Below are 922746 nucleotides of genomic sequence, written 5' to 3' on the forward strand. Positions count from 1 at the left end.
AATAGTTGGACCCGAGCAGCCCCAATTCTTCCCCAGAAAAAAACATGACCAAGATGTTCGACTGGGTCAGACTATCCTTGAGTTTTTGTGCAAGCTGCAGTACAGCCGCCACCCCACTGGCATTGTCATCGGCCCCATTGTGTATTGCAGGTTCGCCACGGTGCAGCGAGCCCTCGCCGCCCATGCCCAAATGATCGTAGTGCGCGCCGATGATAACCGTCTTATCGGCAGCCTTATCAAGAAAACCGATCACGTTGGTGCCCGTGGTTGTAATGTCGCCCGCATCGATATACTCGATTTCTTTGTGCGGATCGCGGGTATTTTTGAACGTGAATGTCTGAAAAAAGCTTGACCCATCGCCCTTGGGTCGGTACCCCAAATTTGCCAACTGCTCTGCAAGATACTCGGCACTCTTGATTTCATCGGTCGATCCCGTGGCCCGCCCTTTAAGTGAATCAGAGGCCAAAAAGGAGACTACTTCTTCTACATTGACCCCCTTGGGGACTTCTTGTTTACAGGAAATCACGAATGACAACAGTAGGGGCAATAGGTATTTGTACATCTTGGTTATTTTTGTGCAAAATTAGGAATCTTTATGTACCGACTGACCATCATTCCCCTCGTATTTGTTTTTATGGCCTGCAAGCAACAGAAGAAAGCGGAAGTGGCCAACAATCCCCAAGAAACACAACAAGACAGTATCCCCTTGGTCTATGCTGAAGAAAAACATTTTAAGAGCCTAAGGCAAGTGACATTTGGGGGTGATAATGCAGAGGCCTACTGGAGCTTTGACGATGAAATGCTGGTGTTTCAATCAAACTTTACCGATTGGGGCGTGGGATGCGACCAAATTTTTACCATGAACCGAAACGATACCTTTGATGGTGTTCGTCCGCCGATGGTAAGCACGGGCATGGGGCGAACCACCTGCTCTTATTTCATGCCCGACAATAAACACATTCTTTACGGATCTACCCACTTGGCAGACAAAGAATGTCCTGAGGTGCCCTTGCGCAAGAACGGCAAATATGTCTGGCCCGTTTACGACTCTTTTGACATTTTTGTGGCAGATCTTGATGGCAACATTGTCAAGCAACTGACAGATGAGCCCGGCTACGATGCCGAAGCTACCGTGTCGCCAAAAGGCGACAAGATTGTCTTTACCTCTGACCGAAGTGGCGACCTTGAGCTCTACACAATGGACATTGACGGTTCTAATGTGAAACAGATAACCGACGAACTGGGTTACGATGGCGGTGCCTTTTTCTCACCCGATGGCACCAAGTTGATTTTTAGAGCTTCACGACCAAAGACCGAGGAAGAAATCAAAGAATACAAAGAATTATTGGCCCAAGGGTTGGTACAGCCCACCGAAATGGAGCTTTTTATATGCAATGCCGATGGCTCTGACCTGAGGCAATTGACCTTTTTGGGAAATGCCAACTGGTGCCCTTTCTTTCACCCATCTGGGGAGAAAATTATCTTTTCGAGCAATTTTGAGGCAGAACGCGGCTTTCCGTTCAACCTATATATGATCGATATCGATGGCAAGAATTTAGAGCGGATTACCCACGGTGAGACCTTTGATGCCTTTCCTGTCTTCTCGAACAACGGAAAATATCTGGCCTTTTCAAGTAACCGAAACAATGGCGGAACGCGAGACACCAATTTGTTCATCGCAGAGTGGCAAGACTAATCGGAATTTAATCGCCATTTAGACGGTCGCGTTCTTTCTTATCGATGCCCCGTTGGTTGTCTTCCAGTCTGAAGTTCCCAAAATTATAGGTAAACCCAAGGCGGATGAATTGGGTTTCTGGCCTACGACGGTAAAAGTTGTCTTGGTTCAAATACCTTGAGGTATAGGTGGGCACATAAGTGCGCAACACGTCCTCGGCGGCAAGTGAAACTACCGCACGGTTGTTCCAAAGGGTCTTGCGCAGGCCCAAAGTGAGATTCAGTTGCTCATCGGATATGTATGAGCCATATAGAAAATTGGAAATGTAGGTTAGGGTGGCTTCGCCCGTCAGAGAACCATCTTTCGACAGGGTAAGGTAATTGGCCCAATAGGCATAAATGCCATTCAACTCGTTTCTAAACTCTTGATTGTTGCTCTCAACGGCCAGAAAGGTTTCATTTTCATGAAAGATAGAGACGTAGGCATATACGTACCATGGGTTCAAAATACTCTTGCTAAACGTAAAGTCAAGCCCGTATGAGGTGCTCTCAAGCACATTTTGCCTTAATTCCCGCAATGTCTGGTTTTCGTTGTCTTGAAAAACGAGATAATTTATAAACTGGCCATTGTCTCGATAATAAAGGTCCACAAAGAATTTGCCCCCATAGGTGTAGTTGAGGTTAAAGTTGTTCGAAAAGTAGGGTCTTAGTCCTAAATTGCCTTCCTCGAAGTCATTTTCGTTGTTAAAGTTTCTGAACGGGTTGAGGTCATTATACCGTGGGCGATCGACCCGCCGCCCATAATCAAAGGCGAAGCTGTGTTTTTCCGAAGGTGAGTACAGTAGGTAAATCGATGGAAATAGTTCAAAAAAATCCTGTTCACTGATGGTGTTCAGCGTAAGCGATACGCCCTGTGCATCTGTAAGCTCGCCCCTAACCCCAAGTTTCAGAGACCACTTTTCCCAGCTCTTCACCCAACTCAAATAAGCTGCATAGACCTTTTCATCATACTCAAAATCATCTGAAAACGAGGCATCGACGGTTTGGCTATTCCCTGTGAAATTGAAATAATCTATAGCGCTTTCGGACGAGATGGATGAGAGCTTTAGCCCCGATTCGAAAGACGAAGCGCCCAAGGGTGTGGCATAGTCCATCTGCCCAGTAAAAATCTTTATCTGTTGGTCAGATGCCGTGGTGAAGCCAAAGTTTCTTATGAAATCACCGTTGTCGTCAAAATAATCTGAATCTATTCTTTGTGAAAAAGACTGATTGAAATTCGTAAAATGTCCGTTGAAAGACAGTTGCGCACCCTGTTTTTTCAGTTTATGGACATAGGTCAAGTCAAAGGCCAAGTTACTGTTGTCCACATCTATGGTGTTCTCGGTGTTAAATGTTGAATCAATTGCGCCCAATCTGTTTGCAATCTCGGTGTCGAGTACGCTTGTCCATTCCTGGTTTGGATTGAACAATACATTCGTGGTAAAATTTAGGCTGTTTTTGTCATCAAATTCATAGTCGAGCACCCCTGTGGCATTATGGGCCTTGGTTCTCTTGATTTCATCGATGTTGGTTTCCCAAATGGAATAGGGCAGGCCGGTATCGTCAATAAAATTGATGCCCTTGCTTGTTCTTCGAAGCTCCTTTTTGGGATTGTAGGTGTAATTGGCAAACACATTGAGCTTTTCGGTCTTGTAATAGTGGCTCATTCCAGCGCTGTATTTCGGAAAAACAGCCTGGGTATAATTGCCCGTTACGCTACCTTTATAGCCGGGCACAATATTTTTGTTGGTCACAATATTGAGAATTGGACCTCCCTCGGCATCAAAACTGGCGGGAGGGTTGGCAATCACCTCAACCGACTTGATATTGGTGCCCGAAAGGCCTTCCAACAAATCTTTTGCCTCTTGCCCTGAAATCTGAACCTTTCTGCCATTGAGATAAATGGTGGCCGATTGTCCGCGAATCTGCAGCTCTTCTTGGTTGACAATGACCCCTGGGGTGCTTTTTAGAATATCCCATGAATTGCCCTGGGAGACCACGGTGTTTTCCACATTGAAAACCAATCGATCGGCCAACCGTTCCAATGTTGGCCTCCTAGCGGTTACAACCACTTCGTCAAGACTTTCGATATCACTTGGCAAAATAAGCGCCCCCAACGAAATGTCTGATTTTATATCAAGGGGCAAGGGCTTGGACCCCCTACCAACATAACTCGCCTGAAGTAGGTATAGGTCGGGTTCGATTCCATCCAACAAAAACCTGCCACCCTCATCGGCCGAAGTGCCTTTTACAAAGGTTGAGTCGATGGCGCTCAACAACAGCACATTGGCAAAACCAATCGGTTCGTTGCTTTCGTTGACCACCTTTCCGATAATTTGATGGGTCTGAGCCGTCAAATTGCAAAAAACAAAGACCGCCAAAAGTGGCAATAAGCGTAAGCGTTTCATTCAGAGTTTGGGTTGTCACTCAAATCTAATGAAATTATTTTGAGTAGTTCCCATATTCACCAAAAACCAAGTAGATAGGTTTGAAAAGCGCTATATTTGCACTCATTTAAGACGTTGGCTTTTCTTCGAGGAATATTTATGAAACACATTCGAAATTTTTGCATAATTGCCCATATCGACCATGGTAAGAGTACCTTGGCCGACCGCCTGTTGGACTTTACCGGTTCGGTGACCGAGCGTGAAAAAAAAGAGCAACTGCTCGACAACATGGACCTTGAGCGCGAGCGGGGCATTACCATTAAAAGCCACGCCATTCAAATGGAGTATGTTCATGAGGGCCAAACATATGTGTTGAACCTTATCGATACTCCGGGCCACGTTGATTTTTCTTATGAGGTCTCTCGGTCAATTGCGGCCTGTGAAGGGGCACTTTTGGTGGTCGATGCGGCACAGAGCATTCAAGCCCAGACCATATCAAATCTATATCTGGCCTTGGAGAACGACCTTGAAATCATTCCTGTTTTGAACAAGGTAGACCTGCCAAGTGCGAACCCCGAAGAGGTGACAGATGACATTGTTGATTTGCTGGGGTGCAAACCAGAGGAGGTGATTCCGGCCAGTGCAAAGACCAGCATCGGAATTGAAGCTATTCTCACGGCCATCATTGAGCGGGTTCCCGCACCTACTGGGGATCCTAAAGCACCCTTGCAGGCCTTGGTCTTTGATTCTGTCTATAATCCCTTTAGGGGGGTTGAAACCTATTTCCGTATTGTCAACGGTGAAATCAAAAAAGGGCAAAAAATCAAGTTTATGGCCACAGGCAAAAGCTATTTTGCCGATGAGATCGGTACTTTGAAGCTCACCCAAAACCCAAAGGACAAAATTTCAACCGGTGATGTGGGCTATCTGATCACCGGCATCAAAGATGCCCGTGAGGTAAAGGTGGGCGATACGATCACGTACTCAGAAAATCCCGCAAAAGAGGCAATTGCTGGATTCGAAGATGTAAAGCCCATGGTATTTGCCGGAATCTATCCCGTAGATACCGAAGATTTTGAAGAACTGCGTTCTTCTATGGAAAAATTACAGCTCAATGATGCCTCTTTGGTATTTACGCCTGAGAGCAGTGCGGCCCTTGGTTTTGGTTTCCGGTGCGGTTTTCTTGGTATGTTGCACATGGAAATCATACAGGAACGGCTGGAGCGCGAATTTGATATGACGGTCATAACCACCGTTCCCAACGTTAGCTATCATGCCTTTACCACCAAAGAGCCAGAAAAACCGGTTATTGTCAACAACCCTTCGGACCTGCCCGACCCCTCTACCCTTGACCGGGTAGAAGAACCCTATATTAAGGCGACCATCATTACCAAGTCAGATTTTGTGGGTAACGTTATGTCGCTCTGTATTGAAAAAAGGGGGCAGATTACCAACCAGACGTACCTAACCACCGAACGTGTGGAGTTGACCTTTGATATGCCCTTGGCCGAAATTGTTTTTGATTTCTATGATCGGTTGAAAACGGTTTCAAAGGGTTATGCCTCTTTCGATTATACCCCTATCGGGATGCGGGTCTCAAAACTGGTAAGGGTAGATATTCTATTGAACGCCCAGCCAGTGGATGCCCTTTCGGCACTGGTGCATTTTGACAATGCCTACCACATTGGCAAAAAAATGTGCGAAAAGTTGAAAGAGCTCATTCCGCGGCAGCAGTTCGACATTCCGATCCAAGCGGCGATCGGCTCAAAGATCATCGCCAGGGAAACCATCAAGGCACTGAGAAAAGATGTGACCGCAAAATGTTACGGGGGCGACATTTCACGAAAGCGAAAACTGCTCGAAAAGCAGAAGAAAGGAAAGAAACGTATGCGGCAAGTGGGCAATGTCGAAATTCCACAGCAAGCCTTTATGGCCGTTCTGAAACTAAATGATTAATTTGTTGAACCCGAATCATTTTTATCCTTTAATTCAAATCTTTTCCCCAAGTAAACCAGTATATATCCGGGTTTAATGTCTTCTAATTCGGTGACATAGGCCGAAATTATTTTAATGTCACCATTGGTGTTTTTTAAGAACAGGGGAATAATATTTTCGTCGGCCTTACTCATTTCTATTAGGCCCTCAAAGTGCTCATTGTCCTTAAGTTGAATCTCATGTATGGTCGGGTATTTTCTCGCAACCTCCATTAAGTTGATAAAATCAGCTGTGTGAGAGAATAGGCCTTCTTCTGGGTTGTTCTCGGGGTCAGACATCTCTTCTGGATTCATGAGCCTAAACGCCCCATTTTCACCAAACTGTTTCCCTAAGTTTTCAATAGCATAACGATTAATGTCAGAGTTTGCGGTCAATGCCATAAGATAGCCCACATCGTTCAATTCTATGTTGTCTGTAAGCGTGTCAGAATATATGTTCGCAACAAAAGCCTCGATTCCCAATTTTTTGGCCTTTTCAATATTGGTGGGATTGTTGTCGATCAGTACCACGTGGCGGCCGTTGTTTTTCAAGTAATTGGCGATCAATCTCGATACTTTTGAGGCGCCAATAATCAAGATTCCCTCAGATTTTGTCAAAAAGACGCCCACCAATCGCGCAAAAAGACGAGCGGTAGTGGCATTTAAAAGTACCGTTCCCAATACAATCATAAATACCAATGGCGTTATGTATTCAGCTCCGGGCTCGCCCCTCTGGAGCAGCTTCGACCCAAAAAGCGAGGCAATTCCTGCCGCTACGATACCCCTTGGGCCCACCCAACCTATGAAAAGCTTCTCATTGAATTTGAGGTCCGAATTCATTGAGCTCAAGAAAACGCCCAAAGGCCGAATGACAAAAACAATGACCGCAAACAACAAAACGGTTTTCCAATTGAAGATTAACTGCATATCATTGATGTTGATGTTGGCCGCCAAGAGAATGAACAGTATCGATATCAGCAACACACTCAAAGATTCTTTGAAATACAACAGCTCTTTTAAGTTGGGAAGGTTCATATTGCCCATTACCATGCCCATTACCACTACGGCCAAAAGCCCAGACTCATGGGCAAAAAGATCTGACTCGACAAAAACAAGCAAGACCACAGATAATGAGACAACGTTCAACAGGTAGTGTGGAATAAAGTTCTTTTTGATGGCGAATGCCAGGGCATGGGCAAATGTGAAGCCGAAGGTGAAGCCAAAAAGCAAAATTTTGCCAAATTCTATCAATGCGGTCTTGGTAAATGCCTGGCCCTCGCCTACACTGATGAACTCAAAAACCAAAACGGCCACCAAGGCACCAATGGGGTCAATGAGAATGCCCTCCCATTTCAAAACTGTTGACACATTTTTTTTGAGGGGAATGTTTCTCAATATGGGCGTAATGACGGTCGGGCCAGTTACAATGATCAGTGCCGAGAACAAGAAGGACATTTGCCAAGACAGGTCAAAAATATAATAGGCGGCCAAGCCTGCCCCAAAAAAGGTAACCAACGTACCAACTGTAATAAGTTTCGTGATAACGGGCCCTAAGTTGCGAATCTCCGACCGCTTTAGGGTCAACCCTCCCTCGAATAAAATGATGCTTATGGCCAGTGACACAAAATGATACAGTCCGTCGCCTGGAAAAAGCCCTTTTTCACCATTCCAGATGGGTTCGATCAACTTACTGCCGTCATCTGTATAAAGTGTTGAAATGGGGCCTACCAACAGCCCTATCAATATCAATGGTAAAATAGCAGGGAGCTTCAGTCGCCAAGCCACCCATTGGGCAATGATTCCGAGAATGACGATGCCGGCCAGTTCGATCATGGTGGTTATTTTTTTGAAATTTACTGTTTTTCTTTTGAACCCCAATTTTTTGCCTTTAGTACTGCATGTTCAGTGTTTTGACTACCGGCACCAATGCCGAGGGTGTCAAAAGCAGGGGATCGATGAAAATTGTTAAAATACCAATAATAAAAGGGTGTTCTTAAGCCAATTACACTCCTCTTTTCTTATTTTGCGCACCCTTTTCCCGTTAAATGAGACTATACCCCATAGAGACAGGAAATTTTAAATTGGATGGTGGCGCCATGTTCGGTGTGGTGCCCAAGTCGATATGGAACCGTACCAACCCTGCCGATTCGAACAACATGATCGACCTGGCGGCCCGCTGCCTATTGGTTGAAGATGGGGAACGTTTGATCCTTATAGACACCGGTCTCGGCAACAAGCAATCTGAAAAATTTTTCAGCTACTATTACCTATGGGGCAACCACTCGCTGGATGCCTCTTTGAAAAAATATGGCTTTCACCGCAATGATGTTACCGATGTGTTCATGACCCACTTGCATTTTGACCATTGTGGGGGAGGCATTCAATGGAACAAAGACCGCACGGGCTATGAACCTGCTTTTAAAAACGCCCACTTCTGGTCCAATGAAGACCATTGGCAATGGGCCACCAACCCAAACGCCCGTGAGAAAGCCTCTTTTTTAAAAGAGAACCTGCTGCCCATGCAAGAGAGCGGGCAACTCAACTTTATCTCACCGACCACTGAATGCTTTTTGGAAGGGTCTGAGCTGGGTTTTGGCATTTTATTTGTCGATGGACACACCGAAAAGCAAATGTTACCCCATATTTCATACAAAGGAAAAACAGTGGTATTTGTCGCAGACCTTATACCGACCTTGGGACATATTCCCCTGCCCTATGTAATGGGCTACGATGTTCGGCCCTTGGAAACGTTGACCGAAAAGAGTGCCTTTTTGAACAGGGCGGCTGACGAGGGATACCTTCTCTTCTTCGAACACGACGCCCACAACCAGATTTGCACCCTCAAGCACACCGAAAAAGGGGTCAGGTTCGACGAAGTATTTACCTTTGATGAAATTTTTAACGATTGACAAAGCAAATTGCACTTATATGATAACTAGATTTCTGAAACTTCCTTTTGCCATTTTAGGGATTTCTTTTTTGATGGGGGGCTGTGGGGCCACTACATTGGTCACCACCCCGGTGGAAAATATTGACACTGTTCCTAAAAAAGTGGCCGAACTAACCGAGGCCGAAAAGCGACGATGGGGCCATGCAGACCTGGTGACCGACACCATACCGGGCATGAGCATTGACCGGGCCTATACCGATATTATCAAGAACAAGAAGGGGCAAACGGTAATCGTGGCCGTACTCGATTCGGGCATCGACCTTGACCATGAAGACCTTGACGATGTTCTTTGGGTCAATAAAGATGAGCGGCCCGGTAATGGAAAAGACGATGACGGCAATGGCTATATAGACGATGTGCATGGTTATAACTTTTTGGGCGAATCGTACCATGAGCAGTTGGAGTATGCCCGGATTCTGCGCCTAAACCTAGGCGATGCCGCCCTAAGGGCAAAGGCAAAGGCAAAACTTGATAGCGAATATCCGGAAGCATTGCGGAACAAACAGCAATACGAACAAATTTTGCAAGTGGTAAAAAATGCCGATGAGGCCGTCAAGAAAGAACTGGGCAAAGACTCCTATGCCAAAAAGGACGTGCTGGCCATTGAGCCCAAGACCGATGCGATGCAGCAACACGTGGCCGTCTTGACCCAAATGTACAATTACGGCGACACCATCGAAGAAGTGCTTGAAGAATTGGAGAAGGGCATCAACTATTTTGCCGAAAGGGTCAACTACAACCTGAACAAAGACTTCAACGGCCGCAAAGTGGTGGGTGACAACCCCTACGACATTGCCGATACGGCCTACGGCGACGGAAACCCTGACAATAGGGTCAAAGATGAAAGCCATGGAACCCATGTGGCTGGTATCATTGCCGCTGAAAGAAACAATGGGAAAGGCGTCGACGGTGTCGCCAACAACGTCAAGATCATGGCCATACGGGCAGTGCCAAACGGCGACGAATACGACAAAGACATCGCCTTGGGTATCCGATATGCCGTCGACAATGGTGCCAAGATCATTAATTGTAGCTTCGGAAAGTCATTTTCGCCCAACCCTGAATGGGTATATGATGCCATTCGATACGCCGCGCAGAACGATGTGTTGATCGTACATGCGGCCGGCAACGATGGTGAGAACCTCGATGATCCCAATAACCCCAACTACCCGAACGACCATAGGTTTTCTGGAGAGGAATTCACCGACAATGTGCTCACTGTTGGCGCGTTGACAAGCGATTATGGTTCGGGTATGGTGGCCGTGTTTTCGAACTATGGAAAACAGAATGTGGATATTTTTGCCCCTGGTGACGATATCTATTCAACGCTTCCCAACAACGACTATGATTTTCAGGGGGGCACCTCAATGGCCGCTCCGGCAGTGGCTGGCATCGCGGCGTTGATTCGCTCATATTATCCAAAATTGACGGCCAAACAAGTGAAAGAAATCATCATGCAGTCGGGGCTGTCGTCAAAGGCCTCCGTTATCGTTTCGGGCGACCCCGAAAAGGCCACTACCTTTGATAACATCTCTAAATCCGGAAAAATGGTCAACGCCTACAATGCATTGATTTTGGCCGAAAGCATTTCCAAAGGAAAAAAAACGCTTGATTTTAACGCAGAATAACCTATGAAGTACCGCGCATTATTTTTACTGTTTCTTACCGTGTCATTGAACATCATGGCACAGGGCAACCATTGCTATTGGCAACAAAGGGCCGATTATTTGATGGATGTTGAGATGGATGTCAAAACCTTTCAGTACAAGGGTGCTCAAAAATTGACTTATACCAACAATTCGCCCGACACCTTGAACAGGGTCTACTACCATCTCTATTTCAACGCTTTTCAGCCCGGAAGCGAGATGGATGTTCGGTTGCAAACCATAAAAGACCCCGACGGAAGAATGATGGAGGATGGCAAGAGCAGAATAGCCTCCTTGACTGAAGATGAAATGGGCCATTTGCATGTAAAGACTTTGAAACACGACGGGCAACCGGTCAAATTTGTCGAAGAGGGCACTATTTTGGTGGTGTACCTCGACAAGCCCATTCTACCTGGCCAAAAAACCGTGTTCGATATGGAGTTCGAAGGGCAAGTGCCATTGCAAATTCGCCGTTCGGGCCGCAACAGCAAAGAGGGCGTGGCCTTGTCAATGAGCCAATGGTACCCAAAAATATCGGAATACGATTTCGAGGGTTGGCACCCCAACCCCTATATCGCTAGAGAATTTCATGGGGTTTGGGGCGATTATGATGTGAAGATCACCATCGACAAAGAATATACCATCGGAGGCACCGGATATTTGCAAAATCCACAAGAAATCGGTCACGGCTATGAGGCACCGGGCACCAAGGTCAAGCACAAGGGCAAAACACTCACTTGGCATTTCAAGGCACCAATGGTTCACGATTTTATGTGGGGGGCAGATCCTGAATACATTCACGAAACACTGCATATGGAAAACGGCACCACCCTGCATTTTTTCTATAAAGACAAACCTGAAATAGCGGAGAACTGGAAAAACCTTCAGCCCAAAACTGCCGAGGCCATGGAGTTCTTCAACAAAAATATCGGGCCTTACCCCTACCAACAGTACTCAGTTGTACAAGGGGGTGATGGTGGCATGGAATATGCGATGAGCACCTTTATCACCGGGGAAAGAAGTTTTGGCAGCCTTGTCGGTGTGATGGTGCACGAGCTTGCCCATTCGTGGTTTCAGCACGTTTTGGCCACCAACGAATCAAAACATGCCTGGATGGACGAGGGCTTCACCTCTTTTATCAGCAGTCTTTGCATGAACGAGATCATGGAACAGGGGAAGCAAAATCCTTTTGAAGGATCGTACAAGGGCTACTTTGCCTTGGTCAATTCTGGCAAAGAACAACCGCAGACCACCCATGCCGATCGGTACGACCTAAACTTTGCCTATGGCGTATCTGCCTACAGCAAGGGCTCTATCTTTTTGGCACAATTGGGGTATGTAATCGGGCAGGATAAGCTCATGCAGACGCTCAGAAAGTATTATGACGATTTCAAGTTCAAACATCCCACGCCCAACGATTTCATTCGAACGGCCGAAAAAGTCACGGACATGGAGCTCGACTGGTATTTAACGGATTGGACCCAAACCACCAACACCATCGACTACGGCATCAAAGAGGTGGTGGCCGAGGGCGACAAGACCAAGGTGGTTATGGAGCGTATCGGGCTGATGCCAATGCCGCTGGATATTTTATTGGTCGATTCACAGGGCAACCAAGAAACCTATTACGTGCCCCTCAGGATGATGCGCGGCGAAAAGGAAAATCCGTACAGCCAGTTGAACCGCACTGTTCTTGACGATTGGGCCTGGGCCTTCCCCAGTTATGAATTTACCATCGATAGGCCGATAAATGAAATCGAAGCCGTTGTCATAGACCCTTCGATGCTCATGGCCGATATTGACCGTGCCAACAACACCTGGCAGAAAGAATAATACTGTTTACCCTTTACAGAATCCGTTCGGGGTCATCGGTTCTCGAACGGATTCTTTACATTTATAAATGGACTTTTCCTTTCCCAAGAAAGAACGCCTAACTGGCAAAAAACACTTTGAACGGGTTTTTGTAGAAGGAAAACAGCTAAAGGCCTTTCCCTTAAAACTCGTTTACGCCGACGTACAATTTCGTGATAACGTGCCGGTAAAAGCCGCATTTGTGGCCCCAAAAAGGGCCTTTAAAAAGGCTGTTCACCGCAATCGTATCAAAAGGCTTCTCCGAGAGGCATATCGCTTGAACAAACATCTTATTTTTAACAACATTGAGGGAAATTTTGCGTTCGTCTTTTTATATCTTGGAAAGGATTTACCAGATTTCAAACAGGTCGATGGGCAGATGAAAAGCCTTTTGAAATCCTTCCTAAAAAAAGAATTCCATGAAAAGAATCCATAAAAAAATCGTCGTTCCGGTATTGGCCTTGGTCATTTTCGTGGCCGGAAGCAGCTTTAAAAGTGACTTTTTCGAGATTGCCAAGCAGATTGAGATCTTCACCACGCTCTTCAAAGAACTGAACATGAACTACGTCGACGAAACCAATCCGGCAGAACTGATGGACTCGGCCATTAAAAACATGCTGGAAGAGTTGGACCCCTATACCCGTTTCTTGAACGAACAAGATGTTGAAGCCTACAAAATAAACAATGCCGGCGAGTACTCGGGCATTGGGGCGCTGGTGCGGTCTTATGAAGACAGGTTGTTGGTAATAGAGCCCTACAAGGACTACCCCGCAGACAAGGCCGGCCTAAAGGCTGGTGACGAAATTATAAAGATTGGGGATATCGAAGTGGCCGATTTCGATGACAATGCCACTGAATTATTGAAAGGCGCCAACAATACAAGCGTTACCATCACATACAAGCGCCAAGGGCAGATAAAGACGGCCACCCTTACACGCGAGGCCGTGGAGGTAGATGCGGTGCCCTACTACGGAATGATAGACGAAAAAACCGGTTATATCGTTCTTTCAAAATTCAATAGAAAAGCTTCGAGCCAAACAAAATCGGCACTGCAAGACCTAAAGGGCAAGGGTGCCGAACGGCTGGTTCTTGATCTAAGGGGCAACCCTGGCGGACTGCTTTCCGAGGCCATCAATGTCACCAATATTTTTGTGGAAAAAGGAGAACTTATTGTCACCACCAAATCAAAGGTCAAAAAGTTCAACCAAGAGTACAAGACCAAGAACAAGCCTGAAGACCTTGATATTCCTTTGGTGATATTGATCGATGGTGGTAGTGCCTCAGCCAGTGAAATTGTCTCGGGTGGTCTTCAAGACTTAGATCGGGCCGTGGTCATTGGTGCGCGCAGTTTTGGTAAGGGCCTCGTGCAGCGCCCTCTGAAATTGACCTATGGTACCCAATTGAAGGTTACCATCTCTCGATATTACACGCCATCGGGCCGCTGCATCCAGTCACTTGACTACTGGAATCGTGATGAAGAGGGCAATGCTGTTCGCAACACCCAGTTCAACACTTTTAAGACCAGAAATGGCCGTACCGTCCAAGACGGGGGTGGCGTCATGCCCGACATAGAAATAGCATCCCTGCAATCAAATGCCCTTATTGACGCACTGGTGAAAGAAAATATCATTTTTGATTTTGCCACTGATTTCCACTATAGCAACAATTACGGCAGTGTACGTGATTTCAAGTTCACAGATGCCCAGTATGAAGACTTTAAGGATTTTGCCCTTTCAAAAAACTTCACCTACCGTACAGAGAGCGAGAAACTGCTCGAAGAGGCCCTTAACAACGATAGTGATCTGTTGGGCCAAGAGGTACAGTCGAAGTACAAAGAGCTTCTACTCGCCATCAATCGTGGAAAAAGGGCCGCGCTCGACACCTACCGGAAAGAAATCGAGAAAAAGTTGACGGATGAGATCATCAAACGCTACTTCTATAGGCAAGGACTTTACGATTACCATCTGATTAACGACGAGGCCATCTTGGGGGCGGTGGAAGTTTTAAAGGATAGCAATCGATACCGTTCAATCTTGCAATAGACCTTTGGCTAGGCCAGATGGATTCAGTAAGCGGGAAAATGATCGTTTTTGGTTGCCCTTCCTGAATAGCCAAATAGTAATTGGGTTGACAAACAGTGGAGAGAATAAACACATCACAACAAGATTGATCAATTAAAAAACGACCAAGGGCACCGTTCCATGCGTATCAAGCATTTGTTGGTGGACGATTGCGGATAAACTTTAAATTTCTCGCACTTTCACTACTTTTATCCCATGCCAAAACTAAAAGTCTGTGAACTGTTCGCCGGGGTCGGCGGATTTCGCCTAGGTCTGGAGGCCACGGGGCATTTTGAAGTGGTCTGGAGCAACCAGTGGGAGCCCTCGACCAAGACCCAACATGCCTCTATGGTGTACGAAGCGCGCTTCGGATCGGAAAACCACAGCAATAAGGACATAGAGCAGGTTCCGACCGACGAAATTCCCGATCATGATCTATTGGTGGGCGGGTTTCCGTGCCAAGATTATTCAGTGGCGACCACTTTAAAGAATTCAAAGGGCCTCATCGGAAAAAAAGGGGTGCTCTGGTGGTCTATCCATCGCATCCTGAAAGAAAAGAAGAACAGGCCCAAGTATCTTTTTCTGGAAAATGTAGATCGGTTGCTGAAATCGCCCTCAACACAAAGGGGGCGCGATTTTGCCATAATGCTCAAAAGTCTTTCAGATCTCGGCTATGCGGTTGAATGGCGGGTCCTCAATGCCGCCGATTACGGCATGCCACAACGCCGGCGAAGGGTGTTCTTTTTGGCCTATCATGAGTCTTCTTCCTTATTTAAAAAACTGGCGCGAACCCAAGAGGAAGATTGGTTGCTCGAAGCAGGTGTTTTTGCTAAGGCATTTCCTGTGGGCTTTGAGAAAGGGGGTACGACCCAATTTGTGGTTGTTGAAGATCTGCCGACACTATCGGAGACCTTTAACAGGAACGGAAAAAAATCCCCGTTCAAAAACGCAGGTGTGTGTGTTTCGGGCAACATAGTCACAAAAGACTTGGTGCCAGACTATAGCGGCCCAAAAATGGCGTTAAAAGATATACTTCAAAATGGCGAGGCGCCCGATGAGTTTTTCATTCCGGATTCCGAAATACCGAATTGGGCCTATCTAAAAGGGGCAAAGAAAGAACTCCGCACCAGTAAAAGTGGGCATCAATACCATTATACAGAAGGGAGCATGGTTTTTCCTGACGCATTGGACAAGGCTTCGCGAACAATCATCACGGGAGAGGGGGGCAAGGCTCCCTCGCGGTTCAAACATGTGGTACAGACCAAAAGAGGGTTGAGAAGGTTGACGCCCATAGAACTGGAGCGCTTGAACATGTTTCCGGATGACCACACCAAGTTGCAGGGTATCTCAGATTCTAAACGTGCCTTTTTTATGGGCAATGCCCTTGTGGTAGGGGTTGTTGAAAAAGTGGGCGTGGCACTTGCAGAAAAAATTGGGCCGGGCACATGACGTTGAAGAGCCATTTTCTTTCCGATCTCGAAAAAGAGAAAAAACTTGCGGCACTACTTGATGGTTGCTACCAAAAACACCTAAGGCACTATGATTTTATTCGTGTCCATGACGTGAAAAGACAGCGACAGGGTGTGGATGTCATATTTCGTAACAAAAAGACCGGAAAGGAATATTTTATCGATGAGAAAGCACAATTGGATTATATCAATGAAGACCTGCCGACCTTCGCCTTTGAGCTGTTATATGTAAAAGATGGTGGGCAGAAACAGGGGTGGTTTTTTGACAAAAGTAAGAAGACAGATTTTTACGCCCTGGCAACGGCCATTTTCTCAGATGAAGCGGGTTTATATACCTCGTGCAAAATCACTTTGGTCAATAGACAAAAGTTGATTTCCCTTCTGGTTGAAAAAGGACTTTCTCAACATTCGTTGCGGAGCAATTTTGCTGATTTTACCGAAAATCACGGAAAATCAACTGTAGCCCAACTCAATGAAAAAACCGAAGGGTACCTCTACTTTTCAAAGTTGAACAAGGCAGAAAGACCGCTAAACTTAATCCTTAAACTTGATTTTTTGAAAGACAATGGGCTGGCAAAGCGGTTGGTATAGTCAAAATTTGGTGTTAACTGTCTGTTAACCAGCTCATATAATTTGGTTTTTTGTGCAATTTTTTTATATTATAAGTTATGGTAAAATTAGATAAAAAGGAAAACAAGGAGTTTTTAGAAAAGTCGATCAATCACCTTGAGGCCATAGGGTTCAAGAACATAAAGGCGGATCTTGACGGGTACGATCGCCCAAAATCTTATGTCAGAAAAGCAAGCGATACCAAAATAACGCCCGATATCGTGGCGGTTAAAAATGGTCGAAAATATTTTTTTGATATCAGCCTTAAATCGGAAAAACCGCGTTTATTAAAGACAAAGTGGCTCTTTTTGGATACCTTGAGCCGAATGAACTCAAATCGGTTTCGTATCATCACCACCAAAGGGCACTACAAGTTTACCGATGCCATGCTGGCAGACATCAATCTGACCAATAAAAATCCCATCAAGATTTAGATTGATACACCATTTTTACGTGGGGTATGCCGTCTTCCAAATAATCTTCCCCCACAGCTTCAAACCCAAGCGATTTGTAAAAACGTTTTAAATATGTTTGGGCTGATAGTTCTATGTCTTTTTCTTTCAATTCCTGTTCAATGAACTCGATCGATCTTAGCATGATTACCTTTCCCAACCCATGTTTCCGGGCCGTTTCACGAACTACTACCCTGCCAATGGAAGCATGTTGAAAATAATCACCAGGCCTGAATATTCTCGTATAGCCAACAAGTTGGTCTCCATGAAAGCATAAAAGATGAAAGGCTTTTTGGTCTTTGCCATCAATATCTTGGTACACGCAATCTTGCTCTACCACAAAAACCGCAGACCTTAACTGTAAAAGTCCGTACAACTCATTTTTGGTGAGGGCATCAAAGGTTTTTATGTGACAAACCGTTTCCATTAATCTTGTACAATAATTTTCTTGCTATCACACTTACCGTACTCAGGCTGAATATTCACATGGTTGATGCCATAATCTTGCAGTACTTTTTGTTCAATGGCCTCGAGAATAACATCAAATTCAGATAGTTTTATATCGTGCTCGAAATCAATATGGGCCTCTAGGTGTATTTCTTCTTCGTTCAATTGCCAGATATGAACGTGGTGTACGTTTTTGATCCCTTGCATTTGGTTGATAGCGTCGACAATTTCTTGCACCACTATGGATTTTGGGGTGAAGAGCATCAACACCTTTGTCGATTCTTTCAAGAGGTCGTAGCCCACATAGATGAGATATAATGCAATGGCCAGTGTCAGAAGTGCATCTACCCAATACACCTCAAAGAATTTCATCAAAATACCGCCCACCAAAACGGCAACCGAAGCCATCATGTCGGTCAAAAGATGGAAATAGGCCGATTTCATGTTCATGTTATTCTCTGTATCTCCCCTTAAAAGCCAAACACTGAAACCGTTTGCCAAAATACCCAAAACTGAGAGCCAAATGACCAAATCTGAACCGATTTCCTGTGGGTGCTGTAACCGCTCAATGGCTTCTATTATCAAGATAATAGCCACTACCACCAAGGTAGCGGCGTTGATAAAGGCCGCTATGATCTCAGCTCTCTTATACCCAAAAGTTTTTTTGGTAGATGCCTTTTTTTTGGTCAGTTTGTTGGCCACAAAACTGATGACCAGCGACAGTACGTCGCTAAAATTATGCAGTGCATCGGACAAAAGGGCCAAACTACCCGAAACGATACCCCCAATCACTTGGGCAACGGTTATCAATAGGTTCAATAAAATTGAAATACCAAGGGACCTTCCTTTACTGTCGCCTTTAACGTGGTGGTGGCCGTGATGGTGCGCCATAATCAGTGTTTATTTTGTCACGGGTATTTTTTCAACCCTACGCTCATGACGACCTCCCTCAAAAGAAGTATTTAAAAAAGTTTCGACCATATCAAGGGCTTGTGGAAGGGAAATAAAACGGGCCGGAAGACTTAATACATTGGCGTCATTGTGTTCACGGGCGAGTTGGGTAATTTCTTTGTTCCAGCATAGGGCACCCCTAACATTTTGGTGCTTGTTAACAGTCATACTTGCGCCGTTGCCACTGCCACAGATAACAATCCCAAAATCGACTTTTCCTTCAGATACATCACTGCCAACGGGATGAACAAAATCTGGATAGTCAACACTATCTGTGTCATCGGTTCCATAATTGATGACTTCGATTCCCTTTGATTTCAATAGGCCCACAATGGCCAATTTATAGTCCGTTCCCGCATGATCGTTGCCTATTGCTATTCTCATTTTTATAGTGTTTTTTGTATATATACAAAGGTAAGATTCTTTTTAAAGGTCTTTGTTGAAAGTTTTTTTAATAATACAATAAAGCATTAAAAAACAAGAAGTTGTAGTTGCCTGAAATTGTTGATGAACCCTTAAAAAAATGGAAAAGTATATTTTGATTATTTTCTAAAGTACGCCATTTATCATTTTTATTTGGATAACAATCAAAAGTGATCAAAAGATAAAGACATTTTATCAAATGGATTTTAACCGGCATCAACAATCAAAAAACAATTTCTTATCAATAAAAACATGTTGAAAACAGTTCTCCACAATCGTTGATTACATCCACAACAGTTTGTAAAATAAGCAGGTATTCAATTGAAAAAATGTTCATAAACATCCAAAGCTGTTCAACGCAACTTTTATATGGAAAAATTATTGTCACTACTAACAGACCATCATAAACATCATTTTTAGTTTTAATTTAAAAATATCTTTTTAGTGTTATTATATATTGTTGATAAGCTTTTGCTACTTGAATGCTTTCATTATTCGTATTTTTCGCCAAATTAAAGAATGTTAATGTCGAAAAAGAAGAAAAGGGCGACCAGCCAACGCAAAAATGAGATAACAAAAGGAATCTTTCAGGTTCTAGAGGATGAGCCCTCTAAAGGGTTCAACTACAAACAAATTGCTGCTCGCTTGGGTATAGATGATGCTACAGGAAGAAATATTCTCATCAGTAGGCTCGCACAACTAAAAAGCAAAGAACGTATTGTTGAGGTTGATAGGGGCAAGTACAAAAAGAAGTCTTCGGGGAAAAAAGTGTACGAGGGCATCCTTGATGTTACCATGAACGGAAACGCCTATGTGGTGGTAGAAGAGCTGCAAGACGATATTTTTGTGCCCAACCATAAACTGAACAAGGGACTCCACGGCGATATCGTAGAAGTAGCGGTACAACAGAAAGGCAAAGGCAAAAAATTGGAAGGCAAGGTGGTCGGCATCGTCAAGAGAACGAAAGACACCTATGTGGGCCTACTTGAAAAACACAAGACCTTTGCCTTTGTAAGACCCACTGAATCAAAGATGTACACCGATGTGTTCGTGCCCATCGATAAATTGAACAAGGCACAGGATGGTGACAAGGTATTGGTAAAATTGGGCGCTTGGCCAAAAGACGCCGATTCACCGTACGGCGAGGTCATAAAAGTGCTGGGAAAGCCAGGGGAGCACCATACAGAGATACACTCTATTTTGGCTGAGTACGGGCTGCCCTATGAATTTCCGTACGAAGTGGAAGAATTCGCCAACAAACTGGATACTTCCATCAAAAAAGGGGAAATAGCCAAAAGAAGGGATATGCGCGATGTGTTGACCTTTACCATAGATCCCAAAGACGCCAAAGATTTTGATGATGCATTGTCCGTGCAAAAATTGGAAAATGGCCATTATGAAATAGGCATCCATATAGCCGATGTGTCGCATTACGTACAGCCCGGAACAATATTGGACGATGAAGCCTACGAAAGGGCAACTTCTGTTTATTTGGTAGACCGTGTGGTACCGATGTTGCCAGAGGTATTGTCGAACAATGCCTGTTCTCTGCGGCCCAACGAAGAGAAGTACACCTTTTCAGCCATTTTTGAAATCGATGGGCAGGCCCGGGTACAAAAGCAGTGGTTCGGTAGAACGGTCATCAACTCAAACGAACGCTTTGCCTATGAAGAAGCGCAGCATATTATTGAGACCAAACAACCGTGCATCCCAAAGGAAATATCCATACGAAACAGATCCTACAAGGTTTCAAATGAAGTTGTGGAAGCCATTCTCACCTTGAACAGCCTAGCTGAGACCATGCGTGAGCGCCGAATGGAAAAGGGCGCCATTTCTTTCGATAAGATAGAGGTAAGGTTCAATTTGGACAAGGACAATGAACCTGAAAGTGTTTATTTCAAGGAAGCAAAAGAGGCCAACAAACTCATTGAAGAATTTATGCTGTTGGCCAACAGAAAAGTAGCCGAGTTCATCGGGAAACAAAAACCCAAGAAAACGTTTGTATATAGGGTGCACGATGAACCAAACGAAGAAAAATTAATGGCCCTGAACGGGGTTATTTCAAAATTCGGACACCAAATCAACCTCAAGGATAAAAAGTCCATCAGCGCCTCTCTAAACAAGCTCTTAGAGGATGTAAAGGGCAAAAAAGAACAGAATTTGGTAGACACCTTGGCAATACGCAGTATGAGCAAGGCCATCTACACAACCGACAATATTGGGCACTATGGCCTGGCATTTGATTACTATACCCATTTCACCTCGCCGATCAGACGCTATCCCGATGTAATGGTGCACCGCTTACTGCAACATTATTTGGATGGGGGAAAATCACCACAAGAAGGGCCCTATGAAGAAAAGTGCAGGCACTCTTCAGAAATGGAACTATTGGCGAGCAGTGCCGAACGCGATTCCATAAAGTACATGCAGATCAAGTTTATGGAAAAGCACCGTGGGCAAGAGTTCTTGGGTGTTATATCGGGGGTAACCGAGTGGGGCATCTATGTAGAGATTATCGAAAATAAATGTGAGGGCATGGTGCGCATTCGCGACATCAAAGATGATTATTATACCTTTGATGAGAGAGAGTACGCCATTATCGGCGAAAGAACAGGTAAAACTTACCAATTAGGTGACGAGGTCTACGTAATGGTAAAAGATACCGATTTGATCAAAAGACATTTGGATTTTTCCCTTATCGGGAAAAAAGAATGATGTCTGAAACCCCAGTATGATGAAAGCGGTTCTATTGAACAGCATGTTTTTCTTCTTTTCCATCACCCTATTCGCCCAAGATGGAAAGATAACCAAAGAATTGGGGGCTTTTCACGAGGTGAAGGCCTTCGATGGCCTATCCATCAATCTAATCAAGTCAACTACCAACAAAGCGGTCATTTCTGGCGCCAATACCCATAAAGTGGCCATTGTCAACAATTCGGGGGTGTTGAAGCTACGTATGGAAATCGATAAGATATTCAGTGGCTACCGCACTTTTATTGATTTGTATTACACCGGTGAATTGAAGACAATCGATGTGAACGAAGATGCCAAGATTGTTTCAAAAGATGTTATCGTACAAGATTTATTGGACCTTCGGGCGCAAGAAAACGGAAAGCTCGAGATCAAATGCCAGACCGAACAGTTATTGGTAAAGGCAGTTACCGGAGGAGACATCGTTGCAACTGGCTTCGCAAAGACGCAAGATGTGGTTATCAACACCGGCGGAACCTACGATGGCAAACAATTCAAGACATCGTTCACCACCATACAAGTAAATGCAGGTGGCAAGGCCCATGTGTATGCCACCGATTATGTAGGGGCAAATGTAAAGGCAGGTGGCTTGGTGAAGGTGTATGGTGACCCGGCCAAAATGGACGAAAAGACGGTTTTTGGCGGAAAAATCGAACGTGTAGATTAAATAGGCAACAAAAATGGTAGAAGACGTACAAGCAGCCATACCACTCGGTTTACTATTGAGTTTTATGATCGGCCCCGTCTTCTTTGTTTTACTCGAAACCAGTGCCACCAAAGGTTTTCGAGCGGGTATCTGTTTCAATATCGGGGTCATTGTAGCCGATATTCTTTTTCTTTTCATAGCGTATTTCACTAGTTTTCAATTGCTTGAAAATCTGGGCAACCAACCAGGTCTCTATGTTTTTGGAGGAACCATTTTATTGGTCTATGGCCTTGTGGTGTTTATTAAGAAGGAAGTCAAAAAACCAGAGGTCAAGATAAGCAAGGGCACTTTCATCAGCCTTATCGTAAAAGGTTTTCTGCTCAATTTCATAAATATTGGCGTTTTGATATTCTGGTTGGGCGTATTGATCATAGTGGGCCCCACACTTAACAATGAACCTGACAGGATATTGGTGTTCTTTGGTACTATGTTGGCTACCTATTTTTTGGTCGATATGCTTAAGATATTATTGGCCAAACAATTGAAGCGAAAACTTACCCTGAACAAGGTGCGACTGGTAAAAAAAATACTGGGCGTTGTATTGATGGCCTGTGGCCTGGTTTTGATAATAAAGGGTTTTCTGCCAAAAGACAAGTTTGATATTCAAGAGGGCATTGAACGCATTGAAAATATTGGGGAATAAAAAAACCTCCCAGTTCGGGAGGTTTTTTTAGAGGCATCGAGCGGATTCGAACCGCTGTACAAGCTTTTGCAGAGCTGTGCCTAGCCACTCGGCCACGATGCCATTTTAATACCGCAAAGTTATCATTCTTTTTCCGCTTGTCAAAAATATCGACTAGCTTCTCTCAAGTTTTAAAACCACAGAAACACTCTCGACATCCCCGCCCAATGGAGGGTTGATTTTTGATACGACCACTTCAGCACACGATACCGTGGGCAACTCATCAAATATACGGTCAAGAATACGTCGCGCTACATGTTCCAGCAAATATGACTTTTTAGCCATTTCTTCTTTGACAATGTTGTTCAGGTGCACATAATCTACCGTCTCTGAAAGCTTATCAGAGACCGAGGGACCGGATAAATCGGCGTGTACCACTAAATCTACACGATAATCACTGCCAATAATGGCCTCTTCTTGCAAACAGCCATGATTGGCATGTATACGAATGTTATTGAGCTTTATTTTTCCCATGGTCTATATAGCGAATGGGCAAAAGTAAGCGAAAGAAAATAAAATCAGTACGTACAGCGGCAGTTACTTATACCTTGAAAAAGATCCATACCAACGGTCACCACGTGGGTACCTATATTGTATCCGGCAATTTCATTGGTCAAAATCTGGTACGAGTAACCAAAATAGAAATTACTTTTTTTGAGGCCCGCCATAGGCGATAGATAAAGCGGTGTCAACGGCTGGTCTGGGTCGTTCAAAAAACGATAGGTGGCGCCCACATAGTAATAGTCTTCAAAATCGTGAAAACGAAACTTTGCATTAAGGTCGGTGACCGAACGGCTATCGCTCTCGAACCATTGGAAAAAGACCGAGGGCTCGATCTCTAACTTACTGTTTTTGTTCTTCATAAAACTGTACCCCGTGTAGAGGTAGTAGTTTCGAAGGGTATTGGGCTCAAAGGTAGGGTTGAATTTTTCCAAGTTCTTGGGCAATATGTTGGCGGCGTTCACACTAAGGTAAAACCTATCTTTTCTGTATAGTACCCCGATATCGAAATTGTGGTTGGTGGTTGCCCTGTCATCGGTTGGCAACTGGCCATTTTCCATCCTGAAGTTTTCAGTATCAATACGAAATTGGTTGAAATTATATGAGATACCCAAAGAAATGAATTCATCTTCGTAACGATCCAAGGTCAAATGATGGGCAAATGAGACCCTTGCGCCACGCTGCTTGGTGTAACCGTTGCTATCGTTGTACAGAAACATGCCCAACCCAGAGCGGTCGCCGAGCCTGGCATCGGCCGCTATTGTTTGGGTGTCGGGGGCATCTTCGATACCTACCCACTGGGTCAAGCCGTTCAAACGAACTTTTATGTGGTCACCAATACCGGCATATACGGGCGATATCAAGAACGGATTGTCGGCATTGTATTGCGAATGCTGCGGCAATGTCAGCTCTTGTGCATTGGCCCCAGCATAGGTGAACAGGGCCAATAGAAAGATTTGGGTTCTCTTAAACATGTCTTTTAGGTTACGTTCTTTTTAAATCATCGATAAAGGGTAAAATGTCCTATAAACTCCCGGTCATCATTCTCTCCTTGAAGTTTGATGACATACCAGTAATCACCGGTCGGAAGGTGGTTGTTTTGATACATTCCATCCCATCCTTGGTCCCCGTAACGCATCCTATAGAGCTCTCTACCATAACGATCAAAAATGATCATTAGTACATCGGGGAAGCCCTCAAGATTATTCGGAAGCCAATAATCATTCGTTCCGTCACCGTCTGGGGTGAAAAAGTTAGGAATCTCAATATCAATGAATTCCATAAATATATCGGCCGATATTTCACAACCGTTCTGATCGACCACCGTAACCGTGTAGGTGTCAGTGCGGTTGATATAGAACGTATTGTCGGTTCCATTGTTCACATCTCCAAAATAGAAAGTGTAATCTTCCAGTCCGCCGGCAGCAACAGCCGTTATTTCGTTGATGTTGTTCTGCTCCAATGTCAATGTCAACGGCTCGAAGCCTATGATCTCAAAATCAACGATGTTGACACAACCATTTGAATGGGCAATGGTCAGGTAATGGTTTCCGGGTGCCATATTGGTGAAATCGGGTGCCAGTTGCAAATCGGCAGGGTCGGTTGAATCAAGGGCATACATGACATCGCCCGAAACAGAAGCATCTTCCAAAGTAACCTCGATACGGTTATCAGGAATATTGCCAGAACACTCATAGATCGGCTCAACCGTTGCGTTTAGATTAACGCCAGGTGCAATGTCCACAATGATGTTGGCATCACAATCGTTGGCATCCCTCACAAAAATAACATGGGTGCCAGCCGGTAGGTTGTTGAAAAGGGTTTGCCCATCAACAAAATCAGTATCGTTGTTCGAGTTCAGGCTGGCGCGATACGGGGCCGTGCCACCAGAAATGCTTATTTCTATAGAACCGTCTGCACTTCCGGCGCAGACCTCATCAAGTACGTTTACAGTGGTGACAGTAATCGGACTTGGCTCTGCTATCGTGAACTGGAATGGAATAAAGCATCCATTTCGATCTTGCGCAATAACATCGTACACTCCGGGCGCCAGGTCGGTAAAGGTGTTTACGGTATCGAACTGGTTCAGGTTCGGTGTAATGGCGTAGAATATTTCGCCCGTACCTCCAGAAACTTCTACTGAAATAGTACCGTCGTTTTCACCTGCACAGGTCACATCGGTAAATTCTTGTCGGTCTACTTGCAACGGTATGGGATCCACAATCGGTATTACAGGCGATACCTCCATACAGTCTTGGCTTGTGACCCGCACATAGTAATTGCCCGCTACCAGACCGCTAAAGGTGTCGCTTGCTTGTGGCCCTGACACAAGGTTCGTCAGGGCGGCATCGCTGAACAGTTCGTAGCTGTAGTTGCCCAGTCCGCCCGTAACATTGGTGATAATGGTTGCAGAAGCTTCACCGGTACAATTGATGACTGCGGCCGAATCATCGATATCAATCGTCAAAGGCGGTACCATATCAATGCTCACTTGGTTTGAGATCATGGCCTCACAACCAAAGGCGTCACGAATATAGTATTGGTACACACCTGCATTTACATTGAAGGTATGTGTGTTGCCGCCACTCATAGGGGCATAGGTGCTGCCATCGGCACTGAACTCATAAGGCCCTGTACCGCCTGTTGCGGTCAATTCTATCTGTGCTTGGTTGTTACAGGTCAAGGGGCTCAACTGTATAAGGGAAGCCATTACCTCAACAGGTTCTGAAATGGTCACTTGGGCCGTTTCAACACCACAGTTCCAATCATCGGAAACCGTGATACTATAGATGCCCGCACCCAAGTTGTTAAAGATGGGGCTGCTTTGCGCACCGCTGGTAAAGGCAATAACCGTACCCGTTGCATCATAAGTGTTCAATTGGTATTGATAAACACCCTCTCCATTAAGTACGTTGATTGCGGTCACAGTGGCGTTGGTGTCTCCGTAACAAGCCAAGGTGGTCGGTGTGGCGTCGATACCGGCGGTTATAGGCAATGGTTGGGTCAAGGTCAGCGACCTGTTGATAACACAACCCCCATTATCCGTAATTTGAACATCAAAGCTTCCTTCGGAAAGCCCAGTAAACACGTGGCTTGTTACATCGTTCACAGTATAGACCTGTGAGGTGGCATTGTTCGTCAACACTATGTCGTACGGCGCATAACCACCTGTCGGAGTCACCTCGATTTCGCCTTGGTCGTTGGTACAGGTCACATTGGCAACCTCAACCGGTGTAGCATCCAATGGCATATCGGGCGAAACGATGGTGACCATATTGGTATCGTCGCTGCAAAGTGAGCTTCCGGCACCCGTTTCTGTGATGCGTACATAGAAGTTGCCGCCCGAAAGGTTGCTTACCGCAAACGTAAACGGATTTGAAGTTGATGTTCCCGTACCATTTTGTATAGGGTTGTTCTCTTGGTCGAACACTTCAAAGTCAAAATCACCAATATAATCGTTGATGGTCACCTCCAATGCGCCGTTGTTGTCACCAAAACAAATGGCAGGTGCCGTGGCTATGGCCGTCACGTCGATCAAGTCATAGGGGTTGATAACATACGTGGTTTCTTCATAACATCCCGTGGTGTCATTGGTGGCCCTAAAGGTATAACTGCCGGCGGCACTCAACTCAAAAGTGGCCGTGGTGGCGGTGCTACTTGTAAAGCTTCCGTTCGGATTTCCGTTCGGAAGCAACTCAAACGTATAAGTATGACCTGAAGGATGGCCTTCCGTAACGGTCAATATTACCTCTTCAGGATTGACGCACGTAATGGCAATGTTCTGCGAGGCATTCAACGCAAAGGTGTTCAATGGCTGAATGATAATGCTATCTGTAAACGGACAGCCATTAGCGTCGGTTACATAGAAATCGATGGTCTGCGCAGCACCGTTATCGATAATTTCAAAGGAATTTCCAGTTTGATAATTGACGCCATCTATGCTGTACAAATAAGGAGCCGTACCGTCAGTGGCTGTTATGGTTACCGTTGAGGTGTTCACGGTATTGTCAGGAGCACACGCAAAAGGTGTGGCCACCGCCGAGGCAGTTAGTGCGTTGGGCTCTGTTATGGTCTCTGTTCTGATGTCTTCACAGCCCCTGGCCGAAACCACTCGAACGTCATAGCTGCCTGCTGGCAGGCCTGTGAACAATGGATTGTTCTGCAGGGGTCTGCTCGGCGCCCCGGCCAAACCGATCAATTCATATTGATATGGCGGATTGTCGTCAGTAGTGGAATCTAAATTTGCCAAAATGCTTCCATCAGAACCACCATTGCAGCTTACATGGGTGATGGTGGCGTTGAGCAGTACAGGGTCAACCTTATCGTCCAAAGGAACGTCAATGGTTTTCACGCATGTATGGCCTGTCGCCGTATCGGTAATCGTAAATGTGTAGGTACCGGGCATGGTCAGATTGGTAAAAGTGGCCGACGCACTTGCCAAAATATCCGGTAGCGGTGTTGAACTGTCGGGGAATTCTACTGCATAATCAAAGGTACCCGAGCCACCTGTCTGTGAAATGGTTACATGCCCCCCAGGGTCGGGTGTACAGTCAATGGGTTTGTCCACTGTTGCCGTTGGAACGATTTCATCATACAACAACACCGCATTGGTGGTCAGCGAACAGCCCCATTGGTCGCTTACGATTACTTCGTAAGTACCAGCACCTAGATTGTTGAATGCTCTGGAGGTCTGTGGAGACCCTACATTTGTGCCATTTCGTACCAATTGATAGCTGTAGTTGCTGCCTTGGCCACCAGTTGGCGCACTTACTTCAATGGCGCCCTCGATATTGGTACAGTTCGGATTGGTAATGGCCAATGTGGCTGCAATCGGTGATGGCACATTCAATGTTTCGTCCGGAAGTTGCTCTGGACAACCATTTTGGTCGATCACCCAAATTTCATAAGTGCCCGCACTCAAGTTCTCAAATCGAGGATTTGGGAAATAGTTGGCCGGATTGTTCGGATCAGGATTCGGCACTTGATCGACATAATAACGATAACCGCCCCATCCGCCTTGAACGTTCGTTATCTCAATAACGCCATCGTTACCGGGAACACAGGTAATTTCTTCCACATTTACGTTGGCGGTTATGGCCGCTGATGGCCCGGCAATTGTAAACGCCTCAATATTTGTACAATCTGGGAAATTGGTTTGGGTCACCTCTACATAGTAGTCACCGGCAAACAACGCAATCGGCAAGGTCGGACCATTGCCGGCTTCGGTACCCGTAGCTACTGAAGTGTCATCAGCGGTGTTTGCTGGGGTGCCGTTGGTGTCCCAAATTTCCCAATCGAAACCTCCAGGATAGGTGGCATCTACCAGTTCAAAGGTCACTTGTCCGCTCTGCGTTCCAAAGCAGATGACATCGTTGACAACGTTCACATCGATGGTAAAGGTGTTCGGATCTGTTATCGTTTCAGAGGCAGTGATGATACAACCCGTGTCTATATGCCGGATCAAGAAATTATGGGTGCCGGCAGACAGTCCCGTAAAGACTTCAGGGTTGGCATGCGTGCCTGTGTTCTGCCAAGTGGCCCCATTGTCGATGCTGTATTCGAAACGGGTCGGGTCGCTGTTGGTCGAGGTCGCCGTGATGGTGATCTCGCCATCGCTTCCGGGTGTACAGCTCAACGGATTGGTAATCGCTGCCGTTGCGGAAAGCAACTCGTCGTACGGCTGTATGGTCGCGGTGGTAGCGCCCACACAACCGTTATTGTCGTACACATTGATGGTATAGACACCACCCGCGGGGTCTGTTTCAATATAGACAGGATTTCCTCCCGATTGAACCACTACGGGAGCCTCAACAGGAACGGTGTTGGGGTCGTCCTCCTCAATGAATTCATAAATGACGTAGGTGCCACTACCGCCCGTTATCGCCAGATCATCAATGGTAATCGTGGCATTGTTGGGGTTGTTGCCGGCGGTACAGCCGAATTCGACCACTGTCGGTGCCGGTACCGTAACGACATCCGGTTGGGTGATAACCTGGGTCGTTTCGACGAAACAACTGTTGGCAGCCGTTGCCCGTATGGTATAGGTGATGCCGCCAAGCGTGCCCTCAAGGCCTGTAAACGTTGCAGAAGTAGTACTGCTACTGGTTGGCGCAATGGGGAATACCGCACTACTGCCGGGGCCGGAAACGATTTCATAAGTATAGGGCCCTATGCCCACATCGGTACTCGACACGGTAATGGCGCCATCATCGACCCCATTACAGGTAACATCTGTAAATGCATCAACATTGATATTTGGTGTTACCAATGGAGGGACATCGACAACCATACTGCCCAAACAGTTCGGAACTGATGTGCTGGTGTCGTAAACTGTTACTGTATATGAACCTGCAGCGCTGGCTCCAGTCCATGTGATAGTGTTTCCAGCCATAGCTGTTCTGGCCTGATCTGCAGCACCGGGGCCATCGATTTCATAGTCATAGTTTCCTGAACCTGCCGTCACATCAATGGTAATTTCGGCATTGTTGGCCGGTGCTGCCTCGCAGTCAAGCAATGTAGTCACCGCAGCGTTGAACTGTAATGGAGGTTGAATATTGAAAGGATCGGTATCAGAGCAACCGTTCAGATCAGTAACCGAGATGGTTTGGCCCAGACCAGAGCTGAGTCCTGTCACCGTATATTGGTTGCTTCCGTTGAAGGTGATATTTTGGCTCGGCCCACCATTAATGCTCAACTGGAAAGGAGCAGAGGCAACTGCCGGGTTAGTCAAAGTCACAAGCACCTCGAAGGTTCCTTCTGCAACACATTCATCTACCACGGCCACCGTTATTTCCGGTCTTGGATCAAGACCTACAGTAATATCAAAGGGCTGGATACAATCATAGGCATCTCGAACATAAACTGTATAGTTGCCATTTGCCAAACCAGTGAAGAGGCCATTGGTGCTAACTCCTGTCCATGTTGCCGGGGTCGGAACAGGATTGCCGAACGGTTCCAACTGAAAGAGATATGGGGCTTGTCCAAATTGGGCAACAGCTGAAATGGTACCATTGGCGCTACAGTCACTGGCGTTGGTTGAGGTCGCCGTCACTGCTAGGGCATTAGTGGATTCATCGATTGTAAAATCAGGCGAACTGATAGAACAGCCATCAAAAGGACCACCAACCTCACGCAACAGCACGTAATATACACCAGGAACCAGGGGCCCAAGATTTGGAACTGTCAAAGGGCCTGCTGGTGGATTCACGGAAGTTGTTCCCGTGATGCCCGTGGTAAGGTTTGATTGGGCATTGAATATTTCATAAGTCACATCGGTGGCCAAAGGGTCAAAGTTATCGAAGGTAAAGGTCACATTGCCATCGTTGGCGCCCGTACAGGTCACATTGGATTCCACCAATGACGTAACCGTCATGTTTGACGGAGAGTTGATGGGCGCAGAAGCCGTTTCAAAATAGTAACAATTTGTTACCGTATCATAAACTACAAATGTATAGGTGATGCCTGGAACCAGCCCGGTAAAGGTGGCAGTATCTGTATTGCCCACCGGAAGCGGGTCGGGACCGACATAAGTCGAGGAATAGGGAGCTGAAAAAGTTTCCAATATTGCAAACTGGTAGCTACCGCTTCCGACAACCGAAGATACAGTTACTATTGCCGTACCACCCGCAGCACAACTTGCCGTTGCCGTAGAAACATCGATATCCAGGTCATTAGGCGGTGATGCGATTATATTGGTCGTTCTGACAGAGCAACCATTGGCATCGATGACGTCTACCTCGTAGATACCAAACTCCAAGATTGCAAAAGTATGGTCTTCGCCACCCGCAGTTGTGGTGTAGGTGCCTGAAAAGCCATTGTTCCCTGTAAGATGATAGGTGAACTCGGCAGTTCCTCCCGTCACATTTTGTACCGTGATGGAACCTGGATTGGTGCCTCCTCCCATTGAATCACAAGTAATCGGCTGAAGGTTAATGGTATAGGTAATGGCATTGGGCTCGTTTATCGTAACCGCGAATGGGGCAGAAACACAACCCTTGTTATCTATTATCGTTACTTCGTAATCACCTGCGGGAAGACCTGACGTCTGAGTTCCGTAGTTGGTTGGCCCGTTGATTTCAACCACATTGATGACGTAGGGGGGTGAGCCCACTGAAGTATCGATGACCACATCCAACGCACCGGTGCTATCGCCGTTGCAAAGAACATGGGTAGGCGTCACAGAAGTAATCACGGGCGTTTGTGCCTCGGTGATGACTATTGGATTTGTGATCACTGTACAGGGCGATGGTGCTGTAGTGTCGGTAACCCTAAACACAAAGGTTCCGAAGGTATTGGTGCTAAAAACGTTGCCTGCGAAATTGGTGCTGAAATAGGTTGCGCCGCCATCATTGGACCATTCGTAAGAGTAGGCTCCTGAACCGCCAGCGGCATTGATGGTCACCGAGGCATCGGCCACACAGGTTAGGTCTGCCGTCAAAACTGCGCTGGCTGTCAGTTGCGGATTGATGGTCACCGATTGTTGTACGCCCATACAGCCAAAACCATCCCTGACATCAATTGTATAGGTGCCGGCGGTCAGGTTGATGAACGTATGGGTTGTTGCTGTCGATGGGGTTGGGGTCATCCAAGGGCCACCGTCCAAACTAAACTGGTAATTGCCGTTGCCGGCAGTAACATCGACCTGTATGGTTGCATCATTGTTGCCACTATAACAAGCGGTCGCCGTGGTGGTAAAGGTAATTCCGTTGGCAGGGGAAACTGTTATGGCCGCATCAATGGGGTCTTCACAATTGTTGGCATCCCTTGCCCTAACGATATAGTCACCAGGGGCCAAACCTGTAAATATGGTATTGTTTCCGTTGGTGGCAAAATCAAATCCCGCTATAATGCCCCCGATACCATTTTCAAGTTGAAAAATATAGGAAGGGGTTCCCCCAGAAGCCGTGGCTGTAATGACGGCACCATCGGTACATGTAGCAGGCGATGTCAAATTCGCGGAAGCGATTACCGGAGTAGGTTCGTTCAAGATTTGGTTCAAGGTTATAATACAACTGTTATCAAGTACATCGCGCACTTCAATAGTGTAGTTTCCGGCGGTAAGACCTGAAAGTGTAATGGGGCTTGCGGGCTGTGGCGCCGAATATCCACCACCATTCACTTGGTACTCAAAACCGTTTATGGCATCGAAGTTTTCCACTTCAAAAGTGATTCTTCCGTCAGCACCGGCGTTACACGTGATGTCAGAGAAAGCAGTAATGTTGGCATCAAAGACATTGCCGCTTTCAACCAACACATTTGCCTGTGTGGTACAATTGCTGCCGTAATCGACAGTTATAGTGTGGTTGCCCGGCGTTACATTGTTGAAGACGTTGGACGATTGAAAAGCCCCTGCATTCAAACTGTAGGTATATGTGGGGTCGTTGGGCAAAACGGTAATATTTCCACTGCCATCACAATTATAGGCCACCGTAAAGCTTAAGGTAGGCTCAGCAGGAAGGGGGGCAATTATAATGTCGGGTAACGTAATAAAACATGAAATGGCATTGGCGTCACGCACTCTGATTGAATAGGTGCCATCTACGAGCCCTGTAAAAGTTATTCCACCTGTTGTAGGGGCAGACCACGTGGCACCATTGAGACTATATTGATAGTCTCCTGAGCCGCCAGATGTTGGAGTTACACTCCCTACTGTGATTTCCCCATTTTGGGTACAGGTATAATTCTGGGTGATTTGGGCTTCAGCAACCAATTGTGCAGGCTCATTGACGGCAACAACCACACTTGCATCACAATTGTTCACATCTCTTACCCTGACCGTATAACTACCTGCGGTCAGATTGAAGAAATCGGTTGTTGTTTGGTAATTGGCACCGTTGTCAATACTGTATTCATAAGGGCCTTCACCTCCCGAAGCGGCCAAGGTTATGGAACCATCGGCACCTCCGAAGCAAGTGACATTGGTTACTGTGGGTGTTATTGAAATTGGGGCATCTTGAACAACGGCAATGTCAAAAGAGGCCTCACAGAAACCCGCATTACCGTTATTGTCTCGCACATACACATCATAATCACCTGTGCCAGTTACCGTTACCGGGTTGCTGGTCGCGAAATCGCCTGGCGTTGGGGTTACCCCATCGTTCACCACGGCATATACATAATTGCCATCGCCACCGGCAGCTGTAATGTCGATATCGGTATCGGTACCACATGCCGTAATGTTGGGTGCGGTTGCCGTTACCGTCAACTCTGGGTTGATGGTGATTGTTTCAGAATCGGTACAATTATTTCCGTCGCGCACATCAATGGTGTACGTTCCAGACGTTAAACCACTGAACACATTGTTGGTGGTAAAGGCACCACCATTCAAGCTATACTCAAAGTTGCCATCCCCACCTGAGGTTACGCTTGCCGTCAAGGCAAGCCCCACGGCATCATCATAACAAACATCGTTTGGGGTAATCTGCAGTACCGGTGCAACGGCCGCATTCAGATTAAAAGTGGTCGAAACGGTACAGCCATTGGCGTCTGTCACCGAAGCTGTATATGTGCCCGTCTGTGTCAAGTTGTTGAACACCCCGGTCGAATTGGTTCCGAAGAGGGTTGTATCTGGGTTGGTAAGGGTAAAGGTATTGCTTCCCCAACCGCCAGTGGAAGTCAAGACCACACTACCATCTGTAGTACAAGTGGGCTGTGTTTCTGCAGCACTGATGGTCAATGCGGCTGTGGGCGCATTTATGGTCACATCGGCTGTGGCCGTACAGTTGGTTTCGTTGTCGGTGACCACAATGGTGTAGGTGCCATCATCCAACCCCGTAAGGTTGATGGTAGCACTGGTTTCGTTGGTCCCATTAAAGGCGGAAGGACCTGTAACCGTGTAATCATACGAAGTATTGAAGCCTGAAACGGTGAATAGCGCCTCACCGTCAGTATCGTTAAAACAGGTCACATTTTGAACCAATTGGCCCACAACACCAATCGGGGTCACTGGGTCTATGGTAAAATCCTCTGAATACACACACCCCTTGTCATCAGTTACCCTGAAGGTATAGGTGCCCGGCGCCAAACCATCGAAATCAGCGGTGTTTCCTGAAATGGAAGTGGCCGCTATGGGTGATGGCGCGGTAATCTCAAAAAGATAGGGGGCATTGCCATCCACTACCGTAACGGTTACATCAGAAGTCTGTGTCGGGCAGTTTGGCGGTGTGGCCGAAAAGGTCAGATCCGTAGGAGGATTCAACGGGTCAATGGTCACAGGGTTGGTTACAAACGTACAACCGCTTGCATCACGAATAGTGATATTATACGTGCCGTCGGTCAGGTTCGAAAAAGTTTCGGCCCCTACCCCACTAACAAAGTTCACCCCATCGATACTATATTCGTAAGGGCCTGTACCGCCCGAAACGCCTTGTGCCTCGATAATGCCGTTTTGCAGACAGGTATAGTCTTGAACAAGTACCGCATTACCAGAAATGCCACTTGTTGGAGTTGATACGGTTTGATATTCGAAATAGTCGCAAGCCGCGCTTCCTTTTCTTTGGTTTATCACAATGGCGTAATCGCCTGCCGCCAGACCAGTGAACACACCAGATGAATTGGAGGCAAGGGCATTGTTGACATCATAGTTGTTTTCATCAAAAGTTGTGGCATCAAACAGATAATAGGTAAGCTGATATCCATTGCTACTAACCAAATTGAATTGGATAGATCCTGTAGAATCTCCAAAACATTGTACATCAACCACGGTTGTGGGGGCGTAATCTGCTGCAGGCTGAAACTGTATGGTCACTGTATTTGATATAGCCGAGCAGTTATTTCTGTCCACCACTATAAAGGTGTAATCACCTGGATCAAGAATATCAAAAATGACACTTGTTTGGAATTCACTTGCGGGAATGTCATTTACCGTGGGATAAGATATTTGGGTAATTCCACCCTCATCAACATAAGACCAAATGGCGTAAGTGTGAGGGGTTTGACCACCTGAAGAACTCATTTGGATGTTTCCTTCACGACATGTGATATGCTGAGAAATACTAGCTGTTAAATCAAGATCGGTCAAATCTTGTATGACAACCTGTTCGGTGTGGTTACAGCCATCGTCGGTGGTCACCAGAACATCGTAGGTGCCTGGGTTTAGATTCTGAAAAGTGTAATTGTTGTCGTCGGAAGGGCCGTATGTATCAACCGTGGTTCCTCCTTGAGAGATTTCATAGTAGTACTGGGGCTCTACATCCAATACATTTATGGAGATTTCGCCCAGACCGTTGCAATCAGTATCTCTGGTCGTTACATCGACCTGAAAATTCCTTTCAAGGATTCCGATGTTGTCCAGCACAAACACACAGCCGTCAACTACACCTTGCTGCCTCATCTCTACCCTATAGGCGCCGTTTGTAGCAATATCAAAACTCGGGTTTGACTGGTAGGCAACCAAGATGTTACTTGTTACGGCATCGACCAGTTGAAATTCATAGTCGATGGGCATATTGGTGACTGTTATGTTGCCGGGGGTGTTGCATATAATATCGCTGCTATTGTACTGGGGGTCAAGCGGGTTTTTATAGATGTTGAAATAGAACCTGCTGAAACACCCGTTCTGGTAGTTGATCTGTAGGCGGTATTGCCCGGCATCCGAAGCAAGAAAATCACTTCCGGTGTCAACGGTGTTCCATGTACAGCCGTTGTCTTTGTTGGCACAATCTGGGGTTGAAGCGGTACAGCTGGCCTCATCCAATTGCTCCCAAACAATGCTCTGAGCATCGGGAATGTTTATTTGGATGAGCTCAGTGTCGTTCAATCCACATAAAAACACCTGTGGCAGCTCTTCGCCATCATTGGGGCAGACAACGATTTCTCCTTCTACCGTGTTCGAGGTATCGTTGATCAGATCGGTGATGGGGTTGGTCTGTGTAGCCCCAAAGAGCGTCACAATGATTATTTCCTGAAAACCCTTACAAGGGTCGGCCACATCTTTGTCAACGATATAGATACCGGTGTCACTTACCAACAAGGTGCTGGGGTCGTTGTCTGGGTCACCATCCGTGATCACGGTGTCTCCCGGATCTATAAGGTGGTCACCGTTGTTGTCCAAATACCAGGTATACGTATCAAAATTGTCTCCCGCGTCCAACAAAACATTATCGCCGCACAGTTGCACGGTTCTGGTAAAATCGCAGCTTTCAAGGTCATCCAACAAAAAATTGGTCGCGCCAGGGGTTACAAATCCGCAGCTGTCAAAATCGGAAACACTGGGATCATCGGTAATCTGGTTGTTGTTTATGACACCTTGATAGGTAGAATAGGCCAAATTGGTTATCTGGTCGGTACAGGCATCGATAAAGTCAAAACAATTTTCGGCCACCCTTACCCGCATTCTGATTTCGGTCAAGGGATCGCCCACCTCGATTAGATTATCAGGAACAGTAAAAACTATTTCCCTTGTGGGGGCATTATAAACATATGTTACCCCGGGAGGGAGTACCATGTTCAGTTCATCAAGGGTAACGTTAATGGGCAAGATGTCCCGTATGGTATAATTGGTGGCATCATCGTTGCCAATATTCACAAAAGAAAGCACATAATCCAAGTACTGTCCAAGGTTGACGCCCGCGCCTGTTATATCGTTTCCCGCAATGTCTTCAACACGTTTTTCAAGAACGATTTCCGGTTCGATGATCTCAACGTTGAACGAATTAAAGAATGGGTAGTACTGGTCGCCGTTTGAAGTAAACCGAAACGTTGCTGCCGTTTCATTGTTGGGAATCACCGAATTGACAGGGTTGTTTAACAGGAACATGTCCGTGTCGTATCCCAAGGTGTTCACACTATTGGGGTTACGATTGGTGGTTATGGTGCCGTTCAGTGAAATATTGCTATTGAAAAAATTGCTGGCAGGATTTGCAGCATTGCTAATGGTGGTGAACGAGCCATTGCTGGCGGCACGAATGCGCATACGGTCACCGGTAATTCTGTTATCGCCCTCGAGTGCAGCGGCGCCTAAATAGGCGTTTACGGGCCCAGCCGGAATGGTATTGAAACCGCTGTAATTTATGTTCACGTTGGAATTTGCACTGTTCACCCTTGCAAAACCATCGAATGTGGTGATCAATTTTCCTGTAAGGGTTGGGTTTTCATATACAATGACCAGTGTCCAACCGCCGGCAGCCCCTCCTCCTGGGGAAAGGGAACCTACCACCGACCTGATGTTGGCAACCGTATAGTCACCTTCCGGGTTTGGCAGGGCCGACACCAGTGCCGTTACATCTGCATAGCACGCGTACGGACTGTTTTGGCGCATACTGTTGTCGGTGCTGGTAAAGCCATCATAAATAATTTCATCGGCGGTGACGTCTACGTACGAACCGCCCGGCACCATGAATTTAACCTGGTTAAAGTCGTTTTGTCGGTTGGTGCCCACCGGCTGCCCGGCCTGTTGGCTGGGATAAGTGGCGGACCAATAAAGTCCGGCGTAACGAATTTGGTTACAGTTGGCCTGGGGAAAAGTAAAGGTTGCCCGACTTGAACTGAAGGTGCTCGGATCATTGTCAACATCGATGTACTGCATGTTCAACCAGTCATTGTAGGTCGAAGAGTTGCCCGTGGCATTGTATGGGTCTTCGGGCTCGGTGGAACCCGTTCCCCCATCACGGTTTACGATATTGTTGGCGATAAAGGTCAGGTCGCCCTTGATATTGTTCTGATATCGAATATCAAAGGTGTTGTATTCTTGTGAAAATCCAATAAAAGAGAATAGGCCTATGCCGAGACATAGTGCTATTCGTAACAGCCGGTTTTTCATTTAGCTTATATGGTTTGGTTTAACACGCATGATCCATATCTGATCATGGTATTGATTGTTCAGTTTGGAGTAGTATGAAATCAAGGCGCTCGTCCATTCACTGTGCCTTTTCAGGTAAACATACCGGTAGTTGTTTTCCGGATTGATGAAGTAACTGGCACTGAGCCCCTTGGCATTCAGTTCTTTGACAAAGCGCTTGGCATTCGAAGGTTTTTCAAAGACATTGGCAATGATATAGAAACCAGAACCTAGCCCGTCTATGTCGTATGTTTTATAGGCGATGCCCCCTTGTGTGTTGCCAGAGGGCTCTTGATCGGCAGATACCACATTTTGGCGTAGGGCGGTATCGTCGTATTTTGAATCAGACACCTCATTGCTGGCGTATTGTGTGTTGTCGTAGTCGCCTGTTACCTTCATCACCCAAGTATCGCCCTGATAGGTGCCGTTGAGCTTGGAACGATAGGCATTGATGGCATCTTGTTTATTGGCATACCCCTTTAGGTATACATAGTTGAGGCCGTTCTTCGGATTTTGGAAGTAATCGGCCTCTATGCCCTGGGCCTTTAACTCATCGATGAACTTGTTCATGTACTTGGTGCCACGATATACATTGGCAATCAAATAATGGCCGCTCTGTATATTTGGAATGGTAAATGACTTGAAGCTTCTAGAAGTATTTTTATACCGAATGTTATCTTTTTTACTGTCCTCACGCACTGCCACAGGCTTTGATTCAATGGGCCTGTCGGTATCTTTGAGTTTGATGATTTTTTTGGCCGAGGTATTGTTGGTCAACCCATGGTTGGCCAGGGGCTGTTGTTTGTTTGTATCGGTGGGCGCCACATCAGTTCCCGCGAAATAGGTTTCCCGGGCCTGCTGCTCCAGTTCAGGCCTTTTGCCCTGTGTTTCCCTGCGTACAAGGCGCATCACGTTTTCAAACCGTCGTTCTAGGTCGCGTTGACGGTTTTGTTCGAGTGAGTCTTGCCGAAACAGCAGTTCATCGAGAATGGCATCGTTTTCGGCCAGTTTGCGTTCAAGCTCAGCAATCCTCATGTCTTTTTCTGATAGCGTGAGCTCTTCAATCGGAGTTTCCTCCTCCTCGTTGCTTACCAATTCATCTTCCTTTTCAAGCATTACACGGTCTTCGGTCAGGGTTGGGGTAAACGAATAGGCCAGTGAGATTTCGTGGGTGAGTCCGAGATTGTCCAAATCATTGCTCAATCCCTTTTCCATGGTATACCCGAGTGAAATTCTGCGGTTCAGGTTAAAGCCCACCCCGGCAGAGGCACCAAAAAGATCGTCATAACCGGCTTGTAGCCACCCTAGTTTTGGTAGGTCCATGATGAGTCCACCCCCTAGGGATATATCCTCTTCCCCCACTTTTCGTACCCTGGCCAACGGCATCAGCCGGCCTTGTTCAAAAATGCCCGAGGCATTTTCAAACTGATGGGTATATTGTAGGTGGGCCGAATACATTTTTTCGCTGAATTCGGTATTTGATTCGTTGGTTTTTAGATTGTAGTCGAACAGGTTTTCGGCAAAAGCCCCGAAATCAAAACGGCCGAACGAAAGGTTGAAACCCGGTTGAAACAAAAGCAATGTGCTATTGTTCCGGCCCAAAAGCGGATCATTGGGGTCCAATGAACTGGCCCTGTTCTGGTCAAGGCCACTGTTATAGTAACTAAAGTTTGCACCAAAGGTAAAATTGCTCTGTTCGCTCAGCTTTACCCCGTAGGCGTAATTGGCCAACACCCCAAAGTTGTTGAATATACCCTCGCGTTGTGTGTATAGGCTCACGCCCAAACCGCTTCTATCCCCTATTCTACCGCTATAGCTCAAGAAATAGGTCTGAAAATTGTCATCAAAAGATACCGCTTGGTTTCTATGAAACAGGTTGATGTACGACTTGTCTTCCCTGACCGTTGAAAAGGTTGGGTTGATCAAGAACCGGTTAAACTTCAACAGGTTTTGCGAAGGGGCACTATACGTAACGGCCGGGCTTTCTTCTTGGGCGGTTACAGGGCCCATAAAGAAAAGCGAGACTAGCAATAGAGGCAATACTTTTTTGTACATGGTCCTAGCGGATAACCGTAATGGTTCCTTGTTTTAGTGTTTGGTTTTCTTTTCTGATCTTGTAATAGAACACCATGTTCTGCTCAGAGAACGATGTGCTCGATTGTGGCCAGTTGTTTTGATAGTCGGTGACGTTCAAGACCTCTTGGCCTTTTTCGTTATATATGGTGACGGTCACGTCAGAACGTCTAGAATAAGTGTTCGGCAGCACCCAAAGGTCGTTGATGCCATCGCCATTGGCGGTCACCACATTGGGTACCCTGAAATTGTCGCGGTACTCTACAGATAGCTGTCGGGTCGCTTCACAATCACCAATGCTGGCCACCAACACATATTGTCCTTCTTCCGAGAGCGTTACCCGGTCTGAGTTGCTCAAGAGGTCGTTGTTGGTATTGTACCAATTGTATGTATCTGCTCCGCTGGCGGTCACCGTAATCGATTCTCCCTCGGGGATTACAATGTTCTCATCTGTATCGATGACCAATTGCGAATCATCAAAATCGGAAACGGCAATTTCGTTCGAGGGTACCATACAGCCGTCGATGTTGACCATCAAACGGTACGTGCCCGATTGGGTCACGGTCAGTTCGGTGGCGGTTGAACCGGTATCACTGCCGTTTCTGTGCCATTCAAAGGTCTCACCGCTCAAGTCACGGGTCGTTGTCAAGGTAACCGGGTCTCCTCCGGGGCAGACCACGGTGGCACTGCTGTTGATGGCAATGCTCTCAGAGGTTCTCAACTGCACCGACAAAGTGTTTGACGAGGCATTGAAGGCTCCAGCTGTACCGGTCAGTATAAAATCGCCATTATCGGTGTTGTCGGTTACCATGAGCGTATTGTTCGTTTCACCGGCCAGATCAGTCCCGTTTCTTCTCCATTGGTACGAGAAGGTTGCTTCCATATCAGTGGTGACATCGGTTTTGCTTCCATCAGAGGCAACGGCATTGATCTGCAAAAGTCCGATGGTTACATCGGTCGATTCACAGGCGGTATATGAGGTGCTGTAGTCGATCACGAACTCAAACGAATCTGGTGCCACCACTTGGGTGGTTTCAGAATCTACGGGTGAGGCCGCACAGGCGCCCCCGCTTTCAGTTACGCGGGCAAAGTAGGTGCCGACATCGGTTACATCGAGTGAGCTATTGGTGGCGCCCGATATAGGGCTTCCATCCTTATACCATTGGTAGTTGGGGCTGCTGGCAGTGGTTGAAACCGATAGGGTCTTGGTTTGCGATGGAAGGATAACGATCGTCGCGGGGTTGTCGCGCGTAACCGTAAAATTGCTGGCATTGGTAATGGTTACCACTGCCGAACGTTCTTGGCAAATACCGTTGCCAGAGATCTCTACCTGATAATCGCCCTCGAAGCCAGATATACTGGCATCGACCACATACGAGTCATCGTCTACGGTGGGTGTTGTTATGGCCGTACCATCCTTGTACCAAGTGTAGGTCAGGCCGGTACCCGTAATGTTTGCCTGTAAGGTTTCGGTTTCACCGGGGCACAATGCTGTTTTTGAAGGAGGATTGATGGCAATGCCCTGACTGCTGCCCGTAGTGATCTCGATGGTGTTCGAAAGGGTATTGGCCGACCCTGAACAGGTGGCCCCATAATCGATTTCCACATAATACATACCGGCCGAAGAAACCGTCAGGTTTTCACTGGTTTCGCTCAATGGCGTACCGCTGCGATACCATTTATACTGATAGGTATCTGCATTGGGCACGTTGTGCGGGCTCAAGGTGATGGAGTTGCCATCGCAGAGATTGATGGTTCCGCCCGGGGGAATGGTTCCGTTGCCATCTTGACTGATCAAGATGGGTGAATTATAATCGATGTAGTACATGGCGTACGGATCGGAGGACGGACTGGTAACAGCGGGACTGGTGCTGCGTACCCTCATGCGGTAGTTTTCGCCACGGGTGTCCGTGGGCAATGCAAATTGAAAATCGAAATCAAAATTTGTGTTTTGGTTGCTTACCCGGGCCAGTTCGGTGGCAGAGGCAAAATCGCCATTGCCGTCAGAAAGCTCGAGGATAAACTCGTTGTCGCTGTTCACCAACGGCGGGGCCCAAGTGAAATTGACGAAATATTCGTTGAAATCTGAAGAAGCGCAAGCGGCGGTCCAAGCAGAGTTGCCTGGTAGGTTCGGGTTGTCGGCAGGTACCGGTTTGTTCAACACCTGTGCGTTCACCTGCGCTCCGAAGAACAAACAGGCAACGACCAATGGTAGAATACGATTTGGAAAAATAGGTCTCATGGCTATGGTAGCTTTACGGGTTCGACACGACTTTGGGGGATCGGATCGAACATTTTTTTCGTGTTGTTAGTTTTAGTGCCCGCCTTGGCGGGATTTTTCCATACAATATTCTAAAACAAATATGATCTTATTTCGTCGCCTTGTAAACTTAATGTTGTGGCTCCCATAAAAACTGTTGTGAAATGGGCGTATTTGTATGAAGAACAATGCAAAAGACATTTAGAAAGCCCCAATTTTGCTACATTTGTGCTTCAATTTTAAGCATGGGAAAAGAAGAAAGATCGCTGAATTTCATAGAGCATATCATTGAAGAAGATCTCAAGTCGGGCTATACCCCTGAGCAACTGCGGTTTCGGTTTCCGCCGGAGCCTAACGGTTACCTTCACGTGGGCCACGCCAGCTCCATTTGCCTGAACTTTGGTCTTGGGTTGCGGTACAATGCTCCCGTAAACCTTCGGTTTGACGACACCAATCCCACCAAGGAAGAGCAAGAATATGTCGATGCCATTAAAAGGGATGTCCAATGGCTTGGTTTTGAGTGGGATAAGGAGTGTTATGCCTCCGATTATTTTCAGCAGTTGTACGATTGGGCGGTGGAATTGATAAAGAACGGCAAAGCCTATGTAGATAGCCAGTCTTCTGAAGAAATGGCCAAACAAAAGGGGACCCCGACTGAACCTGGCACCGAAAGCCCTTACCGCAACCGTTCAGTTGAAGAAAACCTACGGTTGTTCGAGGGTATGAAGAATGGGGAGTTTGCCGAGGGCGAACATGTACTGCGGGCCAAGATCGATATGGCCTCGCCCAATATGCTGATGCGCGATCCCATCTTGTACCGGGTGCTGCACAAGGCACATCACCGAACAAATACCGATTGGTGTATTTATCCTATGTACGATTGGGCGCACGGGCAGGGCGATTATATAGAACAAGTGTCGCACTCGTTGTGTACCTTAGAGTTTTTACCGCACCGCGAGCTGTACGACTGGTGTTTAGACCAAGTGGTATCAAAAGACAGGCTGCGGCCCAAACAGCGCGAATTTGCGCGCCGCAACCTCAGCCATACCGTGGTAAGCAAGCGAAAACTCTTGAAATTGGTAGAAGAGGGCGTGGTCAGTGGTTGGGACGACCCCCGTATGCCCACCATTTCTGGTATGCGCCGTCGTGGGTACACACCAGAGGCCATTCGCAATTTTGCCGATACCATAGGCATTGCCAAGCGCGAGAATGTGGTCGATGTGTCGTTGTTGGAGTTTCATGTGCGCGACCATCTCAACCAGATCGCGCCAAGGGTGATGGCCGTGTTGGATCCCCTAAAAGTGGTCATCACCAACTATCCCGAGCGGGAAGAAGAATGGCTCGAAGCTGAGAACAATCCCGAAGATGAATCCGCCGGTTACAGACAGGTGCCGTTCTCAAGGGAAATCTATATCGAAAAAGACGATTTTCGCGAAGAGGCCAATAGAAAGTTTTTCCGGTTGAAGCTGGGTGGCGAGGTGCGCTTGAAGAACGGCTACATCATCAAGGCCGAAAGCTGCACAAAAGATACCGATGGGAATATTGTTGAGGTGCAGTGTACCTACGACCCCAAAAGTAAAAGCGGCAGTGGCACTGAAGAAAGCATGCGAAAAGTCAAGGGAACCCTGCACTGGGTATCGGTAAAGCATGCCATTACGGCCGAGGTTCGTATGTACGACCGTCTCTTTAACGACCCGACCCCAGATGCACATAAAGACCGGGATTTTATGGAATTTGTGAACCCCGACTCGCTCAAGAAGGTAACGGGTTATCTGGAACCCAGTCTAAAGGAAGCCAAGCCGGGCGACCGTTTTCAGTTTCAACGATTGGGGTATTTTAATGTCGATAAAGATTCCACTGCCGAAAAGTTGGTCTTTAACCGCACCGTGCCCTTGCGAGATACCTGGGCGAAGTTGGAGCAGAAGGATTGATATCATTCCTGCGGAAGCAGGAATCCCTTTGCCGTTTTGAACCTGTTCGCAGATAGGCGGTCAGAAAACAAGAAAATTTTTGCACATACTTCTCGATACGATGCGACTACGGGTCGAATCAGTTGAAGTGACGCCTGACACTTTTTTGTCATTCTGAACGTCAGCGAAAAATTCATGAGAGTTCTCGTGCCTCTGCCGATAACTATCGGGACCGCCCTGTTGAAATGACCAAAAAACCATTGCATAGCCAAACCTTATCCAAATAAATATATCAATCGGTATTTTCTATGAAACCCCGCTGCGTCAAAAGCATTCTGAGGGGTTTTCTTTTTTTGGCAAGGTGTTTCTGTGCATCCGGTCTTAAAACGCCGTTGAATGCGTTTAAAATGAAAAAGCCCCGCTCAAGGCACGGCTTTGCTTCTTATGTCTGTGTTCTCGATTGCGCTCAAACGGACAATGTTCCATTCGAATCAAGAATCAGAACCCTTTTTCTTGTTCTGCGTTTTCATCTGTTCGCCGATCATGTTACTGGCCGTAAACGAGGCCACCATGTTGTTGAGCATATCGCTACCCGCTTGTGGCGAGTTCGGCAACAGAATAAGGTTGGTGTTCGTTTCCTCTCCGATTGCCTGCAGCGTATCGTAATGTTGGGTCACCACGATCAGGGCCGATGCCTCCTGCGAGTTGATGCCCACCTTGTTCAATACCTCAACGGACTCTTCAAGGCCCCGGGCAATCTCACGGCGCTGGTCGGCAATGCCCTGCCCCTGCAAGCGTTTACTTTCGGCCTCTGCCTTGGCCTTTTCAACAATCAATATTCGGGCCGCATCGCCCTCGAACTGGGCGGCGATCTTTTCACGTTCCGAGGCGTTGATGCGGTTCATGGCCGCCTTTACCTGGGCATCGGGGTCGATGTCGGTAACCAGTGTCTTGATGATATCGTACCCATAGTCGAGCATGGCATCTTGTAGTTCAGACTTTACGGCGATGGCGATATCATCTTTTTTGACAAAAACATCATCGAGCTTCATCTTGGGCACTTCAGCACGTACCACATCAAAAACATACGAGGTAATCTGGTCGTGCGGATATTCCAGTTTATAAAAGGCCTCGTACACCTTGCTTCTAATGACCACGTATTGTACCGAAACCTTTAGTTTAACGAACACGTCATCAAGGGTCTTGGTCTCGACAATAACGTCGAGCTGTTGGATCTTAAGGCTCAACCGGCCCGCAATACGATCCACAAGGGGTATCTTCATCTGCAGCCCCGAATTACGGATGCTCTGAAAACGGCCAAAACGTTCCACAATGGCAGCGGTCTGCTGTTTTACCACAAAAAAGGAGGCGAACAGAATGATCAGCCCAAAAAAGATAAACGGAATCAAGAGAAAATTACCCATAGCAAGTGTTTTTAACGGTTGGAAATGAAAAGTACAAAAGTCTTATGGAATATAGGTAGCAACCCAGACACTTTTGTTACACCTAATATTAGTTTTGTTGGAGTTTGTATATTTAGTATCAAAGTAGGTTCTGACTGCCTTATCTGCAAAACCGTATTATTATTTTTTATCTCATGCCCTCACATTCATATTTAGATTTATTAGCACTATACGAAGATGTTGACAAGCTAAGTGAAACCCATTTAAAATTTACAAAAGGAAAAAGAGGAAGAAAAAAACTTGGTTATTTGACCCGTAGCGCAGTGGTTATGCTGTGTGCAGCATGGGAAAGATACAATGAGAATCTTCTTTTAGAGGCAATAGATTTAATTTTGAATAAAGGAATTTCCGCAAACGAATTACCAAAAAAAGTCAAACAAAACATTAGCCGAAAGGTTAAAGAAAACAAAAATGAAGTATATCCAATCGAACTTGCAGACGATGGTTGGAAAAATCTCTGGAAAGGATATGCGGTCAATGATACAGAAGCATTGCACACACCTAATTCAGAAAAACTTGAAGTATTATTTAGAAGAAATCTGGGCATAGAAAATTATACTACTCTTTGGAAATCTGAACACATAGTTCGTATTGATGAACTTGTTAAAGTGCGTGGTGCAATAGCTCACAACGGAAGTAAGGCCAAATATGTGAGAATTAACCAATTAAGAAAATATAGCACATTAGTTAAAGATAATTCGATTGAAATCGATTATAACATTAATCAGTTATTATATAAGGAGTATGGTGTAAAATCTTGGAAAACAACATACTACCTTGATTTCAATGATCAGAAAAAGAATATGTGAAGATTAACATTTAATTGGGTAAGCGTTGAACTTAGTCATATTAACAGAGTTTTGTCCCACGCATTTTCAATTCGCTCTAAACATTCATCCCTCCCCAACAACACCATAATATCAAACAGATGCGGCCCTTTCATATCGCCCACGATGGCCTCTAGCCCAAATTGTTCTTGTCATTTCGACGACGCGAAGCAAGGAGAAATCTATATTGAGATTTCTCACTCCTCACTACGTTCGGGTTTCGAAATGACAGGTTTGGCGTACTGCCAAGTTTCCTTTCCTTGGGGAGAAGGAGCCAAACTTACCCAAGCGTGTTCAGTGCATGTTCAATCCGCCGCAGGCATTCCTCTTTACCCAACAAGGCCATGATATCAAACAGGTGCGGGCCTTTCATATCGCCTACGATGACCAAACGTAGGGGCGGCATCACCTTACCGAACGCGAGCTCTTGGCCGGCGATCCAGTCTTTCACCTGTTTTTCGATGTTGTCAGAAGAGAAATCACCGATGCCGTTCAGTACTTCGCCCACTTGTTTGATGATGTCGGGCGTACCCTCTTTCCACTGTTTTTTCACTGCCTTTTCGTTATAGCTTTCCGGTGCCACAAAGAAGTAATCGCCCAGTTTCCAGAAATCCTGTACAAAGTCGGCCCGTTCTTTGATTAGGGAGACCACTTTTTCCACATAGTTGTGATCCCGAACGGAGTGAGGAATCTCTTGGCGTTCAAGCACCGTCGCAAACAAACTAGCCAACTCCCCATCTCTCTTGCGTTGCAGCCATTGGTGATTGTACCATTTGGTCTTTTCTGGATCAAAACGGGCCCCCGATTTGTTGACACGGTCTAGCGAAAAGGCCTCTACAAGCTCCTGTAACAAGAACACTTCTTGTTCGGTACCGGGGTTCCAGCCCAAAAAGGCAAGAAAATTGACCACGGCCTCAGGAAAATAGCCCGCTTCGCGGTACCCCACGGCATCTTCCCACGACAGTGGAAACACCGGAAAGCCCCCTTTTTCACCATCACGTTTGCTCAACTTGCCCTTGCCCGTGGGCTTCATGATCAGGGGCAAATGGGCGAACTGTGGGGCCTGCCATTCAAAGGCATCGTACAGTTGTTGGTGCAGGGGCAGCGAGGGCAGCCACTCTTCGCCACGAATTACATGGGTGATCTGCATCAAATGGTCGTCCACAATGTTCGCCAAATGGTAGGTGGGCATGCCATCGCTCTTGAACAGCACCTTGTCGTCAAGGGTGTTGGTGTCGATCTTGATCTCGCCCCGAACAAGGTCGTTCAACACCACCGTTTCATCAGGGGGTGTCATAAACCGTATTACATAGTCCTCGCCAGAATTCAGTCGTTTTTCGACCGCTTCGGGCATCATTGACAGCGAGTTGTCGAGCTTTAGGCGGTTGTGCCAGTTGTAGATAAAGGTCTTGCCCTTGGCCTCATGGTCTTTTCGGTGTGCATCGAGGGCTTCGGGGGTGTCAAAAGCGTAATAGGCCCTGCCCTTTTCGACCAGTTCTTCGGCATATTGTCGGTACAGGTGCTTGCGCTCGCTCTGGCGGTAGGGGCCAAATCCACCGTCTTTTCCAATGCCCTCATCGTAGGGAATACCGCACCATTTTAGGGCTTCGACAATGTACTGTTCGGCACCCTCAACATAGCGGTTTTGGTCGGTATCCTCTATCCGGAGTACAAAATCGCCCCCATGTTTTTTCGCGAAGAGATAGTTGAAAAGGGCGGTGCGTACGCCGCCAATATGTAATGGCCCGGTCGGGCTCGGGGCAAAACGTACCCTTACTTTGGTCATACATCAAGAATTTGCCCGCAAAGATAGTGATTGCATCAGGCGAGCGAAAACGAATCTGTTTCGGGCTTCATTTCATTAGGGACCCTAGGGTTCATAATGGCAAACCACAGTGGGGGCACCAGCGAAAGCACCATACTGGTGGGGTAGCCGTACGGCATCTGTGGTGAAACGTCGTGGCAATCCAGCACTTGGTACTTCTTGGCCGATTTATAGTGATGGTCACTGTGGCGGGTGAGTTCATAGAGCACGATACGGCCAATGACATGGTTGCTGTTCCACGAATGGCATTCGCGCACCCGTTCGTATCGGCCCGAGGGCATCTTTTTTCTGATCAGCCCGTAATGTTCGATATAGTTGACCGTTTCCAACAACAAAAAGCCCACTACCCCTGCCCCAAGGGCAAACCAAAGGGCCGTGGCGCCAAAAATGACAAGAACCAGCCCCAAATAGGCCAGTTGCAGCAACACATACCAAAGCATATCGTTTTTTATGGAAAAGAACCCTCTTTCCTTTTTGGCGAGCAGCTTTTGCTGTATTTTCCAAGCCTTTCGGTACTGTCGCGTCACCGAGGTGAACCAAAAAGAATATACCGATTGGTTATAGCGTGCTGTGGCTGGGTCTTCGGGGGTTGCCGCATGGGCGTGGTGCCCAAAATTGTGCTCTATGTAAAAGTGCATATAGAACGAGGGCAGCAGTAGGGCCTTGCCCAAAAACCGTTCGCTTGTCTGTTGGCGATGGCCCAATTCGTGGCCAACGTTGATGCCGTTGACGCCCAGTACAATGCCAAGCGAGAGGCAGAGCCCGACCAGCTCATAGGGGGCATGGTCGCTGGTGCCCACATGCCACAAGAGATAGCCCAAAAGGCCGTAGACAATGGGCAGGTTCAGATAGAGCATCCAATCGAAAAAACGGCTGTTTTCCTTTCGTTGCTTTTCTGCGCCGACTAGGTTGCTGGTATCTTGCGGCAGTAGCACCTCTAAAATGGGAATGATCACAAAGGCATAGACGGGCGTAAAATAACTCCACAAACCTTCAAAATAGATACTGATGGCCGCAGAAAGGGGTATGGTAAGGGCCGCTAGGTAGCGTAAATCTCTCCAGTTGTCCATTTTAACACAACTTTTTCAGCCCGATCTTTTAATATCGGGTATCTTGGTATATCGTTAACAATAAGCGGTCAGTTCACGTTTTTCTAAGAAAAATCTTCGAATTGACAGGGTTTGATTTGATTGTAACCATTTAAAGATACTGGATTTTGGGCAGTTACGACAAGATACTCGATAAGCTGAACGGCTTTATCTCAAAGTATTACCGAAAGCTTTTGGTAAAGGGGCTGTTGTTGTTCTTGTCTTTCGGTCTGCTCTTTTTTCTTGTGGCACTGTCGCTTGAATATTTCTTTTGGATGGGCTCGACCGCCCGTTTGGTGCTGTTGTTGTCAGTAATCGCTTTTGAGGGATACCTGCTCTACCATTTTGTGCTCACCCCTATCTTTTATCTGTTTCGAATTAAAAAGGGCATTTCGAACAAACAGGCCTCGTTGCTAATCGGGAAGCATTTTCCCCATGTCGATGACAAGCTTTACAACCTGCTCGAACTTGCCGAGGATGATGAAAAGTCGGAACTGTTGTTGGCCAGTATCGGGCAACGCTCACACGAACTTGACACGGTTCCGTTCGTACAGGCCATCGATTTTAAAGAGAGCCTAAAATATGCAAAGTACTTGGCCATTCCGATTGTGGTGGTGGTCTTGATCGCCCTGACCGGTAATCTGGGGTCGTTTTTCGGATCATATGAACGGGTGGTCAATTACGATATGGCCTACGAGCCACCGGCACCCTTTCAGTTCCGATTGCTGAACAGCGAGCTGAAGGTCTTTGACGACCGGCCCCTGACCATACAAATGGTGACCGAGGGTGAGGTGTTGCCTGAAGATGCGTATATCGTGGTCAATGGTCAACAATGGTTGTTGCAGAAGAAGGGAGGGGTTTTTGAATATCGTTTTTCAGCACCTGTAAAGCAATCAAGCTTTTATTTTACGGCCAATGGCTACAATTCGAGGGTCTATGATATTGTGAGCCTGCCGACCCCATCGCTCCAAGATTTTGAACTGCACCTGCAGTATCCAGGTTATACCGGGCGAAGCCCTGAGGTGCTCAAAGGCACAGGCAATGCGACCTTTCCAGAGGGCACCATCGCTACATGGAAGATCAAGGGAAAGAACACCGAACAGATTGAGCTCCATTTGGCCGATACCCTTTTGGCCTTTGATAGGGCCGATAATGCCTTCTCCCTAAGCAAGCGGGTGTACAACAATTTAGACTATGGCCTGTCTACCAGCAACGGCAATGTAAAGAACCATGAATTTTTGGAGTATAGTTTTAAGGTTGTTCGCGATGCGAGTCCACAGATAAGGGTCGAGCAGGCGTTTGACTCACTGAACTTGAACGAATCATATTATTCAGGACAGGTGTCCGACGATTATCTAGTGAGCGAGATACGCTTGGTTTGTTACCCAAAAGAGCGGCCCGAAGAGGTTCAACGATTGGTGTTGCAGCGGCCCAAGAGCAATGTGCAGCAGTTTTTCTACACATTTCCTTCGGGCTTGCAAGTGGAACCCGGCGAAGCATACCAATTGGTATTTGAAGTGGTCGACAACGATGCCCAAGGGGGGGGCAAGGTATCAAAGAGCCAGGTTTTTAGTACAGTGTTCTATACCGATAACGAACTGAAGAGCAAGGACCTGGAATTTCAAGAGTCCGTTTTGGATAATTTCGATAAATCCCTTGAAAAACTTAGGGAGCAAAAGACCGAACTCGAGAAAATCAACGAAAAGCAAAAAGAGCAATCAGGACTTGATTTTAACGACAAGAACGAAATCAAGAACTTTCTTAGAAAACAACAACAGCAAGAAGACCTGATGCAAAAATTCAGCAAGCAGCTCAAAGAAAGCCTGGACAAACAGGAAAATGATGACGAACTCAACCAATTGCTAAAGGAACGGCTCGAGCGGCAAGAACTGGAAGCCAAGAAAAATGCCAAGTTGCTCGAAGAGCTGAATAAAATTGCCGATAAAATTGAGGAAGATGATTTAAAGAAACGACTTGAAGAGCTTGGCAAACAGCAGGGTAAGAACCAACGAAACCTAGAGCAATTGCTTGAATTGACCAAACGGTATTATGTTACGGAAAAGGCCTCACAATTGGCACAAGAATTGGCCAAGCAGGCAGAAAGACAAGAGATTTTGTCAGAGCAAAAACTAGGTCAGGACTTTTCCAATAAAGAACAGGAAAAGCTGAATGAAAAGTATGAGAAGTTGAGCGATGAATTGGACGAGCTAAAAAAAGACAACCAGAACCTTAAAAAACCCATTGACCTGGATATTGACAAGAAAAAGCAAGAAGGGGTAAAGCAAGACCAACATGAAGCACTGGAAGAAATCAACAAGCACCAGGGCATGGAAGAATCTTCGCAGAGCGAGGAAAAACAAAAGACCCAGAACAATGCTTCCCAAAAGCAAAAATCAGCCGCCCAAAAGATGAAAGAGATGAGCGAGAGCCTTCAACAAGGTGCCTCGGCCATGGGTGGGGGTTCGAGCATCACAGAAGATGCCGAGATGCTCAGGCAGATTTTGGACAACCTGGTTATTTTTTCTTTCAAGCAAGAGAACCTTTTTGATCAGGTCGGCGAGGCCAACATCGATGTCTCCAACTTTTCGGCCACTGTGCGCGAACAGAAAGAACTGCGCGACCTGTTCGAGCATGTTGACGACAGCTTGTTCGCGCTCTCACTGAGACGCGCTGAGTTGTCTGAGTTTGTAAACGAACAGGTGACCGAGGTGTACTACAACATCGATAAGGCTTTAGAGAGCATTGCAGAGAACCGGGTCTATCAAGGGGCCGCGTACCAACAGTATGTAATCAGCGCGAGCAATGCGCTGGCCGATTTTCTTGCCAACACGCTTGACAATATGCAGATGAGTATGCAACAGGGCAATGGCTCAGGGCAGAGCGGTAGTGACTTTCAATTGCCCGATATTATCGAAGGTCAAGAGAAGTTGAATGAACAGATGGGGCAGATGGGGAAATCGGGCAAAGGTGAGCAGCAGTCTGAAAGCGGTAAAGAGGGCGAGGGCAAAGAAGAGGGCCAAGGAGAAAAGCAGGGGGGAAGTGAAGGAGACCAAAAAGGGCAAGACGGTAAGAAGGGAAAAGAGGCACAAGGCGGAAAGAATGGTGGGGAGGGCCAAGATGGGCAGTCTGGCGAAGGCTTGAGCGAGCAAGAGCTTAAAGAGATTTATGAAATCTACAAACAACAGCAGCAGATACGCCAGCGATTGGAAAAGCAGTTGCAAGATATGATCAACAAGTCTGACCGTGACCTTGCCAAGAAACTGGTGCAGCAGATGGAGAATTTTGAAAACGACCTTATACAGAACGGCATCACTGAACGCACCATGAACAAAGCCAATTATATACAGCACCAGTTGCTGAAATTAGAGAATGCCACTTTAAAACAGGGCCAAAAGAAAGAGCGAAAGAGCACCACGAATACCGAACGTTATCGCGCACCCATCATCACCAAGCCCGAGCTGTTCAAGAAGAGTGAACAGGAAATAGAAATTTTAGATCGACAAGCCTTACCTTTGCGGCAAGAATACCGTAGAAAAGTACGGGAGTACTTTAAAAATGATTGATTTCCATTTTGAGAATGATTTTCAGCTAGAGCAAAAAGACAAGTTTTCCGATTGGCTGAGTAGGATAATAACTGCTGAGGGCTATGAATTGGGAAATCTTGACTACGTTTTTTGTGATGATGAATATCTGTGGGATATCAATATGCAGTATCTGAATCACGACACCTACACCGACATCATCACGTTTGACTACTCTACCGGAAGGGTCATTTCAGGCGATATATTTATTTCGGTCGAGCGCGTTGATGACAATGCTGCAGACCACGGGGTGGGCTTCGAAAACGAATTGCTTCGTGTGATGTGCCACGGAGTGCTGCACCTTATGGGATACAACGACAAGAAAGAGGATGAGGTTGCGTTGATGCGCAACAAGGAAGACGAAATGATACAAATGTTCCACGTGGAACAATAGGATTATGTTTGAAAAGGAATACGATGTAATTGTAGTGGGCGGCGGCCATGCAGGCGCCGAGGCCACAGCTGCGGCGGCCAACATGGGCTCAAAGACCCTGTTGGTTACGATGAACCTGCAGACCATTGGGCAGATGTCTTGCAATCCGGCCATGGGCGGTATTGCCAAAGGTCAGATAGTACGCGAAATCGATGCTTTGGGCGGGTATAGCGGCATTGTCACGGATCGCTCGGCCATACAGTTTAAGATGTTGAACAAATCCAAAGGTCCGGCAATGTGGAGTCCCCGCGCTCAGAACGACCGGATGCGCTTTGCCGAAGAATGGCGCCTGATGTTGGAGCAAACACCCAATGCGGACTTTTACCAAGAAATGGTTTCTGGGCTGTGGGTCGAAGGCAATAGGGTGGTGGGCGTGCGCACCTCTTTGGGGATTGATATAAGAAGTAAGGCGGTAGTGCTGACCAACGGTACTTTTTTGAACGGACTTATCCATATTGGCGAGAAGCAATTTGGCGGTGGCCGGGCAGGGGAAAGAGCTGCCACTGGCATCACAGAACAATTGGTAGATTTTGGCTTTGACAGTGGACGAATGAAGACCGGCACCCCTCCGAGGGTCGATGGCCGTTCACTCGATTACTCCAAAATGACCCCGCAACCTGGGGACGAGAATCCCGAAAAGTTCTCCTATTTAGATACCCCTAAGCTGACAAAACAACCCGATTGCCACATGACGCGTACCAGTCAATTGGTGCACGATCTGTTGCGCGAAGGCTTTGATCGCTCGCCCATGTTCAACGGTAGGATCAAAAGTATTGGTCCCCGCTATTGCCCATCCATAGAAGATAAGATACATCGTTTTGCCGACAAAGATTCCCACCAGATCTTCGTGGAACCAGAGGGGTGGAATACCGTTGAGGTATATGTAAATGGGTTTTCGACCTCACTTCCAGAAGATGTTCAGTACAGGGCACTACGTTCGGTGGCAGGCTTCGAGAATGTAAAGTTTTTTAGACCGGGTTACGCCATAGAATACGACTACTTTCCACCGACCCAGTTAAAGCATACCCTTGAGACCAAATTGATAGAGAACCTCTACTTTGCCGGGCAGATCAATGGTACGACCGGATATGAGGAGGCCGCTTCACAGGGACTGATGGCGGGCATCAATGCACACCTGAAAATCAACGAAAAAGAACCTTTTATCCTAAAGAGGGACGAGGCCTATATAGGCGTGTTGATTGATGATCTGATCACAAAGGGCACAGAAGAGCCGTATCGTATGTTTACCTCAAGGGCTGAATACCGAACGTTGTTGCGGCAAGACAATGCCGATTTGCGTCTGACCCCAAGGAGCTACGAATTGGGGCTTGCTTCCGAAGAAAGAATGCGAAAAATGGAGGAAAAAGAGAAAAAATCGCAGGAATTTGTGGATTTTTTCAGAAAAACTAGCTTTGATCCAGAAGAAATAAACCCCATTTTGGAAAAATTGGATTCTGCGACGGTCAAACAGGCCGATAAACTGTTCAAGGTATTCTCGCGACCCAAAGTAACGATGGACCATATGTTGCAGCTTGAAACCGTTTCGTCATTTGTTGCCGAAAAGGAGTTGGACAATGAGGTGCTTGAGCAGGCAGAGATACAGGTTAAGTATTCGGGGTATATCGAAAAGGAAAAACAGAATGCAGACAAATTGCACCGTCTGGAAGATGTTCGGATTCCCGAAAACTTTGATTACTCAAAACTGAAATCCCTTAGCTTTGAGGCGCGCGAAAAACTACAGGCCATTCAACCCGTAACCATCGCGCAGGCCTCTCGAATCAGTGGTGTTTCGCCTGCAGATATTAGCGTTTTGTTGGTGTTTTTGGGGAGATAGGGCGGCTATGTTCCACGTGGAACATCAGGGGCTTTTTCAAACATTAGGTGTATACTGGCTTGGTTTTTGTGTAACCTTCTTCAACCAGAGCCAAGACCAAGATGAAACATGTACTGCCGCTGCTGTTGGCGCTTTTGTTGCTCCAAGGCTGCATCCCTGTCCGTATTGCGCCAACGATTTCAGACTACAAAATCACCAAGGGCAAACGCTTTAAAAGGGGGCTTCCGAAGAAAACCGTTTTTGTTTTTGAAGACCCAAAACCTGCCGGACATTTTTATGATTGCATCAACACCAGGTTTCAATTGGATGATTATTATGTGGATGTGCAGGTTCCTTTTTCGGTTGCCAATAACAACTATTTTTTCTCCTTTATGAAGTCGAAATAAAAGACAAGAGTTTGAATTTGTTTCCAGCTTTGTTCAATGCGGTCATGAATGAAGCTTTGGGTAGTGAGGAGGAGGAATACATCAGCGGACGCGATGTTTTCGAGAATGAGAATTGGTACATTGCCATCGAGGTGTTCAGCTTCTTAGAGAAAGATTGCCTGCATGAAGATTCCCCATCGAGAAAAGAGGTTTTGGTGTATCTTCGAGACATAAAAAAAGAATATCTGACCACGCATAATTATAATGAGGTCCTATTTAAAGACTAAAGATTTTTCGGTTACCGGCGAGTCGTTCGAATTGCTTCACGATGAATCGCTCGATATGTTGGTAACGCATCCACAGCCCCAGAACAGCTCGGCCTACTACAAAAGCGAATCCTATATTTCCCATTCGGATAGTAGGAATAATCTAATTGAAAAACTGTACCATTGGGTCAAGGGCTACATGCTTCGTAGAAAAATGAAACTACTTGGTCAGTGGTGTGGTCACGAAAGGTCATTGCTGGATATCGGCGCCGGTTCAGGCGATTTTGTCCTAAGGGCCCAAAAGGAAGGCTGGTCTGCGACCGGGGTAGAACCGAGCGTCTACGCCCGAGAACGTGCCCACGAAAAAGGGGTGTCACTCAAGGCCGACCTAAATGCCGTAGCGGATAGAAAATTTCAGACCGTTACGTTATGGCATGTGTTGGAACATCTTCCTGACCTAGAAAAACAGGCCGCCGTGATTTCAGGGTTGCTGGCGGATGAAGGAACCCTTTTTATAGCAGTGCCCAATTTTAGGTCGTACGACGCAAGGCATTATGCAGAATTTTGGGCCGCTTACGATGTGCCACGGCACCTTTGGCATTTTTCGCAGACATCCATGGCAAAACTTTTTGAAGGGCGTGGGCTAAAAGTGGTCAAGACCCGGCCTATGTTTTTTGATGCATTCTACGTATCAATGCTATCGGAAAAATACAAGAAGAATCCGCTTTGGTGGTTCACCTTTCCGTGGGTGGGCCTTTGGTCAAATGTTAAAGCGGCCTTTTCCGGCGAGTATTCCTCCCTGATCTACATTCTGAAGCGTAAATAGGCTATTTAAGGGCCTGTGGGCGACCTTCTTCACGGGCCTTGGGCAAACCTTTGCCGATAGGAAAACAGCCAGATAGAAACCATTTATAACACCAAAAAACCATAAGTCCTATTGATAACAACGATTGTTTTCAATAACCACTCTCTATGGGCGGAATTTTGCCATGTCACGTTATATTTTCTTCCGGATGGATCACATTCAAAAAGCTTTTCTATTTTTGCGCCACTAAAACAATGAACAATGAAAAAATTATTCGTTAGCCTTTTGATTATTTTGGCAGCGGCCTGTCAGCAACAGAAGATAGGATATGTTGATACCGTCGAGCTACTTGACGGCTATCAAGAGAAAATGGATGCCGAAGCGCGTTTCAACACAAAGCGTGACGCGTTCACCAAAAAACGGGATAGTATTTCGCAGGCTTTTCAATTGGAGTTGCAAGACTTTCAGGCAAAGGCCCAAAAAATGTCGCAGAAAAATGCCCAAGAACAATACGGACTTCTTCAACAGAAGGGGCAGTTTGTGGGGCAGCAGCTTCAGCAAGAAGAACAGCAATTACAACAAATCGGACAAACCGAAATCGACAGTATTGTCAGCAAGGTGAAAAAAGAGATCAAAGCCTACGGCAAGACCAATGGGTATGCTTTTATTTTGAGCGGGGGCGAAGGCGGTGCCGTATTATATGGCAATGAGGCCGATGACCTCACAGAAGAAGTTCTCAAAATTCTTAACGAGAAATACAAAAAATAGAGCTTGCCACAAGTTAGCTCAACAAAGCCCTTTCCATTTGAAAAGGGCTTTTTTTATTGCAATAAGAACAACAAGAAAACGGCAGGCACCAAGTAAATGACAATGGTCTTGGCCCCTTCATAATCTTTGGCCACGCGCTGCCCCAACAAGAGCATCAAAAGTGAAACACAGGCCACGAGTGCCCCGTAGAAAGCAAGCCCCCCGTTGTCGTGCAACAACAGATGGACCAACCCTGCGACTGATAAGAGTCCGGCCCCCAATTCCATTACCGTGATAACGCCCAGCAACAAGGGCACCTGGTTTTTGAACGGCGATTTTGAAAAATGCTCTTTGAGCCATGAGAGGTTTCCGCCCCAATGCCTGGCCTTGTCGATACCGCTCTGCAAGAAGACGATGATGACATACAAGAGCAAGATGGTCTCAGCAGCATTCTCAGAAAAGTGTAGGTGCATGATTTTGATTTTTGTTTGCAAATTTAAAAGCCCTCCAGATTTTGCCCAGCAAGTTAGCTTCCGGGTTATGGCCCCGCCTAAATATATTCCATCATGCTAGGCCGCCTTGGCATGCAGCAGACGGGTCAGTTTTATCGATAGATCGGTAAAGATGAGCTTTGAATTTCCGTTTCTCTCGACATGGTAGAGCGCATCTTCCAGTTCAGCCACTATTTCAACAATATTGTTCTCGTGCACGAAAGGGGCAAACTTCTTCAATTGAAAGCCATCCATATGAATCTTCAAGAAAACCAGTTCCTCGGCACCGTAGTTGAGCATTAGGGCCTGTTCCATGGCGACCAGACAGTACTTTAAAAATTTCTTTTGAACCTCGCGCCCCGTTTTGGCGACTTCTTCGCTCCACATGATAAGTTCATGAATGGCGGCCTTGTTGCCCTTGGCCTTGAACGCGCTGCGAACCCATTGTACGAACCATTTTTCGAACACTAGATCTTCAGAATCTTTGTTCATCAGGTCCAGGGCCTTGTTAAAGTTGCCCTGTGCCTCATGGGCAATGGTATGGGCCTCTTTGGCGCCAATTCCCCTATCGATAAGGGCCTGTGCGATTACCTCTGCCGATAAGGGCGGAAAATGCAACAATTGGCACCGCGAGCGAATGGTGTTGATGATCTGCTCTTCGTTTTCGGCAATAAGCAAGAGCACTGTTTTGTCTGGGGGCTCCTCGATGAGTTTTAAGAGCTTGTTGGCGGCAGAGGCATTCATTTTCTCGGCCATCCACATGATAAGCACTTTGTATCCGCCCTCATATGATTTCAATGAGAGCTTTTTGACAATGTCATTGGCCTCATCGACCCCGATCTGTCCCTGTTTTTTTTCAATGCCCACATGACGGTACCAGTCAAATAGGTTGCCGTAGGGCTGTTCTTTCAGAAAAGTGCGCCATTCACGCAAGAACAAATCACTGACGGCATGTGATTTCACTTTATCAGAGTTGGCCACGGGAAAGGCAAAATGCAGGTCAGGATGTGTGAACGACTCGCATTTCGCATTGCAGGTCGCATCACCGGTACAATTTTCACCACCTCTATTGCGGCATAAGAGATATTGGGCATAGCAGAGCGCCATGGGCAGGGTGCCACAGCCCTCGGGCCCCACGAACAATTGCGCATGGGCAATTCGGCCCGCTTCAACGGTGGTGACCAAGTGTTTCTTGATATGGTCCAAGCCTAAAACCTCAGAAAACCGCATGTGCCAAAGATACGTTTTTTGTGTACTCGGCAAATTAACACAGCTTTTGGCAAACAATCCGTAAAACTGCCGGCACGACCTTGTCTTGACCCTTTGAAATCTTTACATTTGGCGTGCATTAAACCGATAGCCATGAAGACCTTGGACGATTTTAATTTCGAAGATAAAAAGGCATTGATCCGTGTCGATTTCAATGTACCGTTGGATGCCGACTTCAACGTTACCGATACCAGTCGCATCGAAGCGGCAAAACCAACCATTTTAAAGGTTTTGGAAGACGGCGGCAGTGCTGTTCTGATGAGCCACTTGGGCAGGCCCAAGGGAAAGGTGAACCCCGACATGTCGCTGGGCCATATCTGCGAAAAGGTTTCCGAGATCATCGGGGTAGAAGTGAAGTTTGTAGAAGACTGTGTGGGTAAAAAGGTCGAAGAGGCCGTTGGCAATCTTGAAGTGGGCGAGGTGCTGTTGCTCGAAAACCTTCGGTTTCATGCCGAAGAGGAGAGCGGCGACAAGGCTTTTGCCGAGCAATTGGCCAAAAATGGGGATATTTATGTAAACGATGCCTTTGGCACGGCCCACCGGGCGCATGCCTCCACTACCATTGTGGCCCAGTTTTTTCCCGATAGAAAGTGCTTTGGCTATCTGTTGGCCAAAGAGATCAAGGCCATTGAAAAGGTAATGCGAACCGGGGAGAAACCGATTACGGCCATTTTGGGCGGGGCCAAGGTCTCATCGAAGATTACCATTATTGAGAATATTCTTGATAAGGTGGACAACCTCATTATCGGCGGTGGAATGACCTATACCTTTGTCAAGGCAAAAGGAGGCCAAGTGGGCGACTCGATCTGTGAGGACGACAAGACGGATCTGGCCCTTGACATTTTACGCAAAGCCGAAGAAAAAGGGGTTGCCGTGCACCTACCGGTCGATGTGGTGGCTGCCGATGCGTTTGACAACGATGCCAACACCAAAATAGTGGATGTGGATAAGATTCCCGATGGATGGCAAGGCCTTGACGCTGGTCCCCAGACCTTGGAGAACTTCCGAAAGGTGATTGTGCAATCAAAGACTATCTTGTGGAACGGCCCGGTAGGGGTCTTTGAAATGGAACGTTTCGCCCAAGGCACCATAGCTGTGGGCAACTTTGTTGGCCAGGCCACCCAAAACGGTGCTTTTTCACTGGTTGGCGGCGGCGATTCTGTGGCCGCCGTAAAGCAATTTGGCTTCGAAGATAAGGTGAGCTATGTTTCCACCGGAGGCGGGGCCATGCTCGAGAGCCTTGAGGGGCGAACATTGCCCGGTATCGCTGCAATAATGGGTTAAATTGATCGTTATAAAAGCACGGGGGTCATTTGCCATGAAAGAAAGGGTTTTTGACCCCTAAATTTTTGTTTTTCAGAAAAAAAGACCAATTTAGTCTGTCCCATTTCAAACAAAGGCCCAATGAACCAATTGACCAACATCTTCTTGTTTGTTTTCTGTTTGGCAGTGGCCAATTTCTACGGGCAAGAACAGGAACGATCACCTGTTGAAGCATCAGAAGAAAAAATGTCCGTGACCGATACAGGACCCAGCACTGAAAAGGTGCCTGCACTTGATGTCAGAAAGTTGGATGGGCAACTGGTCGAGATCAAAGAAACCAAAGCGGGCACCATCGAATTGGCCGATCTTGAGGAAGCATATCGGTACGATAGTCTTTGGCTTCATGAACTTCATAAGAACGCCGCTCTGTTTACCGAAATGTACGATGAAGTGGTGAACCTGCCCACTGAAGACACCGAAAAATCTGCCCTGGACTTACCCACAGATACCCTAAAGGCCCGATTGCAGCGCCTAAATGAGAAAACACCATTTAACATTGCGTACAACCCTTCATTGGAAAGTGTCATAAAATCGTTCTTGACCAGAAAACGCGGCCTGATGGAGCGCATGTTGACGGCCAGCCAGTTCTACTTTCCACTGTTCGAGCAAGAATTGGACAACCATGGGGTTCCTTTGGAAATAAAATACCTCTCCATCGTTGAATCGGCGCTGAACCCAAGGGCCAAGTCGCGGGTAGGGGCCACCGGTCTTTGGCAGTTTATGTACGGCACCGGAAAAATGTACGGATTGGATGTGAGCAGTTATGTCGATGAGCGAAGCGACCCGATCGCGTCCACGACCGCTGCCTGTAAATATCTGGCCAAACTATATGATATTTTCGAAGATTGGGACCTTGCCCTGGCGGCCTACAATTCTGGTCCGGGCAACGTGAACAAGGCCATAAGACGCTCTGGCGGATACCGAAACTACTGGAATATAAGACCCTTTTTGCCGCGCGAAACGGCTGGATATGTACCCGCATTTTTGGCCACCATGTACATTTTTGAATATGCCGAAGAGCATGGTCTGAAGCGTGTGAATGTCGAGCGGCCTTATTTTGAGACCGATACCGTGCATGTCAAGAACCTGATTACTTTCGAGCAAATTTCAAAGGTGGTTGACATCGATATGGAAGAGTTGGAAATGCTCAATCCGGCGTATAAGCTGAAAATCATTCCCAAGATCGAAGGGAAGACCTATGCCTTACGATTGCCAAAGTCGAAGATTGGCAAGTTTGTGAACAACGAAGCGGCCATCTATGCCTATGCAAAAAAGCAGCTCGACTCCCTAGAAAAGCCCCTCCCCCAATTGGTGCAGGCAAACAGCAAAATTCGTTACAGGGTGAGAAGCGGTGATTATCTTGGCAAGATTGCACAGCGCTATGGAGTGGGCATCAGCCAAATCAAGCGGTGGAACGGGTTGCGAAGCAACAATCTCCGCGTTGGTCAGCGGTTGACGATTTACCCACGAAAACCTGTAGTTGCACAGTCGCCAAAGGTTCAAAAGAGGACGAGCAAAACAGGGGCCTCGGCCGCGGTTGCCAGCAACGCCAAGGTACATACCGTGCAAGAGGGCGATTCGCTTTGGACCATTTCAAGAAAATATCCTGGAGTTTCCATCGAAAATTTACGAGAATGGAACGGTATTAGTGGTAACAACCTAAAACCGGGCACAAAGTTGAAATTGTGCGATTGTTCTTCGTAAATTGGACACTATGAAATATTTGGGGACACTACTCTTGACCGGCCTATTGCTGGCCTTCGTTTCTTGTAACGACTTTTCAAAACAGAAAAAATTCTTACCTCCTTCCACAGGGAGCGTCAATTCACTTATGGTGGTGATGAACACCGATCTTTGGCAAGGCCCGGTGGGCGATACCATTCGCGAACGTTTTGCCGCCAATGTGGTGGGCCTGCCTTGGGAAGAGCCACTGTTTTCCATAACCCAGCTTCCACCAAGGGTGTTTCGCGGTACGGCCCTTGAGTCGAGGTCGATACTCTACGTATTGCGAGACACTACCTCGGCAGCCTATGTAAGCAAAGACGTCTATGCCAAGCCACAACGGGTAACAGTGGTCAAGGGGCGCAACGAGCAAGAGCTTATATCAAATATCCAGCGTATTTCAGACGAAGCGATTGCGGCCTACAAAAACGTGGAGATCAGTGAGGCCCAGAAGCGCTTTGCCCGTTCACTGAACAAAGAAAAGGCTCTGGAAGAGCGCTTTGGCATCAAATTGACCATACCCTCGGTGTACCGCGTAGGAAAAGAGGAGGATAATTTCGTTTGGATCGATAGGCCCGTTCAAAAGGGAACCATGAACATTATCGTTTACGAAATGCCCATGAACAGCCTTACCAATGATTCGACATTTGTAAAGGACATTGTGAAAATGCGCGATTCCATAGGCAAAAAATACATTCCCGGGCCCAACGAGGGAACTTATATGATTACCGAGAAGTACTTTGCCCCCTATGTATTTCCGGCAGAGATAGCAGGCAAAAAGGCGGTAGAGGTACGCGGTATATGGGAGATACACGGCTACCCCATGGCGGGTCCGTTCCTTACCTATATCATCAATGACAAAGAAAATGACCGAAGGTTGGTGATAGAAGGCTTCACTTTTGCCCCTGCTACCGAAAAAAGGGACTATATGTTCGAGTTGGAGGCCATTATAAGGACCTTGGAGATCTTGTAATAAAAAATGGGGGCATAGCCCCCATTTGTACTTTTTTGTCCGATGGTTTCTTAATCAAAGGCAAACCCTGTGGAAACTCTAAAAATAAACGCATAGAGTACCACAAAGAACATGATGAAGCAAAACCACGAGAAGATTTTAAAATACTTTTCAATCAATATATGACCCAGATTTTTAAAAGCTTCTAAATAAATTTCCTTAACAAGTAATAATTTCTTCATAGAAACATCTTTCACATTGAACATATTGGCAAGGTAAAATGCATGCTAGGATTTGTAAAAAAAAGGCGATAAAATGCCATGTAAAACGTATAAGTGGAAAGTGAGATGTTGTTGGATGGACGAAGGGCAAAAAATGATCGCTGAACAACCGGGAAACCTTTTCAATGGTCTTGGGAAGAACTGCCAGCTACCATCGATGAAATGCATTCGAAATCTACGGCAAAAGAAAACCCTCTTCAACGAGAGGGCTTTCAATAGGGGTCAGTTGGTTTGGCATTACATTTCAACTATGATAAATTCAGAGCGCCGGTTTTCTTGGTGCTTTTCTTTTGAACAGGGCACACCATCAGCGCATTCATTGAGTAGGCGTTCCTCGCCGTAACCGATGGCACTGGCAATTCTGGAGGTATCTATACCTTTAGAAATGAGGTAATCCCTTGTAGATTTTGCCCTTTTGTCAGACAGGTACTTATTGTACGCACTCGGACCGAATTTATCGGTATGCGATTCAATTTTAATGACCATGCTCGGGTATTCGGTCATGACCTCGACCAATTTGTCGAGCTCTTCGGCCGCATCGGATCGTATGTACGACTTGTCAAAGTCGAAGTGGATCATATCGGTCTTGAGCTTTTTAACGCCGTCTTCAAGCACGATCATTTCTTTCAAACGCTTCATGGCCACATCAGCTGTTACGACTTCGTTGTCTAAAGTGGCGATGGGCTGTTGTTCTTCGAAGAACTCTTTCTGCTTGACACGAACCATATATTGGGTGTGGCCCTCAAGGTCTTCAAACAAGAAGGTACCATCTTCACCGGTAATCGTTTCCTTTAGCTTAATGTTGTTCTCATCCAACAACTCGACAAGGGCATTGGGCATAAGGTCTCCTGTGATCAACTCGGTAACGGTACCGGTAATCGCGTTCAGATTAACAGCTTCTTCTGGTTGTAGGCGCTTGAATGAGTAAATATCGTCATCTCCCTTGCCTCCTTTTCTGTTCGAGGCAAAATAACCCTCTTGGGTATCTTCACGCACGATGAACGAAAAGTCATCGAGGCGACTATTGATGGGCTTTCCTAAGTTCTTTGGTGCTTCGAACCCTTGCCCTGACCGTTTGGACTCGAAAATATCGAGTCCCCCCAAGCCCACATGTCCATCCGAAGAAAAATATAGTTTTTCGTCATTTATAAAAGGAAACATCTCCCTGCCGGGGGTATTGATTTCTGGGCCAAGGTTCCGCGGCTCTGAATAAGTGCCGTCATCGTTTACATCGACCACAAAAATATCGGTCTTGCCCATCGTGCCGGGGCGATCTGATACAAAGTACAATTGCTTGCCATCAGGGCTCAAAGCTGGGTGGCCCGTTGAGAAGTCATCGCCGTTGAACGGCAGTTCTTTGCCTGTGGTCCATTCACCGTTGACCAGGTCAGAGCGGTATATCTTTAGATAATTTACCTTTTTATTGCCCCATATTATTTTTTTGCCCTTGGTATTGTTACGGGTAAAATACATGGTAGCGCCATCGGCGGTAAAGGTAACGGAGGCCTCATGGTATTTGGTGTTTATCTTTTTTGAAAACTTTTTTGACTGGTCGAGTGTTTTTGAGCGTTCGTTTATTTTGGCAACGTAAAGGTCAAGATAGGGCTGGTTGTTCCAATTGTACCGACTGGTATTTAAAAAGCCCGAATCTTTGGCAGATGCGTACACCATTTGGTCTTTGCCATAGTATATGGGGGAGAAATCAGAGTACTTTGAGTTGATGCCCAGATTTTTGATTTCCGTTTCATCGGCATCGGCCAAAAGCTCGTCTACAATTTCTTCGTTGGCAAGTGCTGCTCTTGCAGAGCGTTGGCCGGCCTCATCTTTTAGCTTTCTTTTGTAAAGCCGCATCATGCGCTTGGCCCTGCCATATTTGCTGTTGCCTTTAAGGGCATGGGCGTATTTGAACAGGTTGTCGGCCGATATCTCATCTTTGTAATTTTCATACAGCAAATGATACCATTTATAGGCCTTTTCCATGTTTGAATTGAAATAATGCGAGTCTCCTGCCCGTTGCAACACTTCCCTGGAATAGGCCCCGGCATTTTTTTCAAGGGCCAGGTCATAGTATTTGGCGGCCTCTTTGTACCACATCATCTCGTAATATTCATTGGCCTTTTTGATTAGCTTGGCCTTTGTTTTATCATTTGATACCGCCTTGTCTGCAACAAGGTCATCGAAGTCTTCTTCTATAATCAGTATCCAAAGATCGTCATTGTACTTTCCGTCAATGCCCGAATCATAATCGGCCACAGCGTCGCCCCAGTTCATATGGTGGTTCACACACACATAGCTCAACCCCTCTTTGGGATTTGTAATGTAGTGCGCATGCAACCCCTTTTTGGTCAACTGGGCAATAAACTTGTCTCGATATTTCTTTTTGGAATACGCGTTGGCGATCAAGTAATAGCCAGCGGTCATTCCCTTGACTTTTTTGAGCGATTTGGTCTTAATATCTGTTCTATCGGTGCTTGGATCGGCACCATCCATCTCATCACTGACCGTAACGGAGGCCACAGACTGGTACGCTGCGTCGGTCTCTTGCGAGCGTACAACGGATGATACCAGCACAAAGGCCGCGAGAACCGAAAGCAGTGGTTTTCTCATGCTATTTTTGGTATTGTAGGTTTTGGGCATGCATCTTAATTCCCCGGGGCTTTCAGACACATAGGTTAGCCCTATAACGTCAAAAGTACCTTGAATGGGGTTTTCGTCTAATTTTTTGTTGTGAAAAGAGGCATTTACGGCGTGAAATGGCAAAAAGCCAATTTTTTCAGCCATGGAAGCGGTAAGACACTGGTGAAAACCAGCAATTTAGGAAGATAAATGATTGTAAGAAAAGACCTAGCTTTTAGAGTCAGCCTCACTTTTGCCCTCTATCTTGTCATCCTCTCTAGAGGCGTCTTTGAACTCTTTTATGCCGCTGCCGAGCCCACGCATCAATTCAGGAATTTTCTTCCCTCCGAAAAGCAAGAGCACAACGACCACAATCAGTACAATTTGCCATGGTCCTAACATACCAAGTAAAATATTTTGAGCAATCATAGTATTCGTTTGATTAGTAAAAGTACTAAAAAGTAGCTATAATGCCTACAGCACACTAACGAAAGTTACGGGGTATAATTGTTTTCAAGACATTAAAAACCCGCTTGTGCGCATACTTTAACAAGGATTTTGCAATAACTGCCCAAATAAAAATCTAAGCCTATCTTTGTGAAATGGCAAAGCGTGTCAAAAAAAGAAAGGAAATCAAGAGAAAGCTGCTGCACAAGTATCGGTTGGTGATACTGAACGAGAGCACCTTTGAAGAGAAGATCTCTTTTAAACTGAACCGATTGAATGTTTTTGTGACCGGCAGTATTTTTATCATTGTTCTGATAGCCCTGACCATTTTGCTCATTGCCTTTACACCGCTTCGCGAATACATTCCAGGGTATTCGTCCACACGGCTTAAACGACAGGCCACAGAGCTTACCTACAAGACCGATTCGCTGATGACCGTATTAAATTATACCAACAGGTATTTAGATAATATCCGCATGGTGTTGCGTGGCGACATCGAGAATACGCAGACCAATCGCGATTCGTTGTTCGAACGGTACAAGCTAGACCCCAACACGGTTGACCTGACCCCGATAAAGGAAGATCTGGAATTGCGCGAGCAGGTCGAGCTCGAAGACAAGTACAACCTATTTGAACGGAATATCGACGGGTCTTGGGCGGTATTGTTCCCTCCCTTGACAGGTGAGGTGTCACAGGGGTATGATATGGATGAAAAACACTATGCCGTAGACATTACGGCATTGAAAGACTCACCGGTCAAAGCGGTCGCCGATGGTACCGTAATCTTTGCCGAATGGACCTCTGATACGGGCAATGTGATCATAATCGAACATAGCGATAACCTGATCTCTGCATACAAGCATTGTGGTTCGCTCACCAAATCGCAGGGCGATTTTGTCAATGCCGGCGAGGTTATCGCATCGGTGGGGAACACTGGCGAACTGACCACCGGACCCCATCTACATTTTGAGTTATGGAAAGATGGAAAACCGATAAACCCACAAGATTACATAGATTTTAACTAGCACCATGTCCATAAAAGCTTTTGCCGCGAAAGTTTTTGCCCTTTACGTACACTACAAAAATTCACAGTGGATAAAGAATCCCGTTGAGGCACAAGAAAGGCTCTTTAAGCAACTGATAAAACGGGGAAGATCAACAGCCTTTGGCAAAGACCACGGTTTTGATGAAATCAACACCCATGAAGATTTTGTCAAAAAGGTGCCAATAAGAGACTACGAAGCGTTTCGCTCTTATATAGATAAGATGAGAGAAGGAGCCGAAGATGTGCTTTGGCCGGGCAAACCCCTCTATTTTGCCAAGACATCGGGCACCACATCGGGGGCAAAATACATCCCCATTACCAAAGAGAGTATCAAGCACCAAATAGAGGCTTCTCGAAATGCCATATTGAGCTATATACGCGAAACGGGCAATGCCGGTTTTGTGGATGGAAAAATGATCTTTCTGCAGGGGAGTCCCGAATTGGAAGAAAAAAACGGCATCAAATTTGGCCGGCTCTCCGGTATTTCGGCCCACTATGTGCCCAATTACCTTCAAAGAAACCGTTTGCCCAGCTGGAAGACCAATTGCATTGAGGATTGGGAAACAAAGGTCGAGGCCATTGTGGAAGAGACCATAAACGAAAATATGACTGTTATCGCTGGCATACCCTCATGGGTACAGATGTATTTTGAACGCTTGAAGGCCAAAACGGGCAAAAACATTGGCGATTTGTTCAAAAATTTTGAACTCTTTATTTATGGTGGGGTCAACTACGAACCTTACCGTTCAAAATTTGAAGCCTTGATTGGTAGAAAGGTGGCCAGTATAGAGCTGTTTCCGGCAAGTGAAGGGTTTTTTGCCTATCAAGATTCCCAAGAAGATAGAGGAATGTTGCTGCTTCTAAATTCAGGTGTTTTCTATGAATTTATCAAGGCAGATGAGTTTTTTGATGAAAACCCCAAAAGATTGACCTTAAAAGATGTTGAGTTGGGGATTGATTATGCTATGATCATCACGACCAACGCGGGATTGTGGGCCTACAACTTGGGAGATACCGTTCGGTTTGTTTCTTTGGCCCCTTATAAAATAATCGTCTCGGGCAGAATAAAACACTTCATTTCCGCCTTTGGCGAGCATGTGATTGCCAAAGAGGTTGAAGAAGCCATGCGGTTGGCCATCGACAAGACCGGGGCCCAAGTCAATGAGTTTACGGTGGCACCACAGACCAACCCGCCAGAAGGCGAACTGCCTTATCATGAATGGTTGATAGAATTTGAGGATGCCCCAAAAGACCTGGATCACTTTTCACAGCTATTGGACGATGCCATGCAGAAGCAGAACAGTTATTATTTTGATCTCTTGGATGGCAAGATTTTACAGCGCTTGAAAATAACCAAGATTAAGAAGGGAGGCTTTCAAGACTATATGAAATCAGTTGGCAAATTGGGAGGGCAGAACAAGGTTAAGCGGCTTGCAAACGACCGCGAGTTGGCAGCGGCACTCTACGCTTTCAAGTTGCGGGAATGATTCATGATTCTAAGTATTTGATGTACTTTTGCCGGTAATATGATTGAGACGAAAGTAGTTAAGACCACAAGGGCGCAAGAATCGACCAACGCCATAGAGCGTCTATACATTACCATGCGCCACCTTTTGAACCGGGGTTTCTACAAGCCCTCGGGTGTTTCGGGCAATGCATTGCGCAATGCTTTGCTGGTTTTAAGACCTGAAATTTATGGTACCATTGCAGAAGAAAAGGCCGAACTGAACGGACTTTTATATGTACTTGAGAGGCTGCCAGAGGGCATCGAACAATGTAGCTATATTAACCTTACCTCAGATGAGGGGTTTTCAAAATCGCACCTAACGCCCATTATACCTCCAAAAAGACGGCGAAATTGCTACCGCATCGATGCCGAACAGATGAACATTGAGATAACAAGGGGGCGATCGGATATCTATGATATTCTTACCCACCTGACCTTTCTGTTCATCGAAGCAGATAAGATATGCGAGCGGGTGTTCATAGAAGAGCACAAGACCACCATTCGGGACTGGCAAAAGCTCGAGGAGTTCATCATTAAAGAGGAAAAAGAGGAAAACGAGCGTGAAGTCGCATTGATACATACCGCCAATATTTTGGGCAGAACCTTTGAGGAAATGACCGAAATGCACCAAAAACTGGCAAAAAGCAATGATCCCGACCGTTTTTTGAACATTGTGTATTGGTTGGGCAAGCTTTCTTTGGAAGAACGCACCACCGGCAATAGGCGCACCATTACATTCAGTCCGCTTTTACGGGAAAGGTTAGGGCACCACATACATGGCGAACGTTGGGCGAACACCATAAAAAGTGCCTTGTTTGAAAATGGTCTTTTTGAACGTCCATTGCATATTATCAGCGCCAACATGCACAGTGTAATGAACTCTTTGTTTGCCAGGGTAGCCTTGGGAAAGGAGTTTGAAGGCAAGCCGAATTTGGAGATTTATGAGGCCTTGAGTTCACCCAAGAACAATGGCCTCAGGAAAAAAGTGGAGGCCCACGCGGTAAAGAATGGCATGCTTTTTATAGACGACCGGTCAGGGGCGAACATCGATGTGCAGATATTCGATGTGGCGAAATTTGGCAAAGGGGCGTGTTGCTATAACTTTGACAATGAAAAAAATAACGAACAAAAACCCGTTATATTTGTGATGGATTATGCGTTTGGAGAGCAGGCGTACGAGACCATCGACGAATTGTTAAAGCCCTTTGAGAATGATGGAAAGAAGCACTTTTTGAACGTGGCATCCATCTCAATAATGGGCAAGGCCGGAATTTTAGATGGCGGCAAGGGAGATTTAATGATACCAACGGCCCATATATTTGAGGGAACGGCAGATAACTATCCGTTCAAGAACGAGCTTTCTGCCAATGACTTTGAAGGCAACGGTCTAAAAGTATTGCAAGGTACCATGGTAACGGTTTTGGGCACCTCTTTGCAGAACAGGGACATTTTAAAGTTTTTCCATGAATCCACCTGGAATGTGATTGGACTTGAAATGGAAGGGGTCCACTATCAGAAAGCGATACAGTCCGCATCAAAAATACGGAACAGTATAAAAAATGATATAAAGGTGCGCTATGCCTATTATGCTTCTGACAACCCTTTGGAAACGGGTAGTACATTGGCATCGGGCGGCTTGGGCACCACAGGTGTAAAGCCGACCTATTTGATAACCGATAAGATTTTAAAACAAATATTTGATTCATAATGGCAGAGAACCAAAACAACAACACAAACGAATCAGATGAGATAGACTTGGGGCAGTTGTTCAAGATGATAAATAATGCCTTTAATGCCGTATTTAGGGGCTTTTTAAGGTTTTTTCTTTACCTAAAAAGGAATGCCCTTATTTTGATTGGGCTGGCGGTATTAGGTGTGGGCATCGGGTTTGGCCTAAAACAGATTCTGTCCAAGAAAATGAAGATTGAAGTTATCGTAAGGCCAAACCTCGAGAGCAAAGAATACATGTACGATGTTGTGAATGAGATTCAGGCCAACATCAAGGCCGAAAATGAAGATTTTTTTCAGGAAATGGGTATTGAAGTCGAGAACCTTAAGGGGTTTGAGATAACAGTCGAACCATTGGGTGACAAAAAAAGCAAGCTTGAAGATGAGCTAAAATATTTAGAATTGCTTAAAGGACTAGATATTTCAGGTTCTGTTAGCGACATTGTTAGAAATGAAATTCTTGAACGCAATTCATTGAACCACAGAATAATTTTTACGTATCAGAGCCAGAATTCTGGACATGAATATGCTCAAAAAATAGTAAATTATATTAACAGCAACCCTTATTTCATAGAGTTAATTGAAATTTATAGAGACAATGCCCAAAATAGGATTGAGAGAAACAGTGCTCTTATAGCCCAGATAGATGAATTGATAGAAAACTATACGCAAAATCTGGCCAATCAAGCAGCACCTCAGGGCGAAAGTAGAATAGTATTGGATAATGAGGAGCGAATGGATATTAGAGCATTGTTTGACCTCAAGAATGACCTAATCAAGGACATGGAGGTCAAAAAGGTTGAACTCAAAAAGCAAACAGAAGCAGTCAAAATAATCAACTTCGGCAAGCCCCATGAAGTGATAAAACCCTTCTTCGGAAAGAAACTGGTGCTGCTACCGACACTTTTCATAGGAGCATTTTTCCTTTGGTCGATTATCAAATATTTGAACAAGAAAGCCAGCGAGCTGGAATAACTTTTGTGCATGCTGAACAACCGGCAACCCATATTGATCACCGGCGGTGCCGGATTTATTGGAAGCAATTTCATAAGATATTATCTAGGTAGAAGGGAGGATGTACATGTCGTAAATCTAGACAAACTTACCTATGCCGCAAACCTTGAAGGTCTTTCAGAATTAGAAGATAAGGAGAACTATAGCTTTATAAAAGGCGATATCTGTGATGCTGATTTGGTATCGAGCATTTTCGAGGAATATGGTATTGCCTCGGTCATTCACTTCGCGGCCGAGTCGCACGTGGACAACTCCATAGAGCGCCCGGCCGACTTTATCAAAACGAACATTGAGGGTACGTTTACCCTTTTGCAGGTTGCCAAACACCATTGGCTAGAAAGGCAGTCAGGAGTTTCAAGCGACCGCAGGAATCGATTTCACCATATTTCGACCGATGAGGTCTATGGCAGTTTGGGTGCAGAGGGCAGTTTTGACGAAACCTACCCCTATGCCCCCAACAGTCCGTACAGCGCCTCTAAGGCCGCTGCTGATTTTTTGGTGAGAAGTTACCATCACACCTATGGCCTCAATACGGTGATCAGCAACTGTTCCAATAATTATGGTCCCCATCAACATGGTGAAAAATTGATTCCCACCATTATCCGAAAGGCATTGGCAGAAGAGCCGATTCCTATCTATGGAGACGGAAAAAACGTTCGCGATTGGTTGTATGTAGAAGACCATTGTCGTGCATTGGAACTCGTATTTGAGAAGGGGAAATCAGGCGAAACCTATGCGGTTGGCGGCAACTGTGAAAAGACCAATCTGGAGTTGGCCAAGAATATTTGCTCGATTTTGGATAAAAAGGTTCCTAGAAATGAAGGACGCTATGCCGATTTGATCACATTTGTAAAAGATCGCCCCGGACACGATTTTCGATATGCAATCAATTCCTCAAAAATAAAGGGTGCCCTAGGCTGGAGGCCTAAAGAGGATTTGCGATCAGGACTTGAAAGAACCATTGACCATTATTTGGAAAAATATATCACCAAAGCATGAAGGGAATCATTTTGGCAGGAGGATCTGGAACACGCTTATACCCTTTGACAAAGGTTTTGAGCAAACAGTTGATGCCCGTTTATGACAAACCCATGATTTATTATCCGTTGTCAACGTTGATTTCAACAAGAATACGGGAAATATTGATCATAACCACCCCGCATGATACTGAGCTATTTAAAGAATTGCTCGGTGACGGCAAGCAACTGGGATGTTCATTTTCATATGAGGTCCAAAACGAACCAAACGGTCTTGCTGAAGCCTTTATAATTGGAAAAGACTTTATTGGTGACGATAAAGTGGCCCTGATTCTTGGTGACAACATTTTTTATGGCTCAGGCCTGTCAAATCTTTTACAGGAAAAAAGTAATCCTGACGGGGGAGTGATTTTTGGCTATCACGTCGAGAATCCGCAACGTTATGGGGTGGTCGAATTCGATGACAATGGCAAGGTGTTGTCCATTGAAGAAAAACCGCAAACCCCAAAGTCCTCCTATGCGGTGCCAGGCATTTATTTTTATGATAACAATGTGGTTGAAATTGCCAAAAATATTAAGCCAAGCAATAGGGGCGAACTTGAGATAACAGATATTAATCAGGCGTATCTTGAAATGGGAAAATTACAGGTAAGTATTTTGGATCGCGGAACAGCATGGCTTGATACGGGTACTGTTTCATCATTGATGAGAGCCTCACAATTTGTAGAAGTCATAGAAAAACGGCAGGGCCTCAAGATTGGATCAATAGAGGAGGCCGCTTACAATATGGGATATATCACCAAAGAGCAACTTCATAAATTGGCAAGGCCACTATTGAAGAGTGGTTATGGTGAATATTTAATGAAATTGCGATAGTGCCGGAAATATGAAGATTTTAAAAACAATATTTGAAGAGTGCTACCTAATACAGCACGAAGTGTTCAAAGATGGACGCGGCACTTTTCAGGAGGCCTACAACAAAAAAGCATTTGAACACTTGACCGGCACCAAGGTAGATTTTGTGCAAGACAACCTGTCAACCTCTAAAAAAGGGGTTTTGCGGGGTCTTCATTTTCAGAAAGAACCCCATGCCCAGGCCAAGTTGATACGGGTGGTGAAGGGCGAGGTGCTGGATGTTGTGGTCGATCTTAGAAAGAGCAGCAAAACCTTTGGCCAGCACTATAAGATGCGATTGAGTGCAGAAATGGGTACTTCATTTTTTTTACCGAAAGGTATGGCACATGGTTTTCTAAGTCTTTCCGATGAGGTGATTTTCCACTACAAGTGCGATTCTTTCTATAACCCCAATGCAGAAAATGGTATTGCTTTCAACGACCCGGATTTGGCCATTGATTGGGGGTGTCCAATAAACAAGCTCATGCTATCAGAAAAAGATAGGCGCTTGCCAACATTCAATTCATTGAACTTATGAAAAGAATATTGGTAACCGGTGCTGGAGGCCAACTTGGGCTTACCCTTCAAGAACTGGCCCCTAACTATCCAGAACTGAGTTTTGATTTTAAGACAAGTGAAGAACTTGATATAACCAAGAAGGCAATGTTGGGCAAAACCATTAGTGATGACCAATACCACTACTGCATCAATTGTGCCGCATTCACCAATGTGGAAGACGCGGAGAAGAATCCCCCCCAAGCCTTTGAGGTAAATGCAGAGGGGGTAAAGAACTTAGCGGAAACTTGCAAAAAAAACAAGGTGGTATTGATACATATCTCTACCGATTATGTTTTTGACGGAGAAAAAGACAGTCCCTATTTGCCCGGCGATAAACCCAACCCCATCAATGAATACGGCAGGTCAAAGCTACAAGGGGAAAGATATGTTCAAAAAATACTGGACCACTTCTATATTGTACGAACCTCATGGCTTTATAGTAAAAAACATGGCAAGAATTTTTATCGGACCATTCTGGAAAAAGCTAAAAAAGGAGAAACCCTGAAAGTTACTGATACGCAAATTGGGTGTCCAACAAATACAATATCATTGACCAAATTCTTGTTTGAAGAATTGATAAAGAAAGAACCACCTTTTGGAATCTATCACTTTACTGATGGTGAAGCCATCTCTTGGTATGAGTTTGCGAAGCGAATTTTAAAGGAGCAGAGACTTGTAAACAGTTGTATAAAGGCGGGTCGAATAAGGGCAAATGTTTTAAGGCCAAAAAACTCAATTCTTGGTCAACGATAAAAGAAATAGCATTTTGCAGGTAAAAATCTTTATTGCGTCTGTTGAGTGCTTTGATTCTTATAGGGCAGATTAAGATTTCAGAGATTCTAAACAAAACTGCACATGACTTTATAGGTGAATTTTATGGGAAATAAATTTGGCAGACTTCTTTCTAATTTTTCATCCTTGAGCGGGGTTCAATTTGCCAATCTCATTCTGCCCTTTGTTTATTTACCCTATGTGGCAAGAGTTTTGGGCATCGAGAACTTTGGTATTGCCGATTACGCGCTTAGCTTTTCAGTATATTTCAATTCATTGGTAAGCTATGGGTTCGATTATTCAGCTTCAAAAGCCATAAGCCAGGCCTCCAATAATGAAGATCGCAACAATATTTTCAATAAGGTTATAAACACCAAATTATTTCTTTTTATAGTCTTTGGGGCAATCTATTTCTTTCTTGTGCAAGTAGTGCCTTCTTTTAAGGCTGAGTCAAAAGTATTTCACTTAGCCTTCATAGGGTGTACTGCAAGCCTTTTAAGCCCTTGGTTTTTTCTTCAGGGTGTAGAAAGGATAAAGCTGATAGCCAAAATCAACTTTGTGGTGAAATTGCTGGCCACAGGCATAGTTTTTCTGCTGATTAAGAAACCAGAGGATTATCCTATGCTCGTTATAGTAAACACACTTCCGCAGTTGGTCTTGAGTATTTTTATAATGTACTGGATTGTAGCTACATACAAATTCAAACTTAAGCGCGCATCCTTAAAATCAATTATAAGGGCATTAAAAAAGAATTTTTACATTTTTGGAAATGAGTTCTCAACATTGGTCTTGGTAAATTCTATACTGTTGGTCATGGGTTTTGTGGTCTCAAAAAAAGAATTAGGGGCATATACTTCGGCATACAGAATTATCTCAAGTATGCAACTACTACTGGTTGCACCATTTGTGAAGAGTGGACTGCCATTTTTTTCGAAGCTGTATAGTAATAGCCGGCAAATGTTTTATCGTGACTTGAAGAAAGTGGGAAGTATTTATTGTATTACCGTTTTTTTATGCTGCACGCTGGTATTTGTCTTTTCTAAAGAAATTGTTTTTATACTCTTTGGCAAAAGTTATTTTCAAGCGTACTACATTTTACGTATTATGTGCTATACACCCTTTTTTCTTTCTATATCAGCGGTGTATGGATGGATAGGGATACATATACTTGGTGCTGAAAACAGGCTTTTTCTTACAACAACTTCTATCGGCACTTTAGGGATATTGGGGGCTATTCTATTTAGAAATCATTTGAATGTCAGCCATTTTGCCTTTATTAGAATTTCTACTGAGTTGTGCATCAGTTTGATGGTTTCACTTATATTTTTCAATCTGGCTAAGCGAAGGAAGAAACAATGAAGACACTTTTCAGAATACTTATAGCATTTTATGTTTTGTCAATCTTCTTTCTTGAAATTAGTCTTGTTCCAAACAGGATATTTTTAGTATTGGTCGTTCTTGCTTCTTTTTTGGCAAAAAGAAGGGCAAATTCATGGAACATAAAATATCAGGGAACAATTCCTCTAATCTTCTTTATAGTACCGAGTATATTTTTATTGTTTCAACAATGCGCTTCAAATTTCGTGCTGTTGAATTCCATAATACCACTTTTCTTCATTATATACTATCTCAACATTGGGGAATCGATAGAATTACGTAGATGGATTTACGACAATCTGGTGTACTCTGTTATTGTTGTTTTTTTTGTTTCATTGCTTGGTTCAGCATACGCGGTAGTTGAAACTGCCAAATCTGGGGTTACACCAGAGGGATATTACTGGTGGAACGAGTTCACTCACAAAGGATTGATGTCAACCCTTAAGGTGCACCCTACTTATATGGCAATGTTTATTTTAAGCGCTATTTGTGCAACAATCGAAAAAATAAGATTGAAAGAGAGAGGAAGAGCGATTCTGCTCGACTCGTCTGTTCTTTTCGTTCTTGTCCTGTTTTTGTTCTTGGTAAGCGCAAAAATCAGCTATTTGGCTTTGTTGTTCATACTGCTATTTGCGATTTCACAATATTTCCTTTCAGGTAGAAAAACAAAGGCTCTTCTGTTACTGCTCCTAATCATTTCTATAGGAATGATGGCTTGGAACTTTTTCCCCTCGATTGGCGATAGGGTGAAATCTGATTTAAGAGATTTCAAAGAGGCGGAATATCAGATAAAAAACAAAAGTAAAGCCTCGGAAAGAATATTCATCTGGAAAGCTTGTCTAGAATACCTCAGCAATAATCCTATGGGGAGCTTCTGCAGTGATGAAAAAGAGCTGGTTTCGAAATATTTCGAAGGGAATTTCCAAGGAGAGCCAAAAAACGCGCACAACAATTTTTTGGAATACTCTTTAATGTATGGGGTAATAGGAGGATTGATATTGATTGCTTTCGTCATATATGCCTTCTATCTAAGCTTTCGGTTCAAGCAAAATATGCTGTTTTATGAAGCCATGGTGTTTTTTGTAATTTCGCTAACCGAGAGCACACTGGTTAGAGAGCTGGGGGTTATTCATTTTGCTGTTTTTCTGCAGATGCACCTAGTTCAAAACTCTCTTAAATTAAACAGGTAGTAATTTGTTCGAACTTTTTGAAACGGATTTTGTCGGAATTGTACTGTTTGGCATGTATTTGCCAATATTGGTGATAATTCACATCTTTTTGCTGGGCAAGAACCTAAGATCTCAAACTACGATCTTGCTTACCATCTTGTCGTATTTGGTTCCAGTATCGTTCTTTGTTTTGAATCTTATGCTGAAGCTCAAACCTTTTGCCCCTGATAATTATATCTATGCTGAGATTATTAGAGATTGGTCGTACTACGATAAATACTCCCTCGGTGTGATGGGATATTCCATCATCAATTGGATACCTATTTCTCTTTCCTTTGGGAAACCAATTATTTTTGTATTGTTCAACATTCATTTCTACAATCTTTCTTTTTTGTTCATTTTCAGGTCTTTTCGATATCTGGCGCAATCAAAAGGGCTAGAAATAGAAAAACGGGAGTATCAGGTTCTGCTGTGCCTAATCTTGTTTTATCCGGTGGGTCTTATCCATGCGGCGAGCTTGCTTAGAGAACCATCTCTTCTGTTGTTCTTTTCGATTAGCTTGATATATGTGGTCAAATTGAACATTTCAAAAATCAATACTGTAGACACATTATTATTAGCTTTGTTTGCCTTTTGCACACTTATTATTCGACCAATTAGCGGCTTCACATTGTTGTGTCTGGCCTTTTTGGCATACGGAATGAGAAAGGGGCTCTTCACCGTTTTCAACTTTTTAAAGTTTGCGGTTGCTGGGGCCATATTTGTATTATTGTTTCAAGAATTGGTTTTAATAATCTACAATTTGGAATTCAATATTGATTGGCTATCCAAATTCAGGGAGGATCATGTTTTGGAGTATGGTGTTGAAGGATACGATGTGAAAAGCTGGGATGGTTTGCTTTTTAGTATAAAAAACATTCTACTGCTATTTTTCCAGTATTTGCTCTCGCCCTTACCCATTCTTGTCGAAAATCACATTACTTTCTCGAAGTTCATACCTTTCTTAGACTCGATCTATGTTTTCTTGTTAACACTTCCAATGATTCTGACAAAGCACAAGAAAACACTTTTGTTCTGGTTATTGGCGGTAATAATAGTAGTGCTTATGGCAAGCTTATTCGAGACAAATATTTCAGGGGCATTCAGGCATAGGATGAATGGGGTGCTAATGCTTATTCCTATGGCAGCTTTCTTTATCTCAAAAAGTAAAATTTTGAGAAATGCATAGAATAACAATTTTGGTTTCTACAGCTGACAGAAGAGTAATTAAGAATGCCGATCTTCTCAATACCCGACTGCATGATAATTTCAGAATGGTCATTTTGAACCAAATGATTGAAGATTCTGAACCATTGACTATTTCAAAGAAATTTTGCACTGTAATCAATTCAAAAACAAAGGGGCTTTCAAAAAGTAGAAATCTGGCGTTTGCGCAAGTTGAAAAAGGTATTGGTGTAATCGCTGATGATGATGTAAGATATTTGGAATCTACTGAAGATACAATTAGGAAGGCGTTTAAAGATTTTCCGTCTTGTCAAATCTTCACATTTAAGATAGTGACCCCTGAAGGTAAAGATTTCAAAAGGTATGCAGACCAAACTTTTGTTCACAACCGAAAATCTATTCTTAAGGTAAGCTCGATTTCGATGGCGGTGAATGTCAAAATTATTAAAGATGTTGACCTGTCTTTTGACGAAAGGTTTGGTCTGGGATCTATTTATCCCACGGGCGAAGAGAACATATATTTGAATGATGCCCTGAAACGCGGTATATCAGCTCGCTTTATTCCAAAGCCAATTGTTGTTCACGAGCCTATGAGCTCGGGTAAAACACTGAGTCCTAAAATTTTATGGGCAAAAGGGGCGATGTTCAGAAGGCTATACGGGGTAAAAGGCTTAGCTGTTGTGGTATTTTTTCTTTTTCTTAAAAGAAAAGAACTACAAAAAAAGGGCACGAACTTTACCGAGGCCTATCGATTATCGATAGAAGGGTTTAGGTCATTAAAGCAATATGAACGATGAAAGCAGATGTGGCGACAGACAATATGGTTTCGATAATCACCCCAATTTTCAATTCTGAAAAATACATTGAACAGTGCATTGCCTCGGTGATCAAACAAACACACACCAATTGGGAACACCTTGTTATCGATGATTGTTCATCCGATAGTGGGCCGCTCAAGGTTAAAGAGACAGCAAAAAACGAAAAAAGACTGAAGTATATAAGGCTCACAAAAAATTCAGGGGCTGGAATTGCGCGAAATAAAGGAATTTCATTGGCTAGAGGGAAATACGTAGCTTTTTTGGATAGTGATGATATTTGGCACCCTGAAAAATTGGAAAAACAGTTGAAATTTATGATTGATAACGATTATTGTTTTACGTTTACCTCTTATGGTTTCATTGATGTGCAAGGCAAAAAAATAGAAGGTGAAATGAGGGCAAAGCATACGGTAACATATCAAAAAGCGCTATATAAAAACCCAATAGGATGCCTTACTGCTGTGTATAATGTCGAAAAACTTGGTAAGGTTTTTATGCCAGAGATTAGAAAAAGACAAGATTTTGCGCTTTGGCTAAAACTTTTGAAAAAAACCAATGCCTATGGATTGCAGGAGTGTTTGGCTTTTTACAGAAAAGGCAATGAATCAATTTCGTCAAATAAACTAAAATTAATCCCTTATGAATGGAAAATATACCGGAAAGAAGAGGGATTATCTTTTTTCGAGAGTTTGTTCTATCTTATAACTGCCTCTATACTGAAGCTAAAGAGTTATTTTTAATTTTTGTCAACTGTTGCTAAGATGCCAAGACCCTCAATACTTAATTCAATAGAGAGAAAGTTTATTCTCTTGGTGGGAGACCTCTTGATCATTTCGGCTTCACTCAATCTTTTAATCAACCATGCCATAGATAAAGAGTTTGTTTCAACAACGCTTAAAGTTTTCGTTTTTGCTTTTGGTATACTTGTGTTCTTGGGGCTTTCGTACATACTAGATTTCTATAACTTGGAAAAAGTTGCCAAAAGAAGATATATAGTGTCGCTGTCCATATTTATTGCGGCTTTCTACGTTTTTCTTGTTTTTATTTTTGCTGTTTTTTTCTTTGACGTGAGCTTTTGGCGCATACCCCTTCTTTCTTTTCTTCTTTTAACGCCAATTGAAGTTGGATTGTGGCGATTGTTCTTTGGGAATATGTTCAGAATCATTCCAACCACAAAAAATGTCCTATACATTTATGACAAGTTTTCCGCCGATTCAGTGAAGAATGAAACTAATGCTATCAATGGGTATGATATCAACACCTTCTACAAGGTTAGGCTTACCTACTCAATTGATCATAACACTCTGGTAAACAAAAGTTTTTTCTTGTCTGCAGCCGAAAAGATAGATACCATAATCGTTAATATTAAGGACTACGAAAGACTGACTAAAGATTTAGAGAATATGATTGTAAGCTCCATTCTTAATGGAAAGGAGGTTATTTCTTATATGTCATTCTATGAAAGTACTTATGAGGCCTTGCCTTTAACCTCTCACAATGAAAGCTACTATGAAATATTGCAGTTGAGAAATAGAAAAATAAGATACTTGCAGACGATATTTACCTTTTGCATAAACTTTGTACTTTCTGTATTTGTGGGAACCATATTCTTATTGGTTACTCCATTCGTTTGGTTTTGCAATCTGTTTTTCAACAGGGGGCCACTTTTTTATACCCAAAAACGGGTCGGCAAGTATGGTAAAGAATTCAAAATATACAAATTTAGGTCTATGGTGGTCGATGCCGAGAAAAGTGGAGCAAAAATGGCCTCAAAGAACGACATGAGGGTTACGCCATTTGGGAAAGTACTTAGAATGTTTAGAATAGACGAAATACCTCAAATAATATCCGTGATAAAGGGCAATATGCAGTTTATAGGGCCCCGTCCTGAGCGTAAAATTTTTGTAGATGAATTAAATCAGATAACCCCGTTCTATAATGTAAGGCACATTATTAAACCAGGAATTACTGGTTGGGCTCAAGTGAAGTTTAAATATGGAGAAAATTTGGATGATTCGATAAAAAAGCTTGAATATGACCTATACTATATCAAGAATAGGTCAATAACTTTGGATTTAAGGATTATTTTTAAAACAATTACAACTGTCTTATTTTCGCGTGGAGTATGAAACAAACCCTCATCACCGGTGCAGCAGGCTTTTTGGGATCCCATCTTTGCGATAGATTCATCGCTGAAGGGCACCATGTCATCGCAATGGACAACCTAATAACAGGTGACCTCAAAAATATTGAACACCTTTTTCAATTAAAACAGTTTGAGTTTTATCACCACGATGTTACGAAGTTCGTACATGTTCCCGGTAAACTTGACTACATTCTCCATTTTGCTTCTCCGGCAAGCCCAATCGACTATTTAAAAATACCCATCCAGACCTTAAAGGTTGGTGCATTGGGCACTCACAACTTGTTAGGATTGGCCAAAGAAAAAGGGGCACGTTTTATGATAGCTTCTACCTCCGAGGTATATGGAGACCCTCTAGTGCATCCACAAACGGAAGAATATTATGGCAATGTGAATACCATTGGCCCCAGAGGGGTCTACGATGAGGCAAAACGGTTTCAAGAGTCCATTACAATGGCCTACCATCGCTTTCATGGCTTAGATACTAGAATTGTAAGAATCTTTAATACGTATGGCCCAAGAATGCGTCTGAACGATGGTAGGGTCATTCCCGCATTTATGGGACAGGCTTTGCGGGGCGAAGATTTGACCGTATTTGGCGATGGCTCCCAAACCCGTTCATTTTGCTATGTTGATGATGAGATTGAAGGCATTTATCGGCTCTTGATGAGCGACTATACCCTGCCAATGAACATTGGCAATCCACATGAAATAACCATCAAGGAGTTTGCTGAAGAAATCATTAAGCTGACAGGGACAGATCAAAAAATTGTCTATAAGCCACTGCCAAAAGATGATCCCATGCAGCGCCAGCCTGATATCACAAAGGCTAAAGAGATTTTGGGATGGGAGCCGAAAGTAGGTCGCGAAGAGGGAATGAAAAAAACATTTGAATATTTCAAGACCCTTTCAAAGGAAGAGTTGGAGCGGACCGAACATCGCGATTTTTCAGATCACAACAGAAAATAGCAAACTTTCTGCTTAGTAAGCATTTGAAATTTTACTTTTGCCCAAACATCAGCTTATGAATATTTTGATATTGGGTTCGGGGGGTCGTGAGCATACCTTTGCTTGGAAAATTGCCCAAAGTGACAAGGTCAATAAACTTTTTGTGGCGCCGGGCAATGCTGGTACTTCTAAGATTGCCAAAAATCTTGATATTAAGGTTAATGACTTCGAGCATTTAAAGCAAGCAGTGCTTGCCGAAAGCATCGATATGGTGGTCGTGGGGCCAGAAGACCCGTTGGTAAATGGGTTGCATGACTTTTTTCTGGAAGATGAACAACTAAAAGACATTCCACTAATAGGGCCGCAAAAGCTGGGAGCGACCTTGGAGGGCAGTAAAGAATTTGCCAAGGCCTTTATGAAACGCCATAGCATCCCCACCGCGGCCTATGAGAGCTTTACAAAAGAGACGTTGGCCAGGGGCTATGCTTTTTTGGAATCTCTTGATCCGCCCTATGTGCTTAAGGCCGATGGTCTTGCCGCAGGTAAGGGAGTGTTGATTTTAAACGATATCGAAGAGGCCAAAAAAGAGCTGAAGGCCATGCTTGTGGACGCGAAATTTGGTACAGCCAGCAACACAGTCGTGGTCGAGGAGTTTTTAGATGGGATTGAACTGAGCTGTTTTGTTTTAACAGATGGCGAAAATTACAAAATACTGCCCACCGCCAAAGATTACAAACGAATAGGAGAGGGAGACCTAGGGTTGAACACGGGTGGAATGGGCGCTATTTCACCGGTTCCCTTTGCCGATGCCGAATTCATGCAGAAAATAGAACAACGCATTGTAAAACCTACCATAGACGGACTTAAAAAAGACAACATCCCTTATGTTGGTTTTATTTTTATTGGACTGATAAAGGTTAATGGAGAGCCCAAGGTAATTGAATACAATGTGCGTATGGGCGATCCGGAGACCGAGGTGGTCATTCCGAGAATCAAGAACGACATGGTCGAAGTGTTACAGGCGGTGGCCGATGGGAGACTGAATGAGGTCACGTTGGAGATAGACGAACGCTCAGCTGCAACGGTGATGACAGTTTCAGGAGGTTACCCAGAGGCTTATGAAAAAGGGAAGGAGATTATTGGGCTGGAAAAGATTTCCGATTCCATAGTTTTTCATGCGGGCACCAAAGAAGAAAACGGAAAAATCTTGACCAACGGCGGCCGTGTGATCGCGGTCACTTCTTTCGGAAATGATTTTAGGGAAGCCCTGTCAACTTCCTATCAGAATATCCAAAAAATGGATTTTGAAGGAATGTACTACCGAAAAGATCTAGGGTTTGACCTTTGACCTCGTAGAGTCATTGTCCTCGATCCACTCGTTTCTTTGCCGGATTGTCGATTGAAATCCAAAGTAAACGGTGGCCGAACAAAGGCCACTGTTTCTATTTTCTTAAGGAAATTACAGGTATGAGTGCGAGGTTATGCTCTTGTCTTCTTCGCCACGATCATTGAAAAGTTTTAGCTGCTTCAGCCAATAGAACATGGCGATAACACCAATAATCAGAAATATCCAGTTTACGGTGTTAGACGTCCACCAATTGTCCATAAAACGGAAAAAGTCGTAGGGCCAAAAGAGATAGTTCACAAATAAGTCTTCGATACCGTAAAAAAATGAGCTCATCTTCTCTATATTTATAGATGCAAAAATAGTAAATCCGAGGATGATATCAAGATTTTTTGGCAAAACCCAGCCCATTCAGTATGTCGTTCTCTTGGTCTTTCTGTTTGCCTTTCATTGGCTGTATGCCGTTCGCATTGTGGGCGAGCAATTAACCCCCAACGCCATCTTGGGCCAACTATTGCTGTTCGCACTAGTGGCAATCAGTATTCTGTTTGCTGATATGATGGTCAAAAAGCATAAGATTACCGGCCAGCATTCGTTCTTTATGCTTTTTTGGGTGTTGCTGATCATACTTTTTCCGAATACAGTGGCCGAAGCCAAGGCCATGGTAAGCAATTTCTTTGTTTTGTTGGCAGTACACCGCTTGCTCGAGGTCAAGTCACTAAAAAATCTAAAGCATAAGATTTTCGATGCCATGCTTTGGGTTTGCTTCGCCTCGCTTTTCTGCCCTTGGACCCTTCTTTTTTTTGGCCTTGTATTTTTTTCGATCAATACCTATGCCCCGAAATCGACCAAGACCTGGTTATCGGCTTTGGCGGGGATTGCCACTTTCTTGATGTTGACCCTTGCTGTTCTTTTCTGGTACGGTAAAAGCCAATTTTTTGTGGAACACTATGATTTTGTCGCCCAGTTCAAGCAAGGGATGCCGAGCTCGGTAACGGACCTAAACAGCAAAATAATCGTATTTGCGGCGCTGGTCGTTATCATGGCCATCATAGATTTTGTGAAGTTTCGAAAAAAGGGCGGCGGGCGAATCATCGTATTTCGCTTCATGCTGTTGTATTTCTTTTTGGCACTTTTGGTGAATGCCCTGGCGCAGACCTCGCCATTCTATATTTTGTTCAGTTTTATGCCAGCCTCGGTTTTTATCGCCAACTATATAGAGACCATCAAACGGGCGCAGTTAAAAGAGGCGGTATTGGCACTTTTTATCTTAGCCCCATTGGCACTGCTACTGGAGCAACAAATGGGCTAAGGCAGAAATCCTATCTTTGCAAAAAAACAGAGTATGTTCAGCGAACAGGCCTTTAAGATTTTTGAAGAGAGCATTGAAGATTACCATGTCAAAGACCATGTGGACCAAGAATTCGTGAATCGATATGATAGTGGAATCGAAAGACTGCTCTACCGCAAAAACTGGATAGATACCGTGCAGTGGCATTATGAGGACATTATCAGAGATCCCCAAATTGAACCCGAAGAAGCTCTACAGCTTAAGCGGAAAATAGATGCCAGCAATCAAGACCGTACCGATCTGGTAGAATATATCGACAGCTATTTTCTTCAAAAATACCAATCGGTAGATGTAAAGCCTGATGCCACCATCAATACGGAAAGCCCTGCTTGGGCCATCGACCGATTATCGATTTTGGCCTTAAAGATCTACCATATGCGCGAAGAGGTCGAGCGCAAGGATGCCTCGGCAGCACATGTTCAGAAATGCCAAGAAAAGCTGAACGTGCTGCTTGAGCAAAAGAAAGACCTTTCGACCGCTATCAACCAGCTCTTGGCCGATATTGAAAACGGAGACAAGTACATGAAAGTCTATAAGCAGATGAAAATGTACAATGATGATGAATTAAACCCTGTTTTGCGTGGCCAAAAAGGCTAAGAACGACCATATTCTGGTCATTCGCTTTTCTGCCCTGGGCGATGTGGCCATGACCGTGCCGGTTCTATTGGCACTCACCAAGAAATATCCTGGGCTAAAGATTACCGTGGTTTCACGGGGCTTTCACAAGCCTCTGTTCCACCATATCAACGGGGTCGATTTCCACGAAGCGGAACTTTTGGGCAAACACAAGGGGATTATTGGCTTATGGAAACTGTATTGCGAACTGAAAAAACAGCCCATCCATGCGGTGGCCGACCTTCATAATGTACTTCGTAGCAATATCTTAAAAGCATTTTTTGCACTTGGGGGCATAAAAGTGGTGCAAATTGATAAGGGCCGGCCCGAGAAAAGGGCTTTGACCCGTAAAAAGAACAAAATCTTCAAACAGCTGAAGAACACCCATGAACGCTATGCCGATGTGTTCGCAGAATTGGGATATCCTGTTGAGTTAAGAACTGACAATGTGTTGCCGCCCCTTACAATGTCACAGGAAGTAAAAAAGATGGTGGGAGAAAAGGCTGAACCTAGTATAGGCATTGCCCCCTTTGCGGCCCATGCGGGCAAGATGTACCCGTTTGATAGAACGGTAAGCATTATCGAATTCCTTAAAAATACCAAAAAGTATAAAATATTTCTTTTAGGTGGCGGAAAGAAGGAAAAAGAAATGCTCGAAACCCTTGCTTCCCCGTTTGATAAGGTTTTCAACGTGGCTGGCAAGCTGTCATTCGAAGAAGAACTGCAACTGATTTCCCATCTTGACCTTATGGTGTCAATGGACAGTGCCAATGCACATCTGGCGGCAAATTTTGGTGTAAAGGTCATAACCTTATGGGGCGTTACCCACCCCTATGCGGGCTTTTACCCTTTCGGGCAGCATCTTTCAAATGCCTTGTTGGCCGATAGGGCGGCATATCCGCTTATTCCCACCTCTGTGTATGGCAACAAGGTGCCCGAGGGCTACGAGAACGTGATGGAGTCCATCCCAACGGAAACCGTCTTGGGCAAAGTGGAGGAAGTCCTTGTCTAAAACAGTCTAGTAAATGGTTTCCTTCTCTTGCTCTAAAGTGTACATATAAGCCTTTAATTGCTGTATGTATTGATATTTTAGCATTTTCGCATTACCGCTCGCCATCATGGTTCGAATGCCCATGTAAGAAGAAATGATGTAGGTAGCCACCTCTTCACAATTGACATGACGGGCGATATGGCCATCGCTCTTACCGTTTTTAAGGGCAGATATAAGATTGATCTCCCATACTTTGAGAATATCTTTCAAATATTGTAGAACCTCGTTCTCACCACGGTTGAACTCCGTCAAGAAGTTGCCGAGCATAAAACCACAGTCCATCGAATTGTGCTCAGCCGTTTCCAAGGCATTGTTCAAGGTGTCGATGATTACGGGAATCGGGCTCTTATCTTGGGCAAGTGGCTCGACCAACAGCGCATACACCTTTTGCATAATGATGTTTTGCGTAATGCTGATAAAAAAATCTTCCTTTGATTTGAAATGGTGGTAAAAGGCACCTTTTGAAAGGGACAGCTCTTTTAAGATATCGTCGATACTGGTCGCATGATATCCTTTTTGATAGAAAAGCTCAAGGCCTTTCGCCCTCATTCGGTGCATGGTTTCCATGCGTTTTCGGTTCTTGTCCATAAGATTTGGTTTTTTGGGTTTTAGACCGTTAAGTCTGTTTCAAAGAACCGATGAACCGATAAAAAGTTGAAGATTATGGGATATATGGCAGAAAAATTTCGTTAAAAAGTCATTTGGTCGACCAAATGACTGGTTTTCAAAAAACTAAACCGACCAAGTGGTCGGTTTAAGTGCGAAAACTTTCGCCTAAATGCATCCCAAAAAGAGGTTTTTTGGCGTACGATTTCCCTTCAAAAGAAAATCTTCTATCTGGTTTCAACAACATCCCCCGCCATCGTAATGATAGGTAGATTCGCTGATAAAGATATCATTCCTGCCAAGGGCTGCCAAGGCACCAGCGGTTTTGTCGCATACTGCCAAGGGCTGGTTCTTTAACAATACATGTCCTTTTTTATCGTCAAAATAGTCTTCACTTCCATAATAGATGGCCGCTTTGCCGGTAAAGACACATGGCCCATCGTCTGGCATTGGGTCTTTTATGGCCGCCACTTCGATGGACTCGATATATATCAATTCGTCTGTCGGGTAGTTCTTTGGGTCGAGTATGCGATACGGCTTTCTGGCCCTGATTTCGATGGTGCCAAAGCCAACATCGGTCAAAGCCTTTATGTAGTCTTTGATGGGGAGGCTTCCGCTGAGGCACAGGGCCCTAAGCCTATCATCGTTTCGTAGGATCTCGTTCATCCCTTGCTCACAAACGGGATCGCTCATCACAAGCCTTCCGTGTGGTTTCAGCACACGGTACATTTCTTCAATGGCCCTTTTAAGGTCATCTTCCTTAAAGATATTGAACAGACAGTTCTGGGCGGCCACATCGATGCTGTTGTCTTCGACCGGAAGGTTAAGGGCATCGCCCTTTCGCAATTCCACAAACTCAGATTTGAACCAATCGTTTTCTGCTTCGGCCACTTTAAAGTTGTTTCGGCTGGCCTCTAACATTTCGTCCACTACATCAACACCGATCACCCCGCCTTTTTGGCGGCTGAAATAGGCAAATTGCAACAGTTCCATTCCGCCGCCCACACCCACATACAATACGCTGGGATTATTGGTCAAATCACGCGCATGGACCGTGCTGCCGCAACCATAGTTCATTTCTTGCATGATCTTGGGAATCTTCAACCCGGGCAGCTCCCATACGGGATTGGTGGTACAGCAAAGCCCTACATCTGGGGTTAAAGCTGCTTCTCTATATAAATCGTTTGTAGCTTCTAAATAACTCATAATATTGGCCCCTGGCCCCCATAGGGGAACTTTTGCGGGGATGTTTTAAAGGTTACACTTATTTGAATTCAGTAATTTCTAATCAATTTTTTTTTCATACAACGAACAAACTCCCCTCTTTAGAGGGATTGGGAGAGACTTACGCCACAGTCCCTTGACAACTGCTTCCCGCACCAGCGGTACAGCCATAGCAGTGTTGTGAAATGATAATATTTCTGTTGTTGAGCACATCTTCATTGTAATCTTTGATGTGCTGCACCTTGCTGGCCACTTTTAGGCCCAGCATCTGGTTGAAATCGCAGTCGTACAACCAGCCATCCCAACTGACCGAAATCGTGTTGGTGCACATTACGTTTTCAACTGCCGCTGGATTGTAGGCATCAACAAGGGCGTACATATAGTCCTCATAGTTTTCGGAAGCGATCAGATAGTCCAAAAAACGGGAGATCGGAAGGTTGGTAATGGCAAACAGATTATGGAAATGGATTCCGAAATCTTCGAACAAGGCCTTCTTAAAGTCCTTTTCCAAAGCCGTTTGGTCACCGGGCAGATAGGCACCTGAAGGGTTGTAGACAAGGTCTAACTTTAGATTGCTTTCAGGCATGCCATAGCCGACCGCATTTAACTCTTGCAGCGCTTTTATGCTTTTGTCAAACACGCCATCGCCTCGCTGTTTGTCTGTTTTTCCGCGGGTATAGTGCGGCATTGACGAGACCACGTGAACATTGTGTTTTTTGAAGAATTCAGGCAGGTTGTGGTATTTTTTGTTGGCACGGATGATGGTCAGGTTCGAGCGAACGATGAAGTCTTTGATACCTGCTTTGGCAGCCTCTTCGACAAACCACCGAAAATTAGGGTTCATCTCTGGGGCCCCGCCAGTAAGGTCCAATGTGTGGGCACCGGTGTTGCGGATCACCTCCAAGCATTGCTTCATTGTCTCACGGGTCATGATTTCCTTTCGATCGGGCCCTGCATCCACATGGCAGTGCTCGCAGACCTGGTTGCACATATAGCCCACGTTGATCTGCAGGATCTCCAATTTCTTGGGCCGCAATGGAAACTGGCCAATTTCAGCGATTTTATCCTTGAAATAGGGCAGTTCGCCCTCGGCAAAGAGACCATTGCTCAAGATCTCAAGCTGCTTGTTGGTCGCTGCCAATTCCTTATTTCTTGCTTTTAGTGATTTTGTAGCCATATCTGTTTTATCTGAAATTCAGCAGTGCAATTACGTAAAATAGTTATTGGATACTTAATATTTACTGCCTTTCGATTAAGTAAGAAATATGAAGTACGAATGCTTTTCTCAAAACTTCGTACCTCACACTTTTTACATGCTCAACTTATTGTATTTGTTCATCATTTGCACCCCGTGTACCAGGGTGGCACCACTTTCTATGGCGGCTCCGGCATGAACGGCCTCCATCATTTCTTCTTTGGTGATACCCCTTTGCAGCCCGTCTTTGGTATAGGCATCAATGCAGTACGGGCACTTGACCACATGTGCCACGGCCAATGCGATGAGCGATTTTTCACGGGCACTCAAGGCACCTTCCTCGAACACCTTGCCATAGTAATCAAAGAACTTTTCGCCCAGTTCTTCACTCCATTCGGTGATGTTTCCAAATTTTCTTAGATCTGCGGGATCGTAATATGAATTAGCCATATTGGTAGTTTAAATAATAAATTTTGACGCCATGACCGAGGTCACGGGCACGTTGTTGGTTAATTTTCTAGAAAAAAGAGAAGATCCTTATAATGGATTTCAGACACCGACTAAGGGAGAGCCTTTGTTGTGATAAACACCAGTACCAATCGGTATTATTTTTTTAAGGAAGTATAAAAAAACATTTTCGATTTGGATGAAGGATGCCAGAAGATGTCTCATTGCCCGGGAAATCGATTTGATCGAATACGCCAAAACGGTGACATCCACAAGCGAATCGATATCGGTGAGCGCACAAAGCGATACATGGTCAACACCTTTCCTATCAAAATAAAAAAGGGTTTCGCGATAGGCGTTTCTCGTTTGCCAGGGCAGTTTACTGAACGTTTTGCTGTCAAAAGCGCAGTGCTGAATGCCCATCAAGTAAAAACCGCCATCGTTTGATGGCCCCAACACGTTCTTGCCCCCATCCAAACAGTCTTTGGCTGCGAGCAAATGCCTTGCCTTGAGTTGCGGGCTATCGTTTCCGACGGTGATTACCTTATCGTGGCCCAAATCGAAAAGTGATTGGATCGCGTGCGCAAACCGTTCGCCAAACGAATTGCCCCGTTGTTCCTTTTCAGTAAAAAGATAATGGGGCAGTCCTGTCTTTTTGACTTCGGCCAACGTATGGGCCGTCAGGGCCTCGAAAAGCCTGGCGCCATCAAATATGGATTTGTGCTTTGTTTCCTCCTCGGCCGAAAGGGCAAAGACCAAAATGGCGGTAGAGGCGGTTTTTATGTGGCGCTGAGGTTTCATAGCTATGTAAACTTACGACAAAATCGTACAAACAGTTTGGTCGAATCTATTTTTTTGGCATTACAAAACATTCAGGTTTTAACATTATGTCCCAAATACCCCTTACCGACCAAGTGGTCGGTTTTCGAAGAGCCCCAATGGCGAACAGCCCAACGAAATGTTGGATGTACAACGGGCAATTATCGACAAAAGGTCTTGATGGGCCTGTATTTATTATCAAAAGGCAAACCAGCCGACCGAGCGGTTTGTGAAAATACGCTTCGGGGCTTTGATTTTTATAAAAATTTAGTGTGACAAGCACCCAAAATGGCACATCATTTGTCGTATTGCAAACAGATTAAAAGTGTTTTATGGACAATGGACAAGTTGGCATACGGACTATCAATCTTGACGGTGCTGTATCTTGCTTTTTTGTTGGTGACCATCAAGGTCTTTCTTCAAGATGCGCTAACCGACCCAGGATTTAAGAATCCGCTTCGTTCCCTTTTGAAGCGGAAAAAGTCCGACTAGCAAACCAGAATATGACAAGTTGGCAGTCTTTGGCTGTCACAAAAGAATTGAATGTAAAACAGTGACCAATTGTTTAACCTTTAAACTCAAGAAGTTATGAGTACGTTGCTAACTACTTCAAAGACTGGAAGCAATCTAAGAAGGAGCTTTCCCTCGTGGGTCGAAGACTGGTTGGGCAATGACTTGGCCGGTACCTTCGGGTCAAACTTCAACACAGGAATGACCTTGCCCGCGGTGAACATTCGCGAAACAGGCGATGAGTATTTGGTTGAAATGGCCGTACCGGGCCTTCAGAAGTCTGATTTCGATATCAGTCTAGAAGACCACGTGCTTTCCATTTCGGCCGAAGTTGATGAAAAGGAAGAAAGCAAGCAGGGCAACTATACCCGACGGGAATTTGGGTATGCTTCTTTCAAGCGAAGCTTTTCGCTTCCTGAGACCGTTGAAGATGAACAGATCAAGGCCGAGTACAAAGAAGGCGTCTTGAGCATACATCTTCCCAAAAAAGAAGAGGCAAGAAAAAAACCTGTTCGAAGCATCAAAATCTCATAAAAATGTGAAGAGGCCACCTATCGGCCTCTTTGCTTCTAGTTTTTAAAAGGGAATACAATGTTGCTGTTCATGTTGTTGATGGCCACCAAAAAAAGCCTGAAAAAGAAATTTTTGAAACCAAGAATAGTTAACCAAAAAATGGAGAACCTATGAAAAAGATAAACATCAAAACAACCGAAAGCCGAAAGATATACCTGTTTTCGGCACTGATTGCATTAGTGGTGAGTTTAGCTGTTTTTGGCGGCTTCCACTTTTTAAAAGATGAACCCGTACTCATCAACCAAGTAAACGGCACACCTGCCAAAAATGTACTGTACACCAAAGACAGTGATGGCAATCTGCGGCCACTTGACTTCACCGAGACCACGAACAAAGTGTTGGATGCGGTGGTGCACATTCGTTCGGCACGTACCCTCAAGGGCGATGGGCCACGTGAGTACCGTTACCGACAATTGCCCGATCCCTTTGAGGACTTTTTCAAAGACAGCCCATTCGGCGATTTTTTCAAACGTCGTGAAATGGTGCCCGAAGAGCCCTTGGTGCCACAACCCTTCTATGGCTCGGGTTCAGGGGTCATCATCAATGAAAAGGGCTATATCGTTACCAACAATCATGTGATAGACGATGCCGACGAATTGGAGGTCACCCTGCACGACAATACTACCTACAAGGCTACGGTGATCGGCACCGACCCCACCACTGACTTGGCTTTGATACAGATCAAGGCTGACAACCTTAAACCATTGACCCTGGTCAATTCAGATGATGTTGAGGTCGGCGAATGGGTTCTCGCTGTGGGCAATCCCTTTAGCCTGAACTCAACGGTAACGGCCGGTATCGTAAGTGCCAAGGCGCGAAACATCAATATCAACAAAGAGAAATTTGCCGTTGAGAGTTTTATACAGACCGATGCCGCCATAAATCCCGGCAATAGCGGGGGTGCTTTGGTGAACCTTGACGGGAACCTGATCGGTATCAATACTGCCATTGCCAGTAGAACGGGCACCTACAATGGTTACGGTTTTGCAGTGCCCAGCAATATCGTGAGCAAGGTGGTCGAAGACCTTCTCAAATACGGAAGCGTTCAGCGCGGTATGATGGGCGTTACCATTATGACCATGAACGGCAACCTTGCCAAAGAAAAAGATGTCGACTTTATGGCCGGCGTGTGGATAGAGAACGTGGGCGAAGACAGTGCCGCTGAAAAGGCGGGGCTAAAGAAAGGCGACATTATTCTTGAGGTAAACGGTGAAAAGGTCACCACCTCGCCAAGGTTGCAAGAAATCATCGCACGCCACCGGCCCGGGGACAAGGTGAAGGTTTTGGTAAACCGAGATGGCAAAGAGAAAACCTTTACCGTGGTATTGGAAAATTCAAACGGCAGCACCAAGATTTCTAAAAAAGAGCACAACGAGGTCTTGAATTTCTTGGGGGCCGATTTTGAAACCCTTGACAAAGAAAAGGCCGATGAGCTCGATATCGATGGCGGCGTTAAAGTGGTGAACCTATACGCCGGTAAATTGAGAAAAGAAACACAAATACGCGAAGGCTTCATCATAACCCACATTGACGGTAAAAAGGTGAAAGACATCAAAGATGTGGTGGAAGCGCTAGAGAATAAGAGAGGCGGCGTAATGCTCGAGGGAATATACGAAGATATTCCAGGCAAATATTATTACGCCTTCGGTATGGATTCGTAGCCCTGCATGATCAATTTAAAAAGGTGCCCATATACCTGAGAAGAGGTTCTTTGCTATGGTGCATTTGGCCTCCAAGGTTTTTAAGGGCACCCTTTTTTTTGCGATAGGATACTTAGTTTATGAAGCGAAAATGACAAATCTAAGAGACAGAGAACGTATATTTAGTGACCAACAAAAAAAGAATATAGTTGAACATGGCATTTAGAGATTATTATAACATATTGGGAGTCAGTAAAAATGCCTCAGAGAAAGAGATAAAAAAAGCCTACAGAAAATTGGCCACAGAGTACCACCCTGACAAAACCAAGGGAAACAAAGACTTGGAAGAAAAGTTCAAGGAAATCTCTGAGGCCTATCAAGTTTTGGGCAATGCAGAAAGGCGCAAACAATATGATGAACTGGGCGCCGATTGGGAACAGTTTCAACAATCGGGGGCCAGCTACGAAGATTTTGTGGCCCAAAAGAAACAATATGAGCAATACCAGCGCCAACGGCAACGTCAGAGCAGGCGCCAATATGCCGGTGCCGACCCGTTTCAGGGGGGCGGCCAAGGGTTCTCAGATTTTTTTGAAGCCTTTTTTGGCGGCGGTGGAAACCCTTTTGAAGAGTCCCAGCACTTTACCGGTGCCGATGTTTCGGGTGAGGTGGCCATCGACTTTATGGAAGCCTATCACGGTACAGAGCGGATCTTGGATGTTGACGGCAACCAAATTAAGCTGAAAATAAAACCCGGGGCCTATAACGGGCTTCAGCTACGTGCGCGCGGCAAGGGGCAAAAGGGTAGTCATGGCAAGGCGGGCGACCTATATGTGCGCATTCGGGTAAACGAGCACCCTACTTTTAAGCGTGAGGGCCATAACCTGCATATGGATGTTGAGGTGGATGTGTTCGACGCACTTCTTGGAGGCGATTTGCCCATCATGACCCCCTCTGGCAAGGTGAACATAAAACTGAAAGAGGGTACCCAGAACCAAAAAACGCTACGATTGCGCGGCAAGGGCATGCCCATATATGGCAAGCCGGGCCAGTTTGGTGACTTATTGGTCACCCTGAACGTTAAATTGCCCAAAAAGCTTAGCCAAAAACAGAGAGAATTATTGAAACAAGCGAAGAACGCTGGCTAAAATTATACGAAATGAAAGGAGATTTTAACAAACTCATCAATTCAGAAAAACCCGTGTTGGTAGATTTTTATGCAGAATGGTGTGGCCCATGCAAGATGCAGGCGCCCATTCTAAAAGAGGTGGCCGGCCAGGTAAACGGTAAGGCACGAATCATCAAAGTGGATGTCGACAAGAACCAAAACTTGGCGAACAAATACCAGATCAAGGGCGTGCCCACCTTGATACTGTTCAAGAACGGAGCGGTAAAATGGCGACAGTCTGGATTGGTAGATAAGGCACAGTTGACGAAAATAATAGAAGAAAACACAGACTGATGAACACACTCGCTATTTTCGAACCCCGGCTGAAAGCCGTTCTTGAGGCCTTTGAGGAGGCCCTGATTGCCAGCGACCTGTCTTATTCGCTGGATAAGCTAAGGCGTTATGGGTTCTCGGGAGACCAAGAAATATCGCTGGCCGTTAAAAGGGCCCTGCAGATATGCGCCACGTTGGGGCTTGACACGCGCAAGCATTTTCGGTATATCTACAAAGTCGATTTGGCCGAGCGTTGCGTGTACCGAGAATGGAGGGCCTCAAAATTTGGTTTCTATTTGGTGCTTTGCAACGGCAACCCCAAGAATCCGTTTGTTGGGGCACTGCAAATGGAAATGCTCAAAGAATTTATCTCAAATTTGGAGTAGTTTTGCCCAGAAAGGGAAGAAAGTGCCAAATACGCTTTTGAATAACAAATCGGTGGGCCTGGTGTTATCGGGCGGTGGTGTGCGCGGTATGGCGCATATAGGTCTTATCAAGGCACTTCGAGAGCACGGAATAGAGGCACAGGTGGTGGCCGGAAGCAGTGTAGGGGCACTGGTTGGAGCTTTATATGCCAATGGTAACACGGTGAACGAGATGTTGCAGTTCTTTAGAGACACACCATTGTTTCAATACAGTTTTTTTGCGATAGGCAAACCCGGCCTTATTGATACTGAACGGTATTTTTCAATTTTTAAAAAGTACTTTCCCACGGATGATTTTGCATCGCTCAACACACCCCTGTATGTAGTGGCCACCGATTTGATGAGCGGGGAAGAAAAAGTGTTCCACAGGGGCAAATTGATACATGCCCTTTTGGCATCGGCTGCCTTGACACCTTTTTTTAGTCCGGTTGAAATTGATGGCATACTCTATGCCGATGGGGGCATCATGAACAACTTTCCGAAAGAGTACGTTGAAAACGATTGTGATTATATCATTGGCAGCAACGTTTCCATTGTGGGCACCCTTCAAAAAAAGGAATTAAAGAATTCCCTACAGCTTACCGGCCGTGTCACGGGCTTGATGATTTATGCCTCGAGCCGTGAAAAAATAAACCAGTGTGACCTGCTCGTAGAGCCACAAGAACTTGCGGGCATTGGGGTGCTTGATAAAAAGGGCATCGAAAAGGCCTTTACCCTCGGTTACGACCATGCCATGAAAAAGCTCGAATCGCTACGCTTATAGCCTTATTTGTTCACCGATTTTAATTCCAGAGTGTTTTTGGCGAAGTCCAACGTACGTATCTAGAACGGAATGTTGATACCTTTTTGTCAAAGGCCTGCTTGATCACCAGATTTTCGACTTCCTGAAGATTGCTTACATAACCCACGCCGTAGCAGACCACTATATGGGTGCGCACGGTCAGTGAATAATTGGCAAAGGTGTTTTTTGAATTCGGAATGACCACACCGGTACCTGCCAGAATTGAGGTAAGTACTTTGTCAAGTTTCATGATACCGTGGACAATAAAAAACCAATCGGTATGCTAAAACCGAAGACGAAGCGTGTGCTAAGGTCTTTGATGGATTCTTGCTCGATTTTGTTGAACAGGTATTTACAGCAAAAACGTGAAAAATACTTGCCTAAGAAATAGAAGATGACCGTAACAATGATGGCCAGAACAAGGTTGGGCAGTTTAAGGATGAGGGAGTCCATCCACCCGCCAAGTTTTTCCCATAATTTGCCCACTGCTCCTTGAAAACTGAACTGTTGTATTGCAAAAGCGTTCATAATCATTTTTTATAACATTAGACTTAAGAGATAGGTGGCCAAAAGCCACAAGAGTATCGATATGGCACCCCCGATGATCAAAAAATGCCTAAACCTGTAGAGGCCCATACTGTAGATAAGGGCATTGGTCTGGTAGCCAACAGGTGTGAAAAAACTGTAATTTGCCGCAAACAGCACCGAAAGCACAAAGGGTTTGGCGGGCAGTTGCATGCCCGAGGCCAACGAAATAGCGATGGGCGTCATGATGATGGCCGTGGCGTTGTTCGAAACCACCCCGCTCAACAACATGGTAGACAAGAACAAGATGCCAATGCTGAAAACAGGTCGTTGGCCCGTTATCAAACCCAATAATTGGTCGGTCAGCCAATCATCAGCGCCCGTATTGTGCATGGCCACACCGAGCGGTATCATACCGGCCAACAAAAACAAAATTTGCCAGTTGATCCGTTTATAGACATTTTCAAGTTCAATACAGTTACTGAGCAACAAAAGCACACAGCCAACAATGGCACTGGTCAAAATGGTAAAGGTTCCCGTGGCGGCCAAAATCACCACTAAAATCAAAATTCCCAGAGTTAGATTCCTATTTTTTGATTGCGCTATTTCAGGGGCCTCGTACTCTTGCAAAATGGCAATGTTTTCGTACAGGTCAAAATCACCGATTTTTTCCTTGTCTATTTCCACCAATACCCGGTCACCTACCTTTAATCTCGTGAGTTGGGGGTTGTACCTGTAGATTCGTTCACGAATGTGGCGTAGGTTTTTGCGCTTTTTGATGGCCAATGGCACGGCCCCATTACCAATGGCTGCCTGTAATTCTTTCAACGTCATTTCTAAAAAACGAGCACCCGGAAGCATCATCAACTCGGCCAAAACCAAATTCTGTGTACTTTGAGGTTCAGGTACGTCCTTGAATTCCTTTCGGGTAACCACCCCCTCTCCAGCATCGTTGGGGTTGAGGATAAACTCGTGATTGCTCTTTAATCGCAGAAGGCTTTCAAAGTCACATGACAACATAATTCTGTCATGGGCTTTCAAAGTCAGCTCGTGGTTGGGTGAAACATTATCACTGCCTTCGCGGGTCAGTTTAAGAACAGTGATATTTTGATCCACTCCCAAGAAGGTTTCACTCAAGGGTTTGCCGATGAGTTTTGATTTTGGTGCCAGTTCTATGGTTACGATGTAATCATCTACATCATATTGCTCTACCAATTTTTCTTTGCTATCAAAGGGTAAGAGCTTGACCAAAATGGCAACTACAATTATAGCTATTAGCATAAAGAGAACGCCCATCCACGAAAATTCGAAAAAAGAAAAACGCTCGCCCGTTCTATCCGTATATATACTGTTCACAATTAAATTCGTAGAAGTTCCCATAAGGGTGCAGCTGCCACCGAGAATACTGGCATACGAAATGGGCAGCAGCAGTTTGCTTTTCGGGATGTCGTGCTTATCGGATAGCTCGGTAATGATCTTTATAAATACGATGACCACGGCGGTAGAACTAATAAAGGCTGAAATAGAACCGGTTATCAACATAAAAAGGGGCACCAAAAACAGAATGGGCAGGCCCTTGAACCGCTTTAGCCCATTGGCCATCCAACTGATAACACCGTTCTGCTCAAGGGCTGCGGCCAATATCATAAGGCAGAGAATGGTTATGACCGCCGTATTTGAAAAACCGCTGATACCCTCTTCGGGCGAGACCAAACCGGTGAGCACCAACACCCCGATAAGGCAAAAGGCAATCTTATCCATCGGAAACACCTCTAAGGCGAAGAGCACAATGACGGTAATGATAATGGCAAAAACCAGCGCAATTTCCCAGGTCATGGCAAACGGTACTTTGACTCCAATTTAAAATTACGATGAAAACAGCGTAATGCAAAAAAGGAGAAATTGTTGCGCAAATAGCGTTATGGCGTATGGTCTGCGGGGGCTAAACGTCGTCGTAATCGATTTTCAGCACTGGGGTCACCGGATGCGATTGGCAGGTGAGGGTCAAACCTTCGGCCACTTCACCATCTGTTAGAATCTGGTTTTTCACCATTTCAACCTTGCCTTCCAAAACCCTCGCCACACAACTGCTGCATACCCCCCCTTGACACGAATAGGGCGCATCAATATTGGCTTTTAGCACTGCATCGAGCACCAGCTGTTTTTTGTCCATTGTCAGGGTATGGGTTTCATCGTCAAGAACGACCTGAACCTTTGTCTTTCCCTCTAGTTGTTCTGCCAAGGTATCCTCTACCTCAGAGGATGTAAAGAGTTCAAAAAGAATCTTTTCTTCTTGAATACCGTTCTTTTTCAATGTGTTGCAAACCGTTTCAATCATGCCTTCGGGGCCGCAAAGGTAGAAGGCATCGAACGTGATATTCTTAAACTTGTTCTTTAAGACGAAATTGACTGTAGAGGTCTCTATTCGGCCAAAAAGGGCATCGTCGCCAGGGGTACGGCTAAAAATATATTGAATAAAAAATTGTTCGTTATATTTTTGTTTTAAATCAGTGATTTTCTGGGCATACATGACCTCTTCAGGGCTTTGGTTGCCAAAGACGAGAACAAAGGTACTGTTCGGGTTGTCGCCCAAAACCGTCTCGGCAATGCCGACAATCGGGGTAATGCCACTGCCCGCGGCAAAGGCCGCAATATTTTTGGGGTTGCTATGCGGTTCAAACACAAACCGCCCTTCTGGTGGCATAACCTCAAGAGTGTAGCCCTCTTTGATTTTTTCGTTTGCATAAACAGAAAAAAGGCCCCCAGGCACCTTTTTGATTCCCACGGTGATATGATCCGTATTTGGGGCACATGAAATGGAATAGGCCCTTCGTACCTCTTTGCCATCCAGAACATGCTTGATGGTGATATACTGTCCCGCTTTATAGGCAAAAGTGGATTTTAATGCTTCCGGAATGGCAAAGGTCAGTGACACGGCGTTCGGGGTAAGCCGTTCTACCTTGGTCACTTTAAGGGGGTAAAAATCACTCATAAAATAAAATTTGCTGCAAAACTAAGGATTGGATCTATGATTACCATTCGCCCCCCAAAATATTTATACCTAAAAATCTTATGCATAAGAAATTTATGTATATTTGGATGAAGTATTTTCAATGTAGTAAAGGCAACACCATAGTAAGTTATGGCCAATTCGAAGTTATATAAGGGAAGTCTGAGCACCATCATCTTAAAGTTGTTGGATGAAGGAGGTAAAATGTATGGGTATGAGATTACCCAAAAGGTAAAGCAGCTCACCAAAGGCGACCTCAAGATTACTGAGGGGGCCCTGTACCCAGCGTTGCACAAGCTTGAGGCCGAGGGACTGCTTGATGTTGAGGTGGCCAAGGTCGATAACCGCATGCGCAAATACTATAAGCTAACCGAACAGGGCGAGAAAGAAACGGCGAACCGACTGGCCGAACTCGAAGAGTTTATACGCAATATGCAGCAATTGGTAAACCCGAAATGGAGTATTTCATGAGTAAAAAACTCAGCAATGAACAAATACTACAGCTGTACAAATTTACCCGCCAGCATTATGTCGAGCATTACGATTTGCAGACCGAACTCGTGGACCATCTGGCAAACGGCATCGAACTGCAGTGGCAAGCAAACCCCGACCTGACTTTTCAAGAGGCCCTGAACCGTGAGTTCAAAAAGTTTGGAGTATTTGGCTTTCATGATGTAATCGCCGAAAAGCAAAAAGCCATGTCAAAAAAATATTGGAAGTTGCTTTGGCGCTTTTTTAAGCAGTGGTTCAAATGGCCCAAAATGCTTATGACCGCGAGCATTGCTCTAGGGCTTTTTTCCATACTTCGATTTTCAGGGCAATCCAACCATAAGAGAGAATTAATATTGGGTTCTCTAATGCTACTTTTTGTCACAGCCTTGGTGTATTTTCTGATGACCAAGAAAACCAGGGAGGCCAAAATGCTCAAGAATGGCAAGAAATTCATGTTGGCCGATATGATATACAATTTTGGTGGCGGGATTGTTTTGGCCTATTTGCCCCTGAATATTGCCATTGGTTTAAATGCTTCGGGCGGCGATTGGTATTTGTCACCGTATTTTGATTGGCTTTTTTCATTGGCCCTAACAGGCATGCTGCTTTGCGGATATATCATTTTCAAGGTGCTGCCCGAAAGAGCGGAGCAGTTGTTGGCCGACACTTATCCTGAATACAAATTGGCATGATCCTGTAACAAAAAATCGGATTTTCATACTAACCAACAAATCACCAATCAATGTTCAAGCATTTTCTAAGGCTCCAATGGAAATCGTTTTTTAGGTCTTCATCATTTGGCAAAAGTATGGCCATCAAAATTTTGATGGGGTTCTTTTCCCTATATCTTATGGCCGTGCTGATCATATCTGGGGGAGGACTTTATTTTATTCTGCGAAAATTGGTTCCGGATCAAAACCCCTTGTGGGTGGTGAGCCAATACATGGTCTATTGGGTACTGATAGAGCTATTTGTCCGCTATTTTATGCAAAAGCTTCCGGTAATGGATATCAAACCATTGCTTTTGGCCCCCATTAAGAAAAGTGCCATTGCCCACTATATATTGGGCCGCTCAGCCGCTTCATGGTATAACTTAATGGCATTGTTCTTTTTTATACCGTTCGGCATTGTTTTGATTGTTAAGGGCTACGGAGCTCTAAATGTATGGACTTGGATATTGGGCATTTTTGCATTGGTGCTGTGCGTCAACTATGTGAACTTTCTGATCAATAAGAGCGATAAGGCATTGATCGGCATTGTGGTATTGGTGTTTGGATTATATGCCATGGACCATTTCGGGCTGATTCCGGTAAAGGAAGTTTTTGGGCCACTATTCCATGCACTATACGCATACCCTTTAGCTGTTTTGGTGCCCCTAGCATTATCTGTGATGGTGTATTGGGCAAACTTCAGATTTTTAAAGACCCATATTTCTTTGGAAGGGGCACTAAAGGTCAAAACCAAAGAGGCCAAGACGTCAGAACTGGCCTGGACACGCCGATTTGGCGACCTCGCACCTTTTCTTCAGCTCGATCTGAGAATGATCTGGAGAAACAAACGCACCAAATCACAGGTTTGGATATCGTTGTTGTTCGTGTTCTACGGTCTTATTTTTTATACACAAGACATTTATGCCGATATGAAAGTGATGCACTGTTTCTTGGGTATTTTTATGACCGGCATCTTTCTGAGCAATTTCGGACAGTTTATTCCTGCTTGGGATAGTTCGTACTATCAAATGATGATGTCCCAGAACATCCCGTTGCGAAAATATTTGGAGTCAAAGGCCTTGCTAATTACGGTGAGTGTGGTGGTTATGTTCTTTTTGACCATTCCCTATGTGTATTTCGGCACCGATGTGCTGGCCATCAACTTTGCATCGGCCTTATATAACCTAGGGGTCAACATTCCTGTAATCTTATATTTTGGGTCGTTCAACAAAAAAAGGATAGAGTTGGACCAGAGCCCGTTCGGCAATATGCAGGGCACCAGCGCCACACAGTTTTTGATAATCTTGCCCGTTCTGGGGCTGCCCATTGCCTTGTTTGCTTTGTTCCATTTCATTTTTTCATTTCAGGTGGCACTCATTGTGCTTTCAGCAATGGGAATTATCGGTTTCGCATTGAGAAACTATTTTATGGAACGCATTACCGAGCAGTACAGAAAAAAGAAATATGGCATGATAGCTGGATTTAAAGAAAAAAATGGATGATTTTGATGGATGTTGGATGCCAGAATCTATAGCCAAGATGCTATTCGTTTGAAATTGATACTTGAATTTGAAATATGATAACAGCAGAAAATTTAACAAAAAAATACGGCCAACAGACCGTTTTAAACATTGACCATCTTGAAATTCCGAAGGGTCAGGGCTTTGGCCTGGTCGGAAACAACGGGGCGGGCAAGACGACCCTTTTTAGTCTATTGCTCGACCTTATACAGCCGACTACCGGCCATATTGTCAACAATGGGGTACAAGTAAACAAGAGTGAAGACTGGAAACCCTTTACCTCGGCCTTTATCGATGAAACCTTTTTGATCGGGTACCTCACGCCCGAAGAGTACTTCTATTTTATAGGGGAGCTTCGTGGCCGTAACAAAGCCGATGTAGATGCGCTGTTGGCACAGTTCGAGGATTTCTTCCACGGCGAGATCTTGGGGCAGAAAAAGTACCTGCGAGACCTGTCAAAGGGCAACCAAAAGAAGGCGGGCATTGTGGCTTCCTTTATCGGAAACCCCGAGGTAATCGTACTCGATGAGCCCTTTGCCAATCTTGACCCCACCACCCAGATACGGCTAAAGGCCATAATCAAAGATCTGGCGGCAAAAGAAGGGGTGACCGTTCTGGTATCGAGCCATGATTTGATGCACGTGACCGAAGTGTGTGAGCGCATTGTCGTCTTGCACAAGGGCGAGGTTGTAAGAGATATCAAGACCTCGGCCCAGACATTGAAGGAACTCGAGACGTTTTTTGCCAGCGGCCATTTGGCCCCTACAGAGATTGGTATGGATAAAACTAGAGGTAGGGCCAACTGATTAATTGGGGACCATTGCTCTAAAATAATTGATAAAATGCCATGTGGTTCTCTTTTTGGTATTTGTTATCTCGATATGGCAGGTCTGGCACCCCTGCAAAAAAACCTGCATTTTATCGATAAGCCCTATAATATTCCGAACTTTTTTCAGTTATGATTGGGTAGGAAAGATTAGTACTTTGAAGCTTCGTTTTCGTTTTTCGTTTTTTATAGTCTTCGGACTGCTTTTTCTGTTGGGGTGTTCCACTAAAAAGGATGCTTTTGTCAACCGAAATTGGCATGCCCTGAATACCAAGTACAATACTTTGTACAACGGAAATATTGCCTTTGAACAAGGCCGGGATGAACTTCGCAATTCGTACCGTGATGATTTCTGGGAAGTACTGCCGGTCGAAAGACTGGAGGTTACCGATGAGGTCAAGCTCGACTCTGAAGACAACAACCCCAATTTTATCATCGCCGAAGAGAAGGCGACCAAGGCCATACAGAAGCACAGTATGGACATCAAAGACGAAGAACGCAATCCGCAGATTGACGAGGCCTTTCTATTGCTGGGCAAGGCCCGATATTTCGACCAACGCTATATTCCCGCTTTAGAGGCCTTTAACTATATCCTTAGAAAATATGTCGATAGCGATAAACTGAATGAGGCCACGATTTGGCGCGAGAAGACCAATATGCGATTGGACAATCCTGAACTGGCCATCAAAAATCTTCAACGGCTCTTCAAGTACGAAGACCTCAAAGACCAAGAATACGCCGATGCCAATGCGGTCTTGGCCCAATGCTATATCAATTTGAAGGCACCCGACACGGCCATCCAAAAACTGAAAATAGCCCAGGCCTACACCAAAAAGAACGAAGAACGGGGCCGTTACCTGTTCATCATAGGGCAATTGTACAATCAGTTGGGCCATAAAGACAGCGCCAACTATGCCTTTGACAAAGTGATTGCCCTGAACCGAAAATCGCCCAGGGTGTACATGGTCAATGCGCACTTGAAGAAAATACAGAACACCGAGGTCACCGAGAACAACAAAGAGGCGCTGCTAGAATACCTCACCGAATTGGAAGAGAACCGCGAGAACCGCCCATTTTTAGGAAAAATATACCGTGAGGTGGCCCAGTTCCATATGGCCACGGGGGCCGATAGCCTGGCGTTGGCCTATTACAACAAGTCGTTGGGAGCCAATCAAGGTGAACGAAAATTGAGTGCCCTCAACTATCAAGACCTTGCCGATTACCATTTTGACCAGAATGTCTATAAGACCGCAGGGGCCTATTACGATAGCACACTGACCAATTTGGATGAAAACACCAAGAAGTTCCGCACCATCAAAAAGAAATTGGACAACCTGGAAGATGTAATCAAGTACGAAGACATCGTACAGCATGCCGACAGTGTGATCACTCTATACGAAATGCCCTTGGCAGAGCGCACAGCCTATTTTGAAGCATACATAGACGAGCTGAAACAAAAGGCCGAAGAAGCCGAAAAGGAGAAAGAAAGAAAGGCGAATGCCGGTTTTGCGGCTTTTGCCGAGACCCAAGGGGGCAAAGAGAACAAGGGCAAGTTCTATTTCTACAACATTACCAGTTTGGGGTACGGCAAGAACGACTTCAAGACCCGTTGGGGCGACCGCGTACTCGAAGATGATTGGCGCTGGAGCAACAAGGCACGAACCGCCACCGTAGAAGAAACCACTGAAGTACAGGTTGCAGATGTTTCCATTGGCGGTGCGATCGCAGATGACGAGAAATACGAGCTCGATTTTTATCTGGATAGGGTTCCGACAGACGTCAAGGTAATCGACAGCCTCCGCGACGAACGAAATTTTGCCAACTACCAACTGGGGCTAATCTATAAAGAAAAATTCAAGGAAAACCTATTGGCGGCGGGCAAGCTTGGAGCGGTATTGAAATCCGATCCAGAAGAGCGGTTGATCCTTCCATCAAAATACAACCTCTATAAAATTTACGAGGAAAGTGGCAGCACGCTTTTGGCCGACCAGATGAAGCAAGACATCATCCGCAACCACCCGGGTACGCGTTATGCCGAGATTTTGTTGAACCCCCAAGCGGTTCTGGCAGGGGATACCGACAGTCCTGATGCGCGTTACGCCGCATTGTACAAAATGTACGAAGACCAGCAGTTCTTAGAGGTGATCACCCAGGCCCAAGAATACATCAATCGGTTTACGGGCGACCCAATAGTGCCGAAGTTTGAAATGCTGAAGGCCAACGCCATTGGCAGGCTGCGAGGTTTTGAACCGTTTAAGGAAGCGCTGAACTATGTGGCACTGACCTACCCGAACAATCCCGAGGGCAAAAAAGCCGAGCAGATGATAGCCGAGCAACTTCCCAAATTGGCGGCGGCGGCATTTTCGCCTGAAACGGGATCGTCTGGCACCGGTAATTGGAAGGTGGTGTTTCCGTTCAAAATACGTGACAACGATAAGGCCCTGAAACTTAAAAAGCGGTTAGAAGATGCCATAAAAGACCTACGCTACAGGAATATCGTTTCAAAGGATGTCTATACCCTTGAAGATCAGTTTGTGGTGGTGCATGGCTTTAGGTCGAAAGACTTTGCCCTGGGCTTCGCCGAGCTTATAAAAAACAACAAGGATTACCGGATCAAAGACGAGAATTTTGTAATTTTATCTTCCAATTACAAGATCATTCAAGTGCACAAAAACTTAGATGATTACTTAAAACAGCAGTTAACCCCAAAACCATAGAACATGTTTTCAGACAACAAAAGACCCGGTGACTTTGGCACTGGCCAACCCAATCGAATCGAAAAGAACACCAAGATAAAAGGTGACATTACATCAGAGGCCGATTTCAGGATCGATGGCAAGCTTGAGGGCAATGTGACCACTTCTGGCAAGGTTGTCATCGGCAAAGATGGCTACATCAAAGGAAAAGTCGAATGTGTGAATGCCGACGTTGAAGGTAAGTTCAACGGCGAACTTCATGTAAAAGACCTGCTGTCGTTGAAGTCTTCGGCCGTTATCGAAGGTACCGTTGCCGTATCAAAATTGGCTGTAGAGCCCGGCGCCACCTTCAACGCCTCATGTAAAATGGGCAAAGCGGCCAGCTCTGGCACTGCTACCACCTCTGGCAGCTTCAAGTCTCCATCCGTGGGCAGCGCCTCTTCTGGTAGTTTGAACAAGACCAATGAGCCAGCAAAAACCACCTAAAAAGCCGAACAACCTTAAAAACGTGGCCATGCTTTCGGGCATTGCTTTTGAAATGGGGGCCATTATTTACCTTGCTGTCAAAGGAGGCAACTGGCTTGACGAACACTATCAGACCGAAAAAAGAATTTTTACCGTGATTGCCACTTTATTGGGAGTGGCAATTTCTATTTGGGTAGTTTTGCAGCAGTTAAAACGAATCAAATACTGACCGATGGCCCGACTGCCCCTGAAATTTACCCTGTCGCTCTTGACATGTTTGAGCACTGCCTTTGCATTTCATCTTTTGATTTTAGTGGGATTCGAAAAGCCCTTTTGGGGCAATCTGATCGCACTGTCGTACCTGCTGAATTTCGCGCTGGCACTGGGCATATTTCTGGCACTCTATTTTCTTAGGAACAAACTCGGCAATGCCATGGGTTTTCTGTTCATGGGCGGAAGCCTTTTGAAGTTTGTGGTCTTCTTTTTGGTGTTCTACCCCGGTTACAAGAGTGATGGCACGATACAGGGAGTTGAGTTTGCGGCCTTTTTTGTGCCTTATGCCGTGGCCCTTGTGCTAGAAACATACTTTGCTGCGAAAATGCTCAAAAATCTCGGTGCGAAATAGCTCGGGAACACCCACTAAAATCCTCTGAAAATAAAGTGCTTCAATGCTTTTTTCTTTTTGCAAGAAAGGCTTACATTTGCACCGATTTTTGAAGACCGAATTTTTGAGCGCAATGCGAAAGACCTTTTTGAAGAGCACACTTGTAGTCTTGGCGATATTTTTAGGGCAGTTTTCCTTTGCTAAGGATAAGGAACACGGCGATGAAAAAGAAGGCGGACTGAAGACCGAGATAAAAGAGTACATTCAGCACCACCTGCAAGACTCACATTATTTCAATTTATTCTCTTATACCAAAGACAGCGGCGAAGAGGTGCATGTTGGGTTTCCCTTGCCTGTTATTCTTTGGGACGATGGCTTGAAAGTGTTTTCGTCTTCAAAGTTTCACCATGGTGAAACGCTAGCCGAAGTCGATGGTAACCACTACAAACTGTACCACGGCAAAATCTACAAGACCGATGCCAATGGCACCATCAACTACGATGAAGAGCACCATCCCACGAACGTTAGGCCATTGGATTTTTCGATTACCAAGAATGTGGTCATGATAATCGTGACCGGTCTGCTGATGCTCTGGCTCTTTTCAGGCCTGGCGCGTTCATATGCCAAGAACAATGGCATACCCACTGGCATTGGCCGCTTTTTCGAGCCCATCGTGCTTTACATTAGGGATGACATCGCCAGACCGAACATTGGCGAAAAGCGCTATAAAAAATACATGCCGTTCTTGTTGACCATCTTTTTCTTTATTTGGTTCTTGAACATGTTCGGCCTTACCCCATTGGGAATCAATGTAACCGGTAACATTGCCATCACATTCGCCTTGGCCTTGATGACCTTTTTGATCACCAATTTTACGGGTACCAAAGATTATTGGATGCACCAATTCAATCCGTTGGGCGATTCAATGCCCTGGTATGCCAAGATACCTTTATATATAATCTTGGTGCCGATTGAATTGCTGGGGCTGTTCATCAAGCCGTTTTCGCTGTTGATTCGTCTCTATGCGAACATGCAGGCGGGCCATATTGTATTGATGAGTTTGATCGGGCTGATGTTCATTTTCAAGAGTTGGATCGGCAGCCCGTTGTCGTTCGCCCTGGCGTTTGCCATTTCGTTGATAGAGATATTGGTGGCACTGTTACAGGCCTATATTTTCACCATGTTGAGCGCGCTATACTTCGGATTTGCCTCTGAAGAGCACGGCCATGGCCATGACGAAGAGCCTGAATTGGCGCATTTATAACAGAGTATGTCATTCTGAGCTGTCACGCTGAGCTTGTCGAAGCGTAAGGCGAAGAATCCAAACATTGAAAACTTAATTTTTAAACTAGATAGATATGGAAATTCCAGTAATGGTAGGTGCAGGTTTGGTAGTAATTGGTGTTGGTCTTGGTATTGGTAGAATCGGTGGTTCTGCTATGGAGGCCATCGCACGTCAGCCTGAAGCTTACGGTAAGATCCAGACAGCGATGTTGATTGCTGCTGCATTGATCGAAGGAATTGGTTTCGCGGCCCTGTTTGCAGTGTAACCAGTCATCTAAAGGCAAAAGGCCGTAACGGTTGGTTGCGGCCCTTGCTTTTGTTTAAAGATTACCATTTAAAAGTATAGACATGGAAAAGTTATTGGAAGAATTTTCACTCGGACTCTTTTTTTGGCAAACAATCTTGTTTACACTGCTGTTGCTGTTGTTGTGGAAGTTCGCATGGAAACCTATTCTAAAAGCGGTTAACGACCGCGAAGAGGGTATTAAAAATGCCTTGCAGGCCGCTGAAGAGGCCAAAAAAGAAATGCAGAATGTAACTGCCGATAGCGAGAAGTTGCTCAAAGAGGCAAGGGCAGAGCGCGAGGCCATGTTGAAAGAAGCACGTGAGATCAAAGAGAAGATGATCTCAGACGCCAAAGAGCAAGCCCAGATTGAGGGCGATAAAATGATCAAACAGGCGCAGGTCGTTATCGAAAGCGAGAAGAAAGCCGCCGTGGCCGATATCAAAAATCAAGTGGCCGAACTTTCTGTTGAGATAGCCGAGAAAGTACTGAAAGAGCAATTATCGAACAAAGACAAACAACTGAAGCTCGTCGAGAATATGCTTGACGATGTCAAACTAAACTAATCATCCCAAAGAAATGAGCGATTCAAGAGCAGCTCTACGATATGCAAAGGCGGTGTTAGACCTTGCCGTTGAAAAGAAAGCGGCCGACAAGGTTGAGCAAGATATGCGTGATATTGTGGCGACCATTTCGGGCAGCGATGAATTACGGGCGATGTTGGCAAACCCTGTGGTCAACGGCGAAACGAAAAAAGAGGCGCTAAATGCTATTTTTGGGAAAAGTCATGAAATCACCAAGGGTCTTATAAATACCATAACGGAGAATAAAAGAATTTCCCTTTTGAACGAAATTGCCCTTAAGTTCACCATTTTAAATAAGGACATGAAAGGTGAGGGCGTGGCTTTCGTTACCACCGCGGTACCGTTGACCGCCGACATAGAGAAGAAAGTATTACGGCAATTGAACAAAATCACCGACGATAAGGTCACCATTGAGAACAAGGTCGATGAAAGCATTATCGGGGGGTTCATATTGCGCATCGGCGATTTACAGTACGATGCCAGCGTGGCCAATAAATTGAACAAGTTAAAAAGAGAATTTACAAATAGTCTATAAATAATTGAGACATGTAACGTCTCAAGTCTAACGTCTTAAGTCTAGAAAAAAAATGGCGGGAGTAAAAGCAGCTGAGGTCTCAGCAATATTGAAAAAACAGTTATCAGGTTTTGAAGCGACTGCTTCTTTGGATGAAGTGGGTACCGTACTACAGGTGGGTGATGGTATCGCCCGGGTATACGGACTTTCAAATGCCCAATACGGCGAGTTGGTGGAATTTGAAGGCGGTATGCAGGGTATTGTTCTAAACCTTGAAGAAGATAATGTTGGTGTCGTATTGTTGGGCCCATCAAAAGAAATAGTCGAGGGCGCTACGGTAAAACGTACCCAGACCATTGCTTCCATTAAGGTGGGAGAAGGCATTGTGGGCCGGGTGGTCGACACCTTGGGTAATCCCATCGACGGCAAAGGGCCTATTTCTGGCAAGACCTACGAGATGCCTTTGGAGCGTAAAGCCCCCGGGGTAATCTACCGTCAGCCGGTAAACGAACCCTTGCAGACAGGGGTCAAGGCAGTAGACGCCATGATCCCGATCGGTCGTGGACAGCGTGAGTTGGTGATCGGTGACCGTCAAACTGGTAAGACAACGGTATGTATCGATACCATTATCAACCAAAAAGAATTCTATGATGCCGGTGAGCCCGTTTACTGTATCTATGTTGCGGTAGGGCAAAAGGCTTCAACCGTTGCCGGCATTGCCAAAACATTGGAAGATAAGGGCGCCTTGGCCTATACCACCATTGTAGCGGCCAACGCATCTGACCCTGCCCCAATGCAGGTATATGCCCCATTTGCCGGTGCTGCCATTGGAGAGTATTTCAGGGATACCGGTAGACCCGCTTTGATCATTTACGATGACCTATCAAAGCAGGCAGTGGCCTACCGTGAGGTGTCGCTTCTTTTGAGAAGACCACCAGGGCGCGAAGCATATCCGGGTGACGTTTTCTATCTGCACTCAAGATTGTTGGAGCGTGCCGCAAAAATCATCAACGATGACAGCGTGGCCAAGAACATGAACGATTTGCCCGAAGTGTTGAAACCGATGGTGAAGGGTGGCGGTTCGTTGACGGCACTGCCCATAATTGAAACCCAGGCAGGTGACGTATCGGCCTATATACCCACCAACGTGATTTCGATTACAGACGGACAGATTTTCTTGGAGCAAGACCTCTTCAACCAAGGGGTGCGACCCGCCATCAACGTGGGTATCTCGGTATCTCGTGTGGGGGGTTCTGCACAGATCAAATCAATGAAAAAAGTGGCCGGTACCCTAAAACTTGACCAAGCACAGTTCCGTGAGCTGGAAGCCTTTGCCAAGTTCGGCTCTGATCTCGATGCCGCTACCTTGAACGTAATCGAAAAAGGACGTCGAAATGTGGAGATCTTGAAACAGGCACAAGGAGACCCCTTTACCGTTGAAGAACAGGTTGCCATCATCTTTGCAGGTTCAAAGAACTTGTTGAGAGATGTTCCGGTTGAAAAGGTAAAAGAATTTGAAAGGGATTATCTCGAGTTCTTAAAGGCCAAGCATAGAGACGTGTTGGATACGTTGAAGGCAGGTAAGTTGACCGATGAGGTTACCGACACCCTGACCGCTGTGGCAAAAGATCTTTCAGGGAAGTATAGAAGTTAATTCAGTATTGTCATTCCTGCGAAGGCAGGAATCCATAAGAAAACCGATTCCGCATCAAGTGCGGAATGACAAATAAAAGAATGGCAAACTTAAAGGAAATACGAAATAGGATTACATCGGTAAAATCGACGATGCAGATTACCAGTGCCATGAAAATGGTTTCGGCTGCAAAGTTGAAGAAAGCGCAAGATGCCATTACCGCGATGCGACCCTATGCCGATAAGTTGACTGAGCTGTTGCAGAACCTGAGCGGAAGCCTTGATAGCGATATCGGGGGCAAGTATGCAGACAATCGTCCGGTCAACAAAGTGTTGGTGGTGGCCATAACCTCGAACAGGGGGCTTTGTGGCGCCTTTAACTCGAATATTATCAAGCAAAGTGTTTCGCTTTACCATGGTAAATATGGAGGAAAGCAGGTCGATTTTATGACCATCGGCAAAAAGGGGAACGATATTTTGGGCAAGAAGTTCACCATCGTTTCGAACCACAGTGAAATCTATGATGATTTGACGTTTGAAAATGTGGCCGAAATTGCCGAAAACCTGATGCAGCGGTTTACTGAAGGCGAGTACGACAGAATTGAATTGGTGTACAACAAATTCAAGAATGCGGCCACCCAAATCGTGATGACCGAACAGATCTTGCCCATTGTACCTGTAGAGGGCGATACTTCAGGCTCGGCCGATTATATTTTTGAACCCTCAAAGGCAGAGATTGTCGAGCAGTTGATACCGAAGTCATTAAAAACACAGCTCTACAAGGCTATCCGTGACTCATTTGCCAGCGAGCACGGCGCACGTATGACCGCCATGCACAAGGCCACCGACAATGCTGCCGAGCTGAGAGATCAGTTGACCTTAACATACAACAAGGCAAGGCAAGCGTCCATTACCAACGAGATTTTAGAGATCGTGGGTGGTGCCGAGGCGTTGAACAACTAGATTTATCATAAAAAAAGCATATGCAAGCCCTTGAATTTCAAGGGCTTTTTTTTGTTCAGAACTTTTTCTTCCAAAAAATTGCTTCACCGATGTAACATTTTCGATGTCTTGAATCAAAAGGGCAAAATGATTTAAAACGTAAACAAATGAAAAGAGTAAATCACCTTTTGGCATCAACTATTATTTTTCTTTTGACCATGAACGGCAATGCCCAAAACAATGCATTCAGTGTTCGTGTTGTGGGCGAGGGCGAACCATTGTTATTTTTCCCCGGATTCATCTGTAGCGACGAAGTTTGGGAAGAGCAAGTCGCTGAACTTTCCAAAGAATACGAATGTCATTTGTTCACCTTTGCCGGATTTGGAGGAGTGGCCCCCATTGAATTTCCCTGGTATCCCAAAGTTGAAGATGCAGTTTTGGATTATATCAAAGAAAATAACTTGGAGAACGCTACGGCAATCGGCCACAGCCTTGGAGGCACTTTGGCCCTATCATTGGCATCAAGACAGCCTCTCTTTAAAAAATTGGTCATCGTCGATGCCCTAACGGCCACCGGAGCCCTGATGTTTCCCAATTATAACCCTGATAACATGGTCTATGATAGTCCGTACAACAATCAACTCTTGGAGATGGGACAAGATGATTTTTCGAAAATGGCCACCGGAATGGCTTCGGGCATGACCACCAACAAAGAGAAACAAGGCCAAATTATCGAATGGATGGAAAAGGCCGACCGAAAAACGTATGTCTATGGGTATACCGATTATTTGAAGGTGGATTTGAGGGAGCAAGTCGGTAAAATTAAAATACCGGTAATCATTTTAGCGGCAACCCAACCCTTCGGTGAAGCCATGGCAAGACAGACCTATCAAGAACAATACAAAAACCTTTCGAATTATGAGCTTAAGTTTGCTGAAGGAGCTGCCCATTTTATCATGTACGATCGACCCGAATGGTTTTTGAACGAACTTAAATCCAGCCTACAATAACAATGACCGCGTTGGAACGTGACTTTAAGACTATCTATGAGGACAATTATGCCAAGGTAATGCGATTGTGTATGGGATACGCTTCCGGCGACGCCGATATGGCCAACGATCTTGTTCAAGAAGTATTTATAAAGGTTTGGGGCAATTTATCATCCTTCAGAAAGGAGAGCAATATCACCACCTGGATATACAGAATAGCGGTCAATACCTGCTTAATGAACTTAAGAAAGAAGAAAGCCAAATCCCTTTCAGGGTCATTTTCGTCCGAGGAAGTTGTAGGGCAAGATGAAACGACCCAAGTAAAAGAAAGACAGTATCAAGAAATGTACCGATGTATCAACACCCTGAGCGCTACGAACAAAGCCATTATTTTGATGGAACTCGAAGGATTGGCGCAAAAGGAAATTGCTGGGGTCACGGGACTAAAACATGAAGCGGTCCGAACACGGATACATCGAATAAAATTGCAACTATCAAAATGTGTGAATCATGAATGATTTTGAACAACTAAAAAATAATTGGAAGGAACAACCCATCCAAAAACCTTTGGAAGCCAATTTCGACCGGTTAAAAAACGGTATTGTAAAAGTGGCCAAAAAGCAAAGGATGACCAATATAATTTTATTGGGTGCCGTAGCGATTTTACTACTCTTCTTTTTCTATATCGGAGCCATGCAATATAATGATGTTGCTTTGGCTTTGGGCACCATGATAGGTGCTTTGGTAGTGCGGGTGTTGGTGGAGTTTTTCAGCCAGGCCTACCTAAAGAATCTTTCGACAACGGCAAGCATGCAAAATTTTAAAAGGAAGCTCGCAGGCTATTACAAAAACAGAATATGGGTTCATGCGGTTCTTACCCCGATTCTTTTGGCCATTTACAGTTATGCTTTTTGGACGCTGCTACCTGATTTCAAAATGTCTTTATCAAAGGGTTTTTACAATTATATAGTGTGGTCTTCGATAGTGCTGCTGATTTTCTTTTCCTTTTTTATATACTCTCATATCCGTAAAGAGGTGAAGGTGCTAAAGGAATTAAAGGACGAATAGAAAAGACCCCGATCAGGGGCTTTTTTTCTTTAAAGGGGAATCCATATTGTTTTTCAAGTGTATGTCGATATACTTTTGATTGAGTTCGTCAGTATCCCCGTATTGTTCTCTCAGGGCTTCCAGTTTTAATTTCAGTTCGGCCACTATTTCGGCATACGCGGAATCATTATAGACGTTGTTCAATTCTTGCGGATCTTTTTTGCGGTCGTAGAGTTCCCATTCATCTACATCGTAATAAAAATGGGCCAATTTATAATCTTTGGTAACAATGCCATAATGCCGCTTTACCATATGCACTGCGGGGTATTCATAATAATGGTAATACACGGCATCACGGGTCCAATCGCCTTGGTTTGACGTCAAAAGGGGCATCAGGCTTTCACCCTGCATGTCATCGGGAGCATTTATTTGTGCAGCCTCCAACAGGGTTTGGGCAAAATCAAGGTTCTGTACCATTTCTGCATTGGTGATGCCAGGTTTGATAACGTTTGGCCAACGTATCAAAAGAGGGGTTTTGAACGATTCGTCATAAATGAAGCGTTTGTCGAACCAACCGTGTTCCCCCAAATAAAAACCTTGGTCTGAGGTATAGACAACAAGAGTGTTCTCGGTGAGCTGGTTGTCATCCAAATAGTCCAACACACGCCCCACATTATCATCCACAGAAGAAATACAGGCTAGGTAATCTTGCATATAGCGCTGGTATTTCCAACGCATTTTTTGCTCGTTGTCCATTTGGGGCCAATTGGTTTCAAAATCGGCATTGATGATATCCAATATGGAATCGTACTGGGTTTTTTGTACGTCATTTACCCTACCATAGGGGCCGTAAAAACTGTTTTCGTGCTCGGGCACCACTGGTTTTACCGTGCCCATTCTTTGTAGGGTTTCGGGCCTTATTTTACTATCGTGGCTATACATCATGTGGTACAACAAGTTCATTTCTGCGGTCTTGGCGGCCGTACCCCGATTTTTGTAATCATCGAACAGCGTGATCGGCTCTGGAAATGATTTTTTGACAAATTCTTTGAACTTATCGGGCCTGGGCCACCATGGTCGATGGGGCGCCTTGTGTAGGTACATCAACATGAAAGGCTTTGCCGTGTCACGTTTATGCTCCAACCAGTCCAACGTCAAATCAGTAATGACATCGGTCACATAGCCTTCGATTCGTACTGTGTCTCCTGTTTTGTTGATGAAATCAGGATTGATGTAATGTCCCTGCCCAGGCAGGATCATAAACTCGTCAACACCTTTCGGACTATTGCCAAAATGTAGTTTTCCGAACATGGCGGTTTGGTACCCCGCTTTCTGGAACAATTGTGGAAAGGTCACCTGTGTCGTGTCAAAGGGCCGTCTATTGTCCACCTTGCCGTTTATGTGGGTGTGCTTTCCCGTAAGAATGGTGGCCCGAGAGGGCGCGCAGATTGAATTGGTGACACAGGCATTGGTGAAGGTTATGCCCTCTTTGGCGATCCGATCAATATTAGGGGTCTTGATCAAATGATCTTGATACGCACTGATGGCCTGATAGGCATGATCATCAGACATGATAAAGATGATGTTGGGCCTTTCAAGGGTAGTCAGGTCACGGGAATTTTCTTTTTTGCAGGAAACACCAAAAACAACTAAAAACATAAAAAGGGCAAAATGGGCCAGAATTTTCATGGTTTGGGCTCTTTGTTGAATTCAAGATAGGAATAATTGGTGTCGATGTCCATAATAAGAGGTGTTTTTGATTTGGCACTGAATTTGTTTTATATCTTTAGACCCATCAAAACCTACGTCAATGAAACTCATTAGCTATATGATGTTTGCACTGTTATTTTCCCTATCGGGATGTTCTTCCCAGAAAAAATTGGTCAAGAATCCTCCTTTTGAAATGGGCGATGCCACCTGCCAACGATGGGTCGGAGGCCGTGCCGAAAGTGGATCTGGCCTTTTATTGAACATTCCTGTTGACAATGCCGTTGCAACAAACACCCCGTTGCAACAAGCCTTTTTTAGGGGAAGGGTGGCCGATATAAAAGTTGAAGAAAAAGATGGAGAGTGGATGGCAATCGCCAACTTTATCAACCAAAGGGAGGAAAAACCCGACATGGTCATGCATGCCGACCCCAAGAAAGAAGTAGGCAACAGGCCTCCAAAGCTGGAAGAAAAATTTCCCTTTGAATTGGGGCCGGATGAATGTGTTGTTTCTTACATGGAAGATGGAAAGACAAAATATTTCAAAATAACAGGGATCAAAGAGAAAAAGCCACTTACGTACCAATAACCGATGGCTGGGTTTTTGAACAACCGCTGTTATTGGCTACATTTATGGCAACATAATGCCCCGGGGTAGTGCTTCGGGGCTTCCTTTAAAAAGCAACAACCCCTTTGAACCCACTTAAAAAGCTGTTCAAGCAAACCTTTGTATATGGTTTGGCCACCGTCTTGCCGCGGGTGCTGTCCGTTTTGCTTTTGCCGCTATACACCACTGTTTTCGAAAATGCTGCCGGGTACGGTGAGTACATCAATATTTATTCTTGGATTGCCATTTTCAACGTCTTCTTGGCCTATGGGATGGAGACTGCCTTTTTTCGGTTCTACCACAAACATAATCAGAAGAAAGATGTGGTTTCCACTTCACTGATTTCGTTGGCCTGCTCTTCGTTGGCCTTTTTACTGTTGGCGCTACTTTTTCAAACAAGTTTGTCAGAACTCACCAATATCAAGGTTGAATACATTCAGTTTACGGCCTTTATTTTGGTGCTCGACGCACTGGCGATTATTCCATTTGCACTGCTTAGGGCAAATGAAAAGCCCCTGAAATATGCTGTGTTCAAAGTGGTCAACGTTGCAATCAATTTGGGGTTCAATGTGTTTTTCCTTTTGATTCTACCGCGCTTGGCCTTGCAAGAGGGCAGTTTTTGGTCAGGCCTTTATCGCCCAGATTTTGAAATCGCCTATATTTTTATTTCCAATGTCATCGCCAGTGGCAGTACATTGTTGATGTTGGCCCCTACCTATTTCAAGGTGCGGTATCGGTTCGACACCCATTTGTGGCGCGAGATGCTGAAATATGCAGCCCCGGTAATGGTAGCGGGCATTGCCTTCACCATTAATGAAGTGGTCGATAAAATCTTGCTGACCGAAATGGTCTCAGATACGGAAGCCGGCAAATATGGGGCGTGCTATAAACTTGCCTTGTTCATGACGCTGTATGGAACGGCGTTTCGATTGGGGGTGGAGCCTTTTTTCTTTAGCCATGCCAATTCAAACAATCCGCAAAAAACCTATGCCCAGATTACCAACTACTTTGTTATTTTGGGAAGTTTCATCTTACTGGCGGTCATTGTATTTATTGAACCCCTGGGTAAGATATTGATTCGCAATAACACCTATTGGGAAGCCCTTGAGATTGTTCCCATTGTTCTCTTGGCCAGTTTTTGTTTGGGTATTTACCACAATCTGTCGGTCTGGTACAAGGTTACCGACCGCACCAAGTTCGGGGCCTATATTTCATCGATCGGGGCCATTTTAACATTGGTCATCAATATTGGGCTGATTCCTAAAATTGGGTATATGGCCTCGGCCTTGGCCACCTTGGCGGCCTATGGCTCCATGATGTGCCTTTCGTTCTATTTTGGCAGAAAATACTATCCCATCCCCTATAATTTCAGGAAAATACTGTTCTATGGGGGCATTTCTGTTCTTTTTTCGGTATTGTCATTTTATGTTTTTAATCGAAATTTAATAGTAGGTGGCCTATTGCTTTTAGTATTTTTGGGGTTGCTCTTCAAAATGGAGGGCGAAAGGTTAAAAATCATATTGTTCAAGCGTGAAAATTAAGGTCATAAACACTTCTGGTCATCCGCTGCCCCACTATGAAACAGGGGCTTCGGCGGGCATGGACCTCCGTGCCAATATAACGGAGCCCATTACATTGAAACCTTTAGAGCGAACCATTGTTAAAACGGGACTTTACATTGAATTGCCAGTGGGCTACGAGGCGCAGGTACGGCCACGAAGCGGACTGGCGGCAAAAAAGGGCATAACCGTATTGAATGCCCCCGGAACCATAGATGCCGACTATCGCGGCGAGGTCGGGGTCATTCTGGTAAACCTTTCCAACGAGGTATTTACCATTGAAAATGGAGAGCGGGTAGCGCAATTGGTCATTGCCAAGCATGAAAGGGCCGAATGGTTCGAGGTAGAAGAATTGAGCACCACCGAAAGGGGCACTGGGGGTTTTGGCAGTACGGGTACAAAATAGTTCCTGCGCACGCAGGAATCCCTTGGCGGCAAGAAGTGAAAACGGCGTATGTATACATAATGAGCAATAGACCAAATGGAGTTTTGTACATCGGTGTTACCGACAATATAGATGAAAGGGTCAAAGAGCATAAACTAAAGGTCAATCCTAAAGCGTTCACTTCTAGATACAACTGTGATAAACTAGTCTATTTTGAAATTTATGAAAATGGAGCGGAGGCGGCTGTGCGGGAGAAACGTTTGAAGAAATGGAAAAGAGAATGGAAAATTGAGCTGATTGAAGACATGAACCCTAGCTGGTCAGATCTGAGCATGAATTGGAAATTAAATTATAACAGATTACGAAAATAAAGTCGAACCAAAAGATACCTGCTTTCGCAGGCAATTGATATGAAAATAATAGTCCCAATGGCAGGCAGGGGTTCCCGTTTAAGGCCCCATACATTGACTGTTCCGAAACCCTTGATTCCCGTAGCGGGCAAGCCCATAGTGCACCGATTGGTGAGCGATATTGCCAAGGTGCTTGGCGAACCAATTGAAGAAATCGCCTTTATTCTGGGAGACCCCGCCTTTTTTGGCGACGAAGTGGTCGAAAGTTTGCAAGAATTGGCCCAAGACTTGGGAGCAAAGGCATCCATTTATCGGCAAGACGAACCTTTGGGCACCGGCCATGCCATTATGAGCGCCAAGCCTTCATTGGAGGGTCCTGCGGTAATCGCCTATGCCGATACGCTGATTCGTGCCGATTTTGATCTTGACAAAGATGCCGACAGCGTGATTTGGGTAAAACAGGTCGATAGGCCTGAAGCATATGGCGTGGTCCAGCTTAATGAAAAAAAGGAAATCGTAGAACTGGTCGAAAAGCCAAAAAAGTTTGTGTCTGACCTGGCCGTTATCGGTATTTATTATTTCAAGGATGTCAGTGTGCTACGCGATGAGTTGCAGTTTGTACTTGAAAATGATATCATGAATGGGGGCGAATACCAAATAAACGACGGAATCAAGCGCATGATGGACAAGGGCATGAAATTTGTAACTGGTAAGGTAGATGAATGGATGGACTGTGGCAACAAAGAGGTGACGGTCGAGACCAACCAACGTATGCTGGCCTTTTTGGAAAAAGATGGCGAACGCCTTATTTCCGATTCGGCCAAAACTGAAAATGCCAACATCATTGAACCCTGCTTTATAGGGGAAAATGTCGTTTTGAAGAATACAACGGTGGGGCCGTATGTTTCGGTGGGTGCCGACACGGTGATCGAGAACTCAACCGTTAAAAATAGCTTAATCCAAAGCAATAGCATCATCAAAAATGCTAATTTGGATAATGCCATGATCGGCAACCATGTCAGGTACAATGGCAATTTTGAGACCATCAGTATCGGTGATTATTCGGTGCTCGAATAAGAGTTTCCGCTCCTTGCTTGTGCTGAGCGAAGTCGAAGTAGGGAGAGGGCTAGGGTGAGGGAGAAAATGAAAAAAAAAATTCACTTTTTGGGAGTTTTAGCTGCGTTTTTCATAATGCAGGGGGTTATTTATGCCCAAAAAGACGAACAAATCGAGGTAGAACAGAGTGCCGAGGTTTTTTTGGATGAATATACCGATGAGTTTCAAGAGAATTTCTTCGAGGCCCTGAAACAGAAAGGCATTCAAAATTATGACCGGGCCGCCAATCTGCTCCTAAAGTGCAAACAGCTCAAGCCGGGGGATCCGGCCATTGACCACGAATTGGCCAAGGTGTACCTCCTAGACAAAAAATATCCATCTGCCCAACAATATGCCATTGAAGCCCTGCACTCTGGGCCTGAAAATTATTGGTTCTTGAATACCCTGCTCAGTATAATTGACCGGCAGGGCAGTGCCATTGAAACAGTTCAAGATCGGATTCCTTATGGTAATAAAGAACTTAAACAGAACTTGGTGCGTATCTATTTCAAGACTAAAAGGTTTCAACAGGCGTTGAACGTCTTGAATGAAATGGGCACATCAGATTTTAAAGAACGGTATTTACAACGAATCAATGACTCCATCCATAAGCCAAAAACAGCAGGCCCTGCCCCTGTGGTCGAAGAAGAAACGGAAGAGGACGTGCTGTCAAGGCGTAAGAGCACTATTGAGGAAGCCATCGCCAACAATGATTTTAATGCAGTGGAATCGTTGTCCGCCGAAGCTTTGGAAGCCTACCCATTACAACCATATTTCTACTATGCACAGGGTTGGGCACTCAACAAACAGGGGAGGCCAAAAGAGGCCATCAGTATTTTGGAAACGGGTTTGGATTACCTTTTCGATGACCAAACCCTGCTCAAGATGATATACGCTGAACTGGCAGAAGCGCACAAAACGCTGGGCAATGGTTCAAAAGCAAATGAATACCTTAGTAAAATAAAATCAGGGTTATAGTGAAGGCAAGCATATCGGAAAACAGATTTCTTCTTGGGGCCGCCCTATTGGTCTTTGTCATGGCCTTTGTGTCGTGCAAGTCTGCCAAATCTGTGGTTTCGGGCAACGTTGACCCCAACCTATCCACAAAGAAGATCATTGCGAACCACTATAAAAACCAAACTGATTTCAGAACACTGAACGGTCGGGTACGGATCGATTATTCTGACGGTTCATCAGAACAATCGTTCAATGTGGGGTTGCGAATGAAAAAAGACAGTGTCATCTGGATCAGCGCCACCTTGGGCATTGTAAAGGCCTATATTACACCAGAGAAAGTGTCGTTCTACAACAAGCTGGAAGGAGAGTACTTTGAAGGCGACTATGGCTATTTAAGCGATTTGCTGGGTGTAGAGCTCGATTTTGACAAGGTGCAGAACCTTTTGTTGGGTAACGCCATTTACGACCTGAGAAAACAAAAATATGGAGCCACGGTCAACGGCAACCAATACGAACTAAGGCCAAAGAAGGCAGATGAACTGACAAAACTATTACTGTTGTTAGAGCCTAAGAACTTCAAGGCGGCGGCCCAATTTTTGGCACAGCCCCTTGAAGACCGTTCCTTACATGTCAAGTACTCGTATCAAAAGAATGCAGGAAGGGTATTTCCCGAAAATATCCATATCCAGGCACTCAATGGGGGGTCGGCAAACCTGATTTCCCTTGAATTCAAGAACCTGAAGGTAAACGAAAGCCTGAACTTTCCTTATAAAATACCAAAAGGTTTTAAAGAAATAGTATTGAAGTAATATGAAAGGTAAAACGGCACATTATCTTGTATTACAGCTATTTTTTCTTCTCTCCCTCAATGTGGCTTTTTCCCAGACCAGTGAACAAAAGGTATTGGAGGCCAAGCGTGCCAAACTCCAGAATGAAATCAAGGAAATAAACAGGTTGCTTTTTGCCGAAAAGAAACAAAAGGGCAATGTTTTGGAGCATATGGAGGCCCTTGACAAAAAGATAAACGTTCGGCAACAGTTGATCCGTGTGACCAACCAGCAATCCAATCTGCTCAACCGACAGATCAACGTAAATATTAGAAGTATAAGCAAGTTACGGGAAGACCTGAGATTGTTGAAGGAAGAATATGCCCAATTGATCCAAAAATCGTATCAGAACAGAACACAGAACAACCGTTTGATGTTCTTGCTCTCTTCAGAAGATTTCTTTCAGGCCTTCAAAAGGTGGCAATACATGAAGCAGTATGCAGAGCACCGCAAACAACAGGGTGAGAAAATTATGCAGAAGACCGAAGAGCTGGCGGCACTCAATATAGAACTAACTGAACAACGAAAGGCCAAAGAGAAGCTGTTGGCCGAGAATGTGAGGATCAAAAACCAGCTGTACAAAGAAATAAAGACGCAAAAAGAGCTGCTACAGAGCATTCGAAAAAATGAGAGGGCCTATGCGGCGGCCATCGAGCAAAAAAAGAAGGAGGCCAGCCGAATAGACCGTGAAATAGAGCGGTTGATACGTTCAGCCATAGCCAGCTCCAATAAAAAGGCCGGCAAGACCAGTAGTCGTTTTGTGCTGACACCCGAGGCTGAGATGGTGGCAAACAATTTTTCCTCGAACAAGGGCAAGTTGATCTGGCCGGTTGAAAAGGGCATCAAAAGCCAAGGCTTCGGTGTGTATGCCGATAAGGTGTATCCCGGTATAAAGCACCAGAACAATGGCGTCACCATAGCCACTGATAAAGGCGCCAAGGCCCGGGCCATATTCGAGGGAGAGGTCATTACCATTTTTACCAACAAAATGGGCATTAAAGGGGTATACCTAAGGCATGGTAATTATATCAGCATGTACTATAACCTTTCGAAGGTGTATGTGCAAAAAGGCGATAAGGTAGCGGCCAAAGAACCTTTGGGCGAGATATATACCAATCGGTTTGATGGTTCCACGGCCCTGAAGTTTTATCTTTACAGGGATACCGATAGATTGAACCCCGAAGAGTGGATTTACCAACTATAGCAATATGAAAAAGATTACAGACTTACAAGGCACCTTTACCCTGCACAACGGGGTTGAAATGCCCTATTTTGGGCTTGGGGTGTACCTGTCGGAAGATGGCCAAGAGGTCATCAACGCGGTAAAATGGGCGTTAGAGGCGGGTTACCGCCATATTGACACCGCTTCTGTCTACAACAATGAAGAAGGGGTCGGAAAAGGTATCCGAGAAAGCGGGGCTCAACGCAAAGAGGTCTTTCTGGTCAGCAAGGTATGGAATTCAGACCAAGGCTACGATAGTACCTTAAAAGCCTTCGACGACAGCCTTGACCTTCTTCAAGTGGATTATTTGGATCTATACCTCGTACATTGGCCGGTCAACGGAAAGTATAAGGACACCTGGAGGGCCTTCGAAAAACTGTACCGAGACGGCCGGGTAAGGGCTATCGGGGTCAGCAACTTTCTACAGCACCATTTAGAAGATCTGTTGCAGTCGGCAGAAATTGTGCCCATGGTGAACCAAATGGAGTTCCATCCCTATCTGGTGCAACAAGATCTAATCGATTTCTGCAACAAAAATACCATTCAGTATGAAGCTTGGTCGCCACTTATGCAGGGCCATATATTTGAAATGGAGGAGTTTAAGCAACTAGCTGAAAAATATGGGAAGACCATCGCCCAAATAGTACTTCGGTGGGATTTACAGAAAGGGGTGGTAACCATTCCCAAATCGAGCAAGAAAGAACGGATCATTGCCAATGCCGACATTTTTGACTTTGAGCTCAGCGATGAAGACGTAAAACTGCTCGATGGGCTTGACAGGGGCAAGCGATTCGGCCCTGACCCCGACAACTTTGATTTTTAAGGCTCTTTGGTAAACAGGGCCTTTAGTTCGGTAGCATCAGAAGGTTTCATCTTGCCCGCCAATACCAGGCTGAGCTGTTTTCGGCGCAACGCGGCTTCATAGCGTTCTTTTTCCAAGTCGGTTTCGGGCACTATGGGCGGTACTTCGGTAGGCTTGCCCGTTTCATCCACCGCAACAAAGGTGTAGATGGCCTCGTTGGCCTTGGTACGCTCTCCGCTAAACCGGTCCTCGATCCATACATCGATAAAAACCTCCATAGAGGTCTTGAAGGCTCTTGAAATTGCCGCTTCCACCGTCACAACGCTTCCCAGCGGCACCGAATGGTTAAAGGCCACATGGTTAACAGAAGCCGTAACGGTGATCCTACGACTGTGCCTTCGGGCGGCAATGCTTGCGGCCCTGTCCATCCGGGCCAATAATTCCCCTCCAAACAAATTGTTCAACGGATTGGTCTCGCTTGGCAATACCAAATCGGTCATGACCGTACGTGATTCACTGGGCGTTTTGGGCTGCATACCTTTTAAATTTTGCGCAAAGATACACCAGTTGAAAGGGCTACAAAAGAGAAGCGTTATTTTTCAGAGAGCAGCCAAGCATCGGGCGATTCTGTTCTTCTGATTTGCTTGAGGTAGGCCAAGGCCTCTTTGGGATCTTCAAAACTGGCATAGGCCACTTGGTGGAGCCCATATCGGTTCTGGCCCAGATAAAGGGCATTGTGCCCCTTTTCTCGAAGTTGTCGTACCTTTTTGTCGGCATTTTCTTCAAACCTGAAGGCCCCGGCAATGACATGGTGAGACCCTTTTTTGGCTTTTTTGACAGTAATGGTCAGGGGTGGCAGTTCAACGGGGTCGCTATCGAAGAAGGTTGCTTCCTGAATCAGGCGCGACACCTCGCTTTGGGCCTCTTCTTGGGCAATTTGTTGGTCTATGGTCGCTTGGTGGTAGAAACGATATCCTGTAAAGCCTGCCGATACGGCCAATAGAATGACCGCAGCATATTTCAGCCAAGGCGCCACCTTGCGTTCTTCCCGTTTTTCAGGGGTTATCATAAAGGGCACCCGTTCTTCCAGTTTCTCAACTTCTTCTTTCAGTACTTCGCGCTGAACGGGAACGGCAGTGAAGGAAGCCAACCCGAACGAAGCGGTAAGAAAGTTGGTCTTGTTCTCGGGCTGAAATTGGATTCGCCCCTCCTTGGCCCATAATTTTCCAATACCGATCAAATCGAGTTCCTCGCCTTGCTGTAGACGCCCAAGCCACTCTTTTGAGATGGCCTCGACCTCTGTGAGGGCCTCTTCAAAAGGCAAATTTAGGTCTTTGGCTATATGTGACACCAAAAGACCATCGTTTTTGGTAAGCTGCCCATTGAAAGAGATTACCTTGGTCGGTGGTGTGATGGTGTTGGTGGCCGAATGGATTTCGGCGGGCTTGGTATGCGCCAAGAAGGCACCGAAATTGGGCATTACCACACAATGGTATCTATACAGTAGTTCTTCTATATAGTGCTCTGCACGCATGTCGACAAATATTGCAAAAATTACAGGGGCGTAAAATATGATGCATAACTTTTTATTAACATTCTATTTTCGGTATTTTGTGAATAAATACTGTCGATTTCTCAAATGTCTGAAAGCGAATTGATTGCTGCCCTCCGTTTGCAGCGCGTTCCCAATATTGGTGATATCACGGCCAAAAAACTGATTTCACACTGTGGCAGCCCATCGGCAGTTTTTGGGGACAAACGGCAGCACTTGCTCAAAATCGAGGGAATTGGCCCGCTTACCCTGAAGGGACTCTACGATACGGTGCATATCGAAGAGGCCGAAGCTGAGATAGCCTTTATAAAGAAGCACGGTATCGAGGTTCATTATTTTATGGACGACGCTTATCCACAGTATTTGAAACACTGCATTGATGCACCAATTCTGCTGTTTGCCAAGGGTACTATCGATTTACGGGGCAAGAAGATCATCAGCGTGGTGGGCACAAGGAATATCACCAGTTACGGGCAAGCGTTTTGTGAAGCGCTCATAGAGCAACTGGCCCCGCTGGACCCCATAATCGTCAGTGGCTTCGCGTATGGTGTCGATATTGCGGTTCAGCGTGCCGCCATGGAAAAGGGCTTGCAGACCATTGGATGCCTTGCCCACGGACTCAACCAAATCTATCCGAAGGCCCATGCAAAATATGTCTCTGCGGTTGAAAGAAATGGGGGTTTTGTCACCGAATTCTGGAGCGATAGTAACCCTGATCGCGAGAATTTCTTGAAGCGTAACCGTATCATTGCCGGTATGGCCGAGGCCACCGTGGTGATAGAATCAGCCGAAAAAGGGGGCAGTCTGGTAACTGCCGATATTGCCAATAGCTACAACCGCGATGTATTTGCCGTGCCCGGCCGAAGCTCTGATAAATTCAGTGTTGGGTGCAACAACCTGATCAAGCAACAAAAGGCGCATATGCTCACTTCTGCTGCCGATCTAGTGTATATGTTGGGGTGGAAACTGGAAGAAAAACCAACAAAACAGGCACAAAAACAACTTTTTGTAGAGTTGGACGATACGGAACAGGCCATTTATTCCTTTTTGCAGAGCAACGGCAAACAACTGCTCGATACGGTGGCGTTGGAATGCCAGCTCCCTATTTTCAAGGCATCATCGACCCTTTTGAACATGGAAATGAAGGGCGTGGTGCGCCCCTTGCCCGGAAAACTGTTCGAGGCCATTTAAAAAGGCCCTTTTTTGTGATTCTTAACGGATTGAAGTATCACTTTTCACCGACCGAGTGGTTTGCTGTGCTATAAAATTCTTGGGACCGTCGGTTGTTTTGGGCACTTTATCGATAAAATGCTTCTTAAAATCAGACCCTGATAGTATGGGAGGTAATTACCTTTAAAGGCTAAAACCGACTGGGCGGTTTGTTATAAAATACTTGCCAAAGCAGTAAGATTTGTTTTTTATCCATTTTAAAAAGGACTTCAGGGAGGCTTTTAATACCCCACTTTCTCCCGAACCCTTGCCAACACCCCATCGGCCACTTTTCGGGCCTTCTCGGCACCAATGGCCAAGGCCTCGTCTACCTCGTTCAAATGGTTCATATAATACTCAAACTGCTCACGTGGTTCCTCAAACTTTTGTAGAATAAGCTCGAAAAGCGCCTGCTTGGCATGGCCATAGCCATAATTGCCCGCAAGATAGTTGGCGCTCATTTCTTCGATCTGTTCTTGAGGGGCCAACAACTTGTAGAGTGCAAAAACATTGTCTTTTGATGGATCCTTAGGGGCTTCCATTGGGGTGCTGTCAGTGACAATGCCCATGATTTGCTTGCGCAGCTTTTTATCGGGCTGAAAAATATTGATGATATTGCCCTTGCTCTTGCTCATTTTCTCACCATCTGTGCCCGGCACGTACATAGTGCTTTCTTGCAATTTGGTTTCGGGCAGCACAAAGGTTTCGCCCATTTGGTTGTGGAAGCGCTGGGCCACATCGCGGGTCATCTCAAGGTGCTGTGATTGGTCTTTGCCAACGGGCACAATATCGGCATCGTACAATAAAATGTCGGCGGCCATTAGTATGGGGTAGGTAAAAAGTCCGGCATTCACATCCTCTAGCCGATTGGCCTTGTCTTTGAACGAATGGGCAAGGGTCAACCGCTGATACGGAAAAAAACAACTTAAGTACCATGCCAGTTCGGTGACCTGGGGCACATCACTCTGCCTATAAAATACCGTATGGTTTATATCGAGGCCGAAAGCGAGCCAAGTGGCCGCTGTCGCATAGGTGTTTTTTCGAAGTAGCTCACCGTCTTTGATCTGGGTGAGCGAATGCATATCGGCGATAAAGAGAAACGATTCGTTCTCAGGATTTCTTGCCATCTCGATGGCGGGCATTATGGCCCCTAAGATGTTTCCCAAATGGGGTGTCCCCGTACTTTGTATGCCTGTCAATATTCTCGCCATGCCTTCTTGGAATTATAGAGCGACAAAGGTAAAAGAATTCACTAAAAACTGGCGCAAATCAGTATTTTTGGCACCATGTTCGAAGGAATTAAGAACGTAGGGCATCTGTTGTACCGGGTATGGTTTTACCTATTGGTGGCCTTGCCCATTTTTATTTTTATGCCCTTCTTGATTTTGACCACACTCTCTGAAAGTACCTACAAACAGTTCTTTTGGTTGGCCCGTAACCTATGGGCCAAGCCCATTTTGTATGGGATGGGATGTTTTCCAAAGATTACTTGGCAACAGCGAATGGAAAAAGGTAAAAGCTATATGCTGGTCGCCAACCACACCAGCATGCTCGACATTATGCTGATGCTTTATGTGAGCAAGAACCCCTTTGTTTTTGTGGGCAAAAAAGAACTGGTAAAGATACCCGTGTTCGGATTCTTCTATAAACGGGTCAGTATTATGGTTGACCGAGGGGATGTTCGTAGCCGAACAGGGGTGTACCGCCGTGCCCAACGACGATTGAACCAAGGGCTCAGTATTTGTATTTTTCCTGAGGGTGGGGTGCCTGACGAGAATGTGGTATTGGATGAATTCAAGGATGGGGCCTTTAAAATGGCCATCGCCCATAAGATTTCCATAGTGCCCATGACGTTCTATGATTGTAAAAAGCGTTTTCCATTTTCGGTTTTCAAGGGAGGCCCGGGACCACTAAGGGTTAAGGTACACCGGTTTTTTGAAACGGGTATTTTGGATGAAGATGACAAGGGCACGCTTCGCGAAGAGATTAGAGAGGTTATTTTAAATGAATTACTAAAAGATTCGAGCTAAAATAATACCAAATAGTATAAAAATGCCCCGACAAAATCGCCGGGGCACCTTATGGCTACCTAAAGGGGCAGCCTACCTAACCAACATCTTAATGAGACCCAAGTTTAGCAATTCGCATTGGCGAAGCAGATAAACGTGATGGTCGAATTAACCCCGACCTTTGGCGTCGGGACCTCTTCTTTATCTTGTACCCATGTGTCAGAACCTAAAATTCACACCACTATAAACACCAATCGTGTAGGGCCTAAAATCGCCGGCTGTATCCGAAAAGGTGTTCAATTGGTATTTAAAAACAGGTTCTAGGCTGAAACGTATTTTGGGGGTAAATTGATAGTCGAGACCAATTCCTGCATTGGCACTGAAATTTACATCGTTTACGTTGTTGGCCTCACCCATTTCGGTAACGAAGCCTTGTGACTCTAACGACACGGCATTATCTACCAAGAACAACGAGCTGAAGCCCCCAATGACGTTAACCCCAAACTTTTTGTTCACCAAGGCATAGCTGAGCTCTACGGGCACTTCAACGTATCCCATTTGTTGTACCATGCGCCCATCAAACTCGGGACTTTGCGCCAAAATATCAAAGACGGCATTTTCTGCCGCAGAGCGAGTGGTTGTCTTGCTCTCAACGATCAACCCCCTTGAGGTCTGGGCGTAATCAATGTTCTTGAGCTCTTCACTGCCCGAACTGGGCAAGGTCGATGAAAATACAATTTCGTTGGTGTCGTAGCCATAATCGACCTTATGTACGCCAGACCGAACGGTTAACCGTTCATTTATCTGATAGGTGACCGAAAGACCATAGCTGAGGTTTAGGTTGCCCGATTTTGTATTGGTGGCAAAGTTGGAGTGTATGGGTGAGCCTTGCCCGATGGCATCAAAATATACGGGAGCCACAGAGGGCCCTACAGACCATTTACCCCCTTGGTTCTGCGCCAATTTATTTTCATCTTCTTCCTGCGCGGCAATGGCATCGAGAATCGATTTTTTTTCATCCTCTTCTTGTGTTTTGGGGTTCACGGCAACGGCCTCTTCTTTTGAGGAAACTCCAAAACCGACTTGGCCATCTTCTGTAGGCATTTCATTTGCCCCACGTTGTGCGATGGCTTCTTTTCGGGCTTCTGATACTGTTTTTGCTTCGTTTTCTAGAGTTGTTTCAGATGATTGGCCCGTATTGGAGGTCAAGGTCGATTTTGGCTTGTTCTCAGTATTCTCAGGTTGCTTGTTCGCTTCCGTATTTGACGCCAGTTTTGAGATGCTTTTTTCTTTGGATGTGGATTGAAGCACCGATGAACGCCCTGTTTCCGTGCCCTCGGGGGCTTCGGCCACTTGTTGGTCATCATCCTTTGATGGGTTTGAAACGGTATTTTGGACTGCTCCTTCTTCTGTGTACTCCCCATCACCACCTGCTGACTGGGTGTCGGATACCTGTGGCTGTGCCTCGTCTAGGGATGATTGATTATCGTCCCCCAGCGGATTTACGATATAGAATAAAAGTACCAACAGCGCAGCAATGCCGCCAAGTCTCCACCAAATGGGCGGCACTCTCTTTTTGCGTTTCCTTGCATCAAGCGAGTTTTGGATGGACTTCCACACCCGTTCATCGGGTTTGGAGCGGAAATCTTTGAATTTTTCCTTGAACAGTTGTTCTATGTCTTTATTTTCCATTGATTCAATGGTTTAGGCGATGTTTATGTTTTTTTTTTCGAGCTTTTCCCTCAAGATCATTTTGGCACGGGCCAGATTTGATTTTGAGGTGCCGGTCGATGTTCCCAACATTTCACTGATCTCACGATGTGAATAGCCATCGAGTACGTACAGGTTAAAGGTCAAGCGATATTTGTTGGGCAGTTCTTGAATGTACTTCAGCAAGGTTGCCAGACTTACATCTGGGGTTTCATGGCCAGACTCGTCGTCTGCTTCTATAAAGTTCTCGTCGATTACTTTTAAATACTGTTCTTTTCTATACTTCTGCAAGACCGTATTGACGGTGATTCGCTTTATCCATCCTTCAAACGACCCCTTGAAATTGAACTGTCCGATTTTATCAAAAATGGTCATGAAGCTATCATGCAGATTGTCTTCTGCCTCGGTTCTGTTGCGTGAGTATTTGAGACAAATACCAAAAAGAACTTCTGAATACCTTCGGTAGAGTTCTTCTTGCGCCTGTCTTTTACCCTTTTTACAGTTATTTATGAGCTCTTCAAGACTCAAAATTGTTGGTCAGGTTATGTTATACGTTATCAATTGCCGGTGGGGCTTTCAGTTATCGGCACTGTAAATTCCAAATATTCGGGCATCCCATTTGCATCATCTCCGGCATAGAATCTAAAATGGTATTCCTGGTCGTACAGCACCATGAACTGAAAGGAAGCCTCAACTTCTTCAATGGCCTGGGTACAGGCGGTATCATTGTCAAGAACACCACCTATGGCCACCACATCGCGGTCTGTTTGTCCTCTCTTTGTCACATCAAAACCCTGAAAAAAGGTACAACCATCGGGTCTAACGTAAGTGACCTTTATTTCATATGTTTGATTGGGCTCGAAAAAATCGGGTAATTCCGCATCTACAATTTGGAGGGTAACGAATTGAAAATTCTCTCCATCGTCAATGCTACATGAATTTGCAAATGGCAACAGCAAGGCCAACACAACCAAAAAAATTATCCTTCTCATCTATCCTCTCATTTTATTTGGTAGATGAAGGGCAAGATTAAGGGTTGCGTGAAAATGTAAGCCAGTTGAGGGGCTTATTATGCGTTACAGCGAAGCAATGGCCTCCTTGATTTTGCCCTCGAGTTCTTCAGAGAGCTCTGGGTTGTCTTGTAAAAGCGCTTTTACGGCATCACGCCCTTGCCCCAACTTGGTGTCGCCATAACTGAACCATGAACCACTCTTCTTAACGATCTCATAGGCAACCCCAAGATCCAATATCTCACCTACCTTTGAAATGCCTTCACCGTACATAATGTCAAATTCGGCCGTTTTAAAAGGCGGGGCCACTTTGTTCTTGACCACTTTTACACGGGTTTTATTCCCCTGCACATTGCCATCTGTATCCTTTATTTGTGTTGAACGGCGAATATCAAGCCGTACCGAGGCATAGAACTTAAGCGCGTTACCCCCGGTTGTGGTTTCTGGATTGCCGAACATTACCCCGATCTTCTCTCGCAACTGGTTGATAAAGATCACGGTACAGTTGGTCTTGCTAATGGTTGAGGTCAATTTACGAAGGGCCTGTGACATTAATCGTGCATGCAGCCCCATCTTTGAGTCGCCCATTTCACCCTCGATTTCACTTTTGGGGGTCAAGGCGGCAACCGAATCCACAATAACAATGTCTATGGCCCCTGAGCGAATAAGGTTATCGGCAATTTCTAAGGCTTGCTCACCATGGTCGGGCTGTGATATGATAAGGTTATCGATATCTACCCCTAATTTTTGGGCATAGAAGCGATCAAAGGCATGCTCTGCATCGATGAAGGCCGCAATGCCTCCATTTTTTTGTGCCTCGGCAATGGCATGTAGGGTCAGGGTGGTTTTACCGGAAGATTCCGGACCGTATATTTCAATGACCCTGCCACGTGGATAGCCTCCCACACCCAGGGCAATATCAAGACCCAACGAACCTGACGGAATTACCTCTACATCCTCTACCACAGAGTCGCCCATTTTCATGACGGCTCCTTTTCCGTAGGTTTTGTCCAACTTGTCCAATGTTAGCTTTAGCGCCTTTAACTTTGCTTCTTTTTCACTGCTCATGTCTAAAATTTAAGAGGCTAAAAATACCATTTCTTTTTGCATATCGCAACGGCCACGCAACCTTTTTGAAAGGATACCATCTTATGGGCGACTAATTCAAATAGTTCTACATAGTGCTTGTTTTTTCAAGCATTGCAAGCCACATTGAAATACTGGAAATTCAGTCTATGAAAGAGAAGATATGTGGTTGTAAGGCCCCCGAAATTTATTTTGGGGGCCTTTGTTTTTTTCAAAACTCTCTTTGATGACGATAACCTAAGCAGCCCTTTGAACGCCCAAGGCGGGATGCAGATCCATTTCAAGTATAAACCCTATCTTTGCAGTCCCAAAAAATCAGGTAAGAGCATGAAAGCCAGCAAGAAAATAGAGTTGATGGCCCCTGCGGGTAATTTTGAATCGCTTCAGGCCGCCATTGACAGTGGTGCAGATTCTGTTTATTTCGGGGTCGAGCAGTTGAACATGCGTGCCAGAGCCAGTATCAACTTTACCTTGGAAGACCTTGATGAGATTGCGAAGCGGTGCAATGCCAAGAATGTACGCACTTATCTCACCCTGAACACCATTATCTACGATCACGACCTTTCAGTGATCAAAACGGTGCTTGACAGGGCCAAGAAAGCAGGCATTACAGCCGTTATAGCAATGGACCAAGCGGTAATTGCCTATGCGCGCCAGATAGACATGGAAGTGCATATTTCGACCCAAATCAATATCACCAACATTGAAACGGTAAAGTTTTATGCCATGTTTGCCGACACCATGGTGCTGAGCCGAGAGTTGAGTTTGAGGCAAATCAAGAAAATATGCGATCAAATCGAAAGAGAGCAGGTGAAGGGTCCCTCTGGCAATTTGGTCGAGATTGAGGTTTTTGGACACGGAGCGCTCTGCATGGCCGTCTCGGGCAAATGCTATTTGAGCCTGCATTCGCACAACTCGTCTGCCAACCGCGGCGCCTGCAAGCAAAACTGCCGAAAAAAATATACCGTGATCGACCAAGAGAGCGGCTTCGAAATTGAAATTGACAACGAGTACATGATGTCGCCCAAAGACCTTTGTACGATCGACTTTTTGGATCAAGTGATCGACGCCGGGGTGAAGGTCTTGAAAATCGAGGGCAGGGGTAGGGCTCCCGAATACGTGGCAACCGTGATAAGAACTTATAGGGAGGCCATAGATGCCTATTACGATGGAACCTATTCAAAAGAAAAGGTGGCGACATGGATGCAAGAGCTTGAAAAAGTCTACAATAGGGGCTTTTGGGGGGGCTACTATTTGGGCCAAAAGCTTGGCGAATGGAGCGAAGGCCCAGGATCCCAGGCCACGCAAAAGAAGGTCTATGTGGGCAAGGGGGTACATTATTATCCAAAGTCCAATATTGCCGAGTTCAAGATAGAGGCCTTTGACATAAAAGTCGGGGACAGGCTATTGGTCACAGGCCCTACCACCGGGGTAAAGGAGTTGGATTTGAAAGAGATGATGGTCGACGAAAGAATGACCGAGATTGCCAAAAAAGGCGATCATTGTACACTGCGAACCAACTTTAGGGTACGCCCTTCAGACAAACTTTACAAGATTGCCAAGGCCTAATGGTTGTGGTTACCTTACAGCGCGAAAAGTGCATTGGTTGCAATTACTGTGTGGAGCTGGCGCCCGGCCAGTTTCAAATGTCGAAGAAAGACGGCAAGAGCATATTGCTGCGGTCAGAGCACAAGAAAGGCTTTTACACAATGAAGACGTTTGACGAGACTGTTTTTGACCCTTGCAAGAAGGCGCAGCAAGCATGTCCGGTTAAGATCATCACTACCAAGAAAGTTTGATTACTTCTTGGATGCAATTTCGCTTCTCACACATTTTACGCTATCTTTACCTTTGAGTTAAACATGAACCCTATTCAGGGAAAAACACAGGGTTTTACCTGAATCAAGATATTAAATATGGCGTGCAGCAGTTGTTCAACCGGTAAGGATGGGCAGCCGCGAGGTTGCAGGAACAATGGAACCTGTGGCTCTGATGGTTGTAACAAGCTTACGGTTTTCGATTGGCTTTCGAATATGTCGCTTCCCAATGGTCAAAAACCATTTGACTGCGTTGAGGTCCGGTTTAAAAACAGCAGAAAGGAATTTTTTAGAAATGCTGACGACCTCCCATTGGCAATCGGCGATATCGTGGCTACCCAAGCAAAGTCGGGCCACGATGTGGGTATTGTGAGCCTTACGGGCGAGCTCGTGAAAGTCCAGATGAAGCGTAAAAAGGTTTCTTGGGATGATAAGGCCCTTCCTAAGATTTACAGAAAAGCCACGCAACGCGATATCGACGTATGGCAGAAGTGCCGTAACAAGGAGGAAGAAATCAAAAAACGTTCCCGAGAGATTGCCATTTCGCTCAATCTGCAGATGAAGCTCAGTGATGTTGAGTTCCAGGGCGATGGGTCGAAGGCCACGTTCTATTACACGGCCGAAGAGCGCGTTGATTTTAGACAGCTCATCAAAGACATGGCCAGGGCATTTGGCATTCGTATCGAAATGCGCCAAATAGGGTACCGGCAAGAGGCCCAGCGTCTGGGGGGTATAGGTTCTTGCGGCAGAGAGCTCTGTTGCTCCACTTGGCTGACCGACTTCAGGTCGGTGAACACCGCTTCTGCCCGTTACCAACAATTGGCGCTGAACCCCCAAAAATTGGCGGGGCAATGTGGTAAATTAAAATGCTGTCTCAACTATGAACTCGACATGTACCTTGAGGCACTCAAAGACTTTCCTGCGCCCGACACAAAACTTCAGACAGAGAAAGGGGTGGCCTTTTGCCAAAAGGTAGATATCTTCAAGGAAACCCTATGGTTCTCATACCGCAATGATCCTTCCAACTGGCATGCGCTCAACAAGAAACAGGTACAAGAAATCGTAAAATTGAACAGTGGGGGCAAGAAGATCGCAAGCCTTGAAGAGTACGCTGCCGACAATGTGAAAGAAGATAGGTTGGCCTTTGAAAATGTAGTGGGCCAAGACAGCCTTACCCGTTTCGATAAGCCAAAACGCCGAAGAAAGGGCAACAAAAAGCACAATAGGCGCAACAAAAAAAGAAAGACATCTCCCAATGCCTAAGTACAGCATATCCATACTCTTGGTTTTACTCTTGGTTTCTTGTAACAAAGAACTGGCGTATTCAGAATTTCAACCAATAGCGAACGGAAAATGGCCGGCCACCGACACCTTGGAGTTCCAGGTTTCAAATCTAGACTCGTTGCAACGGCACAACATGTTCATCAATGTGCGCAACAACGATGCCTTTCCGTTCAGCAACCTGTTTTTGATAACCGAATTCGAACATCCCAGGGGGGAAACGGTACGTGACACCTTGGAGTACGAAATGGCCAAACCCAATGGCGAATGGTTGGGCACGGGCCATGGCAGCATTAAAGAGAGCAAACTTTGGTATAGGGAAAACGTCGTTTTTCGTGATACCGGCGTATATAAGGTTAGGGTAATGCATGCCATGCGCAAGAATGGCAGTGTTGAGGGTCTTGAAATTTTAGAGGGCATTACCGATGTCGGACTTGAGATAGTGAAAAGCAAAAAGTAACATGGCAAAGGCAGCTAAGAAAGAAAAAAGGAGTTTTTTAAAATATATTAAGTGGTTCTGGATTCTTTTTGCATCTGGAATTCTTTTCGCAGCAATGCTATTTTTATTGGCAGGATGGGGCGCCTTTGGTGAAATGCCCACCTTTGAGCGTTTAGAGAACCCGCAGACCAACCTGGCCACCGAAATACTGTCTTCTGACGGGAAGACCCTTGGGAAGTTTTATTTGGATGATAACCGTACCCCGGTTCCTTACGATAGCCTGCCCGAAAACCTGGTCAACGCCTTGGTGGCCACAGAGGATGCACGGTATTTTGACCATGCTGGTATTGATGCAAGGGGTACATTAAGGGCCATGATCTTTTTGGGTAAAAAGGGTGGCGCCAGTACAATAACACAACAACTTTCGAAGCTACTTTTCACGAAAAAGCCATCGGGTGGTGTGGAACGTATTTTGCAAAAGGTAAAGGAATGGGTCATTGCTACCCGGCTTGAGCGACAGTATACCAAAGAAGAAATCATTCAGATGTATCTGAACCAGTATGATTTTGGGTATGCGGCCGATGGTATCCGCTCTGCCGCGCGCATCTATTTTGGCAAAGAACCCTCACAGCTAAGAACCGAAGAATCAGCGGTATTGGTGGGGATGCTAAAAAATTCTTCATTGTACAATCCGATCAGAAGAGAAGAGCTGGTCACGGCCAGAAGAAACACGGTGTTGGGCCAAATGGCCAAGTATGGGTACATCACAGAGCAAGAAAAAGACTCGTTGCAGGCCCTTGAGATGGATCTGAACTTCAACCCTGAATCGCACCGTGAGGGGCTCGCCACGTATTTTCGTATGTACCTGCAAAAGTTTTTGAACAGGTGGATAGAGGAGAACCCAAAGCCCGACGGTACCAAGTACAACATTTATCTAGATGGCCTAAAAGTCTACACCACCATCGATTCTCGCATGCAGCGAAATGCCGAAGAGGCCGTTGAGGCACACATGAAAAACCTACAGGCAGAGTTCTTTCATCAGAATACACCCGAAAGAAACCCGACCACACCCTTTGTTGACCTTGAGCAATCTGAAATAGACAACATTATGGAGCGCGCCATGAAAAATTCTGCCCGCTGGCGCGCCATGAAAAGGCAGGGCAAACCTGAAAGTGAGATTAGAGCATCGTTCAACGAAAAGACCGAGATGACCGTTTTCGATTGGAACAGCGATTCGTACGAGAAAGATACTATTTTGACGCCCTTGGATTCCATTCGGTACTACAAGACGTTTCTACGTACGGCCATGATGTCGATGGAGCCACAGACCGGCCACGTAAAGGCATGGGTCGGCGGGGTCGACTACAAGCATTTTCAGTACGACAATGTCATTCAAGGGGCCAGACAGGCCGGTTCCACTTTTAAGCCCTTTGTGTATGCGGCGGCCATAGACCAATTACGCTTATCGCCCTGTGATTCGCTGCCCGATACACAGTATTGCATAGAGGCTGGCAAGCACGGCAATCCTGACCCTTGGTGCCCAAAAAACTCCAATGGCAAGTATTCTGGGGAACGTATGACGTTAAAAAAGGCCTTGGCCAACTCGGTTAACACCATTACTGCCCAGCTGATCGATAGGGTGGGCCCGGGCTCGGTGGTGAACATTGCCCGTGGCATGGGCCTTACCCGAGAGATACCCGAAGTGCCATCAATCGCCTTGGGCACACCCGATTTCAGCGTTTTTGAAATGGTGGGGGCCTATGGCACGTTCGCAAACCAGGGCGTATTTGTGAAACCGGTAACCGTTACCCGTATCGAAGACAAAAACGGTACCGTGCTTTACGAGTACGTGCCCGAGACCAAAGATGTGTTGAGCAAAGATGTGGCCTATGCCATGGTAAACCTGATGGAGGGTGTTACCGAATATGGCTCTGGGGCAAGGCTCCGGCATTCGTGGGCAAAAAACCAAACGGTATATAAAGAGATTATCACAGGCTATCCCTATGAATTGACGAACCCCATTGCGGGTAAGACGGGCACTACCCAGAACCAGAGCGATGGTTGGTTTATGGGCATGGTGCCGAATTTGGTGACCGGTGTCTGGGTCGGGGGCGAAGATCGTTCCATCCACTTCAAAAGCCTGACCTATGGGCAAGGTGCCTCAATGGCTCTGCCTATTTGGGCATTGTACATGAAAAAGAACTATGCTGATGAAGAGCTGGGTGTTTCAAAAGAGGCATTTGAAGAGCCCGAGGCATTGTCCATCAATGTGGATTGCACCAAAATTTTGGAAGAAATCAAAGAAGACGTCGATACCGAGGATGATCTTGACGACTTGGATTTTTAGCGCCATCTTCCCTCGAAAATCATTCCAAAAACCTAAGGCTTTTTCCGATTAAAATTGTACTTTTCTGTGGGTAAATTCCATAGAAAAGATGATTGACAAGACCGTAAAAAATGTCGAAGAGGCACTACAGGGAGTAACAGATGGCATGACTTTTATGTTGGGCGGATTTGGCCTTTGTGGCATACCTGAAAACGCCATTGCCGAATTGGTCAGAAAAGGGATCAAAGGCATTACCTGTATTTCAAACAATGCCGGGGTCGATGATTTTGGCTTGGGCCTATTGCTTCAAAAACGGCAGATAAAAAAAATGATTTCCTCGTACGTGGGCGAGAACGATGAGTTCGAGCGGCAAATGCTCAGCGGAGAACTCGAAGTGGAGCTCACCCCACAGGGCACCTTGGCAGAAAAGTGCAGGGCCGCCCAAGCGGGCATCCCCGCATTTTATACACCTGCAGGCTATGGCACCGAGGTGGCAGAGGGTAAGGAGACCCGAGAGTTCAATGGTAAAATGTACGTGTTGGAAGAGGCTTACAAGGCCGATTTTGCCTTTGTAAAGGCATGGAAGGGCGATGAGGCCGGCAACCTGATATTCAAGGGTACGGCGCGAAATTTTAATCCGTGTATGTGCGGGGCGGCGACCATAACGGTGGCAGAAGTGGAGGAACTATTGCCCGTTGGCAGTCTTGACCCTAATCAGATACATATTCCCGGCATATTCGTGCAACGTATTTTTCAGGGGCAGAAATATGAAAAAAGAATAGAACAACGAACTGTTAGGCCAAGGGATTGATAATTGAAGATAAATTAAACAGATTCACACGAAAGCAGGAATGACAAGAATATGTTAGATAAAAACGGAATAGCAAGGCGGATAGCCAAAGAGGTCAAAGATGGGTATTATGTAAACCTAGGTATCGGCATCCCCACCTTGGTTGCAAACTTTGTACGCGACGATATCAGTGTGGAGTTTCAAAGCGAGAATGGCGTATTGGGCATGGGCCCTTTTCCTTTCGAGGGAGAGGAAGACCCCGACATCATCAATGCTGGCAAGCAGACCATCACCACGTTGCCAGGGGCCTCTTTTTTTGATTCGGCCATGAGTTTCTCCATGATCCGAGGGCAACATGTCGACCTCACCATTCTAGGGGCCATGGAGGTTGCCGAGAATGGCGATATCGCCAACTGGAAGATTCCAGGTAAAATGGTAAAGGGCATGGGCGGTGCCATGGACCTTGTGGCTTCGGCCGAGAACATAATCGTGGCCATGATGCACACCAACAAGGCCGGCAAATCAAAATTATTGAAACGATGTACCCTGCCCTTGACCGGGGTGGGCTGTGTCAAAAAAATCGTCACCAACCTGGCGGTGCTCGAGGTAACCCCTGAGGGTTTTCTGCTGCTAGAAAGGGTTCCTGGTGTTTCGGTAGATGATATCAAGGCGGCCACCGAAGGAAAACTGGTTGTCGAAGGTGATGTGCCCGAGATGGTGCTGTGAGCATTTCATCGAACAAATGATGCGCTTTGATTTTTTTGCAACAGATACCCCTAAATACACAACAATAATTTTTGTATTTAATCATTGTTGAATATTTTTAAGGTGTTCAAATTATCCAAATCAACAAAATTAAATGTAATCCCCATGGCACCCGAACTTAACCACGCAACGATGCAAGAGGAGATTCAAGTTTACAGAAATGATTTTTATAGCGGTTTTGCCCTTTTGGTGAAAAAGCTGTTTATGCTGTAAAATAGCTCCCATTAAAAATTAAAAAGCCAGATTTTTGATTCGGCTTTTTTGTTTTTGACCCGTATTTTAGTGGGGTCATGATTCGTCTTCATAGATGTACTGCCATCGATTTGCCAACCTTGACCAAAATTTCAAGGGAAACCTTCGTGACCGCTTTTGAGAAAGACAACAACCCAGATGATTTTGCGGTGTACGTTGCCAAGGCATTTTCTTCCAAAACGCTAAAAGAGCAACTTGAAGACCCCGACACGCTTTTTTATTTTGTCTATGATGAGCACGATGTTTTGGTGGGATATGTCAAGATAAACCAAAACAATGCCCAAACAGAACTCAAAGAGCCAACATCCGTCGAGTTGGAGCGTATTTATGTACTACAGCAGTACCAAGGAAAGAACATCGGAAGCGAATTGCTTCGAAAAGTGATTGAACTGGCATCGGCCTTGAAAAAGAAGACACTTTGGCTGGGCGTGTGGGAACACAACCCCAGGGCCATTCGTTTTTACGAGCGGCACGGGTTCGTAAAATTTGGTGAGCACCCTTATTTTATCGGAAACGACGAACAGACCGATTGGTTGATGGGGCTTCAACTAAACTGATTTCAAGGACTGCAACTATATTTTCAATATGATTTCGGCCCCTTTGTCAAGTGTTTCCTGTGTTTTTGCAAAGCAGAAACGAAGATGCCTATGATCAGACCCATTACGGTAAAACACAGAGACGGGTATACTGGCAATCTTAAATTCTTTGATCAGCCGCTCGGCAAATACCGTGTCGGGCTCATCGGTGATGGCCGAATAATCAAGCAATTGAAAGTAGGTGCCAGCGCTGGGGGTAAAAGTAAACCGTGACGAGGCGATGGCCCTCAGGAAGTAATCGCGTTTTTGTTGATAGAATGCCCCCAGTTCCTCGTACCGTTGTGGATTTTTCAGATAGGTGTTCAAGGCCCTTTGAACAGGATGGTTGACAGAGAAAACATTGTACTGATGTACTTTTTGAAATTCTGCCATCAGTTCTTTGGGCGCTGCACAGTATCCTATTTTCCAACCTGTGACATGAAAGGTCTTGCCAAAAGACGAACAGATAATACTGCGGTTGGCCAACCCATCATAGTTGGCCGCGCTCTCGTGCACGTTCCCATCAAAAACGATGTGCTCGTAAACCTCATCACTCAACAAGATTACATTGGTGTCTTGTAGCAGTTGTTCGAGTTTTTGCATGTCTTCCCTGGTTAAAATGCTTCCTGACGGATTATGGGGCGTATTGATGACAAGCATACGTGTTTTGGGTGACAGTACCTTTTTAAGGCCTTCAAAATCAAACCGAAAATCTTCCCCCATCAAAGCTAAGGGCACCACCTTACCGCCATATAGCTCAATGGCCGGTTCATAACAATCATAGGCTGGTTGTACCACAATGACCTCATCGCCCCTTTCAACAAAGGCACTTATAGCGGTAAAAATTGCTTGGGTGGCCCCGGCCGTTAGGGTTATTTCACTTTGTGGGTCATAGTACCTACCATACGAATGTTCAATTTTTTCTGAAATGGTCTCTCGCAGCGAAAAAACACCTTGCATTGGGGCGTATTGGTTGAACCCCTCTGCCATTACATTGCTTACCAATTCGATAAGTGCGGGGTCTACCCCAAAATCTGGATACCCCTGCGATAGGTTTATGGCATTGTGTTTATGGGCCAGTTGCCCTATGGTGGTGAATATGGTAGTTGCCAGGTTGGGCATTTTTGATTCAATCTTCAACATAGGTCTCAATTTTTTTTGAGATGGTGCAGTACTTTTTGTAGGCAGGCTTCCAAATCTTTCTTCACTTGGCTCTCCCAAAAGCGAAATACGGTATAGCCCAAGGCTTTCAGTTCACGGGTTACTTCTTGATCGCGCTGTATGTTGCGCTCGATTTTTGGTATCCAGAATTCTCTGTTTGTTTTGATTTTATGCTTTCTTTCTTCCCAATTATAACCATGCCAAAACTCTCCATCGATAAAAATGGCCGTTTTGTATTTTTTTAGTAGGATGTCAGGCTTGCCAACCAATTTTTTGTAGTCGATGCGGTAGCGATAACCGGCCTTCCATAGGGCTTTTCTAAAGGCCAGTTCGGGTTTGGTGTTCTTACCGCGGACCTTGCCCATGATCTTTGAGCGTTCTGGGGTAGTGTAGAAACCGTCTTTTTCACGAAATCGGGGTACCTTGATGCGTTCTTCGGGATATTTTTTAGGCATCTCCCAACTTACGAAAAATTCATGACCCAATATGGGGTTTTACAGGCGAAATGGTTTATAAACGCTAATCAATCATATGCTTGAAATAGCACAACAACACTATCGGAAAAATTGTCGACGTTTATAGTGAAGCCACCTAAATTAAAGGCAATAAGGCTTGCCGTGGTAAGCCCCAAGTTATCACCGTTTTGATTTCCGTACCTTAAACCAATACAGTGGGAACTTGACGCATATCTAGAGATATCATTGATGGAATTACCATGCCCACCTACATAAATGGTCTGCTGAGTAATGGTAACACCATCAGTTCTGGCGAAACCATTGGAGGTGCCGAACGAATTGGCCAATCCTCTTTCGTTGTTCCGGATACCATTATCTGCATTAAGAGTGCTGCTCTCTACATTGGCATGGGCAACAAAACTTATTTGTGAAGGTTGAAAGGGAAGACCTGTTATTGTCTGGGGACCCATAGAAGAGATTGTAAAAAATCCAAAGTAAACACTTGGAGTATTGCCATTGGCTACTTCATTCCAACTTGAACCATCAAATTTGTAAATCTTATTGGTATCTGTTGCAAAGGCAATTGATCCCTGTTGAGCCTCAGTGATTGCTGAAATTTCTGCCAAAGTTCCGGTGGGCAAACCCATAACGGAGTTTGCATCTATTTGGGCATAAATGTTTGAACCAATGAGCAGAGTTAAAACTTTAATATAATAAAGAAATTTCATACAAATTAAATACTTATATAACAAAAAACCCATCAATTTATTGTTGACAGGTTTTTATATAGATATAGAACTTAAACTATCCTTTGATAATTGCTGAGAGATATTCCCTATTCATCCTTGCAATATTCTCCAAAGAAATACCCTTCGGACATTCTACCTCACATGCTCCCGTATTGGTGCAGTTTCCAAATCCTTCAATATCCATTTGTCGTACCATGTTCTGTACACGCTCGGCTGCTTCGACCCTACCTTGTGGCAACAGGGCAAACTGTGATACCTTGGCCGAGGTGAACAGCATGGCACTGGCATTCTTACAGGCGGCCACACACGCCCCGCATCCAATACAAGTGGCTGCATTAAACGAAGCATCCGCCGCATCTTTTTCTATGGGAATGGCATTGGCATCTACTGGGTTGCCCGAGGTGTTCACAGAGATATACCCCCCGGCCTGTTGAATTCGATCAAAAGAGCTGCGATCAACAATCAAATCTTTGATGACCGGAAAGGCCTTTGCCCGCCAAGGTTCTATGACAATGGTATCGCCATCGTTAAAACTTCGCATGTGCAACTGGCAAACGGTAATGAGCGACTCTGGCCCATGGGGACGCCCGTTGATCATCAACGAACAGGTGCCACAGATACCCTCTCGGCAATCGTGGTCGAATTCGATGGGGTCTTCTCCTTTTTCAATCAATTCCTCATTGAGAACGTCCAACATTTCTAGAAAAGACATGTCGCTTTCAACACCATCAAGCGTATAGTCGACCATGGCCCCTTTTGAATTGGCATCCTTTTGTCTCCAAATTTTTAAATATAGCTTCATAGCAATTCTTATTTGTAAGAACGTGTTTTCACTTCAATGTTTTCGTACACCAGCTCCTCTTTGTGCAATTGGGCCTTGCTCGGGTCTCCCTGGTATTCCCAAGCGGCAACGTACTTAAAGTTTTCGTCATCGCGCAGTGCCTCGCCTTCCTCGGTCTGGTATTCTTCCCTGAAGTGCCCACCACATGATTCGTTGCGGTGAAGGGCATCCATGGCAAAGAGTTCGCCCAGTTCCAAAAAGTCGGCAACGCGCCCTGCTTTTTCGAGTTCTTGGTTTTTTGAGTCTGGTGAACCTGGCACCTTGACATTTGCCCAAAAATCTTCACGCAATTCGGCAATCTCTTTTATGGCTTCTTTTAAGCCCTTTTCATTGCGGGCCATGCCGCAGTTGTTCCACATGATCTTGCCCAATTTTTTGTGGTAATAATCGACCGAGTGCTTTCCATTGCCAGACATCAATTTGTTGATACGGTCACGAACGTTTTTCTCGGCCGCATCAAATTCGGGGATATCGGTCGGGATCGGACCGGTTCTGATATCATCGCTCAGGTAGTCGCCGATGGTATAGGGCAGTACAAAGTAACCGTCGGCCAAGCCCTGCATAAGTGCTGAAGCTCCCAAACGGTTGGCCCCATGGTCACTGAAATTGGCCTCACCCGCGGCATAGCAACCGGGAATGGTGGTCATCAAATTATAATCGACCCAAAGGCCTCCCATGGTATAGTGCACCGCAGGATAGATCATCATGGGCGTCTTATACGGATTTTGGTCCGTGATTTTTTCATACATCTGAAAGAGGTTTCCGTACTTGGCCTCGACCACTTCTTCGCCCAATTTGCGAACAGTGGCATCATCTGGATTCTTCATTCCAGAGGTCAAGGCTTTTTCACGGCCGTAGCGCATAATGGCCGAGTCAAAGTCAAGATAGACGGCCTCACCTGTTTTGTTGACACCGAAACCGGCATCACAACGTTCTTTGGCGGCACGTGAGGCCACATCCCTAGGCACCAAGTTACCAAACGCTGGATACCTTCTTTCAAGATAATAGTCGCGGTCTTCTTCGGCCAGTTCGGTCGGTTTCAGGCGACCCTCGCGAATGGCTTGGGCATCTTCCAATTTTTTGGGCACCCAAATACGGCCGTCGTTACGAAGCGACTCAGACATCAGGGTCAATTTCGATTGGTGGTCACCAGACACAGGTATACAGGTCGGGTGGATCTGTGTAAAACACGGATTGGCAAAAAAAGCTCCCCTTTTATGTGCTTTCCAAGCAGCCATAACATTGGCGCCCATACAATAGGTGGAAAGGAAAAAGAGATTGCCATAACCGCCGGTGGCCAAAACCACCGCATGGGCACTGTGTCGTTCTAATTCACCAGAAACCAAGTCTCTTGCAATAATGCCACGGGCCTTTCCGTCAACAAGTACCAAATCGAGCATTTCGTGACGGGTATACGATTTGATTTTGCCGCGCTGGATCTGTCGGTTCATGGCGGCGTAGGCTCCCAACAATAGCTGCTGTCCGGTTTGGCCTTTGGCATAAAAGGTTCTTGAAACCAGTACACCCCCGAACGAACGGTTGTCTAACAGACCACCGTATTCACGGGCGAAAGGAACACCTTGGGCCACACATTGGTCAATAATATTGGTCGATACCTCTGCCAAACGGTATACGTTGGCCTCACGCGAACGGTAATCGCCTCCTTTTATGGTGTCGTAGAACAAGCGATATACGCTGTCTCCATCTCCTTGATAGTTTTTGGCTGCATTGATTCCTCCTTGAGCAGCAATGGAGTGCGCCCTGCGAGGGGAATCTTGATAGCAAAATGTCTTTACGTTATAACCAAGTTCGGCCAAGGTTGCCGCAGCAGAGGCGCCAGCCAAGCCCGTACCCACAACAATGACGTCGATATTACGCTTGTTGGCAGGGTTTACAAGGTTGATCTCGTTTTTATGGTTTGTCCATTTTTCGGCCAACGGCCCTGGCGGAACTTTAGAATCCAATACGCCCATAATTAATGTGTTATCGGGTTAAGGTGGTGGTAAATGGCGATAAAGGCAAAGGCCAAAGGCACAACCACCGCAAATAGTTTTGTGAATTTCCGTATACCTGGAGTGTATTTGTTGTTGACACCCATTGATTGGAAAGAAGAGGCGAAGCCGTGCCACAGGTGCAGGCCCAACAGTACAAAAGCAACGACGTAGAGCACGGTGCGCCATATGGGCGCAAATTTTTCAACGGTCTCTGCATAGTAGCGGGTTGGGTCTTCTGGCTTGGCCTCAATATATTTATAGGCCATTTCGTGCACCCAAAAATCGTAAAAGTGAAGCCCTAGAAAGGCCAGTACCACAAGCCCTGAAAAAATCATGTTTCGAGAGGCCCAAGGGGCATTGGCACTACCATCGTATTTTACATAGTTGATGCCTCTGGCTTTTCGGTTCTGAATCTCAAGCACAAAGCCCATTACAAAATGCACCACAACGCCAGCAATCAAAATGGGCTGCATTACAAACTGTACTATGGGGTTGTAGCCCATAAAGTGGGAAGCCTCGTTAAAAAACTCCGGAGATAGTACCGAGGCCAAGTTGATGGTGACATGAAGTACTAAGAAAAGGACCAAAAAAAGACCCGAAAGAGCCATAACATATTTTCGGGCCAAGGAAGATTTTACTAATCCGCTCATCGGTTGATGGTTTTAAACACAAATTTACGGTACGATCGAGTTTTTAACAAACTTTGAAAGTACCAAAAACACTAATTTAGAAGCGTTATGATCAATACTGTAAGGTACCGAAAAATTTGATGAAAATAGGGTCACAATTTGGTGATTGCATTTTTTGACCGATATTGAACAGCAGACATTCAACTGACCGCCCGATCAAATGGATATTGCCATCTTATCTGTCAGCCTAAACGTACATTCCACTAGAAGAATCTTGGAAGAAGCCCAAAAGGCCGGTCATTATGTAGAACTGATCGACCACACCAAATGCTCGGTCAAATTGGGTGGCCCCCAGCCTAAAATTTATTTGGGAGAAGAGGATGTCACAGATGAGTTTGATGCCGTTATTCCCAGAATTGGAGCCAAAGTAACACGACATGGGGCCGCTGTTGTAAAGCAGTTTGAGATGAACGGAGTTTTCAGCACGGCCCGTTCCCTAGGAATTACCAGGGCTCGAAATAAGGTCAGAACACTCCAGATAATGGCGCGCAAGGGCATACCCATCCCTGAAACGGTCTTTTCAATCAATCCTGATAATATTGAAGAACAGATACAGCTGTTGGGCGGCCCACCCGTAATCATTAAACTACAGGAAGGCACCCATGGGCTGGGCGTCATCTTGGCCGAAAGCAAAAAATCGGCCAAGTCAATCATAGATACCTTCTATAAAATGGACACCAGTATTCTATTGCAGAAATACATTGCCGAATCAAATGGAGAGGATATTAGGATCATTGTGGTGGGCAACAAGGTCGTGGCCAGCATGAAGCGTAAGAGTGAACTCGATGATTTTCGCTCGAACGTGCACCGCGGGGCAGAGACCGAGGCCATTGAACCGACCAGCAAAGAACGGCACATTGCCTTGAACGCTACCAAGTATCTCGGTCTGGGTGTGGCGGGGGTCGATTTGATCCGCTCAAAAAAGGGGCCTTTGCTCATAGAGGTCAATGCCTCACCGGGCTTGAAGGGCATAGAAGCTGCCACGGGTATCAATGTTGCCAAACATATCATACAATTTGTCGAACGAAATGCATACCGAAAAAGGAGAAAATAAGACCATCGCCATAAACGGGCATTCTGTTTTACCGGGCGAGAATAAACTCGTCCGTATCGAGATAGCCCGCTTACCGACCGGAACCCTTATTGACATCCCCATTCATGTTTTCAATTCGAAACGGGCAGGCCCCACGGTTTTGGTACAGGCCGGGCTACATGGCGATGAGGTGAACGGGGTAGAGGCGGTTCGGCGGCTCTTGCAAGACACATCGCTTCAAGTGGAAACCGGGGCGCTCGTAATGGTGCCCATTTTGAATATCTTCGGCTTTATCCATTTTTCGAGGGATGTGCCCGATGGAAAAGATGTCAATCGTAGCTTTCCGGGAAGAAAAAAGGGATCCTTGGCCAGTAGAATAGCCTATCACTACACTGCTGAGGTGTTGCCACAGGTCGATATGGCCATAGACCTGCACACGGGTGGCGCCCAACGCCACAACCACCCCCAAGTGAGATACACCGAGGGCGATGCCAAAAGCAAGGAGCTGGCCAAGGCATTTGGTGCTCCGTACCATTTTTCAGCAAAGCTGATCAAGGGCTCTTTTAGAAAAACGATGTACGGTATGGGCAAGCCTACCATAGTTTACGAAGCCGGTGAAAGCATGCGTATTGACGAGGCAGCAATACAGAAGGCATCTAAGGGCATTAAAAACGTACTGGTCCATTTAAAGATGCTGAAGGGCAGAAAAAGGCAATCGGCATCGGTTCATCTTGAGACCACCCGATGGCTTCGGGCCGCCAAGGCAGGCATGTTCATACCTGGGGTAGAAAATGGGAGCAGCATTCAGAAAGGACAATTATTGGGGGTCATAACCGACACGTATTCAAAAAAGAGCAGGGGTATCAAAGCGCCTTTTGATGGCCATGTGTTCTGTATCAACCACCAAGCGGTGGTAAACCAAGGCGATGCTTTATTCCATGTTGGATGCTAAGCTGGCTTTACCCTGTACCTTTTTTCTTCTTTCCCCAATTTGTTGGACACTCCACTCGATGGCCTCCTCGATATCCGTGAATTGGATGATGGAGTTTTGAAAGAACATTTTTTCGAGCACAATGCTGGTAAAGCTGCCCTTGGGGGTGCCCACTACCGCATAAAAGTCCAATTGGTGCCGGTGGGTGTAGAACTTGATCCAATCTGAAGGAACCACGGTGTAGTTGTGGATCCGATTTGAAATATAAGCAATCGGCAAATCTTGGCCATAGATTTCCTTGGCTGCCTTTACAGCCTTTTTGGCCATGCCCCATGTCATGTGCACGCCTTCTTTCATCTCGCCAATGACCAATCCGTCGAAATAATAGAACACACCGAATTCAAATTCGCGTATCTCACGAATGTTCTTGAAAAAGGGGAGGTCACGTACACTTTTCATAATTGGTCAGTTGGCTCTAAAAGTTGAACATTAAAGATACTGATTATGTTGGATTTTTATCGAAAGTAAAAACGCGGTTATTGGGTTGAAAAATCCTATAAACATCCCCGGAAAGGATTTATAATACAAGCTTATTTCTCCATATTTCGAAGCTGAATACCCAACGCCTTGGTCGATAACCGCACCTCGACCAGCGATAAGATCAAAGAAATCACCAAAAAGACTAGACTGACCCCGAAGATTACATTGGCCCAGACCCCCAATTCAACATAGATCAAGAACATAGTCACGACTGCCAACAGGAAACTGACAATGGCGGTGGCCTGCATGTTCTTGATGATGTTGAGCCGCTTTCTGAGTTGCCGTATCTGCCGTTCCAGTGGGGAGGCCGCTGTTTCTTCAAACTCTTTGTAGAGTTGGCGAATAAGGGCCGCAATGGCCAAGTAACGGGCATTGTAGGCCAACATGGTCAGTGAAATGGCCGGAAACAGTAGGGCGGGAATGGTAAGGTCTAGTTGCATTTACTCAATTTCAAACTGAATTTTTTCAGCCGTCCCGTTGCCCGAAATTTCAACGCTAAAGGTTCCTTTGGGGAGGTAGGTCTTGCCATTTTTGGCCTCCTCAAGGGCCATCTTGTTCTTTTTTAGAAAATTCTTTTTGCCTTCTTTAGAGAAGGCCACATCATACGAAAGAATGTTCAGCCCCTTGTCTGCCGCTATTTCGGCAGTGCTGACCTCGATACCGTCTGCAGTAAGCACCTTGGCATTATACGTGCCGGGTTTGGAGGCAAAGAAAGTAATATCAAGCCCTGGGGTATTGGGTTTGCCCCAAGAGCTCCAACTGTTGCCCCAACGCTTTGAGTGTTTAATGTTATCGACCCCAAAAACATATAGGTCTTTGGCCATGACGTCTGATGACAGTTTTTGCATATTGGCAATATCGGCCTTGTAGATGCTACGGCCATGGGTGCCCACCAACAAATGTTTGGCCTCGGGCTGTATGACCAGGTCATGGACCGCTACATTGGGCATGCCGTTTTGGAAGAGTTCCCAAGAGGCCCCTCGATTAAAGGAAACATACAAACCGTTATCGGTGCCCACGAACAGTAAATTCTCATTTTTGGAATCCTCGACCAGCGCATTGACCGGTGAGGCGGGGATGCCTTCTGAAATGTTTTTCCATGTCTTTCCATAATCATCGCTCACGTACACATAGGGGGCAAAATCATCCCAACGGTAGCCGTTCAAGGTCACGTATACACGCTCTTTTTTATGCTTGCTGGCGGCCACTTCGCTGACCCATAGGTCTTTTGGGAATGCGTCTGAGATACGTTCCCAGCTGCCGCCCGCATTTTTGCTGACATGCACCAATCCGTCATCGCTTCCTACATAGATGAGTCCGAATTTGAAAGGCGATTCAGAGATGGTGGTCAAGGTGCCATAGGCCACGTTGCCTTTTTTGCCCCCTTTGGTGAGGTCATCGGAAATGGCTTCCCAATCATCGCCCTGATTCATGGAGCGGTGCAGTTTTTTGCTTCCCAAGTAGAGAATATCTTGGTTGTGCGGCGACAATAAAATGGGGGTCTGCCAATTGAAGCGATAAGGGGCCTCGCCCAGTTCATGTTTGGGCTGTATGTGGGTGTTCTTTCCTTTCCCTAATTCCAAACGAAAATAATTTCCGAATTGAAATCCGGTATACACAATATTACTGTTTCGACCGTCTATCTGCACCTGCATGCCATCGCCGCCCATAATGCTTTGCCACGGGTTTTTGCCGGTGGAGTGCCATCGCCGGTCTTCTTTGTTGTTGTGCGCGCCTTTCCACACACCATTGTCTTGCAGGCCCCCATACACGTTGTACGGTTTTTCGTTGTCAACGTTAATGGCGTAGAATTGCCCAACGGTGGGGGTGTTGTTCTTCATCCAATGTTCCCCATCGTTATAGGTGATGTTGACCCCACCATCGTTTCCGTTGATGAGGTGGCCCGGGCGTTTCGGGTTTATCCATAGGGCGTGGTGGTCGGCATGTACGTTCTCTTTGTCGATGGCCTTATAGGTTTTGCCACCGTCTTCTGACATAATGAGCGGCACGCCCGCCAAATAGATTTTGTCAACGTTGCTCGGATCTATACGGATCTGGGCAAAGTAGTAGCCATAGCTATAGAACAGGTCGTCGATATAGTCTTCGTTCATTTTTTTCCAGGTCTTGCCCGTATCATCGCTTCGGTATACCTCTGCACCGATTACCGGGGTATCAAAGAGCATCGAATTGGCATCTTCAAGGTATTTGGCCAAATCTACGGGCTGTACGGCACCATCGCGCACCATGTTCTTAACGTTTTCGGCCCGGTACTTTTCTTGAAAACCGTTGGTTTTGAGAAAGTCGTTGAGCTTCTTGTTGTCAAGGGCCAAAAAAGTGGCCTTGTCCATCGCCTTAAAATCTTCTTTGGTGAGCCCCTCTTTTTTTTCTTCTTCGGATGATTTTTCTCGCCTGAATTGGCTGTCGTGTACAGCATACAGGGTGTTGTTGTCAAAAACGGCCAGACCGATACGGCCCACCCCTTCACCGGTCGGAAAACCACTTTCAGCAGTACTTACCAACGACCAAGAGTTGCCGCCATCGGTACTTTTATAGATGCCCGAAGCGTTGCCGTTTCCGGTAAAATTCCAGGCTTTTCTGTCTTTCTGCCATGCAGCGGCATATTGCATGTTGAAATTGTCGGGTGCGTGTGCAAGGTCGATAATGCCTGTTTCGTCATTGATAAATAGGGTCTTTTTCCAGGTGTTGCCCCCATCGGTGGTTTTGTAAACGCCCCTTTCAGTATTGGGGGAGTATAAATGCCCCGTAACGCCCACCACCACTTCGTTGGGGTCGTTCGGATTGATAATGATGCGGCCAATGTGGTGCGAGTCATGAAGGCCCATGTTCTGCCACGTTTCCCCTCCATCCGTAGATTTTAAAATACCAATACCGGCGTATGACGAACGCGAAGAATTATTTTCACCCGTGCCCACCCAGAGGGTCCCGTTTTTCCAATCCACAGCAATGTCACCGATATTCTGGGTGTTTGAATTGTCCATCACCGGAGTAAATGAGATGCCGTTGTCTTTGGTATGCCACAGGCCGCCAGAGGCGTAGGCCACATAGAATTCGGTGGGATCTTCTGGGTTGACATCCAGGTCTACCACCCGACCACTCATTACTGAGGGGCCAATATTTGTTAGAGGTATGTTCTTGACCATTGAATTTTCGGCCATTTCGGCTTTTTGCTCTAACCCGGCCATAACCTTGGTAGCTGGGGTGGCCTGCTGCTGTGGCAAGGCCATTTGAAAAATAAAGAAGGCAAAAAAGAAGTAAAGAGTTCGCATGATGGAATGTTTAAAAAGCACTGAAAGGTAGCAAAAGGAAATTGTTGTAACAAGTTTGGAAAGTGGTCTCTTGTCCACTTTTTTTGTTTTGTGCCCCTTGGCCAAATCGCTACTTTTGGTAAAATTTTGACAGTCGATGAAGTACGAGAGCATACCCAACAGTCTTTTTATCAAAAACCGCGAGAAGTTCATGGCCCAGATGCGACCCAAGAGCATTGCGGTTTTCAACTCCAACGATATATATCCCATAAGTGCCGACAGCACCATGCCTTTTCAGCAACACCGTGATATTTTTTACCTGAGCGGTGCCGACCAAGAAGAGACCATTTTGGTACTTTTCCCAGATGCGGTGGATAAAAAGCACCGCGAGGTACTGTTCGTTAGGGAAACCAACGAGCATATTGCCGTTTGGGAAGGGGCCAAGCTCACCAAAGAGCAAGCCACTGCCGTTACGGGCATCAAAACCGTGTATTGGCTATCAGATTTCGACAAGGTCTTTTTTGACCTGATGACCGAGGCCGATACTGTTTACTTCAACACCAACGAGCATTACCGACAAGCGGTCGAGACGCAGACGCGCGAGGATAGGTTCATCGAATGGTGCAAAGAAAAATATCCGGCGCACCAAACGGCCAAGAGCAATCCAATTCTACAAGAGATAAGGGGCGTTAAAGAACCCGAAGAAATCGAATTGATGCAATACGCCTGCAACATCACCGAAAAGGGTTTCCGCAGGGTCTTGGGGTTTGTAAGGCCCGGTGCATGGGAGTACGAAATAGAGGCAGAGTACCTGCACGAGTTTATCAGAAACCGTTCACGTGGATTTGCCTATACCCCCATCATTGCCTCGGGCAACAATGCCAATGTGCTGCACTACATCGAGAACAACCAGCAATGCCAAGAAGGTGATTTGATTTTGATGGACGTGGGTGCCGAATACGCCAACTATTCGAGCGACATGACCCGTACCATACCGGTGAACGGGCGGTTCACCAAACGGCAGAAAGAAGTGTACAATGCCGTTCTTCTGGTAAAAAATGAAGCCACCAAACTATTGGTGCCGGGCACCCTTTGGGCCGAATACCACAAAGAAGTGGGCAAGATCATGACCTCAGAACTGTTGGGGCTCGGATTGCTGGACAAGGCCGACGTACAGAACGAAAACCCCGAGTGGCCAGCGTATAAAAAATACTTTATGCATGGTACCAGCCACCATATCGGGCTCGACACTCATGACTATGGTGCCCTGAAGACCCCGATGAAAGCCAATATGGTCTTTACTGTTGAACCTGGCATATACATTCCTGAAGAAAAGATGGGCGTTCGATTGGAGGACGATGTCGTGATCAGGGACAAAGGCGAACCCTTTAACCTGATGCGCCATATACCCATTGAAGCGGAAGAGATAGAGGAGTTAATGCAGGCATAGCCTGTTCTATCATGTTGTTATGCTGACATTGAACAAGGTGTGGTCGAGATAGAACTTTTGAGGAATGTTAAATTAAAGATTGATTTTGTCATTCTGAATGTAGCGCAGCGAAATGAAGAATCTCACGAAAGATACTTCTCTTTCGCTCTACTCAAATCGGTATGGCAAAGGATAAATTTTTAGAAATAATATGTACTTGATTACAGTACTACAACAGACCGACATCGAAAAAAAGATGCAAGAGGCCCCCAACAGTGCCTACGAGATCGGGGTGGTCATCGGGTCGTACCTGCCTTTTGTGGTGTTGGTGGGCATAGCCTATGCCATTTATTACTATCAAAAAAAGAGAAAGGATTCAGAATAATTTGCTTTTGTCATTTCGAAGCGTAATCCTGAGCTTGTCGAAGCGATAGCAAGAAATCTAAAGCAAGATTTCTCAGTCGCCCTGCTTCTTCAAAAAGACATTGCAAATTATAAAAACGACCAGAGCCGGTACCACCCAACCCATATGAAATGCTGAAAGGGGAATCCAGTTTTTGATGGACCCCATGCCTTCTTCAAAACCAAGGCTTACAAAAAAATCGGGGATACTGAATAGGATTGTAGTGATCACCGTCCACCGAAATATCTTTTTGGACGTATATTTTTCGGGCAGCACATTCAATACGATCAACACAATGGTAATCGGGTAAATGAGCATGAGCACAGGCAATGCGACGGCAATGATATAGCCGACATTGAATTGGCCCATCAATACACCCAGAATACATCCGAAAAGGGCAGTAAGCATGTAAACCCTTTGGGAGTCGTTGAACCGGCCCTTTACAAAATCGGCCGTGCCCGTAACAATGCCCATAGCGGTGGTAAAACAGGCGAGGCTTACCAAAAGGCTCAAGAACAGGTTGGCGGTATTGCCAAGGGTCTTGAGGCTGATACCGCTCAGAAGGGCCGTTCGGTTAATGTCTTTGGCGAACTCGCCCTGCATCAGGGCACCTGTCAGTATAAGTCCGGTGTAGATGAGACACAGCCCCAAGCCGGCCAACCATCCGGCACGGCCGATCAACTTTCTTTTTTCGTGATAGGCAGACGCTTTGTTCTTTAGGTTGATGGAGATAATGATGACACCACCCACGACCACGGCCCCAATGGCGTCAAAAGTTTGATAGCCTTCTAAAATTCCCGCTGAAAAGGGGTGGGTGAAACCGGAGCCTCCAAAATCACCATCCATAGAAAAAACCGCTACCCCAATGATGCTAAATAGGATCAAGATGATGGCTGGGGTCATCAATTTTCCTATAATGTCCAAGATTTTTGAACGGTTCATCACGAAGAGAAAGACCAAGGCGAAATAGACGAAACTGGTCAACAGCGATGGGGTATCAAATAAAGGTGCTACTCCCATTTCGTGCGTAACCGACGCTGTTCTTGGAGAGGGCAGACCAATGGATATGGCGTAGACCAAATAACAATAGACCAAACTGAAGGTGGGCGATACCTTTTTGCCAAAATCGTACATGGTGCCCTGCAAACGTGCGTGTGCCAAGATACCCAATAGGGGAATCAATACGGCCGATAGACAAAACCCAAGGGCCACCAACCACCAAAACGGGCCTGATTTAAAGCCCAGCTGGGGGGGCAGGATCAGGTTGCCGGCACCAAAAAAAAGAGAGAAAAGCGCGAAGGCGACGACAAACTGTTGTTTTCTGGCATTCAAGCGTTAAAATTTGTTGGGAAAGATAGATCAAAATTGTATATTGACGCACTAAGCGTTTTGTCGATACGTGCCCTTTGTAACTGGATTTGTTGCATTTTATCGAAAAACACCCAAGCCAAAAAATAAAAGCGCTCGCGTTGCGTTCGAATCATAAACAAGAAAATCCAAATAAATACTTTTAAACGTATAAGAAATAGCAAATTGGCATGACCGGTCCCCAAATCGTGAAATGCAAAAAAACCGACTTATGAAAACTACAGCATCCCAAAAGGGCAATTTCTTCAGCGCCCTCTTCTGCAATCTCTTTGGTCACCATTATGTGGTTTCAAAAAAGGTTACCCAACACATCAAGGAGTACAAATGTCTTCATTGCCAAAAACAGGTCACAACCGATGTGAGCGGAAAGTTGTCGATCTTAACACCACAAATGCGCGAGATCAACAGTACATTGCAAGAAATGTACCGCAAGCGCCGCCGCCGCGTGGTGCAGCATGTGGCCTAATCATTGAACGAATTCCACCCCTGGGCCTTTAGGGGTATCTTGGTATTGGCCCTGGTCACCAAATGGGCACCTTCTTCTTTTTCTATCATGTGCCCGATTACGGTTAGGTTGGGGTTTCCTTTTATTTTGTCAAAGTCTTTTTGGTCGATGGTGAACAGTAGTTCATAGTCTTCGCCCCCGCCCAGGGCAATCATGGTGCTGTCCATCTTAAATTCCTCAGAAGTAGCTATTACGGTGGGGTCTAATGGTATTTTGTCCTCAAACAGATTGCACCCCACCCCACTTTGTTCGCACAAATGTAAAATCTCAGATGATAGGCCGTCGCTGATATCGATCATTGACGTCGGTTTCACTTCCAGTTTCTCCAAAAGCTCCACAATATCTTTACGGGCCTCGGGCTTCAGCTGCCTTTCAATAATATAGGTGTAGGGTTCAAGGTCTGGCTGGTTCTGCGGATTTACCTTAAAGACTTCTTTTTCGCGCTCCAGCACCTGAAGACCAAGATAGGCACCTCCTACATCTCCGGTAACCACCAAAAGATCATGGGGCTTGGCCCCTGACCGGTAGGTTATTTTTTTGCTGTCACCCTCGCCAATGGCCGTCACGCTGATCAACATGCCCTTGGTCGATGAGGTGGTGTCGCCCCCCACAAGATCGACTCCATAGATGCGACAGGCAGTGGCCACGCCTGAGTAGAATTCTTCCAACGCCTCCAGCGGAAAACGGTTCGAGACGGCCAAAGACACGGTTATTTGTGTGGGTAGCGCATTCATGGCGCAGATGTCTGAAAGGTTGACGATTACCGATTTGTAGCCCAAATGCTTCAGGGGCATATAGGTAAGGTCAAAGTGTACGCCCTCAATAAGCAAATCGGTTGAAATAAGGGTTTTGTTGCCCTTGAAATCGAGCACGGTGGCATCATCGCCAATACCTTTGACGGTTGAAGGGCGCGTTGGCTTGAAATCTTTGGTTAAGTGTTTGATCAAGGCAAATTCACCCAGTTCTTCAAGTGGGGTCCGTTTTTCGTTCTTGTCTTGCAGCATGGCGCAAAAATACAGCGGATAATTTTAAACCCAAATGATGGATTTTTAAATATTGTTTGGGTTAAATCGTATCTTTAAAACAAAATTGCTGACACCCCATGAGACTTTCAATTCTGGTCTTTGTTCTTTTCTTTTATTTATTGGGATGTTCCCGTGATGACGGCAATGCTGAACAGGTCATCACCGATGATGACATTGCCATGACCGATGATGATGCGGGAGGTGGCACTCATGATGCCCCCGATATAGGGTCTGGGGGCTCACAGAACGGCAATGTGCCCTGTGAGGGGGGGTTGGCAGCTGGATATCCCTGTCAGGGGTACGATTTGGTATTTCACATGCCCCTGAGCGCTTTTAATGCCGCTAGTGCAAACGATATTTGGGGGTGGACAGACCCTGACAACAACCGCGAATATGCCATTGTGGGCCTTGACAATGGAACGGCATTTGTTGATATTACCGATAATCAAAACCCTCAGTATCTTGGCAAATTGCCCACGGCCACCACTTCAAGCACATGGCGCGACATCAAAGTCTACGGTAATCATGCCTTTATCGTGGCCGAAGCTGCGGGCCATGGCATGCAGGTATTTGATCTTACACGATTGCGCAACGTGGCCAACCCGCCCGAAACATTTAGCGCTGATGCCCGCTATACCGATATCGGCAATGCGCACAATCTTGTGATCAATGAAGCCACGGGCTTTGCATACCCTGTGGGCACCGATCGAAACGATGCCTTTACCGGGGGGGTACATTTTGTGGACGTTGGCGACCCGACCAGCCCTGTGGGAGTTGGAGGCTATGGTGCCCAAGGCTACACCCATGATGCCCAGGTGGTCAGCTATAACGGCCCCGATGCCGATTATACGGGCCGTGAAATTTTTATCGGGGCCAATGAAAATCAGGTTGTAATTGCCGATATAACCGATAAGGATAACCCTACCGACGTCGCGGCCTTGGGGTATCCGCAACTGGGCTATACACACCAGGGTTGGTTTACCGAAGATCAGCGTTATTTTATTCTGTGCGATGAACTCGATGAGGTCAATTTTGGATTGGATTCCCGCACTTTGGTTTTTGACCTTACAGACCTCGACGCCCCAGTGTTGCATACTACCTATACCGGCCCCACGGGGGCCATTGATCATAACGGTTATGTGCTGGGCAATCTTTATTTTTTGGCGAATTATACCGCGGGTTTACGGGTGCTCGATATTTCACAGATTGCAGATAAGACAATCGTTGAAGAGGGCTTCTTCGATACGTATCCAAGTAACAATACGGTAAGTTTTAATGGGGTCTGGAGTGTCTATCCCTATTTTGCAAGTGGCAAGATTTTGGTCAACGATATCAATTCAGGATTATTTGTAATCAAAAGGTCAAATTTCTGAGGATGAGAAAGTGGCTTGCACTATCGTTTTTGATTACCATATTGGGTTGCTCAGATGATGAGGGCATATCACCTATCGAAGAAAGCACATTTCTTGGAGAGTTGGCTTGGATGAAAAACTTCGGGGGCTCGGGCGAGGATACGGCCCAGGCCGTCGTCAAGACCAGTGATGGTGGTTATGCCATATTGGGCTATACCAACAGTACAGATGGTGATATTATGAATAAGTCATTGGCTGTCAACGATTACTGGCTGTTAAAGCTTGATGCTGATGGCAATCTGCTCTGGAGCAAGACCTACGGCGGCAGCAAGGATGATCGCGGCCAATCGGTCATCGAAACAGGTGATGGAGGCTTTGCCATAGTGGGTTATGCCATGAGCGATGACGGCGATGGGAGTAACAACGAGGGCTTTCACGACAATTGGATTTTGAGATTGGATGCCACTGGAAACATCCTTTGGGAAAAAAGCTTTGGGTTTTCGGGCCACGATCACAGCTATGATGTGGTACAGACAGCCGATGGGGGCTTTTTCTTTGCCGGTTTTTTAGATGTGACCCAATCAGGGGGTGAGGGCAATTTTGGCAAGGGCGGATATTTGACAAGGCACGGTGTGGGCGAATTTTGGGGCACCAAGCTCGATGCCCAGGGCAACCTACAATGGCGGCGATACTTTGGGGGCACCAACAATGATCGCGCCTATGGCGTAGTGGTGGCCCATGATGGGGGCTTTGTAATGGCCGGAGCCTCTGAAAGTGATGATTTTGATATCACCGACCCCAAGGGAAGCTATGATTTTTGGGTGGTGAAGGTCGATAAGAACGGTACACTTGTTTGGCAGAGATCTTTGGGCGGTTCGGGCATTGATATCGCCCGAGACATTACCAAAACGGCAGACGGGGGTTACATGGTGGTCGGGCATACGTTTAGTGTTGATGCCGATGTCTCTAAAAATAATGGGGAGTCTGATGTCTGGTTGGTCAAACTGGATGACAACGGCAACATGCTTTGGCAAAAGACCTTTGGTGGCTCTGAATTTGACGCTGCCGAAAGTATCAGCCCAACCATTGATGGGGGATTCTTGATAGCCGGAAACGCAAAGAGCAACGACGGCCATCTTAGTGAGAACAATGGTGAGAACGACCTTTGGCTCATGAAGACAGATGGTAATGGCAATTTGGTCTGGCAACAGACCTATGGGGGATCGGGCCTGGACTATGGCTTTGCTGCCCTTGAAAATGAGGACGGAAGTATAGTGCTGGTCGGAGAGACCCAGAGTGCAGACATACCCGAAATACGGCACAAAGGTGCAACAGACCTCCTGGTTCTTAAGGTAAAATAAAAGGGATTCCCTTTCCATAGAAAAACCCTATCCATACATTCGTTATTATAATGTTAGAAAACGTGGTAAAACATTGTTAATGCCGTATATTTGCCTACTATTTAGAATAAATCTTAGTAAGGATGATCAAAGTTTCTGATACCGCAAAGCAGAAAGTGGTGGCGTTGATGACCGAAGAAGGTTTCGATGCCAACAAAGACTTTGTGCGCGTTGGCGTAAAGAGCGGTGGGTGCAGTGGATTGTCTTACGAACTGAAATTCGACGACAAAGTAGATGAAGACGACAAGGTCTTCGAAGACAATTCGGTTCGCATCATCGTTAATAAAAAGAGCTTTTTGTACCTGGTCGGCACAACCTTGGAATATTCCGGTGGATTGAACGGCAAGGGGTTCGTGTTCAACAACCCCAATGCACAGCGTACCTGTGGATGCGGTGAAAGCTTTTCACTCTAACTTTGAAAATTTGAAGATACCTTGATTTGAAGATTGTGAAAACGGACCCTTTTCAAATTAAGACCTTCAAACCGATTAATTGAAAGAACATGGCCTATACAGAGGAAGAATTAAAGAAAGAACTCGAAACCAAAGAATATGAGTACGGCTTTTATACGGATATTGAGTCGGATACCTTTCCGAAAGGACTGAACGAACATATTGTCAGAGCCATTTCAAAAAAGAAGAACGAGCCCGAATGGATGACTGACTGGCGTTTGGAAGCGTTTCGTATCTGGAAGGAAATGGAAGAACCCGAATGGGCCAACGTCACCTACAAGAAACCCGATTTTCAAAATATCTCATATTATTCGGCCCCCAACAAAAAGCCCAAGTACAACAGTTTGGATGAGGTAGACCCCGAATTGTTGGATACGTTTAAAAAACTGGGCATTTCTTTGGATGAGCAAAAGAAACTTGCCGGAGTGGCCGTCGATGTAGTGATGGATTCTGTTTCAGTGGCCACCACCTTCAAAAAGACCTTGGCCGAAAAGGGCATCATTTTTTGTTCCATTTCAGAAGCGATACAAGAGCATCCTGAACTGGTGAAAAAATATATTGGCACCGTGGTGCCCAGAAAAGACAATTTCTACGCTGCATTGAACTCGGCCGTTTTCTCTGATGGCAGTTTTTGCTATATACCAAAGGGGGTGCGTTGCCCGATGGAGCTTTCAACCTATTTTAGGATCAACCAAGCGGGCACCGGCCAGTTCGAAAGAACCCTGGTGATTGCCGATGAGGGCAGTTATGTGAGCTATTTGGAAGGTTGTACGGCACCTTCACGGGATGAAAACCAGCTGCATGCGGCCGTGGTCGAACTGATTGCACTCGACGATGCAGAGATCAAGTACTCAACGGTCCAGAACTGGTTTCCAGGAGATAAGGAAGGAAAGGGCGGGGTCTACAATTTTGTGACCAAACGCGGAATTTGTGAGAAGAATGCCAAGATTTCATGGACACAGGTAGAAACGGGCTCTGCCATCACTTGGAAGTATCCTTCCTGTATCTTAAAGGGAGACAATTCCATCGGGGAGTTTTACTCCATTGCCGTAACGAACAACTTTCAACAGGCCGATACGGGCACCAAAATGATCCATTTGGGCAAGAACACCAAGAGCACCATCATCTCAAAAGGAATTTCTGCCGGCCGGTCGCAGAACAGTTACAGGGGGTTGGTACAGGTGAACAGCCGCGCTGAGAATGCGCGAAACTTTTCGCAGTGCGACTCCCTTTTGATGGGCAATGAGTGTGGGGCACATACCTTCCCCTATATTGAGGCCAAGAACAAGACAGCGCAGATAGAACACGAGGCCACTACCAGTAAAATTGGTGAAGACCAGATTTTTTACTGCAACCAGCGGGGTATAGACACCGAAAAAGCAATTGCTCTTATTGTGAACGGGTTCAGCAAAGAGGTGTTGAACAAATTGCCCATGGAATTTGCCGTAGAGGCACAAAAACTATTGGAAATCAGTCTTGAGGGATCTGTAGGATAAAGCAATGACCATGAAAAGAACATTACTTCTATTGGCAATATTGGGCTTGGTTTCGTGCAAGCAGACCAAAAAAGAAGTGGCTGAGAACCAAGCGGCTGCCACCGATTCGGGCAAGGTAATGGTGAAGCTGTATGCCCTTGACGGTGGCACCGTTCAGGTGAACCAGTTGGAACTGTTTTCGCAAGACACCACCTATACGGGCCAATCGAGAGTATTTGCTGATGCCTACTACGTGATCGAGCACCCAAAGGGCACATTGATGTGGGATGCCGGGCTTCCTGAAAGCCTTGTCGGCTTGCCAGAACCGTATACCGACCCAAGTGGTGCCTTTACGGTTTCAAGAAGCGATTCGCTTGCCACGCAATTGGCATCAATAGGGCTCACCGTAGACGATATTGAGTATTTGGCACTGTCGCATACCCATTTTGACCATAGCGGGCACGCCGAGCAGCTAAAGAACGCCACTTGGTTGGTACAAGAGACAGAATATGATTTTGTGACCAGCGAAGAGGTGCAAAAGTCGAACCCAGAGGTGTACAATGCCATTGACGATTTGGAGAACATTAGAAAAATAAAGGGCGATTACGATGTGTTTGGCGACGGTACCGTGGTCATGAAATACATGCCCGGCCACACCCCGGGCCATCAGGTGCTTTTTGTTGACCTGGCAGAACATGGCCCGTTGCTATTGTCTGGAGACCTCTATCATTTTTCAGAGAACCGTGAGTTCAGGCGCATTCCGATATTTAACCATGATGTCGCCCAGACCATAGAGAGCATGGATACTTTTGAGGCTTTTGCCAAAGAAAAGAACGCAAAGGTATATTTACAGCACTCACAAGAAGACTTTGATAAATTTCCAAAGACACCAAATTATTTGAAATAAAGAAAACAAGAACGATGTTAAGAATAAAAGATTTGCACGCCAGTGTAGAGGATAAAAAGATACTCAAAGGAATCAATCTCGAGGTCAATGCTGGTGAGGTGCATGCCATCATGGGCCCCAATGGCTCGGGCAAGAGCACCTTGGCAGAAGTGATAGCCGGTCGAGAGGAATTCGAAATCAAAAAAGGAAGCATTGAGTTGGATGGTGAAGACCTAGAAGAGCTGTCGCCTGAAGAACGGGCCCACAAAGGTATTTTTCTTTCGTTTCAGTACCCTGTTGAGATACCTGGTGTTTCGGTGACCAATTTTATGAAGACTGCCATCAACGAGTCGCGCAAGGCAAGGGGCCTTGAAGAAATGCCCGCCAACCAGATGTTGAAGCTAATTCGTGAAAAATCTGAACTATTGGAAATTGACCGAAAGTTTCTATCAAGGTCGTTGAACGAAGGGTTTTCCGGCGGTGAGAAGAAACGTAACGAAATCTTTCAAATGGCCATGATGGAACCCAAGCTGGCCATTTTAGACGAGACCGACTCGGGCTTGGATATCGATGCACTGCGCATCGTGGCCAACGGTGTCAATAAATTGCGAAACAAAGACAACGCAATCATCGTAATCACACATTACCAGCGGTTGCTCGAATATATTGTTCCTGATTTTGTGCATGTACTGCATGATGGTAAAATCGTGAAGTCAGGCGATAAAGAACTGGCCCTGGAGTTGGAAGAAAAGGGTTACGATTGGATCAAACAGGAAGCAACGGTTCAATAGTTGATGGTTTAAGGGTTTCTGGTTTCAGGTTATGGCTACAATAAGATATTTTGAAGACTTGGATATTTGGCAGGAAGCAAGGCGATTGTCTAAGGAAATAATTGAAATATCCACATCGACCGACTTGAAATCAGATTTTAGACTTAGAGATCAAATAAAGGCTTCTTCAGGTTCTGTCATGGACAATATTGCTGAAGGATTCGAAAGGGATGGAAATAGGGAATTCATACAATTTTTGTCCATCGCAAAATCATCAGCAGGTGAGACAAGGTCGCAACTGCATCGTATTTACGATAATGGATACTTAAACGAAGAAAGTTTTATTAAGCTGGTAGAGGATTACAAAGTTTTGAGTAAGCGAATAGCAAATTTCATAGCCTATCTCAGCAAAGAGGATTTCAAAGGTTTGAAGTTCAAAAATAGAGGGGCAAACAATAGTAACTTGAAACATCAAACTATGTTTGATGACAAACAAGAAACCAAAGAGTAATGGATTTAAAAGACAAGCTTATATCATCGTTTATGGCGTTTGAGAACAATGTTGATGTCGACCACCCGGTGCACGACATCCGTTCAGAGGCCATCAAGAATTTTGAAGAGAAAGGGTTTCCGACCAAAAAACAGGAAGCCTGGAAGTATACCTCGTTGAACAGTCTTCAAAAGGTTGACTTCACTGTGTTTCCCAAAGAGGAGAATACCTTAGAGTACAAAGACATCAAAAAGTACTTCCTGCATGAGATCGACACGTATAAAATAGTGTTCATCGATGGAATCTACAGCAGTTACCTCTCTGAAACAACCCATGACGGCGTTGATGTATGTTTAATGAGCTCGGCATTGACCAAGCCCATGTACAAACCGATAATCGATGTGTATTTCAACCAGGTTGCCTCTAAAGAAGAATCGCTGACCACCTTGAACACGGCGTTCAGTAAAGAGGGGGCCTACATTTATATTCCAAAGAACAAGGCTCCAAGAAAGCCTATTCAAATCTTGCACCTGGCCACGGGCAATGAGGCGGCTTTGATGTTGCAGCCCCGTAATCTGATCATCGCCGAAGAAAATGCCGAACTTCAGATAATAGAACGCCATCAAAGTTTGACCGGCAATGAGGTATTTACCAATTCGGTGACCGAGATTTTTGCTGCCAAAGATGCCATTGTCGATTACTACAAGGTACAGAACGATGCCAAGACCGCCTCTTTGATAGACAATACCTATATCTCGCAGAAAGATAATAGTGTAGTGCGGGTACACACCTTTTCTTTTGGTGGAAAGTTGACACGTAACAACCTCAATTTTTACCAAAACGGTGAGCGTATCGACTCCACTTTGAAAGGGGTTACCATTTTGGGCGAAAAACAACACGTGGATCACCACACCTTGGTACACCATTCACAACCCAATTGCGAGAGCCACCAAGACTACAAAGGTATTTTCGGGGAACGCTCCACAGGCGTTTTCAACGGCAAGATCATTGTCGACAAGATTGCCCAAAAGACCAATGCTTTTCAACAGAACAACAATGTGTTGATAAGTGATAAGGCTACGGTTAACAGCAAACCCCAATTGGAGATTTTTGCCGATGATGTAAAATGCTCGCACGGGTGTACCATAGGCCAGTTGGACAAAGAAGCTCTGTTCTATCTGCAATCCAGGGGTATCCCCAAAAAAGAAGCGACCGCCCTTTTGATGTACGCCTTTGCCAACAACGTGTTGGAGAGTGTGCGCATACCCGAACTGAAGGCCCGGATCAATAAATTGATCGCCAACAAGCTGGGGGTTCGGCTGGGGTTTGAGCTATAAACGAATTTTATGGTATTTGAACGGGAACTTTCTTCATGATAGACGCTGCATATAACATAGAAACCATACGTAAAGACTTCCCAATACTCAGTCGAGAGGTCAATGGAAAGCCCTTGGTCTATTTTGACAACGCAGCCACCTCGCAGACCCCGCAACAGGTCATCGATGTCATCGTTGACTATTACCAGCGATACAACGCCAATATACACCGAGGGGTACATACCCTCTCACAAGAGGCCACAGATGCCTATGAAGAGGCACGTATCAAGATCCAAAGGCATTTCAATATTGCAAAGCCCCACGAAGTGATCTTTACTTCTGGGACCACGCATGCCATCAATTTGGTGGCCAACGGCTTTTCTTCCTTTTTGAAAAAGGGCGATGAGGTCTTGGTCTCGGCCATGGAACACCATAGCAATATTGTGCCCTGGCAAATGCTCTGCGATCGAACAGGGGCCGTTTTAAAGGTGATTCCCATGAATCTCGAGGGGGAATTGATCATGGAAGAATACCACAAACTGCTTTCCGAAAAAGTCAAATTGGTGTTCTGTAACCATGTTTCGAATGCGCTGGGAACGGTAAATCCCATAAAAGAAATTATCGATGCGGCCCATAGGGCAGGTGCCGCCGTGCTGGTAGATGGTGCCCAGGCGGCCCCGCACATCAAGGCCGATATGCAGGCCTTGGATGCGGATTTCTATACCGTTTCGGCCCATAAGATGTGTGGCCCCACCGGGGTGGGAATGCTGTACGGTAAAAAGGAATGGCTGCAAAAATTGCCCCCCTATCAAGGCGGGGGTGAAATGATTGCCGAAGTCACCTTTGAAAAGACCACCTATGCCGATCTGCCCCATAAATTTGAAGCAGGCACGCCCAATGTCTGCGGTGGCATCGCTTTCGGAGCAGCACTCGATTATATGAACAGTATTGGTTTTGGGGCAATAGCCGCGTATGAGCATGAATTGCTGCAATACGCTACCGAAAAGCTGCTAGAAATCGAAGGACTCAAAATCTACGGTACGGCAAAAGAAAAAACATCCGTCATATCGTTCAACATAGAAGGTGTTCATCCATATGATATTGGCACCATTCTCGATAAACTGGGCATTGCCGTACGCACCGGCCATCACTGTGCACAGCCCATTATGGATTTCTACCAGATACCCGGTACGGTCCGTGCCAGCTTTAGCTTCTACAATACCAAGCAAGAAATCGATGGGTTGGTAGAAGGGGTGAAAAGGGCCAAAACGATGCTTTTGTAGCGTGCCAATACTTTGCCAATCTTTTGATTAACCTTCTTTCAAATTGTATTTTTGCAAGAAACGAACCGCTCCCTTTTTAGGGAGATCAATAGTAGCTTATGACCATTGCCGAGATACAAGACGAAATAGTTGAAGAGTTTTCAATGTTCGATGATTGGATGCAGCGCTATGAGTATATGATCGAGTTGGGCAAATCATTGCCCTTGATCGATGAAAAATATAAGACCGATGACAATCTGATCAAAGGCTGCCAAAGCAAGGTATGGGTGCATGCCGAACTTCAAGGTGACAAATTGATCTTTACGGCCGATAGCGATGCCATCATCACCAAGGGCATCATTGCTATTTTGATACGGGTTTTCAGCAATCAAAAACCACAAGATATCATCGAGGCCGATACTGATTTTATCGATAAGATCGGCCTGAAAGAGCACTTATCGCCCACAAGGGCCAATGGCTTGGTCAGCATGATCAAGCAATTGAAGTTGTATGCGGTGGCCTATCAAACACAATTAAATTAGTTTATGGGTTTCTGGCCTACGGCCAAGTTTATAAGTTTACCAAAAACACCTATAAACCCATAAACAATAAACTTTAGTTTAGAAATGAGCGAGGAAACAACAACAATAGACACCGCCGAATTGGGCGAAAAAATAGTAAGGGTCTTAAAGACGATTTACGATCCGGAGATTCCAGTGGATATTTATGAACTGGGATTGATTTATGATGTCTTTGTCAACGAAGACAACGACGTTAAGATACTGATGACCCTTACCTCACCGAACTGCCCGGTGGCAGAAACGCTTCCGGTAGAAGTAGAGGAAAAGGTAAAGTCGCTGGATGCCGTTAAGGATGCGGAGGTCGAAATCACTTTTGATCCTCCGTGGACACAGGATCTTATGAGTGAGGAGGCCAAATTGGAATTGGGACTTCTATAGTCTTATCTGTACCAATGTCATCCTCAGCGCAGTCGAAGGGGAATGCAATTGCTCATAAGTTAGAAGTACGAAGTTAGAAATACGAAAATGGCCAATAGAAGATTGACAAAATCTAATGATCAAATGCTTTTAGGCGTCTGTGGCGGTATTGCCGAGTTTATTGACTGGCCAAAACAGACTGTAAGGATTCTATGGTTGGCATTAACAATATTTGGGGGCTTAGGAATCTTTGCCTATCTAATCTTGGGTTTTGTTATGCCCCCACCATCTTCGGATAAGGGCAATTTTGATATTGATGATTATAGGGTTGAGTAGTTTAAAAGATAAATTAAGGGATGTCTGATATAGTTAACAGAGTTGCCCAGAGCAAACTGGTCACTTTTGATTTGGAAGCATACTACCCAGAGGGCAAAAGGGTGCTTTTCGATATCAAAGATTGGCTGCACGAAGGGTTGATTCTTCGTGAAAAAGAGTTTCGTGCAAAAGTTACCGAACATGATTGGTCGCAGTATGCCGATGCCTTTGTGGCCCTCACCTGTTCCACCGACGCCATTGTGCCTGGCTGGGCCTTTATGTTGCTGGCCTCCCGATTGCAGCCCCATGCCAAAAAAGTGGTGCAAGGTGATTTGGAAATCCTTGAGACGTTGCTCTACAACGATATCCTTCAGAATTTGGATGTTTCCGACCTTGCCGACAAGCCCGTAATCATCAAGGGCTGTTCAAACAAGCCAGTGCCCAAGAACGCCTATCTGATGGCCGTGGCAAAGATTCAACCGGTCGCCAAGAGCATTATGTACGGCGAGGCATGTTCCTCAGTGCCCATCCACAAGAAAAAATAGTCCCTAAAGGCCTAAGCGAGTGACAATTCGTACTTTTGTGTTTCTAATTGCTAAAACACTAACAGTATGAAGAACTTGATCACTTTTTGGTGTGCCCTTTTGGCCACCACTATGGTCCTGGCCCAAACCAAAGAAGAACTGAAGGCCCAGATTGCCCCAAAGAAAGATTCCATTGCGGCGATTCAGGGTAGGGTCGATGCCCTGCAGGCCCAAATAGATGCGCTTCCCGGTTGGCGGGTGGGTGCCTTTGGCACCATAGGCGGCAGTATTTCAAACTTCAACAACTGGTATGCACAAGGGTTTCCGAACAACTCATCGGGCAACATCGGTTTTACCGTCAATGCCTATGCCAATCTGAAGCAAGAAAAATTCTTTTGGCGAAATTCATTGAACACGAACCTTTCGTGGGTAAAGTTGGATGACGAAGACGACCCCAACGATGAAGATGGTTTTCGCGAGGCCACCGATGTGTTCAATCTGACGTCCCTGTATGGCAGAAACATCAGTGAAAAATGGGCGGTATCCGGTTTGATGGAATACCGAACCACCATCTTGAGCAATTTCAACGATCCGGGATACCTTGACCTTGGTGTTGGTATGACATGGACACCCATTGACGATTTGGTCGTGGTGATACATCCGCTGAACTACAACTTTGTTTTTGCGGAAGATGATACCATTTTCAATTCTTCTGCAGGAGCCAAGATTGTGGCCGATTACACGAGAAAGATAGGGGCCATTAACTTCAAGTCGAATCTTTCAATGTTCCAGAGTTATGAGGATGGTGATTTGAGCAACTGGACGTGGATCAATTCATTCTCGTACACGCTTTGGAAGGCCATCGGGGTCGGTTTCGATTTCGGATTGCGGAACAACAAGCAGGAAGCCCTCAATTACGAAATCAACACCCTCGGAAATACGGGCGCCACTTTTGATAACATAGATAACGATCTACAAACCTACTGGACGTTGGGGTTGAGCTATTTGTTCTAACCGCGCTATGGTTTTCTTGAATAAAAAAGCCCCGACGGTACCGTCGGGGCTTTTTTAATGAAAGTAGGTTTAAAAAATTGGGGTATTTCTATAACCTTAAGCAGTAAGTACAAGTGAGTTTTGGGGATAAACACTATTACTTAATCAGAGATAAAGATACCATCACCACAGCGAAATTGCTAAGATTTTGTTGCCAAACAATCGTTTTTTGTTGTGGGGCAAACCAACGGTCCGGTTTTATCGATGAATGGTTACCATAAAGCAACATCATAATTATCACCGTGGTAACATTTGGCACAAGACTGTTAGTGGTTGGTACTATTAAAAACTAATATGGTCAATTGAAAATTGAATATCTTGTAGAGTCAATTCTTTTCGTGATCAAGTCGGTAAAAATATTGCTTCTTCTAATCTCGATTTGTACGTATTCCCAATCGAGAATCGACAGCCATTTACAAGAACTAACCACTTTGCCCCAAGACAGCACCAAAATACAAGCATATCTCGATTTGTCTTGGGCTTTTCTGAGGAAGGATTTGGAAGCATCGCTTCGATATGCCGATAGTGCTGAGCAGCTATCGGAAAAGCTAGAATTGCTTTCATTTTTGGCCGAATCGAATAGAGTCAAAAGTTTTGCATTATCTGGTATGGGCAAATACGATGAAGCGGAAACAGGTCTTGACAAAGCTCTTTCATTGTTTTCAAGATTGGACAATCAGAAAATGATAGTCGATACCAAGGTTGAGTTTGGATGGCTCAAGCAAATACAATCACAATATGAAGCGGCTATGGAATATTATATGGAAGCGCTGCCATTGGCCGAAGAACTCCATTATAAAAATAACGAGGCGAGAATCCATAGTTATATGGGGGGCATTTATAAAATTCAAAAACAATATGTAAAAGCAATCGACCATTATCGCACGGCCCTTGGCATTGTTGAAAATCTCAATATAAAACCGGGCATTTCGGCTTGCTTGACCAATATCGCCTCAACTTATAATGAGATGGGTACGTATGACAGTGCACTTGTTTACAACAAAAGGGCTTTGTTTCTAAAAAAAGAACTAGGTGATGACTTAGGTACAGGAAGGGTGCTGAACAATCTTGGGGTGGTCTACAACAATTTAGAATCATTTGATGAGGCTGAAAGAAGTTTTTCCGAGGCTTTTTCATATGCTAAAAAGGTAAACAATCCTAAACTCATCGCCACCGTTCAATATGGAATGGTATCGTCTGTTTTTGGTAAGGGGGAATATCAAAAAAGTATTGAATTGGCAAAAGAATTACTTGGTTCAATTGATTCTTTGGCAGATTTGGATTTGAAGGTAAAAATACATCAGAAAATGGCCAAAGCATATGAGAAGATGGGTGACTATCAAAATGCTTATTTGAATGCCTCAAAGGGCCAAATTTTATCAGATAGTCTGTATAATGAAAGGATACTGAAGGTTACAAATGATTTGGAGGCTAAGTACCAAAATGAACAAAAAACCAAGGAAATCGCTCTTTTGGCATCGGAGAAAGAATTGCAGACCCTGCAACTGAACAAAAGGGAAAACGAACGAAACGCCATCATCGCCCTAGCGGTTTTGGCCTTGCTGATTTCCGGCCTGTTATATAACCAATACCGCATCAAGCAAAAGACCAACAATGAATTGCAGGCACTTGACAAGGCTAAGTCTAACTTTTTCGCCAACATCTCCCACGAGTTTAGAACGCCCTTGACCTTGATCAAGGGCCCCATTGAGCAATTGGAACAAAATCCCGATGAGAAATTGGACAGGGAGGACATTAAGATGATTCGCCGCAATACCAACCGGGTCTTGGGGCTGGTCAACCAACTTTTAGATTTGTCACGGATAGACCAGGGAAGCTTGAAGCTCAAGGCCACAGAGGGCGATATATATAAATGCCTTAGGGCGGCAGCCTCTTCCTTCAACTCGCACGCCGCGCAACGGAACATGGATTTTAGGGTCTCGATTCCCGATGGTATCCTATGGGCGGCCTTTGACCGTGACAAATTGGAAAAGATTGTGTACAATTTATTGAGCAACGCATTTAAGTTCAGCGATGATGGGGAATTGGTAACTTTTGGGGCTAATTATGGAAATGGAGAATTGAACATTCAGGTCTCGGATTCGGGTAGGGGCATCTCCGAAGAAAAACTTCCCTTTATTTTTGATCGGTTTTACCAAGTTGATAGTGGTTCCACAAAAGAACGTGAAGGTTCGGGTATCGGTCTCTCACTTTCAAAAGATCTGGTCGAACTGATGGATGGTACCATCACTGTGTCAAGCGAAGAGGGTAAAGGCACCTATTTTACGGTGCAGATTCCTATCGAAAAAATAGAGACGCGGCAATCAAAGTCGAAAAAAATGACAAAACCCATCGCCAAGGATTTCCCCAAAGCTCAAACGTCGGATCTTGCAAAAGCGGACAAACGAAACCTGCCCAAAGTGCTGTTGGTCGAAGACAATGAAGACATGCGGCAGTTTATTAAAGGGCATCTGCAGAAAGACTACCTGATCCAAGAGGCGGTCAATGGACAGGATGGACTGAAAAAAGCCGTTTCGAATCCACCCGATTTGGTGGTCACCGACCTGATGATGCCCAAAATGGATGGCATAGACCTCTGCAAACAACTGAAAACAAAGGTAGAGACCAGCCATATTCCCATCATCATGCTCACCGCTCGGGCAGGGGTCGAGAACAAGATAGAGGGCCTTGAAACCGGGGCCGATGATTACCTGACCAAACCTTTTGCGGCCAACGAACTACTGGCACGTGCCAAAAACCTTATCCAGCAACGACAAAAACTTCGGGAACTGTTTTCCAAGAGCAAGGCAACCGTGGACCCAAAGGAAATCGCGGTGAATTCCATTGACCAAAAATTTTTGGAACAGGTATTGGAGTTGTTGGAAAAGGAACATTCAGATCCGGCTTTCGGGGTTTCGCAAATGCAGAAAGAACTCGCCATGAGCAAAACCCAGTTGCACAGAAAGCTAAAGGCCCTTACCAACGAGACCCCGGGCGAACTGCTCAGAAACTTCAGGTTGAAGCGTGCCGCGCAGTTACTTTCGCAAAAGGCCGATACGGTGACCCAAATTGCCTACCAAGTGGGCTTCAACAACCTTTCCTATTTCGCCAAGTGCTTTAAGGAGCGCTTTGGGGTTTCCCCCTCTTCGTATTGATTCTGGGTTTTGGCACCCTACTGTTACCATTTGGCACTCCGCTATTAGTGCTGCACGCTTGCTGTTGATAGTTTTGAATTGATTCCAAAGCGTCCCCACATTATTTAACGTAAAGACCATAGTTATGAAAAAATTGATTGTTTTCGCAGTACTGGTTGCCTTTGGTCACACCATGGGCAACGCTCAAGACCTTGCTTTCGGTGCCAAGGCAGGCCTGAACCTTTCCACGCTTCAACCCGAATTGACCGATAGCAGAACAGTCTTCCATTTGGGGGGAGTGGCCGAAATTTCCCTGACGGATGTTTTTTCCGTCCAACCCGAATTGCTCTATTCAGCACACGGTGCCAAAGATCAAAACGACAGTAATAATGACGAGATCTTTAAAATAGATTATCTCACTTTGCCCATTATGGCCAAATATTATGTTTACGATGGTCTAAGTGTCGAAGCAGGCCCGCAAGTAGGTTTTTTGCTTTCTTCAAAACAAGAGGACAATGGCGAAACGGACGACTTGAAAGATGTTACAAAGTCAACGGATATTGGTTTCGCTCTGGGCGTTGGTTACAAACTGGAAAACGGACTGAATTTTGGCCTACGGTATTATTTAGGGTCGGATGTCAATGATATTGATGAGGACACCGAAGAATTCAAGAACAGGGTGTTCCAGATTTCCGTAGGGTACTTTTTTTAGTAAAAATAAGGCTATGAAAAATAAGGCAAAGTCTAGGTGCAATGCACTTGTGGGCATGATATTTTTAACATTGCTGTTATCGTGCAGCAACGACGATGGGGGCAATGAGCCGCCCCAAGCGGAGAACAGCCCGCCCGAGGCCTTTGACCTGATCGGGGTCACCGACAATGCTGTGGGCGTTGACGTTACACCTACCTTCAGCTGGCAAGCGGCCAACGACCCCGATGGCGATTCGGTAAGTTACGATCTGTACCTGGGTACCGAAACTGAGCCAAACACCTTGTTTGCCGAAAATATAAGTAGTACTTCTTTTACGGTACAGAACCGTTTGTCACTGATTACAGAATATCACTGGAAAGTCGTGGCAAAGGACGGTAAAGGCGGTGAATCGGAAAGTGTGGCCAATAGCTTCACCACACGCAATCTAAATATTCCAGATACCCCAGTAACGGCCAATGCTGCTTTTCCAGTAAGGGATGATCATTCCTCTGCAGTTTTCGATAACAAGCTGTGGGTAATTGGCGGAGGTACTTCCATCGACCTAAAAAACGATGTTTGGTACAGTGAGGACGGCATTAATTGGGTTGAGGCCACTTCGGCAGCCGCTTTTGCGAAAAGATGGGTGCATGGTACGGCAGTCTTTGACAACAAGCTCTGGGTCATTGGTGGTCAAGCGGTCAATGGCCTTAAGAACGATGTGTGGTATAGTGAAGATGGAATCAATTGGACCGAAGCCACCCCTGCAGCAGATTTTTCGCCAAGATGGTTCCATACAGTTGAAGTTTTTGATAACAAGCTCTGGGTCATTGGCGGCCATGATGGTGACAAAAAGAACGATGTATGGTTCAGCGAAAATGGAGTTGATTGGACTGAAGCCACCTCAACCGCTGGTTTTTCAAAAAGATGGGTGCACACTAGTGCAGTCTTCGACAACAAATTATGGGTCATTGGAGGAGAAGATGACAATGGAAAAATGAATGATGTCTGGTTCAGCACCGATGGTACAAGTTGGGCCCAAGCCACACTCGAAGCCGGTTTTTCAAAAAGATGGAGGCACGCTACTACGGTTTATGACAACAAGCTCTGGGTCATTGGCGGTGAGGACGATATCAACGGTTTTAAAAATGATATTTGGTCCAGTTATGATGGCAAGAATTGGACAATCGCACCACCTCAACCAGCTTTTCCGGTACGAATTGACCATATTGCTGAGAATTTTGACAACAAGCTGTGGATTATTGCGGGAATTGCAGGAATTGGAACCTCAAAGAATGATGTCTGGGCGATGGACTGATCAGAGAAACAGGATTTTAGTAAGGAATAAACAAAACCTGTTGTGCATTTTGATAGATAAATGTCAAATTATGTCGAAATCTCATTCTTTTCCTCTTGTCAGCCAAAAGGAGGATGGAATAAAGATTTTTTTCATTGTCCCTCCAGGGTCCCGATGGCCATCGAAAGGGGAAAAATGGGAGAAATTCTTTAAAAGAAATATAAAATTCGCAACGTATTAATCAAATAAAAATTTTGAATCATGAAAACAAAAATAATTTACGGCATGTTGGCGATATGCCTACTATGGGCATGCAGTAAAGACAGTAACAGTGAAGATATGACTTCGGGTAGCCCCAGTTTTAAATTTGATATCGTTGGAGAGGGGGGTAACAAAACTCTAAGCGGCGATAACATTGTTTTCAACTCTACCATAACCGATGCAAAAGACATTGATGGCACGACCCCCATTGAAATAAATTCGTTGGCCATTGTGGCACAGGCGCCACAAGGTGATAAGGTGGCTTCGGTCCTTATATCCATCACGGATAGGGATTGGGTGGCTGCAGGAACCCATAACCTGGGTACAGACATCTTGGAAAATTACAATGCTGTAGTGACCTATTGGGATGATACCTCGGGCCCTATTACAGTGATAGCCCATGACGGTTTCATTAAACTGGACACGCGCACCGACTCAAAGGTTTCGGGCTCAATAAACGCTAGTGGAGGAAACACAACTATCACCGGAACTTTTGTGGCTCCTAACAAGAACTAATGTATGCCAACAAACCTTTTTTTTATTCTTCCAAATGTTCAGGGTACAAAAAATTATTGTACGGAAACCGGCTGACATGGATTTCACGAACGGCATCATAGACTTTTTTTCTAAACTCGTCAAGGTTTTCTTTGTTCAGGGCCGAAATAAAAAGCACATCGTCGCCCACCCTGTTGTACCACGTTTTTTGCCATTCTTCCAGGGTAAGGTGCGCTGATGTTTTTTCGGTGGTCAGGTCATCTTCATCGATGGTCTCGGGCCGGTACAGGTCTATCTTGTTGAAGACCATAATGGTCTTTTTGTCGGCACTTCCGATCTCATCGAGAATTTGGTTGACCGATTCGATATGTTCCTCAAAGTTGGGGTGGGAAATATCGACCACATGCAAGAGCATATCCGCTTCACGTACCTCGTCCAACGTACTTTTAAAGCTCTCTACGAGTTGCGTGGGCAGCTTTCTGATAAAACCAACCGTATCGCTGAGCAAAAAGGGCAGGTTGCCGATGACCACTTTTCGAACGGTGGTATCCAGGGTGGCAAAGAGTTTATTCTCGGCAAAGACATCACTTTTGCTGATGACGTTCATCAAGGTCGATTTACCCACGTTGGTGTAACCCACAAGTGCCACGCGGACCAAAGATCCACGGTTGCCCCGTTGGGTCTCCATCTGCTTGTCTATTTTGGCCAGTTTCTTTTTCAGAAGGGCGATACGGTCGCGAACAATACGGCGGTCAGTCTCGATTTCGGTCTCACCGGGGCCGCGCATCCCAATACCACCACGCTGGCGCTCAAGGTGTGTCCACAGTCCCGTAAGGCGCGGCAACAGGTATTCGTACTGGGCCAGTTCAACCTGGGTGCGGGCGTAACTGGTCTGTGCCCTTTGCGCAAAAATATCAAGGATAAGCCCTGTACGGTCCAAGATTTTGCAGCGCAGTATTTTTTCGATGTTGTTCTGTTGGGCCGGGGTAAGCTCGTCGTCAAATATGACGGCACCAACCTCATTTTCTTTCACGAAACGCTGTACCTCTTCCATTTTGCCACTGCCTATAAAGGTTTTCGGATTGGGCACCTCCATGCGCTGAACAAAGCGTTTTACCACTTCGCCACCGGCGGTATAGGTTAAAAACTCGAGCTCATCAAGGTATTCCGCCACCTTTTCTGCGTTTTGTGATTGGTTGATGATACCGATCAGAACGGTCTTCTCAAGGGCTATGTTTCTTTCTTCCAGCATATTCTTTGTTCCGACTGCAAATCTACGAATGACTTCAATGATGGCAAGTTGATTTTTGTATTTTACGACCAGTATTCGTCGATATGTCAAAAAAACCTCCCCATAGCAACCATTGTACGGTAGCCTTTTACAATCTTGAAAACTTCTTTGACGCTGTCAACGACCCAGATACCCTTGATGACGATTTTACCCCAAAAGGCTTTAAGAAATGGACACAACGACGCTTTGAGAAAAAATCCAGAAAACTGGCCAAGGCCATTTCTAGGATTGGGTGGGACGAAACACATCGCCCTCCGGTCATTGTAGGGGTGGCCGAGGTTGAAAACCATCAGGTCATCGAGTGGCTGCTGGGGCAGAAACCCCTTTCTGAATGGGCGTATGGTTTTGTCCACGTTGACTCCCCCGACGAGCGGGGCATTGACACGGCCCTGCTGTACGATAAAGGGCATTTCGAGGTGCTGGAGGCCGAGGCCATACCCTTGTTGATTGATAATGTGAACGGGGAACGCGATCTAACACGCGATATTCTCTACGTTAAAGGACGGTTGCACGGTGAAAAAGTGCATGTTTTTGTAAACCACTGGCCCTCTAGGCGCGACGGGGCAGATGAGACCCAATACAAACGAATTGAGGCCGCCCAGGTTATCATAAACAAAATCATCGATATCGATGACGAAGAGGCCAATTTTATAGTGATGGGCGATTTCAACGATGACCCCAATGCCCCGAGCATCGATCTGATGATGCAGACGGGAAAGTTCATCAACCCGTGGCGCAAGGTGCTATCGCCAATCAGTGGCAGTGCCAATTACAAGGGCAAGTGGAGCCTTTTTGACCAAATCTTGCTCTCGCACAGTTTTTTGAACCATCAGCCGGGCACCCATAGTTTTGTAAAAGCAGCGGTTTTTTCGCCCCGATTGCTGAAAGAATGGAAGGGCCCATACCAGGGCAAACCTTTTAGAACCTTTGTCGGAAGAAAGTATCTGGGAGGGTATAGCGACCACTTTCCCGTATATGTCATTTTTAAGCAGCATTAAGAGACACAGTTGACCACCTTTCACCACAAAAAACTGAAAGTTCACAACAAGAACCCTAAAATAGAAGTGCATTTCATCGAATAAATTAGTGCTTAATCGACGATTTTCAGGATAAAAAATATATTTGTAGTCCAAATCTTACTTAACCTACATCTATGGACTACAAATATACTGTCTCGCGGACCGTACAAATCGTCCTCTTTGCAAGTGTACTTTTCTGCACGGCACAGTTGAGCGCTCAGTCCAAAGATCACAAGAAATTTATTCAATCGGCCAATAAAGCCAAAGAAATTCAGACCCTCGCTTCAAAGATGCGGGCAGATTATGACGCCAAACACATCAGGCTTCAACAATTTGCCAAAGAAAACGGGCTGCCCATGACAGAAAAATTGAGTGATGGTACCGTGGTTTCGTTGCAAGACATTGGTGTCGATGGCACCCCTCTTTTTTATACCACCTTTATGGATCCCACCAGCAAGGTGTCTAGGGCCAATGAGCTGTATGCAGGTGGAAACTTGAACCTGGACCTCGACGGACGCGGTTTGCAAGTAGGTGTTTGGGATGCCGGTATTGCCCTGACCAGCCACCAAGAGTTCGGGGCCAGAGCGATAAAAGGCGATGCCGTCGATGAAGTAAGTGCACATGCCACCATGGTCACAGGCACCCTAATTTCATCAGGGGTCAACAAAAAGGCAAAGGGTGTGGCCTTTGCAGCAGAGGCACTTACACATGACTGGACCCGTGACAAGGTTGAGGTCATTGAGACAGCTGCGCAAGGGATGTTGTTGTCGAACCATTCGTACGGTATAAAATCTGACCGGGTGCCCGATTGGTATTTTGGTTCCTATATCAAGGTTTCACAAGAGTGGGACGAGATTATGTACAACGCCCCCTATTATTTAATGGTAACGGCAGCGGGAAATGCCCAGAACTCTTATGACAACGAGGTGCCTGTTTACGGCAAGGCAAAAGATGGATTTGACCTTTTATTGGGCTTTGCCGTTTCAAAAAATGGCATCACTGTTGCCGGCGCCAATACTAGAATTGATGATAAAGGCGAACTAAAAAGTGCGACGGTTGCCTCCTATAGCAGTTTTGGCCCCGTGGATGATGGGCGCATCAAACCTGATTTGGCCGGGGACGGTACCGCTGTTTTTGCCGCCAGTTCATACGGCAACCAAAGCTATGACAGTTCAACAGGCACCTCAATGGCCACTCCGGGAGTAACCGGTTCACTGTTGTTGTTGCAACAATACCACGAGCAGCTGTACGGCACTTATATGAAGGCCGCCACCTTAAAAGGATTGGCGCTGCACACGGCCGATGATGTGGCCGCTGCCGGTCCTGATTATAAAATGGGTTGGGGGGTATTGAATGTTAAAAAGGCTGCGGAAGTATTGAAGAACAAAGAATATAGCAGTATTGTCAATGAAGCAACATTGACCAATGGCGAGGTCTATACCATAACCGTTAAAGCTGATGGCAACCAACCATTGTTGGCCTCAATATCGTGGACCGACCCTAAGGGTGAATTTGTTAACCGTGGTAATCTGAATGATGCCACCGCTGCCCTTACCAACGATCTTGATATTCGTATCACCAAGGACGGAAAAACCTACTTTCCATGGAAATTGAATCCTGCGAAGGCGGCCGACAAAGCCATAAAAGGTGATAACCTGGTCGACCCTTACGAGCGTATCGACATTGGTGATGCTGCAGGTGAATACACGATAACCGTAACGCACAAAGGCAACCTAGTTAACGGTGCGCAAGATTTTTCATTGATCGTGTCTGGGGCCGAGTTGACCCAATGTAGGGTCGTAGCCCCCAACGGCTTGCAGTTGACCTCGGCGACCGAAGCCGTTGCCAAATTTGGATGGGATGCCGCCGAAGACACCCTCTTCGAAATCCAGTACAAAGAAAAGGGGCAAACGGAATGGGTTACAGGTCACACTTGGGAGAATACTTGGAACATTCCCGATCTTGAAAAGGGCAAGACCTATGAAATGCGACTGCGTGCCGTCTGTACCGAGAACTTGGTTTCAGAATTCAGCGATGTGCTTGAATTTATGTTCAATGGAGAGGCTACCGAGCAGACCTTGGCCTATGAGCCCTTGTCGTACCCTACTGAGCTGAGTATATCGTTATATCCCAACCCTGCGGTGAATGAGTTGACAGTGAACGCAGAATTGTCTTCAGATGCCGAGTTTTCGGTGGTGACCGTATCGGGCAATATCATCAAAAAAGGAAAGATAAACGGGGCCATCAACGTTTCTGACCTTTCCTCAGGGCTATATGTTTTGATGGTGCAAGACCATTCAGGACTCAAAAGCTCGAAATTCTATAAAAACTGATCAAACGTCCTGCACCACAAAAATGGCGTTTTGGTTCAGGTCGTAAAAACCGAATTCATGTGTGCCCCATGCGGTATCCATTCTAAGCTTTTCTTTTTTGATGGTACCCCGTTGAACAAACTCTTGAAACACAGGCCTGATGTCTTCCACAAATATCTTGGCGACCGAGCCACCCAACAAAGGGTCGTCTTCGGTATCAGCATGCCATTGTAAATGCATGTAGAGGTTGTCTCGCCTGAGCCCGGCATACATATGATCACCAAAAATTTTTTCAAAACCGGTGTATTTTTGGTGCCAGGCCACATCACGTTCAATGTCTTGCGAGGGAAGTACCGGAACCATTTCAAGAAACTTGGTGTTGTTGTTCATACCTTTTTGATTTCGCTGTTCGCTAGAAGTGTCTCGCCGCGTAATCGCAAAAACACCTGTGCGGTGGTCACCACATCGAGTTCACAGTAGGTCACAATCCTATCCAAATCTTTTTCGTCATAATAGACCTGCCGCACCATGCTACCGTCCATGTCTTCTTTCGGGGAGGGGATGCCCAGTACGTTGGCGAGTAGTTTCAAAGAGGTGAAATGCTTGTAATCACCAAATTTCCAAAGCTCCATCGTATCCAAATGTGGTACTTCCCATGGTTTTTTCCCGAAAAGATCAAGCTTGTAGGGCAGTTTCATGCCGTTTATCAACATTCTTCTGGCGATGTACGGAAAATCAAATTCCTTTCCGTTATGAGCGCATAAAAGGTGTTTGGCCTGGCCAAAGTGTTCGATGAGCAAATTTTTAAACGACTTTAAGATATCTGTTTCGGCTCCGTGGTACGAGGTCACCCGAAAACTTCTGTCATCGCCATCGAAGGCGAAAAACCCAACGGAAATACAGACAATCTTACCAAACTCTGCCCAGATGCCCGCCCGCTCGTAAAACTCCTCTGCTGTAATTTCATCTTTGCGCTGGTACTGGGTCTTGTGTTCCCAGAGCATTTGTTTTTCGGGCTCGAGCTGGGCGTAATTTTCTTCTTGCGGCACGGTCTCGATATCCAAGAACAGAATGTTTTCCAAGTTCAATTTGTACAGCATGTGTGAAAAATACTAATTTGGATTGAAACCCACTGCATACAAAAATTAAATTGTATCTTGTTTACTTTCAAAAGGCTATGAATTTGAAAAGACTGTTTTGGGCTGTTTTGGCTTTGGGTGCCATAAGCTGTTCCACTGACGATGCCGACGATCCAAAAGAGGAGGTCAAGGTAACGGCAAAAGCTGATTTTGTCGTTATCGGTGAAGATTTGGACAGGGTTTTTCAGTACAGCTACGAAGGTGCCGTTGACAATGGCCAGTTGGTCGATTTAACAAACCAACTTGGAGTGCTGCCCAATTATTTGACCCTACGGCAGGTAAACGAACTGCTTTCTTTTTATTCTTTTGGTGGCGGTGCTTTTTCGCTTGCACAAATAGACCTGGCCACGGGGGCAAGGGCCAATTTTGATGACTTTTATGCCAATGGTCCCGGGCGCTCGGTGGTATGGGGCGCCAACAATCTGAGCAATGTTTTCTTCGCCTACTTGGGCCCCTCGGGAACCCGAAACTTGGCCATTCAAAGTGTAAACCTGCAAGACTTCACTACAGAGGACCTTACAGTTGATTTTGATATTGATACCGCCTTTCAGCCCCTTTTTTTTGGGGAGAGAATTTTCATCACCTATCGGGATGGCCGAGGCGATTATAAATTGACTGCTTACGATACCGAATCAAAGACCTTGGGCACTTATTTAAACTTTGGCGATGTGCCCATCAGCATTCTCATTGATGATATGGGTGATTTGGTGGTGGTCAAAAATGGGGTGGATGCCTCTATTGAGGTATATGATGTCAATACAATGTCGTTGGTTCGCTCTGCCCAGCTCGATTTTAATTCAGGTTTTTCGCCAGGCCCTGTTGAGGGGGCTGTTCTTTCTGGTGATAGGCTGTATTATGCACTACCGTTTGTGCAACCTGCGCGGTATCCTGCTGGCCCTGCCATATTTGATTTTGTGACCCAAGAAAATTTTGTGGCCGACCTCACCGGCATCGCTACCGAGATTGAGCAAGAATTGGGAACTACGGTTCTTATCACCGCCCAGAGCTATGACCCACAGCAAGAGGTTTTTCTGGTGGGCTACGGCACCACCTCCGATGAAGTGTTGGGGGGGGTCATGCAAATCGCTACCGATGGCCAGTTGGTGGCCAATATCACCTTTCCTTTTTTTCCTACCTATTTCGTAAAGAACTAAAACAACGACTGCTGCTTTACGGGGCTTTCATGTTGCAATAGCCATTTTTTGCGGTGCAGCCCCCCGGCATAGCCGGTGAGGTCGCCATTGCTTCCGATGACCCGGTGGCAGGGCACCACGATCCACAATGGGTTTTGCCCATTGGCAGCGGCCACGGCCCTAATGGCCTTTACATCGCCCAATCGTTTGGAGAGGTCCAAATAAGAAATGGTTTTTCCGTAGGGTATTTGCAATAGTGCGTTCCATACTTTTTTTTGAAAATTGGTGCCCTCTGGATTGAGCTTTAGGTCGAATTGCTTCCGGGTACCCTCAAAATACTCTTTCAGCTGGTATACGGCATCTTCCAACACTTCGGGTAGTATATGGTGATCGGTTTTTTCTTCATCGAACACGGTAATCGAGGCCACCCCGTTTTTGTCCCCTTTTATTTCAGCAGTGCCGATGGGAGTTTTGACATAGGCGGTTTCCATTAGTCCTCATCCGGTATTTGTTCTTGAATAATGCCCAAACGCTTGGCACGCTCTTCCCAATTTTTTCGTGCCAGTAGTTGCAGGTCGGCTACATTGTCGCTTTCGTCCATGATTTCTAGGCCCAACAAGGTTTCTATGACGTCTTCCATGGTAACCAGCCCGCTTACCGAACCGTACTCATCGACCACAAGGGCAATGTGCTCCCTTTTGGCGACAAAGGTTTCGAACAACTGTGGAATCGGGGTGTCTCGGCTTGTGGCCAAAATATCGCGCTTTATTGTCGATAGGGGTGCCGTACCTTTTTCATTGATGATGGTCTCGAGCACTTGGTCTTTCAGCACAAAGCCGGTAATGTTGTCAACACGGTCTTTGTAGACGGGTATCCTAGAGAACCGCAGCTGTGGGTTGGCCTGAAAAAAATCTTTGATGGTCATGTCCTCCGAAGCGATTTTCAAAACCGTTCTAGGGGTCATGATGTCTTTGGCCTTGATTTCATCAAAGCGCAACAGGTTTTTGATGACTTTGGATTCTGATTCGAGCACGGCCCCTTCTTCGTGGGCAATGTCGGCCATGGCAGTGAAGTCTTCACGGCTCAACACGCTACCGTGAACGTTTTTCTTTCCTATCAGTTTTGTGAACAACTGCAAGATCCATAGGAGTCCGGTCCATTTTAGGATAAACACCATTACCTTGAGCGCCTTTGCCGTGAAATTGGCCAATTGCTTCCAAAAGGTGGCGCCTATGGTTTTGGGAATGATTTCTGAGGCGACCAAGATCAAAATGGTCATGACCGTTGAAACGGCCCCTACCATGATATCTTCGGTGAACTCAATGCCCCACACCACGCGTTGCTCGCTGTCAAAGGCATCTGCATAGGCCGTTTTGGCCTGGACCCCGACCAGAATGGCCCCCACCGTGTGGGCAACGGTATTCAGGGTAAGAATGGCTATCAATGGTTTGTCAACGTCTTTCTTGAGGTTTTCAAGCTCAAAGGCATAGGCCTTTCCCTCAGCTTTTTTAACATTGATAAAAGTAGGGGTGATACTGAGCAGCACTGCCTCTAAAATAGAGCAGAGAAACGAGAAAAATATAGAAATAAGCGCGTAAAAAAGTAGCAGTCCCATACGTATAGCTTAGGGCGAAGATATTAATAAATCAGCAACCAACGCGTGTTCATTTACCCTCAATTTTAGCCTTATAGAACACCTGGTGCAGGGCGGTTCTGATGTTGAGGTCGTACAATTGGCGGCGCTCCCTTGTTGGGTAGACCCTGTTCGACAGAAAAACAAATACCAGTTGTTCTTCGGGATCTGCCCAAACGAATGTGCCCGTAAAGCCTGAATGTCCGAAACTTTCAGGGCTTGCTGCCGGGGCGGGATAAGCGTCTTTCAAGGCAAGGGTATCGTTGCCCAGTAGCGGTTTGTCAAAACCAAGGCCCCGTCGGTTTTCGTTTTCGGCGTATTGCACCCTCGTAAATTCTTTGACCGTCTTTTCTGACAGGTATCGCTGCCCGTTCAACGCCCCATAATTTTGATACATGAGCATCAGTTTTGCAAGGTCGTGGGCAGAACCGAACAGCCCTGCATTGCCCGAAACCCCACCCAACAGGGCGGCGTTTTCGTCATGCACCCACCCTTGGGTCAGGGTATGGCGAAAAAGGGTGTCGATTTCGGTAGGAACAATGGCATTCGGTAGTTTTTTTTGCTTCGGATTGAAACAGAGCGTCTTGGTACCCATAGGACCGTAAAAATGCTTTTCAAGATAGGTTTCGTAGCCTTCACCTGTGAGTTGTTCGATCAATTTGGGAAAAATGAGAAACGGAAGGCCTGAATAACGGTATTTCTTCTCTTCGGATACTTTTGAGCGATCGATCATACGCTGTACCTTTCGCCCTAAGCGATTTTTGACAAACAGCCCCTCATACGCCTGTTTCTGAAACCTTTTGTTCGGTTGTTGGCGCACAAAACGTTTTTTCAATTGGCCGTTTTTCTTTCTGACCTTGTTGAGAAATACAATATAAGGTTGTAAGCCCGCTTGATGGGCTAGAATTTCGCGCAGGGTCAGATCTCGTTTGTCTTTTCGCTTTTGCCAAGGCTTCCAATAGGTAGAAAAAGGAACATCCAAATTCAGTTTTCCTTCATCGACCAATTTCATCAGGGCAGGGAGCGGGGCCGTGATCTTGGTGACCGAGGCAAGGTCGTAGACATCATTTGGCGAAACCGCTTGAGCACTATCGTAGGTATGAAATCCGTAGGCTTTGTGAAAGATGATTCGGCCGTTTTTGGCGGCCAATACCTGTGCCCCGGGGAACGCACCCTCTTTTATACCATTCGTTATAATTGAATCGGCCTGCGAATGGATGTAGACCGAATCGAGCCCCACTTCAGATGGATGCGCATAGGGCAGGGAATCGTTTTGTTGGGGGTGCAAGGCCCATACAAAGTGCAGTGTAATTGTTAAAAGGATTTTATTGCGGAATGTTTTCATTTTGTAGGGATGAATATGACACCTCCCGTTTCGCCAAAGGCGAAAGACCCTCCTCAAGGAGGGAATCAGCCCAATAACCGAACAGCGTCTTTCGCAAAATAAGTTGCGATGATGTCGGCACCGGCCCGTTTGATGGCCAAAAGCTGTTCCATCATCACCGCATCATGGTCTAGCCAGCCTTTTTCGGCCGCTGCCTTCAGCATGGCATATTCGCCCGAAACCTGATAGACGGCCACGGGCACCTCGACCTCGTTGCGTACCTCCCTGACAATGTCGAGATAGCAAAGCCCGGGTTTGACCATGACAATATCGGCACCCTCGTCGATATCCATCTGGGTTTCCTTGATGGCCTCGAAGCGGTTGGCTGGGTCCATTTGATAGGTTTTCTTGTCTTTGGGCACATTCTTGATATCCACGGGGGCTGAATCCAAGGCATCGCGAAAGGGGCCATAAAACGCACTGGCATACTTGGCCGAGTAGCTCATGATGCCCGTATGGGTATGGCCTTCATCTTCAAGGGCCTCACGAATGGTCTGTATGCGGCCGTCCATCATATCACTGGGCGCCACAAAATCGGCCCCTGCCGCTGCGTGCGAAATGCTCATTTCGGCCAAGATTTCACTGGTCTCGTCGTTCAAGATTTCTCCGTCTGCCACAATCCCGTCGTGTCCATAAGATGAATAGGGGTCCAACGCCACATCGGTCATGACCAGCATATCCGGACACGCATTTTTCACGGTTTTGATGGCGCGTTGCATGAGTCCGCCCACGTTGATGGCCTCCGAACCTTTGTTGTCCTTTAAATCATCGGGTACTTTTACAAAAAGCAGCACCGCGCAAAGACCCATGCCCCAAAGTTCTTTCACTTCTTTCTCAAGGGAATCAAGACTGAGGCGGTAGTAGTTGGGCATGGAGGGAATCTCTTCTTTCACCCCTTTTCCTTCTACCACAAAAAGCGGTACCAAGAAATCGTCGGGTGTCAAAACCGTTTCACGAACCAATCTTCTGATGGCTTCGTTTGTTCTAAGTCTTCTGTTTCGAATTAATGGGTACATATTTGAAATAATAGATGAATGATTTTGGCTACAAGGTAATTCGACCGGTCATATAAGATACTGCCCTACCTGATATTTTTACCCTTTCGCCCAAATATTCGCAGATTAGATTGCCGCCTCTCTTCGAAAGCTGTTTGGCCGTCATCTGGGTCTTGCCCAGCACATTTGCCCAATAGGGGGCCAATGAGGTGTGCGCAGAACCTGTGACCGGATCTTCGGGAATACCGCATTGTGGTGCAAAAAAGCGGGAAACAAAATCAGCATGTCTTCCTTGGGCCGAAACAATGACGCCACGACAGTCTAGCTGGTCGAGCAAATGGAAATTGGGCCGTATGGCCTCTATTTCTTCCTGTGAGTTATATATGAGCAAATAATCGGTCTTGCCCTTTAAGGTTTTGAACGGGGTCAGCCCGATGGCCTTGAACAGTTCTGGTTTTCCTTGGATCTTGGCAAGGTCATCCGAAGGGAAATCCATGGTCATCCAACCTTCCAATCCCTTCTCAACCAACAGCTTACCGCTTCTATGAGAATAAAACCGAATGGTTTTTTCTGTATAGCCATGATAGTTGAAAAGCACAAAGGCAGCGGCCAAAGTGGCGTGGCCGCAAAGGTCTACTTCCGTTTCGGGGGTGAACCACCGCAATTCAAAGATGTCGTTTTTCTGAACGATAAAGGCCGTTTCGGCCAAGTTGTTCTCTTGGGCGATTTGTTGCATCAAATCGGCCTTGAGCCACTCATCGAGTATACAGACCGCAGCGGGGTTGCCCCCAAAAACATGGTCGGTGAAGGCATCGATTTGGTAGAGGGTCAACTTCATGTCGTAAAACTACGTATTAATTAAACCCGATTTTGCACTTGTTGTATTTTGCTGATTTCTTTCCACGAGACCAAACGAACGTTATTTTCAACGAGCGTTGCCCTTAGTTCTTCACTTGTAAGGGTTTCATAGTCCATCTGGCGCCATTTTGAGCCAAAATTGGGGTGGTTCACGGTAATTGCCTTCATCTCGGCATTGTCGGGGGCAGGGTGCACCAAAAGAACATTCAGACCTATTGGTAAATTTTCAATGGCATCTAAATAAAAGGTCTTGAGATGGCCTTTCTTAAAGTGTTCAAAGGTGGCCAAATGTGCATGTTCCACAACAAAATCGTTCTGTTTTAGCACCTTGTCGGGTTGAAGCCCCACATCTTTGAGCAACTTTTTGTTGATAAAGACCGGAAGGCCATACTGCTTGCCCAATTCTCTATAAATTTCGAAGAATTCAGGGTTGGCACCAACACTGTACATATGTGAGTCGATATGGCTGGGCCGTAAGCCGAACTCCAAGGCCATTTCTAGCTGGGCATTAAGCTCTTTGCGCACCTCATCAGGTTTTGCGTGTTCTTTCAACTCTTGCCTGGTCTTGTAGAAATGGCCGTTTTCATCGACAAGGCTTGCAACCTCTTCAGATGGCGATACGGGGCCAAATCGATGCCCATGCCATTCGCAGGTCAGTGTCAGATGGATACCATGATCGTAAGTGGGATTTTCTTTGGCAAACAGCGCTATTTCTTGGAAACCCCGGCAGGGCACCATGATGCTATACGAGCTTACCAAGCCCTTTTTCAGGCATTCAATGGTAGCCCGGTTTTCAGATTCTGAAAGCCCCGCATCGTCTGCGTGTATCATCAACAGCTTTTCCATATTGGTTTCTTTCAGCGGTTCAGACCCATTCTCTGGGGTGTTGCAAAACCTTGACAAGTTTTTCCTCTTCACTTCCCTTTTCGGGTTGGTGGTCGTACCGCCATTGCACATGGGGTGGCAGGCTCATCAAAATGCTTTCAATGCGACCGTTGGTGCGCAGCCCGAACAGCGTACCCTTGTCGTGCACCAAGTTGAACTCAACATACCGGCCACGACGTATCTCTTGCCAATCACGGTGCTTTTGGCCATATGGGGCGCCCTTTCTTTTTAGAACAATCGGTATATATGCATCCAAAAAACTGTCGCCCACTTCTGTCACAAAGTTGTACCAGGCTTCCATATCCATATTATCGTTTGCCTTGCAGTAGTCGAAGAACAGTCCGCCCACGCCCCTTGCCTCGTTGCGATGGGCATTCCAAAAATACTCGTCGCAGCGCTTTTTGTATTGTGGGTAAAAGGCGGTATGGTGCTTGTCGCATGCTATCTTGCAGATGGAGTGGAAGTGTTGGGCATCTTCTTCAAAAAGGTAGTAGGGAGTTAGGTCTTGCCCCCCACCAAACCATTGGTCTACAATGTTGCCTTGCTTGTCGTACATTTCAAAATAGCGCCAATTGGCGTGTACGGTGGGCACGAACGGATTTTTGGGATGGATGACCAAACTCAATCCGCAGGCATAGAAATCGGCATTTTCAACCCCAAAATATTGCTGCATGCTTTGTGGAAGGTCTCCGTGGACGACCGATATGTTTACCCCGCCTTTTTCAAAGACGTTCCCGTTTTCAATAACTCGGGTACGGCCACCGCCGCCTTCGGGCCTATGCCATAGGTCTTGTTTGAATGTTGCCTTGCCATCAACTTCTTCAAGTTTTGAGGTGATGGTATCCTGCAGGTTTTGGATATACTCGTAGAAACGGTCTTTGATTGTCATTTTGATATATGTACCATTTGGTTTTTGAATTGTTCCAAATCGTCACCCTCTTTGATAAAGTTGGATTCATTTGTCATTTTTTGTAATAGTACTACCATTTCCGGCACCTCTTGATCGATATGGTCAATAAAAAGCTGTCTGCCGACCGCGTTGTTGTGATAATCCATTTTTCTCGCCAATTCACGGTTCGTAAAGGCGCGTTCGTGCCAGTCGGTAATGTCCTTGGTCCATTTCAACACTTTTCGATTATTTTTAGACCATTTAGTACATTTTTTGGCAATCAGATAGTTCCACAGCGCATGGCGAAAGGCATTGGCCGGACCGTTCTGGTGGTGCAGATTTCCGAAATAATGATCCGATACTGACATGGTTTCTTTTGTTGCCGCGATAGTCGGCCAAATAAACCATGGGTTTTTCAAAGACAATATGGCCAACTTCCACAGGTCATGAAAACGTACCTTTTTCAGTATGCTCAGCACCTTCATGGGGCATACTGCTTCGCGGCATCTATAAAGGCCTTTGCGTTTTCTACCGGTACATTGGGCAAAATACCGTGCCCTAAGTTGACGATATATCGGTCTTTGCCAAATTCATCGATCATTTGGCGCACCATTTTTTTGATGTCTTCGGGTGGGGACAACAGCCTGGCCGGGTCAAAGTTGCCTTGCAAGGTTATTTTGCCGCCCGTTAAATACCGGGCGTTTTGTGCCGTGCAGGTCCAATCCACGCCAATGGCCGAGGCCCCCGATTTGGCCATTTCATGAAGGGCGAACCAACACCCTTTGCCGAATACGATGACAGGCGCCCGATCTTTAAGGGCATCGACAATCTGTTGGATGTACCGCCAAGAAAATGTCTGGTAATCTGTCGGCGATAGCATGCCCCCCCACGAATCAAAAATCTGCACTGCATCGCAGCCTGCACTTACTTTTTCTTTCAGGTAGGCAATGGTGATGTCGGTGATCTTCTGCAACAGTTCATGTGCCGCTTTGGGCTGGGTAAAACAGAACCCCTTGGCCATGTCAAAACTTTTGCTGCCCTGCCCTTGCACGCAATAGCAAAGTATTGTCCAGGGTGAGCCGGCAAAACCGATAAGCGGAATTTCATCATTGAGCTTTTCTTTGGTCATTTTAATGGCATCCATCACATAACCGAGGGAGTCGCCAATGTTGGGAACAACAACACGATCTACATCTTCCGCCTTGCGAATCGGATTGGGCAAATAAGGCCCAAAATTGGGCTTCATCTGCACCTCGATGTCCATTGCTTGCGGGATTACCAGAATATCGCTGAAGAGAATGGCGGCGTCCATGCCAAATCTGCGAATGGGTTGAACGGTTATTTCAGAGGCCAGTTCGGGTGTACGGCAACGGGTGAAGAAATCATATTTCTCACGTATTTCCATGAATTCAGGAAGATAGCGACCCGCTTGGCGCATCATCCAAACAGGAGGCCTGTCCACTGTTTCGCCTTTTAAAGCTCTCAGAAAAAGGTCGTTTTTGATCATATTTTCATTTTTAATTGTCCTGTTCAATGCGTATCGGCCGAAAAATGTTTGACGACCTGCACCAGTACGTTCTCTATGGTTGGCTTATTGGCCACAACAACGTTATCGGTATGTTTTTTTGCCTCGTTCGCGGTGGTGTCACCTATGCAAAAGGCAGTTGCCTTTTCCAAACTATTCAAGGCCGTGAAACTTTGCACCCCACTGGGGCTAAAAAAAAGGATTCCCTCGAAATGGCGTTCAAATCGTTTGGGCGCCAAATGTGTTTCGTAGACCACAATATCTTTATACTGAACGTTATTTTTTTCAAGGATAGTTGGCAATTCCTGCCTCCTATTATTCCCTGTAAGGAAGAGAAACGCCCGATCTCCATATTTTTCGACGATTATTTGGGCTAAATCAGTTGCATGGTCGGCTGTCTCAATCACTGAAAAACCATGATGTTTTAGCAGTGAGGCTGTTTTTTTTCCTACACAGAAAGCTTTGATTTTACTACGGTTTTCAGAATTTTCTTTTTTCGTATACGATTTTACGGCGTTCTGACTGGTGAAAATATAGTTGTCGTAGCCGGTTTCAAGTTCAAAATCCAAATGGTCTATTTCGATGGCGTTGTATTCGACAAGCCCCAAACCGGCAGCCAGAAGTCGTTCTTTTTGTGGTTTCGAAAGGATTTTAGTTGAGAGTATGGTACTACTCCCTCTCCTTGGGGAAAGGGCCGGGGTGAGGTGGCCTTTTCGGGCTTTCTTTCCATCTTCAAGCTGTTTTTTTCTTTCTTCAGCGTAAGAATCTTGCTTTGTTTTGGCTTGTTGAATAGCTTTAAAAACTACATCGATATTTTTAAATACCATTTGGTTTTCAAAGCGAAGAACATAATATCCTAAGCCTCTTAGATGTTTATCGCGAAGCTCATCTTTTTCTTTTTGGTTGATTTGATTGTGAGAATCCCCATCGAGTTCAATTATCATCCCATATTCTGCACAAAAAAAATCAACGATATACTCCTTAAGGGGATGCTGTCTTTTAAATTTTAGGTTTTCGAATTGTCGATTTCTCACATATCCCCAAAGCTTTTTTTCAGCTTCTGTCTGTTCTTGATGTAACAACCTAGCTATTTTGGTTTTTATGTTCATTGCCCCTCACCCTAGCCCTCTCTCTCGGGAGAGGGAATTGTTTACGTTTTTGTTTTGGCTTTGATCTCTTTCATGATTTCCTTGCCACCTCTGCTCAAGATCTCTTTAGCGCATATCTCGCCAAACCCTTTGATATTGGACAGTGGCACTTGTTTTTCAACAGTCAATTTTTTCTTTCCATCCAACGAAAGTAAGACCCCTTTAAAATAAACCGTTTGGGTTTTTATGGTTGCCAAAGCTCCTATCGGGGCGGTGCATCCTCCTTCGAGGGTGCGCAAAAAAGCACGTTCCACTGCTGTGCAAAGGTCGGTCTCATTATGGTTTAGTGGGGTTGTCTTTTTGATGGTATCGGCATTGTTCTCTCTGGCGACCACCATCATGGCCCCTTGGGCCGGGGCTGGAACCATCCAATCCAACCGAATGGTATTTTTGGGCAAGAGATCAATGCGTTTGAGTCCTGCCGCTGCAAAAATGGCTCCCTGCCAATCGTTATCGCTGAGTTTCTGTAGGCGCGTGTTGACATTTCCGCGCAAATCGACCATGGTATGGTTCGGATAGCGGTTCAGCCACTGTGCTTTTCTGCGTAAGCTGCCCGTGGCTATGGTTGCCGGTTTGGCGGAATCTTCCAGAAAATCCGTGCCTTTATGAACCAACATGTCACAAGTATCACCACGTTCAAGAACAGCGGTTTGTACGATGCCCGAGGGCAACAGGGTGGGCACATCTTTCATGGAGTGCACGGCGATGTCGATCTCGCCCTTCAGCATGGCCACATCGAGGGTTTTGGTAAAAATACCCGTGATGCCCAGTTGGTAAAGGGGTTTGTCAAGTACCAGGTCTCCTGTTGATTTGACGGGCACCAACTCGGTGCTGTGGCCCAGGACCTCCAATCTGTTTTTCACCGTATGGGCCTGCCAAAGGGCCAATTCGCTGTCGCGTGTGCCAATGCGTATGGGTCTACTCATTGGTGTTTATTTCAAGCTGAAAGACCTCTTGGATCAGTTGTAGGCTATCTTGGGTATCGACTTCGGTCTTCCTTAAATGATTGGCAAATTGTCGGGTGATTTTCTGAATGATGCGATCTGTGATGATTTCAGCCTGCTCAGGATTGTAATCATCCAATTTTTTGGCATGAAAACGCAGCTCTTCTTCTTTCATGGTGTTGAGCTTGGCCTTTAGGGCATTGATCACGGGCGCAAACTTTCGCGTTTCGAGCCATTTTATGAAATCGTGCTTTATATCCTCTATAATGGCCTCGGCCTTAGGTACAAATTTTTTCCTTCGTTGAAGGGTCTCATCAGTGATTTGCGAAAGTTGATCGAGGTGCACCACGGTAACGTTGGGAAGCTCTTTGACATCATCAGACACGTTCTTGGGCACAGACAGGTCCAATATCAACAAGGGCCTGTCGGTGTGTATCAATGCCTTTGAAACAGTGGGCAGTTGGGCACCGGTGGCAACCACCAACAAATCGGTTTTTCTGATCTCTGTCTGAAGGTCGCCATATTCCTTGACGACCAAATGGAACTTGCCGGCCACCTCTTCGGCCTTGGCACGGGTACGGTTGATAAGGGTAATGTGCTTGTTCTCGGTATGCTTGATGAGGTTCTCACAGGTATTTCTGCCGATTTTTCCGGTTCCAAAGAGCAGAATTTCCTTGTTGGATACGTCGGGCACATTTTTTAAGATGTATTGTACCGAGGCAAAGGCGACCGAGGTGGCGCCCGACGAAAGTGCTGTTTCGTTTTTGATGCGCTTACTGGCCTGGATCACCGAATTGCACAGCCGCTCGATGAACGGATTGGCCATATCGTGCTTTTTCGAGCGATAAAAACTTTGTTTTATCTGGCTTATGATCTCGAAGTCGCCCAAAATTTGGCTATCGAGGCCCGTGCCCACCCTAAAAATGTGCGAGATGGCCTCGTGGTTCTTGTAAACATAGGCCACATCTTGAAAAGCTTCAATGGTGCCTTGGGTATGGTCACAGAGTAGTTTTATCAGTTGAAAGGGGTGTTGTGCAAATCCATACAGCTCGGTACGGTTGCAGGTCGATATCACCATCAGGCCATCGATGCCCTGTCGCTTGGCAGTGATAAGCAGACTGTCTATGGCAGGCACGTCTAAACTGAAACGCCCCCTGATCTCGGCATCGGCCTTTTTGTAGCTCAGCCCCACCGCATAGAAAGAATTGTGCCTTGAAATATTGTAATGCTTCATACCCTGTCTTACGACGCCCACAAAAATACATGCTTGGTAGCACCAAAAATAACGCTGGAAGAACTTTTAATAACGATGTAGGATGTTTTTGGGCGCCCAAATGCCAATATGCCCGAAAAACCCTAAATTTACTGCGTTGTTCTAGATTTTGTTTTTTATTTGGATTGAGTCTAAATAACGGTAAACATTCGTTTTATGGAAACCAAGTCCAACAAAAATGTCGCTAGCGGTTCTTTTCGGGAAGTCTTTATTGAAGATGGGTTCTATGTACTTAAGATTCAGAACGATACCGAAGAAATTCAAAAGGTGGAGCGCGAGATCGACAGCACTTATATTCAATTTCATTTCTGTCTAAAGGGCAACGCGCGGTTCAACTTTAACCAAGGGGCGTACGGTCTCGAGGTTTCAGAAGAGAATTCATTGTTGTTGTACAATACCCAAAAAGACCTGCCCCTGAACCTGGAGCTGGCCCCAAAATCATGGTTGCTGTCCGTAGTGATGACCATTCGCAAGTTTCACTCCCTTTTTTCTTCGGAGGCGGAATATATTCCGTTTCTGAGTGCCGAAAACCAAGAGAAGAAGTACTATGCGCAAGAACCGGTCAATCCGGCCATAGCGGTAATCTTGAGCCAAGTTATGAACTACAGTTTGCATCCTTCCATCAAACAACTGTACATTAAGGGCAAGGTGTACGAATTGATCTCGCTCTACTTCAACCGTGTCGAGGATGCCGATCTGGAACAATGTCCGTTTTTGGCCGATGAGGAGAATGTGCGGCGCATCCGTAAGGCCAAAGAAATCATGATTTCAAGAATGGCCGAACCGCCGACCTTGAACGAATTATCCAAAGAAATAGGATTGAGCCTTAAAAAATTGAAAGAGGGTTTTAAGCAGATCTACGGCGATTCTGTGTACGGTTTTCTTTTCGACTATAAGATGGAGTATGCCCGCAAAATGTTAGAAACCGGTCGGTATAATGTCAATGAGGTGGGCCTTAAGGTGGGGTACAGCACAGCCAGCCATTTCATTGCCTCGTTCAAAAAGAAGTATGGCACCACGCCCAAAAAATACGTATCTTCAACTACCTAAAATTTTATTGCGATGGACACTGTTAAAATGCTATTGGCCATATTGCTATGTTGGCCCATTGTCTCTTGTGGGCAAGAAGAACCTACCGAGGCACCCAAGAAACCCGATCTTGTACTGGTCTTCACAAAAACTGCCGGCTACCGCCACCAAAGTATTGAAAAGGGGGTCAAGACACTTCGGGAATTGGGGCGAAACAACAATTTTATCGCGCTACAGACCGAATCGGGCGATGACTTCAATGCCGATAACCTGAAAAACTATCAATTGGTGGTGTTTTTGAACACGACCATGGATGTGCTGGATGATGACCAACAGCGCGCTTTTGAAAATTATATCAAATCGGGGGGCAGTTTTTTGGGCATTCATGCCGCAGCCGATACCGAATATGAATGGCCTTGGTACGGCAAATTGGTCGGGGGGTATTTCAACGGGCACCCGAACAACCCGAATGTTCGCAAGGCCACCATTGAGGTACTCGATAAGTCGCACCCCTCAACCGCGCATCTGCCCGATCAGTGGGTACGCAGCGATGAATGGTACAATTACAAAGACCTGAACCCCAATATGAACGTGCTCATGAATTTGGATGAGGATAGCTATGAGGGCGGCACCAATGGCGACAACCACCCCATTGCTTGGTACCATGAATTTGAAGGGGGCAGGGCCTATTACACCGGTGGCGGCCATACCGATGAATCGTTTGACGAACCCGAATTCAGGAAGCATTTGTTGGGCGCCATCGAGTGGTGTTTGGGGCGTTGATCACCAAGACTTCACTTGCCCATAAATCAACAGCACCCCGCTGATGACCATCAGTGTGATGACCCACTTTCTAAAGGTACTGCTCTTCATGCCCTTCAAGAATTTCTTGCCGGTGACATTGCCCAAGATGGCACCCATGCCCAGTGCGATGCCGTAGAGCCAATACTGGTCTTGCAGCAGCCCAAAAAAAGTATAGCTTCCGATCTGTGAGAGGCCCATCAAAAATGAGTTGGCCGTTTTGGTGGCGATCATGTCCTCCTTATCCAAGCCATAGTTCAGATAGAATGGGTTCAAGACCGGCCCCAGCGCCCCAATGATGGTGCCCAAAACCGAGACCAACAGGCCCAACGGAATAAAGTAACCCAACCGCATGGTGAACGAACGTTTCTTTTTTCCGAAGCGGTACTGAAATACAGTACTTATCAAAAAAAGTCCGACCGCGATTTGCAACCACTCCAACCGAAACTGCGAAAACAGCCATGACCCCAAGAAAGCCCCCAAAATGGCAGCCGGCGCATAGTACAGGCAGACTTTCCAATCGATGTGTTTCCAGAACAGTGCCAAGCGTGCCGGCCGTCCGATAAAGGTGCCCAAATTCAGTACGGGGGCGGTTTGCCCCACCCCTATCAAGGCATTTAAAACGGGCACCATGATCAGGGCGCCCCCACCCCCTGAAAGGGTCGAAATCACAAAAGCCACCACCCCCAGGCCAAGTAGCAACAACAACAAAGCTGGGTCGGTCTGTTGAAAAATTCCGGTCAATCCTTCCATTTCATGGAGACTTTGATGCTAAAGTGGTCGCGCCACGATGATTCCGATAGTGCTTTTGATCTTATTGAGGTAGTCTGCCAACGGTTCTTTGGTGATGGTCACCTCGCCTGAGCTAGAGGCGTGCAACAAATGTATCCGTCCACTGGGTTGTCGAATGGCCAGCCCCGTATGGGTAACATCCAACCCTTTGATGGAGGTGGCCAAAGCGATGATATCCCCATTTTGGATGTTGCCTTCCACAGATTCGATTTCGCTTTGGGGCAAAACACATAGCGTTTCCTTGGCCAAAGCGGCTTCCGTTTCCATAATTCTTTGGTAATTGCCCTCATCTTTCAAAAAAGGGTACAGTTCACGGTGCGTGCCCATGAAATTGATGGTTTTTTCCATTTCTACACCTCCCAACCCATGGGTGATGTCTTTTACCAACCCTTTCTGTTCGTTGTTGCGGATCCAGTCGGTAAAGTAGTGCAAGCGTGAGGCATAGCCATTCAACTCCCCATTTCTATACCGAATGGTTTTTAAAGTTTCCGCAAACGTATCAAAATCAGTATTGCCGTTGCGTAAAAGTGTTGAAAAGGCGAGCACATTTTCTACAAAAGTGGTACAATCGAGTCCGCAAAGGTTGATGACCAAGGTCTCGGCCTCGCCCACTTCAAGTGTTTTTTCCACGTAGGGGGTTCCCAAAAAGGTTTTTCCGACGTGTATGATCGTATCGCCGAAAGATGCTCCTTTAAGCAGTTTCAACTGCCCCATTTTTTTCACAAAAAGCTTTTTGTCGCCAGAAGAGCAGGTTATTTGGGCATTTGTTGATAATGAACCGAGAACAAGAAGAAAAAAGAGGAGTCGCTTCATATCGCTAAGGTACGACCAAAAACAAAATTGAAAATATCTATCTGGCATAAACAACTAATTGTGTCAAGAAAAGAAGTATATGCCCACAAACCGTATTTTTGCACCTTAAATTCAGATGCTGTGAAAAAAGGAGTTTTATTGGTCAATCTGGGTTCGCCCGATAGTCCGACCCCCAAAGATGTAAAGCCTTACCTCGATGAGTTTTTGATGGATGAACGGGTAATAGACGTAAACCCTGTGTTGCGCAACATCATCGTGCGGGGCATCATTTTACAGACCCGACCAAAGCGTTCAGCTGAGGCCTATTCAAAGATTTGGTGGCCCGAGGGTTCGCCCCTGATCATCATTTCAGAGCGCTTTGCCAAAAAAGTGCGGGAACAGACAAAGATGCCTGTGGCATTGGGCATGCGCTATGGTTCGATGAGCATCAAAAAAGGACTGCAACAACTGGCCGAAAAGGGGGTCGATGAGGTGCTGTTGGTGCCGTTATACCCCCACTATGCCATGTCGAGTTACGAGACGGTGGTGGTCAAGGCCATGGAAGACCAAAAAAAGTATTTCCCCAAAATGAAGCTTACAACGCTTCCCGCCTTTTACGCAAACCCAGACTACATCAAAGTATTGTCAAAAAGTATTGTTGACGGACTCAAAGATTTTGAATACGACCATTTGTTGTTTTCCTATCATGGCATTCCTGAAAGGCATATCCGTAAGAACGACCCCACAAATTATCACTGTAAGATAGACGACAGATGTTGTTTCGTGAATTCAGTGGCTCACCACACGTGCTATCGGCACCAGTGTTATACCACTACAGAGTTGTTGAAAAAAGAATTGGCTCTTGACCCCGAAAAGGTCAGCTCGTCTTTTCAATCGCGACTGGCCGGAGACCCTTGGTTAAAGCCCTATACCGATTATGAATTTGAACGGTTGGCCAAGGAAGGAAAAAAACGCTTGGCAGTCATAACCCCGGCCTTTGTGAGCGATTGCCTTGAAACCCTTGAGGAAATCGCCATGGAAGGCAAACACCAGTTTATGGAAGCCGGGGGCACCGATTACATCCATATTCCCTGTTTGAACGACCGGGATGATTGGGCGGCTTTGATGGCCAAGTGGGTCAATGAGTGGGAGGCTGATGGCATCTTGCCTGTTTAATCTGTCATTTCGAAATGAGTCCGTGCACCACGGATGATTGAGAAATCTAACAAGTTTAAATTGGATTTCTCTCTTTGGTCGAAATGACTTTAGTGTTTTTGTGTTATGGCCAAAGTAACTGCAGACCAACTGGGTTCTGAACCCATCGGAAGATTGCTGATCAAGCAGGCGGTGCCCGCTTCGATAGGTATTCTGGTCATGTCGATCAACGTGTTGGTCGATTCCATTTTTGTGGGCAACTGGATCGGCTCCATTGCCATTGCGGCCATCAATGTGGTGCTGCCCGTGTCGTTTTTCATCGCGGCACTGGGTATGGCGATCGGTATCGGGGGGTCAAGCATTATCTCCCGGGCCTTGGGGGCCAACAACAAAGAAAAGGCACTCAAGACCTTTGGCAACCAGATTACGCTGACCCTTTTGGTGACCATTTCGATGGTGGTCCCGGGGCTTTACTATGTCGATGGCCTGATTCCCGCCTTTGGCGGAAAGGGCGCCATTTTTGACCCTGCCAAAATCTATTATGTGATCGTGTTGTACGGGGTGCCCTTTTTGGCACTGTGCATGATGGGCAATACGGTGATCAGGGCCGAAGGGAAACCCAAGTTTGCCATGATTGCCATGATCATTCCGTCGGTGGGCAACCTGTTGCTCGATTATATCTTTATCTACGTTTTTGATTGGGGCATGCACGGGGCCGCATGGGCCACCACGGCTGGGTATCTGCTATGTTTTGCCTATATTTTTTATTTCTTCCTATCCAAAAATTCGGAACTCAAGATCAACGTAGGCCATTTCGGATTGAACCTGCCCATTCTCAAAGAAATCGGTTCGCTTGGTTTTGTGACCCTTGCGCGCCAAGCGGTGACCAGTATCATTTACCTGATGCTGAACAACATACTGTTCAACTTGGGAGGCGAGGCCTTGGTGGCGGTCTATGCCATCATCGGGCGTATGCTCATGTTCGCACTGTTTCCCGTGTTCGGGGTCACCCAGGGTTTTTTGCCCATCGCAGGGTTTAACTACGGGGCTGCCAAATATGACCGTGTCAAAGAATCGATCTATACCGCCATCAAGTATGCCGCCCTAGTGGCGACCTTGGTATTTGTGGTCTTGATGGCATTCCCTGCCGAGATTGCCGACCTGTTCTTGAGCGACCGGGCCGACCTGCCATTAAAAGAGGTGGAAATGAATGCCTTTGTGTTGGAGCACTCCCCCTTGGCAATGCGATTGGTGTTCGCGGCTACACCCATTATTGCCCTACAATTGATTGGGGCAGCCTATTTTCAGGCCATTGGCAAGGCAGTTCCCGCATTGTTGTTGACCTTGACACGACAGGGTTTCTTTTTTATTCCGCTGCTGTTGTTGTTGCCCAATTTTTGGGGCGAATTGGGGGTATGGTTGTCGTTTCCGATTGCCGATGTGCTGGCTACAGTGGTAACCGGAATGTATTTGGCAAGGGAAATCCGCACCAATCTGACGCCCAAACAGACATAGCTCTGTTCAATTTGTTTATTTTCGGAGGATTAAAACCAAACTTTACATGACAAATCGACTTTTGGGCATTATGGGCGCTCTGCTGATGCTCGGGGCCTGCCAAGAAAAACAACAACCTATGCCGAAAAAGACACTCTTCGTGGGCACCTATACCGATGGTGCCAGTAAGGGCATCTATAAAATGGCCTTTGACCCGGCTACCGGAACCCTTGATAGTGTACAGCTGGTGGCCGAATTGCCGAACCCATCGTTTTTGGCGATTTCAAAGGACAGGAATTATCTCTATGCCGTTCAAGAAACAGCCGACTTTGACAGTTTGGGCGGGGGAATCACCGCCTTTCGTTTGCAGGATGGATCGCTATCTAAATTAAATGAAAAAGGCACGGGAGGTGCCCACCCCTGTCATCTGGCCCTTTCTGCGGGTGGTCAGTTGGCCGTATCAAACTATACCGGTGGCAATCTTGCCATCTTTGACCTGGAAGCCGACGGCACCCTTGGAAACCGACAGCTCATTGACCATAAGGTGCTCGACACCACACGACAGGCACATGTGCACAAGGCGCATTTTAGCAGAGACGGGCTCTTTGCCGCAGACCTTGGTCTCGATGCCATCAAACGATATCAAAAGGAAGGCGACCAATGGGTGCCTGCCGAACAAGCGTCGCTTAATCTGCCTGAAGGGGCGGGCCCGCGACACTTTGTCTTCAACGATGATGAAAGCAAACTGTATGTGATCAACGAACTCAATGCGACCATCACGGTGTTTGAACGTGATAGTGGCGAAAATTACAAGTCCATCCAAACAGTAAGCACGCTCGATGCCGCCTATGGCGGCGATAATTCGTGTGCCGACATCCATCTTTCGCCAGATGGCAGATTTCTCTATGGCTCGAACCGTGGTGAGAACACCATCGTCATTTTTTCGGTGGATGGAGCCTCTGGGAAGCTGCGTTTAGTGGGAAGAGAATCCGTTCAGGGCGATTGGCCCCGTAACTTTGCTATCAGTCCCGATGGAAGCCATTTATTGGTGGCCAACCAAAAGAGCAACAATATCTCCATTTTTAAGCGAGATGTTCAAACAGGCCATCTGCAATTCGTGAACACCAAAGAGTTGGGCAGCCCAGTCTGTCTGGTGTTTGAATAGTTGTTTTTGTCATTCTGAACAGCGTGAAAAATCCTGAAGAGGGCTTTCCCTTGTGTAACTGGCAACTGGACAGAAAAAAAACCATGTTTTACATGGAAGACTTTATCGAGATGCTTCGTTGCAGGCTCCTCAGCATGACAAAGAACCGCATTTGTCATTCTGAAAGGAGCGAAGCGCAGTGAAGAATCTTTTGTATTTTACTGATATGTTCAACGAGGGCTGGCATACGTACTATGTTTATATTCTGACCAATCAGCACAAAACCGTCTTATACACGGGCATGACCAATAATTTGGCCAAAAGACTTTATCAACATCGCGAAAATATTAGAGAGAAAAGCAAAACTTTTGTCGCGAGGTATAAGTGCAGTCATCTGCTCTACTATGAGGAGTTTACATGGGTTCAAGAGGCCATTGCAAGAGAAAAAGAGATTAAGGGGTGGGTACGAAGAAAGAAATTAGACCTTATAAAAGGTTCCAATCCTGACTTGAAGTTTATCGAAAAACTGTTTCGCTATCAGGATGTTTAATGATGCTTGTCTTGGTCATTCTGAACAGCGTGAAAAATCCTGAAGGGGTCTTTCCCTTTTTGGACAGAAAAAAAACCATGTTTTACATGGAAGACTTTGTCGAGATGCTTCCTCTCTAACTCCTTAGCATGGCAAAAAAAATCACTTTGAAAGAATAACGATTATTCCCACCACAATCAGCCCAAATAATATGGCAAAGAAAATCTTCCAAAAACTATAGGGCCGGGTGCCCGAAATGGCGCCGTTTTCCCCATTGATAAAGAAATTGTATTCCTTGCCCCTATAGCGATAGGCACTCACATAAACGGGCAACAGAATATGCTTAAAGGTCTCATCGCTGAGGCGAACCTTCATATGGTGAATTCGCTGGGCATCACCCCCAATGTCTTGACGGCACCAGCGGGCGGCGATGCTCTCAGCCTTGTTTTTGGCGGATAGATGTCCCTGTTTAAGGGGAATGGTATATTTCTCTGTAACGAATCCCGCCAAAAAACCACTTTCAAAAGGTTGTAATTTTTGAAGGTTCCACCGTGCGATTTTTGGTGGCACCCGACCCGATCTTTGTTTGGATGCCTGTACCAAGGTATCATCCACAAACCCGGATACACTTCCTGAAACGGGTGTCCAGCGGGTTTTACGAACTTGTCTTGTTTGCTTACGGCCCTTACTGTCGCGGTATGTTTCCGTTACGTAATAATAATCGCCCCGCTCGCCAGAGTAAGTGGCCTTTAGCTGCGCATCGAACGTCCAGTAGGGCAGGTAGAGGCCCTTGGTAAACTGCGGGTCCAAGGCCGCCTTTTTCAATTTGTTGGGGGCAAACCATAAGCGCTTTACCCAAGCCTGAAAGATTTTATGTGAAGCTTTTTGGTCGATTTGGAAAGGCAGCACCGCACCGGGCAAGATCCACTCTTCTTTTTTGGCATCCTCCAAGATCAGGGGCATGCTGCAATACACACAATGCAATGATTTGTAGTTTTCCTCAACATGCTGGGTGGCCCCACAGTTTTTGCAATGCAGCATGGCGATTTCCTCACTATGCTTTTGGGCACCCATTTCCTGTAGATAGGGGTACAGCTCCAATTCCTCAAAACCCAGTCCGTCAACGGCAATGGCTTCTTCGTGCCCGCAGTACTCACAGTTGATCACCGTGGTGCCGGGCTTGTATTTCAGCTCTGCCCCACAGTTGATACAGGCTTTTTTGAGTTCGGTATGTTGAAGTTTTTGATCTTTCATTTTGTCATTCCCGCGAAAGCGGGAATCTTGTTATTATGGATTCCTGTTTTCACAGGAATGACAAAGAGTGATTTTGATTTACGTACGCAGTGGGCAGATTGCATCGCTTTTCTCACGACTGCCCCTTCAACTGTTTGCCCGTCCGGCAGGCGGGCGCCCAGTATTGCAGCTCGAAGTTACCACCCGGTATTACATGTTGAAAAGTCAACCGTTGGGCAATGGCGGTGGCGTATTGCCCCCCAAGAATGATTTGAGCTCCTCAACCTCCTGCAAGGGAGCCCAATTTGCCATGCCCTGCTTCCAGACCAGACTTTCTTTGTTGATGGTACGGTTGGCAAACAATGCCTTTAATTGGTCAAAGCTAACAGGCCCTTGCTGTGTGCCGTTCACGGCATAGTAGTACTGAACGGCCACCGGCATGGGTGGTGGCACCGCTGCACCTGCTTGCGGCACAGGCTGCTGTCCGCCCAATTGTGTTCCGCCCATCATACTGCCCATTTGTTGTGCCAGCACAAAGCCCATTCCCATGCCCATACCGGCCCCGGCGGTACCACCCTCATTTTTGGCGGCGGCCTCCATGGCCTTGGCGGCCTTGAACTGGGCCAGCTTCTGCATATCAAGCTTGTCCAATCGGCTGTACTCGAAGATTTCCTTTTTGAGGTCTTCGGGCATCGAGACATTCTCGATATAGAATTTCTCCAAACCGATACCGACACTTTCAAATTCGGGGGCCATGACCTCGCGGCAGGTCTCTGATAACTCAGAAGTATTGGCCGCATACAGTTCTATCGGCAGGTTCGCCTCGCCCACGGTATCGGTAAATCGGGTGGCGATCAAACTCTTGAGGTGTTCGTTGATCTCAAAATTGGTGAAGTTATTGTCCGTCCCCACAATATCGACAATAAACTTTCCTGGATCTACGATTTTGAAGGCATAGGTACCAAAGGCCCGTATTTCAACCAATCCGAAGCGGTCATCGCTCAATGTTATCGGGTTTTTGGTGCCCCACTTCTCGTCGGTGAACAGGTGGGTGTTCACAAAATAGACCTCGGCCTTGAACGGACTGTTAAAGCCGTATTTCCACCCTTTCAGTGTGGCCAAAATGGGCAGGTTTTTGGTGGTCAGTTCATACGTGCCGGGGCCAAAGACATCGGCCAATTGGCCCTCGTTCACGAATACAGCGGTCTGCCCCTCGCGCACGATCAATTTTGCCCCGTTCTTGATTTCGTTCTGGTAGCGTTCAAAACGATGGGCTATGGTATCGTCGGTGTAGTCGAGCCACTCGACAATGTCGATGAACTCGTTGCTCAATTTCTCTTTTATTTTACTGAAAATATCCATGTAGGTGTTCTTTTTTAATTAGAATTCTAAAGCTAAGAAAAGCGTTATGTATTTTTCTATTTATTGGTATGATTTTTTAGGATTTGTTACAATGGATGTCACCTGCCATTGCTTTTTTGCGATTTCTATCGAAAGGCGGGTAGGGTAAACGAAGCATGGAGCAGCTAAGAATCTCTGTGGCAGGGTTTCAGGCTGCGATGCAGGTTATCAAATCGAAAGAGCCCATGGTTCAACGGAAAGATTTTGTAAAGATGCTTTGTCGTGTAGCCCCCTCAACATGACAAGAGGCCCCATTCTTTATCATTTAATTTTTCCAGCCTCTTTGAGCATTTGCAGTACTTTTTCCTTCGGAAGTGCCTCAACGGTACGCCCCTTGTGGCCCGTCATATTCTCGGCCGCAAAAAGGGAATTCAGAATGGCCTCTTCGGTGGCTTCCACCACGGCCAAGAACAATGGCGTCATGGCTTGGTTACGCAGCGTGGGCACTGTTTGTACCAAGTCGTCGCTTTGATATGGAATGCGGCATTCTTCTGCAGTCGATACCGCGATCACATAATCGCCACTGCCATTACTGGCAATGCCGCCTGTTCGCGCCAAGCCCAACATGGCCCTTTTGGCCAACCGTTCGAGGTTTCTCGCATTCAAAGGGGCATCGGTCATTACCACGATCATGCATGAGCCATCGGGTGCATATTTGAAACTATCGGAGTAGTGCCCCAGTTTCTTTCCCACTTCCACGCCGGCCACTTGCAAGACACCGCCAAAATTGCTCTGCACCAAAACCCCCACGGTATAGCCTCCCGCTTTTTCGGGAAGTATTCGCGAAGATGTTCCTATTCCTCCCTTGAAACCAAAACAGACGGTACCCGTACCGGCGCCCACATTGCCCTCTCGCACACGGCCCGTGTCGGCGGCTTTTATCGCATATAGTACCTGCTCTTCTGAAAGGTCACGTAGGCGTATATCGTTCAAATAGCCATCGTTGGTCTCTCCGACCACCGCATTGACCGAACGCACCGTTTCGTTGCCGGGTTGCGCGAGGGTATAACCTATAACCGCATTTACCGCCGTCGGCACGCTCAGTGTATTGGTCAAGATGATGGGTGTTTCCAGATTGCCCAACTCCTTTACCTGGGTATAGCCGCCCAGTTTGCCAAAGCCATTTCCCACGTAAATGGCAGCGGGCACCTTTTCTTGAATGAGATTGCCATCGTGCGGAAAAATAGCAGTGGCCCCTGTGCGGATGTTGCCTCCCTTGATATGGCTGAAATGCCCCACTTTAACGCCTGGCACATCGGTAATGGCATTCAAGGGACCCGGTTTCAGCACCCCGATTTCAACGCCATAATCACGGATACGGTGTTGGGAATATGAGATTAGGGGAATCAACAGCAGTAGAAATAGCAATCTACCCTCGGAAGCGTGCAAATTGGCTTTTATTTTTAAAGGGAACCCCATTCTTTAAGTGCTAATCGGGCCACCGCGACAGTTCGGCCTCAGCGGCAATATAGCCAAAGGCGGGCCAATGCCCCGTTTCGATAAGATCGGTATAAAGCGACTTGGCCTTTTCAAGATTGCCATTGTAGTGGTACCAATGCGCGATTCCGTACTGGACCGCCTCACTCGCACCGACCGATCCGTTCTTGCGCAAGGCCCCCTCTTTTAGCAAGCCTTTGTAGAACAACAGCAAACGGTGGTAGCCATCGTTTTCAATGATGTCCATCTCTTCGGTGATAGGTTCGAGTAGCTTTTCAGCCTCTTTTGGACTTTCCATACGGTGCAGGATCATGTACAGCCAGTGGGTGGCGGCCACGCGCATATCGTCGTTGGTCGTGGCATTGAGGCAGTTTTGAAAATGTTCCAATGCTTTGGGCCAGTTTCCTTTCAGGTAATAGGCCAGCCCCAAATGGTAATAAATGTTGGTGTGCAAGCTCGATACCGGCCGGTTCAACCGATTCGGAATACCGTCGGGTTCTACTTCATCTTCGGTGCCTTTGATGAGTGTGGCCGCCTTTTCAAGGTCATCGATGGCACGGTCGAGTTGGCGTATACTGATAAAGCGGTGCCCACGGTGCCGGTAGAAACGGGGATCATCGTGAAAAGTCTCAATGCCCTTGGTGTAGATGTCGATGGCCTTTTGGTAATCGCCCAGATAGGCCATGCGCCTTCCGAGCCAAATTACCTTATCGGCATTGAGCGAATCGTTTTGGTACTCGGCGAGCGCCTTTTTGTATTGGGCCACCTTTTTTTCGTGTAGGGGCTTGAGCTGTTCGCTCACCAAGGGCGTACCCAACAGCGACCGGCCCTGCAAGGTGTCGATCTGTACTTTTTTTGTGACTTTTTTGTGGGCTTTTTGGTTGCAGCCGAAGACAAAAACAAGCAATAACAACATTAGATACCTTCCCATATCCGGAAAGGTAAAAAAATCTATTTTTTTGACGGAATGCTTCGGACCGTTTTTTCTTGGTAAAGCAGCTTTAAAGTACAGTAATGCAATTTTTGGGCCCTCTGCCCTTTTTGAATCTTTACGCCTTTTGCGTTTCTACCTTGCTGGGCAACACCCCAAACTTTTCTTTAAAACTCTTGGTAAAATAGGAAAGGTTGGTATACCCGACCGAGTAGGCGACCTCTGATACCGAACCTACTTTTTTGGTCAGCATTGCTTTTGCCCTGTTCAACCGAATGTCATTGACCAATTGCCCTGTAGACTTGTTGATCAAAGCCTTGAGTTTTCGGTGCAGTTGTGCCCGGCTAAAACCTACTTTTGAAGCAATATCCTCAACCGAAAGCAATTCGTTGTCAATATTATCATGGATGATTTTAATCACTTTCTGCAAAAATTTATCATCCACCGAACTGAGATTCAAATCGGGAAGGGCACTTAAATCAAGCGACTTGAAGTGTTCCCAAATTTTTTTGCGGGCAGCAATCAAGTTTTTGGTTCGCAACAACAATTCATCGGCATCAAAAGGTTTGGTCAGGTACGCATCGGCCCCTTGGGTCAAACCGGCCATTTTATTTGATTGTCCGGCCTTGGCGGTCAACAACATAATGGGTATATGGCTGGTCTTGGTATTGTTCTTTAAGGCACTGCAAAGCTCGTAACCGTCTTTTTTGGGCATCATTACATCGCTGATTACCAAATCGGGAATATGTTCAAAGGCCATGCGCTCGCCCTGGACACCGTCATTGGCTGTCAATATCTTGTAGTGGGGCGCCAAAATTTCTGCTATAAAGCCTTGTAAATCGTGATTGTCTTCCACCAACAAGACCACCTCTTCATGGGCCTGTAAGGGTATTGCCGCACCATTTTCTTTCGCTTCAGGTAGCAATTCAGCCGCTTCGGCTTCAGGGGTAGGTAGGGGCTCTTTATTCAAATGAATGGCATCGGGCAGGTCTTGTAGGGTAACCGGAAGACGCACCTTGAAAGTAGTGCCACGGCCTTTTTCACTGTGCACGTTGATTTGCCCGTTATGCATGCCCACCAATTCTTTGGTCAATGCCAGACCGATCCCGGAACCTTTGGCCTCAGTACCTTCAACCCGATAAAAACGGTCAAAAATTCTATCGATTTCCTTTTTGTGCATGCCATTGCCCGTATCGCTTATTTCAACTGATAGATAGCGATCCGTTACATTGACGTTCACACTTACGCCCCACCGGGAGGGGTATATTTAAAAGCATTTGACAAAAGGTTGTTTACAATCTTTTCCAGCTTGTCCCGATCGTAATAGGCCTCGTTAGATTCACCCGAAAAATGGGTATTCAGGCTAATATTTTTGCGTTCGGCCATACTTTCAAAAGAAAACACGTGGGTACGCAAAAATTGTAGAAGCCCACCTCGGCTCAGTTTTAAATGCAGGTTTCCACTTTCAATCTTTGACAGATCCAATAGCTGGTTGACCAACATTTGAAGGCGTACCGTATTTTTTTTGATGACGGCAAAGGCTTTTTCAGATAATTGTACCGATTTGTCCTTGAGTCTGTCCGATTGTTTTTCGGCCTGTTGCAGCGGCCCCTGAATTAGGGCCAAGGGCGTGCGGAACTCATGGCTGATATTGGCAAAAAAACGGGTTTTCACTTCATCCAAATCACGCATGCGCTGTATTTCTGCAAGCGAGCGCTCGGCCTGCAAACGTTCTTGTTGGGCCTGTTGGTTGAGTTTTTGACTGCGATAGGCAATACCGAAAGAGTAGATGATAATCTGCAAAAACATGCCGGTCACATAGGGATCTAGGCGAAACAGGGGGGTTATGATACCCATAGACCATAGGGTGCCCATGATCAAAAACAGACTGGCAATCAACGATCCGGCCCCAAAATAACGGGCAAAACGGTCTTTCTGCCATGTCAACACGATTGATAGTGCAAAACTTGCAATGGTATAGATGTTCAGCATGATGTAATGTAAGGGCGTCGGGGCCAAAAAGTGCACATCAGGATCAAAAAAGATGACATAGCCGATCATCAAAACTATTTCGATAAAGCTGAAAAGGGCCAAGCCAAGAATCCACCTGTCCAGTTTGGGAATTTTTCGTTTTGAGCCTATAAAGGCCCGCCCAAAGAACCAAAAGGTAAAAAAGATACCGTGCGTAAAAAGCATGTGAACGGGAAAGCGAAATTTAGACAGGGCCCCTATGATCAGGCCAATGGTCATGGCCTGGGTCATCATACAGAAAAACAGCCAGAGCGAAAACCAGAAATACACGGGTTCTTTGAGGTATAAAAACTGCAATAGAAAGTGCAGAAAAATGATAAAGGTGACCCCAAACATAAAAATGTTGAAGGTGCGGTGAAATTGATAGGGTTCGTGATAAAAGGCCTGCCCAGGGCTACGGGCACTTAAATTAAAATAGGCCGGATAGCCCAAGCTGTTGCCCTCGGCCCTGATGACCAAGGTCACGGGCTCGCCCACCGGTAAAGGTGCCAGGTCAATACTGTTGAGCATCCATTTGCTGTCGGTGGCCCTGACTCTTTTTGGATACTCTACACCTGTTTTTTGGTGAAACAACAGTTGGCCATTCGCATAGGCGTACACATCCACTTTGCCATTGCTCTTGGTCCAGGCGGGTGGCCCGATCATTTTATCCTCAAAATGGAGTGCCCACCCGTTTAGGGAATCCACCGCTAATAGTTTTAGTTTTCCCCAATAGGTGGTGTTGGTTTTCAAGAATCGGGGCAGTCTGTCGCCAAGGGTAAAGGGCAGTGTGGTGTCATCGCATAATTGCTGGGCTGAAAATTGGCCCATGCTATCGGCGTAGACCTGTAGATGGGGATTTAAATCGTGAACGGGGTATTTGGGGTCCAGTTCATAGACGTCTTGCCCCCAAACCAAGTTCAGGGCAAGCAGTGCAAAAACGAAAAAACAGTATACTGGTCTCATCGGATTCTAGCAAAAAGGTACTGAAAAATAGTAAGCCATACCTGTGGCCACGAAGTTCGGGCGTTCGCCCTCGACCTGCTAGCAACAGTGTTGCATGTATTGACACTGGTGTTTCACATCGCTAAAAATGCTACAAAACAGCCATACTCTGCAACACTTGTGCTAATGTGAAAGTCGTGCCACATCTAGTTTTGCCCTATAACAAATAAAAAACACCAAAATAAAAAACGATGGACAGAAAACAATTTTTAACACGATTGGGAGGCGTTGGGCTGTTGACCATGACCCCCCTAACCACGGCCAAGGCCTTTTTTAAGCAGCGTTCAATTTTTAAGAACGGATCCAAAGAAAAGATTGTACGTGATGCAGAGGGCACCTTGTTGCAGATCTTGGGCAATCCACAGCGGCATAAAGTGGTCGGTGACGACACAGATAACCAAATCTTTGAATGGGTCGACGAGCTGACCCCCGGTTCGGGCATACCCCCACATGTACATACCAAAGAAGATGAGATTTTTCGGGTGCTCAAGGGCGAGGTGGAACTGATGGTCGATGGCAAAACGACCCTATTGAAAAAGGGCGATATGGCCTTTGCACCGAAGAACCTGGTACACTCATGGAAAGTGGTCGGCGAACAGAAGGCCACCATGTGGGTCAGTGCCTTCCCTTCGGGAATGGAGCACATGTTCCACGAGCTACATGCCCTGCCGCCCGGCCCACCAGACTTTGAAAAAGTATCCAAAATCTGCGAAACCTACGGTATTCGCTTTGTATAACCAAAACAAGAAGTAAAACCTGTGAACGATGAAAACACGAACTAATTTTTCACGAACCTTGTTCTGGGTCCTACCCATTTTGGCAATGGGAGTGGCCTGCAGCAAAGACGACGACAATGAAACCATGGCCACTTGGCAAATGGAAGTGGACCAAGTACTGGCCGCCACGGCCAAGTATGCCGATGTGAGCGTGGCCATCAACGAAGGCTTTTTTGATGCTTCGGGCTTTGTGCCCAATATGGGCCACCATTATGTATTGCCGGCACGAATGGACGGTACTTTTGAGCTTGAAAAACCCGAGATCATCTTGTATGCCCCCGATGCCAACGGAAATATGGAGTTTGTGGCGGTCGAGTATGCCGTGCCCATTGAAGATTTAGACAACCCAGGTTTGCCACCGGAAGGCTTTACCGGCGATCTGGACGAATGGGAGGTAAACCCGCACCTGAGCCAATGGCAATTGCATGTATGGCTGGTCAAAGAAAACCCCGATGGCATTTTTGCACCCCATAACCCGGCCATTGGCGACGGCAATTAAGTTTTGTCCATTGCTATAGTTAGCGTGTGAAGGCGCCCTGTGGGAGCAGGGCGTTTTTTCGATTAAAAAAATCAGGGTGTTGCTGCCAGTTGTATTATCGAAACAAGTTCAGAAACCGTTGAAATATGTTGGGCCTGTACACAATGGCCAGTCCGCCCAAAACATCTTCCTCCAATTCGGTTAGGGCCACTTCTACCTTTTTGTTGGAAAGAGACACCTTTTTTTCATGGGTCATAAAGCCGATATAAGATATCTCCAAGGTAATTTCCGAGTTTTTATATCTATCACTGATGGCGATTTTGAAGCGGCCATCGAAATCGGTTTGCACAGCAATACGGGTACCTTTTATAGTCACATGGGCACCGGGCAATGGGTTGTTGCCATCTGTGACCACCCCTTGCAAGGTCACCACGTTTTCTGTTGGCGGTTGAAGGGATTCGGTCGCTACGCGCCCTACAACGGCGATTTGCGCAATTGCTTCTACCGGTTCTGATGTCTTTTGGCCCAAGGCCGGAGTGCCGATGGCCAGCAGCGAGGTAAAACCCAAAAGGGCAGCATTCCTGCGAAATTCGTTACGACTTACCGATGGCAAGGGGGTATTCAACTGTTGGGGTTTAAAACGGCCGCAGATGCTGTGGCCTTTTTTAATGACCCTCGCAAGCTCGCTTTTCGGGGTCTGTGTAAAATCGATGACCTCTTTATTGCAGCTATTGCAAAAACGTCCTTTTTGGGTAGGGGTCATGCTGTGCCAGTTCTCATGGCAAGGCTCGGGAATGGTCAGTATGGTCTTCATATCGGCTTTTCTTTGCCCCTAAACTAGGTTGGCAAAAGGGCAAGAAAAAGCATGAATGAGGCAATGGGTGTTCTGGGTGAGGCAAGCATTACTTTTCGAGCACATTAACATCACAAACAATAGGGCTATTGCTTTGAAATTTGCCATCGGGAAGCCGTAAATAAAACGTGCCCACAAACGATTTACCGCTTACCGAACAAGTTACCTTGAACGAAGGTGTTCGGTTACCCTTAAAGGTATAGGTGATTTTATCAATGGCGCACAAACTGCTATCTAACCAGTGCTCTTCCATAATTAGCTTAAATTGTAGTTGATTTACCATTTGCCCTTTTATGGCAAGCTTGGCGGTTTTATGAAGAGCATGTTCAAGGGAGCCCTTGAATTTTTGAAATTCTTGTTTAGAGAAGAAAGACATGTTGGTGAAGTTTACTGCCCAGGGTTTATTTATCTGATACGACGGCTATGGCCTCAATCTCGACACCCCATTCGGGTAGCCCCAAGGTCGGTATCCCGACCAAGGTGCTGGCAGGCATATCGGTATCGCCCAGCAGTTCTTTGCGCACGGCTCTAAAGGTATCAAGGTATTCGGGGCGGTAGTCGACCACAAAAGTGGTGTATTTGACCACATCGTCAAACGTGGCGCCCGAATGCCCTAAGGTGGTCAACAATTTGCCGATGGCATCGCGAAACTGGGCCTCAAAATCGGCACCAATACCTACTTGCCCCGAAATATAGATAGTCTTGATCCCATTGGCTTCGACTGCTACGGCTTGGGAATAGCCCTGTGCGGGGTCAATATAGGTTTTGGAGAGTTCGGTTTGGTGATTTTGAGAATTATCATTCTCTTTATTACTCTTTTTGCAGGAAAACAGAAAAGTTGTAACAATAAAAATCGTTAAGAAATATTTCATGATAGATTAGTTGTTCGTTAATTCTTTTGCAATCATTTCCGCTTGTTTTAAAACTGTTTCTGTCGCCAATTTTTGCATGTCAGGTGGATAGCCATATTGTCTCAATGTACGTTTGATAATAACTTTCAATTTTGCTCGAACACTCTCCTTGATTGTCCAATCAATGGAGGCATTTTTTCGCACCCTCTCTGTCAATATAACAGCCAATTCCCGCAATTTATCTTGCTGCATTAGTTCTTTGGCACTTTCATTGTTGGCAACCGCTCTATAAAATGCATACTCAAAATCGGAAAGACCCATTTTTTTTGGACCTTCCTTTACATTGACCACTTCCTTGCTCAAATTGATCAGTTCTTCCATCACTTCGGCAGCAGTCAAAATCTTGTTGTGATATTTTCGAATGGAATTCTCCAGCATGTCTTTTAGTGATTTTCCCTCCACTAAATTTCTTTTGGAGACGGCTTTTATCTCATCATTGAGCAATTTTTTCAATACTTCCAGAGCGACATTTTTGTGTTTCATTCCCTTCAGTTCCAATAAAAATTCTTCGGAAAGGATGGAAATGTCCGGTTTTTTGATGCCCGCAGCATCAAAGACATCAATTACTTGTTCAGAAACCAATGCTTGGTCTATGACCTGACGAATGGTCGTTTCAATTTCTTCATCGGTTCTGCCTGAACCTGTACTGTCAAACTTGGCCAATCGTGCTTTAACGGCTTGAAAAAATGAAACTTCATCTTTCACGTCCATGGCTTGCTCGTGCGGAACGGCAATGGCAAAGGCTTTTGATAAAGCCGTTACTTCATTGATGTATCGTTTCTTTCCGTCCTCCAGTCCGAGAATATGTTCTTCGGCTGCTAGAATCATGGAAAGTTTTTTGCTTGTATCCGCCTCAAAATAATCTTCGTAAGGGAAACCATTAAACATTTGAGCCACAACCTCCAGTTTTTCCAGCATCAATTCCACGGCTTGTTCCTGCGCAATGGTTGGGTCACCTTTACCTCCTGCATCTGAATAAAACGATAGTGCTTTTTTCAAATCGGAAGCAATACCCAAATAATCGACTACCAAACCACCCGGCTTGTCTTTGTACACTCGGTTTACCCTTGCAATGGCTTGCATCAGATTATGGCCTTTCATCGGTTTGTCGATGTAAAGCGTATGCATACTTGGTGCATCAAATCCAGTTAGCCACATATCCCGAACAATCACCAGTTTCAATTCATCGTCCGGGTCTTTCATGCGGTCGGCAAGGATTCTTCTCTGCTGCTTGGTAGTGTGATGCTTAGCGATTTTTGGTCCATCCGAAGAGGATGAAGTCATCACCACTTTAATTACGCCTTTGTCCAAATCGTCTGAATGCCATTCGGGTTTTAGTTTGATGATTTCCTCATACAGGTCAGCAGCAATCCTTCTGGACATGGCCACAATCATCCCTTTGCCTTCAAAAACTTCTTGGCGTTGACCAAAATGCTGAATGATGTCGTTGGCTACATTCTTGATTCGGTTTTCACTGCCGATTAAGGCTTCCAACTGTGTCCATTTGGCTTTGGCTTTTTGGGTTTCGGTGAGTTCTTCTCCGTCCAACTCATCATCCAGTTCCTCAACCAGCTTTTTGCCTTCTTCGCTCAGGTTCACTTTTGCTAATCGACTTTCGTAGTATATGCGAACGGTTGCCCCATCTTCTACCGCTTGGGCAATGTCATACACATCAATGTAGTTTCCGAAAACGGCAGGTGTGTTTACATCGGTGCTTTCAATAGGCGTTCCTGTAAAACCAATATAGGTGGCGTTGGGCAAAGCATCACGCATGTACTTTGCAAAGCCATACACGGTTTTCTTACCAATCACATTGCCATGTTCGTCTTTGTCATCTACTGTTTTGGCTTTGAAACCGTATTGGGTTCGGTGGGCTTCATCGGCAATCACCACAATATTTTCTCGTTCAGAAAGCGTTTCATACACATTGCCTTCTTCGGGCGAGAATTTTTGAATGGTAGTAAAAATCACACCACCAGAAGCCACTTTCAGTTTTTCTTTGAGGTCTTGCCGGCTTTCGACTTGTTTCGGCTCCTGGCGCAAGAGTTGGGTAGAAGCCGCAAAAGTGTCAAAGAGTTGGTCGTCCAAATCGTTGCGGTCGGTGATGACCACAACAGTGGGATTGTCCAAAGCCAATACGATTTTACCCGTGAAGAACACCATGGAAAGTGATTTGCCGCTTCCTTGGGTATGCCAAACCACACCACCTTTTCGGTCGCCTTTGGGCTGTGATTTTACACCTGCCACACCATAGCTTTCTGGCGATTCCATCACCATACTGGTTGGTGTCTCTTTTTCTACCGTATAACCTGTGGCTCGCATAGCAGATTCCACCGCTCGGTTAACGGCATAATATTGATGGTAGGCGGCTAATTTTTTAATTGTCTGAACCTTGATTTGCCCGATTTCTTGATTACCGTGATTCTCCTGCCTACTGCTTTTCTCAAAAACAATAAAGTGTCGCACCAAATCCAGCAAGGTTGCTTTATTGAGCATGCCTTTTATCAAGGTATCAAGCTCAGGTACCAGGCCCGATGCTTCAGTTTTTCCATCAGAAGTTTTCCATTTCATGAATCGGCTGTAACCGGCCGATATGGTGCCTGCTCTGGCTTCCAATCCGTCAGAAATAATCGTAAACGCATTGTAAGTAAACAGACTTGGAATGACTGCTTTGTAGGTTTCTATCTGACGAAAAGCGGATTTGATGGTAGCGTTTTCATCCGCTGCATTTTTAAGTTCGATAACCACTAAGGGAATACCATTGACAAAGAGAATAACATCAGGGCGTTTGTTGACGCCATCTTCTACCACCGTAAACTGATTGGCAACTATAAAGTCGTTGTTTTCGGGTGTGTTGAAGTCGATCAGCCATACCAGATCACCTCTTTGCTGTCCGTCTTTTTGATAACTGACCTTGATGCCTTCGGTCAAAAAGCGATGAAAGGTTTCATTGTTGGTCAATAACTCGGGCGAGTGGATACGCTGAATCTCTTTGATGGCTTCTTCCTGCGCAGCAGGCGGCACGGTGGGATTGATTCTTCGCACGGCCTCTGTCAGGCGTTGGGTGAGCAAGACCTCTTCGAAGGAAGTGCGCCTTTCGACTCCGCTCAAGGCGCTATCCTCTGCATCGGGGGCAATGCTTGGGCCGTAAATGTATTCATAGCCCAAATGCTCCAACAATTTGATGGCAAAATCTTCTATGCTGTTTTCGGTGATACGGGTCATGTGGTATAAAATTTATCCTCGGACCATTTCGATGGATTGTTAATAATGTATTCGGATATGGTTTGATAGGATTTTGCATTGCGGATAATATGGTCATGATACCGCGATTGCCAGGCGAAATCGGGATCGATTTGCCGGGAATTTTTGGTTACACCAATTTTATAACCCCGGATAATGGATGCCAAATTTTTGGTTTGGGGGCCGAATTGATTTTTTGGGGGTGTTTGGTTTTGTAGAGACGCAATATTTTGCGTCTCTACATTGCGTGCAACATAATGGTCGTCATTACGCCCGTCATCAATTTTATTGATTATAATAATACCATGCACATGATTGGGCATAATGATGTGCGCCCCCAATTCCACAAACGTAAAATGATTTGGGATTTCATGCCAACAGGAATGGGCGATGTGCCCGATATCCGATAATTCCATCACCCCATTAGATATTTCCCCAAACCAACATTCCCGATTTTGGGTACAAATGGTTACAAAATAGGCCGCATTCCACCCATAATCCCAAAACGGGGCACGGGCAGATGCAATGCGGTATTTATTTTTGTATTTATCCATGGGTTGTTTTAATATCCTGTGGAGACGGCATGTCCTGTGGAGACGCAAAATCTTGCGTCTCTCCATTATCGATATCCACCCGCACCTCCCCGCTCATCAACTTCGGTAGCAGCGTGTCCCGCAGGGCGGTGAGGGTACGGATTTGGGTTTTGTTCTTCATTATTTTAAACAGAATAGGATTTACTACTTCACAATAGTTATTGATTAACATGTCATCTGGAAATCGCTCAGTCTGAGCAAGAGTCTCTACAGGGCTAAGGTTAAGTTGAGCACTTCCCTTGGATAAGTATGTCAATCGTTCAATCATTTCTCTTTGCCTGAAGTAGAAGTAGGCAAATGGCTTCCACTCCTTATTAATGGGTTCAATTTTCGCAACTCTTTGGTTTAGTAAGCAATTTTCTTCATCTACAAGACAAACTCTGCCAACATTACCAGTAAGTGACATTAGAATATCACCTATTGTCAAAATTTGGTAAGGTTTAATCTTTTCGGGCAGGGTGTCTAAGCGAGCTGCAGAATTAGAATCTAAGTAACCATCCTGCACTCCTTTAATCGTAATGACCTTGTATTTACCTACATCTATGTAATCCTTTGACTTAAATGCAAATCCTCCTAGTAAGTGAAAATATTCAGACAGCGATTTTTCCTCCCACCCCTCATCGGCCTCCTCCACACCGTGCCTGCCGGCAGGCAGGAACCACTGCCGAAAGAGTGTCTCCGCCATTTGCTCCAGGGTTTGGTTTTGGCGGTGGAGGAGGTCTATTTTGTCGTCTAAGCTGGAAAGGACGGAGGCGATGGCGCGTTGTTCTTCAGGTTCTGGAATAGTCATTGGTATTCCTAGAATATCTCCCTTTGATATATTGGCTTGATTAGCACTTCCTGAAGATTGATTGGCTAAATAGTTTCGATTATCCTCATCTTTAAAGTAGTAGTAGAAAAAATCAAGGCAATTATCATCTTTAGTTACTAACTTTCCTACACGTTGATTTAGTAAAGCCTTTTCTGCCAATTTATAGCGAGAAACATCACCTACCACTTGTGTCATTGCATGTGGATGATTTCCAGTCATTGCAATAAGAATATCTCCCTTTTCTAAAGTGTATTTTTCTAGCTTTTCAGAAACTTGATGATAAACGACACCTTCAAAGTTGACGTCACCATTTGCTACATTCTTGATTTTAATAACAGGCAAATCATCCTCATCTGGAACTTCCTTGAAGTCCTTAGACTTAAAAGCATATCCACTTATCAAGTCCAAAACTTCACCTGATATAACTTCCTTCCACTCACTCATCATTTTTCATTTTTTGGAGGTTAATTGTCTGGATCACGGATTTTCTCTGATTGCCCAGATGACACGGATTTTCTTGATTGCTCATAGTACCAATCTTTTAAAAGTTAATGACTTGCTCCCAAAGTTGATAAGAAGTCCAACTTCTAATTTGTACGCTTTCAAATAATTCAATACCTGAGCGAGGTGGACATCTTCTAGCTGGATAATCGCTTTTAGCTCGACTAAAACCTTGCTTTCTACCACAAAATCGGCTCTGCGAGTCCCAATAGGTTCAGGTAAGTCTTTGTAGTAAATCTCTTGTTCTATTTCTCGGGCAAATTCCAAATTCCGTTGCTGCATTTCCCAAGCCAATGCCCGCTGATAAATCACTTCCTGAAAACCATTCCCCAAAAATGAGTGCACATCAAAAGCCGCCCCAATAATTTTTTCCGTTATGTCTTTGTATTTTAATTCACCCATAATCTGTGCTATCCTTTAATCCTTCTAATCCGTGATTCTGACTTTTTGCAGGTTTTCCTTTATCCGCTCATTCAACTCTGCTTCTTCCTTGAGTTGTGCTTCAAACTCGGTTTTCAGTTTGGTAAAGCGTTCGGCAAAGTCAAAGTCATCTTCTTCTTCGGGCAAGCCCACATAGCGGCCGGGGGTGAGTACATAGTCCAATTCGGCTACTCGTTCTTTGGGCACGGAGGCGTAGAAGCCTTTTACATCTTCATAGTTGCTATCGGTGTTTCGCCAGTTGTGGTAAGTGTCTGAAATGGTCTTAATGTCTTCCTTTGAAAGCTCTCGGGTTCTGCGATTAATCAAATGCCCCAAGTTGCGGGCATCAATAAAAAGAATTTCACCTGTGCGGTTTCGGAACTTTCCATTGCTTCGGTTACGGCTCATAAACCACAACGAAGCTGGAATTTGGGTATTCAGAAACAACTTGGCAGGCAGGTTTACAATGCAGTCAATCAAATCGGCTTCTACCAGTGCTTTTCGGATTTCGCCTTCACCGCCACTTTTGGAAGTCAAAGCTCCTTTGGCCAGCACAAAACCTGCTTGTCCGCTGGGGGCCAGGTGGTAGAGGAAGTGTTGTATCCAAGCGTAGTTGGCATTTCCTGCAGGTGGTGTGCCGTATTTCCATCGGCCATCGTTTCGAAGCAGTTCACCGCTCCAGTCGCTCACATTGAAGGGAGGGTTGGCAATGATGTAATCGGCTTTGAGGTCGGGGTGGGCATCATTCAAAAACGAGCCTTCGTTGTTCCATTTCACCTGTGAGCTGTCAATGCCTCTAATGGCCAGGTTCATTTTTGCCAGTCGCCAGGTGGTCTGGTTGCTCTCCTGTCCGTAAATGGAGATGTCGTTGATCTTTCCCCGGTGTTCCAGTACAAACTTTTCAGACTGTACGAACATTCCACCAGAACCACAGCACGGGTCAAATACTCGGCCTTTGTAGGGTTCGAGCATTTCAACCAAGAGTTCAACTACGCTGCGGGGCGTGTAGAATTGTCCGCCTTTTTTGCCTTCTGCCAGAGAAAATTCACCCAGGAAATATTCAAACACATGACCGAGAATATCCGCACTTCGGGCTTTGGCATCCCCCAGGGCAATGTTGCTGATGAGGTCAATCAATTCGCCTAAGCTGGTCGGGTCAAGGTTTTGCCGGGCATACACTTTGGGCAAAACACCTTTCAGCGAAACGTTTTCCTTTTCAATGAAGTCCATGGCTTCATCTACCGATTTACCGATGGTAGGTTGTTTGGCTTGCGAGAGCAGGTAGGACCAACGGGCTTTTTCGGGCACGAAGAACACATTCTCGGCTTTGTATTCGTCTTTGTCCTCTGGATCTGCCCCTGCATACTCGCCTTCACCGGCTTGTAGTTTTTCGTAGAGCTCCTCAAACGCATCGGAGATGTACTTTAGGAAGATGAGCCCGAGTACTACATGCTTGTACTCAGCAGCATCAATGTTTTTTCTCAGCTTATCGGCTGCTTTCCAAAGTTGTTTTTCCAATGGTTCTTCGGTGATTGTTTTGTTCTTCGCCATTTTTGAATTAAAAATGATGGGGAATAGTTAATGTTTGCACCAAAATAACAATCCTTTTTATAAGATAAATAGTACAAAAAGAAAATTTTTCGTTTTAGTCAATGTGGGCCAATCGGTATTGGCAATGAGATTTCTCACATTCACTGCGTGAGGTTCGAAATGACGTTTGGTGATTTTGGTCAAGTGCTTTGTTGTTGTCCACATCGTCAGTTCGAGTGATTTTACGGAGTAAAATCGTACCTGCCTGCCGGCAGGCAGCTCGAGAACCTTCGGGGTGGGGGGCGGGGGGCGCTTCTCGATACATCCCGAAACAGGTTCGGAACACTCGAAGTGACATAGAGGTTTTTTCCTTACTTTTAAGATTGACTAATTCAAAAGAACACCTTTCAATGAGAACACTGCTTTCCAAAGCCGGGCTGTTGCTGCTCGCCTTGACTTTTTTTACGGTTACTTCAGAAGCGCAACGACGCAAAAAAACAAGCCAGACATCGTCTGCCATTCCACAAGAACTGTACTCGAGCCTTGAGTACCGGTTGGTCGGGCCCTTTCGGGGTGGCCGTTCAGCGGCCGTTACGGGGGTGCCGGGCGAGCCCAATCTCTTCTATTTTGGGGCCACGGGCGGTGGCGTATGGAAGACCACTGATGGCGGCCGTACCTGGGCCAATATCTCCGATGGATATTTTGGTGGCAGTATCGGAGCCGTTGAGGTGGCCAAAAGCGACCCCAATGTCATCTATGTGGGCGGGGGCGAAAAGACCGTTCGTGGCAACGTGTCCAGCGGGTACGGCATTTGGAAGACCGTCGATGCAGGCAAGACCTGGCAATCTGCCGGACTTGAAAAGAGCCGCCATGTACCGCGCCTACGCGTGCACCCCACCGATTACAACACGGTCTATGCAGCCGTGATGGGCAACATCTACAAACCCACTAAAGAGCGGGGCGTCTACAAGACCACCGATGGGGGCCAAACATGGGAGCAAATTCTCTTTGTGAACGATATGGCAGGGGCGGTCGACCTGACCTTTGACCCGAACAATCCCCGTATTCTCTATGCAAGTACTTGGAGGGTGCAGCGAACGCCCTACAGCCTCAGCAGTGGGGGCGAGGGTTCGGCCCTTTGGAAAAGCACCGATAGTGGCGAAACATGGACGGAAATATCCAAAAACGAGGGTTTCCCTGAAGGTACCCTTGGCATTATCGGAGTGACTGTATCGCCGGTGAATTCCGACCGCGTGTGGGCCATTGTTGAACATAAGGAAAAAGGCGGACTCTACCGCTCAGAGGATGGCGGCAAAAAATGGACACAGGTCAACGATGAGCGCAAATTACGGCAACGGGCCTGGTACTACACCCGTGTCTATGCCGATACGGAAGATGAGGATATCGTGTACGTGCTCAACGTGCGCTACCACAAAAGTACCGATGGGGGCAAGACCTTCAATACCTTCAATGCGCCCCATGGCGACCACCACGATTTGTGGATTGCCCCTGAGAACAGCCAACGCATGATCATTGGCGACGATGGCGGGGCACAGGTAAGCTATGATGGGGGCACCACCTGGAGCACCTACTACAACCAACCCACGGCACAGTTTTATCGGGTGACCACCGATAATGCCTTTCCATACCGTATCTATGCAGCACAACAAGATAATTCCACTGTGCGGATCAAGCACCGTAGCGATGGGGCCACCATCGATGAAGACGATTGGGAGCCCACCGCCGGGGGCGAGAGCGCCCATATTGCCATTGATCCGACCAACAATGATATTGTCTATGGTGGCAGCTATGGGGGCTTTTTGACCCGGGTGAACCACGACCGCAATACGGTTCGAGGTATCAATGTCTGGCCCGACAATCCTATGGGGTACGGGGCCGAAGGTATGAAATACCGCTTTCAGTGGAACTTCCCCATTATTTTTAGCAAGCACGACCCCAAAAAGCTCTACACCTTTAGCAACCATGTGCACCTTAGCACCAACGAGGGGCAGAGTTGGGAATTACTGAGTGGCGACCTGACCCGCAACGATCCCGATAAACTGGTCAGCAGTGGCGGTCCTATTACCCAAGACAACACGGGTGTGGAATACTACTGCACCATTTTTGCGGCCAACGAGAGTCCGTTGAAAGAGGGCCTGCTTTGGGTAGGCAGTGACGATGGGCTGATCCATGTCACCAAAGACGGCGGCCAGACCTGGGAAAATGTTACCCCCACCGGAATGCCCGAGTGGATGATGATCAACAGCATTGAACCCTCGGCCTTTGACGAGGGTACCTGCTACGTGGCGGGCACCCGCTACAAACTGGGCGATTTTGCACCCTATCTCTATAAAACCACCGACTACGGCCAAACATGGGCAAAGATCACCAACGGCATCGAAGACGAGCATTTTACAAGGGTATTGCGTGAGGACCCCAAACGCAAGGGATTGCTCTATGCAGGTACCGAAACGGGCATGTACATCTCTTTTGATGATGGAAGAAACTGGGAAAAGTTTCAACTGAACCTGCCCATCGTTCCCATTACCGATTTGGCGGTGAAAGACAATAATCTGGTAGTGGCCACCCAAGGGCGTAGCCTTTGGATCATTGACGACCTGACCGTGTTGCACCAATTGGAGACCTCCGACAGGGGTGCCAAGGCAAAGCTTTTTGCCCCTAAAGATTCGTACCGTACCAAGGGGAGGGCCTTGAAAGAACCCTCGAAAACCGCAGGGCAGAATCATCCGAACGGGGTCATCACCCATTTCTACCTAAAGGATTTTGATAAGGAAAAAGATAGTGTGGCGCTAACCTATTTCAATATGAAGGGTGATACCTTGGCCACTTACAGCACCTATTCAAAGGACAAAGACAAAAAACTGAAGGTAGTAAAAGGTGGCAACACCCATGTATGGGATACACGTGGCAAGGGGGCCGAACGCTTGAAGGGCATGATTCTCTGGTGGGCCAATTTGAACGGGGCCAAGGCCGTACCCGGTGAGTACCAGGTATCGTTGAACGTGAACGGTGAATCACAAACGGAACGCTTCAAGATTCTGCCCGATCCACGGGCCGAGGCAACAGTCGCCGATATGCAGAAGCAGTACGACTTTATCACCAGCATCAACGAAACGGTCGATAAGGCGCACCAGAGCATCAAAAAAATCAGAAAGATCAACGAGAAGCTCGATGCCTTTGTGAAACAGTACAAAGATCATGACAAGACGAAAGAATTGGTAGAAAAGGCCAAAAAAATGAAGGAAGATTTTGGTGAAATCGAGAAGGCATTGTACCAGACCAAGAACCGCAGTAACCAAGATCCCTTGAATTTTCCGATCCGGTTGACCAACAAGTTGGCACATTTGAACAGCTTGGTCGGGCTGGATGATTTTCCGCCCACCGATCAAGATGTGGCAGTCAAGAACGAACTCACCAACAAGATCAACGCAGAACTGGCAACGTTTGAAAAGTTGGTCGATGATGAGATGAAAGCTTTTAACAATGAGTTCAATGCATTGGGATTGAGTTATTTGTCGGTTGAAGATTAAAATGGTTTCCGGGTTTCAGGTTTATAGTTTTAACTTTGAACCAGAAACCTTAAACCCGAGACCATGTACCCTTATATAAAAGCCCTGCACCTGATTTTCGTGGTCACATGGTTTGCAGGGCTTTTCTATATTCCGAGGTTGTTCATCTACCATATCGAGGCCAGTGAAAAACCTTCCCCCGAAAGGGAAATCCTCACGAAACAACTGAAGCTGATGACCAAACGGCTGTGGTACATCATCACTTGGCCATCGGCGGTGCTCTGTACCCTTTTCGCGCTTTGGCTTTTGCACTTGATGCCCCAATGGCTCCAGCAGCCTTGGATGCAGGTAAAACTGGTATTTGTGGTGCTGCTGTTTGTATACCATTTTAAATGCCACCAAATGTTCAAGCAATTACAGCGAGATGAGGTAAAATATACGTCACATTTCATGCGTGTTTGGAACGAGTTGGCCACCTTGGTGCTCTTCGCCGTAACTTTTTTGGTCATCCTCAAAAATGCCTTCAACTGGATCTATGGTGTGATGGGAATAGTGGCGCTCGGCATTTTTTTGATGTTGGGCATACGGTTGTACAAGCGCATCCGAGATAAAAATCCGAACGCTTGAAAGCATCAAAATTCACATCGCAAATTTTAAAATCCAATATGTGGGATGGAATTTGGTGCTTGGAACTTGAAAATTTCAAGTCCTTGGCGTGATTATTGCTATTTTCGGGATAAACTTTTAATCTCTTGCTAAGAAAACGTTCACTGCGCACCCGAATTTTCATCACCATGATCTTATTGGTGGTGATCGCATCTGTATTGATAGCCGGGGTAACGATCTACCAGTACCGCGAACAGTCAAAAGACTACCACCAAAACCGTTTAGAGCGCAAGGAAGAACAAATTTTACAGAGCATCAACTACGTGTTGAAAGAGACCACCTATCCGGTGACCACCGAAAATCTTGGCCATATCTTCAGAACCGAGATATTCAAGATAGCCGATGTGCAGAACGTAAACTTCAACATCTATGACCTTGAGGGCAACCTGATCAAAAGCTCTAAACGGACCTTTGAGCTTGACTCCATCTCCAATTGCTTGGATGCCGAGGTGTTGAACAACCTGCGCGATAGCCCCGATAAGCGTTATGTGGAAGAAAAATCGACGGCTGGCGACAATTACCAGGCCTCGTACACCTACATACACGACCTTAAGTTCAAGCCCATAGGCATTATGAACCTGCCCTATTTTGAGGACAACTCGTTCAACAACATGGAGCTCCGCGAGTTTTTGATGCGCTTGGGCGGCGTATATGTGCTGATGTTGGTGGCGGCCATTCTACTGGCCTTTTTCATAACTACTTATATAACCCGCCCCCTGAAGACGATATCGGATAAATTGATGCAGACCGATTTGACCAAGCGCAATGAAAAGATATTGATCGAAGACCCCAGTGTGGAAATCTCGACCCTGATCCGTTCGTACAATGAAATGATCGATGAGCTTGAAAAAAGTGCCGCGAAGTTGGCCCGAAGCGAGCGTGAACAGGCATGGCGCGAGATGGCCAAGCAGGTGGCGCATGAAATCAAGAATCCGTTGACCCCCATGCGGTTGAGCGTACAGAGTTTTGAACGAAAATTCGACCCCAAAGACCCCAATGCGGAGGCCAAGGTGAAAGAATTTGCCAAAACCTTGGTGCAGCAGATCGATACCATGAGCAATATAGCCTCGGCCTTCTCAAACTTTGCCGATATGCCCGCCCAACAGAAAGAAACGCTGAACGTTATTGAGGTGGTCAAATTGGCATTGGATATTTTTAACGAACCCTACATCCATTTCATTGCCGATGAAGAAGAAATCGTGGCCAAACTGGATCGAACACAGCTGATTCGTGTGGTCACCAATTTGGTAAAGAATGCGATCCAGGCAGTGCCCGAGGTTGAAAACCCCAGAATTTTGGTGTCTGTGGCCTCTGAGGGCGATAAGGTCAAGATTTCGATTGCCGACAATGGGGTGGGCATTTCAGACGAGTTCAAAGACAAGGTGTTCGAGCCCAAGTTCACCACCAAGTCGAGCGGTATGGGCTTGGGCCTCGGTATGGTAAGGAACATTGTCGAGAACTATGGGGGCAGTATTGAATTTACCTCTCAGTTCGGTAAGGGTACGGTCTTCACGGTCAAGTTCCCCAAAGAGGTGTAATGTTAAGCGCTGATGGTTGATAATACGCTGACGTTTTTTTAGCTTTAAACCCTAAAACCTAAACCCAGATGGACTTCCAAAACATCTACATTGAAGAAGAAGGTTCTGTGGCGGTGATCACCATAGATCGGCCCAAAAAGCTCAACGCGTTGAACAAACAGACGATCAAAGAACTGCATACGGCCTTTAAAGAACTGGATAAAGACCAAGATATTCGTGCCATCATCGTTACCGGAAGCGGTGAAAAAGCTTTTGTGGCCGGGGCCGATATTGCCGAGTTTGCTTCTTTTTCGGTGAAAGAGGGCCGACAACTGGCCGCAAAGGGACAAGAATTGTTGTTCGATTTTGTTGAAAACCTTACGACCCCGGTGATAGCGGCGGTAAATGGTTTTGCCCTTGGGGGCGGACTCGAACTTGCCATGGCCTGTCACTTTAGGGTGGCCAGCTTCAACGCCAAGATGGGCCTGCCCGAGGTGTCACTGGGGCTGATTCCCGGGTATGGGGGGACACAGCGCCTACCTCAATTGGTAGGGCGGGGGCGCGCCATGGAAATGATCATGACCGCCACCATGATCTCGGCAGACAAGGCACTTGAATTTGGGTTGGTCAATTATGTGGTGCCGTTGGAAGAATTGTTGCCTCTTTGTCGAAAATTGGCAGATAAGATCACAAACAACTCTCCGTCGGCCATAAAACAGGCAATAAAAGCGGTAAATGCGGGTTATAGCTATGATACCGATGGTTATGATAAAGAGATAAGGGCTTTCGGTGAATGCTTCGGAACCGATGATTTCAAAGAGGGCACCACGGCCTTTCTTGAGAAGCGAAAAGCCCAGTTCAAAGGTTCGTGACCAAGGTGCGCCAAACCTGTGATTATGCGTTACAAACTAATATTGGTAGGCTTGTTCTTTGCAAGCCTTGGCATTGTTGCCCAAAAAATGCCCGTTACCTATGATTTCGGTGAAAAGCTGAATGATCGATATCGCTATTCAAACTTGGTCGTTATGGAAGATGACGGCTCGGGGGGCTATATCTTGGTCAGGGCCTACTACCAAGGGTTGATCTTGAAGCCGAAGGGCTACTTTATCGAACATTACAACAAAGACCTTGAGCTGGTCGCCGAACACAACTACAAACTACGGGGAAAGCAGTTCGTTGACGGCTTTTACAAGAACGGCCGTCTGAGCCTACTGTTCTTAGACTACGATTACGAACGGGAACAGTACCAATACTGGGTACATACCAGTCCCATTACGTATTTCGATTTTAAGCCCACCAAATTGCTTTCGATCCAATCGCCACCGGTAAATGGGGCTTTGGGCAAGAACTACTACAACAGAAATTTCAATAGTGGCTTTACCACGACCGTTTTGTTCAACAGTGACAAAACAGGGTTCGTTATCAGCACCCATCACAAAAAGGGTAAGCAAAACAAGCATACCATACACCTCTACGATACGGACCTGAACAAAAAGGCCACGTATGATTTTTCTTCCGAAATAGAAGAGAAGAACTATGCCTTTGAGAACATGGCCACGTCAAAAGACCTTGGCGAAATCTACCTTACGGGCAAGGCCTATTTCAAGAAAAGGCGTTTTAGGGTCGATGAACGCAAATTCCAGTACGAAATGGTGCGGTTGTCCAAAGGAGGTATCAAAACACAATCTTTTGACGACCCAGGCAAATATTCAGAAGCGCTGTACCCGATATTGCACAAGGGTAAATTATTCTGTGTAGGTTTTTATGCCGATAGAAAAGACAATCGGTACAATGGTATTTCATACTTTGAACTGGCCCCGTACTCCCTCGAGTTGGTAGCCAAAAAGTACAGTCCGTTCACCGAGCAGTTCATGCTCGACAAGTTTGGGCGCGAAGACGATAAAGAAATCAAGAACTTGGTGTTCAAGGGGGTCGATATTGCCGATGACAACCATATTCTCTTCAACGCAGAGGAATATTTTGTGACCCATAGCATGCACCCTACCGGTGCCGGCCAACGCATCAAGGTAGACCGTTACCACCATAACGATATTGTGAGTGTCAAATTGGATGCCGAAGGCAATATGGTTTGGGCACGAAACATCAATAAGGCCGAGGTGACCCAGGGCGATGGGGCCTACGCCTCCTACACTTCTTACAATAAGGGAGGCAAGACCTATTTCTTTATCTGTACCGCAGCCGACAATCCCCAACTGATCAATGGGGAACGCTTGATCTTTAAGCAGGGCCTGAGCGGCAACCGCAACGTTTTCTTGATTTCGTTGGATGAAAATGGAAAGATGGATTATGAGCGTATTATCGATGCCCAAGAAGCACGATTGCCCTTGATGGTATCAAAACCTTTGAAAGATCAGCGCGATGATGAAGTGGTTTTTTATGCAAAGCGGGGCAATAAAAAGCAGCTGGTCAAAGTTGCCTTTAAATAGAACCCCAAAAACATGCCCCATGAAAAAAGCACTTAAAAACCTATTTGCCTGTGCCATTGTGGTTTGCGCAAACGTTTCATGTAGTGATTCAGAAAATGATGCCGAAACCAACCCTGTATCGGGATCCTGGCGTGTGGAAGAGGTAAAGATCTCTGACGGGACACTTACCCAAAGGGCGCCCAATGATGAGGATATCATCATTACTTTTGAAGAAGGCGGTGCCTTTACCGGAAGCACATCTGCCAACACATTCGGAGGGCGGTATGAAATCGAGGGCACCACGCTTACCATGACCGAGTTCACCACTACCGAGGTAGCCGACACACCTTTTGCAGGTGTGTTCTTTGATGCGATTTCTGAGGCCATTGTACCCAATACCACCTATGCCCAATTTGGCTTCAGTTTTGAAAGCCAAGACTTGATTTTGATTTTTGGCAACTCGGGTGAAATAGTTTTGGAAAAACAATAAGAACTGCTTTTTTAACACTGTCAAAATACCTTAAATGGATTTATTCCATAAATTTGGAATAAATCCATTTTTTTGAAATCTAAGAAGGTTGTCAAGGGCAGGGGGGCACAGCAAAACGTGCCCAATCGTTTCTTACAGCATGTGTACGAGATGCGTGAAGATTTTCTCGAATTCTGCCGTATTGAAGGGGAAGTGGCCGACAACAACAAAACGCAGTACACTCCCATCTTTCCGAAGACCATTGTCAACAAAGTAACGAGCCCAGACGTGGGCATGATGTACAGCATGAACCCCTATCAGGGCTGCGAACATGGCTGCATCTACTGCTATGCCCGCAATGCGCACGAATATTGGGGGTACAGCGCCGGACTCGATTTTGAACGAAAGATTTTGGTCAAGAAAACGGCCCCCGAACTGCTAGAAAAGCTTCTCAAAAAGAAAAGTTGGAAAGCGGCCACCATTGTCATGTCGGGCAATACCGATTGCTACCAATCTGCTGAAAAGAAATTTGGGATAACCCGAAAATGTCTGGAGGTTTTTTTGAAATATCGGCATCCGGTGGGCATTATCACCAAAAACGCCCTTGTTTTGCGCGACCTCGATATTCTCAAGCAACTCAATGAACATTGCTTGGTAGGGGTCAATGTCTCCATTACCTCCCTTTCAGAAGAAACACGAAGATTGTTGGAACCACGAACCACCACCATCAAAAAACGGTTGGAGACCGTTCGCATACTTTCAGAAAACGGTATCCCCGTAAATGCGATGTTGGCCCCTATGATTCCGGGAATCAACAGCCATGAGATGTTGGAATTGGCCAAAACGGTATCGGAGCACGGGGCACGTTCGTTCGCTTTTACGGTGGTTCGATTGAACGGGGCCATTGGACAAATTTTTACAGACTGGATCAGAAAGGCGATGCCCGATCGTGCCGAAAAGGTATTGCACCTGATCCAAGATTGCCATGGCGGCAGCATCAACGATAGCCGCTTCGGCATACGCAGCAAAGGTGAGGGAAAGGTGGCCGAACAGATCCATGAAATGGCACGATTGGCCAAACAAAGGTATTTTCAAGACAAAATATTTCCGAAGTTGCGCACCGATCTGCACGAGCAGTACAAATCAAGGCAGATGAAGTTGTTTTAAAGAATCAAAAGTTCTTTTCTCTCCTTGACTTCGGAAAGAATCGGTTTGTTTCTTTTTATCTGATTGTGTGGACAGCTAAGCCATGGTATCTAAAATGGCCTTGATATCGTCTTCTGTGGTATCGGGATTTATAAAGCAGAAACGGGCCACCGTTTCATAACTGCTTCCTGATTTCCATTGGGTTGGGGTGACCAAGGCGAACCCTTTTCGGTGGTTTTTGAAAGTCCATTCCTTATACTCATTGGGCGACCAGCCCTTTCTTTTGAAGAGCACACAAGATAGACTGGGCGCTCGCACCAATTCAACATGGGGCAGCCGTGCGATAAGGTTTCCGGCCATATGGGCGAGTTCAATGCCCCGCTCGACCGCCCACTTGTATTTGTCGGTGCCGTGCATGGCCAATGAAAACCAAAGGGGCATCCCCCGTAGCCTTCGGGTAAGTTGGATCTGGTAATCAGCGGGATTAAAGCCTTGGGCACCTTCGTCCTTGAAAATATCGAGGTAAGAACCTTCTTGCGAATGGGCTTCTTTTGCCAACTCAGGATTTTTGTAGATGATGGCGCCACAGTCATAGGGTGAAAACATCCATTTATGGGGGTCAATGGTGACACTATCGGCTTTTTCAATGCCCTTGAACAGGTGTCTGGCAGAATCAGCGACCAAGGCACCACCGCCGTAGGCGGCGTCTACATGAAACCACAGTTTTTCTTTATGGCAGAGATCGGCAATTCCATCAAGGTCGTCGATAATACCAGCGTTGGTGGTGCCACCAGTGGCCACGACGGCAAAGAGACGCTTGCGCTGTTGTACATCGAGCTCGTTTATTTTTTCGCGCAGCATTGCTTCTGTCATCAGGTCTTCGGTATCTACCAGCAATACATCGGCATCAATAACCTTGGCCATGGTTTTGATGGACGAGTGGGCCCCTATAGAGGTAAGTATCAGTCCTTTTTCGTTCAGGTTCGCTACGTTCTTTCGCCAATGCTCGCGGGCCGTGACCATGGCCGATAGATTGGCCGCGGTACCACCACTTGTAAATACCCCAAAAGCAGGTTCGGGCATGCCGGTGAGCGATACCAACCATTTCATGGCCTCATTTTCACAAAAAATGCCACCGGCCCCTTCCATCCAATAGGCGCCGTGGATGCTTGAGGCCGAGGTGACCAGATCGAACATGATGGCGGCCCGGGTAGGGGCCGCGGGCACAAAGGCCAGGTGCCTTGGGTGGTCTATGGGTACCGTGGCCTTTACCAAAACATCCCTGAACAGCTTGAAAGCCTTTTCACTTCCAATGCCTTCAGGGGTAATGGTCTCGCCCACCAATTTTTTCAGTTCTTCCTCTTTTTTGGGGCTGCCCAGTTCGGGTGATAGATTGGTAATTCGGTTGATGACATATTTCATGACATCCAAGGTCATTTCTACCAGTTCGATATCTATTTGGTGCATGTCGCTAGCATTTGCCAGCAAAGATACATCTTGTGGAAAGTGATAATGGCGCGCTTTTCGAAATTGTTTTATCGAGGACTAAAATAGTATTAGGGTTCGAAAGAAGCGGCGACCTCATCGTGCAAATTTGAGGGTCTTTCCGTTGGGTTTGCTTCCAGGTATTTTTTAACGAGCTCAAATCCTATGGAATACCCTGCCCAGCGGGGCACTTCAGACGTGGTTCCAAAAAACCAGGTACTGTGGTTGTAGCCACTTTCATTCCAAGTTTCACTGGCGGTAGCGATCCATTGCTGTAACTCCGCTTCTTCTAGGGCGATCGACCAAAGGGGAGGGTCTATGCCAAACACCTCAATCGAGAAATGGTCGGCCAGACCTTCTGAGACCATTGCCTGAAGCAATGTATTTCCGTAGCCGACAGAGCGTCTACGTTTGGCATGGTGTATTTCATGCGCCAATTGGGGGCCAAGCTCTTTTTCCATGGAGGCAACGAGGTTCGCAAAATTGGGATTTATGTAGATAATGATTTTTTCTGTGCTGGGATTAAATCCCCCAATCCCTATCTCAGGAATGGTCTGTTGGGCGTTGGCCACTATTTCAATGGTCAAGTTGTCAATGGGCATTTTGGCATTGATCTGACCAAAGGCCTCTGAAATAAGCTCTTGGATCAGTGGCTTGTGCTGCGCAAGTGCCGGGTCATTATCGAATACCAGACAGATGTCCGTTCTTCCGCCCACAGGGTTGCAATCTGAAAGCTCACTTGAAGAACTGCACGAATGCAAGCATAGTGGGCAGGCAGCAAGCAACAGCACAAAAAATCTCTTAAGCATGACCAATATTTTACCAAAAGACCCAAAAAATGTGGGTCTGTTACAGTTATATGGGTCGTTTACAACCGAGCAGCTTACGAGAGGGTTTTTGTTATTAGGTCAGCTCCCAACCCTTACGGTATTCTCGTCGCACCCAATCATTTGCTTGATCATAGTTGGTAATGCGCATGTTTTCGCCGTCCCACTTCAATTTGCGGCGGCCCGGGTAATTGAATGGATCCCAATCGCCCGGTCGTTTGCCAGGTTTCAACTCTTTGTACTGATACGCCTTTACTGCCAGGTTGCCCATCAAAACGGTTTCCGTTAGGGGCCCGGCTTTCGAGAAGTCCGATGAGGTCGGGGTACCTTTCAGGCAGCCATCGACAAAATTCGCAATATGGCCACCCATACCACCGGGAACCCTTGGGTATTTGGGCTCTGGGGATTTATATAAATTTTTAAGTTCAGAGGGCAAAAATCGTGCATTTCGCGAATAGGTATCGAAAACAAGGGTGCCCCTTTCACCGTACATGATGGTACCACCCCCGCCGTCACCAATGGTCTCGCCATCTTTTAGCTCATCTGGCAAGTCGGGTTTTAGGCCACCGTCGTACCAGTTCAACTGAATATCGCCATGATGCGGATGCTCAAACTTCAAATGGATTTTTGAGGAAGGAGGACAGGATTCTCCGTAGTCGGCCTCTACAAAATCACCCACCCAAACGGTGGTACAACTGGCTTCGGCCTCGGTAGGATAACCCAGATCGAGCACGCTGAAAGGCGTTTCCATGATATGGCAGCCCATGTCGCCCAGGGCACCGGTGCCAAAATCCCACCAGCCTCGCCATTTAAAGGGTAGATAGGCATTGTTATAATCGCGCATGGCGGCTGGGCCCAACCATAGATCCCAGTCCAACCCTTCTGGAATGGGGTCTTTCGAGGCCGGCACGGGTACGCCCTGTGGCCAAACAGGTCTGTTGGTCCAGCATTCGATGGTATGTACCTTTCCGATAACGCCCGATTCTACCCATTCTCTTGCAATTCTACTATCGTCGCTAGAGGCCCCTTGGTTGCCCATTTGGGTAACAATGCCATTTTCTTTGGCCACCTTGGTCATCAATCTGGCCTCGTAGATGTTATGCGTCAGAGGTTTTTCGACATAGGCATGCTTTTTCTCGCGCATAAACGGCAGGGCAATGGTCGCATGGGTATGGTCGGGCGTGGCCACCATTACCGCATCTATGTCTTTCAGGTGTTTTTGATACACCTCACGAAAATCCCTGTAGCGCTTTATATCAGGAAAAGCCTTGTAGGTCTGTGCCGCCCGACGGTCGTCTACATCGCAAAAGGCCACAAACTTCACTTTGCCCGTTTCGGCCAGCCCTCGGATGACACCGTTTCCTCTTCCCCCAACCCCAAAGGCCCCAACATAGAGGGTGTCACTAGGGGGGACATGGGTTTTGCCCATTACAAAACTGGGTACAATGGTAAAAGCGGCTGAACCCGCTGCTGCGTTTTTCAAGAATTTTCTTCGTTGCATTTTTTTGTGATTTTTTCGGCTTTTGAAGATACAAAAAAATGCACGCCGCAAAACAGGCCTTCGACCAGTGTCGCATCACGACATTTTTTCGACCGGTTTGAAAGGATTAAGCTATTGTCGGCCGTTCCATTCTTTGTAGAACTGCTCGAGATAATCGAGCATAAACTGATGCCGTTGTGCTGCCAGTTTCTTACCGGTCTCAGTGTTCATCTTATCTTTCAACAGCAACAATTTTTCATAGAAATGGTTGATGGTCGGGCCATTTGACTTTTTATAGACTTCCTTGGTCATATCCACTTGGGGCGCCACCGCCGGGTTATAGAGTTCGCGCCCTTTGAAACCACCGTAATTAAAGGTACGGGCTATGCCAATGGCACCAATGGCGTCTAACCGATCGGCATCTTGAACTACTTGTAGCTCTTTGGAGTCAAAGGCCTTCTTTTTCTTGCTTAGGCTATTTTTAAAGGAAATATGTTTGATGATGTTGACCACATGCGAAATGACTTCGTTGTCGATGTCAAGTGATTCTAGAAATTCTTTTGCCACTCTTGGCCCTACCGATTCATCGCCATTGTGAAATTTGGCATCGGCAATATCATGCAAAAGGGCTGCTAGGCTTACAACCAAAACATCGACTTGTTCGTCTTTGGCAATCAGCAGTGTGTTGTTGAATACCCGTTGTATATGAAACCAGTCGTGCCCTCCTTCGGCACCTTTTAGGGTTTCTTTGACAAATGCAATGGTTTCCTCTATAATTTCGGCATCGTTCATGTTCGAATTCCTTTCTTGATGGTTTCCTCTATTTCGGCAATCAATTTATCAGGGTCGCCCGAATTTTCTAGGGGTTTGTGAACATCAAAGGTCAAATGGGCGCCCAATCCCATGGGAAATTTTCCGAATCGCAGCATTTTCCACGAGTTGTTGATACTGATGGGCACGATCAAGGCCGACGGCGCATTTTTCATCAGCGTTTTCAGTCCCATGGGTCGAAAGGGTTTCGGATGCCCATCACGACTACGCGTTCCCTCCGGAAATATCACTGCGCTGCGCTTGTATTGCTCTATATAGCGCCCCAGCTTGGCGATTTCTGACAAGGCCTGCTGGCCATCCTTTCTGTCGATAAGCGCAGAGCCACCGTGACGAAGGTTGTACGATACGCTGGGGATGCCTTTGCCCAACTCCTTTTTGGCCACGAATTTGGGATGGTGTTGGCGCATGTACCAGATAATAGGGGGTATGTCGTACATACTCTGGTGGTTGGTAACTATTATCAAAGGGGTGTTTACGGGAATATCATGCGGGTTGTTGAAAGAGTAACGGGTGCCCAACAAATTGGTGCAGCGCATGATGAACCAGTTTAGCACGGATACACTTTGCTTGTGTGCCCGATACCCGAGAACGTTCAGGCAAAACCACTGTAACGGGTGGAACACAACAAGGGTGGCCCCAAAAAAAAGGAAATAAACAACGGTCAACGGATACGACAACAACTTTTGCATACCTCAAAAATAAAAAACCACTTCCGAAGAAGTGGTCAGTATTATAATCGCCCTTCCCCAGGGCTTCAGAAATCATTAGCAGTGCTCGTTGTAGGCCTCTACTAGGTTTTCAGCGATCATTTCTGCTGGGCGGCCCTCAATATGGTGCCGTTCGATCATGTGTACCAATTCTCCGTTCTTGAAAAGCGCCATACTGGGTGAAGATGGCGGGAAGGGTACCATATGCTCTCTGGCCGTATTCACAGCTTCAGTGTCCACACCGGCAAAAACAGTGACCAAATGGTCAGGTTTCTTGTCGTTTTGCAGGCTCATTTTAGCCGCGGGCCTCGCATTTGCAGCCGCACAACCACAAACAGAGTTTACCACCAACAAGGTGGTGCCTTCTCGTTTGAGGACGTTCTCAACAGCCTCGCCCGTATATAATTCTTCAAACCCGGCAGAAGCCAAGTCATCTCTCATCGGTTTTACCAATTCTTCAGGATACATAGACTCATTTTTTTATGGAGCACAAAGATACGCAATTTGACATTCTTTTTGGGCCCCCACTGTCAAGGCATTCGTGGCCAAAGATGTATCTTTGCGCTTTATTTTTGCAATGATCAAGTGGTTTGCGGCTTTGATAGGTTTTTTTATAAGGGGCTTTGTAGGTGCCATACTAGGGTTCTTTGTCGGCAGCCTTCTTGATAATTTAAGCGGTAGCGGTGGTTCGGGTTCGCGCACCATTTTTGGCGATTTTGGGCAACAGTCTGTTTCCCCGGCTGATTTTGAGCTCAACCTCTTATCGCTCTGTTCCATTGTTATCAAGGCAGATGGACAAGTGAGCCAACGCGAACTTGATTATGTTCGCCAGTATTTTTTAAGCACCTATGGCAAAGAAAAGGCCAACGCCATTTTTCGAACCTTCAACGAGGTGGTGAAAAAGAGGGAGGTATCGCCCCAACGTATCTGTAATTACCTAAACCAGCGCACACGGTACGAAGTGCGTTTGCAATTGATACATTTTTTATTCGGCATTGCCCAGTCAGATGGCCAGGTGAGCAAGGCCGAAATCAACAAACTTCGTGAGCTGGCCGGATACTTGAGAATTGGCAGCTACGATTTTGAGAGTATAATGGCCATGTTTATCAAGTCGGCCGACAATGCCTATAAAATTTTGGAAATTGAAAAGACGGCCACAGACGAGGAGGTTAAAAAAGCCTATCGAAAAATGGCCAAAAAATACCACCCCGACCGTGTAAACACCCAAGATGAAGCCATAAAAAGAGGGGCTGAGGAAAAATTCAAGGAAGTGCAGAAGGCCTATGAGGTTATCCAAAAAGAACGGGGGTTAACGTAAAAGGTTTAAGTTTATAGCTTCAAGTTTCAAGTGGGGAAACCGCAAGCCTTGAACGATTAACCACAAACCATAAAAACAATGCAAGACTTTTGGTTCTACATAAAATTGGGGTTCAACCATGTACTCGATTTGGGGGCCTACGACCATATTTTGTTTTTGGCCGCCTTGGCGGTGCCCTTTGCATTTAAAAGTTGGAAGCAAGTGGTAGTGTTGGCGACCATCTTCACCATTACCCACTGCGTGTCTTTGGCCCTGTCGGTATATGGGGTGGCTACGGTCGATGTGGGTTTGATAGAGTTTTTGATACCAATTACAATTGCAGCAGCAGCAATATTTAATGGTTTTTACATTGTAAATGAAAAAAACAGAGTTGAAATAGGCTTTTATTTTCACTGTCTAGTTACAGCTTTTTTCGGGCTCATACACGGTTTTGGCTTTTCAAATTACTTTAAGATGTTGATGGCCGAAGAAGAGGAAAAGGTGGGGCCCTTACTGGGTTTTGCCACGGGAATCGAGCTTTCACAGGTGGCCATCATTCTAATGGTGCTGCTATTAGCTTTTGTATTGCAAGATGTACTAAAGGTCAAAAAAAGAATTTTTATCGCCCTGGCCTCCATTTTGATACTACTCATCACAATACCAATGCTTATAGAAACGTTTCCGTTTTAGGCATTTCGTTAATTTCTTCGGAATTAGGTTGCGGAGGTTTTTGAAAGCAGGTATATTTAAAGGTATAACCGATACATGATATCGGTTTCCGTCTATGAAGCAGAGCAAACAAGAGAAATACGACAAGGCGTATTTACGCATGGCGCAAGAATGGGGCAAACTGTCTTATTGCCGCCGAAAACAGGTAGGGGCCATTATCGTAAAAGACCGTATGATCATTTCTGATGGTTACAATGGCACGCCCACTGGTTTTGAGAACATTTGTGAAGATGAAGAAGGCTACACCAAATGGTATGTACTGCATGCAGAGGCCAATGCCATTCTTAAAGTAGCGGCCTCTACCCAGTCGTGTGAGGGTGCCACTTTGTACATCACGCTATCGCCTTGCCGTGAATGCAGCAAGTTGATACACCAATCTGGCATAAAACGTGTGGTATATCAAAAGGCCTACAAAGATGATTCCGGATTGCGTTTTTTGCAGCGTGCCGGGGTCGAAACACAGCACCTGCCCGTTTTGGAAGAAATGGTGTAGGCAAAAAAAGTAAATGAAAAAGAAGTATCAGTACATATTGCCCACTGTTTTGGCCATGGTTTTGGCCATTGGAATCTTTATTGGCGGCAAGCTGCATTTTAACGATTCGCCAGAAAAGCTTTTCTCGACAAACTCAAAAAAGGATAAGCTGAATCGCCTTATCGATTACATCGATTATGAATATGTTGATGAGGTCGATACCGACAGTATTGTCGATGTCACTGTGAACAATATCTTAGGAAAACTGGATCCCCACTCGGTGTACATTCCGCGAAGCGAGATGAAAGAGATTTCAGAAAGCATGAAAGGCGACTTTGTGGGCATCGGAATCAGCTTTTACAAGTTTAGGGATACGATTACAGTTATCAGGCCCATTAAGAACGGGCCCAGTCATCGACGGGGCATCAAACCGGGCGACCGTATTTTGATGGCCGATGGCGACACTCTTTTTGGGAAACGAATACCCAATTCAGAGATTGTCGACCGTCTGAAAGGGAAGGCTGGTAGCAGGGTAAAGCTCACGGTCTACCGTAAAACGGAAGACAGGATTTTTGATGTTACCGTGCGCCGTGGCAAGGTGCCCATAAAAAGCGTGGAATCTTACTACATGCTCACCGACGATATGGGGTACATCAAGATTAACCGATTTGCCGAATCTACCTTTTCAGAATTTTTGGCCGCCCTTCAAAAATTGAAGATTAGGGGCGCCGATAAATTGGTACTTGATCTAAGGGACAATCCCGGCGGGTATCTGGGCATTGCCGAACAACTGGCCGATGAATTTTTGGAGGAAGGCAAGTTAATTCTTTACACGGAGAACAAAAAGGGCAACATAAAAAAGGCCTATGCCACCGACAAAGGAAATTTTGAAGACAGGCCCGTTTATGTGTTGATCAACGAACGTTCGGCCTCTGCAAGTGAGATCATCGCAGGGGCACTGCAAGACAACGATATCGGCACCATAGTGGGCAGGCGCTCTTTTGGCAAAGGGCTCGTACAGCGAGAAATGGACCTGGGCGATGGCTCTGCCGTACGGCTTACCGTTTCACGGTACTATACCCCTACGGGACGCTCCATACAAAAATCATATGAAAATGGGCATCAAGAAGACTACTACCAAGAATTCATCAACCGATACCACAGCGGCGAGCTGATTTCTGTGGACAGCATCAAGGTAGCCGATTCATTGAAGTTCAAGACACCAAAAGGCAAGATCGTTTATGGTGGTGGGGGCATTATACCCGATGTGTTCGTGCCAATCGGCAGCAACCAAGAAGAGGCCATTGAAAGTATGGACGATACGTATGAATTCTTCTCGTTTTTCATTTTCGAGCATCTTGAAAAAGACCGTACCCGTTACAGCCACCTTTCCAAATCGGAATTTTTGGAAGAATTCAGGGTCGATGACATTTTGTTCGAGCAGTTCATTGACTTTATGTTGAACCGAAAGGTGAAGCTTGACTTCTATGCACAAGAGAAGAAAATAAAGGCGTATTTAAAGGCGAATTTGGCCGAACAGTTGTTTTCTCCAAATCTATCGGCACAGATCAAGGGCGAACATGATGCCATGTTGAAAAAGGTTCTTGAGCTCGATTCGATTGCATCGGCGGCCATGCCCATAGAAGGGCCGCTCTTGGATTAGTCTTTTCCGTTTACCCTGCGCTCAATGTTTTTTGCCTTCCATAAGATCAGTAGCAATAAAATGGCACATAATGACGCCACAATCCCGATTACAGCTATAAGACTGTCTCCCACAAACGGATTTTGAAAATCCAACAGCGTAAAATTGAAAACAATAAGGCCCATGGCCAGTAGTATGAATACGATGGTCAAAGTCTTGTTCATAATGCAAATACGATTATTGATTGAGCAATTGATTGATATTGGTGGCAAAAAGTTTTACCGCAATGGCCAGCAAGATAACCCCAAAAACCTTCCGAATAACTCCCAATCCGCTCTTCCCCAAGAACTTTTCGATTCGTACCGAGGATTTCAAGACGAGGTAGACGAAAATGGTATTGACAATTATGGCCACAATGATGTTCTCGACATGGTATTCGGCCCTCAGCGATAAAATAGAGGTAAGCGTACCGGCACCGGCAATCAGTGGGAATGCAATCGGCACAATGGAAGCGGTTTTGGGTTCTTCTTCCTTATATAAGGTAATGCCCAAAATCATCTCTACGGCCAAGAAAAAAATAACGAGGGCGCCCGCTACGGCAAATGAGTACACGTCGATGCCGATAAGGTTTAGAATACGCTCGCCCACAAACAAGAAGGCCACCATAAGGCTTGCGGCCACAATCGAGGCCTTCTCTGATTGGATATGGCCCACCTTACTGCGGAGCGAAATGATGATGGGGATGCTTCCCAAAATATCGATTACGGCAAAGAGTACCATGCTGGCCGTGGCGATTTCCTTGAAATTGAAATTCATCATGCACTATATTTGTTGCGCAAATGTACGTTTAAAAACCACTTTCAGATTTCAGTTTCAGGGTGATTTTTTTGCGGTCCTATCGTTGATGCCATGTTCCAAATAGACAAGACCCTCATATCGGAGGATATAATTGAACATGATTTTGTCTGCAACCTAAATGCTTGCAAAGGGGCCTGCTGTGTAGATGGGGAGTATGGGGCCCCACTTGAGGCGGCCGAGACCAAGATTTTAGATGAGATTCGGGACAAGGTCACCCCATTTCTAAGCAAAGAGGGCATAAGGGCCATTTCAGAGCAAGGTGCCTTTGTGAAAGGGGAAGACGGTGAATGGGAAACCCCTTTGGTCAAAGAAACAGGTGCCTGCGCCTATGTGGTCTACGATGACGAGCATATTGCCAAATGTGGCCTTGAAGAAGCCCACAAGCACGGGGTCACCGATTGGAAAAAGCCCGTTTCATGCCATTTGTACCCGGTTCGCATAAAGGAATATTCCGCATTTACCGCCGTGAACTATCATAGATGGCAAATTTGCGACCCTGCCTGTGCCTTGGGCGCCGAATTGAAGGTGCCCATTTATGTATTTGTGAAAGAGGCCTTGGTAAGAAAATTCGGGGAGGCATGGTATGCCGAACTTGAAAAGGTTGCTGAAGAGCTTTCTAAATAATGGGGATCTCAACCTCTACCTTGGTGCCGCGGGGCGAGCCTTTGTCATCAAAAAGGTCCACAATCTGTACCTCAAATGAGTTTTGGTAATCTTTGGCAAAATTTGCCAAGCGCTCTTTGGTAATGTCAATGCCCACCGATTTGCGTTTGAGCACCCGGTTTTCTTTGTTGATGTGGGCAGCTTGACGGCCAATTCCATTGTCTTCGATGGTAATGGTCACATGGCCATTGGTCTTATGGGCCACATCAAGGCTTACCTTTTTGTTGCCTTCTTTCGGTGATAGCCCGTGCCAAAGGGCATTCTCTAAAAAGGGTTGAAGGGCCAGCGAAGGGATTTTGATCTGACTCAGGTCGATATTCTTATCAATGTTGACCTCAAAATCTATTTCATTTGAAAATCTAATATTTTCAATATTCATGTACAGTTCAATGGTTTCCAGCTCCTCTTCCAACGTAATCTCTTTTTGTGAAGAAGCCTCCAGTATTTTTCTGACCAACTTTGAAAATTTGTTCAAATAATGAACCGCATTCTTCTTATCGTTGTTTATGATATAGAGCTTAATGGAGTTGAGCGAGTTGAACAAAAAATGCGGATTCATTTGGCTTCGCAGCATGTTCTGTTCCAAGCTGAGCACCTTCTTCTCATTTTGGCTCTGATATTTTCGATGTAAAATGTATAGAATGGAGGCAATGAGCCCGATGGCCAAGGCACTGACCAAAAAAGTGGTCTGGTTTTTACGCAACCGTAGTCGAACCAATTCATTCTCTTTTGCCAGATTGGCAATTTCATTGTTCTTTTTTTCAGCTTCATAGCGGCTGATTACATCTTGCATGTATCTAAAGTTGGTGCCGCTTGTTATCTCTTCTTCTACATCTTGTGCCTTCTTGAAATATTGTAGTGCGTCCTTATAGTTGCCTTTCTTGGCTTCAAGCTCGCTAAGGTGCTCATAAGCCAGTAGTTTGGTACTGGGCATGTTGTGCTGAACTGCTAAATTGAGGCCTCTTTTTATCAAATTTTCGGCTTCGGTATAATTGCCAAGCTTTGTTTCTGCCCATCCGGAGTTGATGAATACTGCGGCAGTAATGAAGTTATCGCCCAGTTCTTTTGATTTTTTTTGCAGGGGTTTCAATAGAACCATTGCAGCATTGGGCATATCTTGTTTGAGGTGTATCTGTGCAATACTATTCTTACAGATGACACGTCCCAGGTCATTATTTATTTCTTCGTTATAAGCAAGTGATTTACGATAGTTTTCAAGTGCTTTTTCCAATTCTCCCTTTAATTCATTGCAGTGGCCTATATTTTGGTAATTTATGGCTAGCCCGAGTTTGTTGTTGAGTTCATATTCAAGTTTGAGTGCTTTGGTAAATTGTTCAATGGCCAGATCATACTGCTCTAAAGTTTGGTAAAGGTTTCCTATACAGTTTAATGAAACATTGATACTTCTTTTGATATGATAATTGGGGTTCTCGACCGACTCGGCCAACTTTAAAGCTTCTTGGTTATAATCCAATGCAGTTTTAATGGCATCCATCCTACGGTACACCACGCCCAGCCAATTTAGACTTAGCACCTGAAAGTCTATACTGTTCGCTTTTTTTGCCAACTGCAACCCCTCTTTATGATAGGTTACTGCCCTATCGAATTGAGAGAGGTTTCTGAAGGCGCGTCCAATATGGTTCAGCGCATAGGATTGGCCCTCGAGATAATTGGCTTCTTTGGCCAGCTCGTTGAAGTAGCCCATCAATAGGGTATCTCTCTTTTCGCTCTTTAACGCATCGTCAATGGTGGAATAATTTTTTGGGGAGGCCGCAATGAGCTTTTCAACCTTTTGTTTAAAAGTATCAGGAACGGCTTGTGCAGAAACCGTATTGAATCCCAGAAAAAAGAAAACTGACAAAACACGGTTGAATGTTTTTGTGGGAACGTGGCTTAATATGATAGACTTGAAGTGAGGCACTTAAGAGTAGGGTTATAGAAGATCTAAAAAGTCAGACTTTTTCTGTCTCGAAACAGGAATTTTGTGGTTCGATTCCAACACCACGTATCCATCGGTTTTTAAAAACTCTTTTATTTTGTTCAGGTTGACGACATACGAGTTGTGGATTCTGAAAAAACAGTTGCTGGGCAAAAGCTCGTTCACCTCTTTCAATTTTTTCGTCAAGAGAATTTTTTGGCCGTCGCTCAAAAATATGGTGCTGTAGTTGCCGTCTGATTCTGCGTAGAGAATATCGTCGCTACTAAAAAACATCAGTTTCCCATCCGTATTGATGGTTATTTTTTTATGTGATGCTTCCGCATTGTGCTCAAGAAGAATTTTTTCGAGTTTTTCGGCTGTGAGGTTTTTGGAATTATATTTTTTGATCTTGGCAATGGTCTCGCTAAGGTCGTCAGAATCAATGGGCTTCAACAGATAATCGATGGCCTCATTTTTAAGGGCCTTTAGGGCATATTGGTTATAGGCCGTGGTGATGACCACCGGAAAATTCTTGTTCTTTAGGTTTTTGATGAACTGAAAACCATCCATGGTGGGCATTTCTATGTCCAAGAACAAACAGTCAGGGGTGTTCTTTTCAAGATACTTCAAAGCTTCGTGGGCATCGGTGAACGAGGCCACGATGTTGACCTCGTCACTTAGATTGGTCAGCTCCCAGCTAAGGCTTTGAAGAGCCTTGATTTCATCGTCTACTATGACGGCATTTAACATACTTTCTTATTATTGATTAAAAGTAGGTTTATTGCATGTAGGCTGTTGATCAATTTGTGTTTATGGTCAATTATTGTCTATGGTTGGTAAAATATAGTATAAAACCCGTTATTGAAAGAATTTTATCTGTAAGATAAGCTATACCATAGATGCCTGCAAATGAATGGGGTGGAAAAAAGTGTTAAAGCTTTATCGGGCCATCCACACATGAAATACAACCATCCACACATTAGGCAATTGGTGGGGCCTTGTCACACTTTAATTTAGACAAACCAAATATCGATTGCCAAATCACCAAACCAAGTAAAATGAAAAAATGTGCCATACTGTTTTTGATCCTGGTCGTTCTCTTAGTAGTGGCCTCGTTGATTGAGAACAGGCCGAAAACAACCCAACCGCCATCAATGACAGTAGCTCTTATGGAATAAAAAACAGTAATTGCCAACCACGTACGGCCAACCAAACATACTAGCGTATGTGCGATTTTTAAGATAATCATTGCCGTTGCGTATTGCAATCTATGTGATTTGGGTTTCGGGGGAACTACCTAAAAAGCAAGATTGTAAAGCATCGGCAGGCCGTACGTTATGGTATAATTTTACTACAGGCAACCTTGCCGAAAGCTTCCAATTTTCTTAACTTAAGTCACAGCTTCCAATTTGTGGCAAATGTTTAATAAAAACTTATTGGCGATACTCTTTAAGGCCCTTTTCATTGTATTGGGCTTCTTCAACTTAGAGGTGGTTTTCCCCCAATCACAAATAAGCTTCGGACAATTATCAATAAAAGAGGGTCTTTCGCAAAATTGCGGTATATCAGTTGCCCAAGACAGTACGGGTTACTTATGGATTGCCACCCAAGATGGGTTGAACAAGTACGACGGTACTAATTTTGTTGTGTACCCCTTTATTTTTGACGATATAACAAGACCCGATTACAGTCACTTGGGAAAGGTGTATGTGGATTGGCAGAACCAAGTCTGGTGTATTCCCTCCTCCAGAATATTGAACAGACTTGATCAAAGCAATGATCGATTTGAACCCATACCGCTGACCGATGATGCCAGCGTGATCTATCAGGATCAAAATTTTGGGTATTGGGTGGGCACGTATTCGGAAGGGTTGCTGTACTCAAAAATGAACGATTCCGTTCCACATTTGCAAAACATCGGCCAGATCAAAGAGACCATCTATGCGCTGGCCCAATACGAAGCCAATATATTGGCCGCTACGGATAATGGCATTTTGTCCATCGACATGGCCAATAAACAAATCAATGATACGTTGAATGAGACATTGGCCGAGGGCAGGATTTTAAAAAAGTTCAGCACTATAACCATTGAGGCGGGCGGCAGACAGTGGTTTGGCACATATGGTGGCGGATTGTTTTTCAGGGAAGGCCAAAGCTCTTTTTTAAAGCGAGCGGCAGAGTTGCCCTTGAGTATCCCAATTCCAGATGATTTAAATATACTGTCGCTGTTTATAGACTCAAGAGAAAGGCTTTGGATCGGCACATACGGTGATGGGCTGTACCTGATATATCTTGATGGTTTTGAGACCCAGCATTTTATGGCCGATAAGCACAACCCCAGGGCCGTTCACTACAACGATATTCTGAGTATTTATGAAGATTACACGGGTACCCTTTGGTTTGGCACCGATGGTGCCGGTCTGAGCTACTATGACGAATACCTTGAAAAGTTCAATGCGATCACCAATTTTCAGGTGCCCCAAAACATCAATGTCGAGGTTGTGAGGGCCATAACCACCGATGGTTCTGGATCTGTTTGGATCGGCACTTCGGACAAAGGTCTCATGGAATATATTCCCGCTGCCAACAGTTGGGTCAAGTATTCGACCGAGGGACCTGAAGAAACTCGGTTGCCTTCGAACAGGATCATGAGCCTGTATGCCGATGCGGATGGCGACCTTTGGATTGGTACCCAAGGGGGCGGACTCGCCATTCTTGAATCGGATGGCACCATCATAAATTATAACAACCCGCCAAACACGGGGCTCGAAGCCATTACCATTTGGGATATTTTTAAAGACAGCGAACAACGCTACTGGCTGGCCACGCGTGAAAATGGTCTGGTTCAATTCGATAAGAAAAAAGGACAGCTTATAAGTTACAATGAAAAAAACGCTTCCATAGACCTGTCCGTCAGTGATAATATCCGGGTCATTACAGAAGACAACAAAGGCAATCTGTGGCTCGGAACCGATTCCGAAGGACTTATCCATCTTAACCTAAAAGAGCAAAAAACCACCACATATAGGGCAGGAAACAGTGACGACTCTCTGTCGAACGACATGATCAAGTCGCTCTATTTCTCCGAGGATGACAATATACTCTGGATAGGTACCTACGGGGGCGGATTGAATGCCTTCGATATCGGCAATGACCGTTTTTATTCCTACACCGAAAAAGACGGTCTGGCCAACAATGTGATCTATGCCATCCTCCCTGATGGGCAGGGCAACCTTTGGCTCAGTTCTAACAGAGGCATTACCAAGTTCACCCCTGCTAGCTCCCTTGACCAAACGCCCATTATCACTAACTATACCAACTATGAAGGGCTGGCAACCGAGTTCAATACAGGGGCGTATCACATTGATGACAATGGCAATCTTTATTTTGGTGGTCTTGAGGGCATTTATTGGTTCAAACCCACCGACATCGTGGAAAATACCCAGTTGCCCAAAACGGCGATTACGGGTATGCAGGTGGGCAACGAACCCTACCCCATTCGCCCGGGCATGAAATTGTCACACAAACAAAATACACTCTCGTTTACCTTTTCGAGCATGCAGTTCTCATTGCCCGAAAAAAACCAGTACCAATATCGGTTGGTAGATTACGATGAAGAATGGATTCAAGCGGGCAACACCAATTTTGCCAGATATTCGCATGTGCCGCCAGGCGAATACGAGTTTCAGGTAAAATCGAGCAATTATGATGGCGTTTGGAACCCGAAACCGGCCACCTTCGCCTTTACCATTAAACCGCCCTGGTACTTCACCACCTTTGCCAAAGTATTATATGCGTTGCTGCTTCTCGGCGCTATCTATGGCGTCTATAGTTATCTGAAGTGGCGGTGGCGAATGAAGCTCGTCCTGGAGTTGAAAGAAGAGGAGGCACATCGGTTGAAACGACTCAACGACTTCAAATCTAAATTGTACACTGACATATCACATGAGTTCAGAACACCCCTTACCTTGATTTCGGGTCCTATCGATGCGAAATTGGGCGATGGTGGGCTTTCTGATGCTGACCACGCCAATTTTTCTATGATCAAGCGAAATGTCAACCGTCTGATGGCATTGGTAGATCAACTATTGCACTTGGCAAGATTGGAGAAGGGAAAATTAAAATTGAAGGTCTCCCAAGGTGATTTGGGGTTGTTTTTGGGGATGTTGGCCACTTCTTTCAAGTACAGGGCCGAACAAAAAAATATCGACTATACCGTTGATGTCAAGGCACTTGATGGGGCATGGTACGATGAGGATGCCATTGATAAAATCGTCACCAACCTGCTTTCGAACGCCCTTAAATATTGCCCCGAAAAGGGCAGCGTTCTCTTTAAGGCCGAAGAAAAAGGCGGTCATCTACAATTGGATGTAAAGAATACGGTCAAAAACTTTTCAGAAAAGAACCTCGACCAGCTCTTCAACAGGTTTTACCAACAAGATGAATATGCCGAGGGGGTAGGTGTGGGGCTTTCACTGGTCAAGCAATTGGTGAAACTTTATAAGGGCGAAGTATCAGTGCAGCTCGAAGACAATGATACCATTCATTTTCGGGTGATGTTGCCCATTGCCAGAGACCGTTTTTCCGATGCCCAAATCGTTGATGGAAACCAAAAAGCTGCCGTTTCCAATATTTCGAACACCGTTGATATAGATAGTGGTTACAAAGAGAACGAGCCAGCACCAAGTGACCTGCCCATGGTACTGGTGGTCGAAGACCACCAAGAGGTGCGGCAGTTCTTGGCATCTGTATGGAAAAACAGGTTTCAGGTCTTTGAGGCTGCCGATGGCAGTTTGGGCATCAAAAAGGCCATCGAAATCGTGCCCGATCTGATCATATCAGACGTGCACATGCCCGGCACCGATGGCATCGAACTCTGCAACACCCTTAAGACCGATGAGCGTACCAGTCATATTCCCATTATACTTTTGACCGCCAGTACAGGCGAGGAGCAAGAGCTGAAAGGCCTGCAATCGGGGGCCGATGATTTTGTGACCAAACCGTTTAAACTGCGGGTACTGGAAAAAAGGGTTCAGAACCTTATCGACAGCCGTCGTGCACTGCGCAGCCGCTATAGCCAAGAAGTCATTTTGAAGGCAAAGGACATTGCCATTACCCCCACCGATGAGGTTTTTTTGGGAAAAGTGCAAAGGGTGCTCGATGAACGGTTGTCCGACGCTGGGTTCAATGCCAAAACCTTTGCTTCGGTCGTGGGCATGAGCCGTATGCAGCTGCACCGAAAACTGACGGCCATCACGGGGCTTTCGACCACCGAGTTCATCCGTTCTCAGCGGTTGAAACAGGCCCTGCACATTCTCAAGACTTCTGACGCTACGGTCAACGAGGTGGCCTATACCGTGGGGTTTAATACCCCATCCTATTTTATCAAATGTTTTAAGGAAACCTATAAAAAAACCCCCGCCGAATTTCTTCAAAGCACTGATTGATAGCTTTCAATCCACCTACTCGCATCCCATCCCATCGCCTGTTACATTTCTTGCATACTTGGTTACATACATGGCATGAATCCGCAATTTTGATAGTTACTTTCGATGCAGATACAAAACGATTTGTAACGAGAAATTTTACCTGCGGAAATGAAAAAGAATGAAACCATGTATATCCTATTCGGAAAGATGGACGCCATCTCACTGTTGCTGTTGGCCGTTGCGGCCATATCATTGGGTATTGTGGTGTTGCTGCTTGTTTAAAAAGCGTTGATCCTTTTACGGACGACCTGTAAAAAAACATAAAAATCCCCCTGGGGAAGCCGAAAACCAGATAGAGTAGGCATCACGTAAACGTTACCGCTATGTTACATATAGCACAGGGGAAAACCTCACCAGATGATTGGGCCGATTATGAGAGCTCACGGGGCGGCATTTATGTTGATGTGGATACCTCGTCAGGGGGCTTTACGGCAACACCCCATTACATGGTATCGCTCGAAGGCAAAAGCCATCACTGGTGCGCCAACGGGGCAAACGCAATCTACGACGCCACGCCCACGGGTTTCAGGGTGTATTTAAGATGGACAGACGACAACGGCCATTTCGGTGAGTTGAACCCCTTAAAAAAAGAAACGGCAAAAAGGTATAAGTGGCACCTGAAATGGACAGGCATACAACTTTGCAATTCAAAAGGGAACAAGAAATAATCGTAATTCAAAAAAATCATGAAAACGCAAATTTTTATCACCACATTTTTACTGGTGTTCGCAACAGGGTTGGTACACGCCCAGACACGAAGCACCAAAGGCACTAAGGTTATTTTGGTCGTTGACAAGGCGAACAAGGTCACCAATATGGAATTGTTTTCGGACAAAATGGGAAATTTTGACAGTAAGGCATTTCAAAAACGGCATCCCAACGCCAAGTAAATGCTTGGGCTGCTGAACGGAAAGTACAAAACAGTGGGTGCGGCAATAGAACCCCTTGGTGATGCGACCATTACCATTTTTACCGATAAGAATGCCCTGCCCGGTGATCAGTTTTTGCCGGGAGACCAATTCTTGCCCGGTGACCAGTTTCTCCCAGGGGATCAATTTCTCCCAGGCGATCAGTTTACATTGGGCAACAACAAGGCCCAATTGGTCTCCCGAAAGAGGGGTCAAATGGTGGTAAGGGTACAATGATTAAAACATGAGCAGAAATCCTCTCTCTTCTGGGGAGAGGATATAGGAGAGGGGACTTTTACCTCAAAGCAATAGAAAAAAACAAAAAACAAAAAACATGAAAACACTGCAAAAATTACTACTGATTTCCGCCCTGCTACTGTGCAGCCCCATGGCCATGGCCCAAGAGGGCGATATTATGGGTGCACTTATGGAAGCCGCCGCAGCACAAGAAAATGCGGGGAATCAAGCGCAATCTGCAGCAGATAATGCAGCCCAATCTGAAGCTGCAACAGCATGGGAAGAGGCATGGGAAAAAATGATGGAGGAAAATGGCAAGGTTGTGAATGCACTGGACACCAAATACCTGAAATGCACGGCACTTATGGTATTGTATGTGCATGCATACTTAAAACTTGTCAATGAACATAAACTGGGAGATCTTACAATGTCCGCATGTGATGCATTGGGTATGCAGACCTTGGCCATGGCCAGCTCGACCACCATCATGTACTGCCCGGAGAAAATGGCCCAACTACATTATACGCAGTTTAGACCCATTCGCGATGATTTTTATGAAGTTCTGCAATCGATGGATAATGAAACATTGGCTATAAGAATAGGTTATATGCTTGACAATATTATAAGACGATGGAGGAGAGATAATTCGGTATCTGAGGATGATGTTGGCAACGAATTCGTCTTGGACTACCTCATAAAATTTTTCAGGCCTGAATACATTCTCTATCGCACATTCGAAATCGGTCAGAAAATGGAGGCTTTGGGTTGTGAGGGCTAGTCGCTCAAAGAGCATTCACTGGAATAAACCAACAAATAAAACCTATAAACAGATGAACATATCGACCCTAAGATTGTTTTTTGCCATGTCAATCCTTATTTGCATTGGAGGATGCAACTTTGGCGGCGATAAAGAAAAGAAGGCAACGGAGAACAACGGCGAACCCGCCACCAATGCCGTCAAAAATTCAAATGTGTATTTGGAGGCCGATGTATGGCGCAGTTGGTCTCCATCCAAAGAACTCATGGGCTATACATTGGTACGATTTGTCACCGACCCTTTTAAATTGCAGGGGTTGAATTCAACCACAGCGCGTTATGAAAAAGACGAGGTGTTCATCACGGTGCAGGTTGTTGACGGCAATTCTGAAAAAGGAAAAAGAGAGATCCGTGACCATTTGGCGATAGCCAACCTCGAACGCGATTACTCCAGCGACTACGGCTATGAAAAGACCTTAATGCACAACGGTATCAAGGCCAAAGAAGAATACCTGGCCCCACCCGCAGGCCAATACCTGATCAAGTTTATGCTCAAAGACCAATATGGCGTCTCGGTAAAATCCAATGCCGAAACATCAGATGAAATCTGGGGGTTTATAGACCGATTAAACCTTGAAGATTTGAAGTGATAATTTCTCTGGCTCTTATTGATTGTCGAGCCTGGTATGTTTAGCGGACACAAGGATGGCCAAAGTAAAAGACCGAAAAGTATTTTGAAATGTACTTTTCGGTCTTTTTTATCGAGTGTTCAATCTTTTGTTCGAAGCCTTGAAAATGTCAACTTCTCAAAGCTCCAATAAACATCACTTGCGAGCATGGATTTCAACAACTTATGTTAAAAACTTTGGGGCTGTTTTAGCAAAACAGCCTTTAAAGTTCGGGTTCATTTTTAAATCTTTGTTAGCCCGTCCAGAGGGAAAATTCACTCGATTAAGCAACTTTAATTTTTTTTGAATATGTCATCAGCCGTTGAGCCCATTTTGCAAGAAAACAAAGACCGATTTGTCATTTTTCCCATTCAGCACCACGATTTGTGGGAATGGTACAAAAAGCAGGAAGCTTGCTTCTGGACGGCCGAAGAGATAGACCTGCACCAAGACCTATCGGATTGGACCACCAAACTCAACGATGACGAGCGCTATTTCATCAAACATATTCTGGCATTCTTCGCAGCTTCTGATGGTATCGTAAACGAGAACCTTGCCGAAAACTTCGTGAACGAAGTGCAGTATTCTGAGGCCAAGTTCTTCTATGGTTTTCAGATTATGATGGAAAACATCCATTCAGAAACCTATTCGTTGCTCATCGATACCTATGTGAAAGACGAGAAGGAGAAGAACATTCTGTTCAAGGCCATCGAAAATTTCCCTGCTATCAAGAAAAAAGCTGATTGGGCGTTGAAATGGATTGAGTCGCCAAGTTTTGCAGAGCGCCTTATTGCGTTTGCAGCGGTCGAAGGTATTTTCTTCTCGGGTGCTTTCTGCTCCATTTTTTGGCTGAAGAAAAGAGGCCTGATGCCCGGATTGACCTTTTCCAATGAATTGATTTCAAGGGATGAGGGCATGCATTGCGACTATGCGGTACATCTGCACAACAACCACTTGGTGAACAAGGTGCCCAAAGAACGTATAAAGGAAATTATCGTCGATGCGCTGAACATTGAGCGTGAGTTCATCACCGAATCACTTCCGGTAAGCTTGATTGGAATGAACGCTAAATTGATGACCCAATATCTGGAGTTTGTGACCGACAGGCTCTTGGTCGAACTCGGATGCGAAAAGGTCTATAATTCCACCAACCCGTTTGATTTCATGGATATGATTTCCCTTCAGGGAAAAACAAACTTTTTTGAAAAAAGGGTTTCAGAGTACCAAAAAGCGGGTGTGCTCAACAAAGAGAAAGACACCGATTCACAGAAAATCAGCTTCGACGCTGATTTCTGATTTACGAGGTACGATTTTAGATTGACGATTTGTTTGATTGGAGTAATCTAAAATTTGGTGAAAGAAAAATTAAAGAAGCGCACACAAACATTTGCGATAGATTGCGGGTATCTGTGTTCAAGATTTCCGGCCACAAGAGAATACGATGCTTACTGTCGGCAATTGATAAGGTGTGCAGCCTCGGTCGGAGCGAATTACAGGGCGGCGTGTAGGGCAAAATCAGATGCCGATTTTTTGAACAAGCTGAAAATTGTTGAAGAAGAGGCTGATGAGAGCATGTATTTTTTGGAGATACTCTTGATCATATCCCAAAAAGAGCATCAAGAAATAAAGAGGTTGTTGCAGGAGGCCAACGAGTTATTGTCAATTATAGTGGCTTCCATCAATACGGTAAGAAAAAGAATAAAAGACAAAAAATAATCAACTTAACAACAATTAATGTAGAATAGGAAGCAATCGTAATTCTACAATCAAAATTCTGAAATCAAATGTATGTAGTAAAAAGAGACGGAAGAAAAGAGCCTGTAATGTTTGACAAAATTACGGCCCGAGTTAGAAAATTATGCTATGGCCTTAGTGAATTGGTTGACCCGATCAAGGTGTCAATGCGGGTTATAGAAGGGCTTTACGATGGTGTCACGACCTCAGAGCTCGATAACCTGGCCGCTGAGATTGCGGCTACCATGACCACCACACACCCTGATTACGCAAAGCTGGCTGCGCGCATTTCCGTTTCAAACCTGCATAAGAACACCAAAAAATCGTTCTCTGAAACGATGAAAGACCTGTACGAATATGTGAACCCCCGTACTGGAAAAAAGGCTCCGTTGCTCTCGAAAGAGGTCTATAAGGTCATTTCAGAAAATGCCGAAAGACTTGATTCGACCATAATCTATAACCGCGACTTTGGCTACGACTACTTTGGCTTCAAAACGTTGGAAAGATCTTATTTGTTGAAGCTGAACGGAAAGATTGCAGAAAGGCCGCAACATATGTTGATGCGGGTTGCAGTGGGTATCCATTTAGACGATTTGGACTCGGCCATTGAGACTTATGAGCTCATGTCAAAGAAGTATTTTACCCATGCGACCCCCACACTATTCAATTCTGGCACACCCAAACCACAGATGTCATCATGTTTTTTATTGACCATGAAAGAAGATAGCATCGATGGCATTTATGATACCTTGAAGCAAACAGCCAAAATCTCACAATCTGCTGGTGGTATCGGTCTTTCGATTCACAATGTGCGGGCCACTGGATCGTATATCGCCGGCACCAATGGAACATCAAATGGCATTGTGCCGATGTTGCGGGTTTTTAACGACACCGCACGTTACGTTGACCAAGGGGGCGGCAAAAGAAAGGGAAGTTTTGCCATTTACGTAGAACCTTGGCATGCCGATATCTTTGATTTTCTTGATTTGAAAAAGAACCATGGGAAAGAAGAGATGCGGGCACGCGACCTGTTCTACGCCATGTGGATACCCGATTTGTTCATGAAACGGGTCGAGGCCGATGGCGAATGGACGCTTATGTGCCCCAACGAATGCCCAGGGCTGTTCACCACCCATAGCGAAGAATTTGAAGCGCTATACACCAAGTATGAGGCTGAGGGCAAAGGCCGCAAGACCATTAAGGCCCGCGAACTGTGGGAAAAGATATTGGAATCGCAGATTGAAACCGGCACCCCTTACATGCTTTACAAAGACGCGGCCAACCGCAAGAGCAACCAAAAGAATCTGGGCACCATCAGATCATCGAACCTGTGTACCGAGATTTTGGAATATACTTCACCCGATGAGGTTGCCGTCTGCAACTTGGCATCCATTGCATTGCCCATGTTCGTAAAAAATGGCAAGTTCGATCACAAAGAACTTTTCAAGGTCACCAAAAGGGTCACCAAAAACCTGAACCGGGTCATTGATAGAAATTACTACCCGATCAAAGAGGCCGAGAACTCAAATATGCGCCATAGGCCCATCGGTTTAGGGGTACAGGGTTTGGCAGACACCTTTATTCTCTTGCGATTGCCGTTTACCAGCGATGAGGCCAAGAAATTGAACCAAGAGATTTTTGAGACCCTTTACTATGCCGCTGTAACGGCTTCTATGGAGCTGGCCAAGGTAGAGGGACCCTATTCCACTTACGAGGGGTCACCCATCTCACAAGGCGAGTTTCAGCATAACCTGTGGGGCATTAAGGATGAGGAGCTTTCAGGAAGATGGGACTGGGGAAAATTGCGCAAAGAAGTTAAAAAGCACGGTGTTCGAAACTCGTTGTTGGTTGCTCCTATGCCAACTGCCTCTACCTCACAGATACTAGGAAACAATGAGTGCTTTGAGCCCTATACCTCAAACATATATACGCGTCGTGTACTATCGGGTGAGTTCATTGTGGTGAACAAGCATCTGTTGGAAGACTTGGTGAAACTTGGTCTTTGGAACGAAAGCCTAAAACAGGAGTTGATGCGGGCCAATGGCTCCATCCAACATATTGATGCCATACCGGACGAAATCAAAGAATTGTACAAGACCGTTTGGGAGTTGAGCATGAAAGACATTATTGACATGAGCCGTCAGCGAGGTTACTTTATTGATCAGAGCCAATCGCTAAACCTCTTTATGGAAAATGCCAACTATGCCAAATTGACCTCGATGCACTTCTATGCATGGAAGAGCGGACTCAAGACGGGTATGTATTACCTGCGCACCAAAGCGGCCGTTGACGCCATTAAGTTTACGTTGGACAATACCAAGAAAAAGGAAGTGCCCGTTAGCGTCGTGGCCGAAGCCGAAGTGGAGGCAGCCTCACCAGAGACAGCAAAAAATCTGGAAGTAAAACCCACACCGGTAAGTACACAAGAAGTAGATGTTCAACCGATGACCGAGGCTGAGATGAAGGCATTGATCGCACAGGCCAAAGAGGGCCAGGCAGACGACGACTGCCTTATGTGTGGATCATGATTTGGGATTGAAAACCATCTTTCCAAAAGATTTGGTTTTTGGTCTGCGCTGAGATTGTTTCAGCATGTGATAGTGTTTATTGATTTAGAATGCCCCGGAGTAAGACTACCCCACACAAAGTCGAATCCGGGGCGTTTTACTTGTTGGAATGGCGAAACATGGCATACGATATCAATAAAAGAATACCATAAATGATCAAGAAGAAATAATACCGTTCCATAACGAGCCCATGTGTTTATAAAATGGGTCGCACTTAAATTGGGAATATTACGAGCTAGGGTGTTAAACTAAATATAAAACCCGTCTCCTTATTCAAGAAGACGGGTTTTATTATATGTTGTAGTGGCACGCTTGAACTATAGCGACCAAGCCTTGCCCTGTGTCAGTTCGTTGACATCACCACAGCCAATGTATTGGCCGGGTACCGGAAGGTATGCCAATACTTCCTCTCCGATATGCTCTGTGTTCTTGAATGCCCAAATGGCCATTCCCCGAAGGTCATTGGCAAACGAAAAATTTGATACATCTTCGTCAAGGCCAGCTTGCCCACCTTTCGTCACAGCTTCCATATAGCTATCGATTATTTCATTGTGAGATTGTTCTTCCTCATCGGTTCTTTTTCTAAGGTATTTTGCCAGAACAGGTTCAATGTCGGCAGCTTCCACATCCATGAGACTTACCTTGCCCGAATCTGCCAAGACCCTGTTGAAAAAGGTCTCGGTTCGCATTTTTATGAAAGCCTGGGCCTCTTCAGGAATTACCTCGTTCATAAATGCATCGATGAACACATGCACGTTCAGTTCGGTCGCAGAAGGGGTGTCTGTCTTAGGCAAAATGACGTCAAGGGTCTGGGCCAAGGCATAACCCTGTTCTTTATCAAAAAAGTTGGGCACCCATTCGGCATAGGGCGGTTTGTCTTTACAGCCTTGTAAGATTCCCAATAAGGTTGGTGTGGCGACGGCATAGCCAAATGCCATGCCCATATTTTTGAGTGCAGATCTTCTTTCCATTAGATGTTTCCTTTTTTAAGTTCTTGTGCTGCATGGTTGGCCGCCCTTGCGGTAAAGGCCATATAGGTCAAAGAGGGGTTTACACAGGCCGCTGAGGTCATAAAGGCCCCATCGGTAACATAAACATTCTTGCAGGCATGTACTTGGTTGTAGCCGTTCACCACAGAGGTTCTTGGGTCGCGGCCCATTCTTGCAGTGCCCATTTCATGTATGCCGAGGCCCAGTGCACCAGGGTTGTCAAAGGGCTCTACATCTCTTAAACCAGCTTTGGTCAACATTTCAACAGCTTGGTTTTTCATGTCTTCCCTCATGTTCCATTCGTTTTCCTTAAACTCGGCATCGAAGGTCACGGTTGGCAGCCCCCATTGGTCTAAATTATCATAATCAAGGGTCATGCGGTTATCTTCGTAGGGAAGCACCTCTCCAAAGCCACCCATACCAAAGGTCCATCCGCCAGGTTTCAAAATGGCATCTTTGAGTCCCTTGCCATGAGACATTTCAGCGATGGTCTCTTCCCAGTTGCCCCTGCCGGCACCACCTTGGTAGCCGTATCCACGAATGAACGAATCGGTATTGGAGCTGCCGCCAAGATTTCTAAAACGCGGAATGTAGATGCCGTTGGGCTTTCTTCCCTTATAATATTTATCGTCAAAGCCATCAAACTTTCCAGAGGCGCCAACGCCTAAATGGTGGTCCATGATGTTTCTTCCCAATTGGTCAGAATCGTTCCCTAGTCCATCAGGGAAACGATCCGATTTTGACTGCATCAATATAGCGGTGGATGCGATGGCCGAGGCACACAAAAAGATAACCTTGGCCTTGAATTCAAATTCTTCTTTGGTAACGCGGTCAATGACCTTGACCCCAGTGGCCTTTTTCGTATCTGGATCATAGATTACCTGGTGCACTATAGAGTCTGGTCGCAACGTCATATTGCCCGTTCTTTCGGCTGCTGGCAGGGTAGACGATACGCTACTAAAATAGGCCCCGAACGGGCAACCTCTGATACAACGGTTTCTGAACTGGCAACGGGTTCTGCCGTCGCCCTCAAATTTTTTGTCGCTATTAATGTGGGCAACCCGGCCTGCCGTGACCACACGGCCATCAAAATGTTCGGCCACTTTTTCACGTACATGCTGCTCAACACAGTTAAGCTCCATCATGGGTTCAAAAACGCCGTCGGGCAATTGGGGCAGGCCCAGTTTTTCGCCAGTAACCCCGATGTAGGCCTCAACCTTATCGTACCAAGGGGCAATATCTTTATAGCGAACAGGCCAATCAACGGCAATGCCATCCCGTTTGTTGGCTTCAAAATCAATGTCGCTCCACCGATAACTATGACGCCCCCACATAATGGAACGCCCACCCACGTGGTAGCCACGCATCCAATCAAAACGTTTTATTTCGTTGTAAGGGTGCTCAAGGTCGTTCACAAACCAGAAATTATGTGGGGCCTTGACGGTGTAACCCGTTCTGGCCTGTTTTTGTTGTTTGGCCTGTTCTTCTCTTGGCAATTCTCCATTGTGTGGAAAATCCCAGGGGTCCATATTGGCAGTAGGATAATCTTCTCGATGTTTGACCATTCTTCCCCTTTCGAGCACCAAAGTCTTGAGTCCGTTTTCACAAAGTTCTTTGGCGGCCCAGCCACCGCTGATGCCTGTCCCGACCACTATGGCATCATACGATTCTTGTTCTTCGTTGTAATAGAATTTGCTCATGTATTCAAACTTGTTTATCCTCTAAATGTATTAAATATTAAATTAATTTTCTACATTTAATCCTTAGGTTCGTTGAGAATTCTGAACTACAACGTTGTAGTAATTTTCAATGTAATAACAAATCCAACCCTTAGTTACACAATTATGAAAAGACGACAGTTTATCGGCAACAGCGCCAAAGCAGGTGTGGGCTTGTCGATCATGGGCATCTACGCATGCAAGAACACCAACAAAAAGGAGGCGAAAGAAGAAGAAACAGCAGTTGAAGCCGCGGTCGAGCCTTTCTTCAAGCTTTCTTTGGCACAGTGGTCTATCAACAAAATGATACGTAACGATGGGGTGGATCCCTACACCTTTGCCGAAAAAGCAAAGGCTTGGGGCTTTGAAGGACTGGAATATGTGAGCGGCCTATACTATCCGTTGCTTGAGAAAGATAATTTCTCTGAAGCCGCCATGAAAGAATTTGTTGACAGAAGCAATGCCGAGAGCCAAAAACACGGCCTCACCAATTTATTGATTATGATTGATGGTCAAGGTAATTTGGCAGCTGAAGAAAGTACCGAAAGAACCGCTGCCGTAGAAAACCACCATAAGTGGGTCGATGCCGCTGCCGCCATGGGCTGTCATTCCATTCGTGTCAACCTGAATGGCAGCACAGACCCCGAGGTATGGAAAGAGGCCTCAATCGATGGACTTACCCAATTGGCAAGTTATGCCAAAGACAAGAACATCAATATTATAGTAGAGAACCATGGGGGCCCTTCGTCAAATGCGGCATGGCTTGCAGAAATAATGAAAGAGGTAAATATGGCGAATTGTGGCACCCTGCCAGATTTTGGCAATTTCTGCATGAAACGGGAAGATGGATCCTATTATGAATCAAAATGTATTGAAGAGTATGACAAATACAAAGGGGTAAAAGAATTGATGCCCTATGCCAAGGCAGTCAGTGCCAAATCATATGATTTTGATGAAGAAGGCAACGAAACCACCATCGATTATGTGCGTATGTTGAAGATTGTAAAAGATGCGGGCTATACGGGCTATATCGGGGTAGAATATGAAGGAAATGAACTGGGCGAAAAAGAAGGTATCTTGGCGACCAAGAACCTTTTGATCAATGCAGCCAAGAAAATATAGGTATATCGTTTCTGATATATATGAAAGTACTCTTTAACCAACTGTTCGACTATAACTTCTACTGCAACCGCAAACTGATAGAAAAGTGCGTTGCCCTAGATGAAGTGCCCGAGAAAAGTAGGGTGCTGTTCAGCCATATTTTGAACGCCCACCATATCTGGAACCATCGTGTACTTCAAAAACCATCGACATTCGATGTGTGGCAAGAACATCCGTTGGGCAATTGGCAAGACATTCACTACGAGAACCAGCGAACATCTTTTGAAATAGTTACCAATGCCGATGATTTTGAGAAAAGAGTGGAGTACGAGACCACCGAGGGGCGCGTTTTCGCCAACGATTTAAAGGACATACTGTTTCATATCATCAACCACTCTACGCATCACCGTGGACAGATTTTGATGGATTTTAGGTCTAACGGTATGGACCCCGATCAATTGGATTACATTTTTTATAGACGCTGATTAACCGAAGACACCAAACCATGAAAACAAGCACCAAGTTTCAATTGTCATTTATGATGTTCCTTGAATTTTTTATTTGGGGAGGATGGTTCGTAACTCTCGGCACTTTTTTAGGAAACAATTTAAATGCCTCGGGCGGTGAAATCGCGCAGGCTTTTTCGACCCAATCTTGGGGGGCCATCATAGCCCCTTTTATCATCGGGCTGATTGCAGACCGCTATTTCAATGCCGAACGTATTTTGGGCGTTTTGCATCTATTGGGGGCAGTGCTCATGTACCAGATGTACGGGGCTACTGATTTTTCACAGTTCTATCCCTTTGTTTTGGGTTATATGATCTTGTACATGCCCACCTTGGCCTTGGTCAATTCGGTGTCGTTCAACCAAATGAAAGACCCCTCAAAAGAGTTCGCTTTTGTACGCGTGTTTGGCACCATTGGTTGGATTGCAGCAGGGCTCATTATCAGCTACGTATTTCTATGGGACTCTACAGAAGGAATCGAGTCGGGCTTACTGCGGAACACCTTTTTAATGGTGGCCATTGCCTCGGCAGTGTTGGGGCTGTTCAGTTTTACCTTGCCCAAAACACCCCCGAGGGTGGATAGAAAAGAAAAGGTGAGCATTTCAAGTATTTTGGGGCTTGATGCCTTGAAACTGTTGAAAGACCGTAACTTTTTGGTCTTCTTTATTTCTTCCGTATTGATATGTATTCCCTTGGCGTTCTATTATCAAAATGCCAATCCGTTTCTGTCAGAAATCGGTATGGACAATCCCACCGGAAAAATGACCATTGGGCAGGCATCAGAAGTGATTTTTATGCTGTTACTGCCATATTTCTTCAAAAAGTTCGGTTTCAAAAAGACCATTATGGTGGGTATGTTGGCGTGGACAGTTCGTTACCTGTTGTTTGCCTATGGCAATGCAGGCGATTTGGCCTTCATGTTGATCATTGGTATTGCATTGCATGGTATCTGCTATGATTTCTTTTTTGTTTCCGGGCAGATTTATACCGATACAAAGGCCGGCGAAAAATATAAAAGTGCGGCACAGGGTCTGATTACACTGGCCACCTACGGGGTGGGCATGCTGATCGGCTTTTGGATTGCGGGCAAGATTACCGATATGTTCTTGTTGGAAGACGGTAGCCACACCTGGGAAAACATCTGGGTCTACCCCGCAGGTTTTGCCTTGGTGGTCTTGATAGTATTTATGCTGCTGTTCAAAAACGAGGAAGTATCCTATAAAAACTAATCCATAAATAAATCAACCAAATGGAAAACATCAACAAGAATCGATTGTTCATAGCCTCGTGTGTGGCCCTTTTGGTCACAGCCATGACCTTTGCCATTCGGGCACGGTTAGAGACTGTTTTTGGACCTGAAGGGGTAGGCCTCACCTTGGAACAGATCGGTTGGGCGTTTACCCCGGCATTTTGGGGCTTTACGCTGGCCATGATCATTGGAGGGCCTTTGGTCGATTCGCTTGGAATAAAAAAAATCACTTGGATTGCCTTCATTACACATGCCATTGGTATTGTTTGGACCATTCTGGCACGTGACCAGACTTCATTATTTTTGGCTACACTGTTCGTAGGTATCGGCAACGGTATGGTCGAAGCCTCTTTGAACCCTATGATTGCCTCGATGTACCCTAAGAACAAGACGAAAATGCTGAACCGTTTTCACGTATGGTTTCCAGGGGGCATAGTGGTAGGATCCATTGTCGGTTGGTTTGTGATGGACGTTATGGGCCTTAGTTGGCAGATAATGGTGGGCACCTTGTTTATACCCTTGTTGGTCTATGGATTCATGTTTTTTGGCCAAAAATTCCCTGTTACCGAGCGTGTAAAAATGGGGGTGAGCACGGGTAATATGTGGAAAAGTGTCACAAAACCCCTGTTTCTGTTTATGGTGTTGTGCATGTTGTTGACTGCTGCCACCGAATTGGGCACCAATCAACGAATCGAATCCCTTCTGAAAGAGAATGTGACGGCACCCTTGTTGGTGCTGGCCTTTATAAACGGCATTATGGCCACAGGCCGTGCCTTTGCCGGTCAGGTGGCGCATAGACTTAAGCCTGAGGGTATGTTGCTGTTTTCGGCAGTTTTTGCATTTTTAGGGCTTTGGTTGTTGACGCTCACCAGTGGGTCCATGACCTTTTTGGCAGCAGCCATTTTTGCAGTGGGCATTACGTTCTTCTGGCCCACAATGCTGTCGTTTGTGGCAGAATATATACCCGAGAGCGGGGCCTTGGGGCTCTCGATCATGGGTGGGGCCGGAATGCTATCAGTTTCGATAGTGTTGCCCATTATGGGAAACATTCTTGACAATGCCAGTGCCAACGAAGCGTTGAAAATCATGTCGGTTTTACCGGCAATATTGATAGTTTTGTTCATCGGACTGAACGTTTATATGAGAAAGAGAAAACCTAAAAATGTTGAAGCATAAAACAAGCAGAAAATGCCAAAGAAAATCAGATTAGGAATATTAGGAGGCGGGGGCGATTCACTTATCGGCGTATTGCACCGTGTTGCATCGTTCATCAATGACAATTATGAAATAGTGGGGGCAGTCTTTAATCCCAACCATGAAGACAGTTTGGCCTTTGCCAGGGAAATCGACATTCCGACCAACCGCATTTACAAAGATTTTGACACCTTGGTCGAAGAAGAGCTGAAATTGCCTGAAGACGAGCGTATTCAAGTGTGCTCGATTCAGACACCGAACTTTCTGCATTTCCCCATGGCCAAAAAATTGTTGGAAAATGGTTTTCATGTTATCTGCGAAAAGCCGATGACCATGAACTATGAAGAGGCCAAAATACTTCAAGAAACCCATAAGAAATCAGGTAAGGTCTTTGCATTGACCCACACTTATACGGGTTACCCCATGGTTCGCCAGATGCGTGAAATGATCAAAGCGGGCGAGTTGGGCAAGATACACAAGGTCGATGCCCGATACTATCAAGGATGGATAAACCCCATCATCCATGATAAGGAAAAACGTTCATCGGTTTGGCGCTTAGATCCCAAAAAGGCCGGCATCAGTTCTTGTATGGGCGATATTGGCGTACATGCCTTTAACATGGTCGAGTACACCACTGGGTTGAAGGTAAGGTCGTTGCTGTGTGATTTCAATTATCTGTATGAAGACAATCAAATGGATGTAGATGGTACCGTGCTCATTCGCATGGGCGACCATGTAAAAGGGGTAATCCGATCAAGCCAAGTGGCCACTGGTGAAGAAAACGGTCTGGCCATCGCCATTTATGGTGAAAAAGGAGGATTGCGATGGGAGCAGGAAAACCCAAATTTTCTGTACCGGTTGAGCGATACGGAACCCATACAGGTCTATAAGCCCGGCCATGCCTACAATTCAGAACTTTCTTTGGAGGGAACCAAACTGCCACCAGGGCATCCTGAGGGGATTTTTGATGCCATGGCGAACATTTATAAAGGAGCTGCCAAGGCAATTCGGGGCGAAAAGTACAACGATGGTGAGTTTCCCACTATGGAAGATGGCTTGCGCGGCATGAACTTTATCGAAAATACGGTTGCCTCGCACAAAAAGGGCAATGTGTGGGTCAACATGGATTAAGCCATAAAACATTTGTGATAATCCGTGGAATTAGTGTCCAATAGATTTTTCTCCAAGAAAGTGGAAAAGACACTAATTCCACGGATTTTCACTTAATTGATGGAAACAAATAGTTTTTCATCGAGACTTCCTAAAAAAGCCTTGCTACCTTTTAAAGATCTGCTCAAACCGCTCAAAAACAATGATCATGCTTTCTCTTGGCACCTTGCCAAAAGGTTCGAGCTCGCGGGTGTAGTAGTCCCAATGGGTCTTTTGCCAATGTTCAAGGCTCTTGTCGCCTTCCCCTTCCAAACGGGCGTGTTCGGCATGAACGGCAAAAAAGGGCAGCAGTTTTACCGAGGTGGTTCTAATAATGCACTTTGCTTCCCCGGCCCAATCGGTGACCACCATAAAATCACCAATTTTAGGCAAAGGCTCACCCCTTAGCTGAAGCCCTAAGAGCGAATGTGAGGTAGCACGCTTGATGTCTTTGCAGATTAATTCAGCGCAGGTGTTGGCATCTTTTTCATTATCACAAAAATGGCCGACACGCGGGGCATCCTCATTGGCAAATTCCAAATGGGCATCCAAAAAATCGCCCCAAAGACTTCGGGCTGAAGCATTTTCCATAGAAAGTCAGTATTCAAGCAATATTATGAAATGAACGCCAATAAAATCAATTTTTTCGATAAGCTCCTCTTTTAAACCATTATGCCAGGGCAAATTTCCCCAATTTAAACTGTTCGGCGGCATGGTTCGCTGCTCTCGCCGTAAAGGCCATATAGGTCAAAGAGGGGTTCACACAACTGGCCGAGGTCATAAAAGCGCCATCGGTCACATAAACGTTGGGCACATCATGTAGCTGACTATGCTTGTTGAGCACCGAGGTTCGGGGGTTCCATCCCATACGGGCACCACCCATTTCATGGATTCCTAAGCCCGGGCCGGTTTCGGTGTCATACACTTCAACATCCTTAAATCCGGCATTCTTCAAAATGACGACGGCCTCTTCTTTTATGGCCTCCCGCATTTTGAATTCATTTTCTTTGAATTCAACATCAAAATCGAGCTGTGGCAGGCCCCATTGGTCTTTTTTGTCTTCGCTCAAGGTAACCCGATTGTCGTGGTAGGGCAACATTTCACCAAAACCGGTCATGCCTATCTGCCACCCACCCGGTTTTAAAACGGCCTCCTTTAATGCTTTTCCATATCCCATTTCGGCCACCATTTCTGACCAGTTTTCACGGCTAGCACCTCCTTGGTACCCAAATCCACGTAAAAAGTCGCCCCGTTTGGTCTTGTCGTCAAGGTTTACAAATCGGGGTATGTAAAAACCGTTGGGCCTTCTTCCCTTGTAGTATTTGTCTAAATGCCCGTCAACTTTTGCCGTAGCGCCCAATTGGTAATGGTGGTCCATAATGTTTCGGCCCAGTTGGTCGTGGTTGTTGCCCATTCCATCGGGGAACCTTTCAGATTTTGATTGCAACAAAATACCTACCGAGGCCATGGCCGAGGCACAGAGAAACACGATTTTTCCCTTGAATTCCATTTTTTCATGCGTCTCGGCATCGATGATCCTCACGCCCGAGGCCATTTTAGTACTCTCGTCATAGACGAGCTCATATACAATTGAATTCGGTCTAAGAGTCATGTTCCCGGTACGTTCAGCAGCGGGCAGTGTAGAAGAGTTACTGCTGAAATAGCCGCCGAAAGGGCAGCCGCGCCAGCAACGGTTGCGGTATTGGCAGGGGCCGCGACCCTTGAATTCTGTGGTATTCTCTGTAATATGGGCAGCACGGCCAATGGTCAACAATCTGCCGTCATCAAAGGTCGTGGCCATTGATTTTTGTAGTTCCTTTTCCACGCAGTTCAATTCCATGGGAGGTTGAAATTTGCCATCGGGCAATTGTTTCAGCCCTAAATTTTCGCCACTGACCCCGATATATTGCTCTACCCTGTCGTACCATGGGGCAATGTCGGCGTATCGTACCGGCCAGTCAACGGCAATACCTTCTTTAAGATTGGCCTCAAAATCAATGTTGCTCCACCGATAGCTCTGACGGCCCCATGTGAGGGATCGCCCGCCGACTTGGTAGCCCCGTATCCAGTCAAACCGCTTTGTTTCTTGATAGGGGTGTTCAAGGTCATTGACAAAAAAATGCTTGACATCTTCCCTGGGCGCCCAACCGACCCGAAGCTGTTTGTGGTACTTTTTCTTGTCTTCCCGTGTCAATTCGCCCTTGAATTCATAATCCCACGGGTCATCGTTCATGGTCTTGTAATCGGCTACGTGCCTTACCATGGGGCCCCTTTCGAGCACCAAGGTCTTCAGGCCGTTTTCACAGAGTTCTTTGGCCGCCCAGCCACCACTGATACCGGTGCCGACCACAATGGCATCGTAGACCTCATTTTGATTCATTTCGGGGTGATTTAATTCTCAGCGAATCGCTATATTTATGACTTGGCAAAAAATATGTTAATTGGCTGTGTTTATTTCTTAAATATAGCGGATAATTCCTTATTATTCTGAATAAAAAAGAATTCAAGCATTATGAGAACCATTAAAGGACCGGCCGTTTTTTTGGCCCAGTTTGTAGATAGCCAACCCCCTTTCAACTCGTTGGAGGGAATGTGCGAATGGGCTTCGGGATTGGGATATAAAGGTATTCAAATACCCACATGGGAGAAATTCCTCATTGACCTCGACAAAGCGGCCGAAAGCCAAGATTACTGCGATGAACTGAAAGGAAAAATAAACTCATACGGACTCGAAATCACAGAGCTTTCGACCCATCTTCAAGGGCAATTGGTGGCCGTACACCCGGCCTATGACATCATGTTCGACAATTTTGCGCCCGACCATTTGAAAGGGAAACCAAAAGAGCGTACCGAGTGGGCCGTCGAAACAGTGAAAAAGGCGGCCACCGCAAGCCGCAGGCTGGGCATTAAGGCCCATGCCACCTTTTCGGGTTCTTTGCTCTGGCATACCGCCCACCCATGGCCACAGCGCCCTGCAGGTCTGGTAGAGATGGGTTTTGAAGAGCTGGCAAGGCGTTGGAAACCTATTCTAGACCATTTTGACGAAGAGGGGGTCGATGTCTGTTACGAGATACATCCCGGTGAAGACCTTCACGACGGTGACACCTTCGAACGTTTTTTAGAGGCCACGGGCAATCACAAACGAGTCAATATTCTGTACGACCCCAGCCATTTTGTGCTACAGCAATTGGATTATATCGCCTATATAGACCATTACCACGAGTTCATCAAATCGTTCCATGTCAAGGACTCTGAGTTCAATCCCACCGGAAAAAAAGGCGCCTTTGGGGGCTACAACGATTGGGGCGACCGCGCCGGAAGGTACCGTTCGTTGGGTGATGGTCAAATAGACTTCAAGACCATCTTCTCGAAACTGACCCAATACGGCTGCGATGTATGGGCAGTGATGGAGTGGGAATGTTGCATTAAAAGTCCAGAACAAGGGGCACGTGAAGGTGCCAAATTTATACAGGACCATATCATCGAGGCGACCCAAAAGACCTTTGATGATTTCGCCGGAGCGGAAATCGATAAAGCAGAACTCAAAAAAATACTGGGATTATGAAAAAAGCAAAACTATTTCTTTTGGTATTGCTGGCCATAGGGTGCAAGCAAAAAGATAAAGAAGCAAATAAGGAAGCAAATAAAGAAGAACCGATGTCTGAAACCGCCGAAAATACAGATGAGGAAGCATGGCAGGTGTTGTTCGACGGCACCTCTTTCGAGGGATGGCATTTTTATAATGGGGGCGAGGTCGGCGAACCTTGGAAACTTGAAGAAGGGGCCATGGTATTTTACCCTCCCGAAGAGCGGCCAGAGGGTGCTAGTTATAATATTGTTACCGATGAAGAGTTTACCAATTTTGAGCTCTCGCTGGAGTGGAAGGTCTCAGAGGGAGGCAATAGCGGTATTTTCTGGGGTGTACATGAAAGTGAGCAGTTCGGTCAACCTTATCAAACAGGACCAGAGATACAAGTATTGGACGACGACCGCCACCCAGATGCCAAAAACGGCACTACACATCAGGCTGGTGCACTATACGACATGATTGCCCCCTCAAAAAAAGTGGTCAAACCGGCAGGTGAATGGAACGAGGTGATTTTGACGATAAACCATGAGGCCAATCAAGGCAGCGTGGTAATGAATGGCGAAAAAATTGTTGAATTTCCCGTGCATGGCGAGGAATGGGACAAAATGGTGGCCAATTCAAAATTTGCTGATTGGGAAGGTTTTGGCGAATACCGAACCGGAAAAATCGGGCTTCAAGATCATGGTGATGTTGTAGCTTACAGAAACATCAAGATCAGGCGTCTGTAATATGAGGGGAGTGGCAGGTATCTTTTGTGTTGTGGTACTTCTTATAGGATGCCAAGAAAGAACATCCCAAGAGCAATCAAGGGTGTTGAAGAACAAGCCAGAGGTCATTGTTCATGAAGAATACCAAGGTGAAGAACCCACCAAACCGGAAGAAACAGAGGTGTACGAGCCCGTACCTCCAAAGGTTACGGTTGACGAAAACGGGGTGCCCAGCGATGCCATAGTGCTTTTTAATGGCAGTGGTTTTGACGAATGGGTCATGGCCAAAGATAGTTCGCAAGTGGTTTGGCACCTGAACGATGATGGCAGCATGACCGTTAAAGACAAGACCGGCGATATTCAGACCAAACGGAACTTTGGCGACATACAATTGCACATTGAGTGGCGTTCACCTGCCGAGGTTCAACGTGATGGCCAGAACCGGGGCAACAGTGGCGTTTTTATCAATAATCTGTACGAAGTTCAGGTGCTTGACAACAACGATAACGACACCTATGTGAACGGGCAGGTAGCATCCATCTACAAACAGCATATACCCCTGGCCATGGCCTCTATGCCAAGTGGCGAGTGGAACACCTACGACATCATTTACCGCATGCCAGAGTTCAACAAAGAAGGCCAAAAAATCAAATCGGGCACCATGACCGTGCTGCACAACGGGGTATTGGTGCAAGACCATGTTGAGCTAAAGGGTACCACCCCCTACATCGGTTGGCCCAAAAACCCACCGCATGGCAAAGGACCGATTCGGTTGCAAGACCATGGCGACAACAGCAGGGTCAGTTACCGTAACATTTGGGTGAGGGAGTTATAATGGGTTTCGGAAACTTTTTAGCATCAATTGTTTTCGGTTTCCTCATTCTTGTATGTGGAATTATTTGGCAAAAATTTCCACCGAAGAAAATCAATTATTTATACGGATATCGTACTAGAAGAAGTATGGCCAATCAACAAATTTGGAAGTATGCCAATCGAATCGGAGCAAATATGTTTGTTTGGTTGGGCATTGTATTGACGGTATTCGGAATCCTTATATATGTCTTGTGGCCAAAAAGCGCTGTAATTATCTCGTTGTTTGTTATGCTATTGGGCATGGGAGTGGGAATATATTGGTGCGAGACCCAATTGAACAGGGACTTTGATAAGAATGGAAATCCAAAATCCAACCGTTAAATTTGGCTACCTTTGCCAAAATTGATTGACATTTTATGATCCAATCCATGACCGGTTTTGGGAAGCATGTGGTACAGCTTCCATCAAAAAAGATAACGGTTGAGCTAAAATCGCTGAACAGCAAGAACCTTGACATCAATGCACGTCTTCCGCAAGCATATAGGGAAAAAGAACTGGAGCTTCGCAAGGCCATTTCAGAATCGCTGGTCAGGGGCAAGGTTGATCTGAACCTGAACGTTGAGATTACGGGGGAGGAAACCACTGCCGAGATCAACGAGGGGGTGGTAAAAAAATATATGGGCCAACTCCGTTCCATAGCACCGGGCGATGATGTCAAATTGCTCGAGATGGCCCTGCGAATGCCCGATGCCCTTAAGACCGATAAAAATGATATCGACGAGGAAGAATTCAGGGCCATCAAGCAGGCTTTGAAACAGGCTTTGGAGAAAATTACCCTTTTTCGAACCCAGGAAGGAAAGGAGTTGGAAAAAGATTTCAACCTGCGCATCCAGAACATATTCGCCCTTTTGGAAGAAATCAAAAAAATAGATCCCGAGCGGATAAAGGCTCTTAGGGAACGGTTAGAGAAGGCCGTTTCAGATCTAAAGGTCGAGGTCGATGAAAACCGTTTTGAGCAAGAGTTAATCTATTACCTAGAGAAGTATGACATCACCGAAGAAAAGGTTCGTCTGGCCAACCATCTGGCCTATTTTCAAGAAACCATGAATTCTAAGGAAAGCAATGGAAAGAAACTAGGGTTCATTTCGCAAGAAATGGGCAGAGAGATCAATACCATTGGGTCGAAGGCCAATTATGCGCCCATGCAGCAGTTGGTGGTGCAAATGAAAGATGAGCTCGAGAAAATCAAGGAACAAATGCTCAATGTACTATGAGTAAGGGGGGCAAGCTCATAATTTTTTCGGCCCCTTCGGGCAGCGGCAAGACCACCATCGTCAGGTATTTGCTACAACAACCTGAGTTGAACCTGGCCTTTTCGGTCTCGGCAACCTCTAGACCCCGACGTGGAAAAGAGAAACATGGCCAACATTACTATTTTATGTCGGTCAATGAGTTCAAACAGCATATCAAAAACGGCGACTTTTTAGAGTGGGAAGAGGTTTATCGCGACTGTTTTTACGGCACCCTAAAAAGTGAGGTTGAGCGACTATGGGCCGAGGGCATGAACGTTATTTTCGATATTGACGTGGCTGGGGGCTTGCGCATCAAGAAAAAGTTTCCTGAACAGACCTTGGCCGTTTTTGTAAAACCGCCAAGTGTCGATGAGCTCAAGATCCGGCTGAAGAAACGCAGTACCGAAGATGATGACAAGATCAACATGCGTATCGCCAAGGCCTCTGTAGAATTGGCAACCGCACCACAGTTTGATAAGATTATCAAAAACTATGACTTGGACACTGCATTGAAAGAGGCCCATAAATTAGTGGCCGATTTTGTGGGTGCAACCAAGAAGGATTCTGAGGAAGAAGAATGAAAAGCATTTCGTTTCCCCTCTAAAAAGAGGGGATAAAGGGGTGTGTAAATATTTAAGAGATGATTGTTAAATACAATCCAAAACTCAAAGAACTAGCACGACAATTGAGAAACAATGCTACAAATTCTGAAATTCGATTGTGGTAAAAGTTGAAGCGTAACCAAATGTACGGTTATGATTTTCATCGACAGAAACCTATTGATGAGTTTATTGTTGACTTCTTTTGCAACAAGCTACAACTCGCAATTGAAGTTGATGGATATTCACATGAAATTTTGGAAGTATGGAAAAAGGATGTTAAGAAGACAAGAAGACTCAATGAATTGAATATCAATGTACTTCGTTTTTCAGATTATCAGGTAATGAATGATATTGAAAATGTATTGCTCGTTATAGAGGATTATATTTTACGATATGAGGAAAACTGAGATACACCTCCCTCAATCCCTCCTTTTTAGGAGGGAGGGTGACTAAACGCCAAACCAAAAATGCTTAAAAAAATCGGTCTTTACTTTGGCACGTTCAACCCTGTTCATGTTGGCCATTTGATCATTGCCAACCATATGGTAGAATTTTCCGATTTGGATGAAGTGTGGTTTGTTATCACTCCCCAGAGCCCGTTCAAGGCCAAAAAATCGCTGCTCGACAACCACCATCGCTATCAAATGGTGTTTGAGGCCATACAGGACTACCCGAAACTTAAGGCGAGCAAAATCGAGTTTGATCTGCCACAACCGAACTACACCATCAACACCTTGGTGCATCTTGGCGAAAAATATGGAAGTGGTCATGAATTTTGTCTGCTGATGGGGGAAGACAACCTCAAAGGTTTCCACAAGTGGAAGAATTATGAGGCGATTTTAGAGAACCATGAAATCTACGTGTATCCCCGTGTTTCAGAAGGCAAGGTTGAAAATCGTTTTAAAAGCCATCCGAAGATATATAGAATAGATGCCCCCATTATGGAAATATCATCCACCTTTATCAGAAAGCAGCACAAGGCCGGAAAAAACGTGCGGCCCCTCTTGCCCGAAGCCGTATGGCGGTATATGGACGAGATGAACTTCTACCGATAAAAGTATCAGTGTTTTTTGGTAGAGACCATGCCCACCATACTATCAGCGGTGCCGTAGTACAGATACCAATGGTTGTTGAAATAGACCAGCCCCTCCAAAAAGGTGGTACCATCTTTATATTGCCCCGATTTTTCAAAGGGCAATTCAGGTTTGATGAACGGGTGGTCGGTACGATCGATAAGTTTCCATGGCTCATTGGCATCAAATAGTGCCTGCCCGCCCGTATAGATACGGTTGCCCAGTTCTTTGACACCAATGTTTTGGCTGTTCCCGGCATTGTACAGCACTACGATACCCTCTTCTGTAAGCAAGGGCGGTGGGCCTGCCTCGACCAGCCAAGAGTCGAAATAACCCGGGCGGGGGCTCAATACAGGGGCGAGTTTGCCCTCGTAGTTCTCAACGGGTGTCCAGTTTATCAAGTCATCAGAATAAGCCAGCCAAATATGGGGCACACCGTAGTACATCCAATACTTTTCTTTGATTTTGGCGGCAACCAGTCTATCGTCTTTTAGTTTCGTTACAATGGCCCCTGATTTGGTCTCACGGTCATGGTACTTCCCATTTTTGTACTCTTCGAATATAGGGCCGTGTTTTTTCCAGTTAACCAAATCAGTGGAAGTGGATATGGCCAATCGGGGCACCTCGCGGTTCCATTGGGTATAGGTCAGTATGTATTGGCCGTCTTCGGTCTGCACAATTCTCGGATCTTCGATGCCACCGGGCCATTCGTATTTTTTTTGGTCATCATTATTTGGATATAACAGGGGTTCGGGCATCGTTTGGTAGTTTATGCCATCAACGGAAAACGCCATGCCTATGCGCGATCGGTGACCACCGATTTCTTTTTCGCCCAGTTTTTCCTCGGCACGGTAAAGCACGAACAGGGTATCTGATTTTACAATGGCGGCAGGGTTGAAGGTGGCCATCGACTCCCAATGGGCTTTTTTGTTGGTTATGGGGTCGATGAAAGTACTTGTACTGTCTTTTTCAATAATCGGTACTGCATTTTCAGGTCTATGAAAAGGGCCCAGCATCCAAGGTTTTTCCAACGCTTGTGGGAAAGTTGTCGAGATCATTCCTAAAAGCAGGAAAATTGTCAATTGAACAGTTCGCATCTCAGTTCGTTTTTTTAAGAATATCGGTACCCAAATATTTGCCGTCTTTGTTGTAGTACCATGCCCTTGTCTTTGGCATTTTGATACCGTTGATTTCTTCAATGCCCGCTAAAAGAATATATTCCCCATCATTTTTTGATTCGTCGTGGTAGAACTGGTACACCTCCATGGCATAGGTTTCAGGGTCAAAATAGAAGTACCATATATCATCGCCCACTTCTTTCTCGTAGGTGACTTTTAGCACCAGATATTCTTTGTTCTTGAAAGTTTTTGTGGTTACCACCGGGTCGATCAAGGTGCCGGGGTCTTTCAGCTTCATGGGCAGTCCATAAAGGTAGGTGTAATAGTTTTTGTACATACGCCCCCGTTCACAACTTAGGCGCAATCGTTCTTTGTCTTCGGTGGAAATGTCATTGTTTCCATTGAGGCTGATGCTGCATTCGTTTCCCTTTAGGTCATAACGAAATAGGTTGCTATCTTTTTTGACTTCCAAGGAAAACCTGCCGGTTGGCAAGTCAAGAAAGATGGTGCTGACCCTGTCAGACGAATTGGGGGTTTTCATGGTTACTTGAAAAGAACCTTTGAACTTTGGCCAATTACCTTGTGGGTCATGGTATTCAATGGCCTTTTCAAGCAACTGTAGACCGGTAAGCTTTTGGGCAGTTACCGTAGATGCAACCAAGGAGAGAAGCAATGTAAATCGAACCATAGGCCTACTAAATAGGACTACAAAGTACGATTATTATTTTCAATTTTTGCCGGTTCTATGGTTCCGTCATATTCTTGAAAATAAAGCTCCAAAAGGTTCATGGTAGCTGCTATCAGATCTTTGGTTTCCAACAACAATGAAAAATACAATGTAGTGTTCTTTGGGCTTGATTCTTCAGTTCTTGTTCTGGCAATCTGTTTGTTTACTTTATCTGAAACCAAGTCAAAAAGTTCTTCTTTTTGGCTGAGAACTTGGCCGATCTTCTCAAATGAACGTTCATCAAAGGCATGTTTCGTCTGATTCCATATTTCTGTAAGTTTATGGTCAATTTCCTTTAATTCACGGATCTGGTTGTACTTTAACTTTTTGTGATTGTTGTTTACGTGATTATGGCTCACCTTGCCGATATATTCCAAAGATTGGGCAATGTCGGTCAAATATCCGAGTACACTGATATAGAACTTACTGGCCCCCACGCTGGCCTCATCCAAATTCTTGATGAAATAGAACAGATGGTTTCTAAGGTCATCAATTTCTGAGGAAAGCTTTTCGCCTTGTTTTTTATTCTTCTTCAATTGGTCAAGATCTTGTTTTGCCAGCCCATTAATAGAATTGGTGTATATTTTATTGCACCTTTTGATGACGTTGGCAATGTTGTTGGCACTTTCTTCAATAACACCTTGCAGCGAACTGCTCTCGGCCCTGTTCAAGCGATCTTCTTCTTTGATTTTTTTGGTTCTTTTCTGATAAGATATATAACTTCTAACCAACAAAAGAAGGGAAGCGAACAGCAAAACTGCTATCGCGGCACCTTTGCCAAAACTTATAATCGCCAAAATGGTACCCGATGCCAAAAATGCGATTATGGCCGTACCGAACCATCCTCCTATCACGTTTAAAACACCTGCAACTCGATAAACAGCACTTTCGGCACCCCAAGCCCTATCTGCCAATGAGGTACCCATACCCACCATAAAGGTTACATAGGTGGTCGAAAGTGGCAGTTTATGAGAGGTTGCAATAGAGATCAAGATACCGGCTACCATCATGTTCACCGCAGCCCGTACCATATCAAAAGCCGGAAGTTCATAAGAGCGCTCTTCACTTAAAATGATATTTGGTTTTTTGAAGCGTGACTCTATTCTTTTTTGGAGGCCTTTTGGCAAAAGGTCCCAAGTAGCCGTTGATAGGCCCTGTGAAAAACGCACAATGCTTCGAGAAAGATAATTGGGCTGAAACCGCTCTTTGACATTGCCTTCACTGGCAAGGTTGATCTCGGTATCGGTTACATACCGTGCTTTTTTCGACAACCATAAGGTGGCCACCATAATGATTCCGGCCACAAAGAGCAAAAGGGTCGGGGTCGGAACCTTTTGGGCCAATACGCCCATGCTGAACTCGGTTGCTGCCACACCAGATGCCTGCCAAGCCTCGTATGACTGCCAAGCGGCGATGGGCACACCGATAAAGTTCACCAAGTCGTTGCCCGCAAAGGCAAGTGCCAAGGCAAAGGTGCCTACAGCAATAATAACTTTATAAATGCGTGTTTTGCTATTGCCAATTATCAAATAAGAAACCACAGACCAAAGAACCAAGTTTACCAATACAATCATACCCACTTTCTCTTCTAGAAAGTCTTTTATGGTCATACCCCCTATCCAAGAGAAACTCTCAGATGCGATGGCAGTACCCTTGATGCCTTTCATTAAAATAAAATAGGTGATGGCAGAAAGTGCGGCACCACCAAAGAAGGCACTGACCCACTTTGGCATTTTTTGAAACTCATATGAAAGTAAGAGTCGTGAAACCCATTGCACAAAGGCACCCACAGAAAAGGCCACGACCACCGATAGCAAGATGCCTAAGATAATGGCAGTTGCTTTAGAGGTATTGATGTAATTGACCACATCAGAATAATCAGCGCCATCTGCAATGACCTTGATAAAGGCCATGGCCACCGCGGCACCCAACAGCTCAAATACAATTGATACCGTTGTTGAGGTGGGCATGCCAATGGTATTGAAGAAATCGAGCAACAGAATGTCTGTGATCATCACAGCCATGAAGATGAACATGATCTCGTCAAAGTAGAACTCACCAGGGTTGAAAATCCCCTTTCGGGCAACCTCCATCATTCCGCTAGAAAAAACAGCCCCTACGGCTATGCCCAAACTGGCCACGATCATAATGGTTCTGAATGAAATGGCTTTTGAGCCTATGGCCGAGTTGAGAAAGTTTACGGCGTCGTTACTGACACCAACCACCAAATCTGCAATGGCCAGTGCGGCCAAAGCAATGATCATCAAGAGATAAATATTTTCCATATAAGTACTAGAAAAATCAGGGTACAAATATCTGTAACACCTTGTTTGACAATGTTATGTTAAAGTTATATTTCAATCTAGAAATGTACATCGAGCTGCAATCTATACAACAATGAGTCAGATACCCCGTCAATGGACAAATAGCTTACATCGGTCTGTACCTTGAGCTTATGGCCCACAATGTATTTTGAAAGCCCCAATGTATATTGTGTCTCATCGTTTCTTCCCGTAACGCTATCGTACCAAATGCCGGTGTATCTTCCAGAAACTTCCCAGTTCGATGGAAAAACATATCCGGTCTGTAGGTTAAGACCATCGCCTACCACGACTACATCGCCGGTTTCGGTGCCGTCAGAGTTCTTGGCAATGGGATCTTCGGCCGTTCTGTGCGCAAACTCGCCCATCAAAGAAAAACCTTTGTACTTGAACATGGCGTCTACAAACCAAGTGCGCTGGTCGGTCTCGTAAAAGCCTATGTCATTTTCCATATAAGAGCCAAGGTTGCTTCTGGTCTTGACAGCATCTTGATTAAGGTCGTAGGTTGCTGCAAGCATTAATTTGGGGGTTTCTTCGCGCTCGAGGTCACTACCACTGTAATCACCTTTTTTCTTGAACTTGCCAAAGGGCAATAGCTCTAGCCTTGCTGTATATTGGTGGCCACCGAGGTTGCCAGAGGTTATATTCCTGCCTTCACCTTGAGAAAAGGCAAATTTTTCCCTAACCAAAAAATTATCGGTGAGCCAAAAATGGTGCCTCAATTGAAAACCGACATCACGGTCTATGTTGTACCTACTGTTAACCAACGAGCGATCTACCTGTTGCAGGTTTCCCGAAGAAATAACCCTTTCGATGTTGCCCGGTAATTTGGTTTGACCGGCCCATAGCTCCCAATTACCATGGAAATTCCACATGACAACGGCGTCCAAAATATAGCGGGGCGCGTTGCTGGTGAACTGTGAAACCCCTGATATGTCGCGGTTTGATAGCCCAAGCTCAATCTTGTACCTCAATTTTGGAGAGTAGGCAAAACCATCGAATTTTAATCGGGCCCTTCTAATAAGGAAGTTGGTTTCAGCATTTGAAAGGTTGTTATCGTCATCTTCTTCCCAGCCAACGCTTGATAGAAATTGCATGCGGGCGGCGAATTTCATGCTCCAAGTACTGTCTTGGCCTACAAGGTTGAGTATTCCCTTTCCAAATTTTGGGGCGTTGGTTTCCTGTGCGCGAGAAGAAAGACCTATTGCCAATAGCAATAAAATGCCCAAGTAGTTCAGTTTCATTAAGGTGATAGTTTTTGTCACTGCAAAAGACCAAAACAAATGTTAACTTAAAGTTGCGTAAATGTTATTTATAGTGTCATTTAAATAACATAGGGGATTCTGTTTCTGGAACCGTCAGTATATTATGCTGAATACATATCGATAAGCCCAGTGTTTAAAAGAGGAAGCCACCTTGCTTGAGGCAAGATGGCTTCTGAATTTCAAGGAAAGTGTGACAAAAACTATTATCCTTAACGAAATTCAGGTCTTTCGACCAACTCAAAAATCTATCTTTACGATAAAGTTTGGGTAACCAGAAGATTAAGTAATCATTAAGCTTTTTTAGCTACCCTCTGGAATAGTGGGTATATCCATACTTTGCTCGAAAGTCAGCAAGGTTTGGTTTGTAGAGTCATAGGTTTTGGCTCTAAGGCCTTTGCTGATTCTGATTACTTGGTTTTTTTGTACTTCAATTGGTAATTGAACGGTTTCATACCCCAAAAACCTGACTACCAAGGTGTAGGTTCCTGGGGTTATGCCGGCCAACTCAAAATTACCATGTAAGTTTGTCTGGGTTTTGAAGAGGGTATTCTTAAGGCTTACGCTGGCAAATGGCAATGGTTCACCGTTTACCTCTACATCGAGAATCTTACCTGAAATAGACCCTTTTTCTTGGGCTACCAAGACTATGGCAGAAAACATGGCAAGTACAAACACAATCTTTTTCATTGCAAATCTTTTATCGGGGCAAAGAAAGGGTACGAGTGTTAAAATAAGGTTACCTGAACTTTAAGGGTGCTTGGCGAAAATTTTAACGGTTGCCGAAAAAGGCCAGAAAAACCTTGTGTCAAAAATGTATCTTGCGTGCTGATTTTTGATTGATACTATGGAATGGGAAAGGCTTTTATCGCTAAAAAGGCAAGGTGACGGCCATAAACGCTTGCGAAGTGAGCAAGATGAGACCCGTTTGGGCTTTGAGGTGGATTACGACCGCATCATTTTCTCTTCTGCCTTTCGGGGCCTGCAAGACAAGACCCAGGTGATGCCCTTGCCAGTCACGGCAAGTGCCCGAAAGGCCTTTGTGCACACCCGGTTGACCCACAGTCTCGAAGTTTCGGTGGTGGGTCGTAGCCTTGGCCGTATCGCTGGCCAACAAATACTGAACAAGTACCCTTCACTAAAAGAAGTGCACGGCCATCGTTTCAACGATTTCGGGGCCATTGTGGCGGCTGCGTCATTGGCACACGATATAGGAAACCCACCATTTGGCCATAGCGGGGAGAAAGCCATTGGGGCTTATTTTGAATCGGGCCCTGGACAGCGGTACAAAGCAGAGCTCACCGAAAAAGAATACCAAGACCTGCTCGATTTCGAGGGCAACGCCAATGGCTTTAAATTGTTGACCGAGTCAAGACAGGGCGTGCCCGGGGGGCTACGGTTGAGCTATGCAACCTTAGGGGCCTTTATGAAGTATCCGAAAGAATCGTTGCCCAAGAAGCCAACCAAGCATATCGCTGATAAGAAGTTCGGGTTTTTTCAATCAGAGAAGACCTTTTTCGAAGAAGTGGCCCACGAACTTGGCCTGAAAAGAAAGGCAGATAACCCAGAAATAGGTTTCCACAGGCATCCGTTGGCCTATCTGGTCGAAGCGGCCGACGACATTTGTTACACGATCATTGATTTTGAGGATGGAATCAACCTAGGGCTCATATCAGAAGAATATGCCCTTGAGTATTTGATCAAACTGGTAAAAGACCAGATCAACACCAAGAAATACAATCAGATGCCCTACATGAGCGATCGGCTCAGTTATTTAAGGGCCCTATCGATCAATACATTGATTTCAGATGCCATTCGCATCTTTGTCAATAATGAGGAAGCCATCTTGGAAGGGGATTTCGATACCTCTTTGATGGAAAAAAGCCGGTTTAAGCCCCAAATGGACGATATCATCCAATTGAGCGTTGAAAAGGTTTATCGGTCGCAAGATGTAATTGAGAAAGAATTGGCGGGTTACCGGATCATAGCCGATCTACTTGAAATCTTTATCACGGCCTTGGTACATCATAAAGACAATAGGGCGAGCAACTATGACCGTCTGATCTTGCAGTCAGTGCCGCCTTTGGGCAGGTTCAAACAAGCTACACTATACCAATTGCTGATGGGTGCCAGTTGTTTTGTGGCCAGTCTATCAGATACCGAGGCGGTTCACCTGCATAATAAGATGACAGGCAGGCAGGTCTAAAATGCAAACGACAGCCCTATGCCCAACAACTGTTTGAACTGTACCTTGGGCACACCGGGATCAACAACGGTTCCGTCATCAGCCAATTGTTCATCGAACTTGATATCATCATCGTAGATGATGTGCGTGCCGATATCAGCATTTATGTATTCGTTCACCTTCAGCTTAAAGTTCAATTCCCAATCGACATCGACATTGCCAAAACTCTTTAAATAATCGGTATAGAGGTTCAGGCGATGGTTGATAAATATGTTCTTGAAAATCTCGTCTTCCCATGTGTTGGTGATCAGAAATCCTAGCTCGGCAAAGACATTTTTGCCCTTTTCTACCCCGAAGGCCCCTTGGTTTGAAAGGTCCTCATCCAAAACGAAGGTGGCCTTATAGGTAAGTGGCGAAATGTATAGGTTGAATTTTTTTGTGTCGGGCGCATAGGTGGTACCCGCACCAAAAAAGAAGTACCCAGGGGCCATGAACCTTGATATGGGTGTTGAGGTGTCGGGATATTTATAACCGTTGGTAAACTGGGTATTGAACTTTGTCTTGACCGAATAGAACCAGTTGGTGAGCGTATCCCTTCTAAAGCCAAAGGTTGATGACAATCGAATGAGATCATCGGTTTTCTGCACAGACCTACCTTCTTGCACATTGATCCCATACCTGAAGCGCAGTTCATTGTCCCAGGTGATATAGCGATATTTATAATTGCGTGTAAAGGTAAGGTTGCCCAAGGCGGTTACAGAATTGTTGCCACCGGCATTCCAGTTTACAAAGGCCACTTCGTTCAGGTTGATGTTCAAAAGGTTTTCTTGTTTCCAGAACAAAGGCGGTACAAATTTCTTGGGCTTTTCTTTCAGTGCCTTGACTTTGTTGAACGATATTCTGGGACTGATTCGACGTACGCCCCTGGGAATGATGTTGATTTGCTTTTGTGGCATTCTAATCACGGTCACATCCCAGTCGAGACTGTCTACAGTCTGCTGTGAGATCGAGTCTTGGCCACATACGGAAAAGGCAATAAGAAAGAAGAGAAAAAAGATTTTCTTAGTGTTCATTTTCGGGTTGGTTGTTCTATAAAATTCAAGATTGCATCAAAATCTATGCCAGCCAACCTGTGCAGTTCCTCTATTGTGCCGTGTTCCATAAAAGAATCTCCAATGCCCATTATCTCAATCGGTTTTTGCACGCTCTTTTGATTGGCATATTCTAGAACGGCACTGCCGAAACCACCTTTTTTACAACCATCTTCAATAGTTGCCACATATTGATAGTGGGTAAATACGTGGTCGAGGGTTTTGGTGTCAAGGGGTTTGGCAAAACGCATGTCGTAATGCCCAACTTCTTCGGGATGCGAAGATGCCTCAATGGCCTTTTTGACCACGTTGCCTATGGGGCCAATAGAGAGAATGGCCAGCCTGTTGCCCCTTCTGAGTTCTCTAGCGGTACCCAATTCGATGGTCTTGAAGGGTTGTCTCCAGTTGAACACAGCACCCCTTCCACGGGGATATCGAATGGCAATCGGCAAATCGAGACCTTGCTGCGCGGTATACATGATATTTCGCAATTCCACTTCATCCATTGGGGAAAATAACACCAAGTTTGGGATGCACCTTAAATAGGCCATGTCAAACACACCATGGTGGGTGGGGCCGTCTTGGCCCACAATTCCGGCACGGTCCAAACAAAAGATGACCGGCAGTTTTTGTAATGCCACATCATGAATTACCTGGTCATAGGCCCGCTGTAAGAAGGTCGAGTAGATATTGCAAAAAGGCACAAGGCCTTGGGCGGCCATACCAGCGGCCAGTGTTACGGCATGTTGTTCGGCAATGCCCACATCAAAAGCCCTTTCGGGCATTTCTTGCATCATGTATTTTAAAGAGCTGCCAGTGGGCATGGCGGGCGTAATGCCCACGATTTTCCCGTTCTTTTTTGCCAGTTCAATTATGGTATGGCCGAAGACATCTTGAAATTTTATGGGTTCTTGTACCGCTTCTTTTTGTTGTCGAATTCCAGTTTTTGCATCAAATTTTCCTGGGGCATGATATGCCACTTGATCTTCCTCGGCCTTTTTAAGCCCTTTGCCCTTGGTGGTAATCACGTGCAACAACCGGGGGCCTTTTATTTTTTTTAGCCGTTCCAGTTCAAAGACCAGAGCTTTTATGTCATGTCCGTCAACGGGGCCAGAGTAATCGAGGTTGAGACATTCGAATAGGTTCTCTTCTTTCGCGGTGCCTGCCTTTACATTGGTAAGATATTTTTTGAGCGCACCCACACTGGGGTCAATGCCAATGGCATTGTCGTTGAGAACGATCAACACGTTCGCATTGGTCTCGCCCAAATGGTTCAAGGCCTCAAAGGCCATGCCACTGGCGATGGAGGCATCCCCTATAACGGCAATGTGGTTTTTGTTTTCATCACCTTGCAACTTTGATGCGATGGCCATGCCCAATACGGCAGAGATAGAGGTAGAGCTGTGGCCAGTGCCAAAGGCGTCATACTCGCTTTCATCCCTTTTTGGGAAACCACTAATGCCCCCCAGTTGGCGATTGGTGTCGAAAATCTTTTTTCTGCCCGTCAATATTTTGTGTCCATAGGCTTGGTGGCCTACATCCCAGATCAGTAAATCACTAGGGGTGTCAAAGACATAGTGAAGGGCTATGGTGAGTTCGACCACACCGAGGCTTGCCCCCAGATGGCCCTCTTTTGTCGATACGATGTTGATGATGAATCCACGCAGCTCTTTTGCCAGTTGAGCAAGTTGGTCAACTGAAAGCCTTCGCAGTTCTGCAGGGGTTTCTATGTGGTCCAATATTTTTTTCAAATGGAAGGAAAATGCAAAAATACCATATTCGTCATACATGATATGGGCCAAGATTAGTAGTTTTGCCCCTAAATAAAACGAACTTGGCTAAATTGATCAATCCGTTCGATGATGCATACTTCATGAGGAAGGCCCTGCAAGAGGCTGAAGCCGCCTACCAAAGCGGTGAGGTTCCTGTGGGGGCCGTGGTGGTGGTCAACAATCGAATTATCGGCCGTGCGCACAACCTGACCGAAAAACTGCATGACGTAACCGCCCATGCCGAAATGCAGGCCATTACGGCGGCCTCTAATTTTTTGGGAGGAAAATATCTTCATGGCTGTACCCTGTACGTGACTTTGGAGCCTTGTCAAATGTGTGCGGGGGCACTTTATTGGAGCCAGATTTCAAAAGTGGTGTATGGTGCCGCCGACCTAGAGCGGGGCTTTAACGTTATGGGCACCTCATTGCACCCCAAAACAGAGGTGGTCGGCGGGGTGCTGCAAGATGAGGCCGCCGATATGTTGAAACGGTTCTTTATACAAAAGAGAAACTTGAACTAGCGGAAGCCGCCCCGGTTTTCGGCAAGGCAAAAAAATCGCGGCCCCGATAGCTATCGGGGCCGGGATGTAAAAATTCCAAAATAAAATATTGTTATCCGATTACCTGCACTTGTGCGGCAACCATTCCTTTTCTTCCTTCTTCTTCTTGGTATTCTACTTTGTCTCCTTCGTTGAGTTCAACCCCGTTCAAGGAGGTGGCGTGAACAAAGATATCTTTGCCCGTTTCATCATTGGTAATGAATCCGTAACCTTTGGATCCATTGAAAAATTTAACTGTTCCGGTCATGGGTAAAAAAATAAATGTTAAAGTACGAAAGTAGCTCATTTTGAGCGGTTAAAAGAACCAAACGGGGTAAATTTCCATAAAATTATCGATTTTTAGACCGATCTCTGTCTTTCGTTCTCATTTTGTCAATGTTTTCTTTGGTCAGCATATAATCTTTCATTTTTTTCCCCTTGCTCTCTTTTATGAGGAAAAGGGGCATGGCCACCAAAAAAAGGCCGACCGTTCCCATGCCTATATACTTATCTGCTTTCCCGGGTTCTTCGGTTTTTATGGTAAACCCATAAATAATAGACCCTATCGAGGCCAAGACCACAACTATAATGATATATTTGAGCTTCATACGTCTTTGGTATAATTGATAAGTTCTCTGCGATAGGCTGTTAAAAGTTTTGATTTCGACACAAAACCTAGGTATTTGCCATCTTTTACAACGGGCAGGTTCCATGCACCGCTATCTTGGAATTTTTGCATGACCTCTTTCATGCTATCTTGTTCATAAAAGATTTTTTCAGGCGGCGTGTTCATCAAATTTTTCACTTTCACCGTATCGTAAAGTTCTGCATTGAACATAAACTCGCGAATGTCATCAAGCAGTACGATGCCCACCAATTTTTCACTTTCATCCAGCACCGGAAAAAGGTTTCTCGATGATTTTGCCACCGCCTTGTGCAACATTTCGCGCAAGGTCATTTCAGGCATTACGGACTTGAAATTCTTTTCTATTACCTCATCAAGGTCCATCAGGGTCAGCACCGCTTGATCCTTGTTGTGGGTCAGCAACGCGCCCTTTTCGGCCAGCTCTTTGGTGTAAATGGTGTAATCGAGTGTGTTTCTGGTTATAAGGTACGAAATAGAGGCGGTTATCATCAAGGGAACGAACAATTGATACCCTCCCGTGATTTCGGCAATCAAGAAAATGGCGGTCAAAGGGGCGTGTATTACCCCAGAGATCAATCCGGCCATACCGATTAGGGTAAAGTTCGATTCAGAGACCTGAGAGCCAAAACCCACGTTGTTGATGACCTTGGCCACCACATTTCCCAGGGCACTGCCCATGACCATTGTGGGAATGAAAATGCCGCCAGCCCCTCCGGCCGCAAAGGTCGTGGTCATGGCAATGGCCTTAAATATGGTAATGCCAAAAAGTAGGGCGATCACCACCCAAATGTTTTCAGTGTACTCATCAAAAGGGGTATTGCCAAGCGCCTTTAAGTGTTCACCATCCAATAAGTTGTTTATGAAACCAAAACCTTCACCATAAAGTGGGGGAATAAAATAGAGCATGACCCCGATGGCAATGCCCCCGACCAGCAGTTTGTACTTCGGACTGCGGAGCAGCTTGAACAGTTTTAAAATGCCAAAATACATTTTGGTAAAGTAGATGGATGCCATTCCGGTACCGACACCCAGTATCAGATAGAAAAGAGTATCATTAAGGTCAAATCCTTCCGAAAGGGAGAAATTGAAGAGCACCTCGTTCCCTAAAAAGAAATAAGAGGTCAAAACCCCCGAAATGGAGGCCAATAATAATGGAAGTACCGAAAGCATGGTAAGGTCAAGGCTGAACACCTCTACCGCAAATATGATCGCTGCAATGGGTGATTGAAAAATGGAGGCGATGGCCCCGGCCGAAGCACAGGCAATCAACAATGAGCGGGTCTTGGCATCGATATGCATCAGCCGGCTCAGGGAACAACTCAATGCAGAACCTGATGCCACTGCAGGGCCCAGTAAACCCACCGAACCTCCGAACCCTACGGTCAGTGGTGCGGTTATCAAAGGGGTGTATATCTGTTTGGGCGATATAAGGCCACGTTTTTTTGAAAGCGCTAACAAAATGTGCGAAATGGCATGGTCGAGTTTTTCTTTGTGCACATATTTTACATACAGGTAGACCAAGGTCAGACCAATCATCGGTAAAATAAAATAGAGCTGATTTTCAGAAAAGATGATGCCTTGTTCAAGCAACGATTCAATAAAGTATGTCAGGTTTTTTAAGGTAACAGCGGCCAAACCTGCCAAGAGCCCCACGACCACACTCAACAACTGAACAAAAGTTTTGCTAGAGATATTCTTATACCTCCATTTGAGAAAACGAGTGAGCAACGATTTCTTTTTTTGTGGCATTTGGGTTGAATGGAAACGCCTTAAAAGTATTAAAAATACTACTCTAGGCGAGAATTCTTCAATTGTCCAACTTCAAATGCAGCTCTTTAAGCTGTTCTTCGTCGATTGGTGCAGGTGCATCGATCATTACATCGCGCCCACTATTGTTCTTAGGAAATGCAATAAAATCGCGAATGGTCTCTTGCCCGCCCAAAATGGCCACCAACCGATCTAGGCCGAAAGCGATACCGCCATGCGGTGGGGCACCGTATTGAAAGGCCTCCATCAAAAAGCCAAATTGCGCCTTTGCTTCCTCAGGCGTAAAACCCAGATGCCTGAACATGATCTGTTGGGTTTCCTTATCGTGAATCCGGATGGAGCCCCCACCGATTTCGTTTCCGTTGAGCACCAAATCGTATGCATTGGCACGAACGGCGCCCGGATCAGATTCCAACAATTCCAATTGTCCGGGTTTTGGCGAGGTAAAGGGGTGGTGCATGGCATGGTAGCGCCCTGTTTCCTCATCGAGCTCCAGCAACGGAAAGTCGATGACCCAAAGGGGTGCGAACTCATCAGCCTTTCGAAGTCCTAACCGCTCGGCCATCTCCATGCGTAGGGCACTCAGCTGGGCCCTGGTCTCTTTGGTATTGCCCGATAGCACCAAAATCAGGTCGCCTTGCGAGGCCCCTGTCAGCTTGGCCCAAGCGGCCAAATCTTGTTGGTCGTAGAATTTATCGACCGATGATTTAAAGGTGCCATCGTCATTACATTTTACATAGACCATTCCCTTGGCCCCGATCTGTGGGCGTCTTACCCAATCTATCAATGCATCCAATTCTTTTCTTGAGTACGAAGCGGCGCCCGGTACGGCGATGCCCACCACCAATTCGGCCGAGTTGAACACATTGAAATCTTTGTGCTGAGCAACTTCGTTCAGTTCGGCAAATTCCATTCCGAAACGGATGTCGGGCTTGTCGTTGCCAAACCTTTTCATGGCCTCATCATAGGTCATTCGTGGAAACCTATCAATAGTCACGCCCTTTATTTCTTTGAGAAGGTGCTTCGTAAGCCCCTCGAAGGCGTTCAATACGTCTTCTTGTTCCACAAAGGCCATTTCGCAATCGATTTGGGTGAACTCGGGCTGCCTGTCGGCCCTAAGGTCTTCATCCCGAAAGCATTTTACAATTTGGAAGTATTTGTCCATGCCCCCTACCATCAATAGTTGTTTGAAGGTCTGAGGCGATTGTGGAAGGGCATAAAATTGGCCTTCGTTCATACGGCTCGGCACCACAAAATCACGTGCGCCCTCTGGGGTCGATTTGATTAGATAGGGTGTTTCAACCTCTATAAACCCGTGGTCGGAGAGATATTTTCGAACCTCCATGGTCACCTGATGACGAAAGATAAGATTGTTCTTTATGGGATTTCTCCTGATGTCGAGATAACGGTACTTCATACGGATGTCTTCACCACCATCGGTATCATCCTCAATGGTAAATGGGGGTAAGAGCGCTTTGTTCAGAAGTGTCAGCTCAGCGACCAACAATTCGATGTCGCCAGTGGGCAGATTGGGGTGTTTTGAGGCCCTCTCTATAACTTTTCCCTTCGCTTGTATAACGGTTTCACGACCTAGGGATCGGGCTTTTTCCAACAGTTCAGCAGCAGACCGTTCTTCATCGAACACCAATTGGGTCAATCCATAACGGTCTCGTAAATCTATCCAAACAACAAAACCCTTATCGCGTACTTTTTGCACCCAACCACATAGGGTAACTTCTGAATCGATGTGCGATGCCCTCAGCTCACCGCAGGTATGGCTTCTGTACATAGTTCATTTTTGTGATTTGCAAAGGTAATGAGTTAGCTTCTTGTATCCGAGAACAAATTTGGGAGTGCAGTCAGCCGTAGGCCGTTTATGTTTCTCGAATATTTTGCAAACAAAGCGAAAACAAACAATAAGTGTAATTATTTAAAAGTTTTAAAATGAGATAGATAAGAGTTTAATGTAAATTTAATGTAAACAAAATGTTAGATTAAAGTTTGATAAGTGTAAAATAATCTATAACTTTGATACGTTAATGTAAATAATCTGAGAATACTAAAACATATCTATCATGAAGAAAACATTATTATTTCTAGCTTTTGTGTTTTCAATCTGTATATATGCTCAAGATAACAAGCCTACCTTTGAAAAGGTGGGAGACATGGTAAAAGCTACTTATTACCACAATAATGGTGAAATTGCGCAAACTGGGTATTATAAAGATGGAAAACTGCATGGCGAATGGGAAATGTTTGATGAAAAAGGCCAAAAGGTTGCGGTCGGCACATACGATATGGGCAAGCGAGCCGGCAAATGGTTGTTCTGGGAAGGCAAAATGCTCAAAGAAGTAGACTTTACAGATAACAGGATTGCCAGTGTGGTTCAGCTCAAAGACTCAGAAGGGGTGGTCATAAAACAGTGACCCCTGTATATTCATTACGATATAAAAAAAATCCCGGCATTTTGCCGGGATTTTTTTATGCAGCCGTCTTCAGTGCTTGTTTTTCTTCGGTCTGTTTTTTCCACTTGCTTCGTAACCAGAGTTTTAATCGATATGAAATATTGAACAGTACCGGAACGATGATCAAGGTCAGGAAGGTGGCCACGATCAATCCGAAGATGACCGTCCATGCCAACGGTCCCCAAAAGATGACGTTGTCGCCACCGATATAGATTTGTGGGTCAAATTTTGAGAACAGCGAAACAAAGTTGATGTTCAGCCCTATGGCCAACGGGATCAATCCCAATACCGTGGTAATGGCCGTAAGTATTACAGGTCTCAATCGTGCCTTGCCCCCACGAATGATGGCCTCTGTTACCTGCTCACGGCTCAAGAGTTGATCGTCGGGTATGCCCAGTTCAACCTTTTTGCGATCAATCAAAATTTGGGTATAGTCCAGCAAGACCACGCCATTGTTCACCACAATTCCGGCCAACGCGATAATCCCCATCATGGTCATCATGATCACAAAGGGCCAGCCTGTGATGATCAGGCCTCCAAAAACCCCGATAAAGCTCAAAAAGATGGCGGTCATTATGATGGCTGGTTTTGAAACGCCCCCGAACTGGAAAATCAATATAAGCATGATCAATCCCAATCCTGAGAAAAAGGCTCCCATCAAAAACTGCATTTGCTTGTTCTGTTCCTCGATTTGCCCGGTATAATCTATTTTGACACCCGATGGCAAGCCCTTAAATTCTTCCATTTCTTTTTGGATCTCGGCCACAATGGCCCCTGCATCGGTAAAACCAGGTTTCAAGGCAGAATATACCGTGACCACCCTTCTGGTATCTCTGTGTTTGATGGCACTGAACGACGAGGTGTTACGCTGGTCGGCCACCGCAGAAATGGGGATTTCCTTTATTTGGCCTGTGGCCTGGTCCCTAAAAATGATGTTCTGGTTGAACAATATACTTTTGTTGTAGCGCAAATCTTGATTGAACCGTACATTGATATCATAGTCTTCGCCATCCTTTTTGTAGACCCCGGCTTTATCGCCAAAAATCGAACGTCGCAATTGCTGCCCAACCTGCCCAACTGAAACACCGAGTTCACCGGCCTTTTGGCGGTCAACGATGACCTGCATACCCGGCTTGCTTTTGTTTACGTCTATTTTCAGCTCTTCAATGCCAGCGATGTTCTTGCTGTTGATGAAATCTCTCATCCGCTCTGCGGTACTGATTAACGTATCGTAGTTGTTCCCTTCTATTTCAATGTTTATCGGGTAGCCTGCCGGAGGCCCCACAGCATCTTTTTCCACAGAAATGACCACACCGGGGTACACCCCTTGCAGGGTATCTTGTATTCGCTGTCGCAGTTCTTCTGTATCGAGCCCATTTCTATATTTGAACTCACGCATAGAAAGGGTGATTTTTCCGCGATGGGGCATCTCTGCGGCCGAGCCTCCCTCGGTAAAGGGGTTTTCAGCTCCCTTGCCCACTTGCGAAACACTCGATTCTACCAAGAAATTGTGGCCACCATCGGTATAACGGTCGCTATCGGCAACAGCATATACCCTTTCTTCAATGGATTTGGTGATTTCGTTTGTCTTTTTGATGTCGGTTCCCTGAGGGTATTCTATATAGACATAAATTTCATTGGGTGTGTTGTCGGGAAAGAATTCCACTTTGGTACGTTGGCTTGCCAACGACATTCCGAAGCCAACAAAGGCAATGATCAATAGCAGGGCGGTCAACCCGAAGAACCAATAGACATTTTTACCGCGAAGGGCAAATTTAAGCTGCCGTTCGTAAAAGTTCTCGAACTTGACCAAAATGGTCTTTTGAAAGCGCAAGGCCCATTTCTTCAAAAAATATTTATAGATCCAGAAAAGTCCGGCCACCACGATCATCAAGGTGCCCAGACCACGAACAGGGCCACCAAATGCGAAGATAAAGAGACCAAAACCACCCAAGATTATGCTGAGTCGGATCAGTTGTTTTTTGGTAAGTTCCTTTTCGCCTATTTCCATAAACTGCGATACCAACATGGAATTCATGAAGATGGCCACGAACAGTGAAGAACCCAATACCACTGAAAGGGTGATGGGGAAAAAGATCATAAACTCACCCATAATACCGGGCCACATGCCCAAGGGCACAAAAGCGGCCACCGTTGTTGCGGTAGAGATGATGATAGGAAAGGCAATCTCACCGATCCCCTTTTTCGTGGCCTCAATACGGGACATGCCCTCTTGTTCCATCAAGCGATACACATTTTCCACGACCACCACTCCGTTATCCACCAGCATTCCCAGCCCCATGATAAGTCCGAAGAGAATCATGGTGTTCATGGTAAAGCCCAAGGCTGATAAAATCATGAACGACATGAACATTGACATGGGTATGGCAAAGCCCACGAAAAGGGCGTTTCTGAAGCCCAAAAAGAACATCAGTACCGTGACGACCAAGATAATACCGAAGATAATGTTGTTGACCAAATCATCGACCTGGTTCAGCGTACGGCTAGAGGAATCGTTGGCAATTGTTACCGTCAAGTCTTTCGGAAAATAGTTTTCTTGCGATTCCTTGACGATTTCGCGTATTAAATCTGCCGCGATGATGGCATTCTTGCCCGAACGTTTTTTGATATCGAGCATCACTACACTCTTGCCATGTTCACGTGCATAGGTGGTCTTGTCTTCTTCTTTAAAAGAGACAGAGGCAATGTCTTTTAGGTAGACGGCCCCATTTTCGGATTTGACAACAAAATCTTCCAGTTCTGAGGGGTCTTCTATCTCGCCCAAAATACGGATGGTTCTGCGTTGGCCACTGGTGATGAGATTACCGGCCGACATGGTCATGTTGCCATTGCTGATGGTTTGTATGATATTGTCAAAGTTGACCTTGGCAGCCATCATCTTGTAAACATCAACGGCCACCTCTACCTCTTTTTCTTGGGCGCCCCGAATATCGACCTCTTTGATCTGGGGCAGTTCTTCAATCTCATCTTCAAGGTACTCGGCAAACTCTTTGAGTTTTTCTACCGGATAGTCGCCCGTTAGGTTCACGTTCATGATCGGAAACGATTCGGCAAGGTTCAAATCGAAAACATTGGGTTCGACCTTTGCACCATTGAAGATGGGCCAGTCTTCGCCCGCCTTTTCGGCATCTACCTCATCTTTCACCTTTTGTTTGGCCGTTTCAACCGCAATATCCTCATCGAACTCCACCACGATCATCGAATAGTCTTCTTGCGAGGTAGAGGTGATCTCGACCACATTGCTCACGTTTTTCAACCGGTCTTCCAAAGGGTCGGTAATCAACCGTTCCATATCCTCGGCGGTATTGCCGGGGTATACGGTACTAACATAGATTTTGGTCTCTTCAACCTCTGGAAAATCTTCACGGGGCATCGAAAAATATGATGACAGCCCAATGATCAAGAAAAGCCCGATCATCACATATATGACCGATGGGTTGTCAATGGCCCATGACGATGGCCTGAATTCTTTATTCGCGTTCTTTTTTGCCTTATCCATTTTTAGTCTTTTGACGGTTGACTTTAGTCTTTGGGGTTGTTGTTTCTTGGGACGTTGTTCTATTGACTATCGACTACTTACCACCGACTGCCACAGGATCTATAACTTTTACTTTTTGACCATTGCGCACACTTCTGGCACCTTCTGAAATGACCAAGCTTCCATTGTCAATACCTGCCAACACTTCTAGGTAATCTCCTTGGGTCTTCCCAGTTTCGATGATTACTTTTTTGGCAACGACTTCCTCAGATGAACTATCTTTTGCTATGACATAGACATACTGCTCACCCGCTGCGTTTTCTGAAACGACACTCTGAGGGATCAATATGGCCTGTTCGTTGGTGTAATCGTTGATTTTTACCTTGGCAGTCAAGTTGGGCTTTATTTTACTGTCTTTGTTGGGTATCGGTATTTCAACGGAAAAAGATCTGTTGCTGGGATTGATATAATTGCCCGTTTGCCGGACCTTGGTGGTTACACTGTCGCCCAACACCGGAAAGTATACGTGCACCGATTTGCCGGGGGTAACATTGTTCAAGTGTCTTTCGGGCACTTCAACTTCAATGTACATATCGGAAAGGTTTACAATACGGAATACCTCTGAACCGGGTCCCGGGTTCACCACGGTGCCCTGGTCTTTGATCACATCGTCGATAATGCCCGAAAAAGGGGCGCGAATCTGTGATTTTGCCAGTTGGCTTTCCAATTGCTTAACGGCGTTCTGCTGCGCCTCATAATTTGTCTTTGACTGCAAATATTGAATCTCAGACCCAATATTTTGCTCCCACAGGCGCTTTTGGCGCTCAAAGGTTGTCTTGGCGAGTTCGGCCTGCGTCTTTAGCTGTGCCAGTTGGCTTGAAAGGCCCCCATCGTCAATGGATGCCAATAACTGCCCCTTGGCAACTCTTTGCCCTTCTTGTACATAAATACGGTACAGGGTGCCTGGCATTTCGGGGTAGATCAAGACGTTTTGGTCGGTCATTACATCGCCTTGAAGTTCAAGATAGTGTTCAAACTTTTCAGGTTTGGCCTCAAATACACTGACCAAGGGTAGCTTGGCGTTGTCGTCCAATTCTGAAATGGCTGAATCAAGCAATTGGATCTTTTCTTCCAATGCTTTTTGTTGTGCCGCTACTTCAGAGCGCTTAGCGCGAATGCTTTCAAGGTCTTTGCTGGCAACCACATCGTCTATGGAGTCACTTTTGTTTCCGCATGAAACCAGAAATAGGGTGGAGACGATTGTTAGGGAGAGTATTTTTTTCATTTTTTGATGGATTGATTTTCTATTTGTTGATTGAGTACGGTTTCAAGTTCGGTTTTGCTGTTGATGACATTCACCATCGACTGTAAATATTCTTGTTGTGCGTTGTATAGCTGTGTTTGGGCCTGTCTTAGGTCAAAACTGGAGGCAATGCCCTCGGCATATTTTATCTGGTTCTTTTTTTCGATACGTTCGGCCAGTTCTAGATTTTGTTTTGAGGTGGCATATTCTTCAATGGCAAGTATATAGTTGCTCTTCGCACTTTCAAGTTGAAGGCGAATTCGCTCTTCGGCCTCGGTAAGTTGGGTCTTGGCCTTTTCAAAGGCTATCTTGGCACGTTGGGTGCTCGCGCTTCTCTTCAACGAACTGAATATGGGAATGCTCAAATCAACGCCGACGGTTGAAAAGCCGAACCAAGGCTGGTCGCGGTCAAAAAAGTTGAAGCGGTCGCTAAACGAAAGCCCACCGTAATTTACAAACGCATTAAGCGTGGGCAGGGCACGGCTTTTGGCTAGTTTGAGTTCAAAATACCGCTGCTCGTTAAGGTTCTGAACAATTTGGTAATCAACGTTGTTTTCAATCTTGAATTCAGTATCCAAGAGACCAAGACTTATTTTTTCTTGTGTCAGGGCATCCAAATTTTCGGTCAATTCGGTTTCGGTCTCGATGGGAAGCCCCATCACCAAATTCAACATCTGCAAGGTGATTTTCTCTAACCGCTGGGCATTTTTCAATTGGCTTTCGATTGAAGAGAGGGTAATCTGTAGCTGGTCTACACTTTCTTCATCACCAAGACCGTTTTCATAGATTTTTTTGGTCTCGAATAGGTTTTTACTGAGCGTCTCTTTGTTCTTTTCAAGAATGGCGACACTCTCTTGTGCCAAAAGCACATTGCCATAAGCCTCGATCACCGCCTTTCTGACATCGAGATCGGTCTTCTCTTTATTGTTCTGGCTATAATCTAGAAATGCCTTTGTTGCCTGTACCCCGACGATGTAAGAGCCGTCAAAAATTTGTTGTGTCAAGGTGGCCGTGGCGGTGATCTGTTGCGGTTGGCCGAAAACCACCTCGACAAAGGTGCCTGGCTCACCACCTGCTATTTCGCCGGGCAGCTGCACTACCTGTTGCTTCAATCGGTTCTGGTAGCCTACCGAACCGTTGATCTGTGGCAGCCCCGTGGCGATGGTTTCCCATTTTTGCTTTTGTGCATCGACCAGATCACGCTCCGCATTGACGGCACTGTAGTTGTTTTCGAGTGCGTGGGCAATGGCCTCCTCTAGGCTAAAACGGTACTGCTCTTCTTGGGCGTGTACCGATGACCACCATGTGCTTGACAGTACTATTACAAGTATGATAGTTCGCATTTATTTTTGGTTTGAATTGATGATTGAATTGAGTATGTTTCTGCCCTTTGGGGTAACGATGCCCCTCAGGTGGTATTCCAGATAATTGTCCATCAAGTATTGCATAGAGAATTTTTCTTGGGGAAACAGTTCATTGTCTTTTAGGCTCAAGACACCTGAAAAATAGATGCGGGCCACAAATTCGACATCGAGATTGCTTCGATAGATGCCCTGCTCGATACCAGTGTATATGTTGTTGACCACACAATGCTGCATTACCTCGTACTGCTTGCGCTTCAGACCTTCAAAAATTTTCGGGTAATACTTCTGCAGTTGGTACTGGGGCGAGGCCTTCTCGTTCTTCAGTTGCAACATGACAAACTTCTTGATCTCGTAAAGCTCTTCAATGGGGTTCTTATGCAGTGAGCATATATGGTCAATGCCACACGATATGTGCTCGAATATGTGCATAGTAGTGGCCTCGACCAACTTGGTCTTGTTCTCGAAATGCGAATAGATGGTCTTTTTGGAAATGCCCATTTCATGGGCCAGATCATCCATGGTAACACTCTTGAACCCGAGGTTCAGAAACAATTCAGTGGCTTTGTGTAAAATTTTTTCTTTCATTGGAGCGCCAAAAATACTGTTGGAAACTTTAAAAACCACAAAAGTTTCCAAAGTTTTACATTTTTTTAACGCAGATCACCTTTTTTTGGTTTATCACCGAAGCGCCGCAAAAATAGTATGTGCCTTGACCGCATCAGGGGCTTTTTACCATCGCTGTTGTAAAAGCCCCTAAAGGGCGCGTGCCGTTTATGGGGCCTACTGGTCTTGTCCTTCATTTTTATTGGTTCTTTCTACATAGGCCTTGTAGGCTTTCTGACCTTCCTCTTTCCAGAACTCATCGTACAGTTTCCATTCAGAAAAGTCCCTCCTTAACTGTCCGCACCTTTCTTTGTGCAGATGTCTTTTTGTTTTTTTGCCTCTACTGCTTTTGCCGGGCCCACCTGTTCCGAAGCCAAAGAATATTTTGGCCAGTAAGAGCAGACCGACAGCTTGCCAGTAGGTAAGAGTGCTGAGGCCGAAGAGCTCTGGCATCAACCAGTTCCATAACCACATGACCACATAGCCTATCAATAGGGCGAACAATAGGGCCATAATGATCATGAAGAAGACTTTAAAGGCCGATGTCACATAGTACTTGACTCTGTGCGCTACTCTTTTTTCGATGTGGTTTCTAGTTTCCATGTTTCTTTTTTTTTAGTTTATATCGTTGTTTCGTTTTCGAGATTTTTCAGCAATAGTGACAAGGCACGGTGTCTTCGTGACATCAGCGTGCCTTGCGGAATACCGGTCTCTTCGGCGATTTCCCTATAGGTATATCCTTCGAAATCGACTGCCAAAATGATATCCCTGTACACGGGTTTTAGCGACATGACGGCCTGTTTCAGGTGCTCGGTCAAATGTTCGGGATATTCCGTTTCTGACGTACCGTAAAAGAGCTCCGCAAAGTCTGTCCACACCTGCTCAAGGGCCTTTTCGTCATATAATCTTTCTTTTTTGGTGCGCATCAGGTCTATTATTTTGTTACGGATTGATTGATAGACAAACCCGGCAATGTTGTCGATGGGCGAAGCATTGGTTCTTGAGAACAGTTTCAAGGCCACTTCTTGCACCACATCTTCTGCATCGCTTTCTACGGTGCTGTTGATCTTTGACTGAACATATCCTTTGAGCGATTGGTACTCATCCGCAAAGAAATCGGTCAGTTTTTTATGGTTTTCTTGATCCGTGGTCATTTGACAGCTTTTGGCCGGCCTTCATATACAAAGACGATGGTTTTTGAAACCATTGCATTTCTGGGCATAATTATTGGTGGGCCTAAGGGCTTTTGCGTTACAGTGACAGCGCAAAATAATAGCGGGTAAAGAGTTTATAGTTTTTTCAGTGTATTTTTGGCAGACGATGAAAATGCACACCCTAGACCATTACCGAACCGTTTTCACGGCCTATCTTGAAGCCCATGCCAAGGTCAAGAAGCCGCAAAACCTGTATCGTCCGATTGCCTATATTTTGGGTCTGGGCGGAAAGCGGCTGCGGCCTGTTTTGACCTTAATGGGCTGCGACCTTTTTGGCGGTGACCACAACCATGCGTTGCCGGCTGCCATGGCTGTTGAGGTATTCCATAACTTTTCGTTGGTGCACGATGATATTATGGACGATGCCCCCTTGCGACGGGGCCAGCCCACGGTGCACGAAAAATGGAACATCAATACCGGTATACTTTCGGGCGATGCCATGCTCATCAACGCCTATCAATTTCTTGAAGGTTATAAAAGTCCGGTTTTTAACCAGTTGCTCGGGTTGTTTTCCAAGACCGCCATGGAGGTCTGCGAGGGGCAGCAATACGATATTGATTTTGAGACGAGAAACGATGTAACCGTTGCCGAGTACCTCACCATGATCGAATACAAAACGGCGGTTCTGATAGCGGCAGCCCTAAAAATGGGGGCCATCGTGGCAGGTGCGCAAAAGAAAGACCAAGACCTGATCTATGAGTTTGGCCGCAACCTCGGTATTGCCTTTCAATTACAAGATGATTTTTTGGATGCTTTTGGCGACCCCAAAACATTTGGCAAACAAGTGGGGGGCGATATCATCGAGAACAAAAAAACGTTTCTGTACCTAAAAGCCCTCGAACAATCTGTTGAGGCCGACAGAAAAACGTTGACCGGTCTCTTCGCTCACCAAGCCCATGACCCTGCCTCAAAAATTGAGGCCGTAAAAGAAATTTTCAAAAAAAGTGGGGCAATGGAGGCCACCGATAAAGAAATTGAAGAATACACCCAGAGGGCTTTTGACGCGTTGGATAGGATTACCGCAGAGAAAGCTGATAAAAAGGTTTTCGAGGATTTTGGAAGAAATTTGATGCAGCGTACGTTTTAGTCGTTGGTGATGCTCAGCGAAAAATTATCAACGTAGATTTCAAGGTCCTCAGCATTGGGGTTGGCAGTTGCCCCGATCTGAACACGTTCGTAAGCCACAGGCTCTTGAAGTTCAAAATTAATTCCGTTCTCCGCAAACACCTGTTTGAAAATTTCTGCATTGGGCAAGTTCTTTGCCGTTTCAGAAAGTGCTTGTTGGCCGTTGATGAACAATTGGTTCGTACCATTGTCATTGGGTGAAAGCTGCATCTGCCAACGTACCGTTACCCACTCTTTTCGCGGAAAAGGAAAAGTGATTTGTGCCAAAGTTGAACCGGCTATCTTACCACGTTCAATCGAAAGGTAATCATTGCCGCCCGACATTACCAACCGCACCCCTGGGCATTTGTTGTCGCCGTCAATTGAGGCGTCGGCCTCCACCGATGGGTCCCAACAAGAGCAGCATTCGAGATCGATTAAAAAAAGGTTTTCGATGTTGGTATCTGAATCAATATAAAAGTCTGCTTCAATGATTACCGTACTGTTTTCGGGTGCAGTGAACCCACCTTTTTCGATATCGGCTTTAGAAAGTATCCCGTCTGATTTTCTTGATTGTATGTGCAATGATTGATATCCCCCACTGGCTTGTACCATAGAAATATCGAGGGAATTCTGTGCTGCGTTCGGACTGATGATCTGTGTTGTGGTCCAGCGGGAATTGTCTGAGGGGAAAAGCTCCTGAAAATCATCGTTATCGGTCTCGAAGCCGTCTTGAAACTCAAAATTGATTTTAGTATCGTCAATTTCTGGTGCCGATTCTGTATCAGTGCATGAGAACTGTGCAACCAACAGCAACAAAAGAAATGGGTCTCGAATGTTTATTTTGCAAAAAGCCATCCCAATTACAACGAAATGACCCGTTTAAAATTGTTGAGGGCTAGGTGCTAAAGAAGTCTTCTGAACAATGCCTTCAAAAAAGGCCATTTGGGGCAGGCCATGATGATTTGAATATCTTCCCAAAGCGAGGTATCCTCGTCCAAGAACTTGAGTAGCAATCTTGGACTCCTTTTTGTAAACATCGACTCGAAAATGGCTTGCCCCAAACTGTTGTCGCGGTGCAAAATATCAAGCAACAACAGGTCATAGAACCAAAAACGGTTTTTTCTCTGGAACTGTGAAAGTGGTTTGCCCATCTTCAGGTATTTGACCAGTTTTTTGACCTTTTTGGTCGAGTTGTAAAAGGTATACCCCGTACTGGGTTTTGCCCAGCCCCCTGCTATGCCAATTTTCAATATTCGATTGGTATTTTCCTTTGAGAAATCATAACAGCTCATGGGAATGTTGCCCTGCTCTGTTTCCAAAATTTCATAACCGCCAGCGTTCAAATTTTTCAAATACCTTTTGATGGCTAATTCGTATGCTGACTTTGGCAATACGGTTTCAGAAAACAAGGTGTATTCGACCAAAGCCTCCGTTTCTGAAAAGGGCAGCACGTACATAAAACGGGTATTGCCTTTTTGTGGAATGGAAAAGTCCATAAAAGTGGCCTCATTGGGCAGAAAGACAGGTCTGTCTACCTTGACGAACCATCCCAAAAAATGCTGCTGCAGCACAGGATACTTCTTTTGCATGTTCAAATCTCGATAATCGAAGCGGCTGTCGAATAAAACCTTGCCCGAATAGGTTTCTTTTTTGCCATTGATTCGTACCGATTCTTCTGTTTCGGCTACCGAGATTACTTCATCGTTGGTGAAAGAGATGTTTTCATAGCCATTGATTTTTTCCAAATAATGACGGTAAAAATCAATGCCCCGAAGCATTTTGTAAGTGTATGGGGCAATGCCTTCGTGCAGTGTGGTTTGCCTACCGGCAAAGTGGATTTTTGGCCATGTTCTGTGAAGTATGGAATCAAAGGCACCGTCGCCTGCTTCCCAAAAGCACCAGGTACGGTTATTTTGCTGTTTGGAATCCTTATCCAACAACAAAATCTTTTTTCCTTGAAAAAAAGCATCGCTGCCAAGGGCATCGGCCAACAAAAGGCCTGAGGCACCGGCCCCGATAATGATATAATCGTACATGGGCATGGGCCCAAAAATACGAATTAGAAAACGGTATACCGCACCCCAAAAAAGCCCCGAATGCCCTGATTGGGGCCATAGACATAGCTGGGGTCAAAGGTAAGTGCGTAAGGGTTGTCGGGCGTGGCCATGACGTTACCGTTCTGGTCAAACTCCACTTCCCTGTCAAACGGGTCATGGGCCCGGGCAATGATAAAGGGATTGCCACGGTTGGGCGTCCAATCCAACAGGTTTTTTATACCGCCATAAACTTCGAAATCTTTGATGCCCTTATAGGTGAACTGAATGTTCTGTATGCTCCAGGTCGGCGAAAACTCCTGTCTGGGATCCAGTTCACCCAAGAGGGGCAGTCGCATAGGGCCATAGAGGTTCCCAGTGTAATCGACACTTAGATCGAGGTTGCGAAAAGTATAGGAAACATTCCAGGTGCCCGTAATGCTCTCGGTCAAGATCTGCCGTTGGGTCACGCCCTTCTCGGTATTGCGGACATCTTGCCAAGTGGCCCCGACCAAAAATTTGAGTCCGTTCGGCAATACGAGATCCAAATTGGCAGAAATGCCTTTTGATACTGATTTTCCATCCAAATTGTCATAAATGATCTGGTTGGGATTGGTATCATAATCGGGCAGTATCACATTTGAGAACCGGGTGTAGAAGGCCGAGGCATCAATGCCAAAGAAGGTGCCGTTGTCGGCATATATCTTTTTAAGATAATTGACGTTGAGGTTGACCGAACGTTCGGGTTTCAGTGTTTCGGCGATGATCACCTCACGTGCGCCTGTCAGGGCCGCATGGTCTTCGGTGAACAGGTTGACCACCCGAAATCCGGTCCCGGCATTGATACGAAAAATATCGTGGTCGGATATCTTCCATTTATAGGCAGCCCTAGGCGTGAAAATATTGCCGTGGCGCGTGTCGTAATCATAGCGTAGGCCGGTGAGCAATGAATGTTTTTTGCCCAGCGTTACTTCGTCTTGTACAAATAAGCTGGGAATCACCACTTCATCAGGTTCATTCCCCCTCAAATCTGCGGTGGCCGGGGTATTGTCATCATAATAATTGTAGCGGATGGCACTGCCAAATAGCAGATCATGGTTGCCCGATGTTTTGTCCCAGGTCAATTGTGCAAATCCGATACGCTGATCGGCGAGGTAGGGCACATTGCCATAGACCGAGTTTTGATGGTGATCGTTGTACGACATTGAGAACAGCATCTTTTCTTCAATGGGCAATTGGTACTTGCCGATGACCTCCCAACGTCTGGTGTAAATGCTTTCGCCATAGATTTCATCACCGCCGCGGAATTCAGGTGTCCACTGCATTTCACCGCCCCATCGGTCTTCATAGAAAAAACGACCCGCCAAAGAGAAGATTTTCGAATCTGGTCGTTTAAAGTTCCATTTTTGAAAGACCGAGATACGGTCTTGCAGGGTCACGTCGGTAAAGTTGTCGCCATTGTTATCGATGGGTACATCATAATTGAAGTAATTGATGCCCAAAAGCACATCGGCATTTCTGCCGAGCCCGAATTTTGTACCCACATCGAAATTGTATTCGCCCCAGCCAGTGGCAAACCCATCGGCAAAAAATTCGGGTGCCGCAGGGGCATGTTTGGTGATAATGTTGATAAGCCCGCCCACGGCTTCGCTTCCGTAAAGGGTGGAGGCGGGGCCCTTGACAATTTCGATTTGGTCTATAAGTGAATTGGGAATCCCCGAAAGGCCGTACACAGTGCCCAGACCGCTGACAATGGGCATACCGTCGATCAACACCAAGGTGTAGGGGCCCTCCAAACCGTTGATATGAATGTCGCCTGTGTTGCAGACATTGCAATTGATCTGGGGGCGCACCCCGTTCACATTTTGTAAGGCCTCGAAAACACTGGGGGTTGGATTCTTTTTCAGAAAAGTGGGCGAATACACCTCTACGGGCACCGCACTTTCAAGACGGCTCACGGGTTTCAGGGTGCCGGTCACTACCGTTTCTTTTAAGTTGTGGGCAGAGGCAGTCATTTTGATGTTCAGCGTCAGGGTTTCCCCAGCATTGATTTTGAGTGCCTTTCGATAAGGCTCATATCCAATGGCCGAAGCGACGAGCACATAATTGCCGGACGCTATTTTTTCTATGGAATAAAAGCCATTTTCATCTGAAGAAGCCCCTTTTTCAGTCCCTTTCAAAAAAAGGTTTACAAAGGGCACTGGAGTACCGTCCTCGGTTACCAGTCCCTGCACCGAACCTGTCTGGCACCAGCCTTTACAACAAATGCCTATCAATAAAATAAGTACGGCCCTTTTCACTTTAATTTACCTTTATTGAAATAAAAATTTAGACAAATCTAAAAATTGATTTTGATAAATAAAAATGTATTTTTGGGAAACGTTAATTTTGGTACATCCAGCACAGTCGAGAAGTGTAGTTGGTACTAAGGTTCTCGAGGGCTATTGAACTGACATCCACAGAAAAGAATTATGACCCGTTCGGAAGAAAATTATCTGAAAACCATTTTTCATTTGGGTGGGAGCCAAGCGACACCCATCTCAACAAATGCCATTGCCGAGCAGATGGAGACCAAGCCCTCGTCGGTGACCGATATGGCCAAAAAACTGGCCGATAAAGGGTTGGTGCACTATAAAAGATACCAAGGCGTTTCGCTGACCAAAACGGGCGTTAGAACCGCTTTGGGTATTATCCGGAAGCATCGACTGTGGGAGGTTTTTTTGGTCAAAAAACTTGACTTTACCTGGGATGAGGTCCATGAAGTGGCCGAACAGCTAGAGCATATCAAAAGCGAGAAATTGATAGACAAGATCGATGAACTGTTGGATTTCCCAAAATATGACCCCCATGGCGACCCCATACCCACCAAAAGCGGCGAGTTTCAAGAACGTGACAAACAATTGCTGAGCGAACTGCCCGTCAACGCCAAGGGCATCTGTGTTGGGGTGAAGGATACCTCATCTTCTTTTCTAAAATTCTTGGACAAGAACGACATTGCCCTGGGCAACGAGATACAAGTGCTCGAAAAAGAGGATTTTGACGACTCGTTGCACATCGAAATAGAGGGCAGACAATTGCATATTTCCCATCAAATTGCTAACAACCTCTACGTAAAAACGGATAACTGATATGGAACAGGTAATCGATTATTTTGAAAATATTGACCCTATTTTGGCGGCCTTTTACGCCACCCTTTTTACGTGGGGCCTCACAGCGGCGGGTGCCGGCCTTGTTTTTTTGTTCAAAAACCCGAAACGTGCCCTAATGGACGGGATGCTGGGCTTTACAGGGGGCGTGATGGTAGCGGCCAGTTTTTGGAGTTTGTTGGCCCCGGGCATCGAAATGAGCGAGGGAGAGGGCTTCGTAAAAGTCATTCCCGCTGCGGTCGGCTTTTTGTTGGGAGCGGCTTTTATTTTCGGATTGGATAAAATCTTGCCCCACCTGCACATCAACTTTAAGATGGATGAGGCCGAGGGTGTCAAAACCCCTTGGCACCGTACCACGCTGTTGGTATTGGCCATTACGCTGCACAACATTCCTGAAGGGCTGGCCGTTGGGGTACTTTTCGGTGGTGTGGCCTCGGGCTTTGAGGGCGCGACCATTGGGGGTGCAGTGGCCTTGGCCCTGGGTATCGGATTGCAGAACTTTCCCGAAGGGTTCGCCGTGGCCGTACCCATGAGAAGGCATGGCCTTTCTAGAAGAAAAAGCTGGATGTACGGTCAAGCCTCTGCCCTAGTAGAACCCATTGCTGCCGTACTCGGTGCATGGGCCGTACTGACCTTTGAGCCTATTTTACCTTACGCTTTGGCCTTTGCAGCCGGAGCGATGATCTTTGTTGTGGTCGAAGAGGTAATACCCGAGACCCAGCAAGACCAATATACCGACATCGCCACCATGGGATTTATAGGGGGCTTTATCATTATGATGACATTGGATGTGGGGTTGGGGTGATGGAAAACAGAATTTATCCAACAACCATGCGCTCTAGAAAATCACCCACATAAAACGCGACCATAGCGGCGATAGTACCCAACGCCAGCGTTTCTACAATACCCTTGACCGCTGAAGTCTGGTTGACAAAGGCCTTTAGCCAGCCAATGACCAAAAAGCCGAGGCCGGTCAAGATAGAAGCAATGGTAAAAAGGTGATATTCCAAAGGCATCAAGTAATCGATGACGTAGATGAGCAATGGAACCAGTCCGATTGAAATGAACGAAATGTAGGTGACCCCGCCGATCCATATCGGCGAGCGGTCTTCGTGTGTCATTTGCAGTTCTTCTTTCATCATGGTGTCGACCCATACCTTTTTGTTGCTGGTAATCACCTCTGTGACCTTTTCCAACAACTCGCCCTTAAAACCCTTGGCGGCATAGATTTCACGAATTTCCTCCTTTTCGGCCTCCGGCAGGTTTTCTACTTCCCAGTATTCAACTTGCCTGTGTTTTTTGTAGTTGTCCTGTTCAGACCGGGTCGAGAGGGATGCCCCGATGGACATGGCAAAACCGTCGGCCAACAGATTGGCAAACCCAAGAATGATGATAATGGAACTGTCCAATCCTGCTACGACCGAACTGGCCACCACGGCAAAGGTGGTCACACAGCCGTCAATGCGCCATAGACGAATTCGCCCAAGTACTTCTCAAAGCGTTTAAAGAGCTTTGTCTTTTGGTGCGCAACCATTTCGTCATGTACAGGCTCGTTCATGGGCAGTAGTCAATGGGTCAATTTTTTCAGGGCCGATCCGTAGTCGAACTGCAAGTCTTCGTGAAGTGCCCCGATTTTCTTTGTGAGGGCTTCGAGTTGCCGTTGGTAAAGGTTGCCCAGGGTTCTGTTTTTATGGATGGAAGGATGGAATTCATCCAATTTCCGGCAGAAATACAGAAGTAGCTCCACTTCGGTCTCTTTGTTTCCAGAATAGCGAATATATTTTTTAAGGCCCCTTAAGATTTTACGGATGCTTTTTTTGATATAGTAATAGTTGGTGGCATTGATGTCGGCAAATTGTTCATCCAACTGTGACTTTACCCTTTCGACATACCCTTGCTCATCATCAGACTCAAAAAGTAGGTAGGTCAACAGTTCTTTGTTTTCGAGCTTAAAACGTGCCAATCGCAGACAAAGCTGTAACAACTCCTCGGGATTGCGGTGTAGCAGTTCTTTTTTGAGTTGGGATATGGTTGCGGGTTTCATAAATTTTCTGTCATTTCGAAATGAGGAATGAAATGACGATTGAGAAATCTAGAATATGTTTACGGGATTTCTCACACTCGCCAGCTCGGTTCGAAATGACAAAGTAAACAAAATACCTTATTTAACTCCTCAAATAACTTGCTCCGTTCACATCGATGATGGCCCCCGAAGAATATTCGGCACCCTCTGAAGCCAAGAAAAGAATGGCGTGGGCCACCTCTTCAGGTTTTGCCATGCGCTTAAAGGGCGACTCTCGTAAGAGATTCTCACGTTCGGTTGGCGTCAGGGTCTGGGCGGCCATCTCGGTTTCGGTAAATCCTGGGGCCACCACACCCACATAAATTTTGTGGGGTGCCAACTTTTTTGCCAACGATTGGCTCATGGCATTCAGTGCCGCTTTGCTTGCGCCATAGGCAGGCTTGGTCGGTTCGCCACGAAAAGCCCCACGGGAAGATACATTCACAATTCTACCGCCTTCTGTTTTCGTCATGGCCTGTGCTGCCCAATAGCAGAGATTGGCCGCTGCAAATAGATTTGTCTGAAACGTGTTTTCCCATGCGTTGGTCCAATGTCCAAAATCGACCTGGTCAATTTCATGAAAAATCGAAATACCGGCATTGTTGACCAGCACGTCCAACTGACCGTAGGCATCCACAAACTCCTCAATAAGTTCTTGGCAGTTTTCTTTTTTGGAAATGTCTTTTTGAAAAAGGCGATGGCCTTCGCCAGACAATTCAGCGTATGTCTTTTTGGCCTCTTCCACATTATTTATGAAGTTGATGCCCACTTGGGCGCCTTTTTCAGCAAAGGCCAATGCGGTGGCTTTCCCGATACCGCGGGAAGCTCCGGTGATCAATACTTTTTTGTTGTTAAAGTTCATTGTTTTTTCTCTACAAGGCTAGATTAGTAATTATGTTATTTCAAGACTGACTTTGGCATGTGCATGGTTACCAACATATTGGGAAGGTCAACCACTTGGGCAATCTGTAAATCACCCTGCAAGGAACATAAAGCATACGCTTCTTCAGTAGAAAGACCTTGCTCTTCTTTTAAATAATCAACCATATACAGGGTCGCTTTTTTGGCGGCTTCGTCAATGGTGGGCCCAAAACCGGTAGTGGCGTAATACGCTTCAGTTTCATATTGGGGTTCTGAAATAGATTTGTTTTTCAGAACTTCAACCTGGCATACAATCCTCAGTGGACACTCGATGGCGGTGCCGCAGACTTCACCCAGCCCCTGAACGGCATGCCCATCGCCTATGGAGAACAGCCCCCCTTCTACAAAAACAGGAAAATACATGATGGTGCCCTCGGTCATGTTTGGGTCATCCATATTGCCACCATTGGCCCGTGGCGGTATGGTGTTCAACAATTCTGATGTATCGGGCGCTACCCCCATCACCCCCGGAAAGGGGTTCAGCTTAATGGCAATATCGTCGGTAAACATCACTTTCTCACAATCCTTTCCGAGTTTGTAAAGCTTTAAATATTTGACGTCCAGTGTATCGGCCAAAAAGCCAAAGCCGGGTAAGATGGCGTTCCAGCCCCAATCACCCAATTCAATTTTTTGTAAGGTCACTTTCAGTACATCCCCGGGTTGGGCACCTTCCACAAATACAGGGCCCGTCAAGGGATGTATGGGCCCAAAATCCAATGAATCCAATGCCCCCAAGGTAGAGTTCATGTTAAATTGCCCATCGCTTGCCTCTTTTGTAAAGGCTTCAATGACGGCTCCAGATTTTACAGAAAGCACGGGAGCTATGGCGTTGCTGAATTTGTTATGCGTATTTTTAGCGGTCAAGGTATGCTGAATGACAAGCGTATCCAATTGTACTATCGGCTCATCACCAGCTGTGGATTTTTCCTTTTGAAGGCACGAAGACATCAAGGCTATCAGTAGAAACGCCAAAAAAAAGGTTGGATTTTTCATTTTCAGGTGGTTTTCAGGTGATTTGTTCAAATTACAAATTCTTTACCTTTAAAAGTTCAAAAAGTAAAACCATGCTTAGATTTCTCTTATTTTTCTTTTTAGGATTTTTGATTCAAGTTGCACCTGCACAAAAGACCAACTTTTCATACCTCGATGTATTTGATCTACAGTATGTCACTGATCCCCAGATTTCACCAGATGGGGAGTGGGTGGTGTACCGTCGAATGGATTTCGATATTATGAAAGACCGTGCTTGGGGCAACCTATGGATGCTCAAGACCGATGGCAGCCAACACCAAAAACTGACCCCTCGCGAAGTCAGTGAAAGCAATGCCCGGTGGTCGCCTTCGGGGGATAGGATTGCCTTTACCAGTTCCACCGATGAGGGCGCTGAGATTTATATGTACTGGTTCGGTTCGGGTAAGATTGCCCGTTTGACCCAATTGCCATTCAGTCCCAGTTCACTTACTTGGTCACCAGACGGAAACCAATTGGCCTTTTCAATGAATGTTGAAGCGAAGGCACCTGTAATAGCAAAGACCCCCAAAAAACCGAAAGGCGCCAAATGGGCCGACACGCCCAGAATCACTGATAGGGTCTACCATGAGGCCGATGGCCGGGGCTATATCGATCCTGGCTTTAACCATATTTTTGTGATGCCTGCAGAAGGCGGAGCGGCCAGGCAGATCACTTCTGGTGACTGGCACCATCGCGGCACCCTTTCTTGGTTACCAGATGGTAGAAAAATCTATTTTTCGGCCAATCGTGTCGATGATTGGGAGTACCGCTTTCGTAACAGCGAAATCTATGCTGCCGATGTGGAGAATGGTCAAATTGTGGCCTTGACAGAGCGCGATGGGCCCGATTATGGTCCGCAGGTTTCGCCCGATGGAAAATATATCGCCTACATTGGCAACGAAGACAAGAGACAGGCCTATCAAGTGAGGAAGCTGCACATTATGAACATTGATGGAAGCAATAAACGAAGTATCTCGGATGGATTGGACAGAACGGTTTCTGATATCCGATGGGATGCCAAAAGTGGCGGACTCTATTTCAACTACGATGACAAGGGCAACACCAAGATTGCACATATCGCCCTTTCTGGCAAGGTCACCAAACTGGCCGATGACCAAGGGGGCACCAGTTTGGGCAGGCCCTATTCAAGCGGTTCGTTCAGTGTTGCCAACGATGGTACCGTGGCCTACACCCATTCACGGCCCGAATATCCGGCAGAAGTTGCCGTTCTAAAACCAAAGGCTAAAAGCCCCAGAAAAATAACCGCTCTGAACAAGGCGCTATTGGATCACAGAACCTTGGGCAAGGTCGAAGAGGTCTGGTACAAATCAAATGTTGATGGCCGTGATATTCAGGGGTGGGTCGTGTATCCGCCCAATTATGACCCTTCAAAAAAATATCCCTTTATGGTCGAGAATCACGGTGGCCCCATTGCGAATTACGGTGACCGTTTTTCGATAGAGATGCAGTTGTATGCTGCGGAAGGATATATCGTTTTTTACCCAAATGCACGGGGCAGCACCAGCTACGGGGAAGAATTTGCCAACTTGCTCTACAGAAATTACCCGGGGGAAGATTATAACGATGTGATGGATGGGGTCGACTTTTGTATCGAAAAAGGTATTGCCCACGAAGACCAACTTTTTGTCACGGGCGGAAGCGCAGGCGGTATCATGACCGCTTGGATGATCGGCAAGAACAATCGTTTCGAGGCAGCGGTAGTGGCAAAACCCGTGATGAACTGGATCAGCAAGACGCTGGTGGCCGACAACTATTTTGGCTATGCCAACTCACGCTATGAGGGCCAACCTTGGGAAAATTTTGAGCACTACTGGAAATTTTCGCCCATTTCGCTCGTTGGCAATATAGAGACCCCGACCATGGTCTTGGTGGGCATGAACGATCTGCGCACCCCGCCCAGCGAGGCCAAGCAATTGTACCATGCCTTGAAGTTGCGCAAGATTGAGACTGTACTTGTCGAGATACCCGAAGCAAGCCATGGCATTGCCAATCGGCCCAGCAACCTGATTGCCAAGATTGCCCATACGGTGGCATGGTTTGACAAATTTCGAACAGATAAAAAATCGGATGACAAAGAATAAGAAAAGACATTGGTTCTGGAATCTGTTGATTGTCTTGACTGTTATTTTTTGTGTTGCCGCTTTTGTACTCCATTATAAGAATTACAGTGCCATTGAAGAGGGTGAGTTCAAGGTTTATTCGGGTATTTACCGGCAGCAGATTCCCCTATCAGAGATTGATACCATTTCGTTAGTTCAGCGGATACCCCAAATGGAGCGTAGAAACGGGTTTTCATGGTTTGCTAGGGAAAAGGGAGTGTTCAACGATTCGCTCACCAATTCGACGACCTATGTTTTTGTGGATGATCTGAGACAGCAGAAAGTTAAGGTGGTACACCATGATTCGTTGAAATTGTTCTTCAACTTTACCGATAGCCTCAAGACCATGACCACCTATGAAACCCTTAAAAATATGGTCGATGGACCTGAATAGATGGCCAAGGGAGGATGACATGAAATGGCTGCGATGGGTTTTTTGGTTCGTGGCCGGCAGTTTGTTTTTGGCATACGTTTTGAATTATTACGAAGTGCTCTAAAATCCACAAAGCGGTTTTTGCGCGTATACTTTTTTAGAAAGAATTGAGTTAAGCATTCAGACGACCTAATGTAATAAAGAAATGAAGCAACTTTTTTGGTTTGTGGTGCTGTTTCCCGTTTTGGCTTTTTCCCAAAACGAGCTATCGGTAGAAGTGCATGGGGTGCCCTCATCGGAAGGAAAAATCAACGTGGCGGTCTATAACTCAGAAGATGGGTTCTTGAAATTTGACAAAGTGTTCAAATGCGATAGCATAGCAGCCCAAAAAGGGGTAACCCATCTCTCCATAAAAAACCTTCCAGCGGGTGAATATGCACTGGCCATTTTTTATGATGAGAACGGCAACAATAAACTCGATACCAATTGGTTGGGCATTCCAAGGGAGAAAGTGGCCTTTTCAAATGCCAAGATGAAGACTTTTGGTCCGCCAAATTTTAAAGAATGTTCATTTAAGGTTGTGCGCGATGTTGCGCTAGAGGTCTTTCTGTAACTATCTTTTGTACACCCGAACCCAGTCCACCTGCATCTGCGATGTGTCTGCAAATGACGAGGGCGATGAATTCGGAAAGAAGAATCCACCGACCGCGGTATTCAATACTATCTGTTGTTTCAGGCCAAAAAGCGTGGCAATGTAGTTGAGCGGGCTCGCTTGATATTTGTGCAACGTTTCACCATCAAATATGATTTCGAGGCTGTTGGCGGTCCAAATAAGTTCGTACGTGTGAAAATCTGCAGTAATGTCAACCTCCAACTCATGTTCTACCACGGTGTTGTTGTTGTCTGTCAAGGGTATGCCGGGTTCTGTTCCATAGAAAATATTGGATGAAAATTCCATGGGAAGATTGCCCCGTGCCTCTACGATGTCAATTTCGCCCTGGGTGGGCCATGGGTCGCCATACGACCAAAAAGCGGGCCACATACCGTTGCCTGGGGGCAATTTGATCCGGGCCATAAAGCGATATTCGGTTTCTCCCGTGGCGCTCGAAGGACCAAATGTTGTCTTGGTCTCTATTCTTCCAGAAACATATTGAAACTCTTTGGGGCTACTATCAAAAGGATTGTTGGGCCCGGTAATGGTTTCCCTTTGTATGTCGATGGTCAAGATTCCATCTTCGATGGTCAGCTGCTCTGGCCTGTAGAATTGAATCTCATTGTTGAAGGCCCCGCTTTCCCACACGTTCCATTGTGAAAGGTCACCGTCAAAATCATCTTCCCAGACTAGGTTCCATGGCCTGTTTGGGTCAAGCGGTTCTTCGGGTGTGTTTGAATCGGGGATTGGGACAGTATCATCGGTTTCAGAGGAGTCTGAGGAACAACTTGAAATCCCCATCGCTGTAAAAAGAAAAACCACCAATGAATAGTGTACAATGGTGAAAAAAGACTTGGTGTTCATGGTGGTACGTAAAAAGGGTGATTATTTTTTATTGAAAGGTAGTGATTTTTATAACGCCCTTGGCCCCCTGGGCACCATAAAAAGAGGCATCGGGGCCAGCCACGACTTCAATTTTTTTGACATTGAAACTGTCTACCAATTCGTCGATTCTACTGAACGAATTGCCAATTATCTGCCCGTTCAGAACATAGAGTGGTTCGCCAAAGTCCCTAGAATTAAGGGTGTTCGTGGCCTTGTTGATTACCGGCAGGCCATTCTTTAATGAAACGCCGGGCAATTGGCGAATTCGGGTCAACAGCGAAACTTGACCCCGGTTCTTTCGTTCGAGTTCTTGCTCAACGTTCATCGAGGTTGTTTCCTTTTTTTTGGTGGAAGAACATCCGGTAACACCAAAAATCAATATAAAGACCAACAGGCAATAAAGTTTTTTCATAGTGAATCAGGCAAATAGTATTGCCTAAAAATAGGAAAAATGTAAGAAATATCATCGTTGTAAAAACTGACAACTTTGCAAACGATGAAATAGGGGGATGTATGCTGGATTAATAAAGCAGGACGGGCGAAGCCCTAATGGCAGCCACAATCGGTGCCACCACAGTTCTTTTTGTTGTCTTCTTTTTGGGAAACGAACAAAGACCTTGGGAGCAAAAACTTTTTGGCCAAGAAGGCAATGGCCGCCGCCAAGATCAGATATGCCAATATTTGCTGAAGAATATCCATTAGCTATTTTATAATTTGGTAGGCTGCCAATGCTACAAGGTACGCAAAGCTGCTCATAAAAACCAGTTGAAGCAAGGGCCATTTCCACGAATTGGTCTCTCGTTTAACAATGGCCAGCGTACTCATGCACTGCATCGCAAAAGCGTAGAAGAGCATCAACGAAATGCCCGATGCCAGGTCAAAGAGGGGTTTGCCCTTATCATTTAGTTCTGCGGCCATACGGTTTTTAATGGTCTCCTCTTCATCGCTGCCCACACTGTAAATGGTCGCCAGGGTTCCTACAAAAACTTCCCGAGCGGCGAAAGAGGTCAAGATAGCAATGCCTATCTTCCAGTCATATCCCAAAGGTTTCACTACGGGTTCAATGGCTTTTCCGGCGTAGCCGATGAACGAATGTTCAAGTTTATAGCTGGCTATTTCTTGCATTTTGGCCCTTTCGCGCAGGGTTATCCGCAATTGCTGGATGGAATCTTGAAGTTGTGTGGGAATATCGGATGAGGACTCGATATTTCTTGATATCAAGTAACGCTCAACATTGTCATTGATATAGTTTTTGCTGTAAGGGCTAAGGCCTTGTTGTTCAATTCTTTCGGAAACAATGGCTTCGGCATTCTTGAACTCTTCAGAAAGGCCATTGGAACCCAAGAACCAAAGTACTATGGAAATCGCCAATATAATTTTGCCCGCCCCCAAAACGAAACTTTTGGTTTTTTCAATTACGGTGTACGCGACATTTTTCAACAGTGGTAGCCGATATGTGGGCATTTCGACGATAAAAAGTGAACGGGTCTTTGTTTTCATGACCTTGTTCAAGACCATGGCCGATAGAATGGCCATAACAAAACCAAGAAGATAAAGCATCATCAAGGTCAAGGCCTGGTAGCTTAGCCCGAGTACCCTTCCAGGTGGAATAACCAGAGCTATAATGATCAGGTAAACCGGCAAACGTGCCGAGCAAGTGGTAAAGGGCACCACCAAGATGGTGATAAGGCGCTCTTTCCAGTTCTCGATGGTTCGGGTCGCCATTACGGCAGGTATGGCACAAGCGGTGCCCGAAATCAAGGGTACCACGCTCTTTCCGCTCAAGCCGAATGGGCGCATCAGGCGATCCATCAGAAATACCACGCGGCTCATATAACCGCTCTCTTCGAGCAAAGAGATAAACAGGAACAGAAAAGCGATCTGTGGAATAAAGATGACAATGCCCCCGATGCCTGCAAGGATTCCCTCGGCCAATAAGTTGGTCAAAATACCTGGCGGCAGCGTATTTTTGACCCAATCACTGGCGGCTGCAAATTGGGCATCGATAAAATCCATCGGATACGAGCTCCAATCAAATATGGCCTGGAAAATGGTCAACAACAGGGCAAAAAAGATAAGGTAACCAAAGATTTTGTGTGTCAATATCTTATCAAGGGTAGCCCGTAGGCCTTTTGCCGCCTTATAGTCTATTTTATAGGTCTCTTTCAGCACCCCGTTGATGAACTGGTATCGCAAAACCGTCTCTTTGTGCTGTAACCGTTTCAGTTCTTCATTTGACTTTGTGTTGAATTTTGAAGTGTCTGCTATGCGCTTTTTTTCCAAGGGCATGAAGTTCACGTCTTGGGTAATCACTAGCCATAGCTTGTAAAGGTCTTCTTTAGGAAAAGTCTTTTTTAACCGCTCGAAATATGCCATGTCGATAACCGAGGCATCCAAGGTTGGCATGGTCGATAGGTTTTTATAGTCAGCAATCAAGGCCTTGATGCGGTCAATGCCCTCTTTTTTTCGGGTGCTGACCAGTGCAATTTTTGTGTCAAGACGCTCTTCCATCAACCCAACATCAAGCGAGATGCCTTTTCGCGACATGCGGTCTGACATGTTGATGACCAAAATCGTTGGGATCTTCAGATCTTTGATTTGGGTAAACAACAAAAGGTTTCGCTTGAGGTTTTCCACATCGCTGACGACCACGGCAACGTCTGGATAGTCCCTACTGTTTTTATTGAGCAATAGTTCGACAACGACACTTTCATCCAACGAGGTGGTATTGAGGCTATAGGTGCCCGGAAGATCTATAATATGCGCTTTGACCCCCCTGGGCAGTTTGCAGATGCCTTCTTTTTTTTCGACCGTGATACCGGGGTAGTTGCCCACTTTTTGGTTAAGACCTGTCAACTGGTTGAAAACAGAGGTTTTACCGGTGTTGGGGTTGCCAATTAGGGCCACATTGATGCTCTTGCTCATGGCCGTACGGGTTCTTCAAATAAATCAAGCTCAATTTCTTTTGCCAATGTTCTGCGAATGGCAATATGGCTGCCGTTCACATTGATATAGATGGGGTCTTTGAGCGGTGCGACCTGAACCAATTCAACGCTGTTACCGGGCAGGCAGCCCAGTTCCATCAGTTTAACCGGAATGGTATTCTTGGTAAATTCCTTAATGATTCCTATTTGTCCCTCTTTCAAATCAGCAACGGTCAAGACGATATTATTTAGAATGATTTTAAGTAAGCAAAAGTAGGGGAAAAATTGCTAAAAACCCCAATAAGCAAGTGCCAAATTCCAAAAACCAATTGCAAAAAGGTACTTTCAAAAAGCCGTCGCGATAGTTATTTGGAATTTGGAATTTTTTCCTTACCCCCCATAGGAAGCTTTCAAGAGTTCGATATCTTCCAATAGTTTCTTGACTTCTTCGGCATCGGTGCCATCGTAAAATCCGCGAATGCGCCGTTCTTTGTCCACAAGAATGAAGTTTTCGGTATGGATCATGTCAAAAGGCCCCCCATCGCCATCCGTTTTAACGGCCAGATACGATTTTCGGGCCAACTCGTATATCTGTTTTTTGTCGCCTGTGACCAGATTCCATTTTTCATCGATCACACCCTTTTCAAGGGCATACTTTTTTAGTTGGGCCACCGAATCAATCTGGGGGGTTACCGTGTGCGAAAGCAACATTACCTCGTCGTCATCTAGAATATGGCCTTGTATTTCGGCCATGTTCTTGGTCATGATCGGGCAAATGGTCGGGCAGGTCGTAAAAAAGAAATCAGCCACATAGATTTTTTCATCATAATCTTGCTCGGTAATGGTGTCACCGTTTTGGTTGATGAGCTTAAAATTGGCGATGGTATGGTATTTCTTTTTATAGTGCAGCGTGCTATCGACCAGTTCGGGGTTCACCATAGAGGGTTGGTAAATGGGCAATCGCTGCTTGGGCGTAAGTGCAGTATACATCAAATAAATGATGATGGCCGACAAAATGGAGAAAACAATGAAAAAAAACCGGTATTTGGCAAAAAACCTGCGCATAGTGTTGGCAAAAGTACTGGTAGTAAAGGTATTTATCCAAACCGACCGGCAAGTTCCGTACTAAAACTTTTGTTAAAAAAGAAGAGCGTTTGCATGCCCACTTTTTTAAGACCTATCAAAAATGTACTTTTGCGTGCTTGAATTTAATGAACGATAGATGAGCCCCATTGCAGTTAAAGTGATTCAGTTTTTTCTGAGTCTTTCCCTTTTGATCATTCTTCACGAATTGGGTCACTTCATCCCCGCAAAAATCTTTAAGACACGGGTCGAGAAGTTTTTTCTCTTTTTCGATGTGAAGTTTGCCCTGTTCAAAAAGAAAATCGGGGAGACCGTTTACGGCATCGGCTGGCTGCCATTGGGAGGCTACGTGAAAATAGCCGGAATGATCGACGAGAGCATGGACACCGAGGCCATGAAAGAAGAACCCAAGCCATGGGAATTTCGCAGTAAACCGGCTTGGCAACGGTTGATCATTATGCTGGGCGGTGTAACCGTGAACTTTGTATTGGCGGTCATTATCTATATTGGAATGGCCTACTCTTATGGTGATCAATACATTCCAATGGAGAGTCTGAAAGACGGTGTCTGGGTAATGGAGGAGAACATAGGCGAAAAGTTGGGATTACAGACCGGGGATAAGATTGTGGCCATTGATGGGGATAAGGTAGAAAACTTCAACAATGTTTTCATCGACCTGATCAATGGAAACAGCATGACCATTGAAAGGGATGGGCAGATCATCGAAAAGGAAATCCCCGTCGATTTTATTGCAACATTGCTTGAAGATGAAGATAAGGTACGTTTTTTAAACTATAGAATTCCCTTTGTAATTGGTAGTGTTCCCAAAGATTCACAGAATTATAGATCAGGCCTTAAAAAAGGGGATGAAGTGGTACGAATCGGGAATGATTCTATTAAATACTTTGACCAGGCGAAAACTCTTCTGGAGAAATATGAGGGACAGAGGATAGAATTGGGCGTGCTACGCAACAATAGCGAACTTGTCAATATTCCTATTGTAGTTAGCGATAGTGCCACTATTGGAGTTTTTCCAGCTGCAATGCCATTCAAAAAACTTGAGGAAAAGGGAATTTTAAAGGTAGAAACCAAGACTTACACACTATGGGAGTCTATTCCAGCGGGCATCAACAAAGGGGTGGATATCTTGACCAGTTACGTGAAACAGCTGAAGAAAATTTTCAACCCGTCCACTGGTGCCTATAAAGGTGTAGGAGGGTTTGCCGCCATAGGCAGTATGTTTCCAGACACATGGGACTGGGCCGCTTTTTGGTCGACCACCGCATTGATTTCCATTATCCTGGCCTTTATGAACATTCTTCCCATACCAGCTTTGGATGGGGGCCATGTGATGTTCTTGCTCTATGAGATGGTCTCTGGAAGAAAGCCAAGCGACAAGTTTTTGGAATATGCCCAGATGGTCGGTTTCTTCTTGTTGATCGCACTGTTGCTCTTCGCAAACGGTAATGACATCTATAAAGCCCTGACAAAATAAAAAACTGAATTTTTTGTTTGTAGTGATTTATAGAAACTGCTATATTTGCACCCGCCTTTGCCACCATGTACGGGCATTAGCGGAAAATTTCGCTTAAAAATTTTATGAGATTCCTCCTTAGCTCAGTTGGTTAGAGCATCTGACTGTTAATCAGAGGGTCGCTGGTTCGAGTCCAGCAGGGGGAGCAAACAAAAGCCACTGGAACAAAGTGGCTTTTTGTATTTATGATGGGAACCTATTATCTCTACATCTTACATTCTGAAAAGTTTGACAGTTATTATGTAGGCTCTAGTTCAAACCCCTGGCAGCGGCTGCAACAACACAATGAGACTCCAAAATGCACCTATACCTCAAAATATAGACCCTGGAGTTTGGCCGCCATTTTTCAGGCAGTGCATAGCCGGAGTGATGCGATCAAAGCCGAAAAATTTGTGAAGAGTCAGAAGAGCAGGATTTTTATAGAAAAACTCGTTGAAACGGATTTCGTGCCATCTGGCAATTTAGCTCAGTTGGTTAGAGTCCCTCACGTGCGGGATTAATCAGAGGGTCGCTGGTTCGAGTCCAGCAGGGGAAGGAGAATTAGTAAGGCTCCAGTGATTGTTAATCGCTGGAGTTTTTTTTTGCAACATTATCAAATAATTAATAGCATATTTTTGTCTCAGCGGCATATATATAAGATCAAAATATTATCTAATATTGAGGAGATTGGGTTTAATAAAAATTCATTGAATAAAAGACAAAAGTCATATTTTGTTGTTTGAAATGGGTTTACCTTACTCTCTGCTAATTTTAAAAATGTCGTAACCGCCTAATTGTATGAAAAGGAAAAATGTTGAACATCTAGAACTTTCTTCAAATGGACCAAGCCTGAACGGCAATTCGGAGAAAAAGAAAAGATTTCCCCATGAAGATTTTGCCGCGGGCATTCCACCCTATCTGCGTGGGCCATATTCGACCATGTATGTCAGGCGGCCGTGGACCATCAGGCAGTATGCAGGCTTTTCCACAGCAGAAGAAAGCAACGCCTTTTACCGTAGAAATTTGGAAGCGGGCCAAAAAGGCCTTTCAGTGGCCTTTGACCTGCCGACCCATCGGGGTTATGACAGTGACCATGAGCGCGTAGTTGGTGATGTGGGAAAAGCAGGCGTGGCCATCGATACCGTAGAGGATATGAAGATTCTCTTTGATGGCATCCCCCTTGATAAAATGTCGGTCTCAATGACCATGAACGGGGCGGTACTGCCCGTAATGGCCTTTTATATTGTGGCTGCGGAAGAACAGGGTGTGAAACCAGAGCAGTTGGCGGGCACCATCCAAAACGATATTTTAAAGGAGTTCATGGTGCGCAATACCTATATATATCCTCCCACACCCTCCATACAAATCATCGCCGATATTTTTGAATATACCAGCAAAAACATGCCGCGGTTCAATAGTATCAGCATCTCGGGCTACCACATGCACGAGGCAGGAGCGACAGCGGCCATTGAATTGGCCTATACCCTGGCAGATGGATTGGAATACATTAGAACAGGACTGAAAGCAGGACTCAAAATTGACGAGTTTGCCCCTAGGCTTTCTTTTTTCTGGGGAATTGGGATGAACCACTTTATGGAAATTGCCAAACTTAGGGCGGGAAGGATGCTCTGGGCGAAGCTGGTGAAAAAGTTTGATCCGAAGAACGAAAAATCAATGGCCTTGCGAACGCATTGCCAGACCAGTGGTTGGAGTCTGACCGAACAAGATCCGTTCAACAATGTCGCCAGAACCACTATCGAGGCGGCAGCAGCTGCGTTCGGGGGCACCCAAAGCCTGCACACCAATGCCTTGGATGAGGCCATTGCGCTTCCTACCGATTTCTCAGCACGAATTGCAAGAAATACCCAGTTATTTCTGCAAGAAGAAACACAGATTACCCGTACCGTAGATCCTTGGGCGGGCAGCCATTATGTGGAATCGCTTACGGCACAATTGGCAGAAGAGGCTTGGCGTCTAATTGAAGAAGTCGAAGAGTTGGGCGGTATGACCAAAGCAATCGAAGCGGGCATCCCCAAAATGCGCATTGAGCAGGCCGCGGCTAAAAAACAGGCACGGATTGATAGTGGCAAAGAGGTCATTGTCGGGGTCAACAAATATGTGCTCGACAAAGAAGATGAACTACAGATTTTAGAGGTCGATAACCAAAAGGTACGTGCCCAACAAATTGCCAGAATTGAAAGGGTCAAGGCCGAAAGAGATGATAAATTGGTAACTTCATGTCTTGAGAAAATTACGCAAGCTGCCGAGGCCAGATTAAAGGGCAAGGGCGAGAATTTATTGGCGTTGTCGGTCGAAGCGGCAAGGGCTAGGGCTACTTTGGGCGAGATCAGCGATGCCATGGAAAAAGCTTTTGGCCGTCATGAGGCCGAAATAAAATCGTTTACAGGTGTGTATGCAAAAGAACTGAAAGAAGACCCCTTGTTCGAAAAGGCCAGAAAACTGTCTGATGAAATTGCTGAACAAGAAGGCAGAAGACCCCGTATCATGATCGCCAAAATGGGGCAAGACGGTCATGACCGTGGGGCAAAGGTGGTGGCCACAGCCTATGCCGATTTGGGCTTTGATGTCGATATCGGGCCGTTGTTTCAAACTCCTGAAGAAGTGGCTCGACAAGCGGTCGAAAATGATGTCCACGTAGTGGGGGTCTCTTCATTGGCAGCAGGCCACAAGACCTTGGTGCCGAAAGTAATAGAGGCTTTGAAAGAGCTGGGCCGAGAAGACATTTTGGTCATTGTCGGCGGGGTTATTCCCAAGCAAGATTATGAGTTTTTGTACGATGCCGGTGCTGTGGGTATTTACGGGCCCGGCACCAAAATCTCAGAGGCCGCCATAGACATCCTCAATATTTTGAAGCTTTAATATTCATTTCTAAAGGAAAAAAGCCGCAGATTCTGCGGCTTTTTTTGTGGTGTTTTTTTAATTGGGACTTTACGCTGTCATAACGGTTTACGGCCAGAGATAATGTTGTACAAAATGGCTATTATAGCAAGCACCAATAAAATATGGATGAGGTTTCCGGTTGCTATACCAGGAATCACGCCCAAAATGCCCAAAAGCCAAACCACGATCAAAATCACCGCAACCAACCATAAAATACTTCTCATATGTTTTAATATTTAGTTGTTGAAATTAAAATACAAAATATTGTGGTACAATAAGTTGCGATGCGTTTTTCTGAAGCATTACAGCCAATAATAAAACGGAATGGGTCAAATATGGGGCCATTGGGCCACCAATTGGGCAGATCACAAGAGATGCTTGAATTTTTTCACCCATCTTTCGGCCAGGGTATAAGGGGCGTAACGAAGTGGTATGTCGAGCCAATTTGCCTTTTTGATAATGGCTTTTTTATGTGAGAACAGTTCAAAAGAGTGTTTCCCATGATAGCTTCCGATGCCCGATGCGCCCACACCGCCAAAGGGCAGTCGTTTATTTGTAATCTGAATCACCGTGTCGTTGATGACCCCACCCCCAAAGGAATATTGCTGTATGATTTTCTTTTGAAAGTTTTTGTTTCTCGAAAAGACATATAAGGCCAGAGGCTTCCCAAAGTGATTGAGGTATCGCTCGATGTCTGCTTCAGTTTCGTAGGATATGATAGGCAGTATCGGCCCGAAAATCTCTTCCTGCATGGCTTTGCTCTCCAAGTCGGACTCGTTCAAAAGGGTTGGCCCTAAAAAAACATCCCCATCGTCAAATGTTCCCCCGAACAGAATATCCTCTCCCTCCAACATTTCCTTTAGCCTTGTGTAATGTTCTTTGGAAATGATTCTTCCATAATCCGCTGAATTGCGGATGTTCTCACCATACGATTTAATGATGGCTTTTTTCAGTTCGCCGACCAACTTGTCTTTGACTGTTTTATGGACCAAAATATAATCAGGGGCGATACAGGTTTGACCGGCATTCAGAAACTTGCCCCAGCAGATGCGCTTGGCAGCCAGTTTCAGGGGGGCGGTGCCATCAACAATACAGGGGCTTTTTCCGCCCAACTCCAAGGTGACAGGGATCAAGTGTTCAGCGGCACTTTTATAGACGATTTTACCGACACGGGTGCTTCCGGTAAAGAAAATATAATCCCATTTCTCTTTCAAAAGTGCTTGTGAGACTTCGACACCTCCCTCTTTGACCGTCACATGCCCTTCTTCAAATACTTCTTTCATAATCTGCGAGATTATCGCAGTGGTATGGGGTGTGAATTCAGAAGGTTTCAGAACGGCGGTATTGCCGGCGGCAATGGCCCCAATGAGCGGGGCCACGGTCAGTTGAAAAGGATAGTTCCACGGTGCGATGATCAGCACGTTTCCGTAGGGTTCATAATGGATCCAATCGGAAGAAGGAAAATTGCTGAGGCTTGGGGGTGCCCGCTTGGGCCGGCTCCATAAATCGATGTTCTTTATGGCGTGCCGTAGTTCAGAAAGCGTCAACTGGGTCTCTGTGGCAAGGCACTCGAATTTTGGTTTTTTTAGGTCCTTATAAAGTGCCTCACAGATGGCGTTCTCTTGGGCAATGATCGCCCTTTGAAGCTTTTTGAGCGCTTTTTTTCTGAAGGATACGTCTTTGGTCTTTCCTTCCTTAAAAAAATCACGTTGTTTATTGATTACTTCTGATATCGAACTGTTGCCCATAGTTTTATTCGGCTAGGAAATTTTGTAAGTTTTTATGTTGGTTCTAGGCTGGTTACATTTGCTTAAATTTACGGTATGCAGACAGCACTGAAAAATAGTTTTGGTGATTATTTTGAACCCGCATTGCTCGATGAGATTGCAAAAGAGGGTATCTATAAGGAAATAAAGGCCTCTGAAAAAATTATGGAGATTGGCGAGTACATAAAATCGATGCCCCTATTGATTTCTGGGGCCATAAAAGTACTTCGAGAAGACAACGAGGGAGATGAACTGCTGCTGTATTATCTAGAGAAAGGCGATACTTGTAGCATGACCATGGCCTGTTGCATGGGAGATGCCAAGAGCGAGGTGAGGGCGATAGCCGAAACCGATGTCGAGGTGATCATGGTACCGGTGCGCAAAATGGAAGAATGGATGGCAAATTACCGTTCTTGGCGAAATTTTGTGTTTGATAGCTACCATAACCGATTGAACGAATTGTTGTTAACGGTCGACACCATAGCCTTTATGAAGATGGATGAGCGCCTAGTGGCGTACTTGGCAGAAAAGGCCCGCATAAACGAGAGCAAGGTTGTAAAGAATACCCATCAAGAGATTGCCTACGACCTGCATAGCTCTCGCGTGGTGATTTCACGCTTGCTAAAAAGGCTCGAAAAGCTGGGGAAGGTAAAATTGCACAGAAACCATATCGAGATTATCGACCTTTGAAGGTTTGCAACCTAGGTTACAACCTTTCGATGGACCAAATAGTAACTTTGTTGACTGACCGAACAACATGCTGAAACGATACTTTCCCATACTGGAGTGGCTGCCGAGGTACAAAAAGGCCTATTTGGCAGGAGACCTCTCCGCTGGTTTTACCGTGGGCATCATGTTGATACCCCAAGGCATGGCCTATGCCATGATAGCAGGGCTTCCTCCAGTCTTCGGGCTATATGCGGCCCTTTTGCCCCAAGTAGTGTACGCCCTGATGGGCACTGCGCCCAAACTATCGATTGGGGCCGTGGCCATCGATTCATTGGTCGTGGCATCAGGGCTGGGCGCCTTGGCCCTTTCAGGAATTGATGAATACATTGCCATGGCCATTTTTTTGGCATTGTTTGTAGGGGTCATTCAACTTGCATTCGGTTTTTTTCGAATGGGTTTTCTGGCCAACTTCCTTTCAGAACCCGTCATCAGCGGCTTTACCTCTGCGGCGGCCATTATTATAGGGCTGAGCCAATTACATCATTTACTGGGCCTCAATGTACAGCGGGGCGGGCGCATACTTTTTTTGCTAAGGGATACCGTGGCGAATATAGGCCAGACCCATTTGCTTACATTGCTCATCGGGGTGTTGGCCATTGCCGTGATTTCGTTGCTGCCAAGGCTCAGCAAAAAAATACCGGCGGCTCTCATTGTGGTAGTTGTTTCGATCTCCATTATTTACTTTTTGCAATTGGGAGATGTTGGGGTGAGGGTCGTTGGCGAGATTCCAGGGGGATTGCCCACCTTCAAAATACCTGTGGTCGGGGTTGAAAAAATCTGGAATCTGGCCCCCATAGCCATTACGCTGGCACTGTTGTCTTTTGTGGAGGCCGTTTCCATAGCCAAGGGCATTGAGGCAAAAGATGCCTCAGACTCCCTGCGGCCCAATCAAGAATTGTTGGCATTGGGTACCTCGAACATAGCCGGTTCGTTCTTTCAGGCATACTCCGTGACCGCTGGGTTTTCAAGAACTGCCGTTAATGTGAATGCAGGGGCAAAAACAGGTATCGCATCGCTGATCAGTGCCATGGTGGTGGGGCTGATCTTGCTTTTTCTCACACCCGTTTTTCAATACTTGCCCAATGCGGTGTTGGCCGCCATCATTTTGGTGGCGGTATATGGGCTCATAGATGTGAGATATGCCGTTGGTCTGTATAAAAGCCGAAAAGATGAGTTTGCGCTGTTGATGGTCACCTTTTTAATCACTTTGGGAGTCGGTATCATCGAAGGTATCGTATTGGGTGTGTTGTTTTCGCTGGCATTGTTGGTCTATCGCACTTCAAAACCACATATTGCCGTCTTGGGCAGAATAAGGGGTACCGAGTACTTTAAGAACATCAATCGCTTTAGTGAAGATATTGAAGTCTTCGATGAGATACTGATATTGCGATTCGACAGCCAGCTTTACTTCGCAAACAAAGACTATTTCAAGAAAGAGCTCTACAAGAACATGGGGCAAAAAGGTGAGAAACTGAAATATGTCATTTTAAATGCGGAATCGATTGACTACATTGATAGCACGGCAGTTACCATGCTCAAACAGGTATTGGACGATTTTCAAAAGAAAGGGATTACCCTGTTGGTGACGGGGGCCATCGGTCCTACTCGCGACATCCTTTTTGAAAGTGGCCTTGCAGAAAAGATCGGTAGCGAAAACCTTTTTGTCAGAACTTTTGAAGCTTTTGAGTATTGCCAGAGCCTAAAGGAGAAGACCCCACTGCAATCAAAGATTTCAGAGCAGTCGGGTGGGTCGCGTTTTGTAACTTAAGTGGCATTTTAAGTGGAAAATACCTTGTAATTTTGAAAAAATTTTGTTGACTATGAACATTGAACAGATATATACAGGATGCTTGGCCCAAGGGGCCTACTATATTGAAAGTGAAGGTGAAGCGGCCATCATTGACCCACTTCGAGAGGTACGGCCCTATATTGAGAGGGCTGAGCGCGACAATGCCAAGATCAAATATATTTTTGAGACCCATTTCCACGCAGATTTTGTGAGCGGTCACATTACCTTGTCAAAAGAAACGGGGGCCCCCATTGTCTATGGGCCCAATGCAAATCCCAGCTTTGAGGCCATAATCGCAGAAGACGGACAAGAGTTCAAACTGGGCAAGCTGACCATTGTTGCCCTGCACACCCCGGGCCATACCATGGAAAGCACCACCTACCTGCTACGAGATGAATATGGTAAAGACCATGCCATCTTTAGCGGCGACACCCTGTTTTTGGGTGATGTGGGGCGGCCCGATCTTGCACAAAAAGCGGCAAACATGACCCAAGAAGAACTGGCCGGCATTTTGTACGACAGCCTTCGAAACAAGATCATGCCCTTGGCCGATGATGTGATCGTATATCCGGCACATGGGGCTGGCTCGGCCTGTGGCAAGAACATGATGAAGGAAACCGTTGATACCCTTGGCAACCAAAAGAAAATGAACTATGCCCTACGTGCCGACATGACCAGGGAAGAATTCATCAAAGAGGTGACCGACGGCCTGTTGCCCCCACCACAATATTTTCCGTTGAACGTAAAAATGAACAAAGAGGGCTACGATGATATCGACGAGGTGCTCGATAGGGGCAATATCGCCATGTCACCCGATGCCTTTGAAACGGCAGCCAATGAGACAGGGGCCGTGGTACTTGATGTGCGCCATCAAGAAGAATTTGCCAGGGCACACGTGCCCCGGTCAATTTTCATAGGCCTTAACGGCAGTTTTGCCCCTTGGGTCGGCGCTTTGATCGCTGATGTTAAGCAGCCTATTTTGCTGATTGCCCCTGAAGGAAAAGAAGAAGAGGCCATTACGCGCCTGTCAAGGGTGGGCTTCGATGGCACTATTGGGTATCTCAAAGGGGGTGTTGAAGCCTGGAAAGCTGCAGGAAAGCAAGTCGATTCGGTCAAGAGCGTCGATGCCAAGACCTTTGAACAACATTGGAAGCAGGGTGGCGTTCCTGTCTTCGATGTCAGAAAAGAGAGCGAGTACACTGCCGAACATGTCGAAGGGGCCCATTTGACCCCCTTGGATTTTATCAACGACCATTTGGCCGAATTTCCAAAAGATAAAACCTTTTACCTGCACTGCGCGGGTGGATACCGTAGCATGATAGCTGCCTCTATTCTCAAGAGCAGGGGCATCCATAACCTGGTCGATGTGGCAGGTGGATTTGCAGATATCAAGAAAACCGACATTCCCGTGACCGATTATGTTTGTCCGACCACCAAAAGCTCAAACTGATGAAATCATCCATAGCCATACAGAACCTGAAATGTGGCGGCTGTGCCGCCACTATTGTCGATCGCTTGTCGAAAATTGAAAAGGTGGACGATGTGCAGGTCAACGAAGAAGAAAGCACCGTAACCTTCGTGCATGAGGGGGAAGAAGAAAAGGCCGAGGCCATACAGAAATTGAAGGATCTTGGGTACCCACCTGTTGATAGCGAGAACAACTTTGTAGCAAAGGCCAAATCGTTTGTGAGCTGCGCAAGCGGTAGAATTTCAAAAAAATGAGACCAGCATTTGTTTGTGCCCTGTTGCTCTTTTTGGGCCTATCGTGTAAATCGCAGGGCGAACCCAGCATTTCGGTAATCGATAAGGCCACCATGCAGGCCCAGGTAATTGGCAAAGATGTACAGTTGATCGATGTGCGTACGCCCCAAGAATATGAAGCCGGGCACATAGATGATGCGCTGAATTTCGATATCAAAAATCAACCACTTTTTAAGGAAAAAATAGGGACCCTTGACAAAGACAAGCCCGTGTACCTCTATTGCAAGATGGGAGGGCGCAGTGCCAGGGCCGCAGCGTTGCTAAAGGAAATGGGTTTCAAAGAAATCTATGACTATTCAGGGGGATACGATGAGTGGTCCTCCCAATAGGCAAAAACTTTCATGTTGTGTAACACCTGTTACTGTGATGTGGTTGTAGGCAAGCTATCTTGGCCGAAAAAATAAAACCATGTCATTTATCGATTTTTTATTTGGAAACACTTCCGTTTCCGACAAGATTTCCATATTGGATAAACAGGCGTATGCCAAGGCCATAGCGGGCAAGAAAGTACAGTTGGTCGATGTGCGCACGTCACGTGAGTACGCGGCAGGGCATATCAAAGGAGCTGTAAACATTGATTTTTTTCGCTTCAGTGCCTTTGAATCGGCATTTGATACGTTCGATAGATCAAAACCAGTGTACCTCTACTGCCAATCGGGCAACCGCAGTCAAAAAGCGGCCAGACGCCTATTGGCCATGGGCTTTGAAGAAATATATGATCTCAGGGGCGGTTACGCCACATGGAAGCGATAATTGAACCCAAGGTAGCTTCGCTCTTGTCAGAACTGTATCTTGAAGACCAAGCAACAGGCTATGATGTCAACGAGGTCAGGGGTATCTGGAGCATCAAATTTCCCAATACAAACAAACCGGTGGATTAGTCTTTTGACACAATTGTTGCAACTTGCACTTGACAATGACGTGATTAAAAACTTTATCTGCCTTTGTAAGAAATAGTAGGTTGGTTTTATACCACGACGCCCTGACCGTCAGTGTCAGGGCACCCCTCCTAATCCCGATAATTATCGGGACAGGACGGGAGCTACCTGTCATCCCCTTTTTTAAACCCATACACCAACTGTTTCCAAAAACTTTTTGGCATTTTTTCATCGCCGGGATATCCCAGAGGAATGGTACCGCTGTCTTCAGGCACATAATTCGTTTTAAAGAGATAGTCCCAAAGGCTTAGGCTGATGCCAAAGTTCACCCCGAATTTTCCCTTTGGCAGTCTATACGAATGATGGTACAGATGCATCACTGGATTGTTGAACACATACTTCAGCGGCCCGTAGGTAAGTTTGATATTGGCATGGTTCAAATGCCCAATGGCAATGGCCACGAAATGTACCACATAGGCATGTTCGGGCTCAAAACCGCCCAGTAGCATCACACCAAAGACTTTCAAAGGCTTATAAAGAATGTTCTCCATCCAATGGTAGCGCAAGTGGGCGGCAAAGCCCATTTCCTTTACGCTGTGGTGTACTTGGTGAAACCGCCATAGTATTGGAAACCGGTGCAGGCAAACATGGGTAAACCACTGCACAAAGTCGAGCACCACAAAGAACACGAGCAATTGTGCCCAAACGGGCCACGAAGAAAAATCGATGAGTGCCAGGCTTTTGGCGCGGATGCCCAGATCTGTGAAAAGGACCTCGAGCATCTTGTAGATTCCACTGATGACAATGGCAAATATGAAGAAGTTGAAGAACATGTAGAAGGCATCCAACCAAAAGTCTTTTCTAAAAATCGGTTGTTCCTTCCGCCAAGGAAAAAAGATTTCAAGCAACCATACCGCCAACGATATGGCAATCAATCCCCAAAAATAATTGGTGTACCAGGGCACCTCGAAAATAATGGATTCCCACGTCCATTGCAGGGTGCCCAAAAATCCGTTTACCAGTGCGTCAACATACTTTTCCATATAACCATTTTGCCCTTCCGCATCCACTGCGGAATTTATTACTTGTTAAGATGGGTTCCTGTCTGCGCAGGAATGATAAGGGTTGCTACTACTGCAACTCATACCAATCCACATTTTGTAAATTCTGCCGTCTTCCCTTTGAAACAGGGCCATAGTTTTTGGCCAGATAATCGATGATTTTCTCTTCGTTGGGCCCCAGGTTCCAAAGATTTTGCGTTTCTTGCATCCATTTAATGGTAGCCTGCCACCCTTCTCTGCTCAAGCGGTTTTGGATCACCAGCTTTGCTGAGTGACAGCTCGTGCAATTTTGAATTACCAGCTGCATGCCTTCATCGGCTACAAGACCGGTGGCCAGGTGTATGCCGTTCTCTATTCTGTCGAAATTTTCTTCGGAAACATCCATGGATTGCTCTTTTGGTTCCGCTTTCGTTTTGGTTTTATCAGGATCATTGGTAAAAAAAAGCAATCCCCCGACAAGAACAAGCACTGTCACTATACTGGTAATCAGTGTTTTTGAAAGTGACCTGTTTTGTTTTTTCAACTTCTTGTTCATGTTAAACGACTTTCACGGCAATACGATGGCAGGCATTGTTCAGATAGCCCTTTGGGTTCCAACCCGGCAAGACCATGGGTTGGCTTTTGCCGTTGGTATCGGTGGCCTTGGCCCAAACCTCATAATATCCTTTTTTTGGGAATTGCACTTGGGCAATGAAATGTTGCCATGCCAACCGATTAACAGGTTTCTGAAGCGTGCAGCGTTGCCAAGTGCTACCAAAGTCAATTGAGTATTCCATCTTCGAGACCTCCAGTTCACCAGCCCATGCATGCCCCTTGATATGCAATGTTTGTCCCTCTTTTAGCAGTGCCCCACTTTTGGGGTGGGTAATCAACGATTTTACGGGCATCGATTCAATGATGCACATATTTGAATCTTCGACCTTACTGCCCGGGGCCACGGGTTCGCAGGGCACGCGGTACGAACTGCCGCCCATTTTGGCTCCGTCGTGTACTTTGTTTCGCACACTCAAACGGTTTACCCATTTGCCTGAGGCCGAGGCCGGCCATCCGCCACAAACAAGTCGCAACGGATACCCATGTGCCAACGGAATGTCATCACCGTTCATTTGAAAGGCCAACAGTGTTTCGTCTTGAAGGGCCTTTTCAATGGGTATGCCCCGTGAGATAGGTTCTTTGTATGGATCGCCACTGAGATGGGTGTCTGCTGCATGGTATCCAATATAGACGGTATCGCTTTTGATGCCGACATCTTCGAGTAGGTCTCTCAGCCGAACGCCCGTCCACCGGGCGCAAGAAACCGCACCTACCGTCCATTGGTTGCCCTTGGCAGGCGGGTCGAACTCACTACGGCCGTTTCCGCCACATTCAAGGGTCAATTGATAGGTGTGGTGCTTAAACTTTGTCTTTAGGTCATCCACTGAATACGACTTTTCTGCTTTTACCGATTCCCCATCGATTTTCAATATCCATGTTGAAGCATCGATGTTTTGTGGAATCCGCCCGTTGTTACGAATGAACATATACTTATTCGGCGTGACATCGTCGTTCAATAAATGGGCCTTTGCCTCGATGTTCCACGGTTTATCGTTGAGCACCACCATTTCCTTGTCTTTATCGAATAATTTGAAAGGATCGGGGTCTTTAAGGCCCAAGGGTACATAATTTTTAGGCAAGTGTTCTGCAAAGACAATTTCATGGCCGATGACACTTGCCATGGCCGCAATCGAGAGTTGTTTTGTAAAGGCCCTTCTTTTCATTGCTAGGTCTTAAAAGTACCATAAAGGTACATATTGCTGTGTAACCCATGTTACTGATATTGCCTAAGGCGTACCCAATATTTGGGCATAGGCTATAGTATAAGTAGCTGAAAAATAATAGGGATGCCACAGGTAGGGACTCGATTTTTGGTCTGTGAACCCGTAAAAAAAATTAGTTTTTTGGTTGGTTGTTTAGGCAAAGACCGCCCTGGTTTCGGGGCGGTCTTTGTGTTGGAATAAGAAATTCTGCCAAAAAAATTGAGATTTGTCATGTTTTGCCTCCCGGGGAGATCATAAATTTGGCCCTACTAAACCTAATGACAATGAATGCACTTCTTACACTACCATTGGTCTCATGGGATAACGGCATTTTAATGATCGGGGTGTTCGCCTTGGTCGTTGTTTTTCTTGTGGTGGCCGTTGTGGCCATGATGAACAGTGGCAAGAAATAAACTTTTGAACCGGTAAGCACCTTTTTTTGTCATACCCACCATTTGTCGGGATGTCTTTCTTCTTCAGACCACAGAAACCTTGAGCATATATATTTAGGCTTCACCGAAGATGGCTGGTGGTCTCTTTTTCCATATTTCCGACGCAAATTTGATCTAGGTAACTTAGGTTACTGTCATCGCCATACTGCCAAAGTAATTTTGTCCCAAATTCAAGAAGATGATGAACAGAATTTTGGGCAGTATCTTATTTTTAATGGGGTTGGCCATACCGCTGAGCGCACAAAACACCAAGCCCATTGGCTTGAATGAGGTGTTGGTAAAGGTACAGGAATCAAACGCCAACATCAAGATTTCAGAATTTGAATTGGCTGAGGCAAAGGCTGACTATGCAATGGGCAATGCCATCTTTTTGCCCAATATTTCGGTATCACATACGGGAATGGCCACAACCAATCCCTTGATGGCCTTTGGTTCAAAGCTGAACCAAGAGATTTTGACACAGGCCGATTTCAACCCACAGCTATTGAACGACCCTGATCAAATCCAGAATTATGCCACTCGGGTGACTATTGAGCAGCCTTTGGTGAATGTTGATGGCTACTTTCAACGCAAGGCCGCGAAATTGACCATGCTGGCCCGTGAACTGCAGTTTGAGAGAACAAAAGATTATCTGGCATTTGAGGCAACCAATGCTTATATGCAGTTGCAATTGGCCCATAAAAGGGTTGAAGTGCTTGGAAAGGCACTGAAAGCGGCAAAGGCGAACGAGGCTATGGTGGCTGTTCGTTATGATCAAGGGTTGCTTCAAAAAGCCGATCTGTTACAGGCGAAGGTCAGGGCGAACGAAGTCGAAAATCAATTGGTGTCGGCACAAAGTGCCATTGGCAACGCATCTGACTACCTAGCCTTTTTGATGCATGAAGGCAATACACAAAACTATGCACCGATAAGCGAGCTTGCCCCTGTTGGGGAGGGTTTGGGGCTTAACGAAAGCGATATCGGCAACAGGGCCGATGTCAGGGCCATGCAGTTGGTTTCTAAAGCCCATCAATCGAATTACAAGGCCGATAAGATGACCTTTCTGCCACGCTTGAATGCTTTTGGCTCGTATGAACTTTTTGACGATGATATTTTTCAGGCCGATGCCCAAGGCTACACTTTTGGGGCCAGTTTGAGGTGGGATATTTTTCAAGGCTCAAAACGTTTTGCCAAGGTCAAGAAAAGTCGGGCTAATTATAAAAAGGCGCAGATAGAGTATGAGAACTATCGCTCAAAAAGTGCGATGGAACTACAAAAAGCCAAGAGAATGTTGCTCGATGCCAAAAACCGCATGAACACTTCTGCCCTGGCATTGCAACAATCTGAAGAAACCCTGCAGATACGCAGCAATCGCTTTGAGCAAGGTCTTGAAGGCACAACAGACCTTTTACGGGCCGAGGCCCAATATGCCCAAAAAGAACTGGAGTATTATCAAACCATCTACGAATACAATTACGCTTTTTCGTACCATAATTTTTTAACCAAAGGATAACAAATGGCAATGATTTCTAGATACAATGTAAAAAGATGGCTCCCATTTATGATTGGGGTGCTTTTAATGGCAGCTTGTGGTGATAGGGCTGCGAAATCTGACACTGCATCAGAACCGATACCCGTTTCGGTCGCAACCGTAGAAACGGGCTCTGAGCGTTATTTCACAGCAGGTAGCGGACAGATACGTTCGGGGAACAGTGCTGTTTTGAGTACTCGAATGATGGGGCATATTGAACGAATCCCTGTAAGGGTGGGCCAAAAAGTCAACAAGGACGATTTGTTGGTCGTCATCAACAATATGGACCTCAGGGCCAAAAAGGCCCAAGTCTCAGCCAGTATCATTGAGGCCAAGGCAGCCTTTGCCAATGCGAAAAAAGACTATGACCGATTTGTGAATCTTTTTCAAAAAAACAGCGCTTCCCAAAAAGAATTGGACGATATGACGGCGCGGTATGAGATGGCCAAGGCCAGATTACAAGCGGCCGAGGAAATGGAAAAAGAGGTCAACGCACAATTCGCTTATGTGAACATACGGGCCCCGTTCAAAGGGGTGGTCACCAACACTTTTGTCGATGTAGGAGAAATGGCAAATCCTGGAATGCCTTTAGTGGGCATCGAGGCCCCGGGGGCCTTGGAAGTGGTGGCCAAAATACCTGAAAACAAGGTCGGCCAATTGCGTGAGGGTATGACAGCAATGGTGACAGTGAAAGTACTTGACACGGTTTTGAACGGTACTTTGACCGAGCTGAGCACTTCGGCCAGCAATACGGGCGGACAATATTTGGCGACTGTGGAACTCAAAAATCCTCCCGCATCGGTATTGTCGGGCATGTATGCCACTGTGGCATTTCCTGTTGAGAATACCCAATCACAAATGTTGACCGTGCCCAAGCAAGCCTTGGTAGAGCGAGGACAGCTCACGGGCATCTATACGGTGGGCCAGAACAACACGGCCATACTGCGCTGGTTGCGTTTGGGTGACCCCGTCGGGGATGGGTTTGAAGTGCTATCAGGTCTGTCAGGGGGAGAAACCTATATCGTTTCTTACCAGGGAAAATTGTTCAATGGTGCCAAGGTCGCCATCCAATAAAAATAAGTAGATGAAAGAAGGTCTAGCAGGCAAAATCGCCAAAGGATTTATAGGGTCGAAACTGACCGTGCTCTTGATGATCGTGTTCATGGTCATCGGGGTCTATAGTTCGTTTTTGATTCCTAGGGAAGAAGAACCCCAGATCGATGTGCCCATGGCCGATATTTTTGTGGGCTACCCTGGGGCGAACCCCACTGAAGTTGAGTCAAGGATTACCAAACCCCTTGAAAAAATCATCTCGAACATCAAAGGGGTCGAGTATGTCTATTCCACGTCGATGAAGGAAGCAGGGATGGTCATCGTACAGTTTTACGTTGGTGAGGATATTGAGCGTTCTCTGGTCAGACTGTATGATGAGATCAACAAGCACATGGACCAAATGCCCGAAGGGGTCACCATGCCCTTGGTCAAGACCCGGGCCATTGATGACGTGCCAATCTTGGCGTTGACCCTATGGAGTGAAACCTATGGTGATTATCAATTGGGCCGTATATCAAGTGAACTGCTCAATGAGATTGAAAAGGTTGAAGATGTTTCCATCACCAAAAAAATAGGGGGTCGTAATCGACAGCTTAGAGTGGTGCTCGACAAGGCAAAAATGGCCGTGAGCAATCTTGATTTTTTGAGAATTTCCGAAATGATCAAGGCGAACAACAGCCAAATGGGGGCCGGTGATTTTTATGCCAATGACACCGAATTTCATGTAACGGCTGGCGGGTTTTTATCCTCAAAAGAAGACGTGGAAAATCTGATTGTGGGGTCGGCCCAAAATCAACCTGTATATCTCAAGCAGGTGGCCACGGTTGTTGACGGGCCCGAGTTGGCCCATGATTATGTGTCTTTTGGTTACGGCAAGGCGAGTGGGGTGTCTGATGAATATCCTTCCGAATATCCTGCAGTGACCCTATCCATTGCCAAACGAAAGGGTGCCGATGCCATGAAGATAGCAGATGCCGTATTGCAGAAGGTCGAGCATCTTAAAAAGACCTTGCTGCCAGATGATGTGCATGTTGAAGTGACCAGAAACTATGGGGAAACCGCTTCACAAAAAGTATCGGAACTGCTGCTGCACCTGATCGGGGCCATTATTGCCGTGACCTTTGTGGTTATGCTGGCCATGGGCTGGCGTGGTGGTCTGGTGGTGTTCTTGTCGGTGCCCATCACCTTTGCACTCACCTTGCTGAGCTATTATATGCTGGATTATACCCTGAACCGCATCACGCTTTTTGCCTTGGTGTTCGTGACGGGTATCGTAGTCGACGACTCTATCATCATAGCCGAGAACATGCACCGTCATTTCAAGATGCGGCGGTTGCCGTTCAAAGATGCCGCACTGTACGCCATCAATGAGGTGGGCAACCCTACCATTTTGGCCACCTTTACAGTGATTGCTTCGGTATTGCCCATGGCGTTCGTGTCAGGTTTGATGGGGCCCTACATGTCGCCCATGCCCATTGGGGCTTCGATTGCCATGCTGCTCTCGCTCTTTGTGGCTTTGACCATTACCCCCTATCTGGGCTATCTATTTCTTAGGGAAAAGGATAAAAAGAAAAAGGAGAAGGCACCCATACAAATTCAGGATACCTTCATCTACAGAATGTATGAAAAGTTTGAGCGGCCTTTGATAGAAAACAGTAAAAAACGATGGTTGTTCTTGGGCATCACCTTTTTATTGTTGCTGGCCTCAATAGGTATGTTCTTTACAAAATCGGTGGCCGTAAAGATGCTTCCGTTCGACAATAAGAACGAGTTTCAAGTCGTCATTGACATGCCTGAGGGATCGACTCTGGAACGAACCGCTGTAGTGGCCAAAGAAATCGCTTCTTATTTAGCCACAAGGCCCGAGGTGGTCAACTACCAAGCCTATGTTGGTACTTCAGCTCCAATTACCTTCAATGGATTGGTTCGGCACTATGACCTAAGGGGGGGCAGCAATATGGCCGATATTCAGGTGAACCTTGTCGATAAGCACGACCGCAGTGCCCAGAGCCATGATATTGCAAAACTGCTGCGGCCACGCATTCAAGAAATAGGGTCCCAATACGGGGCCAATGTGAAGGTCGTAGAGGTGCCACCGGGCCCTCCGGTACTGTCAACCATTGTGGCTGAGGTGTATGGACCCGATTATGAAAAACAGATTGCAGTGGCCGAAAATGTAAAGAACATCCTTGAAAACACCACTGATGTGGTCGATGTCGATTGGATGGTCGAAGCAGACCAAAAACAATTTGACTTTGTGGTCGATAAAGAAAAGGCCATGCTCTATGGGGTCAGTACCGCACAGATTGTGCACACTTTGAATATGGCCATGTCAGAACGGCCCGTGACGCATCTGTACCAAACGAATGCCTTTGACCAAATCGGGATTGTACTGACGCTGAACGAAAAAGACCGTTCGAGCTTGGAAGACCTCAAGCAGATACGTGTGGCTTCCAAAAATGGAAATATGCTTCCCATTGGTGATTTGGTCATCATTGAAGAAAGTACTAAAGAAAAGAGTATTTACCGCAAAAACCAGAAACGGGTGGTTTATGTGACCTCTGATATGGCAGGCGAGTTAGAGAGCCCTGTATATGCCATTTTGGGCATGACCGAAAAGTTGAATCGAATACCCCTCCCCGAAGGATATACCATGAACGAAATGTATATGTCACAGCCCGAATTTGAAGATGATTTCACCGTGAAGTGGGATGGTGAGTGGCAGATCACACTAGAGGTGTTTCGCGATTTGGGCATGGCCTTTTTGGGTGTTATTGTCATCATCTACATGTTGATTGTAGGCTGGTTCCAAAACTTCAAGGCACCGTTGGTAATGATGGTGGCGATTCCCTTATCATTGATCGGTATTGTTTTGGGCCACTGGATCATGGGGGCTTTTTTCACTGCGACTTCCTTTATCGGAATGATTGCCCTGGCGGGCATCATGGTGCGTAATTCAGTGCTGCTTATCGATTTTGTGAATCTGCGCAAAAAAGAGGGCATTCCTTTAAAACAAGCTGTGATCGAGGCTGGAGCAGTGCGTACCACGCCAATTCTGCTCACGGCGGGCACGGTGGTGATCGGGGCATTCGTGATTTTGTTCGACCCGATATTTCAAGGGTTGGCCATCTCGCTGATGGGCGGCACCATCGCCTCTACGGTATTGACCCTGTTGGTGGTGCCCTTGGTGTATTATATGATTGAACACAAAAATAGTTAGTGATGAAAATGGTGATTGTAACAGCGGTCGAAGAATACACTGATAAAGTATTTGAACTGTTAAAGGCCGCCGATATTGAAAGTTTTAGTGGCTCGTCGGTTGAGGGATATAAAAATCTACCGCCTGTGCTGTTCAACAGCAGCTGGTTCCCCAGAGAGAAGAGTGGGGCAAGGTCGAGCCTTTTCTTTTCCTATACGGAGGAGGAAAAAGTGGGCAAGCTGTTCGCATTGCTAAAAGAATTTAACGATGGACTGGATTCAAGCAATCCCATCAAGGCAGTGGAATTGCCCGTTGAACGTTTCATTTAAAAACCATAGTTATGAAAAATAGAATTGTGAGGGGTGTCGCCGGAAGCTTCATTCTCATCAGCCTGATCTTGGCCATTTATGTCAATATGAACTGGCTTTGGTTCACAGCTTTTGTGGGGGCCAATTTGTTGCAGTCTTCTTTCACCAAATGGTGCTTGTTAGAAGATATTTTGAAGAAATTTGGAGTGAAGAACTGATATTTTTTCTAGGCCACAACAAGGCATCCATGTAAATTTTTGCCATTTTTACGGCAAATGAACTGATATGGATGCATTGTTACAACCTTGGCCTTGGTACGTTTCGGGTCCGTTGATAGCCCTGACCATGGCAATTTTGGTATTGCTGGGCAAACGTTTTGGCATGTCTTCAAACCTTGAAACGCTCTGCTCGTTGGGCGGTGCGGGTAAATTTGTCGATTATTTCAAGGTCGATACCCGCCCCCGCAGATGGAATTTGATGGTGGTGATCGGGGCGGTGATAGGGGGTTTTATAGGGGCACACCTACTTTCATCGAATGATAAAGTGGCCATCAGCGGCGATAGTATCGAAAAACTCGAATCATTGGGTTTTGAGAGTGCTGGCGAGGCCTATTTGCCCACAGCGCTTTTTGGTGCCGAATCGTTGGCAGACCCCAAGGTCTGGGCCCTATTGCTCATAGGCGGTTTTCTGGTCGGCTTTGGTGCCCGATATGCCGGCGGCTGTACCTCTGGCCACGCCATCTCAGGCTTGAGCGATTTGCAATTGCCCTCGTTGATTGCCGTAATCGGCTTTTTTGCCGGCGGCTTGATCATGGTACATCTCTTGTTTCCCTTAATCTTTTAACCATGAAAAGCTTGTTGTATCTCTTGGTCGGTATTTTCTTCGGAATTGTTTTGTACAAATCGGAAGCGGCTTCTTGGTTCCGCATCTATGAAATGTTCCAGTTCGATGCCTTTCATATGTACGGCATTATCGGTTCGGCCTTGGTACTGGGTGTAGTTTTCACACAGTGGGTCAAAAAATCAGGGGCAAAATCATTTTTTGGTGAAAAGATTACCATAGTGCCCAAAGAAAAAGGAGTTGCCCGTTATGCCATCGGTGGCGTGTTGTTCGGATTAGGTTGGGCCTTGGCAGGCGCATGCCCTGGGCCGATGTATGTGCTCTTTGGGGCCGGTTATTGGGCCATTATCGTGGTTATTTTTGGCGCCCTTTTGGGAGCCTTGGTGTACGGACTATTAAAAAGCAAACTGCCGCACTAGTATGAAATGCCCTGACAGTTAAGTGTTTGGATTATTCCTTTTTGGCGGTTTATTGCACTAAAACACCGAATTTCAGCGCGGTTTTTATAAAAAGCGCTTAGTTTTATAACCACAAACGGTACGCCGACCTCTAAATGACCAATCAGTGCAAACGACAATTTTTATTATTGATGATGACCTGGTGTCGCAGTTTGCGACCAGGTATTGTATAGAACAGTATGATGGCGACTTTAACATTGTCGCTTGTGGCAGTGCCGAAGAAGGGCTGAAGCTATGTGCCAACCTGCTGGCCGAAAAAGAACCGCTGCCCGATATTATTTTTCTTGATTTGGTAATGGGCGATATGAACGGTTGGGCCTTTATAGATAACTTGGAGTTGATTTCAGAAGGGCACAAGCAGCCCGATATCTATGTGCTTTCCGCCTTTGTAAACTCGAAAGACAGGGCCATTGCCAAAGAACATTCGTTGATTGCCGGTTACTTCGACAAACCATTGACAAAAGCCAGTTTAGAAAAGATTTTTGCCGCCAAAACGACCCGTTGAGGGTGGATGTGGGCTTTTTTAGAAAACCCATCGTCCAAATTATGAAGTGGCATTTTGGGTATGCCCAACTTTGTGGCCTCACCAGGACTCGAACCTGGATCTAGAGTTTAGGAAACTCCTATTCTATCCCTTGAACTATGAGGCCGTTCATCGATTTTTGGTATGACCGACGCCCGATTTTAACGGGGCGTAAAATTAATGCTTTTTACCGCATTGAAAAACCTCGATTTTATATTTCTTCATTACCTTAGTTAAAACATTGTCGCATGAAAGAAAAAGTAAAAAACGTCTTCATTGACGGGGCCATAAGCCCTGAGTTCATTGCAAATGCGATAGCCAAGCACCAATCAAAAACCCAAATCGGCGCCCATGACATTTTTTTGGGGCAAGTACGCGCTGATAAAATTGACGGCAAAACCGTTTCCGCAATTGAGTACACGGCCTACGAAGAGATGGCGAACAAGAAGTTCCACGAAATTCGTGAGGCAACATTTGATAAGTTTGACCTGAGCTGTATGCACATTTACCATAGCCTGGGCAAAGTTGCTGTCGGCGAGATCTGTCTGTTCGTTTTTGTCTCTTCACCGCATAGAAAGGAAGTTTTTGAGGCCTTGCACCATGTGGTGGAAGAAATCAAGAAGGAAGTGCCCGTTTTTGGCAAAGAACTTTTTGAAGATGATAGTTATCAATGGAAAGTGAACACTTGAACCATGGTCGATATCACCCATAAACAGAACACCCACAGAACAGCCGTTGCCCAAGCCATTGTAAAAGTGGGGTCAAAGAATACGATTGAGGCCATAGAGAACAAAAAGGTGCCCAAGGGCGACGTGTTCGAGATGAGCCGCGCGGCAGGCTTTTTGGGCATTAAAAAAACGGCCGAACTATTGCCAGATTGCCATCCGCTACCGATTGAATTCGCTGCTGTTGAATATCAGATCTCAAAGCTTGAGATAATAATCAAAGTAACGGTCAAGACCTTTTATAAAACAGGGGTTGAGGTTGAGGCTATGCACGGGGCAAGTTTGGTGGCCTTGAACTTGTATGACATGCTGAAACCCATTGACAAAGGGGTTGAGATACACCATATTCGATTGCTCGAGAAGACCGGCGGAAAATCGGACATAAAAAATGATTGATTTTTGTTGTAGATATTGATTTTTTAATTTCTTTTGCACCCGTTTTTGGCTGAACATTGAAATGTGTTTTTATGTTCGGGGTCTTGGTGACTAGGAAGTGTCGACCACGACAGGTTGAAGGTTCAACCGCCCGAAGTTTAAAGCTGACTTCCCTTTCTTTTGCTTCTATCCTTAGAAGCCAGCACGACTATTTCTTTATTCCAACCAACCAAAAACAGATGCTCATTTAAATATGCGGTTCACCTTTCAATTGCCTGTTGAACCTATGTCTATTTTTTAAGCACTGTTTTTACAAATGAATATTAGATATCGCGATCTTATCGATCAGACCTACCATTTTCCACAAGAAGAGTTTGCACTTGTTGATGATAGCTTGTCGTTTCATGACATTCCCTTGATGGAATTGGCGAAGAAGTATGGTTCGCCGCTGAAGTTTGCCTATTTGCCCAAGATTTCGGCCAATATCCAGAGAGCCAAAAAATGGTTTGCTGATGCCATGGGCAAGCTGGATTACCAAGGCAACTATTACTATAGCTATTGTACCAAAAGCTCGCATTTTCAACATGTGCTCCATGAGGCCCTTAAAAACGATATCCACATAGAGACCTCATCGGCCTTTGACATCAACATAGTTGAGCTTTTAAGGCAACGGGGCAAAATAAAAGATGACACCTATGTCATCTGCAATGGTTTCAAACGGGCCCAGTATATCGACAATATTGCCCGATTGATAAACAATGGCCATGAGAACTGCATTCCTATAATCGACAATTATGAGGAAATCGAATTGCTGGCCGATGAGATCACTGACCCGTTCAAAATCGGAATTCGAATTGCATCGGAAGAAGAGCCAAAGTTCGAGTTCTACACCTCAAGGCTGGGTATTGGCTATAAAAGCATTGTGCCGTTCTATGAGGAGCAGATCAAGAACAATGATAAGGTTGAGCTGAAGATGCTGCACTTTTTCATCAATACAGGCATTCGTGACAACGCGTACTATTGGAACGAACTGCTCAAGTGCCTCAAGGTATATGTACGGTTGAAAAAAGTTTGCCCAACGCTTGATAGCTTGAATATTGGCGGGGGTTTCCCGACCAAAAACTCCCTCGCTTTCGAGTTTGATTATGCGTATATGGTGTACGAGATCATCAACCAGATAAAAATGGCTTGCGATGAGGCAGAGGTACCCGTGCCTCATATTTTCACAGAATTCGGAAGTTTCACCGTGGGCGAGAGCGGAGGTGCCATCTACAAGGTACTGTACCAAAAACAGCAAAACGACCGCGAAAAATGGAATATGATCGACTCTTCTTTCATAACCACCCTGCCCGATTCGTGGGCCATCAACAAGCGGTTCATTATGTTGCCCATTAACCGGTGGAACGATGAATATGAGCGTGTGCTGCTCGGGGGGCTCACCTGCGACAGCGATGACTACTACAATAGCGAGCAGCATATGAACGCAATTTATCTGCCCAAGTTCAAAAGGGATAAAGAGCTGTACATAGGTTTTTTCAATATAGGGGCCTACCAAGAGACCATAGGTGGATTCGGAGGGCTTCAACACTGTCTCATTCCCCATCCGAAGTACCTGCTGATCGATAGGGATGAAGAAGGAAATCTGACCACCACCCTATTCAAAGAACAGCAGTCCGCAGGGCAAATGCTTAAGATTTTGGGGTATCAACAAGAAGTTGATCAATCGGCCGAAACAAATAGGAAAGAAGTTTTAGAAGCATAAAAAGTAATCGTAAGAACAACGCAACAATGGTGAAAACAACCAGAAATTATGCGGGCATCCCTGACGGGTTTGCCCAACTTGAAAAAGCACGTGTGGCATTGCTTCCGGTGCCCTATGATGGCACGAGTACATGGGGCAAAGGTGCCGACAAGGGTCCCGAAGCTTTTCTGGACGCCTCTGAGAACATGGAACTCTATGATATTGAAACAGATTCTGAGGTGTTCAGAAAAGGAATTTATTTGGCACCCCCAGTTATGCAGAACACTTCTCCCGAAGCCATGGTCAATGCCGTACACAAAACCACCAAAGAGTACATAAAGCGGAAGAAATTCGTGACCATTTTTGGTGGTGAGCACTCAATATCCATTGGCACAATCAGGGCTTTCAACGAGTGCTTTGACAATCTCTCGGTACTGCATATTGATGCCCATGCCGATCTGCGCGAATCGTATAATGGTACACCCTTTAACCATGCCTGTGCAGTGCATGAGGCCAGCAAGACCACAAACTTGGTCCAGGTTGGCATACGCAGTATGGATGCCATCGAAAACACTTTTATGGATAGGGAGAAAACCTTCTTTGCCCATGAAATGGTGAACGACGATTACTGGGTCGATAACGTGATAGAACTACTAACGGAAAATGTATTCATTACCTTCGACCTTGACGCCCTAGATCCTTCCATACTGCCGTCGACGGGCACCCCTGAACCAGGCGGACTGCTTTGGTACGAAACCCTTGAGTTTTTGAAAAGGGTCTTTGAAGAAAAAAATGTTGTGGGCTTTGACATTGTTGAACTGTGCCCCAATCCGGCCGATAGGTCAAGTGACTTTTTGGCTGCCAAACTCTACTATAAAATGTTGGGCTATAAGTTCATGTCGAAGATCGATTTGGATGAGTTTGAAGGGCAAATGGCCACCGAAGAAAAAAGTAAAACCAACCCCAGATTTGACGAAGATGAAGACTAAAGGACCCTTATCACAGTTTATAGAGAAGTATTACCTGCATTTCAATGCAGCTGCGCTGGTCGATGCCGCCAAAGCCTATGAAGAGCAACTGAAGCACGGTGGCAAAATGTTGGTCTCGATGGCCGGTGCCATGAGCACGGCCGAATTGGGCAAGATATTCGCCGAAATTATCAGGCAAGACAAAGTCCACATCATTTCATGTACCGGGGCAAACCTGGAAGAGGATATCATGAACTTGGTTGCCCATTCGCATTATAAAAGGGTGCCCAATTATCGCGATTTGACACCTCAGGATGAATGGGAGCTACTTGAAAAGGGCCTCAATCGGGTAACCGATACCTGCATCCCCGAAGAAGAAGCCTTCAGAAGGTTGCAACAGCACATCTTTGAAATCTGGAAAGAGGCAGATGAAAAGGGTGAGCGTTATTTCCCACATGAATTTATGTACAAGCTTTTACTGTCAGGGGTCTTGGAGCAGTATTATGAAATCGATATTAAAGATAGTTGGATGTACGCCGCGGCAAAAAAAAACCTGCCTATAGTGGTTCCCGGTTGGGAAGACAGTACCATGGGGAATATCTTTGCATCATACGTGCTAAAGGGTGAGCTAAAGGCCAGTACCATGAAATCAGGTATTGAATACATGACGTTTTTGGCCGATTGGTATACGCTCAATTCAAAAAAAGGAATTGGTTTTTTCCAAATAGGTGGCGGTATTGCGGGCGATTTTCCAATTTGCGTCGTTCCCATGCTCTACCAAGATATGGAGCGCACCGATACACCCTTCTGGAGCTATTTTTGTCAAATCAGCGACAGCACCACAAGTTACGGTTCGTACTCGGGTGCGGTGCCCAATGAAAAGATTACTTGGGGCAAACTCGATATCGATACCCCAAAATTTATCATTGAAAGCGATGCAACCATTGTAGCGCCATTGATTTTTGCTTATCTTTTGGATCAATAGATATGGATAATAGAAAACGGGTCATAGTAGATTTTAAAAAGTTGACTCCCGAAGTGCTAAAGCTTTTGGTTGAAGAATATCCTGACGGATACGGCGACAACGATATCATCAGCTTCAGAAATGCTGCCGGCGAGCGGGTTGAGTGTGTTGAGGTATTGACCGATGACACGAAGTATTTGGTAAAGATCAGCGCTAAATTGGAAAAGACCATGGCCGACTACGATGAAGACGACTATGCCGATTTTGAGGACAATGATCCTGAAGCTGTGGTAGATCCCTTTGCCAAGGCAAACGACGAAGAAGAATAGTAGAAGTGGCAACCGTCATAGCCTATCTATATGCTTCGGGCATAAACCTTCGCCAGTGCAGGGGCAACGTTTCGCACGAACTTCTTTTTTCTGATAGCGACGAACTTTTCTATAAGGTCGGCGAAAAGAAATACCTATTTATTTTCCAATATGGCATGGTCGCTTTTTTTGGTCATTCAGAAAGTGAGATTCTGGCAACTTTCAAATCATTGGAAACAGCTGCAAAAAACCGGTATGAGACCCCATTTTTTGACACGATCAGTATGTCGCTCAATTCTAGTGACGATAAAGTGGCTTTTAACCATGTTTCGCTCAAAGATGCCGATGAAGAGGCCATACGCCTGGTTATGCTCAATGCCTCACAATCTGTTGCCCTAGAGCGGTACGCCGAGGTTACTGAAGAGATGTTGGGAAGCACCCAACAGCATACCCAGTACCTCGAAAAAAGGAAGGCTCGATATCGGTGGAAACAAGCTGAAACGATATATCGGTAAAATCCTGAACCTTAAAAACGAGATATCTGAAAACCTCTACATTTTTGATTCGCCCGATGTCACATGGCACAGCCAACGGTTAAATGACCTGAACCAGCGGTTAAAACAGACGTTTGATTTAAAAGACAGGTTTCGGTATATTCATGAGCGCATTGAAATAATAAAAGAGAACCTTGAGCTGTTCAAAGACATTATGGATCATAGAGAAAGCAGCAGGCTCGAGTGGGTCATCATTATCCTGATATTCGTAGAGGTTCTAGACCATTTCATCATCCGGTTGCTCAGATAAGAGATTGCCTGACCGCCCTGAAGAGCTTGAACAAGGGGCCCCCTTGATCAACGATGGCCTTGGAAGATGCCTTTTTGTGGGCACCAAAGACACCTTGATTTGTGAAGATGGCGGATTCAACCCGAGGTTGCTTTCCGGCAGGGTCCCGGAAGTCAAACCGTATCTTAGTCGGATATCTGGATCCGTTGACTATAGCGACAGGCCGCACGAGTAAGATTGGATCTGGGCCTGCAAAGAATCACCTGAGAATATGGTTGAGGGCTCTGCAAACTTTGGTTACTCCGGCCCCTTTAATGAAATGGTGCTGTTGGGCGTGTTGGCCATTCGCTTGAAAGGACTCCATAAAATTCTTGAGTGGAACGGTGACCAAATGCAGTTCACCAATATTGGGGAAAACGAGACCATGAAGGTGGTCAAGACCTTCGGGTTTGAAATGGTCGACAGCAAGCCGACTTGGAATGTGGAACATGTAGAGCTCGATGCACTTGAATCTGCGACGGAATATATAAAACATACCTACCATAATGGATGGAGCTTGCCAGATATGCCAGCGTAGGGTATTTCGGTTGTTACGGAGTGAGGTATTGCACTGATGAGGATGGACCCTTGTCTTTTGCTCAACGCAACTTATTAAGTTGTGATACCATTTCCTCGGTTGTCTTTTCAAGATCATAGACCGGTTTCCATCCCCAGTCTTCGCGCGCTTTTGAATCGTCTATACTGTTCGGCCATGAGTCTGCAATCTCTTGGCGAAAATCGGGCTTATAGTCCATTTTAAACCCTGGAACCTTTTGCTGTATGGTCTCGGCAATTTCCTCAGGGGCAAAACTCATGGCTGCAAGGTTGTAAGAAGAACGTATGGTCAGCCTTTCTGGATCGGCATCCATCAGTTGAAGGGTGGCCCTAATGGCATCGTCCATATACATCATCGGAAGCTGCGTACCTTTTTTAAGAAAGCAGGTATACTGCCCATGTGCTATGGCTTCGCGATAAATTTCCACGGCATAATCGGTGGTGCCACCACCTGGAAGCGTTTTCCAGCTGATCAATCCGGGGTAACGAACACTTCGTACATCGACCCCAAATTTCTTGAAGTAATATTCACACCAACGCTCCCCGGCTTGTTTGCTGATGCCATAAACGGTACTGGGCTCCATCAAAGTGTTCTGGGGGGTCTCTTTTTTGGGCGTATTGGGGCCAAATACTGCAATGCTAGAGGGCCAAAAGATCTTATCGATCTTTCGCTCTTTTCCCAGATTGAGAACGTTGAAGAGCGAACCCATGTTGAGGTTCCATGCCCTCATCGGAAATTTTTCGGCGGTTGCACTGAGCATGGCGGCCATAAGGTAAACCTCTTCAACCTCATGGTGCATTACCACATCTTCAATGGCAGCATAGTCGGTGGCGTCCAATAGTTCAAACGGGCCCGACTCCTTCAACTGGGCGTCACCGTGCCTGATGTCGGTCGCTATTACCGCTTCGCTTCCGTGTCTTTTCCTTAATTCAAGGGTAAGCTCGGTACCAATTTGCCCGCAGGCGCCAAGGATCAATATAGATTTTGCCATATCAAAATATTCCGCACAAAGATAGCCTTTATTAAAATTTGTACATTCGCTTATGCTTAGATATAAGATGCTGATTGCAGTGCTTTTTTTGCTGTCGGCCTGCAAGAATGAAAGCCAAAATGCTTCAGGTACCGAACAAGCCTCGCAAGAGGTTGGGTTTGATTATCGAAAAATGCCCAAACGGGTAGAAATCAACGAAAAGGCCAGTGATGTTCTGGACCAATGGGAAGAATTTGGGAACTTCTCACGAAGCTTTGATATTTTGTACCGGGCAAGAAACAACGCAGACCTGATCCTTGCATTGGATGATTTGATTGAAAAAGAAAAGCTCTTGGCCGCCTCTGACCATCCAGAACTTTTTGATAAGGCCCAGATTAAGAGCAGGCAGAAAGTGGTACGCACTTTTTTGCTGAAGGCAAGGGCCTTGGCCGTTGAAAATCGTGACCCCACAGAGGCCATAGTCGAGATGCTTGAAGCCTATAATGCCTATAGAAACCAGTTCAATGTATTGGTGAACAATCCGCTGGACTCAAAATTGATATTGGATGAAGAGTAATGCCATTGTCTGGGCCTGTTTTTTGATGGCCCTGCAGAGTTTTGCCCAAAATGACATAGCAGCCATTTCGTCGGTTTTGGATGCATGGCACAAGGCAGCGGCCGAAGCTGACTTTGAAGCCTATTTTTCAAAAATGACCGACGACGGGGTGTTTTTGGGTACCGATGCCACTGAAAATTGGCAGAACAAAGAGTTCAGGAAGTTTTCAAAACCGTATTTTGATAGGGGACGGGCTTGGGCTTTCACGCCGGTAGAGCGTAACATCTATGTTTCTGACAATGGTAAATTTGCTTGGTTCGATGAGTTGTTGGACACCCAAATGAAACTTTGCCGCGGATCGGGAGTGTTGAAAAAAATCGACGGGAAATGGAAAATCGCACATTACGTACTCTCCATCGCCATACCCAACGAGAATGTATCTGAAGTGATCGAACTAAAAGCTGCGTCTGACAGTCTGTTGACGAAAAAGCTGAAAGAACGTTTTTGATCAATCTTCTTTCGTGGCCGAATTTTTCCGCGACTCCAAAGCCTGCTTGCTCAGACTGGCCAAATTAAAGTTGGGCTCGATCTTGAGGGCCTCGTCGATAGAAGCTATGGCCGCATCGACATCCTCCTTGTTTATGTTGTACTGCATCAGTCCCTTCAAGTGGTAAAATGCCGCCTTCAAGGGCACCTCATAGGGCTGCTGCCGCTCGAAAAAGGCATACTTCATATCGTCTTTGGCATTTGCAATGCCGTATTCTATATTGGCTGCTGCCCCTTCGTTGTCACCGGTCTGTATTTTTAAATCCGCCAATTCATAGGCCAAGTAAGGACTTTGGTCGCGCTTAAACAAGATTTCGAACTGCTCCAAGGCCCTTTTGGGCTGGTTCAATGCCTTCAGCGATACAGCCTTGATCTGAACGGCAAGATCAGAATCGTTTTCATTTTTGTCGATACCAATGGTATTCAATGCCTGCATGTGCTGGTTGTTGTTCATATAAACATATGCAAGGGTATCTCTACGTTCTTTTGAGGGCGCTATGACGTTCAGGTGTGTCAATGCCGTGATAATGCCATTGACATCACCTTGAAGCCGCATTTCTTTATAAAATGCTTCGTAATGTTTTTTGAGCTCTTCTTGGGTCTGTGACCACCCTAAAAAACTTATCAAGAAAAATAAGGTGATGATTGCAGTTTTCTTCATGGGAAACCTTTGTTTAGAGGGGCAAAACTACGCATTTTTCTTGAACAGTCCCGCAAATGAAATGCTAAAGCCACCAACAAAAAAAAGATGCCCACGGCATCTTTTTCATGCAATTTTTTGTGATTTTAAAAGGAAGGCAATGCCACATTCTTATTGGCATATTGCATCAGAATTCGCGCATAGAACGCCAGACTCTTCACGTCTTTCTCAAGACATGATTTCAAGAAATCGCAAAGGTTCTTGAAGAACATGTTGACAGGAACGGTTGCCAGTGCCAGATTGACCGTTTTCGGATCGTAATCCTCCTCGCTGATAATGACATCCATTTTAATCCGCTGTCTTTCGTAATCAATGGCGACATCGGCTGCGTTGTAATGTTTCTTGATGATAAGTTTATGCAGTGCAATGGACTTCTCATCAAGAGTGTTCGAGGCACAACTTTCGGCAATCAATTTTTCCGTTTCCGTCAAGATTCTCGTAGTCAATCTTGAAGTTTCCATGACCATACCATTTAATTTACTACCATAAAGGTACCTACTATGACTGTAACTTGTTGAAATTCAATATTGTAATTAACATAAAAAACATATAAATGTTGTCAATATTGTTATTTTAGTGGTGAATTACGATGCTATAGAGGTGTATAAACGATGTCCTTTAATAAGAAAATTCTTGTTAATTATTGATTTTTTAGTCTTTTCTGAGAATTCTGGTTCATATAAGGGGGGTATCAGCCCCCGGTTTTTGGCCTCGTTGGTGTAGTACTGCGCCTTGGTAGGATGGTGGGGATAGACCCCATTAAAAATCTCGCCCCAATACCCTTCTTCGATGATGGTTCTAATCATATGAATGCAATCCTCTAAATGGATGAGGTTTACCGTTTCGTGTCCGTTTTGCAGATTTTTTTTCCCTGAAAGGAAATGGACAGGATGCCTGTCAGGCCCGATCAAACCGCCAAAGCGAACCACAGTGGTCTTGAAACTTTTAGTGGAGAACAATAGTTTTTCAACAGCCAAAAGCTGTTTGCCCGATTCTGTGATGGGTAGTGGTTGTGTATCTTCTGTGATTTCCCCACTGGCGCTACCGTAGACCGAAGTGCTGCTCACGAACAGAAGTTGTCGTATGGCTGAGCGCTCGACAGGGGCGACCAATTGCCTTATTTTTTTCATGTAGTTTCCAGAATTACCCTTCCGAAGGCCTGGGGGCACGTTCACCACAAGGGTGTCAAGGCCTTCTAAAAATGCGGCCAAAGTGCCATCCGCCCGCTCTTGGTTTAGTTGCACCACATGGGCATCGATTGATTGCTTTGTGAGCATATCCAGCTTTGCAGGCGAGGTGGTGGTGCCTTTGACCGAATGGCCATCTTTCTGCAGGGCAGAGGCCAAGGGAAGCCCCAGCCAACCACAGCCCAAAATACCGATACACTTACTCAAACCTCAAGGTCTTGATGGTCATAATCGCATCGTTGAGCACAAAAGGCATGGGAATGCTCGTGTCGGGCCGGTCGGGCACCGAAAATTGTGGATGGTTCAACAAGTCGTTCGAAGATTCATAGAAAACAAGTTCCAAAATAGCATCTTTGGGATAGATGAGGGCCAGTTCTGTATAGTCGTTGTTGGATATGAAGTGCGTCACCAATTTACCGTTCCTCCTGTTGTTGAGGTAATGTTCAGAAAGTGGTATTTGGTTGACAGTGGCCGCTGATATGGGGGTGTCGTTGGTGAACACATCTAGGCGGTTGACCGGGCGCTGGGGCGCGACACATATTTCGAGGTGGCGGTCTGCACCGATCAAGGTGTCTATGACCACATCGATTTCTGGATATTTCAACGCTTTGGCCGGGGCCTCAGAAGTGTAAGTGAACGACGAGCCATATTTGCTGGCGATGGTTTTGATCTGGCTTTTGTCGACCTCTTGCAAACGGTCTCCGAAAAATTGTGCATTCCAGTCGATCAACTGTTTATCGTACGTGGCCCAATTTGCACTTTCTGCATCTATGTCGTAAACATACAGCAAACTGCTTGGTTTGGGGCTTTCTTCGGTAAAGTCGGAATTGATGTGGGCCGCGATGCTGAAAGCCGCAAACAAGAGCAGAAACAACAACCCAAAACGCCATTTGTTCTTCAGTTCAACAAAAAACGGCAGGGCCAGGGCAAATGCAAGGGTAACAAAGAGTGTGCTGGCTGCCATCATCTTGAGTCCGAGTCCCACAGGAAACATTTTAACGAATGGAGCAAAAATACAGACAGCGGGCAAAGCCAAAAACACCAATAAAAAGGCATTCGGCTTTTTTTGGTTGATGTGCACCAAGAGTCCGGCCAGCAATCCGAATACGGGAAGTATAAAAAAACTGGCTCCTTTTAGGTAGGTACTTGCCAGAAAGCAAATGACCAGCCATATGACCGCAGGGGCCACCAGAAGATTGGCCTTGTCTATTTTTCGAACCTGATAGTACGCCAAGAAACAAATGCCCAACGATAGAAACACAAAGGTATAGATGTAGGTATGGCCATTATAAGTGAACCCGTGTAAGATGTCTTTAAAACCGGGGTACCACCATTTGAGCGCAGGCCAACTGAAATGGGCCACAAGACCATTAATGGCCAAAGTGGAGATAAGCGGCACAAAACCGATAAAGACCGATTTTAGGTCGAGCACGCCTTTTTTAAAACCGTAGGCCAAAAGCACCAGAAACAACACCACGGCGAGGCCCCACATGGGCCAAATCCACTCAAAGGGATAAGTAACAAGGCCAAACACCGGAACATTAAAATACACAAAGTCGTCAAGACTTTTGAGATGGGTCAGGTCGGCATCAGCAAAATGTGTTAAAAGCGGCATGAGATAACTGCCTTGGTGGGCCAAAGACTCCCTGTCTAAGCGACTGTAGTTGTCAAGAGCTGTATGATAGTCGTAATGGTCGTCGATAAAGGCGAAATTAAAGCCTTCAATATCACCATCTTCCCTGAAAACCGTAAGATCCGTATCATTGGGCAACATTTTGTAGATGCTATATGCCAATGAATTGGCCACGGGATATCTCGGATTGGCCTTTGTGAATTCTGCTATCATAGTGCCATTACCTCGATTGGTCTCAATGAGCATATAGCTGGGGCCGCCACTGCCGCGAGCCTCAAAATTCAGTGCCAGCCCCACATCTTTGGCCCATGAATGTTGGTTTACGAAAAGGTCGGCACCGTTAAGGCCCAATTCTTCAGCGTCGGTAAGGAGTATGATGACATCATTTTTTTGCGTTTTACCGCTTTCCAAAAATGCCCTGATGCCCTCTAAAACGGTGGCCACCCCGCTAGCGGCATCACTGGCGCCCAATGATGAATGCGGACTACTGTCGTAATGCGACATTACAACCAGTGCCTTGCCATTGCCAGAACCTTTTATCCTCGCCAAAATATTGATCGCTTTGCTCAAGTTGCCCCAGTCGCCGGCGGTATAGCCCTCTTGGGTAAAGGTTTCCAACCCCATTTTTTTAAGTTCGGCCAAAATGTATTGCCGTACCGTTGCATGTGCCTTGAACCCCACCGCATGGGGTTCTTGGGACATGTTCTTGACATGCTCCAATGCCCTATCAACAGAGAAATCGGTTTTGGCACTTTCCAAGTCGGCACGGTAATCGGGCATCAGCACTTTAAAGCTGGCATATGTAGCCATAAGCAGCAATAAGAGGCCTAAGGTTCTAGAAAGTTTCATACAGCTATACTGGGTTATAAGTAGATAAAAGTATAAAGGGATGACATATTATACTGCGAAAAATTTAAATATTTCGTTAAAATTCACTAACTTTATTAATCACCCTTAAACCAAATCAACATGGGAATCAAGAGTTTTCAAGGAGCTAGAGCGAAAGTCGATCCCAAAAAGGGGTATGATGTCCCTATTTTGGTGGAGGACTATATGACGAAAAAATTGGTCACTTTTTCACCAGACCAATCAATATTGGAGGTTATGGAGGCTTTTGCCAAGTACCATATCTCTGGTGGACCTGTTATGGATGACAACGGATTTTTGGTCGGGATCATTTCTGAGGCTGACTGTATGAAACAAATTTCAGAAAGCCGTTATTTCAACCAACCAATTCTTGACAAGAGCGTGGAACGCTTTATGTCCAAGAATGTTGAGACCATTCCGCATGACATGAGCATTTTTGATGCTGCAGGAGTTTTTGATCGGCATAACCGAAGAAGGCTTCCAGTGATGAAAGATGGTTTATTGGTAGGTCAGATAAGCCGCAAAGATGTGGTGATTGCCGCATTGAAACTTAGTGGTGCAAACTGGAAATAAAAAGCCCCCTCTATCTCCCCCCAAAGGGTAGAACTTTTGGGCAATTCATAGAGCTATCCATAACCATATTTCCTATCGAAACAAGACTGCCCCAGTAAACTTATAGCCCTCCCCTTAGAGGAGTGTTGGTAGGGGTCTATTCCCTTTTTACAATCATGTAATGGTCATTGTCCAAGGGTAGATATCCGAGGTCGTACACGAAGAAATAGGTGCTCCCTTTTTTGGTGGTATATAGGTTGGTGATGTATTCGAAGTCAAATCCCTTGTCGAGCAGGCGGGTCTTGGTGGTACGCGTCTTGCCATCTTTCAATTCAAAACTGTCCAAAATCCGATAGTTTTTACGCAATCGGTTGTTGATATTCCGAATCAGGTTTTTGCTGTCTTTGTTCAACTTGTTGTTATAGGCATTGCGACAGTAATCGGAACAGAATTTTTTGTCGATTCTACCACGGATTTCGGCGCCGCATTCCAAACAATCACGTTTTGCCATAATAGCGTTTTTCACTGGTCAATCATTGTCATGTAGCAAAATAGCAGGTAATTCCAAGGTTTTGTAAAGATTGTTGAATTCTTGCATTTCGGTATTGACAATGGCATTTTTCTCTTTTTCGTACACTGCCCAATCGGCCAATAGGTCGTTCAGGCGTTCTTTGGCACCTTCGGTGACCTTGGGCTCTGCCACATCCACAAAATCTTTCAGATGCATGAAATCGGCATTTAGTTGGTTGTTGAAGTTGATAACATCTTGAAAGGTCTTTTGCTGGGGCTGAATGAGATTCTCTTCCCAAACGGTGATCCGCTCCATCAAGGTCTTGCCTTTTTCAAGCAGTTCTTTCGCCTTGTCTTGGTCTTCCAATAATTTTTCGTAGTGCTTCAATTGTGCTTTGGCCGAGCGCATTTGGTTGACGGCTGCGTGCATCTCTTTGAGGGTCTTTTCAATTTTGAGCAAAACTTCCTGTTGTTCTGCATAATCGCTTGGTGTGCCCTCGATAGTTGGATTGGCCAGAATGGTCGCGCTGGTTTCCACGGTTTTGCCCCCAAACGTCAGTCGCAGGTCGTAGGTGCCCGGGGCCACCCTAGAACCGCCATAATTGCCAAAGATAAAAACCTTGTTCACAGCCGGAATGGCTTCGCGCCTAAAATCCCAAGTGAAGCGATTGTACCCTTTTTTGGAGGGAAGTACCTGTGGCTTTGGCGGCCCACCAGGCCATGATGTAAAATCTTTTGGTTTTTGGTCGGTGTAGGTGCGAATGACCTGTCCGTTATCCAAAACCTCCAATTTCAAATCCATTGAATCGGCCTTTTTCGGAAGGTAATAATCGATTGTAACGCCTGATTTGGGGTTTTCTCCCAAGCCTGGCACCTGTTTTTCGGTGCTTCCGCCAAAAATGCGGTACGCTGGTTTGGGTTGTACGATTTTCAAGGTTTCAGCAGTGCCGAAACTGTTTTGGATGGCGCCCAGATCATCCAAAATCCAAAAAGAGCGGCCGGCTGTTGCGGCCACAAGGTCATTGTCTTGAATGGTAAGATCGTTAATGGGCACCACTGGTAGGTTCAATTGAAATTTCTGCCAATGCTGACCATCATCCAACGAAACATACAATCCCGTTTCCGTGCCGGCATAGAGCAGCCCTTTTTTCTTTTTGTCTTCCCGCACTACACGAACAAAGGTGTGCTTGTCGGTAATGCCATTGGTGATTTTGGTCCATGTTTGGCCGTAATCGGTCGTTTTTAAAATATACGGACTCAAATCCATGAATTTATACCGCATTACAGCGATGTACGCTGTACCTGCGTCGTGGGGCGATACCTCGATGCTATTGACAATGCCCTCTTTCAGGTTTGGGGGCGTGATGTTCTCCCAATTGGCACCCCCATTTTTGGTGATGTGCACCAAACCATCATCGCTGCCTGCATAGAGAACGCCCTGTTCATGGGGTGATTCGACAAGGTACATAATGGTGTTGTAGTTTTCACCTCCTGCGGCCTCGTTCGTATACGGCCCTCCACCCGGGCCTTGCTTTTCTTTCTCGTCACGGGTAAGGTCTGGACTCACGACTTCCCAACTATGGCCGCCATCTTGGGTTTTGAATGCCACATTGCCGGCATGGTAGATCGTGTTTCGGTCATGGGGCGAGCTGATGATGGGAGCATTCCAGTTATAGCGGAACTTAAAATCTTTAGGTACTTTGCCCAGCCCCAGTTCGGGATAGGCCTTGATGGGTTTCCCCTCTCGGGAGGCTTTCATCCATTTTTCGATGATGCCCTGGTAGCAGCCACCAAATACCACTTCAGGATTATCGGGGTCAAAGGCCAGATAGGCACTTTCACAGCCTGCCACCGAGTACCAGTCTTTCCAGTCAATGCCCTGATCATTGGTGCGGCTGGCAATGGCAATGGCAGAATTGTCTTGTTGCCCTCCATAGACATTGTAAGGGACCAAGTTGTCGGTAATGACCCTATAAAACTGTGCCGTGGGCTGGTTTTGTTGGGAGCTCCAACTTTTGCCCCCATTGTTGCTCACGTTGGCACCGCCGTCGTTGGCGTTGATCATGACATTGTTGTCTTTAGGATGTATCCATAGATCATGGTTGTCTCCATGTGGCGTGGACACGGGCACAAACGATTTACCACCATCAATGGATTTGGTAACGGGCGCATTCAGCACATACACAACATTCTCGTCTTGGGGGTCGGCAAAAATTTCCATGTAGTACCAAGAACGGGCAATGTTGATACGGTCTTTGTTGATTTGTGCCCATTTTTTACCTGCATCATCGCTTCGATAAACGCCTCCTTTTTCACCTTCGGCTTCGATAACGGCAAAAACCCGTTCAGGATTTGCCCTTGAAACGGAGATGCCCGCCTTGCCAAATGCTTTGGGAAGCCCTTCTTCAAGCCGTTGCCAGGTAGTGCCACCGTCGGTGGATTTATAGAGGCCAGAGGATGGGCCACCCGACTCCATGGTCCAAGGGTATCGTCGATGCTGCCACATGGCGGCGTACAGGATCAAGGGGTTGGTCATGTCCATCGATAACGAAGATGCCCCAGTGTTCTCATCCACATAAAGCACGCGTTGCCATGTGGAACCGCCGTCTTGCGAACGGTAAATTCCGCGTTCGCTAGAAGGCCCGTACTGTGCCCCTTGGGCAGCCACGAACATAATATTGGGGTCTTTGGGGTGGATAATGACATCTGAAATATGTCGGGTCTCATCCAAACCCATGTGTTTCCATGTTTTGCCCGCATCGGTGGATTTGTAGACCCCGTCGCCCATTGAGGTCATGACCCCCCTGGCGGCATGTTCGCCCATGCCCACCAGAATAATGTTGGGGTTACTTTCTGAAACCGCAATATCGCCCACGGTACCCGTGCCCAATTGTCCATCGGATATATTCTTCCAGGTGATGCCATCATCGACCGTTTTCCAGATGCCACCGCCCGTAGTGCCCATATAGTAGGTCATGGGCTGCCCGACGACACCCGTTGCGGCGACACTTCGCCCACCACGAAAAGGGCCGATATTGCGCCATTTCAACCCTGTGTAGAGCGAATCGTTCAAAACAATGCTAGGGGCCGTTGCTTTCTTTTTACGTTTTTGTGCGGGTACTAAGAGTGTGATGAGCAAAAATGGCAACAAGGCAATGCGAAGCATTTTCATGGTCGGTTATCTGAATTGGTTAACACTAAGCAAGATAACAATTCAAACCATATTTACGGCATTGGCCGTTGCCCATAGGTAGGTGATTACTCGATCAGCCTAAATTTGATGTTTACTGTGGTCTCTACCCTGATTTTTTCAAAATCGATGTCCAATGGTTCTGCTTCGGCCATGTCCATTTTTGCCATGGTTTGCATGCGCGGTTGGTTGTATCGGGGATAGTAGGGTTGTGAGTGGTCAACAATATGGATGGCAGGCCCCACTTTTTGTCCCAATGGGTCGGTGAGCGCCACAGCCTTTTGTTTGGCCTTTTTTACGGCCCGCTTTTTCAGTTCGAGCTCGAGTTCATCCATTTTTGAATACTCGGTCTTTTCGAGGTAGGTGTTGGCAATGTCGAGGTCTTCAAGGGCGGCCATTACCTTGCCCGTAGTAAGTCCGTCGTAGACCAATAGGGAATATTGCTTGCTTTTGAGCACTTCCTTCCCCCGCAAAAAATATTTTTTGAAGTTGCTGCTCAGGTCTTTGATCACCAATTGCTTGTCAATATCAATGCCCAAGGCTTTCAACCGCTGTGCCATTTTGTTCTCTTGTTCCTCGACCGATTTGCGCCCACGCGAATCTTTTTCTTGAATGGTGATGCTCAAATAAATTTTGTCTGGGGTCACCAAGGTATCGACACGGGCCGATGTTTCGAGATAGGGTACATCCAAAAAATTTTTCGATTGTGAAAAGGTTGTTGGTGCCATTGCTAAAAGAGTAAGGACTAAGAGTACATTTTTCATGTTACTGGTTTTTAATCAAACAAGCGCAAATCCGATGCCAAAGTATTGGGGGTTACAAAAACATTCAACCTTCAAACCCGATTTCTTTGTGTGAACCGTCGCAATAGGGCTTGTTGCTTGAGGCACCGCAACGACAAAATGCGGTGGACCTTTTCTTGGTCTCTACCGTGCCATCGGCCAAGGTTACTTTTAGGTCGCCGCTTACCAATAGAGGGCCATTTTCTACGATATTACATTCGGTGATTTTGGTTTCTTCCATTTCTATTTCTCCTTTTATTGAATAAGTCAGTGCACCAGAAGGGCATTTTGATATTTGGTCCTTTAATTGGTCGATTGTGGCGTTCCCAGGTTTTATCCATGGTTTTTCATTGGGTCTGTACACCTCGGGCAAGGTCTTTACACAAATCTCTGAGTGGATGCATTTTTTGGGTTTCCATATAACGGTCAACTCACCATTGCTGTACTCTTTTACAATTTCCTTTTCCATATTATGCGATGTTTATCCCTTTCAAGACCAGTTCGCGCCACTCTGGGTGTTTTTTGATATAACCTGCCACAAATGGGCATAGCGGAATAAGGGTAAGGTCGTTCTTTTTGATGTCTTCCAATACTTGTCTGACAAGTTCAGAGCCAATGCCCTTGCCCTCGAGTGCTTTGGCCACTTCGGTATGGGTCAGGTAGATTTTGTCTTGGGCCTTGATATATTCGATTTTGGGCGTATGGCCGCCAACCTGAAATTCGTATTGTTTTTTTTCTGTATTGTCGATGAGATGGTGCTCCATTGCTCTTTAGAGAATATGTACAAAAGATACGAATTGTTGGGCAAACAGGGGATTGGTGAGATAAGGTTTAAAGATTGGGGTTATATGATTGCAGATGGCCTTTCAGTTGACTGCAGTCTCATGTATGGCTTCGTTACGGAAAATCAGCTATGGTTTTCCGCCGTAACCGAAAGATAGCAAATTGCGATGAATTCCGATTGGGGACTTAACCGCAATAAGCTAAGTACGTCTTAAGTTTGGAACTGGCTTTTCAGTATTTATTTTCTGAAGTGATTTTTGGCCATTTCCAAGCATGCCAAACAATCAGACAAGTAATAATACTTTCCAAAAATGCCAGAAAAACGTAAAATCTGTACCATTCAGTATTCGAACTAAATCCAATAAATAGCATCATAAGAGTAAATAATAAACCAAATAGAATATTCAGTATTCGATTTATTTTTGCTTTAAGTATGATTGAAAGAGCGACCATTATTGATGAAATTGCTAGTATTATCGTCGCTATAAATAGTTTGTTGGGACTATCCAAAATATTCTCACCTGTGAGCAAACTATTCACTTTGCCGGGGGTATATAACTCAAAATAGTCACCATATAAATAGCAGAATGTTGCTGAAGCCCACAATGAAGCAAGTTTGATTTTTATATTCACTTTTGGGTTTTCTAACATATTCTTTTGGTTTTAAAGTTCAATTATTCATATATCTATTTATAAAGACGCAAAATCTTTTCGAATGGTTGTCTGAAATTAAATGGTTATTACCATTTCAGTTTGTTTGGCAACAATGAACAAAGTGGAACAAGTAGCGAAAAGATAACAGTTTTATCTTGACAAGGGGAGTGCCAATAATTATATCATTTTATGGTAAATTTATAATGAAAAAGCCCCGCCAGAGACCAGTTTTCGACTTGGTATGTCGGCTGTATCTCTAACAGGGCTACCTGCGGTAACAGGATTTCAGAAGTGATGTTTTGGAGTGTATAGGATTCTAGGTTATGAATCTAGCCCTAGCTTAACTTTCAGCCGTTATCTGTTTGACGGTCTTGTTAACATCACATTCTTCGTTTTTTAATCCCAATTTATGGGGCTTATTTTATTCTAGAATACACCAAAAAGTGTTTTTGTTTCTTTATTTTTCTCAAACGTACAATACGTCCTTTTTGAAAAAAGGACAGCTAGTTGTTAAAAGTTTTCAAACGACTACAAACGTTTACAAACGAAAATAAGTGCTTCCTGACCGAATCTTTTTTCCCCACAGTTCTATGTTTGCCCTGTCGGATGATGGACATTCGATTGCATTGACTGTTTAACCTTAAAAATTAGAAAGATGAACGCGCTTAAAAACAAAGTACAGTTGATTGGTAACTTGGGGCAAGACCCCGAAATCGTGACATTGGAGAACGGCAATAGGCTTGCCAAGTTTTCCATCGCCACCAGCGATTATTACAAAAACGCCAAAGGAGAGAAAGTGGAGGAGACCCAATGGCACAATATTGTGGCCTGGGGCAAAACCGCAGAGATTGTCGAAAACTATCTTACCAAGGGCAAGCAAGTGGCCATCGAGGGCAAGTTGACACACCGCTCGTACGAGACCAAAGAAGGCGAGAAACGGTATATCACCGAGATTCGCTGTAACGAATTGCTCATGTTGGGAAAGTAATTTGACAACAGACATCGATAAAAGGGGCATTTTGCCCCTTTTCTTTTTTATGCTGCCGATTTAACAATAACTTAAGGTAGTACCATGCAACGAAATACCTCTTTGCTCGTCTAACAGAAAAAGCCTGTTCATGAAGCGCACCGCTGTCCATATCATCTTCCTGATCTGCCTTCCGGTAGGGGTGTGGTCGCAGGTGAACCCCATTGAAAGGGGTCATAGGTTTTATGCTGAATTGGCACATGCCGATGCCATGTACGAGCATACGCTACCAAAAATGGCCATTGAGGACGAGATTGATTTTTGGACAGACCAAAAGACCTTTGAGCGGCACTTGGCCGAAAACGACCCACAGGCATATCAAATATACTTGAACAGCAAGGGCTCGGCCTATAGGGCCCATCAAAAAATCTGTGGTACACATTGCGGCCATAGCGAACAGTATTTTCGAACTGCCTCGTTTTACATGGTGAACGGCGAAGCTGAAGATATAATGGCCTATACCGCAGAGCCGAAAGAACCCAAGGGAAAGAATTGAGACCACCTGCAACGTGGGGCCTAAGCTACCTTTTTCAGCAAATCAAAACAAGGGCAACGCTTGCAGCGCTTATGCTCGCCCTTTTTGTACTTTTCACAGCACTTTGACTTACATTTTTTTGGCGACATCTTTGTTAAGAGCGCTTTCTTGTTTTTCTTCTTGTCCTTTTTCTTTTTGCCCATCGAAAAGCAATAACGATTGGCAAAGCTAATTATTTTTAATAAATCTAAATAAAGAAATTATAAACAATTACTCACCGCCCATGTTGGAGGCCGCACTTTCAACATTGATCTGTTGCAAGTCACGGTCAAAAAGGTAAAGGCCTCCCTTGTCGTTTCCAATCAAACTGATCTTGTCCAATATGGTGCGGGCAAGCGCTTCTTCCTCTATCTGCTCAGAAACGTACCACTGCAGAAAATTATGGGTGGCATAGTCTTTTTCTTCCAAGGTTATGTGCACAATATCGTTGATGCTTTTCGACACAAAGATTTCGTGTTGGTACAGCTCTTCGAACATCTTTTGAAAGGTGCCAAACTCCGTTTTGGGTGCCTTCAGTTCAGATATTTGTGCGTGGCCGCCCCGTTCGTTCACATATTTGATGAGTTTGAGCATGTGCATGCGTTCTTCATCAGAATGGTCGTACATGAAGCCCGCTATGCCTTCCAATCCCTTTACTTCGGCCCATGAGGCCATTGAAAGGTACACTTGCGATGATTCTGCTTCAATCCGTATTTGGTTGTTGAGTGCTTTTTCAACTTTTTTTGATAACATATCGGTGGGTTTTATACTATAAAATTACAAAATGATTGAGTTGTACAGACTTTTTACAGGGTCGAATTAAAAAGAAATGACCACGCCCATTTTTCTTGGCCCGAAAGACAGGTGCCAGCTTACATCTTTGCTTTGGTCGTTGTACTTTTCGCTGTATTTTTTGTCAAGGTATTTATCGATTGATTCCACGATAAAGATACTCAGTACTGCGCTGAATGCCACATCGGAGACCCAATGAAAACGGTCTACCACCCTAACGAAACCGGGCACCATGCCCACGGTGTAGATACCTGCTTTCACCCAGGGATTCTTGAACTGTTTGGCGATGGCATAGGCATTGGTAAAGGCCAACATCGTATGGCCCGAAAAGAACGAATCGTAATTGAAGACCCGGTCGAGGTGAAAGAGATCATAGGTGCTGGATGGATCACCACTTCGTGGACGGGCCCTTCCGATGATCCGTTTGGTGACCTGTTGCAGAAAGCCCCCGGCTGTGGCCGAGGCCATGAGCAATACCCCTGTTCTCCGTAATTTTTCATTTTTGGTGAAGAGTCCCACCGCATAGATACCTCCTGTGAGCATATAGTTGTTGTCAGGGTTGCCAAACCTGTTTCCGTAATCTTTGACGAATTGCGGCACATCGCCCCGAATGCCATTGGCCCAATCGTCCAGTTCATCATCAATAGTAAACAGCAGTGCGGTACCGGCAGCGGTGTAGCCAAATCGGGCCCAATCATCGCCCTTCCAGTGAAATGGGCGACTGTAGGCATGCCCGATTCCCCCGAACATGCTGCCCATGTCATAGGTGAAGTCATTCCACAGGGTGCGCTGTTTTTGAACGGGCGCTTTTTGTGCGCTCACCTGAAAGATAAAAAGGGCAAGTAATAGGGGCATGGCTGTTTTCATCGGCTTTGGCATTTGTGTTTCAATATAGGGCTAAAAATAAATTTCTTGTGCCAACCTGTAGGTGTTTGCATGGGCCTCGACAATGGTTTTGATGTCGGGCGAGTAGCCACCTCCCATGCTGCATTGCACGGGTATGGCGTTTTTTTTGCAGGTTTCAAGCACCAACCGGTCACGTGCCGCACAGCCCTGGGCACTCATGCCCAAAGTACCGAGTTTGTCTGACTTTAGTACATCTACACCGCAGAGATAAAAAATAAAGTCCGGTTCGACCTGCTCGATAAGTCTGGGGAGTGTTTCGTTCAAAATCGAAAGATACGCACCGTCACCAGTTCCTTTTTCAAGTGGGATGTCGAGGTCAGACGTTTCCTTTTTAAAGGGATAGTTTCCACGACCGTGCATCGAAAAGGTAAAGACTGCCGGGTCATCCCGAAAAATCTCGGCGGTACCGTTCCCTTGGTGCACATCAAGATCGACGACCAGCACTTTTTTTGCCAAACCGGATTTTAAGAGATATCGGGCCCCGATTGCCTGATCGTTCAGCATGCAAAAGGCCTCACCACGGTTGCTGTAGGCATGGTGCGTGCCGCCTGCGATGTTCATGGCAATGCCATGCTCAAGAGCAAACCGGCATCCCTTTATGGTGCCATGGGCAATCATCCGTTCGCGCTTGACCAGCTCGCGCGACAGGGGAAAGCCTATTTTTCGCACTTCACTGGGCTTCAATTGCAGGGCAGTCAGTTTTTGATAGTAGTTGCCATCATGTGCTGCCAGAATATGGTCATCATCAGGAAATTCAGGTTCAAAGAAATTATCATCACAGCACGTACCCTCATGCAACAGTTGTTCGGGCAATAGCTCATATTTGATCATCGGAAAGCGATGCCCCACAGGTAATGGATGACAGTAAATGGGATGATAGGCTATTTTGAGCAAACCGACCGCAATTTTTTCAAATATCCATCTTTCAGCTGAAACCGACAGCAATATGTTGTGCATTGTTTTTGCTGTCATACCTTTGCAGCCTATGTCGAGCGGGATCACTACAGATATAGCAAATTGCCGCCAGCTTCTGCACCAAGGAGAATTGGTGGCCATACCCACTGAAACGGTGTATGGCCTTGCCGCCAATATCTACGATGAGGCTGCAATCAAAAAGATCTTTGAAACAAAGGGCCGGCCGTTGTTCAACCCGTTGATCGTGCACATACATGATATCGGCCAACTGTCAAAATTGGCTGCACATGTCCCCGAAAATGCCCTGAAGTTGGCCGAGAAGTTTTGGCCGGGTCCGCTTACCTTGATACTGCCGAAGCAAGACACCATAAGCGATTTAATCACCGCGGGCAAAGAAACTGTAGGCATCCGCATGCCAAACCACCCCCTTACATTGGAATTGTTGAAAGGGCTGGACTTTCCAGTAGCGGCACCCAGTGCCAACCCGTTTACCAGGGTGAGCCCCACCTCGGCCCAACATGTGGCCGATTATTTTGGTGATACGGTCACGGTCTTGGATGGAGGTCCGTGTACGGTGGGCCTCGAATCGACCATCGTGGGTTTTGATGGGGAAACGCCCATTATTTATAGAAAGGGCGGTGTACCCATTGAGGCCATCGAGCAATGTGTGGGTGCGGTAAAATTGGTGTTGAAGAACGAAAAGGCCCCTGAGGCCCCCGGCATGTTGTTGAAACATTATTCGCCCAGAACGAAATTGATACTGACAGACAATCTTGAAAAAGCCCTCTCCCGAACTGAATTTGAAAAAATCGGGGTGTTGTCTTTTTATACGGATGATTACCCAAAGGCAACTGTAGTGAAGGTGCTTTCAAAGAGCAAGAGTTTGGAAGAGGCGGCAAAAAACCTGTTCGATGCACTACATCAATTGGATACCGTGGGCTTGGAGGTGATCATTGCCGAACGCCTACCCGATAAAGGTCTGGGAATCAGCATCAACGATCGGTTGGAAAGGGCAGGGAACTAGACAGTATTCTTGACTAGCTGATGATTTTCCCATTTGGGACACTTTCATCAGGGTTTACAAAGACCAATTTGCCCGCTTCATTTTCGGTCATCAAAATCATACCCTGGCTTTCAACGCCCCGTAGCTTTCTTGGGGCCAGGTTCACCAAAACCGTCACTTTTTTGCCTACGATTTCTTCCGGTTTAAAGCTTTCGGCAATTCCGGAAACAATGGTACGCGTGTCAAGCCCTGTGTCTACCTGTAAGACCAAAAGTTTATCGGCCTTGGGCATTTTTTCTGCCGATACAATGGTGCCCACCCGCATATCGAGTTTGGCAAAATCATCGTAGGCAATGGTTTCTTTTTGTGGAGAGATGCTTGTTTCCATTTGTTGATTTGATTTCTTTACGGCTTCAAGTTTGGCAAGCTGTGCTTCGATTTCCTTGTCCTCGATTTTTCTGAACAGCAGTTCGCTCTGGTTGATCTGGTGACCGGCGGGCAGCAGAATTTCTTTTGTGGAAACGTCATTCCAGTTGTTCTCGACCTGCCCGTCCGGCGGGCGGGTACGATTCCGATTTGCGGAATCACCCGAACTGACGTTTAATATGTTTTTAAGCTTCGATGATGTGAACGGTAAAAACGGTTCGCTCAGCACGGCCAGGCCTGTAGCTATCTGAAGGGCTGTGAACATAATGGTCTTCACCCGTTCTTCATCGGTTTTGATACGTTTCCACGGCTCTTCGTCTGCCAAATATTTATTGCCGAGCCGGGCCAAGTTCATCAACTCTTGGCTTGCCTCGCGAAAACGGTATCGGTCCAGTGAATCACCCAACTTTTTCGGAAAGTTCCGCAGGGCCTCTAGTGTCTGTTGGTCAACATCAGTGAAGTGATTTGGCCCAGGAACCACCCCGTTGTAATATTTATGCGTCAAGACGACGACACGGTTGATGAAATTGCCAAAAATGGCCACCAATTCGTTGTTGTTGCGGGCCTGAAAATCTTTCCAGGTAAAGTCATTGTCTTTCGTCTCAGGTGCATTGGCGGTGAGGGTATAGCGCAGTACATCTTGCATGTTTGGGAATTCCTGCAAATATTCATGCAGCCAAACCGCCCAGTTTTTGGAGGTCGATAACTTATTGCCCTCCAAATTCAAGAATTCATTGGCGGGTACATTCTCGGGCAAGACAAAATCGCCATGGGCCTTCAACATGCAGGGAAAGATGATGCAGTGGAATACAATATTGTCTTTGCCGATAAAGTGCAATAGTTTGGTGTCTTTGTCTTTCCAGTAGGGCTCCCAATCTTTACCCTCGCGCTCGGCCCATTCTTTGGTCGATGAAATATAGCCAATAGGGGCATCGAACCAGACGTAGAGTACTTTGCCTTCGGCATCGGGTACGGGTACGGGTATGCCCCAATCGAGATCTCGTGTCACGGCCCGCGGCTTGAGACCGTCGTCTATCCATGATTTGCATTGCCCATATACGTTGGGTTTCCAGTCGTTTTTATGGCCCTTAAGAATCCAATCTTTTAGAAAACCCTCGTATTTGTCCAACGGCAAAAACCAGTGCTTGGTCTTTTTTAGGGTGGGTACGGCGCCTGTGATGGTTGATTTCGGATTGATGAGGTCTGTGGCGTTCAAAGATGAACCGCAATTTTCGCATTGGTCGCCGTAGGCTTCCTCGTGGCCGCATTTCGGACAAGTGCCCACTACAAAACGGTCGGCCAAAAATTGTTGTGCTTCCTCATCATATAACTGTTCGGTAACCTCCTCAATAAAATCACCCTGTTCATACAGCTTCTTGAAGAAATCTGAGGCGGTCTTGTGGTGTATGTCAGCCGAGGTGCGTGAGTAGTTGTCGAAAGAGATACCAAAAGCTTCAAATGATTTTTTGATGATGTCATGGTATTTGTCAATGATCTCTTTCGGCGAGACCCCTTCTTTTTTTGCCTTCATGGGGATGGCCACCCCATGTTCATCGCTTCCACAAATGAACAGTACGTCGTTATCTGTTAAACGAAGATACCGGGCGTAAATGTCTGCGGGCACATACACACCTGCCAAATGGCCAATGTGTATAGGGCCGTTTGTATAGGGCAGTGCCGCGGTAAGGGTATAGCGTTTTTGGGCCATTGAGTGTTCAATTAGGCCCCAAAAATACTGAAATAGTTGAAGTAGATGGATGGTTTGTTCGAAAGGATATTGCAGAAAGTCTCCGGTGGAACATGAGAGGGGTTCCGATAACGTTCAGGATGCGGGTGGGGCCAAAAAAAGAAACCTCCGAATTATGTAGCCCAAATTGGGGTGGGGGACTGCACAATCGGAGGATTCTGGAAATGCAAGCCAAGGCTTACATGATCATGACAGATTTACTCATCTTCTGGTCAGCTACCTGAATTCGGTAGATGTATTTACCGGTAGACAAGCTTCCGCGCATGCGCTCTCGTATATTGATCTCGGCTGAGCCCTCGAGCATCATTTCGTTAAAGACCGTACCCACGTTTTGGCCCAAAATATTGTACAGTTGTATGTCAACATGGGCGGCAAAAGGCATTTCTAGGTAGATATGCGGATTTCTTTCCGTAGGATAGTAAGGTCTATGAATAATTTGATTGGCCAACTCGGGGTCTGGATCCATACCCTCGCCTGGAGGCGTATCGGGCAGTGTCGGCGGCTCGTCATCGTAGGCAATATCAGGAAACTCCACACCGCTGCAGTTAAACCCAAGATTGACCGGGTTATAGGGGTGGTCCAACAAATGCTGTTCCACTTTGGGGATTGGCACACAGAGCCATTCTGCCAATACGGTGGCATAAAGGTCCCTAAAGTCCATGGTATATTCTAGATTGCCACGACCGTTCGGGTTATCCAAAGAGGGGTGTTCACCCACAAAGGCACTACCGTTCAAGCCTGATCCGAAGAACAGGGTCGGGGCCGCCTTGCCGTGGTCGGTACCGTTGGATCCGTTTTCAAAAATTCTTCGGCCAAACTCAGAGAAGGTCATGCTCAATACCTGGCCATCTTGCTCGGTAAAGCCCAAGTCTTCGTAAAAGTTATTGATTGCAATTGATAAATTCGACATCAATCGCTCGTGGGCCAACGGCTGGTTACCGTGGGTATCGAAACCACCCATTGAGATCATATAGACCTTGGTACCCAAATTGCCCTTGATCAAGCGGGCCAAAAGGGCCAACTGACGGGCAAAGCCGTTGTCTTGGTATTCTACTTGGTTCTGGCCCCGCATATAGGCCTCGTGTATCTTACCGGCATATTCATAGGTGGTGTTGGCCACACCGCGCAAGAAACGCAGCTGGTCGCCATACATACAACTATCGAACAGACTGTTGTCGAGATCATAAAAGAATCCGGTCTGGGCAATCTCTTCCAGTTGGTCTATGTTGTTGGTCACAAAGGCGTAATTGGTTTCCTCACCTTGAAAGACCAGGTTCGAGATGCTTCCGATCTGTATCGCGGCGGGAGCCTCTGGCGGATTGATCAAATAATCGGGATAACAATCCTCAAAATGCCTTCCCATCCATCCTGTGTTCAAACCGTCAAAACCAGTGGTGGTCAAATCGGTATTGGCATAAATATCAGATCCCGTAAAGTGCGAAAGGCTTTGGTTTTCATAACCGACACCGTGTACCGCCTTGAACTGGCCTTCGCCCCACATGGGTTCCAACGAGTTCATGTAGGTGGGCACGCCGAAATCGTCGGTCAGCTTCAAAATCTTACTTTCAGGAATATAAATGTTCGGCCTGGCATTGGCATAGGTATCGTACTGTTGAATCGGTATGACGGTGCTCAAACCGTCATTACCGCCGTTCAAACGGATCAACACAAGAATATTGTCGGTTTCGGCATCGGCAATGGCCGCGGTCAATGGCGATGGGGCCGAAGCAGAAAGCAGGTTGCTGCCGAGCATCATCGAACCAGAGCCTGCAATGCCCAACGCTTGAATGAACGAGCGGCGGCTCCATGCCTTGTGTTCAACGTCATGGCCCTCATGTTCTAGGCCTTTGTGGGGTTCTATATCGTGGTTGTGGTGTGTATCGCACATAGCAGTAGGATTATTTTAATTGAAACTCGGGTTCTCTTGACAGATGACGCAGTAAAACGTAAACTTGGGTGGGCACTTCCATGCTCACGGCAAGCATCCATAAACTCAATCCGCCGGGGGTATAGTCGGGCGAATAGTAATTTTCGGGTACATCGTCGATTTTGAAGGCATCCATGGCATTTTCAAAATCTTGATCTGTCAACAATCCTTTTGGGGTAAACTTATTGACCAAGGCCCTCACCACCGTTTCAGGATTGCTGGTGTTGCTATCGGCAGGGCCAACGGCATCCATGGCCAAGGTTCTGAACTGTTCGGGGTCGGCCTGAAAGAAACGCTCCAAGAACACTTCCATCGTTAGCCAACGGCCAATGATAAAGTTGGTGTTGATCCATTGGCGATCGCGCTGCCAACCCGCCACATCAACAGGGTCGAACATTTCTTGACCGATGAGCCTACAGGCATCGATGGCATTGATAACGGTGCCATCGTCATAGGCGAAGTTCGACTCCTTGATAAAGTTAAGGTACAGGTCAAAAGGGCTTTTGATGATGACACCGATGGCGGTCTCATCAAAAAAGTGCTGGCTCTTGAACAACTGTGAAAGCACCGGTGCTATCTCAAAATTGTTAGAGATAAAGGTGCTTGCCATACCGTTCAAGATGGGTTGCGCTTCTGCCGCATCGGAATCGGGATGCACAAAGAACTCGTACAATTTTTTGCAGATGAAGCCTGCAATCTCATTGGGTCGCTGTGCAAAGAGAATGTCGATGACATCGTCATAGCCCCAATTACCGGTCTGGCCCAAAATGGTCTTACTGCCGGCATCATGTCTATCGGCTCTGAAGGTCACTTGGGTACAGCCGACCTCGCCACGTTCCACGTATCCGGTCAAGGCGCGGGCTGTTTCAATAATATCCTGTTCCGTATAGCCATTGCCCTCGCCCAAAGTGAAAAGTTCGTACAGCTCACGGGCATAGTTTTCATTGGGGTTGTTGCCGTTGTTGTAGGCACCATCCAAATAATAGAGCATGGCACTGGTCAACCCTATCTCACTTACAAAGGTCTTGAAGTTGCCAATGGCATTGCGCTGCAGGCAATCAATGTAGTAATAGAGAAATGAATTGCACTCGTATACATCCAGCTCGGTTACAAAATGGTTGCTCCAAAAGAAACTGAGGCGGTCTCTAAGGTTGTTGTTCAACAAGGCATTGCCATATGCGGTCGCAAACTCATCACGCTGGGCCCTGCGCAGTTGGCGGGCCAGGTCATCGTCTGCGGGGTAGTTGGCGTTGGTCCAATCGGCCCAGGCAGGTGGGGCGATGGGAGCCATATTGACTGCCTCGTTGATTAGTTGGTCTACCAAGGTGTCGGCCGTTTGGCCCACAGCTTGATCAATTGTTTGAACCGATGCGCTGAAACCTAATCTACGATATAGGTGCTGCGCCCTTAGATTGTCTAAGGGAGTTGTGTACGGCGCTAAGGTTGAGGTGTTGCAATTAACAAAGAATTCCATAGCAAAGTTCGGCGTTAAACATATTCATAGTCTTTGGGGTTAACTATGTGCTTTAACGGGTGGTTAAGGGTTTATTGCGGTTTAAATGTACAATGTTAACGCAGTTTTGGCGGTGAACTGTCAAATTTTTCGATGAACTGCATATATTTTTTTCTATTTTTCAATGTTTATGGGCAAACACAACGAATTTGGAAAGCTCGGAGAGCAGTTGGCCGTTGATTTTTTGGTGAAGGAAGGATATGAAATCGTGCAGCGAAACTTCCGTTATCTAAAGGGCGAACTCGATATCATCGCCAAAAAAGATGGTATCATGGCCATTGTTGAGGTCAAATCGCGCAGTTCTGACTTCTTGGAAATCATTGCTGAAACGGTGAACCAAAAAAAAATCAAGTTGCTCGTGGCCACGGCAGATGCCTTTATGACCGCAAACAATTTTGATGAAGAGGTACGCTTCGACATCATTACCATTCTCAAAAACGGAAAACAGTTCGAACTGGATCACATCAAGGATGCTTTCTATCATTTCTAACCATTTGTTTTATTTTTAACATTATGTTATTTTTGTTGCAAATTTTAGTCAATGAAGACCATTTCGGCCGTAGTGGAGCATTACATTAAAAAGAAGCCCTTTTTGCAGAGTGCCTTGGCGCAGGGCATCATCAACCTTACCTCACTATCGCGTATTGTAAAACCAGAGATTGAAGAAGAGTTGGGCAAAGAGGTGCGCAACGGGGCCATCGTCATGGCCTTGAAGCGCCTGTCAGATGATCTTGAGTTTCGGGCCACCCACAAAATTGTAAAGGTGCTCAAGAACATTGGCGAGATCACGGTGCGGTCAAACCTGTCCGATTATACCTTTTTGTCGTCAGAGACCATCTTGGCCAAACAGGCCAAGTTGTTGGAAGAGGTACACAAAAACCAAGACATTTTTTATACCTCTTCACGCGGGGTCAACGAGATCAATATTGTGGTGAGCAACAGCCTCGATAAAACGGTCGAGGAACTGTTCAAAAACGAACGCTGCACACAAAAGGCCGAAAACCTATCCTCTGTCACGGTAAAACTGCCTGCCGAGAATGTTTCGGTGCCCGGTATCTATTACTTCATTTTTCAGCGCCTGGCCTGGGAGGGCATTGTGCTCTACGAGGTGATTTCGACCACCAACGAGTTTACCATTTTGGTCAACGATGAACAGGTTGATGTGGCGTTTAAGACCATCAAGGATTTGAAGACGTTGTAGTAAATGCTGTTCTAGTTGGCAATTTTTAAAGTAAGTGCATCGAACCTTCCTGCTTTGATAGGGATAAGGCCATAAATGGTTTCCCCTTTTTTAATAGGAGCACCCATTATGTCAAACTCGCTTAGCTGCATTTTGAATTTTTTATTTGCCGAACCTGAAGCAATTATGTTTCCACCGGCCATACTAGGCCCAAGTACCAAGCCAATGGGAATGGAATTTGTTGTTTCTTCAATTCCATAGGAATCAGTTGTGTAGGTGTAAAGATTCACCGGAGTCAACAATAGATATAGGAGATAAATAGCAGAACCTTGCTTTAAACTTTTATAAGCGGCTTGACTGTCCATAATATGCACATTATCCCCATTATCATACTGCAACACTACATTTTCTCCAAAGACATAATCTTTTTCGGCAGTATTGATAATCTTGACCGCGATGACCTTGATGCCATTCCTAAGCTCTTTTTTTGCATACTTACCACTTAAAACATCGTATTTGTAATAGAGTTTAAGGCCACTTTCTGAAGTATTGGAGACAAAATTGGCATTTTCAGGGCCACCAAGATCATAACCAGATGCACAGCCAGTAAAAAGTTGCACGTAAAGAATGCATGAAGTAAGAAGACGAAAATTGATTCTCATTTTTGAATAATGATAAAAAAGGGCCCGGAGGCCCTTCTATTTTTATTCACATGTTGATTCAATGGAAAACCTGAAATTTTTATCGGTAAGTTTCTCAATGGAAGGATTGTTCCTATGATCAGGCTTGTAAGCAGCTCCTGTTCCCAAATCCACTCCGATGCCCAAGATGCCCCAAGAAATTACAGTTAAAATGAAATTTCCGGTTCTGAAGGTATTATCAAAATTTTTGGTTATGGGCTCACAGCCTTCTTCCTTGATTTCTACCTTAACAGGCCTATCCCTTTTCAACATCTTTGTAACTTGACCCTGACCAGCTTTTTCACCATTGATGTAGATGTCTGCATTGGGTCTGCCATGGGCTATAAAGGTGCCATTATAACGGCTTCCACCAAACATTACACCACAACTTGTCAGTTGAAAACTTAGGAATAAAACCGCAAAGAAAATGGAAATTCTGTTTTTCATAAATAACTGTTTTTGGTTAAAATTTTCGAGCTAAAATATAATTCTAGAGAGAAATCACTTGACAATTATTCTTATTTTATCAACAGAGAGTTCTTATTAAAATTTATTAAAAAAGGATGGTCATTTTTAATGCCTTGCTTGTCAGCGGATTATTTTAAATCTCGAATTTTAATCAGGCAGATAGTGAGTCAATTCTTTCCCTAATTTATTTTTTATCTAAATTCAGGGGTGGGTCAAAAAGTTGTTAATCTCATTTTTCGGTTAAAAATGAAGGAGAATCCGATATCAGTTATACAGGTGTTAGTGGTTACCTTGTTTGACCCGCTGACTGACCCTATATAGAAAGAGCACTTCTAGAATAACCGCGGGTAACTGCAATATCCAACCAAGCAGTGATAATACCACGGTCAACAAAAAGAATGATGCCAGTACCTCCATACCTCCTGCGAAAAAGCTGAGAGGACGCATGATTTTGTTCGTTTTTATGATTGAGATCCCGAACAGAATGCCCAACGTGCCCCAACTGATGGCCTCTGCCAATATGACCACTTCAAATGTTAGGAAGTCGTTGAAAAAGGAAACAATATCAAATAGATAGAATAGCACACAGCCTATTAATAGGAGTACTGAGGCAATCTTCATCAAATAGTTTTTGAGCAGTTTTCCTGAAATGAGAAATCCGTAGACCATGGCGGCATAAAAGAGCATAGAGAAAATTTTGAGCACTACTGAGCCAATGGTGCCAAACACCAATTCATCTTCGTAAAACCTGAAATAGTCGATGACACCCTCCATCGAACTGGTGATTAAATACAAAACACCCGACACCATGGCCAAGGTGAGCAAAGTATGTACCGATTTGGCCTCTTTTTTTGAGACGTTCAATACGAAATCAGGGTTTTGGTCTTCCGTTACTTGAAGTGTTTCATAGTCCTCATCAAGGGCCGATAGAATGGTCTTTACGGTATAACTTCTTGGGGTAACCTCACCATTTTCAATACGCTGTAAAGTGCGTACATTGATGTTGCAGCGTTCTACCAATTCTTCTTGGGTGAGTCCCTTTTCTTTTCGAAGGGCCTCTATTTTGAGTCCCAGTTCAGGTTGTTTCATCTCAATTGTTTACAAATGCACGACAATGATATGGGCAAAACAAAAGGTAAGCAAAGAACTTTGGTTATTTTACCCCGACATTCACCCGACATTTGGTATCTTGACCTTTATTATCAAAGAGTTTTATTCATATGAAAATCACTGTTAAAGCTATCCTTTTAAAATTCATACTGTTGGTTTTCTTGCCAGTATTTGGACAAGAAATGTATTTCCCCAAACGGAATGCCGATTGGAAAAAGTTTGAAAAAAGCACTTATAACGAATCCGTTCTGCAAGATGCGGTCAACTTTGCTCTGCAAAACGAATATTCAGGAAGCAAAGATTTACGCCAAGCGATTCTAAAGGGATTCGAACGGGAGCCTTTTCATGAAATTCTTGGGCCTACCAAAAAACGGGGTGCCCCTGCGGGAATGATTCTCAAAAACGGATACCTTGTCACTTCTTGGGGCGATACCAAACGGGTCGATATGACCTTTAGTGTCACCAAAAGCTTTCTCTCGACCGTGGCCGGTTTGGCCGTGGATGCCAAGCTGATTGCAGATGTCAACGACAAAGTGGGAAATTATGTTTGGGATGGTACTTTTGATGGCGAGCACAACAATAAAATCACTTGGGAGCATCTTTTGCAGCAAAATTCCGATTGGTCGGGCGAACTCTGGGGACTCAAAGATTGGGCCGACCGACCTCCACGTGAGGGCAGCCTCGATGATTGGAAGTTCCGTAAACTCCAAGAACCGGGCACGGTGATGGAGTACAACGATGTACGGGTGAACGTTTTGGCCTATTCGTTGACCCATGTTTGGCGAAAACCGTTGCCGTTGGTGCTCAAAGAAAAGCTAATGGACCGAATTGGTGCCTCGACCACATGGCGTTGGTATGGCTATGACCATGCGTGGACGACCATCGACGGACTCAAAATGCAATCGGTCACGGGCGGCGGCCACTCAGGGGCGGGCATGTTCATCAGCACCGAAGACATGGCCCGTTTTGGTCTGCTCTTTCTCAACAACGGTCAATGGAACAACCAACAGCTGCTCAGCAAAGAATGGATTGAACTGGCCACTACGCCCTCAGTACCCAACGTCAATTATGGCTATATGTGGTGGTTGAACGAAAAGGAGGGCGATCGCCATTGGGAGGGCGTGCCCGAGCACGTTTTTTATGCCGCAGGCTTTGGCGGCAACTTTATTGTCATCGACCAGCAAAATGGTCTTGTCATCGTCACCCGTTGGTTGGAACCCTCTAAGATTGGGGAATTTGTGAGGCAAGTGTATAAGACTTTTTAATTTCCCTGTCATTTCTAATCCCGATATTTCGGGATGAGAAATCTCTTGAGATTCCTCGTCGCTTCGCTCTGTCGAAAAGACAAACAGAAAGCTATGGCGCCACTGCGCTTTGCTTATGGAGCGGCTCCAAAGCCTGCAGGGCCTTTTCCACATTCGTAATGCCTTCAAAAACCAATAGCAGCCGCAGTCCGTTACGGGTCTGTTTTTCTTTGAGTTTGCATTGCTGGGGATGGCTTTGCACGTACTGAAGCACATGGGTAAAAGTGTGGCTTTGGTAAAAGTCTGATTGCTGGTCGGCAATGAAATAGCCGATGAATTTTTTCTTTTTCAAGACCACTTTTTCAAGCCCGATACTCGTGGCGATCCACTTGATGCGCACTGAATTCAACAAATCGACCGCTTGTGGGGGCAGTTCGCCAAACCGGTCCACCAGTTTGGCCTCGAAGTGTTGCAGGCCTTCCTCATCCGTAACTTGGTTCAATTCTGTATAAAGGCTCAGCCGTTCGGTGATGTTGTTGATATAATCATCGGGGAAGAGCAACTCAAAGTCGGTGTCAAGCTGTAGGTCTTTGACATAGGTCTTGGGTCGGTCGCCTTCGACTTCGTCATAGAGTTCCTTGAATTCATTTTCCTTTAGCTCCTCAATGGCCTCACTCAATATTTTTTGGTAGGTCTCGAACCCGATTTCGTTGATGAAACCACTTTGCTCGCCACCCAACAAATCGCCTGCGCCGCGGATCTCGAGGTCTTTCATGGCGATATGGAAGCCACTGCCCAGTTCGGTAAACTGTTCAAGCGCTTCGATGCGCTTTCGGGCATCGGGGGTCATCACTTCATAGGGCGGGGTAATAAAATAGCAGAATGCCTTTTTGTTGCTTCGCCCCACGCGGCCCCGCATCTGGTGCAGGTCGCTGAGCCCAAAATTGTTGGCATTGTTTATAAAAATGGTGTTGGCATTGGTCACATCCAATCCACTTTCCACAATGGTTGTGGAAACCAACACATCGAATTCGCCGTTCATAAAGGCAAGCATCAATTGTTCCAATTTTTTGCCTTCCATTTGCCCGTGGCCGATACCTATTTTGGCATCGGGCACCAAGCGTTGTACCATGCCCGCTACTTCTTTGATGTTCTCGATTCGGTTGTGGATAAAGAACACCTGTCCGCCACGCTGTATCTCATACGAAATGGCATCACGAATGGTCGCTTCGTTGAAGCGTATCACCTGGCTTTCGATAGGGTAACGGTTCGGTGGCGGCGTATTGATGACCGAGAGGTCACGGGCGGCCATCAGGCTGAACTGCAAGGTACGTGGAATCGGCGTTGCCGTCAACGTAAGCACATCGACATTTTCCTTTATGGACTTCAACTTGTCTTTTACGGACACCCCAAATTTTTGTTCCTCATCAACAATGAGCAACCCAAGGTCTTTGAACTTCACGTTTTTGTTCACCAGTTGGTGGGTGCCGATGATGATGTCTATTTTGCCCTGCTGCAACCGCTCTAAAATATCACGCTTTTCTTTGGCGGTACGAAAGCGGTTTAGGTAATCGACCGTCACGGGCATATCTGCCAAGCGTTCTTTAAAGGTCTTGTTGTGCTGAAAGGCCAAAATGGTAGTGGGCACCAGTACAGCAACCTGTTTGCCATTGTCAACGGCCTTAAAAGCAGCGCGAATGGCCACCTCTGTCTTGCCAAAGCCCACATCGCCGCAAATGAGGCGGTCCATTGGGCGTTCACTCTCCATGTCTTTTTTTACATCTTCAGTGGCCTTGGCCTGGTCTGGGGTATCCTCGTAGAGAAAAGAAGCTTCCAACTCGTGCTGCAGGTAACTATCGGGCCCATACTGGAAACCTTTCTCTAAACGGCGTTTAGCATAGACCTTGATAAGGTCAAAGGCAATTTTTTTGACGCGGCTTTTGGTCTTTTGTTTGAGCTTTTTCCATGCTGCGGACCCCAACTTGTAAATCTTGGGCACAGCACCATCTTTACCGTTGTATTTCGATATTTTGTGCAGTGAGTGGATGCTCACATACAGAATATCGCGGTCGCCGTAGATGAGTTTGATAGCCTCCTGTTGTTTGCCCTCGACCTCTATTTTTTGCAATCCGCCGAACTTGCCGATACCGTGGTCGATGTGGGTCACATAGTCGCCGATTTCAAGTTTGTTGAGCTCTTTGAGTGTGATGGCCTGCTTTTTGGCATAGCCATTTTTAAGGTGGAATTTGTGGTAGCGCTCAAAAATCTGGTGATCGGAATAACAGGCAATTTTTAAATCTTGTTCGATGAACCCTTTGTAAAGAGGAAAGACCACGGTCTGGTAATGGATGCCTCTCGACTGCGTTTGAGGCGCTTCTTCGTTCATTGAATCGAAAATATCATGGAAACGCTCTGCCTGCTGTTCTGTCGAACAAAAGATGTAATTGGTATAGCCTGCTTCGTGCTTTTCGTTCAGGTCTTGAATGAGCAGGTCGAATTTTTTGTTGAAAGCAGGTTGGGGTTTGGTGCGGAATGAAATTTCGTCACCCTGAACTTGTTTCAGGTTCTCACCCCCTAATTCAACCACTGTAAAATCCTGCAACTGATTTTTTAACAACGTGGAAGTCACGAACAATTCTTGTGGTTGCGAATGTTTGATTTCTTTGCTCAACTTTGAAAATTCCTCCTTAGCCTTTTCAAAGAAGGAATCGATGCGCCCATAGGCCAACGACAGGTTCTTGGCAAAGATGACGGTATCGGGTTTGATGTATTTTAGAAAACTTTCGCGGTTTTCCTGTAAAAACTTGTTCTCTACATTCGGAATGATGGTAATTTTCTTTACCTGATCAGTGGAAAGCTGTGTTTCCACATCAAAAGTTCGTATGCTGTCCACGTCATCGCCAAAAAACTCAATGCGGTACGGTTCGTCATGTGAAAAGGAAAAGACATCAACAATCCCCCCACGTACCGAGAACTCCCCGGGCTCGGTGACAAAATCAACACGCTTGAACTCATACTCGAACAAGGTCTCGTTCAAGAAATCAAGCGAAAGATTATCGCCCAACTTGATGTTGAGCGTATTTTTTTCAAGCTCTTTGCGGGTCACCACCTTTTCGAACAGCGCATCGGGATAGGTAACAATGACCGCAGGTTTTTTTCGGGAATTGATACGGTTCAGTACCTCGGCCCTTAGGAGTACATTGGCATTGTCTGTTTCTTCGATTTGGTAGGGCCTGCGGTAACTGCCGGGATAAAAGAGCACATCTTTGTCGCCCAACAACAATTCAAGGTCGTTGAGGTGATAGGCGGCTTCTTCTTTGTCGTTCAAAAGCACCAAAAAGGGCCGTTCGGCGGTTTTGAAAGCCTGGGCTACGGCAAAAGATACCGAGGAGCCGACCAAGCCTTTTACGGGAATTATGTCGCCTCGAGCACTTCGGTTTCGCTCAGTATAAACTTTGTCCAGAGGTTCGGAGTGGGCAATGGTGTCCTGCAGTTTCCGAAGTTGCGGAGACTGTTCAAAAAGGGTTAGAATGGACGATTTGGTCAATCCAAAAAACTTTGGTGCAAAGGTAGTATGAGGGAGGGAGCGATGCAATTTTTTTTGGCATCCTTATTTAGAGGAGTGACAAAAGGGCATCAAGATTTCTCGTCGCTTTGCTCTGTCGAAATGACAATGAGTAAGTATTGTCATTTCGAACGAACGTGAGAAATCTAAACTTTGATGACTTTGTTCTCAACGATAACAAAAATTTCGTCTTCTTTTTTTGGTGCCAAGGTATGGGTGCCCGTAAATGTACCAAAGGCAGGCAGGATCATTTGGTTTTTTGATTTAAAAAAACAGGGCAGCCGTAACCGTTGGCGACCTAGGCCACTGAGTTTTATGGCTGGGTGTATGTGTCCACAAAAATTGAAAAGGGTTTCATGTTCGGTTGGGTGATGGGTCAGAAAGAATTCTTCCAAAACCAGTTCCTCAAAAATTTCAATCCCCAACGCTTCAAATTTTTCGGGTGCAATGATGTCGTGGTTGCCTGCCACCAAGACAATTTTTGCGGGTGTTTTGGCCACCCAATTTTCGAAGAGTTGCCATTCTTTGTTCAGGGAAGAATGGAACAAATCACCGAGAAAGCAAATCTGAAAGGGCTCAAATGCCGACACAAGCTTATCCAGCAACAAAAAGTTTTGGTGTACGGCCTTTCTCGGCACAGCGGCCCCGAATTTTCTGAAGTGTCCCACTTTGCCCAAGTGTACATCGCTTATTAATAGCAACGATTTTTCAATCCAAAACACCCCACCCAAAGGGTGGAGGATAAATTCTTGGTCTTGTATTTTGATGTTTTGTGTCATGTAACTCATGCGTATTCCCCTCCTGAATTTTTAGTACGGGTGGGGTGGTATTAAATCTCAATCTTAATGGGGGCTGAACCACCTCTTTCTCCCAAAGCACGTTCCGTTTTCGGGATTCATTCTCCTCCTTGAAAAGGAGGAGAGCCTGTTGCATTTTTAAAATGTTCAGAAATGGTTTGCAAGACCCCTTCCAAATCATCAAAAACCAGTTTGTTTTCTAATCTCAAAACGGTAAAACCGAGACTTTTTAGATAATCGTCACGCTCACTATCTTTTTGGAGCGCTATCACATTGTCATGAACCTGACCATCCAATTCAATGATCAGCTTTTCGCCGGGGCAATAAAAATCCACTATATGGTTTTCAATACTGTGCTGTCTTCTGAACTTTCTTCCTTTCAACTGACTTTTGGATAAATATCTCCAGAGGAATGCTTCAGCAGAAGTACCATTGTTCCTTAAATCTTGTCTTCTTTCTTTTAAGAATTTTCGGTTGTGCATAAGCTCAAATATATCAACAAAATGCCCTCCTCCTGTCCCGATAATTATCGGGATTAGGAGGGGTGCCCGACAGTATCGTCGGGGCGGAGTGGTATTATTTCATCAAAATCTTGGTCATACGTTTGATGCGGTCAGCCAATTTTTCGTTGGAAAGCTTTTCGCGCAGTCTGTCCGTTATCAACGGGAAAGAGAAAGGGGTGGGCCTTTCACATTGCTTCCAGACGATATGTTGTTGGTTGATGCGCTCCAATGCGATCCGAAGGCGGCCTTCCTCCAATTGATGTTCAAAAGTTTCGGTGAAGGCCTGTTGAAACAGCAGGTTGTCGGGCTCATAATCACGAAACACATCGAACAACAATTGCGAGCTGCTCTGTAGATGCTTCATTTTTACCCCTTTTTCAGGATAGCCCGTGAAGACCATGCCGCTAATAACGGCAATATCACGAAACTTGCGCCTGGCCATTTCGTTCGAGTTCAGACTTTTTTGCAGATCGGACAGCATGTATTCGGTAGTGAACAGATTGTTGTCCAATACGGCCTGTATATCGATAGGCCTGTCTGACAGCATTTCAAAACCATAATCGTTAAAGGCCAAAGAACAGGTGACGGGCGAAAGCAGACTTATGCGGTACGACAGTAAACTGCTCATGGCCTCATGTACGGCGCGCCCTTCGAACGGATAAAAAATATGATGGTAACCATCCCGGGTCTTAAAGGTTTCTATAAGAAACTCAGATGGACCTGGAACAATACTTTCCTCCCGCTGTTTGTCAAAAATATGCTTCAATGCCATGAGTTCCTTTGAAGGCTGTTCCCCCTCTCCGCCTGTGTTGGGCTTAGTCGAAACAATGGTCAGGGGGTCAGGGGGTGGGGCCTTGTACAGTTCTTCCCGCAGCAAAGCGGACATCTGTGAAGAAAAACTAAGGCGCCCACCCGCCCAAGCAGGTACTTTATTGGTTCGCTTGGTTGAATTGCGCACCTGTACCTTCATTCCACGAATTCGAATAAACTCCAGATTACGCCCCGCAAATATAAAGACATCACCGGGGTTGAGCTTTGACACAAAATACTCTTCAATCGAACCGATGTACCCTCCCTTTTGATAATGTACCGATAGGCTGGCATCGCCCACAATGGTGCCGATTTGAAAACGGTGCCGCATGGCCACCCCACGGTCGTTCACCTTGAACCTGCCATCTTCTTCCGCCTCTACTTTTTTGTATTCGTCGTAGGTTTTCAGGCTCTGGCTTCCCATCACCAAAAAATTCAACAGCCATTGCCACTGGTCTTCGGTGATGCCCTGATAGCAAAACGTCTGTTTGATTTCAGGATAGATTTCCTCAGGATAAAATCCATCGGAAACCGCCAAGGTGGTCAGGTACTGGATGAGTACGTCGAAACTGTTCAGATAGGGCACACGGTCTTCTACGGCCTTTTCTCTGACGGCACGTTGCAGGGCCGAAGCCTCTATCAGTTCTATGGCATGGGTGGGCAAAAAGTAGATGACGCTTTCTTTGCCGGGGCGGTGGCCACTGCGGCCAGCACGCTGCAGAAATCTTGCCACGCCTTTTGGTCCGCCGATTTGGATAACGGTTTCCACAGGGGCAAAATCAACGCCCAAATCGAGACTGGAGGTACAAACTACCGCCTTGAGACTTTCATTTCGAATGGCCTGCTCGACCCACAATCGGGTCTCTTTGTTGATACTGCCGTGGTGCATGGCCATCTCGCCCGCGAATTCGGGATATTTCTCCAAAATCTTCTGGAACCATATTTCGCATTGGCTTCGGGTATTGGTGAACAATAAAGTGGTCTTACTGTTTTTGATGATGGGCACCACCGCGTCCAGCAGATGCAGCCCCAAGTGTCCGCGCCATGGGAAGGTTTCCATCTTTTTGGGGATGATGCTCTTCACCGTGATTTTTTTGTTCAGGTTCGCCCTGACCAAAACAGCGTTTTGATTGGCTTCGGTTTCGGGCCCCAACAATACCTGTCTTGCCTGTTCAAGATTGCCGATGGTGGCCGAGATCCCCCAAATGCGAAGATCGTCGCAAACGGTTTTGAGCCTCGAGAGGCCCAGCTCTATCTGAACCCCTCGCTTGCTGCCCAACAGTTCGTGCCACTCATCGACCACAATGGCCGAACAGTTTTTAAAGGTTTGGCCATATCCTTTTGATGCCAACAATAGGTGTAGGCTTTCTGGGGTGGTGATCAATAGATCCGGCATGGCCTTTCGCTGCTGCGCCCGCTCTTTTGATGAGGTGTCGCCCGTGCGAATGCCAACGGTCATGGGCAGTTCCAGATCATTGACAATACGTTCTGCAGATTGCTTTATTTCTTGCGATAGGGCCCGAAGCGGTGTGATCCAAACCGCTTTAAGGCCTTTTTGGTGCTTGGTTTTATAATCAGGATGGTTTTTGATGTAGTTCAACACAATCGGAAACCACAGCGCATAGGTCTTGCCACTGCCGGTCGGGGCATTGAGCAGACCGTGTTTTCCATCCAGAAAATGCTTCCATGCCTCTTTTTGAAAGGCAAAGGGTTTCCAGCCTTGTTGTTCGAACCAGGCATTTGCTATACCTATAAGTTGTTGTCTGTTCATGTTGATTATTGGCAATCCATGTCATTTCAAACGAATGTGAGAAATCTAGATACAAATAAACTGCTTGAGATTTCTCAATCGCCTTGCTCATTTCGAAATGACTCAATATCACTATTGGATGATACTATGTTTTTATCCAGCTTTGGAGGAATTGGGCACCAGTGCTCTCAAATCCTCCAGCGAATTTGCCTCCTCGATCTTTTTGTCTTTTCTCCATCGTAATATACGTGGAAATCTAGTGGCCACACCACTTTTATGGCGTTTTGAGGGGGCAATGCCCTCAAAGGCAATTTCGAATACGTGGTAGGGGGTTACACTGCGAACGGGCCCAAATCGTTCCAGCGTATTTTTTTTGATCCAGGCATCTACTTGGCGAAACTCTGCATCTGTCAGCCCCGAATAGGCCTTGGCAAAGGTGACCAGTTCTTTTTCGCCGTTTTCCTTTTCATCCCAGAGGGCAAAGGTGTAATCGGTAAAGAGATTGCTGCGCCGCCCATGGCCGCGCATGGCGTAGGTGAGCACCGCATCAATGGTCAGCGGGGCTACCTTCCATTTCCACCAATCGCCTTTCTTTCGCCCCACGAGATAGGGCGAGTGGTTGCTTTTGAGCATAAGGCCCTCACTGTGTACTTGCCGTGAGCGTTCACGTTCTTGGGCGACTTTTTCCCAAGAGTCAAATTGCATGCGTTCTGAGAGCAATAATGGAATCTTCAGATCATCAAAATCTTTTTTATCGACTGCGCTCGAAATGACACCTTCATCAAATAATTTCTCCAAAAGTTTTCTACGCTCTAAATAGGATGCCGTTCGGATGTCTTTTCCCTGCCACTCCAAGAGGTCATAGGCCTTGAGAACAACGGGCATTTTTTCCAATAGGGATTTTGAGACGTTCTTTCTGCCAATGCGCGTTTGCAAATCGTTGAAGGTTCCGATTTTTTGGTTGGGGTAGGGCAGTATTTCTCCATCGAGCACGGTGCCGTTGGGAAGCGTCCCCACAAACCTTTCGAACTCGGGATATTTATCGGTCACCAACTCTTCGCCGCGGCTCCATACAAAAAGTTGATCGTTGCGGATGATGACTTGGGCCCGAATGCCGTCCCACTTGTGCTCTATAGACCATTTGCTGACATCGCCCAAATTTTCGACTTCCCCCTCGAGGGCATACGCCAAATAAAAAGGATAGGGTTTTGAGAGAAAATCGCTTTCCTTTTCTACCAACACCAGGTCGTGAAAGCTGATCGTGCTGGGATCCCAATTGCCCATAAGCTTGTAGGCCAAAATATCTTCGTCGATGCCCGTTGCTTTTGATAGGGCCCGGGTCATCAATTTTTGGCTGACCCCAATGCGGAAACCACCCGTGATGAGTTTGGTGAACACAAACCGTTCATAGTAGTCCATTCGCTGCCAATTGTCAAAGAGGTATTTCTTTTTTTCTTCTTCGCTTTTGGGTTTCAGCGCTATCATTTCCTCTAAAAACCGGGTCAGCGATTTGTTTGAAGACCGTTCTTTTGCAGGCACCACCAGAGCAATGGTCTCTGCAAGGTCGCCGACGATATGGTAACTTTCTTCAAACAGCCAAAGCGGAATGTTCGCCAACTCGGCGGCCCATTCACGCAGCAGGGTGGTATTTATGGGCCGTGGGGGGCGGCGGTGCGAGAGAATGGCAATCGTCCATACCTTGTCTCTATCATCGGCAGTGGTAAAATAATCTGCCAGGGCCTGTACCTTTACATTGGTCTTGTTGGTACTATCGAGGGTTTTGATGAGTAAGGCGAAGTTTTTCATGTGTTCACCTCCTTTCCCTCACCCCCAGCCCCTCTCCCAACGGGAGAGGGTAGCTGTGTAGTTTCATCTTTGGCGAGGGTCTGAGCAATAATTTCCTCTTCCTCTTCCCCCAGTTGAACCGTTCCCCCTTTGGGGGCTAGGGGGCTTGCATCGTACCCCAATTCTTGTAGGTATTTCGAAAAGATTTCGGTATAGCCATGGGTGCAGATGACCTTTTCTGCCCCGGTCGACCGTATTGCCTCCAACAGTCCTGGCCAATCGCAATGGTCGCTTAGCACAAAGCCTTTGTCAATGGCCCGCCGGCGTCTGGCGCCACGAAAGGCCATCCAGCCGCTGGCCGAAGCGGTTACGAACGGAACCATTTTTCGGATCCATGTACTGCCATGGGCACTGGGCGGGGCGATTACGATATTTCCCCTTATGTCTTCTTTTTTGGTGTCGCGGGCAATCAGTTCGGTCTCTGGAAAATCTGCCAAGGGTCGCAACACATTGGTCATGTTCTCGACCGCCCCATGGGTATATATTTTACCGATGGAAGGGTCAAGGTGCCTTAGTAACCGCTGGGCCTTGCCCAGAGAATAGCCGAAAAGCACCGAAGTTTGTCCGTTTGCCTTGTTGGAGGCCCACCACTCGTTGATCGCGTTGATGACCTGTTCTTGGGGTTCCCATAAAAAGGCGGGCAGCCCAAAGGTACATTCGGTGATGAAGGTGTGGCATTTTACCGTTTCGTAGGGTGTGGCAAGGCCGTCATCTTCCAATTTGTAATCGCCTGTGAACACCCACACCTCGCCCTTGTGCTCGACCCTTATCTGCGACGACCCGATGATGTGCCCCGCAGGGTGCAGACTGAACTTTACGCCATTTATGGTGAAGGTTTCGCCCCATTCTTTTCCGGTGATGGAAATATCGCCCAACCGGTGTTTGACAATGGGCACATTTCGGTGGTGGGTAATGTACTGTTTATGGCCCCATCGGCTGTGGTCGGCATGGCCGTGCGAAATGATGGCCTTGTCAACGGGTTTCCAAGGGTCGAGATAGACATTGGCCGCCGCGCAGTAAATACCGCGGTCGGTAAATTGCAAGAGGGGCTTTTTCATAGCTGGGTGAATTTACAAATTTCTGACGTGCCCTGCGTTAGGGATTGCAGCGATAACCCGCACCCCGCATAGTTGCGGGGGTGGATTACAAGCGGAAAGCCCGGCCCAAAACATGTTTTGGGCAACGCCAAAATAATGCCTTGATGCTTTAATTTTTAGCTCTAAAAAGAATTATATTTGCGCATCAAAAAATTGAGATATGCCTGTTATTGATTGGTACGAGCACGGAGAAAAGAGAAAGGAATTGGCACACTTTGCCACCTTGGCGAGCTTGGCTGCCGTAGATGGTGAGATCAATCCGCAAGAGAAGGCGATTTTAGACAAATTTGCCTTTAAACTGAACATCACCGAGGCCGAGTACAAAGAGGTCATGAAAAAGGACAACAAGTTTCCGATAGAGACACCCCACAGCGGTGAGAAGCGACTGAGACGACTCTTTGATTTCTTTCAAATTATCTTTTCTGACAATGAGATCGATGACCTAGAGCGCAAGATGGTCGAAAAATATGCCATTGGGCTTGGGTTTCCGTTAAAAAAGGCTGAAGAGATCATTGAAAAGTCCATCAAAATCTTCACGGGCAAAATCGATTTTGAGGATTACCAATATTTATTGAAGAAATAGCACCCAAGACCGGTGTGTCAACGGGCCTGCATGAATTCCTCGGCCTTTTCGACCATTTTTCTGCTGCCACAAAAGAACGGCACCCGTTCGTGCAGTTCGGTGGGCTGAATATCGAGTATACGCTGGTACCCATCGCTTGCCTTGCCACCTGCCTGTTCTGCCAAAAAGGCCATGGGGTTGCACTCATAAAGCAACCGCAGCTTTCCGTTTGAGGCGGTACTGCTCTTGGGGTACATGTAAATGCCCCCCTTGATCATGTTTCTATGAAAATCGGAGACCAAAGAGCCGATGTACCGTGAGGTGTAGGGGCGGTCGCCCTCTTCTTGTTGGCAATATTTGATATAGTCTTTGACCCCTTGCGGAAAATGGATGTAGTTGCCCTCGTTCACCGAATAGATCTTGCCGGTCTCGGGAAACTGCATGTTGGGGTGCGACAGATAGAAGGTGCCGATGGCGGGGTTCAGGGTAAACCCGTTTACGCCATGGCCGGTGGTATAGACCAACATGGTAGAGGTACCATAAATGATGTAGCCTGCCGCTACTTGGTTTCTGCCCGGTTGCAAAAAATCTTCAAGGGTCACAGGGGTGCCCACGGGCGTGATCCTGCGATAGATCGAGAAAATGGTGCCCACCGAGACATTGACATCGATGTTTGAAGAGCCGTCCAATGGGTCGATCAAGACCACATATTTGTTCTGGTGCAGTTCGTCTTGACTGTTGATGCTGATAAAATCATCTTCTTCCTCAGAGGCGATACCGCATACAATTTCACGGTTTTTCAGGGTTTGAATGAACTTTTCGTTGGCCAGCACATCTAGCTTTTGTTGGTCTTCGCCCTGAATGTTTGTGTCGCCTGCCTGCCCTAGAATATCTACAAGACCGGCTTTGTTGACCTCATGGTTCACCACTTTGGCCGCAAGCCGCAAGGCATTGATCAGCTTCGACAATTCACCCGTTGAATATTGGAATTCGGACTGGTTCTCTATAATGAACTCCCCTAGGGTCTTGTTCTTCTTTTGCATTCGGTTAGGCTGTTTTATTTGGATGCAAATATCGGGTATTTTGTGATACTACAACGTTTTCGCAAGGTTATCATTTCTGTAATTTATAACTTCGTGTTTTATTTGTAACAAATGAACGTTGAGATTCGCAATGCCCGACCAGAAGATATGGCTGCCGTTTTGCGGTTGGTAAAAGAACTGGCAATTTTTGAAAAAGAACCTGAAGCCGTCGAGGTCACCGAAGCAGATTTGGTGCGGGACGGTTTTGGCGAAAAAAAGCATTTTCACTGTTTTGTGGCAGAATCTGACGGAAATATTGTCGGCCTGGCATTGGTGTACGAAAGATATTCAACTTGGAAGGGCCCTGTGATACACCTTGAAGACCTTATCGTGAACGAGAAGGCAAGGGGGCAGGGTGTGGGCAAGGCGCTTTTGACCGCTGTTGTGAAATATGGGCATGATCTGGGCGTTAAACGAATTAGTTGGGAGGTGCTGGACTGGAACGAACCCGCCATCAAGTTTTACGAAACCAATGGCGCCAAGGTGATGCGCGACTGGGACGTGGTTCATTTGGATGAAAAAGGAATTAAAAGGTATTTGGAACGTAATAATTAAAGCTACCCTCTTTGGTAATGGAGGGATGGATTCCGCAGCCCGATGGCTATCGGGAGCGGGAGAAGGGGTTGATCGATTAAAGTCAATCCCTTCCGTCCGCCTGTGGCGGACACCTTCCCTTTTCCAACGAAAGGAGCTTTTGAATAGATTTATATGAGGATATTCAAGTTTGGAGGGGCCTCTGTCAAAGATGCCGACGGGGTCAAAAATTTGGTTCGCGTACTCAACGAAGTGGGGCATGAAGATACGTTGGTGGTCGTTTCGGCCATGGGCAAGACCACCAATGCCATGGAAAAAGTGGTCGACGCCTATTTTGAAAACAAGAACGGGGTCAATGGTGCCATCCATGAGGTGTACGAGTACCATCATAATATCTTGAAAGTACTTTTTGAAGCAGAAACACACCCCGTGTTTGAAAGGGTAAAGACGCTTTTTGAAGAGGTGAGGGGTTTTTTGATGTGGAACAAATCGCCCAAGCATAGTTTCGTATATGATCAGGTGGTGGGCTATGGAGAATTGGTGTCAACGACCATCGTCAGCGCCTATCTGGAAAAGGCCGGAATCAAAAACCAATGGCTTGATGTGCGTGACCTTATCAAGACCGACAGCAATTACCGCGATGCACATATAAATTGGGAGCGTACCCAAGAAGCGGTTCAGCAACAGGTAGACACCAAACAATTGAACATCACCCAAGGTTTTTTGGGCAGTGATGACAATAATTTTACCACCACGCTTGGCCGCGAGGGCTCTGACTACACGGCGGCCATTTTGGCCTATTGCCTGAATGCCTCTTCGGTCACCATTTGGAAAGATGTGCCAGGGGTGTTGAATGCAGATCCCAGAAATTTTAAAGAGACCCAGTTGCTGCACCAGATCTCGTACCGTGAGGCCATTGAGTTGGCATTTTACGGGGCTTCGGTCATACATCCCAAAACATTGCAGCCCCTGCAGCGAAAAGAAATTCCCCTTCATGTGAAATCGTTTTTAGATCCCACAAGCGGGGGTACCACCGTGGGCAAAGGGGTCGAGATCTCGCCTGAAGTACCCTGTTTTATCGTCAAGAAAAACCAGGTCTTGGTAAAACTGTCTTCCCTTGATTTTTCTTTTATCGTTGAGAACAATATCAGTGAGATCTTTAAGCTGTTGCACGACCATCGCATGAAGGTCGATTTGATACAGAATTCGGCCATTAGCTTTTCGGTATGCTTTGACAACAAGTTCGGCGGACTCGAAAATCTACTGAACGAGCTCAAGAAAAAGTTTAAGGTGGTCTGTCATGAAGATGTTTCGTTGTACACCATTCGCCACTTTGATGACAAGGCGTTGGAATCGCTTCAAAATGGGCGTACGGTCTTGGTAGAACAGCGGGGCAAACAAACGTTGCAGCTAGTGGTGAAGTAGTTTTTTCGGGCTGGCAATCCTTGTTTTTTCTATATTTACGCCTACCTAACTTGTGAATTATGGGGTTGGTCACGGCGAAAGAAGTTGCAAAGGTCATAAAACTAGACAAGTATGGCTTTTTGGGCACTTTCGTAGGTTGGTTATTGATGGTTGTCACCAAGATGACCTCTATCAACCGGTTCTATGACCGCCATAAAGATTTGGACGGCCCCGCCTTCTTGGATGCCATTCTTGAGCATTACGAAATCCAATTTGAGATACCGGAGGAAGATTTTAAGCGGCTTCCCAAAAGCGGGCCATTTATAACCATCTCTAACCACCCATTGGGCGGTGTTGATGGAGTATTGCTGTTAAAGCTATTGCTCAGAGAGCATGCCGACTATAAGATCATTGCGAACTTTTTGCTGCACCGTATTGAACCGCTGCGGCCCTTTATCATGCCCGTAAACCCTTTTGAGAACCACAAAGATGCCAAAAGCAGTGTCATGGGCTTCAAGGCGGCGTTGAAACATCTGAAAGAGGGCCATCCACTGGGCATCTTTCCTGCCGGCGAAGTTTCCACCTACAAAGATGGCAAACTGGTGGTCGACAGGCCATGGGAAGAAGCGGCCATTAAACTGATCCGGCGTGCAGAAGTGCCAGTAGTGCCCATTTATTTCCATGCCAGAAACAGTAGGATGTTCTATCGGTTGTCGAAGATCAACGACGTTTTCCGTACCGCCAAATTGCCCTCTGAGTTGACATCACAGGGCAGAAGGTCTATCAATGTACGTATTGGCCAACCCATTTCGGTGGCACAGCAGAAAGAGGAAGAAACCCTTGAAGATTTTGCTGAATTGTTGCGGAAAAAGACCTATCTGTTGGCCAATGCCTTTGAAAAGGAACGATTGATCGATAAAGTGCCCACAACCTTGAAAATTCCCAAACCGCCAAAAAAAGTTGCTACCCCGGTGCGTACCGAGGTACTGGAGGGGGAAATTGAAAAATTGCGTGAAAAAGACCTCAGGCTGCTGCAAAGCAAGAATTATGAAGTGTTCTTGGCCCAAGAAAACGACATGCCCTTTTTGCTCAAAGAGATTGGGCGGCAGCGTGAGATTACCTTTAGAGCGGTAGGTGAGGGTACGAACAATGCCATCGATTTGGATCGTTTCGATACCTACTACCATCACCTTTTTCTTTGGGACAATGAGGCAAAAATGGTGGTAGGGGCCTACCGAATGGGGCTGGGCTCTGAAATTTTTCCAAAGTATGGCATCGATGGGTTTTACCTACAAGACCTTTTTCGCTTTGAGCCCGAATTATTTCCCATGATGGAAAAGTCCATTGAAATGGGAAGGGCCTATATCATCAAAGAGTACCAACAAAAACCCATGCCACTCTTCTTGCTTTGGAAAGGCATTGTACATACCACATTGCGGCATCCCGAGCATAAATATCTTATAGGGGGGGTAAGTATCAGCAACCAGTTCTCAAATTTCTCAAAGTCGCTAATGATCGAGTTTATGAAGTCGCACTACTGGGATCCCTACGTGGCCCAATATGTGCGGCCCAAAAATGAGTTCAAGGTAAAGCTGAAAGATGCCGACAAAGAGTTTGTGTTCGATGAGACCAAGGCCGACCTGAACAAGTTCGACAAGTTGATCGAGGAAGTGGAGCCGGGCGACCTACGCTTGCCGGTATTGATCAAAAAGTACATCAAGCAGAATGCCAAGGTAGTGGCTTTTAATGTGGATCCCCTTTTCAACAATTCGGTCGACGGACTCATGTACATCAAAATTGCTGATTTGCCCGAAAGCACGGTCAAACCTGTTATGGAAGAATTTCAGGCAGAACTGGAACGTAAAGTGGCCGAGGGGCATTCCGTGGCAAAATTGGACGAAGAAGAATAGTCTCAGCCGTTTACCAGTTCTTCCTTTACAAACGTCTCGCAAAATTCTTTGATCTCATTGCGTGTCTTTAGAAAGGCCTCGTGTATTTCTTGGTCGGTACCGGATACTTTTGAGGGGTCTGTAAAATTTTGATGGAGCCGCTGGGCGTTCTTTGCCGGTATAAACGGACAATTTTCTTTGGCATGGTCGCAAACGGTAATTATATAGTCCCAATCAATGCCCTGGTATTCATCGACATGGTTTGAGGTGTGGTGCGAAATATCAATGCCATCTTCTTTCATGATGGCCACTGCCCCGGGGTTTAGTCCATGGGTCTCTATACCGGCACTGTATACATGGGCCAAGTCTTTTTGATAATAGTCAAGATAACCATGCGCCATTTGGCTTCGGCACGAATTACCTGTACAGAGTACCAATATGTTTTTCATTATCAAGTTCAAATTCAAGTTTAAGTATCAAGTTCAAAAAATTAGTCAATGCCAACTATGGTGCTACGCCTTTCAAAAAGCAAATTATCTTTCCAGGTGCCGTTGACAGTTTTTCCGATCCGCTCTCGTTTTCCAATATAACGAAAGCCCATTTTTTCATGTAATTTGATGCTGGACTCGTTTTCAGGAAAAATACCCGATTGCAGTGTCCAGTAGCCTGCATTTTCACTTTCCTCGATGAGTTTTTCCATGAGCAACCTGCCCACGCCCATTGCTCTGGTGTTTTCGCCAACATAGACACTTACCTCTGCCACGCCGCCATATACACAGCGACTTGAAACAGGCGACAGGGCGGCCCAGCCCAAAATAACGCCATCTTTTTCTGCCGCTAACCGACAGGGTTTGATATGGCCGGCATTCCAGCTATCATAATCGGGTACTTCACTTTCAAAAGTGGCGAAGCCCGTGGCAATGCCCTCGGCATAGATTTGGGCAACCGATGGCCAGTCACTTTCAATCATGGGCCTTATTTGAACTGTACCTGCCATATCATTGTTGTTAGCAACAGCTAATTTTAGCTCTGTAATGGTTCCAGAGATGTCTAGATTTCGATTCGAGCAACAATAAATGCAAAATTGCCAAAATAATCGCACCAGGCATTACATTAACACTTATGAAATGGAATAGTTCTTTGGCAGGCGATACTGCTATGGTATCCACAAAGATTAGATTTGTGTCCTCTATTCTCAGCTTGAGGGCCAACACTAATGCGATAGCCGAAAAGTGGAATGCGTTTGCGAAAAGATGGATGATGTATTCCCATCTTGGGAGGCCGCCCATGAAATTGCGACTTTCCTTTTCTGAGTAAGCATCGATTGCCAGAACGACCAAATCCAAAACCACCAGAGAGGCACCGATGACAAAACCTGCCAGGGTTTCATTCACGAACAAAAACCAAACGATCAATGGAAACAATATGGCCCTTGCGGTATGGGTCTTGTGCTCGAAAAGACTTTCGTACCGATCAAAAAGCCGATACTTGAAGATATGAAGATAAAAACCATCAAAGGTGGCCAACACCATGAATAAAATTAGAAAAAGGGTCGCCAAATAGAACAATATTTCCATCATCAAGTATTTGTGGATAAATCTTTTTAACAGCAACCACTTCCCGGGCTACAACAGGCTTCTTGTACTACCTCCTTTACCGGTTCGACACCACAGGCATCTTTGGCCTTGCAATCGGTTTTGGTGGGCGAAAGCCGAATGGTAAGGGCATTCTCTTCCATAGCAAAACCATCGACGAACAGCTGTGCGGTATGAAATTGCGCATTGCCGTATTCAAATTTAAGCGTTGTATCGAGTTGCATGGGCTTGATACGGTGTACTTTTTTCAAGATGCCCAATGCCTTGAAGGCCGACATAAAGTTTTTTTTACCCTTCTCATCAGGGCTTTCCCAGAGTTGTACAATTGTCTCTTTCCATGAGTCGGTTCTGGCACCGCAGTCAACCGAATCTATCGATACGTTCTTTATTTCGGTAATGTGGTAATTGGCCCCCACCAATTTTCCGGGCAGGTATTCGAACCGCACTTCTTTGTCCTTATTGTTTTCAAGCAATTCTAAAAATTCGGATGTCTTCATGTCAACAACAGTTTTGGTTTATATTTTTAAAGAAGGAGAGAAACAATTGCTGAAGCTCTTCCCATCGTTCCTCATTTATGCAATAACAGAGGGTCTTACCTTCGAAAGTGCCCTTGAGCAGCCCTACTTTCTTGATTTCGTTCAAATGTTGTGAAATGGTTGGCTGCGCCAGTCCTATTTCATCGACCAGATCGGTGCAGATGCAACCTTCTTGCTTGCTGATGTGTTCCAATATGGCAATGCGGGCCGGGTGTGCCAACACCTTGGCAGCTTGTGCAAGTTCATTATGCCTTTCAGAAAAGATATGTTTCTTTGTGACGCCCATTTTATTTTAATATTGCAATATTACGATGATAATATGAAATAAAAAAGGTCAGAAGCTTTTTTCTGACCTTGTTTTTTAGAACCAGGGCTTTTTTCCCACCTGATAGGTGTTGTAGAACTCTTCATCTGATTTGGTCAGGTAGATGATTCCTTCTATTAGTCCGATAAGGCCCGGAATCCATAATAGAAAAGCACCAATTACCACACATGAAAGAATGATTCCTATTATTGAAATGGACAATAGAATAATTCCTTCTTTATTATATCCCAATATAAACTTATGCACGCCGAGCCAACCCACAACGATGGCCAATATTCCGGCCAAGATTTTTTTGTTTTCCCCCCCGGCACTTTTGAGTCCTTCACTGAACTCATCGGCCGTTTTTTTGGCTTCCTCTTTAAAATCGCCTGCAGCTTCTTTGGCCTCTTCAGCGGTTTCTTTGGCTGCTTCTTTTGCTTTGTCAAAGGCTTCTTCAGCCTTATCGCCCAAATCTTTTTTTTCGTCTGACATAACTTTAATTTGTTGGTTGAAAGATTCTTAAAAATAGCAAATAATTGAATGCCAAGTGGCCACCTTACAAAAATGCTTTGTCAATGGGCTCCCAAAGCTCAATTTTGTTGCCTTCGGGATCCATGATCCAGCCAAATTTTCCGTAATCATATTCTTCGACTTCGCCTATAATGGTTACGCCTTCTTTTTTGAGTTCTTCGAGAAGTTCTTCGAGGTTTTCAACCCTAAAGTTCATCATAAACTGCTTTTCGCTGGGCTGAAAGTAGGTGGTATCTTCCTTAAAAGGGCCCCACTGCGTCATGCAGTCGTTGCCTTTTTCATCTTTCCACCAAAAGCTGCACCCATATTGGTCGGTGTTGAGCCCCAGATGGGTCTTGTACCAATCTTTGATTTTGTCGGGGTCTTTGGTCTTGAAGAAAAATCCACCAAGGCCGGTCACTCTTTTTTTCATGTAGTATAGATTTTTTTAACTTCCACGAAGGCGGGAGTCATTTGTTTTCTGGACACCAATTTCACGAATTTTCACAAATTTTTTTCTAAGTAATTTGTGCAATGGTGTAATTCGTGTCCTTTTACTTCATCGTTTCACATTTTTCTCATAAAGCGCCACCCAATCTTCGACCGTTATTTTTTGGCAGAGCTTGGCAATGAGACCGTAGGGAATATCATCCATCTTTTTAAAACGGATACAGCTCTTGCCCATATCCAATTTCGTTTTGGCATGTTCTGGATACTCGGCCACGAACCAGTCGTGCAACTTCTTATCTGCATAGATGCCCGCGTGGTAAAGGGCCACAAAATTCTTTTGCGAGGCAATGTTCAAGAACGGGAGCGGCAGTTTGGGATCACAGTGATACCCTGGGGCATAAATGGAGTGGGGTACCACGTACCCGATCATTTTATAGCTGATGCATTCTTCGAAGCCCTTGGGCAGATTTTCTTTAACTGTTTGTCGAAGCCTTGAAATGGCTTCTTTGCGGTCTTCGGGCACTTTTGAAATGTATTCTTCAACTGTTTTGGCATCTATGGTCATGGGATTGTTATTTACGTTGCAAAAGTAAGGCTGAAACCAGCGAAATGATAAATCCGATCACGAAAACGGTCATTCCCATGACAATAAATGTAAAGAGAGGATTCATGAACATTTCTTTCTGTGCCTCAAGTTCGGCAACCTTGGCTTCATATTCGGCAGTGGGCAATGTAGATTTCATTTGTTCGATGGAATGGTTGTAGTAGTCATCCATAAAACCGGGATTCAGATATTCCACATAAATAATGTCTAAAATTCCGAAGATGAGGGCTGTGATCACACTGATGAGCACCCCAATCGTGAGAGCTTTTTTGAAACTGATTTTTCCTCCGTTCTGCTTATCGCGAAAGTGTTTGATTCCAAAATACACGAAGCTTAGCGAAACCACCATGGAGGCATAACCGATGACTTCTTTGGTGCTGTAATCAAGATTGTCACCGGCAAACCAACCCAATAGGGATAATAGGCAAATAGTCAGGGCGCCATAGACCCCGTACCGAATTATTGTTTTTTTCATATTCAAACCTTTTTGTTTGTGGCCAAAATATGGTGCATGGCGTAAAAACCGCTCATACTAAAGTACCAAAAAGCAGGTACTTTGGCATAAAACCCCTTTAGCCGCCAATGAGGTGCAGTTCCTTTGCCTTTTGCACGGCTTGGGTACGGCGTTTTGCATCCAATTTTACCAAAAGATTTGAAACATGGGTCTTGATGGTACTTTCAGAGACGAATAGCTTTTCGCCAATTTCCCGATTTGAAAGCCCGTTTGAAATTTCGAGCAATACCTCATACTCGCGTTCGCTGATACCCAATTCCTTCATTTTTCTTGAATTTATCTCTTGGCTTTTTCTTGGGATGGATTTACTGCTCTTTTGGTTGATATAAAAACCAAGCCCCAAAAAAACAACGGCCACAATGGCGATAATGAACTCAATGGAAGTATCACCCGCAATAAAAGTGTATTTGCTCAACTGAAAGAGTGCGAGCAGGGCTATGATGAGCGCCGAAAAGACAAAGATGGTTTTCTTCACACTTTAAAATTAACAAAATCTGTCCTTGATTTTGTCAACAATGGTCTGTGCCAGTTTTTCTTTGCTCTCAACGGTCCAGCCCGCTACATGGGGCGTCATGAGCACATTGGGGGCCTTTCGCAGATATTTGAAAGCCTTTGGTTTCTTGGCATGCCAATTTTCAAATGATTTCTTTTCGTACTCAAGAACATCGAGTGCGGCACCGAGCACTTTGCCCGATTTCAACGCTTTTACCAAGTCTTCGGTGACGACACATTTGCCACGGGCGGTGTTCAACAACCAAAAGGGTTTGTGAAAGGCCTCAATAAATTCGGTGTTGACCATGCCCGTGGTCAGTTCGGTCTCTGGTACGTGCAGGCTTACCACGTCAGCCTTTTGTCGAAACTCTAAAATGCCTACCTGACGGGCATTGTCATCGCCAACACCCCCAACGATATCATAGCAGATGACCTCAACATCAAAGCCCTGAAGTTTTTTTGCAAAGGCCCTGCCCATATTGCCGTAGCCAATGATACCAACGGTCTTTCCATCAAGTTCTGCCCCTCGGTTGCCCTCACGGTCCCAAATACCTTTTCGTACCTCGCGATGGGCCTTTGTCAGGTTGTTCATCAAAGACAGCAGCATGCCCAAGGTATGTTCGCCCACGGCGTTGCGGTTTCCCTCGGGTGCATTGGCCAAGAAAATATCTTTCTGTTTTGCATAGCCCACATCAATATTTTCCATACCAGCACCGACGCGGCCTATGAACTTTAGGCTATGGGCCTTATCAAGAAACTGTTGGTCAATGGTAAATCGGCTTCTGATGACAATGCCATCGTATTCATGTATTTTCGCTTCGATTTCTTCTTTGGAGGAGGAATAATCTTCATGGTTCTCAAAACCCAGTTCGGCTAATTGCGCGATAAGCAATGGATGGTTGGTGTCTAGATGTAGGACTTTCATATTTTCGGATAGACCTTTTTGGTTTTTTCGTGTTCTACGTTTCCGGTATGCGCCGTGGTCAGTTTTTCAAAAAGCAAGACATGCACCTCTTCATCATTTTTGGTCATCGGGTTGTGCTCAACGCCCTTGGGCACCACAATAATCTCACCTTCCCTAACCACCTCGGTACGGTCACGGAACTGCATGTACAACGTGCCTTTAATGACCTGAAAAAGCTCATCTTCATGTGCATGTGCATGCCAGACAAACGCACCTTTTAACTTGGCCAACAATACCTGCATGTCATCAACAACCGCTATTTGGTGGGGATGCCACTGCGCTTCAAACTCGGCATGTTTCTTTTTTAAGTTGATGGGTTTCATGAAAGGAAGATTTTGATTTATATGCCCAAAATCAATTTGGCGATCCAGAAATAGATAAGGATGCCAAAGATATCATTGCTTGTGGTAATGAAGGGGCCGGTTGCAATGGCCGGATCTATATTTCTTTTATGCAAGAAAAGCGGTATAAAGGTACCTACCAATCCTGCCACCACGATTACGACCACCAGCGAAAGTGAAATGGCCACTGCTGTGTTGAAAGTGCCTTTCCATACCCAGGTGAAAAGCAACAACAACACCGCCAATATGAGTCCGTTCAAAAGGGCCAAGAGCATTTCTTTTACCAAGCGGTTCCCGATGCTTCCCTTTAAATCGTCATTGGCCAGGCCCTGTACGATGATTGCGCTCGATTGTACGCCCACATTGCCCGCCATGGCAGCTATCAAAGGGGTAAAGAAAAACAATATGGCATGTTGGCTGATCATCTCTTCGAAGCCGCCCATGATGGCCGCGGCACCCAAGCCGCCCAATAGCCCGAGTATCAACCAGGGCAGGCGTGCACGGGTCAATTCCCAGATGCTGTCATCAGCTTCGACATCTTGAGATATACCGGCTGCCATCTGATAGTCTTTATCGGCTTCCTCTTTGATGACATCGACGATGTCGTCAATGGTGATTCGCCCTACAAGACGGCCTATTTCATCTACAACCGGAATGGCTTCCAAGTCATACTTCTGCATGATTTTGGCCACTTCTTCGGGCTTCTCGTTAACGTTGACAGAATCTACTTTTGGGATATAGATATCACGAATGTGTGTCTTTGTAGATGCGGTCAAAAGGTCTTTTAGAGAAAGTCGCCCTTTGAGCTTTCCTTCGTCATCGACCACATATATGGAGTGTACCCTAGTAACATTTTCGGCCTGTTTGCGCATTTCGCCTACGCAATTGAGCACTGTCCAGTTCTCATTGACCTTCACCAATTCTTTGGCCATCAAGCCACCGGCAGAATTCTCGTCATAACGAAGAAGGTCGACAATGTCTTTAGCGTGTTCGCGGTCTTCAATTTCAGAGATGACCTCTTGCACGATTTCTTTGGGCAGCTCGCCCACGATATCGGCGGCATCATCGGTGTCGAGCTCTTCGAGCTCTTCGGCAATCTCTTTGGCAGACAGATTGTTCAAGACGGCCTCACGAACATCCTCATCCATTTCGGTCAAGACATCAGAGGTCGTTTCACTATCCAGTAGTTTGATAAGATAGGTGGCCTCTTCTACACTCAACTCGTTGGCAATCTCTGCCACGTCGGCATAGTGGAACTCTTGCATCATTGACCGCAGTTCTTGGGTGTCGTTGTCTGCAATCAGTTGCTTGATCTGCTCTAAAAGCTCGTCTGTGAGTTTAAATGGGGTCATTGCCTATCTTCTTCACCAGTGCCAAAAATTCAGCTACCGATAGCTGTTCCGGGCGCCGGTCAAAGATAGCATCTTCTTTGAGAATATCAGGGAGCCCCAGACTTTTAAGGCTGTTTCGAAGGGTTTTTCTCCGTTGGTTAAAAGCCATTTTGACCACTTTAAAAAAAAGTTGCTTGTCAAAGTCAGGCTGGGGCCCATTTTTGCGGACCAAGCGAATTACGCCCGACTCGACTTTCGGCGGTGGTTTAAAAACGTGCGGCGGCACGGTGAACAGGTATTCGGTTTCATAGAAAACCTGGGTCAAAACCGATATGATACCGTAGGTCTTATTGCCTTCACTGGCGCAGATGCGCTGTGCCACTTCTTTTTGGAACATTCCGGTAAACTCAGGAACCTGGTGCCGCATCTCCAGTGTTTTGAAAACTATTTGGGTGGAAATGTTGTACGGAAAGTTGCCGGTAATGGCAAAGGGCTCGTTGCCGAACAATTTTGAAAGGTCGAAGTTTAAAAAGTCGCCCTGTACAATGGTGAGGCCCTTGCCATCTCTTAGTACTGGGGCATACTGCCTTTGAAAGTCGTTTTTTAGATATGCTATGGATTCCACATCAAGATCCATGGCCACCAACCCGATATCCTTTTCAATAAGGTATTTGGTAAGTACCCCTGTGCCGGGCCCGATTTCAAGTACCTGATGGTAACCCTTAAACGAAAGGGTATCGGCAATTCTTTTGGCGATTGCCTCATCTTTGAGAAAATGCTGGCCCAAGTGTTTCTTGGCCTTTACAAAGGTTTTTCTTGGGCTTTTGCTCACAATGCTCGTGTTGTGTCTATTACTAATTGAGACTGTCGATATATACCCAAGCCATTAACCCTGATCTCAGTTCGGCCTTGATTCGGGTGGTTTTGAATTGTTCCTCATATTCGTCTAAATGAAAAAGGTCAACAAACGAAATGTTGTAGAGGGTTCCCTCCAACTTGTGGACAGGATTGTTTGATTGGACGGCAAAAGGGGCATCGAATCCCTGTTTTTCGACTAATTTAAATCCTTTGAGAATGTCTTTTTTTCCAGTAATCTTCCTCCCCAAGACTTGCAGTTGCCGTTCGTTTGTTTGCAGGTCACTATAGCAGAAATAATGCTGTGTACATTTCATTTTTGTTGTTCGTTTATAAGCTCGAGTTCTGTTCTAAAGGCCACAAATTTATCAGCAAACCTTTTAATGCCCTCGTTGCGCAGACGTTCGGCATCTTCTTCGTAGTATCGCACCAAGGTTTCTCTGTCTAGGGCCGTGTATTGCACCGAATAGGTGGTGCCGCCCATTTCTTCTTCGACCATGACCCGGCACATTTTTGCTGAAATGAATTTTCCGGTCGACAGCATATCAGGAATATGCTCGTCACGCATCCAATCGAGCCATTGGTCGTGTACGCTGTCGTCAATATTGATGGTTACGTTGTAGATATACATTCCAAAATTATTAACCGATGGGGGAAGGGTCAGTTAATGGAATCGCCTCGTAAAATACGAAAATTTTTGCGTGCCCGGGGAAAATAATAGCTGTCTTGGTAGCCGTAAATGATCTTTTCGTAATGGAACTTTGCTTTTTCGGGGTCGTCCAATTTTTTTCGGTAGAGCTCGGCGAGCGCAAAATGGGCATCATCGGCAAGAATATCCTGTCCATAGAACTCCACGATTTTCTGATAGTTAAAACGGGCCTTGTCGAATTGCCCACGTTTTTCGTACAGTTCGGCCTGTTTCATCAAGGCCTCATCCTCTATTTTTTCACCCTTGTGGTTCTGAAGAATATCTTCAAGGGCCTCGATGGCCTTTGTTGTCTTGTTCTGGTATGCCAACAAATCGGCGTGGGCATATTTTTTTAGGGCGGTCTGGGTAGAATCTTCAAGAGAATTGTCAGAAATCAGCAAACTGAGCTGCATCGCATCGTTGGCAATCAGCTGCGAGGTAGAGCCTCTGAGCACTTTAAGTTGTGTGTGTGCCCAATCAAAATCACCTTTGTAAAAACTGGTCTGGGCCACCTTAAAACGGGCCTCTTGCCCCAACACGTCGTTTTTTAAGCTTTTTTGTACCTGCGTAAAATAAATGAGGGCCTCGTTGAACCGTTGGTCGAAAACCAAGATATCGCCCAAGGCCAATTTTAGATAGGCTTCCTGAAATCTGCCCATGGGTGTTTTAAGGCTTTTTTTGAGGATGTCGATGGCGGGCTTTGGGTTTTCACGGTTAAAGGTCAGAAAATTGGCATAGGCAATCTGAAGCTCCAAAGTCTCATTTCGGTATCCATAAAAATCGAGCAGTTCTTGATACCGTTTTTCAATGGCATCATATTCTTTTTCGGTGGCGGAGGCCAAATCGATCTTGATCAAGTTCAATTCGGCATTTAACTTGGCCGCAGGGTCATTGGCGTTCTTTAAGATGAAACCATACATTTCCTTGGCCGACTCAAAATCTTCTTCCTTAAATGCCATACTGGCCACATATTGAAGCCTTTCTACTGATTGGGCCTCTGAGCGCTTGAAAATGGCCCGTTCTTGTGCAAATGCATTCTTGAATTGCCGTTGCTGTATAAAGAGCCAGCTCAATAGCTCGTTCCAAAGCACATCTGGATTTTTCTGGGCATTCTTCAACAACAATTTTCGTAGTATGAGGTTGTTCCCGTCTTGCGGATTCTCGGAAACAAAGTTGTCGATGTAGCGCAGTACATTGGCCCGTGATGACTTGCCTTCGCTGATGAGTTTCAGATAGTACTCGAACATTTTACCGATCTCGCCCTTTTCCCCATAGATGCGGGCCAGTTGAAAGTCGTAGTTGAGGTCGGGCTTCAGTTCCATGGCCCGTGAAAAAGCTTGAATGGCCTCATCCAATAGGGCGTATTTCTGAAACCGCGAACCTATGCTGTAGCCAAAATTGGGATTTTCCTCTATTTTTTCAATAGCTTTTTGATAGTATTCTTGCGCCTTTTCAGGCTGGTCTTGTAACGTATAATTGTAACCTAGCTCGATCAAGAAGGTAGGAAACGCATAGGGTTCTTGAACCTTCTCCAACAAAAATTGTTCGGCTTCCGCGAAACGCTCCAATTGCTGGTAACAGGCCACCAACCCTTCTGAATAGTCGGTTCTTCGTGGATTTTGCTTTACCAACTTCTCGTAGAAGGCCACGGCCTTGTCGTAATCACCATCGTTGAAATATTGCTTGGCAAGAAAATCTTCCTGTGCCATTAGTGACGATTGGAATACAAAACACGAAATTAGAAGTATGAAAAACCGCATATTCAAAGATAACGGAGAATGCGGCTGTTTTGTGTTAACTGATTCTGAAAAACTTCTCATTCGATGGATGAAAACCCGCAATACGGTACCAACACCTCTGGAATTTTGATGCCGGCATCGGTCTGGTAGTTTTCCAAAATTCCGGCCAACAGACGGGGCAGGGCCAAGGCACTTCCGTTCAAGGTATGGGCCAGTTGGTTTTTGCCATTTTTGTCTTTATAGCGCAACTTTAGACGGTTGGCCTGGTAGGCCTCAAAGTTGGAGACCGAACTGATTTCGAGCCAACGGTCTTGCGCGGTCGAGAACACTTCAAAATCGTAGGTGAGGGCCGAGGTAAAGCCAAGGTCGCCCCCGCAAAGCCTCAAAATACGGTAGGGCAGTTGTAGCTCGTTCAGAAGGGTTTTGACGTGTTCTACCATTTCGTTCAGGGCCTTGTACGAATTATCGGGATGCTCTACCCGCACAATCTCCACCTTATCAAACTGGTGCAGACGGTTGAGGCCGCGCACATGTGCGCCATAACTACCGGCCTCTCTTCTAAAACAGGGGGTATAGCCGGTAAGTTTGACCGGAAAATCGGTTTCAGCCAAAATCTCATCGCGCAGCATGTTGGTAATGGGCACCTCGGCAGTGGGTATCAGATACAGGTCGTCACGTTTTATATGGTACATCTGCCCCTCTTTGTCGGGCAATTGACCCGTGCCAAAGCCCGAGGCTTCGTTGACCAACAGCGGTGGTTGTACCTCTAAATAGCCTGCTTCGGTGTTCTTGTCTAAAAAGTACGATATCAGGGCCCGTTGCAGTTTGGCCCCTTTTCCTTTGTAAATGGGAAAACCAGAACCGGTGACCTTGACACCGAGCTCAAAATCGATTAGGCCATATTTTTTGGCCAACTCCCAATGGGGGAGCGCATTGTCTGAAAGTTGTGGCACCTCACCGGCCCTGAACACCTCTTCGTTATCCTCTTCTGAATTTCCGGCCGGTACCGATTCATGGGGAATGTTCGGAATCTGGTACAGCATCCTATCCAGCTCATCAGTGGTATCATTCAGTTCGTCGGCAAGTAGTTTGGCCGTTTCCTTCAGTTCAGTGGTTTTTTCCTTCAGCACATTGGCTTTATCGGCCTTGCCCGATTTGTAGAGCATGCCGATTTCTTTTGACAGCTTGTTCGATTCGGCCAACGTATTGTCAAGTTCGGCTTGCAGGCCCCGTCTTTTCTCATCTAAGAGCAGCACGCCGTTCAGCATGGCCTTGGCATCGATGTTTCGTTTGGTGAGCGCCTCTACCAACGCATCTTTGTTTTCTCGAATTCTCTGTAGCTGTAGCATGTTCAAGATTTTGCTGCGGCAAATTTACTCAATAATTGAGATTAATATGCCCCTAATGCTTGCATCTAAATATAATCTTGAAATACCTTTCAATGCTTAGCGGGTTTGGTGATGAAGTTTATTGCAAAGTCGAACAGGGGGCAAAGAATTATTGCCATTGCGACGGTAAAATCCACTCGTTGTGTGCAAAATGTTTCCAGGGCACACTGGCGAGGTCAACCTTTGGGTCGATAAAGGGTCTGAACTTGTGTTGGTTCACCCTGACCCTATTATCTACATATACTGCCACATCTTCTCCCTTTTCAGCATAAAATCTTTTCAAGTATTGGGCAAACTGCCAGGTAAAGTCAGGGTAGCAGGCCACCTTTCTGCCTTGCTTTTTGGTCACGTGGTCGTTGATGTCGACCACGGTAATTTTGCCCGTTTCTTTGTTGACCACCCGAACGGTGAGTATGCCGGATCGACTGCGAAGCATCATGCGCCAGCTCAATCGATGGCCCTCTTCTGTCCACAGCACATCATCTTTGAAGAAATGATGCCGGAGCGGAAGTGCAATTTGTACTGAAAAATAAGCGGCCAAGATGCCCAATACAAGCTGATGGTTTTTTGGCTTCGGAATGGCGGTTGGAATGATGACCTCCTTTTTCCGTAGAAAGATCTTCCGTATGGTCTGTGGCTCAAAAAAGAATACCGTAAAGGCTAGGGAGAGATACGGAAAGATACCGATGCGAAAAATGTAACTGTTGAACAGGTGAAAGAATATCGAAAAGGCAAAGGCCCACTTTCGGGTCGGTTTCCAGAGCAGGGCGGGCACGATCAGCAAATCGAACAAAATGCCGAAAATGGCCACGCACCAGTGCAGCCACCTTTGCTGCAAGAGATTGCCGATCAAAAAATAGTCTTTTTTGCTGCGCATCAAAATCTCGATGATGCTGAGATCCAGCCAATTGGCATAGCATTTGGCCACTGAGGCGTAGGTGTAAACGATAAAGAGTTGCACGATAATGATCCATCGAACATAATTGTGCATCACGTTTGAATGGATTCGGGGGTTCAGCCGTGCATCGAACGACGCATCTTTATGGGCGGGTAAAAAGGCCATGATATACGCCAACAGCATCAAAAGGTAGTAGTGGTTGTTGTACGAGGTTTTCTGCATTAGGTAAACGGCCGTCCACATAATCGCAAAGGCAAAGGCGCTGAAACGGTATTTGTAGCCGATCATGATCAAGAGCCCCAGCGTGCCCATAATGGCAAAATAGATGTACATGCCATTGCCGGGCAGCGGTTGCAGCCATTCAAACCCGATGAAGTTAAAGGTGAACTGGGGTTCGACAAGGGTTTTTTTCACCCAACCTGTGGCTATGGCCCCGTAACATTCGGCAGCCACCAAGAAACCATAGAATACCCTGAATACCACCAAGGCGGCATTGTCTATGGGCTTAAAAAGAAACTGTTTCAGCACGGGTTATGCGATTAGTTTAAGGGCGGTCTCCTTATCTTTTTGTAGCTGTACCCTCAATTGTTCGACCGAGTCAAATTTATGTTCATCGCGAATGCGGTCGAGAATGTCGATTTGAAGCTTTTGTCCGTACAGGTCGCCCTCAAAGTCGAAGAAGTGCACCTCAATGTTCTTGGGTTTTCCATCCGCCTCTTCTTCGGCCACAGTTGGGTTGCGCCCGATGTTCATCATGCCATGTACTTGCTGGCCATCAATAGTGCTGCGCACTACGTACGAACCACTTTTCGGAATCAACTTGTAGGTCTCTTCAACCACTAAATTTGCCGTTGGAAAGCCCAATTGGCGCCCCAATTCCTTGCCTTTTTGAACCGTGCCCGTGATCATGAAATCATAGCCCAGATATTTATTGGCAGTGGCCACATCGCCCGCTAAGAGGCACTTTCGAATTTTGGTGGAACTGACCGATACATCGTCGATTTCTTGTGCGGGAATCTCCTCCACCTCAAAATCAAGTGCCGCGCCAAAGGCCCGAAGATCGTTGATGTTGGCATTTCGGTTGCGGCCAAAACGGTGGTCATAGCCGATGACCACTTTTTTGGCTTTAAGGCCGTTGACCAAAATGTCGCGAACAAAATCAGTGGCCGACAGCCGCGAAAACTCTTTGGTGAAGGGGTGAACAATCAGGTAATCGAGCCCCATTTGTGAAAGGATCCGCGATTTTTCCTCAAGGGTGTTCAACAGCTTTATGTTGGCATCTTTCTGAAGTACCATTCGGGGGTGTGGAAAGAAGGTAAGCACCGTCGATTTGAGACTTGATTCTTTGGCACTGTTTATGAGGCGTTCCAGTATCTTGCGGTGGCCAATGTGCACACCGTCAAAGGTGCCGATGGTTATAATGGTTTGGTGCGATTTGTCGAAATTAGAAATACCTTTGACTGTTTCCACGGAACAAAAGAAATAAAAAGGCTTACTTTTAAAGACGTTTTATGCCCCTTTTTTGCATGAAAGCTAAGTTACATTTTGTTTTGGCAATAACCATGTTTTTGGGTTGGTTTTCTACAACCGCCCAAGAGGTATATTGGCAGTACATACCCCAACAATCGGTCAAAAGCACTTCTTTGGCCAATGATGATGACATCAAAAGCGCCGCATTTTTCTCTTTGGATGAACCAACTTTCAAGGCATTGTTGACCAAGGTCGGAAAGCAAAGGCCCATCACCATTCGGTATCCGCTTCAAAATGGGAGTTTGAAAAGGTTCCGAATATGGGAAACTCCGGTTTTTCATGAAGAACTGTCAAAGAAATACCCCTTTATAAAATCGTTCACTGGAATAAGTGAGGATGGCACCACTCGACTGCGCTTGAGTGTTTCGCACAAAGAAGTTCAGGGCATGTGCGTTGATGTGGGCAGTCACAGGGCCTCCTTTCTTGAAAAATCCAAAGAGTCTGGCCTGTATGTGGCTTATGAGCGTGACAAATCGGTATTGAAAGATTCACCATTTGTGTGCAAGACTACCGAAATGGCTCGCGCAACCGACCTGTTTCCTGCAGTATTGATCGATGACCAGACCCTGCGTAAATTTCGGATCGCAGTTTCGGCCACCGGGGAATATACCGAGCACCATGGGGGAACCGTGGCCGATGCCCTGGCCGCTATCAATGCAACGCTTACCAGGGTCAATGAGGTGTTTGAAACCGATTTGGCGGTAACCTTGGAGTTGGTGCCCGATAATGACCAGATTATTTTCACCGACCCAGCGACCGACCCCTACAACGGGGGGCTCAACTCACAGGTGCAGAATACACTTACCACTGCCATTGGCGAGGCCAACTATGATGTGGGGCATCTGTTTCACAAAGACAACAACAATGGCAACGCCGGTTTTATAGGGTCGGTCTGTGTCGATAACAGAAAGGGCAGTGCCTTTTCATCGGCACAGGAGCCCGAGGGCGATGATTTCGATCTAGACTATGTCGCCCATGAGTTGGGCCATCAATTTGGGGCCAACCATACTTGGTCGTTCGAATCCGAAGGAACCTCTGTACAGGCTGAACCAGCAAGTGGCACCACAATCATGGGGTATGCGGGTATTGTTGAAGGCAATAATGTAGCCCCTAACGGGGACGATTACTTTCATTATTACAGCATCGTTCAAATAATTGACTATCTGCAGACCGTAAGCTGTGCCCAAACGGTTGCACTGACCAATGAACCGCCGGTGGTTTCACCATTGGAAGATTATGTGATTCCGAAATCCACTGCTTTTGTTTTGTCAGCCAATGCCACCGACCCCGATCTGGGCGATGTGCTGACCTACACATGGGAGCAGATAGACAATGGGGTGGTCACCGCTGAAACCTTTGGGCCTGAAAATGCCAGTGGCGCCAATTTTAGGTCTTTGCCGCCCACTACAGACCCCCAGCGATATTTTCCGCGTTTATCGCAAGTGGTACAGGGCAACCTTACACAGACCAACCCGACTATTAACGCTGCTTGGGAGACTGTTTCGAACATTCAGCGTGACTTAAATTTTGCCTTGACCGTGCGTGACAATGGCACGGGTGGGGGGCAAGTGGTTACCGCCTCCACTGTGGTTCAGGTCATAAATGCTGCCGGTCCGTTTTTGGTGACCTCGCAAAACTCAGGTGAAACATATTCGGCAGGTAGCGTACAGACGGTTACATGGAACGTGGCCAATACCGATATAGCGCCCATCAATACCGAAACGGTCGATATATTTCTATCGGTTGATGGGGGCAATTCATTTCCCATTCAAATTGCCGATGATGTCTTGAACGATGGAAGCGCAGAGGTGTTGCTGCCCGCCAACACTACTGATATGGGCCGAATAATGGTCAAGGCGAGTGATAATATCTTCTTTGCGGTGAACAGTTCAGATTTCACCATTGAAGAGAGCCCTGTGGTACTTGATTTTGAAACGCTCGATGTTGAGGTGTGCCAACCCAACGACCTAGTGGTGCCCTTTGTGTACAACACATCGGGGGGGTTCGGTGAAACATCGACTTTTTCTGCGGATGCCCCAGTCGGACTCACCGTTGCTTTTTCGCCCACAACGGCCACCGCCGATGCCACAGATGTCGATATTACCTTTTCCAACACGGGGGGGCTGGCAGAAGGCCTCTATCCTGTTACCATTACATCGACGGCGCCTTCGGCCACCCAACAGGTTGTACTGCAATTGTATGTTTACGATAGTACGTTTGAAGAAGTCGTACTGCTTGAACCGGCCGATTTATCGGTTGACACCTCGGTCAACCCCTTGTTCACCTGGCAAGACAACCCTGTCTACACTTCCTATGACATCGAAATTGCCACTGATGCGACATTTGCCGATGTGATTGAATCGGCCGCTGTACAGCTCAACAAATACAAACCTTCAAACCTACAGCCAGAGACAACCTATTTTTGGAGGGTAAAGCCCAAGAACACTTGTGGAGAAGGCATATTTGGCACCCCGTTCAGTTTTATAACCACTGAAAAAGATTGCAAAAATATTGATGGGGACATCCTGCCGTTGGAGATTCCTTCCGACGGCCCAGCGACCATCACCTCATCGGTTACCATTTTACAAGACCTGCCAGTGGCCGATGTCAATCTCGCCTTGGAAATCGACCATACTTTTTTGGAAGATTTGGTAATCAACCTGATTTCACCCTCGGGCACGAAAGTGGCGTTGGTATCGAAGTCATGCGGCAGCAGTAACAATATCAACGCCATATTTGATGATGAAGGAAGTGAAATAACTTGTTCTGGCGACCCTGCCATCAGTGGTACGGTACGGCCATTGGGGGCCTTGGGGTCATTCAAAGGAGAATCAGCCCTAGGTACCTGGACGCTGGAGATTGAAGATACGGCGGCTTCTGACGGAGGCGAGTTAAAGTCGTTTACGTTGGAAGTCTGCGTTGAGGGCACTTTTAGGCCCGATGAAGATGAAGATGGGGTGTTCGATGATGGTGATGACCTTTGTCTTGGCACGCCCAAGGGGGCAGAGGTCGATACCAACGGCTGCCAAGTGAACCGCTTTGCGCAAGACAATTTTACCATTGAGGTCGAGAGCGAAAGCTGTAGAAGTAGCAATGATGCCACGATTTCAATTTCAGCGGCAGACAATACCATTGATTACATGGCTACACTCAATGGCAGTGGCCTGAACGAAACCGTCAATTTCAATGATGGTTTCGTCTTTCAAAATTTACAGGCAGGCAATTATTCGCTCTGTATTTCTGGAAGCATGGGCGCCCTGGTCTATCAAGAAATATGTTTTAATGTGGTTGTTGAACAACCTGATGTTTTGACTGTCAGCTCAAAATTGCTGGCCAACTCGACACAAGTTGCGTTGAAAATGGAAGGAAGCGGGTTTTACAACGTGGAAATAAATGGGGTGGTGGTTCAGACCGCAGAAAGTGAACTGGTGCTTGATCTCGAAAAGGGACCGAATGTTTTAAAAGTTTCGACCGGATTACCTTGCCAAGGTATTTATGAAGAAACGTTAGTGGTGGCCCCTGAGCCCATTTTGTTTCCGAATCCGACCAGAAACAATGTGTCTATTTACTATGATCATGCAAACCAACCGTTGGGCATTAGGGTTTTTGCTGCAAACGGACAATTGGTCCGTGAAGAAAGTCAAACAAGCGAAAAGGTACAGACAGAAATAAGTCTTTCAGGATTGCCCCAAGGCATCTACTATGTGGAAATTTCAGGAAACGGGTTTAAAAAGACCCAAAAAGTCATTAAGCAATGAAAAAGGGTATCTTTTTATGGATTGTTGCCATACTCGTTGGTTGCGGTAGTGACGACAATGCTCCACCGCCAATTCCTGAAGGGGCCATTTTGGTGTTTCCGTTAGAGAATTCAGAGTGCACCACCGGGCAGCCCGTCAATGAGACATTGAGCCGTGTCACCTTTGAGTGGCAGCCTTCGGCCAATACCGACCTTTACACGCTCAGCGTGGTGAACCTGAATACCAATACGCCACAGACCCTTACCACGGTAGCTACCTCGGCCAGCCTTTCAATAGAAAAAGGGGCTCCGTTCTCGTGGTCGGTCACTTCTACCAATACAGATTCAGATTTGACGGCCTCCAGTGAAAGCTGGTTGTTCTACAATGCCGGTTCGCAGACGACATATGCGCCGTTTCCGGCGCAGATCATCGCCCCAAAATCAGGGCAGACCATTATTGCCGATGCTTTGTCGCAGGTAACCCTTGAATGGTCGGGTGCAGATGTTGAAAACGATATCGATGTTTTTGAAGTTTATTTTTCTGAACAGAACCCGCCATTGACCCTGTTGGGAACGTTGAACAATGATGAGAGCACAATGGACGTTGGGGTTGTTTCAGGAACTACCTATTATTGGAAAGTAATCACAAAAGATGCCGAAGGCAACACCTCTGACTCGGGCGTTTATGACTTCAAGGTGCTTTGACTCGCATTAAAAAACTGGAGGCCTTTCTTGTTTTTCGATGCTGTTAGAACTGACGGTTACCGGTTTCGTTTGGCTTTTCGGCCAGAAGAAAGCTCCGATTTAAATTCGAACCCACCTAAAGCTAGGTGTTGTTGAAAATGTTCATCGTATTTTTGGTACCGGCAAATATGAACGAGCGAACAAGTTCAGTGGCTCTTTTAAGGCGCTCCGGCAGGCGTTCGTTTTCTTCATCGTTCCATTCACCCAATACGTAATCAACTTGCTGGCCCTTGCCGAATTCGGATCCTACCCCAAAACGAAAACGGTTGTACCGCGTTGTCTGTAAGGTACTTTGTATATCTTTCAGTCCGTTGTGGCCACCATCACTCCCTTTCATTTTTAGCCGTAGTGTGCCAAACGGAAGGTTGATATCGTCGGTGATGACCAAGACATTTTCCAAGGGAATGTTTTCTTTTTCCATCCAATAGCGCACCGCCTTGCCGCTTAGGTTCATATAGGTTGAGGGCTTCAGGCACAAGGCTTGCCTTCCCTTATATTTAAAGACCGCTATATCGCCCAGCTTTGCGGTTTCGAAGGTGAGGCCTTCTTCTTCGGCCAGTGTATCAAGAATCTTAAAGCCCACATTGTGCCGGGTATTGGCATATTTGGGCCCTATGTTGCCCAGACCTACGATCAAGAATTTTTTCATGGTATCGGTTTCTGAAAGTACGGATGCCCTTTTTCCAAACAAAGGGAATAGCCACTTGAACATCGGATCTCGCTTTGCGCCAAAAATACGAAAGCATCCCAAAAACCAATAGTATATGGTTGTTCGGGATGCTTCCTTATAAAAAGGGTTTCAGAAATTATGCTATTCTGCGCTTTCTTCAGTAGGAGCATCGGCCGTTGGCGCTTCAGCACCTTCAGCAACTGCCTCTTCTCCTTCAACGCCTTCAATATCTTCCTCTTCATCATCTTCAACGACCACTGCGGCACGTTGCGTTTTAACTTGGACAACAACGGTCGAGTCTGGGTGCAAAATGGTATAATCGTCACTCAACAATGACTCTACTGCGATGTTATCGCCAATTTTGAGCTTAGAGATGTCAACATTGAAGAAATCGGGTAGGTTGGCCGGCAATGCACGAATCTCCAGTTTACGTTTACGGAAGAGCAAACGACCACCGTTTCGAACACCTGGCGAGTTGCCCACTAAGCGTACCGGGATTTTCATGGTCACAGGCTTGTCTTCGAACAGCTGGTAGAAATCGATGTGCAAAATTCTGTCGGTCACTGGGTGAAACTGAATGTCTTGCATTACTGCATCGAACTTCTCACCACTTTCCAACTCAATCACAACAGTGTGCGCGTTGGGGGTGTACACTAAGTCTTTGAACGAAATTTCGTCAGCTGAAAAGTGTAATGGTTTATCCCCTCCGTACAGCACGCAAGGGACCTTTCCAGCATTACGTAGGGCCTTGGTGGATGCCTTGCCCACGCTTTCTCTTTGGGATCCTTTGATTGTAATTGACTTCATAGTCTAGTTTAAAAAATTAATATTAATCGGTTGCTCTACTGCCCTGATCGCTCAGGGCACCGGAGAGGCTTACATTAAAAACTTTGATGATATCGAGGTGTTGTGGTGTACGCGGTGCATCACATCGGCGAACAGCCCGGCACAACTCAATATCCTTATTTTTCCACTTTCTTTTTTGGTGGGAATCGAATCGGTGATGATCAACTCCTTCAATTTTGATTTTTCTATTTTTTCATGGGCGTCGCCAGACAATAACCCGTGAGTGGTGATGGCCCTGACACTCTGTGCCCCACGTTCGATCATCAGGTCGGCAGCCTTGGTGAGCGTACCGGCCGTGTCGACCATATCGTCTACCAAAACCACGTTCTTGCCTTCTACCTCGCCAATGAGTTCCATTTTTTCAATGACATTGGCCTTTGCCCGCTGTTTGTAGCAGATGACCACATCGCTTTCCAGTGCCTTCGAATAGGCGTAGGCCCTTTTTGAGCCGCCCATGTCGGGTGAGGCTATACACAGGTTCTCTAGGCTCAGGTTCTTGAGATAGGGCAAAAATAGGGTCGACGCAAACAGGTGGTCAACAGGTTTTTCAAAAAAGCCCTGTATCTGGTCAGCATGAAGATCCATTGTGATGATTCGGGTGGCCCCCGCCGTTTCGAGCATCTTGGCTATCAATTTGGCCGCTATGGGAACCCGTGGCTTGTCTTTTCGGTCTTGTCGTGCCCAGCCAAAATAGGGCATTACGGCAGTAATGTGCCGTGCCGATGCACGTTTGGCGGCATCGAGCATCAACAACATTTCCATCAAGTTTTCAGAACCGGGGTGTGTTGAACCAATGACAAAAATTCGAGCCCCTCGAATGGATTCTTCGAAAGAAGGCTGAAACTCACCATCGCTATATCGTGAAAAAATGACATTGCCCAGATCGGCACCGTATTTGGCGGCAATTTTTTTGCCCAGTTCAGTACTTTGGGTACAGGCAAAAATCTTGGGTTCTGGAACTTGATAGGGCATCGTAATGTGTTGTCAATTAGCTTTTTTGGCCTCCTCTGTTTTAAAGAGGTGCAAATTTAAAAATTTAATCGGGTTGCAAAAGCATAAATATGGGTAAATTTAGTTTCAGGAATAAAATTATTTTTTAGTTTTGCAGTCCATTTACCGATGAGGCGGTCCCGATAGTTATCGGGATGGTGGACGCGCTGGATTTCTAGATTCAGTTTGAAAAGTATTTTGATTTGCCGAAGTGGCGGAATTGGTAGACGCGCTGGATTCAAAATCCAGTGGTAGCAATACCGTGTGGGTTCGATTCCCACCTTCGGTACATAAAAAAGGCCCTCAAGCAATTGGGGGCTTTTTTACAATCTTTTAAATGGAAATATTCCAAAAAATAGGAAATATTCCATAAATTAGCTATCCTTTTTTGATACATTCCTGTTTTGTAGGCGTATGGTGCCAAAACAGGGGGTCGAACCAACCTTGGCCGGTGGCGTCAGGGTCTTATTCAGATAGCTTTGAACAAGACTATTTTACATCTTGATCTTGACACATTTTTTGTGTCAGTGGAACGTCGGCTCAATTCTGAGCTGCAAAATGTACCCTTACTGGTCGGCGGCGTTACAGACAGGGGGGTGGTGGCCGCTTGTAGTTACGAGACCAGGGGATATGGCATCCATTCCGGCATGCCCATGAAGATGGCAAAAGAATTATGCCCAGAGGCCAGGGTAATCAAGGGCAATGCAGGTACCTACAGTAAGTTTTCAGATGAGGTCACCGGAATAATACAAGAGGCGGTCCCTGTTTTTGAAAAGTCAAGTATAGATGAGTTCTATGCAGATCTTTCGGGAATGGATAGGTTTTTTGGATGTTACAAATATGCATCTGAACTGCGCCAAAAAATCATCAAAGAGACCGGACTGCCCATTTCTTTTGGCTTGTCGGTGAACAAGGTGGTCTCTAAAGTTGCTACCAATGAGGCCAAGCCCAACAATCAGTTGAAAATTGATTTTGGCTATGAAAAGCCATTTTTGGCACCGCTTTCGGTCAAAAAAATTCCCATGGTGGGCGATAAAACGTATCAGACATTGCGGAATTTGGGCATTCGCCAAGTAAAGACCATACAGAAAATGCCGGTTGATGTCATGCAAAGGGTGCTCGGGGTCAACGGTAAGGTAATTTGGAAACGCGCCAACGGAATCGATAATACCCCCGTTGTTCCATTTTGTGATCGAAAATCGATTTCAAATGAACGCACCTTTGACCGTGATACCATAGATGTTGTAAAGTTGCGGGGCATTCTTATGGCCATGGCCGAGAACCTGGCCTACCAACTGCGGCGTGGAAATAAATTGACCGCTTGTATTGCGGTCAAAATACGGTATTCAGATTTTAACACCTATTCAAAACAAAAACGGATTCCCTACACAAGTGCCGACCATATTCTGATACCAAAAATTTTAGACCTGTTCGATTCATTGTACAATAAGCGCATGTTGGTGCGTTTGGTGGGCATACGGTTCAGCCACCTGGTATCGGGCAATTACCAAATAAACCTCTTTGATGATACCGAAGAGGCATTGAACCTGTACCATGCCATGGACAAGGTGCGAGACCGTTTTGGTGACCGTGCGGTCGTTCGTGCCTCGGCCATGGGCGCCAGAACCATAGGTAGAATGCACAACCCTTTCAATGGTCAGCCCCCGATTGTCTTGGCCCATAGAAAACAGTGATATGTATTTGAATTGCCATACATATTACAGTCTTCGCTTCGGAACCTTTTCTGAAGAAGAGTTGTTGCGGTTGGCCAAACAAAACCATGTCAAAAAATTGGCATTGACCGATATCAACAACACTTCAGCCTGCTTGAATTTTGTCAGGGAAGCTCCTAAATATGGTGTAAGTCCTGTCTTGGGAATTGACTTCAGAAATGGCGCTGACCAGTGTTTCGTGGGCATTGCCAAGAACAACGATGGTTATCAAGAACTCAACGAATATCTATCATACCATCTGCACAATGCATTGGAAATTCCGCAGTGCGCCCCTGACTTTGAAAATGTGTTCGTCGTTTATCCATTTGAAAAGGTGCTCTTGAACGAAAAGCATGACTTCTTGCCCCATGAGTTTATTGGGATTTCGGTGAAGGACTTGCGCCGACTGCCTTTCTCAAGACTTAAGAAGCTCAAGCATAAGTTGGTGGTGCAACAACCGGTAACCTTTAGAAACAAACGGGATTTTAATGCACACCGGTTGTTGCGTGCCATAGACAACAATGTGTTGTTGAGCAAGCTCGACAAAAACGAAGAGGCCGATCTAGAGGAGAAAATGTTCCTTATCGAAAATCTAGTGGAGGTCTTTTCAGAAAACCGCTATATTCTTGAGAATACCCAAAAACTGCTTGACCAGTGTTCTGTCCATTTTGATTTTTCGAAAAACCGGAAGCCCCAAAACTTGAAATATTATACTGGTAGCAAACAGAAAGATGAGGTGCTGCTAGAGAAATTGTGTCTTGAAGGCTTGCCCAAGCGGTACGAAAAAATCACCGAATCAATTCAAAAGCGATTACAGAAAGAATTGCGCCTTATCAAAGAAATGGGTTTCGTATCCTATTTTTTGATCAATTGGGATATTGTCACCTATGCCAAAAAGCAAGGGTTTTATTATGTCGGGCGAGGCAGCGGGGCCAATAGCATTGTGGCCTATCTTCTCTTTATTACCGATGTGGACCCGATAGACCTTGACCTCTATTTTGAGCGTTTCATCAATTTGTGCCGCGCCAATCCACCTGATTTTGACATTGATTTTTCATGGCATGACCGCGAAGAAATGACCCGGTACATTTTTGACCGGTTCAAGCATGTGGCTCTGGTGGGCACCTATGTGACCTTTAAGTACAAAGGGGTGGTTCGTGAGTTGGGAAAAGTCTTTGGGTTGCCAAAAGAAGAGATCGATGCGCTGGGCGAGGGCAAAACAGTGGCATTGAAATTGGACAGCATGGCCAAGCTTGTTCTAAAATACGGAAAGCTCATCGAGGGCATGCCCAATTATGTGAGTGTGCACGCAAGTGGCATACTTATCAGCGAAAGACCTCTGCATTGTTTTTCTGCGACCTTCATACCGCCAAAGGGTTTTGCCACAGTACATTTTGATATGGTCATCGCCGAAGATGTAGGGTTGTTCAAGTTTGATATTTTGGCGCAAAGGGGCTTGGGAAAAATAAAGGATACATTGGCCATTATACGCCAGAACCGGCCCGAAAAGGTAAACTTTGACATTCATGATGTTTCTAAATTTTATACAGATCCCGTAATCAATAACCTTATAAAAACAGCACAATGTATGGGCTGCTTTTATGTGGAATCACCGGCCATGCGTATGCTGTTGAAAAAGTTAGAGGTTGACAATTACTTGGGTTTGGTTGCCGCCAGTTCCATCATTCGGCCTGGTGTGGCCAAAAGTGGTATGATGCGCGAGTATATTCTCCGACACCGAAATCCCGGTAGGGCAGAAGAAAGAGGCCACCCCGTAATGTTGGCCGTTATGCCCGAAACCTATGGGGTCATGGTTTACCAAGAAGATGTCATCAAGGTGGCACATTATTTTGCCGATCTAGATTTGGGAGAGGCCGATGTACTGCGACGAGGCATGAGCGGAAAGTTCCGCTCACGCGATGAGTTTGAAAAGGTAAAGGGCAAATTCAGGAACAATTGCATCAAAAAAGGATATGATGAAAAATTGATCGACGAAATCTGGCACCAGATTGCCAGTTTCGCCGGCTATGCCTTTGCCAAGGGACACTCGGCCTCTTATGCCGTTGAAAGCTATCAGAGTCTTTTTCTTCGTGCCTATTTTCCGTTGGAATACATGGTGGCCGTGCTCAACAATGGCGGCGGCTTTTACCGTCCTGAATTCTATGTCCATGAAGCCAGAATGTTAGGGGCTGCCATACACCCCCCGTGTATCAACCAAAGCCAGATTGCCAATGTCATCTATGGCAAGCAAATCTATTTGGGCTTTATGTATTTGCGTGAGCTCGAACAGCGTGTCATGCAAAGAATCGTGGCCGAGCGTGAGCAAAACGGTTGTTTTGAATCTTTGGAAGAATTTGTGGACAGAGTGCCCATATCTATTGAGCAATTAAGTATCCTTATCCGAATCGATGCCTTTCGGTTTACGGGTATAAACAAGCATGAACTACTGTGGAAAGCACATTTGATACTTTCGAAAGGCAAACGATCTGGGCATCCAAAACTTTTTCCGCCCAAGCGGCAGAAATTCCAAATTCCGAAGCTGCACACTACTGACCTGGAAACTGCTTTTGAGCAATGGGAGCTATTGGGCTTTCCACTCTGCAGTCCGTTCGAACTTTTGCAAGAGCCGCCCAAGAGCAAGAATGGGCAACGCGATTTACATCGGTACCTTAATAGGCATATTGATATCTACGGGTATTTGGTGACGGTAAAAAATACCAGTACCCACAAAGGCGAACGAATGCACTTTGCCACACTGTTGGATCAATACGGTGAAGTCTTCGATACGGTGTTGTTTCCACCCGTGGCCGCAAAATATCGTTTTCGGGGCCGTGGCATTTATCGTTTTTACGGCAAGGTCGTCAGTGAGTTTGGTTTTTTGAGCATCGAGGTCATCAAAATGCAAAAACAAGACTATGTGCCAGACCCCAGATATGCCGATATGAAAACTGGTAACAGAAAGCGATTAGCAACCAGCCACAGGCTGGAAGGATTGGGGGAATTTTAAGTTTAAACGCTTTATCATTTAAATATGAAGATTACACATTTTCAACTTGAAAACCCAAGTTTAGCGACACCAAAATTGGTGCAATCCATCAAGGCAAACATGCTCTAAAGTAATCGATTTTTCTATTTTGTCTTTCATTCTGGCCACTAAAAAACTTTTCGTTGTAACTTTATAAGGTTTCAACCCTTATAGTGATGGAAATTATTTTTAGGACCAAAGCAGAAAGCAATCTAGAGCAGGAAAAAGAGTTCTTGTCGCTCACGCCCATTGAGCGTTTTTATCGCTTTCTTGAGATGGCAGAACGATTAAAACACTTTCCCGTGAAAAAAGAGGATAAGGACGAAAATAAAGGAAACAATTTTTTGATTGAGATAAAGCTATCCTGAATTGCGACAGTGGAAAGAAAACATCGACACCTTTATTAAAATTGCCAACAAGTTTGGGGTTAGAATGATTATGGTAGGTGGTGGGGCCGTCAATTTTCATGGCTACCAAAGACATTCTGCAGATGTTGACTTTTGGATTGACACCGCGGATGAAAATCTTGAAAAACTCATTAAGGTGTTTGATGAAATGGGATATCAAATAGACGATTTTCCTGATCAGGTAAAGAATAGGGAGCAGAATATTTCGGTAAAATTTTCACCCGTAGATCTAAACCTTGAACTGATTACCAACTTTTCGGTGAATAAATCTTTCGAGGAAGTTTTTGACAGTTCTGAAATTGTGACCGTCGACAATGGTTTGACTTGGCGAGTGCTGTCGTTGACCGATCTCATATCCAGTAAGCTCAAGTCGTCTAGACCTAAAGACCTGCTCGATATACAAGAGCTGCGCAGAATACACAATCTGTGCTAACTGTTGTTAAAAACTAAAAACCATGAAAATCAGAATAAAGGGCAATTCGGTTCGGTTTCGTCTGACTAAAAGCGAGGTCGAGGCCCTGTGTAAAGATGGAATGATCGAAGAGAAAACTGCTTTTAAAGACGGTGTTTTTAGATACACCGTAAAAATAGATGCCGATGCCGATGCCCTGCGCGCCGAGTTCAAGAACCAAACAATCACCCTGTGGCTGCCAGAAAAGCATGGCAAAGACTGGCACCAAAATGAGCAGGTTGGCTTTGAGCACACCATGAAACTTGGCGATGGGCAAGAATTGTATCTACTATTGGAAAAAGATTTTGTCTGTTTAGACAATACCACTGAAGACCAATCCGACAACTACCCCAATCCCAAGGCCATCTGCTGAGGGCTTTTGCCTTGGTCTTATTGGAAAAATGTAAGAGTAACATGAAAGAAGAATTTCGTAGAAACGTATCGGTCAGAGGGTCAGAAGCCTTTACGGGCATCACCCTCAAAGAACCGATGTCGACTGCCGCGGGCCTTATGGGCATAAAAGCCGCCATGGACCATGCTTTTAAGGAAATGGGGGTCATACGTTCTTTTCGTGCCCTTTCTAAAATGAACCAAAAAGAGGGTTTCGACTGCCCCAGTTGTGCCTGGCCAGATCCCGAAAAGCCATCGAAAATAGGGGAATTCTGCGAAAATGGAGCCAAAGCACTTGCCGATGAGGCCACTACCAAACATATTGGTGCCGATTTTTTCCGTAACCACTCCGTAGAAGAGCTTTCACAGTTGACCGACTATGAATTGAACCGGGTTGGCAGGTTGGTAGAACCCTTGGTTTTGAGGGCAGAAAGTGTTCACTACCAACCCATCTCATGGCAAGAGGCGTATGGGTTGATTGCCGATGAGCTTCATAAGTTGGATTCGCCCGATGAAGCTATTTTTTACACTTCGGGCCGTTCAAGCAACGAGGCCGCATTTTTATACGGCATGTTCGCCCGTGCGTTGGGCACCAACAACATGCCCGACTGCTCGAATATGTGCCATGAATCGAGCGGGGTGGCCCTTAGCGAGACCTTGGGAATCGGAAAAGGAAGTGTAAAACTTGAGGATCTGTATGGGGCTGAGGTGGTAATCGTTGCGGGGCAGAACCCCGGCACCAACCACCCGCGTATGCTGTCAGCGCTTGAAAAATGTAAAGAAAACGGTGGAAAGATCATCAGCATCAATCCCCTGCAAGAAACGGGTCTGGTCAATTTCAAGAACCCCCAAAGCGTGAAGGGAATGTTGGGTGGCGGAGAAAATCTGGCCGATCTGCACTTACCGGTCAAGATCAATGAAGATATTGCCCTGGTCAAATTGATCCTAAAAAAGTTGGCTACTATGGATACTGATGGCCGACAGGTGTTCGACCATGATTTTATCAACACATACACAAGTGGTTTTGATACCTTGATGAGCGATTTGGACACGTATGACGAAAAGGCTCTCTTAAAACAATGTGGTGTAATCGAAAAAAAAGTTGACGAAGCTGTTGCATTTTTGGCTAAGGCCTCAAAAATCGTGGTCTGTTGGGCCATGGGCCTCACCCAGCACAAAAATGGTGTTGCCAACATTCGCGAGTATGTAAACCTTCTGTTGTTGAAAGGGGCCATTGGTAAGCCCTTTGCCGGCACCTGCCCCGTTCGCGGGCACAGCAATGTTCAAGGTGACCGAAGTGTGGGCATTATGCACTATGTAAACAAAGGCCTCAATGAACGGATCAAGAAACATTTGGGGTTTGTGCCACCCGATAAAGAGGGTGTCGACACTGTTGAGGCCATCAAGGCCATGCATGAGGGCAAGGCAAAAGTGTTTATGTGCTTGGGCGGAAATTTTTTGATGGCCGCATCCGATACCGAGCACACAGCTGAAGCCCTACAGAAATGTGAGCTTACCGTGCAGATCAGCACCAAATTGAACCGTACCCATTTGGTAACGGGCAGAACAGCCCTGATCTTGCCTACTTTGGGTCGGTCCGAAAAAGATATGAAAGGGGGCAAACAGCGTTATTTTACAGTAGAGAATAGCATGGGCCGGGTGACCCGTTCGAAAGGCTTGTTGAAGCCGGCATCCGAAAGTCTGAAGAGCGAACCTGAGCTGATTGCCGAAATGGCCGATACCTATTTTAAAGGTAAGCATCCTGTAAAATGGAGAGAACTGGGTGAAGACTACGACCTGATCCGTTCGTACATCGACAAAGTGGCCAAAGGCTTTGAAAACACCACTGAACGCTCAAAGGGTGTCGGGTTCTATTTGCCGAACAACGCTCGTGAGCTTGATTTTAGCAAGTTGCCCAACGGCAGGGCGCAGATAACCATCAATCCGTTGCCCGACCATGATCTGCAAGAAGATGAATTTTTATTGATGACCATACGCTCCCACGATCAGTTCAATACCACGATTTACGGTCTTGACGATCGGTATCGGGGGGTTTATAACGAAAGGCGTGTGGTCTTTATGCATCCCGATGATATGGAAGCCTATCAATTGAAAAGATTGGACGTGGTGAACCTTACCAGTCGATACGATGGCGTTGAGCGTTCTGCCAGAAACTTTTTGGTCGTTCCCTATTCCATCCCCAGAAAAAATTTGGCGGCCTATTTTCCTGAAACAAACGTGTTGGTGCCGTACAACCACTATGCCGAGGGTAGCCAGACCCCCATAAGCAAGTCGATAAAGGTGACGGTGCAAAAAGTTTGATATGAGTTCTTGTTGACGGTAGGCCTACTTGTTTTCTGCCAAGAGAGCCTATTCAGCTTTTAGGTAGAATTGATACAACCATCCGTTTCATTTTTGCGTGAGGAGGTTTCATAAACCAAAAAAGGCCCCGTCTTTCGACTGGGACCCTTTTACGAGAACACTATATGAAAATGAAAAAATTTACTTTCTGAACTAATACAGGGTAAAAGTAGTGGAGGAGTGCCGAGGCACAAAAGAAATGATGTGAAACCACTGATAAGCGTGGTGATCCAAGACAAAAAGCGTTGCGAAGCGTTTTTCTTTTATTTGAAAGCCGGGATACCCGTGATATCGGCCCCTGTGATCAACAAGTGTATATCGTGGGTGCCTTCGTATGTGATAACGCTCTCTAAGTTCATCATGTGCCGCATGATGCTATATTCTCCGGTAATGCCCATACCGCCCAATATCTGTCGGGCCTCACGGGCAATCTTTAGGGCCATATCGACATTGTTCCGCTTTGCCATTGAGATTTGGGCCGTGGTGGCCCGCCCCTCATTTTTTAACTGCCCCAATCTGAAGGCCAGTAATTGGGCCTTGGTTATTTCGGTGATCATTTCGGCCAGTTTTTTCTGTTGCAACTGAAAGGCTGCTATCGGCTTGCCAAATTGGGTGCGTTCTTTTGCATAGCGCAAGGCCGTATCGTAACAGTCCATGGCGGCACCGATGGCTCCCCATGCAATGCCATAACGGGCAGAATCAAGGCATCCCAATGGGGCGCCCAGGCCATTTTTGCCCGGTAGCAGGTTTTCTTTGGGCACCTTTACGTTGTCAAAAATAAGTTCGCCCGTGGCAGAGGCCCGCAACGACCACTTGTTGTGCGTTTCGGGGGTCGAGAAACCTTCCATGCCCCGCTCTACGATCAATCCATGGATACGGCCTTCTTCATTTTTGGCCCAAACGATGGCAATATCGGCGAAGGGTGAGTTCGAAATCCACAATTTAGCGCCGTTTAAGAGATAGTGGTCGCCCATGTCCTTAAACTTGGTTTCCATGCCGGCGGGGTTTGATCCGTGGTTGGGCTCGGTCAACCCGAAGCACCCCATCCACTCGCCCGTGGCCAGCTTGGGAAGGTACTTCTTTCGTTGTTCTTCGGTGCCATAGGCATAGATGGGGTACATGACCAATGACGACTGTACCGAGGCCGTTGAACGCACCCCGCTGTCGCCCCGCTCTATCTCTTGCATGATGAGGCCGTAACTGGTCTGGTCTAAACCTGCACCGCCATATTCAACGGGAATGTATGGTCCGAAAGCCCCGATTTCGGCCAGACCGCCAATAATCTGTTTTGGAAATTCCGCTTTTTGCGCGTATTCTTCGATTATTGGGGAGATATCGCGTTTCACCCATTGGCGGGCGGCATCTCTAACCAGTTTGTGCTCGTCAGACAATAAATCGTCAAGGTTGTAGTAATCAGGAGCTTCGAACAGATCAGGTTTCATAAATAGTCTATTTGTCATTCCCGCGTAGGCGGGAATCTTTATAATTAACAAATGGATTCCGCACTCGATGCGGAATGACAAAGAATCCCTAAGGATTCTTTGTCAAAGGTATTAATCAAATACAACATTTATCGAACCAAATGTTACATTTTTAAATAAAAGTCTTTTGTCAGGGAAATGAATTCAGGTGTATAACGGTGTCGGGAGATCTCTATGGTCAATTCGTCTATCGAGGGAATACTTTCGATACGTGAAAACTGCAATAGACTACGTTTGAAATTGGAATCGGGATGGCCCTTGACCTTGGTCACTCTACTGGAATAAAGGTTGTTCTCAGCGGCCATTTCGACAAACGATGCTTCTTTTTCGTGTGGAATGATGGTCGCAAAGCTGCCCCTCCCTGAAAGTAATTTGGAGACTCCCACAATCAAATCGTTGAATGGGAGCGATTGGTTTTGCCTGGCAAGGTCCCTTGACGTATTTCCGCTGGACACATTTTCTGAATAAAAGGGAGGGTTTGAAACAATCAAATCGTAGGTATCATCGATTTCTTCTACAAACTCTTGAAAAGAGGCGTGGTAGCAGAACAGCCGATCAGGCCACGGAGAGGCTTCAAAGTTTTCTACACATTGCTCAAAGGCGTTATCGTCGAGTTCAACCGCATCAATCGTCTCGGCCGTACTACGCTGGGCAAGTTGCAGGGCGATAAGCCCTGTACCGGCGCCCACATCCAAAATGGTGCCCGGATTGTTTTCCAGCCCTGTCCATGCCCCGAGCAACACCCCGTCTGTGCCCACCTTCATGGCACAGCGGTCTTGGTTGATGGTAAACTGTTTAAATTTAAAGGGCTTTCCCATCAAGCCTGCCTGGTTCTCTGGTTTCAGACCCCTCCAATTCCAGCAAGGAATCTCCCAGTTTTGATCTCATATCGTTGGCCAAGAGCCGTATCTTTTCGACCACTTCAGGGTTTTCTGCCGCCACATTGTTGGTCTCGCTTATGTCGGTCGATAGGTCGTACAGCTCAATTTCGTCTAGTTCAACGTATCGGTACTGGCCCGGTTGCCCGTCTTTGCCGGGTTCTTGCCCATCCATGGTTCGATAACGGTGTGGAAAATACAATTTCCATTTTCCGTAACGAACCCCGAAAAGCTCGTTGACACGGTAATAAAAGAAATAAGCCTCTTGTGGACTTTCATCGCTTTCGCCCTTCAACAGTTTCCATGAACTCTTGCCGTCGATGGTTTTTTCGGGAAGGGTGGCCCCGGTCAACTCGGCGATGGTCGGCAACAGGTCGATGGCCATAATCGGTTTTTCAATGACTTTTCCCGCTTCTAGGCTATCAGGATACTTGATGATAAAAGGCTCTCGTTGCCCGCCCTCCCAGGCTGTTCCCTTACCTTCTCGAAGGGGAAGGGCACTACCGGCATGGTTTCCATAGGACAGCCACGGCCCGTTGTCAGAAGTGAAAATCACCATGGTGTTCTCTTCAAGGCCATTCTTTTTGAGGGCTTCCATAATCTGTCCGACCGACCAATCGATTTCCATGATGACATCCCCATACAATCCCCTTTCAGATTTTCCCTTGAACTTGTCGGAAACGAAAAGTGGCACATGGGGCTGGGGGTGCGGCACGTACAAAAAGAACGGCTTGTCTTTGTTGCGATTGATGAAATCAACGCTGCGCTCGGTTATTTGGGCGGTAAGTTGTGACTGTTCGACCAAGGTGTCGATAACGGTCTCATTTTCGTAAAGGGGCAAATCTGGAAAATTAAAAATTGGCCCCTGTTGTGGATGATAGGGCCACATATCGTTGGAGTAGGGAATGCCGAACCATTCGTCGAACCCATGTCTTGTAGGCAAAAACTTTTGGTGATGGCCCAAGTGCCACTTCCCGTAGATCGCGGTCTTATAGCCTTTTTCTTTTAGCATTTCGGCCAATGTGGTCTCTGAGGTATTGATGCCGTGGGTGTTGCCGGGCCCCAAGGCATTGTGTATACCGATGCGATTGGGGTAGCAGCCTGTCAGTAGAGCCGCGCGCGAGGCCGAACATACTGCCTGTGCCGCGTAATAGCTGGTAAGTACGACGCCCTCTCCGGCCATTTGGTCAAGATGGGGGGTCTTGATATTGGGTGAGCCAAACACACCCACGTCTTGGTAGCCTTGGTCATCGGTAAGAATGATGACAATATTGGGGGCAGCGGTATTTTTTTGAACGTGTTTTTCTTTGTTCTGGCAAGATGTGATAACGCCAATGGCCAATAGCAACGGGATAATGCGGAGCATATCTTTTTGATATTAGGATAGAAAGTAAAGATAAAAACAAATTGCCAAGCAGGTTCAGCCATGGCCCAAATAAAGGTCTATAAGGCCTTCGGGGGTAGAGACATGAATGGTTTTTTTTGCTCTATCAACTTTTACAACAATGTCATCATCAACGGGTACCAATAGTTGTTTGCCATTTTTTTCAGCTTCAAAGAGTACCTGTGAGGCTTGGTCATTGATGGCCTTGATGGTGCCGATGTCTCCGTGCTTTTCATCCATCAGTGTAAATCCGATGACTTCGTGGTAATAAAACTTGTTTCCCGTCAAGGGCGGAAGCATTTCTAGCGGAAGATATAATTCGGCCCCCAATATGCTATCGGCAGCGGCTTCGTCTTTGATGTCCTCAAAATCGATGCGCAATAGCGCCGATTTGTGCAGGCGGCACCGATCAATAAAAAATGGAACCAGATTGTCCGATGAAAGGCGAACAAAAACTGATTCCAAGTTTTCGTAAATCTCAGGTTCATCGGTATCAAGTTTCACCAATACCTCGCCCCTGAAACTGTATTTTGAAACGACTTTGCCCAGGTAGAAGCACTCTTCCTTGCGCATCGTCATAAAAAATTATTCTTCTTCAGAACCGGCGGCTTCCTCAGCTTTGGCTTCTTTGGCCTCTGGTGCAGCTTCTTCTTTCATCTCTTCGGCTGCGGGAGCCTCTTCTGGCACCTCAGGGGCGGCCTCGGGTGTTTCAGGCACTTCTTCGGCCTCTGGCTCTGGCTGAGATGCAGCGATTCGTTTTTCGTTCGCTTCTTTTTCGGCCGCCAATGCTTTGGCTTTGGCTTCGGCCTGCTCTTTGCTCAAGCCATCTCTTTTGGCTTGGATCTTGCTTTCCTTTTCTTCCAACCAAGCATTGAATCTTTTCTCTGCCTCTTCTTCTGAAAATGCTCCTTTGGCAACACCGCCCAACAAATGTTTCTTGTACATGACCCCTTTGTAGCTCAAAATGGCCCTGGCAGTGTCAGTAGGCTGTGCCCCGTGCTGCAACCACTTTACCGAACCATCGACATCTAAACTGATGCCGGCTGGATTGGTGTTTGGGTTATAGGTGCCCAACTTCTCCAAAAATTTACCATCTCTTTTTGAACGGGAATCTGCGGCAACGATCCAATAGAAGGGTTTTCCTTTTTTACCATGGCGTTGCAATCTAATCTTTACTGGCATATCACATTAATTTGTAGGGTGCCCGACCCTGGTTATTAATTCTGTTCCTGCGAAGGCAGGATTCTCTTTTCCTCAAAGAGCGTGCAAATATAAAACAACTCTCCGATTTTTTATGCATAAGTGGGCCGCATTTTTTTGTTAAAGGATTTAACAGACGCGAGTAACGTCGTTAAATTTATGTAAAACCATACTAAATACTTGATATGCAGTAAAATAACTATATATTTAATAGTGAAAGTTATTGAGAGCCAATAACATCATGTTGAATTAAAAATGTAGAAGGATTATGACGAAGTACACTGTAGAAATGTCAAACAAACTAAATGAATTGCTAGAAAAGACCTATGATGCGGAAAAGGGATTCAAAGAAGCAGCCGAAAAGGTTAAGAACCCTACCATCAAAGAGTTTTTTGAGCAAAAAGCGGAACAACGGTACAACTTTGGCCAAGAGCTGAAAAACGAAATAAGGGCTTATGGCCAAGAACCTGAAAAAGGCGGAAGTCTTAAAGGGACCTTGCACCGCAATTGGATGAACCTTAAAGCATTCTTTGACTATAACGACGAAGAAGCTATGTTGAAAGAAGTTGAACGCGGTGAAAAAGAAGCGATCAACACCTACAATGATATTTTGAACGATGAAGAGTTTGTATTGCCGCCATCAACTGAAACGTTGTTGATGAAGCAGCGAAACGCAATCAGGGAAACCCTTGAGAAAGCAAATTTCTTTGAGATGGCAGTGTCGTAATTGATTCAACATACTTCTAAAAAGGCCCCGACCTTGATCGGGGCCTTTTTTGGTTGATAACTCCTCAAAACTCCTTTTTTTCAAAAAGGAGGTTTTGTATAATTTTAGCCATTACGAACTGAGTGAAGCAATCTATTCCATCGATTGAGAGATTGCGACGTCAAATCTGAGGATTTTCCTCGCAATTGAATAGTTGATGTACCTAATCTTTGATACCGAGACCACAGGCTTGCCCAAACGCTGGGATGTCCCCATAACCGACACCGATAACTGGCCACGATGTGTGCAGATAGCCTGGCAGTTGCACGACGACATGGGCCGTTTGGTAGACCACCAGGATTTTTTGGTAAAGCCCGAAGGATTCAACATTCCCTATGAGGCCGAGCAGGTTCATGGTATCTCAACAGCTTTGGTGGAGAAAGAGGGAACCCCCTTGCAAGAGGTACTCGAAAAGTTCAACGAGGCACTTTCAAAGACAAAGTTTGTGGTGGGCCAGAATGTTGATTTTGACGTCAACATCATGGCCTGTGAGTTTCACCGAAAGGGCGTTGAAAATTCGCTGCAAGAGCTTCCTGTTTTGGATACCTGTACGGAGAAAACCGCGGAACTCTGCAAAATTCCCGGTGGCAGGGGCGGCAAGTTCAAGCTTCCCACTCTGACCGAACTGCATGAGTTCTTGTTTGGCGAACCCTTTGCCGAGGCGCACAATGCCACTGCAGACGTGGAAGCCACAGCACGTTGTTTTTTGGAGCTTATTAGAAAAAGGCAATACACCCCAGAACAACTTGACGTAGCGCCCGGTTACTTTGAACGTTTCTCCAAAGAAAATCCCAAAGAAATGGAACTGGTCGGGTTGAAGCACATCAACCTGAAGGAAGCTTCCCAAAAGATTGCCGATGCCCTTTGGAAGAAAGATACGGGTGGCATATCGCAGCAAGAACTTGACGAGAACGTCGAGAAACTTGAAGAGGCAACCTTTGTTCACTTGCACAACCACTCCCAGTTTTCGGTATTGCAATCAACCATGTCGACCAAAGAGTTGGTTCGCCTTGCCGTTGGGCAAAAAATGCCTGCCGTGGCCCTTACCGATCATGCCAACATGATGGGGGCCTTTCATTTTGTAAAGGAAGTGGATGCCCACAACAAATCCATCCAACGTAAAAGAAAGGAAGCCGAAGAAAGCGGAGAGGCTTTTGATGGCCATGAACTCGTACCGATAGTCGGCTGTGAATTTTATGTTTGTGATGACCATACCAATAAAAATGTAAAAGACTACGGGTATCAAATAGTGATGCTCGCAAAGAATAAAAAAGGATACCACAATTTGGCCAAAATGGCCTCGATTGCCTATACAGATGGGTTTTACTATGTACCCCGAATCGACAAAGAAGTCATCAGGCAATATAAGGAAGATGTCATCGTACTTTCAGGAAACTTATACGGTGAGGTGCCCAACAAGATTTTGAACCAAGGTGAGCGACAGGCAGAAGATGCCCTGCTTTGGTGGAAGGCGGAGTTTGGCGATGATTTCTACCTTGAGATCATGCGCCACGGCCAAGAAGACGAAGACCGGGTCAACAAGGTGTTGGTCGAGTTCTCGAAAAAGCATGGTGTAAAGTTGGTGGCGACCAACAATACCTATTATGGCCAGAAAGAAGATGCCGAGGCCCATGATATTCTGTTGTGCGTAAAAGATGGCGAAAAAGTTTCGACCCCGATAGGCCGAGGCAGGGGATATCGTTATGGTCTGCCCAACCAAGAATATTACTTCAAGTCTTCAGAGGAGATGAAAACGCTCTTCAAAGACCTTCCAGAGGCCATTTTAAATATTCAAGAAGTGGTTGAAAAGGTCGAGCCCTATACCTTGGCCAGGGACGTATTGTTGCCGAAGTTCGATATTCCTGATGCGTTCAAGGTGCCCGAAGATGAGAAAGATGGCGGTAAAAGAGGTGAAAATGCCTATTTGCGACATATCACATACGAAGGGGCCAAAGAGCGGTATGGTGAGATTACCGATGAAATCAGGGAGCGAATTGATTTTGAACTGGCGACCATTGAAAACTCAGGGTATCCAGGGTATTTTTTGATTGTTGAGGATTTTATTCGGGCGGCCCGTGAAATGGGTGTTTCGGTTGGGCCCGGAAGGGGGTCTGCGGCAGGGTCGGTGGTGGCCTATTGTCTCAAGATTACCAATATAGACCCCCTGAAGTATGATTTGCTTTTCGAGCGGTTTTTGAATCCCGATCGGGTTTCGATGCCCGATATCGACATTGATTTTGACGACGAGGGCCGTGGCAAGGTAATGGATTATGTCATTAAAAAATATGGCACCAACCAAGTGGCCCAGATCATAACCTATGGTACCATGGCGGCTAAGTCATCTATTCGCGATACCGCTAGGGTGCTCGATTTGCCCCTGGGTGACGCCGACCGCATCGCCAAGTTGATCCCCACCATGGGCAAGCTGAACAAGATCTTTGGAAAGGAAGAATCTGACCTGAAGAAAATGTTCAGATCTGAAGAAATGGAAAAGGTCAACGAACTGCTCAACATTGCTGAATCTGATAGTCTGGAAGGTAGAACAGTCAGTATGGCACGTGTGTTGGAAGGTTCCCTCCGTAATACGGGGATCCATGCCTGCGGGGTCATAATCACTCCCGATGACATCACCAATTTTGTACCCGTGGCCACGGCAAAAGACTCAGACCTATATGTGACCCAGTTCGACAACTCGGTGGTGGAGAGTGCAGGGCTTTTGAAGATGGACTTTTTGGGACTGAAGACCCTGACCCTTATCAAAGACACCATTAAAATCATCAAGGCAAGAACCGGTGTTGAATTGGTGCCCGATGAGTTTCCGTTGGACGATGAAAAGACCTATGAGTTGTTTCAACGGGGGGAGACCGTGGGTATTTTTCAATACGAATCGCCCGGTATGCAGAAACACCTCAAAAACCTCAAGCCAACGGTTTTTGATGACCTTATCGCCATGAACGCGCTGTACCGACCCGGCCCCATGGAGTATATTCCGAGCTTTATTGCCCGCAAACATGGAGAGGAGGAAATTACCTACGACCTTCCAGAAATGCAAGAATACCTGAAAGATACTTATGGTATCACGGTATACCAAGAACAGGTAATGCGTCTGTCGCAGAAGTTGGCCGGTTTTTCGAAGGGTGATGCCGATGTGTTGAGAAAGGCCATGGGCAAAAAGATTTTTGCCCTGCTACAAAAGTTGAAGCCCCAGTTTTTGGATGGTGGCGTTAAGAACGGCCATCCTAGGGAAATACTTGAAAAAATTTGGAAGGATTGGGAAGCCTTTGCCTCCTATGCCTTCAATAAGAGTCACTCTACCTGTTATGCCTATATCGCATACCAGACGGCCTACTTAAAGGCACATTACCCTGCAGAGTATATGGCCGCAGTGCTGTCGAACAACATGAACGATATCAAGCAGGTCACTTTCTTCATGGAAGAGTGTAAGCGCATGGGGCTTCCCGTTTTGGGTCCTGATGTCAACGAATCGTACTACAAGTTTGCAGTTAACAAAGAGAATGCCATCCGCTTTGGTATGGGCGCCATCAAAGGAGTGGGGCGCTCGGCCGTAGAGGCCATTGTAAACGAGCGCAAAGAAAACGGCCACTATCGTTCGGTTTTTGACATGGCCAAGCGGGTAGACCTCAGGGCTGCCAATAAAAAGGCCTTCGAGAGCTTGGCCTTGGCAGGCGGCTTTGACTCATTCGGCGATACCCATCGGGCGCAATATTTTCATCAAGAGGGCGATGGCATCAGCTTTTTGGAAAAAGTGATACGATACGGTGCCAAGTACCAAGAAAACCAAAACTCGTCACAGGTAAGCCTATTTGGCGATGCAAGCGAGGTGCAGATTCCAGAACCCGTGGTGCCACCTTGCGAAGAATGGGGCACCATGGAAAAGCTCAGAAGGGAGAAAGAGGTGGTTGGCATGTATATTTCAGGCCATCCCTTGGACGATTTCAAAAAAGAGATCGATGCCTTTTGCAACGTGGGCATATCAATATTCAAAAATGGGTTGGACACTTTTGTGAACAGGGAACTTTCGTTTGCAGGGGTGATCACCGATGTGCAGCACCGAATGTCCAAGAATGGAAAGGGTTGGGGCATTTTTACATTGGAAGACTATACCGACTCCCACGATTTTAAGATTTTTGGCGAAGAATATTTGAAGTTCAGGCACTTTTTGATGGTCAACTCGTTTGTCTATGTAAAAGTGTTCGTGCGAGAGGGCTGGGTCAATCGCGAGACAGGCAAGAAAGGTGAGCCTCGATTACAGTACAATGACTTTAAGCAATTGCAAGATGTGATGGACGCCTATGCCAAAAAACTGACCATCAAGTTGGATATTGATCGCTTGCAAGAAAAACGAATCAAAGAACTGAAAGACACCTTAAGGTTACATAAAGGAAAGCATCCCTTGAATTTTGTGGTATATGAAATGCAAGACGAGATAAAATTGAACCTGTCAAGTAGAAAGCAAAAAGTAAATATTTCGAGTGAACTACTTTCAGTGCTCGAAGAGCAAGAGGTTCATTATAAGTTGAATTAGCATAGTTTTTCCCAATGCCCAGATAGTGAAAATGAATGTGACCCGGGTAAGGAATGAAAGGTAGAATTGACTAAGTTTGCAAATATAAATTTAACGAAAAATGGCTTTAGAGATAACAGACGATACCTTTGAAGAAATTGTCTTAAAAAGTGACAAACCGGTAGTGGTCGATTTTTGGGCCGCTTGGTGCGGACCCTGCAGAATGGTGGGGCCGATCATCGATGAGGTTAGCCAAGAGTATGAGGGTAAAGCGGTTGTAGGCAAAGTCGATGTCGATGCCAACCAGCAATATGCCGCTAAATATGGGGTTCGCAATATACCTACCGTGTTGGTATTTAAAGATGGCGAGATTGTAAACAGACAAGTCGGCGTTTCACCCAAAAAGGTGTATACCGATGCAATAGACGCTGTGCTCTAAGAGAGATTTAAGAAAGTTTTTGAAAAAGGCCTGGTGTTTTCCAGGCCTTTTTCTTTTATATTGGTGCTATTATGGATGTCAAATCAGAGCTTCACAAAGCACAGTTGTTCCAAAACCTTGAGTTGTTGGCCCGTCAAGTGGTCGAGGGCTTTATCAGTGGCATCCATAAGAGTCCGTTCCATGGATTTTCTGCCGAGTTCGCCGAACACAAGATTTACAATACCGGCGAGAGTACCAAGCATATTGATTGGAAGCTGTTCGCACGTACCGATAAGCTGTATACCAAGCATTATGAGGAAGAGACGAATCTAAGGTGCCACATGGTGTTGGACAACTCTGCCTCCATGCATTACCCCGAAGTGGGGAAACTGCACTTGGAAAATCTGAACAAAATTGGTTTTGGGGTATTGGCCATCGCCGCCCTTATGCACATATTAAAAAAACAACGTGATGCCGTCGGATTGAGTGTTTACTCAGACGATTATGAGTTCTTCGTAAAAGAAAAAAGCAGCGAACGTCATTTTCAATTGCTCTTATCGACCCTGAATTCGATACCCGAATCAAAAAATACCGGAAAGGCGACCCGCACCTATCACTATCTGCACCAGATTGCAGAAAAAATACATAGAAGGAGTCTCATTTTTCTTTTTTCAGATATGTTGCAGACAGAGGTTGAAGAAACCAAACTGTTCGAGGCGCTTCGGCATTTAAAGTACAACAAACATGAAGTGGTGTTGTTCCACTTGTTGGACTATGAGCACGAACTAAAGTTTGACTTTGATAATGCGCCCAAGCGATTTGTCGATATAGAAACCGGCCAGTACATCGATTTGTATGCAGAGAACATTAAAAAGGCCTATGAAAAAAAGGTGGGAGAGTATATAAGGGCCCTGAAGCTGAAATGTATGCAGTACCAGATAAAATATGTGGAAACCGATGTCCGTTCAGATTTTTCACGAGTACTCAATACCTTTATGGTTGAGCGCCAAAAATTTGTTTGACCCATTTCACCAAAAAAATATTTTGTGCAAATGAAATTGTAAATGTATATTTGCCCTCGCTTTCAAGGAAGCATTTGAACAAAATTTGAATCCCGCTGTTGCGGGAGTGCCGATAGGTACCGGCATAAAATCATTGGTCTGGTAGTTCAGTTGGTTAGAATACCTGCCTGTCACGCAGGGGGTCGCGGGTTCGAGTCCCGTCCAGACCGCTTGGAATATTTCCAAATTTTATTAGAAGCCTGTAAATGAAATGTTTACAGGCTTTTTTCATTTTGTTTGACCCCAAAATAACCCCTTTAAAACCATATAATAGGTGAGCAATTCGGTGCGCATTTTTTGACAAAAAAAGTGCTCACCTCCATCGCTGTAATTTGCTGTTTTATAATTTATTGCAAGGATTCGTTAACATTTTTTTAAGACTCCTTTTTCGTAACTTGAGGGTGTTAAAGCGATCCTGTTTTTATGTTTTCTACCATCAACGTCATTTTTTACCCAAAAAAGAGAAAATCAAATAAGAAAAATTTAGTCCCTATTTACGCCCGAATCACCCTTGATGGCAAGCGTGCCGAGTTCAGTACGGGCAAGCAGGTTGACCTGCAAAGATGGGATGTGGAGAGTGGTCGTGTTCGGGGGAAAACACCGGAAATACTGGTGTTGAACCGATTTTTTGATACCTTGAAGGCCAAGTGTGTTTCCATTTATGACGAGCTTGTAAGGAGCGGTGAATTTGTGGATGCCGATACGGTGAAAAACATCTTTTTGGGCAATACTAAAAAGCAATATATGATCTTGGAAATATTCCAAGATCACAACGATGAAATGGAAAGTTTGCTAGGGAAGGACTATAACCCTGGAACCTTGCAGCGGTATAAAGCAGCTTACAAACATGTCTCAGATTTTATACAAATTAGATATGGAAAGAAAGATCTACCCGTAAAAAAATTGGACCACGGATTTATAACCAGTCTGGAATTTTTCTTGAAATCACGGAAAAACTGTTCGCACAATACGGCGATAAAATACATAGTGAACCTCAAAAAAATTGTCAGGATTGCCTATGCGAATGAATGGATTGAACGAGACCCTTTCTTCCATTGGAAGGCCAGCTGGAAACAAAAAGAGCGTCAATATTTGACCCAAGAGGAACTCACACGTTTGGTAGAAAAGCAATTTGATATTGAAAGGTTACAGACCGTCAGGGATATTTTTCTCTTTTGTTGCTACACGGGATTGGCCTTTGCGGATGTGGAAAAATTGACCAATGATGATCTGGTTACCGATCTGAACGGACAGCGAATGATCAAGACACTCCGTAAGAAGACCAAGGTACTCAGCAGTATTCCTCTTCTGCCCATACCGGAGGCAATCATACAGAAGTATGAGGGCCATCCGCGGGTGGTTGCCAAGGGCACCCTTTTGCCCGTATACAGCAACCAGCGCACCAATTTCTATCTAAAGGAAATAGCCATTGGATGCGGGATAAAGAAGACACTTACTACCCATTTAGCACGGCATACATTTGCAACCACCGTAACACTTTCCAACGGTGTCCCTATCGAGTCCGTCAGCAAAATGTTGGGGCACACCTCTCTAAAGACCACACAGATCTACGCCAAGGTTTTGGACAGTAAATTGATAGAGGATATGACCAGACTGAGGATGAACAATATCATGCAAGAGCAAGCCAAGTCCATATGATGTTCAGATATAGTCCCAATCTTACCCTTGACTTTTTCGCGTGGTACCTGTGGAATTTCTTTAGCGTTCGGAAAGAAAAGCGTAAAAAAGAAAATCCATAGGGCGCAACCAACCTACTTGGACTTTCAAAACTTTACTTCTAATTTTAGTATTGCTTCGTAATAGGTTTGGAAGAGCAAGAGGATAACAGGCTGGCGCCGTGTTATAATTGCTATCCATTGATATTTAGTTTATTACGAATCGAGTAAATCCTGTGAATAATGGTTTTTGGGCCAAAAGTCCCGTGACTCATTGATTTTCAATTAAAAATTAATCCAAAAATGAATAATGAGTTTAAAAAAGACCCTATAAAATAACCCTTTCCATGAATTAGAATCTTCCTTTGCCGCACACTTCATAGTATTAGTTTGTGTAAGTTTTGGGACTTGCAGCGCAAAACCCTGTTTTGCTCGCCCTCTTTTAGATTCTATGCGATTTTTTGAAGTGACATCACTTGTCTTAAGAGTTGAGAAGAAATAACTTCAAAAACAGATTGAGCACATATCTCTAATTCAGATATTTATTCCACAAGTTCAATAAAAAAATCTGGAGCTGGCATACCAGAATCTAGACGCGATCGCAATAACCCTGAAGAAATGCTTACAATCTCACCTAGATGGTTTTCAAATATGAAATGTGGATAACCCTTAGTTAAATATTCCTCTACTGTTAGCGAAGCCCTGTTATTTATGTAGACTTTTTTCTCATGAACCGAATTCGAAAGATCAACCCTTTCATCTGGGTCGTTTTTGGATCCCAAAATCAAATTTCCATCTTTGCTGATTCCATAAGAAAAATCAGGCTCTGAAAAAGTGTCAATTATAGAATAGTCTGTCATTGAATATATCCGCCCTTCAACCAAATTGATAATATAATTTTGATTGGCGTTAAAAAATGTTTCCTTTTCCCAATCAGATAAAATGGGTATTGGCACAGAGGTTCGATTGGTTAGAAAGCCATCTACATCAATTGTAAACCTTAAACTATTGGGTTCATTGGAATGCCCAACAAGCACTTGGTTATTGTCCAATTCAATAATTTGATAGTTATTGGAAGATTGGTGTGCATCAAAATGGATTTCACTTTCTATAAGGTTCAAATCTTTACCATTTCTGCTGCATGTAAACACATCATCGTCATCGGTAAACACCCATAAATTATTACTTAGGTAAACAAAATCCTCAAAACGAGGATAAAGCCCAACCACCCTCATTTCATACTTAAAATTCAAGGAAGTGGCTTCATAGACATTAATACTGCTTCCTTGGGCAAATAAAATTTCCTTGCCTTCTTCCGACTCAATGACCTTCATGTCGACATCCGTGTGTGAAGTAGGGGGTAAATTAGATGTTGCTTCAATGCTATGCGTATTATAATTGTATCGGATGATGTTCAGTTCTTGAGTACCGCTTTCCCTGCCATATAAATATACTATGGTCTCATCAGGGTCAATAGCAAGTTTTCTTATAAAATCGAGCTTTAGTAATTCATTTCGCCCAAAATTTACTTGCCAACTGTGTACTTCTTCAATTGTTCCAAGACTTTTGTTTCCGAAAATATCAATAGCGTATACAGTATATACTGGATTTAAGAAGTATGGTGGGTCATTATCAACATACTCCAATGTTTCAATATCATTTATGCTTGCTACGGTTACTTCTTGATAACCATATCCCGAGCCACTTTGGTAATTGCGAGCTGTCACCTCGTAGTGTGAAAAATAGCGACCAGAATATTTCGTCCAATTAAGGCTGATTGATTCACTTCCAACGACAGGCTCGGATAATGTAACCGGGGAAACCTCCAAATCTCCCGTATCAACTGATACCATTTCGCTTTCTCCTAGCAAGCCCTGATCGGTGTAAACCCTGAAATAATAACAAAGATTACTATTGACAACAGGGTTTTCATCGATAAAAAATTCAATGTCTGGCGAATCCAAGGTTGCTATAAGTTCAGCCTGCGTTTTATCACAATCTCCTGCACTTCGATAGATTTCATATCTGCTGAATTGATTATATCCTTTATAGGGCATCCAACTCATACGTATCTTATCCAAGTGGTCTACGGTATTATTGTGGATGAAGGTTGGGGAATATATGTCCATTTCAGCGGGTGGGGTATATCTTCTAGCATAGAAGGTCAAAATGTCCAAAGTCCCATCCTCATCAATATCAAACTGAACTTTAAAGTTTAATCTTTCCGATGTCAATTCAACAATTACCAATTCTTCACTTTGTCCAAATTGGTCAGTGAGGGTTACCACACCGTTGTCTAGGTTTACATTGTAATTGTTTGTTTCCGGGGTACACAAACTATTGGTAAATAAGAATTCTGAATATCGATTCTCGGAACTAAAATTGAAAAAATCCCTTCCACAATCTTGAGTGGTTGGAGGCACTTCAACTCTATTACCATCCGATTCTACCTCAAAAATAGACCAAGTACCTTCAAGGGATGACATGGTTGCAGATTGCAAGGCACCCGAGTAAAAGGCATCACCTTCGGTTCCATTATCATCCTTCGAACAACTAATAAAGGATAAGGTGAACAAAATTAAAATTAGATTAAATTTTCTGGGATATAGCAAAAGAGAGGGTTTGCTCATAGCAAGTGGGTTATGTTATCTCTGTTGACAGCTATTTTATGACAATATATTATACAACAGCGTAAGATGGGATAATTTATTATTCAGGCCAAAAATAAAATCGTTATCGGAAATTCACGAATAAACCCGATGTATTGTAAGTTATTACTAATATCGCTTATCTTTTGTAATCTACCTATCTCATGAAATCAAATATTGATTTCATATCGCGTACTTCGCCCACCCCCAATAGGCCTAAAAATTCCTTTTGCCACCAAGTCTTGCAAATCCCTTGTGGCTGTTGCTTTGGAAGTTCTCACAAGAGAAATATATTTACGGGAGTTCATGCCCCCCTCAAAACCCTGATGGCCTTCCTCCAACATTCTGCGAACGACTTTTTGTTGACGCTCATTGAGTTCATCTTTATGCTGGTCAAAGAACCTGGTCTTTTTCAAAGTGAATTCGATTTCTTGCTCGGCATCGATTTGGGCATCCAAAACAGTTTGGACAAAGTAGTTTATCCAATCCGTGATTTCATTGGAACGCTGCGCCCTTTGCAAAGCATCGTAATAGGCTTTTTTATTTTCCTCAATGGATTTGGACAAACTGAACAGCACGGGGCGACCGATTCGTTGCGAAAGTGCTTTTTCCGCTACTGCTCGGCCAATTCTACCATTGCCATCTTCAAAAGGGTGTATGGTTTCAAAATACAAATGAGCAATGGCAGCTCTTAAAATGGGCTTCTTGATTTCGCCTTGTGAGGCGTTAAACCACTTGATAAAACCACTCATTTCGGTAGAAACCCTTTTAGAAGGAGGGGCTTCAAAGTGGACCATCTCCCTGCCCATACCCCCAGAAACGATTTGCATGGGTTCTTCATGGGTACGCCATTGGCCTATTTGGATTTGATTGTTGCCCTTCATTAGCATTGTATGCCAATCGAATAACATTTGACTAGTGAGTGGTTTTTTAAAATTATTACGGACGGCAAGCATCAATTCAGCCACCCCTTCAGCTCTTTTGTCTTTAGTCAATGGTAATTCTGGGTTAAGCCCTAAGTTTCTTCGAATGGAGGACATCACATCATTTCGACTCAAATACTCGCCTTCAATCTCAGAGGTCTTTATGGCCTCTGAAACCATAAGGTTAATTATGGCCTCCGTTTGCTCGGTTTCTGATAGCCCCTCCAATACACCACTAATTCGCCCCGTACGTTGGGCAAAATCAAAGAGTTTATTTTCAACATCGGTAGTTTGATATTGAAAATTGGGCCAGTCTTTTTGTTGCCAATTATAGCGCATGAGCCGATTAAAAGTATTATTCGGCTCAAAAATAATAAAAATGTGAGTTGATTGTGGTCAATGTTTAACCGAGAGTATAGTTTATTGTGAAAATTGAACTTATTTGAACTCGTTAAATGATTTCAGTATTGCCATTTAGAAAATCTCCAAAAAAGACTCTTTGCCCAATAAATTTATGAAACTAAGTATCTTTTTATACTTTAGGCGCATTATCTTAAATAGATAATTCTATGAAAAAAATTGTCCTCTTTTGCGTGCTTGCCCTGACAATAGCTTGTTCCTCCTCATCCGAAGAAGTATTGCGCTCCGGAAATTCAATTACACTTTTCCAATTACAAATCAACGGTCAAGTTATTTCGGGCCAAATTAACCAGACAAGTAGCACTATAGTATTTAACGTTACCGATGCAAGTCTGGTATCTCTGAAACCTACCATAACAATTTCTGAGGGAGCCACAATAAACCCATCTCCTAGTTCCCCTAGAAACTTTACCCAAGAAGTGGAATATACAGTTACAGCCGAAGATGGTACTCAAAAGGTATATACTGTTATAGTCAACAATAGAATTTTGAACAACGAAAATCTTATCACATTATTTCAATTACCCATCAATGGAGAAATCATAAATGTGGAAACGCCGGACATAGTATACCACCCTCGCCGGGTTAAAGTGACCATAGCTGGCCGGACGAAACTGACCCCCCCGCGCCGGGCCAAAGTGTACCACCTTTAGATTAGATCTATCTCTAAATGGCGAAGTGCTTTTTTTGCTAAAAAAGCACCATGGCGAACAAGCAGATAGATATGCGAAAAATAAAACTGATTTATAAGCTCTACACCTCTGGTGTAAGCAAGCGACGGATAAGCCAGCAATTGGGCATATCCCGCGTTACCATTAGAAAGTACATCGAATTCTTCAAGCGGTACCGTTTCACGGGGTACGAAGTGGAGAAGATGACCCTGGAGGAACTCCACAATCTTTTTAAGGACGGGCAAAGGCCGAAGAGCCAACGCCTGCTGACCCTAAGGCAGTACTTTCCCCACTTTGACAAGGAACTCCGCAAGACGGGCGTTACGCGACGATTGCTGTGGGAGGAATATTATGCGAAGCACCCCGATGGGTTCAGGCTCTCACAGTTCAAGTATTGGTACGCCGAATGGCGCAAGGAGACCTCGCCCGTGATGCACATGGAGCATAAGGCCGGCGACAAGCTCTTTATCGACTTCACGGGAAAGAAACTCCATATCGTCGACAGGGACACCGGCGAACTTCAGGAACTGGAAGTGTTCGTGTGCATACTGGGCAGCAGCCAGTATACCTATGTGGAGGCCTGCGCAAGCCAAAAACTGGAAGATTTTATACGTTGTACCGAGAACGCCCTATGGTTCTATGGCGGCGTGCCAAAGGCCTTGGTGCCCGATAACCTCAAATCGGCCGTGACAAAGAGCAGTCGTTACGAACCTAGTTTGAACAAGGTATTCGCGGACTTTGCCGAACATTACGAAACAGCCGTACTGCCCACACGTACCTACAGGCCAAGGGACAAGGCCATAGTGGAGAACGCCGTGAAGATAATCTACACTAGGGTGTTCGCCCCTTTACGGAACCGGACCTTCCATAACATCACAGATATCAACAAAGCGATATGGGAGCTGTTAGAGAAGCACAATGGAATGTCATTTAGGGGGAGGGAATACTCCCGTTGTTCATTGTTCCTTGAGATAGAGAGGCAAGAACTGATGCCCTTGCCCGAAAAACGCTATGAGATAAAAAGGTATGCCCGAGGTACCGTGCACAAGAACAGCCATATCTATTTTGGGAAGGACAAGCACTATTACAGTGTTCCCTATCGCCATATCGGCAAACAGGTCAAGCTGGTCTATACCGACAGCATCGTCGAGATTTACCATAAACACGAAAGGTTCGCGGTACATAAAAGGAACAAAAAGAAATATGGCTATACCACCCTGGCCGACCATATGCCATCGCACCACCGCTTTGTGAGCGAATGGAGCAGTGAGAGGTTCATTGGTTGGGCAGGCAATATCGGCGAACACTGCAAAGGGTACATCATCGCCATATTGGAAAAGAAACAGCACCCGGAACAATCCTATAAATCCTGTCTTGGCATATTGCACCTTGCCAAAAAGTATGGAAGGGAACGTCTTGAGAACGCCTGCAAACGTGCCTCGGAATATGGAGCGTACAATTACAATATGGTCGAGCGCATCTTAAAGAAGGGATGGGACCAAATTGATGAAGGTATCGACGGGGATCTGGAAATGCCCGAGCACAAGAACATAAGGGGCGGAAAATACTATGAATAAAAACAACACTTAAAAACAGAACATATGAACGAAAAAACAATGGAACTGATGAAACAAATGAGGTTCTTTGGAATGCACAGGGCCTTCGCCACAACAATGGAAACCGGAGGTGCCGATACCACCTACACCAATGACGAGCTCATCGCCTATCTCATCCAGAGCGAATGGGACGACCGCCGCAACCGCAGGATAGAGCGATTGACCAAGTCCGCAAGGTTCAGGTACACGGCCGTTATGGAGGCCTTGGACTACCGTCCATCGCGCCAACTGGACAAAAATCTTGTACAGCGGCTCGGCTCCTGCGGCTTTATCCGAAAAAGGGAGAACATACTTGTCACGGGCAGTACGGGCGTGGGCAAAAGTTATCTGGCCTCCGCCATTGGCCACCAGGCCTGCTCGATGGGGTATAGAACAATGTACTTCAACACCGCCAAACTATTCACCCTGCTAAAGACCTCCAAGGCCGACGGTTCCTACCTGAAACAGATAAACCGATTGGAAAGACAGGACTTGCTCATATTGGATGATTTTGGGCTGAAGCCCCTGGACAACATAAACCGCCACTCCCTGATGGAGATCATCGAGGACAGGCACGGCAAAAGATCCACCATAATAGCATCACAGCTACCTGTCGAAGTATGGCACGACATTATAGGTGAAAAAACACTGGCCGATGCCATCCTGGACCGTTTGGTGCACACGGCACACAGAATAGATATAAAAGGAGAATCAATGAGAAGAAAATTGAAAAATAAAAACTAAGTTTAACCCACGGATAGATCAAATCTGAGCAGTTCGTTTACACTGGTCACTTTCATCCGGCGAAGGTGGGTCACTTTACCCGGCTTATCCATACGATGGGATTATTGTAGAATCGGATGTTTTTATAGATGTTTTAGCCGAAGGAGCGCCTAAAATATCCTCAATCAATCAAAGTTTATATCGCCCTGGAGATACACTGATTGTTGCCGGTGAAAATTTGACCCCAGTAATTGTGGTACCCTCAAATGGTAATCTTTACTTTTTCAACCCAGCCGGTAATATCGATACTCAATTAAACGCAGAAAGGACCGAATATCAATTGGTTCTAGAAAACCCTTCTTCGTTTGCCTATACGGCATTCTTTTTCTACTCAGGAGACACACGAGAAGTGATGTTCACTAATTTGGATGAGCGAAGATTAGGGGAACAAATAACTGTTAACGTGGAACGTTAATTAATTATAAGAGAACCACCCTTTTTTTTTTAGGGAATCAACGTCCAGACATCATTTTCCCGACTTCCGTCATTTCCTCCAATCAGGAATATCATATTATTAAATACTGTACAAGTATGGTTAAAACGCGAAGAAAATCTTTCTTGGTCATCCCTTGGGATTTCCTGCGTCCAATTAATACCATCCTTGCTTGACCATATATCGTTTTTTCTTCCACCACCCAATCCTCCTATTACCCAAATCTCTTCATTTAATATGGTCGTACTATGTGACCATCTAGGAGAGAACTCAGCATCGACAGTTTCAATTTGCCAGTTGATTCCATCGTTACTTGACCATACATCGTTCAATGCCCCAAAACCACTGCCTTGGTTTGAATTAAGTCCGCCTATAAGATAAAAGTGGTCATTAAATACAACGGCGCTATGGCCATAACGTGCTGGAAACTCAGCATCATCTGTTATCAGTTCCCAGTTAACACCATCTTTACTCATCCAAATATCATCAAGCTCATAAGTGCCATCCTCTCCACCAATTAGCCATAACTTATTGTTAAAAACTGTAAGACTGTGATCTAACCTACCCGCGAATGGTGCATCTGCATTTTCCTGAGTCCAATTCAATCCATCCTCGCTTGACCATACATCATTTAAAGGATTTCCCAAATTATCTATCCCTGCTACCACCCAAATTTTGTTATTGAAAACTACACTGGCGTGCTCGCCCCTTGATTCGAAACCTGCGTTGTTAGTAATTTTTGTCCAATTAATTCCATCTTCACTTGACCAGACCTCGTCTGAACGTTCGAAGCGATCAACTCCTCCGATAATCCATAACTTTCCATCAAAAACGAGAACAGTATGTTCAGATCGACCTTCAAATTCAGCTTCAGATACAAGTTTACTGACTTTTATGGGCCTTGTAGTGAAATTATATATTTCACTATCAGTTGTAGCATCATTCGTATCAGAGGCAATTACCTGCCAAGAATAAAAAGTGTCTCTCGATAGTGTGGTTTCAAACAAAAATGAGGTCCGCATCAAGTTTTCAGCTATGACCGTTGTGGGCTCCATGTCTCCCATTCCAAAAAGAAGACTATAAGTGACCGTATCGCCATCGGGATCAATTGACTCTTCCCAACTAAATTCAGGATTTACCAATTCTACATTTTCCATTCCATTTGTAAACCTCAAGAGGCTGAAACTTGAAGGAGGATTATTGGGAGGTGGAGTGTCCTGGTTTTGATTATCATCATCTTGACCTTCTTCATTATCAACGACTTCTTCTTCATTACCACTATCCGAGTCATCTTCAAAATTTGATGGGGTGTCCCCCTTACCATATGCAGTTATGAGGAGTGCAAATACCAATAAAATTTTTAAAAGTCGCATAACTTGCGTGTCAATAAATTTTAGAGTTTATTCAAATCCGCCTTGAAGCAAAAGTCACTGGGATATTCATTGACAATTAAGTAAATGGCATCTGAAAACTTTAAAGCTGTGGTCACTTCAGGGGCGCGGCCATAATCTTGGAAAAAGTATTCATTGACATCTTCCAATTCTAACCAATCATCTAAGTTTGTGTCATATTTATATACATCATCTTGCGAACTTGTAAAGCCTCCAAAAACAACATAACCACTACCATTGTACTCAAATGACGCCGTTCTATTTTTTATTTCAGGGAAATTGTCTACTCGAATCCATTCATCATTTGTAGGAGAAAATTTCCAAAAATCATAATGACCTGTTGAAGTGGCACCATTTCCTACATAGCCTTCATTGTTTAAAACAAACGTTGAGGTATTGCTTCTAAATCTATAGTTAATTGGAAAATTGGCAGTTTGATTCCAGGAATCGTTAGTAACATCATACTGCCAAAATTGAGCATAGGGTTGAGGGTTTTCACTTGGATTCAATCCATCTGTAAAGTTTCCAAACCCCATGTACAATTTGTCTTGAATGGAAAAAATAGCATTTCCGTTACTTTGATTGTCGGGATATTTTGTTCTTACTTCAAACTCTAAGGACGTAAGCGAAAATTCGTAAAAATTAGGTTCATCGTCCTCTATGAAATAAAAAAAGACTCTGTTGGTCATTTCATTATAAAGTATTCTGAAATATTCATCTCGGATAGATGTTCTCGGATAGTCCACGTAAAAGGTAGAAAGTAAATTCAAATCCGAGTCAAAACGCTGAACGAAAAACCTTGAGTTCACATCATCTTCAATGAACACGTAAGCAATATCATTACTTATAAAATGTTGAAAATAATTTTCAGAAAGTTCTTTATATAACAACCATGTATCAACAAACTCAAGATTATCCTCAAATTGATAGATATGGTCCATCAACTTTATCTGAAGTATAGGATTTCTATCATCATACGGCCCAATTGGCACTCTAACTTTTAGCCTAGTTTTAGTAGCCTCAAAAACCGTAGCTTGATGATCATCAAACAACACGATATTATCTTCAGCTATTGGACTAAATTCATCACCAATGATTTCAATGGTCTCATAAGAGCGAAAACTTCTAGGAAGCTCTGTTATGATAGGAGATTTGACCGTAAACGATAAGCCTGATCCAACATCTTGCAACTGCGAATTAAGAACAAAAGAATTAGTGGAAAAAGATAAAGACTTTGGCAAAACAAAAGTGATTGAATCTCTAGATGAAAATAAAACTTCAGCTTGCTTTTCATCTACGATTATTGCGTTCCTGTCATTTTCAAAATCAAAATGTTGACCATAAACAGTAAGCGTATCTCCAATTGAGACAGATGTTTCAGAAATATTCTCGATGATTGGTTTGAACAAGGTGAACTCCTCATACGCACCTTGTTTTTGATAGAGATCTACAACCACTTTAGGATTAAACCTTTTAAGGCTTGTAGGGACAATACATTTTATCAATGTATCTGTAGATTCCAATACCGTACCAATTTCCTCATCAAACAAAACTTTTATTCTATTTGAGATTGATGTGAAATTCGAGCCATTGATTTGAAGCGTGTCTCCAATATGTGCTTGGTTTATTTGAGCAATAACGGGAGCCTTGCTACCCGTAGAAACGAATGACTCGATTTGAGTATAGTTGTATTCTTCACCAATTTTGACGTATGCCAAAACAAAATATTCTTTGTTAAAATCCAAATCATTTTCTACAATCTGCGAAAATTTGTTACCTACAATTTCATCAGGTTCGAATTTTTGTGAATTATTAAAATCTGGATTCTCTAACTGTGAAAGCAAAAATCCGTGTTCAGAAATTACACCAGAATCTAATTCACTTGCTGAAGCTTCCATTATAACCCCTCCATCTTCAAAAACTTTGATTTCCAGCTCAAAATTTGAAAGCTCAAAACTCTCTTCAGTTTCAACTTCTGATTCAGGCCGAGGCAATACTTCTTCTGAACTGTCTTCAGAGCATGAAAAAATAAGAATTGAACAAAAAAAGTATAAAAACGATTTTTTCATTGATTAGTAAAGTTTGAAAGTTCGGTTCTCAAGACCACATGGTCATATCGTCTAATGGAACTGTAGTCTGGAAGATTGGGACTCGCTGTATATCCTATAAAGTAGACATAATCGTTGTTCACAAAAACAGATCTTCCATCCAAACTATATCCATTAATCATCAATTCCTCTCTCATGGAATGTTCGTCCAAATCGATGTCATATTGATGAAAATCAGTTCCAGAATAACCTGTATATTGTCGAGGATGATAATATCCTTTATTGTCAATTTGGAAAAAAACCGCTTCTGATGCGGGATTAATAACATCACTTTTGCGAACCCAAGAAGCATCCGGTGTGAACTCCCATAGATCATAAAGTTGGTGGCCATTACTTATATACGCTTTTCCATTATTGATATAATACGTAGAGTGGTATCCATTTCCTTGTCCTTCAACATAAGGCATTTCTGAAACATAGGCCCAAGAATTCGTGCCTTCCTCAAACTTCCAAAATTTTCTATTTGGTGTGATTGAAGTTCCTCCAGTATAACCCATTCCCATATAAAATGTATTGCCCAACACAAAACCCATTGGCTTTTTTAAAACCTCATTATTTTCAAAATCCTGAATAGGTGTTAAAACACCAGATATCAAATCATACTTATAAAAATTATTCGTCTGTCGAGCAACGTAGATATATACATTGCCATCATTTAACGAGAATGTATAAAATTGATCTATTCTATCGGGATCAAAATCAATATCAATATTAGGCATGGTCTCCCAACTGTTTAGTGCAGGATTGTATTTTACAAAACCAACTTTGTCAGGATTGCCAAAGAAACCACCTGAGCCCCTGAATTGTAGAGTATAAAAAGAATCGTTATAACTAAAACTCCAACCTGAAATATAATCCCAGTCATATCTTCCATCAGTAAGTCCCCTCGCATCAATTCTACCATATTGATACCACGTGTTTTTCAAGTATAGCCCTAAGTCTTCAGTTGTCTCTTTTTCTACTACTTTAACCCTTACAGTATTTATATTCCTATGAGTGTAAGGTCCTAAAGGAACTTTTACAATTATTGAGTCACGGTATACTTCGTCAATTTGTGCCCTGTTTTCCCCAACATAGACTTCATGAAGGTAATCTCTAGATTCGAAAAAATTTGAGCCATACACGGTAAGGCTTTCGCCGATTAATAAACTATCTCTTGAAACTCCTGAGATAATAGGGTCGGGTATCACCACTCCTTTCTCTTTAATTAGTTTGCGCAATTGCGCGTTCACCAAAATATTGTTTTCATGCTTGTCTATGTTGTAAGGCAATAAAAAGCGAATAGAATCTTTATTTTGATCAATTACCGTTATTCGCTCGTTATTAAGTTCGACAATGTTGTCTTTAGCTTCAGGATGATTTGTAAGGTGCTTACCGTATACCACTACCGTATCCCTAAATCCAAAGTTGCTAGGAATTGAATCAATTTCTGGTTGGAAAAGTTGAAAGGCGTTTCGAAAATTTGCGATAGAGTCACGATTGTCTATTTTGATATGCAGGCTGTCTGGATCAAATCCCCAGTAGGGTAATTCAAACTGAACCAGACTATCATTGTTAAAAAGAATTTTTAATTGTCTTTGACCTAAAGAAAGGCGTATGTCCCTTTTAAAATTTTCACCTCTCAAATTTAAAGTATCACCTAAATCGGCAAACTCTGGAAAAACTGAACCAACTATCAAAGTTGAATCTTTAGGTGACTCTGGTGGTTCTGAACCCTCAGGATTTTCATCTTCAGGATTCTCGGATTGAGGTGTTTCAGGCTTTGTGGATGGCGTGTCTTCGGGTTCGCTACATGAAAAAACAAATAACATAGCGGTTACTAAAAGTAGGTGTCTCATTTTGGTTTTTGAGTAAAGTCGAAACCAAATGTTGCAAAAAACTTCTTTTTAGCGCAAATTTTATCGTCAAAAGTTTAAAAAAGCAGAAATATGAAACAACTTGATTAAAATCAAAAATGATGATATATGAATTAACTTTTGGCATGTTAAACTTTGTTAAAAGGTGAGCCGCGCGGTGCGCCCAAAAAACGACCCTTTGTCAGACCTTGTGTACAGGGCATTTTGAGGAAAAGTTCAAGTCCCGTCCAGACCGCTTCAAGGGAAATAAAAACCCCTAAAAAACCTTGTAAATCACATGATTTACAAGGTTTTATATTTTTTGGAATTCGCATAATATGATCTGTCATTAAAAGATCATAAACAGTGAACATACTTTTTTCTCAATATCCAGTCAAATTTAAGTTGACCTCAACTGGTCGATTGCACATATCGGCCAATAACATAACCGCCCTGCCTTTGGAAATTGGGGCCAACAGAAAGGACCTAATCGATGAAATTTTGATGTATGCAGACCTTACCATTATCGGCTTGCATGAAGCCATGTTGAAAACGGGCAAGGAAACCGATATTTTCGATGGCTATGAAAAAATTGGGAATGTTTTGACTGTCAACACACTCACCAAGAAGTTCATAGGATGATGAAAGGCTATTGCCCTTAAATAATTTTACCTTCCTAACCGTACAGATTCCGAAATGAGTAACTTACAGGTGACCTTTTGTTTCTTTATGTGTCAAAGGGGTGTAATAGTTTAAATCATATCGATATGAAAAAAGCTATGTTTTTATGGTTGGGGCTAATGGTTGCCATGATTTCTTGTGCACAGCAAAAACCAAAAGTCAAGGGCAACAAATTGGTATCAGAAATCTTCAATACCCTCGAAGATTTTAACAGTATCGAAATCTCTGACAATCTTGTTGTACACATAATGCAGACCGGCAATAATGGCTATCACCTAAAAGCCGATGGCAACCTGATCGATGTTGTAAAATTCAATGTTATGGATGGGGTGCTCAAGATATACAGTACCCACCATATAACTTCGTTCAAAGAACTTGAAATAACATTGACCTTTGATGAGATCGATGCCATAACCCTTTTCAACGATTCTAAGCTGGTATCCAAAAAACGGCTTGAATTTAAAAGATGGGACCTTAAAGCTATGGACGAAGCCACCTACGATATCGAGGCTTCTGCAAGAATGGCAAATTTAAATCTACACAGCAGTTCTGAAGGCAAGCTAAGACTTAACTGTGATATTGTCGAGGTTTTTATGGATCAAAACGCCTTTCTAAAAGGGAATATTCAAGCAGATAATATCACGTTGAGGATACGTGACCGCGCCGACATTGAAATTGGTGGAGAGGTAGTCAAGTTGAAATTGGATATTACTGGCACCTCAGATGTAAGGGCAAGAAAGTTAAAATCGGTTTATGCCTAATTGAATGCAGTTAATTCCCCAGATATCCACTTGTCTGCCAGCAAGGAGCTTAAAATAGATGCCAAAGGGGAAAGCCAAATATATGTATATGGCAATCCCGAGATCAAAATTGAGGCATTGCAAGATAAGCCTCAGATAATTAAAAAATAAATGGACCTGAGTTTTAAACAGCACGGCATGGGGTACCATTTGTACCTTAAAAGAAATCGAAATACCAAATAAAGGATTATGGGCACAAAACATTGGATTGCACTGTTGATTGCCATTATTATCGTTATATTTTCACTTCAAAATGCTGAAGTGACCTCTGTTAGGTTTCTAATATGGAAGGTAGATGCGTCACGTATATTGATAATTTTGGGCAGTTTTGTGCTGGGGGTATTGGTAGGGGTCATTTTTTTAAAAAGAAAAAAGAACATAAAATAAACAAGCGATGGCCAAAGTAGTTCAAGTTAAACTGAAATCGGTTCCTGATACCATCCACGTGGGTGATAACTTAAATGACATTACCGTCATTGTAGAATTGGAATTTCATCCTATTGACCTTAAATTGGAAATGGAATATCTTTTACATTTGTTCGTCTATGATATTCACGGAAAGATGGATGTTCCAGTGGTCATATCCAACTGGGATGAAAGTATGATAATGTCGGTCAGTGAGGATGGTCGTAGCGATTATTTCCTGGGGAAAAAGGCAGTGGAGGTAAAGGCAGATACGGAACAAAGGTACTTTGAGGTACCCATGGCATTGAAATTGGGAAATCTTTCCGGCCATTATTCATCTGTCACAAGAAAATTCGAAGTTATTGCTACCTTGATACCCGCAGTATCAAAGGCCTCTAAGTGGTCGGCACCATTTGTGTCGAACCTTTTATTTTGATGTCGACCTTAAAGCCATCTTTTCCCCCAATTCCCTACGATCTGTACGCAACTTTTTTAAAGGTATATCAAACATACATGACAATTAATAGGTAATGCCCTATTCAGCAAATTGGATCTTGAAACATTTTTTTCATTCTTATAACAAAACTTGTTTAGGCAGACACCAATAATAGAAATGATAATTTGACCTTTCCTCCATTTTTTACAAGTACTGGTTCAAAATGTTCTCGTACAGTTCTTGCTTGCCACTTATTTGTTTTGGTTCCCCATTATTGATGGCGTGGCTATAGAGGTCTGAGAGCGATAGTTTGCCGGCGACAAAATCAGCACCTTTGCCAGCTTTGAACGACGCATAGCGTTCGGCAAGCATACTTTTATACGGGGATTTTTGCAGTATGGTATCGGCCACCAAAAGGGCACGGGCAAAGGTGTCGGCGCCTCCGATATGGGCAATAAAGATGTCTTCTAAATCTGTAGAGTTACGACGGGTCTTGGCGTCGAAGTTTACCCCACCGCCCTGCAATCCACCTGCGTTGAGCAATACCAGCATGGCTTCGGCGGTCTCGAGCACGTTGTTGGGAAACTGGTCGGTGTCCCATCCGTTTTGATAGTCGCCACGGTTGGCATCGATACTTCCGAGCATGCCCGCATTGGCGGCCACTTGCAGTTCGTGCTGAAAGGTATGTTGGGCAAGGGTGGCATGGTTGACCTCTATGTTCAGTTTGAAGTCGTTCTCGAGCCCATATACGCGAATGGTGTTGATCGAGGTGGCCGCATCAAAATCGTATTGGTGTTTTGTGGGCTCCATGGGTTTGGGTTCTATGAAGAAATTCCCTTTGAAACCTTGGCTTCGGGCATAGTCTTTGGCCATGTTCAAGAAACGGCCAATATTGTCTTGTTCCAATTTCATATCGGTGTTCAACAGTGACATATAGCCCTCGCGACCTCCCCAAAAAACGTAGTTTTCGCCTCCTAAGGCCATGGTGGCATCGAGGGCAATCTTTATTTGGGCACCTGCACGGGCCACTACATTGAAATCTGGATTGGTGGCGGCCCCGTTCATGTAACGTGGATGCGAAAAACAATTGGCGGTGCCCCACAACAGTTTCACCCCAGAGGCGGCTTGTTTTTCTTTTAAATAGTCAACAATTTTTTCAATACGTTTTTCGGATTCGGCCAAGGTGTCTGCCTCATCGACCAGGTCATGATCATGGAAGCAGTAGTATTCGAACCCCATTTTGGTCAAGAACTCAAAGGCGGCATCGGCCTTGTCTTTGGCGGCCTGGATTGGGTCTGTGGCAGTGGCCCATGGAAATTTTTTGGTGCCCGGCCCAAAAGGGTCGCCCCCGGTACCACAGAGCGTATGCCAGTAGGCCACGGCAAATTTGAAGTGGTCTTTCATCTTTTTGCCCGCCACAACTTGTTCTGGATTGTAGTATTTGAATGCCAAAGGATTGTCAGATTCTTTTCCTTCATACCTGATGTGGTCTATGCCCTTAAAAAATTCTTTGTCTCCCGTTACTGCCATGGTGCTATTTTTTAATGATGGATTCTAGTTCTGCCTTCCAGATTTTGTAGGCCTTAAGGTAAGGGTTCTTTTCTTTTTTGGGAAGAAAGGTTTTTACGCAATCTTCTTGTAGATAGGAAGAAAATATGTCAACCCCTTTTTCTGAAACGGCACAGGCCCGTGCTGCCCCAATGGCACCTGTGGTATCGTAAAGATCAATGGGCTTGTCGATGAGTGTGGCGATGGTTTCCCCAAAAATATCGGCCCTAAAGAGGTTGTCATTTCCGGCCCTGATGGTTTTGGTGACGACATCGTCAGACGTCATGATTTCAAACCCGTACACAAACGAAAAGGCAATGCCTTCCAACGCTGCCCGGCACAGGTGGGCCTTATCATGTCTGTTCAGATCGATGTTCAAGACACGGGTGCCCAAGGATTTGTTCTGCAGCATACGCTCGGCTCCGTTGCCAAAAGGAAGTACGCATACCCCATCGCTGCCCACGGAAACAGCTTCTGCCAAATCGTTCATCTCTTGGTAACTGTCAACGGCAAGGTTGTTTAAGAGCCATCGATATTGGATGCCCGCCCCGTTGATACAGAGCAGCTTGCCGATACGTTTGGCATTTTTGTCATGGTTTACGTGCACAAAATTGTTTACGCGAGAACATTCTTTCGCAGAAAGACTTTCCGTAACGGCGTACATCACGCCTGAAGTGCCCCCCGTAGCCGCCACCTCACCAACGTTAAAGACATTCAGGCTCAAGGCATTGTTGGGCTGGTCGCCCGCCCGGTACAGAATGGGAGTGCCGGCTTTTAGACCGCAAGTGGCTGCCGCTTGCCTAGAAACGGTTGACTGCTCACCAAAGGTGTCGGTGATGGCGGGAACCAATTCCGCCGCAATTCCGAAATAATCCAACAACCGTGATGAAACTTTTCCTTCCTTAAAATCCCAAAAAATGCCTTCTGAAAGTCCAGATACTGTTGTATTGATGGTATTTGAAAGGCGATAGGCGATATAGTCGCCCGGAAGCATGAACTTTTTCGCCTTGTCAAAGACAGCCGGTTCGTTTTGCCTTACCCACGCCAGTTTTGAGGCGGTAAAGTTGGCGGGGGAATTCAACAGGTGCCCATCACAATACGCGGTTCCCAGTTCTTTGTAGGCCTTTTCACCTATCTCGACCGCCCTGCTATCGCACCAGATGATGGCATTTCTAAGGGGTTTTCCCTCGTGGTCAACTAACACAAGCCCGTGCATTTGGTAGGCAATGCCGATGCCTTTAATCTCTACCGCTTCGATACATGTTTTTTTCTTGATTTTGTGAATGCCCTCACAGACCAACTGCCACCAGGTTTCCGGATTTTGCTCGGCCCATCCCTTTTGGGGTGTATGCATACCCATTTCGGATTCCGGTACCTGCACCAAGCCCACACTTTTACCATTGCTGGCATCGACGGCCGCAATTTTGACCGATGAACTTCCTAAATCTATTCCTAAATAGTACAAATGACGGGTCTATGAAGCGAAACGTGCGTAAATTATCAAAAAAACACATATAAATGGATTATTTTTAGGGATAAGCTTTTTGTATATGGATTTGGTCATTGGAATCGATATCGGGGGAACAAAAACCAAGATCGGGTTGGTCGATAAAGAGGGCAACTGCCTTATCAAAAGCAATTTTAGAACCAGGGAATACCCTGATCTGGATGCTTTTCTGGACAAGGTCAAGTCTGAGGTCGATGTCTTGGTAGGCTCGTTAAATTTGGCACCCAACATTTTAGGGTGCGGTATTGGCGCCCCCAATGCTTCCAGCAAGCGCGGAACCATTGAAAATGCCGCCAACCTGCTCTGGAAGGGCACGGTGCCCCTACTGGAAAAACTGAAGGAAAAAATGCCTATGCCCATGCGTATCATGAACGATGCCAGTGCAGCGGCTTTGGGCGAGATGCTGTTTGGCAATGGCCGAAACATGACCGATTTCATTGTCGTTACCCTTGGCACGGGTTTCGGTGCCGGCATTGTGGCCAATGGGCAACTTATTGATGGGTACGACGGTTTTGCGGGCGAGCTGGGCCATATCGACATGACCATTGGCGATGGGCGTTTGACAGGGCTTGGCGTACCGGGCGGACTTGAGGCCTATGTTTCGGCAACCGGGCTAAAAAGAACCATCATGTTCATGCTGAGCAAGTATCTGGATGACAGCCGGTTCAGGGATGTTTCATACAACCAGTTACATGGCGAAGATATCACCAAGGCGGCCGAAGAAGGCGACCCCATAGCCTTGAAGGCATTTGATTTCACGGCCAGGGTAATGGCACAGGCCTTGGCAAATTTCACTGCCTTTACCCAACCCGAAGCCTTTATTTTGATGGGCGGACTCACCCAAAGCGGTAAGTGGCTCACCGATCCCCTTGAAAAATACTTCGAGGAATTTTTATTGGATGTGTACAAGGGCAAAGTAAAGATCATGCGTTCTGGCATGCGGGGCAAAACTGCCGCCATTTGCGGGGCAGCTGCGTTGATTTGGGAAAGTCATAGGTAATTTGGATTGATTTTATATCTTTGTGCCGTTGTGTTGGTTCCGATTTATTCGGAACAGGTTGTGACACCGAGCAGGTGTCTGCCAATGAAAGGCTTTCCTAATATGGAAGGCTTTTTTTGTTTGATAAAACAACGTTTTGTCAAATTCTGGACTTGTTTCGGCGTCTACCGCTTGCCTAAGGTTTTTTATTGTGAACAGCTCTTTATAGAGCAATGCGTATGCTAAATAATATCAAGCCGTATCCCTTGGCAGGTGCTGTTCTCTACGTTCTTCCACTTGGTGGTTGATGTCTTCCCCATCTTTGGTCGATTGGTTGATGGCCTGTTCCTCCAAACTTTGGTTGTGTTTCTTTTTTTGATATTTTTCTTTTTTTGCCATTTGCGATGGGTTTTGCGGGAAGATAATCCTGTACTTTAAAAGCCATTGATGTAAACGCCTAAATTTTTGCCTCGAAAAGCAGTGTCAGTTGGTCAGGAAAGACTGTGGACAATAAAATGTACCAATGAAGCGGCCAGCTTTGCTGTTTGGTCATCAACGTCATACTTTGGGTTCATCTCGGCAATATCGACCGAAATCAGTTTGTTCGAAGAGAGGATGGTTTTCAACGATTCCAATACAATATCCTGTGAATAGCCCATGGGCGAGGCGGCACTGACACCAGGGGCAAATGCCGAAGAAAAACCATCTAGGTCAATGGTCACGTATACATGGTCAACCCCCTTCAAAAACGCTTTGATCCATTTGTTGATTTCTTCCACGAACTGCATCCGAAAGGTTTCACGCTCTAAGTACTTGACCCCAAACTTTTGGGCGGTTCGATATAGTTCACGGTCGTTGGCATCTTTGCGAATGCCCATACATAGGTAGTGAAAAGGGTCATTTTCGTTGGCGATTTGGTAAAAGGGAGTGCCAGAGTTTGCTCCGTTGCTGTCTTCCCTGAGATCAAAATGCGCATCAAAATTGATGATGCCTATCGAGGGGCGGCGTTTTTCTGAAATAAGGTATTTCTTTATTCCGTTGTAGTGGCCGTAGGCCATATCGTGGCCGCCACCCAATAGTATGGGTAGGGCACCCGATTGTAAAATTTGCGCCACGTGTTCTGCCAATTGCTGCTGGGCGCTTTCTAAATCGCCATCTGGGCAAATCACATCACCTAGGTCAAAAACATATTTTTTCTGTGGCAGGTGGTTGGGCATTTTGGCAAGCGCACGGCGTATGTGTTGAGGGCCGTCTTTTGCGCCCACACGACCCTGATTGCGTTTCACGCCTTCGTCACAGGCGTATCCCAACAAAGCAAACGTTTTGCCAGATTGTCTCTGCAAATCGCCGATGGGCAGGCATACTACTTTTTCGTGCAAATAGAGTTGTTGTTCAGACTGCCTGCCAGTCCATATTTTTTTGGAGGGTTTTATATAATGGGACATATTAATCGAAAACCTTTTTTAAAATGGTATCCTCGACAAAATTAGGCAATGTAACGGTAAGGTCGGGTGTACGGGCCATCTCTCTTTTTATGGCGAACAGAGCTTCGTTGTTTCGTGCCCAGCTTCTTCGTGCAATCCCATTGTTGACATCGTAAAAAAGCATGCTTTTTAATCGTCGGGAAGCCGCTTCGGTACCATCTAGCACCATGCCGAAGCCCCCGTTGATGACCTCGCCCCAACCGACACCACCGCCGTTGTGTATCGACACCCAGGTCGCCCCCCGAAAACTGTCGCCGATAACATTGTGAATGGCCATATCGGCGGTGAATTTGCTACCGTCATAAATATTGCTGGTTTCTCGAAAAGGCGAGTCGGTACCGCTTACATCATGGTGGTCGCGCCCAAGTACCACCGGGGCCGAAAGCGCACCTTTTGAAATGGCATTGTTAAAGGCTTCGGCAATCTTTGCCCTGCCTTCAGCATCGGCATATAGAATGCGTGCCTGAGACCCTACCACCAATCTGTTTTGCTCGGCCTCTTCAATCCACTTGATATTGTCTTGCATCTGTTGTTGAATCTCTTCGGGAGCCGTTTCTTTTATTTCCCTCATTACCCGAAGGGCAATGGCATCGGTTTTTTGCAGATCTTTGGCTTTGCCAGAGGTGCAGACCCAACGAAAGGGGCCAAAGCCATAATCAAAACACATGGGCCCCAAAATATCCTGGACATAAGAAGGATACCTAAAATCGATACCGTTCGCAGCCATGACATCACCACCGGCCCTTGAGGCCTCCAACAAAAAGGCATTGCCATAATCAAAGAAATAGGTGCCCCTTTCATGGTGCTTGTTGATGGCGGCCACCTGTCTTCGCAATGATTGTTGAACGGCGTTTTTGAATGCCTCTGGATCTTCTGCCATCAATTTGTTGGCCTCTGAAAAGGAAAGTCCGACAGGGTAGTAGCCCCCGGCCCACGGATTGTGCAATGAGGTCTGGTCTGAGCCCAAATGCACAAAAATGTCTTCCTCATAAAACCGTTCCCAAACATTGACCACATTGCCAATGAAAGCCAGTGAAACGGTTTCCTCCTTCTTAATCGCCCTTTTGGTGCGTTCAACCAATTGCCCAAGGTCTCCGATCAACTCATCGACCCAGCCTTGTTCATGCCTTTTGGTGGCCGCGGCGGGGTTTACCTCGGCACAGACCGTAATACATCCCGCTATGTTGCCGGCTTTGGGTTGTGCCCCGCTCATGCCGCCCAAACCGGCAGTCAAGAAGACTTTCCCTTTTGGGGATTCTCCTTTTTTCAACACTTTCCTGAAAGCGTTCATCACCGTGATGGCCGTGCCATGTACGATGCCCTGTGGACCGATGTACATATAAGAGCCCGCCGTCATCTGTCCGTACTGGGTCACGCCCAAGGCGTTATAGCGTTCCCAATCATCGGGTTTGGAGTAATTGGGTATCATCATGCCATTGGTGACCACCACCCTAGGTGCTTCTTCAGAGGAAGGAAACAGCCCCATCGGATGCCCTGAATATATGTGCAGTGTTTGTTGGTCGCTCATCTCGGCCAGGTACTTCATGGTCAACAAATACTGGGCCCAATTCTGAAAGACCGCCCCGTTACCGCCATAGGTGATAAGTTCTTCAGGGTGTTGCGCCACGGCCGGATCCAAGTTGTTCTGTATCATCAACATAATGGCCGCCGCCTGTCGGCTCTTGGCAGGGTAGGCCTCAATGGGCCGAGCATACATGTCATATTCGGGCTTGAAGCGGTACATGTAGATACGGCCACGGGTGTTCAGTTCTTCGACAAATTCAGGGGCCAATTCTGCGTGCCATTCTTGGGGAAAGTAGCGCAGGGCATTGCGCACTGCCAATTTCTTTTCCTCCTTGGATAAAATATCTTTTCGCTTTGGTGCCGGATTGCCCTCTAGGGGATAGGGTCTCTTTGGGGGCAATTCTTTGGGAATGCCCTGTAGGATAGCTTCTTTGAAATTTTTATCGCTCATTTTCCGTCTGTCATTAATAAATTGCCATCTTTCCATACATTGCAGGGTGTCATTTGCCCTTGATGGTAGGTGATTTCTTGGTAGTCGTTGGTTGCGAAGGATATAAAATCGGCTACCATCCCTTTTTCAAGTCTTCCACGGTCTTTTAGATTCAATGCCGCTGCCGCCCGAAAAGTAATGCCCGCCAGCACTTCGGCATTCGACAGCTTTTCAAAAGCACCCAAAATGGCCGCTTGCGCCATTAGGTCTCCCATGGGGGCAGAACCGGGGTTATGGTCACTGGCAATGGCAAGGGCGGCACCTGCATCCAACAACTTTCGAGCAGGGGTAAAGTCACAACCCAGGCCGAGTGAAGCACCTGGCAAGGCCGTTGCCACGGTGCCGCTTTTGCCCAGTAGTTCCACTTCTTTTTGGGTGCTCGCTTCTAGGTGATCGGCACTAATGGCGTTGAATTCCACCGCTACTTGGCTGCCCCCCGTGGTAAACTGGTCGGCATGTACGGTGATGTCAAAACCCTGTTCTTTGGCCATTTTGAAATAGGGTTTGATGTCTTCCGCGGAAAAAGCGCTCTGTTCTATAAAGGCATCCACCCGGTTTGCCAGTTTTTCAGACTTTAGGATGGGAAACAGTTTGGTGCTGATTTCTTCAAGATATTGGGTAGGGGTTCCATTCCAATCTTTCGGCACCATATGCGCTGCCAAGCAAGTGGCAATCAAATCTTGAGGTGCTTTTTCGTGGGCTTCCTTAATGGCACGGAGCATCTTAAGTTCCTCATCAACAGTAAGGCCATATCCGCTTTTGACCTCTATTGTGGTAACGCCATGGGCCAGATGTTTTTGGCTCCGAATTAAAATGTCTTGGATCAAAACTTCTATTGAGGCCTTTCGGGTCTGGGTAACGGTATCCCAAATACCTCCCCCGGCCTTGGCAATCTCCAGGTATGTTTTTCCAGAATTGCGCAGCGCATAATCACGTGCCCTCGAACCACTAAAGCAAATATGGGTGTGGGCATCGATAAGCCCCGGCATGCATACTTGGTCGCCTTCTATGGGATACAGTTTTACGTCTTGGGATTGCATTTTATGAAAGGAGCCGATCTCAAGAATTCTTCCTTTCGAAACCAAAACCCCCGCATTTTCCACAATGGGCAATTGTTCATCAGAAAGGGCGCCTTTCAACGGCAGCCCTGTCATGGGCAGCAATTGCCTGAACGGCCCTATTAAAATTGGTTTCTCCATACCCTAGTACATTTCAAATTCTTCCACATGGGGGGTCTGCCAAGACAGTTTGTTTTCTTTCATCACCTTTTCGACCAAGTCGATTATTTGAGTCTTTCGGATGATTTCGATGCCCACTTCAATATCGTCGGCAAATACACGGTCTTTATCCGCAAATGGAACCTTAGTACGCAGAAATTTGTGTATTTCATCCAATAAGATACCTGACTTCAAGGGTTTTCGGTATTCAAAGGCTTGTGCTGCCGTCAGTAATTCTATCGCCAAGATTTTCTCAACGTTTTCGAGCACCTGAAGGGCCTTTCGCCCACTGATGGAGCCCATGCTCACATGGTCTTCTTGCCCCAGTGAGGTGGGAATGCTATCGGCACTGGCCGGAAAACAGAGCCCTTTGTTCTCGCTTGCCAATGCGGCAGAGGTGTACTGCAGAATCATATAGCCCGAGTTGATCCCGGTATCTTTCATCAACAGTTGGGGTACCCCATGGCCGCCCTCCAGTGCTAAATAAATCCTGCGATCCGATATATTGCCCAATTCGGCTGCGGCAACCGTGGCATAATCAAGGGCCATGGCCAAGGGTTGTCCGTGAAAATTACCGCCGCTTATGGCCAGATCTTCACTGATGATAACCGGGTTGTCGGTAACTGAGTTCAGTTCTATTTCGAGCAGTTCTCTCAGGTGCAGCCAAGCATTTCTCGAGGCCCCGTGTACTTGGGGCATGCAACGAAGCGAGTAGGGGTCTTGCACCCGTTCACAATCGATATGGTCTTCCAAAATCTCTGAACCTTGAAGCAGGGTGCGAATTCTGCCGGCCACATGTTGGTTGCCCTTAAAGGGGCGCACTTGATGGAGGGCTTCCAAAAAGGGCTTCATGGAGCCCTGCAGCCCTTCCAGCATCATCGCCCCGATGATATCGGCATGTTTGAGGCAGTGGTGTAGCTTTTCGGCCACTTTAACGGCATGCGCTGCTATAAACTGTGTGCCATTGATAAGGGCAAGGCCCTCTTTGGGGCCCAGTTCCAAAGGTTTGAGTCCGGTCTCTTGAAACAATGCCGAGGTGGGCATCGTACGGCCTTTGTAAGATACCTTTCCCAACCCGATGAGTGGAAGAAACAAATGGGAGAGCGGGGCAAGGTCGCCAGAGGCACCGACGGAACCCTGTGAGGGCACGACGGGAATGGCGTCATGCCCAATATGCCATAAGATACGCTCTAGGGTCTGTAGCTGTATTCCCGAATAGCCCTTGGCAAGGGCATGGGCCTTGAGCACCAACATGAGTTTTGCCAACTCGGTTGAAATGGGTTCACCCACGCCTACACTATGGCTTTGTAGAATGTTGGTCTGCAAAATACGGGTTTCTTCTTTGGATATCTTCGTGGTACAGAGCGGACCAAAACCGGTATTGATGCCGTACACAGGCTCGCCTTTTTCCACAATATTGGAAACGGCCTGGGCACTTTTTTGAATGTTGGCCTTGGTTGTGGCCGATATACTTGCCTTGACCTGGTTTCTTGCAATGGCCAAGGCGGTGCCAGCGGTTAAATGGTCTTCCCCAAAGAAAAAATTTGAGTGGCTCTTTGTCATTACGAAATCGATTTCATAGGGCTAAAAGTATTCATTAAGTTTGACAAAACATACAACGAACCATCAAACCAGAACAGACCCGATTATGGTTTTTGAACTGATAAAAAAAAGAAGGAGCGTTTTTCCTGCACAATACAATGCTGTTCCTGTTGAAAAGGAATTCATTTCCAAACTTTTGGAGGCCGCCAACTGGGCGCCCACCCACAGAAAAACCGAGCCTTGGCGGTTCAAGGTGCTGATGGGTGACAAAAAAGCCCAACTGGGCGATTTCCTTTCAAAGAAATACCAAGAGACCGAAGCGAGGCCCAAACAGGTCAAGATCCGAAAGCTGCTGGAAAACCCTCGAAAAGCAGCCGCCATTGTGGCAATCTGCATGCAACGAGATCCTAATGAAAGCGTACCGGAATGGGAAGAAATCGCTGCTACCGCCATGGCCGTGCAAAACATGTGGCTTTGCTGCGCCGAGGCTGGGGTAGGGTGTTATTGGAGCTCGCCCGGACTTATCAAACACATGGATGAATTCTTTGATTTGGCCAAGGGGGAACGTTGTCTCGGTTTTTTCTACATAGGAAATTATGATGAAGAAATTCCAGACCAGACCCGAACCCCTATCGAGGACAAGGTGGTATGGTTAGAATGAGAACAGGTCACCGGCGTACCTGACCATGATCACTATAAAGAATACCAGATAGGCCGTTGTCAGTACAAACTTTAAAAAAGTACCCGTCAAAAAACCGACAAAAGAGCCAAAAGCTGCCTTCATGGCCGTTTTTTGGTCTGCTTTGTTGATCAATTCGCCTGCCAAGGCCCCGATAAAAGGCCAGATGATTATGCCCAGAGGCCCTAAAATCGGGAAGAAAATGGCCACCAATAACCCTACGATGGTGCCGATCATACCCGCTTTACTGCCCCCAAACCGTTTGGTGCCCGCCGCAGGAATAACATAGTCGAGAATGGTAATGCCAAGGGCAATCACCAAGGTAATGCCCAAAACCCACCAATTATCGGGCACTGCTTTGGTAAGATAAAGCAGCAACAGTCCCACCCAACTGATAGGGGGTCCGGGTAGTACGGGCAAAAAACTGCCAAGTATGCCCACCAACATCAAAAGAAACCCGATCAATAACAAAGCAATGTCCATGCTGTCTTTTGGCTATAAGACAAAGGTAAAGGAGAATTGTTACAAACATTATTTCACTTATTGCAAAACTTTTTAACTAAAAAATTAGTTTAAACTAAATATTTAGTTATATTTGAATCATGTTTAACTAAAAACTTAGTTGATAATGAAGCAACTTACAAAAGCAGAGGAAGAAGTGATGCAGCTGCTATGGAAACTTGAAAAGGCAAATGTGGCCGCACTCGTCGATGAGTTTCCCGACCCGAAGCCGGCCTATAACACCGTCTCTACCATTATACGTATTTTAGAGGATAAGGGCTTTGTGTCGCATGAAAAAGTGGGGAAGGGGCATGTTTATTTTCCATTGGTAAAAAAAGAAGCGTACAGCAACCAACGCATCAATAAGTTGGTCGATGGCTATTTTCAAGGCTCGTTCAAAAGCATGGTCTCGTTTTTTATGAAAAACAACGACATCAGCCTTAGCGATTTGGAAGACATTCTGCAAAAAATCAAAAATGAAAAAGAATAAACGCCATTTCAAGCTTTTAGACTGAGCGCCTGTAGGCAGCCGAAGTCAAAGCAAGCAATGGCAAAAAATCATCGATATGGTACAGTACATTTTAGAAATCCTTGCCTTTCAGTTGGTCTTTTTACTGGTCTATGACCTGTTCTTGAAAAAAGAGACCTTTTTTCAATGGAACCGCGCCTACCTATTGGGCACTTTCGTGTTTTCAATGGTGCTACCATGGATAAAAATCGAGGCGTTGAAAACCACAGTTCCACAAGAATTGGTTGCCGGCCCCATGGTGGTATGGCAATTGGGCGAGGTAGATGTCGCGCTACAGGCAACAACGGAACGTTTTTGGGCATCCATTCCCATATATTATTGGATATATGGATTGGGGGCCTTGTTTATGACCATTTGGTTTTCCCTCAAATTATACCGCATCTACGCGCTCAAAGAAAATGGAACGGTATGCTATTATCCAGATTTTGTCAAAGTGACCATCCCAAAAAGCGAAGTGGCCTTTTCCTTTTTCAAAAACGTTTTTTTGGGTGCCAAAATCAACCCTTCAAAGCAGGCAGATATCATTGCCCACGAGCGGGTACATATTAAGCAGTGGCATTCGTTGGATCTTATGTTTTTTGAGTTGATGCGCATTGTGCAGTGGTTCAATCCGCTGGTGTATGTCTATCAGGCCCGTTTGACAGAGCTGCACGAGTTTATTGCCGATGCCAAAGTGGCCAAGACCGATAAAAGGAAACACTACGAACTGTTGTTGTCCGAAATGTTCCAGACACAGAGTATCAGTTTTGTGAATGCCTTTTTCAAAAAATCATTGATCAAAAAACGAATAGTCATGTTAGCTAAGGAAAAATCAAAAAAAGTCTATCAATTAAAGTATGTACTGTTGCTGCCGATTTTTTTGGGCATGTTGGTCTATACTTCGTGTGAAAGGGATATCGAAGTTGGGAATGACATTGAGTCATCGGAAGGAACACTCTCAGATGATGCACAATTGATTGCGAAAATTGAGAGAGAACTGGGCACCATTATCAATACCAAAGAATTTTTGGAGCTTCATTCAGAATTACTAGAAAAGGACAAAGATGACCATGTGATCTTGAGCAAAGAGGATTTCTTTAAGAAAGAACTTTGTATGAAAATGATGTTTTCCCAGGCCAAAGAACATGCAGCCTTATCTGATTCTGTTTTGGAGATGCTTGAGAAGTTACCGAATCCGAGCACAAGTCGGTACAACCAGTATTTGAACATAAAGAAATCTTTTCAGGTACTGGACAAGAACCTAAAAGCATCCATAAACCAAAGAAATAAGGCCATAAGGCCAATTGTAAAAGAGGACCAAAATCTAGGTTCTGGCGAGTGGATCGTTGTTAAGGATGTCAGCGACTTGACCGGCGAAGAAATCAGAAAAGTAAACAGGGCTCTGAACGCTGTTGAAGGAACCAATAAAATGGTGGCCATCACAGATGGAGATAATGGATTTCTGATTACAAATTTTATCGAAGAGCCAGTTATTATTTCCGTGGAAGAAGTAAATGGGTACGATGATATTCAACAAAAAGAAAACCCTTTAAAAGTTAAGGTTGGCCAACCCGTGGAAGAAATACAAAATGGGGCATCAATACCTTTCGCCGTTATCGACGAAGTCCCTATTTTTCCGGGTTGTGAAGATGCTGCCGACCAAAAGGACTGCTTTATGGAAAAGATACAGAACCATATTCGTAAACACTTCAATTATCCAAAACAGGCCCAAGAGCAAGGCATTCAAGGCAGGGTGAACGTGGTTTTTACGATTTCTGAAGATGGTTCGATTACCAATATCAGAAAACGGGGCCCGCACCCATTGTTAGAAGCTGAGGTAGAGCGCATCATCAAGCGCCTACCGCAAATGCAACCTGGCAAGCATAAGGGAGAATCGGTAAAAGTGCCTTTTAGTATTCCGGTGACCTTTAAGCTGCAGTAGAAAATTTAATGTTGAGAATTGGCCAAATAATTTTTATTGGGATATGGTGCTTGGTCAGCAGTGCCCAATCTTCTAATACTGGCAAAGCCGATAGCCTTTATGCCGTCGGCAGTTTTTCTGCCGCGATCAATGCCTATGTCAAAGAGGGTAGTGAAAAGGCCCAATTACAGATTGCCAGGGCCTATAACGCCTTGGGCAATTATGACAAGGCCATTGTGCAATACCAAGAGGTTCTTTCAAAAAAACCAATGTTGGCCATTGCCCGTTTCGAGTTGGGCAAACTATTGCTGAAAACAAAAAAGTTGGGGGCAGCCTATGAGCACTTTACATTTTTGGCCGAGGATGCCGACAATCCGGAATACCATTATTATCTCGGAAGGATAAAACAGCTCAGTGGAGACCCCGTTGCGGCAAATGTTGATTTCAGAAAAGCGGTCAAAATCGACAGCACCCATCTCAAGAGCATTTTCGCATTGGGTAAATTTTTTGTTGCCGCGAAACAAAAAGACTCTGCCCTGTACTATATAGACAGGGGGCTTTTGTTTTATGAAAATGATGTTTCGATGATAAACCTAAAAGCACTGGCATTTTTTAACAATGGGCAATACGACAAGGCAGTCCCGTATTTTGAGCGTCTGCTTGAACTAGGCGAAGAAAAGCCATTTGTCCACAACAAGTTGGCTTTTGCCTATTTACGAGATTGGCAATTTGAAAAGGCCAAGAAAATGTACCATCGTCTTGTCAATACCCCTAACCATGAGGCCCAAGGTTATAGCGGACTGGGCGATGTCTTTTTAAAGGAAAAAGAGCTGGACAGTGCCCAGTTCTATATTGAAAAATATATCAAAGCACTCACGGTTTCATTTGAAATGGAATATGCTGACCTGGGCCGTATTGCCCGGTTAAGGGGCAACACCAAAAAAGCCATAGAGCTATACACCAAGGCCTGGGAAGAGAACAAACAAAACCCCATGTTCTACTACCAAGTATGTACGTTGGTTGATGAATATTATAATGATCCGCAAATGAAGCTACGCTACTATCAAAAACTGTTGACCGATTTCGACAACCTGATGCCCTTTATCAAAGAGAGGGCCCAGAAAAGGGTAAAGGAACTTAAGGAGGAAATACATTTTACAACCGATTGATTTACCCAAAATGTCGTAATTTCAGCCAAATCTTTGGGCCTGTATGCGTACGTTGCTTTTGATGGTGGGTTTTATTCTTTTTGTTTCCTGTGAGCTCTTCACTTCTAGGCAAAAACATACCGACCGATTGATCAATGAAGAGCTGATGGCGATCGACTGGAACGATGTGGATCAATACCCCTTGTTCGAAGAATGTGATGAACTGGCAGAAAAGCCGTTGCAACTGCAATGTTTTCGAGAACATATGATCCGTCATATGGCCGATACGTTAGAAGGTCTTGAATACCAAGTCTCTGAAGACCTGCAGGATACGGTAAGGGTCGATTTATTGATAGACGAGCACGGTTTTATAACCGTATTGAGGGTGCAGGGCACTGATACCGTGGATCAAATGATCCCGGGTTTCAATGATGAGATCACCGAAAGACTGAACGATCTGACCACTGTCAAACCTGCCATAAAAAGGGGTGTTCCCGTAAGCATCAAATTTAGGCTTCCCATTGTGTTAAATACAGAAAACTGAATTGGAAAACGAAAAAATCATATTGGGTATCGATCCGGGTACCACTATCATGGGCTTTGGCATCATAAAGGTGGTGAACAAGAAGATGCACTTTGTGCAGATGAACGAACTACTGCTCAGAAAATATGAAGACCCCTACACGAAACTCAAGTTGATTTTCGAACGCACTTTAGAGCTGATCGACACCTACCACCCCGATGAAATTGCCATTGAGGCCCCGTTTTATGCCAAGAATGTGCAATCGATGCTAAAATTGGGGCGCGCCCAGGGAGTTGCTATGGCGGCGGGACTTTCACGGCAGATACCCATTACCGAATACATGCCAAAAAAAATAAAGATGGCCATAACGGGCAACGGTAACGCAAGTAAAGAGCAGGTTGCCAAGATGCTGCAATCGGTATTGCAATTAAAATCACTTCCAAAAAACTTGGACAGTACCGATGGTTTGGCGGCCGCCGTTTGTCATTTTTATAACGAGGGCCGGGTCGATATAGGCAAACGTTATACTGGTTGGGAGAGTTTTGTCAAAAATAATTCAGGTAGGGTGGAGGAGTGAATAGTAATCAGTGAGCAGTAATCAGTAGTTTTATGCGATTTGATGAATTATTGGCATATCAAAGATCCTTTGATTTGGCCATGGAAATTTTTGTGATGACCAAAACTTTTCCAAAAGAGGAGCGATATTCTTTGACAGACCAGATTAGACGTTCGTCACGAAGTGTTTCTGGGAATATTGCCGAAGCTTATGCCAAAAGAAAATATCCAAAACATTTTATCAGCAAACTGACAGACAGTGACGGCGAGAATTTAGAAACTCAAAATTGGCTCAAGTATTTTTTTGAATGCGCATATATTCCACAAGTGCTTTTCGATGATTTAACGGCAAAAAGCGAAGAGGTGGGGCGACTGCTTTATTATATGATTAAAAACCCAGCTAAATTTGGTTCAAAGGAAGGTTTCAACTGAACCAAACGCTGTTTACTGCTCACTAAAAACTGTTCACTAATCGAACCAAATGTCAGGAATTTACATCCACATCCCCTTTTGCAAACAGGCCTGTCACTATTGTGATTTTCATTTTTCGACCAGTTTGAAAAAAAAAGAAGCCATGGTCGAATGCCTTACCAAAGAAATCGAGCTCAGAAAGCATGAGATGAACGGCGAAGTGATCAAAACCATCTATTTCGGTGGGGGCACGCCAAGTGTATTGACGATTGACGAATTACGATTTTTGATTGATGCCGTTTATGAGAACTTTAATGTTTCCGATAGTGCCGAGATTACGTTGGAAGCCAATCCTGATGATCTGTCCAGAAATCGAATATTCCAGTTGTCCCACAGTCCCATAAACCGTTTGAGCATCGGTGTCCAATCTTTTTTTGAAGAGGATTTGAAACTGATGAACCGTGCCCACGATTCCCGCGAAGCGGAAGACTGCATCCGCGAAGCGAAAAAATATTTTGGGAATATTTCGATTGATTTGATCTACGGCATACCGGGGATGGACAATCATCGCTGGAAAGCGAATATTGAAAAGGCACTGTCGTTTGGCATTCCCCATATCTCAAGTTATGCCTTGACCGTGGAACCTAGAACGGCCCTAAAAAAGTTTATAGAGAAAGGAATTGTTGAGGACGTCGACGATGAACAGGCACAAGAACAGTTTCAAATGCTTTTATGGATGTTGGAGGAAAACGGTTTTGTGAACTATGAAATCTCCAATTTTGGCAAACCCGGTTTTTTTTCAGAGAACAATACCGCCTATTGGCAGGGCAAGAAATATGTGGGCATTGGTCCTTCGGCCCATTCGTTTGACGGACAAAAAAGGGGGTGGAACATACGAAACAACCACAAGTACATCGAGGCCCTTGAAATGGGAAAACTGCCCATTGAATACGAGACCCTATCGACCACCGACCGCTACAATGAATACGTGATGACCGGCCTGCGCACCATTTGGGGCGTTTCGTTGAACAAAGTGGAAAACGACTTTGGGCAAAACTACCGCCAGTTCCTTGAACAGCAGGCACAGAAATATGTGGGTAAGCACCTTTTGTTTTTAGATGGCGATACCTTGTTGGTCACCAAAAAAGGCAAGTTTTTGGTCGATGGCATCGCAAGTGATCTGTTTATGTTAAATTTAAAATAGTAAATTGTCATTCCTGCGAAAGCAGGGAGCCATAAGTTTTATAGACACCCAATCAAGTTGGAAATGACAAATACTCCAAAAAATTGATAGCCAACATTTCATACAATTCAAAAACCTATCAAATCGACCTGTCAAAACCTTTGGACATCTCCATGCCTTTGCGGGGCGATGCGTCCAATGTAAATGCTTGGTATGTTGACCATCCAAGAATAGATCCCCATCGCGATGGGGATTTTGTGGCGAAGGTAAGTGAAGGGGCTTCCATCAACTTCAACGACATTTGGTTCAATCCGCATGCGCATGGTACCCATACCGAATGCGTGGGGCATATTACCGAGGGGTTCCATTCCATCAACCAAAATCTGAAAAATTATTTCTTTGCCGCCGAGTTGCTGACCATTGCCCCTGAGAAACGTGGCGAAGATCTGGTCATCTCAAAAAAGCAATTGCAATATGTACTGGGTAGTGGCAGGCGTGATGCGGTCGTTATCCGTACCCTGCCCAATACCAAAGCGAAACTGTCAAGGCAGTATTCCCATACAAATCCGCCTTACATGCTGGAAGAGGCCGCGGCGTTTTTGGCGCAGAAAGGGATTGGGCATTTATTGATTGATTTGCCCTCAGTGGACAGGGAGAAAGACGATGGTGAACTGTTGGCCCACAGGGCGTTTTGGAATTTTAACGGTAAAATCCGAAAAAATGCCACCATCACTGAACTGATATTTGTGCCAAACCACATCAAAGACGGCAAATATTTTCTGAATTTACAGGTGGCCCCCTTTGAGAATGATGCCTCCCCAAGCCGCCCTGTACTGTTTGAAATATTGGAATAGGGGCAATCTTGTTATATTTAGGCGATGGATAGTATTGTAGAAGCCTTTCTTGGGCTGGTTCTTGGCGCGATTCTTATGTATTGGCTCTATTCTTTTTTTAATCGAAAGAAAAGAAGGGAGTTGGTCGAGCACCAGAGTACCGTGATTCTCGACAAGATCAAGAGTGTTTGCAAGCTGGTCTCGGTCGAAGGGGATTTTGCCGAAATCTATCGGTACGAGAACATCAAGGGCTTTATGAACATTTTGAGCAGCAAAAAGAAGGCCTTGATCGTGATCAATGCAAAGGTACAGGTGGGCTATGACCTTCAGAAGCTTAAATTACGGGCCGATACCGAGAAGAAAAAAATAATCCTCTCCGGTTTTCCTGATCCCGAGGTGCTATCAATAGAGCCCGACATACAGTTTTATGATATTCAAAGTGGACTTTTCAATACCTTTTCATCCAACGACCTTACCGATTTGAACCAAAGGGCAAAAGAGCACATTAGAGAGAAAATTCCCGAAAGCGGCCTTATGGAAACCGCAAAAAAGGAAGCCCTGCAGGCCGTTTTGTTGGTTGAGAAGATAGTGGAGACCATTGGCTGGAGACTCGACTATTCGGCCCTGGAAATATCGAACCGTGAAAAACAACTGTTAGAATCCGAATAAACAACTAAAATGAAAAAATCTATTTTAACCTTTGCCCTGCTGTTGGTTACGGCCATAACGTTTGCCCAAAGTGATGATACGGTAAACGAATTTGATTCGAACTTTGCCCATGTAGTCTATTTCTGGTTCAACGACCCCGATGACGAGCAGGCCCGCGAACGCTTTGAGGCATCACTTAGAAAATTCTTGGACAATTCAAAGTATGCCAAGACCAACTTTATCGGCACCCCACCAAAAGCCGTACGTGATGTGGTCGATGATTCGTTTACCTACAACCTTATTGTGACCTTCGAATCAGCCGAGGCGCAAGAAGGCTACCAAAAAGAAGAGGCCCACATTACCTTTATCGAAGAATGTAAAGATCTTTGGAAAAAAGTCATCGTTTATGACGCGCAAGGTATATGAGCAATTCAAAGACTTTGAAATATTGGCACCGCAAACTGATGACAGCATGGCCATTGCCTCGCTACATGCACAGAGCTGGCAAGAAAACTATAGGGGTGTCTTTTCTGACCGCTTTTTGAATCATGCGTTGATCGATGACCGTTTGAAGATATGGACGAAGCGTGTCAATGCCCCATCTTCAAACCAATATATACTGTTGGCAAAACAAGGCAATGTTTTGGCAGGATTTTTATGCGCTTACATGAACGACCACCCGGTATATGGTACATTACTTGACAATCTTCATGTGGCCACAAAGTACAAAGGCCTCGGTCTTGGTAGGCACCTGATGACAATGCTGGCACGAAAAATTGATAATGGGGAAAATTATAATGGAATGTACCTGTGGGTATTGGAACAAAATCAGGAGGCCATACAATTTTATGAACGTTTGGGAGGAAGTTTGGTCGAGACCGTCGAAGGCAACGATATAGGTGACCGCCCCTTTTTAAAACGAAGGTATCATTGGAAACAGTTGGATGCCCTTTCTGGAAACCAGATTAAAACTTAGCTGATGAACGTTGAAGAATTCAGAGACTATTGCTTGGCAAAAAAGGGCGTGGAAGAAACCTTTCCCTTTGATGAGCATACGTTGGTGTTCAAGGTAATGGGCAAGATGTTTGCCTTGGTGCCGTTGGAAAGACTTCCGTCACAGGCCAATCTCAAATGTGATCCCGAACGTGCCATCGAGCTTCGCGAAGCTTATGACGGCATCATCACCCCCGGCTACCATATGAGCAAGGTACATTGGAACACCCTTTTCTATGAGAGCCTCCCTGATTCCTTTACAAGAGAACTGATCGACCATTCGTACGATTTGGTGGTGGAGAAACTTCCCAAGAAAACAAAAATAGAATGGGACGAACTGCCCGATTCTTGATTGGTTATCTTTAGGGTTTCAATGTAACATGCAAAAACTCATAGATTTCTACGGTGCCAATTTGACCCGATATACCGGGCAAAGCAATAAGGTTCAAAGATGGTTGCAAATGCTGTCCTATTCGCGATTGGTCCTTTTTTTGCTCACAATTTTGGCGGTGTACCTGCTGCGTTTCGAGGCGAAGTGGGCGGTCGTGGGCACCTTTCTGGGCATGGCAGCCTTTCTGGGCCTGGTCAGATATTACCAAGATGTGAAAAAGAAATACTGTCTTTTGCACGCCTTGGTAAAGGTCAATGCCACCGAAATAGAAGTGTTGCAGCACAATTTTGAAGAGTTGCCATCAGGGGAAGAATATGTGGATGACCAACATTGTTACAGCCATGATCTAGATCTATTCGGAAAAGGTTCGTTTTTCCAATACCTGAACCGTGCCCAGCTTCAAGAAGGAAAAGATGCACTGGCGCAAATGTTCACCGCAAACGATATTGGTGCCATTACCGCCAAACAGGAAACGGTCGATGACCTGGCCCAAAAACCAAAATGGCGACAAGACTTTACCGCCAGGGCCATGCTGATCCAGCAGCAAACCCCGGTTAGCGAAATAACAAAATGGCTCAAACAAAATGTGCCGTTTGTACCCGGATCGATGCGTTTTTTGCCCTGGTTGTTCTTGGTGATGACCTTATTTTTAGGAGCAATGGCTTTTTGGCAAGGCTGGTCATGGAGTTTGTTGGGGTATTGGATTCTGTTAGGGTTGGGCCTTACAGGGCGTTACTTTAGACGCATACAACAATTGGCCCAAATGGCCGATAGGATCAAGGCCGTGTTCAAACAGTATTCGAGTTTGCTCACCAGTATAGAGGAAACCGAGTTTGAGGCGGCACAATTGCGATATCAAAAACAACGACTTTTGGTAGATGATAAAAAGGCCTCTGAGGCAATTGCAGATTTCGCACGGCTGCTCAACACCATGGATTACAACAACAATATCTTTTATGCCATATTTGGCAACGGCTGTTTTTTGGGAGCCTTGCAGACAGCCCATCAAATAGAGAAGTGGATTGGGCAGCATAAAGAGCAAGTAGCTGACTGGTTTGAAGTGATTGCGTTGTTCGACGCGTATAACAGCTTGGGCAATTTTGCCTTTAACCATCCGCTTTACTGTTATCCTGTGATCCATAACGGCCCCCAAGTACTCGCCTGTAAAGCGGCTGGGCACCCTTTGATTCCGGAAGAAAAGAATGTCAGGAACGACTTCACCATCAATCATGAGGATTTTTTTATAATCACGGGCTCGAACATGGCGGGCAAGAGCACCTTTTTGCGAACAACCGGTCTCTTGATCGTAATGGCCAATATGGGGCTGCCCGTATGTGCCGAGGAGTGTCTCTATTCACCCAATAAGTTGGTGACGAGTATGCGGAGCATCGACTCGCTTAGCAAGGGCGATTCTTATTTTCTCTCAGAGTTGAAGCGGTTGAAGTTCATCATCGACCTGTTGCAAGAAGAACCCTATTTTGTGGTGCTCGATGAAATTTTAAAGGGCACCAACAGTACCGATAAGGCCGCTGGGTCCAAGAGATTTCTGCACCGCTTGGTACAGGCCCGTGCCACGGGGCTCATTGCCACGCACGATCTAAGTCTTTGTGAAGCCGCGGATGATTTGCCGCAAGTGCACAATTACTATTTGGATGCTACAATTCAAGAAGGCGAGCTCTATTTTGATTACCGCCTTAAAAAAGGGGTCAGCAAAACCATGAACGCCTCCTTTTTGCTTGAAAAGATGGATATTGTTTAAAGGCACTGATCAAGGTTCGACATAAAAATTTGTATAGATGTCAGGTCGAGCGCAGTCGAGACCTTGTCATATTCCAGATCATTATGGTCTCGACGGCACTTGAGGATACATGCATTGATTTTAAGGGCCTTTGCGCCATATAAATGACATATCTTGCATCGAACCCACGTTCGTTACAGCCCCTTTACTTGTACCTCGTGGAATTTGTCAGCCTGAAGCCTTAGCAACTCCTCGGCTTTTTGTTTTTTGTAGTTGTACAGTTCCTCTTCTGATTTGATATCGGCGTAGACCTTATCGTTGATGGCAAGATCGGTGGCCAATACTTGGTTGCGCTGTTTCACCTTTTGGGTGACCCAAGTGGCCACTACACTTTCCTCTTCCTCCAATTTATAGTCATATTCCCCTTTAGGAGCGAGGAGTTTAGCAATAATGGGCGCCGTTTCAATGGCCAAGAAAAGCAAGAAGATAAAAAACGAGGGAAACCATGGCAGTTTGCCCATGGCGTTAATGCGTGCCATTAGTCCGTCGAAACCGTCAATGATGGGTTGCGAATTGGCCACCACCTGCGCATATTCGGCATCCAAAGCCGCCATTTCGGCCTCGATAGCCGCTATTTTTTCACCGTTTGCCTGTTTCAGTTGCTGCAGTTCGGCGAGGTAGGCATCGTGCTTTTCACGTTTTTCCCTATAAACGGGTCCTTTGCCCAACAAACCTGTACCTGCCGTACCCTCGGCCTCAGAGATATAAGTATCGTACAGGGCATTGGTTTCGGCTTCTTTGGCAGCAATTTCGCCTTTCAAAGCAGCGATTTCTTGGTTCAATTGCTCAATTTTGGGCGTGTACTGCAGGGCCAATTGTTCTTTATTGGCGAGGGTCATGGCATTTTTTTCCTCAAGGATTACCTGGTCGATTTCCTTTTCAAAGATTTTCATCTCCAAAGGTTTTGAAATGACCACGGCGATAATGGCCGCCAAGATGATCCGGGGGGTGGCCTGTAAGATTTCCTTTTTGATATTGTCCCGTTTTTTGATGGTCGAGACGATGTATCGGTCTAGGTTGAAGATCAACAATCCCCATATCAATCCGAAGAAAACGGCGGTCCACACATTGTCAAAAACGGTGTAAAGTGCATACCCGCTGGCTATAAAGGCCATTACGGCCGTAAAGAACACGGTGGCTCCGATACCGGCGTACTTGGTGCGCTCACCGTTTGAACAAGTCTCTAAGATTCTGGTGTCCGCCCCAGAGCAGAAGATAAAAAAGCGTTGTAACATAATAGTGTTCGTTTTGTCCCGATAGCTATCGGGGTGATAAATTGCTCAATCCCCTTGTTTTGTGGAACCGTCGTCGGAGGGTTGGCAAAGACAGTTGAAAACCCACTTTTGGCAAGGGTAATGGTATTAGAACGCAATAATTGGTGATTTGTTACATTGAGAACCCTATTGAATAAATTTATTTTAAATACTGGCCATATGTGACTTAGGTTACTGTTTTTGATTGGTAGCTATTGTAATTTCAATGGCATAAAACAACAAGGCCATGACAACAACAGTAGTAATTGGTGGAAATTTCGCGGGAATGACCGCCGCATTGGAAATCAAACGAAAAGGAAAAGACCGGCATCGGGTAATCGTTATCGACAAATCTCCGCTCTTCTTGTTCATCCCTTCCTTGATTTGGGTGCCTTTGGGCAGGAGGGAGGTAAAGGATATCTCTTTCAGGAAAGACGAAATCTTAAACAGAAAAGGGGTAGAGTTTGTACAGACCGAAGCATTGGAGGTCGATCCAGAGAACAATATTGTAAAGACGAAAAAGGGCAACTTCACGTATGACCATTTGGTGGTGGCCACGGGCCCCAAGGTCGATTATCATGTGGCCCCGGGTGTTAAGGAACATGCCCATTATATCGGCACGCCCAACGGCGCCATGAAGACCAGAAAGGCCCTTGAGGAGTTCAAAAAGAACCCAGGACCGATGGTCATTGGCGCTACCCAAAATGCAGGATGTATGGGAGCAGCCTACGAGTTTCTTTTCAATATTGAGAAATGGCTGCGCGAACAAAAGATCCGCAAAAAAGTCGACTTGTACTGGATTACCCCCGAAACCTTTTTGGGCCATTTTGGTATCGATGGCATACCAGGGGGAGAGACCATGCTGAAATCGTTCATGAAAATGTTCAACATTCACTACCGGACAGAGGTAGGGGTCGAAGAAGTCACTGAGAACAGTGTTAAACTCACTTCGGGTGAGGAACTGCCCAGCAAGTTCACCATGTTGATGCCGCCTTTTATTGGGGTTGATTTTGTGACCAACTCACCTGCCCTGAACCCTACAGCGAATGGTTATTTGCCGGTGGGCGAAGATTATAGGCACCCTGACTGGCCCAATGTGTGGGCGGCCGGTATTGCCGTCGATGTAAAATTGCCCTTTAAACCCGGCAAGGTGCCTTTTTCAGGGCCCAAAACAGGCTATCCGTCTGACGAAACGGGCAAGATTGTGGCCGAGAATATCATCAGGGTCGAAAAGGGCAAAGAAAAACTGAAGAAGAAGGCATGGGGAAAAATACCCGGAATCTGTGTGATGGATGCGGGCAAGAAAGAGGTCATCATCTTGAGCGACCATTTGTTCAAACCCAGAAGGTTCGCCATCATGATTCCGAATGTGTTCCATGATTTTTCAAAGGTGCTGTTCGAAAAATACTTCTTGTGGAAAACCCGTCATGGGTATTCGCAACTTCCTTGAGGTGATTGATTGATTTAGAAAAAATCCACTCAAAGTTGAGTGGATTTTTTAGTTGAACCATTACTGTGAAAGCTCGGTAAAATATTTGTAGAAATAGGGTATGGTCTCAATTCCCTTCAAGTAATTCCACACCCCAAAATGTTCATTGGGTGAGTGTATGGCATCACTGTCCAACCCAAAGCCCATCAAAATCGTCTTGCTGCCCAACACCTGTTCGAAAAGTGCCACTATGGGAATGCTGCCACCGGTTCGTTCGGGAATCGGCGTTTTGCCAAAAGTGGTCTCATAGGCCTTGGCAGCCGCTTTGTAACCGATACTGTCAATATTGGTCACGTAAGGTAGGCCGCCATGGTGGGGCGTTACTTTGACCTTGACCCCTTTTGGGGCAATCGACACAAAGTGCTTTGCAAACAACTCGGTAATTTCATTGGGGTCTTGGTTGGGCACCAATCGCATTGAAATCTTGGCGTAGGCCTTGCTGGCAATAACCGTTTTGGCACCTTCACCGGTGTAGCCTCCCCATATGCCGTTGACATCCAAGGTCGGTCGGATTGAATACCGTTCTGGCGTGGTGTATCCCTTTTCTCCATAGACATCATCGATGTCCAGTGCCTTTTTATACTCTTCCAAGTCAAAGGGGGCTTTGGCCATTTCTGCCCTTTCGGCTGCAGATACCTCTTCGACCTTGTCATAAAACCCGGGAATGGTAATTCGATTGTCCCCATCGTGCAGCGAGGCGATCATTTTTGCCAAAATATTGATCGGGTTGGGCACGGCACCCCCATAAATACCCGAGTGCAGGTCTCTGTTCGGCCCTGTAACCTCGACCTCTACATAGCTAAGGCCCCGAAGCCCGGTAGTGATGCTTGGCACATCTTTACTGATCATACCGGTATCAGAAATCAGGATGATGTCATTTGAGAGTTTTTTCTGGTTTTCTTTTAAAAAATCTTCCAGGCTGTCGCTGCCCACTTCTTCTTCGCCCTCGATCATAAATTTGACATTGCAGGGCAACTGATCGGTCTTGACCATGAACTCCAATGCCTTTACGTGCATATAGAATTGCCCTTTGTCATCACAGGCCCCACGGGCAAATATGGCTCCATCGGGGTGAATATCCGTTTTTTTGATGACTGGCTCAAAGGGAGGTGAGTGCCATAGATCCAAAGGGTCGGGCGGTTGCACATCGTAATGGCCATATACCAAAACGGTGGGAAGATTTGGATCGACCATCTTTTCACCGTAGACCACTGGATAGCCTTTGGTCTCGCAGATTTCGGCATGGTCACAGCCTGCGGCCAACAGGGCGTCTTTTACAACGCGGGCCGTTTCGTGCACATCTTCAGAAAAAGCCGAATCGGCACTGACCGAAGGTATTTTCAATAAATCAATAAGCTCGTTTATAAATCGGTCTTTGTGGGTATTGAGGTAGTCTTTGATTTGTTCCATAAAAATTGGTCGATAGGTAGGCTAAAAGTACAAAAAAGAAGTTTTTGGCCGAAGGGGTTTTTCTGTTCAAAATTTGGATTATATTTGCACCCCGATACCTTTCGGGGCCTAAGCGGGTGTGGTGGAACTGGTAGACACGCTAGACTTAGGATTTATCCAAATAAAAAGTGTTAATTTGCACTTTATGCGGGTGTGGTGGAATTGGTAGACACGTCAGACTTAGGATCTGATGCCGCAAGGTGTGGGGGTTCGAGTCCCTTCACCCGCACTAAAAGCCGAAGAGAAATCTTCGGCTTTTTTACTTTGAAAATTGACCAAAAAAAGCACGGGTACAACATAGGTACAACATTTGACCTATTTTCAAGATAAACTTTGATTTAGTGTCATATAATTCCATTTGATATTAACCACTATGTCAATCAATATAAATTCATAGAATTTAGGTTTTCTCGACTCTTGTTCTTCGATTTGGAGTTTATTATCATACAATATTCCCGAAAGTTAAACTCGTAAAATACTTCCATCAAAAGACTACGGCATAAAGCCACCGCTTCTGTCCATACTTATTTATTCCGTTTCCTTTTGAGCCAAGATTTTATCTTCCGTTTGGTTCACTGCTCAAATATTGTTTAATCTAAAATTTGAGTATTATGACAACAAAAGCAAGTACCACAAGAAAGCGTAGAAGTACAACAACTACTGCGAAGAAAGAAGTTAACGGAAAAAAAGTTCCGGTACTTCAAATCGAGAACATTCCAATTGGCAAAATTAAGCCTGACCCCAAGCAACCGAGAAAGACCTTTGATGAAAAACAGCTACAACAGCTCTCGGATAGTATCAAAGAGTTTGGTGTGCTACAACCGATAACGGTTCGGAAATCTGGAAAGGACTTTATCATCGTTATGGGCGAAAGACGATTTCGCGCAAGCAAGATTGCCAGAAAGAATACAATTCCCAGTATAGTAAGAACTTATGAAAACGATGAAGTGTTGGAAGTTCAAATCATCGAAAACTTGCAAAGAAAGGACGTAGAGCCTACCGAAGAAGCCGAAGCGATAGCTTATCTAAGCGACAAATATCAACCCTCTGAAATCGCAAAGCGTTTGGGAAGAACCGACAATTTCATAAGACAACGTTTGAAGTTGGCTGGATTGATTGACGGTTTCAAACATTTTGTTCGCAATGGTGAAATGACCATTTCGTTAGGTGTTGGTGTCGCACTTTTTGAACCAGAGGAACAACAAATGATGTTGGAAACGATGGGCGAGGATTACAATTCACATCAAATCAACAGGATGATTAAAGACCAGACTTATGATTTGGAAAAAGCACCCTTTGATGTAGCCGATAAGACTTTGGTGGCTAAAGCGGGTTCTTGTGTAGAATGTCCATTCAATGCTGCGAATCAAGGCAATCTGTTTGGTGAAGGCAAGATGGTCTGTACGAAATCGCCCTGTTTTGAGACGAAAAAGACCAAATCGTTCTTGAACCTTATTGAAAAATCCAAGAAAAAAAACCTTTTGCTCATTCCTGAAATAAGACAGTACTGGGCTGATGAAGAAAAAAATCAGCTCGTTATTTCCCAACTGGAAAATAATGGATTGAAAGTCTATTTGCTGGACGATGTCGAAATTATAGAGAATCCTATCGAGCCGACAATGGATGCTATTAAGATTGAATATCAGCATTATGATTATTCCGAGGATGAACTGAAAGCAGAGTTCAAAGAGGCTATTCAGCAATATAAGGAAGAACTGAAAACGTATTGTTCAGCAGAAAAGAATGGTTTTGTAAATGGTATCGTCTTCCATCCTGAAACATATCAAAACAAGAATGTTTTCATAAAAGTGATTGAGAAATTAAAGAATGATTCTTCTGAATATTCAGCACCATTGGCCAATAGGAAAATGGCAGATTGTACGCCCGAAGAACAAATCATCAAAATCAACGAGCGTGAAATCCGCAAGCGACAGATTGAAAACAACAAGCAATTTGAGGAAGTGGTGCAGATGATTCGTGAGACGGATTATATCGATACCAAAAAAACGCTTTCGGTAGATGAAATGGTTGCGTTTTCCATTTCACTCTTTGAAAACAATGTGGACTATATGAGCCGGCAAAAATGCTTTTCAGGATTTTTCGCCAAAACATCGAAAATGTCCAGGGTTGAAATAGTCGAGCATTTCAAGAAGAATTTCAAAAAGGAAATCTTTCACAAGTTGATTCGGTATATGCTCACGAAGCAAGTACATTTTAGCGAAAGCAACCATAACAATAACCTCACGAATATTTCATTTTACTATGCGATGCAGGGATATTACAAATCCAAGATTGCAGACATTGAGAAGAGCTATGCTGAGAAACGAAACAAGCGTGAAGCACGTTTGAAAGAGCGTATCGCAGTTCTTGAAAAGAAAATCCAAGAGCTCAAGGATTAGCTTTTGTTGTTTGAAGAAGGGTCGGCATTCGTGTCGGCCCTTTTTCTTTTTATGATATTAACAAAAGGGTACTAAGAGAAAGCATCAATCAATATCAGCGCAAAGGTAAACTCGTAAAATACACCCATCAAAAGACTACGGCATAAAGCCGTTGCGCGCATCCCTCTTCTTATTTATTCCGTTTCCTTTTGAGCTGTGATTTTAGCTTCCGTTTGGGTGATGCTCAAATATTGTTTAACTAAAATTTCAACATTATGGAACAAGCATCAAAAGCAAAGATTTCGGTCGAGGAAGCCGAAGTACATTATCAATCCAGTAAGGAAAATTACATCATTGAAGGTGCCGAAAGTCATCTGGCTTACTATAGAGAGAAGCATCCAGAGTATTACGCTCTGCTATCACAAATTGTTTAACCTAAAATTCAAAAGCTATGTATTTACAAAATTTGCAACAAGATGAGATTTTCGTTTCTAATGAAATGAAATCTTTGAAAAACCTGACCCAGATGGAATCCCGTCGCGGGCTTGAAAATGCCATCATCTCGAATGGTAAAATCGTTAATGTGGTATCTAACAGTTACGGCCACATTCCGAACCAACTGTTCTTCAAGAAAGCCGAAGAAATGCTGGTTGATGCTAGACTCAACTATCACAAACGCACCATCAACAAAAACGATAGGTCTTTTATCACCGACTTTATAATTGACGACAAAAGCCAATTCACGGTCAAGAATGATAAGGATTTGATACTTCCGATGCTTCGGTTCAAGAACTCGTATGATGGAAGCGAAAAGACCTCTGGCCATTTCGGTTTCTATCGAAAAGTATGCTCTAACGGTCTTCACGTCTCACAGGCTGAAATTGAGTTTTCGATTAAGCACAGCAGAAATAATACAGACCTTATAATGCCAAGGTTGAACAACCTGTTTGATAAATTTCTGGATAACGAGTTCTACACCATCATCAAGAAATTCGACAAGATGAAGGAATTTAAAATCATCGATACCAAGGAATTCGTAAAAGCGATACTGGACAGAACCAAATTGTTCCGCTATGAATGTAGCGATAAGAACAGTGACCCATCGAAAAAGTCCCGAGAGGTTCTTGAAATTCTCAATTACGAAGCCCTATTGCTTGACGAAAAACCTAATCTTTGGTTGGGATATAACGCTTTCAACTCGGTATTGCACAATGTGCTGAAAAAGAGTTTCGGCCAACAGGAACGGTTGGATAAGAAATTGTTCGACGAAGTTTATGCCCTCGCATAAATCAAAAGGTTTATCCAGTACCTTAAACTGGATTTTTAACCTCTTTTCTTTTTGACATATCACCAGTATTTATAAACCAAATGCAATCCAAAATCAAGTAAATCAATCTCTGAATCATACTTAGCACCCAACCGCAATGCAAGTTGAATTGAGGCTTCATTCGACGGGTCGATATAGCTCACCAATGAATCAAATTTTAAAGCCTCTAAAGCAAAAATCTTGACAGCAAGTCCAGCTTCCGTGGCAAAACCTTTGCCTTGATGTTCAGACAGTATCCAATAACCCAACTCGGGTTCAGGCCAAGGACGGGAATTCCAAAGCCCAACGGTTCCTATGAGGTTTTTTGATGTCTTTTCGGCTACTGCCAAATAGGAATAGCCGTTCAGTTCATAGTGCCCAATATACGTGGCCAATAATCGGTAAGCTTCTTCCTTACTTTTAACACCGCCTACAAATCTGGCATTTTTCTCATCAGAATAGAATTTAGAGAACTGTTCGTAATCCGATGGTTCCCATTGTCTAAAAATCAGTCGTTCAGTTTCTAATCCTATCATAAACTATATCCATCTAAAAATACCCTTCTCAACCATTTTCGCACCTAAGCGATTGTAAAATTGAATGGCTTTGTGGTTGTCTTTTTCTACTTCCCGGCGCATCAATCCGCTACTTTCATTTGCGCAAAGGGACTTGGCTCTTTGTATTAATTCCTGCCCTATTTTTAATCCCCTGAACTTTTCTTTGACGAACAAATCGTCCAAGTTCATATAGTTTTTACCGTTCCAAATGGAATAGTTCCAAGTATACGACAAGTAGCCAGCTATCTCTTTTTCATATTCTGCTAAAAGCACATAAAATTTTGGGGCTTCACCAAAACCTTCCTTCAAAAGTTCATCTTTATCCGTTAAGACATATGCTTCCTGATTGTGATGTTTGGCAATAGCCATAATCAAATCAAATAGTACTGTAACATCTTTACTCGTGGCGTGTCTGATTTTAATACCATTCATATTTTATCAATCAAGTTTAAATTTGGATACTTAAGTATTAAAACATAAAAGTTAGACTTAATTAAGCGTAACAGTTTTCACTTCACCTTCGGTTTTTTTAATCGCAAGACCAACATTCTTCAAGCTCGACGCTAACTCAGCAATGGTTTCAAAACGTTGTATTGAAAAACTATATTTGGAATCGTTGGTACCTTTATATTGAATGTACGACTCTGATTTATTCTGGAAATAGCTTGCCAATTGCTCTAAATTGAGTCTGGTAATTTCAATTTGCTCATTCTTTATTTGGGCTTGTCCACCACCTTCAATGGTTTCTATATGTTGTTTTAGCAATGTTTCGTCTGCCACTTCCAGAACATAAACCTCTGCTTTTTTGATTTCTTCTTGAACTTCAAAATCATAGCGGTCTTTAATGGTATTCAATATGTCTTTCTTGGCCTGGCCATAGGTTGTTTTTTTATCTTTTGCCTTAATGTCGAGCAATAGAGTGTCTAATTCTGGGTGATTGTTTATGATATTCTTACGGTCGACATTTAGAAAATCAACAATGATTTCGGGAAGGGTTGCCGATATGTATTCAATGTTTACCGGTGCGTTATCCAGTTTTTGGTTTTTGACGATGTAGCGCTCTGGATTTTCCGCTTCCTCAATTATGAACTTATTTTTATTTGATACTTCAATAGCATCTATATCGTAATAACTTCTATTTAATTCCGTCAATTCAAAATCTGTGATGCTTCCTGATTGTTGATATTGCTCTAATACACTTTCAAGATTTTCTGAATTGCCAGCCCAAAGGAATTCGCCATCTTCAGATAGCAGGCAACTTATAGGTATGCTTTTTATGTCAAACTTCTTGTGCAGACGTTTTTCAAGGTCGTTCATAAACGTCAGGTCAAATTTCCGTTTCCTCAGAAATCCTTCTACTGTTTCTGCCTTCTCATCACTAATAGCAATAATTTGTAAGCTGTTTTTGTACCTGTCTTGTATTTTCTCTAAATGTGGAAAGCTCGCGATACAAGGGCCGCACCAGGTTGCCCAGAAATCAATGAGAATCATTTTGTCATCTTCTATTTCCTGACCTTTAATGCTCATCAAATTATAGTCGGATAAATCAATGGTGTCACCAACTTTTATTTTGGTATCGGTTTGTTTGTTATTCTGATTACAAGAGATAAATAAAATTCCTAATGCAATCGATAATAATATCTTCTTCAATTGTATAGTGTTTTAATATTCTTAATTATTTGGGCATATACCCAATAATGAATTCTTATTTGTTTATAATGCATATTCTCAAATATTGTCAAATTCAAGGTCCAGTAAAAGTAATATTGATGAACATCTTATCATTCCCATCAAACAGCCAATAAGTAGTCTCAACCGACATTTTAGATTCGCTCTAAAATCCAATCTGAAATAATCGCAAGAGCCTTTGGTGAAAAAGTTTCTTCGATGTCTTGATATTCATCCATCTTGCCCGTTTTTGCGTTTTGAAACAAATGGTTAAGCCCTTCCAGTTCAATAATCTTAAAATCTTTATTGTTTCCTTTTTTCAATGCTTTGCGCAGACCATCCTGATTGATTTTGGCTTCCACTTGTGTATCCAAGTTACCGTTGAGCGAAAGTACAGGACAGGATAACTTTTCGTATTCAGTTGCTGGATTGTACCCATAGAAATAGCGTATCCATTTAGTAGTACGCATATCCACCAAACCGCCAACCACTTCCTTGATTTTGGTTTCTGGAACGCCCAAGTTCTTAAGTATAGGTGCAATGGTAGTATTGTAATGGGCGGTAAGCTCAGTTTTAATCTTGGAAACCTCTTTATTTTGCTGTGCAATTTTTATGGCCTGTCGAATCGCTTTCTCATAAGCAGCTTCATCGGGCACAGGAAAGGGGCGCATTTCCTTGGATTGCATCACAGAAAGTTCTGTACCGGAAATTCCCGTACTGGCCAAAGAGACAATAAAGGCTACCTCGTTGGTTCTATTGGCGACGAGGGGCGCAATGATGCCACCTTCGCTATGACCGATGATACCTATGTTTTCATTATCGACATCTTTTCTTGTTTTCAGATAATTCAATGCGCTAATGGCATCGGTAGCAAAATCATAGGTAGTAGCTTGGGAATGTACACCTGTGGATTCGCCAAACCCTCTATCATCATATCGCAATACGGCAATGCCTTGTCGTGTGAGGTGGTCTGCCAACACCAAAAATGGTTTATGGCCCGATAGTGTTTCATCTCTATCCTGTGGTCCACTACCACTAATTAATATGGCAACAGGATATTTCCCTTTGCCTTTGGGTCGTGTAAACGTACCAGCAATTGTGATTTTGTCTTCCTTATTCTGAAAACTTACGGATTCTGCCAAATAAGGATAGGGCTTTTTAGGTTCTTGTGGTCGTGCCTTTCCAGTTTTTTTCTCAATGTTCTTCCTACTTAGAGTAAGCGGAAACGCATTGATGCCCTCGACTACTTTTCCGCTGATTTCGAAATGGATAGTATTGAGCTTTCCAAGATATTTCATTCCGACGTTAGAAAAGTCAATGACAAGACTATCGTTTTTCAAAGTGGTCTTTATTGCCGTGATATTGTTCACGCGCTGTGTTGGGATGTCCACTACCGTTTTGTAGTTGTCCTGATTTTCTTCAATAGTAAAAATGAACTGTATTTTCTTCTCGTTGGGAAGCGTAATGTTTCCGCCCCAAGTTCCACTGATATTTTGAGCCATTGTCAATAGGCCAGATACTAAGAATGCTATAGTTAAAATATATTTTTTCATTGTTTTTGTGTTTTGAAATTAGGCAAGAAATTCCTTGCTCAATAAGATTTGAATTTTGTTTGTACAGAATTAAATAAAACTGATTTGAAGTTTGGTCTATGAACCTTTCTTGCCATCCAACTCTTCTAGAATGGAATTGGCCGAAGCGACTACGTTCTTATATTTTCCGTAGCCCCATCTAGAAAAAATAATGAGAAAAATAGCCATAATAGGCACATACCAAAACAGGATATTGCTGTCGTCGATAAACAAGTCTTTATCCTTAAAGACCTTCAGCACGACGGGCAGACTAACGGCAAGGAATATAAAGTTGAGAACGATGCCTACTTGTTGGGTCTGTAAAAACCGTTTCTTTCGCTTTGCATAAGCTACTAAAAGTTCACGGTAAGAATTTTTGAGTACGTTAATGGTTCTCAATTTATAGATGGAATATAAAACTGCTGCAGGCAATATGACCAAATAACAAACAGTGAAAATCCCAGAGGCCATTAAGTACCAAGTGTCCATTTTTTGCAATTGAGGTAAGAGCAATAGCGCACCAATAAAACATATAATGGCGCCGAGCCCTTCATATTTTGAAAGTACGCTTATTTTGTTTTGATAACGTTGGTGTCTCATTTCCATAATTAGTTCGTTTGTGAGTGTCTTTTGTTTTTCAAGTTCTTGGCTCATTTGAGACCAAGTGGCTTGCATTTCGTGTAGTTCCATATTTTTATTTTTTTATTATCTTTTTGTTGAGTTTGTCTTTTATTCTGGCCATCCGCGTACCCACATTACTTGTGGATAGTCCTGTTATGGTTGCGATTTCGTCATATTTTTTTCCTTCGAGATAGAGAAATATAATGCCCTTATCTACTTCTTTTAGTTCCTTGATTTTGCCATAGAGGATTTTCAATCGCTCTTCCAGCACTGGGTCATATTTTTCTTCGACAAGAACAACATTGTCCAATGGTACGCTATGCCCTCTTCGCTTTTTGTTTTTGAGGAAAAGGATGGCCGTATTCAGTGCGATGCGATATATCCACGTGCTGATTTGAGCATCACCTCTAAAGGAATCATATCCTTTCCATAGATTAAAGACAATTTCTTGATATAGGTCCTTTTGGTCTGTTGGGTTATCCACGTAGAGCCTGGTTGCTTTATACAAGACTGCCTCGTTGTCTTTAATCGTATTTATAAACTCTTTTTCGCTTGGCATAAATTGTTTTCTCACCCTGTTAGAGTGTAATGAATTGAAAAAATCACAAAAATTTTCATTTTTTTGTAAAAAAATTTTAATCCCCAACATTTCAATGAAATCAAAATGGCATCTTATAATTGTATCAATTTTGCTTTTGCAATGTTCCGATGAATCCCCAAATTACAAAGCGCTTTTAGGGGTGGATATCTTGCCGAATGAGCATCCCATTTTCTTTAAAAAAGAGCTGGTTCCCAATGGAAAACTTATACACCGCGGCATATTGAATCCACAGCTCGATGCGTATTACTTTACACTTTCAAACAAAGATTTTAGTGATTTTGATATTTACATTATTGAAAGAAAAGAAGGAAAATGGTCTGAACCTCAAAAGGCTTTTTTTAATAGCGAATACGATGACCACGGAATGAGCTTTTCGCCAGACGGGAAGAGGATATATTTTAGCTCTACACGTCCAATTATTGGCAAAGACCTACCCGAAACTTGGCATCTTTGGCGAACCAACAATAATAACGGTACGTGGACTGAGCCGGAATATGTGGATATTCCAAATATGAGGGATAAATTGATTTCGCATCCATCCATTTCAGAAAATGGCACCCTGTACTTTCACGCCAGTAATTTGGACTATTCTAAAATGGATATTTACCATTCAGTTCAAGAAGAAGGTAAATTTAAGGATGCTGAAAAAACATATCTATCAGATTCAAACACCTATGGAAGAACCACACCTTATGTTTCGGCAGATGGTTCTTTTTTAATATATGCAGCTATTAATAAAACGCTAGACTTAATGATTTGCCAAAAGGATGAGAAGGGAAAATGGTCCCAAGCAAAAGCATTTAATAAAGCTGTAAATACTAATGGCCAAGGAAATCCTTACATTACACCAGACAATAAGTTTTTATTTTTTGCTGTAGAAGAGAATAATAAATGGAAGGTAAAATGGGTGGATGTTGAGTCCCTAGTTAAAAATCAGTAGTGTAACAATTCCTCGATTTAATCGTGTTACTATAAACCTTACGATTGCAATATGAAGAAAAGATTACTGAAACTGCTCAAAGTAATAGTTGGTATCCTTTTGTTATTTGTAGCAGTACTCATTATCGCTTTATATTGGCCTTTGCCAGATTTGAAAGCGCCTAAAAGGTACGAGGTACTTATCATTAAATCAATCAATGTCATCAACGTCCAATCTGGTGAGATACTGGCCAATCAGGATATCGTAATTCAAAATAATAGGATAAAATCCATTGATTCTTCTGGCCCTTTTGATATAAAAGCTGACTTAATAATTGATGGTAACGACAAATTTGTCATTCCCGGGCTATGGGATATGCATACCCATTCCAATCAACATTCGCCTTGGCTTCATCACCCTCTCTATATTGCAAATGGTGTTACGGGCGTTAGGGATATGTCCGGACAGCTTAATGAAAAGGATAGTTATTGGGTAGGCAGCAATGAGCGTCTAAAATGGAATAAAGAACTATTTGAAGGCAAAAGGATTTCCCCAAGGTATATTTTGCAAAGCAGTTACCAAATGGATGGTGCGTCATCAGTTCCCGAAGGATTCCCTGAATATTTCAAACTTGAAACAAGTAGCGCTATTGATTCACTTTTGAGTTTTTACAAAAATGAAAATGTCGATTTTATAAAGATATATCAGCAAATATTGCCTGAATCGTATCGAGAACTTGCCATAAAGGCACCAGTATATGGATTGCATCTTGCGGGTCACAAACCTATGTTCTTAAATCTAGAAGATGCTATTAATCTAGGTCAAAGAAGTTTCGAGCACGGGCGCATTTTTATGTTTGAGTCTTTTCCTAAGGCTGATAGTTTAAGAATGCCCCAACATTGGAAAAGTATTTTCAAAACCTCAAAGAATTCAATGGTCGAAGATTTCAACGCTCAAACAGCTGTGGGATTAATGCAGCTAATGAAAGAAAAAAACGCGTATTGGACGCCTACACTACAAACCTTAAAATTTGAGGCTTTTGCCCACAAGGATTCGTTTCTGGAAAACCCAAACCTTAAATATATTACTTGGGCGCGGAAAAGGTTATGGTGGAATTTTGATATTGAAAACAATCAAAAGAGAAATCGTTCACCAGAAAGCAAAGGGGTTAGTACCGCATTTTATTTGGCCGCAAGAAAACAGGTTGTAACGGCCAATGAAATAGGTGTGCCGATTATGGCAGGAACAGACGTAACGGATTCTTATATTTTTGCAGGTTTCAGTATCCATAGCGAACTAGAGGATTTAACAAAAAGCGGGCTATCAAATCTTGAAGCCCTTCAAAGTGCGACTATAGTACCCGCAAAATATGCGGGTTTAGAAATGCATTATGGAACGGTTGAAGAAGGAAAAAAGGCTGACTTGATAATCCTCGACAAAAATCCACTCAAGGAAATTACCAATTCCAAAACTATTTCAGCCATCATAATTGACGGCATTCTTTATGATTCTGATAAAATTAGAGAATTAAAGACTTTTACGGAATCTATCACCTCAAATTTTCATATGAACGTGAAGGTTATTCATAGCTTCGTAATGAGTCCTTTGATTCGGGTACAGTTTGCAGATTGATAACCTTGATTCACTAATAAGCTGTGATGTCGAAGAAGGAACGCTCAGCACATTTCCCTACATTCCACGATTTCCTGCTGAAAAATCAGGAAACCACTACACTTCGGGAAAAGAGCTTCACTGCAAATATCTTGGACACAATCCCCAATTTCAGCTTTCCATTCCGTTCACCCTTCCCGCTTGGGCTGGGAAGGAACACTACATTCCCAAGCTAAAATTGATGATTAAGTCCGATTTACCAAATCGGAAAGCCAGCACCTTGGTTTTCTTAACAGAATTTACGGCAAGAACATCTTGAGTCCTTGCTCGAAAATTCTTAAAAACCAAGGTACTGTCCCACACATTTTAAGGGGTTTATAATGGATGAAGCCTTGAATGTTTTTCGGGGCTTCGAAAAACAGGCAGTGCATAACCAATTCTACATTAAACCCAATCGCTCGCCTCGCTTAACTGTCGGTACGCTCGGGTCGCAACTGGCTTTAAAAGAATTGCTAATGCCCTTATGGAACTTGTCAAGACCGTGGCAAGTTTCAGCGAAAAATAAGGTATCTACTTCCTTGAAAATGCGAGCATTTTACTACGTCGCAGACACACCTGATTTATTCCCTGAAAGTCTTGACAAAACCCACGTCACCCATTGTGCTACGCACGAAAGAAATCAAACAAACACCCCTTAAAATTTCATCTCAATTTAATTAAACAGGGGAATTATTAATCTTTAAATTTTTAGTTATGAGTACTTTAAGAAATCACGTACAACTGATTGGAAACGTTGGACAAGAGCCAACCATTACGAACCTTGAAAGCGGAAGCAAAGTAGCCCGTTTTTCACTCGCCACAAATGAATACTACAAAAACAAGAAAGGCGAAAAAGAACAAAACACCGAATGGCATACTGTAGTTGCCTGGGGCAAGACTGCTGAAATTGTAGAGAAGTATGTAGTGAAAGGAAAAGAGGTAGGCGTAAGCGGAAAACTGAAATCCCGAAGCTATGAGGACAAAGACGGTATCAAACGATACGTAACCGAAATCGAAGCCAACGAAATCCTATTGTTGGGTACAAAAAACGGTAACGGTTCTAACGAATAGACTTAAAAGAAAGAGGGCGTACCCGTCGAAAAGATGCGCCCTCTTTTTCATTATCCAAACTTAAAAATTAGTGAACAATGAAAGCACAAGTTAATGAAATAGAACAGAATTTACAACACTTTACGGGAACGGAAATGTTCTACTACATTCCCATTCTTAGAACCCGATTTACGGATGGTTTAAAATACCTCGCTAACGTAGCGGACTGTTATTGGCTCATAACCGATGCATCGGTAATTGCCAAAAGTTTGAAGAACCGAAGCGAGTTTATCACGATTGACTTTAAAAGAATGTCCGAAGAAAAACAGGACTATACAGGGTACGAAGCTGAAATTATTTACAGCGATGGCAACGACAACGTTTTGGAAACCCATCGTTACAATGCTACCGATTTTCCATTGGATGAACTGCGGTTGTTTTTTGTAAACGATACGTTGATGCTACCAAGCGAATATTAAATCGGTATACTATGATTTATCTAAATTTTACCGATTTAAGCGAGGAAGCCCAAGAGCGATTGCTTACCAATTCCAAGGAAGATGTCAAGAAAAAATACGGCAAAGATTTAATGGACTATGCAACCAAGCACCACACCAATTTAGACCAAATGCTTGACGAAGAAGCATTACGGAATTTATATTCCTATACCTATGTATTTAATATCTGAATGATGTTTTTTGAAAGAAATGCGCCTCTGAAATTTCAGAGGTGTTTTCATTTTTAGTGCATTCATAATCACGAAAATATTGTATCTTTATTTCGCTGAAAGATAGCACACAATTTAAGTACAGTTATCCACTTTTTGACTTTCGCCGATAACCGTACACATCGAAAAATAACATATCGGAAATTTTATTTCCTCGAAAATGGCAATCAGCTTTTTAGCTGGATTGTATGGATTTTTGTCCCGCGAGCGGGACGAAAAGGAATAGCAAGAGGGTAACACGCTGCGCGATGTTACTGATTCCTTTTCGTTTTCAAATTATTGATAATCAATTGTTTAAATTTATTTTAAATTTTTTGATTTTCAGCAATTTGCGACAAATGCCCTCAAAACGTCCATTTTTCGGGAAGGATTTGCGACAAATCGGCGAAATATGGACACATTTATCGGCATCAGATTCAAGAAGGAAACGGCAAAACGTTTTCAGGAATTCTCAAGAACACATTTCAAGACCCATACCGAGGCAATGGAAGCCATTCTCGACTTTTTCTTCTACAACGAGATTTCACCCAAGGAAAATTTAGGTCCTACGGGACGCACTATTGAAGCCAAATTACTGAAACGTATCAATGCGGTCATTGCCATAATGCGTGATGTCGAAAAGACCCAAACCAAACCCACGGTAGCAATGTTGCAATCTCTTTTTGAGATGGAAGAACCTGAAGAGAAACCCTTGATTTTGGAAAAGAAATTTGCCGAAGAAAAGAAAGAAGTGAAGTTTCAAGAAAAGCGAAATAACCAGAATCAACTTTAAAATTCCAACCTATGTATATTAACATCACCCCACAAAAATTAGGAACGAATTACTCGCAGAGCTCAGCGGATTTTGTGGACTATCTCGAAAAGGAAAATGAAGGTTTGGAAAAGGAAGAGATGGAACATTTTTTTAACCAATATGGCGATGAGATTTCAGCAAAGGAAGTGGTCAAAGAGATAGATGGAAATACAGCAAAACTCAAAAAGAAAGAACCGAAATTCTATTCCATCACGGTCAGTCCTTCAAAATATGAATTGCGAAAACTTCAGAACAACAGTGAAGATTTAAAGAGATACACTCGTGAGTTGATGAAGGATTATGCAGCCAGTTTCAACCGGGAAATCAATGGGCGACCAGTTACGGTAGATGACATTAAATACTTCGCCAAAATCGAACACCAACGGACTTTTAAAGGAACGGATTTTCAGGTGCGAGAAAACCAAACTTTTGCCACCAAGATTCTTGAATTGAAACAAGAAGTCAGGCGCATTCAACAAGGTCAGGCAACAGGCAATATAGAACGGTTGAAATTAAAAATTAGGAAGTTAGAAAAGGAAGCACCACACCAACTCAATGGCAAGCGAATTGTCCAGGGAATGAAGAAACCCGGAAACCAAAGCCACATCCATATTATAGTCAGCCGGAAGGACGCTTCCAATTCCTTCAGTCTTTCCCCAGGAAGTAAACACAAAGCCTCTGAAGTAAAGATGCACGGCAGAGAAGTAAAACGAGGTTTTGATAGGGATGCATTTTTCACGAAAGCAGAAGAGACATTCGATAAGACTTTCGCCTACAAACGCAACTATGCGGAAACTTACAAAGCGAAAAAAGATTTTGTAAAGAATCCCAAGTTGTACTTCGCCGCTTTGATGAAATTGCCAGCCAATGAAAAGGCTTTGGCTTTTAAGATGATGGGCAAGTCGGGTATTCCGTTAATCCCAAATATCCCAACCAGTAAAGCACAATTGGCGCTTCGTGTTTTTAAACGGTTACGAAAAGGTGCTGAAATCGCAGTGAAATCAAGTTCTATTGGAATATGAGCTTGTCATTGGTACAAATAATGATATATATCGTTGTGCCTGTCCTGTCGGTGGCCATACTTCTCTATACTTTTTACAATGGTGAACCAACGGAAAAAATAGATAAACGATATCAGGTAAAATTCTTGACCAAATCGGGAACATTCAAAATTGACAATGTAAAACGCGGCGCATCCGTCATCGGATCAGCAGGAAGCGGGAAAACCGAAAGTGTGGTTTATGGATTTTTAAAACACTTTCGTGAAAACGGATTTTGCGGTGTTATACACGACTACAAGGATTTTGAACTTACGGAAATGGCATATCCGCTTTTTGCCGATAGCGACATTCCTATGAGGGTCATTTCGTTTGACAGGATTATCCATCGGGTCAATCCTATAGCATCTCGATATTTGGAAAATGAGGAAAGCGTCAACGAAGTATCGAGGGTGCTCATTGAAAACCTTTCTGAACAGCGGGAATCTGGAACAACAGGAACAACCAAATTCTTCAATGATGCTGCAGAAGGTCTGATTGGTGGTTTGATTTGGAAGCTCAAAACAGATTACACACAGTTCTGCACCTTACCTCATTTGATTGCCATTTATCAAATGCTCGATACGGATAGCCTGGTCCAGTTTCTGGAAACTAACACAACATCGAGAGCAATGGCAGATGCATTCATTAGCGGAAAAGACTCTGAAAGACAGACCGCAGGTGTTAAAAGTACCTTGGCCAATGCGCTCAAACGGATCAGTACCCAACGCATTTTTATGGCATTGTCCGCAGATGAAGTGCCGTTGAATATCAATAGCACAGAAAATCCAGCGGTCATTTCGGTAGTAAACAATCCAAAGTTTGAGACCTCTTATTCACCTGTTATCGCTACCATAATCCACACCATTACCAAACAAATGAGCGTGCGAAATTCCCAGCCCTCTTTCTTACTAATGGAAGAAGCACCAACAATCCGGCTACTGAATATGCACCGCATTCCGGCAACGTTAAGAAGCTATGACATCGCCACCATTTATGTGATGCAGGACAAAATCCAAAACGATATGATGTATGGTGATAAGGCAAGCAAGGCCATTCTGAGCAATCTTTCCTATCAATTCTTTGGCAAGGTCAACGACCCAGACACCGCTAAATATTATGAACGCTTCTTTGAAATCATTAAAAACCCTACGAAAAGCGTGAGCAAAGCCGCCAACATCTTTAAAACGGATACCAGAATCACAAAAGGCGAAAGAGAGGTTTCCAAAAGAAGGGCAGATATTTTCTTCAGATTAAAGCAAGGTGAGTTTGTCACGTTCGCTGATGGAAAGGACAAGAAAGTGCGGTTCAAATTATCAAAAATCGAAAGGCAACTTCCACAGAGCACAAAACGATATTCTGATGCGGATTTAAGAGCAAATTTTGAGCGGGTTTATGATGAGGCGAGGTCGATATTCAACTAAAATCCATATTTATCTTTTCTAAGCCTGAACGCCTTTTCGCCACCTTCCATTACAGATGTAATTTCGTTTTTAATCTCTTTGGTGTCAATAGCACCTTCAGCTTTGATAATCCCTCTTGTTTGTGAACTGGCGTCTTTATAATCGCAGCAAATCACTAATTCGGCATCACCGTTAACTACCAAATTGGCATTATGGCTCGTAAAAACCAATTGCCTTTTCTTTTTGGCATTCCAGATATTTTGGATTATTGCATCAATGGCTCTATTGTCAATGTCATCTTCGGGTTGGTCGATTAGTAAAGGTATTCCGGGCTGGTTGAGTAATACTGTAAGTAGTGCCGTAGCCTGCTGCCCAGCTGATGCATCTCGAAAGGGGATTTCATCGCCAAGTTCGTTATTTGTTGTATAAAAGAATTCAGGGTCAAATTCTAATTCTGTTGCTGTCAATTGTAGCCAGTCATCGGTTGTGATTTTGGATTGTATCTTTAATTTGTGGTCTTCGGTGAATCCGGTTGTGTCCAAGATTGGTGTAGATGGTAATTCTTCTGGATTCTCTTCGTCAAGTTTAAATTCTGCCAATAATCTTAATTCTTCCGAGACCGCTATAAATTCAGAAATTGGGTCAGCTTTGCTGCGGATATGTGCTATTAGTGCATCTACTCGCTCTTCTCTGATTCTCGTTCCTTCAAGAATAGAACGTAATTTTTCCTTGAAATTAGCAAGATTGATATTTTTGGTAACTACTGCTTTGATTAGGTTATTTGATAAGTCGGTGAAATTTGTTGCCTGATCATTTAATACCTGAACTTTTTCCAAGTGTAGATCCTTCCATTCTTCTTTATGGGCGTTATAGTCGTTTTCTGGATTTCCAAGCTCTTTTAATACTGATTTCCTATCGGCAACTAAACTATTAATCTCTGCCAGACGGTCTTCGAGTTTTTTAATATTCGTCAGTTGTTCTTGACTTGCTATGGATTTCCCCTTGGCAGCCTCATATTCACTATCAAACTGCGCTTGCTTTTTCCCCCATTCTTCTACAATTTCAGTGTACCGCTTTAATCCACTTTCATTGAAAATATCCTTCAAATTTTGAACAGCTTCATTGATGTTTTTGAATTTTGCTTTGACCTCTGTATTAAGATTTTCTATCAAATCCTTGTTCTCTATGTTATCAATTTGAGGTTCAATAGGTTCTGGGTATAATTTTAAAAGCTCAAGAAGCTCATCAGCTTTAGACTCAAAAAGCGATAGTTCAGATTCAGTATTTTCTATAATTGTCTTCTCTAACTCAAATTTTGATTTTTTGTTAATGGTTTTTTGGTCAGCTTCCGAAATCCCTTTTAAAGACTCTCGAATACCTTTAACTTGGCCCTTTATAGAACTACCTTCAATATTGAAATTTGCTATCTCACTCTGCACTTTCTTTTTGCGTACTAATTGATTGTAAGCAGTTTTGAGTTTTAGATTTGTTTCGTCTAAATTGTAAGAAGTACGCTCTAAGCTGCTCTTAATAGGCTGCTCTATAAACCGCTTTAGTTCTTCTGTCTTTACACCAACATCACTAAGTTGTTTTTGGCTATATGATTGTATTGGCAGTACTTTCCGGATATCTTCTTCACTAACTTTTTGAAATTCACCATCACCAATTTTCAAAAGTATTTCTCTGCTGGCAGAATTTCTTTTAACGATGTGGCGGACATCATTTTTCACCATCGTAATTCTTACTTCACCCTCAACGGCTGTCAACGTTTTCCTTATTAGCGTATCTCTTCGGTTCTGAATAATATCCAATTCTTGATAGTTGCCTATTTTAACCGTTTGGTCACACAATCCCCATCGTATGTATTCTAAAATAGTTGACTTGCCAGTTCCTCTTCCACCAATCAATGCGTTATATTGTTGATTGAAGTTGATATTGAAACCACCCAGAAATTTAGAATTTGTAACGTCCAGCGATTCAATAAATATTTGAGGCATTTCTGGCTCATTCTGAGAAATTCTGGATTCTTTGGCCAAACAGGCCTGCCGAATAGCTTCTGCAGTTGGTTCTGCCCATTTAACCCAAGTAGAATATTTTCCAAACTCACGACCGTCCTCGTACCTATTATCTGAAGTAGATACAAGACCTATGCTTTTGTTTCCGTAGTTGGCATCCCCACCGTTAATTTTATTTTGATAACCGGATTCCTGTGATATTTCCTTATCAACATAACCGCCAACGCAAGGCATTTTAACGTAGTGTTCTTGGAAGCCTTGACGTATTATGGAATGTTGGCCACCTTTCCCAACATTAGGAAGTACAATGTACCTACCTTTACAATAACTTACTTCATCTAAAATTTTATGAAGCTGGGGAAGGTTGTTGATTACCTCTTGGGAAATTCTCTGGGTTTGAACCGTTTGTCTATCATAAGCGTCTGTAGGTTGTATCCCAAGAAAATTAAGGACTGAGTTGAGATGGGTGTCCTCGAAATCTGCATCAAAAATAATAATGGCCTGACTTGCAGGATTGGATAGGCTGAGTTCAATGCCTGGGAAAACCGTAACTTTTTTCTCTGGCTCGCCCATTATCTCGTGTATCTCATTCTGCTCTATGGCGACTCTTCTTAAGTGCTGGACAAAAACTACATCGTGATGGTCTGTCATAGCGATGGCGTCAATTCCTGCACTGCTTATCTTATCTAAATATTCCTTACAAAATTGATTTCGGTTATCATCAATTTGCTGTTTATCTTCTTGAGTTAAGCCTTCTACTTGCTCTTCACTTACACCAAAACGTGAACCTGTCCAAGCAATATCACGAGGGCTGTGTACTTGGAAATCACATCGATAAAATTTTGCGCCTTTATTCATAAAAAGATAGGTTATTAAAATCGCTAAAGTTAATTAACATTTTGTGGATTTTAACAGTTCATTTCAGTTTAGTTTTAACAAATATTTTCTTTCATATTAAATCACCGCAATCCTATTATATCTGTTTTTTGCTAAATGCCACAATTTAATATCACTATCTTTATCCCCCTAATTTACCTTAATGAATGCCAGAAACAAACCGTATAGAATACAAACGAGAACTGTCCGATGGACTTGAAAAAGAAGTCATTGCTTTTTTGAACTATCGGGAGGGTGGTATTCTCTATATCGGTATTGACAAGAATGAAAATGTTTACGGTTTGGCAGACCCGGACGGCGACCAACTTAAGATTAAGGATAGGCTAAAGAACAACATCCGACCTTCTGCATTGGGACTGTTTGACATTGTGAGTGAAGAACGGGATGATAAGGATGTTCTTAAAATTATCGTGGCCAGTGGTCCCGAAAAACCCTATCATCTCAAAAAATATGGGATGAGCGAAAAGGGTTGTTTCATCCGCATCGGCTCATCTGTAGAGCCAATGTCCCAAAAGATGATAGACGAGCTCTTTGCCAAGCGCACTCGAAATTCCATCAGCAAAATTAAGGCTGGACGACAAGACCTGAGCTTTGGCCAGTTGAAAATCTACTACGAAGAAGCTGGCTATAATCTTGGTAAAGCCTTTGCAAAGAATCTGGAACTGCTTACCGAGGATGGCGCATTCAATTACGCCGGTTATCTTTTGGCCGATAAGAACAATACCTCAATCAAGGTTGCCAAGTATTCAGGGAAGACACGTACAGACCTTATTGAAAGCAACGAATATGGCCACGAATGTTTGGTTAAAGCGACCAAGCAGGTTATCGATAAGATTGCGGTAGAAAATAGAACCACAACCAAGATAACCCCTAAAGAACGGCAACAGACCAATCTTTGGAATCCTATCGCTTTGCGTGAAGCAATTATCAATGCCTTTGTACATAATGACTATACCAATGAGATTACCCCAAAGTTTGAAATCTTTGTGGATAGGATTGAGATTACTTCGGCTGGCGGACTTCCTGAAGGTTTGAGCAAGCAAGAGTTTTTTGAGGGCTTTTCCGTGCCACGCAACAAAGAACTGATGCGAATTTTCAAGGACTTGGAACTGGTAGAACAATTAGGTTCGGGCATTCCTCGTATTTTGGAACATTATGGCAAAGAGAACTTTAGCTTTTCTGACAACTTTCTTAGAATGACTTTTGTAGCTAAAGAAACTACTGTTGAAGATGGTGGTGCAAAAGGTGGTCAAATAGGTGGTGTAATGGGTGGTCTAAAAGGTGGTCAAATAGGTGGTCAAATCGAAAAGGATATCGAGGCTATTTCTGAATTAACTCATAGGCAAAAAGAAGTTTTGAAGTTAATTGCTCAAGATAATCGGATAAGTCGCTCGGGTATAGCTGAAGTTTTACATATCAATGAATCTGCAATTCAGAAACACCTTAATAATTTAAAGGATGCTGGATATATAGGGCGTGTGGGTGGAACGAGAGGATATTGGGAAGTTAAACTACCGAAACACTAACAACTAACTTTCATCAAAAAGGCGACTTATCCTTTGAACCTCTTGCATCTGCCAGCCATTTACCATCTTGTTTAACCAACTTAAAAAGACCAGGCGTTTTGTCGTAAGCTGTTGTATATTTTACCCAAGCCACATCACCCATAATTGTATCCTGCAAAACAGTAAAGTTGGAATCTTCCTTTGGTGTAGCGTTGAACATATTTATGGTATTCATATAGTTTGAATACGCCTGTGGCGTTGAGTTAGCCTTTAAGGTTTCTTCATCCTTTTCATAAAAGCTTTCGATAACAACTTGGGCTGTGGCACTTGGTCCTGAAACTTTAGTTTTAGAATCGGCACAAGAGAGGAACAGCACTACAAGTAAGAAAACAACAATATTTTTCATAATGACTTTAATTTGGGTTATTAATATATCTGTGCGATAGTCTCATTTCGATATTTCGTTCACCATCTTTTTCGTTTAGTTCTAAAACAGCCCTACGATAATTGGATAACGAGAACTTGGGCAACACATAAACAAACCGTAGCATTTGGCCTTCCACAATTTTTGAAGGCAATTTATGTTTGTATATCGGTTCTTGATACAGGCGTTGCAATGACTTTCTTTTTCCTTTTTGTCGTGTTTCAATCGAAAGGTTCAAGAAATTCAAATCGTAATCCAAAGTAGAATTATTCTCAATCTGGATGACGAAGTACAGTTCTTCTTTATCGAAAACAATATTCTCAACACTTAAAACAATGCCTTCATTTCGCTTTTTGATTCGTCCAATGCGCTGTTTCCTATTGAGAAGGTATGCGCAGAATTTTTGGTAATGGTATGTTCTGTTATCTACACGCTCTTCAGAAGATTCAGCAAGAATTGAATCGGTAACAATCGGTTTTTCATTCCCGATACTACTTGATATCGGAATAAAATAATTGAGCTTAGAAAGCTGTTTTTTATACCTTACAATATACGCAAAAATCGAGCCATTTCGGTTGACTACCAGCAAATTACTTTCCTTTCCTGGCTTGGCTTGTAACAGGCCGAAATACTGTTCTTTCTCACGATTGTAGGTAAAGACAAAATTATCTGAACCGGTTATACCTTGCCGAATAGGTTCTGGGAAAAATAGTGCAACATTCTTGGTGTCGTTTGCATATATGGTATCAAGTAAGTGGGTGGTTTGTGCGTTCGCTTTCGCGAAAGCGAAAACAAATGCCATTGTGAATATATAATTATATCGTCTCATAGTTTCGGTTTTAGAATTAATCTGTAATTGTTCAGGACGGTTACTTTTACCCTGCGGTTAGAACGCCTAAATACTTGTGTAAGTCCGCCTACTTGCGGTACGCTGGGAATATTAATGTCACCAATAACATCATCAAATACCTCTCTGGTTACCTCTTCCCTAAAGTTGTTTTCAACATAGATACCCTCGCTACCATCTTGCAAATCGAAGGCTTTTAGTTTGGTGGGATGGTGTTTAATATTCTCAATTTCAATTAAAGCACGATTGGGCTGAAAACTGATAAAGCCGAAAACTGGTGTGTTCTTTGGCATCAGTTTACCATTGATAGTAGCCGATTTGATTAGGCGCATCCGCAATCGGGTATTCGCTTGAACAATTTGGTCACCATCTACAACTACATAAATCGTTTCATCAGTATTACCGATAATTGAAACTTCATTGGGCTTGGGCGAGGCAGCAAAGAACAGTTGATGTTCCAGACCCAATTCCTTGGCTTCAATTTTTTGTTCTCTTTTAACTTCAGCAGAATCCACCTTTGGCGTTGTTTGCTGAACAACTCGCTTTTGTCCCAAATGCTGGTAGCGTTTTTCGGAATACTTAATCTTGCCAGCCTTGTAAATGCTATCCACAATGCGTTGCTTTTTTTGTTCGGGCAAATCGGGATTGTACAGTCCCGTAGAATCCAAGAGCTTTTCATCGTAAATGCTTGGTGCGGTGCTTTCACGCACTTCCTTGAGATCGTTTATGGCATCGAGTTTGGAATCGTATTCCTTTTGGTCATCTTCCAGTTCAGGAACAAGCGTCTGTTGCAAGGTGTCTTCATCATTATCCTCATCTTCCATAAGCATCACTGAATATGAGATAAGGAAGAGGAAAATGATGGCGAGTACACCAGCGAAAATGATTTTATTCTTTTCTACTTTCATAATCTATTTTTCTTAAAGTGTTTTCAAAATAATTGGTAACCAACAATCCGTGTGGATTGTTGGGAAAGTTTCTGTCCACCATAATCAAGTTTCCGGTAGAAACCAGTTCGTAAGTGTCAATAATGGAACCTCTATTAATTTCGAAAATCGTAGTGGTCGTAAAACTATACGTGCCGTTGTTTTCTGAAATCCTCGAATCGATGCTCAATACCTTCTGCACCAAAGAATATTGCAATAGGCGATTATACACGCCATCCGCTTTTTTCTGACGGTACAGATTGTCCACGGAACTATTGCCCAACCACAGTGCTTTTTCCAAATTGCGTTCGTAGTTGCTGGCATCAATGTTATAGAAGTAGTTATGGAACAGTTCCAAATGCGCCAAAGCTTCGACCCTGAAATTTTCCTTTTGCGTAACCAGCTTTAGCGGAATGATACTGCCATCAGTATTGATTGCAAAGGCGCTGTTGAGCGCCTTCTGATTTGTGTTGAATACCATCCAAACTGAAAAAGTGCTGGATAGCAGCGCACAAATGACGACCGCCAAAACAATAAACCGATTTAGCTTTAGGACGTTGTATATGTTTTTATAAGGTGTTTTCATTCTGAATGGAATTAGTTGGTAAATAATCTTAGGGTGAAAGAGGTAGCACGTCTGTACAATTTGAATTTCAGGAACACGATAAAGCCAACTGAGCCCAGTTGAACTACAGGCGCAAAAAAGCCCTGACCTGTATCGGTTCCGAACAGGTTTACCCAGAAATTGGTGTTGATTTCCGTATAAATGGCATTGACAAATACATTGACCAGGAAAAAGGCTGGCACGAGCATATAAACGGCAGCGTACAATTTAAAGAAGGTATAGGCGAGCGAACGGAATTTTTCAAAAACTGCCAAACTAATGACCAAAGGAAAAAAGGCTTGCATTATTCCCAAAAGGAAAAAACGTTCTGCCAAGAATAGCGGATAGATGAACAAATCCAATATCCAGAGTATGGTACTTAATATGAAGGCCAAAATTTTGAATCCAAACAACGGTGTTACTAACGCCTCGTACAAAAGTGTCATTGCCGAACTTGCAGCATCAAAAAGACTGACATCTTCCTCTAATGGTATATCCTGCATCTGTAAGGGTAGTAACGCTGGTGCGGTTCCTCGATACTGACCTTCGATGGCCACTAATATCCCATCAAAAAAACCTAATACCTGCGTTGAGAATATGACCAAAAGCACAATGGCAAAATTCTTTGCCAATTCACCCGGACTCAATCCCCAAGTGTAGCCGTCTTTATCTGCAACGCCTTCGTTGTATTTTTTAAGAATATTGACCAAGAAAAATAGGACAGCGAGCGTTTTCATTCCGGCAATGGTATATTGCGAAAAGTCGCTGGCCTGTATGGTCTGGAACACCGTATCGATGTATTCCAGCCCAATTCCTAAAAGTATGGTCGCTGTCATTTTTAATACGCTGTTTCTCGATTATTGACTTTATCCTGCATCTTTCTGAAAGAAATAATATCACGATAACGTTTTGTTTTCATAGTGATGCTGGAAACCATCTGCTTCGATTCCAGTTCCTTGGCTTTCAGGATTTCGGCGCGTTCGGCATCACTCATTTTGAGATAATCGCTTGAGAGAACTTCGTCTATAAAATCCACCGTGTCCAGTGAATTTTGTACAATGGTTTCAAAAGAGCCCATAACCCTGTCAATTTCCTCGGGTTTGATGTAGGGCGAATTCAAAATATCCTGAAGGTCATTTTGCATTACATTGATAAGGCGCTGATTGTTCTGTGCGATTTCCTCAACTGCCCTAAGCTGTTGGACAACGCTCGATACTTTTTCAATAGCCTCTTTGGCATCCTTCAGGAATTTTACGGACTTAATCATTTCTGCCGTCTGTTTACCCGATTCCAATAGCTGTTTTACCAAGCTGATGAAGTTGGTGTTGTCATAAACAGGCATTCCCTGAGCGGTCGCACCGCTGGGCATTAAAAGGGCTGCTGTCATAGCCAACCCAAATAGAATTGATTTGATTTTTGTTTTCATAGCATTATGTTTTTGATGTGAATTGAATTATTGCTTTTTGCATATCGTGATGCTCGTTGTAGAGCTTCATTATTTCTTCGTTTTCCTTTCCATCGGTCAAGTAAGCTGCATATACTTCCTTTGGAACTTCCAAGCGGAAGATGTTACTTTCCTTCCCGATTTTGATGAACATTTCGGTGTACTTCCGTTGTCCGGAAAGGTTGTTTTTGATGGATTTTAACTGGTTCAGGTCGTGGCTGGACAAATTGAGCCGTTTAACCAATTCGTCATAGCCTTTTTCATTGTTGAGACTATAAATGACCTGTGTGTTTTCAAGAATACTTGCCGATGTGGAATTGTTCGGCAGCTGATTAATAGATTGAAGTATGATACCGATAGCACCATTCTGTTTACGGATGGCCTGGTAATAGAATTCCACACTTTCAAGGACGTTATCAAACTTCAGTTGTTTTGCAAACTCATCGAAGAGAATAATCCCTTTTTCGGCGCGGTTGCGCCAAATAGTTCTTTGAATGGCGGACTTGATGAGCTTGAGCATTACGGACAAGATTTCCTTATTGTCCTTTACTTCGTCAAGTTCAAAGACAATCAATCGCTTGTCCTCGATTTTATAGGTCTGGTCTTCGCTGACCTCAAAGAGGAAACTATATAGACCATCACCGACGTACTCGGACATTACGTGCAAAAAGCTCGTCAAGTTGAAGTAGTCGGGATGGATTTTTAGGTCATCCAGGATATCCTTCTGATGCCTTTCTATAAAATTGTAAAAACCTTCCAGCGAATGGTTTTCTGAAGTGCTATCATAATAATGACGTAATATTTTTTTGACCGAAACCGATTGGGCTTTGGTCACTTTTAAATCTGATGCAAACAGTTCAAAAAGGAAAACCGATAAGTCTTCCAACCGTTCCGGTGTGAGGTCATTTTTATCGCTGATAAAGAATGGATTGATACCCAAGTTCTTTCCGCTCTCATAGCGGAGTACCGTGTACTTTTCAGGATAGAGCTTGGCAAATTTGGTGTAGGATCCACCGAGGTCAATTATGACCAGCCGGACACCATTTTCAAAATATTGACGTAAGATGTTATTGGCCAAAAAGGATTTGCCTTCGCCAGTTGGCGCAAAAATGGCAAAGTTCCGTGCTTTGATGCGTTTCTTACGCTCATCCCAAACATCCTTTAAAACCGGAATGTTATGTTCTCGGTCATTAAAGATGATTCCCGTATCGTCAGATTTGTAATTGCTATTGTTGATGAACAGGCAAAGCGCGTGCTTTAAGTCTGTTACGTACAAATCATTATTCGAGAAGTTGGAAGAGAAACAGCAGTAGCTGTTCAATATGTAATTTTTGCGTTCTTCACCGCGAGGATAGTATGGGATGATATCCAGTTCTTTAAACTCAGTCTTGATTTTTGAGGTAATGGAATCGAGGCTCTTTTTGTCTTTTGCCCAATACACCACGTTAAGATGCCCACGAATGATACGCGCATTATCATCTGCATTGATTTGGTCAAGAATATGCTGAATTTTATCAAGTACTACTTTATTCTGTGAACCGAAGTTTGAACTTTTATTGAGTTCTTCGATTTTCTTATCGAGCAACTTTCGCCATTTCTGTTTGTCATCTAAATACAGGATTTGATTGACGATGTGGTTCTCGTTAAGCGTCAGCCCAAGGCCATCAATAAACCCTTGATGAAACACAAAATCGTCAGAAGTGAATTTCTCATTGGTCTTGCTACTCTGCACACTTTCGCCAAAGCACAGTTCGCTGTTGACGGCCAGGGCATTAAAATGATTGTCACCAATGGTGACGTTCTTTTTTTCCAGTAAGATATCGGTATCAAATCCCTCGCTGAATCCGTTGAAATAGTTGGTGGTGAGCTGCTGTATTTCTTCCGCTTGAAGCGGAACAAAATGCATCTTTCGGCTGTTGTTGATGAACGATACCGAATCACTTACCGCATTGGCGAATACCTTGATATTATCATCCATCTGCTGAACAATCCCTTTGGAAACCTTACGGAATGGATTGACATATTTTGGATTGTTGAGTGCCTTGTTTTTGGTCAGGATGAAGAATAGATAGCATTGGTGCTCAATGTACCCTCGACCTTTAAAATGGTTATGGGTAGCTTTTTCTAAAAAGGATTCGCTGGGCAGTTGCTCTGAGGAATAGGACTTCTTTAAGTAGATATCCTGCTTATGGACAACCGTCCCGACTGGTAATGATTTCAATGCCTGAAACCAGGCACCGTGGATGTCTTCAAAATCCCTTTCAGATAAGGAATAGATTTCAGGCAGATTCCCTTTATAGCACAACACCACATTACCATTATTGGCAAAGACGATATTATCCTGAATATCCGCAATGGGTTGATATGCCGACAGGTTCATCTTATTCATAATCGAAACCTGAATTACGCTTGTTGCTGATGATTTTTGGAAAGGGATTACCCACTTGAAACATTTGAGGACTTTTGGCGATTCTCGTCAAAGCGACATATAGACTACCATTAAAGACCATTAAACCGATGATAATGCCAAAGCTGAAGGAAAAGATGATAATGAGCAGTGATGCCAAAATGGATACCATCATCAAGGCAAACAGGGAAAGGGGCAAGCCAAAGATGACCGCACGTTTCCGCATATTTCTATAGACTTCATACCGTTTCATCTTATACTACAATGCCTATTAGATAGGTGAAGATTCCAACGACTGCACCAGCAATTAGCACAAAGACCAATACACGGGTAATCCCTTTTTTAAGGTCTGCGTTTTCACCAAAGAAGTGACCTGCATTAAACAGGAAACCTATTAGAAAGATGACACCCAATATAATTGGGAAAATAGTTCGGATGGTGTCGGAAACATCGTTGACAGAATCTTCAATACCACCAATTTGTGCAAAAAGCGAAGTGGATAAGAGCGAAAGAACGCCTGCCAAATAATATGTTTTTTTCATAACGAGTGGGTTTAAAATTTTGGTTCATTTTCGTTATGGGAAATTTACATATATTTGAACATAAATAACTGTAAATCAAATATATGTGAATAAAATATTATTTGATATTGTTTGGTTTTCGTTGCTGTTATTTGGCATCAAATTCTATGGAATTTTGAAGCCGAACTGTTGAAAACCTAAAAGTTGAAAATGAAAAAGTGGCTCAAAAACGTCAGTTTTGTGATTTTACTTCTCAAAAGTTGCATCCTTTTTGGGCAGGATTTGGACGCAAAGAAAATTATCGTAATTGACCCTGGCCACGGCGGAAATGATTCTGGTGCGATTGGGGTAAATAACTTAAAGGAAAAGAGTATAACCTTGGAAATAGCAAGGTCGATTTCGGAATTGGCCGAGAAAAACCACAATAAAACTGTGGAAATTTATCAAACTCGTTATAGCGATACCTTAGTTTCTTTAAGTGATAGGGCCAAGCTGGCTAAAGGTCTAAATGCAGATTTGTTCCTTTCCCTACATTGCAATCATTCCGATAATCCAGATGCAAGAGGTGTAGAAGTCTATGTGTCCAATCAAAGTTCGAGATTTTTGGATGAAGCAACTTGGTTTGGCTTTCAATTGCAAGCTGACCTGAATGAGAAGTTGGGATTTGAAAGTAGAGGCGTAAAGTTTGCCAATTTTCAAGTGCTTCGGGAAACTACGGACTTTATGCCATCCGTTCTATTGGAATTGGGGTTTCTGAGTAATGAAGATGAGAGGCGTTACATTTCAAATTATACACACGCTGGGCTCATTGCCGCAATTATATTATCATTAATAATAACATTAGAATTATGAAAGAAATATTTATCAAGGTAGTTTCAAGTGTAAAGGAAATAATAACTGAGATGTTTTTTGCGACAAAGGTTCTCATCGCTGATTTAAGAAAACCAAAATCAAATTGAAGCTGAAAAATTTGCGCAACCAAATAACTGCGTTTATATTTGCAGTCAAATAACTGCGTAATGAAATTGAGACGAGATGTTTTCCAGGCCATTGCCGACCCTACAAGAAGGGCGATCATCACTTTGGTGGCCGCCAATGCGATGACACCATCTGCCATTGCCGAAAATTTTGACTATTCCAGACAAACCATTTCTAAGCATATACAGATCCTTACTGAATGTGAGATTTTAGAACAGGAACAGAAAGGCAGGGAAATTTATTATCAACTCAACCCAAACAGAATGAAGGCAATAGCGGAATTCATTGAACCTTTCAGAAAGTTGTGGGACGACAGATTTAATAAACTTGAAGAAGTAATGAAAAAACACCAACCAAAATAAATATGGAACAAAAAACAAATGTAATAGCTGAAGAAGGCAAGCAAGAGATTTTAATTACAAGAGACTTTGATCTACCAGTAGAACTTCTATTTAAAGCATATACCGAACCAGAGTTCATCGAGCAGTGGATGGGTACCAAAGTGTTGCAGTTCGACTTCCAAAAACACGGAAGCTACCAATTTTTAACTACTGACTCTAAAGGCAACAAAATCAGATTCAATGGTTCGATACACGACTTCATAACAAATCAAAAAATCATAAGGACTTTTGAAATGGAAAATATGCCTTTTGGCGTTCAACTTGAAATTTACGAATTCGAGAAATTGACAGAAACTACCAGCAAACTACAGCAACAAGTTATCTATCAATCCGTAAACCACAGAGACCAAAACCTAAAGCTTCCATTTAAGCAGGGACTCAATATGGCGCACAATCGAATGGAGGAAATATTAAAATCAGAATGAACATTGGCATATGAAAAAACGGAACAAAATAATCTACTGGATAGTAACTGGTTTCCTTGCCTTCGGAATGACCGCTGGTGGCGTTCAACAATTTCTTCAGATAGGCGGATATATCGAAATAATCCAGAATTTAGGATACCCGAAGTACATATTACCAGTTTTGGGAATCTGGAAGATATTAGGGGTCATCGCGATCTTGATACCCAAATATTCGCTTCTTAAAGAATGGGCCTATGCTGGCTTTTTCTTTGCGATGTCCGGTGCCGCGGTCTCACACTTTGCAAACGGGGAACCCTTTACGGAGGCTTTGCCATCACTTGTGCTGTTGCTCGTAACCATCCTATCTTGGTATTTTAGGCCAGACAGCAGGAAAATTGTTTCATTACAAAAATCAACCTAACTATGGAAAAAGTTGACCGATATATTGAAAAAGCCAAGAAATGGAAAGAGGAATCAAAACTGCTACGGAAAATTTGTCTGGACTGCGGACTCGATGAGGATTTTAAGTGGATGCATCCCTGCTATACCTTCAAGGATTCCAACATCGTACTCATTCACGGGTTCAAGGAGTATTGCGCATTGCTATTCCACAAAGGTGCTCTTTTAAAGGACACCGAGAATATTTTGGTTCAACAGACGGAAAATGTCCAGGCTGCCCGACAGCTTCGTTTTAAGAATTTAGAAGAAATCGAGGAGCAAAGGAAGATTATTAAAGAGTATATCTTCGAGGCCATCGAGGTTGAAAAAGCAGGTCTGGAAGTCGAAATGAAAAAAACATCTGATTTTGAATTGGTGGACGAACTAAGAGATGCCTTTGATGCAGAACCAGAATTTGAAAAAGCATTCTACGAACTAACACCAGGCAGGCAAAGAGGATATTTACTTCACTTTTCTGGAGCCAAGCAATCCAAGACCAGAACATCAAGGATCGAAAAAGCTAAACCGAAAATTTTTGAAGGGAAGGGTCATAATGAACGGTAACAAAGTTTAATCGAAAATAAACTACTTCCTTTTGTCCACAGCTTTTGTATCAAAAGCAATCAAATTAAACAATTCTCGCATCCGACTACGAACCCGATTACCATAGCGTTCTTCCAGTTCTTCGGCGTTGAGATTGGTGGTGGCGTGGGTCTTTATTTTCCGTTTGGTGTCGAGATAGAGTTCGTATCGAGAGAGTAAAACCTCACCCATCACATTGAGGTCTTTACCGTAAAATCGGCCAGCAGGTTCAACACCCAAATCGTCAAAACAGTAGAATTTGGTATTACCATATTCCTCGACGGTTTTAAAACCCAAGTGATTGAAGCTGAAAGTTACATTTCGGCAGGGAATCATTTCGTAAGGTCTTTGCAAGGGCACAATGTGGCGCAGCAATTTCATCAAACTGGTCTTACCGCATCCTACTGGTCCAGAGAGTAAAATACCTTTATCTACATCAATTTCATATTTATCACAGTTTTCCTTATCTCTTATAAAATATGAGCACAGCTTTAAAATAATGGGTTTATCTTCATCATAAATCCTGAACTTTTTACCAAACAGTAACTTGCCCTTGGCATTCAAATAAATCAGGATTTTCGAGAAATCATACAGTACGCTTTTCCCATCAAATTTGCCCAGCGAGTATTCCACGCCGCCTTCTATGATTTTAGAGGGGTTGTCCATAGTCTTTCGATTTAGTGGTTCGCAAGTTGTCCTTGATTTGGGACGGTCGTTTTTTGTTTGGTTTGTTTTCCAATTCAAAAAGTTCGGTTCTGTCCATCCAATTGATGGCCACAGCTCGCCAATCGCGAATTGGTTCGCCATTTCCTGTTTGCCAATAACGGTCAGCATAGTGCTGATAAAACTTTTCAGCTTCAGCTTTATCAAAATTCTTTTCTTTAAAAAAATCAACGACAGCCAGACAGTCCTTTGGCTGTTTTATATAGTTTTCCTGTTTGATATTGTTTGTATTAGATACCAATGCTTGTCCATTTGTGGGACGGTGTCGGTACACCGCCTGTTCATTTTTGGGATGGTGGTGTCCCTCAAGCGGTACACCTCTGGGATAGTACTGTTCCGCAAGCTGTTCCAATATGGGATTGTACTGTCCCGAAACAGGTTCATCACTTGTACCGATAATGGACATCTTGATTTTACTGCCCTTGTATGGATTGTTGGACGGGAAATAGGATAGATAATCCCACGAGTGAAGTTCTGTAATGCATCTGTGATAGGTAGATTTTGACCCAATCTTGGCCACGCGCATCAGTTCCCTGCGGTTTACGTAGAACTCATCCATAAAGCGACAGCTGTTCCATTCTTGGAACAGCGCCATATACAGACTGATATGGGTAGGATTTAGGCGGTCATCAAAATAGAACGTTTCAAAAGCCGCGTTGAGTAGCTTTATGTAGTTCATAGTTTCAGGAATTTAACCCGTGGTGTACACGGTTGGCATCCATTACCTTTTGAATTTCCTCGGCATCATAATAGATGATTCCGCCTACCTTAGTGTATGGCAAGGTGCCATTGATGCGAAGGTTTTGAAGTGTGCCCGGACTCACTTGAAGCAAATCCATTACTTCGGAAGATTTAAGGTATTTCTTGATTTTTCCAGAAGCTTGTTTGGACAATAGATTTTTAATGTCATCGAGCAATTCCATTTTGAATTCCCGAAGGTCGTCTGTGGTGATAATGCTTGTTGGCATAATAGAACGGTTTAAAAGAAAGGGACTATCGCATTGCTTTCAACTAATTTGATAGCCCCTGACCTGATTTGACTTTCGTTCTACAAATTTGATATGGATTATCGGATTTTCTTCCCCAGTACGACCGTACTACGGTGAAAATTTAACATCTTGAAATTTGGTTTGATTTGGTGCTGTTTAATGGCCCTAATGCCGAAACTTGCACCCAAAAGGAAATAAATTTTATGCAAAATAGGCTGAAAACCAAATCACCGTAGGTCAACCGTAGTACGGTAATTTTTTAACATTTAGATTTGATGGATAAACGGCTGGTAGATTCTACTATTTCTCGCTTTTATCCATTTCAGAAAGAAGGGAAGTGGACAGCTCATCAAGGAAAAGCGTTCGGCTTTTTTTCCTGTATTTGATGTCTTGATAGGTTTTATAGATGTCTTTCGGTTCAACATCGAAAATCTGGCTCAAATAATCTGAAATTTTAACAATACTCAGATTGTTTTTAGCGCCAAGCCCTTTGGCGTGAAGCGCATAAATGAGTTCCACATAGTCTGTATTGCTGAACGGCCAATGCATTTTTTCGGTGTTAGATAAGGAAATCTCATTTCCATTCAACCCATTCTTCAATCTTTTTTGCTTATCCGCTAAGTATTCGGTTAGGGACTTGTAGGCATTGTACTTGCCGAGCAACATATCTCGTGCTGTGCAAAATTCCGGGTCTTGAAAATAGAATTTGGAAAGTGTGATATGATACCCATTGAGATAATCACGAGTGTAATATTCTTTGTCAAAATGCGTCTGCCCTGATTCAATGTATCTTCCGAAGTCCAGATTGTAGAGAAAGAATCGATTGAGTTTGTTGCTTTTCTTTTTGATGGATTTAAGCTGACTTTTTAAGTCGATTTTCGGAAACTGGATTTCAAACGAATGGATTTCGGAATAGTAGATTAACTCAACGAGAGGGACTTGTTTGGTTACTTTAAAAAAATGGATTTCGTCTTGAATGGATTTGAAGCCTTGCGACAGAACCTCTTTTTTCAGCGTGCTCAATGAATCACGGCAGAGCCCAATGGAACGGTGTGCCCTTTCAAGGATGCTCTTATTTTGAAGTTTTATATCATCAAGTTCTTTTTTTAGTCGCTGAGTTAATAATTGAAAGTCCATAAGCAGGTGTATTTTGATATGAAACCATAGAAATGGGATTTAGTTGATGCGGTTGGTTAGATGATATCATAGTCCTGCAAAATGATATAAATGAACGCCACAGGTCATTAAATTTGTGGCTCATTGGTGTATTTTATGGAACTCTCACTAAAATAATTTTACCTGGTAAACGTACAAGGAAAACTTACCGTATTTAATTACGGAACAAGCCGTATTTTTCTACGGAAACTCTGTGAGACACTGAATATGCTTAGGTCTTCAGAGAGGAAATTTAATTATCTTTTTTTGCGAAACCGCTTTAAAAACTCGCGTCTGTTCTTCACACCCGTTTTCTTGAAGATGTTTGAGGCGTGTTTTGACACGGTGCTTTCGGCAATGAAAAGTTCCTCGGCAATTTTCTTATAACTAAGATTGCTAAGGATGGATAGTGCAACTTCAATTTCCCGTCGGGTTAAATCCTCATAGATTATCTTGCGCTCTACAGATTCTTCGCGCTGTTTTTTCTTCAGGGCAAATACCTCATACATTCGGGTATTGTTTTCAATGAAGTATAAATATCTATCTACCTCAATGGCTGTGATGGCAAAGAAGGCCAAATTCATTACGGTAAAGGTTATCCATTGATAATCACCTATTACGGTGCAGATGGGTAACAGGGCTATACTTGCTACACTCACCATAGATAATTTGTTACGCCTTAAAATAAAGGCATTCGGGTTGCTCGGATTTGAAATACGACGATAGAAAATGATGAGAAATACAAATGCTATTATGGATATGGGAATAGTAAAAAGAAAGCGAGCCGCATCCAAAGAGTCTGTCAAAAAATATGGCATCAAAAAAAGAACAACATAGCTGCCACTCGCTAAAAATGCGAGATTTTTAATGGATGAGTTGAATTTCAATACGACGATGTCGTACTCTTTATACAGGTAGTAAACGATATACACGCATAACGCAATGGCCACGCCATACGTAATGATATATTGAAGGATGAATGGCCCTGGAAAGTTGTCTATGGGTAAAAATCCGCCCGTGGCATTGTATGTAATGAAAAGTATGCCGAGATATAAAAACCGTCGAAGGCTACTTCGTGTATTCCTTCTCGAAAAGTAAAAAGTGAGCAATACAATGACCGTATCTATTAAAAGATAGAAGAAAGTTGTCCAATGTATTGACGTGCCGAACATTTACTTTACTGGTCATTGCGCTCAAATTTGTTGGTTTCTAAATTCTTTGAAACATTGTTCCAATTGAAAATCTTTCCGTTCATAGCAATATAAACATCCGGTTTTAGAAGCTGTAATGAGCTTAGTGCATAGCCTAAATTAAACAGTGCATCTGTCTCTGCAGATGAACCTAAAATGAAAGACCCAACCAGTACGACGGTTTTATTCAGGTTGAGTTTTCCGATATATTTTGCGGTGTCTTCCATCGTGAAAGTACCGTGAGTTATCAAAATCTTTGTCGCAGCAGATTCCTTAATCTTGCAAATCAACTGCGCTCTGTCCTCATCTGTGATGGCCCTGCTATCCTTTTTGAACACACTTTCGATGGTGTAATCAAAATCAACATTGGCTTTCTCAAGAAAACCTTGAATCGTGACATTTGATTGGGTTATACCTTTTCCGTCCACATAATCCAGTCCTTCAATGGTGCCGCCTGTTGTAAGAATATGTATCATAAAATAGGACTTGTTGTGACCTATAAAGATAACAGATTTTTAACAGTAAATATTAAATAACATCACATTAAAGACTTGGAAAGAATATCATCCCCACTTCTTTTTCTGCAATCGCACCGCATTAAAAATAGCAAGCAACGCCACACCCACATCGGCAAAAACGGCTTCCCACATAGATGCCAAACCACCAGCACCAAGGATAAGAACAACTACCTTTACCCCAAAGGCCAGACCGATGTTTTGCCAGACAATCCTACGGGTGGAACGACCGATTTTGACTGCTCTTGCAATCTTACTGGGTTGGTCAGTCTGGATGATTACGTCTGCGGTCTCTATGGCCACATCGCTTCCCAATCCGCCCATTGCGATACCCACATCACTTGCAGCGAGTACGGGTGCATCATTGATGCCGTCGCCCATAAAGGCTACGGTCGTATCAGGTTGTTTTTTGAGTTCTTCTACTTCGTTCAGTTTGTCTTCTGGTAGCAGACCACCTTTCGCCCAATCGATATTCAGCTCTTCGGACACCTGTTGGGTAATGGAATCCTTGTCGCCCGAGAGCATTATGATTTTAGAGATACCCGCCTCTCGTATCTGTTTGATGGCTTGGTGGGCATCTTCCTTCAGTTCATCGGCAATGGTTACGTATCCGGCAAACTTTCCGTCGATGGCTACCATTACTATGGATTCGACTATTGTATCGGTTTTAGAGGGGACTTCGATACCGTTGGAAAACATCAAAGCTTTATTGCCGACCAATACCTGCTTTCCGTTGACTGCACCTTTTAATCCTTTTCCTGCCACTTCGGAAACTTCGGTCGCTTCAAAATCCGCACCATCGGCCTTATATTCCAGAATTGCCTTTGCAATGGGATGGGTGGATTGCTCTTCCATCGCCATCAGGTATTGCATAAATTCCGCTTCTGCAAAATTGGATTTGTTGACCACTTCCTTAATCTTGAAGACCCCTTTGGTAACTGTACCCGTCTTGTCCATTACCACAGTATTTACCTTGGTCATCGCATCGAGAAAGGACGCACCCTTGAATAAAATTCCGTTACGGGATGCCGCACCTAATCCACCGAAATAGCCCAAGGGAATGGATATGACCAAGGCACAGGGACAGGAAATTACCAAGAAAATCAGAGCGCGGTAGAGCCAATCCCTAAACACATAATCGTCCACGAAGAAATAGGGCAAAAACGTCAGTCCGATGGCAAGGAAAACCACGATGGGTGTATAAATTCTGGCGAATTTTCTAATGAACAGTTCCGTTTTAGATTTTCGGGCGGTAGCGTTTTGAACCATATCCAAGATTCGCGCGATGGAACTGTCCTTAAATTCTTTGGTAGTCTTTACTTCGATGACCCCATCTAAGTTGATGCTTCCCGCATAGACTCTTTCGCTCTTGACGATTGTATCGGGTTTGCTCTCACCAGTAATGGCAGCTGTGTTCAACGATGCTTTTTCGGACAGTAGAACCCCATCCAAAGGGATTTTTTCGCCTACGCGAACCTGAATTCTTTCACCAATCTCGACCGTTTCCGGATTGACCGAAACAAAATCCCCATTTCTATAAACTAATGCTTCATCGGGTCGAGCATCCAAGAGTGCCTTGATGTTTCCCTTCGCCCGATTTACCGCAGCGTTCTGGAAGAGTTCGCCCACGGCATAAAATAGCATTACGGCCACACCCTCAGGATATTCACCTATGGCAAATGCACCCAGAGTGGCTATGGACATCAAGAAAAATTCCGTGAAAAAATCACCATTTCTAATGCTGTTCCAACCTTCCTTGATTACAGGAAACCCAACGGGAATGTAAGCTAGGGTGTACCAAACAATCCGCACCCATCCTTTAAAAAAAGGAAACGCGTCAAAATAATCAATGGCTATACCGGTAATCAGCATTACAAAGCTGAAAATAGCGGGCAGGTAAGTTCTCAAATTGGAAACTTCTTCTGGACTACTATGGTTGTGTCCGTCATCGTGGCTATGTCCGCCCTGATGTTCGTTAGGGTTCAAACCCCGTAAGTTTACTTTTTTCTTTTTCATACTATGTGGTCGCCCAAGCCATTGCCTGTTCCTTGTTTTTCATTTCAAAATATTTGGCTTCACTTCCAGTAAAAAAATCGGTTATCTTGGCCGCCCATTCCTGCCATTTTTTATTCCCGACGAATGCTATTTTACCATAATCGTTGATATGGGCTGCATCGATCTTGATGTCTTCCCAAAACCCCTTGAGCGTGTAGCCTTCAAAATCTTCCATTTCAAAGTAGAAATCCATTTTTTGACCTTTATCGATGATTTGATGGACACGCTGGTGGATGGTCTTTAAGTTGGCTTCATCCAATTTTCCCGATAGCCTTGCGGCTATCAGATTTTCTTTTCCGGTGTCTATAAACTGTACCATAATTTTTGATTTTGACTTCAATATAATGGTTCGAACCGTGCAACGGAAGTGCATTTATTGGCCGCTACACTTTTCACAAATGCCCTTCAGCACTAAATTGGCATCCTCAGCCACAAAGCCTTCTGGCAGGTTGATATGCGGAATCTTGTGCTCTGTTAAGCAAACGGTCTCATCGCAGTTGTTGCAATGGAAATGCAGGTGCAAATCTTGTTCAAGCTCACAGTTGCAGCCCGGTTCGCACAGCGCATATTTCTGTACGCCTGTACCGTCGTCTATTTGATGTACCACACCTTTTTTCTCAAAAGTCTTTAGGGTTCTGAAAAGGGTCGTTCGGTCCGCTTTCGCGAAAGCAGTCTCAATATCGGTCAGCGAGATGGCCACGTCCTTTTCCGCAAGGTATTTGTAGATAAGTATTCGCATCGCCGTGGGGCGTACATCGTTTTCATTCAATCTTTGTTCTATTTCTTTCATTTTTTATCGAGTGTTTTTCTAATATTTTTCGCTTTGGTAAAGGCTTCCCAGCCTTCTTTTCCCGCATAGGGAACTATCAATAAGGCCGCAACAGGGTCTGCCCACCACCAGCCCAGCCATTTTACGAGCAATAGCCCTATAAGTACGACCACGGTTTGGTAGAGGCAGATAAAGGTGTCCTTGGCATCGGCAAGCAATGCGGGACTGTCGAGCATATGTCCGTATTTTCGTTTGTAGTAAATCAAAATAGGGTTCACTATGAGTGATACTGCCAAAATCACTATCCCGACCGTTGACCAAGATGCTGTTTCTTTACTAATCAGTTTTGAAATGGAATCATAGGAAATAAATACACAGATGAGCGCAAAGGATATAGCTATGACATACAGCGTTATCATCTTGCGCTTTTCGACACGCTTTTCGTCAATCCCCTTGATTTCACCGTGCAATCGCCAACCCAATGTTCCAGCACTAATGACCTCGATGGTACTATCAAGTCCCCAACCGATAAGTGCCGAACTGTTGGCCGTGAATCCCGCAATAAGTGAAACCACAACCTCAATGATGTCATAGATGACGTTCCAGATTTGAAGTGTCCTTGCTGTTTTTAAGTATTGTTTTCTTTTTGCTTCCATATTCTTAATGACTGTGTTCCGCTTCACCCTTTTTTAGTTCCGCCATTAGATAGTAAGCGTTGTTGACGGCATACTGCGTATTCGGTTCTTGTTCGCTCAAAAAATCAATGGCAACCCAATCGCCATCGTGGGTGCCTTTGGTGACTTCAATGGCTTTGAACGACCAATCATCACCTTCCTTTTCGGCCGAAAACACAAAGAATCTCTCGCCATCGGCTGATATGGCAGCTTCGGGCATTGCTTTAGTTTGTGTATTTTCCGTTTGGATGCGCCCCTGAATGTACATCCCGGGAATCAGGTTGCCTTCCTTGTTCTCGATTTCAGCGTGTACGTGAATAGCCTTCGGATTTTGTTCAAAGGTCTTTCCTACGGAATAGATTTCGGCAGTCAGTTCCTTTCCGGGAATGGACTGTACATTGAAAACCACTTTTTGCCCTTCTTTCACCTTATGGACATCCTTTTCGAAAACCATCAAATCTGCGTGTACGTGATGGGTGTCCACAATTTCCATAAGGTCGGTCTGTGGTTCTACGTACTGCCCAGTCTTAATTTCTACTTTTTGGACGAATCCTTCAATGGGGCTTCTAAGAGATACACGCTGATAAATTGTACCGTTTCTTACGCCTGGTGCGCTGATACTCAACTGTTGCAGTTGCGCCTCAAGACCTTTTACCATACTTCGGGATGCCTGGTATTCGGCTTCTGCCTTTTGAAAATTGGCACCGCTGCCGACACCTGCATCGTACAGGGTTTTTTGCCGCTCATATTCCTTTTTAAGAAATTGACTATTACTGAAAGCATTGAGGTAATCCGTTTGTTTCTCGATGATATTGGGGTGGGACAGATAGGCGACCGTTTGCCCCTTATTAACCTTATCACCCTCGATAACTTCGATGGATACCACGTTGGCACCTACTACCGTTGTGATGGTGGCCTCGTTCTGAGGTGGGACTTCCAACTGCCCGTTGGCTTGCACATAACCGCTCATATTCCGCATTTGCAGGGTGTCGATTTCCATTTGTAGGGCATCGAACTGTTTAGCTGTGAGCATTACTTCCTCGGCTTCACCCTCGGAATGTTCTTTTTCCATTTCCAGATTGGCATTTTTATTCCCTGCGGTTTCTTTGTTGGAATCGCCACAAGCGGTCAACGCCAAAAGCATCGCCAACAAACCAATAGCTGTGTATTTTGATAGATTCTTCATTTTATTATTTGAAATATTGTAGTGCAAAAACTGATTTTAGATAATTGTCGAGCGCGTCCAGCGCATCCATTTCCGTCTGTATGGCATCCCTAATAATTTGGGTGAATGCGGCATAATCCACGGCACCTTCCTTATAGGCTAATAACGCACCCTGTCGCTGTTCCTCGGCAAGCGGTAAGGCCTTGTCCTTATAGAATCGCCAGGATGCTTCCCATTTTTGATACGCTTGTACAGCTTGTCGATATTCCGATTGCAGTTGGCGTTTGGTAAAGTCCGCATTGGCTTTTGCAATTTCACTTTGGATTTTGGCTGCCTTGGCCTGACTGCGTTCTGTACCAGAAAACAATGGAAGGGATATTCCTGCCTGATAAGTGTAGAATCCGTTACTGCCATTCACCCGTTGCAATCCGCCCTGAAGGTTGAGATTGGGCAACAAATCGGAACGTTCAGCTTGGTAGCTGGATTGGGCTTCCTCAATCCGCTTTCGCGAAAGTTCCAGTTCTGGATGGGTTTCTATGGTTGATGGAATTCCCAGTACTGCCATTTCATTTTCATCAAGGGTGTCGGGAACAGTATAGAACGTGTCGGAAACCAACCAAAGATTAAGCTTCTGTAGGGCAATGGCATAGTCACTTTCGGCCTGTTGAAGTTTATTGTTGATTTGTAATGCCTGATTGGTTGCCGATGAATATTCCAAACGTGAAATGGCCTCTACCTCGTAATTCAGTTCAATCGCCTTTTCAAATTGCGAGTAGATGGAATCCAGTTCACGATACAGTTCAAATTTCTGCCGTTGCTGATAGGCCTGTGACCAAGCTTTTTTGACTTCCTGTTCCACTTGCAATGCGGTAAAGTCAAGTGCGGTTTCCGCCAAGGCGATACGCTGTTTTTGCAACCGCTTCTTCGCACCGATACCGAACAGGTTGATATTCTGTTGAACCACGCCAACAAGGGTATAAATGCCCTGACCATCAGAAACTTCCTCACCACCGGTAAACACTTGGGTATTCCCTAAATCATAGGCCGTACCTTTTAGGGCGTTCTGCTTTTGAATTTCCAGTTGTTTTGTTTTCAATAGCGGATAGTTTTCTTTGGATATTTCTACCGCTTGTTCCAATGAAACAACAGGTAATGTATCGTTCTGCCGAACTTGTTGCGCTTCCGCTTTCGCGAAAGCAAAAAAGAAACAGACCACCGCAGAAGCGGTTACGATTTTCGGATTGACCTTTATCTTGCGTTCCGAACGTCTTTCTACCCATTGATAGAAAATGGGAAGAATGAATAGAGTCAACAAGGTGGATGTAATCAATCCACCGATAACGACCGTTGCCAACGGTCGCTGAACTTCTGCCCCTGCCGATGCGGAAATTGCCATTGGCAGAAACCCAAGGATATCGGTAAAGGCCGTGAGCATAATGGGGCGTACCCTTCTTTTTGTTCCTTCAACGATTCGCTCTTTTAGGTTTATAACGCCTTCCTCTTTCAGTTCGTTGAGTCCGCTAATCATTACCAATCCGTTCAGTACGGCAACCCCAAAAAGCACGATAAAGCCAACCCCTGCGGAAATACTAAAGGGCATATCCCTAAGCCAGAGAGCGAACACGCCACCAATAGTCGCCATCGGTATGGCCAGATAAATCATCAACGTCTGCGGAAAGGATTTTAATGCAAAATATATCAGGATGAATATGAGTAATAGCGCAATAGGAACCACGGTCTGCAATCGGTCGCTGGCCCTTTCCAGATTTTCAAAGGCACCACCATAGCGGATAAAATAACCTGGGGGTAAATCGAGGTTTGCATCCAGCTTGTCCCTTATCTCATTGACCAGCGATTCCACATCGCGACCACGTACATTAACGCCTACATAGGTTCTGCGATTGGTATTGTCCCTGCTTATCTGCATCGGTCCCGGTGTGTATTCGATGGCCGCCAGTTCGTGAAGTGGAATTTGTGAACCGTTCGGTAGATTGATATAGAGATTACGGATATCGTTGATATCGCTTCGGTTCTGCTCATCGAGCCTTACCACCAAATCAAAACGCTTTTCACCTTCAAAAATGACCCCTGCGTACCCACCTGCAAAAGCGGATTGCACCATCATATTGAGTTGGTCGATGCTTACGCCGTATTGGGCCAGTTTGTTTCGATTGTACTTTATCGTCATCTGCGGTAAGCCCGATGTGGCTTCTGCCCGCATATCGCCTATACCTTCAGTACCTGCGATGATTTTGGTAATCTCGTCCGCTTTGGACGCAAGTACATCGATATCCTCACCGTATATCTTAATGGCAATATCCTCACGGATGCCTTCCAATAGTTCATTGAACCGCATTTCGATGGGTTGCGTAAATTCATAATTGACACCAGGGATAATGCTCACCGCATCCTTCATCTTGTCAATAAGTTCATCCTTGGATTCGGCAGAAACCCATTCGTCCTGCGGTTTCAGGATTACGAATACATCGGCAAAGTCCATAGGCATTGGGTCGGTAGGCACTTCCGCAACACCGATACGGCTAACTATTTTTTCCACTTCGGGAAATTCGGCCTTTACGATGCGTTCTATTTTTGTGGTGGTCTCGATGGTCTCGCTCAATGAGCTTCCGGGTTTCAAAATAGCGTGGAAAGCAATATCGCCCTCGTCCAATTGCGGTATGAACTCACCGCCCATTTTAGTGAACGTGAAGATAGCCACGGCAAAGATGGCCACCGCAATACTAACGACCCATTTTCCTTTTTCCAAGGCATTTAACAATAGGGGCTCATACTTGCGTTGTACCCAATGTACAAAACGGTCGCCCCACGATTTCTTTTCCTTTTTTGGCGGTTTCAGGAATAATGCGGACATCATCGGCACATAGGTCAGACATAAAACCATTGCACCAATCATCGCAAAGATGAACGTAAGTGCCATAGGCTGGAACATCTTGCCCTCGACACCTTCCAATGCCAAGATGGGTAGGAAAACGATAAGGATTATCAGCTGTCCGAAGAAGGCTGCGTTCATCATTTTTTTGGATGCATCGGCTGCAATTTCGTCACGGTCTTTCTTATCCAAAGATTTCTTTTTAAGCACATAACTGGCCATAAGAAATACACTCGCTTCCACGATAATGACCGCCCCATCTACGATAATACCAAAGTCGATTGCACCCAAGCTCATCAGGTTCGCCCATACGTCAAAAACATTCATTAGGATAAAGGCAAACAATAGGGATAGGGGAATGGTCGATGCCACAATCAGTCCGCCACGCCAGTTCCCCAAAAGAAAGACGAGTACAAAAATCACGATGAGCGCGCCTTCCAGAAGATTGTTGCGTACCGTGCCCGTTGTCTCACTTATGAGTTTACTTCTATCCAACAAGGGTTCGATGACCACGCCTTCGGGAAGTGATTTCTGGATTTCCGCCATCCTATCCTTAACGCGGACAATGACCTCGTTTGAGTTTGCGCCTTTGAGCATCATCACCAGTCCACCGACGACCTCGCCTTCGCCATCCTGCGTTAATGCCCCATAGCGAACGGCGGAACTGAAGCGTACATCGGCCACATCGTTTACGGTGATGGGCACACCATTTTCATTTTTAATAACGATTTTCTTGATGTCATTGAGGTTGCGTACCAAACCTTCACCCCGAATGAAGTTGGCCTGGTGGTTCTTTTCGATGTAGGCACCACCCGTATTCCTATTGTTTGCTTCCAAAGCTTTAAATACATCGGTAATGGTAAGCCCGATAGCCTTCAATTCGTTGGGGTCAACGGCCACTTCATATTGTTTAATCTTTCCACCTATCGCATTGATTTCAACGACGCCAGGCACCATCGCCATTTGTCGTTGTACAATCCAATCCTGCATCGTGCGCAAGTCGGCAAGGGAATACTCGTCCTGAAACTCAGGCTTGACCTTTAAGGTGTATTGGTACACTTCGCCCAAACCAGTTGTAATAGGTCCCATCGATGGCTGGCCCAATTCCTCTGGAATTTGCTCGCGTACCTCAGTCAGTTTTTCGGAAACGAGCTGGCGTGGCAAAAAGGTTCCCATATCATCGTCAAAAACTACCGTTACCACCGATAGCCCGAATCGGGAAATCGAACGGATTTCCTTGACATCGGGAAGGTTGCTCATCGCCACTTCCACGGGATAGGTTACGAACTGTTCGATATCCTCTGTACCCAGATTGGGCGATTGCGTGATGACCTGTACCTGGTTGTTGGTTATATCCGGCACAGCATCTATGGGAACTTGGGTCATACTGTAGATACCGGCACCGATGAGTGCCAGTGTAAGCAGACCGATAATAAATTTGTTATTGATTGAAAAATCAATGATTCTGTTAATCATAGATTTAGGTGTTAATTCAGTTAAAAATGAAATTGTGCTTTCCCTTCGACTGCGCTTTGGACAGGCGCGCAAGGCAAATACACCATTTGAAGTTTCCTAAAGCTGAAAACTTCAAAACTGGATATAGTAATCCTGTAAAACTGAATTAAACCTGCGGGGGCTGAAAGAGAGAGAAAGTAATATCCTTACCGATACTGTCGAAGTGGGCAAAGTTATCCTGTGGAATGGTCGCTTGAAGCGGTTCGAAGTTAGCAATACCAAAGTGTATCGTGTGAACGTGACAGCAGTGGCACTGGCAGAACGGTGAGCAAAGTTCGCAATCGTCACCGTGGTCACCATCAAAATCAACTACTGAAACGGTTTGGGAATCGTCGGCGACATCACCAACATCGCTACAAGGCACCACATTGAGCGCCAAGAAGTAAATCGATAATATGATTGCCAAAACTTTCACGATGCAAAGATAACAGAATTTCGGTGCAACAGGGTTGCAAAGTCCTATTTCAACGAATCAATCACACTACCGCACGTTAACATTGCATCACCATAATAAGGATTACGGATTTCTTCTTCGGTGCTCAACCAAACCGCACCTTTATTGTTGTTTGCCATTGGGCATTTTTGAACGTATAGGGGGTTGTCAATGCTTTCGAGATTCATTGCTATTGCAACCAAATTTTCATTGAGAATGACGAAATGACTACGTTGGTTTTCTAAATTAGAATTACTTGCAATGGCATCCAGCATTTCAATACTTTTGGATAGATGGGTTTTGAGCATTTTGTCCAAATCTTTTTGTGATATCACCTTCATTTTTTCGGAAGATACTTTCGCAAAATCGGAAACTTTTTCTGCATTACTCGCTACCAAAGCATCTTTGAGTTCAAGGTATGACGGCAAAGCCTTCACAAACTGTTCTTGAAAAGAAGTTGAAAGTGACATTTCCATCGCCATCATTTCTTTCTCTTCTTCAGTACTTTGATTCATCATCGATTTCTTCCCCTGCAATTGCGCAGCTGCATCTACGGTAAAAGTGCCATTGGTCACAATCTCATCGCCATTTTCTAAACCGGATGTAACCGTAAACATATCGCCATTGCGATTGCCAAGAGTAACTTCCCGCATTTCAAAAACAGGTTTGTTGGCGTTGGTTTTGATGTACACCAAAGACCGTTCACCCGTCCACATCACAGCACTTGCAGGTATGGTCAGGTTTGATTCCGTATTTACCGTTGTTCCTTCTACTTTGCCAGTTACGAACATTCCGGGTTTTAGCATTCCATCGCTATTTTTGAGATTGGCCCGAACGGTTACGGTGCGGGTTTGGGTATTCAGAACAGGGTCTATAAATGAGACCGTTGCATCAAATTCCTTATTTGGATAAGCATTTGTCGTTACTGAAATTTTCTGCCCTTTTTTAAACTCTGAAATCTGGTTTTCGTAGGCATCAAATTCCGCCCATACAGAGTTTAGGTTACTCACCTTTACAATGGGCTGTCCCTGTTTTACATAGTCGCCTTCGGCAGCCATTTTTTCTGAAACCGTTCCGGATACGGTCGCATAAATCGGAAAGTTCTCTTTGACCTTGCCGGATTCCTCTATGCTATTGATTTGGGCTTCCGAGAGTTTCCAAAGTTTCAACTTGTTGCGTACCGCCTTGTATAGTGAGGGTTGCGATTCTTTTAGCGAAGCCGCAGTAATCAATTCTTGCTGAGCAGCTATCAGATTAGGTGCATAAATGGTTGCCAACAATTGCCCTTTTTGTACTTCCTGACCTTCAAAATTGACGTTGAGCCGTTCAATTCTACCATCGAAATAACTGGCCTGCACCGCATTTTCTTCCTCGTTCATCTTGATTTTTCCCGAAAGGGAAATCATATTCTCATCATCTACAGAAGCATTTCCCACGATGGATGTTTGGATGTCCGCCAATGCCATCGCATTTTTGGTCATCTTTATTTCGTTCATTGCAAGTCCATCAGCACCTGATTCCGCAGGAATTAAATCCATTCCGCAAATGGGACAATCACCTGGTTCGGGTTGCATAATCTGGGGGTGCATCGAGCAGGTCCACATTTGACCTTCCGCTTCTGTGGAATGGTCGTGCTTATCTGTCATAGATTCTTCCGATGAGCCACCGAAAATGAGCCAACCACCAAGCAGTCCGACAACGACTGCAATAGCGATATATATGAAATTCTTGTTCATAGCTATTTATTTTTCGTTCTGTAATCGTTCAATCATTTCTTTCATTTCGGCAATTTCCCTGCGCTGTGCCTTGATGATTTCTTCTGCCAGTTTCTTTACCTCTGGGTCTTTGATGTCCGCTCGTTCACTGGTCAATATAGCGATGGAATGATGCGGTATCATTGCTTTCATCCATAGTACGTCACCTACTGTGGATTTTTGGTCGCGAACCAAAAACAATGCCCCAAAAAACAAGACCAAACTACCTAAAAGAATGGCAATATTCTTTTTCTTGTCGGTGTACATCTTCCGCATAAAAAACCACATAATGACTGCCATTGCTGCTATGCCCAGACAGACCATATAGAAGCGCGTTAGGCTGAACCATACGTGGTCGAGTTCATAGGTGTTGAGATACATTGTGATGTACATTGCTACAAATGAGCAAGCCAGCATCATAAAAAATGTTCTGTATTTTCCTTTGTTTGCGTGTTTTGAATGTTCCATAGTTTTTGAATTTTTGGTGTTATTTGTTTCTCTTTTTTATTTTTCTGATTGTTGGTGAACTGATATACCATAACAAAAACCCGCTCAATACGGTAATCAATCCAAGTAGGGAAAAGGCACGTAGTACGGTTGTATTGAAATCGTCGCGACCTTCATAATCCATCGTATGGGTCATCCATAGAAAGTCGAACCAACGCCAATCCCGATGACGTAGCGTTTGGAATGCGCCATCTTTTTCGGAAACGTAGGCCTTGATGTTTTTAGGTGTTTCATAGCTGATGACATAGGCCGGAAGCGGTCTGCCACGATACTCGCTATGGCTGCCTACTTGCTCGATGCGCTCGATTCCTTTTACTTGAAGTTCCGGCAACATATTCCGTTCAGCGATTTTCAGAGCTTCACTTTCTGAGATTACTTTCTTTACTTTGCCTGTCTTGGCATCAAAAAGTTGCTTGTCATTTATCCAGTAATAGGGATTGCCATCAATTTCCCGAAGTTCTACGGAAACTATCCCTTCTTCAGGATTCACATCGGATGGACTTATCAAATGTGTAAAAGCAGATGCCTCGACCGGGTCTTGCCGAAATTGGTCGCCGTGTATTTCGTCAATGTCCGTCCAACTGAAATACATTCCACTTATCGTCCACATCAAGAACTGGATGCCCAGGAAGATGCCCAGATAGCGGTGCGCCTTTCTAATTTTTATCGCTGTTTTTCTTTTTACCATATCATTTAGTCGATGTTTGAACCTTTGAGCCTTAGCGAATTGGCGATTACCGAAACCGAACTGAAGCTCATTGCCAGGGCCGCAATCATTGGGGACAATAAAATCCCGAAAAATGGATACAGCAATCCCGCAGCAATGGGTATTCCCAAGGTGTTGTAAATCATCGCAAAAAACAGGTTTTGCTTGATGTTTCGCATTACCACATCGCTTAAATTTCTTGCCTTGACAATACCGTGCAGGTCGCCTTTGACCAAAGTAATGGCAGCACTTTCTATGGCCACATCTGTACCCGTTCCCATTGCGATACCCACATCACTTTTTGCGAGAGCTGGGGCATCATTGATACCGTCACCCGCCATTGCAACTACCTTTCCGTTTTCTTGTAGTTTTTCAACTTCCTGCAATTTGTTTTCGGGAAGCATTCCCGCCTGAAAGTCCGCAAGATTGAGTTCGTTGGCCACTGCCTGAGCTGTATCGTGGTTGTCGCCCGTTAGCATAATCACATCGATTCCCTTGTCCTGTAATTCCTTGATAGCCTTGGCACTCGTTTCCTTGATTTTATCACCAATTACCACATAACCGACAACGCTTCCATCAATTGTGAGATAGGAAACGGTTTTGCCCTGCTTTTGGAAAGATTGGGCTTTTTCTTCCATAGTTTCCAACAACTCGGCATTGGCGTGTTCCATCATTTTGGCATTTCCTAAAGCCACGTCCTTGCCGTTGACCTTGCCTTCAACACCTTTTCCGGTAACGGCATTGAACCCATCGGCTTTAAGGAATTCGGTGTTTTGTTCTTTTCCGTATTTGACGGTAGCTTCGGCAAGAGGATGTTCACTCTGATTATTCAGGGAAACAATGTATTGCAATACTTCACTTTCGCTGAAACCGTTATCAAAAGACCCCACTTTTTCCACCGTGGGTTTTCCTTCAGTAATCGTTCCCGTTTTATCCACGATGAGGGTATCTACCTTATCCATCTTTTCGAGGGCTTCGGCATTTTTTATCAGCACGCCGTTCTGTGCACCCTTACCGACACCGACCATTACGGACATAGGCGTTGCCAATCCCAAGGCGCAGGGACAGGCGATAATCAAAACAGCAATGGCATTGACCAGGGCATAGACATAGGCCGGTTCTGGTCCCCAAATTGCCCAGACCCCAAAAGTGAATACTGCGATAATGACCACGATGGGCACGAAGTAGCCTGAAACCGTATCGGCCAATTTTTGGATGGGCGCACGGCTGCGACTGGCATCATTGACCATCTGGATAATTTGTGAAAGCAACGTGTCGGAACCTACCTTTTCCGCTTTCATTAGGAAAGATTGGTTGCCATTAATCGTTCCGCTGCTGACCTTATCATCTACAGACTTGTTTACGGGAATGGGTTCGCCCGTTATCATTGATTCATCGATGGATGTTTCACCTTCGGTGATGACGCCGTCAACCGGAATTTTATCACCCGGTTTTACCCGAAGAATATCGTCTAATTCAATTTGGTCAATAGCAACTTCCTGTTCCTCGCCATCCACGACTTTGACTGCCTTGTTGGGTGCCAGTTTTAAAAGTTCCTTGACTGCGGAATTGGTTTTACTATGCGCACGAGCTTCTAACAATTGGCCAAGCAATACCAACGTAAGAATGACCGTGGCCGCTTCAAAATACACGTGAACGGTTCCCGCTTCGGTCTTGAACTGTTCGGGGAAAAAGTCTGGTACGAGCATCCCGAATACGCTGAACAACCAAGCCACACCTGCACCAATGCCAATAAGGGTGAACATATTGAGGTTCCACGTTTTTATACTGCGGTAAGCGCGTTCAAAGAACATCCAAGTGGCGTAGAACACAACGGGAATGGAAAGCGCAAACTGAATCCAGTTCCAGTATTTCAGTTCCAGAATGTCGTACAGCGGATTGTTGGCAACCATTTCGGACATCGCAATGATGAAAATCGGCAACGTAAAGGCCGTGGCTACCCAAAACTTTTTGAGCAGTTTTTTATAGGTTTTTTCTTCTGCGGATAGGTCGGGTTCCATCGGTACCAAGTCCATTCCGCAAATAGGACAGCTTCCCGGCTCGTCCTTTACGATTTCGGGATGCATTGGGCACGTCCACTGTTCAGAAGTGGTAGCGGTCAAATTCTGTTCCTCGACCAAATCCATTCCGCAGACAGGGCAATCGCCCGGTTTGTCATAGGTTTTATCGCCTTCACAGTGCATCGGGCAGTAGAACGTTCCGGTTCCCTTGCCTTTAGGTTTTTCTTTTTTCGCTTTCGTACTTCGACTATGCTCAGCATTAACTTTAGCGGAATCATCCTTGTGATGATGTTTGCCTGGGTTGTGAATGCTATACGAACCGCCATCTTGCTTTAGTGCTTCCTGAAATGTTCCGATAGGAATATGCGATTCCATTTCAATGACCGCTTCAGATTTTTCTAAATTGACCGATGCTTCAATTACACCATCTACTTTAGAGAGAGTTTTCTCGACGTGGGTTCTGCAACCATTGCAGGTCATTCCGTGTATGTGATAGGTGTGTTTCATTACTTTACTAATTTGTGCCTGTCACGGGAAGGGTCACTAACCAACCATCAAACTTCCCTTCCCGCAGCAGGACTTTATTCCAAGCTATCTTTTAATTTTTTCATATACTCAATTACTGCTGTTTTGTTCGTTTCAGAAAAAATGGCATCCCTATGAATCAACGTATAGCTATCCAAAGGCATTTCACCATCTTCAATCTGGTTTATGATAGACCGTAATTTGCTATTTTTCCTTCGGTCGGAAAGGTTGCCCCATTCGTTGAAATTCAGCTCTGCCTTTCCTTCTTTGATATGATGTTCCAAGTACCAAGCAGATGGTTGCACCTTGCTGTACCAAGGATAATCGGTATTGTTACTATGGCAATCATAGCAGGAAACCCGCAACGATTGTTCTACCGTTGCAGGTACATTGTTCACGAGCATAAAATCAGTTTCTGGTACCGTTTCATTCTGGTTATAGTCCACAGTAAAAAACTGGATGACCACAAAGGCAATCAATGCTATCCACGCTATGATTTTTACTATTTTCATTTAGTTTATTTCACGTTGCACCTTACCACATTTCAGCATTTGGGCACCGAAATAGGGGTTTCTGATTTCTTCGTTCATACTTAGCCAGGCACCACCTTTATTGTTATCGTACATTGGGCAATACTGCTCATAAATGGTCATTGAAGTTCCCGTTATCGCCACCATATCGGTCATATCCTTACTAAGTGTTTTGAAATGCTCACGTTGGTGGGCTATATCGCTCTCGCCTATATGCTCGGCGTGTTCGGTGGCATCCTCAATGATGTCCTTTAGTTCGTTCTGCTCGCTGTCCGAATAGCTCGATGCATCAAAAGATTTTAGTGATTGTGCCAAGGTGTTGCCCAGTTCTTTTGCTTTGGAATTGTCATCGTTGACCAAAGCATCCTTCAGGTTGAAATAGTCTTTCAATACCACTTCTGCCTTTGTATCTTGATTTTTGTCCATAGCCATATCTTCCTTATCATTCATCGTTTCCTGATGCATCTCGTTGCTCATAGGTGCAGCTGGTTCATTCTTGTTTCCATCCTTGCAGGAAACGGTTAGAATCATTGTGGCAACAAGTGCCATTGTGCTCATTGTTAATTTGATTGTTTTCATTTTGTGTCTGTTTTAAAGGTTTATAAATGGTTTGTGTTTAAAATCTTGCCGATAGACCGCCACCCCAACCAAAACGGTTGTCGTAGCTGCCCATCAACGAAAAGTTTCTGCTTAAAACGTATTCGAGGCCTACCTGCCAAGTGGTCTCTTCTTCAAAGTCGGTCCCTTCCTCAAAATCGGTGACCCAGCCGAAGTCCATCTGGTATTCATATTCCCCGTAAAGGGCGATATTTCGGAAAATCATCGTTGCAGTTGCAAACGATATGGTCGGCCTTAATTTGTTGTCTATCCGTAAATCGGAATCGATAAGAAGCGGCAATAGGTAGCGCACACCCACAACGCCCGTCGTTGAAATTTCATCAAGGCTGTCCTCGCCCTCATTTTCTACATTTACACCACCGAATACACGGAAATAGCTGTTAAGCCAACGTTCATACGTGAACTCAGCTTCCAGATTTTCGTTCCAACCGTATTCCCCGCGAAGTGTAAACTGGTTACGGATATTGGTGGCGGTATAAAAAAGTTCTGTCATATGGCTTGCACCTGTGATTTCACCCCACGTCCACATATGGTCTGCCTCTGTGGTCAGATTGGAAAGTGGATAGCCCTTTAAGCGTTCATCGCGTGGTGTATCATAACTGAATACCCGTGCCATCCCACTGTTGATGTGATAGAGGACGTGGCAATGGAAAAACCAATCGCCATATTCAACGGCATCAAATTCGATGACCACTTTCTGCATCGGTGCCACGTTCACGGTATGCTTTAGCGGACTGTATTCGCCGTTCTCGTTGAGCACCCTGAAGAAATGCCCGTGCAGGTGCATCGGGTGGTGCATCATCGTCATATTGTTCAAGGTAATACGAACCACTTCGCCTTGATTGATTTTTATTTTATCGGTTTCAGACAATGGTACGCCGTTGATTGACCATACGTAACGGTTCATATTTCCCGTGAGGTTGAACAGCATTTCCCGGACAGGTTTTCCATCCTCAAATTCAGTCTTGCCGGGTGCTTTTAGATAGTGATAATTGAATTCTGGATTGCCACCTGTTTTCATATTGTCGCCAATGACCTTTTCCTGTGGTACCATATAGCCCATTTTCATTCCGCCCATTTTGCCCCCATCATCCATCTTCATCTTGTCGTCCATTTGCATATCTTCGTGACCCATCTTATCGTGGTCCATTTCGGTGGAATCCTTTTTCATTCCCTTCATCTTGTCCATCTTCATTCCGTCCATTTTCATCGCATACTTTTTCATCTTTTCGATGGAATCGTTTTTTGAGGGATTGAACTTGGCGGCGGGTGCGCCCATCTTCATATCCATTGCCATCATTTCCTGCATCTGTTTGATTAGGTCTGGCTTGGGAACTTCTGCTGCGGGCAAGACTTCGCCCTTTCCCAAAAACGCCGAAGCCTTTCCAGAACCGTCCTGTGAAGTAGCAAGTATTTCGAGCTTCCCGCTTTCGGGAATCGTGACGATAAAATCGTAGGTCTCTGCTACGCTGATAAGCGTTTTGTTCTTTTTTACCGGTACAACATCCAGACCGTCAGATGAAACCAGCATTGGGTCTTGGCCACCAAAGGTGAGCCAGAAGTAAGAGGCTGCGGCGGCGTTGACAAATCGTACCCGCACCCGTTCGCCAGGCTTGAATTCAGGATAGTCTTGTTCTGCTTGGCCATTGATAAAAAAGAGGTCATAGTAATTATCGAGTATGGCCATATCGGGCATTCGTTGCCACATCATCTTCAATTTGGCACCCGTGGCACCTTTGGCGATGACCTTGTCCCAACTCTGTATCTGATTCTTCTTGATGAGATACCATTCGTTGCCACGCTTCAGGTTTCTTAGCTGTGATTTTGGATTTTCGTCCATCCAATCGGATAGCACCAATACCAAATCTTTGTCATATTCTAAGTCGGTTTCCTTGGGGTTGATTTGGATGGAACCATAAACGCCACGTTGTTCCTGCAAACCTGTGTGGGAATGGTACCAATATGTACCCGATTGTTTTAACGCAAACTTGTACTGTTGGGTCTCGCCGGGTTGAATCGGTGGTGTGGTCAGATACGGTACACCATCGTAAAAGTTGGGCAGTATAAGCCCGTGCCAATGCACCGATGTTTCCACATCCATTTTATTGGTCACGTTGATGATGGCAAATTCCCCTTCGTTAAATTCGAGATTGGGTCCAGGAATACTTCCGTTAAAGGTCATTGCCTTTACATCCTTACCCGTGTAGTTGACCGTTTCGTAATCAATGGTCAAATCATAGACCCGTTCCGGCCAGTTGTCAACATTCTCTTCACTCTCATTCGCTTTGAATTGGGCGTTCGCACCGAAGGAAATGAGTAATAAGAGAAGTAAGTTTATTTTCAATTTCATAATGTGTTAATTTTATTTGAAATAAAATTATGGCTGTAATTCAACAGCTTGTGTCATAATTTTGGTTCTTATCTACATAATTTTGTCCAACGAATTCCTAAAATTCTTTTGTTGGGATTTATAGATTGAAAGGCTCATTCCCGTCTCGCTTTTAAACTGTCCGCTTAAATGGTTGATATGGCTATAATCGAGCAGTTGCGCCATTTCAGTAAAATTGTGTTCGTTAGCCTGTATGAGTTCTTTTACCTTTTCAATTTTTAGTTTGATGAAATATTTTTCAATGGTAACACCTTGCGTAAACGAGAATACCTTGCTGATTTTTGAATACTCGTGTCCCAAGGCATCCACCAAATGTTCGGACAGTTTTTTATCAAGTTGAATCGGTAGTTCCTGCATCGTTTTTATGAGTTCGACCTTGACCTTTTCGGTCAACTTTTCTTCCGTACTTCCGATGAGCGAGAAACCGTTTTCTTTCAACAAGGTTTCGAATTTGTCCAAATCAAGGTCATCAATGTCCAGCCGCAATCGACCCAATTCAATCTGATGCAACTCGATATTATTTACATTCAGTTCATCCTTCAACACCTTGATGCATCGGTCGCATACCATATTTTTTATGTAAAAGTCCTTGACCATAATTAGTTGATTAGATAATTGATAATCGCAGACTGTGCATAGTACATCCGCACCGACTCGATTTGGTTCATCTGAAATTTCAGTTGCAGTTCCTGTATGTCCAGTACATCATTAAAATCGATGGTTCCTGTTTCATAATTCTTAATCAGGATTTCTTCGGCATCGTTCGCTTGCTTTAAATTCTTTTCTTGGGTATTGAATTGAATACGGGCTTGATTGCGTTGCGATGTTGCTTTCGCGAAAGCGGTTTCCAATACATTCAATCGTTCGTTTTTCTGTGATTCGATTTCCAGTTGCTTCAGTTCGTTCTGTTTGGAAACCGATGAATAGCGGTTGTTGAAAATAGGTATGGACAGCGATACCATTGGCATAATGATATCCTTGCCGTTGTCGCTAAAGGTCATATCGGGACGTTCGGAAACGGGTACATAGTCCAATCCAAAACCGATATTCGGGGCACTTTCTTTCTGATTGAGCAATTCGGATTGCTCAATGGACTCGTAAAGTCTATCGTATTTTAGCAGTTCCGGATTGAGTGCCAATCCTTCTTTGCTATACATCGGGTCTTCCGTTGGAATGGTCATTTCCGGAACAACTTCCACGGCGATACTTTCCTTTCGGTTCAGCAGATTGTTGAAGTTGGACTGTTCCGCCAAATAGTCTTCCTGAAGGACTTCCTTTTGTTGTTGTAATTCGTTCTGCCGAATCTGCAATCGTAGTACGTCCACGGCAGAGGCTTTGCCCACTTCCACAGAGGTCAATGCCAACCGTTCATAGGTCTCTAAGAGTTGGATGTTTTCGTCCAAAATATCCTGCTTCGCCTTATTGGCATACAATTGGTAATAGGATTGGGCGACCGAAAGTGCCAGTTTTCGTTTGGCAATGGCAATTTCTACAAACTCATTTTCCGCCATTGAGCTGGCATAGTTTTCCCGTGCCGTTATCGTGCCGAACCAAGGCAACATCTGCGAAATCGAAAACCGTGCCCGTTGCGCACCCGTTCGGGTTTCGGGTTCGCTTACAAAGTATCCTGCGCTTACCACAGTATTAGGTAGCGTATTGACTTCGTTGACCTTTTCCTGTGCGATGTTGTATCGAAGTTCGTATGCTTGGATAACGGGATTGTTCGCTTCCGCTTCCTGAATGTAGGATTGCAGTTCCTGTGCTTTTGCGAAAGCGGAAACAAGCAATAATCCGATGATGATTTTTACATTTTTCATTTGCTCGCTCGTTTAAGTTGGTATTCTTCCCGCCAGCTGTACAATACGGGCAACAGGAAATATGAGGTTACATCAATAAGCATCCCGCCCACAATGGGGATGGCCATTGGAATCATTATGTCGCTTCCTTTTCCTGTGGATGTGAGTACGGGCAACAAGGCAAGAACGGTCGTTACGGTCGTCATCAAACAGGGACGGATACGCTTGCCGGCCGCTTCAAGGGTAGCTTGACGAATGCCTGGTTTGTCATTCGGTTTTTCCTTCTCAAAACTCTGGTCGAGATAGGTCGCCATCACCACACCGTCATCCGTAGCGATTCCGAAAAGGGCAATAAACCCGACCCAAACCGCAACGCTCAGGTTGATGGTCTTGATATTAAAAAGTTCACGTAGGTTTTCACCGAACAAACTGAAATTGAGAAACCAGTCCTGACCGTACAGCCAAATCATCACAAAGCCACCTGCAAAGGCTATGGCGATGCCTGTAAATACCATTAATGAGGTGGTGACCGATTTGAACTGAAAGTATAAAATGAGGAATATGATAATCAAGCACAACGGAACCACGATAGACAGGGTTTTCTCGGCTCGCAGCTGGTTTTCATAGGTTCCGGTGAACTTATAGCTAATGCCTTTGGGAACGGTCAGTTCACCATTATCTATTTTGTCCTGAATCAATGACTGGGCGTTTTCCACCACATCCACTTCGGCAAATCCGTCCAGCTTGTCGAACAGCACGTAACCTACCAAGAAAGTGTCCTCACTTTTGATGACCTGTGGACCTTGCTCATATCGAATATCAACCAATTCGCCTAATGGAACAGGGCTTCCTTTTTCCACGGGAACGTAGATGTTTTTCAAGTCAGTCGGACTTTCCCGCAGCTCACGGGGGTAGCGCACCCTTACCGCATAGCGTTCCCTACCTTCGACAGTCTGGGTCAGGGGCATCCCACCAACGGCCACCTGCAGTATTTCCTGTACGTCCATAATCGAAATACCGTAGCGTGCCAACTGTTCCCGTTTTATATCGACCAACAGATAGGGTTTACCCACGATACGGTCGGCAAATACAGCCTGTTGTTTGACGCCTTCGGCTTGCTTTAGGATGTCTTCGAGTTCCAAGCCGAATGCTTCGATTTCCCGTAGGTCCTGCCCCTTGACCTTAATGCCCATTGGTGCGCGCATTCCAGTTTGCAACATCACCAGTCGTGTTTCGATGGGCTGTAATTTTGGGGCGGACGTGATTCCCGGTAATATGGTGACCCGTACAATTTCGTTCCAAATATCATCTGGACTTTCGATTTCAGGTCGCCAGTTGCGGTAGTACTCGCCATCATCATCGGGAATCAATTCGTTTCTTGTGATAGTAGTTTGCAATTGGGATGCTTCATAATTAGCATCGCTTTCTACTTCGTTGTTCGGATTGATATGAAACCTTTCGTTTTTCAATACAAAGAGTCCGTCATCGTTTACCCGATACCGTTGCCGTTCCCCTGAAGCGTTCCGCATATATTCGGACTTGTACTGAATCACGTTCTCGTACATCGAAAGCGGTGCCGGGTCAAGTGCGGATTCGGTACGACCTGCCTTTCCTACCACGGTCTCGATTTCAGGGATAGTGGCTACGGCCATATCCAGTTGTTGCAAAACCCTCTTGTTTTCCTCTATGCCTGAGTGAGGAAGGGATGTGGGCATCAACAGGAACGAACCCTCATTGAGTGCTGGCATAAATTCCTTGCCCGTGTTGCGCATTATGAAGAAACCAAGAACGAGCAATGTTGTGGGGATTATCAGGAACAGCAACCTGTTTTGTAATGCCCATTTTAAGATGCTGTCGTAGTACTTTCTGAGTAGCGAAAAGATGCCCAGAACCCCAAAACAGCTTACCGCTACAAAAATCAGGTTCATAATTAGGCTGCGGTCGAAACCAAGTGGTCGCCAATACTCGGCCAATAGAAACACAACGGCGATGGTGGCAATAACCGTATTGATGAGATTTTTCTGCTTCCGCGAAAACGTAACACGCATCGATAAAATGGCCACCGCGCCAAAAGCGACAAGTACCAAACCTATCCAATACCCAAAAATCACGGCGGTGATTCCCAATAAGATTAAAAACCCATTGATGGCATATTTGAGCCGTTCCCGTATTTCGGTCTTTCTAAAGAAAGTGGCTGCGAATGGCGGTATAAGAAATAGCGCAATAACCAGTGCTGCGGCCAGTGCCATTGTTTTGGTAAACGCCAATGGTCGGAAGAGTTTCCCTTCGGCACCAATCATCGTAAACACCGGAAGAAAACTGATTATCGTAGTCATTACCGCAGTAACGATAGCACCGGAAACTTCGGCGGTGGCGTTGTACACGATTTCGTTTGTAGTGTAAGGTTGACCATTTTTATTTACCCGTAAATCTTCGTCTTCCAGATGGCGAATCATATTTTCGGCGAGGATGACACCCACATCCACCATCGTTCCGATGGCAATGGCGATACCCGAGAGTGCCACGATGTTCGCATCCACATTAAAGAGCTTCATCGTGATAAAAACCATCAAGACGGCCACAGGCATTAATCCTGAAATCAATATGGATGCCCTCAAATTGAACACCATTATGATGATGACCAAAATAGTAATCAGGATTTCCAAGGTCAAGGCCTCGTTGAGCGTTCCCAAGGTTTCCTGAATGAGTTCGGTTCGGTCGTAAAAGGGAACGATGGTTACTTGTGAGGTTCGACCGTCGGCCAATTCCTTAGTGGGAAGTCCCGAGCTTACTTCGTCGATTTGGTCTTTAACGTTATTGATGACTTCCAGCGGATTGGCACCATAGCGGGCTACCACCACACCGCCCACAACTTCGGCACCTTCCTTGTCCAAAATGCCTCGACGTGCAGCTGGTCCCAAGTGTACCTTGCCTACATCCTTGATTCGGATAGATGTGAAATTTTCGGAATCAACTACGGCATTTTCTATATCTGCTATGGATTTCACGTAGCCCAGACCGCGCACCAGGTATTCGGCCTTGTTCATTTCCAAGGTCTGCGCACCGATGTCCTGATTGCTTTCCTTAACCGCCTTTACTATATCGGCCAGACCGATGTTGTACTGACGCATCTTTTCAGGGTCAACATCCACTTGGTATTCCTGCACATAACCACCGATGGAAGCCACTTCTGAAACACCGCTGGCAGAAGAAAGAGCATATTTTACGTAGTAATCTTGTATACTACGAAGTTCCTGTAAGTCCCATCCACCCGTGACGTTCCCGTCCTTATCACGGCCTTCCAGCGTGTACCAAAAAATCTGGCCTAATCCCGTAGCATCTGGACCCAAGGCGGGATTGACACCATCGGGCAACAGACCACTGGGTAGCGAATTGAGCTTTTCGAGGATGCGGCTACGCGACCAGTAGAATTCGATATCCTCTTCAAAAATGATATAGATACTCGAAAAGCCGAACATCGAAGAACTGCGAATGGTCTTGACGCCAGGTATTCCGAGAAGGGAAGTGGTAAGCGGGTAGGTAATCTGGTCCTCGATATCCTGAGGGGAGCGCCCCTGCCACTTGGTGAAAACAATCTGTTGGTTTTCGCCAATATCGGGTATGGCATCTACAGCCACAGGGTCATTGGGCAATATTCCGGTGTCCCAATTAAAGGGTGCGTTCACGATGCCCCAACCCACGAAAAGGGCGAGCATCAGTACCGCAACGAGCTTATTTTCTATAAGGAATTTTATGCCTTTGTTCAGCATACAAAATGATAATTAGACAGTTATACAATGGTGGTCTTGTTGCAATTCTAAAAGTTGAATACAACAAAACGTGCCCAGAACGGGATAACCGTTGGGCTTAGTGCCGTTCCGATGGGTATCGGAATCGGACTACTGTCTAAAAATCAAATTAAATAGGTCTCGTAAAGTATCTGAACGTCCCGTTCAATAAAGGGGGGCGAGTAATCCTTGAAGGGAACAATGTTTTCATCAAGTCCCTCGAAAAGATTGATATAGGTGTAGAAAAATGTGGCAACGAAGGTCTGTTGCTCAAAAGTAAGTTTATTGAATGATGTTTTAAGGTCGTCGCTACCTTCCTTCACTATTTTTTGGTCCGAGCAACAAGATTTCTCGCTCATAGCAGGATTTTCACAACCCCTGGTTGGTTGTGCTTTTTCCATCCCGCAAGATTCTGCTTTTGTGAAGAAACTAAAATCAACCAAAGAATCCCCACAATAATGCATATCCACCGTAAACGACATTGTAGTGAACATCACTACCAAAGCCATCAAAACGGATAATATCTTATGGAAGATCTTTTTCATCAATGCAAAATTACAAAATTTTAACAGTTTTTGTTGGGTTTAACGGAATTTTAATTTTGCTCATTCGCAACATTTCATATCATTTTGGACAGGTGGACAAGCCTTGGTGCCATATGAACAGTACACGCAACAATCGCCTTCCTTTGGCCGAATTACTACCTTACAGTTTTTACATTCATAGAAAAACTGACAGGCATCGGTGGGCATTTGTTCCTCTTCTTTGTGCCCGCATTTGGGACAGGTAATGGTGGATTTTAAAATTGTAGTATCCATATTATTCAGAGACTTTATAACCTGTACTGTTGATTGCGTTTATTATTTGTTCCTCAGATACTTTGGTGCGGTCATATTTGACTATTGTTATGCCCTCTTTGTAACTGGCCTTAACAGAAAGTATTCCGTCCAACTTGTTTACCTCGCTCTTGACGTGGTTTTCGCAACCAGTACAAGTCATTCCTTCAACGGTAAAGGTTTTTTTAACAATATTGTCCTGTTGCACATATACGATTTCCTTGGTTGGTTGGGTATAAAATATTCCTGAGTAATAGGGAAATGCCAGCATTAGACTCGCAAAGAGTGTCACAATAAGCAGAAATGTTTTTGATTGTAGAAAAGAAGGTTTCTCATCATCTTCACAGGCACAATCAATTTCGTGCTGTGATTTTGGCTTTAGCTTCTGGTACCAAGCGAATCCAAGAACTAAAATTGTCAGTCCGATTAAATAAGGTCTAAAAGGTTCTATCCAAGAAAATGTCGAAGCAATACCGCTTGTTCCTGCCAATAGTGCAAGCACTGGTGTGATGCAACAGACTGAGGCAGCGACCGCTGTGAAAATGCCGGTGTACGCTGCTGTATTTGATGATTTGGATGTGTTCATTCTATGCTACTTGTTTGTTTTCTTTAAGCCTACCGAATATTCCTTCCAACACATTGCTTGAATCCTTGACCAAGGAGTAGTACAACGTTTGACCATCACGTCTCGAAGTTATCAATTCAGCATCCTTCATTTTACGGATATGCTGCGAAATTGCGGGTACGCTCATTTCCAGTATATCTGAAAAATCACAAGGACAAAGTTCACCTTCCTCGTTCAAGAGGAAAAGTATCTTCAGTCTGGTCTCATTACCTGCCAGGGCGAGTACCTTGCCAATACTGTTGATTGATTCTGAACTTGTTTTCAACGTCTCACGACAGCGCATCAATTGCTTCTGGTCTGCCTCGGCACGGGTGCAACTTAATTCAAGAGCCATAATTACAATTTTGAGTAAAGCTACAATTATATAATTATTTAAGCAAATACTTAAATATATTTATTTTGTTTTTCTAATAGGTTAGAGTTTTTAAGAAAATATGTTTTTATAAAAAATTTACCACACTGTCCAAAGCATCGTCAGCATCTTTATGAATAAAATTAGCTTGATAGTTAATGGTGGTTTTCAAATCCGTATGCCGATATAATTTTTGAAGCATAAGCGGATGAATGTTATCGCCTGCAATATTGCCAAAAGAATGTCGAGCAATGTGCATCGTAACTTTTTTCTGGATGCCTGCTCTTTTCGCAATCTTTTTAAGGTGGTCATTGAATTTTTTATTTGCTACTTTTTTCTTTCGATATATGTCTTTCGCATCAGATAAGTCAGCTTTTTTCATTTCCGGGAAAACAAAGTCATCATCATTTACTCTGTCCTCAATGTACTGTAGCAAGATTTTTTCAACCTTAGCTGGAATTTTAAGGGAGAGTAACTTTGAATTTTTCCCCATTCTATAATGCAATCGCCCATCATAAATCTGGGACCACCTTATAAACAACACATCCGAAACACGCATTCCAGCAAAATAGAAACTGAACAACCAAACATTTAATGAGTGTCTTTCCATATCAGTTAGTTCAGTAACACTTTCCAGGGCTTTTATTTCTTTTCCTGAAAGCCCTGTTTTTGTGGTTTCGGGAAATTTGATTTTAAACTTATCCTTGCCAAAGGGATATATTTCCTTACTTACAACCTTATCCCTAATGGCTCTATTGAACAGTAACCTTATCAATACCATTACATTCATTGCAGTAGTTTCAGTTAATGAGCAAGAACCCTTTAAATAAATCTTGAATTTTTTGAGAAAGCGCTCATTGATTTCTTGGAAAGTCAAATGTCGGCCAGAGCAGTATTTTTCTATATAACTCACCCAAGCTGAATCTGTAGAATGGCGATTGATTTTCTTTTCAGCTTCTAAGGCTTCAAGATGCTCGTCAGCAAAATCAAAAAAAGTTAAGCTCGAAGTTGGCTTATATATTTCTTTTTTGATTTGTCGAGCAGTAGCACCTTTATTATCCGTCTGTAATGCAATAAGCCCTTTTCTGGCTTCGGATAGTTTGGAAGCTATCAAATTGTTCAGGCTTTCAGCTTCAGAATGCGATTTTTTTACCTTTAGGTTTTTAGAGTCCCAATCCTCTAATTCAATGTAATGGCCTATGTGTTTGTAAGTTGAACGACGGTCTTTGGTTATCCTAATTGCAAGCGGATACAGCCCTTTTGCATTAGGCTTTTTGCGAAGTATTATTTTTGCACTCGTTGACATTTTGAACCTGTTTTAGATACGAAAGCCAAATCAGGTACAACATTTTGTCAAAAATTCACTTTAAAGATACGTCTTTATTAGGAATTCTGGGTACAACATAGGTACAACAAATGTTGATATTAACTGATATTAATTGACTTTAAATAAAATGATGAAAAACATAAACCATTGAAAATGAGTTAATTTATGTTTTATTAGTGCAATATATACCAGACTTAGGATCTAGTGCCGCAAGGCGTGGGGGTTCGACTCCCTTCACCCGCACAAAAGCCTCTCAGCAATGAGGGGCTTTTTGTTTTTCGGTCCTTTTCAAACAAGTTAAGTTGTGTTAAATGCTTTCACCCAAAAACGTTTCTTCGTATCTTTTTTGGAAAAAGAAAAGCTATGAAGATTTCTGCAATGGCCCTGATAGCCTACACCACCTTGGTGCTTGTGATCGTTACCATAATGGCAAGCATGAACTTTCCGTTCAATTGGGTCTTTTGTTTGACCTTGGTAGGTCAGGCAATGGTCGTGTATATGGTCTATAAAGTACTCACAGACAATTATCAGACGTCAAAGACCTTTGAAGACTTCTACGAAGATCATCCGATAGGTCAAAAAGACCACTAGTTCGATACCAGTTCTTGTTGGTCGTGGTTTGAAGTTTTGTTTAGGCTTTCCATGCCCAGTTCGGGAATGACCAACAAAGGAATCTGTGTGTGGAACGCGGTGCGCTTGACTATGGGCTCACGCGTCATGCGCTCCATATAACTGTGCCGGTAGTTGAGCATTGCCAATAGGTGGATGTCAAGTTCTTTTGAAAAAATCTCGAGGGTCTGTGATACCGAATTGAGTTCTGAGACCGTATGCACGTAGTGTTCCACCTCACTCAGATACTTGCGTAGCATGTTCAAGTTGAACTGCTGTAGCTCGGTCAGGGCCTTGATCTTATACTGTACATGCACAATTCTGACCACTGCGTTGAAAGTTTTTGCCAAATCTACCAAAGGGGCCAACTCTGATTCGGTATAGAACCGATTAAAATCGGTTGCAAAAGCTATTTCGGTGGGGGTAACGAACTCGAAGTATTGCGGAATGGCCAACACCGGACATTTTTTGGTGTTTTTAATAATGCGTACCGTATTGCTGCCCATAAACACCTCTTCCATGCCCGAGGCCCCTTTGGTGCCGGTAACGATTAAATCGATCCCAAAAGTATCTACCACGTCGTTTACCTCGTCAACCAAAAGATTGAACGATGATATGGTCTCAAATTGGTGCTTGTCGTTATTGAAAAGCGTCTTTATTTTTTCGACCGTTTTTTGCAGTCCCCTTTCCGAATTGCTGCGTACCGCATCCTCAATGCGAACACCATCTACCATTGGGGCCATAAAACGGCTACTGGGTATGGCAGGTGTATAGGTGTTCAAAAGGTAAAAGGTGCAATTTTCATTTGCGAACAAATGCAAGGCATACTGAATGGCGTTCCATGCATTCTCAGAAAAATCAGTTGGAATCAGTATCCGTTTCATGCCATTTTTTTAGATAGCGTAAAATTAGAGGAGTGCCCGTTCGAATACTATGATAAATATCAGCTTTTAAGTGCCTTGGGCTAAAAGCCTTCTATCATGTCTTTTAGTTTTCGTTCGTCTTTGATGCCCAATCGTTTTCCCGAACTGTGGATATATCCCTTTTTCTTGAACTCAGAAATAATCCGTATGGCCGATTCTGTGGCGGTGCCCACCACATTGGCAATATCTTCCCGCGAGAGGGTAAGGGCCAAAAATCCCTCATCATCTTCGCCAAAATTGTTTTTCAGGTAAAGAAAAGCCTCGGCAATGCGCTGTTTGACCGTTTTTTGCGACATGTTCACGATCACATCATCCGCTTCCTTTAAATCGTGTGCTATGTGTCGCAAAACCTCTAAGGTAAAATTGGGGTTGGTATGAAGTGTGTTAATGATTGTTTCCTTGGGAATAAAGCATACTTCCATATCACTTACCGCAACTGCCGATAAATTGGTGGTTTCTTCGGCGATTACCGAGCGTTGGCCCATGACCTCGCCCGTAGAGGCCAATTTCACAATTTGGTCTTTGCCATTTGCACTGAGTTTAGAGAGCTTTGATACGCCATTCCTAACACAAAACACACCGTTGAGTTTTTCCCCTTCTTCAAAAAGCGACTGGCCTTTTTTTATTTTTTTGACGGTCTTAGAATCTGAGACTTTTTTGAGCTCTTCTTTGCTCATGGCACGAAGGGCGTTAAATTGTCTCACAATGCAGTTTTCACAACGACTTTCCATATCGCTTTATTTACCCGGTTTCACAAAAATATACCCTGTGGCCTCCACTAGAACTGACAAATGTCATGTTTTAATGGTTTTAAGTGTACCATATTTGTCGCAGGTATAATGCAAATGTGAATGAAGCCCACCAAGTGCTATCATTGTGGTGACGACTGCGATAAGAATTCCGTAGACTTTGATGACAAATTGTTTTGTTGCCAAGGATGTAAAACGGTCTATGAAATCTTTTCTTCGAACAATCTTTCGCATTATTATGATCTGCAGGCCAGCGCCGGCACCACACCCAACGAGGTGTCGGGCAAGTACGATTTTCTATCCAATCAAGATATTGTAGCGAAACTGGTCGAGTTCGATTCCGATGAAATTCAGGTGGTCAACCTTCATATTCCCCAGATCCACTGTAGCTCTTGTATATGGGTTTTAGAGAATTTGAACCGGTTGCTTCCAGCGGTGAGAAGCTCGCAGGTAGATTTTCCCAAGAAAACGGCTCGGGTCACCTATACCACCGAAGATTTCTCATTGAAAGAGTTGGTCGTTATGCTGGCCCGTATCGGTTATGAACCGTACATTTCTCTAGAAGACTACGACAAGAAGGCCAAAAAGGTCGATAGGGCGCTTATCTATAAACTGGGCGTTGCGGGCTTTGCCTTTGGCAACGTTATGCTGTTGTCGTTTCCAGAATATTTTGAGGTTGAAGAGTATTGGTTGGATCAATATAAGGTCGTTTTCAGATGGCTAATGTTCACCTTTTCGCTTCCCGTGGTTTTCTATGCGGCCCAAGATTATTTTATATCGGCCTACAAGGGGCTGCGCTCAAAACACTTGAACATCGATGTGCCCATAGCATTGGGTATTTTGGTGCTGTTTCTTCGAAGCACGGCCGATATTGTCTTTGACCTAGGTTCCGGTTTTTTTGACAGCCTTACGGGTCTGGTCTTTTTCTTGTTGCTCGGTAAGTTCTTTCAACAAAAGACGTATGCATTTTTGTCGTTTGAGCGCGATTATAAGTCCTATTTCCCCATAGCGATTACCCGTCTTAACGGCAATGGCCAAGAGGAGAACATTGAGGTGTACAAGGTAAGGCCGGGTGACCGATTGTTGATCCGTAGCCAAGAAATTATTCCTGTCGACAGTATTTTGATCGAAGGTGATGCCCAAATCGACTACAGCTTTGTCACCGGCGAATCGCAGGCCGTGAAAAAGTGCTCGGGCGATAAGCTTTTCGCGGGTGGCAAGCAGCTTTCAGGTGTGATCGAGGTAGAGGCGATCAAATCGGTGTCGCAAAGCTACCTTACCCAGTTGTGGAGCAATACCGTTTTTGAAAAAGACAAGGCGACCGATTTTCAGACCCTCACAGATAGTATTGGCAAACGGTTTACCATAGCGGTTTTGACCATAGCGGTGACGGCATCACTTTTTTGGCTGTACCATGACCCAAGCAAGGTAATGAACGTGTTTACCGCGGTGCTCATTATTGCCTGCCCATGTGCGATTGCACTGGCAGCGCCCTTTACGCTGGGCAACGTGCTACGCATTTTTGGCAGACACCAGTTTTATGTGAAAGACACCAATGTCTTGGAACGTCTTGCAAAGGTAAAAACCGCCATATTTGATAAGACCGGTACCTTGACCACTGCCCAATCGGATGCTATTTTCTACGAGGGCATTGAACTGACCGCGGATGAAACATCACTTTTAAAGAACACACTGCGAGCTTCTAACCACCCGCTCAGTAGGTCGTTGTACAATATGCTGCACAATCATGATATCATGACCTTGGATGAATTTGAAGAAAAGGTGGGCAAGGGCCTTGAGGGTCGTGCGGGAGACCAATCGATAAAGGTAGGGTCGTCAAACTATGTAGGGGTAGGCGAAGAAGATACTGACGGGGCCACCGAAGTCTATGTTAGTGCCAACGAGGGGTACAAGGGCAAGTTTGTGTTCAAGAACAATTACAGAAAAGGCATTTTTCAGCTGTTGGAAAGGCTGAAAAGAACGATGGCCGTAGTACTGTTGTCGGGTGACAATGAGGGGGAAAAGAACTATCTGGCCTCTAAACTGCCCAAGAACACCCCCATGTTGTTCAATCAAAAACCCGAAGACAAACTGGAATTTGTAAAGGCCTTGCAGCAAAAACAAAAGGTGCTGATGGTGGGCGATGGGCTCAATGATGCCGGTGCGCTGGCGCAAAGTGATGTGGGCATAGCGGTCTCAGAGAACATCAATGTGTTCTCGCCGGCTTGTGATGGGATCTTGAACGCGTCAAAATTGCCAAGGCTCGATGAGTTTATAACGATGTCAAGGCAGTCGATTCGAATCATCAAGATCAGTTTTTTGTTGTCACTGTGTTACAATTTGGTGGGGCTCTATTTTGCTGTAACAGGTCAGTTACAACCGGTGATAGCGGCCATACTGATGCCTTTGAGCTCTATCAGTATAGTGGCCTTTGCCACTGTGGCCACCAATTTTTTGGGAAGAAAACTTGAGAAAAATGGGAAACGTGAAAAATAACATTAAAAAAGCCGTGAGGCATGTTTCAAAAAATCATGTGCTGGCGGTCAGCATAGGGTTTGTCTACGTATGGTTTGGGGCCCTGAAGTTTTTTCCAAATACGAGTCCGGCCAAAGAATTGGCCAAGAATACCATACACAGTTTGACCTTTGGCGTGCTTCCCGATGAGGTTTCGATCCTGCTACTGGCAACGCTAGAGGTGTTGATAGGGGCCTTGTTGATGTTGAACGTACTGAAGCGCCAGGCAATCGCATTGGCCATAGGCCACATCATCTTCACGTTTACCCCGTTGATTTTTTTTCCTCTTGAATCGTTCAAAGCGGCCCCATTGGTGCCCACATTACTTGGTCAGTACATAGGAAAGAACGTGATCATACTGGGCGCGCTGATAACCTTGGCACGGATGCACATGCCTTTATCATCAGAAAATATTGAACATAAAAGCTGATATATGTCATTTTTTGGACAATTCTGTCAGGTTACTTTTACACCGAAATTCAGGTAGGTATGAGTGTTATATATGTGTTGTTGGCCATCAGCATTTCTGTTGCGGTCTTCTTTTTTGCGGCTTTTGTGCTTTCAGTCAAGAGCGGGCAATACGATGATGCCTACACGCCATCGGTTCGAATGCTATTTGAAGATGAACTGGTCGATAAAGACACCGAAAACAACGAACTAAATAAAAGTGAAAACCAATAATTATGGAAGTACAGCAATTTCATTACGATAACAAAATCGTACAAAAATTTCTCTATGCCACAATACTATGGGGGGTTGTTGGCATGTTGGTGGGGCTCTTGTTGGCCTTCATGTTTTTGTTTCCGAATTTGACCGATGGCATTTCATGGTTGAGTTTTGGGCGCTTAAGGCCACTGCATACCAATGCAGTGATTTTTGCTTTTGTGGGCAACGCTATTTTTGCCGGGGTCTACTACTCTTTGCAACGTTTGCTCAAAGCTAGAATGTTCAGTGATTTGCTGAGCAACATCAATTTTTGGGGATGGCAGCTCATCATCGTGGCAGCCGCAATAACCTTGCCTTTGGGTTACACCACCACCAAAGAATATGCTGAGCTCGAATGGCCCATTGACCTTGCCATTGCGGTGGTCTGGGTAGTGTTTGGTTGGAACATGATCGGAACCCTTTTAAAAAGACGCCAACGCCATCTTTACGTGGCTATATGGTTCTATCTGGCCACATTCGTAACAGTAGCTGTACTGCACATATTTAACAGTCTTGAACTGCCTGTTTCTGCCCTGAAAAGCTATTCGGTATATGCAGGGGTACAAGATGCCCTGGTGCAATGGTGGTACGGCCACAACGCAGTTGCGTTCTTTTTGACCACACCGTTCTTGGGCCTCATGTACTATTTTGTGCCTAAGGCAGCCAATAGACCGGTCTATTCGTATAGACTTTCTATTGTGCATTTTTGGTCGTTGATCTTTATCTACATCTGGGCCGGCCCACACCACCTGCTGTATTCTGCATTGCCTGACTGGGCACAAAATTTAGGGGTGGTATTTTCGGTAATGCTGATCGCTCCATCATGGGGTGGTATGATCAACGGTCTATTGACCCTTAGAGGGGTGTGGGACAAAGTTCGCACCGATCCGGTCCTCAAGTTTATGGTAGTTGCCATTACCGGTTATGGTATGGCCACCTTCGAGGGTCCGATGCTGTCACTTAAAAATGTGAATGCCATAGCCCATTTCAGTGATTGGATCATTGCGCACGTTCACGTGGGGGCTTTGGCTTGGAACGGCTTTTTGACCTTTGGTATGATATACTGGCTGGTGCCGAGAATGTTTAAAACTGCCCTGCACTCTAGGGGCTTGGCCAACTTCCACTTCTGGATCGGCACTTTGGGGATTGTGCTGTACGCATTGCCCATGTATGTGGCCGGGTTTACCCAAGCGTTGATGTGGAAAGACTTTAACCCAGACGGCACCTTGGTTTACGGCAATTTTTTGGAAACCGTAGAGCAAATTATTCCTATGTACTGGATGCGTGCCATCGGGGGCACCCTGTACCTAGTGGGTGTGCTTGTTATGGTCTATAATGTAGTGGTGACCATTAGAAAGGGAAGTGCTGTCGAAGACGAACTGGCTGAGGCACCTGCTTTGACCCGTGTTACCAAGAAAAGAACCGCAGGCGAAACCTTGCACACTTGGTTGGAAAGAAGGCCCATTCAAATGACCATTTGGGCCACCATTGCCATTTTGATAGGCGGTATTGTTCAGATTGTGCCCACCATTTTGGTGAAATCGAACATCCCGACCATTACCAGTGTCAAACCTTACACCCCGCTTGAGCTTGAGGGGCGCGACCTTTACATCCGTGAAGGCTGTGTAAGCTGTCACTCACAAATGATACGTCCTTTCAGAAGCGAGGTGGAACGTTATGGCGAGTATGCCAAGGCAGGTGAGTTTGTGTACGACCATCCCTTCTTATGGGGCAGTAAACGTACAGGGCCCGATCTGCTACGTATCGGGGGCAAATATTCAGACAACTGGCACCTGAACCATATGTACGATCCCCAGAGCACCTCTGCAGGGTCCATTATGCCAGCCTATCAGTGGTTGGTGACCAACGAGCATGACCGTAGTATGATCGAAGAAAAGATGCGGGCCATGGTCAAACTGGGCGTACCCTATACCGAAGAAGATATTGCCAATGCCCAACAGGCCATGGCAGAACAAGCGGCACAGATCGAAAAGAATCTGTACTCCGACCCTGAGTTTGCCAAAACCTATGAGGCAGACAAAAAGTATGCCGAGGAAAATGGCGAGGAGTTCGTTGAGATGCGCGATCGCGAAATTGTGGCTTTGATTGCCTATCTACAGCGATTGGGCACCGATATCAAAGTGAAGGAAACCGAAGAAGTATTATCTCAAAATCAGTAGGCTATGTTGAAGTTCGTAAAAAACCATATGGAAACAATTGAAGGGGTGGCAACCTACCCGATGATATCGCTACTGATATTCTTCGTGTTCTTTGCCCTACTATTTTGGTGGGTGTTCACCGCCTCAAAGGCGCACATAAAGGAAATGGGCGAATTGCCTTTAGATAACGATAACCAATAAAAACAAAATTATGATTTCTAGAATTCCATGGTGGATAAGGGTTCCCGTACTGTTCTTCCTCGTCTTTGGACTGATGGAATATTTTATCGACTCAGGCGATAAGCCGGCCTTTATCGAATACCCGATAACACAGTTTTTCTTGCTGATGGTGCTGTTCATTTTGATAGCCATCGAACTGATTTTGCGCTCCATCGAGAATATTATGTTCCAAACGCTTTCGCCAGAGGCCCAAAAGCGGTATCTAGAGGCAAAGAACAAACAGGTAGAGTTCAAATGGTTCGAAAATCTTAAAAGACGGTTGACCAAGAGCAAAGCCATCGAAAAAGAAGACGAAATCATCTTAGACCATAACTACGATGGCATTCGGGAGCTTGACAACGTGTTGCCGCCTTGGTGGGTCTATCTTTTCTATGTTACTATCATCTTTGCTGTGGTGTATTTGGTTCGGTTCCATATCGTGGGCGATTATACACAAGAAGAAGAGTATTTAGAAGATGTTGCCATAGCGAAAGCCGAAATTGAAGAATACAAGAAAACCGCCAAGAACCTGGTCGATGTGAATACGGTAGAATTGTTGACCGATGCGAGCGATCTTGAGGCCGGTAAGGCCATCTTTGAGACCAATTGTGTGGCATGCCACATGGCGGATGGCGGTGGGGGAATTGGCCCCAACCTAACTGATGAATATTGGATATTGGGAGGCGGTATCAAAAATGTTTTCAACACCATTTCTGAAGGAGGCCGTGACGGTAAGGGCATGGTAGCTTGGAAAAATAGCTTAAAACCTGTTGAGATGGCACAAGTGGCCAGTTATGTGTTACAGTTTCAAGGTACCACACCAGCCAACCCAAAAGATCCCGAAGGCGAAATTTGGATTGATCCAACCATTGACAAAGAGACTTCGGATATGGATGCTCCCAATTAGGAAATCAAAGCCGATGCCTAGATTTCAGAAAATACCAATAGTGATGTGAGCTGTAAAAACATGTAGCTTTCTGTTCTTTAAAAAGTGCAAAACACGGTATTATAGCATGGAAATAAATTAAACGCTCATTTAAAAAGAAAATGCCGGAAACCCAAGAAAATTTTAGAGACTCTATTGCAACGGTCACCAAAGAGGGAAAAAGGGCGTGGATCTATCCGAAAAAACCGAGTGGTAGATTATACAATTATCGTAAACTGGGCAGTTATGTACTGTTGGTTTTTCTATTGGCATCTCCTTTTGTGAAAATCAATGGACACCAGTTTTTGATGTTCAATGTGCTGGAGCGCCGTTTCAATATCTTCGGTTACCCGTTCTGGCCACAAGATTTTCACCTGTTCGTTATTTCGATGATCATCGGGGTCATTTTCATCGCCCTGTTCACCGTGGCTTTTGGAAGGATTTTCTGCGGATGGATATGCCCCCAGACCATTTTTATGGAAATGGTCTTTCGACGTATCGAATATTGGATAGATGGTGACCGAGGTGCTCAAATACGGCTTGATAGGGCCCCGTGGAATACCAAAAAGATTAAGAAGCGAGTGCTGAAATGGACCATCTTCTTTATTATTTCTTTTTTGATCGCCAATGTGTTCTTGGCCTATTTAATAGGTAGTGACACTTTGATACAATACATAATTGATGGCCCCAAGGCGCATCTGAGTACCATGGTATCACTACTAATTTTTACCGGCGTATTCTATTTTATATTCGCCTGGTTCAGAGAGCAAGTGTGTATTATAGCGTGCCCATATGGTAGGTTGCAAGGTGTATTGCTCGACGATAAATCGATAGTGGTGGCCTATGACCATAAAAGGGGCGAGGGTGAAAAAGGGCGCAAAAAGTTTAGAAAAAATGAGGATAGGGACGCCTTGGGCTATGGCGACTGTATTGATTGCTTTCAATGTGTCAACGTGTGCCCAACGGGTATCGACATTCGCAATGGAACACAGTTGGAGTGTGTAAACTGTACCGCTTGTATCGATGAGTGTGACCACATCATGGAAAGCATCAACAAACCCAAAGGGTTGATTCGGTATGCCAGTGAACGTGAAATAACCAACAAAGAAAAATTTCGGTTCACTCCTCGCATGAAAGGGTATGCTGCCATATTGGTTATTTTGATTGGGGTACTTGTGGGGATGCTATTTCTTAGAAATGATGTTGAGGCCAACATACTTAGATTGCCCGGGCAATTATATGAAAGAAAAGAGAACAATATGATCAGCAATGTCTATACCTATAAATTGGTCAACAAAACCAATAAAGATATTGCAGACGTCAATTTTAAGCTTTTGTCGCATAAAGGAACCATAAAAATGGTCTCCCAAGATAGTTTTATGGTGCCAGCTCAGGGCTTAGCCAATGGAACCCTCTTCATCGAAATCAATAATTCGGCGCTAACTGGTGATAAACATAAACTAAAAATTGGGGTATATAGTGGTGATGAACTGATAGAGACAACGACAACACAATTTTTGGCCCCGAGAAGTTATAATTAGGCCCCTTGAGGCCTGTGCTGACGCAGTCGAAGTAAGGGAGCAAGGGGGGGTAAGACAAAATAAACTAAAGATTCCCTCCTTCGAGGGAATGAAAAAAAACTATTATGAAAATTAACTGGGGAACAGGCATCGTTTTGGCATTCATTGGCTTTATAGCCTTTATCATGTACTTCGTGGTGCGTATGAGCATCGATGACAGGGCCAACCATGATCTGGTCACGAAAGAGTATTACAAAAAAGAACTGGCTTATCAAGAAGAAATCGACCAGGCCAATGATGCGGTAAAGCACAACGCGGTACTAAAGATCGAGAAGACCGCAGATGGCTTTATGATTCATTTCCCCGAACAATTTGACCCTAAAGACATTTCAGGAAAAGTGTCCCTCTATAGACCGTCGAACAGGCATTTGGATTTTAACTTTCCCATAAGTTTGTCCAGTACACATTTGCTCATACCTGACAATCGCCTGCTAGACGGTCGGTGGGACATTACCGTACAATGGAAGCACAAAAATAACGCCTTCTTGCACAAAGAAAAGTTGATTTACTGAACATGGTTTTTTCAGCGGCCATATTAGGATTTTTGGGCAGTCTGCACTGTTTGGGCATGTGCGGCCCCATTGCCTTTATGTTGCCATTGGATAGGCATGACCAACTGAAAAAGGGCGGGCAGCTGTTCCTGTACCATTTGGGTAGAATATTGGCCTATTCGCTAATGGGCCTCGCTTTTGGTCTGGTGGGCAGGGGGCTCTATCTTTTCGGGGTACAGCAGAAACTTTCCATTTTAATAGGGGCCATTATGATTCTATTGGTATTGGTGCCCGGCAGGTATTTCAAAAAATATAGTTTGGCAAAACCGGTTTACGCCGTTTTGGCGAAAGTAAAGTCACGCTTGGGGCAAGCGCTTCAAAAGAGAACCCCAGACACCTTTTTGACCATCGGTTTTTTAAATGGTTTTTTGCCCTGTGGGTTGGTCTACATGGCGCTGTTGGGGGCCATTGCCATGGGCAGTGCAATACAAGGCGCATTTTACATGTCGTTGTTTGGCCTGGGAACCATACCTCTGATGACGACTTCAGTTTATATAGGTAGTTGGCTAAAAGCACCGGTCAAGGCTAAAATACAAAGGTTGATCCCTGTTTTTGTTGTGCTGGTAGGTACGCTATTTATTTTGAGGGGGCTGGGTTTGGGTATTCCCTATGTGTCACCGAAGCCAGTGAACACTCATATGGTATCAGCTGAAATGGAATGCCATCAACCGTGAAATCTTGAATTAACGATGTTACATCGAGCGCAGTCGAGATGCTCTCAAAAATAATTTGGATAGGTTCTCGACCCGGTCCATGCCGGGCGAAGCCAAAGTACTTAAACTGACGTAAATATACATAGTAACAATGCGAATCACCACAGCAGAAGAAACCGTACAAGTAGTAAAATCAGGAGACCGGGTGTTCATTCAAGGGGCTGCCATGACCCCCAATGAACTGGTCAATGCCCTTTGCGAAAGACACAAAGAAGTTGAAAACGTAGAGATCATCTCCATACATACCGAGGGAGATGCCCCATATACACAACAGCCCTATTGCAATAGCTTTCGGTTGAATTCTTGTTTTGTGGGCGGCAATGTCAGAAAAAGTGTCAATAGCCTGAAAGCCGATTACATACCGATATTCTTGAGCGAGATTCCCCGTTTGTTCAAATCTGAATATTTGCCATTGGACGTTGCCATTGTGCAGGTTTCGCCCCCCGACAAACACGGGTATTGCTCATTGGGGGTGTCTGTAGATGTAGCGCTTCCTGCCGTGAGAACGGCCAAAAAAATTATTGCACAGATAAATCCTTATGTGCCAAGAACCCATGGCACCGGTATTGTGCATATTGATCAAATTGAATTTGCGACAGAGGTGAACAGGCCGATACATGAACACAATCCGACCGAAATCTCCGAACTGGAGCATAAAATCGGTGCAAACGTGGCCACGCTGATTGAAAACGGGGCAACGTTGCAGATGGGTATCGGCAATATTCCCAATGCGGTACTGTCAAACCTGAAAGACCACAAGAATCTGGGCATCCATACCGAGATGTTCTCAGATGGGGTGTTGCCCTTGCTCGAGAGCGGCGTTATCAATGGTGCGGAGAAAGTGGTCAAAAAAGGCAAGATAGTTAGCTGTTTTGCAGTGGGATCTCGTAAGCTCTATGATTTTATAGATGATAACCCCATTTGTGATTTTAGGGATTCAGGCTATACCAATGATACGGCTAGAATCAGAAGAAATCCTAAGGTAACGGCCATTAACAGTGCCATTGAAATTGACCTGACCGGTCAGGTGTGCGCCGATACCATTGGCAGCTATCAGTTTTCTGGGGTAGGGGGGCAGATGGACTTTATTCGTGGTGCCTCGCTGTCTGAGGGAGGTAAGCCTGTTTTTGCGATATCATCGGCCACCAACAAGGGCATTTCTAAAATAGTTCCCTTTCTGAAACAGGGCGCCGGGGTAACCACCACCCGTGCCCATGTGCACTATGTTGCCACTGAATACGGCGTGGTGAATCTCTATGGCAAGAACCTGAAACAGCGGGCGAAAGCCTTAATTTCCATAGCCCATCCAGACCATAGGGAAGCTTTGAAAAAAGCAGCTTATGAACGATTTAACGGATTTTGAAACTTGTCTTGGCAAGAATTATTATTTCATTTTAACAATGGCGCAGAAAGAAAAGAACGATATTGTCAATAGGGATGATGTTTCACTTTTGGTCAATACCTTTTATGGAAAGATCAGAAGACATGACCTCCTGGGCCCTATCTTCAATAGCATCATAACAGACTGGGAAAGCCATCTTGAGCTACTGACCGATTTCTGGGAGACCCAATTGTTTCTCAAAGGGAAGTACCGTGGCAACCCCGTAATTGTCCACCAAGAAGTCGATGATAAAATGGATGGTACGATCACTTCAGAACATTTTGGCCAATGGATCAACCTTTGGTTCGAGACCCTCGATGCACTTTTTGATGGGGAAAGGGCATGGATAGCCAAAAACCGCGCGCAAAAGATGAGCACCATGCTGTATATGCAAATCTACCAGCATAGACAGGCCAAAAAATAAGCTGCCCCTAAGTATGGTTTTGGATGCTATTTCTTTAAGTTTAGCGCCAATTTTGCCAAAAGACTTATCACAATCAAGAGACTTCCAATGGCCAATGCTTCATAGTAACCATCAAAGAATGGCCAACTTTGCCATGCAGCCACCCCTTTGTAAAAAATGAGGGTTTCAGTGCCCACAAAGCCGGTTAGGTAGAGGCCAATTACATTTCTTGGTAGCTTAAGCAAACCAAAATAGTCAAGAAACAAGAAAAGGCCGATGCTGACCACCCCGAGAAAGGTAAGATGTAGATACCCTATGGTAAGGTCTAGGTAGCTGGCCGCTACTTTTGCAAAATAGGGCAAAGAGGTGAGTAGTTGCAACAAGATTTTAGTGATCAAAAGCACCACGGACCATTTCAAAAGTTTTCTTTGTAGCGTGGACAACCCTTTTGTGCTGATTTGAGGGGAAGCAAGCAGAATCAAATAGCCAAAGGCGAATAGCTGTAATATGGCACCCATCCCTCCAAGAAAATAGAAAAACAGAGGGGGCTCTACCCATAAGGTGGAAAGAAAAAAGCTCAGAACTATGCCCATGTTTAGGCATAGAAAGAACTTTTTGAATTGCGCTTTTGAAAGGTTGATTTTATGCCGTTCAAGCATTAGAAAGGCCAATGCGGTGAGGGCCAAAATCATCCAGCCGTTGTACTGAAAGTGAAGATAGAAATAGATGGCCATGCGGTACCAGACCGATTCTGCCCCCAAGGTGTTCATGATGCCTCCCAGTGCCCAGGGCCCTATGCTGGAGATTACCATATACAACAGTGCTGCTTTGGCGCATCTTAAACTGAAGGCTTCCCTGTTTTTCGTACAGTTTAAAAATCAATTATTTTTAGCTTATGAAGAAAAGCAGATTCACGGAAGCACAGATTGTGTCCATGCTCCACCAGTACGATTCGGGAATGAAGGTCACCGACATCTGTCGTGACAAGGGTATCACCACGGCCACCTTTTACAGTTGGAAGCGCAAGTACGGTGGTATGGACGCCCAACAGCTCAAGGAGCTCAAGTCTTTGCAGGAAGAAAACAGGAGACTCAAGGCGATGTACGCAGACCTGAGCCTTGACCATAGGATTTTAAAGGACATCATCGAAAAAAAGCTTTGAGGCCTTGCGGGCGCAGGGAACTGGCGGAAGGCATCGTAAAGGAAGAGGGGCTGAGCATTTCACGTGCTTGTACGATAGTATGCCTTTGCCGTTCGATGTGGTACTATCGGAGCCGTCGTGACGATACGCAGGTCATCGACAAGTTGACGGAACTTGCAGAGGCCAAGCCGAACCGGGGCTTCGACTGGCTCTATAACCGCATGCGCAAGCAAGGCCATAAATGGAACCGTAAACGTGTACTGAGGGTCTACCGGTTCTTGGGCATGCAACTAAGGAGAAAGACCAAGAAGCGATTGCCCAAGCGGATAAAGGAGCCGCTGGAGGTCCCCGATGCCCCAAGGGAGGTATGGAGCGCGGACTTCATGTCCGACAGCCTGATAACGGGAAGGAACTTCAGGGTGTTCAACCTGATGGACGATTTCAACCGTGAGGCACTTTGTATGAAAGGAAACTTCTCCATGCCCGGAATAAGGGTGGTGGAGTACCTAAGGGAGGCCATAGAGATCCATGGCAAGCCCTTGGCCATAAGAGTGGACAACGGCCCCGAATTCCTATCCAGAGTCTTTGTCAACTATTGCGAAGTGGAGGATATCGAGATAAAATACATACAACCGGGCAAGCCGAGCCAGAACGGTTTTATCGAAAGGTTCAACCGGACATATCGCGAAGATGTACTCGATGCCCATTTGTTCAGGGACATCGAGGAAGTAAATATGGAAACGGAACGCTTCAGGGAGGAATACAATCGGTTCCATCCCCATAAGTCTCTGGGAAGAAGCAGCCCGAAAGAATTTTTAGAGGTTTTTCAAAGGGGCATGCCCCTTTGAAAAAACATTTTGTTTAATTTAACCGCTGTACGAAAAAGGGTAAGTCTTCAAAACCAGGGGTCTTTTTAAGTGCAGGTGATTGGTTTTTTAGGAAGAAGGCCAAAAACCAATAAGAAGCAAACAGAAAAAGGGTTGAAAAAATAATCGAGAACAGAGCATAGCCCTGAAAGGGAAAGGTGAACAACATGCCCACCAACGTCAACTGGGTGAACCAAAAAATATGGAGGTAGGTAGGGTCGGTGGTGCCAGTGCGGATAAAACACCTGTACAGTAATGAAGCCAGCGCTATATAGACCCACCCCAGTAGGGCAATGTGCGAATGGGTGTGTACAATGAATTTGTAATTCGCCTGTGTTTCAACAACTGGAAACAATCTAAGTACCACCCCAAATATGGCGGCCAAGCAAAAGTAAAAAAGGGCAATCTTCACATCATGTCCATGCCCGACAATTTTTCTCTGCATGGCGCAAGATAATCACAATAGGGCGCTTTTGCTGCCTTCCACATCAGTATTGTTGCAGCAAATAATTGATCAAATCTGTAGTGGTGACAATGCCCACAAGCTTGCCATCGTCAATCACCGGTAGGGCATGAAAATCTCTTTCTGCCAAGAACTTTGCCGTGTCTTGGATTGTTGTGCCAGACGTAACACTGATGACGTTTTTGGCCATTACCTGTTCTATGGTAAACATATTGTAGACCATGGTGTCAACCTCTTGCTCGTGTTCGTCTATGGCATCGGCAAAGCTGATACGCATTAGGTCGGTGTAGCTTAGAATACCGATTACCTCATCGCCAGAAACCACGGGAATATGGCGGATGCGATGTTTTTTGAAAAGCTCTTCTGCGGTGACCAAATTGTCTTTAACGCTTAGGGTGACCACGTTTTTTGTCATTATCTGGGATACGGGGACTCTTTTTTTCATGATGAATGTTTTTCAATTACTTCCTTCAAGGTATCACCATATACCAATTATAACTATGACAAATGTCAGGTTGTGGGCGGGCTTGTGCCATCTTAGAAATCTTTTCTTTTTGCCTTGAAGGCCAATCGCCAAATCGGTAGTATGGTCCAAAGAGCCAATACCAAAAGCGAGACCAAAAAGCCCAGATTGGTACCGAAGAATTTTTTGAACACGGCACCCGTATATCCAAGCAGGGCAGAAATATCCAGCTTCAGCAATATTAAGGTTCTTGATAGGTCGATTGGATTGAACATGGTGGCAGCCAGTGAAAACGTATCCAATGGATATTCCTCAAAAATGATGAGCGATAAGAGAAAGAGTCCGTCGTAGATGACCGCCAAGAACAGCCACAGCAACACAGCGTAGCCAAAGCCTTTGATTCTATTTTCATTGGAGATGGCAATATTGAAGGCCAGGGCGGTAAAAATCAAGGTGAGAAAGGCCCCGGTGACCAACAAAAGCACAAAGTTGAAAATGGCCTCGCTTCTGAAAAGGCCGTACAGCACAAAAGGTATGCCGAGGCCTAGCACAAGGCTCAAGGTCAATGAGCCCGCGACCCCAAAATATTGCCCCAAGAAGATTGTAGAACGTTTTAATGGCTGTGCCAATAAAAGTTCTGTAAACTCTTTGGAGTTGTAAAAATACATGACCCCAAAGATGGTTCCGATCAACGGCACCAGCACGATGATAACGTTCATCAGGGTGATGACGGCTTTTGACAGATCGTTGTTCAAGAACAGCAGTACAAACCCCAATGCCAGATAGAATAGAAAATAAACGTAGCTCCAGCGGCTTCGCATCAGGTCATAAAAACTGTATTTCAATATTTTAAGCATCGGCGGTATGGGTTGCAATGGCCGCAATGGCATGTTCAACATCTGTTTGGCCCGTTTTTTTCTTCAGGGCGTCAATACTTCCCTTGAAATAGATCTTGCCCTCGAGCAGGTATACGACCTCGTCGGCCACTTCTTCCACAAACTGCATGATGTGCGTGGTGACCAGTAGGGTCTTGCCCTTGGCTTTTTCTGCTTGAATCAGCTCTTTCAACTTTATCAAAGAAGCGGGATCCAGACCGGTGGTGGGTTCGTCCAATATCATAAGCGGGCTGTCGAACATAAAGGTCAGTACAAGGTTTACCTTTTGTTTGGTTCCGCCCGAGAGCGTGCCAAGTTTTTTGTCCAAGAAAGGCTGCAGGCCAAACAGATTGATCAATTTTTCCTCATCGCTCGGTTTTTGCCGCAGGTCTTTGATCATGCGTATCAGCTCTTTTACCTTAATGTTGCTTGGAAAATTCGCAATCTGCGGCAGATAATCGATTTGCTTGCGGTATTTCCAACTGTTCTTTATGTTCTGCCCTAAAACCGAAATGCTGCCCTTATTGGGTATTACCATGCCCAATATGCTTTTAATGAGCGTGGTCTTGCCTGAACCGTTCGGCCCCAAAACAGCATAGATGCCACCATTTCTTATGGTGAGGTCAACCCCTGTCAGCACTTGGTTTTTGCCAAATCTTTTATGTAGGCTTGTTATCTCGATCATTTATTTGGGTTTGGATGTTTGACTTGCAACCACATCCTCTTCAAGCCCTGAAAAGGGCCGCATCAAAGGGGTCGCATCTACTAGGTTGTCGGGTGTAAAAACGGGCGATACTTTTTCTGAAAAGTCGATGATATCCATAAACAGACTGCGTAACAGCACAATGGTCTCGGGCGTGCGGTTCACAATATAAGAAAACAGCTTTACCGGGCGATAGGGCACATCGCCGATTCCGTCTTTATTCAGATCATAACCAGTGTAACTGCTCCAATAATTTTGTTCAAAAACATTGTCACTAACCTTGCTGTTGTAAGAAATGTCAAAAGAGTTGTACAAAAAGTTGTTTCCGACAAACCGGTTCGAATAACAGGCACCACGAACCTTTACGGCCCATCCATTATTGATGAAATCGTTGTTCCGGTAGTCGATTCTGTTTGAACCCTCGATATTGATTCCGATGGTATTTTCTTCAAAGGTGTTGCCAACGATCTCGGCATCGTTAATTTCTTTTAGCAGTACCCCATAAGAAGCGGTGCCCCAATTTTTTCGGAAGATGTTTTTGCGCATTTTAATACGCTTCGAAAACATGACCGCCACACCGGCACCGTTGTTCTCGAAGGTGTTGTTGGTATACACATCGTCGTTCGAGAACATAAAGTGTAGACCATAACGAAGATTGTTTGAGCTGAGGTTATTGTTGATGGTCACGTTATCTGAAAATTCGAGATAAATGCCATCACGCACACCCTGTACGATGTTGTGGTCAACCACTACGTTGTGCGAATACCAAAGCTGTATGCCGTTGCCAGAATTGTATTCATCAACCGCATCTCCGATGATTTTGTTGTGATATACTTTTCCGTTGTTTGATTTTTCAAGATAAATGCCAAAGAACAACTTTTCCAGCACAATGTTCTGAATCAGGAAGTTCTCACTCTGAACCACCCGTATGGCTGCATAATCCGAGGTGTAACTCGTACCGACGTTTATGATGAACAGACCATCTACAGTTACGTTGTCTGATGCGATTCGAATGATTTCGCCCTTGTCTTCTCCGTCTATAACGGGGTAATTCTCGCCCAACAGGGTAAGTGGCTTGTCGATGAGAATATTGAACTCTTTATAGGTTCCCTTTTTGATCAACAGGGTATCATTATCGGAGGCCATTGCAATGGCTTGTTTTATTGAGAGTGCCTCACAATCGGCGCATACCGTGATTTGTTCGGCAATGGCCATATTTGATCCCATGAGAAATATCCCGACAAATAAAAAAACTGTAGATCGCATTAACGGATAATCAAAAATTTGGTGTTTTCATGAGCCTTTACCCAATGAGGGGTTTCCTTCGGAAATGAAAAATTTTCCTGTTGGGTCAATCGGAAGCTTTTTCCGTCTATAAAAAAATCAATAGTTCCCTCAAGAACAACCAACAGTGCATCACTGGGGGAGGTGTGTTCGGGAAAGATTGCATCTTTTTCGAGGCTAATGCCCATGACCTCAAAGGTACTGCCTTTGGTCAACTTTTTTATTTGTAGGCCATTGAAGGGCTGTGCTTTAAGGCTTTCGTCTATTTCGTACATCATTACGGTTTGAAACGGTTTCGGAGTTCATTCCATGAATACAGTTCACCGCCATGCTGTTGTTGTGCCTTTTCGGCATCAGCCCTGCTATCGAATGCCGTTAAAAACTCTCCCATGGGGCTCGGTATGCCTTCGCTGATGAGATAAGTGGCCTTAGTGGCATCGATCAGTTCACCAGGTTGTGTGTAGCCGTTGACCAAAAACAGCGCGACCGTGCTATTGTCAACTTCCTTTAAGTGGTTCATCATGCATTCCACGGCATCAAAGTTATAGACTCTACCTTTGTCGGTCACGATTTGGGCGGCATGCTGCCTATCCACTAAGGTCATACTACAGAAATGGCAGGCATCTGAACCGTATTCTATGGGCTTCGGCTTAACACTGCAAGAGCCAATGGCCAGTGCTAGGCATATTAACAAAAGATAACGTGTACTCATGACGAGGTCTTTACGGTTTGTTTTTCTTTTTTGCCGACATAATAGGCAACATAGCCCAAAGCAATTCCAATGGCCAAAAAGTAGGCACCCAGTTGCGGGTATGAATGTGCCCTGAAGTTAAGAATATCCTTCGAGCCAAAAAACGGCGGTTGAAAACCCATTACAGATCCATCTGGATTGGTAAATTTCATAATGGCCCTAGGGTCTAGGTCATGGCCATATTCATACTCCCAAATGTAAAAGTCTATAAGGCCTGCAGTACTCACCAACAACATCATAATAAACCAGTATAGATACCATTTGTGGTTACCCTTTGCTGCAACTACCAGCCCAATAATCGTTGTGATTATAATAACGATTGGGAATATCTTGAATTCTGGTATGGCATCGGGTATGTACTTCATACCCACATAATGGTTCATAAGGTTTATGTTCTTGATATCATGCGGGTTGGCATCTGCAAAATCGTTGATGTAGATGTACATGCCCAAAGGTGTAGGGTATTGGGGCGCTTCCAATGTTATTTTCCAAAGAGGGAACAAAAACAAGAACAGTGGTAATAGGGCAGCCAAAACCATGGTCAATCGTGATTTTTTCATCGCTTTATTTTTTTAATGATAAATAAGCACGGCCGGCCATTGGCCGGCCGTGCCCAAGTTTGAAATGGAAATCCTCAAGAGGATTTAATTACTCGCCCAAAGACCATTTGAGATCAATGTTTGAGTTGGCAGGGGACACCCTTACATACCCCTGCATTTCTTGATGTAGCGCCGAACAGAAGTCGGTGCAGTAGAATGGCCATACGCCGGGCTGTTTGGGTTCCCAGACGAAGGTCTCAGTTTGTCCTGGCATGATCAATAGCTCCGATGTGTTGGCGCCGATTATACTGATGCCGTGCGGCACATCGTAATCTTGTTCAAGGTTGGTCACGTGAAAATAGACCTTGTCGCCCACCTTAATACCCTCGATATTGTCAGGGTTAAAGTGGCTACGAATCATCGACATATACACGTGTACCTCTTTGCCATTACGTTCTACGCGCACATCGGAATCTGATTGTATGCCATATTTGTGCTTGTTGTCTTTCAGCTCGAATATTTTTTTCGAACGTTCTTTCACGATATCTGCTGCGATACCAGCTGCGTAGTGTGGTTCACCGACCGTTGGGAAATCTAGCAAGAGCTCCATTTTTTCACCAGAAATATCATAGAGTTGTGCCGATTGTGTAACCTCTGGCCCAGTGGGCAGATACCTGTCTTTTGTGATTTTATTCATTGCCACTACATACTTGCCAAAGGGTTTTCTTGAGTTGCCCCCAGGAATCATCAAGTGGCCCACCGAATAGTAACAGGGTTGCCTATCGACAACTTCCCAAGTGCCCAATTTCCATTTCACCACTTCTGAGGATATGAAGAACGAGGTATAGGCATTGCCCTCACCATCGAATTCTGTGTGCAATGGACCAAGGCCACCACTTTTAACTTGCCCAGCCAAAACATCTTCAAATTTCAAAATGGGGATGCCATATGCCTCACCATCAAATTTTTTGCCCTCAATGGCAGCAATCATCTTATCGAAGGAGTGAACCGTTAGGTCAGCTGAAAGCTTACCGTTACCAATAATGTACTGTCCTGTTGGATCCACATCACAACCGTGCGGAGATTTTGGCGTGGGCAAGAAAAATACCGCACCGGGCACTTCTGTTGGGTTTACCACCAAAACCTCTTTTTTCATGGTAGAAGTTGCAGTGTGCGTTTCTTCATCATACACGTTATGTGCATAATTGGCGGGCATTTTGGTGCCTCCACCATTGTTCACATATTCTTCTATTTTTTTCCAGTTAACCGCTGCAATAAAATCTTTGTCGTTTTGAGATGCGTTCACTTCCAACAGCGAGCTGGCCTCTTCGGTGTTATAGGTGGTAAAGAAGAACCAACCATGTGATTTGCCACGACCAGGGTGGGAAAGATCATAATCGAACCCGGGCATCATCAATTGAAATTTGATGTCCATACCACCATCTTCTGGGTCAACGCTTATAAAGGTCAGTGCACCCTTAAAGTTGCCCTTGTACTCGGCAATGGGCATATCCCTTTGTGGTACTGGCACCGAGAAGCGTGTACCGGCCACGACATATTCGGTGTTCTCTGTGACAAAGGCAGAACTGTGGTTACCAGCACTGTTTGGAATTTCGATTATTTCCGTTGTCTCGAACACACTTAGGTCGATTTTTGCTATACGTGGCGTATTGTTGCCATTAATGAAAACCCAACGGCCATCAAGCTCTCCGTTGGTTTGCGATATGTCGGGATGGTGGGCATCATCCCAAGGAACAAAACCATGGGAAGTGTTCAACATGGGTTTGGTTTCTTCATTGTAGCCCCAAGCTTTTTCGGCATCTTGAGAGAATACAGGGATAATTTTAAGGAGCCTGCCAGAAGGGAGACCATAAACTGATAATTGTCCACTGAACCCACCTGATAAAAAGGCATAAAACTCATCATGTTCACCGGGGGCCACATAGACCTTTTCGGCTGCATTTGAGGTCAATGCTCCATTTGAGCTTTTGCTCTGCTCACCACAGCCCATGAAGGTCAGGGCGAAGCCCAAAAGCATCAGTAACGAATACGTACATTTTTTCATTGTTTTGCTATTTATTGTTATTTATAAGTTTTACTCTTCTGTTGGGGGCAATATCACCTTGTCCACTACGTGCACGATTCCGTTTCCAGCATCTATACTGGCAATAATTTTGGCGCCGCCCACATATACATCGTCACCTTTGACCTCTACCATTACACTTTGATCATTGGCCTGCCCCAGTTTTTTGAATTTTTTCAAAAAATCTTTGGTGTACTTACCAGGGGTCACATGGTACTTGAGAATGTTTGCCAAGGCATCTTTGTTTTCTGGCTTCAGTAAATCTTCCACAGTCCCTTCTGGCAAGGCATCAAAGGCCTCGTTGGTGGGCGCAAAGACCATCAATGGGCCTGCGTTTACCAAGGCATTTTCAAGTTCCGCAGCTTGAACTGCCGCAACCAAGGTTGTGTGGTCAGGTGAACCAATGGCTATCTGTAGCACATTGGGACGTGATTCATCGTCTTTAATGAACGCCTGCCCTGTTTTTTTCGCATCTTCCGTTTGCATATCCGCAGGGGCAGTAGGGGTCTCAGTTTTGGCCTCATTTTTGCAACTGGCCAACAGCATCAGTATGCAAAAAGAGCCAATCAAAAGCTTGAGATTGGTGGTTGTTTTCATATACACTAGTTTATAGTTCTAAAATATTCCAAGACAGCACGGGCCTGCTCTTCTGTGAGCCCTTGGTTGGCCATGGGCGACCCATTAAATTCCATCAGCAGGTCTTTTGCCAATGGGTCTTCTTTCACCATCACTTCAGGATTCAAGATCATGTTCATGACCCATTCTGGGGTTCTTCTTTCCAAAATACCATTTGGCGCGGGGCCGATGAACTTTTTTCCCACTCTGTGACATGCAGTACACATTTGGTTAAAAACCTCTTCGCCTTGTTTGGCCATGGGCTGATCAATTTCAGCATCAAGGGTCAACGATGTTATTGGGCCGACCCCTTTGTTGTCCAAATCAACCCTTTCAGAAGCTTTTACCGCTGAGGTGGAGTTTGTTTCAACAGGTTTCTCGGTCTTTGCTTTTTTGCGCTCTACGCTGAAACCTTCTTTTTTCTTTTCCTCCTTGCCTCCACAAGCCATGATGAGTAGGGAGAACAGAACGGCGATTGATCTACTGGCTATTTTCATTGTTGTATTTTATGATTTAATATGCCCCAAAAGTAGCGGTGGTGTTCTTTATAAAATATGACAATCGTCATATTTCAGATAAAAAACTCTTTTAATCTGAAAATTTTTATTGGTGACAGAAGGGGTGTGGTAAAAAACTAATATTCAATCATTTGTGTTGGCTTTGTTGATGTTTTTTGTCCCTGTCCTATGCTTTTTGTACACAAAAAGGCCATCTGGTATCACCAGACGGCCTTCAACAAACCACAAAGTAATGTAAGTACACCTGAAATCATTTCATGGCCATTTCCAAGTGTTTTCAGAACACAAAATTGATGGCGGCAAAAGCATTGCGGCCGGGGGCAAAAATTGGCTGGTTGTTTCCCCTAACAGATCGCGTCAGGTGTTCATAATAGTTCTCATCGAAAATATTGTTGACACCGACCGTGATCCTGCCCGATTTGGTAAAGTTGTAGGCCAACTTTGCATCCAACAGCGAAAAAGACGGGGTTGGGGTTTCGCCAAACTCGGTAGCTGTTCGTGATTGTTCCAATACATGCCTGAACGTCAGTTCTGGAAGCAGTTTTCCTTTCATATAATGGCCCGAAAGGGTGTATCTGAGATCCAACGGGGCGATTTCGGGCAGGGGTTCGTCTCGTTCCAGGTCTTGTGCGTAGGTGTAGGCTACGCCCACACGATGTTGTAGCCCCGAGGTCAGTTGTTGCACCCAATTGAACTCAAAGCCGAGGTTCAGGGCATCCTCAATGTTGATAAACCGACGTACACCGGGACTCATCGGCAACCGTGGCTCAAGTTCTGGGTCGATGACCGAAGAGATGAAATCTTGAAGGTATCCTGCAAAAAAATCGATGTCCAAGCTGGTCAACTTGTTTTGCCAATTAAGGGTAAGGTCGAGCTGATTATTGACCTCGGGGTCTAACTGTGGATTGCCCAACATTTCGTAGGGATCTTGGCCCACCGGAAAATAATTGATGTACCGCTCGGTTAGGCTTGCACTTCGTTGGGCACGGCCCAGCCATAGGCCCAGCGTTATTTCTTCATTGATATTTCTTGTGGCCCCGATACTGAAGCTAGGGTTGAACTGTGTTACTTGCGTATCACCGTTCGCCTGGGTAAACTCTGGTGTGGGCTCATCAACGTTGGCACGGTTCAGCTCCAATCTGGTGGCCAACACCACCCTCGTCTTGTCAAAAATGAGATGGTATTCTGAAAAGACCGCGCCCTTGCCCATCTGGCCGTCTTGCCATGCGTTGTCGCGAACCACATTGCCCGCATTGGGGCCCATTAAAAACTCTCGCACCCTAGTGCCTTCGGCACCCTCTCTTCTAAAATCGGCCCCGGCAAACAGATTGGACTTTTCAAAATTCCACACCCCTTCGGTTCGGGCACCGTAATTATAGGTGGTCGCCTTGGTCGATGCGTTCAGCATCCTAGGGTCTAGGGGCTTCAACAAGTTATCCATCAGGTGGTTTACGAACGAGGCAAAAACCGTGGTGTTCCATGAAGAAAGATGGTCTTTGTCAAAGCTGGCATCGTGTCGGGCATTGAACATCCAGGTATCGTCCTCCCTTAAATCCATGGGCAGGGCAGGAAAATCTGCATCTCTTGCCACGTTATAGGTTGCCGATACCCGCAAGAGATTGTCTTCAGATAGTTTGAAGCCCAAATTGGTGCCAAAACTGCCCCGATTGAAATCTGCCGCTATGGTTTGACCATTGCCGGCCGTATAGTCGTTGCCCTGTGACCAAGAGGCAAAGACGGCGATATCATGCTTCTTTCCGTTGAAGCCCAGTTGGCCCTCGTTTCGCAAAACGGTACCATTGCCCTCAAAACCATTGGAAATTCTTCCATAGAAATCATTTTCTTCTACAAACCGAAGTTTAGTGGGCACAAAATTAATAGTGGCTCCGAAACCGGTGCCGTAACGCAGGGCATGGGGGCCTTTGAGCACCTCGATCCTGTCGACCATATTGGGGGCCATTTGACTGGTGGGCGGGTCCATACGGTTGGGGCAGGCCGCCGTGGCACTCTGGGCCCCATTCAAGACAACGTTCAATTGGTCGTACTTGAAGCCCCTGAAAACGGGGTCGAAACCATAGTTGCCGCCTTTTCGTATGCTGTTCAGGGCAGGGTTTTGGTTCAAGACCGATGCCCCGTCATGAGCCAACCGCTCTTGGTAATCAAGTGTTACATTTTCAATTGGGCTCATATTTTTTCTTAGGGCGATTACGGTTATCGGGTAAAGGTTGACGATGATGGGCCGTCGATAAAAAACTTTTTCTTCGATCATTTGCAAGACCTCTGCATCGATCAATGACCACTTGCCATAGTTGATGTGTGAAAAGTTCATCGATACGCCTTTACGATATTGAAATTCAATATTGCCGTCAACATTGGAGACGCCCGTTTGGTCTCCATAGGTGAAGGTGGCCCCGATGATGGGCAACGAACTCTCTTGGTCGAGCAATCTGATGATATGGTTGTTTTGGGCGTATACGGTTGCCGTATTTATAATGAACATCAAGGCCATCAAAAGACCCAGCGTTCTTTCTGTTTTAAAAGTCATGATTGTGTAATTATGATTCAACGAAGGTTAAGTAGTGCAATCCAACCTAGGTGTTTGGAAGCACCGTTCAAAAAAGAAAATGAAATCATTGGCAGTCTTCGGGAGGTTGCCCCAAAACCAAAAGATGGCAAGAAGAAAAGAAGGTGTTCAAATAGGCAATTCTACCATTCGTATTTTGCTCGCCGCAACAATCGATGGTGATTTCGGTCAGGGGCTCAAAAAAGACCGTTTGCAGCAATTCACTGAAAAGTCTTTCCCCGAACGGATTTTTATCGTTTCCTTCAGCCTCTTTGGCCAGTTGTTTCGAAAGGTAGCACTTGCCGTTACATTGCAGTTGGGGCCGGTCTTTGTTCTCACAAAGCGTATTGGCGATGTAGTCGTAGTTGGCTATATACTCGGCAATGGGCCATAGGGGCTTTAAGAGCATGATGGAGGTCACCAATAAAACTACCCAACTTTTCATGGGCACAAATATAGTTGCCCATAAAAACGGAAAACATGACAAGCATCATATTTCAGACAAAAAAGTCTTTTAATCTTTATATTCGCAAAAAAAAAGCTTTCCTTGTTTTCAAATTCTGTCAAATACGCTATTAAGGCCGTACTTTATTTAGGGGTCAATTCTTCTGAAAAACAACGTATAAGGGCCAAAGTTATCAGTGAGGCAACCGATATACCCGAAGCCTATGCCTCAAAACTATTGCAGGAACTCTCACGGCACGATGTGGTTTCTTCCGCCAAAGGCCCCCACGGCGGATTTTATCTTACCGATAAAAACAGAAACACTCCGCTGTTCAAAATAGTTTCACTAATTGACGGGGAGCATCGCTTGACCTCTTGCGTGCTCAGTTTACAGAAATGTGATGATTCGCACCCATGTCCGTTGCACGAAATGGTCGGGCAGACCAAGGCTGATTTTCTGAAAAGTATTCAACATACCACCGTGGGCCAGCTGATTGCCGATGTAAAAGAGGGCAAATCGTATCTGCCCCTCTAGAAAGACTTTTTGACAATGGAAAGAGGGGCTGTTTCAAGCCCCTCTTTTCTTTGGTATCGATACCAAATTGTACATCAAAAATCAATCTATGGCCGTTTTATATCTTAAAGGTAACGACCGGTATCTTACTGTGGTTGACTATGTCTTCACCAAGGCTGCCCATAAAGAAATGTGACAGGCCCTTGCGGCCATGGGTGGGTATGCCGATCAAATCGGCCCCTTGGCTTTCGGCATAGTTAAGAATGCCCTTCTCTACCGTATAATCGTTGTAGATGTCAACTTCCAATCCGAGTTGGGCGATGTTCAAAAATTTTGAGATACGCTTATAGGCATCTTCGTGGCTCAAAAAAGCATCTGCCGGGGTGTTGATGTAGACCAGTTTCAACTCCGCTTTCAGTTTTTTGGCAAAATCAACGGCTTTTTTGACACTGGGCACACTTTCTTCCTTAAAATCACAGGCAAACACAAAGCGCTCTGCCTTGAAGTTTTCCATATCGCCCTTAATGACCAAAACCGGCACCTCTGCATTTCTAACCACGCGTTCTGTGTTGGAGCCTATGAAGATTTCCTCCAATCCATCCACACCATGAGATCCCATGACAATTAGGTCTGCATTGTGTTTTTTGGCCACATCGTTTACTTCACTGAACACCTTATAGTGTTTGATGATAGGGGTGATCTCCACATCTTTCAAATAGGGTCTGTCCAAAAACTCCTCAAACCGTTTTTCGTTCAATTTCATCAGGTGAACGATATGCTCAGGTGGCATATATTCGGTGTTGGCCATAATGGCCGGCGAGAGTTCCAACATATGCAGCACAAAAAGCGAGGCATTGTGTTTTTTGGCCAAACCTGCGGCCACTTTCAAGGCTTTCTCCGATTGTTCTGAAAAATCGACTGGGACAATAATATTTTTCATGGGTCTACTTTTATGGCCAACCATGGCGGGCCTGTTAAACGGTCATCGAGAACAATTGGGTCTCGGGTTTCTTTCTTTTTAGTTTAAGGTCAAAGGCCATGCTGATGTTTCTGATGAACGGCCGGCCCTTTTCTGTTACCTTTATGGAGTTTGAACCGATTTCAACCAAGCCATCGGCTTCCAACTCTGTCAGGTCTTCTATAACGTTCTGAAAATTTATGTTATTGTCTCCCTCCATTTGCCAATTGGTCTCGAACCTGCACATCAGGTTTAGAATGTGTTGGCGGATCACTCGGTCTTCCCGATTTAAAATATGTCCTCGGTAAACGGGTATTATATCGTTCTCGACCAAATGTTGGTATTCTTCTATGTTTTTTACATTTTGGGCAAAAGCATACCAACTATCGCTGATACTTGACACCCCGAGTCCAATCATCAACTGTGTCTTTGAAGGGGTGTACCCCATGAAGTTGCGATGAAGGGTGCCTTTCTCCACAGCTTGGTACAGGGCATCGGTGGTCAGTGCAAAATGGTCCATGCCGATGTCTTGATAGCCCAGTTCGGTAAGTCTTGTCTTTCCTATTTCGTACTGTGACTGTTTTTCGGTGGCGGTCGGCAGATCCTCATCCCGATAGCCCCGTTGTCCATTTCCCTTTCTCCAGGGAACATGGGCATAACTGTAAAAGGCAAGGCGATCGGGCCTTAATTCGTTGGTTTTGTCTATGGTATTGTTTACATCTTCAAGGGTTTGAAACGGCAGCCCGTAAATAATATCGTGCCCCACAGATGTGTATCCTATTTCGCGGGCCCATGTGGTTACCCGTTGTACGTTCTCGTACGGTTGAATACGGTTGATGGCTTTTTGAACCTTTTCGTTATAATCTTGCACACCAAAACACACTCGTCTGAAGCCTACATCGTAGAGTGCCTGTAGATGGGCTTTAGTGGTATTGTTCGGGTGGCCCTCAAAGCTCAGTTCGGCATTTTCGGCCCTATGGGCAAACCGAAAGATTCCATTGACCAGTTTGGTCAGGTTTTCGGGCGAAAAAAAAGTAGGGGTGCCCCCACCCAAGTGCAGCTCTTTGATAACGGGTCGTTCGCCCAGCAATTGCCGATAGAGCGCCCATTCTTTTAAAAGGGCCCTTATATAGGGGTCTTCTACCTCGTGTCTTTTGGTAATGCGTTTGTGGCAACCACAAAAAGTACACATACTTTCACAGAAAGGAAGGTGTATGTACAGGCTGATGCCCCCATCTTTGCTTTCTTGATAGCTATCGGTTACACTTTCTTTCCATTTTTTGCCGGAAAAGGAATCAATATCCCAATAGGGTACCGTGGGGTAACTGGTATACCTGGGACCAGGTACGTTATATTTATGGATAAGATCACACATAGCTCACAATATGGTTCAAAAGTACTTTCATTGGCCCCAAAAAAACATGACAAATGTCATTTAAAGGCTCGTAGGCCGGGTTCAGTCTGATAAATGTCATGTTTTCAATCGATTTCGATATATAGATTTGTTCCATAAGTTTCAGATATGGGCGAAATGATTACTTCAAATACAAAGGGCATCGAAGCTAGAATGGCCTTTGTGCAGCATTTGATCGATGATGTTGAAACCCTTGAACTGCTATTACAAAATCAAGTGTTCGAAGACGATGTCGTGCGCATCGGCGCAGAGCAAGAACTCTGCATTATCGACAAGAACTATCGGCCCTATGGCATAAACCTAAAGCTGCTCGAAGAAATCAACGATCCCCATTTTACAACAGAGTTGGCCAGTTATAATATCGAAATCAACCTGGATCCTTTTGAACTTAAGGGAAATTGCTTTACGCTTGTTGAAAACCAATTGCGCAAATTGCTACAGAAGGCCAATACACATGCCCAAAAGCACAAGGGACATCTGTTGTTGGCCGGTATTTTGCCCACTATTGGCAAAAAAGAGGTCGGTCTCGACCATTTGACGCCCATACCCCGATATTTTGCTTTGAACGAGATGTTGAAGGCCTGTAAGGGAGGCGATTTCAATTTGAAGATACGCGGGGTCGATGAGTTGTACCTAAAGCATGATTCGGTCATGTTCGAAGCATGCAATACCAGTTTTCAGATGCATTTACAGGTGCCATCGCATGACTTTGTGCAAAGCTACAATTGGGCACAGGCGATATCCGGCCCCGTTCTTGCCGTATGCTGTAATTCGCCCTTGCTCATGGGAAGGGAATTGTGGAAGGAGACCCGAATAGCACTTTTTCAACAGAGCCTTGACACAAGAAAAACCGCTTACGCACTGCGCAACCAAACGCCCAGGGTCGGCTTTGGTGACCATTGGGAAGAAGGTTCTGTGGCTGAAATATTGAAAAAGGATATTTCAAAGCACCGGGTATTGTTGACCAAGCCGATTGAAGAGAGTTCCCTTGAAATATTGAAAAAAGGAGAAATCCCAAAACTGCCGGCCCTGTGTCTGCACAATGGCACGGTTTACCGTTGGAACCGCCCTTGCTATGGGGTCGGAGGTGGCAAGCCACATCTACGGATTGAGAACAGGTACATTCCCTCCGGGCCCTCAGTGATTGACGAGTTGGCCAATTTTGCCTTTTGGGTAGGCCTGATGAAAGGAAGGCCGAAGATGTTTGATGACATGCCTTCCCAAATGGATTTTAAAACGGTGAAAACCAACTTTATCAAAGCGGCCCGAACTGGAAAGGAAACCGTTTTTTTATGGTGTGGGGAGCTCTACAGCGCCAAAAAATTGGTTTTGAACAAATTGCTTCCCATCGCCTATAAGGGCCTTCACAAATGTGGGGTCGACGAAGATGATATCGAGCGCTTGCTCGGTATAATAGAAGAACGTACCAAAGGCATGTCGGGCGAACAATGGCAGGTGGCAAACCTAAGAACGTTGAAACGGCGTTTCAAAACCGATAAGGCCTTGGTGCTGTTGACCAAGAAGATGGTTGAAAACCAATCACAGAATCTGCCAATACATCAATGGGAACATGTAAATTTGGAAAACATCAGACGTAAGCCGACATTGGTGAAGGAAGTTATGACCACACATCTGTTCAAATTGCACGAAGATGACTCGGTAAGCATGGCAAAGGCCATTATGGAGTGGAACAACATACACCACATTCCGGTTGAGAACGACCAAGGCCATCTGTCGGGCCTGTTGACTTGGAGCTACTTGAAAACATTGGAGGCCACAACGGATTTTAACAAAACAAAGGTGTCAGATATTATGGTGAAAGAGGTGGTGACGACTTCCCCAGAGATGAAGATTGAATTGGCAAAAAAGTTAATGGACAAACATGAAATCGGTTGTCTGCCAGTGGTGTTTGACAATACCTTGGTAGGAATCATCAGTAAAAAAGACTTTTGACCATGCCCGAAGTCTATAGCAAGGCCTTGGGCAGCTCATTGCAGTTTAAAAGAATTGTGGGCCATATCAAGGGCAAACAACCGGGTCCTACGGTTGTTTTTTTTGGTGGTATCCATGGTAACGAACCCGCAGGAATTTTTGCCCTCGATGAGGTTGTTAAAAAATTGCGGTCAAACAAGACGCCCTTTAATGGTGAATTTTTTGCGGTTGCCGGAAATGTGTCGGCCCTTCAAAAAAAGGTTCGTTTTCATGAAGAAGACCTAAATCGTATTTGGCATCCAGAACGAATCGCCCAACTCGAACGACAAAATGGGCGGGAAACCCCAGATGCGAAAGAGATGAGAGCGTTGATGGGATTCTTAAAAGAGCTGTTCAGCACCACAAGCCCGCCCTATTACTTCATCGATCTTCATACAACTTCAGGCGAGACATCTCCCTTTATTGTGGTGAACGACAGCCTCTTGAACAGAAAATTTGTATCCAACTATCCATTGCCCATAATTCTGGGTATTGAAGAGTATCTGTCGGGGGCCCTGCTCAGCCATATCAATGAAATGGGTTATGTGTCTTTTGGTTATGAAAGTGGGCAGCACGATGCCGCTTCGGCCATAGAGAACAGCATCAATTTCATCAACTATACCTTGGCCCTGACCGGGGCAGTGGATGTCGGTGTGGAAGAACTTGCCAAACTTAGGTGCAAGGTGGCCGATTCTTGCGATGAACCCCATACCTTTTATGAAATATATTACCAACATGAAATAGGCCCTAGCGATCAATTTGATATGCTGCCGGGCTTTGTCAATTTTCAGAAAGTGCCAAAGAACCAGCCCATTGCCATCAACGGGCAAGGTGTTATCAAGACCACAAAACCGCGCCAGTTGTTCATGCCCCTATACCAAAAAAAGGGAAGTGAAGGCTTTTATTTTATTCGTGAAATTCCAAGGTTTTTTCTTTGGATGTCAAAGTGGGTTCGAAATCTTAAGATGGACAGTGTCTTGACCTTGTTGCCGGGCATAAATTGGGCCAGTAATGACAAGGTCGCTTTGATGGTCAATAAAAAAATCGCACGTTTCATGGCAAAACCCATTTTTCACTTATTGGGGTACAGGGCCAGGTATATCGACCAAAACCATTTGATCATCAAAAACAGGGAACGAAACTCAAAAGAGCGGGATTATATAGATGCACCTTGGTATCGATAAGTGGTGCGCCTAAAAAAAACAAAAGCCCAGATCAAGATAATCCGGGCTTTTTGTTCATTGCATTACAAAATTTATGGGTATACTGTAGGCGACTTTGGTTGGCCGCCCCCTCTGTTGACCAGGTTTTACTTTGGGCAATGCTGAAATGATTCTAGCAGCCTCTTCTTCCAACAACCTATCAGGTCCCCTTTTTTGAATGTTTGCCACACGTCCTTGGGAGTCTATATCAAACTTCACAAATACCCTGCCTTGTATACCCAATTCTAGAGCGGTCTTGGGATAAGTAAAATTTTTTTTGATATGCTCTTGAACCTTACGATTAAAACACTCTCTGCGCTCGGCTTCTGTTGATAGGTTTTCGCATCCTGGGAAAATGGGAGCATTCTCAATAATGGCAAAGGGTACAGAAACCTCTTCTTCCTCTTCACCTACTTCCACATCGTCAACACTCACCACTGCTTCTGCAACTTCGGTCTCCTGACTACTCTCTGTACTTTCAATAATGGTTTCCTCTATTTCAAGCTCATCTTCGACTACTTCGATTACAGCTGGTGCAGCTGGAGGTGGGGGCGGTGGTGCAGTTCTAATCTGCTGGGTAACGGGTACTTCTTCTTTAATGTCTTCTGCGACTTCCAACACTTGAACAAATTCGTCTTCTGTTTCATAGGTCTTGTACTCCAACAATTGCCATATGGTAAAGAGCGCGACGGTCAGCCCTACCATAAAGTATAGGCTGCTGTTTCTGCTCAAATCAACTTGAGGGTTCTTTTTTGATCTCATGACGAAGGTTTTTTACGAGATTAAAAGTACTTACCCTCAGATTTTTAAAATATGACATTTGTCAAGTCTCTATTTTTTGCCCCGCTTTATTGAGAAATTGATAATTTGTCATTTTTGTTAATCAAATCAAGACTTTCCCTGCAAAGGCTTGTCTTAAAGAACAGTGCCATACGAACACGGTCATAGCTATTTTTTCCGATATGGTTTTTCATGTACCCTATTTCAACAGAGATATTGGTGGCAAGCTTTTTACCGAAGCCAATAAAGAACCTATTTTGGTCAATGTTAGCTTCTTTGAAACTGAAAAAAGGCTCATCAGAGCATTTGAAGTAAAAGTTTTGGGCTAAAGTGCTCTGAAAATGCAATCGGTACCTGAGTCTATGATCGGTGTGATTTTCTTCGGCACCCTGAATCCATCGATGCTCAAGCCTAAAACGTTGCGACAATTTAGGTGAGTTTATAATAGTAAGCTCTTCATATAACCAGAATTGGTACTCTTCTGGCCTGAACAGTTCTTGCTCAAAAGGCAGGTTATCAAGATAGGCCAACCCCAATGCGGCCTTTAAATGGGTGTTGGGAAATGCATAGGTGGCCCCGGTTCTCAAAAAGGCAAACTCGGTTTCATGGCCTAGGTCGTATTGCCTTAAGACCCCCACCACCGGTATGCTCCACCTTTTTGAAAGTGCATTGTCGCTAACCAACTCCAGCCAGGTTCCGGTCGCATCGCTTGGCAATTGTTGTGAACGGGTGCCGCTATACAAGACGAACATGGCCAAAAGTACGATTATACGATGGGCGGCCCAACGCTTTTGGTGTTGTTTCATACCGCTGTTTTGGTTGAAATCAGGTGCAAGTTCATCTGAAACAACATCTAAAAGAATGATAATTGTCACCTTGGTATAAGAACGGGCCATTTATCCCACCAAAACCGCAAAACTGACTTCTATCATGTTTTGGATTGGGCCTCAGACGTACTTTTGGCTGAAATTGAATTTGAACCCATTTAAATTTCATAGGTATGAGTAGCATTACTAAAATTTTGGTTCCCTTTGACTTTACTGAGGCCTCTATAGCCGCACTTGACTACACCCTTAGCTTTGTGGGTTTCAACAGGCCCATTCAGGTTCAGGCGTTGTATGTAAGTTCTTCAGCTCTCAAGGAGGCCGATTTGAAGGAAACCCAAGACAGTTTTGATAGGGTCGTCGGTTCGTTGAACAGACGTACCATGAAAAAGCCTGAGTTGTTGATGGTACAAGGCGAGCTTATCGCCAGCATATTGCAGACCAGAACAGATCAACAGGCCGATTTGATCATAATGGGCACATTGGGCGATAAAAGTGTCGATGAGCACCTAACCAATACTTCACAATTGGTGTTGGAAGCTGACTGCCCGGTTATGGCGGTGCCTTTCGGCTCAGAAATCAAAACCCCTAAGGAAATTGCCTTGGTTTTGGGCAAAGAAGAGATAGAAAACCCCCGTCTTTTGGGCATACTCTTGAATATTGCCCGTATGTTCAACGCCAAGGTGCATGTGCTGACCATCTATAAAGAATCTATTTACGAGGAAAATGCAATTGTAGAATCGAATGAGGACACCCTTGAGTATTATTTAGAGCACTTTTATGCAGAGCACACATTCGAAAAGAACCAAGATATCGAAAAGGGCATTTTGGACTATATCAAGGAAAAAGATATAGACCTCTTGACCATTTTGCCCCGCAACCATGCACAAAAGACAAAGCCCTCAGAGGGCCGGTTGACAAAGTTGTTGACCCTACATTCAAGCGTACCTGTTTTAACACTCGACTAGCAAGAGCAACACCGCTATTATGGTCACATTACTGGTCATTCTGTCGATTACCATTTTCTTGTTCATCTGGGGCAAGTTTCCACCTGACGTTGTGGCTTTGATTTCACTGCTGGCACTCTTTTTGGCCGGACTGTTGAACATGGAAGAGGCCCTCAGCGGTTTCAGCAATCCTACGGTTATCATGATTGCCGCCCTGTTTATTATAGGCGAGGGACTTTCTAGAACCGGGTGGACCGCCTTGGCGGGCCAACGGTTTGTAAGTTGGGCAGGCAAAAGTGTGCCCAAGCTTTTGGTAATCGTGACCTTGGGTGCCAGTCTGCTTTCAGGTTTTGTGAGCAACACGGGTACAGTGGCCGCCCTATTGCCAGTGACCGTTTCTGCGGCATGGAATGCGGGCACCCTGCCCTCAAAATTGCTGATGCCAGTGGCCTTTGGCTCCAATACGGGAGGTCTTTTGACCTTGACCGGTACACCGCCCAATATTATTGCCAGCAACACCTTGGTCGAAAACAACTTGGCAGGTTTTTCATTTTTTGAATTCTCGTTGATCGGCCTGCCTCTTTTGGTCATATCGATTTTGTATTTCCGTTATGTGGGCTATCGGCTGCTGCCAAAGCACAAAACCAAGAACAGACCTGTTGATATCGATGCCGAGATGCACAAATGGATTGAGAGTTACAGTATCGGTGATAATTTATACCGTTTGCGCATTCGATCCATGTCGCCATTGATCAACACAAAAATTGGCGATTGGAATTTTGAGGAAGAGCACCAGGTGGCCATTATGAGATTGAAACGACGGCACCCAAGCCCATTGCAGCAACGCGTACCTCTTTTCGTGGAACTGCCCGGGCCCGAAACAGAAATGCGCTATCACGACATCATCACCGTAAAGGGCGAGCCAGAGGCTGTTGACCGTTTTGCCTTGAAATTCAGTTTGGGTGTCATTCCAACCCCGGCAGAGAAAGATACCCTTAAGAACGAACTCATCAATCAAGAAGTGGGGATGGCTGAGATGTTGATCACCCCCAAATCGGTGTTTGTAGGGCGTGTGATCAATTTGGGGCAATACCTAAGAAAATCAGGGGTGCAACTTTTGGCGGCTTCTCGTCTTAATAGGCCACTAAAGGGCAAAATCAAGATTGAGGCGGGCGATGCCTTCATCATTCGCGGTCCTTGGGAAAACATTGAAGCCCTGAAATCGCTGTACGAGAATGTCGTTATTTCGGGCAGCCCCGAGGCCATGTCCAAGAATGTGGCCACCCTGAACATAAGAAGCTACATTGCTTTGGGCACTTTGATATTGATGATTGTATTGCTGGTTTTCAAGGTATTGCCGGGTGCAATTGCCGCCCTGCTCTGTGCGGGTATCATGATGTTGATGCGCTGCGTGCCCATTTCAAAGGCCTACAAAGGTATCAGTTGGACGAGCGTCGTCATGATCGCGGCCATGATACCCATGGGGCTGGCCCTGCAGAAAACGGGTGTTGCCCAAATGGCTGCCACAGGTCTGGTCGATTCGTTGGGCAGCCTGCACCCCACGGCCTTGCTCGCAGGCATCTTTTTGTTGACCACGGGCTTTAGCCAAACCATCAACAACTCGGCAACAGCGGTCTTGATGGCCCCCATCGCCTTAATGGCGGCAAATTCGCTTGGGGTATCGCCCAAGCCCTATTTGATAACAGTGGCCATAAGCGCCTCGACGGCCTTTTTGACCCCTGTCGGAACGACTACCAACGCCATGGTCTTGGCCGCTGGCGGGTATAATTTTTTAGATTATGTAAGGGTCGGTGGGCCTTTGCTGTTATTGTTTTTTATAGCAACGGTGCTGTTGGTGCCGTTGATATGGAATTTTTGAACATAACATTAAATTTTTTAAATCATGGAAATAATGGAAAAAAAACCGATGAAAGACAAATTAGATGTGCGTCACAGCGCCCTTAAGTCATGGGTTTCTGAGGTGGCAGCAAAATGCCAGCCCGATGAAATCGTTTGGTGTGATGGTTCACAAGAAGAGTATGATCGACTTACTCAGAAGCTCGTAGATAAAGGAACCTTTACACGTCTTAATCCAGAGAAAAGACCAAATAGCTTTGCTTGTTTCTCTGACCCCAGTGATGTAGCTCGAGTAGAAGATAAGACCTTTATCTGTAGTAGAAGAAAAGAAGATGCAGGCCCAACAAACAATTGGATGGCACCTAAAGAAATGAAAGCCACTTTAGATCCATTATTTGAAGGCTGTATGAAGGGACGTACGATGTATGTGATTCCATTCTGTATGGGCCCTTTAGGTTCCCCTATTTCTAAGATTGGAGTTGAAATTTCAGATTCAGAGTACGTAGTGGTCAACATGAGGATCATGACACGCATGGGGGTTGATGCATTGAATCAACTGGGAACCGATGGTGAGTTTATCAAGTGTTTGCATACAGTGGGTGCTCCTTTGGAAGAGGGACAAGAAGATGCACTATGGCCCTGCAACCCAACAGTGAAGTACATTGTGCACTATCCAGAAGAAAGAAGCATTGTTTCTTACGGTTCTGGCTACGGTGGTAACGCATTGTTAGGTAAAAAATGTTTGGCACTTCGTATCGCTTCTGTCATGGCACGAGACGAAGGGTGGCTGGCAGAACACATGCTGATTATGGGCGCAAAAAACCCAGAAGGAGAAAAAACATACGTAGCAGCAGCTTTCCCAAGCGCATGTGGTAAGACGAACTTCGCTATGTTGATTCCTCCTAAAGAATTGGGTGGATGGGAGATTACTACAGTAGGTGATGATATCGCTTGGATCAAACCAGGTCCTGACGGCAGATTGTACGCAATCAACCCTGAAGCCGGATACTTTGGTGTAGCACCGGGTACCAACTACAAAACAAACCCGAATGCGATGGAAACCATCAAGGAGAACAGTATCTTCACTAACGTAGGTATTACACCTGATGGTGATGTATGGTGGGAAGGTATCGGTACTGAAATGCCAGAGGGAACCATTAACTGGCACGGAAAGGTACACGAAGCCGGCTCTGATGAAAAAGTAGCACACCCCAACGCTCGCTTCACTTGCCCTGCAAGCCAATGCCCAAGTATCGATGAAAAATGGGAAGACCCACAGGGTGTGCCGATTAGCGCATTCATCGTAGGAGGTAGAAGAAGTACCACTGTTCCTTTGGTATATCAAGCTGTAAACTGGAACTTTGGAGTATATGCTGCTTCAACAATTGGTTCTGAAATGACTGCCGCTGCTTTCGGTCAAGTAGGTAAAGTGCGAAGAGACCCATTTGCAATGTTGCCATTCTGTGGATACCACATGGGAGACTACTTCAATCACTGGTTACAATTTGGTAGATCGTTGCAGAATCCTCCAAGAATGTTCGTGGTAAACTGGTTCAGAAAAGACAAGGATGGTAATTTCCAATGGCCAGGTTTTGGTGAAAACATGAGAGTTCTTGAGTGGATCATAGGTAGAGTAAGGGGTAGAGCAGGTGCAGTGGAAAGCCCAATCGGTTGGATGCCTACTTACAAGGATATCAACTGGGATGGTCTTGATTTCTCGATTGAGCAATTTGATGAAATCATGGACATCGACCGTGAGCAATGGAAACTTGAAGTGTTGGGACATGAAGAACTTTTCGAAAAAATGTACGACAAACTTCCAAAAGAGTTTACTTTTATGAGAGAGTTATTACTTTCTAGCCTATGGAGATCTCCTGAAAAATGGGAACTTGCGCCAGAAAGAATATAACAGGGCCAAATCATAATAAAGTGGGCCGCTGATCGATTCGCACCACAGTTTGCATGAACATTTTTAAAACAGCGTTTGTAATATGTTCCAAATAGAGAGTTTGGGCATTCCGAAGGTAAAGTCTCCCCTGCAGTTAAGTACTGTCAGGGGAGACCATATCTTCAATTATGTCAAAGAAGATGACAAGTTGGTCTATGACCTTTCACTGGATACGTATAACAAATGCCTTACCAATAAAGAAGAACCGCTTTGCATGGAAAAAGCGGGCCCGAGACAACACATCTATTTTGAACCTGGCAAGACCACTGCGGCCATTGTTACCTGTGGTGGGCTTTGCCCCGGTATAAACAATGTGATCCGGGGCATTGTAATGGCGCTTCATTATTTCTATGGCGTTCCAAGGATCTTGGGCATACCCTATGGCTACGAGGGCCTGAACCCGGCCAAGGGCCATGGCTTTGTAGAGCTCACACCTGAAAAAGTGAAGGATATCCATCAATTCGGAGGTACTTTCTTGGGATCTTCCCGTGGCGCCCAAGATGTTTCCGTTATGGTCGATACCTTGGTCGATAACCGAATTGACATCCTCTTTACCATCGGTGGCGACGGTACGCTGAAAGGGGCCAATGCCATTGGAGAGGAGATTGAAAAACGGGGGCTCGATATAAGTGTTGTGGGTATTCCGAAGACCATTGACAACGATATTGATATCATCGATAAGTCTTTTGGCTTTGAGACCGCATTTGATGTTGCCAGCGCCATATTAAGAGATGCCCATAACGAGGCCTCAGGGGCCCACAACGGTATGTCTATTATAAAATTGATGGGAAGGGACAGTGGTTTTATAGCCGCAGCGGCCACTTTGGCCATGCCAGTGGTGAATTTTGCCCTGATCCCCGAAATGGATTTTGATCTCTATGGGGAAAATGGCTTTTTTGAACAATTGAAGAAAAGGCTTGAAGCAAAACGCCATGCGGTGATCGTGGTGGCCGAGGGTGCGGGTCAGCACTTGTTCGACCGCAAAAAGGTAAAGACCGATGCCTCGGGCAATATAAAGCACGAAGACATTGGCGTTTATCTAAAGGAAAAAATTGGGGAGTATTTCAAAGACATCTTTCCCATGACGATCAAGTATATAGATCCCAGTTATATCATTCGCAGTGCACCCGCCAATTCGGGCGATAGCGTGCTCTGCAACCAGTTGGCCTACCAGGCCGTGCATGGGGCCATGTCGGGCAAGACCAAATTTGTGGTGGGCAAGGTCAACAATAAATATGTTTATCTGCCCATTTCGGCGGTGACCCAAAAAAGGAAGAAAGTGGACCTCGAGAGCGAATTTTGGTTCTCGGTACTGCAATCCACGGGGCAACCCTTTTTAATGTAAAAAAACCTCCCATTTGGGAGGTTTTGTTCTTTTTAGGATATAGTGGTCTGGTTTAAAAAATACCAAGGGCATCAAAAATGCCCAATAGGTCTAAAACAATGCAAACAGGTATGGCAATCAATATTGCGATCAGGGCAAAGACCATGATTCTTAGGAATCCATCCAAAAAGCTTGTTCCAATTGTAGCTCCTTTTCCCATAATCATATAATTTCCAACAATTTAATGAATTATCCGCAGATTTAATAGCATTTTCGGCGCTTTATTCGATTAAACCATTGATTTCACCCATATAAGGAAAAAGACATTACACCGATATGCTCATTTCTTTTTGGTCTTGCTCATTCTCTTGGCCAGTTCTTCCAGTGAAATACCTTTTGTTTCGGGCATCATGAAAAAGACCCATAACAATTGCAGCACCATCATAAAGGCAAAAAAGATGAATATGGGCCAAGGGTTTTCTTTGAAAACCCCGATTTTGCTATCCAAAAAAGTGGGTGTGAGCAAGGTGATCAGGGCAGCAAAGACCCAATGTGTGCCCGTGCCCCACGATTGACCGGCGGCCCTAACCTTGTTGGGAAAAATCTCGGAGATAAACACCCATATGACCGCACCTTGCCCCATGGCATGTGATGCGATGAAGACCAAAACGAAAATCAACAACACTGTTGTGCTGGCCCCGCTGTAAAAGCACCAACCTACCATGGCGAGGCTCAAAATATACCCGATGGAACCGATATACATGAGTTGTTTTCTTCCGAGACGGTCGATGAGTGCTATGCCGACGAAGGTGAAGATCAAATTAATGACACCTATGGATATAGAGCTGAAAAGCGACTCGCCAGAAGCCAATCCGGCCCGTTCGAGTATCTCAGGGGCATAATACAAGACAAAGTTGATGCCCGATAATTGGTTGAAGAAAGCTATCAAAAAAGCCAGCATCAAGGGTTTCTTGTAAACGCCTGAAAAAAGCTTTTCCTTTGTTCTTGGGGCCTGTTCGGCAAGGGCCTTTTTGATTTCTTCAAGACGTTCCAAGGCTCTTTCCTTTGTATCGCCCAAACTGGTCATGGCCTCAAGGGCATTACTTTCTGGCTTGCCTTTCATCAACAACCATCGTGGACTATTAGGAATCTTTATGACCAGTAGAGTGTAAATAAATGCTGGAAGGCTTTCAATGCCAAGCATCCAGCGCCAGGCCACATTTTGCGGAAATAGCTCACCAATCACATAGTTTGAAATAAAGGCGACTAAAATTCCGAGAACAATATTGAACTGGTACATCGCCGTTAACCTACCCCGATTGCCGGCACTTGAGATTTCGGAGATATAGATTGGCGCCGCAACAGATGAGGCCCCGACCCCGACCCCTCCGATAAACCTGAAGAATGAAAAACTATAGGGCTCTGGCGCAAGTGCCGACCCAATGGCAGATAAAAAGTAAAGTATGCCGATCCATAGCAATGTTTTTTTTCGGCCCAATCGATCACATGGTATGCCTCCAAAAATAGAACCCAGCACTGTGCCCCAAAGAGCCATGGACATTATGAAAATGCCATGAAACGTAAAAATGGAATCGCCCAAGAACCAATTAGTCTGCCAAATTTCTTTGATGGGTTGATTGGCGCCACTGATGACCACGGTATCGAAACCAAACAAAAAACCGGCCAAAGCCGCGGTCAATGAAATTCTAAGTATTCGTTTGTCCATAAGGGTGGTTTGATTTTTAAAGCTAGCAAAAATTAAAGAAGTGTTTTTATATGCCTTACGATGGTTTCGGTCGCCCCAACATTTTCTTTGATATACAGCGAATTTATTTGTCCCGTTTTCAGAACAGAGTCAGTGTCCATTAAAAAGTGGTTGGCCACATTGAAAAACTCCTTGGCAGAACCCACACTGATGATTCCACCTTGGTCGACCAATTCTTCAGCCTCTTTGAAACCTTTGTAGGCAGGGCCAATGATCACGGGAATTCCGAATGCGGCGGGCTCTAAAGTGTTGTGCAGTCCAGTGGCGAAACCACCGCCCACATAGGCGAAACTTGCATAGCTATAGATTTTTGTCAACAGTCCGATGGTATCGATGACCAATACCTCATATTGTGAAACATCTTTTTGCCCGATCTCTGAATAGCGAACCGTACTTTTTTCGATGGAGGAAATCAGTTTTTGTATGTGCGCTTCCTTAATGTCGTGTGGGGCAATGACGTATTTGACGGTTTTATCGGAGCTATTGATGAAATCGACCAAGAGCGCCTCGTCTTCGGGCCAGGTGCTTCCGGCAACAAAGCAGGGGGCATCTGTACAAAAAGCTTCCATAAAGTCCAAGGTGTTATCGCGCTTCAAGATTTCGGCCACGCGGTCAAAACGGGTATCCCCGCTCACGGTGGCATTGTCAAAACCGATAGTGGACAAAAGCTTTTTTGAGTTTTGGTCCTGCACAAAAAAATGTGAAAAAGCACCCAGCTTGTTTCGCATGTACCCGCCCCATGGCTTGAAATAGACTTGATGTTCTGAGAACAGGGCCGAAATCAGAAGGGTCGGCACCGCTCTCTTTCGCAACCCCTCGAGATAGTTTGGCCATATTTCATATTTGACCAAGAGCGCAAGCTCGGGCTGTACTATTTTCAAAAAGCGGTCTGCATTTGCACGGGTATCAAAGGGCAGATAGCAGACCACATCGGCGGCAGGGGTGTTTTTCTTTACCTCGTATCCGGAGGGAGAAAAAAAGGTAAGCACCAGCTTATGGTCGCTATAGGTAGACTTGATTGCCTGCAACACGGGCAGGCCTTGTTCAAATTCGCCAAGCGAGGCCACGTGTATCCAAATGGTCTTGTCGGCGCTTTTGATTTTTGATTGCAAGGTCTTGAACAAATCCTTCCTTCCTGAAACAAATAATTTTAGTTTCGGACTTGTCAATGAGGCCACTCTGATACCGAACCAAGCTACATAGATCAAAAAATTATAGATATGCTGCACCATTATGACTTTGCGCTAAAATACATTTCTTTGCCGCAATTCATTTCGGGGTATCATAATTTCTTAATTTTGCCCATAATTTCTATCCATGCGAAAAATTCAAATGGTCGACCTCAAAGGTCAATATGAGGGAGTCAAAGACCAAGTCAATTCATCGATTTCGAACATACTTGATTCTTCGGCATTTATCAACGGGCCCGACGTGCACGCCTTTCAAAAAGAGTTGGAAGATTATTTGGGAGTAAAGCACGTAATACCTTGTGCCAACGGAACCGACGCCCTTCAGATATGTATGATGGGCCTCGGGCTGAAACCCGGCGATGAGGTCATTACCGCTGATTTCACCTTTGCGGCCACGGTAGAGGTCATCGCCTTGTTGAACCTCACACCTGTTCTGGTCGATGTAGACCCCGACACCTTCAATATTGACGTGGAAGCTGTTGAAAGGGCGATAACACCCAAGACCAAGGCCATAGTGCCCGTTCATCTTTTTGGCCAGTGTGCTGATATGGATGCGTTGATGCAATTGGCCCAAAAACACAACCTTTATGTAATTGAAGACAATGCCCAGGCCATAGGCGCGGTGCATACCTCAAAAGATGGCAGCAAACAAAAGGCGGGGACCATTGGCCATGTTGCCTCTACCTCTTTCTTCCCCTCAAAAAATTTGGGCTGCTACGGGGATGGAGGAGCAATATTTACCAATGATGATGATTTGGCGCATACCATTCGCGGAATTGTCAACCACGGTATGTATGTGCGTTACCATCACGATGTGGTCGGGGTAAACTCAAGGCTTGACAGTATTCAGGCCGCCGTACTCAGGGCGAAACTGCCCAAACTTGATGAATACAACGAAAGTAGAAGGCGTGCCGCCAAAAAATACAACAGGGCGTTTGAAGGGCAAGAACACATCATCAGGCCCAAAACGGTCAATGGGTGCCAAGGTATTTGCGAAACCTGTGATTGTCATGTTTTTCACCAATACACATTGCGGATCACCAATGGAAAACGTGATGCTCTGGCGCAGCATTTAAATGATAAGGGAATACCATGCGGGGTGTATTACCCGATTCCATTGCACAAACAGAAGGCCTATGCAGACGAGCGCTATAATGAAGATGACTTCAAGGTGACCAATCAGTTGGTCGAAGAGGTCATTTCTCTGCCCATGCACACCGAATTGGATGATGAGCAGATAGCATTTATAACCAAAACCGTTGTCGATTTTGTTAATGGATGATGGTTTTCATCCAACACCAATAAAAGATTATTCTAAATGAAAATACTTGTAACGGGCGGCCTTGGATTTATAGGTTCCCATACTGTGGTCGAACTTCAGAACCAAGGTTTTGAAGTGGTCATTATCGACAATCTTTCCAATTCTTCAAAAGAGGTGTTGAAGGGTATTGTCGCCATTACAGGAAAGGAACCCATTTTTGAGGAAATGGACCTTCGCGACAAGCAAAAGGTGAAGAGTTTTTTCGAGAAGCACAATGATATTGCGGGTGTCATCCACTTCGCAGCCTCAAAAGCGGTGGGCGAAAGTGTCGAGAAACCCCTTTTGTACTATGAGAATAACTTGGGTACGCTTGTATATCTTTTACAAGAATTGGTCAAAAAAGACGAGGCCCATTTTATCTTCAGTTCATCATGTACGGTGTACGGGCAGGCCGATAAAATGCCGATAACCGAAGATGCCCCTGTAAAACCTGCCGAATCGCCCTATGGCAACACAAAACAAATTGGCGAGGAAATCATTAGGGATACCTGTAAGGTAAAGCCCAGTCTAGCGGCTATTGCCCTGCGCTATTTCAACCCAATAGGCGCGCATCCGAGTGCTGAAATCGGAGAACTGCCCATTGGCGTGCCCCAAAATTTAGTACCCTTTATAACCCAGACCGGAGTGGGTTTGCGCGAGCAACTCTCCGTATTTGGCGATGATTACCCAACCCCCGATGGTACCTGTATAAGAGATTACATTCATGTGGTCGATTTGGCCAAGGCCCATGTTGTAGCGCTACAACGGCTTTTAGACGGTAAAAATGATGAGAATTTTGAGGTGTTCAACCTAGGTACCGGAACAGGAAGCTCAGTACTGGAGGTCATTCAAAGTTTTGAAAGGGTATCGGGCAAAAAACTCAATTATAAAGTGGTCGATAGACGCCCTGGAGATGTGATCCAAGCCTATGCCGATACCAAAAAAGCCAATGAGGTATTGGGGTGGAAAGCCCATTCAACCCTTGATGATGCCATGGCATCGGCCTGGAAGTGGGAGCAGAAAATCAGGTCGTGAATCGCTTTCCTTCTTTGGGGGAGAGGTCCCGATAGCTATCGGTAGGGGAGCGGTGTTTGATTGGGTTCCAATCAATAAAAAACAATTCCTATTTTTAGAAAATAATTTGTTAACTGCTCAAACATAATTCCCATGAAAAACCGCTTCCTTTTATTGCTGCTTTTTTCTGTAAGTATTCTATCCGCCCAAAAAACCTACCTGCACTGTGGTACCATAATAGATGTTGAAACCGGTAAGCTGTTGCGTGAGAAAACCATTGTGGTGTCTGGCAACAAGATAGAGGCCGTGGAAGATGGTTACACCCAAGGAGGCGCCGCCGATATGGTGGTAGACTTAAAGCAAAAAACCGTGCTACCGGGGTTTATAGATATGCATGTGCATATAGAAGGGCAATCGAGCCCCACTACCTACATCGAACGTTTTACCCTGAACGATGTCGATGTAGCCTTCCAATCGACCGTTTACGCCAAGAACACCTTAATGGCCGGTTTTACCACGGTGCGTGACCTGGGAGGAAGCGGTGTTAACATCGCCCTGAAAAAAGCGATCGCCAAAGGTACGGTCGTTGGGCCTCGTATTTTTACCGCGGGCAAGGCAATCGGCACTACGGGCGGGCATGCCGACCCCACCAACGGCCGTCGGTGGGACGAGATGGGCGATCCGGGCCCAAAGGAAGGTGTGGTCAACTCCCCAGAAGATGGTCGAAAGGCCGTTCGGCAACGGTACAAAGACGGGGCCGATGTCATCAAGATCACCGCTACCGGAGGCGTGTTGAGCGTGGCCAAAAGTGGTCAAAATCCCCAGTTCACGATAGAAGAGATAAAGGCGATTACCGAAACGGCCAAAGACTATGGCATGCTCACGGCCGCCCATGCCCATGGCGATGAAGGCATGCAACGCGCCATAAAGGGAGGTATAAAGACCATTGAGCACGGTACGCTGATGAGTGAAAAGACCATGGAGTTGATGAAGCAATACAATGCTTATTTGGTGCCTACGATCACGGCTGGCAAAGAGGTCACCGAGAATGCCAAAAAACCGGGATACTTTCCGGCGGTGGTTGCCAAAAAGGCCAGTGAGATTGGTCCCAAAATACAGAGCATGTTCGAAAGGGCCTATAAAAAGGGTGTGCCAATTGCCTTCGGCACTGACGCCGGTGTTTTTCCCCATGGCGAAAATGCAAGGGAATTTGTCTACATGGTAGAAGCCGGCATGCCGGTGATGGAAGCCCTTAAATCGGCCACGGTTACCAATGCCGAATTATTGGGCATGGGTGATGAACTGGGGCAGTTGAAAGCTGGATTTCTGGCTGATATCATTGCTGTTCAGGGAAACCCGGCTGATAGCGTAGAGGTGCTCAAGAACGTGGTCTTTGTCATGAAAGAAGGCAAAGTGTATAAAAAGTAACAACAGATTGCTCTTTCCCTTGTCCACGGGTAAGCGCCCATGAGACAAAAAGTTTCAGGGGCGGCAGCGATTGAAATCCATTTTTTTTGATTTTAAACGCTATGGGGTTAATTCCACAAGGCTTACCTTATTCATTTTACCATGGTTTTTCGACACGAATTCCACGAATTCGCACAAATTGGTATTTGATACTTTTAATTTGGAATTTGAATACCTTATAAATAAGATGCTTCCAAAATTTTCAGATAGTGATGAGTTGTTGGGGCATACGAAGAGCGAGGGGCTTTACCATGCCATTTTAGACCAATTGAACAAAGACTTCACCTTGGCGAATATCGATTTGCAGTTTGGCGGGAACACCCCTCCGAAGGTATTGAAAAAAAGGTTGCACGAAAAGCTGTATGTTTTGCTGCTCGAACGGTTTTCTGATTATTTGAACCTGATGTACGTCATCGATATTCCTGAAAGGGCATTCAAAAACATTGAACCTACCGATGCCGTTGAGGTAGCTGAAAAAGTCACTTTTTTGCTATTGGGGCGTGAATGGCAAAAGGTCTGGTACAAGAAGCAAAACAAATCTTCTTGAGTCAGTGCAACGATTTCTACAATTTGTAGGATATTTTGAACATTACTATCCGGGGAATGATAAAGGTTGTCTGGTCGCTGATCAAAAAGTCTGAGAACGAGTTCTGTCTTTTGAACTGCGTGTTTAAAAGGTTGGTGGCAGATATTTCAAAACCCCATGGGCTGTCCTCTTTTTGGTAAAAGAGCGAAGCATTGGCCAAATCAAAAGTATTTGTCAAGTTCTGCCCTTCGTTTTCATAATCAGTTCTTCGATAATCTGCCTTAAGATGAAAGTCATTAAAAAAAGAATAATCGAGGTTGGCAAAGAACTCTTGATTGATAAAAATATTGGTCGAGGTATTCGTTAAATATTTTGATGGTTCATGCGTGTAGCCCAGTTCAAGGTTGGGCCATTTTTCAAAAAAGGTTTCCATTTTTCCAGTTATGGACAGTGATCTTGAAATATTTTTTGAGACACTGCCATTGACCAGTTGAAAGAATTCGTTGTAATTGCCCCTGCTATCCAAACCAAGTTTCACTGCCCCGATTCTCTTGCTAAAGTTAAAATTGGCCGTTAGGCTGTTCTCGGGTTCGTTGAACATGGTATAGGTAACAAACTGCTCAATACCGTCAAGGGCCGTCGTGTTTTTTATACTCTGGGTCTTTCGGTTGTAAAAGAGGCCCGTGTTTAGGTTCAATCCCCTGAACAGGCTGAACTTGTAATAGGTAAGTGAATATGAATGGAAGCGCTCGTTTTGCAAAAAAGCGTTGCCCAACAATACAGAGTTGAACGAGTTTAACAAAAAGTTGCCCACCAATCGATTGCTTCTGGGAAAACGCAACCGCGGTCGGTATCGAAAGCGTATCTTTTCACTATTGTTGAACTCAGCCTCGGCGCTGAATTCGGGCAAGAGGGCATTGGTCGCATTGTTGACCTTAGAGCCAAATTGCGTGTTCCGCCAATCGTAGTAATGGTAGAACAACCCTGATTTTACAGTGAAAATGCCCGTCAAAAACTTATACTCAAGCCCTAAAAAAGTATCGTTGAAACGATAATCGAGGGCATTTCCGAAACCGTTATCGGAAAAATCATTAATGCTTCCATCGGTCAAACGCTGTACCTCATGGGTTTCATACTCTTCAAATACGAGATTGGTGCCTGCTGTGGTGTAAACATGGTTAAAATTATTGAGCACCCAATAATCTTTCAGCACAAGGTCAAAAGAGGTGGTTTGGGTCTCCTTTTGTTGTAGTATATCAAAAAGAACATCTTCCTGTAAAGGTATCAGTTCTTGTAAAAAAGCCACATCTGTCAGCCAGTTGGTATTGGGCCTGTTTTTTTGATGGGCCAAGGTCGTTTCAAGGCTAAGGGTCTGAGCCCTTGAGAAGCGTTTGCTGTACTCAAGGTTTTGTTTTAAGTCAAGGCCGTCTATGTTTGAGAGAGTGGTAAAGGTGTTGTTCTGTTGTGGGCTTTGGGTCAAAATGGTGCCTAGATTGTCATTGTGGGTAATCTTTGCAAAAGTGTTTGCAGCCAAGTCTGCATCAAGGCTGGGTTCGTAGTCCAAGGTAAGCTTGCCTATTATGAAAAAGTTGTCAAGTGCGTTTGTCACGGTTCGGTCTTCATCAAAAGGGTTCTCACTGACATACGTATTAAGGGTCTGTACCTCGGTCTGGGTGTCACTGGCATTGGTGATGACAAAACTGTTCAGATCGGTCTTGGCCGAAAGGCTTTGCCGTAGGTTCAGGGCAGCAAAACGGTTGATATTGGCTTTGAAATCATTGTTGAGCAAAAACTGTGAAAAATTATCATTGGCCAAAGCTAGATAGCCGCGCATGTCGCCCATTAATTTCCCAAAGCCACCATTGAACTCTAGATAATCACTCAGCGTAAATGATTTTACCCCAGTATTGTTGAGGTCACCGATAAAATTGACATTGGTCTTGGGGCTGTAGTAGAATACGTTGGGGTGTACGATATAACGGTCTTCAATACCGCCTCCAAGCTCCATATCGCCAAAGGCAAACTTTTTCTTGTCTTCTTTCAGTTTGATGTTCATGGCCATTTCGTCAGAGTCTTGCAGTCCTTTGAGAAAACCCACCTCACTGTAATTGTCGAGTATCTGAACTTGGTCAACGGCATCGGCGGGTATGTTGTTGACGGCCAGCTTGCTGTTGCCGGTAAAAAAGGTCTTGTCTTCGACCAGCACTTTGGTCACTTTTTTGCCCTGTGCGGTCACGTTGCCCTCACGGTCTACCTCGATGCCCGGCAGCTTTTTGAGCACCTCCCGCAATTTGCGCTCTTTGCCCGTAACAAAGGCATCGGTCTGATAGGTGATTGTATCTTCCTTTATTTCGATAGGAGTTCGATATTCCAATATCACCTCGTCTAAAATATTTGTTTTTGGAGTCATAATCAGATTTTTGACATCATCTTCAAGTGCTTGGTACTCAAAAACCAACTCTTCATAGCCTAAATAACTCACCCTTATCAAGTATGCTTCGTCTTTTTTCAACTTAAGCTCAAATTCCCCTTTTTGGTTGCTTATCGAAAAGACCGTTTTTTCATTTTCGTTCTTTGGAAATGCCAAAATATTTGTATTCGCCAAAGGTTCCTTGTCAGATGAGAGAACAGAACCCCTAAGGGTAGCTATCTGGGCAAATAAGTGCCCGTTAGCCGTGATTGCTAAAATGAGTACCCAAAAAATTTTATTAATGCGGTAGGAAGTAAGCAACAAGTGAGAAAAAGCTATAAATTTTGAACTATGATGATAAAAACGTTTTTTTAGCCCCTTTTTTTGATTTCCGCCATATTAGCTTCTAGCATCTCATAATATTTTTCAAAAGTCATTTCTTTTGAGCATTTAGGTAGCTCGATAGTAACATCCTTTTCTTTTATTTCCTTGAATTTATAGACAATATTATCTCTAAACATTTCAAGTATTAGACCAGGGAGTCCGTCATAACCCAAGGGTCCGAAAGAATATGGCAGTTCCGGAGCGAACCATGCTTCAATTTTTTCAACATAACTACTCCCCAATTTCCTTGTGGTTGTAGCCTTCAGAACTCTGAACTTACCAATTTGTTTAGACTCATTGGATATCTCCCATTGTATTTTTTCATCTAAAGTCAACACTGTAGAGGGATTTGAATTCAGCAAAGCAATTCGTTTTATTGGGTTTCCGGTTTTAGTATGCCACACTTCGTGTCCAGAACAAAAGCCTGATGCCAGTTCATACAGTATGGGGTTAACATCGTCCTTTACCAATTGTTCAGATTGTTTAAAAATAGATTCATCTTTGTCTATCAACAACAGAAATTCAAAGTCGGCCATAACCTCTGCTGCTTTGGCTGCCATTGTTTGAGCCTCTGCATGTTTCATTTCATCCAAATCAAATCTTGACTCAACGGTGTAAACAACACTAAGTGTTTTTTGACCAAATATAGCACCACCAATGGTGAAGAAAAAAAAGGCTGTTAATAATTTACATTGTAATAACCTCATAAAAAAATAAGTAGAGGGAAGATTAAGAAATCTCCCCTATTTTTAGTTGTTATAAATTATTTTTATCACGCATCGCAACCACACCTCTGTCTGATGCAGTAGTTATAAGCGAGTGCAAATAAGTCGGGCCGATCTCTAGTCAATTCATGAGCAATACTGACACAAGATTCAAAAGCGATTTCCTTGGTTTCAGTGTTTTTGGCATCTGCATCCATATTGGTTGAAAAAGCCAAAATGAATACTAGAATTCCAATAAATTTCTTCATAATCAATAAATTTAGATAGTTATATTTAAATACCCTGATGAATTTAAATTCAAGCGCTTGCAGCATTAAGTAATTTGAAAATTATAATTTACTATTCGATTCAGTTTTTGTTTTTGCCCAACCTGAACTGTTCTCGGGCTTTTTTTTCAGCGATTTTGTTGAGTTCTGATTTGGTGATTTCTATTCCTTTTAAGGGTTTGGATATTATTACCTCATTTTCAAGCTTTACGGAGGTAGCAAACCATCTTATCCCATTTTCTTGAACCTCCACTATCAATCCTGGAAGGCCATAATAATCTTTTGGTCCGATTTGATATGAAATGTCATTTGAAAACCATGCTACAATGCCTTTGTTATTTTCATTATCGGTATTTTTTCTTTTGCCTATTGCTTTAATACATTCAAAATCTCCCCTTTTTTCTCTAACATTAGAAATATTCCATTCAATATGGCCATAATCGTACTTTATCAAATACAGTTCGCCCAAAAAATGTCTCTGTAATAAAAATTCTTTACCATATTCGTGATAAAAATTTCCTTGTCCCGCTATTATTTTTGCAGGTTTTATCAATTTGTTGTTCTCTGCTGAAACTGATTTTATAATAGAGTATAAGGACTTCTTTTTATTGAACCGAAGATTATATTCCAATTGCTTAAGAGCGATATCTAAATTATCGATTAGCGAAGCTACAGAAGCTGATTCTTCATCGGTCTTTTCAACTTTATATATGACATTTCCTCCATTCAAATTTTGACTTAATACAAAAAGACTATGTATTGAAAATAGCAGTGTAAAGACGATTCTTTTCATTTTTTAAATATAAAAGAAAGCTGCAGAAATCTACAGCTTTCCATATTGGACAGCCTTAATATATTCCCTCTTCTTCAGCTTCACAATCTTGTCTGGCCCACATAGCCAAATCATATGCTTCTATGCAATCCATTCCTCTGTTAATGGAACCTACATAGACTAGTGCTGCAAATTCCTCGCAGTCATCTGAAAAGTTTTTTAGATTGGCATTTGTTAAATTCACAGTAATTAAGCATACCATGAAAAACAGATTTTTTTATTTTTAAGAGCATTCGAGGTTAACAGCCAGCTTTTTTTTGTAAGGGTTTAGTGGTTCTTTATAAAACTTTTTTATTGCCTTTTAAAAAAACTCTCCGCGGTTTTTTCAACAATGCTATCATATTCTTGTTCTGAAAGCATAATTCCTTTTTTAAATGGTTTGACCATTATATCTCCAGAATCATCGAACATAATTTTAGTGGCCGTCAGTTTTATTTTTCCATTGTCCAATTCGAGTATCAGCCCAGGTAGACCAAAATAACCGGCTGGTCCAAAAAAACTTGGCAAATCGGTGCAGAACCATGCCGTAATATCAAACACAAATTCACCTTTTGAATTTTTTATTTTATCCACTGAGGTGGCTTTTTGGCATTTAAAGCCACAAATAAGTTTGGTTTCTTTGGAAATTTCCCATTTTTTCGGTTTCAGTGTCACTCTGAAGTCTTGTCCTGAAAAGTGTTTTTTGGTAAAGTAAATCGAGTCTCTTCTGTTTATATAGAAAGAACCTTTTGTTCCACCAAAGGAGGTCGATAATTCTCTAAAATTATTGCTCTCATAATCTGAAGCCAATGATTTGGCGGGTATGAATATTGAATGATGGCCGTTTATGGTCAATTTGTATGATACTTCTTCAGCATTGTCTTTCAGTAATCTGTTGAAGTTGGAAATACTGCTTTTGTATTTCCCAATATTTGCAGTATCGATTGAGGCATTGATAGATTTTTTGTAAACCACTGACAATTTGTTGCTGCTCGACTGAGCAGTAAGTGTGGTGTAAGTTGTGATGAATAAAAAAATAGCAAAGGAGCAGAAGGTTCGAAACATATTAAATATTGCATTGGCCTTTGGGCAGAGAATTATTTACGGGTTATTGGTTCGCGAAGAACAAACAGGCCATCATTATTGCGTTGCCAGCATCAAAAGCATCTTCACGAGACCAACCTTCGTTAAGTGCTGCTTTATAAACTGCGTATCCCAAATCAAAACAATCGAAAACCAATAAATTGGCCTTATTTACGTGTTGTCTGTTGTGTATTTTGGAAGTGTCGCTAGATAATTGTTCTCTTTGGGTCTTTACTATAGCGGTAGTTTTGGATTTTTTAGAATCATCCGTTGCATATGAAGAATAACCGACAACCAAAAAACAAACAAACAATATTACTTTTTTCATTTTCCTTGGATTTTAAAGTTAACAAGCAGTGTTTTCCTTACTATTTGAATTAGCGCCAAAATGTAAGATTGTGTTAAAGTTGAAAAAAAAAAGCTGAAAAAAGAAAGAAAAATCTTAAAAATTATTAGAGGATAAACTGTAAGGTTTTTGTGGCGGGCACTTCTGTAAAACCTTTAAAAATATTGTTGAATAGGTTGTTGATTCGTGGTTTTTTGGTTTTGGGAAATGCAGTAATATTGATGTTGGGCAGCGCGGTTTTTTCGCTGCCATTTATTATGCCCTCAAGTAATTGAGTTCTGTGCATGAATTGATATAACAGAAAAGAATAAGTTGGTAAGAACAATATAGGCAATTCTTGCTGTTTGGTTCAAGACAAACATTTATTATATAGAATTATCTAAGCTAGTGAATAATTATTAACCTGATTCTATATATCCCAAAGCACATAATTCCCAAAAGCTGTTGATTTAATATTTACTACTATATCTTTCTTTTCGGATTTTGTTAAATTTTTCTTCAGTCATATCTATGCCGCCCTTCGGTTTTTCAAGAGTAGACAAATCAAATTCAGCTTGTAAATCAATTTCAGTGGCAAACAAAGTAATTCGATTATTGATGGTTGCTTCCAAAACTAAACCGGGCAAACCGTCTATTCCTTTGGGACCAAATGATGCTGATATTTGTGGACAGAACCATGCGGTTATTTCAAAATCTTCATCTTTTTTGGTAAAATTATTTTTTTCTTTAAATGAGGTAGAGGCTTTAAATGTTTTGAAGTTTCCTATCATTTTTTCTTCTGTTGAAATGTGCCAGTCGTATGTTTTAAAATCTCGAATGACATTTATCTCTTCTCCCATAGAATTTATTCTTTCGATTTTGCTTTTCGTCTTCAAGTTTTTGTACCATACACCACCAGCAATAATTTTTGCGATTTTATGTGAAAAGTCATTTTCGAGTTCTAGGTTGGGCCTTATCTTGTATATACTCCTGTGTTCATCAAAAAATAGTTCAGCTTTAATTTCATAAATGGCTGTTACAATTTTTTCCTTTTTGTTGGTAAAGGAAAAATTTTGTGCATTGTTATTTTCAAACGGTTGATATTTCATTCTGTAAACCACATGGCCTTTGCTTTCCTGTCCTTCGGCAAGGGTAGGAAAGCAAAGGAGAATCGAAATAAAAAATATAGTCTTTATTGCCATTGAGTTTCGCATTCATCATAAGTTTCTTCATAAATTAACTCCATTTCATGGCCGTATAACCCGAATTCCTGTTGCATGTAAAGAGCAAATTGCCAAGCAATTTCGTGACAAAGCCTTCCATCTTCCATTGAGTCAGGCTTTGCATTTGTTGTTAAAATGCCTGATAGGCAGAAAAAAACTGCTAGAAAAAATGATTTCTTCATTTCCCAAAAATTTAAAGTTAACAATTAGTGTTTTCCTTACTATTTGAATTAGCGCCAAAATGTAAGATTGTGTTAAAGTTGAAAAAAAAAAACCTGAAAAAAGAAAGAAAAAACTTAAAAATTTTTACAGAAATTTTTTTGTGTTCTTTAAAGCGTCGTCATTGCGGTAAAACCTTTGTTTTTATATGAATTTTTTGTTAAAGAAATGATTTTCAGTTGTTTTGATAAGGGCTCTATTTTAAAAAAAAATGGACTTTTAACTATGTGTAGACTATTTTGTCAATCTTTCAGCAAGCAAGGCTTTGAGCGGAAAAGGTCTGGTACAAGAAGCAAAACCAACCTTAGGAAGGTCGGTGGAGAGCCCTTTTGGTTTAGCAGAAAATTTATCGGCCATCGCTGTATTGCTATCGGCCTTATTTGTTGTATTTTTGGCTAAATTTTCCGTAATATCTCGGTAGAACAGAAATATGGATAAGTATTCCTTTCTAAACGCGGCGCACACCTCTTTTTTTGCTGAGCTTTACGACAGATATCTCACCAATCCTGATAGTATTGAACCCAGTTGGCGAGCATTCTTTCAAGGATTCGATTTTGGTTTGGAGAGTTCGTTGGACGAGCTCGATATCGACACCTCAAAAGACGGCGGCCTGACCAAGGTCAATGGCCAAATGGTTGAGGTGCCCCTATCGTTGCAAAAAGAATTTCAGGTCATTCGCCTGATCGACGGATATCGCTCCCGCGGCCATCTGTTCACCAAAACAAATCCGGTTCGTGAAAGGCGCAAATATTCGCCCACCCTCGATATTGAGAACTTTGGGCTAAACGAAAACGATCTTGAAACGGTTTTTGATGCCGGCAGTATAATTGGTCTCGGGCCAAGCAAACTGAAAGACATTATCAGCCACCTAGAGCGCATTTATTGCGATGCCATTGGGGTGGAATATATGTACATACGATCGCCCGAACGCATCCAGTGGATACAAGATTGGCTGAACGTCAATGACAACCATCCGAATTTTACGGCAGAGGAAAAGAAAAACATCCTCAGAAAATTGAACGAGGCAGTGTCGTTCGAAAGTTTTCTGCACACCAAATACGTCGGGCAAAAACGCTTCTCGTTAGAGGGTGGCGAATCACTTATACCTGCCCTGGACGTTATTATGGAAAAGGCGGCCGAAGCAGGGGTAAAACAATTTGTGATGGGCATGGCCCACCGCGGCCGGCTAAATGTACTCACCAATATCTTTGGCAAATCACCAAAGGATATTTTCAGTGAATTTGATGGTAAAGATTATGAGGAGACCATATTTGATGGTGATGTAAAGTACCACTTGGGCTGGACCTCTAGGCGTGAAACCGATTCAGGTAGGGTAATCAATATGAACATTGCACCGAACCCTTCGCACCTAGAAACCGTCAGTGCCGTTGTAGAAGGTATTGCCCGGGCCAAACAAGACCGTTCGCACCAAGAAAACGCCTCAGAGGTATTGCCCATTTTGGTCCATGGCGATGCGGCCATAGCAGGGCAGGGCGTCGTGTACGAAGTGGTTCAAATGGCCCAGCTCGATGGGTACCGTACTGAGGGTACCATACATATTGTGGTAAACAACCAAATTGGTTTTACCACCAACTATCTCGATGCACGCTCATCGACCTATTGTACCGACGTTGCAAAGGTAACCTTGTCGCCCGTGCTGCACGTCAATGCCGATGATGCGGAGGCGGTGGTACATGCATCGATCTTTGCCCTCGAATACCGAATGCGCTATAAGTGCGACGTGTTCTTGGATTTATTGGGATACCGAAAATATGGACACAACGAGGGCGATGAGCCCAAGTTTACACAGCCGGTATTGTACAAGGCGATTTCAAAACACAAGAACCCACGTGATATTTATGCCGAGAAATTGATTTCTGAGGGCATTATCGATGAGGGGTATCCGAAGCAGCTTGAAGAAGAATACAAAAGTCGGTTGGAAGAAGATCTACTCGATTCAAGAAAGGTTGAAAAGACAAGAATTACCCCCTTCATGCAAGATGAATGGGAAGGTTTCAAGCAGGTAACCGAAGAGGCCATGCTAAACCTGGTCGAAACTTCCTATGATTTGAAAAAGTTGGATGAGGTGGCCGAAAGCATCACCAAACTCCCCGAAGACAAAAAATTCTTGCGCAAACTGGTCCGACTGGTCGAAAGTAGGCACAAAATGTATTTTGAAGACAATAAGCTCGATTGGGCCATGGGCGAGTTGTTGGCCTATGCATCATTGCTTGAAGAGGGTTACGATGTGCGCATGACCGGGCAAGATGTTGAAAGGGGAACTTTTTCGCACCGTCATGCGGTGATCAAAACAGAGATGCACGAAGAAGAGGTCGTCTTGTTGAACGAAATGGGCAAGAACCAGAACGGCACTTTTCATATCTACAACTCACTCCTTTCAGAGTATGGTGTCATGGGCTTTGATTATGGTTATGCCATGGCCAGCCCGAAGACCCTGACCATTTGGGAGGCACAGTTCGGCGACTTCAGCAACGGTGCCCAGATTGTGATCGACCAGTACATTTCGGCTGCGGAAGACAAGTGGAAACTGCAGAACGGGTTGGTGCTCTTTTTGCCGCATGGTTACGAAGGGCAGGGAGCCGAGCACTCCTCGGCCCGTATGGAGCGCTATTTACAACTTTGCGCCAAAGACAATATGTTTGTCGCCGATGTAACTACCCCGGCCAATATGTTCCATTTGTTGCGAAGACAGATGAAGGCCAACTTTCGAAAGCCCTTGGTGGTCTTTACGCCCAAAAGTCTCTTAAGGCATCCGAAGGTCGTCTCGACCAAAGAAGAGATGGCCCATGGCAGCTTTCAAATGTTGATCGATGATGAAACGGCCGATGTGTCCAAAATCAAGATGCTGGTCTTCTGTACAGGAAAATTCTATTACGACCTGTTGGCAAAGCGGGAAGAGCTGGACCGAGATGATGTGGCCTTGGTGAGACTTGAGCAATTGTTTCCATTGCCTGCCGAGCAAATGCGGGCCATAATGAAGAAATATAAAAATGCCGATGATGTGGTGTGGGCCCAAGAAGAGCCCCGAAACATGGGGGCTTGGGGCTTTTTGCTGATGCACCTTGAAGAGGCAAAAAGTTTCCGGGTCTGCTCTAGAAGGTTTTATGGGGCGCCGGCAGCAGGCAGTGCTATACGATCCCAGCGTAGGCATGCACAGGTAATTGAATATGTTTTTGACAAGACAAAAGACAATACGGTTCGAAGAACAAACAAAGCATAAACTAAAAGCAATATGGTTTTAGAAATGAAAGTGCCCTCGCCGGGCGAATCCATAACAGAGGTCGAAATAGCACAGTGGTTGGTCGAAGACGGTGATTATGTTGAAAAAGACCAGGCAATTGCCGAGGTGGATTCTGACAAGGCCACCCTTGAGCTTCCCGCTGAAGAAAGTGGCATCATAACCCTCAAGGCCGAAGAGGGCGACGCCGTGGCGGTTGGCGAAGTGGTATGTTTGATCGATACCAGTGCCGAAAAACCCGCCGGCGCAAAAGAGAAGGCTGAAAAAAAGGCGCCTTCTGAAACAACTGAGGAAAAAAAGGAATCGAAAGCGGCGGAGGAAAAGAAAGAAACAGCCAATAAAGAGACCTACGCATCAGGAACCCCTTCCCCAGCGGCCAAAAAAATATTGGACGAAAAGGGGATTCCAGCAAAAGATGTTAAAGGTACCGGCCGCGATGGCCGCATCACCAAGGAAGATGCCGTCAAAGCTGTGCCCTCAATGGGTACCCCGGCCGGTGGCAATAGAGGAAAGACCCGCACAAAACTTTCGATGCTTCGCAGAAAGGTGGCCGAGCGGTTGGTTGCTGCCAAGAACGAAACGGCTATGTTGACCACTTTTAATGAGGTCGATATGTCTGCCATCTTTGAGTTGAGGAAAAAATATAAAGAAGAGTTTAAGGAAAAACACGGGGTGAGCCTCGGCTTTATGTCGTTCTTCACCAAAGCGGTGATTCGCGCACTTCAAATGTATCCTGCAGTGAACTCAATGATCGATGGCAAAGAGATGGTCACCTATGACTTCTGCGACATCAGTATTGCGGTCTCTGGTCCCAAGGGCTTGATGGTGCCCGTAATCCGTAATGCTGAGAACCTTACCTTCAGGGGTATTGAGGCTGAGGTAAAACGATTGGCAATACGGGCCCGTGACGGGCAGATTACGGTTGATGAAATGACAGGCGGCACCTTCACCATTTCTAATGGCGGTGTCTTCGGCTCCATGTTGTCGACCCCTATCATTAACCCGCCCCAAAGTGGAATCTTGGGCATGCACAATATTGTTGAGCGGCCGATTGTCAGGGATGGAGCCATTGCCATTGCCCCCATAATGTATGTGGCCCTTTCTTACGACCATAGAATAATTGACGGAAGAGAGTCGGTCGGTTTCTTGGTGGCCGTAAAAGAAGCCTTGGAAAGTCCTGAAGAACTATTGATGGATGGTGATGTAAAGAAAGCACTAGAGTTGTAAAACAGACCGCTTCTGACGATAGAGACCTGCAGGACAATTACGTTTTGCAGGTTTTTTTGTTTATAAGTGGGAAACTATTTTGTTTTTAGATAGAGCCTTTTTTTCTTGTAATCTATTATGGCCTTCGCCTTTTTCAAGATATCGGCACCAATGATACCTTCGACAGGTTGTGCATTTTGATTCGTCAACGCTTGGTTTACATGCGAGAGGTCAAAGACTACGATCTTTTGTTTCTTGGTTTTCCATTTCCCGATTTCGATGTGGTTCTTTGTCGAGACCAAGGTTTCCATATCTACGGCACCGGCCCCTGCCGCCTTGACTTCCGATTCTTCAGAGGCCATCTTGAAAAACTCCAGCTTATCGACGCCGATGCAGGTGTTTGAGGCTCCGGTATCCAAAATAAAACGACCGAAAATGCCATTTATCTTGGCCGAAAGTTCAAAATGGTTGGTGTCGGTAAGAACCAGGGGCACCTGGATGTAATCTTTTTTTTGAAGAAATTTCTTGAGTGATTTCATTTGTTTCAGATAAGTCTATTTTTGCGGTATGGTTTTAACCGATACCCATACACATCTTTACAGCGAGGCTTTTGACGAAGATAGAAAAGAAATGATGTCGCGGGCCATGCAAGCAGGGGTAAAGCGTTTTTTTGTGCCGGCCATAGACTCAACCTATACCCAGGCCATGTTGGATTTGGAAGCCGCCTATCCAGAGAATGTTTTTTTAATGACGGGGCTACATCCCACCCATGTGAAGGAAAATTATAAAGAAGAGCTCGAGCATGTTGAAAGGATGTTGTCGCAGCATACTTTCTATGCCATAGGGGAGATAGGCATAGACCTTTATTGGGACAAGACTTTTTTTAAGCAGCAGCAAGAAGCCTTTAGGCAACAGATTCGACTGGCCAAAAAGAATAAGCTGCCCATTGTGATACATTGCAGGGAGTCGTTCGATGAGATTTTTGAGATATTGGAGGAAGAAAAAGATGAGGTCCTTCGGGGAATCTTCCATTGCTTTACAGGCACCCTTGAGCAGGCCAACAAGGCACTGGACTATAATATGAAGTTGGGTATTGGAGGGGTCGTCACCTTCAAAAATGGAAAGATTGACCAATTTTTGAACCAAATAGATTTGCGCCATATCGTTTTAGAGACCGATGCGCCCTACCTTTCGCCAGTGCCCTATCGCGGTAAACGTAACGAAAGTGCTTACCTAAAGCTTGTGCTCGAAAAACTGGCCACCCTGTACGGTGTGTCACAGAAACATATTGCAAATATCACCACCGACAACTCAAAAGAGGTTTTCGGTATCTAACATAGCATCATGGGCGATACGACCAATATTTTGTTGATCTACACCGGGGGCACCATTGGCATGGTGAAAGATTATGAAACCGGGGCCTTGAGGGCATTTGACTTTGATGACCTTATGGCCAACATTCCAGAGTTGAACCAGTTGGATTGCCAAATCGACGGTGTTTCATTTGAGGAACCCATCGATTCTTCCAATATGAACCTCCACCATTGGGGGTCCATTGCCACCTTGATTGAAGAAAACTATCAGGCCTATGACGGTTTTGTGGTATTGCATGGCAGTGATACCATGAGTTACTCAGGGGCCGCACTTAGCTTTATGTTAGAGAATTTGGCGAAGCCCGTGATCTTTACAGGTTCGCAATTGCCCATTGGCGATTTGCGTACCGACGCAAAAGAAAACCTGATCACTTCAATACAAATTGCTTCCTTGCAAGAAAATGGGCAACCCGTGGTGCAAGAGGTGTGCCTATATTTCGAGTATAAACTGTACCGTGCCAATAGAACCACCAAATTGAATGCTGAACATTTCGAGGCCTTTGCCTCGATGAACTATCCGCCCTTGGCCGAGTCGGGCGTTCATCTTAAGGTCAACCATGCGCAGTTAATGAAGGCCAATGGTGGGCAAAAACCCTTTAGAGTGTTAAAAAGCATGGATGCCAGTGTCGGCATACTAAAATTGTTTCCAGGTATGGGCCAAGACTTCTTGAAGGCGGTTTTGAATGCGCCAAATATTCGTGCGCTTGTGTTGGAAACGTATGGTGCAGGCAACGCACCTACAGACGATTGGTTTCTTGATGAACTGAAAAAAGCCATTGAGCGGGGCTTGCATATTATAAATGTAACCCAATGCTCAGGGGGCAGTGTGGCCATGGGCCAATATGAAACCAGTAGAAGCCTAAAGCAACTAGAACTAGTTAACGGTAAAGATATTACCACCGAAGCGGCGGTTGCCAAAGCCATGTGGCTTTTGGGCAATGGCTACTCTGATGATGACTTCAAATCAAAATTCGAAGCGACTCTAAGAGGGGAAATGAACTGAAATTAACGCTTCAAAAATTTCGTTTAATGCCATTTTTTTTGTTTATTGTTCGGCCTAACTATGGTAAATAGAGAGGTGGCCGAGTGGTCGAAGGCGCACGCCTGGAAAGTGTGTATCCGCTTAACGGCGGATCGAGGGTTCGAATCCCTTCCTCTCTGCTGGGTTCTTTATTTTTTGGTAACAAAAATTTTATATCTTTAAACATTATTAACTAACTAAATTTAAGTTTGAGAAAATGAAAAAAATATCCTTTACTCTGGCTACTGCCGGAATGTTTATCTTGGGAACTACAACGGCATCTGCTGCCTTAATACAAGATGAAGCTGCCGCTGAGGCCAGCAAAGGTTTCACACAAGTACTGAAAGAACAATTTATTCAAGGGGGTCCTGCCTTCATGGGAATCGTTCTTCTGTGTTTGATATTGGGATTGGCCGTTGCTATCGAAAGAATTATATATCTGAATCTGGCAAGCACCAATTCCGCCAAATTGAGACAAGAAGTCGAGGATGCACTGGCGTCAGGAGGCGTTGAGGCAGCCAAAGAAGTTTGTCGAAACACAAAAGGCCCCGTTGCCTCTATCTATTACCAAGGGTTGGACCGCGCTGGCGAAGGACTTGAGTCTGCTGAAAAAGCGGTTGTTGCCTATGGCGGTGTTCAAATGGGCCAGTTAGAGAAAAATGTTTCATGGTTGTCACTCTTTATCGCCATTGCGCCCATGCTTGGGTTCATGGGTACGGTAATCGGTATGATCCAGGCCTTCCAGAAAATTGCTGCGGTGGGTAACTTGAGTGCATCGTTGATTGCGGGTGATATCCAAGTGGCGTTATTGACCACGGTATTCGGTTTGATCACGGCCATTATCCTTCAAATCTTTTACAACTACATCATTGCTAAAATTGACAGTATTGTAAACGACATGGAAGATTCGTCAATTGCATTGATCGATATGTTGGCAGCACACAAAAAATAATACCCAACCGAATAAATCATACATGATATGAACAAAATTGTTAGAATAGTACTCATCATAATCGGCCTGGTAGCTGCAGTTCTGTGGTTTTCCATGCCTGATGGTGATGATCCCAATGCCATCAACAGTACGCCATTGAACTTAATGTTCTGGATTATGTACCTGCTGTTGGCGATAGCTGTGATTTTCAGCCTGTTTTTTGGCCTCAAAAAACTTTTTAGTAATCCTGCCAGCTTGAAAAAAACACTTTTCGCCTTGGCCGGATTAGCAGTAATTGTGGCGATATCATATGGACTTTCATCTGATAATGCGGCAGTTGTGAGTGCCATGGCCGATAGGGGTGTTGAAACTACAGAGAGTACGGTCAAAACCATTGGTATGGGGCTTAACGTATTCTTTATATTGACTGCAATCGCTGTCGCTTTGATGGTGATACCAGGTCTAAAGAAAATGTTTACCGGTAGATAAAAAATAAGATTATGCCTAGAAGAAAAGGAGCACCTGAAGTAAATGCAGGATCTATGGCCGATATTGCATTCTTGCTGCTGATCTTTTTCTTGGTGACCACCACCATTGAAACAGATGCAGGACTTGATAGAATGCTGCCGCCAATTGAGCCGCCTGATACCGATGTTATCATCAAGCAGAAGAATATCTTCACGGTCAACATCAACAAGAACGGGCAACTTTTGGTCGAAGATCAGTTGATGGATATTAAAGATTTGAGAGAGGCCGCCAAGGCTTTCTTGGATAACAATGCTGATGGAACCTGCACTTATTGTAAAGGAAGAAAAGACCCATCATCGTCCGATAATCCCACTAAGGCGATTATCTCCTTGAAGAATGATAGAGAGACCAAGTATTCCACCTATATAACTGTTCAAAACGAATTGGTGGGTGCATACAATGATTTAAGAAACCGTGAGGCCCAGCGTTTGTTCGGTAGGGATTTCACCGAGATGGAAGCTGAATATCTGAATCCTGAGACACCTTCGAGCATCAGGGAGGATCTGAAAGACAAGGTGAAACGTATTCAAGATATGTTCCCGCAGAAACTTTCAGAAGCGGAAACCTCAACGGCTAACTAAATAAAAACAAAAGATATTATGGCAAAGTTTGCTAAAAAGAAAGATGGAGATTTACCTGCGGTATCAACGGCATCGCTACCTGACATCGTTTTCATGCTTTTGTTTTTCTTTATGACGGTAACCACAATGAAAGATAGTTCGTTGTTGGTACAGAATACCTTGCCCAATGCCAGTGAGGTGAAAAAGCTTGAAAAGAAAGATAGGGTCATTTATATATACGTGGGCAAACCCATCAAAGAATACCAGAAGGTTTTTGGCACCGAGCCAAAAATACAGCTGAACGATAAGTTTGCCGATGTTGGCGAAGTTGGGGCGTATATTTTGGCCGAAAGGGCAAAAAAGCCCCAAGAGCTGCAGAATGTACTGACTACAGCCCTAAAGGTCGATAAAGATGCCAATATGGGTCTTATCTCAGACATCAAACAAGAATTGAGAAAGGTCAACGCGCTCAAGGTAAACTATACCACCTATGAGGGCAATGCCTTCAACAATCTAAACTAGGGATAGGTAACAATCTCTTACCCCCGGTTTAAGAACGCCCCAAGCTTATTGGGGCGTTTTTTTATGTATACTCTACGCATTGTGCGTTTTTATAAAAATTTGTCAATTCGAGTGTCCCGACTTTAAACGTTAGGATGTATCGTGAACAGGGTTTTGTCAGAATAAACAATTCAAAAAGCATATCGGATGTATATTTTCTACTTATAGAAACTCATCGTACACCATCTTTTCTATACTTTTTTGGAATAGTTGTTGTGGTTGGTACTACAAGTCCAACTAAACATTAAATTATGGCAAAAGACAGACAAGTACCCGAAGTGAATGCGGGCTCAATGGCCGATATTGCATTTTTATTGTTGATTTTCTTTTTGGTGACCACCAGTATTGAAACCAATGTTGGGATTCAGCGTAAATTACCACCAGATTTAAACACTCCGCCACCACATATTAAAGAGCGTAACATCCTCAGGGTTCGCCTTAACAAGAACAACCAATTGATGGTAGGGAAGAATGTGCTTCCAATAAGTGAATTGAAAAAAACCGTGATATCCTTTTTGGACAATGGTGGCGCACCTCTTGAAAGTGAAGGTCATTGTGCATACTGCCAAGGCAGTCGAAATCCAGATTCATCTGATAATCCCCTAAAAGCGGTTATCTCGCTGCAATCTGATAGAGAGGCAGAATACGGCGTTTACGTCTCTGTTCAGAACGAACTGACAGCCGCCTACAACCAACTTAGAAACCGTGAATCGCTTCGCCTGTATGGTGTGGCCTACACAGAAATGGAGGAGAAATACAACAGCCCTGAAACAGCAGTTTCCCTTAAGAAGAAATTGAAGCTAAAAATAATGGAGATACGAAAGATGTATCCCTTAAAAATATCGGAAGCATCACTAAAATTAAACGAAAGCAATCAACCATGAGAATCGATAGAAGTACCAAGAACCGGCCGGCTGCAATTTCAACAGCCTCGTTGCCCGACATCGTATTTATACTGTTGTTCTTTTTTATGACGGTCACCACTATCAAGACTGATACCCTTTTGGTCGCCAATGAATTGCCAATTGCAGAAGAAGTGGGTCTTATAGAAAACGAAGAGCTCATTATCGAGATTCTGGTGGGCAGGCCCTCAAAAGAGTTGTCAAAACTGTACGGTGACCAGCCGGCGATACAATTGAATGACCGATTGGCCAAAATTGAAGAGGTGGCCCCTTTTGTGCTCACAGAACTATCTAAAAAGCCAAACGATATTAGAAATAAGGTAATCGTCTCCCTGAAAATAGACAAAAAGGCAAATGTAGGGCTCGTTCAAGATATCAAAGAAGAGCTGAGCAAGATAAATCTGCTAAAAGTAAATTATGCCACTCTGGAGGGGCCTGTTCATAAGAACTAAATTTATTGGTTTGCAGTGAGGCCAAAAGACTTCAATTGCTTAATTTGAGGTGCCCTAATCCTAATATGTGTGCGAGCTATATGAAAAGATGCCTTCTTCTGGTTTTTGCAACAATTTTTGGCCTTGTGGCTCGTGCGCAGGTTTATCCTGAAAGTGAGTATGCCGGAACCAAATATTTGGAAGACCAATTCTATGTGGGGGTTGGGTACAATTTTTTGGTTGAAAAACCGAAAGATGTGGTGCAAAGGGGGCTCTCGTATAGCCTGCAGGCTGGTTTCATAAGGGATATCCCCCTGAACAAAAGGAGAAATGTTGGGTTCGGTCTGGGGGCAGGTTACTCGGTCAGTTCATACTATACCAATATGGTTGCTGCCAAAGAGGGCGATGATATCAGCTATTCGATAGCCGATTTGCAAGATTTTAAAAGAAGCAAATTGGAGACACATGCCCTTGAGGTGCCGTTGGAATTTCGTTGGCGAACCTCAACGGATGTGACCTATAAGTTCTGGCGTGTTTATGGCGGGGTCAAAGTATCGTACATTTTTGCGAAAAGTTATCGGCGGGTCAACGAATCGGGTTCTGACCGTTTTCGCAACGACGATTTGCAGGATCTACAGTATGGTGCCTTTTTACGGTTTGGCTACAATACCTGGAATATCAACATCTACTATGGGCTAAATTCACTCTTGAAGGACAATGTGTTTTTAGACAATGACACCCCTATAGAATTAAGGCCGCTCAAGGTGGGGCTGATCTTTTACATTCTATAACCAAAACTTCAGGGTCAAGAGCTGTGAAAAACCGCCTATGACAAACCCCATTGCCAATTCTACCCAATTGTGTGCCTTCATGTAAAGGCGCGAGGTGGCAACTATTCCCGTAAGCAGCACAAGCAAGCCCAGGGCAAGGGTAAGATTTATCTCAAAATGGATGCTAAGTCCAATCAGATAGAGCAGCAGGCTTGACATGCCCAGCATATGTATACTGGCCTTGAACTTGAGAAAAATCAACAGTAGGGCAGCCACGTGCCCGGCAATGAGGCCTACGAAAAAGAAATAGAGCTCGTTGATATAGTTTTGCGGAATTACCTTGAGCACTATCATCAGAAAAAGGGCAATGTTTATAAATAGCGCATAGCTACGCTCTTTTGTGGTAACCGCAAAAACGGAGTGTACCACCCCAATGTTTTTTAGGATGAAAAAAAAAATGATCGGAATGATGACCGTAAGGATAAAAATGGGCAGAATATTTCCGCTTTGCTGCTCAAGTGAAATATAGGTGGGAGCCACTGAGAAATAGGCCAAGGTACCGGCGATAGGGGCCAACAGGGGATGAAAAATATAGGATATGGCGTGCAGAAACCTCCCCATTATATTTTTTTTCGAAGCCTGGCCACGGGTATATCCATCTGCTCACGATATTTTGCTACCGTTCGGCGTGCTATGGGGTATCCTTTTTCTTTTAAGATTTTTGCCAAACTGTCATCGGTCAGCGGTTTTTTCTTGTCCTCATCACGAATGACGGTTTCCAATATTTTTTTGATCTCTTTGGTCGAGACATCTTCGCCCTGCTCGTTCTTCATGGCCTCAGAGAAGTAGTCCTTTATAAGCTTGGTGCCATAGGGTGTATCAACATATTTGCTATTGGCCACCCTTGAAACCGTTGAGACATCCATATTGATCCGATCGGCAATATCTTTGAGGATCATGGGCTTTAGCTTGCGCTCATCGCCGGTCAAAAAATATTCTTTCTGATAGTCCATGATGGCCTTCATCGTCATGTAGAGTGTCTGCTGGCGCTGTTTTATGGCATCGATGAACCATTTGGCCGCATCGAGCTTTTGTTTGATAAAGAGTACGGTATCTTTTTGGTCTTTCGACTTCTCTTTGGCGTTTTTATAGCCTTCGAGCATATTAGTGTACTCTTTTGAAACATGTAGTTCTGGTGCGTTTCGTCCGTTCAGTGATAGTTCCAGTTCTCCATCCACAATTCGAATCGAGAAATCGGGCACGATGTGCTCAACGATACGGTTGTTGCCCGAGTAGGCACCACCCGGTTTTGGGTTTAACTTTTCAATCTCGCCAATGGCCGCTTTCAACTCTTCTTCAGAAATATGGTGCTTTTGCAGTAGTTTGTCGTAATGTTTTTTGGTGAAGTGGTCAAACGACTTCTCAAGTATGGCAATGGCCAAGTCTATTGAGGGGCTGCTCGGCTTTCTTTTCAGTTGAATGATCAGGCATTCATCAAGGGAACGGGCCCCAATACCCGGGGGATCCAATTCTTGTACGGTTTTGAGTACTTTTTTGACCTTTTCCTCATCAACATAGATATTCTGGGTAAATGCCAAATCATCTACGATATCACTCAAAGGTCTTCGTATATAGCCACTTTCGTCTACGCTACCCACTAAAAACTCGGCAATGGCGCGCTCTTCATCATCTAGGTTTATGGTATTGAGCTGGTTTATCAAATATTGGTTGAACGAAATTCCAGCGGCATAGGGCACTTTTTTGTCATCGTCGTCAGCACTGTAATTGCTTATCTGTGTCCTGTAATCTGGGGTTTCATCATCACTTAGATAATCATCGATGTTGATTTCGTCGGCAGCGATACTTTCGTTATCAGAAGATTCATCATAAACCTCTCCATAATCTTCATCAAGTGACTCACTTTCGGCCTTACCACTTTCAAGGGCAGGATTTTCTTCCAATTCTTGTTTTAGACGTTGTTCAAATGCCTGGGTCGGCAATTGGATCAACTTCATCAACTGAATTTGTTGTGGAGAAAGTTTTTGCGATAATTTGAATTGTAGGTGTTGTTTCAGCATTGCTCGAAAAAGCCCTTTCTATAAAGTTAAAGAATTCAATTTAGAATTCGGCATTTTGTGGGGTTCTGGGGTAGGGTATTACGTCCCTTATGTTTCCCATACCGGTCACAAACTGCACCATGCGTTCAAAACCTAGGCCAAACCCGCTATGTACCGCCGTGCCGAAGCGGCGAAGGTCCAAGTACCACCAAAGTTCTTTTTCATCGATGTTGAATTCCTTTATTTTTTGTTGCAAGACCTCAAGACGTTCTTCCCGTTGCGAACCACCTATAATTTCACCGATTCCGGGGAAAAGCACATCCATGGCCCGAACCGTTTTTTCATCATCGTTCAGGCGCATATAGAATGCCTTTATTTTGGCCGGATAATCGTAAAGTATTACTGGGCTCTTAAAATATTTTTCCACCAAAAAACGTTCGTGCTCGCTCTGTAGATCGGCCCCCCATTCTTCAATTGGATATTCGAACTTCTTCTTTTTGTTGGGTTTGCTGTTTTTTAGAATGTCAATGGCCTCGGTATAGGTGATTCTCTTAAATTCGTTGTTGACCACGAATTGAAGCTTTTCGACCAGCGGCATTTCGCTTCGTTGGTGCTGTGGCTTCGATTTTTCCTCGTCGAGCAGGCGTTTTTCAAGAAATTGCAAGTCTTCCGTACAATTGTCGAGAACATACCGCGTGATCCATTTGACAAAATCCTCGGCCAGGTCCATATTTTCTTTGAGCTCGTAGAAGGCCATTTCGGGCTCGATCATCCAAAATTCTGCCAAATGACGAGAGGTATTTGAGTTCTCGGCTCTGAAAGTGGGGCCAAAGGTATATACCTTGCCAAGACCCATCGCGTAGGTCTCGGCTTCCAACTGGCCTGAAACGGTCAGATTGGTTTCCTTTCCGAAGAAATCCTTCGAATAATCTATATGGCCCTTTTCATCCTTGGGCGGGTTTTCGGGGTCCATTGTGGTAACCCTGAACATTTCACCTGCCCCTTCGGCATCAGACCCGGTAATGATGGGGGTGTGCATATAATAAAACCCATGCTGTTGAAAATACGAATGGATGGCAAATGCCAATGCCGACCGAACCCGCATCACGGCCGAAAAGGTATTCGTTCGGACCCTCAGGTGGGCTTTTTCCCTTAAGAATTCAAGGGAGTGCTTTTTGGGCTGTATGGGGTATTCTTCTGGGTGGGCCGTGCCATGTACAAAAATATCTTCGACTTGTATCTCTACATCTTGGCCACGGCCTTGGCTTTCAACAAGTGTACCAGATGTCTTAAGGGCAGCCCCCGTGTTGATCTGTTTTAAAAGCTGCTCATCGAATTGCTCAAAATCAACGACACATTGTATATTTCGAAGGGTGGAACCATCGTTCAACGCGATGAACCGATTGCTTCGAAAAGTCTTTACCCAGCCGTTTACCTCGACTTTTTCACCTAGTGGCGATTCTTGCAAAAGATCTTTGATCGAAAATGACTTCATTTGGCGCTTTTGTTTAAAGGGGCAAAGATAGTTTTTTGCCAAGAAGATGCCTATTCAGAGCGATACAATTCAACTGATAAGTGGGCTATTTTGTAGCCTCTTCTTCCTTTGGCAGAATATCGATCTGGGGTTTTTTGAACACTTTTTTGTTGGCGATACTTTTTTCGAGGGACAATAACAACGACGGAAGCAAAATAAGATTGGCCAACATGGCGAACATAAGGGTGGCCGATACCAATGCTCCCAGTGCAACGGTACCGCCAAAATCGGAAATGATAAATACCGAGAAACCGAAGAAGAGCACAATTGAGGTATAGAACATGCTGATGCCGGTTTCACGAAGGGCCGCATACACCGACTTTTTGATCTGCCATCGATTGGCCGTGAGTTCTTGGCGGTACTTTGCCAAAAAATGGATGGTGTCGTCAACAGAAATGCCAAAGGCAATGCTGAAGACAAGGATGGTCGAAGGTTTTATGGGCACCCCAAGAAAGCCCATGAGTCCGGCCGTAATTACCAACGGCAACAAATTGGGCACCAGGGAGATGACAATCATTCGAAACGATCGGAAAAGATACGCCATGAAAAGCGAGATGAGCCCAATGGCCAAGGCCAATGAAAGCAATAGGTTTTTGACCAAGTATTTAGTTCCCTTGAGAAAAAGCAGCGCTTTGCCGGTCATGTAAACGTTGAACCGTTCACTTGGAAAGATCTTGTCGATGGACTTCAACAGGTCTTCTTCAATTTCTTCCATTCGGTCTGTTTTCACATCCCGCATAAAGGTGGTCATCCGAGCAATTTGGCCCGTACTGTCAACAAAGCTTTGTAACAGATTGCTGTTTTCCGAAGATTTTCGGGCCACATCCATTATAAACGAGCTCTCTTGTGAGGTGGGCAACTGGTAGTACTTTGGGATACCATTGTAAAAAGCCTGTTTTGAATACTTCACCAAGTTCACAACCGATACAGGTGGTGACAATTCGGGTATGTCTGTTATCTCGTTGCTTAGGTCGTCCATTCTTCTAAGGGTGGCGGGCTTCATCACACCTTTTTTTCGCTCAGTGTCTACCACTATCTCTACCGGCATAATGCCATCAAATTCTTCTTCGAAGAACCTGATATCCTTAAAGAAATGTGTGTTTTTGGGCAGGTCTTCAACGCGGCTGCCTGTTATTTCGATCTGATAGATGCCGATGATGCTCAGTACCAGTGCGATTATCGAGACAATGTATACGGCAATACGGTTGTTGCGTACCATCCGTTCCATCCAACCTACAAAAATATCGACCCATTTCTTGTTCAAATGCTTTAGATGTTTAGTCTTGGGCAATGGCATGAAGCTGTAGATGATCGGTATGATCAGCAGCGATAAAATGAAGATGCAGATGATATTGATCGAGGCCACAATGCCAAACTCTTTCAACAGGTCACTGTCCAATATGATAAAGGTGGCGAAGCCTGAAGCAGTGGTGACATTGGTCATCAAGGTGGCGTTGCCGATCTTTGAGATTACCCGCTGTAAGGATAGGGCCTGGTTGCCATGTTTTTTTACCTCTTGTTGGTATTTGTTGATCAAGAAAATGCAATTGGGAATACCGATTACAATGATCAGGGGCGGAATAAGAGCCGTTAGTATGGTAATCTCGTACTTGAAGAGGCCCAAAAAGCCGAATGCCCACATGACCCCAATGATGACGACACACATCGATATCAAGGTAGCGCGAAAACTTCTGAAGAAAAAGAAAAAGATGATCGAGGTCACCAAGAGTGCCGCGAGAATGAACTTTCCAATTTCATCGATGATGGTCTTGGCATTCCAAGTGCGGATATAGGGCATGCCCGATACCCGAACATCGAGCCCTGTCTCTTCTTCAAAATTCTCAACAATGCTTTGAAGATCGTTCAAGATAAAGTCGTTTCGCACATTGGTGTTCAAAATGTCTTTATCGAGATAAAGGATGGTTCTAATAGTCTGTGTTTCTTTGTTGAAGAGCAGATTTTCGTAAAAGGGCAATTTTTCGAATAAGAGTGCCTTTAGGCTGTCGATTTCAGCTTGGTTCTGTATGGTGCCCTCAATGAGCGGTTCCAATACGAATTCCTGTTTTTGATTGTCTTTGACCAACTGTTGCAGGTTGTCGGTCGAAACCACCATAGACACTTCAGGAAATGCCGCCAGTTGCTTGCTGAGCTTGTTCCAGCGGTTGAAGTTTTCAGGAGTAAACAAAAGGCTGTCACGAACGGCCATGACAATGGCATTGTCTTCTTCCCCAAAAAGATCTACAAAAGCACTGTATTTAATGGTGGCCTCGTGGTCGTCGGGCAGAATGTTGGCCTCGGTATTCGAGAAACGCATGTTTTTCCACTGCAGCCCCAGTAGTACGGTTACCGCTGAAATGGCGAACAGAATAAGTATTCTATTTCTAAGGATAAGCCTGGCCACTACGGGCCAAAACCCTTGAAAAAGTTGTTTAGGCATGCGTATTTACAATTGTTCGCAAAGGTAGAAAATGAATGCTTGAGTACCTATTCAAATATGCCCCTGAGTACAAAATTGCGGGAAAACCACAGAATTTTCTAGGTTTTTGTGCAGCGAAATTTCCTTAAAGGATATTATCTTGAACAATAGTTAATTCCAAACCTCTTTTTATATTATGAAAACCTCAAAACTTCTATTTACTTTTTTCTTAATTCTCTTACTTTTTCAGGGCTGTGACAATGAAAGTATTTCAGAGTTGGTTGTTGATGACAATGCGACCCAGACCAAAATCAGGATTGATTTAGTGGATGTGGCAGAAATACCAAGAATTGTCGGCGACATCAGTGCTGTCTCAAACAAAAAGTCGGTGACGTGGTCATCAACCTCAAAGGGTGATAGCAAATTGTACATAGATGATACCCGTGTCTTAGCGGTTACCGATTCTCTCGGTAACGTCACCTATTCTTTTCGGTTATTCAGTGAAAGTTTTGCACCTACCGATATGTACAACCTTATAGCGGCCAAAAGAGTTTCTGGTGATGATGTCGAACCGTACGTCATAAAATATTCTTTCAATAGCTTCGAAGACAGAATCGCCTATGTATCGAGTAATGAGCGAAAATTTGTAGGTAAGATGAGCGTATATCAATTAGTCGATTTTTTTGACGGCTATGACGTAGCATCCAAAAATGGGAATCCCACACCCTGTCCAGATTTTAAAGATGTTGATGTCAATTCTGAGAACAGTTCTCAAGGCAACAGTGGTTCTGGAACTTCCGGTAGTGGGGGGGGCAGGCTCAGGGGGTGGTACTGCGGGTAGTTCTGGAGGTACCAGTAGCAGCACCATTTGGTCATGGGTTGATTACCCGCCGGGATCTTCGTATTGCGGCTGCTCTGTAGAGGTTGGTGTTGGTAGCTTTGGCACATACGGCACCGATGGATCAATAGAGAAAAGCGGTAGATTGCTTAGCGGTAAAGGTGATGGCGATTGTCCTGAGGATGATATGTTGATACCGATTAATGCTCAGATTGAATTTTTATGTGGCACCAACAATTTTAAACAAATTGGAGATTCATATCAGGCTAATATTGGCGGACTTGGAGTTAGATTTGCGGAAGTTCATTCTGATGGTACAATAATTGACAGAAACATATTTATTAAAAATTCATGTATTGGAGTTCCCGCTCATTGGACTACAAAACAATATTTAAATGTTTATTTCCCAAGCATATATAATGCAGCAGTGGTTGAACTTCAAGCACTAATGCTCACAACAGGGACTTACTGGTCCGATACAACAATTAAAAATACACTTCTTGGGTTGATTTCAACAAACATTAACGCCCACTTTCAGGATGCTTATGAATTGGGAAATAATGGAGTAGGATATGCTGCACCTGAAGACTTACCCTTTTTCGTACAGCGGTTAAATTAAACAAAATGTTTTTTCAAAGGGGCATGCCCCTTTGAAAAACCTCTAAAAATTCTTTCGGGCTGCTTCTTCCCAGAGACTTATGGGGATGGAACCGATTGTATTCCTCCCTGAAGCGTTCCGTTTCCATATTTACTTCCTCGATGTCCCTGAACAAATGGGCATCGAGTACATCTTCGCGATATGTCCGGTTGAACCTTTCGATAAAACCGTTCTGGCTCGGCTTGCCCGGTTGTATGTATTTTATCTCGATATCCTCCACTTCGCAATAGTTGACAAAGACTCTGGATAGGAATTCGGGGCCGTTGTCCACTCTTATGGCCAAGGGCTTGCCATGGATCTCTATGGCCTCCCTTAGGTACTCCACCACCCTTATTCCGGGCATGGAGAAGTTTCCTTTCATACAAAGTGCCTCACGGTTGAAATCGTCCATCAGGTTGAACACCCTGAAGTTCCTTCCCGTTATCAGGCTGTCGGACATGAAGTCCGCGCTCCATACCTCCCTTGGGGCATCGGGTACCTCCAGCGGCTCCTTTATCCGCTTGGGCAATCGCTTCTTGGTCTTTCTCCTTAGTTGCATGCCCAAGAACCGGTAGACCCTCAGTACACGTTTACGGTTCCATTTATGGCCTTGCTTGCGCATGCGGTTATAGAGCCAGTCGAAGCCCCGGTTCGGCTTGGCCTCTGCAAGTTCCGTCAACTTGTCGATGACCTGCGTATCGTCACGACGGCTCCGATAGTACCACATCGAACGGCAAAGGCATACTATCGTACAAGCACGTGAAATGCTCAGCCCCTCTTCCTTTACGATGCCTTCCGCCAGTTCCCTGCGCCCGCAAGGCCTCAAAGCTTTTTTTCGATGATGTCCTTTAAAATCCTATGGTCAAGGCTCAGGTCTGCGTACATCGCCTTGAGTCTCCTGTTTTCTTCCTGCAAAGACTTGAGCTCCTTGAGCTGTTGGGCGTCCATACCACCGTACTTGCGCTTCCAACTGTAAAAGGTGGCCGTGGTGATACCCTTGTCACGACAGATGTCGGTGACCTTCATTCCCGAATCGTACTGGTGGAGCATGGACACAATCTGTGCTTCCGTGAATCTGCTTTTCTTCATAAGCTAAAAATAATTGATTTTTAAACTGTACGAAAAACAGGGAAGCCTTCAAAAACAGGGAAGCCTTCAGATGATGATTCGAGTATCCTGATAAGGATTGAAGATGATAAGGAAATATATATTGAAGAAAAAAGAATTTTTGTTTGGGATGAAGTTTTTACAGAAATACTCTACCTAAAAGAACATAAGCCAGTTGAGATTGTCAACACAAAATTAATTTTGAACTGTAACCATGATGTAAAGTTCTCTGTATTGTTCAAAGTTATGCAACAACTTTCAAGGCTCCCACAAAAAAATGTTTGGATAAGGAATATTGCCAACTATTCGGTCGACGTATTGTTTCATAGATTACCGCCTACAACACTTAAATCTTGGAAAAATAGTAGCATTAATGCTTTTTCTTCTGAAATAAAGCTAACAATGTCTCCAAATAGTGGATTAAAACAATCAAAGGATAAAGTGACTGCTGATATAGAAAATTTTGATTTGATTAAGAGAGATTTATATGCCCGAAAATTCACTTCCGTTTCCAACATTATCGATAAGTATAATACATCATATATTATTGTTCATGGTAATGAAAGAATTTCTTTAAATGGTATTTTGTTAGAGAGATTTGAGATGAGTAAAGTTTTTAAGCTTTTTTGGAATAATCAAATAATTTTTATCCTCTTTGATGAAAACATTTCGGTCTTTGATTACCTGACTTTTTTAAATATAATGTACTCTACAGAAAAACCAAAATTAGAAGATAGAGGAAACCGAGGTGTTTTTATAGAAATTTCAAATAGCCTTCGAAAAGAGATTCAACAATCGGGGTTACTAAATATTGTAGATCCACTTAGATAAGATTTATTTAAATTGTAGAATACCAAATGCTGAAGTAATCGATAATTTTAACTATAAGTTGGCTTTTTTTGCTGATTATTATAGAATGGCATCACCTAAATATTATATTTTGAAAAAGAAATGGATACTTTTTTGTTCTAATTTCTGCACTACCGCTTTTCAGTTTATTTTTTGGGAATAGGACAGCTTCGATTTACATCAATGATACAATTTATGCACCACATATTTAGGGCTGACAATCATACTGGTTGGTATTGCTGTTATACTTTTTTGCTGTTCCGCCGAGTTAAATATTTGCTGCTTCAATGTTCTTAATGGTATTTTCAACGAATCTTCAACCATTTATGGTGCTTGAATGAAAAACCCCTTACTTTTTCTACTTTACTTGATAACTGCTGTTTCTTTTGGCCAAGAGAACATAAAAGTGTACCATAAAATGGTCGAAAAAAGCATCAAAATCCTGGTTGACAACCAGAAGTACTGCCCTGTAACGCTGGTGATTGATTTTGAGTTGAAAAATTTAAAACCTGTTGACAGCAATAATACCTTCGTGGTGCCGGCAAGAAGTGACAGCATGTTGCTCACGACCTTAGTGCCATTGGATTTGAAAAAAAGGAGTTTTTTTAAGTATGATTTTAAGTATTACTTCGGGGATGCGTTCAGAACTATGTACGACTCTCTGTACCATTACCACCTTCCATTTGAAAAGAACAAAGCTTTTGAAGTAATACAGGGCTATAATGGCGATTTCTCACATAAGAATCAATATGCGATTGATTTTGAAATGCCAAAAGGCACCAAAGTCTGTGCCGCAAGGGATGGAGTGGTAGTGAAAGTAATCGATTCGAACAATATAAGCTGCCCCTCAGAAGAATGTAAAAAGTTTGGCAATCAAGTTTTGATATATCATGAAGATGGCACCTTCGCCGATTATTCACATATTAAATTCAAAGGGGCAAAGGTAAAGGTCGGTGATGATGTCAAAAAAGGCCGAGTTATTGCTGAGAGTGGTAATGTTGGATATTCCGATGGCCCTCATCTTCATTTTATGGTATTTCGAAAAGAATTTGACAAGGACATTACACTCCCGACCAAATTTCGCACTGGTAAAAACGGTGATACAATAGAAGAGTTAAAGCCTCATTCAAAGTATATGAGAGGATACGATTAAATCTAAAGGACTATCTCATAAAGTGTGTAAATAGAAAATTAGCGGGGGCATGCCCCCGCTAATTTTTTGTCTAATTTTAAATATTTTGCACATCATGAAGAAAGAAGAATTGTTCAACGACGATTTTCTGAAACAGTTCAAGACCGGGGACGAGCTCAACGGTTTTCTGAAGGAACTCCAAAAACGCGGCATCGAGAAGATGCTCGAGGGCGAGCTCGACGGCCACCTGGACTATCAAAGGCACCAGCGTTCGTCCAATGCCAACAAGCGCAACGGGCATTCCAAGAAGAAGGTAAGGACTTCCTTCGGGGAATCCGAGATAGCCGTTCCCAGGGATAGGGATGCCAGTTTCAACCCGATGATAGTCCCCAAGCGGGGCAACATAATCGACGGGCTTGAAAATATAATTGTATCGCTCTATGCCAAGGGCATGTCGGTCAGTGACATAGAGGAGCAGATACGGGAGGCCTACGGGTTCGATGTCTCCACCTCCACCATATCGCGTATCACCGAAAAGGTGGCCGCCGACATCACGGCATGGCAGAACCGTCCCCTGGAACCGGTCTATCTGATCGTATGGATGGACGGCATCGTCTTCAAGGTCAGGGAATCCTCCAAGGTCGTCAACAAGACCGTGTACGTGGCCGTAGGCTTGCGAAGGGACGGGAAAAAGGAGGTACTCGGCCTGTGGCTGGGCAAGAACGAGTCCGCCGCTTTCTGGATGTCCGTCCTTACCGACATGAAGGCCCGTGGCACCGAGGACATCCTGATCACGGCCACCGACAACCTGAACGGCTTTACCGATACCATCAAGAACGTCTTCCCCGAATCCAAGACCCAGATATGCGTGGTGCACCAGATCCGCAACGCATGCCGCTACGTGGTCTGGAAGGACAAAAAGGCCTTTACCTCGGACATGAAGGGCATCTACAACGCCCCCAACGAGAAGGCCGCCAAGGCCGCCCTGGAGGACTTCGCGCAGAAATGGGAGGGCAAGTACTCCTATGCCATAAGGAGCTGGAGGGACAACTGGGACGAACTGACCGTGTTCTACGAGTTCCCTGTGGAGATACGCAAGATCATCTATACCACCAACCTTATCGAGAACCTGAACGGGAAGATACGCAAGTACACCAAGAACAAGCTGTCCTTCCCGACCGACGACGCCGTGATGAAATCCGTATATTTGGCCGTAAGGGAGGCCACCAAAAAATGGTCTATGCCCATCAGGAACTGGGGCATAATCCTGAACCAGTTCCTTACGATCTATGAAAAAAGGGTCAGACTTTAAATAAAGTCAAACCCCTGCTAATTTAAACTTACACACTTATTGGGATAGTGTCAAATCTAATTTGATTTTTTTAAACCTTCATAATTTCAGCCTCTTTGACCTCAAGAACCGCATCCACTTTTTCAATGTATTTGTCGGTTAGTTCTTGAACATCTATCTCGGCGTTGTCCAGTAGGTCTTCTGAAATATCAAGTGCCTTAAGCTCTTTCTTGGCCTCTTGCCGCGCATTTCGAATACTGATTTTGGCTTCTTCGGCTTCGGCCTTTGCTTGCTTTACAAGCTGCTTTCTTCGCTCCTCTGTCAGGGGAGGTACGTTGATAATGACCATTTCACCATTGTTCATAGGGTTGAAGCCCAGATTGGCGTTCATAATGGCCGTCTCTATTTCGGGCAACAGGCTTTTTTCCCAAGGTTGTACCGATATGGTACGTGCATCGGGAGTGTTGATGTTGGATACTTGAGACAATGGTGTTTGTGAACCATAGTATTCGACCATGACGGTCGACAGCATAGCTGGACTTGCTTTGCCCGCCCTGATTTTTACAAATGCTTTTTGAAGATGCTCCATAGCGCCCTTCATGTGCTCTTCAGCCGAATCTAAAATGAATTTTATCTCTTCGTTCATGGTGATGTGTTTATCAAACTATTATCAATTGGCATGCCATATCAAACATTGACAACCGTTCCTATCTTTTCGCCTGATACTATTTTCATCAGATTGCCCCTGGTGTTCATGTCAAAGACCACGATGGGCAACTCGTTTTCTTGGCTCAGGGTAAATGCGGTGGTATCCATTACCTTTAGGCCTTTTGTGATGACGTCATTAAATGATATAGAGTCAAATTTGGTGGCACTCTTATCTTTTTCAGGGTCAGAGGTGTAAATACCATCGACCCTTGTGCCTTTCAATATAACATCGGCCTTGATTTCAATCGCACGTAATACCGCTGCAGAATCGGTAGTAAAATAAGGGTTTCCAGTACCGCCTCCAAAAATCACCACACGGCCTTTTTCTAGATGGCGAATGGCTCGGCGCCTTATAAAAGGTTCGGCTACCTCATTGATTTTAATGGCAGATTGTAAACGGGTTTCAACGCCTTTGAGCTCAAGTGCACTTTGCAGGGCCAAACCATTGATGACCGTGGCGAGCATGCCCATATGGTCTCCTTGTACGCGGTCCATTCCTTGGCTTGCCCCAGAAAGGCCCCTAAAAATGTTACCGCCGCCGATTACAATTGCTACTTCGACTCCTTTGTCGACCACCGATTTTATATCCTCGGCATATTCTTCAAGCCTTTTGGGGTCTATACCGTATTGTTGTTCGCCCATTAGGGCTTCTCCGCTTAGCTTTAACAGAATTCTTTTGTACCGCATTTACACGTTGTTCAAATCCGAACAAAAATAATCAAAAATATTGATGGGCCTGTGCAATCGATTGCTTGATATACCAAGAACAAAAAGCCCCGATTTTGGTCGGGGCTTTTGTTTGAATTTGCAAAAGGAATTAACCCAAGGCTACCCTTTTAAACCCTGTTATGGTCAAATCGGGATTTACTGATTTCACATATTGTGAAACACTTTTCTTACTGTCTTTGATGAAATCTTGGTTGACCAAGGTGTTGTCCTTAAAGAAACGCTTCAATTTTCCTTGGGCGATTTTGTCCAACATTTCCTCAGGCTTCCCTTCTTGGCGCAATTGTTCTTTGGCAATCTCGATTTCTTTGTCGATGGTCTCTTGGTCTACCCCATCTTCATCAAGTGCGATCGGATTCATTGCAGCGGCTTGCATGGCAACATCTTTGGCTACTTCGGCAGCACCTTCAACACCAGCTGAAAGGCCTACCAAGGTTGCAATCTTGTTGCCCGCATGAATATAAGACCCCACAAAAGGAGCACTCAATTTTTCAAAGCTGCCGATTTCGATTTTTTCACCTATCACGCCTGTTTGCTCTGTCAATTTTTCAGCAACGGTCATGCCATTGAATGAGGCAGCAAGAAAAGCGTCTTTATCGTCATAACCAAGAGCCACTTCTGCGAGTTCATTGGCAAGGGCCACGAAACTTTCGTTTTTGGCAACGAAGTCGGTCTCACAGTTCAAAGAGATGATGACCCCTGAGGTTTTGTCGCCATTTACCTTTGCGATGGCGGCCCCTTCAGAAGAGTCGCGGTCAGCTCTTTTGGCGGCGACTTTTTGACCTTTTTTTCTAAGTATTTCGATTGCCTTGTCGAAATCGCCGTCGGCCTCGACCAATGCCTTTTTGCAATCCATCATACCGGCACCTGTGGCCTTTCGCAATTTATTTACTTCAGCGGCTGTGATTTTTGCCATTTCAGTTGTCTTTTAGATGTTTAAATAAATCAGTTATTGTTTTGTGGGCTTACTCAACCCCTCCCTTGGCTTTGTCTTGCCACTCTTTTAGCTCGTCCCACTTGCCATCGGCTGCCATTTTTGCCTGCTTTGGCCATGATGTAGGGTCAAGGTGTGCCATTCTAGAGCTGGCCTCTGTCAAAACCTCTTTGATTTTTTCAGGCTTTGCCTTGGCCAAATCAGCATAGGTTGCAAGACCGGCGTTGGCCAATGCTTCGGCTGCCTTTGGCCCTACACCTTCGACTTTGGTAAGGTCATCGGCCTTTTCGGCTTTCTTTTCCTCAGCTTTTTTCTCCTTTTTGGGAGTTGGCTCAGCCTCCTTTTTTTCTTCTTTTTTCTCCTCTTTCTTTACTTCGGCCTTCTTTACTTCATTGGCCTCTTTTTTTGCCTCTGTGGCCTTTGCTTTTTTCTTAGGAGCTTTTACCGGCTCATCGTCTTCTTCACCTATGACGGTAGCGGTTGTCTTTGAGGTTTCCTTTATCTCTTCCTCTTCTTCGGCAGCAGCTTGCTTCTCGCTTTTTCGTTCAGCAAGACCTTCTGCGACAGCACTGGTAACTTGCTCTAAAATAATTTCGATTGATTTACCGGCATCATCGTTTGAAGGAATCACGAAATCGATGGGCCTGGGATCGGAATTGGTGTCGACCATCGCAAAAATAGGGATGTTCAACTTTTGGGCCTCCTTCACCGCAATGTGCTCCCGCATAGTGTCCACAATGAAGATAGCCCCGGGCAATCGGGTCATATCGGCAATCGAGCCCAAGTTTTTTTCCAATTTGGCACGAAGGCGTTCCACTTGAAGACGTTCTTTTTTAGAAAGGGTGTTAAATGTGCCGTCTTTTTTCATCCTGTCGATAGACGACATTTTTTTGACCGCTTTTCTGATAGTGACAAAGTTGGTCAGCATACCACCGGGCCATCTTTCTGTGATGTAGGGCATGTTTACCTTTGATACCTTGTCGGCCACTATGTCTTTTGCTTGCTTCTTGGTGGCTACAAAAAGGATTTTCCTTCCTGACGCAGCAATTTTCTTAAGGGCCTCTTTGGCCTCTTCGAGCTTAGCTGCGGTTTTGTAAAGATTGATAACGTGAATTCCGTTGCGCTCCATGTAGATATAAGGAGCCATGTTCGGATTCCATTTACGTGTCAGGTGCCCAAAATGCACCCCTGCTTCCAATAAGTCTTTGACTTCTACTTTGTTTGCCATTTTTGTAATTAGTTTACGTTCCGTTGAGATAGCAATGCCGAGGTGGTCTCCGCTTTTGGCGGATCGCCCTTGGCATTTAGATGCTAAACTAAATTCCAAAGAAGTTCTTCAGTTCTTTGGAACAACGACAACTTGGGTTAAAATTTAATCCTGACGAAATATCATCAGGATTTTCAATGAACTTTGTTATTCAGGTGATGTGGTAAGGCCACATCGATAATTTTTTTTGACCCGTCTCAAAAGATGCCGACACATTCCGATAGCTGTCGGAACAGCATTAACGCTTAGAGAACTGGAATTTCTTACGCGCCTTCTTTTGGCCGTATTTCTTACGCTCGACCATTCTTGGATCTCTGGTAAGCAGTCCTTCGGGCTTAAGGACTTCCCTGTGCTCTTCGTTGATTTCGCAAAGAGCTCTTGAAAGAGCCAATCGAACCGCTTCGGCTTGGCCTGTGATGCCACCACCGTAAACATTTACTTTAACATCGTAACTGCCTTCGTTGCCGGTAAGCGCAAATGGCTGGTTCACTTTATAGCGCAAGGTGCCTGTTGTAAAGTAATCTTCAAGAGGTCTTTTATTGACAGTGATATTGCCTTTTCCTTCAGTAACGTACACACGGGCCACGGCCGTCTTTCTTCTACCGATTTTGTGGACTGTCTCCATTATTTGTAATCGTTTAAGTTAATCGCCTTGGGTTTTTGTGCTTCATGGTTATGCTCTGAACCCACATATACTTTTAGGTTTCTGAACAGGGCGGCACCCAATTTGTTTTTGGGAAGCATACCCTTGACAGATTTTTCGATAAGTCTTTCTGGGTGCTTGTCCAAAACTTCTTTCGCAGTAACCGATCGCTGACCACCAGGGTAGCCCGTATAGCGCAAATACACCTTGTCGGTCCACTTGTTGCCTGAAAGGTTGATTTTTTCTGCATTGATGACAATCACGTTGTCACCACAATCGACATGTGGGGTAAAGTTGGGCTTGTGTTTTCCACGCAACAACTTGGCCACTTTTGAGGCCAACCGGCCCAGTGTTTGCCCCTCGGCATCAACCAACAACCATTGCTTGTCAACAGTTGCTTTATTGGCAGAAATCGTTTTATAGCTTAAAGTATCCAAACCTTAAAAATTATGGGTTTAACATGCAATTCCGTCAAACGGGCTGCAAATGTACAATTATTAGATTGAATTACAAACCGTTGATTGGGAATATTTTTTTGCTTTTTTAACCGCGAAGTTCTTTCAAGACCATTTGCAATTTGTTTTCCAAAATTATTGTTAAAAACGGGTCTATTTTCATAAAAACTGTAACGAGTTCTTTTTTTTAGGGTCTTTAGGTTGCATCAATCAAAAAGCTAATTCACGTGAGAACTACCGCCGGCCTTTCGCTTGTCTTTGTATTTGCAATTTTGAACCTTACGGCCCAGCAGGCGAAAAAGCCAAAACCTGCACCTGATTTTATTCCCAAAAAAATATACACAACAAAAGAAGTAAATGGCCAAGAAGCGCCCATAATCGATGGTAAGCTCGACGACCCGGCTTGGGAAATCGTGGATTGGGCAGGCGACTTTATAGAAAACCGCCCAGACGAAAATACCCCGCCCAGCTATCAGACCAAGTTCAAGATCATCTACGACGACGGGTTTTTGTACATAGGGGTGAGGTGTTACGATGCTGAACCGGAGAACATAGTTAAAAGAATGTCGCGCCGTGATGGTTTTGATGGAGATTGGATCGAGTTCAATATCGACAGCTACCATGACAAGCGCACGGCGTTCTCTTTTAATGTTACCGTAGCTGGCGTAAAGGGCGATGAACTGGTCTCTGAGAATGGCAACAACTGGGACGATAGCTGGAACCCGATCTGGTATACAAAAACCCATGTTGATGAGGAGGGGTGGACGGCCGAGCTAAAAATACCGTTCAGCCAGATCAAGTTTGGCAAAGAAAAAAACCAGATTTGGGGCCTTCAGTCAACTAGGCGTTTCTTTAGGGAAGAAGAGCGTTCGCTATGGCAGCGGGTGCCCTTGGATGCCCCGGGATGGGTCAGTGAATTCGGTGAATTACATGGCCTAAAGAACATTGAACCACAAAAACAGTTGGAAATACAGCCCTATACCGTGGCCAGGGGCATAACCTATGAAGCCGAGGAAAGCAATCCTTTTCGCGATGGCGATGATACCGATTTGAACGTGGGGTTGGATGCCAAGATCGGTATAACCAATGATTTGACGTTGGATTTGACCGTTAATCCGGATTTTGGGCAGGTAGAGGCAGACCCTTCGGCCATTGCATTGGACGGATTTCAGATTTTCTTCAGGGAACAGCGACCATTTTTTGTCGAAAACAACAATATTTTCGATTTTAGCCTGTCACAGTCACAGGCAGGCAACACCTTTGGTGCCGATAATATTTTTTACAGCCGACGAATTGGTAGAAACCCGCAGGGTTTTCCGAACACCAACGATGGTGAATTTGTCGACCAACCCGAGAACACCCCTATCATCGGGGCGGCCCGTTTCAGCGGCAAGACCAAAGATGGCTGGGCCATTGGTGTGCTCGAAAGTGTTACCGCCCGCCGATATGCGACCATCGATAACAATGGTGACCGCCGAAGAGAGATCGTTGAGCCCTTGACCAACTATTTCGTCGGCAGGCTTCAAAAAGACTTTAATGAGCGAAATTCGTACATCGGGGGTATTTTAACCGCGGTGAACCGTGATGCGCTCAGTGAGAATATCGATTTTCTTCACCGTCAGGCCTATACCGGTGGTTTTGACTTCAAACACCAATGGAACGACCGTGATTGGTACTTGGGGGGCAACATCAATTGGAGCCATGTAAGGGGCAGCGAAGAGGCCATCCAAAATACCCAAGAATCCATTACCCATCTGTTTCAACGGGTCGATGCCGAGCATGTAGAGGTAGATCCTGACAAGACATCCCTGACCGGTACCGGGGGCAACCTGCAATTGGGCAAAGTGGGCAATGGCCACTTCATGTTCGAGACCGGTGGCACGTGGCGTTCACCCGAATTGGAACTCAACGACATCGGCTTTCAAAGACAGGCAGACGATATAAGGCACTATACCTGGGTCGGCTACCGAACCTTGAAACCTGATAGTACTTTCAGAAGGGTGGGCATCAATTACAACCATTGGAGCGCCTGGGATTTTGGCGGAAACCACAACTATCTACAATTCAACACCAACAGTTGGCAAAACTGGAGCAACAACTGGTTCACCAACCTTGGGTTCAACTATGCGCCCATACAATATTCAAATTTTGCCCTTAGGGGCGGCCCAAGGTTGCGCAGATCACCTTGGATGAGTTTTTGGAACGGGATCAACACCGATAGACGAAAAAAATTGCGCTTCAGTGTATTCCACAATGGCCGCAAGGCTGTTGACAACTCAATTAGGTCATACAACATCCAGGCCGGGTTTTCATACCAACCCACCAATGCATTGCGTATTTCTGTTTTTCCTGAACTGGGCATCAATAACGACAAGCTGCAATATGTCAACAACATAGACACCCCTAATGGGGTACGATATCTCAATGGTGAAATCGAGCAGCGAACCTTGAGCATGTCTTTACGGCTGAACTACAATATAAACCCGAACCTAACTATACAGTATTGGGGACAACCCTTTATTTCAAGGGGTCGGTACTCAAATTTCAAACATGTGACCGATGCCACTGCCAAAAATTTTTCAGCTCGTTTTCTGCAGTATGATACCGACCAGATTTCCTTTGCCGATAACACTTTTTCGGTCGATGAGAATCGTGATGGCACCACCGACTTTACTTTTGGCAATCCTGATTTCTCGTTCATCCAGTTTCGCTCGAATCTGGTCGTAAGGTGGGAGTACATTCCCGGTTCTGAGATATTCTTGGTCTGGTCACAAGACGTATCGCAATCCGGCGATTCCTCTGAGGGGCTTTTTAGCAGTTTGGGCGACAATATTTTTGGCCAAAGACCACAGAATATCTTCTTGCTCAAGGCCACCTATCGCTTTATTCTATGATTCGCACAGGGTACTAATATGTTTTTTTCTGCGTTATGTGGTAACAAACACCTCATATCAAATTACTATGAAACGATTTTTTATGCCACTTTTTGTGGCTTTTGCCGTCATCACATCATGTTCTACCGATAATGATGAAAATGAAGACGGAAACCTTGAACCGAGCGCATTGGTCGGAACATGGAACATGACCGATGTACGGTTTGAAGAAGATCTTTCGGATCCGAGCCTTAACTTGGCAGATGAAATAGTCGACGAACTATTGCAAGAAAACTGCATTTTGGTAAGTTTTACATTCAATGCCGATGGTTCGGCAACAAGTACCGACAAGGTCAATTATTTACAGGTGAACGCAGGGCCCAACGGGTTGGATGTTCCCTGTCCTACGGAAAGCGATAATGAAACGGCCTCTTGGTCACTTGAGGGAGACCAGCTTACGTTGGATGATGGAAATGGCACTGTGGAAACCATAACCATAGAATTGGAAGGAAATACCCTTATCATCGCAGGTGAAGACATTGATGAAAACAACTATGTTGGTGCCGAAGCCATTTTTACCAAACAATAGACAGATCGACAAAAATTCTTCAAAGACCCGTTGTTTGTCAACGGGTTTTTATTTTTACCAAAGCCTGAACGAGGGCTTCGTTGGCTTCTTGGTCGCCAATGGAAATCCTAACCTTGCCCGGGGCACCGAATTGGGAAACGGGTCGTACCATTACGCCCTGCGCCATTAAGAAATCGGTAAACTCCATTTCGGGCAATGGGGGGTCTATAATAAAGAAATTTGCTTGGGTGGGCCAATATTTAATTCCTAGCGAAGCGAAGGCATCTGCTAAGAATATTTTTCCATCCTGTACCGTTTTCACGGTATTCGCAATAAATTCCTTGTCGTTTAGCGCCCCAATAGCGGCCTCAATGGAAGTGATCGGCAGCAAAAAGGGCTTATGGATCTGACGGATGTAGTTCGCAATTTTCGCGGTGGTGTAGCAGTAGCCAATGCGTTGCCCTGCCAGTCCGTAGGTTTTTGAAAAACTGTTGAGGCCAACAATGTTGTAGCCCTGCATAACATAGGGTAGGGCCGTCACATAGTCTTCCGCATCGGCAAACTGGCGATAGACCTCGTCGTAGACCACAAGTATATTTTTGGGAATCCTTGCCAGAAAATCCTCCAAAACAGCCTTGGGAATATAAGTGCCCGTGGGGTTGTTGGGGCCGGTCAAAAAAATGATTTTCGTGCGCTCTGTAATGGCATTCAAGATTCCTTCCACATCCAAGGAATAATCGAAATCCTTCAAGCGCACATCTATCTGCTTGGCCCCGTACCACCTTGAAAATACAGAATAAGGCAAAAAGCAGGGATTTGAAAAAATAACCTCATCCCCTTCATTGATAAAGGCCCTTAAAATCATGTCGATAATCTCTGACCCGCTGTTGCCCGTTATAAATTGATCGGCGGCCAACTTATGGTCGAAATCGAGCACCAATGCTTCTCGTAAACGAATATCGGTCTGGTCGGGGTAAAGCGCTATATTTTGTGCCGCCTTGATAAGGGCTTCCGTTGCCTTGGGAGATTGCCCCAATGGATTCTCGTTTGACGAAAGCTTATAGATCTTTTTGGTGGAGGCCGGTATGTTTTTACCGCCTTTGTATACCTCTTTGGGTTCTAGGTATGGTTTGAAAATCGATTCGATTCCCTTTTCCATCAGTCAAATTTTTCAGCGTATAACAAAATGGTCAAAGCCTTTTTGGTTTCTCCTTGTTCCAGTAGTTGCTGGGCCCGCAGATGGATGTCTTTTTTTGAAGAAAGCGCTTCTGTCTTTGCCCATTGGGCCGCCTTTTCAATTTCAGTTTCATCCGGAAGCCTTTCCACATTACCCAGGCGCCCCAGATTGTTGCCGGTTAACACTTCGCTCTCTCGAATACCCTTTGGTAGTTGGTCGACCCCGATACCCTTGTTGCGAATGGGCTTCAGAATTTCGAACAGTGCATCACCGCTTGCACGGGTGTACCAACTGCCGCCCATACGGCCCACCAAGTCGAGTTTGGTAGTGTCCAAGGTGCCATTTTCATCCATGTAGCCTTTGTTGATATGGATGAGTTTTACTTCCGCAAAGATTAGGTTGCCCGCCCCGGGAAGTTCTGCCAGTTCAATTACCTTGGTGACCTTGCATTCAAAGGCCACGGGCGCCTCGCCCACCCTGGGCGGTTTTACTTTTTCGCTCGCCACTTGGGTGAAACCGGCCTTGACAAATTCGTTGACCCCTTTATCGTACGCAGTGCTCGCCAAAGACATCTGCTCGACCATGGAATGGTTGACTATATTGATGACCACCTCCGGTACCTCTTTCACATTTTGATAGGAATGCTTGGTGGTATTGTCACGACCGCTTCGCGCGGGTGAAAAGATCATGAGCGGCGGATTTGAACTGAAGACATTGAAAAAACTGAACGGGCTGAGGTTCACGTTTCCTTCTTTGTCAACCGTGCTGGCAAAGCAGATGGGCCTGGGGGCCACAGCGCTTAATAAAATACCGTGCAGCTCGGGCTGTGGCAATTGGGTTGGGTCTATGGTTTTTATCATAACTTTTCTGTCATGTCGAGCGCAGTCGAGACAAAAGAAAAGTTGGGGAAGTCATTTCGACTGCGCTTAATGTGACATCCCCAAAATCAATTATTTCGCAGGCAAAACTTTGGTTCTCACTTCACCGAAACCAACGCGTTTGCCATCTTTCTCGGCATAGCCCCGCATGATGACCGTGTCGCCATCATTGATAAATTTTCGTTCGCTGCCATCTTTCAATTTGATGGGTTTGGTGCCCATCCAAGCCAATTCGAGCATGGAACCATACGAGTTTTCATCTTTGCCTGAAATAGTCCCTGAGGCCATCATATCGCCAATGTTGATGTTGCAGCCGTTTACGGTATGGTGTGCCAACTGCTGGGCCATGTTCCAGTACATGTACTTGAAGTTCGAACGGCAAATGGTCTCGGCCTCGCCACCTTCTGGGGCCAAAGCAACCTCAAGGCTCACATCGTAATTTCTTTTCCCTTCAAACTGCAAATACGGAAGCACTTCGGGTTTTTGTTCTGGGCCTTCTACCCGAAAGGGTTCCAAGGCATTCAAGGTAACGATCCAAGGCGAGATGGAAGAGGCAAAGTTCTTTGCCAGGAAAGGCCCGAGCGGAACATATTCCCATTTTTGTATGTCACGGGCCGACCAATCGTTGAACAAAACCAATCCGAAGATATAGTCTTCTGCTTCACTGGTGGAAACTGATTCGCCCAATTTTGTGTCTTTTCCGACCACAAAGCCCATTTCAAGTTCAAAGTCCAATCGTTGCGAGGGGCCAAAAACAGGTTTTTCGGCGTCTTTGGGCAACGTTTGGCCTTTTGGTCGGTGAATGGGCTGCCCGCTGATGATGATCGAGCTGGCGCGACCGTGATACCCTACCGGAATGTGTTTCCAGTTGGGCAACAGGGCGTTTTCGGGATCGCGGAACATTTTGCCCACATTGGTGGCGTGCTCGATACTGGAATAAAAATCGGTGTAATCGCCAACATGTAGGGGCATGTGCATCTGGGCTTCCGATTGTTTTACGAACAATTCTGGTTTGCCGGCAAGGGGCGAGGCATCATCTTGCAGCCAATGCTGGATGTCTTTGCGAACCTTTGAGGTGATTTCTTTTCCCAATGAGATGAAATCGTTCAAAGTATCCTTTTCCAACACAGCGGAGTTAAAATCAAAAACATCCAATTCGGCCACGGCCGCCAAATCTAAAATGTGCTCGCCCACGGCAACCCCTGCCCGTGGACTCCTGTCCTTTGTGGAAAATATCCCAAAGGGAATGTTATGGATTGAAAAATCTGAGTTTGTGGGTATGTCTATGATCATTTTTTAGATATGAGATTTAAGACGTTAGATATTGGATGGATTATAAAAATAGTTTTACAACTTTTTGTCTCATGTCCAACATCTGCTATCTAACTTCTATTTTTACTCCAACCAAGATTTATAATACTTGCCATCGTCGATCTTCATGGCGTTTTGGGTTAGCTGCAGCGGTTTAAAGGTGTCGATCATCACTGCTAGTTCTTCGGTGCCTTTTTTGCCAATGCTGGCTTCATAGGTGCCCGGATGCGGCCCATGTGGAATGCCCGCCGGATGCAGCGAAATATAACCGGGGCCAATGCTTGTTCTGCTCATAAAGTCACCATCCACGTAGTACAATACCTCATCTGAATCGATGTTCGAGTGGTTGTACGGGGCGGGTATCGCCTTGGGATGGTAATCGTACAATCGCGGTACGAACGAACAGACCACAAATGCCCCTGTCTCAAAGGTCTGGTGTACAGGTGGTGGTTGGTGCACGCGGCCCGTAATGGGTTCGAAGTTGTGTATGGAGAAGCCGTAGGGGAAATTGTAGCCATCCCAACCGACCACATCAAACGGATGCGTCGCGTAGACCAGGTTGTGCAACATACCCTGCTTTTTGATTTTCATCAAAAACTCCCCTTTTTCGTCATGGGTTTCCAAGTCTTGTGGCAGTTTATAGTCGCGCTCGCAGAAAGGCGAGTGCTCCAATAATTGTCCGAACCAGTTGCGGTATCGTTTGGGTGTATAAATTGGGTGGAACGACTCTGCATAAAGAATACGGTTGTCTTCTGAATCGAACTCGATTTGATAGATCATTCCCCTTGGGATGATGAGATAGTCACCATATTCAAAAGGAATGTTGCCCACAAAGGTTCTCAATGTGCCCGAACCTTTGTGGATAAAGAGCATTTCGTCGGCATCGGCATTCTTGTAGAAATAGCCGCTCATCGACTTCTTTGGCGCTGCCAACCCAATATGCACATCACTGTTTACCATAAGCGGTTCACGGGCCTCTAAAAAATCATCTTTTGGTTTTACATCAAAACCAATCAATTTTCGGGATGTGATGTTGTTGGCCACAGCAATTTTCGGGCTTACATCCATCGGCTTTTCAACTTCCCTGACCTGTGTGGGTCGATGAATATGGTAGAGCAACGATGACATGCCGTCAAAACCGATGGTGCCGAACAGTTGCTCATAGTACAGCCCCCCGTCTGGTTTTTCAAACTGGGTGTGCCGCTTTTGCGGAATCTTTCCTAATTTATGATAGATAGGCATATCTTAAAGTTAAAAGTTCAGGGTTAAAAGTTAAACGGTTTTGGCCAATTTGAACTAACCATTAACGATTAACCATGTACGATTCAGTGCAACGTGCCCCGAAGTTCTTGCTCGCGCTCGATGGCTTCGAAGAGTGCCTTAAAGTTACCTTTTCCGAACGACTTGGCTCCCTTTCTTTGAATGATTTCGAAGAACATGGTCGGCCTTGGTTCGACAGGTTTTGTGAAAATCTGCAACAGATAGCCCTCGTCGTCCCTATCGACCAGAATGCCCAGTTCTTTCAAGGGTTCGATATCTTCATCGATTTTACCCACGCGGTCGGTCACCGAATCATAATAGATGGCCGGTACACGAAGAAATTCAACGCCACGGCTTCGCAGGTCTCTAACGGTTTTGATAATATCATCAGTGGCCACTGCAATGTGTTGTACGCCTTCACCTTCGTAGAAATCGAGGTATTCCTCAACCTGTGATTTTTTCTTGCCTTCGGCTGGTTCGTTGATAGGGAATTTGATGCGGCCGTTGCCGTTGCTCATCACCTTGCTCATCAGGGCAGTGTAATCGGTTGAAATGTCTTTGTCGTCAAAAGTCAAAATATTTTTGAAGCCCAGTACCTCTTCATAAAACTTGACCCAATGGTTCATGCGGTTCCAGCCAACATTGCCCACCATGTGGTCAACATATTTTAGCCCAGTGGGTTCGGGATTGTAGTCAGGCGTCTCCCACTTTTTGAAACCGGGCAAAAAGATGCCGTTGTAATCTTTTCGTTCGACAAAAATGTGAACGGTCTCTCCGTAGGTGTAAATGCCAGAACGCACCACCTTGCCGTGTTCATCTTTTTCGGTCACAGGCTCCATATATGATTTAGCACCCCGTGCCACGGCAGTTTCGTGGGCATAAGTGGCGTCATCGACCCAAAGGGCCACCACTTTAACGCCATCGCCATGCTTGTCGATATGTTTCCCGATTTCGGTACCGCTTTTTAGGGGCGAGGTCAGCACCAGACGAATCTTGTCTTGCGCCACTACATAGCTTTCACGGTCTTTGAGTCCGGTTTCGAGTCCGGCATAGGCATACGACTGAAAGCCAAAAGCGGTCTTGTAGTAGTGGGCGGCCTGCTTTGAATTGCCGACGTAAAGCTCAATGTAATCGGTACCGTTGATGGGCATGAAGTCTTTTGCCTCATCATGAATTTTTGGGGTGGCTGTGGTTTCCATTATCTCTATAATTTTTTATTGTGAACCAGTTTTGTTGTTGATGCAACAAAAATACGTATTTTTGGATTACGAAAACGCTTTCGCAAGAAAATTTTAGGTTAAATGTTTAACTGTCATTCCGTGCTTGAAACGGAATCTCATAAATGATGGATTCCCCACCTCCCGATGGCTATCGGGAGTGGGAATAAGATGATGCTGAACCAAATAGACAAGATATCGGGAATCGGCCTTCACCTCGACCTAGTGTTGCGCAAGGTGCAGGATGCTTATTTGCGAAGGTTTCAGGAGTTGAACGTTGACATGACCATTGAGCAGTGGGTAATTCTGCATCAGATTTACGAACTGGGTGATGCGGCTTCGCAGCGTGACATTGTACAATCGAATTTTCGCAACCGTGCGACAATCTCAAGGGTCATTGGTGGACTTGAGCGCAAGGGATGGATCAAGAAGACCCGTTTCAATGGGGACCAAAAACGATTTAAGCTTGAATTGACCGAAAAGGGTAGCAACATTATCGAGGTGGTATTGCCCCATGCCCTCGAGCTAAGACAAAAAGCCATCGAAAATCTTGATGGCAATGAATTTGAAGTCTTTTTAAAAGTACTCGACCAAATCGGTGAGAACTACGATGGATAGTGTGGGTCACTGCCTCTTCAAAAAATGCTCCCCAAACGCTTCCAGAACAGCGACTTCTCCTTGGGGGTTTAAATGGAATTGAAATAGGGTCTCTAAATAGTACGGATTGTTTTTTGTTGAAACAAAAGTGTCGTAGTGCCAGTGTTTGCCCTCTAGTTTTAAAAAATCGTTGAAAACCAACAAAAGGCCATCACCATCGATTTTTACCGAGACCTCTCCCAGCATAGTATGATGGTAGCTGCCTTCATAAGCAGTTAGGGGCAACGTGGTATTTGTGTCTTTGGCCCGTTCTTCTTTCATTTTGGCCAAACGCATCTTGTTTTGTGATTTGAAGTCCCCATACAGTTGTGAGATTTCTTTGTGCCACCCACGACTGATGTCATCAAAGGCAAAAAGGTCAATGGCCTTATAGAGAATGGCATGTCGCAGTTCTGCGTGGTCAAGGTTTGCAAAAACGTAAACGGCTACATCTTTATCGCGCATCAGGCCTGCCATGGCAACCAGACCTGTAATGCTGCCGGTGTGGAAATCGAGTTTCTGGCCGCGGTAATCGTGTTGAAACCATCCTAGTCCGTAGGTCTTCCAATTTGGATTTGTTAATTGTTGGGTGGGATAAAAACCGGTGTCGGTCACAAAGGCATGGGGCTTAAACAGGTAATCGAACGTTTCTTTTTTCAACAGGGTATCTTGTCCCACAATTCCATCATTGTCAAGAAACTTCAAGTAGTTTGCCACATCGGAAGCACTGGCCCAAATCATGCCCGCCGCCCCAATTTGGTCTGAACGATTGTAATCGACCTGTACCATGCCATCTTCGATATGGTCTAGGTAAGGGGTTACATAGTTGCCCTGGCCAAAAACCTCGCTCACTTTTGCCACGGCATCAACCATACCTATGGGTTTGAATAGATGTTCACCAACAAAATCTGTCCAATGTTGGCCGCTTACGGCCTGTATTACCTCACCCGCAACGGCATACATCAAATTATTGTAAGCGTACCCACCAGTGTAGGTGGCCCCGTTATCACTAGAAAAAATGATAAGGGTGTTCCCATAGAGCCCCAAGGCTTTCAGTTTTACCACCAATTCGCCCAGTTGTTGGTCGAGATACGAAATCATGGCAGCATAGGTTGCCCGTGGATAACGATTGGGAAAGTAGCCCTTGTCGCCCACATGCGGTTTTTCTTCACCAAACTGTTCTCGGTAGGTTTCCACCAACTCGGTGGGAGCCTGAAGAGGTAGGTGGGGCAGGGGCGAGGCATAGTATAGAAAAAAGGGCTGGTCTTGATTCTTCTCGATAAAGACCAACGCCTTTTCGTGGATCAAGGTCGGGGCATATTCTTTTTGGGCAAACCGGGCGTAACTTTTCTCATCAAAGGGATCGGCAAGATTGTCGAGTGGTTGGTGTGGGGCAATAAGTTCATTGTGAAGCAGCACTTTTTTGTCGTGGTGCCACAAATGGCCGGGGTATAGGTTGTGCGCTTGGCGTTGGCAGTTGTAACCGTAAAATTCATCAAACCCCTGCTGGTTGGGTACCCCTTCGGTGTTGGGCGCACCAAGTCCCCATTTGCCGAAGATGCCCGTGGCATAGCCCTTGGTCTTGAGCAGTTCGGCCAAAGTGACCGTTGAATCGGGGATAGGTCGCTGCCCCTCTAGACCAGGATTGACAAACATCTTTTCATAATCCCACACCTCGCCACGTTCGGCCCATTCATCGTTGCCACGAATATAGGCGTGCCCAGCGTGCTTGCCCGTGAGCAAAATATAACGAGCCGGGGCACAGACCGGTGCACCCGAATAATGTTGGGTGAACTTCATGCCCGAGGCCACAAGTGCATCGATATTGGGGGTCTTGATCTTTTCCTGCCCGTAGGCGCCCACTTCGCCGTACCCTAGGTCATCTGCCAAGAAATAGATGATATTGGGAGTGTCCTGTTGTGAAAAGGTGAAAGAAGCAGTACACAGCCATAGAGCGGTTCCCCAAGATCGAATCGTTTTCCTCATAATAATCGATGGTTCAATCAATGCGCCTCCAACCAATTCTTGCCGATGCCCACTTCAACATCCAACGGAACCGCCAGTTCATAGGCGTTCTCCATTTCGGTTTTTATCATTTCTGAGACCTTTTCCAATTCGGGTTTGTACGCATCAAAGACCAGTTCATCGTGTACCTGCAACAACATTTTGGTTTGGTAGTTTTCTTCGGATAGTTTTTTATGGATGTTAATCATCGCGATTTTGATGATATCGGCGGCACTGCCCTGAATGGGGGCATTTACCGCGTTGCGCTCGGCGGCACCACGTACCACTTGATTGTTCGAGTTGATGTCTTTCAGATAGCGCCGCCGGCCCAAAACCGTTTGCACGTAACCATGCTCACGGGCAAAATCGATTTGGTCGCTGATAAAGTTGCGCAGTTTCGGGTAGGTCTTGTAATAGGTTTCAATGAGTTCTTTTGCCTCGGTGCGGCTGAGGTCGGTCTGGTTGCTAAGGCCAAAAGCGGAAACGCCGTAAATAATTCCGAAGTTTACCGTTTTGGCATTGCTGCGCTGCTCACGGGTCACTTGGTCAATCGGTACGTTGAACACTTTTGAGGCGGTGGAAGCGTGGATGTCTTCTCCATTTTTAAAGGCCTCGATCATGGTGTCTTCCTCACTAAGGGCCGCGATGATACGCAACTCTATCTGTGAATAATCGGCCGCCAACAACATGTACTCTTCATTTCTGGGGATAAACGCCTTTCGTATTTGACGGCCGCGTTCGGTGCGGATGGGAATGTTCTGCAAATTCGGGTTGTTGCTGCTTAAGCGCCCGGTGGCTGCCACGGTCTGCATATAATCGGTATGTACCCTGCCACTGTGCTTTTGTACTTCGTTGGGCAGTGCGTCGACATACGTGCTTTTCAACTTTGTGAGGCCACGGTATTCGAGCACATTTTTAATGATTTCATGGTCTTTGGCAAGGTAAGAGAGTACATCCTCAGAGGTTGAAAATTGGCCTGTCTTGGTCTTTTTTGGCTTATCGACGAGTTTCAGTTTTCCGAAAAGAATGTCGCCAAGTTGCCGGGGCGAGGCAATGTTGAAGGTTTCCCCTGCTTGCTCGTAAATCTTCTCTTCCAGTTTTTTGATGTCCTTGTCAAGTTCTACGGAAAGTTGCTTTAGAAAATCGATATCGAGATTGATGCCCTCACATTCCATATCGGCCAACACGCGTAAAAGTGGCACCTCGATTTCTTCGAACAATTTTTCTGTCTCGGCCGCTTTCAGTTCAGGGCGAAACTTATGGGCCAGTTGAAAGGTGATGTCGGCATCTTCCACGGCATATTCGGTCTGTTTTTCCAAAGGCACCTGACGCATGCTCAATTGGTTCTTGCCCTTTTTGCCGATGAGTTCGGTAATTGAAATGGGTGTGTAGTTGAGGTAGGTCTCGGCCAGCACATCCATATTGTGCCGCATATCAGGATTGATAAGGTAATGTGCCAACATGGTGTCAAAGAGCTTTCCTTTTACCTCGATATGGTACTTGAGCAAGACCTTGATATCGTATTTCAGGTTCTGCCCTATTTTTTCGATTTTCTCGGATTCAAAAAAGGGGCGAAATTGCTCTATCAACTCTTGGGCACCTTCTTTTTCCTCAGGAAAAGGAACATAAAAGCCCTTACCAGCGGACCAGCTAAAGGCTATGCCTACCAATTCGGCTTCCAATGGATTGATGGAAGTTGTCTCCGTGTCAAAACAAACCGAGGTCTGCTGCATCAGCTTTTCCAAAAACAATTGCATGCCCAGCCCTTCTGAAACATGTTGATAAAAATGGGAAACATCAGAGACGGTATTGCGGCTGTTCACATCTTTGATGGTGGCCGGTGCATCACCGTCATTGCCAAAGAGTGAAAACTGTCCGCTACCGGCAGCCTGCGAAATTTTTTTAGCAGTCTCCGTACTGGTGACCTGTGTGCCCGTTTCGGCTTCGCCCGAAAATATTTTGATGAATTGCTCCCGCAAACGGCGGAATTCGAGCTCCTCAAAGATTTCTTGAACCTTTTCAGCGTCGGGCGGACACATTTCATAATCTTTCGCATCGAAAGTAACGTCGCAGTCGGTCTTGATTTCGGCCAGTTGTCGTGACAGGCGCCCCAATTCTGCATTTTCTTCGACCTTCTCTTTCATTTTGCCCTTGAGCTTATCGGTGTTGGCCAGCAAGCCTTCCATTGAACCGAACTCTTGTATGAACTTTTTGGCGGTTTTATCGCCCACACCTGGCAGCCCTGGAATGTTGTCACTGGCATCGCCCATCATGCCGAGGTAATCGATGACCTGTTCAGGCCGTTCGACCCCAAACCGTTTTTGTACTTCGGGGATGCCCCATATTTCTATACCGTTGCCCATACGGGCGGGGCGGTACATGAAAATGTTTTCAGAGACCAATTGGCCAAAGTCTTTGTCAGGGGTCACCATATAGACCTTATAGCCTTCTTTTTCGGCCTGCTTGGCCAATGTGCCGATCAGGTCATCGGCCTCGTAGCCCTCCAATTCTACGATAGGAATGTGCATGGCCTCTAAAATCTTGTGTATGTACGGCACGGCAATCTGAATGGCCTCGGGCGTTTCATCACGATTGGCCTTGTAGTCTTCGAACGCTTCGGTACGCTCAACACTGCCGCCCTTATCAAAGGCCACGGCCAAATGGTCGGGCCGCTCACGTTTTATGACATCAAACAGGGAGTTCATAAACCCCATGATGGCCGAGGTATCCATACCTTTTGAATTGATACGGGGATTTTTGATCAGGGCATAATATCCCCTGAAAATCAAGGCGTAGGCATCGAGCAGAAAAAGGCGCTTTTGTTCTGACATTTTTGAAAGTTAGAAATACGAAATTAGAAATACGAAGTTTTGGTTAGCAGGATTTAAAAGTACGAAATGGGTTTTAAAGGGAGACAAGAATCTAGAACCATGAGGCATGATTTCTCCTCATTATCCAACGTGCAACATCGAGCATCCAGCATCTAATAAAAACTCGTCACCTCATTGTTCATATGCCCCGCTTTGGAAAATTCGCGATAGGTAAACCCCGGGTGCACACAGTAGCCGCCGGTCTCGCCCTGTTTGTTGATGGCCAAAAACCCGATTTGAAAATCGTTACGGTCTTTGTTTTTTGCCATGATACGTTTTACGCCTTCTTCACAAGCCTCTTGCGGACTTTTGCCCTGCCGCATCAGTTCAACGATCAAAAAACTGCCCACCGTGCGAATTACCTCTTCGCCGACACCTGTGGCCGTTGCGCCGCCCACTTCATTATCGACATAGAGTCCTGCGCCTATGATGGGCGAGTCGCCTACACGTCCCGCCATTTTGTAGGCCATGCCACTGGTGGTGCAGGCCCCGGCTATATCACCATTTTTGTCAATGGCCAGCATGCCAATGGTATCGTGGTTCTCTATATTGATGATGGTCTCGTATTTCGAATTCTTCTTCCACTCTTCATATTGTTTTCGGGTACTTTCGGTCAGTAGTTCTTCTTTTTTAAAGCCCTGTTCGTAGGCAAACTGTTCCGCGCCCTTTCCGGCCAAAATGATATGGGGGGTTTCCTCCATCACCTTGCGGGCCACCGAAACAGGGTGGGCTATGTTCTGTAGGTACACCACTGACCCACAATTGCCGTCTTTGTCCATGATACAGGCATCGAGGGTTACGTTGCCGTCGCGGTCTGGGCGCCCACCCTTGCCCACGGTCTCATTGGTGACATCGGCCTCTTCGACCCGTACCCCCTGTTCAACGGCATCGAGAGACGAACCCCCGGCATCTAAAATTTCCCAAGCCTTGGCCGAGGCGTTTTTGAAATTCCACGTGCAGACCACAATGGGTCTCACGGGTGTTGATTTGTCGTTGGCGCCCTTGTTTTTGGTGTTTTCATCTTTGCACGAGGCCAATAATGGCGCGGTCATCAAAGCAGCCGTTCCCGTGGTTGAATTTTTGAGGAACTTTCGTCGTTTCATATAATCAAAGTTTGGACTCAATATACCAATTTGAATTTGATAAATTTGGATTTCCGCCTAGGTAGGAAAGACAAAAAACGAATCAATGCTGGTAGAAGTATGTGCAAACTCATTGCAATCGGCAATCAATGCCGCCGCCGCTGGTGCCGATCGCATCGAACTTTGTTCTGAGCTTGGGGTAGGGGGCATTACCCCTTCCCATGGTCTCATCAAATTGGTCAAGGAGCGGATTCAAATTCCGGTGCACGTATTGGTGCGGCCACGTGGGGGACATTTCACCTACTCCGAAACAGAGTTTGAAGTGATGAAAGCAGATATTGAATTCTGCAAGAAGATGGATGTCACGGGTATCGTTTCAGGTGTTTTGAACGAAGATTTTTCGGTGGATGAAAAACGCACCAAAGAACTTATCGATTTGGCAAAGCCCTTGAAGTTCGTTTTTCACCGGGCATTTGATTGGGTGGCCAATCCGGAAAAGGAGTTGTTGCGATTGGAAGGCCTTGGAGTTGACACTGTGCTGACTTCAGGTCAACAAACCACTGCTGAAAAGGGGTTGCAACGGTTATGTTCATGGCAGGCATTGGTGCAACGGATGACATTGATGGCCGGTGGAGGCATCAATAAAGAAAACGCCCCAAAATTCAAAGAGGCCGGGCTAAGGGCCATACACCTGTCGGGCACCGTTGTTGACAATACTATGAGTCTTAATGGGAAAATCTCCATGAACTCAGAAAAACACTTGAAAGAAGAGCGAGTGGCCCTAACGAACATTGACACTATACATCAGATTGTTAGGACAGTTAAATAATATCGAAAAAGCACAAGTGCTGCCCTTGAAAAAAATATATTTGTAAAAAGAGCTATGCTTCGCTGGATTATTTTTGTAACAGTGTACCTGGTAATGGGTTTCTATGCCCTTCAGGCCATACGTACGGCCACCCGGCAACCTTGGATACACTATGTTTTTATTGCCTTGACCCTGTTGGTGATCGGAAATTTCATCTATCAATTTTCTTGGGCAGATGAGGGCCGTGTGCTCAGTAAGCCAAAAAGCTATGCGTTCGGGTTTTTGATTGCCATGCTGTCTTTTCAGCTGATCACCATCATCTTTTTGTTCTCAGAAGATATTTTCAGGTTTTTGACAGGGGCTTATCAAAGACTGTTTGGCACCCACACAGAGTTCAGTCTGCCGGCTCGACGGCGCTTTTTAAGTTTGACCGCGCTGGGTATAGCAGCCTTGCCATTTGGGGCCTTGTTATGGGGCATGTACAAGGGCAAGTACAACTTTCAAGTATTGAAGTACCAGCTTGAATTTGAAGACCTGCCCGATGCTTTTGACGGGTACCAGATTACCCAGATTTCAGATATCCATAGCGGTAGTTTCGATAACCGAAAGATGGTCGAATACGGGGTGCGCCTGATCAAAGAACAACAGAGCGATGTAATCCTGTTTACAGGCGATATGGTCAACAACATGGCTTCTGAGATGCTGCCGTGGAAGGATCTGTTCGCCACACTGGATGCCCCCGACGGAAAATTTTCGGTTTTGGGAAACCATGACTACGGCGATTATGTCGCTTGGGAAACCGCGGAAGCCAAGGCGCAGAACCTCGAAGATTTGAAAAAAATCCAGAAAGAGATGGGTTTTGAGCTATTGCTCAACGAAAACCGTTATCTCGAAAAAAATGACCAGCGTATTGCCCTTGTAGGGGTAGAGAATTGGGGGGCAGGTGGTTTTATTAAAGTGGGAGACCTGAAGAAGGCGACCAAAGGCATCGACAAAAACGATTTTAAGATTTTGATGAGCCACGACCCCTCACATTGGCAACATGAGGTAATCCACGACGACCACCATTACCATTTGACCTTGAGCGGCCATACCCACGGTATGCAGTTCGGTGTTGAAATACCCGGCTGGTTCAAGTGGAGCCCGGTAAAGTGGCGCTATAAATATTGGGCCGGCATCTATGAGGAATTGGGGCAGTTCATCAACGTGAACCGCGGTTTCGGATTTATCGGTTATCCAGGGCGTGTAGGTATCTGGCCCGAGATATCGGTGATCACACTCAAAAAGAAATCTTTAACGTGAATTTAACGGGGGTCAAAGCCTATAACGCCTGACTTCATGTATAACTTTAACATTTTTTCTTACTTTTGGCCTGAAAACCAAATCGTTTCTTATGTCAAAGTTTGGTGAACTTATCGACCAAGACATTCCGGTGCTATTGGACTTTTATGCGGAATGGAACGAACAATCGACCTCAATGCACCCAGTACTTCGAGACGTGGCTGCAGCCTTGGGCGATAAGGGCAAGGTCATTAAAATAGACGTCGATAAGAACAAAGAGCTTTCGCAGGCCTTGCGAATAAAGGGGCTTCCGACTTTGATGATCTACAAAAAGGGCGAAATGGTCTGGAGGCAAAGCGGTGAGCAAGATGCCAACACCCTTATCGGGATACTTAACGAATATATCTAACCCATTCCTGCGCATGCAGGAATCTCTTTATCTTTAAGAACAGTTCATCCTAATACAAACTAGGATGACACAAAAAAAGCATTTATTCCTCAATGGGCATTGTATCCATTTCCACCTCCACACCATCCACCGCTACAGTGTCTATAGTGTCAGGGTCTTTGAGCACCGGTTCAGGATCTTGAATCGTTTCTTGTTCAGCAGGTGCAAACTGGGTGAACTTGTCAAGATATTCATTGAAGATCAAGGTTTCCTTTTGGGCAAGGTCCCGATCTCTGTTCTCGATGAGGATATCGATATTTCGACGATAGGCCTCCATATCGGCAAGAATGTCTTCTATGTTTCTGTACTGTTCATCTGTCGGAAGCCCTGCATAATACTCCAACCTATCTTGGTAAATGGCCTTGAGCTTATCGAAGAGTTCGCGGGCCTTGGTGGTCTCGCCAACCTTGTAATAGCCATCCACAAAGGGCTCGACAAATGCGTAGAAACCAAAGTACTCAACGGGCATGTTGGTCATGGCTATTTCGATAACCTCTTTGGCCTTCTCAATTTTACCTTCCTCGATAAGGGTCTCCATCAGGCGTGCGAGATTGCCCCTGAACGATAGCCCCTGCGAGCGGGTCTGTGGGTCATGGTAGATATCCTCGCCTGAGTTGCCCCATTCCCATTTCTTCACGATGTCGTACATCAAGTCGCTATCGATACGGCCCATTTCAAAAATGCCCTCGTACGCTGTTTTTATGGGAACCAATTTATAGACCAGCCCATCTAACTGCAGGTAGTCTTTCATCCAAAGATATTCCGCGCTGTCAAAACTTCCCCCTGAAAAATAGATGGGGCGTTTCCAATCGTTATTGGCCAACACATCCAGCATCAATATGCGTTGTTTGGTCAAAGCACTTTTGGGCAAGTCGATATCGATATAATCAACAATCAGCGCACTGTCTTTTGCTTTTACCAGACCACTTTCCAGTACGTTTTTCTTGTTTACGGGAACCCGTATCTTATTGGTAGGGTAGTAGACCACGTCAAGTTGGCTTTCGGGGTACTGACTCAAATCGGCCCCTTGCTTTTCGAGTAGGTATTTGTACTTGGTCTGCGGTTTGTCGCTGGCCACCCAGCTCATAAAATCTTTAATGTTCCATCGCGCATCGGTCAACCCTTGGTAATAAATGGCATCGCGGGTACCGTAGCTATATTTATCGTGGGTAAGCTGCGAGGGTATCGGCTCGCTCTCGTATGCTTTTCGCTTCATTTGGTCAATGTACCAATCAGTGGCAAAAAGGCTGGTGCAGACTATGCGGACGTCGGTTCGGAGGCCTTCTATCTCTTGTACGTACCAAAGGGGAAAGGTGTCGTTGTCGCCAATGGTGAAGAGAATGGCACCGGCATCCTCTTGGCACGAATCGAGGTATGCCTTTGCAGTGGAACGGGCGGTGTAGCGCTCCGAACGGTCATGGTCATCCCAGTTTTGAAAGCCCATCAACAAGGGCACTGCAATCAGGCAAACAAGGGTGGTAATAGGGGCCGCCAATTTGGGCTTCACTAATTTTCGCACCTCTTCGAAAAGTCCGTAAACGCCGAGTCCTATCCAAATTGCAAAAACGTAGAACGAACCCACTAACGAATAATCACGTTCCCTTGGTTGAAAGATGTAAGGGTTGGTGTAGAACTGAATGGCCAGCCCGGTGAACATAAAAAATACAAAGAGCGCCCAAAACTGTTTGGGGTCTTTTGATATTTGAAAGACAATTCCGATAATGCCCAATAGCAGGGGCAAAAAGAAATAAGTGTTTCGCGCCTTGTTGTCGAGCCAGTCTTTGGGCAGGTTTTCTTGACTGCCCAGACGAAAGCCGTCAATAAAACCAATACCGCTCAACCATTCGCCATTGCCATCGTAACGGCCCTGCACATCGTTTTGGCGGCCTACAAAATTCCACATGAAATAGCGCACGTACATATAGGCCCATTGAAAGTCGAGCATATATTTGATGTTCTGCCACAGGGTAGGGGGCGCTACCTCGATATACTCGTCAAACTCCCGCAAGAACCTGACGTATTGCTCGGCATCCAATTCCCCTGTCTCATAGGCGCTTCTGAACCGGTTTACGGCATCGCGCAATTCGTTGTTCGAGATATACTCGGCTTTGATCCTGAAGTCTAACGCACCAAAATAGCGCATATAGTTTTCGGCATGTTGTGGGCTCCACATACGCGGTAATGGACCAACGTGTTTCGGGTTTGGACCTTGAATGGCATCTTTGTACTTGTTGACGATGACGTACTTGCCCAACTTCTCGTCTTTCTCATATTTTGGGGTGTCGTCGACATAGTCGCCAGGCTCGCCAAAGGTACCCGAATAGTACTCCCCATAGAACGGACTGTCGACCCCTGGGTACTGTTCCATATTATAATAGGCCAGCAAAGACCGGGCATCTTCAGGATTGTTCTCATTGACCACCACCTTTGCATTGGCACGTATGGGAAGCATCAGCCATGACGAGAACCCCAAAACCAAGAACATAAGGCACAGTACAATAAGGTTTCCTGTTTGAAAATTGTTCTTTCGCGTGTAGCGCAGGGCAAAATAAAAAGCTGCAATAAAAAGAATGCCCATAATAATGGTGCCCGAATTGAAGGGCAGCCCTATGCTATTGATAAAGAAAACCTCGCTCCATCCAAAGAGCTTTAACACATAGGTGAGCGAGTATTTATAGACCAGCATCAAAACAGCAATCACCGCAATGTTGGCCAGCAAAAAGTTTTTGACGGTCGTGGTCTTGTATTTTTTGAAATAGAACAACAAACCTACCGCCGGAATGGCCAAAAAGCCCATAAAGTGTATGCCAAAAGTAAGTCCTATGACAAAGCATATGAGCAGTAGCCAACGATGGCCACGGGGTTCGTGCAAATTATCGATCCATTTGAGCCCCAGCCAGAACAGGAGCGCCAGAATAAGACTGGCCGAGGCGTACACCTCGGTTTCGGCTGAGTTGAACCAAAAACTATCGGAATAGGTTAGGGCAAGGGCGCCCACAAGTCCACTGCCCAAAACGGCGATGGCCTTGGCGTTGGTAAACTTGTTGTCACCAGAGATCAATTTTCTGGTAAGGTTGGTGATCGCCCAAAAGGTAAACAGCACGGCAAAGGCGCTTGAGACCACCGAAACACAGTTGACCATGAGCGCAATCTTGGTGACATCACCAAAGGCAAACATGGCAAAAAAAGCACCAATCATCTGTAACAGAGGGGCGCCCGGGGGGTGGCCTACCTGAAGTTTGGCAGAGGTGCTGATATACTCGCCGGCATCCCAGAAACTGCCAGTGGGCTCAACAGTAAGCGCATATGTGATCAAGGCTACTGTAAAAGTTGCCCATCCTATAAGGGGATCCCATTTCGAAAAATTCTTTGCAAACATATAAGGGTGGTGTTTAGCAATCGGGGCGAATTTACCAAATCTTGGGCATACGCCCTTTTATTTTTGCAAAAGCTTTAACATGGCCTTCGGCATTTTCATGTATGTTGATTATCTGCAAAATTATTTGTCTTAATAAAAGTTTGTCTTAAATTTGCACGCTCAAATACCGAAGCATCTTAATACAATAGGATGAGCGGTTTTGAAAAGGGTACTGGCCTATGGTGTAATTGGCAACACTACTGATTTTGGTTCAGTCATTCTAGGTTCGAGTCCTAGTAGGCCAACAAAGAAAAAAGTCCCAACTGAACTGTTGGGACTTTTTGTTCCTGCCAAACCAGTTGTGCAAGTAGTAGAATTGTCGTATATTTGCACCACTGAACGGATAGTAATATATTCATGAGGGGACTTCTAGTCCCCTCTTTCATTACTGAAACTTTTTGGGAAGGTCAAAAGCAACGCCCAAAAACTAGTTGATGTTATGTTCCCGTGAAAGAGGGGAACGTATCCAAATCAGGAAGAAGAAATATGTTGAAAGACAAGGTTGAGACACTTTTGGCCAAAGCGCTGGAAGAAAACGATTCGCTTTTTTTGATTGAGCTATCGGTGTCTCCAGACAACAAAATAAAAATCGTTCTCGATGGCGATGAAGGGGTAAGTCTCGAGAACTGTATTGAAGTGAGCAGGGCCATTGAGCACAATCTGGATAGGGAGGAGCAAGATTTTTCTTTGGAAGTGGCCTCTGCCGGCGCAACGGCACCCTTAGTGCTGCCGAGACAATACAAAAAGAACGTGGGGCGAAAATTAAAGGTAAAGACCCAAGAAAACCAGTTCGAAGGAGAACTTACCGCCGCCACAGACGACATGATAACTATAGAGTGGAAAGCTCGCGAGCCCAAGCCTGTTGGCAAGGGCAAACATACGGTTCAAAAAAGGCAAGAGATTGCCATGGCCGATATTCAGGAAGCAAAAGTGGTTTTAAAATTTTAATTGATCAAAAATGGAAAATCTGGCGCTCATTGAATCTTTTTCTGAGTTCAAAGATGATAAGTTCATCGACAGGGTCACATTGATGGCCATACTGGAAGAAGTGTTCCGCAATGCGTTGAAGAAAAAATTCGGTTCTGACGAGAACTTTGACATTATCATCAACCCAGACAAGGGTGATTTGGAGATTTGGAGAAACCGTGTAGTGGTAGAAGATGGTGAAGTAGAAGACCCCAACGAGCAGATTTCATTGTCTGAGGCCAGAAAGATAGAGCCTGACTTTGAGGTAGGTGAAGATGTGTCTGAAGAGGTAAAACTTATGGATTTGGGCCGCCGGGCCATTTTGGCACTGCGCCAGAACCTGATTGCCAAGATCCATGAACACGACAATACTACGATATACAAACAATTTAAAGACCTCGAGGGAGAAATTTATACCGCCGAGGTACACCACATACGCCACAAGGCCATCATATTGTTGGATGATGAGGGCAACGAAATCATTCTTCCCAAAGAAAAGCAGATACCTTCTGATTTCTTTAGAAAGGGAGATAACGTGCGCGGAATCATCGAAAGTGTTGAGCTTAAGGGCAACAAGCCCACTATTATAATGTCGCGTACGTCGCCAAAGTTTTTAGAGCAGTTGTTCTTCCAAGAAATACCAGAGGTGTTCGATGGTCTTATCACCGTTAAGAAAGTTGTACGCATACCAGGTGAAAAAGCCAAGGTGGCCGTTGACTCATATGATGATAGAATTGACCCGGTGGGTGCCTGTGTGGGCATGAAGGGATCTCGTATTCATGGAATCGTTCGAGAATTGGGCAACGAGAACATTGATGTCATCAACTGGACGAACAATCCGCAACTGATGGTGACCCGGGCTTTGAGCCCCGCAAGGGTGACATCGGTCAAGTTGAACGATGAAAAGAAGACAGCCCAGGTGTACTTGAAGCCCGAAGAGGTCTCCAAGGCAATCGGAAGAGGTGGGCACAACATCAGATTGGCCGGGCAATTGACCGGTTATGAGATCGATGTGTTCAGGGAAGGTGTGGAAGAAGATGTAGAATTGACCGAATTCTCTGATGAAATCGATTCTTGGATTATTGAGGAATTCAAAAAAATTGGCTTAGACACCGCTAGAAGTGTGCTCGAGCAAGATGCCGATGATTTGGTGAAGCGAACCGACCTGGAAGAGGAAACGGTGGCCGAGGTGCTTCGCATACTCAAGGCAGAATTTGAAGATTAAACTTATATTAGCAGCGAATTTTAAAGGGTTAGAGAACTTTTTATGGCAGGAAACTCATCAATACGATTAAATAAGGTACTAAGGGAATTGAATATTTCGCTTGATCGTGCCGTGGATTATCTGGCTTCCCAAGGGCACGAGGTTGAGGCTAGGCCTACGACCAAGATCAGTGAGGAAGTGTACCAGGTATTGTTGGATGAGTTCCAGACAGACAAGAGTAAGAAGGTCGCATCAAAAGAGGTTGCCGAAGAAAAGCAAAAAGAGAAGGAGGCCCTGCGCATGCAGATCGAACAAGAGCAAGAAGAGCGCAGATTGGCCCGTGAAAAGAGAAACGAAGTTGATGTGATCAAGGCCAAGGCCGAACTTTCAGGTCCGAAAACGGTTGGCAAAATCGACCTTGACAAAAAATCGGAGCCAAAGGCAAAAGAAGATAAGAAGGCGGAGGTCAAAGAGGAAAAGAAGGAAGAGCCCAAGGTGTCCAAAGCAGCGCCGGAAAAACCCGTAGCCAAGAAAGCGGTAGAGGTACAGCCAGAGCCGGAATCCATAGAGACCCAATACAAAAAGTTATCGGGCCCCAAGATTACCGGAGACAAGATAGACCTGTCCAAATTCGAAAAACCCAAGAAAAAGAAAGAGGAAAGTGCTGCTGACAAGGCTTCAGACAGGAAAAAACGTAGAAGACGAATCATAAGCAAGCCTTCGGCGGATCAGGCAGGCAAGGGAAAAACAGGCCGAAAAGGACAACGTCAGCCGATAAATAAGGTCGAGCCCACAGAAGAAGAGGTGCAAAAGCAAGTACGCGAGACCTTAGAGAAACTCCAAGGAAAGTCTGGCAAGGGCAAGGGGGCCAAGTACCGAAGAGAGAAAAGGGACCTTCACCGCCAACAGACCGAAAAAGATCTAGAACAACAAGAGCGCGAAAGCAAAATCCTGAAGGTTACAGAGTTTGTGACCGTGAACGAGGTAGCCGCTTTGATGGATGTTTCGACCACCGAGATCATCTCGGCCTGTATGTCCTTGGGAATCATGGTTACCTTGAACCAAAGACTTGACGCGGAGACACTCACCATTGTTGCGGAAGAGTTTGGTTACGAAGTTGAATTTGTAACGGCCGAGATTGAAGAGGCAATAGAGGTAGAAGAAGACAGCCCAAAAGATTTGGAGCCCCGGGCGCCCATTGTTACGGTCATGGGTCATGTTGACCATGGTAAGACCTCTTTGTTGGACTATATTAGAAAAGAGAATGTGATAGCAGGTGAAAGTGGCGGTATCACACAGCACATTGGCGCGTATAGTGTAACGCTTGAAAATGGGCAAAAGATTACGTTTCTTGATACTCCCGGCCACGAAGCCTTTACGGCGATGCGTGCGAGGGGTGCCCAGGTCACAGATATTGCCATTATCGTGGTCGCTGCCGACGACGACATTATGCCACAGACCAAAGAGGCCATTAGCCACGCACAGGCCGCGGGGGTTCCCATTGTGTTTGCCATCAACAAGATAGATAGGCCAACGGCCAATCCTGATAAAATCAAAGAAGGTCTTGCCAATATGAACCTGCTGGTTGAAGACTGGGGCGGAAAAATACAATCGCACGATATTTCAGCCAAAACCGGGGAAGGGGTCAAAGACTTGCTTGAAAAGGTACTGCTTGAAGCCGAGCTGTTAGAGTTGAAGGCCAACCCGAACAAACTGGCCAACGGAACGGTTGTTGAAGCGTTTTTAGACAAGGGCCGTGGCTATGTTTCCACAGTGCTTGTACAAGAGGGAACGCTGTGCATTGGCGACTACATTTTGGCCGGTACCCATAGCGGTAAGGTAAAGGCCATGCACGATGAGCGTGGAAAAAATGTCAAAAAGGCGGGTCCTGCCACTCCTATCTCTGTTTTGGGATTAGATGGTGCTCCGCAGGCCGGCGATAAGTTCAATGTATTGGAAGATGAGCGTGAGGCCAAGCAGATTGCAGCCAAACGGGCACAGCTGTTGAGGGAGCAATCGGTGAGGACACAGCGCCACATTACATTGGATGAGATTGGAAGACGTATTGCTTTGGGCGAGTTCAAAGAACTGAATATCATACTAAAAGGAGATGTGGATGGTTCTGTTGAGGCGTTGACCGATTCGTTCCAAAAGCTTTCTACCGATGAAATCCAGGTGAACATCATCCATAAGGGCGTAGGGGCCATTACAGAATCAGATGTACTGTTGGCCAGTGCCTCAGATGCTGTGATTATCGGGTTCAACGTGCGACCCATGGGCAACGCAAGGGAAATCGCCGATAGGGAGGAAATCGATATTAGAACCTACTCCATCATCTACGATGCCATCAACGATTTGAAAGATGCAATGGAAGGTATGCTCTCGCCAGAAATAAAGGAAGAAGTTACCGGTACGGCAGAGATACGGGAAACTTTCAAGATTTCGAAAGTGGGTACCATTGCCGGTTGTATGGTTACCAGTGGTAAGATTTTTAGAAACTCTCAGATTCGTCTGATCCGCGATGGAGTGGTTGTCTTTACAGGTGAATTGTCATCGCTGAAACGCTTCAAAGATGATGTGAAAGAGGTGGCCAAAGGCTATGATTGTGGTATGCAGATAAAGAACTACAATGATATCAGGGAAGGTGATATCATCGAAGCCTTCCAAGAAGTCGCCGTTAAGAAAAAGCTATAATATCCAAAAAGAATTCCTGAACGTTTAACGCGAACCCTTATCGGGTTTCAGCAACATGGCATTGGGATATTTCTTGCGAACCTCCAAAAATTTGCGCTCTGCTTCGAGCTTTGTCTTGAAGCGGCCCAACCGCACCCTGTAAGTGGGTGACTCAAACTCGATTTTTGAATATAAATTCGGAAAATCGACATCCACCCGTGATTTCAATTCTTGGGCCTTTTCATAGCTTCCGAATCCTACTTGGATCTGGTAGAAATCAGATTTTGAATTGACGCTTTTATAGACATCCAAAAGTTTGTCTATCCGTTCATCTTGTTTAATGTTTACAGTACCCTGCTGGGCGTTCACGGTATAGAGAATGCCAGTTGAAAGTATACAGAAGATAAGGGTTTTCGAAATTCTCTCCATTTTGCGAATAGTATTGAAAAACAAATTTAATTTTTTGGTTCTTAAACAGACTGTTTGCAGTTTATTTAGAACAATTATAAATTGTGGATTATAAATCCCTTAACATTTTAAAAATACAGTCTAAGTCGTATTTTTGTCAGCAATTTGGGCCGCGGTAAGGGCTAATACACACAGTATCAGTAGTAATTATCGTGCCAAAGTCTGTTAGAATATACGCTAATATGAAAAAGGTTTTACACCGCATTCAGATTTCAACGGTTTTAGGTCTAAGTTTATTTCTTTTCGCATTACTTTCAAATCCCTTGTTCGCACAAGAAGAGACTGCTGCTTCTGCTGATGTCTCGACTGCGGCTACAGAAGAGGCTGGTGGGGGCGACCCCGTAAAGGGCAAACAGCTCTTTAACCAGTATTGTGCGGCTTGTCACGCATTGGATAGAAAGATGACCGGCCCTGCCCTGGCCAATGTCGAGACCCGTTTGATGGAAGAGGAAGGGCTTGATAAAGAGTGGTTCTACAGCTGGATCAAGAACAGCGCGGGCATGATTACCGCTGGCGACCCTTATGCTGTCAGGATCTATAATGAATACAACCAAGCGGCCATGACCGCTTTTCCGACCCTCAGCAACGAGGATATCGATGATATTTTGGCCTACACGGCTGCACCGCCGCCTGCACCGGCCGCCCAAACAGATGCCGCGGCCACTACCGCAACTGGCGAGGGTGATTCCTCAGGGCTTTCAAATGAAATGGTGTTGGGTGCACTGGCCTTGGTTTTTGGCCTCTTGGTCATCATGTTGGTCTTGGTCAACAAGACCTTGCGCCGTATCGCAGAGGCCAATGGGGTAGACCTTCAAAAAGAGCGGGAGAAAAAGATTCCGATTTGGAAAGCCTTTGCACAAAACCAATTCTTGGTCTTTGTCACTGTTGTCTTTCTGTTGTTGGCAAGTGCCTACTATGCCTATGCGTGGATGATGCAGATCGGCATCGATCAGGGCTATGCCCCGGTACAGCCCATACATTATTCACACAAGATACATGCGGGTGACAATAAAATTGAATGTAAGTATTGCCACTCTTCTGCTAGAACCTCGAAACATTCTGGCATACCTTCGTTGAATGTGTGTATGAATTGCCACAAGTCCATTTACGAATACAAAGGCAATCCGGAGGGGCCAAGTGCCGAAGATTTGGCGAATGGCTATACCAACGAATTCTACACGAACGAAATAAAGAAATTATACAAGGCCGTTGGTTGGGATGAAGAAAACCAGCGCTATACAGGTGAGACACAACCAGTGGAATGGGTGCGTATTCACAACTTGCCTGATTTTGCTTATTTCAATCACTCACAGCACGTATCGGTGGCCGGCATAGAATGTCAAACGTGTCACGGTCCTGTGGAGGAAATGGAGGTTATGTACCAATATTCACCTTTGACCATGGGCTGGTGCATCGAATGCCACCGTGAGACGAATGTAAAGCTTGCCGATAATCCCTATTACGAAAAGATTCACAATGAGCTTTCTAAAAAATACGGGGTGGAAGAGTTGACTGCCGCACAGATGGGAGCTTTGGAGTGTGGTAAGTGTCACTATTAATAAAGAAGTTATTTCAGTTATATGGCATCAAACAAGAGATATTGGAAGAGTGAAGCGGAGTTGAATCCCAACGATTCCATTGTTGAGACGCTTAGACAGAATGAATTCGTGGAAGAGATTCCAGTTGATGAGTTTTTGGGCGACAAGGAAAATTTGTCGGCCAGCACCACCAACCGAAGGGATTTCTTGAAATATGTAGGGTTCAGTACCGCTGCAGCTTCATTGGCTGCCTGTGAGGGTCCGGTAAGAAAATCCATTCCCTATGTGGTTCAGCCCGATAGAATAGTGCCCGGCGTGGCCAACTATTATGCCACCACCATTGCAGATGGCTTTGATTTTGCCAGTATTTTGGTAAAGACCCGAGAGGGCCGTCCTATAAAAATAGAGAACAATACCGAGGCAAAAGTAAAGGGCAGTGCCAATGCAAGGGTGCAGGCCTCTGTTCTTTCACTTTATGATAGCAAGCGGGTACAGGGCCCGATCGATAACGCCAATGGCGAACCTATCGATTGGGATGTGCTTGATGCCAATGTAAAGGCCAAATTGGGTTCCTTAAAAAACTCGGGCAAGAAAGTTGTATTAATGACGCAGACTTATGCGAGCCCTTCGACTGAGCGGTTGATCAGTGAGTTTTCAGAAGCCCAAGGGAATGTAGAGCATGTTGTATATGACGCCATTTCAGAAGATGCCGCATTAAGCGCATACGAGAAGGCATATGGAGAATGGGCCTTGGCGGATTACGATTTTTCGAAGGCTGATCTGATTGTTTCATTCGGTGCTGATTTTCTTGGAGATTGGCAAGGCGGAGGTTATGATGATGGCTATGCGAAAGGCCGTATTCCGAAAAACGGAAAAATGTCAAGGCACATCCAGCTCGAGTCAAATATGTCTTTGACCGGCGCCAATGCCGATAAAAGAATTCCGTTGACTCCGACACAACAGAAAGTTGCTTTGGCAAAATTATATGGTAAGTTAAACGGAAGCAGTGTGGGAGGCGGTACTTCAGAAGTTGATGGCGTTGTTGACAGCATCGCGGCCCAGATCAGAAAGGCCGGGAGCAAAGCTGTTGTTGTAACGGGGCTAGACGATGTAAATGCGCAGATCGTTGTGTTGGCCATCAATAAAATGTTGGCGAGCGAGGCGTTTGATCCCAAAAACCCACGATACGTTAGACAGGGCAATACCGCAAAGGTGCGTCAGCTGGTTGATGATATGAATGCAGGCCGTGTCGGTTTGTTGATAATGGATGGCGTTAACCCTGTATATTCTTTGCCGAACACAGATGAATTTGTAACGGGCCTTGACAACGTCGACATGTCGGTGAGCTTCTCATTCAACAATAATGAAACGGCCCAATCTTCTGATTATGTGGCGGCGGCCTCCCATTACCTAGAGTCTTGGGGCGATGCCCAATTTAAGAAAGGACATTACAGTCTTACCCAGCCCACTATTCGAGAGTTGTTCGACACAAGACAGTTTCAAACGGCTTTGCTGAAATGGATGGGCAGTGATAAGACGTATTACGATTACATCCGTGAGACGTGGGAAACCAACATCCTCAATGGAAACAGTTGGAACCAAGCATTGCACGATGGTGTTTTGATACAAGAGACTATGGTTGTTGAGGCCGAAGAAGGTGATCAACGACAGGTGTCCACAGAAGAAGTTTCCGAAGAAAACACAGAATCGACCATTGTTCCAATCGCTTCTGCCGTTCGCTCGTTGGCAAATGCCACCAGTGGCGGAACCGAATTGGTGCTCTATTCAAAAGTAGGTATGGGCGATGGTCGTCAGGCCAACAACCCTTGGCTGCAAGAGTTTCCCGATCCCATTACCAGGGTCACTTGGGACAACTATGTGACTGTTTCAAAGGCCGATGCTGAAAAGTGGGGCTTTGAAAACTGGAACGTGGCCAACGGTGGTCTCAACGGGAGCTATGCAAAATTGACGGTGGATGGCAGTACGCTCGATGGGGTGCCTGTAATCATCCAACCTGGTCAGGCACCAGGTACCATCGGTCTTTCTTTTGGATATGGGAAGCAGGCCGGCATGAAGTCTGAAATGCAGACAGGTGTCAATGCTTACAGGCTCTATAAAGATTTCAACAGCATACAATCGGTCTCGATTGAAAAATCAACTGGTGAGCATGAGTTTGCTTGTATACAGTTGCACAATACCTTGATGGGTCGTGGTGATATCATCAAAGAGACGACACTTGAGATATTCAACACCAAAGACCACCATGAATGGAACCCCGTTCCGGTCGTGTCTTTGAACCACCAAGAGGTTCCGGCTACTTCGGTGGACCTCTGGGATGAGTTTGACCGCAGCATCGGGCACCATTTCAACATGTCTATCGACTTGAACGCCTGTACGGGCTGTGGGGCCTGTGTCATTGCCTGTCATGCCGAGAACAATGTTCCGGTGGTCGGTAAGCAAGAGGTCAGAAAATCAAGGGATATGCACTGGTTGCGTATCGATAGGTACTATTCATCTGAAGATACCTTTAGGGCAGATGTAGAAGAAAAAGAAAACTCGGAAAGTGGTTATAGAAATACCATGTTGGAGTTGGAAAATCCGGCTGCAAACCCACAAGTGGCCTTCCAGCCTGTGATGTGCCAGCACTGCAACCATGCACCCTGTGAAACGGTATGTCCGGTGGCAGCTACGGTTCACAGCCGTCAGGGCCAGAACCATATGGCATACAACCGTTGTGTGGGTACGCGTTATTGTGCGAACAACTGTCCGTACAAAGTACGTCGTTTCAACTGGTTCCTTTACAACAACAACGACGAGTTTGATTACCACATGAACAACGACTTGGGCAAGATGGTCATCAACCCTGACGTGAATGTACGTTCACGCGGGGTGATGGAGAAATGCTCCATGTGTATCCAAATGACGCAAAAAGCAATTTTGGATGCCAAGAGGGAAGGTCGTCCGGTCAAGGATGAGGAATTCCAGACCGCATGTTCGGCAGCATGTAGCACCGGTGCCATTGTGTTCGGTGATATCAACGATGAGAGCAGTGAAGTGGCCAAGTTGAAAGAAGATGATAGAATGTACCACTTGTTGGAGCATGTGGGCACAAAACCCAACGTGTTCTATCATGTGAAGGTCAGAAATACAGACGAGGCATAAATAACTAAGTAAGCAACTAGAAGATACATTATGGCGTCGCATTACGAAGCACCTATTCGAAAACCCCTAGTACTTGGTGATAAGGGATATCATGACGTAACGGTTGACATCGCAGCACCTGTAGAGGGCAAGGCCAACAAACAATGGTGGATTGTGTTCACCATTGCCCTGATGGCATTTCTTTGGGGTATTGGATGCATCATCTATACCATCTCAACCGGTATTGGGGTATGGGGACTCAACCGAACCGTTAACTGGGCGTGGGATATCACCAACTTTGTATGGTGGGTGGGTATCGGTCATGCAGGTACCTTGATTTCTGCGGTTCTATTGTTGTTCCGTCAAAAATGGAGAATGGCCATCAACCGTTCGGCAGAGGCCATGACCATTTTCTCGGTTATCCAGGCGGGTCTTTTCCCTATTATACACATGGGACGCCCATGGTTGGGGTATTGGGTATTGCCAATACCGAACCAATTTGGTTCTCTTTGGGTGAACTTTAACTCGCCCCTTCTTTGGGACGTGTTTGCGATCTCTACCTACCTTTCGGTTTCGTTGGTGTTTTGGTGGACGGGATTGCTTCCTGATTTCGCGATGATCCGCGATAGGGCGGTAAAACCTTTCCAAAAGAAAATATACAGCTTGGTCAGCTTCGGATGGACGGGCCGCGCCAAAGACTGGCAACGGTTTGAAGAAGTTTCTTTGGTATTGGCAGGTCTTGCGACCCCGCTGGTACTATCGGTACACACCATTGTATCTTTTGACTTTGCCACTTCGGTCATTCCTGGTTGGCATACCACTATCTTCCCGCCATATTTCGTTGCCGGGGCGATTTTCTCAGGTTTTGCCATGGTACAGACCCTATTGATCATTATGCGCAAGGTCTGCAACCTTGAAGCATATATTACCGTACAGCATATCGAGTTGATGAACATTGTGATCATGATCACGGGTTCTATTGTGGGTTGTGCCTACATTACAGAGCTCTTCATTGCATGGTACTCAGGGGTTGAATACGAGCAGTATGCCTTTTTGAACAGGGCCACAGGACCTTACTGGTGGGCTTATTGGGCCATGATGACCTGCAACGTGTTCTCGCCACAGGTAATGTGGTTCAAAAAGATTAGGACCAGTATTGTTGCCTCGTTCATTATCTCTATTGTGGTGAACATCGGAATGTGGTTTGAGCGCTTTGTGATCATTGTGACTTCATTGCACCGTGATTATCTGCCCTCTTCTTGGACTATGTTCTCGCCGACCTTTGTCGATATCGGAATTTTTATTGGAACAATCGGCTTCTTTTTTGTACTGTTCTTGCTATACTCTAGAACTTTCCCTGTAATTGCGCAGGCAGAGGTAAAATCAATATTGAAGTCATCAGGTGAACGCTACAAGAAGCTGCGCGATGAAGGCAAGCCCCTTTATCAAATGCCATCGGCCAAAAAGCTTCCTTTGGAAACCTATACGACCAGTGATACGGCAGAGAACGTGTCAACACTTCTTGATTCCATTGGAACGTTCAATCCGGAGACTGATACACCAGATGACCTGAAGCAGATAAAGGGTATTGGCCCGCAAATGGAAAAAGCATTGAACCAAATTGGCATTTATTCGTTCGAACAGGTGAGCCGAATGACCACAAAAGAATACGATTTGCTTGATGAAATCACGGGTTCATTCCCGGGCAGGGCACAACGGGATGACTGGGCCGGTCAGGCACAAAAATTAAAAAACAAAAAGTAGTTATGGCTTCAAAAGTTATACACGCACTTTATAACGACGATGACATCTTGATGCAGGCCGTCAAGAAAGTAAGGGCAGCGCACCATCATATCGAAGAGGTGTACACCCCATTTCCTGTGCACGGCCTTGATAAGGCCCTTGGCTTGGCAGACACGCGAATTGCCATCACGTCTTTCATGTACGGGTGTTTGGGCTTGACAGTGGCCGTTGTCATGATGAATTATATGATGATAGAAGACTGGCCACAAGACATTGGCGGAAAGCCAAGTTTCAGCTATTTGGACAATATGCCGGCATTTGTGCCCATCATGTTTGAGATGACCGTTTTCTTTGCGGCCCACTTAATGGTGATCACTTTTTATTTGAGAAGCAAAATGTGGCCTTTTAAAAAGGCTGAGAATCCAGATGTTAGAACAACCGATGATCACTTTTTGATGGAGGTTGGGGTGCACAATAATGAGAAAGAACTCATCGAGCTACTGCGGGAAACAGGTGCCGTTGAGGTCAATACTATAGAAAAATAGGGGTAAGATATGAAGCAGTTGGTAAAGATAACATCGATATTGGTTCTTGTTCTGCTGGTCGCGGCTTGCGCCGATGAGAACAGGCCCAACTACCAGTACATGCCCAATATGTACGAACCGGTAGGTTACGAGACCTATGATGAGGTATATTTTTTGCCTTTGGGAACCGAGGCAATGCAACCTGCAGAAAACACTATTCCCCGGGGCTGGATGCCCTATGCGTTTGAGAATACTCTTGAAGGCCGCGAGCTGGCCAGGTTGCAACCCAGCCCGTTAGACTCTTTGAATAGTGAAGAGAATTTGGCCAAGGGTGCCGAGCTGTATGCGATTTACTGCGCTATTTGCCATGGGGTCAAGGGCGATGGCCAAGGTACTTTGGTCAAAAGGGAAAAAATATTGGGTGTGCCCAGCTATGCCGATCCAGGTCGGAATATTACGGTCGGCAGCACCTATCATGTCATGTACTATGGCCTGAACTCAATGGGGTCGTATGCCGCACAATTCGCAAATGAAGAAGAAATGTGGCAGGTTGCCGAATATGTTATGAAATTAAAGCAAGACTTAACGAAATAAGTAAAAAGAGGTTATGTATACGTTCTCAAACAGACTCAAAATAGGATCTTACATACTTATGGCCCTTGGCGTCATTTGTCTTGCAACAGGTTTTTTGGGTGCTCCAAGTACTGTTGAAGAAGCCAGAGAAATGGTAGCCTCGGCTCATGACGATGGTCATGGCAGTGATCATGGGGAGGCTATGGCCCATTCTGAAGAGCACGATGCCTCGCATGATGAGCATCTGTTGCACCAACTGCAGAACAGACCATGGGCGGCTCTCTATACCGCGGCCTTCTTTTTCTTTATGATTGCCTTGGGAACCCTCGCATTTTATGCTATTCAGCGCGCCGCACAGGCAGGTTGGTCGCCATTGCTCTTTCGGGTGATGGAGGGCATCACGGCCTATTTGGTGCCAGGTGGCATCATCGTTTTTGTAATCTTGGTCTTGTCGGTCATGCATGTCAACCACTTGTTTGTTTGGATGGACCCCGAAGTGGTGGCCCATGACGAGCTGTTACAGGGCAAGCAGGGATACTTGAACCCGACCTTCTTTTTGATTCGTGCAGTTTTGTTTTTAGGGGGATGGATTTTTTACCGTCAATATTCAAGAAAACTGTCGTTGGCCCAAGATGAAGCGAACGATAACAGCAACTTTGTAAAGAACTTTAAATGGTCAGCTGCCTTTTTGGTGTTTTATTTGATCTCAGAATCCATGATGTCTTGGGATTGGATAATGAGTCTCGACCCACACTGGTTCAGCACACTCTTTGGTTGGTATGTGTTTGCCAGCATGTTCGTTTCGGGCATTACGGTAATCGCCATGGTAACCGTGTATCTGAAATCGAAGGGGTATCTAGAAGAGGTACACGACAGCCATATACACGATTTGGCCAAGTTTATGTTCGGTATCAGTATTTTTTGGACCTACCTTTGGTTTGGCCAGTTCATGCTAATTTGGTACGCCAATATTCCTGAAGAGGTTACCTATTTTGTAACCAGGATAGAAGATTACAAACTGCCATTCTTTGGTATGTTGGTCCTCAATTTCATATTTCCGTTGTTGATATTGATGAACAGCGACTACAAACGTGTCAATTGGTTTGTGATCATGACAGGTATCATCATTTTGGTGGGCCATTATCTTGATGTTTTCAATATGGTAATGCCCGCTACCGTTGGTGATCAATGGGGGATAGGAATCGCAGAGATAGGTGGTATACTTTTCTTTGCCGGGTTGTTTATTTTCTCAGTGTTCTCGGCATTGGCAAAAGCGCCTTTGGTACCAAAGAGAAATCCATTTTTAGAAGAGAGCAGACAGTTTCACTATTAACAATACGTAAGCGCAAGAACAAGACAAGATGACTACACTATTGATATTGACAGTTTTGGTATTGGTGGCCATAGCCATTTGGCAGATGACCAAGATTTTTGAATTGTCACAACTTAGGGCAGATAGGTCAAAGTCAGAGATTGCCAATGATTCTGACAACAATACGAACGGCTATCTCATGTTCGGGTTCCTGATTTTTATTTACGGAATCACCATTTTCAGTTTTGCCAATTATTCAAAGACACTATTGCCTGAAGCAGCTTCTGCCCACGGTGATGGTTACGATACTTTGATGTGGGTATCTTTTGCCATTATCTTTTTTGTACAGACCATTACCCAGGCATTACTTCACTATTATGCTTATAAGTATAGAGGAAAAGAAGGTAAGAAGGCACTTTTCTTTGCCGATAACGACCGGTTGGAGTTCATCTGGACCATCATTCCGGTAATTGTTTTGGCAGGCTTGATTATTTGGGGGCTTTATTCATGGACGAACATCATGGATGTCAACGAAGAAGACGACCCGCTTATTATTGAGCTTTATGCACAACAATTCAATTGGACCGCCCGCTATGCTGGTGAAGACAATGTGCTGGGCGATGCAAGTGTACGTTTGATCGATATTGACAAGGCCAACGTTTTGGGCCTTGACGAGGCAGACCCCAATGGGGCCGATGATGTTATTGTAAAAGAACTGCATCTTCCAGTAGGGCGCAAAGTGAATTTTATGATGCGCTCGCAAGATGTGTTGCACTCGGCATACATGCCACACTTCAGGGCACAGATGAACTGCGTTCCGGGTATGATCACGCAATTTTCATTTACCCCGACCATTACCACAGAGCAGATGCGGTTGAATCCTGAGGTGGTGGAAAAGGTCAAAAGAACAAATGCCCTAAGGGCCGAGTGGGCCGCTGAGGGGCGTCCAGATTCTGACCCGTGGGAATTTGACTATGTACTGCTGTGCAATAAAATCTGTGGTAAGTCACATTACAACATGCAGATGAAGATTATTGTTGAAACCGAAGAAGAGTTCAACAAATGGATGGCAGAGCAGAAAACATTTGCAGAGACCGTTCTTGCTGACGAAACAGAGCCGGCCTTTAACCCGGTTGCCGGGGCAGAAGCGGAGGAAGAAGTTGCAGCGGAAACTTCGGAGGAATAGGATTTAAAAAAATTGGAAAAAGAATACTAATATTAAAAGATTATGTCTGCAGTAGCACACAATCATAATGATGGCCACGGGCACGATGACCACGGGCACCACCATAAAGAAACTTTTATAACCAAGTACATCTTTAGCCAGGATCATAAGATGATTGCCAAACAATACTTCATTACTGGAGTGTTGTTGATGGGCTTCATAGGTATTGCCATGTCTCTGCTATTTAGAATGCAGTTGGCGTGGCCGGGAGAGTCGTTCCCAGTATTTGAACTGCTCCTTGGTAAATGGGCCCCTGACGGCGTAATGGACGCTGATGTGTACTTGGCCTTGGTTACCATTCACGGTACGCTAATGGTGTTCTTTGTGCTGACCGCTGGCTTGAGTGGAACCTTCAGTAACCTACTCATTCCACTACAGATTGGTGCTAGGGATATGGCCTCGGGCTTTTTGAACATGATTTCCTATTGGTTGTTCTTCGTGTCATCGGTCATTATGGTCTGCTCATTGTTTGTTGAGGCGGGCCCTGCGGCAGCAGGATGGACGATTTACCCACCTCTGAGTGCGCTGCCCATGGCGCAGCCCGGTTCAGGTGCTGGTATGACCCTATGGTTGGTGTCGATGGCCATTTTCATCGCATCATCGTTATTAGGTTCGTTGAACTATATCGTTACGGTATTGAACCTTAGAACCAAGGGGATGTCTATGACCCGCTTGCCATTGACCATATGGGCCTTTTTTGTCACCGCTATCATCGGGGTTATTTCGTTCCCGGTTTTGTTGTCGGCGGCCCTTTTGTTGTTGATGGATAGAAGTTTCGGAACCTCCTTTTTCCTTTCAGATATTTTTATTCAAGGGGAAGTGCTTCACTACCAAGGGGGCTCGCCCGTATTGTACGAGCACCTATTCTGGTTCTTGGGCCACCCTGAGGTATATATCGTAATTCTACCTGCGATGGGTATTGTCTCTGAGGTGATGTCGGTAAATGCGCGAAAACCCATCTTCGGATACCGGGCGATGATTGCCTCCATTTTGGCCATCGCTTTCCTATCTACCATTGTTTGGGGCCACCATATGTTTATTTCAGGTATGAACCCTTTCTTGGGATCGGTATTTACCTTTACCACCTTGTTGATTGCCATACCCTCTGCGGTAAAGGCCTTCAACTGGATTACCACTCTGTGGAAAGGTAACCTTCAGTTGAATCCCGGGATGTTGTTCTCAATAGGTATGGTCTCTACCTTTATAACCGGAGGTCTTACTGGTATTATTTTGGGAGACAGTGCACTCGATATCAATGTACACGACACCTATTTTGTTGTGGCACACTTCCATTTGGTAATGGGTATTTCTGCACTTTATGGACTTTTTGCCGGGGTGTACCATTGGTTCCCGAAAATGTTCCAAGGACGCATGATGAACAAGAACCTTGGTTATGTACATTTCTGGATTACCGCCATTGGTTCGTACGGAATTTTCTTCCCCATGCACTTTGTGGGCATGGCCGGGGTACCAAGAAGATATTACCAAAATACGGCCTTCCCAATGTTCGATGAACTCACAGATGTACAAGTTCTGATGACAACCTTCGCCATCATCACGGCAAGCGCCCAGTTGATTTTTGCGTATAACTTCATAAGAAGTATCTTCTACGGGAAGAGAGGTCCCCAAAACCCTTGGAACGCGACCACTCTTGAATGGACAACCCCACAAGAGCATATGCACGGTAACTGGCCCGGGGCGATACCACATGTTCATCGTTGGGCATATGATTACAGCAAAACCTATGAGAACGGTGAGTATATCTTACCGGGACAAGATTTTGTTCCACAGACCGTTCCCCTCCAAGAAAACGAGGAAGAGTTGAACCATTAAGGTTCAAAGAAGATAGATCAAAGGGCCCATCGTTACGATGGGCCTTTTTTGTTTGTGACTTTGGCACTGATATTGTTTCTCAATTTATATCTTTAAAAAGATTAAGAACACTGTCATGAAAAAATTTCTGCTGCCGCTCTTGTTGCTGTTCATGGTTTCGATGACCGCACAACGTAAACCAAAAATCAAGGGAAACCGTGTGGTGACCGAGGTAAATGGCGAGTTGCCATCATTTAATGCCATTGTTCTCGAAGATAATCTTGATATCGTACTAAAAAAATCATTTGGCCCCGGCTACCGTATCGAGGCAGATGACAACCTGGTCGATATACTTAAGTTTAAGGTTGAGGACAGTACCCTTGTCATTTCATCGTTTTACACGGTAACTTCCAAGAAAAAATTCAACATAACCGTTGAATTTGTTGAGCTAAAGGCAATCAGTGCCCAAGAAGGGAGCATTGTTTCTGAAGATATCATTACAAATGATAGAGTGTTCATCGACGCCTTTGGTAATTCAGAAATGAACCTTAGTGCCAGTGCCTCGGTATTGGACCTTAATATGGAAGAAACCTCTTCAGGTGATCTTAATTTGGATGTTGATTCATTGAACATCAATCTAAGGGGAAGGTCAAAGCCATCTATTTACATGGCCAGTGGAACTGCTACCCTAGAGTTACAGGATAATGCCAATCTCGTAGTAGAGGGCACCTCGGACAACCTGTTTGCCAAAGTGGGAGACAATGCCAAGTTGAAAGCGCAGCGAATGGAAGCGGCTCTTGTAAAGTTGCACCTAGAAGGCTCTGCCGATGCCCATGTATATGCCTACCGCGAATTTGAACTGAGTTCTAAGGGCAATGGCAAGACCTTTTTGTATGGAACCCCAAAAATTACCATTACTGAATTTTTGGATACTTCGCAACTGGTCAAAAAAGTGGAGTAGGCAGTCGCAGCAGGCACGCTTAGGAAGACCCTCTTGGAATCCAATGGCCCAATTGCGTTATATTTGTTAGGTATGAACGAGTACTTAGATCCATCTCCCGAGAATTTCTCACAAGAAGAGCTTGATATAGAAAGAGCCCTTAGGCCCATTTCATTCGATGATTTTACCGGCCAAGAGCAAGTGCTCGAGAACCTAAAGGTGTTTGTGCAGGCGGCCAATCTTCGTGGTGAGGCCTTGGACCATACCCTTTTTCATGGTCCTCCCGGTCTCGGAAAGACCACACTCGCGCACATTCTGGCCAATGAGTTGGGGGTGGGCATAAAGGTTACTTCAGGGCCGGTGTTGGACAAACCAGGCGATTTGGCAGGTCTGTTGACCAACCTAGAAGAACGCGATGTGTTGTTTATTGATGAGATTCATCGTTTGAGTCCGATTGTGGAGGAGTACCTGTACTCTGCCATGGAAGATTACAAAATCGATATTATGATAGAGACCGGGCCAAACGCGCGTTCGGTACAGATAAATTTGGCACCATTTACATTGGTAGGGGCCACCACCCGTTCGGGACTGTTGACCGCCCCCATGCGCGCACGTTTTGGCATCACCAGTCGATTGGAATATTACGACACTGAATTGCTTTCGACCATCGTACAACGAAGTGCCGATATTCTAAAAGTGCCCATTACCAATGAAGCGGCCATAGAGATTGCGGGCCGGAGCCGCGGTACCCCGAGAATCTGCAATGCCTTATTGCGAAGGGTACGTGATTTTGCCCAAATCAAGGGCAATGGAAACATCGACCTTGAGATTTCGAGGTTCGGACTCAAAGCATTGAATGTAGATACCTACGGCCTGGATGAAATGGACAACAAGATACTCTCTACCATAATAGATAAATTCAAGGGCGGCCCGGTGGGCATTACCACATTGGCGACCGCCGTTTCAGAAAGTGCAGAGACCATTGAAGAGGTCTACGAGCCTTTTTTGATTCAACAAGGTTTTATTATGCGCACCCCAAGAGGGCGTGAGGTTACTGAATTGGCTTATAAGCATCTGGGAAGGATTAAAGGTGGAAGTCAACCGGGGCTGTTTTGAATTCCAAAAGAGAAAATACCGATTGAATCAAAAACCGAAGCCAAGAACACTGTTTTTGAGTTTTTAACCTCTGGATTCTGAACTATTTTTGCTATTAAATGAACCATTTTTTTTATTTTCAGTAGCAAAAGTTCCTTTTCTTTAAAATGATTGGAAATTGATGAACCATTAGTGGTATGCCCATTTATATGGACCGACATATCGTACCTGGCATAGAGGCCAAACACGCCGCCCAGGCACATCGAGAAGATTTAAAGATTCAAGATGAATATGGCTGCCGTTGTATGACCTATTGGGTAGATGAGGAAAGAGGTAGCGCCTTCTGCTTGATTGATGCCCCTGACATTGAGGCCGTGAAACAGATGCACGATAAGGCACATGGCTTGATTCCACATGACATTGTACAGGTAAACAGCACTGTAGTTGAGGCCTTTTTGGGCCGTATTGAGGATCCAGTGGGCTATTACGATTCAGATAACCCCGATCTTAAATTTTTCAATGATCCTGCCTTTCGAATAATCTTGGTGGCACAGACAAAAGATTCGACATTATTAAGGAATGCATTGGGGAAGAAGAAGGCAAAAAGGTTATTGGCGCTATACCATGAAATCATTCGCGATGAAGTAAATGTGAACCAAGGTCGGGAAGTTGAGTTGAAAGGGGAACGATTTATCGCTTCTTTTGTATCGGTCACACAGGCAGTTGCCTGTACGGCAGGAGTACAAAAGAGGCTTCATGTTGCAGGCGAGTTGATAAACTTAAGAATGGCCATAAATGCCGGTATGCCTGTTAGCAAAGACAAAAGTATTTTTGGCGATGTCATTAGGATGGCACAATATCTGTGTCGAACAGGCGCGCCCAATCAGACGGTATTGGCTTCCATTATTAGGGAGCTCTATAAAGATGACGGGCAGCACAATATCAGCGACAAGGCTACCTTTAAATCCTTTTCGCCCATAAATGAGAATGTGCTGCAACTGGTACTTGATGTTTTAAGGGACAACCATGCGAATCAACAGTTTGGCATGCAGGATTTCTGCAAAAAAACAGGTATGAGTAAATCAAAACTCTATCGAAAATGCACCGAGCTTACGGGCATGTCACCCAACGAATTGCTGCGTGAACATCGTTTATTGAGATCGCTTGAACTGCTAAAGACTGATCGCAACATAACACAGACCGCCTTTGACTGCGGTTTTGGTAGCCCGTCATACTTCACCAAATGCTTTCAAGAACGCTTTGGCTTACAGCCTTTGGCCTATCAAAAAGAATTGGCATAAGCTGATTTATTTCTTCTATTATTTGGGCTATGGGTGATATCCTTTCATTTTATGGTAGAATAGCTTTGTAGCTATAAACCTTAAAAGTATAGTCATGAAAACCAGCAATGTTTTTACAGTATTGTTGACGGTCATAATGACCTCAGCAATTTATTCACAAGACCGGACAGAAGTCAGAAACGAAATAAACAAAGGCATCATCAAAAAAAAAGTTGCCATGAAAACGTATTTGATCGAACGTGAGATTCCCGAAGCGGGGAAAATGACCGCAGAGCAACTGAAAGGCATCTCACAAAAATCGTTCTCCGTTTTAAAGGAAATGGGAAGCGACATCGAGTGGTTGCACAGCTATGTGGCAGATGATAAAGTATATTGCCTGTACAGAGCCGAAAACGAAGAACTGATCAGAGAACATGCTGAAAAGGGTGGTTTTCCGGTGAATTCGATACAAGTGGTATCTACCAAGATTGGGCCAGGCACAGCTAAGAATTGACTAAAAATCAGAAAAATGAAAACACCAGTAATTTGCTTATCGTTTATGGCGGGGATGCTTTTATTGGCCTGCAGCAAAGATGATGCAGGGGGCCAAGACAACCCTTTGACTGACCCTGAAAACCAAGCCCCGGTCATTACCTCCATAGCTCCCGAGCAGGGAAAATTTGGCACCGAGGTAACCATTACAGGTAAAAACTTGGGCGATACACCAAATGCCAATACGGTCACCTTTAACGGAGTGGCGGCAATAGTATCCTCGGCCAGTGAAACCCAATTGGTGGTAGAGGTACCCCAAGGCGCGGGAAGCGGTCCAGTAGTGGTTGCCGTAGCGGGTAAAACGGCAAACGGCCCAGAGTTTACGTACCTACCCGATAATGCCCGTTTTGTAAATGGCACTTCTGGTACGGATACTGACAACGATTGTAATAGCTTTCAGATTCCATGTGCAACGATTGGTTATGGCATTGAACAGGCAGACGAGAATGATCAAATTCTAATAGCAGCTGGCTTTTACACCGAGAGCCTGGTGCTGAACAAATCACTCATTCTTCAAGGGATGGGTGAAAACGAAACGTTTATCCAGGCGCATACCGAACCCGATATGGCAGAAGAGCGTGTTATATATATCATGCCAGGAAATGAAATTACCATAAGAGACCTTGGGATACGAAATGGAAAAAGAAACACAGGCTTGTCAATATCATCCGATTCTGGTGGCGGTATATATAATGAGGGTTCAAAACTAAAGCTGATCAATATTACCGTGAACAATAATGTAGCATGGCGGGGCGGTGGTCTATATTCAAGTTCGAGCGGAGTGATGGAGCTTACCGATGTTGTTTTTAGCAATAATAGGGCTACAACACAGGATGCTTTTGGTATTGGAGGTGCCATTTTTAATCATGGAGCAGCTGTTTTTACAAATGTTTACATTGAGGCTAACAGGGCGGACTATGTAGCGGGAGGATTGTTTAACCTTGGTCCAGCAACACTTACCAATGTCATTTTTGACGGCAATACAACTTACTTCCGTGGTGGTGGTATGTATAACATTGACAGCCCGCCGGTTTTGACCAATGTAGTTTTTGTTGGAAATCGATCGGAAAGCACGACATCATTTTCTGGCGGAGGCGGAATGTACAGTGGAGGAAATGAATCCTTACCCGTTTTGACCAATGTTGTTTTTGAAGAAAATGCCGTGGGTGGCGGAGGCGGTGGTTTGCGAATTTTTTCGGGGAACGCGAGGATAAAAAATGTTGAATTTATAGGCAATTCAGCTGGCTTTGGCGGAGGGGGAATGCTTGTTGGATCGAGTTCGCCGATATTGACAAATGTTTTATTTTATGACAATAACAGTGGGTTGGGTGGTGCTATGCACAACTCTGGTCAAAGCACCCCTACATTAGTTAATGTGAGCTTAGGCGGAAATAGCGCCTCCATTCTTGGTGGCGGCATGTACAATGGAAGCGGTAGTGCCCCCACTATCTTTAACAGCATCTTTTGGGGGAACACCTCAAACAGTGATGACGGCAATGAAATCGCAAACAGCGATACCAGTTCAGCCCGTCTTTTTTATTGCCTCTTTAGTAAGGGTGCTGGAGACATTAGAACGGGATTGGGATTTTCCAGCACTAAGTCTCTATTTGTAGATCCCCGTTTTGTGGATATCGAGGAGGGAAATCTTCGAATTCAAGCTAGTTCAGTTGCCATTAATGCTGGAAATCCCAATACAGGTTTTGACTTCTTCGCTACTGATGAGAGCGGGACACCCATTGATTTGGATGGCAATAGCCGGGTTGTTGATGGTAGAATTGATATTGGGGCCTATGAACACCAAAATGATTAAAAGCAGAGGGCAACTAATTTGAACAAAGGTTTTTACCGAATTCATACTTTTGTGATAGCGTTTCCCTATCTTAAGTAAAACTGCTCCGCATATTTATGGACAAAGTTCAAAAACATACAACTTTGATAAAAACCGAAGCCAAGCGCCTCGGTTTTTTGTCATGCGGCATTTCAAAGGCTGGGTTTTTGGAGCAGGAAGCCCCTCGATTAGAAAAGTGGTTGGATGACAGTATGCACGGAGAGATGCAGTATATGGAAAACCATTTCGACAAACGCCTCGACCCCACAAAGTTGGTGCCCGGGGCCAAATCGGTGATTTCGTTTTTGCTTAATTACTTCCCGAAAGAAACACAAAAAGAAAACACCTTTAAGGTGTCAAAATACGCTTACGGCACCGATTATCACTTTGTAATCAAGCACAAACTAAAAAGCCTGTTGAATTTCATTCGAGAAGAAATCGGCGAGGTGCACGGTCGGGCCTTTGTAGATTCCGCTCCGGTGCTCGACAAGGCCTGGGCCACCAAAAGCGGTCTGGGCTGGATGGGCAAGCACAGCAACCTGTTGACCAAAGAAGTCGGTTCTTTTTATTTTATTGCCGAACTCATCGTTGATTTGGAATTGGAGTACGACTCAGCGGTCACCGACCATTGCGGCACCTGTACGGCCTGTATCGATGCCTGCCCCACCGAGGCTATTGTTGAACCCTATGTGGTCGACGGCAGCAAGTGTATTTCCTACCTGACCATTGAACTGAAAAACGAGATTCCAAGCGAGTTTCAAGGAAAGATGGAAGATTGGATCTTCGGCTGCGATGTCTGCCAAGACGTCTGCCCATGGAACCGATTTTCAAAACCCCACCGCGAGCCCTTGTTCGACCCCCATCCCGAACTGCTCTCCATGACCAAGAATGACTGGGAAGAGATTACCGAGGACGTTTTCAAACGAATCTTCAAAAAATCAGCGGTAAAGCGAACTAAATTTGCTGGCTTGAAAAGAAATATCGACTTTCTTGGCAAGTAATCTTCTCAAACGATTTCGTAGAGGCTTTTGGAGGTTTTTGGGTAAAATCTTTCGCATTCAATGATGAAATATGCTATCTTGAGGCAAGCTGACAAACTAACTCGAACATGGTAAAAATCACAAAGCCCAGATTGAGCTTTTGGCAAATCTGGAACATGAATGTTGGGTTCTTCGGAATTCAATTTAGTTTTGGTCTACAGCAGACAGCGGTTAGCCCCATCTTTTCATTTTTAGGCGCCCATCACGATGAACTGCCGCTGCTCAATTTGGCAGGACCCGTTACGGGCCTGTTGATTCAACCGATAATCGGAGCCATTTCTGATAAGACCTGGTCGCCCAAATGGGGAGGCAGAAGAAAACCCTTCTTTTTGATCGGTGCCATTTTGGCCAGTCTGTGTCTTTTTGCCTTTCCTTTTAGTCCTGAACTTTGGTTTGCCGTTGGGCTACTATGGATTTTGGATGCGGGCAATAATACCGCCATGGAACCTTATCGGGCCTTTGTGGGCGATAAACTACCCGATGAACAATTGACCTTTGGCTACCAAATGCAGAGTCTATTTGTGGGTGCGGGCATTACCCTTGCCAACCTATCATTGTTCATGTTTCAGCATTGGTTCAGTGCGCCCACAGAAGAGGGCGGTCTTTTTGGTTCGGCCACTGAAAGTGCAAACGCAATCCCTACATGGGTATATTATTCGTTCTTTTTGGGAGCCTTGGCATCGATAGGGACCGTTATGTGGTCGGTCTGGAAAACACCTGAAATTCCACCATCACCAGAAGAACTGGCAGAGATTAAAAAACATAATGAGGGTACCCCCTCTCCCATAATTCAGATACTTAGTGTATTGTTGGTGATTTTTTCCGCACCTCTCTTATTGGGGTATCTGACCGCCGAGTTGTTTCCATCGCTCTGGAACAATATCAATCTTTGGGTAATTGTGGTATTGGTATATGCCTTCTTTTGGCTGTTTATACTGTACCGGGTTATAAAGAAGAACAAAAGTAATCGTACCATATCAAGGCTGGGCGATACCTTGGACCCGCTCATGGAGGCAGCGGAAGCCATCGGGGCAATGCCCGGATTTTTATGGAAGTTGGCAGCGGTATACCTGTTTCAGTGGTATGCCCTCTTCGTGTATTGGCAGTTTATGCCCCCAATGTTGCGAAAAAGTTTGTTTGGCATCACCAATGAAGACAATGAACGGTTTGAGTCGATTATGACATCTTTTAGGGAAGGAGCCGAGATCAGCTCACAAGACATGGCATTTGCCGAAAATGTACAGTCTTTGGCAGAACAGGCCCTTGGGCATGCAGGTTTGATGAATGGCACCTATAATTTTGTGACCATGATCGTGGCGCTGGCATTGGTGCCTATGGCGGCCAAGATTGGTTCAAAGCTTGTGTACGTGGTCTGCCTTTTTTTAACGGGGATCGCCATGTTGAGCATGCCCTATATTACCGATAAATGGATGTTGTTGGCGCCCATGGTTCTCTTCGGTATTGGTTGGGCAGCCATGATGGGTATTCCGTATGCGATGGTCTCAAAAGTAATTCCAGAAGAGCGTAGGGGAGTTTATATGGGTCTCGTCAATATGATGATCGTGATACCCATGTTGATACAAACGGTCAGTTTTGGTCCCCTTATCAAAAATGTTTTGGATAACGATGCGATCAACGCCATTATTTTTGGGGGAGTTTTCTTTATTATCGCCGGGTTACTGGCCATGCGACTGAATTTACCAAAAGACAAAAAGGATACAGAACTCCATATAGAAGTTCCGGCAGAATAGGAGAAGTTCAGGTACCACACCGGCGACTTGAAGCAGGATCGGCGTAGCTGTTTTAAAAGTATTTTTGTTACCCTTAACTTTACCCCAAATTCTCTTGTCATATGAACAAAGAAAAACAACGGAGAGAGGCCCTGGTATACCATGCCAAGCCCCAGCCCGGTAAGATCAAGGTAGTACCCACCAAGCCCTATGCCACGCAGCGAGACCTGGCACTGGCATACTCGCCAGGGGTGGCGCAGCCCTGTTTGGAAATTGAGAAGAACAAAGATGAGGTATACCGGTATACCGCCAAGGGCAACGTAGTGGCGGTGATATCCAATGGTACGGCAGTCTTGGGCTTGGGCAATATAGGGCCCGAAGCCTCAAAACCGGTAATGGAGGGCAAAAGCCTGCTGTTCAAGATTTTTGCTGATATCGACGGTATTGATATCGAATTGGACACGGAGGACGTAGATAAGTTTGTTGAAACGGTCAAGACCATTGCGCCTACCTTCGGTGGTATCAATTTAGAGGATATAAAAGCTCCCGAAGCCTTTGAGATAGAACGTCGTTTAAAGGAAGAACTGGATATTCCAGTAATGCACGACGATCAGCACGGTACGGCAATAATTTCTGCTGCAGCCTTGTTGAACGCTCTTGAACTGGCAGAAAAGAAAATCGAGGAGGTCACCATTGTCATCAGTGGGGCCGGTGCAGCCGCCGTTTCATGTTCGCGATTGTACAAGGCCTTTGGCGCCAAAGGCGAGAACATGGTCATGCTCGATAGCAAAGGGGTCATTCGAAAAGACCGTGAAAATCTTTCCAAAGAAAAACTGGAATTTGCCACCGATCGAAAGATAGACACCTTGGAAGAGGCCATGAAAGGGGCCGATGTGTTCATCGGTCTTTCCATAGCCGATATCGTTACCCCAGAAATGTTGAAGTCTATGGCGAAGAACCCCATAGTCTTTGCCATGGCCAATCCAAACCCCGAGATTGAGTATGAACTGGCCTGCAAGACCCGAGACGACATTATCATGGCCACGGGAAGGTCTGACCATCCGAACCAGGTGAACAACGTGCTCGGTTTCCCCTTCATTTTTAGGGGCGCTTTAGATGTTCGGGCAACAAAGATCAATGAAGCAATGAAAATGGCCGCGGTGCGCGCACTGGCCGACTTGGCCAAAGAACCGGTACCCGAACAAGTGAACATCACTTACGATACCACTCGCCTGACCTTTGGTAAAGAATACATTATTCCGAAACCCTTTGATCCCCGGCTCATCACTAAAATACCGCCCGCCGTGGCAAAGGCAGCCATAGAAAGTGGCGTGGCCCGGATTCCCATTAGGGATTGGAAAAAATATGAGGAAGAACTGTACCTACGATCGGGCAACGACAACAAGATCGTGCGATCATTGCACAATCGCGCTAAGGTAGATCCAAAACATATCGTATTTGCCGAGGCCGACGTGCTCGATGTCTTAAAGGCTGCCCAAATTGTTTATGACGAAGGTATTGCCAAACCCATTCTTTTGGGCAATAAAGAGATTATCAAAGAACTCAAAGAAGAGCTTGATTTTGATGCCGAGGTGCCCATTATAGACCCTAGGGCCGAGGAAACCAGGGAACTAAGAAAAAAATATGCCTACAAGTTGTGGCAGTCGCGCAGACGCAAGGGAGAAACCGAATATAGTGCAGGGGTCAATATGGGCAAGCGCAACTATTTTGGCTCCATGATGCTGCTTGAAGGGGATGCCGATGGGTTGATTTCGGGTTATTCAAGGGCATACCCCAAGGTGCTCAGACCTGTTTTTGAGGTGTTGGGGAAAGCCTCGGGGGTTACCAAGGCTTCGACCGTGAACATTATGATAACCAAACGGGGCCCTTTGTTCTTGGCCGATACTTCGGTCAATGTGGACCCGACGGCCGAAGAACTTGCAGAAATTGCGCAGATGACGGCCAACTTGGCCAAAACATTCGGTTTTGAACCCGTAGTGGCGCTCTTGTCATATGCGAATTTTGGATCCTCGAGCCACCCCCATGCCAAAAAAGTAAGGGATGCCGTAAAAATACTGCATGAAAAAAATCCTGATTTGGTAGTAGATGGTGAGATACAGACAGATTTTGCCCTAAACCAAGAACTGTGTCAGAACAATTTTCCTTTTTCAAAACTGGCCGGAAGAAAAGCGAACACGCTGATATTCCCTAATTTGGAATCGGCCAACATCACCTATAAACTGTTGAAAGGCCTACACGATGCAGAATCCATCGGGCCCATTATGCTGGGTCTCAGAAAGGCCGCCCATATTCTTCAATTGGGTGCCAGCGTTGAAGAAATGGTGAATATGGCCGCTGTTGCGGTCATCGATGCCCAAGAGCGTGAAAAGCGAAAAAAGGCCAGAATGAAAAAAGGATGATTGTCGTGATTAATATTTTTTCATTTAATAAGTAATAGGTGATTGTAAATCAGTAGTTTTTCATCTGCGACAGGCAGTCTAGACTTTACGGTTTTAACTAAATCTTTGTAGAAAATACACTGTCTAATATGCTTATCAACCCATAAACGCCTAAACTTTTAAACACCAAACACTAATCCAACAAGCATGATCACCCATCTTAGAGGAAAACTAGTAGAAAAGAACCCGACCTATGTCATCATCGAATGCAATGGGGTCGGTTATTTCTTGAACATTTCGCTCAACACCTTCTCCTGCATAAAAGATGAAGAAAATATCAAGTTATATACACATCTTCAAATAAAAGAAGATGCCCATACACTCTTCGGTTTTGCCACTCGTACCGAGCGCGAGATCTTTCGGTTGTTGATCTCTGTATCTGGTATAGGGTCCAGCATCGCCAGAACCATGCTCTCATCCTTGAATCCCGAACAGATCAGGGACGCCATAGCCAATGAAGATGTGGCCACTATACAGGCCATTAAGGGTATCGGCGCAAAGACCGCACAGCGCGTAATCGTAGACTTAAAAGACAAGATTTTGAAAGTCTACGACATAGGAGAAGTTTCCCCTTCCTCAAACAATACAACCAAAGAAGAAGCGTTATCTGCATTAGAGGTTCTTGGTTTCGCCAGAAGGCAATCAGAAAAGATTATCGATAAGGTCTTGGCACAAGATTCCTCGCTTAGCGTTGAGAACATTATTAAACAGGCGCTGAAAAATTTATAATCAGTTTGAAAAGAGGGGCAAAACGATTTCTTGGTTTATCGTTGGTTAGACATTTTTTCTTTTTTGCAATAGTATTTGGGGCGGTGCTTTCGGCAAACGCCCAAGATACGGGCGAACAGACTGTTGATTCTGTAAAAACAGGTGTTTCCCTCGGAAAAATTCTACTCGAAAATCCAGACAGCATTGTGGCCAAATACACGTATGATCCCGGTCTGGACCGTTATGTCTATACCGAGAGCATAGGTGACTTCAATATCAGCCATCCGATTATCCTCACCCCTGAACAATATTACGAACTGGTGCGCAAAGAGCGCATGAAGTCGTATTTTAAGGATAAGATAGATGCCTTTACGGGTAAAAAGGAAGGAAGTGAGGAAGCCCGAAAGAACCTGCTGCCCAACTTTTACGTCAACAGTAACTTTTTCGAATCTGTTTTTGGGGGCAACACCATTGAGGTAATACCCCAAGGTTCGGTGGCGATGGACCTGGGCATTCTATGGCAAAAGAACGATAATCCGGCCCTTTCCCCCAGAAACCGGACCAACCTCTCTTTTGACTTTGACCAACGTATCAGTCTTAGCCTTTTGGGCAAGGTAGGCGAACGGCTTCAAGTTACCGCCAACTACGACACAGAGGCGACCTTTGATTTTCAAAATCTTGTCAAGTTGGATTATACGCCCACAGAAGACGATATTCTCAGAAAGATAGAGATCGGTAATGTGAACATGCCCCTCAACAGTTCATTGATTACCGGAGCACAAAGTCTTTTTGGGGTAAAAACGCAGTTGCAGTTCGGTAAAACGACTGTGACTGCTGTTTTTTCAGAACAACGTTCTCAGAACAACACCGTGGTGGCGCAAGGCGGTGGAACCTTGAACGAGTTTGCCCTGACCGCCTTGGACTATGATGAGGACAAACACTTTTTTCTAGCCCAGTATTTTCGAGATAACTACGACGATGCCCTAGCTAATTACCCTTTTATACAGAGCCAAGTGCAGATCACAAGGCTTGAAGTTTGGGTGACCAACCGAAACCAACAGACGTTGAACGTGCGAAATGTAGTGGCCATTCAAGATTTGGGGGAAGCGCGACTTGGTCGTAATGGCCGTGAAAAAACGAGAATTGCCGCCAATGCTCCTGCCGGGTTCTTTAATATTTCGGGTACCGATGTGTTGCCACAGAACGGTGCCAATGATTATGATCCAAGCCTTATCGGCAACGGTGGGGCTTTGACACCTGCCATACGCGACATTGCTACCGTTGAGGCGGGTTTTAATGTGCCCGGTTATCAGGTAAACCAAGGGTTTGACTATGCCATTCTGGAAAATGCAAGAAAATTGGAAGTAGTCCGCGACTACCAATTTGATTCGCAACTGGGGTATATTTCACTGAACCAACGCCTGAGCAACGACGAAGTCTTGGGGGTTGCCTTTCAATATACCTATCAAGGGCAAGTGTATCAAGTGGGTGAGTTTGCCAATGGGGGTATCGATGCCACCACGGTATCGGGAGGTGCCACCCCCATTATCGAGAACAATACCCTTGTGCTGAAATTGCTGAAGAGCAATATCACCAACGTCGAAGACCCTATCTGGGATTTGATGATGAAGAACATTTATTCCACAGGGGCCTTTCAATTAAGCCAAGAAGATTTTAAGTTCAATATTCTATACTCTGACCCCACACCTCGAAACTACATTACGCCGGTGGATCCCAATGCCAGCTGGCCCCAAGGCCTTGAAGACAGAATTCTTCTGAACGTGTTCAATCTTGACCGCCTGAACATTTACAACGATGTGCAGCCAGGGGGCGATGGTTTCTTTGATTATGTGCCAGGTATTACGGTAGACCCCCAGACCGGTCGCATCATCTTTACCAAAGTGGAACCTTTCGGGGAGTATCTCTTTGATCTTCTGGGAGGGGGTGATTACAGCACACCAAATAGTTATAATGTAAACCAAGAGAAGTACGTGTTCAGAAACATGTACGAGAAAACAAAGGCCGCTTCGTTGCAAGATGCGGAGAAAAACCGTTTTCAGCTCAAGGGACGCTATAAATCCGAGGGGGCCAATGGTATTCCCATCGGGGCTTTCAATGTACCGAGGGGCTCGGTCAGGGTCACAGCAGGGGGGCGTCAGCTACAAGAGGGCATCGACTACACGGTGAATTATCAAGCGGGTACCGTGCAGCTATTGGACCCGAGTTTACAGGCTTCCAATACACCGATTAATATCTCTGTTGAAAACAATGCGGTTTTCGGGCAGCAGACGCGCCGGTTTACCGGCATCAATGTAGAACATCAATTCAATGAGAATTTTGTGTTAGGGGGTACCTTGTTGAACCTGAACGAACGTCCCTTGACCCAAAAATCCAATTTTGGAGTGGAGCCGGTCAACAACACCATTTTTGGCCTCAACGGAAATTTCAGTACCGAAGTGCCCTTTTTGACACGCTTGGCCAACAAACTGCCCAATATAGATACCGATGTGCCTTCAAATGTATCGTTGAGGGGCGAGGTGGCCGTATTAAAACCCAATTCCCCAAAAAATGCTGATTTTCAAGGAGAAACAACTACATATCTCGATGATTTTGAGGGAGCACAGGCATTGATCGACATTCGTTCTTCGTTGGGGTGGACATTGGCCAGCCCACCGTTGGAGTTTTTCCCCGGGAACCAATTACCGGGCAGTTCGCCAGAAGACCCGAATAACTTGTTGAGCGGTTATGGCCGTGCCAAAATGGCCTGGTATACCATTGACCCAATTTTTTATACGAACCAACGGCCAGCAGGTGTTACAGATGCCGATATTTCGTTGAACGCCACACGAAGGGTGTTTATAGATGAGGTGTTTCCACAGGTTGATATTGCCCAAGGGCAGACTACCGTTCAGGGTACATTGGATCTCGCCTACTATCCGAATTTAAAGGGCCCTTATAATGCCAACCCAAATTTTGTCGCTGAGTCGCCCGAAGATAAATGGGCGGGTATTATGCGGTCGTTGAGCAGTACCAATTTTGAGCAATCGAACGTTGAGTTCGTACAATTTTGGGTATTGGATCCCTATGTGGATGGAGAGGCCACTTCACCCGGTGAATTGGTGATCAATCTTGGCAATATCTCTGAGGATGTACTCAAAGATGGCAAAAAGCAGTACGAGAACGGCCTGCCAGGGGTTGATAGCAATGATTTGGTTGCCCAGACCGCCTGGGGCGAGGTGCCGGCCACCCAGTCGTTGGTTTACGCCTTTGATGCAGATGAGACCAACCGAACGTTGCAAGACATCGGTTTTGACGGTTTGGATGATAGTCAAGAGGCGGCCATCTATAATGGGCCGGCCGAAGACCCTGCTCTAGACAACTACACTTACTATCTTAACCGAGAGGGGGGCATTTTGGAACGTTACCTCGATTTCAACAACCCCGATGGCAACTCGCCGGTGGCGGTTACCAATACCAACCGCGGTTCGACCACGCTGCCAGACGTGGAGGATATTGACCGAGACCTTACCATGAACACGGTCAACAGTTATTACGAATACCGCATACCGATAAAACCGAATACCACAATAGACGATAAATATGTGACCGATATTCGCGAAGGCTTGACACCAACTTTGCCCATCGGAAACCAGTTGAACAGGCGATGGATCCAATATAAGATTCCGTTGAGTGACTTCACCGATGCCATTGGCGGAATTACAGACTTTCGGTCAATCAGTTTTATGCGTATGTACCTGACGGGTTTTTCTGATGACGTAGTGCTTCGTTTCGCAACCTTGGACTTGGTACGGGGCGATTGGCGAACCTATACCAATTCACTACAGCCTGAGGTTGACGCCGACCCTTCCGATGATGGTACCATCACCGATGTAAATACCGTCAACATTGAAGAGAACAGCGGTAGAACGCCCATTCCATACGTACTGCCTCCAGGGGTGGTGCGCGAACAGTTGAACAATAACAACACCATTATTCGGCAAAACGAACAATCGTTATCGTTCGTGGTCGAAAATTTGGAACCACAAGATTCACGAGGAGTCTTTAAAAATGTGAACATTGATGTGCGCCAGTATGAGCGCATCAAAATGTTTATGCACGCTGAAAAGATTTTTGACACCGATTATTCGAATGATGATACACCCTTGGTAGGATTCCTTCGGATAGGTACAGATTTCTCAGAAAACTTTTATCAAATTGAGCTGCCCTTACAGTTTACTCCATTTGGTTCATCCTCACCTGATGTCATATGGCCCAGTGTCAATGAAATTGATATTGCCCTTGCCGATCTGAATAAGGTGAAATCGTTGGGTATAGCCAACCAAAGTCTCAACGAGGTCAATTTCTATGAAGTGGTGGATGGCGAAGTGGTTCCGGTCGATGAGTTTTCACCCAGAACCTTGGGCCGCCCCCGAATCGGTATCAGGGGTAACCCTTCGTTGGGAAGCATTCGTGCCATGATGGTAGGGGTAAAGAACAACGATAATGTGCCTGCACGCGGTGAGGTTTGGTTCAACGAATTGCGCTTGGCAGGTCTTGACAACAAAGGGGGCTGGGCAGCCATAATGGCCCTTGACGCCAACATGGCCGATTTTGCCAATGTGTCGGCCACCGCCAACCGTAGTACCTCTGGTTTCGGATCTATTGACCAAATGCCAAACGAGCGGGCACGTGAAGATGCCATATCATACGATGTGGTGACCAATGTGAACGTGGGGCAATTGTTCCCCAAAAAATGGGGACTGCAGATACCGTTTAACTATGGTATTTCAGAAACCTTGATCACCCCAGAGTTTGACCCTGTGTATGATGATTTGAAGTTGGATGACCGTATTGCCGCCGCCGACAATGCCCAAGACGCTGAAGCTATAAAAAAACAGGCCGAAGACTATACCAAGCGTACCAGTATCAACTTGATCGGGGTGCGAAAGAATCGGGGAGAGGAAGCTGAAGAGAATTTCTTTGACATTGAAAACTTTACCTTCAATTACTCATACAACGAAACGAACCACCGTGATTTTGAAATCGAAGAATTGCGTGATCAGAACGTGACCACGGGCTTTGTCTATAACCATAATTTTAAACCGGTCGAAGTCGCTCCCTTTGCAAAGAAAGATTCGTTGTTCATGAGCAAGTACTGGAAATGGCTGAAAGAGTTGAACTTTAATGTTTTGCCGACCAGTCTTTCGTTGAATGCCAATTATAACCGCTCGTTCAACCAACAGCGCTTTCGCGATGTTTTTGAGACGGGGGTAGATGCTCTTGACCTGCCGTTGCTGCAACAGCGCAACTATCTCTTCAATTGGCAATACGCATTGAACTATAGCCTTTCTAAATCATTACGGCTACAGTTGACGGGCTCTAACAACAATATTGTTCGAAACTATTTCAATACCCCGGGGGATCCAGATTCAGGCATCAACCAAAATTTAGATCTTTGGGACGGCTTTTTCGATATCGGTGAGCCCAATCGCCACTCACAGCAAATGCAGCTGAACTACGAGCTTCCGTTTGATAAAATACCGTTTCTCGATTTTATCAACGCACAGTATACCTATACCAGTAATTTTGATTGGCAGCGGGGGGGCGATGCGCTTAGGGAAGTAGCGGGTGAAGATATCAACACGGTACAGAATGCCAATACCCACAATTTGACGGCCAACCTCACCATGCAACGGTTCTATGATGCCATTGGCCTTAAAAAGCGCGATGGCAAGATTCCTATCAACCAACGTGTCCCTGTGCGAAGGGATAAGGCCGGCAATCCAGCAGGACAGGGTGAAGACCAAAAGCCTCAAAAGAAGACAAGCAAGGCTTTCAATACGTTGATTGACATTGTGACCATGGTAAAGCGAATCAACGTGAACTATGCCGAAAACAATGGCAAAGCGCTGCCGGGCTACACCCAATCGATAGGGTTTATAGGCACCACGCGCCCAACTTTGGGTTTTGTGTTCGGTAGCCAGGCCGATGTACGTTTTGAGGCGGCCAGAAAAGGTTGGTTGACAACATTTCCTGAGTTCAATACCCAATATATTGAAAATTCAAACAAGCAATTGGCCATTACGGCAACCGCACAACCCACCCAAGAGTTGACCATTGATCTAACGGCAGACCGTCAGATTTCAAATAGCCTACAAGAAAATTATGTGCCCGATCTTTGGGCCCAGAACCAGAACGGTTTGGTCAACAATTTTGGCAATTTCAGCATCTCGACCATGATGATAGGCACGGCGTTTAGAAACAGCGATGAGTTCGATTCAGAAACATTTGAGGAGTTCAAGGCCAATCGCATTACCATAGCCAATAGACTGGTTGCTGACCGGGGCGAAAACCCCGGCACGTTGGATGCTGACGGTTTTCCGCAGCGTTATGGCAAGACCCAACAAGAAGTATTGCTGCCCGCTTTCTTTGCGGCCTATACGGGGCAAGATGCAAACCGAGTCAACCTAGATGCTTTCCGCGACATTCCCATTCCGAACTGGAATATCAAATACACGGGTTTGATGAAAAACAAATGGTTCAAGAAAAAGTTTACCCGTTTTTCGTTGACACATGGGTACCGGGCGGCTTATAGCATCAATTCGTTCCAGACCAATCTTGAAAAACAAAATATTTCGATCGATCCTGAAACGGGCGATGTGCTGCCAGACAACATCATTAACAACGTAGTGTTGAACGATGCCTTTAACCCCTTGATGCGGGTCGATTTTGAAATGAAAAACTCATTCAGCTTTTTGGCCGAGGTACGAACCGATAGAACCCTGTCGCTGAGTTTTGACAACAATTTGCTGACCGAGATCAATGGTAAGGAATATACCCTTGGCCTAGGCTATCGCTTTAAAGATGTCAAGTTTGTGGCCAATATCGGAGGTGAAAAAACCCGTTTAAAGGGCGATTTGAACCTGAAGGCCGACCTATCGCTTCGCGATAACATCACCATCATTCGCAATTTAGACATTGACAATAACCAAATTACCGCTGGGCAAAATCTATGGTCGTTCAAGTTTACAGCCGATTATGCCCTGAGCAAGAGCCTGAACGCATTGTTTTTCTACGACCACTCGTTCTCACAGTTTGCCGTATCCACTGCTTTTCCACAGACAACCATCAATACCGGATTTACCCTTCGCTATAATTTCGGAAACTAATTTGTTCGCGGAAAGTTGTTGGTAACCAGTGGACTGATAAAGCATTTTAAAATCTTTGAAAAGCTTTGAATATTCCATTACATTTGTTGGCACTGTTAAAAGTTTGCGTATGAACCTACCAGAAGACTTAAAGTATACCAAAGACCACGAATGGGTGCGCATAGAAGGAGATGTCGCAACTGTGGGCATCACCGACTTTGCCCAAGGTGAATTGGGTGACATCGTGTATGTTGAGGTTGAAACCGTTGACGAGACTCTTGACCGTGAAGAAGTGTTTGGCACGGTCGAGGCCGTGAAGACCGTTTCAGATCTTTTCTTGCCATTGAGCGGTGAGATCATCGAATTCAATGAAGCCTTGGAAGATGAGCCTGAGAAAGTGAACGCAGATCCCTATGGCGATGGTTGGATGATCAAGCTTAAAATTTCTGATGCCTCTGAAGTTGATGATCTTTTGAGCGCCGATGAGTACAAAGAACTTATAGGTGCCTAAAAAGACCGTGCTGGTCATTTTGTTTTTGTTGTGGGTGCTGTGTGTTACCGCCCTTAGCTTACTATCATTGCCTGATCTTGATGCCGGTGGGGTCGAGGTGCCCTATTCTGACAAGATAGTCCATTTCATATTTTATTTTGGTTTTGTATGGTTGGGCGGCTTGGCACTTTATGCCCATGTAAGAAGCCCTTATCCTATCAAAAAAATGTTGTTTTGGGTGTTTTTGGCGGCTGTTTTTTATGGAACGGTTATTGAGGTATTACAATATGTGGCCACCGCTTACCGCTCGGCAGAATGGAGCGACTTCATGGCCAATACGTTTGGGGCATTGACGGCAGCATTGCTTTTGAACCGGTATCTTTCTGGTCGTCACCGCCTAAATTGAAAAATAAATTGCTTTGTTAAGCAAAAACAAATAAATTAGCGAATATTAAAATCTTAAAAGAAGATGGAACCAAAAAAGAATCCTCATGTAGATGTGAGTAAAAACAGTTCTTTGTATTTCGTCATCGGTTTGGCCGCCGTATTGGGCATTATCTATGCCTCGATGGAATGGAAGAAATATGACAAGGTCAATGAATATGATATTGCCCTGAATGTTGAAGATCAGTTGGATGAAGAAGTTCCGATGACCGAACAGATCAAAACCCCACCGCCACCACCGCCACCCGCGGCGCCTGAGGTGATCGAGGTTGTTGAAGATGAAGAGGAAGTTGAAGAAACCGTTATCGAATCTACCGAAACAAGTCAAGAAGAAGAGATTATCGAGGTGGAGGAAGTAGAGGTCGAAGAGGTTGAAGAAGACATTTCAGTACCTTTTGCTGTTATCGAAGATGTGCCGATTTTTCCCGGTTGTGAAGGAGCCAAGGACAAAAAAGCCTGTTTTCAGGAAATGATGCAAAAACACATTCGTAAAAATTTCCGTTACCCCGAGATTGCCCAAGAAATGGGTGTTCAAGGTAGGGTGAATGTGATTTTTGTAATTCAGCGAGATGGTAGCATCGGTGATATAAGAATGCGTGGGCCAGACAAGAACCTAGAGGCCGAGGCCCTTAGGATCATCAAAAAACTTCCGAAGATGACACCCGGCAAACAGAGGGGTCGTCCGGTAAAGGTTCCATTTAGTATTCCAATTACATTTAAACTGCAGTAAGATTATACTTGTTCATAAGAAAAATCCCTGATCATCGGTCAGGGATTTTTTTATGCCTGCTGCTTTTCTGGCTATCGCCCGGCTGGACTTTAAAAAGGCTTTTGGCTTGGGCGCTACTTTTTTTAAAATAACACAATCACTTTCAATTCATTGCAAAAGAACCCGGTGACTGCTATCTTTGCAGGCCAATAACGATACTACATGAAGTCGGCGGTAGGTACGGTCAAAACCACATCTTTTTCTTTGATTTTTGCTGATTTTAAAGAAATCACCAAGGTGCGTCTGGCGGTCAGTGTGGTTTTCTCTTCCATTGCAGGATATTTCTTGGGTGCCTATTCCATTGACATTGGTTCAGTGTTGTTGTTGGCTTTTGGCGGGTATTGCATGGTGGGGGCCTCAAACGCTTACAACCAAGTAATCGAAAGAGACCTTGACGCCCTTATGAAACGCACCAAGAACCGGCCTATTCCCGCTGGTAGAATGTCGGTAAACTCGGCCATGGCGATTGCCATAACCATGACCCTTTTGGGTGTTTTGGCACTCTATATATTGAGTCCGAAAACGGCTATGTTCGGGGCTATCTCGATTTTTTTGTACACCTGTGTGTATACCCCGTTGAAAACAGTTACCCCGTTGTCGGTATTTGCCGGTGCCATACCGGGTGCCATACCCTTTATGTTGGGGTGGGTGGCGGCCACCGATGATTTTGGCATCGAGCCGGGGACCCTTTTCATGATCCAGTTTTTTTGGCAGTTTCCGCATTTTTGGGCCTTGGGCTGGATGCTGCAGGACGATTATAGAAAAGGCGGTTTCAAAATGTTGCCCACAGGCAAGAAAGATGGCGGCACGGCCTTACAGATAATTTTATATACCATATGGATGATTGTTATCTCGATCATGCCGGCCTTTGGTTTTACGGGTCGTCTGCACCTTTCTTTGGGTGCGGCGGGCATAGTATTGCTGTTGGGGCTGGTCATGTTGGTATTTGCCTTTAGACTTTATGAGAAAAAAGACAATCTATCGGCCAGGCGCTTGATGCTGGCCAGTGTTTCGTACATTACATTGATGCAACTAGTATACGTAATCGATAAATTTATTTGAGTTGGGAATGGATTTGACACAAGGAACGGAAAAGGAGAAACGCGAGCGCTCAAAAAAAATGATGCTTTGGTTCGGCATCGGCAGTCTTATTATGGGTTTTGCCGGGTGGACAAGCGCTTATATCGTAAGCCGCTCTAGGGAAGATTGGGTGCAAGAACTGGAGTTGCCCAGCGCTTTCTTCATCAGTACAGTGCTCATAGCAATAAGCAGTATCACCTATATTCTGGCCAAGAATGCGGTGAAGGCGAACAAACAGAAAAATGCCACCCTTTGGCTACTGGCCACCCTTGTACTGGGTGTTTTGTTCATAGCCCTGCAATTTTACGGGTTTTCACAAATGTTGCAGAGCGGCTATTATTTTACGGGCCCCACCAGCAATATTAAAATGTCATATGTGTTTTTGATTGCCTTTGTACATATTTTGCATGTCGTGGCCGGGCTGATTTCGCTGTTGGTGGTCATATTCCAACAAATTCGTGGAAAGTATACGCCGCAGTCTATGCTCGGGCTAGAGTTGGGTGCCACCTTTTGGCATTTTCTAGATTTGCTATGGGTCTATCTATTATTGTTCATGTACTTTGTCAAATAATTTTTCCAAATACTGGTTTTCGAAGGTAATTGGGTTTTTAGAATACATCAAAAGGTTTATTTTTGCTAAAGTTTTATTAAAACGACATTTTTTATGGATACAGCGGTAACAGCCGAGTCGGAAGGTACAGTATGGGGAGGTGGCAACAGGCCTCTTGGTGCCAGCTATGGAAAGCTCATGATGTGGTTTTTTATTGTTTCAGATGCACTGACGTTCTCTGGTTTTTTGGTTTCCTACGGATTTTCGAGGTTCAAGTTCATTGAAACTTGGCCAATAGCTGATGAAGTGTTTACCCACGTACCGTTTTTTCACGGTAATTATCCGATGATCTATGTCGCCTTTATGACATTTATATTGATCATGTCGTCGGTGACCATGGTATTGGCGGTAGACGCGGGCCATAAGATGAAAAAGAATGCCGTTATATGGTATATGTTCGCCACCATTATCGGCGGTGCCATATTCGTGGGTTCACAGGCATGGGAGTGGGCAACTTTCATTAAGGGCGATTACGGTGCACTTGAGACCAAGGGTGGGCGTATTTTGCAATTTGTAAATGCCGAGAACGGTGAACGTGCCGCATTGGCCGATTTCGCCAAAACCATTCCTGATACAAGGGTAGAGCATGATAAGAATGTTGGCGTTTGGTTCGAAGCCGAAAAACCACTGCCATCATATTCGGTGAACGAGGTCATTGCAGGTTTCAAGGCCAATCCGAATATTATGATGCGCTCTGAGCAGATCATTCCTGATGTCGACAAACTGCGCAATTCAAACGATCCGGCCGACCAAGCAAAGTTGCAAGAGCTCGAGCAAAACTATATCAACCTCGAGAATATGGGAGAGAAGGCCATTTTCAAGAGAGAGGTTGCATTGGCAAAGCTCGATAACGCGGTAAGGGTTGTTGAAGGTGCCAATTTGATACGGAACGAATATGGTAGCCGGTTGTTTGCCGACTTTTTCTTCTTTATCACTGGTTTCCACGGTTTTCACGTATTTTCAGGGGTGGTGATCAACATCATTATTTTCTTTAATATCATATTGGGCACCTATGAAAGGCGCGGACACTATGAAATGGTAGAGAAGGTCGGACTTTATTGGCACTTTGTTGATTTGGTTTGGGTATTTGTATTCACGTTCTTCTATCTGGTATAATTTTGACATTTCTGGGACTGTACTGAGCGTAGTCGAAGTATAGTCGGGAATCTATAAAATAAAATATAGCATGGCACACGAACATAAATTGGAAATTTTTAGGGGACTGGTTAAGTTTAAGTCCAATGTCAGTAAAATATGGGGCGTACTGATCTTCTTGTCCTTCGTTACCGCGATTGAGGTGTTCTTGGGTATCTACAAACCTGAGGTTTTGACCCAGAACTTTTTTATTGGCATGAAATTGTTGAACTGGATTTTCATCGTACTGACCTTGGTCAAGGCTTATTACATTGCCTGGGATTTTATGCACCTTAGGGATGAAAAGAGCTCGTTGCGAAGGGCCATCGTATGGACACCTATTTTTCTGATATGCTACCTGGTCTTTATATTGTTATACGAAGCAGACTATATTTATAAGGTCTTTACCGATGGGTATCTTTCGTGGAACTTCTAATAAAGTATTAACAGATTAAAAAGACGGTTCTCAGGCCGTCTTTTTTATTTTTGCATTCAGTTGCATCGCTATGAAAAAGACGACTGTTTTAGTGGTGTTGTTCATTTTTCCCTTGGTGGCGTATCTCTTTTTTGCCTCTGGGGTGAACAACTTTGGAAGGTTGCCAATTTTGACTGAGAAGGTAAATGACCTACCGCAATCTCCCGATTCGGTAAAACTCGATGGTCAGATTACCATTTTAGGGTTTTTGGGAAACAAAATCGAACAACGAAAAGGAAACGTTTTCAATCTCAACCAGAAAATCTACAAGCGTTTCAATGGCTTCAAAGACCTTCAGTTTGTGATGGTGGCTCCCGAAGGTTCTGAAGAAAACGTACAAGCGTTGAAAAAAGAGCTGGGCTCTTTCACCGATACCCAAAACTGGAAGTTTGTGTATTCGACTCCTTCAGAAATCAAAGAACTTTTCGAAAGTCTTCAGACCAATTTGAACCTTGATGACAGTTTGTTTACGCCCTATGTCTTCATTATTGACAAAGAGCGCAATCTTCGGGGTAGAAACGATGATGAAGATGAGGGGGTCAAATATGGTTTTAACACGAGTTCGGTGGCCGATTTGAACAATAAGATGGAAGATGATGTCAAAATCATTCTGGCCGAGTACCGACTTGCCTTAAAAAAGAACAATGCCGACAGCAGCCAATAAGAAACGAAAATATAATTACATCTGGATATCGCTGGTGATTCTGGTATTTGGCATCATCTTTATTCCGAAAATTGTTGATCGCCTTGCCCAGGGCGATGTCGTCAGGGATGAACGATCGGCACCTACGCTTTCGTCAGGCGAATTGGCTTATATCGAAAATGGCGCTACAGGTGAGCGAAGAAAAGTGCCACCCTTCTCATTTTTGAACCAAGACAGCGTGTTGGTCACTGACAAAGATTATTTGGGCAAAGTCTATGTGGTCGAGTTTTTCTTTACTACTTGCCCAACAATTTGTCCTGTTATGACCAAAAACTTGGTCGAGTTGCAGAACACATTCGCCTACACCGAAGATTTTGGGGTGGCTTCGTTTACCATAAACCCTAGATACGATACCCCTACGGTGCTGAAGAAGTATGCAGAAAAGAACGGCATTACCGACCCTGATTGGCACTTGTTGACAGGCGACCAAGATGAAATCTATCGTTTGGCCGAAGAAGGGTTTTACATTGTGGCCAATGAGGTGGAGGATGCCCCTGGGGGGTTCGAACATTCAGGTATGTTCGCCTTGGTTGACAAAGAGGGTTATATACGGTCGCGCAAAGATGGGTTTGGCAATCCATTGATCTATTACCGGGGCACCATTACCCAAGAACAGGGTACCAATGCCGAAGGAGAAGAAGAGCAGATATCCCTATTGAAAGAAGACATCAAAAAATTGTTGAAAGAATAATGGAAGATATTGCGCTAAAAGAAAAAAAGTTCAATAAGCTCATCAATATTGTATCGATAGCGGTGCCTGTTGTGGTCGCACTGCTGTTTGGTGTAAGGCTTCCGAACGTTGAGCCGCTTTCCTTTTTGCCCCCTATCTATGCATCGATCAATGGCTTGACAGCTGTTTTATTGATCGTTGCCGTGGTTGCCATCAAAAATGGGAAAAGGGCGCTTCACCAAAACCTGATGACTACCTGTATTGTATTGTCATTGTTGTTTTTGTTGATGTATGTGGCCTATCACATGACCTCTGATTCAACACCTTATGGAGGTGAAGGGGTGTTGCGATATGTGTATTTCTTTATTCTGGTCTCACATATCTTATTGTCCATAGTAATAATACCACTGGTGTTGAGAACCTATGCTAAGGCCTATTTAAAGCAATTCGAAAAACATCGAAAGCTTGCCAAGATAACGTTTCCGATATGGTTGTACGTGGCCATTACCGGGGTAGTGGTGTACTGGATGATCTCACCTTATTACCAATGATGCACAGGGTTGTTTTAATAATGATATTGCTTTTGTTGCTTCCGACCGTGGCGGAAGCGCAATGCTCTATGTGCAGGGCAGTGCTCGAGAGTGAGGCCGATGGAAAGGCTGCCGAGGGCATCAATAATGGTATTCTATACCTGATGGCCATCCCGTATGTTATTGTGGCCACCATTTTTTTCTTCGTCTATCGCAAATTGAAAAAATAGGAATGGGTTTTTAACATTTTTTTTCGGCCGATACTGTAACAAAGTAGGTTATTTGCTGTCTTATGTAAGTACGTCGACGTATTTCATCAATCAAGAAACACCAACCCAATGTTCGATCTAGAAAGATGGCAAGAGATTTTCGATACCATCCGTAAGAACAAGCTTCGCACTTTTTTGACGGGTCTTTCCGTGGCATCGGGTATATTCATCCTTGTGGTTTTATTGGGTTTTGGCAATGGTATGCAAAATGGCATACAACGCGAATTTGAACAAGACGCGGCCACCAGTGTTTGGGTGTGGCCAGGGGTAACCTCGAAAGAATACAAAGGGCTGAACCCTGGTCGGCGCATTCAGCTGACAAACGATAATTTTTCTACCTCCACAACACTTTTTGACGATGTGATCGAATACGAATCACCACGGTTGTTTGTTCGCGGTGTATCGGTGAATTATGGTAAGGAGGCTTTGGTGTATAGCGTTCAAGGCGTCTCACATCAGTTTCAGTTTATAGAAAACGCCCAAATGATAGAGGGTCGGTTTATCAACTACCAAGATGAGACCTCCACCGCCAAGGTAGCCATTATAGGAAAAAAAATAAAGACAGACGTATTCAACGGGGTGGAGACACCAATCGGTGAGTTTATAAACATCAGTGGCATACCCTTTAAGATAATCGGCATTTATAAAGAATATGAAGACCGTGAAGAAGAACGGATTTATATTCCAATAACCACTGCACAACGGGTATTCAATGGTGGTGACCGGGTAAACAACATGTCATTTGCCCTGCCGCCGATGGAAAATTTTGACCAAGCTGTTGCTGAGGCCACAAGGTTTAAAAACGGGCTAAAAACACATTTGCAGCAGGTACATACCATTGCGCCCGAGGACACGAGTGCCCTGGAGGTATGGAGTGCCATGGAAGAGGCCAAACGGTACTATAGTTTAACAGGAAACATCAAGTTGTTCTTTTGGTTTGTAGGTGTCTGTACCATTATTGCGGGGGTCGTGGGTGTCAGTAACATCATGTTGATCGTGGTCAAAGAGCGAACCCGTGAAATTGGCATTAGAAAAGCCCTTGGGGCCAAACCGTGGTCGATAGTGGGGATGATTCTTCACGAATCTATTTTCGTAACGGCGATTTCAGGTTTTGGCGGGTTGATATTGAGCATGCTGTTGCTGGAACTTGTTGGCCCGAATGTTGAAATAGATTATGTGGTAAATCCCTCGGTCGATTTGAATGTAGCCATTGCCACCGTACTGGTATTGATTTTGGCAGGAACCATTGCGGGATTTTTTCCTGCTTGGCGAGCGGCCAAAATTCAAGTGATTGCGGCCCTGAGAGACGAATGATCGATAAACCAAAAGAGTCTGATTAGTCGGGTTGGGCGCTAACGGGCCCCTAAAACGAAACACAAACACATAAACCCCAAAAAGTGTTCAATAGAGATCGCTGGAAAGAAATTTTAGAGGTATTGACCAGTAACTGGTTTAGAACCGTGTTGACAGCCTTTGGTGTCTTTTGGGGCATATTTATACTCATTCTGCTGTTGGCCGCTGGCAAAGGGCTTGAAAACGGTATCAACCAAGACTTTGGTGATATTGCCACCAATACCATGTTCATGTGGACGCGCAGAACTACGAAACCCTATGAGGGCCTCCCTAAAGACCGTCGTTTCGAGTTCAAGCGCGAAGATGTGCAGACCATTCGCGATAATGTGCCGAACCTACGGTTTATATCACCACGAAATCAACTGGGCGGATTTAGTTCGGGTGGCAACAATGTGGTAAGGGGGCTAAATGCGGGCGCCTACAATGTATATGGTGATTATCCTGAAATCATCAACCAAGACCCGATGACCATCACCTCGGGAAGGTTCATCAACTACAATGATATCAACGAGAAACGAAAAATCGCGATTATCGGGCAAGGCGTGCGAAATGACCTCTATGATAAAGGTGAAGAAGTACTCGGCACCTATATCAAGATTCAGGGAGTAAACTTTTTAGTGGTGGGCACCTACAAGAAAAATAGTAGTGATGGGGGCGAAGAGGGGCAAAAAGAAATTTTTGTGCCGTTCACTGCTTTCTCTCAGGCCTTCAACCGTGGTGAAGATGTAGGATGGATGGCCATCACGGCAGAAGACGGCCATTCGATTTCAGTGCTCAAAGAGAAGATCATCGAGGTGATGAAGAAAAAGCACAAGGTTCATCCGGAAGACAACCGTGCCATCGGCTATTTTGACCTGTACGAACAGTACAATCGGGTTGAAAGTTTGTTTGCGGGCATGCGATGGATTGCCATAATAGTAGGCACTTTTGTGCTGCTTTCGGGCATAATCGGGGTGAGCAACATCATGCTTATTGTGGTAAAAGAACGAACCAAAGAAATAGGTATACGTAGGGCACTGGGCGAAGACCCATGGTCTATAAAGAAACAGGTATTGATGGAGTCGATATTCTTGACCATCATATCGGGCATGGCGGGCATAATTTTCGGAGCGGTCTTTATTTACGGGGTCAATGCCCTATTAGAAAATGTAGGGCCCGTAGACATGTTCATGAACCCAAGTGTCAGTATACAAGTTGTGGCCACCGCTTTGTTGGTCTTGGTCGTTTCCGGGTTTTTGGCGGGGTTCATACCGGCACAGAGTGCCATTCGGGTAAAACCAATTGAAGCGCTCAGAAATGAATAATATTAATCAATCAAATAACTGAAAAATGAAAAAATCGGTAACCATTGTTATCCTTTTGGTAATCGTCATCGCATTTGGTGGTGCCATGTATTATTTGTACCAAAAAAATTCGCAAGACCCGGTAATCTACGCTACCGAGACACCCACCAAACAGACCATCATTAAAAAAACGGTCGCGACCGGAAGTATTTTGCCCTTGGAAGAGGTACTGATAAAACCCAATATTTCAGGTGTTATAGAGGAGGTCTATGTAGAAGGCGGCGATTATGTGAAGTCAGGCGATTTGATCGCCAAGATCAAGGTAGTACCAAATTTGAATGCGCTCAATGATGCCAAAGATGCCATCGACCAGGCAAAAATCAATTTAGACGACCAAAAACGCAACTACGACCGGCAAAAGTCATTGTTTGAAAGAGGGGTCATATCGCAAGCTGACATTGAAAGGGCCCAAGTAGCCTATGACCAGGCAAAACAGTCCTATAATGCCGCCAACAAGCGTTATGATATTATCAAAACCGGTACGGCAAGTGGATATGGCAATCAGGCAAACACCTTGATACGCGCTACGGTGAGCGGTATGGTACTCGATGTTCCGGTCGAAAAAGGCAACCAAGTAATAGAAAGCAATAATTTCAATGAAGGAACTACCATTGCGGCCATAGCAGATGTTGAAAAAATGATATTCGAAGGAAAGGTCGATGAATCTGAAGTTGGAAAAATCAAAGAGAACCTCCCTTTAGAGATTACCGTAGGGGCCATCGAAAACCAAGTCTTTGATGCGGTACTTGACTACATCGCCCCTAAGGGAAAAGAAGAGAACGGTGCCATCCAGTTCGAGATCAAAGGAACCCTTAGCAAGCAAGACACGACTTTCATTAGAGCGGGGCTCAGTGCCAATGCCTCCATAATATTGGCACGTGCAGACAGCGTACTTGCCCTGAAAGAGGCCCTTGTTCAATTTGACCCCGATACAAAAAAACCCTTTGTAGAGGTTGAAACCGGTGAACAGCAGTTCGAGAGAAAAGACATTGAGCTCGGTATCAGCGATGGTATTTTTGTTGAGGTAAAATCGGGTATAGGGGCCGATGATAAAATTAAAGTATGGAATTCAGTGGAGCCCGAAGTGACGGCAAACTGATGATTTAACAAATTTTTTAATCAATTCTTGTAACAATTTAACATCTTATGAGTCATATTGGCGGGTTTCCGTTACGAGATAGCTAATTAACCAAAAATGATAGAAATAAAAGACCTTCACAAGTCCTATAAAATGGGGAGCAATTCCCTTCATGTGTTGAAAGGATTGAACTTTTCCATTAAAGAAGGGGAACTGGTTGCCATAATGGGGTCTTCTGGCTCAGGAAAATCAACCCTTTTGAACATTTTGGGCATGTTGGATGAAGCAGACTCAGGCGAGTATATATTGGACGGAGTTCCTATTAAAAACCTTACGGAAACTAAAGCAGCCCGATATCGCAATAAGTTTTTAGGGTTTATTTTTCAGTCTTTCAACCTCATCAACTACAAGAATGCTGCGGAGAATGTAGCACTCCCCCTGTACTATCAAGGAATGCCTCGAAAAGAACGGCAAGAAAAGGCCATGAAATATTTAGAGCAAGTTGGCCTTAAAGAGTGGGCACATCACTTGCCCAACGAACTTTCTGGAGGGCAAAAACAACGGGTGGCCATAGCCCGTGCCATGGCGGCCGAACCAAAAGTGCTGCTCGCTGACGAACTTACCGGAGCCTTGGATAGTAAGACCTCTTATGAGATTATGGATCTCATACAGAAAATCAACGATGAAGGAAATACCATTTTAGTAGTGACCCACGAAGAAGATATTGCACATATGTGCAAAAGAATAGTGCACCTCAAAGACGGAATCATTGAAAAAGACGAAAAAATTAAACAAGTAAGGGCAGCACAATATGTTCAGTAGAGATACTTGGCAAGAAATATTCGTTTCAATACGCAAGAACAAACTCCGTACGTTTCTTGCCGGTTTTACCGTGGCCTTGGGAATACTGATTTTTGTTTCTCTGGTTGGGCTCACAAATGGTTTGAAAAACACCTTCAATGAATTTTTCAATGATGATGCCACCAATACCTTTTTTGTTTTTCCTGGCCGGACCACCATTCCGTATAAAGGCTATAAATCAAACCGTAGAATAGAGTTTGACAATTCAGATATTGCAGATATTGAGAAAAACTTTCCCTTGTTCATAGATTATGTGACTCCAAGAATAACTAGGAGTGCCTTGGTGAAGTACAAAGAAGAATCGAATAATTACACTACCCGAGCGGTTGCTCCCGGTCACCAATTTGCAGAGAAGACCATAATCATGAAAGGTCGATACCTCAATGAAGAAGATATTGAAAATAAGACCAAGTATGCTGTCATAGGTAGATTGGTTGAAAAAGATTTATTCGGGCAAAAAAATGCCTTGGGCAATTATATTGATATCGGTGGCAGCGTTTTTAAGGTCATCGGTGTTTTTCAAGATGATGGAGGCGATAATGAGGAACGAAACATCTATATTCCGTACACTACCCGGCAATTGATTGAAAAGAACAATGATAAAATTGATCAGATTATTTTAGGGTTCAAACCAGAAATCGGTTATGCAGGTGCAATGGCTTTTGAGAAAAGCCTTGATAAGTTTTTGCGAGAAAAAAAATATATAAGCCCACAAGATCAAAATGGAATTTTCATAAGAAATGTGGCGGATCAATTAAAACAGAACCAGCAATTTGCCAATGTACTTGGCATAATAGCCTCTGTTTTTGCGCTCGGCACCTTGGTTGCAGGCATAATCGGTATCAGCAATATCATGGTTTTTGTTGTAAAAGAGCGTACAAAGGAAATCGGCATCAGAAAGGCCATGGGAGCTACCCCTGCATCCGTGATTGGTTCCATTCTTCTGGAGTCAATTTTTATCACTACGATTTTTGGATATCTAGGTATGTTGATTGGATTGGCCATTTTACAATCATTGGGTACAAGCCTCGAAGACTACTTTATAAAAAACCCATATATCAACACTGGACTGGCAATAATTGCCACCATATTCCTGATATTATTTGGGGCCTTGGCGGGCTATATTCCCGCTAGGCGTGCGGCAAGAATAAAACCTATTGTTGCCTTAAGGGACGAATGATATGAGATTATTATTTGACAGAAATACTTGGCAAGAAATTTTCGGGTCTATCCGAAAAAACAAGATACGTACAATTATCACCGTGGTCGGGGTCCTGTGGGGTATCTTCGTGTATATTGCCATGTCTGGGGCAGCCAAAGGTATGGACAATGGTTTTGAAAAGTCATTTGAGACCGTAGCTATGAACAGTCTTTTTGCTTGGGCCCAAAGTACAAGCAAGCCATATTCCGGGTTTAAGACAGGTAGACGACTACAGTTGAAATTGGGTGATGCCACGGTGCTTGAAAATAGGATTCCTGAGATTCAATATATCGCCCCGAGAAACGTAAAGGGAACTTTTGGTTCATCCCCTGCTTCTATTGCAAGGGGGCAAAAATCAGGTAATTACCCTGTGTATGGTGATTTCCCTGTCTTCACCAAGATAGCAACCAAAAAGATCTACAACGGGGGTCGCTTTATCAACGATGATGATATTGAGCAAGCTCGCAAAGTATGTGTCATAGGCGAAAGAACCCAACAAGAACTTTTTGAAGAAGATGAAGACCCTGTAGGGGGTTATATACGTATTGATGGCATCTACTTTCAAGTCGTGGGTGTACATAAGTTTGTACCCACAGCACCATTTGACTCCGATAGCGATATTTTTATTCCTTTTACAACTTATAGAAGATTATACAATTCTGGAGATGAGGTTGGTTGGTTTTCGATTGCAGCATATGATGATGCAGATGTCATAAAAGTAGAGGAAGACGTCAAATCTGTCTTAAAAAGCATCCATCGTGTGGACCCCACAGATGAGAGGGCGTTTGGCACATTCAATCTTGGCGAGGTGTTCAACAGAATCATGGGTTTTTCAAAAGGATTGACCTTTATATCACTAATTGTGGGTATTGCCACCATATTGGCCGGAATAATCGGTATTGGAGCAATTTTATTGATTTCAGTAAAAGAACGTACCAAAGAGCTGGGCGTTCGAAGAGCTTTAGGTGCTACACCGGGAGAGGTTCGTACATTAATAGTTTTAGAATGTCTGTTTCTCACCTTGATTTCTGGAATTATTGGCATAATTCTAGGCGCTGTGGTTTTAAAGATTGTCGATAGTGCAACACAAGGCATCGAATTTCCCTATACCAATCCCACAGTTCCGATACCATACGTCTTGGGCGCATTTTTGTTGATGATGGTACTAGGGGTGGTGATAGGATTGATTCCGGCACAACGGGCCGTCAGCATAAAACCAATTGATGCCCTTAGAGAAGAATAAATACAACCATTGAATTAAACTAAATAATCAGAAAATGAAGAAAATTTTAAAATGGGTAGGACTAGCGGTTTTGGTAATAGGGGCGCTTTGGGCAGCTTCCTTTTTTATCAAATCTAACAGTAAGTCACCGATTGAATATGAAACCCATAAGCCATTTATTTCAAGTATTGAAAAGAAAACCGTGGCAACAGGCAAAGTAATTCCTGAAGATGAGATTGAGATCAAACCTCAGATTTCTGGTATTATCGAAAAGATATACAAAGTAGAGGGTGATAAGGTCAAAGCTGGAGATTTGATAGCCGTAATCAAGGTGGTGCCCAACGAACAGGCTCTTTACCAAGCTAGGGGCAGGGTCAACAACGCCAAGGTTGCATTGAACAATGCTGAAATCGAATACAATAGAAATAAAAAACTTTTTGACAAGGGGGTCGTTTCTGCGCAAGATTTTCAAAACCTTCAACTGCAGTATGAGCAAGCCAAGTTGGAGCTCGAAAATGCCCAGAACGATTATCAGATTATCCTTAAAGGTTCGGCAGGAGGCTCTTCCAGTGCCAATACCAACATTCGCGCTACCGTAGATGGTACCATTTTGGAGATTCCTGTTGAAGAGGGTGACCAAGTAATTCAGAGTAACAATTTTAATGATGGCACCACTATCGCGACCATTGCTGATTTGGGCAAGATGATTTTTGAAGGGAAAGTTGATGAAGGCGAAGTAGGGAAGCTAAAAGTGGGCATGCCGTTGAAAATTAGTTTGGGAGCCATTGAAGACAAAGAGTTTGATGCAAAGTTGAAGTTCATTGCCCCCAAAGGGGTAGAAGAAGCCGGAGCAGTTCAATTTAAGATTGAGGGAGATGTTGAGGTGGATGATGATTTTATGGTTAGGGCCGGTTACAGTGCAAACGCATCATTGACTTTGGAAAAAAAGGATAGCATTTTGGTTATCCCCGAAGCGCTGTTGCAATTTGATAAAGAGACTGATAAGCCCTATGTAGAAGTTGCGGTAGGTGAGCAAGAGTTTGAAAGACGTGACATTGAAATTGGAATATCTGATGGAATCAATGTTGAGATTGTATCAGGCTTGACAGAAGAAGACGAGGTAAAGCAATGGAACAAAACCGAACCGATTAAAAAGGGCCTAGAGGAAGAAGGTGAAGAATCAGAATAACAAAATGCCCAGTATAATCAACAATTTCCAACAAAAAATCAAGAAACGAATGAGAAATCTAATAACGCTGTTGCTGGTGGTTTTTGCCATGTCTTTCTCCGAGGCGCAAATGAAGAAATGGACCTTGGAAGAATGTGTGGCCTACGCAGTTGACAACAACTTGACCATAGAACAGTTCGAACTCGACCTTGAAAACGCCAAAATCGATAAATCGGATGCCATTGGGGATTTATTGCCCAACCTAAATGCCAATGCAACTGCTTCAAAGAACGTGGGATTTACCATTGTAAGTACCTCTAACATACCGGTTACAGGCAACCAAACCACCTTTAACATGAATGGTGGTTTTAGCTCGAACATCACACTTTTCAATGGTTTGAGAAATGTTAGGCAATTGCACCGCGCAAAGTTAAATGCCATTGCCAACCAATATCGCTTGGATGATTTAAAGGATGACATTCGCCTTAATGTGGCCAATGCCTATTTGCAAGTACTCTCGAACAAAGAGCAGCTGAGAACCTTTAGGGCACAATATGCAGTTACAGAGCAAGACCTAAAGCGCACCAAAGAGTTGGTTGAATCTGGTGTGGTGCCCCGTGGCGATCTGCTGGAGATTGAGGCAACTGCTGCCAACCAAGAACAGCAGATCGTAAACGGCGAGAGCTTGGTGTTGATATCGAGGGTCAATCTGGCGCAACTGCTGCAGATTACCGACTACGAGAATTTTGACATTGCCGATGAAGAGTTTGAGGTGCCGCCATCAGATATATTAAAGAACCCTGCGAAAGTTATTTTTGATAAGGCATTATCTTTTAGAAATGACATCAAGTTTTCAGAATCGAATGTTGAATTGGCCGAGAAAGACCTACAGATTGCCAAAGGCGCCTACCTGCCAACATTGACCGGGTTCTTTCAATATGGCACTAGATATTCTGATGCTACGGGCTCTGTACCAGATGGTTCCGGTGGTACCTTTACACCAGGTTTCATAGATCAATTGTGGATCTTTGATGGTATCTCGTACGGAGCGCAGCTCAACATACCTATTTTCAATGGTTGGAACACCCGTAACAGTGTAAAGAGGTCAAAAATTAACCTTGAACGGGCAAAGCTTCAGCTAGAACAGGATAAACTTGATCTAGAATCAAACATACAACAGGCCTATGTCGATGTGGCCACTTTTGAAAAAGCTTATGAAGCGGCTCTAAAAACACTGGAAGCAAGAAGGGTTGCATACGAATACGCCAAAGAGCGTTTTGATGTGGGTCTTATGAACTCCTTTGACTTCAGTCAGGCACAAGCACGTCTCGACAATGCCGAGGCCGATGCCATTCGAACAAAATATGATTACATCTTTAGACTGAAAATACTGGAGTTCTACTTCGGACTTCCCCTATCATTGGATTAAGATGAAAGTATAATGTTTTCTTGGCCCCACAGGTTTTAAAACCTGCGGGGTCTTTTTATCTTCGCCCCATGGCAAACATCTTGAATTTAGAAACGGCCACCACCAATTGCTCGGTATGTGTCGCAGTTGATGGTAAGGTGGCATCATTGGTCGAGGAAAATTCGGTGAACTACTCGCATTCAGAGCAGTTGCACGTCTTTGTCGAAGAGGCGCTGAGGCAGGCATCGCTTGCCCTTTCTGATCTAGATGCCGTTGCTGTGAGCAAGGGTCCTGGCTCTTACACGGGTTTGCGCATTGGTGTGTCATCGGCAAAGGGGCTTTGTTATGCACTTGACCTGCCCTTGATATCAATACCCACCCTTGAAAGTCTCGCGGCCCAATTGAAGATGGAGCCCGGTGAGGTGGTTATACCGATGCTGGATGCCAAAAGGATGGAGGTCTATTCCGCAGTATATGACCACGAACATAAAGAAATACGTGGTACCAGGGCCGAAGTCATCAATGAAGAATCATTTCAAGAATTTAAGAAGTATCAAAAGATCCATTTGACGGGCAGTGGGGCAAAAAAATGCCAAGAATTGCTTGCTGTGCACAAAAACTTCAAGTTCCATACCGAGGCTTTTCCTTCTGCAAGGGAAATGGCCTTTCTATCCCATGAGAAATTCAAAGCAGGCCAGTTTGAGGATGTGGCCTACTTTGAACCGTTCTATCTCAAGGATTTTATCCTTCAAAAAAAGAAGGGCTAGTCATCCATTTGGTATACCACCCGCTGCGGGAATGGTATTTCGATTCCCGCGTCATCAAATCGAAGCTTGGTCTGTTCAACCACATAGAAATGAGCAGACCAGAAATCTTCGTTGGTGGCCCAAAAACGAAGGCTTAGATTGACCGAACTATCGGCCAGCTCACCTACATAAACCTCAGGAGCGGGATCCTTTAATATTTTGTCGTTCTCGGCACAGATCTGCAATAGAATATCTTTAGCCTTTTTGATGTTGGAACCATAGCCGATGCCAACCTCGAATTTATCCCTTCTTAGGTTCTCTGCACTGTAGTTCACGATATTGCCGTTAGAGAGCTGCCCATTGGGTACAATGGCCAACTGGTTGCCAAAAGTATTCAGTTTGGTGTTGAAGATTGAGATTTCCTTTACCGTACCGTCTACTCCTTGGGCCGATATAAAATCACCCACTTTAAAAGGTTTGAAAAACAAAATCAGGATGCCTCCTGCAAAGTTTGCCAAAGATCCCTGCAACGCCAAGCCTATCGCAAGGCCAGCGGCACCGATCATGGCAACCAACGATGAGGTCTTGACCCCTAATTGGGTGACCACCAACACGAAAAGAATAACCTTCAGCGAAATACTGATAAAGCTCTGCAGAAAGGTCTCAAGCGTTTCATCATAGTCTTTCTTATCGAAGAACCTTCGAACCAGTTTATTGATCATTCTGATCAGCCATAGGCCTACTATAAAAATGATAATGGCCAGAACAAGGTCGGGCACAATGTTCCAGAACCAATCGATGGCATTGTCGATATGCTGTTCGTAGTTTTTCAGTCGATCCATACTTTCTTGCATTTTTGGGACAAATTTAAGGGCTGCTAGAAATTTGGTTAATGCATATCCTGTTTAGTTTTGCTCAAAAGATTCAATCTGCTCCAATACCCCGGAAGAAGTGCTGACGGGTAGCTTACAAGTACCTTCGATACAGACATAGGCGAGCGTCTCACCCTCACTGTACCTGTTTTTCAGCAGTTCTATGGGGCCATCTTTTTCTGAGCCCACCAGCACACTGTTGGGTATGTAGTACTGTGCAACCTCTTTGCCCAGACGCTTGTAATTATCGCCAACGATGGCAATTTCATAAAAATTGTTGTTACGGTAGAGCACCAAGTGCAACCAATTGGCAAAGGTCTGTGCGTTTTCAACAAAATTGTCTTGAACATTGTTGACCATCTTTGCCATAATAACCCCGTAGGGCTCTTCGGGGTACAGTTTGTGAAGTTTCAAAAGGTTTTTGGCCATGATTGAATTCGATGAAGAAATGACGTTGTCATAGGTCTCGACCGACCTTCTGATCAACGAATCATCATCGTCAGAAGTGTAGAAGAACAATTGGTTTTCGCTGTCTTGAAAGTGTTCTATGGCATAATCTGTAAGTTTTTTGGCATGTTGGAGCCACTCATCTTCAAACGTAACCTCGTAAAGGGAAATATAGGCCTCGATAACGGTGGCATAATCATCTAAAAACCCATTGATGGTGCTTTTGCCCTCTTTGTGGTTTCGAAACAGCCCTCCATCTTCTTTGAACATATTGTCTTTGATAAACCGGGCATTCTTTAGGGCCATATCCAAATATTCGGGGTGACCGATATAACGATAGGCATCTACCAATCCCTGAAGCATAAGTCCGTTCCAAGCGGTCAGTATCTTATCATCGAGACGGGGCTTTTCCCTTTTTTCACGGGCTTTCTTCAGAACTGATAGGGCATGGTCAATGCGCTCCTCCAATGCTTCCAAGGATATTTCATTTTTTTTGGCGATTTCTTCTGAAGACTTGTCACGTATCAAAACATAGTTCCCATCTTCCCAGAGGCCATATGAATTGATGTTGAAATAGTCTTTGAAAATGTCAAAATCCCCTTCGAGTAATGTTTTTAGCTCATCCTCCGTCCAAACATAATAGGCACCTTCCTCCAATTCGCCTGTCTCATCAAGGCTATCGGCATCCAATGATGAATAGAACCCACCGCTTTCATCGGTCAGTTCTTCTTTGACAAAATCAATGGTCTGCTCGACCACCTCTTTATAGTATTCGTTCTTGGTAGCTGCATGGGCTTTGGCATATAGACTGGCCAATTGCCCGTTATCGTAGAGCATTTTTTCAAAATGGGGCACATGCCATTTGGTATCGACCGAGTAGCGCGAAAAGCCACCGCCGACATGGTCAAAAATACCGCCGTATGCCATGCGCGTAAGGGTGGTGTTCACATACTCCAAAATGGCATCGTCATTTTTGGCCGTACCATAGTGCAGCAGAAAATCGAGATTATTGGGCATCATAAACTTGGGCGCCCTTTTGTAACCGCCCAGGTACGTATCGAAATATTTTGACCAGTTTTCGACGGTGCTTTCGAGCTGTTGGTTTGTAAAGGGGGTGCCCTCTTCTTTGTTCTCTACCAGGTTTACAGCCTTTATTCCCTTGGCCAGATTGCTGGCGTAGCTTCGGATTTTTTCAGGTTGGTTGTTGTAGAGGTCTATGAGTTGGTTCAATGATTTGACCCAGTTTTCTTTGGGAAGATAAGTGGCGCCCCAAAAAGGACGGCCGTCGGGAAGGGCCACGATATTGAGGGGCCAGCCCCCATTGCCAGACATCATCTGTATGGCATCCATGTAAATTTGGTCTACGTCGGGGCGCTCTTCGCGGTCAATTTTTATGTTTATAAAGTTTTCGTTCATCAACTTGGCCACCTCTTCATCTTCAAAACACTCCCTTTCCATAACATGGCACCAGTGGCATGCTGCGTAGCCAATGCTGATAAGCAGCGGTTTGTTCTCTTTTTGCGCCCTTTCGAGCACTTCGGGCTTCCAAGGCTGCCAATCGACCGGGTTGTGCGCATGCTGTAGCAGGTATGGGCTTGTCTCGTTGATCAGGGCATTGGTGTATTTGTGCTTCATCTCTTCCTTCTTTTGGGCACATGCACTCAGCAAAAACACAAAAAGGGTGCATACTGAAAAAATTCTAGCCATAATATCTTTAAAATAATGTCAAAAAAAAACGCCCCAAAGGGCGCTCAAAGTTAATGCAAAACCCTTTATTTGACTTCAAAGGTTATCTTAACGTTTACGCGATAATTATCAATTTTGCCGTCTTTTACGGTGGCACTTTGCTCGTTGATATATACCGAACGTATGTTTTTAACCGATTTTGCGGCCTGGGCCACTGCTTTTTTTGCGGCATCTTCCCAACTTTCGTCAGAATTTGCCAAAACTTCAATTACTTTTAGAACTGCCATAGTCAATGATTTTTAAATTTCTTCAAGTTAAAAAATAAAACACACAATTCCCTTAAAGAAAGCAGAAAATCAGCCATTCAGGGCAACCACCTCTTTTACCTTGTCTCCCAACATGTTTTTCAGCATGTTCTCGATACCATTTTTCAAGGTGAACGTTGATGAGGGGCATCCGCTACAGGCCCCTTGGAGCATTACATTGACAGTGCCGCTCTGTTCTTCATATGATTGAAAGAGAATGTTGCCGCCATCACTTGCCACGGCTGGTTTTACGTACTCTTCCAAGATGTCCACTATCTGTTTTGAAGTGTCGTCCAGTGCTATGGTTTCCACAGATTGCGACTGCGATTCGTTGCTCTTGGCGTTGGCAGAGACCACTTCTTTGCCATCGGCCAGATAATCTCGAATAAATTCGCGTAGTTGCGGGGCCGCCTCGTCCCATTCAATAATGTCAAATTTGGTGACCGAGACATAGTTCTCGTCAAAAAAGACCTCTTTTACAAAAGGGAAATGAAAGAGTTGCTTGGCGAGCTCAGATTCTTTGGCCTCATCAATGTTCTTGAACTCGAAGGTAGCCGGAACTATCTTTTTGTTGGCCACAAACTTCATGACACCCGGGTTTGGGGTCACCTCGCCGTACACGGTGATGGCTTGTTTTTTTGAGGTTTCGGGTTCGTTGACTATGGGTTCACCGGCATTCAAATATTCTACGAGTTGTTGCGCCACTTCATCTTTGACATCTTTCCAATCCACAATATCAAAACGTTCCAAGGCAATGAAATTACCCGAGATATAGACCGTTTTGATAAACGGAAGATAGAACAGTTGCTGTGCCAGGGGCGAATCTTTTGCCTCGTCTATATTTTTAAACTCATAGCTGCCCTTTACCAAGAAATCATTGGCCTCAAACTTCAAAATAGCTGGATTGTTGGTGGCAACCACGGTGATGTGAAATTCTTTCATCGTAAATATTTTGTCAAAAATACAAAGGAAATATGAGGCTGAAAATTTATAATAATGTATTACATTGAGCGTTATAGTTACTGTTCGAACACGCCACTTGATGAAACTGACCCCAAACTTCTTCATGAAACGCCTTTTTTTGGTATTGATATTGTCATTTGCATTTGGTGCAACATCCCGGGCCCAAGAGGGGATTCCCGTGTATTTTGATTATCTGGCCGATAATTATTATCTGGTGTACCCATCCATGGCCGGTATTGGCCAAGGCGGTAAAATACGATTGACAGCACGGAAGCAATGGTTCAATGTTGATGAGGCCCCTAGCCTACAGACGTTCAACGCCCACTTTAGGGTAGGCGACAGAAGCGGGGTAGGTGGTATCTTGTTCAATGATTCAAACGGGTACCACTCACAAGTGGGCTTTAAAATGACCTATGCCCACCATTTGCGCTTGGCTAGCGATTTTAGGGTGTTGAACCAATTGTCGTTCGGTCTCAGTGCCGGTATTATTTTGAGCAGCCTTGACGAAACCGAATTTAGGTCGGTCATCCCCGATCCAGTGGTCACCGGGGTAAAAAATACCACCAGCTATTACAATATAGATTTGGGTGTTTCGTACAGCCTTTTTGAGTTTTATGCGCATGCAGCGGTGCTGAATCTGTTGGGCACTGGTCGTGACCTTTACACTGCCGCCGAATTCGATAACCTACGCCGTTATCTATTTTCTGTCGGATATGTCTTTGGAAGAAGTGAATGGCGGGTAGAACCATCGGTATTGCTACAGTTGACTGAGTTTACCGAAGAAAAAACGGTTGACTTAAATGCCAAATTATATAAAGATGTCAGCTTCGGTACCGTTTGGGGCGGACTCTCATACCGAAGAAGTTTTGATGGGGCCCAATTTCAACAAGACGGAAGCTTCGGCGAACAACGATTGCAGCTTTTCACCCCGATTGTGGGCGTAAACTGGGGCAATTGGATGTTCTCGTACAATTATTCGTACCAAATGGGCGACATTCGCTTTGACAATGGTGGTTTTCACCAAATTACCTTGGGTTACGACATTGGCCAAGAAAAGGGCAACCGTTATGATTGCTACTGTCCTGCGGCAAATTACTAGCACTTTTTGGAAGTAAAAACCATTTCGAGTCTGGCTAGGACGGGAAACTCGATGTGAGAATGGTTCCCCTCCCGAAACTTTCGGGACCGAAATGGCGTTCAACAATAAATTTTACTTCCAACTATAGTTCTTTTTGGCCGCTTGCGCCTTGATGGCCGTAATCATGGCATTTTCAAGCTCACCAGCCTCTTCTTTTTGGTGTTTGGCCATATAGGCCTCACGCTTCGCGTTCAGTTCTTGGATCTCTTTTTGGATGCGGGCACGTTCCACTTTTTTGCTTTCGATGAATTTTTCGATTTCTCTGGAGGATTTTCCTTTTAGTTCTTCTGGCAATTCATCCTTTTCAAGTTTTGAAACATCGAATTCCGCATCCTCAGAGGCATCCACCAAATCCCATGAAGAATTGTTGTAGAGTCCTGTACTCTTGCTCACGGCCCTTTTTACCGCTACGGCTTCTTCCAATTCTACAGCATTGTCATCTTGGGCCACCTGCATTGCTTTTTTTCGTGCACCGGCATGGCCATACGAGATATAGGTGTTGTTCAGCCTTGCGTTCAATTGTATGATGACATCATCGTAAGGCGTATCGATATGCACTACTTGACGGTTGTGGTCGATGGCCATGTAATCGCCACCGGTCAATTGGGCCCCCTTTTTCCAATGTGTGGAGATGCCTTGTTCGTAATTGCCACAAAAAATGGTGTTGACGATCACATCTTTTTCTTTTGCTTGTAAGGCGGCATCCTTATAATCTAGTTTGCCCTGTGTAAAGGGTTCGTTGCCGGCAATAAAGATCATTTTAAGGTCGTCTTTGTTCTTGCCCCAGTCCAATTGTCTCAAAGAAGTATGTATTACCTGTCCGCAATATTCTTCACCACCATTGGTAGTGAGCGAAAAGAGTTTTTCTGAAATTTCATCGAGATCGCTACTGATGAAACCTATCACCTGACGAATGTACCCCTCTCGTGACGAAAGGTTGTCATTGCCATACTCATATAGGGCTATCTGCAGTAACGGACGACTATCATTGCCACAACGGGCATAGCTGAACTCGTTCACGATGTCCCACAATTGTGCTTTGGCTTGGTTGATGAGCCCATCCATACTGTTACTGGTATCCAACAACAGCGCTATTTTGACATACTGTTTTGAGGGTTTGGTACTTTTGGCTTCGGCCAACAAAACCGTTGGTTCTTGTTTTTTTGTGTTTGCCTCACAGGCTATGGGTGCTGCTATGGCCAATGCTAAAAAACCTGATTTCAATATATTTTTGATATTTCTCATAGTCGAATTGTTTTTGATGTTGTCGGCGTAAATCTATCGGCGATTTTTTGTAATTAAAATCCATAAAGAGTGTATACGCCCAATCAGTGAGTGAATGGGTGCCGTTTTTTAGCCCACTGGCATAAAAGCCCTGTTTTTTGCGCGTTTTGGGCATTTTATCATTTTTTCGTCCGCATTAAATCAAGTAAGTTTATCATCGTAATAAGCGCTAAATGCACAAAAAAGGGTACATACTTTGGGTGTTCTTGCTGTTCACCTACCCATTGCTCTCCCAAGATTTACCTGGGGAGAAAACCTTTTTGTTGGAGGGGTCTGTAAAGGGAAAGGAAAATTACACCCCGATCGCTGGAGTGGAGGTGAGAACCGATAAGGGCCAGTATACTACCACCAACGGTCTTGGTGAGTTCAAGATCAAGGTGGCCATTGGCGATTGGTTGATTGTTGAAAGCCCAGATTTTGAAACGGTCAGGCACCGGATTGGTTCCAATGAAGAGATTTCGGTTTTGGTAGAAGATTATGAGCCTAGCCGGAAACAGCTGCGTCAAGAAACGCACCAGGTTTTTTTAGATTCTGCCATCTTTTATAAAAAACTGGATATTGAGAAGAGCATCGACTTTGTGGTACAGGCCATTTCAAGCTTGGGCAAGCGTGGAAATAAAAAGGAACTTGCCAATGCCTACACCGTGTTGGGCGAGATCTATCAATACCATAAGCAATATGACCTGGCCATTGACAACTTCAAGTATGCCCTTGAACAGCGCCGAACCGTAAAAACCTCACTGTTGCTTGGCAAGACCTATATTCTTAACAAGCAGTTTAAAGATGCTGAAAACATCTACGAGTCTTTGACAGACATAAACCGTATGGTGCCGTATCAACGGGTTGAAATGTTCGAAGGGCTCGGCGATGCCAATAAGGGGCTCGGGCAGATCGATCGGGCACTCGATTTTTATAACGAGGCATTGAAGATTGCCGAGAAGAACCAGATCGCGCCGAAGGTCACTGACCTGAATTCAAAGATTGCTGAGACCTATGCCAAAGAAAAACGACCGGTAGAGGCAGAGGGCTATTTTTCAAATTCGCTTCGCTTGTCAAAGCAGGAGGCCCCGCAGCGTGCCATTCAGGAAAATGAAAAAGTGGCCGATTTTTATAGTGAAGAAAAAAGGTTCGACGATGAGATACAGTTACGAAAGAAAAGTCTGAAAGAGCTAAAGCAACTGCCTGCCGAAAAAGTATCAAGTGGATTGTTGGATGTGCAAAAAGACTCGATTACCCCGCAGCGTATCAACTACAAGATTGCCAATGCCTACATTGCCCAAGAAAAGCTGACCGAGGCCATTCCATATTTGGAAAGAAGCATCGCAGAGGCCGATAGCGAAGACGATTTGGTGGTGCAAAAAGATGCCACCCGAAAATTGTCAGAGGTGTACCGTTACCAAGGTGATTTCAATAAGGCGTTGGAGACCTATCAAGAATACGTTTCGTTGGTCGATACGCTATATGCACGAAAAGAGCAGGAAATTTCACGGGCCGTGCGCCTTAACCGCGAGATTGCCGCGAAGCAGAACCAAATTGCGAGTCTTGAACAAGACCGTGAGCTTACACAGAGCAAGTACAACTTGGCATTGGCAGAGCAACAATTGTCAGAAGAAAGCAACAAGCGCCAAAAATGGGTGATCTACTCGTTGATTTTCGGATTGTTGCTAATGGCTTCGACCGCATTCTTTTATTACCGCAGCAACAGGCAGCAGAAATTGGCAAACAATCTTTTGGCATTAAAGTCGCTGCGCTCGCAGATGAACCCACACTTTATTTTCAATGCCTTGAACTCTGTGAACAATTTTATCGCCAAGAGCGATGAGCGGTCTGCCAACCGTTTTTTGAGTGAGTTTTCGGTGTTGATGCGTGCCGTGCTCGAGAATTCCGAAGAAGATTTCATTCCCCTTGCAAAAGAATTGGAGCTGCTTGAACTCTATGTGAAACTTGAACATTCGAGGTTTCCAGACAAGTTTGACTATTCCATCGAAATCGATGAAAACGTAGATGTTGGGGCTTTTGAGATCCCGCCCATGTTGTTGCAGCCCTATATCGAAAACGCTATTTGGCACGGTCTTCGGTATAAAGATGAAAAAGGCTTCCTGAAAATCGGGGTAAGGCAATTGAATGCCGATCTTTTGCAAATATCCATCAGTGACAATGGTATTGGTCGAAAGCAGTCTGCGGCACTGAAAACATCCAACCAAAAAAAGCAGAAATCAAAGGGTATGGGCAACATCAAAAAGCGCATCGCCATTTTAAACGATATGCACAAAAACAAGGTTGATGTGAGCATAGAAGACCTCTACGATGATGCGACGGGCACCCAGGTAATCTTAAAACTGAGAAAAGACTGATGAACTTACAGGCCATTATAGTGGAAGACGAGGCAAACAGCCGTGAGATATTGCGAAACTATCTTGAAAAATACTGCAAGAATGTGACACTTTTGGGTGAGGCTTCCACCATTAAAGAAGGGCTGCAACTGATCAACGACAAACAGCCCGATATTGTTTTTTTGGATGTGGAAATGCCTTTTGGCAATGCCTTTGATCTGTTGGATGCCCTGCCAGAACGTACCTTTGAGACGGTATTTGTGACCGCCTATAACCAATATGCGATGGATGCCCTCAACAGCCACGCCGCTTACTACCTGATGAAGCCCATCAATATTGACGAACTGGTGAAAGCGGTGGCCTATGTGGCCGAGGTAAAAGAACGTGAAAATGCCTTGGAAGGCCGCATTTTACAACCACAGGTAAAAAAAGCAGAGGGAAAGATAACCCTACCGCAGCAAGATGGTTTTCAGGTGTTGGAAGTATCTGATATTTATTTCTGCAAGGCTGATGACAATTACACAGAGATTTATCTGGAAGAACGAAAAATTCTGGTCAGCAAGACCCTGAAATATTTTGAGCGGGCACTGTCAGACTTTCCGTTTGCCCGTATACACAAATCGTATTTGGTAAACGTCAACGAAATCAGAAAATATAAAAAGGGAAAAGGGGGCAGTGTTGTTCTGTCAAATGGAAAGGAGCTTTCGGTCTCGGCTTCACAAAAGGCCAATCTGCTTTCGTATTTTAAGTAGTTGTTGACTCAATAATTGAGATTTATTTACTCCGACGCTTTTGCGGAAGTCCAAAATCAAGTTTTCTATTAACATCTAGCGGACTTGCTCAAAGATAGTTTGCTTTAAACCATAAAACTCCTTCCTTTGGATAAGGGAAAGTGGATTCCTACCTTTGGTCGGAGACCGAAGAGATAAATATACAAACAGCCATGATAATAAAAACAGTAAACGGAAAGTCCCCAGTTTTTGGGGAAGACTGCTTTATTGCTGAAAATGCCACCATTGTGGGCGAGGTGACCATGGGCAATCAATGCAGTATTTGGTTCAATGCCGTGGTAAGGGGCGATGTACATTTTATTAAAATGGGCAACAAGGTCAACGTTCAAGACGGGGCAGTGATCCACTGCACCTATCAAAAGTCGCCGACCACTATCGGCAACAATGTTTCCATTGGCCATAATGCCATAGTGCACGGTTGCACGGTCAAAGACAATGTGTTGATCGGTATGGGGGCGATTGTAATGGATGACTGTGTTATTGAAAGCAATAGTATTATTGCTGCAGGCGCAGTGGTCACGCAGGGCACCCATGTGCCCTCAGGCACCATTTATGCGGGCATGCCGGCAAAAAAACTGAAAGAGGTCAGTGCCGAATTGAGTGCGGGCGAAATAGACCGCATTGCCAATAACTATGTGAAGTATTCGGGCTGGTTCAAAGACAAATAAGGCCCAAGTACAGGAAACAAGAGTCAAGAACCAAGAGGAAAAAGCCAAGCACCAAATCCCCAATCCCAATTAGAAACAACAGAAAACTGTAATAATAGTCGCCATGAAGATCATGCCGAGATCTTAGTGCCAATTCGTGAAATTCGTGTCTAAACCTTACGACCCCGAGCATCGGGTTTTCTGCAAATTCCAAATCCCAATTGCCAAACTCCAATTATAACCTGAAAAATGGAAACCTTGAACTTTATAATCCTTAACCTTTCATCTTTGAACCGGTAACCCATATCCCAAAAACCCTAAACCTAAAAATTCCCTATTTTTGGCCCTTTAAACCGAACACTATGAACGCCTATATTTTTCCCGGCCAAGGTGCCCAATTCGTGGGCATGGGGTTAGACCTTTACGAAAATCATTCAGTAGCACAAGAATTGTTTGAGCGCGCCAATGACATTCTTGGTTTTTCCATCACCGATATCATGTTTGAAGGGTCGGCTGACGACCTAAAGCAGACCAAGGTGACGCAGCCTGCCATTTTCTTGCACTCTGTGATTTTGGGTAAGGTAATGGGCGAGCAGTTTAGGCCCGATATGGTGGCTGGGCATTCGTTGGGCGAGTTTTCCGCGCTTGTGGCGAATGGAACGTTGGATTTTGAAGACGGACTGAAATTGGTCTCAAAACGTGCTCTGGCCATGCAAAAGGCTTGTGAGCTTCAGCCCAGCACCATGGCTGCCGTATTGGGATTGGAAGATGCCGTGGTCGAAAAGATTTGTGCCGAAACGGAGGGAATCGTGGTGCCGGCCAATTATAATTGCCCTGGGCAGTTAGTGATTTCGGGTGAGGTAGAAGCTGTAAATGCTGCCTGTGAGAAATTAAAGGAAGCAGGTGCTCGCAGGGCATTGGTGCTTCCGGTAGGGGGCGCCTTTCATTCGCCCTTGATGCAACCCGCCCGTGAAGAATTGGCTGAGGCCATTGAGAATACCAAGTTTAACACGCCTACTTGTCCGATTTATCAAAACGTGACCACTACAGCCGTTTCAAATCCAGAAGAAATAAAGAAGAATCTGATTTCCCAATTGACCGCCCCCGTAAAATGGACCCAAAGCGTACAGAACATGGTACAAGACGGGGCTAAGAAATTTGTAGAGGTGGGTCCGGGCAAGGTGCTTCAGGGATTGGTCAAGAAAATTGCGGTATCAGCGGAAACAGAATCTGCCACCGTGTAGCCAACCCATTTAAACCCAATTATTTGCTCTTTGCCTAAAAAAAAGTGTTTTGGCCCTTATTTTTTGGTCAAGGCAGTAGTTTTTTCTTAATATTGGAGTTCCTTTTAAAGGAAGCTTACCTGCGTGATTTTTAGCGCTTTGCTTCGCTAAAAAGGCCTATCTAAATGAAAATGAAATCTTTTTCCCTAAATCGTTTTAATCTCAATACAAAGAGGATGTTTTTCCTTTTTGTTTTTTTCTCTTCCTTTTTATTGGCACGAGGACAAGTTACGGTTGAGTTTTCTCAGGCTACTGGTTCAGATGATGAGAATGTAGGGGGCAATTTGCCAGTGCTTTTGGTTACAGGTACAGTAACGGTTGCTACGACTGTAACGGTAACTGATAATTTGACGGGAACTGCCTCCAATGGGGTTGATTATACATTTACAACGCCGCAAGTGGTAAATATCCCAATTGGCACCTATCCTGGTGGCTCTTCGATACCTATACCGACTCTCGCGATAACAGGTGATACAGATGTTGAAACTAATGAAACCATTGATTTGTCACTTAACAATGCCACTGGAGATGCAACTTTGGGGGCACAAATAACAACTACGTATACGATCACCAACGACGACACGGACTCGATAAGCATTAATGATGTCACCCAGGTGGAGGGCGATGCGGGCACGAGCAACTTTGTCTTCACGGTCTCGGTCGATGGCGGCGGCAACGCGGCGAACAACATAGGCTTCACGGTGAACACGGCCAACGGCACCGCGACGGCTGGCACCGACTACGTGGCCATATCGGGCGGCAGCGGCACGATAGCGGCGGGCACCCCCAGCACCACGGTCACGGTACAGGTCAACGGGGACACCGATGTGGAGCCGACGGAGGACTTCACGGTGAACCTCAGTGCCCCGAGCAACGCCACGATCGGCGACGGCACCGGGCTTGGGGCGATCACCAACGACGACACGGACTCGATAAGCATTAATGATGTCACCCAGGTGGAGGGCGATGCGGGCACGAGCAACTTTGTCTTCACGGTCTCGGTCGATGGCGGCGGCAACGCGGCGAACAACATAGGCTTCACGGTGAACACGGCCAACGGCACCGCGACGGCTGGCACCGACTACGTGGCCATATCGGGCGGCAGCGGCACGATAGCGGCGGGCACCCCCAGCACCACGGTCACGGTACAGGTCAACGGGGACACCGATGTGGAGCCGACGGAGGACTTCACGGTGAACCTCAGTGCCCCGAGCAACGCCACGATCGGCGACGGCACCGGGCTTGGGGCGATCACCAACGACGACACGGACTCGATAAGCATTAATGATGTCACCCAGGTGGAGGGCGATGCGGGCACGAGCAACTTTGTCTTCACGGTCTCGGTCGATGGCGGCGGCAACGCGGCGAACAACATAGGCTTCACGGTGAACACGGCCAACGGCACCGCGACGGCTGGCACCGACTACGTGGCCATATCGGGCGGCAGCGGCACGATAGCGGCGGGCACCCCCAGCACCACGGTCACGGTACAGGTCAACGGGGACACCGATGTGGAGCCGACGGAGGACTTCACGGTGAACCTCAGTGCCCCGAGCAACGCCACGATCGGCGACGGCACCGGGCTTGGGGCGATCACCAACGACGACACGGACTCGATAAGCATTAATGATGTCACCCAGGTGGAGGGCGATGCGGGCACGAGCAACTTTGTCTTCACGGTCTCGGTCGATGGCGGCGGCAACGCGGCGAACAACATAGGCTTCACGGTGAACACGGCCAACGGCACCGCGACGGCTGGCACCGACTACGTGGCCATATCGGGCGGCAGCGGCACGATAGCGGCGGGCACCCCCAGCACCACGGTCACGGTACAGGTCAACGGGGACACCGATGTGGAGCCGACGGAGGACTTCACGGTGAACCTCAGTGCCCCGAGCAACGCCACGATCGGCGACGGCACCGGGCTTGGGACGATCACCAACGACGACACGTTTACGGTAACTATAATCGCCAATGACAATGCAGCTACCGAAGCGGGCCCGACCAATGGCGAATTTACCGTAGATTTGGGTGCAGTGAATGCTACTGGCGGCCCCGTTACAGTCAATTATGCAATTTCCGGTTCTGCAACTAACTCCACTGATTATACAACGCTCACCGGTAGTGTCGATGTAGCTGACGGCCAGCAGACGGCCATCATCACGGTTACCCCAATCGATGACAACATTGTGGAACCTGATGAGACAGTGATCCTCACGCTGTCAGATGACGCTGCCTATACTGTGGGCAGCCCAGATTCGGCTACGGTTACCATTTCAGACGATGATACTGCCTCTCTTGCAATCAACGATGTAACGGTCGACGAAAATGAGGGAAATGCCATATTCGCCGTTACATTGACAGGGGCCGTTTCAACTGGTTTCACGGTGTCGTATGACACCGCTGATGGAACAGCGAATGCAGGATCCGATTACGTTGGAAGTAGCGGTCTGTTGAGCTTTATCGGCAGTGACGGTGAAATAGGAAATATTTCAATAGGGATATTGAATGACAACATCATTGAACCTTTGGAAGATTTTACCGTTACCCTATCGGCACCTTCCAATACATCGGTCACATTTTCTGATGCCGTTGGTACCGGGGTAATACAAGATGATGACAGTTGTGCCGCTGGTAATAGTGCTCCAGCATTTAATGCGGGTGAGCCAACCGAATTTTGTGACACCTTTGTCAAGGATTTGGACGATTATGTGACCAGTTCCATTCCGGCAAACTCAGAGTTAAGGTGGAGTACCGATTCCGATCCGAACAACATAGCAGGACATTTATCCAGTAGCGTACTAACAGATGCACCTGGAACTTATTACGGATTCTTCTGGGATGCCTTGAACAATTGTGCGAGCCCGACCCTTACTATTACGTTGGCGCTAAACACAACACCTTCTGCTGGTTCTCCAAACAATACTTCGGCATGTAGTGTGCCTGCCAATGGTATTAGTATTGTTGATCTTGATGATCAATTAACGGGGGCAGATCCAGGCACATGGGTCATTACCACCGACCCTTCAAGTGGGGGCGTTACCTTGTTGCCAGGTAATATCGTAAATTTTTCAGGTCTGCCGGATGGTATCTATGTTTTTACTTTTACGACTACAGGTGCAAATGCTCCATGCAATAATGAATCAGTCAACCTCAGTGTGGCGGTCAGTGATTGTGCCCAGCCCTGTGATGCAGGTTCGTCAGCTCCGGCTTTGGATACTTCACAGCCAACAAACTTTTGCGATTCTTTTGAAGTTGATTTGAACGACTATGTGACCAGCAGTGCGCCTGCCGGAAGTGTGCTTACTTGGAGTGCCAATCCGGATCCTTTGGTGACCACAGCGCACAGAAGCAGTCAGGTCAGCGCTCCCGGAACGTATTTCGGATTTTTCTACGATGCAACGAACAATTGTGCGAGTCCTACCCTAGAGATAACCTTGGTTTTAAATCGAACCCCAACAGTGGACAGTACTATGGGCGATACTCGTTGTGGAGACGGCACGTTGACCCTTATGGCCACAGTTAGTGAGGGTGGTACTCTAAATTGGTACAATGTTGCTACAGGGGGTAGCATTCTTGGCACCGGAAGTTCTTTTGTAACACCTGACATTTCAGAAACGACCTCTTTCTTTGTGGAGGCAACTGCCAATGGTTGTACCTCTGAAAGGGAAGAAGTGGTGGCCACCGTTAATTTCGAGCCAAACCCTGGTACCCCAACCGATACATTTGCCTGCAACTTGGCCGGTAATGGCGGCCCCACCGTAATTGATTTGAACGACACCTTGACCGGTGCCGATTCTGGTGTGTGGACCGTGACCACAGACCCTTCTGGGGGAAATGTGGTCATCGATGTAGAGAACCAAGTTGATTTTGAAGGTTTGCCCGATGGCGATTACGTGTTCACCTTTACCACCAATGGGGCACAGCCGCCATGCACCGACCAATCGGTTGAAGTGACGATAACGGTAAACGATTGTATAGTCGATACCGATAACGACGGCTTGACCGACGGCGAAGAAATAGAATTGGGCACTGACCCCAATGACCCCGATACGGATGGTGACGGGCTTACTGATGGTGAGGAGGTTTTGGTCGTTGACGACCCGAGTACCGAAGCCGTGCCTGAGCGTGCCAGCGACCCACTTGATAATTGCGACCCTTTTCTGACACCCGATTGTGATGGCGAACCCATAGATTTAGAGGTTTTGAAAGCGGTAGACAATGATACACCGCTTGTAGACGAAGAGATTACCTTTACCATCACCCTTATCAACTTGACCATGGACAGGGTAATAGACGTTGTGGTTGAAGATTTGTTGGCGCCAGAATTTCAATATATAAGTAGCGAGCCGTCTAAGGGGTTCTATGCCCCAGAGACGGGTGTTTGGCAGATTGATGAGGTTGCGCCCGAAGAAGAACTTACATTGCAGATTACAGTTTTAGTATTGGTCGCTGGTAATCTTGAGAATACGGCCGTATTGCAAGATTCGTTTCCCTTGGACGCTGATGAGACCAACAATAGTTCAACCGTTGAAATTAGGGTGAGCAGAAGCCCTTGCCAAGACTGTGGCACCATTTGTAATATGTTTTCGCCCAATGGCGATGGGGTAAACGACTTGTTGGTGTTGAACTGCCCAGAAGACTACCCGAACAACACTTTCGAAGTCTTTGACCGCTATGGCAATAGTGTATTCAGTGCGCAGGGGTACAATGGTACTTGGGATGGTACCGGCAAGAATGGTGATTTGCCCAAGGGCACCTATTTTTATATTTTGGATTTGGGCGATGGGTCCGAACCGACCAAAGGATGGATTCAAATCGTCAGATAACCTAAATTGTTCATGAACGCGGTATTGAAAAAATACATAGTGCCGATTTCGGCAATTTTGCTTGCAGCCCTGCCCCTCAACGCACAAAAAGAGCCGCAGTATACCCAGTATATGTACAACATTGGCAGTTTTAACCCTGCCTACGTCGGTACCGTTGAAAGTGCCGAGCTAATGGGGCTGTACCGCGCCCAATGGCTCGATATACCCGGGGCGCCCCGCAATTTGAGATTTGGTGCCAATATTCCCTTTGCCAATGAAAAAATGGGAATGGGCTTTAACGTAATCACCGATGAGATTGGGCCTTCGAGCCAAACGTATATTGACATCGCCTATTCGTACCAGATCAACCTGTCTGATTATACCAAACTTTCATTCGGACTCGATGCGGGTGGTTCGCTGCTGAGTCTGGATTATTCCAAAGGAAATTTTCAAAATCCGAACGACCCTACGGTAGAACAGCAAGATGTCAGCAATTTTTACCCAACCATAGGGGCGGGCATGTTTATGTATGCCGATAATTGGTATCTCGGTATGTCAATTCCGAATTTTTTGACCAACGATATTTATAATGACGAGGTGGCCACCGTCGTCGAAGACAAGATACAGTTCAATTTTATTGGGGGATATGTGTTTCAACTTTCCGATAGGTCAAAGTTCAAACCGGCATTTTTGATCAATACCCTCAAAGGGGCCCCGGTGAACGTGAACCTATCTGCCAATTTCTTGTTCATCGATGCCCTCACGATTGGCGCCTCGTACCGTTTTGACAATGCCTTTAGCGGTCTGGCCGGCTTCCAGATTTCAAACAGTATGTTCTTGGGCTACTCATATGATTATAACACGAACGGACTGGGTGATTTCAGTGGGGGTACACACGAGGCCATTCTAAAATTCTATTTGGGCCGAGGTGATGGCAACAGTAGGTTTAAAGGCACTAAGAAGAATAAAAAATTGAAGGGGAAACCCAAACAAATAGATTCACCGAGATTTTTTTAGCATGAAAATGATGAAATCTACTTTATGGGTTGTTTTGATGCTTTTGTTCACATCGGCGTTTGCCCAAGACAAACGGTCGAAGGGTGATAGCTATTTCTTTCAATACGCCTACAACCAGGCCATAGTCGAATACGAAAAGCAAAAGGCCGAGGGGACGCTTACCCCACAACAAGAGCTGAATTTGGCAGATGCCTATTTCAAGACAAATGCCTACGACAAGGCCTCCAAACTATATCTAGAAGCGTACAAAAGGGATACCCTGATGGGCAACCATCATTTCAACAAAATGTTGCAAAGCTTTTCCAAAGTGGGAAATACAGAGCGGGTCGATGCTTTTTTGGCCACCAAATCAGGCCAGCTTGAACAAGAACTGCTAGAGAACGCTGATTTTAACCGAGAATTGTTAGAGTCCAACACAGCCGGCGAATTGCAATTTGAAATCTTTAATATGGGCAGCAACAGTCCACAATCAGATTTTGCACCAGCCTTTTTTAAAGAGAGATTGCTCTTTAGCAGTGGTCGCCCACAAGAAAAGAAAAAGCAGTATGCACCGATGGGAGAATCGTATCTCGACATTTATGTCGGTCGTATAGGGCCCAATGGCGAGGTATTGAACGCAAATCCTTTTTCGGGCATACCCCAGTCTGATTACCATAAGGCAACACCTTATTACTCTGAAGCTCTTAACGCGATTCTTTATGTGTTGTCAAATACCGAGAATGGTGAGTTGGCCTTTGATGACAATGGAAAAAACGCACTTTCAATTGCAATGCAGGTGGTGGATGGTCAGTTCAGGCTTCTGTTGCGCGATTTAAGCACATCATTCTATTATCCGTTTTATGAGGCTGAAACCGGCAAGCTGTATTTTGCCGCCAATTTTGAAGATGGCTATGGAGGCACTGACCTATATTACGTTTATACCAATAACGGACAAATAATGTCTGCCCCGGTAAACTTGGGCCCCCGCATCAATTCGCCGGGTAATGAGATAGCACCCTTTGTTTTTGAGAGCAGCCTCTATTTTTCTTCGGATGTGTTCTACGGCATGGGGGGCATGGACATTTATAAGAGCAATTTCGAAGAAGAGGGTAATTTTAGTATACCCGTGAACTTGGGTCCTGGGGTTAATTCAAAAGATGATGATTTCGGTTTCATTATGCGGAATGAGGGAGATGGACTTCTTGGCTATTTCTCCTCAAATAGGCCCGGAGGCCGGGGCAAAGACGACATTTACGGCTTTAAGGTTGATGAAAAACCAGGTCTAAAGACCATTGCCCTTCGCGGAAAGGTCGTCAAGCCTTACGACAATGATGAGGGGGTTGCAAAAGCGGCTGTTCGGGTTTTGGACAAGAACGGCGCAGTGTTAAAAGAAGTGTATTCAGATGAGGATGGCAACTATCGTTTGGAGATACCGTGGCGAGAAGAAGTAACGCTCCAGGCCACAAAAGACCGACACTCTATATTCACTGAAAAACTTCAGTTTTTAGAGGGTCTGGACCAAAAAGAAGGTTTTAAGGTTGATATTGGCCTCTCGTTATATGACGATTTGGTCGAAGAAAAAGAAGGCCAGAAAGTGGTCAAACTCGATAAATTCTATTTCGATAGGGGATTGGCCAAAATTACCCCAGAAATAGCCAAAGAACTGGATAAGGTGGTCGAATTTGTACAGCAATTTCCAGCGGTACAATTGCGTATTGAAACATATACCGATAGCCGTGGGGGCAGCAGCGCAAACTTTAGGCTTACCCAGCAAAGGTCTGATGCCATAAAAAAATATCTGCTCGATAAGGGCGTGCCAGCCTCGAATATTCTGTATTCTGTGGGTTATGGAGAACAGAAGATATTGAACAATTGCCACAACGGGGCCTTCTGCCTTGAGATGTTGCACAAACAGAACCAACGTTCACTGATAGTCGTGTTGAACGATAATGTTATGTTTGAATAACGGCCTAACGGGCCAATGAGCATTCATGGCAGTCTTTTACACGGCCATAATAGGTTTCCCGATATTTGTGAAGTGTTCTTATCGGTAGCCCAAGAACCATTTTTTTGATATAGGTCACCTTGGGTGAAAACATACCCATTTTTTTAGTGTACCTGCGTTCCCTTCTTGTGCTTCTTTTAATATAGATCAACTTCATAGCCTGATTTTCAGGTGCAAAGCTTCTAAAGACAAATTGCAATCACAAATGTAAGCTGTTAAGTCTTTATTAAAATTTTTGGGACTTGGTCAATCCAATAACACCATCCAACAGTAATACAGGGCAAAAAGTGATAAGAATATCATGCCCACATAGGTCAAAAATTGCAGTGATTTGTTTGGGCGGTATCGTTGCGGCATGTCATTGCCCATTACGGCTTTAAGGTTCATCCATCCCACTATGGGCGCCATAACAAAAGAGACAAAGGTAGCCAAGGCCACCAGTTGCCCCATATTGGCACTGAAAAGTAAAATGACCATCCAATTGATCAGGGCCAGAATGACCACTGTTAAGGCAAATGAGGATTTTCTTGAAAATATCCCAATGTTTGGGTAGAGCTTTGACAGTACATCCAAACTGACCCGTGCAACCGCATCATGGGCTGTCATACAAGTACTGAACATAGTGGCAAAAGCGGCCACAGCAATGAAAATATAGGCCCAATTGCCTATGTGTGCCGTGAACAGGGTTACCACTTGGTCGGCAAATACCACGGCATTGCCACTTAGTTCGACCCCGGTTCCGTAAAGGGTCATCCATCCTATGATCAAAAAGAAAATGGCCAAGAGTGCGGTCATAAAATAGCCCAAATTGAATTCACCCAATGCCTCTTTGAACGAAGGTTTATTTTTCGACGATTTCAGTTTTTCAATACTCCATAAGCTCACCCATCCTGAAGCTTCAACGGCAGTGGGCATCCACCCCATAAGGCTAATCAAAAAGAGAATACCCACTTCATCAAATATTTTTGGCTGTTCAAAATTGGCGATAGGCGCTGCTTGCCCCTTGTATAGCACCATCACGGTGGTAACAAGCAGGGCCACAAATAATATGGAAATGACCACCTTCAAAGAGTTTTCTAGAAATTTATAGCGGCCAATGATAAGCAGGGTACTTATAAAGGCAAAAAGGGCGAGTGCGGTCATACCCAAATTGGTGCCAGAAATCTTGAGGAGATTCATGAGCAGGCCAGAGGTAACCACATAAAGGGCGGCCAATAGCGTAAATATAGAGACTACCGTTACCAGGGCGTACACCCAAAGATAACGTTTGCCCAAATCACGGTAGCCCTGTATCAAGCTTTTATGGGTAACGTTGGTGTACCGGACCCCAAACTCAAAAAAAGGATATTTGAGAATATTGGCCAACACTATGGGAATGACCATTACCCAACCATATTGTGCCCCGCCTTTTGTGGAAAGAACCAAATGCGAAGTGCCGATGGCCATACTGGCAAATAACAGGCCTGGCCCGACCAACTTGATCAGTTGTTTGATTTTTTTGATCATTTCAGGAAAATATGCGCTGAATTTAACACAAATGCAGAGTAAAATCCAACTTGTACGTACAAGTTATTGTTGTATATTTAGAGTGTCGATGCGGAATATTCTTTGTCGGCCATTTAAAAACCGATAAAGACGAATCGATGAAGCCCATCTCAAACCGTAGAAACTTTCTCAAACAAACGGGTAAGACTGTTTTGGGTTCCTTACTGCTGCCCCAAGTGCTGAGGTCCTCAAATATTGGTTACATAGTGGATGAATCCCATGTGAAACTGTGCGGCCACCTATGGGTGTACGCCAGTAAGTTCCCCCCTAATTGGGATTGCACTCCAGTTCTTGATACTGTATTTCAAGATATGGCCTATGCTGGGCTATATGGTGTCGAGCTTATGGAGGTGCTTCTTAGGCCCGATGATGCAGTGCGGCGCATTGCAAATCTTAAAGCAAAGCACAACATTAAGGTTTCCGGCTCTTCTTACGGAGTGGGTTTTCAGATGTGCGATGCCCAACAGCATAAAAAAATTCTTGAAGATATACATTTAGTGGTGCCAAGACTGGCGGCTCTTGGGGGCGAAACATTCGGTATTTCCGTTGGCTCCGTGAACCGTCTAAAGACCGAAAAGGAACTGGATGCTCAAGCTCATATTCTAAAGCAGGTTTTTAAGATTTGCCAAGATAATGGCATTCAACCCAACCTTCACAACTATACGTATGAGGTAGAGAATGACCTTCATGATCTGAAAGGCACGTTGGCCCGATTGCCTGATGCCAAGCTCGGGCCCGATCTCAACTGGTTGATCAGGGCGGGGGTGAGCCCGGTCGATTTTATAAACACCTATGGTGACCGCATAGTGTACTTACATATTCGCGACCAGTATGCAGATGGCACGTGGACAGAATATGTGGGGCAGGGCGATACAGATTTTAAGGCCATCGCCCAAGCTTTGGAAAAGCAAAAATTTAGTGGAAAGGCAGCCATCGAATTGGCATTTCCCAATGATTTTGAACCTGAGAATCCTTTAAAGGAAGATTGGAAAATGAGCCGAGAGTTCGTTCAAGAGACTTTCGGATGGTAAACGTAAAAACAAGAACACAGAATATATGAGAATTGCCATGTTGGGCTCAGGCTTTATTGCCAGGTTTTATGCGACCTCACTGCATGCCCAAAGACGAAAAGATAGAATTATTAGCGTGTACTCGCGAAACATTGAAAATGCCAAGCGTTTTGCGAAAGATTATGGCTTTGAGCATTTTACGGATAAAATGGAAGAGGCAGTTCAACATCCCGATGTTGATGTGGTGTTAATTTCTTTACCCAACCATTTGCATCTACCAGCGGTAGAGGCGGCGGCAAAGGCCAAAAAGGGGGTATTGTGTACCAAACCGTTGGGGCGTACCGCCGAAGAAGCCAAAAAAATGCTCGACTTGGCAGAAGAGGCCGGGATTTTTGCTGGGTATCTGGAAGATCTCTGCTATACCCCAAAATTTCTCAAGTCGATGGAAAGCGTCAAAAAAGGCGCTATTGGCAAGGTGCTTTGGGCCAAGTCAAGGGAAACTCATCCAGGTCCGCACAGCGATTGGTTTTGGGATATGGAAAAATCTGGGGGTGGCGCCATTATTGACTTGGGCTGCCATTGTGTTGAAATCAGCCGAAATTTCATCGGTAAAGAGATCAGGCCCCTTGAGGTCATGTGCTGGGCAGATACCCAAGTACACCCCATAGATGCAGAAGATCATGCCATTGGTCTGGTAAAATATGCCAATGGAGCCATCGGTCAGTTTGAGGTGAGTTGGGCCTTTAGGGGCGGTATGGACCTTCGTGATGAGGTCATGGGGACCGAGGGCACAATATGGTTGAACAACTTTTTGCGAACCGGATTTGAAATGTTCACCACTGGCGGTAAGGATGCCTACGTGGCCGAAAAGGCAGAGATTGACAGGGGGTGGTTGTTTCCGGTAGGTGACGAGGCCCACGATTTGGGGTACCCGCATATGTTTACCGATATGTTTGATGCCATGGAAGAAGGGCGCGAACCCTTGGAAACTTTTTATGACGGCTATGTGGTGAATGCCATTTTGGACGCAGCCTTCAAATCGGCAGAAACCAAAAAATGGGAGCCTGTGGTACTTGAAGATTGGCGTGGCAACAAATCGGAAGAAGCACTCAGGCAAGCCATCTCCTACGATGATGACTACTATCTTATCAAAGAAGAGGTATTGCCGAACGGTGATACCAAACTTATTCTTAAACATAAAAAAACGGGCGAGGTCATCCAACGGGTGAATTCGTAATGGTATTTGAATGGACAAAAAATTGAAAAAAGACCTCGCTTCGGTCAATATCACTGGCAAGGCGATTGATGACCACACCTATGATGCAATTGTCATCGGATCAGGAATCAGTGGTGGATGGGCCGCCAAGGAACTCTGCGAAAAAGGACTGAAAACATTGGTGCTCGAACGGGGCCGAATGGTAGAACATATCAAAGACTACCCGACCGCAAGTAAGCATATCTGGGAATTTCCCCATCGGAACAAAGTGACCGAAAAGCTGAAAAGTGAGAATCCCATTTTGAGCAAATGCTATGCTTTTGAAGAAGCTACGGAACATTTTTTTGTAAAGGATAAAGAGCATCCCTATGTGCAAAAAAAACCGTTCGATTGGATAAAAGGGTATCAAGTGGGCGGTAAATCGCTTTTGTGGGCCCGATGGACCCAGCGCTGGAGTGACCTTGATTTTGAGGCCAACGCCAAGGAAGGAGTCGCCGTCGATTGGCCTATTCGCTACAAAGACATAGCCCCATGGTATGCCTATGTCGAAAAATTTGCGGGTATTAGTGGCAATAGAGATGGGCTCTCGCAGATTCCAGATGGCGAGTTTTTGCCTCCGATGCAGATGAATTGTGTTGAAGACTATTTTAAAGACAGCTTAAAAGAAAACTACTCCGATAGGCATTTGGTCATATCACGTACCGCCAACCTTTCACAGCCCCATTTGGGCCGCGGCCCTTGCCAATATCGTGACCTGTGCTATAGGGGATGTCCTTTCGGGGGGTATTTTAGTAGCAATTCTGCAACGCTTCCTGCGGCTGAAAAAACTGGGAACCTGACCATCAGGCCTTTTTCAGTGGTACATTCCATCATTTATGACGAGCAGACACAGAAGGCAAAAGGGGTTCGGGTAATTGATACGAACACCAAGGAAACAATGGAGTTCTATGCCAAGATCATATTTTTGAACGCCGCCACGCTGAATTCAACCTTGGTGTTGTTGAACTCCACCTCCTCTCGATTTCCAAACGGTATGGGCAACGACAGCGGTGAATTGGGGCACAATCTCATGGACCACAATTACAATGCGAGGGTTAAGGCCAAATACGATGGGTTCAAAGACAAGTACTACCACGGCCGGCGGCCCACGGGAACCTATTTGGCACGTTTTCGCAATTTCGGTGATGATAGACAAACCGATTTCAGTCGGGGATATGCCTATTCCGTTGCCGCTTCGAGACCGGCGGGCAGTGAGGTCAGTGAGACATCTATAGGCCTTTCACTAATGGAAGATTTAACGCGATTGGGCCCATGGGAAATTTCAATGTTGGGCATGGGCGAATGTCTTCCCTATCACGACAACAAAGTGACTTTAAACAAAGACCAAAAAGATGAATGGGACATGCCATTGCTTGAAATCGACGCCGAATTCAAGACCAACGAAACCAATATGGCCAAAGATATGGTGGCCTCTGGCATAGAAATGCTAGAGAAAGCGAAGTTTTATGATATCGAGGTGGTGCCCGAAAACCGAACTATGGGCCTCAATATTCATGAGATGGGAACGGCCCGCATGGGCAATAGTCAGAAGACCTCGGTACTCAATGCCCACAACCAAGTCTGGGGGGCAGAAAATGTGTTTGTGACCGATGGGTCATGCATGACCTCCAGCGCATGCCAAAATCCATCCCTGACCTATATGGCACTAACCGCAAGGGCAGCCGATTATGCCGTTTCCGAGCTTAAAAGAAGAAATCTGTAAATCTGATTATTGATGGAGACCGAAAAAATAGACAGAAAACATTTTTTGAAGAGCCTGGCATTATTGGGCGGTGGCGCTCTGGTTGTGCCAACAGTATTGCTGCAATCTTGCAAGGCCGAACCACGCGCGTGGAGCAGCCTATCGCAGGCAGACATTTCTCTGCTCGATGCATTGGGGGAGACCATTCTGCCGAAAATGGGTGATTTGCCTGGAGCAAAGGATGTGGAGATAGGAGAATATATCGTGACAATGGTGCAGGATTGTTTGGCAGCGGAAGACCAAGACGTGTTTTTAAACGGACTTACCACTATCGAATCCTTGAGCTTTGAACGTTCGGGAGATTCATTTGAGAAAATGGATGGTGGACAGCAGCTAGCCCTATTGTCGGAGTTACAGGAAGAGGCTATTGTGTTTGCTGAAGCTCATGAAAATAGCGATCCGCCCCAAGTGCATTATTTCGCCTTGCTCAAAGACTTGGTGGTGTCAGGTTATTTTTCTTCAGAACTCGGAATGACACAAGCAAGGGAATATTTGCCCATTCCACAACGGTTTGATGGCTGTATTGATTATGATGAAGAGAACGATAAGCCTTGGGCGCTTTAACGATGGATTTTAAAGATACTTGCTACATACTAATGGGCGGCACCTCGGGCATGGGGCTTTCTGCGGCCTTGGCCTTGAAAAAGAGAGGGGCCTCATTGGTAGTGGTCGGTCGCGATGAAGAGAGTTGTGCCTTTGCCACAAACAAGTTTGGTAACGATGCCGTGGTGATACAAGGAGATGCCACAAATGGGGCGACCATCGACAGGGCTATTGATGCAGCAAAAGATAGATTCGGAACGATAACCGGCCTTTTTCACGTGGCAGGTGGCAGCGGCCGAAAATTCGGTGATGGGCCCTTACATGAATTATCCCTGGAGGGGTGGAACAAGACGCTCGAATTGAACCTTGCTTCGGTCATGTTGTCCAACAAGGCCGTGATCAATTACTTTTTAGAGAAAAAAACACACGGAACCATTCTGAACATGGGTTCGGTATTGGGGCAATCGCCCTCACCAAAACATTTTGCCACCCATGCCTATGCGGCAGCAAAATCAGCAATCATCGGTTTCTCAAAATCGATTGCATCCTATTATGCGGAGAAGAACATTCGGGTAAACGTATTGGCACCGAGTCTCTTTGAGACCCCCATGGCCAAAAGGGCAGCGACGGATGAATCCATCGTAACCTTTGCCAAGACCAAGCAACCGTTGGACGGTGGACGATTGGGCAATTCCGAAGATATCAATGAGGCCGTGTTGCTGTTTCTATCGCCAAATTCCAAATTCATTACCGGACAGGTGTTGGCGGTTGATGGGGGCTGGTCAATCAGTGATGGACAATATAGATAAACTATGCAGTACCTGGGTATTGATATTGGGGGAACAAGGGTAAAGACAGTTTTGTTGGATAAAGACATGCAAATCTTGAAAAAAGATGAGGTGGCTACCCATGACGGAGTTGGTGATTGGAAAACCAAGATTTTAGGGTTGATAAAAAAGGAGGCAGGTGCTTCGGAAAGACAGGCTTTGACGATAGGAATCTCTGCCCCTGGACTGGCCGATGCGGGCAATCGAAAAATTCTCCATATGCCTGAACGATTGCAGGGCATAGAAAATTTTGATTGGGGAAATGCTGCTGACCGTGAAATATGGGTGGTCAATGACGGCCATGCCGCTTGTTTGGCGGAGTACCACAGCTATCAGAAAGAGAAGAATATCAAAAATATGCTGCTATTGACCTTGGGCACCGGTGTGGGCGGTGGTGTAATTGTTGATGGGAGATTGTATCAAGGAAATTTAAACCGAGCAGGCCATTTTGGCCATATGACCGTTGACCATGATGGTGCGCCGACCATGACCAATATGTTGGGCAGTTTGGAGTATGCCATTGGTAATTTTTCCGTTGGCCAACGTACCCAAGGGCACTATTCAAGTACCAAAGAATTGGTAAAGGCCTATGAAGAAAATGAGGTGACGGCCACTTTTTGGTGGCTTGAATCGGTTAAGAAATTGGCCTTGGCCTTGGCCTCTTTGGTCAATACATTTTCCCCGGAAGTAGTTGTGCTGGGAGGCGGTATCAGCAGTGGCGCCAAAGATTCCCTAATCAAACCCTTGCATGAATTCATGGCCTTGTACGAATGGCAACCGGGAGGGTACAGAACTGCCATTGAGTTGGCGCAATTTGGCCAATATGCAGGTGCCATGGGCGCGGCACTATTTGCAAAATCAAAATCTTGAACTGTTTATGAATTATACCAAAACATATTTAACAAAAGCCAAACACATCATTTCTGTGGTTGAAAAACAGGAAGCTGCTATAAAGGCCGTGGCCGAGTTGTTTGCCCAATCCATATTGAATAAGCGGGTGGTGCATCTTTTTGGTTCTGGACACAGCCGTATGATGGTTGAAGAGATGTGGCCACGTTATGGCTCTTTTCCGGGGTTTAATCCAATAGTGGAACTATCCTTATCCTTTCATAATCTTGTGGTCGGGGCAAATGGTCAACGCCAGGCCATGTTCATTGAGAATGTATCCGGTCTTGCGCCAAAAATCCTTCGAAATTTTGATATTACCGAAGACGATACGGCACTGATCATTTCTTCGAGTGGATGCAATGTGGTACCCATTGAAATGGCAGAGGAGTTTCGAAAGCGAAATGTTAAGGTAGTGGCCTTGGTGAGCAGCCTGCATCTTGAAGGAAGTGACTCAAAAAGAAAAGACGGCAAAAAACTGACCGACTTTGCAGACTATGTGTTGGATACAGGTGCGCCCTTGGGTGATGCCATGATTGAAATAGAAGGCCTAGAAACACCCGTGTCACCTGGGTCAACCTTGGGCGGGGTGTTGTTGATCAATGCATTGAAGGCAGAAATCGCAGCTATTTTGCAGCAAAACGGGAAACCACCCAAGGTACTTGCCAGTGGAAAAATAGTGGGGGAACAACGTGCCGCTGAATTGTTCGAGATGGCGTATGATGAACATGCACATAACTTGGCCAGATTGTTCGAGAACGTGGGAAAGAAAAAATAGCATGGAACATTTTACCACATCCATACAGGAAGTGTGCACTACTGACATTTTGGTCATTGGCAGTGGCAGTGCCGGCTGTGCAGCAGCCCTTGCGGCGAGTCATGGTAACTATAAGGTCACCTTGGTTGAACGATACGGATTTGCAGGAGGGACCTCAACTCAGATGCTCGACACCTTTTATGGATTTTTCACACCTTCTGAAACCCCCAAAAAAATTGTAGGGGGCATTCCCGATAGGGTTGTGGACGAACTCTGTAAATCAGGTGATATTTTTTTGCGTCCCAACACCTACGGGGCGGGCACTGGGGTCAACTATAATCCCGAAAAGTTGAAAGAGGTTTGGGACAAACTCCTTTTGAAACATAATATCGAGACCTTTTTCCACACCACTTTGGTAGCTGTTGAAAACGTTGGGGTAACCATTACATGTGTTTGTTTTCATAAGGGCATGGGGTTCTTTCGAATAAGAACGAAAAGGGTGATCGATGCATCCGGCGATGCCGACTATTGCCATTGGGCAGGTATTCCGTATGAAATTGCAGGTAAAAACGAACCCGCCCAAAGCATGACCACCACCTTTCGTATGGCTAATGTTGATCTAAAAAGTTTTGAAGCCGCTGGCGGAAAGAAAATGCTGAAAACCAAGATGAGGGAAGCCTATGAAAGTGGCCGCCATCCCTTGCCAAGAAAAGAGGGTTCTGCACACGAAATGTGCCAACCAAGCTGCATTTCAACGGTCGCTGTGAAAGTGGTCGATAAAAACCCGTTGACACCAGAAGGCATTACGCAAGCGGAACAAGAAGGCCGTAGGCAGGCCTTCATATTTGAAGATTTTTTTCGGGCAGAGGTGCCCGGTTATGAAAACTCAAAAATCATTGGGCTTTCGACCCAAATAGGGGTGCGCGAAACAAGAAGGGTCTATGGCGAATATCGCTTGACAAAAGACGATTGTATGGCCGCCAAACAATTCGAAGATCAAGTTTTTTTATGCGGTGCCCCTATTGAAGATCATCGAAAAGCGGGTGACTCAGGTAGTGAAACGTTTTGGCAGTATGTGCCCGGTGGCGGGGTTTACGGTGTGCCCTACAGAACACTGGTGCCAAAAGAAAGCCTGAACACTTGGGTCGTGGGGCGCTGTTTTTCGGCCACGCACGATGCCCATGCTTCCTGTAGGTCAATGGCCCAGACCATGTCTATGGGCCAAGCCGCCGGGTTTGCGGCCGTTCAATCACTGCAGTCCGATGCGGATGCAAGAGCCATTTCCATACCGAAATTGCAAGACACCTTACTTTCTAACGGTGCAGTTTTGGAGATGCCAGATACAATTGCCGATATAACCAGAAATGGATGGCTTAACAATCGATAAATGAGCAAGCCTTTTTTTAGAACGGTATTGGGCGATAGGCCCGTTGATGAAATGGGGTTTACCTATTCTCACGAGCACATTATCATCGAAGATAGTTATGTGACCGCAGCAAATCCAGAATTTTTGCTCAACGATGTGGCCAAAATCACCCAAGAACTTACTGCATTTTATAAGGCAGGGGGCAGAACGGTAGTGGATACCATGCCTGCAAACTGTGGCAGAAATGTGCTCAAATTGGCAGAAGTGAGCGGTCGCTCCAAAGTCAATATCATTGTACCAACCGGAATTCATTTAGAACAGTATTATCCTGAAAACCATTGGAGGTATACCTATTCGGAGGATGAACTTACTGATTTGTTTATTGCGGATATCGAGCAGGGCATTGACCGTTTTGATTATTCGGGGCCTTTGGTGAGGCGTACCGAGCATCGTGCCGGACTCATAAAACTCGCTACCGGAGATGAGCCTTTTACCCCACACCAAGAAAAAATCTTCCGGGCCGTGGTCAACGCACATTTAGCCACTGGCGGACCTATTTTGACTCATACCAATTTTGGTCGAAAGGCATTGGAACAGGCCTTGTTTTTTGAAAAATTGGGGGCAAAACTTGATCATGTGGTGCTATCGCATGTCGACCGGGCCAAAGACATTGCTTATAACCGAGCTGTATTGGATGTTGGTGTCAGGGTAGAGTACGACAGTGTCTTTAGGTGGAAAAAAGACGAGTCCAACCATACGCTGCGGCTACTGGAAACATTATTGCCCGACTACCCCGATCAAATTGTCTTGGGCATGGACATGGCAAAGAACAAATATTGGAAGAGCTATGGAGGGCAACCGGGACTCAACTACTTGATAGAGACCATTCCTGATTTTCTAGAATCGAGGGGGTTGGAGCACTGTTTGGATGCGATTTTTATTGATAACCCCAGGGCACTTTACAGTTTCTTTAAAAATCCAGATTGATGGAAGAATACTAAAGAAAATAACTGTTGCTCACCGGATAACGTGACGTATTGCAATACACTTCGCTGTACAGATAGAAACCAGGTTTGCTGGTCGTAAAACGGATGGAGATATGCAGCACCGGTGCACCCCTTTCAATATTCAAAAACCTGGCCACTTCGGCGTTGGCACTTTCTGCCCGCAGTTCTTGTTCCGAGCCCTTCATTTCAATCAAAAAGTTTTGGCTCAGGGTTTTGAAAAAAGACCCTTCTATAAATTCTGAAGCTTTCAATTGCTGTAGTTTTAGATCAGAATACCAGTTGTGCTCAAGCATAATAGGTTTGCCGTTCACGTAGCGAAGACGTTGAAAATAGATGGCATTTCCCTCTTTTTCCGTTTCAGAAAGCCTGAATGGAATACGGTCGTCCCATGGTTGCGATGTGGGTTCCTGTAAGATCACAGTTCTTTTGTTGTGGTCAAGCGCCTCAGAAAAACCCTTTACGGTCAACAGTCCCAAAGATTTACGCCGTTCGACCACCCTGCTGCCACGACCATGCTCTTTTTCGATAAAACCATTTTTTAGAAGCTCATCGAGGGCCCTGCGCACTGTGGTGCGCGTGGTGTCGAATTGCTCACAAATTTCATTTTCTGACGGCAGATAGCTGCCCACGGGGTAGGTTCCCATTTGAATATTGGTCGTAAAAAAGCGCTGTATTTTTTGGTACTTCTTTTCGCTGTCCACGGGGATAATGTGCTGTCTGGAAATTTTTACAATGTATGAAAAGCTGCGATAATACCTATGTCGAGCAAGACCTAATTTTTATGGCTTACAAAGTTATTGTCTCCACTGCCAACGTCTTTATATCCAAGATTAAAAAAGTCGCGGGCAAATCCCTTAATTCCCCGCCATGATAGCCCATGATGGCCCCTGGATTGATAAGCAGTGTGTCGCCCACCTTTTCATCGTCGGCCAAGGTGTGGTTATGACCATAGCAAACAACGTCGTAGCCACCATTTTCTGCCAATGTTCGGGCTTTTTCAGGGTAGTGGTTGGCGGCAATGGACTTTCCGCCAAAATCACCTCGAAAATATTCCCCATGAATGTGGATATTTGAAAATTGTTGCGCCACTTTTATAATGGAAGCCACATCACCATCGTTGTTGCCAAGTACAATATGGATGGGGTTTATATAGGCCTGCCCGAGCAGTTTAATGATAAAGGGGGCGCAAAGGTCACCACAGCATATCATAGCATCAGTGGCTTGCAGCTCAGGTCTTTCGAGGGCTTTTTTTAAATTCCATACATGGTCGTGAATGTCGGAGATGATGGCTATTTTCATGCTGTTCAACAATTTTGATGTGACCTAAAAATAGCAAATATCAATGTGATTTTTGGAGGTCCGAAAACCAAGATATCGTTGCATACCATAAAATTTTAAGAAAACGGAACACCGCATTTTCAAAATCAGAAGATGGCCGATTGGGTTCAAGGCTGCCGCAAATAGTGCCAATACGGTTTAAATGGCTACCTTCACGGTACCTTTTGTTTTTTTGAAGATGGTTATAAATCATTATAGAAAATAGAATTCGTGAAAAGAGTAGTGACTTTTGGAGAAATAATGCTGCGTTTAGCTCCACCTGGATTTTTAAGATTTTCCCAGACCAACACTTTTGATGTGGTCTATGGTGGTGGGGAATCAAACGTAGCCGTATCACTTGCCAACTATGGCGTTCCCGTGGACTTTGTAACCCGGCTTCCCAACAACGACATTGGCCATTGCGCCCTGATGGAGATGCGCAAAAGAGGAGTGGGAACCGATAAGATCATATTTGGCGGTGACCGCCTTGGCATCTATTTTTTGGAAACAGGGGCCGTAAGCCGCGGCAGCATGGTGGTTTACGATCGCGCACATTCCGCCATGGCCGAAATCGAAAAGGGAATGATCGATTGGAAATCGGTTTTCGATGGCGTTGCTTGGTTCCATTGGACGGGCATCACCCCGGCCATTTCCCAAGGGGCTGCAGATGTCTGTTTAGAGGCGGTCAAAGTGGCCAGCGATATGGGCGTTACCATTTCGACTGATTTGAACTACCGTGCCAAACTCTGGAAATATTGTGATGATTCAAAGCGGGAAGAAATCATGTCAGAACTGACCTCATACTGTGACATCGTTTTGGGCAACGAAGAAGATGCCGAGAAGCACTTTGGAATCAAACCCGATGGTTTGGACATCACCACCCAAGGAGAACATGTGAAGGCAGAGGCCTTTTTGTCTGTATGCAAACAAATGATGGAACGGTTCCCTAGGGCAAGAAAAGTGATAACCACATTGAGGGGATCCTTATCGGCCTCTCACAATACCTGGGCAGGCGTACTCTATGATGGAAAGACCATGTACAAATCCCCTGAATACCAGATTACCCACATCGTTGACCGCGTGGGTGGTGGTGATTCTTTTATGGGCGGATTGATTTACGGATTGCTCAAGTACCCTGAGAATGACCAAAATGCCCTGAACTTTGCCGTAGCCGCATCATGCCTCAAACATACCATCAAGGGCGATGCGAATCTGGTTACCGTCCAAGAAGTGGAAAAATTAATGTCCGGTGATGCTTCTGGGCGTGTAGCTCGCTAAAAAAATGACCATGAAAACGGTTTCCCAAAAAGAGACATTGAACAGTATGGGCAAAGAGGGCCTAGTGCCCGTATTCAACCATACAGACGCAGAGGTTGCAAAAAAGGTGCTTGATGCCTGCTATAAGGGAGGTGTTCGCGTTTTTGAGTTCACCAATAGGGGCGAAAATGCGCTGGAGGTTTTTGGGGCTTTGGTACTTCATGCCGAAAAATACCATGATTTGATACTGGGTATCGGTACTATATTTTCGGCAGATGACGCAAAAAAATTCTTTGATAGCGGGGCTCAGTTCATCGTTTCACCGGCCATGATTCCTGAAATTGCTCATTTCTGCAAATCAAAGGATATGCTTTGGGTGCCCGGATGTGGCACGGTAACCGAAATCTATCAGGCCGTACAATTGGGGGCTAAAATCATAAAGGCTTTTCCCGGAAATGTACTGGGCCCAGGTTTTGTCAAATCCGTAAAGGCGGTTTACCCCAACCTTCCCATTATGCCCACCGGTGGTGTGGCCCCTACAGAAGAAAACCTAAAGGCATGGTTCGATGCCGGGGTAACCTGTGTTGGTATGGGTTCAAAGCTTATTTCAAAAGATATGCTGTTACAAAAAGACTTTGCTGCTTTGGAAAGAACGGTAAAAAGTACATTGGAATTGATTTCCAAAATCAAAGTGGGCAACAACTAATTTTGAAAAAAGGTTGAGTGTCAATAATAAAAAAACCCTCAAAATCAGTTGATTGAGAGGGTCAAAAGTACTCGGGACGGGACTTGAACCCGTACGGCCACAATGGCCATTGGATTTTAAGTCCAACGTGTCTACCAATTCCACCACCCGAGCATGTTGCTCAACGTGTCTATCTCCCGATAGCTATCGGGACCACCACCCGAGCATGTCCATAAACAAAAAACTCCACCCGTGGTGACTGAGCGGAGTCAAAGTCGAGCGAAAAACGGGATTCGAACCCGCGACCTCCACCTTGGCAAGGTGGCGCTCTACCAACTGAGCTATTTTCGCATAAAACCTAAGAACAAAGCACCATTTTTTTGATGCTCGCCTGTCTTCCGATAGGCAGGTGCAAATTTAAAATAATTCTTTAAACCAAAAAGAATTTTTCACTCGAAAAGTTCAACCTTGCCCTCTTTAGTGGGAAGATGGGGCGGGGGTGTTTCGTGGCTACGAACTGGCACTCTTCTTCTTGCTCAGTAAACGTTTGATTTCATTGAGCTTCATCAATGCTTCTACTGGTGTCAGCGTATCGATATCGAGATGGAGTATCTCCTCTTTGATTTCCTCCAGCAGGGGATCGTCAAGGTTGAAAAAGCTCAGCTGCATTTCTTGGCCCACGGACTGTAGGGCCTCAGTGTTTTCTTTTTGCGAATGTGATTTTTCGAGCTTCTTCAATATTTTGTTGGCCTTTTGTATGACTTGTTGTGGTACACCGGCCATTTTCGCCACATGGATTCCAAAACTGTGCTCACTGCCCCCGGGCACCAATTTTCGAAGAAACAGCACGTTGTCTTTCAGTTCTTTGACCAACACGTTGTAATTTTTGATTCGGCCATAGGTTTCGGTCATTTCGTTTAACTCATGATAATGGGTAGCAAAGAGTGTTTTTGCCCTTGCGGGATGTTCATGCAGGTATTCGGCGATGGCCCAGGCAATCGAAATACCATCGTAGGTGCTGGTGCCCCGCCCGATCTCATCCAATAGTACAAGGCTCCGCTCAGAAAGGTTGTTCAAGATAGAGGCGGTCTCGTTCATCTCTACCATAAAGGTAGATTCGCCCATGGAAATATTGTCGCTGGCACCCACCCGCGTGAATATTTTGTCAACCAGACCGATTGACGCTTTTTCAGCGGGCACAAAGCTTCCCATCTGGGCAAGTAGCACAATCAAGGCGGTTTGCCTCAGAATTGCCGATTTACCGCTCATGTTGGGCCCGGTGATCATAATGATCTGTTGGTCGTCCCTATTGAGAACTACATCATTGGCCACATAGCTTTCCCCAAGGGGCAATTGTTTTTCGATTACAGGATGTCGGCCTTCGCGAATCTCGATTTGGGTCGAATCGTTTACCTCTGGGGCGTGGTATTGGTTCTCTTTGGCCAATTGGGCAAACCCGCATAGGCAATCGAGCCGTGCCAACAGATGGCCGGTCTGTTGAATGGGTTGAATGTATTCTTGCATCCACACCAAAAGTTGCTCGAACAATTGTTGTTCTAGCTGTGCAATGCGCTCCTCGGCCCCCAGAATTTTTGACTCGTACTCTTTGAGCTCCTCGTTGATGTAGCGCTCGGCGTTCACCAAGGTCTGCTTGCGAACCCATGAATCGGGCACTTTGTCTTTATGGGTGTTGCGCACCTCTATGTAATACCCAAAAACGTTGTTGGAGGCTATTTTTAATGAGGAAATGCCGGTCTGTTGCATTTCTCGTTCAAGCATTTTGTCGAGATAATCCTTGCTTGAAAAGGCCAGGTTTCGCAGTTCGTCCAACTCTTCTGAATAGCCATCGGCAATGGTCTGGCCCTTTAGAATATTGACAGGGGCATCTTCGTTCAGCACCTGTTTGATCTTTGTGCGTAGGGGTTCGCACGAATCAAGGCCCTTGCCAAATGTTTGCAAAGCCGTGTTGTCGGCTTGCTCGATGACTTTTTTTATGGGCAGTACCGCTTCAAGCGAATTTTTTAGCTGCACCACTTCTTTGGGGTTGATCTTGCCTGTGGCCAATTTTGAGACCAATCGCTCAAGGTCGCCCATTTGCTTGATATGGTGCTGTATTTTCTGTAAAAAGGCCTCTTCTTGATGCAGGTAGGTTACTATGGCAAGTCTGTTCTTTATTTTTTCAAGATTTTTAAGGGGGAGGGCCAACCAGCGTTTCAACAGTCTGCCCCCCATGGGCGAAAGTGTTTTGTCGATAACCTCCAGAAGGGTGACGGCATTTTGGTGGGTCGAATGGTACAGTTCTAGGTTGCGAATGGTAAAACGGTCCATCCATACATATTCCTCTTCGGCAATGCGCTGAAGCCTGCTTATATGCTGTAGTTGTCGGTGTTGGGTCTCAGAAAGATAGTGCAACACCGCACCCGAAGCTATAATGCCCTGTGATAGGTGCTCGACCCCAAAACCCTGCAAGGTCTTGGTCTTAAAATGGTTGGTAAGGCTTTCATGGGCATAATCGGTCTGAAAAATCCAATCCTCCAAGAAAAAGAGATGCCATTGGTTGCCAAATGTGTCAAGAAAGTCTTGACGATGGTTTTTTGAAACCAGTACCTCATTGGGCGAGAAATTCTGCAACAGCTTGTCGATTTGCTCGCGGCTGCCCTCAGAAGTAAAGAACTCACCGGTTGAAATATCCAAAAAGGAAACCCCCAGCTTTTGCCTTCCAAAATGGACGGCACCCAAAAAATTGTTGCTTTTGGCACTCAGAATATCATCGTTCAGGGCCACCCCAGGGGTCACCAGTTCGGTAACGCCCCTTTTGACGATGGTCTTGGTCTGTTTTGGGTCTTCAAGCTGGTCGCAGATGGCTACCCTTTCGCCGGCCTTTACCAGTTTTGGTAGGTAGGTGTTGAGTGAGTGGTGCGGAAAACCCGCCAGTTCGGTCTGGTCGCCCCCATTGTTGCGGTGTGTCAGCACAATGCCCAATATTTGGGAGGCCTTGATGGCATCTTTCCCAAAGGTCTCGTAGAAATCGCCCACACGAAAGAGCAACAAGGCATCGGGATGCTTGGTCTTGATGGTATTGTATTGCTGCATCAAGGGCGTTGTCTTCTTGCTTTTCTTTGTGGTGGCCAAAACGTAAAAAAGTATTTTTGCCGAAAATATGGTTTTAAGGGTGCTTCGAAAATTTTTGTTGATATTTTCGGGCCAATAGTTGAAAAATAACATGCGAAAACTCCGTAACGAAGAACTGGACCGATTGGATGTCGAAGAATTCAAAAAGGCCAAGAAGATCCCCGTGGTATTGGTGCTTGACAATATCCGGAGCCTCAACAACATCGGCTCCCTATTTCGTACGGCCGATGCTTTTTTGGTACAGAAGATATACCTCTGCGGCATTACGGCCACACCGCCCCATAAAGACATTCGAAAAACCGCTCTGGGCGCTACCGAAAGCGTTGATTGGGAATACCGAAACGATATTGGGCAATTGGTCGATGAACTAAAGGACCAGGGCATCAAGGTGCTATCGGTTGAGCAGGCCGAGGGGGCCATGATGTTGAACGATTTTCAGGTAGAAGACCAGAAAACCTATGCCCTGATCTTTGGCAACGAGGTGATGGGGGTGCAACAAGAGGTGGTGTCTGTAAGTGACAGGGTCATCGAAATTCCACAATTCGGCACCAAGCATTCGCTGAACATTTCGGTGAGCGCGGGGGTGGTTATTTGGCACTTTTGGTCTCAACTACAGGCCAAAAAATAGAAAACCCTGACGGATCTGCCAGGGCTTAGCATATAGTTTGAGTTAGTTAGTTTCAGTGAAACCGGTTGCTAATAAAATAAAACCAATCGTTATATCCAAACAAATGCCTTAAAATTTTGTTAAGGGGAAACTCCCAGAATTTTTGATTGCAGCATATCCAATATCGTTTCATAGTCAGAAGGGTTGGCCACAAAATCGAGCTCCCCGAGGTTGATGACGAGAGAGTTTTCTTCAGAAAGCCCCTTGATAAAATCCAGATATCCCCTGTTTATTTTTTCTAGATAGGCAGGCTCTATTTCCAATTCATATGACCTTCCCCTTTTACGGATGTTTTCGAGCAAACGTTCTGGGGTTTGGTACAAAAAAACATATAGATCGGGCTTTGTCACCTCTTTGTACATAAAGTTGAAGAGCTTTCGATAGAGCATGAATTCTTCTTTCGGCAGGGTGATCTGGGCAAAGATCAACGATTTAAAGATATCGTAGTCACTGACCAAAAAGCTCTTGAACAAATCCAATTGGGTGGTATCATCGGTAAATTGTTGGTAGCGATCTGCCAAGAATGACATTTCGAGCGGAAAGGCGTAGCGCCCCGGATCCTTATAAAATTTGGGCAAAAAGGGGTTATCCGCAAAACGCTCCAATACCAATTTGGCATTGAAATCTTCGGCTATTTTTTTGGTCAAGGTGGTCTTGCCGGCCCCGATGCTTCCCTCAATGGCCATGAACTGCAACTGTGCAAAAAGCTCTATTTGGGTGCGATGCAGTTTTGTGGGCAATTTTTCAAGTGGGTTCTTGTTCTTGCACTGCTGCAAAAGGTTTCGGGTATCTTTCTTGAGCACGGGATGGTAGAACTGCGGGGCGATGTCTGCCAACGGCTTCAGCACAAAACGCCGGTTTGCCATTTCGGGGTGTGGTATGGCCAAGGCATCTGTTTGAACCACCTGATCGCCATAGTAGACGATGTCTATGTCGATGGGGCGCGAGCTATAGCCCTGTCCCTGTTGGCGTATGCGGCCAAATTTCTGTTCGACTCGAAGTAGTTCGTCCAAAAGACTGGTCGGCTCAAGGGAAGTCCGCAATTCAGCGCAAACGTTCAAAAAGGATCCTCCCTCGAAACCTATCGGCGGATTTTCATATACAGGGGATATGGCCGTCACTTTTCCCGCACTGGTCCCAAGTTCAAAAAGGGCCTTTTGAAGCAAATTGAGGCGATTGCCCAGATTGCTTCCCAACGATAGATATGCAATAGTTTCCTCCTTCATATACCGGGCAACAAAATAAACAAAACATTGCGACAATGGTTATCTTTGCGAGGCAATAAAAAAGACGGTATGAAATTTTTGCGAAACTTGTTGGCAGCCATTCTCGGCACACTCATTGCCTTTGGAATACTATTCGCCATGTTCCTGATTTTTTTGGCATTGGTGGGCAATGCCGATGACACGGTGGCCATTAAAAGGGGCTCTGTGTTGGAAATAACGCTTAACCGGCCTATCTATGATTATGAGGGGCAAGATGAAGCGGACCCTTTTAGGGGCCTGTTCGAGGTCGGTGCGGGATTGGATGAGATCTTGCATGCCATTGCGGTTGCCAAAAATGATGAAAATATACGTGGTATTAGCCTGAACTCGGGGTTTTTGATGGCTGGCATGGCACAGACCCAAGAACTCAGAAAGGCCCTTCAAGATTTTAAGGACGCGGGCAAGTTTGTGTATTCGTATGCAGATTATTACACCCAAAAAGATTACTATTTGGCCAGTGTGGCCGATAAGGTATACCTGCATCCGCAGGGTGCCATGGATTTTAAGGGGCTTTCCACTGAAATCCTTTATTTCAAGGAGCTACAGGAAAAATCTGGGGTCAAAATGGAGGTGGTGCGCCACGGCAAGTACAAGAGTGCGGTAGAACCTTTTCTCTCCGATTCCATGAGCGATGAAAACAGGGAACAGATCAAAGAATTGATTACCTCGTTATGGAATGTGATGATAGCGGATATCGGTGCTTCCCGTAACCTTGACACCGGCGACCTTAATAAAATAGCCGATACCTTGGGCGCTCGCTTGCCAGATTATGCGACCCAAACGGGTCTGGTCGATGGGGTGCTGTACTTTGATGAGTATGAAGCAGAGTTAAAGAACGAACTCGCCCTAGCAGAAGACGATGAGGTCAAGTATGTGCGTCTGCCAGACTATGTGAAGGTGGCCAAGCGCAAAAAGATCACTACCGGAAAAGATAAAATTGCCCTGATCTACGCCCAGGGAGAAATTTTGTATGGTGAGGGCGATAAAGATTATATGGGACAGGGCCTTATCACGCGGGCCTTAAAGAAAGCACGCGAAAATGACCGTGTCAAGGCCGTGGTGCTAAGGGTGAACTCCCCTGGGGGCAATGCCCTTACGGCCGATATTATTTGGCGAGAGGTCGAATTGACCAGAAAGGTAAAGCCCGTAGTGGTCTCATTTGGCGATGTGGCCGCTTCGGGCGGCTATTATATCGGTGTGGCCGGTAATCATATCGTGGCCGAGCCCACCACCATAACGGGGTCTATCGGGGTCTTCGGAACCATTCCCAATATCAACGAACTGGCCGATGATATCGGTATCAACGCCGAACAGGTGGGCACCAATGCCAATTCGGTCGATTATTCACTTTTTGAGCCCATGTCAGACGGTTTTAGAAAGGTCATTGAAGAAAGTATCGAGAATACCTACCAGACCTTTTTGAGCCGGGTTGCCGATGGAAGGGGCATGTCAAGGGCCGCTGTCGACAGCATTGCTCAGGGCAGGGTATGGAGCGGTGTTGAGGCACAGCGTCTTGGCTTGGTAGATGATTTGGGCGGATTGGATGTGGCCATTGAAAAAGCAGCGGAACTGGCAGAAATCGATACATATGGGCTGCTCAAATACCCTAGGTACAAATCGGATTTTGAACGTCTCATGAGTGATTTGAATGGAATAAAAATGGATATTGGCAGGGCTGTGCTCAAAGAGGAAATAGGGGAGGATGCCTACCAAATACTCCATGACCTTAAGCAGTTGACCCAACAAGAGGGTATTCAGGCGCGCATGCCCTTTACCCTGAACATAAAATAAACGGATGACGCCGAAAGACAAGAAACGTGCGTTCTCGGTGTATCTCTATCTTGGTGCCCTGTTCATCACCTCATTGGTGGTATCGAACCTGATTTTCCAGAAGTTTTTTTATTGGTATCCTTTTGGCGACACAACCATATTTGGGGCGCCCTTGTTTGAGCTTTCAGTGGGCATTTTGCCCTATCCCATCACCTTTTTGATCACTGATCTGATATCTGAAATTTATGGAAAAACGAAGGCCAATCAGGTGGTGACCGCAGGGATTTTTGCTTCGTTTTTCTCCATTTTGATTATTTATGTGGCCAATGAGGCACCGGCCATACCCTCTTCGGGTATTGATGATGAAACCTTTACAAAGGTATTTGCCCTGACGCCATTGGGCGTGTTGGCCTCTATGCTGGCCTATCTGTCGGCTCAGTATATCGATATCTCCATTTATCACTTTTGGAAAAGGCTTACCAAGGGCAAGATGTTATGGCTGCGAAACAATTTTTCGACCTTTACCTCGCAATTGGTCGATACGTTGACTGTGGTGGCCCTACTCTGTATTTTCGGGGTGCTGCCGTGGGACAAATTTTACGGTCTGGTCGTCAGCGGCTTTATTTTTAAGATAATTATAGCATTTTTAGACACCCCGTTGCTCTATCTTTTCGTATATATATTTCGAAGACGTTTTAACCTAAAGGTGGGAGAAGAAATTCGGTTGGATTGATGCTTCGGCCTTTGCAAAAAAAGATGTAACCTTTTTCAACATGTCCCAAAAACCATGAAAAAGAAAAAGAAGAAAAAAATTCTACGGATTACCGGCGTTGTCTTTTTGGCACTGGTCGGTATTTTATTGGCCATTCCATTTTTGCTGGAGGGCAAAATAGGTATCCTTATTAAAAACAAGGTCAACCAAAATATCAATGCAACGCTCGATTTCAATGAGGCAGACTTGAGCTTATTGGGCAGTTTCCCAAATGCCAAGGTCTTGCTCAAAGGCACCACATTGGTCAACAAGGCACCCTTTGAAGGCGATACGTTGTTTTCTTCCGAGAAAGTGGCACTTACCATGGGCATTGGGGAACTTTTCAAAAGTGCTGAAGATCCGATTGCCATAAAAAGCCTGGTCATAGACGGGGCCAAGCTGCACATCAAAATAGATGAGCAAGAAAATACCAATTACGATATAGCCAAGGAAGACGATAAGGCCACCACTTCTTTGCAAAGCGGGGGCAATGATTTTTCGTTCGACCTTGAGTCATACGAAATCACCAATTCAAAGGTGGTGTATGATGACCGTTCGACCGATATGCGCTTGGTGGTAAGTGAGATACGGCACACAGGAAAAGGTGACCTGTCGCTGGCCACATCAGAACTTCAGACAAAGACAGACGCCTTGCTTTCGTTGGAGATGGACAGCATCAGCTACCTAGACAAGAACAAAGTGGCCCTTGATGCGTTGATTGGCATTGATTTGAACGAGAACAGATATTCCTTTCTAAAGAACGAGGCACTGGTAAACCAGCTGCCACTGGTCTTTGATGGGTTTGTGAAGGTCAACGATGATAACCAAGAGATCGACATCTCTTTCAAAACGCCTTCATCAGATTTCAAGATTTTTCTGGCGGTCATTCCCTCAGCGTATTCAAAAAGCATAGGGAACGTTGAGACGAGCGGCAATTTTGAGGTAAACGGGCGGTTTGAGGGAATTTTAGACGAAGAACATATTCCAAGGTTCAACATAAAGGTCAATTCAGAAAACGCCTCGTTCAAATATCCGAACCTGCCAAAATCGGTCAGAAATGTCAATATTGATGCCGAGGTGGTGAACGCCAGCGGCTTGGCCGACGATACTTTTGTGAGGGTCAAGAAACTAACATTTCAAATTGATGACGACCGCTTTGCGGCCCAGGCCGACATAACCGATTTGCTGGGCAACACCAAAGTAAAGGCGGCTCTGGACGGAAAGATAAATTTGGCCAATATCTCAAAGGCCTACCCCGTACCTGCGGGTTATGACCTATCGGGGCTTTTGACAGCCGATGTGAGCACTGCCTTTGACATGGCCTCCATCGAGAACCAGCGCTACGAAAATACCAAGACTACCGGTACCCTGAACCTTCAAGGGTTTCAATACAACTCACCCGAATTGAAAAACCCGGTAGTGATCGATGAGGCGGCACTCAAGTTCAACCCTACCACCGTGACCTTAAATAATTTTTCCGGAAAAACGGGGCAGACCGATTTCAGGGCAAACGGCACCATCACCAATCTGTTGGGGTATCTGTTCAATAAAGAAGATATACAAGGCAATTTTAGGTTGATCTCGGATACCTTTGCCTTAAATGATTTTATGGTCGGGGAGGCTCCTGAGGAAGGTAAAGAGGATGCTGGTAATCCATCCGCCGAGAAAATCAAGATTCCTTCGTTTTTAAACTGCACCATCGATGCCACGGCCAACAATGTCATTTATGATAACCTGAATTTGACCGGTGTCTCAGGTCGCTTATTGGTAAAAGAGGAAACGGCAACCATACAAGGCCTGACCTCTTCTTTGTTCGGGGGAAAACTGAACCTGAACGGAAAAGTTTCCACCAAATCCGAGGTTCCCGTGTTCGACATGGCCTTGGGAGTGGACGGATTTCAGATTTCAGAATCGTTCGCAGCGATGGACATGCTCAAGGTATTGGCGCCGATTGCCAAAGTGTTGGAAGGAAAGTTGAACTCGACCATCAAGCTATCAGGAAATCTCAAAAACGATATGACACCCGATTTGGCCACCTTGTCGGGCAATCTGTTGGCAGAATTGCTCTCTACTGAGTTCACCGCCGAAAGAACCCCATTATTGTCCACGTTGGACAGTAAACTTGATTTCTTGAACCTGCAGGAATTGGACCTCAACGGACTCAAGACCGCCCTTAGTTTTGAAAATGGCACGGTGGCGGTAAAACCTTTTGATATCAAGTATAAAGATTTTGTCATCAATGTTGCTGGGGGCCATACTTTTGACCAGAAACTACAGTACAACGTCACCATTGATGTACCTGCGAAATACTTAGGTTCTGAGGTGAACATACTCTTGGCCCAGATCGATGATACAAGTCTGGAGAATTTGACCATACCGGTAACCGCAAACATCGGGGGAAGTTATACCAACCCGAATGTGACCACCGATCTGACCACCGGGGTCAAGAAATTGACGTCGCAATTGGTTGAGATCCAAAAAGAAAAATTGAAGAACCAAGGCAAGAATGCTGCCAAAGACCTGATCGGGGGGCTCTTTAAAAAAGATTCGACCGCAGGCGATTCCTCAGCAGCTGAAAAGTCTGACGTCAAAGCTGTTTTGGGTGGTTTGCTGGGCAACAAGAAAAAGGACACCACCACGAATGACAGCACCGGAGTGGTTAAGGATACAGTAACCACGGGAGACGTTGCTAAAAAGGCTGCCAAAAATATCTTGGGCGGATTGCTGGGAAGCAAAAAGAAAAAGGATTCAGTCAATTGATGGTTTTCCATCAATTCACCTTGTTTAGTTTTCAAATATGCAGTCCATCAATTCTTTCAGGTGGCTTATTGGTATAAAACATACCTCGGGGGCTTTAGTCCGTTCAATCGCAGGTAAACAAGCATTTGGCCCCTGTGGTGGGTTATGTGGTCGGCAAGCAATAACAAAACCTGTCTTTTTGTTCTATCAGATTCAAAATAATCCAATCGTTCCCCAAGTTTGTTCACATCAAAATTTGAAATGAATTCTATGGTTTTGTCGAAGGTATCATCGATTTTTAAAATCATATCTTTTTTTGATTTGGCATCTACCTTTAGTTCGGTGTCTGTATTCCAATCCCTTGCCTTACGTCCACCCATTAAGGATTGACTGTGCCAGTCCATTGCCCAACCAATATGCATCAAATTTTCTGCAAAGCTCATTGATTCCGGAGTCGCTTTGAACCCATATTTGTCTTCTGGCATACTTTCGGCAACAAGTAGCAAATATTTTCTTGAATTTTCCAATCGTTCTAAATATTCCCTGATAAAAACATCCTCTTGGGCATTCAAATCCGACGCAAAAAAGGAAAGTAGTACTATCGAAGCGAAAATCACTGGTTGGTTCATAACATTAAATTTGATGTATAATCAACAATACAAATGAGAAATGAGTCACTTTATTCCATAATATCGGTAAGTTATGCAATAGTTATCGGTCAATTGATGTCAATCCCCACAAAATAGCCTTCATTGCCACGAATGTTAAAAACAGTGCTGTCTTCAAAAATGAGGTATTGCCCTTTAATGCCCTTTAAAACGCCACGGTAGGATGGGTTTTTGTCAAGATTGAGGCTTTTGACCTTTTCAGGGTATTGCAGCACCGGAAACTCGATTTGTGTCTCTGTGTTCGAATCGATATAATACTCAGCGGCTTCTTCGGGTATAAACGCTTTAAGTCTGTTTCGCCATTCGGTCAAATCGAGGTCTTTTATATCGTTCTTCAGCATCTTTTGCCAACTGGTCTTGTCGCCGACATGCTCTTTTAAGGCTACCTCGGTAATGCCGGCCAAATAACGGTTGGGCACTTCTACAATTTCGATGGCCTCATGGGCCCCTTGATCGATCCAACGAGTGGGTATTTGCGATTTTCGGGTTACGCCCACCTTGACGTTGCTCGAATTGGCCAAATACACCACATGTGGTTGTAGTTGCATTCTTTTTTCAAATGCCAGATCGCGGTCTTCTATGTCGAGGTGGGCAGTGCTCAATTCGGGTTTCATGATCCAATCGCCTGCAGCAGGGGTCTCAAAAAAACAGGTCTTGCAAAAACCCTGGCGGTAAATGGGCCGGTCTTCGCCACAGTTCAGGCATTGAAATTTGATGCACTCGATTTTCAACGATTTGTCAAGGGCTTGGTTCATGTTGATAAAATCATGGTCGAACACCAAAAAATAATTGACAGGTGGCCCGATTTCGGTACGCATTTTACGCAAAACGCCTTCGTATAACATAGGTGGTTAAAATGAGAAGTTTCTTATTTTAGCAATGAACTCATTTTTTGCCAATTCAAAAAGTAAGGTGAGTTCAAAGACCGCTTGTTCGGCTAAATATACCAAAAATGCCCATACCGCTGTTCAACTCGATTGCCTCGTGGCTGCTAAAAAAGCGCTATCATCAGATAGAACTCTTCTTAAAATACCCGAACGATGTTCAGAACGAGGTACTGCACCAATTGGTCTATTTTGCCAAAGACACCATGTTGGGCAAAGAACATGGGTTTGGTTCAATCGAAAAATATGATGATTTTGCCCAAAGGGTACCCGTGGTAAGCTATGAAGATGTGGCCCAGACCATTGAACGCACACGCAAGGGCGAGCAGAACCTTTTTTGGCCCACGCAGATAAAATGGTTTGCCAAAAGCAGCGGCACCACCAATGCAAAGAGCAAGTTTATACCGGTAAGCACCGAGGCACTCGAAGACTGCCATTACAAATCAGGAAAAGACCTCTTGTGCCTTTACCTAAACAACAACGAAGATTCACAGCTTTTCAAGGGAAAAGGCCTTCGCTTGGGGGGCAGCAAAGAGCTGTACGAAGACAATGGCACTTTTTTTGGCGACCTTTCGGCCATACTCATCGACAACATGCCCCTGTGGGCCGAATTCAGTAGCACGCCCAGTAACAAGGTATCGCTCATGGGCGAGTGGGAGACCAAGATACAGGCAATCATCGAAGAAAGCATCAAAGAGAACGTGACCAGTATGGCAGGGGTGCCCTCTTGGATGCTTGTACTGTTGAACAGCGTACTTGAAAAAACGGGCAAGAACCATTTATTTGAGATTTGGCCCAATCTTGAGGTGTACTTTCATGGCGGCGTGAGTTTTGTACCATACAAAGAGCAGTATAAAAAACTGTTGCCCAGAAAGAGCTTCAAGTATTACGAAATCTATAATGCCTCTGAGGGGTTTTTTGGTATTCAAGACCGTAACAATGCCGATGACCTGCTGTTGATGCTGGATTATGGTATTTTCTATGAGTTTATTCCAATGGACGGATATGGAACTGAAGAAGAAAGGGTGATTCCCATCTGGGAAGTGCAGACCGGTGTCAACTATGCCATGGTTATCACCACCAATGCAGGCCTATGGCGTTATAAAATTGGTGATACCGTGCGGTTTACCTCTACCGACCCCTATCGCATTAGGATTACGGGGCGCACCAAGCACCATATCAATACCTTTGGCGAAGAACTGATAATTGAGAACGCCGAGGAGGCCCTGAAACAGGTCTGTAGAAAAACAGATGCACAGATAAAAGACTATACGGCCGCCCCTATCTTTATGGAAGGCAACGAAAAAGGGGCCCATGAATGGATCATCGAATTCAGAAAACCGCCCAAAGACATTGCTTATTTTACCGAAATGCTAGATAATGCCTTAAAGGCACTGAACTCAGATTACGAGGCAAAAAGGTACAACAACATTACCCTTACAATGCCCAAGGTGCACGTTGCGAGGGAGAACCTTTTCTATGACTGGCTCAAGGGAAAGGACAAATTGGGCGGTCAGCACAAAATTCCTCGATTGAGCAATAATAGGGAATATATTGACGAATTGCTTCAAATGAACCGGGCCGCTTTGCTCGACAAAGGACTTTAAACTTGCAGCTTTTCGGCAAACCTCTTTGGGAAGTCGTTTTTTCTACCCGTTACTTATTTTGAGCCAAATATTGGCCCCATATTCTCACTAAATATGATGTTTGCAGATATTATAATGATTTACGAAAACGTTTTCGTAAAAAATAGCTGCTCATCGAACAAACCGCTCTTTTGAACAAATAAATGTGGATTTAAGCCTTGAAAGGCAGAAGTTTGAGGGCATACGATAGAGTTCCCTAATCTTAATTATAAATACGTTAACCAAACAAAAATTAAAGTTATGGCTGAAAAACTAATTGTGCTGTCAGATATGTGGGGGGTCAAAAAAGGCCTCTGGATCACTTCATACTTCGGTTATCTACAGCAGTACTACGATATTTCTTTTTACGACTGCCAACAGTTGGCAAGTCTTGATGTGCCCATTTGCACTGAAGAGAACATTCACCAAGCCTTTGTGAACGGGGGTATCGATACTGCAATCAAGCAGTTGCTGCGAAAAGAGAGCGACCCTTGCCATTATTTAGCGTTCAGTACGGGGGGCACCATAGCCTATAAGGCGGCCCTCGAAGGTTTGCCCATGAAGTCGTTGACGGCCATTTCACCTACCCGCATCCGTTATGAGAAAAGACGTCCTGCATATGACCTGAGCCTAGTTTTCGGGGAACTTGATAAGTTTAGGCCCGATGAAAAATGGGCCAAGAGTGTGGGGGTCGATTTACAGATAATGCCCAATTTCGGACATCAATTGTATACCGATGAAAAGATTATAGGTCAAATCTGTCTAGAATTGCTACAGAGGGTGACCCGAAATGCCAGTTGAATTAAGAGACCGCCTTTAATTTTTTAATGGTCTCGTGCGAGAGTTTTTCTTCGGCGTAGGCCTTGGTTACCTTAAATTCAGTCTCATCTGAGCTGGGTAAGGTAAACATGGCATCGGTAAAGACCGCTTCACATAGAGAACGAAGCCCTCGGGCACCCAATTTATATTCAACCGCTTTCTCGACGATGAAGTTAAGGGCCTGTTCGGTAATACTGAACTGAATACCATCCATTTCAAACAATTTTTCATACTGTTTGATAATGGCATTCTTTGGTTCGGTCAGGATTGCCCGTAGTGTCTTCTTATCCAATGGGTTCATGTGGGTAAGCACGGGAAGCCTTCCAATGATTTCAGGGATAAGTCCGAATTCCTTTAAATCCTTCGGAATGATATATTGCAGTATATTCTTTTTGTCGAGGTTATCTTCTGCCTTAGAGGCACTGTAACCCACGGCCTGCATATTGAGCCTTTTGGTAATGATGCGGTCGATACCGTCAAATGCACCACCGGCCACAAATAGGATATTCTCGGTATTGACCTCTATAAATTTTTGATCGGGATGTTTTCTGCCTCCTTTTGGTGGCACATTGACCAAGGTTCCCTCCAATAGTTTTAAAAGGCCTTGCTGCACCCCTTCACCAGAAACATCGCGGGTTATTGAGGGGTTATCGCTTTTACGGGCAATTTTGTCTATCTCGTCGATGAAAACAATGCCTCTTTCGGCTTTCTCCAGATTATAGTCTGCCGCTTGCAATAAGCGGGTCAAGATGCTCTCGACATCCTCTCCCACATAACCGGCCTCTGTGAGTACGGTCGCATCGACAATGGCCAAGGGAACGTTCAGCATTTTGGCTATGGTCTTGGCCATCAGCGTCTTGCCAGTGCCCGTTTCGCCGACCATAATAATGTTGCTCTTTTGGATCTCAACATCATCATCGTTGCCTTTGGGTTGCAAAAGCCTCTTGTAGTGGTTATAGACCGCCACCGACATGACCTTTTTGGTGCGTTCTTGCCCAATGACAAAGGTGTCGAGAAATGCCTTGATCTCCATGGGCTTTTTCAGCACCAGTTCAGAAGACAGGTCGTTGCTCTTTGATTGCTTTGACTCTTCGGCAACAATGGTGTGGGCCTGCTCTATACAACGGTCGCAAATATGTGCATCAAGCCCAGCAATCAGCAGATTGGTTTCGGGCTTTTTTCGTCCACAAAAAGAACATTCCAAGTTTTCTTTAGCCATAATTTTACGGTTGCCTGCAGCTACTAAACGCAGAAAGCAGCATTTTCTTCTACAAGTTTAGTCAAAAACAGGGGTTTACGGTATGGATTCAGTCGATTTATTGGTCTTCCCTTACCAGAATTTCATCGATCATGCCATATTTTTTGGCTTCTTCGGCTTTCATCCAATAGTCTCGATCGCTGTCTTCATACACCTTTTTAAAAGGCTGCCCCGAGTGCTTTGAGATGATTTCGTACAGCTCATCCTTTAATTTGAGCACTTCTTTGGCGGCAATCTCGATGTCGCTGGCCTGGCCCTGCGCACCTGACATGGGTTGGTGTATCATGACCCGTGAATGTGTAAGCCCACTTCTTTTTCCTGGGGCCCCCGCGCAAAGCAGCACAGCGGCCATTGAAGCGGCTATGCCGGTGCAGATGGTAGCCACATCGGGTTTTATGAACTGCATGGTATCGTAGATGCCGAGCCCCGCATATACGCTTCCACCGGGTGAGTTGATATATATCTGAATATCTTTGGAGGCATCGGCACTCTCTAAAAACAATAATTGTGCCTGCACGATATTGGCCACTTGGTCGTTGATGCCGGTTCCCAAAAAGATGATTCTGTCCATCATCAAACGCGAGAAGACGTCCATGGCAATGGCGTTCAACTGGCGTTCTTCAATGATATTGGGCGTCATGCTCACGGGATACAGGCTACTGACCAATTGCTCGTAGTACATACTGTTGATTCCGTGGTGTTTGGTGGCGTAGTTCTTGAATTCTTTACCGTAATCCATTCGATCTTGATCAAAAGGTTTATAAAAAAAGGTGCCGAAAATATCATTTTTTCGGCACCGTAAAGATACTTATTTTATTTGGTAAATCTATTGATAGACCTCTTTCACGAAATTGTCGTAGGTAACTTCCTTGGTCTTCAAATTTGCCTTTTCCTTGTAAAGGTCAAGCAGTTTTTGGCTCATCAATTGCTCAGAAAGTCGTTTGACCTCGTCTTGGTTGCCCATGACCCTATTGGCAATATTCTCGAGTTCGTCTTCTGAGGGGTTCATGTGGCCGTACTGTGCCATTTGTGATTTGATGAAGCCTTTGGCGAACTCTTTCAGTTCGTCGAATTGAACCTGTAGGCCATGTTCTTTGATGATCTTTCCCTCGATCAATTGATATCTCAGGCCTTTTTCCGATTTTTCAAACTCATCTTTGGCCTCATCTTCAGAGAGCATCTTTTCACCACTGATCTGGATCCACTTTTTTAAGAATTCCGTCGGAAGATCAAACTTAGTGGTCTCTATCAACCTTTCGGTGACATCGTTCAACAGTTTTTGGTCAGATTGCTGCTCAAACTGCTTTTCAGTGTCTTCCTTTATTTTTTGCTTTAGCTCTTTTTCCGATTTGACCACATCTTTGCCGAACAACTTATCGAACAGTTCTTGGTTCAATTCGGCGGGCTGTCGCTCGTTGATTTCCTCGATGGTAAAAGTTACTTCGGCATCCAACTTTTCAGCTTTTTCGTTGGTGATGCCCAAAGCGCTCAAGAGCAAATAATTCTCTTTAAAAAGACCTTTGGTCTTAAGGGTCACCGTATCGCCGACTTTTTTGCCCACAAGGGCATCGACCGCTTTTTTGCTTTTGAGCTTGACTAGCTCAATGGTGGTGCGGTTCTCGATTTCCTCTGCTTCGTTCACAAAGGTTCCGGTTACCTCAAAGCCTTTTTCAACGCTGTCTTTTGAAATCAGTTTGCCATATTGCTTTTTGATGCGGTCAACTTGGTCTTCGAGCATTTTCTTGTCGGCAACAATCTTATAGTGGACCACTGGTTTCTTTGTTTTCAACTGAACCTCGAAATTGGGTGCCAGCCCCAATTCAAACTCAAAGGCAAGTTCGTCGCTGTCCCAATCAAAATCATCTTGTTGTTTTGGCAGCGGGTTGCCCAAGACATCCAATTTTTCTTCTGTGAGGTATTTGTTGAGGTTGTCTTGCAACAGTTTGTTGACCTCATCGACCAAAACGGCCTTGCCGTATTGTTTTTTTATCAGTCCCAATGGCACCTGGCCTTTTCGAAAGCCTGGGATATTGGCCTGTCTTCTGTAATCGTTCAATATCTTGTTGACCCGACCCTCATAATCATCCTTGCTGATGGCCACTTTGACCACAGCGTTCAGTTCATCAATTTGTTCTTTCGTAATGTTCATCTACCACGTATGTATTTAAAACCCAAAAAGGGTGGCAAAATTAGCATATTTTGCCGACCACCACAAGTTTTTAACTTGTATTCCAACAAGATGCGTCCTTATGCTTCGTCTTCTTTCAGCAGGGAGAACAAAATCGATTGCAACAACGATAGCAGTAGGCTGAACAATATGGCCCACCATATGCTGGTCACGTGAAAACCGTCGATGAAGTTGGCCGCCAAAAGGATGATGATGGCATTGATCACCAACAAGAAAAGGCCCAACGTGAGAATGGTGATGGGCAGGGTGAGGATGACCAGAATCGGCTTCACCAAAAAGTTGAGCAAGCTCAACACGACCGCTACAATAATGGCGGTCACGAAAGAGTCGACCCCGACCCCGGGCAACAGATATGACAAAATGACCACGGCGAGGGCACTGAGTAAAATACGGAGGATGAGTTTCATAGGGTATAGGTTTTAGTGCACAAAAAAAGGATGCCGAATGACATCCTTATAAAAATAGGAATTTTTTCATGTCAATTGATGTACAGTCCGGTATAATCCAGCGGATTCACTCCGGGAAGGTTTGAACCGAACTTTTCATTGACGACCTCGATCATGGCATTGGCGATGATGGCGTAGCCCCTGGGCGATGGGTGCACCCCATCCAACGAGAAGCCACCCCCGGTACCAAATTCAGCGGTTACCACGCTGCCATCGGGCAAGGTGAACCCAGTTTCCTTCAAGGTTGTCAACAGGGCATTTGCATCTACAAAGGCGAGATCGTATTGGGCGGCCAAACCTGCAATCGCTTGGTTGTAGGCTACCACAGCATTTTGGGCCATTGTCTGCTCTTCTCGGGTCAATACCCATTTGTCTTCTAACGGTACCGCCACTCCGTTAATAGAAGTTGGGTCGTCGGGGTTTGCGAGTGTTCCTATAAAAGTTCTTGATGTCAATACCAGTAGATCGTCCTCGGTTGCCTGTCGCATGTTTATCATGGCAGGGTTGAAAGCGGTCAAATCGGTCAAATCTTCATCGATAATGACCACGGCATTGCCCTCGCCAGCACTAAATGAGATGGTACGTCTTGCCACTTCCTCTGCAGAAATGGCCCCAAGCGCCTGTAATTGTGCCAGACCTCCATTGTATGCGGCATAAGCGTTGTTCAACAGGTCTGCGGTGGCTGCATCAAGGGGTACAGGATTGTGCGGAACCGTGGTCAAAAATGGTATGCTGGTCACATCAGGTATGTTGGCAATGATGCCATCGGCCCCATTGGCGGTCATGGTCTGTAGAATAGCATCGATTGAACCTGCCACTACATTGGGGTCTGATATATCAGCGCTGCCGTAGGTGCTAGGGTCTAGATTGCCGGTTTGATCAACCCCTGCCCCTCCAGAAGTGGCAAAGCCAAGCACATCGTTGTTTCCTATCCAAAGTGAAAAAAAAGTGGCACCCTGTGCAGCGGCATCACCTAGAACAGTGGCATTTGCAGAAGAGGCAAAACGGGCGAAGTAAGGGTTGGCCAATCCTTGGGCCACGCCCTGTACGTTGCCGTAACCGGGAGCTAACAAATGATAGCTTTTGGCACCGGGAACACCCATGTTGTTGAAAGGGCCCGACAAGGTGTTGGTTATCTCTGTGGCACCTTGCCCCTCAACAGGAACAGGAGCAGGCGACCCCGATGAAAAATCAAGGATCAATCGATTTCCCAAAATGGGCTGGCCACCCAAGGTGGCACCACCGAGGTCATCCGCCATGAAGGGAACTGTAAACTCACCACCACCGACCAATGAAAAATTCGAGGCCAACATAACAGGGAAAGATGCTTCTTGCCCTGCACGAAAAAGTGCGGCATCTGAATAGCCGGCGGTCAACGAATTGCCGAGGGCAACATATTTTGAGAAATTGGCGGAACCGGCCGTATATTCAACCTCCTGTTCGGGCGGAGTGTTATCTACAATGGGGTCGTCTTCTTCACAGGATACTAGAAAAAGCCCCAGACAAAACAACAGCGCATACAGTTTTTTCATATTCAAATTATTAGAGTTAGCGTATGTTAGATAATCGTCATTGTAATATGACCAAATCTATATGAAAATTAGCATACTCACAATTAAATGCCTGAAAAAATTATGCATGCATAATAAAAACACCTACATATTATTGATTCAAAAAAGCCATCGATTTTGAGAAGAACTGTTTTGGGTTCTCGGCATGTAGCCAGTGGCCGGCATTTTCAACGGTTTCGATAATCGCGTTCGGAAAATGGGTTTTGATGATAGTATAATCTGAAGGAAGTACATACTCTGAGCGGTCACCGCGCAAGAAAAGGGTAGGCCCGGCATATTGTGCCTGGGGGGCAATGCCCTCACCGATTTGTTCCATCTTGTTCTGCAAAACATCTAGGTTGAAGCGAAAACCAAGCCTGTCTTTGCCGACCCAATGCAGATTTTTGAGCAAAAACTGACGGATTCCGAAATCGGTGATATGTTTCGCCAATGCTTCATCGGCCTCTTTTCTTGACTTGATGGTGTCAAAATCAAGTTTTTTCAGGGCATTGATGATTTCTTGGTGGTGCGGCGGATAATATTTAGGGGCGATGTCGGCAACGATCAATTTCCCTACCTTGTCGGGATGGCCAACGGCAACTTGCATGGCCACCTTTCCGCCCATGGAATGCCCCAGTACCGCCGCGGTGCCAAGGTGATGGTGGTCTAAATAATTCTTTATGTCGTTGGCCATCACCTCATAATTGAATTCCTCTGAATGGATACTTTTGCCATGGTTTCGCTGGTCGACAAGATGAACCTGAAATCCGTTTTCGGCATATTGTGTGCCCAGGGTCTTCCAATTATCGGCCATCCCCAAAAATCCATGTAAAATAATCAGGGGTTTTCCTTCGCCCAGTATCTTAGAATGTAGTATTTGCATTATTTCAATCGGTGTAAGTACATGTTTATGACATTTTCGAGGCCCAAATAAACGGATTCACAGATGAGCGCGTGCCCTATCGAGACTTCGAGAAGGTGGGGAATGTTTTCTTTGAAATATTTGATGTTTTCTAGGTTCAGGTCATGGCCTGCGTTTAGGCCAAGCTGCATCTCATGGGCCGTTTTGGCTGCTTCCACAAAGGGTTTTATGCCCTGTAAATAACCTTTGGCGAACGATTTTGCATAGGCCTCTGTATAGAGTTCAACACGATCGGTTCCTGTTTTCGCGGCCCCTTCGACCATATATGGGTCGGCATCAACGAAAATGGAGGTGCGGATGCCTTGTTCCTTGAATACGGCAATGACCTCTGAAAGAAAACCGCTGTGCTTGCGCGTATCCCAGCCGGCATTTGATGTGATGGCATCTTCTGCATCGGGTACCAAGGTTACTTGGGTGGGCTTGACCTCCAGTACCAGATCGATAAATTTGGGAATCGGGTTGCCCTCGATGTTGAATTCGGTGGTCACCACATCTTTTAAGTCCCTTGCATCTTGATAGCGAATATGCCGTTCGTCGGGCCGTGGGTGTATGGTAATGCCTTGGGCTCCAAAGGCCTCAATGTCTTTTGCCGATTGTATTAGGTCTGGCATATTGCCGCCCCGAGCGTTTCTTAAAGTGGCCAGTTTATTGATGTTGACACTTAGCTTGGTCATGGAGGTCTTGGTTTTTGAGGCCCAAAAATACAAAATGGGCACGCCTTTTGCGATTTAAAAATTTGTATTTTGCGTCTCAAACAAATTGCTATGCAGATTCATGACCAAATATTGACGACACTACCTTTTTTTGAGGTTTCAGACAGCCTGCATGAGGTCATTACTTTTTTTGAGGAAACGACCTTTTCGCATGTGGCGGTATTGGAAAATGGTTCTTATTTGGGATTGTTGGCCGAGAACGACCTTGGCTGCTTTGAGCCGGACAAAAAAATCGAAGAGTTTAAATATTCGCTCGAACATTTTCACGTCACAAGGGAAACCTCTTGGCTTGATGTGCTCGAAAACTTTGCCAGAAACGAATCCAACGTGCTGCCGGTATTGTCTGACAACGGCACGTTTATCGGCTATTATGACCTGAATGACGTGGTAGGGGCCTTTATCGAAACCCCTTTTTTTACAGAGCCCGGCGGAATATTGGTTATTGCCAAGGGGGCCAAAGACTATTCGTTCAGCGAGGTTTCACAAATTGTCGAAAGTAACAATGCCCGCCTACTGGGAGCCTTCATAACCGGCAACCAGAACGATGTCGTTGAGATTACCATGAAAGTAAGCAATGGAAATTTGAACGAGATAACACAAACGTTCAGGCGGTACAACTACACAATACTCTTTGGCAATAAAGACGATCAATTTATTGAAGACCTCAAAAAACGGTCAGAGTACCTTGACAAATATTTAAATGTATAACATGAAGGTTGCCATTTATGGTCAGCGATTGCATGAGAATGACCGCGACTATGTTTTTGAGTTTTTGGACGAATTGACCAAGGTTAATGCCGAGGTCTTTTTTGAAAAAAAATTCCATGCAAGACTTTTTGACGGCAAAAAACCCTCCTATGGCCTATTTGACGGGCGTTCGGGGCTGGATGCTTCTTTTGACCTTTTTGTGAGTTTCGGGGGGGACGGAACCATGCTGCGGGCGGTCACTTTTGTGGGCAGGTTGGGCATTCCCATAGTTGGGGTCAATACAGGGCGATTGGGTTTTCTTTCCACCTTTAAAAAAGAAGAGGTCAGAAAAGTGGCCACCGAGTTTATTGCCGGTGCCTTTCAAATCGAAGAACGAAGTTTGGTCGAGATAACACTCGACTCTGAAGTGCCCGAATTCGCTAATATGAATTTCGCCCTCAATGAGATAACAGTTAGCAGAAAGGATACCACCTCAATGATAACGGTAGAAACCTACCTAGATGGTGAGTATCTTACCTCATATTGGGCCGATGGGCTCATCATTTCGACCCCTACCGGTTCTACTGGCTACTCATTGAGTTGCGGGGGGCCTGTAATTTCACCCAGTACACAAGCATTTGTGCTAACCCCCATTGCCCCGCACAACCTTAATGCCCGGCCCTTGGTAATACCTGACAATACCGAAATAAGGTTGATAGTATCGGGCAGGGAAGAAAACCATTTGGTGTCGCTTGATTCACGTATTGCCACCATACCCAATGGCAAAGAGATCATTGTCAAGAAATCATCGTTCAAGGTTAAAATGGTCGAATACAAGTCTGAGAGCTTTTTAAAGACCCTTCGGAACAAACTTTTGTGGGGCGAAGACCGCCGCAACTGATAACCGGGCATAAACAATAAAAACCACTAAAAACTGTTTAACAAAGAGAACAATCGGTAAATGGGCAAACTATCTCGGAGCAATCCCGATGGCTATCGGGGCACGAGGCATTGAAATGAAAAACAAACCTTGGATATCGACGCAGGCATCGGGGTATTATAAATCTCGATTATCGAGTAAAAAGCAGTTTTCTTTGCAGCAATACTACTACAACTTTTAGAATCCGTATGAGAACATGGCTATTGCTTTTTATGTGCATCGTCTTTTTTAAAATGAATGCGCAGACCTATGAAATTGGCCTTTATGCAGGTGGCGCCAATATGATCGGTGATGTGGGTAGAACCAATTATGTATTGCCCTCTGGCCCCGCTTTTGGCGGTGTGTTCAAGTGGAACAAGAGCAAGCGCTATGCATGGCGGGGCAGTGTGATCTATGGCTCTTTTACTGCGGATGATTCGAAATCGGGCAAACCCTCAAGGCAGCAGAGGGGGTATTCAGTGGACAATACCATAATGGAATTTTCTGCAGGACTCGAATTCAACTTTGTAGAGTACAATCTTCACAAGCTAGGCCCAGCATTTACACCCTATCTCTACACGGGTGTCACCTACTTTCGATACGACTTTAAATATATTGATGCGCTTCAAGTGCAGGATATTGGCCAAAAAGATGGTAGCTTTGCAATTCCTATGACGGTCGGGGCGAAACTTCGCCTTAACCAATTTTTGATTTTAGGAGCAGAGATAGGGGCTCGCTATACCTTTACCGATAACTTGGATGCCAGTAATCCTGAAAATTCTAACTTTGAACAGTTTAGGTTCGCCAACATTTTAAGTGATGATTGGTATGTGTTCTCAGGTTTAACCCTGACCTATACATTTGGTCGCAAGCCCTGCCAAGATTGTTTTGAGTAAGATGCAGACAACTGACGACATTGACCCAGGAAAGCTACCCAAGCACATCGCCATTATTATGGATGGTAATGGCCGATGGGCAAAACAACGTGGAAAACTACGTGTGTTCGGTCATGAGAACGGTGTGGAGGCCGTAAGAAAGACCGTTGAACACTGTGCACGCCTTCAGATAGAATACCTGACACTTTATGCCTTTTCGACCGAGAACTGGAACAGGCCCAAATTTGAGGTTGAGACCCTTATGCGGCTATTGGTGGCCTCCCTTAGAAAAGAGCTCAAGACGCTTACCAAGAACAATATTCGATTAAAGGCCATCGGCCGATTGGATTTCCTTCCAAAGAAAGTATCAAAAGAATTGACCGAGGTCATCGAAAAAACCTCGACGAACACGGGAATGACCCTTACATTGGCCCTTAGCTATGGTTCTCGAGAAGAAATAAAGACTGCCATAAAAGAGATTGGCGCCAAAGTTAAAAATAACATAATTTCGCCCGAAAATATTGATGAAGCCGTTATAAATAACCATCTTTACACGCATTTTTTGCCTGATGTAGACTTGCTTATTCGCACTAGCGGTGAACGAAGAATAAGCAATTTTTTACTTTGGCAGATAGCCTATGCAGAATTATATTTTATTGACGTATTTTGGCCCGATTTTAGTGAGCAACATCTGATGCAAGCCATCATAAGTTACCAAAATAGAGAACGACGATTTGGAAAAACCAGTGAACAACTCAATTGACGGACTAAAGAAACACCTGTACCGATTCTCAGCAACCTTTTTTCTACTACTTTTTTGCCAACCCTTTCTTCAAGCCCAAGAGGTTTCGTTAGAAAGCGGCAAAGAGTATATTTTGGGAGGATTGGAGGTCACCGGTCTTCAAAGCTACAATGAACAAACGGTCAAGACCTACACAGGCCTTAGGGTAGGGCAGAAGATCACCATTCCGGGAGAGGAAATAAGCTCGGTCATCAAAAAGCTATGGGGATTGGAGCTTTTCAGCGATGTTACGTTCTACTACACGAAAATTGAAGGAGATAAGGTTTTTCTTGAACTCAATATACTTGAGCGCCCGACTTTGGCCAATGTGACCATTTACGGGGTCAAAAAACGTAAGATCGACGATATTATCAACGATACAGATCTGAAAAAGGGCAAAAAGATTACAGAAAGCCTTATAGCCAACACCAAAAACTACCTACAGAACAAGTACAAAAAGCAAGGATTTTTAAACGCCAAGGTGAACATAGTGACCGCCCCTGATACTACGGGCACCAATACTCAAAATATGGTCATCAGTGTGAAAAAGGGCGACAAGGTAAAGATCAGTTCCATTGAGTTTGAGGGCAACGAAAAACTTTCGGACAAGCGGTTGCGAAAATCTTTGAAAAACACCAAGAAAAAGAAGTTCTATCGCTTCTGGAAAAAATCAAAATATATAGAGGAAGATTACGAGGAAGATTTAGACAACCTAGTCGATACCTATGCCGAAAGGGGCTATCGAGATGCCAGGGTCATTTCTGATACCTTTGTCAAGGTCGATGAGAAGAGCATCAAACTAAAGATAGAGGTCGAAGAAGGTGACAAATATTATTTCGGCGACATCAATTTTGTTGGCAATACAGTGTACACCGACCGTCAATTGAGCCAAATATTAGGAATCAAAAAGGGGGACACCTATAACGGGGTGCTTTTAAAGAAACGCATCGCAGACGATTCAAAACCCGATGCCGAAGATCTTACCAACCTTTATCAGAACAATGGGTACCTTTTTTCACGTATCAATCCTATTGAGGTCTCGGCGGTGAACGACACCATTGACTTTGAGATCAGGATCATAGAGGGCAAAGAGACCTTTTTGGATCACGTAACGGTGGTGGGCAACGATAAGACCAATGACCATGTCATCTATAGGGAACTTAGAACACGCCCAGGTCAGAAGTACAGCAAGGAAAATATTGTACGAAGCGTTCGCGAACTGGGCCAATTGGGCTTTTTTGATGCCGAGCAGATAGTGCCAGACATTGAAAACCCGAACCCGAATACCGGTACGGTCGACATCAAATACAGTCTGGTAGAATCAGGCTCCAGCCAAATTGAACTGCAAGGTGGCTATGGCGGCGGTGGCTTTATAGGCACATTGGGGCTATCGTTCAACAACTTTTCGTTGCAGAACATTTTTAATGGCGAGGCGTACAAGCCGGTACCGATGGGAGATGGTCAAACGTTTGCCCTACGATTGCAGGCCAGCCGTACCTTTCGGGTGTATAGCCTAAACTTTGCCGAACCATGGTTGGGCGGTAAAAAGCCTGTTCGGTTCAACCTTTCGTTTTCAAGAACCCAACAATTCGCCACAGAGTTTGACCCATCCAGTAGAAACCGTTTTGAGGTCGACAAGAGTAGGGGTTTTGCCATAACCGGTGTTTCTGCTGGGTTGGCAAAAAGAGTGCAATGGCCCGATGACTATTTTACCATATCGCATGCTTTGGGTTACCAGCTCTATGATTTTGACAATTACAACATTGGATTGTTCAATTTCGGTAACGGCACCTCGAATGCCATAACGTATACCCTTGGTATTTCAAGAAGTTCACAGGGCCCGGGCAGAATATTTCCTCTATACGGCTCCAACTTTGACATTACGGCCAAGTTTACGCCACCATACTCGCTGTTCAGCAGCAAAGATTTCAAGGCTTTGAAAGAGCGTAGTGATGAGATTGCCGATAGCGCTTCTGATGGCACGCCATTGACAACGGCAGAGATCAATGAGCTACAGGAAATAGAGGAAGAACGCTTTAAGTTGCTCGAGTACTATAAAATTAAGTTTCGTGGTGATTGGTTTACCCGATTGGTCGATAAGTTGGTGCTTCGAACAAATGCCGAATTTGGTTTCTTGGGCAACTACAACAACGACATTGGTGACGTACCGTTTGAGCGCTTTTTTGTAGGTGGCGACGGCTTGGGCAATTTCACCCTCGATGGGCGTGACGTTGTTCAGTTAAGGGGCTACGAGAACAATTCGTTGACCCCGTTGAGCATCAATCCCATTACCGGAAGACAAGAACGAGAGGGGGGTACCATATACAATAAGTTCTCTTTGGAGCTGCGCTACCCGTTCACCTTAAAACCATCGGCCTCTATTTATGGCCTGGCTTTTTTGGAGGCAGGTAATTCGTTTGACAATTTTAATGACTTTAATCCGTTTCAGTTAAAGAGATCGGCTGGAGTGGGGCTGCGAATATTTATGCCAGCTTTTGGTCTTCTGGGGATAGATTTCGGCTACGGCTTCGATACAGATGCCAATCCGGGCTCTGTGGGCCCCAGTGGTTGGCAGACTCACTTCATTATCGGTCAACGATTTTAACCAATATGAAAATTTCAGATTGCCAATAATGTAAACCGCTCATTTTAAATGAATTCGTAATTTTGGCACGATATTTTCTATGTACAAAGCGGAGATTCAAATGAATACAAAAGTTCTTTTTTTAGTGGCTTGTCTTTCTACCTCTTTTTTGGGTTTTTCCCAAAGGGGTGTCCGAATTGGCTATGTCGATATGGAGTATATTCTAGAAAATGTCGAAGAGTATCGTGAAGCCAGCGAACAATTGAATGCCAAGGCAGCCAAATGGAAGCAAGAAATTGAGTTGAAGCAGAGCACCATAGAGCAGATGAAGAAAGATTTAATGGCCGAAAAGGTGCTGCTGACAGATGAGCTCATTGCCGAACGTGAAGAAGAGATACAGATTCTCGAAAAAGAAATGTTGGATTACCAACAGGATAGGTTTGGCCCCCAAGGCGATTTGGTGCTGCAAAAGCAATTGCTGATCCAGCCCATTCAAGACCAGGTCTTCAATGAGGTTCAGAAAATAGGGGCCAATAAAAGGTATGATTTTATTTTCGATAAATCGGCGGATGTTGTAATGTTGTACTCCGAAAAAAGGCACGATATCAGTGACTTGGTGCTTCGAGAAATTGCCCGCACGAGAAAGGTGAGCAAATCGAACAAAGACAAGAAGCTGAAGAACCGGCTCGAGGAGTTTCAGGCAGAAGAGGCCGAGGCCGACCAAGAGATAAGTGAGGCCCTTCAAGAACGCCAGCAGAAAGCGGCCGATGCAAAAGATACCAAGAAAAAAGCTGCCGAAGAGAAAAGGGCAGAGGCCCTTAGATTGAGGGAAGAGCGTAAAAAGGCATACGAAGAAAGAAGAAAAAAATTATTGGAAGAACGGGAGGCCAAGCGCAAGGCCAAGTTGGAAGAGCGCAAAAAGGACCAAGAAAAAGAAAAGGATTCAACGAATCAATAATAAATAAAACTAAAAGTAAAACTCAATTAATAGTAACTTAGAATCATGAGAAATGTAAAGAAGATTGCCGTGGCCATGGTATTGTTTGTAGTAGCCACAGGTTTTGTAAATGCACAGAGCAAGGTGGCACACATCAATGTTCAACAGCTGTTGTCTGAGATGCCCGAAATGAAAGCCGCCCAAGCTGAGCTTAAGAAATTGCAAGAAACGTATAGGGCCGATATCGAAAACTCATATAAAGAGCTTCAAAATAAATATACCCAATATTCCAACGAGGCCGCTTCATTATCCGATGAAGAGAACCAAAAGCGTGCGGTAGAATTGCAAGGTTTCGACAAGAGCATCAAAGAAGCCGAACAACAGGCCATGCAAGAGATGCAAAAAAAGCAGGCAGAGCTTTTTGCCCCAATATCTGAAAAGGCAAAAGCAGCCATAGAAAAGGTGGCCGCCGCACAAGGCTATGACTATGTTATTGATGCCAGCCCGGGCCTAAGCCTGATCGTTGCAAAAGGCAAAGATTTGTTGCCCGAGGTCAAACAAGAGCTGGGCTTCTAAAATTGTTTTGAAAAGATAATAAGACCGTTCTCTTGCAATTGAAAGAGAGCGGTTTTTATTTTTAGTGGAAAAATGGATTCACCGATAGGTATTTTTGATTCAGGGGTAGGGGGCACTTCCATTTGGAAAGAAATCGTACAATTGATGCCCAACGAGCACACCCTGTATCTAGCCGATAACAAGCATGCGCCCTATGGTGAAAAAGACAAAGATGCCATTGTTCAGCGCTGTATAAACAATACGGAACTGTTGCTTGAAAATAGATGCAAACTTATTGTGGTAGCCTGTAACACGGCTACAACCAATGCCATAGATTATCTGCGCAAAAGCTATAAAGTACCATTTATCGGCATAGAACCCGCCATTAAACCTGCCGCTCTGCAGACCAAAACCAAAAAAGTGGGTGTATTGGCCACTAAAGGAACCTTGGCGAGCAGTCTGTTCAACAATACGGCAAAACTGCATGCCTCGGGCATAGAGGTGTTGGAGAAAGAAGGTACAGGGTTGGTCGAATTGATAGAGGCTGGAAAGACATTATCTAAAGAAACGGAACAACTCTTGGCCAGTTATGTAAATCCGATGGTCGACGAGGGAATCGATTGTTTGGTATTGGGCTGTACCCACTATCCGTATCTGCTTCCTTCCCTAAAAAAAATATTGCCCCCGCACATCAAGATCATCGATTCGGGTGAGGCCGTTGCACGGCAAACCAAAGCTGTTTTGCTCCAAGGAAACCTAATGGCTGCCACACAGAATAGAGGCGTTGTACACCGGTTCTATACGAATAAAGGTTTGGATGTTCTCCGTGGATTTTTGGAGGGCTCCGATGTCACCATTGCCCACCTCGATTTCTAGCGCTTCCGTTGATAGGTCAGATAAGTGAAATCATACTTGTGCCGGTCATCTTTCGGGTGGTACGCTTCTTTTAAGAGGGCCCATTCGTCCAAATCTATCTCAGGAAAAAAAGTGTCGGCTTCAAATGTGGCATGAATTCGGGTAAGCTCGATATGCGTGGCATGGTCCATGGCCTGTCTGTAGATTTCTCCCCCACCGATTATAAAGGCCTGTGCATCGCCCTTGGTCAATTCGATGGCCTCTTCCAGCGAATGCACCACGGTACATTCAAATTTTGGTGTATAGTTTTTTTGGCTAGTGATGACGATGTGCTCACGGTTGGGCAAAGGTTTCGGAAAACTTTCAAGGGTTTTCCTTCCCATAATAATTTTATGGCCAGAGGTCAGTTTTTTGAACCGTTTGAAGTCGTCGGGCAAGTGCCAGGGCAGGTCGTTGTCGATGCCCAAGGCATTGTTTTCCCCGGCGGCGGCAATTATCGTTAATTTTCTCAAGGCTCTTTTTTTTTATTGACGTTGGAGATGGGAAAATCGGTCTCGATTTCCTTTTGTAGCTCGGCAATACGTTGTTTTTGCCTGGCGACCAATTTCTCGCGCTGGCGGCGCTCCCATTCCTTGCCCATGAATTTTTGTGTCACAAATACGTTGAACGCATGTATCACAAACAAGAAAGCCCAAACAGTGATGGCCCAGATGAACCAATCATACGACTCGCCGTATTTCAAGATTTTGTTGATGAGCACCAAAAAAACGCTTCCGATCAAAAAAATGACGAAATGTGTGAACAAGCGTTTTTTCTGCGTGATGCGCTGTTGTGCATTCTCGAGCAGTTCATGTTGTTCGATATCGATTTCCGTTTCAGGCTTCTTTTTGGAAAACATCTTTGGCTATCTTTAACGACAAAGATAACCGAAAAACGAACGTTGCAGTAGTGGTATTTGATCAAATACGAAAGCAATTTCCCGCGGTGCAGCAAACCATCTATGCCAATACGGCGGCGGCGGGACCCTTGTACGACTCGTTGTTCGAGTGGCGGCAAGAACATGAATTGGATTTGCTGATGAAAGCAAGCGATTTGTTTCCTGAGGGTCTTAAAATCATTTCAGAAACACGAAAAAATCTGGGCAGGTTTTTGGGCTGCAGCACTGAAAATGTGGCCCTAACGCCCAATTTCAGTATCGGGTTCAACATGTTGCTGGATGCTTTTCCGAAGAAAGCGAAGGTGCTATTGCTTGAAAATGACTACCCCTCGGTAAACTGGCCCTTTGGGTTACGGGATTTTGATATTGAATATGTGCAGACCACCACCCATCTTGAAGCCGAAATCCACGAAACGGTCAAAAACAAGAACATTGACATTCTTGCTCTCAGTCTGGTGCAATGGGTGAACGGAGTTTTCATCGACCTTGATTTTCTCAGGGATTTAAAGAAAGAGTATAAAGACCTGATTGTTTTGGCCGATGGCACCCAGTTCTGTGGCATGTTTCCATTTGACTTTTCAACTTCCGGTATCGATGTTTTGGGAGCAAGTGGTTACAAATGGCTGGTTGCCGGCTACGGCAACGGATTCATGCTCTTCAAGGAGGAAATAATGGAACAGTTCATGCCAAAATCGGTAGGTTTTGGTTCGGTCGGCGGTGATTTCGAAAAAAAGAACAGTTTTCGTTTTACCAAGCATTTTGAGCCAGGGCATTTAGATTCATTGAACTTCGGAAGCCTTAACCACTCCCTAAAATTCTTGGAGGAAATAGGAATGGATAAAATCGGCAGGTATAATCAAAGGCTTTCCGCAGAGGCAACAAATCTTTTTGATGCTATGGGTTTATTGGAGACTGAAGTCGTTACACGAAAAAAGCACAGTACTATTTTCAACCTTAAAGGTGATAAGGCCCTTTATGATCATTTACTAAGACATAATGTGGTATGTGCCCTCCGCGGCAATGGTATTCGCCTAAGTTTCCATTTTTACAATACCTTGCAAGAGCTGGAAGCACTCGCGAGAATTGTTAACGATTGTTAACGTTTTGTTAACGATTGTTAAAAAAGTGCTTTTGTTTGATGAATAGCCCAAAATCATATCTTTTTTTTACCGAAGCGACCTCTGCGCCCATCTATTATTAAATTTTTGGCAAATCGAACCTAACCTATTGACTGCTAATGCTTTTATGCATTGCTTTGTACCGAATTTTAAACTTGAAAATTATTTTATCATGGCTATAAGAAAGCAATACCTTAAGAGCAAGCCTGTATGCAAGGTAACCTTTACCGTACCTGCAGAGGAGGCAAAAAAAGTAGCGGTTGTCGGTGATTTCAACAATTGGAACCCCAAAGGCAGCATGTTGAAAAAACTGAAGAACGGTTCTTTCAAAGGTACGTTTGACCTACCGGTTGAGAAAACTTATGAGTTTCGCTATTTGATCGATGGCAACTACGTGAACGATGAGGCTGCCGATCGTTATCAGTGGAATGACTATGCAGGTGCCGAGAACGCTGTTCTTGAACTGTAATCGGTTAAAAGAAATGTAGTAATGAGCGGCCCGCAAAGCGGGCCGTTTTTTTTAATGTCAGGATTTTTAATAAACAGACTTTCGTCAACCTGAACTTGTTTCAGGTGCTCATTAATTTATTGGTATAATGGGATTCCGAAATAAATTCGGAATGACGGTCAAAGAACGATTATCACGTAACGAATATTCAATTCTTTTAGTTAAGAAATCACTCCTCTACTGTGACCCCTTTCCAAAAGGCCACATGGTCTTTTATTTTTTTTGCGGCCTCACTGGGCTCTGGGTAATACCATGCTGCATCTCGGTTCTCTTCTCTGTCTACCTGCAAGGTATAGTAAGAAGCTTCCCCTTTCCACGGGCAGGTCGTATGGGTGTTGCTTGGCTTGAAGTATTCTTTTTGAATACTTTCGGGCGGAAAGTAGTGGTTGTTCTCCACTAATACCGTTTTGTTGCTTTCGGCCAATATCTTATCGTTCCAAATTGCTTTCATGGCGTTTTTCTTTTGAAGATGTAATCTCTGTAATGGTCTTTTGGGTCGCTGAAGTGTGCAGTGATTTCCAGTCCTGCTTTATCGGCCAGCCATTTAATGATTTCGTCGTCGTATTTTTGTGAGATTTCGGTATGGATGGTTTCCCACTGCTTGAAGTCGACCGTTAAGTCAAGAGTTTTGATAGAGACACGTTGTGCTTTTCTTGCCACCAAATAGCTTTTGGCAGTGCCGGTCTCAGGATCATAGACCTCCCAATGCAAGAAATTGTCCAAGTCAAAATTTCCACCCAGCTCTTTGTTGATACGTGCCAACACATTTTTGTTGAAGGCTTCGGTGATGCCTGCCTGATCATTGTATGCGTCCAGTATTTTCTGCGGATGTTTTTTTTGGTCAAAACCGATGAAGACCAAATCTTCTTCGTTTAAAATAGTACGGATGTTCTTCAAAAATTCTACGGCCTGTGGGTGCAGCAAGTTGCCAATGTTTGACCCCAAGAATAGGATCACCTTTCGTTTGCCATTGTGCCGCGCAATATCGGCCAGTGTATCGAAATAGGTGCCCTGTAGCGGTTTGATAGCAACCTCGGGAATTTCCCTTTCAATGGATGCCTTGAGCAGTTGCAATGCGTTTTGGCTTATGTCGATCGGGCGATAGTCAAAGTCAACATTTTTTACTATCAACTCCTTCAACAATATTTTGGTCTTCTTTCCGTCTCCGGCTCCCAGTTCAAAAATGCTGAACGCATCGCCCTGCCCTTGAAAAAACCCAGAAATGTCTTCTTTGTATGTCTTAAAAATAGTTAGCTCACAATCGGTGAGGTAGTACTCGGGCATTGCCATAATGTCTTGAAACAGTTTATCGCCTACTTCATCATAGAAGTACTTTGATGACAAATGCTTCGGGTAATCGGTCAAGCCCTTACGTACATCTTGTGCGAATGGGGTGTTCAAAACAATAGCTGTTTTTTCTTGCATGGGTGTTTTGTCGGGTTTATAAGTGAAATCATACTTTGGCATTGGACCATGTATCTGGTTGAATTTATTCGGTGCTCCCGCGGAATTTTTTGATCTTTAGGATTTGGCTTCTTGTGCATCGATCTGTAGAATTTATGAACTATTTCACTAACCTTAATCCTGTGAATTGCCAGCGCAAATGCGGATGGAAAAAATTTCGATAGCTGTGCCTTGTGTGCTTTTCTGGTGTGGCCACCGAACCGCCGCGCAACACTTTTTGGTTTACCATGAATTTACCGTTGTATTCACCGAGCGCCCCATCGGCCTTTTGATAACCGGGGTAGGGCAGGTAGGCACTTTCTGTCCACTCCCACCGCTTGCCCCAAGGGAAAAACTGTTGGGCCGCCTCCCACTCGAACTCTGTGGGCAGCCGCAACCCTTTCCACTGGGCATAGGCAAAGGCTTCGTAATACGAAATGTGGGTCACAGGGGCTTCCATTGGTATTCTTTGCAGGCCTTTTGCGGTATAGTGATGCCATTCGTCATCAATGAGGTGCCAGTACAGCGGACATGCAATTTTGTTTTGGTTCACCCAGTCCCATCCCTCGGCATGCCAGAGGTCGAAGCGTTGGTAGCCTCCGTCATCCAAGAATTTCAAAAATTCCTTATTGGTGACCAGTTTGTTTGAGATTTGATAGGGTTGCAGATAGACTTTGTGTCGCCCAAGCTCATTGTCGTAGTAGAAGCCTTCAGAATCATGTCCTATTTCGTAGATGCCCTCATCCATAGAAATCCATTCCTGTTCGTGGGTTTCTGACGGATGGTCTTCAAAAGTGTCAGAATACTTCGGAAGCAAGGGATTGTTTCCCAAAATATACTTGATATCGGTCAAGAGCAGTTCTTGGTGCTGTTTTTCGTGGTGGATGCCAATTTCGAGCAAATCGTTCAATTCTTTGGATTGCCCATCGCTAAAGAGTTTTTTGATATTTTCTGTGACATAGTTTCTGTACTCATACACCTTTTCGACCGACGGGCGTGACAAGTTTCCTCTGTTTGCGCGAACCACGCGTTCGCCCACTGTTTCGTAATAACTGTTGAAAACGAATGAAAAGTCTTCATGAAAGATTTTGTAGCCCTCGGCATGGGGTTTCAAGATAAATTCTTCGAAGAACCAGGTCGTATGGCCGAGGTGCCATTTCGGGGGGCTCACATCCACAATGGGCTGTACCACATAGTCTTCAATCTCTAGGGGTTTGCAAATGGTTTCAGATTGCTTGCGGGTCTCAATGAAGAAATCGAGCAGCGAATCGGTAAGTATCATAGCACGGTTTTCCTTAAAAATAAAGAAATTGTCCGATACCCATTGACGCAATCGATAGGGTTAACGTTTCTTTTGCTAAAATAAAACCTACTAAAAATTCTTTAGAGATGAAAAGTAATAGGAATTGAATAAGGCACCTTGACTGGCACACCATTTTGCTTACCCGGAACCATTTTGGGCAAGAGTTTGATAATTCTTACAGCCTCCTTCTCCAGTATGGGATGTGGCCCGCGAGTTCTAATATTTTCAGCTTCCCCATCTTTATTTATGATAAAGATAATGGCAACCTTGCCCGATAATTTCTTTTCAACAGCCTCTTTCGGATAGCGAAAATGTCTTTTGATATGATTTTGCATTTGTTGCTGAAAACATTTCCTGGCCTCTTGTTCATTCAATCCTTCACAGCCCGGAAATCTTGGTATTTCCTCAATGGTTCCACCAGAATATTTTTTGTCACTTTCTAAAGGAGTGAACACATTTTCTGCCCTTGGGTTGACCAAATACATGAAATTCAAGATGTGCCTTGATACGATTGGTGGCTTTTTTCTGTTGGAAACCGATGTGAAACGCAAATCAAGAAAAATTTGTTCAACTGCGTTTCCCAATTTTTTATCAAGTTTCCGGTTTTTAATAGAAAACCAGCTTTTTCCCTCAATTATTTGAAGATTTTCATCAACTTCAAAGTTCGCCATTACACCCAAGGTGTCTTTTGAGTGTTTGGTGATGATTTTTTTATTTTCCTCTAAAAAGGATAGTATTTTGTTTTGCATATGTTTATATAGGCATTGAGCTTCATTATCGGCATCTGTACAATTTTCAATCATCAATTGTTCTTGTGGAAAGTACTCAATGCTATCCTGACCATAAGAAAGCATGTTGAACCCTAAGAATAATCGACAAAACTTCAATCGCATAGGTGATGATTATACAGCTACGGCTGCCTTTATATGCGGGTGCGGGTCATAGTTGAGCAAAGTGAAGTCCTCGAATTTGAAATCAAAAATACTTTTGACCTCGGGGTTCAGCACCATGGTGGGCAGGGGCCGTGGGTCACGGCTCAACTGTAGTTCTACCTGTTCTAAATGGTTGGTATAAATGTGGGCATCGCCAAAGGTGTGTATAAATTCACCGGGTCGATAGCCGCAGACCTGCGCCATCATCATGGTCAAAAGGGCATAACTGGCAATGTTGAAAGGCACGCCCAAAAACACATCGGCACTGCGCTGGTAGAGCTGGCAGCTTAGCCTGTCATCGGCCACATAGAACTGAAAAAAGGCATGGCAGGGCGGCAGTGCGGCCTTGCCATTGGCTACATTTTCAGAAAAAGACTTTGAGGTATCGGGCAATACGCTTGGGTTCCATGCCGAGACCAGCATACGACGGCTGTCGGGATTGGTCTTGAGGGTTTCGATAATTTGGGTTATCTGGTCGATTTCCTCACTGTTCCAGTTGCGCCATTGGTGCCCGTAAACGGGTCCGAGATTACCATTTTCATCGGCCCATTCGTTCCAGATACGTACCCCGTTCTCTTGCAGATATTTAACATTGGTGTCGCCGTTCAAGAACCAAAGCAATTCATGGATAATGCTTTTTAAGTGCAGTTTTTTGGTGGTGACCATAGGAAATCCTTTCTGAAGGTCAAAGCGCATTTGGTAGCCAAAAACGCTGATTGTTCCCGTACCGGTACGGTCGTTTTTTGGGGTTCCGTACTGTAGAATATGCCTTAATAAGTCGTGGTATTGTTTCATGGGCCTCTCCCTCCGCCCTCTCCAAAGGAGAGGGAACTTTATTTGTTTTTAAAAATCCCTAAATTATAAAATGAACCTATTAAGTAGGTCACGATCATACTTCAGTTATTAAATAATTATCAACGAAAATTTAGCTCCCCCTTTGGAGGCTGGGGGGTTATCCCAAAATCATTCCGGCTATGGTAGCAGACAACAATGAGGCGATGGTACCGCCCAAAAGGGCTTTCATGCCAAATCTTGAAAGATTTTTCCGTTGCCCCGGGGCCAAGCTGCCAATACCCCCGATCTGTATGCCGATAGAAGCAAAATTGGCGAAGCCGCAGAGCATGTATGTAGCCATGATGATGCTTTTGTTGTATTTAAAGTGCAGGGCGCTGTCTACATTCTTGAGTTCGGCCAATTGTATGTAGCCCACAAATTCACTGGCGGCCAATTTGATGCCCAATAATTGCCCCATTAGGGTAATGTCTTCTTTGGCAACACCTATTAGCCACATAAGGGGCGCAAAAATGTAGCCCAATATCAGTTCCAACGATAGGGCGGCATAGGGAGTGTTGGTGGCTATCCATCCATTTAAGTTGCCAATACTGCCCAATTTCAGAAACCCATAGTTGATCATGGCTATAAAGGCCACAAAGACCAATAGCATGGCCGCAACGTTAGCTGCCAATTTTAGCCCCTCGGTAGTGCCCGTGGCCATGGCATCGAGCAAATTGGAACCGATTTTCTGTTTGGAGACGGTAACATTTTCATCAATGGCTTCCGTTTGGGGCAGCAGTATTTTTGAGATAACCACGGCACCAGGTGCTGCCATGACCGATGCAGCCAATAGGTGGCGGGCAAATTCGAGGCGTAGGGCCTCATCGGTTCCTCCTAAAAACCCTATGTAGGCGGCCAGTACACCACCCGCCACGGTGGCCATTCCGCCGATCATGACAAGCAGAATTTCTGATTTGTTCATTTTTTCAAGGTAGGCCTTGATCATGAGGGGAGATTCGGTCTGGCCCAGAAAAATATTGCCTGCGACACTGAGACTTTCGGCCCCTGAAATCTTCAACAACTTGGTGAGCGCCCATGCCAAGCCCTTGACCACCTTTTGGATTATGCCCAGATAAAACAAGACCGATGTAAGGGCCGAGAAAAAGATAATGGTCGGCAATATCATAATGGCAAAGGTGACCAAAGGTTCTTCAATCTCATTGGTGGTGAACGAGCTGAACAAAAACTTGGTGCCCGCTTCGGTGAAGGTCAACACTTTGTTGAAGGCTTTGCCCATAATGGTGAAGAAGGTGCGAATAAAAGGAATCTTCAACACGCCGATGGCCAACAGAAACTGGGCAGAAAGGCCCAGCCCCACCGTTCGCCAATTGATGGCACGACGGTTTGAGCTGAACAGGTAGCTAATGGCGATAAGCACTAACATACCGAGCATGCCGCGCCACAGCGAACTGAACGAAAAGCCTTGGTTGGGCACAATTCGGTCTTTCGGCGCCACATCGTTTATCGTGGTGGCATCCACTATGGGGTCTAAGGCGGTTTGTGGAATTGTATCTTGGGAAAAAAGTGGAACGGAAACCAGTAAAAGCAATACGGTAAAACCTAGCAATCTTTTTCCCATAGGGTATTTGGTTATTTTCTCTTTGAGATTTCGTCGCGTAATTTGGCCGCTTTTTCGTAGTCTTCGTTGGTTACGGCCTTATCAAGTTCTTTATGGAGTTCCTCGAGGGTCATTTCTCGAAAACCTTCGGTGCCGGTCGATTCGATCTCAACGGTCTCCCCCTCTTGCAAGATTTCGTCGACCACAATACTGTCATCACTCTCTTCCTCTTCTTTTTCTTTGGATGAGAACTTAAGAAAGATTCCAGCTTTGTCCAATATCGTTTTGTAGGTAAAAATAGGCGCGTCAAACCGTAGGGCCAGTGCAATGGCATCGCTTGTACGGGCATCGATGATTTCCTCAATTTTGTCACGCTCGCAAATGATGCTTGAATAGAATACCCCATCGACCAGTTTGTGGATGATGACCTGCTTGACCACTATATCGAAACGATCTGCAAAATTTTTGAAAAGGTCGTGTGTCAACGGCCTAGGTGGTTTTATCTCCTTTTCAAGTGCAATGGCTATTGATTGCGCTTCAAAAGCACCGATTACTATGGGTAGCTTTCGGTCGCCATCGACCTCGTTCAAAATTAGGGCATAGGCCCCATTTTGGGTTTGGCTATACGATATTCCCTTTATTTGTAGTCGTACTAAACTCATATATCCCTCTCAAATCAAAAAAGACTGCTCAAATAGGCGGCTTTGCCAACTATCTGAGCAGCCCCTCGAAAGGACAAATTAACAAAAATTAAGCGTTTTGGGCTTTAAATTCCTTTAATTTTTCGATGAGTTTTGGCACTACTTCAAATGCATCGCCCACGATACCATAATCTGCCGCTTTAAAGAACGGAGCCTCTGGGTCGTTGTTGATGACCACTTTAGTTTTTGAGGCGTTGACACCGGCCAAATGTTGAATGGCCCCAGAGATGCCAATGGCAATATAGAGGTTGCTTGCAACAGGTTTACCAGTTTGGCCCACATGTTCACTGTGGGGCCTCCATCCCATGTCTGAAACAGGTTTAGAGCAGGCGGTGGCGGCACCGAGTACTTCGGCCAATTCTTCTATCATGCCCCAATTTTCGGGCCCTTTTAGTCCACGGCCTCCAGACACTACGATATCTGCATCGGCAATGGTGACCTTGCCTACCACTTTGTCAACTTCGATTGATTTGACCGAAAAATCGGCATCGCCCAGTGTAGGGGCAAAGCTTTCAACCGAAGCGGAAGCCTTGATCTCGATAATGCCGAAGGCATTGTTCGACACCCCAATGATGGCCGTTTCGGCGGTGATTTCGGTATGGGCAAATCCTTTGTTGCTGAAAGCGGTGCGTTTCACTACGATAGGTGCCGTATTTTCGGGTGCGGCCACCACATTGGGCACATAGCCAGCATTCAGCTTTGCGGCCAAGACACCACCCAAATATTTGCTATCGGCACTGGAACTGATGATGATTACCTTTGCCCCCTCAGCTTTGGCCGCTTGGGCAATACTGTTGGCATACGCCTTGGCGTTGAAGGTCTTTAAATTGTCGTTTTCAACGTTCAAAACCTTTGTGACACCATTATTGCCCAGAGAGGCGGGGTCTTCTGCATTGAAACAGATGGCCGTGGCCGAACTTCCCATTTTTTGCGCTACCGCATGGGCATAAGAAGCGACCTCAAAGGCATTCTTTTTGAACTTTCCGTTGTAAGATTCTGTATATACGAGTACTGACATGGTTTCTAATTTCTAGTTAAGCTCCAAATTCAATGCTCCAATAAAAAAATATTTGGGATTTGGAATTTGATATTTCGAATTTATATGACTTTAGCTTCGTTATGCAAAAGAGTTACCAACTCGCCCACATTATCAGGGTCTACCAGTTTAACAGGTCCTTTTGGGGCTGGTTTTTCAAACTTCTTGTCGATGGTCAAAGAAGGTGCATCAACTGGTTCGACCACGTTCAGCTTTTTTTGGCGGGCCATCATAATGCCCCTCATATTGGGTATACGAAGATCACTTTCTTCAACGAGCCCTTTTTGGCCCCCAATAACCAGTGGCAAAGAGGCCTGTAATGTCTCTTTTCCCCCGTCAATCTCTCGAATGGCCGTGGCTTGGTTGCCCACGATTTCTAGGCCAATACAGGTGTTTACGAAGTTCATGTCAAGCAGGCTGGCCATAATGCCCGGTACCATGCCACCGTTATAGTCAATGGATTCGCGTCCGGCGATGATCAGGTCATATCCGCTATTTTTGACCACCTCGGCCAACTGACGTGCCACAAAATAACCATCTGTAGGCTCGGCATTGATACGGATGGCCTCATCTGCCCCAATGGCGAGTGCCTTGCGAATGGTCGGCTCTACCGAGGGACCGCCAACAGTGGCAACATGAACCGTTGCACCTTGTTTTTCTTTGAACCACATGGCCCTGGTAAGGCCAAACTCATCATTTGGGTTGATAACGAACTGAACACCGGTTGTGTCAAATTTGGTGTCATCGTCGGTAAAATTGATTTTTGAGGTGGTATCGGGTACATTGCTGATGCAGACCAATATCTTCATAGTGCTAAAAATTTAATCGATAATCGATATTTGAAATATTCCGGAGCTTGCTTCGAAATTTTTAGTGTGTTTCTTTTGCTCATCCAAGGGGTATCGCCCCAAGATAATTTTTGCAGCCAAATATAGCCATAAAATCCTTAATTTACTATGCACGCATAATAAAAATTTGTTCTTTTTTTAAAAGATGCTTCCTGCCCTTTCCTAGATAATTTCCTATTTTTGCTTGCATTTTTTAAGAAACTCCATTCCGAAAAAAGTATATGAAAACACTACAGTTTAGGGAGGCCATCGCAGAGGCCATGTCAGAAGAGATGCGCAGGGATGAATCCATTTATCTTATGGGCGAAGAAGTGGCCGAATACAACGGTGCTTACAAGGCCTCAAAGGGGATGTTGGATGAGTTTGGGCCAGAGAGGGTGATCGACACCCCGATTTCTGAACTTGGTTTTGCCGGTGTCGGCGTAGGGTCGGCTATGAACGGCAACCGGCCGATAATAGAGTTTATGACCTTTAATTTTTCGTTGGTGGGCATCGACCAGATCATAAACAATGCCGCAAAGATTCGTCAAATGTCAGGTGGTCAATTCGATATACCAATTGTTTTTCGTGGACCTACTGCATCGGCAGGGCAATTGGCCGCGACCCACTCACAAGCATTTGAAAGCTGGTATGCCAACTGTCCGGGGCTAAAGGTGGTGGTGCCCTCGAACCCCGCTGATGCCAAAGGCTTGTTGAAATCGGCCATTCGTGATAACGACCCGGTCATTTTTATGGAGTCTGAGCAAATGTATGGCGATAAGGGCGAGGTGCCCGAGGGGGAGTATACCATTCCGCTCGGTGTGGCTGATATCAAACGGGAAGGCTCGGATGTGACCATAGTTTCTTTCGGAAAAATCATAAAAGAAGCCTACAAGGCGGCCGATGAGCTTGAGAAAGAGAACATCAGTTGTGAGATCATTGACCTAAGAACAGTGCGGCCAATGGACCATGAAACCATTCTGAACTCGGTAAAGAAAACGAACCGAATGGTGATTTTGGAAGAGGCCTGGCCCTTTGGCAATGTTGCCACTGAGATAATCTACCATGCACAGGACAAAGCTTTTGATTATTTGGATGCACCCATTGTAAAGCTGAACACGGCCGACACTCCTGCACCCTACTCACCCGTTTTGTTGGAAGAGTGGTTGCCCAATTACAAAGATGTGATCAAGGCTGTTAAGAAAGTGTTATATAAAGACTGACGATTGATTTGTAAGGTATCTTAGCCTCGCCGACCAATGTTGGCGAGGCTTTTATTTCAAAGGAACAGTTTTTGATAAGAAGATACCCTGAAACCAATCTGACCTTACACCCAACGGATGTTTTCGAACGTTCTTAGTGGTACTACATATCAAAACATGACCAGAATCTTTGTTCTTCTGATGTTTTTCCCTCTAATGTGCTTGGCCCAGACCAAAGCGGGCGGTGTCGTGGTCGATGAATCTGGCTCGCCTATTGCTTTTGCCAATGTCATTTTCAAAAATTCGTCTGAGGGCACCATTACTAACGACAATGGGCGGTTTTACATTGAATCGGATGCCACTTACGATGCGCTGGTTGTTTCGTATATAGGATATGAGACCACTGAAATACCCCTGCCCCAGAAGGTCAACTATGATTTGGAAATTGTGCTTTCCGAGGCCGCCGAACAATTGCAAGAGGTAATAGTGTACACGGGCAAACAATCGAAAAAGAACAACCCTGCCGTAGAGATCCTCAAAAAGATATGGGCAAAAAAGCGTATAAATGGGCTTAGGAAGTTTAAAAGCTACCAGTACGATAAGTATGAAAAGGTCGAGTTTGACCTGAACACCATTGATAGCGCACTCATAAAGAGCAAAGTTTTCAAAGGACTGGAGTTCATTTTCAAAGACCTCGATACATCTCGTATTACAGGTAAAACATATCTGCCCCTGTTCTTGAACGAGGTTTTTTCAAAAGTATATGGCGATAACCGGTACGGAATCGAAAAAGAAGACGTGCTGGGTAACAAAAGTTCTGGTTTTTCGGGCAACCAGGCCATCACGGCCTTTGTCGAAGATTTGTACTCCGACTATGACATTTATGATAACTACTTAAAGTTTTTCGATAAGAGTTTTACCAGTCCGCTTTCAAAAACCGGTGTTGACGTTTACAATTATGTGATGTCAGACAGCATGTTTATAGACGATAAATGGTGCTATCACATCATCTATTACCCCCGTAGAAAAAATGAGCTGACGTTCAAGGGCGATTTTTGGGTGAACGATACCACTTATGCGGTCAAAAAAATAAATCTGGAGGTCACCAAAAGCGCAAATATCAATTGGGTGAAGGAGATTTACATTGAACAGGATTTTGAAGTGGTCAACGATTCGGTCTTTCTTTTGAAGAGGGATTATATGCTCAGCGATTTTGCTTTTTCAAAAAAGGAAAAATCCCGCGGGGTATACGGCAAGCGCACCACCGTATATGATAATTACCAATTTGATTTGGAAAAACCCAAGAAATTCTATGAGTCAGGGTCTGATCCGTATGACCCCCGTGTCTTTGAACGCGACAGTGTTTTTTGGCAAAACGCCCGTCTCGAGAGCCTTAATAAAGATGAAGAAGGTATTTTCAAGCTGCTCGATACCCTGAAAACGGTGCCCAAGTTCAATACCTATTACAATATAGTGAGCGTACTGGGTTCGGGTTACATCGAAATCGACAAGTGGAACATCGACATTGGTGATGTTTACAGCACTTTTGGAATCAACGATGCCGAAGGCATTCGGGTTCGTGGTGGTGCCAGAACCTATTTTGGGCAGAACGATCCCTGGCGCTTAGAGGGGTATATGGCCTATGGTTTTGACGACAAAAAGTTCAAGCATGGTTTCTCGGCCAAGTTTTTGATCGACAGAAAAAGTCGTTTGATCATTTCTGGCGGTAACCGCAGGGATATTGAGCAATTGGGCCTCAGCCTTACCGCGACCAATGATGTGTTGGGCCGCAGCATTGCCTCTTCATCGTTGGTGTCAGTTGGTGCCAACAACCGCTTGAGCAATATCAACCTCTCGACGCTAAATGTTGAGATGGAACCGCTGCCCAATTTTCGGTTTAGGATTGGAGGGTCATTTAGAACCTTAAGCTCTGCCCTGCCAGAAGCCTTCAGTTTAGAATATGTTGACCCTACCTCCCCAACGGGTATTTCCTCTGAAATCAAACAGTTCGACATCAACACCACCCTCGTTTACACCCCCGGCAAACGAACAATCGGTTATGGGGTGGAACGGCGCGATGTGAATGAAGACTACAGTACATTGGTGTTGAACTACACCAAAGGACTGGACGGATTTTTAGAGAGTGATTTTGAATACGAGCGGTTACAGTTTTCATATACCCAACCTTGGCAGATAGGCGGTTTCGGGCGGTTGTTGAGCACGGTTGAAGTGGGCAAGACATTCGGTCCCGTACCCTTGGGCCTGTTGAGCGTAATACCGGGCAACCAAACGGTCTTTTCCCTTTACAATACCTTTCCGAACCTTGATTTCTACGAGTTCGTCACCGACACCTACGCCACGGTACACCTAGAACACAATTTCAATGGCCGTATATTTTCGCGAATCCCTTGGTTGCGAAAGCTGAACCTACGTGAAATTGTGGGGCTAAGGGGCGCATGGGGGTCGCTTTCAGATGAAAATATCGCCTTGAGCTCGCCGACCAATATTCCCTTGGCGGCTCCTGAAGATCGGATTTATTGGGAGTATTCGCTGGGTGTAGGCAATATTTTTAGAATTTTCCGAATCGATTTCAACTTTCGTGGCAATTATTTGGATAATCCGAACGCAAGGGCCTTCGGTGTTACCGGATCGTTCGGATTCAGTTTTTAAGATAATTTTTGTCATTCACCAAAAGACAGGTTGCCACTTTAACCTTTAAAGGATTGAATTTAAATTAATTTAGGTAATGATATATTTATGTAACCCACATTAAGAGTTTTTTGGTTTCTTAAACTTATATCGATACATTTCTCCAATCCCAAACCCTAAATCAGTTGTTTTTTTAAACTCAATTAGTTCAGGTGAAAACAAATGAGGCTTATTTCCTTTTTCAAAGCTCACTTGAAATTGCTCCATGCAAATCTTCTTGACCTCATCAAAAGGCTTATGGGAAATGATACGAAATTCATATAGTTTATCCCCTACCTCGTCACTAACTCCATTTACGATTGTTTCAACCCTAAAGTCTTCTTGAAATTCAACAAATGCCATTTCAAATTCTTTTTTCACTTCTGACAACCTGAAGGGAGTAATTCCCGTAATCAAATCTATCAAAATCCTTCCTTACCAAAGTCCAGTAACTAGGGAATTTTTTACCCTTCATTGTGTCACAGGCCCTTTTTAGGCTTCCAAATATGCCCCTGACTTTCGAGTTTTCGAGTATCACGTAATATTTCATGCTTAAATATACAAATAAATGTCGTAATATTTGCATTTTGATCCAAAATGTTGTATATTGAGTATGTGTTTATAAGCAAGCTATTATGTGTGCAAAGTCAAAAAATATTAGGGATTTCGATAGTCTTTTCGAGTTATTGGATTATTTCAGTACAGAGGAAAAATGTATTGAGTACTTGGCTAAAGTCCGTTGGAACGGTGGCGTTGAATGCCCTTATTGCGCCAATGACAAAGCTTATCGCCTAAGAACTGGCAGAAAGAACTGGAAATGCTCAAAATGCAGAAAGCAATTTAGTGTCCGTGTCGGTACAATCTTCGAGGATAGCAAAATCAGTCTAAGAAAGTGGTTTGTCGCAATCTATCTAGTAGCGGCACACAAAAAAGGTATTTCTTCACACCAACTTGCAAAGGACATCAAAGTAACCCAAAAAAGTAGTTGGTATATGCTACAAAGGATAAGAGAATCATTTGAACCTGAAAAGAAAGTTTTTGACAGGGATATAGAGATTGACGAAACTTGGGTCGGTGGAAAAGAAAAGAACAAACACATGAACAAGCGCACCAAAGGCACACAGGGAAGAAGCCCAAAAGTCAAGACCCCTGTACTCGGTATTTTGGAGCGTGACGGCTTGGTCTATGCCATTCCCGTTGCTGATACAAAGGCAAATACATTGTTGCCGATTATTGGTTCTAAGGTCAAAAAAGGCTCAAAGGTATATACCGATGAATGGAAAAGTTATCGTAAATTAGGTGAAAACTACGACCATTCATTTATCAAACACTCCGCAAACCAGTATGTTGACGGTTCTGTCCATACGAACAACATTGAGAATTTTTGGTCGTTGATGAAAAGAGGGATTGATGGTATTTACCATCATGTAAGCGACAAACATTTATCAAGATATGTCAATGAATACACTTTCAGGTACAATAACAGGAAAATGACCGATGGTTCAAAATTTGATGTATGTTTGGCAAATGCTAATCAAAGATTGACTTACAAAAGCCTAACCAAGTAAATCATGCCAAGTCAAAATCTCAAAATAAAATTTGAAGGACAGGGAATTAGTCTTGGCACAATAAGTTCAAATGAATTAGCCGATGTTCTATCCTCTTATGAATCGGCTCTAATTCATACAATACTCAAAGATAACCCTGAATTAAAAGATGCCCCTGTTTTTGTAAGTCTTATAAGTGTCAAAGAGGGCAGTGCTGAATACTTTCTTAGCCCTACCCATGAAGAGGTTACCCTTGCTGCCGCAGACAGAATCAATACAGCCATAAAGGAGAGAAAAACAAACACTTTGCCTTACAAGACTGTTGAAAGCCTCAATTCAATATGGAAATTTACTTATAGGAGAAACTGTAAAGCAGTGCTGAACGGATCGAGCAATATTCAATCTGTCGAAATAAACCCTGATTGGGAAATCAAAATAGACGAAACCTTTTACTATAAAGGTGAGACAACAATATATGGCATTCTTGAAAGGGTTGGTGGGTCTAAACCGAGAATTAGAGTTAAGTTAGATGATAATCAAGTTGTCTATTCTGACGTACCATCTGAAATGGCAAAAATACTTGCAACTAGGCTATACGAATCAGTTGCGTTGAAAGGTTTTGCCAAGTGGAGAATAGATGACTATGCCATTGAGGAATTTAAAGCACTAGACTATGTTCTGATAGAGGATTTGCCCTTAAAAAAATCAATTGAAGAACTTGGAAATGTCATAGGCAAATATTGGAAGAAAATTTCTTCTCCCGATGATTATTTAAACAATTTGAGATACCAAGATTAGTATGAAAATAGTTTGCCTTGACACACACATATTGATTTGGGGCATTAAGAAACAATATTCAGTAGGTCAAGAAGACAAAGTAGAATTGGCGGGTAGATTTTTGGATTTCTTAGAAGAAGAAAAAATCTTGGTTTATATACCCGTGCCGATTATATCAGAACTTTTAGCCCCAGTCGATCCAAGTGACTACAATGCCTTCTTAGAAGTTATACATAAGCGTTTTCGGGTAATACCCGTAGATGAAATAGCAGCAATTGAGTGTGCTAAAATATGGCACTCAAAAAAAGACGATGAAGAACTAAAGAAGTATCGTGAGGAAAACGGGATAACAAGAGAGAGAATGAAATTTGATTTTCAAATTGCTGCCGTAGCAATCACTCGTAATTGCGAATGCATTTACAGTGAAGACCCTCACATCAAAAAATTTGTGGGTGATTTGATAGATGTGAACAACATACCTGAAATTCCTGACAAAGTCGAAGAAAATCCCAATAGCCAAGTAACACTATTTGGAGATAGTCCACTTTATCCAGAAACTGCACCTTATGAAAGCGAAGAAGAATAAAAAAGACCCTCTAAGACCAAAAGAGGACGTTAGAATTGAAGATAAGTCTAAGGGCTTCTTAAATACTTTGGAAAAAGTTGTGAAAAACAATAAACATCCTAAAATTCTATTTGATTTTAACGAGTTTGGTGTGATTCGAAAAGAAGAGGTGAAATCACTTCCTAAAGAAGTTCAAAAACACTACATCGAAATATTTTCTTATTTATCAAAGGTGCTTTCCCCCAATCAAGAAGTTAAGGTTAATTACCCTAAAAGCAAAGAAGTCTTTATTGACGAGTTTGTGAACATTGAAGATGCTCAATTAAAAATCATAAGAGAGCAAATATATGACTATGTAATTTACGACAAACCTCTTCCTTGATTTCACATTGGGTCACACAAGTATATCATTGCCTTAATTTAATTTCTAAGTGATGGAAGTAAAGTACTTTAGCACCTTAAAATTTAAAAAATGACCAAGACAGAAGAAGTGACCTTTGATGTGTTGATCGAAATTCCGAAGGGAAGCCGAAACAAATATGAATACGACTTTACGCTGCATAAGATACGATTCGACCGAACATTGTTCTCATCCATGATGTACCCGGGCGATTATGGGTTTGTGCCAGAGACCTTGGCCTTGGACCAAGACCCGCTCGATGTACTGGTACTCGGTACAGAACCTACCTTTCCTATGGTGGTAATGGAGGTTAAGCCCATTGGTGTTTTCCACATGACTGATGAAAAAGGGCCCGATGAAAAAATAATCTGTGTGCCGGTCAACGACCCTATTTGGAGCAAGAACAACGATATCAGTGATTTGAACCCCCATAGGCTCAAAGAAATCGAACACTTTTTTCAGGTATATAAAGACTTAGAGAAGAAAAAGGTTGATACCGGTGGGTGGAGCGGTGCCGAGAAGGCCAAGGAAATCTATCGCAAATGTGTGGAGCGCTATGAGAACAGCGACCACAAGACCAAGCGTACCTTTATGATTTAAAGAATAATAGCCAATTACTAGAGCCCTTTTCCAACTTAAAAGAGGGCTTTTTTTATAGGGTTGGTTTTACTACTTTTGCCAGCACTTTAAAAACCTTAAAACTTTATTTATGGAATCAATAGTACCTTATTTATGGGGATTTGGTCTTTTGGGACTACTGTACGTTTTTGTAAAGAACGCCTGGGTCTCGAAACAGGCCGTCGGAGACGAAAAAATGGCACGTATCGCCAAGAACATCGCTGATGGCGCCATGTCTTTTCTTAAGGCAGAATATAAGATATTGGCCGTATTCGTAGTGGCCGTGGCCGCTTTGCTGGCATTTAAGGGCAGCAATGAAGAAGGCTCAAACTGGATGGTGGCCATTTCGTTCATCGTGGGGGCCATTTGTTCTGCATTGGCAGGTTTCATAGGTATGAAGGTTGCCACCAAGGCCAATGTACGTACCACCAATGCGGCCAGAACATCGTTGGGCAAGGCGCTTGAAGTTGCATTTGCCGGCGGTTCTGTAATGGGACTTGGCGTGGTAGGCCTAGGGGTGCTCGGTTTGAGTGGGCTGTTCATGATTTACAGCGGCCAAGGCTGGGGCATCAACGAAGTGTTGAACGTACTTTCAGGTTTCTCACTGGGGGCCTCTTCGATAGCACTGTTCGCCCGTGTAGGTGGCGGTATTTATACTAAGGCCGCTGATGTGGGCGCCGATCTTGTGGGTAAGGTAGAAGCGGGCATTCCTGAGGATCACCCGTTGAACCCTGCAACCATTGCAGATAACGTAGGTGACAACGTGGGTGATGTGGCCGGTATGGGCGCTGACCTTTTTGAGTCGTATGTCGGTTCCATTATCGGTACCATGGTATTGGGTGCTATTTTTGCGACCAATCCTGCCTTTACGGATGCTTTTGATGGTCTGGGAGCCGTGTATCTGCCCTTGGCATTGGCCGGTGCAGGGATCGTTATGTCGATCATAGGAACGTTTTTTGTGCGTGTCAAGGATGGGGGCAATCCGCAAACAGCCTTGAACATTGGCGAATTTGGTTCTGCATTTTTAATGCTGATAGCTTCTTATTTTTTGATTACCATGATGCTGCCCGAAACATGGACGGATGGCGGTAAAGAATATTCATCGATGGGTGTTTTCTGGGCAACTATTGCTGGTCTTGTAGCTGGTTTGGCCGTTGGTAAGGTAACCGAATATTACACTGGCACTGGTACCAAACCTGTAAACTCAATTGTGCGTCAATCAGAAACCGGATCGGCAACCAATATTATTGCCGGTTTGGGTGTTGGTATGATGTCTACTGCCATTCCAATCGTGTTGATCGCCATAGCCATTTTGGTATCGCACCACTTTGCCGGGCTGTATGGTATTGCCATTGCCGCTGTTGGTATGCTTGCCAACACGGGAATCCAGTTGGCCGTAGATGCATATGGACCTATTTCTGATAACGCCGGAGGTATTGCAGAGATGGCCGAGCTGCCGAGCGAGGTTCGTGAGCGTACCGATAAGTTGGATGCCGTAGGCAACACTACCGCGGCCATTGGTAAAGGTTTTGCGATTGCTTCAGCCGCTTTAACGGCTTTGGCGCTCTTTGCGGCATTTATGAAGACAGCGGGCGTACAGTCGATTGACGTATCGCAGCCCAAAATTATGGCGGGACTTCTAGTAGGAGGCATGCTGCCATTTGTATTCTCGGCACTTTCGATGAATGCCGTGGGCCGAGCGGCCATGGCAATGATCGAAGAGGTTCGTCGTCAGTTCAAGGATATTCCCGAATTGAAGGCCGCTTTGGAAATTATGCGCAAGTATGATTCAGACCTTTCAAAGGCAACGGAAGCAGATAGAAAGATTTTTGACGCCGCCGATGGTGTGGCCGAATATGAAAAATGTGTGGCCATTTCTACAACCGCCTCCATCAAAGAGATGGTGTTGCCCGGTTTGTTGGCAATTGCAGTGCCTGTGGCCGTAGGTTTTTTGGGCGGTGCCGATATGTTGGGAGGCTTGCTTGCAGGCGTTACCACAGCCGGGGTGTTGATGGCGATTTTTCAATCGAACGCCGGCGGTGCTTGGGATAATGCCAAGAAGACCATCGAAAGCGAGGGCCGTAAAGGTTCTGATGCCCATAAGGCTGCCGTAGTGGGTGATACTGTCGGTGATCCCTTTAAAGATACCTCGGGCCCCTCGTTGAACATCTTGTTGAAGTTGATGTCTGTTGTGGCCTTGGTCATTGCGCCCAGTTTGGTAAGCCTAACACCAGCAGATGAGGTGAGCATGTTGAAAGAAAACGGTACTGAAATAACCATTGCTACCGATGGGATGAAAGCGACCAAACAAGTAGAGAAGAAGGTAAAAGTGGTAATGAGCAATACCGAAGACGGTTCGTTCAAGGCTGTGGTAACGCAGGTCTACGAAGAGAACGGAGAAAAGAAAGAAGAGGTACGTGAATTTACCGGAGCCACAAAGGAAGAGGTCAAAAAGGCTGTTGAAGAGTACAACAATGCCATTGACATAGAATAACCCTTCGGTTCTTGCATGAATCAAAAGCCATCCGCCTAAGGCGGATGGCTTTTGATTATTGTCATTCCCGCGTAAACAGGAATCCATGTGTAGCGTTATTGTAACTTAAACGTAATGGGTATCGCAAACGGTACTTTTACAGGGGTTCCACGTTGCTTGCCAGGGGTCATTTTAGGCAGTTTTGAAATGATCCTTGCGGCTTCTCCTTCCAATGCCTCATGGGGTCCTCGCATTTTGATATTGTCGATGCTGCCATCTTTTTGAATGGTGAAGACGATATTGACACGACCTTGTAAGCCCATTTCCTGTGCCACCTTGGGGTAGCGAAAGTTTTTTCTGATATGCTTTTGCATCATCTCTTGAAAACAGGCCCGCTTATCTTCTTCATTCTCACAGCCTGGGAAAACAGGCACTTCTTCAATCACTGAAAAGGGAATTTCTTCAGGTTCGTCAATTTCAGCAACATCAATATCGGTATAATTCACAATTTCTGTGTTCTGGTCGGGCTCATTCGATTCAATGACCGACTCAATAATATCGTCATCATCAGGTGCGATTTCTATTACAGGTGGCGCCTGAATTTTGGGTTTGGGGGGATCGGGCAGCTTTTGCACGGTTATGGGCACCTCTTCAATAAGTTCTTGGGGTACATGGTGTTTGGCAATGTCGATATCGGTTTCATAAAAAGTTTTCCACTCCAATACCACGTAGGTCAATAACAGTACCGTGGCCAGGCCTATCACAAAATAGAGGTCGGTGTTTCGTTTTACTTCAAATTGCGGGTTTTTCTTTGGTTCCATCTTTTTTGTTTTTTTGGCTTTATCAGAAGCACATTAGTAATCATGATGAAACTACCATTGATTTCAGCGGAAAAAAATCGATAATGAGCGAGCGGTTGGTTTGGATGAGGGAATAGGGGTTGAAAAGAGGAATCAATAGTTGTTTTTGAGACAATGCACTGCTGTTTAAAGCAATATCTTTGATTCGATGAAATGGTTTACTGAAGATAAATTACAGATTATCGGCTTTCAGAGCTATGGTACACGCTCAATACTCCATTTGCGCGGTCGGGCCCTGGAAGACGAAAAAATAGATTTGGAACAGAAAGGTTTTTTCAATTTGCTTCGAAATACATGGAAGCGCTTTGAAACAGATGAGGTAAAGAATACGGAGATTGTGGTAAAACTTCCGAACGGTCAATCATTGCGAACCACTACCGACAACGATGGTTATTTTTTGTTGCGGGAACAGGTAAACGGCCTATCAGAATGGGCCAATGAAGAAGGTTGGGTACAACTCACAACATCATTTGCCGATACAAGTCAAAAAAAGGGAGGTTTTACACCAGAATCGCTTTCCCTCAGAGATGTTGATTCCAAAAACTTTGGCATATGGCGTTATCAGTGATATAGACGATACCATTTTGCACACTGGCGTGGTTTCTTCACTCAAGTGGCGGGTTTTGATGAATACCTTTTTCAAGAGGGCAACAAGTAGGTCGGCACTTGAAGGCACCGCATCTTTCTATCACAAACTACATCGGGGAAAGTCGGGCAGTGCGGCCAATCCCATATTTTATGTGAGCCACAGCCCATGGAACATGTACCGCTATCTGGAATTGTTTCTGAAGACCAATAATTTCCCTAAAGGACCTATCTTACTCCGCAGTATGGCAAGTTTTCGCTCGAGAAATAAAAAGAATGGAAATCCCCATAAATACCTCGAGATAGTGAACATTTTGGAAACTTATCCCGAGTTGTCATTTCTGTTGATAGGTGACAGTGGAGAAAAAGACGGTGATATATACCTTGATATATCAAACAGATTTCCTGGCAGAATTAAGGCCATCTACCTCAGAAGTGTGAACGACACCAAAAGAGTTGAGAGAATACAAGAGATGTTTCGGGATTATCGAGACGTACCTTTTCTCATGGTCAATAATACTGAAGAGGTCATAGCCCACGCCGAAGCACTTCATCTCATTCAATGATATCAAAACAGCCCGTGTATCTCGGCATCGATTTTGTTGATTACCTCGCCCAGATCTTCTTGCTTGTCAACAAAATTGACCTCATCGACATCGACAATCAGTAATTTGCCCTTTTCGTAGGTGTTTACCCAAGCCTCGTACCGTTCGTTCAGTCGGCTCAAATAGTCGATTGAGATACTGTTCTCGTACTCACGGCCCCTTTTATGGATTTGGTTAACGAGGTTTGGTATCGAACTGCGCAAGTATATCAACAGGTCTGGTGGTTGCACCAAACTTTCCATCAACTCGAACAGGCTGCGGTAATTTTCAAAATCTCGGTTGGTCATCAGGCCCATGGCATGCAGGTTGGGCGCAAAAATATGGGCATCTTCATAAATGGTTCTGTCTTGTATCACATTTTTGCCACTCTCCCGTATTTTGAGAATCTGTCGGTAACGGCTATTCAAAAAATAGATCTGTAGGTTGAAGCTCCACCGCTCCATTTGGGTATAAAAGTCATCGAGATAGGGGTTGTCGACCACATCTTCGAAATGGGCTTCCCATTTGTAATGTTTTGCCAATAAGGTGGTTAAAGTTGTTTTTCCTGCTCCAATATTTCCGGCAACAGCAATGTGCATGGTGTGTTTAGTTTTTTGAAATCCTTACAATTCCATTAAAAAAATCGGGAGGATGCAATATACAAACTGTATCGGGTTTGGTGAAAAATTTAGGTTGAAATGCACAAGGGGCTTTTCATCACAAACAATTCACAACAATATTTTGATTTTTTGGATGAATACGTACTTTTGCCATTCAAATTGGAGGATAGATTTGACTGATTGCAACCTCCCTCTCTTGAACATGTTTCAGGAACTAAAAAATGCTAAAAAGTGGTGTAAACTTCTTTGGGCTGTAACGTCAAATCTCTTCTAAATAAAAAACGATACATGCCTTATCTTTTTACCTCTGAATCTGTTAGCGAAGGACATCCAGACAAAGTGGCCGACCAAATAAGCGATGCCCTATTAGATAATTTTTTGGCGTTTGACCCTGAAAGCAAGGTGGCCTGCGAGACCTTGGTCACAACAGGCCAGGTGGTGTTGGCCGGCGAGGTGAAGAGCGATACGTATTTAGATGTTCAGAACATCGCCCGAGAGACCATCAATAAAATTGGATATACCAAGGGGGAGTACCAGTTCAGCGGTGATTCGTGCGGGGTTATTTCATTGATACATGAGCAATCACAAGAGATCAACCAAGGGGTTGATCGGGGTTCAAAAGAAGAACAGGGTGCCGGCGACCAGGGCATGATGTTCGGGTACGCCACCAACGAAACCGAAAATTATATGCCCTTGGCATTGGATATTTCGCACAAGATCTTGCAGGTTTTGTCAGATTTACGAAAAGAGGGTTCTGAAATGCCCTATCTGCGACCTGATGCCAAGGCACAGGTGACCATCGAATACTCTGATAAGAACGTGCCGCAGCGCATCGACACCATCGTGGTCTCTACCCAGCACGATGAATTTGATAGTGATGAGAAGATGTTGGAGCGCATCAAGAATGATATCATCAAAATTTTGATACCGAAGGTAAAAGCGCAACTACCTGAATATGTACAAGAGCTTTTCAATAATGATATCAAGTACCACATTAACCCCACAGGAAAATTTGTGATCGGTGGCCCCCATGGTGATACAGGCCTTACGGGAAGAAAAATCATTATCGACACCTATGGTGGCAAGGGTGCCCATGGGGGCGGGGCCTTCAGTGGAAAAGATCCTAGTAAAGTAGATCGCAGTGCCGCCTATGCGGCACGCCATGCAGCCAAAAATTTAGTGGCAGCCGGGGTGGCCGATGAGATAATGGTGCAGGTCAGCTATGCGATAGGGGTAGTGGAACCTACCTCGATTTTTGTGGACACGTTTGGTACCTCAAAAGTGGCGCTATCAGATGGTGAAATTGCCGAAAAGGTGATGGAGTTGTTCGACATGCGTCCGTTTGCCATTGAAGAGCGCTTGAAACTCCGAAATCCCATCTATCTTGAAACCGCAGCCTATGGCCATATGGGTAAAGAGCCGCGAACTGTGACCAAGGTTTTTGAATCGCCCTATAACGGCCGTGTTGAAAAAGAGGTTGAGCTCTTCACTTGGGAGAAGTTGGATAGCGTCGAGAAGGTCAAGGAAGCTTTTGGATTATAGTTGTTATTTGATTTAAAACTGTCAGTTTTAGCGCAGTCGAAAACTATTTTAGGATAAACCTTTTTAGGACATCACAACCGTGCTCGATGTGACATCAGTATTACTTTCATATAACTTTCACTTCAGATTTCTTTTGTAGTTTTAGACTCGTACCAAAACCTATCGAAATGAAATTACGCTTTCAACTGCTTGTGGTGTCTTTTGCGACATTGACAATTATTTCCTCCTGTAAAAAAACCACCAAAACAGCAACGCTCGTTGAAGAGAACTATGTTGAACTTCACTATAATAAGCAAGAGGTGGATATTGAAATGCGCGATGGGGTGAAATTGCATACGACTATTTATTCCCCCAAGGATACTTCCAAAGAATACCCCATATTGATGCAACGAACGCCCTACAGCTCTAGGCCTTATGGCGAAGGGAAGTTTAAGAAAAAGATTGGGCCTAACATCCATCTGATGAAAGAGGGCAATATAATCGTCTACCAAGATGTTCGTGGGCGTTGGTTGAGCGAGGGGCATTATGAGAATATGAGGGCCTACATTCCAAACAAGACGTCGAACGACCAAGTTGATGAAAGCACCGATACGTACGATACCATCGAATGGCTTGTAAACAATGTAGAGAACAATAATGGCCGGGTAGGTGTTTGGGGCATTTCATACCCCGGCTTTTATGCCACCTATGCCACCATAGACCCACATCCCGCCTTAAAGGCATCTTCACCGCAGGCGTGCATCGGTGATTTCTTTTTTGATGATTTTCACCACAACGGGGCCTATCTGTTGAGTTATTTCAGGGCCACCTCGGTATTTGGCACCCCACGGCCCAATGGTGACCAGCCTATTGACACAGCCTGGTATACCTTGCCCGATATCGGTACCGAAGACCAGTACCAGTTTTTTTTGGATGCGGGTCCGTTGAAGAACCTCAATCATTTTTTTGAATACGATATCAAGGACATGACTTCTATCTCTCCGGACGAAATGACCGATGATTTCTTCTGGAACGAACTCAAAGAACACCCCAACTACGATGAATTATGGCAACGTCGCGGATTGATCCAACATCTCGATAAAACAAAACCCCATGTAGCCACCATGATCGTGGGCGGATGGTTTGATGCCGAAGACCTGTACGGCCCGTTGGAAACCTACAAGAACATTGAAAAGCACAATGAAGGTGCTTACAATACCATAGTATTTGGGCCGTGGGACCATGGTGGTTGGGCCCGTAGAAATGGTAGAACCACCGTAGGAAACTATTATTTCGGAGACAGTATTTCGGAGTTTTATCAAGAAGCGATAGAGACCAAGTTCTTTAACCATTTTTTGAAGGGCGAAGGCAGTGGCAATACGGGCCTACCTGAGGCGTATGTGTTCGACACCGGAAAAAAGGAATGGAAACAATACGATACATGGCCGCCCGCAGGAGTGGTCAAAAAAACCATGTACTTATCTCCTGATCAAGAACTGACCGATGATCGCAAGGATGTTGTTGGGGTCAAGTTTATTAGCGATGTGACCAAACCGGTACCGTATTCAGAAGACATCAAATCAGTTTTCACCCCGCGAAAATATATGACCGACGACCAACGCTTTGCCGCACGCCGTTCAGACGTGTTGGTGTTTGAGACCGACCCGCTCGAAGAAGACCTTACCCTGGCCGGTGATATATTTGCCCGTTTAAACGTCGCCACTACGGGTACTGCCGCCGACTGGATCGTAAAGGTCATCGATGTGCACCCCCATGATGCCGAGACCAACGAAGAAATGCAAGATCATCTGAAAATGAGCAACTACCACATGATGGTACGCAGTGAGGTAATGCGTGGGCGCTTCCGCAATAGTTTCTCAAATCCAGAACCGTTTGTTCCCAACCAGAAGACAAATGTTACCATTAAGCTGCAAGATGTTTTCCATACCATCAAAAAAGGCCATAAACTTCAGATTCAGGTACAGAGCACGTGGTTTCCGCTCATTGATTTAAATCCGCAGACCTATGTCGAGAACATTTTTAAGGCCGATGAGGATGATTTTAAAACGCAGACCCATGCGGTTTTTACCGATTCGAATATTGAGTTTTCGGTGTTGCGGTAGATTTCTCACATTCTCCTGAATTCCCTCTTGATCGGTTTGAAATGATGATTGACAATTAAAGAACCCTGGTGTCATTTCGAAATGAACGAAGTGACTGAGAAATATATAAAGAATGTGATTACCCTATGAAATCACTAGGTATTTTGTGAAATTTTGCCAAATGATTAGGATATTCGAAAATTCTTCCGTTAACTTTGTTCCAGTAAGTTCAAACACGTATTGAATAGTTATCAAGAAAGGTGGAGGGAATAGACCCTATGAAGCCTTAGCAACCTCCCGCTCCACGTGGAAAGGTGCTACATTCTATCCCTAAGTAGATTTGGGAAAAGATAGCAACCATTGAATCACCTCGATATTTCTTTCTTGTAACTTTTTTGATTGTGTCTTTTCACAAAAGCGGAAGGGCCATCGTGTTTTTAAATCATTTGTAATCTAAAATTTAAAAACAATGAGCGATCAAAAGTTTTCTACCAACGCCCTGCATGCGGGGCACGATGTAACGGCCAATGCGGGCACAAGGGCCGTTCCCATTTACCAGAGTACGGCCTATGTGTTCAACAATGCCGAGCATGCGGCCAACCTTTTTTCTTTGGTGGAGTTCGGCAACATCTACACACGGATCAATAACCCGACCAATGACATTCTCGAGCAGCGTTTGGCTGCCTTAGAGGGTGGCATCGCATCAGTGGTAACCGCTTCGGGCACCGCGGCCCTGAATACGGCGTTATTGGTATTGTTGAAGGCGGGCGACCATATTGTTGCCTCAAACAGCCTTTATGGGGGCACATACAATCTATTGAACGTTACCCTGCCGCGCTTGGGCATTACCACGACTTTTGTGGATCCAACAGACCCAACCAATTTCGGGAAGGCAGTAAAAGACAATACCCGGGCCATTTTTGTGGAGTCCGTTGGTAATCCAAAACTCGACGTACTGGATTTAAAAGCGATTTCTTCGGAAGCGAAAAAAGCCAAAGTGCCCTTTATTGTTGACAATACCGTGGCCACTCCTGCTTTGTTGAACCCTATTGAGCATGGCGCGAACATCGTCATCCATTCCTTGACCAAGTATATCAATGGCAATGGTACCGCTTTGGGCGGGGCCATAATCGATGCGGGCACCTTTGATTGGGCCAATGGAAAGTTTCCGGAGTTCACCGAACCATCACCCGGTTATCACGGGCTCGTTTATCACGAAGCACTTGGCCCGGCGGCCTTTATTGCCAAGGTGCGCATCGAGGGCCTGCGCGACCATGGGGCTGCCTTGAGTCCGTTCAACGCCTTCCAAATCATTCAAGGCTTGGAAACGTTGGAAGTACGTATGAAAAAACACAGCGAGAATGCCCTTGCCTTGGCTAAATGGTTGGAACAGAGAGATGAGGTCGCTTGGGTAAATTACCCAGGTCTGCCAACGAGCAAGTACAAGGCACAGGCCGATGCCTATTTGCCAAAAGGACAGAGTGGGCTGGTAACCTTTGGTGTAAAAGGGGGTTACGAATCTGCCAAGAAAATTGCCGATGAGACCAAGATTTTCTCTTTATTGGCGAACATTGGCGATACCAAGTCACTGATTATCCACCCAGCAAGCACCACCCACCAACAGTTGAATGATGCTGCGCAGGAATTGACAGGGGTAACCAAGGATTTGATTCGCCTGTCGGTAGGTTTGGAAGATTTGGATGACCTGAAAGCTGATTTGGAACAGGCCTTTGCCACGATTGATAAATCGGTTTTGGCTTAAATACTCATTGTCACATCGAGCGCAGTCGAGATACCTCTTGTACATATGGCTCTAAGCTGCGCTGGAACTGACATAATAAACTTCAACAAAAAAATGCTGCAAAAACTCCAAATAAAAAACTTCAATACCCTAAGTGGGGCCACTCAAGATTTGCAATTGTCTTACCAATTGTTTGGCCAGCGCCTGCATTCGGCTCCCATTGTTTTGGTAAACCATGCCCTTACGGGCAATTCGAACGTGGCGGGCGAAAAGGGTTGGTGGTCAGATTTGATAGGGGACGGCAAGTGTATTGACACCCAAAGATATACGGTGCTCTCGTTCAATATCCCCGGTAACGGGCACGATGGTTTTGTGATTGATAATTATAAGGATTTCGTGGCAGGCGACATCGCCAAGATATTTTTACTGGGCCTCAAAAAGTTGGAGATTGATAGGCTCTACGCCATTATCGGTGGTTCGTTGGGCGGGGGAATCGCTTGGGAAATGGCTGTTCTGAACCCCAAAATAACGGAACACTTGGTTCCCGTGGCCTCAGATTGGAAATCGACCGATTGGCTTATTGCCAATTGCCAGATCCAAGAGCAGATCTTGAAAAATTCACGACAACCGGTACACGATGCCAGAATGCATGCCATGCTCTGCTACCGAACCCCTGAATCTTTCAAAGAGCGATTTCAGCGGAGTACGAACGAAGAACTACAAGTGTTCAATGTCGAGAGCTGGTTGATGCACCATGGTAAAAAGTTGCAAGAACGCTTTCAATTATCGGCTTATAAACTGATGAATCAGTTGCTCAAGACCATTGATTTGACCCGAAATGGGGAAGAGGCTTTTAAAAAATTGCAGCAAAGCGATACAAAGATCCACATCATAGGGGTGAACTCCGATCTTTTTTTTACGGCAGAGGAAAACAAGGAAACCTACAAGCGATTGGCACAGGCCAATAGCAACGTCACGTATGGCGAAGTACAATCGTTGCACGGCCATGACGCTTTTTTGATGGAGTTCAAACAACTGGAAAACCTGCTCAAAGAAGTTTTTCCGAAGCAGGAAAAAGCAGGGGGCCTCAAAATTCTGAAATTTGGCGGAAAGTCATTGGCCAATGGCAAGGGACTTGAGCTGGTACTTGATATTATTTCCGAAAAGGTAAATGCTGGCGAAAACATTGCAGTAGTGCTCTCGGCACGTCAAAATGCCACAGATGAACTTGAGAGAATGCTGGACAAGGCGGTCAGGGGCCTTCCCTTTGAAGAAGACATCAAGAACTTTGAACGCTATCAGAAATCCGATTTGGGCACCATAGATTTTTCAGACGAGGTCGCGCAGGTAGCCCAGAAGCTGAAAGGGGTATCCCTTCTTGGGGATTATAGTCCAAAAACCAAGGATGCCCTGCTCGCCTACGGTGAACTTATTTCCTCAAGGTTTGTGGCGGCCCTGCTCAACGAGAGGGGCATCAAGGCAGAAGCCATTGACACCCGCGAATTGATAAAGACCGATGGTTCGTTTGGCAATGCCCAAGTGGATGAAGGGACCTCAAAACTGAACGTGCTGCAGCGGTTCGCCCAGCTTGATAGGGACACCGTGCCCATAGTGACAGGTTTTATTGCCTCGAACCACGAGGGTGAGACCACGACCTTGGGTAGAAACGGCAGCAACTATACCGCGGCACTATTGGCCAATTTTCTTGACGCCGACGAGGTTTTGAATTACACACATGTTGATGGTATTTTTACGGCAAATCCCGATTTGGTGCACGAGGCACAGATCATCGAAAACCTGTCGTACGAAGAGGCCAACGAACTGGCCAATTTTGGGGCAAAGGTGCTACATGCCAAGACCATCATCCCATTGATAGAAAAAAACATTCCCCTTCGAATTCTCAATACGTTCAACCCGGGTTCCAAAGGAACGCTCATAAGTGCCAAGGCCCAAGAAGAGGGCATCAAGTCACTTTCCGTTATTGAAAATGTGTCGTTGGTAAACCTTGAGGGTAGGGGGTTGTTGGGCAAGGCGGGGATCGATGCCCGTATTTTCAATGCCTTGGGAAGAAGAAATATAAGCGTTGGCATCATTTCTCAGGGATCGTCTGAACGCGGCATTGGTCTGGTGGTTGATGCCGATAGGGCCTTTGAGGCCAAAAAGGCACTGGACGATGAGTTTGAAACCGACTACTCCGCAAAAGATGTCAATGCGATTTCAATTGTGAAAGATGTGGCCGTCATCTCCATTGTGGGCCAAGATTTGGGTTCGTTCCACAGACCATATGCCTCACTGGTGAAGAACCATATTGAACCGTTGCTTTTCAACAATACTGTAACGGGCAAGAACGTAAGTTTGGTGGTACGAAAAACAGATTTGCACAAGGCCCTGAATGTGATGCACGGTCAAATTTTTGGGGTGGATAAAAAAATCAACTTGGCCATTTTCGGGCATGGAAATGTCGGTGGCACGCTCATCGACCAGATCTTGAGATCACACGAGACCATCAAAAAGCGAAAGGGACTGGACCTGAACATTTTTGCCATTTGCAATTCCCAAGGGGGACTGCTCGATAAAAAAGGAATCAAAGGCGATTGGCGAAAAAAGTTATCAGAACAGGCCGGTGGTTGTACCGTTTTCGATATTATTGCCCATGCCAATGAAAACCATCTCGAAAATCTGATTGCCATTGACAATACGGCAAGTGAAGATTTTGTAAACCATTATTTTGAACTGATAAGGGCCGGTTTCGACCTCGTCTCGTCGAACAAGATTGCCAATACGCTCGATTACGACTATTACAGTCAAATTCGAAAATGTTTGGCAGAGGTTCAAAAACAATATCTTTATGAGACCAATGTCGGTGCTGGGCTTCCGTTGATCGACACCATCAAACTTTTGCACTTGTCAGGAGAGAACATCACTAGGATCAAAGGGGTCTTTTCAGGGTCGTTGAGCTATATTTTCAATACGTTTTCTGAAGTTGACCGACCTTTTTCAGAAATCGTGCTCGAGGCCATGCAAAAGGGCTTTACCGAACCTGACCCACGTGAAGATTTGAGCGGAAATGATGTGGGGCGCAAATTGCTGATCTTGGCAAGGGAATTGGAATTGCGCAACGAGTTTTCTGACATTGCGATAGAGAATCTGATTCCCAAACAAATGGCAACCATTTCAAAGGAAGATTTTTTGAATGGCCTACCGCGGTTAGATGAAGAATTTGGAAGAAAAAAAGAAGCACAACAACCCGACCATGTGTTGCGCTACGTAGGGGATTTACACGGTGACTTGCGGCAAGACAAGGGAGTTTTGGAGGTTAAATTGATTTCTGTGCCCAAGTCCAATGCGCTTGGGCAGGTGAAAGGCTCTGACTCCATTATCGAGATTTACACCGAGTCATATGGCGACCACCCACTTGTGATTCAGGGAGCAGGGGCAGGGGCAGCCGTCACGGCTAGGGGTGTGTTCGGCGATATTCTGAGGATTGCGGAAAAATTGTAATAATGAATTAAAAGCTCCTCCACTCAGATGAGGGGAGGTGGATGCTGGCCTGTCATACTGAGCGCAGTCGAAATTTGGTGGCTGAGCGTAGTCGAAGCCACTTCATAATTAAAAACAAATGAAAGGGTATCTCTACATTTTGGAATGTGCCGATGGGGGCTACTATACAGGAAGTACCGTAGATTTGGAAAAAAGAATTGTGGAGCATCAAGAGGGGAAAGGTGCGAATCATACCAAAAAACGACTTCCGGTAAGATTAATATATGTTGAAGAATACCATAGAATTGACACGGCCTTTTATCGTGAAAAACAGGTTCAAGGTTGGTCTAGATCTAAAAAGGAAGCTTTGATTTCTGGCCAATTTGATGACCTGCCAAATCTATCAGAATGTCAAAATGATAGTATTATAAGTATTTCAAAGAAGTTGAACAATAGTGGCTTCGACTACGCTCAGCCACCGCAATCTTTACAATGGATACCAAAAAATTTGAAACCAACGCAATACGCAACCAACTAGGGCGCACCCAATATCTAGAGCATTCGGCACCTATGTTTCTGACTTCGAGCTATGTGTTTGAGGATGCTGAGGATATGCGGGCTTCCTTCGCCGAGGAAAAGGATAGGAACGTGTATTCGCGGTACTCCAACCCCAATACTTCAGAATTCATAGAAAAGGTATGCCTGATGGAAGCTGCCGAAGCAGGCTTTGCCTTTTCTTCGGGTATGGCTGCGGTATTTTCCACGTTTGCCGCACTGCTCGAGAGCGGCGACCATATTTTGTCTGCTCGAAGTGTTTTTGGGTCGACCCACTCATTGTACACCAATTTTTTTCCAAAATGGAACATAGAGACTACCTTTTTTGGAGTGGATGAAGTTGAAAAAGTGGCACAACTTGTACGGCCCAACACCAAAATCCTCTATGCCGAGTCGCCCACCAATCCCGGAGTCGATGTGCTGGATCTCGAATTTTTGGGAAAACTGGCCAAAGAGCACAACCTTATTTTTGTGGTTGACAACTGTTTTGCCTCGCCCTATTTGCAACAACCCATCAAGTTTGGGGCGCACTTGGTCATTCACTCCGGCACCAAGTTGATGGATGGTCAGGGCCGTGTGCTGGCCGGCATCACCGTGGGCCAAGCTGATTTGATAGACAAAATATATCGGTTTTCACGCATTACGGGTCCTTCGCTGTCGCCTTTCAATGCCTGGGTGCTGTCAAAGAGTTTGGAGACCTTGGCCGTAAGGGTCGATAGGCATTGTGCGAACGCTTTAACGTTGGCAGAATTTCTAGAGAGCCATGAAAAGGTGAATTGGGTGAAATATCCATTTTTAAAATCGCATCCACAATATGAACTGGCCAAAAAACAGATGAAAGCTGGTGGTTGTGTGTTGGCTTTTGAAATAAAGGGCGGACTAGAAGCGGGGCGAAAATTCTTCGACTCCATTCAGTTGTTGTCGCTCTCGGCCAACTTGGGTGATGCGCGAAGCATCGTGACGCATCCTGCTTCGACCACACATAGCAAACTGACACCTGAAGAACGAAAGTCGGTGGGCATTTCAGAGGGCATGGTTCGGGTGTCTGCTGGGCTGGAGCATATTGACGACATTATTGCCGATATCGAGCAGGCCTTGAACAATGCATAGTAACGTATGATTCCATGGCCTCTCTGCAGTATTTAGAAATCGTTTCTTTTGACCCAAAATATGCCAAAGATTTTGCACGCTTGAACATTGAGTGGCTAGATAAGTATTTTGTTGTAGAGCCCCATGACGCAGCGCTCTTGGAAAAGTGTGAGGAAACCATTATCAATCGGGGAGGGCATATTTTTTTCACTTTGGACGGGGAAACCATTATGGGCACTGTAGCGTTGATCCCCATGGCGGATGATGTCTATGAGTTGGGTAAAATGGCGGTATCTGAAGCGTATCAAGGAAGAAAGGTCGGTCAGCTATTGCTACAACATTGTATTGACTTTGGAAAAGAACAAGGCTGGAAAAAATTGGTTTTATACTCGAATACGATTCTTGAAAACGCCATACATATCTACCGGAAGTATGGTTTTGTTGAGGTGCCACTTGAGCCGAATACCACTTATCTACGGAGCAATATCAAAATGGAGCGCCCGCTATAGAGTGTTGTTCCGACCATAAATCAAAACATGGTGTCGATAGGGTTTAGGGCAAACACTGCTATTTTAACTATATTCGCATTGATGCTATCAAAGAAGACGAAATACGGACTCAAGGCCTTGACCTATCTGGCCTCCCAAGAAAATAGGGAGCCTGTTCAGATTGCTGAGATCGCGAAGCACGAGAATATTTCCCAAAAATTTTTGGAAAGCATCTTGCTCATATTGCGCCGAAACGGTTTTTTAGGCTCCAAAAAGGGTAAAGGAGGCGGTTACTACCTTATCAAAGAACCCCAAGAGATTCCGATGGCCAGCGTTATGCGCATTTTAGAGGGACCTATTGCCATGGTGCCCTGTGTAAGCCTTAATTTCTATGAAAAATGCGATGATTGCCCTGATGAAAAGACTTGCTCGGTACATAAATTGATGTTGCAGGTCAGGGATGCCAACCTGGCCGTATATCGCAATACGACCCTTGCCGATTTGATTGCTTAATTGTTTTGATCTAATTCACGAAAGCTTACCAATTCCTAAATTTTTGACACCGATTATTATTAATCTATTAAAACGATAGGGTAAATTGAAATTTTAAGAAGATTTTACGTTTTGATATTTGGGGAAATTATATTTTTGTTTCCTACTAAATCGATAGGACAATATTTTTTACTATGATAGCAGACCAAATCGTACTGGCCAACAAAGAAAAAAAGGCATCATACTCCCAAGATAAATCCTCTGAAAAACCCGTACGCAGTATTGTCAAATCTATCAGCTGGCGGGTGATCGGCACTCTCGACACCATCATAATCTCTTGGATTATTACAGGAACACTGACCCTCGCTTTTTCGATAGGGGCGGTAGAGTTGGTTACCAAAATGGTGCTATACTTTTTTCATGAACGTATTTGGAACAACATCAATTGGGGCAAATAAAACTTCAAGCCATGGCATTGACAGCACAGCAGGTAGAAAATCTAAATGCCCAATTCAAGGGTATTCCTCCCCAAGAAATCATTTCATGGGCCATCAATCACGGTCAACGGCCGGTGGTGACGACGAATTTTCGTCCGTATGAAGTGGCCATTTTACACGCAGTGGTTGACGTTGACCCGACTATACCCGTCATTTGGTGTGATACGGGCTATAACACGCCCAACACCTACAAGCATGCAGAAGAGCTGATTTCGAGGTTGGGGCTGAACATCAAATTGTACGTACCGAAACAGACAGTGGCGTACCGCGATGTGGTGATGGGCATTCCCCAGATTGATGACCCACGGCATGCCGAATTTACGGAACAGGTAAAGCTGGAACCGTTCAGACGGGCCATGGCAGCGCACCAACCCGATGTGTGGTTCACGAATCTGAGAAAAGGGCAGACGGCACTGCGTGATTCTTTGGATATTCTCAGTTTGAGCAAAGATGGCGTGTTGAAAGTGAGTCCGTTTTACTATTGGAACGATGCCCAATTGGATGCCTATTTGAAAGAATATGAATTACCCAACGAACACAATTATTTCGACCCCACCAAGGTGCTTGAAAACCGGGAGTGTGGGTTGCATACATAAGAATGAGTATTAGATACGAAGACTCAGCTCCTCCCCTTGATTAAGGGGAGGTGTCCGACGAAGGAGGACGGAGGGGTTTTCAAAAATTTAAATTTTTGATTTGAACACAATTTTGGAAGAAATAAAGACGATTGAAGCTGAAAAGCGGCTTGACAAGCCAAGGGCCAATGCGTTGGAACATGAGGCCATTTACATTATTCGAGAGGTCGCTGCCCAGTTTGAAAGGCCCGTATTGCTGTTTTCAGGAGGAAAAGATTCCATTACATTGGTACGCTTGGCGCAAAAGGCCTTTTGGCCAGCAAAGATTCCTTTTCCGTTGTTGCACATCGATACCGGGCACAACTTTCCCGAAACCATAGCCTTTCGTGATCGATTGGTAGAGGAATTGGGAGTGGAATTGATTGTGAGAAAGGTGCAGGATTCCATCGACCAAGGAAAAGTAGTGGAAGAAACGGGCAAATATGCAAGCCGAAACATATTGCAGACCACCACCTTGTTAGATGCCATTGAAGAGCTCAAGTTCGATGCCTGTATCGGTGGTGCACGCCGCGATGAGGAAAAGGCCCGTGCCAAAGAGCGTATCTTTTCGGTACGTGACGATTTTGGCCAGTGGGATGAAAAAAACCAGCGCCCCGAATTGTTCGATATGCTGAACGGGCAAATTGAGCACGGTCAAAATGTGCGGGTGTTTCCTATCAGCAACTGGACGGAATTGGACGTTTGGAGCTACATCCAAAAAGAAAATATTGAAATACCCTCCATTTACTTTGCCCATAGGCGAAAAACATTTTTACGAGATGGTCTGATATGGTCTGCCGAAGATGATGTGGTATTTAGGGCCGAAGATGAAGCAGTCGAAGAACGTACGGTACGCTTTCGAACCGTGGGCGATATGAGTTGTACGGCGGCGGTAGAGTCCACAGCGGACACCATCGACAAGGTAGTGGCCGAAATCAGGAGTTCAAAGATCTCTGAACGCGGTGCACGTATCGACGACAAACGCTCAGAGGCGGCAATGGAAAAAAGAAAACAACAAGGATATTTTTAGGCCCCTAAACCCCAAAGGGGAAATAAAAACTACGAATGATATGATTGAAAATAATTTAATTAACGGTACACATTCAGCTCCCTCTCCTTTGGAGAGGGCGGGGGGAGAGGCCATGCAAGTACTAAAAATAGCAACGGCAGGCAGTGTAGATGACGGCAAAAGCACCTTGATCGGGCGATTACTGTACGATACCAAATCATTGACCGACGACAAGTTGGAAGCCATTGAGAAGACCAGCAAACAGAAAGGGTACGATTACCTTGATTTTTCGTTGGCAACCGATGGACTGGTGGCTGAGCGAGAGCAGGGGATTACCATCGATGTGGCCCACATCTATTTTTCCACGGCGAACAAGAGCTATATCATTGCCGATACCCCTGGGCATGTCGAATATACCCGAAACATGGTCACAGGTGCTTCTACCTCTCAGGCGGCCATTATTCTGATTGATGCGCGCAAGGGAGTGATTGAGCAGACCAACAGGCATTTTTTCATCAACAACCTGTTGCGTATCAAAGACTTTGTCGTTGCAATCAATAAAATGGACCTTGTTGGTTTTTCTGAAGAAGTCTACAACGACATCAAAGCTGATTTTGAAAAGTTGATGGCAAAACGAGATTATCAAGAGCAGAAAATCACGTTTATCCCTGTGAGTGCTCTCAAAGGTGATAATGTGGTGAACCGTTCTGAAAACACCCCGTGGTATTCAGGGCAAACGCTGCTAGAGCATTTGGAAGCAATCGATTTACAAGATATCTACAACGAGGGTACACCCCGATTTCCCGTACAATATGTGATTCGTCCCAAGACGGATGAGTTCCATGATTTTCGGGGGTTTGCGGGTAAGGTCTATGGCGGTGAGCTCAGTGTGGGCGATGAGGTGGTCGTGTTGCCCTCGATGACCCGATCGAAAATCAAGAATATTTATTTCTATGATGAGGAATACCAGACCGCTCCGAGACGGTCTTCGGTGACCATTACGTTGAAAGATGAAGTGAACGTAAGCCGTGGCGATATGCTGGTCAAGGTGGGTGATTTGCCGACAATTGACAAACAGCTCACCGCCACTGTTGCCTGGATGGATGCTGAAAATCTCACCGCTGGAAGCAAGTACGTGGTACAGCATGGGGTAAACAAAGTATTGGCCAAGGTAGATGCCATAGAGCATAAGATTCACCCAGATTATTCAGGAGTGGAAGAAAATGTGGATGCATTGGAGATGAACGATATTGCCAAATTACGTCTGCGTTTGAACAATCCGATTTTTTACGATCGTTTCAAAGAGCATCGCACGAACGGTTCGTTCATTATGATCGATACACGAACCAATAACACGGCTGGCGTAGGATTCATAGAATAATACGTTTGTTGAGGATATGAAAATTTGCGAAATCTTTTTATATAAACCTATTAAATAGATAGGAAAAATAGGAATAATGCGAAGCTTTAGAACAGAAATAGAAAACCCCGTTGTTGAGAAAGACATCATTGAATTGGAGAGGAAAATCCGCCTGTTCAAAGAGGGAAACATCGATGAGGAGAAATTCCGCAGCCTACGTCTGGCAAGAGGCGTGTACGGCCAACGACAGCAGGGGGTGCAGATGATACGCATCAAGCTTCCGTATGGTAAAGTGAGCTCGAACCAATTGCTGCGCATTGCAGATGTGGCCGATGAGTATTCCACAGGACGGTTGCACATTACCACACGTCAAGATATACAGATTCATTATGTCGATTTGGAACGAACCCCAGAGCTTTGGGCACAACTTGAAAAAGATGAGGTTACGCTTCGCGAGGCCTGCGGTAACACCGTTCGCAATGTAACGGCCAGCGAAACGGCGGGTATTGATCCTGATGAACCCTTCGACGTGTCGCCCTACGCACAGGCCGTTTTTGAATACTTCCTTCGCAATCCCATCGGGCAAGAAATGGGCCGAAAGTTCAAGGTCTCGTTCTCGGCTTCCGATGCTGACACAGGCCTTTCATATATGCACGATCTTGGCTTCATCTCAAAGGTTAAAAATGGAGTGAGAGGCTTTAAGGTCATGTTGGGCGGTGGACTTGGCTCACAGCCGCGACATGCCGATACGCTGTACGAATTTCTTCCCTTCGATAAAATCATTCCCCTGATGGAAGGTGTCATTCGTGTGTTCGACCGTTACGGTGAGCGCAAGAGCCGCGCCAAGGCACGTATGAAGTTTTTGTTGAAGGATATTGGTCTGGAGGGCTTCAAACAACTTTTGGAGGAAGAGCAAAAAGCGATTCCCCACAAAACCTATCCGATTGATTTTGAAACCTATCCGAAGATATCGGTGACCGAAGCGGAAGTTCCAAAAGTTAAAATCGAGGATGGTGAAGCCTTTGAGCAATGGAAATCCACCAACATCGTTCCGCAAAAGCAAAAAGGCTACGTCGCCATCGGCATCAAAGTGCTGTTGGGCGATTTTTATACTGACAAGGCACGCAAATTGGCCAGACTGGTCGAAAGATATGCAGCTGGTGAAATCCGTTTGTCACTAAGGCAGAATATTTTAATCCCCTATGTAAAAGAAGAACTGGTTCCCTTTTTCTATCAAGAACTGAAAAAACTTGGCTTTGCCGAACCAGGCTACAACAAGGCCTTTGACATTACGGCCTGCCCAGGTACCGATACCTGTAATCTCGGTATTGCCAGTAGTACGGGCATCGCCGCTGAGTTGGAACGTATCATCAAGGCCGAATATCCGCAGTACATCAACAATCCCGATGTGGTCATCAAGATTAGCGGGTGTATGAATGCCTGCGGGCAGCACAACATGGCCCATATCGGTTTTCAGGGCATGAGCATTCGCACCAAGGATAAATTGGTCGCCCCTGCGCTACAGGTTTTGTTGGGCGGTGCCAATTTCGGCAATGGCAAAGGGCGATTTGCCGATAAAGTGGTAAAAGTTCCCAGTAAGCGTGGGCCACAGGCACTGCGCTTGATTTTGGATGATTATGAAGCGAACGGAGAAAACAAGCGATTCGAGGAGTACTACGCTGAAAAAGGCGAACACTATTTCTATGACTTATTAAAGCACCTTTCTGAGATTGAGAACCTGACCCCCGAAGATTTTATCGATTGGGGCAACACCGAAAAATACAAGAAGGAAATCGGTGTCGGCGAATGCGCAGGGGTCATCGTCGATTTGGTGGCTACCCTGTTCTTTGAGAGCCAAGAAAAGATTGAAAATGCGGAGGAGGCCCTGAAAGAAAAAAAATGGGCGGCAAGTATCTATTACTCGTACCAGTCGATGGTGAACTCGGCCAAAGCCCTACTTACGGCAGAGAAAACAAAAACGAACACACATGCAAGCATCATCAAAGATTTTGACCGCTTGTTTATTGAAACAGGAAAAATTGTGTTTACCAATTCTTTTGAGGAATTGGTATTGAAACTGAACAAAAAAGCACCGAACGAGGCATTTGCCAAAAGCTATTTGGAAGATGCCAAATGGGTCTTACAACAGTTGGAAGCCTACAGGAAACTCGAATTACAGGAAGCCTGACATCATGATAAACAATTCAAAACACCAGAGTAAGAATCATCCCCTCTTTGGGGGGACAGGAGGGGGGCTTCTTACAGTGGTAGGCGCAGGCCCTGGTAATGTTGACTTGATGACCATCAAGGGCATCAAGGCATTGCAATCGGCCAATGTGGTACTGTACGATGCACTGGTCGATGCCAATTTGTTGATGTATGCTCCACAGGCCGAACATATTTTCGTGGGCAAACGAAAGGGTTGTTACCGCTACCAACAAGAACAGATCAATGAATTGATAGTGCAAAGAGCTTCACAAGGCCTGCATGTGGTGCGGCTGAAAGGGGGCGACCCCTTTGTCTTTGGCCGTGGGGCCGAGGAAATGGAATACGCAGCCCAGCACAGATTGGAAGTTGCTGTGGTACCGGGTATTTCTTCAGCGACATCGGTTCCGGCCTTGCAGCACATTCCCGTCACCAAAAGAGGAGCTTCAGAAAGTTTTTGGGTGATAACGGGCACCACCAAAGAGCACAAATTATCAAAAGATGTGGCTTTTGCCGCCCAATCGAGTGCTACGGTCATCATCTTGATGGGCATGTCAAAATTGTCGGAGATTATGGCACTTTTCAAAAAACAGGGCAAGTCAGAAACCCCCGTGGCCATTATTCAAGAAGGTTCTACGGAGAATGAAAAAATAGGGGTCGGTACGGTTGCTTCCATTGAAAAGGAGGTCGAAGAAAAGCAGTTGTCCAATCCCGCCATCATCGTGATTGGTGAGGTGGTCAGGCATAGGGAAAAGATAAGAAACCTGACAGGTTTAAAAGCAAAGATGTAGTGGAGCGAAATAATCTGTATCCGATATTTCTTAAGACCGCACAATTGAACATTTTGATTGTGGGTGGGGGATATGTGGCCGAGGAAAAACTCCATTTTTTGACCAAATCGAGTCCAGATGCCAACGTAACCATGGTCGCTCCGAAGTTTCGTGATGCAACCATCGCTTTGGCAAGTGAATACAATGTGGCCATGGTAGATGATTTTTATGACGCAGAATATTTAAAGGGAAGACACATCGTGATTGCAGCCACCAATGTACCGAAGGTCAACAAGCAGGTATACCATGATTGCCGTGAGCGGTACATTCTGGTCAATGTGGCCGATAACCCGCCGCTCTGTGATTTCTATATGGGTGGTATCGTGACCAAGGGCAATGTGAAAGTGGCCATTTCCACCAACGGAAAATCACCGACCACGGCAAAACGGTTGCGCCAATTTTTTGAGGAAGTGATTCCTGAAGATATCGACCAAATGGTCAAGAATTTGAACAAATACCGGAAAACGATAAAGGGCGATTTTGAAGAAAAAGTGGAAAAAATGAACAAAATCACCAAGAAACTGGTTCAAAAACCATAAAAAAGAGCAAAAAAATGATAAAAACTGATATATTGATTGTGGGCGCGGGCCCAACCGGATTGTTCACCGTTTTCGAGGCGGGATTGTTGAAACTGAAGTGCCATTTGATTGATGCACTTCCACAACCAGGTGGGCAGTGTGCTGAGATTTATCCGAAGAAACCCATTTATGACATTCCAGCATATCCAGAGATATTGGCAGGCGATTTGGTCGAGCGGTTGTTGGAGCAGATCAAACCCTTTGAACCCGGATTTACACTCGGCGAGCGTGCCGAAATGTTGGAAAAACAAGATGACGGTTCTTTTATCGTGACTACGAACAAAGGCACCAAGCACCATGCTTCCGTGGTGGTCATCGCGGGCGGACTCGGTTCTTTCGAACCCCGAAAACCGTTGATTGAAAACATCGCCGATTTTGAAGATAAGGGCGTGGCCTACATGGTCAAAGACCCTGAAGTCTATCGAAACAAAAAAGTCGTCATCGCCGGTGGCGGTGATTCCGCACTGGATTGGGCCATCTACCTTACCAATGTCGCGGCCGAAGTATCGTTGGTACACCGAAGAAACGAGTTTCGAGGGGCATTGGATTCGGTCGAGAAAGCTTCCGAACTGGCCAAATTGGGTAAAATACGCTTGTTCACCGAGGCAGAGGTCAAGAAATTATATGGCGATGGACAGTTAGAGGCTGTGGTCATCAAGCACAACCATTCCGAAAAGGGCGAGACCTATGTGGAGACCGACCATTTCATCCCCCTGTTCGGACTTTCGCCAAAACTCGGTCCCATAGGCAATTGGGGGCTTGAAATTGAGAAAAACGCCATTAAGGTGAACAATGCCAAAGATTACCAGACCAACATCCCCGGGGTGTTTGCCATTGGCGACGTGAACACCTACGAGGGCAAGTTGAAACTGATTTTATCGGGCTTCCACGAGGCGGCCGTCATGTGCCAATACGCCTACCAAATCATCAATCCCGGTAAACGATTTGTCATGAAATATACTACAGTGGGCGGTGTCGAGGGCTTCGATGGTTCAAAAAAGGAAGCCAAAAAAGAAGTAGTGCAAAGTATAGTCTAGCGTTTTGTTTAGATTATTTTGAGTTGGTCGAACCTCCTTCCCTGCGAAGGAGGTTTTTTTGAAAAAATGGGCACTTTCTTTGTTTTTCAAAGGTATAGGCCTTTTCTTTGTTGCCGAGTTCATGTAAAGACTGAAGTTATCAAGAAAGGTGGAGGGAATAGACCCTGTGAAGCCTTAGCAACCCTCAACTTTGAGAAGGTGCTAAATTCTACCCCGTCCCAAATTTAAATTGGGACCTCTTGGCGGCAAAGACCGACCATTGGGAAGGATAACGAAAACAATCCACAAGGTTTTCTCCATATTTTCTTGATATAATTTGATTAGGGCATTCCCCTGACGCTCACCGTTGAAAATGGTTCGGTCAGGGTCGGGCTTTCGGTAGTCGCTCCCCGATTTTATCGGGGTAGCTCCGACAATACCTCAATCCCTAATGCTAAAAACTAATTATTGTCCCCTTGAGGGGACTTTAGGGGTGTTATGAAAAAAATAAAAGACATACTGCAAGAACGAATCTTGGTATTGGATGGCGCTATGGGCACCATGTTGCAACGCTATGCGTTTTCTGAGGAAGACTTTCGCGGTGAACGCTTTAAAGATTGGCCTTCCTCACTAAAAGGAAACAATGACTTATTATCACTGACCCAGCCAGAAGCCATTGCCGAGATACACCGCCAATATTTTGAGGCAGGTGCTGATATTGTCGAGACCAATACCTTTTCGGGCACCACCATTGCCATGGCTGATTATGGTATGGAAGAACTGGTCTATGAACTCAACTATGAGTCGGCGCGTATTGCCAAAGAAGTGGCGGACGAATTCACCAAAAAAGAACCCAACAAGCCCCGTTTTGTGGCAGGCAGCATAGGCCCGACCAACAAGACCGCCAGTATGTCGCCTGATGTGAATGATCCTGGTTTTCGTGCCATTTCATTCGAAGAACTGCGTATTGCTTATAAGCAGCAAGTTGAGGCCTTGTTGGATGGCGGTGCTGATATTCTTCTGGTCGAGACTGTTTTTGATACATTGAATGCGAAAGCGGCCCTTTTTGCCATTGAAGAAGTCAAAGACGAGCGGAATATTGAGGTTCCCATTATGGTAAGCGGTACGATAACCGATGCTTCTGGAAGAACTTTGTCCGGTCAAACGGCAGAGGCATTTTTAATTTCCATATCGCATATTCCATTGCTGTCTATTGGTTTCAATTGTGCTTTGGGAGCCAAACAGTTGACTCCCCATTTAGAGGTGATTTCAGCCAAATCGGAGTTTTTTACTTCGGCCCACCCCAATGCGGGCCTACCGAATGCCTTTGGTGAATATGACGAAACCCCGGAACAGATGGCCGATCAGATTAAGGAATATTTGGAAAAAGGGTTGGTGAATATTGTGGGAGGCTGTTGTGGCACCACTCCTGAACATATTATAGCCATTGCTGAATTGGTAAAGGATTACGAACCAAGAAAACTTGTCATTCCTGTTGGTCATTGAGCGAAGTCGAAATGAAAAGCAGGAATCCATCTATGGAAAACAACGAAAAAAGATATCTGAAACTAAGCGGCCTTGAACCTTTGGTCATCACTCCCGAAAGCAATTTCATCAATGTGGGGGAGCGAACCAATGTGGCAGGTTCCAAAAAGTTCTTGCGTCTCATTAAAGAAGAGAAGTATGATGAAGCATTGGAAGTCGCTCGGCATCAGGTAGAGGGTGGGGCCCAAATTATAGACATCAATATGGATGATGGCCTCATTGACGGTAAGGAAGCCATGGTCAAATTCTTGAATTTGGTGGTCGCCGAACCCGACATTGCCCGTGTGCCCATCATGATAGATTCTTCCAAATGGGAAATCATTGAGGCAGGGCTGCAGGTGGTGCAGGGCAAGTGTGTGGTGAATTCCATCAGTTTAAAGGAAGGTGAGGAAGAATTCATCCGACAGGCAAAATTGATAAAACGCTATGGCGCAGCCGTCATTGTCATGGCCTTTGATGAGGTTGGGCAGGCAGATAACTTGGAGCGTCGCATTGAAATTGCCGAACGTTCTTACAGAATATTGGTCCACAATGTAGGTTTCCCGCCAGAGGATATCATCTTTGACCTCAATATTTTTCCCGTGGCCACGGGCATGGATGAACACAAACGCAATGCGTTGGATTTTATCGAGGGCACGAAATGGGTGCGTGAAAACCTTCCCCATTGCAGTGTGAGCGGGGGTGTGAGTAATGTATCCTTTTCATTCCGTGGCAACAATCCTGTGCGTGAGGCCATGCACTCTGTTTTTCTGTACCATGCCATCAAGGCGGGGATGAACATGGGCATTGTAAATCCGACCCTTTTGGAAGTCTATGATGACATTCCGAAAGATTTATTGGAGCATGTAGAGGATGTAATCCTCAACCGTCGAGATGATGCCACAGAACGATTGCTGGAATTTGCGGAAACGGTGCAGGGAAAAGCAAGGGAAAACAAGGTCGATTTGCAATGGAGAAACGAGCCACTGCAAGACCGAATCACCCGTGCCTTGGTCAAGGGCATTGATCAATTCATTGTAGAAGATGTCGAAGAAGCTAGACAACAAGCCTCAAAACCATTGGAGGTCATCGAAGGCCATTTGATGACCGGAATGAATGTGGTGGGCGACCTGTTTGGCAGTGGAAAAATGTTTCTGCCACAAGTGGTGAAATCTGCACGGGTCATGAAAAAGGCGGTGGCCTATCTCGAACCATTTATCGAAGAGGAAAAAAAGAGCAATGCCGATGCCACAGCTGGTAAACCAGCAGGAAAAATTCTTATGGCCACGGTCAAGGGTGATGTGCACGACATCGGTAAAAACATTGTTTCGGTGGTTTTGGCCTGCAATAATTATGAGATTGTGGATTTGGGAGTGATGGTGCCGCCTGAAAAAATCACCAAAAAGGCAAAAGAAGAAAATGTTGATATCATTGGCCTGAGCGGGTTGATTACTCCCTCCCTTGATGAGATGGTCTTTTTGGCCAAGGAAATGGAGCATCAAAATTTCAAAGTTCCTTTGTTGATAGGGGGAGCAACCACGAGCAAGGCCCATACCGCAGTAAAGATAGACCCGGTTTACAGCCAAGCAGTTGTGCACGTGAACGATGCCTCTCGGGCGGTAACGGTGGTCGGTGATTTGTTGCAGAAAGAAACATCAGGGCAGTACAAAAAATCCATTAAACTGGATTATGAGAGTTTCCGTGAGAAATTCTTGAATCGCACCAAGCAAAAAGAATATCTATCTCTTGCGGAAGCCCGAAAAAATAAATTGCGAATCGATTTCAAAGAATCTGACATCAAAAAGCCCAATCAATTGGGAGTTCAGGTCTTGGAGGATTTTGATTTGAAAAAACTGGTCAATTTCATCGACTGGACACCTTTTTTCCGTAGTTGGGATCTGCATGGGAAGTATCCAACCATTTTAAGGGATCAAGTTGTGGGTGTGCAGGCTTCTGAGTTGTTCGATGATGCACAAAAACTACTTGAAAAGGTACTTGATGGAAAATTGTTGCACGGCAAGGCTGTTTTTGGGTTGTTTCCTGCCAACTCAATCAATGATGATGACATCGCCCTTCAGTTACGCTCAGGGCCCAAAAAAAGCAAAGATTGGTCGCTGAGCAGAGTCGAAGCGACCCAAGAAATGGTATTCAGAACCCTCCGCCAACAACTCAAAAAACGGGCAGGGGTACCCAATATCGCCTTGGCCGATTTCATTGCCCCAAAAGAAACGGGAATACAAGACTATATTGGTTGTTTTTGTGTTTCGGCGGGTTTCGGCACCGAAGAATTGGCTTTGGAATTCGAGAAAAACCATGATGATTACAATGCCATCATGATCAAGGCATTGGCCGATCGTTTGGCCGAGGCATTTGCCGAGTACCTGCACAAAGAAGTGCGCACGAAATACTGGGGCTATGACGACAAAGAAAATTTAGACAATGAGGCGCTGATTGATGAAAAATACAGGGGCATTCGTCCAGCACCTGGGTATCCCGCCTGTCCTGACCATTTAGAGAAGTTGACCATTTGGGAGGTATTGGACGTTGAGAAAAACATCGGTGTGAAATTGACCGACAGTTTGGCCATGTGGCCAGCGGCCAGTGTAAGTGGTTACTATTTTGCCCACCCACAGGCCAAATATTTTGGGTTGGGAAAAATTAAAAAGGACCAAGTTGAAGATTTTGCAAAACGCAAGGGAATTACTATCGAGAAAGCAAAAAAGTGGCTTGCACCGAATATTTTGGAAGAGTAACGATTGTCATTCCTGCGAAAGCAGATAACCATAAAAAAACAGATTCCCATTTGCATGGGAATGACGAGGAAGAAAAATGAAGGTAACTGAACATATAAAAAAGGCGAAAGACGAAACATTGTTCTCCTTTGAGATTATACCGCCCGTCAAAGGAAAAAGCATTCAAGAACTCTATGATAATATTGACCCGCTGATGGAGTTCAAGCCACCCTTTATCGATGTGACCACCTCACGAGAAGAATATATCTATATTGACCGCGACGGACTATTGGATAAAAAGCTGACCCGTATGCGACCGGGTACGTTGGGCATTTGCGCTTCTATCAAACACAAGTACGATGTAGATACGGTGCCCCATGTACTCTGCGGTGGATTCACCAAGGAAGAGACGGAGTATCTCTTGGTCGATTGTCATTATTTGGGCATCGATAACGTGATGGCACTTCGGGGCGATGCCATGAAAGAAGAAAAATATTTTGAACCCACCAAAGGGGGGCATAGGTATGCATCCGATCTTGTAAAACAGATCCAAAGGCTGAATTGTGGTGAATATCTGCATGAGGTTGTTGAAACCGACAACTGCGCCGATTTTTGTGTAGGGGTGGCGGGCTACCCCGAAAAGCACATGGAAGCACCATCGATGAACTCTGATTTGAAGCGGTTGAAACAAAAGGTCGATTTGGGAGCCGATTATGTGGTCACCCAAATGTTTTTTGACAATCAAAAGTTCTTTGACTTTGTCGAGGCCGCTCGTAAAATAGGCATCGAGGTGCCCATTATTCCCGGTATCAAGCCCATTGCGATAAAAAGGCATTTGCAACTGCTTCCGCAAGTGTTCAGGGTTGATATTCCGCAAGACCTCGTTGATGCCGTAGAGGCCTGTAAGAACAATAAAGAGGTGCGTCAAGTGGGTATCGAATGGTGTATCGAGCAATCAAAAGAGCTGAAAAAAGCAGGTGTGCCCGTACTGCACTATTATTCGATGGGTAAATCGGACAATATTAAGGCGATTGCCGAAGCCGTGTTTTAGGGGCCTCCACCAACCCCTCCACAGGAGGGGAGTACTGAAGATTTACAATTCCCTATTAGTACTTTAGACTTCTTACTTTGTATTTCAAACTTCAAACGTACCTTTACACTCCATGAAGCGCTTGCTCCCCATTTTTTTTCTGGTCGGATGTTTCTTTGGATTTTCCCAAGCGGAAAAGCCAGTCAAGAAATACACCCTCGACATTAGTCAGTTCAAGGGCAGTATCTTGCTTCACAATCCCGATATTTCACATTTGATCACGGCACATCCTGGCGGAATTATTGTGGGCTTCAACCGAAAACGCTACGGACATGAAGATTGGGAAGCTGAATACGGGTATCCCGACACCGGTTTTTCGTTTGTCTATCAAAATATGAACAACCCGACCTTGGGGCAGAATTTTGGGCTGTATGCCCACTACAATTTTTATTTTTTCAAGCGTAATTTACAATTCCGCATTGGCCAGGGCATTGCCTACAATACAAACCCGTATGACAAGAATACCAATTTTCGAAATAACGCCTACGGCACGCACCTGCTGAGCACGACCATGGCCATGATCAATTATCACAAAGAAAATTTGGTAGCGGGCTTGGGGCTGAAAGCGGGTATTTCGCTCGTCCACTATTCAAACGCCAATTTTAAGGCGCCGAATACCTCGACCAATACCATGGCCCTCAATTTCGGACTGACATACGATTTGGATGGAGGAGTGGAGCATGCATATTTGAAACCTGAAAAAAAGGAAAAAATAACCGAGCCCATTCGCTATAATCTGGTACTGCGGGGCGGGGTAAACGAAAGTGATGTGGTGAATTCGGGCCGATATGGCTTCTACATTCTTTCGGCCTATGCCGACAAGCGTTTGGGCCGAAAAAGTGCCCTGCAAATCGGTGGTGACCTATTCTATTCCAATTTTTTGAAGGAATTGATACGGTTTCGCAGTATTTCCTTTCCTGAGGAAGAAGTGGCTGCCGATACCGATTTTAAAAGAGTCGGACTATTTGTGGGCCACGAACTGTTCATCAACAAAATGAGCATCGTCACCCAGTTGGGTTATTATGTGTACTATCCCTTTGATTTTGAGGGAAGGACATACAACAGAATAGGACTCAAACGCTATTTTGGTGATAAGGTTTTTGGAGCCATCACATTGAAATCACATGCCGCCAAAGCAGAGGCCGTTGAGTTTGGGATTGGAATACGTTTATAGGTTTATCGTTTAAAAGTGTAATGTTGATCGGTTCGGAATTTGGAATTTGGAATTTGGAATTTGCAGTGGTAAAGCGAAGTCTTTGGATTTCGGTCACATTGCTACTGTTTTCCTGCAACTCAGAAAACGCCCCTGATTGCTTCCAAAATGCGGGCGACCTGAAACGAATTGAGGTGGCAGTTCCGTCCTTTACAAATATTACCGTCTTTGAAAATCTCAATCTGGTGCTCAAGCAGGGCGACGAGCAAAAAGTCGAAATCGAATCTGGTGAATTCTTGCTCAACGAAATATCCGCGGAAGTTGAGGATGGCCGATTGGTGCTGAGAAATGACAATAGTTGTAATTTTATAAGGGATTATGGACTTTCGACCGTATATGTGACCTCACCGAACATCGAGCAGGTACGAAGCAGTACGGGCCTGTTGGTGTCAAGTGACGGGGTGCTGAATTACCCAAGCCTGTCGTTGGTTTCAGAAAGTTTCAATAATCCGGAAGCAGAGACCACCGATGGATCATTTGAAATGGAAGTTGCCTCAGAAACAGTGACCATTGTGGTAAATGGCATTGCCTATTTCAAATTGCGGGGTACGACTACCGATTTCAACATAACGGTCGCGGCAGGCGACACCAGAATTGAAGGGGAGGGATTGGTCGCCGAAAATGTACAAATTAACCATCGGGGCACCAACGACGTGCTTGTGAATCCACAACAACGCTTATCGGGCATAATTCGTGGTACGGGCAATGTGATCAGCATAAACCGACCCCCTGAAATCGAGGTGGAGGAACTGTTCAATGGCCGTTTGATTTTTAGGGATTAATTCAAAATGTATTTGTCATTTCGACATAGATTCGATTATATCGAATCGACGAGGAATCTAAGGGATTTCTCATTACATTCGAAATGACAATACAATATACTTGGCATCACTTTTTACATTTTTCAAAAAATTATGGAATCCCGTTTCAAGGTCCGATCAGACAAAGAGCTTAGTTGGTTTGGAATTGGCAGATGCCCTCTTTCATGATCTTGTGGCCGAAAAAAAGGTGCCCGGTATGGCGGTCACCATTTTAAGGGATGGTGTAACCCTGCTTCAAAAAGGCTATGGTTTTGCAGATTTGGAAAACAAGACCGCCGTGGATCCCAAGAAAACAGTTTTTAGGATTGCCAGTATTTCAAAGTGCATTGCAGGTTTTGCTTTGGGAAAGATGGTTGAGGAAGGCCTTATCGATTTGGATGCCTCCTTCTATGAATATGTACCCTATTATCCAAAGAAAAAACACGATTTCACGATTCGCCAATTGGCATCGCACACTGCCGGAATCAGAGCGTACCGCGGAAAGGAGTTTGCCTTGAACAAACCCTATTCCATCAAGCGGGGCATCGAGGTCTTTAAAAACGACCCTTTGGTCTTTGAACCGGGCAAGGGCTATCTCTACAACAGTTTCGACTTTGTGTTGCTCTCTTTGGCCATGCAAGAGGCCAGTGGTATTCCGTTTGAGAGGTATGTAAAAGAAAAGATCCTTGACCCTTTGGGAATGAACAATACTTTTCCCGAAAAAATCATTTCGACTCCGCTCAATGATCAATTTGACAAAAAATCGGTAGCTGAGCGAAGTCGAAGCTACACCAAAACGGCCACGGGCTTCAAAAAAGCGGTGGAGGTCAACAATTTCTACAAATTGGCCGGGGGCGGCTACCTCTCCACCAGCGATGACATCGCCCAATTCGGGCAGGCCATTTTAGAGCGTAAACTACTTGCCCCTGAGACGTATATAGAGCTCTTGGCCCTACAGATCGTAAATGGCAGGCCCACTTACTACGGACTTGGTTTTCAGGTAAGCCAAGACGCCCATGTCAGACCCTTTGTAGGCCATGTGGGCAGCAGTGTGGGGGCTTACACCAACTTTTTCGTGTATCCCGATGAGCGATTGGTGGTTTCTTTATTGATTAATTGTACGGATCCGAAAGTGCAGCATCAGCTTGATTCCGCAATTCATGCAGCCATAAATAATAAGGCATTTCTTGCCTAGCACGAGTTTGACCCAAATATTCTTAGTATTATATTTTTATAATTAGGAATCCTATCTGTATTTGCAATACAATAGTGCAAACAACTAAAAATGTAATAAAAATGAACAAAGCAACTTTTTACCATGCAGGCTGCCCGGTTTGTGTCGGTGCAGAACACGACATCATTGACTTGGTGGGCAGAGAAAATGTCAATATTGTCGATTTAGGTAAGGACCAGGGCCACAGATTTCAAGAGCTGAAGATATAGAGATTAAATCTGTTCCGGTTTTAGTGGCACCAAACGGAAATGTACTTCATATCAACTATGGTGCTTCTCTGGAAGATGTAAAAGGTTAATTTTTTTGAATATAAAAGTAAGGAATCCTAAATTATAATAATTCATGCTTTTTCAAGGGTTGATTGAAGAAAAGGATTTTCAGTTTTGATTAGGACAACTACTTTGTCCCGCCATCAGCGGGACTTTGTTATGGGGAAAAAGGCATATAATTCGGAACAACGTCAAAATGATCTTTCAAGAAAGATCAGTACGGGTTTGGAGCGAATCTCGCAGGCCTATAAGGCCTTGCTTTGGAACAAGGCAAAGGTCTTTGGTCTCAGCCCCATTCAGATACAGATCTTGATTTTTTTGGCACACCACAAGCGCGAGCTCTGCAATGTGAGCCTATTGGCACAAGAGTTCAATGTCACCAAACCTACCATCAGCGATGCCGTCAGGGTGCTTGAAAGCAAAAAAATGATCATTAAAGACTATTCCTCACCTGACAACCGATCTTATACCATTTTACTCTCGGGCCTTGGGGATGAGGTGGTCAAACAGACCGAAGACTTTGACGACCCCGTGGCCTTGCAGGTTGAGGGGCTTAAAACCAACGAAAAGGAAGCGCTTTTCAGAATCTTGGCAAAGTTGATTTTTCAACTGAACCGTATGGGTATTTTAACGGTACAGCGCACCTGCTACGGCTGTAAGTTCTATCAAAAGAGTACCGAAAATCACTATTGCAACCTGCTCGAAAAACCGTTGATGGACAGTGAAATCCGATTGGATTGCCCTGAATTTGAAGAAAAGTCAATTTAGTTGGTCAACTCAGTGAACAATGCTTCCAGATTCTTGTTCTTCCTACTTAATTGAAGACACTTCAATTTATTGTCATGGGCAAAGTCGAAAACGGCGGGGCGCATGTCCCTAGAGGTGTCAAAAGTGATTTCGTACACAAAACCAGCAGTATTTTTAACAGCGGCCACGTTGGGAAGTTTGTTCAGCAATACTTCCTCGACCCGATAATCGAACTCCACTTCAATTATTTGCTCTGAATCTTCGCGTAGGTCTTTCAACTTCTTGTCGGCCACGATTTGCCCCTTATTGATAATGATGACCCTGTCGCATACCGCCTCTACCTCTTTCATGATGTGCGTTGAGAGTAGAATGGTTTTTTCTTTCCCAATCTCACGTATCAATTTTCTGATTTCGATAAGTTGGTTGGGGTCGAGCCCAGTGGTGGGTTCGTCCAAGATCAACACTTCGGGGTCGTGCAACAGTGCGGCTGCCAGACCCACCCTTTGGCGATACCCTTTTGAAAGCTGCCCTATCTTTTTGTGTGCCTCGGGCGTTAATCCTGTTAATTCAATTATTTCGTCTATCCGGCTTTTGGCCACTTTATAGACATCGGCATTGAAACCCAGATACTCTTTGACATACATATCAAGGTATAACGGATTGTGTTCCGGTAGGTACCCGATACTCTTTTGAACCTGTCCAACATCTTCTGACACATTGAACCCGTTGACCTCGGCAGAGCCTTCGTCGGCTCGGTAATAGGTGGTCAATATGCGCATCATGGTCGACTTGCCGGCCCCGTTGGGTCCAAGAAAGCCAACAGTTTCCCCTTTTTTAATGGAGAAGCTGACCTCGTTCAATGCTTTTTGCTGACCGAAGGTCTTGGTGATGTTGTTGACGGTGATGGACATATAACTGAATTTGATTCCAAAAATAAGGCTTATGGGCGTTTTGTATATTTTAGATCAATACTTTTTTCATCGATAAAATAGTATCTAAAAAATAGGCCAGTCTCGTTTTTTCTCGTTCAGCCAGAATTCCTTGGACACAAAATCAAAAAAACGATTTGATGCAATTTGTCGGCGTTGCCCGAATACGTCATACTGGGCAAGTAGAAGTATTGGCATTGGAACAATGAAAATCCTAAATCCACAAAATAATCATTGTTTGACAAAGAAATCTTTAAAGAATAGGGGCTAAACGACCCAGAATCAAAAAAAACATACCAAAGTCTTTGATTTCTCAACGGAAACGCTAATCTTAGCCGAGAATTACAAGCAACATGACAAATACGTATTTCTGGAACGGTTTTTATTTCTACTTCTTTTTTGGAAGAGGTACGGGACTGTTCTAGTATACGCAACGTATAAAAGCATATGAAGTCCCGACCTAAAATCGGGACTTTTTTGTTGCCCTTTTTTAAAAAAAAATGCAACACCTCGAACTGTCACACTGAATTTGTCGAAGTGTTGTTTCGGGGCCCCAACAATTTTAAAATGGGTTTAAAAATCGCCATACAGGGAATCAAGGGAAGCAACCACCATCAGGTGGCCAAAGAATTCTTTGGCCAAAATATTGAATTGGTCGAGTGCCTTTCTTTTGATAAAATGATCGACCATTTGCTGAATGGCACGGCGGACAAAGGGGTAATGGCCATCGAAAACTCGATTGCCGGCAGCATTATTCCGAACTACAATTTGGTGTGCCAGAACAAGCTGCACATTATTGGCGAACATTATTTGAACATTCACCATAATTTAATGGTGCTGAACGGGCAAACCATTGATGATTTAGAGGAGGTACGGTCGCATCCCATGGCATTGCTACAGTGCATGGATTTTTTGAAGCAGTACCCCCATGTAAAATTGGTAGAGGATGTCGATACTGCAGAAACGGCCAAACAAATCCAAGAAGGACAACTGAGGCATATTGGGGCGATCGCACCAAAGGCAGCCGCAGAATTGTATGGCCTTACCATTATCGCGCCAGAGATCCAGACCATTAAAAATAATGCCACGCGGTTTATTGTCATCAAAAAACAGAACAAGGTGTTGCCCAAAGAGGAAATCAACAAGGCTTCGCTTCGGTTTATCACAGACCACAAACGGGGCAGTTTGGCAACTGTTCTGAACGTAATGAGCGATTGTAACCTGAACTTGACCAAAATACAATCGCTGCCAGTGATCGAAACCCCTTGGAAATATGCTTTTTTTGTGGATGTGACCTTTGGGCAGTACGATCATTTTGCCAAGGCGAAGTCTTTATTGGAAATAATGTCGGAAGATTTTACCGTTTTGGGTGAATACAAAAATGCGCTGTTACCATGATAGTGGCCGATAGATTACATACGGTCCAGGAATACTATTTCTCAAAGAAGTTAAGAGAAGTCAGGCAATTGATTTCGGAAGGCCGACCTATCATCAATATGGGTATTGGTAGCCCGGATTTGGCACCTTCACCCATTGTAATGGATACCTTAAAAGAGGCCATTACGGATACAGGCGCACATCAGTACCAAAGCTATCAGGGCTTGCCGGCACTTCGTGTGGCAATCGCCGATTTTTATAAGCAAAAGTTTGGCGTTCGCGTAGACCCTGAAAATGAGGTGCTGCCCTTGATGGGCTCCAAAGAGGGCATTATGCATATCAGTATGGCCTTTTTGAACAAGGGTGATGAGGTGCTGATTCCAGATCCGGGGTATCCTACCTATGCCGCGGTGACCAAATTGGTCGAGGCGGTGCCCAAGACGTATGGGTTGAAGTCTGAAAATGGTTGGTTCCCTGATTTGGAGGCGCTTTCCAAAGAAAACCTCTCAAGGGTAAAATTGATGTGGGTCAGCTATCCACATATGCCCACAGGGGCCACGGCTTCGGAAGAACAATTGAAAAAATTGGTGGCATTTGCCCAAAGGCACAATATTCTGTTGGTAAATGACAATCCGTATAGTTTTGTCCTCTCAAAAAATCCGACCAGCATTTTGGCCATTGAAGGGGCCAAAACCTGTGCCATTGAATTGAACTCACTGAGCAAAACCTTTAACATGGCGGGTTGGCGCGTGGGCATGGTCTTAGGGCGCCCAGATATAATCAGCGCCATTTTAAAGGTCAAGAGCAATATGGACTCAGGAATGTTCTACGGAATACAGAAAGGTGCCATTGCGGCCCTTAAAAGCGGAAAAGAATGGTTTGAAAGTCTTGATGCAGTCTATACCAAACGAAGGGAGCTACTGTTTACGTTGATCGAAAAATTGGGCTGTTCGTACGACGCGAATGCAGTGGGCATGTTTGTATGGGCGAAACTTCCTGAAGGGGTGGGGTCTTCAGAGGCATATATCGATGATCTTCTTTACGACAAGAACATTTTTATTGCCCCGGGCACCATTTTTGGCAAAAATGGCGAGGGATATATTCGTTTTTCACTCTGTGTAAAGGAAGAAAAGATAATGGAAGCAATAAAGAGGTTTAACTAAATGTCAGGTCAAGCAAAGTCGAGACCTAATGGGATGGAAAATATTGTAATCATAGGGATTGGATTGATCGGTGGCTCTTTTGCCAAAGACATCAGAAGGCTGCGGCCTAAAACACAGGTTTTGGGCATCGATGCGAATCTGGAACATTTGAATGAGGCCGAACAACTTGGAATCATTGACGGAACAACCACCTACCAAGATTTGTCAAAGGCAGATATGGTAATCGTTTCCATACCTGTTGATGCACTGGTTCAAGAGCTTCCAAAAATACTCGACGCCGTCGACGATGATTGTGTTGTAATCGATGCGGGTTCTACAAAAGCGTTGGCCTGCAAGGTGGTCGAGAACCATTCGAAGCGAAGAAACTTTTTGGCCTGCCATCCTATTGCGGGCACAGAGTTTTCGGGTCCGTCTGCAGCGTTGGAAGGCCTGTACGATGGCAAGACAAACATTATCTGTGAGGTGGAAAAAACAGCCTTTAAACTGCAAGAAAGGGCTCTTGAACTGTTTCAGCAGTTGGGCATGCGCATTCGCTATATGAATCCTGAGGCGCACGACAAACATATTGCCTACGTATCGCATTTGTCGCATATAAGCTCTTTTATGTTGGGCAAGACCGTAATCGAAAAAGAGAAGAACGAACGTGATATTTTTGACATGGCAGGCAGTGGCTTTGAGAGCACGGTTCGCCTTGCCAAAAGCTCACCGGCCATGTGGACGCCCATTTTTGAGCAGAACAAAGAAAATGTGGTCGAGACCTTGGAAGAATATATCCTAAACCTGACCGAATTCAAACAACTGTTGCTAAACGATGAGTTTGAGAAAGTCTATCAAGAAATGGACAATACAAACCGGATAAAGGAAATATTAAAAGGAATTCCCGTTGGAAATGAGAAATAGCAAATATAAAATGGGACATTCTGAAAATTTTATCAAGCCGTCAGTTCGAATGTTCAAAAGCTGATACGGAATGGGCTGAGATCAATGCCGAGAAACAATACAAAAGAAACAAACTAAGAAACACATACAATACAAATGGAAAATTCAAAAGATCTGAGGAAATGGTTGGACGATATGCAATTACCCCATCCATTGGTAATTGCGGGCCCGTGTAGTGCCGAAACCGAGGAGCAGGTGCTGAAAATAGCCCATGAGCTTAAAGATTCAGATGTAAACTATTACCGTGCAGGCATATGGAAACCCCGCACAAGACCTGGAAACTTTGAAGGGGTAGGGGCCATAGGCTTAAAATGGCTACAGAAGGTAAAAGCCGAAACAGGTCTTAAAACGGCTACAGAGGTGGCCAATAGAGCACATGTCGATTTGGCCTTGGAGCATGACATAGATATGCTTTGGATTGGGGCGCGCTCGACGGTGAGCCCTTTTATCGTGCAAGAAATAGCCGACGCATTGGAAGGTACCGATAAAGTGGTATTGATAAAAAATCCGGTAAATCCTGATTTATCCTTGTGGCTTGGGGCAGTTGAGCGTTTGCATTCGGCCAACATCAAAAAGTTAGGAGTTATTCACCGCGGTTTTTCCACCTATGAGAAGACCAAATACCGTAATATTCCAGAATGGCAAATGGCCATTGAATTGCAGACCCGCTTCCCAGATTTGCCTTTGATCAATGATCCGAGCCATATCACCGGTAAGCGTGACATGGTATTTGATGTTTCGCAGACCGCCCTAGATCTTAATTTCGACGGACTCATGATCGAGACACACCATGACCCGGACAATGCATGGAGTGATGCGGCCCAGCAAGTGACCCCTTCAGTTTTAAAACAAATGTTCAAGGACCTTAAAATGAGAAAAGAAACTGATGAAGAGGCCGAATACAACGCACAGTTGGCGAATTTGAGGGCCCAAATAGATGTGCTTGACAACCAGCTCATCGAGCTGTTGGGAAAACGAATGAAAGTATCTGATGGTATCGGTGAATTGAAGAAAAAACGCAATGTGGCCGTACTGCAGACCAACCGTTGGAACAGCATCTTGGGCAACATGATTTTAGAGGGCGAGCAACGGGGCTTGAGCGAAGAATTCGTTTTGCGTATGTTCAAGGCCATCCACCAAGAATCCATCAACCATCAAGAGAAGATCATCAACGCCTAGTGTCAAGCTGCAAGGGTTTCATTACCGTACTGAAAAATCAAAAAACATGAAATCAGAAAAAAATTCAGTATTCAAGATATCTTGGTGAACAAAACAGTATTCGCCTTTTTCAAGTTTTTGAAGTGGGGTGACCACAAATACGTTTTCTTGAACTTGCTCAAAGGTAAACGGAATACTGTTTGCAACGATGCGGGTGCCCCATGCATTTTTTTCTTTTAAAATATGTCGTCTATTCTTGTTGCTTTTGGCATTTAACTCAAGTAACAAGAATTCTTTGGGCGATGTTGCACCCCTGAAACTTCTTCCAGGAAATTGAACTGTGGTATCATCGACCAGATGTCTGTCCATTTGAAAAATGAAAACAGGATTTTCGGTCTTTTGGGAAGCTTCGGCCGATAACAAAAAAGGAATCCTTTCTTGGGCAATCAAACCGAAAGTGAAGATTGCCAGAGGGGTTTTTGCAAACGTATGGCCACCAAGAACGCTCGCATATATTTGTTCGCCAGTGTCTTCAAAATAGATGCCGATTTCTGAATCTGTTGGCTTAAATTGAGCGAAGGCAAGAGCAGGCATGAACAAAAAGAGCAGCAAATATTTTCTCATGGCGGTCTGTTTATGTTTTGTGAATCAAGAAATATGCCAATAGTTAAAGAAATAGTGTAACAATTCAGTTTATCTTTCATCTTTCAAAAAACTAAAAAACACTATTATGAAGACCATCATTGCCTTTTGTATTGCCTTGGCAACCTTGTCAGCTTTTTCACAGCGCACCATTGATACCGAAGTAGGTGAGTTCAACGAAATCAAGGTGTTCGATTTGATTGAGGTCAACCTGATTCAATCAGACGAGAATAGAATATCGATCAAGGGGCGTAATGTGGACGACATCAAATGGGTCAACAAAGATGGGGTGTTGAAATTGCGCATGCAGTTGGAGAAAAAGTTTCAGGGAGAAGATACATTCATCGAGGTGTACTATACCAATTTGAACGTTATTGATGGCAATGAAGGGGCCAAAATCACCTGTAACGAATTGGAGCAGAAAAAAAGGATTGAACTTCGCGCCCAAGAAGGTGCCCAGATAAAAATTGGTATGGATGTTGACGATGTCGATATTAAAGCCGTTACAGGGGGTGTCATCGAGGCATCGGGCTTGGCGAAAAACCAATCGATTGTGTTGAACACCGGTGGTGTTTTTGATGGTCGAAATCTCAAAACCTCTAATTCAGAAGTAAAGATATCGGCAGGTGGTGAGGCAGAAGTGTTTGCCTCAGAACGTATTGACATTGATGTGAAGGCCGGGGGTGATGTAACCGTCTATGGCCAACCGAAAGAGGTGAATAAAAGCACTTTTGTTGGGGGCAGGATCAGAATAGTGGATTGAACATAATAACGACATTTTACGTAAAAAGCCCCGCATATGTAGCGGGGCCTTTTGATTTCAGGGATATGGTAACAATTATTTTTTAAAAAAATATCTGGTAATAAAAATACCTTGGCCATCGCCTTTACCACCTTCACTTTCGACGGCGCTTACCACAAACTCCAAGCTCCAACCGTCCGCTATCATGGTATTGATCATTGAAGTGATCAATGCATCGTTGGCTGCAATGTTCTGAAAACGGATACCACCCAGATTGTAAAAATTCAAAAGTTTGGTTTCCTCAAAATTCTTGACCCTGATTTCGCCTCGTTTTGATTTGTTCCGTGTGTTGTCTTCTTCGGTCTGTACGCTGGTATATTCTCTATAATCCTTGTCTTCCAAGGCGTTGACAATTCGTGATCGCCCAAGTCCGTTGGGTACAATAGACTCCACACTGGTAACCACCTTATACTGTTGCGCACTTAGGTCAAAGGTTGCGGCCAAGGCCAAAAGTGCGATAAAAATGATTTTTTTCATACTTGATTTGTGTTTGTTGTTAAGATGTACCAATGTTAAAGCGAATTTGTAAGAAAAGAAAATTGTTTCTTTGCTATTGTATGAAATGTTATGAACATTGTATTTGATGCGAGGAACTGTGTACAAATCGACGGGTAGTTGGTATACCGTAAAGGCAGAGACGGGCGATTTTTACGAGTGCCGTATAAAGGGCAAGTTTCGTATCAAGGGTATCAAGAGCACCAATCCCATTGCAGTGGGCGATAAAGTGGTTTTTGAACTTGAAACTGTGGGCGATGAGAACGTTGGGGTTATTTCACGCATTGAAGACAGAAAAAATTACATCATTCGAAAGTCGGTCAACCTATCAAAGCAAGTGCACATAATTGCGGCCAATATAGACCAGGCCTTCTTAATGGTTACCCTGAACAACCCCACTACCTATACTAGTTTCATCGATAGGTTTTTGGCAACCGCAGAGGCCTACGATGTGCCCGTAGTGCTGTTGTTCAACAAAATGGACACTTATAATGAAGATGAGTTGGGCGAGGTAAGTTATTTGGTTCATCTATACAGGAAAATAGGGTACTCCTGCCTTGAGATTTCGGCAAAATCAGGGATGAATATTGACAAGCTGAAAGAGATGATGATCGGTAAGACCACTATGTTCTCGGGCAATTCAGGTGTCGGCAAATCAACCCTCGTAAATGCCCTCGAACCAGGCTTACAGCTGAAGACCGCAGAAATTTCAGAACAACACATGCAGGGGCAGCATACCACAACTTTTGCCGAAATGTACGACCTTTCATTCGATGCCAGAATAATCGATACCCCCGGCATCAAGGGATTTGGAATAGTCGATATGGAAAAAGAAGAAATCGGCGATTATTTTCCCGAGTTCTTCAAGCGCAAGCTGAATTGCAAGTTCAACGATTGCCTGCATCTCGACGAGCCCAAATGTGCCGTAAAGGAGGCTTTGGAAAATGACGAGATATCGTGGAGTCGTTACCGAAGCTATGTTCAGATGGTAACCGGCGAAGAAGATAATTATCGTATCGATGAACACAAGACCAAATAAATGAGGGCAGTGGTTCAAAGGGTTTCAGAAGCCAGTGTTACCGTAGAAAATAAGATTATCTCTAGCATGAGAACCGGACTGCTGGTGCTGTTGGGCATTGAAGAAGCCGATACCGAAGAGGATATCGAATGGCTTTGCAATAAAATCGTGAACCTGCGGATTTTCAATGATGACAATGGTGTAATGAACCGTTCACTTTTAGACGTAAACGGCGATGCAATACTGGTCAGTCAGTTTACCCTGTATGCCTCTACCAAAAAAGGCAACAGGCCTTCTTACATAAAGGCGGCAAAGCCTGATGTGGCCATTGCGTTGTATGAAAAATCTGTGACTGTATTCGAGAATAAACTTGGCAAAAATGTCGGGACGGGGGCATTTGGCGCTGATATGAAAGTATTGCTTTTGAATGACGGTCCGGTCACTATTATCATAGACACCAAAAACAGAGAATAAGGTATTTTGTCGATTTTTTTGCATGGTATTGTAAGAAATCCTACATTTTCACCGTTCAAACAACCAACCTGCCAATATTTATTTTTTTATGCGCATACTTCTTCTCCTGCTGGCATTTTTAGTAGCAGAGGCCACTTACCCACAAGATCCAGATTTTAGTGTTTCCCGTATTGACCCAGAACTCCTTAAAGGTGCAGAGGCAGTTGTTCGTTTGAACAAGATGCATGTAGAACTTGCCTCTAAAAGAAACATGCGGGTGGCCCATAAAAGGGTCGTAACAATTTTAAATGAAAAAGGCAATAGACACTCGCAGGCATTTGTGAACTATGACAGGGGTATGTCAGTTAAAAATGCCATGGCAATTATTTATAATCAAGGAGGTGAAGTAATTGAGAAAATAAGACAAAAAGATTTTGTTGATATAAGCGCTGTTGAGAGTGGCACCTTGTACTCTGACTCAAGGGTATTGTATATGAGCTATTTGCCGATTGAGTATCCTTATACTATTGAATTTTCTTATAATCTGGTCACCGATAATACGGGTATTATTCCTTCATGGTACTTCATTGATGATTATTTGGTGAGTACCGAACGAAGCGAATTTACAATTGCCTTTTCATCCCTAGAACTTAAACCGGCCATTAAGGAAAAGAACCTGGATGATATGCTGTATGAATTCGAAGAGACTGAAAGCTCACTTTCATATTTAGCGTACAATATCCCTTTGATCAAAAATGAAGAACTCAGTCCGGCACTAAAGAAAATGGTGCCTTGCATTAAAGTGAGGCCCGTCAATTTTCATTATGAAGGTTTTGACGGGAGTATCGATAGCTGGAAAGATGCCGGGGATTGGATGCGCCATAATATTCTCAAAAATCAAGATGAACTTGACCCGGAGACTGTACAAATGGCGCAAAAATTGGTTGAAGGGGTTAGAGACGACCTTGAAAAAGCCAAGATTATCTATCGTTATGTGCAAGAAAACACTCGTTATATCAGTGTGCAGGTCGGCATAGGAGGGTTAAAGCCGACCAGCGCCATAGAGGTGAACAATCTTAAATACGGTGATTGTAAAGGGCTGAGCAATTATACCCAAGCGTTGTTGAAAGCTGTTGGTGTTGAGTCATATTATGTGCATGTTGAGGCAGGGCAGGACAAGTTCGATTTTGAAGATGACTTTGCCAATTTGGCCGCCGGCAACCATGTAATATTGGCCATACCCTACAACGAGAAATTTTATTGGATTGATTGTACTTCACAAACCACTCCGTTCGGGTTTATAGGTGATTTTACCGATGACCGAAAAGTTTTGGTGATTAAGCCAGAGGGTGGTGAATTGATAAGAACAGTTGGGTATAGCAACGGTGACAACCTAAAAAAGATGAAAGTCAACTACGCCATTACGGAAGAGGGTGGACTGTTGGGTAATGTTCATGTAACATCCAAAGGCATACGATATGATAGGCATTACCTGCTGGAAACACTACCAAAGAAAGATGTAGAGGAGTATTACAAAGACTATTGGAACAATGTCAATAATGTTGAAATAAGGAAATACAGTTTTAAAAATGATAAAAACCAAATTGTTTTTGAAGAGGAAATTAAGCTAGCGGCATCAAAATATGCATCATTGTCCGATAACAAAATGATTTTCGTTGTAAATGCCTTTAACAACAGCCAATTTGTACCCAAACGATACCGTGAACGAAAGTTTCCACTTGAGATACAAAGAGGCTATGTAGACGAAGATGTATTTGAAATTCAACTTCCTGAAGGATTCGTAATCGATGCCATGCCGGTAGACAGATCATTAAAAGCAAAATTTGGGAGTTACAACGTTTCATTCTCTAACAAAGAATCTCGCCTTACCATGCGAAGAAGACTCCAGATTAACAAGGGAACCTATCCTCCAGAAGAATATGGGGCCTATAGAAAATTCAGACGTGCAGTTGCTAGATTCGATAACTCAAAGATTATACTAAAAAAACCACAACACCATGATGAATAGAATCCTCCTTTTAGGACTGATACTACCGTTGCATTTTGCCAGTGCCCAAGAAGTCAAATTTGGCAAAATCAGCAAAGAAGAACTGATTGAAAAAGAATATGCCCCTGATAGATCGGCCAATGCAGCTATCTTATACAAAAACCAAAAGACCTACTTCCTGACCACCAATGGAGTCAATTCGTTGGTGACCGAAATACACGAGCGGATAAAAATATATAACAAAGAGGGATTTGAATATGCCACAGAGACCATTGATCTATTTAAAACAAGGTACGATGATGAGCTTGTAAGAAAAATAAAGGCGGTAACCTATAATCTCAAAGATGGCGAAATTGTAGAGGATGAGCTCGATAAAGACCAGATTTTTAAGACAGAGGCCAGTTATAACTATAATCAGGTAAAATTCACAATGCCCAACGTTCAAGAAGGTTCGGTAATTGAGTTCAGGTACGTTATCAAATCGCCTTTTATTTGGAACATTGATGACTTTCAATTTCAATATGACATTCCTGTCAAGCAAATGATAGCGGAACTTAGAACACCGAAAGGATTTCATTTTAAACAGACTCCAAAAGGTTATTACAATGTTTATCCGAAGACATCGACCAGTCGTGACAACCGCATTGGTATGGACGTTATTATCAATAAATATCATGCGGTTCAAGTGCCTGCCATGAAAAAAGAGGCGTATGTCGACAATATTGATAATTATCGTTCTGGGGTCATGTTTGAGTTGGTTTATGTGGATATTCCCGGATATTACAAAAGCTTTGCACAATCTTGGGGCGATGTGGCCAAGACCATAGGCAATTCAGATGATTATAAAAATGAATTGGACAAGACCAAATCTTTTGATGATGAGTTGGATGCTGTAATCACCGGAAAAAGCTCTCAGATTGACAAGATGAAGGCCATCTTTAAGCATGTGAAGAACACCATTACGTGGAATGGCAGGGATGGAAAGTACTTTCAGTATGGCCTAAAGAAAGCCCTTAAAGAGAAAAAAGGAAACGCTGCGGATATCAACCTGCTCATGGTGGCCATGTTGCGGTATGCAGGTATTGATGCAAACCCAGTGGTAATCAGCACCAAAGATAATGCGATACCATTTTTTCCGACCCTCGACAGATTGAATTACGTAATTGCCTATGCCAACATTGACGACAAACAATATTTTTTAGATGCCACCGAAGAGTTCAGCGACATTAATGTGCTTCCGGTCAAAGATTATAACTGGAAAGGTATGTTGATAGACAACCAAAAAATGGTATGGCAACAAATAAATGTCATATCTCCGAAGCAATCCAATAAATTGTATTCTGTAAACCTTAAACTAAGTGAAGATGGCAGCTGCGAGGGCACCTATAAATCGAGATTTGATAGGCACAGCGCCTTTGCCTTTCGTAAGAATTTTAAAAATACTGAACTTGATTCTTACTTGAGTTCGATGGAAGAACAGTTCTCAGGAATAGAAATAGACGGGCATGAGGTAAAAAATGCCGATGTTTATGAAGGCCCGGTTTCAGAATCGTTTGAGTTTTACAATGACTATGCGGCTGATGTAATCGATGGAAAACTATACTTTGAGCCCCTAAGCTTTATGCGGATGGAAGAAAATCCATTTAAGAGCGAAGAAAGAATGTATCCCATTGATTTTGGATATCCCTTTAAAGATACATACATGGTAAATGTTGATATTCCAGAAGGATATGTAGTTGAATCAAAACCAGAGCCTATCGTGGTCAAACTGCCCAACGATTTGGGTAGGTTCAAATATATACTCAGTGAGAATGGAAGCAAAATAAATGTATTGGTTAACTTTGAAATCAATAGGGCCATACTTTCGGCAGAATTATATCCCATTTTAAGGGAATTCTTCAAGCAGATTATTGCGAAAGAGTCCGAAAAAGTAGTATTAGCAAAAGTCTAAATGAACATACAAAACGCACAACAGGCCGTAGATGAGTGGATAAAAAACCACGGGGTCCGCTATTTCAATGAATTGACCAATATGGCCCAATTGGCCGAAGAAGTGGGCGAGGTGGCGCGGATCATTGCACGTAGATATGGGGAGCAGAGCGAGAAACCCTCAGATAAAGAGAAAGACCTTGGCGAAGAGTTGGCCGATGTTCTTTTTGTGGTATTGTGCCTGGCCAACCAAACCGGTGTTGATCTGCAAAAGGCTTTTGAAAAAAAGTTGGATATCAAGGCTAAGCGTGACCATGACCGCCACCACAACAACGAGAAGTTAAAATAAAATATCCCTTTCCTTGGGGAGAGGGCCAGGGTGAGGGGCAATATTCATAAGTCCTTCATTAAATTTACTGCTCTTTTTCCTAGCTTTGATGCTCGTTAAAAGGCATTGCATTGAAACTACAACTTTCCGCACCATCCAATAAGCTGTTACAGGCAGAAGCGAGAATTACCGGCTCAAAAAGTGAAACGAACAGGTTGTTGTTGCTACAGGCCCTGTACCCAAATCTTAAAATCGAAAACCTTTCCAATTCTGATGATGCAGTGGTTATGCGAAAAGGCTTGGCCATCTCAAAAGGTGAGGTGGATATTCACCATGCGGGCACCGCCATGCGTTTTCTGACTGCCTATTTCGCCTCTCAACCGGACAAAGAGGTTGTGCTGACAGGTTCTGAACGCATGAAAGAACGCCCCATAAAGATTCTGGTCGATGCCCTTCGCAATCTGGGCGCCGACATTTCCTATGTGGGGCAAGAGGGGTATCCACCCTTAAAAATCAAAGGAAAGAAACTCGTAAAAAACAAAGTTGAACTGCCTGCCAACATCAGCAGTCAGTACATTTCGGCACTTTTGCTTATTGCTCCAAGTTTGAAGAACGGGCTTGAAATTCATTTGATCGGCAAAATCACTTCGGTTCCCTATATCAAAATGACCTTGGGGCTACTTGACCAAATAGGGATGGCAACCGCTTTTGATGGGCAGGTAGTTAAAGTGCATCCCAAAGAAAAAGTGAAGTCCCAAACCATGGTGGTCGAATCGGATTGGAGCGCTGCCAGCTATTTCTATAGCATTGCTGCACTGGCCGAAGTAGGTAGTAAGATTACCCTTTCTTCCTATAAAAAACATTCATTACAGGGCGATAGTGTTTTGGCAGAAATTTATCGTGATTTTGGGGTCGAGACCTATTTTGACCGTAATACGATCCATTTAAAAAAAATATCAAACCCGCAACCCGCAACCTTGGACCTTGAACTAAGTAATGCCCCCGATATCGCACAGACCATTGCGGTTACTTGCCTTGGGCTGCAAATGGGCTGTCATCTTACGGGCCTGCACACGCTGCCCATTAAAGAAACCGACCGTTTGGGTGCCATGAAGGCCGAGCTTGAAAAATTTGGTGCCCAAGTTGGTATTACAAACGAAAGCCTGACTTTGAAACCATCGGCAATAGGCGAATCAAACGTTTCGGTCGACACATACAATGACCATCGTATGGCCTTGGCCTTTGCACCCTTGGCCATGAAAACCTCCTTTTTTGTCAATGATGCCGAGGTGGTTTCGAAATCATATCCTGATTTTTGGCGGGATATGGCTAGACTGGGCCTAAGAATTAAGGAGTAGTAGTCATATTTAATGCCTGATTACTTGACATCCCCCTTTTACAGATTGTATATTTGCAACTTTTATAAAAATCCATAGAACCGAATGAAATCGACATATTCAAAATAATCATTAGATACACAATAAAATGATTGATTTTGATTATCAAAGGTTATATGTGACTGATAAAAAGCAATAAGAAATATACACATGAAACTATCAAACTTCAATTTTGAGCTTCCGAAAGAGTTATTGGCAGAGTATCCGGCAGAAAATAGGGATGAATCTAGGTTAATGGTTGTCCATAGAGACAGCGGTAAGATCGAGCATAAAATGTTCAAAGACCTGATTGACTATTTCGATGAGGGCGATGTAATGGTGTTGAACAATACGAAGGTATTTCCTGCGCGGCTTTATGGCAATAAAGAGAAGACCGGTGCACGAATTGAAGTTTTCTTGCTGCGCGAACTGAACGAAGAACAACGCCTTTGGGATGTTTTGGTAGACCCTGCCCGAAAGATTCGAATCGGCAACAAACTGTATTTTGGCGAAGATGAGAGCTTGGTGGCCGAGGTCATCGACAATACCACCTCTAGGGGCCGCACACTGCGCTTCTTGTACGATGGTTCGTATATGGATTTCCGTAGAAAACTGAAAGAACTCGGTGAAACGCCTTTGCCAAAGTATATCAAACGTGAAGTGGAACCAGAAGATGAGTTACGTTACCAAACCATTTATGCCAAACACGAGGGTGCCGTGGCCGCACCCACTGCCGGGCTCCACTTTTCGAAGCACTTGTTGAAAAGGCTCGAGATCAAGGGTATCGACTTTGCCGAGGTGACACTGCACGTAGGCCTCGGCACGTTTAACCCGGTTGAGGTCGAAGACCTTTCAAAGCATAAAATGGACAGCGAAGAATTGGTGATTGACGAGCGGGCGACAGAAGTGGTCAACCGTGCCAAGAGAAACAAAAAGAAAGTCTGTGCGGTTGGTACCACGGTAATGCGTGGCCTTGAGAGTGCCGTATCATCTGAACACACACTCAATACGTTTGAGGGTTGGACGAACAAGTTCATCTTCCCTCCATACGAATTCAGCATTGCAAATTGCATGATCACCAATTTCCATTTGCCAAAATCAACCTTGTTGATGATGGTTTCAGCATTTATGGGCCATGACCTGATGAAAAAAGCCTATAAACAGGCCATATTGGAACAGTATCGCTTCTATTCGTATGGCGATGCGATGTTGATTCTATAAGATATTGATACTTTTGGTTTTGTCACCCTGAGCGAAGTCGAAGGGTCTTTTTCTACCTTTGACGCAATGGTTCAAGACAAGCGAGATATCCGGGCACTTAGCAAAGAAGAACTGCGTGACTTTTTTGTCTCCAAGGGCGAGAAGCCCTATCGTGGCAATCAGGTATATGAGTGGCTGTGGCAAAAATCGGCCCATTCTTTTGAAGTCATGACCAATCTTTCAAAAGAGACCCGACAGCTCTTGCAAGAAAACTTTGTTATCAACCATATTTCTGTGGATCAAATGCAGCGTAGTGCCGATGGCACCATTAAAAATGCTGTGAAGTTGCATGACGGCTTGGTAGTGGAATCGGTATTGATTCCTACGGAAACGAGAACAACCGCCTGCGTCTCAAGCCAAGTGGGCTGTAGTCTCGATTGCAGGTTTTGTGCCACCGCACGTTTAAAGCGCATGCGCAATCTCAATCCTGATGAAATATACGACCAGGTGGTGGCCATTGACCGACAGAGCAAACTATATTTCAATAGGCCATTGAGCAATATTGTTTTTATGGGCATGGGCGAGCCTTTGATGAACTATAACAACGTGCTCAAGGCAATAGAAAAGATAACATCCGATGAGGGTCTGGGCATGTCGCCCAAGCGTATTACGGTCTCTACTTCTGGGGTACCCAAGATGATCAAAAAAATGGCCGATGAGAAAGTGCGGTTCAACTTGGCGGTGTCGTTGCATTCTGCCATTGATGAGGTAAGAACCCAGATAATGCCTTTTAACGAGACCTTTCCCCTACATGATCTGCGAGAGGCACTTGAATATTGGTATGCAAAGACAAAAAACCGCATTACCTACGAATATGTGGTCTGGAAAGGCATTAATGATACCCAAAAAGATGTGGATGCCTTGGTGAAATTTTGCCGTTTCGCCCCTTCAAAAGTAAATCTGATAGAATACAATCCCATTGATGATGGTGGGTTTTCACAGGCGTCGGAAGAAGCGCTTGAAATGTATCAAAACACCCTTCAAGAAAACGGTATAGTGGTGACTGTCAGACGCTCACGGGGTAAGGACATCGATGCCGCCTGCGGTCAGTTGGCCAATAAGTCATAGTCTCACCTAGAGGAGCCTGTGCCGCACATGGCTTGAGATGCAAGTAGGTGTTCTGGGTATTGCCTGATTTTTATTTTGGTACGGCTGCAAAACCACCTTTTTCAACTCGCAACAAATTTTTATACGGTTTGTCTGTTTTAACCGACCAAACCCACGATTTTCGCTACTTTTGATACGCTGAACCGACAAACCAAACCAGGGTATTTTTGAAGATTGCCGCTCAAATACGGGAACCCATTGAAAAAGAGATGGAACTTTTCGAGGAAAAGTTCCGTCAGTCAATGTCGTCGAAGGTTTCGCTCTTTAACCGAATCACCTATTACATTGTCAATCGAAAGGGCAAACAGATGCGCCCTATGTTCGTTTTTTTGACTGCCAAAATGTTGAATGATGGTGAGGTCAACGAGCGCACCTATACGGGGGCCTCGATCATCGAGCTCATACATACCGCCAGTTTGGTACATGACGATGTGGTGGATGAAAGTGACAAACGCAGGGGCTTTTTCTCCATAAATGCCCTCTGGAAGAACAAAATCGCGGTTTTGGTGGGCGATTTCCTGTTCTCAAAAGGGCTCTTGCTATCCCTAGAAAAGAAAGACTATGATCTACTGCATATTATTTCAGATGCGGTCAGGCAAATGAGCGAGGGCGAGCTCTTGCAGATTGAGAAGGCGCGCCTGCTTGATATTACCGAAGAGGTCTATTACGACATTATTCGCCAAAAAACGGCCACCCTTATTGCCGCTTGCTGCAGCATGGGGGCATGTGCCGTAAAGCCAGGGTCAAAAGAGGTCGAGGCCTTTAGAAGATTCGGCGAGCTTTGTGGAATGGCCTTTCAGATCAAAGATGATCTTTTTGATTATGGCGAGGAACGAATCGGTAAACCTACCGGAATCGATATCAAAGAGCAAAAGATGACACTGCCCTTGATCTATGCCCTAAACAACAGCGACCATAAAAGAAAGCGTTGGCTAATCAACTCCATCAAGAACCATAACAAGAACAAGAAAAGGGTCAAAGAGGTAATCGCCTATGTAAAAGAAATGAAAGGGCTTGAATATGCTGTGGCAAAAATGCTGCAGTTTAAAGATGAGGCCCTTGAAATGCTGAACGATTACCCCGATTCGCCTTATAAAGAATCGTTGACATTGATGGTCAATTACGTGGTTGACCGCAAGAAGTAGGTCTTTTTCTGTAACCGTACTGTTGGTGAAAAGCGGTCGGACAATTTGTGATTTCCCGTTCTACCCCCTTTTTGACAGCATATTTTTTATCGCTGGGCAACCATTTTAGAAGTGCCTGCGTCTATATTTATAGAACAAACCAAGAACACTTGAAGATCATTCGGTTATACAAGAACGAAAAACAGCTGATTGCAAAGGCCGTTGATGGAGACCGACAAGCCCAACGCACTATTTACGAAAGATTTTCGCCGAAGATGTTGGGCGTTTGCCGTCAGTACATCAAAGATGTACAGTTTGCCGAAGATGTGATGGTCGGGGGCTTTGTAAAGGTGTTCAAAAACCTAAAGACCTTTGGCCATAGAGGGAGTTTTGAGGGATGGATACGTAAGATTATGGTACGCGAATGTATTTCACACCTCAGAAAGAAACAATTTGTAGTGTATGGTGAGGAGGCCTATGAGCACATGGCCATTGCAGAAGAAAACCAGACCTCGGTATCAGATGTTGAGCATATTCAACATTTGATAGATGGTCTGCCAGAAGGCTACAAGATGGTTTTTGTACTCTATGCGGTCGAGGGTTATAAACACGAAGAAATTGCACAATTGCTACAGATTTCGGTGGGCACATCAAAATCACAGCTTTTTAAGGCCAGAAAAATGTTGCAAGAAAATTTAAGGTTAATGGGAATAACGCCCCGCACGAAGTCTAGGGGCCAATAAGAAATACAATGGACAAGTTAGAAGAACATATCGCCAAAAAGCTCCGTGAGCGCGAGATAAAACCGTCGGAGGCAGCTTGGGAGAAATTGGAGGCCCAATTGGGCCCTGCACCTTCTCGAAAGAACAAGATGTACTATTGGTATGCGGCAGCGGTCTTCGTGGGTGTTTTGTTGGTGTCGGCCATTTATTTTAGGTCGGGTGATGCCCCGCAACCTGCCAAGGTTGAGGTTGTAGAATCTCCAACATCGCACGGTCAGGATGGAAATGAGGGCAAAAATGATGCAAGAAGTCCGCAAACCGGGCAAAAGGCGCTGGTTGAAACCACCCAAAAAGAAGAACCTATTGAAAACAATGATCCAACGATTATAGAACTGGAAGAGGCACCTGAAAGTGAAACGGCCTTGGTACAGACCAAAGATGTAGACGAGGTCAACAATGATCAGTTGGGCGCAGAAAAGATCGTTATCGAAAGAAAATTGGAGGAGGTCATGGCCCAAGTGGCACTTTTAGAAAGCCAGAACGAGCAGGTTACTGAAGCCGAGGTCGACTCTCTGCTAAGGTCGGCCCAACGTGAAATCCTCGCAGAAAAAGCATTGTCGCAAAATGGCCCAGTAGACGCCATGGCCCTGCTGACAGAGGTAGAAGACGAGCTCAATCAAAGTTTTAGAGACCAGATTTTCGACGCTTTGAAAGAAGGCTATTTTAAACTTAGAACCGCGGTGGCCGACCGTAACAATTAATATTCATCAATCAAAAATCCCCTTCTTTACTTCCCCCATATTGGGGGGGAGGTAGAAAGAGGATTGCTAAAACCAAAACAATCATGAGTAAAATCACCACAGTATTCGCAGCTTTGTTATTGACCTTTTTGGCACAAAGTGCATATGGTCAAAAAGAGTATAAAAAGAAAATAGAGACTCTAAAGGTTCAAAAAGAAAAGATAGCCGAACAAGAAAAAGAGGCCCTGAAACTTGAAGTGCAGGCCATAAATGAACGTTTAAACAACAGAGCCATTACCCTAGAGGAAGCCCAGCGTTTAAAAGAGGAGGCCGCTGTGAAAAGGGCGAAGAACATAGAGGAAAGGGTCGCTATTGTTGAGAACCAAATTTCATTGCTCGAAAGAAATGAAGGAAAAACATTGATTCTATTGGAGGCAGATACACTGGCTAACGACCAAGTCAGGGTGGGGCTCAACATCGATGGCAGACCCGTATTCAACATCTTTTCCGATCAATGGAGAAGAAATATCAAATACGACCGTCGAACTTATTCAGATTTTGTGTTTGCCATAGGTTTGAACAACGCACTTATTGATGGACAGTCGTTAGACGAATCTCCCTACAAAATAGGAGGCAGCCGGTTTTTTGAAATGGGCTGGCAATGGCGCACACGGGTTTTCAAGAATACCAATTTCATGCGTTTCAACTATGGAGTGTCATTTCAGTTCAATGGCTTAAAGCCCGATGATAACCAGTATTTCGTACAAAATGGAAACCAAACCGAGTTACAGGAGTTTGACGTTGAACTTGATAAATCAAAATTTCGGATGGATAACCTGGTGTTTCCTGTTCATATCGAGTTCGGACCTTCTAAATACCATGAGCATAAGAATAAATTTCGCTACAGTCTTGACAATCAATTCAGACTTGGTTTGGGCGGGTATGCTGGGTTCAATCTTGGCACACGTCAAAAACTCAAATATCAAAGGGATGGTGAACGGGTAAAAGACAAGCTTAAACGTGACTACAACACCAGCAATCTAATATATGGCTTGAGTGCCTATGCTGGTTTTGAAGGTGTGCTTTTGTATGTCAAGTATGATCTGAACCCGATTTTTAAAGATGCAGTGGTTGAACAACGAAATATTTCTTTGGGCCTTCGGTTTGACCTATGACCACTAGATATGCCAAGTGCTGGTAAATCTTGATCAAGAGGGGGGTGGTTATTTAGAAATCGCTTCCCTCATTTCAGTAGAAAATTCCTCCTTATAATAGGCCCGCTTGCAATGCGAGCATTCGGCAAATTGAAGGGTCTGTACACGAAACAATGGTAACCAGAACAGGTGAAAGTAATTGGGCTGTGATACCGCCGTCAATGTACCTGTCTGTCCGCAATGGGAACAAGAAACCCCGTGAAGCCGCTGTTCCACCTTTTTTCCGGGTCGAGTTCCAAAGAAGAGAATCATGTGCTAGTTTTACGTAAAAATAATTCAAAAAGAAAAAATAGTTTGCCCACGATGGTGAGTGGGGCAAGTGTGCAAGACATTTTCCATATTTTTACCAACCATGATTTCGAAAACCACCATAGATAAAGTGTATGATGCCGCCCAGGTAGAAGAGGTGATAGGCGATTTTGTGCAGTTGAAGAAATCAGGATCGAACTACAAAGGGCTGAGTCCGTTTACCGATGAACGCACTCCCAGTTTCATGGTGTCTCCCGTGAAGCAGATTTGGAAGGATTTCAGCAGTGGAAAGGGGGGCAATGTGGTGGCCTTTTTGATGGAGCACGAACTTTTTACCTATCCCGAAGCCATTCGGTATCTCGCCAAGAAGTACAACATCGAGGTCGAAGAAACCGAGCAATCCACCGAAGAAAAAGAACAGGCGAACGAACGCGAGAGCATGTACCTTGTATCTGCCTTCGCACAGCAGTATTTCGAAGACATATTATGGCGTTCAGAGCCCGGCAAGGCCATCGGCCATAGCTATTTTAAAGAAAGGGGGTTCACTGATGAGACCATTAAAAAATTCGGGCTGGGCTATAGCCTTGATGAATGGGAGGCCTTTACCAAGCACGCCTTGCAGCAAGGCTATCAACTTGAGTTTCTCGAAAAAACGGGCCTGACAATTGTAAAAGACCAGGCCGATGGCGGCAAAAAGACCTTTGACCGTTTCAAGGGGCGGGTCATGTTTCCCATCCACTCCATGAGTGGCAGGGTGTTGGGGTTTGGTGGCCGTATTCTTGTCAACGATAAAAAAGCAGCCAAATATCTCAATTCACCAGAAAGTGATATCTACCACAAGAGCAAGGTGCTCTACGGTATCTATTTTGCCAAACAGGCCATTGCCAAAGAAGACAATTGCTATTTGGTCGAGGGGTATACCGATGTGATACAGATGCACCAACGGGGCGTTGAAAACGTGGTCTCCTCGAGCGGAACGGCCCTGACACCAGAACAGATCCGGTTGATAAACCGGTTGACAAAGAACATAACCGTACTGTTCGATGGCGATGCCGCTGGGCTTAGGGCTTCTTTGCGTGGTATAGACCTCATTCTAGAGCAAGGGATGAACGTCAAGGTATGTACTTTTCCAGAGGGTGAAGACCCCGATAGTTTTGCCAAAAACAACAGCTATGGCGATGTAGTGCTGTATTTGGAGGAACACTCCATGGATTTCATCCAGTTCAAAACCTCGTTATTGGCCAAAGAAGCTGCAAACGACCCTATCAAAAGGGCCGAGACCATTCGCGATATTGTACACAGTGTTGCCAAGATACCCGACCGGATCAAGCAAGAGGTGTACATACAGGAGTGCGCCAGAATGCTGCAGGTCTCTGAAGCGGTGCTGTACGATACCTTGGCCCAAATAACCCGAAAAGGTATTTCTGATGCGGCGAAAAAATTAAAACAGCTACAACAGGCCTTTGAGGTGGTCAAAAACGAGGAACCTGTTGAAAAGGTAGATGTACAGTACGAGCTTGAAAAGAAAATAATTCAGATGCTATTGCTCTACGGCAACCAAAAGCAAGAGTTTGAAGATCTTGTGCTCAAAGAAAACGAGGAAGGTGATTTGGTCTTGCAGCCAGAGATTGTGGAAGCCAAGGTATACGAAAAAATATATTTGGCCCTTCAAGAGGATGAAATTGAGTTGAGCAATGAAGATTTTAAGGCCGTGTACTACAAATTGATAGAGGAATTGAACGAGAATGATGACTTTAACCTGAATGAGTTCATGACCAGATTGGACCAAGATTTTGTGAACGAACTCTCCTCGCTTCTCATGGAAGAAGAAAAGTACACCCTCCATGATTGGGAACGCAGGGATATCTATCCCAAAGAAAAAGAACAGGGTATCGCGCAATTGGTAGATGAGACCATATTGACCTTGCGTTGCAATTTGATCAAAAATAGAATTGCGCAGCTTCAAAAGAATACCAAAGAGTCGAACGGGGACCATTCAGAGACCTTGGAAGAAATCATGAACTACCTGCAGTTGAACAAGCTGTTGAATGCTAAATTGAGCAGGGTACTTTCCTAACAAGAAAAACCCCAACAAAATTGGGGCTTTTTATAATAACGGTTGAATGTTTCTTAATACAGCTCTAAGGCCTTGGCCTGCTGCAAAAGATCTACCAGATTGTCAACATTCAGCTTTCGCATTAATCTTGCTTTGTAGGTGCTGACGGTTTTTTCGTTTAGATTCAAGCCTTCGGCGACCTCTTTGTTTCGTTTTCCACTGGCCAAGAGCTTAAGCACTTCAATCTCTCTGGTAGAGAGTTTTCTAAAGAATCTACGGGGTTTCCGTGTTCCTTCGTCGAAGGCCAGTCTTTGCGCCAATTCATTGGTAATAAACATGTTGCCTTCGCTTACTTTTCGTATCGCCGATACGATGTAATCTAGATCGGCGGCCTTTGAAAGATAGCCATAGGCTCCTGCCCTTATAGTACTCAGGGCGTACACATCTTCAGATTGCCCACTGTACATCAATACTTTGGCATTGGGGAAATCTTGTTTCATTTTTCTAAGAGTTGCAATGCCATTGATTTCTGGAATATCCATTTCAAGCATTACCACATCAGGGGAAACTTTTTGCAATGTTTCAAAAAGTTCGGTTGTTGAAGACACATCAGCCACTACCTCCATATCTGAAACGGAGTCGAGTACATGCCTGATTCCCAAGCGTACAATTGGATGATTGTCTGCTACTAAGACTTTAATCATTGTGGTAGGTTTTTCTTAATATCATTTGAAAAGACTATGGTAATCTAATGCCTACAAATGATGAGAGGCAATATAGCCATTTCAAGGAACAAATGTGCTTTTTTTTTCTTAAAACCACAGAATTTTTGGGGTTTTAATCGTTTTAAGACGCATATTTCTGGTTAATCTGCTGTTTTTAAGGAATCTGGAATTACGCATACAGGTATGGGAACCATTTTGTGCTTATTGGCCATATTGAATTTTTTGTAAATCTTGAAAACCTCTTGCTGCCTTCCAGAGAAATCTTCAGCCCTTTTTCCTTGTTCATCCATTTTCATGGCCCACTCAAGTTCGGGGTATGAGGCACCTATTTGGTCTTCATCGGTACGATCATCGCCCCAAAGGCCGTCTGTCGGTGGGGCTTGCATAATGTCTTGGTTGATGCCCAAAACGTTTGCCACTTCGTATACTTCGGTTTTCAACAAATCCGCTATTGGGCTCAGGTCTACCCCGCCATCCCCATATTTGGTGTAGAAACCAACGCCAAAGTCCTCGACCTTGTTACCAGTGCCCGCCACCAAATACTTGTTTAGGGCTGCAAAGTAATACAGGGTGGTCATGCGCAATCGAGCCCGGGTATTGGCCAACGACATCAATCTATCCTCTTCGTTTTCGACTTTTGGTAGGGCGGCTATAAGGCTATCGAATACAGGGGTAAGGTTTACGGGCTGCCTTTTTACATTGGGGAAATGTTGCATCAGCCAATCTATATGCCGGTCAGCCCGGGTTACTTGGTTTTCTGCTTGGTGAATGGGCATTTCAACGCAGAGCACTTCCAAGCCGGTCTTGGCGCAGAGGGTTGAGGTGACGGCAGAATCGATGCCCCCGGAAATTCCCACCACAAACCCTTTCATTCGGGCATTGGTCGCATAGTCTTTTAGCCAATTTACAATGTGCTCGATAACCTTTTCAGTTTGCATGAATCTTTTTTTGAAATCAAAAATTTACCTTTGTGCCCTGTAAATTTAAATGCTGGACCCCAAAAAATGAAGCAGGGTACGAAATACTTTCTTTTTGTGAGTTTTGTTTTGCTCTTGGCGGCATGTCGGCAAGAGGACAAACGAGCGGCCGAGATTGCCAAAACTCCGATAGCGCTGGAGATTGCGCGTTTTGATCTTGCGTTTGACAATGCTACGCCCGATAGCCTGCAGAGTCTGAAGGGCGCATATCCCTACTTGTTTCCTAAGGGTACGCCCGATTCGGTCTGGGTGGCCAAGATGCATGATACGCTACAGCAACAGTTGGCCGATGAGGTTCAAAAGGCTTTTGATGATTTCGATGATGTTGAAAGGGGTATACGGAGTTTGTTCCAACATGTCAAATATTATTACCCAGAATCGCAGGTGCCGAAGGTGGTTACCCTTATCTCAACAGTTCGCTACGAGGATAGGATAATTTTGACAGATTCGCTCTTGCTGATCGGCCTTGACAACTATTTGGGGAAAGACCACTTTTTCTACAAAGGCCTGTCGAACTACATTGCCCTAGGGTTGGACAAAAAGTATTTGTTGTCAGATATCGCCAGTGCCTTTGCCAAAAAGGTCAACCAGTACCCTAGAAACCGTTCCTTTTTATCGCGAATGGTGTATTATGGTAAAGAACTTTATATAAAGGATAAGCTGCTACCTGATATTCCTGATGCCCAAAAAATAGGTTATACCCCAGAGCAAATGCAATGGGCCAAAGAAAACGAAGAGCAGATTTGGCGGTTTTTTATTGAAAGGGAACTGCTATACAGTACCGATTCGAAGTTGGACAAGCGATTTTTGGATCCTGCCCCTTTTTCAAAGTTCGGGCTTGAGCTTGACAACGAATCACCGCCCCGGTTGGGACGCTACATGGGCTGGCAGATTGTAAGGGCCTATATGGAAAAAAATGATGTGACCCTGCAGCAACTCTTGGCCTTGCCCGCTGACGAAATTTTCAAAAAATCTAATTACAAACCCAGACGATAGATGGCAGTAGTACATACTTCAGAAATAACTTTAAAGGTAGGGCTCGACGAAAACCGCGTGCCTGAAGAGTTGACTTGGTCGGCAGAAGATGGTGGTGTCGACAACGAAGAAGCAAAAGCCATGTTGCTGTCGGTTTGGGACAGCAAGAACAAAGAATCGCTCAAAATAGATCTTTGGACCAAGGATATGCCGGTTGAAGAGATGAAGATTTTCTTTCACCAGACCCTGATGACCATGGCCGATACCTTTATGAAGGCCACCCAAGATGAAAAAATGACGGCCACCATGAAAGACTTCTGCGATTATTTTGCCGAAAAGTTGGAATTGAAGTAGCTTTTTCGTACCGCGAAGTTGAATGGTTTGGTAGAGTGTTTTTTAGTTTTTGGCCCTTACTTGTCGGTAATAGCTCCAGCCAATTAAAAATATCAATGCCAATTGGATCAATCTGTGTATCCAAATATTCAATTCAAAACCAAAAAATCCACCTGTTTTTTGGTCGGTTACGAATCCATAGATCAAATCTGAAATTAAAATAAGCCCTGCGATTATATAAAGTACTTTTTTCATATTTCTAGTAGTGTGGTTTGCAACAAACGGCAACCTGTTTACATCAGTTCACGGTTTGGCCACTTTTATAATGCCAGTATATCAGCATTGACGCAAGCCCAATATAGGCAAACCATGTGCGCGAATTGGTCAAAACCCAGTATCGAATAGAAGATACGTCGTTTGCCGTGGTATTTTGCGGCCAGCTTGCTTGTGAAAAAATCGGTGATAAAATGTAGTAGCCCGTTGATGACCGCGTAGCCCAAGGCTATTTGCCACGAAAAGACCAAATTGCAGAACACAAGCAGCACAGCGGTATAGACCAAAATGTGCAGCGATAGCCATTTGAGGCTATGGTGCTTTTTCAGGGCCATGTTGTTGGTCTGTAGCAGGTAATCGCCGACCCAGTGCGCCAATAACAAGACAATGAAATCCATGGTGGCAAGTTACTTTATTTCAACAAAGTTGGGAGCCTGTTGGTAGCGATAAGTGGTATCGGTCAATATTTTCATTTCTTTGGTCTCCCAGTTCATCAATCCGATATGAAATTGGGTTTGTTCGTCATCGAATAGTTCTATCACCAACCACTTGCCATCGGGGCTCCAATCGTGCCACCCCTCATTTTGTTCATTTTCGGTCAGCTTCCACTGCTTTTCACCATCGAGGCTCACGGCATATAGACTGTACTTGCCATCTTGAAAGCTTTGGTAACTGATAAAGTTTTCAGAGGGATGTAGTTTCGGAGGGCCCGCATGGTAATGGTGCCACTTTGCCGTGGTGTCATTTTTCGGGTAATGGGTCAACTGCCTCAGCGAACTGCCGTCATCGTTCATGATATAGAGCTCGTCAAGGTAACCGTTGTCTTTTTTAAAACGTTTTTTAGAGCCCCTAAAAACAAGCTGTTTGCCATCGTTAACAAACAAGGGGTCTGAGAAATAGGGCAGGCCGGTAGGTAGTTTTTTCACAACCTCTCCCTTCATGTTGATGATATAGAAAACAGAGTCTATTTTCGAGCTGGGCTTTACAATGAGTTCGGTGCCATTTTTTCGGCTGCTCATCCAACTGTCGGCCAATACCACATCAGAAACTTTCTTGATACTTTTGCCCTTAGGGTCGGTAACGTACAAACGGTAGCATCGGTGGCAAAAATCCTTATCTGAAATGAAATACAGTTGGTCTTTATAGGAGTAATACGACCATTCTACCCCTGGTAAATTGGTAACGTTCTTCTTGTTAGAACCGTCGAGGTTCATGGTAAAAACCTCATAATTATCGTTTTCAGCATCGAACAGCACGTTATAGGCTATGGCGTATTCGGGTTGCTTTGGCCCGCAATTGATAAAAATGAAAAGAACGATGAGTGTAGGTAAGACCTTTAGAATATTTATTTTCATCAGCAGTTGATTGTTCGAGATGCCTAAATGTATGATAAATCGAGGCAAAAATGAAAAACTGGTTTTTGGCCTCGTTTCAAGATATACGGGTGTATTTTTGGGGAATGAAAAAGAAAATCGCCCAAAGGCTCATTTTTGTCTATGATGCCGATTCTGGTACCCGTAACGTAGTGTTGGACAGTGTGCACAAAATAGTTAGTCCCTCAACGTATGGGTGCAACCTTTGTAACATTACGCATGGCCTGTTCAGGGAAAACCGGAAATGGAAGCATTTTCGCCAAGAAAGTGCGTATCAAATGACATTTTTTCATAAAGATGAGTTTTTGAAGCAGTACGCCAGCAAGTTTGGCCACAAATTTCATTTTCCGGTCGTGCTTATTGAAGCAGGAACGGAACTGGAAATACTTATTCCTGCCCAAGAGCTGAACAGCTTGAAATCGCCAGTGGAACTCATTGGGCTAATCGAGGGGCGTACCACCCCTTAAAGGCGAGAAGTGTACAAAAATGGTAGCCTAAAAAGGGTTTCATTGTCTCAAACAATACCCCGTTGCATGGGTATTTCCATTAACAGTACACGGCCAACACTCAGTGATTTGAATTGGATTTGGTCAATATCCCATATGCCAAAACCATCCCGACTATTGAGCTCTTGGCCATTGACCGATACTTGGCCATCCAAAACAAAAATATAGACCCCATTCCCTTTTTTCTTCAGCGTGTAGGTATCGGATGTGTCTTTGTCGAAGTCTCCGATGTGAAACCACGCATCTTGGTGGATCCAAACACCTTCATCATCTTTATTGGGCGAAAGTATCTGATAGAAGGTGTTGTTGCGTTGCATATCCCGAATGGAAATTTGATCATATTGGGGCGTTACATCTTTTCTGTTGGGAATGACCCAAATCTGCAAAAACTTGACTGAACGGTCTTTGCTCTTATTGAACTCACTGTGGTATATCCCGGTTCCGGCACTCATTACCTGAATATCCCCCTCATTGATAATGGTGGTATTGCCCATGCCGTCTTTGTGCTCCAAATCACCCTCAAGCGGAATGGAAATGATTTCCATATTGCTGTGGGGATGGGTTCTAAAGCCCCTACCGGGAGCCACTTCATCATCGTTCAAAACGCGTAAGACCCCAAAATGCATTCGTTCGGGGTCATGATAATTTGCAAAACTAAAGGTATGGTAACTTTTTAGCCAACCATGGTCGGCATAACCGCGTGTGTCAGAGGTATGCAATACAGTTTTCATAGCGCAATAGTCGAAAAGAGGGATTCAAACTTTCAGTTTTGAAATTGGGTGGTCGAGATGTTTTTGTTGATCTCATCGATATATTCCAAAAGCTCGTCGCGCCCTGTTCGATCGGTGGCAGAGGTAACGAAATGCGGCGGGGCCTCTTCCCAAGCGGTATCCAGCAAATGTTGGAGATAGGCCTGCGTATTGCGTTCAATGGCAGCTGGTTTTAACTTGTCGGCCTTGGTAAATACAATGCCAAACGGAATTCCGTTCGAACCAAGCCACTCCATGAACTCCAAATCGATCTTTTGGGGTTCGTGGCGAATATCTACCAAAACAAAGGCGCTTACCAATTGTTGACGTTTCAAAAAATACTCCGTAATGTATTTCTGAAAGGTTTTTTTGTCTTTTTTGGAAACCCTGGCATAGCCATATCCGGGCAAATCGACCAAAAACCAATTGTCGTTTACTTTAAAATGGTTGATGAGCTGGGTTTTTCCGGGGCGTCCAGAGGTCTTTGCCAGCCCCTTTCGGTTCATGAGCATATTGATCAATGATGATTTGCCCACGTTTGACCTGCCTATAAAGGCGTATTCGGGCAATGGCTCTTTCGGGCATTGGGCCACGTTCGAATTGCTCATCACGAATTTTGCAGAGGTGATTTTCATGGGTTTGGATGTTGGAATTTGGAGAAGAGAAGTTAGACTCGCCTATAAACCTATTCTCAAATCTAACATCTAATATCTTAAATCTAAAATCAGAATCCCCTTTTGTTCAGCCAAGCTTCCAGAACCTTGTTGAACTCTTCAGGATGTTCCATCATAGGGGCATGGCCACATTTTTTGATCCAATACAGATCCGAATCGGGCAGTAATTCATGAAATTCCCTGGCCACGTTAGGGGGTGTTACCGTATCGTTCTCACCCCAAATAATACAGGTGGGCGTGTTCATTTTTGGCAGGTCTTTTGCCATGTTGTGGCGTATGGCACTTTTGGCAATGGCAAGTGTTTTTACCAGCTTCATTCTGTCGTTAACTGTGGCATACACCTCGTCCACAATTTCTTTGGTGGCCATTTTTGGGTCGTAAAAGACATCTTGGGCCTTTTTCTTTATGAACTCATAATCGCCCCGTTTTGGGTATCCGTCGCCCATTGCGCTCTCATAAAGGCCAGAGCTACCGGTAATGACCAGGGCCTTGACCATTTCGGGAAACATTTTGGTATGCAGAAGACCGATGTGCCCACCCAATGAATTGCCCAGCAAAATCACATCTTTGAGACCCTTGAATTCGATGAACTCTTCAAGAAACTTGGCAAAGTTCTTTACATTGGTCTTCAACACGGGCATATCGTATATGGGGAGCTCGGGCACCAACACCTTGTAGCCCTTGGCCGGAAAATAATCGGTAACACCATGGAAGTTGCTCAGCCCGCCCATTAGACCGTGTAAAATGATCAACGGGGTGCCTTCGCCTTTCTCTATATACCGAAACTTACCTTCCTTAATGATTTTTTCTTCCATCAATGTTTTATCGGTCTAGAGCGGCAAATATAGGTAATTCATAGCATACAAAAACAGATGGGTTTTTGCTGTTTGGCCGGTTGCCCATAGCGTAAAACGAAAGGTTTTTACGGCCTTAAAAAAGACCGAACCATCTGAAACACAATATATAGTGGGATTTTGACGTTATTTTTTTTGTTTTTTGATAAATAAGTGGGGTAAAGTGGGAAAAAATGTTTTAGAATCTATATATTTGATTCCATAATCTGACCGAACTGTTTTTATGATAAACATCATAGGCACATTCAATTGTAAGGCCGATGCCAAGGGCAGGGTGACGATTCCGTCAAGCCTGATGTCCCAGTTGTCGCCTCTTTTGAATGATGGTTTTGTTATAAAGCATGGTCGTTTTTCTCGTTGCTTAGAGTTGTACCCGAAGGCAGAGTACAACCGTATGATGATGCAATTGAAAGAGAAAGACCAGTTCGACCCCGACAATGTGCGTACCCTTCGAAAGTTTGTCGAAGGGGCCCAGCTTGTAAATATTGATGACAGCAATCGATTGCTGATACCGAAGGCATTGGCCGAGCATGCCCTGATCAAAAAGGAAGTGGTGATCACGGCCACTATCGATATCATCGAAATTTGGGATAAAGAAAGCTATGAAAAGGCCAATGATATTGATAGGGACGAGTTCAGTGTAATGCTCAAAACGGCTTTTGGTAAAAATGACAAACCCGTATCACAGTCCGGTACTGCTCAATGAGGCGGTTGATGGGTTGAACATAAAGGAGAATGGGGTGTATGTTGACGTCACCTTTGGTGGTGGGGGTCATTCTGAAGAAATATTGAGACGGATCGGTAAAGACGGCAAGTTGATTGCCTTTGACCAAGACAAAGAGGCCTTGGCAAATGCGATCGACGACCCACGGTTCAGGTTGGTAAATGAGAATTTTAGGTTTCTCAAGCGTTTTTTGAAGTTCTATGGCATTCTGAAAGTTGATGGAATCTTGGCAGATTTTGGTGTGTCGTCGCATCAATTCGATACGGCCCAACGAGGATTTTCAACCCGTTTCGATGCCGGTTTGGATATGCGTATGAACCAGCGTTCAGATGTATCGGCCTACGAGGTGGTCAATGAATATGGCGAAGAAGAACTGGCCAAGGTACTGGCAAGTTACGGTGAGCTTCGTAATGCCCGGGCCATGGCAAAGACAATCGTTGTGGCGCGAAAACAGGCACCAATTAAGACAACACTCCAATTAAAAGAGGTGTTGGGTCGGTTTCTGCCTAAAATGCGGGAACATAAATTACTGGCACAAGTCTACCAGGCCATACGCATTGAGGTCAACCAAGAGATGGAGGCACTGAAAGATTTTTTGCTGCAGACCCCCGATTTGATGGAAGAAGGGGGGCGGTTGAGTTTGATAAGTTACCACTCTTTGGAAGACCGCCTGGTAAAACGATTTATACGCTCAGGCAAATTTGAGGGCGAACCAGAAAAAGATTTCTATGGCAATGTCATGGTTCCCTTTAAAAAGGTTGGAAAATTGATTGTGCCATCAGCTGAGGAAATTGCTATGAACAATAGAGCGCGGAGCGCAAAGCTTCGCATTGCTGAAAGAGTAGGCCCCGTTTCGGGCAGAGCAAATTGATATGGTTGAAGCTTTTTAAAAAGTAGAAACACTTGAAAATGAAAAAAGGATTGTTGGACATACTTCGCGGAAAGTTTTTGGTGAGCGGCGACGCTCCCAAGAACTGGCTGTTTTTGCTCTTTGCATCCTTTCTGGCCACCGTTATGATATCAAGTAGTCATAGGGCCGATAAAAAAGTGCATGAGATTGCCGCCCTCAACGAAGAGGTTCGAAAACTCAGAAGTGAGTTTTTAGATGTTCGGCGTTCTGTGCAGCAGTTGAGGCTAGAGTCTTCCCTAAAGGTCAGGGTGGCCGACAGAGGTTTGGTGCCCGCAAAAAATCCTCCAAAAAGAATCAAGGTAAAATCAACTAGATAATGGCAGTCACCGAAAGAAACATAATGAATAGGCTTTACTTGGTGGCGGCCTGTCTCTTCCTCTTTTCCGCTGCTATTCTGTACCGTCTCATAGATATACAGATGGTGAAAGGGCCTGACTACAAAGATTTGGCGTTGGGCAAGACTGAAAAAATGTTCACCATTGAGCCGAATCGGGGCAATCTCTATGCAGAAGACGGCAGTTTGCTTGCCGCATCGGTTCCTAAATATGAGATTCGGTTCGATGCCAACACTGTGTCTGAAGAAAATTTCCAAAAGTATATGCCGGCCCTCGCCGACTCACTGGCAAAACTATTTGACAAGCCCTCAGCGTATTACCGCCAATTGTTCAGAAAGGCCAGGGCCAATGGCAATGGCTATAAGTTGGTGGCGCGAAATGTGGGTTATTTGGACTTTGTCCGCATCAAGAATTTTCCGCTGTTCAGATTAGGGCCCAATAAAGGTGGGTTCATAGAACGCTATAAAGTGGTACGCGAATATCCATTGGGCAAGATGGCCGCACGCAGCATCGGATACGAACGGGTCGACGAAAACGGGTATTACACGAGGGTTGGTCTGGACGGAGCCTTCGGAGAGCCCTATTTAAGGGGAAGGGAAGGCAAACGGTTAAAGCAGAAAATCGCCAAGAACCGTTGGAAGCCTATTGGCCTTGATAATATTGTAGAGCCCCAAGATGGGCAAGATGTGGTGACCACCATCAACACCAACATACAAGATATTGCACACCATGCCCTGTTGGCGCAGCTTGAAAAATATAATGCCGACCACGGCTCTGTGGTGGTCATGGAAACAAAGACAGGTGAAATAAGGGCCATTTCAAACCTAGGTCGAACCAAAGAGGGTAAATACTACGAAAAATTGAACTACGCCATTGGCGAATCGCATGAACCGGGATCGACCTTTAAATTGATGTCATTGGTGGCTGCTTTGGAAGATAAGGTAATAGACACCAATGCCGTTATCGATACCGAAAAGGGCCGGTACCGTGTTTATGATAGAACCGTAAAGGATTCAAAGCACGGTGGGTATGGCAAAATTTCGTTGGCAGAGGCCTTTGCTGTTTCTTCGAACACTGCCTTTGCAAAGATGATCCACGAGAACTACAAAGAACAACCCGAACGTTTTGTGAACCGCCTAATGAACATGGGGCTGCATGTAGATTTGGGGCTTCCGATCATTGGCGAAGGGCAACCGGTTATCCGATATCCGGGCGATAAGGGCTGGTCGGGTATCTCTTTGGCATGGATGTCGCACGGCTACGAGGTGTCAATGACGCCCATGCAGACCTTGGCCTTCTATAACGCCATTGCCAATGACGGTGAGTTTGTAAGGCCACGGTTGATTAAAGAAGTACGGCAGGGCAATAAGGTGGTCAAGCGTTTTGGCAAAGATGTGGTGAATCCCTCCATTTGCTCGAAGGAAACGGTCGAAAAGGCCCAGCAGTTGTTGAAAGATGTGGTTGAAAAGGAATATGGTACAGGCCATGGCCTGTACTCAAAAGAGTTCTCAATGGCGGGCAAGACAGGCACCTGCCAAAAAAACTATGTGGCCAAAGACCCCGATAAATTGGCATATATCTCCTCGTTTGTAGGATACTTTCCTGCAGATAACCCAAAATACTCGTGCATTGTAGTAATACACGAGCCCGACAAGAGTGTGGGTTACTATGGTGCCGATGTCTCAGGACCTGTTTTCAAGTCGCTGGCCCAAAAAATCTACGCAAGTTCGCCATTGGTCGATGAGGTAGAGGATGAGACACCCAAGGTTCCGCAACTAGAAGAGCAGTACAAAAGCTATTATGCGCATGTGCAAAAAGAGTATAAAAAGATTCCCAATGTAAAGGGCATGAGTGGCATGGATGCCATTTCAATTCTTGAAAACCTTGGGCTAGAGGTAGAGGTAAGGGGCAACGGCAGGGTTAAACGACAGTCGGTTTCACAGGGAACCGATATCGACAAAGTTGAAAAAATTGTTTTGGAGCTTTCATGAAGTTGTTGAAAGACATATTATATAAAGCTGGAATCACTGCTGTCAGTGGTGATACCAATGTTTTGGTCAACCATGTCCATTTTGATTCAAGAAAGGTGGGTATGGACGACGTATTTGTCGCCATCAAAGGATTGACAACCGATGGGCACCAATATATTGACAAGGCTGTAGAGCAGGGAGCTAAGGCAATTGTCTGCGAAGAGCTTCCGAAAGTATTGGTCAATGGTATTACGTATGTCGAGGTAAAGAACAGCCAATCGGCCTTGGCCATGATGGCATCGAACTTTTACGGAAATCCTTCCAAAAACCTAAAACTTGTAGGGGTAACCGGTACTAATGGTAAGACCACGGTTACGACCTTATTGTATAACCTGTTCAAGAATGCGGGCTATAAAGTGGGCCTTATTTCGACCATAAAAATCATGGTTGACGACAAAGAATACCCCACCAGCCACACCACGCCAGACTCATTGACCATCAATGAATACTTGAATAAGATGAACGAAGAAGGTGTCGAGTTTTGCTTTATGGAGGTAAGCTCGCACGGTATCCACCAAAAAAGGGCCGAGGGCCTACATTTTGAAGGGGCCATTTTTACCAACCTTTCGCACGACCACCTTGACTATCACAAATCATTTGCCGAGTACCGTGACACCAAGAAAAAACTCTTTGACGGACTGTCAAAAAGTGCTTTTGCCCTGGTCAATATAGATGACAAGAATGGGCTGGTCATGTTGCAGAATACCCAGGCCAAAAAATATACCTACGCCCTGAAGTCGTACGCAGATTACCGCGGACAGATATTGGAGCACCAATTCAATGGCCAATTGTTGAAAATAGAGGAAAATGAGCTCTGGTCTAAATTGATAGGAGATTTCAATGCTTACAATTTATTGGCCATTTACGCCACTGCTGATTTGTTGGGGTTGGAAAAAATGGAAATTCTACGGCTTATTAGTGAGCTTGAGAACGTTGATGGTAGATTTCAATACTATATCTCAAAGAAGAAAATAACGGCTATTGTTGATTATGCCCATACACCGGATGCACTTAAAAATGTGTTGACAACCATCAACACGTTGAGGACTGGAAATGAAAACGTCATCACCGTAGTGGGGTGTGGTGGTGATCGTGACAAGTCTAAGCGTCCGGTTATGGGTCATATCGCATCAGAGATGAGCAACCACGCCATCTTTACCTCTGACAACCCCAGAACAGAATCCCCCAGCCGCATCATAGAAGAGATGGAAGCAGGTGTAGAGCCCCAGAATGCCGCCAAGGTACTCATCATTGAAAATAGAAAACAGGCCATTAAAACGGCTTGTAAGTTGGCCGTGCCAAAAGACATCATTTTGGTGGCGGGCAAAGGTCATGAGACCTATCAAGAGACCAATGGGGTACGAAAAGAATTTGATGATTTCAAGGAAGTAAAAAAGGCCTTAGCCGAACTCGATAAATAGCGAAGAATGCTCTATTATCTATTTGAATATCTAGAACAACAATACCAATTTCCCGGAGCGAGCCTTTTCAGGTTCTTGACCTTTAGGGCCGCCATGGCGGTACTGTTCTCTTTGACAATAGCCATGGTCTATGGTAAGTGGATCATCCTCTTTCTTAAAAAGAAGCAGATAGGGGAGAGCATTCGTGACTTAGGCCTTGAGGGCCAACGGCAAAAAGCCGGGACACCCACCATGGGCGGTATCATCATTATTTTGGCCACCCTATTGCCGGTACTGCTTTTCGCCGATTTAAAGAATATTTATGTCATTCTGTTGATTGTGACCATGTTATGGATGGGCATTATAGGCTTTATAGATGATTACATAAAAATATTCAAGAAGAACAAAAAAGGACTTAGGGGCCGATTTAAGGTAATGGGACAGATTGTGCTGGGCCTCATCGTGGGATCGGTACTCTACTTTCACCCACAGGTAACCATGAAAGAAAAGGATAAGACTGTCATCACCGAAAATTTTAGGGTTGAGAAGGTCATTGGCGAAGAGAAAAAATCCGTTCGTACCAACGTTCCTTTCTTTAAGAACAATGAGTTGGATTATGCAAACATTATTGCATGGATGGGAGACGGGGCGAAAAAATATGCTTGGTTGGTGTTCATTCCCATTGTAATATTCATTGTCACGGCCGTGTCAAATGGGGCCAACCTTACAGATGGAATTGATGGTTTGGCCGGTGGAACCTCTGCCATTATCGTGCTCACCTTGGGCATTTTTGCCTGGGTTTCGGGTAATGTGCAATTCTCAGATTACCTCGATATTTTTTACATCCCCCGGGTAGGTGAGTTGGTAGTGTTCATTGCGGCTTTTGTTGGGGCCTTGGTGGGTTTTCTATGGTACAATGCGTATCCGGCGCAGGTATTCATGGGCGATACGGGCAGTTTGACCATCGGTGGGGTAATCGCCGTGATTGCCATCATGGTGCGCAAAGAATTGTTGATACCGCTGCTGTGCGGAATCTTCTTTGCTGAATCATTGTCGGTTATGCTTCAGGTAGCCTATTTCAAGCATACCAAACGAAAATATGGTGAAGGGAAACGAATTTTCTTGATGGCACCGTTGCACCATCATTTTCAGAAAAAGTCGTACCACGAAAGTAAAATAGTGACGCGCTTTTGGATCATTGGCATTCTGTTGGCCATTTTGAGCATTGTCACCTTGAAGATACGGTAGAATGGGGCGCTTGGCTATACTAGGTGCTGGTGAGAGCGGCGTTGGCGCGGCCCTATTGGGGAAACAGAAAGGGTTTGATGTTTTTGTTTCCGATGGAGGAAAGATTAAAAAAGAATATAAAGAAGTTCTTATACATCATGAGATTGAATGGGAAGAGGGGTACCATAGTGAACCCCGAATTCTGAATGCCGATTTGGTCGTGAAAAGCCCTGGGATTCCTGATACCGTTCCACTGGTGAAAAAACTAGTTGATGGGGGCGTGCCGGTAATTTCAGAGATTGAATTTGCCTCGAGATATACCAATGCCCAGATAATCGGTATCACAGGAAGCAACGGTAAGACCACCACTACCATGCTGACCCATCATTTGCTGAAAGAGGCGGGTTTAAATGTCGGTATGGCGGGCAACATTGGCGACAGTTTTGCCAAAATGGTGGCAGAGAAAGATTTTGACCACTATGTGCTCGAGATCAGCAGTTTTCAATTGGATGGCATCACGGGCTTCAGGCCACATATTGCCATCATCACCAACATTACCCCCGATCATTTAGATCGGTATGGGTATACGTTTGAAAACTACGTGGCTTCAAAGTTTCGAATTGCCATGAACCAAGGGCCGCATAATTATCTGATTTATGATGCAGATGATACGGCAATAGCAGAAGGGCTAAAGAAACATCCTGTTCAATCAAAATTGCTTCCCTTTTCACTTAAATCAAGGCTAAAAGAGGGGGCTTGGATGAATGAAGGAACAATAAAAATAAAAGTAGAAACTAAAACCTTTGAAATGAGTACTGATTTTTTGGCCCTTGAGGGCCAGCACAACGTTAAAAATGCCATGGCTGCATCAATGGCGGCACTCTTGGTAAATGTAAGAAAGGAGGCCTTACGCGAAAGTATTCAGGCATTTCAGGGGGCTCCCCATAGACTTGAAAAAGTATTGAAGATCAATCATGTAGAGTATATCAACGACTCAAAGGCAACCAATGTGAACGCCACATATTATGCCCTTGACGGCATCAAAAAACCAATTGTTTGGATTGCCGGGGGGGTCGATAAGGGCAACGACTATTCGAGTTTAATGCCCTTGGTGCGAGAGAAGGTAAAAGCCATTGTTTGTTTGGGCATGGACAATACAAAGCTAAAGGACACCTTTGGAAATGTCATCGATCTAATGGTTGAAACCTACTCAATGGAAGAGGCCATAAAGGTGGCCTACAAGGTGGCCGAAAGGGGCGATGCGGTGTTGCTTTCGCCGGCGTGCGCCAGTTTTGATTTGTTCGAAAATTATGAAGATCGGGGCAACCAGTTCAAACAAGCTGTAAAAAACCTATAGACCATGCGGGCACTGTTCAAAAATTTAAAGGGAGATAAGGCTATTTGGGGCATAGTGGCCCTATTGGGCTTGTTTTCTTTTTTGCCGGTGTACAGTGCCAGCACCAATTTGGTCTATGTGCTTGGTAACGGTACCACGGTCGGGCACTTGGTAAAACATGCACTTTTACTGTTCTTGGGCTTCGGAATCATTTATGGGGTACACCGTATACCGGCCCATTATTTCAAGGGACTCTCCATTATAGCACTGCCCATAGTCTTGCTGTTGTTGGTCTATACCTTAACCGTAGAGACAAATATCGGGGGTGTTCGGGCCAACCGTTGGATTCAGATACCGTTCATCGGGGTCAATTTTCAGACATCTACCTTGGCCTCTGTGGTTTTAATGATTTGGGTGGCAAGGTATTTGGCCAAAATAAAGGATACCACCATCACCTTTAAAGACAGCATTTTGCCGCTATGGCTTCCTACGGCCTTGGTTATTCTCTTGGTTTTGCCCGAAAACTTTTCTACGGCGGCCATAATCAGTTTTCTGGTATTGGTTTTATGTTTCTTGGGAGGATATCCCCTAAAATATTTACTCTCTATTGTGGGGGCTGGCCTGGTGTTGGCAGCAATGTTTTTGTTTGTACTGTTTAAAACACCTGAGGTGATACCCGGAGAGAGGGCCATTACCTGGAAATCAAGGATTGAAACCTTCTGGAATCCTGATGCTGCGGATAAAGACAGTACCCATCAGCCCACATTGGCCAAAATTGCCATTGCGCAGGGCGGACTGGTAGGCAAAGGGGCCGGCAAAAGCGTGATGAAGAACATGTTGTCGCAGAGCACATCCGACTTTATTTTCGCCATTATCATTGAGGAATATGGATTGTTGGGCGGCGGGGCTCTAATGTTCTTCTATCTGTTGTTGCTGTTCAGGATCGTGGTGGTGGCCAATGGTGCCAAGAACGTATTTTCAAAATTATTGGTAATGGGTGTCGGATTGCCCATTGTAATACAGGCTTTTATCAACATGGCTGTGGTGGTGCAGTTGTTTCCGGTTACGGGGCAGCCCTTGCCCTTGATCAGTATGGGCGGTACCTCTATATGGATGACCTGTCTTGCCATTGGCATTGTATTGAGTGCCAGTGTAAAAAATGAAAGTGTTGGGGAAACATCCCCTGAAATTGATGATAACAATCCCTTAGAAGTGTTGAGTGGGCAATTATAGATTCATTCTTTCCGGGGGTGGCACAGGCGGACATATTTATCCTGCCATTGCCATAGCAAACGAGCTGAAAAGGAGGCATCCAGATGCTGAATTCTTGTTTGTGGGCGCAAAGGATAAAATGGAAATGGAAAAAGTACCCGCAGCGGGGTACCCAATTGAAGGACTTTGGATTAGTGGATTACAACGGAAACTAACGGTGAAAAACCTGCTGTTTCCCATTAAACTGATAAGCAGTTTGTTGAGAGCACGAAAAATAGTGAACGATTTCAAGCCCCATGTGGCCATTGGCACAGGAGGTTTTGCCAGTGGTCCCTTGTTGCAGATGGCGGCCAAAAAAGGCATTCCGTGTGTGCTGCAAGAGCAAAACTCTTATGCTGGCATTACCAACAAACTGTTGGCAAAGCATGCCGAAAAAATATGTGTGGCATACGATGGTATGGCGCGCTATTTTCCAAAGGAAAAAATTGTAAAAACTGGCAACCCTGTACGGGCTGATTTGGTGAATTTGGGCATTGATAAAGAGGAAGCATTGTCGCACTTCGGATTGAAAACCGGAAAAAAGACCTTACTCGTTCTAGGCGGAAGCCTTGGGGCACGACGCATCAACCAATTAGTGGAAAGTGAACTTGTGTTCATCAAAAATTTGGGTATCCAAGTGGTTTGGCAGTGTGGCAAACTGTATTACGAAGAATACAAGAAATATGAATCGGACAGGGTCAGAACCAAGGCCTTTATCGACCAAATGGAGTATGCCTATGCAGCAGTCGATATGATCATATCTAGGGCTGGGGCGGGGTCTGTCTCTGAATTGTGCTTGGTAGGCAAACCAGTGATTTTCGTTCCCTCGCCAAATGTAGCGGAAGACCACCAGACCAAAAATGCAGAGGCATTGATGGCCCAAAAGGCAGCCCTGATGTTAAAGGAAAGGGATTTGGACGATCGGTTTGAAGGTGTGTTTGAAGAGTTGGTACGGTCAGAAAGCAAACAAAGGCTATTGGCAGAAAACATTAAAAAGTTGGCGATGCCAAAGGCGACCGAACAGATTGTCGATGAAGTGGAGAAGTTGTTGAACCATAAAGACGGCAAAAGAGGGTGAGTTTTAAACGGAACATGATACTTTGATTTGAACTTGAATAAAATACATAGCATCTATTTCTTGGGTATAGGTGGCATTGGCATGTCGGCATTGGCGCGCTATTTCAAGTTTGCGGGCAAGCAAGTGGCCGGTTATGATAAAACGGCGACCCCGCTCACCGATGAACTGATCGCTTCCGGTATTTTGGTTCATTTTGAGGACAACCTTGACGTGATTCCCGAAGAATTCAAGAAGCCTGAAAATACATTGGTGGTCTACACCCCTGCCGTACCGAAAGATTTATCGCAACTCAAGTATTTTCAAGATAGGGGCTTTGCCGTTAAAAAGAGGGCCGAAGTATTGGGCATGGTCACAAAAGAGACGTTTTGTTTTGCGGTGGCGGGTACCCATGGTAAAACCACCACCTCCTGCATTTTGGCACATTTGCTCAAAGAGTCTGGCATGCCTTTCATCGCTTTTCTGGGCGGCATTTCAGAAGACTTCAATAGTAACTTTGTACTCGAGGGCACTGAAAATGCAGTGGTAGAGGCAGACGAGTATGACCGCTCGTTCTTGCACCTGTCGCCCGATATGGCCTGCATTACCTCGATGGATGCCGATCACCTCGATATTTATGGCAATGCCGATGAACTGAAAAAATCATTTGTTGAATTTACCAAACGGTTGAAGCCAAATGGAAGACTGTTTGTTAAAAACGGGCTTCCGATAAAGGGTATCACCTTTGGTATTGAAGACGGTTCTGATTTTGAGATCCGCAATATTAACGTTCAGCAAGGGGCGTATCGATTTGACTTGAGAACGCCTACCGAAACGTTGACCGATGTACAATTTGGCAAACCGGGCAGGCATAACCTTCTCAACGCTTTGGCGGCTTTTGCCATGGCGGCGCAACTTCCAGTTGAACCCAGCCTGCTTGCGAAGGCCTTGGGTACCTTTAAAGGGGTACAGCGCAGATTTTCTTATCAAATCAAGCAAGAAAACTTGGTCTTCATTGATGATTATGCCCACCATCCGACAGAAATAGAGGCGGTACACAGTGCCGTACGTGAGATGCACCCGCAGAAGAAAGTGGTTACGGTATTTCAGCCACATCTTTTTTCTAGAACGAAAGACTTTGCCGATGGTTTTGCCAAGAGCCTGGCAAGATTTGATGTGGTGCTGTTGCTCGATATCTATCCCGCTAGGGAAGAACCCATTCAAGGTATTACCTCATCATGGTTGTTGGGCAGGATCGAGCATCCAAATAAAGAATTGGTCAACAAGCAAAATCTTGTTGAAAAAATAAAAGAATATGAACCTGATGTTTTGGTCACCATGGGTGCCGGTGATATCGGTTTAGAGGTGCCCAACATCAAAAGACAATTGTTATATGCGAGTTAGAGGCGATTACATAAAATTGATGGTGTTGGCAATTGCCATCATCGGCCTTTATGGTTTTTCCGACCACCGCAGCAAAGCGAGAACCATCAACAAAATTTACATCAAGTTTCTGGGAGACAACGCTTTGTACTTGACCGAGGGTGCGGTTAATAAATTGTTAATGAAAAATTATGGGAGCTTAAAAAATAGGCCCAAAGAAGAGGTAGCTTTGAATACCATAGAGCAGCTAGTTGAGTCTAATCCTATGGTCAAAAGTGCCCAAGTCTATTTTACCGTCAACGGAGATTTAATCACAGAAATCGTTCAGCGAAGACCCATCGGTCGGGTCGAGGGGGCCACTAAATTCTATTTGGATAACCAAGGCCGACGTATGCCGCTGTCTAAGAACCACTCGGCACGAGTGCCGATCATTACGGGCAAGATAACGGGCAAGAGCCTTGAAGATGCGTACGTCATTTTAGAATACATCAACAAAGATGATTTTCTACGGATGAACGTCATAGGCATCCACATCGAAGATGAGGGCAAATACCAGCTCAAGTTTCGGATGGAGAATTTTGTAGTGAATCTGGGCGGGGTCAAAAATCTCAACGAAAAGTTCAAAAATTTTATGGCCTTTTATGCTAAGGCTGCCAAAGACAAGACATTGGAGAAATATGCAGTTGTGAGTCTAGAATTTGATAATCAAGTGGTTTGCACGAAAATTTAGGTTATGGAACAAGGTAATTATTCAGTTGGTTTAGACATCGGTACCACCAAGATTGTGGCCATTATCGGTAGAGAGAACGAATATGGCAAAATAGAGGTGTTGGGTACGGGCCGCTCAAAGAGTTTGGGCGTTCACCGCGGTGTGGTAAACAACATCACCCAAACAATCTCGTCTATTCAACAGGCTGTAGAACAAGCAGAGGTCAATTCGGGACTCAAGATCGGGTCTGTGGTGGTAGGTATTGCCGGGCAGCACATTAGAAGCCTGCAGCACAGTGATTATATTACCCGCCCCGATTCAGAAGAAGTGATCAATGAAGACGATCTCGATAGGCTGTGCAACCAAGTGTATAAATTGGTAATGCTTCCCGGGGAAGAGATCATTCATGTGCTTCCGCAAGAGTACAAGGTCGACGGGCAATCAGAGATCAAACAGCCCATTGGCATGTACGGCGGTAGGTTGGAAGCCAATTTTCATGTGGTGGTAGGGCAGGTATCCTCCATAAAAAACATCGGCAGGTGCATCAAAAGCGCCGGGCTCGACCTTGCCAACATCACCTTGGAACCTTTGGCATCGGCCGAAGCGGTGCTCAGCCAAGAAGAAAAAGAGGCCGGGGTGGCCCTTATAGACATTGGTGGCGGCACTACGGATCTTGCCATTTTCAAAGACGGCATCATTCGCCATACCTCGGTGATACCGTTTGGTGGCAATGTAATCACCGAAGATATCAAAGAGGGCTGCTCGATCATAGAAAAACAGGCTGAGTTGTTGAAGATCAAATTCGGTTCGGCATGGCCGGGAGAAAATAAAGACAACGAAATAGTTTCCATTCCCGGGTTAAGAGGAAGAGAGCCAAAGGAAATTACCTTAAAGAACCTTTCAAAGATCATACATGCCCGTGTGGTCGAGATAATTGAGCAGGTGTATGTAGAGATTAAAAACTATGGTCATGAAGACCAAAAGAAAAAACTGATTGCAGGAATCGTGTTGACCGGCGGCGGAAGCCAATTGAAGCACTTGAAGCAGTTGGTGGAATATATAACCGGAATGGATACCCGAATCGGATACCCGAACGAACATTTGGCTGGTGATTCCGATGAGGAAATCGCCAGTCCGTTGTATGCAACTGCCGTGGGGCTGTTGATGAACGCCCTTAAAAATGGGAAAGAGAACAGGAAAGAGCTGGTCGGGGCCGATTCAGAACCGGAAGAAATGGTGATGGGCCAAGAAGCCAAGGCATCACAGAGCGGCAGCGTTCAGAGAGAACGAAAGAGCATTTTTGACAAATGGTCAGAAAAACTGAAAGACTTTTTAGATAACGCAGAATAAAAACATCCATCAAAAATAACCCGTAAGAAAAACATCATGAGCAAGAACATTGAATTAGACAACATAGCCTTTGATCTACCAAAGAACAAGAGCAACGTCATAAAGGTAATCGGCGTCGGCGGCGGTGGTAGCAATGCCATCAACCATATGTTTCAGGCCGGTATCAATGGGGTCGATTTTGTCATCTGCAATACCGATGCCCAAGCGTTACAGAACAGTCCGGTTCCCAACAAGATTCAGTTGGGCGTTTCATTGACAGAAGGGTTGGGTGCGGGTGCCAATCCTGAAGTGGGTGAACAGGCAGCTGTCGAGAGCATGGAAGAATTAAAGAGTATGCTCGAGGGCAACACGAAGATGGCGTTCATCACCGCTGGTATGGGTGGGGGCACCGGAACGGGAGCTGCCCCGATCATTGCCAAACTGGCACGTGAGATGGATATTTTGACCGTGGGCATTGTCACCATTCCGTTTCAATTTGAAGGTGTAATGCGTTGCAAGCAGGCCCAAATCGGTATTGAAAAGTTGCGGGCAAATGTTGATTCGTTGATTGTGATCAATAACAACAAGCTACGCGAAGTATATGGCAACCTTGGTTTTAAGGCAGGATTCTCCAAAGCGGACGAAGTATTGTCAACTGCGGCCAGGGGCATTGCAGAGGTCATTACCCACCATTATACGCAGAACATTGACCTGCGCGATGCCAAAACCGTACTATCCAACAGTGGTACGGCCATTATGGGATCGGCCACGGCATCGGGTTCGTCCAGGGCTTCTGAGGCCATTATGAAAGCATTGGATTCTCCATTGCTCAACGACAACAAGATTACGGGTGCCAAGAACGTGTTGCTGTTGATTGTTTCAGGTGCGCAAGAAATCACCATTGATGAAATTGGTGAAATCAATGACCATATACAGATTGAGGCTGGTCATGGTGCCAACATCATTATGGGTGTGGGCGAAGATGAAGATTTGGGCGATGCCATTGCCGTTACGGTCATAGCTACTGGTTTTACGGCAGACCAGCAGAACGATATTGTCAACACCGAATCGAAAAAGATCATCCATACCCTGGAAGATGAGCAAAGGGCCGAACAAGAACTGCAGACCGAACAGACGCAGTCAATGACCCCTACGGCCAGTGCGCAGGTAGAGGAGCCCGTTATTAAACATCGTTTAGAGGATGATATGGAGGACGTCGAAAATGAAAAGTCGATGCCTGAAGAAGAGGATCCCTTGATTCCGACCACCAATTATATCAGAAACTTCAATGTTTTCTACGAAGAAGTGGTCGCTGAGAATGTTGAGGACGATTTCGTCATCGTAGAGGCCAAGAGTATTTTAAATGATATTGAGGTCATCGATCCTGAAGAGGTTTCATCACAAAAAGAGGAAGAAGACCAGTTCTCATTGGCGTTCGATATGCCCTTGAATAGAGATGAAGAAACTGAAAACGAGAAACAGCACACCGTGACCTTTGATTTGGGCGATGAGGTCAAAGATATGGATGTGAACGAATACATAGAGGTTAACCCTGTAATCGATTACCGGAAAGATGGGGAAACACGGTACAACCTCCAAGAGTATATGGAGCTTGAAAACAAGCTTACAGGTGCCAAGTCGCTAGCAGAGACACACGAACCCAAACTGATAGAAGATGAGTTGGTGTTTGAAAAGAAAGTTGTAAAGACCGAGGCTTCACAAGGGGGCAATGCACCGAAAGAAAATAATGTCAACCCGTTTGAAAGCTCAATAGAAGACCTCTTGAAAAGTAGGGCCGATGAGCGCAGACGAAAGCTGAAAAATTTCAACTACAAGTTCAAGAACAACATGAACAACGTGGACGAAATTGAGAAAGAACCTGCTTACAAGCGTCATGGGGTCGATCTTAACGAGGTGCCCAAAGAGAAAAAGGTATCACGAACCACCCTAAGCGAAGATAGCAATGACGAAATGCAGTTGCGTTCGAACAACTCATTTCTGCATGACAATGTTGATTAGTAGTGTTTAATTTGCCTTCCTAAAAAGAAGGTTTAAGACCCGGAAATTGAATAAATTTTCGGGTTTTTTTTATGAGGTTGCCTCTCATTTTTGAAAGCCTGACTTATCGCATGGCAGGGCCGATTTCAAATTGGTGACGTAGATGGGGTGATAAATAATTTCTTCTCTACTACTTTCAAAAACATGGCTGGCATAAATTTATGGCAATACTTAAGGATTGAGGTTTTGAGGAAATTCTTTATTATCTTCGCAGCCCTAAAAGGTCAATAATGGGATTGCAAGAAAAGGTAATGGTAGAGATGAAAGCTGCGATGAAGGCCAAGGATTCAGTGGCCTTGGAATCATTACGAGCTATCAAATCGGCCATTCTTTTGGCAAAGACCGAAAAGGGTGCCAGCGGTGAACTGACAGAAGAAGAAGAGGTGAAGCTGGTGCAGAAGCTCGTAAAGCAGCGCAAAGACAGTGCCGCCATTTACAAAGAGCAAGGTCGAGATGATTTGGCACAACCAGAATTGGCCCAAGTAGCCGTAATAGAGAAGTTTTTGCCAGAACAGCTTACCGAAGAGGAAATTGAAAAAGTTGTGGTGCAGACCATTGACTCTTTGGGGGCATCCGGAATGCAAGATATGGGCAAGGTCATGGGCGTTGTTACCAAAGAATTGGCTGGTCAAGCCGATGGCAAGACCATATCTAGTATTGTAAGGACAAAATTGAGTTCATAAGATAAGGCCGCGTAGTTCAACCTGCTTCTACTTGCGTCGGGCAAGGCGGGCTGGATAGAAAGAATTAGAAATGTATTTTGTTTACGTTCTTTACAGCCGAAAACACGAAAAGACGTACACTGGAATGACAACCGATGTTAACAGAAGGCTTTTAGAGCATAACCATGGTAAATCGTTCTATTCTGCAAAATACAGGCCTTGGCAAGTTGTACATTTTGAATCGTTCGAGTACAGAAAAGATGCAAGAGAACGAGAAAAGTATTTGAAATCAGCCACAGGAAGAAGGTGGATGAAGAGTAACATCAATTGGCCGCGTAGTTCAACTGGATAGAATATCAGATTTCGGCTCTGAGGGTTGGGGGTTCGAATCCTCCCGCGGTCACGAATAAATAGTTCAACAAGAAAAAACGCCAAGCTTGCTTGAGCGTTTTTTTGTTTTGGCTATTTTCAAAGCGGAGCGTTGTGAGGAAGGGCGCAGCCGATTAATGCTAAGAACTTCAGATTGTTGTTCAGGAAACCGTTTTCTGTTGTTTTTCCAAAATGGCATCCATGATGATGGGCGCATGCACACGTGAATTCTCTATAAACCATTTATGGGTTTCCATGCCACCACAGATAACACCTGCCAGGTAAAGCCCATCAACATTGGTTTCCATGGTACTGGGATTGTAGGTGGGCAAGCGTTTTTCATCTTTGGATAGTTCAATCCCCAGTTTTTTCAAGAAGTTGAAATTGGGCATATAGCCGGTGAGGGCCAATACGAAATCATTTTCCAAAACAACTTCGCCTCCAGGGGCGTTGATAATGATTTCCTTCTCCTTGATTTCCTTTACGGTAGAGTTGTAATACGCCTTAATGCTTCCCTCTTTGAGGCGGTTGAGAATATCGGGCCGTACCCAGTATTTGACACGCTGCCCAATTTCAGGGCCTCGGATTATCATGGTGACCTCAGAGCCCTTCCGCCAGCACTCCAAAGCGGCGTCGACAGCTGAATTGCTGGCCCCGATCACGGCCAACTTTTGACTGGCATAAAAATGGGGGTCTTTATAGTAGTGGGAAACCTTGGGTAGGTCTTCACCAGGTACGTTTATTTTGTTGGGAAGGTCATAGAAACCTGTGGCCACTATTACGTTTTGGGCAGTATATCCGTCTTTGTCCGTTTTGACTTCGAAAATTCCCTTTTCCTTGGTAACATCCAACACCTTTTCAAACAGATGGATGTTCAATTTATTTGAGACCACTATTCTTCGGTAATATTCCAAGGCCTCATTTCGCTTGGGCTTGGCATCTTTGCTGATAAAGGGTATTTCGTCGATTTCCAGTTTTTCGGAAGACGAAAAAAACTGCATGTTGATGGGGTAATTGAACAATGAGTTTACAATGGGGCCTTTCTCAATAATTACATAGGACAGGCCTTTTTTCTTGGCTTCAAGTCCGCACGCAATACCAATGGGGCCACCACCGATTATGATGACATCAAAATGTTGCATCAAACAATTTTTTGTTTTAGGGTTTTGATGGTTTCGATGGGGTCCTCGCTCTTGAACACAAAACTACCGGCCACGAATACATCTGCACCTGCATCTGCCAGTTTTCTGACGTTGCCGGCATTTACGCCACCATCGATTTCAATCAAGGTAACTGCCTTTCTTTTTTCAATGATGTTTTTGAGCTCGCTTACTTTCTTGTAAGTGTTCTCAATAAAGGATTGCCCGCCAAAACCTGGGTTTACGCTCATCATGCACACCAAATCGATATCTTGTATGGTATCTTCCAAAAGGGTTACAGAGGTATGTGGATTAATGGCTACACCTGCCTTCATGCCCTCGGCCTTGATGGCCTGGAGAGAACGGTGCAAATGGGTACAGGCCTCGTAATGGACGGTCAGGACATCGGCCCCAAGTTCAGCAAAGGTTTTGATGTAGCGATCAGGGTCTACAATCATCAGGTGTACATCCAGTGGTTTTTTGGCGTGCTGCGCAATAGCCTTTACCACCGGCATTCCGAAAGAGATATTGGGTACAAAAACCCCGTCCATGATATCTAGGTGAAACCAATCGGCTTGGCTTTGGTTGACCATTTCAATATCACGCTGTAGATTGCCAAAATCGGCGGCCAATAGGGAGGGAGCGACTTTTCTTGAATCCATATTTTACATTATCGGATACAAAAATACACAAATGCTTTTGAGGATTTCAGCGCTAGAGGTAACAACTTTCAGGGAGCACCACGGGGTCGGTTCTCATAATTTTCTGGGAGCACATTCTGCATTGACGGTTTTTGTCGACTACCTTCAATGCCAGCGTTTCTTTAGCGGGTAGTCGATAAGTATCTGCCGCATCGTAATCAACATTATAGCCCATATCGTCAAAGGCGGCCACCGATAGACGGCTCAACGGATTGTCGCCCAAGTCTATAAAACCGGTCATCAGTTCATTGTCAAAGACCATTTCACGCCAATGGCCATCACGGGTCCCCCTACCGCCCGTATTTGCGACGGGCACTGATGAAACATTATCATCATTTGTCAACTGCCGGTATTCTCTAATGGTATTTTTACCTAAAAACACCGGATTTTCAGAACCCTCGCCCTCGATAAGGTTCAAGAATTTTGCTGACCAAAGGGTGCCAAAGCCCAGAACATGGCCCATTTCATGCACAATCACATCCATAAGGCTGCTTTCAGCTTCCATCCGGGCCAGATCGGCGCTGTCAAAGCGCATCATACCGGTTGCGGGCAAAAAGCTTCCTGGGCGAAGCTGTGTGGGCCCCGCTTGGCCCAGAATACCTGATGGGCCATCAATGCTCACACCTTGGGCATCGATGCGTACATCGTTGACGATGTTGCCATTGGCCAGTTGCACAGGGGGCAGACTTTCTGTAATTATCTCTGACCATCGATTGGCGGCGGTTTCAAAAACCACTATTTGAGTTTCGGTCAATCCTCCTAAAAACCGTATTTCAATGGTAAACGCCATATTATATGTACGTTGAAATATGGTTTTTAGCCATTTTTGGATGAAAATTTAACAAAGTTGCAAATTGGTGGTGATAAAAATTATATAGTAATTCTGATGATAGTACACAGCCCTTGATCCCCACTTTCTAGAGGGTGAATTTTGCTTCCCTCCTAAAAAGGAAGGACTGAGGGAGGTGTTTATAACTGCTTTTCTAAAAAAATTAAATCTGAATAACGGGATTATTCTTTTCTTTTCTGTGATGCGATTTCTTCCAGTAAATCCACTATTTTATCGATTTTGAAGTACAGAGCGCTAAAAATCTTAAAACCAATAATATAAATGTTGTAAAGACAATGCCGAAATGGATGTCGGGTAAACTGGAGACTTCTATATTAAATAGTTTTAGGAATGCTGGTAAATGAAAAAACTCCGGTAATCAGCCGGAGTTTATTCATCAATCAAAAAACGAACAGTCATGATAAACTGTTGTAGTGTACTAAATTACAATTTTCTTGCCAAAAAAACAATTTAAGGTTTATTTAACTGTAATTTGTTTGGGATGATTTTATCAACAATTACCCCAAATAGGTCTTTAAAATCTTGCTTCTTGAGGTGTGTTTCAACCTACGGATAGCTTTTTCCTTTATCTGACGTACCCGTTCGCGTGTAAGGTCAAAGGTTTCACCAATCTCTTCAAGAGTCATCGAGTGTTGCCCTGCCAGACCAAAGTATAGGCGAATGACGTCGGCTTCCCTTGGTGTCAGGGTTTCCAATGCCCGCTCGATTTCGGTCCGAAGTGATTCATGCAACAGTTCCTTATCAGGATTGGGCGACTCGCCGCTGCGCAATACATCGTACAGGTTAGAATCTTCACCGTCGATCAAAGGCGCATCCATAGAAACATGGCGCCCTGAGTTCTTTAAAGACTGCTTTACGTCTTCGACGGTCATATCAAGCTCTTTGGCGATTTCTTCCGCTGAGGGCGGACGCTCATGCGCCTGCTCTAAATAAGCAAATGTCTTATTGATCTTGTTGATAGAACCGATCTTGTTCAATGGTAGGCGCACAATACGTGATTGCTCGGCCAACGCTTGCAGAATAGACTGGCGAATCCACCAAACGGCATATGAAATGAACTTAAAACCACGTGTTTCGTCAAAACGCTGGGCAGCTTTTATAAGACCCAAGTTTCCTTCATTGATCAAATCTGGCAACGTCAATCCTTGATTTTGGTATTGTTTTGCCACTGAAACCACGAATCGAAGGTTGGCCTTTGTAAGCTTTTCCAAAGCCGCTTGGTCTCCGGCCTTGATACGTTGGGCCAGTTCTACCTCTTCTTCAGCAGTGATTAAATCGACCTTGCCAATTTCTTGTAGATACTTGTCCAACGAGGCGGTTTCCCTATTGGTAACCTGTTTTGTGATCTTTAACTGTCTCATCTAAATTCTCCCTTCAATTTTTATTGTCAAACGATAGACTCATTAAGTTATACGTATAAAAAGTGAAAAAGTTACAATTCGCTAATAATTATTTGTTTTTGGCATAAAAAAAGCCCCGAATTTCGGGGCTTTTTCTTAAAAAACTGTTTTTAGTCTCTTCGCGGTCCGCGATTACGATTATCACGTCTTCTATCATTGCCGCGATTTCTGTTGTCACGATCGCGTGGAGGTCTTTCCCTATATCCCTCGGGCTTTGGCAACAAGGCCCTGCGTGATACTTTTTCTTTTCTTGTTCTGGGATCCACACCAAAGTATTTGACATCGAACACATCGCCCACGTTGACCACATCGGTCACGTTCTCGGTGCGCTCCCATGCCAGTTCAGAAACGTGCAACAATATTTCGTTGCCTGGAGCCTCGGTATATTCGACCACGGCACCGAAATCGAGCACCTTGATCACTTTTACCTCATAGACACTGCCTACCTCTGGCTTGAACATCAAGGAATCGATTTTGGCAAGTACCCTATCGATACCATCTTGGTCGGTGCCCAAGATTTCAACGATTCCCTCTTCTGTAACAGGGTCTTCGTTGATGACGATGGTCGTTTTTGTTTCTTTTTGCAACTCTTGGATTACCTTTCCACCAGAGCCGATCAATGCACCAATATATTCACCAGGTATTACCGTAGTGACAATTTTTGGAGCATGTGCCTTGACATCAGGCCTTGGTTCGGCAATGGTTTCAATCAGTTTTTCAAGGATGTGCGTCCTGCCCTCTTTGGCCTGCATCAATGCCTTGACCAAAATCTCGTAAGAAAGCCCTTTTACCTTAATGTCCATTTGACATGCGGTGATACCATCGGCAGTACCGGTTACTTTAAAGTCCATATCGCCCAAATGGTCTTCATCGCCCAAGATATCGGAAAGAACGGCATACTTGCCGGTATCGGTATCAGTGATCAATCCCATGGCGATGCCAGAAACAGGTTTTTTAAGTTGAATACCGGCATCCATCAAGGCCATAGTGCCCGAACAGACCGTGGCCATTGAAGACGAGCCATTTGATTCCAGTACCTCAGACACCACACGAACGGTATAAGGGCAATCTTCAGGAATCATTCTTTTCAACGCACGTTGTGCTAGGTTACCGTGGCCCACTTCCCTTCTTGAGGTGCCCCTGATCGGGCGTGCCTCGCCCGTTGAGAACGGAGGGAAGTTGTAATGGAGGTAAAATGTTTCTTCCCCTTCGAATGATGGCATATCGATAACGTTCGCTTCCCTTGAAGTACCTAGGGTCACCGTGGCCAGTGCCTGGGTTTCGCCTCTTGTGAAAATAGCCGATCCGTGGGTAGAGGGCAAATAGTCGACCTCGCACCAAATGGGGCGTATCACATCGGTTTTTCTTCCGTCCAAACGTAAACCTTCATCCAATGTCAGGTTTCGAACGGCTTCTTTTTCGGCTTTGTAGTAGTACTTTGAAATCATTGGGCCGATTTCTTCGAGTTCCTCCTCAGAAAACGATTCCATGATTTCCTCCTTTATCTGTGAGAAAGCCTCGCTTCGCTCTTTTTTGGAAGACCCTGCTTTGGCAATGGCATAGACCTTGTCATAGGCCATGTCACGTATCTTTTTCTCAAGCGCTTCGTCTTCAGGTTCGCCGTCATATTCACGGGTTTCCTTTTTCCCGACCGCCTCGGCCAAACGGACCTGTGCAGCACATTGGACTTTGATGGCCTCATGGGCAAATTTGATGGCCTCGACCATTTCTTCCTCAGAAATTTCACTCATCTCACCTTCTACCATCATTACAGAATCTGCAGAGGCGCCAATGATCATATCGAGGTCAGATTCTAGCAATTGGGCCCTAGTAGGGTTGATGATCAATTCGCCGTTGACACGTCCTACTCGTACTTCCGAAATAGGGCATTCGAACGGTAGGTCTGAAAGTTGTATGGCTGCCGACGCTGCCAATCCGGCCATGGCATCGGGCATGACCTCATCATCATGCGACATTAATTGGATCATTACCTGTGTCTCGCAATGGTAATCTTTCGGAAACAAAGGTCTCAAAACCCTGTCGACCAAACGCATCGTCAATACTTCACCGTCGCTGGGCCTTGCCTCACGTTTGAAGAATCCACCTGGGTAACGGCCTGCCGCGGCAAATTTTTCACGGTAGTCAACCGTCAACGGTAAAAAATCTACGTCAGATGCCTTGTAATTTGAGACAACTGTGCACAAGAGCATGCAATTGCCCGATTTAACCACAACAGAACCGTGGGCCTGCTTGGCCAATTTTCCTGTTTCGATGGAGATTTCCCTTCCATCGCCGAGGTCAATGACCTCTTTGAAAGTTTTTGGAATCATACATTTTAATATTGCCCACCATATAGAATGGGCTAGTTAAACATTGGGTCTGTCGCCAGTATGGCGACCGTGTTGTGTTGTGTTGTCGACCAATGAAAAACTAATAGGTAGCTTTTTGTGTTGCCCTTGTTTAAGGGACTTTTTTACCCCTGTTCCATTGCCGGTTTGCTAAACAAGAATGGATAGGCGTAAAAAATATGGGGAAAATGTTCCCCATATTTTTATTTTCTGATACCGAGTTCTTTAATAAGCGTACGGTATTTAGCAATATCTTTCTTTTTCAAATAATCTAAAAGACTACGTCTTTTACCCACTAATTTTACCAAAGAACGCTCAGTGTTGAAATCCTTGTGGTTTTCTCTGAGGTGTTTTGTCAAGTGGTTGATGCGGTGTGTGAACAAGGCGATCTGCCCTTCGGTCGAGCCCGTATTGGTCTCAGAACCACCGTATTTTTTGAAAATTTCTGCTTTTGTTTCTTTTGTCAAATACATGCCAATATTGTTAAAATGATTTTTATGTATCTGATTGATAATTCCTTTGTCTAGCTCAGGGACATACAATCAGGGCGCAAAGATAATTCTTTTTTTCGAAGGAAAAATTTTTAACAAACAATTAAACCTTTTTGGTTTCAACCTGTCATACCTACGAAACTTCAAAAATTGATATTATGAAATGAGCCATCTTCGGATTTGATGCTAGCAATATTCTCCAATGGCGAATTCATTATCACCTATTGTTAAACAATTAAAAATTGAAAAAATGAAAAAGTGTCTCAAACAATTGAACTTTACAAATGTGTTGGCAGGCTTTGCCGTATTTTCGGTGATGGTCTTTGTTTCTTGTAGCAAGAATGAGTCTTCTGTTGAAGAAGACCTGAACAGTGAAGAGGTGATCACAAGCACCGAGTTGAATTATAGCGATGAAGCCGAACTTATTTCGGAAGAAGTTGTGGCGGTTGCCGAAGATGTCTATGCCACGGATGAAATCTCGGAGACCTCAAAATTTGGATATGCATCCGATTTTTTGCCTGACTGTGTTACCATTACCACTGTTGTGACTAGTACAACAAAGGAAAAGACCATTGATTTTGGTGAGGGTTGTGAATTGCCCAATGGTAATGTTCTGGGCGGTATCATCCATTTGAGCTATGAAAAAGATATGGAGGCCGTCACCAAAACTTTGGCACTTTCCCTTGAGAATTTCACATTTAATGGTGTCTCGGTCGAAGGTGGTGCCGATATACTACGCCAACGCGCCAACGAAAATGGCAATCCACAAGGTACCGCCAACGCTGATTTCAGTGCCACATGGCCTGATGGTACCAATGCATCGTTTGCCGGTACGCGTACCCGCGAGTGGATAGAGGGCTATGGGTCAGGTTTTTGGGGAGACAACGTTTTCTTGATTACCGGTAACGCTACCTTTACAGGAAAGCAGGGCAATGTTTTCTCAAAAGAGATTATTGTACCACTTAGGCGTGAGATGGCCTGTAGGTTTCTTGTCAGCGGTGTATTGGAAATTTCTAGGAACGATGCCACGGCGAGCCTTGACTTTGGAGATGGCAGCTGTGATGCGAAAGGTTTGCTGACCTATCCTGACGGAACTTCTAAGGAAGTCTTTCTCAGAAGATTTTGGAAATAGATTAAGATAGGAACAAAATTGAAAAAGCCCCGGCGTTTCTGCTGGGGCTTTTGCTATTCTCGAATGGGTTGGTTTGTTATCAGGTCGATGTAGAGATTCACCTTCTTCTTTAAATCTCTTCGATGTACGATAAAATCCAAGAAGCCATGCTCTTTGACAAATTCTGCTGTTTGAAAGCCCTCTGGCAACTCTTTGCCCACAGTGTCTTTTACCACACGTGGGCCGGCAAAACCAATAAGAGCACCTGGTTCGGCGATGTTGATATCGCCCAACATGGCGTAAGAGGCGGTGGTGCCGCCGGTGGTTGGATCGGTACACAATGAGATGTAGGGCACTTTGGCCTCTGCCAATTGGGCCAACTTGGCCGAGGTTTTGGCCAACTGCATGAGAGAGTAGGCCGCTTCCATCATTCGGGCGCCCCCTGACTTTGATATGATCAAAAAGGGAATCTTTTTCTTTTTGGCATAATCTGCGGCCCTGGCAATTTTCTGGCCGACCACACTACCCATTGATCCCCCGATAAAGGCAAAGTCCATACAGGCAACCACGAGGTCTTTGCCCATAGACTTGCCCACGGCAGTGCGCACGGCATCTTTAAGGCCGGTCTTCTTTTGGGCAGCTTTTAGGCGGTCTGAATATTTTTTGGTGTCAACAAATTTGAGGGGGTCTTTTGAGGTCAGTTTCTCATCCAGCTCTTTAAATTTATTGTCATCAAAAAGAATCTCAAAATATTCTTTGCTTCCTATTCGAACATGGTAATCATCTTCAGGGCTAACATAGAAATTCTTTGCCAGTTCTTCAGACTCTACAATTTTTCCGGTCGGTGATTTGTACCATAACCCCTTTGGGGTGTCTTTTTTTTCTTCTGTGGAAGTTTGTATTCCCTTTTCCTTCCTTTTGAACCAAGACGACATAATAAGGGTTTTTTGTTATAGTGTATTTACATTGTTAAGGTCTTCAAAGGCCTTTTTAAGACGGTCTGAGAATGTTTTTTCGCCTTCGCGTAACCATACCCGCGGATCATAGAACTTTTTGTTGGGTTGGTCATCACCGTCGGGGTTGCCTATCTGCGCCAATAGGTAATCTTTTTTGTTCAAGACATAGTCTCGAACACCGCTCAAAAAGGCATATTGCAGATCGGTGTCGATATTCATCTTTACGACCCCATAGCCAATGGCCTCCCTTATTTCTTCAAGGGTGGAACCCGAGCCGCCATGAAAGACAAAATCGATATGGTTGTGTTCGACACCAAACTTGTTTGAAACATATTCCTGTGAATTTTTCAAGATTTTGGGCGTCAACTTCACATTGCCCGGCTTGTAGACTCCATGCACGTTTCCAAAGGCAGCAGCAATGGTAAAGCGATGGCTCACTTTTGACAACTCTTCGTAGGCATAAGCTACTTCTTCTGGCTGGGTGTACAGTTTTGAACTGTCGACATCGGTGTTATCGACACCATCTTCCTCGCCACCGGTGACTCCCAATTCAATCTCAAGTGTCATGTCCATTTTAGACATGCGCTTCAAATATTTTTTGCAAATCTCAATGTTCTCTTCAAGGGGCTCTTCCGAAAGATCGATCATATGCGAGCTGTAAAGTGACTTTCCGGTTACCTTGTAATGGGCCTCGCTGGCATCTAAAAGGCCATCGATCCAGGGTAGTAACTTTTTGGCACAGTGGTCGGTATGCAAAATAACCGTGGCACCATAGGCCTCGGCCATTTCGTGTACATGTTTGGCACCGGCAACGGCCCCTAGAATGGCCGCTCTTTGGTTTTCGTTTGAAAGTCCTTTGCCTGCATTGAACTGTGCCCCACCATTGGAAAATTGTATAATGACGGGAGCATTGAGCGCTGCAGCTGTTTCCATTACCGCGTTCATCGAATTTGAACCGATTACATTCACGGCCGGTAGGGCAAACCCTTTTTCTTTGGCATAGTTGAAGATGGCTTGTACCTCATCGCCTGTGGCAACGCCTGGCTTTATATTGTGGGACATGTTTCTTGAGTTAGTTATGGGTTAAAACAGTGAACAAAAGTAATAAAATATTTAGTCTGCACTAGAACGGATAGTTGATACCCACGTTAAAGACCGCATTTCTAAAGTTATAGTCGCTGAACCAACGTTTAGTGGGCTCTTCGGCCGGATTGTAGGTTTTGAACCCAGTATCGACCCTGAACACAAAGTAGGTAAAGTCGTACCGAAGGCCGAAACCTGTGCCCAGGGCAATGTCTTTGAGCGAATCAAAGCCGGTGAAAATGGCCTCTTCGTTGTCTTGGTTTTCAAAAACGTTCCAAATGTTGCCGGCATCGGCGAAAAGCGCCCCTTTTATGTCGCCCACTATCGGAAAACGGTACTCAAGGTTTAAGGCCAGTTTTAGATTGGCCTCATTGAAATCGTTGAGGTTTGATGTGCTGCCAGGGCCCAATTCATAGGCGTTCCATGCGCGGTTATCATTGGAGCCTCCAGCAAAATAACTCCTTACAAAGGGTATGTTGTTTGAGTTGCCGTAGGGTATGGCTATACCAAAAAAGCTTCGAAATGCCAATACATCGGTGCTCGAGGTTTGCCAATGTTTGATGTAATCAAGTTCAGTTTTAAAGTATTGCGAGAAAGGAACTCCAAAAATTAAAGATTGATTATTGCTGTTCTTTTCATACGGTATTATATTTGATACGGCAGAAAGCAGATTCCCGGCGCTCTCGAGTTTTAGTCTGAACTGATAAAAGCTCAAATCATTGGTTCCTTGTTTATTGTTTTTGATGAAAGTATAGCTAGATGTAAAGATAAGGTTGTTCTCTGTCAAACGGTCGCGACGCTCACGAATACTGCGAACATCCCTTGTATCTACAAGACTTTGGCTAACGCCTTCTTCCAAAACAGCATTTATGAAATCGTTGGCACCATCGGGTATGGTTAAACTACCGTTTTCATTGTACAATGAATCTAGTTGGGTATTGTTTTGATAAAAATCATCACTGGCAATTTCATTTAACCGTTGGTAGGTGTTATTGTAAACTCTAAAAAAGTCTTTGGTGTCGGTGTTTCGTACAAATTCAATGTTCAGCAGTTCAACGGTATTTTTCAGCAAATCTGTGGGCTGCCAGTTGTAAGATAAGATGGTATTGAACGATTGACGGTCAAGCCCAATATTCTTTTGAAAGTTGGTACCTACAGACAACCTACTTTGCGGGAGCATGTAATAGGGAATCACCTTTTCAGTGTTCAATGGAAACCAGATTCTCGGAAAGGTAATGTTGACATCACCCCCGATTTCAGAGGTAAAATCGCCATCTCCCAAAGAGGCATCGCTCAATAGACCTATGGATCCACGTGCCGAAATATTCAAGGTCTCGGCCCCGCCAAACACATTTCGGGAGGTCACAGAGGTACTAAGGGCGGTACCTACCTGCTGAATGTTCGAGTGGGTCAGATCAAAGTTGAGTCCCAACGAATATTTGGGGCGGGGAGACAGGTAAATGTTTGAAACCAATCGGGCCTCGGTGGAGTCGGGAATGAACTCGATGTTCGGGTACCTAAACGTGTTCAAGTTGGTAATCTGCCGATTGGTCCTTGTGTAGTCGATATCCCTGTAGATACTGTCTTTCTTGAAAAAGATGGCATCGGTCAACGCTTTCGGCTTATATCGCAATTTGTCTTTGTAGAAAATGGTATAGTCTTCAAATTCTATCGATTGCAATGAGTCGGTTCCTTCGCTGAAAAGATAATCGGCATAGATGTTGATTTTTTTGAAGCGGTGGATCTTGTAGTTGCTAGGTGTGTTTTCGGTATCGTTTGCACTGCGCGGTTTTCTAACATTAAGAATGACATCCATATTACGGTCTTCGGCCGCTTGGGTCGTATCTCTGATAACGTCAAAGTTCACCGAGCTTTCCTGAAAATTGTAAACACCCGTATTGCGAAATAGATTGGTAAGCCTTTTCCGTTCATTGTCAAAGTTGGCCAGGTCAAATTGTTGGTTTTCCTTCACAACCGATAGTTCTGCATGCTCGCGATATATGGAATCCAATTGTTTTGACACTATGTTGGTTGCAAGCGAGTCTACCATAAAGGGGGTGCCTAGGTCTACCTTGTATTCGACTTCCGCCTTTTTTTTTCTTTTGCCGCTTACAATGTGATAATCGACCGTGTTGTTGAAATAGCCCTTGCTGCCATAATAGGCCTGCAACAACTCCGTTGATTTTCGTGTTTTGGCCGTATCGATAATAGCGGGTGGTTCGCCGATCCGTTTCAACAATTCACTCCAGCCCTTTACAAAAAAGGAAGTGCTGAGGGCGTTGATCTGTTTTTTCGAGATCAGATTGGCCAAACGTTTTTCGCGCTTATCTTTTTTGTACAGCCAGTCTCTAAAAAGCGAATCAGGATCTTCTTTGGCGAGGTTATAGAGGTTCAAACGAAGCGGATAGCCCAGCAGGTTACTGTTGGGCTTTTGTACGATAAGGTTTTTAATTTCCGCATCCTTGACAGCTTTCTCATCGGTATAAATGGTGTTTTTGGTAAGCAAAAGCTCATCATCTCCCACCTTTTTCAGGGTATTACAGCCCATATAGACGAAGGTGAGCAACAATAGCATTATTTTTGCCCAGATACCTCGAACTGCTATACCCTTCATAGAGACCAAAAATACATTATTTAATGGTTACGAAAAACCAAATAAAACTGGTAAAAAGCTTACAGCAAAAAAAGTACCGAAGTCAACATAAAATGTTTGTCGCCGAAGGAAAAAAGCTCGTGGGTGACCTTTTAAGTGGCGGTATGGAACCGGTGGCATTGTATGAAACCGAAATCGGCATAATGGGCAATACCCACTTTCAAATTTCATCGGCCGCTGCTTCTGACATGAAAAAAATGAGCGGACTAAAGACCCCCAGCGGGGTTCTCGGGGTATTCAAAATACCACAAACAAGGCCTGTGGATACTTCAGATTGGGTGTTGGTCTTGGATGCCGTGAGAGACCCGGGCAATCTGGGCACCATCATCCGCCTTTGTGATTGGTACGGTATCGCACATTTGGTTTGTTCAAATGACACGGTCGATGTTTATAACCCGAAAGTGCTACAGGCAACCATGGGCTCGGTGGCCAGGGTCAATGTCATATATGAAGATTTAGAACACTTTTTGGCCGCCACCAACCTGCCTGTCTATGGGGCCTTCATGGATGGAGAAAATGTCTATCGGGAAAAGTTTCCGGAAAAAGGAATGCTTGTCATGGGCAACGAAGCCAGCGGCATTTCAAATGGAATAGAAAAATTGGTTGACAAGAAAATTTCGATACCGCAGTATGGTGAAAAGAGTTCTGAAAGTTTGAATGTGGCCACTGCCACCGCCGTTTTACTCAATGAGATCAGAAGAGACGGTTAACCAATGGCGGTTTGCTTTTATCCACCCCCATCCAAAGCAATTACTCGAATGTAAAGTTGATAAAGATGCCCCTTGTGCGCATGGCGGCGATGTTGCCTGTCCATGGGCTATTGGGGTCGGCATCGCGCACCAATTCATCGGTAAGGGCAAAAACTCCGCGTATCGAGGGGGTAAACTTGAAGTATTCAGTGTAGAAATCGATGCCAAAGCCCAACTCGTAGCCGAACACGTTCTTCTTCATTCGAAACTCGCCGCTACTATTGTCTTCAAGACTATCTTCATTGCTTCCCAAGTTAATGGCTGCGTACCCGCCCCCGATGATAAATGGTTTCCAGTTACCAAAACGTTTGGTGCTGAGCTTTGCCAACAACGGAAAACGGATATAGGTTGAGCGTACCTCCCTGAGCGCATCCGCTTCATTGTCGAACCCGGGAAAACCCAATATTCGTTGGGTGTAAAGAAGGCCTGGCTCAAAACGGACATCGACAAAATCATTTATACGCATTTCCCCGATAAGGCCAACATTGAAGCCAAAACTTTTGTCGACCAAAATGTCTTGGGAAACATCGGTCTCGTACTCAAACTGAAAGTCGTATTGGTTAAAACCCAGATAATATCCCCAGTTTAGAAACTTTTTGTCCTCGTTCTGTATGTTGAGGATAGGGTCTTTGTTAAACTGCGAATGGATTACGGGGCATGCCAGCAGCAGTAGGCCCAACAGTGAAATGATGTTCTTCATCAATTTATTTTGTAGCAACATAGATAGATGCTGCCCCAAATGTCTGGGGTTTGTTCTCTATACCTATAAACCCGATTTTGGCCAAAATATTGTTGAAATCCTGTCCATGGGGGAAAGCTGCTGCCGATTCGCCCAAATAGGCATAGGCCGAACGGTCTTTTGAAAACAACCTGCCGATGGTGGGCAGCATATATTTGGTGTACAAATGATACCCTTGCTTGAATGGAAACCTGGTGGGCACAGATGTTTCGAGCACCACAAAGATACCTGAAGGTTTGAGCACACGGTATATTTCTGAAAGTCCTTTCTCAAGGTTCTCAAAGTTGCGAACACCGAAGGCAACCGTCACGGCATCAAAGGTATTGTCATCGTAGGCCAAGTTCTCACTGTCGCCGATGACCATTTCTATGGTTTCTTGAAGATTTGCTTTGTCCACCTTGGTCTTGCCCACCTCAAGCATGCCCGGTGAGATGTCCAATCCCACTACTTTTTCGGCACCGGTTTGGGCCAGGGCAATGGCCAGGTCACCCGTTCCCGTGGCAATATCCAACACTGATTTTGGGCTTTTTGCCCCTACCAAAGCGACCACTTTTTTTCGCCATTTAACGTCGGTGCCAAAAGAGATGACCCTGTTCAATCCGTCATACTCCTTTGAAATGGCATCGAACATCTTGGTTACCTGGTCTTTTTTTCCTTTTTCCGAACTTTTGTAAGGGGTGACTTGTTTTGCCATTCAAAAAATTTGCGCAAAGATACGACTTGGGTGTTTTGTGGTATTCCATATGAACAAAATAATTGTTGTAATTTTGTTGGCGTATTACAAGATGTACCTTTGAATGGGCACAGCATTTCGTAGTTTGGCGACAGGTCAATTTCCTTCCAATCACCTTTTAATTTCAAAGGTTGAAGCTGTTACTTAATTTTAGTTTATGAAGATAATCATTGCAGGCGCTGGTGAAGTAGGCTTTCATTTGGCAAAACTATTGTCGTATGAGGCACAGGATATTACGTTGATAGACACCGACAGGGAAAGCCTTTCATATGCCGACAACCATTTAGATATAAAGGTGTTGCGTGGAGATGCCACTTCGGTTACCGTGTTGAAGGAAGCCAATGTTCAGAATTCAGACCTTACCATCGCCGTCACCGCCTCTGAGACCACCAATCTGACCCTTTGCTTCTTGGCAAAACAAATGGGTTGCAAGCGAACCATTGCCAGAATATCGAACACCGAGTTCATCGACAATAAAGAACTCATTGATTTTTCACAGTTGGGCATCGATGAACTGATATCCCCCGAAGAATTGGCAGCCTCTGAAATACAATTGTTATTGAACAAGTCGGCCTTTACCGATACGTACGAATTTGAAGAGGGCCTCTTGACAATGGTGGGCGTGTTTTTGCCAAAAAATGCCCCATTTGTGGGCAAAATGGTAAAAGAAGCGGCCAGAATTTTTCCCGAGCTTCATTTTATGCCCATAGCCTTGCAGCGTATGGGTACTCAATATACCCGAATACCTAGGGGTGATACTGTTTTTAAGGAGGGAGACCAAGTATATTTTATCACTACCCCAGAGGGGGTTGAAAAGCTTTACAGGCTTACGGGGATGCAGAAAAAGGACATTAAGAATGTAATGATCCTAGGCGGTAGCAAGGTGGGTTTTAAAACTGCCCGAGACCTATGCAACAACCGGTTCAACGTAAAACTGATTGAAAAGAACAAGGAAAAGGCCTTTGAAATGGCCGATATGCTTCCCAATGCCTTGGTCATCAACGGTGATGGCCGCAATGTAGAGCTTCTTGAAGAGGAGAGCCTTGAATCGATGGATGCCTTTATCGCCGTAACGGGCAATTCTGAGACCAACATCATGTCGTGCCTCATGGCCAAATCGAAAAACATAAAGAAGACCATAGCCATGGTCGAGAACATGGATTATTTTCAACTCTCACAGTCCATTGGGGTCGATACCCTCATCAACAAGAAACTGTTGGCGGCCAATAATATCTTCCGGTACATTAGAAGGGGTGAAGTGGTTGCCCTGACAAGGTTGAACAATCTGAATGCCGAAATACTTGAGTTTGTGGTCAAGCCCACATCGCTGGTCAATGGCGAGATCATCAGGGAACTTGATTTTCCGAGAGAGGCCAGCATTGGGGGGGTGATCCGTGATGACAAGGGCATCATTGCCTTAGGTGATTTTAAGATACAACAGGGCGATAGGGTAGTGGTGTGCTGTCTGCCCAAGGCCATTCCGCGAATTGAAAAGCTCTTTCTCTAATGTGGCTAAACTTTAGGATCATCGTTCATATCATGGGCCTTTTGCTACTTTGCAACGGTTCATTCATGCTGTTGGCGGCACTTGTGAGCGGTATTTACCAAGATGGGGCCACCCTTGATATTATGTTGGCGGCCATCGTCACCCTTTTTGTGGGGGTCATGGCCATGTTTTATACCCGGGGGCGTAAGAAGGAGGTGAAGAGAAAAGAAGGCTATATCATCGTAACCTTCGGATGGATCATCATGTCTTTGTCTGGTGTGCTTCCTTACCTGTTTACCGGTTCCATTCCCTCGTTGACCAATGCTTTTTTTGAGACCATCTCGGGCTATACCACCACGGGCGCCTCAATCTTGAACGATATTGAATCCCTACCCAAAGGAATCCTGTTTTGGAGAAGCCTGACCCATTGGATAGGCGGTATGGGTATCATTGTACTGGCCATAGCAATCTTACCGCTGTTGGGCATTGGCGGTATGCAGTTGTTCGCAGCAGAGGCTCCTGGTCCCGGGGGCGATAAACTACACCCTAGGATTACCGATACCGCAAAGCGACTTTGGCTCATATATGTTGGTTATACCATAGCCGAGACCTTGTTGTTGAAGTTGGCGGGTATGTCGTTCTTTGATGCCATCAACCATTCGCTTTCAACCCTATCGACAGGTGGGTTTTCGACCAAGAACCTGAGTGTGGCCTACTGGAACGATCAACCCCTTATCCAGTACATCATCATGCTGTTCATGTTTTTGGCAGGTACCAACTTTGTTATCAGCTACTTTGCCTTTACCGGAAAAGTGCAGCGTATCATCAAAGATGAAGAGTTCAAATTTTATTCATTGTTCATTGCAATCTTTGCCATAGTGGCGGCAGTTGTGGTCTATCTACAGGCCGATGTGCCGGTTTCTGACTACCACCCCAAGGTTTTGGGGGATTTTGAAAGTTCGATCAGACATGGTCTGTTCCAAGTTTTGGCCGTTATCACCACCACTGGTTTTGTAACGGCAGATTTCACCAACTGGACCCCTTTTTTGACGGTCTTTTTCTTCGGATTGATGTTCTTGGGTGGGTCGGCCGGCTCTACCTCGGGGGGCATCAAGGTGATGCGGCATCTGCTCATCATCAAAAACGGTATTCTGGAGTTCAAGCGTACACTGCATACAAATGCCATCATTCCGGTTCGGTACAACAACAAAACGGTCTCTGAGCATGTGGTCTACAACATCATCGCCTTCTTTGTACTCTATATGCTTTTGTTTATTATCGGTGCCCTTGTGCTTGGTTTTTTGGGGTTGGACTTTGAATCGGCCTTAGGAGGCGCGGCATCATCGTTGGGCAATGTTGGGCCGGCCTTGGGCGACCTGAACCCCGTGGTCAATTTTAGCAGCCTGCCCGCCTTTGGCAAATGGTGGTGTGCTTTTTTGATGCTTCTGGGAAGATTGGAGCTCTTTACCGTGTTGATCGTTTTGACCCCGGTCTTCTGGAAAAGCACTTAATCGTCAACTTACTTTGTCCTTCTAAAAGTGGCAACGAATCTCTTAAATTCCTGATTTTATAGGGAGTGGCCAAAACTAAAGCACCTTTGCAATCCTTGCAATCGCTTCCTTTAATTCTGCCTCAGAGGCGGCATACGAAATTCTGATGCAGTTTGGGTTTCCGAAGGCTTCCCCTGTAACGGTGGCTACATTGGCATGTTCCAGCAAGTAAAGCGAGAAATCCGATGCATTGTTTATTTGTGTTCCGTTAAGGGTTCTTCCAAAAAAAGCTGACACATCAGGAAACACATAGAAAGCCCCTTCGGGCACGTTCACGTTAAAGCCATCGATTTTCCGCAGTAGATCCAATACCAAGTCACGACGTTGGTGAAACTTGTCGATCATATACTGGATCTTGCTTTTAGGGGCCTCTAAGGCGGCGATTGTGGCTCGCTGCGCAATCGCATTGGCTCCACTGGTCACTTGGCCCTGAAGTTTGGTACATCCCTTGGCGATCCATTCGGGCGCGCCGATATAACCGATACGCCATCCGGTCATGGCGAATGCTTTTGAAACACCGTTGACCGTTACCGTTCGATCATACATACCTGCAATGCCGGCAATGCTTACATGCCCACCACCCTTGAAATTGATGTGTTCGTAAATCTCGTCTGAAACGACAATGATATCCGGGTGTTTTTTCAACACGGCCGCTAGTGCTTCGAGCTCTTCTCTTCCATAGACCGAACCACTGGGGTTACAGGGAGAACTGAACCACAACATTTTGGTCTTGGGAGTGATGGTGGCCTCCAATTGCTCAGGCGTCATCTTGAAATCGGTTTCGATACTGGTGGGTACTTCAACAGGGACTCCCTCGGCCAATTTTACGATATCACTATAGCTCACCCAATAGGGTGCAGGTAAGATAACCTCATCACCGGGGTTCAGCACCACCATGGCCACATTGAACAATGATTGCTTGGCACCTGTAGAGACCACAATCTGTTTCAGGCTGTAGTCGATATCGTTGTCTCGCTTGAACTTATTTGAAATGGCAATCTTTAGGTCTGCATAGCCGTCAACGGGCGTATAGCTGCTATAGTTATCGTCAATGGCCTGTTTGGCAGCCTCTTTTATGAAGTCTGGGATGTTGAAATCGGGTTCGCCAAGGCTAAGGCCAATAATATCTTTACCCTCATTTCTGAGTTCACGGGCTTTGGCAGCCATTGCCAATGTAGCCGAAGTGGACATGTTCTTTATCCGGTTCGACGGTTGGTTACTCATGTAAGTATGCTTTTATTGGTATTGCAAACTAGGCTTCTGCCCTAATTCCCTTAAATGCTTGAAGTGCGAAATTATAGCTTTTCTTGTGGTTTGGTACTCGTTGTAGGGTAAATTGAACTCTTTTGCCGTCTGTTTCACAATTTTGGCAATTTTTGTGTAATGCACATGGCTGATGTGCGGAAAAATATGGTGCTCGACCTGATGGTTGAGTCCGCCTGTAAACCAGTTCACTATCTTATTTTTCGTACCAAAATTAACGGTGGTGAACAATTGGTGGATGGCCCAGGTGTTCTTCATGCTTCCTGATTCGTCAGGAAGCGGTGTCTCGGCCTCATCCACAATGTGTGCCAATTGAAAGACAATGCTCAATATAAGGCCTGCAACATAGTGCATTATAAAAAAGCCTATCAAAACATGCCACCAAGGAATATCGAAGAACAGTATGGGCAGAACAATCCAAACTACAAAATATAAAGCCTTGGTTATTGCCAAAGTACTCCAGTTCAAAACAGGATTCGGAAACTTGCCAAAAGAAAGTTTTCGTTTCGTGTACTTGTACATTTGCTTAAAGTCGGTGGTTATCGCCCAATTGAACGTAAGCAGACCGTATAAAAAAACGGAATACCAATGTTGGAATCGATGGTGCTTTTTCCACTTGGCGTGTTTTGAAAAACGCAGCACCCTGCCCGCTTCCATATCTTCGTCATGTTCATGGATATTGGTATAGGTGTGGTGCAGTACATTGTGCTGTACCTGCCAATTATAGACATTGCCGGCCAAAAGGTACATACTGCTACCCATAATTTTGTTGACCCATTTTTTTGTAGAGTATGAGCCATGGTTGGCGTCGTGCATCACATTCATGCCAACACCTGCCATGCCAACACCCATTAAAATGGTAAATAGGAATTGTACCCAAGTCGGGAAATCCATTGATAACATTAAAAAATAGGGAGTCAGGTACAAACTGAACATCACAATGGCTTTCAAGTGCAATTTCCAATTGCCGGTCTTTTTTATGCCATTCTCCTTAAAGTAGTCGTTGACGCGTTTGTTCAGGGTTCTAAAGAATTGTGCGGAGTCTTTTCTTGAGAAACGGATGGTTTCTTTTTGCATTAGATTGATTTAAGTAAAAGTAACGAACTAAGTATAACTGTAGCTGTCAATAATATAACGTTCGTTGGGTATTAAAAGTATTATTTTTGACAAACCTAATATGTTTTGATGAAAGCCGACATTGTTTTCAAATATTTTAACAGTCTTACCGAAACCCAAAAACAACGTTTTTTAAGGTTGGAAGACCTGTATCAAGATTGGAACCAAAAGATAAATGTGGTATCAAGAAAAGATATTGATGAGCTATACCTGCGGCATGTACTCCATTCTTTGGGCATTGCAAAGGTACAACAATTCAACGAGGGAGCAGCGATCTTGGATGTGGGCACGGGAGGGGGTTTTCCCGGCATTCCATTGGCGATTTTGTTTCCTGAGACCCAGTTTACCCTGGTCGATGCCATTGGAAAAAAGATAAAGGTGGTACAAGAAGTGATAGATGCCCTGAAACTTGACAACGTAACGGCCCACCACAGCCGTGTGGAAGAGCTACATGGCCGGTTTGACTTTATCGTAAGCCGGGCCGTGGCGGCGATGCCCACGTTTGTTCGTTGGACGAAGGGAAAAATAAAGAAAGACTCGGCCCATGAACGCAAGAACGGCATATTGTATCTTAAGGGCGGCAATCTCGACGAAGAGTTGCGCGGCTACACCAACGTGCAGTTGTTTGAACTCAGCGGATATTTCGACCACCCGTTTTTCGACACGAAAAAAGTAGTGTACCTGCCCCAGAAGTTCAAAGGATAGAACAACATCCCAAAAAAATTCATACAAATAGTAATTCGGGCAGGGTCGGGCGCGCCCAGTCTTTTATACTGCCATGCGCACTCGACCCTACTCGACAAATACTATTGGCCTTGGCTCCAAGGCGGTGTTACCCCATTGGAACGGGCATAGGCGATCAATTGGCCCTTGTGCTCGCCATTGTGCTCAAGTACTACCAGAAGTCCGCCCAATCTATTGAGTTTCATAAAACCGAAATCGACTTCGTCGCCTAATTTTTCGGTTTCTTCTTTCGTAATCTTGTCTAAAATGAACTCATTTGACTTTTTGAGCGCATCGATTACATTTTCTTTACCGATGATATTGGCCTCCATACCCATAAAATCGACGTCCTCTGGTGGTGGATACCCCATTTTGGATGCCAGAAAGTAATTTGCCGCAGCTATATGCAAAATGGACTCCCTGACCGAGCGTATGCCATCGGCCGGCCGCCAATCATATTGTTCTTCATCAAAGGCTTCAGCCAATTGGACTACTTGTCCTTGTACCATTGCTACCATGCCCTGAAGGGTGTTTTGTACGGTATTGTCTTGCTGGGCAAAAGCCACAAACGTAACCAGACATACCGATAAGGTGAGAATTTTTTTCATTTTCAGTAGTGTTAGAGTTAACTGCCCTGATTTTCAAGGCATTTAATCAAAGATATCGATTTTCACTTTGGAAAAAGCGGCCCGTATGAGCCAAATTAGGGGGTATTTGGGACAAAGGGTGTTCTGTGGTCACCTGTAAACGGCAACCATGAAGGGGTTTTTGCGTAATGGGAAATATGCGAGGCCAATGGTAACTTTAAGTAGTCAACACCTGATGATAGGTGTAACGGCACTTTTTAGCGTATAATTTCAAAGTAAGCCAAAAAAGCTCAACACGCTGAATGGTTCCTATTGACCGTTTTTGCTTCTGTTCCATAACTTTCTTGCTTAGTTTCGACCATAAAGCTCTATAAATTACATTAAATTTACAATTACTTAACGTTAAATTTACATAAATAGTATTGAAAACGCCCGAAAAGTCGCAGCAGGCGGTGGTTTCAGGGTAAGTATTTGATGATTTTTCAACTGTATAAAAAGAATCGTTTCTTAGAAATGTAGGCCATTGCCAAGCGAGACAATGCTTACATCTGTCCGTTTTCGTCGCTCAAAATACCCTCTTCCAATTCCAAAAGTTCGGGGGTCTTTGACTCTTGGAAGATGGGGTCTTTTTTGATGTACAGAAGTTCAGCAACCGCTATTAGGTTTTTGACTATATTGGTGACCGCTGCACTATCGTTCATGAGCGAGGTGGCCATTTCGTTGGTTATATGGTTGTCCCGAATCAGTCTATTTAAGGTACCGTCCATGATAACATCGCTTTTATCGGCCTTATCACGTAGTTTTTCCAATTTGGAGAGATGCGCCGAGGGGTCATCTGAATTTCTTATGGCAATAATGACCCGGAGCACTTTGATAATGATCTTTCGAAGGTCATTGTATTCCTTTTTTATATAATAATTGTCAGAGGCTACGTATTTTGACATGTTCTTGTGGATGGGCTTCATCGACTTAACAATTGCGACGATCAAACGATTTGCCACCAAAATAGTACGGATGGTAGCAATCAAGTCTTTGTTGAGCTCGAATCTTGACTGCAGTACTGTGGCATACTCGACAATTTTGCTGTAAATCGACTTTATTTTGGTATAGTACAGACCATCTAGGTCGACCTCGATCACTTGGCGGCTATCTACCAAAACCTTGGTCTTTTTGTCAGATGCGATATCATCGCGGTGAATATTGATGCCGTGTGCTATGGCTTTGTAAGCAGCTTCTTCAAAAAGTCTTTTTGATTCTTTTAAAAGTGCGGCGACCCCGGTTTGCGGATATTTCAGGTACGATTTGTTCAGAAATATGGGTTGGTCTATTTCTCGCTCTGGATCCACTTTTTCAGGCACCAGTCTCTTGACTATGTTGGCGATAACGGGCACAAACCATATGAGAAAAAAGGTGTTGGCAATGTTAAAGGTGGTATGAAATACCGATAACGCAACGGGTATAGCCGTAGCTTCGACAAAGGGCGATACGCCCCCATTCCTTGTAACAAACCAATTGACCATATTCAAAAAGGGAACGAACAGTATGAGCATCCACACTACTCCCAACAAATTGAAGATCAAATGGGCGCGGGCTGTTCGTTTGGCATGGTAATTAGCGATCAATGCCGCCAAATTGGCCGTTACTGTGGTGCCGATGTTCTCGCCCAATACCATGGCGGCGGCCATATCGAACGGGATCCACCCCTCATAGCACATGACCAAGGTCAGGGCCATTGTGGCGCTTGACGATTGTACGATAATCGTAAGTATGGAGCCAATCAATAGAAACAATAACACCGACCAGATGCCAAGCTGGGTATATTTTGAAAGAAAGGCCAGGGCCTCGGGGTTGTTTCCAATATCGGGCACGGCATCTTTCAAAAACTGTAGTCCGATAAACAAAATGGCGAAACCGATGACAAACCTTCCCCATTGGTTGGTTTTTTTCTTTTTTGAGAAGGTGAACAAAAAACCCAATCCCACAAGGGGTAGGGCAATAGCACTTATATTGACCTTGAAACCAAGCAAAGTAATGAGCCAAGCGGTCACGGTCGTACCGATATTGGCGCCCATAATGACCCCTATCGATTCGGTCAATGTAAGCAACGAGGCATTGGCAAAACTGACGACCATCAAGGTGGTCGCCGATGACGACTGTATGATGGCGGTAATCAAAAAACCGGTAAAGACAGCAAAAAGACGGTTAGAGGTCATGGTGGCCAGAATCTTTCGCATTCTATCGCCGGCCACTTCCATCAGGGCATCGCTCATGACCTTCATTCCATATAGAAAAAGGCCCAAAGAGCCCAACAAAGTCAGCACATCACCAAAACCGTAATGCATAAAGGGCGGTTGTTACAATGGCAATGAATTTACAATTTATTTACAATTAATGGAGAGTGATCGAAAATCGTTGCAGTGTAGGTAATCAAGAGATGATTGGGGTAAAGCCGTACTATGTCCCCAACCAATGGTTCATAGGGATGCCTGCTTGCTGAAATTGGCATTTCATATGGTTGCGCAAAAAAAAGCCTATCCCTTCTTTTTGAAGGAATAGGCCAGGTTTTTCTTATCGGTGTATCTTATCCCAAGAAAGGATAACGATAATCTTCGGGGGTCACAAAGGTTTCTTTGATCAATCTAGGCGATACCCAACGCAAAAGGTTCTGTGCGGAACCTGCCTTGTCGTTGGTACCCGATGCACGTGCGCCGCCAAACGGCTGTTGGCCCACAACCGCCCCAGTGGGTTTATCGTTGATATAGAAATTGCCCGCACAATTTTCCAGAACCTTGGTGGCCTCGTCAATGGCATATCGGTCGGTTGCCAAGACAGCGCCGGTAAGGGCATACTCTGAGGTGCCATCGACCAATTCAAGTGTTTGGCTCCAGTCTTTGTCATCGTAAATGTATACGGTGACGACCGGACCGAAGAGCTCAGTGCACATAGTGGTGTATTTCGGGTCTTTGGTCAAGATCACGGTCGGTTCAACGAAATAACCAACCGATTTGTCATAACCACCCCCCACAATGATTTCAGCCTCTTTGTCGGCCTTTGCCTGATTGATGTATTTGGCAAGTTTATCGAAAGATCCTTCATGTATCACCGCAGTGATAAAATTTGACATGTCTTCGGGCGAGCCGGGCTTGTTGAAGCTTTCGATATCTTTTTTGATCAATTCCAGAATCTCATCGGCGGTCGACTTTGGCAAGTACACCCTAGAGGCGGCACTACATTTTTGTCCTTGAAACTCAAAGGCACCCCTGGTAATGGCCGTTGCCACCTGCTGTGGTTTGGCGGTCGGGTGGGCAATGATGAAGTCTTTACCTCCCGTTTCACCGACGATTCTTGGGTATGTCTTATAGTTGTGGATGTTGTTTCCGATCTGTTTCCAAAGCTCTTTGAAGACATGGGTCGAACCGGTGAAGTGCAATCCTGAAAAATCTGGACTTGCCAGTACGGTTTCCGTAATCATCACGGGGTCGCCCATGACCATATTGATCACACCATCTGGCAATCCAGCCTCCTTAAAGACATCCATGATAACCTTAGCCGAATAGACCTGGCTGTCGCTGGGTTTCCAGACCACCACATTGCCCATCATGGCCGCACTGGCCGGTAAGTTTCCGGCGATGGCCGTGAAATTGAAAGGCGTAATGGCGTATACAAATCCTTCCAATGGGCGGTATTCGACACGGTTCCAAGTTCCCTCAGCTGAATAGGGCTGCTCCTTATAAATCTCGCTCATGAACTCCACATTGAAACGCAAGAAATCAATGAGCTCGCAGGCTGCGTCTATCTCTGCTTGGTGAATGGTCTTCGATTGGGCCATCATGGTGGCGGCATTGATTTTGGCACGATAAGGACCCGCTATCAGGTCAGCGGCTTTTAAAAATATGGCTGCGCGCTGCTCCCAAACAAGGTCGGCCCATTTTTTTCGTGCTTCCAAACAATTGGCAATGGCCTTTTCTACATGTTCTTTTTCGGCCGTATGGTAATGTCCGACAATATGTTGGTGCTCATGTGGGGGTGACATGGGGCGTGTGTTGCCGGTCTTTATTTCTTCTGAGCCGATATAAAGTGGCACCTCGACCTTCGAATTATAATATGCCTTGTATTGTTTTAAGACTTCTTCGCGCTCAGGAGTACCTGGAGCGTAGCTCTTTATAGGTTCATTGACTGCTATAGGAACTTTAAAAAAACCTTTGCCCATTGTGGATTTTTTTTAGGGTTATAGAATGCCCACAAAGGTAGTGAAAGGTAAAGCTATTATAAAATTGGAATTATTGCTAAATAGTAACTATTTGACTAGTGGAAAAGATAAATCTATTACAGATTGCTTATTGTTAATTGCTATGTGAATTATTATAATTTAGAGTATAAATATTTTATATATCCATTTACAGAATGAATAGCTGCATCAACGAGTGCTATACCCTTTGAGATTTCTACTTCGCTTACTAGGCCTTCATCCAAACAATTAATCAGATCATCTTTTATTTCGTATAGTGACCCCCTACTTATTCTACAGAATTGTATGTTCTCTTTATGATTATACCTTCCAAAGCCTTCAGCGATATTTCTTGTAGTTGAACGACCTGCCCTTCTAAGATTTTGAATCATATCAAAGTCCTTTTTATCAATCTTTTTTGAGATAAACGTCCGGTCCAAATTTTTACTTCACGACATTTCTTCCAACAGTCTAATTCTTCGAATGATTTATAGCTGGGCATAGCCTTAAGTCAATAAACAATCAATAATCAGTAATTGAAAAACCTTAGTTCATGGCAAAAGGGGCCGCGAACTTAAAGGTGGGAATTTCTACCTCAAACTCTTCACCAGAAGAAAAATTGACCATGTGGTAGAAGCCCCGCATGGCTCCAATGGGCGATGCCAATAGGCATCCTGAACTATAGGTGTGCGATTTGCCCGGCTGTATCACAGGTTTTTTGCCGATTACACCCTCGCCGTCCACCGTCTCTTTTTCCTTGAGCGAGTCAAAGATGTCCCAATGGCGTGCCGTCAGTTGCACCACATCCTTACTTTGGTTTTCAATGGTAATGGTATAGCCAAAGGCATAGTGCATCTTGTAGTTTTTAAAGAATGTACCCTCAAAACTTGTCTGTACAGAAACTTTGATTCCTTTGGTAACTTGTGTAATCATGGCTCAGTAGGTAAAAACACTTCCCGTAAACAGTAAAATTATGCTCAAAAGTGCCAAAAAGGCAAAAACCGTATTCAGAAAAATGTATTTAACAATCGTTTTAAACCTGCCTTGTCCGTAGAAATTTCTCATCGCCTTATAAAGGTAAACGCCAAACACCAATAGAAAAAGTCCTGCGCTTGTTATGTTGAAAACACCGTCTACGATCAGGCTAAGGATGAGCAAGATAAATAATAATGACTGGTTGTGGAAACTAAAGATTAAATGATCGGTATAGGTATATTTTTTGCGGATGTACACCACCCAAATAAAGATGGTGAAGATGGGAAGAAAGAAAAATACGATGAACGGTAACTGTGAAATTGTGTCGTTCAACCAGGTGCCCGGTTGGGCAAGTGCCTTTAAAACACTTTTTGAGGCATTATAGCTGATCCTGTTGCCCAAAGAGGCTTTTACACCATATTTTTCTTGGGCCTCTTCGAAGCTTGAAAGCGAGTCTTTGCGTATCATGGCGATGAAAAACTCCAACTTGTCTGCAAAACTGGTTTTTTTTTCATTCTGTAGTTTCCCAAAGTATTGTTTGGGGTCTGCCAACATCAAAGAATCGGATATTCTTTCTCTTTCGATGTTTTCTTGAATGAACACATTCAAAGAGTCGAGCTGATCGAGATTCTCTGAAAGTCTAGGATCCTCTTTCGCCAAAGAATCGATCTGACCCAATGGCACCACTATGTTTTCGTTGCCGTTAAGGCTGTCGATTCTTATGGCAGAGGGGTCTACCGAGAAGTTAAGATTCCCGTTGTCCCGTATTTTTTCGTCAAGTTTGAGTTGGTCGAGTTTATATAGGTCGTTATCATAGGTGAACAGCAAAAAGTAGATAAAGGCCAAGCTCAATAAAAACCGGAACGGGTTGGTGTACGAAACCCTTTTTCCAGCTATATAGTCTTTGGTGATGGTGCCTGGCTTGACCAATAGGGTATACAGGGTTTTGAGCAATTTTGAGTCGTAGTTGACCAGACTTGAAAAAAACTCGTCTAAAAAATCTTTGAGAACCAGTTTTTTGGTACTGTTGGCCTGCGAACAATTGGGGCAATACTTGTCGCTGATATCCAGTGGGTGCCCGCAATTCAAACACTGGTTGCCGCGAAACCTAAGCTCGTACCGGCCTTTGGTGATAAGCCCTTTGCCCTTGCCCATTTTTGGTTTGTTTGGACACTAAAGATAAGTTAATTGCTGATATCTCTTGAGTTCGCCGTGCCAATGCCGATTATGCTGTCGTAGAGGTCCCCGAAGTTACGGTAATAGACCAAGATAAGGTAGTTGTTCTCGGTAAAATGAAAATTGCCTGATACCAAGTTGAAATCTAGCTCGCCATTATCATTTTTAACCACATATTTATAATTGTAGAACCCTTGCTTGATGGGGTAGGTGAGCTCTAAATTGCCCGTGTCTTCATTGAATGCCATTTTGTTCTCTTCTCCGATGTCGTAGTTGTTGAATTTGCCCACCACGTACACCTCGTTCAAGCCAATAATATTGCTGTAGGGCAAACTGAAATGGACCTCTGAGTACTCTGCCTCGCGCGAAACATTGTCTCCCTGAAGGGTGCGCACCAAAAAATCACCGTTAATATCAGGAAAATAGGTGTAGGGCTGGTCGTAACGATATTGGTTGGTGAACAAGTAATGGTGATAAAGCTCTTTAAATTCTATTCGTGCAATGGCAAAAGAAGGCGCCCTTAGGTCTTTGGTGTCAAAGTTCAAAAATTCATTTCCCCCGAAAAAACTGGTCTCTTTATCATATTTATAGACAAGTTCGTTTCCTATGGTAAACTGCGGTTGCACATTGTAAATGGCTGTCGGCCAATAGTGGTTCTGAATAATGGCCACCTTTATTTCTTTCTTCGGATTTACCACTTGAAACCCTGAAGTGTTGATGGTAAACTGTACTACCTGTTTCTCGTTGATATAGTCAAAGTCTCTCGACCGCTTTACTGTAGCGCCCACCCGTACCAAATCTTGGTAGACCACAAACCGCCGGGAAAACTGCAGCTCGTTGTACATATTATAGATTTCGAGCACATAGTTGCCGCTGGCCTTCAGGCGTACTTCGCCATTTGGGATCGTTAATCGGTAATTGGAATAGGGCTGTAGGGTATTGTAACTGTTTTCATAGTCGATGATGCGTTGGTTGTCGGTTCCGTCGAGGTATTGCGATTTTAGTAGCTGTGATGGTGTCCAATCATAATCGCAATGAACAATTTTATAATAGTAGTCTTGCTCACTAGCACTCAGGTCATCGAACTCAAGAACGATGCGTTCGCCCAATTGAACCACCGGAAATTGATCTTCGGTGGGCCCTTTGAAGATAATCGTCTTGATGTGCGGCGGTGGATTTACCTCTTCTTTTACTTGGCCAACTACTGAGAAAGAGAAGAATAGCAGAAAAACTTGTTTGATCAAAAAGCGCATTTAGGGCCTATTTTGTGGATAAAGGTAAACAAAAAGTATGCCGACCAAAGCAAGCTCGTTGTAATGCCATTTTTCTTGGTTGATAATTATGAAAACAATCCTTTAAGTAGTAAATTTGCGTGCAATTTTTGATAACCATAAGGTCTATTATAATATGTCTAAAGACATCCGAATCAAAAAAGGGTTGAACATCAACCTTGTCGGGGCTGCAGAACAGACTACTTCGAAAGCCGTTACCAGCAATGTTTACGCTCTCAATTTAGAAGATTTCCACGGGATTACGCCAAAAATGTTGATCAAAGAAGGTGCCGAGGTAAAAGCCGGCGAGCCTATTTTCTTCAACAAGAAAATTGAAGAGATGCTCTTTGTCTCGCCCGTTAGCGGTGAGTTGGTAGAGATTGTTCGCGGTGCACGGCGAAGGATATTGACCATAAAGATTTTGGCCGATAAGGAACAGCGGTACCTGACCCATGATAAAATTGATTTGAAAAAGGCCGACGCCGATGAAATTCGAACGGCCCTTTTGAAGTCTGGTTGTTGGCCGTTTATCAAGCAGCGTCCGTATGACATTGTCGCCAATCCCGATTTGGTGCCCAAGGCCATTTTTATTTCGGGCTATACAACGGCTCCTTTGGCGGCTGACGTAGATTATGTCTTACGCGGAAAAGAAAAAGAAGTACAGGCGGCCATCGATGCCCTATCAAAACTTACCCCGGGCACTATACACGTATCTGTGGGCAATACTTCCACATCGCCCTTCAGCAAAATAGAGGGTATTACCTTGCATAAAGTTTCAGGGCCACACCCTGCCGGTCTGGTGGGCACCCAAATCAATAAGATAGACCCCATCAACAAGGGAGAGGTGGTCTGGACGATTGCGCCCCAAGACTTGATCATTATGGGCGAGTGGCTGTTGACCGGCAAGTTCAATGCCGAGCGCACCGTAGCATTGGCAGGGTCTGCGGTCAAGTCACCCAAGTACTATACCACTAAAATTGGGGCCGAGATTTCTACCTTTTTGTATGCAAGCGGGGTCGATTTAAAGAAATTCAGGTTGATCAACGGTGATGTGCTCACTGGTTACAAAGTGCGGCCTGATGGGTATTTGGGTTTCTACAACAATACCGTTACGGCCATACCTGAAGGAGATGACTATGAGTTTTTCGGGTGGAACAAACCGGTATTCAACAAAATTTCGCCGACAAGGGCGCTGACCTTTTCTTGGTTAAAGCCCAATAAGAAATATGACCTTGATACCAATACCAACGGCGAGCACAGGGCCTTTGTGGTCACTGGGCTTTACGAACAGGTATTTCCGTTCGATATCTATCCACTTCAATTGTTGAAGGCCTGCATGGTCAAAGATTTGGATGAGATGGAGCAATTGGGCCTTTACGAAGTGGCCCCCGAAGACTTTGCACTTACAGAGTTTGTCTGTATATCAAAACAACCGCACCAAAAAATAATCAGGGAAGGACTTGATTTACTATACCAAGAAATAGGATAACATGAGTGATAAGAGACTTACTTTAAAGAAAAGGCTGCACATTTTAAAGCACCACTATAGAGATAGTAAGTGGGCTCCGGCATTCAATGCCCTGCATACGTTTCTGTATACCCCAGATGAGACCACGCATGGTCGGGGTACCCATGTAAAGGCCGCAGACGATTTAAAGCGTACCATGAACACTGTAATCATGGCCTTGGTACCCTGCTTGCTGTTCGGCATGTTCAATGCAGGTTACCAACATTATTCGGCCATTAATGGATATCCAGAAAATTTCTCGTTGTTCGAGCATTTCTTGACTTGGGACAATTTTTGGCTGGGGGCCATTACGGTGCTGCCCTTGGTCATCGTTTCATACGGTGTGGGGTTGGCCATTGAGTTCTTGTTTGCCGTGATCAAAGGGCATGAAGTGGAGGAAGGATACCTGGTAACGGGTATGTTGGTGCCATTGATCATTCCTGTTGACACCCCACTTTGGATGTTGGCCGTTGCCGTTGCTTTTGGTGTGGTTATCGGTAAAGAGGTATTTGGAGGTACGGGCATGAATATTTTGAATCCGGCCCTGACCATCCGGGCCTTCCTGTTCTTTGCCTATCCCACTTGGATGAGTGGTGACAAGGTATGGGTGCACGGTGCCGTTGATAGGACCGGTACAGCAGATGCCATTTCTGGTGAAACAGTATTGGGTTATCTGGCCCAGGGTAATACGGCCGAAATGGCCCAGAAATTTGATGTGGCCGATATGTTTTTCGGCTTTATTCCCGGTTCGGTTGGTGAGACTTCCACCCTTTTGATCCTTTTGGGCGGGTTGTTCCTCATTTTCTCAAAAATCGCAAGCTGGCGTATCATGGTTAGTGCCGTTATAGGTTCGTTGGCAATGGGGCTCATATTCAACTGGGTCGTAGACATGGGTTGGATAGCTGAGTACAGCAAGTTCTATAGCCTTATGAGCTTTGAATATTGGAAGCATCTTATCGTGGGTGGCCTTGCCTTTGGCATTGTCTACATGGCAACCGACCCGGTCACAGGCTCACAGACCAATAGGGGAAAATGGATCTACGGATTTTTAATAGGGTTTCTATCGGTCATGATCCGTGTGTTTAACCCGGCCTATCCAGAAGGGGTGTTCTTGGCCATTCTGTTGATGAACGTCTTTGCGCCCACCATCGACCACTATGTGATAAGGGGCAATATCAGAAGACGATTTAAAAGATGGCAAAACGCCAAAATTTATCCTAGAATTTCTGAAGAAAAACAAGCACTTAAAGCTGAAACTGTTTAATTACTATGGCAATCAATACCGAAAAGAACACGTATACCGTAATTTTCGCGACCATCATGGTGGCCGTCGTGGGATCGATATTGGCTTTTTTGGCCTCTAGTCTGCGCCCGGCCATCGAGAAGAACGAGCGTTTTGAAAAACAGCAGAACATTCTCTACGCCATGGGTGTTAACGAGAACGATGGCGATAGTGGGGTAAACTTTGTTCCCACTGAAAGGGTCGAGGAAGAATTTTCAAAGTATATCAAAAAACAATTGGTCATCGATCCCAACGGAAATGCTCAAGAAGACCCAGAGGCTTTCCTCATCGATATGAAAAAGCAGTTGAAAGCCTTTAAAGAAGGCAATGAGGCCAAGTTTCCATTATTTGTGGGAGAAAAAGATGGCAAGAAATTCTATATTCTGCCCATGTACGGAAAAGGATTGTGGGATGCCATCTGGGGCTACATTTCGCTGGATGAGAACATGGTCGTGCAAGGTGTTTATTTTGACCATAAGGCCGAAACTCCCGGGCTTGGGGCAAATATTAAAATGCGCTTTTTTATGGACGACTTTGAAGGGGAATCCGTATTGGATGGAAACAGCTTTAAGGGCATAGCCGTGGTGAAGGGGAACAATGACCCTTTGAACCAAGATAAAGATGACAATGAGGTTGATGCGTTGGCAGGTGCCACCATTACTGGCAATGGAGTAACTGCTATGATCAACGAAACTCTCAAAATCTATAGACCCTATTTGGAAACATTAAGAAATAACTAAGATGGCACTACTTTCAAAAAAAGATGCAAATTTGATTTTGGACCCATTGACGGACAATAACCCAATAACCATTCAGGTATTGGGTATCTGTTCAGCATTGGCGATAACGGCCGAGCTTAAAGCTTCAATAGTAATGGCCATATCGGTAATTTTTGTTTTGGGGGTGGGTAATGTGGTCGTGTCTTTGATGCGCAATATTATTCCTTCTAAAATTAGAATTATCGTTCAACTTGTGGTCATTGCAGCATTGGTAATTATCGTTGACCAGGTATTAAAAGCTTTTGCATATGAGTTGAGCAAGACCCTTTCGGTTTTTGTGGGATTGATTATTACCAACTGTATCATCATGGGGCGCTTTGAGGCATTTGCCCTCGGTAATGGCGTTTGGCGCTCGTTTTTAGACGGCATTGGCAATGCATTGGGCTATGGTGTCATTCTTATAATTGTCGGATTTTTTAGGGAACTATTGGGTTCTGGAACGTTGCTGGGTTATCAGGTATTGGGTGACCCCATTGCAAAAACTGGGTTATATTCAATCGGCTATGAAAACAATGGTTTCATGATCATACCTCCGGCAGCACTGATTGTCGTCGGCATCATTATTTGGGTACAACGCTCCCGCAATAGGGCATTGATAGAAGAAGCATAAAATATATTTCAGATGTTAGAGCATATAGAATTATTTTTCAAGTCAATATTTATCGATAACATGGTTTTTGCCGTGTTCTTGGGAATGTGTTCATATTTGGCGGTATCAAAAAAGGTCAGTACAGCTGTTGGCCTTGGTGCAGCGGTCATTTTTGTTTTGGCCGTTACGGTGCCGCTCAACTGGCTTTTGGACCAGTACCTGCTTCAAGAAGGAGCTTTGGCCTGGCTAGGTCCTGAATACGCCGATTACAATTTGAGTTTTTTGTCGTTCATCCTATTTATCGCCACGATTGCGACAATGGTACAGTTGGTAGAAATTGTGGTCGAGAAATTCTCTCCGGCACTTTATAATTCATTGGGTATTTTCTTGCCGTTGATTGCGGTGAACTGTGCCATATTGGGTGGTTCGCTCTTCATGCAAGCACGGGAAATACCAAACTTGGGCTTGGCTTTCAATTATGGGGTTAGCTCGGGCATTGGCTGGTTCTTGGCCATTTTGGCAATAGCTGCCATCCGTGAGAAGATTAGGTACTCTAATGTACCCCCTGCACTACGCGGATTGGGTATTACCTTTATTATTACCGGCCTTATGGGTATTGGTTTTCAGAGTTTCGGTGGTATGCTCACCGGCGACAACGAACCGCCAGAACAGCCTATGCCGACCACTGTAGAAAAGGTTGATAAAGAAGAAGTGAAAAAAGAGTTGGAAGACAAAGAAAAAGAGGTCTCATTTAACGAAGTCATAAACGAAGAAAAATGATATTAGCTACCAGTACCGTAGGTACCATTTTGATTACCGTAGTTGCGTTTCTTATCTTGATTTTGCTTTTGGTGGCGTTGCTGCTTATTACAAAGGAAAAGCTTTCACCTTCGGGCCCCGTAACGATAACCATCAATGGTGAAAAAAAGCTTGAGGTCGAATCTGGTAACTCCCTCTTGACTACCTTGGGCAACAAAAAAATCTTTCTACCATCGGCCTGTGGTGGCGGGGGAACCTGCATACAGTGCGAGTGCCATGTACTATCAGGTGGCGGCGAGCCTTTACCGACCGAAACTCCCCATTTTTCTAAGCGAGAGCTGCAAGAGGGCGCCCGTTTGGCCTGTCAGGTTAAGGTCAAGCAAGATATGGAAATCACCATTCCTGAAGAGGTGTTCGGTATCAAAAAATGGGAAGCCACTGTTGTCAGAAACTACAATGTGGCCTCGTTCATAAAAGAGTTTGTGGTCGAGATTCCTGAAGACATGAACTACAAGGCAGGAGGGTATATTCAGATTGAAATTCCACCCTGCGAAATCAAGTATGAAGACATTGATATCACCGCGCATCCTGAAGAGCACGATGATCCCGAAAAGTTCAAAACCGAGTGGGACAAGTTCAACCTATGGCCTTTGGTGATGAAGAATACCGAAACTGTTGAAAGGGCCTATTCAATGGCCTCTTACCCAGCAGAAGGGCGCGAAATCATGCTGAACGTTCGTATTGCCACCCCGCCATGGGACCGATCTAAGAATGGATGGATGGACGTAAACCCTGGGGTTGCCTCCTCATATATTTTCAACTGTAAAAAGGGAGACAAAGTGACCATATCAGGTCCATTTGGTGAATTCTTCATCAATGAATCTGATGCCGAGATGCTATATGTAGGTGGTGGAGCAGGAATGGCACCGATGCGATCGCATCTGTACCATTTGTTCAAGACCATGAAAACAGACCGAAAGGTTACCTATTGGTATGGGGGTCGTTCGAAACGTGAACTTTTCTACATTGATCATTTCAAACAATTGGAAAAAGAGTTTCCAAACTTTAAGTTCTATATGGCACTTTCTGAGCCGTTGGAAGAAGACAATTGGAAGGTGAAGAAAGATATCAATGATGAAGAGGGCGATGGTTTTGTTGGTTTTATCCATAACTGTGTTATCGAGCACTACTTGAACCATCATGAATCACCCGAAGATATAGAGCTGTATTTCTGTGGGCCACCATTGATGAACAAGGCCGTACAGAAAATGGGCGAAGACTTTGGAATTCCTGACGAGAACATCAGGTTCGATGATTTTGGAGGATAATTTCAAAAACTAAAATAACCAAACCGATGCCCCTGCATCGGTTTTTTTATAAATGGAAGAGCGAAGGGCACTTACCAAACAAGAATTGCACAACTTGGCCATGAACATTGTGGGCCGTGAATTGCAGGCCGATGGTTTTGAGTTTATGGCCGTGAACAGCAAACCAAAGAAGAACCCCCAGTTCGTGTGCTTAAAAGAAAAGCAATTACATTTTATAGTGGTCAGAAATATCGAATATCCTTCAGACCCCTCGGTTTATGATGATAAACTGATGCAGAAGGTAAAGCAACATGCGGCAAAGTTTGAGGCCAAAACGTATTACGCGGGTGTGGGCCTTTCGAATGCCGCCAATAGAGAATTGCCGGTATATCTGAATGAAGATTATATAGTAGAATATCAGGGTTTGATAGAGATAACATGAGAAAACGGTTTGCCATATTTGCCATACTGGCCCTATGCGTAGGTTGCACCCCAGAACTAGGGGTCAAGAACCAGCATGTTGGCCAGGCGTTGGGTACCACCTACGCCATTACCTTTATTGCTGACCGGCAATTGGATTACCAAAAAGATATCGATTCGGTGTTTGCAGTGGTCAATAAATCGATGTCCACCTATATTTCCACCTCAGATATTTCAAGAATCAATAATGGTGACACCACTCTTGTGGTCGATGATATGTTTAAAGAGGTGTTTCTGTTGTCAAAAGAAGTCCACCAAAAAACCAAGGGCTATTTTGACCCCACAGTGGGCGTGTTGGTAGATGCATGGGGTTTTGGCCCTGGTGAGCAACAAGAAATGGACAGCATCACCGTAGACAGTTTACTGCAATTTGTTGGATGGGAAAAGGTGCAACTGAAACCAGACAACACGATTTCAAAAAAATATTCAAGTATTCGGTTCGATTTTAATGCCATTGCGAAAGGGTACGCTATTGACCGATTGGGAAAAATGCTCGACCAAAGGGGAATCGCTAATTACCTCATCGAGGTAGGTGGAGAAATATTGGCCAAGGGCATCAATGTTATTTCTGATAAGCCTTGGTCTGTTGGCATCGATGATCCCCAGGTCGAGAACGGCAGAAGGCTCAAAAAAATTATTGCCCTAAAAGACAAGGCCATGGCATCATCGGGCAATTATCGAAAGTTCCGCATAGACCCAAACACAGGTAAAAAGTATGTGCATACCATAGATCCGAAAACGGGCTATACCAAGAATTCAAATGTGTTGGCCACCAGTGTGATCGCTGACGATTGCGCTACTGCTGATGCCTTTGCCACGGCCTTTATGGCCATGGAGCTTCAAGAATCGAAAGAGGTATTGAAAGAACAGACCGACTTGGAGGCCTATATTATTTATTTGGATGAAAAGGGGGAAACACAAGAGTTTATGACCAGCGGTTTTGAGGCTTTGGTGCTAGAGTGATCATTTGGCTACCAGCGGTATCAGTTCGCCCTTGGCCAAACGGTACCTGTTTATTTCTTCTTCTGAAAGTTGTCGGGTATAATCAACCGCCTTAACCTTGAAACCCACTTCTCCCAACTTCTCAAAATAATCCATGCCATAAATGCGTACATGGTCATACTGGCCAAAAATTTTGGCCCTTTCTTTCTTGTCGGTAATGGTGTCATCTTCAAAAGTGGTGGCACGGCCCAGGTCTTGAGGAACCTGAAAAATGCCCCAACCGCCCGGTTTCATAATGCGATAGAGCTCTTGCATTGCCTTTTTGTCATCGGGTATATGCTCTAAAACGTGATTGCACAGCACCACATCAAAGGAGTTATTGTCAAAGGGTAAGTTGCATATGTCGGCTTTGATATCAGCTAAGGGAGAATTTAAGTCAGTAGTAACATATGTGATGTTCCTTAGTTTTTTGAAACGTTTATAGAATGCCTGCTCAGGTGCAAAATGGAGCACCCTCAGGTTGCTCTTAAAAAAATCCGTTTCGTTTTTCAGGAACAACCAGAGCAGGCGATGGCGTTCTAGCGAAAGGGTAGAGGGCGAGAGTACATTCTCACGTGGATTTTCGTATCCGTACGGTAAAAAGCTCCGAAAGCTTTTCCCATCAATGGGATCCGTGTATTTTTTGCCCTTGAAGAAAAAGGCAAGAAACGGGCGTATAAAAAAGCTTAACTTGATCAACCAGGGCCTTGGCAAAAGATTGAGCAGATATTTGAATGCCTTTTTCATTCTAGCGCTTAAAAGGGAAAGAATGATTAGAGCTGAAGTTGTTTGCTTCTGAATTCGGCTTCCTCATCTGTTTCGATGCCCAATGCCTCATAGATGTATTGAAACGTTGACAAAAGCTCGGGCTTTCCATTGACCAATGCCACGTCATGTTCAAAATGCGCGCTTGGCTTGCCATCGGCGGTAAGAATTGTCCAACCGTCCTTTAGTTGTTTTATGCGTCGGGTGCCCATATTGATCATGGGTTCAATGGCCACGACCAGACCGTCGACAAATTTCTTGCCCCTGCCTCTCTTGCCATAATTGGGCATTTCGGGTGCTTCGTGCAGTTTGGTGCCCAGACCATGGCCCACCAATTCTCGAACCACACCATAGCCATGGCTTTCACAGTAGTTTTGAATGGCATAGCCGACATCACCGACGCGGTTTCCGGCCTTGAATTGGCGAATGCCTATATACAAAGATTCTTTGGTGACTCTTAGTAATTTCTTCGTCTCTTCCGCCACTTCACCAACTTCAAACGTATAGGCATGGTCGCCGTAAAATCCATTTTTCAAGGCTCCACAATCGACTGAGACGATATCGCCGTCTTTCAAGGGCTCATCGTTGGGGATACCATGCACAACTTGTGCATTCGGACTCCAGTTCAAGGTGTTCGGAAAATCGTACATACCTAAAAATCCAGGTTCGGCACCATGGTCACGAATAAATTCCTCGGCCATTTTGTCGAGCTTCAACGGATTCGCACCGGGCTTTATCTCAGAAGCCAGCATGCCCAACGTTTTTGAGACTACCAATGCGCTTTCGCGCATCAACTCTATTTCTTCCAGTGTCTTGATTTTCAACATGTGGGCAAAGATAAGTCGAATTCGATTAATGGATTGTCAAGGTCGAAATCAAATTAAGGTATGTCTGGTCATGGCCGCAGGTTTTTCAATTCCCATCATTTTCAAGATGCTGGGGGCAATATCGCCCAGTACACCACTTTTTACTTCTTTGATATCGTTATCGACCACTATCAACGGCACGGGATTGGTAGTATGCGCCGTATTGGGGCTACCATCGGGGTTGATCATCGTATCGCAGTTGCCATGGTCGGCTATAACAATGGTTGAATAACCGTTTTCTTGACCAGCGGTAATCACATCTTTTGCACATTCGTCTACCGTTTCACATGCCTTTATAGCGGCTTCCATCACACCGGTATGCCCCACCATGTCAGGGTTCGCAAAGTTCAGACAGATAAAATCAGCAGTACCTTCTTTTAGCTTCGGAATAATGGCACCCCTTATCTCATATGCGCTCATCTCGGGCTTGAGGTCATATGTGGCTACCTTGGGCGAAGGACACAGAATACGCTCTTCACCTTCAAAGGGTTCTTCTCGACCACCGTTAAAGAAAAAAGTGACATGCGGATATTTTTCGGTCTCGGCAATCCGTATCTGCTTTTTGCCATGTTTTGACAATACCTCGCCCAAGGTTTCGCTGATGTTTTCTTTGTCGTAAATTACCTTGACCCCTTTGAACGTATCGTCATAATTGGTCATGGTAACATAATACAGGTCTAATTTATGCATGTTGTGCTCATGCATATCTTTTTGGCTGAGCACTTCGGTAAGTTCACGGCCACGGTCTGTTCTGAAGTTGAAGAATATGACTACATCACCGTCTTTTATGGTTCCATTTTCATCGAGCAGTATAGGCTTTATAAACTCATCGGTGATACCATTGTCATAGCTTTGCTGCATGGCCTGCGAGACATCATCGAAAACTTCTCCCTTACCGTGTACCATCAGGTCATAGGCCAATTTGACCCGCTCCCAACGCTTATCCCGGTCCATCGCATAATAACGGCCGATGACCGATGCCAACTGAGTGTTCTTGTCCCGACAAAAATCGACCACCTCTTGCAGAAAACCTTTGCCGCTTTTTGGATCAACATCGCGCCCATCGGTAAAGGCATGGATGTACGACCGGGAAACACCTTTGTCATGTGCCGCTTTTACAAGGGCCTTCAGGTGATCGATATGGCTGTGTACCCCACCATTGCTGACCAAACCCAAGAAATGGACCGTTCGACCATTCTTGTTGGCATACTCAAACGCTTCTGCCAACACCTGTTCGTCTTTTAAGGTATCTTCTTTGACAGCCTTGTTGATTTTGGCCAGATCTTGGTAAACGATCCTACCGGCACCCAGGTTCATATGGCCTACTTCGCTATTTCCCATCTGCCCCTCGGGCAGTCCTACGTTCATGCCATCGGTCAGCAATTCGGCGTTGGGATATTTTGTGTAAAGGGAGTCGATAAAAGGGGTGTTCGCCTTTTCTATAGCAGATACTTCTGGGTTGGGAGATTTTCCCCATCCATCCAAAATCATCAAGATAACTTTCTTATTCATAGGGAGTCAAAAATCAGTTGGTGTAAATTCACTTATTTGCTTTGAAATGCGCCATTTATTGCTGAAAAATTATAAAAGAGTCCTTCTCGTTGCGCATCTTGTTAAAATTGAGTTATTTAATTGTTAATCATGTAACGGTTGGCTTTTGTTGTCGTCTATTTAGATGTCAATCATATCTAAATCAAAATTATTCATCATGAAAAAAACGATCCTAACACTGTTGTTGGTCTGTGCCTTTGGTGTCGCACAGGTCAGTGCCCTGAAAGGGCCGGTCAAAGTTACAAAAGACATTGACCTAATTGAAGACTTTAAACTGAATTCTTTCTGCACGGCCATTATGAAGGGCGATGTCGCCACGGTAAAAAAAATGATCGAGCTTGGGGAAGATGTAAACCAGAAATCTTTGGGAATGGCCCCCATCCATTATGCCGCACGTTATAACAAGGCAGAGATCTTGCAAGTGTTGTTGGCCAATGGTGCCGATGTCAAAAGAAGGTGCGACAAGGGCTTTACCGCTGTAAAGCACGCCGAGCTTTCGAACGCAATGGATGCCTTAAAAGTCTTGAAAGCTGCTATGAAAAAGTAATACGGGGTTTTTCATCAATCAAAAAACCCATTGCCAAGCAATGGGTTTTTTTCATTTACAAATATAGTGTTCAAGTAAAAGAGTAAATGAATTTTAAAAATCATACCCGGTAAAAACGCGGTACAAAAGCGCATAAAGGCCCAACGAAAGCATTATTGCGCAGAATACCGAATACACCTTTAAACATATGACCAGAAATTCCGGTTTACAGTTGTCAAAGGCTTCGATGTAAAGATTTTTGAAGTGTAATAGTGTCCCCATATAGTCTGTTTTCGTCATTAATCATTCACAGCTATAAGGGATTAAATCCTAGGAGTAAGCATTCGGGAAAAATAAAGATACAAAAAAGCGTTCTAATGCGGCAAATTATCGGCCAAAGGCAGATATCATCGACCTTTATACTTTTCTATTGCCGCTTTGATTTTTTGGATACGGTTTTCAGGATCAGGGTGGGTACTTTGAAACTCGGGAACTCTGTTCGGTCCTGCCGCCGCCTTTAATATTTTCATGACCTCGATCATTTCGTATGGGTCATAGCCCGCCCGTATCATAAAGAGTACACCCAGTTCATCGCTTTCCAACTCATCGTCACGGCCATTTTTCAACAAAGTGTTTTGGCCGATACTGCCCACGATATCGCCTGCATCGGCACCAACACTGGCACCCATTGATACGGTTCTCCAAAAATTGGTCTCAGCGATTCGCTCGGCCGAATGGCGCCCGATGACATGCCCTATCTCGTGCCCCAGTACGCCGGCCAATTGCGCTTCGTTAAGTTTCTTGAAAAGAGCATAGGTGATAAAGCATTGCCCGCCTGGCAGTGCAAAGGCGTTGATGGTCTTATCGTCTGCCAAAAGATGGAAATCGTATTGATAGGGAGTCTCACGCGCAATACTGCTGTTCACCAACTTTTTGCCCACGGCATCAACAAAAGCCTGCAAACGCTCGTCTGGGTAAAGCCCACCGTGCTGCTGCGCCATTTGCGGGGCGCTTTGAAGGCCGATGGCAATCTCTTGCTCTGCGGTCATGTTGATGTTCTGGACCCTTCCGGTGTATGGGTTTTCTTCTTTATTGCTGCATCGTTGCACAAAGGCGAAGGCCACAATGGCCAGACCAATAAGTATACGGATTTTCCAGCTGCCCCTACTTCTCATGGCTGTTCGTGTTCAATACATTGGTAAGATACAAAAAACACTAAAGAAGGTCTTGGTTGATGTCCAAAATATTGTCTTGGATGTAGGTCTTCAAAAAACCAGTGGTAAAGTGCTCGCATCCCAAGAAATCTTCTTTCGACAACAACTTCACCACATTGAGTTTACGGTAGGCGGTAAGCATCGGAATAGCAAGCGGGGCATAGCTGTAGTGCCAAGGTTCATACTTAAAACCCTTGCGCCGGGGATCGTTGGTATAGACCAAGTGAAAGTCAAATTTTTCCGCATTTTCATCGAGCCAAAGCTTAAAACCTTCAAAAGGCCCCCCTTTTTCAAATTTTTCTGGAACCAGTACATCGCCATTGGTCTGTGCATTGTCATCGATGATGTCGATATCGGTGCCCCAATGGTGCCTGCTGGTGCCCGGTATGGTAGAATATTCGATGATTTTTTCGATGGCCTCCATCGGTTGCATACCATCGTCTTCGGTATATCGAATATATTTTCGCTCCCAAATCGACTGTTGACGGTAAAAATCACGAAAACTCGATACCATTTGAATGGCAAAACCATCTTTTTCGGCGGCAGCCCTCATTTTTACAAAGGCATCATGGGCCTCTTTTCGCAGGTTGATGCCCTCGCCAAAAAGTTCAATATCGGCCTTGCCCATTAATTCTTCGGTTGAGAACTCTTGTGGCGAGGCCCAGACATTTTGGGGCAGTGCAGCGATGGCCAAACCGGCCATACCAGAGTTTTTGATAAAAGAACGTCGTTGCATCGGTGATGAAAGTTTAGATAACAAACTTATACATTACGGTTGTAACAAATACGGTGCCCTTTTCAAAAAAGCAAAAAATATGCTGTGTTCTATCGAAACAATCATTGAGTTGGTACTATCGGTTCAAAAACAGAAATCCCTGATATTCAAGCTCTAAATCGTCTAAGGTTACCAAATAAAAGTATACCCCCTCAGGAAGCCCGATTTCTCGGTTGATCACAAGATTATCAAGGTTCGAGAACCCGTTGAACTCATTGGTGTAATTAAATTTCTCGTAAACCATTTGCCCAAATCGGTTAAAAATTCTCAGCGAGTTGTTGGGCGAAGCCTCCATGCCCTCTATGACCAGAAAATCGTTGATGCCGTCCCCATCAGGACTCAAAAAGTAATTGCCCAGCGTGGGGTTGTTCACTGCAAACGTGTCGGTGGGCAAGGGTACAGTGCCAAAGGTAATGGCCGCAAAGTCATTGGGCAGAAACTTTTCAGAAGTTATAAAGCCCTGTTGTATGTCGCCACCAAAGGCCGTATTGCCCAAAACTACCCATTGCCGGGCCGCAATATTGTATCCCACAACCACTAGGTCTTCAGGCAGCGTCGCCAAGGCAGTAAGATTGCTTCGGGGGTTCCAACTGATGGTAACGGTAGAGGGTACACTGCCCTGCAGCACCCAAAACTCGTTTGAAGAGATGCCGCCGATGTCACGTACTTTATCATCAATGTCAAACCGTTCTGGCAATGATGTTGGGTTTGATGGATTTTCAAAAAAATAGGCACAGCGGGCCAGTTCGTTGGTACGGTCAGAATCCATGACCAAGGGGCGCAGTTGGTCTTCATCGCCTACCGGAAACGAAAAGAACTGCTTGTTCGAAACCGCTGCAAAGCCATTTACTTTGGCCAAGTCGTTCTCGCCCGTAAAAAAGGCATCGTCCATAAACTCAAAATAGACGTCGATGATGTTTTTGGGGGTGATGATGTCACCATCGATAAAATTGGCATTGTTGGTCACGCCCATAGGGGTATCGAGTAAAAGGCCGTTTGCCACCATGATCTCCATATCTTGAAATTGTGTGGGGAAGGCCCCCGAGACCCTGATCGGCGCCACCCCATAAAACCCGACTAGCCCTTGGTTGGCATCAAAGGTGCCGTTGTTGACAAGGTCGGTATGAAAGCCCATTTGCCCAGTACTGTGCACCCGTAGGTTACCGCTGTTATAAAGGGCGGTTTGGGCATAGGTCAAGGTCACACCCAATAAAAATGCTATGTTGAGAAATTGTTTCAATCTTTAGTTTTTGGCTTTTAACATCGCCTTGATTTCGGCCATGTCTTTTTTAAGGGTCTTCAGTTCGCTGTTCAGTTCGTGGTTCTGTGCTTGCAAAGCCTTGATTTTCTTTTCTTGCTCGATGGTATGCAGAAAGAGCTCCTCAATTTTTTCGAGGTTTTGAAGGTTTGATTCGCTCAAGTTCCAGACCCCTTCTGATTTGACTTGGGCTGCTGATTTGATACCGGGCAGGTGATGGTTCTTTTTTAAGAAATTTTCAATGTCAGCAAGGCTTTTGAAAGTATAGTTTGGGTCAATTTCTGAAAAGCCCGTAAAATAGTGTTGGAAGACGTAGTCTGGTACTGTGATTGTTGTAATATTTGAAACAAATCCCCCATCAGCCCTGACTCTGCCAGCGACATGAAGATTTTCAGCAGGATTGGTCAAACCGATGCCCACTTGGCCGCCTAAGGTCATCCGCATAATTTCAGAGACTGCTACCGAAAAGGCCAAATCGTTGCCATCGCGATACATGCCTGTGCCCGAACTTCCAAACCCAAAAGCAGGGTCGCCTAGCAATCCATTACCAGCTACATATGTATTGGAAAAGGTGGAACCGTTCACATCTAGTCGATAAGAGGGATTTGGAGAATTTGTACCAATACCCAAGGCTTGGCTACTGGTATCCCAAAAAAGATTGTTAAAGTCACTAGTGATGGCATTCCCTGACGGATCCGCAAACAACACGGCCCCGGGGATTTCATTTATTGCCCCTGAGTCATTGTCTGACCCGATAGTCCACTGCCCCGCCGTGTTATCCCACTTTATGATTTGGCCAGTAGTTGTTGCCCCCATATCGCTTAAATCGGCTGCTAGGATTGAGGCGTCGAGTATGTTCGCAGATGTGACCGCGTCCGTGGCGATGTCCACGTTCTGCACATCGCCGTCCAAGATTTTGGCTGAGGTAATGGCGTTGTTCGCGATGGTCAGTGTGCCGTCGTTTGCTAATGTAGCATCACCTCCAATTGTTTGTCCTACTGGATTGTTACTGTTGTCGCCAATAAATATCTGACCATTATTAAGAGTACTTGTGCCACCGGCAGGAGTAATCCAATCTGTAGTGCCTGTAGCAGTTGCAGAGAGTACCTGACCATTTGTTCCCAAATCACCATCAGCATCTAAGAGTACACCTCCTAGTTCTAGACTTTGATTTATAATAACATTTGTATTCCCTGTTGTAGGTTCATCAATTCTAAGAGCTTCAAAACCTCCAACGGAAAAGCCTATTTCATCGGCAGCTGGTCGATAAATACCAGTATCCAGTCCAGTGTCATTTACGAATCGGAAAGCGGGATTTGCAGCTGTACCATCCGCTGAATTTATACCCTCAACTCGTACTTCTCCCGCAAAATGAAATTTACTCAATGGAGGGTTGGCGCCATTGCCAAAGCCAATATTTCCAAGTCCAGTGAAAACCAAAGATTCTCCAGATCCAACTTCATAAGTTCTTAAAGTTTCGGTTTGAGCTAAGTTGGTGTTTGACAAATTATTTCCTGTTCCCGCTGCCGCGATCTCGTCGATGGCGGCCTGTGCGTTGGTTGCCGCGAGGCCCGATGCGGTTGGGTCGTAAGGCACGGCCACTGCGTCCTGCAGTTCGTTCGTATCGTCGGTGTCGTTGTCGGCCGCTATGTGCCCGTTTATCAGTGCGGTGTTGGCCGCCACATCGGTGTCCAGGGCGAAGGGGGAGAGGTCCACGGTGGCCCCTGCCGCGCCGGTGCCGGTCAGTTCAAGGCTCTCCACGTTGAGGTTGCCCGCGTTGATGAAGTCGTTGGCGCCTCCAGCGGCGGCGATCTCGTCGATGGCGGCCTGTGCGTTGGTTGCCGCGAGGCCCGATGCGGTTGGGTCGTAAGGCACGGCCACTGCGTCCTGCAGTTCGTTCGTGTCGTCGGTGTCGTTGTCGGCCGCTATGTGCCCGTTTATCAGTGCGGTGTTGGCCGCCACATCGGTGTCCAGGGCGAAGGGGGAGAGGTCCACGGTGGCCCCTGCCGCGCCGGTGCCGGTCAGTTCAAGGCTCTCCACGTTGAGGTTGCCCGCGTTGATGAAGTCGTTGGCGCCTCCAGCGGCGGCGATCTCGTCGATGGCGGCCTGTGCGTTGGTTGCCGCGAGGCCCGATGCGGTTGGGTCGTAAGGCACGGCCACTGCGTCCTGCAGTTCGTTCGTGTCGTCGGTGTCGTTGTCGGCCGCTATGTGCCCGTTTATCAGTGCGGTGTTGGCCGCCACATCGGTGTCCAGGGCGAAGGGGGAGAGGTCCACGGTGGCCCCTGCCGCGCCGGTGCCGGTCAGTTCAAGGCTCTCCACGTTGAGGTTGCCCGCGTTGATGAAGTCGTTGGCGCCTCCAGCGGCGGCGATCTCGTCGATGGCGGCCTGTGCGTTGGTTGCCGCGAGGCCCGATGCGGTTGGGTCGTAAGGCACGGCCACTGCGTCCTGCAGTTCGTTCGTGTCGTCGGTGTCGTTGTCGGCCGCTATGTGCCCGTTTATCAGTGCGGTGTTGGCCGCCACATCGGTGTCCAGGGCGAAGGGAGAGAGGTCCACGGTGGTACCAGCACCCCCACCAGTACCAATAAGATTTAGTGTTTCACCAGTTAAATTACCGTCATTCACAAAATCATTAGTATCTACTCCACCACCACCTACAGTGGCCCAAGAATAGTTTCCTAAACCATCGGTTGCTAAAACTTGACCATTTGAACCACCTGGAGGAATTTCAATTTCATTAGTGGGGTCACCATCCAATTCTGAAGTTAGATAGCCGTTATTGGAAACAAAAGCATCGACTGCGATCTCATCAAGGGTTGTATCTATACCACCTAATGGAACAGTTCCGTTGAACCCTGGTGCTGTCCCAGAAAATATAAGATCGGTTCCATTTAATGTCACACCTGTAATCACTCCGTCAGCTCCACCCCCAGAAAGACCGCTAAGATCTGCAGTGAGTAAATTTCCACCTTCGGTGATTTCCAAGATATTTCCATTTAGCTTGGCGTTTGTAATTGCTTCATTTGTGACACTGCCGTCAACTTCAGCTGTCAAAAAACCATTGTTTGAAACCGCATTGTCAACCAATGCTTCAAGCGGAACGTTACCATTGAATCCTCCATTTGCACCAGTAACTACAAGATTATTGCCAGCGGTAGTTATGTTAGATATAACGCCATCTGCCCCCGACGGCAGGGGAACAGTGCCTCCGCCATTGGAAAGGGAAAGATTGTTACCCGCCAACGAAAGTGTTTGTAGCTCATTGTTAGGGTTTGAGTCGGCATCATTTACGTTTAGATTGATGATAGAACCATTGTCAATGCCGATGTTACCAGGATTTCCGTTTGTGAAAATATCTTGCTCATCTGTATTTGCACCTCCAGCATTTAGATTATCAACATCACCCTGTAGTTCTTCCAATGCCGTTTGGACATTGTTACTGCCCAGATTACCTATAGGATTTACCTCTACTTCCGAGGCATCTTGTATTTCATTCTGATCACTCAAATCCCCATCGTTTGAAATATGGTTGGTTATCAAGTTGTTGTTGTTGGCAATGTCGGTCTGTAAAGGTCCATCGTCATAAAAGGCGCCATTATTGTCGGTCAATGAGTTGCCAGGCTCTGGGCTTACTATTTGCGCGCCGGTGATAAAACCTGCATCATTTGTAAAATCCAATAAAGTGACCTGATCGTAATCGATTTCGGCATCGGCCACCGTATTGTCTTGCAGTTCTTGTTGCCCTACCGAGTTGGGTGCCAATTGGTCAGAGCTGATCGAGTTGAACTGAATGTCAAGAAACCCGTTGATGGAGCCATCGACCACATTTTCCCCTGTAATGCTGCCCACCTCAAAATTAAAATTGTCGCCGGTTTGGGTAATGACCACGGTTGCTTGGTTGTTTACCACCGGGTCGGCGGTAAAAGTTTGCACCCCAACTCCCTCAAGGGTGACACTCACCGTGTTTCCATCACTGTCGGTCAGTACCAGTTCATCATCGTTAAGGGTAAGGCTCACATTGGTGGTATTCTGTTCGCTGCAAAGGTTTACCCACTGGGTACCATCGTAGTAGTGTACACATTGGGTATCGGTGTTGTACACCATGGCACCGTGAAGGGGATTGAGACTGTTCATTTGTGCATCGCCCATTCTTGAGATGACCAACACACGTGAACTGCTTTCCAACTCAAGAACCGAATTGGGGTCTATGTTTTGTGGATTATCACCAATCTTTACCTGTGCGTTCACCGAAAAAACAGTGGCCAGGATCATTGTCAAGATAAAATAAGCAGTTCTCATGTTGTAAGACATTTACAGGGAATTATGACCAGACTAACAAAAGTAACTTTCTCTTTGAATCGGCCTAATTTTATACGTCAAAATGTAGCGGAGTATGGGTGAATGGAAACACGTTGCCACATACCTTATTTTTAGGTCGATTTCAGGGTACTTTTTAGGTAGCTGCCAATAATTAACAAAAGTTTAGAGGTGGCAAATTTTTAAAATAGGTGTTCATGGGTTTTCTTTACCTTTAACTAAATGACAGCAATGAAATTCTCTACTTTTTTTCTCTTTCTTTTCTTGTCGATAGGGTATGTGCATGCCCAAGATGATGGCCGCACTTTGTTACGAGGGCAGGTGCTTTACCGTGGCAATAACGTGGAGAACGAGAATGTGATCAACTCGACCACTGGTTTTGCCACAATAACCGACCAAGATGGGCGGTTTGCCATTCGTGTAAAGGCAGGCGATCAGTTGGTGTTCACGGCGGTTAACTACCAATTGAAAATCGTTAAGGTAACCCAGGCCATTATCGATAATCGGCGGCTTGTGGTAGAGGTCACCGAAAAGGTTACCGAATTGGATGAAGTGGTGGTGACCCCTGAAGACCAAGAGCGGTTTTTAGAGGTAAAGAACGAAGATTTTAAGCAGTACGAATATGAGATAGACCGAACCACCGAGGTAGAAAATATCGCAGAGTCACGAACTGTTCACGGTATGCGCGATGGACTCAATTTTGTGAACATCTTCAAGGCACTTTTCAATGTTGATAAAAACCCTGACACTCCGCAGCGCGAAACGCTCAAGGTCAGTGAGGTACTGCGGCACGTTTACGATGATGAGTTTTTTGTGGTTGACCTGCGGTTGCCACAAGACAAAATCGGAGCTTTTTTGGTGTATTGTGACGAACGTATTCCCTCTAACGCCTTGTTAAAAAAAGAAAATGAGTTTCAACTTATTGATTTTTTGGTGACCCAGAGCAAGCAATTTTTGAAAGAATTGGATGAGGAGTAACTTCCTGTCATTGCTGGTGCTTTTGGTCTTTCAGGGGGCACTGGCCCAAGAATCCCCTTCAAAGGACTTACGGGGCAAGGTGCTTGCCAACGGCGAGGATGTTACCGGGGTGGTGGTGCGCAATGCCACCTCTAAAAGGGCCACCATCACAGACGCTGAGGGCAATTTTACCATTCCCGTCAAGGTTAACGACACGTTGGTCTTTTTGGCTGTGCAGTTTAAGACAAAGAAACTGCCCGTAACCCGATTGATTTACAACACGAGCTTTGTAAATGTGCCTTTAGAACCGTTTGTGAACGAGCTTCAAGAGGTGGTGGTGCAGCCATTTGACCTAACGGGCGACCTTTCGAAAGATGCCGAGAAATTGGAGTTGCCACAAGATGTGAGCGCTGAGGCACTGGGGCTGCCCAATGCACGGCAAAAAATTCCCACCCAAAGCGAGCGCAAATTACAACAGGCCACATATGGCAAGTTTCATTTGGGTATGATTCTAACCCCACCCCTCGACCCAATCATCAATGCGATTTCGGGGCGTACCAAAATGTTGAAAGAGCGGGTAGCGGTCGACAGAAAGTATGCCCAGACCCAGCGGGTACAGCAGAGTATTGTCGACTCATTGTTTATTGATACCCTGAAAATTCCGAAAGAACGCATTGCCGATTTTATGTATTTCTGTGAGGCCGATCCCAATTTTGACGGGGTGGTTAACTCTGGCGACCAATTGAGGGTGTGGCAATTTATGATCGACAAAAGTGAGGCATATAGGGAAAACAATGGTTTGGAGTAGGGAAGTTTGATGTTAGATATAAGACGTGAGATGTTAGATGATAGGTGAAGGTTTATGGTTTATTGTACTTGTTTTAGAAACCCTAAATTCCAAGCACCAAATCCCAAATCCCAAGTTTTTAAAAACATGATACCAAAACCTGAAACCTGAAACCTGAAACCTGAAACAACAGAAACCTGAAATCCGTAAGAAGATCGGCACGTGGTTTGTTTATTTTTGATGGATAAAAAAAGAAAAATGAAAATTTTGAAAAGTGCACCATTGGTGTTGACAGTACTGTTCTTGACCTCTATGACCGTGGCACACAAATTCTACGTCAGCGTCACCAATGTCAATTATTCCGAAGAAGAAGATGCACTACAGATAACCAGTCGCATCTTTATCGATGACCTAGAGCGTGTTTTAGAAGAGCGGTATGATGTAGATCCTGAGCTGGCCACAAAAAAGGAAGCAGATTTTGCCGATGCGTATATAGAAAAATACCTCAGGGCCAAGTTTTCTGTGTTATTGGACAACAAGCCGGTTTCCTTTAATTTCTTGGGGAAACGGTACGATAATGATGTTATTATCTGCTATTTGGAGGTACTGGATGTCAACCTTGCTGAACGGTCTTCCATTGCCGTGCAGAACGAGGTGCTTACCGATTTGTTTGAAGAACAGCAGAACGTGGTGCACATCAAATGGATGGGCAAAAAGAAGAGCTTTGTGCTCATCAAAGAGAATAATAAAGGAATGTTAAATTTGTGATTCCAGCTTAAGGATCTGTTAAAAATGAATTATTTTTCACAGCTATAAAATCCAGATATAAAATGATGAAATTCAAGTACTATTTTGCTTCTGTTTTATTTCTTTTTGCGGCCACTTTGGTTGCCCAAGAAGAGGAGAAGAAAGAAGAACGAAAACCGGGTCATTACAACCAGAGCAGGTTTAAACAGCTCTATGAAGAGTTTTCGACCCCGAATACCTATCGCTCGGCAACGGGCAAACCCGGCCCGGATTATTACCAAAACCAGGCCGATTATGTAATGGACATCGAGCTCGATGACAAAAACGCCAAGATTTATGGTGAAGAAACCATTACCTACCACAACAATTCGCCAGATGACCTTGAGTTTCTTTGGGTGCAGCTAGACCAGAACGTACGGGCCAAAGACTCAAAATCGCCTCTCAGAAATGGTGGAGGGGTGCCATTGGCCTACAGAACCAGCTCATTTGCCAGTGAGTATATGACCGAGCCTTTTGATGGTGGTTTCAACATCGAATATGTCAAAGATGCCAATGGCAGGCCGTTGCCATATACCATAAACCAAACCATGATGCGGGTCGATATTCCCCAACCATTGAAAAGCGGTGAAAAGGTTTCATTTTCCATCAAATGGTGGTACAACATTCCTGACCATACGGTAAACCGCGCGCGTTCGGGCTACGAATATTTTCCAAAGGACGGCAATCGGGCCTATGTGATTGCCCAGTTCTTTCCAAGAATGGCCGTTTACAACGATGTGGAAGGATGGCAGAACCACCAGTTCTGGGGCAGTGGCGAGTTTGCACTGCCGTTCGGCAATTACGAGGTGAACATCACCGTGCCCGCAGATCACGTGCTGGATGCCACCGGCGTACTGCAGAACCGTAAAGAGGTATACACCAAAGAAATGATGAAGCGTTACGAGCAGGCCAAGAAGTCTTATGACAAGCCGGTACTCATCGTAACGCAAGCAGAAGCAGAAGCAGCCGAAAAAGACTTCTCTGAGAAGAAAAAGACATGGAAGTTCAAGACCGAGCCTGGCAAAATGGTGCGGGACTTTGGCTTTGCCACTTCCCGAAAGTTTATTGTGGACATGCAAGCCGTCAAAATTGGCGGTAGAGACGTTATGGCTGTTTCTATGTACCCAAAAGAGGGCAACCCATTGTGGGAAGAGTATTCGACGAAAGCAGTGGTACAGACCTTGAAGACGTATTCGAAGCACACCTTTGACTACCCGTACCACAAGGCCATTTCGGTACACGCCAAGAACCAGGGCATGGAGTACCCGATGATTTGTTGGAACTACGGGCGCCCCAATGAAGATGGTACCTATTCCGATAGGGTAAAATATGGCATGATCAGCGTGATCATCCACGAGGTTGGGCACAACTTCTTCCCGATGATTGTAAATTCTGATGAGCGCCAGTGGGGCTGGATGGACGAAGGCCTCGATACCTTTATGCAGTATTTGGCAGAGCAAGAGTTTGGCAAGAACTTCCCAGAGGCCATTGCCCCTAACGAGAGATATCCCTCAAGAAGAGGAGATCCCGCCAAGATTGTGCCTTACATGGCGGGCGACCAAGAGTACCTGTCGCCCATTATGTCGAACCCAGAGAACGTTTACCAATTGGGCCCGAATGCCTACGGTAAACCGGCTACTGCACTGAACATCTTGCGCGAGACCGTTATGGGAAAAGAATTGTTCGACCATGCATTCAAAACATACGCCCAGCGTTGGAAATTCAAGCATCCGACCCCGGAAGATTTCTTTAGAACGATGGAAGATGCTTCTGCCGTTGACCTTGATTGGTTCTGGAGAAGCTGGTTCTATACCACCGATTATGTGGATATAGGGGTGAAAGAGGTAAAGAAATACTATGTTACAAACAAGCCTACCAAAGAAATGCAAGAATACATGGCCGCCCGTAACTTGACGGAAGCCGATTTGCCACCTTTGGTGTACTTGGCTGAGGAAGATAGCGAGGACTATAATGAAGAATTGAAGGGCAAACTGCCTTCAGAGACCTCACAGACCTTGAAAGAGTTTATGATGGACAATATGACTGCCGAAGAAAGGGCCAAAGTCAAAGAACCCAAGTATATTTATGAGGTAACGTTTGACAAGCCAGGTGGCATACCCATGCCTTTGATCGTAGAATATACCTATGCCGATGGCAGCAAGGAAAACGTAACCTATCCTCCTGAGATTTGGAGAAAGAACGATGCTGAGGTAAAAAGGGTCGTTTCTTCTGATAAAGAATTGGTGGGCATTGTTGTAGATCCCAAGCTTGAAACAGCTGATATCGACACCACTAACAATGCTTGGCCCAAAAAGGACGAAAAATCAGACTTTGATAAGTTCAAGGAAAGCGTCAAGGGCAAATAATTTGAAAAGCAGTGCGACCAAGCATATCAAAGGCCCCGTGAAATAACGGGGCCTTGTTTGTTTAAATAGGGCAAACCGTTAGGTTGTGAGCGCGTGAACCCTTTTTTATAATAAGTGGCGTCAATCTGTTCTGGGCGGTGCTCGAACCAACATATTTTGAAGCCTGCCTTTACATACTTGGCAACTTAAGTTATATTTGTACCATGCATTTTCTATTCATCAGCGGAGCCGAAATTTTTTTCATCCTCTTTATAGTGGTCATGGTTTTTGGTGCCGATAAGATTCCAGGTATTGCCAAAGGCCTGGGCAAGGGTATGCGCCAATTGCGCGATGCCACTGACGACATCAAACGGGAAATCCAAAAAAGTGCCGAAAAACAGGGTCTCGATACCGATATTACCAAAGATATCCGCAATGAACTGAATGAGGTAAAGAAGAATGTCGATGAGGTGACCGGGGCCATCAAAAGGAAATAATCCAGATGTTCGAAAAATTACTTGAATGGGACCGCGATACCTTCATTTACCTTAATAGTCTGGGTATCGAAAAATATGACGGCTTCTGGTCTGTTGTAACAAGTATCTCGACTTGGATTCCCTTATTTCTTCTGTTCATCATCCTATTATTTCTCAAACATGGCAAGCTCGAGGGCCTTTACAGGCTTTTGACCGTTTTGATCATGGTCTTGTTGGTGCTGACGATCACCGATCTTACAAAAGAATTTGTGGCCCGGCTTAGGCCCAACAATGACGAAGAGATCAATGCGCTGATACGAATTCTCAAAAGCCCTACAGACTATAGTTTTTTTTCGGGCCATGCGGCCAGCTCGTTTTCAATTACCTTACTTATTTTCTTATTTCTGCGGAAGAAGATCAAGTGGTCAGCTGTATTCTTTCTCTGGCCCATACTGTTTGCCATGAGCCGAATATTTGTGGGGGTACATTTTCCGATAGACATACTCGTTGGCATGCTATTCGGACTTTTTTCCGCTTATCTGTTTTATCGACTGCACCCTAGGCTCAGCGCACTCTACTCAAGGTTAAACCGTCGCGAACCGACAAGATAACCGTTTCTAACTGCGAATCGTCTTTAAGACGCTTGTTATAAGTCAATAGTGCTTCGGTGGCCTTATCCGATTTTTGAAGTGGTTCCACTACTTTTCCAGACCACAGAACATTGTCTGACAGTATAATGCTACCAGACCGCACCTTGGGCAGCACTGCATCCAAATAAGCATTGTACTTTTTCTTTTCAGCATCTATGAATACCAGGTCAAAAGTGATATCCATTTGGGGAATGATCTTCAGGGCATCGCCCACATACTGCATAATTTGTTTTCCGAAAGGGCTTTGGTCAAAATACTTGCGTTGTAGGTCGCTTAGTTCTTCGTTGATTTCGATGGTGTGCAATGACCCGTCTGCCGGTAAACCTTCCGCAAGACATAAGGCCGAATAACCGGTATAGGTGCCAATCTCCAAAATGTTCTTTGGGGCGATAATTTTTGATAGCAAAGCCAAAATGCGCCCTTGGTAATGTCCGGTGATCATACGTGGTTGAACTACCTTCAAGTGGGTCTCACGGGTTAGCTGCCGTAGCAGTTCAGGTTCGTCTTCTGAATGTGACCCAATGTATTTTTCGATTACCTCCGATAAAAAATGCATACTGGCAGTTTTTGTAAAAATATTGAAATAAGACTATTTTGGTTTACAGATCAACGTAGTTCAAGAACCATGAAAGAAATAAAGGTACGCGATGCCCTGCCTGAAGATGTGCCCGTTCTTCTTGCTTTCGAGCAAGCGCTCATAATAGCCGAACGCCCTTTTGATCCCTGTATACGGCCAGACCCCGTCAGTTATTATGATTTGGCTGCCTATGTAGGCGATGACACGGTCAAGGTGGTAGTGGCAGAAATTGATGGTGAAATTGTTGGTTCGGGCTATGCCATTGCCAAGAAGGCCCGCCCGTACCTAGACCATGTTGACTATGCCTATTTGGGCTTTATGTACACAAAACCTTCACACAGGGGGCAAGGCATCAATAAGATGATTATCAATACGCTGGTTGATTGGAGTAGAGGGAAAGGCCTAGAAGAGATTCGTTTGACCGTGTACGATGACAACCTACCGGCAATAAAGGCCTACCAAAAAGCAGGATTCAAAAAACATATTGCAGAAATGAGGCTGACTACAGACAAATAGCACTGATGCCGTACATTTGCCAAAAAACACCCTCCTAGATGAAATTTGAAAATACCCTCACATTTGCCCGCGAGTTGGATTTGCATGATGCTCTGAAGGCATATCGCCAGCAGTTTCATTTTCCACAGGTAAATGGCAAAGACGTCATTTATTTTACAGGAAACTCGCTTGGCCTCCAGCCCAAACGTACCCAGAAGTATGTTGATGACATCATGAAAGACTGGCGCGAATTGGCGGTAGAGGGCCATTTTCATGCCGAAAAACCGTGGTGGGACTACCACGAACGCCTTGCCAAACCATTGGCAAAGGTCGTAGGGGCCAAACCCCAAGAAGTGTCTGTTATGAACACCTTGACCGTCAATCTACATTTTTTGATGGTTTCCTTTTACAGGCCCACACAAAAACGGTTCAAGATTATTTGTGAGGAAAAGGCCTTTCCCTCCGACCAGTATATGCTGCAAAGCCAGGTTCGGTTCCATGGGTTGGATCCCTCTGATGCCATTGTCGAGGTCAAAAAACGGGAAGGTGAGCATTTTTGGAGAACAGAAGACGTATTAAAGACCATTGATGAAGTAAAAGACGAGCTGGCTTTGGTGCTTATTGGTGGGGTCAACTACTATAACGGACAGGTGTTTGCTATGGAAACCATTACCAAGGCCGGTAAAAAGGCTGGGGCAATGGTGGGATGGGACCTGGCCCATGCCGTGGGCAATGTCGAATTGAAATTACACGATTGGGATGTTGATTTTGCCGCGTGGTGCAGCTACAAGTACATGAACAGCGGACCGGGGAACGCTTCAGGAATTTTTGTGAACGAGAAACATCTGGGCAAGGTCGATATGCCCCGTTTTGAGGGGTGGTGGGGCAACAAAAAGGAAACCCGGTTTCAGATGAAGCCCATGTTCGAACCCATTGACACGGCCGATGCCTGGCAGGTGAGCAATCCGCCCGTACTTTCCTTAGCCCCCTATCTCGCATCGTTGGAGCTTTTCGATGAGGTCGGCATGCCTGCACTTATACAGAAACAAAAGAAACTAACAGCCTACTTAGAGTATATTCTCTTGGAAGTCGGAAAAGAGGCGGGCAGTGTTTTTGAGATTATAACCCCCGAAGATCGAGGTTGTCAGCTTTCGGTTTTTTTACACGGTGAGGGCAGGGCACTCTTTGACTATTTGATGAAAAGAGGGGTGATTGTCGATTGGCGCGAACCCAACGTGATTCGTTTGGCCCCAGCGCCCTTTTATTGCTCTTATGAAGACATATTTCGCTTTGGCCGTATCTTAAAGGAAGGAATCTTGTCAAAATAATTTAGCTTAGCGGTTTCTTAGAAACCGGCCCATGAAGTCGTTACGGCTTATTTTATCGAACCCAAGATACTTTGCGCCGGCCTTTGTGTTCGCAAGCCTCAACATTTGGTTCGGTACTTGGGCCATTTATATACCGGCCGTAAAAGAGAAACTGCGGATAGACAAGGCCGAACTGGGGTTTGCCATCTTTTTTCTTTCGTTGGGCGTTTTTACCGTTTTTCCGGTCGCCTCAAAGATCATCAATAGATTAAAAGTGGGCAGGGCCACTTGGTTGGGGGTGGTCATGAGCAGTATTTTTGCCCTATTTCCACTGTTGGTGCCAAACTATTACCTGTTATGTGCCTCATTGTTCTTGTTTGGGGCCGCCAATGGTTTTTTAGACATTTCGATGAATACCTTGGTCACAGAAATCGAAAAGGAAGACCGACAGAACTTTATGTCGGCCATGCACGGTTTTTTTAGTCTTGGAGGGGTAATCGTGGGCTTGGGAAGCCTTTTGGCGCCCATTATCAACAACCCGGCCCTGCACATGGCCCTTACGGTACTACTTGTTTTAGTGGTAAATCTTGCCTTTCGGAAGCGTTATCGGCACATCGTTGCAGCCGCTATTGAAAAAGAGCCCTTCAGCTTAAAATTGTTCAAGCCCCTCTTCGTTTTGGGCATTATTTCATTTGTGAGCATGGGTAGTGAAGGGGCCATCGTCGATTGGAGCGGACTTTATCTAAAGGAGGTGACCTTGGCACCTGAAGCCCTTATCGGTGCTGGGTTTTTGGCTTTTTCGGCCGCCATGACCCTAGGTCGTTTTTTGGGCGATGGTATAAGTCAGCGCATCGGTTCCATTAAAATTGTGGCCTTGGGCGCCCTTATCGCAATCGTGGGTTATGTTATGGTGCTATCAGGAAATACCATACTGGCAATCACAGGTTTTGCCCTCAATGGACTTGGTTTTTCCGTTATGGTGCCAGAGCTTTTTAGAATTAGGGGCAATGTAAAAGGGGTAGAGTCTTCGCAGGGTGTGGCCTTTATTGCCGGCAGTGGCTACTCGGGCTTTCTCATCGGCCCCGTGATTCTCGGGTTTTTGGCCGAAGAATTTACGTTGAAGACAAGTTTTTGGGCACTGTTGGGTTGTGCTGCCATGATTTTTGTAGCCATATTTGCGATGTCGCGCAAAAGGTAAAAAATACAAAAAACTTCTACTTCACCTTCACGCCCGTGAAATAGAGGTTGAACACTTCCCCGTACTTTTTATGGTCCATTGCCAATTTGAGTCCGTTTATTTCTTGATAGTTTTCCCAAGTGGTGGTCATTGACGGTTCGGCTTGGTTTCCTTTTCTGAATACCCATTCGCGAACAAGGTAGTTTTCATCCAAATAGAAGTCATAGGCATCACCCGGGGTATAACCACCTTCATTTCCGTAGACAATGGTAAGCTTTTGCATCGGTTTTGAACTGATGGGGGCAATGGCCTCTTCTACGTGCTCGTACTCAAAATTATTGTTGTCCCACAGTAGGTTGAACGGTGCCAACAACCAATAACGGTCATTGATAAAGCCCGCGTTCACCTTGAGGGCAACACTGTCCATTTGCTTCCTGTTATAGACCAAGGTATCGTTGCCCGATATGGAAGTTACCTCGTTGGTCTTTGGTTTCCAGATCCACGAGCGTTCAAAATGGGTCGAATCCCTGTCAACATTAAAGGTAAACCTGATTTCGTTGACATTTTTCCAGTTTTCGAAACCATGGGCGTGGGCCACTTTTTCCAGAATACTGGTTTCTATACCAGCGGGCTGTTCCTCATTTTTTTTGTCCGTTTTGCAGGAGACAAATCCAATCAGAAAAACAAGCAGCAAGGGTCGTACAAGTTGCATACTGAATTTTTCCCAAAGATAGGTGGTTTTGACTATATTGGTACGCACTACCCATTAACACAATTGTTTGCAGGTGACTTTTCTCAAAAGACTGTTTCTAATCTTAATAAGCAACCAATCAAATCAGTCGTTGGAGAGAAAAGACACATTTGGCCATTTGTCAGATGAAGAATTAGTGGCAAAAGTCGTTGCCAAGAACGATACTTTTTTGTTTGGCATTCTGTACGATCGGTACGCCAAGATGGTATACAACAAATGCTATGGGTTCGCCAAATCGGAAGATGAGGCCGAAGATCTTACACAAGATGTTTTTTTAAGGTTGTTCATAAAGCTGGCCTCTTTTCAGGGCAGGTCAAAATTTTCGACTTGGCTTTATTCGTTTACCTACAACTTTTGTGTAAACTATGTAAACCGTGACAAGGGTAGAAAGATGAAAGACCAATCGGTGCCCATAGATGACAAAGAGTATAAATTGGCGGCAGAGGTGCCCGATAAGAGCATTTACGAAATGAAGGCCCATAAGCTTGAAAGGGCCTTGGGCACATTGGCACCTGAAGATAAATCGATTTTGTTGCTAAAATATCAAGACGGCGCTTCGATCAAAGATTTGTGTATTTTGTTCGAAATAGGCGAGAGTGCGGTCAAAATGCGCCTGAAAAGGGCCAAGGCCAGACTTGTTGAAATCTATAATACGTTGAAATAGATGGCAGAGGAATTTAACAATCCGTTTAGGGAGCTCGATAAAAGGCTGAGGGACGTACCGCCCGAGATGCGAAAAAAAGTGATGCACGATGTGGCCATCGCCAAACTTATTATGGAAATGGCCATTCTCGTTACCTCGAACTACTCATCGCTATTGGCCGGTATGTTCAAAACAAACAGAAGAAAATAACCAATATATAATCAACAACTAAAAGGAATGGAAACATATAGGGAAGCGCTTTCGGAAAGTCTGGAAAACCTACTGTCAGGGGCAGCAGAGGTACTTCCAAAGATCATTTTGGGCATTATGGGTCTGATTCTCGCTTGGCTGGTGATGAAAATCATCCTTTTTATCTTGAAAAGGGTATTAAAGGCGGCGAAGATCGATACGGTTTCACAAAAGGTGGCCGATGCAAAGCTGTTCGGTGACAAAGAGATCAAGATAGACCTGTTGAAAATTATCTTGGGAACGGTTCGCATACTGCTCATATTGCTCTTTGCCGTGGTGATAGCCGAAGTACTCGGTTTAACGCCTATTTCAGAGGGTATAATGGCCATGTTCGGGTATTTGCCCACATTGATAAGTGCCATTTTGATCTTGGTAGGGGGCCTTTACCTTGCCTCGTTGGTAAAAAAGGGCACCCTTGCCCTGTTTGAATCCATGGGCATTGGCGGCTCAAAAGTGATCAGCAGTGTATTGTTCTACCTGATAACCTTCTTTATTTCAATTACGGCCCTTAACCAAGCGGGTATCAACACCGATATCATTACCAGCAACTTTACCATGATACTTGGCGCCTTTTTACTGGCAGCAGCCCTTGGTTTCGGACTTGGGGCCAGGGATGTATTCTCTGACCTGATGAAGATGTTCTACATGCGAAAGATATACATGGTGGGTGACAAAATCTCTTTTGACAACGTAGAAGGTACCATTGAGGCCATTGACAATACGACCATTACACTCAAGACCCGTGATGGTAAATTGGTCGTGCCCATAAAGGATTTGACCTCAAACAGGGTTTCCCTGAAGCAGTAATATAAATTGCCTATTCGATTGAAAATTTTGTTTTTGGGAAGATAATTTTTTGGTAACTGTTATAAAGGTTATGAAAGACCTACAAACTTTTAATTTTGATTGATTGGAAAAGTAGGCTACTTATGCAGAAAAACGTTCAATTTTTCAGATAAATTGGGTTTTTACTGAGTCTTTTTAAAAATTAAAGTATGTATGCCCGTTCCCAATTTTAGCCAAAATCAGATTTCCTTGCCCAGGGATTCCTTTTAATTATTGTAACCAAATTAAGTCGAAGTAAAAATTCAACAAATGTTCTAAAAAATGTAGATTTTAAATTGAATTCAATCAATATTTAGATGATTTTGAATTTTTTTAAATATCAACACATATTTTAAAGGGGAAAGGCCAACACAACATTTACAGTGAACCCGAAAATCACTAATTTTGGTGCTTAACCTAAATACATCTATGAGTTCTAAAAAAGGAAAAGTACAAGAGCTAATACAAGAGCGATTACTCGAAGAAAGAAAGGTTTTTCTATGGGGTATGGTAGATGACGATTCTGCCAAGCACGTGATTGAACGCCTATTATACCTTGACCTTATCAACAATAAGGAGATTCAATTGGTCATCAATAGCCCTGGAGGTTATGTGACTTCTGGTTTTGCGATATACGATACCATTGGGCAAATTAAAAGTCCCGTTTCCACCGTTTGTTCTGGTCTAGCGGCCTCAATGGGCTCAATTTTGCTGTCAGCGGGCAAAAAGGGCCGAAGATTTATACAGCCACATGCAAAGGTAATGATCCACCAGCCCAGTGGCGGGGCCCGAGGGCAAGCCTCAAATATTGAGATTCAGGCCCGTGAAATTCTAAAAACCAAAGAATTGGGAGCCAAGATACTGGCCGAAAACTGTGGACAGGATTTTGAAAAAGTGATGAGGGATTTTGACCGTGACTATTGGATGAGCGCCGAAGAATCGGTTGAATACGGAATTGTAGATAAGATTTTGGAATAATTTTTTTTGCACCATAAAAAAAGTCCTTCTCAATTGCTGCGAAGGACTTTTCTAATATATATGGACGCCGTAGCGGGATATTCTCTATTATATATACGACGATTAAAAGGGCAAAAGATTACATAGGCCATGTTAAGAAAAGTTAAAACGTATCAGGATTTTCGATAATCTCCCTGGCCCGTTGCCTTAAATCTGATAGTTCGCTTTTGTCTTTTTTTTCCAAAAGATTGAGCATCATGGCCATACGTTGGTTGTCTTTGAAATGGTCTTTTTTTTCTTCCAGAAAATTCCAGTAAAGTGCATTGAAGGGGCATGCGCCTGACCCTAGTTTTTTTGTATGGCTATAATGGCAGCCCTTACAATAATTGCCCATTTTGTTGATATAGTTGGCACTGCTTACATACGGTTTTGTGGCTATAATACCCCCATCTGCATATTGGCTCATGCCCCTTGTATTGGTAATTTCAACCCATTCGATAGCATCTATATAGACGCCAAGGTACCAGCCATCCACTTCATCAGGGTCTACTTGGGCCAATAGGGCAAAGTTGCCGATGACCATCAAACGCTGTATATGGTGAGCATAAGCCTTTTCGAGGCTTTGGCCAATGGCATGCTTCAGGCAGTTCATCTTTGTTTTTCCCGTCCAGAAGAAATCGGGTAGGGGGTTGTGGTTTTCCAGTTCGTTCAGTTTCGCATAGTGGGGCATTTCTTTCCAATAGACACCTCTCATGAATTCTCGCCAACCAAGTATCTGACGGACAAAACCTTCGACTTGGGAAATATGGATGTCTGCCGTGTTTTCATAGTAATGGTCCAAAACTTTTTTAATGACTTCTTTCGGAGAAAGCATCTTGCTGTTCATGGCAAATGATAACCGCGAATGGAAAAGAAATTTTTCATCGGTGTGCATGGCATCTTGGTAATCGCCAAAATGCACCAACAGTTTTTTGCAAAAATGGTTCAGCACAGAAAGGGCATCCGTTCTAGAAGTGGGCCAACTGAACTGTTCGTTATTGATACTGCCAAAGGTTTTGATGCCTGCTTTCTCAATTTCTGAAACAATCTGGGTAGCATCTTTTCGAAATCCCCTTTCATGAGGAATCTCGGGATTCCCCGCCCATTTTTTTCGATTGCTTTGGTCAAAATTCCATTTGCCACCATCGGGTTGCCCGTTCACCATCATAATGTCGTGTTTCTTCCGCATATGGCGGTAGAAATTTTCCATGACGAGCTGTTTCTTCCCCTTGAAAAAACGTTTCAGTTCTTCACGATCTGTACAAAAGTGTTCTGTATCAAAGGCTTCGGTCTCTATATCAAGATTTTTGCAGATTTTAGTCAGTTGTTCATCCAATCGATGCTCATCGGGCAGTTGGTACTCGAATTTTTCTGCTTCGATCTCTTGTAAAAACTTAGTTATAATTTTTGGGAGCTCTTGAGGATTCTCCCCATCGTTTATCTTCAGATATATGACGTTATGCCCGTTTTCCTGTAATTCGGAGGAGAAATTGCGCATGGCCATAAAGAAAGCAACCACCTTTTGAATATGGTGTTTGACATAATTGGTCTCTTGCCTCATCTCGGCCATTAGGTATGTAATCTCGTCGTTGACCTCATTAAACCAACTATGGTGTCGGTTCAACTGGTCGCCCAATATCAGTCGCAGTTTTTTCAAAGCTTAAAATAATGAAGGTTGTAACCAGAGCCGTTGGTAGGTGCCATTTCGGTCGTACATCTCGGCTTGGCGTTGTATGTTGAATTTTCGGTCTCTGCCATCGTTGCCCACGCCACTTACATAGAGCCAGTTGCCCCAGTTGCTGTGCACATCGTAGTCGAGCAGTAGGCTCTCAAAATAGGCTGCCCCAATGCGCCAATCTTGCTTAAGACTTTTTGACCAATAGCTGGCCACATTTTGGCGGCCGCGATTGCTCATCCACCCGGAATTTACGAGCTCCAGCATATTGGCGTTTACAAAGGGTTCGCTTGTTTTCCCCGAAATCCAATCTTGCAACACCTTGGTGTCGTTTTTCCACTCCAGCTTTCTATCAAAAATTCCGCTCTGCCAAAAGATTTTGTCGCCATACTTCAATGAAATGTATTTGAAATAGTCACGCCATAACAACTCAAAAAAAAGCCAATAGGTATCTTGGTTTTTAATGATTTTCTGTTCAAATTCTCTTATTTGCCAGTAGATATAGCGGGCAGAAATGCTTCCATTGGCTAGCCATGGCGAGAGTTTTGAACTGTAATTGGGCCCCAACAGGCCGTTTCGGGTCTTCTTATAGGATTTCAGTCTTTGGGTTTCCCAGAAATAGTAATCTATCCGTTTCAAGGCTTGGTCTTCACCTCCTTTGTAGGGGAAGGCCGTTCTTTGATCTGAAGTAAACTCTTGGAGCCCCAATTTTGGCAAATCCGGTAAAGATGAGCTCTCTTCAATTAAATTCTCTTCCGGCATTTTTTTTGGAATCGGCACCATGGCTCGTATTGAAGCCCTGTTTTCAATTCTTTTGCGGAAATCGGTGAACACATCGGGCACATCGGCAAAACTATAAAAGGGCGAATCTGCCGGATGCAGAAGAAACTGGTCAAAAATTTCATGGAAGATAACAGTCGGCCGTATTTTCTGTTTGACTTTTTTGAGAACCACTGTCTCATCGCGTGTCCATTCCTTTTGCATAAAAATGTCCGTTACCCCATGTTCCTCGACAAGTTTTGGCAGCACCGCTTCTGGTTTGTCGTGGTAGACCAACAAACTAATGTTCAGCGAGGCGAGGTTCTGTTTTAAGGTTGCCGCAGATTCTAATAGAAACCTTGCACGGTATTTTTCGGTTTTTTTAAAGCCAAAATCACCGAGATCGAAATTTCTGGGGTCAAAAAAGTAAACGGCCAGTAACTTTTGGGCTTGACAGGCTTCGGCCAAAACAGTATTGTCATGTACGCGTAGATTGTTCTGAAACCAAATCAGGTGGCTCATTTCTTGTTTCTTTTACAGCGTTCACTACAATATTTCACGTGTTCCCAATTTCTTTTCCATTTCGCCCTCCAACTAAAGGGTCTATGGCAAACAGGACAGATTTTTTCTGGCAGAAGTATTTTTTTACACCTCATATGTTTAATAAAAATACAAAAAGATTAAACAATAGTAGGTATGATTAGAAGAAACCGTTAAATTTTCTAATTTTAGTACTTTTGCCAACTAACTTGTAAACGCCGCATACAGCATGCCACAAAGCCCTAAGAACATTGCCATTGTTGGATCGGGCTTGGTGGGCTCGTTGTTGGCCATCTACCTTCGAAAATTCGGTCACCAAGTGACCATTTTTGACCGTCGACCCGATATCAGAACCATTGAGTTTTCAGGGAGGTCTATCAACTTGGCCATGAGCAATAGGGGTTGGAAGGCCCTACGAGAGGTAGATATCGAGGATGAAATCAGAAAAATAGCCATTCCATTGTACCGGAGGGCCATGCACGTGCCCGACAAACCGTTGTATTTTCAAAACTATGGATTGGAAGGGGAAGCGATATGGTCGCTTTCGCGCGGTGTGTTGAACAGAAAGATGATAGACCTGGCCGAAAGCGAAGGTGCCGTCTTCAGGTTCAATGAAAAGGTATGGGACGTCAACTTGCCAGAGGCCAAATTATACACGGGCGAAACCGAGAAAAGTGAATGGCAAGAATATGATTTCGATATTGTTTTTGGCTGTGACGGCGCATTTTCTAGGGTGCGCCACAAAATGCAGCGGCGTAGCCGTTTTGATTATTCGCAAGACTTCATCGATGTTGGCTATAAAGAACTGACCATTCCCCCGAACGAGGATGGAACCCACAAACTCGACAAGAACTCTTTTCATATTTGGCCCAGGGGAAGGTTCATGCTGATTGCCATGCCCAATATTGACGGCAGCTTTACCTGCACACTTTTTTTGCCCTTTGAGGGGGCCGTTTCTTTTGAGAGCCTAACCACCGAGCAAGAGGCCAAGGCCTTTTTTAAAGAACATTTTCCGAATGTCAGAAAGGTCATCGATAACCTGATCCGTGATTTTTTCAAGAATCCTACCAGTGCTATGGTGACCATGAAATGTTACCCGTGGACCTATTGGGACAAAGTGGCCCTTGTCGGCGACTCTGCGCATGCCATTGTGCCCTTTTACGGACAGGGAATGAATGCGGGTTTTGAAGATATTTTTGTGCTGAGCCAATTGATGAAGAAGCATAACGATGATTGGGAGACCATTTTTCAAGAATATCAAAGGGAGCGAAAGCCCAATGCCGATGCCATTGCCGAGCTCAGCCACCGCAATTTCATGGAAATGAGCAGCAAGACAGCGGACCCTGATTTTTTGTTGCAGAAAAAAATT

853 protein-coding genes, 11 tRNA genes, 1 pseudogene and 2 riboswitches (2 of these 867 cut by a window edge) are annotated in these 922746 nt (G+C 45.0%); of the genes and pseudogenes, 486 read left to right on the plus strand and 379 right to left on the minus strand.

All coding sequences use genetic code 11. From position 1 onward, the window contains the following. On the minus strand, window positions 1-562 hold the 5' portion of the coding sequence (locus VC82_RS06455) for a M20/M25/M40 family metallo-hydrolase (protein WP_045801645.1). Its footprint begins 662 nt before the window's first position; only the first 562 of its 1224 coding nucleotides appear in the window; it begins with the start codon at window positions 560-562; its stop codon lies beyond the left edge, outside the window. Between the two features lie 33 nt (window positions 563-595). Between VC82_RS06455 and VC82_RS06460 the strand changes: the two genes are divergently transcribed. Further along, on the plus strand, window positions 596-1696 hold the full coding sequence (locus VC82_RS06460; protein WP_045801646.1) for a TolB family protein: 1101 nt from the start codon (window positions 596-598) through the stop codon (window positions 1694-1696). 7 nt (window positions 1697-1703) lie between these two features. Here the strand turns inward: VC82_RS06460 and VC82_RS06465 are convergent, their stop codons facing one another. Continuing rightward, the gene (locus tag VC82_RS06465) at window positions 1704-4121 is read right to left on the minus strand and encodes an outer membrane beta-barrel family protein (protein WP_045801647.1); all 2418 of its coding nucleotides are present in this window, start codon (window positions 4119-4121) and stop codon (window positions 1704-1706) included. A 138-nt stretch (window positions 4122-4259) separates the two neighbouring features. On the opposite strand from VC82_RS06465, the gene lepA reads away from it, so the two are divergent. Then, complete coding sequence (gene lepA, locus VC82_RS06470; RefSeq protein WP_045801648.1) at window positions 4260-6056, plus strand: translation elongation factor 4; 1797 nt, start codon at window positions 4260-4262, stop codon at window positions 6054-6056. On the opposite strand, the gene VC82_RS06475 is transcribed toward lepA, so the two are convergent. Beyond that, window positions 6053-7906 (minus strand): cation:proton antiporter, encoded by a 1854-nt coding sequence (locus VC82_RS06475; protein ID WP_045801649.1) that lies wholly within the window; start codon window positions 7904-7906, stop codon window positions 6053-6055. The two genes, lepA and VC82_RS06475, sit on opposite strands and share 4 nt — an antisense overlap. 212 nt (window positions 7907-8118) lie before the next feature. Between VC82_RS06475 and VC82_RS06480 the strand changes: the two genes are divergently transcribed. The 8 genes from VC82_RS06480 (at window position 8119) to VC82_RS06515 (ending at window position 17092) form a co-directional block, all read left to right on the plus strand. Continuing rightward, on the plus strand, window positions 8119-8982 hold the full coding sequence (locus VC82_RS06480; RefSeq protein ID WP_045801650.1) for an MBL fold metallo-hydrolase: 864 nt from the start codon (window positions 8119-8121) through the stop codon (window positions 8980-8982). A gap of 19 nt (window positions 8983-9001) precedes the next feature. Beyond that, on the plus strand, window positions 9002-10651 hold the full coding sequence (locus tag VC82_RS06485; protein WP_045801651.1) for a S8 family peptidase: 1650 nt from the start codon (window positions 9002-9004) through the stop codon (window positions 10649-10651). Between the two features lie 3 nt (window positions 10652-10654). Next, complete coding sequence (locus tag VC82_RS06490; protein ID WP_045801652.1) at window positions 10655-12502, plus strand: M1 family metallopeptidase; 1848 nt, start codon at window positions 10655-10657, stop codon at window positions 12500-12502. A gap of 67 nt (window positions 12503-12569) precedes the next feature. Next, window positions 12570-12956: a ribonuclease P protein component gene (gene rnpA / locus VC82_RS06495; RefSeq protein WP_045801653.1), complete on the plus strand. Its 387-nt coding sequence runs from the start codon at window positions 12570-12572 to the stop codon at window positions 12954-12956. Next, window positions 12940-14562 (plus strand): S41 family peptidase, encoded by a 1623-nt coding sequence (locus VC82_RS06500; RefSeq protein WP_045801654.1) that lies wholly within the window; start codon window positions 12940-12942, stop codon window positions 14560-14562. The genes rnpA and VC82_RS06500 overlap by 17 nt, the downstream gene beginning before the upstream one ends. Before the next feature lie 234 nt (window positions 14563-14796). Further along, on the plus strand, window positions 14797-16029 hold the full coding sequence (dcm, locus tag VC82_RS06505) for a DNA (cytosine-5-)-methyltransferase (protein WP_045801655.1): 1233 nt from the start codon (window positions 14797-14799) through the stop codon (window positions 16027-16029). Then, the gene (locus tag VC82_RS06510) at window positions 16026-16640 is read left to right on the plus strand and encodes a hypothetical protein (RefSeq protein WP_045801656.1); all 615 of its coding nucleotides are present in this window, start codon (window positions 16026-16028) and stop codon (window positions 16638-16640) included. The genes dcm and VC82_RS06510 overlap by 4 nt, the downstream gene beginning before the upstream one ends. A gap of 77 nt (window positions 16641-16717) precedes the next feature. Beyond that, window positions 16718-17092, plus strand: a complete 375-nt coding sequence (locus VC82_RS06515) for a hypothetical protein (protein WP_045801657.1) — start codon at window positions 16718-16720, stop codon at window positions 17090-17092. On the opposite strand, the gene VC82_RS06520 is transcribed toward VC82_RS06515, so the two are convergent. From VC82_RS06520 to rpiB, 3 genes are read right to left on the minus strand one after another with little or no spacing between them, the layout of a single operon-like run. Then, on the minus strand, window positions 17082-17537 hold the full coding sequence (locus VC82_RS06520; protein WP_045801658.1) for a GNAT family N-acetyltransferase: 456 nt from the start codon (window positions 17535-17537) through the stop codon (window positions 17082-17084). The two genes, VC82_RS06515 and VC82_RS06520, sit on opposite strands and share 11 nt — an antisense overlap. Further along, window positions 17537-18448 carry a cation diffusion facilitator family transporter gene (locus tag VC82_RS06525; RefSeq protein ID WP_045801659.1) on the minus strand — a complete coding sequence of 304 codons (912 nt, stop codon included), beginning with the start codon at window positions 18446-18448 and terminating at the stop codon, window positions 17537-17539. The genes VC82_RS06520 and VC82_RS06525 overlap by 1 nt, the downstream gene beginning before the upstream one ends. 9 nt (window positions 18449-18457) lie before the next feature. Beyond that, on the minus strand, window positions 18458-18892 hold the full coding sequence (gene rpiB / locus VC82_RS06530) for a ribose 5-phosphate isomerase B (protein ID WP_045801660.1): 435 nt from the start codon (window positions 18890-18892) through the stop codon (window positions 18458-18460). A gap of 564 nt (window positions 18893-19456) precedes the next feature. Here rpiB and rnr point away from each other — a divergent pair. The 3 genes from rnr to VC82_RS06545 are packed head-to-tail and all read left to right on the plus strand — an operon-like array spanning window position 19457 to window position 23031. After that, window positions 19457-21646 (plus strand): ribonuclease R, encoded by a 2190-nt coding sequence (gene rnr / locus VC82_RS06535; RefSeq protein ID WP_045801661.1) that lies wholly within the window; start codon window positions 19457-19459, stop codon window positions 21644-21646. A gap of 16 nt (window positions 21647-21662) precedes the next feature. Next, window positions 21663-22349 (plus strand): head GIN domain-containing protein, encoded by a 687-nt coding sequence (locus VC82_RS06540; protein WP_313777714.1) that lies wholly within the window; start codon window positions 21663-21665, stop codon window positions 22347-22349. A 13-nt stretch (window positions 22350-22362) separates the two neighbouring features. Continuing rightward, entirely contained in the window at window positions 22363-23031 is a 669-nt protein-coding gene (locus tag VC82_RS06545; protein WP_045801662.1) for a LysE family translocator, read from the plus strand. Between the two features lie 31 nt (window positions 23032-23062). Here VC82_RS06545 and VC82_RS06550 read toward each other — a convergent pair. The 6 genes from VC82_RS06550 to VC82_RS06575 all read right to left on the minus strand — a co-directional run bounded on the left by VC82_RS06550 (window position 23063) and on the right by VC82_RS06575 (window position 42662). Continuing rightward, window positions 23063-23133, minus strand: a tRNA-Cys gene (locus VC82_RS06550). A gap of 51 nt (window positions 23134-23184) precedes the next feature. Further along, window positions 23185-23544 (minus strand): dihydroneopterin aldolase, encoded by a 360-nt coding sequence (gene folB / locus VC82_RS06555; protein ID WP_045801663.1) that lies wholly within the window; start codon window positions 23542-23544, stop codon window positions 23185-23187. A gap of 44 nt (window positions 23545-23588) precedes the next feature. Beyond that, entirely contained in the window at window positions 23589-24545 is a 957-nt protein-coding gene (locus VC82_RS06560; RefSeq protein ID WP_045801664.1) for a PorP/SprF family type IX secretion system membrane protein, read from the minus strand. A gap of 26 nt (window positions 24546-24571) precedes the next feature. Further along, on the minus strand, window positions 24572-38329 hold the full coding sequence (locus VC82_RS06565; RefSeq protein ID WP_045801665.1) for a T9SS type B sorting domain-containing protein: 13758 nt from the start codon (window positions 38327-38329) through the stop codon (window positions 24572-24574). Continuing rightward, the gene (locus tag VC82_RS06570; RefSeq protein ID WP_045801666.1) at window positions 38330-40402 is read right to left on the minus strand and encodes a PorP/SprF family type IX secretion system membrane protein; all 2073 of its coding nucleotides are present in this window, start codon (window positions 40400-40402) and stop codon (window positions 38330-38332) included. 4 nt (window positions 40403-40406) lie between these two features. After that, window positions 40407-42662: a T9SS type B sorting domain-containing protein gene (locus VC82_RS06575; RefSeq protein WP_045801667.1), complete on the minus strand. Its 2256-nt coding sequence runs from the start codon at window positions 42660-42662 to the stop codon at window positions 40407-40409. A gap of 263 nt (window positions 42663-42925) precedes the next feature. Between VC82_RS06575 and VC82_RS06580 the strand changes: the two genes are divergently transcribed. Further along, complete coding sequence (locus VC82_RS06580) at window positions 42926-44611, plus strand: glutamine--tRNA ligase/YqeY domain fusion protein (protein WP_045801668.1); 1686 nt, start codon at window positions 42926-42928, stop codon at window positions 44609-44611. A 470-nt stretch (window positions 44612-45081) separates the two neighbouring features. Here the strand turns inward: VC82_RS06580 and VC82_RS06590 are convergent, their stop codons facing one another. After that, entirely contained in the window at window positions 45082-46014 is a 933-nt protein-coding gene (locus tag VC82_RS06590) for an SPFH domain-containing protein (RefSeq protein ID WP_045801670.1), read from the minus strand. A gap of 173 nt (window positions 46015-46187) precedes the next feature. Between VC82_RS06590 and VC82_RS06595 the strand changes: the two genes are divergently transcribed. Next, window positions 46188-46862, plus strand: coding sequence for an MAE_28990/MAE_18760 family HEPN-like nuclease (locus tag VC82_RS06595; RefSeq protein ID WP_045801671.1), 675 nt, complete (start codon window positions 46188-46190; stop codon window positions 46860-46862). Window positions 46863-46897: 35 nt separating this feature from the next. On the opposite strand, the gene VC82_RS15955 is transcribed toward VC82_RS06595, so the two are convergent. The 3 genes from VC82_RS15955 to VC82_RS06605 form a co-directional block, all read right to left on the minus strand. After that, window positions 46898-47005, minus strand: a complete 108-nt coding sequence (locus tag VC82_RS15955) for a hypothetical protein (RefSeq protein ID WP_417935064.1) — start codon at window positions 47003-47005, stop codon at window positions 46898-46900. 155 nt (window positions 47006-47160) lie between these two features. Beyond that, window positions 47161-48666 carry a glutamate--tRNA ligase gene (gltX, locus tag VC82_RS06600; protein ID WP_045801672.1) on the minus strand — a complete coding sequence of 502 codons (1506 nt, stop codon included), beginning with the start codon at window positions 48664-48666 and terminating at the stop codon, window positions 47161-47163. A gap of 35 nt (window positions 48667-48701) precedes the next feature. Beyond that, on the minus strand, window positions 48702-49775 hold the full coding sequence (locus tag VC82_RS06605) for an alkane 1-monooxygenase (RefSeq protein ID WP_045801673.1): 1074 nt from the start codon (window positions 49773-49775) through the stop codon (window positions 48702-48704). 146 nt (window positions 49776-49921) lie between these two features. On the opposite strand from VC82_RS06605, the gene VC82_RS06610 reads away from it, so the two are divergent. The 7 genes from VC82_RS06610 to VC82_RS06640 all read left to right on the plus strand — a co-directional run bounded on the left by VC82_RS06610 (window position 49922) and on the right by VC82_RS06640 (window position 57845). Continuing rightward, the gene (locus tag VC82_RS06610) at window positions 49922-53356 is read left to right on the plus strand and encodes a coiled-coil domain-containing protein (protein WP_045801674.1); all 3435 of its coding nucleotides are present in this window, start codon (window positions 49922-49924) and stop codon (window positions 53354-53356) included. Next, window positions 53349-53768 (plus strand): rRNA maturation RNase YbeY, encoded by a 420-nt coding sequence (ybeY, locus tag VC82_RS06615; protein WP_045801675.1) that lies wholly within the window; start codon window positions 53349-53351, stop codon window positions 53766-53768. Before VC82_RS06610 ends, ybeY begins: the two co-directional genes overlap by 8 nt. A 4-nt stretch (window positions 53769-53772) precedes the next feature. Then, on the plus strand, window positions 53773-55641 hold the full coding sequence (gene mnmG / locus VC82_RS06620) for a tRNA uridine-5-carboxymethylaminomethyl(34) synthesis enzyme MnmG (protein ID WP_045801676.1): 1869 nt from the start codon (window positions 53773-53775) through the stop codon (window positions 55639-55641). Window positions 55642-55742: 101 nt separating this feature from the next. Next, entirely contained in the window at window positions 55743-56027 is a 285-nt protein-coding gene (locus tag VC82_RS06625; RefSeq protein WP_045801677.1) for a hypothetical protein, read from the plus strand. Between the two features lie 11 nt (window positions 56028-56038). Then, complete coding sequence (locus VC82_RS06630; protein WP_045801678.1) at window positions 56039-56293, plus strand: hypothetical protein; 255 nt, start codon at window positions 56039-56041, stop codon at window positions 56291-56293. Beyond that, a complete protein-coding gene (locus tag VC82_RS06635) occupies window positions 56271-57098 on the plus strand; it encodes a class I SAM-dependent methyltransferase (RefSeq protein ID WP_045801679.1) in 828 nt (275 codons plus the stop codon). The genes VC82_RS06630 and VC82_RS06635 overlap by 23 nt, the downstream gene beginning before the upstream one ends. Before the next feature lie 240 nt (window positions 57099-57338). Beyond that, window positions 57339-57845, plus strand: a complete 507-nt coding sequence (locus VC82_RS06640; protein ID WP_045801680.1) for an OmpH/Skp family outer membrane protein — start codon at window positions 57339-57341, stop codon at window positions 57843-57845. A gap of 53 nt (window positions 57846-57898) precedes the next feature. Here the strand turns inward: VC82_RS06640 and VC82_RS06645 are convergent, their stop codons facing one another. Continuing rightward, on the minus strand, window positions 57899-58297 hold the full coding sequence (locus VC82_RS06645) for a hypothetical protein (RefSeq protein WP_045803295.1): 399 nt from the start codon (window positions 58295-58297) through the stop codon (window positions 57899-57901). 96 nt (window positions 58298-58393) lie between these two features. After that, window positions 58394-59545 (minus strand): DNA polymerase III subunit, encoded by a 1152-nt coding sequence (locus tag VC82_RS06650; protein ID WP_045801681.1) that lies wholly within the window; start codon window positions 59543-59545, stop codon window positions 58394-58396. A 132-nt stretch (window positions 59546-59677) separates the two neighbouring features. Between VC82_RS06650 and VC82_RS06655 the strand changes: the two genes are divergently transcribed. The 3 genes from VC82_RS06655 to VC82_RS06665 all read left to right on the plus strand — a co-directional run bounded on the left by VC82_RS06655 (window position 59678) and on the right by VC82_RS06665 (window position 63602). Next, a complete protein-coding gene (locus VC82_RS06655; RefSeq protein WP_045801682.1) occupies window positions 59678-60868 on the plus strand; it encodes a phosphoglycerate kinase in 1191 nt (396 codons plus the stop codon). 120 nt (window positions 60869-60988) lie between these two features. Next, window positions 60989-62611 (plus strand): LysM peptidoglycan-binding domain-containing protein, encoded by a 1623-nt coding sequence (locus VC82_RS06660; protein ID WP_045801683.1) that lies wholly within the window; start codon window positions 60989-60991, stop codon window positions 62609-62611. Window positions 62612-62621: 10 nt separating this feature from the next. Next, on the plus strand, window positions 62622-63602 hold the full coding sequence (locus VC82_RS06665; protein WP_045801684.1) for a DUF4837 family protein: 981 nt from the start codon (window positions 62622-62624) through the stop codon (window positions 63600-63602). A 50-nt stretch (window positions 63603-63652) separates the two neighbouring features. On the opposite strand, the gene VC82_RS15895 is transcribed toward VC82_RS06665, so the two are convergent. The 3 genes from VC82_RS15895 to tatA all read right to left on the minus strand — a co-directional run bounded on the left by VC82_RS15895 (window position 63653) and on the right by tatA (window position 66907). Beyond that, the gene (locus VC82_RS15895) at window positions 63653-63823 is read right to left on the minus strand and encodes a DUF6747 family protein (protein WP_313777715.1); all 171 of its coding nucleotides are present in this window, start codon (window positions 63821-63823) and stop codon (window positions 63653-63655) included. A 276-nt stretch (window positions 63824-64099) separates the two neighbouring features. Further along, entirely contained in the window at window positions 64100-66469 is a 2370-nt protein-coding gene (locus VC82_RS06675; protein ID WP_245616001.1) for an OmpA family protein, read from the minus strand. Between the two features lie 237 nt (window positions 66470-66706). Then, the gene (tatA, locus tag VC82_RS06680; RefSeq protein ID WP_045801686.1) at window positions 66707-66907 is read right to left on the minus strand and encodes a twin-arginine translocase TatA/TatE family subunit; all 201 of its coding nucleotides are present in this window, start codon (window positions 66905-66907) and stop codon (window positions 66707-66709) included. A 173-nt stretch (window positions 66908-67080) separates the two neighbouring features. Between tatA and VC82_RS06685 the strand changes: the two genes are divergently transcribed. The 16 genes from VC82_RS06685 to purD all read left to right on the plus strand — a co-directional run bounded on the left by VC82_RS06685 (window position 67081) and on the right by purD (window position 84446). Continuing rightward, the gene (locus VC82_RS06685) at window positions 67081-67950 is read left to right on the plus strand and encodes a M23 family metallopeptidase (RefSeq protein WP_045801687.1); all 870 of its coding nucleotides are present in this window, start codon (window positions 67081-67083) and stop codon (window positions 67948-67950) included. 4 nt (window positions 67951-67954) lie between these two features. Next, a complete protein-coding gene (locus VC82_RS06690) occupies window positions 67955-69457 on the plus strand; it encodes a GH3 auxin-responsive promoter family protein (RefSeq protein ID WP_045801688.1) in 1503 nt (500 codons plus the stop codon). A gap of 39 nt (window positions 69458-69496) precedes the next feature. Further along, window positions 69497-71185, plus strand: a complete 1689-nt coding sequence (locus VC82_RS06695) for a DUF6909 family protein (protein ID WP_045801689.1) — start codon at window positions 69497-69499, stop codon at window positions 71183-71185. Next, window positions 71185-72180, plus strand: a complete 996-nt coding sequence (locus VC82_RS06700) for a GumC domain-containing protein (RefSeq protein ID WP_045801690.1) — start codon at window positions 71185-71187, stop codon at window positions 72178-72180. The genes VC82_RS06695 and VC82_RS06700 overlap by 1 nt, the downstream gene beginning before the upstream one ends. A 9-nt stretch (window positions 72181-72189) precedes the next feature. Further along, on the plus strand, window positions 72190-73218 hold the full coding sequence (gene rfbB, locus VC82_RS06705) for a dTDP-glucose 4,6-dehydratase (RefSeq protein WP_045801691.1): 1029 nt from the start codon (window positions 72190-72192) through the stop codon (window positions 73216-73218). Further along, complete coding sequence (rfbA, locus tag VC82_RS06710; protein WP_045801692.1) at window positions 73215-74072, plus strand: glucose-1-phosphate thymidylyltransferase RfbA; 858 nt, start codon at window positions 73215-73217, stop codon at window positions 74070-74072. Before rfbB ends, rfbA begins: the two co-directional genes overlap by 4 nt. Window positions 74073-74082: 10 nt before the next feature. Next, window positions 74083-74628, plus strand: a complete 546-nt coding sequence (gene rfbC, locus VC82_RS06715) for a dTDP-4-dehydrorhamnose 3,5-epimerase (protein WP_045801693.1) — start codon at window positions 74083-74085, stop codon at window positions 74626-74628. Next, on the plus strand, window positions 74625-75401 hold the full coding sequence (gene rfbD / locus VC82_RS06720) for a dTDP-4-dehydrorhamnose reductase (protein ID WP_045801694.1): 777 nt from the start codon (window positions 74625-74627) through the stop codon (window positions 75399-75401). The genes rfbC and rfbD overlap by 4 nt, the downstream gene beginning before the upstream one ends. A gap of 123 nt (window positions 75402-75524) precedes the next feature. Further along, window positions 75525-76778 (plus strand): oligosaccharide flippase family protein, encoded by a 1254-nt coding sequence (locus tag VC82_RS06725; protein ID WP_045801695.1) that lies wholly within the window; start codon window positions 75525-75527, stop codon window positions 76776-76778. After that, window positions 76775-77986: an O-antigen ligase family protein gene (locus VC82_RS06730; protein ID WP_045801696.1), complete on the plus strand. Its 1212-nt coding sequence runs from the start codon at window positions 76775-76777 to the stop codon at window positions 77984-77986. Before VC82_RS06725 ends, VC82_RS06730 begins: the two co-directional genes overlap by 4 nt. 178 nt (window positions 77987-78164) lie before the next feature. Continuing rightward, window positions 78165-79193, plus strand: coding sequence for a hypothetical protein (locus VC82_RS06735; protein ID WP_157518005.1), 1029 nt, complete (start codon window positions 78165-78167; stop codon window positions 79191-79193). Further along, entirely contained in the window at window positions 79186-79986 is an 801-nt protein-coding gene (locus VC82_RS06740) for a hypothetical protein (protein ID WP_045801698.1), read from the plus strand. Before VC82_RS06735 ends, VC82_RS06740 begins: the two co-directional genes overlap by 8 nt. Next, window positions 79983-80747 (plus strand): glycosyltransferase family 2 protein, encoded by a 765-nt coding sequence (locus VC82_RS06745; RefSeq protein ID WP_045801699.1) that lies wholly within the window; start codon window positions 79983-79985, stop codon window positions 80745-80747. The genes VC82_RS06740 and VC82_RS06745 overlap by 4 nt, the downstream gene beginning before the upstream one ends. Window positions 80748-80768: 21 nt before the next feature. Beyond that, window positions 80769-82136 (plus strand): sugar transferase, encoded by a 1368-nt coding sequence (locus VC82_RS06750; protein WP_045801700.1) that lies wholly within the window; start codon window positions 80769-80771, stop codon window positions 82134-82136. Further along, on the plus strand, window positions 82133-83119 hold the full coding sequence (locus tag VC82_RS06755; protein ID WP_045801701.1) for a UDP-glucuronic acid decarboxylase family protein: 987 nt from the start codon (window positions 82133-82135) through the stop codon (window positions 83117-83119). The genes VC82_RS06750 and VC82_RS06755 overlap by 4 nt, the downstream gene beginning before the upstream one ends. Before the next feature lie 55 nt (window positions 83120-83174). Continuing rightward, window positions 83175-84446: a phosphoribosylamine--glycine ligase gene (gene purD, locus VC82_RS06760; RefSeq protein WP_045801702.1), complete on the plus strand. Its 1272-nt coding sequence runs from the start codon at window positions 83175-83177 to the stop codon at window positions 84444-84446. A gap of 111 nt (window positions 84447-84557) precedes the next feature. On the opposite strand, the gene VC82_RS06765 is transcribed toward purD, so the two are convergent. Beyond that, the gene (locus VC82_RS06765) at window positions 84558-84779 is read right to left on the minus strand and encodes a DUF6341 family protein (protein ID WP_045801703.1); all 222 of its coding nucleotides are present in this window, start codon (window positions 84777-84779) and stop codon (window positions 84558-84560) included. A gap of 40 nt (window positions 84780-84819) precedes the next feature. Here VC82_RS06765 and VC82_RS06770 point away from each other — a divergent pair, with 40 nt between their 5' ends. Genes VC82_RS06770 through VC82_RS06780 form a run of 3 tightly spaced genes read left to right on the plus strand, consistent with a single transcriptional unit; the run spans window position 84820 to window position 87421 of the window. Continuing rightward, entirely contained in the window at window positions 84820-85755 is a 936-nt protein-coding gene (locus VC82_RS06770; protein WP_045801704.1) for a DUF6427 family protein, read from the plus strand. A 33-nt stretch (window positions 85756-85788) separates the two neighbouring features. Beyond that, window positions 85789-86391, plus strand: a complete 603-nt coding sequence (locus VC82_RS06775) for a DUF4254 domain-containing protein (RefSeq protein ID WP_045801705.1) — start codon at window positions 85789-85791, stop codon at window positions 86389-86391. Continuing rightward, on the plus strand, window positions 86375-87421 hold the full coding sequence (locus tag VC82_RS06780; protein ID WP_245616003.1) for a glycosyltransferase family 9 protein: 1047 nt from the start codon (window positions 86375-86377) through the stop codon (window positions 87419-87421). Before VC82_RS06775 ends, VC82_RS06780 begins: the two co-directional genes overlap by 17 nt. Window positions 87422-87427: 6 nt before the next feature. Here VC82_RS06780 and VC82_RS06785 read toward each other — a convergent pair whose 3' ends face one another. The 5 genes from VC82_RS06785 to VC82_RS06805 all read right to left on the minus strand — a co-directional run bounded on the left by VC82_RS06785 (window position 87428) and on the right by VC82_RS06805 (window position 91733). After that, entirely contained in the window at window positions 87428-88048 is a 621-nt protein-coding gene (locus VC82_RS06785) for a TetR/AcrR family transcriptional regulator (protein ID WP_045801706.1), read from the minus strand. Between the two features lie 255 nt (window positions 88049-88303). Next, the gene (gene arsM / locus VC82_RS06790; protein ID WP_045801707.1) at window positions 88304-89272 is read right to left on the minus strand and encodes an arsenosugar biosynthesis arsenite methyltransferase ArsM; all 969 of its coding nucleotides are present in this window, start codon (window positions 89270-89272) and stop codon (window positions 88304-88306) included. Window positions 89273-89411: 139 nt separating this feature from the next. Next, on the minus strand, window positions 89412-90467 hold the full coding sequence (gene arsS, locus VC82_RS06795; protein ID WP_045801708.1) for an arsenosugar biosynthesis radical SAM (seleno)protein ArsS: 1056 nt from the start codon (window positions 90465-90467) through the stop codon (window positions 89412-89414). A 132-nt stretch (window positions 90468-90599) separates the two neighbouring features. Continuing rightward, window positions 90600-90935 carry an arsenosugar biosynthesis-associated peroxidase-like protein gene (locus VC82_RS06800; protein ID WP_045801709.1) on the minus strand — a complete coding sequence of 112 codons (336 nt, stop codon included), beginning with the start codon at window positions 90933-90935 and terminating at the stop codon, window positions 90600-90602. Window positions 90936-91034: 99 nt separating this feature from the next. Continuing rightward, the gene (locus tag VC82_RS06805) at window positions 91035-91733 is read right to left on the minus strand and encodes a TIGR04282 family arsenosugar biosynthesis glycosyltransferase (protein WP_045801710.1); all 699 of its coding nucleotides are present in this window, start codon (window positions 91731-91733) and stop codon (window positions 91035-91037) included. A gap of 357 nt (window positions 91734-92090) precedes the next feature. Here VC82_RS06805 and VC82_RS15540 point away from each other — a divergent pair, with 357 nt between their 5' ends. The 7 genes from VC82_RS15540 (at window position 92091) to VC82_RS06835 (ending at window position 97100) form a co-directional block, all read left to right on the plus strand. Next, window positions 92091-92243, plus strand: a complete 153-nt coding sequence (locus tag VC82_RS15540) for a hypothetical protein (RefSeq protein WP_157518007.1) — start codon at window positions 92091-92093, stop codon at window positions 92241-92243. Between the two features lie 96 nt (window positions 92244-92339). Beyond that, window positions 92340-92795, plus strand: coding sequence for an Hsp20/alpha crystallin family protein (locus VC82_RS06810; RefSeq protein WP_045801711.1), 456 nt, complete (start codon window positions 92340-92342; stop codon window positions 92793-92795). 149 nt (window positions 92796-92944) lie between these two features. Further along, window positions 92945-94495 (plus strand): Do family serine endopeptidase, encoded by a 1551-nt coding sequence (locus VC82_RS06815; RefSeq protein ID WP_052698937.1) that lies wholly within the window; start codon window positions 92945-92947, stop codon window positions 94493-94495. Between the two features lie 194 nt (window positions 94496-94689). After that, window positions 94690-95619, plus strand: coding sequence for a DnaJ C-terminal domain-containing protein (locus VC82_RS06820; protein WP_045801712.1), 930 nt, complete (start codon window positions 94690-94692; stop codon window positions 95617-95619). Window positions 95620-95630: 11 nt separating this feature from the next. Then, window positions 95631-95933, plus strand: a complete 303-nt coding sequence (trxA, locus tag VC82_RS06825; RefSeq protein WP_045801713.1) for a thioredoxin — start codon at window positions 95631-95633, stop codon at window positions 95931-95933. Then, on the plus strand, window positions 95933-96298 hold the full coding sequence (locus tag VC82_RS15800) for a hypothetical protein (RefSeq protein WP_045801714.1): 366 nt from the start codon (window positions 95933-95935) through the stop codon (window positions 96296-96298). The genes trxA (VC82_RS06825) and VC82_RS15800 overlap by 1 nt, the downstream gene beginning before the upstream one ends. Window positions 96299-96335: 37 nt before the next feature. After that, a complete protein-coding gene (locus VC82_RS06835; protein WP_045803299.1) occupies window positions 96336-97100 on the plus strand; it encodes a patatin-like phospholipase family protein in 765 nt (254 codons plus the stop codon). Window positions 97101-97119: 19 nt separating this feature from the next. Here VC82_RS06835 and VC82_RS06840 read toward each other — a convergent pair whose 3' ends face one another. From VC82_RS06840 to VC82_RS06855, 4 genes are all read right to left on the minus strand, one after another. Beyond that, window positions 97120-97368 (minus strand): hypothetical protein, encoded by a 249-nt coding sequence (locus tag VC82_RS06840; RefSeq protein WP_045801715.1) that lies wholly within the window; start codon window positions 97366-97368, stop codon window positions 97120-97122. After that, on the minus strand, window positions 97365-97646 hold the full coding sequence (locus VC82_RS06845) for a hypothetical protein (RefSeq protein ID WP_157518009.1): 282 nt from the start codon (window positions 97644-97646) through the stop codon (window positions 97365-97367). The genes VC82_RS06840 and VC82_RS06845 overlap by 4 nt, the downstream gene beginning before the upstream one ends. 9 nt (window positions 97647-97655) lie before the next feature. Continuing rightward, complete coding sequence (locus VC82_RS06850) at window positions 97656-99479, minus strand: SLC13 family permease (RefSeq protein ID WP_045801717.1); 1824 nt, start codon at window positions 99477-99479, stop codon at window positions 97656-97658. Between the two features lie 106 nt (window positions 99480-99585). Continuing rightward, complete coding sequence (locus VC82_RS06855; RefSeq protein WP_045801718.1) at window positions 99586-100635, minus strand: ferredoxin--NADP reductase; 1050 nt, start codon at window positions 100633-100635, stop codon at window positions 99586-99588. Between the two features lie 150 nt (window positions 100636-100785). On the opposite strand from VC82_RS06855, the gene VC82_RS06860 reads away from it, so the two are divergent. The 17 genes from VC82_RS06860 to VC82_RS06945 all read left to right on the plus strand — a co-directional run bounded on the left by VC82_RS06860 (window position 100786) and on the right by VC82_RS06945 (window position 115262). Next, window positions 100786-101124 (plus strand): PadR family transcriptional regulator, encoded by a 339-nt coding sequence (locus VC82_RS06860; RefSeq protein WP_045801719.1) that lies wholly within the window; start codon window positions 100786-100788, stop codon window positions 101122-101124. Continuing rightward, window positions 101121-101837 (plus strand): hypothetical protein, encoded by a 717-nt coding sequence (locus VC82_RS06865; RefSeq protein ID WP_045801720.1) that lies wholly within the window; start codon window positions 101121-101123, stop codon window positions 101835-101837. Before VC82_RS06860 ends, VC82_RS06865 begins: the two co-directional genes overlap by 4 nt. Before the next feature lie 50 nt (window positions 101838-101887). Next, complete coding sequence (locus tag VC82_RS06870; RefSeq protein WP_045801721.1) at window positions 101888-103357, plus strand: DUF5687 family protein; 1470 nt, start codon at window positions 101888-101890, stop codon at window positions 103355-103357. Between the two features lie 74 nt (window positions 103358-103431). Then, the gene (locus tag VC82_RS06875; RefSeq protein WP_045801722.1) at window positions 103432-104181 is read left to right on the plus strand and encodes an ABC transporter ATP-binding protein; all 750 of its coding nucleotides are present in this window, start codon (window positions 103432-103434) and stop codon (window positions 104179-104181) included. A gap of 178 nt (window positions 104182-104359) precedes the next feature. Further along, window positions 104360-106918, plus strand: coding sequence for a type IX secretion system periplasmic lipoprotein PorW/SprE (gene porW, locus VC82_RS06880; RefSeq protein WP_045801723.1), 2559 nt, complete (start codon window positions 104360-104362; stop codon window positions 106916-106918). A 3-nt stretch (window positions 106919-106921) separates the two neighbouring features. Then, window positions 106922-107383 carry a bactofilin family protein gene (locus VC82_RS06885; protein ID WP_045801724.1) on the plus strand — a complete coding sequence of 154 codons (462 nt, stop codon included), beginning with the start codon at window positions 106922-106924 and terminating at the stop codon, window positions 107381-107383. Further along, on the plus strand, window positions 107361-107591 hold the full coding sequence (locus tag VC82_RS06890) for an AtpZ/AtpI family protein (protein ID WP_084598177.1): 231 nt from the start codon (window positions 107361-107363) through the stop codon (window positions 107589-107591). Before VC82_RS06885 ends, VC82_RS06890 begins: the two co-directional genes overlap by 23 nt. Before the next feature lie 3 nt (window positions 107592-107594). Further along, window positions 107595-107987 (plus strand): DUF6168 family protein, encoded by a 393-nt coding sequence (locus tag VC82_RS06895; protein ID WP_045801725.1) that lies wholly within the window; start codon window positions 107595-107597, stop codon window positions 107985-107987. A 112-nt stretch (window positions 107988-108099) separates the two neighbouring features. Then, window positions 108100-109230, plus strand: coding sequence for a F0F1 ATP synthase subunit A (gene atpB, locus VC82_RS06900; RefSeq protein ID WP_045803301.1), 1131 nt, complete (start codon window positions 108100-108102; stop codon window positions 109228-109230). Window positions 109231-109324: 94 nt separating this feature from the next. Next, on the plus strand, window positions 109325-109516 hold the full coding sequence (atpE, locus tag VC82_RS06905) for an ATP synthase F0 subunit C (protein WP_045801726.1): 192 nt from the start codon (window positions 109325-109327) through the stop codon (window positions 109514-109516). Window positions 109517-109598: 82 nt separating this feature from the next. Then, window positions 109599-110099: a F0F1 ATP synthase subunit B gene (locus VC82_RS06910; RefSeq protein ID WP_045801727.1), complete on the plus strand. Its 501-nt coding sequence runs from the start codon at window positions 109599-109601 to the stop codon at window positions 110097-110099. A gap of 13 nt (window positions 110100-110112) precedes the next feature. After that, the gene (gene atpH, locus VC82_RS06915; RefSeq protein ID WP_045801728.1) at window positions 110113-110652 is read left to right on the plus strand and encodes an ATP synthase F1 subunit delta; all 540 of its coding nucleotides are present in this window, start codon (window positions 110113-110115) and stop codon (window positions 110650-110652) included. A 52-nt stretch (window positions 110653-110704) separates the two neighbouring features. Continuing rightward, window positions 110705-112285, plus strand: a complete 1581-nt coding sequence (gene atpA, locus VC82_RS06920; protein WP_045801729.1) for a F0F1 ATP synthase subunit alpha — start codon at window positions 110705-110707, stop codon at window positions 112283-112285. An 80-nt stretch (window positions 112286-112365) separates the two neighbouring features. Continuing rightward, window positions 112366-113226: an ATP synthase F1 subunit gamma gene (gene atpG, locus VC82_RS06925; RefSeq protein ID WP_045801730.1), complete on the plus strand. Its 861-nt coding sequence runs from the start codon at window positions 112366-112368 to the stop codon at window positions 113224-113226. 146 nt (window positions 113227-113372) lie between these two features. Then, window positions 113373-114215, plus strand: coding sequence for an alpha/beta fold hydrolase (locus tag VC82_RS06935; protein ID WP_045801732.1), 843 nt, complete (start codon window positions 113373-113375; stop codon window positions 114213-114215). A gap of 2 nt (window positions 114216-114217) precedes the next feature. Then, window positions 114218-114712, plus strand: coding sequence for an RNA polymerase sigma factor (locus VC82_RS06940; RefSeq protein ID WP_045801733.1), 495 nt, complete (start codon window positions 114218-114220; stop codon window positions 114710-114712). After that, window positions 114705-115262, plus strand: coding sequence for a hypothetical protein (locus tag VC82_RS06945; RefSeq protein ID WP_045801734.1), 558 nt, complete (start codon window positions 114705-114707; stop codon window positions 115260-115262). The genes VC82_RS06940 and VC82_RS06945 overlap by 8 nt, the downstream gene beginning before the upstream one ends. Window positions 115263-115274: 12 nt before the next feature. Here the strand turns inward: VC82_RS06945 and VC82_RS06950 are convergent, their stop codons facing one another. Next, the gene (locus tag VC82_RS06950) at window positions 115275-116930 is read right to left on the minus strand and encodes a sulfatase family protein (RefSeq protein ID WP_045801735.1); all 1656 of its coding nucleotides are present in this window, start codon (window positions 116928-116930) and stop codon (window positions 115275-115277) included. Window positions 116931-117051: 121 nt separating this feature from the next. On the opposite strand from VC82_RS06950, the gene VC82_RS06955 reads away from it, so the two are divergent. From VC82_RS06955 to VC82_RS06995, 9 genes are all read left to right on the plus strand, one after another. Continuing rightward, window positions 117052-117537 (plus strand): hypothetical protein, encoded by a 486-nt coding sequence (locus tag VC82_RS06955; RefSeq protein ID WP_045801736.1) that lies wholly within the window; start codon window positions 117052-117054, stop codon window positions 117535-117537. A 104-nt stretch (window positions 117538-117641) separates the two neighbouring features. Continuing rightward, window positions 117642-119096: a lipopolysaccharide biosynthesis protein gene (locus VC82_RS06960; RefSeq protein ID WP_045801737.1), complete on the plus strand. Its 1455-nt coding sequence runs from the start codon at window positions 117642-117644 to the stop codon at window positions 119094-119096. After that, on the plus strand, window positions 119086-119520 hold the full coding sequence (gene dut / locus VC82_RS06965) for a dUTP diphosphatase (RefSeq protein WP_045801738.1): 435 nt from the start codon (window positions 119086-119088) through the stop codon (window positions 119518-119520). The genes VC82_RS06960 and dut overlap by 11 nt, the downstream gene beginning before the upstream one ends. A 35-nt stretch (window positions 119521-119555) precedes the next feature. Further along, window positions 119556-119870: a GIY-YIG nuclease family protein gene (locus VC82_RS06970; RefSeq protein ID WP_262491910.1), complete on the plus strand. Its 315-nt coding sequence runs from the start codon at window positions 119556-119558 to the stop codon at window positions 119868-119870. 39 nt (window positions 119871-119909) lie between these two features. Further along, window positions 119910-120926, plus strand: a complete 1017-nt coding sequence (locus tag VC82_RS06975; RefSeq protein WP_045801740.1) for a sugar phosphate nucleotidyltransferase — start codon at window positions 119910-119912, stop codon at window positions 120924-120926. Between the two features lie 66 nt (window positions 120927-120992). Beyond that, window positions 120993-121922, plus strand: coding sequence for a tetratricopeptide repeat protein (locus tag VC82_RS06980; protein WP_157518011.1), 930 nt, complete (start codon window positions 120993-120995; stop codon window positions 121920-121922). Then, the gene (gene lolB1, locus VC82_RS06985; RefSeq protein WP_245616005.1) at window positions 121922-122710 is read left to right on the plus strand and encodes a lipoprotein insertase outer membrane protein LolB1; all 789 of its coding nucleotides are present in this window, start codon (window positions 121922-121924) and stop codon (window positions 122708-122710) included. The genes VC82_RS06980 and lolB1 overlap by 1 nt, the downstream gene beginning before the upstream one ends. Window position 122711: 1 nt before the next feature. Continuing rightward, window positions 122712-123932 carry a murein hydrolase activator EnvC family protein gene (locus VC82_RS06990; protein ID WP_045801742.1) on the plus strand — a complete coding sequence of 407 codons (1221 nt, stop codon included), beginning with the start codon at window positions 122712-122714 and terminating at the stop codon, window positions 123930-123932. Between the two features lie 4 nt (window positions 123933-123936). Continuing rightward, entirely contained in the window at window positions 123937-124773 is an 837-nt protein-coding gene (locus tag VC82_RS06995; protein WP_045801743.1) for an aldo/keto reductase, read from the plus strand. On the opposite strand, the gene VC82_RS07000 is transcribed toward VC82_RS06995, so the two are convergent. Continuing rightward, window positions 124770-125288, minus strand: coding sequence for an acyl-CoA thioesterase (locus tag VC82_RS07000; RefSeq protein ID WP_045801744.1), 519 nt, complete (start codon window positions 125286-125288; stop codon window positions 124770-124772). The genes VC82_RS06995 and VC82_RS07000 overlap by 4 nt on opposite strands. Before the next feature lie 56 nt (window positions 125289-125344). Further along, complete coding sequence (locus tag VC82_RS07005; protein ID WP_045801745.1) at window positions 125345-126286, minus strand: HU domain-containing protein; 942 nt, start codon at window positions 126284-126286, stop codon at window positions 125345-125347. A 105-nt stretch (window positions 126287-126391) separates the two neighbouring features. Between VC82_RS07005 and dprA the strand changes: the two genes are divergently transcribed. Then, entirely contained in the window at window positions 126392-127495 is a 1104-nt protein-coding gene (gene dprA, locus VC82_RS07010) for a DNA-processing protein DprA (RefSeq protein ID WP_045801746.1), read from the plus strand. Window positions 127496-127755: 260 nt separating this feature from the next. Here the strand turns inward: dprA and trpS are convergent, their stop codons facing one another. Next, a complete protein-coding gene (gene trpS / locus VC82_RS07015; RefSeq protein WP_045801747.1) occupies window positions 127756-128724 on the minus strand; it encodes a tryptophan--tRNA ligase in 969 nt (322 codons plus the stop codon). A 75-nt stretch (window positions 128725-128799) separates the two neighbouring features. Between trpS and VC82_RS07020 the strand changes: the two genes are divergently transcribed. Beyond that, a complete protein-coding gene (locus VC82_RS07020) occupies window positions 128800-129543 on the plus strand; it encodes a lysophospholipid acyltransferase family protein (protein WP_045801748.1) in 744 nt (247 codons plus the stop codon). Between the two features lie 198 nt (window positions 129544-129741). Here the strand turns inward: VC82_RS07020 and VC82_RS07025 are convergent, their stop codons facing one another. The 4 genes from VC82_RS07025 to recA form a co-directional block, all read right to left on the minus strand. After that, a complete protein-coding gene (locus tag VC82_RS07025; RefSeq protein ID WP_045801749.1) occupies window positions 129742-131214 on the minus strand; it encodes an outer membrane beta-barrel protein in 1473 nt (490 codons plus the stop codon). A gap of 12 nt (window positions 131215-131226) precedes the next feature. Next, window positions 131227-131760 carry an RNA polymerase sigma factor gene (locus VC82_RS07030; RefSeq protein ID WP_045801750.1) on the minus strand — a complete coding sequence of 178 codons (534 nt, stop codon included), beginning with the start codon at window positions 131758-131760 and terminating at the stop codon, window positions 131227-131229. A 29-nt stretch (window positions 131761-131789) separates the two neighbouring features. After that, window positions 131790-132224, minus strand: coding sequence for a hypothetical protein (locus VC82_RS07035; RefSeq protein ID WP_045801751.1), 435 nt, complete (start codon window positions 132222-132224; stop codon window positions 131790-131792). 84 nt (window positions 132225-132308) lie between these two features. Continuing rightward, complete coding sequence (gene recA / locus VC82_RS07040; protein WP_045801752.1) at window positions 132309-133310, minus strand: recombinase RecA; 1002 nt, start codon at window positions 133308-133310, stop codon at window positions 132309-132311. 345 nt (window positions 133311-133655) lie between these two features. Between recA and VC82_RS07045 the strand changes: the two genes are divergently transcribed. The 8 genes from VC82_RS07045 to VC82_RS07080 all read left to right on the plus strand — a co-directional run bounded on the left by VC82_RS07045 (window position 133656) and on the right by VC82_RS07080 (window position 141555). After that, window positions 133656-134897, plus strand: a complete 1242-nt coding sequence (locus VC82_RS07045; RefSeq protein WP_045803303.1) for a peptidase U32 family protein — start codon at window positions 133656-133658, stop codon at window positions 134895-134897. Then, window positions 134897-135127: a ferredoxin gene (locus tag VC82_RS07050; RefSeq protein ID WP_045801753.1), complete on the plus strand. Its 231-nt coding sequence runs from the start codon at window positions 134897-134899 to the stop codon at window positions 135125-135127. Before VC82_RS07045 ends, VC82_RS07050 begins: the two co-directional genes overlap by 1 nt. 117 nt (window positions 135128-135244) lie before the next feature. After that, complete coding sequence (locus tag VC82_RS07055; RefSeq protein ID WP_045801754.1) at window positions 135245-136408, plus strand: PSP1 domain-containing protein; 1164 nt, start codon at window positions 135245-135247, stop codon at window positions 136406-136408. Next, window positions 136401-136886: a gliding motility lipoprotein GldH gene (locus tag VC82_RS07060; RefSeq protein ID WP_045801755.1), complete on the plus strand. Its 486-nt coding sequence runs from the start codon at window positions 136401-136403 to the stop codon at window positions 136884-136886. The genes VC82_RS07055 and VC82_RS07060 overlap by 8 nt, the downstream gene beginning before the upstream one ends. Window position 136887: 1 nt before the next feature. Continuing rightward, window positions 136888-139212, plus strand: a complete 2325-nt coding sequence (locus VC82_RS07065) for a penicillin-binding protein 1A (RefSeq protein ID WP_045801756.1) — start codon at window positions 136888-136890, stop codon at window positions 139210-139212. Window positions 139213-139300: 88 nt separating this feature from the next. Further along, complete coding sequence (locus tag VC82_RS07070) at window positions 139301-140002, plus strand: CoA transferase subunit A (RefSeq protein WP_045801757.1); 702 nt, start codon at window positions 139301-139303, stop codon at window positions 140000-140002. Window positions 140003-140053: 51 nt separating this feature from the next. After that, window positions 140054-140707 carry a CoA transferase subunit B gene (locus tag VC82_RS07075; protein ID WP_045801758.1) on the plus strand — a complete coding sequence of 218 codons (654 nt, stop codon included), beginning with the start codon at window positions 140054-140056 and terminating at the stop codon, window positions 140705-140707. Between the two features lie 329 nt (window positions 140708-141036). Next, window positions 141037-141555 (plus strand): GNAT family N-acetyltransferase, encoded by a 519-nt coding sequence (locus VC82_RS07080; protein ID WP_045801759.1) that lies wholly within the window; start codon window positions 141037-141039, stop codon window positions 141553-141555. A gap of 15 nt (window positions 141556-141570) precedes the next feature. Here the strand turns inward: VC82_RS07080 and VC82_RS07085 are convergent, their stop codons facing one another. The 6 genes from VC82_RS07085 to VC82_RS07110 form a co-directional block, all read right to left on the minus strand. Next, a complete protein-coding gene (locus tag VC82_RS07085; RefSeq protein ID WP_045801760.1) occupies window positions 141571-142716 on the minus strand; it encodes a methionine aminotransferase in 1146 nt (381 codons plus the stop codon). A gap of 5 nt (window positions 142717-142721) precedes the next feature. After that, on the minus strand, window positions 142722-143189 hold the full coding sequence (locus VC82_RS07090) for a very short patch repair endonuclease (protein WP_045801761.1): 468 nt from the start codon (window positions 143187-143189) through the stop codon (window positions 142722-142724). A gap of 68 nt (window positions 143190-143257) precedes the next feature. Beyond that, window positions 143258-143917, minus strand: a complete 660-nt coding sequence (locus VC82_RS07095) for a hypothetical protein (RefSeq protein WP_045801762.1) — start codon at window positions 143915-143917, stop codon at window positions 143258-143260. A gap of 76 nt (window positions 143918-143993) precedes the next feature. Continuing rightward, window positions 143994-144740 (minus strand): succinate dehydrogenase/fumarate reductase iron-sulfur subunit, encoded by a 747-nt coding sequence (locus VC82_RS07100; RefSeq protein WP_045801763.1) that lies wholly within the window; start codon window positions 144738-144740, stop codon window positions 143994-143996. 8 nt (window positions 144741-144748) lie between these two features. After that, window positions 144749-146752 (minus strand): fumarate reductase/succinate dehydrogenase flavoprotein subunit, encoded by a 2004-nt coding sequence (locus VC82_RS07105; RefSeq protein ID WP_045801764.1) that lies wholly within the window; start codon window positions 146750-146752, stop codon window positions 144749-144751. A gap of 2 nt (window positions 146753-146754) precedes the next feature. Next, complete coding sequence (locus VC82_RS07110; protein ID WP_045801765.1) at window positions 146755-147423, minus strand: succinate dehydrogenase cytochrome b subunit; 669 nt, start codon at window positions 147421-147423, stop codon at window positions 146755-146757. Between the two features lie 199 nt (window positions 147424-147622). On the opposite strand from VC82_RS07110, the gene VC82_RS07115 reads away from it, so the two are divergent. Then, complete coding sequence (locus VC82_RS07115) at window positions 147623-148516, plus strand: RimK family alpha-L-glutamate ligase (RefSeq protein ID WP_045801766.1); 894 nt, start codon at window positions 147623-147625, stop codon at window positions 148514-148516. Beyond that, on the plus strand, window positions 148491-149447 hold the full coding sequence (locus VC82_RS07120) for a succinylglutamate desuccinylase/aspartoacylase family protein (RefSeq protein WP_045801767.1): 957 nt from the start codon (window positions 148491-148493) through the stop codon (window positions 149445-149447). Before VC82_RS07115 ends, VC82_RS07120 begins: the two co-directional genes overlap by 26 nt. Here the strand turns inward: VC82_RS07120 and VC82_RS07125 are convergent. The 3 genes from VC82_RS07125 to VC82_RS07135 form a co-directional block, all read right to left on the minus strand. Further along, the gene (locus VC82_RS07125; protein WP_045801768.1) at window positions 149427-149885 is read right to left on the minus strand and encodes a hypothetical protein; all 459 of its coding nucleotides are present in this window, start codon (window positions 149883-149885) and stop codon (window positions 149427-149429) included. The genes VC82_RS07120 and VC82_RS07125 overlap by 21 nt on opposite strands. Window positions 149886-150016: 131 nt before the next feature. After that, window positions 150017-150406 (minus strand): DUF2721 domain-containing protein, encoded by a 390-nt coding sequence (locus VC82_RS07130; protein WP_045801769.1) that lies wholly within the window; start codon window positions 150404-150406, stop codon window positions 150017-150019. Next, window positions 150407-153253, minus strand: a complete 2847-nt coding sequence (locus VC82_RS07135) for a VPS10 domain-containing protein (protein WP_045803304.1) — start codon at window positions 153251-153253, stop codon at window positions 150407-150409. Between the two features lie 136 nt (window positions 153254-153389). Here VC82_RS07135 and VC82_RS07140 point away from each other — a divergent pair, with 136 nt between their 5' ends. Then, window positions 153390-154682, plus strand: coding sequence for an aminopeptidase P family protein (locus VC82_RS07140; RefSeq protein ID WP_045801770.1), 1293 nt, complete (start codon window positions 153390-153392; stop codon window positions 154680-154682). Between the two features lie 190 nt (window positions 154683-154872). Continuing rightward, window positions 154873-155046 (plus strand): hypothetical protein, encoded by a 174-nt coding sequence (locus VC82_RS15650; protein ID WP_170218312.1) that lies wholly within the window; start codon window positions 154873-154875, stop codon window positions 155044-155046. A 72-nt stretch (window positions 155047-155118) separates the two neighbouring features. Here VC82_RS15650 and brnQ read toward each other — a convergent pair whose 3' ends face one another. After that, complete coding sequence (gene brnQ, locus VC82_RS07145) at window positions 155119-156396, minus strand: branched-chain amino acid transport system II carrier protein (RefSeq protein ID WP_045801771.1); 1278 nt, start codon at window positions 156394-156396, stop codon at window positions 155119-155121. 247 nt (window positions 156397-156643) lie between these two features. Here brnQ and VC82_RS07155 point away from each other — a divergent pair, with 247 nt between their 5' ends. Continuing rightward, window positions 156644-156898, plus strand: a complete 255-nt coding sequence (locus tag VC82_RS07155) for a hypothetical protein (RefSeq protein WP_045803305.1) — start codon at window positions 156644-156646, stop codon at window positions 156896-156898. Here VC82_RS07155 and thiL read toward each other — a convergent pair. Further along, window positions 156895-157941 carry a thiamine-phosphate kinase gene (thiL, locus tag VC82_RS07160; RefSeq protein WP_045801773.1) on the minus strand — a complete coding sequence of 349 codons (1047 nt, stop codon included), beginning with the start codon at window positions 157939-157941 and terminating at the stop codon, window positions 156895-156897. The genes VC82_RS07155 and thiL overlap by 4 nt on opposite strands. A gap of 98 nt (window positions 157942-158039) precedes the next feature. On the opposite strand from thiL, the gene VC82_RS07165 reads away from it, so the two are divergent. From VC82_RS07165 to VC82_RS07250, 18 genes are all read left to right on the plus strand, one after another. Further along, the gene (locus VC82_RS07165; protein WP_045801774.1) at window positions 158040-159335 is read left to right on the plus strand and encodes a choice-of-anchor B family protein; all 1296 of its coding nucleotides are present in this window, start codon (window positions 158040-158042) and stop codon (window positions 159333-159335) included. 2 nt (window positions 159336-159337) lie between these two features. After that, entirely contained in the window at window positions 159338-160675 is a 1338-nt protein-coding gene (locus tag VC82_RS07170; RefSeq protein ID WP_045801775.1) for a hypothetical protein, read from the plus strand. Between the two features lie 122 nt (window positions 160676-160797). Further along, entirely contained in the window at window positions 160798-161127 is a 330-nt protein-coding gene (locus tag VC82_RS07175) for a HesB/IscA family protein (RefSeq protein ID WP_045801776.1), read from the plus strand. Window positions 161128-161216: 89 nt separating this feature from the next. After that, a complete protein-coding gene (gene sufB / locus VC82_RS07180) occupies window positions 161217-162662 on the plus strand; it encodes a Fe-S cluster assembly protein SufB (RefSeq protein WP_045801777.1) in 1446 nt (481 codons plus the stop codon). A gap of 10 nt (window positions 162663-162672) precedes the next feature. Beyond that, complete coding sequence (locus tag VC82_RS07185; RefSeq protein ID WP_045803306.1) at window positions 162673-163548, plus strand: N-acyl homoserine lactonase family protein; 876 nt, start codon at window positions 162673-162675, stop codon at window positions 163546-163548. Window positions 163549-163562: 14 nt separating this feature from the next. Further along, entirely contained in the window at window positions 163563-164318 is a 756-nt protein-coding gene (gene sufC / locus VC82_RS07190; protein ID WP_045801778.1) for a Fe-S cluster assembly ATPase SufC, read from the plus strand. Window positions 164319-164349: 31 nt separating this feature from the next. Continuing rightward, on the plus strand, window positions 164350-164808 hold the full coding sequence (locus tag VC82_RS07195) for a four helix bundle protein (protein WP_084598178.1): 459 nt from the start codon (window positions 164350-164352) through the stop codon (window positions 164806-164808). Further along, window positions 164808-166124: a Fe-S cluster assembly protein SufD gene (sufD, locus tag VC82_RS07200; protein WP_045801779.1), complete on the plus strand. Its 1317-nt coding sequence runs from the start codon at window positions 164808-164810 to the stop codon at window positions 166122-166124. Before VC82_RS07195 ends, sufD begins: the two co-directional genes overlap by 1 nt. Before the next feature lie 35 nt (window positions 166125-166159). After that, the gene (locus VC82_RS07205; protein ID WP_045801780.1) at window positions 166160-167386 is read left to right on the plus strand and encodes an aminotransferase class V-fold PLP-dependent enzyme; all 1227 of its coding nucleotides are present in this window, start codon (window positions 166160-166162) and stop codon (window positions 167384-167386) included. A gap of 98 nt (window positions 167387-167484) precedes the next feature. Continuing rightward, a complete protein-coding gene (locus VC82_RS07210) occupies window positions 167485-167907 on the plus strand; it encodes a SufE family protein (RefSeq protein WP_045801781.1) in 423 nt (140 codons plus the stop codon). Between the two features lie 84 nt (window positions 167908-167991). Then, on the plus strand, window positions 167992-168324 hold the full coding sequence (locus VC82_RS07215) for an SUF system Fe-S cluster assembly protein (RefSeq protein WP_045801782.1): 333 nt from the start codon (window positions 167992-167994) through the stop codon (window positions 168322-168324). Window positions 168325-168411: 87 nt separating this feature from the next. Further along, window positions 168412-168639: a PspC domain-containing protein gene (locus VC82_RS07220; RefSeq protein WP_045801783.1), complete on the plus strand. Its 228-nt coding sequence runs from the start codon at window positions 168412-168414 to the stop codon at window positions 168637-168639. A gap of 20 nt (window positions 168640-168659) precedes the next feature. After that, window positions 168660-169163: a DUF2480 family protein gene (locus VC82_RS07225; RefSeq protein ID WP_045801784.1), complete on the plus strand. Its 504-nt coding sequence runs from the start codon at window positions 168660-168662 to the stop codon at window positions 169161-169163. A 66-nt stretch (window positions 169164-169229) separates the two neighbouring features. Continuing rightward, entirely contained in the window at window positions 169230-170156 is a 927-nt protein-coding gene (locus tag VC82_RS07230; RefSeq protein WP_045801785.1) for a DUF3078 domain-containing protein, read from the plus strand. Between the two features lie 341 nt (window positions 170157-170497). Continuing rightward, entirely contained in the window at window positions 170498-173350 is a 2853-nt protein-coding gene (locus tag VC82_RS15235; RefSeq protein WP_157518013.1) for a hybrid sensor histidine kinase/response regulator transcription factor, read from the plus strand. Window positions 173351-173474: 124 nt separating this feature from the next. Next, window positions 173475-174041, plus strand: coding sequence for a porin family protein (locus VC82_RS07240; RefSeq protein WP_052698945.1), 567 nt, complete (start codon window positions 173475-173477; stop codon window positions 174039-174041). A gap of 13 nt (window positions 174042-174054) precedes the next feature. After that, window positions 174055-175335 carry a Kelch repeat-containing protein gene (locus VC82_RS15240; protein WP_052698946.1) on the plus strand — a complete coding sequence of 427 codons (1281 nt, stop codon included), beginning with the start codon at window positions 174055-174057 and terminating at the stop codon, window positions 175333-175335. Between the two features lie 240 nt (window positions 175336-175575). After that, entirely contained in the window at window positions 175576-176091 is a 516-nt protein-coding gene (locus VC82_RS07250) for a hypothetical protein (RefSeq protein ID WP_045801786.1), read from the plus strand. A gap of 22 nt (window positions 176092-176113) precedes the next feature. Here the strand turns inward: VC82_RS07250 and hflX are convergent, their stop codons facing one another. Continuing rightward, the gene (hflX, locus tag VC82_RS07255) at window positions 176114-177322 is read right to left on the minus strand and encodes a GTPase HflX (protein ID WP_045801787.1); all 1209 of its coding nucleotides are present in this window, start codon (window positions 177320-177322) and stop codon (window positions 176114-176116) included. Window positions 177323-177405: 83 nt separating this feature from the next. On the opposite strand from hflX, the gene VC82_RS07260 reads away from it, so the two are divergent. After that, window positions 177406-178359, plus strand: coding sequence for an endonuclease/exonuclease/phosphatase family protein (locus VC82_RS07260; RefSeq protein ID WP_045801788.1), 954 nt, complete (start codon window positions 177406-177408; stop codon window positions 178357-178359). A 155-nt stretch (window positions 178360-178514) separates the two neighbouring features. Then, window positions 178515-180713: a S8 family serine peptidase gene (locus VC82_RS07265; RefSeq protein ID WP_045801789.1), complete on the plus strand. Its 2199-nt coding sequence runs from the start codon at window positions 178515-178517 to the stop codon at window positions 180711-180713. Here VC82_RS07265 and VC82_RS07270 read toward each other — a convergent pair whose 3' ends face one another. Further along, window positions 180714-181082, minus strand: a complete 369-nt coding sequence (locus VC82_RS07270; protein WP_045801790.1) for a glyoxalase/bleomycin resistance/extradiol dioxygenase family protein — start codon at window positions 181080-181082, stop codon at window positions 180714-180716. Continuing rightward, the gene (locus VC82_RS07275) at window positions 181079-181792 is read right to left on the minus strand and encodes a 3'-5' exonuclease (RefSeq protein ID WP_045801791.1); all 714 of its coding nucleotides are present in this window, start codon (window positions 181790-181792) and stop codon (window positions 181079-181081) included. Before VC82_RS07275 ends, VC82_RS07270 begins: the two co-directional genes overlap by 4 nt. An 83-nt stretch (window positions 181793-181875) precedes the next feature. Between VC82_RS07275 and VC82_RS07280 the strand changes: the two genes are divergently transcribed. Then, a complete protein-coding gene (locus VC82_RS07280; RefSeq protein WP_157518015.1) occupies window positions 181876-182985 on the plus strand; it encodes a YncE family protein in 1110 nt (369 codons plus the stop codon). On the opposite strand, the gene VC82_RS07285 is transcribed toward VC82_RS07280, so the two are convergent. The 12 genes from VC82_RS07285 to hemA form a co-directional block, all read right to left on the minus strand. Next, window positions 182982-183455 (minus strand): methylated-DNA--[protein]-cysteine S-methyltransferase, encoded by a 474-nt coding sequence (locus VC82_RS07285; RefSeq protein ID WP_045801793.1) that lies wholly within the window; start codon window positions 183453-183455, stop codon window positions 182982-182984. The genes VC82_RS07280 and VC82_RS07285 overlap by 4 nt on opposite strands. Next, window positions 183455-184579: a CNNM domain-containing protein gene (locus tag VC82_RS07290; protein WP_045801794.1), complete on the minus strand. Its 1125-nt coding sequence runs from the start codon at window positions 184577-184579 to the stop codon at window positions 183455-183457. The genes VC82_RS07285 and VC82_RS07290 overlap by 1 nt, the downstream gene beginning before the upstream one ends. A 49-nt stretch (window positions 184580-184628) precedes the next feature. Then, complete coding sequence (locus VC82_RS07295; RefSeq protein WP_052698948.1) at window positions 184629-185942, minus strand: serine hydrolase domain-containing protein; 1314 nt, start codon at window positions 185940-185942, stop codon at window positions 184629-184631. A gap of 65 nt (window positions 185943-186007) precedes the next feature. Continuing rightward, window positions 186008-186997 (minus strand): porphobilinogen synthase, encoded by a 990-nt coding sequence (hemB, locus tag VC82_RS07300; protein WP_045801795.1) that lies wholly within the window; start codon window positions 186995-186997, stop codon window positions 186008-186010. Window positions 186998-187025: 28 nt separating this feature from the next. Then, a complete protein-coding gene (locus VC82_RS07305; RefSeq protein WP_045801796.1) occupies window positions 187026-187814 on the minus strand; it encodes a PhzF family phenazine biosynthesis protein in 789 nt (262 codons plus the stop codon). Between the two features lie 20 nt (window positions 187815-187834). After that, window positions 187835-188752 (minus strand): polysaccharide deacetylase family protein, encoded by a 918-nt coding sequence (locus VC82_RS07310; RefSeq protein WP_245616009.1) that lies wholly within the window; start codon window positions 188750-188752, stop codon window positions 187835-187837. Beyond that, window positions 188700-189602: an oxygen-dependent coproporphyrinogen oxidase gene (gene hemF, locus VC82_RS07315; RefSeq protein ID WP_045803313.1), complete on the minus strand. Its 903-nt coding sequence runs from the start codon at window positions 189600-189602 to the stop codon at window positions 188700-188702. The genes VC82_RS07310 and hemF overlap by 53 nt, the downstream gene beginning before the upstream one ends. A gap of 2 nt (window positions 189603-189604) precedes the next feature. Further along, window positions 189605-190093 (minus strand): DUF6973 domain-containing protein, encoded by a 489-nt coding sequence (locus VC82_RS07320; protein WP_052698950.1) that lies wholly within the window; start codon window positions 190091-190093, stop codon window positions 189605-189607. After that, a complete protein-coding gene (gene hemE / locus VC82_RS07325) occupies window positions 190090-191115 on the minus strand; it encodes a uroporphyrinogen decarboxylase (RefSeq protein ID WP_045803315.1) in 1026 nt (341 codons plus the stop codon). The genes VC82_RS07320 and hemE overlap by 4 nt, the downstream gene beginning before the upstream one ends. Window positions 191116-191138: 23 nt before the next feature. Further along, window positions 191139-192242: a uroporphyrinogen-III synthase gene (locus tag VC82_RS07330; RefSeq protein WP_262491911.1), complete on the minus strand. Its 1104-nt coding sequence runs from the start codon at window positions 192240-192242 to the stop codon at window positions 191139-191141. A gap of 41 nt (window positions 192243-192283) precedes the next feature. Next, complete coding sequence (gene hemC, locus VC82_RS07335; RefSeq protein WP_045801797.1) at window positions 192284-193207, minus strand: hydroxymethylbilane synthase; 924 nt, start codon at window positions 193205-193207, stop codon at window positions 192284-192286. Beyond that, entirely contained in the window at window positions 193200-194459 is a 1260-nt protein-coding gene (hemA, locus tag VC82_RS07340) for a glutamyl-tRNA reductase (protein ID WP_045801798.1), read from the minus strand. Before hemA ends, hemC begins: the two co-directional genes overlap by 8 nt. A gap of 195 nt (window positions 194460-194654) precedes the next feature. Between hemA and VC82_RS07345 the strand changes: the two genes are divergently transcribed. Both VC82_RS07345 and VC82_RS07350 read left to right on the plus strand, forming a co-directional pair. Beyond that, window positions 194655-195548, plus strand: a complete 894-nt coding sequence (locus VC82_RS07345; protein ID WP_045801799.1) for an AraC family transcriptional regulator — start codon at window positions 194655-194657, stop codon at window positions 195546-195548. A 12-nt stretch (window positions 195549-195560) separates the two neighbouring features. Beyond that, complete coding sequence (locus VC82_RS07350; RefSeq protein WP_245616012.1) at window positions 195561-196310, plus strand: ThuA domain-containing protein; 750 nt, start codon at window positions 195561-195563, stop codon at window positions 196308-196310. Here the strand turns inward: VC82_RS07350 and VC82_RS07355 are convergent, their stop codons facing one another. Both VC82_RS07355 and VC82_RS07360 read right to left on the minus strand, forming a co-directional pair. Further along, the gene (locus tag VC82_RS07355; RefSeq protein WP_045801801.1) at window positions 196311-197081 is read right to left on the minus strand and encodes a sulfite exporter TauE/SafE family protein; all 771 of its coding nucleotides are present in this window, start codon (window positions 197079-197081) and stop codon (window positions 196311-196313) included. Between the two features lie 18 nt (window positions 197082-197099). Beyond that, the gene (locus VC82_RS07360) at window positions 197100-197933 is read right to left on the minus strand and encodes an N-acetylmuramoyl-L-alanine amidase-like domain-containing protein (RefSeq protein WP_045801802.1); all 834 of its coding nucleotides are present in this window, start codon (window positions 197931-197933) and stop codon (window positions 197100-197102) included. 120 nt (window positions 197934-198053) lie between these two features. On the opposite strand from VC82_RS07360, the gene hemH reads away from it, so the two are divergent. The 4 genes from hemH (at window position 198054) to VC82_RS07380 (ending at window position 202255) form a co-directional block, all read left to right on the plus strand. Then, window positions 198054-199088 (plus strand): ferrochelatase, encoded by a 1035-nt coding sequence (gene hemH / locus VC82_RS07365; RefSeq protein ID WP_045803317.1) that lies wholly within the window; start codon window positions 198054-198056, stop codon window positions 199086-199088. Window positions 199089-199193: 105 nt separating this feature from the next. Next, on the plus strand, window positions 199194-200582 hold the full coding sequence (locus tag VC82_RS07370; protein WP_045801803.1) for an MATE family efflux transporter: 1389 nt from the start codon (window positions 199194-199196) through the stop codon (window positions 200580-200582). A gap of 46 nt (window positions 200583-200628) precedes the next feature. Continuing rightward, window positions 200629-201726, plus strand: coding sequence for a lactonase family protein (locus tag VC82_RS07375; protein WP_045801804.1), 1098 nt, complete (start codon window positions 200629-200631; stop codon window positions 201724-201726). A 205-nt stretch (window positions 201727-201931) separates the two neighbouring features. Then, window positions 201932-202255, plus strand: coding sequence for a GIY-YIG nuclease family protein (locus VC82_RS07380; RefSeq protein ID WP_045801805.1), 324 nt, complete (start codon window positions 201932-201934; stop codon window positions 202253-202255). A 141-nt stretch (window positions 202256-202396) separates the two neighbouring features. Here VC82_RS07380 and VC82_RS07385 read toward each other — a convergent pair whose 3' ends face one another. From VC82_RS07385 to VC82_RS15245, 6 genes are all read right to left on the minus strand, one after another. Continuing rightward, window positions 202397-203488, minus strand: a complete 1092-nt coding sequence (locus tag VC82_RS07385) for a TFIIB-type zinc ribbon-containing protein (RefSeq protein WP_045801806.1) — start codon at window positions 203486-203488, stop codon at window positions 202397-202399. 204 nt (window positions 203489-203692) lie between these two features. Then, window positions 203693-204829 (minus strand): SPFH domain-containing protein, encoded by a 1137-nt coding sequence (locus VC82_RS07390; RefSeq protein WP_045801807.1) that lies wholly within the window; start codon window positions 204827-204829, stop codon window positions 203693-203695. Between the two features lie 300 nt (window positions 204830-205129). Continuing rightward, a complete protein-coding gene (locus VC82_RS07395; protein ID WP_045801808.1) occupies window positions 205130-206287 on the minus strand; it encodes a DmpA family aminopeptidase in 1158 nt (385 codons plus the stop codon). Between the two features lie 10 nt (window positions 206288-206297). Next, on the minus strand, window positions 206298-207236 hold the full coding sequence (locus VC82_RS07400) for a tetratricopeptide repeat protein (RefSeq protein ID WP_045801809.1): 939 nt from the start codon (window positions 207234-207236) through the stop codon (window positions 206298-206300). A gap of 118 nt (window positions 207237-207354) precedes the next feature. Beyond that, complete coding sequence (locus tag VC82_RS07405) at window positions 207355-208476, minus strand: hybrid sensor histidine kinase/response regulator transcription factor (protein ID WP_052698952.1); 1122 nt, start codon at window positions 208474-208476, stop codon at window positions 207355-207357. Window positions 208477-208478: 2 nt separating this feature from the next. Then, window positions 208479-210212, minus strand: a complete 1734-nt coding sequence (locus VC82_RS15245; protein WP_052698954.1) for a sensor histidine kinase — start codon at window positions 210210-210212, stop codon at window positions 208479-208481. Window positions 210213-210442: 230 nt separating this feature from the next. Between VC82_RS15245 and VC82_RS07410 the strand changes: the two genes are divergently transcribed. Continuing rightward, complete coding sequence (locus VC82_RS07410; protein WP_045801810.1) at window positions 210443-210988, plus strand: cupin domain-containing protein; 546 nt, start codon at window positions 210443-210445, stop codon at window positions 210986-210988. Window positions 210989-211016: 28 nt separating this feature from the next. Further along, entirely contained in the window at window positions 211017-211526 is a 510-nt protein-coding gene (locus VC82_RS07415) for a hypothetical protein (RefSeq protein ID WP_045801811.1), read from the plus strand. Between the two features lie 94 nt (window positions 211527-211620). Here VC82_RS07415 and VC82_RS07420 read toward each other — a convergent pair whose 3' ends face one another. The 8 genes from VC82_RS07420 to VC82_RS07455 form a co-directional block, all read right to left on the minus strand. Then, on the minus strand, window positions 211621-212319 hold the full coding sequence (locus VC82_RS07420; RefSeq protein ID WP_045801812.1) for a carboxypeptidase-like regulatory domain-containing protein: 699 nt from the start codon (window positions 212317-212319) through the stop codon (window positions 211621-211623). 88 nt (window positions 212320-212407) lie between these two features. Further along, on the minus strand, window positions 212408-212734 hold the full coding sequence (locus tag VC82_RS07425) for a hypothetical protein (RefSeq protein WP_045801813.1): 327 nt from the start codon (window positions 212732-212734) through the stop codon (window positions 212408-212410). 25 nt (window positions 212735-212759) lie between these two features. After that, window positions 212760-213230 carry a RidA family protein gene (locus tag VC82_RS07430; RefSeq protein WP_052698956.1) on the minus strand — a complete coding sequence of 157 codons (471 nt, stop codon included), beginning with the start codon at window positions 213228-213230 and terminating at the stop codon, window positions 212760-212762. A 6-nt stretch (window positions 213231-213236) separates the two neighbouring features. After that, complete coding sequence (locus VC82_RS07435) at window positions 213237-216494, minus strand: type I restriction endonuclease subunit R (RefSeq protein ID WP_045801814.1); 3258 nt, start codon at window positions 216492-216494, stop codon at window positions 213237-213239. Further along, a complete protein-coding gene (locus tag VC82_RS07440) occupies window positions 216491-217066 on the minus strand; it encodes a transposase (RefSeq protein ID WP_045801815.1) in 576 nt (191 codons plus the stop codon). Before VC82_RS07440 ends, VC82_RS07435 begins: the two co-directional genes overlap by 4 nt. Next, window positions 217059-218360: a restriction endonuclease subunit S gene (locus VC82_RS07445; RefSeq protein ID WP_170218314.1), complete on the minus strand. Its 1302-nt coding sequence runs from the start codon at window positions 218358-218360 to the stop codon at window positions 217059-217061. The genes VC82_RS07440 and VC82_RS07445 overlap by 8 nt, the downstream gene beginning before the upstream one ends. A gap of 81 nt (window positions 218361-218441) precedes the next feature. Next, on the minus strand, window positions 218442-218819 hold the full coding sequence (locus VC82_RS07450; RefSeq protein ID WP_045801816.1) for a GxxExxY protein: 378 nt from the start codon (window positions 218817-218819) through the stop codon (window positions 218442-218444). Window positions 218820-218843: 24 nt separating this feature from the next. Then, a complete protein-coding gene (locus VC82_RS07455) occupies window positions 218844-220388 on the minus strand; it encodes a type I restriction-modification system subunit M (RefSeq protein WP_045801817.1) in 1545 nt (514 codons plus the stop codon). Between the two features lie 389 nt (window positions 220389-220777). On the opposite strand from VC82_RS07455, the gene VC82_RS07460 reads away from it, so the two are divergent. From VC82_RS07460 to VC82_RS07490, 7 genes are all read left to right on the plus strand, one after another. Further along, window positions 220778-223918, plus strand: a complete 3141-nt coding sequence (locus VC82_RS07460) for a VPS10 domain-containing protein (protein WP_045801818.1) — start codon at window positions 220778-220780, stop codon at window positions 223916-223918. A 63-nt stretch (window positions 223919-223981) separates the two neighbouring features. After that, entirely contained in the window at window positions 223982-224524 is a 543-nt protein-coding gene (locus tag VC82_RS07465) for a CopD family protein (protein WP_045801819.1), read from the plus strand. 167 nt (window positions 224525-224691) lie between these two features. After that, window positions 224692-226101, plus strand: coding sequence for a sensor histidine kinase (locus VC82_RS07470; protein WP_045803320.1), 1410 nt, complete (start codon window positions 224692-224694; stop codon window positions 226099-226101). 68 nt (window positions 226102-226169) lie between these two features. Beyond that, complete coding sequence (locus VC82_RS07475) at window positions 226170-226952, plus strand: enoyl-CoA hydratase/isomerase family protein (RefSeq protein ID WP_045801820.1); 783 nt, start codon at window positions 226170-226172, stop codon at window positions 226950-226952. 24 nt (window positions 226953-226976) lie between these two features. Beyond that, window positions 226977-228527, plus strand: a complete 1551-nt coding sequence (locus VC82_RS07480) for a hypothetical protein (RefSeq protein ID WP_045801821.1) — start codon at window positions 226977-226979, stop codon at window positions 228525-228527. A 19-nt stretch (window positions 228528-228546) separates the two neighbouring features. Further along, window positions 228547-228996: an META domain-containing protein gene (locus VC82_RS07485; protein ID WP_045801822.1), complete on the plus strand. Its 450-nt coding sequence runs from the start codon at window positions 228547-228549 to the stop codon at window positions 228994-228996. Window positions 228997-229068: 72 nt separating this feature from the next. Next, window positions 229069-230142, plus strand: coding sequence for a PA0069 family radical SAM protein (locus tag VC82_RS07490; protein ID WP_045801823.1), 1074 nt, complete (start codon window positions 229069-229071; stop codon window positions 230140-230142). Window positions 230143-230217: 75 nt separating this feature from the next. On the opposite strand, the gene VC82_RS07495 is transcribed toward VC82_RS07490, so the two are convergent. The 6 genes from VC82_RS07495 to VC82_RS07520 all read right to left on the minus strand — a co-directional run bounded on the left by VC82_RS07495 (window position 230218) and on the right by VC82_RS07520 (window position 235919). Next, the gene (locus VC82_RS07495) at window positions 230218-231588 is read right to left on the minus strand and encodes a pyridoxal phosphate-dependent decarboxylase family protein (RefSeq protein WP_045801824.1); all 1371 of its coding nucleotides are present in this window, start codon (window positions 231586-231588) and stop codon (window positions 230218-230220) included. A gap of 89 nt (window positions 231589-231677) precedes the next feature. Continuing rightward, window positions 231678-232415 (minus strand): DUF2268 domain-containing putative Zn-dependent protease, encoded by a 738-nt coding sequence (locus tag VC82_RS07500; protein ID WP_045801825.1) that lies wholly within the window; start codon window positions 232413-232415, stop codon window positions 231678-231680. A 94-nt stretch (window positions 232416-232509) separates the two neighbouring features. Next, window positions 232510-233934 (minus strand): Gfo/Idh/MocA family protein, encoded by a 1425-nt coding sequence (locus tag VC82_RS07505; protein ID WP_045801826.1) that lies wholly within the window; start codon window positions 233932-233934, stop codon window positions 232510-232512. Between the two features lie 111 nt (window positions 233935-234045). Next, complete coding sequence (locus VC82_RS07510; RefSeq protein WP_045801827.1) at window positions 234046-234705, minus strand: HD domain-containing protein; 660 nt, start codon at window positions 234703-234705, stop codon at window positions 234046-234048. Continuing rightward, window positions 234702-235433, minus strand: coding sequence for a lysophospholipid acyltransferase family protein (locus VC82_RS07515; RefSeq protein ID WP_045801828.1), 732 nt, complete (start codon window positions 235431-235433; stop codon window positions 234702-234704). Before VC82_RS07515 ends, VC82_RS07510 begins: the two co-directional genes overlap by 4 nt. Before the next feature lie 75 nt (window positions 235434-235508). Continuing rightward, window positions 235509-235919: a BrxA/BrxB family bacilliredoxin gene (locus VC82_RS07520; protein WP_045801829.1), complete on the minus strand. Its 411-nt coding sequence runs from the start codon at window positions 235917-235919 to the stop codon at window positions 235509-235511. A gap of 109 nt (window positions 235920-236028) precedes the next feature. Here VC82_RS07520 and VC82_RS07525 point away from each other — a divergent pair, with 109 nt between their 5' ends. The 4 genes from VC82_RS07525 to VC82_RS07540 all read left to right on the plus strand — a co-directional run bounded on the left by VC82_RS07525 (window position 236029) and on the right by VC82_RS07540 (window position 239612). Continuing rightward, window positions 236029-236769, plus strand: a complete 741-nt coding sequence (locus VC82_RS07525; protein ID WP_045803321.1) for a TerB family tellurite resistance protein — start codon at window positions 236029-236031, stop codon at window positions 236767-236769. A gap of 78 nt (window positions 236770-236847) precedes the next feature. Then, window positions 236848-237438 (plus strand): HupE/UreJ family protein, encoded by a 591-nt coding sequence (locus tag VC82_RS07530; RefSeq protein ID WP_045801830.1) that lies wholly within the window; start codon window positions 236848-236850, stop codon window positions 237436-237438. A gap of 94 nt (window positions 237439-237532) precedes the next feature. Then, window positions 237533-237970, plus strand: coding sequence for a deoxycytidylate deaminase (locus VC82_RS07535; RefSeq protein ID WP_045801831.1), 438 nt, complete (start codon window positions 237533-237535; stop codon window positions 237968-237970). Between the two features lie 13 nt (window positions 237971-237983). Then, complete coding sequence (locus VC82_RS07540; RefSeq protein ID WP_045801832.1) at window positions 237984-239612, plus strand: S41 family peptidase; 1629 nt, start codon at window positions 237984-237986, stop codon at window positions 239610-239612. Here the strand turns inward: VC82_RS07540 and VC82_RS07545 are convergent. Further along, entirely contained in the window at window positions 239609-239815 is a 207-nt protein-coding gene (locus tag VC82_RS07545) for a PucC family protein (protein WP_045801833.1), read from the minus strand. The genes VC82_RS07540 and VC82_RS07545 overlap by 4 nt on opposite strands. A gap of 13 nt (window positions 239816-239828) precedes the next feature. Continuing rightward, window positions 239829-240407, minus strand: coding sequence for a MarC family protein (locus VC82_RS07550; protein WP_045803322.1), 579 nt, complete (start codon window positions 240405-240407; stop codon window positions 239829-239831). A 93-nt stretch (window positions 240408-240500) separates the two neighbouring features. Here VC82_RS07550 and VC82_RS07555 point away from each other — a divergent pair, with 93 nt between their 5' ends. Then, on the plus strand, window positions 240501-241073 hold the full coding sequence (locus VC82_RS07555; protein WP_045801834.1) for a DUF3109 family protein: 573 nt from the start codon (window positions 240501-240503) through the stop codon (window positions 241071-241073). On the opposite strand, the gene VC82_RS07560 is transcribed toward VC82_RS07555, so the two are convergent. Beyond that, window positions 241066-242973, minus strand: coding sequence for a tetratricopeptide repeat-containing sensor histidine kinase (locus VC82_RS07560; RefSeq protein WP_045803323.1), 1908 nt, complete (start codon window positions 242971-242973; stop codon window positions 241066-241068). The genes VC82_RS07555 and VC82_RS07560 overlap by 8 nt on opposite strands. A gap of 72 nt (window positions 242974-243045) precedes the next feature. Next, window positions 243046-243780 (minus strand): LytR/AlgR family response regulator transcription factor, encoded by a 735-nt coding sequence (locus VC82_RS07565; RefSeq protein ID WP_045801835.1) that lies wholly within the window; start codon window positions 243778-243780, stop codon window positions 243046-243048. Window positions 243781-244448: 668 nt separating this feature from the next. On the opposite strand from VC82_RS07565, the gene VC82_RS07575 reads away from it, so the two are divergent. The 9 genes from VC82_RS07575 (at window position 244449) to VC82_RS07615 (ending at window position 255350) form a co-directional block, all read left to right on the plus strand. Continuing rightward, window positions 244449-248477, plus strand: coding sequence for a hybrid sensor histidine kinase/response regulator transcription factor (locus VC82_RS07575; protein WP_052698960.1), 4029 nt, complete (start codon window positions 244449-244451; stop codon window positions 248475-248477). Between the two features lie 365 nt (window positions 248478-248842). Beyond that, window positions 248843-249187, plus strand: coding sequence for a hypothetical protein (locus tag VC82_RS07580; RefSeq protein WP_045801837.1), 345 nt, complete (start codon window positions 248843-248845; stop codon window positions 249185-249187). An 18-nt stretch (window positions 249188-249205) separates the two neighbouring features. Next, on the plus strand, window positions 249206-249409 hold the full coding sequence (locus VC82_RS07585) for a hypothetical protein (protein WP_045801838.1): 204 nt from the start codon (window positions 249206-249208) through the stop codon (window positions 249407-249409). Next, a complete protein-coding gene (locus tag VC82_RS07590; protein WP_045801839.1) occupies window positions 249410-249664 on the plus strand; it encodes a hypothetical protein in 255 nt (84 codons plus the stop codon). Between the two features lie 97 nt (window positions 249665-249761). Then, entirely contained in the window at window positions 249762-250442 is a 681-nt protein-coding gene (locus tag VC82_RS07595) for a hypothetical protein (RefSeq protein WP_157518017.1), read from the plus strand. Between the two features lie 52 nt (window positions 250443-250494). Further along, entirely contained in the window at window positions 250495-251070 is a 576-nt protein-coding gene (locus tag VC82_RS07600) for a hypothetical protein (protein ID WP_157518019.1), read from the plus strand. 327 nt (window positions 251071-251397) lie between these two features. Further along, the gene (locus tag VC82_RS07605; protein WP_045801842.1) at window positions 251398-252384 is read left to right on the plus strand and encodes a ribonucleotide-diphosphate reductase subunit beta; all 987 of its coding nucleotides are present in this window, start codon (window positions 251398-251400) and stop codon (window positions 252382-252384) included. Window positions 252385-252441: 57 nt separating this feature from the next. Continuing rightward, window positions 252442-252804 (plus strand): four helix bundle protein, encoded by a 363-nt coding sequence (locus tag VC82_RS07610; RefSeq protein ID WP_045803325.1) that lies wholly within the window; start codon window positions 252442-252444, stop codon window positions 252802-252804. A gap of 68 nt (window positions 252805-252872) precedes the next feature. Further along, entirely contained in the window at window positions 252873-255350 is a 2478-nt protein-coding gene (locus VC82_RS07615) for a ribonucleoside-diphosphate reductase subunit alpha (RefSeq protein ID WP_045801843.1), read from the plus strand. Window positions 255351-255706: 356 nt separating this feature from the next. Here VC82_RS07615 and VC82_RS07620 read toward each other — a convergent pair whose 3' ends face one another. Together VC82_RS07620 and VC82_RS07625 are read right to left on the minus strand one after the other, a co-directional pair. Next, a complete protein-coding gene (locus VC82_RS07620; RefSeq protein ID WP_045801844.1) occupies window positions 255707-256360 on the minus strand; it encodes a gluconate 2-dehydrogenase subunit 3 family protein in 654 nt (217 codons plus the stop codon). After that, window positions 256360-258078: a GMC oxidoreductase gene (locus tag VC82_RS07625; protein WP_045801845.1), complete on the minus strand. Its 1719-nt coding sequence runs from the start codon at window positions 258076-258078 to the stop codon at window positions 256360-256362. Before VC82_RS07625 ends, VC82_RS07620 begins: the two co-directional genes overlap by 1 nt. Before the next feature lie 144 nt (window positions 258079-258222). Here VC82_RS07625 and VC82_RS07630 point away from each other — a divergent pair, with 144 nt between their 5' ends. Genes VC82_RS07630 through VC82_RS07650 form a run of 5 tightly spaced genes read left to right on the plus strand, consistent with a single transcriptional unit; the run spans window position 258223 to window position 263277 of the window. After that, window positions 258223-259218, plus strand: a complete 996-nt coding sequence (locus VC82_RS07630) for a sugar phosphate isomerase/epimerase family protein (RefSeq protein ID WP_045801846.1) — start codon at window positions 258223-258225, stop codon at window positions 259216-259218. 20 nt (window positions 259219-259238) lie between these two features. Next, window positions 259239-259682, plus strand: coding sequence for a DinB family protein (locus tag VC82_RS07635; protein WP_045801847.1), 444 nt, complete (start codon window positions 259239-259241; stop codon window positions 259680-259682). A 20-nt stretch (window positions 259683-259702) separates the two neighbouring features. Continuing rightward, entirely contained in the window at window positions 259703-260932 is a 1230-nt protein-coding gene (locus tag VC82_RS07640) for a nucleoside permease (RefSeq protein WP_045801848.1), read from the plus strand. Between the two features lie 20 nt (window positions 260933-260952). Continuing rightward, window positions 260953-262128 (plus strand): MFS transporter, encoded by a 1176-nt coding sequence (locus VC82_RS07645; protein WP_045801849.1) that lies wholly within the window; start codon window positions 260953-260955, stop codon window positions 262126-262128. A gap of 12 nt (window positions 262129-262140) precedes the next feature. Further along, window positions 262141-263277, plus strand: coding sequence for a Gfo/Idh/MocA family protein (locus VC82_RS07650; protein ID WP_045801850.1), 1137 nt, complete (start codon window positions 262141-262143; stop codon window positions 263275-263277). 144 nt (window positions 263278-263421) lie between these two features. Here VC82_RS07650 and VC82_RS07655 read toward each other — a convergent pair whose 3' ends face one another. Together VC82_RS07655 and VC82_RS07660 are read right to left on the minus strand one after the other, a co-directional pair. Further along, window positions 263422-263886, minus strand: coding sequence for an ASCH domain-containing protein (locus tag VC82_RS07655; RefSeq protein WP_045801851.1), 465 nt, complete (start codon window positions 263884-263886; stop codon window positions 263422-263424). 79 nt (window positions 263887-263965) lie between these two features. Next, window positions 263966-265675 (minus strand): GMC oxidoreductase, encoded by a 1710-nt coding sequence (locus tag VC82_RS07660; RefSeq protein WP_045801852.1) that lies wholly within the window; start codon window positions 265673-265675, stop codon window positions 263966-263968. 132 nt (window positions 265676-265807) lie between these two features. On the opposite strand from VC82_RS07660, the gene VC82_RS07665 reads away from it, so the two are divergent. The 8 genes from VC82_RS07665 (at window position 265808) to nadD (ending at window position 271353) form a co-directional block, all read left to right on the plus strand. Next, window positions 265808-266860, plus strand: coding sequence for a sugar phosphate isomerase/epimerase family protein (locus VC82_RS07665; RefSeq protein ID WP_045801853.1), 1053 nt, complete (start codon window positions 265808-265810; stop codon window positions 266858-266860). Then, window positions 266857-267612, plus strand: a complete 756-nt coding sequence (locus tag VC82_RS07670; protein ID WP_045801854.1) for a 3-keto-disaccharide hydrolase — start codon at window positions 266857-266859, stop codon at window positions 267610-267612. Before VC82_RS07665 ends, VC82_RS07670 begins: the two co-directional genes overlap by 4 nt. An 82-nt stretch (window positions 267613-267694) precedes the next feature. Then, the gene (locus tag VC82_RS07675; protein ID WP_417935067.1) at window positions 267695-268426 is read left to right on the plus strand and encodes a 3-keto-disaccharide hydrolase; all 732 of its coding nucleotides are present in this window, start codon (window positions 267695-267697) and stop codon (window positions 268424-268426) included. Then, the gene (locus VC82_RS15960) at window positions 268426-268785 is read left to right on the plus strand and encodes an SdpI family protein (RefSeq protein ID WP_045801856.1); all 360 of its coding nucleotides are present in this window, start codon (window positions 268426-268428) and stop codon (window positions 268783-268785) included. The genes VC82_RS07675 and VC82_RS15960 overlap by 1 nt, the downstream gene beginning before the upstream one ends. Window positions 268786-268820: 35 nt before the next feature. Beyond that, complete coding sequence (locus VC82_RS07685; protein WP_045801857.1) at window positions 268821-269678, plus strand: YicC/YloC family endoribonuclease; 858 nt, start codon at window positions 268821-268823, stop codon at window positions 269676-269678. Then, window positions 269675-270277 carry a guanylate kinase gene (gene gmk, locus VC82_RS07690; RefSeq protein WP_045801858.1) on the plus strand — a complete coding sequence of 201 codons (603 nt, stop codon included), beginning with the start codon at window positions 269675-269677 and terminating at the stop codon, window positions 270275-270277. Before VC82_RS07685 ends, gmk begins: the two co-directional genes overlap by 4 nt. A gap of 149 nt (window positions 270278-270426) precedes the next feature. Then, complete coding sequence (locus tag VC82_RS07695; protein WP_245615852.1) at window positions 270427-270705, plus strand: endonuclease domain-containing protein; 279 nt, start codon at window positions 270427-270429, stop codon at window positions 270703-270705. Window positions 270706-270765: 60 nt separating this feature from the next. Then, window positions 270766-271353 carry a nicotinate (nicotinamide) nucleotide adenylyltransferase gene (nadD, locus tag VC82_RS07700; protein WP_045801859.1) on the plus strand — a complete coding sequence of 196 codons (588 nt, stop codon included), beginning with the start codon at window positions 270766-270768 and terminating at the stop codon, window positions 271351-271353. Between the two features lie 5 nt (window positions 271354-271358). On the opposite strand, the gene VC82_RS07705 is transcribed toward nadD, so the two are convergent. The 5 genes from VC82_RS07705 to VC82_RS07725 all read right to left on the minus strand — a co-directional run bounded on the left by VC82_RS07705 (window position 271359) and on the right by VC82_RS07725 (window position 277489). Beyond that, window positions 271359-272468, minus strand: coding sequence for a glycoside hydrolase family 130 protein (locus tag VC82_RS07705; RefSeq protein WP_045801860.1), 1110 nt, complete (start codon window positions 272466-272468; stop codon window positions 271359-271361). A gap of 1 nt (window position 272469) precedes the next feature. Next, the gene (locus VC82_RS07710; protein WP_045801861.1) at window positions 272470-273177 is read right to left on the minus strand and encodes a DUF6503 family protein; all 708 of its coding nucleotides are present in this window, start codon (window positions 273175-273177) and stop codon (window positions 272470-272472) included. A gap of 17 nt (window positions 273178-273194) precedes the next feature. Continuing rightward, window positions 273195-275501 (minus strand): inorganic phosphate transporter, encoded by a 2307-nt coding sequence (locus tag VC82_RS07715; RefSeq protein ID WP_045801862.1) that lies wholly within the window; start codon window positions 275499-275501, stop codon window positions 273195-273197. A 77-nt stretch (window positions 275502-275578) separates the two neighbouring features. After that, window positions 275579-276781 (minus strand): porin, encoded by a 1203-nt coding sequence (locus tag VC82_RS07720; protein WP_045801863.1) that lies wholly within the window; start codon window positions 276779-276781, stop codon window positions 275579-275581. Window positions 276782-277102: 321 nt separating this feature from the next. Beyond that, window positions 277103-277489, minus strand: a complete 387-nt coding sequence (locus VC82_RS07725; protein ID WP_045801864.1) for a carboxypeptidase-like regulatory domain-containing protein — start codon at window positions 277487-277489, stop codon at window positions 277103-277105. A gap of 157 nt (window positions 277490-277646) precedes the next feature. Here VC82_RS07725 and dgt point away from each other — a divergent pair, with 157 nt between their 5' ends. Next, entirely contained in the window at window positions 277647-279005 is a 1359-nt protein-coding gene (gene dgt, locus VC82_RS07730) for a dGTP triphosphohydrolase (protein ID WP_045801865.1), read from the plus strand. Here the strand turns inward: dgt and VC82_RS07735 are convergent. Together VC82_RS07735 and VC82_RS07740 are read right to left on the minus strand one after the other, a co-directional pair. Beyond that, window positions 279002-280057 carry a DUF3078 domain-containing protein gene (locus VC82_RS07735; protein ID WP_045801866.1) on the minus strand — a complete coding sequence of 352 codons (1056 nt, stop codon included), beginning with the start codon at window positions 280055-280057 and terminating at the stop codon, window positions 279002-279004. The genes dgt and VC82_RS07735 overlap by 4 nt on opposite strands. After that, window positions 280054-281865, minus strand: coding sequence for a 1-deoxy-D-xylulose-5-phosphate synthase (locus tag VC82_RS07740; protein ID WP_045801867.1), 1812 nt, complete (start codon window positions 281863-281865; stop codon window positions 280054-280056). The genes VC82_RS07735 and VC82_RS07740 overlap by 4 nt, the downstream gene beginning before the upstream one ends. A 53-nt stretch (window positions 281866-281918) precedes the next feature. On the opposite strand from VC82_RS07740, the gene VC82_RS07745 reads away from it, so the two are divergent. After that, window positions 281919-282368 (plus strand): nucleoside deaminase, encoded by a 450-nt coding sequence (locus VC82_RS07745; RefSeq protein WP_045801868.1) that lies wholly within the window; start codon window positions 281919-281921, stop codon window positions 282366-282368. 91 nt (window positions 282369-282459) lie between these two features. Here the strand turns inward: VC82_RS07745 and VC82_RS07750 are convergent, their stop codons facing one another. The 4 genes from VC82_RS07750 to aspS all read right to left on the minus strand — a co-directional run bounded on the left by VC82_RS07750 (window position 282460) and on the right by aspS (window position 286588). Further along, complete coding sequence (locus VC82_RS07750; protein WP_045801869.1) at window positions 282460-282654, minus strand: cold-shock protein; 195 nt, start codon at window positions 282652-282654, stop codon at window positions 282460-282462. A gap of 82 nt (window positions 282655-282736) precedes the next feature. Further along, complete coding sequence (locus VC82_RS07755) at window positions 282737-282994, minus strand: hypothetical protein (RefSeq protein WP_045801870.1); 258 nt, start codon at window positions 282992-282994, stop codon at window positions 282737-282739. After that, on the minus strand, window positions 282991-284781 hold the full coding sequence (locus tag VC82_RS07760; RefSeq protein ID WP_045801871.1) for a chloride channel protein: 1791 nt from the start codon (window positions 284779-284781) through the stop codon (window positions 282991-282993). Before VC82_RS07760 ends, VC82_RS07755 begins: the two co-directional genes overlap by 4 nt. A 58-nt stretch (window positions 284782-284839) precedes the next feature. Further along, the gene (aspS, locus tag VC82_RS07765) at window positions 284840-286588 is read right to left on the minus strand and encodes an aspartate--tRNA ligase (RefSeq protein ID WP_045801872.1); all 1749 of its coding nucleotides are present in this window, start codon (window positions 286586-286588) and stop codon (window positions 284840-284842) included. Between the two features lie 286 nt (window positions 286589-286874). Here aspS and VC82_RS07770 point away from each other — a divergent pair, with 286 nt between their 5' ends. Then, window positions 286875-287225: a toxin-antitoxin system YwqK family antitoxin gene (locus tag VC82_RS07770; RefSeq protein WP_045801873.1), complete on the plus strand. Its 351-nt coding sequence runs from the start codon at window positions 286875-286877 to the stop codon at window positions 287223-287225. 55 nt (window positions 287226-287280) lie between these two features. On the opposite strand, the gene VC82_RS07775 is transcribed toward VC82_RS07770, so the two are convergent. The 6 genes from VC82_RS07775 to VC82_RS07800 all read right to left on the minus strand — a co-directional run bounded on the left by VC82_RS07775 (window position 287281) and on the right by VC82_RS07800 (window position 295187). Continuing rightward, window positions 287281-290784 carry an efflux RND transporter permease subunit gene (locus VC82_RS07775; RefSeq protein ID WP_045801874.1) on the minus strand — a complete coding sequence of 1168 codons (3504 nt, stop codon included), beginning with the start codon at window positions 290782-290784 and terminating at the stop codon, window positions 287281-287283. Between the two features lie 73 nt (window positions 290785-290857). Then, the gene (locus VC82_RS07780) at window positions 290858-292048 is read right to left on the minus strand and encodes an efflux RND transporter periplasmic adaptor subunit (RefSeq protein ID WP_045801875.1); all 1191 of its coding nucleotides are present in this window, start codon (window positions 292046-292048) and stop codon (window positions 290858-290860) included. Further along, the gene (locus tag VC82_RS07785) at window positions 292045-293409 is read right to left on the minus strand and encodes a TolC family protein (protein WP_045801876.1); all 1365 of its coding nucleotides are present in this window, start codon (window positions 293407-293409) and stop codon (window positions 292045-292047) included. The genes VC82_RS07780 and VC82_RS07785 overlap by 4 nt, the downstream gene beginning before the upstream one ends. Beyond that, window positions 293410-294015, minus strand: coding sequence for a TetR/AcrR family transcriptional regulator (locus tag VC82_RS07790; protein ID WP_045801877.1), 606 nt, complete (start codon window positions 294013-294015; stop codon window positions 293410-293412). A gap of 195 nt (window positions 294016-294210) precedes the next feature. Further along, window positions 294211-294636, minus strand: a complete 426-nt coding sequence (locus VC82_RS07795) for a hypothetical protein (protein ID WP_052698962.1) — start codon at window positions 294634-294636, stop codon at window positions 294211-294213. Window positions 294637-294653: 17 nt separating this feature from the next. Then, a complete protein-coding gene (locus VC82_RS07800; RefSeq protein ID WP_045801878.1) occupies window positions 294654-295187 on the minus strand; it encodes an RNA polymerase sigma factor in 534 nt (177 codons plus the stop codon). Between the two features lie 172 nt (window positions 295188-295359). Here VC82_RS07800 and VC82_RS07805 point away from each other — a divergent pair, with 172 nt between their 5' ends. Next, on the plus strand, window positions 295360-296334 hold the full coding sequence (locus VC82_RS07805) for a polyprenyl synthetase family protein (protein ID WP_045803327.1): 975 nt from the start codon (window positions 295360-295362) through the stop codon (window positions 296332-296334). Here VC82_RS07805 and VC82_RS07810 read toward each other — a convergent pair. The 3 genes from VC82_RS07810 to VC82_RS07820 are packed head-to-tail and all read right to left on the minus strand — an operon-like array spanning window position 296331 to window position 300621. Further along, a complete protein-coding gene (locus tag VC82_RS07810) occupies window positions 296331-297209 on the minus strand; it encodes a hypothetical protein (protein ID WP_045801879.1) in 879 nt (292 codons plus the stop codon). The genes VC82_RS07805 and VC82_RS07810 overlap by 4 nt on opposite strands. Before the next feature lie 47 nt (window positions 297210-297256). Then, on the minus strand, window positions 297257-298390 hold the full coding sequence (locus VC82_RS07815; protein WP_313777690.1) for a lycopene cyclase family protein: 1134 nt from the start codon (window positions 298388-298390) through the stop codon (window positions 297257-297259). 23 nt (window positions 298391-298413) lie between these two features. After that, on the minus strand, window positions 298414-300621 hold the full coding sequence (locus VC82_RS07820; protein WP_245615854.1) for a TonB-dependent receptor: 2208 nt from the start codon (window positions 300619-300621) through the stop codon (window positions 298414-298416). 237 nt (window positions 300622-300858) lie between these two features. Between VC82_RS07820 and VC82_RS07825 the strand changes: the two genes are divergently transcribed. Together VC82_RS07825 and VC82_RS07830 are read left to right on the plus strand one after the other, a co-directional pair. Beyond that, a complete protein-coding gene (locus VC82_RS07825; protein ID WP_045801882.1) occupies window positions 300859-301515 on the plus strand; it encodes a metal-dependent transcriptional regulator in 657 nt (218 codons plus the stop codon). Between the two features lies 1 nt (window position 301516). Further along, window positions 301517-302338, plus strand: coding sequence for a ZIP family metal transporter (locus VC82_RS07830; RefSeq protein ID WP_045801883.1), 822 nt, complete (start codon window positions 301517-301519; stop codon window positions 302336-302338). 13 nt (window positions 302339-302351) lie between these two features. On the opposite strand, the gene VC82_RS07835 is transcribed toward VC82_RS07830, so the two are convergent. From VC82_RS07835 to VC82_RS07850, 4 genes are all read right to left on the minus strand, one after another. Then, entirely contained in the window at window positions 302352-302984 is a 633-nt protein-coding gene (locus tag VC82_RS07835) for a VIT1/CCC1 transporter family protein (RefSeq protein ID WP_245615856.1), read from the minus strand. Window positions 302985-303100: 116 nt separating this feature from the next. After that, entirely contained in the window at window positions 303101-303577 is a 477-nt protein-coding gene (locus tag VC82_RS07840; RefSeq protein ID WP_045801884.1) for a hypothetical protein, read from the minus strand. A gap of 121 nt (window positions 303578-303698) precedes the next feature. After that, window positions 303699-304457 (minus strand): SDR family NAD(P)-dependent oxidoreductase, encoded by a 759-nt coding sequence (locus tag VC82_RS07845; protein WP_045801885.1) that lies wholly within the window; start codon window positions 304455-304457, stop codon window positions 303699-303701. A gap of 35 nt (window positions 304458-304492) precedes the next feature. Next, window positions 304493-305509, minus strand: coding sequence for an acetamidase/formamidase family protein (locus tag VC82_RS07850; RefSeq protein ID WP_052699090.1), 1017 nt, complete (start codon window positions 305507-305509; stop codon window positions 304493-304495). Between the two features lie 71 nt (window positions 305510-305580). On the opposite strand from VC82_RS07850, the gene VC82_RS07855 reads away from it, so the two are divergent. The 3 genes from VC82_RS07855 (at window position 305581) to VC82_RS07865 (ending at window position 308633) form a co-directional block, all read left to right on the plus strand. After that, window positions 305581-307629, plus strand: coding sequence for a S9 family peptidase (locus VC82_RS07855; protein WP_045803329.1), 2049 nt, complete (start codon window positions 305581-305583; stop codon window positions 307627-307629). Further along, window positions 307616-308041 carry a hypothetical protein gene (locus tag VC82_RS07860; protein WP_045801886.1) on the plus strand — a complete coding sequence of 142 codons (426 nt, stop codon included), beginning with the start codon at window positions 307616-307618 and terminating at the stop codon, window positions 308039-308041. The genes VC82_RS07855 and VC82_RS07860 overlap by 14 nt, the downstream gene beginning before the upstream one ends. Window positions 308042-308225: 184 nt before the next feature. Next, window positions 308226-308633 (plus strand): DUF2141 domain-containing protein, encoded by a 408-nt coding sequence (locus VC82_RS07865; RefSeq protein WP_045801887.1) that lies wholly within the window; start codon window positions 308226-308228, stop codon window positions 308631-308633. Here the strand turns inward: VC82_RS07865 and VC82_RS07870 are convergent, their stop codons facing one another. The 6 genes from VC82_RS07870 to VC82_RS07890 form a co-directional block, all read right to left on the minus strand. Beyond that, window positions 308634-309536, minus strand: a complete 903-nt coding sequence (locus VC82_RS07870; protein WP_052698964.1) for a glycoside hydrolase family 16 protein — start codon at window positions 309534-309536, stop codon at window positions 308634-308636. A 28-nt stretch (window positions 309537-309564) separates the two neighbouring features. Continuing rightward, on the minus strand, window positions 309565-309969 hold the full coding sequence (locus VC82_RS07875; protein ID WP_045801888.1) for a TonB-dependent receptor: 405 nt from the start codon (window positions 309967-309969) through the stop codon (window positions 309565-309567). Between the two features lie 134 nt (window positions 309970-310103). After that, entirely contained in the window at window positions 310104-310256 is a 153-nt protein-coding gene (locus VC82_RS15660; RefSeq protein ID WP_170218316.1) for a hypothetical protein, read from the minus strand. A gap of 3 nt (window positions 310257-310259) precedes the next feature. Further along, complete coding sequence (gene feoB, locus VC82_RS07880) at window positions 310260-312482, minus strand: ferrous iron transport protein B (protein ID WP_045801889.1); 2223 nt, start codon at window positions 312480-312482, stop codon at window positions 310260-310262. Next, window positions 312479-312724, minus strand: coding sequence for a FeoA family protein (locus tag VC82_RS07885; protein ID WP_045801890.1), 246 nt, complete (start codon window positions 312722-312724; stop codon window positions 312479-312481). Before VC82_RS07885 ends, feoB begins: the two co-directional genes overlap by 4 nt. A 147-nt stretch (window positions 312725-312871) precedes the next feature. Continuing rightward, window positions 312872-313546 carry an SCO family protein gene (locus VC82_RS07890; RefSeq protein WP_045801891.1) on the minus strand — a complete coding sequence of 225 codons (675 nt, stop codon included), beginning with the start codon at window positions 313544-313546 and terminating at the stop codon, window positions 312872-312874. A 157-nt stretch (window positions 313547-313703) separates the two neighbouring features. Between VC82_RS07890 and rseP the strand changes: the two genes are divergently transcribed. The 4 genes from rseP (at window position 313704) to scpA (ending at window position 317957) form a co-directional block, all read left to right on the plus strand. After that, window positions 313704-315059, plus strand: coding sequence for an RIP metalloprotease RseP (gene rseP / locus VC82_RS07895; protein WP_045801892.1), 1356 nt, complete (start codon window positions 313704-313706; stop codon window positions 315057-315059). Window positions 315060-315170: 111 nt separating this feature from the next. After that, window positions 315171-315244: transfer RNA gene (locus VC82_RS07900), tRNA-Asn, on the plus strand. A gap of 42 nt (window positions 315245-315286) precedes the next feature. Next, on the plus strand, window positions 315287-315598 hold the full coding sequence (locus tag VC82_RS15965) for a GIY-YIG nuclease family protein (RefSeq protein WP_045803331.1): 312 nt from the start codon (window positions 315287-315289) through the stop codon (window positions 315596-315598). A 277-nt stretch (window positions 315599-315875) separates the two neighbouring features. After that, on the plus strand, window positions 315876-317957 hold the full coding sequence (gene scpA / locus VC82_RS07910; RefSeq protein ID WP_045801893.1) for a methylmalonyl-CoA mutase: 2082 nt from the start codon (window positions 315876-315878) through the stop codon (window positions 317955-317957). A gap of 77 nt (window positions 317958-318034) precedes the next feature. On the opposite strand, the gene VC82_RS15545 is transcribed toward scpA, so the two are convergent. Further along, the gene (locus tag VC82_RS15545; RefSeq protein WP_045801894.1) at window positions 318035-318202 is read right to left on the minus strand and encodes a lmo0937 family membrane protein; all 168 of its coding nucleotides are present in this window, start codon (window positions 318200-318202) and stop codon (window positions 318035-318037) included. 141 nt (window positions 318203-318343) lie between these two features. Further along, the gene (locus VC82_RS07920) at window positions 318344-319726 is read right to left on the minus strand and encodes an aldehyde dehydrogenase (RefSeq protein WP_045801895.1); all 1383 of its coding nucleotides are present in this window, start codon (window positions 319724-319726) and stop codon (window positions 318344-318346) included. 75 nt (window positions 319727-319801) lie between these two features. Between VC82_RS07920 and VC82_RS07925 the strand changes: the two genes are divergently transcribed. From VC82_RS07925 to VC82_RS15550, 7 genes are all read left to right on the plus strand, one after another. Then, window positions 319802-320434: a Crp/Fnr family transcriptional regulator gene (locus tag VC82_RS07925; RefSeq protein WP_045801896.1), complete on the plus strand. Its 633-nt coding sequence runs from the start codon at window positions 319802-319804 to the stop codon at window positions 320432-320434. Window positions 320435-320501: 67 nt separating this feature from the next. Next, window positions 320502-322241 (plus strand): SulP family inorganic anion transporter, encoded by a 1740-nt coding sequence (locus VC82_RS07930; RefSeq protein WP_045801897.1) that lies wholly within the window; start codon window positions 320502-320504, stop codon window positions 322239-322241. A 52-nt stretch (window positions 322242-322293) separates the two neighbouring features. After that, on the plus strand, window positions 322294-323712 hold the full coding sequence (locus VC82_RS07935) for an MBL fold metallo-hydrolase (protein WP_045801898.1): 1419 nt from the start codon (window positions 322294-322296) through the stop codon (window positions 323710-323712). Next, on the plus strand, window positions 323712-323984 hold the full coding sequence (locus VC82_RS07940; RefSeq protein ID WP_045801899.1) for a heavy-metal-associated domain-containing protein: 273 nt from the start codon (window positions 323712-323714) through the stop codon (window positions 323982-323984). Before VC82_RS07935 ends, VC82_RS07940 begins: the two co-directional genes overlap by 1 nt. Beyond that, window positions 323981-324352 carry a rhodanese-like domain-containing protein gene (locus VC82_RS07945; protein ID WP_052698966.1) on the plus strand — a complete coding sequence of 124 codons (372 nt, stop codon included), beginning with the start codon at window positions 323981-323983 and terminating at the stop codon, window positions 324350-324352. Before VC82_RS07940 ends, VC82_RS07945 begins: the two co-directional genes overlap by 4 nt. Before the next feature lie 79 nt (window positions 324353-324431). Further along, window positions 324432-324776: a rhodanese-like domain-containing protein gene (locus tag VC82_RS07950; RefSeq protein ID WP_045801900.1), complete on the plus strand. Its 345-nt coding sequence runs from the start codon at window positions 324432-324434 to the stop codon at window positions 324774-324776. Further along, window positions 324764-324904 (plus strand): hypothetical protein, encoded by a 141-nt coding sequence (locus VC82_RS15550; protein WP_157518025.1) that lies wholly within the window; start codon window positions 324764-324766, stop codon window positions 324902-324904. The genes VC82_RS07950 and VC82_RS15550 overlap by 13 nt, the downstream gene beginning before the upstream one ends. 161 nt (window positions 324905-325065) lie before the next feature. Here VC82_RS15550 and VC82_RS07955 read toward each other — a convergent pair whose 3' ends face one another. From VC82_RS07955 to VC82_RS07965, 3 genes are all read right to left on the minus strand, one after another. After that, a complete protein-coding gene (locus VC82_RS07955) occupies window positions 325066-325944 on the minus strand; it encodes a sterol desaturase family protein (RefSeq protein ID WP_045803333.1) in 879 nt (292 codons plus the stop codon). Window positions 325945-326032: 88 nt separating this feature from the next. After that, window positions 326033-326497, minus strand: coding sequence for a monoheme cytochrome C (locus VC82_RS07960; protein ID WP_045801901.1), 465 nt, complete (start codon window positions 326495-326497; stop codon window positions 326033-326035). A gap of 1 nt (window position 326498) precedes the next feature. After that, window positions 326499-327719 (minus strand): sulfite oxidase, encoded by a 1221-nt coding sequence (locus tag VC82_RS07965; protein ID WP_045801902.1) that lies wholly within the window; start codon window positions 327717-327719, stop codon window positions 326499-326501. Window positions 327720-328042: 323 nt separating this feature from the next. Between VC82_RS07965 and VC82_RS15860 the strand changes: the two genes are divergently transcribed. The 9 genes from VC82_RS15860 (at window position 328043) to VC82_RS08010 (ending at window position 336083) form a co-directional block, all read left to right on the plus strand. Then, entirely contained in the window at window positions 328043-328171 is a 129-nt protein-coding gene (locus VC82_RS15860; protein WP_262491903.1) for a hypothetical protein, read from the plus strand. Window positions 328172-328388: 217 nt separating this feature from the next. Next, window positions 328389-329702 carry a TolC family protein gene (locus VC82_RS07975; protein WP_313777691.1) on the plus strand — a complete coding sequence of 438 codons (1314 nt, stop codon included), beginning with the start codon at window positions 328389-328391 and terminating at the stop codon, window positions 329700-329702. A 9-nt stretch (window positions 329703-329711) separates the two neighbouring features. Next, complete coding sequence (locus VC82_RS07980) at window positions 329712-330794, plus strand: efflux RND transporter periplasmic adaptor subunit (RefSeq protein ID WP_045801904.1); 1083 nt, start codon at window positions 329712-329714, stop codon at window positions 330792-330794. Window positions 330795-330804: 10 nt separating this feature from the next. Next, window positions 330805-333993: an efflux RND transporter permease subunit gene (locus VC82_RS07985; protein ID WP_045801905.1), complete on the plus strand. Its 3189-nt coding sequence runs from the start codon at window positions 330805-330807 to the stop codon at window positions 333991-333993. 2 nt (window positions 333994-333995) lie between these two features. After that, a complete protein-coding gene (locus VC82_RS07990) occupies window positions 333996-334301 on the plus strand; it encodes a hypothetical protein (RefSeq protein ID WP_045801906.1) in 306 nt (101 codons plus the stop codon). 11 nt (window positions 334302-334312) lie between these two features. Then, a complete protein-coding gene (locus VC82_RS07995) occupies window positions 334313-334498 on the plus strand; it encodes a YgaP family membrane protein (RefSeq protein ID WP_045801907.1) in 186 nt (61 codons plus the stop codon). Between the two features lie 67 nt (window positions 334499-334565). Further along, complete coding sequence (locus VC82_RS08000; protein WP_045801908.1) at window positions 334566-335123, plus strand: YeeE/YedE family protein; 558 nt, start codon at window positions 334566-334568, stop codon at window positions 335121-335123. 2 nt (window positions 335124-335125) lie between these two features. Beyond that, window positions 335126-335539 carry a DUF6691 family protein gene (locus tag VC82_RS08005; protein WP_045801909.1) on the plus strand — a complete coding sequence of 138 codons (414 nt, stop codon included), beginning with the start codon at window positions 335126-335128 and terminating at the stop codon, window positions 335537-335539. A 145-nt stretch (window positions 335540-335684) separates the two neighbouring features. Then, window positions 335685-336083 (plus strand): response regulator, encoded by a 399-nt coding sequence (locus VC82_RS08010; RefSeq protein WP_045801910.1) that lies wholly within the window; start codon window positions 335685-335687, stop codon window positions 336081-336083. Window positions 336084-336156: 73 nt separating this feature from the next. Here the strand turns inward: VC82_RS08010 and VC82_RS08015 are convergent. Next, window positions 336157-336228, minus strand: a tRNA-Arg gene (locus VC82_RS08015). Between the two features lie 121 nt (window positions 336229-336349). Here VC82_RS08015 and VC82_RS08020 point away from each other — a divergent pair. The 10 genes and pseudogenes from VC82_RS08020 to VC82_RS15255 all read left to right on the plus strand — a co-directional run bounded on the left by VC82_RS08020 (window position 336350) and on the right by VC82_RS15255 (window position 342542). Further along, window positions 336350-336790: a molybdenum cofactor biosynthesis protein MoaE gene (locus VC82_RS08020; RefSeq protein WP_045801911.1), complete on the plus strand. Its 441-nt coding sequence runs from the start codon at window positions 336350-336352 to the stop codon at window positions 336788-336790. 3 nt (window positions 336791-336793) lie between these two features. Next, the gene (gene moaC / locus VC82_RS08025; protein WP_045801912.1) at window positions 336794-337222 is read left to right on the plus strand and encodes a cyclic pyranopterin monophosphate synthase MoaC; all 429 of its coding nucleotides are present in this window, start codon (window positions 336794-336796) and stop codon (window positions 337220-337222) included. A 295-nt stretch (window positions 337223-337517) separates the two neighbouring features. Continuing rightward, the gene (locus VC82_RS08030; protein WP_045801913.1) at window positions 337518-338963 is read left to right on the plus strand and encodes a type III PLP-dependent enzyme domain-containing protein; all 1446 of its coding nucleotides are present in this window, start codon (window positions 337518-337520) and stop codon (window positions 338961-338963) included. Window positions 338964-338992: 29 nt separating this feature from the next. Next, a complete protein-coding gene (gene speB, locus VC82_RS08035; RefSeq protein WP_045803335.1) occupies window positions 338993-339931 on the plus strand; it encodes an agmatinase in 939 nt (312 codons plus the stop codon). Then, window positions 339921-340895, plus strand: coding sequence for a deoxyhypusine synthase family protein (locus tag VC82_RS08040; protein ID WP_045801914.1), 975 nt, complete (start codon window positions 339921-339923; stop codon window positions 340893-340895). Before speB ends, VC82_RS08040 begins: the two co-directional genes overlap by 11 nt. A gap of 2 nt (window positions 340896-340897) precedes the next feature. Continuing rightward, window positions 340898-341203: a hypothetical protein gene (locus tag VC82_RS08045; RefSeq protein ID WP_045801915.1), complete on the plus strand. Its 306-nt coding sequence runs from the start codon at window positions 340898-340900 to the stop codon at window positions 341201-341203. A gap of 5 nt (window positions 341204-341208) precedes the next feature. Continuing rightward, window positions 341209-341697 carry an RMD1 family protein gene (locus tag VC82_RS15805; protein WP_245615858.1) on the plus strand — a complete coding sequence of 163 codons (489 nt, stop codon included), beginning with the start codon at window positions 341209-341211 and terminating at the stop codon, window positions 341695-341697. Beyond that, window positions 341678-341779: pseudogene (locus VC82_RS15935) on the plus strand (RMD1 family protein); the annotation flags it as partial. The gene VC82_RS15805 and the pseudogene VC82_RS15935, both read left to right, overlap by 20 nt. Before the next feature lie 211 nt (window positions 341780-341990). Continuing rightward, entirely contained in the window at window positions 341991-342200 is a 210-nt protein-coding gene (locus VC82_RS15665) for a hypothetical protein (protein WP_052698968.1), read from the plus strand. 36 nt (window positions 342201-342236) lie between these two features. Continuing rightward, a complete protein-coding gene (locus VC82_RS15255) occupies window positions 342237-342542 on the plus strand; it encodes a hypothetical protein (protein WP_052698970.1) in 306 nt (101 codons plus the stop codon). Between the two features lie 61 nt (window positions 342543-342603). Here VC82_RS15255 and VC82_RS08060 read toward each other — a convergent pair whose 3' ends face one another. Then, window positions 342604-343551, minus strand: a complete 948-nt coding sequence (locus tag VC82_RS08060) for an NAD-dependent epimerase/dehydratase family protein (protein WP_045801916.1) — start codon at window positions 343549-343551, stop codon at window positions 342604-342606. Between the two features lie 52 nt (window positions 343552-343603). Between VC82_RS08060 and VC82_RS08065 the strand changes: the two genes are divergently transcribed. Continuing rightward, a complete protein-coding gene (locus VC82_RS08065) occupies window positions 343604-344107 on the plus strand; it encodes a hypothetical protein (RefSeq protein ID WP_157518027.1) in 504 nt (167 codons plus the stop codon). Further along, a complete protein-coding gene (locus tag VC82_RS08070) occupies window positions 344097-344594 on the plus strand; it encodes a nuclear transport factor 2 family protein (RefSeq protein WP_045801918.1) in 498 nt (165 codons plus the stop codon). Before VC82_RS08065 ends, VC82_RS08070 begins: the two co-directional genes overlap by 11 nt. Here VC82_RS08070 and VC82_RS08075 read toward each other — a convergent pair whose 3' ends face one another. The 4 genes from VC82_RS08075 to VC82_RS08090 form a co-directional block, all read right to left on the minus strand. Continuing rightward, entirely contained in the window at window positions 344595-345293 is a 699-nt protein-coding gene (locus VC82_RS08075) for a hypothetical protein (RefSeq protein WP_045801919.1), read from the minus strand. Window positions 345294-345418: 125 nt separating this feature from the next. Continuing rightward, window positions 345419-345793, minus strand: coding sequence for a hypothetical protein (locus tag VC82_RS08080; RefSeq protein ID WP_045803336.1), 375 nt, complete (start codon window positions 345791-345793; stop codon window positions 345419-345421). A 123-nt stretch (window positions 345794-345916) separates the two neighbouring features. After that, complete coding sequence (locus VC82_RS08085; protein ID WP_045801920.1) at window positions 345917-346726, minus strand: SDR family oxidoreductase; 810 nt, start codon at window positions 346724-346726, stop codon at window positions 345917-345919. Continuing rightward, on the minus strand, window positions 346719-348962 hold the full coding sequence (locus tag VC82_RS08090) for a M28 family peptidase (RefSeq protein ID WP_245615860.1): 2244 nt from the start codon (window positions 348960-348962) through the stop codon (window positions 346719-346721). Before VC82_RS08090 ends, VC82_RS08085 begins: the two co-directional genes overlap by 8 nt. Window positions 348963-349121: 159 nt before the next feature. Between VC82_RS08090 and VC82_RS08095 the strand changes: the two genes are divergently transcribed. Further along, the gene (locus VC82_RS08095) at window positions 349122-349592 is read left to right on the plus strand and encodes a CBS domain-containing protein (protein WP_045801922.1); all 471 of its coding nucleotides are present in this window, start codon (window positions 349122-349124) and stop codon (window positions 349590-349592) included. A 136-nt stretch (window positions 349593-349728) separates the two neighbouring features. Here VC82_RS08095 and VC82_RS08100 read toward each other — a convergent pair whose 3' ends face one another. The 6 genes from VC82_RS08100 to VC82_RS08130 all read right to left on the minus strand — a co-directional run bounded on the left by VC82_RS08100 (window position 349729) and on the right by VC82_RS08130 (window position 355487). Continuing rightward, window positions 349729-350082, minus strand: coding sequence for a DUF2116 family Zn-ribbon domain-containing protein (locus tag VC82_RS08100; RefSeq protein ID WP_045803337.1), 354 nt, complete (start codon window positions 350080-350082; stop codon window positions 349729-349731). Window positions 350083-350100: 18 nt separating this feature from the next. Next, window positions 350101-353253 carry a VPS10 domain-containing protein gene (locus VC82_RS08105; RefSeq protein ID WP_045801923.1) on the minus strand — a complete coding sequence of 1051 codons (3153 nt, stop codon included), beginning with the start codon at window positions 353251-353253 and terminating at the stop codon, window positions 350101-350103. Between the two features lie 86 nt (window positions 353254-353339). Next, window positions 353340-354035: an SIMPL domain-containing protein gene (locus VC82_RS08110; RefSeq protein ID WP_045801924.1), complete on the minus strand. Its 696-nt coding sequence runs from the start codon at window positions 354033-354035 to the stop codon at window positions 353340-353342. Between the two features lie 64 nt (window positions 354036-354099). Continuing rightward, the gene (locus tag VC82_RS08115; RefSeq protein WP_045801925.1) at window positions 354100-354522 is read right to left on the minus strand and encodes a (4Fe-4S)-binding protein; all 423 of its coding nucleotides are present in this window, start codon (window positions 354520-354522) and stop codon (window positions 354100-354102) included. Window position 354523: 1 nt separating this feature from the next. Further along, window positions 354524-354817, minus strand: coding sequence for a GNAT family N-acetyltransferase (locus VC82_RS08120; RefSeq protein WP_045801926.1), 294 nt, complete (start codon window positions 354815-354817; stop codon window positions 354524-354526). Between the two features lie 250 nt (window positions 354818-355067). Then, window positions 355068-355487, minus strand: coding sequence for a DUF6326 family protein (locus VC82_RS08130; protein ID WP_045801928.1), 420 nt, complete (start codon window positions 355485-355487; stop codon window positions 355068-355070). Window positions 355488-356145: 658 nt separating this feature from the next. Here VC82_RS08130 and VC82_RS08135 point away from each other — a divergent pair. Together VC82_RS08135 and VC82_RS08140 are read left to right on the plus strand one after the other, a co-directional pair. Beyond that, window positions 356146-356478 (plus strand): single-stranded DNA-binding protein, encoded by a 333-nt coding sequence (locus tag VC82_RS08135; RefSeq protein WP_045801929.1) that lies wholly within the window; start codon window positions 356146-356148, stop codon window positions 356476-356478. A 130-nt stretch (window positions 356479-356608) separates the two neighbouring features. Then, a complete protein-coding gene (locus VC82_RS08140; RefSeq protein ID WP_045801930.1) occupies window positions 356609-357013 on the plus strand; it encodes a hypothetical protein in 405 nt (134 codons plus the stop codon). 249 nt (window positions 357014-357262) lie between these two features. Here VC82_RS08140 and VC82_RS08145 read toward each other — a convergent pair whose 3' ends face one another. From VC82_RS08145 to VC82_RS08155, 3 genes are all read right to left on the minus strand, one after another. Then, complete coding sequence (locus VC82_RS08145) at window positions 357263-357784, minus strand: ferritin (protein ID WP_045801931.1); 522 nt, start codon at window positions 357782-357784, stop codon at window positions 357263-357265. Between the two features lie 66 nt (window positions 357785-357850). Next, entirely contained in the window at window positions 357851-358690 is an 840-nt protein-coding gene (locus VC82_RS08150) for a phosphatase PAP2 family protein (RefSeq protein ID WP_045801932.1), read from the minus strand. A gap of 30 nt (window positions 358691-358720) precedes the next feature. Beyond that, a complete protein-coding gene (locus VC82_RS08155) occupies window positions 358721-359623 on the minus strand; it encodes a histone deacetylase family protein (protein ID WP_045803338.1) in 903 nt (300 codons plus the stop codon). A 91-nt stretch (window positions 359624-359714) separates the two neighbouring features. Between VC82_RS08155 and VC82_RS08160 the strand changes: the two genes are divergently transcribed. Continuing rightward, window positions 359715-360668, plus strand: coding sequence for an L-threonylcarbamoyladenylate synthase (locus VC82_RS08160; protein ID WP_045803339.1), 954 nt, complete (start codon window positions 359715-359717; stop codon window positions 360666-360668). A gap of 13 nt (window positions 360669-360681) precedes the next feature. Here the strand turns inward: VC82_RS08160 and metG are convergent, their stop codons facing one another. The 3 genes from metG to VC82_RS08180 form a co-directional block, all read right to left on the minus strand. After that, window positions 360682-362781, minus strand: coding sequence for a methionine--tRNA ligase (gene metG / locus VC82_RS08165; RefSeq protein WP_045801933.1), 2100 nt, complete (start codon window positions 362779-362781; stop codon window positions 360682-360684). 217 nt (window positions 362782-362998) lie between these two features. Further along, entirely contained in the window at window positions 362999-364708 is a 1710-nt protein-coding gene (locus VC82_RS08175; RefSeq protein ID WP_045801935.1) for a DUF1501 domain-containing protein, read from the minus strand. Window positions 364709-364718: 10 nt separating this feature from the next. Continuing rightward, window positions 364719-366221 carry a DUF1800 domain-containing protein gene (locus VC82_RS08180; protein ID WP_045801936.1) on the minus strand — a complete coding sequence of 501 codons (1503 nt, stop codon included), beginning with the start codon at window positions 366219-366221 and terminating at the stop codon, window positions 364719-364721. A 169-nt stretch (window positions 366222-366390) separates the two neighbouring features. Here VC82_RS08180 and VC82_RS08185 point away from each other — a divergent pair, with 169 nt between their 5' ends. Together VC82_RS08185 and VC82_RS08190 are read left to right on the plus strand one after the other, a co-directional pair. Next, the gene (locus VC82_RS08185; RefSeq protein ID WP_045803340.1) at window positions 366391-366750 is read left to right on the plus strand and encodes a YraN family protein; all 360 of its coding nucleotides are present in this window, start codon (window positions 366391-366393) and stop codon (window positions 366748-366750) included. A 51-nt stretch (window positions 366751-366801) separates the two neighbouring features. Continuing rightward, complete coding sequence (locus VC82_RS08190) at window positions 366802-367461, plus strand: aspartate kinase (protein ID WP_045801937.1); 660 nt, start codon at window positions 366802-366804, stop codon at window positions 367459-367461. Between the two features lie 11 nt (window positions 367462-367472). On the opposite strand, the gene VC82_RS08195 is transcribed toward VC82_RS08190, so the two are convergent. The 3 genes from VC82_RS08195 to VC82_RS08205 all read right to left on the minus strand — a co-directional run bounded on the left by VC82_RS08195 (window position 367473) and on the right by VC82_RS08205 (window position 369677). Then, window positions 367473-368102 (minus strand): hypothetical protein, encoded by a 630-nt coding sequence (locus VC82_RS08195; protein WP_045801938.1) that lies wholly within the window; start codon window positions 368100-368102, stop codon window positions 367473-367475. Window positions 368103-368144: 42 nt separating this feature from the next. Further along, window positions 368145-368567 carry a hypothetical protein gene (locus tag VC82_RS08200; RefSeq protein WP_045801939.1) on the minus strand — a complete coding sequence of 141 codons (423 nt, stop codon included), beginning with the start codon at window positions 368565-368567 and terminating at the stop codon, window positions 368145-368147. A gap of 300 nt (window positions 368568-368867) precedes the next feature. Continuing rightward, window positions 368868-369677, minus strand: coding sequence for a helix-turn-helix domain-containing protein (locus tag VC82_RS08205; RefSeq protein WP_045801940.1), 810 nt, complete (start codon window positions 369675-369677; stop codon window positions 368868-368870). Window positions 369678-369808: 131 nt separating this feature from the next. Between VC82_RS08205 and VC82_RS08210 the strand changes: the two genes are divergently transcribed. Next, on the plus strand, window positions 369809-370963 hold the full coding sequence (locus VC82_RS08210) for a serine hydrolase domain-containing protein (protein ID WP_045801941.1): 1155 nt from the start codon (window positions 369809-369811) through the stop codon (window positions 370961-370963). Between the two features lie 91 nt (window positions 370964-371054). Here the strand turns inward: VC82_RS08210 and mfd are convergent, their stop codons facing one another. The 6 genes from mfd to VC82_RS08240 all read right to left on the minus strand — a co-directional run bounded on the left by mfd (window position 371055) and on the right by VC82_RS08240 (window position 381270). After that, window positions 371055-374489 carry a transcription-repair coupling factor gene (gene mfd / locus VC82_RS08215; RefSeq protein ID WP_045801942.1) on the minus strand — a complete coding sequence of 1145 codons (3435 nt, stop codon included), beginning with the start codon at window positions 374487-374489 and terminating at the stop codon, window positions 371055-371057. A 164-nt stretch (window positions 374490-374653) separates the two neighbouring features. Continuing rightward, window positions 374654-375286 carry a ligase-associated DNA damage response endonuclease PdeM gene (gene pdeM, locus VC82_RS08220; protein ID WP_045801943.1) on the minus strand — a complete coding sequence of 211 codons (633 nt, stop codon included), beginning with the start codon at window positions 375284-375286 and terminating at the stop codon, window positions 374654-374656. Window positions 375287-375402: 116 nt separating this feature from the next. Next, window positions 375403-375786 carry an endonuclease domain-containing protein gene (locus tag VC82_RS08225; RefSeq protein WP_045801944.1) on the minus strand — a complete coding sequence of 128 codons (384 nt, stop codon included), beginning with the start codon at window positions 375784-375786 and terminating at the stop codon, window positions 375403-375405. Between the two features lie 94 nt (window positions 375787-375880). Next, the gene (locus VC82_RS08230) at window positions 375881-378388 is read right to left on the minus strand and encodes a ligase-associated DNA damage response DEXH box helicase (protein ID WP_045801945.1); all 2508 of its coding nucleotides are present in this window, start codon (window positions 378386-378388) and stop codon (window positions 375881-375883) included. Between the two features lie 132 nt (window positions 378389-378520). Beyond that, window positions 378521-380173 (minus strand): ATP-dependent DNA ligase, encoded by a 1653-nt coding sequence (locus VC82_RS08235; protein WP_045801946.1) that lies wholly within the window; start codon window positions 380171-380173, stop codon window positions 378521-378523. Beyond that, a complete protein-coding gene (locus VC82_RS08240) occupies window positions 380170-381270 on the minus strand; it encodes a ligase-associated DNA damage response exonuclease (protein WP_045801947.1) in 1101 nt (366 codons plus the stop codon). The genes VC82_RS08235 and VC82_RS08240 overlap by 4 nt, the downstream gene beginning before the upstream one ends. 199 nt (window positions 381271-381469) lie before the next feature. On the opposite strand from VC82_RS08240, the gene VC82_RS08245 reads away from it, so the two are divergent. Further along, on the plus strand, window positions 381470-381892 hold the full coding sequence (locus VC82_RS08245; RefSeq protein WP_045801948.1) for a tellurite resistance TerB family protein: 423 nt from the start codon (window positions 381470-381472) through the stop codon (window positions 381890-381892). Between the two features lie 17 nt (window positions 381893-381909). Here the strand turns inward: VC82_RS08245 and fbp are convergent, their stop codons facing one another. Further along, entirely contained in the window at window positions 381910-382914 is a 1005-nt protein-coding gene (gene fbp / locus VC82_RS08250; protein ID WP_045801949.1) for a class 1 fructose-bisphosphatase, read from the minus strand. Window positions 382915-383025: 111 nt separating this feature from the next. Here fbp and VC82_RS08255 point away from each other — a divergent pair, with 111 nt between their 5' ends. The 3 genes from VC82_RS08255 (at window position 383026) to VC82_RS08265 (ending at window position 386801) form a co-directional block, all read left to right on the plus strand. After that, the gene (locus VC82_RS08255; RefSeq protein WP_045801950.1) at window positions 383026-383508 is read left to right on the plus strand and encodes a GNAT family N-acetyltransferase; all 483 of its coding nucleotides are present in this window, start codon (window positions 383026-383028) and stop codon (window positions 383506-383508) included. A 153-nt stretch (window positions 383509-383661) separates the two neighbouring features. Beyond that, window positions 383662-384912: an aspartate kinase gene (locus tag VC82_RS08260; RefSeq protein ID WP_045801951.1), complete on the plus strand. Its 1251-nt coding sequence runs from the start codon at window positions 383662-383664 to the stop codon at window positions 384910-384912. Window positions 384913-384971: 59 nt separating this feature from the next. After that, window positions 384972-386801: a GNAT family N-acyltransferase gene (locus VC82_RS08265; RefSeq protein WP_045801952.1), complete on the plus strand. Its 1830-nt coding sequence runs from the start codon at window positions 384972-384974 to the stop codon at window positions 386799-386801. Between the two features lie 2 nt (window positions 386802-386803). Here VC82_RS08265 and VC82_RS08270 read toward each other — a convergent pair whose 3' ends face one another. From VC82_RS08270 to VC82_RS08365, 20 genes are all read right to left on the minus strand, one after another. After that, window positions 386804-387229 (minus strand): arsenate reductase ArsC, encoded by a 426-nt coding sequence (locus VC82_RS08270; protein WP_045801953.1) that lies wholly within the window; start codon window positions 387227-387229, stop codon window positions 386804-386806. 41 nt (window positions 387230-387270) lie between these two features. Beyond that, window positions 387271-387777 (minus strand): GNAT family N-acetyltransferase, encoded by a 507-nt coding sequence (locus VC82_RS08275; protein ID WP_045801954.1) that lies wholly within the window; start codon window positions 387775-387777, stop codon window positions 387271-387273. 10 nt (window positions 387778-387787) lie between these two features. Continuing rightward, window positions 387788-388360 carry a hypothetical protein gene (locus VC82_RS08280; protein WP_245615862.1) on the minus strand — a complete coding sequence of 191 codons (573 nt, stop codon included), beginning with the start codon at window positions 388358-388360 and terminating at the stop codon, window positions 387788-387790. Between the two features lie 23 nt (window positions 388361-388383). After that, a complete protein-coding gene (locus VC82_RS08285; RefSeq protein WP_045801956.1) occupies window positions 388384-388872 on the minus strand; it encodes a DUF6428 family protein in 489 nt (162 codons plus the stop codon). Window position 388873: 1 nt separating this feature from the next. Then, window positions 388874-389197 (minus strand): ArsR/SmtB family transcription factor, encoded by a 324-nt coding sequence (locus VC82_RS08290; RefSeq protein ID WP_045801957.1) that lies wholly within the window; start codon window positions 389195-389197, stop codon window positions 388874-388876. 75 nt (window positions 389198-389272) lie between these two features. Then, on the minus strand, window positions 389273-389707 hold the full coding sequence (locus VC82_RS08295; RefSeq protein ID WP_045801958.1) for a TM2 domain-containing protein: 435 nt from the start codon (window positions 389705-389707) through the stop codon (window positions 389273-389275). A gap of 64 nt (window positions 389708-389771) precedes the next feature. Further along, window positions 389772-390158, minus strand: coding sequence for a VOC family protein (locus tag VC82_RS08300; RefSeq protein ID WP_045801959.1), 387 nt, complete (start codon window positions 390156-390158; stop codon window positions 389772-389774). Between the two features lie 126 nt (window positions 390159-390284). After that, window positions 390285-390740 carry a DUF1801 domain-containing protein gene (locus VC82_RS08305; RefSeq protein WP_045801960.1) on the minus strand — a complete coding sequence of 152 codons (456 nt, stop codon included), beginning with the start codon at window positions 390738-390740 and terminating at the stop codon, window positions 390285-390287. Window positions 390741-390747: 7 nt separating this feature from the next. Continuing rightward, a complete protein-coding gene (locus VC82_RS08310) occupies window positions 390748-391254 on the minus strand; it encodes a DUF4199 domain-containing protein (RefSeq protein ID WP_045801961.1) in 507 nt (168 codons plus the stop codon). Window positions 391255-391351: 97 nt separating this feature from the next. Then, window positions 391352-391768 (minus strand): response regulator transcription factor, encoded by a 417-nt coding sequence (locus VC82_RS15900; RefSeq protein WP_045801962.1) that lies wholly within the window; start codon window positions 391766-391768, stop codon window positions 391352-391354. Between the two features lie 9 nt (window positions 391769-391777). Continuing rightward, window positions 391778-392710, minus strand: coding sequence for a 2-hydroxyacid dehydrogenase (locus VC82_RS08320; protein ID WP_045801963.1), 933 nt, complete (start codon window positions 392708-392710; stop codon window positions 391778-391780). Continuing rightward, window positions 392707-393072, minus strand: coding sequence for a cupin domain-containing protein (locus VC82_RS08325; RefSeq protein WP_045801964.1), 366 nt, complete (start codon window positions 393070-393072; stop codon window positions 392707-392709). The genes VC82_RS08320 and VC82_RS08325 overlap by 4 nt, the downstream gene beginning before the upstream one ends. A 17-nt stretch (window positions 393073-393089) precedes the next feature. Beyond that, window positions 393090-394442, minus strand: a complete 1353-nt coding sequence (mgtE, locus tag VC82_RS08330; RefSeq protein ID WP_045801965.1) for a magnesium transporter — start codon at window positions 394440-394442, stop codon at window positions 393090-393092. Next, window positions 394429-395253 (minus strand): 16S rRNA (adenine(1518)-N(6)/adenine(1519)-N(6))-dimethyltransferase RsmA, encoded by an 825-nt coding sequence (gene rsmA, locus VC82_RS08335; protein ID WP_245615863.1) that lies wholly within the window; start codon window positions 395251-395253, stop codon window positions 394429-394431. Before rsmA ends, mgtE begins: the two co-directional genes overlap by 14 nt. Window positions 395254-395275: 22 nt before the next feature. Further along, entirely contained in the window at window positions 395276-395593 is a 318-nt protein-coding gene (locus VC82_RS08340; RefSeq protein ID WP_045801967.1) for a gamma-glutamylcyclotransferase family protein, read from the minus strand. Next, entirely contained in the window at window positions 395590-395907 is a 318-nt protein-coding gene (locus VC82_RS08345; protein WP_045801968.1) for a DUF4286 family protein, read from the minus strand. Before VC82_RS08345 ends, VC82_RS08340 begins: the two co-directional genes overlap by 4 nt. A gap of 29 nt (window positions 395908-395936) precedes the next feature. Beyond that, window positions 395937-397673 carry a tetratricopeptide repeat protein gene (locus VC82_RS08350; RefSeq protein ID WP_245615864.1) on the minus strand — a complete coding sequence of 579 codons (1737 nt, stop codon included), beginning with the start codon at window positions 397671-397673 and terminating at the stop codon, window positions 395937-395939. 107 nt (window positions 397674-397780) lie between these two features. Then, window positions 397781-399052 (minus strand): serine--tRNA ligase, encoded by a 1272-nt coding sequence (serS, locus tag VC82_RS08355; protein ID WP_045801970.1) that lies wholly within the window; start codon window positions 399050-399052, stop codon window positions 397781-397783. Window positions 399053-399200: 148 nt separating this feature from the next. Next, a complete protein-coding gene (locus VC82_RS08360) occupies window positions 399201-400517 on the minus strand; it encodes an HTTM domain-containing protein (protein WP_045801971.1) in 1317 nt (438 codons plus the stop codon). Window positions 400518-400520: 3 nt separating this feature from the next. Beyond that, entirely contained in the window at window positions 400521-401459 is a 939-nt protein-coding gene (locus tag VC82_RS08365) for a bifunctional riboflavin kinase/FAD synthetase (RefSeq protein WP_045801972.1), read from the minus strand. A 92-nt stretch (window positions 401460-401551) separates the two neighbouring features. On the opposite strand from VC82_RS08365, the gene VC82_RS08370 reads away from it, so the two are divergent. After that, on the plus strand, window positions 401552-405277 hold the full coding sequence (locus tag VC82_RS08370; RefSeq protein WP_245615865.1) for a reprolysin-like metallopeptidase: 3726 nt from the start codon (window positions 401552-401554) through the stop codon (window positions 405275-405277). Then, window positions 405274-405960, plus strand: a complete 687-nt coding sequence (locus tag VC82_RS08375) for a fibronectin type III domain-containing protein (protein WP_045801974.1) — start codon at window positions 405274-405276, stop codon at window positions 405958-405960. Before VC82_RS08370 ends, VC82_RS08375 begins: the two co-directional genes overlap by 4 nt. A 121-nt stretch (window positions 405961-406081) precedes the next feature. Here VC82_RS08375 and pth read toward each other — a convergent pair whose 3' ends face one another. From pth to VC82_RS08390, 3 genes are all read right to left on the minus strand, one after another. Further along, window positions 406082-406711, minus strand: a complete 630-nt coding sequence (pth, locus tag VC82_RS08380) for an aminoacyl-tRNA hydrolase (RefSeq protein WP_045801975.1) — start codon at window positions 406709-406711, stop codon at window positions 406082-406084. Window positions 406712-406810: 99 nt separating this feature from the next. Continuing rightward, window positions 406811-407476 carry a 50S ribosomal protein L25/general stress protein Ctc gene (locus tag VC82_RS08385; protein ID WP_045801976.1) on the minus strand — a complete coding sequence of 222 codons (666 nt, stop codon included), beginning with the start codon at window positions 407474-407476 and terminating at the stop codon, window positions 406811-406813. A 69-nt stretch (window positions 407477-407545) separates the two neighbouring features. Continuing rightward, window positions 407546-408487 carry a ribose-phosphate pyrophosphokinase gene (locus VC82_RS08390; RefSeq protein ID WP_045801977.1) on the minus strand — a complete coding sequence of 314 codons (942 nt, stop codon included), beginning with the start codon at window positions 408485-408487 and terminating at the stop codon, window positions 407546-407548. Between the two features lie 223 nt (window positions 408488-408710). Here VC82_RS08390 and VC82_RS08395 point away from each other — a divergent pair. The 7 genes from VC82_RS08395 to VC82_RS08425 all read left to right on the plus strand — a co-directional run bounded on the left by VC82_RS08395 (window position 408711) and on the right by VC82_RS08425 (window position 416812). Next, window positions 408711-408794: transfer RNA gene (locus tag VC82_RS08395), tRNA-Leu, on the plus strand. A 190-nt stretch (window positions 408795-408984) separates the two neighbouring features. Then, window positions 408985-410199 (plus strand): DNA polymerase Y family protein, encoded by a 1215-nt coding sequence (locus VC82_RS08400; protein WP_045801978.1) that lies wholly within the window; start codon window positions 408985-408987, stop codon window positions 410197-410199. A gap of 1 nt (window position 410200) precedes the next feature. Continuing rightward, window positions 410201-413224: a DNA polymerase III subunit alpha gene (locus tag VC82_RS08405; protein ID WP_045801979.1), complete on the plus strand. Its 3024-nt coding sequence runs from the start codon at window positions 410201-410203 to the stop codon at window positions 413222-413224. A gap of 194 nt (window positions 413225-413418) precedes the next feature. Then, window positions 413419-413610: a hypothetical protein gene (locus VC82_RS08410; RefSeq protein ID WP_045801980.1), complete on the plus strand. Its 192-nt coding sequence runs from the start codon at window positions 413419-413421 to the stop codon at window positions 413608-413610. A 1-nt stretch (window position 413611) separates the two neighbouring features. Continuing rightward, the gene (locus VC82_RS08415) at window positions 413612-414082 is read left to right on the plus strand and encodes a nucleotidyl transferase AbiEii/AbiGii toxin family protein (protein ID WP_045801981.1); all 471 of its coding nucleotides are present in this window, start codon (window positions 413612-413614) and stop codon (window positions 414080-414082) included. 22 nt (window positions 414083-414104) lie between these two features. Beyond that, on the plus strand, window positions 414105-414473 hold the full coding sequence (locus tag VC82_RS08420; protein ID WP_045801982.1) for a DUF7009 family protein: 369 nt from the start codon (window positions 414105-414107) through the stop codon (window positions 414471-414473). Between the two features lie 41 nt (window positions 414474-414514). Further along, window positions 414515-416812, plus strand: a complete 2298-nt coding sequence (locus VC82_RS08425; protein WP_045801983.1) for an FdhF/YdeP family oxidoreductase — start codon at window positions 414515-414517, stop codon at window positions 416810-416812. 302 nt (window positions 416813-417114) lie between these two features. Here VC82_RS08425 and VC82_RS08430 read toward each other — a convergent pair whose 3' ends face one another. The 5 genes from VC82_RS08430 to VC82_RS08450 all read right to left on the minus strand — a co-directional run bounded on the left by VC82_RS08430 (window position 417115) and on the right by VC82_RS08450 (window position 421776). Continuing rightward, window positions 417115-418293: an acyl-CoA dehydrogenase family protein gene (locus VC82_RS08430; RefSeq protein WP_045803341.1), complete on the minus strand. Its 1179-nt coding sequence runs from the start codon at window positions 418291-418293 to the stop codon at window positions 417115-417117. Between the two features lie 143 nt (window positions 418294-418436). After that, window positions 418437-419150: a tRNA1(Val) (adenine(37)-N6)-methyltransferase gene (locus VC82_RS08435; RefSeq protein ID WP_045801984.1), complete on the minus strand. Its 714-nt coding sequence runs from the start codon at window positions 419148-419150 to the stop codon at window positions 418437-418439. After that, window positions 419134-420576, minus strand: coding sequence for a sulfatase family protein (locus VC82_RS08440; RefSeq protein WP_045801985.1), 1443 nt, complete (start codon window positions 420574-420576; stop codon window positions 419134-419136). The genes VC82_RS08435 and VC82_RS08440 overlap by 17 nt, the downstream gene beginning before the upstream one ends. A 54-nt stretch (window positions 420577-420630) precedes the next feature. Further along, entirely contained in the window at window positions 420631-421167 is a 537-nt protein-coding gene (gene rimM / locus VC82_RS08445; RefSeq protein WP_045801986.1) for a ribosome maturation factor RimM, read from the minus strand. A gap of 12 nt (window positions 421168-421179) precedes the next feature. Then, a complete protein-coding gene (locus tag VC82_RS08450; protein ID WP_045801987.1) occupies window positions 421180-421776 on the minus strand; it encodes a 30S ribosomal protein S16 in 597 nt (198 codons plus the stop codon). A gap of 286 nt (window positions 421777-422062) precedes the next feature. Here VC82_RS08450 and VC82_RS08455 point away from each other — a divergent pair, with 286 nt between their 5' ends. From VC82_RS08455 to VC82_RS08480, 6 genes are all read left to right on the plus strand, one after another. After that, on the plus strand, window positions 422063-422521 hold the full coding sequence (locus tag VC82_RS08455) for a ferritin-like domain-containing protein (protein ID WP_045801988.1): 459 nt from the start codon (window positions 422063-422065) through the stop codon (window positions 422519-422521). 196 nt (window positions 422522-422717) lie between these two features. Further along, a complete protein-coding gene (dnaE, locus tag VC82_RS08460; protein WP_045801989.1) occupies window positions 422718-427106 on the plus strand; it encodes a DNA polymerase III subunit alpha in 4389 nt (1462 codons plus the stop codon). A gap of 100 nt (window positions 427107-427206) precedes the next feature. Continuing rightward, window positions 427207-427524 (plus strand): thioredoxin, encoded by a 318-nt coding sequence (trxA, locus tag VC82_RS08465; protein ID WP_045801990.1) that lies wholly within the window; start codon window positions 427207-427209, stop codon window positions 427522-427524. A 71-nt stretch (window positions 427525-427595) separates the two neighbouring features. Further along, complete coding sequence (locus tag VC82_RS08470; protein WP_045801991.1) at window positions 427596-428525, plus strand: DUF58 domain-containing protein; 930 nt, start codon at window positions 427596-427598, stop codon at window positions 428523-428525. A gap of 135 nt (window positions 428526-428660) precedes the next feature. Then, window positions 428661-428734: transfer RNA gene (locus VC82_RS08475), tRNA-Asp, on the plus strand. Window positions 428735-428987: 253 nt separating this feature from the next. Next, window positions 428988-430223, plus strand: a complete 1236-nt coding sequence (locus tag VC82_RS08480; protein ID WP_045801992.1) for a site-specific integrase — start codon at window positions 428988-428990, stop codon at window positions 430221-430223. 559 nt (window positions 430224-430782) lie between these two features. On the opposite strand, the gene VC82_RS08485 is transcribed toward VC82_RS08480, so the two are convergent. Next, the gene (locus VC82_RS08485; RefSeq protein WP_084598182.1) at window positions 430783-432870 is read right to left on the minus strand and encodes a lipocalin-like domain-containing protein; all 2088 of its coding nucleotides are present in this window, start codon (window positions 432868-432870) and stop codon (window positions 430783-430785) included. Between the two features lie 188 nt (window positions 432871-433058). After that, window positions 433059-434150 carry a Fic family protein gene (locus VC82_RS08490; protein ID WP_045801994.1) on the minus strand — a complete coding sequence of 364 codons (1092 nt, stop codon included), beginning with the start codon at window positions 434148-434150 and terminating at the stop codon, window positions 433059-433061. 230 nt (window positions 434151-434380) lie between these two features. Here VC82_RS08490 and VC82_RS08495 point away from each other — a divergent pair, with 230 nt between their 5' ends. The 3 genes from VC82_RS08495 to istB are packed head-to-tail and all read left to right on the plus strand — an operon-like array spanning window position 434381 to window position 437241. Further along, window positions 434381-434884, plus strand: a complete 504-nt coding sequence (locus tag VC82_RS08495) for a DUF5018 domain-containing protein (RefSeq protein WP_045801995.1) — start codon at window positions 434381-434383, stop codon at window positions 434882-434884. A gap of 50 nt (window positions 434885-434934) precedes the next feature. Continuing rightward, window positions 434935-436479 (plus strand): IS21 family transposase, encoded by a 1545-nt coding sequence (gene istA / locus VC82_RS08500; RefSeq protein WP_045800687.1) that lies wholly within the window; start codon window positions 434935-434937, stop codon window positions 436477-436479. 24 nt (window positions 436480-436503) lie between these two features. Next, a complete protein-coding gene (gene istB, locus VC82_RS08505; protein ID WP_045800686.1) occupies window positions 436504-437241 on the plus strand; it encodes an IS21-like element helper ATPase IstB in 738 nt (245 codons plus the stop codon). 483 nt (window positions 437242-437724) lie between these two features. Here istB and VC82_RS08510 read toward each other — a convergent pair whose 3' ends face one another. Genes VC82_RS08510 through VC82_RS08520 form a run of 3 tightly spaced genes read right to left on the minus strand, consistent with a single transcriptional unit; the run spans window position 437725 to window position 443050 of the window. Then, window positions 437725-439086: a Kelch repeat-containing protein gene (locus VC82_RS08510; RefSeq protein WP_045801996.1), complete on the minus strand. Its 1362-nt coding sequence runs from the start codon at window positions 439084-439086 to the stop codon at window positions 437725-437727. A gap of 20 nt (window positions 439087-439106) precedes the next feature. Then, window positions 439107-441173, minus strand: a complete 2067-nt coding sequence (locus VC82_RS08515; protein ID WP_045801997.1) for an IPT/TIG domain-containing protein — start codon at window positions 441171-441173, stop codon at window positions 439107-439109. Continuing rightward, on the minus strand, window positions 441170-443050 hold the full coding sequence (locus VC82_RS08520; RefSeq protein ID WP_157518029.1) for an IPT/TIG domain-containing protein: 1881 nt from the start codon (window positions 443048-443050) through the stop codon (window positions 441170-441172). Before VC82_RS08520 ends, VC82_RS08515 begins: the two co-directional genes overlap by 4 nt. A 363-nt stretch (window positions 443051-443413) precedes the next feature. Here VC82_RS08520 and VC82_RS08535 point away from each other — a divergent pair, with 363 nt between their 5' ends. The 4 genes from VC82_RS08535 (at window position 443414) to VC82_RS08550 (ending at window position 445369) form a co-directional block, all read left to right on the plus strand. Beyond that, window positions 443414-443689 carry a hypothetical protein gene (locus VC82_RS08535; protein WP_157518031.1) on the plus strand — a complete coding sequence of 92 codons (276 nt, stop codon included), beginning with the start codon at window positions 443414-443416 and terminating at the stop codon, window positions 443687-443689. Between the two features lie 125 nt (window positions 443690-443814). Continuing rightward, complete coding sequence (locus VC82_RS08540; RefSeq protein WP_045802002.1) at window positions 443815-444489, plus strand: GIN domain-containing protein; 675 nt, start codon at window positions 443815-443817, stop codon at window positions 444487-444489. 228 nt (window positions 444490-444717) lie between these two features. Beyond that, the gene (locus tag VC82_RS08545; RefSeq protein ID WP_045802003.1) at window positions 444718-444915 is read left to right on the plus strand and encodes a lipopolysaccharide assembly protein LapA domain-containing protein; all 198 of its coding nucleotides are present in this window, start codon (window positions 444718-444720) and stop codon (window positions 444913-444915) included. Between the two features lie 7 nt (window positions 444916-444922). Next, complete coding sequence (locus VC82_RS08550) at window positions 444923-445369, plus strand: hypothetical protein (RefSeq protein ID WP_045802004.1); 447 nt, start codon at window positions 444923-444925, stop codon at window positions 445367-445369. A 204-nt stretch (window positions 445370-445573) separates the two neighbouring features. Here VC82_RS08550 and xylA read toward each other — a convergent pair whose 3' ends face one another. Next, window positions 445574-446899, minus strand: a complete 1326-nt coding sequence (gene xylA, locus VC82_RS08555) for a xylose isomerase (protein ID WP_045802005.1) — start codon at window positions 446897-446899, stop codon at window positions 445574-445576. A 4-nt stretch (window positions 446900-446903) separates the two neighbouring features. Then, complete coding sequence (locus tag VC82_RS08560) at window positions 446904-448382, minus strand: xylulokinase (RefSeq protein WP_045802006.1); 1479 nt, start codon at window positions 448380-448382, stop codon at window positions 446904-446906. An 85-nt stretch (window positions 448383-448467) separates the two neighbouring features. Here VC82_RS08560 and VC82_RS08565 point away from each other — a divergent pair, with 85 nt between their 5' ends. Further along, window positions 448468-449424 (plus strand): ROK family protein, encoded by a 957-nt coding sequence (locus VC82_RS08565; protein WP_045802007.1) that lies wholly within the window; start codon window positions 448468-448470, stop codon window positions 449422-449424. 231 nt (window positions 449425-449655) lie between these two features. On the opposite strand, the gene VC82_RS15670 is transcribed toward VC82_RS08565, so the two are convergent. From VC82_RS15670 to hutH, 5 genes are all read right to left on the minus strand, one after another. Beyond that, window positions 449656-449802: a hypothetical protein gene (locus tag VC82_RS15670; protein ID WP_170218317.1), complete on the minus strand. Its 147-nt coding sequence runs from the start codon at window positions 449800-449802 to the stop codon at window positions 449656-449658. 92 nt (window positions 449803-449894) lie between these two features. After that, window positions 449895-450848, minus strand: coding sequence for a formimidoylglutamase (hutG, locus tag VC82_RS08570; protein WP_045802008.1), 954 nt, complete (start codon window positions 450846-450848; stop codon window positions 449895-449897). Between the two features lies 1 nt (window position 450849). Beyond that, window positions 450850-452862 carry a urocanate hydratase gene (locus VC82_RS08575; RefSeq protein ID WP_045802009.1) on the minus strand — a complete coding sequence of 671 codons (2013 nt, stop codon included), beginning with the start codon at window positions 452860-452862 and terminating at the stop codon, window positions 450850-450852. Then, a complete protein-coding gene (gene hutI / locus VC82_RS08580) occupies window positions 452859-454100 on the minus strand; it encodes an imidazolonepropionase (RefSeq protein ID WP_045802010.1) in 1242 nt (413 codons plus the stop codon). Before hutI ends, VC82_RS08575 begins: the two co-directional genes overlap by 4 nt. Window positions 454101-454103: 3 nt before the next feature. Then, a complete protein-coding gene (hutH, locus tag VC82_RS08585) occupies window positions 454104-455681 on the minus strand; it encodes a histidine ammonia-lyase (RefSeq protein WP_045802011.1) in 1578 nt (525 codons plus the stop codon). A gap of 85 nt (window positions 455682-455766) precedes the next feature. Here hutH and VC82_RS08590 point away from each other — a divergent pair, with 85 nt between their 5' ends. Next, complete coding sequence (locus VC82_RS08590; RefSeq protein ID WP_045802012.1) at window positions 455767-456321, plus strand: nitroreductase family protein; 555 nt, start codon at window positions 455767-455769, stop codon at window positions 456319-456321. On the opposite strand, the gene VC82_RS08595 is transcribed toward VC82_RS08590, so the two are convergent. Beyond that, window positions 456313-456822: a DUF456 domain-containing protein gene (locus tag VC82_RS08595; RefSeq protein ID WP_045802013.1), complete on the minus strand. Its 510-nt coding sequence runs from the start codon at window positions 456820-456822 to the stop codon at window positions 456313-456315. The genes VC82_RS08590 and VC82_RS08595 overlap by 9 nt on opposite strands. Before the next feature lie 145 nt (window positions 456823-456967). Between VC82_RS08595 and VC82_RS08600 the strand changes: the two genes are divergently transcribed. From VC82_RS08600 to VC82_RS08665, 13 genes are all read left to right on the plus strand, one after another. After that, a complete protein-coding gene (locus tag VC82_RS08600) occupies window positions 456968-457330 on the plus strand; it encodes a BlaI/MecI/CopY family transcriptional regulator (RefSeq protein ID WP_045802014.1) in 363 nt (120 codons plus the stop codon). Between the two features lie 76 nt (window positions 457331-457406). Next, window positions 457407-459290: a M56 family metallopeptidase gene (locus tag VC82_RS15810; protein ID WP_052698972.1), complete on the plus strand. Its 1884-nt coding sequence runs from the start codon at window positions 457407-457409 to the stop codon at window positions 459288-459290. 8 nt (window positions 459291-459298) lie between these two features. After that, window positions 459299-460438: a tetratricopeptide repeat protein gene (locus VC82_RS08615; protein ID WP_045802015.1), complete on the plus strand. Its 1140-nt coding sequence runs from the start codon at window positions 459299-459301 to the stop codon at window positions 460436-460438. 43 nt (window positions 460439-460481) lie between these two features. Then, complete coding sequence (locus VC82_RS08620; protein WP_045802016.1) at window positions 460482-460961, plus strand: hypothetical protein; 480 nt, start codon at window positions 460482-460484, stop codon at window positions 460959-460961. Between the two features lies 1 nt (window position 460962). Next, the gene (gene ruvC, locus VC82_RS08625) at window positions 460963-461517 is read left to right on the plus strand and encodes a crossover junction endodeoxyribonuclease RuvC (RefSeq protein WP_045802017.1); all 555 of its coding nucleotides are present in this window, start codon (window positions 460963-460965) and stop codon (window positions 461515-461517) included. A 32-nt stretch (window positions 461518-461549) separates the two neighbouring features. After that, complete coding sequence (locus VC82_RS08630) at window positions 461550-461927, plus strand: four helix bundle protein (RefSeq protein WP_045802018.1); 378 nt, start codon at window positions 461550-461552, stop codon at window positions 461925-461927. A gap of 49 nt (window positions 461928-461976) precedes the next feature. Continuing rightward, complete coding sequence (gene hemW / locus VC82_RS08635; protein WP_045802019.1) at window positions 461977-463110, plus strand: radical SAM family heme chaperone HemW; 1134 nt, start codon at window positions 461977-461979, stop codon at window positions 463108-463110. Window positions 463111-463193: 83 nt separating this feature from the next. After that, window positions 463194-463943 carry a cyclase family protein gene (locus VC82_RS08640; RefSeq protein WP_045802020.1) on the plus strand — a complete coding sequence of 250 codons (750 nt, stop codon included), beginning with the start codon at window positions 463194-463196 and terminating at the stop codon, window positions 463941-463943. Between the two features lie 24 nt (window positions 463944-463967). Further along, a complete protein-coding gene (locus VC82_RS08645; protein ID WP_045802021.1) occupies window positions 463968-464591 on the plus strand; it encodes a DUF4230 domain-containing protein in 624 nt (207 codons plus the stop codon). A 9-nt stretch (window positions 464592-464600) separates the two neighbouring features. Continuing rightward, window positions 464601-464996, plus strand: coding sequence for a Dabb family protein (locus VC82_RS08650; protein WP_045802022.1), 396 nt, complete (start codon window positions 464601-464603; stop codon window positions 464994-464996). Next, a complete protein-coding gene (locus VC82_RS08655) occupies window positions 464977-465546 on the plus strand; it encodes a GNAT family N-acetyltransferase (RefSeq protein WP_052698973.1) in 570 nt (189 codons plus the stop codon). The genes VC82_RS08650 and VC82_RS08655 overlap by 20 nt, the downstream gene beginning before the upstream one ends. A gap of 3 nt (window positions 465547-465549) precedes the next feature. Continuing rightward, window positions 465550-465915: an MmcQ/YjbR family DNA-binding protein gene (locus VC82_RS08660; protein ID WP_045802023.1), complete on the plus strand. Its 366-nt coding sequence runs from the start codon at window positions 465550-465552 to the stop codon at window positions 465913-465915. A gap of 28 nt (window positions 465916-465943) precedes the next feature. After that, window positions 465944-467713 carry a MutS-related protein gene (locus VC82_RS08665; protein WP_045802024.1) on the plus strand — a complete coding sequence of 590 codons (1770 nt, stop codon included), beginning with the start codon at window positions 465944-465946 and terminating at the stop codon, window positions 467711-467713. A 173-nt stretch (window positions 467714-467886) separates the two neighbouring features. Here VC82_RS08665 and VC82_RS08670 read toward each other — a convergent pair whose 3' ends face one another. Continuing rightward, the gene (locus VC82_RS08670; protein WP_045802025.1) at window positions 467887-468987 is read right to left on the minus strand and encodes a DUF4407 domain-containing protein; all 1101 of its coding nucleotides are present in this window, start codon (window positions 468985-468987) and stop codon (window positions 467887-467889) included. Between the two features lie 265 nt (window positions 468988-469252). Between VC82_RS08670 and VC82_RS08675 the strand changes: the two genes are divergently transcribed. Continuing rightward, window positions 469253-470455 (plus strand): NAD(P)/FAD-dependent oxidoreductase, encoded by a 1203-nt coding sequence (locus VC82_RS08675; RefSeq protein WP_045802026.1) that lies wholly within the window; start codon window positions 469253-469255, stop codon window positions 470453-470455. Window positions 470456-470515: 60 nt separating this feature from the next. On the opposite strand, the gene VC82_RS08680 is transcribed toward VC82_RS08675, so the two are convergent. After that, window positions 470516-471904 (minus strand): dipeptidase, encoded by a 1389-nt coding sequence (locus tag VC82_RS08680; protein WP_045802027.1) that lies wholly within the window; start codon window positions 471902-471904, stop codon window positions 470516-470518. A 186-nt stretch (window positions 471905-472090) separates the two neighbouring features. Here VC82_RS08680 and VC82_RS08685 point away from each other — a divergent pair. The 4 genes from VC82_RS08685 (at window position 472091) to VC82_RS08695 (ending at window position 475609) form a co-directional block, all read left to right on the plus strand. Further along, window positions 472091-472172 (plus strand) — tRNA-Leu (locus VC82_RS08685). Between the two features lie 382 nt (window positions 472173-472554). Then, window positions 472555-474342 carry a ParB/RepB/Spo0J family partition protein gene (locus VC82_RS08690; RefSeq protein WP_045802028.1) on the plus strand — a complete coding sequence of 596 codons (1788 nt, stop codon included), beginning with the start codon at window positions 472555-472557 and terminating at the stop codon, window positions 474340-474342. Between the two features lie 254 nt (window positions 474343-474596). Beyond that, on the plus strand, window positions 474597-474755 hold the full coding sequence (locus VC82_RS15560; protein ID WP_157518033.1) for a hypothetical protein: 159 nt from the start codon (window positions 474597-474599) through the stop codon (window positions 474753-474755). 17 nt (window positions 474756-474772) lie between these two features. After that, window positions 474773-475609, plus strand: coding sequence for a DUF932 domain-containing protein (locus VC82_RS08695; protein WP_045802029.1), 837 nt, complete (start codon window positions 474773-474775; stop codon window positions 475607-475609). 59 nt (window positions 475610-475668) lie between these two features. On the opposite strand, the gene VC82_RS08700 is transcribed toward VC82_RS08695, so the two are convergent. From VC82_RS08700 to VC82_RS08725, 6 genes are all read right to left on the minus strand, one after another. Continuing rightward, window positions 475669-476163 (minus strand): GNAT family N-acetyltransferase, encoded by a 495-nt coding sequence (locus VC82_RS08700; RefSeq protein ID WP_045802030.1) that lies wholly within the window; start codon window positions 476161-476163, stop codon window positions 475669-475671. A 3-nt stretch (window positions 476164-476166) separates the two neighbouring features. Next, on the minus strand, window positions 476167-476616 hold the full coding sequence (locus VC82_RS08705) for a GNAT family N-acetyltransferase (protein WP_045802031.1): 450 nt from the start codon (window positions 476614-476616) through the stop codon (window positions 476167-476169). A gap of 57 nt (window positions 476617-476673) precedes the next feature. After that, window positions 476674-477834, minus strand: a complete 1161-nt coding sequence (locus VC82_RS08710) for a TlpA family protein disulfide reductase (RefSeq protein WP_157518035.1) — start codon at window positions 477832-477834, stop codon at window positions 476674-476676. Between the two features lie 173 nt (window positions 477835-478007). After that, on the minus strand, window positions 478008-479405 hold the full coding sequence (locus VC82_RS08715; protein ID WP_045802033.1) for an alpha/beta hydrolase family protein: 1398 nt from the start codon (window positions 479403-479405) through the stop codon (window positions 478008-478010). A gap of 96 nt (window positions 479406-479501) precedes the next feature. Next, complete coding sequence (locus VC82_RS08720) at window positions 479502-480113, minus strand: hypothetical protein (RefSeq protein ID WP_045802034.1); 612 nt, start codon at window positions 480111-480113, stop codon at window positions 479502-479504. A gap of 4 nt (window positions 480114-480117) precedes the next feature. Continuing rightward, window positions 480118-480603: an RNA polymerase sigma factor gene (locus VC82_RS08725; RefSeq protein WP_045803345.1), complete on the minus strand. Its 486-nt coding sequence runs from the start codon at window positions 480601-480603 to the stop codon at window positions 480118-480120. 34 nt (window positions 480604-480637) lie between these two features. Between VC82_RS08725 and VC82_RS08730 the strand changes: the two genes are divergently transcribed. The 8 genes from VC82_RS08730 to VC82_RS08775 all read left to right on the plus strand — a co-directional run bounded on the left by VC82_RS08730 (window position 480638) and on the right by VC82_RS08775 (window position 488245). Beyond that, on the plus strand, window positions 480638-481585 hold the full coding sequence (locus VC82_RS08730) for a TolB family protein (RefSeq protein ID WP_157518037.1): 948 nt from the start codon (window positions 480638-480640) through the stop codon (window positions 481583-481585). A 51-nt stretch (window positions 481586-481636) separates the two neighbouring features. Beyond that, entirely contained in the window at window positions 481637-483196 is a 1560-nt protein-coding gene (locus VC82_RS08735; protein ID WP_045802036.1) for an amidohydrolase family protein, read from the plus strand. A gap of 732 nt (window positions 483197-483928) precedes the next feature. Continuing rightward, the gene (locus tag VC82_RS08750) at window positions 483929-484285 is read left to right on the plus strand and encodes a single-stranded DNA-binding protein (protein WP_045802039.1); all 357 of its coding nucleotides are present in this window, start codon (window positions 483929-483931) and stop codon (window positions 484283-484285) included. Between the two features lie 77 nt (window positions 484286-484362). Continuing rightward, window positions 484363-484743 (plus strand): DUF6876 family protein, encoded by a 381-nt coding sequence (locus VC82_RS08755; RefSeq protein WP_045802040.1) that lies wholly within the window; start codon window positions 484363-484365, stop codon window positions 484741-484743. A gap of 11 nt (window positions 484744-484754) precedes the next feature. After that, window positions 484755-484952: a hypothetical protein gene (locus VC82_RS08760; protein ID WP_045802041.1), complete on the plus strand. Its 198-nt coding sequence runs from the start codon at window positions 484755-484757 to the stop codon at window positions 484950-484952. 430 nt (window positions 484953-485382) lie between these two features. Further along, on the plus strand, window positions 485383-485763 hold the full coding sequence (locus VC82_RS08765; protein ID WP_045802042.1) for a BfmA/BtgA family mobilization protein: 381 nt from the start codon (window positions 485383-485385) through the stop codon (window positions 485761-485763). Window positions 485764-485774: 11 nt separating this feature from the next. After that, complete coding sequence (mobB, locus tag VC82_RS08770; RefSeq protein WP_045802043.1) at window positions 485775-486806, plus strand: MobB family relaxase; 1032 nt, start codon at window positions 485775-485777, stop codon at window positions 486804-486806. 20 nt (window positions 486807-486826) lie between these two features. Further along, entirely contained in the window at window positions 486827-488245 is a 1419-nt protein-coding gene (locus VC82_RS08775) for a type IV secretory system conjugative DNA transfer family protein (protein ID WP_052699091.1), read from the plus strand. Here VC82_RS08775 and VC82_RS08780 read toward each other — a convergent pair. Next, window positions 488242-491097 carry a TrlF family AAA-like ATPase gene (locus tag VC82_RS08780; RefSeq protein WP_045802044.1) on the minus strand — a complete coding sequence of 952 codons (2856 nt, stop codon included), beginning with the start codon at window positions 491095-491097 and terminating at the stop codon, window positions 488242-488244. The two genes, VC82_RS08775 and VC82_RS08780, sit on opposite strands and share 4 nt — an antisense overlap. 185 nt (window positions 491098-491282) lie before the next feature. Between VC82_RS08780 and VC82_RS08785 the strand changes: the two genes are divergently transcribed. Continuing rightward, window positions 491283-492662 (plus strand): RNA-binding domain-containing protein, encoded by a 1380-nt coding sequence (locus tag VC82_RS08785; protein WP_045802045.1) that lies wholly within the window; start codon window positions 491283-491285, stop codon window positions 492660-492662. A 13-nt stretch (window positions 492663-492675) separates the two neighbouring features. On the opposite strand, the gene VC82_RS08790 is transcribed toward VC82_RS08785, so the two are convergent. From VC82_RS08790 to VC82_RS08830, 9 genes are read right to left on the minus strand one after another with little or no spacing between them, the layout of a single operon-like run. Continuing rightward, window positions 492676-493047: a hypothetical protein gene (locus VC82_RS08790; RefSeq protein WP_045802046.1), complete on the minus strand. Its 372-nt coding sequence runs from the start codon at window positions 493045-493047 to the stop codon at window positions 492676-492678. Between the two features lie 7 nt (window positions 493048-493054). Beyond that, a complete protein-coding gene (locus tag VC82_RS08795; RefSeq protein WP_245616020.1) occupies window positions 493055-493867 on the minus strand; it encodes a DUF4138 domain-containing protein in 813 nt (270 codons plus the stop codon). A 23-nt stretch (window positions 493868-493890) separates the two neighbouring features. Next, the gene (traM, locus tag VC82_RS08800; RefSeq protein ID WP_045802048.1) at window positions 493891-494820 is read right to left on the minus strand and encodes a conjugative transposon protein TraM; all 930 of its coding nucleotides are present in this window, start codon (window positions 494818-494820) and stop codon (window positions 493891-493893) included. Continuing rightward, entirely contained in the window at window positions 494801-495424 is a 624-nt protein-coding gene (locus VC82_RS08805; RefSeq protein ID WP_045802049.1) for a conjugal transfer protein TraK, read from the minus strand. Before VC82_RS08805 ends, traM begins: the two co-directional genes overlap by 20 nt. A gap of 11 nt (window positions 495425-495435) precedes the next feature. Continuing rightward, complete coding sequence (locus VC82_RS08810; RefSeq protein WP_045802050.1) at window positions 495436-496278, minus strand: hypothetical protein; 843 nt, start codon at window positions 496276-496278, stop codon at window positions 495436-495438. Between the two features lie 2 nt (window positions 496279-496280). Continuing rightward, window positions 496281-496868, minus strand: coding sequence for a hypothetical protein (locus VC82_RS08815; RefSeq protein WP_045802051.1), 588 nt, complete (start codon window positions 496866-496868; stop codon window positions 496281-496283). Between the two features lie 4 nt (window positions 496869-496872). After that, entirely contained in the window at window positions 496873-499275 is a 2403-nt protein-coding gene (locus tag VC82_RS08820; RefSeq protein ID WP_045802052.1) for a TraG family conjugative transposon ATPase, read from the minus strand. Then, window positions 499268-499546: a hypothetical protein gene (locus tag VC82_RS08825; protein WP_045802053.1), complete on the minus strand. Its 279-nt coding sequence runs from the start codon at window positions 499544-499546 to the stop codon at window positions 499268-499270. Before VC82_RS08825 ends, VC82_RS08820 begins: the two co-directional genes overlap by 8 nt. Before the next feature lies 1 nt (window position 499547). Beyond that, entirely contained in the window at window positions 499548-499835 is a 288-nt protein-coding gene (locus tag VC82_RS08830; RefSeq protein WP_045802054.1) for a hypothetical protein, read from the minus strand. 189 nt (window positions 499836-500024) lie between these two features. On the opposite strand from VC82_RS08830, the gene VC82_RS08835 reads away from it, so the two are divergent. The 5 genes from VC82_RS08835 (at window position 500025) to VC82_RS08855 (ending at window position 502599) form a co-directional block, all read left to right on the plus strand. Further along, window positions 500025-500666 carry an N-acetylmuramoyl-L-alanine amidase family protein gene (locus VC82_RS08835; RefSeq protein WP_045802055.1) on the plus strand — a complete coding sequence of 214 codons (642 nt, stop codon included), beginning with the start codon at window positions 500025-500027 and terminating at the stop codon, window positions 500664-500666. 167 nt (window positions 500667-500833) lie between these two features. After that, window positions 500834-501154, plus strand: a complete 321-nt coding sequence (locus VC82_RS08840) for an ArsR/SmtB family transcription factor (RefSeq protein WP_045802056.1) — start codon at window positions 500834-500836, stop codon at window positions 501152-501154. Between the two features lie 2 nt (window positions 501155-501156). Continuing rightward, window positions 501157-501618: an SRPBCC domain-containing protein gene (locus VC82_RS08845; RefSeq protein ID WP_045802057.1), complete on the plus strand. Its 462-nt coding sequence runs from the start codon at window positions 501157-501159 to the stop codon at window positions 501616-501618. A gap of 10 nt (window positions 501619-501628) precedes the next feature. Next, window positions 501629-502018 carry a DoxX family protein gene (locus VC82_RS08850; protein ID WP_045802058.1) on the plus strand — a complete coding sequence of 130 codons (390 nt, stop codon included), beginning with the start codon at window positions 501629-501631 and terminating at the stop codon, window positions 502016-502018. 2 nt (window positions 502019-502020) lie between these two features. Beyond that, the gene (locus VC82_RS08855) at window positions 502021-502599 is read left to right on the plus strand and encodes a YdeI/OmpD-associated family protein (RefSeq protein WP_045802059.1); all 579 of its coding nucleotides are present in this window, start codon (window positions 502021-502023) and stop codon (window positions 502597-502599) included. A 21-nt stretch (window positions 502600-502620) separates the two neighbouring features. On the opposite strand, the gene VC82_RS08860 is transcribed toward VC82_RS08855, so the two are convergent. The 28 genes from VC82_RS08860 to VC82_RS08995 form a co-directional block, all read right to left on the minus strand. Continuing rightward, entirely contained in the window at window positions 502621-503283 is a 663-nt protein-coding gene (locus tag VC82_RS08860; protein ID WP_045802060.1) for an ATPase, read from the minus strand. Then, window positions 503267-504019, minus strand: a complete 753-nt coding sequence (locus VC82_RS08865; RefSeq protein WP_045802061.1) for a hypothetical protein — start codon at window positions 504017-504019, stop codon at window positions 503267-503269. Before VC82_RS08865 ends, VC82_RS08860 begins: the two co-directional genes overlap by 17 nt. A gap of 4 nt (window positions 504020-504023) precedes the next feature. Then, window positions 504024-504308, minus strand: coding sequence for a helix-turn-helix domain-containing protein (locus VC82_RS08870; protein WP_045802062.1), 285 nt, complete (start codon window positions 504306-504308; stop codon window positions 504024-504026). A 321-nt stretch (window positions 504309-504629) separates the two neighbouring features. Then, window positions 504630-505466 carry an RteC domain-containing protein gene (locus tag VC82_RS08875; RefSeq protein WP_045802063.1) on the minus strand — a complete coding sequence of 279 codons (837 nt, stop codon included), beginning with the start codon at window positions 505464-505466 and terminating at the stop codon, window positions 504630-504632. Between the two features lie 275 nt (window positions 505467-505741). Next, the gene (locus VC82_RS08880; protein ID WP_045802064.1) at window positions 505742-506656 is read right to left on the minus strand and encodes a helix-turn-helix domain-containing protein; all 915 of its coding nucleotides are present in this window, start codon (window positions 506654-506656) and stop codon (window positions 505742-505744) included. Between the two features lie 5 nt (window positions 506657-506661). Next, window positions 506662-507150 (minus strand): asparaginase domain-containing protein, encoded by a 489-nt coding sequence (locus VC82_RS08885; protein ID WP_045802065.1) that lies wholly within the window; start codon window positions 507148-507150, stop codon window positions 506662-506664. Between the two features lie 87 nt (window positions 507151-507237). Beyond that, complete coding sequence (locus tag VC82_RS08890) at window positions 507238-509205, minus strand: heavy metal translocating P-type ATPase (RefSeq protein ID WP_045802066.1); 1968 nt, start codon at window positions 509203-509205, stop codon at window positions 507238-507240. A 1-nt stretch (window position 509206) separates the two neighbouring features. Continuing rightward, window positions 509207-509563, minus strand: a complete 357-nt coding sequence (locus VC82_RS08895) for a SpoIIAA family protein (protein ID WP_045803347.1) — start codon at window positions 509561-509563, stop codon at window positions 509207-509209. 54 nt (window positions 509564-509617) lie between these two features. Next, the gene (locus tag VC82_RS08900; protein WP_045802067.1) at window positions 509618-510034 is read right to left on the minus strand and encodes a Fur family transcriptional regulator; all 417 of its coding nucleotides are present in this window, start codon (window positions 510032-510034) and stop codon (window positions 509618-509620) included. Further along, a complete protein-coding gene (locus VC82_RS08905; protein ID WP_045802068.1) occupies window positions 510031-510669 on the minus strand; it encodes a cation diffusion facilitator family transporter in 639 nt (212 codons plus the stop codon). The genes VC82_RS08900 and VC82_RS08905 overlap by 4 nt, the downstream gene beginning before the upstream one ends. 4 nt (window positions 510670-510673) lie before the next feature. Continuing rightward, complete coding sequence (locus tag VC82_RS08910) at window positions 510674-511873, minus strand: efflux RND transporter periplasmic adaptor subunit (protein ID WP_045802069.1); 1200 nt, start codon at window positions 511871-511873, stop codon at window positions 510674-510676. A gap of 4 nt (window positions 511874-511877) precedes the next feature. Then, entirely contained in the window at window positions 511878-516218 is a 4341-nt protein-coding gene (locus VC82_RS08915; RefSeq protein WP_045802070.1) for a CusA/CzcA family heavy metal efflux RND transporter, read from the minus strand. A 145-nt stretch (window positions 516219-516363) separates the two neighbouring features. Next, window positions 516364-516672: a DUF6660 family protein gene (locus VC82_RS08920; RefSeq protein ID WP_045802071.1), complete on the minus strand. Its 309-nt coding sequence runs from the start codon at window positions 516670-516672 to the stop codon at window positions 516364-516366. Window positions 516673-516716: 44 nt separating this feature from the next. Then, window positions 516717-518426, minus strand: a complete 1710-nt coding sequence (locus VC82_RS08925; RefSeq protein ID WP_045802072.1) for an efflux RND transporter periplasmic adaptor subunit — start codon at window positions 518424-518426, stop codon at window positions 516717-516719. Between the two features lie 6 nt (window positions 518427-518432). Further along, window positions 518433-518912 carry a DUF305 domain-containing protein gene (locus VC82_RS08930; protein ID WP_045802073.1) on the minus strand — a complete coding sequence of 160 codons (480 nt, stop codon included), beginning with the start codon at window positions 518910-518912 and terminating at the stop codon, window positions 518433-518435. Window positions 518913-518931: 19 nt separating this feature from the next. Next, a complete protein-coding gene (locus VC82_RS08935) occupies window positions 518932-519639 on the minus strand; it encodes a PepSY domain-containing protein (RefSeq protein WP_045802074.1) in 708 nt (235 codons plus the stop codon). 5 nt (window positions 519640-519644) lie between these two features. Continuing rightward, on the minus strand, window positions 519645-522185 hold the full coding sequence (locus VC82_RS08940) for a heavy metal translocating P-type ATPase (protein ID WP_045802075.1): 2541 nt from the start codon (window positions 522183-522185) through the stop codon (window positions 519645-519647). 74 nt (window positions 522186-522259) lie between these two features. Next, window positions 522260-522715 carry a heme-binding domain-containing protein gene (locus tag VC82_RS08945; protein ID WP_045802076.1) on the minus strand — a complete coding sequence of 152 codons (456 nt, stop codon included), beginning with the start codon at window positions 522713-522715 and terminating at the stop codon, window positions 522260-522262. Further along, entirely contained in the window at window positions 522716-523312 is a 597-nt protein-coding gene (locus tag VC82_RS08950) for a DUF3347 domain-containing protein (RefSeq protein WP_045802077.1), read from the minus strand. A 37-nt stretch (window positions 523313-523349) separates the two neighbouring features. Continuing rightward, complete coding sequence (locus tag VC82_RS08955; RefSeq protein WP_045802078.1) at window positions 523350-525701, minus strand: multicopper oxidase domain-containing protein; 2352 nt, start codon at window positions 525699-525701, stop codon at window positions 523350-523352. 72 nt (window positions 525702-525773) lie between these two features. After that, entirely contained in the window at window positions 525774-526337 is a 564-nt protein-coding gene (locus VC82_RS08960) for a helix-turn-helix domain-containing protein (RefSeq protein WP_045802079.1), read from the minus strand. A 2-nt stretch (window positions 526338-526339) separates the two neighbouring features. After that, window positions 526340-527557, minus strand: a complete 1218-nt coding sequence (locus VC82_RS08965) for a TolC family protein (RefSeq protein WP_045802080.1) — start codon at window positions 527555-527557, stop codon at window positions 526340-526342. After that, the gene (locus VC82_RS08970) at window positions 527554-531306 is read right to left on the minus strand and encodes an efflux RND transporter permease subunit (RefSeq protein ID WP_045802081.1); all 3753 of its coding nucleotides are present in this window, start codon (window positions 531304-531306) and stop codon (window positions 527554-527556) included. The genes VC82_RS08965 and VC82_RS08970 overlap by 4 nt, the downstream gene beginning before the upstream one ends. 143 nt (window positions 531307-531449) lie before the next feature. Continuing rightward, window positions 531450-531869: an HYC_CC_PP family protein gene (locus VC82_RS15970; RefSeq protein ID WP_045802082.1), complete on the minus strand. Its 420-nt coding sequence runs from the start codon at window positions 531867-531869 to the stop codon at window positions 531450-531452. A gap of 60 nt (window positions 531870-531929) precedes the next feature. Beyond that, entirely contained in the window at window positions 531930-532142 is a 213-nt protein-coding gene (locus VC82_RS15815) for a GDCCVxC domain-containing (seleno)protein (protein WP_084598184.1), read from the minus strand. A gap of 1 nt (window position 532143) precedes the next feature. After that, complete coding sequence (gene merTP, locus VC82_RS08985; protein WP_045802084.1) at window positions 532144-532746, minus strand: mercuric transport protein MerTP; 603 nt, start codon at window positions 532744-532746, stop codon at window positions 532144-532146. Window position 532747: 1 nt separating this feature from the next. Then, the gene (locus VC82_RS08990) at window positions 532748-533119 is read right to left on the minus strand and encodes an ArsR/SmtB family transcription factor (protein ID WP_045802085.1); all 372 of its coding nucleotides are present in this window, start codon (window positions 533117-533119) and stop codon (window positions 532748-532750) included. 106 nt (window positions 533120-533225) lie between these two features. After that, window positions 533226-534443, minus strand: a complete 1218-nt coding sequence (locus tag VC82_RS08995; protein WP_045802086.1) for a site-specific integrase — start codon at window positions 534441-534443, stop codon at window positions 533226-533228. Window positions 534444-534827: 384 nt separating this feature from the next. On the opposite strand from VC82_RS08995, the gene VC82_RS09000 reads away from it, so the two are divergent. Beyond that, window positions 534828-535055, plus strand: coding sequence for a hypothetical protein (locus VC82_RS09000; protein ID WP_045802087.1), 228 nt, complete (start codon window positions 534828-534830; stop codon window positions 535053-535055). Here VC82_RS09000 and VC82_RS09005 read toward each other — a convergent pair. Both VC82_RS09005 and VC82_RS09010 read right to left on the minus strand, forming a co-directional pair. After that, the gene (locus VC82_RS09005) at window positions 535052-535957 is read right to left on the minus strand and encodes a universal stress protein (RefSeq protein ID WP_045802088.1); all 906 of its coding nucleotides are present in this window, start codon (window positions 535955-535957) and stop codon (window positions 535052-535054) included. The two genes, VC82_RS09000 and VC82_RS09005, sit on opposite strands and share 4 nt — an antisense overlap. Window positions 535958-536037: 80 nt before the next feature. Next, a complete protein-coding gene (locus VC82_RS09010) occupies window positions 536038-536673 on the minus strand; it encodes a Crp/Fnr family transcriptional regulator (RefSeq protein WP_157518215.1) in 636 nt (211 codons plus the stop codon). Window positions 536674-536847: 174 nt separating this feature from the next. Here VC82_RS09010 and VC82_RS09015 point away from each other — a divergent pair, with 174 nt between their 5' ends. The 11 genes from VC82_RS09015 to VC82_RS09065 all read left to right on the plus strand — a co-directional run bounded on the left by VC82_RS09015 (window position 536848) and on the right by VC82_RS09065 (window position 547916). Continuing rightward, window positions 536848-539241, plus strand: a complete 2394-nt coding sequence (locus tag VC82_RS09015) for a heavy metal translocating P-type ATPase (protein ID WP_045802090.1) — start codon at window positions 536848-536850, stop codon at window positions 539239-539241. Beyond that, window positions 539231-539689 (plus strand): doxx family protein, encoded by a 459-nt coding sequence (locus VC82_RS09020; protein ID WP_245615867.1) that lies wholly within the window; start codon window positions 539231-539233, stop codon window positions 539687-539689. The genes VC82_RS09015 and VC82_RS09020 overlap by 11 nt, the downstream gene beginning before the upstream one ends. Before the next feature lie 59 nt (window positions 539690-539748). Continuing rightward, window positions 539749-539940, plus strand: coding sequence for a cbb3-type cytochrome oxidase assembly protein CcoS (gene ccoS / locus VC82_RS09025; protein ID WP_045802092.1), 192 nt, complete (start codon window positions 539749-539751; stop codon window positions 539938-539940). A 2-nt stretch (window positions 539941-539942) separates the two neighbouring features. Continuing rightward, window positions 539943-542144 carry a cytochrome-c oxidase, cbb3-type subunit I gene (gene ccoN, locus VC82_RS09030; RefSeq protein ID WP_045802093.1) on the plus strand — a complete coding sequence of 734 codons (2202 nt, stop codon included), beginning with the start codon at window positions 539943-539945 and terminating at the stop codon, window positions 542142-542144. 3 nt (window positions 542145-542147) lie between these two features. Then, a complete protein-coding gene (locus VC82_RS09035) occupies window positions 542148-542324 on the plus strand; it encodes a cytochrome c oxidase subunit IV (protein ID WP_045802094.1) in 177 nt (58 codons plus the stop codon). Window positions 542325-542334: 10 nt separating this feature from the next. Continuing rightward, entirely contained in the window at window positions 542335-543249 is a 915-nt protein-coding gene (locus tag VC82_RS09040) for a cbb3-type cytochrome c oxidase N-terminal domain-containing protein (RefSeq protein WP_045802095.1), read from the plus strand. 140 nt (window positions 543250-543389) lie between these two features. Then, window positions 543390-544808 carry a cytochrome c oxidase accessory protein CcoG gene (gene ccoG, locus VC82_RS09045; RefSeq protein WP_045802096.1) on the plus strand — a complete coding sequence of 473 codons (1419 nt, stop codon included), beginning with the start codon at window positions 543390-543392 and terminating at the stop codon, window positions 544806-544808. Between the two features lie 104 nt (window positions 544809-544912). Beyond that, window positions 544913-545359 (plus strand): FixH family protein, encoded by a 447-nt coding sequence (locus VC82_RS09050; RefSeq protein WP_045802097.1) that lies wholly within the window; start codon window positions 544913-544915, stop codon window positions 545357-545359. 2 nt (window positions 545360-545361) lie between these two features. Then, window positions 545362-546072 carry a sulfite exporter TauE/SafE family protein gene (locus VC82_RS09055; RefSeq protein ID WP_045802098.1) on the plus strand — a complete coding sequence of 237 codons (711 nt, stop codon included), beginning with the start codon at window positions 545362-545364 and terminating at the stop codon, window positions 546070-546072. A 130-nt stretch (window positions 546073-546202) separates the two neighbouring features. After that, on the plus strand, window positions 546203-547474 hold the full coding sequence (locus tag VC82_RS09060) for an acetyl-CoA hydrolase/transferase family protein (protein ID WP_045802099.1): 1272 nt from the start codon (window positions 546203-546205) through the stop codon (window positions 547472-547474). Then, complete coding sequence (locus VC82_RS09065; RefSeq protein ID WP_417935057.1) at window positions 547452-547916, plus strand: group III truncated hemoglobin; 465 nt, start codon at window positions 547452-547454, stop codon at window positions 547914-547916. The genes VC82_RS09060 and VC82_RS09065 overlap by 23 nt, the downstream gene beginning before the upstream one ends. A gap of 26 nt (window positions 547917-547942) precedes the next feature. Here VC82_RS09065 and VC82_RS09070 read toward each other — a convergent pair whose 3' ends face one another. Beyond that, window positions 547943-548707 carry a hypothetical protein gene (locus VC82_RS09070; protein ID WP_052698978.1) on the minus strand — a complete coding sequence of 255 codons (765 nt, stop codon included), beginning with the start codon at window positions 548705-548707 and terminating at the stop codon, window positions 547943-547945. 83 nt (window positions 548708-548790) lie between these two features. On the opposite strand from VC82_RS09070, the gene VC82_RS09080 reads away from it, so the two are divergent. Then, window positions 548791-549884 (plus strand): IS3 family transposase gene (locus VC82_RS09080; RefSeq protein ID WP_157517925.1). Its coding sequence is split into 2 segments (ribosomal slippage): window positions 548791-549052 and window positions 549052-549884, totalling 1095 coding nucleotides; the frame shifts between segments, so codons are not numbered across the junction. 13 nt (window positions 549885-549897) lie between these two features. Here VC82_RS09080 and VC82_RS09085 read toward each other — a convergent pair. From VC82_RS09085 to VC82_RS15265, 13 genes are all read right to left on the minus strand, one after another. Beyond that, window positions 549898-550347, minus strand: coding sequence for a hypothetical protein (locus VC82_RS09085; protein WP_045802100.1), 450 nt, complete (start codon window positions 550345-550347; stop codon window positions 549898-549900). A gap of 43 nt (window positions 550348-550390) precedes the next feature. Continuing rightward, window positions 550391-550810, minus strand: coding sequence for a CBS domain-containing protein (locus VC82_RS09090; protein ID WP_045802101.1), 420 nt, complete (start codon window positions 550808-550810; stop codon window positions 550391-550393). A gap of 92 nt (window positions 550811-550902) precedes the next feature. Next, window positions 550903-551685 carry an ABC transporter permease gene (locus VC82_RS09095; RefSeq protein ID WP_045802102.1) on the minus strand — a complete coding sequence of 261 codons (783 nt, stop codon included), beginning with the start codon at window positions 551683-551685 and terminating at the stop codon, window positions 550903-550905. Beyond that, window positions 551678-552388: an ABC transporter ATP-binding protein gene (locus VC82_RS09100; RefSeq protein ID WP_045802103.1), complete on the minus strand. Its 711-nt coding sequence runs from the start codon at window positions 552386-552388 to the stop codon at window positions 551678-551680. The genes VC82_RS09095 and VC82_RS09100 overlap by 8 nt, the downstream gene beginning before the upstream one ends. Next, window positions 552389-553621, minus strand: a complete 1233-nt coding sequence (locus tag VC82_RS09105) for a nitrous oxide reductase family maturation protein NosD (protein ID WP_245615869.1) — start codon at window positions 553619-553621, stop codon at window positions 552389-552391. A 50-nt stretch (window positions 553622-553671) separates the two neighbouring features. Then, a complete protein-coding gene (locus tag VC82_RS09110; RefSeq protein WP_045802105.1) occupies window positions 553672-553968 on the minus strand; it encodes a cupin domain-containing protein in 297 nt (98 codons plus the stop codon). After that, window positions 553968-554402, minus strand: a complete 435-nt coding sequence (locus VC82_RS09115) for a nitrous oxide reductase accessory protein NosL (protein ID WP_045802106.1) — start codon at window positions 554400-554402, stop codon at window positions 553968-553970. The genes VC82_RS09110 and VC82_RS09115 overlap by 1 nt, the downstream gene beginning before the upstream one ends. Then, entirely contained in the window at window positions 554399-555001 is a 603-nt protein-coding gene (locus tag VC82_RS09120; RefSeq protein WP_045802107.1) for a hypothetical protein, read from the minus strand. The genes VC82_RS09115 and VC82_RS09120 overlap by 4 nt, the downstream gene beginning before the upstream one ends. Window positions 555002-555089: 88 nt before the next feature. Further along, on the minus strand, window positions 555090-557045 hold the full coding sequence (nosZ, locus tag VC82_RS09125; protein ID WP_045802108.1) for a Sec-dependent nitrous-oxide reductase: 1956 nt from the start codon (window positions 557043-557045) through the stop codon (window positions 555090-555092). A gap of 30 nt (window positions 557046-557075) precedes the next feature. Beyond that, on the minus strand, window positions 557076-557660 hold the full coding sequence (locus VC82_RS09130) for a fasciclin domain-containing protein (RefSeq protein WP_045802109.1): 585 nt from the start codon (window positions 557658-557660) through the stop codon (window positions 557076-557078). A gap of 5 nt (window positions 557661-557665) precedes the next feature. Further along, complete coding sequence (locus VC82_RS09135; protein WP_045802110.1) at window positions 557666-558175, minus strand: c-type cytochrome; 510 nt, start codon at window positions 558173-558175, stop codon at window positions 557666-557668. Window positions 558176-558473: 298 nt separating this feature from the next. Continuing rightward, on the minus strand, window positions 558474-560741 hold the full coding sequence (locus VC82_RS09140) for a TonB-dependent receptor domain-containing protein (protein WP_052698981.1): 2268 nt from the start codon (window positions 560739-560741) through the stop codon (window positions 558474-558476). 85 nt (window positions 560742-560826) lie between these two features. Further along, window positions 560827-561204 carry a hypothetical protein gene (locus VC82_RS15265; RefSeq protein ID WP_052698983.1) on the minus strand — a complete coding sequence of 126 codons (378 nt, stop codon included), beginning with the start codon at window positions 561202-561204 and terminating at the stop codon, window positions 560827-560829. A gap of 102 nt (window positions 561205-561306) precedes the next feature. Here VC82_RS15265 and VC82_RS09150 point away from each other — a divergent pair, with 102 nt between their 5' ends. Then, complete coding sequence (locus VC82_RS09150) at window positions 561307-561738, plus strand: RrF2 family transcriptional regulator (RefSeq protein ID WP_045802111.1); 432 nt, start codon at window positions 561307-561309, stop codon at window positions 561736-561738. A 97-nt stretch (window positions 561739-561835) separates the two neighbouring features. Here VC82_RS09150 and VC82_RS09155 read toward each other — a convergent pair whose 3' ends face one another. Then, complete coding sequence (locus tag VC82_RS09155; RefSeq protein ID WP_045803352.1) at window positions 561836-562657, minus strand: universal stress protein; 822 nt, start codon at window positions 562655-562657, stop codon at window positions 561836-561838. Between the two features lie 34 nt (window positions 562658-562691). Then, entirely contained in the window at window positions 562692-564050 is a 1359-nt protein-coding gene (hemN, locus tag VC82_RS09160; protein ID WP_045802112.1) for an oxygen-independent coproporphyrinogen III oxidase, read from the minus strand. Window positions 564051-564197: 147 nt separating this feature from the next. On the opposite strand from hemN, the gene VC82_RS09165 reads away from it, so the two are divergent. Both VC82_RS09165 and VC82_RS09170 read left to right on the plus strand, forming a co-directional pair. Then, window positions 564198-566042, plus strand: a complete 1845-nt coding sequence (locus tag VC82_RS09165) for a CBS domain-containing protein (protein WP_045802113.1) — start codon at window positions 564198-564200, stop codon at window positions 566040-566042. 2 nt (window positions 566043-566044) lie between these two features. After that, window positions 566045-567244 carry a succinylglutamate desuccinylase/aspartoacylase family protein gene (locus VC82_RS09170; protein ID WP_045802114.1) on the plus strand — a complete coding sequence of 400 codons (1200 nt, stop codon included), beginning with the start codon at window positions 566045-566047 and terminating at the stop codon, window positions 567242-567244. Window positions 567245-567298: 54 nt separating this feature from the next. Here VC82_RS09170 and VC82_RS09175 read toward each other — a convergent pair whose 3' ends face one another. After that, complete coding sequence (locus VC82_RS09175; protein WP_045802115.1) at window positions 567299-568024, minus strand: energy transducer TonB; 726 nt, start codon at window positions 568022-568024, stop codon at window positions 567299-567301. A gap of 86 nt (window positions 568025-568110) precedes the next feature. Next, the gene (locus VC82_RS09180) at window positions 568111-568848 is read right to left on the minus strand and encodes a DUF2490 domain-containing protein (protein WP_170218318.1); all 738 of its coding nucleotides are present in this window, start codon (window positions 568846-568848) and stop codon (window positions 568111-568113) included. 194 nt (window positions 568849-569042) lie between these two features. Between VC82_RS09180 and VC82_RS09185 the strand changes: the two genes are divergently transcribed. From VC82_RS09185 to VC82_RS09200, 4 genes are all read left to right on the plus strand, one after another. Then, window positions 569043-569834, plus strand: coding sequence for a universal stress protein (locus VC82_RS09185; protein ID WP_045802117.1), 792 nt, complete (start codon window positions 569043-569045; stop codon window positions 569832-569834). Window positions 569835-569853: 19 nt separating this feature from the next. Beyond that, window positions 569854-571692, plus strand: a complete 1839-nt coding sequence (locus VC82_RS09190) for an SLC13 family permease (RefSeq protein ID WP_045802118.1) — start codon at window positions 569854-569856, stop codon at window positions 571690-571692. A gap of 24 nt (window positions 571693-571716) precedes the next feature. Further along, entirely contained in the window at window positions 571717-573579 is a 1863-nt protein-coding gene (locus VC82_RS09195) for a phosphoenolpyruvate carboxykinase (GTP) (RefSeq protein ID WP_218917633.1), read from the plus strand. 82 nt (window positions 573580-573661) lie between these two features. Then, entirely contained in the window at window positions 573662-574963 is a 1302-nt protein-coding gene (locus VC82_RS09200) for an ATP-dependent 6-phosphofructokinase (RefSeq protein WP_045802119.1), read from the plus strand. A gap of 52 nt (window positions 574964-575015) precedes the next feature. Here VC82_RS09200 and VC82_RS15675 read toward each other — a convergent pair whose 3' ends face one another. The 3 genes from VC82_RS15675 to VC82_RS09210 form a co-directional block, all read right to left on the minus strand. Beyond that, on the minus strand, window positions 575016-575162 hold the full coding sequence (locus VC82_RS15675) for a hypothetical protein (RefSeq protein ID WP_170218319.1): 147 nt from the start codon (window positions 575160-575162) through the stop codon (window positions 575016-575018). 120 nt (window positions 575163-575282) lie between these two features. Beyond that, window positions 575283-576668 (minus strand): sugar porter family MFS transporter, encoded by a 1386-nt coding sequence (locus VC82_RS09205; protein WP_045802120.1) that lies wholly within the window; start codon window positions 576666-576668, stop codon window positions 575283-575285. Window positions 576669-576700: 32 nt separating this feature from the next. Further along, window positions 576701-577939, minus strand: a complete 1239-nt coding sequence (locus VC82_RS09210; protein WP_045802121.1) for a 3-deoxy-D-manno-octulosonic acid transferase — start codon at window positions 577937-577939, stop codon at window positions 576701-576703. Between the two features lie 85 nt (window positions 577940-578024). On the opposite strand from VC82_RS09210, the gene VC82_RS09215 reads away from it, so the two are divergent. The 4 genes from VC82_RS09215 (at window position 578025) to VC82_RS09230 (ending at window position 582225) form a co-directional block, all read left to right on the plus strand. Beyond that, the gene (locus tag VC82_RS09215) at window positions 578025-579179 is read left to right on the plus strand and encodes a DegT/DnrJ/EryC1/StrS family aminotransferase (protein WP_045802122.1); all 1155 of its coding nucleotides are present in this window, start codon (window positions 578025-578027) and stop codon (window positions 579177-579179) included. A 36-nt stretch (window positions 579180-579215) separates the two neighbouring features. Further along, complete coding sequence (galE, locus tag VC82_RS09220) at window positions 579216-580232, plus strand: UDP-glucose 4-epimerase GalE (protein ID WP_045802123.1); 1017 nt, start codon at window positions 579216-579218, stop codon at window positions 580230-580232. Between the two features lie 132 nt (window positions 580233-580364). Next, entirely contained in the window at window positions 580365-581639 is a 1275-nt protein-coding gene (locus VC82_RS09225; RefSeq protein WP_045802124.1) for a metal-dependent hydrolase family protein, read from the plus strand. Window positions 581640-581865: 226 nt separating this feature from the next. Further along, a complete protein-coding gene (locus VC82_RS09230; RefSeq protein WP_045803354.1) occupies window positions 581866-582225 on the plus strand; it encodes a hypothetical protein in 360 nt (119 codons plus the stop codon). A gap of 16 nt (window positions 582226-582241) precedes the next feature. Here the strand turns inward: VC82_RS09230 and VC82_RS09235 are convergent, their stop codons facing one another. The 8 genes from VC82_RS09235 to VC82_RS09280 form a co-directional block, all read right to left on the minus strand. Continuing rightward, a complete protein-coding gene (locus VC82_RS09235) occupies window positions 582242-584938 on the minus strand; it encodes a TonB-dependent receptor (protein WP_313777693.1) in 2697 nt (898 codons plus the stop codon). A 47-nt stretch (window positions 584939-584985) separates the two neighbouring features. Continuing rightward, window positions 584986-585705, minus strand: coding sequence for a GLPGLI family protein (locus tag VC82_RS09240; RefSeq protein WP_045802125.1), 720 nt, complete (start codon window positions 585703-585705; stop codon window positions 584986-584988). Window positions 585706-585770: 65 nt separating this feature from the next. Continuing rightward, complete coding sequence (locus VC82_RS09245; RefSeq protein WP_157518042.1) at window positions 585771-585971, minus strand: hypothetical protein; 201 nt, start codon at window positions 585969-585971, stop codon at window positions 585771-585773. A gap of 100 nt (window positions 585972-586071) precedes the next feature. Then, window positions 586072-586782, minus strand: a complete 711-nt coding sequence (locus VC82_RS09250) for a GLPGLI family protein (RefSeq protein ID WP_045802127.1) — start codon at window positions 586780-586782, stop codon at window positions 586072-586074. Window positions 586783-587112: 330 nt separating this feature from the next. Further along, the gene (locus VC82_RS09260; RefSeq protein WP_084598186.1) at window positions 587113-587865 is read right to left on the minus strand and encodes a GLPGLI family protein; all 753 of its coding nucleotides are present in this window, start codon (window positions 587863-587865) and stop codon (window positions 587113-587115) included. Between the two features lie 43 nt (window positions 587866-587908). After that, the gene (locus tag VC82_RS09265; RefSeq protein WP_045802130.1) at window positions 587909-588211 is read right to left on the minus strand and encodes a hypothetical protein; all 303 of its coding nucleotides are present in this window, start codon (window positions 588209-588211) and stop codon (window positions 587909-587911) included. Between the two features lie 467 nt (window positions 588212-588678). Next, window positions 588679-589422, minus strand: coding sequence for a GLPGLI family protein (locus VC82_RS09275; RefSeq protein WP_084598187.1), 744 nt, complete (start codon window positions 589420-589422; stop codon window positions 588679-588681). Beyond that, window positions 589401-589613, minus strand: a complete 213-nt coding sequence (locus tag VC82_RS09280; protein ID WP_045802133.1) for a hypothetical protein — start codon at window positions 589611-589613, stop codon at window positions 589401-589403. Before VC82_RS09280 ends, VC82_RS09275 begins: the two co-directional genes overlap by 22 nt. A 467-nt stretch (window positions 589614-590080) precedes the next feature. Here VC82_RS09280 and VC82_RS09285 point away from each other — a divergent pair, with 467 nt between their 5' ends. Together VC82_RS09285 and odhB are read left to right on the plus strand one after the other, a co-directional pair. Continuing rightward, a complete protein-coding gene (locus VC82_RS09285) occupies window positions 590081-592891 on the plus strand; it encodes a 2-oxoglutarate dehydrogenase E1 component (RefSeq protein WP_045802134.1) in 2811 nt (936 codons plus the stop codon). A gap of 12 nt (window positions 592892-592903) precedes the next feature. Continuing rightward, a complete protein-coding gene (odhB, locus tag VC82_RS09290; protein WP_045802135.1) occupies window positions 592904-594136 on the plus strand; it encodes a 2-oxoglutarate dehydrogenase complex dihydrolipoyllysine-residue succinyltransferase in 1233 nt (410 codons plus the stop codon). A gap of 74 nt (window positions 594137-594210) precedes the next feature. Here odhB and VC82_RS09295 read toward each other — a convergent pair whose 3' ends face one another. Then, window positions 594211-594654, minus strand: a complete 444-nt coding sequence (locus VC82_RS09295; protein WP_045802136.1) for a retropepsin-like aspartic protease — start codon at window positions 594652-594654, stop codon at window positions 594211-594213. 28 nt (window positions 594655-594682) lie between these two features. On the opposite strand from VC82_RS09295, the gene VC82_RS09300 reads away from it, so the two are divergent. From VC82_RS09300 to VC82_RS09345, 10 genes are all read left to right on the plus strand, one after another. Then, window positions 594683-595450 carry a TatD family hydrolase gene (locus tag VC82_RS09300; RefSeq protein ID WP_045802137.1) on the plus strand — a complete coding sequence of 256 codons (768 nt, stop codon included), beginning with the start codon at window positions 594683-594685 and terminating at the stop codon, window positions 595448-595450. Window positions 595451-595459: 9 nt separating this feature from the next. After that, window positions 595460-596491, plus strand: coding sequence for an asparaginase (locus VC82_RS09305; RefSeq protein ID WP_045802138.1), 1032 nt, complete (start codon window positions 595460-595462; stop codon window positions 596489-596491). A gap of 69 nt (window positions 596492-596560) precedes the next feature. Continuing rightward, window positions 596561-596649 (plus strand) — tRNA-Ser (locus VC82_RS09310). 77 nt (window positions 596650-596726) lie between these two features. Next, a complete protein-coding gene (locus tag VC82_RS09315; protein WP_045802139.1) occupies window positions 596727-597461 on the plus strand; it encodes a MotA/TolQ/ExbB proton channel family protein in 735 nt (244 codons plus the stop codon). A gap of 27 nt (window positions 597462-597488) precedes the next feature. Next, window positions 597489-597929: a membrane protein gene (locus VC82_RS09320; RefSeq protein ID WP_045802140.1), complete on the plus strand. Its 441-nt coding sequence runs from the start codon at window positions 597489-597491 to the stop codon at window positions 597927-597929. Between the two features lie 11 nt (window positions 597930-597940). After that, window positions 597941-598549, plus strand: coding sequence for an ExbD/TolR family protein (locus tag VC82_RS09325; RefSeq protein ID WP_045802141.1), 609 nt, complete (start codon window positions 597941-597943; stop codon window positions 598547-598549). Window positions 598550-598567: 18 nt separating this feature from the next. Continuing rightward, a complete protein-coding gene (locus VC82_RS09330) occupies window positions 598568-599050 on the plus strand; it encodes an ExbD/TolR family protein (RefSeq protein ID WP_045802142.1) in 483 nt (160 codons plus the stop codon). A 290-nt stretch (window positions 599051-599340) separates the two neighbouring features. After that, window positions 599341-599973 (plus strand): ExbD/TolR family protein, encoded by a 633-nt coding sequence (locus VC82_RS09335; protein WP_045802143.1) that lies wholly within the window; start codon window positions 599341-599343, stop codon window positions 599971-599973. Further along, entirely contained in the window at window positions 599970-600443 is a 474-nt protein-coding gene (locus VC82_RS09340; RefSeq protein ID WP_045802144.1) for an ExbD/TolR family protein, read from the plus strand. Before VC82_RS09335 ends, VC82_RS09340 begins: the two co-directional genes overlap by 4 nt. Before the next feature lie 80 nt (window positions 600444-600523). Beyond that, window positions 600524-601213: a porin family protein gene (locus tag VC82_RS09345; RefSeq protein WP_045802145.1), complete on the plus strand. Its 690-nt coding sequence runs from the start codon at window positions 600524-600526 to the stop codon at window positions 601211-601213. On the opposite strand, the gene VC82_RS09350 is transcribed toward VC82_RS09345, so the two are convergent. The 4 genes from VC82_RS09350 to VC82_RS09365 form a co-directional block, all read right to left on the minus strand. Beyond that, window positions 601208-601813: a hypothetical protein gene (locus tag VC82_RS09350; protein WP_045802146.1), complete on the minus strand. Its 606-nt coding sequence runs from the start codon at window positions 601811-601813 to the stop codon at window positions 601208-601210. The two genes, VC82_RS09345 and VC82_RS09350, sit on opposite strands and share 6 nt — an antisense overlap. After that, on the minus strand, window positions 601813-603270 hold the full coding sequence (gene rpoN, locus VC82_RS09355) for an RNA polymerase factor sigma-54 (RefSeq protein ID WP_045802147.1): 1458 nt from the start codon (window positions 603268-603270) through the stop codon (window positions 601813-601815). Before rpoN ends, VC82_RS09350 begins: the two co-directional genes overlap by 1 nt. 40 nt (window positions 603271-603310) lie before the next feature. Further along, window positions 603311-604744 (minus strand): asparagine--tRNA ligase, encoded by a 1434-nt coding sequence (gene asnS / locus VC82_RS09360; protein WP_045802148.1) that lies wholly within the window; start codon window positions 604742-604744, stop codon window positions 603311-603313. 85 nt (window positions 604745-604829) lie between these two features. After that, window positions 604830-607220 carry an efflux RND transporter permease subunit gene (locus VC82_RS09365; protein WP_045802149.1) on the minus strand — a complete coding sequence of 797 codons (2391 nt, stop codon included), beginning with the start codon at window positions 607218-607220 and terminating at the stop codon, window positions 604830-604832. 175 nt (window positions 607221-607395) lie between these two features. Between VC82_RS09365 and VC82_RS09370 the strand changes: the two genes are divergently transcribed. Further along, window positions 607396-608040, plus strand: a complete 645-nt coding sequence (locus tag VC82_RS09370; RefSeq protein WP_045802150.1) for a hypothetical protein — start codon at window positions 607396-607398, stop codon at window positions 608038-608040. Continuing rightward, window positions 607949-608656 (plus strand): hypothetical protein, encoded by a 708-nt coding sequence (locus VC82_RS15565; RefSeq protein ID WP_157518045.1) that lies wholly within the window; start codon window positions 607949-607951, stop codon window positions 608654-608656. Before VC82_RS09370 ends, VC82_RS15565 begins: the two co-directional genes overlap by 92 nt. Window positions 608657-608669: 13 nt before the next feature. Here the strand turns inward: VC82_RS15565 and VC82_RS09380 are convergent. Next, window positions 608670-609763, minus strand: a protein-coding gene (locus VC82_RS09380; protein ID WP_157517925.1) for an IS3 family transposase whose coding sequence is annotated in 2 segments (ribosomal slippage) — window positions 608670-609502 and window positions 609502-609763 — 1095 coding nt in all. Because the reading frame shifts where the segments join, the coding sequence is not laid out codon by codon here. A 264-nt stretch (window positions 609764-610027) separates the two neighbouring features. Here VC82_RS09380 and VC82_RS09390 point away from each other — a divergent pair. The 3 genes from VC82_RS09390 to VC82_RS09400 all read left to right on the plus strand — a co-directional run bounded on the left by VC82_RS09390 (window position 610028) and on the right by VC82_RS09400 (window position 613074). Beyond that, complete coding sequence (locus tag VC82_RS09390) at window positions 610028-610612, plus strand: hypothetical protein (protein WP_157518048.1); 585 nt, start codon at window positions 610028-610030, stop codon at window positions 610610-610612. A gap of 355 nt (window positions 610613-610967) precedes the next feature. Continuing rightward, window positions 610968-611783, plus strand: coding sequence for a M23 family metallopeptidase (locus tag VC82_RS15910; protein WP_045802153.1), 816 nt, complete (start codon window positions 610968-610970; stop codon window positions 611781-611783). A 94-nt stretch (window positions 611784-611877) separates the two neighbouring features. Next, complete coding sequence (locus tag VC82_RS09400; protein ID WP_045802154.1) at window positions 611878-613074, plus strand: IS256 family transposase; 1197 nt, start codon at window positions 611878-611880, stop codon at window positions 613072-613074. Window positions 613075-613144: 70 nt separating this feature from the next. Here VC82_RS09400 and frr read toward each other — a convergent pair whose 3' ends face one another. The 6 genes from frr to rplM form a co-directional block, all read right to left on the minus strand. Further along, a complete protein-coding gene (gene frr / locus VC82_RS09405) occupies window positions 613145-613699 on the minus strand; it encodes a ribosome recycling factor (protein WP_045802155.1) in 555 nt (184 codons plus the stop codon). A 41-nt stretch (window positions 613700-613740) separates the two neighbouring features. Then, window positions 613741-614448 carry a UMP kinase gene (gene pyrH / locus VC82_RS09410; protein ID WP_045802156.1) on the minus strand — a complete coding sequence of 236 codons (708 nt, stop codon included), beginning with the start codon at window positions 614446-614448 and terminating at the stop codon, window positions 613741-613743. A gap of 130 nt (window positions 614449-614578) precedes the next feature. Continuing rightward, complete coding sequence (gene tsf, locus VC82_RS09415; protein ID WP_045802157.1) at window positions 614579-615403, minus strand: translation elongation factor Ts; 825 nt, start codon at window positions 615401-615403, stop codon at window positions 614579-614581. Window positions 615404-615452: 49 nt separating this feature from the next. Then, entirely contained in the window at window positions 615453-616649 is a 1197-nt protein-coding gene (gene rpsB / locus VC82_RS09420; RefSeq protein WP_045802158.1) for a 30S ribosomal protein S2, read from the minus strand. A gap of 277 nt (window positions 616650-616926) precedes the next feature. After that, complete coding sequence (rpsI, locus tag VC82_RS09425; RefSeq protein WP_045802159.1) at window positions 616927-617313, minus strand: 30S ribosomal protein S9; 387 nt, start codon at window positions 617311-617313, stop codon at window positions 616927-616929. Continuing rightward, window positions 617313-617768, minus strand: a complete 456-nt coding sequence (rplM, locus tag VC82_RS09430) for a 50S ribosomal protein L13 (protein ID WP_045802160.1) — start codon at window positions 617766-617768, stop codon at window positions 617313-617315. The genes rpsI and rplM overlap by 1 nt, the downstream gene beginning before the upstream one ends. Window positions 617769-618013: 245 nt before the next feature. Between rplM and VC82_RS09435 the strand changes: the two genes are divergently transcribed. Both VC82_RS09435 and VC82_RS09440 read left to right on the plus strand, forming a co-directional pair. After that, the gene (locus VC82_RS09435; RefSeq protein WP_084598188.1) at window positions 618014-620680 is read left to right on the plus strand and encodes a DUF5916 domain-containing protein; all 2667 of its coding nucleotides are present in this window, start codon (window positions 618014-618016) and stop codon (window positions 620678-620680) included. Window positions 620681-620747: 67 nt separating this feature from the next. Continuing rightward, complete coding sequence (locus VC82_RS09440) at window positions 620748-621248, plus strand: lipocalin family protein (protein ID WP_084598189.1); 501 nt, start codon at window positions 620748-620750, stop codon at window positions 621246-621248. Window positions 621249-621285: 37 nt separating this feature from the next. Here the strand turns inward: VC82_RS09440 and VC82_RS09445 are convergent, their stop codons facing one another. The 5 genes from VC82_RS09445 to hppD form a co-directional block, all read right to left on the minus strand. Next, window positions 621286-622386 (minus strand): pyridoxal phosphate-dependent aminotransferase, encoded by a 1101-nt coding sequence (locus tag VC82_RS09445; protein ID WP_045802162.1) that lies wholly within the window; start codon window positions 622384-622386, stop codon window positions 621286-621288. Beyond that, a complete protein-coding gene (locus VC82_RS09450) occupies window positions 622386-623264 on the minus strand; it encodes a flavin reductase family protein (RefSeq protein ID WP_045802163.1) in 879 nt (292 codons plus the stop codon). Before VC82_RS09450 ends, VC82_RS09445 begins: the two co-directional genes overlap by 1 nt. A 90-nt stretch (window positions 623265-623354) precedes the next feature. Next, window positions 623355-624575: a fumarylacetoacetase gene (gene fahA, locus VC82_RS09455; RefSeq protein ID WP_045802164.1), complete on the minus strand. Its 1221-nt coding sequence runs from the start codon at window positions 624573-624575 to the stop codon at window positions 623355-623357. Between the two features lie 102 nt (window positions 624576-624677). After that, window positions 624678-625835, minus strand: a complete 1158-nt coding sequence (locus tag VC82_RS09460; protein ID WP_045802165.1) for a homogentisate 1,2-dioxygenase — start codon at window positions 625833-625835, stop codon at window positions 624678-624680. Between the two features lie 83 nt (window positions 625836-625918). Then, a complete protein-coding gene (gene hppD, locus VC82_RS09465) occupies window positions 625919-627052 on the minus strand; it encodes a 4-hydroxyphenylpyruvate dioxygenase (RefSeq protein ID WP_045802166.1) in 1134 nt (377 codons plus the stop codon). Window positions 627053-627217: 165 nt separating this feature from the next. Between hppD and VC82_RS09470 the strand changes: the two genes are divergently transcribed. Further along, window positions 627218-627688 carry a MarR family winged helix-turn-helix transcriptional regulator gene (locus VC82_RS09470; protein ID WP_245615873.1) on the plus strand — a complete coding sequence of 157 codons (471 nt, stop codon included), beginning with the start codon at window positions 627218-627220 and terminating at the stop codon, window positions 627686-627688. A gap of 6 nt (window positions 627689-627694) precedes the next feature. On the opposite strand, the gene VC82_RS15445 is transcribed toward VC82_RS09470, so the two are convergent. The 3 genes from VC82_RS15445 to VC82_RS09485 all read right to left on the minus strand — a co-directional run bounded on the left by VC82_RS15445 (window position 627695) and on the right by VC82_RS09485 (window position 633683). Beyond that, the gene (locus tag VC82_RS15445) at window positions 627695-629692 is read right to left on the minus strand and encodes a sulfatase-like hydrolase/transferase (protein ID WP_084598190.1); all 1998 of its coding nucleotides are present in this window, start codon (window positions 629690-629692) and stop codon (window positions 627695-627697) included. A gap of 17 nt (window positions 629693-629709) precedes the next feature. Beyond that, a complete protein-coding gene (gene polA, locus VC82_RS09480) occupies window positions 629710-632541 on the minus strand; it encodes a DNA polymerase I (RefSeq protein WP_045802168.1) in 2832 nt (943 codons plus the stop codon). Window positions 632542-632693: 152 nt separating this feature from the next. Then, complete coding sequence (locus VC82_RS09485) at window positions 632694-633683, minus strand: isoaspartyl peptidase/L-asparaginase family protein (RefSeq protein WP_045802169.1); 990 nt, start codon at window positions 633681-633683, stop codon at window positions 632694-632696. Window positions 633684-633768: 85 nt separating this feature from the next. Here VC82_RS09485 and VC82_RS09490 point away from each other — a divergent pair, with 85 nt between their 5' ends. From VC82_RS09490 to VC82_RS09500, 3 genes are all read left to right on the plus strand, one after another. Next, the gene (locus tag VC82_RS09490) at window positions 633769-634491 is read left to right on the plus strand and encodes a copper homeostasis protein CutC (protein WP_045802170.1); all 723 of its coding nucleotides are present in this window, start codon (window positions 633769-633771) and stop codon (window positions 634489-634491) included. A 54-nt stretch (window positions 634492-634545) separates the two neighbouring features. Then, on the plus strand, window positions 634546-635772 hold the full coding sequence (locus tag VC82_RS09495; protein WP_045802171.1) for a metallophosphoesterase: 1227 nt from the start codon (window positions 634546-634548) through the stop codon (window positions 635770-635772). Between the two features lie 91 nt (window positions 635773-635863). Then, on the plus strand, window positions 635864-636160 hold the full coding sequence (locus tag VC82_RS09500) for a thioredoxin family protein (RefSeq protein WP_045802172.1): 297 nt from the start codon (window positions 635864-635866) through the stop codon (window positions 636158-636160). Window positions 636161-636242: 82 nt separating this feature from the next. Here VC82_RS09500 and VC82_RS09505 read toward each other — a convergent pair whose 3' ends face one another. Next, complete coding sequence (locus VC82_RS09505) at window positions 636243-639578, minus strand: glycosyltransferase family 117 protein (RefSeq protein WP_045802173.1); 3336 nt, start codon at window positions 639576-639578, stop codon at window positions 636243-636245. Between the two features lie 212 nt (window positions 639579-639790). Here VC82_RS09505 and VC82_RS09510 point away from each other — a divergent pair. The 4 genes from VC82_RS09510 (at window position 639791) to infB (ending at window position 644481) form a co-directional block, all read left to right on the plus strand. After that, window positions 639791-639862, plus strand: a tRNA-Gln gene (locus VC82_RS09510). Window positions 639863-640103: 241 nt separating this feature from the next. Further along, window positions 640104-640565, plus strand: coding sequence for a ribosome assembly cofactor RimP (gene rimP, locus VC82_RS09515; RefSeq protein WP_045803358.1), 462 nt, complete (start codon window positions 640104-640106; stop codon window positions 640563-640565). Window positions 640566-640575: 10 nt separating this feature from the next. Further along, window positions 640576-641808 carry a transcription termination factor NusA gene (gene nusA, locus VC82_RS09520; protein ID WP_045802174.1) on the plus strand — a complete coding sequence of 411 codons (1233 nt, stop codon included), beginning with the start codon at window positions 640576-640578 and terminating at the stop codon, window positions 641806-641808. A gap of 42 nt (window positions 641809-641850) precedes the next feature. Beyond that, window positions 641851-644481, plus strand: coding sequence for a translation initiation factor IF-2 (infB, locus tag VC82_RS09525; RefSeq protein ID WP_045802175.1), 2631 nt, complete (start codon window positions 641851-641853; stop codon window positions 644479-644481). A gap of 24 nt (window positions 644482-644505) precedes the next feature. Here infB and VC82_RS09530 read toward each other — a convergent pair whose 3' ends face one another. Next, on the minus strand, window positions 644506-644889 hold the full coding sequence (locus VC82_RS09530; protein ID WP_045802176.1) for an SPOR domain-containing protein: 384 nt from the start codon (window positions 644887-644889) through the stop codon (window positions 644506-644508). 221 nt (window positions 644890-645110) lie between these two features. Between VC82_RS09530 and VC82_RS09535 the strand changes: the two genes are divergently transcribed. The 38 genes from VC82_RS09535 (at window position 645111) to tsaB (ending at window position 693151) form a co-directional block, all read left to right on the plus strand. After that, window positions 645111-646487 (plus strand): c-type cytochrome, encoded by a 1377-nt coding sequence (locus tag VC82_RS09535; protein ID WP_045802177.1) that lies wholly within the window; start codon window positions 645111-645113, stop codon window positions 646485-646487. A 21-nt stretch (window positions 646488-646508) separates the two neighbouring features. Then, complete coding sequence (locus VC82_RS09540; RefSeq protein WP_045802178.1) at window positions 646509-649628, plus strand: TAT-variant-translocated molybdopterin oxidoreductase; 3120 nt, start codon at window positions 646509-646511, stop codon at window positions 649626-649628. Between the two features lie 30 nt (window positions 649629-649658). Continuing rightward, on the plus strand, window positions 649659-651371 hold the full coding sequence (gene nrfD / locus VC82_RS09545) for an NrfD/PsrC family molybdoenzyme membrane anchor subunit (protein ID WP_084598191.1): 1713 nt from the start codon (window positions 649659-649661) through the stop codon (window positions 651369-651371). Between the two features lie 2 nt (window positions 651372-651373). Beyond that, window positions 651374-651895, plus strand: coding sequence for a DUF3341 domain-containing protein (locus VC82_RS09550; protein ID WP_045802179.1), 522 nt, complete (start codon window positions 651374-651376; stop codon window positions 651893-651895). Window positions 651896-651904: 9 nt separating this feature from the next. Beyond that, on the plus strand, window positions 651905-652468 hold the full coding sequence (locus VC82_RS09555; RefSeq protein WP_045802180.1) for a c-type cytochrome: 564 nt from the start codon (window positions 651905-651907) through the stop codon (window positions 652466-652468). 13 nt (window positions 652469-652481) lie between these two features. Then, the gene (locus VC82_RS09560) at window positions 652482-653780 is read left to right on the plus strand and encodes a quinol:cytochrome C oxidoreductase (protein ID WP_045802181.1); all 1299 of its coding nucleotides are present in this window, start codon (window positions 652482-652484) and stop codon (window positions 653778-653780) included. 28 nt (window positions 653781-653808) lie between these two features. Then, a complete protein-coding gene (locus VC82_RS09565) occupies window positions 653809-654945 on the plus strand; it encodes a cytochrome c oxidase subunit II (protein WP_084598192.1) in 1137 nt (378 codons plus the stop codon). Between the two features lie 42 nt (window positions 654946-654987). Beyond that, window positions 654988-656817, plus strand: coding sequence for a cytochrome c oxidase subunit I (locus tag VC82_RS09570; RefSeq protein WP_045802182.1), 1830 nt, complete (start codon window positions 654988-654990; stop codon window positions 656815-656817). A gap of 115 nt (window positions 656818-656932) precedes the next feature. Then, window positions 656933-657757, plus strand: coding sequence for a GIN domain-containing protein (locus tag VC82_RS09575; RefSeq protein WP_045802183.1), 825 nt, complete (start codon window positions 656933-656935; stop codon window positions 657755-657757). Window positions 657758-657829: 72 nt separating this feature from the next. Then, window positions 657830-658852, plus strand: a complete 1023-nt coding sequence (gene ruvB, locus VC82_RS09580; RefSeq protein WP_045802184.1) for a Holliday junction branch migration DNA helicase RuvB — start codon at window positions 657830-657832, stop codon at window positions 658850-658852. A 176-nt stretch (window positions 658853-659028) separates the two neighbouring features. Continuing rightward, entirely contained in the window at window positions 659029-660132 is a 1104-nt protein-coding gene (locus tag VC82_RS09590; RefSeq protein WP_084598193.1) for a nickel-binding protein, read from the plus strand. A 94-nt stretch (window positions 660133-660226) separates the two neighbouring features. Continuing rightward, entirely contained in the window at window positions 660227-660625 is a 399-nt protein-coding gene (locus tag VC82_RS09595) for a DUF4242 domain-containing protein (RefSeq protein ID WP_245615875.1), read from the plus strand. Window positions 660626-660640: 15 nt separating this feature from the next. Further along, window positions 660641-662473, plus strand: a complete 1833-nt coding sequence (locus tag VC82_RS09600; RefSeq protein ID WP_084598194.1) for an IPT/TIG domain-containing protein — start codon at window positions 660641-660643, stop codon at window positions 662471-662473. Window positions 662474-662568: 95 nt separating this feature from the next. Further along, on the plus strand, window positions 662569-663492 hold the full coding sequence (gene queG, locus VC82_RS09605) for a tRNA epoxyqueuosine(34) reductase QueG (RefSeq protein WP_045802188.1): 924 nt from the start codon (window positions 662569-662571) through the stop codon (window positions 663490-663492). A gap of 107 nt (window positions 663493-663599) precedes the next feature. Further along, a complete protein-coding gene (locus tag VC82_RS15825; protein WP_045802189.1) occupies window positions 663600-665282 on the plus strand; it encodes an MFS transporter in 1683 nt (560 codons plus the stop codon). A gap of 101 nt (window positions 665283-665383) precedes the next feature. Beyond that, complete coding sequence (locus VC82_RS09615) at window positions 665384-667681, plus strand: NADP-dependent malic enzyme (RefSeq protein WP_045802190.1); 2298 nt, start codon at window positions 665384-665386, stop codon at window positions 667679-667681. A gap of 186 nt (window positions 667682-667867) precedes the next feature. Then, complete coding sequence (ruvA, locus tag VC82_RS09620) at window positions 667868-668449, plus strand: Holliday junction branch migration protein RuvA (RefSeq protein ID WP_045802191.1); 582 nt, start codon at window positions 667868-667870, stop codon at window positions 668447-668449. A 5-nt stretch (window positions 668450-668454) separates the two neighbouring features. Continuing rightward, window positions 668455-675597, plus strand: coding sequence for a T9SS outer membrane translocon Sov/SprA (sov, locus tag VC82_RS09625; RefSeq protein ID WP_084598195.1), 7143 nt, complete (start codon window positions 668455-668457; stop codon window positions 675595-675597). A 109-nt stretch (window positions 675598-675706) separates the two neighbouring features. Continuing rightward, window positions 675707-676087: a glycine cleavage system protein GcvH gene (gene gcvH / locus VC82_RS09630; protein ID WP_045802192.1), complete on the plus strand. Its 381-nt coding sequence runs from the start codon at window positions 675707-675709 to the stop codon at window positions 676085-676087. After that, window positions 676080-676472 (plus strand): VanZ family protein, encoded by a 393-nt coding sequence (locus VC82_RS09635; protein ID WP_052698984.1) that lies wholly within the window; start codon window positions 676080-676082, stop codon window positions 676470-676472. Before gcvH ends, VC82_RS09635 begins: the two co-directional genes overlap by 8 nt. Window positions 676473-676535: 63 nt before the next feature. Then, on the plus strand, window positions 676536-677240 hold the full coding sequence (locus VC82_RS09640; RefSeq protein ID WP_045802193.1) for an energy transducer TonB: 705 nt from the start codon (window positions 676536-676538) through the stop codon (window positions 677238-677240). A gap of 201 nt (window positions 677241-677441) precedes the next feature. After that, entirely contained in the window at window positions 677442-678341 is a 900-nt protein-coding gene (gene cyoE, locus VC82_RS09645; RefSeq protein WP_045802194.1) for a heme o synthase, read from the plus strand. A 7-nt stretch (window positions 678342-678348) separates the two neighbouring features. Continuing rightward, the gene (locus VC82_RS09650; protein ID WP_045802195.1) at window positions 678349-678930 is read left to right on the plus strand and encodes a cytochrome c oxidase subunit 3; all 582 of its coding nucleotides are present in this window, start codon (window positions 678349-678351) and stop codon (window positions 678928-678930) included. A 93-nt stretch (window positions 678931-679023) separates the two neighbouring features. Next, window positions 679024-680085: a cytochrome c oxidase subunit 3 gene (locus VC82_RS09655; protein ID WP_045802196.1), complete on the plus strand. Its 1062-nt coding sequence runs from the start codon at window positions 679024-679026 to the stop codon at window positions 680083-680085. Between the two features lie 70 nt (window positions 680086-680155). Continuing rightward, entirely contained in the window at window positions 680156-680539 is a 384-nt protein-coding gene (locus tag VC82_RS09660) for a cytochrome C oxidase subunit IV family protein (protein WP_045802197.1), read from the plus strand. Window positions 680540-680609: 70 nt separating this feature from the next. Next, a complete protein-coding gene (locus VC82_RS09665) occupies window positions 680610-681242 on the plus strand; it encodes a thioredoxin domain-containing protein (protein WP_045802198.1) in 633 nt (210 codons plus the stop codon). Beyond that, complete coding sequence (locus VC82_RS09670) at window positions 681223-681972, plus strand: SCO family protein (RefSeq protein WP_045802199.1); 750 nt, start codon at window positions 681223-681225, stop codon at window positions 681970-681972. The genes VC82_RS09665 and VC82_RS09670 overlap by 20 nt, the downstream gene beginning before the upstream one ends. Further along, entirely contained in the window at window positions 681972-682502 is a 531-nt protein-coding gene (locus VC82_RS09675; RefSeq protein WP_045802200.1) for a DUF420 domain-containing protein, read from the plus strand. The genes VC82_RS09670 and VC82_RS09675 overlap by 1 nt, the downstream gene beginning before the upstream one ends. Before the next feature lie 20 nt (window positions 682503-682522). Continuing rightward, a complete protein-coding gene (locus tag VC82_RS09680; protein ID WP_245615879.1) occupies window positions 682523-682711 on the plus strand; it encodes a hypothetical protein in 189 nt (62 codons plus the stop codon). Window positions 682712-682819: 108 nt separating this feature from the next. After that, window positions 682820-684064 carry an ABC transporter permease gene (locus VC82_RS09685; RefSeq protein WP_045802202.1) on the plus strand — a complete coding sequence of 415 codons (1245 nt, stop codon included), beginning with the start codon at window positions 682820-682822 and terminating at the stop codon, window positions 684062-684064. An 83-nt stretch (window positions 684065-684147) separates the two neighbouring features. Continuing rightward, complete coding sequence (locus VC82_RS09690; protein WP_045802203.1) at window positions 684148-685407, plus strand: ABC transporter permease; 1260 nt, start codon at window positions 684148-684150, stop codon at window positions 685405-685407. Between the two features lie 25 nt (window positions 685408-685432). Next, on the plus strand, window positions 685433-686545 hold the full coding sequence (locus VC82_RS09695) for an efflux RND transporter periplasmic adaptor subunit (protein ID WP_045802204.1): 1113 nt from the start codon (window positions 685433-685435) through the stop codon (window positions 686543-686545). Between the two features lie 96 nt (window positions 686546-686641). Then, entirely contained in the window at window positions 686642-687346 is a 705-nt protein-coding gene (locus VC82_RS09700; protein ID WP_045802205.1) for an ABC transporter ATP-binding protein, read from the plus strand. Beyond that, window positions 687336-688565, plus strand: a complete 1230-nt coding sequence (locus tag VC82_RS09705; RefSeq protein WP_045802206.1) for an ABC transporter permease — start codon at window positions 687336-687338, stop codon at window positions 688563-688565. The genes VC82_RS09700 and VC82_RS09705 overlap by 11 nt, the downstream gene beginning before the upstream one ends. 1 nt (window position 688566) lies before the next feature. Further along, the gene (locus VC82_RS09710; protein ID WP_045802207.1) at window positions 688567-689829 is read left to right on the plus strand and encodes an ABC transporter permease; all 1263 of its coding nucleotides are present in this window, start codon (window positions 688567-688569) and stop codon (window positions 689827-689829) included. Between the two features lie 34 nt (window positions 689830-689863). Next, entirely contained in the window at window positions 689864-690997 is a 1134-nt protein-coding gene (locus VC82_RS09715; RefSeq protein WP_045802208.1) for an efflux RND transporter periplasmic adaptor subunit, read from the plus strand. Between the two features lie 49 nt (window positions 690998-691046). After that, window positions 691047-692405 (plus strand): TolC family protein, encoded by a 1359-nt coding sequence (locus VC82_RS09720; protein ID WP_045802209.1) that lies wholly within the window; start codon window positions 691047-691049, stop codon window positions 692403-692405. Between the two features lie 68 nt (window positions 692406-692473). Beyond that, on the plus strand, window positions 692474-693151 hold the full coding sequence (gene tsaB, locus VC82_RS09725; RefSeq protein WP_045802210.1) for a tRNA (adenosine(37)-N6)-threonylcarbamoyltransferase complex dimerization subunit type 1 TsaB: 678 nt from the start codon (window positions 692474-692476) through the stop codon (window positions 693149-693151). Here the strand turns inward: tsaB and VC82_RS09730 are convergent. The 4 genes from VC82_RS09730 to VC82_RS09745 form a co-directional block, all read right to left on the minus strand. Continuing rightward, entirely contained in the window at window positions 693148-693972 is an 825-nt protein-coding gene (locus VC82_RS09730; RefSeq protein ID WP_045803364.1) for a mechanosensitive ion channel family protein, read from the minus strand. The genes tsaB and VC82_RS09730 overlap by 4 nt on opposite strands. A gap of 63 nt (window positions 693973-694035) precedes the next feature. Beyond that, window positions 694036-696156, minus strand: coding sequence for a thioredoxin domain-containing protein (locus VC82_RS09735; RefSeq protein WP_084598196.1), 2121 nt, complete (start codon window positions 696154-696156; stop codon window positions 694036-694038). A gap of 65 nt (window positions 696157-696221) precedes the next feature. Continuing rightward, complete coding sequence (locus VC82_RS09740; RefSeq protein WP_045802211.1) at window positions 696222-696422, minus strand: dodecin family protein; 201 nt, start codon at window positions 696420-696422, stop codon at window positions 696222-696224. Window positions 696423-696491: 69 nt separating this feature from the next. Next, window positions 696492-697382: a NifU family protein gene (locus VC82_RS09745; RefSeq protein WP_045802212.1), complete on the minus strand. Its 891-nt coding sequence runs from the start codon at window positions 697380-697382 to the stop codon at window positions 696492-696494. A 124-nt stretch (window positions 697383-697506) separates the two neighbouring features. On the opposite strand from VC82_RS09745, the gene VC82_RS09750 reads away from it, so the two are divergent. Next, window positions 697507-698502, plus strand: a complete 996-nt coding sequence (locus VC82_RS09750; RefSeq protein WP_045803366.1) for a PorP/SprF family type IX secretion system membrane protein — start codon at window positions 697507-697509, stop codon at window positions 698500-698502. 111 nt (window positions 698503-698613) lie between these two features. Here VC82_RS09750 and VC82_RS09755 read toward each other — a convergent pair whose 3' ends face one another. After that, the gene (locus VC82_RS09755) at window positions 698614-699786 is read right to left on the minus strand and encodes a vWA domain-containing protein (RefSeq protein WP_045802213.1); all 1173 of its coding nucleotides are present in this window, start codon (window positions 699784-699786) and stop codon (window positions 698614-698616) included. Window positions 699787-699998: 212 nt separating this feature from the next. On the opposite strand from VC82_RS09755, the gene VC82_RS09760 reads away from it, so the two are divergent. The 7 genes from VC82_RS09760 (at window position 699999) to VC82_RS09795 (ending at window position 712649) form a co-directional block, all read left to right on the plus strand. Then, on the plus strand, window positions 699999-702179 hold the full coding sequence (locus tag VC82_RS09760; protein ID WP_045802214.1) for a tetratricopeptide repeat-containing sensor histidine kinase: 2181 nt from the start codon (window positions 699999-700001) through the stop codon (window positions 702177-702179). After that, window positions 702179-702910 carry a LytR/AlgR family response regulator transcription factor gene (locus VC82_RS09765; protein WP_045802215.1) on the plus strand — a complete coding sequence of 244 codons (732 nt, stop codon included), beginning with the start codon at window positions 702179-702181 and terminating at the stop codon, window positions 702908-702910. The genes VC82_RS09760 and VC82_RS09765 overlap by 1 nt, the downstream gene beginning before the upstream one ends. A 191-nt stretch (window positions 702911-703101) precedes the next feature. Then, a complete protein-coding gene (locus VC82_RS09770; RefSeq protein WP_045803367.1) occupies window positions 703102-703617 on the plus strand; it encodes a gamma carbonic anhydrase family protein in 516 nt (171 codons plus the stop codon). 341 nt (window positions 703618-703958) lie between these two features. Then, window positions 703959-704840, plus strand: a complete 882-nt coding sequence (gene fabD / locus VC82_RS09780; RefSeq protein WP_045802217.1) for an ACP S-malonyltransferase — start codon at window positions 703959-703961, stop codon at window positions 704838-704840. A 251-nt stretch (window positions 704841-705091) separates the two neighbouring features. Beyond that, window positions 705092-709708: a Calx-beta domain-containing protein gene (locus tag VC82_RS15270; RefSeq protein WP_170218320.1), complete on the plus strand. Its 4617-nt coding sequence runs from the start codon at window positions 705092-705094 to the stop codon at window positions 709706-709708. Between the two features lie 12 nt (window positions 709709-709720). Continuing rightward, window positions 709721-710704, plus strand: a complete 984-nt coding sequence (locus VC82_RS09790; RefSeq protein WP_045802218.1) for a PorP/SprF family type IX secretion system membrane protein — start codon at window positions 709721-709723, stop codon at window positions 710702-710704. A gap of 7 nt (window positions 710705-710711) precedes the next feature. Next, complete coding sequence (locus tag VC82_RS09795; RefSeq protein WP_245615881.1) at window positions 710712-712649, plus strand: OmpA family protein; 1938 nt, start codon at window positions 710712-710714, stop codon at window positions 712647-712649. Between the two features lie 4 nt (window positions 712650-712653). Here VC82_RS09795 and VC82_RS09800 read toward each other — a convergent pair whose 3' ends face one another. Then, the gene (locus tag VC82_RS09800) at window positions 712654-712845 is read right to left on the minus strand and encodes a hypothetical protein (RefSeq protein ID WP_045802219.1); all 192 of its coding nucleotides are present in this window, start codon (window positions 712843-712845) and stop codon (window positions 712654-712656) included. An 89-nt stretch (window positions 712846-712934) separates the two neighbouring features. Continuing rightward, the gene (locus VC82_RS09805; RefSeq protein ID WP_052699092.1) at window positions 712935-714191 is read right to left on the minus strand and encodes an NRAMP family divalent metal transporter; all 1257 of its coding nucleotides are present in this window, start codon (window positions 714189-714191) and stop codon (window positions 712935-712937) included. Between the two features lie 140 nt (window positions 714192-714331). Here VC82_RS09805 and VC82_RS09810 point away from each other — a divergent pair, with 140 nt between their 5' ends. From VC82_RS09810 to VC82_RS09850, 9 genes are read left to right on the plus strand one after another with little or no spacing between them, the layout of a single operon-like run. After that, window positions 714332-715264, plus strand: a complete 933-nt coding sequence (locus tag VC82_RS09810; protein WP_084598198.1) for a sugar phosphate isomerase/epimerase family protein — start codon at window positions 714332-714334, stop codon at window positions 715262-715264. Window positions 715265-715289: 25 nt separating this feature from the next. After that, window positions 715290-716480, plus strand: a complete 1191-nt coding sequence (locus tag VC82_RS09815; RefSeq protein WP_045802221.1) for a Gfo/Idh/MocA family protein — start codon at window positions 715290-715292, stop codon at window positions 716478-716480. A gap of 10 nt (window positions 716481-716490) precedes the next feature. Continuing rightward, entirely contained in the window at window positions 716491-718221 is a 1731-nt protein-coding gene (locus VC82_RS09820; protein ID WP_045802222.1) for a GMC oxidoreductase, read from the plus strand. Between the two features lie 12 nt (window positions 718222-718233). Then, on the plus strand, window positions 718234-718824 hold the full coding sequence (locus VC82_RS09825) for a gluconate 2-dehydrogenase subunit 3 family protein (RefSeq protein ID WP_045802223.1): 591 nt from the start codon (window positions 718234-718236) through the stop codon (window positions 718822-718824). A 2-nt stretch (window positions 718825-718826) separates the two neighbouring features. Then, entirely contained in the window at window positions 718827-719612 is a 786-nt protein-coding gene (locus tag VC82_RS09830; RefSeq protein WP_045802224.1) for an SDR family NAD(P)-dependent oxidoreductase, read from the plus strand. A gap of 3 nt (window positions 719613-719615) precedes the next feature. After that, window positions 719616-720500 carry an ROK family protein gene (locus VC82_RS09835; protein WP_045802225.1) on the plus strand — a complete coding sequence of 295 codons (885 nt, stop codon included), beginning with the start codon at window positions 719616-719618 and terminating at the stop codon, window positions 720498-720500. 7 nt (window positions 720501-720507) lie between these two features. After that, on the plus strand, window positions 720508-721293 hold the full coding sequence (locus VC82_RS09840) for a sugar isomerase domain-containing protein (protein WP_045803371.1): 786 nt from the start codon (window positions 720508-720510) through the stop codon (window positions 721291-721293). A 1-nt stretch (window position 721294) separates the two neighbouring features. Beyond that, window positions 721295-722659 carry an FAD-dependent oxidoreductase gene (locus tag VC82_RS09845; protein ID WP_045802226.1) on the plus strand — a complete coding sequence of 455 codons (1365 nt, stop codon included), beginning with the start codon at window positions 721295-721297 and terminating at the stop codon, window positions 722657-722659. Then, window positions 722660-723625 carry a phosphotriesterase family protein gene (locus tag VC82_RS09850; protein WP_045802227.1) on the plus strand — a complete coding sequence of 322 codons (966 nt, stop codon included), beginning with the start codon at window positions 722660-722662 and terminating at the stop codon, window positions 723623-723625. A 10-nt stretch (window positions 723626-723635) separates the two neighbouring features. Here the strand turns inward: VC82_RS09850 and VC82_RS09855 are convergent, their stop codons facing one another. Both VC82_RS09855 and VC82_RS09860 read right to left on the minus strand, forming a co-directional pair. After that, window positions 723636-724346 (minus strand): GntR family transcriptional regulator, encoded by a 711-nt coding sequence (locus tag VC82_RS09855; protein ID WP_045802228.1) that lies wholly within the window; start codon window positions 724344-724346, stop codon window positions 723636-723638. Between the two features lie 85 nt (window positions 724347-724431). After that, window positions 724432-724944 carry a YfcE family phosphodiesterase gene (locus VC82_RS09860; protein WP_045802229.1) on the minus strand — a complete coding sequence of 171 codons (513 nt, stop codon included), beginning with the start codon at window positions 724942-724944 and terminating at the stop codon, window positions 724432-724434. Between the two features lie 249 nt (window positions 724945-725193). Here VC82_RS09860 and VC82_RS09870 point away from each other — a divergent pair, with 249 nt between their 5' ends. Next, a complete protein-coding gene (locus VC82_RS09870; RefSeq protein ID WP_045802231.1) occupies window positions 725194-726240 on the plus strand; it encodes a sugar kinase in 1047 nt (348 codons plus the stop codon). Window positions 726241-726250: 10 nt separating this feature from the next. Then, window positions 726251-726925, plus strand: coding sequence for a bifunctional 4-hydroxy-2-oxoglutarate aldolase/2-dehydro-3-deoxy-phosphogluconate aldolase (locus VC82_RS09875; protein ID WP_045803372.1), 675 nt, complete (start codon window positions 726251-726253; stop codon window positions 726923-726925). Between the two features lie 68 nt (window positions 726926-726993). On the opposite strand, the gene VC82_RS09880 is transcribed toward VC82_RS09875, so the two are convergent. The 3 genes from VC82_RS09880 to mutS all read right to left on the minus strand — a co-directional run bounded on the left by VC82_RS09880 (window position 726994) and on the right by mutS (window position 729997). Next, a tRNA-Leu gene (locus VC82_RS09880) sits at window positions 726994-727078 on the minus strand. Between the two features lie 104 nt (window positions 727079-727182). Continuing rightward, window positions 727183-727255 (minus strand) — tRNA-Gly (locus VC82_RS09885). Window positions 727256-727414: 159 nt separating this feature from the next. Continuing rightward, entirely contained in the window at window positions 727415-729997 is a 2583-nt protein-coding gene (gene mutS / locus VC82_RS09890) for a DNA mismatch repair protein MutS (protein WP_045803373.1), read from the minus strand. A 130-nt stretch (window positions 729998-730127) separates the two neighbouring features. Between mutS and VC82_RS09895 the strand changes: the two genes are divergently transcribed. Beyond that, window positions 730128-730664: an RNA methyltransferase gene (locus VC82_RS09895; RefSeq protein ID WP_045802232.1), complete on the plus strand. Its 537-nt coding sequence runs from the start codon at window positions 730128-730130 to the stop codon at window positions 730662-730664. Window positions 730665-730783: 119 nt separating this feature from the next. Here VC82_RS09895 and folK read toward each other — a convergent pair whose 3' ends face one another. Continuing rightward, complete coding sequence (gene folK, locus VC82_RS09900; RefSeq protein ID WP_045802233.1) at window positions 730784-731929, minus strand: 2-amino-4-hydroxy-6-hydroxymethyldihydropteridine diphosphokinase; 1146 nt, start codon at window positions 731927-731929, stop codon at window positions 730784-730786. Between the two features lie 69 nt (window positions 731930-731998). Here folK and sppA point away from each other — a divergent pair, with 69 nt between their 5' ends. Genes sppA through VC82_RS09915 form a run of 3 tightly spaced genes read left to right on the plus strand, consistent with a single transcriptional unit; the run spans window position 731999 to window position 737249 of the window. After that, window positions 731999-733759, plus strand: a complete 1761-nt coding sequence (gene sppA, locus VC82_RS09905) for a signal peptide peptidase SppA (protein ID WP_045802234.1) — start codon at window positions 731999-732001, stop codon at window positions 733757-733759. Window positions 733760-733763: 4 nt separating this feature from the next. Next, window positions 733764-734471: a queuosine precursor transporter gene (locus VC82_RS09910; protein ID WP_045802235.1), complete on the plus strand. Its 708-nt coding sequence runs from the start codon at window positions 733764-733766 to the stop codon at window positions 734469-734471. A gap of 54 nt (window positions 734472-734525) precedes the next feature. Continuing rightward, on the plus strand, window positions 734526-737249 hold the full coding sequence (locus tag VC82_RS09915) for an AsmA-like C-terminal region-containing protein (protein ID WP_045802236.1): 2724 nt from the start codon (window positions 734526-734528) through the stop codon (window positions 737247-737249). A 65-nt stretch (window positions 737250-737314) separates the two neighbouring features. Here VC82_RS09915 and VC82_RS09920 read toward each other — a convergent pair whose 3' ends face one another. Both VC82_RS09920 and VC82_RS09925 read right to left on the minus strand, forming a co-directional pair. Continuing rightward, window positions 737315-737857 carry a DinB family protein gene (locus tag VC82_RS09920; protein WP_045802237.1) on the minus strand — a complete coding sequence of 181 codons (543 nt, stop codon included), beginning with the start codon at window positions 737855-737857 and terminating at the stop codon, window positions 737315-737317. An 89-nt stretch (window positions 737858-737946) separates the two neighbouring features. Beyond that, on the minus strand, window positions 737947-738741 hold the full coding sequence (locus VC82_RS09925) for a DUF2797 domain-containing protein (protein WP_045802238.1): 795 nt from the start codon (window positions 738739-738741) through the stop codon (window positions 737947-737949). Window positions 738742-738848: 107 nt separating this feature from the next. Here VC82_RS09925 and VC82_RS09930 point away from each other — a divergent pair, with 107 nt between their 5' ends. Both VC82_RS09930 and VC82_RS09935 read left to right on the plus strand, forming a co-directional pair. Beyond that, a complete protein-coding gene (locus tag VC82_RS09930; protein ID WP_045802239.1) occupies window positions 738849-740387 on the plus strand; it encodes a GH3 auxin-responsive promoter family protein in 1539 nt (512 codons plus the stop codon). Between the two features lie 279 nt (window positions 740388-740666). Beyond that, window positions 740667-741206 (plus strand): hypothetical protein, encoded by a 540-nt coding sequence (locus VC82_RS09935; protein ID WP_045802240.1) that lies wholly within the window; start codon window positions 740667-740669, stop codon window positions 741204-741206. A gap of 1 nt (window position 741207) precedes the next feature. Here VC82_RS09935 and clpX read toward each other — a convergent pair whose 3' ends face one another. From clpX to VC82_RS09970, 7 genes are all read right to left on the minus strand, one after another. Further along, window positions 741208-742443, minus strand: a complete 1236-nt coding sequence (gene clpX, locus VC82_RS09940) for an ATP-dependent Clp protease ATP-binding subunit ClpX (protein ID WP_045802241.1) — start codon at window positions 742441-742443, stop codon at window positions 741208-741210. A 97-nt stretch (window positions 742444-742540) separates the two neighbouring features. After that, entirely contained in the window at window positions 742541-743221 is a 681-nt protein-coding gene (clpP, locus tag VC82_RS09945) for an ATP-dependent Clp endopeptidase proteolytic subunit ClpP (protein WP_045802242.1), read from the minus strand. Between the two features lie 87 nt (window positions 743222-743308). After that, window positions 743309-744631 (minus strand): trigger factor, encoded by a 1323-nt coding sequence (gene tig, locus VC82_RS09950; protein WP_045802243.1) that lies wholly within the window; start codon window positions 744629-744631, stop codon window positions 743309-743311. Between the two features lie 98 nt (window positions 744632-744729). Further along, the gene (locus VC82_RS09955; RefSeq protein WP_045802244.1) at window positions 744730-745077 is read right to left on the minus strand and encodes a phage holin family protein; all 348 of its coding nucleotides are present in this window, start codon (window positions 745075-745077) and stop codon (window positions 744730-744732) included. Window positions 745078-745148: 71 nt separating this feature from the next. Further along, window positions 745149-746648, minus strand: a complete 1500-nt coding sequence (locus VC82_RS09960; protein WP_045802245.1) for an SGNH/GDSL hydrolase family protein — start codon at window positions 746646-746648, stop codon at window positions 745149-745151. A gap of 130 nt (window positions 746649-746778) precedes the next feature. After that, window positions 746779-747549: an alpha/beta fold hydrolase gene (locus VC82_RS09965; protein ID WP_045802246.1), complete on the minus strand. Its 771-nt coding sequence runs from the start codon at window positions 747547-747549 to the stop codon at window positions 746779-746781. After that, entirely contained in the window at window positions 747549-748262 is a 714-nt protein-coding gene (locus tag VC82_RS09970; protein WP_045803374.1) for a pyridoxine 5'-phosphate synthase, read from the minus strand. Before VC82_RS09970 ends, VC82_RS09965 begins: the two co-directional genes overlap by 1 nt. A gap of 90 nt (window positions 748263-748352) precedes the next feature. Between VC82_RS09970 and VC82_RS09975 the strand changes: the two genes are divergently transcribed. From VC82_RS09975 to murI, 8 genes are all read left to right on the plus strand, one after another. Next, window positions 748353-749009 (plus strand): CBS domain-containing protein, encoded by a 657-nt coding sequence (locus VC82_RS09975; RefSeq protein ID WP_045802247.1) that lies wholly within the window; start codon window positions 748353-748355, stop codon window positions 749007-749009. A 1-nt stretch (window position 749010) separates the two neighbouring features. Further along, window positions 749011-749889: an NAD kinase gene (locus VC82_RS09980; protein ID WP_045803375.1), complete on the plus strand. Its 879-nt coding sequence runs from the start codon at window positions 749011-749013 to the stop codon at window positions 749887-749889. Between the two features lie 227 nt (window positions 749890-750116). Further along, entirely contained in the window at window positions 750117-750803 is a 687-nt protein-coding gene (gene porG, locus VC82_RS09985; RefSeq protein ID WP_045802248.1) for a type IX secretion system protein PorG, read from the plus strand. A gap of 1 nt (window position 750804) precedes the next feature. Then, on the plus strand, window positions 750805-751545 hold the full coding sequence (locus VC82_RS09990) for an isoprenyl transferase (RefSeq protein WP_045802249.1): 741 nt from the start codon (window positions 750805-750807) through the stop codon (window positions 751543-751545). Further along, the gene (locus VC82_RS09995) at window positions 751529-754168 is read left to right on the plus strand and encodes a BamA/OMP85 family outer membrane protein (RefSeq protein WP_417935058.1); all 2640 of its coding nucleotides are present in this window, start codon (window positions 751529-751531) and stop codon (window positions 754166-754168) included. The genes VC82_RS09990 and VC82_RS09995 overlap by 17 nt, the downstream gene beginning before the upstream one ends. Before the next feature lie 100 nt (window positions 754169-754268). Further along, entirely contained in the window at window positions 754269-755105 is an 837-nt protein-coding gene (locus tag VC82_RS10000; protein ID WP_045803377.1) for an OmpH family outer membrane protein, read from the plus strand. A 45-nt stretch (window positions 755106-755150) separates the two neighbouring features. Then, window positions 755151-755660, plus strand: a complete 510-nt coding sequence (locus tag VC82_RS10005; RefSeq protein ID WP_045802250.1) for an OmpH/Skp family outer membrane protein — start codon at window positions 755151-755153, stop codon at window positions 755658-755660. A 72-nt stretch (window positions 755661-755732) separates the two neighbouring features. After that, complete coding sequence (murI, locus tag VC82_RS10010) at window positions 755733-756515, plus strand: glutamate racemase (protein WP_045802251.1); 783 nt, start codon at window positions 755733-755735, stop codon at window positions 756513-756515. On the opposite strand, the gene VC82_RS10015 is transcribed toward murI, so the two are convergent. Together VC82_RS10015 and VC82_RS10020 are read right to left on the minus strand one after the other, a co-directional pair. Then, entirely contained in the window at window positions 756512-757006 is a 495-nt protein-coding gene (locus VC82_RS10015; RefSeq protein WP_045802252.1) for a dihydrofolate reductase, read from the minus strand. The genes murI and VC82_RS10015 overlap by 4 nt on opposite strands. Further along, window positions 757003-757392: a 2TM domain-containing protein gene (locus VC82_RS10020; protein ID WP_045802253.1), complete on the minus strand. Its 390-nt coding sequence runs from the start codon at window positions 757390-757392 to the stop codon at window positions 757003-757005. The genes VC82_RS10015 and VC82_RS10020 overlap by 4 nt, the downstream gene beginning before the upstream one ends. A 2-nt stretch (window positions 757393-757394) precedes the next feature. Between VC82_RS10020 and VC82_RS10025 the strand changes: the two genes are divergently transcribed. Then, window positions 757395-758531, plus strand: coding sequence for an aminotransferase class V-fold PLP-dependent enzyme (locus tag VC82_RS10025; protein WP_245615882.1), 1137 nt, complete (start codon window positions 757395-757397; stop codon window positions 758529-758531). A 190-nt stretch (window positions 758532-758721) separates the two neighbouring features. Then, window positions 758722-759018: an isoamylase early set domain-containing protein gene (locus VC82_RS10030; RefSeq protein WP_045802254.1), complete on the plus strand. Its 297-nt coding sequence runs from the start codon at window positions 758722-758724 to the stop codon at window positions 759016-759018. Between the two features lie 208 nt (window positions 759019-759226). On the opposite strand, the gene VC82_RS10035 is transcribed toward VC82_RS10030, so the two are convergent. The 9 genes from VC82_RS10035 to VC82_RS10075 all read right to left on the minus strand — a co-directional run bounded on the left by VC82_RS10035 (window position 759227) and on the right by VC82_RS10075 (window position 767673). Continuing rightward, window positions 759227-759508 (minus strand): DUF427 domain-containing protein, encoded by a 282-nt coding sequence (locus VC82_RS10035; protein WP_045802255.1) that lies wholly within the window; start codon window positions 759506-759508, stop codon window positions 759227-759229. Further along, complete coding sequence (locus VC82_RS10040) at window positions 759505-760524, minus strand: L-histidine N(alpha)-methyltransferase (protein WP_417935059.1); 1020 nt, start codon at window positions 760522-760524, stop codon at window positions 759505-759507. Before VC82_RS10040 ends, VC82_RS10035 begins: the two co-directional genes overlap by 4 nt. Before the next feature lie 97 nt (window positions 760525-760621). Beyond that, window positions 760622-761782: an ergothioneine biosynthesis protein EgtB gene (gene egtB / locus VC82_RS10045; RefSeq protein WP_045802256.1), complete on the minus strand. Its 1161-nt coding sequence runs from the start codon at window positions 761780-761782 to the stop codon at window positions 760622-760624. Between the two features lie 101 nt (window positions 761783-761883). Next, complete coding sequence (locus VC82_RS15275; protein WP_245615883.1) at window positions 761884-762696, minus strand: energy transducer TonB; 813 nt, start codon at window positions 762694-762696, stop codon at window positions 761884-761886. 9 nt (window positions 762697-762705) lie between these two features. Beyond that, complete coding sequence (locus VC82_RS10055) at window positions 762706-763530, minus strand: thymidylate synthase (RefSeq protein ID WP_045802257.1); 825 nt, start codon at window positions 763528-763530, stop codon at window positions 762706-762708. A 157-nt stretch (window positions 763531-763687) separates the two neighbouring features. Continuing rightward, a complete protein-coding gene (locus VC82_RS10060) occupies window positions 763688-765148 on the minus strand; it encodes a NupC/NupG family nucleoside CNT transporter (RefSeq protein ID WP_045802258.1) in 1461 nt (486 codons plus the stop codon). 11 nt (window positions 765149-765159) lie between these two features. Continuing rightward, window positions 765160-765789: a bifunctional nuclease family protein gene (locus tag VC82_RS10065; protein ID WP_045802259.1), complete on the minus strand. Its 630-nt coding sequence runs from the start codon at window positions 765787-765789 to the stop codon at window positions 765160-765162. A gap of 88 nt (window positions 765790-765877) precedes the next feature. Then, the gene (locus VC82_RS10070) at window positions 765878-766846 is read right to left on the minus strand and encodes an electron transfer flavoprotein subunit alpha/FixB family protein (protein WP_045802260.1); all 969 of its coding nucleotides are present in this window, start codon (window positions 766844-766846) and stop codon (window positions 765878-765880) included. 80 nt (window positions 766847-766926) lie between these two features. Continuing rightward, window positions 766927-767673: an electron transfer flavoprotein subunit beta/FixA family protein gene (locus VC82_RS10075; RefSeq protein ID WP_045802261.1), complete on the minus strand. Its 747-nt coding sequence runs from the start codon at window positions 767671-767673 to the stop codon at window positions 766927-766929. Window positions 767674-767933: 260 nt separating this feature from the next. Between VC82_RS10075 and VC82_RS10080 the strand changes: the two genes are divergently transcribed. Both VC82_RS10080 and VC82_RS10085 read left to right on the plus strand, forming a co-directional pair. After that, on the plus strand, window positions 767934-768914 hold the full coding sequence (locus tag VC82_RS10080; RefSeq protein ID WP_045802262.1) for a pyruvate dehydrogenase complex E1 component subunit beta: 981 nt from the start codon (window positions 767934-767936) through the stop codon (window positions 768912-768914). A 156-nt stretch (window positions 768915-769070) separates the two neighbouring features. Then, the gene (locus VC82_RS10085; RefSeq protein ID WP_045802263.1) at window positions 769071-771563 is read left to right on the plus strand and encodes a DUF5686 family protein; all 2493 of its coding nucleotides are present in this window, start codon (window positions 769071-769073) and stop codon (window positions 771561-771563) included. A gap of 99 nt (window positions 771564-771662) precedes the next feature. On the opposite strand, the gene VC82_RS10090 is transcribed toward VC82_RS10085, so the two are convergent. Continuing rightward, window positions 771663-772007 (minus strand): hypothetical protein, encoded by a 345-nt coding sequence (locus VC82_RS10090; RefSeq protein ID WP_157518051.1) that lies wholly within the window; start codon window positions 772005-772007, stop codon window positions 771663-771665. A 209-nt stretch (window positions 772008-772216) separates the two neighbouring features. Here VC82_RS10090 and VC82_RS10100 point away from each other — a divergent pair, with 209 nt between their 5' ends. From VC82_RS10100 to VC82_RS10125, 6 genes are all read left to right on the plus strand, one after another. Beyond that, a complete protein-coding gene (locus VC82_RS10100) occupies window positions 772217-773149 on the plus strand; it encodes an IS1595 family transposase (protein ID WP_045802266.1) in 933 nt (310 codons plus the stop codon). Between the two features lie 3 nt (window positions 773150-773152). Continuing rightward, window positions 773153-773926 (plus strand): hypothetical protein, encoded by a 774-nt coding sequence (locus VC82_RS10105; protein WP_045802267.1) that lies wholly within the window; start codon window positions 773153-773155, stop codon window positions 773924-773926. Between the two features lies 1 nt (window position 773927). Continuing rightward, entirely contained in the window at window positions 773928-774491 is a 564-nt protein-coding gene (locus VC82_RS10110) for a type II toxin-antitoxin system VapC family toxin (protein WP_045802268.1), read from the plus strand. Further along, window positions 774472-774852 carry a hypothetical protein gene (locus VC82_RS10115; RefSeq protein WP_045802269.1) on the plus strand — a complete coding sequence of 127 codons (381 nt, stop codon included), beginning with the start codon at window positions 774472-774474 and terminating at the stop codon, window positions 774850-774852. Before VC82_RS10110 ends, VC82_RS10115 begins: the two co-directional genes overlap by 20 nt. Before the next feature lie 90 nt (window positions 774853-774942). Beyond that, a complete protein-coding gene (locus VC82_RS10120; RefSeq protein WP_045802270.1) occupies window positions 774943-775470 on the plus strand; it encodes an inorganic diphosphatase in 528 nt (175 codons plus the stop codon). 109 nt (window positions 775471-775579) lie between these two features. After that, window positions 775580-777982 carry a sodium-translocating pyrophosphatase gene (locus VC82_RS10125; protein ID WP_045802271.1) on the plus strand — a complete coding sequence of 801 codons (2403 nt, stop codon included), beginning with the start codon at window positions 775580-775582 and terminating at the stop codon, window positions 777980-777982. Between the two features lie 95 nt (window positions 777983-778077). Here the strand turns inward: VC82_RS10125 and VC82_RS10130 are convergent, their stop codons facing one another. Then, window positions 778078-778782 carry an energy transducer TonB gene (locus VC82_RS10130; RefSeq protein WP_045802272.1) on the minus strand — a complete coding sequence of 235 codons (705 nt, stop codon included), beginning with the start codon at window positions 778780-778782 and terminating at the stop codon, window positions 778078-778080. 187 nt (window positions 778783-778969) lie between these two features. Between VC82_RS10130 and VC82_RS15915 the strand changes: the two genes are divergently transcribed. Both VC82_RS15915 and VC82_RS15920 read left to right on the plus strand, forming a co-directional pair. Continuing rightward, window positions 778970-779389, plus strand: a complete 420-nt coding sequence (locus VC82_RS15915) for a hypothetical protein (protein ID WP_313777694.1) — start codon at window positions 778970-778972, stop codon at window positions 779387-779389. After that, a complete protein-coding gene (locus VC82_RS15920; protein ID WP_313777695.1) occupies window positions 779349-779972 on the plus strand; it encodes a phosphatase domain-containing protein in 624 nt (207 codons plus the stop codon). The genes VC82_RS15915 and VC82_RS15920 overlap by 41 nt, the downstream gene beginning before the upstream one ends. Window positions 779973-779974: 2 nt before the next feature. Here VC82_RS15920 and VC82_RS10140 read toward each other — a convergent pair whose 3' ends face one another. Further along, window positions 779975-780589, minus strand: coding sequence for a deoxynucleoside kinase (locus tag VC82_RS10140; protein WP_045802273.1), 615 nt, complete (start codon window positions 780587-780589; stop codon window positions 779975-779977). Window positions 780590-780898: 309 nt separating this feature from the next. Between VC82_RS10140 and metK the strand changes: the two genes are divergently transcribed. From metK to VC82_RS10260, 24 genes are all read left to right on the plus strand, one after another. Further along, window positions 780899-782152, plus strand: coding sequence for a methionine adenosyltransferase (gene metK / locus VC82_RS10145; RefSeq protein WP_045802274.1), 1254 nt, complete (start codon window positions 780899-780901; stop codon window positions 782150-782152). A gap of 167 nt (window positions 782153-782319) precedes the next feature. After that, window positions 782320-784254 carry a CocE/NonD family hydrolase gene (locus VC82_RS10150; RefSeq protein WP_045802275.1) on the plus strand — a complete coding sequence of 645 codons (1935 nt, stop codon included), beginning with the start codon at window positions 782320-782322 and terminating at the stop codon, window positions 784252-784254. A gap of 224 nt (window positions 784255-784478) precedes the next feature. After that, window positions 784479-784590, plus strand: a riboswitch (SAM riboswitch). Window positions 784591-784702: 112 nt separating this feature from the next. Then, window positions 784703-785995: an O-acetylhomoserine aminocarboxypropyltransferase/cysteine synthase family protein gene (locus VC82_RS10155; RefSeq protein ID WP_045802276.1), complete on the plus strand. Its 1293-nt coding sequence runs from the start codon at window positions 784703-784705 to the stop codon at window positions 785993-785995. A 93-nt stretch (window positions 785996-786088) separates the two neighbouring features. Continuing rightward, entirely contained in the window at window positions 786089-789475 is a 3387-nt protein-coding gene (gene thrA / locus VC82_RS10160; RefSeq protein WP_045803381.1) for a bifunctional aspartate kinase/homoserine dehydrogenase I, read from the plus strand. Window positions 789476-789593: 118 nt separating this feature from the next. Then, a complete protein-coding gene (locus tag VC82_RS10165; RefSeq protein WP_045802277.1) occupies window positions 789594-789992 on the plus strand; it encodes a GIY-YIG nuclease family protein in 399 nt (132 codons plus the stop codon). Further along, window positions 789947-791119 (plus strand): trans-sulfuration enzyme family protein, encoded by a 1173-nt coding sequence (locus VC82_RS10170; protein WP_045802278.1) that lies wholly within the window; start codon window positions 789947-789949, stop codon window positions 791117-791119. The genes VC82_RS10165 and VC82_RS10170 overlap by 46 nt, the downstream gene beginning before the upstream one ends. 14 nt (window positions 791120-791133) lie before the next feature. Next, entirely contained in the window at window positions 791134-791607 is a 474-nt protein-coding gene (locus VC82_RS10175) for a GNAT family N-acetyltransferase (RefSeq protein WP_045802279.1), read from the plus strand. A gap of 81 nt (window positions 791608-791688) precedes the next feature. Continuing rightward, window positions 791689-792099, plus strand: a complete 411-nt coding sequence (locus VC82_RS10180; protein WP_045802280.1) for an RrF2 family transcriptional regulator — start codon at window positions 791689-791691, stop codon at window positions 792097-792099. A gap of 173 nt (window positions 792100-792272) precedes the next feature. Then, window positions 792273-792536, plus strand: a complete 264-nt coding sequence (locus tag VC82_RS10185; RefSeq protein ID WP_045802281.1) for a DUF2061 domain-containing protein — start codon at window positions 792273-792275, stop codon at window positions 792534-792536. A gap of 11 nt (window positions 792537-792547) precedes the next feature. Then, the gene (locus VC82_RS10190; protein WP_045803382.1) at window positions 792548-793171 is read left to right on the plus strand and encodes a phosphoadenosine phosphosulfate reductase domain-containing protein; all 624 of its coding nucleotides are present in this window, start codon (window positions 792548-792550) and stop codon (window positions 793169-793171) included. 109 nt (window positions 793172-793280) lie between these two features. Next, window positions 793281-794219, plus strand: a complete 939-nt coding sequence (gene cysD, locus VC82_RS10195) for a sulfate adenylyltransferase subunit CysD (RefSeq protein WP_417935068.1) — start codon at window positions 793281-793283, stop codon at window positions 794217-794219. A gap of 112 nt (window positions 794220-794331) precedes the next feature. Next, a complete protein-coding gene (locus tag VC82_RS10200; protein WP_045802282.1) occupies window positions 794332-795579 on the plus strand; it encodes a sulfate adenylyltransferase subunit 1 in 1248 nt (415 codons plus the stop codon). Window positions 795580-795655: 76 nt separating this feature from the next. Beyond that, window positions 795656-797746, plus strand: coding sequence for a HEPN domain-containing protein (locus VC82_RS10205; RefSeq protein WP_045802283.1), 2091 nt, complete (start codon window positions 795656-795658; stop codon window positions 797744-797746). 4 nt (window positions 797747-797750) lie between these two features. Further along, window positions 797751-798554, plus strand: coding sequence for a uroporphyrinogen-III C-methyltransferase (cobA, locus tag VC82_RS10210; RefSeq protein ID WP_045802284.1), 804 nt, complete (start codon window positions 797751-797753; stop codon window positions 798552-798554). Then, window positions 798554-799132, plus strand: a complete 579-nt coding sequence (locus VC82_RS10215; protein WP_045802285.1) for a precorrin-2 dehydrogenase/sirohydrochlorin ferrochelatase family protein — start codon at window positions 798554-798556, stop codon at window positions 799130-799132. Before cobA ends, VC82_RS10215 begins: the two co-directional genes overlap by 1 nt. 14 nt (window positions 799133-799146) lie before the next feature. Further along, window positions 799147-800208: an NAD(P)/FAD-dependent oxidoreductase gene (locus tag VC82_RS10220; RefSeq protein ID WP_045802286.1), complete on the plus strand. Its 1062-nt coding sequence runs from the start codon at window positions 799147-799149 to the stop codon at window positions 800206-800208. 133 nt (window positions 800209-800341) lie between these two features. After that, a riboswitch (SAM riboswitch) is annotated at window positions 800342-800482 on the plus strand. 203 nt (window positions 800483-800685) lie between these two features. Then, the gene (locus tag VC82_RS10225) at window positions 800686-801693 is read left to right on the plus strand and encodes a homocysteine S-methyltransferase family protein (protein WP_045802287.1); all 1008 of its coding nucleotides are present in this window, start codon (window positions 800686-800688) and stop codon (window positions 801691-801693) included. Between the two features lie 32 nt (window positions 801694-801725). After that, window positions 801726-804464, plus strand: coding sequence for a methionine synthase (gene metH / locus VC82_RS10230; RefSeq protein WP_045802288.1), 2739 nt, complete (start codon window positions 801726-801728; stop codon window positions 804462-804464). 76 nt (window positions 804465-804540) lie between these two features. After that, window positions 804541-805494 carry a methylenetetrahydrofolate reductase [NAD(P)H] gene (gene metF, locus VC82_RS10235; RefSeq protein WP_045802289.1) on the plus strand — a complete coding sequence of 318 codons (954 nt, stop codon included), beginning with the start codon at window positions 804541-804543 and terminating at the stop codon, window positions 805492-805494. Between the two features lie 112 nt (window positions 805495-805606). After that, window positions 805607-806707, plus strand: a complete 1101-nt coding sequence (locus tag VC82_RS10240; RefSeq protein ID WP_045802290.1) for an acyloxyacyl hydrolase — start codon at window positions 805607-805609, stop codon at window positions 806705-806707. A gap of 20 nt (window positions 806708-806727) precedes the next feature. Then, a complete protein-coding gene (locus VC82_RS10245; RefSeq protein ID WP_045802291.1) occupies window positions 806728-807528 on the plus strand; it encodes a head GIN domain-containing protein in 801 nt (266 codons plus the stop codon). A gap of 178 nt (window positions 807529-807706) precedes the next feature. Next, the gene (locus VC82_RS10250) at window positions 807707-808741 is read left to right on the plus strand and encodes a serine hydrolase domain-containing protein (RefSeq protein ID WP_245615884.1); all 1035 of its coding nucleotides are present in this window, start codon (window positions 807707-807709) and stop codon (window positions 808739-808741) included. A gap of 101 nt (window positions 808742-808842) precedes the next feature. Further along, window positions 808843-808989 (plus strand): hypothetical protein, encoded by a 147-nt coding sequence (locus VC82_RS15925; protein ID WP_313777696.1) that lies wholly within the window; start codon window positions 808843-808845, stop codon window positions 808987-808989. A 219-nt stretch (window positions 808990-809208) separates the two neighbouring features. Next, window positions 809209-809817: a MarR family winged helix-turn-helix transcriptional regulator gene (locus VC82_RS10260; RefSeq protein WP_045802293.1), complete on the plus strand. Its 609-nt coding sequence runs from the start codon at window positions 809209-809211 to the stop codon at window positions 809815-809817. Here the strand turns inward: VC82_RS10260 and gldA are convergent. Next, window positions 809814-810707, minus strand: a complete 894-nt coding sequence (gene gldA / locus VC82_RS10265; protein ID WP_045802294.1) for a gliding motility-associated ABC transporter ATP-binding subunit GldA — start codon at window positions 810705-810707, stop codon at window positions 809814-809816. The two genes, VC82_RS10260 and gldA, sit on opposite strands and share 4 nt — an antisense overlap. A 585-nt stretch (window positions 810708-811292) precedes the next feature. Between gldA and VC82_RS10270 the strand changes: the two genes are divergently transcribed. The 4 genes from VC82_RS10270 to VC82_RS10285 all read left to right on the plus strand — a co-directional run bounded on the left by VC82_RS10270 (window position 811293) and on the right by VC82_RS10285 (window position 815383). Continuing rightward, complete coding sequence (locus VC82_RS10270; protein WP_045803384.1) at window positions 811293-812123, plus strand: prephenate dehydratase; 831 nt, start codon at window positions 811293-811295, stop codon at window positions 812121-812123. Further along, window positions 812120-813265 (plus strand): pyridoxal phosphate-dependent aminotransferase, encoded by a 1146-nt coding sequence (locus tag VC82_RS10275; protein WP_045802295.1) that lies wholly within the window; start codon window positions 812120-812122, stop codon window positions 813263-813265. Before VC82_RS10270 ends, VC82_RS10275 begins: the two co-directional genes overlap by 4 nt. 33 nt (window positions 813266-813298) lie before the next feature. Next, window positions 813299-814165, plus strand: a complete 867-nt coding sequence (locus tag VC82_RS10280; protein ID WP_045802296.1) for a prephenate dehydrogenase — start codon at window positions 813299-813301, stop codon at window positions 814163-814165. 135 nt (window positions 814166-814300) lie between these two features. Beyond that, window positions 814301-815383, plus strand: coding sequence for a bifunctional 3-deoxy-7-phosphoheptulonate synthase/chorismate mutase type II (locus VC82_RS10285; protein WP_045802297.1), 1083 nt, complete (start codon window positions 814301-814303; stop codon window positions 815381-815383). Window positions 815384-815404: 21 nt separating this feature from the next. On the opposite strand, the gene VC82_RS10290 is transcribed toward VC82_RS10285, so the two are convergent. Next, on the minus strand, window positions 815405-815986 hold the full coding sequence (locus VC82_RS10290; RefSeq protein ID WP_045802298.1) for a hypothetical protein: 582 nt from the start codon (window positions 815984-815986) through the stop codon (window positions 815405-815407). Window positions 815987-816092: 106 nt separating this feature from the next. On the opposite strand from VC82_RS10290, the gene VC82_RS10295 reads away from it, so the two are divergent. Then, window positions 816093-816767: a head GIN domain-containing protein gene (locus VC82_RS10295; RefSeq protein ID WP_045802299.1), complete on the plus strand. Its 675-nt coding sequence runs from the start codon at window positions 816093-816095 to the stop codon at window positions 816765-816767. A gap of 75 nt (window positions 816768-816842) precedes the next feature. On the opposite strand, the gene VC82_RS10300 is transcribed toward VC82_RS10295, so the two are convergent. Continuing rightward, on the minus strand, window positions 816843-817283 hold the full coding sequence (locus tag VC82_RS10300) for a hypothetical protein (protein WP_045802300.1): 441 nt from the start codon (window positions 817281-817283) through the stop codon (window positions 816843-816845). A gap of 106 nt (window positions 817284-817389) precedes the next feature. Between VC82_RS10300 and rsgA the strand changes: the two genes are divergently transcribed. The 12 genes from rsgA (at window position 817390) to VC82_RS10360 (ending at window position 830541) form a co-directional block, all read left to right on the plus strand. Next, entirely contained in the window at window positions 817390-818340 is a 951-nt protein-coding gene (rsgA, locus tag VC82_RS10305) for a ribosome small subunit-dependent GTPase A (protein WP_045802301.1), read from the plus strand. Further along, window positions 818341-818793, plus strand: a complete 453-nt coding sequence (dtd, locus tag VC82_RS10310; RefSeq protein ID WP_045802302.1) for a D-aminoacyl-tRNA deacylase — start codon at window positions 818341-818343, stop codon at window positions 818791-818793. 88 nt (window positions 818794-818881) lie between these two features. Beyond that, complete coding sequence (locus tag VC82_RS10315) at window positions 818882-820801, plus strand: DUF3857 domain-containing protein (RefSeq protein ID WP_045802303.1); 1920 nt, start codon at window positions 818882-818884, stop codon at window positions 820799-820801. Continuing rightward, window positions 820791-822731: a transglutaminase domain-containing protein gene (locus VC82_RS10320; protein ID WP_045802304.1), complete on the plus strand. Its 1941-nt coding sequence runs from the start codon at window positions 820791-820793 to the stop codon at window positions 822729-822731. Before VC82_RS10315 ends, VC82_RS10320 begins: the two co-directional genes overlap by 11 nt. Continuing rightward, a complete protein-coding gene (locus VC82_RS10325; RefSeq protein ID WP_045802305.1) occupies window positions 822732-823058 on the plus strand; it encodes a nucleotide pyrophosphohydrolase in 327 nt (108 codons plus the stop codon). A gap of 110 nt (window positions 823059-823168) precedes the next feature. Further along, window positions 823169-824395 (plus strand): 3-phosphoshikimate 1-carboxyvinyltransferase, encoded by a 1227-nt coding sequence (locus VC82_RS10330; RefSeq protein ID WP_045802306.1) that lies wholly within the window; start codon window positions 823169-823171, stop codon window positions 824393-824395. A gap of 189 nt (window positions 824396-824584) precedes the next feature. Next, on the plus strand, window positions 824585-825634 hold the full coding sequence (gene queA / locus VC82_RS10335) for a tRNA preQ1(34) S-adenosylmethionine ribosyltransferase-isomerase QueA (RefSeq protein WP_045802307.1): 1050 nt from the start codon (window positions 824585-824587) through the stop codon (window positions 825632-825634). Between the two features lie 66 nt (window positions 825635-825700). Then, window positions 825701-826741: a dual-specificity RNA methyltransferase RlmN gene (gene rlmN, locus VC82_RS10340; RefSeq protein ID WP_045802308.1), complete on the plus strand. Its 1041-nt coding sequence runs from the start codon at window positions 825701-825703 to the stop codon at window positions 826739-826741. Window positions 826742-826947: 206 nt separating this feature from the next. Continuing rightward, entirely contained in the window at window positions 826948-827925 is a 978-nt protein-coding gene (locus VC82_RS10345; RefSeq protein ID WP_045802309.1) for a polyprenyl synthetase family protein, read from the plus strand. Window positions 827926-828074: 149 nt separating this feature from the next. Then, complete coding sequence (locus VC82_RS10350; RefSeq protein ID WP_045803385.1) at window positions 828075-828647, plus strand: RNA polymerase sigma factor; 573 nt, start codon at window positions 828075-828077, stop codon at window positions 828645-828647. Between the two features lie 8 nt (window positions 828648-828655). Then, window positions 828656-829387 (plus strand): hypothetical protein, encoded by a 732-nt coding sequence (locus tag VC82_RS10355; RefSeq protein WP_045802310.1) that lies wholly within the window; start codon window positions 828656-828658, stop codon window positions 829385-829387. An 83-nt stretch (window positions 829388-829470) separates the two neighbouring features. Further along, the gene (locus tag VC82_RS10360; RefSeq protein WP_045802311.1) at window positions 829471-830541 is read left to right on the plus strand and encodes a hypothetical protein; all 1071 of its coding nucleotides are present in this window, start codon (window positions 829471-829473) and stop codon (window positions 830539-830541) included. A 48-nt stretch (window positions 830542-830589) separates the two neighbouring features. On the opposite strand, the gene VC82_RS15450 is transcribed toward VC82_RS10360, so the two are convergent. After that, window positions 830590-830832: a zinc-ribbon domain-containing protein gene (locus VC82_RS15450; RefSeq protein ID WP_084598201.1), complete on the minus strand. Its 243-nt coding sequence runs from the start codon at window positions 830830-830832 to the stop codon at window positions 830590-830592. A gap of 100 nt (window positions 830833-830932) precedes the next feature. Between VC82_RS15450 and dnaG the strand changes: the two genes are divergently transcribed. Then, complete coding sequence (dnaG, locus tag VC82_RS10365) at window positions 830933-832906, plus strand: DNA primase (RefSeq protein WP_045802312.1); 1974 nt, start codon at window positions 830933-830935, stop codon at window positions 832904-832906. 53 nt (window positions 832907-832959) lie between these two features. Here the strand turns inward: dnaG and VC82_RS10370 are convergent, their stop codons facing one another. Then, window positions 832960-833589 (minus strand): response regulator, encoded by a 630-nt coding sequence (locus VC82_RS10370; protein WP_045802313.1) that lies wholly within the window; start codon window positions 833587-833589, stop codon window positions 832960-832962. 161 nt (window positions 833590-833750) lie between these two features. Beyond that, window positions 833751-834548 (minus strand): NAD(+) synthase, encoded by a 798-nt coding sequence (gene nadE, locus VC82_RS10375; protein ID WP_045802314.1) that lies wholly within the window; start codon window positions 834546-834548, stop codon window positions 833751-833753. Between the two features lie 66 nt (window positions 834549-834614). On the opposite strand from nadE, the gene gldB reads away from it, so the two are divergent. Then, window positions 834615-835583, plus strand: coding sequence for a gliding motility lipoprotein GldB (gene gldB / locus VC82_RS10380; RefSeq protein WP_045803386.1), 969 nt, complete (start codon window positions 834615-834617; stop codon window positions 835581-835583). Continuing rightward, window positions 835584-835916: a gliding motility protein GldC gene (gene gldC, locus VC82_RS10385; RefSeq protein WP_045802315.1), complete on the plus strand. Its 333-nt coding sequence runs from the start codon at window positions 835584-835586 to the stop codon at window positions 835914-835916. It begins immediately after the preceding gene. 42 nt (window positions 835917-835958) lie between these two features. On the opposite strand, the gene VC82_RS10390 is transcribed toward gldC, so the two are convergent. The 3 genes from VC82_RS10390 to VC82_RS10400 form a co-directional block, all read right to left on the minus strand. Then, window positions 835959-836150 (minus strand): hypothetical protein, encoded by a 192-nt coding sequence (locus VC82_RS10390; protein WP_045802316.1) that lies wholly within the window; start codon window positions 836148-836150, stop codon window positions 835959-835961. A gap of 65 nt (window positions 836151-836215) precedes the next feature. Further along, entirely contained in the window at window positions 836216-836566 is a 351-nt protein-coding gene (locus tag VC82_RS10395; protein WP_045802317.1) for a DUF3307 domain-containing protein, read from the minus strand. A gap of 9 nt (window positions 836567-836575) precedes the next feature. After that, window positions 836576-837523 (minus strand): TolB family protein, encoded by a 948-nt coding sequence (locus VC82_RS10400; protein ID WP_045802318.1) that lies wholly within the window; start codon window positions 837521-837523, stop codon window positions 836576-836578. A gap of 50 nt (window positions 837524-837573) precedes the next feature. On the opposite strand from VC82_RS10400, the gene VC82_RS10405 reads away from it, so the two are divergent. After that, complete coding sequence (locus VC82_RS10405) at window positions 837574-838008, plus strand: GTPase (RefSeq protein ID WP_245615886.1); 435 nt, start codon at window positions 837574-837576, stop codon at window positions 838006-838008. Between the two features lie 47 nt (window positions 838009-838055). Here the strand turns inward: VC82_RS10405 and VC82_RS10410 are convergent, their stop codons facing one another. From VC82_RS10410 to VC82_RS10420, 3 genes are all read right to left on the minus strand, one after another. Further along, window positions 838056-838778 carry a pirin family protein gene (locus VC82_RS10410; RefSeq protein WP_045802319.1) on the minus strand — a complete coding sequence of 241 codons (723 nt, stop codon included), beginning with the start codon at window positions 838776-838778 and terminating at the stop codon, window positions 838056-838058. A gap of 32 nt (window positions 838779-838810) precedes the next feature. Then, window positions 838811-839431 (minus strand): ribosome biogenesis GTP-binding protein YihA/YsxC, encoded by a 621-nt coding sequence (yihA, locus tag VC82_RS10415; RefSeq protein ID WP_045802320.1) that lies wholly within the window; start codon window positions 839429-839431, stop codon window positions 838811-838813. An 89-nt stretch (window positions 839432-839520) separates the two neighbouring features. Further along, window positions 839521-840285 carry an alpha/beta fold hydrolase gene (locus tag VC82_RS10420; protein WP_045802321.1) on the minus strand — a complete coding sequence of 255 codons (765 nt, stop codon included), beginning with the start codon at window positions 840283-840285 and terminating at the stop codon, window positions 839521-839523. A gap of 262 nt (window positions 840286-840547) precedes the next feature. Between VC82_RS10420 and VC82_RS10425 the strand changes: the two genes are divergently transcribed. The 16 genes from VC82_RS10425 to VC82_RS10495 all read left to right on the plus strand — a co-directional run bounded on the left by VC82_RS10425 (window position 840548) and on the right by VC82_RS10495 (window position 857135). Continuing rightward, on the plus strand, window positions 840548-841030 hold the full coding sequence (locus VC82_RS10425) for a division/cell wall cluster transcriptional repressor MraZ (protein ID WP_045802322.1): 483 nt from the start codon (window positions 840548-840550) through the stop codon (window positions 841028-841030). Continuing rightward, a complete protein-coding gene (gene rsmH, locus VC82_RS10430; protein ID WP_045802323.1) occupies window positions 840993-841919 on the plus strand; it encodes a 16S rRNA (cytosine(1402)-N(4))-methyltransferase RsmH in 927 nt (308 codons plus the stop codon). The genes VC82_RS10425 and rsmH overlap by 38 nt, the downstream gene beginning before the upstream one ends. A 38-nt stretch (window positions 841920-841957) precedes the next feature. Next, a complete protein-coding gene (locus VC82_RS10435) occupies window positions 841958-842275 on the plus strand; it encodes an FtsL-like putative cell division protein (RefSeq protein WP_045802324.1) in 318 nt (105 codons plus the stop codon). After that, window positions 842275-844284 carry a penicillin-binding protein gene (locus VC82_RS10440; RefSeq protein ID WP_045802325.1) on the plus strand — a complete coding sequence of 670 codons (2010 nt, stop codon included), beginning with the start codon at window positions 842275-842277 and terminating at the stop codon, window positions 844282-844284. The genes VC82_RS10435 and VC82_RS10440 overlap by 1 nt, the downstream gene beginning before the upstream one ends. Next, window positions 844281-845744 (plus strand): UDP-N-acetylmuramoyl-L-alanyl-D-glutamate--2,6-diaminopimelate ligase, encoded by a 1464-nt coding sequence (locus VC82_RS10445; protein WP_045802326.1) that lies wholly within the window; start codon window positions 844281-844283, stop codon window positions 845742-845744. The genes VC82_RS10440 and VC82_RS10445 overlap by 4 nt, the downstream gene beginning before the upstream one ends. A gap of 6 nt (window positions 845745-845750) precedes the next feature. Beyond that, window positions 845751-846971: a phospho-N-acetylmuramoyl-pentapeptide-transferase gene (gene mraY, locus VC82_RS10450; protein ID WP_045802327.1), complete on the plus strand. Its 1221-nt coding sequence runs from the start codon at window positions 845751-845753 to the stop codon at window positions 846969-846971. A gap of 1 nt (window position 846972) precedes the next feature. Next, window positions 846973-848307, plus strand: coding sequence for a UDP-N-acetylmuramoyl-L-alanine--D-glutamate ligase (gene murD / locus VC82_RS10455; RefSeq protein WP_045802328.1), 1335 nt, complete (start codon window positions 846973-846975; stop codon window positions 848305-848307). Window positions 848308-848310: 3 nt separating this feature from the next. After that, complete coding sequence (locus VC82_RS10460) at window positions 848311-849519, plus strand: FtsW/RodA/SpoVE family cell cycle protein (RefSeq protein ID WP_045802329.1); 1209 nt, start codon at window positions 848311-848313, stop codon at window positions 849517-849519. After that, window positions 849506-850615, plus strand: coding sequence for an undecaprenyldiphospho-muramoylpentapeptide beta-N-acetylglucosaminyltransferase (gene murG, locus VC82_RS10465; RefSeq protein WP_045802330.1), 1110 nt, complete (start codon window positions 849506-849508; stop codon window positions 850613-850615). The genes VC82_RS10460 and murG overlap by 14 nt, the downstream gene beginning before the upstream one ends. A gap of 27 nt (window positions 850616-850642) precedes the next feature. Continuing rightward, on the plus strand, window positions 850643-851995 hold the full coding sequence (gene murC, locus VC82_RS10470) for a UDP-N-acetylmuramate--L-alanine ligase (protein WP_045802331.1): 1353 nt from the start codon (window positions 850643-850645) through the stop codon (window positions 851993-851995). After that, a complete protein-coding gene (locus tag VC82_RS10475; RefSeq protein WP_045802332.1) occupies window positions 851985-852704 on the plus strand; it encodes a cell division protein FtsQ/DivIB in 720 nt (239 codons plus the stop codon). Before murC ends, VC82_RS10475 begins: the two co-directional genes overlap by 11 nt. A 3-nt stretch (window positions 852705-852707) precedes the next feature. Next, complete coding sequence (ftsA, locus tag VC82_RS10480) at window positions 852708-854033, plus strand: cell division protein FtsA (protein ID WP_045802333.1); 1326 nt, start codon at window positions 852708-852710, stop codon at window positions 854031-854033. 36 nt (window positions 854034-854069) lie between these two features. Then, on the plus strand, window positions 854070-856031 hold the full coding sequence (gene ftsZ / locus VC82_RS10485) for a cell division protein FtsZ (RefSeq protein ID WP_045802334.1): 1962 nt from the start codon (window positions 854070-854072) through the stop codon (window positions 856029-856031). A gap of 269 nt (window positions 856032-856300) precedes the next feature. Then, a complete protein-coding gene (locus VC82_RS10490) occupies window positions 856301-856753 on the plus strand; it encodes a GatB/YqeY domain-containing protein (RefSeq protein WP_045802335.1) in 453 nt (150 codons plus the stop codon). Between the two features lie 70 nt (window positions 856754-856823). After that, window positions 856824-857084, plus strand: a complete 261-nt coding sequence (locus VC82_RS15975) for a GIY-YIG nuclease family protein (RefSeq protein ID WP_084598203.1) — start codon at window positions 856824-856826, stop codon at window positions 857082-857084. Then, window positions 857062-857135: transfer RNA gene (locus VC82_RS10495), tRNA-Arg, on the plus strand. Before VC82_RS15975 ends, VC82_RS10495 begins: the two co-directional genes overlap by 23 nt. 127 nt (window positions 857136-857262) lie before the next feature. Here VC82_RS10495 and VC82_RS10500 read toward each other — a convergent pair. From VC82_RS10500 to rpsO, 6 genes are all read right to left on the minus strand, one after another. Further along, window positions 857263-858243 (minus strand): YpdA family putative bacillithiol disulfide reductase, encoded by a 981-nt coding sequence (locus tag VC82_RS10500; protein ID WP_045802336.1) that lies wholly within the window; start codon window positions 858241-858243, stop codon window positions 857263-857265. Next, complete coding sequence (gene rpe, locus VC82_RS10505; RefSeq protein ID WP_045802337.1) at window positions 858243-858902, minus strand: ribulose-phosphate 3-epimerase; 660 nt, start codon at window positions 858900-858902, stop codon at window positions 858243-858245. The genes VC82_RS10500 and rpe overlap by 1 nt, the downstream gene beginning before the upstream one ends. A 52-nt stretch (window positions 858903-858954) precedes the next feature. Further along, a complete protein-coding gene (locus VC82_RS10510) occupies window positions 858955-859731 on the minus strand; it encodes a leishmanolysin-related zinc metalloendopeptidase (protein ID WP_052698993.1) in 777 nt (258 codons plus the stop codon). 557 nt (window positions 859732-860288) lie between these two features. Then, complete coding sequence (locus VC82_RS10515; RefSeq protein WP_045802338.1) at window positions 860289-861152, minus strand: sigma-70 family RNA polymerase sigma factor; 864 nt, start codon at window positions 861150-861152, stop codon at window positions 860289-860291. A gap of 149 nt (window positions 861153-861301) precedes the next feature. Further along, entirely contained in the window at window positions 861302-863521 is a 2220-nt protein-coding gene (locus VC82_RS10520; RefSeq protein ID WP_045802339.1) for a polyribonucleotide nucleotidyltransferase, read from the minus strand. Between the two features lie 221 nt (window positions 863522-863742). Next, window positions 863743-864012, minus strand: a complete 270-nt coding sequence (gene rpsO, locus VC82_RS10525) for a 30S ribosomal protein S15 (RefSeq protein ID WP_045803389.1) — start codon at window positions 864010-864012, stop codon at window positions 863743-863745. Between the two features lie 268 nt (window positions 864013-864280). Here rpsO and VC82_RS10530 point away from each other — a divergent pair, with 268 nt between their 5' ends. Then, window positions 864281-865162, plus strand: coding sequence for a hypothetical protein (locus VC82_RS10530; protein ID WP_045803390.1), 882 nt, complete (start codon window positions 864281-864283; stop codon window positions 865160-865162). Between the two features lie 53 nt (window positions 865163-865215). Here the strand turns inward: VC82_RS10530 and accD are convergent, their stop codons facing one another. The 3 genes from accD to tamL form a co-directional block, all read right to left on the minus strand. Next, window positions 865216-866076 carry an acetyl-CoA carboxylase, carboxyltransferase subunit beta gene (gene accD, locus VC82_RS10535; protein WP_045802340.1) on the minus strand — a complete coding sequence of 287 codons (861 nt, stop codon included), beginning with the start codon at window positions 866074-866076 and terminating at the stop codon, window positions 865216-865218. Between the two features lie 15 nt (window positions 866077-866091). Further along, window positions 866092-867159: a class II fructose-bisphosphate aldolase gene (gene fbaA / locus VC82_RS10540; protein WP_045802341.1), complete on the minus strand. Its 1068-nt coding sequence runs from the start codon at window positions 867157-867159 to the stop codon at window positions 866092-866094. A 61-nt stretch (window positions 867160-867220) separates the two neighbouring features. Continuing rightward, window positions 867221-869794, minus strand: a complete 2574-nt coding sequence (tamL, locus tag VC82_RS10545; RefSeq protein WP_045802342.1) for a translocation and assembly module lipoprotein TamL — start codon at window positions 869792-869794, stop codon at window positions 867221-867223. Between the two features lie 23 nt (window positions 869795-869817). On the opposite strand from tamL, the gene VC82_RS10550 reads away from it, so the two are divergent. After that, entirely contained in the window at window positions 869818-870543 is a 726-nt protein-coding gene (locus VC82_RS10550; protein ID WP_045802343.1) for a TrmH family RNA methyltransferase, read from the plus strand. Between the two features lie 40 nt (window positions 870544-870583). Here VC82_RS10550 and porT read toward each other — a convergent pair whose 3' ends face one another. Then, window positions 870584-871282, minus strand: coding sequence for a type IX secretion/gliding motility protein PorT/SprT (gene porT, locus VC82_RS10555; RefSeq protein WP_045803391.1), 699 nt, complete (start codon window positions 871280-871282; stop codon window positions 870584-870586). Between the two features lie 4 nt (window positions 871283-871286). Further along, complete coding sequence (gene ubiE, locus VC82_RS10560; RefSeq protein ID WP_045802344.1) at window positions 871287-872015, minus strand: bifunctional demethylmenaquinone methyltransferase/2-methoxy-6-polyprenyl-1,4-benzoquinol methylase UbiE; 729 nt, start codon at window positions 872013-872015, stop codon at window positions 871287-871289. Window positions 872016-872211: 196 nt separating this feature from the next. Between ubiE and trkA the strand changes: the two genes are divergently transcribed. Both trkA and VC82_RS10570 read left to right on the plus strand, forming a co-directional pair. Then, on the plus strand, window positions 872212-873561 hold the full coding sequence (gene trkA / locus VC82_RS10565; RefSeq protein ID WP_045802345.1) for a Trk system potassium transporter TrkA: 1350 nt from the start codon (window positions 872212-872214) through the stop codon (window positions 873559-873561). Next, window positions 873561-875051 (plus strand): TrkH family potassium uptake protein, encoded by a 1491-nt coding sequence (locus tag VC82_RS10570; protein ID WP_045802346.1) that lies wholly within the window; start codon window positions 873561-873563, stop codon window positions 875049-875051. The genes trkA and VC82_RS10570 overlap by 1 nt, the downstream gene beginning before the upstream one ends. A 75-nt stretch (window positions 875052-875126) precedes the next feature. Here VC82_RS10570 and VC82_RS10575 read toward each other — a convergent pair whose 3' ends face one another. Together VC82_RS10575 and VC82_RS10580 are read right to left on the minus strand one after the other, a co-directional pair. After that, on the minus strand, window positions 875127-876314 hold the full coding sequence (locus tag VC82_RS10575) for a pyridoxal phosphate-dependent aminotransferase (protein WP_045802347.1): 1188 nt from the start codon (window positions 876312-876314) through the stop codon (window positions 875127-875129). Window positions 876315-876326: 12 nt separating this feature from the next. Further along, on the minus strand, window positions 876327-877430 hold the full coding sequence (locus VC82_RS10580) for a fatty acid desaturase family protein (protein WP_045802348.1): 1104 nt from the start codon (window positions 877428-877430) through the stop codon (window positions 876327-876329). A gap of 108 nt (window positions 877431-877538) precedes the next feature. Between VC82_RS10580 and rsmG the strand changes: the two genes are divergently transcribed. Next, entirely contained in the window at window positions 877539-878174 is a 636-nt protein-coding gene (gene rsmG / locus VC82_RS10585; protein ID WP_045802349.1) for a 16S rRNA (guanine(527)-N(7))-methyltransferase RsmG, read from the plus strand. Window positions 878175-878275: 101 nt separating this feature from the next. On the opposite strand, the gene VC82_RS10590 is transcribed toward rsmG, so the two are convergent. The 7 genes from VC82_RS10590 to VC82_RS10620 form a co-directional block, all read right to left on the minus strand. Continuing rightward, window positions 878276-878800 carry a DinB family protein gene (locus VC82_RS10590; RefSeq protein WP_045802350.1) on the minus strand — a complete coding sequence of 175 codons (525 nt, stop codon included), beginning with the start codon at window positions 878798-878800 and terminating at the stop codon, window positions 878276-878278. Between the two features lie 521 nt (window positions 878801-879321). After that, complete coding sequence (locus tag VC82_RS10595) at window positions 879322-881121, minus strand: Na/Pi cotransporter family protein (RefSeq protein WP_045802351.1); 1800 nt, start codon at window positions 881119-881121, stop codon at window positions 879322-879324. Between the two features lie 239 nt (window positions 881122-881360). Continuing rightward, window positions 881361-882989: an L-glutamate gamma-semialdehyde dehydrogenase gene (gene pruA / locus VC82_RS10600; RefSeq protein WP_045802352.1), complete on the minus strand. Its 1629-nt coding sequence runs from the start codon at window positions 882987-882989 to the stop codon at window positions 881361-881363. 152 nt (window positions 882990-883141) lie between these two features. Then, a complete protein-coding gene (locus tag VC82_RS10605) occupies window positions 883142-883447 on the minus strand; it encodes a four helix bundle protein (protein ID WP_052698995.1) in 306 nt (101 codons plus the stop codon). 106 nt (window positions 883448-883553) lie between these two features. Next, the gene (gene apaG / locus VC82_RS10610; protein ID WP_045802353.1) at window positions 883554-883940 is read right to left on the minus strand and encodes a Co2+/Mg2+ efflux protein ApaG; all 387 of its coding nucleotides are present in this window, start codon (window positions 883938-883940) and stop codon (window positions 883554-883556) included. A gap of 3 nt (window positions 883941-883943) precedes the next feature. Continuing rightward, window positions 883944-885137, minus strand: a complete 1194-nt coding sequence (locus VC82_RS10615) for a DUF3667 domain-containing protein (protein ID WP_045802354.1) — start codon at window positions 885135-885137, stop codon at window positions 883944-883946. 29 nt (window positions 885138-885166) lie between these two features. Next, window positions 885167-886411 carry a type IX secretion system plug protein gene (locus VC82_RS10620; RefSeq protein WP_045802355.1) on the minus strand — a complete coding sequence of 415 codons (1245 nt, stop codon included), beginning with the start codon at window positions 886409-886411 and terminating at the stop codon, window positions 885167-885169. A gap of 154 nt (window positions 886412-886565) precedes the next feature. On the opposite strand from VC82_RS10620, the gene VC82_RS10625 reads away from it, so the two are divergent. The 8 genes from VC82_RS10625 to VC82_RS10660 are packed head-to-tail and all read left to right on the plus strand — an operon-like array spanning window position 886566 to window position 894095. Continuing rightward, entirely contained in the window at window positions 886566-887918 is a 1353-nt protein-coding gene (locus VC82_RS10625) for a Na(+)-translocating NADH-quinone reductase subunit A (RefSeq protein WP_045802356.1), read from the plus strand. A gap of 1 nt (window position 887919) precedes the next feature. After that, window positions 887920-889200: an NADH:ubiquinone reductase (Na(+)-transporting) subunit B gene (locus tag VC82_RS10630; protein ID WP_045802357.1), complete on the plus strand. Its 1281-nt coding sequence runs from the start codon at window positions 887920-887922 to the stop codon at window positions 889198-889200. Window positions 889201-889205: 5 nt separating this feature from the next. Next, entirely contained in the window at window positions 889206-889958 is a 753-nt protein-coding gene (locus VC82_RS10635; RefSeq protein WP_045802358.1) for a Na(+)-translocating NADH-quinone reductase subunit C, read from the plus strand. Window position 889959: 1 nt separating this feature from the next. Next, the gene (locus VC82_RS10640) at window positions 889960-890607 is read left to right on the plus strand and encodes an NADH:ubiquinone reductase (Na(+)-transporting) subunit D (RefSeq protein WP_045802359.1); all 648 of its coding nucleotides are present in this window, start codon (window positions 889960-889962) and stop codon (window positions 890605-890607) included. Between the two features lie 12 nt (window positions 890608-890619). Then, window positions 890620-891366 (plus strand): NADH:ubiquinone reductase (Na(+)-transporting) subunit E, encoded by a 747-nt coding sequence (gene nqrE, locus VC82_RS10645; RefSeq protein ID WP_045802360.1) that lies wholly within the window; start codon window positions 890620-890622, stop codon window positions 891364-891366. Continuing rightward, complete coding sequence (gene nqrF, locus VC82_RS10650) at window positions 891363-892673, plus strand: NADH:ubiquinone reductase (Na(+)-transporting) subunit F (protein ID WP_045802361.1); 1311 nt, start codon at window positions 891363-891365, stop codon at window positions 892671-892673. The genes nqrE and nqrF overlap by 4 nt, the downstream gene beginning before the upstream one ends. Window positions 892674-892725: 52 nt before the next feature. After that, entirely contained in the window at window positions 892726-893094 is a 369-nt protein-coding gene (locus tag VC82_RS10655) for a hypothetical protein (RefSeq protein ID WP_045802362.1), read from the plus strand. Continuing rightward, complete coding sequence (locus VC82_RS10660) at window positions 893091-894095, plus strand: FAD:protein FMN transferase (protein WP_045802363.1); 1005 nt, start codon at window positions 893091-893093, stop codon at window positions 894093-894095. The genes VC82_RS10655 and VC82_RS10660 overlap by 4 nt, the downstream gene beginning before the upstream one ends. Here VC82_RS10660 and VC82_RS10665 read toward each other — a convergent pair whose 3' ends face one another. The 3 genes from VC82_RS10665 to gpmI are packed head-to-tail and all read right to left on the minus strand — an operon-like array spanning window position 894096 to window position 897256. Then, entirely contained in the window at window positions 894096-894860 is a 765-nt protein-coding gene (locus tag VC82_RS10665) for a class I SAM-dependent methyltransferase (RefSeq protein WP_045802364.1), read from the minus strand. It lies immediately after the preceding gene. A gap of 26 nt (window positions 894861-894886) precedes the next feature. Further along, window positions 894887-895705 (minus strand): type I methionyl aminopeptidase, encoded by an 819-nt coding sequence (map, locus tag VC82_RS10670; protein WP_045802365.1) that lies wholly within the window; start codon window positions 895703-895705, stop codon window positions 894887-894889. A 48-nt stretch (window positions 895706-895753) separates the two neighbouring features. Then, complete coding sequence (gene gpmI / locus VC82_RS10675) at window positions 895754-897256, minus strand: 2,3-bisphosphoglycerate-independent phosphoglycerate mutase (RefSeq protein ID WP_045802366.1); 1503 nt, start codon at window positions 897254-897256, stop codon at window positions 895754-895756. Between the two features lie 196 nt (window positions 897257-897452). On the opposite strand from gpmI, the gene VC82_RS10680 reads away from it, so the two are divergent. Beyond that, window positions 897453-897842, plus strand: coding sequence for an ankyrin repeat domain-containing protein (locus tag VC82_RS10680; RefSeq protein WP_045803392.1), 390 nt, complete (start codon window positions 897453-897455; stop codon window positions 897840-897842). A 93-nt stretch (window positions 897843-897935) separates the two neighbouring features. Here VC82_RS10680 and VC82_RS15930 read toward each other — a convergent pair whose 3' ends face one another. The 5 genes from VC82_RS15930 to VC82_RS10705 form a co-directional block, all read right to left on the minus strand. Then, window positions 897936-898121, minus strand: coding sequence for a DUF6747 family protein (locus tag VC82_RS15930; RefSeq protein ID WP_045802367.1), 186 nt, complete (start codon window positions 898119-898121; stop codon window positions 897936-897938). 107 nt (window positions 898122-898228) lie between these two features. Then, window positions 898229-898996: a M48 family metalloprotease gene (locus tag VC82_RS10690; RefSeq protein ID WP_045802368.1), complete on the minus strand. Its 768-nt coding sequence runs from the start codon at window positions 898994-898996 to the stop codon at window positions 898229-898231. Window positions 898997-899036: 40 nt separating this feature from the next. Continuing rightward, on the minus strand, window positions 899037-899771 hold the full coding sequence (locus VC82_RS10695; protein ID WP_045802369.1) for a M15 family metallopeptidase: 735 nt from the start codon (window positions 899769-899771) through the stop codon (window positions 899037-899039). Between the two features lie 115 nt (window positions 899772-899886). Continuing rightward, window positions 899887-901050: a gliding motility-associated C-terminal domain-containing protein gene (locus tag VC82_RS10700; RefSeq protein WP_045802370.1), complete on the minus strand. Its 1164-nt coding sequence runs from the start codon at window positions 901048-901050 to the stop codon at window positions 899887-899889. A 3-nt stretch (window positions 901051-901053) separates the two neighbouring features. Next, a complete protein-coding gene (locus VC82_RS10705; RefSeq protein WP_157518058.1) occupies window positions 901054-905364 on the minus strand; it encodes a beta strand repeat-containing protein in 4311 nt (1436 codons plus the stop codon). A gap of 249 nt (window positions 905365-905613) precedes the next feature. Between VC82_RS10705 and VC82_RS10710 the strand changes: the two genes are divergently transcribed. From VC82_RS10710 to VC82_RS10735, 6 genes are all read left to right on the plus strand, one after another. Then, window positions 905614-906360 (plus strand): carboxypeptidase-like regulatory domain-containing protein, encoded by a 747-nt coding sequence (locus tag VC82_RS10710; protein ID WP_045802372.1) that lies wholly within the window; start codon window positions 905614-905616, stop codon window positions 906358-906360. After that, window positions 906350-907147 carry a carboxypeptidase-like regulatory domain-containing protein gene (locus tag VC82_RS10715; protein ID WP_045802373.1) on the plus strand — a complete coding sequence of 266 codons (798 nt, stop codon included), beginning with the start codon at window positions 906350-906352 and terminating at the stop codon, window positions 907145-907147. Before VC82_RS10710 ends, VC82_RS10715 begins: the two co-directional genes overlap by 11 nt. A gap of 237 nt (window positions 907148-907384) precedes the next feature. Further along, window positions 907385-907894 carry a DUF6702 family protein gene (locus VC82_RS10720; protein WP_045803393.1) on the plus strand — a complete coding sequence of 170 codons (510 nt, stop codon included), beginning with the start codon at window positions 907385-907387 and terminating at the stop codon, window positions 907892-907894. A gap of 62 nt (window positions 907895-907956) precedes the next feature. Then, window positions 907957-910278 (plus strand): M1 family metallopeptidase, encoded by a 2322-nt coding sequence (locus VC82_RS10725; RefSeq protein ID WP_045802374.1) that lies wholly within the window; start codon window positions 907957-907959, stop codon window positions 910276-910278. A gap of 203 nt (window positions 910279-910481) precedes the next feature. Then, window positions 910482-910754, plus strand: coding sequence for a Sec-independent protein translocase subunit TatA/TatB (locus VC82_RS10730; RefSeq protein WP_045802375.1), 273 nt, complete (start codon window positions 910482-910484; stop codon window positions 910752-910754). A 5-nt stretch (window positions 910755-910759) separates the two neighbouring features. Continuing rightward, on the plus strand, window positions 910760-911344 hold the full coding sequence (locus VC82_RS10735; protein WP_045802376.1) for a phosphatase PAP2 family protein: 585 nt from the start codon (window positions 910760-910762) through the stop codon (window positions 911342-911344). On the opposite strand, the gene VC82_RS10740 is transcribed toward VC82_RS10735, so the two are convergent. Next, a complete protein-coding gene (locus VC82_RS10740; protein ID WP_045802377.1) occupies window positions 911298-911939 on the minus strand; it encodes an O-methyltransferase in 642 nt (213 codons plus the stop codon). The genes VC82_RS10735 and VC82_RS10740 overlap by 47 nt on opposite strands. Before the next feature lie 69 nt (window positions 911940-912008). Here VC82_RS10740 and VC82_RS10745 point away from each other — a divergent pair, with 69 nt between their 5' ends. From VC82_RS10745 to VC82_RS10755, 3 genes are read left to right on the plus strand one after another with little or no spacing between them, the layout of a single operon-like run. Continuing rightward, window positions 912009-912476 (plus strand): GNAT family N-acetyltransferase, encoded by a 468-nt coding sequence (locus VC82_RS10745; protein ID WP_045803394.1) that lies wholly within the window; start codon window positions 912009-912011, stop codon window positions 912474-912476. A 38-nt stretch (window positions 912477-912514) separates the two neighbouring features. Then, complete coding sequence (kynU, locus tag VC82_RS10750) at window positions 912515-913783, plus strand: kynureninase (RefSeq protein ID WP_045802378.1); 1269 nt, start codon at window positions 912515-912517, stop codon at window positions 913781-913783. Window positions 913784-913814: 31 nt separating this feature from the next. Further along, window positions 913815-914960, plus strand: a complete 1146-nt coding sequence (locus VC82_RS10755) for an MFS transporter (protein WP_045802379.1) — start codon at window positions 913815-913817, stop codon at window positions 914958-914960. Between the two features lie 16 nt (window positions 914961-914976). Here the strand turns inward: VC82_RS10755 and VC82_RS10760 are convergent, their stop codons facing one another. After that, the gene (locus VC82_RS10760; protein ID WP_045803395.1) at window positions 914977-915651 is read right to left on the minus strand and encodes a hypothetical protein; all 675 of its coding nucleotides are present in this window, start codon (window positions 915649-915651) and stop codon (window positions 914977-914979) included. 130 nt (window positions 915652-915781) lie between these two features. Here VC82_RS10760 and VC82_RS10765 point away from each other — a divergent pair, with 130 nt between their 5' ends. The 4 genes from VC82_RS10765 (at window position 915782) to VC82_RS10780 (ending at window position 918385) form a co-directional block, all read left to right on the plus strand. After that, on the plus strand, window positions 915782-916354 hold the full coding sequence (locus tag VC82_RS10765) for an RNA polymerase sigma factor (RefSeq protein WP_045803396.1): 573 nt from the start codon (window positions 915782-915784) through the stop codon (window positions 916352-916354). After that, a complete protein-coding gene (locus VC82_RS10770; protein ID WP_045802380.1) occupies window positions 916355-916543 on the plus strand; it encodes a hypothetical protein in 189 nt (62 codons plus the stop codon). It abuts the gene before it with no gap. A 27-nt stretch (window positions 916544-916570) separates the two neighbouring features. Next, the gene (locus VC82_RS10775; RefSeq protein ID WP_045802381.1) at window positions 916571-917389 is read left to right on the plus strand and encodes a mechanosensitive ion channel family protein; all 819 of its coding nucleotides are present in this window, start codon (window positions 916571-916573) and stop codon (window positions 917387-917389) included. A gap of 447 nt (window positions 917390-917836) precedes the next feature. Further along, window positions 917837-918385: a ClpP family protease gene (locus tag VC82_RS10780; RefSeq protein WP_045802382.1), complete on the plus strand. Its 549-nt coding sequence runs from the start codon at window positions 917837-917839 to the stop codon at window positions 918383-918385. Between the two features lie 142 nt (window positions 918386-918527). Here VC82_RS10780 and VC82_RS15705 read toward each other — a convergent pair whose 3' ends face one another. The 3 genes from VC82_RS15705 to VC82_RS15460 are packed head-to-tail and all read right to left on the minus strand — an operon-like array spanning window position 918528 to window position 921493. Continuing rightward, window positions 918528-920060, minus strand: coding sequence for a cryptochrome/photolyase family protein (locus VC82_RS15705; RefSeq protein ID WP_045802383.1), 1533 nt, complete (start codon window positions 920058-920060; stop codon window positions 918528-918530). 3 nt (window positions 920061-920063) lie between these two features. Then, complete coding sequence (locus VC82_RS15710; protein ID WP_045802384.1) at window positions 920064-921359, minus strand: DASH family cryptochrome; 1296 nt, start codon at window positions 921357-921359, stop codon at window positions 920064-920066. Then, window positions 921356-921493, minus strand: a complete 138-nt coding sequence (locus VC82_RS15460) for a DUF2256 domain-containing protein (RefSeq protein WP_084598205.1) — start codon at window positions 921491-921493, stop codon at window positions 921356-921358. The genes VC82_RS15710 and VC82_RS15460 overlap by 4 nt, the downstream gene beginning before the upstream one ends. 113 nt (window positions 921494-921606) lie before the next feature. On the opposite strand from VC82_RS15460, the gene VC82_RS10795 reads away from it, so the two are divergent. Continuing rightward, window positions 921607-922746, plus strand: the 5' portion of a protein-coding gene (locus tag VC82_RS10795; RefSeq protein ID WP_045802385.1) for an FAD-dependent oxidoreductase. Its footprint extends 201 nt past the window's final position; only the first 1140 of its 1341 coding nucleotides appear in the window; it begins with the start codon at window positions 921607-921609; its stop codon lies beyond the right edge, outside the window.

It is taken from the genome of Flagellimonas lutaonensis (genome assembly GCF_000963865.1).
In the GTDB taxonomy this organism is placed as follows: domain Bacteria; phylum Bacteroidota; class Bacteroidia; order Flavobacteriales; family Flavobacteriaceae; genus Flagellimonas_A; species Flagellimonas_A lutaonensis.

Bases quoted from the DNA above. Each gene is read 5' to 3' on its own strand.
- atpG (WP_045801730.1), top strand. From the start codon at position 112,366: ATGGCAAACTTAAAGGAAATACGAAATAGGATTACATCGGTAAAATCG.
- VC82_RS10165 (WP_045802277.1), top strand. From the start codon at position 789,594: ATGAAAGGGTATCTCTACATTTTGGAATGTGCCGATGGGGGCTACTAT.
- VC82_RS06850 (WP_045801717.1), bottom strand. From the start codon at position 99,479: ATGACCTGGGAAATTGCGCTGGTTTTTGCCATTATCATTACCGTCATT.
- VC82_RS07165 (WP_045801774.1), top strand. From the start codon at position 158,040: ATGAGACTTTCAATTCTGGTCTTTGTTCTTTTCTTTTATTTATTGGGA.
- VC82_RS09055 (WP_045802098.1), top strand. From the start codon at position 545,362: ATGGTTTTTTCAGCGGCCATATTAGGATTTTTGGGCAGTCTGCACTGT.
- VC82_RS07590 (WP_045801839.1), top strand. From the start codon at position 249,410: ATGCTTGGGCTGCTGAACGGAAAGTACAAAACAGTGGGTGCGGCAATA.
- VC82_RS09595 (WP_245615875.1), top strand. From the start codon at position 660,227: ATGAAAACCAGCAATGTTTTTACAGTATTGTTGACGGTCATAATGACC.
- mnmG (WP_045801676.1), top strand. From the start codon at position 53,773: ATGTTTGAAAAGGAATACGATGTAATTGTAGTGGGCGGCGGCCATGCA.
- VC82_RS08855 (WP_045802059.1), top strand. From the start codon at position 502,021: ATGGAAAAAGTTGACCGATATATTGAAAAAGCCAAGAAATGGAAAGAG.
- VC82_RS08290 (WP_045801957.1), bottom strand. From the start codon at position 389,197: ATGGGCGTCACAAAGAAACATATCTTTTCTGAAAGGCATAATGAACTT.
- VC82_RS06665 (WP_045801684.1), top strand. From the start codon at position 62,622: ATGAAATATTTGGGGACACTACTCTTGACCGGCCTATTGCTGGCCTTC.
- VC82_RS07685 (WP_045801857.1), top strand. From the start codon at position 268,821: ATGATCCAATCCATGACCGGTTTTGGGAAGCATGTGGTACAGCTTCCA.
- VC82_RS10355 (WP_045802310.1), top strand. From the start codon at position 828,656: ATGGACAAGTTAGAAGAACATATCGCCAAAAAGCTCCGTGAGCGCGAG.
- VC82_RS06810 (WP_045801711.1), top strand. From the start codon at position 92,340: ATGAGTACGTTGCTAACTACTTCAAAGACTGGAAGCAATCTAAGAAGG.
- ruvA (WP_045802191.1), top strand. From the start codon at position 667,868: ATGATCACCCATCTTAGAGGAAAACTAGTAGAAAAGAACCCGACCTAT.
- VC82_RS08180 (WP_045801936.1), bottom strand. From the start codon at position 366,221: ATGGAATTCTTTGTTAATTGCAACACCTCAACCTTAGCGCCGTACACA.
- VC82_RS08865 (WP_045802061.1), bottom strand. From the start codon at position 504,019: ATGAACTACATAAAGCTACTCAACGCGGCTTTTGAAACGTTCTATTTT.
- VC82_RS09665 (WP_045802198.1), top strand. From the start codon at position 680,610: ATGAAAAAGACGACTGTTTTAGTGGTGTTGTTCATTTTTCCCTTGGTG.
- VC82_RS10185 (WP_045802281.1), top strand. From the start codon at position 792,273: ATGATAGCAGACCAAATCGTACTGGCCAACAAAGAAAAAAAGGCATCA.
- VC82_RS06980 (WP_157518011.1), top strand. From the start codon at position 120,993: ATGAAAAAAAAAATTCACTTTTTGGGAGTTTTAGCTGCGTTTTTCATA.
- VC82_RS07020 (WP_045801748.1), top strand. From the start codon at position 128,800: ATGTTCGAAGGAATTAAGAACGTAGGGCATCTGTTGTACCGGGTATGG.
- queG (WP_045802188.1), top strand. From the start codon at position 662,569: ATGGACAAAGTTCAAAAACATACAACTTTGATAAAAACCGAAGCCAAG.
- VC82_RS08960 (WP_045802079.1), bottom strand. From the start codon at position 526,337: ATGGTCAAGGACTTTTACATAAAAAATATGGTATGCGACCGATGCATC.
- VC82_RS09835 (WP_045802225.1), top strand. From the start codon at position 719,616: ATGCAGTACCTGGGTATTGATATTGGGGGAACAAGGGTAAAGACAGTT.
- VC82_RS07595 (WP_157518017.1), top strand. From the start codon at position 249,762: ATGAAAACACTGCAAAAATTACTACTGATTTCCGCCCTGCTACTGTGC.
- VC82_RS09010 (WP_157518215.1), bottom strand. From the start codon at position 536,673: ATGAGCAAAGAAGAGCTCAAAAAAGTCTCAGATTCTAAGACCGTCAAA.
- VC82_RS10770 (WP_045802380.1), top strand. From the start codon at position 916,355: ATGGCAGAGGAATTTAACAATCCGTTTAGGGAGCTCGATAAAAGGCTG.
- VC82_RS10760 (WP_045803395.1), bottom strand. From the start codon at position 915,651: ATGCAACTTGTACGACCCTTGCTGCTTGTTTTTCTGATTGGATTTGTC.
- VC82_RS07090 (WP_045801761.1), bottom strand. From the start codon at position 143,189: ATGCCTAAAAAATATCCCGAAGAACGCATCAAGGTACCCCGATTTCGT.
- yihA (WP_045802320.1), bottom strand. From the start codon at position 839,431: ATGAAAATCACCTCTGCAAAATTCGTGATGAGCAATTCGAACGTGGCC.
- VC82_RS08105 (WP_045801923.1), bottom strand. From the start codon at position 353,253: ATGAAAATGCTTCGCATTGCCTTGTTGCCATTTTTGCTCATCACACTC.
- rpsI (WP_045802159.1), bottom strand. From the start codon at position 617,313: ATGGAGACAGTCCACAAAATCGGTAGAAGAAAGACGGCCGTGGCCCGT.
- VC82_RS07230 (WP_045801785.1), top strand. From the start codon at position 169,230: ATGAAGAACTTGATCACTTTTTGGTGTGCCCTTTTGGCCACCACTATG.
- VC82_RS06875 (WP_045801722.1), top strand. From the start codon at position 103,432: ATGATAACAGCAGAAAATTTAACAAAAAAATACGGCCAACAGACCGTT.
- VC82_RS10390 (WP_045802316.1), bottom strand. From the start codon at position 836,150: ATGAAAAAAGTACTTTATATAATCGCAGGGCTTATTTTAATTTCAGAT.
- VC82_RS09920 (WP_045802237.1), bottom strand. From the start codon at position 737,857: ATGAACCAACCAGTGATTTTCGCTTCGATAGTACTACTTTCCTTTTTT.
- VC82_RS08210 (WP_045801941.1), top strand. From the start codon at position 369,809: ATGAAAATCACTGTTAAAGCTATCCTTTTAAAATTCATACTGTTGGTT.
- VC82_RS07355 (WP_045801801.1), bottom strand. From the start codon at position 197,081: ATGGAAGGATTGACCGGAATTTTTCAACAGACCGACCCAGCTTTGTTG.
- VC82_RS08270 (WP_045801953.1), bottom strand. From the start codon at position 387,229: ATGAAAAACATATTGGTACTCTGTACAGGTAATTCGTGCCGAAGCCAA.
- VC82_RS15275 (WP_245615883.1), bottom strand. From the start codon at position 762,696: ATGCGATTGAAGTTTTGTCGATTATTCTTAGGGTTCAACATGCTTTCT.
- VC82_RS08695 (WP_045802029.1), top strand. From the start codon at position 474,773: ATGTATTTACAAAATTTGCAACAAGATGAGATTTTCGTTTCTAATGAA.
- VC82_RS10175 (WP_045802279.1), top strand. From the start codon at position 791,134: ATGGCCTCTCTGCAGTATTTAGAAATCGTTTCTTTTGACCCAAAATAT.
- dnaE (WP_045801989.1), top strand. From the start codon at position 422,718: ATGTACCTAATCTTTGATACCGAGACCACAGGCTTGCCCAAACGCTGG.
- rsmH (WP_045802323.1), top strand. From the start codon at position 840,993: ATGACAAACCCGTATCACAGTCCGGTACTGCTCAATGAGGCGGTTGAT.
- hutI (WP_045802010.1), bottom strand. From the start codon at position 454,100: ATGGAGAAACCAATTTTAATAGGGCCGTTCAGGCAATTGCTGCCCATG.
- VC82_RS09250 (WP_045802127.1), bottom strand. From the start codon at position 586,782: ATGAAAAGAATCGTCTTTACACTGCTATTTTCAATACATAGTCTTTTT.
- VC82_RS09165 (WP_045802113.1), top strand. From the start codon at position 564,198: ATGGGCGAAATGATTACTTCAAATACAAAGGGCATCGAAGCTAGAATG.
- VC82_RS07760 (WP_045801871.1), bottom strand. From the start codon at position 284,781: ATGCCACAAAAAAAGAAATCGTTGCTCACTCGTTTTCTCAAATGGAGG.
- VC82_RS09190 (WP_045802118.1), top strand. From the start codon at position 569,854: ATGGTCACATTACTGGTCATTCTGTCGATTACCATTTTCTTGTTCATC.
- VC82_RS08545 (WP_045802003.1), top strand. From the start codon at position 444,718: ATGGGCACAAAACATTGGATTGCACTGTTGATTGCCATTATTATCGTT.
- VC82_RS07330 (WP_262491911.1), bottom strand. From the start codon at position 192,242: ATGAACATAAAAACCAAAATAGCTAGGTTGTTACATCAAGAACAGACA.
- VC82_RS06885 (WP_045801724.1), top strand. From the start codon at position 106,922: ATGTTTTCAGACAACAAAAGACCCGGTGACTTTGGCACTGGCCAACCC.
- VC82_RS10630 (WP_045802357.1), top strand. From the start codon at position 887,920: ATGAGTGATAAGAGACTTACTTTAAAGAAAAGGCTGCACATTTTAAAG.
- infB (WP_045802175.1), top strand. From the start codon at position 641,851: ATGGCAGGAAACTCATCAATACGATTAAATAAGGTACTAAGGGAATTG.
- rfbC (WP_045801693.1), top strand. From the start codon at position 74,083: ATGAAGATTTTAAAAACAATATTTGAAGAGTGCTACCTAATACAGCAC.
- VC82_RS07000 (WP_045801744.1), bottom strand. From the start codon at position 125,288: ATGCAGCCCAAAACGCCCAGTGAATCACGTACGGTCATGACCGATTTG.
- VC82_RS08990 (WP_045802085.1), bottom strand. From the start codon at position 533,119: ATGGCTCTTGAATTAAGTTGCACCCGTGCCGAGGCAGACCAGAAGCAA.
- ubiE (WP_045802344.1), bottom strand. From the start codon at position 872,015: ATGGCAAAACAAGTCACCCCTTACAAAAGTTCGGAAAAAGGAAAAAAA.
- VC82_RS07465 (WP_045801819.1), top strand. From the start codon at position 223,982: ATGTACCCTTATATAAAAGCCCTGCACCTGATTTTCGTGGTCACATGG.
- recA (WP_045801752.1), bottom strand. From the start codon at position 133,310: ATGAGCAGTGAAAAAGAAGCAAAGTTAAAGGCGCTAAAGCTAACATTG.
- rseP (WP_045801892.1), top strand. From the start codon at position 313,704: ATGAGCCCCATTGCAGTTAAAGTGATTCAGTTTTTTCTGAGTCTTTCC.
- VC82_RS08230 (WP_045801945.1), bottom strand. From the start codon at position 378,388: ATGAACAGACAACAACTTATAGGTATAGCAAATGCCTGGTTCGAACAA.
- VC82_RS08060 (WP_045801916.1), bottom strand. From the start codon at position 343,551: ATGGCAAAATCTATATTGATCCTTGGCGCCTGCGGGCAAATTGGTACC.
- hemE (WP_045803315.1), bottom strand. From the start codon at position 191,115: ATGATCAAAAACGACCTTTTTCTGAGAGCTTTAAAAGGCGAAACAGTG.
- VC82_RS09935 (WP_045802240.1), top strand. From the start codon at position 740,667: ATGGCTGAAAAACTAATTGTGCTGTCAGATATGTGGGGGGTCAAAAAA.
- ftsA (WP_045802333.1), top strand. From the start codon at position 852,708: ATGGAACAAGGTAATTATTCAGTTGGTTTAGACATCGGTACCACCAAG.
- VC82_RS08925 (WP_045802072.1), bottom strand. From the start codon at position 518,426: ATGAACAAGAATTTCATATATATCGCTATTGCAGTCGTTGTCGGACTG.
- VC82_RS08320 (WP_045801963.1), bottom strand. From the start codon at position 392,710: ATGAAAGTCCTACATCTAGACACCAACCATCCATTGCTTATCGCGCAA.
- VC82_RS07625 (WP_045801845.1), bottom strand. From the start codon at position 258,078: ATGAGCAAATTCTATTACAACGAAGAACAAGAATCGTATGATGCCATA.
- VC82_RS15920 (WP_313777695.1), top strand. From the start codon at position 779,349: ATGTTGATTCCAAAAACTTTGGCATATGGCGTTATCAGTGATATAGAC.
- VC82_RS09085 (WP_045802100.1), bottom strand. From the start codon at position 550,347: ATGCAGAGAAAAATTGTCGGGCATGGACATGATGTGAAGATTGCCCTT.
- queA (WP_045802307.1), top strand. From the start codon at position 824,585: ATGAAACTATCAAACTTCAATTTTGAGCTTCCGAAAGAGTTATTGGCA.
- VC82_RS10405 (WP_245615886.1), top strand. From the start codon at position 837,574: ATGAAAAACTGGTTTTTGGCCTCGTTTCAAGATATACGGGTGTATTTT.
- VC82_RS06590 (WP_045801670.1), bottom strand. From the start codon at position 46,014: ATGGGTAATTTTCTCTTGATTCCGTTTATCTTTTTTGGGCTGATCATT.
- VC82_RS10615 (WP_045802354.1), bottom strand. From the start codon at position 885,137: ATGGGCAAGGGCAAAGGGCTTATCACCAAAGGCCGGTACGAGCTTAGG.
- gpmI (WP_045802366.1), bottom strand. From the start codon at position 897,256: ATGAATAAGAAAGTTATCTTGATGATTTTGGATGGATGGGGAAAATCT.
- VC82_RS07045 (WP_045803303.1), top strand. From the start codon at position 133,656: ATGAAAGCCAGCAAGAAAATAGAGTTGATGGCCCCTGCGGGTAATTTT.
- VC82_RS08275 (WP_045801954.1), bottom strand. From the start codon at position 387,777: ATGGCAGGTACAGTTCAAATAAGGCCCATGATTGAAAGTGACTGGCCA.
- VC82_RS09825 (WP_045802223.1), top strand. From the start codon at position 718,234: ATGGAGACCGAAAAAATAGACAGAAAACATTTTTTGAAGAGCCTGGCA.
- VC82_RS06775 (WP_045801705.1), top strand. From the start codon at position 85,789: ATGTTCAGCGAACAGGCCTTTAAGATTTTTGAAGAGAGCATTGAAGAT.
- VC82_RS09135 (WP_045802110.1), bottom strand. From the start codon at position 558,175: ATGAAAATAGCCAGTAGATCAATCGCCGTTCTGTTCTCCCTACTCATC.
- hemW (WP_045802019.1), top strand. From the start codon at position 461,977: ATGTCAGGAATTTACATCCACATCCCCTTTTGCAAACAGGCCTGTCAC.
- VC82_RS08345 (WP_045801968.1), bottom strand. From the start codon at position 395,907: ATGTATATCTACAACGTAACCATCAATATTGACGACAGCGTACACGAC.
- VC82_RS07645 (WP_045801849.1), top strand. From the start codon at position 260,953: ATGGAAAACATCAACAAGAATCGATTGTTCATAGCCTCGTGTGTGGCC.
- VC82_RS08700 (WP_045802030.1), bottom strand. From the start codon at position 476,163: ATGATAGGATTAGAAACTGAACGACTGATTTTTAGACAATGGGAACCA.
- murD (WP_045802328.1), top strand. From the start codon at position 846,973: ATGGGGCGCTTGGCTATACTAGGTGCTGGTGAGAGCGGCGTTGGCGCG.
- VC82_RS06840 (WP_045801715.1), bottom strand. From the start codon at position 97,368: ATGAAACTTGACAAAGTACTTACCTCAATTCTGGCAGGTACCGGTGTG.
- VC82_RS09320 (WP_045802140.1), top strand. From the start codon at position 597,489: ATGAACAAAATTGTTAGAATAGTACTCATCATAATCGGCCTGGTAGCT.
- VC82_RS08860 (WP_045802060.1), bottom strand. From the start codon at position 503,283: ATGGACAACCCCTCTAAAATCATAGAAGGCGGCGTGGAATACTCGCTG.
- VC82_RS08440 (WP_045801985.1), bottom strand. From the start codon at position 420,576: ATGCTCCGCATTATCCCGTTGCTATTGGCCATTGGCGTTATCACATCT.
- dtd (WP_045802302.1), top strand. From the start codon at position 818,341: ATGAGGGCAGTGGTTCAAAGGGTTTCAGAAGCCAGTGTTACCGTAGAA.
- rfbD (WP_045801694.1), top strand. From the start codon at position 74,625: ATGAAAAGAATATTGGTAACCGGTGCTGGAGGCCAACTTGGGCTTACC.
- VC82_RS09695 (WP_045802204.1), top strand. From the start codon at position 685,433: ATGAAAAAATCGGTAACCATTGTTATCCTTTTGGTAATCGTCATCGCA.
- VC82_RS08670 (WP_045802025.1), bottom strand. From the start codon at position 468,987: ATGTTACAACGCTTTTTTATCTTCTGCTCTGGGGCGGACACCAGAATC.
- VC82_RS09400 (WP_045802154.1), top strand. From the start codon at position 611,878: ATGAAGAAAGAAGAATTGTTCAACGACGATTTTCTGAAACAGTTCAAG.
- VC82_RS07875 (WP_045801888.1), bottom strand. From the start codon at position 309,969: ATGAAAAAACTTTATTGCCTGTTGGTCTTTATATTGATTTTTGGTGTT.
- VC82_RS08000 (WP_045801908.1), top strand. From the start codon at position 334,566: ATGGATGCATTGTTACAACCTTGGCCTTGGTACGTTTCGGGTCCGTTG.
- VC82_RS09970 (WP_045803374.1), bottom strand. From the start codon at position 748,262: ATGACCAAGCTAAGTGTCAACATCAATAAACTGGCCACTTTAAGAAAC.
- VC82_RS07440 (WP_045801815.1), bottom strand. From the start codon at position 217,066: ATGGATAAATACAAAAATAAATACCGCATTGCATCTGCCCGTGCCCCG.
- hemB (WP_045801795.1), bottom strand. From the start codon at position 186,997: ATGTACCCATTAATTCGAAACAGAAGACTTAGAACAAACGAAGCCATC.
- VC82_RS15675 (WP_170218319.1), bottom strand. From the start codon at position 575,162: ATGGGAAAAGGAGCTACAATTGGAACAAGCTTTTTGGATGGATTCCTA.
- VC82_RS07945 (WP_052698966.1), top strand. From the start codon at position 323,981: ATGAGACCAGCATTTGTTTGTGCCCTGTTGCTCTTTTTGGGCCTATCG.
- VC82_RS10445 (WP_045802326.1), top strand. From the start codon at position 844,281: ATGAAGTTGTTGAAAGACATATTATATAAAGCTGGAATCACTGCTGTC.
- VC82_RS10595 (WP_045802351.1), bottom strand. From the start codon at position 881,121: ATGCATTACGGTTTTGGTGATGTGCTGACTTTGTTGGGCTCTTTGGGC.
- VC82_RS07295 (WP_052698948.1), bottom strand. From the start codon at position 185,942: ATGAAAACATTCCGCAATAAAATCCTTTTAACAATTACACTGCACTTT.
- VC82_RS10515 (WP_045802338.1), bottom strand. From the start codon at position 861,152: ATGAGACAGTTAAAGATCACAAAACAGGTTACCAATAGGGAAACCGCC.
- VC82_RS10780 (WP_045802382.1), top strand. From the start codon at position 917,837: ATGAGTTCTAAAAAAGGAAAAGTACAAGAGCTAATACAAGAGCGATTA.
- VC82_RS07400 (WP_045801809.1), bottom strand. From the start codon at position 207,236: ATGGGAAGGTATCTAATGTTGTTATTGCTTGTTTTTGTCTTCGGCTGC.
- rfbA (WP_045801692.1), top strand. From the start codon at position 73,215: ATGAAGGGAATCATTTTGGCAGGAGGATCTGGAACACGCTTATACCCT.
- VC82_RS08495 (WP_045801995.1), top strand. From the start codon at position 434,381: ATGAAAAAAATTGTCCTCTTTTGCGTGCTTGCCCTGACAATAGCTTGT.
- VC82_RS10715 (WP_045802373.1), top strand. From the start codon at position 906,350: ATGAGGAGTAACTTCCTGTCATTGCTGGTGCTTTTGGTCTTTCAGGGG.
- VC82_RS08185 (WP_045803340.1), top strand. From the start codon at position 366,391: ATGGGCAAACACAACGAATTTGGAAAGCTCGGAGAGCAGTTGGCCGTT.
- VC82_RS09740 (WP_045802211.1), bottom strand. From the start codon at position 696,422: ATGGCAGTTCTAAAAGTAATTGAAGTTTTGGCAAATTCTGACGAAAGT.
- VC82_RS10280 (WP_045802296.1), top strand. From the start codon at position 813,299: ATGGAAAATATTGTAATCATAGGGATTGGATTGATCGGTGGCTCTTTT.
- VC82_RS15245 (WP_052698954.1), bottom strand. From the start codon at position 210,212: ATGAGACCAGTATACTGTTTTTTCGTTTTTGCACTGCTTGCCCTGAAC.
- VC82_RS07785 (WP_045801876.1), bottom strand. From the start codon at position 293,409: ATGCGAACTATCATACTTGTAATAGTACTGTCAAGCACATGGTGGTCA.
- VC82_RS07660 (WP_045801852.1), bottom strand. From the start codon at position 265,675: ATGAATCAAAATGAGGTCTACGATGCCATTGTGGTCGGCACCGGTATC.
- VC82_RS07100 (WP_045801763.1), bottom strand. From the start codon at position 144,740: ATGAAGCTATATTTAAAAATTTGGAGACAAAAGGATGCCAATTCAAAA.
- VC82_RS07655 (WP_045801851.1), bottom strand. From the start codon at position 263,886: ATGGAAAATGCTTCAGCCCGAAGTCTTTGGGGCGATTTTTTGGATGCC.
- rpsO (WP_045803389.1), bottom strand. From the start codon at position 864,012: ATGTATTTGACAAAAGAAACAAAAGCAGAAATTTTCAAAAAATACGGT.
- VC82_RS07990 (WP_045801906.1), top strand. From the start codon at position 333,996: ATGAAAATGGTGATTGTAACAGCGGTCGAAGAATACACTGATAAAGTA.
- VC82_RS10440 (WP_045802325.1), top strand. From the start codon at position 842,275: ATGGCAGTCACCGAAAGAAACATAATGAATAGGCTTTACTTGGTGGCG.
- VC82_RS06485 (WP_045801651.1), top strand. From the start codon at position 9,002: ATGATAACTAGATTTCTGAAACTTCCTTTTGCCATTTTAGGGATTTCT.
- mgtE (WP_045801965.1), bottom strand. From the start codon at position 394,442: ATGACCCCATTTAAACTCACAGACGAGCTTTTAGAGCAGATCAAGCAA.
- VC82_RS08750 (WP_045802039.1), top strand. From the start codon at position 483,929: ATGAGTACTTTAAGAAATCACGTACAACTGATTGGAAACGTTGGACAA.
- VC82_RS08575 (WP_045802009.1), bottom strand. From the start codon at position 452,862: ATGAGCGATAAAAATTTCAAAGAAGCTATCCTACAGGGCATTCCCAAA.
- VC82_RS08650 (WP_045802022.1), top strand. From the start codon at position 464,601: ATGAAAAAATCTATTTTAACCTTTGCCCTGCTGTTGGTTACGGCCATA.
- purD (WP_045801702.1), top strand. From the start codon at position 83,175: ATGAATATTTTGATATTGGGTTCGGGGGGTCGTGAGCATACCTTTGCT.
- clpP (WP_045802242.1), bottom strand. From the start codon at position 743,221: ATGGATTACGGTAAAGAATTCAAGAACTACGCCACCAAACACCACGGA.
- VC82_RS15265 (WP_052698983.1), bottom strand. From the start codon at position 561,204: ATGAAAAGTTGGGTAGTTTTATTGGTGACCTCCATCATGCTCTTAAAG.
- VC82_RS08265 (WP_045801952.1), top strand. From the start codon at position 384,972: ATGGGGTTGGTCACGGCGAAAGAAGTTGCAAAGGTCATAAAACTAGAC.
- pruA (WP_045802352.1), bottom strand. From the start codon at position 882,989: ATGGGCAAAGGTTTTTTTAAAGTTCCTATAGCAGTCAATGAACCTATA.
- VC82_RS07940 (WP_045801899.1), top strand. From the start codon at position 323,712: ATGAAATCATCCATAGCCATACAGAACCTGAAATGTGGCGGCTGTGCC.
- fabD (WP_045802217.1), top strand. From the start codon at position 703,959: ATGAACGCCTATATTTTTCCCGGCCAAGGTGCCCAATTCGTGGGCATG.
- VC82_RS07095 (WP_045801762.1), bottom strand. From the start codon at position 143,917: ATGAAATTTCTTTATTATATTAAAGTTTTAACTCTGCTCATTGGTTCA.
- fahA (WP_045802164.1), bottom strand. From the start codon at position 624,575: ATGATCATAGACATACCCACAAACTCAGATTTTTCAATCCATAACATT.
- VC82_RS07830 (WP_045801883.1), top strand. From the start codon at position 301,517: ATGGAACAGGTAATCGATTATTTTGAAAATATTGACCCTATTTTGGCG.
- VC82_RS08280 (WP_245615862.1), bottom strand. From the start codon at position 388,360: ATGATGGAAATATTGTTCTATTTGGCGACCCTTTTTCTAATTTTATTC.
- gltX (WP_045801672.1), bottom strand. From the start codon at position 48,666: ATGACCAAAGTAAGGGTACGTTTTGCCCCGAGCCCGACCGGGCCATTA.
- VC82_RS09350 (WP_045802146.1), bottom strand. From the start codon at position 601,813: ATGGGGAGGTTTCTGCACGCCATATCCTATATTTTTCATCCCCTGTTG.
- VC82_RS10300 (WP_045802300.1), bottom strand. From the start codon at position 817,283: ATGAAAAAAATCATTTTTATCGCACTTTTGGCCTTGGCCGCAACCTTT.
- VC82_RS07860 (WP_045801886.1), top strand. From the start codon at position 307,616: ATGACAAAGAATAAGAAAAGACATTGGTTCTGGAATCTGTTGATTGTC.
- VC82_RS08470 (WP_045801991.1), top strand. From the start codon at position 427,596: ATGGATGTCAAATCAGAGCTTCACAAAGCACAGTTGTTCCAAAACCTT.
- VC82_RS07665 (WP_045801853.1), top strand. From the start codon at position 265,808: ATGAGAACCATTAAAGGACCGGCCGTTTTTTTGGCCCAGTTTGTAGAT.
- VC82_RS07955 (WP_045803333.1), bottom strand. From the start codon at position 325,944: ATGGAAAAGTATGTTGACGCACTGGTAAACGGATTTTTGGGCACCCTG.
- VC82_RS08065 (WP_157518027.1), top strand. From the start codon at position 343,604: ATGCTTAGATATAAGATGCTGATTGCAGTGCTTTTTTTGCTGTCGGCC.
- VC82_RS08995 (WP_045802086.1), bottom strand. From the start codon at position 534,443: ATGTCAACGAGTGCAAAAATAATACTTCGCAAAAAGCCTAATGCAAAA.
- VC82_RS09925 (WP_045802238.1), bottom strand. From the start codon at position 738,741: ATGTTATACGAAGGCGTTTTGCGTAAAATGCGTACCGAAATCGGGCCA.
- VC82_RS10285 (WP_045802297.1), top strand. From the start codon at position 814,301: ATGGAAAATTCAAAAGATCTGAGGAAATGGTTGGACGATATGCAATTA.
- ftsZ (WP_045802334.1), top strand. From the start codon at position 854,070: ATGAGCAAGAACATTGAATTAGACAACATAGCCTTTGATCTACCAAAG.
- VC82_RS10660 (WP_045802363.1), top strand. From the start codon at position 893,091: ATGAGAAAACGGTTTGCCATATTTGCCATACTGGCCCTATGCGTAGGT.
- VC82_RS08370 (WP_245615865.1), top strand. From the start codon at position 401,552: ATGTTTTTGGGTTGGTTTTCTACAACCGCCCAAGAGGTATATTGGCAG.
- VC82_RS10500 (WP_045802336.1), bottom strand. From the start codon at position 858,243: ATGCAACATTTTGATGTCATCATAATCGGTGGTGGCCCCATTGGTATT.
- VC82_RS15460 (WP_084598205.1), bottom strand. From the start codon at position 921,493: ATGAGGTGTAAAAAAATACTTCTGCCAGAAAAAATCTGTCCTGTTTGC.
- VC82_RS07725 (WP_045801864.1), bottom strand. From the start codon at position 277,489: ATGAAAAAGATTGTGTTTGTACTTGCCATGTTTTCTGCCATAGTCTTG.
- VC82_RS06855 (WP_045801718.1), bottom strand. From the start codon at position 100,635: ATGAGTGATTTTTACCCCCTTAAAGTGACCAAGGTAGAACGGCTTACC.
- VC82_RS07505 (WP_045801826.1), bottom strand. From the start codon at position 233,934: ATGCAACGAAGAAAATTCTTGAAAAACGCAGCAGCGGGTTCAGCCGCT.
- VC82_RS07815 (WP_313777690.1), bottom strand. From the start codon at position 298,390: ATGTACGATTATATCATTATCGGGGCCGGTGCCTCAGGCCTTTTGTTG.
- VC82_RS08450 (WP_045801987.1), bottom strand. From the start codon at position 421,776: ATGCCAGTAAAGATTAGATTGCAACGCCATGGTAAAAAAGGAAAACCC.
- VC82_RS15815 (WP_084598184.1), bottom strand. From the start codon at position 532,142: ATGGATACTACAATTTTAAAATCCACCATTACCTGTCCCAAATGCGGG.
- VC82_RS09990 (WP_045802249.1), top strand. From the start codon at position 750,805: ATGCAGACAACTGACGACATTGACCCAGGAAAGCTACCCAAGCACATC.
- arsS (WP_045801708.1), bottom strand. From the start codon at position 90,467: ATGGCTACAAAATCACTAAAAGCAAGAAATAAGGAATTGGCAGCGACC.
- VC82_RS07870 (WP_052698964.1), bottom strand. From the start codon at position 309,536: ATGAACACCAAGTCTTTTTTCACCATTGTACACTATTCATTGGTGGTT.
- VC82_RS09875 (WP_045803372.1), top strand. From the start codon at position 726,251: ATGAAAACGGTTTCCCAAAAAGAGACATTGAACAGTATGGGCAAAGAG.
- VC82_RS06870 (WP_045801721.1), top strand. From the start codon at position 101,888: ATGTTCAAGCATTTTCTAAGGCTCCAATGGAAATCGTTTTTTAGGTCT.
- VC82_RS10140 (WP_045802273.1), bottom strand. From the start codon at position 780,589: ATGCACATTGCTGTTGCCGGAAATATTGGAGCAGGAAAAACAACTTTA.
- VC82_RS08755 (WP_045802040.1), top strand. From the start codon at position 484,363: ATGAAAGCACAAGTTAATGAAATAGAACAGAATTTACAACACTTTACG.
- ccoN (WP_045802093.1), top strand. From the start codon at position 539,943: ATGGAAGTACAGCAATTTCATTACGATAACAAAATCGTACAAAAATTT.
- VC82_RS09005 (WP_045802088.1), bottom strand. From the start codon at position 535,957: ATGAAACGGATACTGATTCCAACTGATTTTTCTGAGAATGCATGGAAC.
- VC82_RS09960 (WP_045802245.1), bottom strand. From the start codon at position 746,648: ATGAAAAAACTGTATGCGCTGTTGTTTTGTCTGGGGCTTTTTCTAGTA.
- VC82_RS09850 (WP_045802227.1), top strand. From the start codon at position 722,660: ATGAGCAAGCCTTTTTTTAGAACGGTATTGGGCGATAGGCCCGTTGAT.
- VC82_RS08835 (WP_045802055.1), top strand. From the start codon at position 500,025: ATGAAAAAGTGGCTCAAAAACGTCAGTTTTGTGATTTTACTTCTCAAA.
- VC82_RS07865 (WP_045801887.1), top strand. From the start codon at position 308,226: ATGAAGCAACTTTTTTGGTTTGTGGTGCTGTTTCCCGTTTTGGCTTTT.
- VC82_RS10030 (WP_045802254.1), top strand. From the start codon at position 758,722: ATGGCTATAAGAAAGCAATACCTTAAGAGCAAGCCTGTATGCAAGGTA.
- VC82_RS07770 (WP_045801873.1), top strand. From the start codon at position 286,875: ATGAAGAAAACATTATTATTTCTAGCTTTTGTGTTTTCAATCTGTATA.
- VC82_RS07170 (WP_045801775.1), top strand. From the start codon at position 159,338: ATGAGAAAGTGGCTTGCACTATCGTTTTTGATTACCATATTGGGTTGC.
- VC82_RS06545 (WP_045801662.1), top strand. From the start codon at position 22,363: ATGGTAGAAGACGTACAAGCAGCCATACCACTCGGTTTACTATTGAGT.
- VC82_RS15560 (WP_157518033.1), top strand. From the start codon at position 474,597: ATGGAACAAGCATCAAAAGCAAAGATTTCGGTCGAGGAAGCCGAAGTA.
- feoB (WP_045801889.1), bottom strand. From the start codon at position 312,482: ATGAGCAAGAGCATCAATGTGGCCCTAATTGGCAACCCCAACACCGGT.
- VC82_RS07205 (WP_045801780.1), top strand. From the start codon at position 166,160: ATGATAGACGCTGCATATAACATAGAAACCATACGTAAAGACTTCCCA.
- porT (WP_045803391.1), bottom strand. From the start codon at position 871,282: ATGAAGAACATCATTTCACTGTTGGGCCTACTGCTGCTGGCATGCCCC.
- VC82_RS06745 (WP_045801699.1), top strand. From the start codon at position 79,983: ATGAAAGCAGATGTGGCGACAGACAATATGGTTTCGATAATCACCCCA.
- VC82_RS06645 (WP_045803295.1), bottom strand. From the start codon at position 58,297: ATGCACCTACACTTTTCTGAGAATGCTGCTGAGACCATCTTGCTCTTG.
- metG (WP_045801933.1), bottom strand. From the start codon at position 362,781: ATGGCCCAAAAACGCTATACCCTTACCGCGGCACTGCCCTATACAAAC.
- VC82_RS08135 (WP_045801929.1), top strand. From the start codon at position 356,146: ATGAACGCGCTTAAAAACAAAGTACAGTTGATTGGTAACTTGGGGCAA.
- VC82_RS09485 (WP_045802169.1), bottom strand. From the start codon at position 633,683: ATGAAACGACGAAAGTTCCTCAAAAATTCAACCACGGGAACGGCTGCT.
- VC82_RS08425 (WP_045801983.1), top strand. From the start codon at position 414,515: ATGAAAGAAGAATTTCGTAGAAACGTATCGGTCAGAGGGTCAGAAGCC.
- rpoN (WP_045802147.1), bottom strand. From the start codon at position 603,270: ATGCTGAAACAACACCTACAATTCAAATTATCGCAAAAACTTTCTCCA.
- VC82_RS06490 (WP_045801652.1), top strand. From the start codon at position 10,655: ATGAAGTACCGCGCATTATTTTTACTGTTTCTTACCGTGTCATTGAAC.
- VC82_RS07260 (WP_045801788.1), top strand. From the start codon at position 177,406: ATGTCAAAAAAACCTCCCCATAGCAACCATTGTACGGTAGCCTTTTAC.
- VC82_RS10705 (WP_157518058.1), bottom strand. From the start codon at position 905,364: ATGAGAACTGCTTATTTTATCTTGACAATGATCCTGGCCACTGTTTTT.
- VC82_RS09275 (WP_084598187.1), bottom strand. From the start codon at position 589,422: ATGCGAAACTCAATGGCAATAAAGACTATATTTTTTATTTCGATTCTC.
- tsf (WP_045802157.1), bottom strand. From the start codon at position 615,403: ATGGCAAAAATCACAGCCGCTGAAGTAAATAAATTGCGAAAGGCCACA.
- VC82_RS09845 (WP_045802226.1), top strand. From the start codon at position 721,295: ATGGAACATTTTACCACATCCATACAGGAAGTGTGCACTACTGACATT.
- VC82_RS08870 (WP_045802062.1), bottom strand. From the start codon at position 504,308: ATGCCAACAAGCATTATCACCACAGACGACCTTCGGGAATTCAAAATG.
- VC82_RS07195 (WP_084598178.1), top strand. From the start codon at position 164,350: ATGGCTACAATAAGATATTTTGAAGACTTGGATATTTGGCAGGAAGCA.
- VC82_RS07850 (WP_052699090.1), bottom strand. From the start codon at position 305,509: ATGAAAAATCCAACCTTTTTTTTGGCGTTTCTACTGATAGCCTTGATG.
- VC82_RS09050 (WP_045802097.1), top strand. From the start codon at position 544,913: ATGAAAATTAACTGGGGAACAGGCATCGTTTTGGCATTCATTGGCTTT.
- VC82_RS08660 (WP_045802023.1), top strand. From the start codon at position 465,550: ATGAACGTTGAAGAATTCAGAGACTATTGCTTGGCAAAAAAGGGCGTG.
- VC82_RS10245 (WP_045802291.1), top strand. From the start codon at position 806,728: ATGTTGATCGGTTCGGAATTTGGAATTTGGAATTTGGAATTTGCAGTG.
- VC82_RS09720 (WP_045802209.1), top strand. From the start codon at position 691,047: ATGAGAAATCTAATAACGCTGTTGCTGGTGGTTTTTGCCATGTCTTTC.
- VC82_RS06520 (WP_045801658.1), bottom strand. From the start codon at position 17,537: ATGGAAACGGTTTGTCACATAAAAACCTTTGATGCCCTCACCAAAAAT.
- VC82_RS08615 (WP_045802015.1), top strand. From the start codon at position 459,299: ATGTTGAGAATTGGCCAAATAATTTTTATTGGGATATGGTGCTTGGTC.
- VC82_RS08760 (WP_045802041.1), top strand. From the start codon at position 484,755: ATGATTTATCTAAATTTTACCGATTTAAGCGAGGAAGCCCAAGAGCGA.
- VC82_RS09060 (WP_045802099.1), top strand. From the start codon at position 546,203: ATGCGAATCACCACAGCAGAAGAAACCGTACAAGTAGTAAAATCAGGA.
- VC82_RS15930 (WP_045802367.1), bottom strand. From the start codon at position 898,121: ATGACGAAAACAGACTATATGGGGACACTATTACACTTCAAAAATCTT.
- VC82_RS09715 (WP_045802208.1), top strand. From the start codon at position 689,864: ATGAAGAAAATTTTAAAATGGGTAGGACTAGCGGTTTTGGTAATAGGG.
- VC82_RS07515 (WP_045801828.1), bottom strand. From the start codon at position 235,433: ATGCAAAAGTTGTTGTCGTATCCGTTGACCGTTGTTTATTTCCTTTTT.
- VC82_RS07220 (WP_045801783.1), top strand. From the start codon at position 168,412: ATGGCCAATAGAAGATTGACAAAATCTAATGATCAAATGCTTTTAGGC.
- VC82_RS06890 (WP_084598177.1), top strand. From the start codon at position 107,361: ATGAGCCAGCAAAAACCACCTAAAAAGCCGAACAACCTTAAAAACGTG.
- VC82_RS15670 (WP_170218317.1), bottom strand. From the start codon at position 449,802: ATGGCAAAAAAAGAAAAATATCAAAAAAAGAAACACAACCAAAGTTTG.
- VC82_RS09710 (WP_045802207.1), top strand. From the start codon at position 688,567: ATGAGATTATTATTTGACAGAAATACTTGGCAAGAAATTTTCGGGTCT.
- VC82_RS10325 (WP_045802305.1), top strand. From the start codon at position 822,732: ATGAACATACAAAACGCACAACAGGCCGTAGATGAGTGGATAAAAAAC.
- VC82_RS09015 (WP_045802090.1), top strand. From the start codon at position 536,848: ATGAAGCCCACCAAGTGCTATCATTGTGGTGACGACTGCGATAAGAAT.
- VC82_RS08515 (WP_045801997.1), bottom strand. From the start codon at position 441,173: ATGAAAAAATCGTTTTTATACTTTTTTTGTTCAATTCTTATTTTTTCA.
- VC82_RS07115 (WP_045801766.1), top strand. From the start codon at position 147,623: ATGGATATTGCCATCTTATCTGTCAGCCTAAACGTACATTCCACTAGA.
- VC82_RS08455 (WP_045801988.1), top strand. From the start codon at position 422,063: ATGACGAAGTACACTGTAGAAATGTCAAACAAACTAAATGAATTGCTA.
- clpX (WP_045802241.1), bottom strand. From the start codon at position 742,443: ATGGCTAAAGAAAACTTGGAATGTTCTTTTTGTGGACGAAAAAAGCCC.
- VC82_RS09915 (WP_045802236.1), top strand. From the start codon at position 734,526: ATGAAAAAGAAAAAGAAGAAAAAAATTCTACGGATTACCGGCGTTGTC.
- VC82_RS10060 (WP_045802258.1), bottom strand. From the start codon at position 765,148: ATGGGAAAAAGATTGCTAGGTTTTACCGTATTGCTTTTACTGGTTTCC.
- VC82_RS09565 (WP_084598192.1), top strand. From the start codon at position 653,809: ATGACTACACTATTGATATTGACAGTTTTGGTATTGGTGGCCATAGCC.
- VC82_RS06655 (WP_045801682.1), top strand. From the start codon at position 59,678: ATGAAGACCTTGGACGATTTTAATTTCGAAGATAAAAAGGCATTGATC.
- VC82_RS07435 (WP_045801814.1), bottom strand. From the start codon at position 216,494: ATGACCCGTATCACCGAAAACAGCATAGAAGATTTTGCCATCAAATTG.
- VC82_RS08810 (WP_045802050.1), bottom strand. From the start codon at position 496,278: ATGACAGCGACCATACTTTTAGGAATTGGGCTGGAATACATCGATACG.
- sufB (WP_045801777.1), top strand. From the start codon at position 161,217: ATGGCCTATACAGAGGAAGAATTAAAGAAAGAACTCGAAACCAAAGAA.
- mraY (WP_045802327.1), top strand. From the start codon at position 845,751: ATGCTCTATTATCTATTTGAATATCTAGAACAACAATACCAATTTCCC.
- VC82_RS06510 (WP_045801656.1), top strand. From the start codon at position 16,026: ATGACGTTGAAGAGCCATTTTCTTTCCGATCTCGAAAAAGAGAAAAAA.
- VC82_RS08880 (WP_045802064.1), bottom strand. From the start codon at position 506,656: ATGTTCGGCACGTCAATACATTGGACAACTTTCTTCTATCTTTTAATA.
- VC82_RS10730 (WP_045802375.1), top strand. From the start codon at position 910,482: ATGCATTTTCTATTCATCAGCGGAGCCGAAATTTTTTTCATCCTCTTT.
- VC82_RS07120 (WP_045801767.1), top strand. From the start codon at position 148,491: ATGCATACCGAAAAAGGAGAAAATAAGACCATCGCCATAAACGGGCAT.
- VC82_RS07380 (WP_045801805.1), top strand. From the start codon at position 201,932: ATGTTCAACGAGGGCTGGCATACGTACTATGTTTATATTCTGACCAAT.
- VC82_RS10745 (WP_045803394.1), top strand. From the start codon at position 912,009: ATGAAAGAAATAAAGGTACGCGATGCCCTGCCTGAAGATGTGCCCGTT.
- istB (WP_045800686.1), top strand. From the start codon at position 436,504: ATGAACGAAAAAACAATGGAACTGATGAAACAAATGAGGTTCTTTGGA.
- VC82_RS06605 (WP_045801673.1), bottom strand. From the start codon at position 49,775: ATGGACAACTGGAGAGATTTACGCTACCTAGCGGCCCTTACCATACCC.
- VC82_RS09615 (WP_045802190.1), top strand. From the start codon at position 665,384: ATGAACAAAGAAAAACAACGGAGAGAGGCCCTGGTATACCATGCCAAG.
- VC82_RS10065 (WP_045802259.1), bottom strand. From the start codon at position 765,789: ATGAGTTTAGTACGACTACAAATAAAGGGAATATCGTATAGCCAAACC.
- VC82_RS06700 (WP_045801690.1), top strand. From the start codon at position 71,185: ATGGCAGAGAACCAAAACAACAACACAAACGAATCAGATGAGATAGAC.
- VC82_RS08130 (WP_045801928.1), bottom strand. From the start codon at position 355,487: ATGTTAGAAAACCCAAAAGTGAATATAAAAATCAAACTTGCTTCATTG.
- VC82_RS06690 (WP_045801688.1), top strand. From the start codon at position 67,955: ATGTCCATAAAAGCTTTTGCCGCGAAAGTTTTTGCCCTTTACGTACAC.
- VC82_RS06465 (WP_045801647.1), bottom strand. From the start codon at position 4,121: ATGAAACGCTTACGCTTATTGCCACTTTTGGCGGTCTTTGTTTTTTGC.
- VC82_RS08630 (WP_045802018.1), top strand. From the start codon at position 461,550: ATGCGATTTGATGAATTATTGGCATATCAAAGATCCTTTGATTTGGCC.
- gldB (WP_045803386.1), top strand. From the start codon at position 834,615: ATGAAGCAGGGTACGAAATACTTTCTTTTTGTGAGTTTTGTTTTGCTC.
- VC82_RS10620 (WP_045802355.1), bottom strand. From the start codon at position 886,411: ATGCGCTTTTTGATCAAACAAGTTTTTCTGCTATTCTTCTCTTTCTCA.
- VC82_RS10220 (WP_045802286.1), top strand. From the start codon at position 799,147: ATGATAAAAACTGATATATTGATTGTGGGCGCGGGCCCAACCGGATTG.
- istA (WP_045800687.1), top strand. From the start codon at position 434,935: ATGGCGAACAAGCAGATAGATATGCGAAAAATAAAACTGATTTATAAG.
- VC82_RS07390 (WP_045801807.1), bottom strand. From the start codon at position 204,829: ATGGATATTTTCAGTAAAATAAAAGAGAAATTGAGCAACGAGTTCATC.
- VC82_RS08295 (WP_045801958.1), bottom strand. From the start codon at position 389,707: ATGTCAGACGAAAAAAAAGATTTGGGCGATAAGGCTGAAGAAGCCTTT.
- VC82_RS07075 (WP_045801758.1), top strand. From the start codon at position 140,054: ATGTTAGATAAAAACGGAATAGCAAGGCGGATAGCCAAAGAGGTCAAA.
- VC82_RS07005 (WP_045801745.1), bottom strand. From the start codon at position 126,286: ATGCGTGCAGAGCACTATATAGAAGAACTACTGTATAGATACCATTGT.
- VC82_RS09335 (WP_045802143.1), top strand. From the start codon at position 599,341: ATGGCAAAAGACAGACAAGTACCCGAAGTGAATGCGGGCTCAATGGCC.
- VC82_RS09505 (WP_045802173.1), bottom strand. From the start codon at position 639,578: ATGTTTGCAAAGAATTTTTCGAAATGGGATCCCCTTATAGGATGGGCA.
- xylA (WP_045802005.1), bottom strand. From the start codon at position 446,899: ATGGCAGTAACGGGAGACAAAGAATTTTTTAAGGGCATAGACCACATC.
- hppD (WP_045802166.1), bottom strand. From the start codon at position 627,052: ATGGAAACCACAGCCACCCCAAAAATTCATGATGAGGCAAAAGACTTC.
- VC82_RS07290 (WP_045801794.1), bottom strand. From the start codon at position 184,579: ATGGGACTGCTACTTTTTTACGCGCTTATTTCTATATTTTTCTCGTTT.
- VC82_RS08955 (WP_045802078.1), bottom strand. From the start codon at position 525,701: ATGAAATTGAAAATAAACTTACTTCTCTTATTACTCATTTCCTTCGGT.
- VC82_RS10550 (WP_045802343.1), top strand. From the start codon at position 869,818: ATGGTTACGAAAAACCAAATAAAACTGGTAAAAAGCTTACAGCAAAAA.
- VC82_RS10105 (WP_045802267.1), top strand. From the start codon at position 773,153: ATGCCAAGTCAAAATCTCAAAATAAAATTTGAAGGACAGGGAATTAGT.
- VC82_RS10395 (WP_045802317.1), bottom strand. From the start codon at position 836,566: ATGGATTTCATTGTCTTGTTATTGGCGCACTGGGTCGGCGATTACCTG.
- nosZ (WP_045802108.1), bottom strand. From the start codon at position 557,045: ATGAAAAAATGTACGTATTCGTTACTGATGCTTTTGGGCTTCGCCCTG.
- VC82_RS08005 (WP_045801909.1), top strand. From the start codon at position 335,126: ATGAAAAGCTTGTTGTATCTCTTGGTCGGTATTTTCTTCGGAATTGTT.
- VC82_RS07600 (WP_157518019.1), top strand. From the start codon at position 250,495: ATGAACATATCGACCCTAAGATTGTTTTTTGCCATGTCAATCCTTATT.
- VC82_RS06815 (WP_052698937.1), top strand. From the start codon at position 92,945: ATGAAAAAGATAAACATCAAAACAACCGAAAGCCGAAAGATATACCTG.
- VC82_RS08205 (WP_045801940.1), bottom strand. From the start codon at position 369,677: ATGAAACAACCTGAACTGGGACTCAAAATAGAGGCCCTTCGAAAAGAA.
- VC82_RS09450 (WP_045802163.1), bottom strand. From the start codon at position 623,264: ATGATAAAAACCATAGACCCAACCCAATTGCCACAGCCCGAGCTGCAC.
- trkA (WP_045802345.1), top strand. From the start codon at position 872,212: ATGAAGATAATCATTGCAGGCGCTGGTGAAGTAGGCTTTCATTTGGCA.
- VC82_RS07055 (WP_045801754.1), top strand. From the start codon at position 135,245: ATGGCGTGCAGCAGTTGTTCAACCGGTAAGGATGGGCAGCCGCGAGGT.
- VC82_RS07920 (WP_045801895.1), bottom strand. From the start codon at position 319,726: ATGGGCAACAGTTCGATATCAGAAGTAATCAATAAACAACGTGATTTT.
- rnpA (WP_045801653.1), top strand. From the start codon at position 12,570: ATGGACTTTTCCTTTCCCAAGAAAGAACGCCTAACTGGCAAAAAACAC.
- VC82_RS08905 (WP_045802068.1), bottom strand. From the start codon at position 510,669: ATGGAAGCAAAAAGAAAACAATACTTAAAAACAGCAAGGACACTTCAA.
- VC82_RS09670 (WP_045802199.1), top strand. From the start codon at position 681,223: ATGCCGACAGCAGCCAATAAGAAACGAAAATATAATTACATCTGGATA.
- odhB (WP_045802135.1), top strand. From the start codon at position 592,904: ATGGTTTTAGAAATGAAAGTGCCCTCGCCGGGCGAATCCATAACAGAG.
- VC82_RS09000 (WP_045802087.1), top strand. From the start codon at position 534,828: ATGAAGATTTCTGCAATGGCCCTGATAGCCTACACCACCTTGGTGCTT.
- VC82_RS07475 (WP_045801820.1), top strand. From the start codon at position 226,170: ATGGACTTCCAAAACATCTACATTGAAGAAGAAGGTTCTGTGGCGGTG.
- VC82_RS10695 (WP_045802369.1), bottom strand. From the start codon at position 899,771: ATGCAACGACGTTCTTTTATCAAAAACTCTGGTATGGCCGGTTTGGCC.
- rsgA (WP_045802301.1), top strand. From the start codon at position 817,390: ATGCGAGGAACTGTGTACAAATCGACGGGTAGTTGGTATACCGTAAAG.
- VC82_RS06480 (WP_045801650.1), top strand. From the start codon at position 8,119: ATGAGACTATACCCCATAGAGACAGGAAATTTTAAATTGGATGGTGGC.
- VC82_RS08690 (WP_045802028.1), top strand. From the start codon at position 472,555: ATGACAACAAAAGCAAGTACCACAAGAAAGCGTAGAAGTACAACAACT.
- murI (WP_045802251.1), top strand. From the start codon at position 755,733: ATGGATTCACCGATAGGTATTTTTGATTCAGGGGTAGGGGGCACTTCC.
- ccoG (WP_045802096.1), top strand. From the start codon at position 543,390: ATGCCGGAAACCCAAGAAAATTTTAGAGACTCTATTGCAACGGTCACC.
- VC82_RS10710 (WP_045802372.1), top strand. From the start codon at position 905,614: ATGAAATTCTCTACTTTTTTTCTCTTTCTTTTCTTGTCGATAGGGTAT.
- VC82_RS08890 (WP_045802066.1), bottom strand. From the start codon at position 509,205: ATGAAAAAGAAAAAAGTAAACTTACGGGGTTTGAACCCTAACGAACAT.
- VC82_RS08140 (WP_045801930.1), top strand. From the start codon at position 356,609: ATGAAGCGCACCGCTGTCCATATCATCTTCCTGATCTGCCTTCCGGTA.
- VC82_RS07060 (WP_045801755.1), top strand. From the start codon at position 136,401: ATGCCTAAGTACAGCATATCCATACTCTTGGTTTTACTCTTGGTTTCT.
- thiL (WP_045801773.1), bottom strand. From the start codon at position 157,941: ATGCTGCAAGACAAGAACGAAAAACGGACCCCACTTGAAGAACTGGGT.
- VC82_RS09260 (WP_084598186.1), bottom strand. From the start codon at position 587,865: ATGTTTCGAACCTTCTGCTCCTTTGCTATTTTTTTATTCATCACAACT.
- VC82_RS08725 (WP_045803345.1), bottom strand. From the start codon at position 480,603: ATGCCAAGCGAAAAAGAGTTTATAAATACGATTAAAGACAACGAGGCA.
- VC82_RS08300 (WP_045801959.1), bottom strand. From the start codon at position 390,158: ATGAAAAAAAGAGTGACCGGCCTTGGTGGATTTTTCTTCAAGACCAAA.
- VC82_RS07720 (WP_045801863.1), bottom strand. From the start codon at position 276,781: ATGAAACTGAACTACTTGGGCATTTTATTGCTATTGGCAATAGGTCTT.
- VC82_RS07960 (WP_045801901.1), bottom strand. From the start codon at position 326,497: ATGAACAAGAAGTTGAAAAAACAAAACAGGTCACTTTCAAAAACACTG.
- VC82_RS07105 (WP_045801764.1), bottom strand. From the start codon at position 146,752: ATGGGCGTATTGGATTCTAAAGTTCCGCCAGGGCCGTTGGCCGAAAAA.
- VC82_RS09070 (WP_052698978.1), bottom strand. From the start codon at position 548,707: ATGGTAATCTCCAGCATAGGGCCCTGGGCACTGGGAGGCATCATGAAC.
- VC82_RS08805 (WP_045802049.1), bottom strand. From the start codon at position 495,424: ATGAAAACACCTTATAAAAACATATACAACGTCCTAAAGCTAAATCGG.
- VC82_RS15545 (WP_045801894.1), bottom strand. From the start codon at position 318,202: ATGAGAAGTATTTTATGGTTGGTTGCGGTGATTTTGATCGTGGTTTGG.
- VC82_RS06500 (WP_045801654.1), top strand. From the start codon at position 12,940: ATGAAAAGAATCCATAAAAAAATCGTCGTTCCGGTATTGGCCTTGGTC.
- VC82_RS15810 (WP_052698972.1), top strand. From the start codon at position 457,407: ATGGTACAGTACATTTTAGAAATCCTTGCCTTTCAGTTGGTCTTTTTA.
- VC82_RS08235 (WP_045801946.1), bottom strand. From the start codon at position 380,173: ATGAAAAACTTCGCCTTACTCATCAAAACCCTCGATAGTACCAACAAG.
- atpE (WP_045801726.1), top strand. From the start codon at position 109,325: ATGGAAATTCCAGTAATGGTAGGTGCAGGTTTGGTAGTAATTGGTGTT.
- trxA (WP_045801990.1), top strand. From the start codon at position 427,207: ATGGCTTTAGAGATAACAGACGATACCTTTGAAGAAATTGTCTTAAAA.
- VC82_RS10125 (WP_045802271.1), top strand. From the start codon at position 775,580: ATGGAATCAATAGTACCTTATTTATGGGGATTTGGTCTTTTGGGACTA.
- VC82_RS06865 (WP_045801720.1), top strand. From the start codon at position 101,121: ATGAGTAAAAAACTCAGCAATGAACAAATACTACAGCTGTACAAATTT.
- VC82_RS06950 (WP_045801735.1), bottom strand. From the start codon at position 116,930: ATGAAAATTCTGGCCCATTTTGCCCTTTTTATGTTTTTAGTTGTTTTT.
- VC82_RS08885 (WP_045802065.1), bottom strand. From the start codon at position 507,150: ATGATACATATTCTTACAACAGGCGGCACCATTGAAGGACTGGATTAT.
- VC82_RS08795 (WP_245616020.1), bottom strand. From the start codon at position 493,867: ATGGCATTTGTTTTCGCTTTCGCGAAAGCGAACGCACAAACCACCCAC.
- VC82_RS08780 (WP_045802044.1), bottom strand. From the start codon at position 491,097: ATGAATAAAGGCGCAAAATTTTATCGATGTGATTTCCAAGTACACAGC.
- VC82_RS07225 (WP_045801784.1), top strand. From the start codon at position 168,660: ATGTCTGATATAGTTAACAGAGTTGCCCAGAGCAAACTGGTCACTTTT.
- VC82_RS09130 (WP_045802109.1), bottom strand. From the start codon at position 557,660: ATGAAAACAACCACCAATCTCAAGCTTTTGATTGGCTCTTTTTGCATA.
- lepA (WP_045801648.1), top strand. From the start codon at position 4,260: ATGAAACACATTCGAAATTTTTGCATAATTGCCCATATCGACCATGGT.
- VC82_RS07530 (WP_045801830.1), top strand. From the start codon at position 236,848: ATGCAAGACTTTTGGTTCTACATAAAATTGGGGTTCAACCATGTACTC.
- tatA (WP_045801686.1), bottom strand. From the start codon at position 66,907: ATGATTGCTCAAAATATTTTACTTGGTATGTTAGGACCATGGCAAATT.
- VC82_RS08720 (WP_045802034.1), bottom strand. From the start codon at position 480,113: ATGGAACTACACGAAATGCAAGCCACTTGGTCTCAAATGAGCCAAGAA.
- VC82_RS09035 (WP_045802094.1), top strand. From the start codon at position 542,148: ATGTTGAAGTTCGTAAAAAACCATATGGAAACAATTGAAGGGGTGGCA.
- VC82_RS08190 (WP_045801937.1), top strand. From the start codon at position 366,802: ATGAAGACCATTTCGGCCGTAGTGGAGCATTACATTAAAAAGAAGCCC.
- VC82_RS09640 (WP_045802193.1), top strand. From the start codon at position 676,536: ATGGAACCAAAAAAGAATCCTCATGTAGATGTGAGTAAAAACAGTTCT.
- VC82_RS08385 (WP_045801976.1), bottom strand. From the start codon at position 407,476: ATGAAGTCAATTACAATCAAAGGATCCCAAAGAGAAAGCGTGGGCAAG.
- VC82_RS10190 (WP_045803382.1), top strand. From the start codon at position 792,548: ATGGCATTGACAGCACAGCAGGTAGAAAATCTAAATGCCCAATTCAAG.
- VC82_RS15895 (WP_313777715.1), bottom strand. From the start codon at position 63,823: ATGAAGAAATTATTACTTGTTAAGGAAATTTATTTAGAAGCTTTTAAA.
- VC82_RS09120 (WP_045802107.1), bottom strand. From the start codon at position 555,001: ATGAAAAAATCACGATTGACCATGGTTTTGGCTGCCCTATTACCACTG.
- VC82_RS15565 (WP_157518045.1), top strand. From the start codon at position 607,949: ATGTCAATTCTGAGAACAGTTCTCAAGGCAACAGTGGTTCTGGAACTT.
- dgt (WP_045801865.1), top strand. From the start codon at position 277,647: ATGGAATGGGAAAGGCTTTTATCGCTAAAAAGGCAAGGTGACGGCCAT.
- serS (WP_045801970.1), bottom strand. From the start codon at position 399,052: ATGCTACAGCTACAGAGAATTCGAGAAAACAAAGATGCGTTGGTAGAG.
- VC82_RS08595 (WP_045802013.1), bottom strand. From the start codon at position 456,822: ATGGACATTGCTTTGTTATTGATCGGGTTTCTTTTGATGTTGGTGGGC.
- VC82_RS07780 (WP_045801875.1), bottom strand. From the start codon at position 292,048: ATGAAAAAAATACTCTCCCTAACAATCGTCTCCACCCTATTTCTGGTT.
- VC82_RS09040 (WP_045802095.1), top strand. From the start codon at position 542,335: ATGATTTCTAGAATTCCATGGTGGATAAGGGTTCCCGTACTGTTCTTC.
- VC82_RS07840 (WP_045801884.1), bottom strand. From the start codon at position 303,577: ATGAAACCCGCAACCATATCCCAACTCAAAAAAGAACTGCTACACCGC.
- VC82_RS06990 (WP_045801742.1), top strand. From the start codon at position 122,712: ATGAAAGGTAAAACGGCACATTATCTTGTATTACAGCTATTTTTTCTT.
- VC82_RS15975 (WP_084598203.1), top strand. From the start codon at position 856,824: ATGTATTTTGTTTACGTTCTTTACAGCCGAAAACACGAAAAGACGTAC.
- pdeM (WP_045801943.1), bottom strand. From the start codon at position 375,286: ATGACACAAAACATCAAAATACAAGACCAAGAATTTATCCTCCACCCT.
- VC82_RS06755 (WP_045801701.1), top strand. From the start codon at position 82,133: ATGAAACAAACCCTCATCACCGGTGCAGCAGGCTTTTTGGGATCCCAT.
- VC82_RS07755 (WP_045801870.1), bottom strand. From the start codon at position 282,994: ATGAAGCTCAAATATATCATTATAGTTGTGGTCTTGGCCTCGATAGGG.
- VC82_RS08115 (WP_045801925.1), bottom strand. From the start codon at position 354,522: ATGGAAAAGGAAATTGTAAAAGAGTACAGCAATGGTGAGTTGACCGTT.
- VC82_RS10295 (WP_045802299.1), top strand. From the start codon at position 816,093: ATGAAGACCATCATTGCCTTTTGTATTGCCTTGGCAACCTTGTCAGCT.
- VC82_RS08655 (WP_052698973.1), top strand. From the start codon at position 464,977: ATGACGCGCAAGGTATATGAGCAATTCAAAGACTTTGAAATATTGGCA.
- VC82_RS10570 (WP_045802346.1), top strand. From the start codon at position 873,561: ATGTGGCTAAACTTTAGGATCATCGTTCATATCATGGGCCTTTTGCTA.
- VC82_RS07925 (WP_045801896.1), top strand. From the start codon at position 319,802: ATGCAGACAGCACTGAAAAATAGTTTTGGTGATTATTTTGAACCCGCA.
- VC82_RS07110 (WP_045801765.1), bottom strand. From the start codon at position 147,423: ATGAGCGGATTAGTAAAATCTTCCTTGGCCCGAAAATATGTTATGGCT.
- VC82_RS09655 (WP_045802196.1), top strand. From the start codon at position 679,024: ATGGATACAGCGGTAACAGCCGAGTCGGAAGGTACAGTATGGGGAGGT.
- VC82_RS09140 (WP_052698981.1), bottom strand. From the start codon at position 560,741: ATGACTTTTAAAACAGAAAGAACGCTGGGTCTTTTGATGGCCTTGATG.
- VC82_RS06635 (WP_045801679.1), top strand. From the start codon at position 56,271: ATGAGGTCCTATTTAAAGACTAAAGATTTTTCGGTTACCGGCGAGTCG.
- VC82_RS07935 (WP_045801898.1), top strand. From the start codon at position 322,294: ATGAACATTGAACAGATATATACAGGATGCTTGGCCCAAGGGGCCTAC.
- accD (WP_045802340.1), bottom strand. From the start codon at position 866,076: ATGTCGTCTTGGTTCAAAAGGAAGGAAAAGGGAATACAAACTTCCACA.
- VC82_RS07485 (WP_045801822.1), top strand. From the start codon at position 228,547: ATGAAAAAAGCACTTAAAAACCTATTTGCCTGTGCCATTGTGGTTTGC.
- VC82_RS08490 (WP_045801994.1), bottom strand. From the start codon at position 434,150: ATGCGCTATAATTGGCAACAAAAAGACTGGCCCAATTTTCAATATCAA.
- VC82_RS09550 (WP_045802179.1), top strand. From the start codon at position 651,374: ATGGCTTCAAAAGTTATACACGCACTTTATAACGACGATGACATCTTG.
- VC82_RS07410 (WP_045801810.1), top strand. From the start codon at position 210,443: ATGGACAGAAAACAATTTTTAACACGATTGGGAGGCGTTGGGCTGTTG.
- VC82_RS07085 (WP_045801760.1), bottom strand. From the start codon at position 142,716: ATGTTGAAGATTGAATCAAAAATGCCCAACCTGGCAACTACCATATTC.
- VC82_RS08485 (WP_084598182.1), bottom strand. From the start codon at position 432,870: ATGAGCAAACCCTCTCTTTTGCTATATCCCAGAAAATTTAATCTAATT.
- VC82_RS06625 (WP_045801677.1), top strand. From the start codon at position 55,743: ATGAAACATGTACTGCCGCTGCTGTTGGCGCTTTTGTTGCTCCAAGGC.
- VC82_RS10425 (WP_045802322.1), top strand. From the start codon at position 840,548: ATGATAAACATCATAGGCACATTCAATTGTAAGGCCGATGCCAAGGGC.
- VC82_RS15650 (WP_170218312.1), top strand. From the start codon at position 154,873: ATGTACTTGATTACAGTACTACAACAGACCGACATCGAAAAAAAGATG.
- VC82_RS09370 (WP_045802150.1), top strand. From the start codon at position 607,396: ATGAAAACCTCAAAACTTCTATTTACTTTTTTCTTAATTCTCTTACTT.
- VC82_RS08830 (WP_045802054.1), bottom strand. From the start codon at position 499,835: ATGAAAAAAACATATTATTTGGCAGGCGTTCTTTCGCTCTTATCCACT.
- VC82_RS09500 (WP_045802172.1), top strand. From the start codon at position 635,864: ATGTCAAAGTTTGGTGAACTTATCGACCAAGACATTCCGGTGCTATTG.
- VC82_RS07825 (WP_045801882.1), top strand. From the start codon at position 300,859: ATGACCCGTTCGGAAGAAAATTATCTGAAAACCATTTTTCATTTGGGT.
- gmk (WP_045801858.1), top strand. From the start codon at position 269,675: ATGAGTAAGGGGGGCAAGCTCATAATTTTTTCGGCCCCTTCGGGCAGC.
- VC82_RS10205 (WP_045802283.1), top strand. From the start codon at position 795,656: ATGCGAAGCTTTAGAACAGAAATAGAAAACCCCGTTGTTGAGAAAGAC.
- atpA (WP_045801729.1), top strand. From the start codon at position 110,705: ATGGCGGGAGTAAAAGCAGCTGAGGTCTCAGCAATATTGAAAAAACAG.
- VC82_RS09800 (WP_045802219.1), bottom strand. From the start codon at position 712,845: ATGAAGTTGATCTATATTAAAAGAAGCACAAGAAGGGAACGCAGGTAC.
- VC82_RS10490 (WP_045802335.1), top strand. From the start codon at position 856,301: ATGGGATTGCAAGAAAAGGTAATGGTAGAGATGAAAGCTGCGATGAAG.
- dcm (WP_045801655.1), top strand. From the start codon at position 14,797: ATGCCAAAACTAAAAGTCTGTGAACTGTTCGCCGGGGTCGGCGGATTT.
- fbp (WP_045801949.1), bottom strand. From the start codon at position 382,914: ATGCAAAAGAAGAACAAGACCCTAGGGGAGTTCATTATAGAGAACCAG.
- VC82_RS07710 (WP_045801861.1), bottom strand. From the start codon at position 273,177: ATGGTTCGATTTACATTGCTTCTCTCCTTGGTTGCATCTACGGTAACT.
- sppA (WP_045802234.1), top strand. From the start codon at position 731,999: ATGAAATTTTTGCGAAACTTGTTGGCAGCCATTCTCGGCACACTCATT.
- VC82_RS10510 (WP_052698993.1), bottom strand. From the start codon at position 859,731: ATGGCGTTTACCATTGAAATACGGTTTTTAGGAGGATTGACCGAAACT.
- VC82_RS08930 (WP_045802073.1), bottom strand. From the start codon at position 518,912: ATGGAACATTCAAAACACGCAAACAAAGGAAAATACAGAACATTTTTT.
- VC82_RS07050 (WP_045801753.1), top strand. From the start codon at position 134,897: ATGGTTGTGGTTACCTTACAGCGCGAAAAGTGCATTGGTTGCAATTAC.
- VC82_RS06540 (WP_313777714.1), top strand. From the start codon at position 21,663: ATGATGAAAGCGGTTCTATTGAACAGCATGTTTTTCTTCTTTTCCATC.
- VC82_RS07525 (WP_045803321.1), top strand. From the start codon at position 236,029: ATGATCAAGTGGTTTGCGGCTTTGATAGGTTTTTTTATAAGGGGCTTT.
- VC82_RS09840 (WP_045803371.1), top strand. From the start codon at position 720,508: ATGAATTATACCAAAACATATTTAACAAAAGCCAAACACATCATTTCT.
- VC82_RS06805 (WP_045801710.1), bottom strand. From the start codon at position 91,733: ATGAAACCTCAGCGCCACATAAAAACCGCCTCTACCGCCATTTTGGTC.
- merTP (WP_045802084.1), bottom strand. From the start codon at position 532,746: ATGAACACATCCAAATCATCAAATACAGCAGCGTACACCGGCATTTTC.
- galE (WP_045802123.1), top strand. From the start codon at position 579,216: ATGAAAATACTTGTAACGGGCGGCCTTGGATTTATAGGTTCCCATACT.
- VC82_RS15800 (WP_045801714.1), top strand. From the start codon at position 95,933: ATGAACACACTCGCTATTTTCGAACCCCGGCTGAAAGCCGTTCTTGAG.
- VC82_RS07845 (WP_045801885.1), bottom strand. From the start codon at position 304,457: ATGAACTTTAACAACAAAAAAGTATTGATCACCGGAGCTTCCCGCGGT.
- apaG (WP_045802353.1), bottom strand. From the start codon at position 883,940: ATGATTACACAAGTTACCAAAGGAATCAAAGTTTCTGTACAGACAAGT.
- VC82_RS08950 (WP_045802077.1), bottom strand. From the start codon at position 523,312: ATGAAAACAATCAAATTAACAATGAGCACAATGGCACTTGTTGCCACA.
- VC82_RS08405 (WP_045801979.1), top strand. From the start codon at position 410,201: ATGTATTTGAATTGCCATACATATTACAGTCTTCGCTTCGGAACCTTT.
- fbaA (WP_045802341.1), bottom strand. From the start codon at position 867,159: ATGTCCCACAATATAAAGCCAGGCGTTGCCACAGGCGATGAGGTACAA.
- VC82_RS10665 (WP_045802364.1), bottom strand. From the start codon at position 894,860: ATGAAAAAGGCATTCAAATATCTGCTCAATCTTTTGCCAAGGCCCTGG.
- VC82_RS09295 (WP_045802136.1), bottom strand. From the start codon at position 594,654: ATGAAATCACTCAAGAAATTTCTTCAAAAAAAAGATTACATCCAGGTG.
- VC82_RS09305 (WP_045802138.1), top strand. From the start codon at position 595,460: ATGGGCGATACGACCAATATTTTGTTGATCTACACCGGGGGCACCATT.
- VC82_RS10080 (WP_045802262.1), top strand. From the start codon at position 767,934: ATGAAAACACTACAGTTTAGGGAGGCCATCGCAGAGGCCATGTCAGAA.
- rimP (WP_045803358.1), top strand. From the start codon at position 640,104: ATGTTGAAAGACAAGGTTGAGACACTTTTGGCCAAAGCGCTGGAAGAA.
- VC82_RS06740 (WP_045801698.1), top strand. From the start codon at position 79,186: ATGCATAGAATAACAATTTTGGTTTCTACAGCTGACAGAAGAGTAATT.
- VC82_RS07630 (WP_045801846.1), top strand. From the start codon at position 258,223: ATGAAAAGACGACAGTTTATCGGCAACAGCGCCAAAGCAGGTGTGGGC.
- metH (WP_045802288.1), top strand. From the start codon at position 801,726: ATGGAAAACAACGAAAAAAGATATCTGAAACTAAGCGGCCTTGAACCT.
- VC82_RS15255 (WP_052698970.1), top strand. From the start codon at position 342,237: ATGGTTGAGGGCTCTGCAAACTTTGGTTACTCCGGCCCCTTTAATGAA.
- VC82_RS15910 (WP_045802153.1), top strand. From the start codon at position 610,968: ATGAAAAACCCCTTACTTTTTCTACTTTACTTGATAACTGCTGTTTCT.
- VC82_RS07650 (WP_045801850.1), top strand. From the start codon at position 262,141: ATGCCAAAGAAAATCAGATTAGGAATATTAGGAGGCGGGGGCGATTCA.
- VC82_RS07775 (WP_045801874.1), bottom strand. From the start codon at position 290,784: ATGGATAAGGCAAAAAAGAACGCGAATAAAGAATTCAGGCCATCGTCA.
- VC82_RS15915 (WP_313777694.1), top strand. From the start codon at position 778,970: ATGAAATGGTTTACTGAAGATAAATTACAGATTATCGGCTTTCAGAGC.
- tsaB (WP_045802210.1), top strand. From the start codon at position 692,474: ATGGCAAACATCTTGAATTTAGAAACGGCCACCACCAATTGCTCGGTA.
- VC82_RS08120 (WP_045801926.1), bottom strand. From the start codon at position 354,817: ATGGAGCACCATCTCATCGACAATACAGAAAAAAAACAATACGAATTT.
- VC82_RS15660 (WP_170218316.1), bottom strand. From the start codon at position 310,256: ATGGATATTCTTCAGCAAATATTGGCATATCTGATCTTGGCGGCGGCC.
- VC82_RS09975 (WP_045802247.1), top strand. From the start codon at position 748,353: ATGCAGATTCATGACCAAATATTGACGACACTACCTTTTTTTGAGGTT.
- VC82_RS08030 (WP_045801913.1), top strand. From the start codon at position 337,518: ATGAATATTAGATATCGCGATCTTATCGATCAGACCTACCATTTTCCA.
- nadE (WP_045802314.1), bottom strand. From the start codon at position 834,548: ATGCAAACTGAAAAGGTTATCGAGCACATTGTAAATTGGCTAAAAGAC.
- VC82_RS10075 (WP_045802261.1), bottom strand. From the start codon at position 767,673: ATGAAGATATTGGTCTGCATCAGCAATGTACCCGATACCACCTCAAAA.
- VC82_RS15970 (WP_045802082.1), bottom strand. From the start codon at position 531,869: ATGAAAAAGATCTTCCATAAGATATTATCCGTTTTGATGGCTTTGGTA.
- VC82_RS08080 (WP_045803336.1), bottom strand. From the start codon at position 345,793: ATGGAAACTTCAAGATTGACTACGAGAATCTTGACGGAAACGGAAAAA.
- VC82_RS07715 (WP_045801862.1), bottom strand. From the start codon at position 275,501: ATGGAAAATATTTATCTCTTGATGATCATTGCTTTGGCCGCACTGGCC.
- VC82_RS08435 (WP_045801984.1), bottom strand. From the start codon at position 419,150: ATGGGAAAGCCCTTTAAATTTAAACAGTTTACCATCAACCAAGACCGC.
- VC82_RS07215 (WP_045801782.1), top strand. From the start codon at position 167,992: ATGAGCGAGGAAACAACAACAATAGACACCGCCGAATTGGGCGAAAAA.
- VC82_RS07140 (WP_045801770.1), top strand. From the start codon at position 153,390: ATGAAGTACGAGAGCATACCCAACAGTCTTTTTATCAAAAACCGCGAG.
- VC82_RS09490 (WP_045802170.1), top strand. From the start codon at position 633,769: ATGCTGGTAGAAGTATGTGCAAACTCATTGCAATCGGCAATCAATGCC.
- hemN (WP_045802112.1), bottom strand. From the start codon at position 564,050: ATGTGTGATCTTATCCATAAATATAACGTACCTGGTCCCAGGTATACC.
- VC82_RS09860 (WP_045802229.1), bottom strand. From the start codon at position 724,944: ATGAAAATAGCCATCATCTCCGACATTCACGACCATGTATGGAATTTA.
- VC82_RS08225 (WP_045801944.1), bottom strand. From the start codon at position 375,786: ATGCACAACCGAAAATTCTTAAAAGAAAGAAGACAAGATTTAAGGAAC.
- VC82_RS09965 (WP_045802246.1), bottom strand. From the start codon at position 747,549: ATGCAAATACTACATTCTAAGATACTGGGCGAAGGAAAACCCCTGATT.
- VC82_RS09535 (WP_045802177.1), top strand. From the start codon at position 645,111: ATGAAAAAGGTTTTACACCGCATTCAGATTTCAACGGTTTTAGGTCTA.
- VC82_RS06560 (WP_045801664.1), bottom strand. From the start codon at position 24,545: ATGTTTAAGAGAACCCAAATCTTTCTATTGGCCCTGTTCACCTATGCT.
- VC82_RS09210 (WP_045802121.1), bottom strand. From the start codon at position 577,939: ATGGTGCAGCATATCTATAATTTTTTGATCTATGTAGCTTGGTTCGGT.
- VC82_RS07460 (WP_045801818.1), top strand. From the start codon at position 220,778: ATGAGAACACTGCTTTCCAAAGCCGGGCTGTTGCTGCTCGCCTTGACT.
- VC82_RS08540 (WP_045802002.1), top strand. From the start codon at position 443,815: ATGAAAAAAGCTATGTTTTTATGGTTGGGGCTAATGGTTGCCATGATT.
- VC82_RS07395 (WP_045801808.1), bottom strand. From the start codon at position 206,287: ATGGGGTTCCCTTTAAAAATAAAAGCCAATTTGCACGCTTCCGAGGGT.
- VC82_RS08145 (WP_045801931.1), bottom strand. From the start codon at position 357,784: ATGTTATCAAAAAAAGTTGAAAAAGCACTCAACAACCAAATACGGATT.
- VC82_RS06910 (WP_045801727.1), top strand. From the start codon at position 109,599: ATGGAAAAGTTATTGGAAGAATTTTCACTCGGACTCTTTTTTTGGCAA.
- VC82_RS08160 (WP_045803339.1), top strand. From the start codon at position 359,715: ATGTCGAGCGGGATCACTACAGATATAGCAAATTGCCGCCAGCTTCTG.
- ybeY (WP_045801675.1), top strand. From the start codon at position 53,349: ATGATTGATTTCCATTTTGAGAATGATTTTCAGCTAGAGCAAAAAGAC.
- VC82_RS09325 (WP_045802141.1), top strand. From the start codon at position 597,941: ATGCCTAGAAGAAAAGGAGCACCTGAAGTAAATGCAGGATCTATGGCC.
- VC82_RS07155 (WP_045803305.1), top strand. From the start codon at position 156,644: ATGAAAACTACAGCATCCCAAAAGGGCAATTTCTTCAGCGCCCTCTTC.
- gldA (WP_045802294.1), bottom strand. From the start codon at position 810,707: ATGTCCATCACCGTCAACAACATCACCAAGACCTTCGGTCAGCAAAAA.
- VC82_RS06820 (WP_045801712.1), top strand. From the start codon at position 94,690: ATGGCATTTAGAGATTATTATAACATATTGGGAGTCAGTAAAAATGCC.
- VC82_RS07565 (WP_045801835.1), bottom strand. From the start codon at position 243,780: ATGTTAAATGCCGTCATAGTAGACGATGAAATCAAGGCTCTTCAAAGC.
- VC82_RS09770 (WP_045803367.1), top strand. From the start codon at position 703,102: ATGATAATAAAAACAGTAAACGGAAAGTCCCCAGTTTTTGGGGAAGAC.
- VC82_RS10100 (WP_045802266.1), top strand. From the start codon at position 772,217: ATGTGTGCAAAGTCAAAAAATATTAGGGATTTCGATAGTCTTTTCGAG.
- VC82_RS06940 (WP_045801733.1), top strand. From the start codon at position 114,218: ATGACCGCGTTGGAACGTGACTTTAAGACTATCTATGAGGACAATTAT.
- VC82_RS08260 (WP_045801951.1), top strand. From the start codon at position 383,662: ATGAGGATATTCAAGTTTGGAGGGGCCTCTGTCAAAGATGCCGACGGG.
- VC82_RS09180 (WP_170218318.1), bottom strand. From the start codon at position 568,848: ATGAAACAACACCAAAAGCGTTGGGCCGCCCATCGTATAATCGTACTT.
- VC82_RS06660 (WP_045801683.1), top strand. From the start codon at position 60,989: ATGAACCAATTGACCAACATCTTCTTGTTTGTTTTCTGTTTGGCAGTG.
- VC82_RS07735 (WP_045801866.1), bottom strand. From the start codon at position 280,057: ATGAACACTAAGAAAATCTTTTTTCTCTTCTTTCTTATTGCCTTTTCC.
- VC82_RS08550 (WP_045802004.1), top strand. From the start codon at position 444,923: ATGGCCAAAGTAGTTCAAGTTAAACTGAAATCGGTTCCTGATACCATC.
- rpsB (WP_045802158.1), bottom strand. From the start codon at position 616,649: ATGGCAAACAAAGTAGAAGTCAAAGACTTATTGGAAGCAGGGGTGCAT.
- VC82_RS08600 (WP_045802014.1), top strand. From the start codon at position 456,968: ATGAAGCAACTTACAAAAGCAGAGGAAGAAGTGATGCAGCTGCTATGG.
- nqrE (WP_045802360.1), top strand. From the start codon at position 890,620: ATGTTAGAGCATATAGAATTATTTTTCAAGTCAATATTTATCGATAAC.
- VC82_RS09225 (WP_045802124.1), top strand. From the start codon at position 580,365: ATGAAAAACCGCTTCCTTTTATTGCTGCTTTTTTCTGTAAGTATTCTA.
- VC82_RS07985 (WP_045801905.1), top strand. From the start codon at position 330,805: ATGAAAGAAGGTCTAGCAGGCAAAATCGCCAAAGGATTTATAGGGTCG.
- VC82_RS08255 (WP_045801950.1), top strand. From the start codon at position 383,026: ATGAACGTTGAGATTCGCAATGCCCGACCAGAAGATATGGCTGCCGTT.
- VC82_RS08070 (WP_045801918.1), top strand. From the start codon at position 344,097: ATGAAGAGTAATGCCATTGTCTGGGCCTGTTTTTTGATGGCCCTGCAG.
- VC82_RS10410 (WP_045802319.1), bottom strand. From the start codon at position 838,778: ATGAAAACTGTATTGCATACCTCTGACACACGCGGTTATGCCGACCAT.
- VC82_RS10690 (WP_045802368.1), bottom strand. From the start codon at position 898,996: ATGAGAAGTAGGGGCAGCTGGAAAATCCGTATACTTATTGGTCTGGCC.
- VC82_RS08175 (WP_045801935.1), bottom strand. From the start codon at position 364,708: ATGTGCGATACACACCACAACCACGATATAGAACCCCACAAAGGCCTA.
- cyoE (WP_045802194.1), top strand. From the start codon at position 677,442: ATGAAGTCGGCGGTAGGTACGGTCAAAACCACATCTTTTTCTTTGATT.
- VC82_RS07585 (WP_045801838.1), top strand. From the start codon at position 249,206: ATGAAAACGCAAATTTTTATCACCACATTTTTACTGGTGTTCGCAACA.
- VC82_RS09495 (WP_045802171.1), top strand. From the start codon at position 634,546: ATGCTTCGCTGGATTATTTTTGTAACAGTGTACCTGGTAATGGGTTTC.
- VC82_RS09755 (WP_045802213.1), bottom strand. From the start codon at position 699,786: ATGAGAAATATCAAAAATATATTGAAATCAGGTTTTTTAGCATTGGCC.
- VC82_RS07360 (WP_045801802.1), bottom strand. From the start codon at position 197,933: ATGAAGCGACTCCTCTTTTTTCTTCTTGTTCTCGGTTCATTATCAACA.
- VC82_RS07510 (WP_045801827.1), bottom strand. From the start codon at position 234,705: ATGAACGATGCCGAAATTATAGAGGAAACCATTGCATTTGTCAAAGAA.
- VC82_RS06570 (WP_045801666.1), bottom strand. From the start codon at position 40,402: ATGTACAAAAAAGTATTGCCTCTATTGCTAGTCTCGCTTTTCTTTATG.
- VC82_RS09155 (WP_045803352.1), bottom strand. From the start codon at position 562,657: ATGAAAAATATTATTGTCCCAGTCGATTTTTCAGAACAATCGGAGAAA.
- VC82_RS08430 (WP_045803341.1), bottom strand. From the start codon at position 418,293: ATGAAACCTGATCTGTTCGAAGCTCCTGATTACTACAACCTTGACGAT.
- VC82_RS08790 (WP_045802046.1), bottom strand. From the start codon at position 493,047: ATGAAAAATATTGTTGTTTTCTTACTTGTAGTGCTGTTCCTCTCTTGT.
- VC82_RS08305 (WP_045801960.1), bottom strand. From the start codon at position 390,740: ATGACCATAGATGCCAAAACAGTTGAAGAATACATTTCAAAAGTGCCC.
- VC82_RS06895 (WP_045801725.1), top strand. From the start codon at position 107,595: ATGGCCCGACTGCCCCTGAAATTTACCCTGTCGCTCTTGACATGTTTG.
- VC82_RS09285 (WP_045802134.1), top strand. From the start codon at position 590,081: ATGGATAAGTATTCCTTTCTAAACGCGGCGCACACCTCTTTTTTTGCT.
- VC82_RS07345 (WP_045801799.1), top strand. From the start codon at position 194,655: ATGGAAACCAAGTCCAACAAAAATGTCGCTAGCGGTTCTTTTCGGGAA.
- VC82_RS07420 (WP_045801812.1), bottom strand. From the start codon at position 212,319: ATGAAGACCATACTGACCATTCCCGAGCCTTGCCATGAGAACTGGCAC.
- VC82_RS09215 (WP_045802122.1), top strand. From the start codon at position 578,025: ATGCGAAAAATTCAAATGGTCGACCTCAAAGGTCAATATGAGGGAGTC.
- VC82_RS09530 (WP_045802176.1), bottom strand. From the start codon at position 644,889: ATGGAGAGAATTTCGAAAACCCTTATCTTCTGTATACTTTCAACTGGC.
- VC82_RS15710 (WP_045802384.1), bottom strand. From the start codon at position 921,359: ATGAGCCACCTGATTTGGTTTCAGAACAATCTACGCGTACATGACAAT.
- VC82_RS10635 (WP_045802358.1), top strand. From the start codon at position 889,206: ATGGCAATCAATACCGAAAAGAACACGTATACCGTAATTTTCGCGACC.
- VC82_RS07740 (WP_045801867.1), bottom strand. From the start codon at position 281,865: ATGTATGACGAATATGGTATTTTTGCATTTTCCTTCCATTTGAAAAAA.
- traM (WP_045802048.1), bottom strand. From the start codon at position 494,820: ATGAAAGTAGAAAAGAATAAAATCATTTTCGCTGGTGTACTCGCCATC.
- VC82_RS09575 (WP_045802183.1), top strand. From the start codon at position 656,933: ATGAAAAAATTTCTGCTGCCGCTCTTGTTGCTGTTCATGGTTTCGATG.
- VC82_RS07470 (WP_045803320.1), top strand. From the start codon at position 224,692: ATGATCTTATTGGTGGTGATCGCATCTGTATTGATAGCCGGGGTAACG.
- hutH (WP_045802011.1), bottom strand. From the start codon at position 455,681: ATGACAAAGAGCCACTCAAATTTTTTCTTTGGGGAAGACCATTTAACC.
- VC82_RS07620 (WP_045801844.1), bottom strand. From the start codon at position 256,360: ATGGAAAGAAGATCTGCACTCAAAAATATGGGCATGGCATTTGGCTAT.
- VC82_RS07125 (WP_045801768.1), bottom strand. From the start codon at position 149,885: ATGAAAAGTGTACGTGACCTCCCCTTTTTCAAGAACATTCGTGAGATA.
- VC82_RS07080 (WP_045801759.1), top strand. From the start codon at position 141,037: ATGATTCGTCTTCATAGATGTACTGCCATCGATTTGCCAACCTTGACC.
- VC82_RS15965 (WP_045803331.1), top strand. From the start codon at position 315,287: ATGGGAACCTATTATCTCTACATCTTACATTCTGAAAAGTTTGACAGT.
- VC82_RS10360 (WP_045802311.1), top strand. From the start codon at position 829,471: ATGAGTAAAATCACCACAGTATTCGCAGCTTTGTTATTGACCTTTTTG.
- mobB (WP_045802043.1), top strand. From the start codon at position 485,775: ATGTATATTAACATCACCCCACAAAAATTAGGAACGAATTACTCGCAG.
- nrfD (WP_084598191.1), top strand. From the start codon at position 649,659: ATGGCGTCGCATTACGAAGCACCTATTCGAAAACCCCTAGTACTTGGT.
- hemC (WP_045801797.1), bottom strand. From the start codon at position 193,207: ATGAGTAGACCCATACGCATTGGCACACGCGACAGCGAATTGGCCCTT.
- VC82_RS07575 (WP_052698960.1), top strand. From the start codon at position 244,449: ATGTTTAATAAAAACTTATTGGCGATACTCTTTAAGGCCCTTTTCATT.
- atpH (WP_045801728.1), top strand. From the start codon at position 110,113: ATGAGCGATTCAAGAGCAGCTCTACGATATGCAAAGGCGGTGTTAGAC.
- VC82_RS07980 (WP_045801904.1), top strand. From the start codon at position 329,712: ATGATTTCTAGATACAATGTAAAAAGATGGCTCCCATTTATGATTGGG.
- VC82_RS09980 (WP_045803375.1), top strand. From the start codon at position 749,011: ATGAAGGTTGCCATTTATGGTCAGCGATTGCATGAGAATGACCGCGAC.
- VC82_RS09240 (WP_045802125.1), bottom strand. From the start codon at position 585,705: ATGAGGTTATTACAATGTAAATTATTAACAGCCTTTTTTTTCTTCACC.
- VC82_RS07265 (WP_045801789.1), top strand. From the start codon at position 178,515: ATGGACTACAAATATACTGTCTCGCGGACCGTACAAATCGTCCTCTTT.
- VC82_RS09185 (WP_045802117.1), top strand. From the start codon at position 569,043: ATGAGTAGCATTACTAAAATTTTGGTTCCCTTTGACTTTACTGAGGCC.
- VC82_RS10755 (WP_045802379.1), top strand. From the start codon at position 913,815: ATGAAGTCGTTACGGCTTATTTTATCGAACCCAAGATACTTTGCGCCG.
- VC82_RS07185 (WP_045803306.1), top strand. From the start codon at position 162,673: ATGAAAAGAACATTACTTCTATTGGCAATATTGGGCTTGGTTTCGTGC.
- VC82_RS10225 (WP_045802287.1), top strand. From the start codon at position 800,686: ATGAAAAAAATAAAAGACATACTGCAAGAACGAATCTTGGTATTGGAT.
- thrA (WP_045803381.1), top strand. From the start codon at position 786,089: ATGCTGCAAAAACTCCAAATAAAAAACTTCAATACCCTAAGTGGGGCC.
- VC82_RS15550 (WP_157518025.1), top strand. From the start codon at position 324,764: ATGGAAGCGATAATTGAACCCAAGGTAGCTTCGCTCTTGTCAGAACTG.
- arsM (WP_045801707.1), bottom strand. From the start codon at position 89,272: ATGAGTTATTTAGAAGCTACAAACGATTTATATAGAGAAGCAGCTTTA.
- VC82_RS10740 (WP_045802377.1), bottom strand. From the start codon at position 911,939: ATGCATTTTTTATCGGAGGTAATCGAAAAATACATTGGGTCACATTCA.
- VC82_RS10120 (WP_045802270.1), top strand. From the start codon at position 774,943: ATGACCAAGACAGAAGAAGTGACCTTTGATGTGTTGATCGAAATTCCG.
- tig (WP_045802243.1), bottom strand. From the start codon at position 744,631: ATGAACATTACGAAAGAACAAATTGATGAACTGAACGCTGTGGTCAAA.
- VC82_RS07350 (WP_245616012.1), top strand. From the start codon at position 195,561: ATGGACACTGTTAAAATGCTATTGGCCATATTGCTATGTTGGCCCATT.
- VC82_RS08900 (WP_045802067.1), bottom strand. From the start codon at position 510,034: ATGAAAGAAATAGAACAAAGATTGAATGAAAACGATGTACGCCCCACG.
- VC82_RS08240 (WP_045801947.1), bottom strand. From the start codon at position 381,270: ATGAAAAAGCCCCTCTTGCAATTTACCGACCGCGGTATTTACTGCGCG.
- VC82_RS06935 (WP_045801732.1), top strand. From the start codon at position 113,373: ATGAAAAGAGTAAATCACCTTTTGGCATCAACTATTATTTTTCTTTTG.
- VC82_RS09115 (WP_045802106.1), bottom strand. From the start codon at position 554,402: ATGAGTACACGTTATCTTTTGTTAATATGCCTAGCACTGGCCATTGGC.
- VC82_RS07305 (WP_045801796.1), bottom strand. From the start codon at position 187,814: ATGAAGTTGACCCTCTACCAAATCGATGCCTTCACCGACCATGTTTTT.
- VC82_RS07890 (WP_045801891.1), bottom strand. From the start codon at position 313,546: ATGCGCAGGTTTTTTGCCAAATACCGGTTTTTTTTCATTGTTTTCTCC.
- VC82_RS09570 (WP_045802182.1), top strand. From the start codon at position 654,988: ATGTCTGCAGTAGCACACAATCATAATGATGGCCACGGGCACGATGAC.
- VC82_RS08645 (WP_045802021.1), top strand. From the start codon at position 463,968: ATGGATAGTATTGTAGAAGCCTTTCTTGGGCTGGTTCTTGGCGCGATT.
- sufD (WP_045801779.1), top strand. From the start codon at position 164,808: ATGGATTTAAAAGACAAGCTTATATCATCGTTTATGGCGTTTGAGAAC.
- VC82_RS08195 (WP_045801938.1), bottom strand. From the start codon at position 368,102: ATGAGAATCAATTTTCGTCTTCTTACTTCATGCATTCTTTACGTGCAA.
- VC82_RS09280 (WP_045802133.1), bottom strand. From the start codon at position 589,613: ATGAAGAAATCATTTTTTCTAGCAGTTTTTTTCTGCCTATCAGGCATT.
- VC82_RS08970 (WP_045802081.1), bottom strand. From the start codon at position 531,306: ATGCTGAACAAAGGCATAAAATTCCTTATAGAAAATAAGCTCGTTGCG.
- VC82_RS07930 (WP_045801897.1), top strand. From the start codon at position 320,502: ATGCTGAAACGATACTTTCCCATACTGGAGTGGCTGCCGAGGTACAAA.
- VC82_RS06945 (WP_045801734.1), top strand. From the start codon at position 114,705: ATGAATGATTTTGAACAACTAAAAAATAATTGGAAGGAACAACCCATC.
- metF (WP_045802289.1), top strand. From the start codon at position 804,541: ATGAAGGTAACTGAACATATAAAAAAGGCGAAAGACGAAACATTGTTC.
- nusA (WP_045802174.1), top strand. From the start codon at position 640,576: ATGGAAAATCTGGCGCTCATTGAATCTTTTTCTGAGTTCAAAGATGAT.
- VC82_RS08285 (WP_045801956.1), bottom strand. From the start codon at position 388,872: ATGAAGACATCCGAATTTTTAGAATTGCTTGAAAACAATAAGGACAAA.
- folB (WP_045801663.1), bottom strand. From the start codon at position 23,544: ATGGGAAAAATAAAGCTCAATAACATTCGTATACATGCCAATCATGGC.
- VC82_RS08310 (WP_045801961.1), bottom strand. From the start codon at position 391,254: ATGAAAAAAACAATAATTCGGTACGGGGTCTATGGCGCCCTGACTATT.
- VC82_RS08850 (WP_045802058.1), top strand. From the start codon at position 501,629: ATGAAAAAACGGAACAAAATAATCTACTGGATAGTAACTGGTTTCCTT.
- VC82_RS07640 (WP_045801848.1), top strand. From the start codon at position 259,703: ATGAAAACAAGCACCAAGTTTCAATTGTCATTTATGATGTTCCTTGAA.
- VC82_RS09810 (WP_084598198.1), top strand. From the start codon at position 714,332: ATGAAGCCCATCTCAAACCGTAGAAACTTTCTCAAACAAACGGGTAAG.
- VC82_RS07800 (WP_045801878.1), bottom strand. From the start codon at position 295,187: ATGACCACGGATCAAGAAAACCATAAAAAACTGACCGATTTCTTTGCG.
- VC82_RS10370 (WP_045802313.1), bottom strand. From the start codon at position 833,589: ATGATTAAAGTCTTAGTAGCAGACAATCATCCAATTGTACGCTTGGGA.
- VC82_RS08915 (WP_045802070.1), bottom strand. From the start codon at position 516,218: ATGATTAACAGAATCATTGATTTTTCAATCAATAACAAATTTATTATC.
- VC82_RS09340 (WP_045802144.1), top strand. From the start codon at position 599,970: ATGAGAATCGATAGAAGTACCAAGAACCGGCCGGCTGCAATTTCAACA.
- VC82_RS08665 (WP_045802024.1), top strand. From the start codon at position 465,944: ATGCAAAAACTCATAGATTTCTACGGTGCCAATTTGACCCGATATACC.
- VC82_RS08775 (WP_052699091.1), top strand. From the start codon at position 486,827: ATGATATATATCGTTGTGCCTGTCCTGTCGGTGGCCATACTTCTCTAT.
- VC82_RS10725 (WP_045802374.1), top strand. From the start codon at position 907,957: ATGATGAAATTCAAGTACTATTTTGCTTCTGTTTTATTTCTTTTTGCG.
- VC82_RS09205 (WP_045802120.1), bottom strand. From the start codon at position 576,668: ATGGACAAACGAATACTTAGAATTTCATTGACCGCGGCTTTGGCCGGT.
- VC82_RS10320 (WP_045802304.1), top strand. From the start codon at position 820,791: ATGATGAATAGAATCCTCCTTTTAGGACTGATACTACCGTTGCATTTT.
- VC82_RS07415 (WP_045801811.1), top strand. From the start codon at position 211,017: ATGAAAACACGAACTAATTTTTCACGAACCTTGTTCTGGGTCCTACCC.
- porG (WP_045802248.1), top strand. From the start codon at position 750,117: ATGAGAACATGGCTATTGCTTTTTATGTGCATCGTCTTTTTTAAAATG.
- VC82_RS09685 (WP_045802202.1), top strand. From the start codon at position 682,820: ATGTTCGATCTAGAAAGATGGCAAGAGATTTTCGATACCATCCGTAAG.
- VC82_RS10420 (WP_045802321.1), bottom strand. From the start codon at position 840,285: ATGGAAGAAAAAATCATTAAGGAAGGTAAGTTTCGGTATATAGAGAAA.
- VC82_RS06525 (WP_045801659.1), bottom strand. From the start codon at position 18,448: ATGGCGCACCATCACGGCCACCACCACGTTAAAGGCGACAGTAAAGGA.
- VC82_RS08110 (WP_045801924.1), bottom strand. From the start codon at position 354,035: ATGAAAAATGTACTCTTAGTCCTTACTCTTTTAGCAATGGCACCAACA.
- VC82_RS07035 (WP_045801751.1), bottom strand. From the start codon at position 132,224: ATGAGAAGGATAATTTTTTTGGTTGTGTTGGCCTTGCTGTTGCCATTT.
- VC82_RS07480 (WP_045801821.1), top strand. From the start codon at position 226,977: ATGCGTTACAAACTAATATTGGTAGGCTTGTTCTTTGCAAGCCTTGGC.
- VC82_RS10625 (WP_045802356.1), top strand. From the start codon at position 886,566: ATGTCTAAAGACATCCGAATCAAAAAAGGGTTGAACATCAACCTTGTC.
- VC82_RS07445 (WP_170218314.1), bottom strand. From the start codon at position 218,360: ATGAGTGAGTGGAAGGAAGTTATATCAGGTGAAGTTTTGGACTTGATA.
- VC82_RS08840 (WP_045802056.1), top strand. From the start codon at position 500,834: ATGAAATTGAGACGAGATGTTTTCCAGGCCATTGCCGACCCTACAAGA.
- VC82_RS09660 (WP_045802197.1), top strand. From the start codon at position 680,156: ATGGCACACGAACATAAATTGGAAATTTTTAGGGGACTGGTTAAGTTT.
- VC82_RS10000 (WP_045803377.1), top strand. From the start codon at position 754,269: ATGAATACAAAAGTTCTTTTTTTAGTGGCTTGTCTTTCTACCTCTTTT.
- VC82_RS07025 (WP_045801749.1), bottom strand. From the start codon at position 131,214: ATGGAAAATAAAGACATAGAACAACTGTTCAAGGAAAAATTCAAAGAT.
- VC82_RS07790 (WP_045801877.1), bottom strand. From the start codon at position 294,015: ATGAAAGAAAAAATTTTACACAAAGCCACTGAATTGTTTCTGAACCTC.
- VC82_RS07210 (WP_045801781.1), top strand. From the start codon at position 167,485: ATGACCATTGCCGAGATACAAGACGAAATAGTTGAAGAGTTTTCAATG.
- VC82_RS06750 (WP_045801700.1), top strand. From the start codon at position 80,769: ATGCCAAGACCCTCAATACTTAATTCAATAGAGAGAAAGTTTATTCTC.
- VC82_RS08590 (WP_045802012.1), top strand. From the start codon at position 455,767: ATGGTTTTTGAACTGATAAAAAAAAGAAGGAGCGTTTTTCCTGCACAA.
- tamL (WP_045802342.1), bottom strand. From the start codon at position 869,794: ATGAAGGGTATAGCAGTTCGAGGTATCTGGGCAAAAATAATGCTATTG.
- VC82_RS06995 (WP_045801743.1), top strand. From the start codon at position 123,937: ATGAAAAAGATTACAGACTTACAAGGCACCTTTACCCTGCACAACGGG.
- VC82_RS10260 (WP_045802293.1), top strand. From the start codon at position 809,209: ATGGGGAAAAAGGCATATAATTCGGAACAACGTCAAAATGATCTTTCA.
- folK (WP_045802233.1), bottom strand. From the start codon at position 731,929: ATGAAGGAGGAAACTATTGCATATCTATCGTTGGGAAGCAATCTGGGC.
- VC82_RS09230 (WP_045803354.1), top strand. From the start codon at position 581,866: ATGCTTCCAAAATTTTCAGATAGTGATGAGTTGTTGGGGCATACGAAG.
- VC82_RS10180 (WP_045802280.1), top strand. From the start codon at position 791,689: ATGCTATCAAAGAAGACGAAATACGGACTCAAGGCCTTGACCTATCTG.
- VC82_RS10040 (WP_417935059.1), bottom strand. From the start codon at position 760,524: ATGCCAAAGTATGATTTCACTTATAAACCCGACAAAACACCCATGCAA.
- VC82_RS08875 (WP_045802063.1), bottom strand. From the start codon at position 505,466: ATGGACTTTCAATTATTAACTCAGCGACTAAAAAAAGAACTTGATGAT.
- VC82_RS06845 (WP_157518009.1), bottom strand. From the start codon at position 97,646: ATGAACGCTTTTGCAATACAACAGTTCAGTTTTCAAGGAGCAGTGGGC.
- VC82_RS09745 (WP_045802212.1), bottom strand. From the start codon at position 697,382: ATGAAAGAATTTCACATCACCGTGGTTGCCACCAACAATCCAGCTATT.
- VC82_RS07240 (WP_052698945.1), top strand. From the start codon at position 173,475: ATGAAAAAATTGATTGTTTTCGCAGTACTGGTTGCCTTTGGTCACACC.
- VC82_RS08075 (WP_045801919.1), bottom strand. From the start codon at position 345,293: ATGAAGAAAACTGCAATCATCACCTTATTTTTCTTGATAAGTTTTTTA.
- VC82_RS07455 (WP_045801817.1), bottom strand. From the start codon at position 220,388: ATGGCGAAGAACAAAACAATCACCGAAGAACCATTGGAAAAACAACTT.
- VC82_RS07810 (WP_045801879.1), bottom strand. From the start codon at position 297,209: ATGGCTTTTTGCAAAATAAACATTCGAGACCCATTTCTTTTGTTGCTG.
- pyrH (WP_045802156.1), bottom strand. From the start codon at position 614,448: ATGCGGTACAAAAGAATTCTGTTAAAGCTAAGCGGAGAAGCCCTAATG.
- VC82_RS09700 (WP_045802205.1), top strand. From the start codon at position 686,642: ATGATAGAAATAAAAGACCTTCACAAGTCCTATAAAATGGGGAGCAAT.
- VC82_RS10115 (WP_045802269.1), top strand. From the start codon at position 774,472: ATGAAAGCGAAGAAGAATAAAAAAGACCCTCTAAGACCAAAAGAGGAC.
- VC82_RS08350 (WP_245615864.1), bottom strand. From the start codon at position 397,673: ATGGCACAGGAAGATTTTCTTGCCAAGCAATATTTCAACGATGGTGAT.
- rlmN (WP_045802308.1), top strand. From the start codon at position 825,701: ATGGTTCAAGACAAGCGAGATATCCGGGCACTTAGCAAAGAAGAACTG.
- VC82_RS06595 (WP_045801671.1), top strand. From the start codon at position 46,188: ATGCCCTCACATTCATATTTAGATTTATTAGCACTATACGAAGATGTT.
- VC82_RS15540 (WP_157518007.1), top strand. From the start codon at position 92,091: ATGGACAAGTTGGCATACGGACTATCAATCTTGACGGTGCTGTATCTT.
- VC82_RS07965 (WP_045801902.1), bottom strand. From the start codon at position 327,719: ATGAAAAGAAGGGCCTTTACAAAACAACTCTCGATTGCGGCCATGGCA.
- VC82_RS07385 (WP_045801806.1), bottom strand. From the start codon at position 203,488: ATGAAAGATCAAAAACTTCAACATACCGAACTCAAAAAAGCCTGTATC.
- VC82_RS09065 (WP_417935057.1), top strand. From the start codon at position 547,452: ATGAACGATTTAACGGATTTTGAAACTTGTCTTGGCAAGAATTATTAT.
- kynU (WP_045802378.1), top strand. From the start codon at position 912,515: ATGAAATTTGAAAATACCCTCACATTTGCCCGCGAGTTGGATTTGCAT.
- map (WP_045802365.1), bottom strand. From the start codon at position 895,705: ATGTTGAAAATCAAGACACTGGAAGAAATAGAGTTGATGCGCGAAAGC.
- VC82_RS08095 (WP_045801922.1), top strand. From the start codon at position 349,122: ATGGGAATCAAGAGTTTTCAAGGAGCTAGAGCGAAAGTCGATCCCAAA.
- VC82_RS09760 (WP_045802214.1), top strand. From the start codon at position 699,999: ATGCACAAAAAAGGGTACATACTTTGGGTGTTCTTGCTGTTCACCTAC.
- VC82_RS08520 (WP_157518029.1), bottom strand. From the start codon at position 443,050: ATGAGACACCTACTTTTAGTAACCGCTATGTTATTTGTTTTTTCATGT.
- VC82_RS09300 (WP_045802137.1), top strand. From the start codon at position 594,683: ATGGTTTTAACCGATACCCATACACATCTTTACAGCGAGGCTTTTGAC.
- rpe (WP_045802337.1), bottom strand. From the start codon at position 858,902: ATGGATTCAAGAAAAGTCGCTCCCTCCCTATTGGCCGCCGATTTTGGC.
- VC82_RS07285 (WP_045801793.1), bottom strand. From the start codon at position 183,455: ATGGAAACCGCCTATGTCAAAACTCCCATCGGCACTGCTGAAATAAAA.
- VC82_RS09750 (WP_045803366.1), top strand. From the start codon at position 697,507: ATGAAACGCCTTTTTTTGGTATTGATATTGTCATTTGCATTTGGTGCA.
- VC82_RS08045 (WP_045801915.1), top strand. From the start codon at position 340,898: ATGGATAATAGAAAACGGGTCATAGTAGATTTTAAAAAGTTGACTCCC.
- VC82_RS08040 (WP_045801914.1), top strand. From the start codon at position 339,921: ATGAAGACTAAAGGACCCTTATCACAGTTTATAGAGAAGTATTACCTG.
- VC82_RS08375 (WP_045801974.1), top strand. From the start codon at position 405,274: ATGAAAAAGGGTATCTTTTTATGGATTGTTGCCATACTCGTTGGTTGC.
- VC82_RS07320 (WP_052698950.1), bottom strand. From the start codon at position 190,093: ATGAAGGTGCTGAGCATACTGAAAAAGGTACGTTTTCATGACCTGTGG.
- VC82_RS15860 (WP_262491903.1), top strand. From the start codon at position 328,043: ATGAATGCACTTCTTACACTACCATTGGTCTCATGGGATAACGGCATT.
- VC82_RS10005 (WP_045802250.1), top strand. From the start codon at position 755,151: ATGAGAAATGTAAAGAAGATTGCCGTGGCCATGGTATTGTTTGTAGTA.
- VC82_RS09265 (WP_045802130.1), bottom strand. From the start codon at position 588,211: ATGAAAAAAGTAATATTGTTTGTTTGTTTTTTGGTTGTCGGTTATTCT.
- pth (WP_045801975.1), bottom strand. From the start codon at position 406,711: ATGTTCAAGTGGCTATTCCCTTTGTTTGGAAAAAGGGCATCCGTACTT.
- VC82_RS10400 (WP_045802318.1), bottom strand. From the start codon at position 837,523: ATGAAAATAAATATTCTAAAGGTCTTACCTACACTCATCGTTCTTTTC.
- VC82_RS09820 (WP_045802222.1), top strand. From the start codon at position 716,491: ATGGACAAAAAATTGAAAAAAGACCTCGCTTCGGTCAATATCACTGGC.
- VC82_RS07580 (WP_045801837.1), top strand. From the start codon at position 248,843: ATGTTACATATAGCACAGGGGAAAACCTCACCAGATGATTGGGCCGAT.
- VC82_RS07555 (WP_045801834.1), top strand. From the start codon at position 240,501: ATGTTCCAAATAGACAAGACCCTCATATCGGAGGATATAATTGAACAT.
- VC82_RS07495 (WP_045801824.1), bottom strand. From the start codon at position 231,588: ATGCACCAAATAGATATCGAACTGGTAGAAATGACCTTGGATGTCATG.
- VC82_RS10055 (WP_045802257.1), bottom strand. From the start codon at position 763,530: ATGAAACAATACCACGACTTATTAAGGCATATTCTACAGTACGGAACC.
- VC82_RS10720 (WP_045803393.1), top strand. From the start codon at position 907,385: ATGAAAATTTTGAAAAGTGCACCATTGGTGTTGACAGTACTGTTCTTG.
- VC82_RS09445 (WP_045802162.1), bottom strand. From the start codon at position 622,386: ATGGAAAAGGGAATCGAATCGATTTTCAAACCATACCTAGAACCCAAA.
- VC82_RS09315 (WP_045802139.1), top strand. From the start codon at position 596,727: ATGAAAAAAATATCCTTTACTCTGGCTACTGCCGGAATGTTTATCTTG.
- VC82_RS06955 (WP_045801736.1), top strand. From the start codon at position 117,052: ATGAAACTCATTAGCTATATGATGTTTGCACTGTTATTTTCCCTATCG.
- VC82_RS10150 (WP_045802275.1), top strand. From the start codon at position 782,320: ATGAAATTACGCTTTCAACTGCTTGTGGTGTCTTTTGCGACATTGACA.
- VC82_RS08825 (WP_045802053.1), bottom strand. From the start codon at position 499,546: ATGAAACGGTATGAAGTCTATAGAAATATGCGGAAACGTGCGGTCATC.
- VC82_RS10035 (WP_045802255.1), bottom strand. From the start codon at position 759,508: ATGAAAGCAATTTGGAACGATAAGATATTGGCCGAAAGCAACAAAACG.
- trpS (WP_045801747.1), bottom strand. From the start codon at position 128,724: ATGGCGAGAATATTGACAGGCATACAAAGTACGGGGACACCCCATTTG.
- VC82_RS09170 (WP_045802114.1), top strand. From the start codon at position 566,045: ATGCCCGAAGTCTATAGCAAGGCCTTGGGCAGCTCATTGCAGTTTAAA.
- VC82_RS09100 (WP_045802103.1), bottom strand. From the start codon at position 552,388: ATGATCGAGATAACAAGCCTACATAAAAGATTTGGCAAAAACCAAGTG.
- gcvH (WP_045802192.1), top strand. From the start codon at position 675,707: ATGAACCTACCAGAAGACTTAAAGTATACCAAAGACCACGAATGGGTG.
- VC82_RS08675 (WP_045802026.1), top strand. From the start codon at position 469,253: ATGACAACAACAGTAGTAATTGGTGGAAATTTCGCGGGAATGACCGCC.
- VC82_RS07950 (WP_045801900.1), top strand. From the start codon at position 324,432: ATGTCATTTATCGATTTTTTATTTGGAAACACTTCCGTTTCCGACAAG.
- VC82_RS08420 (WP_045801982.1), top strand. From the start codon at position 414,105: ATGAAAATCAGAATAAAGGGCAATTCGGTTCGGTTTCGTCTGACTAAA.
- VC82_RS10520 (WP_045802339.1), bottom strand. From the start codon at position 863,521: ATGATTCCAAAAACTTTCAAAGAGGTCATTGACCTCGGCGATGGAAGG.
- VC82_RS07605 (WP_045801842.1), top strand. From the start codon at position 251,398: ATGTCATCAGCCGTTGAGCCCATTTTGCAAGAAAACAAAGACCGATTT.
- VC82_RS09175 (WP_045802115.1), bottom strand. From the start codon at position 568,024: ATGAGATCAAAAAAGAACCCTCAAGTTGATTTGAGCAGAAACAGCAGC.
- VC82_RS06460 (WP_045801646.1), top strand. From the start codon at position 596: ATGTACCGACTGACCATCATTCCCCTCGTATTTGTTTTTATGGCCTGC.
- VC82_RS08410 (WP_045801980.1), top strand. From the start codon at position 413,419: ATGGAAATTATTTTTAGGACCAAAGCAGAAAGCAATCTAGAGCAGGAA.
- VC82_RS10240 (WP_045802290.1), top strand. From the start codon at position 805,607: ATGAAGCGCTTGCTCCCCATTTTTTTTCTGGTCGGATGTTTCTTTGGA.
- VC82_RS08090 (WP_245615860.1), bottom strand. From the start codon at position 348,962: ATGGCTACATATGCCAGCTTTAAAGTGCTGATGCCCGATTACCGTGCC.
- VC82_RS10170 (WP_045802278.1), top strand. From the start codon at position 789,947: ATGGATACCAAAAAATTTGAAACCAACGCAATACGCAACCAACTAGGG.
- hflX (WP_045801787.1), bottom strand. From the start codon at position 177,322: ATGCTGGAAGAAAGAAACATAGCCCTTGAGAAGACCGTTCTGATCGGT.
- VC82_RS10155 (WP_045802276.1), top strand. From the start codon at position 784,703: ATGAGCGATCAAAAGTTTTCTACCAACGCCCTGCATGCGGGGCACGAT.
- VC82_RS09365 (WP_045802149.1), bottom strand. From the start codon at position 607,220: ATGCCTAAACAACTTTTTCAAGGGTTTTGGCCCGTAGTGGCCAGGCTT.
- VC82_RS06575 (WP_045801667.1), bottom strand. From the start codon at position 42,662: ATGAGACCTATTTTTCCAAATCGTATTCTACCATTGGTCGTTGCCTGT.
- VC82_RS07995 (WP_045801907.1), top strand. From the start codon at position 334,313: ATGAAAAATAGAATTGTGAGGGGTGTCGCCGGAAGCTTCATTCTCATC.
- VC82_RS15240 (WP_052698946.1), top strand. From the start codon at position 174,055: ATGAAAAATAAGGCAAAGTCTAGGTGCAATGCACTTGTGGGCATGATA.
- VC82_RS06725 (WP_045801695.1), top strand. From the start codon at position 75,525: ATGGGAAATAAATTTGGCAGACTTCTTTCTAATTTTTCATCCTTGAGC.
- VC82_RS07375 (WP_045801804.1), top strand. From the start codon at position 200,629: ATGACAAATCGACTTTTGGGCATTATGGGCGCTCTGCTGATGCTCGGG.
- asnS (WP_045802148.1), bottom strand. From the start codon at position 604,744: ATGAAGTCATTTTCGATCAAAGATCTTTTGCAAGAATCGCCACTAGGT.
- VC82_RS08705 (WP_045802031.1), bottom strand. From the start codon at position 476,616: ATGAATGGTATTAAAATCAGACACGCCACGAGTAAAGATGTTACAGTA.
- VC82_RS08390 (WP_045801977.1), bottom strand. From the start codon at position 408,487: ATGCCCTATCAAGTTCCAGAACCCAAGATTTTTGCCTGTACCCAAAGT.
- VC82_RS10200 (WP_045802282.1), top strand. From the start codon at position 794,332: ATGCAAGTACTAAAAATAGCAACGGCAGGCAGTGTAGATGACGGCAAA.
- VC82_RS09110 (WP_045802105.1), bottom strand. From the start codon at position 553,968: ATGATGTACGAAATAGACGAAAGCCTTAAAGCACAGCCCTTCAATGGC.
- VC82_RS08715 (WP_045802033.1), bottom strand. From the start codon at position 479,405: ATGAAAAAATATATTTTAACTATAGCATTCTTAGTATCTGGCCTATTG.
- VC82_RS06475 (WP_045801649.1), bottom strand. From the start codon at position 7,906: ATGATCGAACTGGCCGGCATCGTCATTCTCGGAATCATTGCCCAATGG.
- VC82_RS07500 (WP_045801825.1), bottom strand. From the start codon at position 232,415: ATGCTTAAGAGATTTTTTGTGCTGTTGCTTGCTGCCTGCCCACTATGC.
- VC82_RS08480 (WP_045801992.1), top strand. From the start codon at position 428,988: ATGTTTTCTACCATCAACGTCATTTTTTACCCAAAAAAGAGAAAATCA.
- VC82_RS09330 (WP_045802142.1), top strand. From the start codon at position 598,568: ATGGCAAAGTTTGCTAAAAAGAAAGATGGAGATTTACCTGCGGTATCA.
- VC82_RS10070 (WP_045802260.1), bottom strand. From the start codon at position 766,846: ATGTCAGTACTCGTATATACAGAATCTTACAACGGAAAGTTCAAAAAG.
- VC82_RS08340 (WP_045801967.1), bottom strand. From the start codon at position 395,593: ATGAAATGTACACAGCATTATTTCTGCTATAGTGACCTGCAAACAAAC.
- VC82_RS08815 (WP_045802051.1), bottom strand. From the start codon at position 496,868: ATGAAAACAAAAATCAAATCAATTCTATTTGGGTTGGCTATGACAGCA.
- VC82_RS10475 (WP_045802332.1), top strand. From the start codon at position 851,985: ATGCGAGTTAGAGGCGATTACATAAAATTGATGGTGTTGGCAATTGCC.
- VC82_RS06565 (WP_045801665.1), bottom strand. From the start codon at position 38,329: ATGAAAAACCGGCTGTTACGAATAGCACTATGTCTCGGCATAGGCCTA.
- scpA (WP_045801893.1), top strand. From the start codon at position 315,876: ATGAAAAGGAAAAATGTTGAACATCTAGAACTTTCTTCAAATGGACCA.
- mutS (WP_045803373.1), bottom strand. From the start codon at position 729,997: ATGCAGCAATACAATACCATCAAGACCAAGCATCCCGATGCCTTGTTG.
- VC82_RS07175 (WP_045801776.1), top strand. From the start codon at position 160,798: ATGATCAAAGTTTCTGATACCGCAAAGCAGAAAGTGGTGGCGTTGATG.
- VC82_RS06650 (WP_045801681.1), bottom strand. From the start codon at position 59,545: ATGCGGTTTTCTGAGGTTTTAGGCTTGGACCATATCAAGAAACACTTG.
- VC82_RS08965 (WP_045802080.1), bottom strand. From the start codon at position 527,557: ATGAAAAATGTAAAAATCATCATCGGATTATTGCTTGTTTCCGCTTTC.
- VC82_RS07065 (WP_045801756.1), top strand. From the start codon at position 136,888: ATGGCAAAGGCAGCTAAGAAAGAAAAAAGGAGTTTTTTAAAATATATT.
- dnaG (WP_045802312.1), top strand. From the start codon at position 830,933: ATGATTTCGAAAACCACCATAGATAAAGTGTATGATGCCGCCCAGGTA.
- aspS (WP_045801872.1), bottom strand. From the start codon at position 286,588: ATGTACAGAAGCCATACCTGCGGTGAGCTGAGGGCATCGCACATCGAT.
- VC82_RS07550 (WP_045803322.1), bottom strand. From the start codon at position 240,407: ATGAATTTCAATTTCAAGGAAATCGCCACGGCCAGCATGGTACTCTTT.
- VC82_RS09600 (WP_084598194.1), top strand. From the start codon at position 660,641: ATGAAAACACCAGTAATTTGCTTATCGTTTATGGCGGGGATGCTTTTA.
- VC82_RS07130 (WP_045801769.1), bottom strand. From the start codon at position 150,406: ATGCAACTAGACCTTACCATTCCCGCCCTACTGTTTCCGGCCATTTCA.
- VC82_RS08565 (WP_045802007.1), top strand. From the start codon at position 448,468: ATGGATTTGGTCATTGGAATCGATATCGGGGGAACAAAAACCAAGATC.
- moaC (WP_045801912.1), top strand. From the start codon at position 336,794: ATGGTCGATATCACCCATAAACAGAACACCCACAGAACAGCCGTTGCC.
- frr (WP_045802155.1), bottom strand. From the start codon at position 613,699: ATGAACGAAGAGATAAAATTCATTTTAGATTCGGCTGAAGAGCACATG.
- VC82_RS08785 (WP_045802045.1), top strand. From the start codon at position 491,283: ATGCCAGAAACAAACCGTATAGAATACAAACGAGAACTGTCCGATGGA.
- VC82_RS08680 (WP_045802027.1), bottom strand. From the start codon at position 471,904: ATGGAACAAATCAAAGACTACCTCAATACCCACAAAGACCGATTTATA.
- VC82_RS09790 (WP_045802218.1), top strand. From the start codon at position 709,721: ATGAACGCGGTATTGAAAAAATACATAGTGCCGATTTCGGCAATTTTG.
- rpiB (WP_045801660.1), bottom strand. From the start codon at position 18,892: ATGAGAATAGCAATAGGCAACGATCATGCGGGAACGGACTATAAATTG.
- VC82_RS06770 (WP_045801704.1), top strand. From the start codon at position 84,820: ATGATATCAAGATTTTTTGGCAAAACCCAGCCCATTCAGTATGTCGTT.
- VC82_RS09730 (WP_045803364.1), bottom strand. From the start codon at position 693,972: ATGGATCGACTGAAAAACTACGAACAGCATATCGACAATGCCATCGAT.
- hemA (WP_045801798.1), bottom strand. From the start codon at position 194,459: ATGAAGCATTACAATATTTCAAGGCACAATTCTTTCTATGCGGTGGGG.
- VC82_RS06735 (WP_157518005.1), top strand. From the start codon at position 78,165: ATGCTGAAGCTCAAACCTTTTGCCCCTGATAATTATATCTATGCTGAG.
- VC82_RS08020 (WP_045801911.1), top strand. From the start codon at position 336,350: ATGAAAGAAAAAGTAAAAAACGTCTTCATTGACGGGGCCATAAGCCCT.
- VC82_RS10290 (WP_045802298.1), bottom strand. From the start codon at position 815,986: ATGAGAAAATATTTGCTGCTCTTTTTGTTCATGCCTGCTCTTGCCTTC.
- VC82_RS15450 (WP_084598201.1), bottom strand. From the start codon at position 830,832: ATGATTCTCTTCTTTGGAACTCGACCCGGAAAAAAGGTGGAACAGCGG.
- VC82_RS08200 (WP_045801939.1), bottom strand. From the start codon at position 368,567: ATGAAAAACAGAATTTCCATTTTCTTTGCGGTTTTATTCCTAAGTTTT.
- rnr (WP_045801661.1), top strand. From the start codon at position 19,457: ATGTCGAAAAAGAAGAAAAGGGCGACCAGCCAACGCAAAAATGAGATA.
- VC82_RS10640 (WP_045802359.1), top strand. From the start codon at position 889,960: ATGGCACTACTTTCAAAAAAAGATGCAAATTTGATTTTGGACCCATTG.
- dprA (WP_045801746.1), top strand. From the start codon at position 126,392: ATGTCTGAAAGCGAATTGATTGCTGCCCTCCGTTTGCAGCGCGTTCCC.
- VC82_RS10580 (WP_045802348.1), bottom strand. From the start codon at position 877,430: ATGCAAAAAGAAACCATCCGTTTCTCAAGAAAAGACTCCGCACAATTC.
- rsmG (WP_045802349.1), top strand. From the start codon at position 877,539: ATGAAAGCCGACATTGTTTTCAAATATTTTAACAGTCTTACCGAAACC.
- VC82_RS09795 (WP_245615881.1), top strand. From the start codon at position 710,712: ATGATGAAATCTACTTTATGGGTTGTTTTGATGCTTTTGTTCACATCG.
- VC82_RS15825 (WP_045802189.1), top strand. From the start codon at position 663,600: ATGGTAAAAATCACAAAGCCCAGATTGAGCTTTTGGCAAATCTGGAAC.
- VC82_RS09910 (WP_045802235.1), top strand. From the start codon at position 733,764: ATGACGCCGAAAGACAAGAAACGTGCGTTCTCGGTGTATCTCTATCTT.
- VC82_RS08325 (WP_045801964.1), bottom strand. From the start codon at position 393,072: ATGAAACCCATCAACTTAAAAAAGAAACATGCCGAGTTTGAAGCGCAG.
- VC82_RS10530 (WP_045803390.1), top strand. From the start codon at position 864,281: ATGAAAAAGTGTCTCAAACAATTGAACTTTACAAATGTGTTGGCAGGC.
- VC82_RS07750 (WP_045801869.1), bottom strand. From the start codon at position 282,654: ATGACCGGAACAGTTAAATTTTTCAATGGATCCAAAGGTTACGGATTC.
- VC82_RS09735 (WP_084598196.1), bottom strand. From the start codon at position 696,156: ATGGCTAGAATTTTTTCAGTATGCACCCTTTTTGTGTTTTTGCTGAGT.
- VC82_RS09460 (WP_045802165.1), bottom strand. From the start codon at position 625,835: ATGCCTATCTATCATAAATTAGGAAAGATTCCGCAAAAGCGGCACACC.
- VC82_RS09930 (WP_045802239.1), top strand. From the start codon at position 738,849: ATGCCCATACCGCTGTTCAACTCGATTGCCTCGTGGCTGCTAAAAAAG.
- VC82_RS09955 (WP_045802244.1), bottom strand. From the start codon at position 745,077: ATGAAACTCATCCTCCGTATTTTACTCAGTGCCCTCGCCGTGGTCATT.
- VC82_RS10270 (WP_045803384.1), top strand. From the start codon at position 811,293: ATGGGTTTAAAAATCGCCATACAGGGAATCAAGGGAAGCAACCACCAT.
- VC82_RS08735 (WP_045802036.1), top strand. From the start codon at position 481,637: ATGAAGAAAAGATTACTGAAACTGCTCAAAGTAATAGTTGGTATCCTT.
- VC82_RS09245 (WP_157518042.1), bottom strand. From the start codon at position 585,971: ATGAAGAAATTTATTGGAATTCTAGTATTCATTTTGGCTTTTTCAACC.
- VC82_RS07795 (WP_052698962.1), bottom strand. From the start codon at position 294,636: ATGGAAACTAGAAACCACATCGAAAAAAGAGTAGCGCACAGAGTCAAG.
- atpB (WP_045803301.1), top strand. From the start codon at position 108,100: ATGCGAAAGACCTTTTTGAAGAGCACACTTGTAGTCTTGGCGATATTT.
- VC82_RS06730 (WP_045801696.1), top strand. From the start codon at position 76,775: ATGAAGACACTTTTCAGAATACTTATAGCATTTTATGTTTTGTCAATC.
- VC82_RS07275 (WP_045801791.1), bottom strand. From the start codon at position 181,792: ATGCTGTACAAATTGAACTTGGAAAACATTCTGTTCTTGGATATCGAG.
- VC82_RS06695 (WP_045801689.1), top strand. From the start codon at position 69,497: ATGATTGAGACGAAAGTAGTTAAGACCACAAGGGCGCAAGAATCGACC.
- VC82_RS09895 (WP_045802232.1), top strand. From the start codon at position 730,128: ATGCGAAAACTCCGTAACGAAGAACTGGACCGATTGGATGTCGAAGAA.
- VC82_RS09200 (WP_045802119.1), top strand. From the start codon at position 573,662: ATGTTCCAAATAGAGAGTTTGGGCATTCCGAAGGTAAAGTCTCCCCTG.
- VC82_RS10460 (WP_045802329.1), top strand. From the start codon at position 848,311: ATGCGGGCACTGTTCAAAAATTTAAAGGGAGATAAGGCTATTTGGGGC.
- VC82_RS10130 (WP_045802272.1), bottom strand. From the start codon at position 778,782: ATGGAACCAAAGAAAAACCCGCAATTTGAAGTAAAACGAAACACCGAC.
- VC82_RS10085 (WP_045802263.1), top strand. From the start codon at position 769,071: ATGACCAGAATCTTTGTTCTTCTGATGTTTTTCCCTCTAATGTGCTTG.
- VC82_RS10590 (WP_045802350.1), bottom strand. From the start codon at position 878,800: ATGAAAAAAATTCTCACCTTATCGGTATGTCTGGTTACGTTTGTGGCT.
- VC82_RS07450 (WP_045801816.1), bottom strand. From the start codon at position 218,819: ATGGGTGAATTAAAATACAAAGACATAACGGAAAAAATTATTGGGGCG.
- metK (WP_045802274.1), top strand. From the start codon at position 780,899: ATGCCTTATCTTTTTACCTCTGAATCTGTTAGCGAAGGACATCCAGAC.
- nadD (WP_045801859.1), top strand. From the start codon at position 270,766: ATGCTTAAAAAAATCGGTCTTTACTTTGGCACGTTCAACCCTGTTCAT.
- VC82_RS07855 (WP_045803329.1), top strand. From the start codon at position 305,581: ATGCTTAGATTTCTCTTATTTTTCTTTTTAGGATTTTTGATTCAAGTT.
- VC82_RS07370 (WP_045801803.1), top strand. From the start codon at position 199,194: ATGGCCAAAGTAACTGCAGACCAACTGGGTTCTGAACCCATCGGAAGA.
- VC82_RS06860 (WP_045801719.1), top strand. From the start codon at position 100,786: ATGGCCAATTCGAAGTTATATAAGGGAAGTCTGAGCACCATCATCTTA.
- rimM (WP_045801986.1), bottom strand. From the start codon at position 421,167: ATGCGCAAGGAAGAGTGCTTCTACCTGGGCAAAGTCGTTTCAAAATAC.
- VC82_RS08150 (WP_045801932.1), bottom strand. From the start codon at position 358,690: ATGAAAACAGCCATGCCCCTATTACTTGCCCTTTTTATCTTTCAGGTG.
- gldC (WP_045802315.1), top strand. From the start codon at position 835,584: ATGGCAGTAGTACATACTTCAGAAATAACTTTAAAGGTAGGGCTCGAC.
- egtB (WP_045802256.1), bottom strand. From the start codon at position 761,782: ATGATACTTACCGATTCGCTGCTCGATTTCTTCATTGAGACCCGCAAG.
- VC82_RS07540 (WP_045801832.1), top strand. From the start codon at position 237,984: ATGAAAAAGAAGTATCAGTACATATTGCCCACTGTTTTGGCCATGGTT.
- VC82_RS10775 (WP_045802381.1), top strand. From the start codon at position 916,571: ATGGAAACATATAGGGAAGCGCTTTCGGAAAGTCTGGAAAACCTACTG.
- VC82_RS08100 (WP_045803337.1), bottom strand. From the start codon at position 350,082: ATGGCAAAACGTGATTGTTTGGAATGCGGCGCCGAAATCCGTGGTAGA.
- VC82_RS07135 (WP_045803304.1), bottom strand. From the start codon at position 153,253: ATGCGAACTCTTTACTTCTTTTTTGCCTTCTTTATTTTTCAAATGGCC.
- VC82_RS10275 (WP_045802295.1), top strand. From the start codon at position 812,120: ATGATAGTGGCCGATAGATTACATACGGTCCAGGAATACTATTTCTCA.
- VC82_RS08820 (WP_045802052.1), bottom strand. From the start codon at position 499,275: ATGAATAAGATGAACCTGTCGGCATATCAACCCATTGCGGATATTCAG.
- VC82_RS07430 (WP_052698956.1), bottom strand. From the start codon at position 213,230: ATGAAATATTTCTTAACGATTTTTATTGTTACAACTTTTCTGTTTTCC.
- VC82_RS09815 (WP_045802221.1), top strand. From the start codon at position 715,290: ATGAGAATTGCCATGTTGGGCTCAGGCTTTATTGCCAGGTTTTATGCG.
- VC82_RS07670 (WP_045801854.1), top strand. From the start codon at position 266,857: ATGAAAAAAGCAAAACTATTTCTTTTGGTATTGCTGGCCATAGGGTGC.
- VC82_RS07425 (WP_045801813.1), bottom strand. From the start codon at position 212,734: ATGTCTTTCTTCTCTAAACAAGAATTTCAAAAATTCAAGGGCTCCCTT.
- VC82_RS06800 (WP_045801709.1), bottom strand. From the start codon at position 90,935: ATGGCTAATTCATATTACGATCCCGCAGATCTAAGAAAATTTGGAAAC.
- VC82_RS09705 (WP_045802206.1), top strand. From the start codon at position 687,336: ATGTTCAGTAGAGATACTTGGCAAGAAATATTCGTTTCAATACGCAAG.
- sufC (WP_045801778.1), top strand. From the start codon at position 163,563: ATGTTAAGAATAAAAGATTTGCACGCCAGTGTAGAGGATAAAAAGATA.
- VC82_RS07250 (WP_045801786.1), top strand. From the start codon at position 175,576: ATGAAAACAAAAATAATTTACGGCATGTTGGCGATATGCCTACTATGG.
- VC82_RS07545 (WP_045801833.1), bottom strand. From the start codon at position 239,815: ATGAACAAGACTTTGACCATCGTATTCATACTACTGGCCATGGGCCTT.
- VC82_RS07805 (WP_045803327.1), top strand. From the start codon at position 295,360: ATGCACACCCTAGACCATTACCGAACCGTTTTCACGGCCTATCTTGAA.
- cobA (WP_045802284.1), top strand. From the start codon at position 797,751: ATGATAAACAATTCAAAACACCAGAGTAAGAATCATCCCCTCTTTGGG.
- VC82_RS09390 (WP_157518048.1), top strand. From the start codon at position 610,028: ATGCAACAACTTTCAAGGCTCCCACAAAAAAATGTTTGGATAAGGAAT.
- VC82_RS15960 (WP_045801856.1), top strand. From the start codon at position 268,426: ATGGGTTTCGGAAACTTTTTAGCATCAATTGTTTTCGGTTTCCTCATT.
- VC82_RS09105 (WP_245615869.1), bottom strand. From the start codon at position 553,621: ATGGCCATTGCCGAACAAATCACGGTATGCGCCGATTGTGAGGCACTC.
- VC82_RS07270 (WP_045801790.1), bottom strand. From the start codon at position 181,082: ATGAACAACAACACCAAGTTTCTTGAAATGGTTCCGGTACTTCCCTCG.
- VC82_RS09650 (WP_045802195.1), top strand. From the start codon at position 678,349: ATGGATTTGACACAAGGAACGGAAAAGGAGAAACGCGAGCGCTCAAAA.
- VC82_RS08945 (WP_045802076.1), bottom strand. From the start codon at position 522,715: ATGAAAATAGTAAAAATCATAGCGTGGATAGCATTGATTGCCTTTGTG.
- nqrF (WP_045802361.1), top strand. From the start codon at position 891,363: ATGATATTAGCTACCAGTACCGTAGGTACCATTTTGATTACCGTAGTT.
- VC82_RS10020 (WP_045802253.1), bottom strand. From the start codon at position 757,392: ATGTTTTCCAAAAAGAAGCCTGAAACGGAAATCGATATCGAACAACAT.
- VC82_RS09195 (WP_218917633.1), top strand. From the start codon at position 571,717: ATGGAAATAATGGAAAAAAAACCGATGAAAGACAAATTAGATGTGCGT.
- VC82_RS10315 (WP_045802303.1), top strand. From the start codon at position 818,882: ATGCGCATACTTCTTCTCCTGCTGGCATTTTTAGTAGCAGAGGCCACT.
- VC82_RS08510 (WP_045801996.1), bottom strand. From the start codon at position 439,086: ATGCGACTTTTAAAAATTTTATTGGTATTTGCACTCCTCATAACTGCA.
- VC82_RS09555 (WP_045802180.1), top strand. From the start codon at position 651,905: ATGAAGCAGTTGGTAAAGATAACATCGATATTGGTTCTTGTTCTGCTG.
- VC82_RS08245 (WP_045801948.1), top strand. From the start codon at position 381,470: ATGCCTGTTATTGATTGGTACGAGCACGGAGAAAAGAGAAAGGAATTG.
- trxA (WP_045801713.1), top strand. From the start codon at position 95,631: ATGAAAGGAGATTTTAACAAACTCATCAATTCAGAAAAACCCGTGTTG.
- VC82_RS07635 (WP_045801847.1), top strand. From the start codon at position 259,239: ATGAAAGTACTCTTTAACCAACTGTTCGACTATAACTTCTACTGCAAC.
- VC82_RS07070 (WP_045801757.1), top strand. From the start codon at position 139,301: ATGATTGACAAGACCGTAAAAAATGTCGAAGAGGCACTACAGGGAGTA.
- VC82_RS09560 (WP_045802181.1), top strand. From the start codon at position 652,482: ATGTATACGTTCTCAAACAGACTCAAAATAGGATCTTACATACTTATG.
- VC82_RS07535 (WP_045801831.1), top strand. From the start codon at position 237,533: ATGAAGCAGAGCAAACAAGAGAAATACGACAAGGCGTATTTACGCATG.
- VC82_RS15925 (WP_313777696.1), top strand. From the start codon at position 808,843: ATGAACAAAGCAACTTTTTACCATGCAGGCTGCCCGGTTTGTGTCGGT.
- VC82_RS09765 (WP_045802215.1), top strand. From the start codon at position 702,179: ATGAACTTACAGGCCATTATAGTGGAAGACGAGGCAAACAGCCGTGAG.
- VC82_RS10735 (WP_045802376.1), top strand. From the start codon at position 910,760: ATGTTCGAAAAATTACTTGAATGGGACCGCGATACCTTCATTTACCTT.
- polA (WP_045802168.1), bottom strand. From the start codon at position 632,541: ATGTCAGAACAAAAGCGCCTTTTTCTGCTCGATGCCTACGCCTTGATT.
- VC82_RS09675 (WP_045802200.1), top strand. From the start codon at position 681,972: ATGGAAGATATTGCGCTAAAAGAAAAAAAGTTCAATAAGCTCATCAAT.
- VC82_RS08895 (WP_045803347.1), bottom strand. From the start codon at position 509,563: ATGGTACAGTTTATAGACACCGGAAAAGAAAATCTGATAGCCGCAAGG.
- VC82_RS07975 (WP_313777691.1), top strand. From the start codon at position 328,389: ATGATGAACAGAATTTTGGGCAGTATCTTATTTTTAATGGGGTTGGCC.
- VC82_RS06515 (WP_045801657.1), top strand. From the start codon at position 16,718: ATGGTAAAATTAGATAAAAAGGAAAACAAGGAGTTTTTAGAAAAGTCG.
- VC82_RS06785 (WP_045801706.1), bottom strand. From the start codon at position 88,048: ATGGACAAGAACCGAAAACGCATGGAAACCATGCACCGAATGAGGGCG.
- VC82_RS06675 (WP_245616001.1), bottom strand. From the start codon at position 66,469: ATGAGAAAACCACTGCTTTCGGTTCTCGCGGCCTTTGTGCTGGTATCA.
- VC82_RS06975 (WP_045801740.1), top strand. From the start codon at position 119,910: ATGAAAATAATAGTCCCAATGGCAGGCAGGGGTTCCCGTTTAAGGCCC.
- VC82_RS09345 (WP_045802145.1), top strand. From the start codon at position 600,524: ATGAAAAGATGCCTTCTTCTGGTTTTTGCAACAATTTTTGGCCTTGTG.
- VC82_RS10110 (WP_045802268.1), top strand. From the start codon at position 773,928: ATGAAAATAGTTTGCCTTGACACACACATATTGATTTGGGGCATTAAG.
- rfbB (WP_045801691.1), top strand. From the start codon at position 72,190: ATGCTGAACAACCGGCAACCCATATTGATCACCGGCGGTGCCGGATTT.
- VC82_RS09590 (WP_084598193.1), top strand. From the start codon at position 659,029: ATGCCCATTTATATGGACCGACATATCGTACCTGGCATAGAGGCCAAA.
- VC82_RS10435 (WP_045802324.1), top strand. From the start codon at position 841,958: ATGAAAAAAGGATTGTTGGACATACTTCGCGGAAAGTTTTTGGTGAGC.
- VC82_RS09095 (WP_045802102.1), bottom strand. From the start codon at position 551,685: ATGCTTAAAATATTGAAATACAGTTTTTATGACCTGATGCGAAGCCGC.
- VC82_RS06685 (WP_045801687.1), top strand. From the start codon at position 67,081: ATGGCAAAGCGTGTCAAAAAAAGAAAGGAAATCAAGAGAAAGCTGCTG.
- VC82_RS09090 (WP_045802101.1), bottom strand. From the start codon at position 550,810: ATGAAAAAAAGAGTCCCCGTATCCCAGATAATGACAAAAAACGTGGTC.
- VC82_RS08620 (WP_045802016.1), top strand. From the start codon at position 460,482: ATGCGTACGTTGCTTTTGATGGTGGGTTTTATTCTTTTTGTTTCCTGT.
- ccoS (WP_045802092.1), top strand. From the start codon at position 539,749: ATGAGTGTTATATATGTGTTGTTGGCCATCAGCATTTCTGTTGCGGTC.
- VC82_RS08765 (WP_045802042.1), top strand. From the start codon at position 485,383: ATGGACACATTTATCGGCATCAGATTCAAGAAGGAAACGGCAAAACGT.
- VC82_RS09680 (WP_245615879.1), top strand. From the start codon at position 682,523: ATGATATTGCTTTTGTTGCTTCCGACCGTGGCGGAAGCGCAATGCTCT.
- VC82_RS08940 (WP_045802075.1), bottom strand. From the start codon at position 522,185: ATGAAACACACCTATCACATACACGGAATGACCTGCAATGGTTGCAGA.
- VC82_RS07520 (WP_045801829.1), bottom strand. From the start codon at position 235,919: ATGTATCCTGAAGAATTGGTAAAACCGATGAGAGATGACTTGGCTTCT.
- VC82_RS06640 (WP_045801680.1), top strand. From the start codon at position 57,339: ATGAAAAAATTATTCGTTAGCCTTTTGATTATTTTGGCAGCGGCCTGT.
- VC82_RS09540 (WP_045802178.1), top strand. From the start codon at position 646,509: ATGGCATCAAACAAGAGATATTGGAAGAGTGAAGCGGAGTTGAATCCC.
- hutG (WP_045802008.1), bottom strand. From the start codon at position 450,848: ATGTCCCATTATATAAAACCCTCCAAAAAAATATGGACTGGCAGGCAG.
- VC82_RS10680 (WP_045803392.1), top strand. From the start codon at position 897,453: ATGAAAAAAACGATCCTAACACTGTTGTTGGTCTGTGCCTTTGGTGTC.
- VC82_RS15445 (WP_084598190.1), bottom strand. From the start codon at position 629,692: ATGAGGAAAACGATTCGATCTTGGGGAACCGCTCTATGGCTGTGTACT.
- VC82_RS08935 (WP_045802074.1), bottom strand. From the start codon at position 519,639: ATGGTAAAAAGAAAAACAGCGATAAAAATTAGAAAGGCGCACCGCTAT.
- VC82_RS07615 (WP_045801843.1), top strand. From the start codon at position 252,873: ATGTATGTAGTAAAAAGAGACGGAAGAAAAGAGCCTGTAATGTTTGAC.
- VC82_RS09470 (WP_245615873.1), top strand. From the start codon at position 627,218: ATGGCTATCGGGAGTGGGAATAAGATGATGCTGAACCAAATAGACAAG.
- VC82_RS09440 (WP_084598189.1), top strand. From the start codon at position 620,748: ATGAAACGATTTTTTATGCCACTTTTTGTGGCTTTTGCCGTCATCACA.
- VC82_RS07705 (WP_045801860.1), bottom strand. From the start codon at position 272,468: ATGCGAACTGTTCAATTGACAATTTTCCTGCTTTTAGGAATGATCTCG.
- VC82_RS10575 (WP_045802347.1), bottom strand. From the start codon at position 876,314: ATGAGTAACCAACCGTCGAACCGGATAAAGAACATGTCCACTTCGGCT.
- VC82_RS06580 (WP_045801668.1), top strand. From the start codon at position 42,926: ATGGGAAAAGAAGAAAGATCGCTGAATTTCATAGAGCATATCATTGAA.
- VC82_RS10655 (WP_045802362.1), top strand. From the start codon at position 892,726: ATGGAAGAGCGAAGGGCACTTACCAAACAAGAATTGCACAACTTGGCC.
- VC82_RS08910 (WP_045802069.1), bottom strand. From the start codon at position 511,873: ATGAAGAATCTATCAAAATACACAGCTATTGGTTTGTTGGCGATGCTT.
- ruvB (WP_045802184.1), top strand. From the start codon at position 657,830: ATGAACGAGTACTTAGATCCATCTCCCGAGAATTTCTCACAAGAAGAG.
- VC82_RS08845 (WP_045802057.1), top strand. From the start codon at position 501,157: ATGGAACAAAAAACAAATGTAATAGCTGAAGAAGGCAAGCAAGAGATT.
- VC82_RS06765 (WP_045801703.1), bottom strand. From the start codon at position 84,779: ATGAGCTCATTTTTTTACGGTATCGAAGACTTATTTGTGAACTATCTC.
- VC82_RS09830 (WP_045802224.1), top strand. From the start codon at position 718,827: ATGGATTTTAAAGATACTTGCTACATACTAATGGGCGGCACCTCGGGC.